This window comes from Tessaracoccus luoxuelianae (assembly GCF_054483915.1).
On the sequence record NZ_CM137013.1, the window covers coordinates 687770 to 1599573 of the forward strand.

Sequence of the window (911804 nt, forward strand, 5' to 3'; positions counted from 1 at the left end):
CTGCGCGACGGTGTCGCACTCCACCTCCACCGCGACGCCCGGCGCGAAGGCCCGCACCGCCCGGAACGCCGCCGCGACCGACCCCGCCGCCGCGACATGGTTGTCCTTGATCAGCGCCGCATCCCCGAGCGCCATCCGGTGGTTGACGCCCCCGCCGCACACGACTGCGTACTTCTGCAGGGCGCGCATGCCCGGCACGGTCTTGCGCGTGTCGCGGATCCGGGCCTCGCTCCCGGCCACGGCGGACACCCACTCAGCCGTCTCAGTCGCCACCCCGGAGAGCTGCCCCAGGAAGTTCAACAGCGTCCGCTCGGCCGTCAGCAGGCAGCGCACGGGACCGGCAATTCGCAGTACGACGTCCCCCGGTGCCACCCGCGCCCCGTCGGCCAGCACCACCTCGGCCGACGCCTCGACCCCCAGCCGCGACGCCACCGTCCGCAGCACCTCGACGGCCACCGGCACCCCCGCGACGACTCCAGCCTCGCGCGCCACCACCTCCGCGACCCCGACAGCGCCCGCCGGCACCGTCGCCTCCGTCGTGACGTCCGGCCCGAGCCGGAGGTCCTCGTCCACCGCCACGGCGATGATCCGCCGCACCTCGGCTGGGTCGACGGCGCCCCAGGCGTCGACCACGTCGCGGTCCAGTGGGGCAAGGTCGATCTCGGTCGACAGGGCGTTCATGCTGCGGTCCTTTCGGCGATGGTGAGGGGCGCAGAGGTGAGCTCAAGGCCGCCCTCCGTGAGGCGAATGGCGATCCTCCGCTCCCAGGCGGGCGACGTGGTGGGGTAGTCGGCGCGCCGGTGGCATCCGCGGGACTCGGTCCGCGCCGAAGCGGCGGCCACCAGGGCGGTCGCGACGGCGTGCAGGTTCGTGGCCGTGAGGGTCGCGTCATCCACCACACCAGCAACACGTGGCGCCTCGGCCAGAGCGGCGCCGAGCGCACCCAAGCCATCGGACGTCCGCGACACGAAGGCCTCGTGCTGCATCCACGCCCTGATGCCTGGGACCGCCGAAGGATCGACGACGCCCACGACACCCCGCGACACCGGCGCCCCAGCCCGCGACACAGACCCGGAGGCGAGTAGAGCCCCTACCCGGTCGCCCGCTACCAGCGCCTCGGTCAGCGAGTTCGACGCCAACCGGTTCGCCCCGTGCACGCCCGTCGCCGCGACCTCGCCGACGGCGAAAAGCCCCTGCACCGACGTCCGCCCGGACAGGTCCGCCGCGACACCCCCGCACGCGTAGTGGGCGGCCGGGTGCACCGGGATGCGTTCGGTCACCGGGTCGACGCCCCGGCCCCGGCACAGCGCCAGGATGCCCGGGAAGTGCGCCTCCCACTTCGCGCGCCCGAAGAACGTCGCGTCCAGCCACACGTGCGGCGCACCCGTCCGCTCCAGGTGGGCCATGATCGCGGCCGAGACGACATCGCGCGGCGCCAGCTCGAGCAGCGGGTGGACCCCGGCCATGATCCGGCGGCCTGCGTCGTCGACGAGCCACGCGCCCTCGCCGCGCACCGCCTCGGACACCAGGACACCCCGCGACCCTGCGTCGGCGTCGGCCAGCACGGTGGGGTGGAACTGCATGAACTCGAGGTCGCGGACCTCTGCGCCGGCCCGCAGCGCCGCGGCCACGCCGTCGCCCGTCGCGCCCAGCGGGTTGCTCGTGACGGGCCACAACTGACCGATCCCGCCGGTGGCGAGCACGACGGCGCCGGCGAACAGCTCGCCCACCCGCCCGTCGGCGTCCAGCAGCCGCACCCCGCAGGCCCGCCCCTCGGCATCCGTGAGCACGTCGACGAGCCGCGTCCGGGTCATGACCCGCGTCCGCGACCCCGCGAGAGCCGACGACAGCGCCGCCCACAGCGCACGCTCGATTTCCGCGCCTGTGGCGTCGCCGTCGGCGTGGATGATCCTCCGCGCCGAATGACCGCCCTCGAGGTGCAGGTCCAGCCCGCCCCCGGACCCCCGGTCGAACCGCGCCCCCAGCCCGATCAGCCGCCGGATCGCGCCCGGTGCACTGGCCACCAGATCCGACACGATCCCCGCGTCGCACAATCCCGCCCCGGCGGTCAGGGTGTCGGCCACGTGGGAGGCGAGCGTGTCGCCGTCGTCCCACACCGCCGCGAGCCCGCCCTGCGCCCAGGCGGTGGCCGAATCCGTGACCTCGCCGCGGGTGACCGCCACGCAGTCGACGCCGGCGGCGGCCAGGTGCAGGAGCGCGGACAGACCCGCCGCGCCGGTGCCGACCACCACGACGTCGGTCCGCCCCGTCCAGGCGGGGGCGGCCGCGGGCAGCATCATTCCCCCGACCCGGGGTTGCCGATCGCCACCATCCGCTCGACGGCCTGACGGGCGCGGGCGGCCACATCCCCCGGCACGTCCACCTCGTACGCCCTGGTCAGCGCAGGGTCACCGAGGCACGCCTCCAGTTTCTCCGGCGTGGTCATCTTCATGAACGGGCACGCGGCCTTGGGGTTGACCGGCTGGAAGTCGGTCAGGGGATTGGCCTTGCGCAGCTGGTGCAGCATGCCGATCTCGGTGGCCACCAGCACCTGGCGCGACGTCTCCCGCCGCGCGTAGTCAAGCATTCCGCCGGTGGAGAGCACGTGGGTGCGGTCGCCTGGCAGCTCGCCGGACTCGGCCAGCCACAACGCACTCGTGGTGCAGCCGCACTCGGGGTGCACGTACAGGTCGGCGGCGGGGTTGTCGCGCACGGACTCGATGAGGTCCGACGGCGAGATGTCGGCATGCACGTGGCACTCGCCGAGCCAGACGTGAATGTTCGTCCGGCCGGTGGCGCGGCGCACGTGCGCGCCGAGGAACTGGTCCGGGAGGAAGAGGATCTCGCGGTCCTCGGGGATGGAGCGCACCACCTCGACGGCGTTGGAGCTGGTGCAGCAGACGTCCGTCTCCGCCTTCACCTCGGCGGTGGTGTTGACGTAGGACACGACGACGGCGCCGGGGTGTTCGGCCTTCCAGGCGCGCAGCTGGTCGGCGTTGATGGTGTCGGCGAGCGAGCAGCCGGCCGCCTGGTCCGGGATGAGGACGCGCTTGGCGGGGGAGAGGAGCTTGGCGGTCTCGGCCATGAAGTGGACGCCGGCGAAGACGATGGTCTCGGCGTCGGAGGTGGCGGCGATGCGGGAGAGGGCCAGCGAGTCGCCCACGTGGTGCGCGACGTCCTGGATGATCGGTGCCTGGTAGTTGTGGGCGAGGATGACGGCGTTGCGCTCCGCGGCCAGCGCGTGGACGCGGGTCTGCCACGCGGCTACCTCGTCGGGGGTCCAACGCTCCCAGGCCTCGAGGCCGACGGCGGGCTCCTGGAGGAGAGTCATCTCCTGCTCCTTTCCGGTTTTCGACTATCAGGCGAAAACTAGGGGAACTGTAGCATGCCATCCATGGCTCCCCACACCCCGCGCGATTCCGTGGGCGTCGCGCTGTACCGGCACGAGGCCATCGGGGCGGTCCTGCAGGTGCGCGGGGTCGACGACGGCGCCCCCCGGCTCTCCGTGCTGCTCGCCGGCCGGGACCACGAGCCCTACGCGGGCCGGTTCGCGTTGCCGAGCGGGCCCGTCGAGCCGGAGGAGACGCTGGAGGCTGCGGTGCTGAGGCATCTCACGCAGAAGGTGGACGTCGCGGGGCTGACGCACCTCGAGCAGCTGGGCACTCGCTCCGACCCTGGCCGCGACCCCGCGCAACGCACCATCGGCACCAGCTACCTCGGGCTCGTGCCGACGGTGCTGGAGCCGCACCTGCCCGAGCGGGCGTCGTGGGTGGCTGTCGACGACCTGCCGGACCTGGCATTCGACCATGACGGCGTGGTGGCCCAAGCGGTGACCAGGCTGCGGGCGAAGCTCAGCTACACCAACATCGGGTTCGCGCTGATGCCGGCCGAGTTCACGGTCGCGGAGCTGCGGGAGGTCTATGTCGCGGCCCTGGGCCACGACGTCAAGCCGACGAACCTGGAGCGCGTCCTGACGAGGCGCGGCCAGCTGGTGCCGACGGGGGAGATGTCGGCGCCCGGCACGAAGGGTGGCCGCCCGGCCCGGGTGTTCCGTTTCCGCGACCATGCTTTGGTGGTCACCGACCCGTTCGCCGTCCTCCGCCCCGAGTAGGCCTCACCCAGCGCGGGGAGGGGGGTCGGCGTCGTCGCGCCCCGGGATTGAGATGGTGTCGTTCACGGCATCGGCCTGCCCACCGCGGATGCCGATGAGGGTGGCCAGCAGAATCAAAGCTCCGCCGGCCACGAGGCGGATTGTGACGGCCTCGCCGCCGAAGCCGACGGCGAACGCCGAGGCGAAGACCGGCTCGAACGTCATGAGTAGGGCCACCCGGGTGGGGGTGATGTGGCGCTGCGCCCAGGTCTGCAACAGCATCGTGACGATGCCGGCCATGATCGCGGTGTAGACGATGGCGCCCCAGACGCCGGGGTCCGCGGGCACGTGGTAGCCGCCGGGGAGGCCCAGGAAACCGGTGGTCAGCGCCACGCCGATGAGCTGGACGATGGCCAGGCTCATGGCGTGCATGGAGCGTGACCACCGGTCCAGCAGGACGATGTGAACGGCGTACAGCGCCGCGCCGACGAGGGTGAGCGCCTCGCCGACTCCGCCGTTGCCGAGCCCGGTGAGGCTCAGCACCGCGAGCCCGGCGAGTGCCAGCGCCACCGCCACCCACGTGCGGACGTTGAGTCGGGCCTTGAAGGCGATCCACATGATGATCGGGGTCAGGACCACGTACGTGCCGGTGATGAACCCGGAGACTGAGGCCGCCGTCGTCTGCAGGCCCACGGTCTGGACGATCTGCGCAAGGCCGTAGAGGCAGCCGAGGGCCAGTCCGATCTGCCACTGCGTGGCGGTGAGGCGGCTGAGTCGTCGCCAGAAGACGAAGGCGGGGATGGCGGCTCCGACGGCGAACCGGACGGCGAGGAAGTCGATGGGGTCGATCTTGCTGACGGCGTCCTTGATGATGAAGAACGTCGACCCCCAGATCGCCGTCACCACGAGCAATGCCAGGGTGGCGACGGTTGGCTTCCGCATGCTCCTCCTCCCGCTCTGTGTGTCGCGGGAAGTCTACGGGCGGCTAGCCGGAGGCGCGGATCTTCAACTCCACCGGCAGCGTCACCGGAGACGCGATCTCCCGCCCCTCAACGAGGCCCAACACCATCAGGGTGGCCTGCCGGCCCAACTCGACCGCGGGGTTGACCACCGTCGTCAACGGCGGGTCGAGTGTCGCGGCGGCCGCGAAGTCGTCGAATCCGATCACCTTCACCTGCTCGCCGATCCGGAGCCCGCGCGCCCGGAGCGTATCCATCACGCCTTGGGCCATCAGGTCCGAGGCCGCGAAGATCCCGTCGATCGCTGGGTCTGCGTCGAGCAGCTCAGCCGCCGCGCGCGCGCCCGACTCGCGGGTGTAGTCGCCGTGCGCGACGGCGACCTCGAGCCCCGCATCCTCGAGAACCGTGCGCCAGCCGGTGAGTCGGTCCAGCGCCGCCGACATGTCCGACGGGCCAGCGACGGTGGCAGGGCGGCGCACCCCCGTCGCCAGCATCCGCTCCGCCGCGAGACGTGCGCCGCCCAAGTTGTCGGTGTCCACGAAGTACGGATGCTGATCAGTGTCCGGAAGCAGCGGCGCACCCAGGAACACCGTCGGGATGGGCAGGTTGAGCGCGGCCGCGACCAGCCCGTCGGAGCGGTGGTGCGACACCACGATCGCCCCCGCAACGCGCCCCTCAAGCAGGAAGTCGACGACTGAACCGGACCGGTCCGGGTGTGACGCGAACACCATCACGAGCTGCATGTCTGTGCCGGCCATGCCGTCGTTGATGCCGGCCACAGCCAGGCCGAAGAAGGGGTCCGAGAAGACCATCCCGTCCGGCTCCGGCACCACCATCGCGAGCGTGTTGGAGCGCCCCGTCGCCAGGGACCGGGCCGACGCGTTGGGCACATAACCCAGCTTGGAGACGGCGGCCCCCACCTTGGCAGCGGTCTCCGTTGCCACCCCGGGATCGTGACGCACGACGCGTGACACCGTGGCGCGCGAGACGCCCGCGAACCGTGCGACGTCCTCCAGCGTCGGCCTCACCATCGTCGGTCCCTTCACTACCCCTGCACGCCATTCTGGCGCGCAGCGTCACGGAAGAATAGAGCCGACGCCTTCGGGGTGCGCTGCTGTGTCTCGTAATCCACGCGCACGATGCCGAAGCGCTTGTCGTAGCCCCACGCCCATTCGAAGTTGTCCATCAGGGACCACACGAAGTACCCGCGCACGTCCACCCCGGCCGAGATGGCGTCGTGGACGGCGACGAGATGGTCGCGCACGAACGACACCCGGTCCTGGTCGTCGACAAAGCCCTCCGCGTTCGCCACGTCAGGCATCGCGGCGCCGTTCTCAGTCACGTACAGCGGGATGCCGGCCGGGCCGGTGTACTCCTCCTGCAGCCGCACCAGCAGCCGGGTCAGGCCCTCGGGCTGGATCTCCCAGTCCTGATCCGTGACCGGCAGCCCGCGCGGCACGGACGTCACCCACTCGGAGCCGATGTTCGGGTTCCCCCGAACCCGCCCGTCGGGCAGCACCACCGGTGCGTAGTCCGACGACGGCGTGCCGGTGACGGCCTCACCGTGGTAGTAGTTCACGCCCAGCACGTCGATGGGGGTGGAGATGATCTCCAGATCCCCCGGCTGGATGGCGTCCTCGAGGCCGAGCCCCGCCAGGTCTTCCAGCACGTCCGCCGGGTACTCCCCGCGGAAGATCGGGTCCAGGAAGAAGCGGTTGAAAATCCCGTCGATCCGCCTGGCGGCCTCCACGTCGTTGGCCGACGACGGGTCCAGCGGGTCCGGAACCGTGTGGTTGGTGGTGATCCCCAGCGTGGCCGACGGCGCCAGCTCGCGCAGCCGCGCCGTCGCCATCCCGTGGGCCAGCAGCAGGTGGTGCGCCGCGTGAAGGCCTTCGCGCCGTGAGGCATGCCCGGGGGCGTGCTCCCCGCACGCGTAGGAGAGGAATGAGGAGCACCACGGCTCGTTGAGCGTGGTCCAGATGTTGACCCTGTCGCCCAGCGCGGCGTGCATCGCCTCGGCGTACTCGACGAAGCGGTAGGCGGTGTCGCGGTTGGTCCAGCCCCCCTTGTCCTGCAGCGCGGCGGGCAGGTCCCAGTGGTAGAGCGTCACCCACGGCGTGATGCCGTGGCCGAGGAGCTCGTCGACCAGACGTGAGTAGAAGTCCAGGCCCCGGGGGTTGATGTCCTTGTCGTCGGGGCGCACGCGGGGCCACGACGTCGAGAAGCGGTAGGACTGCAGTCCCAGGTCCGCCATCATGCCCACGTCCTGCGGCATGCGGTGGTAGTGGTCGCATGCGACCGTGCCGTCGTGGCCGCCGAAGACGGCGCCCGGCTCACGGCAGAACACGTCCCAGATGGAGTCCGTGCGGCCGTCCTCGTGGGTGGCCCCCTCGATCTGAAACGACGCGGTGGCACTGCCCCACAGGAAGCCTGGGGGGAACTGATAGGCGGTCATCCCTTGACTGCTCCTTGCATGATGCCGGCCACCAACTGGCGCCCGGCGACGGCGAACAGGACAACCAGCGGCAGCGTGGCGACGAGGACCCCGGCCATGATGAGCGAGTAGTCCTTGAAGTAGGACGCCTGGAGCAGCTGCAGCGCCACCGGGAGGGTGGGGTTGGCAGAGCCCAGGATGATGAAGGGCCAGAAGAAGTTGGTCCAGGACCCGACGAAAGTGAACAGGCCCAGCATTGCCGCGGCGGGACGGGCCGCCGGGAGCGCGATGGACCAGAATGTGCGGATCATGGAGGCGCCGTCTACTCGGGCCGCCTCGATCAACTCGAAGGGCAGCGCCTCGCGCAGGTACTGGGTCATCCAGAACACACCGAAGGCCGTGACCATGCCGGGCACGATGACCGCCTGGAGCTTGCCCACCCAGTCCAGCTCGGACATGAGGATGAACAGGGGCACGATGCTGAGCTGCGTCGGGACCGCCATGGTCGCGATGACGAACACCAGCAGGCCGCTGCTGCCGCGGAATCGTAGCTTCGCGAACGAGTAACCGGCCAGCGTCGAGAAGAACACCACTGAGATGGCGGTGATCGTGGAGACGATCACCGAGTTGCCCAGCGCCGTCCAGAACTTGATGTCCGAGGTGATGACGCGACCGATGTTGGCCATCAGGTTGCCACCAGGGATGAAGGACGGGATGGGGTTGCGCGCGATCTCGGGCGCGGTCGAGGAGGCCAGCAGGATCGTGAAGTAGATCGGGTAGATCGAGATGAGCACGACGGCGGCGAGGGCGGCGTACGTCGCCCAGCCTGGGCGCTTGTCAACGCCGTGCAGCTTGCGTCGCACCGCGCGGGCTGCGCCCTTGCCTGCCAATTGCTCGACCATGGGGGAGGACATCTGCGTGGACATCAACGGCCCGCCTTTCCGCTCGAGGATGACGCGATGGAGCGCGTGATGAGGTAGTTGATGACGCCCACCAGGATGATGATGAGGAACAGGATCCAGGACACGGCCGCGGCGCGGCCGAAGCTCTTCTGGGCTCCCCAGCCCAGCTCGTAGATGTACATCGTCAGCGTCATCCACTGCCGGTCCGCGCCGCCCTGGCCCAGGGTGTCGAACATGCGGGGCTCGTCGAAGATCTGGAGGCCGCCGATGGTGGAGGTGATGACGACGAAGATGATGGTGGGCCGCAGCATCGGGATGGTGATGGAGAAGAAGGTGCGCCAGCGGGCGGCGCCGTCGACGATCGCGGCCTCGTAGACCTCCCGCGGGATGGCCTGCATGGCGGCGAGGAAGATCAGCGCGTTGTAGCCGGTCCAGCGGAAGTTCACCATGGTGGCGATGGCGATGTGGGCGGCCAGCGGATCCGCGTGCCAGCCGATGCCGGCCGCGCCCAGGTTCGCGAGGACCGCGTTCACGAGGCCGGACTGGTCGGCGAAGATCTTCGCGAAGATCATGGAGACGGCCACGGGCGCCACCACGTAGGGGAGCAGCACGCCCATCCGCCAGAAGGTCTTCGCGCGGAGGTTGGTGTCGAGCAGGTAGGCGATGACGATCGCGGCCATGACCTGCGGCACGGAGGAGAGAAGGAAGATCGAGAAGGTGTTGCGCAGCGCCTTGTAGAAGTTGGGCTGCTGCAGCACGTCGGTGTAGTTCTTGAGGCCCACCAGGTCGCCCTGGCCGCCGATCAGGTGCCAGTCATGCACCGACACGTAGGCGGTGTACACCAGTGGAAACAGGCCGACGATGAAGAACAGGATGAAGAACGGGCTGATGTACAGGTAAGGCGACGCCTTGACGTCGAGCCGGCTCAGGCGCTGGCTCAGGGTGAGCTCTCTCATGGGGATGTCTTTCGGGCAGCGGGGACGGGGCGGGGTCGGGGGCCGGGGGTGCGACCCCCGACCCCGCGGTGACTCAGCTGAGGCCGAGGGCGTCGTAGGCCGCGAGGGCCTTGTCCCACGAGCCGGCGGCGTCGTCGGTGCCTTCGACGTCGACACGGTTCAGACCGTCAGTGACCAGCTGCGCAAGGGCGAAGTAGTTCGGGCCCTTGAAAGGCTGCACGGTGACGGCCTTGGCGCGGTCGGCCAGGATCTGTCCGGTGGGCGCGTCGTTGAAGAACGCGTTGGTGGACTCCAGCAGGGCCGGGTCCTCGAGGGCATCGACCTGCGACGGGAAGGTGCCCTTGGCCTCGAACGCCTTGATCTGCTGCTCAGGGGCGGTCAGCCATGCGGCGAGCTCCTTGGCCGCCTCGTGGTTGGGGCCCTGCTCAGGAACGGTCAGGTAGGAGCCGCCCCAGTTGCCGCCGCCGCCCGGGTAGACGTTGGCGATGTCCCAGCCCTCGACGCCCTCGGCGTTGCCCTCGATGACGCCCAGCATCCAGCCGGGGCAGAGCATCGTGGCGAACTTCTCACCCTGGAAGGCGTTGGTCCAGTCCTCGGTCCACTGCGCCAGGCCGGCGGACAGGCCGTCGTCGACGGCAGCGGTGGCGATCTGGTCGTAGATCCCCTTGATCTCCTCGTTCTCGCTCAGCGGGATGGGGGTGCCGTCCGAATTCTCGAAGGGGTTTTCCACCTGGTTGACCATGCCCTGGAAGGTGGCCGAGGCGGAATCGAACCAGGCGACGCCGCCCGACTTGGCCACGTAGTCCTTCCCGACGGTGAAGTAGTTGTCCCAGTCGCCCTCGAGCAGCGCGGCAACTTCCTCGCGGTCGGTCGGGAAGCCGGCCTTCTCCATGAGGTCGGCGCGGTAGCAGATGCCCTGGGGGCCGATGTCGGTGCCGTAGCCGATGAGCTTGCCGTCTTCGGTGGTCACGGCGGCGGTCTTCCAGTCGAGCCAGCGGCCCTCGAGCTCGGGGTCCGCCAGGTCGACGAACTTGTCCGGGTACTGCATGAGCTCGGTCAACCAGTCGATCTCGATGGCCTCGACGTCGGCCAGGCCCGAGCCTGCGGCGAGGCGGGTGTTCATGTTGTCGCGGGCCTCGTTGGCCGTCGCGGCCTTGCGCTGCTCGACGGTGATGTTGGGGTTGTCGGCCATGTACTCCTTGATCAGCTCTTCGTAGCCGAACTCGTTGAACGTGGCGACGGTGAGGGTGATCTTCTCGTCCGGGTTCGCCGAGGCGTCCTGGGACGTGGTGGCGTCGGGGGTGCCCGACGAGCAGGCCGTCAGTAGGGCGCCGACGCAAGCGACGGCGGCGAGATTGCGAATGACAGGACGCACGGTGACTCCTTTGTGATGACTGTGTGCCTTCCCGTAGAGAGCGCTCTCATCTGTCTTCGGCGAATCATCGAGAGCGCTCTCAGGGATTGCTAGAAGCGTATGTGCGACCCCCGCCGAAAGTCAACCGGGGTTATCAACTTGTGATAATTGGGCCCCACCGCGGGCTCTGCCCTCCCCACGGACGGGGCCGACGGTCCGCGGCGGCTGAGGGGGACCGGCCTCGCCCATGGGGCGCCCCGTCGGCAGGCCCAAACCGCCGGCCTGCCTAGCCCCAACGCCCGACCCACCGCGACCGGTCCCCCTCAGCCACCGCTCGGCGCTCAGGTGCGGGTTGCCCTGACTTCGCCGCCGCCGATGACTGCTGGGGATGGTTCCTGGTGGTCGGGTGGTGCCGGGCTGCGCCCGCTGTGGCGTGAAGCGGTGCTGGGTGGTGGCGGCCGGGCCGGGTTGGCTCGGGCATGTGCGACGAGGTCAGGCGCGTCAGCGCCTCATCGAGGAGTCACGGGCGGGACCGGCCGCCACCATCCAGCGCCAACCCGACCCACGCGTTAAGGCCCCCGAGTTCAGGCCCCGACCTCATCAGCTGGTGCTAGGGCGGAGGAGGGGGTAGAGGATCGTCTCGCGGATGCCGACGCCCGTCAGCAGCATAATCAACCGGTCGATGCCCAACCCCAGACCGCCCATCGGCGGCACCCCGTACTCGAGCGCCTCGATGAAGTCGCCGTCGAACTGCATCGCCTCCGGATCACCCCCGGCCGCCTTGAGCGACTGGGACACCAGCACTTCCCGCTGGATCACCGGGTCCACCAGCTCGGTGAAGCCGGTGCCGCGCTCGAGGCCGCCGATGATCAGGTCCCACGCCTCGACCTTCCCCGGCTCCGAGCGGTGCTGGCGCGCCAGCGGCTGGGCGATCGACGGGTAGTCATAGACGAACGTGGGCTGCAGCAGGTCCGGTTCGATCACCTCGGAGAACAGCTCCATCGCCATCTTGTCCGCGGCCCACTTGGGGTCGTACTCCACCTCGTGCGCGTCGGCGATCCGGTGCAGGGTCTCCAGGGGCGTGTCGACGGTGATCTCCTCCCCGAACCGCTCGGACATGGCCGGGAAGACCGACAGCCACGGCCACTCGCCGTCGAGGTCGATGACGCCCTTCGGCGTCTCGATCTGCCGCGACCCCACCGCGTCCGCCGCCGCGACGATGATGTCCTGGATCAGCCGCGCGATCGTGCGCTGGTCCCCCCACGCCATGTAGGCCTCGAGCATGGTGAACTCCGCGGAGTGCGTCGAGTCGATGCCCTCGTTGCGGAACACCCTGCCCATCTCGAAGACGCGGTCCGCGCCGCCCACCATGGTGCGCTTGAGGTGCAGCTCCAGGGCGATCCTCAGCGTCATGTCGATGTCGAACGCGTTGATGTGGGTGGTGAACGGGCGCGCCGCGGCGCCGCCGTGCACGAGCTGCAGGATGGGCGTCTCCACCTCGATGTAGTCCTGCGCGTACAGCGTCTGGCGGACCGCCCGGGTGATGGCGGCGCGCGTGCGGACCATCTGGCGGGCGTCGTCGCGCACGATGAGGTCCACGTAGCGACGGCGCACGCGCGCCTCCTCGGAGAGGTCCTTGTGCATCACGGGCAGCGGCCGAAGCGCCTTGGATGCCATCCGCCACTCGGAGGCCATGATGGACAGCTCACCGCGCTTCGACGAGATGACCCGGCCGGTCACCCAGACGAAGTCGCCGAGGTCCACGTCGGCCTTCCAGGCCGCGAGCGCCTCATCGCCCACCTCGGCCAGCGACAGCATCACCTGGAGGCGCTCGCCGTTGTCGTCGGGGGTGAAGCCGTCCTGCAGGGTGGCGAAGGCCAGCTTGCCGGTGTTGCGGATGAAGACCACGCGCCCGCCGGTGGTGACGAGGTCCTGCGTCTCCTGCCCGGCCTCAAGGTGTCCCCAGGTGCCCCGGATTGCCCGCAGGGTGTGGCTGCGCTCCAGGTCCGCCGGATACGGCTCAACCCCGGCGTCCAGCAACCGGGCGCGCTTCTCCTTGCGGATGGCGGTCTGTTCCGAGTCGCTGGGCAGGGCGGAGGGGGTATCAGTCACGCGGGACATCCTAACGGGTGGGGGTGTCCCGCCCGTCACGGCGAGGGCTCACGCCCAGCTGACGCGCACCCCGTCGACGGTGTCCTCGAAGACCACGCCGGCGAGGCTTTCGGTGGTCCAGTCCGCGGCGAGCTCGTCGGCGCGGTGCTCGGTCAGGACGCCCAGCACCTTCATGCCGGCCGAACGGGCGGCGGCCACCCCGGCGGGGGCGTCCTCGCAGACCAGGCAGCGCGCGGGATCCACGCCCAGCCGCAGGGCTGCGAGCAGGAAGCTGTCCGGGGCGGGCTTCCCGTTCTCCACCTGGTCCCGGGTCACGATGACCTCGGGGCGAGGCAGGCCGGTGGCGCCCAGGCGGGCGTCCAACAGCGCGGTGGTGCAGGAGGTGGCGATGGCGCGACGGTGGGTGGGGATGGCCGCGAAGGCAGCGGCCGCTCCTGGGAGCGCCACCACGCCGTCGGTGTCCGAGACCTCCAACTCGTCGATCCGTGCCCCGGCAGCGGGCGCGATGTCCGCTGGCAGGAGAGCGCGCGCCACCGCCTCGGCCGGCCGGCCCGTGTACTGCCGCAGGGTCTCGAGATCCACCCCGTACTCGGCGGCCCACAGCCTGTAGGCGCGATGCATCGAGGCGATGGAATCGGCGAGGGTGCCGTCGAAGTCGAAGATGACAGCGTCGAACGTGCCGATCCCGGTCACTTCCACAGGGTCATTCCTGTGAAGCTCACGACGATGAGGCCCAGGCCGATGGCCAGGTTCCAGTCCCCGAGGGAGCGCATGAAGCCGATGTACTCGTAGGCCAGGTTCCAGGTGACCATCCAGGCGACGCCGATGAGGCCGATCGGCAGGAAGACCGCCGGCACCCAGGACCGTCCGCGGGGCGCCAACCGGGCGGCTTCACGTCGCTGCTCCGTGAGCTCTGCCTTCGCCTTGGACTTCTTCTTGTCCTCGGCGGTCTTGCGCACCTTTGATTCGGGCACTTTTGCCTCCTTCGTCGGGCACCTAGCCTAGGTCAGCGTCGACGAATCGCCCACATCGCCGCCTGAGGAATCCCTGGCGCGCCGCGCGCCGGGTACCGTGGGGCCATGGGCATGTGGGGCGCGCTGAAGCAGCGGGTGCCGCGCGTGCGCGCCAACATCGGCAAGAACCAGCTTCGGCACCGCTCCGGCCGCGGACGGGTGACCACCATCCTGGTCTGTGTGCTGGCGGGCTTCATGATGACGGTGGCGGCGCTGGCAGCCCGAGGCACGGATCTGAGGACGGACCGCAACGCGGACATGCGCGACCTCATCGTGTCGCAGGGCCAGCGCAATGCGGAGCTGAGCCTGGAGGCTGACGAGCTGCGGGCCGAGGTGGCGTCGCTCGGCTCGGGCCAGGTGGGCACAGGGGATCTCGCCGACGACCTCGCTGAAGCCGAGTTCCAGGCGGGCCTGGTCGCGGTGGGCGGGCCGGGCCTGAGGGTGACGCTGACCGACGCCCCCAACGACGTCCGCCCCGCAGGTGTCGACGACGACGCGCTCGTCGTCCACCAGCAGGACATCCAGGCGGTGGCCAACGCGCTGTGGGCCGGCGGGGCGGAGGCGATGACCATTCAGGGCCAGCGCGTGATCGCGACCACCGGCATCAAGTGCGTCGGCAACACCGTCGTGCTGCACGGCATCCCGTACGCGCCGCCGTATGTGATCGAGGCCGTCGGGGATCAGCAGCGGCTGCAGGCTGGGCTCGATGCGTCCGAGGCGGTGCAGATCTACCGGCAGTACGTTGACGCCTACGGCCTCGGCTACGCGGTGGAACGGCCCCAGCAGCTGGAGCTACCCGCCTTCAGCGGCACCACCGGCATCTCCCTGGCGCAGGCCGCCGGCTGACGGTGTCGCGGTGCCGCCGAACGGCGCGCGGCGGATCGGGCTCCCGGTGGCACAATGGCCGCGTGGCAGCCATCCTCGTGATCGACAACTACGACTCGTTCGTCTACAACATCGTGTCCTACCTGGCGCAGATCGGCGCCGAGGTCGAGGTGTGGCGCAACGACGATCCGCGCTTCGCGGAGGAGGGCTGGCACAAGCCCTTCGACGGCGTGCTCCTCTCCCCGGGGCCCGGCACGCCCGAGGAGGCGGGGGTGTGCATCGACGTGGTGCGCACGCTCGGCGGCGTGAAGCCGCTGTTCGGGGTGTGTCTCGGCCTCCAGGCCATGGGCGTGGCCTACGGCGGTGTCGTGGACCGCGCGCCGGAGTTGCTGCACGGCAAGACCTCCCCGGTGTTCCACGAGGGCAAGGGCGTGTTCAAGGGCCTGCCATCGCCGGTGACCACCACGCGCTACCACTCGCTGGCCATCGTCGAGGAGACCGTTCCTGACGTGCTGGAGGTCACGGCACGCACGGAGACCGGCGTGATCATGGCGGTCCGGCACCGCGACCTCGCCGTCGAGGCGGTCCAGTTCCACCCTGAGTCGGTGCTCACCGAGGGGGGATATCAGATGTTGGCCAACTGGTTGGTCGAGTGTGGCGACGACGACGCCCCGCGCCGCGCCGAGGGCATGTCCCCGTTGGTCACCACCACCCTCGACTGATCCCGGCCCCCGGGGGCTACCACCCCTCCGCAGAGTGTGGATTCCGGGATGGTAGACCGACCCCGAGGCCACACTCTGGGGGCACCCCCGATTTCCGATCTTCCGCGGGAGATTTCGAAGGCTCCAGAACCTGCGCGTGAACGCACGGGTTGGGGACGGCAGGGCGGCACTGCGCAGCGGTGCCCAACCCGACGATCACCCAGCTGGAATCCCGCCCAAGCAGACCCAACCCCAACGCCGCCCTGCCGGCCCGCACCCGGGACAGGACCACGCCACAGGGAGGACCGAGTGCGGGGAGACGGGAGACGATGCCCGGGCGGCCTCAACAACCCGACCACAGATTGACCGGCGGCGATCAGCGGACCCTGGACAACGGCCGCCTGGGCATCGACTCACGGCTCCCCGCACCCGACCACCAGAACTGCATGAAGGTGGTAGTCACGACCCTTCGAGACGGGCCACGCCGCTACGCGGGCGGCCCTCCTCAGGGAGCGGATGGACGGGCCACGCCGCTCCGCGGGCGGCCCTCCTCAGGGAGCGGATGGGCGGCCCTTCTCAGCTCAGGGAGCGGGAAGGCCGGGCCAAGCCGCTCCGCGTCGTCCGGGGCTACGGGGTCGCGGACGGGTCAGGCGTCGGGGACTCAGAGGCCGGCGGGGAAGGGGGAGGTGTCGGGGTCTCAACGACGGGTGGCTCACTCGTGGGCGGAGGCGTCGTGGGTTCAACCTCCGGGGGAGCCACCGCGACCCTGATGTTGATCACCGTTCCACGGTCCAGCGCCGTACCGGCGGTCTGATCCTGATCGAAGACCAGGCCGGGCGACACCTCAGTGGTCTCATCCTCAGTGACCTCGACCCGGAAGCCCGCAGCCTCAGCCTCACGCTGCGCCGCCGACGCCGTGCGCTCCGTCAGCACGGGCACCAGCGAACGACCCGTCGCCACGGTCAGCACGATCTGCTGATCCGGCGGCACCGTCGCTCCAGTGGCCGGATTCACCGACACCACATTCCCCGCGACAGCGTCGATCGGCTCGGTGGCCGGGTCCGCATCCTCCTCCGAGACTTTCGTCAGCCCAGCCGCCTCGAGCAACCGTCGAGCCTCCGCGACCGTGACCCCCGTCAGCCCATCGGGCACCGTCTTCTCGTCCGGCCCGCTGGAGACCACCAGTGCCACCCGTGACCCGGGTTCCACCATCGTCCCCGCCACTGGATCCGAGCTCAGCACCACCCCCTCGTCGACGTCCAGGCGCGCCTCGTAGGTGACGTTGGGCACCAGCCGGGCGTCGGTGAGGATGTTGGTGGCCGCCAGCTCGGTCTGCCCCACCACCGTCGGAATCTGGACGGTTGCCGTCGACGGCGGCTCGGGCGGGTTGAGGATGGTCCAGATGGCCACGCCCATGGCGATCAGGATGAGCCCGGCGACGATCGCCAGCGCGATCACGCCCTTGTTAGACTTCTTCTCCTCGGGCTCCATCAGGTCCGTGTCGGTGGGAGAGAGCACCGGCGACGGAGCAGGCACCACAGCCCCCCGTCGCGCGGTGGTGGTCATCGGATCGCTCGGAATCACCTTCGTGGCCGGCTCTGCCGGCAACGCGGCCAGCACAGGCTGCCCGTTCAGAGCGCGGAGAAGGTCCTCGCGCATCTCGGAGGCGTCCTGGTAGCGGTCCCGCGGGTCCTTCGCCAGCGACTTCAGCACGATCGCGTCCATCGACGGGCTGATCTCGGTGTCGATCTCCGACGGCGGCACGGGAATCTCCCGCACGTGCTGGTAGGCGACGCTCACGGGGGAGTCGCCCTTGAACAGTGGCTGCGAGGTGAGCAGTTCGTAGAGCAGGCAGCCGACGGAGTAGATGTCCGAGCGGTTGTCCACCTTCTCGCCGCGCGCCTGCTCGGGGGACAGGTATTGCGCGGTGCCGATCACGGCCGCGGTCTGCGTCATGGTGGCGGAGGTGTCCGCGACAGCCCTGGCGATGCCGAAGTCCATCACCTTGACGGTGCCGTTGGGGGTGAGCATGACGTTGGCGGGCTTGATGTCGCGGTGGATGATGCCGGCGCGGTGCGAGTAGGCCAGGGCGTCGAGCACGCCGGCCGTGAACTCCATGGCGCGGTCCGGCACGATCTTGCGGCCATCGCGCAGGACCTCGCGCAGCGTCACGCCCTCGACGAGCTCCATCACGATGTAGGGGACAGAGACCTCCGACGAGGGGTCGCGCTCCTCACCGGTGTCGTAGACCGCGACGATGTTGGGGTGGTTCAGACCGGCCGCGGACTGAGCCTCCCGTCGAAAACGGGCCTGGAACGTGGGGTCGCTGGCCAGGTCCACCCGCAACCGTTTGACCGCCACATCGCGCTCGAGACGGAGATCCCGTGCGCGCCACACCTCGGCCATGCCGCCCCGACCGATCACCTGGTCGAGTTCATAGCGGCCGCCGAGCAGCGCTCCTCGCTCTGTCATCGCTTAACGATCCTTTCGGTCAGTCACGCACAATAGTGCGCCATCTACCTGAGAGGTGTCTGAGAAGTTCATCGGAGAGCCTCCAGTACGGCCTTGAAGATGGGGGCCGCGAGCCGACCCCCGGAGATGTCGTCGCGGTCCACGTCGGCGTTCTCCACGAACGCGACGATGGCCACCGACGGGTCCTCGGCGTAGCCGACGAACCACGCGTAGGGGGGGCGGTCCGGCGCGGTCTGGGCGGTGCCAGTCTTCCCGCCGACCACGACGCCGTCGGGCTGCGCGGGGCGCCCGGTGCCGTCCTCGACGGTGGCCACCATCATCTGCTGCAGCAGCCCGGCTGTGGAGCCGCTGATCGGCTGGCCGATCACCTCGGGGCCACGGGAGCTCAGCACCGTCAGGTCCTGGTTGGTCACGGTGCTGACCAGGTAGGGAGACATCATGACGCCGTCGTTGGCGATGGCGGCCGCCACCTGCAGCATCTGCAGGGGGGAGGCGGCCACGTCGTACTGACCGATCGCCGACAACGCGGTCTGGGCCTCGTCGAGCTCGGTGGGGAACCGTGACGTGGCGGCCGCGAGGTCCAGGCTCTGTTCCTGGTTGAACCCGAACGCCTCGGCCATCGCCTGCAGCTTGTCGCTGCCCAGATCCAGCGCCAGGGACCCGAAGGCCGTGTTGCACGAGGTCTGGAGCGCCTGCTGCAGGGTCACGGTGGTGCCGCCGCAGTTGGTGGAGTTGCCGATGGAGCGGCTGGAGTTGGGCAGCCGCAGCGAAGCGGGGGCATCCAACTCGCTGCTCGGCACCATGCCGTCCTCCAGAGCCGCCGCAGCCGTGACGAGCTTGAAGGTGGAGCCGGGCGGGTACACCTCGCGGGCGGCGCGGTTCTTCAGCGGCTCGTCCGGGGAGTCCAGGAGCTCCGTCCAGGCCTCCCGCGCCACCTCGAGGTCGACGGTGGCCAGCCGGTTGGGATCGTAGGTGGGCGTGGAGACCATGGCCAGGATCTCGCCGGTCTCGTAGTTCATCGCGACGGCGGCGCCCTGCTGGCTGCCCAGGGCGCGGACGGCCGCGGCCTGGGCGCGCGGGTTGAGGGTGGTGGAGATGTTGGCGCCCTGCGAGCTCTGCCCGGTGACCAGATCGACGATCCGGTCGATCGACTGCTCGGACGAGGTGCCGGCCAGCTCCTCGTTGAAGGAGCTCTCGAGGCCGGAGCGGGCGTAGTCGTAGGAGTACCAGCCGGTCACCGTCGACCACAGCTCTCCCGCGGGATAGGTCCGCACGTAGGGGAACCGGCCGGGCCGGGGCACCGAGACGGCGATGGGCTCGTTGCCCACCAGGATAGCGCCGCGGGGGCGGGCGAACTCGGCGTCGCGGACCCGACGGTTGCTCGGGTGCGCGTTGAGGTCCTCGGCCTGGACCACCGAGATGGCGGTGAGGTTGAGCAGCAGCGCGGCCATCATGAGGGCCACGAACACCGTCACCCTGCGGATGGGCACGTTCATCGGCTGATCACCGCCGTCTCATCGTTGACCGCACCCATTTCGCGCGGGGCGGCCGTGGCGGCCTGGGGCATCCGGCTGCGATGCGAGATCACCATGAGGATGGCGATGATGATCCAGTTGGCGATCAGGCTGGAGCCGCCCTGGGACATGAACGGCGTGGTGAGGCCCGTCAGCGGCAGGAGCCGGGTGACGCCGCCGATGATGGCGAACACCTGCAGCGCGAACGTGAAGCTCAGCCCGGTGGCCAGCAGCTTGCCGAACCCGTCGGGCGAGGTGACTGCCGTCTTGAAGCCGCGCGCAACCAGCAGCGCGTACACCAGCACGATGGCCATGAGCCCGAGCACGCCGATCTCCTCACCCAGGGCGGCCGCGATCATGTCGCTCTTGGCCAGCGGGGTGAGCCCGGGCCGGCCCAGGCCCCAGCCGCGGCCGAACAGTCCGCCCCAGGCGAACCCGAACTGCGCGCTGATGATCTGAAGGTTCTGGTCGTAGTTGCTGAACGGGTCCAGCCAGGCGTTGACGCGACGCGGCACGTGGTGGGTGAACTGGTTGGCGGCAAGGGCGGCGACGACGAAGGAGAGGCCGGCGAGGATGGGCCACGCGGGCCGCTCCGTCGCCACGTAGATCATCACCGTGAACAGCCCGAAGAACAGCATCGAGGTGCCCAGGTCGTTCTGATACACCATCACCACCAGGCACAGCAGCCACATCACCGCGATGGGTCCGAGGTCGCGGGCGCGGGGCAGTTCGATGCCCATGAACCGCTTACCGGCAAGCGCGAGCACCTCGCGCTTCTCGTAGAGGTAGGCGGCAAACGCGATCGACAGCGCGATCTTGGCCACCTCGGCGGGCTGGAACGAGAAGCCGAAGACCCGGATCCAGATCTGGGCGCCACCGGAGGAGACGCCGATCACCGGGAGCAGCGGCAGCAGCAGCAGCACCAGGCCGGAGATGAACAGGAGGTAGGGGTAGCGCTGGAGGCGGCGGTGGTCGCGGAGGCCGATCGCGACGGCGGCGAACAGGATCAGCCCGAGCGCCGTCCACAGCAGCTGGGTGGCCGCGTCGTCGTTGACGGGCTCAGGGATCTGGTCGATCCGCGAGATCATCGCCAGGCCCAGGCCGTTGAGGAGGAACACCGACGGCAGGATCACCGGGTCCGCATAGGGCAGTCGGAAGCGCACGACGAGGTGCGCGGCAACCCCCATCCCGTACCAGAGAGCGGTCACCGGAATCAGGTTCTGGGGCAGTTCGCCGTAGAGGTTGAGGCTCGTGATGACCCAACCGGCCAGACCGAACGACTGAGCGAACAGCACCAGGAACAGCTCGACCGTCCGTCGCTTCTTGTAGACGATCACCTCATCCGAGACCGCCGGCTGGACCGCTGCCGTCATCAGCAGGCCTCGGGGTCAGCCTCGGCGCTGGCCGTGGGGGTCGCGGTGACGAGGGTGGAGGGAAGCAGGAAGCTCGGGGGAGCGGACTGCGCGGTGGCGCCGGGCACCGCCGACAGCGTGGTGGTGGGCAGGCCGGGGATGGTCGACGACGGGGTGGCCGTCGGGCTGGGTGACGGCGACAGCTGCGGCGTGGGTTGCTGCCTCTCCTCCCGCACCTCGACGCAGCGCTCGGCCAGGGTGCGCAGCTGCTGGGTGGTGCCCCGGGCGGCGGGCAGGCTGTCCACCTGGATAGCGCCGTCCACCACGCGCTGATAGAAACGGGGCAGGTCGGTCACGGGGATGTCGGTGCGCTGGGTGAGGGTGTTGAGGTCCAGCCCCAGCAGTGAGCCGGGGATGCCGTTGTAGATCGCCACGTACCCGTCGTCGGCGGCCACGAAGTAGCGGGTGCGCGAGTACGAGATGACCCCCCACGCGCTGCCACCGAGTACCAGAGCGACGGCGAGGACCAGGGCCGTGATGCCGGGCCAGCGGTGCTTCGCCTCGTGCGGCGCGTAGCGCGCGACCTCCGCCGCGTCGTGCTCCACGTCGACGGCGGGTGCGGACTGCGGCCACTGCGGCCCGCGTCCAGTGCCGCCCTTCGTCATGGCCAACTGCCCCGTCCGGGGGACCTTGAGGTCGACGGCGGCGCCGACGAGCTGGCCCTCGAGCGCGTCAAGGGCGTCGTCCTGAGGCACGACGTCGCCGATCACGATGGTGATGTTGTCGTGGCCACCGTTGGCGTTGGCCGTCTCGGACAGCCGGGAGATCGCAGACGACGCGTCGTCGATGGTGAGGAACTCGCGGAGGGTCGCATTGTCCACCAGGCCGCTGAGCCCGTCGGAGCAGAACATGAGGCGGTCGCCCACCTGCGCGTCGAGGACTTCGAGGTCCGGCTCGAACTCGACCTGTCCGTTGAGGACCTTGAGGATGAGCGAGCGGTGCGGATGGGTGGCGGCCTGCTCCGGGGTGATCTTGCCGTCGTCGAGGAGCGACTGGACCCACGAGTGGTCGTGGGTGAGCTGGGTGAGTTCGCCGTCGCGGAGCAGATAGCCGCGGGAATCGCCGATGTGCGCCAGCCCGAACTGGGTGCCGTTGAACATGGCGCCGCAGAAGGTGGTGCCCATGCCGTCGAGCTCCAGGTCCTCCTCGATCAGCTCCGTGAGTTTCGTGTTGGCGCGGGCGATCATCCCGGCCATCCGCTCCAGCATCTCCTCGCCGTCAGCCGCGCGCTGATCCGAGCGTGCCGCCTCCTGCGCCGCGACGGCGGAGGCCAGGTCACCCGCTGCGGCGCCGCCCATGCCGTCGGTGACCAGCAGCATGGTGGGGGAGGCGTAGCCGGAGTCCTGGTTGTTCTTGCGGATCCTGCCCACTTCCGAGTGGGCGGCGAAGCGGAGGGAGAAGGTCATGGATCAGATCTCGAACCGCATGAGGGTCTTGCCGATGCGGACCACGTCCCCGACGGTGACCTTCGTGGGTTCTGTCACGAGTTTGCCGTTGACGTAGGTGCCGTTGGTGGACTGCAGGTCCGTGATCACCCAGGTGGTGGGGTCCTTCTGCACCAGTTGGGCATGCCGGGCGGAGGCGTAGTCGTCGTCGAGGAGCAGGGTGGAGTCCGCGGCGCGGCCGAGGTTGATGGTGGGCTCGACGGGGACCGCGGTGCCCTGCTGCCCCCCGGCCGTGATGGCGAACCGGGTGGGCAGCTTCGAACGGTTGCGGCCCCGCCCCCGGTCCGCGGGGATGGCCGCGAGCGATGAGACGGGCACCCGGCGACCGAACATGTCCGTGCGCACCACGTTGGCGACGAAGAGGATGAACAGCCAGATCATGGCCATGAAGACGATCTTGATCGTCCCGACGAGAAGGTCAGACACGCTCAGGATCCCGTCGGTGAGTGGATCAGCATCCTGGTGTTGCCGACCTCGATCCTGGCCCCCTCGCCGACACGGGTCTTGGTGACCCGGCTCCCGTTGACGTGCACGCCGTTGGTGGAGCCGAGGTCCTCGACGGTGATCACCGGGTGGTCCGGGTCACCGGAGACGCTGATCATCGCGTGGCGCCGGGAGACGCCGGGATCGTTGAGCCGGAGGTCCGCCTCGGCGCCGCGGCCGATCAGCAGGCCGGGCGCCACCAGCGGGTGCCGCACGCCGTTGACCTCGACGACCAGGCGCCCAGGGACCGCGGCAGGAACGGAGGAATGGCCCGCGCCCTCGGAGGGGAGGGCGTGGCTGGTGACGGTGAACTGCCCGGTGGGCAGCGATTCGTCGAGGGAGTAGTCGATGGTGACGGGCCCGTTGAACACGTAGTGGCGGTCCGCGGCGTGGTCCCGGATGCCGGGCAGGATCTCGGCGTTGAGGGTCTTCGAGTACGGGACGAGCCTGTCGAAATCCGCCTGTGAGAGGCCGATGGTGAAGGCATTGGGCACGAGGCGCTTGTCGCGCGAGAGCAGCTTGGCCTCCGCGTCGAGCTCGCGCTGGATGCCCGCGACGATCTCCACGGGATGCACGAAGCCCTTGAAGGCCTTCGCGAAGACCTTGCCCACGGCGGACTCGATCCGCTTCTCGGCTTTGTCAAAGACTCCCATGTGCCTCCTCTCGGTGCTTGGACAGCGCCTCCCCCCAGGCACACGTTCGCCGCCAGTCTAACCGTCGAGCCTGCGCGGGTGCGATATCGGGCTGCGACAAGGAGGAAGGCCGCGTGATCCGCCGGTGCCGTCTCTGTTCCCCTCGGCTCCCGCTGTCTTGGCCCTGGCTGCCGGTGCGGGGAGCCCAGCCCCGTCGCCCGGGCGGCCGTTGTCTACGGTCTGCGCGTTGGTGCCGGTGCGTTGGTGGTCGGGTGGTGAGGCCGCCCGGGCCTCGTCCCTGGTCTCCTCACACTCGTCTGCTGGTGGCGTGTCCGGGTTCGGGTGTGTGCCGTCAGGGCGGCCCTGGCGTCAGTCTGCTCAGGCGGGATGCCAGCTGGGTGATCGTCAAGTTGGGCACCGCTGCGCAGTGCCGCCCTGCCGTCCCCCAACCCTCGATGTAACTCCCTCTCGACGGTGGGCGACTTGGCGGTCGGGTCTGGCGGCGTGTGGTGGGGGCCGGGCCGCCCATGATGCCGGCGGCGGCGCTTCGCGCAGCCACGCCGTCATCAACGCCCACCCAACCTGCCCCGGCCCCCACCACCCACCGCCTGGCTGTCCCCGTCGCGTCGACTGGCTTGTGTCTCGACGCCTGGCTTGTGTCTCGACGCCTGGCTTGCGTCTCGGCGCCTGCTCGAGATCGCAGGCGCCCCGGAGCCGCCTGTCCTATGTTCGGCAGCCGGCGCTGTAGCGCGGGCGGCCAGACTTATCGCAGGCGCCACAGGGCCCGCCGCCCAGGGACGAGCCGGCGCGAGTTGTGCGCGAGGGTGGGGGACGGCAGGGCGGCTGCGCGTCGGGACGCCCAACCCGAGGATCACCAGGCTGGCCTCCCGCCTCAACTCACTTTCACCAGGGCCGCCCGGCCGGCACACGCCCTGACCCCGGCCATGCCACGGGGAATCGAGTGCGGGGAGGCGGGAGAGGAGGCCCGGGCGGCCTCGATCACCGACCCACGCGTGACTCGCCGCCGCTCGCAGACCATAGGAAGCGGCCGCCCGGGCCTCGGCTCACGACTCCCGCCACCTGTCAGTGGGACTGCCCCGTGGCTGGCCGCCGCGCCGGCCTGGGCTGGGCGCCTGCGTTAACTCTCGGCGCCAGCGGTACAGCGCGGGCGGCCGAACGCAACGCAGGCGCCTCCGCAGGCGTCGTGACGGAGGGCAGGCGTCGGGACGGAAGGCAGGCGTCCGGGCGGAGGGCAGGCGTCGGGACGGAACTCAGGAGTGGTGGGCGTGGTGGGCCCACGGGAAGGTGGGCAGGGCGTCGGCGAACGCGCGCAGGATCACCTGCGATCCTTCGAGCGCCGACAGCGACTCCTCCGCCAACTGCGCCTCCACATCCTTCGCGACAGAACGCACCTGAGGCGAGGTCCGCAGCGACTCCAGCAGCTCGTCGCGCACCATGTTCCACAGCCAGTCGCGCTGCTGGTCCAGCCGGCGGGCGGCCAGCGACCCCTCCGCCTCCAGCTCGGCGCGGTGCTTCTCGACGGTGTTCCACAGCTCGTCCAGGCCCACCCCCGTGTACGACGAGCAGGTCAGCACCGGAGCCCGGCGCTTCTTCGTGTCGCTGGTGATCAGCTTCATCGCGATGCTCAGCTCGCGTGCCGCGACCCTCGCCGCCTGCTCGTTGTCGCCATCGGCCTTCGTGATGGCGATCACGTCCGCGAGCTCGAGGATGCCGCGCTTGATGCCCTGCAGCTGGTCACCGGTGCGGGCCACCTGGAGCATGAGGAACGTGTCCACCATCCCCGCCACCGCGACCTCTGACTGCCCCACGCCGACGGTCTCCACCAGGATCACGTTGTAGCCGGCCGCCTCCAGGACGAGCATGGACTCGCGGGTGGCGCGCGCCACGCCGCCCAGATGGCCCCCCGACGGTGAGGGCCGGATGAAGGTGTCCTCCCGCGCCGCGAGCTCGGCCATTCGGGTGCGGTCGCCGAGGATGGAACCCCCGGTCCGCGACGACGACGGGTCCACCGCGAGCACCGCCACGCGGTGGTGCCGCTCGTCGATCAGCTTGATTCCCATGGCGTCGATGAAGGTGGACTTGCCGGCGCCGGGGACACCGGAGATGCCGACGCGGAAGGCCTTGCCGGTGAGTGGGGCGATCAGCCGCAGTAGCTGATGCGCCTGCTCACGGTGCTCCGGCTTCGATGACTCGACCAGCGTGATGGCGCGGGCGATGTGCCCCCGCGATCCCGCGACGATCCGGTCCGCCAACTCCTCGGGTGTCACCTTCCGCATGGCCCGACCCTACCGCCGCAGCCGCCCGCGGCGACGTCAGCCCCGCCTGGCGTTGCCTTCGAGTTCCAGGATCTCCTCGGCGGCCGCCGCCACAGCGTCCCGCAGCTGCACGTCGTCGGCGAGCGACGGGTCGAGGAACGCGACGACGCGGGCCGCGTCGGCCTGCAGGTCCTCGCCGACGAGCCCGGCAAGGCCCTCACCGCCGGCGTCGCGCACAGGGGCGCCGTGCCCGCGGAGGTGCAGCAGCCACGCCGCGACCGCCCGCACGGCGGCCGCGGGCACCTCACCGCGCGCCCGGAACGCACTCACCGTCGGCATGATCCGCACGGGCAGTTTCAGTGACCCGTCGCTGGCGATCTGGGCCAGGAGGTGCCGGATGTTGGGGTTCTCGTAGCGATCGAGCAGCGCCCGGGCGTAGTCCTCCCACGGCACCTGTAGCCCGACCCCGGCCTCGGTCCACCACTGCTCAACCCAGGCGCGCAGCGTCGGGTGGGCGATGGCCTCGGACACTGTCTCGACGCCGAGGATGGGCCCGGCGTAGGCCAGCAGCGAGTGCGACCCGTTGAGCATCCACAGCTTGCGCTGCTCGTAGGGCTCCACCTCGTCGACGATCTGGACGCCCGCGGACTCCCAGTCCGGACGGCCGGCGGGGAACTCCCCACTGATCACCCATTCGCTGAACGGCTCGGTGGGCACCGGGGAGGCGTCGACGTAGCCCTGCGTGCGGGCCACCTCCACGAGGTCCCCGTCCGTGGTGGCCGGCGTGATCCGGTCCACCATGCTGGTGGCCCAGGCCACGTTCCGGTCCATCCAGTGCACCAGCGAGGGCTGGACGGCGTCGGCGGCATCCGTGACGACGGCGGCGAACGCGGAGCCGTTGTCCGGGATGTTGTCGCAGGGCAGGATCGTCAGCGGCCCGGCCTCGGCGGCGCGGCGCGCCAGCAGCCCGGCCAGGATCCGGGCGGGCACCGTCGCGACGGTGAGAGCGCCGATCCGCTCGGGGCTGAGGTCGCCCCCCTCGACGAGTTCCCGCAGGACGGCAAGGTCATCAGCGACGGCGGGGTCGGCCAGGTCCAGCCGGCCGTCGGGGGTTCGGTGGTAACCGGCCTCGGTCACCGTCGAGGTCACGACAGCGAGCTCAGGCGATGCGAAGTAGCCCACGAGCGCGGCGAAATCCGAGGCCGGGTGCACCCGGGAGACCGACGAGATGACCTCGAACGTGTCCCCGTGGGCACCCTTGGTGATCAGCGTGTAGAGGCCGTCCTGCGGGGTGAGCAGGTCCGACATCGTGGGCCGGCGGCCGGTGAACGCCGCGATCCCCCACTCGGCGGCGTCGCTGGCGTGCTCGGTGTACCAGGCCTGGTGTGCCCGGGTGAAGTTGCCCAGACCCAGGTGGACCATGCGGACGGGGGCAGCGGGGCGGCCGAAGCCGGCGCGGGTGAGGGGCGGCAGGGCGGGAGTGGTGGTAGTCACAGCTTGAACACCTTCTTGGGCTGGGTGGAAACAAGATCGATGGCGGTCTCGACGGCCTCATCCATCGCGAGCCGGTGCTCGGCGACGAGGGTGGCCAGGAATGCCGAGTCCACGCGGCGGGCCACGTCGTGGCGGGCGGGGATGGAGCAGTACGCGCGGGTGTCGTCGATGAAGCCGGAGGTCTTGCTGAAGCCGGCGTACCCGGTGACGCTGCGGCGGAAGCGCATGATGGCGTCCGCCTCGTCGATGAACCACCACGGGGCTCCCACGTACATGCCGCGGTACCACCCCGCCAGGGGGGCGAGCTCCCGGGAGTACACGGTCTCGTCCATGGTGAACACGACGACGTGGAACCCGTCGGCGTTGCCGTAGGACGACAGCAGCGGCTGCAGCGCACGGGTGAACTCGACGGCGTGGGGCACGTCGCCGCCCACGTCGGCACCGAACCTGGCCTGGGTGGCGGGGTCGTGGTTGCGCGCGACGGCGGGGTGCAGCGTCATGACCAGTCCGTCGTCGCAGGCCAGGCGCGCCTGGTCGTTGATCATGTGGCGGCGCAGGGCGTCGGCGTCGGGCGCGGAGATGGTGCCGGTCATGGCCTCCGTGAACAGGAAGTCGGCGCGGGCGTCGCTCAGGCGCTCGGTTCCGGCGTCGGCGTGCGAGTGGTCGGTGGACACCGCGCCCTGTTCCTTGAAGAACAGGCGCCGCACCCGCATGGCCTCGACGTGCGAGGCGTAGTCAGAGATGTCGACGTCCGTGACACGGGCCAGGTCCTCGGTCAGCTTGCGCCAGCCGGGGCGGGCGGGCTCCAGGTAGGCGTCGGGGCGGAACGTGGGCACCACGCGCCCGGTCCAGGTGGGGTCTGCGGCCAGCTTGGCGTGCGCCGAGAGGTCCGAGCAGGGGTCGTCGGTGGTGGCGATGGCCTCAATGTTGAAGCGCTGGTACAGCGCCCTCGGGCGGTACTCGTCGCGGGTGAGGCACTCGGCGATCTGGTCGTAGATCTGGTCCGCGGTCTCCGCAGACGGGCGGACCGTGACCCCGAAGACGTCGGCGAACGAGGATTCGAACCAGAACTGCACCGGTGTGCCGCGCAGGACCTTCCAGTTCTCGCACAGGAGCCTGAAGCCGGCACGCGACTGCGCCTCGCTCAGCGGGGTGCCGACGGGGACGCCGAGATCGGCGAGGTCCACGCCGGCGGCGCTGTGCAGCATCCGGTTCGCGTAGTGGTCCGGGGTGAGCAGGAGCGTGGTGGGGTCGCTGAACGGGGCGTCGTCGGCCAGCCACTCCGCGGGGACGTGGCCGTGCGGGGAGATGATGGGCAGTTCGGCGACGTGCGAGTACAGCTCGCGGGCGATGTCACGCACCCCCGGCTCCGCGGGGAAGAGGCGGTCCGGATGGGGTGCGAGGGGGGCGGGGGACATGGCGTTTCTACCTGACTTCCGTGTGAGGTGCGATGGGCGTGGGGTCGACGGGTGGAGGTGGGGCGACGCTCTCGCGCACCAGGAGCTCCATGGGGGTGACGATGGTTTCGGCGCTGGGGGCGCCCCGGTGGCGGAGCTGGGTGATCAGGGCCCGGGCGGCGCGGGCGCCGATCAGGCTCGTGGCGGGGGAGACGGTGGTGAGCGTGGGCGTGGTCAGGACCGACGAGATGGAGTTGTCCACGCCGATCACGGACACGTCGTCGGGCACCCGGTAGCCGGCGGACTGGACCTGTTTCATAAAGCCGATGGCCATGATGTCGTTGTAGGCGATCACGCCGGAGGTGGGGTGCTCCTGCCACTCGCGGCCCGCGGCGAAGCCGCCGTGGATCGACGGCGCGTTGGGGCCGATCCGCCGCAGGTGCAGGCTCAACTCCTGGCAGGCCTCGGACACGGCGCGCCAGCGGGCGCCGTCGGCCCAGGACGCCGCAGGTCCGGAGAGATAGGTGAGCCGCCGGTGGCCGAGGGTGGCCAGGTGTTCGACGGCGCGGCGCAGACCGCGCGCGGTGTCGGGGAGGATCGACGGCACCCCGGCGATGCCTCGGTTGACCGCCACCACGGGGGTCACCTTGACGATCTGCGCGATCGCGGAATCGCTGAGCCTGGAAGAGGTGAGCGCCACCCCGTCGACCAGGTGCAGGACGCTCTGGATCAGCTGGTTCTCCATCTGCCCGTCCTCCTGAGAGTCGATCAGCAGGACGGTGTGGCCGTGGGTGGTGGCCTCCTTCTGGAAGCCCTTCATGATGTGCGCGTAGACCGGGTTGGTGACGTCTGCGACGACGAAGGCCAGCAGCTTCGTGCGGGGCCCGGTGCCCTCCGGGCGGGCGATCGGATCCACGCGGTAGCCGAGCCGGGCGGCGGCCTCGTGGATCCGCACTCCCGTCTCGGCGTTGACGCGGCCGGGTCGGGCGAAGGCGCGGGAGACGGTGGACGCCGCGACCCCGGCCTCCTGGGCCACGTCGTAGATGGTGACGCGCTTGCGCCGCTTGGGTGTGGACTCCTCAGACATCGCCGTCCTCCTCGTCGGCCGGCCACGGCGCGCCCGGGTAGAGCCCGGCCCGCCAGGCGGCGCCCTGGGCGAGGGTGAGCGCGACGCGCTGCGCGCAGCCCAGGCTGGTGGCGAGCGCTTCGATGTCGACGAACTCGGCGGTGGCCTGTTGGATCGACGAGCCGGGCCCGTCGCCGGAGACCTTGATCCGCACCTCGAAGCCGTCCACTTCCACGGGGCGCCAGATGCGGTGCAGCACGCGGCGTTGCCACGGCGGCGAGATCCGCACCCCGATGGTGGAGGTGTGGGTGATGAGGGCGTCCACCACGTCGTCGATGGAGGCCAGCGGCACCAGGGCGGAGATCATGTGGGCCGGGCGGCCGCGCTTCATGGTGATGGGGGTCAGCCACGCGTCGACGGAGCCGGCGTCGAGGAGGCGGTCGATGACGGCGGGCCAGACGCGCGGGTCCAGGTCATCGACGTTGGCGCTGACCTCGCTCACCTCGTGGGGGGTGCGGTCGCGGTCGGGCTCGTGGGTGGCGCTGTGCTGCTGCACGACGGTGGCGCCGACGACGACGCGGAGGACGCCCGGCCGGTCCTTCCGGACCCGGGTCCCGGCGCCCGTGCCGGTGCCGTGGACGGTCATGTGGGGCAGCGGGCCCACCTCCTCGCAGAGGGTGCGGATCAGCGTCATGCCGGTGGGGGTGCAGAGCTCGCCGACCTCCGCAGGGCCACCTGCCTCCACCTGCCAGCCGCGGGCCAACTCCATCACCGCGGGCGGGGGGACGGAGAGGAGACCGTGCTGCGTGTGGACAGCGCCGGCGCCGAGGGCGACGATTGAGCTGACGGCGCGCTGGACGCCCAGGGTGCGGAAGGCTTCGCAGACGCCGACGATGTCGCCGATGGAGTCCAGGGCGCCCACCTCGTGGAAATGGACGTCCTCGGGGGTGGTGCCGTGGACGGAGGCCTCCGCCCTGGCGAGGGCACGGAACGCGGAGGTGGCGAGCCGGAGTGTCGCGGGGGGCATGCCTGGGACGTTGAGCATGGCCTCGATGTCGCTGAGGTGGCGCGCGGGCGGGTCCACCTCGTCGGCGATGACGTCGACCTTCAGGGCGCTGAACGGGCCACGCGGCACCCGCCGGGCCTGCAGGTGCAGCGCGCCCGGGGCGATCAGGTCCAGCACGGCGGCCACGGATCCGTCGTCGGCTCCGGCGTCGAGCAGGGCAGCCAGCAGCATGTCGCCGGAGGCGCCCTGGGAGGCGTCGATCCACAGCGTGGTGGAGGCCCCGTCGCCGTGCCGGATGTGGCCGGGCTCGATGCGGGTCCCTGCCTCCACCGCCTGGCCGTCGGCGGTGGTGACGTGAGAGTGCTCCTGGCGGTGCGTGGGGGAGTGGGGGTGGTGGGAGTGGGCGCCGCCCGTGACGATGTCATGCACTTCGTGCCTCCCTGGGGGCAGCGATCTGGGCGGCCAGGTGGCCGGCGCCGTAGCCGTTGTCGATGTTGACCACGCCGACGCCGGGGGCGCACGAATTGAGCATCGCCAGGAGCGCGCCCACGCCGTCGAAGGTGGCGCCGTAGCCCACCGACGTGGGGACCGCGACGACCGGGCAGGAGACCAGCCCCGCGACAACGGGCACCAGCGCGGCGTCCATGCCGGCGGCCAGGACGATGACGTCGGCCTCGCGGAGATCGTCGAGCCGGCCGAGGATCCGGTGCAGGCCGGCCACGCCGACGTCGACGATCTCGACGGTGTCGCGGCCGAGATAGCGGGCGGTCAGCGCCGCCTCGCGGGCGACGGGGAGGTCCGAGGTGCCTGCGCAGACCACGACGACGCGGCCGCCGGTGGGGGCGGGCGGTTGGGCGGGCCAGGCGAGCAGCGAGGCGGTCTGGTCGTGGGCGGCGTCGGGGAGCTCAGCCAGCACGGCCGCGGCCTGCTCGGCCGTGGCGCGGGTGAACAGGACGGCGCCGAGCGGGTCGGTGCCGGCGGCGGCGCGCTCGCGCCACATCCGGGCGATCTCCCCGCACTGCGCAGCGGTCTTGCCGAGGCAGAACACGGCCTCCGCGTAGCCGCGGCGCGCGAACCGGTCGAAGTCGAGGTGGGCGATGTCGTTCACAGCGCCTCCGGCCGTCGCGTCAGGAGGAAGAGGGTGAAGGCGCCGGACTGGATGCCGGCGAGGTCCAGGGTGACGTGCCGGAAGCCGGCGGCGCGGACCTCGGCGAGGAGGTGGGTGCTGCGGGCGTGGTCGGCCAGGAGGCCGAACTCGTCGGTGGGCACCTCGATGCGCGCGGAGTCGCCGTGGTGGCGGACGCGGCAGTCGCTGAACCCGGCGGCCAGGACGGCGTCCTCGGCGGCGTCGATCGCCGCAAGCTTCTCCGCGGTGACCTCCTGACCGTGCGGGATCCGGCTGGACAGGCACGGGGAGGCGGGCTTGGCCGCGGCGTGGAGGCCCAGGTGGGCGGCGATGTCGCGGACGTCGGCCTTGGTGGCGCCCGCGCTGGACAGCGGATGCCGGACGTGGTGCTCGCGGGCGGCGCGGCTGCCGGGGCGGTCCGGGCGGAGGGCATCGTCGGCGTTCTCGCCGTAGGCGACCACGTCCAGGCCGAGCTCGTCGACCACGCGGGCGTCCAGGCGGGTGAACAGCTCGTCCTTGCAGAAGTAGCAGCGGTCCACGGGGTTGGCGCTGTAGGAGGGGTTCTCGAGCTCGTGGGTGGCGACCTCGACCACGGTGAGGCCCAGCTGCTCGGCCTGGCGGTGGGCGAGCCGTCGCTCCCGGCGGGCCAGCGACGGGGAGACGCCGAGGAGCAGCACGGTGTTGTCCTGGCCGACGGCGCGGGCCGTCAGCGCCCCGAGCACGGCCGAGTCGACCCCGCCGGAGTAGGCCACCCCGACGCGGGGGGTGGCGCCGTCGCGGACCAGGTCCTCGGCCACCAGGGCCGCGACCCGCTCAAGGTCCGCGGGCAGGGGGCGATGGAGGTCAGCCCTCGCCTCCGTCGGCGACGCTGCGTGATGGGACGCCATGATGTCAGCGGCCCTGCTCGTCGCGCAGGCGCAGCCAGCGGTCGCGGACGGCGTAGGCGGCGGCCTTGGGGAGACGGTCGCGGGTGAACATGCCCTTCTTGTTGCCGCCCACGCGCATGATGCCGGGGGTGGTCTGGAAGTCGGCGAAGTTCCACATCTGCTCGCCGGTCACCTCGCGGTAGTCGTCGAAGACACGGTGGTACATGCCGAGCAGGTCGGCCTGGAACTCCTCGGACCAGGGGCGATGGTGGAAGTCGCGCAGGCCGTTCAGCGTGTCGGGGCCGTACTCGGTGAAGATGATGGGCTTGCCGGGGGCCAGTTGGATCCAGGCGTCGATCTCCTTGCGCAGGTGCGCCTCGGCCAGGGCGACGTCGCCGTTGTCCCAGTACCAGCCGTAGTAGCGGTTGAGCATCACCACGTCGTAGAGGTCGGCCACCTTCTCCTTGTCCGGCGTGGACAGCTGCACGTTGACGTAGCCGACGGGGCGGGTGGGGTCGGCCTGACGGGCCGCCTCGACGAGGGGCTCGAAGTAGGTTCGGCCGGCGTCGGTGAAGGTCTCGGGCTCGTTGGCGATCGACCACAGCACCACGCTGGGGTGGTTCTTGTCGCGGGCGATCAGCTCCCGGATGTGGGCGGCGTGGACCCGCTGGGTCTCGTCGTTGACCGTGTCCGGGCCGAAGGTGGAGCGGGGGGTGTCGTCGCCGAAGATGCCGCCGGTGATGCCCGCGTTGAGGCCGACGGCGGCCGTCTCGTCGATGACGACGAAGCCCTGGCGGTCCGCGTAGTCCATGACCTCCTCCGCGTAGGGGTAGTGGGAGGTGCGGAAGGAGTTGGCGCCCTGCCAGGTCATCAGTTCGAAGTCGTGGACCATGAGGACGTTGTCGTGGCCCTTGCCGCGGGCCAGGTTGTCCTCGTGGCGGCCGTAGCCGCGGAAGTAGAACGGCTCGCCGTTGATGAGGAACTGGGAGTCGCGGATCTCCACCGTGCGGATGCCGAAGGGCTGGGGGTAGACGTCGTCGTCGGCGTGGACCTCCAGGGTGTAGAGGTAGCCGCGCCCCGGCGCCCAGAGTTCGGCGTCGGCGACGGTGAGCTCGCCGCTGGCGCCGTCGGCGGAGGCCACCTCGGCGCCGGTGGCGTCGAGGACGCGGACCCGGACGGTGGTGGCGCCGTCGGCCACCACGTCGTAGGCCACCACGCCGTCGGTGCCGGAGATGTCGGTGACGATGGTCACGTCTGTGACCGCCACCGCCGGGCGGGTGTACAGGATCACGGAGCGGTGCAGGCCCGCGTAGTTGTAGAAGTCGTGGAAGTAGTACTGCCTCTCGCGGCCCAGCTCGTCGATCTTGACGAAGCCCGGCGGGATCGACTGCCAGGACAGGCGGTTGTCGACGGCGACCGTGAGCCGGAAGGTGGCGCCGGGCTCGACGAGGTCGGTGATGTCAGCCTCGAAGGGCAGGTAGCCGCCCACGTGGCTGACCACCTCGGTGTCGTCGACCCACGCGGTGGCCTGGTGGGTGGCGGCGCCGAAGCGCAGGAAGAGGCGCTCGCCGTCGATGATGCGCGGCACCGTGACGGTGCGCTGGTACCAGACCACGCCCACATGGTCGTGGAGGGCGGTATCGGTGGTGATGTCGTTGTAGGAGGCCGGCACCGGCATGGGGCGCGAGTCGGTCAGGGGGCGCGCGTACCAGCCGTCGTTGAGGCCCTGATGGGCGGTGTCCGCGCGGAAGTCCCACACCCCGTCGAGGGTGGTGATGGATCGGCTGACTGAGGTGCGTGCTCCCAGCATCTCTTGCTCCTTTGCGAGGCGGTGCGTGCGGGTGTCTGTGCCAGTCATTGCATCACGGTGCCAATGGCCGATCGCCCGGGTTGCCATAAGTTGCCGTGACCGTTCGGCCCTGTTAGCGGTGTGCGCTCCCAGCCTGGGCGGCGTCGCGGCAAGAGGTGGCAACTTATGGCCACCCGGACGGGGCCGGTGCGACTGTTGTGTCACTGCACAGGCGGATCGACACCCCGAGGAGCCTGACCGCACACCCCGCAAGGCGGCGTAGAAGCCGCTAGTCAAAGGAGACTCAATGTCAACCATCGCAGCACCTTCCAGCAGGAAGGTCACCAACGTCCGTCCGTTCGGCTGGCGCGACAAGATCGGCTACATGTTCGGTGATTTCGGCAACGACTTCACCTTCATGATGTCCGCCTTCTTCCTCGGCGCCTTCTTCATCAAGGGCATGGGCATCGACCCCATCGCCGTCGGCACGGTCTTCCTGGTGGCCCGCTTCGTGGACGCCTTCACCGACGTCGGCATGGGCGTCCTCGTCGACCGTTCCAAGCCCACGCCGGCCGGCCGCTTCCGTCCCTGGATCCTGCGCGGCGCCATCCCGGTGTCGCTGTCGATGGTGGCCATCTTCGCCATGTACTGGTTCCTCCCCGTCGGCGAGGCACAGATGGGCGCCAAGATCGCGTGGATGTGGGTCACCTACTTCCTCTGGGGCTCGGTCTTCTACACCATGATCAACATCCCCTACGGCTCGATGGCCTCGGCCATCTCTCCTGAGGCCGACGACCGTGCGCAGCTGTCCGTGTTCCGCTCGATGGGCGCGTCCCTCGCCGGCATCGTCATCTCGCTGGTGGTTCCGCTGATCGCGTTCCAGGGCAAGGAGATCCTCACCGGCCGCTTCCCGATCATCGCCGTCGTGTTCGCAGTCCTCGCGGTCATCTCCTACCTGCTCTGCTACGTCAACGTCCAGGAGCGTGTCATCGTCGAGCCCAAGCCCAAGGGCGAGGGTGCCAGCGCCGCGACCATCGCCAAGGGCCTGTTCACCAACCGTGCGCTCGGTGGCCTCATCCTGGCCGCGATCATGCTGCTGTTCGCCTCGCTCTTCGCCGGCTCAGTGAGCTCCTTCCTGTGGCTCGAGTACTTCGAGCGCGGCGAGCTCGCCTCCATCGGCCAGATCCTCTCCTTCGCCCCCGCCCTCGCCCTGGCCGCCTTCGCCCCGGCGCTGGCCCGCCGGTTCGGCAAGAAGGAGATCGGTGTCATCGGCGTGCTGATCTGCGGTGTGCTGCACATCGGGCTCTATTTCGTGGACCTGCGCACCTCCCCCGTTGCCTTCCTGCTCGTCTTCGGGTTCGCGGTCATCGGCCTGGGGCTGTTCAACGTCCTCGTCTGGGCCTTCATCACCGACGTGATCGACCAGCAGGAGGTCAAGACCGGTGCCCGCAACGACGGCGTCGTCTACGCCGTGTACTCCTGGTCCCGCAAGTTCGGCCAGGCCCTCGCCGGTGGTCTCGGCTCCATGGCGCTCGGCTGGATCGGCTACCAGACGGCCACCACCGCCGGCGAGTCGGTCACGCAGAGCCCGGAGACCATCCAGGGCATCTGGATGCTGTCGACCGTGTTGCCCGGCTTCATGTACCTGGCCTGCGGCCTGGCCCTCTGGTTCGTCTACCCGTTGGGCAAGAAGGCAGTGGAGTCCAACGTCGCGGAGCTCAAGCGTCGCCGCGCCGAGGCGGAGGCTGTCGCCACCGTCTGATCCACGACGACGCGGGGATCGAGGTCCCACCGAGAACGGCCCCCGCTCAGGCGGGGGCCGTTCTGTCGTCGGTGCGCCCTGGGGGCCACCCTTTCGCTCCCTGAGGAGCCCTGCATCGCGTAGCGGCGGCGGGCGTCTCGAAGGGTCGTGGCTACCACCTTCTCGCCGGCCTGATGGTCCGGATTCCCAGCGGCTAGTGTGCTGAGGTGATCGAGGAACGTGCGCAATGAGCGCTGACGCGGTGTACCTGGTGGCCGGGCTGGCACTGGTCGTGGCCGTCCTGGCGCCCATGCTGGTGCGGTCGATTGCGCTGTCGGCTCCGTTGGTGCTGCTCGTGCTGGGCATGGTGATCGGTCTGATGCCCCTGCCCGAGGGATGGTCGTTGGACCCGGTGGCGGGACGGACGGTGATCGAACACGTCACCGAAGTGGCCGTGCTGGTGTCGCTCATGGGCGTTGGCCTGGCACTCGACCGCCCCCTGAGTTGGCGCAGCTGGCGGTCCTGGTCGCCCACGTGGCGCCTGCTGCTCGTGGCGATGCCCCTGACGATCGGTGCTGTGTTCCTGCTCGGTTGGGGCATGCTCGGCGTGGCCGCACCCATGGCCCTTCTACTGGGAGCATGCCTCGCGCCGACCGACCCGGTCCTCGCCGGAGACGTGCAGGTGGACGGGCCGAGCACAGGTGGTTCGGCGCAGGAGGCGGAGCCCGACGAGCGGGACGAGGTGAAGTTCGCCCTCACGTCGGAGGCCGGACTCAACGACGGCCTGGCCTTCCCGTTCGTGTATGCCGCCGTGTATCTGGCCTCCCGCGGCCCGGTGGCCGAGTGGGGTGTGCAGTGGCTCGCGTGGGACCTGGTCGGCAAGATCGTCGTGGGCGTTCTCGTCGGGGCGCTCGTCGGGTGGGGGCTGGGACGCCTGTCGTTCCGCGCCGCCGACCACCGGCTTCGCGTCGCGGAGAGCGGCGAACCCCTTCTCGCGGTGGCCGCGCTGGTGCTGTCGTACGGTGCCACGGAGGTCGTCGGCGGGTACGGATTCCTGGGAGTGTTCGCCTGTGGGCTTGCGCTGCGCAGCGTGGAACGTCACCACGACCATCACCGTGCCATGCACCAGGTCATCGGGTACCTCGAGCGGCTTCTCATCCTGGTGATCCTGCTCTTCCTCGGCATGGCGCTCACCCGCACGTTGTTGGCGGGCCTCGACTGGCGTGGAGGCGTCGTCGCGGTGGCCCTTGTGTTCGTCATTCGTCCGGTCGCGGCGTGGCTGTCGCTCGCCGTGGCTGCCCGCGACACGTCGTTGCCCGGCGGATTGCTGCCCGCGGAGCGTGCTGTCGCGGCGTTCTTCGGCGTCCGCGGCGTCGGCTCGCTCTACTACCTCGCCTACGCCGGGGGCCTGGTTGCGCTACCCGAGGAGTCCTGGCTCTGGTCCACGGTCGCGTTCACGATCCTGCTGTCTGTGGTGGTCCACGGCATGGCCTCGACGCCCGCGCTCCGACGGCTGGGCGAGCGGCGTCGGACCCCACACACCACTCCCTGACCGGGGCCGCCAGCAACCGTTCCAGCGGAGGTCGCCGCCGCGGAGCGGCGTGGCCTCTCGCAACCGCTCCCTGAGGAAGTCGCCGTCGCGTAGCGACCGGCGGATGTCTCGAAGGGTTGTGTCAGCCACTTCGCGCCAGTCCTGTGGTCGGTCGCGGGGTGCTGTGACCCGACCCGTTCGTTCCCTGAGGAGGTCGCCGTCGCGTAGCGACCGGCGGCTGTCTCGAAGGGTCGTGACAGCCACCCTCACGCCAGTCGGTTGATCGGGTGCGGGGTGCCGTGACCCGACGCCCGGGCGGCCGCGGTGTCCACTTCTCCTGGCCGCCCAGGGCTGTGCGTCGCTCAGGTAGTGAGGCCGCCCGGGCGTCGTCTCCCACCTCCCCGCACTGGCGACCCGGTGGCGTGGCTCAGCCAGGGCGCGCGTCGACGGGGCGGCCCTGGCCCAGGTCCGTCCAGGCGGGACGCCAGTCGAGCGACCCTCGCGCTGGGCATCACTGCGCCGAGCCGCCCCGCCGACCCCCACCCTCGTCGTCGGTCTGCCTGCTGCATGGGGGGCATTTGGTGCGCGCGTCCAGCGGTCGGCGAGTGGGTGTCAAGGGGCGTCCCTTGGCCATCGGGGCGCGCCCAGTCCCGAACTACAGATAGGCGAGGGTGCCGGGCAGGAGGAGCGGCAGCAGCAGCGCCAAGAGGAGCAGTGCCGGAATTCCTCCGCCCACGAGGACGCCGATGCCCATCCGGCGCTGCGACGGTCGGGTCACCAATGCGACGCCCACCACCAGCCAGACGGCGATGGGGATGAGCAGTTCAGCCAACACGACGGGAAAGAGGCTCACGCCGCCGCCGAAGAGCGCCCCCATGTGCTGAGACATCAACGCCACAGGCGTCACGAGCCCTAACGCCAGACCGAGGAAAACGCCGGCCACCGCCGACCCCCCGGGCCTTGGTCCACGCCCAACGGTCCAGCCCGGCTGCGATCCTCTGGGGCCATGAGTAGTGGTCATCCCTTCCTCCATGATGAAGTGCGCTGCCATCTCGACCGAGGACGATCTCGCGGTCGAGCCGCCCGGGTTTCTCAGTTACGCGACGAAGTACGCAGCCAGGTTCTGCAGGACCAGCAGCGCGCCGACGGCGATCGCAATCCATGCGGGGAGCATGGCTCTCGGCGCGCCAGCGGTCTTGGCCTGACGGGAGAACCGGTACGTGACCACCGCTACGGCACCGAAGATGACAGCCACCACGGCAATGAGGATGACCGCGAGCCACCACGGCGCACGATCCCCTTCCCCAAACCCGGCCCAGGAGCCCGCAAGACTCCCCAGGAGGAAGCTCACCACCAACGCCACCGGGAGCCCGATCAGGCTCAACCACGAGTTTCGCACCGCGCGTTCGCCGGTCATCTCCGTGCCTTCCGTTGCATCAACTCTACGCTCGGACGGGCGGCGCTGCAGCTCTGCCGTGGGCCGGATCTGAGCCTTGAGTAGGGGGGTTCGGGGGAACCACAAAGCGAGGGGGCATTCTGTGCGCCTGCGCCCGGTCCCACCGCCAGCGCTAGAGCGCGGGCGGCTCAACTGAGCGCAGGCGGCAGTGAGGCGCCAGTGATAGAGCGCTGGCGTCGCGAGCTAAGGCTGGCGCCTCGACGGAAGGCAGGCGCCTCGACGTAAGGCAGGCGCCTCGACGTAAGGCAGGCGTCGAGGCTTGGCGCAGGCGTCGGGACGGAAGGCAGGCGTCGGAACGGAAGGCAGGCCTCAGGCGGGGAGGCGGTTCCGCTGCGCCTCCGTCCTGTGGAGCAGCTCGCCCGCCTTCGGGACGACGAGCGTGTCCGGGTCCGCCTCCATCGCGTCGAGGTCCACCTCAGCCGGGTCGAGGTAGTTCAGGTTGATCCCCTCGACGACCTCCCGCGGAATCCCTGTGGCCAGGGTCACCGTCACCCGGTTGGTCTCGACCCGTGTTGCCGGGTCGTAGTCGCCCAGCCCGCGCAGGTGCGTCGAGTGCGCCAACTCACCCCACGGGTGGTCCTTGAACCGATCCCACTGCCCCACGAAGTACTGCCGGTTGTGATACCCGATCTCCTCGATGCCGGGATGCATCACCGAGACCTGCGTGATGTGCGGGGCGTAGATGATCAGCTCCCCGCCGTCGGCCACCACCGGCTCCATCTTGTAGAAGCCCTTCGCGCCGGTCCACATGTCCTCGTACATCGTCGGGATGATCGACACCACCCGCTTGTACGCCTTCGGCACGTACTTCACGTGCACCTGGGCGGAGACCTCCGCGCACGCCTCCCACGAGGAGCGGGTATCGCCGAAGGCCAGGAACTGGAGGTCGTCGGAGCCGGGCTTGACGATCATGCCCAGCAGCAGCTTCGTCGACGGGATGAGTTCGGCCGCCGCGTCGATCATCTGCCGCACCGGCGTGATGCCCACGCTGCCGATCATCTCGTAGCTGGTGATCAGGGCCCCCACCCAGTGCGACATGTCGATCACGTCGTGGCCGGACAGCCCCGGGAAGAAGTACTTGTTGCCGCCCGAGATGCCCACCACCTCGTGCGGGAGCACCGGCCCGAGCACGAGCGAGATGTCGGTGTCGACGACCATCCTGTTGACCAGCACCGTCATGGCGCGGTCCGTCAGCCTGCCGTCGGTCAGTTCGCCGATGCGTGAGGCCTCGATGGTGCCGAGGTTGGCGAAGCAGTCGTCGTTGCGCCAGTCGTGGTTGAAGATCTGCCATCCGGGGAACTCGTCGGCGAAATGGCCCGGCTCGTAGCCCATGAGGGCCGCGATGGCGGTCTCGGACATGTAGTCGTGGGTGCCGAGCGCGATGACCACCCGCACGTCCTTCGGCCGCGAACCCAGAGCGTCGCGGATGAGGTGGGACAGCATCGCGATGGGCGCGTGGCGGGTGCCGTCGGGCACCACGAGGGTGACGCGCTTGCCGTCGAAGTCGTAGCCTCCGACGGCGTCGGCGACGAAGCGCCGGATCTCATCCTCGGTCAGCGTCGATTGCGGGCCGCCGACGGTGGCGGCCGGCGCGACGTCCGGATACAGCTTGGTCATGGTTCAGCCTAACTCTCGTCAATGGGCACTCCCCCGGGCCTGTTGAATGCGGGCCCGGGGGAGTGGATGGAACGGTGGAGCGGGTCAGCGCTTGACGCGCGCGTTTCCGGACCAGATGGACCAGACCTGCTCCTCGTCGGCGGGTGCCGCGTAGTCGTTGAGCGACGTGGCGGCCAGCGCCCCCGTCGCCCAGCCGAACTGCATGCAGCGCTCGGCCGGCCAGCCCCGGAGGATGCCGTAGAGCACGCCGCCGACGGAGCCGTCGCCGCCGCCGATGCGGTCGATGACATCGATCTCGCGGAGATCGGCGACGTGGAAGTCGCCGTCGCCCCACAGCACCATGCCCCACTCGTGGCGGTTGGCCGAGACCACTTCACGCAGCGAGGTGCCGATGTAGGAGGCCTGGGGGTAGGCCTCGCGGATGCGCCCGATCATCTCCTTGAAGCTGTCGATCTTGGCCCCGATGGCCTCGCCGCCGGCCTCCGGTCCGGGAATGCCCAGGCAGAGCTGGAAATCCTCCTCGTTGCCGTAGAGGATGTCGCAGAGCCCTGCGATCTCGGTGAAGGTCGCCCGTAGCTCCTCTTCGCGGCCCTTCCAGAAGGAGGCGCGGTAGTTGAGGTCGAAGCTGATGGCGGTGCCATGCTCCTTGGCCTTGCGGGCCACCTCGAGGCAGAACGTCGCCGTCTGCTCCGAGAGGGCCGCGACCAGCCCGGAGAGGTGCAGGATTGCCACGCCCTCGACTGCGAACAGAGCGTCGAGGTCGTAGTCGTCTGCCGAGAGGGTCAGCCCCACCTCGCCCGCGCGATCGTTCCACACCCGCGGGCCACGACCCCCGAAGCCCGAATCCGCGATGTTGAACTGGTGCCGGTGGCCCCACGCGTCGCCCTGGGGCACGTCGGGACCCTCGAACGCCATGCCGCGACCCCGCAGGTCCGCCTTGATGAACGCCGAGATGGGAGATCCCTCGACGAAGTTGGTGAGCACCTTGACCGGCAGCCCGAGGTAGGACGCCACGGACGCGACGTTGGTCTCGGCCGAGGTGGCCTGGAGCGTGAACTCCCGGGAGGTGTGCACGCTCTGCCGGTTCACCGGCGTGAGGCGCACCCCCATGGACGTGGGCACCACGAGGGCCCACCGCGCATCGTCACGGAGTTTCATGATCCCGCGCCTCAGGCCTCGACCTCGGGGCGCCCCTCGGCGGCCCACAGCGTGTGGAAGGACCCGTCGAGGTCGATCCGGCGGTAGGTGTGCGCGCCGAAGAAGTCGCGCTGGCCCTGGATCAGCGCGGCGGGGAGCCGATCCGCGCGGACGCCGTCGTAGTAGGACAGCGACGACGAGAACACCGGCACCGGGACGCCGTGGAGCGCGGACTGGCTGACCACGCGGCGCCACGCCGGGAGGGTGGCCACGATCTTGTCGTAGAAGTAGCTGTCGCCGATCAGCAGCGGCAGGTCAGGCGAGGCGGTGTAGGCGCGGGTGATCTCGCCGAGGAACTGGGCGCGGATGATGCAGCCGCCCCGCCAGATGCGGGCCAGCTCGCCCATGTTGATGTCCCAGCCGTAGGTGGCGGCGGCGGCCTGGATCATGTTGAAGCCCTGCGAGTAGGCCACCAGCTTCGAGGCGTACAGCGCCAGGCGGACGTCCTCGATGAAGGCGTCGCGGTCGGTGACGTCCCAGGCTGAGGCCCCACCGTCGAAGTTGCGGGCGGCGAGCCGCTGCTCGACCGACGACGACAGGCCGCGCGCGAAGGTGGCCTCGCCGATGCCCGTGACCGGCACGCCGAGGTCCAGTGCGGTCTGGACGGTCCAGGATCCGGTGCCCTTCTGGCCGGCCTGGTCGACGATGACGTCGACGAGGGCCTGGCCGGTGGTGGCGTCCACGTGGCGGAGCACCTCGACGCTGACCTCCATGAGGTAGGAGTCCAAATCGCCGGTGTTCCACTCGGCGAAGATGTCGGCGATCTCGGCGGGGCTGAGGCCCAGCGCGCGACGCAGCAGGTCGTAGGCCTCGCCGATCACCTGCATGTCGGCGTACTCGATGCCGTTGTGGACCATCTTGACGAAGTGCCCGGCGCCGTCGGAGCCGACGTGGGTGCAGCAGGGCTGGCCGTCGACCTGCGCTGCGATGGACTCGAACATCGGGCCGAGGCGGGTGTAGGACTCGACGGAGCCGCCCGGCATGATGGACGGACCCCACAGGGCGCCCTCCTCGCCGCCGGAGACGCCGGCGCCCACGAAGTGCAGCCCGCGCTCGCGGAGGGCGGCCTCGCGGCGGCGGGTGTCGGAGAACAGGGAGTTGCCGCAGTCGACGATGATGTCGCCCTTGTCCATGCGGGAGGCGAGCTCCTCGATGACGGCGTCGGTTGCCGGCCCTGCGGCCACCATGATGATGGCGACGCGGGGGCTGCTGAGCGCGGCGACGAAGTCGTCCATGGATTCGGCGGGCACGAAAGTGCCCTCGGTGCCGTGGGCGGCCATGACGGCCTCGGTCTTGGCGGCGCTGCGGTTGTGGATGGCAACGGCGTGGCCGTTGCGGGCGAGGTTCCGGGCCAGGTTGGAGCCCATGACCCCCATCCCGGTGACTCCGATGTCGGCGGTGGACGGGGTTGGTGTGGCGAGTGCCATCGATGCTCCTTTGGGTCGTGTGCCCCCTCAGGATGGCCCGAGTGGTGGCCCGGGCGGCAGGTGTTGCCACTTGTTGCTTGGCGGTGCGCCGGGGACGTGGCAACTCATGCGCAGGGCACGCTGCGCTGAGCGTGGCAACAAACGGCAATCATGTGCCCTCTGCGGGTGGCAGCTCGTACCGTGAAGTCACCAGCAACGGAGCAAGGAGCAGCATCATGGTGGATCTGAAGGCCACGCCTTTCAACCTCGACGACGAGGCGATCGAGTGGGTGAACACCACCATCGCGGAGATGACCGACGAGGAGAAGATCGGCCAGCTCTTCGTCAACATGGGCGCCCAGCGGACCGAGGAGTACCTCACCGACGTCCTGAACACCTACCACATCGGCGCCGTGCGCTACACCCCCGCGAAGGCCGAGGAGGTGTGGGAGCAGAACAACATCCTGCAGACCAACTCGAAGATCCCGATGCTCATCGCCGCCAACACCGAGGCCGGCGGCAACGGTGCCTGCACGGACGGCACCTACGTGGGTTGGGAGGCGAAGATCGGCGTCGCCGGCGACGTCCGCTACGCCTACGAGCTCGGCCGCATCTCCGGGGTGGAGGCCGCGGCGATCGGCTGCAACTGGTCCTTCGCCCCCATCGTCGACGTTTACCGCAACTGGCGCAACCCCATCGTGTCGCGGCGGACCTGGGGCGGCGACGTCGACCAGGTGCTCGAGATGAGCCTCGCCTACATGAAGGGCATCCAGGAGTCCGGCATCGCGCCGGCCGCCAAGCACTGGCCCGGCGACGGCATCGACGAGCGTGACCAGCACCTCTCCCACGCCCCCAACTGGCTCTCGGTCGAGGAGTGGGACGACACCTTCGGGAGGCTCTACAAGGGCCTGATCGACGCCGGCCTGCCGTCGCTGATGACCGGCCACATCGCGCTGCCGTCGTACCAGAAGCACTTCAACCCCGACATGACCGACGAGGACATCCTCCCCGCCACGCTGTCGAAGGAGATCAACACCAAGCTGCTGCGCGAGCAGCTCGGCTTCAACGGCGTCGTCGTCACCGACGCGAGCCACATGGTGGGCCTGACCGGCGCCATGAAGCGCTCCGACATCCTTCCCACCGCCATCGAGGCCGGCTGCGACCTCTTCCTCTTCTTCAACGATCCCGACGAGGACTTCACCTGGATGATGGAGGGCTGGAGGTCCGGGAAGCTCTCCGACGAGCGGCTCCACGAGGCGCTGACGCGCATCCTCGGCCTCAAGGCCATGCTCGGCCTCCACAAGAAGCCCGGCAACGAGCTGCTGCCGCCGAAGGAGGAGGCGTTGGCGAAGATCGGCCTGCCCGAGCACAAGGCGGTCGCCGTCGAGGTGGCCGACGCCGCCATCACCCTGGTCAAGAACAAGCAGCCCGGGAACCTCCCCATCTCGACGTCCACGTTCAAGCGCATCCTCGTCGTCCCGATCGGCGCCGCGCCCAGCCCCTTCGCGATGATGATCGACGGCGGCAGCAAGCACCCCGCCGCCAAGTTCGCCGACAAGCTGCGCGAGCGAGGCTACGAGGCCGACCTGTACGAGTCGCAGCTGGACAAGATCAAGGGCAAGAGCGCCGACGAGGTCAGGGCGATCCTGCAGAACGCCTACGCCGGCAAGTCCGCCATCGCCGACCTCACCGACAACTACGACATGGTCCTCTCCGTGGCCAACGTCAACGGCATCGGCCAGGCGGTCGAGCGGCCCTACTGGCCCGGCACCAAGGGCACCCTGGACATGCCCTGGTACGTGCACGAGCTGCCCACCATCCTGGTGTCGACGGCGTCGCCCAACATGCTGCCCGACATGCCGCAGGTCAAGACCTATATCAACGCCTACGACGACCACGACTTCAACATCGACATCGTCCTCGACAAGCTCGAAGGGAAGTCGGAGTTCAGGGGCACGCCCAACACCGAGATGTTCCCGTTCGCCGACACCCGGATCTGAGGACCGACGATGACTGACAAGATGCCCGAGCGCGCCCAGGTGCTCCTCGACTTCCAGCCCACGAAGCAGTTCTTCGTCGGGATCGACTCCGACGGCTGCGCCATGGACGCCATGGACATCAAGCACCAGGAGTGCTTCACGCCCTCCTACATCAAGTACTTCAACCTCCAGGCCGCCTCCACCCTGGTCCGCGAGACCGCCCTGTTCGTCAACCTCCACTCCACCACCCGCGGCCAGAACCGCTGGGTCGCGCTGGCTAGGCTGTTCGAGCTGCTCAGGCAGCGGCCCGAGGTGCTGGAGCGCAGCGTGAAGGTGCCCGAGGGCGTCGAGCTGCAGAGGTTCCTGGATTCCGGGTACCCCCGGTCCGATACGGGGATCGCCCAGTTCGCCGAGGCCCACCCGTCGGCCGAGATCGCCCAGTGCATCGAGTGGGGCAAGGGAGTCAACGAGCTGATCGCCTGGATGGTGCACGGCTGCGCACCCTTCCCGGGGGCCCGCGAGGCCATCGAGGCGATGCAGGCGGACGTGGACTGCATGACGGTCTCCGCCACGCCGATGGAGGCGCTCGAGCGCGAATGGCACGAGCACGACCTGGCGAAGTACATGAAGGTGGTCGCCGGGCAGGAGATGGGCTCGAAGGCCCAGCACGTGCACTGGGCCGCCAAGGGCAAGTACGACGATGACCACATCATGCTCATCGGCGACGCTCCCGGCGACCGCGACAGCGCCTTCTCCGAGGGCGTGCTGTTCTACCCGATCATGCCCGGCGGCGAGGCCGAGTCCTGGCGCCGGTTCCGCGAGGAGGCGCTGCCGAAGTTCCTGGGCGGCACCTACCGCGGCGCCTACATGGACGCGCTGGTGGCCGACTTCGAGGCGCTGCTTCCGGAGAGGCCCACCTGGGTCACCGTTTGACGCTTGGGTCCTGTCCCGCGGGCTCCTCATCGATGATGAGGAGCCCGTTGTCGTTCAGAGCGGCCAACTGGGCCGCGACCGCCTCCGTGAGGGAGCCGTCGGGCGGGGTACCGAAGGCCGCCGCCAGTTCGTCGGTGAGCTGGTCGAGGGTGACCGGCCCGTTGCCCAACAGCTCAAGGATGAGGGTGGCGACGGGGCCCAGGCGGAGGACCTTGTCGTCGAGGAGGACCAGGGACTCGCCGTCGACAGGCAGGAAGTCCGTGAGGTGTGCGCACCTGATCACTGTTGTCCCTCCAGGTGGTCGGTGCACCACGGGAGGATCTGCTCCACCTCGCCGTATTCGACGAGGGTGCAGCCGGCGCGACGATGCACGTCGGCCATGAGGTGCAGCGGGCGGGGCAGCTTCGAGAGCGAGGAGGTCTCCGGGGCGATCATGGCCAGGGCGTCGAGGACGGGCAGGGGGGTGAAGGCGGCGTTGTCGCGGCCGGGGGTGCGGCGCAGCACCACCAGGTCAGTCAGCGTCGGAGACGGGGGGGCCTGGAGCAGCCCGAGGTCGTCGGGGGAGTTCTCCCGCTTCGGTTGCCCGTGGTCCGGGGCCAGCGTGATGGGCTTGGGGTAGGGGTGGATCCGCAGCGTGACCGGGTCGATGCCCACCGTCTCGTCGGAGAGGTAGCCGTAGCTCCTCCCGAGGCGGCGGGTGAGCGTGGACTTGCCCGTGCCGCCGGGGGCGACGAACACCAGGGCGCGCCCCGTCTCCGGGTGTGCCACCGCCCCGGCGTGGAACATGAGGAGCTGCCCGGCGCGGGCGGCGATGAACGCCTGGGTGATCTGCTGGGTGGCTGACTCCTGTGAGGAGTTCTTCCTCACGGTGACGTCGGCCTGGGCGGTGGTGTCGCGGGAGAGGCAGCGGGCCCAGAGGTGCCGGAAGGCGTGCAGGTCCAGGCCGGAGTCGCCGAGGTCCACCGCGATCCCGGTGCCGAGGCCCGCGAGGGTGAGCAGGTGAGGTGCCTCACTCATCGGAGACTGCCAGCCTTCTCGCCGTGAGATCGGCCAGGTATGCGGCGACGGGGGCGTGGATCTCCGTCGCCTCCGTGCCGGTTGCCTCGCTCACCGTGCCGACGATCTCGTCCGTGGTGGCGGCGTCGAGGCAGTGCCAGATGAGGGCGGCGGTGCCGTCGAGGATCACCACCTCCCCGATGGTCGGCGCGGTGGCGATCACCCGATCGTCATCCTCCTCCCAGACCACGTCCGGGTGGTACCGGTGCGTCATCTCTCCCGCCTCCCGGGGCGCCGGCGGGCGGCGAGTTCGCCGAGCAGTCGTCTCCATCGCAGCAGCGTACGCTGAGCGACCTCGCGGCGGCTGGGGGCGTGCCCCAGCTCGGCCTCGAGGAGGGACAGGTCGAAGAACAGCAGCCCTTGGACAACGGCGGCCTTCTTGCCGACGGTGGTGGCTGCCCGCCAGCGGGCGCGCCATTCGTCGAGGCGGCTCGGGTTGCCGTCGCGGAAGTGCTTCCACAGCAGGTACTCGGGGTGGTCCTTGAAGGCCTCCAGGTCCCCGACGGCGGCCGCCACCCCGATCTCGGCGCCGAGATGCCGCGCCAGGGCGAGCACGCCCGCGCGCTCGTCGGCGGTGGCGCGGTCCCAAGCACGACCCGTATCGGGGTGGTGGGGCCCGCTGCGCGCGGAGTGCAGGAGGAGGAGCAGCCGCTGCGCCGTGACCGACGGCGTGGGGCACGGCACGTGGCCCAGGTCGGTGCTGGTGCGGGCCCGCCACAGCTCGTCGAACGCCTCCGGCGCGAGCCCTGGAAAGCGGCGATGAACGTCGGCGTTGCCGAGGGTGGGATGGAAGATGTTCATCGCGTGGCCGAAGGCTGAGCTGGTGGAGAAGCTGGTCTTGCGGATCCAGCCGTGCCTGGAGGCCTCGTCGAGGAAGCGGTGGACGTGCTCGGGGCGGATGAGGAGGTCCGCGTCGCTGCTGTTGCGGTGGATGGTCTCGGTGCGTTCGAAGCTGCCCTCGGCGTCGTGGATGTCGCGGGTGTCGAGCAGTTCCCGCGCGACGGCCGGCCCCTTGACGTGCAGGACGTCCGCCCCGGCCTTGTCCGCGATGCGCTGCAGCACGCCGTGGGTGAGGCGCAGCCGGACGTGGAGGGAGGGCTCTTTCGTCATCGCAGGGTGTCGAGGTAACGGCGGAGGCCTTCGGTGCCGTCGCTGGGCTGGAATCCGGTGGCCTTGATTTTGGCCAGATCGAGGGTGCTGTGTCGCGGGCGGGGGGCGGTGACCTTGCCGGCTGAGAAGGTCGCGGTGTCTGTGCGGGTCACGCGGCCCTGGGCGCCGCGGGCGTCGAAGACGGCGGTGGCCACGTCGAACCACGACATCGGGTCGCCGTCGGAGGTGACGTTGTAGCTGCCGGCGGGGGCGCCCGTCTCGATGAGGTGGAGCGTTGCCCGGGCGAGGTCGTCGGCGAAGGTGAGCCTGCCGAACTGGTCGTCGACGACGGCGGGGCTGATCCCGGAGTCGGCGAGGCGGGCCATGGTGCGCACGAAGTTGGGGCCGTCTCCGATCACCCAGCTGGTGCGCAGGATGTAGTGCCGGGGCAGGGTGGCGACGAGCGCGTCGGCGGCGGCCTTGGAGGCGCCGTAGGCGCTGAGGGGGGAGAAGGGCTCGTCCTCGGCGTGAGTGTCGCGGGTGCCGTCGAAGACGTAGTCCGAGGAGACGTGGACCAGGGGGAGCCGGTGGCGGCGGGCGGCTGCGACGAGGTTGGCGGTGCCGGTGACGTTGATCGCCCAGCAGGCGGCGCGCCCGTCGGTCTCGGCGGCGTCGACTTTCGTGTAGGCGGCGGCGTTGATGATCGCGGAGGCCCGTCCCCAGGGGAAGGCGGCGACGGCGTCGGGGTCGGTGATGTCGAGTTCGTCTCGATCGAGGATTTGGGCGTCGGGGAGGAGCCGGCGCAGTGCCTGGCCGAGCTGGCCGCCCGCCCCGGTGACGACGGGGCGCGGCCTCGGCATCGGGATGACGTCGGCGAGAGCCGGGTGGGTGCGGTCGGCATCGGACACGATGGCCGAATCGAGCGGCAGGGGCCAGGCGATGGCCGGGTGGTTGAGGTTGGCGAACGTGTATTGGGACTTCGTCTCGGCCGACCAGTGCTCGTTGACCAGGTACGAGTAGCAGGTGCCGTTCTCGAGTGCCTGGTAGGCGTTGCCCACGCCGCTGGGGGTGAAAACGGCGGTCTCGGGCCCGATCTCGTGGGTGACCACGGTGCCGAAGGTCTCACCCTCGCGGAGGTCCACCCAGGCGCCGAACACGCGGCCGGTGGCGACGGAGACCAGTTTGTCCCAGGGCTCTGCGTGGATGCCTCGGGTCACGCCGGCCTCGGCATTGAAGCTCATGTTCTGCTGCACGGGGCCGAAGTCCGGCAGCCCGAGCGCGGTCATCTTCGCGCGCTGCCAGTTCTCCTTGAACCACCCGCGGGAGTCACCGTGGAGGGGGAGAGTGAGGATCAGTAGGCCGGGGATGGAGGTTGAGGAGAGGCTGAGCCCTGCGACCCCCTCCCCTGGGCGCACAGCGTTGGTCACGCGGCCAGCCTAGCCGGTGGATGCCTTGGCGCTCGCTCCATCCTCGTCAGTAGGCGCCGCGCGAGCTCACGACCGCGCGGAAGGTGCGCAGGAGGATGACGATGTCCTGAAGCATGGACCAGTTGTCCACGTAGTAGAGGTCGAGACGGACGGTGTCGTCCCACCCGAGGTCGGATCTGCCCGACACCTGCCACAGGCCCGTGATGCCTGGCCGCACGTCCAATCGACGCCGCACATGAGTCAGGTAGAGCGCCACCTCCTGCTCCATGGCCGGGCGCGGCCCGACGAGACTCATCTCCCCTCGCAGCACGTTGAACAGTTGGGGGAGTTCGTCGATGGAGAAGCGGCGGATGAAGCGCCCAAAGGGGGTGATGCGGGGGTCGTTTCTGATCTTGAACAGGGCACCCTCCGCCTCGTTGGCGTCCTCGAGGCCTTCGGCCCGGATCTGCTCGGCGTTCTGCACCATGGAGCGGAACTTCAGCAGTTGGAACGGCTCTCCTCCCATGCCCACGCGTTGCTGCCTGAAGAGCACGGACCCGCCGTCGCTCAGCTTGATGACGAGGGCTGTCACCAGCATGAGGGGGGACAGCAGCACCAACAGCAGTACTGAGGCGACCAGGTCGAAGGCTCGCTTGGTGAACCTGAGGGACCGCTCCGCCTGCGGCTTTCCCACGTGCATGAGCGGGAGTCCGGCCACGGGCGTCACGTGGATGCGCTGGCTGGAGATGTCGGTCATGGCGGGGACCACCACCATCTCGGCGCGGTGGCCCTCCAACTTGCGGGCCATCTCGTTGAACTCGCGCCCGCGTCGGACGGAGCCCGTGGTGAAGATCACGGCCCGGGCACCGGTGCGATCGATCACGCTCAGGAGGTCGTCGAGGGTGCCCACCTCGTCGATGTCGCTGTCTGACCTCGCGTCGACGTCGATCGACTCGTCGTCGGGCGGAGCCACCACGCCCACCGGGGTGTAGCCGAGCCACGTCTCCCTCCGCAGCACGGCCACGACGTCGTCGACGGCGCCACTGTCCCCGACCACCAGGGTGGGCAGACAGAAGCGACCGGACACCCGCAGCTGTTGCAGGATCCGCCTCGCGGTGAGGCGCCCCATTAGCAGGGCGGGGATGCCGATGGCCACCAGGATGGCGACGAACCCCCTGGACAGCGGGTAGTTGAAGATGAAGGCGAAGAAGCCCAGAGCGAGCAGGAACAGCAGCGATGAGTTGAACACCTGGCGGTACTCGGCCACTCCGAAGCCCCAGTGACGCGGGCGGTATGCCCCCCCGAAGGCCAGTGCGAGCAGCCATCCCACCACGATGAGTGGAGCCACGGGGATGACCAGTTGCTCCGCGTCGTTGATGCTCCGGAGGAAGGGGACCCACCTGCGCAGCGCCACCGCGGCGACCGCAGCAGCAGAAATCAGGGCAGTATCCAGGGCGACGAGTGCCCAGCGATACAGATTACGCATAGTGCTCCCCAACACCCCCTTCCGAGCACTCTAGCCAGTGGGTGTGGCGGACGCCGAATCCTCGACGGTGCGTGCCCTGCGGGCGGTGCCTATACTCGGGAGGACCGCGGGGCGGCACCCGCGATTATGTCCGGGGGTTCCGTACGTGACGCTCATCGAGTTCGTCCGCTTTCTGCGCCACGACGCGCGCCTGATCGCCATCATGACCCTCCTGGGCCTCGTGGCGGCGGCGGGCTACGCCTACCTGCAGCCGGTGGTGTACCAGTCGAGCGCAACGGGCATCATCGTCGCGGGGGACAACACGAGCGTCGGCGGCGCCATGAGCGGAAGCGCCCTCGCGCAACAGCGCGCGGCGGTCTACGTGGCCTTGGCCGGGACGGCGGCCGTGCGGGACCGCGCCGCGGAGGCACCCTCCATCCAGGAGAACCCTTCGGCCGCCAACGGATCGATCAGCGCCAGTACTGTGACGGGCACGCCGCTGCTCACAGTCAGCGCCACCGGCGGTTCGGGTGAGGAGGCGCGGCTGCTGGCCGACGCCGGACTCGAGGCGCTCGCCGCCGAGGCGCTCGCCCTGGAGATGCGCACCCCCACTGAGGAGGGGACGCCGGCGAATCCGGACGATGTCGCGGTTCGGATCGCGACATACAGCCCCGCCTCCGCATCCTCCGAGCCGGTCTCGCCGAACTGGCTTCGACTCCTCCTCATCGGGACCGGCGCCGGGCTCGGGCTTGGGTTGGCCGTTGCCTTCGCCCGCTCGAAGCTGGACGTGAGGGTGCGCACTATGGCGGACGTCGAGGCTGAAACCGGGCACGGAGTCCTCGGTGTGATCCCGGACACCAAGGAACTGTCCGAGGCGCGCACCGGGGCTCGGATCAGCCTGTCCAAGCTCGGTCCGGCCGGAGAGGCGCTGCGCCAGCTCCGCACCAACCTGCGCTACGTCAACATCGACTCGCCGCCCAGGTCGATCGTGGTTACCTCGGCCAACCCGGGTGAGGGCAAGTCCACCATCTCGTCGACTCTCGCGGTGCTGATCGCGCGGTCAGGGCAGCCTGTGGTGCTCATCGATGCCGACCTCCGCAAACCGGTGCAGCACACGATCTTCGGCGCGGACAACGCGATCGGGCTGTCGCAGGTGCTCGTGGGCGACGTGTCGGTGGAGGACGCGTTGCAGCGCACCAGCGAGCCCAATCTCATGGTCCTCACCTCCGGGAAGGTGCCGGCCAACCCGTCGGAGATGGTGGGGTCGCGGCGCATGAAGACGCTCCTGGCCAGCCTCTCCAAGCACTACTTCGTTATCACCGATGCGCCACCAATCCTGGCCGTCACCGACGCGGGCCTCCTGACGGCATCCACCGACGGTGCGGTCCTGGTGGCCCGCGTCGGGAAGACGCACAAGGAGCAGTTGCGGATGGCCACGAAGCTGCTCAAGCAGGTGGGCGGCTCGGTCCTGGGCACGGTGCTCCACCGGGCGCACCGCAAGAGCATGGGTGAGGTTGTGTACGGCGCCGGACATGGCGGTGCGTACCAGGCCTACTACGGCACCGGCGACACGCATCTCACGGAGGAGGATGCTGCGCCCATCACTGTTCGACGAGCCGCCCCCGCCGCGGAGGTGGTTGAGCCGGCGCCCCAGGTCCCGGTGGCCGTGCCTCGGTCGGCGAAGCGCAGCGCCGGTCACTGAACGGCGTCCGCCTCGGCTGCAATCCGCTCGCGGGCAGCTCCGTGATACGCGAGGTACAGCCCCAGGGCGACTGCGATCGGCGGGCTGGTCAGGGAGAATCCGATGTTGAACGAGACGATCAGGCCGCAGATCAGCGCGGCCTCGGCCCACACCGGCCGGTCATTCGACGGTAGCTGGTGGAACATCAGGAAGACGCCGACGATCAGAGCGAGCAGAAGCGCAGACGCAATCAGCCCGCCCTCAGTCTGCATCGCCCGGTAGCTGTTATGGAAGAACAGGGTGGTGCCCCTGATCTGCACCTCCGCCGTGCCCAGCCCCTGGCCGAGCCATCCCGCATCGAGCACCATCTGCTGCTCGGCCAGCGCGAGGGCCTCGCGAAGGGTGTCTGAGCCGGCGCGGTCTGAGAACCAGCCCTGGGCCTCAGCCAAGGAGTCCACCCAGGCGTAGAGGGCGGCAGTCACGACGAGCGCCGCAAGGCTGAACAGCCGATTCATGCGTGGGGCAATCCACACCCAGAGCGACGCAATGGCGTACGCGAACAGCGTGGTCCGGGAGACGGTGAGGAGCACCCCGACGCCCACTACTGCCCAGAACGCGAGCCGGGCCCGGCGCGTTCGGAGGGACTGGATGGCGGCGAATCCGAGCGTGGTGAGCACGTAGCCGGCGGCGTTCGGGTCGCCCAGGACGCCGGTGAGCCTGCCCTCGTAGCTACTGCTGGGGAGGAGGGCGGCGCTCACGGTGAGGGCGACGAGCATGCCGATCACCACCCCACGGCTGACTGAGCGGACGTGCAGGCGGCCAGCGCCGAGGACGGCCACCACGGCGAAGAGGGTGAGGATGTTGACGGAGCGACGGAGCTCGTCGAGCCCGTGCACCCAGAGCGTCCAGCCCACCAGCCACAGCACCAGCGCCGTCCCTGCCAGCGAGACGAGAAGGCTGCCGGCCCTCCACCGCGCGCCGGCCCACACTCCGATGCCCACCAGTCCGAGGCAGGCCAGGGTGTTGACCGGCAGGGTCAGGGAAGGAATGAGGAACTCGACTCCCCGCACGGGGATGAGCATGCCCAGGAGGAAGACGGGGATGACGATGTCGCCCCATTCCTGCAGCCAGCGGCTCTCGGGGGGTGCCTCCGCCTCGGGGAGGGTGGTCGCGGTGGGGTCTGAAGAGCTCACCGTGGCCTCCCGTCGTCCGTGCCGTCCGACGAGTGTGGCACAAGTTCGGCCACGTGCCGCCTCAGGGCCGCGGCGAAGTGTGCCTCGTCGAATGCCGTCACGTGCTCCCGGATCGCGGCGGGGTCCCAGCTGCGGCCGCGGTTGGTGATGACCGCCCGGGCGATGTCGCCAGCGGCGGCAACGTCGAAGAAGGAGCCGTTGACCCCCTCCCGGACTGTGTCCAGGTAGCCACCGGCGCGCAGGGCAAGGGTGGGGGTGCCGAGCATACCCGCCTCCAGCGGGGTGAGCCCGTAGTCCTCGAAGCTGGGGGCGATCAGCGCCTCTGCCGTACTGTATGCCCACGCCAGCTCGCCGTCGGAGAGCCCTTCGAGCATCCGGACGTTGGCGGGCAGGCTGCGGCGGAGCTGCTCGAGGAGGGGACCGCGGCCGACGATGACGAGGCGCTCGTCGGGCAGACCGCGGAAAGCGTCGATGACTGTGTCCACGTTCTTGTAGGGGAGCAGCCGGGAGACCACCAGGTGGAACGAGTGCCAGTCCGCCAGGGCATCGATGGGCTCCGGCGGCACTGCGTCGTGGACGGCCGGGGGTGCAGGTACGACGGTGGCGTCGAGGCCGTACACGTCCCTGATCCGCCCACGGACCACGGTGGAGTTGGCCAGGTAGCGGTCCGCCGACCTGGCGGCGCGCTGGTCCCATCGCACCAGTGCCGGACGCAGTGCGGAGAGTGCCCACCCCACCGGGGACCGGCCCGCCGGCGCTCCCAGATAATCCTCCACGAGGTACAGGAACCGCGCCGGAGAGTGGCAGTAGACCAGCTTCCTGCCGGTCGTGCGGAACCCGTGGGCGAAGCCGGTGGTGGAGACCAGCAGCACGTCCGCGTCGATCACCGGAGCGCGTGAGATCGCGGGCTGGTACAGAGGCAGGCCGATCCGGTGGTCCTTGCGCAGGACGCCGAGCCTGTTGAGCGGGGTGGTCAGGATGCGGGCCTGACGGAACTCGGGGAAGGTGCCGTCCGGGTCGTAGACGGTGGTGTAGATCTCCGCCTCAGGGAAGGCGCGCAGCATGGCGAGGACCACCCGCTCCGCGCCGCCGCGTTGGGTGAGGTAGTCGTGGGCGATGGCGACCCGGGGCGTCATCGGAGGCTCCCGCTGCCGTCTGGGGCCCCGTACCCTGCCAGGCCCGCCGACTCCACCATCAAGGCGATGAGCTTGCGCGAGACGGGACGGGGAAGCAGAGCGGCGGCCTGGTCGATGCCTCGGGCCAGCGTGGTCGCCCGTCGCCGGGTGAGACCCCGGGCCAGCGCGGTGACCGCACGGTTCCACATGGTGGGCTCGAGATCCCACGGGTCCCCGAGCACCTCCATGCCGTGGCGCGCCGAGAAGATCCGTCGCGCGGCGCCGGAGTCGATCCCGCGCATCGTCCTGATCTCGGTGGTCACAGACGCCATGTGGTGCGGGGTCTCAAGATGGCGCACGAGTCGGACGGGGATGCCCGCGCGGTGCAGCCGGTAGCCGTAGTCCACGTCCTCGTAGCCGTAGCCGCGGAAATCGGTGCTGTAGGGGCCCACCTCGTCGTGCACTGACCGGCTGACAGAAACGTTGCCGCCCCAGTAGCGCCAGGTGCGCTCGGGAGGGGTGGCATAGGCCTGCCTCCGGAACTCTGCGTCAACGTGCTCGCCGTAGGCCCGCCAGTAGGGGGTGGGGGGGCAGACGTTGAGCGGCAGACCCACGGCTCCACACTTCGCCCCTTCATGGGCACGACGGTGCTGGGCCACGTAGTCGGGCCGGGGCTCCATGTCGTCGTCGCAGCGGATCAGCACGTCGCCGCGTGCAGCCTCGAAGCCCGCGTTGAGGGCGGCCACCCGGCCGCGGTTCTCCGGGAAGACGATGCGCCGGACCGGGAGTTGGCTCTCGTAGCGGGCCACCACTGAGGCTGAGTCGTCGACGTCGCCGTCGATGACGACGATGGCCTCCCAGGCCGGGTCGTCCTGCGCGGCAAGGGCCGACAGCAGGCTGGAAAGGCGCGGCGCGCCGCCACGGCTGGGGATGATCACTGAGGCGAGCGTCATGCCGATCGTTCCTCCCAGGCGGTCAGATAGTGCGCGAACCGGGCGATCCCCGCGTCTGGAGAGTAGAACTCCTCCCACCTCCGCCGGGACTGCTCGAGGTGTGCTGCGGTGTAGCCCGCGACGGCGCCCTCGATGGCCGTGGCCAGTGCGCGGGGGTCACCGGCCGGGGCCACGAAGGAGGGATCGTGCCCTGTCACCCTGGGGAGCGCGCCAGCGTCGGTGGTGACGAACGGGCAGCCGGCCGCCATCGCCTCCACGGCAACCAGCCCGAAGGACTCGGGCGCCACGGACGGGAAGACGGCCAGGTCCACCTGCCGGAAGAAGTCCTCCGGGTCCACCCAACCCAGTCGGACCGGGGCCGGGGAGAGCGCGCCGAGGGCGGCCTCGACGCGGGTCGCATCGGACGTGCCGGCGTACAGGGCCGCGCCGCCCACCACAAGGTTGAATCGGCCAGGGGAGCGGCCGTGCAGGAGCCCGAGAGCCTCCGCCAGCACGACGGCGCCCTTGGCGGAGGTGAGACGGCCGAGGAAGCCCAGGCGAACCGGCGCGCCATCCCGAGGCGGCAGACGCGGGGCGAAGGCGAAGTCCCTGGTCCAGTTGTGCAGCGTGCTGGTGGCGGCGCCCAGCTGCTGACGCATCCACTCGGAAGGGACCAGCACATCGTCGGCCCCCTTCGTCGACAGGGGCAGGAGAGTACGCAGCCGGGCCGACGGAAGTGAGTGGAGATGCACCACCCGTCGGGGGATCCCAGCGGTTGCCACGGCTGGCCGCAGGCCGTTGCACCAGAGGAGCTCCGGTGCGCTGGCCAGGGCCCAGCGTCGGAGACCTCGCAGGTATCCGGCTGGGGTGCGTCCGTGGATCTCCTCCGTGGCGAGGCCTCTGGCAACCGCCGCATCGAGCAGGGATCCCGGCGGGCAGACCACCCGCACGTCTCGCCCGGATGCGCGTGCTGCCTCGGCCATGGCCAGCAGCATCACCTCGCCGCCGCCCATCCCGCCCTGGTTGGCGGCGAACGTCACGGTGCTCATCGAGCGAGCCGATCGTAGGTGTCGGCGATCTGTTGGGCCATGGACGCAACGGTGGGCCATCGCTCCGGCAGAGACGGCCGCCGCGCGGGGAGGGTGGCCTGCTCCTGCATGACGTCGGCCACGCGGGGGATGTCGGCGGAGTCCACCATGCAGTGGGCCGGCAGGATCTCCGGGTTGCCTCCCACCGGGGTGGCCACGACGCCCAACCCGTGGGTGACGGCGTCGAGGATCGAGTACGACGCGTTCTCCCACACCGAGAGTTGCAGCAGGACGTCGTGGGAGGCCAGTGCGGCCTCGGGGTGAAGGTGACCAGGGAAGGAGACCCTGTCGTCGAGGCCGAGGCGGGCGGCGTGAGCCGTCAGCGCATCCCTGTCTGGCCCGTCCCCGGCGACGGTGAGGGTGGCGCCAGTCTCCCTGGCGGCGACGGCGGCGAAGGCCTCCAGCGTTGCCGCAAGCCCCTTCTCCGGGGCCAGCCTGCAGAGGGTGAGGAAGCGGTGCCCCGGTAGCCGCGGTGGCGGCCCGGACGGGTCGACGCCGTTGTGGATCACCTGAACGGGCCTCGGTGGGCGCCAGGCGCGCACCATTTCCTGCTGAGTCGAGCGGCTCACCGCGATGAGCGCCGAGAAGCGGAGGACGCGGAGACGGTGCAGGACTCGTCGGACGGCAGCCTTGGCTCGGCCGCCGTGGTACAGGCGTGAGTCTGAGGCGATGCCATGCTCGGTGGACACCAGGTGGACGGGCAGACCCGCGGCAGCGGCGACAACCAGGAAGTCGGCCCGGGCCAGATGCGAGTGCACGACGCGTGGCCGGACCTGCCGCACGAGGGCCCGAAGGGCTTGAACTGCTCGACGGGGCGGCCCGTCGAGCGGTAGCTCGTGCGTGACGACGCCGAGCCCCCGCAGCTCCTGGACAAGCGGCCCGGAGGGTGCCGCCACCTGTAGTTCATACCCCGGCAGACCGACGCGGGCCACGTCGAGGACGTGGCGGGCAACGCCGGCGAGGTTGCTCACCGGCACCACCCACACCGCTACCGCGCTCACGTCAGAACCACTGCTCCAACCGGTCGAGGGCCGTCCAGAATCCCTCGCCGTTGTTGGTGTGGCCCATCCAGATCTCCGGAATGAAGCCGACACCCGGCGCCAGCCGGTCCAACTGCTCCGCCAGCACGGGCCAGTCCACCTCCCCCTCGCCGATCTGCGGGCCCTCCCCGTCCACACCCTCGGCGTCGACGATGTGGAGGTGTTCGGTGAGCGGGGCCAGCGCCTCCACGTAGGTGGAGAAGGGCATCCTGTGGAAGTTGGCGGCCAGCTTCGAGTGCGAGATGTCCAGCGTCAGACGCTGCCCGTACTGCTCGCAGAAGTCGACGGTGTCCGCCAGGCCCATGAACAGGTTGTGGTACTGCTGGCCGCCCATCAGCCAGGGGAACGGCGGCAGCGTCTGGGCGGTCAGGCGCACGTCGGCGGTGTCGAGCCGCTCGATTGCCTGGGCGATACGCGCGTACATGGCGGGCCGCTCTGACGCGTCGACGAAGCCGTCGGCGGTGAAGCCGCCCATCGTGGCGATGACCACGGGCGCCTCGTCACAGGTGAAGTAGCGCGTGAGCCCCCGGGTGATGTCGATCACCCTCTGCGTCTCGCGGATGGACCGCTCCCACACCGCCTCGTGAGGGCTGGCGAGGTTGATGATGAAGTCACCCGCGTACAGGTCCGGCGTGTGGCAGGTGAATGCCATCGGGAGGCGGTGCGTGAAGATCTCGTCGATGTCGAGCTCCACGTCCTTGTAGGAGAAGTGGAACTCCAGAAAGTCGGGGTTGGTGCCCTCGATCAGCTTCGCATAGTCGTGGTAGCGCACGGGGAGCCCCCAGGGGCGGCGGAACGAGTAGTGCCGTCCCTGCGACACCGCGTCCGTGAGGTCTCCGGGGTAGAAGAAGTCCCCCTCCTCCACCGCCCGGCGCGCAGTGCGTCCCACCAATGCCTCAAGGCGGTTCGGCTGCAGCCCGCGGCCAGGCGACTTGACCGTGACGTCGTCGCGGCCGATGCGCTCGCCCACGCCGATGCGTCGGGTGGCCACAAGAGACTTCGCGAGGTTGACCCGGTTCATGGACTCTCCGGTGGAGACCACGCGCGCGTCCCCGGTGCCGAGCGATTCCTCCAACTCGCGGATCCGCGAGACCATCTGACGGAACTCGGCCGGCAGCAGCGACACCTTGTGGTCGCTGCCTTCGAGGGTCTGGTCGGTGGTGAAGTGCTTCTCGATGATGCGGGCGCCCATCGCGACAGCGGCCAGCGGCACGTGGTACCCGCGCTCGTGACCGGAGTAGCCCACAGGACCGCCGCTGATCTCGGCCAGGCGTGCGAGGTACCGCAGATTGATGTCCTTGAACGGCGCCGGGTAGGTGGACTGGCAGTGCAGCATGGCAAACGGGGACCCTGAGCCGCGCAGAAGCTCGGCGGCCTCGATGATCTCGGCCTCCGTGCTCATCCCGGTGGAGACGATGAGCGGCAGCCCGGTGGCGAACATGTCCGCGAGCAGGGTGTGGTTCGTCATGTCGGCGGACGCCACCTTGAGGCCTGGCACGCCGTAGTCCGCCAGCACTGCAACGCTCGGGGAGTCCCACGGCGTGCAGAGCACGTCCACGTCTCTCTCACGGCAGTGGTCGAAGACCTGGATCATCTGCTCGGCCGTCAGGGAGTACTTGGCCAACAGGTTGAGGGTGTACTGGGCGCCCAGGTCCTCCCCGCCGGTGGCGGCCCCGCTCTGGCGGTAGAGGGCATCCATGTCGCGGAGCTGGAACTTCACCACGTCCGCGCCGGCGTCCACCGCGAGGTCCACCAGGCGCTTGGCGAAGCCCACGTCTCCCTGGTGGTTGTTCCCGATCTCGGCGATGACCAGTGTCGGGTCATCGGCGGAGACACGGTGACGTCCAACCCGGAGCTCCTGAGTCCGCGAGGTGGCGATGCTCACAAGGCGGCCGCGGTCATCTATCAATGGAATGTGGGTGATCGGGCCAGTCAGCATGGCGGCGATCGTGGAGGCCTTCTCCCCCGCTGGTGCTGTGACGCAGCGACGGTTCGCGATCGCACCGACCGGCGTCGAAAGGTCTGGGGCGGCGGAGTTCACGAGCCAGCGGCGAACATCGCCGTCGGACAGGGAGCCGACCAGATGCCCATGCGAGTCGACCACGAAGACGATCCGTGACCGGTTGTCACTGATGACCTTCAGGGCGCTCAGGGTTGTCTCGGACGCGTCAACCGTCAGGTCTTGGACGTTACGGTCGATGTGCATCGCAGTGAGCTTCCTCCGCATGGGGCACGCACCCCATCGCGCCCGGTTCGAGCAATCTACCAGTGCTACGAGGAGCATCCTCAGAGCGCGCTACGACCTCGATCGACAGCACGTTGCGGTGGAGGTGGCTTCAGCCCAACCGGGGAAGGAGTTGGGGGCCGTGCTTGTCGCCTCGGACAAAGTAGGTCCAGTAGCCAGACAGCCGTCCCGCCGCGTCCACGGTCCATCGCACCCACCTGACCCTGCGGGTTCCGCCCGGGCGGATCATCCGCCACGGGAGAAGTGCGACGCTGTGCGCGAGGTGGCCGACGAAGTGCGGCAGCGACGGGACTCGGGTCTCCGAGGCGGGGTGACGAGCTGCGACGGCTATACGAGCCTTGGCCATGAGGAACTCCTTCTTCACGACTCGCGTGGGGGGAGTGATCGTGAAGTTCACGATGGCGTCTGGGACGTAGACGAGAAGGTGGCCCGATTCCTGCACGCGCCAGGAGAACTCAAGATCGTCACACCCGTAGGACGGCAGCGATTCGTCGAAACCGCCCACATCGAAGAAGGCTTCATGTGTGATGGCGAAGTTGCATCCGCTGACGTGAGGCAGGTAATCGGTCTGTTGGAGTGCGTCGCCGAAGGCGGCGTGGTCGATCGAGCCGTTGGGTCGGATGGCTGTGACGCGACCACCACCCAGTCCTGATTCGACGGAGGCGTGCAGGGCGCGAACCCACCCGGGATCGACGGCGTCGTCCGCGTCGCAGAAGGCCAGCATGCGCCCCCGTGCAGCCTGGGCCCCGACGTTGCGAGCATGCGGGATTCCGCGCTTGGCTGAAGAATCGATGATTCTGAGTTCCGCAACTGCCCCCAGATTCTCGTCTGCCCACTGCTCTGCCACGGCCACTGTGTCGTCTGTGGAGCCGTTGTCGGAGACGATCACCTCAAAGTGGGGTGCAGCTACCTGAGCGGCCAGCGCATCGAGTTGACGTCGCAGCGTCTTCGCGCCGTTGCGCACACAGATGATCACCGACACGTCGATGTGGTTCACGCCTGGGCCTCCGCTAGTTGATGTGCGATCCGACTCGCGGGGTCAGACTCTACAACGGGGGCTGGCGTCGGCGGCTGGCCCCACCGGCTCATGCCGTATCGAACCCAGAACTCCTCCAGCCAGGGGGGCGGCGACACGTGGAAGACCCAGGCCGGGATTCCGCGCGCGGCGGCCTCGAGGACGCCAGTCGAGAAGGCGCTGACGACGGGCCGGTCCAACTGGGCAAGCGGGGTGGACGAGTCGATCTCCATGCCCAGCCGGCTCCAGATCGCATGCTGCGCCCGTGAGAGCTTGTCCTCCTCGCGCGGATGCGGCCGATAGATGGCGCCCGTCAGCCGCCAGAACTCGGTGACGGAGCGGGTCATGGACCAGCGCGAGAGCTCCGCCCCGTGGAGCTGTCCGAGAAAGGCAGGTGTAGCGAATCGGCTCACGTGGATTGCCGGGCTCCTCGCGGCCGCCGCGAGCAGCTGAGACCCCACCACCTTGGTGGTCAGGTCCGGTCGGCCCTCGGCGATGAAGGCGGCGTCGGCCTCCGACCATGCCAGCACCTCGACCCCCGGCGGAGGCGGGGGTGAAAGGGGCGTCAGCAGTCCGTGCTGGACCACCAGTTGGCGCCACCCGCGGCGGGCAGCCTGCTCGTGAGCCCAGGCGCCCACCCCAAGGTGGTCGCCGATCGACACGACGGCACGGACTCCGTCGAGCATCTGATCTGGATCGCTCATCTCGCGCCATCCCTCGCCGGGGAGGCGGAGATCTGTCGTCGCGGGATGGACCACGATGGCTGGGAGTTCTGCGGCGGATTTCAGGGGTGCCAGCAGTGCGTGGCGGTTGGTGGGGGAGTCGGAGTCGCATGCGACGAGGAGCGCGGGTTCGCTTCCGCGAACCCAGACCCGGTGAGCCGGCTCGGGCGCATCCACGTGCGACGGGCGGCGCGTCAACCGTGCCTTGAGGATCTGGAGGCGGCGGCGTGATTCCTGCCAGCGGCGCCACGACTCTCGGTCCAGGTACCTCAGGCCCACAGCTGCGCCACCTCTGCGGCCCGGTGAGCCCACGTGTGCTCCGCGAGGGTGCGCTTGCGGCCGGCCTCGCGCAGAGCATCGCCCCACCGGTCGTCGCTGATCGCCCGGCGGCACAACTCCACGAGTTCATCCTGGTCGTGGAACACAGCCACCTCAGTGCCCGGTTCGTAGTATTCGGAGACGTCATCACGGTCGATGAGTTGCACTCCCCCCACCCCTGGGACCTCGAAGGTCTTCATCGTGAAGCCGTCCTGGTCCCCGTGGATGTTGATGGCGGCGGGTGCTCCCGCGGTGAGGGCGTAGCCGTCGGCGCGGTCGATGTCGCGTGCCGCCGGAACGTCGGGGCGGGTGAGCTGCCAGGTGCGGGCACGGTCGAAGGGGTGGCGCGACCATTCCCTCCCGTAGCAGCGCAGCGGCACGCCTGCGTCGGCGACGGCCGTGAGGAGTTCGTCGCGACGGGGGTAGCGCGCCCCGATGAAGATCACCTCGGGCGAGTGGTGCGGGGTGGAGGTCATGGCGGGATCGAACGCGTTCGGCAGGTGCAGGCACGACCGGCCGGCGTCGTTGAAGGCTTGGGTGTCGAGCGGCGAGTAGGAGATGAGGTGGTCGTAGCGGGCCAGAGATGCCGCGTCGTGCGCCGTCCGGCGGACCTCGTCCCACAGCCAGAGGAACCGGCGCGATCCCACGTCGTCGAGGGCGTCGAAGACCGACTCGCCGAACTGGTCCCCCCGGATGACCAGGGTGACATCTGGGCGTAGGCCGCGGATGGCGTCTGCGGCCTCGGTGCTGTGCCGCAGGTGCGGACGCTCGTCCCCGAGCCCCACCCGGGTGGGGAGCTCGTAGAGCAGCTTGTGGGAGAGCTTCTGCCCGAACGTCTGCTTCGCGTCGTAGGAAAGGGTGGCAATCTCGAAGCCGAGCTGCCGGAACCCGGCGGCGATGCTCGTCGAGTAGCCGTGGAAGACGGGGCTGAGCAGCAGGAGCCTCGGCTTGCGCGTCATGATGCGCCCCAGATCAGCGCGAGTTCCTCACGTGCGGTGCTCAGCGGTGCCACGTCGACCCCGCGGAGGGCGCGTACGCAGTTCCAGATCAGGTTGACGGCCGTGGCTGTGGTGAGAGCGGCACGGAGGCGACAGGCCCCGCCCCACTTCTCCGCGTAGCGGACCTGGGCCGTCACGAGCCAGCCTCGGCGCCTTGCGGGATCTGAGGATCCCCCACCCTCGTGGGTGACGCTGACCGCAGGGAGGTAGATTCGCGGCAATCCGTGGGCAGCGAGGCGACGCTGCAGGTCGATCTCCTCGGAGTTCATGAAGAAGCGTTCGTCGAACCCGCCGACTGCCTGAAAGTCGGCCAGAGGCACCATGAAGGCGGCGCCCACCAGCCACTCGACCTGCACCGGCGTGGTGGCGGTGATGACGCGGAGGTCGTGTCCGAGCAGCCGCCTGACCCAGGGGCGGTCACGCCAGCGGGCCAGCGGCGTCAGCCACTCGACGCACTGGTTGACCGTCGTCGGCCAGCGGCGGGCGCTGAACGTCACCTGCCCGGCGTGGTCGAGGACGCGGGGAGCCACCACCGCGGGCTGCAGGGGGACGGCGCTGGACACCAGCCTGGCGACGAAGTCATCCGGCACTTCCAGATCGCTGTTGAGTACAAGAAGAAGGTCGCCTTTAGCGGCAGCGGCGCCGGAGTTTACTGCGGCGCCGAACCCGCCGTTGGTGGGGCGGCGCACGACCAACACACCGTCGGAGGGTGGGAACGGTAGGGGAGCGGCATCGTCGCTGACAATGATCTGGTGGGGGTGTTGAGGGATGAGGTGCCGAACCAGCGCCGTGGTGTGCGCGGGATGGCCGTAGTGAGGGATCACCACGCTCACCGTTGCTGGTCTCGACACGCTGGGCCCCCTCCTGCCGCTGTGCTAAGCCTACATTTCCGGCGGTCAGATGGCTCCCACGCTCAAGTGGCCTTCACGGTGCGAGGCGACGGCCACTCAGGTCTCTGAGGAGCTTGGGCCCGGCCTCACGTCGCATCAGCCAGTAGCACCAGTATCCGCTGAGGCGGCCAGCGCTCTCCACAGCTTCGCGCACGTACCGCTTCCGGGGGACGGGACGGCGCCCGGAAACAGGAGCTGCATCGGCAGGTTTAGGAGTCTGCGCACAATGTCACGGATGCACGAGAGAAGGCTGTGACCGGACGGGTCAAAAGCAGGATGCCTCTTGGCCATGAGCATTCTCCCGCGTGCCAACTGAAACACCTTGCTGGCCGCTGTCGGGAGATTTGAGATGTAGTACGCAATTCTCGCATCAGGAGCGTATGCGAGCGGGTAGCCCTCGTCCTGCAGCCGCCAGTACAGGTCCGTGTCCTCGAAGCCGTAGCGAGGCAGCGACTCGTCGAATCCGCCTATATCGAGGAGCAGGTGGCGAGTGATTGCCAGATTGCACGCCGGCGCGAGCGGGAACGGGTCTGCGTTCTGGAGCCCTTCCGCAGCGGCGCCTGGCATAGGCTCGCCCTCCGGCGAGACGAAACGCTTGAAACCAGCCACGGCTCCGGCGTGGTCCTCGAGAGCGCGGGCTCTTGCACCCACCCAGTCGGGATCGACGATGACATCGGCGTCGCAGTAGGCGACAATCCGGCCGCGCGCCTCCGGGCTCCCAGGTTCCGCGCGAGCGGGATGCCCGTGGATGAGCCGTCGACCAGGCGTCCCGGCACGCTCGCGTCCGCGATCCACCTCTGACCGTCTGGAGGGTCTGGTCGCGCGAGCCGTTGTCGACGACTATCACCTCGAAATTGGGAGCGCCGACCTGTGCGTGGAGGGCATCCAGCTGGCGCAGAATCGTCCGTGCCCCATCCCTGAAGATGATCACCACAGTGATTCACGGTCTGGTCACGGCCCCCCTCGAGTCGACGCCAGGGCAGCGGGAATCACCACGGCTGTCGCAGGGAGGATGGGGTGTGACACTTCTCGTGGACAGTCGTTACCAGGAAGGAACGACGAGACGAGATGTCATCGAATCGCAGGAAGTACACCCCGGAGTTCAAGGCTGACGCGGTCCAGCTCGTGGTGGTCGCTCAGCGGCCGATCGCGCAGGTCGCGCGGGAGTTGGAGATCAATGAGAGTTCGCTGGGCTACTGGGTCAAGATCTACCGGGAACAGCACCCTGACCCGGTGAAGGCCCCGCCCCCGGTGGAGGCGGCCCGCCTGGCCGCGTTGGAGGCCGAGGTGCGCCGGCTGTCGGAGGAGAACGCGTTCCTGAAAAAAGCGGCGGCCTTCTTCGCCAGGACGCAACCGTGACCGACAAGTTCACGCTGATCCACGCGGAGAAGGCCACCCACTCGGTCGGGTTGATGACCCGCCTGTTGCACGTGTCGCGGGCCGGTTACTACTCGTGGGTGAAGCGAGGCGATACCCCGGGCCCGGCGGCGACCCGACGGGCGGAGGTAACCGCTGCGGTGATCGACAGCCACACAGCCTCCAACGGCATCAACGGGCACCGCCGGGTACGCGCTGACCTGACCGCCGACGGCGTGCCCGCCTCGGAGGGGATGGTGCGCTCGATCATGCGCCAGGCCGGGATCGCCGGCATCCAGCCGCGGACGAAGAAACGCACCACGATCCCCGCCGACGACGCCGAACAGCGCCCTGACCTGGTCAAACGCGACTTCACCTCCGACACGCCAGGGACCAAGCTGGTCGGTGACATCACCTACCTGCGCACTGGCGAGGGGTGGCTGTTCCTGGCCACCGTGATCGATCTCCACTCCCGGATGGTGGTCGGCTGGGCAATGGCCGAGCACATGCGCACCGAACTGATCAGCGCCGCTCTGCGGATGGCCCACACCCACGGACACCTCGCCCCTGGAGCGATCTTCCACTCGGACCGCGGATCTCAGTACACCTCAGCCGACTACGCCGCCCTCGCCGCCCAACTCGGGGTGCGGTTGTCGGTGGGGCGGACCGGATCGTGCCACGACAACGCGGTGGCCGAATCGTGGTTCTCGATGCTGAAGAACGAGATGTACTACCGGCACAGGTTCGCGACCCGAGCCCAAGCCAGGCTCCACGTCATGCAATACATCGAGGTGTTCTACAACCGACGCCGCCGCCACTCCACCCTCGACTACCAAACCCCAGCCGCGGTCCACGCCGCCCACCACCCTCAGACCGCAGCCGCGGCCTGACCAACAAAACACCTGTCCACGAAACTTGACACAGCCCAGGATGTGGCGCCAAACCTCGATGCCGTCGACGAGCCATAGCACGGCCGCGAAACCGATCGTGCACACGGCGAACCCCGCGCGGAAGAGCCATCCGCTCCCCGGCCGCACCAGCCAGGCCATGGCGACGCAGAGTGCCCCCCCACATCACGAGGTCGACGGCGCGCACGAAGGGCCACCACCAGCCGAGGAGCCTGTGGATGACCTTGACCCAGCGAGGGTCGCTCTGGGCCACGAAACCCCACGTTTCGGCGTGCCACTCTCCGACGACCATCTCGCGCAGTGTCGCGGAGGTGTTGTCCATGATCTCGGCGTGCCAGGGGACGCCTCCCCCTTCAAGCCACTCGACCATGGCGGGGCAGGTCTCGCTCCAGAGCGGGGTCAGGCCCTCCATGCGTGCGGGAATCTCCTGGGCTGCTGGACACTAGGGCATGCCGTGCTGACGTGCCAGGCCCAGGTACCCGTCGACATGGAATCGCCCGACATAGCGGTCCGCCGCCCGAACGGTCTCCATGGTCGTCGGCTTGGGCAGGTACGGGTACGCCACCGGGGCCGCATTGAAGACCGCCGACTGGACCAGTCCGAACACCACAAGAACGGCAAGCCCCGCGCCAGCCCACCGCGGCCTCGGAATCTCGCGTCGTGATGTGACGGCGAGCAGGAGGATCGCGACCACCAGCGGAGCTACCAATGGCCGGACGAGGAGCGCGACGACCGCTCCGGTGACCATGGGCGATAAAGGGTGTCCCATGGTCCAACGGACGACACCGGCAGCGAACAGGGCGCAGGCGGCGAGCGTCATCGACTCAGTGAGGAGGCGCCCGTCCCACACGAGCCACCACGGCGCCATGGAGAAGGCCAAGGCGAGCCAGAACATGGGGCGCGGGAGTCCGCGGCACGCCACGACGGACGCCCAGCCCCAGAGCAGACCGGTGAATAGCCCCTGGACGACGACTGCGAGCTCTGTCGGCAGCAGGTAGAGAACCTGGAGCAGCTGACCCGGGCCCTGCCCGAGATCGAACCTCAGCGTGCCCAGCGGGTCCTGTGGGTTGCGGTAGCGAAGCGTGTCGACGGAGGGGATGGGCGCGTCCATGAGCACCCAGGCAACTCTGACGAGCGAGAGGACGACGACGCCGCCCCACTCGACACGGGAGGCCGCGCTGCCCGTCGCCACCCGTCCGCCACTCATGCTGCATGGTACCCGTGTGGGGCTGCGCCGACCGGGGTCATGCTCGTGCGCGGATGCGATCATTCTCGGCAGGCGCTACCGCTCACAGAGGGCTCAGGGTTCGACGCGCCGCGCACTCCCACAGACGGCCGAGCTGGAAGGCCAGGTGACCGAGGGCAGCGGTGACTGACTTGTCGCGAACCCGGCCGGGGAGCTGCCTGGCCCAGATGAGAAACCACCGGAGTGAGTGGGGGAGGCTAGCGACTGCGGGCGCGTCGGGCATCCTGCGGTGTTTTGAGAACAGGGCCACATGCGCTCTGCCATAGCGGAACTGTTGGCGCATCAGGGGCCGCAGACCCGCTCGCTGGAAGTAGTCGAGCGACGCGCCTGTGTGGTGCCCCAGTCTGAACCCTGCCCTCGCCATGCGCCAGCCGAAGTCGACGTCCTCTTGGCCCAGGGCCATGTCCTCGTCGAAATGGCCGACAGCCGTGAACACGGCCCTGTGGATGCCGAGGTTCCCGCCGGGGAGGTACGGCAGGTAGTTCATCGACACCGGGACCGCATCAGGGTTGACCACCTGACCTCCCCTCATGTCTTCGGACACGAGGTGGAGCGGGCCGGTGACGCCGTCGGCCTGAGTCAATCCCTCACGCATCGATTCGACCCACGCACGATGGACCCGGTCGTCCGCGTCGCAGATGAGGATGAGCGGCTCCGACGAAGATGAGATGCCGACGTTGCGCGCGTGCGCCACGCCTCGCCGGGCTGAAGCATCTACCACGTCAAGTCCCGCGAACTTCGATTGCCAGCTATGGCACAGAGTGACGGTTTCGTCGGTCGAGCCGTTGTCGCTCACCACAACGCGAAAATCCAGGACTGTCTGGCGGTCGAGAGCGTCGAATTGTCTTCGGATCGTTGAAGCAGCATCAAGAACCGGTATCACCACGACCGTTGACACAGCAGCCACCGCGTCTTCACCCCTCCCACCCTAGACGGGCCCTACGATAGGGCACGCGGGTGCCTTCAGGGCCTCGTGGGTTACGCTGGCACCAGGTGGATCGTTCAGTGGGCGGTCCTTTCGAGGAAGGTCCCGACGGATGTCGCCCATCGTCAGCGGGAGATTCAGTGTGATCATCCCGACTTTGCAGCGGTCCCAGGATCTCGCCCGCCTGGTTGAGGTCTGCGCACACCATGACCTGGTTCATGAGATTGTTCTGATCAACAATGCACAGGAGCCACTCAACGTCCCAGCGTCGCCCAAGGTTCGCGTGCTGAATCAGATGCGCAACATCTACGTTAATCCAGCCTGGAATCTCGGGGTCCGTGAGTCGACGGCTGAGTGGGTGGCGATCCTGAACGACGACATCCGATTCGAGCCGGACGTCTTCACCTACGTGGCAGGTGTATTGAGGAAAGGATGGTTCGGAATCATCGGCCCCGACAAGACCTGTTTCGTCGATGATGGCGACCGACCAATCAGCCACCGTCTCGCCACCCCGGACACCATTACTTTCGGCTTCGGCGCGTTCATGTGCATGCGGCGCGCTGACTACGTACCTATCCCTGAGGAGATGATCATCTGGGGCGGGGACGACTGGCTCTTTGCGCACCAGCGAAAGCTCAATGCGGTCCTTGTGCACACGCCATTTCGGACTCAAGGCAGCGTCACTGCGGGCTCCGAGGAGTTCCGCGGGCTCAAAGCCGAGCAGCAAGAGGTGTGTCGACGCATTCTGGCACCGATTCACGGCACTCGGTGGTGGCACCGCCCGATCAAGACGCTCGCTTGGGCGCGAACTCTGCGCCACCGCCTTCGTCGTCGGTGAACCAAGCTAGTCGAGCTGCCACCGCCGCCAGGGAAACGGAGCGACAGCAATCATGTCTCCCTTGGGAATCCAGTCCATGAACCAAGGGCCCCTGCCGTCCAGCATCTCGTCATAGGTCCTGGAAAGTTCGACATCGTCCAACTGGTTCAAGTCCAACCAGCTATGACCGGGATGCTCGAGGTCGTACGGCCCGAGGTAGCTCAAGGCGGCGGCTCCATCTCGAATCTTGCGGATGAAGTGAGCCTTGGACCGGTACGAAAAGTGCAGGATTCGGAGGTCGTGTGCGATCGCACCCGTCCGGTCGACTGCATGGTTTCCATGGTGGATATGTGCCCAAGGATGCCAGCGGTACGCCACCTTCGGAAGCCGGTCGGGCATTGACCCCATGAAGTAGGCACTACCCTTTCGGACGACGTTATGCACGTGGGCTGATTGAACCTTGATGCCGCTTGGCAAGGAGTTCAGGAAGCCACCCAGGGGGCGTCCATGGGGTGCATACCAGAACTCGTCCGCGTCCATGGGCACGATCCAGCGTGCCCCCAAGAGTGCTGCCTGTTGCGCCAGGAAATCCATCTTGATCTCGTGGTAGTGCCGAGGTTCGTGGTCCCGATATACCAAGAGGCGCAACGGTCCGTCGTAGTTCGCAAGAATCGCCGAGGTCCTATCGGTGGACAGGTTGTCTGCCACCACCAAGCCGTCGAGCGCCTGCCTTTCATAGTGAGCCAGGAGAGCGGGGAGGAGTTCCTCCTCGTTCCTGACGACGGTGACACCCCAGACCCCGGTCAGGTTCGAAAAGACGTGTGAGGCAGGAGCGCGCACTTGATCCATCGTCCCCTCGATCCGGGCGGCCAGGATGCGCCGGTCGCGAGCGTAGTGCCGCCGAATCATGCGGGAAGCACGTTGTGCTGAGCGCTCGAGCAGGAGGGCTCGATGCTTAGTGGCTCGAGCCTTGTCTGCCGCGGCGCGGAGGAAACTCATACGACTCCGAAGTCAAGCCCAGGATGTGCTGTCGATGGTAACGCAACAGGACAAACCTGGGCGCCTCCCGCATCCGATTCTTGCGCGCTCCAGTAACCTGAGACCGTGGTCGACCACCCCAAGATCTCTGTGATCATCCCAGCGCACAATCCCGGTGCCTCCCTGCTCGACCAACTCGTCCGTTTGAGCGAAGAGCACGTGCATGAGCCATGGGAGGTGGTCGTCGTCGACAATCAGTCTTCCGACGGTTGGCCTGAGTCTTCGGTCGAGATAATGCGCTATCGCCTACCGGTGCGCCTGGTCAGCGCCGACGAACGCTCGGGTGCCTCGTACGCCAGGAATGTTGGTGCCGCTGCTGCCCACGGCGACGGGTTCCTCTTCTGTGATGCGGATGACATGATCCGGCCCGGCTGGGTGCGCGCCCTCAGTCAAGCCCTGAAAGAAGCTGATGTGGCAACAGGGCCAACACTGTTCACCGGTGTGTTGAACCGACCAGACGTTCTGGCTTGGCATGGAGGTGCCGTAGACACGATCCCGGACGGTCCGACTGTGCCCTTTGGGTATCTCAAGGCCGGTGGAAGCGGGAACATGGCGGTGACCGGCCAAGCTTTTCGCACGATCCGCGGTTTCGACGAAACGTTCATGCGTGGCGCCGAAGATCTCGACCTCTGTCTGCGTGCGCAGGAGGCCGGATTTCGGTTCGCATATACAGCTGATGCTGTGGTCGACGTACGCATGCGCGACTCGTTCCGGGCAATGCTCGCTCAGCACTACAGCTACGGTATCGGGGCCGCGCAACTCTATTCGCGGCACTATGGCGAAATGAGTCGGAAGCAGAGCGTCCGCCAAGAACTCGGCGAACTCAAACACCTACTCACTCGGTCAGGTGACCTTGTCGTCCGCGGTGATCGTGAGAGACTGGTTCGAGACTGGTCCAACAAACTGGGGCGCCTCCGCGGCGGTCTACGGGCCAGGAGACTGATTCCGATTCCTTAGAACCCGAGACGACAGGTGTGGAGGTTCGTGTGGTCCGCGATGGTACCGGCAGAGGCGCCAGCTCCCCTAGGTCAGCTCCGAACTGGGCCACGAAGGCTGCGCAGAGGGCGAAGCACCAGGGTTTCCTGCTCGCCAGGATGATCGAGAGCATGTGCAAGTCCTCAGGTGAACGTCTCAGTGAGGCCTACTTTCGATTAACAAAGCCTGCCGGAGAGTATCGGTACGACCCGCGCATGTACGGGCGGAGCTTTGTCGCCACGGATGCGGAGGGGAAGACGAAGGAGTCCCCCAAGAGCATCCCCCGGGTAATCTACTGCTTCTGGACGGGCGACAACCCGCTGACGCCGCGGCGGGCTGAGAGCCTCAATCGGATGCGTGCAGTCAATCCCGGGCTTGACGTAGTGCTTGTGACCCCACAGAACCTGTCCGACTTCGTGAAGCCGGGGGCGCCTTTGCATCCCGCGTATCAGTCTCTGTCAGCCGTGCATAAGTCGGACTACCTCCGCGCGTACTTTATGCATCACCATGGGGGCGGGTACAGCGACGTGAAGCGGCCTCTGGGTCCTTGGGAGGGTGCATTCGAGCGACTCGTGGCATCGCCCGAACACTGGTCTATTGGGTATCGGGAGCTGTCGAAAGATGCCGTGCCGAAATTGCCGGGCCGTCTGGGGTGGGACTTAAAACGGGAATATGCCAGAATCCATGGCGTGTGTGCCTTCATCATGCGGCCCGGCTCGCCACTCACTGCGCAGTGGATGCAGGAAGTTGAATCCCGCATGGACGATCTGAGCGCTCGCTTGAGTGAGAACCCCGGGAATGCATTCGGGAACAATCAGGGCTATCCAGTGGAGTGGAGCTACATCTTGGGCCAGGTTCTGTGCCCACTTCTGCTCAAATACAGTGATCGCGTCCTTCTTGATGACACCATGCTGCTGGAGTTTAGTGACTATCGTTGATCACGCGAGTCTCCCCAATCGCACAAGCTCAGCGAAACCAGGCGAGGTGTGAACCAGTTCGGCCATGGTTCCCTCGGCCTCAATCCGTCCCCCGACAAAGTAGAAGATGATGTCTGCATCGCGAACGGTCGACAGGCGGTGGGCAACGACGATGATGGTCATCGCGCCCTTGAGGTCGGCAAGGGCTTGAGTGACTCGGTGCTCGGTCTCATTGTCCAGAGCGGAGGTAGCCTCGTCCAGAACAAGGACGCTCGGATCGCGATAGAGGGCCCGCGCAATGCCAATTCGTTGCTTCTGGCCCCCCGACACGCGAGTTCCCCCGCCGCGAATCACCGTGTCAAGGCCGTCTGGCAGAGACTCGAAGAAGTCGGTGAGCTGGGCACGGTGAATGGCGGACACAACACGCTCGTCGCTGATTCGGTCCGCTGGCACACCGAAGGCGATGTTCTCACGCAGGCTCCGATCCATGAGATAGATGTCCTGAGTGACAACCCCGACCTGCTCCCTCCACGCCGTGGGGGAGTCATGGATACTCGAGTCGCCAACCATGATACTGCCGCTCGCAGGCCTCAGAAGCCCTAGGAGAATCTCGACGAAGGTGGTCTTGCCCGCCCCACTGGCGCCGACCAAAGCGACAGTTGAACCGTAGGGTATCTCGCCGCTGACTCCCCTCAAGACCGGTTCTACGGAGTCCGGGAACCGGAATGTCACGCCGTCAAACACTATCGCCTCCCTCGTGAAGGAGATTCGAGGCTCCGGGTCACGTGCGCGTCCCTCCTCGTTCTGAAGGTTTGCTATCTCCTCTCGGAGTCTGGCCGCGTTGGGGCTGTTTGACCGGATTCCCCCGACAGTCGCGACGACTGCGTTCAGCTGCGGGATGATCCGGATCGCGGCGACGGCGAATACGCCCAAGAAGGCAAAAGCCTCGTCGCGGGGCGACGTTGCGAGAAGAAGCAGTGCAACCAGGATGATGCCCAGGATCATCACGATCTCCAGAAGATGCTTCGGTAGTTCGTTCAAGACGCCCGTTCTTCGGCCGAGCTCGGCTATGCGTCGCGTTGTCTTCGAGTATCCCTCGGTGAAGAAGTCGTGCGAGTTGGTCAGGCGAATGTCGCGTGAGCCGTCGAGGGCGGGCGACAGGTAGTGCCAGCTCTTGTGCTGCTCGACTCTTGCTTGCTCGGCGAGCTTGAGGATTCTGGACCGCAAAGTCTCCTGGATTGCGAAGGCTGATCCGCCAAAGACGATCACGGCTGCGAGGGTCGCCAATGGCGAAAGTAGCAGCAGCGCGACCAGGATAGCGCCGACCGTCACACCCGATACGAAGAGTGAGAGGAACGCTGGCGTCAGCGACGCGAACACGGAGGGTATGTAGGTGAGCAGCGTTTGAAAGATGTCGTCGGATGGGCGTCTCCGGTGGTGCACCCACGGCGAGGTCATGTATAGCATCATCGCTTCGTGGGTTGCATCGGTCCGTGCAGTCGCTAGAATCCCCAAGCTCCACCATCTAAACGCAATAGTGAGCACGCTCTTGGTGATCATCAAGACGATGACTGCGCTGAGTGTGAAGACGAGAAGATCCTCGGGCTGCGTGATGCCGGTGAGGTTGCTCAGAAAGTAGAGCGCGGGGGCGGACGCTATTGGTGTCCCTGTGATGATCTGCATCGCGGGGAGGACCAGCACCACCGCCGACATGTCGATCAGGGCAACCATGCCAAGTCCGAGGAACATGGCTATGAGCTTGGGTCGGAGCCTCCAAGGGACGAGGGTGAACGCTGCACGAACGTCGTCGACAGTTGCGGCGAGACCTCTCACGTCGCAGACCCCAGCATCGAGGCAGATCGATTCGGATGACGGTGGGCGCCAGTGCACCTGCTGCTCGGTAGTCTGATCGTGCGCATGCTCGTTACTGTAGTTGAGCGGGCTCGTCCCATGACATCGCGAGGGTGAGGGCTGCAGTGGGCGGCGTGAGGGTCACTGATCGCTCTAGTGAGGGAGACGGAATGGGCTCGCCTGATGTGCGGTTCCTCGGGCTGATGCGGAAGGCCAAGCATCTGACGCTGCGGGCGTCCAAGGCCGCCAAGCCGATGTGCCGGCAGTCACGGGATTGGTTCACGGATCTCAGTGCAGGGGTCATGAATCGTTTCGGTGATTACGAATTCGACGCAGCGCGGTACCGCAGATCCTTCTTGGCCCGCCACCCCCCAGCGGTGATGGGGCCGTCCCGTCTGCCGCGGCAAGCGTACTGTTTCTGGACGGGCGACAATCCGCTGTCTGCCAACAGGCTTGCGAGCCTAGACCTCATGCGCGCCAGGTTGGACTTACCGGTGCATCTCGTCACTCCGGCGGACCTTGGCGAGTGGGTTGTCGAGGGGCATCCGCTTCATCCTGCTTACGAATATCTGTCATTGGTCCATCGCTCCGATTACCTGCGCGCCTATTTCCTGCACTTCCACGGGGGAGCATATCTTGACATCAAACAGCCCCTTGGTAGCTGGCTTCAAGCTTTCGAAGCGTCTGAGCGCGACCCCCAGGGTTGGTACCGGGCGCCTCGTATTCGCTCGAGTGCTGATGTGGTCTCGTTGCCTGGGCGGCTCGGACGCGACCTGCGGAGGTACCACGGCGACACTGTAGCCACGCACGCGGGGATCGCGTGGTCTGCTACGGCGTTCACGGCCGAGTGGTTGCGTGAGGTCGAACGGAGACTCGATGCCGGACTAGAACAGGCGCGCGAGTTCCCCGGGCAGGCCCGCGGCGATGTGGTTGGCTATCCATTCTCCTGGCACGACCTGCTTGCTCGGGTTTTCCACCCGTTGTGCCTCAAGTACCGCCAGAACCTCCGGGCCGACGAAAGGCTCAGGCTCGATTATGACAACTATCTCTAGATGAGGAACCGCCGCGGCTCGCGGACCGGAAGGGCTTCTAGAAATAGATGGAGTCGACCGCAGTGCGGAAGCGCTCGAGGCTGTAGCGACGCCATGCCCACTCCTGGGCTGATGTGGCTCGCGCCACGGCCTCATGGTTGTTCCTGAGTACCCGGATGAGGGCGCCAGCGAAGTCGATGGGTGCATCCGCGAGTCCGGCGAACAGTTCGACGTCGCCGATGCCTTCAGCCCCGATGGTGGTGGTGACCACGGGCACTCCCTGCAGGAGCGCGTCGATGGTCTTGAACTTCACCCCGGCGCCGGCCAGGAGCGGAACTACGACAGCGCCCGCGCTTCCGTACTCGTCGTCGAGGTTCGGGATGAAGCCGAGGAGGTCAACCCGGGGGTAGGTGTTGGCGATGTGCTGCTGCACCGACGGGGCCATCGCCCCGCCGGCTACCCGAAGCACGGCGTGGGGAACTTCCGCCAACACCTCGGGCCATACCGAGTCCAGGAACCAGGACAGCCCGTCAACGTTCACCTTCCGGGCCATGAAACCTACGAACAGGACCCGACCATCATCGGTGGCGACATGCAGGGGAGCCTCGCCCTCGGCGAGTGGAGGATCGATCACGACGACGTTGCCTACACCCGCGGGATCCAGCAACTCCTTGTCCTTTTCGCTGAAGACCACACAGACGTCGGCGCGCGCCACGGCGCGTTGCTCCCACCTGCGAGCGAGGAACGCTGCCCATCGCCACCTGGTGCGGCGCAGAGCATCGGGCGCGGCTGCCGCGGACCGGTCGCACTTCTGGCTCATCACGTCGTGGAAGGTGAAGTGGAGTCGCGCCCGCGGGTTGACGAGCCTGGCGACAGTCGACAGCTTGGTGTAGGCGGCCCACTGGAAGTCGAGAATGCGGGCTTCGCGGATCCGTCGCCGCACATGGGCGTTGGTGAGGATGTCAATAGCCGGCGCTAGGGGGATCGGCTGCGAGTCGATGCGCCCGAGCTTCGACTCCAGCCAGTCTGCGCCGCGATAAACGCCCCGACGGACCCGCGACGGACCGTCCGAGCGCCCGAGCAAGATCACGTCAGCCGCGACGCCAGGCTGGCGGAGCGAATGCCGCAGGCTGGGGCGATCCATGGCCAGCCAACTCGGTGCCGCGTGGCGGGAGACAGCCTCGTGAAGACGGCGGATGTACTGTCCGCCCGCATGCTCGATGCCAGGATATGGGACGGCGGGTGAGAGGAAGACGATTGGCCCGTTGATGGTGGGAGCGCCATCGATGCGCTGGGCGGCACCGGACGCAGACGCTCGTGGCCGGCGCCTGCGTCCGAGGACCGACCGGCACGCGTCTACGGCCGCCTCGCCCCAAGCCCGCCAGCTGAGGACCGCTTCGGCGCGCTCAAGGGCCGCTCTGCCCATGGCCTCCCTGAGGCCGGCGTCCACCAGGAGAGCGACCTTGTCAGCCGCCGCAGCGACCTCACCGGGAGGAACCAGGAAGCCGGAAACTCCATCCTCGACAATGCTGGACACGCCCCCTGTGTCGGCAGCGACGGCCGGCAGGGCGAACGCGGCCGCATCGGTAAGCGTGACCCCGGCCGCGCTGCTCGTCGAGAGCTCCAGGAGCACGTGATGCGTGGCATACAGCTCGCGCATTCCATCGGGGGAGACTCGGCCGACGCCGCGAACCCCATGGGGCAGGCCGGGGGCGCTGCCTGCCACGGTCAGCTCAACCTCCACCCGCCGTCGCCTCAGCTCCTCCCACGTGGCCAGCACGTCGGGACCCCATCTGCGTTCCCAGTCGCTGGAGACCATGAGGAGCTTGAGGGGGCCAGCGGGCGGACGGGACGGCTCCTGACCGGTGGGTCGGATGGCGGGCCCGAAGGGCGCAACGGTTACCTCGTCGGGGGCGAACGCCGCGTCGCGGATGAGGGCGTCGCGCGCCCACCCGGTGGCGGCGAGGGTGTGACAGGTTCGCCGGGCCGAGCGCCTGGCCTGGACGTGGGCCTGAAGCGCTGACAGTGGGTTGAGGTTGCTGAACAGCGGGTAGAAGTCCTTGATCGCGCGGAACGTCGTATCCGAGACCTGCACCACCGGGATGTCGGTGTCCAGGAACGCGATGTCCTGTGAGGCCGCGACGGCGAGGATCACGTCGACGGGGTGTTCCTTCAACCGGCGCCCCAACGCCCGACCGCGCTTCACGCTTGTGGCCACTGCGTGGCCGACGAGGTAGCGCCGGCCGAAGCGGCCGTCGAGAACGCGGGCCAACGCGCGGTCCACTATGGAGTCCGGCACCTGCTTCGTCACGAAGGGGACCACATCCGCACGTTCCTTCAGTGCGGCGACCATAGGCCGGACCATGCCCGACCAGGCTCGCGGGTCGTCAATGTCCCACGGAGTGACGACGCCGATACGCACTGCCCCAGAGTAATGGACCTCAGCTGTCGCCGAAGGATCCGAGAGAGTGCGGTCCCAGGGGATCGACTGGAGAATTCGGTGCTGTCGATCGGCAGAACTCCACATAGTCCTGGATGTGGTCGTCGATGTCGTACAGGAGGGACGCGAACACGCCGAGCACTGCGTCAGAGGAGTGGCCGAACTGGGTGCCCCAGGTCATGCGGGGCACGTACAGTCCGACGACAGGACGGCTCAACCTGTAAGTCGCTCGCGTGTGGCTTCATCCAGTGAACAGGAGAGGGAACCCGAGATGCAGATCAACAGTTGCTCACACTGGCGGTGGGCGTGGTTGCCGCGTGGTGCAGTGCCGACGACATCGAACACCGTGAAGAACCGCTGAGGGGTGAAGGGCATGGCGGCGAACTCCAACGCGGCGAGCGACCCCCGCACATCGTGCGCGCCTGCCAGTGGCACAAGTCTGCCGGGCCCATCCCTCATCGGGGTCGGCTAACGATGGGTCACCGTGCGAAGTCTCCGATCACGAGGCGACTTCAGGCCGACCTCCGACCGGTCTGCTCTCCACGCGCGGCTGTTCTGTGAATCCGCCCACGAGGCGGACAATGGGGAAATGCCGACGCTTGCTGTCATCCCCGCCCGCGGTGGGTCCAAGGGGATCCCGCGGAAGAACCTGACCGACATTGGGGGTAAGCCGCTCATCGTGTGGACTATCGAGCAGGCCCTCGCGGCGCCGGGCGTTCGGGTGGCAGTCTCGACGGAGGACGCCGAGATCGCAGAGGTGGCCGCGGGCGCCGGCGCGTGGGTCATCGAGCGTCCCGCGGACCTCGCCCAGGACGAGACCCCCACCGAGCCCGTCGTCGAGAACGCGATCCGCGCCTGTGCCGAGCAGTTCGGCCGGCCGGAGTGCGTCCTGCTGCTGCAGGCTACGTCGCCCGTCCGGCTGCCGGGGACGATCGCAAGGGCGCTCGCACAGTTCGACGCCAGCGGCGTCGACTCTCTCGTAGGCGTGGTGCCGACTCCGCCATTTCTCTGGTCTCTCGAGGAGGGCAAGGCCGTCGCGCACTGGGACTGGGAACACCGACGCCGTCGTCAGGATATGGCATCAGAGCAGTTGAGATTTCGCGAGACCGGCTCGCTCTACCTGACCCGTACCGAGATCTATGAGGAGACCCACAACAGGATGGGAGGTAGGATCGGCCTGTTCGTCATGGACGAGGCCGAAGGCATCGACATCGACACAGTGAACGATCTCGCACTTGCTGAGGCCGCGCTCAGCAGGTTGTCCGAAACCGGTGCGTCCCGCCAGCTATGACAGATGGACGGCCCGCGATACTTAGCCGCGCGGCCCCAGAGCAGTCGCAACCTCCGGATGGCGAACGATTGCATGCTCGATGAGGAGCTGGGAACCTAGCGCCGTCACGTGATCACCGTCTGAGTACAACGGCTCGCCGTCAAGCCACCGGCGACACACGTCAGCGTCGCATGATGCGTCGTGCACAGACACGACGGTCGCATTCTGCACCGTTCCCACCACCCGTGTGAGATCGGCCGTGACCGCGCGATGCCGTGGCTCGAAGTAGGAGCGGTCCCATTCGCACACCGTGCCCGGTAGCGCCACGGAGCGCCTGGCGGTGCAACTGAACATGTCGAGTGGCCATGCAGGACTGTCATCCAGCACAAAGACGGGGAGGCCAAGTGGGTCGAGCCCACGCAACGTCTGAGTCATCCCCTCTTCTTCGGCCGACGAGAGACCGCCGCCGTCCCTGCCAAGGGAACGGCTGTACATAACCGCGCCGATGGACGGTTGACGTGACACGTATTCGACGACGGCTTGGACCCCGGCTGGAGAGCCGAATGGCTTGGGCGACCGGACAGTGATGATCTCGAGGTTCAGCCCTGGATATGTCTCGACTAGTCCGGGCAGCAGATGCTCGGCGTGGCTGTCGCCAACCAGGAGAACCGTGGTGCGGCTTCGGTGGTAGTCCCGCAGAGACCATTGGACAGCTGCGCCATCGCGGGATCCTGGCACGGCGTGAGGCCCGCCTGCGCCACTTGTTCGGCTGCCGTCGGGGCGCTAACCCCAGGACTCCCAAGACCGAAGGCTGGGGTCAGGACTTGGAGGAAGAAGATCCACTCAGCCGCGGCAGCGACGGTGGGGGCAGCAGAATGGCCCCCACCGTCCTCGCTACACTTCTCGCTCCCTGGACCTGGAGGGCCCGCATCGGCTCTTCGACGTGACGGTAGCTGAGGTAGGCGGGGAGGATCGACACCGTCGCGGCGATGATGGGCGCAGTGCCCGAAAAGGGCCAGATGGCCTTCGCGACGACGATGAACGGCCAGTGCCACAGGTACAGGGAGTAGGACCAGTCGCCGATGGTCACCATAGGCTTTGACGCGAGGACTGCAGAGAAAGGGTTCGGAGCCCCACGCCCTGCGGTGATCAGCAGGAGGGTCGCCACTACCGGCACGAGTGTCCACTTCCCGGGGAATGGAGTCTCGGGAGTGATCGATACCAGCCCCCACACCATCATCCCGCTGCCGGCGAGACCGAGGATCGGAAAGGTTGCTTTGGGGAGGTTTCGTGCATGGCTGATGATGAGCGCCAGGAGGCAGCCGGCCAAGACTCCCACGCCCGTGTGGACGGTCCGTAGTAGCCGAACGGAAACGCGGTTCCCATACGGTCCGAGGCCAAGGACCCGACCGCCAGTGCGCCGAGAAGAGAGAACGGCACGAGCCAGCTCCAGCGTCGGCCGATGCGCGAGCCAAGGCCGAGAGCGACGAGCATGACGGCAGGCAGTACCAGGTAGAACTGCTCCTCCACGGAGAGGGACCAGGTGTGGAGCAGGGGGTTCTGCTCAGCCGCTGTGCCGAAGTAGTCGCCCGTGCCTTCGGCGATCACCCAGTTGGCCACTCCGAAGGTCGCTCCCAAAGCCGTTGCGAAGGTTGTCTGCTGCGGTCCGAGCGGGGACAGGAAGAGCACGGCGAGGATCACCGTCACGATGTTCGTCACCGCGAGAGCAGGTCCTAGCCGCTTGATGCGGCGGATGTAGAAGCGACGAAAGGAGATGGTCCCCGTGGTGGCGTGCTCACGCAGCAGCATCAATGTGATGATGAAGCCCGATGTGACGAAGAACACGTCCACTCCGATGAACCCACCGGAGAGAGGAAGTCCGGAGTGTCCGGCCAACACCGCCAGCACGGCTACGGCGCGGAGGCCCTGGAGATCGCGGAGGCGGCCGGGCGATGAGTCGGTGGTGGGCGGACTCGTCATGATGCGCTGATCCTAAGGGGCAGCAGCCCAAGAGCGGCGTTTGAACCGTCAGTACGGCATGGGCTCCTCGGGGCGGGCGCAGGCGTCGAAGGGGTGATAAGCCAGCCTCGAGGAGAGTCACGACGCGACCGTCGATCCCAAAGAACACCACCAACGAGGTGGTGACCCAGACTCACAGCTTAGCCTCGATCCACCGATGGGTTGGGTGGGTTGAGCGTGCCGTGACGAACGAATGCCCTTGCTACTGGGATATTGGGACTTGTCTAGAGTCAAAAATCACCAAGTAGGAAGAGCATCCGTCAGATGCAACTCTCTCATACTCCTCACGCTGTTTCTGTCAGCTTCGATGACCCGAATCTTGTGTCGGCCGCTGGGCTGGTCCCGACGATGAGACTGGCCCAAGCTGCGGGGCTGCAGGACCTGGGCGATGCGCACTTGAGTGTCCCCACCGACAAGGGCGCCAACGCCGGCGCGAAGGTCACATCGTTGGTGGCCGGGATGGTTGCCGGAGCAGACTCCATCGATGACATGGCCCTGCTGCGCCACGGCGGCATGAAGAAGCTCTTCTCCAGCATCTATGCCCCCTCCACGTTGGGGTCGTTCCTGCGGAAGTTCACCTTCGGGCATGTCCGCCAACTCGACGCCGTCGCGTCCCGGTTCCTGGCCGCACTGACCGGGCTGACCTGGCTGCTGGGCAACCCGCAGCAGGCTTCCAGGACTCCCGGGGTCGCGTTGCTGGATGTTGATGACACCATCATCGAGGTCCACGGCCACCAGAAACAGGGCGCAGGGTTCGGCTACTCCCGGGTGCGTGGGCTCAACGCCCTGATCGCCACCTTGGCCACCGCGACCACGGCCCCGATCATCGTGGCCCAGCGGCTACGCAAAGGGGCCTGCGGGTCCCCGCGCGGGGCGAACCGGTTGATCGCCGACGCGGTGAAACAGGCCCGCCGTCTCCTCCCAGCCGGAACGCCGGTGCTGGTGCGGATGGACTCGGCCTACTGGGGTCGGCCCTCGCTCTGGGCCGCCATTCGCGGCGGGGCCAACGTGTCAGTGACCGTCAAGATGAGCCCCACCATCAAAACCGCCATCGCGACCATTGATGAGCAGGCCTGGACCACGATCAAGTACACCGACGCCATCTTCAACCCCGACACCCAACAGTGGATCTCGACCGCAGAAGTCGCCGAGGTCGCCTTCACCGCGTTCTCCTCGCAGAAGAAGGCTGAGCAGATCCCTGGACGGTTGGTGGTGCGCCGGATCCCGGACTTCAACGCCGCCACCAAGGCCGCCGCCGGGCAGGACGGACTCTTCGACACGTGGCGGTTCCACGCCTTCTTCACCACCACCGACCCGACGGTGTTCAACACCATCACGGCGGACACAACCCACCGCGGCCACGCGGTGATCGAGCAGGTCAACGCCGACCTGAAAGCCTCCGCCCTGGCTCACCTACCCTCGGGGGTGTTCACGGCCAACGCCGCCTGGCTGGTGCTGGCCGTCATGGCCTTCAACCTCACACGCGCCGCAGCCACCCTGACCGGGACTGGACTGGCAAAGGCCACCACCGCCACCATCCGCCGCACACTGATCACCGTCCCAGCCAGGATCGCATCCTCAGCCCGCCGGCTCGTGCTGCATCTACCAACAGCCTGGCCCTGGGAAGCCGCCTGGACTGACCTGTTCAACCGGGTCAACGACCCACCCGCCCCAGCAACGGCCTGACCACCCCAGCAGCCACCCCTGCGCAACCCCAAGGAACCCTGGACACCACGGACAGCAAGGTCCGATGCCCCTTCACACCCTCACACCAGAAACCCGGCACCACCAGCCAGAACCGCACGGGCACAGTCGAAAACCCGTCACGCAGCACACAGGCTCTCATCGGTCGGTGGATCGAGGCTTAGACACCGCCCTAGGCGCTCTTCGAGCGCCAGGGGCGGCACCGCAGCCAGCGGGAGCGCCGGGCCGTGAGGAGCATGGGGGCACGCGCCAGGGCCGCTACTCAGCCTCCGGGCGGGTCAGCCGGCGAGCAGGGCCTCCTCGGCTTCCTTCGTCCACACGCCGTCGTTCAACAGCGCCGCGACATGCGGCAGCTTCTCCGCCATGTCCACGAGGCGGGTCAGAGGGAGGTCGTGCAGCGACGGGTAGACCATGATCTTGCCGCCCGAGGTGCGGTTCATCACCGACTCGATGGCGTCACGGAAACCGGCCATGCCGGTGACCGCGTCGAGGGAGATGTGGGTGTCGATGATCCCCTCCTCGATCTTCCGCAGCACCGTGCGCATGTCCGACACGTCCGAGCCGCTAGTGCCGAGCATGAAGATCTGCCGCTCGATGATGCCCTGCAGGTCGAACGAGCCGGTGGTGCCCGCCGGGATGCCGGCGAACGCGTTGATGATCGCGCCCTCGACGGCGAGGTCCACGGCCTGCGCCACCAGCGCGGGCACGGGCACCATGCACGAGAGGTGCGTGTAGCCGGGCTCGAGCTTCGTGGTGCCGGTGTTGATGATGCTGAGCTCGATGCCGTTCTTCTCCGCGACCGGGCGGGTCAGCGACTCGAGGTGTGCGAGGCGCTCGTCGCTCAGGTCGGTGCCGGCCACCGAGATGCCCGCGATCCCCGACGTCAGCGCACGGATGGTGTGCATCTGCCCCATCGGGCCGGCGGCGCCGATGATGGCCACCTTGTCGCCCTCGCGGATCTCGCCGTTGGCGGGGATCCAGGCGTACCCGTCGGCCGGGTCGGACCCGGTGGTGCCGCAGAAGCGGATGAAGTCGTAGTGCACACGGCCGATGTCGAGCTTGACCGGGCCCTCGATGCGGCCGCCGTCGAGCACCACGCACAGCACCCCGCGCATGCCGAGCAGCCCGCCCAGGCGCTCCAGCACGGCCACGTCCGAGCCGCGGTAGATGATGTCATCGAACGCATTCCCCGCGAGCGTCTCGACGTCGCCGGGCTCGAGGCGCACGATCTCGGCCGGCTGGTTCGACTCGGTCAGGGCATCCAGCCCGGAGACCTCGCCGTCGGCCACCACTAGCATCCGCCCGCCGGCCTTCGGGTGGTTGCGCTCGGCCCACGCGTACGAACCCTCGACGGTGGCCCAAGGCTCGATGAGGCCCACGGCCGCGGCGGACGGGCCGTCGGTGACGTGGATGAGGAACTTCTCGCCGTCGGGCGCAACCACGCAGCGCTCGTCGACGACGACGTACTCCTGCAGGGCGCCGTCGAAGTTGTACCCGAAAGCGCCGTTGGAGGCGGGGGTCTTGAGGTGCTTCCAGTCGGCCTGCACCAGGACGCGGTCGCCGACGGCGAAGTGCATCACCAGCTCGCCCACCGCGACAATGCGGGCCACGGGCTCATGCCCGGGCACCACTGGGGCGGAACCGGGGTGGTAGCTGGGGATCTCGGCGAGGGCATCGAGGTCGATGCCGGAGACCACCTCGGCCTTGCGGGGGTGCGAGTCGAAGGCGTGGAGGAGCTTGGTGTCGCTGAAGCAGATGCCGCAGGACTCCACCTTGAGCAGCAGCTGGGTGGGGCCGACGGGGTCGACCGGCTTGGCCGGGTTGTGGATGAACTCGTCCACCCCGGTGATCTGGATGGCGTGCTGCGTGGCCGGGAACTCCGTCACTGCTACTCCTTCGTCGAGCATGACTGTGTGCTGTATTGCCCTCGAATCTATGCCAGCGTCGCCCCCGTGAGAAGCTATCGGCAGGCAATTGGGCATCCGCCCACGGCGCTGCCGCCGGGGTGGTCGACGAAGGAGGCCGGGCGCGATGCTGACCCCGGAAGCAGGCGATCTCGACCTCGCCGTCCGCGCGGCCTGGCTCTACTACGAGGACGGGCTGACGCAGGCGCAGGTGGCCGCGCGGCTGTACGTGTCGCGGCAGACCGTCGGCCGGCTGCTGGAGACGGCGCGCCAGCAGGGGATCGTGCGGATCGAGATGGACGCCAACTACCTGGCCGCCCTCGGCCTGGCCACCCAGCTGCGCGAGCGGACCCCGCTGACCGACGCCGTCGTTGTGCCGACGCTGAGCGGGCCCCTGAGTAGGGAACGTACCAACGAGAGGGTCGCGGCCGCGCTGGCGGCCTACGCCCGGCGCTACCTGCATCCCGGGGTGGTGGTGGGCGTCGGCTGGAGCGACACCGTCGCCCGCGCGCTCACTGTGCTCTCCGCCGAGTCGCTCGACGGCGTCACGCTCGCCTCGGCCGCCGGCACCATCGACAACGTCGCGCAGCTCGTCGCGGAGAACCCGGCGGCTGTCCGCTGCCTCCGCACTGTCCCGTCGCCGCTGTTCGTCTCGAGCGCCGAGCTGGCGGAGTCGCTGCGGACCGAGGACGCCGTCGCCAAGGTGTTTGACCTGGCCCGCAGCGCCACGCTGACACTGACTGGGGTGGGCGCGGTGCGCCCTGGAGGGTCGGCGGTCCGGACCGGGATGGTGACCGACGATGACGTCGCGGCCTACGCGGCCGCCGGGGCGGTGGGGGACATGCTCGGCCACTGGTTCGGACGTCGCGGCGAGGAGATCTCCGGGTCCGCCTCGGACCGCTCGGTCTCGCTCAGCCTCGCCGAGCTGCGGGCCCTGCCGAACGTGGTGGGCGTGGCCGCCGGGGCCGAGAAGGTCGAGGCCATCCGCGGCGCCATCGCCGGCCGCTACCTTGACGTGCTGGTCACCGACGAGCCGACGGCGCAGGCCCTGCTCAGCCGGCCCACGCCCCCATGACCTCGCCCTCGGAGCCCCTGGCCGAGACCATGCCGGGCACCGTCGTGGTGGTGGGGTCGATCAACGCGGACCTCTCCGTCGAGGTGGCCAGGCACCCCACCCCGGGGGAGACGCTGCCGGGCCGGGACGCTTCGATGCGCCCCGGCGGGAAGGGCGCCAATCAGGCGGTCGCTGTCGCCCGGCTCGGGGCTACCGTCGCGATGGTGGGCGCCGTGGGTGACGACGCGAACGCCGAGGTGGCGCTGTCCGGGATCATCGCGGCCGGGCTCGACCGGACGCACCTGGGGATCGTTCCTGGACCGACGGGGCTGGCCATCGTCGTGGTCGACGCGGTGGGCGAGAACTCCATCATCGTGGTGCCGGGTGCGAACGGGCACGTCGACGCGGCATTCGTCGATGAGGCGGCCGACACGATCCGGGCCGCGGACGTCGTCGTCGCGCAGGGCGAGATCCCGGCCTCCGGCACAGTCCGGGCCGCGGAGCTGACCGCCGGCCGCTTCGTCCTGAACCTGGCTCCCGTGACCGCCCTCCCGCTGGAGGTCATCCGTCGCGCCGATCCCCTCGTGGTCAACGAGCACGAGGCGGGGCTGGTCCTCGCGATGCTGGGCCCTGAACGCGAGGCCTCTCAGCAGGACGCCCACTCTGAGGTGGCGCGTGCCCTGGTCGGCGCAGGGGTGGCCTCCGTGGTGATGACGCTGGGCGCACAGGGCTCGCTCGTCGTCGGCCGCGACACCGAACTCACCGCCGTTCCGTCGGCACCGGTCACCGCCGTCGACTCCACCGGAGCAGGTGACGCGTTTGTGGGCGCACTCGTCTCCCGCCTCGCCGCGGGCGAGACGCTGGTCGACGCGGCCCGTTTCGCCTCGCGTGTGGGCGCCTTCGCCTGCACGCGGCCCGGAGCCCAGGACTCCTACCCCGGCCTCGACGACCAGCTGCCTGTGCTGCCCTGAGGGGGATACGCACCTGTGCGTATTTCCCGTGCGCCCCCGCTGGGGGAGTGTGGTGCCACGCCCGGACAGCGGGCCCGACACGAGAGGGGAGCTCACCCATGAGCGCGAAGCGGATATGGCTGAAGATGGCGGCTGCGAGCAGCGTCGTCCTGCTGGGGACCACCACGGTTGCCTCGGCGCACCACTGTTACAAGGACCAATGGGCCGACGCCGCCTACCAGCACCACCTGGCGGGAGGGACCGCGTGGGTGTCGCTGAGCGACATGGGCGCTGAGTTCCTCATCCCCGACCACCTCAAGGAGGCCTGCGGCTGGGCTGCCGACACCGCGGTTCAGGACTTCATGGAGGCAGAGGGCCTCGAGCAGGAGCCCCTGATCCACTCCAAGGCGGTCACCGGCGGCGGCGCATACGCCAAGGGCAAGGCGCCCAAGCCGTTCAGCTACCTCACTGAGGCGCAGTTCGGCTCGCTGACGGAATCGCTCCTGGGCTACGTGGCCGAGTGCGCGTCAGAGCTGCCGGACTGACCTGATGGGATGGGGCCGGGGAGCCATCCCCACCCCTGCGCCCGTAGCACCGCCGTCAGCCTGTCCGCCGCGCCCAACTTCCGGTACAGGTGCTCCAGGTGCTTGTGGACCGTCCGCTTGGAAACTGCGAGCCGGGTGGCGATGGCCTGGGCCGTGAGCCCGTCGGCCAGCAGTTGCAGCACCACCCGCTCCCGGGGCGTCAGGGGGCACACCTCCTCCGTTTCTCCGACGGTGGCGAGGGCCGCGACGTGGCGGTCGAGGGCCCGCAGCAGGGGCTGGAACACCGCCATCGTCTCGACTGCGCGCTGGGTGATCGGGTGGTCGGAGACCAGCACCCAGCCTGTATACGGGGAGGACGCGCTTATGGGGTCGAGCGGCACGCTGAGCTGGTGAACGCTGAGCCCGAGCCGTTCGATGACGCCCATCGTGGAGGGGAGGAGCCCGAGTCCGGCGCGCATGGCGTCCACCATCAGAGCAGGCGTAGCTGAGCCGACCCGGGCCTGGAAGCGCGTGAGCGGATGCAGTGCAAGGTCCGCGGGGGTGGGCAGGAGGTGTGGCGGCGGCGCTGGCGGGGCGCCGTCGACGAAGAAGCTCACCGAACGGCGGGTGAAACTCACCCGCGACACGATGTCGGTGCCGGTCGCGTCGCGGAGAGCCGCAGCCAGCCGTGTGCGTGCGATACCCGCTGCCGGCGCCTCCAGGACGTCCGCCGCCGCTCTGACCAGCACCTGGGTCGAGTCCATGGTTCAGCCTGCCACCTGATCCACCGCATGTCGAGACCCTTGTCAGGTCAATGGGGTGCCTCGACCCTTCCGCGGCCCGGACCCGAAACCAGGCGTCAGGGGTGGTGCAGCGGACCCGAGCCGTTTGCCGCCCAGGCGGCGAGGTCCCGGAGGAGGTCGCGGTGCCCGGCGGAGTCGTAGGATCGCTCGTCGTGCCCGAGGAGGTCGACGGCGACCCGCGCGGCGCCGTGCCGGCGGATCCAGGCGGTGGGCTCGGGGCCGTTGGGGCCGGCGTGAGTGGCCACGACGTGGCGCCGACCCACGAACTGCAGGCTGAGGTAGCGCTCGTCCTCCACCCGGAACTCGCTGGGCTGGCCGTCCTCCTCGATCGGGATGCGCCGGATGGTCGCCGTGTCCAGCGGGGGGTGCCAGGACCGCTCGGGTACCCAGATGGCGCCGACGGCGGCAGCCCAGTCCGGGTAGTCCCGCAGGCTCGCCACCGCGATGTGGACCGCCAGCACACCGATGCCGCGGTCGAGCGCGGCAGCCAGCCCGACGGGTCCGGGGGCATCCGGAGGGAGGCGGTGGTCGGTGTCAGCCCACGGGTCGCCGGCATTGACCACCACCAGGTCCACCCCGTCGAGGCTGGTCATGGCGTGGTCGACGTCGTGGTCAACCTCGACGATGAAGCCGGCCTCGGCGAGCGCCCCGGCGATCCTGGGCGTGGTCCGGTCGAAGGGGTGCCACGGGTCCGCGTAGCGGCCCGTGCCGCTGGCGATCAGCGCGCGCACGGCCGTCAGCTGGCCACGAGCTGTGGCCACCCCGTCGAGAAGTACTCGACGAAGGGCTCGCCCACGCAGTTGTCGCGGAGCTGCTGCTTCGAGACCGGGAACGACGGCCCGGCGTAGGTGGGGTTGGCGAGGATCCGCTCCGCGATCCGCTGGTCCGCGATGGCGGCGCGGCCGACGACGACGAAGTCGACGCCCGTGGCCAGCGCGGCTGTCGCGGTGGGGGCGCTGGTCACCTTGCCCGCGATCCCGAGCCGGGTGCCTCCACGGGGAAGGTCGACGAAGTGGCTGACCAGCGGGGCGTCGCCGTCGGCGGCCCCCTCGGGGAGCTTGGTGACGTCCCACAGGGACAGGTCGAGGTGGTCAAGACCGCCCTCGGCCATCAGCTCGGCGCTCAGCTGAGCGATCTCGGGGGTGCTGAGGCCGAAGCGCTCGGTAGACAACCGGAGCCCGAGGTGGAAGTCCGACGATGTGGCCGCGCGGACGGCGGCGATGGTCTCGCGAAGGATGCGCGACCTGCCGTGGAGGTCGCCGCCGTAGCCGTCGTCGCGGGTGTTGTGCGCGTCCAGGAACTGGCACAGCAGGTAGCCGTGGGCCCCATGCAGCTGGACGCCGTCGAATCCGGCCTGCTCGGCACGGGCGGCGGCTGCCGCGAATCGGGCCACCACGTCCTCGATCTCGGCCGTGCTGAGCGCCCTCGCGCCCGTGCTGGCGTCGTCGAAGGGACCGACGGCGGGCTCACCGGATGCGGCGGGGTCTGCCTTCGCACCGCCGTGGTGGATCTGGACCAGCGAGGCGGCCCCTGCGTCGCGGATGCCAGAGGCCAGGCGCTCCAGACCGGGCAGGTGTGCGTCGTCGCTGATCCCGAGCTGCCCGTTCCACGCCTTCCCCGCCTGGGCCACATAGGCGGCCGCGGTCATCACCATGCCGAAGCCATGGCGGGCGCGGGCCAGCAGCCAGTTGATCTCGGTGTCCGACAGCGTACCGTCGGGGTGGGACTGCTTGTTGGTGAGCGGCGCCAGCGCGAGGCGGTTGCGCCAGGCGGGGCCGTGGGAGAAGTCGAGGGAATCGGAGAGCTGCGTCACAAGACTGAGACTACTTGGCGGGCACGAGGCCCCCGCCGGGGGCCCACGGTCCTGGCGGCGACGAAGAGAGTGAGAATCCGGGGAGATGGCCCTGTATGTGCCCTATCTCCCCGGAATCTCACTCGGAAGGAGTCTCGGGAGAGGGGTGAGGGGCGATCCGCGGTCGCGAACCATAGTCGAGCAGGTGGCGATCCATACATCCAGCAGGTGGTGAACCATACATCCAGCAGGGTGCCGCCCTGATGCGGCCCGCACCTGGGTGCACGACACGCCGTCGCACCTGCCTCTCGCCGTCGCATGTGCGCATGGAGAGCGGGTCGGACGGCGTGTCGTGCACGAGGGGGGAGGCCAGGCCTCCGAGGGGGCGGGGGAGCGAGCGACGGTTGGGCCGCGGCCCCATCGCCGTCCGCGTAGGCTGGGCCGCATGTCAGAGTCAGAACAACCCACAGAGAAGTTGGATCCCAAGGAGGCCATGCGTCAGGCCCTCGAGCGCAAGAAGGCGGCAGAGCACCTGTCGGCCGCGCAGGGCGTCGAGGCGGACCGCGGCCAGGGCCACGCCCACGGCAAGGTGGGCGGCAAGCGCGAATTCAGGAGGAAGTCGGGCGGCTGACGACCGCGGCACCCCGCCAGCCTGCGGTGGGTGTTCCTCCAGAGTGGGCCTCGGGTCGCTGAGGAGCTCGAGACCCGATCTGGTGGAACACCTACCGCGGGGGCTGCCTTCCAAGCTCCAGTCCAAGCCCCATGAACAAGCGCGGGTCGGTTTCGACGCAGCTGGCGCTTCGCGCCGGTTGGCTAATCCGAAAATGCCCCGTCGCACCTAGTCAGCTCGATTAGCTGAATACGGCATTTTCCGCGCTGAACGGGCGCCCCGCGAGGGGCGACCCTGACTCAACCAGCGGTGTAGGCCCGGCCCGATCAGCGGAGTAGGGCCGGTTGGCTCGATCAGCGGAAATGGCAAGTGGCCCGCCCCTCAGGGGGCGGGCCACTCGTCGTTCGCCGGGTATCAGTCGGCCAGGCGCTCGTTCAGCTTGGTCAGCAGATCGATCGCGGCGGCCGGGATGATGGTGCCGGGCGGGTAGATCGCGTCGGCGCCGTGCTCGCGGAGCTCGTCGAAGTCCTGGGCCGGGATCACGCCACCCACGACGATCATCAGATCCTCGCGGCCCAGCTTGTCCAGCTCCTGACGCAGCGCGGGAACCAGGGTGAGGTGTCCGGCGGCCAGGGAGGAGACGCCCACCACGTGGACGTCGGACTCGACGGCCTGGCGGGCCACCTCTTCCGGCGTCTGGAACAGCGGGCCTACGTCGACGTCCATGCCGAGATCCGCATAGGCGGTGGAGATGACCTTCTGGCCACGGTCGTGACCGTCCTGGCCCATCTTCGCCACGAGGATGCGCGGGCGGCGACCCTCCTTCTTCTCGAACTCCTCGACGAGCTTGCGGGCTGTCTCGATGTCCTCGTTGGAGCCGGCTTCGGTGTTGTACACACCTGAGATCGTACGGATCTGAGCGGTGTAGCGGCCGTAAACCTTCTCCAACGCGTCGGAGATTTCGCCGAGGGAGGCCTTCGCGCGGGCTGCGTCGATGGCCACCTTGAGCAGGTTGCGGTCAGGATCTGTCGCGTCGGGGTTCGCTGCCACCCAGGTGAGGCGCTCCAGCATCTGCTGGGTCTCGGCCTCGTTGCGCTCGGCGCGGAGCTGCTCCAGCTTGGCGATCTGGGATGCACGGACGGACTTGTTGTCCACCTTCAGCACCTCGAGCGGGTCCTCGCTGTCGAGGTTGTACTTGTTGACGCCGATCACCGGCTGGCGGCCGGAGTCGATGCGGGCCTGAGTGCGGGCCGCGGCCTCCTCGATGCGCATCTTCGGGATGCCCTGCTCGATGGCCTTGGCCATACCGCCGGCCTGCTCCACTTCCTGGATCCGCTCCCATGCCTTGCGGGCGAGCTGCTCGGTGAGCTTCTCCACATACGCGGAACCTGCCCACGGGTCCACCGTGCGGGTGGTGCCCGACTCCTGCTGCAGGAACAGCTGGGTGTTGCGGGCGATGCGGGCGGAGAAGTCCGTCGGCAGCGCGATGGCCTCGTCGAGGGCGTTGGTGTGCAGCGACTGCGTGTGCCCCTGCGTGGCGCCCATGGCCTCGACGCAGGTGCGCACGACGTTGTTGTAGACGTCCTGCGCGGTCAGCGACCAGCCGGAGGTCTGCGAGTGCGTGCGCAGCGACATCGACTTCGGGTTCTTCGGCCCGAACTGACGCACCAGCTTGGCCCACAGGATGCGCGCGGCGCGCATCTTGGCGACCTCCATGTAGAAGTTCATGCCGATGGCCCAGAAGAAGGACAGGCGAGGCGCGAACTGGTCCACGTTGAGGCCCACGGACTCGCCGGCGCGGATGTACTCCACGCCGTCGGCCAGGGTGTAGGCCATCTCGATGTCCGCCGTCGCTCCGGCCTCCTGCATGTGGTAGCCGGAGATGGAGATCGAGTTGAACCGGGGCATGTTCGCCGAGGTGTAGGCGAAGATGTCGGCGATGATCTTCATCGACGGTGCGGGCGGGTAGATGTAGGTGTTGCGGACCATGAACTCCTTCAGAATGTCATTCTGAATGGTTCCGGCGAGCTGCTCGGGCTTGACGCCCTGCTCCTCGGCCGCGACAACGTAGAGCGCCAGCACCGGAAGCACCGCGCCGTTCATCGTCATGGAGACCGACATCTGGTCCAGCGGGATCTTGTCGAACAGCTGGCGCATGTCCAGGATGGAATCGACGGCGACGCCGGCCATGCCCACGTCACCGGCCACGCGGGGGTGGTCCGAGTCGTAGCCGCGGTGGGTGGCGAGGTCGAACGCGATCGACAGGCCCTTCTGGCCGGCGGCCAGGTTGCGGCGGTAGAACGCGTTGGACTCCTCAGCGGTGGAGAAGCCCGCGTACTGGCGGACCGTCCACGGCTGGTTGACGTACATCGTGGCGTAAGGCCCGCGGAGGAACGGCGGGATGCCGGGCGCGGTCTCGAGGAAGTCGAGCCCGGCCAGGTCCGTATCGCCGTACAGCGGCGGCACCAGGATGCGCTCGGGGGTCTGCCAGCCGGCGGAGTGCCCGGTGGACTCGATGATGGCCTCGAACTTGGCCGCGGCGTCAGCCGAGACCGCCTCGGTCAGCTCGATGTCTGTGAAACGGGGGACGGTCATGCTCAGGCTCCCATCTTGTTCAGGGTGGTGGTCAGCAGTTCGACCACGTTCATGCCGTCGAACACGTTGCCGTCGACGGCGCCCTCGGCGCCCTCGCCCAGCTCCTTGATCTGGCCGGCGACCAGGACGGTCTCGGCCCCGGCGGCGCGCAGGGCCTCGGCCACTGCCACGCCCTGGGCGGCGTAGACCCTGGCGCTGGAGCACAGCACCGCGACCTTCGCGCCCGACTCGGTGAGCTGCCGCGCGAAGTCCTCCGGCGTCTCGCCCTCGGCGAAGATGGTGTCGAGCCCGCCCACATGGAGCAGGTTCGAGGTGAAGCCCTCGCGGCCGCCGAAGTCGCGGCGGGCGCCGAGGCAGGCCAGCAGCACCGACGGCGCGTTGCCGGCCTCGCGGGCGGCAGCCGAACGGTCGCGGAGGTCCTCGAACACCTGGGTGTCGCGGACCACCTTCAGGCCGCCGAGCTCCGGAGCCGCGGGGCGGGCCTTGCGCTCGAGCGGGGCCTCCTCGTGGTTGGGGAACATCGACACACCGGTCAGCTGGATCTTGCGGGTGGCCAGCTGGGCCGCGCGGGCGGCGTTGACCTCATCCAGCTGAGCCTTGACGGTGCCGTCGGCCAGGGCCGCGGCGAAGCCTTCGCCGTCGAGGCCCTGGAACACGGCCCATGCCTTGTCGGAGAGCTGCTTGGTGAGCGACTCGACGAACCACGAGCCGCCGGCCGGGTCGTTGACGCGACCGACGTTGGACTCCTCAGCCAGTACCACCTGTGTGTTGCGTGCGGTGCGACGGGAGAAGTCCGTGGGGAGGCCCGCCGCGGTGTCGAAGGGAAGGACGGTCTGAATCTCGGCCCCGCCCGCGGAGGCCGCGAAGCAGGAGATGGTGCCGCGCAGCATGTTGACGTAGGCATCGTCGCGCGCGATCTGGCGCTCGGAGGTGACGGCGTGCTGGATGGCGCCCCGCTTGGACTCGGTGACGCCCAGCACTTCGCCCACCCGCGACCACAGGCCGCGCAGCGCGCGCAGGCGGGCGATGGTGGCGAACTGGTCGGTGGTGGAGGAGACGCGGAACATGAGCGAATCGAAGGCCTCGTCGACGGTGAGGCCCGCCTCGGTGAGCGCGCGGACGTATTCGACGCCCACGGCCACGGCGTAGGCCAGTTCGTGCACGTCGCCGGCTCCGGCGTTGTGGTAGACGGTGGCGTCCACGACGACCGGCCGCACGCCCGGGTAGGGCTTGGCCAGCTCGACGGCCTGGGCCAGGACGCTGAGGTCCGCGTCGGTGCCGGCCAGGGCGGCCGCTCCGATGGGATCAACGCCGAGGTTGCCGGTGAGCGTGGCCGCGTCCTTGTCCGAGGCGGCGAGGAACTCGACCAGCGCCGTGGCTGCGTCGAGCTGCTGCGTCTTGGAGGTCAGGTAGACCGGGGCGAGGTCCAGCAGGACGTCGGCCAGGACGGTCGGCAGGTCCGCCACCGCGACAGCATCGGGATCAACGCGCACGTAGACGGCGGTGCCGCCACGCTCGAGATCGGTGAGGATGGCGCGCCGGGTCTCGGCCGCGTCGGGATCCTCATGCAACTGGGCGATGTGCCACGCGTCCATCTCGCCGTCACGCACCGTGGTGCCGCGGACGAAGGGGGCCACGCCCGGGTAGCCGAGCTCCTCCACGCCGTCGCTCTTCACGTACAGGGGCTTGATGGTGAGGCCGTCGACGGTGGAGCTCGACAGGCGCTTGTACGCCTGCTCGACTGTGAGCTCCTTGCCCTCGGGCCGCTTTCGGTTCAGGACCTTCAGGACCTCTTTCTCCCAGTCCGCCTGGGAGGGAGTGTCAAAGTCTGCGGCCAGGCTGATGTCGGCCGCACTGGTGGCTTGATCGCTCATCGCTCTCCGTCTTGTCTCGGGGGGTTTACACCCACGCCACCACACTAAACCAGCGGGGTACCCCTCCGAGGCTGGGGCGGTGATAGGTCAGACCGACCTCTCCTGGTATTCTCAGCGCCCGCGTTCGGCCCTGGCCGGGGGTCGGTCGCCGCGGATGGAAGCCACCATGTCGAGGGTGCGACGGGTAGCGCGCACGTCGTGGGCGCGGAAAACGGTTGCCCCAAGCCAGGCGGCGACGGCGGTGGCGGCCAGGCTGCCCTCGAGCCGCTGGTCGGCGGGCAGGTCGAGGGTCTCGCCGACGAAGTCCTTGCGGCTGATGGCCTGAAGCACCGGGAACCCCAGCGCGACGACGCGGTCCGTGGCCCCGACCAAGGCGAGGGAGTTGGGCGTGGTCTTGCCGAAGTCCAGGGTGGGGTCGACGAGGAGGCCGTCGGACCTGACCCCGGCGTCGAGGGCTTTCTGGGCGCCGGCGCGGAGGACGCGGAGGACATCTTCAACGACAGCCTCACCGGGGCCGTAGTCGATTCCGCTGGGATCGGTCCGCGGGGGGAGCCCGCCGGTGTGGGAGACGACGTAGCCGGCGCCGAGTGTCGCGGCCACGTGGACGAGATCTGGGTCCGCGCCCTGCCAGGTGTCGTTGACGAGGTCGACGGCGCCCTCGCAGGCCTGCGCAACCTCGGCGCGCCAGGTGTCGAGGCTGATGGGCAGTCCCGGGAAGCGCTCCCGGAGGGCGAGGACGAACGGGCGGACGCGCGCGATCTCCGTGGCCTCGTCGATCCACTCACCCTCCTGGCCTGCGCGGACGCCTCCGACGTCGACGAGGTCGACGCCCTCGTCCACCATCTCGACGGCGCGGGCGAGGGCTGCATCGTCGTCGAGGTAGCGGGCGGAGGCGTAGAAGGAGTCCGGGGTGCGGTTGATGATGCCCATCACAGCGGGCCGGGAGGCGTCGAAGCGGAGTCCGCGCAGGACGAGCGGGGCGGGCTGGGGGAGGGTCACGCCGCGAGTCTAGGTGGGTGTCGCGATGGAGTGGTGGTGCTCTGGTTGGGGACTGGATTGAGCCGGACACGGCTCTCGGTGTCCCACCTTGAGCCGGACTTCGGACTCGCATCCCTTGAACCGATCAAATCGATCGATTCAGCCAACGACACCAGGATCAGGCTCAAGACAGGCCCTCGAAAGCAGTGTCCGGCTCAAAGCCCTTCGCCAGAAGCCGTGTCCGAGGGGTCGCGTGACCTCGTCGGGGCTCGGGCCCGGGTCCGCGATGCGCTCGAGGAGTTGGCTCCGGAGGCCTTGGCGGCGGGCATGACGCTCGCCGTCGAGCCGCTGCACCCCATGTACGCGGCGGACCGCGCCGTCGTCTCCACCCTCGGGCAGTCGCTGGACCTGGTCTCGGGGCTGGACCCGCGGGCGGCCGGGGTGACGGTGGACACCTTCCACATCTGGTGGGACCCGGAGGTGCTGCCGCAGATCGAGCGCGCCGGACGGGAGGGGCGGATCGCCGCGTACCAGGTGTGTGACTGGCGGGCGCCGCTCGAGGCGGACGTGCTGCTGTCGCGGCATCAGCCTGGCGACGGCGTGATCGACTTCGAGACGCTGACCCGGGCCGTCGAGGCCACCGGATACGACGGCGACGTCGAGGTGGAGATCTTCAACGCCGCCATCTGGGGCACGGATCTCGAGGTGGTGGCGACACAGACCGCCGACGCGTTCGGGCGGTGGGTCGCGCCCCACCTGCGGCCCTAGACTCATGCAGGTGAGCCCACAGCAGCGCCGCTACGGCACAGCCACCCTCGTCGACGTCGCCCAGGAGGCGGGCGTCTCGTTGGCGACGGCGTCGCGTGTGCTGAACGGGTCCACCCGAAAGGTCGCGGAGTCGTACCGCGAGCGGGTTCGTGCGGCCGCCGACAAGCTGGGCTACACGGTCAACGTGTCGGCGCAGGCGGTGGCGAGCGGGGCGTCGGCCCTCATCGCTCTGCTGGTGGCAGACATCGCGGACCCCTACTTCGCGCAGGTCGCCGCCGGTGTCGCACGGGCGGCGGATGAGGCCGGATTCCTCGTCACCATCGCGACGACCGGGCGGGATCCGCAGAAGGAGGCCACGCTGCTGCGGGTGCTGCGTGGTCAGCGGCCTCGCGGGGTCATCCTGGCCGCCTCGCGGATGGCGCTTCCCCATGAGCCTGTGCAGCTCGAGATCGACGCCATCCACGGGATGGGCGGCCGGGTCATCGCGCTGGGCCCTGGCGCCTCAGAGCTTCGTTCCGTGCTCATCGACAACTGGGGCGGGGCGAGGGCGCTCGGCGTGGCGCTGGCGGCGCGCGGATACCGTCGGGCGGTCGTGCTTGCCGCGCCCCGAGGCTTGATCACCACGGACCAACGCCAGGCGGGTTTCACCGACGGCTTCACCTCCGGCGGTGGTCAGATCGTCCGGGTGCACCGCGCGGCGTTCACCCGTGAGGGCGGTGCGGACGCGATGCGCGAGGCGCTTGCGGTCGGCATCGAGCCGGGCACGCTGGTGTTCGCTCTGAGCGACGCGGTGGCGCTGGGTGCGGTGCGGGAGCTACGCGAGGAGGGTCGCGAGCTCGGGTCAGACGTGGCGATGGCGGGGTTCGATGACATCCCCTCCTCCAGCGACGTGACCCCACAGCTGACCTCGGTCCGCATCCCGTTGGAGGAGGTCGGCTATCAGGCGGTCCGGGCGGCGATCGACGCCGACTGGGTGCCGGCCCCCCTGCCCCTCGAGGTTCACCTGCGTAACAGCACCCCGCCCGTTGGCGCTGCCTGAGGCGCACCCCGCCTGGCTGAGGTGCCGGGAGCCCTGACACGAGGTCCGGGCGGCCGTTGCCCGCACTCTGACCCTTCTCCCCAACGGTGGCCACGGGTGCCGGGAGCACTGACACGAGGCCCGTGCGGCCCTTGCCCACACTCTCCGTGTTGATCGCGGCATGGTCCTTGGTTGAGTAGATGAGGCCGCCCGGGCCTCGTCTCACTGCACCCTGCACTCGTTTTCCCTGTGGCGGGGTGCTGTCCGGGCGTGTGCCGTCAGGGCTGCCCTGACTCGGGTCTGCTGAGGCGGGATGCCAGTTGGATGATCCTCGGGTTGGGCATCACAGCGCACAGCCGCCCTGCCGTCACTCACCCTCGCACCCAACCGACCTCCATCGTCGACTCATTTCGGGGCGGGCGGGCCCTGTGGCGCCTGCGGTAAGTCTGGCCGCCCGCGCTACAGCGCCGGCGGCCGAACATAGGTCAGGCGGCTCCCGGCCGCCTGCGATACAGGGCTGGCGTCGAGGCGCAAGGCAGGCGTCGGGGCGCAAGGCAGGCGTCGAGACGTATGGCAGGCGACCGGGACGAGGAAGCTAGGCGGCGGGTGGTGGGGGTCGGGGCAGGTTGGGTGGGCGTTGATGACGGACGCGCAGCGCGAAGCGCCGCCGCCGGCATCATGGGCGGCCCGGCCCCCACCACACGCCGCCCAACCCGACCACCGCGCCACGGACAGGGATCAACCGGCCCCCACCACACGGCGCCAGACCCGGCCACACCTGTCGACCAACCGCAAGCCGAGTGATCAGCTGTCCGCACGGAGGTTGACGTGGAGGGCAACCGCGTCCATCGCGGGCATCTCGACGGTGACCTTGCCGTCGGCCACCACGAACGGGCCCTCCTCGCAGCGATCCTCCGCGGTGGGCGGGGCCGGCGAGGCAGCCGCGTCGCAGTACGCGCCGTCGGGCAGGTTCGTGGTGAGGGTGGCGCTCACCGGGGTGCTCGTGTCGTTGACGGCGATGAGGCCTCGGTCGCCTCGATCGAACGCCACCGCGTACCCCTGCTTCCACACGTTCTCGACGGGCGCGTCGCCCACCACCGCGACCCACTCAGCCAACCCCGCGACATCCCGGTGCTGACACAACCAGGCACCATCCTCCGGATCCTCCGACGGCGCCGCGCACGCTACGTCGTCGACCCGGCCGTCCGTCTGCGGCGCCCCGGCGTCGTGGTCCGAGAACGCGTAGCCGGAGTAGACGATCGGAGTGCCGTAGTCGATCCCCAGTAGCAGGGCCGTGGCCACCCTGAACTGGTCCCCATCCTTGGAGTTGAGGGTCTGCCCGTTGCGTTCCGTGTCGTGGTTGGTGATGAACGTGAACGCCTGCTCAGACGGAACCTCCCCGTCGCGCATCTCTAGGGCGCGCGAGACGGCGCCGCCGGGCACCACGCCGGAGATGTCCTTGGCCACCTGGAACGCAAAGACGGCGCCGGCGTCGAGATAGTCCTCCGGCTGGATCGGCTCGCCGCCCCCTCGGATGACCTCGGAGATGATCAGCGGCTCCCCGTCGAGCCTCCCGACGATGGCCTCCACGTCGGTCGCGGACATGTGCTTGGCCGCGTCGATCCGGAAACCCGCGACGCCGAGGTCGGTGAGGTCGTTGAGGTAGGCGGCGATGGTGTCGCGGACCTTCTCGCTGCCGGTGTCCAGGTCCGCGAGGTTGACCAGTTCGCACTCCTGCACCTGCTGCTGGTCCGAGTAGTTCTCGATGTCGCCTGAGACCGTCATGGGGCAGTCGTGGAAGTCCTCTGGACCGTACAGACCGGGGTAGTCGTAGTGCGTGAAGTCCGTCCCCGCGACGCCAGTGCCGCCGTCGATCCCCGCCATGTGGTTGATCACGGCATCGGCGATCACGTCCACACCGGCCTCCCCACACGCGGTGACCATCTCGGCGAACTCCTCGCGCGTGCCCAGCTTGGACTCCAGCTGGTAGCTGACCGGCTGGTACGACGTCCACCAGGCCTCACCGTCGATGTGCTCCTGCGCGGGGGAGAGGAGGACGAACCCGAACTCGTGAGGCCCGAGCACCTCGGTGCACTCCTGGGCCACGGATCGCCACGGCCACTGGAAGAGCTGAACCCCGACGGTGGGGGTGGTCTCGACGGCGGGCTCGGGGGCCGCGGTGCAGGCGCCGAGGGCAGCGGCGCCGAGGAGCAGAACCGGGGTGAGGACGCGTCGTCGCATGTCGGCCAGTGTAGGCGGTCGCGGGGATCGGACGCCCGGTTCTGGCGTCGAACCTAGACTGGCCGCATGAGCAAGCTCGGCATCATCATCAAGACCACCGGCGCCGCGGTCGCCACCACCGTCACGCTGGTCTCCGCGCTGCGGGAGAATCCGCAGATCGCCAAGAGTCTCGATGATCTGGTGGGGAAGCTGAAGTCGGCCACGGATGCGAACAACCCCAAGATCCGCTTCGACGCGAAGATGGCGGCCATCGACACCGCTGCGGACGCCGTCGAGCTGGCGTTCCCGGAGGCGACGGAGCCCGCGGGTTGGCATCGACACGCGCAGGCGCTGCGTGTCCGAGGTGAGCTCATCTGGGGAGCGAACTCCGGTGGGACCAGGCGGAAGGCGATGAAGGCGCTGAACGCGGAGACCGCGGAGCTGTTGGAGCAGATCAACCAGAGGTTGGCGTCGTTGCAGAAGCAGCTCCCCGCCGACGACCCTCGCGCCGGCTGACGCTCCACTTCGCTCCCTGAGGAGGTCCGCGTCGCGAAGCAACGGCAGGCTGTCCACTTCGCTCCCTGAGGAGGTCGGCGTCGCGAAGCGACCGCCGGCTGTCTCGAAGGGTCGTATCGCGACCTGACAAGCAGTCTTGCTTCAACGTTGCGATACAACCCTTCGAGACGACGCCCGCGCCTTCGGCGGGTCGTCTCCTCAGGGGGCGGGTGGGGACGTCGCCCGCGCCTTCGGCGGGTCGTCTCCTCAGGGAACGAGGGCACACGCAGGCCCCGGTCCGTCAGGAGCGGACCGGGGCTTGCGCGGCTCGGATTCCGGGGATCACACCCGGACGGGGATAAGGATCAGGCGGGGGCGATGAGGAAGTCGCGCACCAGGGCGTCGAGGTCGCAGTCGGCGCCCAGGAACTGGCGCAGCGTCTTGCGGGTGGGGCCGAAGTTCTCGAACTCCTCGATGCTCAGGCCGTCCTCCTCGTAGGCGCGGTTGAAGTCCTCGATACGCTGCAGCGACTCGATGATCTTCGGGTCCACAGGGACGTCGATCCGGCTCTCGGCCACGTAGTCCGAGTTGTTGATCCGCTTGGCCCACTTGAAGGGCGGGGAGACGACGAGGTCGCCACCGATGAGCTCGCTGTACTGCAGCACGTTGCGGAACGCCGCGGACAGCACGCGGGAGCGGAAGCCGCGCTCCTGGAAGATCTGGTAGGCCTTCTTGATGGCCGCGACACCCGCCCACTCCATGTGGCCCGGATCGATGAACAGCTGGGTGCGCTCGGCCTCTGCCTTCATCCAGTCGTCGAGACGGCCCACCATGAGGGTGACCACGGGCCACATGTCGTCGATGGACTTGCCCTCGGCCACGCGGCGCTGCAGGCCACGCTCGATGGCCTCGCCGGAGCGGACAACCTGGGCGACGGTGAAGGAGACGGTCACGTTCATGACCACGCCGCGGTAGGTGGCGTCCTCGATGGCCTCAAGGCCCACCTTGGTGGCGGGGATCTTCACGATGATGTTGGGGGCGAGCTCGGAGAACTCCACGGCCTGATCGGCCAGGGCCTTCGCGTCGCGGTGGTGACGGGGGTCCGTCTGCACGGACAGGCGCCCGTTGCGGCCGTTGGTCTCCTTGAAGATCGGCAGCAGCAGCTCGGCGGCCTCCACAGACATGTCCTTGATGGCCTGCCAGCCGATCTCCGACTCGCCCCACGTGGGGTTGGCGGCGGCGATGGCCTGGATCCGGGGGCCCCAGATGTCCTTGTGCTGCTTGATGGTGGTGTAGCCGATGACGGGGTTGCAGGTGGCTCCCACGCCGCCGTAGGAGATCGACTGGCGGAGCTCCTCAAGGTCGGCCGAGTCGTTCCACAGGGCGGTAGGGGTGGTCCGGGCCGCGGTCAGGAGCGGTCCCTCGGTGTACTCGATGGTCATGGCGATTCCTTCTCAAGCGGTGGTGCGGTCTCGACGATGAGGCCTGACACCATTGGACACTACATTGGTTTGTCCTGTCAAGGATATGTCAGAACAAATCGCAGGTCAAGGCGAACTTTTCTTGGCGACGGCGGCGCCGGGCTTGACTCAGGCCATCACCGTCTGGTCGTAGGAGTACATCGAGGCGCGGTAGACGTGCATGCCGAACTCCACCGCCCGGTGCTGCTCGTCGTAGGCCGTGCGCTGCATGGTCAGGAGCGCAGCGCCGGTGGGCTCGTTGAGGAGGCGGCCCTCGTCGGCCGTGGCCAGGCGGGCGCTGATCTGCTGGAAGCCCACCGTCACCTTCACGCCGCGCTCGCGCAGGCGGGCGTACAGGCCGCCGGACTCCAGCTCTGCCCGGGTCGGGGCGAGTGTGGCCGGCAGCCAGTTGCTCATCAGGGCCAGGGGCTCGTCCCGGAGCATCCGCAGGCGCCGCATGTGCACCACCTCGGAACCGGGAGCGATGTTGAGCGCCGCCGCGACACCCGGCGCCGCACCTTCGATCTCCCACTCCAGCACGGTGGTGCGCGGGTCCACGCCGGACTTCTCGAGGTCGTCGTTGAGCGAGCTGAGCGCCATGGGTCGGTGGACGCGGGTGGGGGTGACCTGCGTGCCGGCGCCGCGCCGTCGCACGATGAGGCCGCGGTTGGTGAGGGTCTCCATGGCCCGGCGCGCCGTCGGCCGTGACACCTTCAGCCGCTCCGCCATCGACACCTCGTCCTCGATGCGCGTGCCGGGTTCGATGGTGCCGTCCTCGATGAGCCTGGCGAGCGGCTCCGCGATCTGGGCGTGGAGCGGTGTGGCGCTGGTGCGATCGATCTCGATCTGCGCGATGTACGGGGCGCTGTGTGGCATCTGGTCTCTCACGTCGTCGTGTGCACACATTGTACTGCCAATGTCAGGTTGTAGCTAGACCTTTGTCAGGAGTTGACGGTTTGTCTTGACAAATGCCCGTCACTGGTTACGATAAGAGGGCACCTCCTCGAAGAAGCGGGACACATCATGGGACTTTTCGGCACGCGCAGCGTCGATGTGCTGACCATGGGCCGAATCGGCGTGGACATCTACCCCCATCAGCACGGAGTGGGCCTCGAGGACGTCACCTCGTTCGGCAAGTTCCTCGGCGGCAGCGCCACCAATGTGGCCGTGGCCGCCGCGCGCCTCCGTCGCTCCGCCGCCGTCGTCACCGCCGTCGGCGACGACCCCTTCGGCCGGTTCTGTCGCGCGGAGATGGGACACCTCGGCGTGTTCGACGACTATGTGAAGGTCGACGGCGACCTCAACACCCCGGTCACCTTCTGCGAAATCTTCCCTCCGGACAACTTCCCCCTCTACTTCTACCGCCGCCCCACCGCGCCAGACCTGCGGCTCCGCCCCGAGGACCTTCCGATCGACGCCATCGTCCAGGCGAAGGTCTTCTGGATCACGACGACGGGGCTGAGTCGCGAGCCCAGCCGTTCCACCCACCTGGCTGCGCTCAAGGCCCGCGGGCGCAGGCCGTTCACCATCCTGGACCTGGACTACCGCGAGCAGTTCTGGCCCTCGCCGGAGGCCGCGCGTGAGGCCATCGCCGAGGTGCTGCCCTACGTGGACATCGTCGTCGGCAACAGTGCCGAGTGTGAGGTGGCCGTCGGCGAGTCGGACCCCGAGCGGGCCGCCGAGGCGTTGATGGCCCGCGGCGTGGACGTCGCGGTGGTCAAGCGTGGCCCCGACGGCGTGCTCGCCATGGACGCGGACCGGGTGATCGAGGTGGCCGGCACCCCCATCGAGGTGGTCAACGGCCTCGGCGCCGGGGACGCCTTCGGCGGCGCGCTGTGCTTCGGGCTGATCAAGGAATGGCCGCTCGTGGACACGCTGGTGGCCGCGTCGGCCTCGGGTGCGCTCGTCGCCACCCGCCTCGAATGCTCGACGGCGATGCCGAGCGAGCCCGAACTGCTCGCGGCCGTGCGCCGCAATCCCGTCGATACCAAGACCCGCCACCGCGTCAAGGAGAACTGATGACCGACCATGTCCTGCCCGCCGGCTCCACCGGGCGGCCGCCGCTCGCCGTGGACGTGAGCCCGGAGTCCGCCAATTGGGCCTACTCCGGCCTCAAGGTCGCGGTGCTGGCCGCCGGCGAGTCCTACGCGTTCGGCACGGGCGAGTCCGAGTGCCTCGTGCTGCCGCTCGAGGGCGCCGCGACAGTCACCGTCGGCGGGGAGACCCACACGCTCGACGGGCGCTCCACCATCTTCGGCGAGGTCACCGACTACCTCTACCTTCCCCGGGGCGCCGAGGCCACCCTCACCTCCGTCGACGGCGGCCGCTACGCGCTGCCCAGCGCGGTGGCGAGCGAGACGCTCGACGTGCGCTACTGCCCGGCCGAGGAGGCCACCGTCGGCCTCCGCGGCGCCGGCACAATGTCGCGGCAGGTCACCAACTACGCCCTCAACAACACGCTGCAGACCAGCCGCCTGCTGGTGTGCGAGGTGATCACGCCCGGCGGCAACTGGTCCAGCTACCCGCCGCACAAGCACGACGAGACCACCGAGAACGAGCGCGAGCTCGAGGAGATCTACTACTTCGAGATCAAGGCCGACGAGCACGGCCCCGGCATGGCGTTCCACTCCACCTACGGCACGCCCGAGCGGCCCATCGACGTCGCCCTGCGCGTCAACACGGGCGATACCGCGCTGGTTCCGCACGGCTGGCACGGCCCGTGCGTCGCGGCCCCCGGCTACGACCTGTACTACCTCAACGTGATGGCCGGCCCCGGCGGGCCCGAGTGGCTCTCCGTGGACGACCCCTGCTATGGCTGGCTCCGCCAGACCTGGGATGACACCGATGTCGATCACCGCCTCCCTTACGCACCCACCCGGCTCGACGCCTGAGAAAGCGAGTAATCCTCACATGACCACCATCCGCCTTTCGGTCGCGCAAGCCATCGTCCGCTACCTGGCGCACCAGTACACCGAGCGCGACGGCGTCGAGCAGCGCTTCATCCCCGGCATGTTCGGCATCTTCGGCCACGGCAACGTCGCCGGCGTCGGCCAGGCGCTGCTGCAGCACGAGGTCGACCCGGCATTCGACGAGCCCTTCGAGTACTGGATGGGCCGCAACGAGCAGGGCATGGTCCACGTGGCCGCCGCCTTCGCCAAGCAGACCGAGCGCATGCAGACCCTCGCGGTCACCTCCTCGATCGGCCCCGGCGCCCTCAACATGGTCACCGGCGCAGCGCTGGCCACCACCAACCGCGTGCCCGTCCTGCTGTTCCCCTCGGACATCTTCGCCAACCGCATGCCGGACCCGGTCCTGCAGCAGGTTGAGGACCCGACGAACCCCGACGTGAGCGCCAACGACGTGTTCCGCCCCGTGTCGAAGTTCTGGGACCGGGTCAACCGCCCCGAGCAGCTGATGGTCTCCCTGCCCCGCGCCATGCGCGTGCTCACGGACCCGGCAGATACCGGTGCCGCCGTCGTCTGCCTCCCCGAGGACGTCCAGGCCGAGGCCTACGACTGGCCGGTTGAGTTCTTCGCCAAGAAGGTGTGGCACATCGACCGCCGCGTGCCGGACCGCGCCGCCCTCGCGCGCGCCGTCGAGGCCATCCGCGCCGCCAAGCGCCCCCTCATCATCTCCGGCGGAGGCACCATCTACTCCGGCGCCACCGAGGAGCTGCGCGCCTTCGCCACCGCCACCGGCATTCCGGTTGCCGACACGCAGGCCGGCAAGGGCGGCATCAACTGGGACCACGAGCGCGCCGTCGGCGGCGTGGGATCCACGGGCGCGGGCTCCGCCAACGCGCTGGCTGTGGAGGCGGACCTGATCATCGGCATCGGCACCCGCTACTCGGACTTCACCACCGGCTCGCAGACCCAGTTCAGCAACCCCGAGGTCAAGTTCCTCAACATCAACGTGGGCTCCTTCGACGCCGCCAAGCAGGGCGCCCAGATGCTCGTCGCCGATGCCCGAGAGGCGCTCACCGCGCTCACCGAGGCCCTCGAGGGCCACCGCGTCGACGAGGCCTATTCACAGAAGATCGCCGACGAGCGCGCCGCCTGGGCCGAGGCCACGGACAAGTGCTACCACCTCGGACACGGCCCGCTCCCGGCACAGACCGAGGTGTTCGGCGCCCTCAACGAGATGATGGGCGACGACGACATCGTCATCAACGCCGCCGGCTCCATGCCCGGCGACCTGCAGGCCCTGTGGCGCGCGAGGACCCCCGGGCAGTACCACGTCGAGTACGCGTTCTCGACGATGGGCTACGAGATCCCCGCGGCGCTCGGCTGCAAGATGGCGTCCCCGGACTCCGAGGTGGTGGCCATCGTCGGCGACGGCACCTACCAGATGTTGCCCATGGAGCTCGCGACCATCGTCCAGGAGCGCGCGAAGGTCATCTTCGTCCTGCTCCAGAACCACGGCTACGCCTCCATCGGTGGGCTGTCGGAGTCCCGCGGGTCGCAGCGCTTCGGCACCAAGTACCGGATGCGTTCGGCCGACGGCGGCCGCAGCGACGAGCTGATCCCCGTCGACATCGCGGCCAACGCGCGCTCCTGGGGCCTGGACGTCATCGAGGTCTCGACCATCGCCGACTTCCGCGAGGCCTACGCCACCGCCGTCGCCTCCGACAAGGCCACGATGATCCACATCGAAACCGACCTCTACGGACCCAACCCCCCCGGCACCAGCTGGTGGGACGTCCCGGTCACGTCGGTGTCCACGCTCGAATCAACCCAGAAGGCCTACGAAGAGTACGCGGAGGCCGTCAAGGGCCAGCGCCGCTTCTTCTGAGCCAGCACACTAAAGGAATGACTGATATGTCCATCACCATGCCCCATTGGATCGACGGCGCCGAGTACTTCGAGGAGGGTGTCGAGGTTCTGCCCATCGACAACCCCGCCACCGGCGAGGTCATCGGCGGCGTCGCCGAGGCCAGCACCGAGCTCATCGACCGCGCCATCGCGTCAGCCCGCGCCGCCCAGAAGATCTGGGGCCGCGCGTCGCTGGCCAAGCGCAGCCGCGTCATGTTCAACTTCCGCCAGCTGCTCATCGAGCGTCAGGACGACCTGGCAGACGTCATCGTCCGCGAGGGCGGCAAGACCCGCGGCGACGCGCTCGGCGAGATCGCGCGCGGCCTGGAGATCGTGGAGTTCGCCTGCGGCATCCAGAACGCGCTGAAGGGTGAGCACACCGTCGAGGCCGCCACCGGCGTCGACGTGCACACCCTCCGCCAGGCCGTCGGCGTCGTCGGCGCCATCGTGCCGTTCAACTTCCCGATGATGGTGCCGATGTGGATGCACCCGATGGCCCTGGCCACCGGCAACGCAGTCATCCTCAAGCCCGCCACCCCGGTGCCGTCCGTGTCGCTCATGGTGGCCAAGCTCTACAAGGAGGCCGGTCTGCCCGACGGCCTGTTCCAGGTGGTGTGCGGCGACAAGCAGGTGGTCTCCCACATCCTCGACCACCCCGGCATCGACGCAGTCTCCTTCGTCGGCTCCACCCCGGTGGCCAAGATCGTCGCCAGCCGGTGCGCCGCCTCAGGCAAGCGGTTCCAGGCTCTCGGCGGCGCGAACAACCACGCCATCGTGATGCCCGATGCCAACCTGGACTTCGCGGCCCAGCACATCGTCTCCGGCGCCTTCGGCGCGGCCGGCCAGCGCTGCATGGCCCTGCCCGTCGTCGTGGCCGTGGGTGAGGCGCACGACGCCCTGATCGAGAAGGTCAAGGCGCGCGCCGAGGTCCTGAAGGTGGGCCCGGGTTCGGACCCCGCCAACGAGCTCGGCCCGGTCATCTCGTCGAAGTCCCGTGAGCGGATCCTCTCCTGGATCAACGACGCGGAAGCCAAGGGCGCCAACGTGGTGCTCGACGGTCGCGGGTTCAGCTCCGAGGTCGAGGGCACCGCGAACGGCAACTGGGTGGGCCCCACCATCGTGGACAACGTCCCGCTCGAGACCCAGCTGTACTGCGAGGAGGTCTTCGGGCCGGTTCTCGTCGTGGTGAAGACCGACACCTACGAGGAGGCCATCGAGATCGTCAACTCGAGCGCGTTCGGCAACGGCTCGGCGATCTTCACGGAGAACGGCCAGGTGGCGCGCCAGTTCCAGCTCGACGTCAACGCGGGCATGGTGGGCATCAACGTGCCCATCCCAGTGCCGGTGGGCTACTACTCGTTCGGCGGCTGGAAGAACTCGCTGCTCGGCGATCACAAGATCCACGGCCAGGAGGGCGTGAACTTCTACACCCGCACCAAGGTGGTCACGACGCGCTGGGCCGGCTCCGGCAGCCACGGCAAGATCGGCCTGGACTTCGTCGCCACCAAGTAAGGCCGCTTGCGGCACCACACCTCGAGCACTGACCCTGGGGCCGATCCTGACCGAGCGCTGTTGCCCGGTCGGGATCGGCCCCGGTGAGTGCTCTCTTTCACGGCCCGGAGGGCCAGGCAGGACATCATGAACAAGCGCATCGGCGTCGGCGTCATCTCCCTCGGTTGGATGGGCCGGCTCCACACCCGCAGCTACAAGGCGCTCGCTGAGCGCTACCCGGAACTCGGGCTCGCCTGTGACCTGGTCGCCGCGTGCGACCCGGTGGAGGCCACGCGAGACTGGGCCGTCGACGTGGCGGGCTTCCAGCGCGCCTACGCCGACTACCGCGACCTCCTCGCCGATCCCGAGGTGGAGGTGGTCTCCATCTGCGCGCCGAACTTCCTGCACCACGAGATCGCTCTGGCGGCCGCTGAGGCCGGTAAGCCGTTCTGGATCGAGAAGCCCATGGGCGTCAGCGCGACGGAGTCGCGGGAGATCGCCCAGGCCGCGGCCGGTGCAGGGCTGGCCACCGCCGTCGGCTTCAACTACCGTCACGTTCCGGCCATCCAGTACGCGCGCCAGCTGATCCGCGACGGGAAGTTGGGGCGGGTGACGAACTGCCGGGTGTGGTTCATCGCGGATTACGCCTCCAGCCCCGACGGGCCGTTGACCTGGCGTTACGACCGGGCCCGGGCCGGCGCGGGGATCGTCGGCGACCTGCTGTCGCACGGTGCCGACCTGGCTCAGTACCTGGTGGGACGCATCTCGTCGGTCTCGGCCATGACGGACACGTTCATCAAGGAACGCCCCATCCCGATCGGCTCCGGAGGGGTGGGGCACTCCGGCTACACCGTCGGCGAGGAGAAGGGCCCCGTGGGGAACGAGGACTGGGTCGCGGTGCTGGCACGGTTCGACGGCGGCGTCGTCGGGGTGCTTGAGGCCAGCCGGGTTTCGGTCGGGCCGCGCGCGGAGTACATCGTCGAGGTGTACGGCACCGAGGGGTCGGTGCGCTGGAACTTCGAGTCGCTCAACCACCTCGACGTGTGTCTGGGTCGCGGGGAGGGCCCGATCCAGGGCTACACCCGCGTCATGGCCGGCCCGGGGATGCCGGACTTCGACCGGTTCCAGCCGGGAGCCGGCACCTCGATGGGCTTCGACGACCTCAAGGCAGTCGAAGCGGCGAAGTTCCTCATCTCCGTGACGACGGGGGAGCAGGTCGCGCCCTCTGCAGGTGACGGCTGGGCTGCCGCCGAGATCGACGAGGCAGTGGTGGCGTCCGCCGCCGACGGCCAGTGGCACGAGGTCGCGACGGTCGAGGCGGTCACCACCTTCGGCCTCTGACCCCTCCGCCCGCCCCGTTTCGGACGTTGACTCAAGGTGGTCGGGTGTGGCGACCCGTGCGCCGAGGCCCGTCCCCATCGCTCCCAGAGGAGGACCGCCCGCGGAACTGGCCCGCTCCCATCGCTCCCTGAGGAGGGCCGCCCGCGCAGCGGCGTGGCCCGTCTCGAAGGGTCGTGACTACCACCTTCCCGCAATTCTCGTGGTCGGGTGCGGTGAGCCGTGAGTCGACGCCCGAGCGGCCGTTGACCAAGGCCTGCCGGTTTCTGCGGGCTTTGTCTGTGGTCAGGTGTCGAGGCCGCCCGGGCCTCGCCTCCCGTCTCCCCGCACTCGTCTGCCCGGGGCGTGGTCGGGTCCGGGTGCGCGACCGCAGGGCGGCCCCGGGTCGGGTCTGCCCAGGCGGGACGCCAGTCAGTGATCCTCGGGTTGGGCAGCACTGCGCACACCCGCCCCGCCGTCCCGCACACTCACTGGTCGAGCCACGTGCTCGACGCCCGCCGGCCTCCCCTCTTCGCCCCCTGAGGAGACCTCCGCCGCGGAGCGGCCGGGGGTCGTCTCGAAGGGTTGTATCGCAAGTTGACAAGCAATTTTGCTGACAACCTGAGTCGCGACCCTTGTAGACCAGCCATGCCAGATTCGCCCCCGGGTGAGCCAGCCTCGGCACCGCGCGGGAGGGAACGGGGACGGGGAGGGGTCTGCAACTTGCTATGAGGAGCGCGGCTTCTGCGTATATGCACACAAACCGCTCTCCACATCGCAAGTTGCAGACGGACCCCGGCGACTCGGCTGGCGAAGCGCCTCAGGGAGTGGGTCGGGGAGTTCCCTGATCCGCGTGACACGCCGGGACCCCTACGCTCAGACGCATGAAGCTCTTCCTCCGCCTGGTCGCCACCGCCGTCGCGACCGCCGTCGCCGTGTGGCTGCTCCCCGGCATCACCCTCACCGCAGACTCCAACGTCGACCAGGCGCTCACCCTCCTCGGCGTGGCCGTCATCCTCGGGCTCGTCAACGCGATCGTCCGCCCCTTCGCCTTCGTCTTGGGCGCCTGTTTCATCATCCTCACGTTCGGGTTGTTCCTCTTCGTGATCAACGCCGGCATGCTGCTGCTGACCTCATACCTGGCCGGCGAACTGGGCCTGGGTTTCCATGTCGACGGGTTCTGGAACGCAGTGTTCGGGTCGCTGATCATCTCCGTGATCTCCGCTCTCGTGGCCTCGGCGCTGGGTGCAAACGATTCCACCAATCATTCCATGTAAGAACAAATAGTTGCGGCGGATTTATCTCGCCCCGCTAGTGACACGCGGTGTCTCGTGGTCCATACTGAGTTTGTCCACACAAAGTCAATGAGGAGCCAGCATGGACATTCCTGCCACGATGCGCGCCGCAGTCCTTCGGGCTCCGGGTGAACCGCTGTCGATCGAAACCATCCCCACCCCGCGACCCCGCGCGAACGAGGTGCTGCTGAAGGTCGCGGCCTGCGGCCTCTGCCACTCGGACCTCCACGTCCTCGGCGGCGCCATCGCCTTCCCCACGCCCTGCGTCCTCGGCCACGAGGTGTCGGGCACCATCGTCGAGCTCGGCCCCGGCATGCTCACCGGTGAGCTCGCCGTCGGCCAGAACGTGGCCGGCGCATTCCTGATGCCGTGTGGCCAGTGCAAGGCCTGCCGGGCCGGCCGCGACGATCTCTGCTACCCCTTCTTCCAGCTCAACCGCCTCAAGGGTGTTCTCTACGACGGTGAGACCCGACTCGCCGACAACGACGGCAACCCCATCTGGATGTACTCCATGGGCGGCCTGGCGGAGTACTGCGTGGTTCCGGCCACGTCGGTCACGCCCATTCCGGACAACCTTTCGCCCAAGAACACGGCCATCCTCGGCTGCGCCGCCATGACCGCCTACGGCGCCGTGCGTCGCGGGGCGGACCTCCGGTTTGGGGAGACGGTTGCCGTCGTCGCCACTGGTGGCGTGGGCTCGATGATCCTCAAGTTCGCCAAGGTGATGGGTGCACGACAGGTCATCGCGCTCGATGTCGACGACGACAAGCTCGCGGCGGCGAGGACGATGGGCGCCACGCACACCGTCAACCTCCTGAACAGAGACGCCCGCGAGGCTGTGATGGAGATGACCGACGGTTACGGCGTGGACGTTGCGTTCGAGGCGCTCGGCAGGCCGGCCACCTGGAACACCGCACTGGACATCCTGGCCGACGGCGGCCGCATGGTGCCCATCGGCCTGGGTGCCGGGGTGCAGTCCGCGGAGGTGCAGATCAACCGCACGGTGCGCCGTAGCCAGTCGATCATCGGTTCGTACGGGGCGCGCACCCGCGTCGACCTCCCGGCCGTGGTTGACATGGCCGCGCGAGGCCTCATCGAGGTCGACGACGTGGTCCACCAGGTGTTCAGCCTGGACGACGTCAACATCGGCTACGACAAGCTGCGAGCGGGCACCATGTCGGGCCGAGGCATCGTCGACATGAGCCTCTGACCCTCTGGGCAAAACGACAGGGGCGGTCACCATCACGGTGACCGCCCCTGTGCGCGTTCCGAGGATGCCTCAGGCGAGGGCCTTGAGGGCCTCGAAGGACTTCGCCGCGTTGTCGATGGGTCCTCCGACCGCAGGCGGCTCCTCGTCGATCATGATGTCCTGCTCAAGGACCCAGTATCCGTCGAAGCCGGCCTGATCCAGGAGGCGCACGATGGTGGCGAAGTCGATGTCACCGTCGCCGATGGGGACGAACATGCCGCCCTTGATGCCCTCGGACCAGGTGATCTCGCCCGGCAGCAGCTTGGCGGCCATGTCCAGGCGCACGTCCTTGGCGTGCACAATGCCCACGCGGTCCGCGTACTTGGTGACCAGGGCCACCACGTCGGCGCCGCCGCAGGCAAGGTGACCCGTGTCCAGGCACAGGCCGACGGTGGAGTTGTCCAGCACGCGCTCCACCTCGTCGACGTTCTGCACCATGGTGCCCCAGTGGGGGTGGAGGACGGCGGTGACGCCGTTGGCCTTGCAGACGTCGCTGATCCGGCTGAGGTTGGAGAACAGTGTCTGCCAGCCCTGCTCGTCGAGCTCGGGGCGGGCGTCGTAGCCGTCCTGGCCGGAATCTGCCGCCAGGACGAGGAACTCGCCGCCGGCGATCTCGAACGCGCGGAGCTCGGCCTCCACCATGGGGATGGGGTCGAAATCGGGGTCGTGCATGACGGCGAGGAAGAAGGCCCCGACCGGCTTGAGACCGAACTCGGAGACGACCGCGGCCCGCTCCTCTGCGTCGACCGGGAGCCAGCCCTGGGGGCCGAACTCAGTGGCGGTGAGGCCGATCTCCTTCATCTCGGTGAGGACGCGCTCGGGGGACATCTGGTAGCCCCAGCCCGGTACCTCACACACGCCCCAGCTGATGGGTGCGCCGGCAATCTTCATGTGCAGCTCCTTCGCAGCCAAGCCGCCTCGCGCGACTCGTTGGGAACCATTATGTCCTGCCAAACATCCGCATGTTTGACCACCCCCTGAATGGTGGCCCCATGCACGGTCTAGCCTCGATCTTTCATGACGGGCCTGTGTGGGGCTGGTCGGCGCCGGTGGCGTCGAGGTTGTTCTGATTCTTGCAGGTGGGTGTGACAAGACTCCGCGTGACGTCTGCGGGGCGGGTTTCCAGGCCGAGAGCTTCGTGATTCAGAGGGTCGTGTGGAGGTCTGGGGGTCAGGTCGCGGGTGCCGGGAGGCCTCGTAGTCGTTGGAGACCGTTGATGATCAGCCCACTCCAGGGGGATTGCTCGGTGAGGTGGACGACGACGCGGCGGGCTCGTCGGGCCAGCGTCGCGGGGATGGTGTAGAGCCGGTAGCGCAGCCGTTTCGGTTCCCAACGGCGGGCTTCATGCCCGGCCAGCGCGAGCATCCCGCTCCAGGCCTGCAACTCGGAGGCGAGTGCGACGATCTGGCACCAGATCCGATTCTGGTTGAACCCGTGCAGGGGCAGGTTGGTCAGGCCGGTGTCTTTCGCGATCCGGATGCGGTCTTCGCAGCGGGCGCGGCGACGATGCCGCAGTTCCAGCTGCTGCAGGGTGCCGAGGGTGGTGTTGGTGGCGAAGGCGGTAAGCCGGTAGCCGTCGACGTCATCGAAACGCAGCTGAGCGCCGGGGTGGGGCCGTTCGCGGCGGACGATCACCCGCATCCCGGTAGGCCAGCCGTCGAGGTTGAGCAGTCCGGTGAAGTCGGCCAGGTCGGCCCCTTCCCGCGGCTGGTTGTCGGCGTTGAGGGCGGGGACCCAGACCCAGCCGGGGACCTGCTGGTAGAGGGCGCCGGTGTCGAGTGGGAGCGTGAATCCCACCGAATAGGCGACGCGGTGCTGGGTGAGCCAGGCGGTGAAGTCCTTCGTGCCGCCGGCGCCGTCGGCGCGGACCAGGACCCTGCGCCCGGGGCGAGGGTCGCGGTCGGGGAGCTGCGCCAACGCCTGCTTGGTGACGGTGATGTGATCGGTGGCGGTGTTCGAGCCGGCGTTCCCGGGGCGTAGGTGGACCACCAACGCTTCACCGGTGCCCTCGGGGCCGTGGTCGGCGAATGCCATCAACGGGTGGAACCCGAACCCTCGCTTGAACGTCGGCGCCGCCTGCTGCTTCTCCGAATGTGCGGTGATCAGCGACGCGTCGAGATCGATCACCACAGGATCCCCGGCAGTGGCTGCGTGGTCGGGGGCATGCTCACCGGCCAGCGACCAGGCCCTGGCGCGGGCCTGCTGCCTGGCTCCGGCGATCGCCTTGATGGCCTTGTCCGCGTCCTCGGCCAGGGCGGCGATCAGGCGGGACACGGTCGGGTCCGATGCCACCGGGCCGTAGACCCCTGGTTCGGCGCGCAGGGTGGCGAGGTCGCTCAACGCTTCACCGCCGAGGACCAGCGACAGGGCCAGATCACAGATGATCTTGCCCGGGTCGTGGATCGCCAACGGTTTCCGCCACCGGGAGAGCGCCTCCGACAGGGCCCGGTCGAGGCCGGCCGCCCGGATGGTCTCGGTCAGCAGGATCCCGCCGGCCTGGCCGACCGCGGTGACCTTGGCGGTATCGACATGAACCCTGGGATAAGAGCCGGTACTCTTCACCTCGAAGGTGCTCCTCGCTTGTTGAATGATTGTGCTTCGCAAAACACATCATCCCAAGTCAGGGGCACTTTCACCATCTCAGGCCGCTACAGTCCACCCACCGTCATGAAAGCACGAGGCTAGTACCATATGTGCTGACATACACCGCCGTGACGCTGGTGCGCGGCCAACCCACAGGAGCACACATGATCCGCTTCGCGATCATCGGGGCCGGACGCATCGGCCAGGTCCACGCACGCGCCATCGCGTCCCACCCTCAGGCGACGCTCGCGCTGGTCTACGACGCCTTCGAGGCGCCCGCCAAGGGCCTGGCGGAGGCGCACGGGGCGCGCTACACCCTGGACGTCGAGGACGTCTACAACGCCGACGACGTCGACGCCGTCATCATCGGCTCGCCCACCGCGATGCACGTCGAGCAGATCCTCGGCTCCGTCAAGGGCGGCAAGCGGGTCATGTGCGAGAAGCCGGTCGCGCTGGGCATGGACGAGGCGAACCGCTGTATGGACGAGCTGGGTGCCGAAGCCTCGCGTGTCATGCTGGGGTTCAACCGCCGCTTCGACCCCTCCTTCGCTGAGGTCAACGCCCGCGTGGCCGCCGGCGAGATCGGCGCGCTGCAGCAGCTGACCGTCACCTCCCGTGACCCCCAGGGCCCGCCGGCCAGCTACGTCGCCGGCTCTGGTGGCATCTTCAAGGACATGACCATCCATGATTTCGACATGGTGCGCTTCTTCCTGGGCGACATCGTCGAGGTCAGCGCGTTCGGCACCAACGCCGATGAGGAGATCAAGGCCGCCGGTGACTTCGACCAGGCGATGGTCCTCCTGCGCAACGCCGACGGCGCGTTGGCGACCATCGTCAACTCGCGCACCTGCGCCTACGGCTACGACCAGCGCCTCGAGGCGTTCGGCGCCGACGGCTCTCTCTCGGCTGACAACCTCACGGCCACCTCTGTGCGCGCCGCCAGCGCCACGCAGACCGACGCCAGGGGACCGGTGCTCAACTTCTTCCTGTCCCGCTACGAGGCGGCCTACCGCGACGAGCTGGGCGCTTTCATCGACGCGGTGGTGGCCGACGGCGACGTCTCGCCCAACGTGATCGACGGCGTCGAGGCGCTGAAGCTGGCCGAGGCCGCGACCATCAGCGCCCACGAGGGTCGCACCGTCCGCCTCTGACCGAGGCGTCACCCCTACTTGCACTGGTCCCTGACCTCCACTGGCCGGGTCCTGGCGCTGTCTGGTGCCGGGAGCCCTGACACGAGGCCCGTGCGGCCCTTGACCACCTCCTGCTCCTCGACCGCCCGGTTGTGAGGGGCCGGGTAGTTGAGGCCGCCCGGGCCTCGTCTCACGTCTCCCTGCACTGGTACCTGCGTGGCGTGGTTCGGTCCAGGCGTGTGCCGGCAGGTCGGCCCTGGTGCGGGTCTGTCTTAGGCGGGTTCTTCTGGGTGCCCCGCGGGCTGGGCATCCCTGCGCCCAGCCGACCTGCCGTCCCCCACCTTCGAGCGCACCCCCCGTTCGGTCATCAAGCCGTCCGAGTGGGCGGGACGGGAGGTGACCGCTGAGCGTTCGCCTCAGTCGGTGCTCAACCCGGCCCATCCAGCTGGGGCGGTGTCGCGACACCTGATGGGGTGAACTCTCTTACCGTCACTTCTGGGGTCGACTACGGCATCAGAACTGCCACCTACGGCGTCGGCTACGGCACCAGAGGTGATAGTGAGGCGACCGAGCCAGCCGCGGCACGGACGGGACGTGAAGCGAGGGTGGGGGACGGCAGGGCGGCTGTGCGCAGTGATGCCCAACCCGACGATCACCGACTGGCCTCCCGCCTGTGCAGACCCGGGCCCAGGGCCGCCCTGACGGCGCACGCCCGGAAGGGACCACGTCATAGGGAAACGAGTGCAGGGAGCAGTGAGACGAGGCCCGGGCGGCCTCGTCTACCCAGCCAAGGATTCTGCCGCGATCAGCAGGGAGAATGTGGACAACGGCCGCCCGGGCGTCGTGTCAGGGCTCGCTGCACCGGGCGCTGGAGGCCTCGACGCAGCAGCGGGCGCTACGCGCCGCGGCTGGCTCACCCAGCGGAAGAAGTCGCGGCTTGGCGCGGCTCAACCAACGGGGGACAAGGGCCGCACGGGCCTCGTGTCAGGGTCAGTCCGTGTCGTCGGTGGAGGTGACGTAGTCACCCCACTGCTCGATCCTCCACCCGTCGGTGGTCGACCCGTTGAGCACGATCCACTGAGTGTTGTGCAGCGGCTGTGCGTTCTCGACCCCGATCGACGGGTCCTGCGAGATCGCCCACACCCGCAGCGCGGCGCCGTGGCTGACCAGCGCGACCACCTCGTCGCCCGCCTGCTCCATGGCCGCGACCGCGTTGGTGAACCGCGTGAGGAACTGGCGCGCCGTCTCTCCGCCCTCCAGCCCCACGTCGAGGTTGTGCGGAGCCCACGAATTGAGCATGCCCACGTACACGCTCCAGTCCGTGTTCATCTCCTCGATCCCGGCGGCGATCTCCTGGATCCCGTCAGCGATGATGAGCTCCAGCTCCCTGGCCTCCGCCAACGGCGCGGCCGTCTGCTGCGCGCGCGTCAGGGTGGAGGCGTACAGGGCCTCGATCTGTTCGTGCGCGATGGCCTCGACGAGCGCCTGGGCCTGCGTCAGCCCGTTCTCGTTGAGCGGCGCACCCGGGTGGGCGGTGTCGAGCTGGCGGTTGACGTTGCTCTCGGTTTCCCCGTGACGGATCAGGATCAGGCGCATGGGTCCACCGTACCGGGGGCATGCCACAGGGGCGGAGCCGCACCGGCCCCGCCCCTGCAACTGCTGTCTTGACTAGCGGTTCTTGCGCTCGTCGATGATGACTGCGACGACGATGATGGCGCCCTTGACGACCATCTGCATGAACGGGGAGACGTTCATGAGATCCAGGCCGTTGTTGATGACGCCGATGATCAGCGCGCCCACGACGACGCCCCACACCACGCCGATGCCACCGTTGAAGGACACGCCGCCGATGACTGCGGCCGTGATGGCGTCGAGCTCCAGCATGACGCCCAGGGTGGGCTGGCCGGAGCCGATGCGGGCGGCGAGGATCATGCCGGCGAGACCGGCCAGCAGGCCGATCAGGGTGTAGATGAGGAACTGCACCTTGCCGATGCTGATGCCCGAGACGCGGGCCGCCTGCTCATTGCCGCCGATGGCGTAGGTGTGCCGGCCGAAGCGGGTCCGGTTGAGGACCACCCAGATGACCACGGCCACCAGGAGGAAGATGATCATCGGCACCGGGATGCCGAGGATGGCGCCCTGGCCCAGCCAGTTGAATCCGTCCGCCAGGTTGGAGACGGGGCGTCCGCCGGTGTAGATGTTCGCCAGACCACGAGCGGCGGTCATCATGCCCAGTGTTGCCACGAACGGCGGGATGCGGAAGTAGGCGACGAGGGTGCCGACGATGGCGCCCACGATGGCGCCGACGAGCAGGCCCACGATGATCGAGACGAAGATCGGCATCGGGGGGAGGCCGGGGAACATCGCGGTGTCGCTCTGGACCTGGGCGAGGCTGGCCGAGACGACGGCCACCAGGGCGACGGTGGAGCCCACCGACAGGTCGATGCCTTTGGTGATGATGGCGAACATCATGCCGAGGGCGACGATGCCGATGGGGGCCACCTGGACGACGACGTTGATGAGGTTCTGTGACCTCAGGAACGTTCCCCCGGTGACGATGGCGAGGATCACCATGAACCCGATGAGGATCAGGAGGATGGCGTATTTCTTGATGGCCGCCGTCGCGTTGAACTTCGGTTTGGCCTCGACAGTGGTGTCAGACATGAGTAGTTGGTTCCTTCCTACGCGGCCGCGGTGCCGCCGGTGGCGAGTTGCATGATGGACTCCTGGTTGGCCTCCGCACGGGAGAGCTCACCGGAGATGCGGCCTTCGTGCATGACGATGACGCGATCGCTCATCCCGAGGACCTCGGGCAGCTCGGACGAGACCATGATGATGGCCTTGCCCTGTTGCGCGAGCTGGGACATGAGGCGGTGGATTTCACTCTTTGCGCCCACATCGATTCCTCGGGTGGGCTCGTCGATCATGAGGATCTCAGGGACCGTGAGCAGCCAGCGCGAGATGAGCGCCTTCTGCTGGTTGCCGCCGGAGAGGTTCTTGATCAACTGCTCAAGCGTGGGGGTCTTGATGCGCAGCGCCTGGCGCTGGGCCTCGCTGTCCTTGCGGATCTGCGCCATGTTGAGGAAGCCCTTCGGGCTGTACTTCGGCAGCGCGGCGATGGTGATGTTGTCGCGGACCGACAGCACACCCATGATGCCGTTGTGCTTGCGGTCCTCCGTCAGCATGCCGATGCCGGCCGCGATGGCGTCCTTCGGCTCGCGGACCTTGAGCTGCTTGCCCTCGACGAAGATCTCGCCGCTGTCAGCGGGTTCGATCCCGAAGATGGTCTCGAGCACCTCCGTGCGGCCCGCGCCCATGAGCCCGGCGAAGCCGAGGATCTCGCCGCGGCGCACCTCGAAGCTGACGTTCTGGACGAACCGACCCCGGTTGAGGTTGCGGACCGACAGGACCACCTCGCCGATCTCGGCCTCCAGCTTGGGGAACATGCTGGTGAGCTCGCGGCCCACCATCAGCTGGATCAGCTTGTTGCGGTCCAGCTCCTTCGCCGGGAGGGAGACGACGTGCTTGCCGTCGCGGAACACCGTGATGTCGTCGGAGATCTTGAAGACCTCGTCCATCTTGTGGGTGATGTAGACGATGGCCACGCCGAAGTCGGTGAGCCGCTTGATCATCCTGTGCAGGTGGTCCACCTCCCGCTCGGGGATGGCGGAGGTGGGCTCGTCCATGATGATGATCTTGGCGTCGTAGCTGATGGCCTTGGCGATCTCCACCATCTGCTGGCGCGCCACCGTGAGGTCCTTCATCTTGGCGCGCGGGTCGATCTTCATGTCCCACTCGTCGAAGAGTTCCTGGGTCTTGCGGATGATCAGCTTGGGGTCCAACAGCCCGAACTTGCCGCGCTGCTCCCGGCCGAGCCAGATGTTCTCGGCCACCATCATCTCCGGCACGGGAGACAGCTCCTGGTGGATCATGGAGATGCCGTGTTCGAGGCCGTCCTTGGTGTCCTTGAAGCTGACCATGTCACCGGCGAGTTCAACCGTGCCGGCGTCGGGGGTGTACATGCCGATCAGGCACTTCATGAGCGTGGACTTGCCAGCGCCGTTCTCCCCCATGAGCGAGTGGACCGTGCCGCTTCGCACGTCCAGCTGTACGCCGTCCAAGGCCACCACGCCGGGGAACGTCTTTCGGATGTCACGCATCCGCAGAATTACCTCTTGCATTTCCTATCCTCCCTGCCGAAGCAGAGGGCCGGGGCGATCATCGCACCCGGCCCCCTGGGTCCGTCACTTCTCGAAGTCGGCCATGTTGTCAGGGGTGACGAGCTGGTAGGGCACGTCGATGACGCCGGCGACCTCTTCGCCGTTGTACAGGTTGATGATGGAGTCCACTCCACCGGCGCCCTGGCCGGCCGCATCCTGGAACACGGTCACCTCGAGCTCGCCGGCTGCCATCGCGGCGAGCGCGTCTGCGGTGGCGTCCACGCCACCCACGATCACGTCGTCGAGCTTGTCGGCGTTCTTCAGAGCCTGGATGGCGCCGAGGGCCATCTCGTCGTTGTTGGCGCAGATGATGTCGATCTCGTCACCGGACTGGATCCAGTTCTCGGTGATGGCCAGGCCCTCTTCGCGGTACCAGTTGCCGGCCTGCTCGCGCAGGAGCTCCATCTCCGGGTAGTCCTCGAGGATCTGCTTGCAGCCTTCGGTGCGGTCACGCGCGGCCTCGTTGGCGGGGTCGCCGATGAGGATGCCCACCTTGCCCTTGCCGTCGGCGAGCTCGGCGAGCGCCTCCATCTGAAGCTGGCCGGCCACCAGAGAGTTGGATCCCACGTAAGGCACGCCCACGGGCAGGTCGGAGGGGCGACGGTTGACGTAGACGAGCGGGATCTCGGCGTCCATGGCCTTCTCGGTCATGGGGCCGGCCGCGTCGGTGTCGACGGGGATGATGATGATGCCGTCGAGGCCCTGGGAGATGAAGTTCTCCACCTGGCCCAGCTGGACGTCTGCCTTCTCCTGGGCGGCCACGATGGTCACCTCGACACCGGCTTCTGCGGCGCGGGCCTCGATGCCGTCGGCGACGGTCTGCAGGAACTGATCCAGGATCGGGAATGTGACGCCGATCTTGATGACCTCGCCGTCGGCGGGCTTGACGACCTCGCCGGGCTCGAAATTCACGGTCTCGAGGGGGGCCGAGGAGGGAGCGTCGGATCCTTCGGCGGCGGAGGTGGTGGGGGTGCTGGCGGTGGTGCCGCAGGCACTCAAGGCGAGGGCGCCGGCGGCCAACAGGCCGACGAGCTTGATTCCTTGCTTCATTGCAGTCTCTCTTCCGAGGGTGGTTGCGGTGTCTGGTGACTCCGCAGGGAGGGAGTGTCGCATCGTTGCAACACCGCTATGATGACCTGACAAAGAACTGTATGTCAAGACAAAGATTTCAGATGTTATCAGTTCGTTGTGAACTCGGCCTCGAGGCGCTCCCGCATCCGGACGTGGATGGCGTCCGCGTCCTCCTCCCAGCCGAAGACGCACACGGACAGGCGGGCGTCGTACTCGATCTCGCGCAGGTACCCGAAGACCTCGTCCCAGGGGACCTCTCCGTTGCCGATCTCATTGTGCTGGTGAATACGTGCGTCAACGCCCGGGGGGTTGATGATGTAGCGGTTGCCGACGTTTGCCAGATGGTTCCACACGTCGCCGATGTGGATGTGCCGGAGGCGGTCTCCGGCGTACTCCATCAGCTCGCGCGGGTTGCTCTTTCCCGACGACAGGTGGAAGAGGTGGGGGAGGCAGAACTGGTAGTTGAACCAGTCCTTGTTGACGCCGCGCACCACCTGGACGGCCCGGTCGTTTGTCTCAACAAAGTCGTACGGGTGGGCCTCGACGACGCACTCGATGCCACGCTTCTCGAAGTCCGGGGCCAGCTCCTCGATGGAGCGGTAGAACTGGTGCTCGCTCGTGAGCGCCCGGTTGGGATCTCCTGAGAACTCGGTGGCCATCATCGGCACTTCGAGTTCCTCGGCGATCTCCAGGAGCCGGCGCCAGTTGCGCACCTGTGCCTGGCGCTCCTGCTCGTCAGGGGAGGACCAGTTGAAGACGGGGTTGAAGGTCTCGATCTTGACGCCGGTGGCCTTCATTGCCCTCTTGACGCGCGCGATCTCGGCGTTGTCGACCTTGGGGTAGTGGTGCCACTCGTGGAAGTCGGCGCGAGGCGACAGCTCGATGTAGCCGTAGCCGAGGTCGGCGGCCTTCTCGCACTCCTGGGCGACGGTGAGGTGGGGGTGGTACATGGATGGGTCGAGCAGGATCTTGACCATGACGGCTTCCTTGGCGTGCTGGGCGGGGGTGGAGCGGGAGAGGGAGGGGGACGGAGTGAGGGCGCCCGCCCGGGAGCGGGCGCCCGTCAAGGTCACGCGTAGAGGGCGGGACGCTCGATCATGGAGATCGGCACTTCGCCGTCCTCCGTCAGTGCCTTGACGCCGGCGTCGCACACCACGGCGGCGGCGTAGCCGTCCCAGGAGCTGGAGCCGGTGTGGCGATCCGCCGACGCCGCGGTGATCCACTCCTGGACCTCGGTGACGAAGGCCTGGCCGAAGCGCTGGTTGTGGTCCATCGTGAGCCGGTTGTGGCGCCCGAGCTTGTCGGCGCGGTGCACCAGCTCCTGGTCGCCCAGGCGGACGATGCCCTGCTCCGCCACCAGCTCGCACTGGATGTCGTAGCCGTACTGGCAGTTGACGAACACCTCGTCGTCGACGCGGACGCCGGACTCGGTGGTGAGGATCAGCACCAGGGGATCCTGCAGGTGCTCGAAGCGCAGCGAGGTCTTCTTCGGCTTGTCCACGCGGGCAGAGACGAACTCCTCGCCGAGCAGCCAGCGCATGGTGTCGATCTCGTGGATGGCGGTGTCGTTGATGGCCATGTCCCAGGTGTACATCTCGGGCACGGTGGGGTTGCGGTGCGCGTTGTGCACCATGAGCGCCTCGCCCACCTCGCCGTCGTCGAGGATCTTCTTCATCTCGCGGTACGAGGCATCGAAACGGCGCATGAAGCCGACGGTGACCAGCTTCTTGCCGGCCTTCTGCTCGGCCTCCATGATCTCGACGCACTCGGCGGCCGTCGGCGCCAGGGGCTTCTCGCAGAAGACGTACTTGCCGGCCTCGATGGCGGCGATCACGTCCGGCTTGTGGGCCGGTCCGTAGCTGGCGATCATGATGGCGTCCACGTCGGGCGAGGCGATCAGCTCGGCGCTGGTCGCGAAGGCCGTGCCGCCGATCTGCTCGGCCACCGCGGCGGCGTTGTCAGGGTTGACGTCGCTGACGGCCACCACGCGGCCGCCCGAGATGACGGTGTGGATCCGCTCGATGTGGGCCTTGCCCATGCCACCGGGGCCGATCATTCCGATACGAAGGGTCATGTGAGTCAGTCTTTCCTGGATCAGAGGAGGCCGAGGCCGCAGGAGGCCAGGAACTCGCGGGTCTTGATGGCGTTGGGCAGGGGGTAGCCCGGGTCGCAACCGAACATGTCCTGCTCGGTGATGACGTAGAGCTCCTTGTTGAGATCGGCCAGGGCCTCCACCAGGGTGGGCATGTCGGGCTCGCCCTCCGGCGGGGCGACGGAGCAGCCGGCCTTGACGGCCTTCACGAACGGCCAGTCCTCGTCGTGGGCCTGCTTGACCAGCTTGGGGTCCATGGCCTTGATGTGCACGTAGCTGATGCGCTCCGGGTAGTCCTTGATGAGCGCGATGTTGTCTGCCATGCCGTAGACGATGTGGCCGGTGTCCAGGCAGAAGCCGACGTACTCGGGATCCGTGGCCTGGAAGATGCGGTCGATGTCCTCGCGGGTCTCGATGTGCGAGTCGCCGTGGGGGTGCAGCACCATCTTGAGGCCGTAGTCCTCCTTCATCATGCGCCCGAGTCGGTTCGCGTTGTTGATATAGAGGTCCCACGCGGCGCCGTCGAGGTGGCGGTCGTCGGTGAAGTCACCGGTGATCTCGTCGCGGAACATCGGGGGCAGGTGCACCACGTACTCGGCGCCGACGGCGGCGTGGGTCTCGCCCACGGCGCGGAAGGTCTTCTCGGTCTCGGCCCAGGCCTCCTCCTTGTGGAGGATGCCCCACGCGGTGCCGGCGACGACGCGGAAGCCGCGCTTGCCCATCTCGTCCATGAGGCGCTTGGGGTCGGTGGGGAAGTAGCCGAACGGCCCGGTCTCCATCACGGAGAAGCCGGCCTCGGCCATCTCGTCGAGTGCCTTCTCCCACGGGATCTGGTCCGGGTGCTCGGGGAACCAGACTCCCCACTGGTCGGGGCAGACTCCGACGGTCAGCTTGGAGTAACGGGGGTCAGTGTTACGGCTCTTGTCGACAGCCATCGTCATCCTTTCGGGGGTGCTCTTCCTTGAGCTGGCTCCAGCCTAGATCCTTCCCTTTGTACTGTCAATGGGGGGTCGGTTAAGACGTCGCTAGGACGGTTCTGGGCGCGATGGCCCGAGTTGTCCGCACATTGAATGCTGCGCGCTGGGACTCGCGGAGGCCTAGTGGCCCTGCTTCACAAGGCGTTCCAAAGTGGACACCTCGAAGCCGGGCCGCTCGGGCCGGTTGGTCATCAGCGTCCACGCCACACCGGCCGCCGGGTTGATCCAGAACTCGGTGCCGGACCAGCCGGCGTGGCCGAACACGCCGTCGGTCGCGCCCCATCCGGGGAGCTTGACAGTGAAACCGTACTCGTCGCCGTCGTCCTGCGGGAGCGGTTCGTGGACAGGAATGCCGACGGTGAGGGGGCGTCGCATCAGGTCCAGGGTCTCGGGGCGCACGACGGCGCCGTCGCCCCGTAGGAGCGAGACGGCCACCGTGAGCAGGTCCTCCGCCCGGGCGATGACGCCCGCGCCGGGGTGGTGCTGGGCGGCGAATGTGGCCATGTCGAAGGCTCCGGGCCCGAGGACGGGGGGCGGGTCCGAGGCCTCGTCGAGGGTGAAGCTGGTCCCGAGTTCGTCGTTGAGGGCGCTGAGCCCGGCCTCCCAGGGTGCGCCGCCGGCGTGCTCGATCAGCGCCGCGATGCCCTCGAACGCGAGCGAGGAGTAGCGGCGCAGGGTGCCGACGGGGGTGTCGCGGCCGGCCGTCTCGAGGGCCTCGCGGAGGGGGCGCCGGTCGTCCAGCTCGGGCTCGGTGATGCCGGAGGTGTGCGAGGCGAGGTGGCGGAGGCGGACGACGTCGTCGCGGCCCGCGCCGAACCCCGGGAGCGCGTCGGTCAGGGGGGTGTCGAGGGAGAGCGTTCCCCGCTCCAGCTCGCGAGCGGCGAGGAGGCCGACGAGGGGCTTGGTGATGGAGAACAGCCGGTAGTGGTCGCCCGTCCGCGCCTCGCGGGTGCCGGTGCGCCCGAACGATTCCAGGGCCACGATGCCCTCGCGGGTGGCGACGCCTAGCACGGCGGTGGGGAGGGCGCCGTCGCGGACGAGGCTGGAGACGTAGTCGAAGGCGGCGTCAAGGTCGGGGGAGCGGGAGGTGGTCGTCATTGGTTCGCCTCGTTGCAGTGGAAGGGACAGCGCTTGCCTGCTCGCCATCGTAGTGGCGCGATGAGCCCTCTCAGGGCAGGTGGGGGACGTCTCCCCGCAGGCCCGTCGACGTCACGATGGTGTCGGCCTGGCCCCCGCTGTGGGTGATGGTGCGGTCGTCGTCGTGGACCGTCAGCTGCGTGCGGTGATGCCGCAGCGCCTTCGCGACGCGCGGGCGGTACCCCTCAAGGTCGAACCACCTCGCCGCGACCTCGCGGTCCGTGGTGAGCGCGGCGAACGGGATCCCCACCGAGTCGGCTGCGGCCCGGCTCAAGTGGTGCGTGCGCACGTGGTCCGGGTGGCCGTACCCGCCGTCGTCGTCGTAACTGACGACGAGGTCCGTGCCCATCTTGCGCAGGAACGCCGCGATGTCCGCCGTCGCCTCCGCCTCGTCCGCCGACGTCAGCGACCGCTCGTCAGCCTCCTCTCCCGGGCCCGCGAGCCCCTCGGAGATCCACCGCATACCTGAGTCCAGGAAGCGGCGCGGCTCTTCCGACGCGCGGGCGGGCGGCATCCCCAGATACGCGTGGGCGTGCACGCCCAACGAATCCAGGGCCCCCGCCAGCTCAGCCTCGCGCCGCTGCTCCAGCGCGGGCGTGCCCTCCAGGTAGGACAGCGGACCGGGCACCACGCCCCCCATCTCGCCGCGGGTGCACGTGAGCACCGACACCTTCAGGCCCTCGTCCACCAGGTGCGCGATGAGCGCGCCGGAGGCGAGCGTCTCGTCGTCCGGGTGGGCGTGGATGAACGTGACGTGCTTGACCGCGCCGTTGGCGATGGCGCGACGGTAGGCCTGGAGCGTCCGGTCCGCCACGTGCGCCCACGTCATCGATTCAGCACGTTCGCGGGCGGTGACGCCCATCCGCGCCCGACGATCGGGGTCGCGGAGGAGGCGCAGCAGCGCCGCGGCCCAGTCTGCGGGATCGTGCGTGGGCACCAGGTCGCCCGTGTGGGTGTTGCAGATGGCCTCGGTGAGCCCGCCGGCGGCAGCGGCCAGCGTCGGGATGCCGGAGGCCGACGCCTCCAGGGCCACCAGGCCGAAGGTCTCGGAGTAGGACGGCACCAGCATCACGGAGGCGTGCCGCATGATCCGCGCGAACGACTCGCGGTCCTGCCCAGGAAGGAAGGTCACCTCGCCCGCGACACCACCCTCCTCGACGAAGCGGTGCAGCTCAGCCTCGTAGTCGGCGAAGTCCGCGGAGACCTGACCGACGATCACCAGATCCGGCCGCTCCTCGGCGGGGATCAGCCCGAGCGCCCGGATGGCCACGTCAGGGGCCTTGAGCGGCTGGAGGCGGGCGGCGAACAGCACGTAACCCGGCTTGACGCCGGGCGCCGGCACCCATACCTCTCCCGGGTCGGCCGGATGGAACAGCTCGGTGTCCACCCCGGGACGCACGATCATCACCTGCTCCGGGTCCGCCTGGCAACGCCCGATGACGACGGCGGCCTCGTGGCGGCTGACTGCCAGGATGAAGTCCGACTCCGTGGCGCAGTAGACCTCGCCGTCGATCCGCGCCGGGGACTCCGCGGGCTCGCCGTCGCGCAGGGAGGAGTTGGGGTGCGCCGCCACTGAGTGGAAGGTCATCAGATGCGGGATGCCGGCCGCACGGGCCAGCGGGATGGCGGCCACGCCGGACATCCAGTGGTGGGAGTGCACGAGGTCGAAGCGGTCCAGCGAGCCCAGATTTTCGCGGAATTCGTCGATGTGGGCATCGATCTGGCTCTTCGGCAGGGGTGTGGCAGGGCCGGCGGTGATGTGGTGGACGATCAGGCCGTCGTCGAGGGTGGCGGTGGCGGGCTGATCCGCGGAGGAGCGTCGCGTGAAGAATTCGACGTGCGCCCCGGCCTGCTGGAGAGCAGTGGCGAGGGCCCGGATGAGGACGTTCATGCCCCCGGCATCGGCCGTGCCGGCCCGCTCGGCGGGGGAGGTGTGGAGCGAGATGAAGGCGACGCGCATGGGGTGACGCTACTACCTCCTCAGAGGTGGGCGAGCGCGTCGCTGACCTCATGGACCAACGCCCGGGCGTGCGACTCCGCCGCCGCCGCGTCCCCGTCGACGATGGCCCGGGCCATCGCGTCGTGGCGGTCGAGGATGTCGGGTTCGGGATGGGCGGGCTGGAGCCCGAGGTGCGTGCGCCCGACGAGGACCTCCCCGATCGTCTCTCCCAGCGCGGCGAACATCTCGTTGCCGGAGGCCTGCAGCAGCAGGGTGTGGAACTCGATGTCCGCGCGGAGGAACTCCTCCAGGTGGCCCTCGCCTGCTTCGCCAAGTCGTCGAAGAGTGGCGGCCAGCTCGGTGAACCGCAACCGTTCTCCCGGGGTGGCGCGGGTGGCCGCGTGGTGGGCGGCGGCGGGCTCGACGGCGGCGCGGAGTTCGGTGAGCGAGCGCAGCTGGGCGTCGTGCTGACCCGACTGGAGCCGCCACTCGATGACGCGGGGGCTGAATACCTTCCACTGCCCGGCGGGGAGGACGGTGATGCCGATCCGCGGACTCGCGGCCACCAGCGACAGCTCCTCCAGCGCCCGCATGGTTTCGCGGGCGACGGTGCGCGAGACACCGAAGCGCTCCGTCAGATCCTGCAGGGTGAAGCCCTCGCCGGGGGCGAGCTGACCGCTGACGATCTCCACGCCGACGGTGTCCATGACCGAGTGGGAGAGGGCGGCGCGGGGGCTGGACATGGGCCCCAGGGTAGTGGTCGTGAAGCCCAGGGGTGGGGTCCGGATTTGCAACCCCCGTCGGCACTGTGCAATGGTAGTATCATTGAGGCGACGCGGCCAAGCGCATGAGGAGAGCTGTCCAGTGGATCACAGCGGTCAAGGCCCTGCGGGGCACATCGACGCGAACCGGCCCGTGCACGTGGTCGTGCTCGGCGCCGCGGGCACCGGCAAGACCACCATCGGCCGGGGCCTGGCCGATCGTCTGGGGCTACCGTTCGGGGAGGGCGACGACTTCCACAGCGAGGCAAATCGCGTCAAGATGGGCGCGGGCCAGCCGCTGACCGACGAGGACCGTTGGCCGTGGCTGGCCTCCCTGAGGGATTGGATGTCCGAGCAGGAGGCGGCGGGCCGCTCGTCCGTGGTGGCGTGCTCAGCCCTTCGCGCGGACTACCGCGACGTGCTGCGCGAGGCCGACGGGGACGTCTTCTTCGTCCACCTCGTCCTGCCGGAGGACGTGAACCTGGAGCGATTGCTTGCCCGGGAAGGGCACTTCATGAAACCCGTGATGCTGGGCTCCCAGCGCGCCGTGCTCGAGGCGCTCGGGGAGGGCGAGGTGGGCGTCGAGGCGATCAACGTGGGCGATCCGCGTCAGGTCGTCGAGGACCTCGCGGCGGTCCTCGTCGAACGCTTCGGCGCCCGCCTCAGCGGCTGAGATCCACCCCGGTCTCGGAGCCCGCCGCGACACTGAACCCCGTGCCCCGGCCGTCGACGACAGCCTCGTAGTCTCCCGCGAAGCCCTCGACGGCGACCTCGCCCCGCTCATCCGCGACCACGCTGGTCTCTGGTACCCACCACTCACCCCGGATGAGGCCACGCAACGCCTCGAAGGACGGCTTGGGGGAGCCGTCGGCGCGGATCAGCCCGATCGGCGCGCCCAGCCAGGCCCCGGCGTCGGTGATGCCCCAGTACGTGATGGCCTCCACCGAGGGATGCTCCACGAGCGTGCGGTAGTGCCGCGACACCTCGTCGGCCTGCCTCGCCTCGCCGTCGACGGTGGAGGGCCAGGACGGGACCTGGTAGTCGTTGAGGTCCACGATCTCGGCCGGCATGATCTCCCCGGAGACGAGGCTGGTCTCCGACATCTGCAGCGGCAGGGCGAAACGGGCGAACCGTGCCAGCACCTCCTGCGTGCGCTCCTCGCCCCAGTAGCCCTGATGCATGTGGCTCTGCAGGCCGATGGCGTCGATCCGGATCCCGGCGTCGAGGCACTCCTCGATGAGGCGTTCGTAGCGGGCTGACATGTTGAAGTCGTTGAGCACGAGGCGCAGCGACGGGTCCGCCTCTCGCGCGGTGTCGAACGCAAGCCTCACCATGCCCACCCGGCCCAGCTCGCGGGCGAGCGGGGTGATGGCGTTGGCCTCGGCGGTGAACTCCGGCATGATCACCACCTCGTTGATGGCGTCCCACAGCCCGATCAGCCCGTCGAAGTCGGCCACCTCGCGGCGGATCCGCTCCTCGATGCGGCGCCGGACCTCCGCGGTGGGGAGGCCGAGCAGCCACTGCGGGGCGAGCGTGTGCCACACCAGGGGGTGGCCCTTGACGACCACGCCACGCTCCACGAACCAGCGGGCGGCGGCCTGCATGCGCCGCGTGTCGGGCAGCCCCCGGTGAGGCTCGAAGGTGCGCCAGTAGAAGGGCAGGGTCGCGGTGTTGAACAGCTCCAACCATTGCCCGGCCAGTGCGTGGGCCATCTCGCTGGGCGCCTGGCCGAACCCGGTCGACACAGTCTGCTCCTCGCCGTTGGCGAGGCCGATGAAGTCGAACCCGATGTTGCCGAAGCCGAACGCGTGCCGGGTCTGCCGCACCGTGACCGACCGCCCCGCGGCGGCCGGCCCGAGGCTGAGCACCGCGGTGCCCATCCGGTGCGCGTAGACGCCGGGGTCCGCCGCCGCCGCGACCCTCGAGCTCACAGCGCCGCGACCGTGACGGGCGTATCCAGCACGCGACCCTCCGCGACGACCCGCCGCTCGCCGGTGACCTCCACCGACAGCGCGGGCAGCCGGTTCTCCGACGAGGACCCGATCGAGAGCTGCACATCTCCAGGCTCGACGATCCGGGCCATGTCGACGCCGGTGAACGACGTCCGGTCCGCGTGCACCTCGAACGTCACCCGGGCGGACGCGCCGGCAGCCAGGTCAACCTTGCGGAAGCCGATCAGCTGCTTGAGCGGCCGCACCACCTCCGCCCAGGGGTCGCTGAGGTAGAGCTGGACCACGTCGGCCCCGTCGCGATCGCCGACATTGGTGACCGTGACGGACACCTCGACGGCGCCGTCGACGGGCATCGTCGGCGAGGACACCGCGACATCCGAGTACTCGAACCGCGTGTACGAAATGCCGTGCCCGAACGGGAACCGCGGGATGGGATCAAGGTTGGAGATGCCGTTGGAGAACCAGCCGAGCGGCGCCGCCAGGTAGGTGCCGGGCTGGCCGCCGTGGTGCGAGGGCAGCCCGATCGGGAGCCGGCCCGACGGGTTGAGCGCGCCGGACAGGACCCCGGCCAGGGCGTCCGCGCCCTCCACGCCAGGCATGAACGCCTGGACGACGGCGGCGCAGCGGTCGGCGTACTCTCCGACGGCGTAGGGGCGGCCGGTGACCAGCACCAGCACCGTGGGGGTGCCGGTGGCCAGCACCGCCTCGACCAGCTCGCCCTGCCGGCCCGGGAGGCGCAGGTCGACGGCGTCGCAGCCCTCGCCGGAGGTGCCGTCCCCGAACATGCCCGCGATGTCGCCCACGGTGACCACGGCCACGTCGGCGCCGGCGACCGAGGCCACGGCCGCGGCCAGGTCCTCGTCGGTGCCGTCCATGAAGCCGGTGCCCTGCGCGAAGGTGACGGCGTCACCGAGCGCGGCCGTCAGGGCCTCGTCGAGGCCGCGGATGGGGAGGCCGATCTCGGTGCCGGTCTTGGCCATGACGTGGTTGGGGAAGGAGTAGCAGCCCATGAAGCTGCGCACGTCGGCCCACACGGGACCGACGACGGCGACCCGGCGCCCCGCGGCCAGCGGCAGCACGCCGTCGTTGCTGAGCAGCACGACCGACTCCTCCGCGACCCGGCTCGCGATCCCGCGGTTGCGCGGGGAATCCAGGTCCGCGGCGGGGTCCGCAGAGGGCTCCCAATTCTCGTCGAGCAGCCCGAGCTCCAGCTTCTGCCGGAGCACGCGGCGCGCTGAGCGGCGCACGTCGTCCTCGCTGAGCATCCCGCGCGAGATGGCCTCCTCGATGGCCCAGTAGGAGCCTGTGGAGGGCAGCTCGATGTCGAGCCCGGCGCGGATGGCCAGCGCCGCGGCGGTGGCGTCGTCGGGGGCGATCCGGTGCATCCGGGTGAGGAACGCGATGCTCCAGTAGTCCGAGACCACCGTGCCCTCGAAGCCCCAGCGGTCGCGCAGCACGCCGGTCAGCAGCTCGGCCGACGCGGCGGCGGGCTGGCCGTCGATGTCGCAGTAGGAGTTCATGATGGATCGGGCCCCGCCGAGGCGCAACGCCATCTCGAACGGCGGCAGCATCACGTCCTCGAGCTCGCGGCGCCCCATCGACACCGGCGCGTGGTTGCGCCCCGCGCGGCTGGCCGGGTAGCCGACGAAGTGCTTCGGCGTGGCGATCACACCCGCCGACTGCAGGCCGCGCACGTAGGCGGTGCCGAGGCTGCCCACCAGGTACGGGTCCTCACCGCAGGTCTCCTCGACGCGGCCCCAGCGGTAGTCGCGCACCACGTCGAGCAGCGGCGAGAGCCCTTGTTGGACGCCGACGGAGGCGAGGTCCGAGCCGATCGCCGCGGCCATCTCCTCGATCAGCTCGGGCCGCCACGTGGCGCCCCAGGCGATCGACGCAGGGTAGACGGTGGCGCCCAGGGCGGTGAAGCCGGTGAGGCACTCCTCGTGCGCGATCGCCGGGATGCCGAACGCGTTCGAGGCCACGACGTCGGCCTGCAGCCGGCGCAGCTTGGCGGCGCCATCGGGCACGCTGACCGGGGCGGTGCCGTAGACGCGGGTGAGGTGTCCCAGCCCGCCGTCGATGGCCTCGTCCCAGGGGCGCAGTTCCTGCGCGAACTCGTTCTCCATCGGCGCCACCTCGTGGGCGTCGGGATCCGGTGCGGGTCGGTCGCCGTCGGCGGGGAGCCAGTAGGAGCCGAGCTGGTGGGCCAGATCGGCCAGGGACATCTCGGCCAGCAGGGCATCGAGGCGCGCGTCGAGGGGTGCGGTGGGGTCTGTCCAGGTCATGGGGGAGTCGATTCTGCGCGCGGGCGTCAGCCCTTGACCGCGCCTTGGAGGCCGCCGACGATGCGGCGCTGCATGGTGAGGAAGAAGACCATGGCGGGGACCATCGCCAGGGTGGTGAACGCGAACACGCCGGCGGTGTCGGAGGAGTGCTCGGTGGAGAAGTCGGCCACGCCCAGCGGGAGGGTGCGCATGTCGCCCTGCAGCAGGAGGAGCGGCAGCAGGTAGGCGTTCCAGGAGCCGACGAAGGCGAGGACGCCGACGGTGACCAGACCTGGGCCGGACAGGGGCACCATGATGCGGGTGAAGATGCTCAGCCGGCTGGCGCCGTCGATCGCGGCTGCCTCCTCGAGCTCGGCCGGGATGGCCTGGAGGAAGGGGCGCAGGATGACGATGGTCATGGGCAGCGCGAACGCGGCCTGGGGGAGCGCGACGCCCCACCAGGTGTTGCTCATGCCGAGGTCCTTGCTGATGATGATGAACAGCGGGATCACCGCCACAGTGGCGGGGAACAGCAGGCCGAGCACGAAGATCATGTAGATCTTCTCGCGCCCGGGGAAGTGGTAGCGCGAGAGCGGGTAGGCCGCCATCAGGCCGAGCACCACCACCAGCGCGGTGGTGAGGAGGGCGATCACCATGGAGTTGAGGCCGTAGCGCCAGAAGTTGGGGTTGGTCAGCACGCCGGTGTAGTTGGACCAGATCCACGGCGACGGGAGCCCGGCCGGGTTCTCGGCGAGCTGCGCGTTGCTGCGGAAGCCACCGAGGATGGAGTAGAACACGGGGCCGAGCGAGAATGCGGCCACCACGAGGCCCACCAGGTAGACCACCGGGTTGACGCTCATGAGGCGACGGCGGCGCGGGGCCGCGTCGGACGCGGCGCGGGCGGTGATCGCGGTCATCGGCGGACCTTTCGCTTGTCGTTGGCTTCAATGTCGCGGCTGAGGATGAAGCGCTGGTAGAGCAGCGCCATGGTGAGGGCCACCACGAACAGCACCACCGACGCGGCTCCGGCGATGCCGTAGTTGCTGCGCTTGGTGCCCTCGTTGATGAGGAAGGTGGCCATGGTGGTGGTGGCGTTGGCGGGGCCGCCGCCGGTGAGGATCCACACCATGTCGAAGAGTTGGAGCGAGCCCAGCATGGACAGGAACGCCCACGTGCGCAGGGTGGGTCCGAGCAGCGGGATGGTGATGTAGCGCTGCGTCTGCCACCACGAGGCGCCGTCGATCTGGGCCGCCTCGTCGAGCTCCTGGGGGACTCCCTGGAGGCCTGCGAGGAACAGCAGGATGGCGAAGCCGAGGTACTTCCAGGTGAGCACCACCATCACGGTCCACAGCGCGATCTCGGGGGTGCCGAGGAAGCCCTGTTCGGGGCCTTGGATGCCGAGGGTGGCGAGCATTGAGTCGATCACCCCGTAGCGGGGCTGCAGCAGCTGGAACCACACCACGCCGGCGATGACCTCGGCGAGGATGTAGGGCACGAACACGATGGTGCGCAGCAGCCCCTGGAACTTCATCTTGCGGTTGAGCAGGAGCGCGACGGCGATGCCGAGCGGAAGCTGGATGGCGATGGAGGCCACCACGATGATGAGGTTGTGGCTGAGTGCCCCGAGGAACACGTCGTTGCTGAGCACGGAGGCGTAGTTGCGGAGGCCGACGAAGTCCACCAGTGGGCCGAAGCCCTTCCAGCGGTAGACCGAGAACTGGATCGCGCGCAGCATGGGCCACACGACGAACATGAAGAAGAGGATGAGGGCGGGGAGGACGAAGATCGCGATCTCCAGGCCCATCTTCCAGTTGACGGGCCGCTTCCGGACGGGGGAGAGCGGGCGCTCGTCGCGCCCGCCCTCCACGTTGATCCGGCCCGCCGCCTGCTGAGAGGTGGCGGTCATTGATTACTTCTCCGCGTCCGCGGCGGCCTGGGTGGCGTCGACGATCTCCTGGGCCGTCGCCTGGCCGGCGAAGGCCAGGGCGATCTCGTCGTTCATGGCGCCACCGACGGAGGTGCCGAAGGCGGTGTCGAAGTACAGCTGCACGTAGCCGGCCGCGTCGCGGACCTCAAGCAGCTGCGCCAGGGCGGGATCCGCCACGTACTGCGACGCGGTGGGGTTGGTGGGAAGGCCCATGTCGAGCTCCGCGAAGCCCTTCTGGATCTCGTCGGAGAGGAGGTACTCGACGAAGGCCACGGCCTCGTCGGGCGAGTCGGCCGGCACGGCCCAGGCGTCGCCGCCGCCGAGCGCGGCGCTCTGGTCGCCCTCGCCGCCGTCGACCTCAGGGAACGCGAACCAGCCGGTGGCCTCGCCGAGGCCCTGCTCGTCCTCGGTCAGGCCCTGCATGACGCCGGGCTCCCAGTGGCCGGCCAGCTCCATGGCCACCTTGCCGGTGGCCAGGAGGCCGGAGGCGCTGGTGGGGCCGGACTGGGCGGGCGTGGTGAGGAAGCCGGGGTTGAACGGCTCCGCGGCCACCAGCTCCTCGAGGTCCTCGCCGGCGCGCACGAAGCACTCGTCGGAGAAGTCGAGGCTGGTCACGGCGTCGGACAGCACGTCCTGCGAGCACTGGCGCAGGGCGAAGTAGTACCAGTAGTGGGCGGCGGGCCACTTGTCGCCGGCGCCGACCGAGATCGGGTCGATGCCCGCGGCCTTGAGCTTGTCGATGGCGTCGTAGAAGTCAGCCATCGTGGTGGGGGCCTCGGTGATGCCGGCCTGCTCGAAGAGCTCGGTGTTGTACCAGAAGCCGACCACGCCCATCGAGAAGGGGAGGGCGTAGGTGGCATCGTCGACGGTCCAGCCGTTCACAGCGCCGCCGAGCTTCTCGACGGTGTCGCCAGCGGCCTCGCTGAGGTTCTTGACCAGCCCGGCGTCCACCTTGAGGGCCAGCTCGCCGCCGCCACGCTCCATGTAGACGTCCGGCACGTCGCCGCTCTGCCAGGCGGCCTCCAGCTTGGTCACCATGTCCTCGTGCTGCATGGCCTCGACAGTGATGGTGACGCCGGGGTTGGCCGCCTCGAAGTCTGCAGCCACCTTGTCGTAGTAATCCTTGCCGGCGCCGGTGTTCGAGTTGTGCCACCAGGTGAGGGCGGCTTCGCCGCCACCGGCCGCGGCGGACGACGAGCCGGGGCTGGCCTCGTCGGTGGTGCCGCCGCAGGCGGACAGGGCCAGAGCCGCCGCCGCGACGAGGGCCGCGATCTTGGGAAGCTTGTGGGTCATCGTTGATCCTCCGAAAGTGTGACCGCGAAAAGTTTCGCGAAACCTTGACTAACAAGACTGATCTTAGGCACAAAGGTATTTAGTTTGCAAGAGTGACCAAAGATTGGTGCCGTGTTGTGACCCATGGACGAAACTTTCGCTAGGCTGGCCCTCATGGCGGGCAAGGGAGTGAAGGCAGTGCGGCTGCAGGACGTCGCGCTGCGTGCGGGCGTGTCCACCGCCACGGCGTCGAAGGCGCTCAACGATCGCGGCGGCGTGTCCGGCGCCACCAGGGCCAAGGTGCTGGCTGCCGTGGAGGACCTGGGCTACCAGCCTGTGGGCGGGGAGTCGTCGCCGTATCCGCAGATCGCGCTCGTCGCGGACGACCTCACCACCACCTACACCCTCGAGATCCTCAAGGGCGCCATCTCCACCGCCATGGCCGAGGGGGTGGCGCTCGGCACGTTCTACATCCCGGGGGAGTCGACTGCGGGGGCCCCCGTCCCGCTGGATGACGCCTGGTTGGAGCTGCTCAAGGCCAAGGGGTACCTCGGGGTGATCGTCCTGACCGCCCGGCTTTCCGAGCATCAGCTCGCCAAGCTGCGCGACCTGGCGCTGCCTCTGGTGGCCATCGACCCGGCCAACGCCCTGCCGTCGAACGTGATGAGCATCGGCGCCACCAACTGGAACGGCGGTGTGGAGGCCACGCAGCACCTGATCGGCCTGGGGCACCGTCGCATCGGCTTCATTCAGGGCCCGCCTGAATCGGTGCCCGCCACCGAGCGGATGCAGGGCTACGTCTCGGCGCTCCACATGGGCGGCCTCACGCTGGACTCGTCGCTGGTGGTGGAGGGCGGCTACACCCACGAGTTGGGGTTGGAGGCCGGGCGGACTTTACTGTCGCGGCCGGCTGGGGAGCGGCCCACCGCCATCTTCGCCCCCTGTGACCCGGCGGCGATGGGGGTCTGCGAGGCGGCGAGGCAGCTCGGCATCCAGGTGCCGGGGGAGTTGAGTGTCGTGGGGTTCGATGACACCATCCTGGCCGGGCTCGCCGTGCCGGGGCTGACGACGGTGCACCAGCCGCTGCACCGGATGGGCGCGGCCGCTGTGCGCCGGCTGTTGGACATCTCCGCCGGGCGCCCGGTCGAGTCCGGGCACGTCCGTCTGGCCACCCGCTTGGTAATCCGCCACTCCACGGCCCCCGTCGCGCAGGGATAGGCTGAACGAGGCGGCCGCCACTTGGGTCGGTCGCGGAATCGACGAAGGAAGCGACGATGAAGACGTTCAACCTCGGCCCCACCACCTTCGAGGTCCCAGCCGTAGTCACGGGCCTGATGCGTATCCAGGACAAGTCCGACGACGAGGTGCGGGCGCTCTATCACGCCTCCCGCGAGGCGGGCATCAACTTCTTCGACCACGCGGACATCTACGGCGACGACCGCTACCACGGATGTGAACGACGCTTCGCGGAGGCGCTGCAGCTCACCGCGTCGGAGCGGGAGGAGATCACGCTCCAGACCAAGGCGGGCATCGTCAAGGATGGGCCCTATTTCGACTTCTCCTACAAGCACCTCGTCGTCCAGGTGGAGGGATCGCTGCGCGCGCTGGACACCGACTACATCGACGTCCTGCTCCTCCACCGCCCGGACGCGCTGGTGGAGCCCGAGGAGGTTGCGCGCGCGTTCGATCACCTGGCGGCCGCCGGAAAGGTGCTCCACTTCGGGGTGTCGAACCAGACTCCTGGGCAGATCGACCTGCTGAAGCGCGACGTCACCCAACCCATCGTCGCCAATCAGCTGCAGCTGTCCATCACGCACGCGCCGATCGTGGCCCAAGGTGTCGCGGCGAACATGGCTGCGCTGGACCAGTCGGTCAGCCGCGACCTCGGCATCCTGGACTACTGCCGCCTGAACGACATCACCGTGCAAGCGTGGTCACCGTTCCAGGCGGGGTTCTTCACCGGCGTCTTCCTCGGCAACCCGGACCATCCGGAGCTGAACGCGGTCATCGACCGGTTGGCTGCCAAGTACGACGTGCGGCCCGAGGGCATCGCGACGGCGTGGATCACGCGGCACCCGGCCAACATGCAGGTGGTGCTGGGCACGACGACGCCCGAGCGCGTGACCTGGGCGGCGGCGGGTGCCGACGTCGAACTGACCCGGCCTGAGTGGTACGAGCTGTACCGGGCGGCGGGCTACCTGGTTCCCTGAACTGTCGCGGGGATGCGTCCAACCCCTGTGTGGTCCGTTTGGTGAGCGGTCGCTCTCTGGGTGGGTAGACCAACCCAGAGAGCGACCGGCTCTTGGTCGTGAACGCCGACAGGTGAGCGAGGGTCAGCGCGGGTTCGGCGGGACTGGCGGCACGATGCCGATCGGCGGATCCAGCGGGTCGATGCGATCGCCCCCCGCGTCGACCCGGTTGCCGTCCTCGTCCACCCGTCGGCCCTCATGGTCGACTCGGTTCCCGAACTCGTCGCGCCAGAAGCCGTCCGCATCGGGCTCATGCTCGATGTCCATACCGGCCAGTCCGTCGCGGTCGAGGGGCTCAGCCTCAGGAGGGCTGTCCGGGCTGGTTGGTGAGTCGGGAGAATCGGGCGAGGCGGGGGAATCCGGCGACTCGGGAGAGTCGGGCGACTCCGGGGCGACCTCGTTCTCGAGGTCTGGGCGCGCGGCAGGGTCGGGGTAGGGCGTGCCGAGAGGATCGGTGGTCATGATTCACTCCTTATCGGGCCATCGGCCATCGGGGACAGGGTTTCCATAGGGGTCGAGTCGTCGGCCGTGTTCGTCCCGGGGGACGTCATCCGGCGTCGGATCGTCGTCGACGACGAGGTCCCGCTCGTCTTCGAGGTCCACGTCGCGGTCATCGTCGGGGAGGGGTGCAGGATCCGGATCCCGCTCATCATCGGGATCGATGGGGCGGGCTTTGTCGACGGGTTGATCCTCGACGATGTGGCCGTGCCGTCCGGTGTGCACCCGTGGGTCCAGCTGGTCAGCCTTAGCGAGTTGCTGATCGCGCTCCAGGGCGGCTGCTTCGAGCGACTCGCGGCTGTTGCGGGCTTCATCGTCGCGCAACTCAGCCTGCTCGGCGGCGCGTGCAGCCCGCTCCTCCGCCTCAGCGGCCTGCATGCGCAGGGACTCGGCGCGCTGGCTCTCTCCGATCGCCTCGTTGCGTACCGACTCGGCGCGAGCGGCCAGTTCATCAGCACGCTCCTGCCGGGCGGCGACGATCCGGTCGCTCTCGTGCGCACGCGTCCGCAGCTCCTCGGCGCGCTCAAGATTGGCGCTCTGCTGCTTGCGCGACGCTGCCACGACGATCCCTGCGATCACCGCGAGCAGCACTGCGACGATGATCACCCACACCCATAGTGGCCAATCCGGCATGGTCGTCCTCCTTCAAGTCAGACTCCGTGGTCTCTCCACAGTAGGCGTCTCAGGTCCTGATTGACAGGGTTCCGGGAGATCGCCGTGGACTGGCGGGGCGGTGGAGCCCATTCGATTTGCGGAAGCTCGCGCAGTGCGTGCTATTGTTTGCCGTCGGGTTGCAAGACCCACTGCGCGAGTGGCGGAATGGCAGACGCGCTGGCTTCAGGTGCCAGTGTCCCTTGGGACGTGGAGGTTCAACTCCTCTCTCGCGCACAACGATGTATGGTCCCCTGACTACATCAAATCCCCTCTGACAAGGACTTCGGTCCTTCTCAGTTGTGGACTCTCATGGACACGGATGGCCTTCAGAGGCCTCCCATTCCCCACGTATTCCCCACGGTTCCCCACGTATTCCCCACGACATCCGGCTCGTGGGGAACGTGGCGTTCGGCTTGTGCTGTCCACCTGGAACCCCTCTGGCCCGTTACGGACCGTGACGGGAGGGGTGCACCATGGGTAGCCGAACGGCCAAAGCCAAGCGAGGCTTCGGTGAGGTGGGCCGGTTGCCCAGCGGGCGGTACCGGGCGCGCTACACCGGCCCCGACGGGAACCGACACAGTGCCCCGATCACGTTCGTCGCCCGGATCGATGCCGAGGGGTGGTTGGTCGACCAGGAACGGATGATCAGCCGCGGACAATGGGAGCCGCCGGCGCGCCAGGTCCGGGAGGTCGAGGCGGCGCCCCTGCTGCTGGGTGAGTACGCCTCCACCGTGGTGGGTCGCCGGCGGATTCGTCCCGGCACGGTGGCGTTGTACGCGAAGCTGCTCCGGTTGACGATTCTTCCGGTGTTCGCCAAGCGGCCCCTGGGCGAGATCACCGCAGCGGAGGTCTCTACTTGGTACGCGGGGATGCGGAGCACCCCGACCCAGCAGGCCAACGCCTACGGGCTGCTCAAGTCGATCTTCAAGGAGGCCGTCGAGGAGAGGCTCGTGGAGGTGAGCCCTTGCCGGGTCAAGGCGGGCACCCAGAAGGAGCGGGCGCGTGAGATTGAGGTGCTGACCGTCGACCAGCTCAACCGCTATCTGGCTGCCGTGCCCGAGGCGCGGCGAGTACCTCTCCTGCTCGCCGGGTGGTGCGGGCTGCGCTCCGGCGAGGTACGCGGGCTTCGGGTGCGTGACCTGGATCTGGACCTCGGCTTGGTGCACGTCCGTCAGGCCGTCGTGCGGCTCAAGGGGCAACTCCTGATCGGCCCACCCAAGACGGACGCCGGGGTCAGGTCGGTGGCCATCCCTCCCCACCTCGTACCGGCGTTGCGTGATTGGGCGGCGCGCCAGCCGGTGCGTGAACGGGAGGCGCTGCTGTTCCCGGCGCGCGACGGACACTCCCCGCTCAACGACAGCGTCCTGCGGGTCGCCCACAACAAGGGCAAGGCGGCCATCGGCATGCCCGGTCTAACGGTCCATGGGCTGCGTCACACGAGCGCGACTCTGGCGGCGCAGTTGGGCGCGACCCTCGCGGAGCTCCAGGCCCGGATCGGGCACAGCACGCCGAACATGGCCATGCGCTACCAGCATGTCGCCGCTGAACGCGACGCCCAGCTGGCCGCTCGCATGTCAGCGTTCGCGACGGGTCGATCCGGCTGACAAGCAAAGTCGAGTGGTGGGCGCGATCAACCGGACTGTCGAGTGTTCGTGGCAACATCGCGTCAGGTGAGCCGATGGAGTTCACGTTGGTGGCAGTGGCAGCAGTCGCGGGCCACCAGTGGGGCGCATCAGGCTGGCATTGCTCCGGGTCCGACAACCCTGGCTCAGCATGTGGCAAGGCCGCCATCGGCGGATGCTGATGACGGCCTTGCGCGAACCCTGGTGTCGGGCTTGAATTGGGGGTGGATCCGGGGACCGGCAAGTCAATGGGTCCACCCCCTACCTAATAGGGCTCAAGCGCGATCTTGAGCGACCGGCCGTCCCACTCGATCGTGAGACGGAACTTCGTTCCGCGCATATTCATCACCTCCTTGGTGCACTCCCCTGGGGGCGAATGCTGCTCGTTGCCTGCGGCCCTTGCTCGGGCCTTGAGGCGAGCTTCCTCTATGGGATGGCGACGAGCAACAGGCGCACCGGTACTGCGGCAGCGGTCTGAGAGGAGCTTCATTGGCGTAGGGAGAGGTGCTGGTTGTGCGGGGCGAGTGCTACTCTTGTGGCGGCACGAGGGGTGCTCTTTTTGCGGATATAGTTATACAGAAGGACCAAGTACCCCCAGCACCCCCGTGCACCCCCGGCACTTCATGTGCCCCCGCCAAGCCCGTAGGGGTGAATGTCACACAGGAGGTCCAGGTGGTGCCCCAAGTGAACTCCGAGGCCGTGCAGCGACTGGAGAAGGCGGTGACCAAGTCTCAACGTTCGAGGTCGGTCCGGTTCCCCATCGGCTTCGTCCGTGGCGATGACCCGCCATTGGCCAAGATGATGCGTGGCGGGCAAGGAGGAGAGAGCCGGCTCCGTGTGTACCTCCTGATTCGGATGATGGCAACGGCAGCGCCCCACGACGTCCCGATAACCGCGACTGACATCGCAGCGTGCTTGGGCTTCCCCGATCCCCCCGGCGTAGGCGCTCGGCGTGTCAACAGCGCTCTCAAGGTTCTCGCGAGCCGTGAACACAACCTCGTCGCGATCGAGGCACCGCCGGGTCGCACACGGACCATGAAGATCCTGCGCCCAGATGGGTCCGGGGAGGAGTGGAACGACGGCGACCTGAAGGCCCCCTACATCACATTGCCCATCGCTCTCTGGAAGAAGGGATGGCTCCTTGCCCTGTCTGGCCGCGCCCTCGCCATCTTCATAGTCCTCAGGGAGCTGACCGGTGGGCGCAAAGCAAACGGCGCGTGGGCCGACGGGATCCGCAAGCGACAATATGGTTTCTCCGACGATACCTGGACCCGCGCTTCTGAGGAGCTGCGGGACCGAGGTTTGCTGACTGTCGATCGTGAGACCTATCAGTCGCAGGGGGAGCCCCGTCAACGTAACGTCTACCAGCTCCACTTGGACGTGCTGGAGGACTGCCGGCCCTTTGAACATCCCCTCGACCCGATGAGGGAGAAGGCCCGGCCTCGGAGGCCCGCAAAGCCCGCAGGGGTTCCCATTCGCAAGGCTTCACGTGTCCAGGTCTAGACGCGTCGCCACCTCGCCTCTACAGCGACTACTCGAATGGGTACAGAGCAAGCCGCTTTCGGTCCTGTGGGCTCTCATGGTCGAGACTGGATAGGCGTTGCGGTCTCGGGGGTCAGGGCCAGTACTTGCTCGGCGGATCGGTGGCCGGGTTGGCGACGATGAAGCGCTTGGTCCGTGCGGAGATGGCCGTGATCTTGACCACTCGCTGTGAGCTCACAGGTTCGAGTGCTTCGACAATGGGTCTGATTGCAGCGCAGATGGATGCGGAGGCGCGGGCGAGCCCATCGAGTCCGTCGTCGATCTGGTAGGAGATGTGGTGCAGGCCGGAGCGCTGGATTGCCTTGCACTCCTCCGGATCGTTGAACTGGCCGATGTTGTTGGTCAGAATGGCCTCGAAGCCCTTTCTCCGCGCGTCCGGGAACAGGTCGAGGTCCTTCTTGCTCTTCCACTTGAGGTCGCGGACATGCTGCACGTCGTGTCCGCGAAGTAGGCGCCCGAGGAGCGGAACAAGGGGTTCAGGGACGTCTTCGTCCAGGAGTACCTTCACGCTGCGTGGGCATATGCGACGCGACCGGCAAGTTCCGTGGCCCCCTTCACCGCCTCCGCGGATACTCCCGGGTAGAACTCACGGATCTCGGCCAGAGCCAGACCGTCTCGCGCGAGTCCGGCCAAGAGGTTGTATGTGATGCGGGTCCCTTCCACAACGGGCACCCCGCCCCGGATATCGGGATCGACCAGCAGCCCCGAGGCAGGGTGCGTCAGGTCGGGCACGAGATCACCGCGACGGTTCGTGAACGGCCGGAACAGATCGCGCATCACCGCCTGGTGTCCGTATTGTCCCGGCGCCTTGCCCACGTCCAAGAACTCACCATCCTCGGAGAAGTACACAATGGACTTCTTTTCTGGCACAGCAAGCAGTGTGCGCTCGGACAGGTCTTGCCCGTCGGCCAGGTGCTCCTCCATCCAGGTCACCGCTCTGCGGATCGTCTGGAGTGACACCTCACCGCGTAGTCGGGCGAACATGCGCAGGACGAGCACGTCGCGGTACGAGTAGAGCGCGTGCGGTCGCGTGCCGTGCTCCGGCACGAGCAGCGGGGCTTCGCCCTTATGTGACTGGCGCCAGTAGCGGAGTTGGCTTTGGCTGGCACCGCTAAGCAGGGCCGCCATGTTGGCTGTGTACGCCATCGACGTCTCCTTCAGCGCGGTTGCTTCCTTGCGACCAGTCTGCCAGTCGCATGCGACAACGGACCAGCGAACACGATGCAACCCCCCAATCGGGCATGACTGCACCGCGCTTTGTGCCGGAGCCGGGCCTCCGCTCGAGTCAAGTGATTGTGGTCGGGTGGCGGAGCCCATCGGCGGAGTCGGTGTCGGGGCTGTCTCGCGGATGCACACGATCTCGCGATCATGGGGAGTCCCTTCCCACTCGCGCCTGCAGGAAGATTCTTCAGCCGCCTCTTCATGTAGAGCTACGCCGGGCGGTCTGAAGCGCTGTCGCGACCCGCGAAGCGGATGACCAACTGGGGTAACGGCAGAACATGGCGTCGACGTCCTCCGGGTCGAGCCTGAGGATGCGGCCGCACCGATACACCGGGAGCACCCCCTCGGCGATCCGGCGACGGATGGTCTTCACGCTGACCCCGATGCGGGCAGCGGCCGTGGGCAACGACTCGTAGGTGCGGATGGTCATGGCGGTGTCCCTTCCTGGGCCCGAGCGGGCCTCCCAGGGCACAAGACCAGCTCGACATAGTCCCAGCCGCAGCTCCCCGATCCGTCCCCCGTGGGATCCGATGTCGTTGTCTCAATGAGAGGGATGCCATCAGTCCTTGTGGGATCGGGGTTGCGCGCGTCGACACCGTGACGACCAGATCGAGGACCGCTCAAAGGCCGCGGCGTCGCCACGAGCCCTGCCCCGGCAGCTCACGTCAGGACGCCGAGCCAAGGGCGCCTGTTTGGCCTTGTGGGCCGGGAGCTACATGGCGCCAAGCAGGAGTGCGTCCCTTCCGTAGCCCAAGTCGCGGGCACGGGCTTCGCGTCCGCGCGGGAGTCCTGCGCCTGCGTCCGGTCAGGCTGGCGTCGTCGGAGTCTTGTCGGTGGGTGTGGTGGCCTGGATGAGCGCGCGCAGGTCGGCGTGGAGCTTCGCGTGGTTGAGCGTCCAGCGCGTGAGGCGGCGTCGACGGTCACCGCGGGGGAGGTCCCCGGTGACGTACCCGTGGTCTTCGAGTTCATGGAGATTGCGGACGATGGTCGTGCCAGCGACTCCTCCTTCCATCGCAGAGACCAGGCTGGGGGTGCTCAGGCTGCCGCCGTGTTTGGCCAGCGCGACCACGATGGCTAGCTTGACGCGGTTCATGCCCATACCGACCAACGCGTCCAACTCGACGGGGAGCGGGGCGTCCGAGTAGGTAGGCACCCGGCCATTGTTTCAGCGGCCCGCGGCAAGGGGAGACGAGACACGAGGAGCAATCTATACCGCTAAACGGTGTAGATGTGGTAACGTTCGGAAGGGATGGGGCTCGAAATCCCCAAGATCGCCGAGATCCATGCTTAGTCTTCCCGTACAAGATTCCGCCCTGGAGAGCTTGGAGCCAGTCATGGCCGCTTCTGAGATTGGCCCTACCCGCACCGCCGCGGCCCGGCGCCACGAGCGCCAGGCGCACTCCGGAGCTTGGGTGCTGCCGCTAGCTGCGAAAGAACACCAGACAGCGCATGTCCACGAGGCGCCTCTTCGCCCCGTTATGGCTCACCTCGTCGTGCCCGTGGCTTGGATCGGGCGGCCTGACCTACCCACGCTGCTCACCCGCGCGCGGCAGCGTCAGTTGGTGTCTGCAGGGCGGTTCGATGTGGCCTACCAGTGGTTCACCTGGCCGTGGCAGGTGCTCGGCTCATTCGTGAACGGATTTGCCCACGGCGCGTCCGGGCTCCCGCTGATCGGGTTCTCCTGGCGGATGCGCATGGTGGTCGCCGGCATCGCGGTTTGGCAGACCGTAGTCGCCGGGCAGCACGCGGCCACCGTGGGGATCGTCGTGGTGATTGGACTGACCTACCTGCTGCCGTGGACGCGTGCCCGCCATCAGCGCCTGGTCTCGCAGGCGCTCGCGGACCTCGAACGGCCGTCGGCCACGCCAGCCGCGCCGGCGACGCGGCGTCCGGTCGTGCTACCCGTTCGGCCCCCCGCGACCCACGTCGGACGCCGACCCTGCACCTCTGAGAGGCGGCGTGGCCTTGAGCCCTGTGGACAGTGGCGCTCGCCCGCGCGCTTAGTGACTTGTACGGGCGAAGGGATACGTGGGCGCGCCCACGATCCGAGGACAGCTGGAAGGAAGGGATCACGATCATGACCGGAGCGCCGATGCCCGCCGAGTCGATCGCCAAGGTCGATCTGCTGCTGGGGCAGGCGACGATGCTGACTGCTGACCGCTGGGACGACCTGGCCGCGATGATCCACGAGGCAATGGGGATCTCGCTGTTGATGGCGGCCACTTACCCGTCGAGCCGGCCCGTGGACGTCCCGGGGCTGACACGACTGACGGCGCTCGAGTGCGTCGAGAACGCATTGCGCGAGGTTCATACCTGGGACCTGGCCCTCGCCGCAGACCTGCCCGACTTGGCGCGGCTTCGGGTGCTGTTGGCCGACGTCCGCAGGGAGTTGAACAGCACTGTCGGACGGCGAGGGTAACGGCCCATGTGGCAGGCCGTCCGGCGGGGACTCTCCCGCCTCGAGTGGGACGTCGAGCCGCCCCTCACGCTGGATCTGATGGCCGACTGGACCCAGACCGTCTCCAGCTTGGTGACGATCCGCCGAGCGCTCGGCCCGATCTCCGCGACCGATCCCCTCGCGTTGCTGGCCACCGCTACGACCGGCGCGGCACGAACCCCGGACCTGAGCCCCGTCCTGGCGCCGTCGCTCCACGCGGTGAGCACTGCGCTCGCCGGGCTGGCTCGGGATGTGGAGGCTCGGCCGGACCTCGACCATCATCGTGAGATCGCGACGCTGAACAACGTCGCCTACGAACTCACGCACTGGGTGCGCGTCCGAACCCCGGATGACCGGGCGAAGGCGTGGCTGCTGGCCGGCGAGACCGCACTCGACGGCGCGATCCACGCCCCAACCAGCCGATCTGCCGCCGGCGTCGGCCTGGCGGCCTGGCAGGACGCGCTCGCAGCCGTGCAGCCCGTCTACGCCGCCCCCATCGTGCGCCGCAGCGTGGCGCTCGGCCACCTGGCGATCCTGACCAACACTCACGCCTTGGTGGTCGAGGCCACAAGCGCCGGCGCACTGCCCGGGCCGTACGCGGACGCCCTCCTCGGCAACATCCGCGACCTGGCGCGAGCACACCAGACCACGCTGAGCCAGATCGACGGCCGACACCTCGGCGCCACCCGCGTCGACCAAGCTGTCATGCTCAAAGTCGGCACCGCCGTGCGGCAGCTCACTGGTCGCCCGGAACTCACCGAGCCTTCCCACGTCCGCCTGGACGTGCTGCTGCGCTCGGGTCTCGGCCAGGCAGTCCTAGTCGCCAATCTCACCGGCGAGCCGCCGGCCCAGCCCGCAGCTGCGAGGATCAGCCGACTCTCACTGGAATACCTGACCAACCCCCGGATGCTCCGCGAGGTCGACCTGCCGGAAGCCTCAACGTCGCCCGCACCGGTGGAGCCCAAAGCCGCAGTTGCGCGGGAGCCCCGAGCGTTGGCACGGATCGCACCCATGGAACCGACGATCACCCCCGGGACCGTCCTGGACGGCCCCTCCATCCTGGCGCTCTGCCAGGCCCGTGACCTTGGCGTCGCCGCCGCGACCGGCGATCCCTTGAACCCGCCCGAGATCCTCCGGGGGGTTGACTCATCGAGTTGGCCGCAGTTGGTCGCCGAGGGGCGGCAGGCCGTGACCGACTTGGTTGGTTCGGTCATCCCGATGGTGTACGCCCAGACCAGACGAACACCGAACGCTGCGGACACCCGCGGTCAGATGTTCGTCGAACTCATGGGCGCCGCCTACCGTTTCGACCCTCAGCGAACCAGCCCCGAGGGTTGGGCCAGCTACGCCTGGATGACGATCAAACACGCCCGCTGGCGCGGCGTCGACGACGCCGGCGTGGTACGCAAGCGGACCACCGTCCCTCGACCCACGGCGGTGGCCCTCGAGGGCCGGGACCCGGCGAGCCACGCCCCCGACCCGGGCGAGGTCGTCGAGGATCGGCACGCTGTCGCTGCCGTCACGCAGGCTCTCGGGCAGCTGCCTACGTCACTGCGGGCGCCGCTGATGGCGTCGATGCAAGGTCACCCGCTCCGGGAGATCGCCGAGGACCTCGGGTACTCCGAGAGTACGGCCCACCGACGCATCAAGGAAGCGCGTGAACACATCAGGGACGAGCTCGCCCCCCGCGCCGACGACCATCCCTGGGTGCCCTTCGACACGGGGACCGATCCCGTGCTGGAACGCTCCCAGCACCTGTGCGAGCAGGCGTTCCACCTGGCGCCTGGCGTGGAGCCCGGCAGAGGGCCCGTAAGATGAGTCACTCTCCCTCGCCCGTGGGCCCAATCAACTCCGTAGAGCGTGAAGCTAGAACTCTCGCCCAACGAGTCCGCCGGTCTCCGTATCCAGGATGGTGCGAACGACTCCATTCCTGAACCAGTCCTGGTCGAGCACTGCGTCCGGCACGTCGTTGCTGTTCATCGTGCAGATGTATTGCCCGCCGGTTGACTCGACCATCGCCTGCGCGAACCTCAATGCACCGGCTCGCTGACGCGGATCGACGCCGTCGAAGACCGATGAATCATGCACGAGGAAATCAGGGTGGTGGGTGGTCGCGATGCCTTCTTCGAGCATCGTCAGGTCGAAGCAGAACATGGTCATCCGGTCGACTCCACTGCTGCCGGCGCCGGAGGCACTGATGGTGAACTTGTAGCCGGCGTCATCGACTGCAACCGTCAGCGCGGCGTCCTTGCCATAGAGCTGCCGCATCTTCTGGCTGAACCGGTCGCTGATCCGGTCCAGCTTCTCGCGGGACATCGCCAGCTGACGGGCAGCCTCATTTCGCTTCATGGACCGGTCGAGTTTGAGCTCCTCGCGGCGGTTGACCAGCTCGCGGGACTGTTCGATCTGTAGGTCCAGGGCGGCCATCCGCGCCTCGATGTCGCCAAGTTCGGTGCGCATCGCGTTCAGCTCGTCCAGCGCTCCGCCGGCGTCTAGCGTCCGCAGTGCGCCGTCGCGCTGCTCGTCAAGGCGGCCGAGCTCTACCGTTCGTTCTGCGATGCGGGCGTCGAGCGCTTCGATCTCGCTACGCAGAAAGAGGCGGCGGTTCGCGAGCAGCGTCGCGTGGAAGGCTCGGACCTCGCTGGCCTGGCGCTTGAAGCCATCCGCGAAGATCGCCCCTGCGGCGTTGAATATCTCCTCGACCGGCAGGGCGGCAGCGTCGGCCAGTTGTGTGTCTGCAAGCGATGACACATACAGTTCGCGCATACGTCGATCGATAACTGCGTCATCCCTTAGGCGGCTGATCTGCGCCGTCAACTCGTCGGCGCGCGCGACGAGCGAGTTCGGGTCCTCAAGGATGCGGAATCCCGAGATGCGCTGCCGCCACTCATCTGCTTCGTTCTTCAGAGCGGCTCGCTCAAGTGCCAGGTCCTCCTCAGGCCGCAGCGTTGCTACGAGTCCTTCTCGGGACGCTGCGGTGATGACCTTCAGCTGATCCAGCCCTTGTTCACGGTTGCCAGCTCGTGGATCACCTGCCAATCCAGTCCGAGGAGGAACGCGACATGCTGACGACTGCTGGTCGCGGCCTGCTGGGCGATGACCTTGAGCGGATCTTTTGGGGTCTCAGTCCGGATCACGTAGGACAGGAGCGTGCGAACCGACAACCCGCCGTCTTCCTCCTGCGTTGCGGGTTCCAGTCGGAAGAGCGCCAACCCCAACAGTTCCTTCCAGTTGTCGACGGTGATCTGGCCTTCAGACAACCACGGGCCGATCACCTCTCGGGCTGGCCCTTCAGCCGCGAGCCTGAGTCGACGGCCGCTGGATAACGACCGCGTCGCACCCACGGTGCCGCCGAACATCTCCAGCGTCAGCGTCACCTCCCAGCCATCGTCGGCCAGACCGCGCAGGCTGCGGTGCAGGGTGCCCCCGAGGACGTAGTTCATGAGCATGAGCATCGTCGACTTGCCGCGGGCATTGCGGCTGTCCTGGTCCGTCGAGTCGGGCGCGCGCTCGGCGATAATCGCGTTGAAACCGGGTTGGAAGTCGATCGGCTTGAAATCGTCGTGGTTAGCGCTGAGGCGGATGAACACTAGCTGATCCTCACCATCTGGCCCTGGTAGTCGAGTACTCCCGCCCCGTAGAGGAGTGTCAGCGCAGCCGCAAAGCTGTCGTAGGTCGAGGCAGAAGAGGTCTGCCGGTGCTCGACGTACAGCTGGCCGACGCTCAAACTGCGGTGACTCAGAAGCGCCAAGAGAGCGGCGGCCTCGCCGACGACTGTGCGCTCCAAGGGCGTGAACTTGTCGGGATAGAAGTCACTCACGCTCGAAGATCTCGCAGATCTCGAAGAGGTACGCGATTACTGCCAGCGCGGCCGCGCGAACCTGCGGAGTGTCTCGCGGGCCCGCGTTCTCGATGGCCGTCTCCACCAGGTAGTCGAAGACCCCATCGGGCTCGAGGTTCTCTGCCCGCGCCCAGTAGTAGTCGCTCTTGAAGCGCGCCACCAGGCTGCGTCCGAACGACGGGACCATGGAGTTCTGGAACGCGATGAACCCCTCAACGCGTGCGGCCTGCGACAGGCCGTCGGTGATCCGTTGAACCGAGGTCCGCCCGAGCTTGTTCAGGTCAATCTTCTCCTGCAGCGGTAATGCGAGCTCCACGCCGAGTTGCTGTGGGGGTGCCGGAACGCTGGCAATCACAGTGCACACCACAGTCAGTTCCTCGTACGTCACCCCGCCAAGGGCGATCCGCACGGCGCGCTCGACGGCCTCCTCATGCGCACGCTTGGTCTCCAAGAGGAACTCCCGCGTGTGGTGTTCAAGCTGGGTATCGACGGCGTCATGATGGGAGCCACAGAGGTAGATCAGGTTCTGCGCTGAACCTCGCTCCGTCGATGTCATGCTCGGGTCGTACCGAGGACCGCCCGGACTGGCTGCGGCGATGTGCGCGACCTTGCCGGTTGCCTTCGGGCGGTCGCCGTCACTCCTCGGATCGATCGTCAGATCCAGCCCGCATCCCGGGTAAGCGCACTTGTTGCCGCTACGTGCGATCACGACCTTCTCCTGGGCAGGCGGAACACGGTCCCGCAGAGGAGTCTGAGCCATGATCACACGGTAGCGACCCGCCGCGCCGATCCAGGATTTGGCGCGGTGTGTTGTCTGTTCGATGCGGGCGACGGGTGTTGAGCCCGGCGACGTCCCTAGTCTCGGCACTGACCGTGACCTCACGAACCTCGGGAGGATGCGATGTCACGCCGCTTGACTGCAGGGGAGGGTCCGTGGCGAAGCCGTTGTGACATCGGGGCACATCTGTCCACGGGGGAGCGTTGTCCGTAGGCGGAGTGACGGGTTCGTCCGCCCGCTGATTCGGAGGCCGCCATGAACCCCGAGCCACACCGCCTTGTCATCGGAACAGACGGTGGCCCGAGGTGCAGCCCTTGGCGTCCGCTACGACCCCACCGACAAGTTGATCAACGAGGTCGCCTGCGACTCCTACGAGAGGAGCGACGCCTATCTCGAACATCTCGCCCACTGCCAGACAGGAGCGACCCTCACAACCGGCGATACGGCTGCGAGCGCCTGAGTGCGGGCCTTCCCAGCGAGCTGTGCTCTGACGCTGGTTCGACCGGGGCCAGGAGCGGCCGGCACTTCTCAGGCTAGCTGCATAGGGCATGCGCTTGCTCCGCGCTCCGCCAGCCACATTTGACTGTCAGCGCGATCCAATAACATGTTGGGAAGTTGGGTGAGGAACCAGCACATGAGTGGTCAGGCGCATGGAGAGGGCAGGCAATGAGTGAGACTGTTGATTCGTGGCTGGGCGACCTCAATAGCCTCTACACCCCCTTGGCCAGCGATTTTGACGGCGCGAAGAGCCACAAGGACGCAATTGAAGCGAAGCTCGACTGGTCCATTGGCGTCTACCGCATGTTCGAAATCGGCTCCCTCCGCCATGGCACCGGAGTGTGGCAGTACAGCGATGCCGATTTCTTGGTGTCGCTGAAGGGCGACAAGCCAGGCTCGTCGACTACCACCCTGGAAAGGGTCAAGACCGCTCTTCAGGCGCGCTTCCCGTCGACAACGATCACGATCCGACGCCCGGCCGTGGTCTGCAACTTCGCAGACGGCATCGTCGAGGTTGTGCCGGGTTACATAGGGGACGGCTACTCGATTGCGGACCCAGCCAACGTTGGCAGTTGGATGAAGAGCCATCCGGAGGACCACAACAAGTATGTCAATGAGGTCAACCGGGAGTTCGGTGGTGCGGCGAAGAAGCTTGCCCGCCAGTTGAAGGTCTGGAAGTACAAGCGCCACGTGCCCATCTCGTCTTGCTACCTCGAGATGCGGGCAGCCAAGTACATGGATGCCGAGAAGTCATATGTGCCCGTCCTTGATCTGCACCGGATGCTCAGGCACCTTCAAGTTATCGGACTCGCATCGATGAATGACCCAACAGGGCTCAGTTCAAGGTTCAATGCATGCTCGTCTACAGCTACCAGGACTGATGCGCTCTCAAAGCTGGACACAGCTGTCGCCAGAGCCGAGAAGGCGAAGGACCACTGGGTGGCCGGCGACCATGACAAGGCAATCGCGCAGCTGAAGCTGCTCTTCAATAGGTAAGGCGCTCAGCATGGCAACCTCTAAACCTGAATACGCACCACCGACGAGCGCCTCCATCCTTGAGCGACAGGTGGAGAAGGACGCACTGAGACTTCTGATCGCGCAGCGAAGGCTCTATTCGAAGGCCAAGCACTGGCAAGGACTTCGTTGGGTAGGCCTCTTGGCCCTTGGGCTAGCGGCGCCAGTCGTATCAGTTCTGATGCCGGGCTTCGCGGTTGCCGCCGGCGCGGCAGCTGGTCTCTGGATCTTCCTCGGGCGCACCTGGATCACAGCGCGCGAGGTGGAGCTGATGACGCGGGCAGCGGCCGTCCAGGAGGAGTTCGATCAGTATGTGTTCAGTATGCCGACGACGATAAGTCGGTCCGCCCTACCGTCCCCCGAGGACATCGCGCGTCTGGCCGGAGACGATGCACAACTACGCAGCGTCGCCGCGAAGGAGAAGCTCATCAAGTGGTACGAGATCGAAGCGCATGTTGATGGTGCGGTCTCGGTTGCGATCTCTCAACGAGCAAACGCTGCCTATACGGATCGTCTCATCCGAACCGCGGTCACCGTATGGAGCGCACTCGCTGGAGTTTGGGTTACCACGCTGATTGTGTGGAGCATGTGGACTGGAATTTCACTTCCCACATTTCTTCTCGGCGTTCTGTTGCCAGTGCTGCCCGGAGCCCTAGACGTCTTCGAGTACCTCTCTAGCACACGTCGGGCTGCCCGCGACAGAGCGGATCTGGCTAACACCATTGGGAGCCGGATCGGCGAGGGCCCTAACAAGCCAATAGATGGTCAGGAACTCTTGGTTTGGCAAACACACCTGTACGACCTCCGACGCACCACCCCTCAAGTCCCTGACTGGCTTTACATGATGACAAGGGCGAAGAATGAAGCAGCAATGGGATCTGTAGCGCGTCGGCTCGGCAGGCAGAGTGGCGGGGAGCCGTGAGCCTACTAACTCCGCCCAAGCCTTCGATGCGTCCCTAAAGGACATCACGGCGACACTTCACCAGAAGACCTCCCATATTTTGGCGCGGCGGTCCGGAATCACGGTGAACGATCTCGACCGAGGTCAGTCAAGGGCTGTGTCCACCGGAGGGGGCGGCGTCTCGTTATGCGGGGTGGCAGGTCGCGAGCTTGTCGAAGGAGAGAGCGACATGAACCACCACGCAGATCGCCTCGTCCCCCGAGCCCAGTTGTGGCTCCAGTGGGCCAACGAGCACGGCGTCCGCTACGACGACGCCGGCAAGTCGTTCGACGACGTGGCCCGCGACTACTACCAGACCAGCGACGCCTACCGCGAGCTCCTGACTCCCGAAGCGCGAGGTGGTGTCCTCAGCGCGACGCACAAGGCTGCGGCGAACACCGCGTACGCACGGGCGCTGCTCATCGAGGCCGCCATCGAACGCCGGGGCGGTGACCTCGACCTGTACGTCGACCCCGTCCAGGTACGCGACCCGCACGGACGGATCGTGCCGCCACAGCAGAGGCCCGAGGCGATGGGGGAGTGGGAGGACGTGGCGCCGGTCCCGTTCGCGGCCCCCGAGGAACCCGTGCAGCAGCACGACGCACGGACCACTGACAGGGGGTACCGGCCGTGACCGAACCCGTGCTCCCACTCCCCGACGTCCCACTCATCATCGAAGACCTCCTCGTCCGAGCCAAGCAGTTGGCCGACGCCGGCGCCCACCGCGAAGCGATCGAGGAGATTCTCGACCAGGTCGCCGCCCTTCGGGATGGTCGCGGCTCATGACCGGCTACCGAAGGCCTGTCAGCGACGCCGACCGCGTAGCCGCCGCCGAGGCCCGGCAAGTGACCCTCGACAAGCTCCACGCCCAACTGAGCGAGGGCGTCCTCGTCCTCAACGACCCACAGGCTTGGCAGGTTTGGCTCAAGTTCGCTAGTCGGTTCCACAAGTACTCGTTCGGAAATTCTCTGCTGATCATGGCCCAAGACCCGCAGGCCACCCACGTCGCCGGCTACCAGGCGTTCAAGGCCATGGGTCGCCAGGTCCGCCGCGGAGAGACCGGCATCAAGGTCCTAGCTCCCATCACCCGCCGCGAGCCCCGCGTCGACGACGCCGGCCAACCGGTGCGCGACGAGCGCGGACACGTCCTGCACCGGACCCACGTGGTCGCGACCAAGCCCGTCACGGTGTTCGACATCCGTCAGACGGACGGTCCTCCTCTGCCTGACCCCAAGATCGGCGAGGCCACCCTCCTGACCGGGCAAGCCCCCGTTGGACTGTGGGACCGCCTCCAAGGCCTCCTCGAGGAACGGGGATTCGACGTACGTCGCGGCGCGGACCTCGGGGGGCCGAACGGCTACACCGACTTCGGCCGCCGGCTCGTCATGGTCCGCGATGACGTCGACGACGCCCAGGCCGTCAAGACCCTCGCACACGAAGCCGGTCACGTGATCCTCCACCCAGACCAGCAGGGCCGCGACTGCCGGGGCATCCTCGAAGTGGAAGCCGAATCGGTCGCGTACATGGTGACCAGCGCGCACGGGCTCGACTCCAGCCAGTACACCTTCAACTACGTCGCCGGCTGGGCACTCAACGCGGTGACCGAGCAGTGTGACCTCGCCGACATCCTCCGCAGCACGGGCCAGCGTGTCATTGGCGCCGCAGACCTGATTCTTCAGACCACCCAGCCGGCTCCGACCATCACCGATAGCGCGCTCGATGCTCTGGAAAGTGACATCCGAGTTCAGACCGACCCCTCGCGCTGGGAGGCGGTCTCCGTCGGCCAGGCCATCACCCCGGAGCCGCCGACCGCGCCTTCGCCGGCGCTGGTCCCCTCAGTGGGCCGCTGACCATGACGATCGCGATGGACGCGCTCTCCTCACCTGGCCCATGCGACCGCGTTGTGTCCTCGACACGCCTCTTGCCGCACGATCTCAAGGGGAACGTTGCCCGCGCCTTCTTGTTGCTGCGAGCGGTCGGTGTCGGACTTGCCAGGCCTCACGGCGTCCAGGAGGGAGCCGAACCTGCACGCGTCCCGATCCGCTGGCTCGCCAGTGATCCCGGGGCGGGCCCCGACTATGCTGAAGGGCAGCGATGGACCCCAGATCCGCGCGGATCTCGGGTTCGGAGCGATTCCCCACGTATTCCCCACGACAAGGTGACGACATGGCGACGGCCGATCAAAATACCTTGTCAGGGGGCCATTATCGGCTGACAGCAGAAGAGCTTCAACTCCTCTCTCGCGCACAAAAAGTGCCTCTGACTAGGGCAAATACCGGGAATCGGCGAGAGGTGAAAACCTCTCGTCGATTCTCTGTTTCTGGGGTGTAGCGCCTTTGGCAAGGGGTGATACCTGGGGAAATGGTGCACGTTGCGTTGGAGGAGGGGAGCCTCGCCTTGTTGGTGAGGGCGCATTCCCCACGGTTCCCGACTGTGGTGATAATGCCGGATCCAGGGTCCGCTCGCCTCTGTGGCGCGAGTCGTGACACGATCCTGAAGGTCCACAAACTGGATGCCGAGCCGAACGGTGGGAGCGCTGCCGGCGGTGGTGGGCCGATTGAGGCTCCGACTGGAGATCACTCCAGGGGCCAGGTGAAGTTCCTGCGCAAGTACGCCGCGTTCACGCTGCCCGTGATCGACGAATCACTCCTCGACCCGCCCGACGAGAGCACCCGCAGCATGCTACTGGAACTCCTCGAACGCCACTGCGACGCCGTCTCCACCGTGTTCTGCACCCAGCGCGCGAAGAAGGACTGGCACCACAGACTCGGCTCCGGCATCCACGCCCCCGGCCCCCAACCCCACTCCCCGGGCTACTCAACCGCGAAAGCCAACGGCGCTCAGACGGTCAGATACTCCGGCAGCCGGGTCGCCGGCGGCGTGCACGATGTTGTCGACGCCATGCGGCGATGGCCGTGACCGCGATGGCGACTTCGCCGGTGGAGTCGGCGGTGTGCGGCGCGCCGAGGCCGCGGACTAATATCGGCCACTTGAGTCGGCGTCCGGAGGACTCGGCGCCTCCGCCCGAGCCGCAGGGGGCCGACGGATTGACTTGCTGATTCGGGCAACTGGGGTTTCGAGGGCTGGTGGTACCCCGTGATCATTCGTGGGGTTGAAATGCGAAGCATGTTTCATGAATACTGTAACATTCGAAGGGGACATCCCTGCTAACGAGGACCTTCACCCACTTGATGGAAGGCCATGCCTGACTATTTCCGCGCTGTCGCACTCGATTTCGACGGCACTCTGACAGACGGTGAGCGACCCGCCCCGGCCGTGCTCGCTGCCCTCGGCGAGGCGCGAGCCGGCGGGCGCCGCCTCGTGTTGGTCACCGGCCGCACACTGCGTCACCTGCGGGCGGGCTTCGCCGATGTGGACAACTGGTTCGACGCAATCGTCGCCGAAAACGGCGCGGTGCTTCACACCCAGGAGGGGTCGCAGGTGCTGGCTCAGCCGATCGATCCCGCGTTGGCCGACGCGCTCGCCCGCCGCGGGGTCCAGGTCGACCGCGGGCAGGTACTCCTAGGCTGCTCGGCGACCCACGACCACCTGGTTCTGGAGGAGGTCCGTCGACTCGGAGCCGACTACCAACTCACGCGGAACCGGGGCGCCCTGATGATCGTGCCAGCCGGCGTCACCAAGGGAACCGGACTGGACGCCGCCCTCGACAACCTGGGCCTGTCCCGGCACTCCACGATCGCCATTGGCGACGCCGAGAACGACCACACCATGCTCTCGCGCTGCGAGATTGGCGTCGCCGTCGCCAACGCCGTCGAGTCCCTCAAGCGCCGCGCCGATATCGTCACGCTTGCCCCGGACGGCAAAGGGGTGATCGAGATCCTGCGGGGTGACGTCATGGCCGGGCGCTCCCACGTGCATCCCGAACGCTGGCAGATCGCGCTCGGAACCTACCTCGACGGCACACCCGCCACCATTCCGGCCTCCCAGGTCAACATTCTTGTGACGGGCGGCACCCGTGCCGGGAAGTCCTATCTGGCCGGGCTCATCGCCGAGCAGCTCATCCGTCTCGCCTACGCCGTGGTCGTCATCGATGTCGAGGGCGACCACACAAGTCTGGCCGACCTGCCTAACGTCGTTCATCTGGGTGGGTACGAGCCCGGACCTGGAACTGGGCTCGTACGCACGCTGTTGAGTCACCATGGCACAAGCATCGTCGCCGACCTGTCCCAGCTCACCGGGGAAGAAAGACGCAGATGGTACCAGGAGAAACCGCCCCGGCTCGCCGACCTGCGCAGCGACCGCGGCCTGCCCCACTGGGTGCTGATCGACGAGGCCCACGAGTCTCTCGGCCAAGAGAGTCAGAACTCACGCCTGTTCGCACCGGACCGCAAGGGCCACTGCCTCATCACCTACCACCCCACCGAACTCAGTGCTGAGGCTCGGAACAGCATCGACATCCTTGTGTCACTGCAGCCAACTACCCTCGATGCGGAAGACGTGGTCGTCGCCGCCACAACGGCGTTTTGCGGGCTCTTGGTCAACGACGTCCTCGCAGCATTCTCCGTCCTCCCCGCAGGGGCCGGCCTGCTCGTGCGCGCCAGCGAGCCCGGAGTACTGCGCCCCTTCATAGTCGGCCACCGGCGTACCATTCACGAGCGCCACTGGCACAAGTACGCGACGGCGGACCTGCCGGTCCATCGGCGGTTCGTGTTTCGCGGCAGCCGAGAGTCAACTTCCGGTCACGAGGCAGCGAACCTACGCGACTTCCACACTGAGCTGGACGGCTGCGAGGCCGATGTCATCGCTTTCCACGCCGGGGCCCATGACTTCTCCCGCTGGATCCGGGGCGTATTCGGTGATGAACGTCTCGCCGCCGATGTCGAGCAGGTCGAGACCGAACTGAACACCGCCCGCCGCGAGAACGTCGAGGCCTCCAGGCGTCGGCTCCTGGACGCACTCGAGCACCGCTTCCCCGGCTGAGGCATGCTCAGCGAGGGGGGTGCGCCGGCCGTGGCTCGCCGAGCCACGGGACCCCCGACGGCAGATGCATTGCAGGGATTGGCCCCGGAAGGTTTCGAAGAGGATTCTGCTGGGCGGCTGCGGCCTACTTCACCGTGAGCGAGAGGACCATCCCTCAATGTTCTCGGGTTAACCAGAGGTGCTGTTTAACCAGAGGTGCTGTCGGTTTTCGGGGCCTTGGTCGAGTAGCAGTCGCTGGGCACACAGGAGTAGAGCTGACCAGGTGTGCGAGGCTGAAGGCCAGCAGCGAGCTGATGGCTCGGGCTCCTCATCGTCGATCACCTCTGTGCGGTGCGGCCAGTTGTTCGGCCAGGGTCTCCAGAGCCAAGCCCCTTGATGCCTTGACCAGCACGACGTCCGCAGGACTCAGCCAGGCGGCGGCAGCGGCGGAGGCGGCGGCCCTGTCCGATGCCACGATGGTCTCGACGCCACCGGCTCCGGAGACCAGGTCGTCGGCATGGGCGCCGATCGCGATCAGCCGGTCCACGCCGAGCGCTGCGGCAAGCGCCCCGACCTCGATGTGGGCGGCGGCGGCGCCGGGGCCGAGTTCCAGCATGTCGCCCAGCACCGCGAGAAGGCGCCCGCCGGGTCTACGCAGGGAGGCGAGGGTGCGCAGTGCCGCAGTCATGGACTCGGGATTGGCGTTGTAGGCGTCGTTGATTACGAGCGCCCCGTCCGGACGAGCGCTGAGTTCCATCCGCCAGCGCGAGCGGGCGGTCGCGCTGCCAAGAGCCTGGGCAACCATGGGAACGTCCAGGCCCTGCCCCAGCGCTGCCGCCGCTGCGGCCAGCGCATTGCCCACCTGATGGGCTCCGGTCACCTGCAACGCCACTGGTGCACATCCGCTGGCTGCGCCGCCGGCGTGGAGCATGAAGGTGGGCCGTTGCCTGTCAGCGGCCCCGACCTCCTCGGCCCAGACCCGCAGGTCGCCCCACCCGGGCGCAGCACCGACGGCGAAGGTGGCGATCCGGGCGCTGGTGCGTCCGGCCATCGCTGAGACGAGCGGATCGTCGGCGTTCAGGACCGCCCAGCCTTCTGCGGGCAGCGCCTCCACGAGTTCGCCCTTTGCCTTCGCGATCGCCGAGACCGACCCGAACTGGCCGAGGTGAGCGTGGCCGACGTTGAGCACAATGCCGACGTGAGGCGTCACGATCGCGCACAAGGAGGCGATGTGGCCTCTGCGGCGGGCGCCCATCTCGCTGACCAGGAACCGTGTGGCCGCATCCAGCCGGGTGCCCGTCAGCGGCACCCCGAGCTCGTTGTTCAATGAGCCGACAGGGGCGACCGTGGGGCCGGCGGTCGCCAGCACCTGGGCCAGCAAGTCCTTAGTACTGGTCTTGCCTGACGACCCGGTGATGCCGACGGTGACCAGCCCCGCTGCGACGGCTTCCTCCACAAGTGCCCTTGCCAGGGCCGTCAGCCCGGCCAGGGGGTCAGGCACCACAAGTTGCGGGACCGCCATGGGGCGTTCCTTGCGCACGAGGACGGCCGCGGCGCCAGCCGCGACCGCACCCGCTACGAAGTCGTGACCATCGGCCCGCTCCCCCGGCAGAGCGATAAAGAGGGCGCCGGGGGAGCATGCGCGTGAGTCGATAACCACGTCGGGTCCGACGAGAGAGCCAGGGTCGCCGACGAGCCTGGCCCCCGAAAGCTGGGCCAACCGGCCGGCGGTCAGTACATGCATGCGATCAAGTATTCACGAATTCGGTTGCGTATGTCAAATTGGTTCACCACAATCACCCTCTCGCGGCTGACATGTCTGAAGATCGTCGCTGACTTGACGTGAAGACACTTCTCGTGTTTCATGGGACGCGAAGGGGAGTAATCCTCGCTCCGCATCGTCAATACGGTCCCGCCGCGGGATCCGGTGCGCAGGGCCGACAAGGCCGATGAGACCTTCACGAATTTCGTGGAGGTCTTTGTCATGAATGTTCCTTGGTGGGCGTGGTTCGCGGTCTTGGGTGTGATCCTGGTGATGCTTGCCGTGGACCTGATCGCCCACCGCACGGCCCACGTGATCGGGGTGCGGGAAGCCGCCCTCTGGTCGGTTGTGTGGGTGACGATCGGTGTCGCGTTCGGTGTGCTGGTGTGGGCGCTGTGGGGGGCGGAGTTCGGGCAGCAGTATTTCGCCGGTTATCTGATCGAGAAATCCCTCGCCGTCGACAACGTGTTCATCTGGGCGATCATCTTCGCCGCCTTCGCGGTCCCCCGCGAGCTTCAACACCGGGTGCTGTTCCTCGGCGTCCTCGGTGCGCTGGTCTTCCGCGGGATCTTCATTGCCGCAGGCGCCGCGCTGATCGAGAACTTCTCGTGGGTCCTATATGTCTTCGCGGCGTTCCTCATCTACACCGGCTGGCGGATGTTCCGCTCACGCAACGAGCACGTCCATCCTGAGAAGTCCCGCATCCTCAAGGTGTTCCGCAGGTTCGTGCCGATGACAGACGCGTACCACGGGCAGAAGTTCCTGGTCCGCAAGGCGGGGGTTGTGGTGGCGACGCCGCTGCTGGCGGTGCTGGTGCTGGTGGAGATCACTGACATTATCTTCGCGGTGGACTCGATCCCGGCGATCTTCGCCGTGACCAGCGAACCGTTCCTGGTGTTCACCGCCAACGCGTTCGCGATCCTGGGACTGCGGGCGATGTACTTCCTCCTCGCGGACCTGATCCATCGGTTCGTCTACCTCAAGATCGGACTCTCGTTCGTCCTGATCTGGGTGGGCATCAAGATGCTGCTCCTAGATGTGCTCTACATTCCCACGACAATCAGCCTCGCCGTCGTCGCGACCATCATCACTGTGTCTATCGTCGCAAGCCTCCGCGCCACCCGCGGCCAAGGCCGACGCGAAGTGCAGGCCGAGGCGGCAGGGGCGTTCCGGATCGCCACCGACGAGGAACTTGCCGCCGTCGAGCCGCTCTTCCGCCGCCGTGCACTTGTGCCCGCTGGGAGCCGGAACGATCGCTCCGTCGACTGACCGGGACACCTGCCGCTGCGATCGAGAAGCCACACCCGCGGCGACCCGACACACCATCCCTCAGCCAGTCTGAGAAGGCAAACCCGCCGGCTCTGAGAACTGGTTGGCCGAACCGTCGACGACACTCCACCGCCCAGTACCAGACGCCACGACCGGAGCACGGCTCACCCGCCGCGCTCCGCCGATAGCCGCATCACCCGCCCGCACCGAAGGGAACGCTCATGAACTTGTTCGACCTCCTCAGCGGCCTGGCTTCCCAGGCTCTCAATAAGACCCCGGCCCCAGCGCAGGCTCCCGGCAACGAGCCCCGAGACTGGAAGAGCAGGCTGCGGGGTACCGTGAACACGCTCATCGGCAACGCGCCAGCCCCCACGGCAGCGGCATCCGCGCAGCCGCCGGTCGCACCGCCCGCCGCGACCCAGGCAGCACCCTCGAGTTCGGTTGGACTGACCCCACCGCCGCCGGATCACCACACGGCCGAGCGTGCCGCGGTGGCTCGCTACGAGTACCTGCTCCGCACCGCCGAACCCACCCAGCTGGAGCGGATCCATGCAGACGTGTTCGCACGCCTCACTCCCGCAGAGCGCGGCCAGCTCCACACGCGCCTTGGCATCGAATTACCTCGTGGCGAGCAGCCGCGCACATCGCAACCGGCCGACCTTGCCCGCACCGCCACCCGCGCCGAAGCCGCTCGGCCCGGCTTACTGGCCGGGATCCTCGCCCGCACCCCTCGACCCGGCGCCGCCATGACCGGGCAGAGGGTCGGGGTGGCCGCTGCCGGTGCGACAGGAGGGCTCCTGATCGCCGTCGCGGGGGGCGCGGCCATCAGCGCCGTCGCCGCCCCGCTCCTCGCCGAAGCCCTGACCGCGGGTGTCGATTTTGATGCCCTTGCCGGCTCGATCGACCTGGAAGGCTTCACCGGCGGTCTCGAGGACCTCACCGCCGGGGCCGCTGACCTGGCCGGCGGGGCAAGCGATATTGCTGCGGGGGCAACCGAGCAGGTCGCCGGATTAGGAGAGGACATCACTGGCTTCGGGGAGCAGCTCTCCAACCTTGAGATTCCCGGCTGGGGAAGACTCTTCGGGAGTTGAGCGGCGCCAACCAGGCCCAGCACGTCAATCGCTGGCCGGGCAACAGACACCCACCGAGTCGCTCGTTGAGCCAGTGGTCCAGCGGATTGCCCCGACGAGAGCACCCGCAGCATGCTCGTGGTACTCCTCGAGCGCCGCTATGACGCCGTCTGAACCGTGTTCTGCACCCAGTACGCGAAGAAGGACTGGCACCACGGGCTCGGCTCCGGTGTCCACGCTGCCGCGATCATGAACCGCGTCGTCCACAACACCATCAGGATCGAGACCGGCGGCACCAACATGCGCGAACACACCGCCACCGCATGAGCCACAGCCGGTGAGCGTCACCCGACCACCGGTGGCGCTCACCGGCACTACCCCACAGCGCCCAACCCCACTGCCCAGTGGCGCTGGGACGGAGCGGGCCACGGATCAGGGGAGATCAGCTTGAATCGCGGCGTTCCAGGACTGCAGCGAACGCACCCCCGGGGTTCCTTGGCGCAGGGATTCGACGCCCTGCACGCACGCCGCGAGGGCCTGGGTCGTGGTGACGCAAGGCACGCCGGCGCGGATGGCCGCGCCGCGAATCTCCCAGCCGTCCTGTCGGGGGCTGCCATGGAGCGAGTGGCCGTGCGGCGTGTTGACCACGAGGTCGATCTCGCCTGCCGCGATGGCCTGCACCACCGTCAGCTCACCGTTGGGACCTGGACCTTGCGACGCTTTCCGGAGCACAGTGACCGCAACATCGTGGCGACGCAGCACCTGTGCCGTGCCCTCGGTGGCCAGGATCCGGAACCCGAGGTCGGCGAGCCTCTTGATCGGGAAGATCGCGTGCCGCTTGTCGCGATTCGCCACCGAGACGAACACCGTCCCAGTCGTGGGAAGAGCGGAGAACGACGCGGCCTGGCTCTTGGCAAAGGCGGGGCCAAAGGCCGCATCGAGCCCCATGACCTCGCCTGTGGATCTCATCTCCGGGCCGAGCAGCGGATCGACGCCGACGCCCTCGGGGCTGCGGAACCGGTTGAAGGGCAACACGGCTTCCTTCACGGCGATCGGTGCCGACGCGAGCGCCGTCGCGCCGTCTCCCCCGGATCGGAGCATTCCCTCTGAGCGGAGTTCGGCGATCATCGCGCCGAGTGAGATTCGGGCTGCGGCCTTGGCCAGCGGCGTGCCGGTGGCTTTCGAGACGAAGGGCACGGTCCGCGATGACCGCGGGTTGGCCTCAAGCACGTAGAGCACATCGCCGAGCAGCGCGTACTGAATGTTGATCAGGCCCTTCACCCCGATCCGTTTGGCGATGATCTCGGTGGAGCTGCGAATCTGGTCGATGGTCTCGGTACCGAGGGTAATCGGAGGAAGGGTGCACGCCGAGTCGCCGGAGTGGATGCCGGCCTCCTCGATGTGTTCCATCACGCCGCCGATGTAGAGCTCCGTCCCGTCGAAGAGCGCATCGATGTCGATCTCGATCGCGTCGTCGAGAAACCGGTCCACGAGCACGGGGTGCGAGGGGTCGATCTCGGTTGCGCGTTGGATGTAGCTCACCAGTGAGGCGTCGTCGTAGACGATCTCCATGCCGCGCCCGCCCAGCACGTAGCTGGGACGAACCAGCACGGGGTAACCGATCGTGTGGGCGACCGCCAGCGCCTGTCCGGCGGAGACGGCCGTGCCGTGCTGGGGGGACAGCAGGCCCGCGGCGCTGAGGAGGGCGCCGAATTCTCCGCGATCCTCCGCCAGGTGGATGGCCTCTGGCGACGTGCCCACGATGTGGACTCCGCGGTCTTTGAGCGCCTGTGCGAGCTTGAGCGGCGTCTGCCCGCCCAGCTGCACGAGGACGCCCGCCACGGGCCCGGCCGCGAGCTCGGCATGGACCACCTCCAGCACGTCCTCCAGCGTCAGGGGTTCGAAGTACAGCCGGTCGGTGGTGTCGTAGTCGGTCGAGACCGTCTCGGGGTTGCAGTTGACCATCACCGTCTCGTAGCCGGCGTCCCGCAACGCCATGGCCGCGTGCACGCACGAGTAGTCGAACTCGATGCCTTGCCCGATCCGGTTGGGACCGCTGCCCAGGATAATGACGGCTGGCCGGGCGCGGGGCTCGACCTCGGTCTCCTCGTCGTAGCTGGAGTAGTGGTACGGCGTCCGGGCCGCGAACTCGGCGGCACAGGTGTCGACCGTCTTGTACACGGGCCGGATGCCGAACGCCCAGCGGAGGCCACGGACAACGTCAGGGCTGAGATTGCGCAGGTCGGCGATCTGATCGTCGGAGAGGCCGTGTCGCTTGGAGAGCCGCATGAGACCGCCCGTCAGCTCTGGGGCCGAGCACACCTGGTCGGCCGTCTCGCGGATCAGCTGCAGTTGGTCGACGAACCACGGATCGATCCGGGTTGCTTCTACCACCTGTGCCGAGGTGGCGCCGGCACGAAGCGCCTGCATGATGAGGGCGAGGCGGTGGTCGTGCGGTCGGGCGATGCGGCGCAGCAGCTCGTCCACGCTCTCGATGATCGGGCGAGTGAAGTCGAAGAGAGCCGCCGGGTCCTCCAGCGAGCGCAGAGCCTTGCCGAGTGCTTCGGTGAAGCTTCGGCCGATGGCCATGGCCTCGCCCACTGACTTCATGTGCGTGGTGAGGGTGCTGTCAGCGGTTGGGAACTTCTCGAACGCGAAGCGCGGGCACTTGACCACGACGTAATCCAGCGACGGTTCGAACGAGGCGGGCGTCTCGCCGGTGATGTCGTTGGGGATCTCGTCGAGGGTGTAGCCCACCGCCACCTTCGCTGCGATCTTCGCGATCGGGAAGCCGGTGGCCTTCGAGGCCAGCGCCGAGGATCGGGAGACCCGCGGGTTCATCTCCACCACTATCAGCCGCCCGTCGACAGGGTTGAGTGCGAACTGGACGTTGCAGCCGCCAGTTTCGACGCCGACCGCCCTGGTCACCGCGATGGCCACGTCGCGCATGGCCTGGTACTCCCTGTCTGTGAGCGTCATGGCGGGGGCCACTGTGATGGAGTCCCCGGTGTGCACGCCCATGGGGTCTAGGTTCTCGATGGAGCACACGATCACGACGTTGTCCGATCCGTCGCGCATGACTTCGAGTTCGAACTCCTTCCAGCCGATGATCGACTCCTCGATCAGCACCTCGGTGACCGGCGACGCCGAAAGTCCTGCCCCGGCGATCCGGATCAGTTCCTCCTGGTTGTAGGCGATGCCGGAGCCGAGCCCGCCCATGGTGAAGCTCGGCCGGACCACGATGGGGTATCCGAGGATCCCCGCGGCGGCAAGGACTTCGTCCATGACCTGGCAGATTCGCGAGCGTGCCACACCGGCGTCAGCGCCGGGCACCTTGAGTGAGGTGACGATCTGGTTGAACTCCAGCCTGTTCTCCGCCTTTTCGATGGCGTCGACGGAGGCGCCGATGAGTTCGACACCGTAGCGGTCGAGCACCCCGTTCTTGAACAGGGTCATGGCGGCGTTGAGTGCGGTCTGGCCTCCAAGCGTCGCGAGCAGCGCGTCGGGGCGCTCCGCGGCGATGATCTGTTCGAGGTACTCGGGCCTGATCGGTTCTATGTAAGTTGCGTCGGCGTACTCGGGGTCGGTCATGATGGTGGCCGGGTTGGAGTTGACCAGGATCACCCGGAACCCCTCCTCGCGCAACACGCGGCAGGCCTGCGTGCCGGAGTAGTCGAACTCGCACGCCTGCCCGATGACGATCGGCCCGGAGCCGATCACCATGATCGAGGAGATGTCGGTGCGACGGGGCATCAGGCGTCCCTTCCTGCCATGACGTCGACGAAGCGGTCGAACAGGTAGTCGGCGTCGTGCGGTCCGGCGGCTGCCTCCGGGTGATACTGAACAGCGAAGGCAGTCAGTCGGCCGGAATAGTCACGCAACTCCAGGCCCTCGACCACGTCGTCGTTGAGACAGACGTGGGAAACTCGTGCGGTTCCCCAGCGGGTGGACACGGACTGGCCCAGAGGGGCATCGACGGCGAAGCCGTGGTTCTGGGCGGTGATCTCCACCGTGCCCCTGGCCAGGTCCATCACCGGCTGGTTGATGCCGCGATGGCCGTACTTCAGCTTGTAGGTGCCGAAGCCGAGTGCGCGACCGAAGATCTGGTTGCCGAAGCAGATCCCGAAGTAGGGCAGCCCCGCATCCAGAATCTCGGTGAGAAGGTCCACCGCACGCCCGGCTGCCGCCGGGTCGCCGGGCCCGTTGGAGAAGAAGACTCCATCGGGACCCACTGCGGTGATGTCGTCGAGGGTGCTCGCAGCAGGCAGGACGTGCACCTCGATTCCTCGCTGGGCGAGCCGGGTGGCGGTCATGTCCTTGATGCCGAGATCGATCGCGGCGACTGTGAAGCGCTTCCTGCCCACTGCCGGGACGACCTGCTTCGAAGCCACTGTGACATCGGCCACGAGGTCCGCCCCCAGCATGGGCTGCGTCTCCAACACCCGCGCAAGCAGTTGCTGGGGGTCGGTCTCGATCGTGGAGACGCCCACCCGCATCGCGCCGTTGTCACGGATGTGGCGCGTCAGCGCCCGCGTGTCGAGGTCGGCGATGCCGACGATCCCTTGCCGCCGCAGTTCGTCGTCCAGGGAGCCGCTGGCGCGCCAACTCGAGTGGATCCGTGAAGGGTCGCGGACCACGTAACCGGCCACCCAGATCCTGCGCGACTCATTGTCCTGGTCGTTCCATCCGGTGTTGCCGATGTGGGGAGCCGTCGCGATCAGGACCTGGCGGTGGTAGCTGGGATCGGTGAGAGTCTCCTGGTAGCCCGTCATGCCTGTGGAGAAGACGGCCTCCCCGAAAGTCTCTCCAGCGGCACCGAACGACGTGCCGCAGAAGAACCGCCCGTCCTCCAAGACCAGCAATGCTGGCATCGGAAAACGAGCGGTCCCTGCGTAAGCCTCGCTGGAGCTGCCCTGAGCAGGGGGGGTGCTCATGCGATCTGTTCCAGGAGGCTGGTCTCAACGTCGTACAGGAAGCCTCCGACCCTAACCCGGTCAGAGAGCAACGGGTGCTGCCGCAGCAGTGCGACATCGGCGTGGATCCGGCCATGCTGGTCCGGGTCCGCCCCGATGGGCAGGGTGCCGAGGTCCGTACCGGTCGTCTCCGACACGCGCCGACGGATCGCATCGTCGTCGCCGCTGGCCATGGCACAGCGGGTGTGTTGGACGATCAGGATGCGGTCCACGTTGAGAAGGTGTGCGGCCAACACGCATCCGGTGAGCGCGTCCACTGTGACATGGCCTCCAGGCGTGCGCATGATCTTGGCCTCGCCCAGTGTCAGGCCCAGCATCTCCAAGGGCTCCAGGCGTGAGTCCATGCATGTCACGATGGCGATCCCTGCGTGTGCGATGCCGTCGAAGGGGCGGGGCCCGGACCTCGCGTAGCGGTGGTTCGCAGCGATGAGATCGCCAAAGAAGTCCTCGTCCATGGTCAGAACAATAGCGACTTGACACGCGAAGTGCAATTCCGGAAACTAGGAGCAGTAGCAAGTCCAATGCGAAGCGGGGGCAGACCGACCGCAACGCCCGATCGCGAGAGATGGGGGCATGGGTAAGTCAACTCTTCGCCCTGTTCGGCGTCCCGCGAGTCACATTCGCTTCACCAGCCCCGCTCACCATCGCCACGAAGTCGGCGACCCTGACGCCGCGCTCCAGGTTGTGGCGCAGGTGGGTGTCGGGAGCCAGGCGATACTCATTTCGCCGTCCCGACTTTTCCTTGATCACGTAACCCTGCGTCACCAACTCACCGACGATCTGCTGCACGGCGCGTTCAGTGATACCCACCTGCTGCGCGATGTCTCGCATCCGCGCAGTAGGGGTTCTGGCCAGGGCCACGAGGACGTGGCCGTAATTGGAGAGAAAGGTCCAGTCGCCAGGTGCCATAGTGGAGCATGATACCCGATTCTTCATTCACGAAATAGAGAGGTACCAATGATCAATCCCCTTGCCGAGGCGATCCACCTGGACCAGGATCCGTACGGTCTTGACCGGCTCCTGGAAGCCGACATCGACATCCTCACACAACTGCATGAGCAGGTGCTCCACGAGTGGGGAGCCGGCGCGCTCGCCACGCTTATGCGGCAAGTGCAGGACTCTGCGGCACGGGCCGCCGATGGCGGCGACCCCGAGGAGCCTGGCCGGATCGTCGGGGCACTGACCGCTACTCAGGCGCTTCAACTCGCGCAGGCCCTGACCGTTCACTTCCACCTGATCAACCTCAGCGAGGAGCGGTACCGCTCCAGGCTCATTCGCGGGACACACTCCGAGGTGGCGGGCACTGCGCCGGACGTGTGGCCGGCGGTGGCTGCACTCGGCCCCGCGGCGGCTCGGGTGAAGAACCTCCGCATCCATCCGGTGCTGACCGCACACCCCACGGAAGCTCGCAGGCGCGCTGTCTCCTCAGCCCTACACCGGATCGCCGAACAACTGGACCGCTACGACGATCCGAGCTCCGGCTCACAAGAGCGGGATTTTGCTCAGCGCCGGATGCTGGAGGAGATCGACATCCTCAGCCGAACCTCCCCCTTGCGCACCGCACCACCACAACCCTCGGACGAGGTTCGCACCGTGATGTCCGTGTTCGACCAGACGCTGTTTCAAGCGGTGCCACGGTTGTACCGCACTGTCGAGTCCGCGATCGCCGACGGGGAGCCGGGCCGGTGTCGCCCGTCGGTTCCCGGCTTCCTGCGGTTCGGTTCCTGGGTGGGCGGTGACCGTGACGGTAACCCGTTCGTCACAGCCGAGGTCACCCGGCAGACCATGACCATCCAGGCGGAATGTATCCTCGCGGCGCTCACCACCGCGGCGGAACGTGTCGCCCGCACCCTCACGATGAGCGAGGAGGCCAGCCCCCCGTCGCCCGAGCTGGCCAATGCGCTGGCCCGTGATGCGGTCACGGCGCCGGAGATCTTCCAATCGATCCGCAAGTCCTCTCCGGGAGAACCGCACCGGCAGAAACTGCTCTTTGTCGCCACCAGGCTCACCGCCACGCGGGAGGGCCGGATCGATCTTGCCTACCGCGAGCCCGTTGAGCTGGTGGCTGACCTCACGATGATCCAGACCTCCCTGGAGCGGGCGGGAGACACGCGGGCGGCTTTCGGAGAACTCCAGCATCTGGTGTGGCTGGCCGAGACTTTCGGTTTTCACTTGGCCGACCTAGAGGTGCGCCAACACAGCGATGTCCACCGGGCGGTACTCGACGAACTGCTGGGGCAGCTCGACTGGGACCCAGAAGCGCCCGCTGGCCCCACCCGGCTGCAACTACTCGACTCGCTCGCGGTCAACGGGTGGCCGGCCCACGTCCGCGCGCTCAGCGACGCCGCCCGAGAAGTGCTCGACACGCTTCGGGTCATGTCCTGGATTCAGGAGCGCTGGGGGACCCAGTCCTGTGGCCGTCACGTGGTGAGCTTCACCCAGCACGCTCAGCACCTCGTCGCAGTGCGCGCACTTGCCCGCCTCGCGGTAGGGGAGGGCGACCTCAGATTGGACGTGGTGCCGCTGTTCGAAACCGGAGCCGACCTGCACGGGGCCGTCGGCGTCCTTGAGGACTGGATCACGCTGGAGAGCACCCGCAGCTGGCTCGACGACGTGGACCGGCACGTCGAGGTGATGGTCGGCTACTCGGACTCGGCCAAGGACGTCGGACCGGCCAGCGCGACCCTGACTCTCTACCGGGCGCAGACCGAGATCGTGGAGTGGGCACAGCGCAACGACATCCAGCTCACGCTGTTCCACGGCCGAGGCGGATCCCTGGGCCGTGGCGGAGGGCCTGTCCACCGGGCCATCCTGGCCCAGCCGCCGGGCTCGGTCTCCGGCCGGTTCAAGGTCACCGAGCAGGGCGAGGTCATCTTCGCCCGATACGCGGACGTGACCCTGGCCCAGGCGCACCTGGAACGACTCACGTCGGCGGTGCTGCTCGCAGACACCGACGACGTGGTGCACCGCAACCGTGCCGCCGCTGAGGAATTCGACGATGTCGCGACGACCGTGGAGCGGATTTCCCGCGAGACCTACCTCAGCTTTGTGCGCATGCCTGGTTTCGCCGACGTCGTCGCTGAGTCGAGCCCGCTTGAGGAGTTGGGCCGGCTGCGGCTCGGGTCCCGCCCGGCGCGGCGAAGCGGCGCCGAGAAGGGTAGGGATCTCCGTGACTTCCGGGCCATCCCCTGGGTGTTCGCCTGGTCCCAAATCAGGGCAAACGTGCCCGGCTGGTTCGGGCTGGGCTCAGGACTCGCCGCTGTGGGAGACCTCCACCGGTTGCGCGCGGCCTACAGTCAATGGCCGCTGTTCGCCAGTCTGATCGACATCGCCGAGATGAGCCTCGCGAAGGCGAACCCGCGCCTGGCGAAGTCGTTCCTCGCGCTCGGCGGGCACGAGGGCGTCACAAGCGCGGTGCTGGAGGAGTTCGAAATGACGCGCAGCCTGGTGCTGGCGATCCTCGAACAGGAGGAGTTGCTGGAGCGCAAGCCCCGGCTCGGTACGCGGATTGCTCTGCGGGCCCCGTCCATCGACGCGCTCAGCCACCTCCAGTTGCGCGCACTGCGCGTCATGCGCGAGGCTGCTCCAGGAGACGACGCCCCTTCGCAGGAGGACCCGGATCTGTGGACCCGGGTCCTGTTGACCACCGTGAACGGAGCAGCGGCCGGGCTGCAGAACACTGGATAGCCGAAGCGGTAACAGGCGCTGCGCTGCTCCCCGCCTTCTCCAATTGGCATCGATCCCACTCAGGGCTCCTCGCCGCCCGGGTCCGGGGCGCCCTCATTGCGGCTGCTCCCACGGGCGAGTTCCTCGAGGTCGTCCGGAGAGGGAGTATCCCGAAGCGGGTCCGACGTCAGTACGGCGCAAGCCCGTGGGATCGGCCATCTGGCGGGACTCGACGTGCTTCCTTTCTATGCACCTCACACCAGGAGACAGACTTGTCCATAGAGAATCTCACCGCTGACAGCCCCGTCGAGACTGATCCCTCCTGGCACGTGATCAGTGTGGAGGACGCTCTGGCCCGGACGGGCTCCCAGGCCTCCGGAATTTCGATGGCGGAGGCCGAGAAGCGCTTGGAGCGCTTCGGCACCAACGAACTGGTAGACCGCGGCGGCAAGCCGGCCTGGAAGATCCTGTGGGAGCAGTTCACCTCGGTGATGGTGCTGATCCTCATCGCGGCCACGGTCTTGTCGCTCATCCTCGGCAAGTTCTTGGAGGCCGGTGCCATCGGCGGGATCGTGCTTCTGTTCGCGCTGCTCGGCTTCTTCCAGGAGTACCGCGCGGAGAAGGCAATCGCCGCGCTTCGCCAGATGACGGTCCCCACCGTGCGGGTGCTGCGCGACGGCGTCACGGTCTCAGTGCCGGCCAGGCAGTTGGTGCCGGGCGACGTGATCCAACTGGACGCAGGCACCGTCGTCCCCGCCGATCTACGACTCGTGGAGGTGGCCTCCCTGAGGATCCAGGAGGCTGCCCTGACCGGCGAGTCCGAGGCCGTGGACAAGAACACCGCACCACTGGCCGGTGCAGACCTTCCCGTCGGGGATCGCATCAACATGGCATTCTCCGGCACCGAGGTCACCTACGGCCGCGGAGTGGGCCTGGTCATCGCCACCGGGATGGGCACGCAGCTGGGCAGAATCGCCGACCTGCTCCAAGGGGTCACGACGGAGCAGACCCCGCTCCAGGCGCGCCTCGACCATGTCGGCAAACAGTTGGCCGTCCTGGGCGTGGTCACCGCCGGTGTGGTTGCGCTCCTTGGCGCGCTAGCCGGCGAGACGTGGAGCAACCTCGTTCTCACCGCCATCTCTGTGGCAGTTGCGGTCATCCCAGAGGGTCTACCGGCCGTCGTGACTTTCACGCTGGCTGTGGGTGCACAGCGGATGCTGCGGCGCAACGCGCTGGTGCGCAAACTGCCTGCGGTAGAGACGCTGGGCTCGGTCACCACCATCTGTTCGGACAAGACGGGCACCCTCACCCAGAACAAGATGACGGTCTCGACGCTCGTCCTGCCCGACGGCGCCTGGACTTTGGGTGGCGATTCGCCGTCGGATGCGGCCCTTGTCGCCTTGGCGGCCGGGGCGCTGTGCAACAATGCCGAACTTCGCCACGTCGACGGGGAGGGGATCGAGACAATCGGCGACCCCACTGAGGCCTGCCTGCTCGAGGCCGCCCAGGCCGGTGGGATCGATGTCGCGTCGTTGCGCACGGTCATGGCGAGGATCGGGGAGTTGCCGTTCGATTCCGAGCGCAAACGCATGAGCACCCGGCACGCGACGCTGGCCGGGCGGGTGCCTGAACTCGCACAGCTGCCACAGGACCTTGATCTCATCTTTGTCAAGGGAGCCGTCGACGGGCTCGTCACGCGCGCCACGGAAGTGTTCGCGGACGGCGCCATCCGGACCTTCGACGATGCGGCACGCGACTGGGTCGAGGACACTAACAAGGACCTGGCCTCCCGTGGCCAGCGGGTGCTGGGCCTCGCCGTGCGGCTCGTTCCTCCGGGCAGCACGCCGGCCGACCCTGAGACCGACCTCGTCCTGCTGGGTGTCGTCGGCATCATCGATCCCCCGCGGCCCGAGGTGGCCGCTGCCGTTGCCATCTGCCAGGGCGCGGGCATCCGGCCGGTCATGATCACAGGCGACCACCCCCTGACCGCGCAGGCCATCGCCCGCGAGCTCGGTATCGGGCGCGACGGGGGCGTGCTGACCGGCGTCGAGCTGGACCGCCTTGACGCCGAGGAGTTCGATCACGCCAGCAGGACGGTGAACGTGTTCGCCCGCGTCTCGCCCGAGCACAAGCTCCGCCTGGTTGACTCGCTGCAGCGTCACGGCCAGATCGTGGCCATGACGGGCGACGGCGTCAACGACGCACCCGCGTTGAAGAAGTCCGACATCGGCGTGGCCATGGGCATCACTGGCACCGACGTCTCGAAGGAGGCCTCGGACATGGTGCTGCGCGACGACAACTTCGCCACCATCATCGCCGCCGTCGAGGAGGGCAGGGTCATCTACGACAACCTGCGCCGGTTCGTCTCGTTCGCCGTGGCCGGAAACCTCGGCAAGATCATCGTCATGGTCGGATGGCCCATCCCGTTCCTCCTCCTCCCCTTCGATGGGACGGCGGCCGTGGCCCTGCTCCCGCTGCAGCTGCTCTGGCTCAACCTCATGACCGACGGCTTGCTGGGCCTCGCGATGGGCAAGGAGCCTGCCGAGTCCACGGTGATGCGCAGGCCTCCGCATGTGCCAGGCGGGAGTCTCTGGACGGGTGGCCTGGGCCGCCGGACCGTGTGGATCGGCTTGGTCATCGGCTTCGTGGCGCTGGGGATCGGTTTCTGGTACCACGAAACCGGCAACCCGGCGTGGCAGTCGATGCTGTTCACCACCCTGGCGTTCCTGCAGATCGGGCAGGCCTTCGCCACCCGGTCCCACCACGACTCGCTCACCACGATCGGGTGGCGCTCCAACACGCTGCTGCTGTGGATCGCCGCACTGGTCCTGGCACTGCAGTTGGCAGCGCTCTACACGCCGCTGGGCGTTTTCCTGAGGCTGGAGCCGCTGGGCGCGGTCGATCTGATGATCGCAGCGGCCACCGGCGTCGGATTGCTGGTGCTGATCGAGAGCGTGAAGGCCGTCGATCGTCGCAGGGGTGTTGGTATCAGCATCGGACGCCACTGAGGCCGGGCTGGTGCAGCGGGCGAGGATCAGGTACCCGTCGTTCCTCACGATCCAGTGTGTCGGTTGCGGTCATCCCGCTCCCTTCCATCGGCATAGAAGGTTGGCGCCAAACTTGTGTACCCCAACCCTCATGGTCGGCCAACCCGGCCAGCAACAGCATCCGAGAGAATGTGTCGGACGTGGCCCGCGGCTGATCCATCACATCCTGGCCGTGGCCGAGCGCCCATCGGGCGATTTGGTACTCGCGTCTGGATAGCCGGTATGTCCTCACCGAGAACGATCAGTGCTACCCCTGAGGAGTCGACGAGCCGGAGGGCAGGCGGCGGCGAGTTGCTCTTCGACGAGGAGACCAGCGCCTGTCGGCTATTCCATCGGATTATCCAGAGAATCCGATGTCATGAGCGTTGACTGCCCGACGGCGACATCAGCTCGTCACCTGCGACGACGCGCCGCTGCCGCCGTGCGGGTGGAGCCACAACCGCCGCGGCCAGAGTTTCGCGCGGGGTGTGAACCTGCCGACCTCGGTCAAGTCGCGGAGGGCGAGGAGGGGGAGGGCCCCTTGTAGAGGACTCGCTTGTCAGGTTCTTTGCGGCGTTGGGGATGCCCCTCCGCTCGGTAGCGCCTGGGTTCGGGTTATGTCGACGGGGGTGCTGGGTGGTTCAGGGCCCGAGGAGTGCGAGGGGGACGACGGCGATGCCGTCGGGGCGGCGGTAGGCGTGTCTGCGGGTGTGGATGATCATCTGGTCGACGAGGCAGTCGCCGAGTTGTTGGTCGAGCCAGTTGAGGTGCTTGACGTTGGCGGGTCTGATGGTGTCGGTGAGTTTGACCTCGATCGCGATTGTGGATCGGTCTGCCGCTTCTACGATCAGGTCGATTTCGAGGTGGGTGTTCTTGGTGCGAAGGTGCCCGATGCGGGCGTCGGCTGCTTCGGCGTAGACCCGCACACCGATTGGGCGGTCAACGACTCGAAATGCGTGTGCTGTCATCGGAAACCATCACAGGTATGATGTGTCTGTATCTGATTCCGTCGAACGTGAGGTGATGATGGACACTGCGATGCTTCCTGACCTGATGCGCTACGACGACCTGGCCGCGCAGGGGCTCACCCGACATGGTCTTGACCGGCTGATCGAGTCGGGGGATTTTGAGCGCATCGCCCCGGGTCTATTCTTGCGGGCGGGGCTCACGGATGACACGACGGCCGCGTGGATGGCGGTCGCCGCGAAGAAGCCCGACGCGACGTTGTGCCTGCTCACCGCGCTGTCGCTGCACGAGCTGACAGATGAGATCCCCGCTCGCAGTGACATCGCCATCCCGCGCGGCACGCAGCCGGTCACCCTCCAGCATGCGCCGATTGCCTGGCACCGCTTCGATCCCGACACCTTCGGCATCGGGCGCCTCGAGTATGAGTTGCCGCTCGGGCTGTCCATCGGCCTGTTCTCGGGGGAGCGCACCCTGATCGACCTGTTCCGGCTGCGGCACGTATGGGGCAGCGACCTCGCCATCGGTGCGCTCAAGCGGTGGGTGCGTGGCAGGGGGAACAGTCCCGGCGCGCTACTGGCGCTGGCTGACTCCTTCCCGAAGGCGCGTCCCGCGGTTCAGTCGGCGCTGGAAGTGCTGCTGTGACCCCGAGCCCGCAGCACGGCACACCGGCGGGCGATGCGAGCATCGCCATCCGCAGGCTCGCCCGACAGGCCGGCGGAGACGTTCAGGAGCTGATGACCCTGTACGCCCTCGAAGGCTTGCTGGCGCGCATCGCGCTCTCGGAGCACCGCGATGACTTCGTGCTGAAGGGCGGCGTCCTGCTGGCCGCGTTCGCTGCGCGCCGCCCGACCAAAGACATCGACCTGCAAGCCACCAGGCTTACCGGCGACCCTGAGGAGGTCGCCGAGCGCGTTCGCATCATCGCGGCGCTGGAGGTCGCCGACGGGCTCGCGTTCGACCTGGCCAGCGTCACTGCGATGACGATCCGTGAGGAAGACGAGTACGCGGGAGTGCGGGTCAAGCTCACCGCGACGCTGGGCACCGCACGGCTTACTGTCGGGATCGACGTGAACTTCGGCGACCCGATCTGGCCCGCACCTCGTCTTGTTGACCTTCCCCGCGTCGTGCCCCTCGGGCTCCCGCCGGTGACGCTGCTGGGCTACCCGCTGACGATGGTGCTCGCGGAGAAGGTCGTCACCGCAATCGACCGCGGTATCGCCAACACCCGCTGGCGTGACTTCGCGGACGTGTACGTGTTGACCCGTCTTCATCCGGTCGGCGCGGCCGAGTTCCGAGCGTCGGTGAAGACCGTGGCCGAGTACCGGAACGTGGCGTTCACGCCTCTTCTGCCGGCGCTCGCGCCGATGGGCGATTGGGCCCAGCAGAGGTGGCGCGCATGGCGCACACGATCGCACCGCGAGCATGAACTTCCCGGGGCGTTCGCCGACGTGCTCGCAGCGGTCGCAGGCTTCGCCGACCCCGTGCTGTCGGAGACGGCAGTGGGACAATGGAACCCTTCGGCGAAGTCCTGGGAGTGAATCGGCAGGTGCCGCTCACGCCGTGACCGACCAGCTGGGCTGAGGTGGCGGCGCCGTGTGCGAGCCCCAGCCCGGCAGACCGCTGATCAGGGTGGCGAGTGCTTCACGGGTGGCGGCCTCCATCCCGTGTGGTAGGGCCTGGATGCGTGGCTCGCGGGCCATGGCCTCGATGAGCGCCGCGGAGGGGTGGGCGAGCGCCCACAGACCAGTGATGAGGGAGTGCAGGCCGCCGAGGAATTGATCCCTGGAGGAGGGTCCCACTCGCCGAGATCGGTCGTCAGAGCGACGAGGAGCCGCTGCATCGAGGCCTGGACGGCGAGCTTGAACGCGATCACCTCATCCGAGGTGACGTTGTGTTCGAGCACCGTGGGGGCGGCGATGAGCAGTTCGCACAGGAGGGGCTGCTCGGCAGCGGTGGCGGCAAGGACACCGGAAACCCGTTCGACCTGATCGGGCTCGCCGGCGCGTGGCAGCGCGTCACAGACCGCGTCGACCCATGCGTCGTACTCCTGGGCGAGCAGGATGGCCTCGCGGGAGCCGAAGTAGCGCAGCACGTTGGATTTGGCGAGGCCGACCTGTCGGGCGATCTCGTTGAGGCTGATGTCGGCGACCGTTCGGCGACCGTCCTGCCCGTGAGCATCTGCCCGGGTGGTGGCGAGAATCTCGTGGCGGCGCTGGTCGCGCTGCTCATCGGCTCGAGTCACCGGTCAGCGCGACGCGGACCCGGCGACCCCCTTCGCCAGACTCCACAACCTGGCACGCGTGAGGGTCGTCGTGGGTTGAGGCTCAGTGGAATCGCCACGACGGCTCGCCGTAGCGCCTGCCGGGAGCACCGATGAGGCCGCAGCGCCGCCCTCGAGAACGCCCGTCGAACCGGGCTGGCGGTCCGCTTCTCCCTGTCCAGTGGTGGGATGACGTGCCGCCACCCCGGCTAACGGTGGAGCTTCCCGCCCCTGGCAGTGCCCCCAGAGCGATGACGCGATGCTGCTGGGCGAGGGCGTCGACCACGCGGGGGTCCCACTCGTCCAGGGTGGCCCCCAGGTGGGTGAGCAGCGCCACCGGCGTTCCACCCAGCGGCTTCCGCCTTCGGCGAGGAGAACGAAAGCAAACCACGCGCCAGCAAGCGTCACGTCGTGCTCTCAGCCCTGTGGTGTCCGGTGGCTTGAGGCGGGGTGGGGGCCCCGTGGTGTCCGAAGCTGTCCACCGGCTGCGGTCGGCACCCGTTATGCGGGGTGACTGGCTTGTCTTGCCGGTGACGGGAGGCCGCGATGCAGTGCGAGGAGTGTCACGCCAGCGTTCTGGGGTCGCTGCTGCTCGTGCCCGACCATGCGGGGGAGATTGGTGGTCTCGGCGCCTGCGGGCTGTTGCGGGCGGTCGACACCTGCGACCAGCTGGAACTGACCAAGTGCGGGGGTGACCTGAACGCAGCGGTCGTTGCCGATGAAGCCGTCGAGATCTTGCGCCTGCACGCGTTCTCACCCCGGCGTCGAATCGTGCTCCCTTCATCGTCTGCCGCAGGAAGAGACGCCACGGTCGCTCCCGCGTTCGCCTCCCTGGGCAACGACCTGCTGGCAGCGCTGCGATGAACCGTTCACCTTCTGCCTGTGGGCCGTGGATGCCGGCCGCCTATGCTGAGGGGCAGCTACTGACGCGAGATCCGCGCGGGTCTCGGGTTCGAAGCGATTCCCCACGCATTCCCCACGGCAAGGTGACGAAGTGCCAATCAATCCGCAAAAGACCTTGTCAGGGGGCCATTGTCGGCTGACAGAAGAGAGCTTCAACTCCTCTCTCGCGCACAACGATGTATGGTCCCCTGACTACATCAAATCCACTCTGACAAGGACTTCGGTCCTTCTCAGTTGTGGACACGGATGGCCTCCGGAGGCCTCCCATCCCCACGTATTCCCACGACATCCGGGGCGGGGGGAACGTCGTCGGCGTCGCCTGCTGTCCAGCCCACCGTCCTCGAGCCCGTTACGGAGCGTGACGGGAGGGGTGCATCATGGGTAGACCACGGGTCAAGGTCAAGCGCGGCTTCGGTGAGGTCGGCCGGTTGCCGAGCGGGCGGTTTCACACGCGGCGCGGCAGCGTCGTGCATCGCACCGGGGCGCTCCCGGCTATTGCCGCTGCTTGTTAGGAGAGCCGAGTCTCACCGATCCAGGCGTCCCCTGTCTCGACATCAGTCACGACCGGGGGCTTGGGGAACCCACCCGCCCTAGCCCAGCAACCGCTGGGAAGTAGACGTCCCGGTTGAAGCGATCCAGGGCATCGCCGGAGTCCCACAGCTCCATGACTTGCCAGCCGCCGGGAGTAGGGCCGGCCGCGAAAGCGCGGCGGTCCTCAGGGAGGTGGGCGACGGCCTTCGACGCCCAGCCAGGTGTGGCCGTGGCGGACGAAGGTCTGCACGGTGGCGAGTCGCCAGCGCTTGCGTGAGCCGTACAAAGTGGCGTCGGTGATGATGCGGTGGGTGAGGGTGGCCGTCCTGGTCGACCCATGGGTACCGCAAGCGCTCACTGGCACCACCCTCGTGAGCGAAGCACGCTTGCGCGCAAGGGTCGCGCCCGCGGCCGACTACATGTTGATGACCCGCGCGAGGCGGACGCCCCACTCTTCGTCCGGGTTGGTGGTGCCGTCGCCGAGACGCTCCTGCATGACTGCTACGCCGAGATCCCGGTGCTTGGGCAGCCTGTTCCGCTCGGCAGCGTCCAAAGCAGCGCCAATTTCGGCGTGGCTGAGGTCCGTGCAATAGGCGGGGGCGCCGGGCTGCTGGCGCCACGAGTCCGCGAGGGAACCAGCGTCGAAGGCGTCCAGGCCGGTGTCATTGACCAGCGCCATCGCGATCTCCCGGTCCCTGTCACGGTCGGCCGCGACAGGAATCGCGATCCGATCGGGCGCACCTGCAGGCTTGCCCTTCTTGGCGAAGGATGCCGAGCCGATCGCGTTCCATGCCTTGGCGATCGGACGGCCAAGTTGCTCGGCAACCCACACGCTCTCAACTTGACCGGCCTCAATCGCGTCGATCTTGTCGTCGCGGAACGGGTAGCAATTGGAGGTGTCGATGACCGCTGTGTCCTCGGGCAGGCGCGCGATCAGCGGAGCGAGCTCGGGGATGCGGTTGAGGGGGATGGACAGGATGACCACCTGAACATCGGCCAGAGCCTCTTCGGTCGTCACGGCACGCGCGCCCAGGCTGCTTGTTGATACCACCACGCACGCCGGACAACTCGACATCGTCCATGCAGGCATCGACGGTCACCAGCACCTCGTCATCTCGTAAGCCGCGACCTTCGAGATAACGCGATGTGCGTACCTTTCGTGAGTCAGGCGGCTCGTGAGTCAGGCGGCGTGCAGAGTGAATCGCAGCCCCAGTGCGTTGGTCACCTTCAGGACGGTTGACCAGGTCGGGTTGCCCTGATCGGACAGCGCCTTGTATAGGCCGTCGCGGCTCATGCCGACGCGGCGAGCGAGTTCGCTCATGTTCTGGGAGCGAGCGATGACACCAAGGGCGCGGGGAACGGCCGTGGGGTCCTCGGCCGATTCCTCCAGCGCAATCTCCAGGTAGGAGGCGACATCATCGATGCCGTCTAGATAATCAGCCGCATCGAACGGGGTGTACTTCTCAGTCTTCTTCGTCATCGTCGTCCTCCCTCGAACGCCAGTCGGCAGCAAGTTGGTGAGCCTTCTCGATGTCCTGTTGCTGTGTGGATTTGTCGCCGCCACACAGCAACAGGACCAGACGGTCGCCGTGTTGTGTGAAGTAGACCCGATAGCTGGGACCGAAACTCAAGCGCAGTTCGAGCACGCCCTGTCCGACCGACTTCACATCACCAGGATTCCCGTGGGCGAGGCGGTCGATCCGTTCCACGATCCGCAGCCTGCCCTGCCGGTCCTTCAGCTTTCTGAGCCAACGGTCGAAGCCCTCGCTGGTGTAAACCTCGACCACGTGTCGACTATAGCTGACACTGCCTGGCCGGGCAACCCCTGAAGGGACGAGTTGCAGTCGCTCTGACTCCGCGGCCGAGCAGTTGATGGACGCCCTGGCGGCGACCGATCTCGCGTCGAAGGACTGACGTGGACGCCGTCGTCCCTGTTTGTCGCCGCTCGGCGACTCCTCCTCGACGCCCTCGAAGCGCTGACCCCCACCTCCCGAGCCTCGTCCTGGTCGGTGCCCAAGCCGTCCACCACCACGCAGGCATCTCTGGCTGATGAGGACTTGACTCGAGTACAGATCATAAGTTTGAGGGGTTCAAAATTATGATCAGCGAGGACGGGAGGCGATGCCCATCCTTTTCGGCGCTGATCCGATCCAGGCTGAAGTGCAGGTCACCCTCGCGGCCCTCGCAGACGGGAAGGTCATCGATGACGCGGTGGAGCGACAGTATGTGGACCTCAAGGAGGAGCATGGTCGCCGTGATCGCCAGGCAACATCGGGCCCAGTAGTCCTCCCAACCAGGAGGCCGCGCAGGAGCCTGCATGGCGAACACTCCCGGTGGTGGCGCGGTGATCGTCGGGGTGTCCAACGACGGCCAGTTGATCGGCACCGATCTGGAGGCCGAGTGGTTGCGGCACCGCACGTGGGAGTTGTCGGGCAAGGCCCTGACCGTCGACATCGCGACCCACGAGATCGCGGGGCGGCGATCGCGAGGGTCCAGCCTCGCTGGGGTTGGCCTCAGGTGGGGGGGGGCGGGTCTTCGGCTTGACGAGCCGGTCGCTTGGGTCTCACTGGCCTAGCCATGTGATCACCCCAAGTGACTGGGAGTACAGTCATGTGACAGGTAGACTGGTCATATGCGATTTGAGGCTGCGTTCGGGGGCTTGATCCCGGGTGCGAGCGGGGCGGTGCTGGCCGTGCTGCTGCGTACGGGTGTTCCGCTGACCGGGCGGCAGGTGCATGGCCTGGTCCGCGATCAGTGCAGCCTGTGGTCGGTTCAGCAGGCGCTGGCCTCCCTCGCCGATCTCGGTGTGGTGGAGGGCCGCGCTGTGGGCCGGGCGATGGTTCACACGATCAATGAGGACCATTACGCCATCCAGCCTTTGCGGGTCCTGCTCGATCCGATTGCTGCGCTGCGGGAGGCGGTTCGGGCTGTGGTCGGGTCGAGTGTCGATGCGGTGGTCCTGTTCGGGTCGGTGGCGCGGGGGGAGGCATCGGCCGAGAGTGATGTCGACTTGGCCGTCGTTGCGCCCTCGGGCTGGGAGGGTCGGACGGAACTGGAAGACGTGGTCCGCGCTCGGCTGGGCAACGACTGTGATGTGCTGGTGTTCACACCGGAGGAGTTCGGTCGGCTCGCGGGCAGCGGCGAGGAGCCGGTCGTCGCTCAGATCGTCGCTGACGGGGTGGTTCTGCTCGGGTCGCTCCCGCAGGCGACGGTTGGTGTGGCGTGATGGCGACGCTCGAACACCGCAATCACGCACGAAGCTTCCTGAGGAAAGCCGAGGAGTACCTGGCCTCCGCGGAGGCCAATCTGAATGCGGAGCGGTACACCGTTGCTGCGGGGATGCCATCCATGCGGGCATCTGCGCCAAGGATGCCATCGTCACTCAGCTCACCGGTTCGAGGGTGAAGGGCAAGGATCACGCGCTTGCCGCGAAGGAGCTTCGTTGGGCACTGGGGCAGCGACCGGACGCGGCCGGTGCCGAGAAGGGACTCCGCGAATTGGTGTCGAACAAGGCTGACGTTGAGTACGGCGTCAGCCTCATGTCTGTTGTGAAGGCTGAGGCGCTCGTCCGTCGCGCTCGGAGCGTGGTCGAGATCGCCGTCCGCGTCGTCCGACTCAACGGGTGATGGCGACCCCCAGGTGCCGAGCTCCCGTGCCGGCTGCACGGTTGCTACGTGTTCGCCTGTCCCGTTCCATGGCGCCGAGGATGCTGCCGTTCTGCGCCAATCTCGGGATTGCCGTTGACAGCAACGCGCGCTGCGGCGGCTCTACACAATTCCCCACGACGAGGTGACGACATGGCTCAGGCCCATCAAAAGACCTTGTCAGGAGGCCATTCTCGGGGCGACTGGGCCATGAATCCGTTGCCCATTTCCGCGGCTGATCTTGGGTAGAGAACCAACTCGCGTCGGAGCCTTGTGGCGGGGTCAGTGCGGGGCTCCGGGTGCCACCGGAGTCCACAGCCGGTCGATGGGCATGACGTGGAGTCGGTCGGCGTAGGTGTAGGAGCGGGTTCCGGTGGTGAGGATGATCCCGGCGGCGAACCGCGGTCCGAGGGCGTCGCGGAGTTGAGCCAGACCGCGGAAGTCGCCGCCGGGTGCCCGTTCGCTGGCTTTGACCTCGAGGGCAACGACTGTGCCGTCGTCGTACTCGACGACCACGTCAACCTCCACACCGTCGCTGGTCCTCCAGTGGCCCAGGGCGACTGGCTCGTCGAGCCAGGAAGCCTGCTTGCGGATCTCCCCGACGACGAAGGTCTCCAACAGGTGCCCGAAGTCCGTCAGCGATGCCGGGGCGAATCCTGCGAGCTTGTCAGGCGTGAGTCGCAGCAGCCGGGCGGCCAGTCCGGAGTCGACGACGTGGACCTTGGGTTTGACGCTGACCCGTGAGCGCAGGGTCTTGCCCCACGCCGGTAGCCGTACCACGAGGAAGAGGTCCTCGAGCAGCCGCAGGTGACCCTCTACGGTGGCTCGACTGACGCCGAGCCTCTCAGCAGCAGCAGAGACGTTGAGCAGTTGCCCGGTTTGTGCCGCGGTTAGACCCAGCAGGTCGGTCATTGCCTGTCGTTCACGGATTCGGCTCAACTCCAGGGCGTCCCGCTCGACCGATGCTCGCACGAAGTCATCGAACCATCGGGCTCGGGCCGAGCCGGAACGTCGCAGGGCCAAGGGCAGGCCCCCGGCGCAGACACGCTCCACGTATTCCTGGCGCGTGGTCGTTGAGGAGGGGATCCGGCCGACGACACCCTCAGGGTCGGCAGGCAACACCTCGATGAGGTTCTCGCTCACCCCGGCGATCTCACCTTGGGACAGCGGCCAGATGGTCAGGGAGTGCAACCGTCCCGTGAGAGCCTGCGCCGTGGCGGGCAGGGCGTCCTGCCGGGTCGATCCAGTGATCACGGCGGTTCCGGGTAGGCTGCCCTCTCGATTCAGCCTCGCTTTGAGCGCATCCAGGATGTCGGGCACCCGCTGGTACTCGTCGACACACACTGGTGCCGCACCACCGACGACCGAGGCCAGGTTCCCCACGACCGCTTCGCGCACCTCGACGTCGTCCAGGTCGAGAACCGATCTCCCCACATCGGCAGCGAACCTGTGCAACACCGTGGACTTACCCACCGAGCGCGGGCCGTGCAGGGCGATCACCGGTTCCACGGCAACCAGCCCCGTCAGGACTTCACCCACCCTCCGTGGGACGAGCGAGTCGAGGACCATGAGCCCAACCTAGCAGACATGACGCCACGTAGTACGCAAACGCGAACACAGGAACCAAGCAAACATGAGCGCGCGCGGTGTGCAATCTTGAAGGACCGACCATCGGCATGTGGGCGGGGTTCCGACCATCGCCGTCGGCGTCCGACTCTGGGCAACTGAGTGAGCACACGCCCATCGGCATGTCGGTGAATTGACTCGTTCCTACGGCGGCGTCCCCACGTCGCATCTGCGGTCGTCCTGTCCTTCGGCGAGGACAGCGAAGGCAGACAACACACCACCAAGGGTCACGTCGTGCTCCCCAGCCCCTGTGGTGTCAGGTGGCATGAGGCGGGGTGGGGGGCCCCGTGGTGTCGGAAGCTGTCCACCGGCTACGGTCGGCACTCGTTATGCGGGGTGACTGGTTTGTCTGGGCCGATGACAGGAGTCCGCGATGCAGTGCGAGGAGTGCCACTCCAGCGTTCTGCGCTTGCTGTCGCTCTTGCCCGAGCATGTGAAGGAGACTGGCGCCTTCCGCGCCGTCCGGCTGCTGGGGGCGGTCGACACCTCCGATCAGTTCGGACTGGTCAAGCACGGGGGTGAGCCGAACGCAGCGGCCGTTGCCGATGGAGCCCGAGAACCTGCGCCGGTACGCTTCCTCACTCGGTGGCTGGATCTCGGCCTCGGCCTCGGTGTCGATAGCCGCAGGCGGCGACGCCGCGGCGGCTCCCACGCTCGCGGCCCCTTTCATCGACTGGCTGTCGGCCCTGCGGTCAACCAACCTCTCAGCGGTGGCCCGTGGATGCCGGCCGCCTATGCTGAGGGACAATCATGGACGCGAGATCCGCGCGGGTCTCGCGTGCTGAGCCATTCCCCACGCATTCCCCACGGCAAGGAGACGACATGGCTGAAGCCCATCAAAATACCTTGTCAGGAGGCCGTCATCGGCTGACAGAAGAGAGCTTCAACTCCTCTCTCGCACACAAAAGTGCCTCTGACTAGGGCAAATACCGGGAATCGGCGAGAGGTGAAAACCTCTCGCCGATTCTCTGTTTCTTGGGGCTGGATCCGCCTGTGGCAAGGGGCTCATGCTGGGTGGGGTGGTCCGGGTGGCTGTCGGGGGGGTCTCGTGCGGTGTTGGGGGGGGCTGGTTCCCCACGGGTTCCCCATGGGGAATGGCGTGGTCTCCTGGGGCTGTGGAGGCTCGCCGGCGTGCCGTCTCTGGGGTTTGTGTGTCCGCTGACCGGTGCCGGGGTGGCCGGGTGTCTGGCCGTGTTGCCGCTGTCGTGATCGGGTTGACATGGCTCACGGAGGGACTGACTTTCGGCCAGACTCTGGGGCGTGTGGGCCGCAGGTGATCCAGGGCGCCTGTGATACTACGGCTTGTCGTTCTCGCTGGGGGTGCGGTGTGGTCGGCGCATTGCCGCGTCGGGGTTGGGGGAGTGTCGCGGCGGCTGGCTCGTTGGTGCGCGGGTTGTGTTTGGCGGTGTCGGTGGCGTTGATCACTGGGTTGGGTGTCGCGTCGCCGGCTCGGGCGGATGACCCGGAGGACACGCCGCCCGCGGATGTGTTGGTGCGGCCGGATTGGGTCTCAGCCTCGGTGCAGCCGCGCATCGGCCAACCCTCCCAGGCCCGCCGTTTCGGCCAGCCGCAGGACTGGGATCAGCCCGGCCGACCCGATCAGGTTCGGGTCATCGAAGACCGCTGATGCCGCTGCCGGTGTATGAGAGAGTTGCACCTACGAGATGTCCCTTGTGGTCAGGTCGAACGGAAGCCTCAAGAACTTCGATTCTCCTGCACCACAAGGGACTTCTCATGCTCCGACCCGCACGCAACCCGCTACAACCTCAACCCCATCGGTGGATCCGGGATAAGGAACCCTCCACGATTTCGGGGGAACCACACACGGCGGCTTCGACACGAAGTGCGCCAATGGCAACAAGGAGGACCTCACCACGGTGATCTCCAACATGCCGACCGGGGACCTCACCGTCCTCGACGCCTACTACGACTTCCGTCTGGCAGTCACCGGCAAGGGCAAGGGCAAGGGCAAGGGCAAGGGCAAGCGCTGACGCTCTGCTCGTAGCACTGGCACGAGGGGCCGGGTCCGCGTTGCGGGCCCGGCCCCTCGTGCTGACCACCCTGGACCCGCCCGCTCCGGCACCCTTCAGCTCGGACCGCCGTGCCGCACCTCGAGATAGGCGAGGACGGCTCGCACTCGGCGGTGCTCCGAAGGGCCGCCCTCGCTGAGACCGAGCTTGGCGAGGATGCTGCCGACGTGGGACTCCACGGTGCGCTCGGCGAGGACGAGCCGAGCCGCGATGCCCGGGTTGGCCAGGCCCTCGGCCATGAGCGCGAGCACCTCGAGCTCGCGCGGCGTCAGCGCGGAAAGGGAGTCGCGGCCCCCCGCGAGCAGCCGCGCGACGACCTCGGGGTCGAGCGCCGACCCGCCGGCGGCGACCCGGGTCAGCGCGTCCACGAACTCGTCGACGTCGAGCACCCGGTCCTTGAGCAGGTATCCGAACCGGCCGGTCGCGACGAGCTCGACCGAGAGCCGGGTCTCGACGTGCTGGGACAGCAGGAGTACCCCCACCTCGGGGGTGCGCCGGCGCACCTCGGCCGCGACCTCGGCCCCGTCGTGCGCGTGGTTCGGGGGCATCCGAACGTCGAGCACCGCGACGTCGGGCCGGTGCTCGAGGATGGCGGCTAGCGCGCCCGGCGCGTCGGCGGCCGTGGCGACCACCTCGTGCCCGAGCTCGCCCAGCAGCGCCGACAACCCCTCGCGGAACAGGGCGGAGTCCTCGCCGATCACGATCCGCACGGGATGACCGCCTCGATCGCCGTGCCCTGTGCGAGTGGGCTGCTCACCGCGAGCGACCCGCCGTGGGCGTGCACGCGGTCCCGCAGCCGGGCCAGGCCCGACCCTGGCACGAGCCGCGCCCCGCCGGCCCCGTCGTCGCGCACCACGACCCGCAGCTCCTCGTCCTCGTGTCGCACGTCGATCGCGATCCGGGACGCGCCGGCGTGCTTGACGGCGTTCGCGACGCCCTCGCTGGCGACGTAGTACGCAGTGAGGCTGACGTGGTCGGGGATGCCGTTGGCCGAGTACGACACCTCGACGGGCAGTGCACTGGAGCGGGTGAGGTTGTCCAGCGCCGCCGGCAGCCCATCGTCGAGAGAGCTCGGCCGCAGGCCGTGGGCGATCGCGCGCAGTTCGCCCACCGCGTCCGCGATCTCGGTGACGGCGCTGTCGACGAGGGCGTCGAGGTCGACCGGCGCCCCCGAGGCGGCATGCCGCTGGGCCACCCGCAGACGCATGCCGAGCGAGACGAGCCGCTGCTGGGCACCGTCGTGCAGGTCGGTCTCGAGCCGCCGCCGCTCCTCGTACCCCGCCTCCAGCAGTCGCTCCCGGGTCGCCTCGACCTCGACGAGCGCCTCGGCGAGCTCCTGCCGCAGCCGTACCTGATCGGCGAGCAGCCCACTGGCCGTGAGGATCTCACTCGGCACGACCGCACACCGCGGCCCGGGCACGACGACCCCGACATCGTGTCCACCAGAACGGATCGGCTGACCGCCCGCCTCCTCGACCGGGCGGCCCGCGACGTCGAGGTATGCGGTGGCACCGGGCCGCCGGTAGCCCACCCGCAGGCCGTCGTCCCGGAGCGCCTCGCGCAGCACCTCCTCGAGCCGCTCCGGCTCGTCGCGCCCGGCGCCCACCCGCTCGGCCAGCGCTGCGACGGCGTCCAGGCCCGCGGCCCGGCGCGGGTGCAGCCGCCGCCCGAGAACCCGGAGCAGGAACGAGCGGGCCGGCAGGAGGGCGAGCATCACCGCGACGGTCGCGACGACGGCGGCGGTGACCGAGTCCGCGCCGAGGGTGCGGCCGAGGACGGCGGACACCGTCGCATACCCGACGAGGACGCCGACGGTGAGGATCGAGTACACCCCGGCGAGCACGATCGCCCGGTCGACGTCATAGAGGTCGTGGCGCAGGATCGCGACGAACGTCGCCGCCGGCATCGCGACGTTGAACGCGACGAGACCGACGACGACCGGCTCGGGCCCGCCGGTGACGAGATAGCCGACCCAGCACAGCACGAGCGTCACGGGCAGCAGCCCCGCGGCGAGCAGCATCCACCGCAGCTGGGCGCGGGCCCGAGGGTCGGAGGCCGCGGCGTGCCGTCGCCAGAGTGAGACCCCCGCCCCGATGAGGACGGCGAGGAAGATCGGCAGCAGTCCGAGCGAGACGTAGCCGACGGCGTGGGTGCCGAGCGGCCGGGGCCAGTCATCGAGCGGCGGCATGAGCGGGCCGGGGATGACCGCGGTGAGCAGGTTGAAGAGCACCGGGATCACGAGCAGCGCGACTGCGCTCGCCCGCCCGAGCCGACCCCAGGGCCGGCCGTCGGGGAAGAGGACGACGACCATCGCATACGGCACGAACCACGCCATCCACACGCCCTGGGTGAGGACCCAGAGGAGCGGGCTCGCGGGCAGCGCGCTCGGCTCGGCGGCGAGGGCGTCCTGCCAGGTGCCGTGCGCGTTGATGAGGGCGATCCCCGTGCCGGCGGAGGTGAGCCAGGTGCCGACCCAGTTGCCCGGGTCGTGGCGGATCGCGAGGTAGCCGGCCGTCAGGGGCGCCGCGACGACGACCCACGACAGCGCGGTGATCGCGGCGTCGGCCCGGCCCCCGAGGTCCATCGTCGCCCAGATCGAGAGGACGAGCAGCACCGCTGTGGCGGCCCACAGGGCCACCGTCACGCGTTTGGGCCAGGGCACAGAGCACACGCTAGGGCCGCGGCGGCGGCCGTGTCATCCGTGCGGGCACGCAGACCGGCGTCGGTGGTCGCCCGGGCGACTAATTCGGTATGCGCCACGAGGCTTTCGCAGTCACGTATCGACAGGCTGGGACTCGGCTCGAGATCCGCTCGACGCCGGATCGACGCGTTCACAGTCATAGGAGACCGACATGTCCGAGACCCTCGCTCCCGCTCCCTCTCCCTCGTCCAGGGCGGCCGCTGTGTCACCCGATGCGCCGGCCGCGGTGCCCGTGTCGACGCGGCGGGATATGCGCCGGACCTGGCGCATCCTCGCCGCGGTCGTCATCCCGCTCGGGCCGCTTGCGGTGACCTTCATGCGGTGGGTGATGCCGTACTGGACCGATGAGTCGCCGGAGGCCGGGGTCGCCGCGATCGCCGACGACCTCGGCGGGATCGCCGCGCTCAACTGGCTCGCCCTGTTCGGGTACCCGTTCATGCTGCTCGGCGCGCTCGCGCTCGGCTTCGCCCTGCGCCGGCGGGTGCCCGTGCTGGCGACGCTCGGCTCAGGGGTGCTCTTCACCGCATACGCGCTCGGGGCCATGGTCGGCGCCAGCGACGTCGTCGCCGAGGCGATGCTGCGGGCCGGCTACGACGAGGCGAGCACCGTCGATGTGACGACTCTCGTCATGGACCACCCCACCGGTCTCGTCGGCATCCTCGCCTTCGTCTTCGGGCACCTGCTCGGGCTCGTCCTGCTCGGGATCGCTGTCATCCGATCCGGGCTCGTGCACTGGTGGGTCGGCGCCCTCATCATCGTGGCCCAGCCGGTGCACGTCATCTCCGCCGTCGTCGTCCCCAGCCGGGCACTCGACGTCATCGGCGGCTGGGGTGCGACGACGCTGGGCTTCGCGATCGTCGCGCTCGCCGTGCTGCGGATGAGCGACGACGAGTGGGACGCCCCGCCGTTGCCGCGCGAGGACGCGACGCCATGAAGCAGGCCCCTCGCCCGCCCCGGCGGCTCAGGTCTCGCCGGCGTGGCGGGTGGGCAGACGTACCCGCACCAGGGTGCCCTCGGGTCCGGACTCGATGGTGATCTCGCCGGAGTGGCGTCCGACGACGATCCGGCGCGAGATGTCCAGCCCCAGCCCGGTCCCCTTCCCCACCTCCTTGGTCGTGAAGAACGGCTCGAAGGCGTGCGCGCTGACCTCCGTCGGCATCCCGTGGCCGGTGTCGCTGATCTCGACGACGACCCAGTCCCCGCCGTCGAGGCGAGCCGACACCCCCAGGGTTCCGGGGCCCTCCATGGCGTCGATGGCGTTGTCCACCAGGTTGGTCCACACCTGGTTGAGCTCACCGGCCATGGCCTCGATCGGAGGCAGGCCGGGTGCATACCGCTTCTGGACCTGTATGCGGTCGCCCAGCTTGTGCGCCAGCATCACCAGGGTGCTGTCGAGACCCTCGACGAGGTCGGTGGTCTGCAGGGAGGCGCGGTCCATCTGGGAGTAGGACCGGACGGCGGCGACGAGGGTGGAGATGCGCCGGGTCGCCTCCTTGACCTCGCGCAGCAGTGCCGCGTTGGCGAGGGAGGCGCCCACCCACTCCATCGCGGGGCCGAGGGCGGCACAGGGAAGGCCCCGGGCGACCTCCTCGCACCACTCGACATCCGCCCCGGCGGCCGCCAGCGCCGGCGCGATCTCCCAGTCCCGGTCCACCTCGTGGTCCACCAGCCACTCGGAGAGCTCGTCCTCGCGGTCGGCCAGGGCGATGGCCGTGGGCGCCGGCTCGTCACCGCTGTCGCTGACGCGCAGCCGGAGGTCGTTGAGGACGGTGAACTGCTCCGGGGAGATGCCGGTCGCGGCGAGGTGGGACAGCGCGACGAGCAGGGCGGTGGAGGTGCTCTGGAGGGTGTCCGCCGCGCGCGTCGCCGCAGACGCCGGGTTGTTGAGCTCGTGCGCGAGACCGGCGGAGAGGGTGCCGAGGGCGACGAGGGCTTCGCGCTGGCGAGCGGTCGACTCGATCCGGCGGACGGTGTTGACGAGTCCGTGGATGAAGTGCAGCCCGAACGGGAACCACTGCTCGGCCAGCCGGCGCAGCTGCGCGGACTCCACGCGCAGCACCCGTCCGGGGGACTCGGCACGGCCGGTGGCGAAGTAGACGCCGAACTCGTCCCAAGCTGCGAACCCGCCGGCCCACTGCCCCGGGCTCGTCATGTGGCCGAACACCGACTGCTCGGTGCCCACCTGCCGGACGAGCGCGATGCTCCCCTCGAGCAGGACCCACCAGTTGTCCGCCGGCCGCTGCTCCTCGAAGAGCACATCTCCGCGCTCCACCATCTTCTCCGTGGCAGCCGCCAGCAGCTCCTCCAGCTGGGCGTCGTCGAGGCCGTCGAAGAGGGGCAGGGCCCGCAGCTCGCGGATGTCCATCAGACGCTCGCCAGGTAGCGGTGGACGAGGTAGACCGACATCGCACCCTCGCCGACGGCCGACGCCACGCGTTTCATCGAGTCCAGCCGGACGTCGCCGGCGGCGAAGACGCCTGGGACGCTCGTCTCGAGCGCGAAGGGCGCTCGGGTCAGCGCCCACCGGTCGGGCGGGTCGGCCTGCTGGAGGTCCTCCGGGCCGGTGACGAGGAACCCCTTGTCGCCGCGGACGACGGTGTCGTCGAGCCAGTCGGTGCGGGGGAGGGCGCCGATGAAGACGAAGAGCCAGTTCGTCACCTCGTCGTGCTCATCCCCGGTGGTCCGGTCGGCCAGCGTGACTCTCTCGAGATGGTCCTCGCCGTGCGCCGCGACTACCTCGGTCCGGTAGCGGACCTCGACGTTGTCCGCCGACTCGATCCGGGCGATGAGGTACTGCGACATCGACGCCTCTAGGCTGTCGCCGCGTACGAGCATGACGACGCGGGAGGCGACCTTGGCGAAGTTGAGCACGGCCTGGCCGGCCGAGTTCGCCGCCCCGACGACGTGCACGGTCTGCCCGGCCGTCTGCGCCGCCTCGGCGGCGGAGGCGCCGTAGTAGACGCCGCGCGACCCGAGCCGCTCGGCGCCCTCGGCCGCCAGTCGCCGGTAGGACACACCCGTCGCGACGAGCACGGCCCGGCTCTCCACCTCCCCGCCATCGGCGAGTCGCACCGCGTGGACGGGGCCGCGCTGCTCCAGGCCCACGACCTCCTGGGCCAGGACGGTCTCGGCGCCGAAGCGCGCCGCCTGGGCGACGGCCCGATGGGTGAGGTCGGACCCGGAGACGCCCTTGGGGAAGCCGAGGTAGTTCTCGATCGCCGCGCTCTGCCCGGCCTGACCGCCGGGGGCGTCCCGTTCGACGACGACGGTGCGCAGCCCCTCGGAGGCGGCGTAGACGGCGGCGGCGAGTCCGGCCGGTCCGCCGCCGACGATGCAGAGGTCGTAGAGCGGCTGCTCCGCGCGGGTCCGCAGGCCGAGCGCCTCGGCGAGCTCGACGCTGGTGGGGGAGCGCAGCGGCCCACCCTCGGGGAGGAGGACGAGTGGGAGGTCGGCGACGTCCGCGCCGGCGAGGTCGAGCAGGCGCCTGGCCTCGTTGTCCCGCTCGAGGTCGAGCCAGACGTAGGGGATGTGGTTGCGGGCGAGGAACATCTTGACGTCGTAGCTGCGGTCAGACCACAGGTGCCCCACGACGCGCACCGTGCCCTCGCCGTCGCGGTGGGTCTGCCGCCACGCCGCGAGCAGGTCGTCGACGACGGGATAGAGGGACTGCTCGGGAGGTTCCCAGGGCTTGAACATGTAGTAGTCCAGGCCGATGTCGTTGATGGCCCGGATGGCGACGTCGGTGTCCGCGTATGCGGTGAGGAGCAGGAGCTTGGTGTCCGGCGAGGTCTCGCGCACCGCGGCCATGAGCTCGATGCCGGTCATACCGGGCATGCGCTGGTCGGAGACGAGCAGGGCGACGGGCCGGTCGCGCAGGGCGAGCTCGGCCATCGTCGCCAGGGCCTCGTCCCCGGAGTCGGCCCGTGCTGTCGGCGAGCTCGGTGCTCGTCTACGCGAATCTCGCTCGCTGTGGACGACTGCATATTGCGCTGGGTGAGAGCCGGTGTTCCGTTGTGGGGTGAGCCAGTGTTCCGTTGACGGCTGGGCCATGGTGACGCCGCGGTCGGCCGCGGTTTCGCGTGTGGGAGGTTCGTCGGGTCCGTGCCGTTGGGGCACGGTCGTGACGAGAGGGGTCGCCTTCAATGGTCGACTACAAGAGGATTCTTCAGCTTCGTGCTGAGGGGGTGAGCCAGCGCGGGATCGCTGACGCGTTGGGGTTGGGCTGTGTCAAGTTTCGTGGACAGGTGTTTTGTTGGTCAGGCCGCGGCTGCGGTCTGAGGGTGGTGGGCGGCGTGGACCGCGGCTGGGGTTTGGTAGTCGAGGGTGGAGTGGCGGCGGCGTCGGTTGTAGAACACCTCGATGTATTGCATGACGTGGAGCCTGGCTTGGGCTCGGGTCGCGAACCTGTGCCGGTAGTACATCTCGTTCTTCAGCATCGAGAACCACGATTCGGCCACCGCGTTGTCGTGGCACGATCCGGTCCGCCCCACCGACAACCGCACCCCGAGTTGGGCGGCGAGGGCGGCGTAGTCGGCTGAGGTGTACTGAGATCCGCGGTCCGAGTGGAAGATCGCTCCAGGGGCGAGGTGTCCGTGGGTGTGGGCCATCCGCAGAGCGGCGCTGATCAGTTCGGTGCGCATGTGCTCGGCCATTGCCCAGCCGACCACCATCCGGGAGTGGAGATCGATCACGGTGGCCAGGAACAGCCACCCCTCGCCAGTGCGCAGGTAGGTGATGTCACCGACCAGCTTGGTCCCTGGCGTGTCGGAGGTGAAGTCGCGTTTGACCAGGTCAGGGCGCTGTTCGGCGTCGTCGGCGGGGATCGTGGTGCGTTTCTTCGTCCGCGGCTGGATGCCGGCGATCCCGGCCTGGCGCATGATCGAGCGCACCATCCCCTCCGAGGCGGGCACGCCGTCGGCGGTCAGGTCAGCGCGTACCCGGCGGTGCCCGTTGATGCCGTTGGAGGCTGTGTGGCTGTCGATCACCGCAGCGGTTACCTCCGCCCGTCGGGTCGCCGCCGGGCCCGGGGTATCGCCTCGCTTCACCCACGAGTAGTAACCGGCCCGCGACACGTGCAACAGGCGGGTCATCAACCCGACCGAGTGGGTGGCCTTCTCCGCGTGGATCAGCGTGAACTTGTCGGTCACGGTTGCGTCCTGGCGAAGAAGGCCGCCGCTTTTTTCAGGAACGCGTTCTCCTCCGACAGCCGGCGCACCTCGGCCTCCAACGCGGCCAGGCGGGCCGCCTCCACCGGGGGCGGGGCCTTCACCGGGTCAGGGTGCTGTTCCCGGTAGATCTTGACCCAGTAGCCCAGCGAACTCTCATTGATCTCCAACTCCCGCGCGACCTGCGCGATCGGCCGCTGAGCGACCACCACGAGCTGGACCGCGTCAGCCTTGAACTCCGGGGTGTACTTCCTGCGATTCGATGACATCTCGTCTCGTCGTTCCTTCCTGGTAACGACTGTCCACGAGAAGTGTCACACCCCAGGTGTTCACGTAACACGGTGGCGGGGGCGTTCACGGCGGCCGACTCGGCTGGTGTCGTGTTCGGGCAGGTTGCGGACCTCGGGGCTGACGAGGTCCGCCACCTGTTGCTGCCGGAGCCGGTGAGGCCGGACTCTGGGCGGGCTCCACCAGATTTCGAGTATGTGCACCGGGAGCTGGGTCGGCCGTCGGTGACATTGCTGGTGTTGTGGAACGAGTACGTGGCGAAGTGCCGCTCGACGGGCGAGGTGCCGTACCAGTATTCGTTCTTCAACGAACAGTACCGCCGCTGACTTCAAGATGTCCCTTCCCGATGGGGGTGTTTGGTGGGTCAGGGCCCGAGGAGTGCGAGGGGGACGATGGCGATGCCGTCGGGGCGGCGGTAGGCGTGTTGGCCGGTGTTGATGATCATCCGGTCGACGAGGCGGTCGCCGAGTTGTTGACCGAGCCAGTTGAGGTGTTCGACGTCGGCGGGTCTGATGGTGTCGGTGAGTTTGACTTCGATCGCGACCGTGGAGCGGTCTGGCGCCTCGATGATGAGGTCGATTTCGTGGTTTGTGTTCTTGGTGCGCAGGTGCCCGATGCGGGCGTCGGTTGCTTCGGCGTAGACGCGCACTGATTGGGCGGCCAGGGACTCGAACAGTGCCCCGAGCCAGGTGCCGGTGGCGGCGTGGACGCGGTTGCCCTGTCCGCGGAGCAGGCCGGCCTTGCCGACGCCAATGAGGCGGGCGGCCAGGGCGGGGTCGACCAGGTGGTGTTTGGGGGAGTGGGTGAGTCGCTTCAGGGGCGCGAACGCGGGCGTCCATGCCTCGATGGGGTCGAGCAGGAAGATCCGTTGGAGGTGTTGGCGGTAGATGTCTGCGGTTTGCCTGGCGGGTTTGTCGCCCTCGCCTGGGGTGGCGGCCGCCAGGATGGTGGCGTAGGTGGCGTCGGTGGCTGTCGCGGCGGCGTAGGCCGTCAGCCACGCCCGCAGGGCTGCGGGACGCCGGACGTTCACGCCGCTGTCGGGCAGCTCCCGGTCGACGATGCGGGTGAGGTAGCTGTCGAGTTGGACCTGTCGGGCGCGTTCGGGCAGGTCGCGGATCCCGGGGAACCCGGACCGGAGGATCTCGTCGGTGTAGCCGGGCAGGTCCACTGGTGAGGTCCCGGTGATCGTAGGCCGGCTCCCGGTGAGCATGTCGCGCAGGGACACGCATGGTTCGGCCACACCGCGCTCGCTGAACGTCAGTGGCCGCATCGTCAGGCTGACGATGCGGCCGGCCCCGGAGTGCACCCGCACCCCGGGTGCCACCGCGGCGGAACCGGCGAGCAGGAAGCGGCCTCCGGTGGGGTCGTCGTCGACCGCACGCCGGACCCGGTCCCACACGTCGGGTTCGAGTTGCCACTCGTCGAGGAGTAGCGGGCCGGGGACTTCGGTGACAAGGTCCAGATGGCTGGTCACGGCTGTTCGCTCGTTGGGGTTGTTGAGCGACAACACCGTGGTGACCCGCTGGGTGGCGGTCGCGGTCTTGCCCACGCCCTTGGCTCCCTCGAGGGCGATGGCGGCCAGGTGAGGGAAGAGGTCGTCGAGGCTCTTGTCCACGATCCTGCGTCGATAATCCACGCCGCTGACTCTAACAGGTGGGCAACCTTCTATCTAACAACTCGACGCTTGGATAACTAACATCTGGACACCCCAGGGGATCGTCCTGTCGTCAAAGGGTGGTCGCGACGCCCCGTCCGGCGACCCGGCCCTCCGATGCTGAGTTCGGCGGACGGGGACGACCTGAAGCGGCAGTCTCCTGGTGGCTTCGCAGCCCCCTGTCCGCGAGGAGGAGCAGGAGCCCGTTGGGGGGGTATGTCGCGTTCGCTACCCGCCGCAAGGAGGAGGCCATGAACCCCGAGCGCCACCGCCCCGTCACCGGGACGGGATTGTGGCTCCAATGTCAAGGGCCACTGGTTTCTGCCCGGAGGCGGACATGAAACCTGCCCGGTGACGGTCACGAGATGTGCCCGGTGGTGGCCATGGGATCTGCCCCTGGGGGGTTGTTGGCCATCCACCTCGGTCGAGGCTGGGTTAGTGCAAGGGGGTCACCCCCCGGCCGGCGAGGGCTTGGGTGAGTCGGACGCTGTCGCCGCTGGTTTGGCAGACGTGGGCGTGGTGGAGGAGCCGGTCGACGGTGGCGGTGGCCAGGGTTTTGGGCATGAGTTCGTCGAAGCCGGCGGGGTGCAGGTTGGAGCTGATCGCGACGGAGCGTTTCTCGTAGGCGGCGTCGACCAAGCGGTAGAGGCCCTCGGCGGCGTCGTGGGACACGGGTAGCAGGCCGATGTCGTCGACGACGACCAGGTCGGCGCGCAGGATCCGGGCGATGGCTTTCGACACGGTGTCGTCGGCGCGGTGCCGGCGTAGCAGCAGGCCGAGGTCTTCGAGGGTGAACCAGGCGACGCGGAGTCCTTGTTCGACAGCCAGGTGGCCGAGTGCTTCGAGGAAGAACGTCTTCCCGGTGCCGGAGGGGCCGCAGACGACGAGGTTCTCCCGCCGGCCGACCCATTCCAGGGTCCGCAGTGCTTGTTGGGTGGGGGCCGGGATCGAGGATGCTGTGTCCTGCCAGGCGTCGAAGGTTTTGCCGGTGGGGAACCCGGCGGCGGTCCGGCGGGTGGCCAGCGCGGAGCGTTCCCTTCCGGTGACCTCCTCGACGAGGAGGGCTTTGACGACTTCGGCGGGGTCCCAGCGTTGCGCTCGGGCGGTGGCGAGGATGTCAGGTGCTGCGGTGCGCATGTAGGGCAACCGCATCCGGCGCAGCAACGCTTCCAGGTCGGCCGGTAGCGGCGGGGCGACCGGAACCCCAGCCACCGGGGCGCTCTGGCCGGTCATGAGGCGATCTCCTCGGGGTTGGTGGTGCCGTAGGTGGCCCAGCCGCGGGTGCCTTGGGTCAGGGACTGGTCCTCGCTGGCCTGCAGCTGTGTCGGGTTCGGTCTGCTGCGGTGGTGGTCGAGGATGGAGGCGAGGTCGGCCTCGGCGAAGCGGCCGTGGACGGCGGCATGTCCCAATGCCCAGTCGACGTCGGCGGGGTTGAACAGGCGTGCCAGCTGGACCGCGGCGGCCATCTTGACTCGCATCTTCCCGGTGCCCGCGGCGGCGGCCTCGACCAGCCAGATCCGCGCCCCTTCACCCAGGGCGAGGAACTCGCTGTCAGCCACCGACTTGGGTGTGGGGGTCCGTTCCAGGGCGCCGGCTGGTGCGGGCGGGAAGTGCGTGTCGTCGAGCATCGGCGTGCCGGGGGTCGCGCGTCGGTGGCGGGCGACCTCGACCGGGCCCGCGGCGTCGAGGTGGGTGATCACGATCTGCTCATCCGCGCCGCGGCCGTGGACGCGGACCCAGACCGTGGCCCCGCAGAGCCGGTGAGGGACGGAGTACTGGCCGTGTTCGAAGTTCACCATCGGCGTGTTGTCCGGCACCACCCTCGTGGTCCCGAACGCGACCGTGAACGGCGCCGCCGCGACAGGATGCAACCGTGGGCGTTCCTCGGCCAGCATCTCGACCGGGGCCCGTCGGGTGACCCGATGCGGGCGGGCGTTGACCATCTCACCAAACGCTTCGCAGGCGGCTTCGAGGTCGGCGAACGTGTCGTAGGCGTCGCGCAGGTTCGCGTCGGTGGGCACCAGGTCGGCCTTCGCGAGCTTCACCGATGATTCGGTGCCACCCTTCGACGCGGGATCGGCCGGCCGACACGTATGAACGGTCACCGCGTAATGGGAAGCGAAGGCGACCAGCTGCTGATTCCGGACCGGGATCCCGGCGATGTGCTCGCTGGTGACGGTCTTCTCGTTGTCGGTCAACACATACGTCGGGACGCCCCCGATCCGGCGGAACGTGACATCCAAGGCGGCGAACACCGAGGGCAGGGTCTTGTCCCGCAGCGGCAGCACCACCCGGAATCTCGACCACGCGACCCAGGCGACGAACAGGACCGTCTTGACCCCGTCGATCAACGGCCCGTCGCCGTAGTCGTACTGCAACCACATCCCCGGCTCGGTCACCCACGGCCGATGGACCCTGCGGTTCCCGACCCGGAACGCGGTCTTCGCGGCCGCGACCGCGCGGCGGGTGGTGCGCTCCGAGCCGGTGTAGCCCAGCCACTCCAGCTTCTGGTGGACCCTGTCGGCGCGGACCTTCCCCTTCGACCGCTCGACCCACTCCTCGACCTTGTCCAGGTAGTCGTCGATCAACTGAGGCCGGCGGGCCGTCCCCGACGGCGGGCCACCCAGCTTGTCGCGGGCCTCCACATAGCGTTTCACCGTGTGATGAGAACACCCCACCAACTCGGCAGAATCACGCAACGACCCAGTCAGATCGTAAGCATCCAAGATTTCCATGATTTCCTCGGCAGACTTCAAGATGTCCCTTCCCCGGGTGACGAACAGTGCTTCAGCACCACTCATCGCACTCGAGGAAGGGACGCCGACCGCGGACGCGGCCAGGCAACGGATGTCGTGTCGGGCAGATCCCATGGCCACCACCGGGCAGATTTCATGACCGCCAGCGGGCAACTACATGACCGTCACTGGGCATTTTTCCGTGTCCGCCGACACTCCAAGGGCCCGACGTCCACGGGGTCCTGCGGCGACGCGGGCAAGTCGTATGCAGAGATCGTCGAGACTGTGGGAGGGATGACATGGAGGCCGTCGCTGTCACATGCGTGGTTGCCCGAGGGCTCGTGGACGCCTGGGAGGCACTCTCGCTAAGCCTGCCTGGTCCGAGCCGCCCCGCTGTCAGTGTTGCGGTGAACGCCGTGTGCGTTGTGGGCCGCGACGCTGGGCGGCCGTCGGCCTATGCTGAAGGCAGCCATCGCCGCGAGATCACGCGGCTTTGGGTCCGGTGCTATTCCCCACGCATTCCCCCGGCAAGGTGACGAAGTGGCAATCAATCCGCATAAGTCCTTGTCAGGGGGTCATTATCGGCTGACAGAAGAGGGCTTCAACTCCTCTCTCGCGCACAGAAAGTGCCTCTGACTAGGGCAAATACTGGGAATCGGCGAGAGGTGAAACCTCTCGCCGATTCACTGTCTCTGGGTGCTGGTTCGCCTTTGGCGACGGGTGACACCCGGGGACACGGTCCCGCTTGCCGCCAAGGACAGGCTCCTTGCCTGGTTGGGGGGCTCATTCCCCACGGGTTCCCCACGGTGGTGATGCCGGACGGCGAGGACCGCTTGCCGCGGGATTGGCAGGCGAGAATGCGGCCGGCGACCGATCACTTGGTTGCGCCGATTAACCTTGGGCAAAGCACGCCGCAGGCACCTAAGCGGCAGCCCGAGCGCTGGGAGGCGCGATGACCGACCATTTCGACATCGTCGTGATTGGGGCGGGCCCGGCCGGCACAGCGGCCGCGCTCCGGGCGGCCGAGCTGGGTGCGAAAGTGGCCGTCATCGAGGGCGACCGCACCGGCGGAACCTGCGTGAACACGGGCTGCGTTCCGACCCGCGTTCTCGCGAAGGCGGCGCGGATGATGCGGGAGATCCGCACCGCCGAGGCGTACGGGATCGAAGTCGAGCAGCATCCGCTTGACTGGTCGACCACCGTCGCGCGCGTTCAGGAGCGGGTGGACCGGGTGCGCTCCGTCAAGCGTGAGGCGGAGCGGTTCAACGACGCCGGAATCGAGCTCGTGCTCGAGGGCAGGGCGAGGTTCACGGATGCTCACACCGTGGTGGTCGCGTCGGGCCGACGCCTCACCGCCGACGCCTTCATCGTCGGTGTGGGCGGTCACTCTCGCCGGCTCCCGGTGCCTGGGGCAGAGCTCGCGACCGTGCCCGACGAGGTGCTCACGCTGCAGGAGCTCCCCGGCCGGGTAGCCATCATCGGCGCCGGAAATACCGGTGCTCAACTCGCCACGATTTTCAGCTCGTTCGGCTCGCAGGTCACCCTCCTTGACGTCGCGCCGCGCATCCTGATGGCATCCGATGCCCTCATCGCCGAGCATGTTTCACGCGCGTTCGTCGAGCAGGGCATGACTGTGCGCACCGGAATCGACACGATTGCCGGACTCGTGCGCGCCGCGGATGGCTCCATCACCCTGCTCTGGAGCGAGGACGGACGGCCGGAGTCGAGCGGCTTCGACGCCGTGATCATGGCGACGGGATGGCCGGCGGATGTCGATGACCTGGGGCTCGATGCGGCGGGGATAGAGGTGGTGAAGTCCGCAATACCGGTCGACGGGTACTTCCGCAGCGTGGTGCCGCACATCTTCGCGGTCGGTGATGCGAACGGGCGCGACATGCTCGTGCAGGCCGCGCAGTTTGAGGGGGAGGTCGCCGCGGAGAACGCCGTGCTCGACACCAACCGCCGCACCCCGCGTCACCTGTTGCCGGCTGGCGGATTCACCGATCCCGACTATGCCGGCGTCGGCTTCACCGAAGAGCAGGCGCGCGAGCGCGACGCCGAGTGCGTCGTGTGGGTCTTCCCCTATACGGCACTCGATCGGGCGGTGATCGACGACCGTGAGCGCGGATTCCTGAAGCTCATTTCCGATAGGAGGCGCGAGCTCATCCTCGGCGCGCACGCCGTGGGCGAGAACGCGGTGGAGGTCATCCAGTCGGTGACAACGGCGATGGCGGCAGGAATCGACGTGGCGACTCTCGCCGGCGTGAAGTTCGCCTACCCCACCTACAGTGCGGTGATCGGAATGGCGGCCCGTAGTCTGCTCGCTGACAAAACGAAGTCCGAACCCTTCGAGTGAACCCTGCATCCATTCGCCGGCGCGGAACCTGTCATGGTGGATGAGGCCCTCTCGGACTTGGTCCGGTTCGCGCACCGTCGATCACCCCGACGACGTCGGTGACCTTGGCCACCAGGTCGGGGTCGGTGGAGAACTTGAACGTCTCCTTCAACGATGCGGCCACGATCTTGAGGTGGTCGATCCGGCGGGGCCGGCCGCTACGCGCCAGATCATCCAGACCCGTCATGCCCAGCTCGGAGTAGCGGGTGCGCCACTGCAACACGGTCACTTTCGACATCGCCATCCCGCGCGGCAGGCAGCCGGTCACCCTCCAGCATGCACCGATTGCCTGACTCCGCTTCGATCCTGACACCGTCGGCCTCGGGGCAGGTCGATGACCCAGGCGCGCTCGTCGGTGAAGGGTCCCTATGCCTGGATGGGGGTATCGGGCTGATGCTGTCCCCTGTCGACAGCTCTGCGTCCCCGGCTTACCACGCCGATGCGGGGCCGTGGAAGAGCCCGCGGACGAGCCCTGAGTAGGCTGGGCGCCGTGTCGATTCCATCAGCGCCTGAGCCAATTTCAGCACCCTCCTCGGCTGCGGTCGGCAGCGGAGTCGACGCAGACGACCTGGCCGCGACATTGCGGGTCTTGCGCATCATCCACGAGCTCGATGAGGCCCACCCCGATTTCGTGGCCGTCCGGCAGGCGACCAGCAGGATGTTCAAGGCGGTCAAGCACCACCGCCGAGGCGTCAGGCGAGCGGCGATCCAGGACAACGACAAGGCGATCGTCGCCGGGACAGCCACTGGGGCACCCGACCGCATCGATGACGAGACGCGGGGACTGGCGCTCACGTCAGGCGTCGAGGCGCCGACGGCCGGGACGCTCATGAAGGCCCGGCCCTGCTACATCTGCAAGCAGCGGTACACGCTGGTGGACGCGTTCTACCATCAGCTCTGCCCCGCGTGTGCGGCCATGAGTCATATCAAGCGTGGGGCGCGGACGGATCTGGTCGGCAAGCGGGCGCTGCTGACCGGCGGTCGGGCCAAGATCGGCATGCACATCGCGCTCCGGTTGCTGCGCGATGGCGCCCACACCACGATCACCACCCGATTCCCGCGTGACGCGGTGCGACGCTTCGCGGCGATGCCTGACGCCGCCGACTGGCTGCATCGACTGCATGTGGTCGGCATCGACCTGCGTGATCCGTCCCAGGTCATCGCATTGGCCGACGCGGTGGCCGCTCGGGGCCCGCTGGACATCCTGATCAACAACGCGGCACAGACCGTACGACGCTCGGCCGGTTCCTACGCGCCCCTCGTCGACGCCGAGTCGATCCCGGTCCCGGACGGACTGTGGCCCGAAGGACAAGGCCCAGAACTCCTGACGTTCGGGCACACACGAGACCTGCATCCTCTGGCGCTGGCCGAGTCGGTCAAGGCGCACCCGCTGCTCGCGGCGGCGGACGCCGCGGTCACCGGCTCTGCCGCCACTCACGCGGATGCCGAGGCCGCGGCCCGCCACGCCCAGCGCCTGACAGACATGGCTCTGGCTCCGGGCTCGTCGTCGCTGGCGCGTCTGGCCGACGGCTCAGCGATCGACGCGGGAGGGCTCGTTCCCGACCTTCACGACTCGAACAGCTGGGTCCAGGGCGTCGGCGAGGTGGACGCGCTCGAGATGCTCGAGGTGCAGCTCTGCAACGAGACGGCGCCGTTCATCCTCATCAGCCGCCTGCGGCCGCGCCTGGCCGAGGCGGCGAGAAGCGTGGCGAGTGGTCCGGCCCGGGCGTACGTGGTCAACGTGTCAGCGATGGAGGGGGTCTTCGCGCGCGGCTACAAGGGTCCCGGCCATCCGCACACCAACATGGCGAAGGCGGCGGTCAACATGCTGACCCGGACGAGCGCGCGGGAGCTGTTCGAGTCCGACGGCATCCTGATGACCAGCGTCGACACCGGCTGGATCACCGACGAGCGCCCGCACCCCACGAAAGTTCGGCTCGCCGAGGAGGGCTTCCATGCGCCCTTGGATCTGGTCGACGGAGCCGCTCGGGTCTACGACCCGATCGTCCGCGGGCAGGCCGGCGACGACCTGTTCGGCGTCTTCCTGAAGGACTACGCGCCCTCAGGTTGGTAGGCCACGCTCGACAAGGACTCCGCCAGATCGGTTTCGGCATTCTGTTCCCGCCGCGGGCATGCCAGGGCGGCCCTCCCTGGCCGTCATCGTTCGCGGGCCTCCAGTGCCGCCCGGGCGTGTTCAGGCCACCACATTGGCGCCGGTCCCTCGGACGACCACCCACATGTCAGCATCTGCTTGAGGTCATGGCCAGCGGTGTGCCGTCGTTCATGGCCCGAGGAGTGCGAGGGGAACGATGGCGATGCCGTCGGGGCGGCGGTAGGCGAGTTGTTCGGCCAGCCAGTGAGGTGCTCGACGTCGGCGGGTCTGATGGTGTCGGTGAGTTTGACCTCGATCGCGACCGTGGAGCGGTCTGCCGCCTCGACGATCAGGTCGATCTCGTGGTCGGTGTTCTTGGTGCGCAGGTGCCCGGCGCGGGCGTCGGTTGCTTCGGCGTAGACGCGGACCGATTGGGCGGCCAGCGACTCGACCAGTGCCCCTAGCCAGGTGCCGGTCGCGGCATGGACGCGGCTGCCCTGGCCGCGGAGCAGCCCGGCCTTGCCGACGCCGACGAGGCGCACAGCCCGGGCGGGGGACCAGATGGTGCTTGGGGGCGTGCGTGAGTCGCTCCAGTGGCGCGAACGCGGGCGTCCATGCCTCGATGGGGTCGAACAGGAAGATCCGTTGGAGGTGCTGGCGGTAGATGTCGGCGGTCTGCCGGGCTGGCCCCGCTCACTGAGCGTCAGCGGCCGCATTGTCAGGCCGACGATCCGGCCCGCCCCCGAGTGCACCCGCACCCCGGGTGCCACCTCGGCCGAACCGGCCAGCAGGAAGCGGCCTCCTAGATCTGATGCCGGCTACGACACCAGATCTACCAATGAGGTAGCCCAACGCGTGTGACTGCCGCGACCCGGAAACCCCTCGCTCCTGACACCACTGGTCGACGGTGCGCCAAGGAGCGCGACCGGTCAGCGGAACAGGCTGAGCAGGATGCCGCCCACCGCGATGACCCCCGTCACCACGACGAAGACGTTCGTGAGGCGGCCACGGTACCTGGCCAGCGCCGGCACCCTGCTGATCGCGTACATCGGCATGAGGAAGAGCACGATCGCGATCACGGGACCGGACAGCGACTCGATCATCGAGAGGATGCTCGGGTTCAGGACCGCCGCGGCCCACGTGGTGAGGAAGATGAACGCCGCGATCGTGAGCTTCAGGGTCCGGTCGCTGATCTTCGAGCCGTCATGGTCGACGAAGCCCCTCACGATCCCCGCCGCGCCCTCGGCCGCGCCGAGGTAGTGGCCGAAGAAGGACGAGCAGATCGCGGCGATGGCCACGGCCGGTCCGAGGTAGGTGATGAAGGGGTTGCCGTGCACGTTGGCGACGTAGGCGAGGATGGGAAGGTTGGCCGCCCGCGCCTCGGCGAGGCCGGAGGGGCCGAGGCTGAGCGCGCTGGACCAGACGAAGCCCATCGCGAACAGGACCAGCAGGATGGTGGTGCGCTTGAGGATCACGGAGGCCTTATCCGACGCGTGAATCCCGTAGCGCTCCTTCATGGCGAGGGAGAACTGGGAGATGGCCGGCGAGTGATTGAACGCGAACACGAGGACCGGGATCACCATCCATACCGACATCGTCAGGTCGGCCATGGCGGGCAGTTGGAGCATGGAGGCGTCGAGCTGCCAACTCGGGATCAGGTAGAGCGTGATGCCCGTGAGCATGAGGATGAGCGGGTACACGAGCCACTCCGTGACCATGAGCATGATGCGCTGACCAGCCACCATGACGAGCATCATGAGTCCGATCAGAATCCCCGATAGTAGCCAGCGGGGAGGGGACTGCCAGGCCCATCTGGTTGACGATCACGCTGTCGACGGTGTTCGTGATGCCGATGCCGTAGATGAGGACGATGCCGTAGATGAGGACGATGGGGTAGATGGCTGCGAAGTAGAACAGGGTCACGACCTTGCCGGCCCTGTCGCCGAAGAAGTCACGCACCACCACGGTGATGTCGTCGCCCGGCCGGCGTGAGGCGCACACCATGCGCGACAGCGCGCGGTGTGCCAGGTAGGTCATCGGGCCGATGAGCACCGTCACGATGAGGAGGGGCCAGAGGCCTCCCGCGCCCGCGTTGATGGGAAGGAACAGGATCCCGGCGCCGATGGCGGTGCCGAACAGGCTGATCATCCAGCCGGTATCGAACTTCTTCCAGGCGAGGGGGTCGCGGCGGGTCATGTGCTCGTCGTGAAGGGCGGCGGGGGGGGGGGGGGGGGGGCGCCGTCTCAGGTGCGGCTTGAATCGTAGACAACATTGTCTGCATGGCGGGTTCCTTGGTAGGTAGTGGCGGTCGTGTTCCGGGGATCGTGCGCGCGCGGGAGACGGGTCAACACGCGGTGTAGCTGACGGCGAGGCCGCCCTGTGAGGTTTCCTTGTACGCGGTCTTCATGTCGGCGCCGGTGACGCGCATGGTGAGGACGGCGGCGTCGAGGGAGATCTGGTGCTCGCCGTCGCCACGAAGACTGATGCGGGCCGCGTTGATCGCCTTCATGCTGGCGACTGCGTTGCGTTCGATGCAGGGCACCTGCACGAGGCCGCCGACTGGGTCGCACGTCAGGCCGAGGTTGTGTTCGATGCCGATCTCGGCGGCGTTTTCGACCTGGGCGGGCGTTCCGCCCAGCACCTCGCACAGGCCCGCGGCAGCCATGGAGCAGGCCGAGCCGACCTCGCCCTGGCAGCCGACCTCAGCGCCCGAGATCGAGGCATTCGTCTTGAAGAGGATGCCGACGGCGGCCGCCGTCAGGAGAAAACGGATCACGCCTTCCTCGTCGGCGCCGGGGACAAAGGCGCGGTAGTAGTGCAGGACCGCGGGGATGATGCCCGCGGCACCGTTCGTGGGGGCTGTTACCACCCTGCCGCCGGACGCGTTCTCCTCGTTCACCGCGAGGGCGTAGAGGTTCACCCAGTCCATGGCGCGGAGCGGGTCGGAGGTCTCGCCCTCGGCCACGAGCTCGGCGAAGAGGCGGGGAGCCCGACGGCGGACGCGGAGGCCACCGGGCAGGAGCTCCTCCGTCCTGTGGCACCCGTTGGTGACGCACTCCTGCATGACCGACCAGATCTCGAGCAGGCGGGCCCGGGTCTCGCTCTCCGGACGCCACGCCTCTTCATTGGCCAGCATGACGTCGCTGATTGACAGACCTTCGCGGGCGCAGATCTGCAACAACTCTGCGGCGCTGGAGAACGGGTAACGAACCGTCACGTCGTTCTCGACCAGGGTGCTGTCGCGGGCCACGGCATCCGGATCCACGACGAAACCGCCGCCCACCGAGTAGTAGATGCGCTCGAGGAGGAGTCCGCCCTCCCGATCCAGGGCGACGAAGGACATACCGTTCGGGTGCCCGGGGAGCGATCGGCGCATGTGCATGACGAGGTCGCGCGAGTACTCGAACATCAGCGGCCGGACCCCGCCGAGCAGCAGTGACCCACGCCGGATGGCGTGGTCGACGCGGGCGTCCACCGTGGCGGTGTCAACCGTCTCGGGATCCTCACCGAGCAGGCCCAGGATGACGGCCTTGTCGGAGCCGTGGCCGCGGCCGGTCAGCGCCAGTGACCCGAACAGTTCGGCGCACACGCGGTCGACTCGTTCGGTGAGGCCCAGCGTGTCCAACTCGCGCACGAACATCCGGGCGGCACGCATGGGCCCCACGGTGTGGGACGAGGAGGGGCCGATGCCGATGGAGAAGAGATCCAACGCACTGAGGGTCATGGCAGCACCTATCGCCGGGCGTCAGCCCGGTAGGGAAACAATCGATGAAAGACGCTTTCTCAGGTCGTGGGAACCCGGCGCGGTTCCCTCTCTCTGGCGCCTGTATCAAAGGTAAATCGCGCCCGCCCCTGCGTCCATCGCGAAGGTGCGAACAGCTTGTTCAGTGCCGCTTAAAGGGGCCCCCCGTGCGGGTGGGCCTTCTTCAGGAAGATGGTGCTTCGTGCCGTCGGGCCCCCGCCTTGTACAGCGTCCGGGTGGCCGCGCGCAGTTCCTTGATCACCGCGCGCACAGCAGGGGTCAGGCCGCTGGTCCGCGTGAGGACGAGGACGTCGCGGCTGCAGGTCGGCTCCAGTCGCCGGACCAGGAGATCCTCGGTCTCCCGGCCCAGATTCAGTTCGCTCATGAGCGCGACGCCACACCCGGCCCGAACCAGCCCCAGCATCGCGATGAGATTGCTGCAATGCCCCATGACCCGCGGCTCGAACCCAGCGGCGCGGCACAGCGCGCGCGTGAACACCTCGAATGCGCTGCCTTCGGAGTCGAACACCCAGCGCTCGTCGGCGAGATCCTCCAGCCGGATCGGGGCGGCGGGCATGGATTCGTAGTCGGCCGGCAGGCAGAGCACGATCTCGTCTCTGGCGAGGACCGAGCTCACGACCCCGTCGAACCGGACATCGTGGAGGTCGTCAACCACGGCGACGTCGATGTCCCCCGACCGAAGCCGGGCCACGCTCTCCACCGGCTCCATGTCGCGGACGACGGTCTCCAACGCCGGGTACGCGCGCCGCAGAGCGATCAGGGCCTGCGGCAGGATCGTGCTGCAGAAGCTCGGGAAGGTGCTGATCGCAACAGTCCCCCGAACATCGGTGTGATAGAGCGACAGACTGGTCTCCGCAGCCTCGACCGCCGCGGAAATCTCGCGGTAGTGGGCCACCAACGCCTTGCCGGCCTCGTTGAGCCGCACGCGGCGCCCGACGCGCTCGAGCAGGGGCAGCGACACTTCGCGCTCGAGCAGCGTCATCTGCTGGCTGATTGCCGACGTGGACATGTGGAGCCGGGTGGCGGCGGCTGTCATCGTCCCCTCGGCCTCGAGGGCGGCAAGGATCTGGAGGCGTCTCAGGTCCAGCATGGCCTCACCGTCTCACGCCTCGGGCGTCGCAGGGGGTAAGAATGCGAGTTCGTCAGATGGCCCGGACCTCCTATACGCAGGCTTGGCGCGTGAGCCTACTGATCGCCCAGCGCCAGGGTCAGGGTGATGAAGCTGTGTGGGGGTAGTTCGATGTCGAGGTGGCCGTCGGTGGGGGCGGTGGTGGGGAGGTCAACGGGGGCGACGGTGTTGGGGCTTGGGCGGTGTTGTGGTCGGTGATGGTTGGGGCGGTGAGGATGCGTCCTGTGATGTTGGTGACGGTGCGGCTGCCCGGGTTCTGGTCAGAGGCCGGTGAGCAGCTCCTGCATCTCGGTGATCTCGGCCTGCTGGTCGGCGATGATCTTCTCGGCCAGCGCCACCGCGTCGGGGTTCTGACCCTCAGCGACTTGCTGCTCGGACATCTCGATGGCGCCCTCGTGGTGGGCGATCATGGCCTCGAGGAACGTCAGATCGAACTCGGCGCCAGACAAGGCGTCGAGTTGGGCCATCATCTCTTCCTGGCTCATTCCGTCCATGTCCATGCCGCCCATGTCCATGCCGCCATGGTCGTCGGGGGAGACGTCTTCACCCCACGTACTCAGCCATGCGGTCATCTCGTCGATCTCCGGGCCCTGGGCCTCGGCGATCCGCTCGGCGAGCGCGACAACCTCGGGGGTTTCCGCTCGCTCGATCGCCAGCTGAGACATTTCGATGGCGCCCTCGTGATGGATGATCATCATCTGCGCGAAGGTGGTGTCCTGGTCGTTGTGGTCGGCGGCGACGTCCGACGAGGCGCTCGCTGACGCCGTCCCTAAGGCCGTGGTGGTCCCTGTCGGTGAGGTGGTCGCGGCCGGGGGAGTTGCGCTCTGGTCTGCGCAGGCCGCCAGGGTGGCCGTCAGGACCAGCCCTGCCAGCGTGGCGGTGATCCGCTTCGTGCGTGACATGTGTACGTGCTCCGTTCCTGGCCGACGGGGGTCGCCGGTCCTTGATCTCGAGGCTATGAACGCTCAGCTCTCGATCCAACCCATGGAGGGTCAAGAATCGATCAAGACACGCTCCGGTTCCGGCGCGTTGGCGAGGGGGAGGGTGAGAGTGAAGGTTGAGCCGTGTCCGGGGCCAGGGCTGGTTGCGGTCAGCGAGCCGCCGTGGGCCAGGGCGAGGCTGCGGGCGATGGTCAGCCCAATCCCGGAGCCGCCCGCGTCGCGGGCGCGGGCCGTGTCGGCGCGGTAGAACCGTTCGAACACCTTCGTGAGCTGTTCTGGGGTGAGGCCGTCACCGGTGTCGGTGACCGTGATCACCACCTCATCCCTGGATTCGCGTGCGCTGACGCGCACGGTTCCCCCGGCGGGAGTGTGCCGCAGCGCATTGTCCAGCAGGTTGCCCAGGATCTGACCGACCCGCTGCGGATCCGCTGCCACGAGGCCCTGGTGAGAGTCCGCAGACAACACGACTCCCTTGGCCTCGTATCGGGTGGCGACGGTGGCGACGGCGGGCTCGATGAGCTCCCAGACCGGCTGGGCCTGGGTGTCGAGGGTGAATCGGCCTTCCTCGGCGCGGGATACGTCGTCGAGGTCGGCGGCGATCCTCTTGAGCCGCGCGGCCTGGAGGGTGAGCAGCTGTTGGCTGTCGTGGTCCCAGGGGACCACGTCGTCGATGACGGCCTCCAGCTCAGCGGTCAGGGTGGCCAGGGGCGTGCGGAGCTCGTGTGCCACGTCGGAGAGAAGCCGCCGTCTGCTGGTCTCGGTGGAGTCCAGGCGGCTCGCCATGTCGTTGAATGCGTCGGCGACGGCGTTGAACTCGGGACTGGTCGCGGTGTCTGGGACGCGCGCCTTGTAGTCGCCTGCCTCGACCAGGGCCGAGGCGGCGGTCAGCTCCTCCAGGGGGCGGCGCAGCCGCCTGGTCTCCAGCCAGGCCAGGCCGATAGCCAGCGTGAGTGCCACCACCAGTCCGATGCCCAGCGATCTGACGCCGGCCTCCAGGAACGCCTGCTCCACATGCCCCATCTCGGCGGTTCCGTCCAGGTGTCCCAGTTGCTGCAGGTGCTCGTGGAACAGCGGAGGCCCGACCACCACCGCGACCAGGGCCGCTGTGATCACACCGACCGCCACCACCAGCGCCTGGGTGAGGAACGTCCGCGTGCCCCACCGCATCCGGCCGACGTAGCCGCGCAGTCTCATCATCGTCCTGGTCCCATCCGGTATCCGACCCCGCGGACGGTGAGGATGTAGCGCGGCTCCGCGGGCGGGTCGTCGAGTTTCTTGCGCAGGTTCGCCACATGCACGTCGACGACGTGATCGTCGCCGACCCAGCCCGGGCCCCACACCGCGTCGATGATCTGCCGCCTGCTCAGAGCCATGTTTGGCCGGGCCGACAGTGCGTCGAGGATGTCGAACTCGGTGCGGGTCAGCCCCACCTGCTGGTCGTCGACCCAGACGTCGCGGCCTTCCGCGTCCACCCGCAGCCGTCCGAACTCGCGCGGCGCGGCCGGCTGTGTGCCGTGGGTCTGGCGGCGCGGGCGTCTCAGCACGGTGTTGACGCGGGCGACGAGCTCGCGGGGGCTGAACGGCTTGGTCAGGTAGTCATCGGCTCCCACCGACAAACCGATCAGTTTGTCGACCTCGTCGGCCCGGGCGGTCAGCATCAGGATGTAGCAGTCTGAGAACAACCGGATCTGGCGGCACACCTCGATCCCGTCGATGCCGGGCAGACCCAGATCAAGAATGATGACCTCGGGATCCAGGTCCTGCGCCGAGCGGACCCCGTCCGGGCCGGTGTAGGCCAATGCGGTCTCGAAGCCTGCCTTGTTGAGGTAGGAGGCGACGATCCCTGCCAGCGGGCGCTCGTCGTCGATCACCAACACACTCGACCTGCGGGGCTCAGCCATACAGCCATTATTGACTCACCCCGCAGGCCAACCCACCCCCTCACTGCGCTGGGGGAGTGTTCTTGGCCGAACCTTGACCCGGGCTGAATCGTTCCCTGATGAGGAGGGTTGAGGCTGGGGCTGTGAACGAGATCCAGGCGCCCACCCCGCCGACCGCACCGACCCAGGTGGTGAACGTCACTTTGGTGACCACCCCCGCCTGCCACTTCTGTGACGACGCCCACGAGCGTCTCGATGCCCTCGACCGCGCGGGTCTGCTCCGGCTCACGACGGTCCCGGCGGAGTCACCGCACGGTCTTGCCCTGATCGCCGAGCACCATCCGGGCATGTTCCCCCTGACCCTGGTGGCGGGGCGCTACTTCCACGACGGCAGGATCCCGCGCGGCAAGCTGGCGCGGCTCGTCGACCACCTTGGTTCCCGCTGATGGGCGCCGACCTGCTCAGCGCCGGCGGGATCCTGGCGGCGTTCCTCGCCGGCGGCGTCGCGCTGTTCGCCCCGTGCTGCATCGTCTTCCTCGCCCCCAGCTATCTGGCCGCGGCGGCGAAGAACCGCCGCTGGCGCCTGATCCCGCTGACCTTCGTGTTCGCCGCCGGCCTGGCGGCGGTCCTGGTTCCGATCACCATGGGGGTGAGCCTGATCGCCGGCGCCATCGCCATGTACCACGTGGTCCTGTACTGGGCCGGTGGGCTGCTGATGATCGGTCTTGGCCTGTTGGCGCTGTCGGGGGCGATGTGGTCCATGCCGTCTTTTCTCCGGGCACCGGACACCGCACGCGGGGACACCGCCACCTTCTTCAGCCTCGGCGTGTTCTCCGGCATCGCCTCCAGCTGCTGCGCACCGGTCCTGGCCGGCGTGATGACGCTGTCGGCGCTGTCCGGCTCACCCGTCGGCGGGCTGGTGCTCGGTCTGGCCTACGTGTTCGGGATGGTGATCCCGCTGTTCGTGATGGCGCTGCTGTGGGACAAGCGTCCTGGGCGGATGCGCAGCCTCCGCGCCAAGTCCATCCGCATCAACGTGGGCCGCTTCACGCTGGCCACCAATACTGTCAACCTCGCGGTCGCCGTCGGGTTCGTGATCATGGGGATCCTCGTGATCGGCCAGGCCGGCGCCACCGAGATGACCGGCGCCGACGCCCCGCTGGTCGGCATGGGCGCCTGGCTCTCCGACGTCTTCGCCTGGCTGATCGCGATCACGGCCCCCATCCCCGAAGCCGTCCTCGGGCTCGCGCTTCTCGCACTGGTGGCCGTGTTCGTCGTCGCCACCCTCAGAGACCGCCGCAGACACGAGCAGCCCGCGATCGTCCATGACGGCTGCGACACCGACCCCACCCCGACCGCCGCGCCTGAGGATACCGGCGCACCGACCGTCACCTCCCAGGAGCCCCGATGACCCCCACCGCCCCGGCACCCTCCCGACGCGAGCAACTCAGAACCCGGCAGCAGGCCGAGACGCAGCGCGACACGAAGCGGCTCACCTGGACCCGGGTCGTCGGCGGAGCAGTGACGCTGATCGTGGCGGCAGTCGTCGGTTATGGGCTGTGGACCGCCATCCCCGAACAGGGCGACACCCAGCGCCTCGCCCCCGACTTCACCCTCACCACCACAGCCGGCACCTCGGTGACCCTCAGCGACCTGCGCCCCAACCCGGTGCTCATCTACTTCAACGAAGGCGCCGGCTGCGCCTCCTGCACCATGCAGATGGCCGAGATCGAGAAGAACCCCGGATTCGCCGAGGCGGGCATCGAGGTACTGCCCATCGTCATGAACACCGCCGAGCAGATCCTGCCCGACATGCAGCAGTTCGGCGTGACCACCCCGTATCTGCTCGACGACGGCACCGTGTCCAAGGCCTACGACGTCCTCGACAAGGGCATGCACCCCGGGCTGCCCGGACACGGCTTCGTGCTCATCGACGGCGACGGCGTCCAACGCTGGTACGGCAACTACCCCTCCATGTGGCTCGACCCGCAGGAACTCCTCAACGAGGTCACTACGCGACTGCGGTGAAGTCACTGGATGGGACGTGTCGTTCGGTCCGAGTGCCCCGAGGCGGATTCAACTCACTGGTACCGCTTGAGGATCTCCTTCATCTGGGCGATCTCCCTCTCCTGCGCCTCGACGATCTCGCTGCAGAGCTGTTCGATCTCAGGATCGGTGATGGTGGCCTCCTGGCACACCAGGATGGCGCGCGAGTGGTGCGGAATCATGGAGGTGAGGAATCCCTCGTCGCCTACCCCCACCTCGTTGCGGCCCATGAAGAATGCGGCAAGAAACAGCGCCAGGAACCCGACGAGCAGGATGATGTTGAGGGTCTTGTTCTTGAGCATCGACCACATGCCGACCGTCATCAGCACCGCCATGGCGGCCACCATGAGGACGGCCATGTAGAGGTTGCTGGGATTGAAGTAGAAGTGGTCGAGGCTGCGGACCATAGACATGCTGAGTGCCCACATCAGTCCCAGGTTGACCAGGAGAATCGCCCCGAACTTCCAGTACATCGCATGCGAGTGCTTGTCCTTCCCGCTGTCCTCGGTGTGGTGTCGCGGTGCGTCGCTTGTCATGGCGGCTCCTTCCCTTCACTTCACCCATACCCACATCCTTGCGATTCCAAACCCACGCCACGTCGGGCAGACCGGGTCTCAGTGGTGAGAGCTGCGTTCCAGTGCGCTGTGGGAGGGGGTCTCGATCTGGAAGGTGGAGTGTTCGACGCTGACGTCGAAGTGTTCGGCGACGCAGGTTTGGAGGTCTCGCAGTTCCTGGGAGACGTGGCCCTGGGTGAAGCAGGTTTCTTCGACGACGACGTGGGCTGTGAGGACGGGTAGCCCGGTGGCGATGGTGGAGGCGTGCAGGTCGTGCACGCCGATCACGTGCGGGACCTGGAGGATGTGTCCGCGGACGTCGTCGAGGTTCAGGCCTCTGGGGGTGGATTCGAGCAGGATCCCACCGGCTTCCTTGAGGATCGTGATCGCGCGGGGGACGATCAGGGCGGCGATCAGCATCCCGGCGATGGCGTCGATGCGGGTCCATCCGGTGAGCGAGATGACGATCGCGCTGATGATGACGGCGACGGATCCGAGGGCGTCGTTGACCACTTCGAGGAACGCGGCACGCATGTTGAGGTTCGCGGCGCGGCCTGCGCCCAGGACAAGCATGGCGACGATGTTGCCGACGAGTCCGACGATCCCGAACACGAGCAGCCCGCCGGCGGTGACCTCTGCCGGGTCGAAGAGCCGGCGGACGCCTTCGATGAAGGCGTAGATGCCGACGGCGAGGAGGATCGCGGACTGGGCGCCGGCGGCCAGCACCTCTGCGCGACGGTAACCCCAGGTCCGCTCCGGTGTGGGTGGCCGCAGGGCCAGGGAGGCGGCGATCAGTGCCATCAGCAGGCCGGAGGCGTCGGTGAGCATGTGCCCGGCGTCGACGAGGAGGGCGAGGCTGTTGGTCCACCATGCGCCGATGACCTCGGCGATCAGGATGGTGGCGGTGATCCCGAACGCGATCGCCAGCCTGGTCCGGTTGGTCTCCGGACTCGCGTGGGTGTGGTCGTGGGTGTCGCTCATGCCTGGGCCTCCGCGTGACGATGGTAGCGGTGGAGCGCTTGTCACAGGAAGCCCCGCCACCTCGGGATCTTCTTGATCTGATCTTGACCAAGCATGCGACTGGCGCACTCAGTGGTTGGGGCATGCTGGTTGGACGACCTGTCCGAAACGGTGCCGCGGAACGCCGCGGAGACCTGGACTTCCTTGAACACTTCGCCTTCTGGAGATACTCATGCGCCGCATTCAACTGACCGTTCGCATCGCTGTGCCGCTCGCGGCCGTCCTGGCTCTGTCGGCTTGCATAACCCCGGAGGTGGCTGAGTCCCCGAGAGATCCCGCGTCGGCGGCGGCGCCGAGTGTCGGGGTGGGGGAGGCGAGGACGTTCCTCGCGGCGTACGGGCTTGAGGGGAAGAGCGGCGCCGAGGTTGTGGAGGCGCTGGACCAACTCGACGCTCAGCGCCCGTTGCCGCTGGCTGGATCGGTGCGCTACGACGAGGTGCTCCTCAGCGACGGCACCACGGAGGCCGCGCTGCCCCTCGACGAAGACCAGTTCTACCTGTCGATGGCGCCGTACGAGACCGCCACGCACGAGTGCTACTTCCACAACCTCGGCACGTGCCAAGGGGAGCTGGCAGACGTCGAGGTGCGCGTGATGATCACCACCGATTCGGGGGAGGTCCTCATTGACGAGGACGCGACCACCTACGCCAACGGGTTTGTCGGCTTCTGGATTCCGAAGGACGTCGAGGGCACCGTCGTCGTCACCAAGGACGGAAAGCGCGCCGAGAGCCGCTTCTCCTCCGATGCCGAGGGCCCCACCTGCCTGACCACGCTGCAGCTTCTGTAGTCCTGGGCGGAGAGGCGGCTGTGGATTGGTCAGGAGTGGTGAGCCTCCATCCCGGCGAATCCCTGGTGCATGCCAGGGTTGCAGGCGCCGTCAAAGCCCATGTCTGATTGGGCCATCATTCGAACGTGGTCGGCGAACTCACGTCCGGTTGGCTCGACTGCTCCCGCTGTGGTGGCGGTCATCGCGACGAGTGCCGCGGCGGCGGCGGCGAGGGCAGCGATCTTGCGCGTGGTGATCATAGTGGTCTCCTTGATTGAGGTGCCTCCCGTGAGGCCGGTAAGACCACTGTCCCCCGACTATGTATGGATCTGATCAACTCTCGCCTCCGCTTCGATCAAGAAGTTGAGGCCGGGTCAGCGCGCCCGGCCCCCGGTGGTCGAGCCCTTGGCCTCGCACCACCCAGGCGTGGTCCCCGATCGGCGGCATCACGTCCTACTACGACGTGCCCAAGAAGAGTTTCGACGAGCCCGTGCTCCTCGCCATCGGTGAGAAGCACGGCAAATCCGCCGCTCAGGTCATGCTCCGCTGGCACATCCAGAAGGGGGTGCAGGTCATCCCAAGTCCACGAAGGCGGCTTGGAACGCCGAGAACTTCACGTGTTCGACTTCGAGCTCCCCGCCAACGAGATCGCGCCGATCGACGCCCTCGACACCGGCGTCCGCGGCGGCCCCGAGCCGGACTTCATCCCCCTGGACAACTTCGGCGTGCCAATCCCCGAGGCCTGATGGCCCGCGGGCGCGAGCACCCTCGCGCCCGCAGTGGCCGCCGGTCACACCACGTTGAGGGGGAGGGGCGACGAAGCTAGAGGAACGTGGTGCCGAAGGCGATCAGGTCGCGGTTTCCCTCATCGAAGCCGTAGTACCGCCGCTTCCCGCAGCGCGCGCACTGCTGATGGGTGGGCTTCCCATCCTCCGTGTTGTGATGGGTAAGGAACCGATGCCTACCGATCCGGCACAGCAGCCTCATGGACATTGCAGCCTCCTCCTCGGCGATGCATTTCGAGCTTTGGCGCAGTGAGCGCCAGCCGCACAGCGGATTCGCCACCTGGGGGGATGGTAATTCTTGCGCATCGCCCACACCATCGGCTCCCGTGACAATACGTTGACGGCTACGAGGTGGAAGCGGTGCAGCGTTTCAGCGGCCCGGTATATGCCCAAGCAGAAGCGGGCTGGCAGCGACGAGGGGGTGCGCTCACGCTTCCGGACCAGCGCCACCCGGCATGCCCAATTCGTCTCGCCGTGCTCCAAGACACGAGCCGGTCCGGCTCCATCAGAGGTAGTTCGTTGCGGTGGTGGCAATGTGAATCACAGCGAAGAGGGTTGCCGGCACGAGTGAGGGACAATTCTCCAGGTAGCGCCACACGCAGATGAAGTACTCAGCATTCTCGGAGTCTGTCACGGGCCACCATGCGCGCCACGTGTGACCCGGACACGTCCTACGCGAACGACTCCGCGGGATCGCGGGGGCCCGGTCATGCCGCATCTCCCTCGGGCGCCGTCCGGGTCCGCCAGAGACACCCCCGCCCGAGAACTTCGACGGCTCAGCTGGGTGGAGGGCAGACCCGCGGAAGGTTGTAACAGATCTTCACAAGCGGTAACACCCTTGGAACAGGACCGAGACTGCCCCGACACCGGGCACTCATAGCGTTCTGGATGAAGGGACGGCGTCAGTCCCGGGGGACTTCCCCCGGCCGGCCGTCCCTTTTCTGTTCAGGCACCTGAAAGGACAACCATGTCTGTGTTCCGCACCCCCCAGGCGCGTACGTCGATAGTCGCTCTCTCCCTCGTCTCCGCTCTGGCGCTCGCCGGCTGTGGTGCGCGCGCCTCGGGCACCGACGACTCCGCCGCCTCGGCTGAGTCCTGCGTCGACACCTCCGCCGACTCCATCAAGGTGGGCTTCCTCAACTCTCTCTCCGGGACCATGGCCATCTCCGAGAAGACTGTCAACGACTCGCTCAACATGGCCGCGGAGGAGATCAACGCTGCTGGTGGCGTCCTCGGCAAGCAGCTCGAGGTCATCACCGAGGACGGCGCCTCCGAGCCCACGACCTTCGCCGAGAAGGCCCGCAAGCTCATCTCCTCGGACTGCGTGGCTGCAGTCTTCGGCGGATGGACTTCCGCCAGCCGCAAGGCCATGCTCCCCGTCTTCGAGGACCAGGACTCCCTGCTCTACTACCCGGTCCAGTACGAGGGCCTCGAGGCCAGTCCCAACATCTTCTACACCGGCGCCACCACCAACCAGCAGATCATCCCCGGCCTGGACTACCTGCGCGAACAGGGACACACCAAGGTGTTCCTGGTGGGCTCCGACTACGTGTTCCCCCGCACGGCGAACCGCATCATCAACGCCTACGCCGAGGCCCACGACATGGAGATCGTCGGCGAGGAGTACACCCCCCTCGGCAGCACGGACTTCGCCACCATCGTCGGCAAGGTCCGCAACTCCGGCGCCGACGCCGTGTTCAACACGCTGAACGGCGACTCCAACGTGGCCTTCTTCAAGGAGTACACCAGCGCCGGCCTGTCTGCCGACGCGATGCCCGTCCTGTCGGTCTCCATCGCTGAGGAGGAGGTCCAAGGCATCGGCGCCGCCAACATCGCAGGTCAGCTCACGGCGTGGAACTACTACCAGACCGTGGACACCGAGGAGAACGCCACGTTCGTGACCAACTTCAAGGCCAAGTTCGGCGACGACCGCGTGACCTCCGACCCGATGGAGGCCGCCTACACCTCCCTGTACCTGTGGAAGGCCACCGTCGAGAAGGCGGAGTCCTTCGCCGTGGCCGACGTTCAGGAAGCCGCCGACGGGGTCACCTTCGCCGCACCCGGGGGCTCCGTCACCCTCAACGGGGAGAACCACCACATCGCCAAGACCGCGATGATCGGGGAGATCTCCGAGGACGGCCTCATCTACTCGGTGTGGACCTCCGAGGGCCCCATCGAGCCCGACCCGTTCCTCACCACCTATGACTGGGCCGAGGGTCTGTCGGAGACCTCCTGACATGCAGATCTTCGCCGAACAGTTGTTCGCAGGGTTCAGCCTGGGGTCGGTGCTTCTGCTCACCGCCCTCGGGCTGGCCCTGACCTTCGGCCAGTTGGGCGTCATCAACATGGCCCACGGTGAGTTCGTCATGGTGGGCGCCTACACGGCGTTCGTCATGTCGGGCATCATCGGCCACGCCGGAACCTCGTTCCTGGTGTCACTGCCGGTGGCGTTCGTTGTCGCGGGCCTCCTCGGAGTCCTGCTCCACGCCACGATCATCAGCCGCATGCGGGACAGACCTCTGGACACCCTCCTGGTCACGTTCGGGGTGGCGCTGCTGCTGCAGCAGCTGGCCCGCGACATCTTCGGCGCCCCGAACGTCGACGTCCCCGCCCCGGCCTGGCTGTCCGGCCCCGTGGTGCTGGGATCACTTGTCATGCCGAAGAGCAGGCTGATGATTCTGTTGATCTGCGTCGTCGCCGTCGGGATCGTGGCCTACCTGTTGGCCAGAACGCCGCTCGGACGCCGGATCCGTGCAGTGGTGGGCAACCGTGCGCTCGCGGAGACCAGCGGCATCGACTCGGGCGGCATCGACCGCGCGACGTTCTTCATCGGTTCCGGGCTGGCCGGGCTGGCCGGAGTGGCGCTCACCCTCCTGGGCTCCGTCGGTCCCACCGTGGGCCAGAACTACATCGTCGATGCGTTCCTTGTGGTGGTCGCCGGTGGCATCGGCAAGATCAAGGGCGCAGTCCTGGCCGCCTTCACGCTCGGCATCCTGCAGTCGTTCTTCCAGCTGATGACAGACGCGAGTTTCGCCAAGGTGCTGCTGCTCGTGGTGGTCGTCGGCTTCCTTCAGATCCGCCCGCAGGGCCTGTTCACCGTCCGCACCCGGAGCCTCGCATGATCGATCGACTCAAGTCCCCCCTCATCGCACTCGTGCTCGTCGCCGCCCTGGCGGCAGCCCCGCTTCTGCTCAGCAGCTTCCGGCTGTCGTTGCTGGCCAAGTTTCTCTGCCTGGCCATGGTCGCCGTCGGGATCGGGCTGGCATGGGGGCAGGGCGGCATGCTGACCCTCGGGCAGGGCCTCTTCTTCGGGCTGGGCGGCTACATCATGGCCATGCACATGAAGCTCGCCGACGCCGGCCCGGGCGGGGTTCCCGACTTCATGATGCTTTACGGCACAGGCGTGGTGCCGTGGTGGTGGGAACCCATGCGCTCGGGCTCCCTCACCCTCGTCCTGGTGGTCCTGATTCCGGCAGCCTTCGCGCTCGTGCTCGGCATCGGTGTGTTCCTGCGCCGCGTCCGGGGCGCGTACTTCGCCATCCTCAGCCAGACCCTCGTCGCCGCCTTCGCGATCCTCCTGGTGGGCCAGCAGCAGACCACCGGCGGCACCAACGGGCTGACGGGGTTCAGCTCCTTCTTCGGCTTCGCCCTGTCCGACCCGATCAACCAGACCACCCTCTACTACGTGGCCGCCGGGACGCTCGTCGCCATGGTGCTGATCGTCCGCCAGCTCATGCGCAGCCGCTTCGGCGAGCTCCTGGTGGCGGTGAGAGATGAGGAGAACCGGGTCAGGTTCCTGGGGTACAACCCTGCGGTCATCAAGATCGTGGCCTTCGTCATCGCCGCAGTCTTCGCGTCCATCGGGGGGGCGCTGTTCGTGCCGGTGGCCGGCATGATCTCGCCCGCCGACGTCGGGGTCGTGGCCTCGATCGGTTTCCTCGTCGGTGTCGCCATCGGCGGGAGAGCAACGTTGTTGGGCCCGGTGCTCGGTTCCATCGCGGTCTCCTGGGCCCGGACCAGCCTTTCGGAGACCTTCCCCGGGGCCTGGACCTACTTCCAGGCGGCCCTGTTCATCGTCGTGATCGCGGCGCTGCCAGCCGGTCTCGCGGGAATCTGGGCTGTGGTGCGACGCCGGATGCGTTCCCGGGAACCGCACCCCCTCGCCCTCACCACACCTCAGGAGGCACCGGCATGAGCCGCACCATCGACCCGGGCTCGGCCACGCTCGTCAACGCGGGCACGGACCCCCGCCAGGAGTATCTCGAGGTCCGGCACCTGACCGTGGCGTTCGACGGGTTCGTCGCCGTGAACTCGGTGGACCTCACGGTGACCAGCGGGGACCTTCGATTCCTCATCGGGCCCAACGGTGCAGGCAAGACCACGATCATCGACGCGCTCACCGGACTGGTCAAGGCCAGCGGCTGGGCCCGGTTCGCCGGGAACGAGCTCATCGGTCGCAGCGTCCACCGTGTTGCCAGGATGGGCGTCGGTCGCACCTTCCAGACAGCCAGCGTGATTGAGGAGCTCAGTGTCCTGGCCAACCTCGACATCGCCAGCGGCGCCGGTCGTGGCCCGCGCACGCTGCTCCGGGCCCGGGGCCCACACGTCCCCGACGACGTGGCCGAGGCGCTCGAGATCATCGGCCTGACGGAGCTCCGGGAGAAGCCCGCAGGCACGCTGGCCCACGGCCAGAAGCAGTGGCTGGAGATCGGGATGCTGCTGGTCCAGAAGGCCCACCTGCTCCTCCTCGATGAGCCCGTCGCCGGGATGAGCCAGGCCGAGCGGGAGCAGACAGCGATCCTGCTCCGTGCGCTCGCTCCTCGGCACACCGTCGTTGTGGTCGAGCACGACATGGAGTTCATGCGGCAGGTGGCGGACTCGGTCAGCGTCCTTGCCCGCGGCGAGCTCATCGCCGAGGGAAGCGTCGCAGACATCCAGGCCAACCCGCTCGTCCAGGAGGTCTACCTGGGCACCCCCACCACGGAAGGAGGCCGCTGATGCTCGAGATCGACGGTGTCATCTCCGGCTACGGCCGGACCAGCGTGATCTTCGATGTGTCGCTGCGCGTTCCCGACAGGGGCATCGTGGCCGTCCTCGGCAACAACGGGGCAGGCAAGAGCACGTTGCTGCGCACGGCGAGCGGCCTGCTGAAGCCCACCGCAGGCAGGGTCCGCTTCAACGGCCAGGATGTGACTCGGATGAGCGCCCACCGACGGGCCAAGCTGGGCCTGGGATACGTCCCGCAGGGCCAGCAGTCGTTCGGCGACCTCACCACCCGCGAGAATCTGCAGTTGGTGGCCGACCAGAATCCCCGCGGCCACGCCAAGCTGAGCGAGGTCGTCGACCTGTTCCCCGCGCTGGGTGAGCTGATGGGACGCCGGGCTGGGCTGTTGTCCGGCGGCCAGCGCCAGCAGCTGGCCCTGGCTCGCGCGCTCCTCCTGGAGCCGTCGCTGCTCATGCTCGACGAGCCCACCGAGGGAATCCAGCCATCCGTGGTCCAGCTGATCGAACGCACCATTTCGGCGCTGGCGGCCGATGGACTCGCTGTTCTCCTCGTGGAACAGCACGTAGGGTTCGCGCTGGAAGCGAGTGACAGCTACGTCGTGCTGGCCTCCGGCCGGATCCGCGAGCGCGGTGACAGCGACTCTCACTCAAGCGCCGCCGTGCGTTCCGCCATGGCCATCTGAACGGGAGACCCAGACATGCACCTCATCGGCTCCGATACGGAGAAGCTTCTTATGGCTGTGGCAGGGATGGTCGCGCGCGACCGCCTGGCGCGTGGCGTCCGGCTCAACCACCCCGAGACCGTCGCCTACCTCAGCTGCTGGGTGATCGAACGGGCGCGCGACGGAGCCTCCGTGGCCCAGCTCATGGAGGAGGGCGCCCAGGTCCTCACCGCCGAGCAGGTGATGCCAGAGGTGCCGGCCATGTTGCACGACGTGCAGGTGGAGGCCACCTTCCCCGACGGCCGGAAACTCGTCACCCTCCACCACCCGTTAGGCCACGGCGACGACGAGCCGGGCGCCGTGCGCGTCGGGGAGGGCGTTGTCGTGCTCAACGGCGATCGGCGCGAGGATGAGCGCCTGAGCCTCACGATCACCAACACGGGTGACCGCCCCGTGCAGATCGGCTCCCACATCCACCTCCCCGACACCAACGGCGCCCTCGACTTCGACAGGGAGGCCGCCCACGGATTCCGGCTGGACATCCCGTCGGGCACTTCGGTGCGATTCGAGCCCGGCGTGGCGCGAGACGTCGACGCCGTGGCGTTCCGCGGCCGGCGCCGGGTCCCCGGCATCCAGCGCAAGGGCTCCGAAGCCGCCAACCTTGATGGAGGACAGTCATGAGCTCGATCACGCGCAGCCGATACGCGGCCCTCTTCGGTCCCACCCGCGGGGACCAGGTGCGCCTAGGCGACACCGACCTGTGGATCGAGGTGGAACGCGACCTCACCGTCGGCGGCGAGGAAGCCGTCTTCGGGGGCGGGAAGTCCATCCGCGAATCCATGGCACAGGGCACCACGACGCGAGCCGACGGTGCACTGGACACGGTGATCACCAACGCCGTTGTCCTTGACCACTGGGGGATCGTGCGCGCCGACGTCGGACTCCGCGATGGCCGCATCGTCGCCATCGGGCACTCCGGCAATCCGGACATCGCCGACGGCGTGACCCCCGGCATAGAGATCGGCCCCAGCACTGATGTCATCTCCGGCGAGGGGAAGATCCTGACCGCGGGCGGCATCGACATGCACGTTCATTTCCTGTCGACCAGCCAGGTGCACGAGGCCCTGGCCGCGGGCCTGACGACGCTCGGAGGGGGCGGCACCGGGCCTTCGGAGGGGTCCAAGGCGACGACCGTCACCCCCGGCGCCTGGCATCTCGAAACCGTGCTGCGCGGACTCGATCATCTGCCCATCAACCTGCTGCTGTTCGGCAAGGGCAACACGGTCAGCGCCGAGGGGCTGGCGGAGCAGGCGCGGGGTGGGGCCGCCGCCCTCAAGATCCACGAGGACTGGGGCGCAACCCCCGGCGCCATAGACGCGGCGCTCCGCGCGGCCGACGAGTTCGGCCTCCAGGTGGCCCTCCACAGCGACAGCCTCAACGAGGCGGGCTACGTGGACTCCACCATCGGCGCCATCGGCGGCCGCAGCATCCACGCGTTCCACACTGAGGGGGCCGGGGGTGGACACGCACCAGACATCCTGTCGATCGCGTCGCTGCCCAACGTGCTGCCCGGCTCCACCAATCCCACGCTCCCGCACACGGTCAACACGGTGGCAGAGCACCTCGACATGCTGATGGTCTGCCACCACCTCAACCCGGCCGTCCCCGAGGACCTGGCATTCGCCGAGTCGCGGATCCGCGCCACGACGATCGCCGCCGAGGACATCCTCCACGACATGGGTGCCCTCTCCATGACGTCCTCCGACGCCCAGGCCATGGGTCGCATCGGCGAGGTCATCACCCGCACCTGGCAGGTCGCGCACGTCATGAAGGCGCGGCGAGGCCGGCTGTCGGAGAGCCTGCCCGCCGATAACGAGCGGGCCCGCCGCTACGTCGCGAAGTACACGATCAACCCGGCCATCGCCCACGGCATCGACCACGAGATCGGCTCCGTCGAGGCAGGCAAACTGGCAGATCTGGTCCTGTGGGAACCCAAGTTCTTCGGGGTCCGACCCTCGGTGGTGCTCAAGTCAGGGATGATCGTCTGGGCAGCACTGGGCGACCCGAACGCCAGCATCCCCACCCCGCAACCGGTCCTGATGCGCCCCGCACTCGTCGCCGACGCCGCACCCAACTACTCGCTCACGTTCGTTGCCCCGGCGGCTCTCGACGCCGGACTGGCTGGGAGGCTCGGCCTGCGGCACGAGCTCGCACCCGTCAGGCCCACGCGGGGGGTGGGCAAGGCGGACATGATCAACAACTCGGCAACGCCGGCCATCGACATCGATCCGGAGACCTTCGCCATCGCGATCGACGGCGAGACGGTGGTGCCCGCGCCGGCGGACCGGCTGCCGCTGGCGCAGCTCTACTCGCTGTTCTGATGGGCCCGGCATCGGACGGCGCGTTCGGCGCGCTCCTCCTGGGTGACGCCCGGCTGCCGGTGGGGGGACACACCCAGTCAGCCGGCCTCGAGCCGGCGATCCTCGCGGGCCTCCAGGCCCGCGACGTGCCCGGGTACCTGCGGGTCCGGCTCATGACAGTGTCCCGCGTGGACGCCGCGACCCTCGCGCTGGGCATGCGCGCCCTCCGCGGGGCCGACTACGGACTGGACCTGGTGCACGCCCACTGGTCGGCCCGCACCCCGAGCCATGTTCAGCGGCGGGCGGCGGAGCAGGCGTCCCACGGGTACCTTCGGTTGGCGAAGCGGCTGGATCCCCGGCGGTCCGCGGCCGCCGGTGTGCCCGCGACCCGACCCCTGGCGATGGCCCTGCTCGCCGACATCCTGGCCTGCGACCCGCTCCAGGCTGTGCGGGTGCTGCTGCACGACGAGATTCAGACCATCACCTCAGCCGCCCTGAAGCTGCTCCCGCTTGACCCCGCCACGTCAGTGGAATGGGCCATCGCCGCCCATCCCCTCGCGGAGACCATCGCGGCAGAGGCCGCAGCGGTCTCACACCCGAGAGACATCCCGAGCCCATCCGCGCCCGAGACCGAGGCCTGGATCCATGCCCACGCCACTACCCCACGGAGGTTGTTCAGTGCCTGACCACACACATCCCCAGCGTTCGCTGCGGCTCGGCGTCGCCGGCCCGGTCGGAACGGGCAAGACGTCCCTCATCGGGCTGCTGTGCAGCAGGATGAGCGACGAGTTCTCGCTGGCCGTCATCACCAACGACATCTACACCGACGAGGACGCCCGCATGCTCCGCGGCGCCGGAGTGCTGGCGCCCGAACGCATCCGGGCCGTCGAGACGGGGGCGTGCCCCCACACCGCGATCCGTGATGACGTCACCATGAACCTGGTCGCCGTCGAGGAGATGGAGGCTGCCTTCGACCCGGTGGACATCACCCTGGTCGAGTCGGGCGGCGACAACCTCACTGCCACGTTCTCGCCCGCCCTCGTCGACGCCCAGCTCTTCGTCCTCGACGTGGCGGGAGGTGGAGACGTCGTCCGCAAGGGCGGGCCCGGCATCTCGCGGGCCGACCTGCTGATCGTGAACAAAACCGACCTGGCTCCCTACGTCGGGGTGGATGCGGAACTGATGGTGGAGCAGGGTCGCGAGGCCCGCGACGGACGCCCCGTGCTCCCCCTGAGCCGGACCGACGAGGCGAGCGTGGACCTGCTGTGCGACTGGGTGCGAGAGACCCTGGAGCACGTCCGCAGCGGTCATCACGTCGCCGTCGATCCGGGCCCCATGGCCCCGCACTCCCACGGCGGCCTCCCCCCGCACACGCACGACGAGGGCGAGGCGCATCATCACCACTGAGGTCACCCGGATCACGGCCGCCCGAGACGGCAGCGGGCGCCCGCGGCTGCTGGTCCGGACGGGGCCGGTCAGCGCCCGGATCACCGCCGCCGGCTCGGATCATCTCGAGGTGTCGCTGCTGGCGACGGTGGCGACCCTGCTCGGTGGGGACGACGTGCGTCTGGTGGTGGAGGTGCGTGACGGCCTGTCGCTGACGCTGAAGGACATCGCGGCAACGGTGGCCTACGACGGTCGCGGCCAGGGGGCATCGTGGATGGCTGAGCTCAACGTCGGACCCGGGGCGTCACTGGTGTGGGCGGCAGAGCCCTTCATCGTCAGCGACGGTGCGGAGGCCATGCGGATCCTGCGCGCCACGCTGGCCGACGGGGCCGGGCTCCGGCTGGATGAGACTGTGGTCCTGGGGCGCCACGGCGAACGTGGTGGCCGGGTGCACAGCCACACCCTCGTGCAGACGGCTGAGGCTCCGCTGCTGGTCGAGGACGTCGTCTACCAGGGTGCGGGGGAGGACCAGAGGTTCATCCGGGGCGGGGCGCGTTCGATCAGCACAAGGCTCGCGTTCGGCACCCAGACCCTTGTCCCAGCACCGGACGAACTGGTGATGGAGCTGGCGTGCGGCGGGCAACTGGCGCGCACGATGCATACTCGTGATGTCCGCGGGCCCACGCGGCCGTCCCTGATCGTCGACGGCATCCGGCAGGCGGACACGAGGGGGAGTGAGATGCCAGTGGGAGAACAGGTCCACACCGATGCCGCACCGGCGTACGCGGAGGGGGCCGTGGGATGAGCCTGCAGGGGGTGACCGGCAGCAGGGCGACGGTGAGTGTCGTCGCGTCGCTCCATGCGTTGGGGCTGGCACTCCTGGCACTGGGGGTGGCCTCGGGAGGTGCCGGGCTGGTGGCCTCCGCCGTCGTCGCCTATGCACTGGGTCTGCGCCACGCCGTCGATGCAGACCACATCGCCATGATCGACAACTCCACGCGCAAGTTCGTCGCCGAGGGGAGGCGGTCGGCCGCGGTGGGGTTGGCGTTCTCAGCTGGACACTCGACGGTGGTGCTCGTCGCTGCTGCGTTGGTCATCGCAGGGACTGGGTGGATCGGGTCGACGATCGACGAGGACTCAGTGACGCGGCACTGGCTGGGAGTTGTCGGTGCGGGTGTCGCGGCCACGTACCTGGCCGCCATCGCCGTGACCAACCTCCCGGTCCTCGCGCGCGCGTGGGCTGATCTTGGGCGGGCGGGTCCCGCCGGCCCGGGCGTGCATGGGGGAGTGTCGCGGGTGCTGCTGGCGCCGCTGGCGAGGGTCCGTCAACCATGGCACGTGTACGGATTCGGGCTGCTCTTCGGGTTGGGGTTCGACACCGCGTCGTCGGTGGCCGTGCTCGTGCTGGCCGTCGGCCTCCCAGCGGGCACGGCCCCGCTGGTCCTGCTGTCCCTGCCGCTTCTGTTCGCCGCGGCGATGACGCTGGGCGACTCCCTCAACGGTTTCCTGATGCTAAAGATGTACTCGTCAGCCCAGCACCGGAAACGGGCACGCTACAACGTTGTGATCACGGCGGTGTCGATCGCCGCCGCCGTCGCGATCTCGTTGATCACGTTCGCGGGCCTGGCGAGCGATCTCGGAGTCCGTTTGCCCGCCATCGACGCGCTTGCCGGCGTGGACACTGACTGGGCGGGCATAGGGCTGCTGGTCTTCTTCGCGCTGATCGGCGTGGGTGCGGCGGCGGCCGTGCGGTGGCGGTCCCTCGGCCACCCGGTAGACATCTGAAGACTGTGCCGGGGGCGTCACAGCCATCCCCGGTCGCGTGCCTGGCGAGCGGCCGCCACTCGGTTGGAGGCTCCGAGCTTGCCCATCGCCTCGGACAGGTAATTGCGCACCGTGCCCTCGGACAGGTGCAGCCGCCCGGCTATCTCGCCGTTGGCCAACCCGTCCCCGGCCAGGCGCAGGACCTGGCGCTCCCGGTCGGTCAGCGGGTCCGGCTCATCCCACGCGTCGGCGGCGAGCTGGGGATCGACGGCGCGGCCTCCGGCGTGGACGTCGCGGACGGCCTGCGCCAGGGCGCTGGCCGGCGCGTCCTTGAGCAGGTAGCCGACGGCACCGGCCTCCAGCGCCCGCCGGAGGTGCCCACTGCGGGCAAACGTGGTCAGGATGACCACCCGGGTCGGCAGGCCCCGGCGCCGGACCTCCGCGGCCACCTCGAGCCCGGTCAGCTTGGGCATCTCGATGTCTGTCAACAGGACGTCGGGCCGCAGCGTCTCGACCAGGCGCACGGCCTCCTCACCGTCGGAGGCGGTGCCGGCCACGGTGATGTCGGACTCCAGCCCCAGGAGGGTGCTCAGTGCGCCGAGCACCATGAGCTGGTCCTCGGCCAGGACCACGGTTATGGTCATGGCCCACCCACCTCCTCCGCGCGGCGCCCGTCGTCGGCCGTCCCAGCAAGGGGCACCGTCACCTCGACGACGGTCCCGTGCCGGTCGTCTCCACCGGATGGGGCGCCCACCTCGACATGGCCACCGAGGGCCGCTATCCGCTCGCGCATGCCGGTGAGCCCGGATCCCGCCAGCCCCGAAGAGCCACGGCCGTCGTCGGTCACCTTGAGCTGAACATCAGAGCCGACCGTGGTGATGCTGATCGAGGCGCGCTCGGCGTCGGCGTGGCGCACCACGTTGGTCACCGCCTCGCGTAGCGCCATCGCGAGGGCGGACTCCTGCTCGGGGCGCAGATCGGTCGGGTCGGCGTGCACCTCGACGCCGACCCCTGCCGCCTCCAGCGCCACCCGCGCCCCGTCGAGTTCGGCGTCGAGGCCGCGCGCGCGGTATCCGGTGACCGCCGCACGGACCTCACCCAGGGCCTCGCGACCGATCTTCTGAATGTCGTTGACCTCTGCCGCTGCCCGGTCCGGGTCTGCGCGCACCAGCCTTGCGGCCAGCTCGGACTTCAGCACGATGACCGACAGGGTATGCCCGAGCAGGTCGTGGAGGTCGCGCGCTATCCGCTCCCGCTCGGCGATCGTCGCCAGCCGCTCGATCTCCTCGTCGGCACGCCGGAGGCGCCGTCTCGCGCGGTCCCGCTCAGCGTCGAAGATGGTCGTCGCGCCAACCACCGGGGTGAAGAACAGGGCGGGGCCGAGCGCCGCCAGCCGCCACGGCATCGGCACCGGCGAGATCACGGCCATCGCGGCGACCAGCCCGACGAGAACGGCCACCACCGCCACGGCCCGGCGCGGGCGGAACGCGCGGCCGGCGATGGCCGCCGCATAGATCACGAACACGCTGGCCCCGCTGTTGGCCAGCGAACCCGCGAAGGCCAAGGCGCCGAGGGCCGCGACGAGGATCAGGGTGCGTCGGTCGTCGCGGGCCCGGAACGACGCCGTGTAGATCGGCAGGAACAGCGCGATCAGCACCGCCACGGCCAGCCAGTCCAAGGCTCCGATCGAGGGTTCGAACACCGGCTGGTAGAACAGTGCGCCGAGGTAGACCAGCCAGACATAGCGCATGGAGCGGGAGGGCTGCGGCGGGCTCTTGCTCATCCGGTGCGGCTCATCCATAGGTCCGGCCCTCGTCGCGCCGGTAGCCCCACAACGCCACGGCCAGGAAGAGCGCGGTGAAGGCCAGCAGCACGACGACGTGCAGCGCCTGCGAACCACCCTCAGCGGCACCGATGGTGCCCAGGGCGAGTTGGGCGAAGTGGTAGGGCGGGAGCGCCGGGGCGATCCCCTGCACGAACTCGGGCAGTTGGTGGATCGGGATCCACAACCCTGACGCGAACGCCATCGGCAGGTAGAGCACGTTCAGCAGCGCCGGTGCGGAGTTCGGGCCGACGAGGTAGCCGAAAGCCAGGCCCATGGCAGAGAAGGGCAGCGCCCCGAGGATCAGCACCAGCCCGAGGCCGATCCACTGGGTGGCGGGCATTCGCACACCACCCAGTGTGGCCCCGAGGATGAACAGCACGCCGATGATCAGCGCGGAAACTGTCGTGGCCATCACGACCTTGGCCACGAAGTAGGCCTGAGGGGGCATCGGCGAGACGCGCTTGAGCCGCATCCAGCCCTGCCCGCGTTCGACGGCGACCGAGACGCCGAAGCCGAACAGGGCCGCGCCGATGACACCGAAGGTGCCGTAGGTCACCATCATGTAGGTGGTCGCGCCGACGCCACGGGATTCGCCCCCGCCGAAGGCCAACCCGAAGAGCACGTAGAACATCACCGGCAGGGCGATCGTGCTCACGGCGAAGATGGGGATGCGGATCAGCTTGAGGAACTCATGGCGGGCCTCGGTGACGTAGATCTGTGCAGGATGCGATCGAGGCGTCCCTGCGTCGGTCGTGGTGCGTGTCGCAGTGTGGGTGGTCATTATGCTGCCTCCGAGTCGCTGGTCAGGGTGAGGAAGGCCTCCTCGAGGCTTGGTTCGGTCACGGTCACGTCGGCGGCCGCGGGGTCGAGATCGAGCAGCGCGCGAAGTGCGGGCTCGGCGGATCCGACGAGCAGCTCAAGCCACGTTCCCTCGCGTGATGCGCGGGCCACGCCGGGCCACTGTCGAGCCACGGACAGGCTCACCGAGGTCTGTACACGGATCCGTCGCCCGGGCACCAGGGCCTTGATCTCGGTGGGCGTTCCCTGGGCGATCACCACGCCGCGGTCGATGACCACGATCCGGTCGGCCAACGCGTCGGCCTCCTCGAGGTAGTGCGTGGTGAGCACGACGCCACGCCCGGACCGGGCCAGCTCGCGCAACGTGGCCCACAGGCCTCGCCGAGCCTCTACGTCCAGGCCGGTGGTCGGCTCGTCGAACATCAGCAGGTCCGGGTCGCCGGCCAGGGCGATGCCGAACAGCACGCGTCGCTGCTGACCGCCGGAGAGCTCGCCGAACATGCGGTCCTCCAGCCCGTCAAGACCCGCAGCGGCGATGACCTGCGTCATGGGCAGGGGCGCGGGGTAGTAGCCGCGGAACCCGGTGAGGAGTTCACCTACACGCAGAGTGTCAGGTACTCCCGAGGCCTGCAGCATCGTGCCGAGGCGACGCCGTGCCCGCATGTCGCGGGGGTCGTGCCCGAAGAGTCGCGCCGTTCCCGATGTTGGTGCCGTCAGGCCGGTGAGCATCCCGATGGCCGTGGACTTGCCGGCCCCGTTGGGTCCGAGGAAGGCCAGCAGCTCGCCTGCCCGCACCTCCAGATCGAGTCCACCGACGGCCTGAACCGTGGCCGCGCCCTTTCCGAAGTGCTTGGAGACGCCCAGCAACTCGGCCAGGACGGGGGCGCCGTGGCTGGTGGGCGAGTAGTGGTGTGTCTGCTGCCAGGTGGTCATACCCCAAGGCTCGCACCCTCGGTGGCGCGGAAGTAGTGCACGAAATCATGACCTCGGCATGACAGATGTCATGCGCCGGTCGGGTGGCGTCCGCCCGCTGCCACGCCACCGGTCGAGGATGGATCGAGCGTTGGGTGCGCCTGCTCGGCCATGCTGATTGTCGGGTCGAGAACCCAATCCCCCTGGACTCACGCCTCCCTCGTGAGGCGGAACACCCGGAACCGGGCCCGCCGAAGCACGGCCCCGACCCCCAGCGCGAAGGACTGCCCCGGCTCGACCTGCCAGTCGGGGAACTCAGCGGCGAGTCCGTCGGCCGTCACTCCCACCCCGCCGATGCCGGGACGCCGATCCATGCCGACCACCAGCAGTGAGGAGCGAGGCGCCGCCAGCCGTGCCACTCCCTGGGCGACCATCCGTCGGCCCGCAGGGCGAAGGCCGTGATAGCAGCCCACGTCCACAAAGACTGATACATCTCTGGGCATCTGGGGGACCTCCGTCAAGTGACGTACGTCGCCGACCACGAACCGGACGCTGAGCCCCGCACTGGCCGCCGCCCGGCTGGCCCGGTCGATCGCCACAGGCGAGGCGTCCACCCCGACCACCGTCCACCCGCGGCGGGCTGCCGTGAGGCTGTGCTCTCCCGTGCCGCAGCCCAGGTCCACCAGGGTGTGGCCAGCAGCTGATCCATGCCATGCCGCCTCGCGGTCGAGCAGGCGCGCCACGAGGTCAGCCTGGGCTCGACCCGCGACCACCCACGGCGTCAGCCCCCCGCGATACAGCAGGTCGTACATGGGTCAAGTATGATCCCCGATCACCGGCAGCACGACCTCGTTGTGTCGCATGAACCATGGCGTCCAGGGCGGGTTGAAGCGGGCGAACCGAGGCGGGCCGCTGATCTGGAGCCCTGCATTGGTCACGGCACTGCGGAGTTCCTCCAGGTGCCGGTGGTAGATCCGCTCGGTCCATCGTCCGGTGAACGCTCTGGCCGCTGCCACCTGCGTGGGGATCTCGCGGATTCTGATGCGGGGGTCGGATGGTTTCGGCACGGTATCGAGGCTGAGCTCGGCCGGCATGACGAACCCGACCAGGTGGCGGTCGGATGCGACGCCGGCCTCCTGGAGGACTGGGGCGGTCATTGCGATCCTGGCCGACGCCGTCTCCTGCACCACGGGAGCAGTCATGGCCACCTTGCCTCGCGTGGTGTTGCGGCCCGAGATGAAGCCCACGAGAACCCGGAAAGCGTCGTTGCCGGCGTCGGTGAACGAGCTGGTCACCTCGACCTCGGCCACCAGATGCGACGGGTAGCGGCGCAACTCGAAGCCCGGGAACCGCTGGAGGACGTCGAAGGGCTGTTGCTCGGTCATGTCGCCAGCGTCACATACTCAAGCCGAACGGCAAAGGGTGCGCCGGCGAGTGACGAAACCTGGGCAGCGGTTCCGGGCGACCAGCGCACCGGACCCGGCATGGTCTCGGTGGGAACAAGGGCGGAGCTTGAGGCATCACTAGTTGGTTACTGCCAGAGGCTGGCGATGGGGAGGGCCCAAATGCGTTCGCCGAGCGGGTAGCTGGTGGCTCCAGTGTGCAGGACGATGCCGCGATGGAACGTGTCTCCAATTTGGTCGCGAAGCCACGCGAGATGTCTGGCGTCGCGGAGCTCCAGGGTGCTTGCGGCTTTGATCTCGATCCCGACGATCTGGCCGGCGGCGGATTCGAGAAGGAGGTCGATCTCGCGGGTCTGGTTTCCGTCTCGAACGTGGTGTGCGGTGACTGCGGGGGTGGCCAGCCTGAGCAGAGGCCGGAGTTGGGCCAGGACGAAGGTGTCGATCAGTCGGCCGATCCGGTCGCCGCTCTTCAGGATGCCGGTTCGGGTGTCTCCTGCGAGATGTGCGGCTAGTCCGGTGTCGATGATGTGATACTTCGGGGTCTTGACCATGCGGTTGAAGCGGTTGGCGGTCCAGGCGGGGAGGCGCTCGATGATCCGCAGGTCCTCAAGCAGATCCAGGTAGGCATTGGCGGTCCGATGGTCGATTCGGGCAGCTTCGGCGAGCGTGGTCAGGGACGGCAACCCGGCGGTGTTCAAGGCGACGGCCCGCAGGAGGGCGCCGAGACCAGCCGGTGAGCGGACCTCGGCGAGGTTGGCAACGTCATGGCGGACGAGCTGGTCGATGTAGCCCTCGTACCACGTCGAGCGTGCGAACTCGCTGAGGCCGACGGCGCTGGGGAAGCCGCCGCGGAGGGCGTGGTCGAGATAGTCGACGAGGGTGGGGGCCGCCTCGAGGGTGCCCACGGGTGGGTCCTCGTCGCTGAACCACCTTTCGGGAGCGACCTTGGCCCGGTGCCGGTCATGGAGTTCGCCGACGGTGAGCCCAAACATGGACAACGGGACGACGCGGCCGGTGCCGGGCCAGCCGGCGGAGTCCAGCCTGGCCCGGATGCTGCCGGTCAGGATGAATCGGCCCGCGCCTGGGCGGGCGTCGACCGCGCGTTTCACCGCACCCATCGACTCAGGGACGACCTGCCACTCGTCAATCAGGACCGGCGTGGGTTGGGCGGCGAGCACCGCGTCCGGGGCTGCCCGGAATGCGGCCGCCTCATCGGGGCGGTCCAGGCGCATCACGGACGCCGCCCTGCGCAACGCGGTGGTTGTTTTGCCGCAGCCGCGCGGTCCGGTCAGCATCAATGCTGGCAGTTCCGCGAGGAGCGCGTCGAGCGTCCCGTCGACGTAGCGCGGGATGTAGACGTCTTCAACGCTCATGGACATTCACCCTTCCGGCCATCTGATGTCACATCAGCAGGCATGCTGATGTCATTTTAGCAGACCTCCTGATGCGGCTCTCGTGCGGTGGTGGCGCCGCACGCGGCGGTCTTCGGCCGCGGCCAGGCGATCTGGAGACTTGACCCGCAGAACGACGGCAGCGTCCTGATCGTCGGGTCCGAACCTCGCGCGGACGGGTTTCCCCTCGGCTGGTGATGAGCTGTCCAGGCGCCGGCGGCGTCCGTCCTGTGGCGTCGTCTCCGCAGTGCGCAGGTCTGGATCCGCAGTGGGGGAGGGGCTCAATCGGAGCCGGGTCGGATGAGGCCGGACTCGTAGGCGACGACCACCGCCTGCACCCGGTCGCGGACGCCGAGCTTCGACAGCACGCGGGCCACATGGGTCTTCACCGTCTCGACGCTGATGAACAGCCGCTGGGCGATCTCGTGGTTTGACCGGCCCCGAGCGACCTCGATCAACACCTCCGCCTCCCGCTCGGTGAGCTGGTCGTAGCCCGGCGGCGGTCCCTGCCGCCCGGCCCGGGTGAACTCCTCGATCAGACGGCGCGTGATTCGGGGCGCCAGCAACTCCTCTCCGCGGGCTGCCGCCCTCACCCCCGCGACCAGCTGCTCGCGGGGCAGGTCCTTCAACAGGAATCCCGTGGCGCCGGCCACGAGCGAGTCGTACACCATCTGGGAGCGGTCGAAGGTCGTGAGCATCACCACTTTCGTGCCGGGGAGGTCGTGCGTGATGCGGCGGGTGGCGGCGATACCGTCGATGCCGGGCATGCGGATGTCCATGAGGACGACGTCCGGCCGCAACAGTTGGGCCGCGCGCACGGCCTGTTCGCCGTCGGCCGCTTCTCCCACCACATCGATGTCCTCCGCGGCGCCGAGGATCATCCTCAGCCCGGCGCGGACCAATTCCTGGTCGTCGGCGACAAGGACGGTGGTCATGCGTGCACCTCCTCACGTGCCGGGAGGGAGGCGGTCAGCCGGAAGCCGCCCTCCGGCCGTGGTCCGGCCGTCAGCGTGCCGCCGTGAGCGGCCAGTGACTCTCGCAGGCCCGCAAGTCCGGTCCGGGTTCCGAGGTCGAACCGGGTGTGGCCGGTGCCGTCGTCGACGACCTCCACCTCGATCCGGTCGCCGGGCACCCGCTCGATCCGGACGCGCACCCTGCTGCCCGGGGCGTGGCGGGCGGCGTTGGTCAGTGCTTCGCGAAGAACCTGCCGCAGAAGTGCGGCTACCGGACCGGTCGGCTCCAGGGCGGGGTCCACCGACCACGCGACGTCCAGCCCTCCGCTCGCGGCCAGGCGGTCGAGGGCTGGCCTGTCGAAGGCCGACACCGGATCGTCGAGCTCGTCGAGGCGGTCACGCAGCTCCGCCATGCACTCTCGTGCGGTCGCGAGCACCGCGACGAGTGCCGCGTCCGGATCCGCGCCAGGGAGGCGCGCAGCGGACGACTGCAGGCAGGCGATGGTCATGGCCTGGGCGACGCAGTCGTGCAGGGCTCGCGCCAACTCCAGCCGCGTCGCCGCGACGGCAGCTCGGTGCTCGATCTCGCGGCCCCGCTCAAGCGCTGCCACCTTGTACTCGAGCGTGGCGGCTCGACGCGCGGCGCCCGCCGCAACACGGCCGGCCAGAACCGCCAGGGTCGCCAGAACCAGCGTCGGGAGCAGGCCCTCCAGGTTGCGCTGGTCGGAGGGAAGGGCCAACGCCTGGGCGGCTGGCACCGCCCACGCCAACCCGAGGGCCACGGACATGCGGCGGCCGTAGGCGCCGGCGGCATACGCCGTCACGACGAGCAGGGCCAGCGTGGTCACATACAGCGGCAGCGGCGTCAGCGTCGCGGTGATGGTGGCAGACAGGGCCCCCGTCGACGCCAGGACCACGAACGGTCTGGTGCGCCGCCACACCACCGGCGCTGCCGCCATCACGGCGGCCACCACACCGACCCAGGCCGGTAGAGCACCGGGGTGACGCACGACGCTCTCGATGGCGATCGCGGCGCCGATCCCAACCGCCAATGCCACGTCGCGAAGCCCGGGCGGCGCCTGGGCCAGGCCGGCGGCTCCGGGTGGTGGCCACGGGGCGGAGGAGGAGCTCGGCTCCGGGGTGGTGCGCAGAGTCCCCACCGCCCCGCGCAGCTCCACCAGAGCGGCGCGCGCCGCGTCCTCGATGGCCGACAAAGCGTTCGAGATCGTCGGGCGCGCCGGGTGGCTGCGGGCCCCTTCGGCGAGCAGCACCACTGCCCCGACCTGCTCGATGAGGCGCCGATGGACCTCCGTCTCCACCCGTTCCCTCTCCTCAAGTCTCGCTGCCTCAAGGTCGGCCAGGCGTTGTTCCTGGAGCCTTCGTCCGAGCTCGGCCAGATCCGCGATCTGGGCCCGCCGTCGGGACAACGCTGCACCGGCGACGGCAGGCGCCCCCACAGCGAGAAGGAAGAACACCAGGTCGTCGGCGAGGGGGAACTCGTCCGAATGGAGACGCTGGTTGGCCACTGTCAGGCCGACCGCGGCACCTGCGACGGCGAGCGCGCACCATCGCGGCGGGTACCAGGCGCCGAGGAGGTATCCGGCTGCCGCGGCGCCCAGGAGCGCCCACGGCCCTCCGATGAACCAGCCCTCCCCGAGCCAAGCGTCGAGAAGCGCACAGGAAACGACCAGCGACATCAGTGCGATCGCGCCGGCCGGCCTGGCGACACTTCGATCCCACCCGGTCACACTCCGAGGCTAGGTCAAGACGGTTCACCGCACATCACCCGGGAGAGGGATGACGCCGGTGCGCGGCCGGCCGGACGCTTGATGGCATGAACACATCACGTATCGCAGTCGTCACCGCTCTGCTCTGCATCGGCGCCTGGACGCTCAAGGCAATCACAGTCAGCCTCGCTGGAGGCCCCAACCTCAGCCCCCTGGAGGACGCACTCTTCCTGGTCGGTCTCGTTGCATCTCTCACGGCGGCGCTCTTCCTGGGCCTGGCGCTCAGCACCGGGCGCCCTGTGGGCGTGCGGGTGCTGGCGGCCCTCGCCAGCATTATCGCCGGCGTGGCGTTCAGCGCCGCGGTCGTTGCCCTGGTGGAGTGGATCCAGCCCGCAGATCCGGGCTGGATCTGGGGCGAGATCAACCTCTGGGTCTTTGCGGCCGTCCTCCTCGCGGCGGCGGTGTGGTCACGCTCAATCCGGCCTGAGAGGACCGGGGACGGCGATACCGGATCACGGTCAGCGCAGACGTCGGGCTGAGGGCCGGCGGGGCCACGGAGGTGAAGTGGCGGACGCCGTCCCAGCACCACCGCCTGGTCAGCGGGGGGTTGCTTCTCCTCGCCGCAGTACCAGTGACCAGGTCCAGACTGCCCCGATCAGCGCCAGGAACGCTGCTGCGGCCAGTGCGGCGGCGACGCCCTGGTCGCGGGCGACGAGACCGAGTAGCAACGGGCCCAGGCCGAGGCCCAGGTCGAGAGCGGCGCTGGCCGTCCCGGCGGCGGCGCCGCGTTGGTGCGGCGCTGCGGTCGAGAAGACGGCGCTGAAGAAGGCTGGGGTGCTGAAGGCCACCCCTACCGCCATGACCGCCGTGCCGAGGAGTAGCCCGGCCGGCGTGGTCCAGGCGGCAATGAGGGCAAGGCCGCCGGCGATCGCGGCCAGTGAAGCCGCCCCGAGCGGCAGGGCTGGGAGCCGGTCGGGAACTCGTGCCAGCGTGAGGCGGCAGATGACCACCACGAGGCCGTAGATCGTCAGCGCCGCGCTGGTGTTGGCCATGCCGACGCGTGTGCTGTGCAGCGAGGCGAACGCCATGAAGCCCCCGGCCGCGAGAATCGAGGCCATCAGTCCCAAGGCTGGCGGAACTGCCGGCAGATGGATCAGGTGACGGGCTCCGTCGGCCGTTGCCGGATCGGGCGTGTGGGTCTCGGAGAGCAGCAGCGCCATGCCTGCGGCGAGGACCATCAGAATGGTTGCCACCACCCAGGTCATGGTGAATCCGGATGCAGCCAGGACCATCGCTCCCAGGGGAGGGCCCATGGCGAGCCCGAGGTAGAGCCCCAGCGAGTTGTAGCTGAGCGCCTCCCCGGTCCGGGCGCGAGGTGCAAGGTCCGCCAGCATCGCGAAACCGGCGACGAAGAACGCCGCCTCGCCGACTCCCTGGAGGAGACGAAACGCGACCACCAGCGCCAGGGTCTCCGCCAAGGGCATCAACGCGAGGCCTGCAGCGCCCACCAGCGCGCCCGCGACCAGCAGCGGCCGCCTGCCAATCTGGTCGGCCAGCCGTCCGGCGAAAGGCCGGAGCAGGAGTGCCATGAGCGCGAAGGCGCCGAACGCCAGACCCGCCCCGGCCTCGTCTGAGCCGACAGGGCCGGTCACGAAGAGCGGGAGGGAGTGGATGGAGACCCCAACCGCGGTGAAGTAGACCAGATCCGCGACCCCGAGAAGGATGAACGCGGGCGTGAAGAGAGGCTCCCTCGCCTCGCGGTTCACGGCATGATCCACCTGTCGAGCCTATCCCCGCGCCGGTACCCCGTGGTCGGTGCGGAAGCTGCGCCACACGTTTTCGAAGAAGTCGTCGTCGCTGGGGATGGGGCGGACGTCGCGCCAGGTGAACTCCGGCACGCCCTCGCCGGACCAGTCCACCTCCTGGGTCACGCCGTCGAGCGCTCCGGCGTCGAGGACGAACCGGAACTCCTCAGGCAGGCCGAGATCCTGATCCGGCCACGGCAGGTCACCCTCGGGGTCCGTATAGAGGACGGAGCCGCGCGAGTTGCCGCCGTGATCCAGGTAGTCCTTCATGGCGTGAAGGTAGACGTACTGACTCGTGAGGATGTCATGGATGAGGAACAACCGGTTGACGCTGCGCCTCGAGGACTCGTCGATGACCATGAGCTGCTCGTAGCCGGCCAGCCACTGGGTGACCTGCTCCAGCGCCGCCAACACGGACGCGCGGGAGCGCACGAGGCCGGCGTTCAGGCTCATCAGCTCGGTGACCTCGGTGATCAGGCTGCCCGTGTTGTCCTCGGCTCCTGACCGGAAGCGTTCGACGGCGTCGGCCAGCAGCCGCGTCGCCCTCTCCACGCTCGGGATGGCCACGGCATCGAAGCCGTCACCGCCGGGGGGATCCGCCCGGTGCGCGGCGATGAACTGGGCGGCTCGGGTGGCGCCGACCTGGCCGGAGTTGAGCGCCGCCCCGCCCGGACGGTAGACGCCGTGGGCGCCCGCGGCCTCGCCGACGGGGAACAGGCCGTCGATGACGGCGGAGTGCCACCAGTCATCCACGGCGATGCCACCGTTGTTGTGCTGGGCGCACACCGCGATCTCCAGCATGTCCTTCTCCAGGTCGACGCCCGGGTTGCGGCCCAGGTAGAACTGGTAGGACGGGTCATTCATGTGCCGCAGCCGCTGGATTGGCGTGGTGCCGGCGAGATCTGCCGCGCCTGCGCGCTCGAGGTAGACGCGGGCCTGCTCGTCGAGCTGCGCAGCGTCCAGGTCGCCCGCCGGATTGCTGCGGAAGTCGAGGAAGACGCGTCGGCCGCGCATGGCCGTCTCGCGGTAGACGAGCAGGTCGATGATGCTGGACCCGTCACGCGCCTTGCGGATGTCGAAGGGCCACTGGTAGCCCTTGAGGAACACGAGGCTGGCCAGCAGGTTCGGGTCGGCGATGACGTCGGAGAGGAATTCGCGCTCGTCGCCGCCGTCGGCGTCCGTGGACACGAACCGCGGCACCACCTGCATGTACGTCCCGGACACGTTCCAGCGCGGCTTGATCGACGCCATGCCGAACTGCCACTCGGTGAGGTTGTGGCCCCTGGCGCCGTTGCGCAGAGCGGCGCCCGCGCCACCCCACTGGCCGTGCGGGAAGACGGAGTCTGCGTACATGCCGGCGGGTCCGCCGGTGGCCTGGACGACGTTGGTGGCGCGGATCAGCAGGAAGCGTGAGGTTTCCCTCGCCAGCTGCTGGACGAAGGTGCCGCTCGGCTCCGGGGCTGGTGTCTCGCCGAGGTTGGTTTCGACGGTCTCCTCCTCCTGGGCCGGATTGCGGCTGGTGCCGACGTCGGTGCGCAGGAGCAGTGCCCCGCGGATCTCGCCGTCCTCGGCGAGGAGGTCGATGAGCCGGCAGTTCCCGATGACGGGGATGTCGAGGGAGCGGATGCGTGCCTCGAGGGACTCCACCATGGACTTACTGGTGAACGGCCCGACGGAGGTGGCGCGCTGGCGCGGGTCGTGGTCTGTCTTGTAGCCGACGAACTCCCCGGAGTGGTTGGCCGGGAACGGGACCCCCGCCTCGATGAGGTGGTAGAAGCAGCGTGCGCTGAGGGCCGCCTCGGCCAGTGCGTTGTCACCGTCCATGGACCCGCCGCTGAACAGCGTCTCCGCCATCGAGCGCACCGAGTCCGGTTCGCTCCCGGACAGGGTCAGCTTGTAGTAGGTCTGCTTGTCGGAGCCCGCGTTGCGCGATGCCCCGGCGCGGATCTTGTCAGCCACCATCACCACGTCGGGGGCGCCGAACCCGGCCAGCCGCTCAGCGGCGCAGTACCCGGCCGAGCCGGTGCCGATGACCAGACTGGTGGTGGTGATGACAGGCACGCGCTCTGCGCCGAGGGTCACGTGGGTCAGGGTGGGGGCGGTCACGGCAGGTCCTTCAGAGTCGGGGGAGGTGCATGCCACCGTCGACGTGAATGACGTCTCCGGTGCTGTAGGGCATGGCGCCCGTGGAGAGGGCGGCGACGGCGCTGCCCACATCCGAGGCCTGGCCCCACCGGGGCATGGGCGCGAGGCCCTGGGCGAACAGGGCGTCGTAGCGTTCCGTCACGCCGGCGGTCATGTCGGTGGCGATGACGCCGGGGCGGACCTCGTAGACGGGGATCGCCTCGGGTGCGAGCCGCGCCGCCCACAGCCGGGTGGCCATGGAGACGCCGGCCTTGGAGAGGCAGTACTCGCCGCGGTTGATGGACACCGTCGTGGCCGAGATCGAAGAGACGTTGATGATGGTGCCCCGCACGGGGGCGTCGGCCTCCACGGCCTGAGCCAGCATCTGCCGGGCGACGGCCTGGGTCAGGAAGTAGGGTCCGCGAAGGTTGATCCCCATCACCCGGTCGTAGCTCTCAGGGGTGGCCTCCAGCAGGTCGCGGCGTTCCTCCGGTGCGACGCCGGCGTTGTTGACCAGGACGTCGATCCGGCCGAACCGGGCGACGATGCTTCCGACCAGGCCCGTGTGGGAGTCGACGTCGTCGACGCGGCCCTGAAAGTAGGCCGCCTTGTCCTGCCCGCCAAGCCCTTCGATGAGGCCATCGGGTTCGGGGCGGGTGGCGACCACCGCCACGCGGAAGTTCTGGCTGATGAGGGCCTGCGAGATGCCGAGGCCGATGCCTCTGCTACCTCCCGTGACCACGGCGACACGATTCATGTTCGCCATTGTTGCTGGATCCACGAGCTTTGGCAAGCGTTTTCCCACCGTCGATCACACCGGTTGCGGTGGGGGATGCTGGTCAAGTAGTCGGTCTGCGCAGGGCATCGGTGTCGGTCAGCAGGTCCTTGCACGTCACGACCCCGCCCGCGCCATCAGTGACGGAGAGGCTCGCTGTCCGGGCGCCGACGTCGGCTTCGAGGACAGCGGTGGAATCGCCGTTGATCCAGGTCAGGACGAGGCTGGACCCCTGCCCGCCAGCCTCGAAGGTGCCGTCGAAGGCGGGGTGGGTGTTCCGCAGGCGGATCAGGTTCAGCAGCGCCCGGACCACCGGCCGGGTGAGGTCCTGATCAATCTCGTCGCGGGTGTAGTAGTGCCGGTTGATGTCGCGGCCAACTCCCGAGCGCGCGAGCAGTTCCATGTCATTGGTCCCGGCCAGCAGCCCGACGTAGTAGACCTGTGGAATCCCGGGGGTGAAGAACTGGACGGCTCTGGCCAGGAGATAGGCCGCGTCGTCGCACCCGAGGGCGTCGTAGTAGGTGCAGTTGACCTGGTAGACGTCCACGTTCGACGCGGCCCACCCGCTGGCCTTGCGTGACTGCTCACGGGCGTGGGAATGGATGCCGTCGACGAGGGCGTCCACCTCGGCAGGGGTGAGCAGGCCTGGGCGGTGCTCACCCATCTGGTCAGCGCCGACGTCGATCACCCCGATGCCGTCGTGGGTGTCGAGCACGGTGACGGCGTTCGTCGGGCGGACGTCGAGCCAGTGTCGGAGCGCGTCGGGTCGGCCGGTGTAGAGGGCGTGCAGCAGCAACGGTGGAAGCGCGAAATCGTAGACGCGGTCCACGCGAGCCCCGATCGCGACCTGCCGCTGGAAGTGGGCGTGAAGCTCCACGAGCACCGTGATGCCCAGCGCGCGGGCCTTTGCGGTGAGTGCGTCGATGAACTCGAACGTCTGCGGAGTCATGAAGCTCGACGTGCCGGCGCGCTTGACCGCGTACCCCGCGGCGTCCAAGCGGATCATCGACACCCCGCCGTCGGCCAGCGTAGCCAGCACCCGGTCCAGGTAAGCCTCACCGGCGGGGTCGTCGACGTTGATGTCGATCTGCTGCGAGGTGAAGGTCGTCCACACCAGCCGCTTGTCTGACCCGAGGGTCATGGGGGTGAACGGCAGGCCCGGACGTGGCCGGTAGATTCCCACCAGCTCCTGCTCGTCCGCCCCGGAGGGGTAGACGTCGGACATCGTCAGGAACAGCCCCATGTGCGGGGAATCGGTCCCGCGCGCCACCACGTCGCGGAACTCCGGGGAATCCGCAGAGACGTGGTTGACGATCATGTCGACCATGAGAGTGTGGTCCGCGCCGATCGCCCGCACGTCGCTCCACGACCCCAACCGTGGATCCACCTCGGTGTGGTCCACCGGGTCGAACCCGGCGTCCGCGCCGTCGAACGGCGTGAAGAAGGGCAGGATGTGCACCCCCTCGAAGACCCCACTCAGCGGACCGTCGAGCAGGTCCTTCAACCCGCGTAGCGTGCCGCCGAACCGGTCGGCATAGGTGATGAGCTGGACACCGTCGCGAGTCACGTCCACGGACATGCTGGCCTCCGTTGGATCCACCGGGCAGTGCCGGTCACCGCCGGTGATAGCAGCAGCATAGAGCCCCGTGCGCCCTCGACCCGGAGAACGGAACGATGACGATGCCCCCGAGGTCCCTTGAGTGGTTCTGTCAGGTGTCGAGGGGAAGGGTCACTCTGAAGACCGTGCGGCCGGGCCGCGACTCCACGCCGAGCGTGCCGCCGTGTTCCTGGGTCACGATGCGCCACGCGGTGTCGAGGCCGAGGCCGGTGCCGACCCCCTGCGGCTTGGTCGTGAAGAAGGGTTCGAAGATCCGGTGAAGATCCTCCTCGGGGACGCCCGGGCCGTCGTCCTCGATCTCGACGACGGCGTGGTCGCCGTCGCGATGGGTGCGGATCGTGACTGTTCCCGAGCCGGCCGTAGCGCCTGCGGCGTTATCGAGGATGTTCGTCCACACCTGGTTGAGCGTGTTGCCGTGAACCCGAAGCTGCGGAAGCGAGCGGTCGAACTCGCGCTTCACGGTGACGTCCCGCAGGGCATGGTTGAGGATCGTCAGCGTGCTCTCAATGCCGTCGTGGAGGTCGACGCGCTGCTCGGCGGCGCGGTCCATGTGGGTGTAGCCCTTGACGGCCTGGACGATCTCGGTGATTCTGTGGCTGCTGCGCACCAGAACCTCGACCGACTCGCGCGTCGCGTTCGTCGCGCTGATCCAGGTCAGCATGTGCACGAGGTCGGCGCCGGCCACCTGGCCCGCGAGATCCCGGATCGAGGCAACTGTCTGCCCGGCTTCGGCCAGCCCGGGGCCCAGCGACCAGCCCTGGGGCACTCCGAGGTCATCCAGCACCTGCTCGATCTCACTTTCTCGGCGGTCCCGCTCGAGGGGGCCGAGCTGCTCCCCGGGTGCGGGCACCGGTGGGAGGGCGAGTGCGGTGAGCAGGCGGCACTGGTCCTTGGTGATGCCCTGGGACACCAGGGTGTTCAGCGCTTCGTCCCGTTGGGCCAGGGCGGCGGTGAGCCGGGCGCTGGCGCGGCTCACCGCGGCGGCGGGATTGTTCAGTTCGTGGGTGAGCCCGGCGGAGAGCTTGCCGAGAGCGGCCATTTTCTCCAGATAGCGGGCCTTTTCGTCGAGGATCAGCGCGGCGTTGCGGCGCTCCAGTTCCTCGGCGTGAAGGCGCTCGCTGATGTTGCGGAAGAAGCCATGGGTGGCGATGATCGTGCCGCTCATGTAGCGGTTCGTGACGCTTCCCTCGACAGGCACGGGATCTCCGGACTTCGTCCTGAAGACCGCCTCCATGTAGGGGATGGACTCTCCCCCCAGCGCCTTGCCGAAGTAGAGCTGGCAGTGCTCGAGCGAGCTGTCGTGGATCGTGTCCCACATGTCCAGGGCGCTCACCTCGTCGGGGGTGTAGCCGAGGGTGTCGAGCCAGGCTTTGTTGACGAACTCGAACGTGCCATCCGGGCGGACGCTCTGAATCATGTCGTGCGCGTTGTCGATGGCGGCCCGGTAGCGCTCTTCGCTCTCGGCCAGCTGGAGGTGGGCCTCGTTGTGGTTCGGCTCGGACATGTGGCCCCACGCCTTCCCGGTTCTCCGGATTGTCACTGGACACGCTGCCCAGTCCGTCCAAGGATAGGAACGCAACGGCGACGGCACCAGTGGCCCGGGACGACCGGACCGCCGTCGGGGGAGGTGGCAATGGCGAAACCGATCATCCTCGCGGTCGATGACGACGCGGAGGTCCTGCAGGCAGTGGCTCATGACGTTCGGCAGGGCTTCGGGGAGCGCTTCCGTGTCATTCGGGCGGATTCGGGCGGCCGGGCACTCGAGGTGCTGCGGCAGCTCAAGCTGGCCAGCGAATCCGTCGCCCTTCTGCTGGTGGACCAGCGCATGCCCGAAATGTCAGGCGTGGAACTCCTCTCACGGGCCAAGGAGCTCTATCCCGACGCGAAGCGGGTGCTGCTGACGGCCTACGCCGACACCGAGTCTGCGATCACGGCGATCAACGAAGTCCAGCTGGACTACTACCTCATCAAGCCCTGGGATCCGCCCGAGCAGCGGTTGTATCCGGTCCTCGACGACCTGCTCGACGACTGGCTGGCGGCTCACCGCCCGCCGTTCGAGGGCGTTCGGGTGATCGGACAGCGGTGGTCGGCGGAGTCTCACGCGGTGCGTGACTTCCTGGCCCGGAATCAGGTGCCGTATCAATGGTTCGACCTTGCCACCGACCCCCACGCCGCGGAGCTGCTCGCCCTCGTCGGTGAGGGTGCGCAGTCCCCGCTCGTCATCTTCCCCGACGGAGTCGTGCTGCAGCAGCCGTCACCAGAGCAGATCGCCGAGACCTTGGGGCTGCGCGGCCACGCCGAGGTGCCGGTCTACGATCTGCTCATCGTCGGCGGTGGCCCCGCCGGCCTGGCGGCGGCGGTCTACGGCGCGTCCGAGGGATTGCGCACGGTCCTCGTCGAACGGGAGGCCACCGGTGGACAGGCGGGGATGAGCTCACGCATCGAGAACTATCTCGGCTTCCCGTCAGGGCTGTCCGGCGGCGACCTGGCCCGCAGGGCGACGACACAGGCCAAGCGTTTCGGCGTCGAGCTGTTGCTGACGCGGGAGGTCTCAGCGCTGCGGACCACCCCCGGGTCCTTGGGAGTGAGCCTTTCGGACGGGACCGAGCTCGGCGCCCATTCGATCGTCCTCGCCACCGGCGTGTCCTACGTGAGGCTCGACGCGCCCGGCCTGGACGAGCTCGTGGGCAGGGGCGTCTACTACGGTGCCGGACTGTCCGAGGTGTCCGCGACCGCCGGGGAGGACGTCTTCGTCGCCGGTGGGGCGAACTCTGCCGGACAAGCCGCGATGCACCTGTCGACCGTGGCGCGCAGCGTCACGATGCTCGTCCGCGGGCAGAGCCTCGCGGCCGGGATGTCGCATTACCTTGTCGAACAGATCGCGCACACCCCCAACATCACCGTCCGGCTGGGCGCCAGCGTGGTGGGGGCCAGCGGCGAGGATCACCTCGAGCAGCTCCTCATCCGCGACGGCGCCACCGGCGAGACCGGGAGCGTGCCCGCCTCCGCGCTCTTCGTCTTCATCGGCGCACGGCCACGCACCCAGTGGCTCACGGGTGTGATCGCCAGTGATGACCGCGGGTTCGTCCTGACCGGCCCGGATGTGGCAGGTCAGGACGATTGCGCCTGGCCCCTCGAACGGGACCCGTTCCTGCTCGAGACGAGCGTCCCAGGCGTCTTCGCGGTCGGCGACGTCCGTCACGGGTCCGCAAAGAGGGTTGCGACGGCCGTCGGCGAGGGCGCATCCGCGGTGCTGACCGTCTGGCAGTACCGCACGAGTGTGGGCCTCTGACCACAACCCGGCGGCTCATTGGCAGGTCTGGTCCCGTAGTCGGTATCAGACCTGCCAGCTAGCTCTCCGGCCTCACGTTCGGGGCGGTCGGCTCGACCCCAGGGCGAGCTTGAGCTGATCGACCGCCCAGTCCAGGTCGGCCGCCTCGATCGTCAAGGGCGGTGCGATGCGCACGGTCTGGCCGTGGGTGTCCTTGACCAGCACGCCGCGCTCCAGCAGCCTCAGCGCCACGTCGCGGCCCGTGCCGCGCGACGCCTCCACGTCGACGCCCGCCCAGAGGCCGGCAACCCGGACCTCGGTCAGGCCGTGGCCCAGCAGCTCGTCGAGGAGGCCCTTGAGGTGATGCCCGAGGGCCGTGGCGCGTTCCTGGAACTCGCCGGTCCGCAGCAGCTCGACCACGCGCAGCCCGACCGCCGCTGCGAGCGGGTTCCCACCGAAGGTCGACCCGTGCTCGCCGGGGCGGAAGACGCCGAGGATGTCGCGGTCGCCGACGACGGCGGAGACGGGCAGGATGCCCCCGCCGAGTGCCTTGCCCAGCAGGTAGAGGTCGGGGACGACGCCTTCGCGGTCGCACGCGAACGTCGTCCCCACCCGGCCCAGGCCGGACTGGATCTCGTCGGCGATGAACAGCACGTTGTGCTGCGTGCACAGCTCGCGGACGGCCCGCAGGTATCCATCCGGCGGGATGATGACGCCGGCCTCGCCCTGGATGGGCTCGATGAGCACGGCTGCGGTGTTGTCGTTGATGGCCGCTTCGATCGCGGCGGCGTCGCCGTAGGGCACGATGTCGAAACCGGGGGTGGGTGGCCCGAACCCGTCCCTGGCGAGGGGGTCGTCGCTGAACCCGACGATGGTGGTGGTGCGGCCGTGGAAGTTGCCGGCCGCCACGATGATCCGCGCGGCGTCGGCGGGCACCCCCTTGGCCCGGTAGGCCCAGGCACGGGCGGCTTTGATGCCGGTCTCGACGGCTTCCGCGCCGGTGTTCATCGGCAGGACGAGGTCCTTCCCGCACAGCTCGGCGAGGGCGGCGGCGAAGGCGCCGAGCCGGTCGTTGTGGAACGCCCGGCTGGTCAGGGTGAGCCGGCCGATCTGGTCGACGGCCGCCTTGACCAGCTCGGGGTGGCGGTGTCCGAAGTTCAGGGCCGAGTAGGCCGACAGCAGGTCGAGGTAACGCCTGCCCTCGACGTCGGTCACCCAGATGTCCTCCGCGGTCGACACGACCACCGGCAGCGGGTCGTAGTTGTGTGCCAGATGCTCGCTTTCCTCGTGGATCAAGTGCGTCGTCGCGGTGTCGGGGTTCGTCTTGGTGCTCATGGTCTGCCTCCTCGGAGGGTCAGGGTGCAGCATTTGATCCCGCCGCCGCCGAGGTGCAGCTCGGACACGTCGACGTGGATCGGGTGGTAGCCGCGTTCGCGCAGCTGGGCGTCGAGGCGGGTGACGGGCGGCGACAGGACGACGTTGCGGCCGTCGCTGACCGCGTTCAGCTCGAGGCTCGCGGGATCGGCGGCGGGGACGCGGATCGCGTCGGGGAACCGCTCGAGGAGCTCGCCTTGGCCGCGCTCGTCGAAGGCCGACGGCAGGTAGGCGATGTTGGCCCGCTCGACACCACCCGGGCCCTGAACCGGGTCGAGGACGCAGACAGCGGTGTCGAGGTGGTAATACGTGGGGTCGACCAGCCGCAGCGAGACCACCTCGCGTCCGAACACGTCGGCGACCTCGGCGTGGCTGTCCAGCTGGGACCGGAAGCCGTAGCCGGCGAGGATCGTCTCGCCCACCAGCAGGAGGTCGCCCTCGCCCTCCTGGATGGCGAACGGCTCGACGACGTCGAACCCGTGGGCCGCGAACCACTCCCGGAACGGGCGCTCCTCACCCCGCCGCTCACCGACGGCGAACCGGGCGCCCAGGGCCACGCCGTCGATGACGAGTCCCCCGTTGGCCGTGTAGACCATGTCATCCAGGCCGGGGATCGGGTCGATGAGGTCGACCTCGTGACCGAGGCCCAGGTACGTGTCGTGGAGCGCCTGCCACTGCCGCACCGCCTTGGCCGTGTCGGTCGCGCGCGTGCGGTTCATCCAGGGATTGATCTCGTAGTTGACTGTGAAGTAGTCCGGCCGGCACATCAGGTACCGGCGCCGCTGCTGGATCCGGTCTTGAGAAGGCATCTCGCTCCCCACCGAGTGCGGACGGCGGACGCTGTCCTGGGGCCCGGCGGCACTTCGACCCGCGGCCTGGCCGCGAGGAAGAGGCGACACGGGCACGCCTGGCTCCATTATTCCATCGAACGGGCACCTCCCAGGAGGTTCATTTCGATCCTCCACGCTCCGCGCCGTCGATCGCCTCGATCAGGCGGGCGCGTTCCCTGTCGATCCACTGCCGGCCGCTGTAGGCCTGAACGAATGTCTCGGCGAACTCGACGGGGTCCTCGCCGACGATCGCGCGCACCGGCGTGCCGTCCACTGCGGCGCGTTCCCAGAGCTCGACATGGTCGCCCATCATCGTCATGAGGGTGGCGCCGTCGGTGACGCCCCCAGTAGTAGGTGAAATACCGCTGCAGCGCCTTCGCGGCGCTGGCTTGAGGCTCGGGAACCGAGCCCGAACCCATCAGGACGCTCGTCGAAGTGGTGCGCGACCTGGTGGTAGCGGCTCGCGACAACCATTGATACATCCTGGATCACGCCCAGGCGAACACCGGCCCGAACCCCACGCCCACCACGACCGCCCAGACCAGATACACCGGCAGGTAGCCCGTCTGCCAACGCTCGAGGTGGGCGTAGGGGCGACGACCCCGCAGGAAGCCGACCAGCAGGACCACGGACCCGACGAGGTTGACCAGCAGCAGTGCGTTCAAGCCCAGCGAGGCCACCTTGTTGGGGCTGAACCCGAAGGCGCCGATGCGGCCCAGCATCGCCACCAGCACGTAGGCGTCGACGACGATCGCGCTGCCGAGCAGCACCACCTGAAGCCACTCGAAGGCGCCCGGCGGGGCCAGCGGGTCGCGGGCCGACACCGAGTAGAGCAGCAGCGCCAGCACCACGATGAGCACCAGATCGAAGACGATGAGCAGCTCGCGGTCCACGGTCCGCAGGTCGCCCTGCCAGATCGCGGCCGCCCCGAACGCCAGCAGCATCACGGCGAACAGGGGCGTGAACACCCTTGTCAGGACTGGTGCCATGTTCTCGATGACGCCCTGCTTGGCGCCCACCAGCCAGGCCGCCACCAGCACGGCCCCGGCCGCGCCGCACGGGAGGACCCACGAGAAGATGGCGGTCTCGGTGTCCACCCCGATGGTGCTGAATACGCCCGCGGTGAGCCCGAGCAGGACGCCGCCGCCGAGCCCGATCAGCACGTAGTAGATGAACCATTCGCCCGTGAACCGGACGTAGTCCATCCTGGCCCGGTCCGAGCGCCAGTCGCCGCCGGCATGGGCCACCCCGAGCAGCAACCACAGGGCGACGGGGAGGTGGAGCGCGGCCAGGATCTCGGTCGCGGACTCGGCCGCGAACGGGTAGAGGTTCAGGACCAGCGCCGATGCCACCACCGCCACGCCCACGAGCGCCAGGAGGCGGGCGCGCATCCGCGGCTCGACGGCGGCGCGCCACACGAAGAAGCCGGCCAGGAAGGGCAGCACCAGGAGAGGGAGGTTCTTGACGTAGTGCTCCGGATTCTCCTCCAGCCCGATCCCGAACAGCGCGGGGACCTTGACCGCGACCGCCGCCGCGACACCCAGGCCCAGCGCCACCCCGAGCCCCCGTCGGCCGGCGGTTGCGGAGTCCGCCGAACCCACCACCAGTTGCTTCCACAGCCTGTCCGAGTGCTCCTGGGCGTACTCGCGCGACAATGCGTCCACCTCGCCCAGGCGCCCAACGGCGATGAGGAACGCCTCGTCGTCGGACAGCCCGACGCGACGCAGGTCCGCCATCTCGTCGCGCAGATGCGATTCAAGCTCGTCGACGTCGGCCGTGCTGATCGCCGCCCGGCGTCCGACGAAGCCGCGCCAGGACTCGATGCGGGCCTCGACGTCGGCGGGGATGTGTTCGGCGCTCATGCGGGGGCACCCCCCGCGACGAGGGTGCCGGGGTGGGCGGCCGCGGCGGTCCACACCTGGCGCAGCGCCTCGCTCACCACGCGCCACTGTTCGCCGTGCTCGGCCAACGCGGCCCTGCCGTCGGCCGTGATCCGGTAGTGCTTGCGCCGGCGCCCCTCGGTGGAGGTGTGCCAGCCAGCCTCGACGTAGCCGAGGCGCTCGAGGCGGTGGAGGAGTGGGTAGAGCATGCCCTCGGTCCAGGCGAGTTCGCCGCCGGACAACTCGCCCACACGTTTCAGGATCGCGTACCCGTACGACTCGCCCTCGGCGAGGATCCCCAGCACGAGCGGCGTCGCCGCCGCCGCCACCAGGTCTTTGCCTACCCTCACAATGCGCTCCTTTGAAGCCTAGAGCTGCAAGGTATCGCAGCAATGCCTAGAGGTGCAAGGTGTGGGCTGTGTCGCGAGCGTGCGCTGAGGTTCTAGGACCGCCTCTCGCGGCGGCGGGCGATGACCACCGCGACCACGCCCGCGGCCAGGGCGGTGCTTACCAGCGTTGCCAGTCCAAGCTCCGGCGCACCGGCCCACAGCGAGGCGATCGGCACCCGGCATCCCAGCCGCGCCGGCGCGTACCCCCACCACAGCGCCATTGCCGCCGCTGCCCCCACGACGGCGACCAGCGAGCGCGCCACACTGCGCCGTCGCCCAAGCAGTGGAACCACCGACAGGCTCTGCGCCAGCAGTGCGCCCAGGACCAGCAGGGCCGCGTTGGCCTCGACGGGGTTGAACGACGGCGGGGGAGCCGGCGTCCCCAGCGTGAGGTGCAGGAACTCGGACTGGAACCGCGCCCAGCGCGTGGTGTCCAGGCCCGCCCCCGTGTTGGTCACCGCGACAATCCCGAACCCGAGCGTCGGGCACGCGAGCAGGTAGGACTGGGACCGGTAGGTGCTGCCCAGATGGTCGACGCAGATGGGGAGCGACTCGCCGTCGAGGGTTGCGTCGACCGGATCCCCGACGTTGCCCCTCAGCTCCCACAGCGGGCGCACCACCCACCCCGACCCGTACTGCGAGTAGGCGCTGACGGTGGCGAGCGGCTCACGGGCCGCGGCCAGCACGCCGTCTGGAAGGGCGGAGGTCGCCGTGCCGAGGTGGGCCCCAACCAGCAGGGCCAGATCGCCGGCCGTGGACACCTGGAATGCCGACGGCACCGCCCCGGGCGTGCAGGGGCACGGCGTCGGCGCGGTGAGCAGCTCAAACCACGGATGGTATCCGGCGGCCACCCCGTCGACGGCGCCCGGTGTCGCGGTGGCGCTCGTGTGGTCCAGGCCCAACGGTGCGTAGACGAGCCTCGCCATGGCGCGCTCGAACGGCTCCCCGGTCACCTTCTCGACGACGGCGCCGAGCAGGTCGTAGTTGCTGTTGGAGTACGCGTAGGTGCCGGGCGGATCAAGGCGGGTTTCGGCGAGGGCCTCCGCGTTCGCCCCGATCGATGTCGGCCTCCCCGGCCACCACCCCCACTGGCCCAGCCCTGCGGTGGTGGAGAGGCCGGAGGTGTGCCCGAGCAGGTCAGCGATGGTCACGGCGCCGAGCGTTCCCTCCGCGTCGGGCCAGTCGGGGAATACGTCGCAGACGGGGGTGTCGAGGCTGAGGTGCCCGTCGGCGATCAGCCGCTGGATGGCGAGCGCCGTGAACTGCTTGCTGGTGGAGCCCAGCACGAAGGGGGTTTCGCCGGTCACCGGGCGGCCGTCCCCGGCGGTGCCGAGGTAGCTCTCCTGGTACACGTCCCCATCGCGGACGACGACGACGGCCAGCCCGGCCAGCCGCAACTCGTCAGCCCTGCGCTCGACGAAGTCTTCGATCTCGTCAGGGCTCGCCCATCGGGCCGCCGACGCGGGGGCGGGCGTCAACGGCTCCTGCGCCACGGCCACCCGCACCATGCCCAGGACCAGTGCGGCGATGCCCAGCCAGACGATCAGCGCACCACCCAGCAGGCCCGGCCTGCGCCCGGTCGTAGTGGGCGACGGCGGCTTGAGTCCGTCCGCGGGGCCCGCGTCGTCGTCGACGGGGAGCACTCCCTTCATACCTCCAGCGTTGCCACCCGTGAGCCCGGGGTCAATACCCCAACCCGGCGAGGGTCTGGCGCGGTGGGCTTGGCTTCGCTGACCGGGCCGGGTCGCAAACCTAACCCTGGGCCACCTTTTCGGCAGCCTCGCGCAATCCGTCGGCGCCCAGCGCGCCGTTGATGACCTCGACCTCGCCGTCGGGGCTCAGCAGCGCGAAGGCCGGCTGGTAGACCACGCCGTACTCGCGCCAGAGTGCGCCGTCGGAGTCGACGAGATGTGTCAGTGCGCCGGTCGCGGTGTCATCGAGGAAGTCCTCCATCTCCGGCACCTCGCCGCGTCCGGGGACCCCGATCAGGGTCACGGGGGAGCCCGCCGCCTCAAGCTCGGCGACCACCTCGTTGATGTGCGGTGCCTCAGCGCGGCAGATGGTGCACCACGGGGCCCAGAACCAGAGGATGACTGGCTGGCCCTCGATTGTCGCGGGGTCGAAGGTGCCGCCGTCGATGGTGGTCACGGCGAGGTGCGCCAGCGAGGCCGCCGGGGCCGACGGCGCGCTCGAGGTGGCCATCGGGGCCTCCTCGCTGTCGGTCCCCGCTGATTCCTCGGTGCTCCCGGCTGGAGAGGATTCGGCGCTCACAGCAGGCGAGGCCGGACTGGTCTCCGCCGACGATGTGCCTGCGTCGGTGGTCTGAGCGGCGCAGGCGCCGGCGAACAGCGTGAGGACGAGCGCGGCTACGAGGGCGAAGCGGTTCACGACGGAGACCTCCAATGTTGTCTAGTCACATCAACGAACCATCCCCCGTTCTGATTCCGCAGCATCGCCGGAATTTTCCGCGCCGGGCGAGGGTTGCTCGTTGTGTCGGTCGTCCACTGAGAGAGCAGGTGCTCCATGCATGTCCACCCGGTGTGCGTCGAAGCCGCGTCATGACCGCCGACCTGCTCCCCGCGCTGGCGCTTGCCGTCTCCGCAGGGGCCATCGCGGCGTTCAACCCGTGCGGGTTCGCGATGCTGCCCGCCTACCTCGCGCTCTTCCTCGGTGAGCAGCCCGGCCGCCGGGCCGCCGTCGCCCGCGCGCTGGGGGTCGGGGTCGCGGTCACGGTCGGCTTCGTCCTCGTCTTCGGTGTGGCCGGGCTCCTGATCACGATCCTGTCGGTGGGGCTGGGGGACTGGCTGAGTGTGGTGACCGCCGCCTCCGGGCTCCTCCTCATGGTCGCAGGGGCGTTCATGCTTGCAGGGAAGGAGCTTGCCCTGAATCTTCCCCGAGCCCGGCTCGCGGTGGACGGAAGTCCTCGGGGGATGATCGCTTACGGCGTCATCTATGCGACGGTGTCCCTCTCGTGCACCCTGCCGGTGTTTCTCGCCGCCGTCGTCTCCGCCTTCTCCCTCTCGGGGAGTTCGCCGCTGGTGGGTGTGGTCGCCCTGCTGGGGTACGCGTTCGGCATGGGTGCGGTCCTGTCGGTGCTGGCTCTGGTCACCGCACTCCTGGGCGCTGGGGCGTCTGGGAGGTTCCACGCGTTGGCGCCCCACGTCAAGAGGCTGTCGGGGGCATTCCTGGTTCTGGCGGGCGCCTACGTGACCTGGTACGGCTGGGTTGAGTACCGCGCCTTCCAGGGCGACCTGATCACGGGCGGTCCGGTCGCTTGGGTCGGCGCGGCGTCGTCCCGCGTGGGGGCGTGGATCGCGGGTGCGGGTCCCGGCCTCGTCGTCGTGGCGGCCGCACTGCTGGCCGGGGCGGCGGTGATCACCCTGCTGCGCCGTCGCCGGAGCCTCGCGGAGGACTCGCCTCGGACTTCTCAGGGGCCGACAAGCTCGCCCGAGCGGTAGACCGCCTTCACGTGGTGCAGTGCCTCCGCGCCGGCCTCGAGGTTCCCGTCGACGACGAGGAGGTCGGCCGTGTGACCGGGGCGGAGCCGGCCGATCGAATCCCCGAGGCCGATCGCGTCGGCCGCGATGGAGGTGGCCCCGCGGAGCGCCGGGGTGAGACCCAGGAGTTGGGCCACCTCCGTCACCGCGTACGGCTGGACGTTGAACGGCTTGGAGGGCGCGATGCCCGCGTCTGTGGCCACGGCGATCCGCACCCCAGCCTCGTGCATGCGGCGCGCATGAGCCAGGACCAACGGCAGCACCGCCGCCAATCGGGGCGGCAGCTGCCCCCCTGGGAGCGAACCCGCTGTGCCGACGGCGAACACCCCCGCCTCGACCATCCGGCGGACAAGGTCCGGACGGTCGGCGACGGAGTCCGCCGTCATGAACGAGGCGTGCTCGACGGTGTCCACCCCGGCGATGAGCGCCGACTCGATCCCCTCCACCCCGTGCCCGTGTGCGGCGACGGGGAGCCCGAAGGCGTGGGCCGTCTCCACCAGGGCCCGCAGCTCCGCACGAGTGAACTGCGCCTCGTGAGGCAGCGAGCCCGGCGTCACGTTGCCGCCGGTGGCCATCACCTTGATGACGTCACATCCGCGTTCCGCCCGCTCTGCAACCTCCGCCCGGATCGCGTCCACGCCGCGGACGGCACCCCCGAGGAACCAGCAGTGGCCTCCCGTGCTGGTCAGCGGCGGCCCGGAGGCGAGCAGCCTCGGGCCGGCGGTCGGGTCGGCTGCGGTTTCGGCCCTCAGGCGCAGCGACACGTAGCCGCGGTCGCCGAGGTCGCGCACCGTCGTGGTTCCGGTGGCCAGTGCCTGGCGCGCGTTCGCACGGGCCCGCACCAGCAGCTCGTCGTCGGTGGCCGTCGTCAACCACGCGACCGGATCAGCGCTGCAGTCCCAGGTCACGTGCTGGTGGGCGTCGATGAGGCCGGGAAGCAGTGTGGAGTTCGGGCCGTGGTCGACCAGCTCGACCTCCTGCCCGTAGGCGGTCCCGTCAGAGACGGCGACGATGCGCTCCCCGTTGATGACGACGTCGCCTCCGGTGTGGAAGCGGTCCCCGTCGAAGATGTGTCCTGCCCGTACCACCGTGATGGTCATCCCGCCTCCTGGCCCTCGATGTGTTCACGAGTGTCGGCGGGGATGCTCAGAGACCGGGCTCGACACGCGACGGGGACCAGTGATTGGTCTGAATCGCTCTCAGAGCAGACCGACGCGACGACGAGGCGCACCTCGCCAGCCGCGGCGAGTCAACGCCGTCGACCCCTGGTGCTTCGAAAACTGGCATAGAATCCTTGGGCTTTTATCCACCTTGAGCAGGCCAGTGGGACTACGCTCGTGAACACGAGGCCTTATCGCCCCGCGCTCCCCCCGAGACAGACTGTGCCGGGGTTTGTTGGATGGAGGTCCTCAAAATGAGCGCGAATTGGAAGCGGATCGGCGTCACAGCCCTAGCCGCAATCATCCTGGCCCTCACGCCACAGGTTCCCGCACTTGCCGCCAAGGGGGGCCGCGGACACACCGAAGTGATCGGCAACAATCTGTCATTTCCCGTGATCTGGGGCGATCTCGACGCCCCCGGGCTGACCCTTACGGGCACGGAACTGCAGGCCGATCTCACTGTTCCATGGACGGCGGCCGCCATCGAATCCTGCCCTGAGGGCATGTTCCCGTTCGCGCAGAAGACGCTGGGCAACGTCTGGCAGGCCGAGAGCGAACTCGCTGAAGGGGCGCTGTACGTCGACGAGATCGACTGGGGCGACAGCCTCGAGTCCGTGGACATGAAGGTGGGTCGCCCGATCCGGGTCGAGCTCTCGCTCTACAAGCTCCTGGACTCGCCGCTCACGGGCTACTCCATGGTGATGCTCGCCAACCCGAGCAGCCCCGACGAGGTGCAGGGCGTGTGCGCGAGCGATCTCGTCCCTGACGATGGTGTGATCACCGGCGACGAGATCACCATCAGCTCCTACGCCAGCACCGAGGCGACTGTTTACTCACCGACCGCCAGGCTCGTGATCCAGAAGATCGACCCAACCGGCACCTACTCCTGGGCCGGAACGTCGTGGGAGGGTGCCGACACCCCGGTGTCGTTGTCCTTCGCCGGCGAGCTCAACGTGGGCGGCAAGGTGATCTACGGTCTGTCGCAGGGTGGCTGGAAGCCGACTGCGGTTGGCACCTATCGGGTGACGTTCTACCTGCCCACTGATCTCGGTCAGGAGACGTGGTTCGACGGAAGCACCATCATCCGCACCGCGATCGAGGTCGCGGAGGAAGGTGAGGCCGGCGGCGACGCCGTCGTCGACCCGCTCAACAACCTCACCTACATCGACATCGACGTGATCGCCGGTGGAGGTGGCAAGCCCGTCCGGTGACAGCGGACCTCAACACCGGTGGCGGCCCTCGCTCACGCGGGGGCCGTCGCGGCGCGTTGAGCCGTCGTTAGCCGCGTACTGCCGGTACCCCTGCAGACGGGGACCCAGCCGCGCGCGTCTCGAAGCCGTACCCGTCCCGCTCGGATGGGGCGGCGTCGAAGACCATCGTGCGGGGACTCCCGGGACGCCACGGCGACCACGGTGCCTCGTGCGTGGTGGCGAACCGCACCCAGGCGCCGTGCATGGCATCGGCCAGGTCCTGCGGGGCGCCGGGGCCGCACGACGACACCACAGACGGATCCGCCAGGTTGTCCCAGGCGAACGGTAGGTCGCAACAGTGGGTGGCAAGGCCGTGGGTCGGGTTGGGCCATCGGAAGTCGTACGCCCAGGTGGGTCCCTGGCCTGCCCGGCTGCGGGCCGTGGCCACCTCCGGCACCCAACGACGGAAGGTTGAGACCGTCAGGAGCTGACCGACCAGCAGCGGCCCGCTCAGCTCCGGATGGGCCGCGACGAGCTCGTCGGTCAGCTCCCCAAGCGGGCTGGCGCGGATCAGCTCCACAGGGTCGGCGTCACCGAGCGCGGGGGCGAGCTCCGTGCCGATCAGCGTGAACTCGTGCGCCACCGCGCCGAGGAGGAGCGGGCGCGGGTCCGCGGCGACGGCGGCCACCCAGTCGGCAGGGAGGGAGGCGGGGTCGGCTTGCGGGAGGAACTGCAGTCCCAGGATCCCGGGTCCGGCGGCCAGCCCGTCGACCAGGTCCTGCGGTGAGCCGGGCGGACCTGCGGGCGGGGCCTCCAGCTGGGCGGCGGCGTCCAGCACCTGGTCCTCGGTGAGGCCGCGGAACCCGTCCAGCGTGGCGGGGACTCCAGCCAGCTCGGCCAGCCGTGCGGAGCGGCGCTCCGCGAGCTCCAGGGAGACGGGCGACAACGAGCCGGATTGGCTGATGGCGGCATGGAACAGGCCGGTGGCAAGCGGGGATGCCAGCAGCGCCAGCACGGAGCCGCCGCCCGCGGACTGTCCCGCGATGGTCACCCGAGCAGGGTCGCCGCCGAACGCCGCGATATTCCGCTTCACCCAGCGCAGGCCCTCAATCTGGTCCAGCAGGCCCCGGTTGGCGGGTGCGCCGTCGATGGCGCCGAACCCGTCGAAGCCCAGCCGGTAGCCCACGCTCACGGTCACCACTCCGTCGCGGTTGAAGGCGAAGCCGTCGTACCAGGGGCTGGCCGGCGAGCCGGCCTTGTACCCGCCCCCGTGGATCCAGAACAGCACGGGCAGGGAGGCGTTGGTGTCGCCCGGGGCGGGCGTGAAGACGTTGACGGTCAGGATGTCGTCGCCCGGGATGCTCGGCTCGGGGATCGCGGTGACCTCGCCGAACGGTCGCCGTTGAGCGGTGGCGCCGTAGTCCACAGCGTCGCGGATCCCGGTCCACCGCGCGCGTGGCACCGGGGCCAGGAACCGCAGGTCCCCGATGGGGGCCTCCGCGAAGGGGATCCCGAGGAAGGCGGCGCTGGTGCCGCGCCACACCCCGCTGACGGTCCCCTCTGCCGTGTGGACGAGGGGGTGCTCGGCGGGATCGGTCATGAGTTGGGCTCCTGATCTGTGGCGACGGCGCTCACGCCGACAGTAACGGCACGAGGTCGCGACGGCTGGCCACGCCTGTCTTGACGAAGATCGACTTGAGGTGGTCCTGGACGGTGTACGGGGCAAGGTGGAGGGCGCTGGCAATCGAGGTGGTGTCGAGGCCGCGCGCCACCTTCCGCACGATCTCTGCCTCCCGGGCGGTGAGTCCGAACGCGCGGACGCACAGGTCGAGCCGCTCGGCGGCAGTGGTGGGTTCAACCGTCACGCTGATCAAGCCAGAAGGACGCAGCCGAGCGGCGCGCACCGCCACCCAACGCCCGTCGCCGAGGTGGGTCCGTGCGACCGGCTCGTGCGCATCGATGCCCTCCTCAGAGGCGAGGAGTTGCGCGGCGGCGTTCATCGCAGCCGCGGGCACGGGCGCCTGTCCGTCCGGGTGGGGGAGCAGCCGCTGCAGCCTGTCGTCCATTTCCGGGGTGATTCCCTGGATCCTCAGGCCGTCATCCATGAGCAGGCTGGCCGGCCCGGGATGAGCCGGCTCGTCCGAGGGTAGCCTCCGCAGGGTCTCCGCCTGGGCCCCGCGGAGCGCCGCTGTGAGGTCTGGCAGAACCGACGCGAGCAGGCGGAGATCGCCGGGCTTGAGCGGTGCCGTGAGCCACAGGTCGAGGAATCCCCAGCATCCATGCCCGTCCCGGAACACGGCCGAGGCCACGTCGACGACACCGATCGGCTGCTGCACCTCCCGCCACAGGCGACTGGCCGAGGCCCGGTCACCCAGACCGGCGACGTCGGTGAGGGTGGTCCACCTGTTCGTGGAGGTGGCGTACTTGAGGCGGATCGCCGATGCCAGGTCCTGGACCCCGGGGACCTCCGCGAGCGGATCAGAGCCGACGCACGACTCCGGGTCCGTCAACACCCACACGTAGCAGTCGAAGCTGAACACCCGCCGCAACTCGCCGATCACCGCGATCCGCAGCGCGCGCCCATCGAGCCCCTTCGAGCAGAGGCGGAGGATCGAGCTGCGCACCTGGTCCGCTGGCGCTTGCCTCGTCACCGTCCCACGGTACCAACCCCGCCATCAAGGACCCAGGCTTCTGGGATGGGATCAGAGCAGGGCCAGAGGCATGGTGGTTGCATGATCACACTCCACATCGAGCACCCCATCTCCGATTTCGACACCTGGCGTGCGGCCTTCGCCGGGTTCGAGGACGCCCGGTCCCGGGCAGGCGTCCGCAGCCACACCGTCCGGCAGCCTGTCGACGATCCCGCCTACGTCCTCGTCGACCTGGAGTTCGACACCGCGGGCCAGGCCCAGGCGTTCGAGGAGTTCCTCCGCACGCGGGTGTGGGGTGTGCCGGCCAACAGCCCCGCGCTGGCCGGTGCTCCGGTCACCCGGATCCTCGAGGTCCGTCACTCCTCCCTGTCCTGACCTTGCATCGCGTGTCCCGTCAGCGGGGCGCGGCGTGCCGTGAGGAACGCCGCGCCGGAGACGCACGCCGCCCCCACCATGGTCAGCGCCATCGGGAGCGTGGCCTCCGGGCCACCCAACCCCACCAACGGTGCGGCAAGGGCCCCGAGGAGCGCCTGCAGCACGCCGACGACCGCCGTCCCGGTCCCGATCGCGTGGGACGACTCGCCCAAGGCGAGCGACATGGTGCTCCCCATGATGGGAGCCAGGCTGCCAACGGTCAGCAGCAGCACGAAGATCCACACCGCCAGCGGTGCGTCCAGGAGGGATGCCGCCAGGGTGCAGCAGGTCCCGACCAGCAACGCCACGATCCCGAAGCGGGCCGTCCCGGCGGGGTTCGACACGCCCTCTCGCGCCTGACGCCCCAGGTGCCGGTGGACCAGCGCCATCGACATGCCCAGTCCGGTGGCGATCCCGGCGTTGACCCACGCGTACTGCTGCGCGGACAGGCCGAGCCGGTTCTGGAACAGGAACGGGGCGGCGGCCATGAACACGAACATCGTCGAGAACCCCGACGACAACGCCACCGCGTAGCCGACGAACCGTCGGTTCGTGATCAGCCCGCCCACCGTGCGCCCGAGCTCGACGAGCCCCCCGCGGCGGCGCTCCGCTTCGGGCAGCGACTCGTCCACGGTCAGCATGACGCCCACCACCATCGGCACGCCCATGAGGGCCAGGAAGATGAAGACCGTCCGCCACGAGCCCACCAGAAGCAGCCCGGACCCGATCAGCGGGGCCGCCACGGGCGCGATCACCCCCATCAGCATCAACACAGTGATCAGCTGAGCCAGGCGGGTCCCGCTGGCGTGGTCGGCGACGACCGCCCGCGACAGCACCTGGCCGGAGCACGCGGCCCAGCCCTGCACGGCCCGGAACACGAGGAGCAGCCCGATCGACGGGGCGGCCGCGCAGAGCAGGCTGGCCGCGATGTAGCACACCAGCCCCACCAGGAGCGGCCGACGGCGTCCCACCGCATCCGACAGCGGCCCCCAGGTCAGCTGGCCCACCGCGATGCCCAGCAGGTAGGCGGTCAGGGTGAGTTGCGTGGAGGAGGTCGACGCACCCAGATCCGCAGCCACCGTCGGCAGCGCAGGCAGGTAGGCGCTGGTTGACAAGGCGTTGATGGCCGACAGCAGGGCGAGCACGCCGACCGTGACGCCCGTCAGGCCGGCGTCGGCGAACAGCGACCCGCCGGCTCGTGCCCCGAGCCCCCCATCCGCGTCATCGCGCCCCGGCGCCACCGTCGACCACCTCACTCGCCGGGAGGGGCGGGGTCCACGGCCTCGTCGAGGATCTCGATCGTCCCGGTCATCCCGTCCAGGCGGATCCGCTGCCCGGTGTGGAGTCTCGCGGTGGCCTGGTGGACGCCGACCACTGCGGGGATCCCGTACTCGCGGGCCACCACCGAGCCGTGGGTCATCATGCCGCCCACCTCGGTGATGAGGCCGCCGGCCGACAGGAACAGCGGCGTCCAGGCCGGGTCCGTGCCGGGGCAGACAAGGATCTCCCCGGGCAGCAGGTGGGTGGTCTGGGGATCGAACACCACCCTGACCAGACCCTCCGCGATCCCAGGCGACACGGGGCTCCCGCTCATCGCCCCGTCGACGCTGCCCACCCCCTCGTAGAAAGCGCGGCCGTCGCCAGCGATCACCCGCGGGACCTGCCGACGTCGGCGCTCGCGGTCCGCGAGGTCGCGGCGCGCGGCCACGACAGACCTCCACACCTCGGCCGGTTCCGCCCGGAGTCGTTCGAGCTCGTCGACGTGCAGGAAGAAGACATCCTCGGCACGGTCCAGCACACCGGCGCGCACCAGGTCCCCGCCGCTGGCCAGCAGCCCCTCCCGCACCAGCCCGAGCGCACGGATCATCGTGAACTTCGGCGTCTCCCGGGCGCCCAGGAGAGTGCGCATCCTCCCGATCATGAACCGGGCGCTGGCCGCCCTCCCGCGGGCCCTCCCACCGCCGGAGGAGATCAGCAGAGCAGACAACTCGTCCTTGGCCCGAGCGGCGCGCGCCGCGCCGCGCGCGAACACGGCGTCGGGCGCCTGCTCGGGGTCGCGGATCTGCGTGTAGCTCTGCAGGCTGCGCATCACGTCGATCGGGTTCTCCCGCCAGCGGGGCACCCCGAGGTCGATCTCCCCGACGCCACGCATCCCGTATTCCGCGAGGAAGGCCGCCACCGCCCCCTGGGCCTGGGTGGGGAGCTGACCCGCCGCAAACCGGTCGGCCAGCTCGGCGGCCTCCAGCTCCTCGAACGCGCGCAACGAGGCCGGCTCCGCCTGGATGTCGGCGGCCGTGCGCCACAGGGCCAGGTCCATCTCGGTGGTCACATTGCCGGGCAGCCCGCGGAGGACCTCCATCGCCAACACCTGTGCCTCATCGCCGGCTTCGTGCGCCGTCGCCTTCACGCGGACCATCATGGCCATGCCCGGCCCGATGACGGGGATGAAGGCGCGCACCACAACCGGGAACAACCCCTCCAAGGTCGCCCTCATCGCCCGCGTCCGCGCGGCCAGGCGCACCCACGGATCCTCGTCCGCGCCGGCCTCGGCCTCCCGCCGCTGCGCCTCGGCGAGCAGTGCGGCCATCCTGGCATCCATGCCACGGCGTCGACGCGCCGGAGCGAGGACCGCACCCGGGATCTGCGGCACCACCTGGGCCACGAGCCTCGCCAGCCCCCGCACGGTTGCCCAGCTCGGGCGGCCGGGCCTGGGGGCCCACCCGGCTTCACGGGCCAACCCGGCCAGGATCTCGCCGAAGCTCGGCTCCAGCATGGGCAACACCCTGGGCAGGATCCGGCCGCCCAGCCGGTGACGGACAATCCCGTCGATCCGGATCCAGAGGCGCTCACCCGCGGGCGTCAGGTAGCCGGCCCTCGCCAGGTCGACCCGGGGCCCCACCAGCTCGGTGACCCCCGACAGCATCATCGAGATCGCGTCACGCCCCAGGGGCGTGATCGGCTGCAGCATCCCCTGGATGGCGCCGAAGGAGAACCACAGCGCCTCGCTTCCCCCGGTGGGGACTGGGTACAACGACGTGATGGCGCGCGCCTGCAGCAGGTAGATCGCCTCATCGGCGATGGCCCACTCCAGGTCCTGCGGGGTCCCGTACTCGTCGGCCACCGATCGCCCCAGGGCCACCAACTCGCGCACCTCGGCATCGCTCAGCGACAGCCCGGGGTCGGGCTCCCGTGCAGAGGTGGTCACCCCGCCGCCCGAAAGAGCCGTCGTGACCACCGCCTTCGCGCCCACCGATCGGCTGATCCGGCCGGTCTCGGAGTCGACGACGAAGTGGTCGGGCTCGACCTGGCCCGACACCAGCGCCTCGCCCAGCCCCCACGTCGCGTCGATCACGGTTTCGGTGCGTGCGCCGGTGAGCGGGTTGGCGGTGAACAGGACGCCGCTGGCCTGCGCCGGAACCAACAGCTGAACCACCGCCGCGAGCGCCACACCGTCGTGGGGGATGCCGTTGCGGGCCCGGTAGCCGATGGCGCGCGCCGTCCACAGGCTCGACCAGCAGCTCACCAAGGCCTCCATCACGGCGTCGAGGCCGACCACGTTGAGGAAGGTGTCCTGCTGCCCCGCGAACGACAGGTCCGGCAGGTCTTCGGCCGTCGCCGACGAACGCACCGCCAGTGCGGAGTCCGGCTCGAACGTCTGCTCCCAGGCCGCGCGCACCGCCCCCACCACCTCGACGGGGATCGCGCCGTCGGCGAAGGCCCGCCGGATCAGGCCCGAGGCTGCCTCCAGCGCGGCCGCGTCGCCCGGATCCACCCCCGCGACGATGTCCCCGAGCCGAGTCGTCAGGTCGTTTGCGGCGACGAAGAGGCGATACGCCGCCGCGGACACCACGAAACCCGGCGGCACCCTGAACCCTGCGCGGGTCAGCCGCACCAGGTTGATGCCCTTCCCGCCGCAGGACTCCAACGTGGCAGCAGGTGCGTCAAAGCTCAGCGTCAGCGCCGACCGGCCTCCAGCCGCCGTCGATTCCCGTGGATCTGCCGCGCCGTCGCTCGCGCCCACGCGCCCGGCCTTGTCGTGTGTGAACACCATCATTCTCCTGACCAGCGCGGACTCAGTCACCGGGGCCCAGCCAGGAGAATGCCTCCTCGACCATTCGCCTGCCGTCTCGGGTGATCACCGGCCCGTGCGCCACGACGACCTGATCGAAGTCCCACTCCAGGATCCTGCGGATCGACTGGCGCGCCGCGGCGCGATCCCGGAACGTCAGCCTGATGTCGCGGGCGACGCCGCCGCGCGGGGCCGCCACCCCACCCAGCGCGATGAGGGCGTTGCGGAGGGGGTGTCCTGGGTGGCGCTCGTGCGCCTGGATGAGGTCCTCCACCAGGAGGGTGCGGGACGCGGCGTGGAAGAAGACCACCTCGCTCACCAGCGCGCTGCCACGGACGATGGCCTGGTCGAGGTCGCCGGCCCAGGCCTCCGGTGCATGCTGCCCGAGGATTTCGGCCTTGGGGAGGTCACCGTTCTTGAGAGTGACCGCCGTGATCGGGCTCGACCACAGCTCTGCTTCCGGGAAGAGTGCATGCCAGGCGTGGAGTCGCCAGTAGTGCCGGGGGGTGGGCGACACGAGATGGCGGACCGGGCCCAATGCGGCGATCTCTGCGATCGTGGCGAATGGCGCAGGGACCGGTGAGGCGATCCACACCGACCCGTCGCCCAGCCGAACCACCGTCATCCGGGTGGTGAAGGCGATCCCCATGTCGCGCACGACCGGTCCCTCGACAACGTACAGATCCTCGCCCAACGCCCGGAGCCCAGCCATGGCCACAGCCTACGGCGAGGAGACCTGACGCAGGGGCGCCCGGCGGAGACGGGCGCCCCTGATCTGCAGGGGTACGCCGCTCCCGGCCCCCGAGGACCGCTGCAATGACTGTGAGGGGTCAGAACGTCGCGTACTGGTCCTCGAAGGGCAGCTCCACCCGCACGAAGTTGAGGTCGGTCTCGCCGTTGGACCAGCAGAGCTGATTGTCCTTGTACAGATAGAGCGATCGCCCGGGAGCGCCCTTCAAGGTGAGCGTCGAGTCCGGGTTGTAGATGACGGGACTCTTGTAGTTGCCTCCCCACAGGCCCCAGTCCGCGTAGCTGTAGACGCCCTCGCCGATGTAGCGGTACGCCGGGCTGGTGTTCTTGCGGAGGTAGAGGTCGTTGCCATAGGCGTACCAGTCCAACCCGTGGGCCTGCTTCTCATCGCCCACCAGGACGACATAGTTGTTGGTGCCGACCCCGAGCCAGCCGAGGAACGCCCCGCTGGAAAGGCTGTAGCACTTGACTGGGGCGAAGGCGCTGGACTGGCCGGCCATGATCGCCGCCCACGTGCTCCATCCCCACCAGTCGGAGGTCCACGAGAAGTCGCTGCGGTTGCTCACGTCGTTGCGGCGCTGGACCACCCCGGTGGCGCCGTCGCGGTGGAAGAGGGGGGAGAAGTTCTCCTTCGTCGAGACGTCTGCCACCCGCACGAGGTCCGGAATGAAGGCCAGCGCCGTGTACTGGTGCTGGCCGCCGAGGTGGGCGCTCCACACGTCGTCCGCGGACGCCTGGGTGGCGCGGACCACCATGGCGCGGTTGTCCCCCGAGACGGCGTCGAGCAGCCGCTTGTCCCCGTACGCCACCCAGGAGTTCCCGGCGGCGTTGCTCACCTTCAGTCCGTTGTGGGAGTCCTCATCATGCATGCAGCGGACAAGGAGGCTCCCCATCGTGCCGCTCATCCCGGGGATCGGGGTGGCGACCTGCTCCGACAGCTCCTTGCGCGGGGCGCGCAGGTGGCCGGCCGAGAACAGGTCGGTGAGGAAGTGGTCCGCGAACGCGTTGAGGGCATAGGCCTCCTGCATCCGGGTCTCGGCCTGGGCCGCTGACTCGCCAGGGACGGCCGCGGCGTGCTCCATCGCGAGCTCGTGTCCCGCCGAGTAGGCGGCGACGGCGTATTCGGTGAAGTGGTCCCAGTTCTCGGCGGCGAGCTGGAGGTACCGGCCCATCACCACTGGAAGGTCACCCACGTTCTCGCCCCCCGTCACCACGTTCCAGCGCATCGACAGGGAGTCGCCGAGCACCGCGTAGGCGGTCGAGGGGTCCTTCTTCGCGGCGAGCGCAGCGTCGATGGCCCGGATCTCCTCGGCCATGATCGAGATGATCTGCAGCGTCTGGCTCCAGTTGGCACCCAGGCTGGCGAAGGCCGCAGTGAACGCGGCCCGCCGGTCGGTGGCGGTGCTGATCGGCGCACCGACCACCCCGAAGAAGTCCCCGGCCAGAGCGATCGTCTGTCCGTAGGTGAGGCGTGCTCCGGCCGGCAGTCCGGGGAGGGGCAACGCCAACGGAAGGCCCTTGGCCGGCGTGATTGTCGCGGGGAAGTGGAGGGAGAGCTGGTCCCCGATCCAGGCGTGTTCGGCGCTTTCCATGTGGTGCTCCTTGAGGTTAGGACGCAAGCCCGGTATGTGCCTGGCAAGGCGAACCTAGCCTGACCAGCAGGGATTCCTATAGGGGAATACCCCGTTGTCGGGCGTCTGTACCCCGTCCTCTGCAGCCGCCGCCATCGCGAGGTCCTTGTGCTGGACGGGCCGCGCCGGTCACTCCACGAGCCGCAGCGCCACCGCGACCTCGTCGCCGTCCTCGAGGCCCTCGGCGACGCGGACGGCCTTCTTCATCGGCAGGATGTAGGTGCCGGCAGTGGAATCCGGGAATACGGAGGTGCGCCAGGTGGTTGCGCCGACGGTGACCTCCACCCGCACCGACCCGAACCCACGCGGCGGACCCGACACGATCCGGATCTCGTCGGCCAGATCCGACGGGACACTGACGAACCGCCAGGCCGCGTCGCCTGACCAGCGCCACAGCTCGGCGGTGAACGTGAAGTCCTCCATTCAGCACCCCTTCACCAGTCACTTGGTGGCGCTGAGTGTGTCACGCCACGCAGGCGACGTCGACGCTTTCGAGGTGCGTTCGGTGTGAAGTTGCCGGCGGCGCCGTGGGCCCTTGACGGCCCCTGAGGGCGGGAGCAGGATCGTCGTATGGCATCTGCCCGCCCCGACCTGTCCTGGCAACCCCTCTACAGGATCGGTGGAATCTCCGCTGTGGTGTTCGTGCTGCTGGTCCTGGTGCCGGTGACCCTGGTCTTCCTCGCGCCGGTCCCGCCCACTGAAGGGCGCGCCCTGCTGGAGTACATCTCCGCCCACAGGGCGGTCTACCTGGTGGAGTTGGTGAGTTTCGTCGGACTGGCGGTCCCGGCGCTGGTGGTGTTCGGCGCCCTGGCGGTGGCCCTCGCCGCGGTCAACAAGGGACTGGCGGCCATCGGGGGGCTCGTCGGGATCGCGTCGGAGACCATCGCGTTGGCGTTGGGCAGCAGCCCGCAGTCTCTGCACGGCGGCCTCGTGGTCCTGAGTGACTCCTATGCGGCGTTGGGCAGCGAGGCCGAGCGCGACGGGCTGGTGAGCGCGGCGGATGCGCTGATCGCGGCCACCAACGCCGTCTCCTGGGCCGGGATCCTGACTGCTGCCGGAATCCTGGTGCTGTCGCTGGTGATGTGGCAGGGCATGTTCGGCCGGGCGTTGGCGGTGTTCGGCATCGTGACGGCGGTGATCGGCCTGTTCAGCGAGGCGTTCCGCCCGATGATCGGCCCCGCGTACCTCATCTACGGGCTCCTGCTGCCGATCTGGTTCGGCTGGGTGGGATGGAAGCTCATGCGGCTCGGGACGACGGCCCATGCCGGGTGAGCGCGAGCGGTTGAGCGCCTCGGACGCCTCGAATCTGGTGATGGACTCGCCGGACCAGGTCAACGTGCCCCTGGTGGTCGGAGTCCTCGGCGTCGGCGGCTTCGTGTCCGCGGCCGGCGAGGCTGACCTCGACCTCCTCCGAGCCGACCTCGCAGCCAGGCTTCGGGACAGCTCGTCGTCGGGGCTGGTCCGGTTCACTCAGCGCGTCCAGGACGAGGGGCGCTCCCTGGTGTGGGAGGACTGCCGGCCGGACCTCACGTGGCATGTCCGGCAGGCTGCGCCGGTCGACGGGCTAGATGGCCTGGCGGGCATGGCCGCAACCCTGATGACACACCCGCTTCCCCTCGACCGCCCCCTGTGGGAGCTGCTGATCGTCCCGGGCGCAGGGACCGACGGCCCAGGGATCATCCTTCGCGCGCACCACTGCGTGGCCGACGGTGTCGCGGGGGTGAGGCTGTTGCAGGACCTGTTCGGCGACGACGCGTCGCCGAACACTGCCCCCGGGGCGCCGGCTGCTGCCCCCGCGCCCACCGTCGAGCCCCCGCAGCCGCGTCGGCCGCGCTGGAAGGCGGTCGCCACCGGGGTGACGCGCGTGTCATCGATCTTCAGGGCCACGGTCCCGCCCACCGTGTTGCTGGGACCGATCGGTCCCCAGCGAGGCGTGGCCTTCGCCGACGTCGAGTTCGGAGCGCTCTCCCGCGCGGCCAAGGGTGTGGGCGCCACCGTCAACGACGCGCTGCTCGCGGCGGTGACCGTCGCGGCCGAGGCGGCGCTGCGCGCCGACGGCCATCCGGTGCCGCCGATGCTGCCCGCGAGCGTCCCGGTGGCGCTGCCGGGACGGGGCGACTCCGGCAACGCCGTGGGGGTGATGCTGGTGCCGCTCGCCATGGGCGTGCCGGGTTCGGTGCCGCGGCTGACCCGGATCGCGGCCCTGACCCGGGCCGCGAAGGCGGAGGCCCGCGCCCAGGGCACGTTCGAACTGACACGCACCAGGTGGGGTTCGCGGCTGTTCGCCTGGCTGGCGAGGCGGCAGCGGTTCATCGCCCTGTTCGTCACCAACGTCCGCGGACCCGACCGGCTGCTGACGGTGGCCGGAGCGCCGGTGGAGCGGATGTGGCCAGTGGCCGTCATCCAGGGCAACGTCAGGTTCGGGGTGGCGGCCATGTCGTACGCGGGCCGGCTGGGCGTGGCCGTTCATGCCGACGCAGAGGCCCTTCCGGTGCCGGTGGCCGGCCGCGCGCTCGGGGACGAACTCACCCGCATCGCCTCGGGGGAAGTTCGCCCCCGGGGGCGTGAGTCCTAGGCCTCCGGAGCCTGCGTGTCCGTCGTCCCCTCGTACAGACCGACGTGGTTGCCGAAGGGGTCCTCAAAGATTGCCCACCAGCTGGTCTCGCTGATCGGCGCCTTGGCCATGAGCACGCGGCCGCCGTTCTCCTCTGCCTTGGCGAGGGCCTCGTCGATCGAGTCCACCTCGACGTAGGACCGCGGCTGCGTGAATCCCTCACTGCGTGGCGCCAGTCCTCCGCCACTGATCTTGTTGGGGGCCTGCCACATGGGGTAGCCCTCGAAGCCGGGCGGCTCCGCGATCTGCCAGCCGAACAGCTCGCTGTAGAAGCGCTGAGCCTGGTCGAGGTCGGTCACCGGGATGTCGATGTGGGTGATGTCTCCGTGCGGCATGCTGTCCTCCTGTTCGGCCGCCCGTCCGACGGCCTCCTCGCCCGAGTCTGGCACGCGCACCGGCGCCTTCGATAGGCATGGCCATCATCCGTGCAGGCCAGGCGCGGCATTGGCCCCGCCGTGCAACTTGGAGGTCAGATGGCGCGCAGGTAGCGCCAGAGCGCGACCGCGCTGGCCGCCACCACGATCGACACCATCAGCGTGGGCGGCAGGGTGCCGGGGTATCCGGCCGCGGCGATCAGCAGCATCGCCGCGACAATGCTGGCGCCCATCAGCACGGAGAACGCGAGCCAGGGGGCGAGCCAGAACAGGCCGTGCCTGCGGCCCTGCAGCGCCGCCACGCCCGCGAGGATGAATCCGGGCAGCACCACGGCGAGGTCGATCACGTGGATGGGGTTCACCCACAGGCCGGCCTCGGCAAGGCTCGCCGGCACCTGGCCGGTGAGCAGGGCGGGCACCAGGTCGCTGAGCCACAGCAGGGCGAAGAGGGCGCCGGTGCCGATCATGGTCCAGGCGGCCAGCGTGCGTCGTCCACCGTCGGGAAAGCTCGTGTCGCGGGCGATGAGGGCGGGTGCGGTGAAAACGACGGCGTAGGCGCTGAGGCCGAGGACCGCCACGTAGACGAGGAACAGCGCGTTGAGGTGCACCGCCATGGCGTAGACGATGTAGGCGTAGATCAGGTACAGCAGCGTCCCGAGCCAGACCAACCCGGCGCGGAGGCAACCCGCGCGGAACCGGACCGCCGATGCGATCAGGGCCACCACCGCCAGCAGGTTGCCGACGTCCTGACCCCGGGCCTGCAGCGCCCAGTTGGCCGTCTCCTGGGCATACACCCACGGAAGGAGCAGCCCGGAGACGCTGGCGACGGTGACGAGGATTGAGATCACCACGGACCAGGCGAGGACGGGGAGGGGCGGGCGCTGAGTGATCACGGGCGCACAGTACTGCAGCCCGTAGTGGCCGCCGTTGAGGGGGTGGTCGCGCTCACCGGAGCTTGGGGACGAGGACGGGGGTGCTCGCCTTGTACGCCTCGTAGTCGGCCTGTCCGCCCCACTTGGCATCCGCCTTTCGCTCCAGCAGCGGGACGCCGCTCACTTTCGTGAGCAGAAGCGCCACGAAGAGGGGGGAGATGAGCGCGACCCACTGCCAACCCTCGAGAGTGGGCAACGCGATGATCGCGACCCCGGTCCAGAGCACGATCTCGCCGAAGTAGTTGGGGTGCCTTGACCGTCCCCACAGGCCGGTGGAGATGAATCTTCCCTTGTGGGCGGGGTCGGCGTTGAAGCGGCTCTTCTGCAGGTCCGCCACGATCTCGATCCCGAAGCCGACGGCCCAGACCAGGAACCCGACCAGGGCGAATAGGTCCAGCCCGACCCGGGTGGCCGAGGTGATGGACACCCAGGCGGCGGCTGCGGTGAGCGTCACCCACAGGCCCTGGAGCGTCCACACGTTGAGGAACCGGACCACCGACGGCTTGAGTTCGTCGAAGCGGTCGTCCTTGCCGGCCCTGTGGACGCGCCGGACCAGGAAGGTGCCGAGCCGCGCGGCCCAGACGAGCAACAGGGAAGCCAGCAGCACGGCCCGGGCGTCGACCGCGGGTGTGAGGAGGACGATCACCAGAGTGATCGAGATGTAGGTCAGGCTGCCGGTCAGGTCGAAGAAGCGCTCGGTCTGCGCCGCGAACGAAGGGACGAACACGACCCACTGGATCACGAACGCGGCCGCGACCGCCATGGCGAAGACAGGGAATCCAGCGACGGTGGCCCCGCCCTGGCTGCCCGCCAGCGCCACGACCGCTCCGATCAGGACCACGAGGGGCAGCGCGATGAGCGATTGGCGGTCAGGGGAGTGGCTCACAGCAGGGCGGCGATGTCGGCCTGGATGGATGACGGCTCGACCTTGGGGGCGTAGCGACGCACGACGCGACCCTCTCGGTCGACCAGGAACTTCGTGAAGTTCCACTCGATGGCATCGCCGAGCGGGCCGGGGGCCTCCGCCCGCAGCCACGCGAACAGGGGGTGCGCGTCGTCACCGTTGACGTCGACCTTGCCGAACATCGGGAAGGTCACTCCGTAGTTGAGTGAGCAGAACTCGGCGATCTGGGCGGCGTCGTCGAACTCCTGATCGGCGAACTGGTCGCAGGGGAAGCCCAGCACCTCCAGCCCATGGGCGGAGTGGGCTGAGTAGAGCCTCTCCAACCCTGCGAACTGGGGGGTGAAGCCGCACTTGGAGGCCGTGTTCACCACGAGAACGGGCTTGCCCCGGTACTCGGACAGCGACTGCTCGCGGCCTGAGAGGGTCGACGCGGAGAATCCGTAGAGGGTAGTCACGGGCCAACTCTAGTTGTGCGGGATACTCGAGAAATGTCATCCAAGCGCGCAGCCGCCCCCTCCACCGACCACCGTTCCGGCCTCCTCAGGACTGCCGGCCGGCTCCTGCTCGGCGGCGCTCTGGTCGGCGCCGGGATCGGTCACCTCACCACGCTGCGGGGGGAGTTCCAGGCCCAGGTACCGCCGTGGCTCCCGCTGGACCCGGACTTCGTGGTGGTCGCCTCCGGTGTGGTCGAGGTGGGCCTCGGGGCGGCGCTCGTCCTGGCGCCGCGTCGCCTGCGGCCGGCGGTGGGGTGGACGACGGCGGCGTTCTTCGTCGCGATCTTCCCGGGCAACATCTCGCAGTACGTGACGGGCACCGACGCCTTCGGCCTCACCAGCGACAACGCCGCCTGGTGCGCCTCTTCTTCCAGCCGCTGCTGGTGGCCTGGGCCCTGTGGTCCACCGGCGCCTGGAGGGCGTGGCGGAGCCGCAGCCCGCGGTCGTTGCCCGAGCAGCCCTGAGGCGGACGGGTCAGCCGACGGCGACCGCCACGTCGCGCAGCGCGTAGCCGGAGATGATGTCGTCCCAGCCGAGGTGCGGCTCCCGAACCAACCGCACCGGGTGCGCGAACAACCGGGTGAGCAGGATGTCGGACTCCTGGATGGCCAGCGCGTTGCCGGGGCACTTGTGGGCGCCGTCGCCGAAGCTCATCACTTCCGGGCCGATGCCGCGGGGGAGCGGCCGGCCCGGGCACAGGTCGAGTGGCGCGTCGCCGACGGTGGCGGGATCGGCGTTGGCCTGACGGACGAACAGGTCCAGCAGGTCGCCCGCGGCCACAGTGTGAGTCTGGTCCCCGTCGGTGAACGTGAACTCGTGCTGCGCGCGCCGATACAGATGCCCGACGATGGGCTCGAGCCGCAGGATCTCGTGGAGAATGGCGTACCGCTCAGCCTCGACCGCGACGACGTAGCGCTGGCGGAGGGCGTCGTCGCGCAGCAGGTGGAGGGCCGCCATGGAGATGAACTCGCGGGTGGTGGCCATGCCGGCGGCGCCGTAGGTGACGCATTCGATGAGGATGGCGGGGACGGCGTAGCCCTCCTTGAGGAGATGACTGATCACGTCCTCCTGCGGTGCCTTGCGGCGCTCGCGGATGGCGGGGCGCACGTCCCAGAGGTAGAACCACAGCATCGGGACGCTGCCTCGGAGCTGGCGCACGGTGCTCGCGACGCGGCCCTCCGGCTCAGCCGAGGCCGGGTCGAAGGACGGCTGGTCGAACAGACGCTCCAGGCGATGCGCCATGCGGGTGAGGTTGGAGTTGGTGAGGCCGATCACCTTGGCCGCGACCTCCGTGGAGTACCGCAGCGACACGTCGTCGAGCTGTGCTCCACCCTTGGTGACCATCTCCGCGACGAGGGCGTCGGCCCGCGACTCCATCAGCTCGCGGTACCTCGCCGCTACGGTCTTCGGCGCGAAGTAGCGCGCGATCTTGCTGCGCTGGAGGCGGTGGGGCGCGCCGTCCATGAACAGGATGGGTTCGTTGGCCATGGTGCCCTCGGGGATCGCCTCGGAGTTGAACCCGGCCTGGGCGGTGGCGTCGCGCTCGCGGAGGATCTGCCGGACGGCCTCGGTGGAGCGGATCCGCCACACGCCGTCGGCGTGCTCCACGCGTGGGCTGTCGGCCTCCCCGGGTTTGACGGAGATGCGGCGGCAGGCGGCGACTTCGGCGCTCATGCGTTCAGGCTACTCCGGCCGGCCGGGTCGTCCTCGCGGGTCCGCCGGTCTCCTTGCACACCGTACTGGGTCTGCGAAGACGCCGGCGGTGTGCGAGGACGCTGCGCACAGGGTCCGGTGTCTGCGAAGACGCGTCCGAGTGGTCTAGCGTCGGGGCATGGACGCTCGTGTGAACTTCATCACCCTCGCCGTGACCGATGTCGCGGCCGCCCGACGCTTCTACGTCGACGGGCTGGGCTGGGCTCCCGCCTTCGAGGCAGACGGCATCGTGATGGTGCGACTGTCGCCGACGCTCGTGCTGTCGCTGTGGGATGAGGACCAGTTCGAAGCCGAAGTGGGCCCCATCAGCCGCGGCGACGGGCTGGTGCCGTTCACACTCGCGCACAACGTGCCGAGTCGCGAGGACGTGGACCGGGTGCTCGCCGAGGCGGAGGCCGCGGGAGCGTCCGCGGTCTCCCTCGGGCAGGAGCGCGACTGGGGCGGATACAGCGGGTACTTCGCCGACCCGGACGGGGTCCGGTGGGAGGTCGCCTACAACCCGGGCCCGTTGGGCGTCGAGTTGATGGAGGCCGAAGCGGTGAACCGAGTCCCTGGCCCGGGACACCTCACTCCTGCCGACGCTGGCTGAGCCGACCGCGGAGCCAGGCCCGCCGCTGCGGGATCCCCTGGGACCGTGGATCGGGAAATGTCAGAGCCGTCCGCCAGAGTGTGGTCTGTAGGGTTGGCGGCAGGAGGACCGAGTGACCACTGAACCCATCAGGGACACCGCGGCGGCGCGCAAGGCGCGCGGCGCGTTCTTCACGCCACCCGAAGTGACGGAATTCCTGTGCCGCTGGGCCATCCGGCAACCGACGGACCGTGTCCTCGAGCCCAGCTGCGGCGATGGCGCGATTCTCGAGGCAGCCGTGCACCGTCTGCAGACGCTCGGTGGCGCCACGCCGGTGGTGGCCCACGAGCTGCATCCTGAGTCCGCCGGAGACGCGCGCGAGCTACTGAAAGCCCGTGGTCATCCCGGAGAGGTCAACGTCGGCGATTTCCTCGCGACGACGGCCACCCCCGGCTTCGACGCCGTCGTGGGCAATCCGCCCTACGTCAGATACCAGGGCTTCACAGGCCAGGCGCGTGCAACCGGACTCGCGGCAGCACTGGCTCAAGGGGTGCGCTTGAGCAAGTTGGCGAGTTCGTGGGCCCCCTTCGTGGTCCACACGGCGGGGTATCTCGCTCCGGGCGGCCGTCTGGCCCTTGTGCTCCCAGCCGAGCTTCTCTCCGCCAACTACGGTCAGGAGGTCCGAGACTTCCTCCTGGAACGCTTCGGCCGAGTGAGTGTTGCGCTGATCGATCGGCAGGTCTTCCCGGGAGTCCAGACCGAGGCGCTGCTCCTCCTTGCGGAAGGAAGTGGCGGGACGAACCATGTGTCCTTCGCGATTGTCGATGAGGCCGAGGATCTGCACAGTGTGATCTTCGACACGATCCTCGACGTGCTGCCGGGGCAGCGGTGGACAACCGCGTTGGTCTCGGACGAGGCTACGCGGGCGCTGCATCGACTGACCACCGCGGGGACTTTCGCTCCCTTGGCCGCATGGGGGAGGCTCAGCCTCGGCGCCGTTACTGGTAACAACAAGTACTTCCTGCTGAGTCCCTCGACGGCTCGCGAGCTCGGGCTCACGGCGGAGGACACGATTCGCGTGTCGCCCCCGGGGTCGAGCCATCTTCGATCCTTGGCCTTCGGGCTCTCCGAGCATGGTGATCTGGGCGAGAGAGGCGCGAAGACGCTGATGTTCAGACCGGATGTTCCGTCCTCCGCTGGGCGTGCATACATCGCGGCAGGAGAGGCCGCCGGGGTGGACCAGGCCTACAAGTGCCGTGTCCGCTCGCCGTGGTGGCGGACGCCCCTCCCTGCTCCGCCGGACCTGTTCTTCACCTACATGAACCAGGGGACGCCGCAGCTGGCGGCCAACCCTGGGCAACTGCGCTACGTCAACTCGGTGCACGGCCTGTATCTCGGCCAGGAGCTCAAGGGTCTGTCCGATGTGGCGGCGGTAGCCGCCCTCAACAGCGTGACTGCTCTGTCGGCAGAGACGGCTGGCCGCGCCTACGGCGGCGGCGTGCTGAAGATGGAGCCACGGGAGGCTGCGGCGTTGCTCGTTCCCGCCCCGGCCCTGGTCCGGCAGCACTCCGATCAGCTCAGGGATGCCTTGCCGACCCTCCGCGGAATCCTCTCGCAGGGGAGGCTGATGGAGGCGCAGCAGATCGTAGACCACATCCTCCTGGGAGTGGCACGAGGGGAGCGCGCCGCTCTGCCCGCGATTCGGGAGGCCCGAGACATCCTGTCGCGCCGCAGGCACACCCGGGCCACAAGTCGCTCCACGAAGGGAAACCTGTGAGTTCACTGCGCATGAGGGCGTGGGCCCTGTTCGACCGAATCGTCGCCACCGCTCAACTCCGTGACGTCAATCCTTGGCACGTGGACGGTGGGGGCGGCGTTAGGTTTGAGCCGGACTACGCCACGCTGGCGAAGCTGCTGGCGGTGCCGGCTCACCTCATCGCAGCGAGTCAGTCGGGCGTACCCGCGCTGGCCCTCGATGTGTGGGTGGCCTCCGATCTTCGTCGGGCTGGGTTCGATCCCAACAGAGTGTGGCCCCGCGCCGTCGCGCCCAGGGTGCTCCCCGACGAGGTGGTCAGCTTCGTAGCTGCGCTTCCGGCGAAACAGCGGGCAGACGCGCAGGAGCGGATCAATGTGCGCGGCGCTGGTGGATCGACGTCGGCCAACATTCTGGGCAAGAACTACGTCAAACAGGTCGACGTGGTGATGAGTTCGTGGGCAACGGGTCCGGAACTGATGATCTCCACCAAGCGGATGGACTCGTCGTTCGGGAAGAACGCCGCGAACCGGGTTGAAGAGAGCTACGGGGACGCGAAGAACCTGCGCTCTCGTCACCCGCAGGCCGCCCTCGGATTCTTCTACAGCCTCGGGTCCAGTGCGCTCGACCAGGAGCCGGACACCGCCCGCTGGCTGATTGACCTCCTCGGGAAGCTCGGCCGTGAGGCGGATGCCTACGATGCTGTCGGCCTGATCATTCCGTCGGTGACGATGGGCGTGATGGGGACAGCATCGGAGGATGCCCCGGCGGGTCCGCTGGAACCGGGAGTCGCGGAGCCACTGGCGGTGGACCCGACCGACAGCGCTGAAGCCACGGATGCGGATCTGGCCGCACTTCCCGCGGTGAGGTTGGACCGCGGCGCGGTGCCCGACGAGCTGGACCCTGGTCGCTTCCTCGCGACGATGTGCACTCTGGTGCTCGAGCGCACGCCGATCAACTTCCACCGGGAAGCGAGGGGTAGGCGCGCGGCAGCAGCGGGTCGATGAATCCAAGCCAGTCTGGGGGACACATCACTACCACCGCAGACTGAGGCAGCCGCGGCGCCGCTTCGCGGCTCGTCCCGGCTCAACCGGCGTCGGGTGGGTCGTGTCCCGGCTCGACCGGTGGCGGTGGGTGGGGGTTCGCGGACGGTCTGCCATCCACGGATCACCACTCTGCGAGGCCCTTAGACGGAGACGGCGGAGCGGGACGCGATCTCGGCCGCGAACACCCGCGACGACTCCTTTGGGGTGCGCTCCAGGGTGTCGCGGTCCACCGCGTGGAGCCCGAACTTCGGGCCGTAGGCCGAGACCCACTCGAAGTTGTCCAGGAACGTCCAGTGGCAGTACCCGAGGACGGGGACGCCGTCGGCGATCGCACGGTCGAGACCGGTCAGGGCCTCCGGGATGAACGCGCACCGCTGGGCGTCGTCCTCGGTGGAGAGGCCGTGCTCGGTGACCAGCACCGGGACCCCCGTCGCGGCGGCCACGTAGCGGACCGCGCCCTCGAGCGACCCGGGGGAGATCGGCGAGCCCATCCCGTTCAGCTCCGCCGCCGGCCCATGGGCCACCCGCCCGGAGGCGTCGTAGAGCGCCTGCTCGTAGTTCTGTACCCCGACGAAGTCGTCGCTCTTCGCCAGCTCGAGCCAGCGCCCGTAGCAGGTGGCCCGCACACGGTCGCGGTGCGCCTCCCCGCCCGGCAGGGCCACGTCGTCGGCCACCGCGATGGAGAGGCCTACCGGGACATCCGGCCGAACCGCCTTGATCGCGGCTCGTGCCGCGACATGCGCCGCCTCGAACCCGTCCTCCAAGCCGTCGATCTCCTCCAGCTTTGCCACGTTGCCCGCCCGGTACCGCGACACCCCGGCAGCGGCCGACGCGGCGTCGAGGGTCGCGGCGCTCAGCTTCCAGATTTCGGCCGGCAGCAGGTCGGCCAGGATGTGCTGGAGGTTGGGCTCGTTGAGCGTCGTGGTCGACGTCGTGGTGCCCGCGAACGCGACCGCGGAAGTGCGGCTTCCTGGCCTCGACCCAGTCGAGGTTAGCTCGGGTGCGCACCACTTCGAGTCGCAGTACCCACGGTTCCGCGAGGCGGCGGGGTCGCTGTCGGTGCGCTCGACGTTGGCGGATCTGGTGGACCGGCCGGCGGCGGTCGCGGCGATCCGCGAGGAGCTGGCCGGGTTCTCGGCCGGCTACGCCGACGGCTTCTTCGCTAGGACTGCCTGGACCGACGGCTGCCGCCTCACTGACGTGCTCTTCGGGGTGCCTCCGCACGTCCGGGCCCGGCTCGACGAGCGGTTGTCGGCCCTCTGACCTGCCACCCCTCCACAGAGTGTGGATTCAGGGATGGTAGACCGACGCTGAGGCCACACTCCGCGAGCACCCTGTCTCGCCACCGCGCAGCCCGGCGGCTCAGGTTTCTGAGGCTTCGAGGCCGCTGCGCGGCTCCTCAGCCAACGGGGCAGGCCACACCCGCTGGCTGAGGCGCGACGAGCGAAGCGAGGAGCCTCGAAGCTCAGAAAAGTGACCTTGTCGGCCTACGTTTTAGAGGCTTCGAGGCCGCTGCGCGGCTCCTCAGCCAACGGGGCAGGCCGCTGCGCGGCTCCTCAGCCATCGGGGCGGCTCCTCAGCCGGCGGAAGACGGCTCACGGGCAGGTCGCCTCGAAGCTTCCCGGGACCGCTTCCATGAGGTCGGTCTCATAGTCAACGAACCCCACCTCTCCGCTGGGCTCCTTGCCGCTGAGGTTGATGAACTCGTCCGCGTTCGTGTCGGAGTCCCAGCTGACGGTCGGATCCTCGAAGTTCTCGACGTCGTGGATGCTGGCGGAGTGCCCGAACTCGTCGATGGACAGGTAGAACTGGACGCCGTCGGCGATCGCGGACAGCACGAACTCGGCTCCCTCCTGGCCGATTTCGTCCGGGCCGAACGCGCACAGGACGCCGTCGAAGTCCCAGGTCTCATCGCCGATGGTGAGGGAGGCAGAGCCGCCGGTCTGTTGCCCCTCGAGGTTGTCGGCCATGTCGGAGAAGTCCTCCGCCATCTCAGAGGCGTTCTCCTCCAGCTCATCGACCGATACGCTGCCCGGATCGGCGGCCGCTGACGAGGCCGCGGCGCCTACCTCCGACGCGATGTCGCTGGCGGCGGGCGCATCGTCGGCCCCTCCGCAGGCGGTGACGCCGAGGGCCAGGGCGGCGGTGAGGGCGAGCAGGCGGGACTGTGGGCGGATTGACATGTCCAGACCTCCGGTTCGGTGACGTCCATCCAGCGTAGGGCGTTGCGCTCGTGCGTCCACCGGTGTATGTCGAACGGTGCGCCGGGGCACAGATGACGGCGGGCCAAAAGTCGTGCCGCGCAACTATCGGCCGGCATCTCCACTGATCAGCGCTGCCACGGCTCGTTGGCCAACGAGAGGGCGATGTCGTAGGCGCCGCCCGACACCGAGCCCCACCCCGAGGTCGCGACTGTCTGCCCATCGCCGGCGACGAGGTTGTACACCCGCGTGTCCCGTGGGGTGCCGGTGACGCAGCTCGACCCCACGGAGAGTGTCGCGGCAGACCTGGCGTTGACCACGTGATCGACGAGGGACAGCTCCGTGACGACTTTGACCGATGTCTCGCCTCCCGCGCAGAGCTCGTGCGTGTAGGAATCGGTGGGGCGCAGCGAGGTCAGCACAATGTCCGGCTCGATGAAGATCAACTCCTTCGTCTTGTCGGAGCTGAATGTGTTGCGGTCGATGACGGTGAGATCCACCCGCAGCGAGACGGCCCGACGCACCTCGTCGGCATCGGCGGAAGGCGTGGATCCCGAGGCGTTGGCCGTGGGGGTGGCGCCAGCTGACGGGAAGCCTTGAGGCACGAGGATGCTCGGAAACACGGGGATGGGCTGGAGCGGGACGAGGACCGTCCCCGTCCCGGTTGAGTCCGCCACGGTCACGATTTCAGAGGTGAGGATCGTCCCGAACTGTCTCCCGTCCGGCGCTCGCAGCTGCCACGCCCCCCGGTGGTCCCCGGGCTCGCCCGGCGTCGTCACGCTCACGGTGATGTCGGCAGTCCCTCCGGGCACGATCGGGCGAACTGTAGGAGTTGGACCGGCGGGGCTGAGGTCTCCGTCGAGGTGGATGAGTTCTGTACCCTCCGGCCAGCTGCCGCAGCCAGTGTTGACCAGCCGCCAGCTCTTGTCGAAGGTGGTGTCGACCGGCAACTGGGTGCCGTCGGGTGCGCTCAGGTGTCCGGCCAAGGCCGCGTCCGGCGCGCAGTCTGGCTCGTCAGGTGTCGCGGCCACGGAACTCGCAGCAGTGGTGGCCGTGGACGCGTCGGCTCGCGACGGCTGGGGCTGTGCCGTCGAGGCTCCCCCCAGCGTGATGGAGGCGCTACACCCGGTGGCGAAGGCGCACAGAGTCAGAGCCGTAATCCAGCGTCGTGTCATCAGAGCACCCCCGGCGATCGGTTTCGGGTCAGCCTATCCCGGGGCGTCAGTGGCTGAAGGCGGATGCCGGACCCCGAGCTTGCGCGATGGGGACCTCGCAGGCCCAGCCGTCGGTCACCTTCGGCTCAGCAGCCGCAGGACGTCCGGAGGATCAGCTCCGGCCGAAACACCTGCCCCGCGCCGCCCGGGTGGAGCAACTGACGGACGGCCGCCTTGGCCATCGCTCCCATGGGTACCCCGGCCGTCGTCAACGGTGGGACGGTGAACTCCGCCTCGGGTGAGCCGTCGAAGGAGGTGAGGGCGATGTCGTCGGGGACGGTGCGGCCGAGTGCGTTCAGGCCGGCGATGAGTCCGATCGCCTGCTGGTCCGACATGGTGAACACCGCGGTGCAGTCCGGGAAGTCGCGCACCAGACGCGACGCCGCCTCCCGGCCTCCTGCCGACGACCAGTTGACGCGGAGGAGGGCATCGGTGGGCAGACCGGCCTCGCCCAACACGTCACGCCAGGCGCGCTCGCGGTCGTCGACGACGCGGTGGTTGTCAAGGGTGTCCGAGCCCGCGATCAGCGCGATCCGCCGATGCCCATGGACCTCGACGAGATGACGCACCGCCTCGCGTCCGCCGGCGTAGAAGTCCGGGTACACCGACGTGTCGTCGACGTCGGGCGGCACCAGGCTCAGCCGGACCATGGTGATCTTGTTGCGCAGAACGACCGCCATGGCGGCCGGCTCAGGCACCGCCGCGGTGATGATCCCGGCCACCAGGTGCCCACTGAGTGACTCGATCAACTGATCCAGGTGGCCCGTCGGCCCCTGCGCCAGCACCAGGTTGACGCCCTGCGCCCGCGCCTCCACCTCGACGGCCTGCGCGAGCGCCGCGAAGTAGGGGTTCCGGACGTCGGGGACGATCAGCCCCACCAGGTCCGAGCGACCCATGATCAGCGAGCGCGCGGCGGCGTTGGGGCGGTATCCGAGCTTGTCGATGGCGTCGAGGACCCGCGCCCGGGTGGCGGGGGCCACCGGACGCGGACCGTTGTTGACCACGTAGCTCACCACCGCTGAGCTCACCCCCGCGAGGCGTGCGACGTCGTCGCGGGTGGCGCCACGCGTGACGCGAGCCGCTTCGCTGGACATCGCACTCCTTCGGATCGGTGTGATCACAGGGTATTGGCCGCCGGCCCCGCCGGGAAACGGGTCAGTCGACGGCCTCCACCAGGTAGATGAGCGCGTGATCCGGATGGACGGAGGCCTCCATCAACCCGGCCGAGGACAGCACGCTGCCAGGCAGCACCACGCCGGCCTCGTCGGCCACGGGCACCAACTTCGGCGGGCGGCCGTGGGTGAGGTCCACGGTCTCCGTGGTCATGTCGCGCTTCACGCCCCACCACGACGGCGGGCGCAGCCCCGACGGAACCCGGCCCACCAGCGCCGGCGACACCCGGTAGCGGCGCTTCGGATCCAGCCCCGGCATCCGCAGCCGCCCCCGGAGGCTGGTGACGTGGGTGGAGACCGCCGCGTAGGAGTAGATGGCCCGGGAACGATCCGGCGCGACGACGCCCGTCGCGGTCAGCGACTCGTCGGGGAAGTCCAGCCGCACCAGGTCGCCGCCGTGCAGCAGCGAGCGGTGCTCCTTGTGGAAGGCCACCCATTCGGTCAGCTCCTCCAGCGCGGACTCCGACGCCTGGCGCAGGTCCCACTCGATCCCCAGGTGTCCGAAGATCGCGGTGGCGGCCCGGAAGTTGAGCTCGTGCGTGCGGCCGGTGGTGTGCGAGGTGCCTGAGGCGATGTGCGAGCCCAGCATCTCCGGCGGCAGCAGCTGCTGGGTCCAGCGCATCATCTGCTGGCGCTCCAGTGGGTCGATGCAGTCCGAGACCCACACGCGGTCCGTGCGCTGCAGGATGCCGAGGTCTACGCGGGCGCCGCCGGAGGAGCAGGACTCGATCTCCAGTCCCGGGTGGGCGGCTTTGAGCTCGTCGATCAGCCGGTAGACGGCCTGGGTCTGGGCGTGCACGCCCGCCTGTCCGAGGGGGTGGGTGCCGGCGTCGATGAGGTCGCGGTTGTGGTCCCACTTGATGTAGCTGATGTCGTATTCGCCCAGGATGGCGAGCATCTGGTCGCGGATGTAGGCGTAGCACTCGGGGATGCCGAGGTTGATCACCTGCTGGAAGCGGGTCTCGACCGGCATCCGGGAGCCGGTGGCCATGATCCACTCGGGATGCGCGCGGGCCACGTCGGAGTCCTCGTTGACCATCTCGGGCTCGAACCAGAGCCCGAACTGCATGCCGAGCTCCTTGACGCGGTTGACCAGCGGGTGGAGACCTTCCGGCCACATGTCGGTGGAGACCACCCAGTCGCCGAGGCCGGCGTGGTCGTCGCGGCGGCCGCCGAACCAGCCGTCGTCGAGCACGTAGCGCTCCACGCCGACGGCGGCCGCCTTCTCCGCGAGCTCCAGGAGCGGCTGCAGGGAATGGTCGAAGTAGACCGCTTCCCACACGTTGATGGTGACCGGGCGCGTCGACGACGGGTGCTGCGGCCGCGACCTCAGGTAGCGGTGGAAGCGTCGCGCCACCTCGTCGAGGCCGACGCCGTAGGAGCCGTACAGCCAGGGAGATTCGTAGGCGGCGCCGGGCGCGAGGGTGACCTCGCCGGGAAGCAGGAGCTCGCCGCCGCCGATGAACTGCTCGCCGGTGAAGCCGCGCTCGGCGATGTGGGTGTGGTTGCCGGACCAGCCCACGTGGACGCCCCACACCTCACCCTCGGCGAAGCCGAACCCGGGGACGCCCGCGTGGAGGACGGTGGCGGCATCTGCGCCGGTGCGGCCCTTGCGGCCCTCGCGGACGTGCGCGCCGACGGTGAAGGCGCGGCGCTGCGGCACCCGCTCCTTGGCCCAGCGGCCCGCCTGGTCCTGCAGCTCCGAGGCGACGGTGGGGACGGGGTAGGCGAGGATCAGGTCGTCGACGCGGTAGCCGTCGTCGCCTGTGTTGGTGAGCCGAGCCTGGCTGCGCAGCACGCCGCCGGGGGTGAGCTCGAGGGTGAGGGCCAGCTCGAGGCCGGCCACGTCGTCGGCGGCGAGAACGGTCATGCTGCCGTGCCCGAGCTCCACGAGGGTGGCCTGCTCGGCCGCGGCGTCGGTCTCCACGCCGTCGATCAGAAGGGTGTGGGTGACGAACTTCGGCGACCACGCGGCGCCGTCTGCGCGTGACCCGCTGAGCCCGGGGCGACCCATCCAGCCGGCCCAGTGCTCGGGGAGGATCGAGAGGCGGGTGGGGTCGTCGACCATGCTGGGCGCCACCGGCATGACGGCGGTGAGCGCCAGCGCGGTCGCGTCGTCGAGGGTGAGGCTGCCGAGCTCCGGGCCCCAGTGCAGGAGCGCGGGGAGCCTGCCGTCGGTGAGGTCGACGACGACGCCGACCCCCTCTGCGGACAGGGTGACGAACGCGTGGACGCGGTGGCTCATGGTGGGGATCCTCCTGGATCTGAGCGGGTTCTGTGGGGAGTGACCGGCGTGGCTTGAACTGCATTGTCCGTCGATCATCTACGCATGTAGATAACATGGTTGCACCACCCTGTAGACGAACGCAAGCGTCAATTCTGGGAGATAACGATTCTGTAACAGGGTCTTGCTCTACCGATGTGACGCGTGTAGATTTCATCATGCGAACCCGCACACCCCCCGTCAGAGATGCCGGGGCAGTCCCAAAGAGGGGAACGTGGTGAGTACACGAACACTCGAGCACAGCCTCGACACGAACCGTAAGCGCAAGAGCGACCTCCGCACTGCGCTGATGTTCATCGCCCCCGCCGCCGTCGGCTTCGTGGTTTTCTACCTCGTGCCGGCCATCCGCGGTGTCTACTTCAGCTTCACGCAGTACAACATCCTGGGCACCCCCACCTGGATCGGCACCGAGAACTTCGAGAAGATCGCGGTTGATCCGCTGTTCTGGAACGCCATGTGGGTGACCACCGGCTACGTGCTGCTCAACATCGGCTTCCAGACCATCATCGCGATCATGCTGGCCGTGATGATGCAGCGGCTGACCAAGTCCATCGCGCTGCGCGGCGCCCTCCTGCTGCCGTGGCTGATCTCCAACGTCATCGCCGCCATGCTGTGGTTCTGGCTGCTGGACTACCAGATCGGCCTGTTCAACCAGATCATCGAGTGGATGGGCGCCTCCCGGATCGCCTTCTTCGCCGACGAGGCGTGGGCCATCCCCACCATCGCCTTCGTCAACGTGTGGCGACACATGGGCTACACCGCTCTGCTGGTGTTCGCCGGCCTGCAGACCATCCCGAAGTACATCTACGAGGCCGCCTCCATCGACGGCGCCTCCGAGTGGACGTCGTTCTGGAAGATGACGCTGCCGCTGCTTCGCCCCGTGCTCGCGATGATCCTGGTCATCACGGTCACCGGCTCGTTCCAGGTGTTCGACACCGTGGCAGTGACCACTCGCGGCGGACCCGTCAACGTCACCCGCGTGATGCAGTACTACATCTACCAGAAGGCCTTCGGTGAAGGTCAGTTCGGCTACGGCAGCGCCCTGGCCGTCATCCTCTTCATCATCCTCGCCGTCCTGGCTGCCATCCAACTGCGGATGTTGCGTGCCGGCGAGTCGGACCTGGCGTAAAGGAGTCCCATCATGGCCAATCACGCTGACACCACCACCGACGCACCGGTGAGGAAACGCAACAAGATGAGCGCTGGGCGGATCCTCGCCTGGGCGGTGATGATCGCCTTCCTGATCCTCTCGCTCTTCCCGTTCTACTGGATGCTGCGCACCGCACTGTCGACCAGCCGGTCGCTGTCGTCGGACCCGTCGTCCCTGCTACCCGTCGACTTCACGTTCGGCGCCTTCGAGCGCGTGCTCGGGCTCGCCACCCAAGAGGAGGCCATCGCCGAGGGCGGCTCCGGCGCGTCGGTGAACTTCTGGCTCTACCTGCGCAACTCGGTCATCTACGCCGGTGCGGTGACGCTCGGCCAGGTGTTCTTCTCCGCGATGGCCGCCTACGCCTTCGCTCGCCTCCGCTGGCCCGGACGCAACCTCGTGTTCGGCATCTTCCTCGGCGCACTGCTGGTGCCGCCGATCTTCACCAGCCTCCCCAACTTCCTGCTGATCAAGAACCTCGGCCTGCTCAACACCTTCCCGGGCATGATCCTGCCGACGTTCCTCATGACTCCGTTCGCCATCTTCTTCCTGCGCCAGTTCTTCCTGGGCATCAACCGGGAGATCGAGGAGTCTGCCTCGCTCGACGGGGCAGGGCCCTGGCGCACGTTCTTCAAGATCATCCTGCCGATGAGCACCGCGCCCATCACCACCCTGGGGATCCTCACCTTCATCACCACCTGGAACGACTACTTCTGGCCGCTTCTGGTGGGCAACTCAGAGGGCACCAAGGTGCTCACCGTCGCGCTCGGCGTGTTCAGGTCTCAGACCCCCGCCGGCTCGCCGGACTGGGCCGGCCTCATGGCCGCCACCCTCGTGGCAGCGGTCCCCGTCCTCATCCTGTTCTTCATGTTCGCCCGCAAGATCATCGATTCGATCGGCTACTCGGGCAGCAAGTAGCCCGCGGTAGTCACCCTCCCTCCGTCCGCCCTCTCTCCCCACCCCTTCCCGAAAGGAACAGCAATGCCGAAGTTCACCCTCCGCAAGGCCGGCACCGCCCTCGCGGCAGTCACCGCCCTGTCCCTGTCGCTGACCGCTTGTGGCGGCGACACCGAGCCCACCGCCACCACCGGCGGCGGCGAGGCCATCGACACCAGCGCAGCCTCCGGCGAGATCGATTACTGGCTCTGGGACAACAACCAGAAGCCCGCCTACGAGCAGTGCGCCGCCGACTTCGCCGCTGAGTCCGGCGTCACCGTCACCATCACCCAGTACGCCTGGGACGATTACTGGTCCGGCATCACCAACGGCTTCGTGGCCGGCACCGCCCCGGACGTGTTCACCAACCACCTGTCGCGGTACCCGGAGTTCGTCACCCAGGGCCAGCTGCAGTCCCTGACTGCCACCCTCGAGGCCGACGGCGTGGATGTCGACGGCTACCAGGAGGGCCTCGCGGACCTCTGGGTGGGCCAGGACGGCGAGCGCTACGGCCTGCCGAAGGACTTCGACACCGTGGCCATCTTCTACAACAAGGCCCTCATCGCCGACGCCGGCGTCGACGAGGCCGAGTTGGCCACCCTCGAATGGAACCCTGAGGACGGCGGCACCTACGAGGAGATGATCGCCCACCTCACCATCGACACCAACGGTGTTCGCGGCGACGAGCCCGGCTTCGACAAGGACAGGGTCGCGGTGTACGGCCTCGGCCTCGACGGAGGCTCGGGCGGCGGCAACGGCCAGACGCAGTGGAGCATGTACACCGGCACCACGGACTGGACCATGACCGACAAGAACCCCTGGGGCACCAAGTACAACTACGACGCCGCCGAGTTCAAGGACACCATCTCCTGGATGGCCTCGCTGGCCGAGAAGGGCTACATGCCCACCGTCGAGGCCGTCACCGGTCAGAGCTCCGGCGACATCTTCGGCGCCGGCAAGTACGCCATGATCACCAACGGCTCGTGGATGATCAACCAGATGTTCGGCTACACCGGCATCGAGACCGGCCTGGCCCCCACCCCCACCGGCCCCTCCGGTGAGCGCGCCTCCATGTACAACGGCCTGGCTGACTCCGTGTGGGCCGGCTCGGACAACAAGGCCGCGGCCGTCAAGTGGGTCGAGTACCTCGGCTCCGCTGCCTGCCAGGACATCGTCGGCGAGGCCGGCGTCGTCTTCCCGGCCATCCCGTCGGCCACCGAGAAGGCGCAGGCTGCCTTCGCGGATCGTGGGATCGACGTGGAGCCGTTCCTGGTGCACGTGAACGAGGGCACCACCTTCCTGTTCCCGATCACCGACTACGCCTCGCAGATCACCGGCATCATGCAGCCGGCGGTCGACGCGGTGTTCACCGGTGCGGCCGACGCCGACTCCCTGGATGCGGCAAACGAGCAGGTCAACGCCCTGTTCAACGGCTGATCTACTGATTGACGAGGGGCCGGGCGGGTGACCGCCCGGCCCCTTCGTCTGGTCCGAGTTGAGCAAATGGCAGGGGTCGCGGTGAGGCCCACGCTCAGGTCACGCGTGGGGGACTCCGCGACCCCTGCCATTTGCTCAAACCACCCCACCCCACAGGAGAAGTCATGGCAACTCTGAGCGTCCCGACGCCCGACCTGATCCGGGTCCAGCGGGGGCCCCGGGGTGCTTGGCGCAGCCCGTCCGAGGCCGCCGCCCTCGTCGACCTGCGTCCTGACGGCGGGGGACTTGCCGTCAACGTCTCCGTCGCGACCGGCGTGGTGCTGAGCCGGGTCCATCTCCGCTGGCGCCGCCCGGTGCCATCCGACGCGCTGGTCCTCGGGGACGAGTGGGAACGCACCTACGGCGACACCTGCTGGCAGCCGCTCCGCGCCGAGGCCGTCCACCCGTGGATGGTGCTGATCCACTCACCGTCGGCCGCCACCACCTGGGGCGCGGGCGTCGACGTCCGCGCGGGATCGTTCGCGTTCTGGACGGTGGACGACGCCGGGGTGTCGCTCTGGCTCGACCTCCGCGCCGGCTCGGACCCCGTCGAGCTCGGGGACCGCGAGCTGACCGCCGCCGTCGTCCGCTTCGTCGACGGTGGGCCCGCCTTCGCGACCCAGGGCGAGCTGGCCTCGGCACTCTGCCGCGACCCTCGCCCTTCCGGACCCCTCGTCGGCGCCAACAACTGGTACTACGCCTACGGTCGCGGGTTCGACGCCGACGCGGTGGTGCGCGACGCGAGGACCGTCGCCGAGCTCGTCGGCGACCATCCCGTCCGACCCTTCGGCGTCGTCGACGACGGGTGGAGCCTCGACGGCACCGCCGACGGACTGCCGGCCTCCGGCGGCCCGTGGGACGTGGGCCGCGCGATCGAGTTCCCGGACATGGCGGAGGTGGCGGCGAGGATCGCGGCAGAGGGCGTGCGGCCCGGGATCTGGTTCCGGCCGCTGCAGCACCGCTGGCAGCCCGAGGCCGGCGGGCTGCGTCCGTGGGAGGGCGGCTGGGCGCTGGACCCCAGCCACCCCGCGACCCTCGAGCGCGTCGCCGATGACGTGCGACGCATCCGCGCCTGGGGCTTCGAGCTGATCAAGCACGACTTCTCCACCTTCGAGGCACTCGGCCAGTGGGGCCCGACGATGGGCCCGCGCCCCATCGCCGACGGCGTGCACGTGCACGACCGGACGCGGACGACCGCCGAGGTGCTGGTGGACTTCTACCGGGCGATCCGGGAGGCAGGAGGCGACGGCGGGGTGGTGCTGGGCTGCAACGTGGTCGGGCACCTGGCGGCCGGCCTCGTCGAGGCGCAGCGCACCGGCGACGACACCTCCGGCCTCGTGTGGGAGCGGACCCGGCGCGTGGGGGTCAACACCCTGGCGTTTCGGGCGGCCCAGCACGGGCGGTTCTTCACGGTCGACGCGGACTGCGTGCCCAGCACGCCCGGGACGGACTGGGGGAAGAACCGCCAGTTCCTGGACCTGATCGCACGGTCTGGGACGGCGCTGTTCGTGTCGGTGGACCCTGTGACAAGGACTGATGCGGTGGAAGCCGACCTGTCGGCGGCGCTGCGGCTGGCGCTCGACGGCGGGGCGCCCGGGGGAGTGGAGCCGCTCGACTGGCTGCACACGTCGACCCCGTCGCTATGGCGCTCGGGCAGTGAGACGGTGCGCTACGAGTGGATGGCCGACGAGGGGTCGGACCCCTTCGACGCGACGGGGGACGCCGCCCCGCCCGCCGCTGAGGACACCGCGGGCTGAGGCGTGAACAGCGGCGCTCCTCGCCATCGTCAAGAACGCAGCATGGCCGGTGTGATTTCTGAGGAATCCAGGTGACTTCGTGGCCGCTCGGCTGGCTGTCAGGGCGGCCGCTTCGCCCGCCTCAGCCTGCGGAGGTGGGCCACCTTGCGCCACCACATCGTGCGGATTGGTAGGTTCGGGGCATGCGTTGGGTGATCCGGATCCTGCTGGCCTTCGTCGCACTCGCGGTCATCGCCGGCGCCGCCGGCTACTGGTACGCGCGCCCGCTCCTCCTCACCGGCACCGGCTACGCCGCCCACAATGCGTGCGCGCTCACACGGATCGCGGAACGACCCGCCGGCGACGACCTCCCGCCCAACGCACTCGTGCCCTACCTGCGCACCAGCACCACCGACGACGGCGCCCGCACCTCCGTCCTGGGAGCGATCGTCGGGCAGCGAGCCTGGTACTCCGCCGGCTTCGGCTGCACCCTCGCCGACCGCGCCCCAGACCTCGGCGACCCCACACCCGCCAGCCCCAACCCGCTCACCTCGGCGCCCGCGCCCGCCCCCTCCGCGGAGCTCGACGCCGCCGTCGGCCTGGCGTTCGGTGACGACCTCGACGCCGCCGCCCGCGACGACCTGGGCACCCGCGCCGTCGTCGTCCTCCACGACGGGCAACTCGTGGCCGAGCGCTACGCCGACGGCTTCACCGCGCAGACCCCGCAGCTCGGCTGGTCGATGGCCAAGAGCGTGGCCAACCTGCTGACCGGGGTGATGGTGGCCAACGACAGGGTCGCCGTCGACGACGACGCGCTGCGACCGGAGTGGACCGACGCCCGCCGCGACATCACCGTCGACGACCTGATGCGCGGGACGAGCGGACTGCAGTGGGACGAGACCTACGATCTCGGCACACCCATCACCCGGATGCTGTACCTGGAAGAGGACATGGCGGACTATGTCGCGGGGCTGCCGCTGGCCCACACCCCGGGCGACTACCAGCAGTATTCGAGTGGCGGCACGAACCTGCTGTGCTCGGTGCTGACCGAGCGGGCCGGGGTCGACGCCGACCTGCCACGACGGGGGCTGCTGGTGCCGCTGGGGTTGTCGTCGGCGGTGTGGGAGGCCGACGCGACAGGCACGCCGGTGTGCAGCTCCTACCTCTGGGCGACCCCCCGCGACTGGGCGAGCATGGGGCAGTTCGCGCTGCAGGACGGTGTGTGGGAGGGGGGCCGGCTGCTGCCGGAGGGGTGGATGGCGGCGTCCACGACGGTGACGGAGGTCGCCGAGAGCGAGGAGGTGGGGTACGCGGCCGGATGGTGGGTCAATCAGCTGCCCGACGGGTCGCTCGTCGATGGTTCGCTCCCGGCTGATGCCTACTGGGCGACGGGACACGACGGGCAGCGGATGTACGTGGTGCCGTCGGCTGGCCTGGTGGTGGTGCGGTTGGGGTTCAGCCCGGATGTCGCGGGGGAGGATCTTCGGGTGGGCGCACTGGTGGCGGAGTTGGTGTCGCGGCTTGGGTGATCGGGCGCGAAGCGCGGAAACGTGCCAGGACTGACACCCACCCCACCCTGCCTTCAGCGTGGCTGCCACCACTAGGGACCCGTCTCCGCTGGGTCCGGGCACCACAGAGCTTGCTGCGGAGGGTGCACTCGCTGAAGCCTGACTCGCCGCGCCGGAGGTTCCGGAACGAAGACATCGAACCTCCGGTTGTCATGCGTCCGAGTGTGGACTGGGCCCATCCGTGTGGGATCCCCCGGGGGGCTTCAGGCGTCCCTGCGCTCGAACCAGAGCCAGGCCGTCGTCAGGACCGCGACGCCGACGCCCGCGGCGAGGAACGTCCACGCGGGGATCAACAGCGACGCGGTGCTGACTGCGTAGGGCGCGAGAAATCCGATGTAGGTGAGGCTGTAGACCACGGCGGTCGTCGGGGCCATCAGGTGCGGCGGCGTGTGGTGCTCGACGATCGTGATGCTGCCGACCATGAGGAGGCCGTGCGCCGCCCCCAACACCACCGCGGCGGGAACCAGCCACAGGGGGTGGGGGAACAACGCGGCGGCGGTCGCGACCATCATGCCGAGGGTCAGCACGGCCATGCCCAGCGGTGGCGTCCGGCCAGGGTCATGGTGGGCGTAGCGTCGGACCGACGGCTGCACCATCACGCTGGTGCCGAGGGTGAGTCCTGCGGTCAGGCCCGCGGCGGCCACGCGGGGCAGGCCAGGGACAGGGCCCACTAGGGCTGGGGTCACGGCGAAGGCGACCGTCGCGGCCCCGAACACCCAGGGCGCGGAGGGCACGATCAGCTTCCAGAACCAGCCGTGCATCAAGTGCCGCGCGGCGGCCGCGACCGTCGGGGTGGGCTGGCCGGACGTGTCGAGCTCGGGCGCGTTCCAGACGATGGCCGCGGCGACGGCCTGCACGATCAGGTGCACCGCGTAGGCGAGCTGGAGCGGTGCCGGGAACCACTGCGCGAGGAGGCCGGCGACCATGGGTCCGATCGCGAAGCCGGCCGTCAACGCCACCGTGGAACGGCGGGCGCCCGTCCCCAGCGGCAGCCCGGCGGACAGCTCCTTCACCCACGCCGTGCCGGGCGCCATGACGAACCCGACCCCGATCCCGGACGCGATGCGCCCGGCGAACAGCAGCCCGGGGGAGTCGGCGCCGAGCAGCAACAGGGCGCTGCCCAGCAGCATCAGCACCGAGGAGATCCGCACCATCAGGCGCTTGCCCTGGTGCTGCGACATCCACGCAGCGGCGAGCAGGGCGGGCACGAGGCCCCCGACGTACGCGGCGAACATGCCCGTCACCAGTTGCTCGGACAGCCCTCGCTCGTCCCGGTAGACAAGCAGCATCGGCGCGAACTGGTTGGCGCCCCAGCCCGCGGCCAGCATGGCCAGCGCCACCCGCCGCCAGGTGCGCGGGGTGGCGGTGGCATGCAGGGCGTCCATGCGTTCATCCTCGCGCGTCGGGACGTTGGCCGCCCGGTCCGCCAAGTAGCGACGCGGTGGTCCGCGACTTCGAAGGAGATGTGCTCGACCCCCCCGGGGGCCGGGGACTCGGCCTCGGGCTTGACACAACGGAATACGGGCGTATTATGAATACATTCGTATTCCAGGAGGTCCCGTGTCCATCCATCTCGCACCCAGAACCGATCCCGCCGCGCCGGCCCGTCCGCTAGCCAGCTGGGACACCCGCCACCCGTGGCGGATCGCTGCCGCCGTCGGGCTGGGTGGGGTGCTGCTGACCGCCGTCGGCATGGGGGTCGTCGACGCGCGGGGGCTGCACGGCGCGACGGCGCTACTCATCCCGGCCGCGTTCGTCTGGCTCTCCGCCATTCTGGGGTTGCTGGTGATGTGGCGGTCCCGTCCGCCGATGGCTGACTACGGCTTCCGTCGGCCCGAGGGCGTGAACCGGGTCTTCTGGGCTCTCCCGCTGATTGCCGTGGTGGTGATCGTGATAGCCACCTCGGAGATCCGGCTGGTCCCCGCGACACTCGCCGCCTCAACCCTGCTGGCGGTCGCCGTCGGCTTCAACGAGGAGATCTGGTTCCGCGGCCTGCTTCTGACCGCCCTTCGCCAGCTCGGTGCGCGCCGCTCCATCGTGGCCTCTTCGGCGATCTTCGGTGCCCTGCATCTGACCAACGTCTTTACCGGTCAACCGCTGCCCCACCTGCTGGCGCAGTTCGCGTTCGCCTGCCTGGTGGGCTTCGTGCTGGCCGAGGTCGTCGCACTGACGGGCAGCCTGTGGGTCGGAATCGTGTGGCACGTGGTCTACGACGCGGTGGCGTTCACCGTCGTCGACGACTTCACCGACCGCGGGTTGGTGGGGCTGACGGTGATCGTCGTGATTCTGACCGCCTACGCTGCCTGGCTGTGGCGGGCGCTCCCTGTGGACGGGCCGCGTGTCGCGGTGGCAGGCTGACCCGGTGCAGCTGACTCCGCGACAGACCGAGTTCGCCGACGCCGCCCTGCGGATGCTGGTGCGCGAGGGCATGGCGGCGGTGAGCTTCCGGACGGTCGCGGCGGAGGCGGGGATGTCGGTGGGGGCGGTGCAGAAGGCGTTCCCTACCAAGGACGAGATGCTGCGCGCGATGTTCGCGCGGCTGCGGGCGACGGCGTCCGCCCCTGTCCTGTCCGAGCCCGGGAGGCCGACGCTGAGCGGCTGGCTGGTGGACCTCATGGTCGCGGTTCTGCCCCTCGACGGGCCCCGTCGTGCCGCCGAGTTGCAGGGTGCCGCGTTCGCCGAGCGGGCCGCCTTCGACCCCGCCATCGCCGACGCGGTGGCGTCGTCGGACCGGGAGCTGCGGGTCGCGATCGCGGGGCTGGTGAACCGGGCCCGGGCCGAGGGCGAGGTGCCGGGCTCGGTGGACGCGGACGCCGTCGCGTGGGGGGTGCTGGCGTTCATGCAGGGGATGTCAAGCCAGCTGCTGTACGACCCGGCGCCCGAGGATGAGGTCCGACGGCAGTGCGAGTGGGTCGTCGACGGGCTGCTCAGCTGAGTCGCCGGGAGGGACGCTCAGCCGACGGTGACCACCACTTGGGCGTACCTCGTGAGAGCGGGGGTGCCGTCGTCGGTGACCTCGATCACGACCACCGCGCGCTGACCCGGCTGCGCCGTCGACGGGAGGGTGATCGTCGCCTCGAAGCCGTCTGATTCCAGCGTCGGCTCGTCGCTCAGCGTGCCGGCCTCTGCGTAGACCCACCACCTCGCCGTGAGCGCGTCCCCGTCGGGGTCGCTGGCCGTGGCGACCAGGGTTGCCGATCCGCCCGGGGCGAGGGTCACGTCGGCCGGGCCCGACACGTCGGGCGCGTGGTTTGCTCCGCGGTAGTCCGGCGTGATGCCCCAGTCGGCGCGCGCCGCGAAGTCGTTCTGGAAGGCGGCAGTCCAGCGGGCGACAGTGTGGAGACGCTGGTCGAGCCCGGCGTGGGGGTTGTGGTCCTCCCCTGCGACGAAGGTGTGCGGGTTCGCCTCTGTGGCCACGAGCCGGCCGCCCCAACCGCCCAGGCTCGGATCCTCGAGGAAGCGCAGGCCGGTGGGGATGAGGCACATGAAGGCAGGGGTGTCGCCCTCGCCGGTCCAGTCCAGCCGCTCGAACCCGCCGATGATGTCGAACATCTTGAATCGCGACGGGTCCTTGGCCATGCCTGGCTGCCAGCCTGGGTTGTCGCCCTCGCCCTCGAAGTAGGTGCCGTCGCCGATCAGCCCGTAGTGGGCGAGTACCGGGCCGTGGCCGTACTTGATGTTGGGCGCCCAGAACGAGGCCTGGTAGTAGGGCAGGACCTCAGGGGAGGCGAACCTGCGGGAGAACGAGGTGAACCCGCCGAAGGCGCCGTCGAAGTCGAGCAGCGGGATCTCGGGCCACGCCTCGGCGATGTAGTCGGCATAGGCGGTGTCCTGCTGGCCGATGCTGAGGATGACCGCCTTGCGCGTGACCTTCGCCCTGATGTCGGCCCACTCGTCGGATCCGAGGTACCGCGTCTCGATGCTGAACAGGGCGCGGGCGATGGTGTTCGTCCCGCCCCAGACCTGCAGGTACAGCGGTCGGGGGTCGTCGTCGAGGAGCGCTGCCTCGATCAGTTCGGAACCCTCGGTGTCGGCGCTGAAGTCGCTCTCGAAGGTGACGTTGCCCACCGCGACGGTGGCCCAGAGGTCGGCGGGGGAGGGGTACGACCGGTCGTGCTGGAGCAGGTTGGGATAGACCTGGCTGTAGTCGTGCAGGATGATCCGCTCCATCCAGCCCATCGGCTCCCAGCGCCAGGTGGTGGCGTCGTCCGAGCGGGCCTCGCTGCCGGCCGTCTCGCCCATGAAGCTGGTGAGCATCCCCGCCTCCCGCGCCTCGCGGAGGGTGTGGACGCCGTCGCCCTGCCAGTGATGGACCGACGAGTTGTAGATCAGGCCGACGATGTTCAGCTCGTTGGCGTAATAGAGCAGACGCAGGAACGAGTTGATGTCGTCGGCTTCGCTGTCTGTGGTGATGATCGTCCGGGGACGCGAGGCTGGCGGGACCGACTGCGAGGCTGGGAGGTGCTGCACCACGACAGCATAACACTGCGGTATCGAATAGGTATGCAAAGCAGGCCCTGATTCAGGGGGTGCGTGCGCCGATCCACGGCTTTCGGGCGCAACCAGCCCGGAATCGGGGTGGGATGGAGGCGACCGACCTGCAACTTGCTATCCATGGCGCGGCTTCTGCGCATATGCACAGAAGCCGCGCCATGGATAGCAGGTTGCAGATGGTCGGAAGCCAATTACAGGCGCTGACGGTGGGAGCAGCCGATCGTCAGGCGTGAACGGAGTCCAGAACCCTCAACAGCGGCGCGTAATGGTTCTCGATGGCGGCCCGGTAGGTCGGCAGGTCCCGGGCGACGGCGGCGTCCAGCATCGCCCGGTGGGCCGCCACCGTGTCCGCGATGTCGCGCGGGGTCGGAACCCCCAGCCGCGGGGCCAGGCGGGTGTGCACGTCCCAGAACGCCCCCACCAGTTCCGCGTAGAGCTCGTTGCTCAGCATCGACGCCAGCGCCAGGTGGAATGCCCGGTCCTCCGCGGCGAAGGACTCGTCGCGCTCGCTGTGCTCGGCCATCGCGTCGCAGAGCCCGCTGAGCTCGCCGGCCACATCGTCGTCCATGTGCTCGACCACCGCCGGAGCCAGTGTGTGGTCCAACCCGCTGCGCACCTCGACGATCTGCCGCAACGACTCGAAATCCTGGCCCGGCAGCACCACGCCCCGGAACGCCAATCCCTCGACCAGCGGCCGCAGCGACATCTGCCCGACGAAGGTGCCCGTCCCGTGGCGCACCTCGAGGATGTCCAGGGCCACCAGGGTGCGGACGGCCTCGCGCAGGTTTCCTCGCGACACGTCCAGCAGGTCCACCAGCTGGGCCTCCGTCGGCAGCGGATCGCCCGGCTGAAGGGCCTCGGTGAGGATCAGCTCCTTGACTGCGTGAATGGTGGACCTCAGGCGCTGCGGTTCGTTCCTGGCCATGAATACCCCCGAGATGGTGAGCGAAACGCTCACGGTATTGAGCGAAGTGGAAGCGGACGTCGATTCCATGCGCTAGCCTAGCGGACACATCAGACATCGGATGTCCGATCACCTAGGAGTCAATGATGAACCAGATGCCCGTCACCTCCCGACGGAGTCTCCTCAAGCTCGCGGGCACCATCGGTGCAGCCGCGACACTCACCGCCACGCTCGCCGCCTGCAGTGGCCCGAGCGACACCCCGTCGGCCACCCCCGACGCCACCGACGCCTCCAGCGCCCCGGCCTCGTCGGCCGGAGCCACCGGCGCGATCACCGCCGCCATCTCCTACGAGCTGGGCACCAACGGCTACGACCCGATGACCACGACGGCGGCGCTCACTGTCGCGGCCAACTGGCACACCTTCGAGGGCCTCACCGAGATCCACCCCGCCACCCGCGAGGTTTTCGCCGCGCTCGGCAAGGACCTGCCCACGCAGATCGACGACACCACCTGGGAGGTCACCCTCCGCGACGGCGCGGTCTTCCACGACGGCACCCCCGTCACCACCGACGACGTCGTGTTCTCCTTCCAGCGGGTCCTCGACCCGGCGAACAAGAGCCTCTACGCCTCGTTCATCCCCTTCCTCGACTCAGTGGCGAAGAAGGATGACACGACGGTCACCCTCACGCTCAAGTACCCCTTCTCCCTGGTGGCCGAGCGGCTGTCGGTGGTCAAGATCGTGCCCCAGGCCCTCGTCACGGCCGATCAGAAGGCCTTCGATCTCGCCCCCGTCGGCACCGGTCCTTACACGATGACCGACAATGGGGCCGCCTCGCAGACGATCAAGTTCGAGAAGTTCGACGGCTACACCGGCCCCCAGCCGGCCCGCGCCGCCACCATGGAGTGGCAGATCATCCCCGACGACTCCACCCGCACCAACGCGCTCACCTCGGACACCGTCCAGGCGATCGACTCCGTCCCGGTGGCCAACCTCGCCACGCTGGCCGAGTCCAAGTCGGTGGCTGCGGAGCAGGGATTCGGCCTGGTCTTCGTGATGTTCAACACCGGCAGCGCCCCCATGGACGACGTCCGCAACCGCCAGGCGGTCATGTACGCGCTCGACTACGACAAGATCTGCAACGTGGGCATGTCCGGGCTCGCGACCCCGGCCACCGCCTTCGTGCAGAAGGAGCACCCCGCCTACAAGGCCGCCAAAGTCCAGTACCCGGGAAACCAGGCCAAGGCCAAGGAGCTCCTGGCGGAGACCGGCCTCACGCAGGTGCGCCTGCTCGCTTCGGACCATGGCTTCTTCGCGGGCGTGCGTCCGATGATCAAGGAGTCGCTGGAGGCGGCCGGCCTCACCGTGGCATACGAGGAGAAGAAGTCCTCCGACGTCTACGCCACCATCGACGGCGCCCCTGATGCTTTCGACATCGTCGTGGCCCCGGGAGACCCCTCGGTGTTCGGCGACGACGCGGACCTCCTGCTGCGCTGGTGGTACGCCGGCGAGACCTGGACCGATGCCCGCATGCACTGGAAGGGCCAGGAATCGCACGCGAAGGTGCAGGAACTGCTGGACACCGCCTCGCAGTCCACCGGTGACGAGCAGAAGGCCGCGTGGCACGAGACGTTCGACGTGATCAGCGAGAACGTCCCGCTCTACCCGATCTTCCACCGCAAGACGCCTACCGGCTTCGATCCGGAGACGCTGACCGACTTCAAGCCGATCGCGGTGACCGGCCTGTCGTTCGTCGGCGTCGGCTCGACCAAGTAACCCGCCGGGCGGCGCACGCGCGCCCCTCGGGCCCATGGCGGCGCCGTCGATCCGTCCTCGACGGCGCCGCCCCAGCGGGGCCTACGAACTAGGAGTTCACACACGTGTCCACCCTCATCCGCCTCCTCGGCCGACGCATCGTCGCGCTGCCGATCATGGTGCTCGGCGTGACCCTGCTGGTGTTCATCGTCATGTCTCTGTCGACCGCCGACCCCGCCCGCCTCGCCCTCGGGGAGAGCGCCTCGCCGGATGCCCTCGACGCCTACCGCGAGGAGCTCGGCCTCAACGACCCTTTGTTCGTGCGCTACGGGCGGTACCTCGTCGGACTGGTCCAGGGAGACCTCGGCGAGTCCTTCACCGGCGTGCCCATCTCGCAGATGGTGGGGGAGAACTTCCCCGTCACGCTGCAGCTGACCTTCATCGGCCTGGCGATCGCAGTGGTGATCGCGCTGGTGCTCGGCGTCGTCGCCGCGCTGTACCGGGACAGGTGGCCGGACCAGGTGATCCGTTTCTTCTCCATCGCCGCGCTGGCAACCCCGTCGTTCTGGTTGGCGCTGCTGCTGATCCAGGCCTTCGGCAACGTGCCCGGCGGCACCGGCACCTTCCCGGCGGTCATCACCGGCTGGGCGTCGTTCTCCGACAGCCCCGCCGCCTACATCAACCAGATCTTCCTCCCCGCGTTCGCGCTGGCGGTGCCCGTGGCCGGTTCGCTCACCCGCGTGGTGCGCACCTCCATGGTGGAGGAGCTGGACCGCGACTATGTGCGAACCGCGATCGGCGCCGGCATCCCCAAGCGGGTCGTCGTCGGCCGCAACGTGCTGCGCAACGCGCTGATCACCCCCCTCACTGTGCTCGGCCTTCGGGTGGGCTATCTCATGGGCGGCGCCGTCGTCATCGAGATGATCTTCAACATCCAGGGCATGGGCCAGCTCATCTTCCAGGGCATCACCCGCAACGACGTCAACATCGTCCAGGGCGTCACCATCACGGTGGCCATCGCGTTCATCGTCATCAACGTGGTGGTCGACATGCTCTACGTCCTTGTCAATCCCAGAATCAGGAGCATCTGATGCTGTCGGCGGAATCCCGCACCAAGCTCCAGCGCCCAGGGCTCACGCTGCCCGGGTGGTCCGCACTGCCCATCGGCTCGAAGATCGCGACGGTGGTGCTGGGACTCATGGCGCTGCTGGCCATCTTCGCCCCCCTGATCGCACCGTTCGCTCCCGGTGCCGCCGGCCTCGTCCCCGCGGACATGGTGGTGCAGCGCGAAATCGAGATCGAGGGCGTGGGCAAGCAGATCGTCCCCGACAGCTCCATCCCGCCCAACTCCATGTTCTGGTTCGGCACCGACGACACCGGCCGCGACACCTTCAGCCGCATCGTCTACGGTGCCCGGGTCTCGCTGATCGTCGGCCTCGCCGCGACCGGACTGGCGCTCGTGGTGGCCGCCATCCTCGGCTCCGTCGCGGCGACGGCGGGCAAGGCCGTCTCCGAGGTGCTGATGCGCGTGCTCGACATCATCATGAGCTTTCCCGGTATCGCGCTGGCGGCCGTCATGGTGACCGCGCTGTCGTCGCGGCTGCCGATCCTGCCGGTGGTGATCTTCTCGATCGCGTTCCTCTATGTGCCGCAGCTCACCCGCGTGGTGCGCGCCAACGTGCTTGCCCAGTTCGGCGAGGACTACGTGTCGGCCTCCCGCGTGATGGGGGCGCGCACCTCGTGGATCCTCGTCAAGCACGTGGCCCGCAACTGCCTGGCCCCCATCATGGTGTTCGCGACGGTGCTCGTGGCCGACGCGATCGTGTTCGAGGCCTCCCTGTCATTCATCGGCACCGGCATCACGTCGGTCAACACGCCCACCTGGGGCAACATGCTGAGCGAGGGCAAGGCCCTCCTGCTCAGCGGGCACTGGTGGGTGACGTTCTTCCCCGGCCTGTTCATCCTCATCACCACGCTGAGTCTCAACGTGCTGGCCGAGGGTCTGACCGACTCGCTGGCCTCCCCGAAGATCCGAACCCGGGTCAACGTTCAGGCCGACGAGGACAAGCTGGCGGGCGCGGCCACTGCAGCGGGCATGGCCGCCGCCTACGTGTCCCAGGCGGACTCACTGGAGGCCCGTCTCGACCTGCTGCGGACGGCGGAGGAGCTCCGCGACGACCGGCTCATCCTCGACGCCCCCGACGTCGAGCCGCTGCTCGAGGTGACCGACCTGTCGATCTCCTTCCCGGGCGCGCACGGCGAGGTGAAGATCGTCGAGGGTGTGACCTTCACGGTGCGCCCCCACGAGACGATGGGCCTGGTGGGGGAATCCGGCTGCGGCAAGTCCATCACATCGATGGCGATCATGGGCCTGCTGCCGGAGAACGCCCGCATCGAGGGCTCCATCAGGTTCGCCGGGCGGGAGCTGCTCACCATGGGTCCGAAGGAGCGCAACGCGCTGCGTGGGCACGAGATGAGCATGGTCTACCAGGATGCGCTGAGCTCGCTCAACCCGTCGATGCTCATCCGCGCCCAGATGAAGCAGCTCACCTCCCGCGGCGGGCAGCGCACCGCCGACGAGCTGCTCGAACTGGTGGGCCTGGATCCGGAGCGCACGCTCAAGTCCTACCCGCACGAGCTGTCCGGCGGGCAGCGGCAGCGCGTCCTCATCGCGATGGCGCTCACCCGCAATCCGCGCCTGGTGATCGCCGACGAGCCCACCACGGCCCTCGACGTCACCGTCCAGGCCCAGGTGGTGGACCTCCTCAACGAGCTGCGCGAGAAGCTGGGGTTCGCGATGGTGTTCGTGTCGCACGACCTGGCGCTCGTCGCGCAGGTGGCGCACCGGATCACGGTGATGTACGCCGGGCAGGTGGTGGAGCAGGCCGCCACCCGCGAACTGCTCACCAACCCCATCCACGAGTACACCCGCGGCCTGCTGGGAGCTGTGCTGTCCATCGAGGCCGGCGGAGGACGCCTGCACCAGGTGCCGGGCGTGGTTCCCTCGCCCCGGGAGTTCGTGGCGGGTGACCGTTTCGCGCCCAGGTCGTCGCACCCGACGGTGGGGCTGGACGAGAGGCCGAGGCTGCGGACGGTGCCGGGGACGGACCACGTGTTCGCCCGCACGGACGCGCTGGCTGAGCTGCTGGAGAAGGAGGTGGCGCGGTGAGGATCGAGCCTGTGGATTGTCCGGTGGACGTGCCCGTGATCGAGCTGCTGGACGTGCACGTGGTGCACAAGGCCCGCACGGGCACGCTGTTCAAGCGCGACCTGGTGCACGCCGTCAACGGGGTGAGTCTGTCGGTGAGCCGAGGCGAAACCGTCGGGCTGGTGGGCGAGTCCGGCTGCGGCAAGTCCACGCTGGCCCGCGTCATGGTGGGGCTGCAGCCGGTGACCGACGGCGAGGTGCGCTACTTCGGCGACCCGCTGAAGCTCGACGGCGCCGGCCGCAAGAAGCTGGGCCGGGCGGTGTCCGTCGTGTTCCAGGACCCGGCCACGGCGCTGAACCCGCGCATGCTGATCCGCGACACCCTTCTGGACCCGTTCAAGGTCCACGCGGTGGGCACGCCCGCCGAGCGCGGGAAGCGGGTGAAGGAGCTGCTGGACCTGGTGGGCCTGCCGCAGTCCGCGCTCGACGTGCTGCCGAGGCAGATCTCCGGCGGGCAGCGGCAGCGGGTCGCCATCGCGCGGGCGCTGGCGCTAGGTCCGGACGTGATCATCGCCGACGAGCCGACGTCGGCGCTGGATGTGTCGGTGCGTGCGCAGGTGCTCAACCTGCTCACCGACCTCAAGGACCAGCTCGGCCTCGGGCTGGTGTTCATCAGTCACGACATCAACACGGTGCGCTACGTGTCGGACCGGATGGCGGTGATGCTGGCGGGGCAGATCGTCGAGACGGGTCCGGCGGACCGGCTGTTCGACGACCCGCAGCACGACTACACCCGCACCCTGCTCAGCGCGGTCCCGTCCCTGCTGTGACGAGCGTCGGTTTCGACGCGGGCGCGCGTCGCTGGCGCTCCTCGCGGCCCGGCTCAACCAGCGGGAGGGGCCGTCCCTGCTCTCCGTTGGCTGAGGTGCCGCGTAGCGGCCTCGAAGCCTAGGAAGGCCCAACGCGACTGCACAACTGAATCGAGGAACCTCGCGTTTCTGAGGCTTCGAGGCTCGTCGCTGGCGCTCCTCGCGCCTCAGCCATCGGGAGGCGGCGCAGCCCGCGTCGAAACAGCTCCGCTGGTTTGAGCCGGGCCTAGCCGCGAAGCGGCGCAGCCCGCGTCGAAACCCACCCCACCACACCCACACAACTGAACCCCGATCCTCTCCCCTCCTTCGAACTACCCAAGGAACCCACACCATGCACACCTTCAGCGGCACCATCCCGCCGGTCGTCACCCCCTTCACCCCCGCGGGTGAACTCGACCTCCCCTCCCTTGACCGCGTCGTCGACCACCTCATCGACGGCGGCATGAACGGGCTGTTCATCCTCGGCTCGTCCGGCCAGGTGGCCTACCTCACCGACGACGAGCGCGACACCGTCACCCGCCGCGTCGTGGAGCGCGCCGCCGGCCGCGTGCCCGTCCTCGTCGGCACCCCCGACTTCACCGCCCGCCGCGTGGCCGAGCAGGCCGCCCGTGCCGAGCGGCTGGGCGCGGACGCCGTCGTCGTCACCGCCCCGCTGTACGCGATCAACGACGTTGCCGAGACCGAGCGGCACTTCCGGATGGTCGCCGCGGCGGTCAGCGTCCCCATCTTCGCCTACAACGTGCCCGTGCGCGTGCACAGCTACCTCGGTGTGGACCTGCTCGTGCGGCTCGGCCGCGACGGCGTCATCGCCGGCGTCAAGGACTCCTCCGGCGACGACGTCGGCTTCCGCCGCCTGGTGGCCGCCAACGAGCGCGCCGGCCGCCCGCTGGCGCTGCTGACCGGGCACGAGGTGATGGTCGACGGCATGTACCTCCTGGGCGCCGACGGCGCGGTCCCCGGGCTGGCCAACGTCGACCCCGCCGCCTACACCCGCCTGTGGACCGCCGCGCAGGCCGGCGACTGGGCCGCCGCCCGGGACGAGCAGAACCGCATCGCGCGGCTGTTCGACATCGCGTTCGTGCCGCAAGGCCGCTCCGGCGACGCGGGCGGGATCGGCGCGTTCAAGGCGGCGCTCGCGCTGCTCGGCGTCATCGACTCCGCCGCGATGCCCGCCCCGCTCGAGGGCCTCTCCGACGACGACACCGCAGCCATCCGCGACATCCTCGTCGAGGTGGGACTCCTGCAGTGAGGGCCGTCGGTGTCGATCTCGGCGGCACGAAGATCGCGGTGGCGGTCGTCGCGCCGGACGGGAGCATGGGCGAGGTGATGACCGCGCCCACGCCCGCGCTCGCCGGGGGCGAGGCGGTGCTGGACGCCGTCGCTGACCTGGTCACCCGGGTGACGCGGGGGATCGACGGCGTGGCCGGGGTCGGCGTCGGGACGGCGGGCGTGGTCGACGCCACCCGCGGGTCCATCATCTCCGCCACCGACACGTTCGCCTCCTGGGTGGGCACCGACATCGCGGCGGGGCTGCGCTCCCGGCTCGGCTGGGACGCAACCAGAGCCGTCGAGGTGCGCAACGACGTCGACGCCCATGCGCTCGGCGAGGCCTGGCTCGGTGCCGGGCGGGGGCGGTCGTCGATGCTCATGGTCGCGGTGGGCACCGGCGTCGGCGGCGCCGTCGTGCTCGACGGCCGGCTGTGGACCGGCGCGCACCACGTGGCCGGGGAGATGGGGCATATCCCCACCCCAGGGGCCGAGGGGCTGCGCTGCCCGTGCGGGGTCGATGGGCACCTGGAGGCGGTCGCCGCGGGGCCGGCGATCGAGCGGGCGTACGCCGCCGTCGCCGGGGAGACGTTGCCGGGGCCGCAGATCATGGCGTTCGCCGCGACCGGCGCGGAGCCGGCCCGGCGCGTGGTGACTGAGGCTGCCGTCGCGCTGGGCCGGGCGATCGCCGGGGTGGCGACGGTGCTGGACCCCGAATGCGTGGTCATCGGCGGGGGAGTGGCCCGCGCCGGCGACGAGTGGTGGGCGCCGCTGCGCGACGCGTGTCGCGGCGAGGTGGTGCCGGTGCTCAAGGGCCTGGCCATTCTGCCCGCCGCGCTGGGCCCCGAGGCAGCGATCCTCGGGGCAGCGCGGACGGTGTTCGACGCCGTCGGCGCACGGATGGACTGAGCCGTGGGGCTGTCCCCGGCAGTGGAGAGGACTGAGATGAACGACGTGACCGAGGCGATCCACGGGCGGCTGGTGGTGTCCTGCCAGGCGTACCCGGGCGAGCCGATGCTGGACCCGCGGACCATGAGCCAGGTGGCGCAGTCGGCGGTGATCGGGGGCGCGGCGGCGATCCGCGCCAAGGGGCTCGACGACCTGCGCGCCATCCGCGCCGCCGTCGACGTGCCGATCATCGGCCTGGTCAAGATCGGTAAGGAGGGCGTGTTCATCACGCCGACGCTGGCCGACTGTGTCGCCGTGGCCGAGACCGGGTGCGAGGTCGTCGCGCTCGACGGCACCCGCCGGCCGCGGCCGGACGGGTTGTCGCTGGCGGAGACGGTCGCGGGTTTGAAGGAACGCTTCCCCGAGGTGCTGGTGATGGCGGACTGCGGGTCGGCGGGGGATGCTGTCGCGGCCGAGGAGGCGGGCGCCGACCTGATCGGCACCACGCTGGTGGGCTACTCGGGTGAGCGGCCGAAGACCGACGGCCCGGACTGGGAGGCGGTCGATGAGATGCTCGCCGTGGCCGACCGCCCGCTGATCGTCGAGGGACGCCTGCACACTCCCGACGACGCGGCCGAGGCGATGCGGCGTGGGGCCTGGTCGGTGGTGGTCGGAACCGCGATCACGCACCCCGCGACGCTGACCCGCTGGTTCGCAGAGGCCGTGAACGCAGCCACCGGGCGGCGCTGAGGAGAACGGCGGAGAGGGCGTTCGGTCGTCCTCACCTTGAGGTCGGAGAGTGCTCAGACACTAACGAAAGTTAGGCGGACATTCGCCGCTCACTAGCACGTACGCTTGCGTACACGGACCGGTTTCAGGGCTGAAACACAAACCCCCTAGTGTTCCTCCCGGCACGGTGAGTTCGCCGAAAAGCGGACGGCCGGTCGATCATTTCATTGGGGAGGCTGGGTCTCATGGCTGTGCCGCTGCGCCGTCGTGCCGAGACCGTCGTCGTAGGCGCTCTGACCGTAGCCCTCGGCCTCCTGGCCTTCGTCCACAAAGGTGTCCCGGCCGCTGAGGTGGACCTCAACGACGGCGGCGTCTGGGTGACCAACCAGAGCAAGCTGCTCATCGGGCACCTCAACTACCCCTCCCAGACGCTCGACGGAGGACTGCGATCCGCCTACGCCGGCTTCGACGTGTCGCAGGCGGCCGGTAACGTTCTCGTGCAGAGTCCCGAGGTTGTTCAGCCCCTCGACACCGCCACGGTTGCGTTCACAGGTGAGACCGCCGTGACCGGTCTCGCGGTGGAACATGGGGCAGATCAGGTGCTGTTCGCCGACCCGTCCGAGGGCACAGTGTGGACCTCCACCACCGCCACGGCCGCCGGATTCAGCCCGTCCGCCGAGCCCACCCTCAAGGATCTGGATCAGCCGAGGGTGGCTGTGGGTGTGGACGGCACCGGCTACGTCCTGACCGCCGACGGTGCGGTGCGCACCATCGAGGGTGCCGGGCAGGAGGCCGCGGTCACCATGCTCGACTGGGGGATCGAAGGCGGCGTCGGAGTTGACGCTCAGCTCACCGCGTTGGGCGACCAACTCGTCGTCCTCGACGGGACCAGGCTCACCGTCGGCGGCACAACCATCGACGACCCCGCGCTGGCCGACGGCGTGCTTCAGCAGCCGTCAGAGGCGGATTCCGTGGTGGTCGTGGCTACCCCGAGCGCGCTCCTGAAGGTGGACGCCGGGAGCGGCGCGGTCACCAGTCAGGACGTCCCCACCGGCATGCCGGCCGCACCCGTCGCCCTCGACGGATGCGCCTACGGGCTGTGGGGCCAGTCCGGGTTCTACGTGCGCGACTGCGGCCTGCCCGAACTGGACCAGGCAGCCCAGTTCCCAGAGTTGGCCGCCGCCCAGGCGCCGGTCTTCCGGACCAACCGCAAAGTGATCGTCATCAATGACGTCGTGACGGGCGCCACCTATCTGCCGCTCGAGTCGATGCTGCGGGTCGACAACTGGGATCTCATCTCGGCGCAGCTGGACGAGCAGGACAACCAGGAGTCCGAGGAGACGGACCAGACGGAGCTGTCGCAGGTGCAGGAGTTCTCTGAGGAACAGCACCCGCCCGAGGCCGTCGACGACGAACTCGGGGCACGGGCCGGCTCCGCCACCACGCTGCCTATCCTGCTCAACGATCTGGACATCGACGGCGACGTCCTGACCGCCGTCATCAAGGACGTGCCCTCGGACGTCGGCGTCACGCTCGCCAAGGATGGCCGCGCGGCCCGCATCGAGGTGCCGGCCGGTCGGAGCGGATCGGTCAGCTTCACCTACCAGGCCTTCGACGGCATCGACCTGTCCAACGTGGCCACGGTCAGCGTGAACATCCGACCCGCCGACGGGAATCAGGCCCCGGAGCGCAAGCGGCCGAGCCTGTTGCAGCTGTCGGAGCGGTCCAACGGGGACTACTCGGTGCTGCCGGACTGGGTTGACCCCGACGGCGACCCGATCTTCCTCGAGAACGCCGTCGGGGAAGATGGCCTCAACGTGACCTGGCGGCCCGACGGCTACGTGTCCGTGACGGATCTGGGCACCGGCGGCCCAGGGCGGCGTGTCGTGAACGTGACCGTCAGCGACGGCACGGCCAGCGCGGCCGGCGAACTGGTGGTCCAGGTCTCGCCCGGAGCCTCCAACGTGCCGCCGGTGGCCAACAACGACCACTACGTAGCCACCGTTGGTGAGGCGATCACGCTGCGGCCCCTGTCGAACGACACGGACGCCGACGCTGACGACCTCAAGCTGGTGGAAGTGGGCCCGACGGCCCCGGAGGTGGAGGCCACACCCGACTACGCGGAGAAGAGCATCCAGTTCACCGCCTCGGAACCCGGCAGCCACACGCTGATCTACACGATCAGCGACGGTCCCCACACTGCGAAGGGTCGGATCCGGGTGGACGTCATCGACCCGGCGAATGCCGACGAGCGCCCCGCCGCTGAGAACGACCTCGCGTTGCTGCCGCCGAACGGGTCCGTGGTGGTGGAGCCGCTGGCCAACGACTACGACCCGGCCGGCGGGGTTCTCGTGATCCAAGGCGTGTCCATGGGGTCATCGGAGGGCCTCACCGTCGAGGTGGTGCGGCACTCGCTGCTCCGGGTCTCGTCACCGGCCGGAATCACAGCTCCCCAGACGTTCGAGTACACCGTCAGCAACGGGCGGGCATCCACCTCGGCCAAGGTCCTGGTGGTGCCGCTCACGGTGAAGTCCACGGTGCAGCCTCCGGTTGCCCTCCCCGAGGAGACAGTGGTGCGGGTGGGCGACATCGTCTCGGTGGACGTGCTCGCCAACGACTATTCACCCTCGGACATGGCCATTAGTTTGCGCCCGGAGCTGGATGTGCGCACGGCCGCGGAGCTGGGCGAGTTCTTCGTCTCGGATGAGCAGGTGCGCTTCCGCGCCGGCCAGGTGGCTGGTTCGGCTGAGGCGATCTACACGATCTCCGACGAGCAGGGCAACGTGGCCTCCTCCACCGTGAGAATCACGGTGCGCGACTTCGACGACCGCAACCAGCAGCCCGTGCCGCGGGCCGTTGAGGCCCGCACTTTCACCGGCTCCACCGTTCGGGTGGCCATTCCCATGGACGGCATCGACCCCGACGGAGACTCTGTGGAGCTCATCGGCGCGTACTCGGCGAAGCAGGGAGCTCCGACAGTCGAAGGCAACTACCTCGTCTACGAGGCGTCCAAGCAGGCCAATGGCACGGACACGTTCAGCTACCGCGTGAAGGACCGCTTCGGTGCCGAGGGAGAGGGGATGGTCCGGATCGGCATCGCTCCGGCCCCCACCAGCAACCAGGCCCCGGTGGCGGTCCCGGACGAGATCGCCTCCAGACCAGGCACCAGGCTGGAGATCCCCGCGACGGTCAACGACGTGGACCCAGACGGCGACACCATCTCGATCGTCGCCGATTCGGTCAAGCCCGTGGACGACCGGTGGGATCCGGTGGCCGAGATCAAGGGTCAGAAGGTGGTGGTGGAGACCCCCGCGGAGAAGGGCGTCTACCAGCTCTACTACTCGATCACCGACGGAGGGGGTGTCCCCGTCGTGGGCGTCGTCACGGTCACCGTCGACGAGAACGTGCCGCCCGTTGCCCCCATCGCGCGAGACGACTACGTACCCGTGAACTCGGTCAACGGGCTCGAGGCCGTCGAGGTGCGCCTGCTGGACAACGACTCGGATCCCGACGGCATGGTCGAGGATGTCGAGGTCACCGTCGAGGCCGGCGAGGTGAAGGGCGGCGTGGCCACCGTGCCGCTGACCGATGACCGGCAGATCGTGCTCTACACCCTGACCGACCGCGATGGTCTGACGGCCAAGGCCGCCATCGTGGTGCCCGGACGCGACCAGATCCCGCCGCAGCTGGACCGTGCAAAGATTCCCGCGACGGTCAAGGGCGGCGAGACCCTCACCATCGACTTCGACAGCTTCGTGCTCACCCGCCCGGACCACTCGGCCAAGCTGACCGGCGTGGACACCGTGGTGGCGGGCCCGGGCGGCAGCACGGAGGACCCGCAGCTCGGGTTGACCGTTGTCGACGACACCACGATCACGTTCACGCCGGACAAGCTGTTCATCGGGGCCACGTCGGTGTCGTTCCAGGTCACCGACGGCGAGACGCTCGACGACCCCCGCGGGCTGACCGCAACGCTCAGCCTGCCGATCACAGTGGAATCGTCCGGGCTCTTTCCTCCGGAGCTCCGCCCGAGCGCGATCGTGGTCGCCAAGGGCGAAGACCCTGTCGAGGTGTCGCTGGGTGCGATGGTGGAGGACCCGGACCCGGGTGACAACGAGAAGATGGCGTTCGCGGTGAAGTCGGTCACCTCGCCAGTGGAGGCGACGGTGGTGGGGCAGACCGTCCTCGTCTCAGTCCCGGCCGAGACCCCCGTCGGGACGTCGGGCAGCATCGTGGTGAGCGTCCACGACGGCACCACCGAGCCACTGGAGATGACCCTGCCGGTGACCGTGGCGCCCTCCACGAGGCCGCTGATGATGGTGACCGACATCACCGAGAACGAGGGACGTGTCGGGGCCACGTCGACCTTCGACCTGTCCGAGGTCATCACCAACCCCTTCGCGGACCGTGGGGGCGACGTCGTCCTCGTCGGGCAGCCGGCCGTGACCGGACCGGCCACCGTGTCCGCGAGCGGGCTCACCGTCAGCGTGACCCCCACGGACTCCGGGGCCGCCTCGGACTCCGCGGAGAACGTGGTGGTCACCTACCGGGTGGCCGACGACACCCGCGACGCCGCACGCGAACGGACCGGCAGGATCACGCTGACCGTCAAGGACACCCCGAAGGCGCCCGTCAACGTGGCGGCCGAGGCCCTGGGGTCGAAGACCGCGCGGGTCACCTGGAGCCATTCGGGTTGGCGGGGCGGAACCCCGAAGGGATTCACCGTCTACTGGAGCGGTGGGAGCAAGTTCTGCGGGCTGCAGACAAGCTGCGACATCGACACGCTGCCCAACAACAACACCTACCAGTTCGCGGTGCGGGCCGAGGTCACGGAGGGTGACATCACCCCCTCGCCGGACTCGGCGCCCAGCAACGAGATCTTCATCGACGTGCTGCCCAACACGCCGGCGGCCCCCACGGCCACCTTCGGCGACCGCCAGATCGACCTGACCTGGCCCGTCACCACCGTCCCCGACGGCGGGTCTCCGGTGACGAAATACACGGTCAGCATCATCCCCGCGGACGCCAGCGGCCGCACCCAGCAGGAGGTTGCGGGCACCTCGTTGACGTGGGCCAACCTCAACAACGGCACCGCCTACCAGTTCAGCGTCACGGCGCACAACAAGCTGACCGAGCTCGACCCCCGGGTGACGGCACCGCAGGGACCCGAGTCGGCGCCCGAGATTCCGGCCGGCGCGCCGGCCAACCAGGGCGCTCCCAGCGTGGTCAAGGACACGGCCGCGGCCGGCGTGACTCCCAGAGCGAACGTGTCGTGGGGCGCTCCGGCGAACCCCAACGGGGACACCAGTTTCACCTTCGAGATGCGCCAGAGTGGAACCACCTCGCTGCTCTACACGGGCAGCGGGACCTCGACCTACATCACCATGGCCGTGGGCACCGAGGACAAGACCTTCGAGGTGCGCAGCACCAACAAGTCGGGGCTCTGGAGCTCCTGGTCGCCCGCGTCCAACGCGGTGCGCGCCTTCCAGCCACCCGGCGCCCCCACGAGCTTCAGCCTCACCCCCACCGGCGACGGCACCCGTGCGCGCTTCGACTTCGGGGCCGCGGCAGGCAACGGTGCGCGCCCCGCGGAGATCAGCTACCGCTGGAGCGCGGGCGGCTCATCCGGCACGGTAAGCACCGGCCAGATCGTCGACAGCGGGGCATTCCCGCTCGGCAACACGGTCACGGTGCAGCTGACGGCCATCAGCACGGTCAACGGCGAGACCGCCCAGGGCGGTTCCGCCTCCGCCACCGTCAACACCTACGCGCCTCCCGCGGCCCCGTCGGTGAGTGCCGGGCGCGCGGGCGACGGCAACGTCGACCTCTCGTGGAGCATGGGCGGCAGCAGCAACGGCCGCCCGGTGACGACCGTCGTGGTGGACACCTCGCAGAACTCGCGCGACGGCAACCAGGGCCTCTCCGGCAGCACCCGCGAGGGCACCGGCCCGGACCAGACCATCTGCATCACCGCCTACTCGGTCAACAGCGAAGGCCAGCGGAGCGGGTCGGTGCAGCAGTGCGCGACGACGCGGGGCAAGGGCACGGCGGCCGTCACGCACGGCGGCGACTCTGGCGACTGCCCGTGGACCGGCACCGAGACCTGCGACTGGATCAACATCACCCTATCCACGTGGTACCCGAACTCTGATGTCACGTGCACTCTGGGAGCCGCGGGCTCCGGGGGAAGCGGGAGCTACACCCAGACATTCCGCGTCGACGGCAACGGCAACTGGGGGCCGGGGCGGTTCCTCAACCTTGAGATAGCGAAGAACTTCGAGACGGCTCCTCAAGACGCAACGGGCGACTGCCACTACTAGCGACCACCACACAGGCAGAAAGCGAACAACACGTATGACCATGACCCCCGAACACGCCGCCTTCTTCGCGGACATGTTCCAGCGGCTCACCGACAACGTCGGCCAGGCCCTGCTGGGCAAGGCCCCGGTGATCCGGCTGGCGCTGACCTGCATGCTCGCCGAGGGCCACCTCCTGCTGGAGGACACCCCCGGCACCGGCAAGACCGCGCTCGCCCGCGCTATCGCGGCCTCCGTCCACGGCAGCCACAACCGGATCCAGTTCACCCCGGACCTGCTGCCCTCGGATATCACCGGCATCACGATGTTCGACCAGTCGACGGGCCGGTGGACGTTCCACCGCGGGCCGATCTTCAGCTCGATCGTGCTCGCCGACGAGATCAACCGCGCCTCGCCGAAGACGCAGTCGGCGCTGCTCGAGGTCATGGAGGAGTCGCACGTCACCGTCGACGGCCAGCGCTACGCCACGGAGCGGCCGTTCATGGTCATCGCGACGCAGAACCCCGTCGAGCAGGCCGGCACCTACAAGCTGCCCGAGGCGCAACTGGACCGGTTCCTCATGAAGACCTCCGTGGGCTACCCCGCGCGGGAGGCCGCGCTCGAGGTGCTGGCCGGCTCAGCCCAGCCGGATCGGTCCAAGAACCTCACTCCGGTCATCGCGCAGCAGGCGGTGGCCGAGATGATCGATTCCGTGCGCGACAACTACGTCGACGTGGCGGTGCTGGATTACGTGCATCGCCTGGTGGAGGCCACCCGCGACGATGCCGACACGTCCATGGGGGTCTCCACGCGAGGCGCCATCGCCATGGTGCGCGCCGCCCGGGTGTGGGCCGCCGCGCACGGCCGCAACTACGTCCTGCCCGACGATGTGAAGGTGCTCGCTGCCGCGGTCTGGACGCACCGGCTCATCATGTCGCCGGAGGCCGAGTTCGCGGGCACCAAGGACACCGACGTGATCGCGCGGGCGCTCGCCGCCGTCGAATCGCCCGTGGCCCGGATGGCCAGCTGACCAGTGTCCCGATTCACCCGGCTTCTTCCTCCCGGCCTCCCCGGCCGGCTCCGAGCCCTCGCCTGGGGCGAGGCGCGGCATCCCGTCGTGGCCAGCATCACCCCCATCGGGTGGGCGCTGATCCTGGGCGGCGCGGTCGCGGGCTGGCTCGGTTGGCGCGAGGGGTGGTTGGAGTTCCGGGCGTTGTCGACAATGGCCGCCGTGGTACTGCTCGTCGCTCTCGTCACCATCCTGGGGCGCCGTGAGCACGAGGTGCTGCTGGAGTTGCACCGGCCGCGCGTCCAGGCGGGCGGCGAGGCCCTGGGTCGGGTGCTGGTCACGACGGCGGGCGGCAAGTCTTCGGGCCCGGCCACGCTGGAGTTCCCCGTCGGTAAGGCGGTGGCCTCGTTCCGGGTGGGAGCGCTGGCGGTCGGTGACGAGCACGAGGAGATGTTCACCGTCCCCACCCGCCGTCGCGGGATCATCACGCTGGGCCCGGTGCGCTCGGTCCAGGTGGACCCCATCGGGGCCGTCAGCCGCCAGAAGGTGCTGGCCCCGGCCACCGAGCTGTACATCCATCCGAGGATCACCCACGTCGACGCCGCGGCGGTGGGGGTGCTGAGGGACGTCGAGGGGGTCACCACCTCCAATCTGTCCTCCTCCGATGTCTCGTTCCACGCGCTGCGGGAGTACGTCCCTGGCGACGACCGGCGTTCCATCCACTGGCGCACGACCGCCCGGACGGGCAAGCTCATGGTCCGCCAGTTCGAGGAGACGATGCGTGCCCACCTGCTGGTCATGCTGTCCACGGTCGCGGCCGACTACGAGACCGAGGACGACTTCGAGCTGGCCGTGTCCGTGGCCGGGTCGCTCGCCGCGTCGGCGCTGCGCGACGACCGTCAGGTCAGCGTGTACACCTCGGTGGGGGAGGTCCGTTTTCCCAACCTGCTGGGCATGCTCGACAGGCTCTCCGGCGTGACGCTCGGCAACACGGGCCTCACGATGCGGGAACTCACAGCCAGGTACGGGTCGATCCCCGGACTGTCGGTGGCGGCGTTCGTCACCGGAACGACGAGCCCCGCGGATCTCCGTGCAGCCCAGCTGGCGCTGTCGCCCAGCATCTATCCGTTCGCGGTCAGGTGCTCCGGCTCTGGGGAGCTGGCCCGACGCAGGGTCGGCGACCTGGTGATCCTCGACATCGCAGAGTTGGCTGACCTGCGCCCAGCAGTCAGGAGCCTGGTGTGACGCACCCGCCCGCGTTCTCGCTCTACCGCGCACTGGGCGCCTGGGCGCTGCTGCTCCCGGGGGTTGTCGCCTTCCAGCCCGCCTTCGGCGGTCTTCGCGGGTATGCGGCCGCCTTCGTCGGCATCACGGCGGGCGCCGCGATCGCACTCGTCGCGGCCCGCTTCCGCTGGTCCGCCGCGCTGTGGTTCGCGGCCCTGCTCGGGTCCTATCTCCTCATCGGCGGACCCCTGGTGCTCCCGGAGACGATGATCGCTGGGGTCATCCCCTCGCTGGAGACCCTCCGCCGGCTGGTGCTGCTGATCTTCCAAGGCTGGATGGATCTGCTCACCGTCGCCACTCCGGCCGGTGACCTGTCCGGCCCGGCGGCCGTGCCGCTGCTCGCCGGCCTGCTGTTCGGCGCGGCAGCCGTGGGCGTCGTCCGGCTGACCCGCGCGGTGGTGTGGCCGCTGCTGCTGCCGTTGGGCTGGCTGGCGATGAGCATCGCGTTCGGAGTGCGGAGCGCACCCACGGCCGCCTGGCTGGGCGCCGCACTGGGGGCCGGTCTGCTCGTGTGGCTGACCGCCCACAGGTTGAGTCGCAGCCGTGCGGTCAACTCCGAGATCCTCGTGCGTCGCGACCACGGGATGTCCCGCGCGACTGCGAAGGTGCTCTCCGCGGGCGTCGTCATCGCGTTGGCCGCTGTTACCGCGGTGGGGGTCAACCTGCTCACCGGGGACCGGGTCAATCGCCAGGTCCTGCGCGACGAGGTCGCCCCTCCGCTGAACCTGCACGAGTACGCCAGCCCGCTCACCCGGTACCGGCTGTACGAGGGGACCCTCAAGGACGAGGTGCTGTTCCGCGTCTCGGGCATGCCGGAGGGTAGCCGGCTGCGCCTCGCCCTCCTCGACACCTGGGACGGCACTGTTTTCAACGTCTCGCAGGCCAGCAGCCAGTACCTGCGGTCCGGGCGCGAGCTGCCGTGGACTCCCGATGCGGACCCGACAAGGGCAGAGGTCACCGCCGTGGGTTACGACGACGTGTGGGTGCCGTCGTTCGGCGACTCCAGCAGCATCGAGTTCTCCGGCGACCGGGCTACGGCCCAGGCCCGCGGCCTCTACTACAACCGGACCACCCATCAGGCGCTGACCACCGGACGCCTGGCCGAGGGGACGGCGCTCATCGTCGACGCGGTGCCGGTGGTTCTCCAGGACGAGGCTGAGCGGGAGGCGCTGGCCGAAGCAGGCATCGGGCGGTCCGCGCTCGCCGAGGTGTCGCGGGTGCCGGACGTCCTGGTGAAGGCGGCCACGGACTGGACTTCTGAGGCGACCAGCGCCTACGGGCAGCTTGAAATCATCGCGGAGAGGCTGCGGGCCGAGGGCTTCTACTCCGACGGATCGGATGGGAAATCGCGCTCAGGGCACACCGCCGAACGCCTCGCGACGATGTTCAACCAGCCTCAGTGGATCGGCGACGACGAGCAGTACGCCACCGCGATGGCCCTGATGGCGACGCAGCTCGGCATCCCGGTCCGGGTGGTGATGGGGTTCCATCCACTGGAGGGCGACGTGCCCACTGACGAGTGGGACGTGACAGGTACGCAGGCGCATGTATGGGTGGAGGCCGACCTCGACGGCGCCGGATGGGTGGCCTTCGACCCCACACCGGACCGCGACAAGGTGCCGCAGACGGACGTCCCGCGCCCCAAACCCAAGCCCAAGCCGCAGGTGGATCCGCCGCCGAACCCGCCCGAGAAGCTCCCCGACGAGCCGATCGTGGCTGACGAGAGCGCCGTCAACGTGGATGAGGAGGACGACGGCGAGTCGAACCTCGGGCTGATGCTCATGATCATCGGCGCGGCGGCCGGCGGCCTGCTGCTGGCGGCCAGCCCATTCCTCCTCATCGGCGCACTCAAGGCCAGCCGTGCGAAGAAGCGCCGCACCAGCGGCGAGGTTGCCGACCAGATCGCCGGGGCCTGGGAGGAGATCGTCGACAGGGCCCGCGACCTTGGCCACTCGGCCCCGAGCACCTGGACCCGGCGAGAGGCCGCCGCCACCCTGCAGCAGAGCTACCCCGGCCTCCCGGTTGAGCCGGTTGCCCACCGGATCGACGCGTCGATCTTCGGAGCCGGGTCGCCCGCCCGGCAGGAGAGTGACCATGTCTGGGGGGAGGTCGACGTCCTCCGGGGCGCGCTTCTGGCCACCCGGCCGTGGTACGCGCGCCCAGCCGCGCTGTTCTCCACCCGATCACTGCGACGACGAGCCCCGCAGTCTCGCCTGAAGCGCGCCCCGCGGGCGCCACGTGAGTGGGGCGCGTGGGCACTGCGCCCCCGCCGCACCGCACCACCGAAGAACGAGCCGGCGTCAGCCAGCCCCACAGCTCGACGCGCCCGAAGCGGCGTCGTCCCCGAAGAGAAGGAATCCTGATGCGCACGCAGTACGGGAACGTGACCGCCGCTCCGGTCGACGTGGGGCGGCGGGTGGTGGCTCGTCTCATCGTCGGAGCATTCGGACTCGCGGCCAACTTCATCCCAGCGATCGCCCAAGGCGTGGGCGGGGCGAACTCGTCGATCACCATCGTGAGCGTCGTCGCGGTGATCGCTCTGGTGGCCTGGCAGCTGGTCCTGTTCGTCACGGCCTCCACCAACCTGGGCGGCTTCTTCCTCAAGTTCCGCTACATCCGAACCGATACCGGCGCGGACGCGAAGGCGATGGTGATGCTGAAGTACCTGGTCCAGGGCGTCTTCGAGATCACCACCCTGGGTCTGGGACTGATCTCCTACCTGGTCAGCTATCGCGACGGGCAGCACTGGCTGGACCGCGCCTTCAAGCTGGCCGCGGTGCACAACGCCTCAGTGGAGGTCCTCTCGGTCTCTGGGGCGGGGATGGTCGTCGCCCCACCGTCGCAGCCGCGCGTCCTGCCGGTGCAGATGCCGCAGCCGCCCGCACCGAGGACCTCGAACTTCACCGGCCAGATGCCCGAGCCGTCCTGGCCGGCCACCCAGCAGCCGCTGCAGCACGCAGCGTCCACTCCGGGTCAGTCGTTCGGTGGGGCCGGGCACGCCCAGCCCCCGTCGCCAGAACCGATGCCTGGGATGGTGCCCGCGGCCCCCGATCAGCCCGAACCGGTACCCGCATCGCCGTTCGCCCCTGCGAACCCGTGGGCGATGCCGGTCCAGGGCGAGGAGCCCGCCAGAGCACCTCAGCCCGCGCACCTCCCTGACCAGGTGCCTGTCTACTTCGCGCCGCATCCGGTCCAACATTCCTCGGAGCCCGACTTCGCCGTTGCCGAGCCCCAGCGGCCCGCCGCCCCGTCGCTCCTCAACGACGAGACCGTCGTGGATTCTGACCCGGCCGTCGCTGAAGTGGTCCTCGACGATGGTCAGCGGATCCCCGTGGACGCGCCCGTGGTCCTGGGACGCAACCCCTCTCCTCCGCCGGCCTACCCTTTCGCGCGGTGCGTCCCGGTGGTTGACGAGTCCATGCGGCTGTCCAAGACCCATCTCGTTCTGGTCCCCGCCGATGGTGGCGTCGGTGTGTACGACGCGGGTGCCACCAACGGCGTGCACGTGGAAGTGGACGGCTCACGGACACGCCTGCCGGCCGCGGAGATTCATCCCATACCCCAGGGCGCTGTCATCCACTTCGGTGGGCGATCACTCCAGGTGTCGCAGTGACCCAGCCCGAGATGGCGGTGCGGTTCGGTGCCGTCACCCACCAGGGCCTCGTGCGATCGAGCAACGAGGACTCCTACCTCACCGTGCCGCCGGTATTCATGGTTGCTGACGGCATGGGCGGTCACAGCCAGGGCGAGGCCGCGTCGCGCGCTGTGGCTGACAGCTTCCTCGAACTGTCTGCACAGGAATGGCTCTCGTCGAATGATCTGGTGGACGCGGTGGACCGTGCCGCCACCGTCGTGATGGGCCTGCCCTCCACCGGGCGCGCCCCGGGCTCCACGCTGTCCGGGGTGGGGATGTCGCTGCAGGGCGGGATGCCGTGCTGGTTGGTGTTCAACATCGGAGATTCGCGCACGCACCTCCTCCGCGACGGGGAGCTGACCCAGATCAGCGTCGATCACTCCGCCGCCGCCCGAGCCGCCGCCGCGGGGGCGGCTCCTGTGGCCCGAAACGTCATCACTCGGGCGCTCGGGGCCGGGCTCAGCAAGCCGATCGCGGATCAGTGGCTCATCCCGGCCGCGGACGGGGACCGGATCCTCGTGTGCTCCGACGGGCTCAGCAACGACGTGTCCGCGGAGCTCATCGCGGCCACCCTGCTCACCGTCGCAGACCCGCGCGAGGCCGCCGATTCCCTTGTTCAGGCTGCGCTGAACGCCGGTGGCCACGACAACGTGACCGCTGTGGTCGTGGACTGTGACCGCGTGGTGTCGACGGCCACCGCAGGGTCGGGCCTCGATGATTCGACCGTCTCTCCAGACGACGACACTGTCCCTGAATGGGCGGACGAGTCATGACGGCGGAGCGGGCGATCCCGCGATGGGAGGCCGGAGGCATGCTGGCCATCGCATGGCCCGGCGGAGTCGCGCTCGTCGATGCCTCCGTCGGGGTGAGCAGCGCGGAGCGAATCTGGAGCCGGTTGCACCGGGACTCGAAACTGGGCACGTTCCTCAAGACCCTGGCAGAAACCTCCGAGGCCGGTTTCCTGGACCTGCCCCCCTTCGCGGTCGCCGTGGCCGACGGCGGCCGTTGGCACATCGCTGTGCGGGGCCCGGTGTCTCTTGAGGTCCAGTTGGACGATCGTGTGGAGTCGCTGACCGGGGAGGGCATCACCACCTGGGCCGAGCGGGTGCTCGCATCGCCGCAGGGGGTGCGCCTGGGCGCCGAGCCGGGTGCCGGACCCTCGGGGCCGATCACTGACGGCGTTGTGCCGGCGGGAGGCATCCACTTCGGTGAGTTCGCCTCAGGGCCCCATCCGGAGGGACGGCTGCGCGCTGAGCCGGTGTCGGTGGAGGCCCCGCGAAGCGAGGATGCGGTCGGCGAGCAGGCCGCCCCACCCGTTTCCCGGGACCGCGACCCGGAGGTGTCCATGGCCGGCCCGCAGCCCGAGGCGTCGGAGCCGGCTCCTGCACCGTCCGAGTTGACCGCCGCCCAGGAGACGCTGGCCGAGGACGACCTCGTAGTGCCGGTGGTCGCGACTCAGGAAGAGAACAAGTACGCATCGCTCTGGGACCACTCGATCGCCCTCGACGTCGAGGCCGCAGCCATCAGGCCGGAGGCCGAGGAGGCATCCGCCGTCGCCGTAGCTCCCGTCGATCTGCTCGGCGGCGACACCGTCGTCGACGAAGGGGTGGTCGAGGTGCAGATGGTCGCCCCGGCCTCCGCGGGGCCCCAGGTACTGGCCAGGTTCTGCGACCGTGGACACGCGAACCCGCCCGAGCGGGCCACGTGCTTTGTGTGCGGATCAGAGGTAGCCGGGGAGGCGCGCCGCGCCCTTCGGCCGCAGCTGGGTTGGCTCCGGATCGAAGGTGGGGAGACCATCCCGCTCCGGGGCCCCATCATCGCGGGCCGCAACCCCCAGTCCAACGTCCTCAAACTCGACGAGACCCCACGGCTGGTGGCCCTGCCGCATCCGCATGTGTCCGGCACCCATCTCGCCATCCTCATCGAGGGGTGGCGGATCTTGGCGCGGGACCTGCGCAGCAGTAACGGCACCTACCTGAGACGACACGGAAAGCCGCCGGTCAGGCTTCCGGAGACCCCGGTGCCACTGGTGCCCGGGGACCTGATCGACCTGGGCAAGGGGCTCTACATCCATCTCGACAGGACCCCCTGACATGGCGGCGCGCACCACACCTCCGGACCTGCCGGGCTTCACCTACCTGGGGGAGTTGGGCAGCGGCGGCTTCGCTGACGTGTTCCGGTACCTGGATCAGTTCGATCGCCGGGTAGCCGTCAAGGTGCAGCACCGAGGAATCGACGGTGGCGTGTCCGCGGACTTCCAGGCCGAGGCCAACCTCATGGCGAAGCTGTCGAGCCACCCCAGCATCGTCACTGTCTATCAGGGTGGCGTCGCTGCGGACGGCCGACCGTTCCTGGTGATGGAGGAGTGCGCCACGGCCCACCTGGGGGCGCGCATCGGGCGGCGGCCCCTGACCGCGTCGAAGGCCATGGAAATCACCGTGCAGGTGGCCGGGGCGGTGGAGACGGCACACCGGATGGGCATTCTGCACCGCGACATCAAACCGGCCAACATCCTGTTCACGGGTGCGCAGCGCCCGGCCTTGACGGACTTCGGTATCTCGGCCTCGGCGCAGCATGTCACCGCGAACAGCGCGCTCAGCCCGCACTGGGCTCCGTGGGAGCAGTATCCCGACTCGGGCCTCGCGATGGGGCCATGGAGCGACGTGTTTTCCCTGGCCGCGACGACGTGGGCGATGCTGGTCGGCAGGAGCCCCCTCGTTGTGGCGCACGGCGACAACGACCGCCTGAGCATCCGGCACCGGGTACGGACCCTCAACGTGCCGCGCACCGGACGCCATGACGTGCCCGAGCTGCTGGAACGGGTGCTCGCGACGGCTCTGGCTGCCGATCCGCAACAGCGCTACCAGTCGGCGCTGGAGTTCGCGCGTGCCATCCAGGGCGTCCAAGGGCAGCTCAACGAGTCCGTGACTCCCATCGACGTGTTGTCTGACAGCGACGACTACGCCGACGACGAGCCCGAGCTCGCCGAGACGGGGACCCGCGTCAGCGGGTTCATGCTGATCGATCCTGACCAGGTCGAGGACTGGAGCGGCACCAGCAGGATCACCGGGCCGTCAGGCGGGGTCACCTCCCCCCAGGACGACTCCTGGCGCCAGTACGACGCGGCCCCGCAGGGGCCGATCGGCGCCCCCGTGGCCCAGCACGGCCGCGGGTTCGGCCAGCCGGGTCTCCGGGACTTCACCGGCCCGGCAATCCCCGAGCCGGCCGATCAGACCGTTCTCGACCGGCCGTCGCAGCAGCCGCCCCCCGCTGAGAGGCGCACCTCGCGCCGCTGGGGTCCGCTGGCAGCCGTGCTCGCCGCGGTGGCGGTTGTCCTGGCGGGTGGCCTCGCTCTGGGCGGGCTGTGGTTGAGCGGGGCGCTCGGCGAAGCCACCGCAGGCACCCAGGCCACGGTCTCCCCGGAAGCCTCACCCGCAGCACAGGATCCGCTGGCACTCAGAGTCCCGTCTGTCGAGGATGCCGCCGGGCAGGTCGCCGACGGTCAGGTGACCTTCACCTGGACCAATCCGGATCCGATGGCCGGCGACAAGTATCTCGTCGAGGAGTTGAGCCTCACCGACGCGGCGCCCCTGCAGGTGGTCGACGCCCCTTCGGTCACCGTCCCCGCACAGTCGGGCCGGACGTGCGTGGACGTGACCCTGCGCCGCGCCAGTGGGACGACCTCCGCCGCCGTGAAGATCTGCGACAAATCGTGACCGCGGAGATGAGCACGCTCGAGGTGGAGTACGCGGGGGAGCGCCACGAGCTGATGCCCGGCCGCGACTTCTCGATGGGCCGGGTGGGCGACCTGGTGATCGACGACAACCCCTACCTGCACCGCAACTTCCTCACGCTGGCCTTCGCAGACGGCTTCTGGTGGATCAGCAACGTGGGCAACCGTTCGGCGGCGGTGCTGTCGGACCCTGCCGGGCTGAGCCGCAGCACCCTGACGCCCGGCGCGCGGATGCCCTTGGTGTTCGGCCACACTGTGGTCACGTTCGCTGCCGGCCCCTACAGCTACGAACTCAACCTGACCGTCGATGCGCCGGCCTGGGAGCTGCACCACCAGCCGGAGGAACCCTCCGACGGTGACACCACCATCGGTCCGCGAACCTTCACCGACGCCCAATTGCTCGTGATCCTCGCCGTCGCCGAGCCGCTCCTCCGCCGCGCCGGAACGGGCGCCTGGCAGGTTCCCACGGCCGTCGAGGCCGCTCGGCGCCTCGGCTGGACGCAGACCAGGTTCAACCGCAAGCTGGACAACGTCTGCGACAAGCTCGACAGGGCGGGCGTACGGGGGCTGAAGGGCGGGCCAGGAACGCAAGCGCGGGGCCGCCGGTCGGCCCTGGCGGAATACGCCGTCAACGCCAGGATCGTGACGCCGGACCATTTGCCCGCGTTGGAGACCGAACAACGGCGCAACAATGAGGGAGGCACGGCATGAAGGTCCGGGTGCGGCTGGTCCGGAATCGGCACGAGCCTGTGACGGTGACCGTGGTCGCCGACGGCACCGCCACCGCCAGCGACGTCGCCACTGCCATCGCGAGCGCAGGCATGGAGCGTCCCGTCGAGGTGGCCGGGCGTCGCCCGACACTGAGGGTAGAGGGCGATTACCTCGCCCCCCGGACACTCTCGCCAGAGACTCCCTTGGCCGAATCAGGCCTCTGCTCGGGCTCCACTCTCACTGTGGTGGAGGAGGGCGGAAGCGACCATCGCGCCCCTGTCGGCGCGGTGCTCCGAGTTGTGGGCGGTCCAGACCGGGGCGTCGAGGTTGCGTTGAAGGTCGGGACCTCGTTTGTGGGGCGTAGCCCGGAGTGCCAGGTGAGGCTGCAGGACTCCAAGGCGTCGAAGCGTCACGCGCGGATCATCGTCGGCCGCCAGATCGAGATCGTCGACGAGAACTCCGCCAACGGTGTTGTGATCGCGGGTCAGAAGGTGACCCGTGCCGTCATCAAACCCGGCGACACCGTCGTGCTCGGTGACAGCTCCCTGCAGGTCATGCCGCACGGGCTTCCCGAAGCAATCGCCGACACTCAGGTGGAGGTGCGCTACCTTCGGCCGCCAGTGGTCCAGACCCGCCCCAAGGAGGACGAGATCGGGCTTCCGGACGTCCCCCAGCCAGCCCGGAGGACTGCGTTCCCATGGCTGGCCATGATCGCCCCCGTCGTCATGGGCGCGGCCATGTACGCAGTGACCCGGTCGCCGTTGACCCTGCTTTTCGTGGCTATGAGCCCGATCCTGATGTTGGGTTCATGGATCGGTAACTCCGTGGACTCCAAGCGCAAGCACAAGACCGAACTCGCCAATTTCGACGAGGCGATGCGGCTCTTGGAGGCTGAGATCCTGGAGGCGCGACAGCTCGAGGCGCAGCAGTTGCGCGCACTCTTCCCGTCCGTGTCAGCACTTGTGGGATCGGCCCTCCACCGCGAGGGGCACCTGTGGTGCCGTCGGCCCGAGCACCCCGAGTTCCTGCAGGTCAGGCTCGGCATGGGAACCATGCCGCCCGTCGTCGCGATCGCCCGGCCGGGTCGCGGCGGCGTCGCCGAGCTCGTCAAGCGGCAGCGTGATCTCGCAGAGAAGCACCGGCACCTGCTGGACGTCCCCGTGGTGGCGAACCTGCGCTCCGTCGGCGGGGTTGGCATCGCCGGCCCCGCAGGCCTGGTCGTGGGCGTGGCGCGGGGGGCCGTCATGCAGGCAGCCGTACTGCACTCTCCGGCCGAGGTGGTCATCGCCTGTGTCACATCGAGCGCTTTGAAGGAGGAATGGCGGTGGCTTGAATGGCTGCCGCACTGCGCCTCCCCACACAGCCCTGTGGCGGGCCCGCTACTTGCCTCCGACGACGCGCGCGGCCGAGCACTGCTCGATCAGATCGACGAGCTCATCGACGCACGCACCGACACGCACCCGGCTCTGCGTGGACCCGTCGAGAAGCAGGAACGGGTCGCGTCCCCGGTGACGCCCTCCCTCCTCCTCGTGGTACACGACGCGTCCGTGCCCACTGAGAGGTTGGCGAGCATCGCAGAACGAGGTCCCGACGCCGGTGTCCACGTCCTGTGGGTGTCTCAGCTCCGCTCGGGGCTCCCGGCCGCCTGCCGCACCTTCCTCGAGATCGGCACCGACGAGGGCGCCACCGTCGGCATGGTGCGCCAGGAGCGGATTGTCGCGGGCGTGAGCACCGAATCGCTGGATCTTGAAACGGCCCACGTCACCGCCCGCAGCCTGGCACCGGTGGTCGATGCGTCCGCTCCCGTCAGTGACGATTCGGACCTCCCACGCATGGTCTCAGTGGTGGGGCTGCTGGGGCAGGCGGAAGCCGTCGACGCGAAGCAGGTGGTGGCGCGCTGGCAGGAGAACGGTTCACTGGTGGACCGCTCGGCTCCGGCGCAGCCCCGCGAACGCGCGGGCGACCTGCGGGCCCTCGTCGGGCATGCGGGCTCGGAGTCGTTCGCCCTGGATCTTCGTGCCCAGGGGCCACATGCACTCGTAGGGGGCACCACCGGAGCCGGCAAATCGGAGTTCCTCCAAGCGTGGGTGCTCGGTATGGCCCACGCCTACAGCCCGGATCGGGTCACGTTCCTGTTCATCGACTACAAGGGCGGCGCGGCCTTCGCCAAGTGCATCGGGCTTCCGCACACCGTCGGGCTGGTCACCGACCTGTCGCCGTACCTCGTGCGGAGGGCGCTGCGGAGCCTGCGGGCCGAGATCCGGCGCCGTGAGCACCTCTTCCACGACAAAGGCGTCAAGGATCTCGTGGACTTCGAGAAGACCGGAGACCCCGACTGCCCGCCCAGCCTCATCATCGTCGTCGACGAGTTCGCGGCGCTGGTGGGCGAGGTGCCCGAGTTCGTCGACGGGGTGATCGACGTGGCCCAACGCGGACGCTCACTCGGCCTGCACCTCATCCTCGCCACGCAGCGTCCGGCCGGCGTGATCAAGGACTCGCTGCGCGCTAACACGAACCTGCGGATCGCACTGCGGATGAACGATGCGCACGACTCCACCGACGTCCTCGGCAGCACGGTCGCGGCCGACATCGACCCCTCCACGCCGGGCAGGGGAGTGGCCCGCGTGGGCCCGGGGCGCCTCATCCCGTTCCAGGCCGCCTTCCCCGGCGCCCGCACCCCGGATGAACCACCGGCTCCCCCGATCGACGTCATCGAGGTGGACTTCGGTGTCGACACCGCATGGAAGATCCCGCGACCCAGGGGCGTTGGCGCCGCCGTCGACAAGGACATCGACCGGGTGGTCGACACCTTGATTCAAGCGGCGGTGGACGCCCGCATTCCACCACCGCGCAAGCCGTGGTTGGAGCGGCTTTCGGTGGGGTACGACCTGATGAAGCTCAACCAGCGCACCGACTACAACCTTGTCCTCGGGGTGGTGGATGACCCCGACGCTCAGAGCCAGCACGTGGATCATTTCCATCCCGACGAGAGTGGAAACATCGTCTATTACGGGGCAGGTGGATCCGGGAAGACCACTGCTCTGCGTTCCCTCGCGATCGCAGCCTCCATCACGCCGCGGTCCGGCCCTGTCCAGATCTACGGCCTCGATTTCGCAGGCGGTGGACTGAGCATGCTGGGGCCCCTGGTCAACGTCGGGGCCATCATCTCGGGCGACGACGACGAGCGGATCGCCCGGCTCATGGTGATGCTCGACCGGCTCCTCGACGAGCGGGCATCCCGGTTCACGGCCGTGCGTGCGGACTCGTTACGGGTTTATCGCGAGTTGCCGGGCAAGGCCGACGAAGCCCGCATCCTCGTCCTCGTCGACGGCTTCGGGGCCTTCCGTAGCGAATACGATTCTGGCCTGCAACGGCAGGCCACGTTCGCCCGCTTCCAGCGCCTCGTGAGCGAGGGGCGTGCATTCGGCATCCATTTCGCTGTCACGGCCGACAGGTCCGCGGTGATCCCGTCGTCGATGCAGGGCGCCTTCCAGCACCGCATCGTGCTTCGCATGCCCGACGAGGACGGTTACGTGGCGCTCGGGGTTCCCAAGGATGTCCTCAACGCGGCGAGTCCGCCTGGCCGCTGCATGAATGCGAAGTCCCCCAACGAGCTGCAGCTGGCCGTTCTGGGGCAGGACCCGTCTCCGTTGGGTCAAGCTCGGGAGATCGAGTTACTGGCCGCGATGGTGTCGAAGTACCAGCCGGTCAGGCCCGAACCGGTGCGGAAGCTACCCGACATCGTAGTGTCGTCGGATCTTCCCGTCACCGTTGGGGGGCGACCCACGTTGGGCTTGGAGGATGCGTCTCTGGCACCGATCGGATTCGACCCCCAGGGTGTGCTGATGGTCGCCGGGCCGCCGAAATCCGGAGTGAGCTCGACGGTGAGCTGGCTCGCCGAGTCACTGCGTCGAGCCTTGCCCGGGGTGCCCCGGGTTCTGCTTTCCGCCCGGTCCACCACACTGTCGCAGCTGCCCATCTGGACCGTGGTGGTGAGCGGACCGGACCGGATCAAGGAGTACGTGGAAACGCAGCTGAAGCCCTACCTGGCGAGTGAGACGATCGAGGGGCAGCCCAAGGTGGCGATCTTCGTGGCTCAGTTCCCTGAGCTTGCGGGCTCAACGTGCGACATGGCACTCACGGAGGCCATCAAGAGTTCCCGCCGCAACGGTCACCTGTTCGTGGGGGCGGGGGAGACGGCGTCGTTCACCGGCTTCTCGTCGATGCTGACCGAGATCCGGGCCTCGCGGGCCGGCATGCTGCTCACCCCGGAGCAGAGCGACGGCGACCTGCTGCGCACCCCGTTGCCTCGCGGCCGTGCGCAGGACTTCCCTGCGGGTCGCGGGTACTGGGTCCGTGGCGGTTCGGCGCACAAGGTGCAGCTGCCGGTGGTGGAGTGATGGGTCGGCCAACCCATCGACGGATGCAGCCACCGGCTGTGAGGATGAGCGCCAGGGAGGCGACATGAGCAACACACTCGTCATCAGGGATGAGGTGGTTCAGTCCTGCATCAACAATGGCCGGGCGAGCTACCAGCAGCTTGAGGCGTCGTCGGGATTCGCAGACGGTCTGGCAGACGCTGCTGGAACCAATGGTCCGTTGGCGCAGACGCTGCGCGATGCGGATCAGGCGTGGACGCTGCGTCGCATCAAGCTGCTTGAAATGTTGAAGTCACTGGTGGACTCGATTGAGGCGGTGAACCAGGCCTTCATCGACGCCGACGCGGACCTGGCCGACCAGATCAAGCCGGATGCGCCCACACCGGCCCCGACGCCGACCCTCACCCCAGTGGGCGACGCCACGACCCCGTCCTCGGGCCCGACCCAGCCGATTCCACAGCCCCTGCCGCATCCGGACAGTGCGACGGGGTCCAGCTTCTCCGGTCCGGCGGTTGTCGGAGATGCATCGCCCGCGGCACCCGTCGCGGCCCAGCCGGCTGAGGAAGCAGCTCCAACGGAGCCAGGGGGACTTCCTGGCTGGTCGGTGCCCCCGGCGACGACGACGGCCATCCCGCCCAAGTTCGAGATACTCATCCGCGACTTTGCATCACGTTGGTCAGCCCTGACCGGACAGTCGGTCGACGCCGTCGTGACACTCGTCGTGGCCGGGCTGGGTGCCGGTGGCGTGATCACCGTGGCGGCCATCGCCACCATTCTCGCAGCCCTCCAACCGAACGGCGGCCGTCACCAAGGCGGTGCGCCTTTCGCTGGCGGGCCTTCGTCGGGCGGGTCGATTGGGAAGCCCCCACCCGGCGTCGACGGCTCGCCGGCTGGAAGCGGGCAGGGGCAGCCTTCCGGCGAGTCGGGGGAGTCCACAGGCGATGCGGAGGCGATCTCCGGCGTGGACGGCGAAGCGGCGGTGGAACCGACCGATGGCACCGATGGGGACCCTCAGCCGCTGGAGGACGCTGCCGACGCTGCCGACGCTGCCGACGCTGCCGACGCTGCCGAGGCTGCCGACCACGTCGCGGAGACCCCGATCGTGGGCGACACAGCGGTGTCGCCGACCGACCTGGAAGCACTGACCCCCGAAGCGGGCGGGACCGCAACCCCGGAGCTTGCGGACCTGGCACCGCTTCCCCCGCTGGGTGAGGGCGGAGGAGGTGGGTCCGCGGGTGGTGCTGGCTCACCGGTGGAATTGCCGCCGCTTGAGCCCCGGGCCAACCCCGCGTCGGATGCGATGGCGGCCTCTGGTGCCCCCGATGCGCTGCCCGCTCTGACGAAGCCGACCGGCTTCGAGGTTCCGGCTCAGATGTCCGACGGTGCGCCGCTGCCGGATCTGACAGCTGTACCGGCTGAGGAGCATGAACGGATGGCGGCTGCGCCGATGATGGGCGGCCTGGGCGCGATGGCCGGCGCGGCATCCGGAGCACACCCTGCGGCCTCCCCGTCCACGAGTTCGGTCGGGGCAGAGCGCAGTGGCGCCCGCCAAGCAGCCCGCGACGTTCTCAATTCACATGAAGGGGAGGAGGGACGATGAGTGGCATCTGCCTGGACCTGTCCCCGGTAGGGATGTCGACCGAGTTCGACGGTTCGCCGGACGCGCTGGAGAGCGGGGCGCAGACGCTTCGTTCCACGGCGACCACGCTGGACGCGGCAGCCGCGAACATCCGACGGCTCACCGAGAACGGGAACGAACTGGAGAGCCAGGCGTTCTCCGCGCTCGCCGAGCGCAGCAGCGAAGTCCACGGCACCATGGGGAAGGTGGCCTTGCGGTACCGCCTCATGGCCACCGCCACCCAGAAGTTCGCTGAGGTGTTGCGCACCGAGCAGCAGACTGCGGCCCGCCTTGTCGGTGAGGCCGCGGAGGCGCGCAACGCATACACCCACGCGTCTCAGCAGCACTCCCAGGCCCGCCTGCTCGCGCGGGACCCCGAACCGTCCTCCCAGCAGCGCGCCCTGGTGTTGTCGCAGCAGGCGAACGTGGCGGCGAACAGAGCAAATGCCGGCCTGGAGTCGGCCAAGCAGCAGCTTCGGGCTGCGGCGCAGCGCGTCAACGACGCGAACAAGAGTGCTTCGGAGGAGATCCGCTCCGCCATGGAGGTCTCGGGACTCGACGACACTCTCTGGGACAAGATCTGTTACGTCGGGGCGAAGATCGGGGAGGCGGCGGCGGCCGCCGCGAAGTGGATCTGGGACAACATCGACACGATCTGCCTCGTGCTCGACATCGTGGCGCTCGTGCTGGCCTTCATCCCCGGAATCGGCACAGCAGCGGGCGCCCTGATCAAGGCCGTGACCATACTGGCAAGGGTTGCCAAGGGCGTATCGCTCATCAAGACCGCGGTCGAGGGGGTCGAGAAGGCGCAGCAGGGCGATGGATGGGGTGCTGTCGGATCTTTCGCCAAGATCGGACTGACGCTGGCGGCGGGCCCGATCGCCAAGAAGGTTGGCAGTGCCTCGAAGGTAGGAACCGATCAGATCGCAAAGAAGATGTTCAGCATCGACTCCAGCGGAAAGATCCAGCAGACCGCCGTCGGGCGGGGGATCCACAACCTCGCCGAACGATTCGCAGGGCCCACCTTTCCCGCCGGGACGCCGCTGCCGAGCAACTTCGTGAGTCAGCACATCGGCCGTACAACGGCCCTGATCCAGGGAACATTCACCGGCGCGATTGAGAAGGGCACCAAGGTGCTCGTCAAGGATGTTCTTCCCGCAGTGGTGGAAGCAATCACGCCCAAGCCACCCCGCCCCTACTGCTTCACAACATCCGATCAGAGCGGCGTCACCATCGGAGGACGAGTATGAGAACGTTCGAGGCGATGCTTCCGCCCGGCTGGGCGCAGGTGGATCTCACCAGCCCCGTGGCGGAGTCGGTCGACACGATCGTCGGCGGGATGCTCGAAGGGCTTCCCCGGGAGGCCGCGGACCCCGCGCGTCGACATCTGACCGAGCAGCTTCGTCGGGCCATGACCGGTCTCGCCGGCGAAGGTGCAGTGGTGGCGTACCTCCCCGTCGACGACGCCATGACTTCCCCCGTCCGCCCGTTCATCGCGGTGCGCCCGGTGTCGTTCGAGATCGGCGGCGCCACCGTCGAGCCTCTTGACTACCTCGTGGCGATGATGACCCAGGAGGGTGTCTCGCTCATTGAGCCCATCGACATGGTGGGGATCAAGCGCGTCACGGATTCCAGCAACGCCGGCCGGTTGGCCACGGCGCTGGAGGATGTGCCTCAGGAACTGGTCGAGCAGGCGGACCGGACACAGCTCGGCTCTGCCGTCGCGGCAGGTCAACGGACCCGGCACCTCCAGTACATCATCGGCGTCCCCGACGCCGCGGATTACTGGATGAGCGTTGAGGCCAGCGTGTCCGCCCCTGGAGGCGCGGACGCCGACGAGGCGCTCGACGCCGTCGAGGAGTTCATTGATGCCTGGGTGGGCACGATCCGCTGGACGGAGGAACCCCGTGGCTGATCAGATCGAGCCCCTCATGCTGTTCGTGCCGGCCGACCTGGGCCTTGAGCAGCGCGACGAGTGGGTGGAGGCGATCCTCGATGAATTGCGCGAAAATGACCTGGTTAAGGCGGGCACCGAGGACGCTTGGCGATCGATGCTGATCGAGACCGCCACGGTCGGCCTGCACCAGATCGCGGTGGCACAGTTCCTGATGGTCCTCCCGGGAGCGCAGCCCGTCTACGTCTGGGCGACGGTAGGGGAGCAGCCGGCTGGGCGACCCGAAGCCCTGATGGAGTCCATCGCCGGCGAAGTGGTGAAGCCGTTCGGCGCGCAGAAGTCCCGCATCCAGGTCGATGCGGTCTCGGTCGACGTGGGTCTGTTCATGGCGCGTGAGGAGCAGGAAGGCGCCTCCGATGTCGTCTACCTCTTGGGCGCTGTCGCCACCAGCCTGACTCTGGAGGGAATTGGCGAAGCTGACGTGTGTCTCTGGTTCACGGGCACCGAACTGTCGGAGCTCCCCGCGTCACTGCCCGCGCTTGCGCGGTTCATCCGCGACCCGGATATGGCAGCGTTCCTCACCCTGTAATACCTCGTCACCGGACAGACAAGGGGACCCGGTGGCGGCAGAACAACAACACCTCCCCGCCATAGAAGAAGGGAAACACCATGGCAAACCTCAACGTCAGCTACGCCGAGATGGAGGCTGAGGCCTCCGCGCTCATGAACGGCCGGCAGCAGATCGAGAGCGAGCTCACCAACCTCGCTAACCGCATCAACAACCTGGTCACCAGCGGTTTCGTCACGGATGCCGCGTCGGGCGCCTTCCAGTCGATGTTCACCGACTACAGCACGTCGGCGAAGAACACCATCTCGGCGCTGGACAACATCGCCAACTCGCTGAAGCAGATGGCTCAGACCATGCAGGAGACCGATCAGTCCATGGCACAGTCAATCGGTCGTTGATCGCTTCCGGCCCTGGCCGGTAGCTCCGAGCAGAACAGTCGAGGGTGCCGTGGTTGCGGTGCCCTCGACTGTCTTCCGGGATGGTGACGGCGGCGAGTCCGCAGTTCTGCAGGCTAAGGCGATCTCGATGTGAACCAGTCGAGCCGCGGCGGCGTCGGCCATGGCGACCCCTCGGGTGCCGTGGAGCGGTCCCCCAGCGCAGGAAGCTGGGTAGGACCGCGGCTGCAGGCGTGGAGCGGGATCGACGCGCGTCAGCGTCGAGACCTTTCCGTGCCCGGTTCATGGACTGGGGGATCCCCAGATGGCGGCACTGCGTTCGATGAGGTTGTCGAGGCTGTGTTCGGCGTGCTTGTGGCGGGCGCTGTGGGTGTCCGGGTCTGGCGGTTCCGGTTCCCGGCCCGGGGGGGTCGGCGCCTCGTGTGGGCAGGGTGGTGCCCCTGCCTGGAGGTTGAGTTGTTGGAGTCGGTGGCGTTGGTGCTGGCGGGGTCGGCGGGCGGGGTCGATGTGTCGGGGTGGGGTGAACCATGGCAGGCCGGTGGCGGGGTCGAGGTGGACCCGCCACTGGGATTCCTCTGATTGGAGGGGGTCGGGTTCGACGAGGCGGTGGTGGTGTGGGCAGAGCAGAACTCCGTTGGCTAGGCAGGTGTCCCCGCCGGACCACCAGGGGATGATGTGGTGCGCCTGGCACGGTGCCGGTGGGGTGGTGCAGCCGGGGAATACGCATCCCTGGTCCCTCTGCACGATGGCGGCGCGGAGGGCGGGGGTGAACAGGCGGTGGGTGCGGCCGACGTCCAGGGGGCGTGAGGTGGTGCCTAGCACCATGGGGATCAGGTCGGCGTTGCAGGCCAGGCGACGTGCGTCGCTGGCCGAGAGCCGGTCGCCGCCCGCGCCGAGCAGTGTCACGTTGCCGAGGCCGGTGACGAGGGTGTCGTAGTCCATCGTGATGTGGACGTGGGGGCGGTCCACCCCGTGTGAGGGCAGTGTCCCGCCGCTGGCGGCGTGCTGGGTCAGCAGCACCAAAGCGTCGGCGCGGCGGGCGTCTCTGGTGGGCGTTTCGCTGGTGGCCGTGTACTTCGAGGCCGGAGGCATCAACGCATCGAGCTGGGCCGTCAACAGGGCGGCGTCGGCGAGCGGGAGCTGGCCCGTGATCCGCATCGAGCCGTGGTGGTCCGGGGCGAGGCGCAGGAACCTGTTCCGGTGCGCGGCGCGCTCCTCCCGCGCGAGGCGCTTGGCCTCGTCGGCGTCGGCGCGGTCTGGGTCGATGATCTCTGCCATCCGCGAAGCGAGGGTCCGCAGCTCGGAGGGGCCCAGCTCGTCGACCCACGACAGGATCTCCGTCTGGCATTGCTCGAGCTCCGCGGGGCTCAGCCGGGCGGGCAGTCGGCGCAGCCCGTCGGTGATCGCTTCGGCCTGTGCGGGGGAGATCAGCCCGGCCTGCAGGGCGTTCAGGATCAGGCGGAACCGTTCGGAGAGGTCCGCGGCGAGCCGGATCGTGGCCTTGGCCTGCGTGGGGGTGTGACGGGTGGATGAGGTGACGGCGTCGAGGACCTTGGTGGCCTCGGGCATGAAGCGGGCCTGGTCCAGGACGGCCAGCCGGAGCCCGGCCAGGTGTGCTTCGGTCTGGGCCAGGGCCTCGAGGAAGCCGCTGACGCTCTCCGGGCCGGCGGCTGTGGCGGCGCGGGCGGAATCCCAGGCGGCAGCCATGAACTGCTGCTCAAGCTCCCACACCCCCGCGTCGTTCATACGCACTATTACATCGTCCCCCACTGACAGAAACGGCCCCCGGGGCGCCCCATCGGGACCAATCTTGGTCACAGTTCGATAACGCTTCCTTGAGGCTGTCGGGCACTGGTCAACTTGCCGTCTGACGGCAGTCCGCGATGAACCGGTGCTGGGAAGCGGGCGGTCGGTGGTGGGTGAGGAACTGGGCCCCCGGCCACGGGGGCTCTGCATCCTGCTACGTAGAGCGCGCCTTCTGCGTATATACACACTTGCCGCCCTCTGGATAGCAAGTTGCAGAGGTGGGGAGCCCAAAGCAGCGTCCTGAGCCACGGATAAGCCCACCGCGCGTTCAGCCCGCTCCTCGTAGCCGCCGCCAGCACCGCTAGCGCTCGTGCGTCGCAGGCGGCGGCGAAGTGGCCGTCGCCGGCCCCCTCTACAAGCGACCTCCGCGGGGGTAGGCTCGATCGTTAAGATCCTTCGGCTGGAGCCACCCATGCCCACCGCCCCAGAGTTGAACCTTCCGGACGGTGCCGAGCGCGCCCGGATCCAGAAGCGGACGCTCACCGTCGTCGTCGCCAGCCAGGTGCTCGGCGGAGCGGGGCTTGCTGCCGGGGTCACCGTCGGGGCGCTGCTGGCCCAGGAGATGCTGGGTTCCGAGGGCCTCGCCGGCATCCCGACGGCGCTGTTCACCCTCGGCGCGGCATTGACCGCTTTCCTGGTCGGGCGCACAACAGACCGGTGGGGTCGACGCACCGGCCTGAGCCTCGGATTCGGGGCGGGCGGGCTCGGAGCGATCGGCGTGGTGGTCGCGGCGGTCGTCGGGAGCGTGCCCCTGCTGTTCGCGTCCCTGTTCGTCTACGGCGCCGGCACCGCGACCACGCTCCAGGCCCGCTACGCCGGGGCGGACCTGGCCCTCCCCGACAGGCGTGGGACCGCCGTGAGCATCGCGATGGTGTCCACGACGCTCGGGGCGGTGGCGGGCCCGAACCTGGTCCAGCCGCTGGGCGTCCTCGCCGAGTCCCTCGGTATCCCGGCCCTTGCCGGGCCGTTCCTGCTGGCCGCTGCGGCCTTCCTCGGGGCGGGTCTGGTGCTCTTCATCTTCCTCCGCCCAGACCCCTACCTGCTCGCCAAGGTGCTCGAGAACCCCAGCCAGAGCGTCGAGGGGTCAGCGTCGACGTTGCCGCCAGTGGCCGTGGGCGCCTACGTCGGCGCCACCGTCATGGTGCTCACGCAGGTCGCGATGACGGCGATCATGACCATGACCCCCGTGCACATGCGCGCGCACGACCACCAGCTGGGGTCCGTCGGCCTGGTGATCGGGCTGCACATCGCGGCGATGTTCCTCCCCTCGCCAGTGACGGGAATGCTGGTGGACAGGCTGGGGCGGACACCGATGGCGGTCGCGGCGGGGGTGACTCTGCTGACGGCTGGAGGGGTCGCGGCTTTGGCGCCGGGTGACTCGCTCGGCCCCCTCATTCTCGCCCTCGTCCTGCTGGGGCTGGGATGGAACTTCGGTCTGATCTCGGGCACCGCTCTGGTCATCGACGCGACGGCGCCCGGCAACCGGGCGCGGGTGCAGGGGAGCGTCGACGTGCTCATCGCCCTGGCCGGCGCCGGCGGCGGGGTGATGTCCGGCGTGGTGGTCGCGGCAACCGACTATGCCTTCCTGTCGCTGTCCGGCGGGCTGTTGGCGTTGCTGCTCGTCCCCGTCCTGTTCTGGGCCCGCGCGGCGAGTCATATACGTACGTTCTGATAGAGTCGCGCCAGTCGACGACGGCGAGGGGACACCATGGAGCGCAGCGCGACCCGACGGCACGACCCCGAGCGTCGCGGCCGGATCATCGCCGCGACCCTCGATCTCATCGCCGAGCACGGAGTGGCCGGCGCCACGTACCGGACGGTCGCGGCGGCTGCCGACATTCCCCTCGGCTCCATGACCTACCACTTCCCCACTCGGGAGGACCTGATCTTTGCCGCCTTCGAGCGGTTCGCCGACGAGAGCTTCTCGCCCCTCGACCGCGCCATGGCCACACCGGGCACCGACCCCGTCGACGCGCTCACCCACCTCGTCCTCGAGGACGACGGCGACGTCCGGACGAAGGTCCTCCTGGCCGAGCTCTACGTGCTGGCGTTCCGACAGGAGCGCTACGCGGACCTGATGCGCCAGTGGATGCGCCGGTCCCGCGACGCCATCGCGCAGCGCGTCGACGGGGTCAGCCCCCGTGCCATCGACGCGGTCCAGGAGGGCCTCGGCCTGCAGCGCTGGCTGGCGCCCGACGAGGTGACCGAGGACGTCGTGCGGCACGTCTTCCACGCGCTGATCCCCGAACACCCCCACCCGCCGTCGGCCACTGAGCAGGAGTAGAACCATGAACGCGATCCCCTTCAATGACGGCTGGGCCTACCGCCTGCCGCTCGGCCCGTTCGCCGTGGCCAACGGCGAGGGCGTCGAGCCCACACCGGTGCGGCTGCCGCACGACGCCCTCCGCGACACCGAACGCACCCCCGATGCTCCCGGTAGGGGTGCCGGCGCGTACTACCCGCAGGCCGGCTTCACCTATCTCAAGACCTTCCAGGTTCCGGAGGAGTGGCGCGGGAAGCTTGTGCGCCTCGAGATCCAGGGCGCCTACCGTCGCGCCCAGGTCTTCCTCAATGATGAGTTCGCCGGCAACCGTGCCGACGGGTACGCCCGCTTCTTCGTCGACCTCAACCCGTACCTCCGCTATGGCCAGGACAACGAGCTACGCCTTGAGGTGCGCTCCGGCCAGGACTCGCGGTGGTACTCCGGCGCTGGCCTGCACCGGCCGGTCGTCCTCCACGTCGACGAGCCCGTCCACGTCGTTCCAGACGGTGTGGCCGTGACGACAGTGCGCGTGGAGGACGACCAGGCGGTGGTCGACGTCGTGACCACGATGCGGAACGCCGGCATGGCCACGGCCACCGTGGTCGCTGAGACGGTGCTGCGTGACGCCGACGGCGGGGAGGTTGAGCGCGACGCCACGCCGTCGACGCTCGCCCCGGGGGAGACCGCCCTAGTCAGGCAACGGTTCTACGTTCAGCAGCCCCGCCTGTGGAGCCCGGACCACCCGTGGCTCTACACCGCCCAGGTGTCGCTGGACGGCGCTCCCACACAGGTGAGGTTCGGCATCCGCACCGTCACCGTCGACCCGCGCAAGGGCCTTCGGATCAACGGCGAGCCCGTCCTGCTGCGTGGCGCCTGCCTCCACGCGGACAACGGGCCCCTCGGCGCCGCCGCCATCGGGCGCGCCGACGAGCGCCGCATCGAGCTGCTCAAGGAGGCCGGATTCAACGCCATCCGCACCGCCCACAACCCAGCCTCACCCGCGATGCTCGACGCCTGCGACCGGCTTGGGATGATGGTGATGGACGAGGCCTTCGACATGTGGACCCGGTTCAAGACCCCGTACGACTACGCCGCGGACTTCCCGCAGTGGTGGGCCGCAGACCTCGAGGCCATGGTGGCCAAGGACCGCAACCATGCATCCGTGATCATGTACTCCATCGGCAACGAGATCGCCGAGGTGGGAACCCCGCACGGCGCCCGCTGGGCGCGTCGGATGGCCGAGCTCGTCCGCGACCTCGACCCCACGCGGCTGGTCACCAACGGCATCAACCCGTTCCTGGCGGTGATCGACGAGGTGCCCGCGATCGCCGAGGAGTCCGGCGGTCTGAACGAGATGATGGCCGCGGAAGGGGGCCCGTTCGCCATCGTCAGCGCCAGCGAGTCGGCCGGAAGGCGCACCGCGGAGTCCAGCGCCCCGCTCGACGTGCTTGGACTCAACTACGCGGAGTCGCGCTACGCGATCGATAAGGACCTGTTCCCGCACCGCGTGATCGTGGGGTCTGAGACCTTCCCGTCCCAGATCGGCCGGTTGTGGCCGATGGTCAAGGATGCGCCGAACGTGATCGGTGACTTCACCTGGACCGGCTGGGACTATCTCGGCGAGGTGGGGATCGGCGCGACGGCGTACGCCGAAGACCCCGATGCGGTCCCGGGGCTGGAGCGCGAGTACCCGTACCTGACGGCGTGGTGCGGCGACCTCGACATCACCGGTTGGCGGCGCCCCGTCTCCTACTACCGCGAGATCGTGTTCGGCCTCCGCACCGAGCCCTACCTCGCCGTCCAGCGGCCGGAGCACCACGGGCACACCATCACGATGCAGTCGCCGTGGGGCTGGAGCGATTCGGTCTCGTCGTGGACGTGGCCGGGCTTCGAGGGCAAGCCAATCATCGTCGAGGTCTATGCCGATGCCGACGAGGTGGCGCTGCTGCTCGACGGGGTGGAGGTGTCGCGGGCGACGATGGGGGAGAAGCTCCCGATGATGGCCACCCTGGAGACCGTCTACCGGGCGGGAGAGCTGACCGCCGTCGCATACCGGGACGGCGAGGAGGCGGGCCGCACCAGCATCGCCACCGCGACGACGCCCGCCCGCCTGACCGCGACCGCAGACCGCGCCGACCTGCGAAACGACGACGCCGACCTCGCGTTCGTCGCCATCGAACTGCGCGATGACAACGGCGTTCTCGTCACGACGGCGGACCGGGCGGTCACCGTCGAGGTGGAGGGGGCCGGGGTGCTGGCTGGGATGTGCAGCGCAAACCCGAAGACGGCCGAGCGCTTCGACGCCGACACGTGGCGCACGTTCGACGGCCGGGCACTGGCCGTGGTGCGGCCTTCCGGGGCGGGAGAGGTGACCGTGACGGTGTCGGCCGACGAGTTGGAGCCGGTGCGGCTGACCCTGACGGTGGCCTGAATCACCCTCGCCCCGCCGGGCGGCTGAGCGTATGCCATGATGCTCGGGAGCAGGGGGGCGACGATGAGGCGCTGTCGATCGTGTGGGAATCCGACCGTGGGCGAGCTGTGCCCGCAGTGCCAGGCGGGGTTCGGTCCGCCGGGCCAGCAGCCCTCCGCCCAACTGCCCCAGGGCCAGCAGCCACCGCCCGGCCAAGGCCCCGGGTTCGTCTACCCACAGACTCCGCCTCCGCAGCAGGGCTACCCGCAGCCGTGGGCGTACGCCGCGACACCACCGCCCCCGGAGCCCGTGAAGACTGGCCGGGCAACGGTGGCCATCGTCGTGGGTCTCGTGGTGCTCGTCCTGGCCGCGGGGGTCGGCATGGTGATGATGATGCTGGGAGGTGACTCCGACCTGGCCGCGGACACCGCCGTCGCGACACCCGCCCCAGTGACGACGGCTTTCGTGTCCGTGGAGCCGTCGCCAGAGTCAGAGCCAGAGCCCGAGCCGGTCGCCGCGCCCGCGACCACCGTCGCATCCAGCCCGGATCTGCCCGCGCCCGCCGCGACCCAGGCAGCCGTCGAGCCCATCGTCGAGGAGCCGGTGGGTGATGCCCCGCCCGCGGCGCCGCAGGTGTTCGAGCGCTACTACCCGCTCTATCGGGGTGACCAGGGCACGGTGGTGACGGCACTGCAGGAGTTGCTCGCGTGGAGGGGGATCCGCACGCTGGCCGACGGCGACTTCGGGCCCGCGACGGAGCGGTCGGTGCGCCTGTGGCAGGCCCAACAGGGGCTGGCGGTCACCGGGGTGGTCGACGACACGACGTGGGCCTCACTGCTGCCGACGCTCAGCCAGGGCTCTGACAGCGACGGCGTGAAGGTGCTGCAGCGAATGCTCAACTACTGGGGCTACGAGACAGTGGTCGACGGTGACTTCGGCCCGCAGACCGATGCCGCAGTCAGGGCGTTCCAGATGTGGCGGGGCATCCCCGTCGACGGGCTGGTCGGGCCCGTCACCTGGTCGGCTCTGCTCGCCTGAGTGGTGGAGAGCGGCGCCGCCCGGTGACCGGCGGATCTGGTGGCGTAGTCGCGACCAGATCCCCCACCCAGTCACGGACCAGGTGGCACTCGCTCGGCCGGGGGGTGGAGCAGCGCGTCCGGGTCGTCGACCATCTGCTGCAGTATGTGGGCCGACCGCACGAGGTAGAAGCCGTCGGTGACCCGCTCGTCGATCGTGTAGACGACGTCCACGCGGCGCCGGGCGACGATGGCGCCAGACTCGTCGACCACCGGCTCGGGACGAACGGTGCCGATGGAGACGAACACGCCCGCGGTGCCATGGCGATAGAGGTGGTGGAACGGCGCCTCGGCCTTCAGTGAGCCCATGTTGACGAGGTAGGCGCTGGCGTACGTGGGGATGGCATCCTGCAGTATCTTCGGCAGCCGGTTGATGGAGTCCAGCGCCCATGCCGTTCTGGCGACGGCGGCGATCACCGGGCCTGGGAGCCGGACCAGCTGCGACACCAGCCTGTCGCTCTCGTTGCGGGTGTGGTTGCGCGCCCGGGTCAGCGCCTCGTCGACCATGGTGCGCACCTCGTCGACGGTCTCGAGTCCCGTGAACGTGATCTGCGCCTGGACCTCGTCGGCCTCGTCGGTGAGGGCCTTCTTCACCGTGAACGCGAAGGAGATGTCGCGGTGCTCGTAGGTGCGCCGCCCGGAGATGAACCGGTTGAGCTCCGGGCGCTGGTGGAAGAGCCGGGCCAGCGCGGTGAGGAAGACGTGGAAGAAGCGGATCTGTTGCTCGGCCGGGCGATGGAGATTGACGTCGTCCAGCCAGGACATCAGCCGCTCCACCTCCAGATACTGGGGGTAGTAGACCGTGGCGTCGAGCCGGGTGGGCATCAGGTGGGGCACCACGCGACGCATCGCGGGAAGGTCGTCGACCAGGCGGCCGTCACGCCGCCCCTTGGCGGGTCGTGCCCCGGTGGAGATCATCGCGTCCTTCGTTGGCGTGGCGGCTTCGGTTGATCCGCTCACCCTAGGTCAGGGGCGGGGCTCAGGGGCCGGTGACTCTCGTGAAGGGCGAAAACAGTCTCCCGTGCCGCCAGACGGTGGCCACGAAGTAGGCGAGCAGCAGGCCTCCGATGATGTCGATGGAGTAGTGCCCGTGCGCCAACAGCAGGCCGGCGACCATGAGCGCGACCATGGCCCATTGGAAGAGACGAAGTCGCGGCCGATCGTCGGGAACCCGGAGGGCGAGCAGGGTGAGCAGGGCCGTGTGGCCGGAGGGGAACGTGCCGAACTGCTCCTGGGGGAAGACGAAGATGCCCTCCCCGTAGGCCGGCGCCAACGGGGTCAGGACGATCATTCCCGCCCGCAGGAGGTACATCAGCGCCACGGCCGTGGCAGCAGCGGGCAGCGTCGACGGCGCCGCGCGCCATGTCGCCCACAGGTAGACGCCTATCCCCGCGGCCAGGGCCACCACCGTGAGCCAGCGTGCTGGGGAGACGTAGGGGAGGAGTTCGAACAGCAGGTCGTCGGGGCGGGGAGCGTCGGCGAAGGATCCGACGATCACCTGGTTGGCCAGCCACGTCGCGACGGCGGCCACCACGCCGAGTCCCACCGCCGTCGCCCAGGCAGGGGCCAGGTGAGGGGTGTCCGACGGGTCGTCCATGGCCACAGTCTGCCGCTCGCCGTCACCAGGCGGTCGCGACACTCACCGCGACGACCGCAGTCGCCAGCATCGCGCAGCCGAGCTCGATCAGGATCCCGAGCCCCAAGGCCTTGACCGTCTCCCAGCTCGTGACCGCCGCCTGGCGGAAATTGCGCACCCGGTACCACTCGGCAAGCAGCAGGCCGATCACGAAACCGATCGGCAGACCGAAGCCCGGCAGCACGAACATCCCGACGATGCCCAGCAGGAGCCCGACCGTGATCGGCCACTTCGGGATCTGCCGTTGCTGCAGCGACCGGCCTGTGAGCAGCCAGCTGCTCAGCCCGCCGACGACCAGCAACACCGCGGCCACGCCGAAGGCGACCCATCCCCAATTCGAGGCGCCCCAGATCGCCCACACGAGGGCCCCGGCGCCGACCATGATGCTGCCCGGCAGCACGGGGAAGACGATGCCCACGAGGCCCACCAGGACCAGAACGACGGCCGCGATGGCGGCGATGACTTCAATGCTCACACGCTCCAGCCTACGGTGCCCGTGCGAAGGGCCCTGCAGCGATGGAGGATCGCCGGCGAGGATGTTCGAGGCTAGGGACAAGGTCAGGACAAATATGTACAAAGATGTACAATTTCGTCATGTCGAGAATCAGCGTGAGCACTGCACGCCAGACCCTTCCGGAGCAGCTCGACCGTGTCGAGGCCGGCGAGGAGGTGTCGATCACCAGGCACGGCCGGGTGGTCGCCGTCCTGGTTCGTCCGGACGTGCTCAAAGCGCGCCGTGCGTCGAAGGTATGGGATGAGGCTGAGCGGATCGCGGGCCTCCTGGACTCGACCCGCAGCGAGCCGATGCAGCGCCCCGTCATCTCGCCCGAGCGGGCGGAGGAGCTCGTTGATGCGGTCCGTGACGCACGGTCCGGCCGATGACACTCCTCACTGCTTTCGACGCTGATGTGCTCATCTACGCGGCAGCCGATGGTCACCCTCTTGGGGTGCCTGTGGCCTCGTTGTTCGCCGTCGAAGGTGAGGGGCCCGTCGGCATCGGCTCAGTCCTGCTCCTGCCAGAGGTGCTGACCAAGCCACTGAGGGAAGACCCCGACTCCGCCGAGGTCAAGGCGCTGGCCGGCCTCCTCGGTCGGCTGGAGCTTCGCCCGGTGGACGAGGCGACGGCGCGACTCGCCGTCGCGCTGGCTGTCACCTACAGACTACGGGCGGCGGACGCGGTACATCTGGCCACTGCCGTCGCGTCAGGTGCTGACCGGTTCCTCACCAACAATCGCAGGGACTTTGCCACCACGATCGACGAGATCGACGTCGTGTACCCGGAGGATCTGGCCAACGCCCAGACGTGAGGTGCCGTCGGTGGGCCACGCCGACGGCTCAGTCGTGCGCGTGCGCCTCCAGGAACTCGTAGAGTTCGCGATCGTCCACACCCGGATAGGTCCCCTGCGGCAGGGGAGCGAACAGGTGGGTCCGCACCCTGGGCGACGCCCACCCCTGCCCCCTCCAGCGCTCCGAGAGCCCATCCTCCGGCCTGCGGCAGCACCGCGCGTCTGGGCACGTCGATACCTCGCGCTGCTGTGATTCGCGCCCCCGGAACCACTTCGACTCGGCATAGGGCACGCCCAGGGTGATGGAGAACTCCGTCGTTGCGCCGGTCCCGGTCTGCGTCGACTCGAAGAAGGTGCCGGCAGGCGTGTCCGTGTACTGGTAGTGCTCGCTGGTGCGGGTGGCACGCGCGAACGCCTTTCGCGCGCTCCAGTGGCGGCAGACCACCTCGCCCTCCGTCGAACCGGTCGCGTCCTGGGGCAGCGGAAGACCGTCGTTCTCATAGGCACCCACGACGGTGCCGTCGCCGTTGACCCGCAGGTAGTGAAGCGTGATCCCCAGGTAGTGGGTGGCCAGGTTGGTGAACCGCAGCGCCGCGCCCTCGTGGGTGACCCCGAAGGTGTCGCGGAAGTCCTCGATCGCGATGTTGCGCTCCCGCTTCGCGCGCTCCAGGAAGTCGACGGAGGCGGCGCGGGGCATCAGGCACGCCGCGGCGAAGTAGCTGGCCTCGAGGCGCTGGCGGAGGAAGTCGGCGTAGTCGGCCGGCGCCTCATGCTCGAGCACGGTGTTGGCCATGGCCTGCAGCGCCAGCGATCGCAGCCCGTGTCCGCCGGGGATGGAGGCCGGCGGGATGTAGATGCGGCCGTGCTCGAGGTCCACGACGGCGCGCGCCGAGTGGGGGAGGTCGTCGGTGTGCACGATGGTCAGCCCCACCCGCTTGGCCATCTCCGCGACCGTGCGGTGGGTCAGGGCGCCAGACGTGTGCCGCACTGCCTTGGTTGCCTGCTCCGCGATCAGCTCGATCTCAGGCAGGTGGTTGTTCCGCTCCCGCATCATCGTCCGGTGCTGGGTGTTGGCTCGCCGCGCCTCCTCAGGCGTTGAGATGGCCATCCGGGCGCGCCTGTCGAGTTCGCGGTGCAGGCCGACGATCGTCTTCAGCGTCGCGTCGGACATCGCCCGCGAAGGGCGCAGGAGGGGCAGGCCGAGCTCCCGGTACGCAGGGGAGGCCTGGGCCTTCTCGAGTTCGATCTCAAGCGCGGCCCGCGGCGACGGGGGCTCGGCGGCCAGCAGATCCGAGGCGGTCACGCTCAGGGCTGCTGCGATGGCCTCCAGCAGCGACAGGCGGGGTTCGCGGTGGCCGTTCTCCACCATGGACAGCTGGCTGGGAGCCGTCCCCGTGATCTCTCCCAGTTCTTCCAGCGTCAGGCCGGCCTTGGTGCGGAAATGCCGAATGCGCCGCCCCAGCGTGGAGAGATCTGCCATGCAGTTCACCATACGCGAAGAACTGCCGAAGTTCACAGCAATCTGACCAGTAGAACCCCGGGTCCCCGTCCGTATGGTGAAGCCACAAGCTCATCCCGCACCGAAGCGACACCCACAAGGTTGGAGAATCTCATGACCGCCACCGCCACGTTCACCCGCCACGCACCCGATAACGCCGACTCCCGCATCGTCGAGTGGGTGGATTCGATCGCCGAGCTGACCCAGCCGGAGCGCATCCTCTGGTGCGACGGCTCCGCCGAGGAGCGCCAGCGGATGCTCGACGAGTCCGTGGCGGCAGGCACCCTCATCAAGCTCAACCCCGCCAAGCGCCCCAACAGCTACCTGGCCCGCTCCAACCCGAGCGACGTGGCCCGGGTGGAGTCCCGGACCTTCATCTGCTCAGAGCGCGAGGATGACGCCGGGCCCACCAACAACTGGGCCCCGCCGTCGGAGATGCGCGAGACCTTGAGCGGCCTGTTCCGGGGGGCGATGCGTGGGCGCACCATGTACGTCGTCCCGTTCTCCATGGGGCCGGTGGGGAGCCCTCTCGCCCGCCTCGGGGTCCAGGTCACCGACTCGCCCTACGTCGTGATCAGCACCGGCATCATGACCCGGATGGGCGCCGCCGCGCTTGCGCAGATCGGCCCGCGCACGGAGTGGGTCCCGGCGGTGCACTCCGTCGGCGCGCCTCTGCTGCCCGGCGAGGAGGACGTGGTCTGGCCGTGCAACGAGACCAAGTACATCGTTCACTACCCGGAGAGCCGCGAGATCTGGTCCTTCGGCTCGGCCTACGGGGGCAACGCCATCCTCGCCAAGAAGGGGTTCGCGCTGCGTATCGCCTCGAAGATCGGCGAGGAGGAGGGGTGGTTGGCCGCCCACATGCTCCTGCTCAAGGCGACGAACCCCGAGGGCCGCACGTTCCATGTGGCCGCCGGGTTCCCCAGCGCCTGCGGCAAGACGAACTTCGCGATGCTGCGTCCCTCCATCCCCGGCTGGACGGTCGAGACCATCGGCGACGACATCGCCTGGATGGCGCAGGGCCCCGACGGCCGATTGCGGGCCATCAACCCTGAGGCCGGCTTCTTCGGGGTGGCTCCCGGCACCGGTCACTCCACCAACCCCACCGCGATCGCGACGATCGAGGGCGACACCGTCTTCACCAACGTCGCCCTCACCGACGACGGCGACGTCTGGTGGGAGGGCCTCACGGACGAGGCGCCGTCGCACCTGACCGACTGGCAGGGCCGCGACTGGACCCCCGACTCCGAAACCCCGGCGGCGCATCCCAACTCGCGCTTCACCGTCGCCGCCCACTTGTGCCCGTCGATCGCGGACACGTGGGATGACCCGGCGGGCGTGCCGATCGACGCCATCATCTTCGGCGGGCGACGCGCCACCAACGTCCCGCTCGTGGCGCAGGCCAGGGACTGGGAGCACGGCGTCTACATGGGTGCGACGCTCGCCTCGGAGCGCACCGCCGCCGCCGAGGGAACCCTCGGCGAGCTGCGCCGCGACCCTTTCGCGATGCTGCCCTTCTCCGGCACCCACATGGCGGACCACTGGCAGCACTGGCTGAACGTCGGCGAGAGGCTCGGCGAGACGGGCAACGCGCCGCAGATCTTCCAGGTCAACTGGTTCCGCCGGGGGGAGGACGGCCGCTTCCTGTGGCCCGGGTTCTCCGAGAACTCCCGCGCCCTCGCGTGGATCACCGAGCGCATCGAGGGGAAGACCTCGGCGATGGAGTCGCCGTACGGTCTGGTGCCTGTCCATGGAGCGATCGACTACCAGGCTGCGGGCGTGAGCGACGAGGACTGGGACGCGCTCTTCGCGATCGACGCCGCCGCCTTGAGCGCCGAGGCCGACGACACCGACGTCTTCCTCGCCCGCATGGGCACCAAGGTGCCATCGGCCGTGATGCGGCAGCACGAGGAGTTCCGCTCCCGGCTCTGACCCCGCGACCGGCGCGTGGTCAGGTCATCGGAACGCACGGGCGTCCCTCCGTGGAGGGGCGCCCGCTGCGCTGAACCGGGCGACTGTGGCGATAGTGCTACAGTTGCGCACATGTCGACCGTCGCCTCCCGGGACCTCCGCAACCACACCCGCTCGGTGCTGGACCGCGTCGCTGCTGGGGACGTCGTCACCGTGACGGTGAACGGGGAGCCGGTTGCCGAGATCCGGAGCCCCGCGAGGCGCAGGCCGGTCGCAATGAAGCGCTCCGACCTGATCGACCTGGTGCACGCCCAGCGGGTAGATGTCACCCTTGAGTCGGACCTCGGGTGGATCTCCGCGGGTTCCACGGAAGACCTCGGGCCCATCAGGTGAGCGCCGGTCTGCTGGACACCAGCGTGTGGATCGCTGGGGAAGTGGGTCGGCTACTCGACACCGCCGCGCTTCCCGATGAGGCGTACGTCTGCGTCGTGACGCTCGCCGAGCTTCAGGCGGGCGTGTTGGCGGCGCCCGACACGCGGACGCGCGTGGCCAGGCTGGCCACCGTCGAGAGACTCGCCGGCCTGGAGCCGCTGGCGGTGGACGGGGCGGTGGCCAGGCAGTGGGCGTCGCTGCGGGTGCAGCTGCACGAGGCCGGTCGATCAATGGGGATCAATGATCTGTGGATCGCGGCCGTGGCGCTGGCCAACGGACTGCCGGTGGTCACTCAGGACTCGGGGTTCGACGTGCTCGCTGAGCTGGGCGCTCTCGAGGTGATCCGCGTGTAGCTGTCAGCGGGCTCAGGGCACGCAGAACGGCACCCGAATGCTCAATGGGCAAATTTGCCTAATGGGCAATAAAGCACCTACTCTGGGGACGTCTCCGTCATCGACCGAAGGGCCCCGCATGTCCGCCTTCCTCTACCGCCTCGGCAGGACGGCGGCCACCCGGCCGTTGGCTTTCCTCGCGGCCTGGCTGCTCGTCATCGCTGCCGTGGTCGGCCTGCTCCTCACGCAGACCCCGTCCATCTCCTCGCGCCTCACCCTCGACGACGCCCCCGCGCAGCTGGTGCTGGACGAGGTCACCGCAGCGCTCCCCGAGGCGGGTGGCACGCAGGGAACCCTCGTCTTCTCCGCCGACGACGGCGGGCGCGTGGACAGCCCTGACCGCGCCGACGCGATCTCCCGATCGCTCGACGCGGCCGTCGGCACCGGCATCGTCCTTGACCGGGATGCCCGGCTGGAGGAGCAGCGCGCCGAGGTGGAGACCACCGTCCGCGCGACCGTCGAGGGCAAGGTGGCCGACGAGGTCCGTGCCCAGCTCGAGTCGTTGATCACCGCCCTCGAAGGGGCAGTCCCCAGCGGGGCACCCGCCGCGTCGCCGGCGCAACAGGAATCAATGGCGGCGCTCGGCGCGCGGCTGAACGAGGTCATGACGACCGCCCGCGCCCTCGTCGCCGCCCCTGACCAGCAGCTCATCGCCGAGTCCGGCGCGTTCTTCGCCGAGGTCGGGCAGCTGCGGGCCGAGCTGCAGGCCATGGGCGTCCCCGTCGACGGGTTCCCGGCTCCCGAGCCGGGCATGACCGACCCTGCCGCGGCCGTCGATGACGCGGCCATGGCCGCCACTGACGAGGCCCTTGGCCGCCTGGACGGACTCCTGGACGGCACGTCGCCGAGCGGAACCTCACTGGTGGCCTCCGACGGGGAGCGTCGGACGGTCGTCGTCTCGGACGACGGCACCGTCGCCATCGCCTCCATCCAGCTCACCGAGCAGATCTCCGATCTCCCCGACGGCAGCCTCGACGACCTGCTCTCCGCCGTCGACGGAGAGGTCGCAGGGGAGGGCCTCGCGGTGGCCGCGAGCAGCGCCCTTCAGCCGATGGAGCCACCCATCGGCGGGAGTGAGGCCATCGGCCTCGCCATCGCCGCCGTCGTGCTGCTGCTGACCCTCGGCTCGCTCACGCTGGCCGGCCTGCCCATCCTGCTCGCCCTCGTCGGCGTGTTCATCGGGGTGGGCGGCGCCTACGCGCTGTCCGCGAACTTCGAGATGACCACCTCCACGCCGGCGCTCGGGCTGATGCTGGGCCTGGCCGTGGGGATCGACTACGCCCTCTTCATCATCCACAAGCACAGCTCCCTGCGGGCCAGGCTCGGGCTCGACGCGGTCGAGGCCACCGCCCGCGCTGTCGCCACCGCCGGCGGCGCCGTCCTGTTCGCCGGGCTCACTGTCGTCATCGCGCTCCTCGGGCTGCTGACGCTCGGCATGGGGTTCGTCTCCACGATGGCGGTCACGGCAGCCGTCACCGTCATCCTGGCCATCGCCCTGTCGCTCACCGCGCTCCCGGCCCTGCTGGGGCTGCTCGGTCGCGGGCGTCGGGCACGCACCCAGCCGGTGCGCGCCCACCGCGGCCACGAGCACTCCCGGTTCGGCCGGATGGCCAAGCGCTGGGTCGAGGCCGTCACCGCGCGCCCGATCCTCACGATCGTGCTCATCGTCCTGGGCCTGGGCGCCCTGTCGCTGCCGGCCGCGCAGATGCAGCTCGGCATGCCGTCGGGGGCGGTGGCCGCGCCCGGCTCGGATCAGCGGGTCGCCTACGACTCCGTGACCCACGCCCTCGGGGAGGGGGCGAACGCGCCGCTCATCGTCGCGCTGACGCCCTCGGATGCGGCCGCTGTGGATCAGGACCGCCTGGAGGCCTGGCAGTCCGAACTTGCCACGCACGAGACGGCGGCCAACGTCCAGCTGATGGGGACCTCCGAGGACCGCTCGCTCGTGCTCTACACGGTCGTCCCGGACGCCGGACCCACCGATGAAAGCACGGCCACCCTGGTCACGGCGGTGCGCGCCGCCGAACTCGACGGGGTTGAGCGGATCGGCGTCACGGGTCTCACCGCCATCAACATCGACCTGTCCGAGTCGCTCGCAGAGGCCATTCCCGTCTACCTCTCCCTCGTGGCCGCGTTGTCGCTGATCGTGCTGCTCGTGGTGTTCCGGTCCGTGGTGGTGCCGCTGGCCGCCACCGCCGGCTTCCTCCTGTCCATCGGCGCCACCATGGGGCTCGTCGTGACGGCCTTCGGCAATCCCAGCTTCACCTGGCTCGTGGGGGTGGATCGGGCCGGTCCGGTACTGAGCTTCCTGCCGATCATGGCCACCGGCATCCTCTACGGCCTGGCGATGGACTACCAGGTGTTCCTCGGCACGTCGATCCGCGAGGCCTACGTGCACGGCGAGACCGCGCGGCTGGCCGTGGTGGACGGCTTCCATCACGCGAGCCGGGTCGTCGTCGCGGCGGCCATCATCATGGTCTCCGTCTTCGGTGGCTTCGTCCTCAGCGACGATTCCATGATCCGGCAGTTCGGCTTCGCGCTCGCCGTCGGCATCCTCATCGACGCCTTCGTCATCCGCATGGCGCTCATCCCGGCGGTGCTGCACCTGGCCGGGGACCACGCCTGGTGGCTGCCGGGGTGGCTGGACCGGATCCTTCCCGAGGTCGACGTCGAGGGCACGCGTCTCGAGGTGGCCGACGCGGTGGTAGAGGACGCCCCACGCGAGGAGGCGCCCGTCGGGGCCGGGGTGGGACACTGAACCCATGGCACCCGGACTACGCGACGCGAAGCGCACCGCCGTGGCGCAGCGGCTCGCCGCCACCGCCTTCGACCAGGTGCGCGAGCGCGGGTTCGGCGAGGTGACGGTGGACGACGTGGTGGCCGAGGCGGAGGTGTCGCGGCGGACGTTCTCCAACTACTATTCGTGCAAGGAGGCGGCGGTCGCGGCGGTGGTCGTGCACCGGGTGGAGGCGGCGCTGCGCGAGTGGCAGCCGCCCACCGCGGCCGATCCCCTCACGTTGGTCAGCGACCTGGTTGACCACCAGATCCGGGTGGGTGCCTTCGGGTCGCTGACCGAGGTCGCGGCGCTCGCTGTCGGGCATCCCCAGCTGGTGCCCTTCGTCCGGGAGGCTCAGTGGCAGCTCTGGGCGGCGGTGGGGGATAGGGTCCTCGACGTGCTGCCCGGGGCGGGCGACGACGACGTGGAGACGGTCCGGTTGGCCGTCGGCGCCCTGTTCGGGATTGTCAGCGCCAGCCTGATCGGCTCGGGCGACCGGTCGGGGGCCGGCAACCTCCGGGGAGCGGTGCACCGGGGGATCGCGCGGCTCGGGACCGGCCTCGGCCGGCCCGCAGCCTCGGAGGGATGAGCCCCGAACCGGCGCCGTCGTCGCGTCAGTCCTTCGATTGAGGCAGCCTCGTCCGGCCACCCCGTTTCGGGTTCGACGGCGGGGGCACGACGGGGCCGATGTCGCCGTCGGGGGCCTCATCGAGGTCGACGATGACCGGCGCGTGGTCGCTGGGCAGCTTGCCCTTCCGGGCAGCCCGGTCCACCCAGGCGGCCGTGACCCGGTCCGCCACCGGCTGCGACGCCAGCACCAGGTCGATCCGCATTCCCAGATCCTGGTGGAACATTCCGGCGCGGTAGTCCCAGTAGGAGAACACGCGTTCGCGCTCCGGCCAGCGGGCCCGCACGACGTCGACCAGCCCGAAGGCCTCCAGCCGCTGCCGCTCGGGTCCGGTCACGTGGGTGTGGCCGAGGTAGGCGGCGGGATCGAACACGTCGGCGTCTGCGGGCGCCACGTTCATGTCCCCGCACAGCGCCACGTTCGCGGGGCCCGCAGCCACTGCCGCCGCCAGCGCGTCGAACCAGTCGAGCTTGTAGGCGTAGTGGTCCGAGCCCACCTCGCGGCCGTTGGGCACGTACAGACTGTGGATGCGCACGCCGCCGCAGGTGGCGCTGATGGCCCGGGCCTCAGTGACGCCCCCGTACCGGGGCTGGCCGGGAAAGTTCCGCTCGACGACGGACAGCCCGACGCGGGACAGCAGCGCAACGCCGTTGAACCCGCCGTGCCCGTGGTGCGCGGCCTCGTAACCCAGCTCCGCGAGGGGGCCCGCCAAGAGCTCACCGAAGGCGGCGTCGGTGAGTTTGGTCTCCTGGAGGCAGACGACGTCCGGCTTGCGTTCCTCCAGCCAGGGCAGCAGTCGGGGCATCCTCTGCTTGGCGGAGTTGACGTTCCAGGTGGCGATCCTCACGCCCGCGAGGCTACCCGCCCGACGCCTCCGGAGGGGCCGCGAGGGCCTCGCGCAGCCGGGCGGCGTAGGCCGCCTGCTCGCCTTCGGTGTATCGGGTCCGGGGCCAGAAGAACCCGCGCAGGCCGTCACCCCTCGTCCGCGGCACCACGTGCACATGCAGGTGGGGGACGGACTGGCTGACCACCGTGTTGATGGCGGTGAAAGATCCCTGGACGCCGTACGCGGTCGTGACAGCGGCGGCGACCCGCTGGACGACGGCGAACAGGGGCGCTAGAAGCTCGGGAGGGAGGTCGGTGAAGGTGTCGACGTGCTCGACGGGGCAGACGAGGACGTGGCCCTTGAACACCGGCCGGTGGTCGAGGAACGCGATGACGTGACGGTCGCGGTAGACCACCTCAGCGGCCACCTCGCCCGCGACAATCCCGCACACCAGGTCCTCGGCGTCGAGATGCTTCTCCATGGCGCCATTCTGCCGCGGGAAGGTGAGTGAGACTGCCGGGAGGGCGCCGCGGCAAGAGGGAGGGTCTGCATCCTGCTATCCAGAGGGCGGCATCTGCGTATATGCACACTAACCGCGCTATGGATAGCAGGTTGCAGAGGCGAGGACCCGACGATGTCGCGTCGGCGATCGGGCGGTCCGGGGTGCCGGAGTTGGCGGGTGGACAGGTGTGGGACGCACTCCGCGCCGTCGTCGAATCGCCCGACAGCGCGTGGTGGAGTGACCCCTTCGATGCTGCCGGTCAGAGTCTCACAACCATCCTCGGCTCCCCGCGGCCCGTCGCCACGGCGCCGCGGGACGTGCTGCTTCAGTGGCGCAGGGCCGCCGCCGAGCAGGAGTCGCGGGGGAGGCCGACGTCGTGCATGTGAGTGTCGCGGGATGGCTGTGGACTGCGGGTGTCGCGGTGGAGGTGAGCGACGGTGTGGCCTCGGTGCTTGCCGGGTGGGACATCGACGCAGCCTGCCGCGACACCCCGGCTACTGGGTCGCGCGCCACTGGGGAATTCCCCGGGGCGCTACCTATCGCGGTTGGAACGAAGAACCTTGTCAAGCTGTTGAAGGAAGCCGTCGCTTGCTGGAGAGCTGGCACGGTGGGCCCGGCTGGGGGTCGTCCCGGATCAACCGGTTCATCCCAGTGCTTCCTCTCCACAGCTCAGAGGGGACGCGCTGCGGGCGGGCATCGTTCAGCTGACGAGCGCGACAACCGGCGAGGAGCTCACTCCAGCGAGCCCCGAGCTCGTCACCCTGACGGGGCCGACGTGGGGGAAGGTCTGCGAGGTCACCGCGACCCTCCCGCCGTCGAGGAACACCTCGATCAGCCCGTGGTCCTCGACGAGAAGTCCGGCCACCGGGCCAGGGGGCAGGGGGATAGGAGGCGTCACGTTGATCCCCGCGTGCACCCCGTGCGGGTCCGCCCCACTCCGGTCCACCTGCAGGTCGCCGTCCGGCAGGCGCCGCAGCACGAACCGGCTGATCGCGTCGTCCTCGCCGGTCTCCAGCGCGATCTCGCCCACGCCGAGGAACTCGAACTCCACCCTGTGCGTGCCCGACGGCATCACGGCGGGGAGCACCGGCGCATGCCGGAGCGCGGGGCCGCCGTCGGCGGGCACCAGCGTGAGCGTGTGGGGCAGTGTCATGGCCGACTGCCACGGGTGGGTGGGGGTGTCGTTGGCGTAGGCCCAGTTGCTCATCCAGCCCAGGACGGTGGGCTCGTCGGTGCCCTGGAATGAGACGGCTGCGTACATGTCGGGCCCGTGGTCGAACCAGCGCAGACCGTGCGCGTCCGGCGTGAAGGCGGCGCCGTCGAAATCCCCGACGGCGTACTGCATGCCCGACCCACCCGCGAAGCCGCCGGGGTTGGTGCTGAGCAGCAGCACCCACCGCGACACCCCTAGGCCCTCAACAGGCACCTCGATGAGATCAGGGCACTCCCACAGCAGCCCTGGCTCCCCGAGCGGGCCGACGCTGCTCTCGTGGGTCCAGTCGATGAGGTTGGGGGAGGAGAAGATCAGGACCTGCCGGTCCACCGCCTCGACCGTCACCATCACCCACCGGCCGGTGGGCTGGTGCCACGACACCTTGGGGTCGCGGAACTCGTTCGAGCCCCGGTCCAGCACCGGGTTGCCCGGGTACCGGGTCCAGGTGAGCCCGTCGTCGAGGCTGTAGGCCAGCGACTGCGCCTGCTGCCCCGCCCGCTCGGGGTGAGCGGCCGTATAGGAGCTGGTGAACAGGGCCACCAGCGGGCCCTCGGACCCGTCGCCCAGGCCGGACGTGTTGTCCCGGTCCCAGACGACGGATCCTGAGAAGGCCATCTCCCACTCGGTGGCGGGGATGGCCATCGGCAGTTCCTCCCACTCCAGGAGATCCGACGACACCGCGTGCCCCCAGCCGATGTTGCCCCACGTGCGGCCCTCCGGGTTGTTCTGGAAGAACAGGTGGTACAGGCCCTTGTGGCGGATGAGGCCGTTGGGGTCGTTCATCCAGGTGGAACGCGGGGTGAAATGGATCGCGGGGCGGTACTGGGGGGTGTGCTGCATCAGGGAACCTCGTGGAGTGGGTGGATGATCAGGCGCTCTTGTAGCGGTCGTAGGCGGCCTGGTAGACCTCCACCACCTTGGACAGGCCCATGGACTCGAGCTGAGCGACGTAGCCGTCCCACTCCGCGTCGATGTTGCCCTCGACGATGAACGTAGCGAACTGCCGGCCCACGTAGGTGTTGATCTCTGTCTGGGCGTCGGCGATCTGCTGCAGCTCCTCGTTGCTCAGCATGACCGGAGGGTAGGCGTCGTTGGCGCGGTGCGGCTCGTAGAACTCGCGGCACATGTCCTGACGCTCCTTGGCGCGGGGCTCGGGCGCCACCACGGTTTCGAAGTGCTCACGCGTGGTGATGCAGGGGCCACCAGGTGCCACCTTCTGACGACGCTCGCCCTCGGACTCGCCCTCCTTGGCCGGGATCTGCACCAGGATGCCGGAGGCGTCCTTCTGGAGCGTGACGCCGATCGGGCCCCAGCGGGTCTCGGCGGACATGACCGGGTCGTACAGGCGGTCGGCCCAGCGCATGGTGGCGGCCGGGTACTTGTTGGCGCTGGTGATGGCGAACGCACCGCGGTTGATCTCGGCGTAGTTGGACACCGAGGCACGCTGCTTGCCGTCGAATCCCTTGAGGACGCCGACGTGGGCGTAGTCGCCGGCGCGGTCCTCGCCCACGGCCTCCTTCATCTCCCACCAGATGAACGAGCCGAGGGTCATCGGATCAGCCTTGCCCTTGGCGAGGTAGGTCGGGTCGTCCTGCGAGAAGCTCTCCTGGTCGATGAGCCCCTCCTGGTACCACTCGCCGAGTCGCTTGACGGCGGTGCGCCACTCCTCGCGGGCGGCGGTGAAGATCACCTTGTCGTCCTGGATGATGCGGTGGTCGTTGTTGTCCGGGAGGCCGCCGATCGCCGCGATGAGATCCGCGACGTTGGCGCAGAAGGAGTCGACGCGGAACGACAGCGGGACCGCACCGCGGGCCTTGTACGCGCGGAGAGCTGCTTCGTACTCGTCGATGGTGGTGGGCACGGGCAGGCCGGCCTCGTCGAGCCACGTCTTGTTGACGAAGAGGAAGTTCGGGTAGGAGAGGATGCCCAGCTCCTCGACGGCGGGCAGGGTGTAGATGTGACCGTCGGAGGCGGTGATGGCGCCGCGGATGTCGGGGCGGGCGTCGAGGATGCCCTTGAGGATCGGCGCATGAGCGTCGATGAGCTCCTCAAGCGGGATGAGCGTGCCGTTGGAGCCGTTGGTCACCACGTCGCTGTCGGTCAGGCCGGTGTTGAACAGCGCGTCGGGCAGTTCGCCCGAGGCGAGCATGAGGTTCTTCTTCTCGGCATACACGTTGTCCGGGAGGTTGTCCCAGGTGATGTCGATGTTGGTGTCGCTCTTCCACCGCTGGACGAGTTCCATGGTCTCGTAGTCGGGGGACAGCGCGGACTTGGTACCGGAGAAGGTGATCGGCAGGGGCTTGTCCGTGATCGGCAAGCCTTCCTCGTTGAAGCCGAAGGCGTCGGACTCGTCGGCGGGGAGGCCGCCGCCGTCGGAGCCGTTGGAGCATGCGGCCACGAGGCCGGAAGCCGCGAGGGCTGCGATTCCGGTGAGGATGCTGCGTCGCTTGATCATCGTTGATGTTTCCTTTCGGGAGGGTGGGGTCACTTGAGGGCGCCGAGGGTGGCGCCCTTGACGAAGTACTTCTGGAGGAAGGGGAAGATGATGAGCAGCGGCACCGTGGAGACGACGATCATTCCGTACTTGATCAGTTCGCCCAGGCGCTGTGCCGCGGCATAGGAGTCGATGGAGCCGGTGTCGAGCGAGGCCGAGGCCTGCGACTCGACGAGCACGTTGCGTAGCACCAGCTGGAGCGGATACATCGTCTCGTCGTTGAGGTAGATCATTGCGTCGAAGTAGGAGTTCCAGTACGCCACGATGTGGGTCATCGCCATCAGCGCGATGAGTGGCTTGGTGAGGGGCAGGGCGATGCCGAAGAAGAACCGGAAGTCGTTGGCCCCGTCGATCTGGGCCGCCTCCCGCAGCTCCGGCGGCACGTTGGTCTCGAAGAAGGTCCGGGCGATGATGAGGTTCCAGACGCCGACGGCGCCGGGGAGGATCACGGCCCACATGGTGTCGAGCAGTCCGAGGTCGCGGACCACGAGGTACCGGGCGATGAGGCCGCCGTCGAAGAACATCGTGATGACGAACAGGATCATGAAGATGCTGCGGCCCGGCATGTCGCGGCGGGACAGGGCGTACCCCGTCGTCAGGGTGATGGAGACGCTGACCAGGGTGCCGACGGCGGTGTAGAGCAGCGAGTTGCCGAAGCCGCGCAGCATCGCGTCGTTGGCGAAGAGCGTCTCATAGCCCTCGAGGGTGAAGCCGTTGGGCAGCAGCCAAACCTTGCCCTGGGCGATGAGGTTGGGGTCGCTGACCGAGGCGATGAGGATGAAGTACAGCGGGTAGATGATCATCATCACGGCGATCACGAGGATGCCGATGCTGAGGATGTTGAACAGCGGGTCGGCCATGCGGGTGGCGAACCCATCTCGGGGCTTCGCCAGTGACGACGCCGGGGGCAGGGGTGCAGTGGTCGTGGTCATGTGGCTCACCAGAGAGAGGATTGGTTGGCCTTCTTGGCGACGAAGTTGAACGTCACGAGAAGGATGAGGTTGAGGACCGAGTTGAACAGCCCGATGGCGGCCGAGTAGCTGAACTGCGCCTGCTGGAGGCCCGCCTTGTACACGTAGGTGTTGATGATCTCGGAGGTCTCGAGGTTGAGCGGGGTCTGCATCAGGTAGACCTTCTCGAACCCGAGGTTGAAGATGTTGCCGATGGCCAGGACGAAGAGGATCGTCACCACGGGCAGGATTCCGGGGATGTCGATGTGCCAGATCCGGCGGAACTTGTTGGCGCCGTCCATCTTGGCGGCCTCGTGCAGGGAGGGGTCGATGGCGGTGAGTGCCGCGAGGTAGATGATCATCGAGAAGCCGGCGTTCTGCCAGACGTCCGAGCCGATGTAGAGGGGCCGGAACCAGTCCGGGTCTCCCATGAAGAAGACGGGCTCGGCGCCGGAGAGTTCGATGACGTTGTTGACGATGCCGGCGCCAGGGCTGAACAGCAGGAAGATCATGCCCACCACGACCACCACGGAGATGAACGACGGCGCGTAGAGGACGGTCTGCACCATCTTCTTGAACCGCGGCGAGGACAGCTGGTTGACGATCAAGGCCAGGACGATCGGCACCGGGAAGGCGACGAGCAGGCCGACGGTGTTGATGGTCAGGGTATTGACCAGGAGCTCCTCGAACTGGAACGAGTTGATGAACCGCTCGAAGTGCATGAGGCCCACCCATGGGCTGCCTGTGAACCCTGCGGCCGGGTTGTAGTTGCGGAACGCGATCTGCGCGCCGTACATCGGCCAGTACTTGAAGATGATCAGGTAGATGAGGCCAGGAGCAAGTAATACGTATAACCGCCACGAGCGAAGGATCGATGTGCGGCGCGAGACGCGTTTCCGCGGCGGCGGCGCCGCGGTTGCTGTGGCGGGCGGGATGGGGACCGGTGGGGCGGTGGTGGACGTCATGCGGGGACCTTTACGGGTGCGACGGATTCGCGGGACTGGAGCGAACATTCGACGGCGAGCCGCTTCGGGGCTGAGCTGCGGCTCAGTACCTCGGCGACCGCGAGGCGCCCCATCTCCACGAGCGGGAGCTGGAACGTCGTGAGGCGCGGGGAGAACATCGGGGTCAACAGTGACTGGTTGTCGAAGCCGACGATGCTGACGTCGTCGGGGATGGAGAGGCCGAGCTGGTAGGCGGCGTGGTAGGTGCCGAGCGCCGTGCGGTCGTTGCCGCAGAAGATGGCCGTGGGGCGGTCTGCCTGGCGCAGAAGCTCCGCGCCGAACGCGAGCCCGTCCTCATAGGCGCCGTTGCCGTGACGGATCTGGCGGGGGTCCAGTTCCAGCCCGGCGTCGGCCAGGGCGTCGGTGAACCCCTGGAGGCGGCCCGCGGCGGCGGGGAGGGGTGAGTGCTCGGGGGCGATGTTGATCATGGCGATGCGACGGTGGCCGGCGTCGAGGAGTGCCTGGGCGGCGGCGCGCCCACCGGCCACCTCGTCGGGGAAGATGCTGGTGACGGAGCCGTTCACGTCCTGCGCGTTGACGCAGACAGTGGGTGTCGCGGCCAGGGTGGTGGGTAGCTCGAAGCGGCGATGGTACATGGATGCGTAGATCACGCCGGCTACGCGGTAGGACTGCATCATGGAGATGGCTGCCTTCTCGAGGCGCGGATCACCGGTGGTGTCGACGGTGAGCAGCACGTGTCCCCGCCGCCAGGCCTCCTGCTGGGCGCCGAGGATCATTTCGCCGGCGAACGGGGTGGTGGCCACCTCGTCGCCGATGAGGCCGATCAATCGCGACTTGCCCTCGCGGAGGACCTTGGCGTGGACGTTGGTCCGGAAGCCGAGATCCTTGGCGGCGTCGAGGACGCGCTGGGCGGTGGCGGCGGAGACACGCCCGGACTGGGTCCCGTTGAGCACCATGGATACCGTGGCCTGCGACACGCCGGCGGCTGCGGCGACATCATTCATGGTGGGCTGGTTCTCCATCGAACACCTCCTCGGGGGTTATGCGTATAACGAAACAGTAGACGCACTCGGTTCGTGTGTCAACCCCTGGGTTCTGCCGAGTTGGTCCCCAGCCAATCAGCTCCCTGGGGGGCGGGGTCAAGGGGCCGGCGCGGCCGTTGTGCCTCTAGATCGCACTCTTGGCTCTGCAGTGGGTCGAGGGTCGATCTGGAGGAACGCAGGCCGCGGAACCCTCCGCCCGGTCCATGGCTCGGCTGCATTTGAGCGCGCTGATCTACCGTCTCGGATCGTTGGCCGGTCAGGTCCAAGGACGCCGGCATCCGCTCAGAGAAACTCCAGGATGGCCGCAACCGTTTCGGCCTGGGCCTCCTCGCGGGTGACCTCAGCAGTGCCGTCGCCGCTCTGCGGTCCGTAGTTCCCGAAGTGGGCGTGGACTCCGCCGTCGATCACGACGAACTCGGTGTCGGCGGGGAGGTTCGCCCTGCTCGCGTCGACGTCGGCGGGAGTGGCGAGGCCGTCGTTCCTCCCCGACACGCTGAGCACGGACAGGTCCGACCCGGAGAGGTCGCCGATGGGGAACGACCCGAGCAGGATCAGGCCCGCGGCGCCGTCGTCGAGGGCCTGCTGAGATCCCACGGCCCCGCCCAACGAGTGACCTGCCACCACCCACTCGGCGGCGTCCGGAAATGCGGCCTCGGCACGCGTGACCACCCCGGGCGCGAGGAAGGCGATCCCGAGCGGCGGCTTGGCGATGTAGACGGGGTGGCCGGCCTGCGCCAGGGGAGTGAGGAGGGGGATGTAGGCGCGCGGGTCCACCAGGGCGCCGGGGATGAACGCGACACCGGCGCCCTGCGGCTCCGCGTCGGCGGGGTCGAGGCGGATCGAGGTGGAGTCCGAGGTGAGCACCACTCCCGGTGGGTTCTCGATGCTCGCCGCGTCCTCGACATCGACGGGATACGGCGCCAGCCAGAAGGTCGCGGCGGCGAAGCCGGCGCCCAGCGCGGCGGCGGCCCAGCGCCGGATCGTCCGTGCGGTGCCTGGCTTCGGCGCGGGACCGCTGGCGCCCCACCAGAGCAGGCCGGCTCCGAGGGTCGCGGCGATGGCCAGCCACAGCAGGTAGGCCCAATGCCCGGCCACGACGGCGCCGCCGGCCTTCAGCACGCCGGCCACGACCGCCACCACAAGAGTCGCGCCCGGCAGTATTCGCGTCCACACCATTGCGCAACCGTAGCCGCGACCCTCGGCGCTGGGTGTGAAGCGTCCAGCCGCGGGGCAGCAGGCCCCAGTCCTGCTCACGGCCTGCGATCCGACCCTTCGAGACATCCCGCGATCGCTGCCCGATGCGGGATTCCTCAGGGGGCGATGGTGGGGTGGGTAGGGAGGTGCCCACTGGCAGCGACTTACCGCGGGAGATGCTCCCCATGAGTCCCAGCCAACAGGGTCAGGAGCGCGGCGAGCTGGTCCTGCTCGGCCGGCGACAGCACCGCGAAGTACTCCTCCGAGCGTTCCTTGCGCTGCGACATCACCGCGTCGTGGATCTCCAGGCCGTGCGAGGTGGGTGCGACGATGACCGCGCGGCGATCGCCCGGGTCCGGAGTGCGGTCGACGAGGCCCGCGGACTCCAACTGGTCCACCACCTCGGTGGCTGAGCGCGGCGCGATCCGCAGCCGCTCCGCCAGGTCCTTGAGGCGCAGGCCGCCGTCGGCACGCGCCAGCGTGTGCAGCGCGCGCCACTGGAACGGCGTGATCTCCCACGGCGAGAGCTGCTCGGCCCAGGAGCTCCGCAGCCCGCGGAAGGCTGCGTGAAACAGCGAGCCCAGGTCCTGCGGCTCGTGGTCCGGGTGCGAGGTGTCCATCCCGCCAGCCTACTGCAGAGTTGCCCTCCAGCCTCATAGTGAGGTAACCTCAGTAATGCGTGCGAACCACTCCACGCCTTTCTCGCAGGAGGTCGATGCCTCATGGCAGCACCCCACACTTCTCCCGGCGGCGGGTCCGAGGGCGGGCGCGGTCCGGCCCGGGTCAACCCGGCTGACAAGCGCCAGCTCGCCCAGCACCCCGTCGATCTGCGGCGCGTCGCCGCCCTCTTCGCCCCGCACAAGCTCACGATCCTCATGGTCGTGCTGCTGATCAGCGCGTCCTCGATCGTCGGCCTCGCGCAGCCCTTCCTCGTCCGAGGCATCATCGACGACGCCCTCCCCAACCAGGACCTCGGCCTGCTCGGCCTCCTCACCGGGGCGATGGTCGCAGTGGCGGCCGTCACGGCCATCATCGGCGTGATCCAGACCTGGCTCGCCACCCGGATGGGCCAGCAGGTGATGCACAGCCTGCGCACGTCGCTGTTCACCCACCTGCAGCGTCAGTCGCTGGGCTTCTTCACCCGCACCCGCGGCGGCGACGTCCAGTCCCGCCTCACCCACGACATCTCCGGCATGCAGTCCGTGGTGACCAGCACCGCCACGTCGGTGGCCTCCAACCTCACCACCGCCGTCGCCACCGCCGCCGCCATGGTGGCGCTCTCGCCTCGGCTGTCGCTGATCTCCCTGGTGGTCCTGCCGCCGGCGATCCTCCTGAGCCGCCGCGTCGCACTCCTGCGCCGCGACATCACCAGCCGGCGCCAGCGCGAGCTCGCCACCCTGCACACGCAGGTGGAGGAGGGGCTGTCCCTCTCCGGGATCCGGCTGGCCAAGACGCTCGGCACCACCGGCCGCAACGGGGAGCTGTTCACCGAGTCTTCTGACCGCCTCGTCGGCTTGGAGTTGCGCTCGCAGCTCGCCGGTCAGTGGCGGATGGCGACGATGGGCATCATCTTCGCGGCCATCCCGGCCGCCATCTACCTCGCCGCCGGCTTCCCCGCGGTCTCGGGCGGCATGACCATCGGCACGCTGGTGGCGTTCACCGCGCTGCAGACGAGCGTGTTCCGGCCCGTGATGGGCCTGCTCAATGTCGGGGTCCAGTGGGTCACCGCGACCGCTTTGTTCAGCCGGATCTTCGAATTCCTCGACCTCGTCCCCGAGGTCCAGCCGCCTGCCCGCCCCGTCCGCCTGGACCCCTCGGCGGTCCGCGGGGAGGTGCGCTTCGAGGGCGTCGCCTTCTCCTACGGCGACGGTGCCCCCGTGCTGCGAGGCATCGACCTGGCCATCCCCGCCGGCACCACCACCGCCGTCGTCGGGCCCACCGGGTCCGGGAAGTCGACGCTCGGCGCCCTCATCCCGCGCCTCCACGACCCCTCCGTCGGCCGGATCACCATCGATGGCGTTGATGTACGTGACATCGCGCCCGAGGACCTTGCGGGCATCGTCGGCGTGGTCAGCCAGGAGACCTACCTCGTGCACGCCACGGTCCGGGAGAACCTCCTCCTTGCTGACCCGGCTGCCGCTGAGGACCGCCTGTGGGAGGTGTTGGAGTCGGCGCGGATCTCGGCGCTCATCGCCGGCCTGCCCGACGGTTTGGACACCATGGTGGGCGCGCGCGGACACCGCTTCTCCGGCGGCGAGCAGCAGCGGCTGGCCATCGCCCGGACCATCCTGCGCAACCCCCGGGTCCTGGTGCTCGACGAGGCCACCAGCGCTCTGGACAACACCACCGAGGCCGAGGTCCAGCAGGCCCTCGACCGGCTGGCCGAGGGCCGCACCACCCTGACGATCGCGCACCGCCTCTCCACCGTCGAGCATGCGGAGCAGGTGGTGGTCCTCGAGGCCGGCCGGATCGCGGAGCGTGGCACCTACGCGGGGCTGCTCGCCGCGGGCGGTGCCCTCGCCAGGTTGGCCGCCCGCCAGCGGGCCGAGCAGATCAGCGTGGACGAGGCCGGCCGGGGGCTCGCCCACGCGGCGTGAGCGTGGCCTGGCTCCTCAGGCGTCGCGTCTGCGGAGCAGGAATCCCGCGATGACGAACGTCACGGCGATGTAGGCCACGAAGACGCCGAAGCCCGCCCAGGGACCCAGCGCCTGGGGCGCGCCGTCGACGACGGCGGTGACCTCGGGCGCGACGATCCTCTCCCCGGCGATCGCGGGCAGGTACGGGTAGCTCGCGATGAACCAGTCCGACGTCATCATCAGCAGCTGCCACAGGCTGGTGAGCATCAGCAGGACGGCGAGCGTGAGCGTCAACGCGCCCGCGGTGCGCCGGATGATGGCCCCGATCCCCAGCCCGAACAGCCCCACCCCCGCGAGGTACAGCCCGCTTCCCCAGAAGATCCTCTGGACCTCCGGGTCGGTGAGGGGGGCCGCGCCGTCAGCGCCGAGCAGTGGGTAGCTGGCCAGGTAGGACACGGTGACGCCGGCGATCCCCAGGAGAAATCCGACGACGGCCACGAGTACCGCCTTGGCTCCGAGCGCTGAGAGCCTGGTGGGGACCGCGGCGAACGTGGAGCGGATCATGCCGGTGCCGTACTCGCCGGTGATCGTCAACACTCCGAGCACGGCGACGACGACCTGGGCGAACGTGTAGCCCATGCCGATCGCCATCCGCCCGTCCGGGCCCCCGTCGCCCTCGGTCATCGTGGCGGCGAACCCCGTCAGGACGGCCATCAGCACCATGGCCACCAGCGTGGCGGCCACCGTCCAGTAGGTGGAGCGCAAGCTCCACATCTTGATCCACTCCGAGTGCAGCACCCGCATGAACGAGACCGGTTTGACCGGCACCCGTGAGGTGGAATCGGAGCGGCTGATGAGGTCGGTGTTCATCGGAGTTCCTTCGTGGTCGTTGTCTGGTACTCGACCTCGTCGCGGGTGAGGGAGAGGTAGGCGTCCTCGAGTGAGGGATGTTGGGGTGTCAGTTCGTGCAGGGCCAGTCCCTGACCTGCGGCGAGGTCGCCGATCTGCGCGCAACTCAGCCCCTCGACGGACAGCTGGGTGGGGCCCAGTGTGGTGACGGTCGCCCCGTTCGTGGCGAGGAGTTCTGCGACGCTCGCCCCGCGAGGGGCGACCACCCGGACGACTGTCTGGGTTGCCGACGCGATCACGTCGCGGATGGGGCCGGAGGCGATGATCCTCCCGCGGCCGATCACGAGGAGTTCATCGGCGGTCTGGGACATCTCGCTCATCAGGTGCGACGAGATGAAGACCGTCCGTCCTTCAGCTGCCAGTTGCCGCACCATCGTGCGGACCCACTTCACGCCCTCGGGGTCGAGTCCGTTGACCGGCTCGTCGAGGATGAGCGTCTCCGGGTCGCCCAGCAGGGCAGCGGCGATTCCCAGCCGCTGACCCATGCCCAGGGAGAAACCGCCCACGCGCTTGTCGGCCACGGCGTCGAGCCCGGTCATCCCGATCACCTCGCGGACGCGACGTGACGGGATGGCGTGGGTGGCGGCCATGGCGCGCAGGTGGTGGTAGGCGCTGCGCCCGGTGTCCACGGCTCTGGCGTCGAGTAGCACCCCCACCTCCCGCAGCGGAGCCGCGTGGGCGGCGTAGGGCTTGCCGTTGACGGTGACTGAACCCGCCGTCGGCCGGTCGAGGCCCACGATCATGCGCATCGTCGTTGATTTGCCCGCGCCGTTGGGGCCCAGGAAGCCGGTCACCGTCCCCGGCCGCACCTGGAACGACACACCGTCGACAGCCGTCTTGTCCCCGTAGCGTTTGGTGAGCCCTCGCGCTTCGATCATCATTCTCCTTCGTGGAACCGGGTGGCGCAGGGGGCGGCCACCGTGTACTTCGACGCTACGGCGACGGCCCGCGGCACACATCGCCCCGGGGGCCGTGCTTCACCCGGCCGCACCTACGCCTCCCGGGCCAGGGTCTCCGCCTGGAGGTGGACGCGGGCTTGACGGGGGTACCCCTCCAGGCCGGTTCCCCGTCGGACCCCGCCCGCCCCGGAAGGGTCTGAGAGGATGGTTGGGGACAGCTCCCGAATCGACCCGCACCCACCGCAAGGCTTGTCATGACCGAATCGACGGCGTCCAGCCCGACGACGGCGCGGCCGCGCGCCTGGCTGACCGCCTCCCCGCGACGGATGGACCTGCTCAGCGCCGGCACGCTGCTGGCGCTGGCCGCCGTGACCAGCACCGCGCCCGGGGTCGACCTGGCCGCCACTGAGTTGACGGCCGCGGTGGCCGGATCCGTCATCCAGTCGGCGGCCCTCCTCTTCCGCCGTCGCGCCCCGATCGTCGTGCTCGCGGTGAGTGTCGCGGTGCTCGTGGTGACAGCGGTCGTCACCGGTGATCCGGTTGCCTCGGAGCTCGGCGTGGCCTTCGCGGTCTACGGCGTCGCGACGCAACGCCCACCTGCCGTGACCTGGGCAACGTGGGCGGCCGCCCTCGGGGCGGCATTCGTGACCTACCTGACGAGGCTGCGGCCACCCGTCGGCGCTGAGCCTCCAGGCTCGTTGGAGCTTTTGCTGACCACGATGGTGGGACTGGTGCTGGTCACGGTCGTCGCCCTCGCGCTGGGGCTCACCGTGAGGGGGCACCGGGGACAGGTGGCTGCCCTGGAGGAGCGGGCCCGGCAACTCGCGCTCGAGCAGGAGCAGCGCGAGCAGCTGGCCGCGGCGGCCGAGCGCACGCGGATGGCCCGGGAGATGCACGACGTCGTCGCGCACTCGGTGGCGGTGATGGTGGCTCTCGCCCACGGTGCAGCCGCGTCCTTCGACAACCGCCCGGACCGGGCGCGCGAGGCCCTGGACGAACTCAGCAGCACGGGCCGGGCGGCATTGGCCGACATGAGGCGCATCGTCGGCCTGCTGCGCGACGAGCAGCCCGCTCCGCCGGGGGCTGACGCGGCGGGCACCGCCCACGAGCGACCGGCCGCTGACACCGTTGCCGCCCTGGTGGAGACGTTCGACAAGGCGGGGTTGCCGGTCGTTCTCGTGGAGCGCGGCCCGGCGCTCCCGAAGGACCCGCACCTCCGCCACGCGGTCTTCAGGGTGGTCCAGGAGTGCCTCACCAACGTGCTGCGGTATGCCCCTGACAGCGGAAGCGTCCAGGTTCGTCTGGACAGGGCGCAGGATCATGTGACGATCGTGGTCGTCAATGCACGGGGCCGCGGCGAGACGGAGCCCACCGGTGCCGGGTACGGCCTGGCGGGGATCCGGGAGAGGGCGGCCGCCTTCCGTGGGACGGTGACCACAGGGCCAACGTCGGCAGGCTGGCAGGTCACCACCACGCTGCACTACGAGGAGGAGAGCTGATGAACGACCATTCCGACCCCGCATCACGTCCCGTCCCCGACCCCATCCGGGTGCTGCTGGTCGACGACCAGGCGCTCGTCCGGATGGGTTTCCGTCTTGTGCTGGAGTCGCAGCAGGATCTCGAGGTGGTAGGTGAAGCTGGTGACGGCGACACCGCGGTCGCCCTCGCCCACCAGCTCGGTCCAGACGTTGTCCTCCTTGACGTGCAGATGCCGGGACGCGACGGGATCCAGGCCACCGCGTTGATCACCGAACAGGTCCCTGCCTCGCGAGTGCTGATCCTCACCACGTTCGACCTGGACGAGTACGTCTACGCGGCGTTGCGGGCGGGCGCAAGTGGATTCCTGCTCAAGGACGCCCTGCCCGCAGAGATGATCTCAGCCGTCCGTGCCGTCGCCGCCGGCGATGCCGTCCTCTCGCCGCGGATCACCAAGCGACTCCTGGAGAAGTACGCCCAGCAGCTCCCACTCCCCAGCGCGGACAGGGACCAGATACGTCGACATCCGCGCCTGGCCAGTCTCACCGAGCGCGAGTTCGACGTCCTGGCCCACGTGGCGCGGGGCCTGACGAACGCGGAGATTGCGTCACACCTCGGCGTCTCCCCGGCCACGGTCAAGACCCACGTCGGCAGCATTCTGACCAAACTCGGAGTGCGGGACCGGGTCCAGGCGGTCATCATCGCCTACGAGACCGGGCTGGTGGCCTCGAGCTAGACCCGGGATCCGGACCTCGCACGGCACCCCTTTCTTGAGTGGGGATTGGGGGAGGGTAGACCGTCCTTGGTCCCACACTCTGCAAGGTGGTCCCAGCCCCGGGGTGGCCATGACCTCAGACCGACGATTTGGATACCCCCTGGGGTATGGCATACTGGTGGTGTGAGTACTTCAGGACACGACATCGCGCCCCGGACGCACCAGGTTCTGGGCGACGTGACGGTCGCGGCCAGCGGGCCGGCCTATTGGCGGGCGGCCTGGTCGCGGCGTCACACGGTGGCGGCGCTCGCCTCGGCCACGGCCCTGTTCGTGGCCTTGATCTCTGCCCGTCAGAATGCGCTGGGTGTTGATGCCCTGCCCGGCGCACTGGACCTGATCGGCCTGTCGCTGGCCGCGCTGATCGGCGCTGTCACGCTGGCCACCTACATTCCGCCTGTCGGGGTTGCCGCACGCGAGCACCTCACGGGCGGCTCATGCGGGATCATCCCGGCCGCGGCCACCCTGCTGGCTCCGGTCATGCTCGCTCAGGCCCCGGCCACCCTGTTCCCGATGGTGGTGCTCCTGGCCTGCTACGGCATGGCCGCCACCAAGCGCATCACCGACCACGCATCCTGCTGATCAATCCCCTCGAAAGGAACCCCCATGCCCACTCTTGAACTGACCTCCGAGAACTTCGAATCCACCGTGACCAGCGAGGGGATCACCTTCGTCGACTTCTGGGCCGACTGGTGCATGCCCTGCCGCGCCTTCGCCCCCGTCTTCGAGAAGGCCGCCGACGCCCACCCCGATGTCCGCTTCGGCAAGGTGGACACCGAGGCCGAGCGCTCGCTCGCCGGCGCCGCGGAGATCTCCGCCATCCCCACCCTGATGGCCTTCCGTGACGGGATCCTCGTGTTCCGCCAGTCCGGCGCCCTGCCGGCGAAGGCCCTCGAAGAGGTCATCGACGCCATCGAGGCGCTCGACATGGACGACGTCCGCCGCCAGCTCGACGAGGCACAGGCCGCCGAGGCCCAGCTCGACGAGGCACAGCGCGCCTGACCCGCACGAATCATGCCCGCCCGCCGCGCGTTCGCGGCTGGGCGGGCATGATCTGTCTCAGGAGGTGCACCCCATGAGCTATGCACTGCGAATCGACCTGGAGCGCCCGTTCGACGAGGCCGTGGCCATGATCAAGGAGTCGCTCGCCGAGAGCGGGTTCGGGATCCTCACCGAGATCGATCTGAAGAAGACCCTGAAGAACAAGATCGACGTCGACATCGAGGACCAGGTGATCCTCGGCGCCTGCAACCCGCGCTTCGCCTACCGCGGCATTCAGGTGGAGCCGTCGCTCGGGTTGCTGTTGCCCTGCAACGTGGTGGTCCGGCACAGCGCCGGCGTCACGGTGGTGGAGACGATCGACCCGGAGACGATGGTGACCCTGACCGGAAACCCGGAGATGGAAGCCGTGGCGCTCGAGGTCCGGGCCGGCCTCAAGGCGGCGTTGGAGCGGGTCGCGGCGTCCTGACCCATCGTCAGGCGAGGGGGCCGAGGAGAAACTGACTGAGTCGCTGGTTCGGCAGGTCCGCGTCGCCGTGCTGGGTCCCGAAGGCCGTCGTGGCGTCGGTTCCGCAGAGCGGGATGATCCGCTCCGGACCACCGGGGTGCTGCGGGATCCAGTCCGTCACGTCGTAGACGAACCCGTTGACCGCCACCCAGCACGACTCCGCCGTGTTGTTCGCCTCGACCGTCGCCATCGAGTAGCCCTCCTCGGGCACGAACGTGCTGGTGGCCGGCGGCGTGCCGATCCGCGACGGCGTTGAGCTGGGCTCCGGCGCTGGCGTGCTCGCAGGGGAGGCGCTGGTCACCGCCGGCGCGGAGGATATTGACGGCGTCACTGAGGGCACAGAGGCTGACGCGCTCGGCGACACAGTCGCGGCCGGCGACGCCACGACCCCGCCCCACACCGCCGTCGCGCCCGAATGGCCGGCGCCCACGGTGAGCACCAGGATCACCACCGACAGCACCGCCGCGACCCACCCCAGTGCGCCCTGCGCCGCCGTCGGCTCCTCCTCGTCACTGTGGACCCACCACAGCCACCCCCCGGCGAGGACGAGGTAGGCCACGGAGGTGAACGCCAGCGCCGTGCCCCAGGTCTGATGCGTGGCAGGCAGGCCCACGCGCTCGGCCAGCGCGTTGCCGGCGAGCATCGCCACCACCGCCGAAGCCGACCCCACAGCCAGCAGGCCGAGCAGCACCAGTGCAAACCGTGGACGCCACCTCGGGACCGCGGCCAGGGCGATCACACCCAGCGCGACGAGCGGCAGGAGTACCACCACCGCGTGCACCACCAGCGGATGGAGAGGCAGGCCCAGCACGGTATCCAGCATGCGGACAGGGTAGTCGGGACCACGTCGAGAAGGAACACCCCGCCGCCCGCGATCCGGCCGAGGACCCGCCCGTGTTGGTCCGCATTCCGCGACAGTGGACAATGGCCCCATGAAGAGAGCAGCAGACGAGCAGGGACTCGACGTCTTGGACGACGGCACCCCGCCCAGGCACAAGCGCCGCCGCGGCCCCATGTTCGCGCTTCTCATGGCCTGCATCGGGGTGCTGGTGCTCGCGCTGGGCGTCGCCGGGTACTACGCGGTCCGGGGCCTCTCGGCCCTGGACTCCATCGACCGCGACCAGCAGCTGACGCCCCAGGACTACGAGGGACGCCCGGAAGCGGCCACCCCCGCGCCCGCCGCGTCGGGCGAGGCCCAGACCGAGGCCCCCCTCAACTTCGTCCTCATGGCCAGTGACTCACGCGGCGACATCGAGGAGGGCCGAAGCGACTCCCTCATGATCGCCCACGTCACCGGCGACCGGCAGGCCGTCTACCTGGTGTCCTTCCCCCGCGACATGTGGGTGGACATCCCCGGACACGGCAAGGGCAAGATCAACTGGGCCTACTCCTTCGGCGGCCCCCAGCTGACCGTCCGCACCCTGGAGCAACTCACCGGGGTCCGGATGGATCACACGGTCCTGATCGACTTCGAGGGCTTCATCCAACTCGTCGACTCCGTCGGCGGCATCAACGTCTACAACCCGTGGGCCACCGAGCAGAACCCCGGCACCCGGTTCGAGGAGGGTGAGATCCACCTCGACGGCGAGCGCGCTCTGGTCTACGTCCGCGAGCGCTACCCGCTCCCCAACGGCGACCTGGACCGCGCCTACCGGCAGCGCACCGTCGTCAAGGCCATCATCCGCGAGATCATGACGCCTGCCACGCTGGCCAACCCCGTCACCTTCTCCAACGTGGTGGGCCAGATGGCGGACACGATGACCGTCGATGACGGCATGACCAACCAGTTCGTCACCGATCTCGCGCTGTCCATGCGGCTCACCGGGACGGGTTCGATCGGCATGCTGCAGGCGCCTGTTTCCGGCACGGGCATGGTGGGCAGCCAGTCGGTGGTGGTCGTGGATGACGACGGCCTGGCCGAGCTGTCGCGGGCCCTCGCCGAGGACACCATGGACGAGTACCACGCCGCGAACCTCGACGGGTCGTTGGGCGAGGTGGCCGAGGTCGACCCAGAGGAGTGAGCCGCCCGCCGCGCCGCCGCTGGTGGGCCCTCGGGCTCGCCGTCGCACCCGCCGTCCCCATCGGATGGCTGGTGTTCGTGGCCGACGGCTGGACGATCAATAGGCTCGTGGTGGACATCTGGAGCCGGGCCGTGGCGTTGGGCGCGGACCTCACACCGGAGCAGACCGACGGCGTCCTCAACACCCTGATGCTGCTCCCGTCGGCCTTCTTCGCCTCGCTTTGGCTGCCGCGCGTGCGGTGGTGGGTCTGGGTGGCGCTCGGGGCGGGGGCCTCGGTGGCGATCGAGACGGTTCAGTACTTCACCGACCGCGACGCAAGCGGCCACGACCTGGCCTTCAACACCCTCGGCGCTGCCTTGGGCGCCCTCGCCGGCGCCGCCGTGAACAGGGCCGCGGCGGATGGGTCAGGTCTCGTCGAGCGCCCGGTCGGTGTACTCCGGAAGGAACCAGGCGGCAACCATCGCCATGCTGAACATCACGCCGAAGAGGGCGAAGAGCGCGGGGCGGCCGAAGCCGGCCACGATCCACGGGACCAGTAGCGGAGCCAGCATCGCCGCGATCCGGCCGAAGGCCGTCGCGGCCCCGGCCCCGGAGGCGCGCATCGCGGTCGGGTACACCTCGGGGGTGATGGCGTAGAGGGCGCCCCAGGCACCCAGGTTGAAGAACGACAGGATGCAGCCGGCCGCCAGCGTGATGGCGAAGGCCGCGGACTCCGAGCCTGGAGCCACGGACTCGGCCACCTGCGGGGCCATGCCGAACGCGAGGGCGCCCACCACGGAGCCGCCGAGGAACGTCACCAGCGTGGGCCGGCGGCCCCACACCTCCACCAGCACCGCCGCGACCGCATAGCCAGGCAGCTGGGCCAGCGTCATGTACAGCGTGAACTCGAACGACTTCACCAGCGTCATGCCCCCGTCGTAGAGCAGCGTGGGCAGCCAGATGAACGCGCCGTAGTAGGCGAAGTTGATGCCGAACCAGGTCAGCCACAGCGCGACGGTGCGGCGCTTGAACCGCTCACCCCACAGCTCGCTCTTGTCGACGGCGACCGCCTGGAGCGTGACATCGGGGGCCTTCGCGTCCTCCGGGACGGTGACGCCCGCCTCGCGCTCGAAGTCAGCGACGACGGCCTCGGCCTCGGCGTGGCGGCCCTTGCCCTCCAGGAATCGCACGGACTCGGGCAGGCCGTAGCGGATCACCAGGGAGTAGGCGGCCGGCACGGCGCCGAAGGCCAACGCCCACCGCCAGCCGTTCTCGTTGGGCACCACGAAGAATCCGATGGTGGCCGCAGCGAGCCAGCCGACTGCCCAGAACGACTCCAGCGCCACCACCACGCGCCCTCGGATCCTGCGGGGCGCGAACTCGCTGACCAGGGTGGAGGCCACCGGCAGCTCGGCGCCCAGGCCGAGGCCGACGATGAACCGGAAGATGATCAGCGCGGCCAGCCCGCCCGAAAGCGCGGAGAGCCCGGTGGCCACGCCGTAGACGAGCAGGGTCAGGGCGAAGACCTGCCTGCGGCCGATGCGGTCCGCGAGCAGCCCCCCGAGCGAGGCGCCGAACGCCATGCCGACGAACCCCACCGATCCCAGCAGCGACAACTCCCCGCCGGTGAGGCTCCACTCCTGGGCCAGCGCGGCCATGATGAAGGAGATCAGTCCGATGTCCATCGCGTCGAGCGCCCATCCGACGCCGGAGCCGAAGAGGAGCTTGTTGTGCTTCCGGGTGTAGGGCAGCTCGTCGAGGCGTTGCGTGCGGGTGAGGAGACCAGACATGCCCGCAGTCTAGGGAGCGCGGGACCCTGGTGTGCGGCCGCGGCCGGGCGCGATCCCGAGCGGCGGGCGGTGGGGCAGAATTGGGCCATGCTCACGCTCCGCGGCCTCATCGTCTGCCTGCCCGATGCCCCCGCCGACGACCTCGTCGGCGTGGTGGAGGTCCTCATCGAGGAGGGCTTCTCCTTCTTCGCGCTCCCGGTGGGGGCCGGCGCTTTCGACGACATGGTGGCCATCTTCGGCGAGCGCGCCACGCTGGGGGCGCTCAGGGTGGCGTCGGTGGACCAGGTCACGGCCGCCGCTGCCGCCGGGGCGCGCTTCGTCCTCAGCGACGTGGCCTCCGGGCGGATCGCGGACGCGGCGTCGGCCCTGGAGCTGCCCTGCTATCTGAGCGCGATGACGCCGACGGAGGTGCGGGCGGCGCTGGACACCTCGGCCACCGGAGTGCTCCTGTATCCCGCTGACGTGATCGGGCACGCCATGGCTCCGCGATTGGCCGAGTTGGGGATGGCGGGTCGCGTGATTCCGCTCGGCGGGCTCGGCGCCTACGCCGCGGGGGAGTGGGGGAAGGCCGGGGCGGCAGCCGCGTGCGTGGACAACGCGCTGCTGGGCGACGCCGTGAGCGGCGGCTCGCTGTCCATGCTGCGTGACCGGTGCGGCTCCTTCCTCACCGTCGAGAATGCGATGGCCGGTAGGGCCTAGAGATCCTCCGGCATGGCCCGCGCAGGGCGCTGGCCCGGGGGCGCCTCGCCGGCCGGATCTGGGCCGAGCATCCCGTGCAGCGTCTCGGTCTGGCTCAGCGTGTCGTCGAGGAAGTCGATGGAGGTGCCCTCGTCGTCCCCGAGTCGAGAGGCCTTCGCGCCACGGAAGACCATGACCGCCGTGGCGATGAGGGCGGACCCGCCCACCACGACGGAGGCCACGAGGAACCAGGAGACGGGGCCGATGGCATCGGTCGGGGGCGTGGCAGGGGTGGTGTCATCCTCGGAGGGTGAGGGCGAGGCCGACGGTGTGGGCGTGGCAGAGGTCGACGGGGTGGGTGAGCCCGTGGGGGTGGGGGTCGCCGTGGCCACCACGGTGTGCTCGATGGCGATGGCGGCTTGGGCCTTGGCCGCGCTCAGCTGTGCCGTGCCCGCGAAGGACAGGGTCAGGGTGAGTGTGCCGGCGGGCTGCGCTTCGGGAATCGCATAGAGGGCCTCGTAGGCGCCGGTTGAGGTGGTGACGGTGAAGGACTCGTCGACCTGGCCGCCGGCGTCGGCGACGCTGATGCCGGCGGAGCCGATGCCGTTGCCGTTGGCGTCGGTCAGGCGCCCCGTGATGGTGATCACCGAGCCGTTGACGGCGCCGCCGGGGGCCTGGGCGGTGAGGGTCAGCGCGGCCGGCTTGGCGGGCTCCTGAGTGGCCGTGCCGCCGCCGTCGGTGCCCGGCTGCTGGGTGGCGCCGGGTTGTGTCGCGGTGGGCGTGGGCTTCGGCGTGGCGCCGCCGTCGTTTCCGCCGCCGTCGTTTCCGCCGCCGTTGTTCCCGTCATCGTCGTTGTTGTCGGCTGGCGTGCCCACTGTGATGGTGGTCTCGGCCCGGGCTGGGTCCACGCCGCGCGACCCGCCAAACACGACGGCCACCACGTGCTGACCGGCGGCCAGGGTGTCGGGGAGGTCGAAGCTCATGTCGAACTCGCCGTCGTTGTTGGTGCGGTCAGACTCCATCTCACGCCCGTCCAGCGTGGCCACCAGGTCTGCCCGCTTCACCGGTTCTCCCTCCGACGTGAGGGTGCCGGCAATCTCGACCTCATCACCCGCGACCGCAAAGCTCGCCTTCAGGGTGGAGGGGGCAGCGTGCGCAGGCAGTGCCAGGAGCGCGAAGACCGACACGAGGGTCGCGGCCAGGGCTGCGCGCACGGGAGTGGGGAGCATCGATGGTTCCATTCCTGCATCAGGTGGGGGAATCGTATCCGACTGCTGAGGATTTGCTGAGGACGACCACTGGGCCGACGCCGGAACGCGGGCTTGCGTTTCGCCGGTGAACACGTATCCTGAGATGAATCTTAAGGTTTCTTAAAGTTCTCAGGGAATGAGGTGGGCATGGCTGGAGCGCGACGTGCCACGATGCCAGGCGACGACGGCGACGTGGTGGAAGTCGCGGGCTCTGTGCCCGCCCGTCGCGCCGCCGGATCGGCTCCGCGCGGTGCCCTGGTGCGTCGCGTGCTGGCGCCGGTGACCTTCCTCAGTGTGGTGGGCCTGGCGGCTGCGGCCATGGCCCTCCCCGGCACCGAAGCCGGCCTCGAGCTGACGGACCCGAGCCTGGCGGCGTCCAGCCCGTTCGGTGTGTCGCGCAACTATGCCCGCCCGTCGCTCACCGCCCCCGTTTCCCCGACGCCCTCCGCGTCCACGAGCGCCGCCGCGTCGCAGACCCCGGCCGCGACACCGACCGCCTCGACAATCCCCAGCGCGACGGCCGCGGAGGTAGCGGCGACGACCGCGACCGCGAGCGTGCCCGCGGCTGTCGAGACGCCCAGCCCCGAGCCCGTGGACTACACCGCCATGCGGGAGGGCGCGGGGACCCGCTACACCACGGCCGGCGTCAACCTCCGCGTCGGTCCCGGCGTGGGCTACGACGCCCGCACCACGCTGAGCGAGGGCAGATCCGTGCAGATCACCGAGTGGGCCGTCGACGGTTGGCGCCAGGTGGTGTGGTCGGAGAAGTCCGGCTGGATCAAGGAGAGCTTCCTGACCGAGACCAAGCCGGTGGTCGCCGCGGCCCCCTCGAAGACCGCGGCCGCATCCGGCGGCAGCTCGTCCGGATTCTCGACGGAGGCGTGCGCAGCGGCCTCCGGCATCGAGTCCGGGCTCACCTCCCGCACCCGCGCGGTCCTGCGGGCGGTGTGCGCCGAGTTCCCATCGGTTGACAGCTACGGCGGCTACCGCGCGGACAGCGGCTCGTACCACAGCTCCGGGCAGGCCATCGATGTCATGGTCTCCGGTGAGGCCGGCTGGGAGATCGCCAGGTGGGCGCGTGCCAACGCATCGTCGCTGGGTGTCATCGAGGTGCTCTACGCCCAGAAGATCTGGACGGCACAGCGCTCCGGCGACGGGTGGCGCAGCTTTTCCGACCGCGGGAGCGTCAGCGCCAACCACTACGACCACGTGCACATCAGCGTTCGCTGACCCCGGGGGAGGGTGGGCGTTGAGCAAATGGCACGGTTCGCCTATCCCTTGAACGATCAAGACCCCCTGTTTCCGCGTTGAACCCTCCCATTTGCTCAATGCCCACCCGGGCCCATGGTCGCGGGCGGAGCAGGCCCCCTAGGCTGGGGTCATGATCACTCCGGTTGACGCCACCACCACTGAAGCCTGGGCGGACCTCCGCATCCTCCACGACGCGCTCCTCCCGGACCTGCGCGGCTGGTTCGAGGCGGACCCCAACAGGGCCGCCGAGCTCACCTTCGACATGGCGGACCTCCACATCGACCTCTCCAAGAACCTCATCAACGAGGACGTCGTCGCCGCCCTCCTGCGGCTCGCCGAGCAGGTCAACCTGGCTGACCGCCGCGACGCCATGTTCGACGGCGAGCGCATCAACGTCACCGAGAACCGTTCGGTCCTCCACACGGCGCTTCGGCTGCCGCGCGAGGCCAGCCTGGTCGTCGATGACCAGGACGTGGTGGCCGACGTCCACGAGGTCCTGGACCGGATGTACGCGTTCGCGGACAAGGTCCGCTCCGGCGAGTGGACGGGCGTCACCGGCCAGCGGATCGAGACGGTGGTCAACATCGGCATCGGCGGCTCAGACCTCGGGCCGGTCATGGTCTATGAGGCGCTCCTGCCCTACAAGCAGGACGGCCTCGAGTGCCGCTTCGTCTCCAACATCGACCCCAACGACTGCGCCGAGACCCTCGCGGACCTCGACCCCACCACCACCTTGTTCATCGTGGCCTCGAAGACGTTCACCACGCTCGAGACCCTCACCAACGCCCGGATGGCTCGCGACTGGTTCCTGTCCAGGCTCGCCGAGGCCGGCGTCGTCGAGGACTCCGACGAGGCCCGCCGCGGCGCGATCGCCAAGCACTTCGTCGCCGTGTCCACCGCGCTGGACAAGGTGGCCGCCTTCGGCATCGACCCCGCCAACGCCTTCGGATTCTGGGACTGGGTGGGTGGCCGCTACTCGGTGGACTCCGCCGTCGGCCTGCCCGTGGCGATCGCCATCGGCCCGGAGGGCTTCCGCGACTTCCTTGCGGGCTTCCATGCCGTCGACGTCCACTTCCGCACCGAGGTGCCCGAGCGCAACGTGCCGCTGCTCATGGGCCTCATGAACGTCTGGTACGTCAACTTCTGGGGCGCCCACAGCCACGCCGTGTTGCCGTACGCGCAGTACCTGCACCGCTTCGCCGCGTACCTGCAGCAGCTCACCATGGAGTCCAACGGCAAGTCGGTGCGCTGGGACGGTACCCCCGTCACCACCGACACCGGCGAGATTTTCTGGGGGGAGCCCGGCACCAACGGCCAGCACGCCTTCTACCAGCTGATCCATCAGGGCACCCGCCTCATCCCGGCAGATTTCATCGCCGTGGCCAACCCGGCGCACCCCACCCTCGACGGTGACACCGACGTCCACGGCCTCTTCCTCGCCAACTTCTTCGCGCAGACCGCCGCGCTGGCCTTCGGTAAGACGGCCGACGAGGTCCGCGCGGAGGGCACCCCGGAGGCAATCGTGCCGGCCAGGGTGTTCACCGGCAACAAGCCCACCACGTCCATCATGGCGCCGGCCCTCACCCCGTCTGTGGTGGGCCAGCTCATCGCGCTGTACGAGCACATCACGTTCGTGCAGGGCATCGTGTGGGGCATCGACTCCTTCGATCAGTGGGGTGTCGAGCTGGGCAAGAAGCTGGCCATGGAGATCGCGCCGGCGGTGCTGGGCAATGCCGCGGCTCTTGCCAAGCAGGACCCGTCCACCCAGTCGCTCGTGCGCTGGTACCGCGATCATCGCCTCTGAGACGCCGGCCGGGGGGCGTGGCAGACGGCGCCGTGCCGCGTTGATCCTCGGCGCCCTGCTGACCCTCGGGCTGGTCCCCGTGGTGGTCAGCGGCGTGCGGGTGGCCTGGCTGTCCCACGGGCGCACTGCCACGGTCCAGACGGTGCCCGCCCGTGACGTCGGTCTCGTTCTGGGTGCCAAGGCAGACAGGGACAGGCCCTCGGCCTTCCTGGCCGCACGCCTGGACCTTGCGCAGCGGCTCTACGAGCAGGGCAGGATCAAGGCCATCCTGGTCAGCGGCGACGGCATGGCGCGATCCAATCACGAGACCGACGTCATGCGCGACTACCTTGTTGAGCGGGGCGTCCCGGCCGAGAAGATCGTGCAGGACCCCGCTGGGTTCGACACCTACGACTCCTGCGTGCGCGCCCGCGACGTGTACGGGGTGCGGGAGCTCACCGTCATCACGCAGGACTACCACCTGGGCCGGGCCATCGCGATCTGCTCGCTGGTGGGCGTCGACGCGGTGGGTGTGGGGGACACGTCGATAGTGCGCCGCTACCCGCTCAACTGGTTCAAGGGCGTGAGCCGCGAGTGGGCGGCCAACCTCAAGATGGAGTGGGACGTGTTCTCTGCGCGCCGGCCCCAGCAGGACCCGCCGGACCCGTCGCTCGGGAGTGCCGTCGAGGCCTGATGGGCTCAGCCTGGACCAACCATCCGCGCGAGGTGGTTCTGGCTTAGAATTCATGCTGTTTACAACGATGGAGGAAACCGTGACGCTCACCCTCACCGACCTGCCCGCCGCCGTCCAGGAGGAGGTGGCGCGCACCCGCGAGATCGTCGCCAAGCTGCACGCAGAGCTGCCCCGCTGGGAGCTCGTGGTCTGGACCGCCGGCAACGTCAGCCAGCGCATCCGCTGCGCCGACGCGATCGGCCAGGAACTGTTCGTGATCAAGCCGTCGGGCGTGTCCTACGACGACCTGTCCGCCGATGCGATGGTGGTCTGCACGCTCGACGGCGTGAAGATCAACGACGGCACGCCCGAGAAGCTGCAGCCCTCGAGTGACACCGCCGCCCACGCCTACGTGTACCGCAACCTGGAGCACATCGGCGGCGTGGTGCACACGCACTCCACCTATGCGACGGCGTGGGCCGCGCGCGGGGAGTCCGTGCCGTGCGTGCTGACCATGATGGCCGACGAGTTCGGCGGAGACATCCCCGTGGGCCCGTTCGCGCTGATCGGGGACGACTCGATCGGCCAGGGCATCGTCGAGACGTTGAAGGACTCCCGCAGCCGCGCCGTCCTCATGCAGAACCACGGCCCGTTCACCATCGGCAAGGACGCCCGCGACGCCGTCAAGGCGGCGGTGATGGTCGAAGAGGTGGCGCGCACGGTGCACATCGCCCGCCAGCTGGGCGAGCTGATCCCGATTCCGCAGGAGAAGATCGACTCGCTGTTCGACCGGTACCAGAACGTCTACGGGCAGCCCACCCCCGCCGGCTGAGGTGCCCGAACAGCGGCCTCGAAGACCTCCTCGTCGCTCGCACGACGACGAGGCGTCACCAGATGGAGACGCCGCGACCCATCCCGTAGTAGTGCCATCCCGCGTCGCTCCATCGGCGCGGGTTCAGCACATTGCGCCCGTCGATCACGTTGGGGGAGGCCGGCAGCGACACCAGCGCCGCCGGGTCAAGCTCCACGAACTCCCGCCACTGGGTGAGGACCATCACCACGTGGGCGTCGCGCACCGCCTCGTCGACGGTGTCGCTCACGTTGAGCTCCGGCTGCCGTTCGCGGAGCAGATCTCCCGCGGCGGGGTCGACGACGGCGAGCTCCGCACCCCGCGACCACAACCGTCCCGCGATGTCCAGAGCCGGCGAGTCGCGCAGGTCGTCGGTGTCGGGCTTGAACGTGATGCCCAGGACAGCCACCTTCTTGCCGGCCAGACGCCCGCCGACGGCCTGCTCCGCGAGCGAGACAGCATGGTCGCGGCGGCGCCGGTTGATGGCGTCCACCTCGCGCAGGAAGGTGAGGGCCTCGTCGACGCCGAGCTCCCCGGCGCGCGCCATGAACGCCCGGATGTCCTTGGGTAGGCAGCCGCCGCCGAAGCCGATGCCGGCCTGGAGAAACTTCTTCCCGATCCGGTCGTCGTGGCCGATGGCCTCGGCGAGCCTGGTGACGTCTCCGCCCGTGGCGTCGCACAGCTCTGCCATCGCGTTGATGAAGGAGATCTTCGTGGCCAGGAACGAGTTCGCGGCCACCTTGACCAGCTCGGCGGTCGGGTAGTTGGCCACCACCAGCGGGGTGCCCTCCGCGAGCGGACCGGCGTAGCACTCGTCGAGGATCTTCTTGGCGACGGCGCCCCGGGCCAGGTCGTCGGGCAGGCCGTAGACGAGGCGGTCGGGGTGGAGCGTGTCAGCCACCGCGTAGCCCTCGCGCAGGAACTCCGGGTTCCACGCCAGCAGCAGGTTCTTGCCGGACTCCGCCAGCGCCACCTCGATCTCCTGCGCGGTTCCCACGGGCACGGTCGACTTCCCGGCCACCAGCACCGGCCGGCCCCCGGCGGGCGCCTCGGCGTGCTCGACGATGGTCTGCACCGCCTGCCGGACGTAGGTCATGTCGGCGCCCAGCCGACCCTGAAGTTGCGGGGTGCCGACGCCGATGAAGTGGATCTCAGCGTCGCGGATCTGGGCCGGGTCGGTGGTGAACCGGAGCCGCCCTGAGGCCACATGCCTGGCAAGCAGCTCGGGGAAGTCGGGCTCGTGGAACGAGGGCTTCCCCTGGGCCAGCAGTGCCACCTTCGCCTCGTCGACGTCCAGCCCGACGACGTCGTGGCCGAGTTCGGCCATGCAGGCCGCGTGCACAGCGCCGAGATATCCGCATCCGATGACAGAGATTCGCATGGCCCTAAGGGTGCCAGACCGGACCCCCACCACAGCCGAGGACACCATGATGAATGGTCTCATCGGGCTGGCGGGTGCCCCTTTTGGGGCCCCCCGTGGCGGAACCGGCCTGGGCAGGCAATGATGGGGTACGGGTACAACAACGGAGGTTTACATCGTGGAAAACTTGACCGCGCGCGACACCATCGAAAGTGGCAACACGTCGCTCGGCATCGAGCTGGGCTCGACCCGCATCAAGGCCGTCCTCATCGGCCCGGACCACCAGCCGCTGGCCACCGGTGGCCACGAGTGGAAGTCCAAGCTCGAGGGCGGATTCTGGACCTACGACGTCGACGCGGTCTGGGCGGGGCTGCAGGCCGCGTATGCGGACCTGGCGGCGAATGTGCAGGCCAGCCACGGCGTCGCGCTGGAGACGGTGGGCTCTATGGGCTTCTCCGCCATGATGCACGGCTACATGGCCTTCGACGCGGCCGGCGAGCTGCTGGTGCCCTTCCGGACCTGGCAGAACACCACCACGGGCCAGGCGGCCCACGCCCTCACGCAACTGTTCCAGCACAACATCCCGCAGCGGTGGAGCATCGCGCACCTCTACCAGGCATTCCTCGGCGCGGAGGAGCATGTCGGCTCGATCGATTACCTGACCACACTGGCCGGCTACGTCCACTGGCGCCTCACGGGCGAGCGCTCCCTGGGCGTCGGCGATGCGAGCGGCATGTTCCCCATCGACACCACCACCGGCCAGTTCGACACAGACATGCTCGCCCAGTTCGACGACCTCGTGGCGGATCGGGGCTACGGCTGGAAGCTGGCCGACATCCTCCCCGCCGTGCTGCCTGCCGGGCAGAGCGCCGGAGCGCTCACCGACGAGGGCGCCCGCCTGCTTGACCCGTCGGGCCGGCTCCGGGCCGGGATCCCGTTCGCCCCGGCAGAGGGCGACGCGGGCACCGGGATGGTGGCCACCAACTCCGTCGCCCGTCGCACCGCCAACGTGTCCGCGGGCACCAGCATCTTCGCCATGGTGGTGCTCGAGGGGCCGTTGAAGGCCCTCCACGAGGAGATCGACCTGGTCACGACCCCGGCCGGCGACCTCGTCGCCATGGCGCACTGCAACAACGGCGCCGTCGACCTGCAGGCGTGGGTGGGTCTGTTCGGCGAGGCCGCCGCGGCGCTCGGCGCCCAGGTGGACACCAACGCGCTGTTCCAGACGCTCTACACGGCCGCCCTCGACGGCGACGCCGACGGCGGCGGCATGTTGGCCTACAACTACCTGGCCGGCGAGCACGTCGTCGGCCTGGAGGCGGGTCGGCCGATGTTCGTGCGGACCCCGCACAGCTCGTTCACGCTGGCCAACTTCATGCGCACCCACCTGTTCGCGGCGCTCGGGGCGCTGCGGGTGGGGATGGACATCCTGCTCAAGGATGAGGGCGTGGAGCTTGACTCGATGTTCGCCCATGGTGGCCTGTTCAAGACCAAGGGTGTGGCGCAGCGGTTCCTGGCCGCCGCCATGAACACGCCGGTCTCGGTCGGCGAGGTCGCGGGGGAGGGCGGCGCCTGGGGCATGGCGCTACTCGCCGCGTTCCAGCGCTCCGGCGAGGGGCCGCTGGCGGACTGGCTGGCGTCGTCGGTGTTCGGCGGTGCCGAGATCGAGACCGAGCAGCCTGTCCCTGCCGACGTGGAGGGCTTCGACGTCTTCATGGAACGCTACCGCGCAGGTCTCGCGATCGAGAGGGCTGCGGTGGACTCGCTGCACTGAGGCGCGGGCGCTCCCGCTCCGGCCCGCCGAGGGGTGAGGAGCGGAGCCCCGGACCTCACCCCCCCAACCACGCAACCCCGCGGAACGCGGGTCGGGTGACGTCGTGGGCGGCGAGGCGGCGCCGGCTTGGGGCCGTCGCGCCGTCAATGCGAGAATGTCGCCCATGCAATCCCTCCCCGCGCTCCTCGACACCCGTCTCCGGGACCTCACCGGCGTCGACCCCGAGATGCGTCCGGCCACCAAGCCCCAGTTCGGGCACTTCCAGTCCAACGTCGCGCTGCGCCTCGCCAAGAAGGAGGGGCGCCCGCCCCGCGAGGTCGCCGCAGACATCGTCGCCCGGCTGGACGTCGAGGACCTGTGCGAGCCGCTGGACATCGCCGGCCCCGGCTTCATCAACTTCCGCATGCGCTCCGACGTTCTCGCCGCCGCGGCAACCGCCCTCCTCGAGGATCCCCACGGGGGCCTCAACCCGGTGGCCTACCCGCAGCGCGTGGTCATCGACTACTCGGCCCCCAACGTGGCCAAGCAGATGCACGTCGGTCACCTGCGCACCACCATCATCGGGGACTGCTTCAACCGGGTCCTCAGCGCCCTCGGCCACACCGTCATCCCCCAGAACCACATCGGAGACTGGGGCACGCAGTTCGGCATGCTGATCGAGCAGGTCCTCGACGAGGGCATCGACGCCGGTGCGCTCACCCTCGACGAGGCCGACGCCCTCTACAAGCGGGCCGCGGCCCGCTTCCGCGAGGACGAGGAGTTCGCCACCAGGGCCCGCGCCCGCGTGTCGGTGTTCCAGGGCGGCGACGAGGAGTCGCTGGCCATCTGGCGCCAACTCGTCGAGATCTCCAAGCCCGCCTTCAACGAGGCCTACCGCCGCCTCGGCATCCTGCTCACCGACGACGACCTCGCCGGCGAATCCACCTACAACGACGACCTCCCGGTCCTGGTGAAGGAACTCGAAGAGTCCGGGGTCGCGGTGGTCGACGACGGCGCGCTGTGCGTGTTCGTCGAAGGCTTCGAGGCCCCGCTCATCGTCCGGAAGAGCGACGGCGGCTACGGCTATGCCACCACGGACCTCGCGGCCATCCGCCGTCGGGTCCGCGAGCTGAAGGCGGACCGGATCATCTACGTCACCGACGCCCGCCAGGGCGGCCACTTCGCCCAGATGTTCGCCGCCGCCCGAAAGGCCGGCTTCCTCCCCGGCGACGTGACGGCCCAGCACGTCGGCTACGGCATGGTGCTCGGGCGCGACGGCAAGCCGTTCAAGACCCGCGACGGCTCGGCCGCCACCCTCGGCTCCCTCCTTGACGCCGCCGAGGAGGTGGCCGCCCCCAACATCGCGTTGGCGGCCATCAAGTACGCCGACCTCTCCAACGGCCTGCAGAAGGACTACACCTTCGACGCCGAACGCATGGTGCAGACCACCGGCGACACTGGCCCGTACCTGCAGTACGCGCACGCGCGCGTCAGCCAGATCCTGCGCAAGGCCGAAGCCGAGGGCATCGGCTGGGGTTCGGTGACCACCCTCGACGAGCCGGCCGAGCAGCAGTTGGCCCTTCGGCTGAGCGGCTTCGGGGACGTGGTCGACGAGGTGGCCCAATCACTGCAGCCGCATAAGCTCTGTGGCTACCTCTACGACCTCGCCGGCGCGCTGGCCTCCTTCTACGAGGCGTGCCCGGTGCTCCGGTCCGAGGGCGACGTGCGCTCGTCGCGGCTGGCGCTGTGCGCGGCCACGCAGCAGGTGCTCGCCCAGGGCCTGCACCTTCTGGGGATCGACGCGCCAGAGCGCATGTGACGCACTGACGGCGGGCCACCCTCGGATGGGTGCCCGCCGTCGAAGCGTTGGTGTGTGGTCTGAGGGCTACTCGGTATCTGCCACGTCGGCCGGGTTGGCGTCTGCCACCGCCGGGATCATCGACAGCACGTCGGGGTGCTCGACGGCGTCCTTCGCGGCCAGCGCCGCGCCGATGATGCCGGCCCGGTTGCGCAGCTTCGCCGGAACCATGGGGGTCTTCAGCTTCAGGAGCGGGCCCCACTTGTCCCAGTCCTTGGAGACGCCGCCCCCCGTGACGAACAGATCCGGGGAGAACAGCATCTCGATGTGGCTGTAGTACGGCTGGAGACGCTCGGTGGCCCACTCCTCGTAGCTGAGCCCCTCCTTGTCCTTGATCGACGACGCGGCGCGCTTCTCGGCGTCGTAGCCGTCGAGCTCGATGTGACCGAGCTCCGCATTCGGGATAAGGACACCGCGGTAGATGATCGCCGCGCCGATGCCGGTGCCCAGCGTGGTGAGGATGACCAGGCCCGGGTGGTCCTTCGCGGCGCCGAAGTGCACCTCGGCGAGACCCGCGGCGTCGGCGTCGTTGACGAGGACCACCTTGCGGCCCAGCTTGTCCTCGAAGTACTCGTCGGCCTTGAACCCGCTCCACTTCTGGTCCAGGTTGGCCATGAACGGCACCCGCCCGTGCAGCACCGGCGCGGGGATGGTCAGGCCCACCGGGTTGTCGCCGATGACTCCCGCGAAGTGCTCGATGATCTCGCCGACCACAGCGGCGACGGCCTTCGGGGTGGACTTCTCGGGAGTGGGGATCCGCAGGCGGTCAGCCGCGAAGTCTCCCCGCTCCAGATCAACGGGCGCGCCCTTGATGCCCGAACCGCCAACGTCGATACCCAGGAAGATGCTCATGCGCGAAATCGTAGCGTGAGCGCCACCGGTGAAGGCAGCGGCTTCCGGATCAGGCTACCGAGACAGCGGCACGGGCCGCCCGGCCACGGGCCAGCTGCTCGTCGAACAGCCGCCGTGCCACCGAATCATCCAGGTGGTACAGGCGCAGCGACACCGGCCCGTCGGTGGTGTGCACCGCGATGGTGGCGAGCCTCAGCTTCCGCTGGACGGGGCCCTGGTGCAGCGACAGGGACTGCATCCGTCGGTGGGGCACGATCGACATCGCGTGCTCGATGAGCCCGTGATGGGCCACCAGCACATCCTCGCCCACGCCCCACGTGTGCTGCGCGTGGGAGAACGGGGTGAGCCAGCGCGCCCGGTCCGGCTGCGGAGTCGGCTGGATCAGGTTCAGGTCCATCTCCGGCCAGATGGCGTGCAGCACCGTCATCACGTCGGGCCACGTCCCGAACGGGAGCACGATCGAGTTCGACGAGCCGCTCTCCTCGCCGCCCGGATCTCCGTAGCCGAGCACGGTGACCGTCACCCGGTACAGCCCGGTGAGGCGCTGCAGCAGGTCCTGGTGGATGACCACCCCCTGGATCCGGTCCGGGCGCAGCCCCTGGGCGGTGGTGGACCCGAGCCCCCGGGAGATGCGCAGGGTGTCCCCCCGACGCGTCATCCGGAAACCCCAGTTGCGGCCCACGTTGGACCACGCCCACCCGCCGAAGGCCAGCAGGGCGCCGAAGGCGGTGATCGACGTCTCGGACCAGAGCGACATCCCCACCACGAGGCCGGCCACCAGCAGGGCGGCCACGGCGGGCGAGGACACCGCAGTGCCCAGGATCAGCGTGGCCGGGGTGACGGCGTGGATCAGGTCTTCCGGCTCGTCGCCGGCCGTCGATGACGCAACGGCCTCTGGGGCCTCGATGCCGTCGGGTGGCGAGACGGGCACGCGTCCGCGCCTGGCCAGGCTCATCCGGGCCAGCAGATGCTCGCGCAGCGATTCGGCCCGCGACTTCGTGAGGAAAGCCAGCGTCAGGCCGCCGGCACCGCCCACGTCGATGTGCACCTTCGCGAGGCCGAGGAGCCGCGCGACGAGGGGCTGGGCGATGTCCACCGACTGCACCTTCGTGTAGTCCAGCCTCGACGACGAGCGCGAGATGAACGCCCGCTCCACGCGGAACTCCTCATCGTCGACGATGAACGCCGTGGTCTTCCACGCGAAGATGCCGTACACCCCGGCCACCAGGGCCGCACCCAGCGCCATGAGGCCGAAGAGAAGCGCCTGCCTCGACAGGTCCGCCAGTCCGTTGTCCAGCTCCCGGACCAGGAACACCAGCGACGCCGCCAGCACGATCCCGCTGTGCGCCAGACCGGTCAGCGGGCTGGGATGCTCCACCACCTTGGGGGGCGCATCCGGGACCGGGACGACGGGCACTGGGGTGAAATCGGTCATCAGATCCCGGCCTGCTGGGTCTCCCCGCGCTCGATGAGACGGTTGCGCAGCGCCGCCGCATCGTCTGGGGCGAGGCCGGGAATGGACACGCTGCCCTGCGTCGAGGAGGTGATCATCTCCACCGTCGCCAGCTTGAACAGGCGGTCGATCGGGCCCGAGTGGAGCTGGACCAGCTGCATCCGGCCGTAGGGCACACAGACCAGGCGGCGGTAGAAGAGGCCGCTGGTGAGGTAGACGTCCGTGTCACGCTCGGCGTAGCCCCACCGTCGGAAGGCCCGCGGAGCGCGGATGAGCCGCCAGGAGAGCAGCGCCGCCCAGACGGCCACCACCGCCCAGCCCAGCCACGACGGGCCGAACAGGAAGGCGACGACGGCCGGGGCCACGAACATCAGCGTCCACACCACGGGGATGAGGATCAGCTTCATCCGGAGATAGTTGGGGGAGAGGCGCTGCCAGTGCGTGTCCGGCGGGGCGAAGAGGGTCTCGCTCACCGGATGAACCGCTCGTAGCGACGGCGGTCCATGCCAGGCCCGTACACCTTCAGCTCGCCCATGAACACCGTGCCGATCAGATTGATCCGGATGCCGTCCGGGCGGGGCATCAACCCCTGAACCTTCGATTCGGCCATGATCAGACTCATCCCCGACAGGTTCACGTCCACGCCCTCAGGCACGCGGATCTTCACCTCGCACAGGCCGCCGCCGACGTGCAGGGTGACCTCGCGCTGTTCGAAGGCCGCCCCGATCAGATCCAGGCGGATCTCGCCCAGCCAGGCGTTGAGCTGGACGGAGGAGCCCACCAGGGCCACGCGGCCCGGGTTGTAGGTGGACATGAAGGAGTTGCCGCCGGTGAAGGCGCCGGCGGTGAGGACGCCGGGCGGGGGTGTCGCGGGGAGGTGCGGGGGGACGGGCGACGGCGCGGAGTAGTGGGGTGCAGGAGCCATCGGGGCGGGTCGTTCGAACGCGACGAGGTCCGTGGTGAGGCCGTTCAGGTCGCCGAAGGTCTTCGCGTCGTAGGCGCGTGCGATCCGCTCGGCGTGCTCGTCGAAGGTGAGGCGGCCGTCTGCGTAGGCGGTGTTGAGCAGTGTCGCGACGACCTCGCGGTCCTGGTCTGCGCAGCGCAGCACGTCGAGGCGGTTCGGTTCGGACATACCCCCAGTCTAGGACCGTCTCCGTTCGGCAAAATCCCTGGTGGACCCGTCTGCGGCTTGTGGTCGAGCTGGCGGTGGGTGGTGGGGGCCGGGCCGCCCATGATGCCGGCGGCGGCGCTTCGCGCAGCCACGCCGTCATCAACGCCCACCCAACCTGCCCCGACCCCCACCACCCACCGCCTGCGATCGTCTCCCGCGCCCGCTGGGTGAGTCCACTGTCGCCTCGGGCGGCGCCGCTCTACCGCCGGTTGAGCCGGTCGGGCGCGGAGCGCCGCCGACCGCGTCGAAACTTCTGGCGCACGGTGCGGTGTCGCGGTGTCGCGGCGCAGTCTCAAGTGGTGATGTGGGCTCGGCCCCGGTGGTTGGGATTCACCGCGGGTGCGAGGCCCGCTCGGTAGGGTTGGGCCACGACACGAGGAGGCCTGTGATGGGTGCGAAGAAGCGAGTGGGGATCCTGACCGCGGGCGGAGACTCGCCCGGCCTGAACGCCGCCATCCGGGGCTTCGGAAAGTCCGCGATCGGCGAGCACGGCATGGAGCTGATCGGTTTCCGCGACGGCATCCGCGGGCTCGCCGAGGACCGCTGGCAGGTCCTCGACGCCTCCGCCCTGTCCGGCATCCTCACCATCGGCGGCACCGTGCTCGGCACGTCGCGTGACAAGCCACACAAGATGATGGTCGACGGTGAGGTCCGCGACATGGTGCCCACCATCATCGAGAACTTCGAGAAGAACAAGCTCGACGCGCTGGTGTGCATCGGCGGCGGCGGTACGGCCAAGAACGCCAACCGGCTCATGCAGGCTGGCCTCAACGTCATCCATCTGCCCAAGACCATCGACAACGACATCGCCCATACCGACACCAGCTTCGGCTTCTCCACGGCGCTGGGCATCGCGACGGAAGCCATCGACCGGCTGCATTCGACGGCGCACTCCCACCACCGCGTGATCATCGCCGAGATCATGGGCCACAAGGCCGGCTGGCTGGCGCTCGGGTCGGGGATCGCCGGCGGCGCGGACATCATCCTCATCCCCGAGATCCCCTACGACATCGACTCGATGGCCGCCTCCATCAAGAAGCGCGCGGACTCCGGCCGCAACTTCTCCGTGATCGCCATCGCCGAGGGCGCCCGCGACATTCAGGACACCGCGGACCTGCAGGCGGCCGAGGCACTGAAGAAGGCCGCGTCCTCGCCGGAGGCCAAGTCGGCCGCTGCGGCCCACAAGGCCTCCATCGAGGCAAGCCACCGCGACAACGCGTTCAAGGTGGCCACCGCACTTGAGCAGGCCACGGGCCTCGAGTCCCGCGTCACCATCCTCGGCTACGTCCAGCGCGGCGGCATCCCGGACGCCAACGACAGGCTGCTGGGCACCCTGCTCGGCTCAGCGGGCGCGGACCTCGTCGCTGCGGGGGAGTACGGCGTGACGGTGGCGTCGCAGGCAGGCGAGGCGGTCCCCGTGCCCTTGGGTGAGGTGGCTGGAAACCTGAAGGTCGTGCCCAAGGATCACGCCTGGATCAGAGCCGCCCGCGGAGTGGGCACCGGGCTCGGGGACTGACCTGCAGGAATCTATCCAGAGCGCGGCGTCTGTGTATATACACAGATACCGCGCTCTGGGTAGATTCCTGCAGGGCCGGGCGGGAGCGCCACCCGTGAAGCGGGTGGTCAGCGGGTGGCCTCGGCCAGCAGCTCAAGGATATGAACGTAGGTGCGGCCCGTCGCCCGCGACATCGCGATCTCGCACGTCCGGTTGAGCGACGCGTAGGCGAAGAACCCGTCCTTGACCTCCGCAGCCTGGTCCCGGGTTGCGCTCTCGGTCAGCTCGGGGTGCAGCAGGCCCCGGTCTCCGGCGAACCCGCAGCATCCCCACGACGGCGGAACCGTCACCTCGTCGCTGATGAACTCCGCAATCCGGCGCAGGTCGTCGTTGACGTCCATCCGCGTCGACGAGCACGTGGGGTGCAGGACCAGCGACGGTAGGGAGCGGGTCACCTCCAGGCGCGGCAGCAGCTGCTGCGCGGCGAACGTCACCACGTCCACGACGGTGGGCGTCCATCCCTCCGTCATCCGCGTCAAGGCGTCCGTGCAGCTGGACGCATCAACCACAACGGTGGCCTTGCCGCCCCATTTCAGCGCCGAGCGGACGCGGCGTTGCATCGTCTCGTAGCCGTCGGTGTAGCCCTTGGCCCTCCAGGGCGAGCCACAGCACAGCCCCTCGGCGTCGAGCAGCGACACCGGCACGCCCGCTCTCACACACAGCTCGTTGAAGGCGGAGAACACGCCCTGCCCCGTCGGGGCGAACATCGTCTGCAGGCAGGACGGGAAGTACACGGCGGCGACCCCGGGGCGGGGACGGTCGCGGCGACGGGGCCTCCTGCGCAGCCCGGAGCCCCGGGGGAGGTCCTCGTCGTACCCGGGGATGGCGTCCTCGCCCAGCGCCCTGCGCCCGAGCCTGGTGGCGGCGGTGGCCAGGGGCCCCGTCGACTTCGCCACGGTGAGGGCGGCCGAGCCCATCCGCGTGGCGAGGCCCCACGTGCGGGCTGCCTGATTCCACGCGCGCTTCTCGACGCCGCCCACCCGCTCCTCGCGCTGGCGGCGGACCAGGTCTCCGGTGTTGATGCCTAATGGGCACGCCACCTCGCACATGCCGTCGACGGCGCACGTGTCGATGGCCGCATAGTCGTACTCCTCGGCCACCTGACGCAGGAGCTCCACGTCGTCCTTCCGGGCGGTCAGCTCGCGGCGCAGCACGATCCGCTGCCGGGGCGTGAGGGTGAGGTCCCGTGACGGGCACACCGGCTCACAGAAGCCGCACTCGATGCACGCATCGACCTCGGGCTCGATGGTGGGCATGAGCTTGAGGTCCTTGAGGTGCGCATCCGGGTCATCGGAGATGAGGACGCCCGGGTTGAGCACCCCGGCCGGGTCGAACAGGTGCTTGATCTCGCGCATCACCTCATACAGCTCGTCGCCGTATTGGTCGCGCAGGAAGGGCGCCATGGCGCGCCCGGTGCCGTGCTCCGCCTTGAGGACCCCGTGGTGGCGGAGGGTGAGGCGCACCAACTGGCGGGTGAACTTGCGGTAGCGCAGAAGGCCGGCGGGGTCGTCGAAGCGCTCGCTGAGCAGGAAGTGGATATTGCCGTCGCGGCCGTGCGCGAACAGCGGCGCGTCGTCGTACCCGTGGCGCTGAAGGAGGTCCGCGAGGTCGCGGCAGGTGGCGGCGAACTCCTTCGGGGGCACGCAGATGTCCTCGAGCAGGGTGGTGGAGCCTGAGGGGCGGGCTCCGGCGACCAGCGCGTACAGCCCGCGGCGCAGCTCGACGAGTGCGTTGCGGTGGCGGACCTCCGTGGTCAGCTCCACGCTGCCCACCACGTCGAGCCCGGTGAGCTCGGCTGCTGCCGCGTCGAGGCGCGCGGCCAGGACCTGCTCGTCCACCTCGTGCAGCTCGACGAGCAGCGCGGCCTCGGTGGTCAGCTCACGTTCGCGGAGCAGCGCCGGTGCCCCGGGCTGCGTGCGCGCCACGCGGAGCGAGGCGGCGTCCATCAGCTCGATGGCCTCGAATCCGTGCTCGACGAGCCCCTGCACCGCGGCGGTGGCGGCGTCGAGGGTGGGGAACAGCGCCAGCGCGGCCGCCGTGTGCGGGGCCAGCGGGACCGTGCGGAACGTGGCCTCGGCCACGAAGCCGAGCGTGCCCTCGTTGCCGATGAGGAGGTGCGCGATGATGTCGACGGGGCGGTGGAACTCGAGCAGCGCGTTCAGGCCGTACCCCATGGTGTTCTTGATGGCGAACAGCCGGTTGATGTCCGCGATGGACGACGGTGTGGTCCGCAACCGTTTGCGCAGCATGTGCAGCCCGCCCACCAGGGGGGTCTCCTCGAGACGGAGAGTGATGTCCGCCGTCGGGTCTGCGGTGTCGACGATCCGGCCGCTGGGCAGCACGAAGACCATGGATTCGAGGGTGTGGTAGCTGTTCTGCGCCACGCCGGAGAGCATGCCGCTGGAGTTGTTGGCGACGATGCCCCCGATGGTGCAGGCGATGTCGCTGGTGGGGTCCGGCCCGAGGCGACGCCCGTGGCGCGCCAGCCGGGCGTTGACCGCGCGGAGCGTCGCTCCGGCCCCCGCGCGGACCCGGGCGCCGCCGTCGAGGACCTCGATGTCGCGGAAGTGGCGGCGCACGTCGACGAGCAGCCCCGACGTGATGGCCTGCCCGCAGAGGCTGGTGCCGCCGGCCCGGAAGGTGATCGGCTGGCGGGTTTCCACGGCGTGGACCATCAGCGCCGCCACGTCCTCCACCGTCTCCGGGGTGACCACCCCGGAGGGCATCAGGAGGAAGGGCGAGGCATCGTGAGCCATGGCGAGGCGGGTGAGGGCGCGCTGATCCGGCTCGATTCCGGTCTGTGCCCTACCCACGTCGTTCAGCCTACCCAGGGTGGGGTGGCGAGTCCGAGAGGCCGGTTGGAGGAGGGCACGATTTCTTTGCTAACCTAGGGCCCACGCGGGCGTAGCTCAATGGTAGAGCGCTAGCTTCCCAAGCTTGATACGCGGGTTCGATTCCCGTCGCCCGCTCCACAGCGGCCTCGTCGCCTCAGGCGTCGACGACCTTAGCGGCCGCTTCCTCAATCTCGTGGCGCTTGTCGCTGACGGTGTCCTCGAACTTGCTGAACAGGAACGACGCGACGGTGCCCACCACCAGCATGGCCACCGCGAACAGCACCGCGGTGGTGAGGCTCAACCCGCTCGATTCCAGACCCTCCGCCGAGAAGGCGGGGAACACGACCGTGGGGAAGATCGCCAGGGATGAGCCGATCACCATGCCCAGGATGAAGTGGTACATGCCGCCGAAGTAGCGGTCGAACAGCCACGCGGCACCCTTCGCGAGGAGCAGGACGCAGGCCACCACTCCCAGGAACAGGGGAATGGTCACCGCCAGGTCGAAGTCCTTGATGCCGGTGGCCATCTTGTCGTAGAGGCCGAAGTAGATGAGGAAGTTCGACGGCGACATGCCCGGCACGATGACGCCCAGGCCGATCAGTGCGCCGGAACCGAACCAGACGGGGATGCTTGGCGGCACCTGGACCAGCATCTGGCCGCCCGCGAGCATGAGCAGGAAGATCCCGGCGGCGGCGGCGCCCATGATCGCCAGGTGCGTGGGCGTGCGCCCGTGACGGCCGGCCTGCCGGTACAGCGACGGGAACGTACCGATCACGAACCCGATGAACAGGCAGGTGAACTGCGCCGCGTAGGAGGCGAAGGCGGCCTCCACCACGACGGAGAAACCCAGCACGCCGATCCCCATGCCGATCCCGATGGGGATGAAGAACAGCACGTTGCGCACGAAGTGGTGACGGACGTTGGCGAGGAACCGGATCATCGGGTCGTAGAGTCCGAAGATCACCGCCAGAACGCCGCCCGACAGCCCGGGCAGGATGGCGCCGACGCCGACCGCGATCCCCTTCAGCAGCCGAGCGAGCCACGAGCGGGGGGAGTCCGGCCGGTCGACGACCGACTCGCGGTGGGTGTGTGCGGTCATGGGCGCCTCTTCTCTGTCTTCAAGGCTCCCACCCTACGTTCCGGCTTGGCGCGTGCCAATCTGCGGCCGCCGCGTCCACACCCGCCCCACCGTCGAGCCGACGCCATCAGCTGTGCACGACACGCCGTCGGAACCGTCGGTCGGGTTCCCCTGCGACGACGGGGCGCGCGACACGCGGCGTTTCGTGCACGACCCCGCCCAGCCCCCTCGGGCTAGGCTCGACTCCGTGCTCCACATCGTGCCGCTCCCGTTGCCCGACACCCACACCGAGCCGTCGTGGCGGGATCTCTGCACGCTCATCCGCGCCAACGAACGCGAGCTCATCGGCGGCCCGCAGTGGGACGTCGACGACGAATCCCACCTCGCCTCCGAGCGGGAGGACACCGAGTCTGTGCACCGGCGGTGGCTGGCCTACGTCGACGGCGCCCCGGCGGGCTTCCTCGCGGCCGGGACCTCGCTCGTCGACTCCCCGGACAGCGCCACCGTCGCCGTCTACGTCCTCCCCGAACACCGCAGCCGGGGCGTGGCCACCGCACTGATCGAGTCCTTCAAGGCCGACCCGCCGCCAGGCCTGACCAGGGTGAAGGCGTGGGTGGAGACCCCCATCAGCGACGGCGCCACGCTGTCTCCGCCGTCGGGCCACGGCGCGATAGACCCCGACCATCCCGGTGTGCGCCTCGCCCTCAAACACGGACTGAGACTCGGCATCGTCGAACGGGTCAGCCGCTACGACTTCGCGACCCCGCTGGTGGACCCGGCTGATGCCCTCGCCGAGGCGCAGGCCAGGGCGGGAGACGAATATGAGGCGCTCGCCTGGGAGGGGCCGTCCCCCGAGGAGCTGCTGGCCGGCCAGGCGGTGCTGAAGGAGCGGATGGCCGTGGACCAGCCGCTGGGTGACCTCGCCGTCGTCGAGACCACCTGGGATGCCGCCAGGCTCCGGGAGCGCGAGCGCGTCACCCTGCTGACCAACCGGCTCTTCCACGCCGTCGTCCGACACGTGCCCAGCGGGACTGTCGCGGCGGTCAGCGAGATGGCCATGGACCGCAGCAATCCCGAGGCGTTCGTGGACCAGTACGACACGATCGTGCTCCCCGAGCACCGGGGCCGCCGCCTCGGGATGCTGGTCAAGGCTGCCAACCTCCTACAGGTGCGTCAGATGGTCCCCACGGCGACCTCGATCGTCACCTGGAACGCGGCCGAGAACCGGTACATGCTCGACGTCAACGAGGCGCTGGGGTTCTACCCCATCCTGATCAGCGGGGGCTTCGAGGCGCAGCTCTCACCCGGGGGACGCCTGCCCTGAGCGCTCTCGGCCCTCAGCTCTGCACCCGGTAGAGGAGCCGCGCGAACTGGCCGAAGGCAGTGGCGGACACCAGCTTCAGGCGGCTCGACTCGACGCGGCGCGGAAACAGCGGCGCCCCACCGGTCAACGCCACCGGCGCCACCGACAACGCGATCTCGTCCAGCGCTCCCGCGTCCAGGAACTGGCCGGCCAGATCGCCGCCGCCGACCACCCAGATGTCGCCGTCCCCGGCTGCCTCCCTGATGGCGGGCAACGCCTCGGACACGGGTCCGGACACGAACCGGATGTCCGCCCCCGCGGGGACCGGGAGGCTGCGGGTGGTGAAAACGAAGGTGGGGCGATCGCCGTGGAACTCGGCCCACTTCTCGGGGTGGGCGAGGATGTCGGACTCGGCCAGCACCCACTCATAGGTAGTGGATCCCTCCACCATCACGGCGGCGTCGGACGGGAAGAGGCCCTCATCCGGGTGGTCACCACCCGCGACCGCGAAGAGCCAGGCCAGGGAGTTGTCCTCGTCGGCGATGAAACCGTTGAAGCTGGTGGCAGTGTCGAACACGATGCGTCCCATGCCGGGCAAGCCTAATCGAGGATCAGGCGGCTGACCTCGGCTGCTGTATCGACGACGACCTCAGCCCCCGCGGACTCCAGCTCGTCGCGGGTCGCGGCGCCCGTCGTGATGCCCATCGCCCGCATGCCCGCGGCCAGCGCCATGTCCATGTCGGAGGTCGCGTCGCCGACGTACCAGGTCTCCGCGGCGACGGCGCCCAGACGCTCCAGCCCCACGAGTGCAGAATCGGGGGCCGGCTTGCCGCGGTCCACGTCGTCGGTGCTGACCACCGTGTCGATCAGATGGCGAAGCTCGGTGATCGTCAGCAGGTGGGCCGCCTGCGGACCGCCCTTGGCCGTGACGACCCCGATCGCGTAGCCACCGGCGCGCAGCTCGTGCAGCATGGCGCGCACGCCCGGCAGGACCAGCGACGGGCCGGCCTCATTGACCGCCTGATGCAGGGCGCCGCGGTACTCCAGGATGATGGCCCGCATGCGGGCCCCGTCGTCGGCGAACTCGTGCAGCTCGGCCATGGCGTCCTCGATGGGCCGCCCGATCAGGGGGTACACGTCCTGCGGCACGCACGCGATGCCGTGCGAGTTCAGGGTGTCGCTGATGTGTTGGGCGATGAGGGGGACCGTGTCGGCGAGGGTGCCGTCCAGGTCGAAGAGGACCGCGCGCGAGCTGTTCACCCCGCCAGCCTAATGCCGCCCGGCCCACCAACGTCGGCCCGGACGTGATGAGGGGCCGCCGAGCAGTGTGCTCGACGGCCCCTCAACGTCACAGGGATCAGGCGTTTCCGGGGATCACGTCGCCGGACGGCCAGGTTTCGGCGATGAAGTCCGCCACCTCGGTGGAGTGCAGGAGCTCCTCCAGCGTCGCGATGCCGGGGTTCTCGTCGCCGGTGCGCCACACGAGCATGTTGGCGTACGGGTTGCCCTCAACCTCTTCGGACTCGATGGCCTCGTTGGGGTCCAGGCCGGCGGTGAGGATGAAGTTGGCGTTGATCACGGCCGCGTCGACGGCGGGGTCCGACATCTGCTGCACGACGACCTCGGGCTGGGTCTCCTCGAACTGGAACCCCTTCGGGTTCGCATCCTCGGTGAGGGTCAGCACGGTGGCGTCCGACGGCACCTCGGTCAGCAGCCCGGCCTTCTCGAGCAGCTTGAGGCCGCGGTACTGGTTGGAGACGTCGTTGGTGATCGCGATGGTGGCGCCGTCGGGGATGGCGTCGACGGAGTCGTGCTTGTCCGAGAACAGCTTCAGCGGCTCGATGTGGACGCCCTCGCCGGCGGTGAACTCGTAGCCCTTGTCCGCGATCTGGCTCTCCAGGTACGGGAGGTGCTGGAAGTAGTTGGCGTCCAGCTCCTCTGAGGCGAGCGCCTCGTTGGGGAGGACGTAGTCGTCGAATTCGCGGATCTCGATCTCCAGGCCGGCTTCCTCGGCGAGATTGTCGCGGACGAACTCGAGGATCTTGGCGTGGGGCACCGGGCTGGCGCCGATGACGAGGCTGATCACCTCGCCGGAGGCGGCCGAGGACGCTTCGCCCGAGGTCGACGGGGTGGCGCTTCCGCCGCACGCCGTCAGGGTCATGGCGGCTGCCACGGAGGCAGCGATCGTGGTGAGAATCTTGTGCATCAGGAGGAGTCCCTCTCTGTTCGGGGCCGACAACAAGTTGGCCAGTTTCTTCTGTCCAGCACGGGGCTGGTCTCCCACAGGGTGGGAAGGTCTTAGCGGTGGTCCACGGCCCGGCTGATCCGGTCGCCGAGCCATTGGACGCCCTGCACCAGGATGACGATCAGGATCACCGTGATGACCATGACGTCGGGCGAGAAGCGCTGGAAGCCGTAGTTGTAGGCGAGGCGCCCCAGGCCACCGCCGCCCACCAGTCCGGCCATCGCCGAGTAGCCGATGATGGTCACCACCGTGGTGGTGATACCCGCCACCAGCCCAGGGAGGGCCTCAGGGATGAGGACCTTCGTTATGGACTGCATCTTCGAGGAGCCCATCGCGTGGGCGGCGTCCAGCTTGCCTGGGTGCACCTCGCGCAGCGCCGTCTCGACGAGGCGCGCGAAGAACGGGATCGCCGCGATCGCCAGCGACACCGACGCCGCGATGGGGCCCAAGGAGGTGCCGACGATCCAGCGTGTGAAGGGGATCAGGGCGAGCATCAGGATGGCGTAGGGAATGGACCTCGTGATGTTGACCACGATGTTCGAGAGGACGAAGTTGAGGGCACGGTTCTCCCCGAGCGCGCCCTTCTGCGTGACGTACAGCACCACGCCGAGCGGCAGCCCGATCAGCACGGTGGCGAGGCTGGACAGGCCCATCATGAGGAGCGTCTCCCAGATGGCGGGAAGGAGCGCCTTCTGCAGGGCGGGGTTGTTGAACCAGGTCTCGAGAAGAATCACTGCGCCGACCCCTCAATCGCGCTGCGGGAGGTGAGCTTCGCGTCGGCGCCCTGCGCGCGCAGCAGCTCGATCACCCGCTGCGGGTCAGTGCCGGGGGGTACCGAGATCCGCAGGTGGGAGAAGGTGGTGCCGGCGAGGTGCTCCACGCTCCCGGCCACGATGTTGAGCTCGGCGCCCACCTCGTGTGAGGTGTGCGCCACCACGGGCATGGCGGCCTTCTCACCTGAGGAGAGCACGTCGACGTAGGTGCCGTGCACGGCATCCAGCGGGGCGTGAGGCGGAATGCCGAGCAGTGCCTCGGCGAGCCGGGAGTCAAGGCTGTTGACGACCTCGACCAGGGGCCCTGACTCGACGATGCGGCCCCCGTCGAGCAGCGAGACAGAATCGCAGATCTTCTTCACCACATGCATCTCGTGGGTGATGACGAGCACGGCGAGGCCGTCGCGACCCTTGAGGCTCAGAATCAGGTCCAGGATCTCGTCGGTGGTCTTCGGGTCCAGGGCGGAGGTGGGCTCGTCGAACAGCAGGACGTCCGGCTCCGTGGCCAGCGCGCGGGCGATGCCGACCCGCTGTCGCATGCCGCCGGACAGCTGCGCCGGGTAGGCGGGGCCGGAGTCCGGGAGGCCGACGACCCGGAGGAGCTCGGCGACCTTCGCGTCGCGCTCGGCCTTCGGCATCCCGATCAGCTCGAGGGGGTAGCCCACGTTGTCCGCGATGGTGCGCGAATCGAAGAGGTTCGCCTGCTGGAACACCAGGCCGATGCGGCGGCGCGCGGTGCGCAGCGCGTCGGCGTGGGCTGCGGTGAGGTCCACGCCGTTGATCTCGACTGTTCCGGAGGTGGGTCGGTCCAGGAGGGTGAGGCAGCGCACGAGGGTGGACTTGCCCGCGCCGGAGTGCCCGATGATGCCGTGGATGGAGCCGGCGGGGACCGTCAGCGTGACGCCGTCCAGGGCGCGCACCTCGCGCTTGCCCTGGAGGTAGACCTTGGTCAGGTCCGTCACGGTGATCATGGGCGCCTCTCGTTGCTTCTGGTCCACTATTCAATCAGGGACCGTGGCGGAGACCCGAATCGGCGGCGGTGATGTTCACCGGCAGCGCAACGTCATCGGTGGCTGAGGCGCCCGGCTCAGTAGTGGCGGCGGACCTCTCGCGCCACGGCGTCGAAGATCTGTTCGTCCAGGATGGCGCCCACGCGGCGGACCGCGTCCGGGTCGATCCGGATGATCCGGTTCACTCGCACCTCGCTGGGGCGGCGCTGATTGTCCCACTCCCCGGTGCCGATGTCTGTCCAGTAGCGGCCGGCGTCGGCTTCCTGGGCCGCGTCGACGTCGTGGTCCTGCGAGGTGACCTGCAGGCCCAGCAGCCAGCCGCCGTCGCGCCCGATCAGGAGCACGGGCCGGTCCTTGCCCTGACTGGAATCCTCCTCGTACGGCACCCAGGTCCACACCACTTCGCCCGGGTCGGGGCGACCGTCGCGGTGCGGGTTGTACACGATCGTCGGAGCCTGCCGGTAGTCGCCGGGATAGCCGCCCGAGGCCGCAGGCGGGCGGGGGGAGCGGGTGGGTTCGGCGGGCCGCCTGGTGGCGCGGCGGCGGGCCTGGGGCGCGGTGGCCCTGTCGATCGCGCGGAGGGCGACGTCGCGGACCACGCGGAGGGCGCCGTCGAGGAAGGGGTTCGAAGCCATGGTCAGTGAGCCTAGGGCCTCACCGGAACCGCGGCAGCCGGCCGTAGAAGATGGAGCTGGGCCTGCGGTACGCCTCCGGCCGGATGGCGCGCACCTGCTCCCAGTGGCGGAAGTACCTCGTCGACGGGGGCAGGAAGAGCAGCGCGCCCCCGACGACGGCGAGCCCCAGGCCGATGAACGCCCAGTCGCTCAGGATCGCGGCGAAACCGCCGGCCAGCGCGACGGCTGCGAGGCCGCCCCACCGCGTCCACCGCCAGCCGTTCCAGGCATGGAAGCCCACCACCCCGCACGCGCCGGTGGCCAGCACCAGGGCCGCGGCGAACCCGCCCTCCAGCGTGAGCGACAGCCACTTGCCGGGCTCGGGCGCCACCCACTCGATGAGCCGCGCCGAGGTGGCGTAGCTGTCCGGGTGCGCCGCCAGCCACCAATGCCAGCCGTAGGCGGCGGCGAGTGCGGCCACGGCCAGGTACTGAAGGATCGCCGAGACCAGCACGACGGCGGGGCGCGTCGGCTCGCCCGTACGCGGGCTGCGGGGCACGTCGCCGTGCAGCTCCTCGATGGGCGGGAGCGTTGCGATGGGCTGGGGCTCGGTCATCGCCTCCAGCCTACCGGCGCCCGCCACTGTTGCCCGGGGCGCGGGCTCGGCGGGATACTTGGGCATGCCACACGAGCACGACTGGGATCAGGCCTACCGCGATACCGACAGAATGTGGAGCGGGGAGCCCAACGCCGCCCTGGTCGCGGAGGCGCCGAAGCTTCGCCGCGGGCGCGTGCTGGACGTGGGGTGCGGGGAGGGCGCCGACGCCATCTGGCTGGCGACGCACGGCTGGGAGGTCACGGCGCTGGACCCGTCGCTGGTGGCGATCGAGCGGGGGCAGAGGGCGGTGGAGGCCACCGGACTCATCGTCGAATGGGTGCTCGGCAGCATCGGGCAGGCGCCCCTCCCGCACGACGACTTCGACCTCGTCTCCGCGTTCTACGTTCCCCTGCCCAAGGACTCGCCGGCCGTTGACGCGCTGGCCTCCGTCGTCGCTCCCGGCGGCGCGCTGCTGGTGGTGCACCACGCGGACTTCAACCCGAAGCACTCGCACGTCGACCCCGCCACGCTGGCCTATCCCGACGACGTGGTCGAGCGGCTGGGCGACGGCTGGACCGTGCTGGTGCACGAGCGGCGCGCACGGAGCGTCGCGGAGGGGGCTGGGGCGCACCACCACGACGACATCGTGCTCGTCGCGCGACGCGACGACGCCCCCGCGGCGACACCTCCCGCCCAATGAGCGGTCGCGGCCCCTGTCCCGTTGGCTGAGGAGCCGCGATCGACGTGACACTTCCGTTCCCTGAGCTGAGGAGCCCCGCGTCGCGATCGACGTGACACTTCCGTTCCCTGAGGAGCCCCGCGTCGCGGAGCGACCGTGGGGCGTCTCGAAGGGTTGTCACCCGACCCTGACAACAAGACTGCTTGTCGGCTTGCGATTCGACCCTTCGAGACGACCCCCGGCCGCTCCGCGGCGGAGGTCTCCTCAGGGAGCGGGTGGTGACGACCCCCGGCCGCTACGCGGCGGAGGTCTCCTCAGCTCAGGGAGTGGTTGGTGACGGCGCCCACGGGTTCGGCGGGGCTTGTATTCGTTCCCTGAGGAGCCCCGCGTCGCGTAGCGACCGCGGGCGTCTCGAAGGGTTGTGACGCGACGTTGTGGATCCTCAGCGCAGGGATGCCGTAGCCGCGTCGACGGGGGACACGTCTGGGCGCAGCGCCCGCAGGACGGGCTGGCGGAGGGCGCCGTCGGGCGTCACGTTGAGGTAGCGCACCTGCACGCACAGCATCGGTTCGACCCAACGGGCCTGGCGGGCCACCGGGTCCGCGGGCACGGGCTCGAACGGGGGAGTGGGGCGTTCGGTGTCGCGGAGGACCGCCAGCAACGTGTCCCGGTCGGAGTGCCCGAGTCCGGAGCCCACCCGCCCCATCGGATACAGCACCGGCCGCGCCTCGAAGGTGGCCTCGTCGCTCGGCTGCCCCACCCACAGCGCGCCCAGCGCGTGCTCGTTGCCGCCCTCCGGCAGCCACCCGCCGATGACCACCACCAGCTCGGAGCGGTGCGGGGTCTTGACCCAGTCGTCGCTGCGCACCCCCGGCCGGTAGATCGACGAGCGCCGCTTGCTCATCACCCCCTCCAGGCCCGCCTCGCGGGTGAAGTGCGCCAGCTCAGCGCCGTCGTCGAAGAGCTCCGAGAGCCGCCAAGCGGGTCGGTCGAGGTCCAGGGCGTCCAGCGCGGCGCGACGCTCGTGCAGCGGACGGCGGGTGAGGTCCGTCCCTCCGAGGTGCAGGAGGTCGAACACGACGAAGGTGACGGGGCGCTCCACGGCCCAGCGGGCGGCGCGGCGGGCATCGCGGACGTTCATCCGGGGCATGATCGCATGGAACGACGGCGTCCCCTCGGGGCCCATCGCCACGACCTCGCCGTCGAACAGCGCACCCTCCGGGAGCCCGACGGCCCCGGCCGCCACCTCCGGGTACGCCACCGTGATGTCGCCGTCGGTGCGGTTGGTCAGCCGCAGCCTGCCGTCGCGAACCTCGCCCAGCGCGCGGACCCCGTCCCACTTGATCTCGTGCACCCACTCCGGCCCAACCGGCGGCAGGCCAGGGGTGGCCGACGGTGTGGCGAGCATGGGGCGCATGCCGCCCATCATGCCCCCGACACTGCCGCCGCGCCCCGCTGGGCACGAAACGCCGTCGCAATCGTGGGGGAGCGCCCTCAGCGTGGTCGACGGGCGGGTCAGGCGGCGTGTCGTGCCCGGCAGGGCCGCCGGTCAGGCGCCGATCTTGCGCAGCGCCAACTCGGTGAACAGCGCCGCCCCGTCGGCGATGACGGCGTCGTCGAAGCGGGCGTAGGCGGAGTGGTTGAACGGCGCGGTGAGCGGGTCCAGGTCCGGCGGGCAGGCGGACAGACCGATGAAACACCCCGGGGCCTCCTGCAGGAGGCGTGAGAAGTCCTCGGCGCCGGCCAGCGGGTTCTTCCACCGCAGGTGTCGATCCTCGCCGAACAGGTCCGTCACCGCGTCCGCCACGACGTCGGCCTCGGCAGCGTCGTTGACGGTGACCGGGTACTGCTCCAGCAGTTCGAACTCGCCCCGCACCCCGTGCGCCGATGCGATCCCGGACACCACCTCGGGGATGGTGGCGATGAGCTTGTCCCGCACCGACGTGTCGAAGGTCCGCAGCGTGGCCTCCAGCCGCCCCTCCTCCGGGATGACGTTGGCGATGGTGCCGGCCTGCAGGAGCCCGACGGTGACGACAACCGGGTTCTGCACGTCGAAGCGCCTTGTCACCATGGTGTTGAGGGCCAAGGCGATCTCCGCCAGCGCCGGCACCGGGTCTGCCGCGAGCTGCGGGGTGGAGCCGTGGCCGCCGCGACCCACGACCCGCACCTTCGCCACATCCGAGCTGGCCATCACGGTGCCTGGCTTGGTGGAGAACACTCCGTGCGGATCCAGCGCGGCCCACACGTGGATGGCGTAGACCCAGTCCGGCCGCGACCCCGCCACGTCCAGCAGCCCCTCCTCCAGCATGAACCTGGCGCCGTCGACGCCCTCCTCGCCGGGCTGGAACATGAAGACCACGTCCCCGGCCAGCTCGTCCCTCCGCGCGCACAGCGCGTGCGCTGCGCCGATCAGCATGGCCATGTGGAGGTCGTGGCCGCACGCGTGCATGGCGCCGTTGGTGGACGCCCACTCCAGCCCGGTGAGCTCCTCGACGGGGAGCGCGTCCATGTCGGCTCTCAGCAGGACGACGGGGCGCTTCCCCGAAGTGGGTCGGCCGCCGCGCAGCACGCCGACGACGCTGGTGACGCTCTGCCCGAGCGTGATCTCCAGCGGCAGCCCATCCAACGCCTCCAGAACACGGGCCTGCGTCTCCGGTAGCTGCAGCCCCACCTCCGGGATCTGGTGGAGTTCGCGGCGCAGGGAGATGAGGTCGGGCGTCATGGACAATTCATATCAGGCCAGGAAGAAGGCCTTCGTGCCGTCGAACATCATCTGGACCGCCATGATCACCAGGATCATGCCCATCAGGCGCTCCACCGCGACCAGCGCCCGGGTGCCGACGACACGCTGCAGGAAGCCGGAGAAGTACAGGGTCACCGCGGTCACCAGCCAGGCCAGGACCAGCCCGCCGAGGAACCACTGCCAGTTTCCGGGGTCCTGGCTGACCAGCACCACGATGACCGCCAGCAGCGACGGCCCGGCGATATAGGGCACCGCCAACGGAACGATGAACGGCTCATCGTGGGTCATGGGCTCGGCCAGGTTGCGCTCGGACGTGGGGAAGACCATCCGGATCGAGATCAGCAGCAGAATGACGCCGCCGGCCGCCTGCAGCGCGGCCTGGTCGATGTGCAGCACGCTCAGCATGGACTGGCCGAGGAACAGGAAGGCCACCATCACGGCCAGGGCGATCAGGCACTCGCGCAGGATCACCCACTGCCGCCGCTCGGGCTTGGTGCGCTGGAGGGAGGTGAGGAACAGGGGAGCGTTGCCCAACGGGTCCATCACCAGGAGAAACGTGACGAACGACGAGAGCATCAAGGCCATGGCCGGATCCTATCGCCGGACAGAGGAGGGCCCCCACCGTCGAACGGCGGGGGCCCTCGTCAGCGGCCTGTGCTCAGGTCACGGGACCATGGTGCCGGTCTCGAGGAACCGCACGTGCCAGCCCAGCGCGGTGGCAAGGTCATGCGGGGTGTGCTGCCCGTTGGCCTTCTTCTCCGCCAGCTTGACGTACTCGCGCAGCGGCTCCTTGAAGTCCGGGTGGGCGCAGTTCTCGATGACCTTGAGCGCGCGCTGGCGGGGGGCCAGGCCGCGCAGGTCCGCGAGGCCCTGCTCGGTGATCAGCACCTGCACGTCGTGCTCGGTGTGGTCCACGTGGTTGACCATCGGGACGATGCAGGAGATGGCCCCGCCCTTCGCCGTCGACGGCGTGACGAAGCTGGAGACCCAGCCGTTGCGGGTGAAGTCACCCGAGCCGCCGATGCCGTTCTGCATCCGCGAGCCCATCACGTGGGTGGAGTTCACGTTGCCGTAGATGTCCGCCTCGATCATGCCGTTGCAGGCGATGACGCCCATGCGACGGATGGCCTCGGGGTGGTTGGACACGTCCTGGGGGCGGAGCACGATCTTGTTGCGGTATTCGGCGGCCTTGTCGTTCATCCGCTGGGCGGCCGTGGGGCTCAGTGAAAACGCGGTGGCGGAGGCCACCGTGAGCTTGCCGGAATCCAGCAGGTCCACCATGCCGTCCTGGATCACCTCGGTGTAGGAGGTGAGGTTCTCGAACGGTCCCTCGAGCAGGCCGGCCAGCACCGCGTTGGCGATGTTGCCCACGCCGGATTGCAGCGGAAGGAGGTTCTCCGGCAGCCGCCCCGCCTTGACCTCAGCGCCGAGGAAGTCGAGGAAGTTGCCGGCGATTGCGCGCGAGTCGTCGTCGAGGGCCTTGAACGGCGTGTTGCGGTCTGCCGAGTTGGTCTCGATGACCGCGATCACCTTGCTCGCGTCCACCTTGAGCACCTTGCCGCCGATGCGGTCACCGGCGTTCTGGATGGGCAGCGGCACGCGGTTGGGGGGAAGGGCGCCGATGGGGTAGTAGATGTCGTGCATGCCGAAGAGCTCTTCGGACTGCCACGAGTTGACCTCGATGATCACGTGGTCCGCATGGTCCAGGTACGTGCGGTTCATGCCCACCGACGACGACGGGACGATATCCCCGTCCTCGGTGATGGCGGTGGCCTCGACGACGGCGAGGTTGAGATGGCCGAGGAACCCCTGCGACACCTGCGGGCCCATGTGGGAGAGGTGGATGTCCTGGTAGTACGAGATGCCGGAGTTGATCGCGCTGCGCATGTCGGGGTCCGACTGGTACGGCGCGCGGTAGGAGATGCCACCGGTGCGCGCGAGGGCGCCGTCCAGCTCCGGGGCGGTGGAGGCGCCGGTCCAGACGCCGATCCGGAACGGCTCGTCGTGGCTGTGGCGCGCCTCGATGATGGCCGCGAGGGCCTCCGGGAAAACCTTGGGATAACCGGACCCGGTGAAGCCCGAGAAGCCGACATTCCATCCGTTCTCGACGAGGGCTGCGGCATCGTGGGCCGACATGACCTTCTGCTTGAATGCCTCGTTGCGGATGCGACCTGACATCTGTCCTCCTTGAAGATTTGCGGTGCGCTCTCACCCTACCGGCGAACGCACGCCATTTCCGCCGCGCGGGAGTTGTCCGATCGGCGGGCAAACCAGTGCAACGGTGTGCACTGACGGGGTGGTCAGCCCAGCTGGGCTGCCGTGATCCCATCTTTGCAGGATGCACCGCGCCGCCCCGATGGGGGTGGCGCAAACGTAGATTGGACCCAGGGGTCAGTCGGGCCCGACGAGAGGACAGCGATGAGCAATCCACGCACCCAACTGTGGCTCGTGCGCCATGGCGCCACCGAGTGGTCCCAGGTCGGGCGGCACACGTCCGTGACGGACCTGAGTCTCCTGCCGGAGGGGCGTGACGACGCCGAACGGATGGGCGAGCGCCTCGCCGGCGAGCACTTCGGCCTGGTGCTCAGCTCGCCGCGTCGCCGCGCGATGGAGACCGCCGCGCTCGCCGGCTTCCCGGCGCCTGAGATCGATCCCGACCTCGTGGAGTGGTCCTACGGTCCCGGCGAGGGGCTCACCAGCGTGCAGATCGCGGAGCGGGTCCCGGGCTGGCGGATCTGGACCCACGGCGCCCCTGCCATCGAGCGGGAGGGGTTCCCGGAGGGGGAGACCAAGGAGCACGTGGTGGAGCGGCTGGGCCGGGCGATCGACAGGGCCCGCGCAGCCGGCGAGGAGAGGGTGCTGATCTTCGGCCACGGGCACGCGCTGCGGGTGCTGTCCATGCTGTGGCTGGGTGCCCCCGTGGAGTTGGCCGCCAGCTTCCCGCTCCTGACGGGATCGCTGAGCGTGCTGGGCTGGGAGAAGGACTCGCCGGCGATCGTCCGCTGGAACAGCTAGCGAGACACTGGGGAAGCACTGATCGATGCTGTTCTCGGCGAGGACGTGCCGGGCGGGATGAGATGGCGCCACTACATCTGGTGCGTGTACTTGACGTCCATATTCAGATGGAGGGGTGTCAGATCGCCCGATCCGGTGCACCGCAGCCAGGACATGATTGGTCAGTGGTTCCCTAGGCCAGCGGTGCGCTCTTGAAGGCGAACGCGGCCACCGCGTCGAGTCGGGGGAAGTTGATCGCCACGTCGGCGTGCGCGGCGGTCACAGGCTTGGCGCAGTAGGCGATGGACAGCCCGGCGGCGTCGAACATGCCCAGGTCGTTGGCGCCGTCGCCCACCGCGACCGTCAGGGCGGGGTCCACGCCCTCCGCGTGGGCGAAGCGGAGGAGATCGCGCGCCTTCTGATCCCGATCGACGATGGGCCCGGTCACCCTTCCGGTGAGCCGCTCCTCGCCGTCGACGAGCTCGGTCTCGAGGGTGTTGGCGTTGAAGAAGTCCAGACCCAGGCGCTCGGCCAGCGGGGCGACGAGCTGGCTGAAGCCCCCCGAGGTCACCCCCACTCTCGCGCCGCAGCCGCGTGCCGCGGCGATCAGCTCGGCGGCCCCGTTGGAGAGGGTCATCGCCTCGCCCACAGCGGTGAAGATGCTGGTGGGGAGCCCGTGGAGGGTGGCGACGCGCTCCTCGAGGGACTGGGCGAAGTCAAGCTCGCCGCGCATCGCCCGCTCAGTGATCGCCGCCACCCGGGGGCCTACCCCGGCGTGCTCGGCCAGCAGGTCGATGGCCTCGGTGGTGGTGAGGGTGGAGTCCACATCCATGAGCATCAGCTTGGCGGGGACCCTGGCCAGCGGCCCGGTCACCACGCCGACCGCCACCTGGCCGGCCACCGCACGGAGGGCCCTGCGCAGCGCCGCGGGATCATCGTGTTCGGTGAACATGCTGATCCGCTGCCCATAGTGGGTCTCGTCGCTGATGACGTGCCCGGTGGTGGGCACGAGCGCGACGAGCGACTCCGGAATGGGCCCCATGGCGGCCAGCGTGACGCGAATCTCCATGGGGTCAGGCTATCCGGGGCTGTGGTCCGGCACCGGTGCGTAGGCCTGCGGTGGGACGCCGCGGCGCACGAGGCCGCTCACCGGGCTGCTGCGATGGGCGTGACGACGAGCTCAAGCTCCTCGCCGTCGCGCAGCACGGTGAGCGTCATGTCGCGGCCCACCCGGCCGGCGCGCACCAGCGCCACCAACGACTCCGTCGACGTGACTGGGTTGCCGTTGACCTCGGTGACGAGATCACCCACCTGCATGCCCACCGCCTCGGCCGGCGATCCGGGCACCACGTCGGCGATGGCCGCACCCATCCGGCCCGTGGTGTTGATGTCCCCGGCGCTGACCCCGATCTGTGGGTGTTCGGCGACCCCCTTGGCGATCAGCTGCTCTGCCACGTACTGCACCTGGTCCGCTCCGATGGCGAAGCCGATGCCGATGTTGCCGGCGCTGTCGCTCGATGAAGCCAGGGAGGCGATGGAGGAGGTGATGCCCACCAGTTCGCCCTCGGCGTTGACCAGCGCGCCGCCCGAGTTGCCCGGGTTGATCGCCGCGTTGGTCTGGATGGCCGCCGTCACCACCACATCCTGCTGGCCCTGCGCGACGGTGCTGTTGGTGACCGCGCGCGTGGTGACGGGCCGGTTGAGGGCGGAGACGATGCCCGTGGTGACAGTGTCCGCCAGCCCGAGGGGGTTGCCGATGGCCATCACGGGATCACCCACCGCCAGCTGCGTCTCATCCGCATAGGACATGACGGTGAGTTCCGACGGTGGATCCACCAGCTTGATCACCGCCAGGTCCGTGGATGGATCCGTGCCGACCATCTCCGCCGCATAGGACGTGTCGCCCAGCAGGACGACGATCTGGGCTCCGCTCCCGCTGCCCGAAACGACGTGGTTGTTGGTGACGATGTGGCCCTCGGCGTCGATGACGACGCCCGAGCCCTGCCCTCCGGACCCGTCCTGGCCCGTCACCTGGATTGCGACGACGGCGCTGGCCGCCGCGGCCGCAACGACCGTCCAGTTGGGGCTGTTCGGGTCCGCCTGGACCACCTGGGTCTCGGTGGGGACGCTGGTGGCGGACGCGCTCGCCGCGGCGGTGGCCGCGTCCTGGGCGGCGAGGCGGGCGGCCCCGAATCCGGCGCCGCCACCGACGCCGGCCGCCAGCACCGCCACGGCGACAAGGCCCGCGACCCGTGAGCGGCCCTTGGGTCGGGCGGTCGCGGTCGCGGTGGGGGTGGGCGAGGCGCCGAACGAGGCCGTGGGCTGGCCGAAGGGGTAGGCCGGCGGCGGGAAGTCGAGCCGCTGGGGCCCCTGCGTGGGGGAGCCCTGCGCGGAGAACTGCTGCGCGATGAACCCCTGCCCCTCGCTGCCCGGACCCTGCGGCTGGACCGGCTGCTCGCCGGCCTGCGGGGTGTGCACCGGGGCGGTGGGCTCGTCGTGACCGGCGTCGACGTCCTTCCAGGCGTCTCGGCTCCACGGATTCGGGTTCTGCTCGTTGCTCATCGCGGCTCCTCTGGTGGGTATGCCCTCAGGTAACCCACCAAGTCTATGAGGCGCCTGTGAAACCCCTGAGTTGTCCCTGATAACCCCGATGGCGGGGATCGGTGGTCACCTGGCCGTGGTCACCGTGACCGTGTAGCGCGGATCCTGCTCGGCCACCTTCGTGGGGCCGACGCGCTCGTTGAGTTCCTTTCGCCACGGCAGGTGGGAGTTGAACACGCACCACAGCTGGCCGCCGGGACGCAGCACGCGGCGGGCGTCGTCGAACATCTCCAGGGTGTCGGAGGACTCCTTGGCCACCCCCTGATGGAACGGTGGGTTGGTGACGATGGCGTCCACGCTGCCATCGGCGTAGCCGTCCAGGCCGGCGCCCCAGGTGGCGTCGACGGTGAGGCGGTTGACCTCGGCGGCGACGGCGGTGGCCGCCACCGCGGACCAGCTGACGTCGCGGGCCAGGACCCGCATGCCCGCCTTGGCCAGCCACATCGAGAGCGTCCCGTTGCCGCAGCCGAAGTCCAGGACATCGTCGGCCTCGAGGCCCGCGGTGCGGCCGCCGCCCGCGAGAGCCGAGATGAGCAGGCGGGAGCCCGGGTCGATCTTGGTCCCCCCGAAGGTGGCGCCATGGGCGGCGACGGCGAAGCCGAGGTCCGCGTGCTCGCGCACCTTCGGCCAGTCCGACTCGTGCCCCTCGGGTCCCCAGGCGCGGAGCACGCGGCACTTCGAGCGACCGAGGCTGGCGGCGACGGCGGTGAAGTGCTTGCCGAGGACCTCGTTCATGGAGCGGTTGAGGTGCCGGATCCGGGCGCCTCCCACGAAGGTGACGTCCTGGGCCCCCTGCACGAGCGCGGCCATCTCGTCGAGTGCCCCCAAAGACTTGGGGAGGCGGGCGAGCGCGACGTCCACCCCGGCAAGGTCCGAGGGGTGCTCGACGAGGAGGTCGGCGGGGACCTTGGCGGCGTCGCGCCAGTCGTCGCACCACACCCGCACATCAGCGGTGAGCGTGAGGGCGTCGTCGACGAGCGCGGGGGAGTCCAGCAGCGCCACCGCCCCGGCTTGCTTGGGGGCTTCGTCCCAGATCAGGTCATCAACGGCGTCACGCATGGGGTGAGTCTACGGAAGCGACGCGTGGAGTGCGCCGGTCCCCGCGATCGCTAGGGTGTGGGCTGAGCGTCACGAGGAGACCCCCATGCATCACGAGTTCGCGCCCGGCAGCGTCATCCTGGTCGGCGGAGGCCCGGGGGATCCCGGTCTCATGACCGTGGCCGGCCTCGCCGCGATCCGGCAGGCCGACGTCATCGTCCACGATCGCCTGGGCGCGCTCCAGTGCATCGATGAGGCCAGGCCGGGGGCTGAGATCATCAACGTGGGCAAGATCCCGCGCGGCGACTTCACCCCGCAGGAGGAGATCAACGCCATCCTGGTTGACCGTGCGCACCGGGGCCTTCGCGTGGTGAGACTCAAGGGAGGCGACAACTACGTCTTCGGACGTGGCGGCGAGGAATGGCTGGCGTGCCGGGCCGCCGGGGTTCCGGTCCGGGTCATCCCGGGGGTGACCTCCGCGGTGTCGGTCCCGGCGCTGGCCGGCATCCCCGTCACCCATCGAGGGCTCACGCAGGGCTTCGTTGTGGTGTCCGGCCACGTGCCGCCGTCGGACCCCCGCAGCGACGTCAACTGGGCGGCACTCGCCGCGGCCAATCTCACGCTTGTGGTCCTCATGGGGGTGCAGAACCTGCCCGATATCGCGGCCGAGCTGCAGCGCCACGGGCTCCCCGGCGACACCCCGTCGGCGGTGGTGGCCGACGGCACCACGCCCGGGCAGCTGACGCTGCGCGCGCCCCTGTCGCGGATCGCCGAGGAGTCGGAGAGGGCCGGGATCCGGCCGCCGGCCATCGTCGTGATCGGCGAAGTGGCCGCTCTTGAGCTCGAGGACTGAGGTGGACTTCAGCCTCCGAGTGGACCCCGCCGATGAGACCGCCATGGAGTTGCTCGGCCGCCTCGCCCAGCGCGCCGAGGTGACGCCGATGGTCCACGGCCGGGGAACGGCGCTGGTCCTGGGTGGGGCGAGGTCGGGCAAGTCGTCGTGGGCCGAAGCCCAGCTGGCGGGGGCCGCGGACGTGGAGTACGTGGCGACCTCCGAGGTGCTCGACGGCGACGCGGAGTGGGCCGAGCGCGTCGCGCTCCACGTTGCGCGTCGGCCCCCGTCGTGGCGGACCACCGAGACGAAGGACCTCGCGGCGGTGCTGGAAGCCGACGATCCCGCCGCGGTGCTGATCGACTGCGCGGCCGTCTGGCTGGACCGTGTCCTCTTCGACGCCGGCGCCTGGGACGACGCGCCGGGCTGGCGGGAGCGGGTGGAGGCGGAGGTGTCGCGGCTTGACGATGCGCTGGTGCGTACCGGCCGGGACGTGATCGTGGTGAGCAACGAGGTGGGGTCGGGCATCGTCCCGGCCACGCCGTCGGGGCGGCTCTACCGTGACGAACTGGGCCGGCTGAATGCCCGCCTGGCCGCCGTCTGCGGCGAGGTGTGGCTGTGCACGGCGGGGATCGCCAGGCGGCTCAAGTGAGGGGATTCGTGGCCGCGTTGGGCCTGTTCACGGTGATTCCGGTGCCGCCCGTGGCCGAGATCGACCGCGGGCTGGCCGGGCGCGCCATGGCGGCGTTCCCGTGGGTTGGGCTTCTGGTGGGGGCGCTGGCCGGGGCGGTGCTGTGGGGTGTGGTCGCCCTGGGGGCGGGCGGATGGCTGGGCGCGGCGCTGGCGCTCGCCGTCGTCGCGCTTCTTACGGGGGCGCTGCACCTGGACGGGCTGGCCGATACGGCCGACGGCTTGGGGTCGCGGAAGCCCGCCGAGGAGGCGTTGGTGATCATGCGCAGGTCCGACATCGGGCCGATGGGCGTGGTCGCGCTGGCCCTGGCGCTGCTGATCGACGGCGCAGCGCTGGCGTCGCTGGCAGAGCGGGGCGGGCTGCTGGCGGCGGGGGCCTTGACTGTCGCGGCGATGGTGGGCCGCGGCGTGGTCACGCTGGCCACAGTGTCGCGGGCGTCGGCACGGCAGCATGGATTCGGGGCGCTGTTCATCGGCGCCACCTCGCGCGCCACGGCGGTCCTCACCGGGGTCGCGGTGGTGGGTGTCGCGGCGGGGGTCGGTGCGCTGGCCTTTGGCTTGAGCGGCGCAGCGGTGTTCGTGGGCGCGACGGTCGCGGCGGGCGGGGTCGGGTTCCTGTGGGCCCGCCACCTGCGTCGGCGACTCGGCGGGATGACCGGCGACGTGTTCGGATCCATCGTCGAGGTCACTCTGGCCGCGTTCCTGGTTCTGGTGGCCCTGCTCAACAGGGCTGTCTAGGCCCTCAGCCGGTGTGGCCTGCCCGCGACCGCGAGGACAGGGCTCCGTCACGGGTGAAACCGGGCAGCTCCGACTCGACCATCCACGTCCCATCGTCCAGCGAGAGGCGCCCGAGCGTGGTGAGGGGGCCCGCGATGTCGTGGGTCTCATAGGCCAGCAGGAGCCACTCCCGGACCTCCACCTCCACGGCTGGCGGCGCCCAGCCGTCGACCCGGGCCGCGATGTCGGTCAGGGGCCGCGACACCGAGTAGTGCCCGACGGTGACGTGCGGCACGTACCCGCCGCCGCCCACGGCGAAGGCCCGATGGGCCGCGTGCAGCTCGGGCGCCTCGGCGGCCAGATACGGCACCATCGGGAACGACCCCAACCCCGCGACCCTGACCGTGAACGGCCCCGCGGCGAGCCGGCGCAGCGCCGCGACATCCGAGGCCAGCCGCCCTGGTCCGTACGGCTCCTCGCCGGGGCGGGCGCCGGGGGAGGGTGCGAGACCCGCGTAGGCGACGGTGACGTGTGGCTGCCGGTCGTAGCGGGGGAGGAGGACGTCGGCCAGGCGCCCGCGCGCCTCCCCGACCCCCGCACGGACCGCGTCGACGTCCGCATCGACGGCCCACACCATCGCGTGCCTGCATCCGCCGTGCCATTCGGGGAAATCGCGGTCCTCGCAGGCGACGGTGCGTTGGCTCGATGATTCCACGACCCCATCATGACGGGAGGGTCGGGTTTGTGTGTCTGCAACTTGCTACCCATAGAGCGGCATCTGCGCATATATGCAGAAGCCGCCCTATGGATAGCAAGTTGCAGACCCCTCGTCGTCAACGACACCGGCAGGCTGGCGAACAGACGATTCACGGTAAGCCTCCGATCAGGGCTTCACTTGCCTTGGGTGCTCCAACTCTGGAACGTGTTCCATGGTTGGCCGATGTGGCCGCCGACGCCGAGGACGTCGTCGAGGACCACGGGCGGAGAGGAGCTGTCCACCGGCACGGCAAGGATTCCGTAGCCGGGGTAGGACCACGCTATGTACAGCAGGGCCTTGCCGTCGGGCGACCAACTGACGCTGTACGGCGCCCATACCTGGACCTTCCCGCCGTGTGTGGTCTGCGGGGCCGGGATCACAGTCTGGGTCCCGAACGGTGTGCGGGGGTCGTCGCCGCCGACGGTGACGACGACAGCCTCGTGTTCGTCCAGGCAGATCCGCTCCTGCCCGGCCTCGTCCACGTAGGTGTCGCAGCTCCGCTGGAACGCCACATGGTCTCCGTCGGGGGACCAGACTGGGCCGATGCCGTTGCCCACCTGGTAACCGGCCACCAGGGTGCGCTGATTGGATCCGTCGGTGCCCATCAGCACCAGGTCGTCGGATCCGGGAGCGTCTCTCCCCGGGCCGTATTGGACGACCAGGGACCTGCCGTCGGGCGAGATCGCCAGGGCCGTCGCGCGTGAGGTTCCGTCCACGGATCGTGTGGTGCCCGTTTCCGCCGAGTAGATCGAGATGCGGCCGCTGGCGATGAACAGTTCCGACGATCGCGGCGCCCACTCCAGGTCTGTGGCCCTGAGCCCGGGAAGCCGGGTGATGTCGTTGGTCTTGGTGTCCACCACCCAGACCTGAGTCACGCCGAACTCAGAGTCACCCAAGTCGGCGCCGAACGCCAGCCAGCGGCCATCCGAGGACCAGACCGCGCAGGGCGGGTGGACGACGCCGTCGAGGGTGAGCGAGGTCGTGCGGGTGGGCTCCCCATCGGCCGTGAGATCGGTGATGTTGAGGCTTGCGACAACCCCACCCGCGTCGTCCTCACCGGTCACCTGCCCGGACACAAGTCTCCTGCCGTCGGGGGAGAAGGCAGGACAGATCTGATCGGCGTCGTCGGCCTCGGACCCGAGGATGCGACGAGCCGGCGAGCCCTGCTTCACCAGGTAGATGTCTGCGCCACGCTCGCCGGCAGCGAACGCCACCCAGCCGCTCCAGAGGGTGGTGGTGGGGGCGGGAATGGCACTTGCGGCTGCGGGTGAGTCCGGTTCGCGGACGGTCCAGGTCAGGAAGGCACCCGCCACCGCACCCACCAGGAGCAACGCCACCCCCGCGCCCGCCGCGCGCAAGGTGCGCGTGCCCGCCGGGCGGATGCGCTCAGTACCGGCCAACACCAGATCACGCATCTCGTCGTGCTCGAAGCGGGAGAGCCCGCCGTCGTCCGTCCTCATCAGGCCTCCATCGCCAGAATCTCATCGCGCAGCTTCGCCCGTGCCCGAGCGAGCCGGGACTTCACGGTTCCCTCCCGGATGCCGAGCGTCAGAGCCGTCGCACGCTCCGGGTATCCCTCGAGCACTCTGAGGACCACCACGCTCTGCTCGCGAGCGGGCAACCTCTTCAATGCGGCAAGAACGCCGCTGTCGTCACTTCCGGAGAGTTCTTCCCGCGGATCCTTCGTCGGGGCGCGCGCGATCAACGTCCGATATCGACGGCTCGATCGCTCCAGGTTGCGGGCAGTGTGAGACACCGTGTTGAGCAGCCACGGCAGCGGTGAGCCGTCCACCAGCCGGACCGCGGATCGCTTGCGCCACAACTCGAAGAACGCGATCGTGACCGCGTCTTTCGCGTCCTCGCGCACCGTGAGCAGCCGGCTGGCGTGGCGGAACAGACGCGCCTCGTGACGATCGAAGAGGGCGGCCAACGCCACCGGGTCGCCGGCGCGGACCCGCACCCAGTCCGCCGCGTCGACATCGCTCATACCTTGTAGTGTCCGCCGACGGCGGAAGGGTTCCCAGTGGTCGCCAGGAATTCTCGAGCCGGTGCTTCTGCCCCGGGAACTCGGATCAGTCGTCGAGCAGCGCGCGCCTGGGGAGGTCCGACTGCGCCATCGCCGCCTCCAGGCCCGCTGGGTGAAGGGGATCGCTCGCCGGGTCCTCCAGCATCCGCGCGATGAGGGCCGCGGAGGGGCGCTGATCGGGCTCCTTGGCGAGGCAGGCCGTCACGAGCGTCACCAGATCCTCCGGCGTGCCGGGAGGCAGGGGCGGCGGGGGGTCCTGCACATGGGCCAGCGCTGTGGCGATCGGCGTCAGGCGATCGAACGGCTTGGTAGTGGTCAGCATCTCGTGCGCAAGGACGCCCAGGCTGTAGATGTCGGCGGCGGGTCCGATGGTCTGCCCCAGGGCCTGCTCAGGGCTCAGGTAGTGCGCGGTGCCGAGTACCTGGCCGGTCAGGGTGCGCGAGTCGGCGTCGAGGGAGCGGGCGATGCCGAAATCCATCAGCTGGGCGTGGCTCCCGTTGACCATCACGTTGGCCGGCTTCATGTCGCGGTGGACGATCCCGGCCTCGTGTGCCAGGGCCAGAGCCGAGGCCAGCTGCCGGATGAGGTGACGGACTTCGTCCGCGCCCAACGGGCCGTCGGCCAGCAGGGTGGCGAGGTTGGGCCCGTCCACGAACTCCATCACCAGGCAGGACAGGCCTTCGTGTTCGAGGAAGTCGTACACAGTCACGATGTTGGGGTGGGACAGTTGCGCGGCGAATCGGGCCTCGTCGCGGAACCGTTCGGCGAGAGCCAACTCGTGCTGTGTGTGCGGGTGCATGATCTTCAACGCGACCCTGCGTTCGAGGGTGTCGTCCACGGCTTCCCACACCTGGCCCATGCCGCCGGAGGCGACATGGCGGATCAGCCGATAACGCTCCGAGAGCACCAGTCCCGGACACAGTCGCTGCATCCCAACCTCCACCATTGACCATCGAGACCGCCGGCTTGGCTCCGCCACTACCGGTTCGCTGAGCGGCCTACGGGGATTCGGTCGAGTCTCAGCCTAATACCTGGCGGCCGGATTCCACTCTCGAGGTCAGATGTCCGCTGTGCGCAGGCACCCCAATGCGGCTGGGGCTCGATTGGGGCGCAACTCTGACGTTGGGGTAGAGTTCGCGGCGGTGTCAGGCCAACGTCGACGCCCCCATCCCAATGAAGGAGCCATATGGCTGAGTCGAGCGCGCCCGCATCTGTCCGGGACACCCATCCGTTGGTCCCAGAGGCGGGTGAGCGGGAGACCTCCACGTGGGCGGCTCTGCGCAGCCCGCGTCGCCTGCGCACCGAGGTGCTGGCCGGCCTGGTGGTGGCGTTGGCGCTGATTCCGGAGGCGATCTCGTTCTCGATCATCGCCGGTGTGGACCCGCGGGTGGGGCTGTTCTCGAGTTTCGTGATGGCGATCACGATCTCGATCGTGGGTGGGCGTCCGGCGATGATCTCGGCCGCGACTGGGGCGATCGCCCTCGTCATCGCGCCCGTTGCTCGCGAGTACGGCCTGGACTACTTCCTGGCCACCGTCATCCTCGCCGGGGTACTGCAGATTGTGCTGTCCCTCTTGGGCGTCGCGAAGTTGATGCGCTTCGTGCCGCGGATGGTGATGGTGGGCTTCGTCAACGCGCTGGCCATCCTCATCTTCATGGCGCAGGTCCCACACCTGCTCGGGGTGCCGTGGCTCGTGTACCCGATGGTCGCCCTCGGGCTGGTGATCATGATGGTCCTTCCGAGGCTCACCACGATGGTCCCGGCGCCGCTGGTCGCCATCGTCGTCATCACCACGCTGGTCGTGGGTGCCGGGTGGGATCTGCCGTCGGTCTCCGATCAGGGGGAGCTTCCGAGCTCGCTGCCGGCGCTGCTCCTGCCGCAGGTGCCGCTGACGCTCGAGACCCTGCAGATCATCGCCCCCTACGCCCTGGCGATGGCGCTGGTCGGCATCCTCGAGTCGTTGATGACCGCCAAGCTCGTCGACGGCATCACGGACACCCACTCGAACAAGACCCGCGAGGGCTGGGGCCAGGGCATCGCCAACGTTCTCTCGGGTTTCTTCGGCGGCATGGGCGGCTGCGCGATGATCGGCCAGACCATGATCAACGTGAAGGTCTCCGGTGCCCGCACCCGGATCTCGACGTTCCTCGCAGGCGTGTTCCTGCTGATCCTGGTGGTCGGGTTCGGCCCGGCGGTCGGGATGATCCCGATGGCGGCGCTCGTCGCGGTGATGATCATGGTGTCGGTGGCCACGATGGACTGGCACAGCATCCACCCCGCGACGCTGAAGCGGATGCCGCACAGCGAGAACATCGTGATGTTCCTCACCGTGGGCGTGACGGTGCTGACGCACAACCTCGCGTATGGCGTGATCGTGGGCGTGAACGCCGCCATCATCGTCTTCGCCCGGCGCGTGGTGCGGTTCGCATCGGTGGAGAAGGTGACCGAGACCGACGTCGACGGCGACGGGACCATTGATGTCCGGATGTACAAGGTCACAGGTGAGATGTTCTTCGCCACCAGCAACGATCTCGTGTACCAGTTCGACTACGCGGGTGACCCGAAGCGTGTCGTGATCGACTTCTCGGAGAGCCACATCTGGGACGCGTCCACCGTCGCGGCGCTCGACGCGGTGCAGACGAAGTACGAGCGGATGGGCAAGACGGTGGAGATCGTCGGACTCAACAGATCGTCTGCGGCACGCCACAACCTCCTGACGGGGCAGCTCGGCGAAACCCACTGAGGCTACGCGCAGACCAGGGCGCATCGCCGAGCACGACCGGGGTCCCCATCTGATCTCCCGGGAGTGCCCTCCTCCGACGAGAGTGTTCAGAGGTTGTGCCCGCTGGCGTCACTCCAGCGTGCGGCACACTGGGGGCATGACTCAGCCCGACACCGCGCCCACCCTCCAGATCGGTGCCGTCGCGGAGCGCACCGGGCTCTCGATCAGGACGCTGCGGCACTACGACGAGGTCGGTCTGGTGCGCCCGAGCGGCCGGTCCGTCGGCGGGTTCCGGCTCTACACCCACGACGACGTCAGCCGGCTGCTGCTGATCCGGAGGATGAAGCCCCTCGGGTTCAGCCTGGAGGAGATGGTGTCTCTGCTCGAGACCGCTGACGCCCACCGGGCTCTGCCCACCGCGGACACTGCTGCCGCGCTGGCGGACTATGTCCGGGTTGCCTCTGAGCGCCGCGACGACCTGGCTCTGCAGGTGGCGAAAGCTGACGAGTTCATCGCTCAGCTGCGCGGACTCGGCGGAGACCCGGCTGCCTCCTGAGCGGAGTCGAGCCACCGCGCTGCGGCGCCCAGCCGCTAGAGCCACCCTTGGGTACGCCAATGGGCCAGGAGCGCGTCCACTGTCTCCATCGCCTCCGCCGGTAGGCGGGAATCCTGCGCCAACGCCGCCAGCCGCTCTCGGCCTATCGCCGCACCCAGAGACGCCAGCCGGGTGAACGGACCCAGCCTGATCGCCAGACGTTGCTGTGGCCACCCTCGATGAGGGTCGGACGGTCGTGACGCTGACCGAGGACAAGGGCGTGCAGCGTTGCGCCATCTACCCGGAGGCTCTGCTCGACCACTCCTGCAACGTCGCGGGCCGCAACCTCACGCAGGCGGAGTGGAGCACCGCGCTTCCCGACCTCCCGTACGCGCAGACGTGTCCGGGGCGGTGAGAGTCTGCCTCCTGAGCGTGGGAGGCGTTACTGGCGTCCCGCCTCCGCGGCTCTTGCATCCGCAAGGCAGTAGCCTTCTCCACCCCGGCACGAACGCAGGAGCGGTATCGCTCGATGGTCCATCCGCGCGTCGGCAGCAGCGAACGTTCGGCGGCCGGTCAGGCTACGCGGGTTGCGAGTCGTCTAGTTGAGCGCCGATCCTGGCATGAGAGCCGTGGCGGACTTGTCTGGGCCAGCCAGTTGTGACAGGAGGAGGTCTCGAGCCAGAGTGGACACTGGGAGCCCCGCGCTGCACGGCCAGCACCATGGAGACTGATATCATCAGATATCGACCGCGATAGAGGTGAGCCAGGCTTACGACCTACTTCGGGCGATCATGAACGCGGCAGTTGAGGCTGAGTTAATCGATGTGAACCCGGTGCGGGTGAAGGCAGCCACGCAGGCACAGGCCTCTCGTGAGCGCGACCTCGACCCGCTGCCCATCGAGGTGCTCTACGCAGTGGCGAACCAAATGCCGGAACATTGGCGCCTGGGTGTTCTGCTTGGGGGCGTTCTGGGGCTGCGCTCTGGCGAGATCCGAGCATTGCGGCGCGGTGACTTCAGCCTCTCCGGCGACCTTCCCACGGTGAAGGTCCACCAATCAGTGAAGGAGTCAGAGGGTACGGTCGAACTCGGCCCGCTGAAGACAGCCCGCAAGGGGATAGCCACACGCACCCTTCCGATACCAGCGGCACTCCTCGAAGACGTCAGGACGCACCTGCGTCGGCACGCCCAGTTGGGCAGGTCCGGGCTTCTGTTCTGGAGAAGCAAAGACGGCGACCTTGTGAAGTCCGTGGATTGGCTCCGAGCCTTCAAGAAGGCCTGCCATGCGGCGGCGGACCAGATGCAGGCCACCGCGGCCCTCGTCCACGCACGGACTGGCGAGCCAGAGTCGGATGAGTCGCAGCGGATCCGCGAGTTGCTGACCGGTCACGGTGGGTACGTCTTCCACGGCACAAGGGTGACCGGCCTCACTTGGGCCTATAGGTTGTCAGGAGGAAACCTCCGAGCGGTGCAGGCAATCGCTGGCCACACCTCACCCAAAATGGCTCTGCGATACCAGCGGGCCGAGATGGACTATTTGGCAGCCGTAGCGGCAAACGTGTCGACCATGATCGAGGGTCGGTCGGTCCAGTAGCTGGGTTCAACCGGCGCGAGTGAAGGACAAGCTGAGGGCAGTCCGCCTCCGGCCTTCCGAGTCAGCAGCAGCGCCTGTGGATCGGGCTGGACCAGAGGTGATGTTGATGGACGAGCCGTGCTCGCCCCGGACACGATCTCGACGGAGGATCTGATGAGGCCCCTTCAGGCCCTCTTGCCGGAAGACCTAGGCTGGGCGGGACGAAGGAGGACTGAATGATCGAAGAGACCCGTCGCCCCACCGCTGTGCAGGTGACGCGCTTGAGTCATCTGAGTTTCGAGGCCCGGAACGAGCGCGGGGGCTCTGTCCCGATCGGGAGCGGCGACAGCAGCGAGTTCACCCCGGTGGAGCTGTTGATGGCGGCGATCGCCGCCTGCGGCGCGATCGATGTGGATCTGATCACGCATCGTCGCTCCGAGCCGGACGTGTTCAATGTCGACGTCACGGCCTCGAGGGTGAAGGACTCCACCGGGAACCGGCTGGAGGACATCGAGGTGACTTTCAGCATCACCTTCCCGGAGGGCGAGGACGGGGATCGCGCACGCCTTCTCCTGAGGCGCGGTATCCAGCAGGCGCACGACCGGCTGTGCACGGTGTCGCGCACCATCGAGCTCGGCACCCCTGTCACAATGAAAGGCTCCGACGCCTGAGCGGCGCCTGTTGTCCGCCATCGGCGAAATGAACCGCCCACAAGGAATGATTCTGCCTCCGCGGGCGTTGGCCGTCGTGCGAGGCAAAGCTCGCGAGCCATACCGGAAGGACCTTTTGATGAATCACCCACGTCATATCGTGCGAGCCCTGGCAGGGATGTTGGCCGCCGGCCTCATGCTGACGGGGTGCGCCAGTCCTTCCGGTAACGAGACCGCCAGCGTCGGATCGTCGTCCGCGGGCAGCGCCCCGGCGGCGTTCGACGCGGAGGCGTCGATCGAGATCGGCTCCCTGTACGAGCCCAGCAACCTCAGCAACGTTGACGCGGGCGGTCAGGGCGTCACGGAGGCCTTCAATGGCAACGTGTACGAGTCGTTGATCAAGCTCAACGACGACGGCTCGCTGACCAACCTGTTGGCCGAGGACTACCAGGTCAGCGACGACGGTCTGACCTATACCTTCACCCTCCGCGACGGGGTCCCCTTCCATTCTGGGAAGGAGCTCACTTCAGCCGATGTGAGGGCCAGCTTCGAGCGCGTCACCTCGGAGGCGTCGCAGGCGGCGCGCAAGAGCAGCTACGCCGTCGTCGAGTCGGTGGCCACCCCGGACGACCAGACGGTCGAGTTCACGCTGAAGAACCGCTCCATCTCGTTTCCCTACCTCATGGCCTACGTCTGGATCGTGAACCCTGACCTCGCCGACGCCAAGGTCGAAGCCGACGGCACCGGCCCCTACGTGTTCGACGAGTGGCAACGCGGCAGCACGCTGAGCATCGTCCGCAACGACGACTACTGGGGCGAGCCGGCGAAGAACGCCCGCGCCACGTTCCACTACTTCACCGACGCGAGCGCGGAGTCGAACGCACTGCTGACCGGAGAGATCGATCTGGTCACCACCATCCAGAGCCCCGACGCCCTCACCCCGTTCGAGGGCAGCGACGACTTCCAGATCAGCGAGGGCACCTCCACCACCAAGGAACTCCTGGCGTTCAACGACCGCGTGGCCCCCTTCGACGACGCCCGCGTCCGTCGCGCCGTGTACTCCGCCGTCGACCGCGAAAAGCTGCTGGAGTCCATCTGGGCGGGCCGCGGCCAGCTCATCGGATCCATGGTGCCCCCCACGGACCCGTGGTACGAGGACCTGACCTCCCTCAACCCGTACGACCCGGAGCTGTCCAAGCAACTACTCGACGAGGCGGGCCTGGCCGACGGGTTCACGTTCACGCTGCAGACGCCCAACTACGACCCGCACCCGGCAGTGGCCGAGTTCCTCAAGTCCGAGCTCGCGAAGGTGGGCATCACCGTCGACATCAAGGTGATCACCGCCGACGAGTGGTACTCCGTGGTGTTCAAGGAGCGTGCGTTCGAGGCCACCCTTCAGGAGCACGTCAACGACCGCGACGTGGTCTGGTACGGCAACCCGGACTTCTACTGGGGCTACGACAACGCCGACGTGCAACGTCTCGTGGGCGAGGCCGAACAGGCCGCCACCCCCGAGGAGCAGACCGCCAAGCTCAAGGAAGCCAACACCATCATCGCCACCGAGGCGGCCAGCAACTGGCTCTACCTCTATCCGCAGATCGTGGTGGCGAGCAGCGAGGTGTCCGGGTTCCCGGTCAACGGCCTGAACTCGCAGTTCTACGTGTACAACATCACCAAGGGCTGAGTAGTTCTGAGCCTCACAGCACAGGAGGGCGGTGTGCCGGACCATGGGTAGTTACCTGGCCCGGCGCGCCGCCTTCCTGCTGATGTCGTTCGTTTTGGCGATGCTGCTGATCTTCGTCCTGCTGCGGCTCCTGCCCGGCGACCCCGCCAACGCCCTTCTGTCGGTCGACGCCACCCCGGAGCAGGTCGAGGCCGCGCAACAGCAGGTGGGCTCCAACCTTCCCGTCTACGAACAGCTGGTGCGGTGGGTCGGAGACGTGATGCGACTCGACCTGGGCAACTCGTTCATCTCCGGCGCCCCGGTGCTGCCCGACATCGTGTCCCGGCTGGAGGTGACTCTGCCGCTGACTCTGATCTCCTTCGTCATCTCTGTGCTCCTCGCCAGCGGGATCGGGTACGTCGCGGCGGCTCGGTCTCACACGCGGCTCGGGGTCGCCGTGACGGCTGTGGCGCAGCTCGGCATCGCGGTGCCCGTCTTCTGGATCGGGATCCTGCTGGTGTGGCTGTTCGCGTTGGAGCTTCAGCTGTTCCCCTCCGGGGGGTTCCCGCGGGAGGGCTGGGCTGACCCGCTCGCGGCGCTTCGTTCCCTGTTCCTCCCCGCCACCACCATCGTGATCGTCATGACTGCCTCGCTGGTGCGCTATGTCCGGTCGGCGACGCTTGACGTCTTGGAGAGTGACTATCTTCGCAATGCGCAGGCGTTGGGCAGCGGCTTCGGGGAGGCGTTCCTTCGCCACGGCGTCCGCAACGCCTCGGTGCCCGTCATCTCGATCCTGGGGATCGAGCTCGCGTCCACCCTGCTGGGGGCCGTCGTGGTGGAGAGCGTGTTCACGCTGCCAGGGTTGGGGAGCATGCTGACCAAGGCCATCGCCCAGCACGACTACCCCAGCATCCAGGGGATCCTCCTGGTGACCACGTTCTTCGTGCTGATCGTCGGTTTCGCCGCCGACGTGGTGCAGCGCCTCGTCGACCCGCGCCTGCGCTCCAGCCTCTCCGGGGCGCACGCGTGAGCGCCGGGATCGAGATCAGCAGCGCTCCGGAGCCGATCGCCCCGGCCCCTGCTCGACGGCGAGGTATGCCGGTGAGTCTTGTGCTCGGGCTGGTCCTGTTGCTGGCGGTGGGGATCGTCGGGCTGGTGTCGGTGTTCTGGTTGCCCTACGACCTCGCCGACACCACCGGCGGACGGCTCGAGCCCCCCGGACCGGATCACTGGTTGGGCACCGACAAGCTCGGCCGCGACACCGCCAGCTTCGTCATGGTCGGCACCAGGATCGCGCTGACGGTCGGTCTCAGCAGCATGGCGATCGCGATGGCCCTCGGCGTCATCGTCGGCCTGCTCGCAGCGTTCGCCACCGGATGGGTTGACGACGTGCAGTCCTCTCTCCTGGACGTGGTGATCGCCTTCCCCACCCTGCTGCTCGCGATGCTGATCGGCGCCATGCAGGGCGCCAGCCTGGCCTCGGCCGTGATCTCGATCGGATTGGCAGCCTCCGCGGTGGTGGCGCGACTCACCCGCATCCTGGCCAAAGGGCTGCTGCGCCGGCAGTTCGTCACCGCTGCCCGCACCTCGGGCACCAGCTGGCCACGCATCGTGGTCATCCACCTGCTGCCCAACATGTGGCCGACGCTCGTGGTGACCGCCGCGCTCATCTTCGGCACCGCAGTCCTCGCCGAAGCGAGCCTCTCATACCTCGGACTCGGGGTCCCGCCGCCGAACTCGTCGCTGGGCCGTCTGCTCCAGGGCGCGCAGAGCACCGTCCTGACCGCCCCGTGGGGCGCCGTCGCCCCAGGCGTGGTCATCATGGTGATCGTGCTGGGGGCGAACTCCCTGGCCGACGGCCTCCGCGAACGCTTCGATCCGACCCGACGGGAGCGCAGATAGATGAGCATCGAGGTTGAGGATCTCAGCATCACGGTTGCGGGATCCGGCAAGCGCGTCGTCGACGACATCTCGTTCAGCCTCGACCCAGGCGAACGGGTCGGGATCATCGGCGAGTCAGGCTCCGGGAAGTCGGTCACCACCTTGGCGCTGCTCGGCCTGTTGCCCCGGTCACTGACGGCCTCAGGATCCATTCGCGTCGACGGCACCCAGATCGTCGGCGCCTCCCAGAAGCAGCTGCTAGGGATCCGGGGACGCAGGATGGCGAAGATCTTCCAGGACCCCTCAACCGCGCTCGATCCCCTCACCCGAGTCGGCGAACTCATCGCCGAGCCCCTCCGTCGCCACCAAGGGCTCCGCGGCCATGATCTGAAAGCCGCAGTTGAGAAGTCGTTGCAGGAGGTGTCGCTTCCTGCCAGCGAGCGGGTGTCGCGGGCGTTCCCCCACGAAATCTCTGGCGGGCAGCGGCAGCGCGTCGCCATCGCGATGGCTCTGGCCTGCCGACCGGCGGTCCTCATCGCCGATGAACCGACCACCGCCCTCGACGTCACCGTCCAGGCGGAGATCCTCGACCTCATCCGACGACTCAGTGCCGATCACGGGATGGGCCTGGTGTTCGTCTCCCACGACATCGCCGTCGTCTCACACACCGTCACCCGCGCCCTGGTCATGCAGGGAGGCGAGATCGTTGAACGTGGACCGATCGATCAGATCGTCCACACCCCGACGGATCCTTACACGCGCCGGCTCGTCGCCAGCGCCCGCGCACTCGACGAGGCACTGGCCACGGGGAGCATCTCGTGACCGAGTCACCGCTTCTGGCATTCGAGTCCGTCGGTTTCACCTACCATGGCGCCACCGACCCCGCCCTGAACCGGGTTTCTCTCTCGCTGGCTCGCGGCGAAAGCCTGGGGATCGTCGGCGAGTCGGGTTCTGGCAAGTCCACCGCGCTGAAACTGCTGCTCGCGCTCCACCAGCCCACGGTTGGCCGCGTCCTTTTCGACGGGGCGGAGTTGAACCTGCGGGACCGCCGCCAGGTGCGTGAGCTGCGCCAAACGGTTCAGCCCGTGTTCCAGGACCCCTACGCCTCACTGGACCCGAGGATGCGCGTCGACAGGATCGTCGCCGAGCCGTTGGTGTCGCTGGGCATCGGCGGATCGTCGGCCGATCGGCGTGCCCGAGTGGCGGCCGCGATCGAGGAGGTGGGCCTGGACGTCGACTCCCTCGCCCGTTATCCCCACGAGTTCTCCGGAGGCCAACGGCAACGGATCGCCATCGCCCGGGCCCTGGTCACGGACCCAGCCGTCCTGGTGGCCGACGAGCCGGTCAGCGCCCTGGACGTCACCACCCGCATCGAGGTGATCGACTTGCTGGCCCGACTCCGCCGCGAGCGACAGTTGAGCATCGTGATGGTCTCGCACGACATGAGCGTGGTCGCGGCGCTGTGCGACACCACACTGGTCCTCAAAGACGGCACGGTCATCGAGACGGGAGAGACGATGTCGATCCTGAATGACCCACACGAGGCGTACACGCGACAACTGATCAGCGCGATCCCTCGACTCCCGGCCTCCCCTGCTTCTGGCCGATGATGAGGGGGGCCTTGCCGAGCGGGGTGCGGGCAGGTTCCTGAACCGGGGTGATTTCGAAGTGGATATCGTCGCTGACTTCTGCGGATGTGAGTGCGGCTCTGAGTCTGCGGGTGATCTGGTCGAGGTCCACCTGTTGGTCAGGGTCGACGATTCGTACCGTGATCCCCTCGGTGGTTTGTTGGACCTGCCAGCCGTGGATGGCTAGCGGTTCGAGGGCGTCGTGGAACCGGCCAGGCTGAATCAGCTCCGGTTCTCCGGTTCGGCTGTGCATGCGGAGGGTCGCTTCGGTGCGGCCGGCGACTGTCCAGGCACCGGAACGGCAGTCCACACGCGCAGGGTTCGGTGGCCAGCCGGATCGAGTCGGTCAATTCGTAGCGGATCAGTGGGAGGGTGCGGCTGAAGAGGACGGTGGCCAGGAGGCGGTCGGCCCCGTGGCGCCGTGGTACCAGACGGATGGATGCCGTGGGGAGCGGCGCTTCTGGTCACTGGTACCCCCTTGCCTTGGGCGTTCGCTTGGTTTGTGTGGTGGGGTCGGAGCCTTCGCCGCGGCCAAGGTTCAGTGGCGGTGCCCGCCGCCTGGGCGGCCGTGCATGAGCAGCATCATGCCTGCGCAGAGGAGGCCGCCGATCAGCGCGCCTCCGCCGCCTCCGCTGAACAGGGACCACAGGCCGAACCCGATCAACGGTAGGCACATCAGGAGCATGTGCCACATGTGGCCACCATGGCCTTGGTGCTGCTGGGCGGGTCCGGTGGCCGCGGGTGGGGCGTCGGGGCCGGTGTCGGTGGGGCGGTGGTGGCTGTGGAGGCTCATGAGCCGGTTCCTCTCGTTCGGGTGCTGCTTCCACTGTGCGGGGGCCGGATTCAGATCCGATCCGCGGCCGGTCAACCTCTGATCAAGAACGGTTCAGCTGCGGACGAGGCGGGCGATGGCTGTGGAGGCCTCGGCGACCTTGGCGTCGCGGTAGGCGGGATCTGCTGACTGGATGGCCTGGGTGAGGCAGTGCTGGAGGTGGTTGCCGACCAGGTCCAGGGCGACTGAGCGCAGCGAGCCGGTGACTGCTGAGGTCTGGGTGAGGATCTCGATGCAGTTGGCGTCCTGGTCGACCATGCGGGCGATGCCACGGATGTGGCCTTCGATCACCGCGAGTTGGCCGATGAGTTCCTGACGCTGTGGGTTGCTGGTCATGTGTCCTGGACCTGGTCTGGTTCGGCGCCTAGTGGTGGTGGTGCGGGGCGGGGGTGTGGGTGGGCTCGTGGGGGTGCTCGGCCGGGGCGTGGGGGTGTCCGTAGCGGGCGGGGTCGGCGTCGAAGGCTTCGGCGCAGTGGGTGGAGCAGAAGTAGATCGTGGTCTCGCCGATGGTGCGGGTGGCGGCCGCGGTGGCGGGCTTGACCTTCATGCCGCAGACGGGATCGATCTGGGCGGTGGCGGTGGTCTTCTTGCCGAACATGGGGGTGTCCTTTCCGGTGGTGTGGTGCTGGGTGGTGGGGGTTTCGCCGCCGATTTCGACGACGGGGGTGACGGGGGTGACGGGGGTGGGGGTCTGGTCGATGGGGTGTGGTGCCCAGCGGCGGAGCCGGTTGGCGTTGGTGACCACCGACAGTGAGGACAGCGCCATGGCCGCGGCGGCGACCATGGGGCTGAGCAGGATCCCGAAGAACGGGTAGAGCAAACCTGCGGCGATGGGGATGCCGAGGGTGTTGTACAGGAACGCGAACACCAGGTTCTGTTTGATGTTGCGCATAGTGGCCCGCGACAGGTCAACGGCGGTGACCACCCCTGACAGGGCGCCGGAGATCAGGGTGATGTCGGAGGATTCGATGGCTACGTCGGTGCCGGTGCCGATCGCGGAGCCGACGTCTGCCTGCGCGAGGGCGGGGGCGTCGTTGATGCCGTCGCCGACCATTCCGACGATTTTGCCTTCGTCTTGGAGGCGTCGGACTTCGGCGGCCTTGTGGGCGGGCATCACTTCGGCGACCACGCGACGGATCCCGACCTGGGAGGCGATCGCGGCGGCGGTTGCCCGGTTGTCGCCGGTCATCATGATGACTTCGATGCCGCGTGCCTGGAGGGCTGCGACGGCGGCCGGGGAGCCGTCCTTGATGGTGTCGGCCACGGCCACGATCCCGGCCGGGAGCCCGTCGACGGCCACCAGCATCGGCGTCTTTCCCCCTGCTGCGAGCGCGTCATGCAGCGCCAGCAACGTGTCGGGGTCAATGCCGGACTCGTCGAGGAGCCGCCGGTTGCCGACCAGGACGTCGTGGCCGTCGACGTGGCCGCGGACGCCTTGCCCGGTGACCGAGTCGAAGTCAGTGACCTCGCCCAGGGTGAGACCGCGGTCGGTGGCGCCGGTGACGATCGCCGCCGCCAGGGGGTGCTCGGAGCTGTTCTCGATAGCGGCGACCCAGCCGAGAAGCTGGTTCTCATCGAACGCTGCCACGGTGGCGACGTCGGTGAGGGTCGGCACACCCTTGGTGATGGTGCCGGTCTTGTCGAGGATGATCGCGTCAAGCTTGTGCGCGGTTTCCAGCGCTTCAGCGGAGCGGATCAGGATGCCGTGTTCGGCTCCCTTGCCGGTGCCCACGGTGATCGACATCGGGGTCGCGAGCCCCAAAGCACAGGGGCAGGCGATGATCAGGACCGAGACGGCGGCGACGAGCGCAAACACGAACACCGGCGGGGGACCCACCAGCAGCCAGATCGCCAGCGTCCACACCGCGATGATGATCACGACCGGGACGAAGTAGCTCGAGACCTTGTCCACCAGCCGTTGGATGGGGGCCTTCGAGCCCTGGGCCTCACGGACCAGTTTGATGATCTGGGCGAGCAAGGTATCGGAGCCGACCTTGGTGGCTACATAGCGCAGTGCCCCGGTGGCGTTGATGGTTGCGCCGATGATGGTGTCACCGACCGTCTTGGCCGCAGGGATCGACTCCCCGGTCACCATCGACTCGTCGACCGCGGAGGATCCGTGAATCACCTCACCGTCAACGGGCATCTTCTCCCCGGGGCGGATCACGATCACATCCCCGACCACGACGTCCTCGACCGGGATCTCCAGCTCCACATCTTCGCGTAGGACGCGGGCGGTGCGGGGCTGCAGGCCGATCAGTTTGCGGATGGCCTCACCGGTGCCGGCCTTGGCTTTGGTTTCCAGGAGCCGGCCGAGCAGGATCAACGTGATGATCACACCGACGGCTTCGAAGTACACCTGCCGCAGCTCCTCAGGCAGGAGGCCGGGGGCGAAGGTGACCACCAGGCTGTAACCGAACGCCGCGACGGTGCCGAGCGTGATCAGCGAGTTCATGTCTGCGGTGCGGTGCGACAGGGCACGCCACCCCACGCGGTGGATCGGCCAGCCCGACCACAGCATCACCGGCGCAATCAGCGCCAGCTGCAACCAGGGACTCATCAAGATCTCAGGCACCCAGGTGGCGCCGAACAGCTCGACGGCCATCACCGCGATCAGCGCCGGGGCGGTGAGGATAGCGCCGATGATCACCCGGCGGGTCAGGTCCCTGATCTCCGCAGCCCGCTCCGCCTCATCGTCATCGGCGCCGGTGGACAGACCGGCCACTGCCGGGGAGGCGGCCACCTGCGCGTGGTGATGATCCGATGCTGTGGTGGGGGTGGGTGCGGTGTGGGGGTCGCCGGTGACGCGGATCAGACCGGAGACCATGTTCATGCCGCATGCGAAGCGGAACTCGCCGGCCTCAGTCGGGGTGAACTCGACGGCCGTGGTCCGGTACGCGGGAAGGCTCGCGTTGACCTTGAAGTCCGGCATCACCACCCGCGAGGTGCACTCGCCACCCTCTCGGCGGTCGAACATGATCCGCACCGGCATCCCGGGACGCACCCCCTCGATCACGCCGGGGTTGTAGCCCCCGTCGACGGTCACATCGACCACCTGAACACCGTCCTCGATGCGGACCCTCCCGGCCCGTTTCGGGCCGAAGAAGAACCACAACAGCAGCCCGGTCAGGACCACCGCCCCACCTATGACCAGCCAGAGCATCACAATCTCCACTTCTTCTCGACTCCCACCCATTACCCTGGGGGGGTATAACTCGAGGGTAGACCCGGTGAGGTTCGGAAACGACCCCGATGGGGTCAGGCTTCGGTCAAGATTTCCCGGCCGTCGTCCACAGGGACTGTGGTGAGGGCATGTCGGTGGCGGGACCCGGGTCGGGGGCGGCGCCGGCGTCGGGTCAGTTCGAACCCGGAGCGGTCGAGGGTGGCTCGGACCTGCGAGCTGGTTACTGCACCGGCCGGCGCCAGCGTCAACAGCGACTCGCCGTGCGGCTCCAGATCCATCCCGACGGTATGCACCCCGGGCAAGGCCCGGACCGCGTCCACAGCGCTGATCATGCAGCGCCAGCAGCTGAGCCCGCGCACCCCGTAGGTGGCCTGTGTCATCGTCGCCACGTCGAATCACCCTCTCTTCCTGGTCGGTTTCGCGTGTCCATGTTCGATGGTGCCCCCCGCGATGTCGGGAACCGGTCTGGGTGGGGTCAAGATCCCGACAAGACCCGGCCAGGTGGTCGGATCTTCACTGCACCCTGTCCGGGTCCTACTCGTTGCTCAGGTGACCGGCCGTGTGGCTCACCAGTCGGCGGGGCCGACAGCCGTCGGGTGCGTGGGGGCCCGGCGGGTGGTCGAAGAGCGATCCACATGGCCGCCAGCACAGCGAGGAGCCCGACGGCGGTCCATCCGCCCGGTCGCTCGCCCAGTGCGACGGAGGCCAACGCGATACCAAGGACCGGAGTCAGGAACGTCCACGCCGTCAACGTGTCGAGCCGGCTGCGGCGCGCCTCGGCGAACCACGCCACGGTCGTCGCTGCGGTACCAACCAGGGCCAGGAACGCCAGCGAGAGGGTGAAGCGGGGACTCCATAGGATCACCGGCGAGCCCTCCACGGCCGCGGCGAGCATCATCAGTCCAGCCGCGCCAATCAGCAGGTGCCACGCGGTGGCCGTGACCAGATCCAGCCCGGTCAGCCGCCGGGAGAGCAGGGTGCCGGCGGTCACGGCGGCGGCTGACAGGAGCGACAATGCCGCCCCGCTGCCCCCGCCACCGGGCAGCGCAACGGCGACCAGCCCGGCGAAGCCGACGACCAGGGCGGCCGAAGTCCGGGGGGAGAGCCTCTCGCCGTAGAAATACCAGGCGGGGAGGAGGATCAGCAGGGGCTGGGCGTTGGCCAGCACCGCGGCGGTCCCGGTCGCGCCGCCGGCGACCCCGCCGAACATCGCGGCGAATGCCACTGTGACGTTGACCAGGCCTAGGACCGTGATGAGTCCCCAGGCGCGCCAGCCACGGGGGACAGGGCGGTGCAAGGCGGCGCCGAGGGCCAACAGGGCCGCCCCGGCGATGAGGGCCCGCAGCGCGGCGAACCACAGGAGGGGGGCGTCGCGGAGCCCCCACTCGATCGCCACGAAGCACGCCCCCCAGGCCGCTGTGATCCACAGCATCCGCAACGCCTTCGGCCGCCGGGTTTCTTCGGTCCCCGCTCCCGTCGCCGAAGCGGTGAGGCCAACAGGGTCGTCCACGCCCACCCCCCGGTCAGCGGATGCCGGACGGCACTGGAGCGGTGGGCTCCGGCTCCCGGGCCTGGCCTTGCGGCGCGGCCGGGGCCTGCTGCGCGGGCAGCCTGAGCTGTTTGAGCAGGAGGGCATTGACGGTGACGATGACCGTGGAGCCCGACATCGAGAGGGCGGCGATCTCTGGGCGCAGCATCAGGCCGAAAGCGGGGTAAAACACCCCGGCGGCGATCGGCAGCGCGATGACGTTGTAGCCGATGGCCCAGGCCAGGTTCTGACGCTCCTTGCGTACGGTTCCCTTGCCGATGCGCAGTGCGACGGAGACGTCCAAAGGATCGGAGCGCATCAGGACGATGTCCGCGGTCTCGATGGCCACGTCCGTCCCGGCACCAATCGCGATACCGATGTCGGCCTGGGCCAACGCAGGCGCGTCGTTGACGCCATCACCCACCATCGCGACCGTCTTTCCGGACTGCTGCAACTCGGCGATCTTGTTCGCCTTGTCCCCGGGCAGAACCTCGGCGATGACGGTGTCGATGCCGAGCTGGTCAGCGATACGTAGAGCGGTGGCCTCGTTGTCGCCGGTCAGCATGACGACCTCGATCCCGGACTCGTGCAGGGCGGCGACAGCGGCAGCAGCAGTGTCCCGCGCGGCGTCGGCCAATGCGATGACACCAACCGCGCGCCCATCCACCGCGGCGAGCACTGCCGTGCGCCCCGATGCGGCCAACTCGTCACGGCTCACGGCCAGGTCGCCGAGGTCGACGTTCTCCCGGACCATCAGGCGGAGGTTTCCCACCAGGACACGTCGGCCGTCGACGGTGGCGGTTGCGCCGTGGCCCGGGACGTTGAGGAACTCGCTCACGGAGAGCACGGGCACGCCGCGCTCGGCGGCTCGGCGGTCGATGGCGCGGGCCAGGGGGTGTTCAGACTCGCGTTCGACGGCAGCGACCAAGGCCAGCATCTCATCCTCGCCCATCCCCGCCGCGAGAACGTCGGTGACCTCAGGCTCCCCCTTGGTCAGGGTGCCCGTCTTGTCCATCACCACCGTGTCGATCCTCGCCATCCCCTCGAGGGCGGTGGCGTTCTTGAACAACACTCCCCGCTTGGCGCCCATCCCGGTACCGACCATGATCGCAGTTGGGGTCGCCAGACCGAGGGCGTCGGGGCATGTGATGACCACGACGGTGATGGCGAAGAGCATCGCCTGTGCCACGCCGACGCCGGCGAGCATCCATACCGCGAAGGTGACGGTGCCGCCGATGAGGGCGACGAACACCAGCCAGAACGCGGCCCGGTCGGCCAGGCGCTGGCCCGGGGCCTTGGAGTTCTGGGCCTCCTGAACCATCTTGACGATCTGCGCCAACGCGGTGTCCGCGCCGACTCTCGCGGCGCGGACACGCAAGGTGCCGGTGGTGTTGATCGAGGCACCGATCACGTCCGCGCCGGGCGCCTTCTCCACCGGCATGGACTCTCCCGTCACCATCGACTCGTCGACTTCGGACTCCCCCTCCTCCACCACCGCATCGACTGGGATCTTCGCCCCCGGCCGTACCAGTAGCAGGTCACCGGTGACGACTTCGGAGGTCGGGACCTCCACGGGCTGACCGTCCCGGAGCACGACTGCCTGGGAGGGCGCGAGTTCGAGCAGCGTCCGCACAGCGTCGGTCGCGCCGCCACGAGCCCGCATCTCCAGCCAGTGCCCGAGCAGGACGAAGGTGGTCAGGACCGTGGCGGCTTCGTAGAAGACCTCACCCCCGCCGGTGAACGTGACCACCAGGCTGTACAACCAGCCCGCCCCGACCCCGACCGCCACCAGGACCATCATGTCCAGCGTTCTCGCGCGGAGCGCCCGGAAGGCGCCGTCGAAGAAGATCCACGCCGAGTAGAACACCACCGGAAGGGACAAGATCAGCGAGAAGACGTCGTCGCGCAGCCCGAAGGGTGCCGGCACGGTGAACCCCAGGACCTCTCGCCCGATCGGCGACCAGAACAAGATGACCACCGACAGGACCGCGGCGACCAGGAGCCGGTTGCGCATGTCGCGCACCATGTCCACCATCGACCCACCATGCCCGCCGTGGCCCATCACCGCCTGCGCGGATCCGCCAGCCTCATCCCCACCCCCGTGGCCGGTGTGCCGTTCGTGGCCGATGTGGGGGTCGGTCGAGACCGGTTCCGCCATGGTGTGGCAGATGTGGCTAGGTACCGACTGCCCGGTGCAGTGGTAGCCGCAGTCGTTGACCCAGCCGACCAGTTGGGCGACCGAGGTCTGGTTCGGGTCGTAGGTGACCGTCGCGGTCTGGGAGACAGCGCTGGCCTCGACGGCCAGCACGCCGGGTACCCCTAGTAACGTCTTCTCGATCACTGATTCCGAGGTGGCCCAGTGCAGGCCACCAGCCTCCAGGACCGTGGTTTGACTCTTCATGATCGGGTCTTCCTTTCCGGCCGCTTGGCCGACAGGTCGTGCGCCGACGGGCTCGGCGGATGCCTGCCCGTCCGTCGGGTCTCAGGCCGTCGTCGCCCGGAACGGGGCGGGAAGGAACTCCCGGCGCATCCCCAGGGCCTCGTCCGTCATTTTGATCGAGGTGGAGCCGTCGGTCACGGTGCCGGCAAGTGCGCGTATGGCATCGATGGTCTCGGGGACGACGATGGCCTCGTTGTAGACCTGATAGGTGAGGTAGGCTTCGTCTCCCTCGACGGTCAGGACGTCTTCCCACAGGGCGACCTCCCACATGTCCCCCCGCGGCCGGCCCAGGTCGCGCATAAGTTCGACCGTTGTGTTCAGGGCAGTGAGACCGTCGGCCATCCGGATGAATGCAATCCGGGGTGCGGCCCGCAGCGCCTCTAGGACCTCCTCGCGGCTGGCCGGTCGGTTCAGCTGCAGGGTCCAGTAGTGGTTGTGTGTCTGGGTGTGGGCGGCCTTCGCCGCCATGGTCACCACATCCAGGTTGGGCAGGACTGTACGGGCGTCGGGGCCCTGGTGGGACGGGATGGATCCCTCGGGGACCATGGTGTTCATGATGCCGCCATGGTGAGACTCGCCCGGGTCGGTGGCCCGGCGGATGAGCACCCCGCGGGCGCGGGCGAGGAGGTCGGCGTCCTGCAACGCGCCGAGGACGCGCACGATGCTGGTGGTGTTGCAGGACACTACCCGGGTGGAGTCCCGGCCGAGCGCGGTGGCGTAGTTGGCCTGGGCGACAAAGGAATGCCCGGTGGTGGCGTGGGACTCCCCACCCTGGAATACGGCCTTGACTTGGGCGGCCCGGTAGGCCTGCAGGTTGGTGGCGGCGACCTTCTTCGGGGTGGTATCCACGACCACGTCCACTTGGTCGAGCAGATCAGGCAGTGTCCCAGCCAGGGGCACCCCGGCCGACTGCATCGCGGTGCGCGCGTCGTGGGTGGCCGCGAACACATCTATGCCGAGCCCGGCTGCAGTCCGTGCGTGCCAGTCCGTGGCGATGTCCGCCACCCCGACGAGGTCCATGTCCGGCATTGCCCGGACGGCGTCCGCGACCCGCTTGCCGATCACTCCGTAGCCGTTGACGGCAACCTTGATATTCATAACAGCCTCCAGTGCTTGTTTTCTGTCGTGTGTTCTCTGAATCTTGGGTCGTGGTCGATGGGTTCGGCCGGTGAGGGTCAGGCGGCGCGCTATCGGCAACTCCTTGGCTGCCGATGATGGTGACCAGCTCACTACGGTGGTGGACGAGAAGGCCCCACCGCCCCACCTATGACCAGCCAGAGCATCACAATCTCCACTTCTTCTCGACTCCCACCCCATTACCCTGGGGGGGTATATGTCGAGGGTAGACCCGGGAGGGTTCGGAAACGACCACGAGGGGGTCAGGCTTCGGTCAAGATTTCCGGGCCACCGCTCACAGAGGCGGCGTGGAGCGGTGTCGGACCCCGGGGCGGGGGCGGCGCAGGCGTCGGGTCGGTTCGAATCCGGAGCGGTCGAGGGTGGCTCGGACCTGGTCGCAGGTCACGGCTCCGGCCGGGGCCAGGGTCAGCAGCGACTCGCCGTGCGGCTCCAGATCCAGGGCGACGGTGTGCACCCCGGGTAGGGCGCGGACTGCGTCGACGGCGCTGATCATGCAGCGCCAGCAGCTGAGTCCGCGCACCCCGTAGGTGGTCTGTGTCATCGTCGTCACGTCGAATCACCCTCTCTTCTCTGGTCGGTTTCGCGTGTCCAGGTCGATGGTGCCCCGGGCTGTGTCCGGGACTGGTCTGGGTGTGGTCAAGTTCTAGGCAAGACCGGGGTCGGGCCGCGCGTGCTTCCTATGGGCACCGGTTTTGTGGTGCTTGTGCGGGTGCTGAACATGACCACGACGACTGAAGTGAGCCCGAGGATCCAGACCGCGGCGATGAGGAGGCCCCCCGTTTCGTCGAAGGTGTCGGTGAGGCCGGTGTCGATGAGGACGCGGTAGGGCCCGTAGCCCGGGAGGAACGCTGCGGCGCCGGGTGGTTCCAGCCGCAGCATCGGGCTCTGCGTGATACCGAGATCCAGGAAGGGGATGACGAATGCGATCAGTACTCCCGTGACGCGTCCAAGGAGGAATCCGAGGCACATCCCCAGCAGTGCGTAGACGGCTCCGATCAGTAAGGTGCCGGCGATGAATCCCGCCCATTGACGGGCCGTGAACACCATGGCCGTGATTGTCAGGGATGCGGCCGCTGCGACGAGGACCGCGGCTGCGACCTCCTTGATGCGGCCGACCAGCAGTGCGGATCGGCGCATCCCGGCCTGGACCAGGCGGCGATCCCCATCACGGTTGTTGAGGGCGATGAACAGCCCAGCCACGGCGGCCAGCGAGGCCACCGCGATCGGCGCCATGGTTCCGGCGTGCGTGTCGGGCAGCCAGAACCGCATGTCGACCTCCTGCCCGCCGTCGATCACCCGCATCACGGAGAACCGCTCTTCGGTGATCAGTTTCGACAGCCAGATGAAGATCACCGGCACCGTTACGAGGAGGACCCAGAGGGCTGGGTTGCGTCGGTACTGTCGCATCCCCATCCGGAAGCTCTTCCCGACTTGCCCCGCCCAGCCCGGTCGATGCGAGCCGTCCGGGTGCCGAGCGTTGCGTGTCGCGCGCGTCAGGAGCAGTCCGCTCGACAGGAGGGCTCCGCCGACCCACACCAGTGCGATGGCGAGGTCGCCGAGGTTTCCCCCCATGGCCCAAGGGCAGGTCCACCATCCACAGTGTGACGAAGTGGGTGGGCATCCAGCGGGTGATCTGCACCCGGTCGGGCGAGGTGAGCGCCGGTCCGAAGAACACGTCGAGGATCCAGACGAGCAGGATCACCACCGTGCCGTTGACCTGGTCCGTGACGACCGATCCGACCGCGGCGCCGATCCCGACGTAGATGACGGCGAACATCATCGTCCCGGCCGCGACGCGGAGCGGCTCGTCCACTGCGGTGCGCAGGAACAGCGTCGCCAGGGCCGCTGTGGAGGCCAGTGCAGCGATCAGCAGGCCGGTCGACATTCTGGCGACAACGAGGGCTGGGGCGGGGAGGCCCGCCAGGACCAGACGACGGTCCGCCGATCTCGCCTGGCCAACCTGGAAGAACATCGCCAGCGCCGCCAGGAACGCGGCGGCCCAGCCGGTGGTCGCGGTCTCGACTGCCCGGCCAGTGCCGCCCAGCAGTTTCGCGGCATCGGCCATCGGTTCCGCGGCCACCCACACGAACACGACCGGGATCAGAATCAGGACCACCAGGTTCACCGGGTTGCGGCCGTAGTCCAGGAGGAATCGGCGGGTCAGCACCCCGACCGCGGTCATTTCGGGGTCGCCTTCCCGTCACGCAGTTCGATGATGCGGTCGAACCGCGCCTCGTCGGCGATGAAATGACTGATCACCAGCACTGCCCGCCCGGATGAGCGCCCGCGCGCGACGAGCTCCCAGAACCGAAGATAGGTGTCCCAATCGAACCCGGCATAGGGCTCGTCCAGCAGCAGGACCGCCGGGTCCGGTAGCAGAGCCAGGGCAAGATTCAGTTTCGCGAGGGTGCCCCCGGAGAGCCGGTCCGCCCGCTCGTGCGCGTATCGCCCAAAGTCAAGTTCCTCGTACAAGGTTCCCTGCGCCCGGAGCCGCTCATCCCGGCTCATCCCGTAGGCCACCGCGAATAGCTCGAAATGTTCATCGCACGTCAGGCGCTCGAACACCACCGGACGCTGCGGACAGTACCCCAAGGCCCCCTGCAGCTCCACGGCGCCGGCGTCGGCTGCCAACCCCCCGACCAGGATCTGCATCAGCGTCGATTTGCCCGATCCGTTCTCCCCGACCAGCCCGACGACCTCGCCGCGGCTCAGCGACAGTGACACACCGTCGAGCACATGGTTGCGCCGCACGAACGGCCACAGCCCCTGACGATAGGTCTTGGAGATCGCGGTCCCCGCGAGGACCACGTCCGCTCGAACGCCATCAGAAGAGGCGCCGCTTGAACCCATGTCGATCACCGCCTTCGAATCCCATGTGACTTTCACGCACCCGCCAGTGGGCTTCGCCAGACCGCCACAAGGGCCCATTCCTCAACGACCCGAGCCGTGGTGTGTCGGGTGACCCGTGGCGGCGCCACGACACCCCCAAGGGGTATGTCATCAGGGTAGGCACGCTCTAGTGCGGAGATCACCGTCAGGGGGTCAGGCTTCGGTCAAGTTTCCGGGCCTTACGGCCGCGACACCTCGTCCGGGCTGGGGACGGGGATCTTGACCAAACCTTGTCCGGGTCCTGCTCGTTGCTTGACGTGACCGGTTCAGACTGGGCACTGAGGCCGCGCGGTCACGTCGTGCGCCTGGAACTTCTTTGACGATGGGAGTGGGCTGTGTGGCCTGAGGTGTTCTCGATATTTGGTGTAGGGATCCAGTCCTATGGGCTGAGTAAGGCGCTGGCGCTGCTGGTCGGCGCGTATCTGCTGGGTCGAGCGTTCACGCGGATCGGCTACGACAAGGACTTGGCGCACTCGATCGCGTTGTGGGCGACAGTGTGGGGATTCGTCGGCGCCAAGGTGTACTACCTGATCGCGAACTGGGACAACCTCAGTTGGCACCTGTTCGGCGGCTCGGGGTTCGTCTGGTACGGCGGCCTGATCGCGGGGGCGATCGCGGTGATCGTGATGACCCGACGCCACGACCTCCCCCTTGGACGGGTGGCGGGCGCGATGGCGGCCCCGCTCTCGGTGGCCTACGGCATCGGCCGGATCGGCTGCTTCCTCGCCGGTGACGGCACGTACGGCACACCCACCGACCTGCCCTGGGGGATGGCGTTCCCCAACGGGGTGGTGCCGGTGAACGTGCCGGTGCATCCCGTCCAGCTGTATGAGGCCGCCGGCGCCTTCCTGATCGCCGGCATCCTGTGGGCGCTGGGTCGCAGGCTGCGACCGCTGGCCGTGTTCGGGTCCTACCTGCTGCTCAGCGGCGCGGCACGCCTGCTCGCCGAGGTCGTCCGGATCAACCCGCACGTCCTGTTGGGCCTCACCGAGGCGCAGCTGATCGGCATCGTCAGTATCATTCTGGGCGTCGCCCTGATCCTGCGAGACGCCTTCCACCCCGCAGTTGCGCCCTCAGATGCTCCTGTCGGCTCCGAATCGGCCGTCCTTAGCTCTCACCCGGTCGGGAGGTGAGCGGCGCCATGGACACGATCACCGAGCCGGCCACAGCCGTGAGGGGTGGTCGCGGGTTCTGGGGTGCGCTGTGGGCCGGGACCAGGGCCACCGTCGGCGCCCTGATGGGACTGGCGCCGCACGTGATGCATCACATCGGCTTCCTGGCCGGGGCCGCGTTCCTGACCGGGTTCCTCGGCAACTCGCTCCTCTATGTGGTCGGGTTGCTGCTGAGCATCCCGCTGCTGCGACGGCTGCGTCGCCGATTCGGCACCCGGAAGGCCCCCGCGATCGGGGTCGCGGTGTTCACCGCCCTGTTCGCCCTGTCCGCGTTCGTGATCGGGCCACTGTTCAACCCCGCCACCCCCAACCAACCAGACACGCCGTCACCGGCGGCCTCCGCCAGCGCGTCCGGCACCGAGGACCACGAGGGGCACCACAGCGCCTCGCCCACCCCATGATCAACACCACAATGAAATGAAAGGAAACCAAGCACATGTGCAATCACGAGCATGGACACCAGCACGGGAACCAGCAGGAGGCAGGCTGCTGCGGCGGTCACGCCGGCGGCGGTCAGGGTGGGGGCCATCACTGTCAACATGACGTGGTGGCGGGCCCAGGCGACGAGCTGGTCACCTGCACGGTCCGCGGGACCAGCACGCTGAAGTCCACCGCGGAGGCGGCGGGACTGTTCCGCGACGTCGAAGGCCAGCGGTTCTACTTCTGCTGCCGACGTTGCCAGGACCTCTTCGACGCCGAGCATCTCGCCAGCAACCCAGCCGCCTAACCCCGCCAGGTACGGCGTTCGCCAACCAGGACAACCGACGAAGCGCCCGCCCAGCCACAACGGCTGGACGGGCGCCTCATCGCTTGCACGCCTGGGTTGGTCAGAGGCTGGTGAGCATCTCCTGCATCTCGGTGATCTCAGTCTGCTGGTCGGCGATGATCTTCTCCGCCAACATGAGAGCATCCGGGTTCTGCCCCTCGGCCAACTGCTGCTCGGACATCCCGATCGCACCCTCGTGGTGGGCGATCATGGCCTCGAGGAACGCCTGATCAAAGTCGGCGCCGGACATGCCGTCGAGTTGGGTCATCATCTCCTCCTGGCTCATTCCGTTCATGTCCATGCCGCCCATGTCCATGCCGCCATGCCCACCGGGGGAGACGTCTTCACCCCAGGCGCTGAGCCAGGCGGTCATCTCCTCGATCTCGGGGCCTTGTGCCTCGGCGATGCGCTCCGCGAGGGCCACGACCTCGGGTGTTTCGGCGCGTTCGATCGCCAGCTGGGACATTTCGATGGCGCCCTCGTGATGGATGATCATCATCTGCGCGAACGTGGTGTCCTGGTCGTTGTGGTCGGCGGCCACCTCAGATGAGGCGCTCGCCGACGCCGACTCGGACTCAGTGGCCGTGGCGGAGGTGCTGCCTGTCGGGGAGGTGGTCGCCGTCGGGGGAGTGGCGCCCTGGTCCGCGCAGGCCGCCAGGGTGGCCGTCAGGACCAGCCCCGCCAAAGTGGCAGTGATCCGCTTAGTGCGTGTCATGAAAGATGCTCCATTCCTGGCCGACGGGGGCCGCCGGTCCTAACGTCGAGGCTATGAACGATCAGCTCAAGAGCCAACCCGTGTAAGGTCAAGAATCGATCAAGACCCGCTCAGGTGCTGGCGCGGTGGGCAGGTGCAGGGTGAAGATCGAGCCGTGTCCGGGGCCGGGGCTGGCGGCTGTCAGTGAGCCGCCGTGAGCCAGGGCGAGGCTGCGGGCGATGGTCAGCCCGATCCCGGAACCGCCCGCATCGCGGGCCCGTGCCGTGTCAGCGCGGTAGAACCGGTCAAACACCTTCGAGAGCTGCTCCGGGGTCAGGCCATCGCCGGTATCGGTGACCGTGATCACCACCTCGTCCGTGGACTCGCGTGCACTGATGTGCACGATCCCGCCGGTGGGGGTGTGCCGCAGCGCGTTGTCGAGGAGGTTGCCCAGGATCTGACCCACCCGCTGCGGATCGGCTGCGATGAGGCCCGGGTCCGAGTCCGCAGATAGCGTGACTCCCTTGGCCGCGTATCGGGTGGCGACGGAGGCGACGGCGGGCTCGATGAGGTCCCAGACCGGCTGGGTCTGGGTGTCGAGGGTGAATCGGCCTTCCTCGGCGCGGGACACGTCGTCGAGGTCGGCGGCGATCTTCTTGAGCCGGGCGGCCTGGAGGGTGAGCAGCTGTTGGCTGTCGCGGTCCCAGGGAACCACATCATCGATGACGGCCTCCAACTCAGCGGTCAGGGTTGCGAGAGGGGTGCGCAGCTCGTGCGCCACATCGGAGAGAAGCCGCCGTCGGCTCGCTTCGGTGGAGTCCAGCCGGCTGGCCATGTCGTTGAATGCGTCGGCGACGGCGCTGAACTCGGGACTTGTCGCCGTCGCCGGGACGCGGGCGGTGTAGTCGCCGGCCTCCAGCTGGGCGGCGGCTGCGGTCAGTTGTTCGAGGGGGCGGCGCAGCCGTTTGGTCTCCAGCCAGGCCAGGCCGATGGCGAGTGCCAGGGCGACCACCAGGCCGATGCCCAGCGACCTGACGCCGGCGTCGAGGAACGCCTGCTCCACATGTCCCATCTCGGCGGTGCCGTCAGAGTGCCCGAGTTGCTGCAGATGTTCGTGGAACAGGGAGGGGCCGACCACCATGGCGACAAGGGCGGCGGTGATGACGCCGACCGCGACCACCAGCGCCTGGGTGAGGAAGGTGCGGGTGCCCCACCGCATCCGGCCGACGTAGCCTCTGAGCCGCATCATCCTCCTGCTCCCATCCGGTATCCGACGCCGCGGACTGTGAGTATGTAGCGCGGTTCCGCGGGGGGATCGTCGAGCTTCTTGCGCAGGTTCGCCACATGGACATCGACGACGTGATCGTCGCCGACCCAGCCTGGGCCCCACACCTCGTCGATGATCTGGCGACGACTCAACGCCACGTTGGATCGAGCTGACAGTGCGTCGAGGATGTCGAACTCGGTGCGGGTCAGCCCCACCTGCTGGTCGTCGACCCACACGTCGCGGCCCTCCGCGTCCACCCGCAACCGCCCGAACTCCCTCGGGGGGAGGGCCACCTGCGGCCGGCCTGCTGGCCGGCGGGGCCGGCGCAGGACGGTGTTGACGCGGGCGACCAGTTCGCGGGGGCTGAACGGCTTGGTCAGGTAGTCGTCGGCGCCCACCGACAAACCGATCAGCTTGTCGACCTCGTCGGCCCGGGCGGTCAGCATCAGGATGTAGCAGTCGGAGAACAACCGGATCTGGCGGCACACCTCGATCCCGTCAATGCCAGGCAGACCAAGATCAAGAATGATCACGTCGGGATCCAGCTCCTGCGCCGAACGGACCCCGTCCGGGCCGGTGTAGGCCAGGGACGTGTCAAACCCTGCCTTGTTCAGGTAGGACGCGACGATCCCCGCCAGCGGGCGCTCGTCATCGACCACCAACACACTCGACCTGCCGGGCTCAGCCATACAGCCATTATTGCCACACGCCCACCCGCCAACCCGCCTCGATCGACCTCTCCGGGAGTGTTCTTGGCCGAACCTTGACCCCGCCTGAACCGTTCCCTGATCTACAGGGTTGAGGCTGGAAGGGTGAACGAGATCCCGGCACCTGCCTTGGCGGCCGCCCCCACCGATGTGGTGGACGTCACCCTGGTCACCACCCCGGCCTGCCACTTCTGCGACGACGCCCACCAGCGCCTCCACTCCCTGGACCGCGCAGGACTGCTGCGGCTCACGACGGTGGAGGCGGAGTCCCCGCGAGGTCAGGCACTGATCGCCGAGCACCGGCCTGGGAGCTTCCCGCTGACGCTGGTGGCGGGCAGCTATTTCCACGCCGGCCGCATTCCGCGCGGCAAACTCGCTCGGCTCGTCGACCACCTGGGTGCCCGCTGATGGGCGCCGACCTGCTCAGCGCCGGCGGGATCCTGGCGGCATTCCTCGCCGGCGGGGTGGCGCTGTTCGCCCCGTGCTGCATCGTGTTCCTCGCCCCCAGCTACCTGGCCGCGGCCGCGAAGAACCGCCGCTGGAGACTGATCCCGCTGACCTTCGTGTTCGCCGCCGGCCTCGCGCTCGTTCTGGTCCCCATCACGATGGGCGTCAGCCTGATCGCCGGCGCCATCGCCAAGTACCACGTCGTTCTCTACTGGACCGGCGGCCTGTTGATGATCGGACTCGGCCTGCTCGCGTTGTCGGGGGCGATGTGGTCCATGCCGTCGTTCCTCCGCGCCCCCGATACCGCCCGCGGCGACACCGCCACCTTCTTCAGCCTCGGCGTGTTCTCCGGCATCGCCTCCAGCTGCTGCGCACCCGTCCTCGCCGGGGTGATGACCCTGTCCGCGCTGTCCGGCTCACCCGTGGGCGGCCTGGTGCTCGGTCTGGCCTACGTGTTCGGGATGGTGATCCCGCTGTTCGTGATGGCGCTGCTGTGGGACAAACGGCCCGAAAGGATGCGCAGCCTCCGCGCCAAGCCCATCCGGATCAGGCTGGGGCGCTTCACGCTGGCTACCAACACCGTCAACCTGCTGGTCGCCGTCGGGTTCGTGATCATGGGCATCCTGGTGATCGGCCAAGCCGGCGCCACCGAGATGACCGGTGCCGACGCCCCTCTCGTGGGCATGGGCGCCTGGCTCTCCGAGGTCTTCGCCTGGCTGATCGCGATCACCGCCCCCATCCCCGAAACCGTCCTCGGCCTCGCGCTGCTCGCCCTGGTGGCCGTGTTCGTCGTAGCCACCCTCCGCGACCGCCGACACGCCCAACCAGTGGCCTCGGCCCACGAATGCTGCGACACCGAAACCTCACAGACCCCTGCGCCTGAGGAGACCGGCGCACCGACCATCCCCTCCCAGGAGCCCCGATGACCCCCACCACCACACCGGCACCCTCCCGCCGCGAGCAACTCAAAGCCCGCCAACAGGCCGAGACTCAGCGCGACAAGACGCGCCGCACCTGGACCCGGATCATCGGCGCACTGGTCACTGTGATCGTCGTGGCGGTCGTCGGCTACGGACTGTGGACCGCCATCCCCGAGCAGGGCGACACCCAGCGCCTCGCACCCGACTTCACCCTCACCACCACAGCCGGCACCTCAGTGACCCTCAGCGACCAGCGCCCCAACCCGGTGCTGATCTACTTCAACGAAGGCGCCGGGTGCGCCTCCTGCACCATGCAGATGGCCGAGATCGAGAAGAACCCCGGCTTCGCCGAGGCAGGCATCGAGGTGCTGCCCATCGTCATGAACAGCGCCGACCAGATCCTGCCCGACCTGCAGCAGTTCGGCGTCACCACCCCCTATCTCCTCGACGACGGGACCGTGTCGAAGGCGTACGACGTCCTCGACAAGGGCATGCACCCCGGCATGCCCGGCCACGGCTTCGTCCTCATCGACGGCGACGGCGTCCAACGCTGGAATGGCAACTACCCCTCCATGTGGCTCGACCCGAAGGAACTCCTCGACGAGGTCACCACCCGCCTCCAGTGATGCCTTGGGGGTCCACCGGATCAGCCCTGCGGGCGTGGTGCGCTCCAGTTTTCGCGAGCACCACTACGTGAGTTCGCCCGCTGGCTGATCGAGAGGCAGCCGTTGGTGTCCCGATCAGGGCTCTATGCCAGGCCGGCATCAGCCTGGCAGTCCCAGCCCTGTGTGGCGGCGCAAGTGCCTGTAGGTGTCATAGCTGGGTTGACGGGCAAGTCGGTCCCCTTCCTGCCGTCAGGGCTGCGAGTTCCTAGTAGCAGGGCCCAGCGGTCGTCGGACGCGTCAGCGCACTGGTAGCACTTGAGGAACTCTTTCATTTGGGCGATTCCTTTTCCAGCGCTTCGATGAGGTCCGTGCAGACGCGATGTTCACCTCCTCCTGGCGGAGCTACGCGGGGTAAAATCGATCCCTGGGCCGAGGCAGCAAGCTGGAACATCGCTGGATTCGCGGTCTTCGGTGTGGTGGCCTGGTGGCTGGGGCGCCGTCTTCGCATCGCCACGGTCACCCCCTGACCACGGTGAGCACCGTCCTGGCCATGTGGGTTGGGGTATCACCAACCCGTGGCTCCGGAGGTGAGCCGGCGCCCGAAGCATGGGATCGGAGGTGCTGGCCAACGTGATGAGGGTTTCCTTCGGGTGCCCCATGTTCACAGGATGGTCCCGAATGTTGAGGCCCACTGTCGCAGGTAGGCAACGAGGATGGCCCACAGGCCGGTGACCATGGATATCCCAACCACAATGAGCAGCCCACCACCGGCACGCTGCAGGGCGCGTTGGTGGCGCTTGAGCCACTCGAAATGGGGAACGAATGTGGTGAACGAAGCCGCGAAGGCGAGGAAGGGCAGGCCAAGGCCGATTGCGTAGCAGAAGGCCAGCAGCCCGCCACGGGCGGCCGAGCCCTCGTTGAGGGCGAGGGTGAGAACCACAGACAGGGTGGGGCCGATGCAAGGGGTCCAGCCGAGGCCGAAGGCTATCCCGAGTAGGGGGGAGGCGAGGGCTCCGGCGCGGGCGGTTTGCGGGCGTCGCTGCGCGGGCAGGGGGATCCAGCCGAGGAAGCCCAGCCCCATCAGGATGATCAGGATTCCGGCAGTGATCGTGATGATGCGCTCGTAGGTGAGTAGGACGGCTCCGAGGCCACCCAGGAGGGCCCCTGTGAGGACGAAAACGACGGCGAACCCGAGCACGAATCCCAGGGTTCCCAGGAGCAGGAGTCGTCGGTTGCCGGTTCCTTGAGTGATCTCGTGGGCCCCAAGACCAGAGGCAAACGACAGGTAGCCCGGGAGCAGGGGCAAGACGCAGGGCGAGGCGAAAGAGATGACACCGGCGAGCATGGCGACAGGGATCCCCAGGAGCAGTGACGATGACATCGCTTGGCTTACCCAGGACTCGAGAGGGATCATTCCGCCGCCGTGACGTCTTCGATGATGCCGACCAACGTCGAGGCGGTGGTCTCACCGAGTATCCGTGCAGCGACCCGCCCTTCAGAATCGATGACCAAAGTACTGGGGATAGCCTTGGGTGGAAGCTGCCCGAACTCGAGCAGGAGCGCACCGTCGGGGTCGTAGATGTTGGGGTAGGGGATGTCGAAGGCCCGAACGAACGCCTGCGCCGGGGCCGGGTTGAGGTCGCGGGTGTTTATGCCGATGAACTGCACCCCCGGCAGTTGGGCGGCCGCTTCGACGAGGGCGGGTGCTTCAGACCGGCAGGGGGCGCACCATGATCCCCAAACGTTGAGCACCAGGAGTTGGCCCGGGAAGTCTGCAGTGGTCAGCGGTGCACCGTCCAAGGTTTCCCCGGCCAGCTCTGGGGCCGATCGCCGCTGCTCGGCAGGGACAATGGTCACTGAACCGTCACCTCCTTGAAAACCTGCTGAGTCAAACACTCCCGCCTGGCCCGATCCACTTGAGCAACCGGTCAGGATCATCACGGTGAGGACCAAGGCGAGGTGACTCACCCACCGGGCTGAGGGGTGGCGCCCTGACTGTCTCATGTCTGACCTTCCTTGATTCTCGGCGGTGGATGGGCGCCCTCGGGGAGGTGTGCGATGCCCGATCCTACGTCCTTCCGCCGTGTTCACGGCGTCGACTGCCAGCCTTCGTCGGGGCCAACCGGATTCCCATGAGCGTTGTTTCAGTGGTGTGAGTGGCGTTCCAGTGCGCTATGGGAGGGGGCTTCGATCTGGAAGGTGGAGTGTTCGACGCTGACGTCGAAGTGTTCGGCGACGCAGGTTTGGAGGTCCCGAAGCTTCTGGGAGACGTGCCCCTGCGTGAAGCAGGATTCGTCGACGACGACATGGGCGGTGAGGACCGGTAGCCCGGTGGCGATGGTGGAGGCGTGCAGGTCGTGCACCCCGATCACGTGCGGGACCTGAAGGATGTGCCGGCGGACGTCGTCGAGCTTCAGGCCTCTGGGGGTGGATTCGAGCAGGATCCCCCCGGCTTCCTTGAGGATCGTGATCGCGCGGGGGACGATCAGGGCGGCGATCAGCATCCCGGCGATGGCGTCGATCCGGGTCCATCCGGTGAGCGAGATGACGATCGCGCTGATAATGACCGCCACGGATCCGAGGGCGTCGTTGACCACTTCGAGGAACGCGGCACGCATGTTGAGGTTCGCGGCGCGGCCCGCGCCCAGGATGAGCATGGCGACGATGTTGCCGACGAGTCCGACGATCCCGAACACCAGCAACCCGCCAGCGGTGACCTCTGCTGGGTCGAAGAGCCGACGGACGCCTTCGATGAATGCGTAGATCCCGACGGCGAGGAGGATCGCGGACTGGGCGCCGGCAGCAAGCACCTCCGCGCGACGGTATCCCCAGGTCCGCTCCGGTGTGGGCGGCCGCAGGGTCAGGGAGGCGGCGATCAGTGCCATCAGCAGGCCGGAGGCATCGGTGAGCATATGCCCGGCGTCGACGAGGAGGGCGAGGCTGTTGGTCCACCATGCGCCGATGACCTCGGCGATCAGGATGGTGGCGGTGATCCCGAACGCGATCGCCAGCCTGGTCCGGTTGGTCCCCGGATTCGCGTGGGCGTGGTCGTGGGTGTCGCTCATGCTGGGACCATCGCGGGTTCTGACCGACGGATAGGTGCGGTGATCGGGGACAGGGCGGTGCTGCGTCCTGCCCGGATGCCGTTGCCGATCACGAATACCTCCGCGACTTCGTGGACGAGGACGACGGCTGCCAACCCGAGTACTCCGAAGAGCCCGACTGGGATGAGGATCGTGATGAGTGCGATCGAGAGGATCACGTTCTGGAGCATGATGCGACGGGTACGTCGGGCGTGGTCCAGCGCGTGGGGGAGCAGCCGTAGGTCGTCGCCCATCAGCGCCACGTCGGCGGTCTCGATGGCCACGTCGGTGCCCATCGCCCCCATCGCGATGCCGAGGTCGGCGGTGGCGAGCGCGGGGGCGTCGTTGACGCCGTCGCCGACCATCGCTGTCGAGTGGCCTTCCCGGCGGAGCCGCTCGATGATCGCGGACTTGTCCTCGGGGCGCAGGTCGGCGTACACCTCGCTGATCCCGGCCTCCCGTGCGATGGCGCGCGCGGTTGCGCCGTTGTCGCCGGTGAGCATGACGATGGTGTAGCCGTCCGCGCGGAGTTGCGCGATGACTTCGGGGGCTTCTGGGCGTAGTTCGTCGCGGACGGCGATCGCTCCTACGGGGATGCCGTCGACTTCCACGATGACTGCGGTGGCGCCGGCGTCCTGCATGCGGGTCACGTGCGCGGTCAGTGGGCCGGGGTCGATCCAACCGGGGCGTCCCAGCCGGAGGCTGCGCCCGTCCATGCGGCCGGTGAGCCCGGATCCGACCTCGGCGGTCACCTCATCGGCTGCGCGCACGTCGTCGGCGGCTGCCAGGATTGCGCGGGCGAGCGGGTGTTCGCTTCGCGCCTCGAGCGCGGCGGCCAGGCCGAGTACTTCGGCTGGGCAGTAGCCGTCGGCGGGTGCGACGTCGGCGACGGCCGGCTGGTTGCGGGTCAGGGTGCCGGTCTTGTCCAGGGCGATGGTGCGGACCTTGCCGAGGCTCTCCAGTGCGGCGCCCCCCTTGATCAGGATCCCGCGACGGCTGGCCGCGCCGATGGACGCCACCGCGGTCACGGGAACGGAGATCGCCAGCGCACACGGGGAGGCGGCCACCACCATCACCAGGGCCCGCTGCAGCCACACCGCCGGTTCCCCGAGCAGGAAGCCCGCCATGACGGTCAGGGTGGCGGCGATCAGGATGCCCGGCACCAGGGGCGTGGCGATCCGGTCGGCCAGCCGCTGCGTGGCGCCCTTCCGGGACTGCTCGGCCTCCACGATGTGCACGATCCGGGCAAGAGAGTTGTCCCTGGCCGCGGCCGTGACCTCGACCTCGAGGACGCCGGAGCCGTTGACGGAACCGGCGAACACGGGGTCCCCTGGGCCCACCTCGACGGGCATCGATTCGCCGGTGATGGCGGAGGTGTCCACCGCCGTCCTGCCGGCCCGGATGTCACCGTCGGTGGCCACCCGCTCGCCCGGCTTCACGATCATCAGATCCCCGACCACCAGATCGTCGGGGCTCAGCACCACATCCCGACCGTTGCGCCTGATCGTCGCCTCACGCGGAACCAGACCCAGCAGCGCCCGCAACCCGCGTCTGGTCTTGGCCAGCGAGTAGTCCTCCAAACCTTCGGCCAGGGAGAACAGGAAGGCCAGCATCGCCGCCTCCTCGATCTGGCCCAGAGCAGTTGCGCCGACTGCGCCGATGGTCATCAGGAGCCCGACCCCGACCTTGCCGCGCGCCAGCCTCTTCAACGCTCCGGGCACGAACGTCGACGCCCCCACCAGAAGCGCCGCGACGCTCAACACCAGCTCGGCAACCTCCCAGCCCAGCAGTCCGGAGACGAAGCCGGCCAGCAGCAGCACCCCAGAGGCCAGCCCGAACTGGATGTCGCGGACCTGCCACAGATGCTCCACCGCGTCGTCATCATCACTGCTGGCGCCTGCGGGTGCCTCGCACCCGCAGGCGCTCTCGCTGTTTGCGGTGTTCCCGTGTTCGCGTCCGCTGATCGCTGGCCTGTTCATCGCTGGGCCTCCGCCCCGTGGGCCTTCAACAGATCGGGGGAGGGGTTCGTGGTGGTGCCGACCCCATAGTTCGGACACAGCGCCACCGCCTGCCCCGTCGACTCCAGCAGACGCTCAGCGGCCGCCAACACAGCCAACAACTCCGAGGCCCCCACCAACGAGAACACCGACGCCCGCCCCTCCGGCCGCGACGACACGAGACCGCACTCGCGCAGACACGCAAGGTGGGCGCTCACCGTCGACTGCGCCAACCCCAAGTGCTCGGTCAGATCCCGCACCCGATGCTCCCCCAACGTCAGGTGCTGCAGGATCGCCAACCGAGACGGGTCCGACAGCCCATGGAAGAAGGCCGCAGCCACCGATAGCCCCCCGACCGAAGCATCATCCACAGAAGTCGTTATCATCGTCATGTGCCGATGCTAGCAGTGAGTCCGCGCTGGCTCTACCGTGGCAGGTGAGGATGACCAACATGACGATGGCCCACACCCTTGCACACCACGAGGCACGGCGAAATGTCTTGACCCGATCTTGACCATGTGGACCAGTGATGCGCAGTGGGCTTAGGGCAGGCTGGACGGACGACCTGTACACACCCACGGGAGACACCCATGCACCGCCTTCTTCTGACCATTCGCATCGCTGTGCCGCTGGCTGCCGTCGTGGCGCTATCTGCGTGTTCAACCCCCCAAGTGGCTCAGGCCCCGAGCCCGGCCGCGTCGGATGCGGGGACGACTGTCGCGGCGGGGGACGCGGCGGCGCTCCTCTCCGCCCAGGGGCTGGACGGGAAGAGCGGCCGCGAGGCGGTGGAGGCGCTGGATCAGCTCGACGCCCAGCGCCCGCTGCCGCTGGCCGCGTCGGTGCGCTACGACGAGGTACTGCTCAGCGACGGCACCATCGAGGCCTCGATGCCCCTCGACGGTGATGAGTTCTACCTGTCGATCGCGCCGTACGAGACCACCACTCATGAGTGCTACTTCCACAACCTCGGCACCTGCCGAGGGGAATTGGCTGAGGCGGACGTGAAGGTGACGATCACCACCGATTCAGGTGAGGTGCTCGTCGACGAGGACGCGACCACCTACGCCAACGGCTTCGTCGGTTTCTGGATCCCCAAGGACGTGGCGGGCACGGTCGTCGTCATCAAGGACGGCAAGCGCGCCGAAAGCCGCTTCTCCTCCGACGCTGAGGGCCCCACCTGCCTGACCACGTTGCAGCTTCTATAGTCCTGGGGGTGAGCCCGCCGTGGACGCGCCTGGGGCCATCCCTGACCGTTGGTGAGGTGGTGACAGTGAGGGTTGGTTTCATCGCTCGTCGCGTCACTGATGCGGCGTTGCGCGCCTCGAGTCAGCGGGATCCCCGCCCGGGCTGGGTGCCTGGCGGGGATCGCGTGACGAGCCGACCGATCTGGTCAGGAGGAGTGGTGAGCCTCCATGCCGGAGAATCCCTGATGCATGCCGGGGTTGCGCGTGCCGTCGAAGCCCATGTCTGGCTGGGCCATCATGCGGACGTGGCTGGCGAACTCGCGTCCGGTGGTGGGCTCGGCCGCTCCGGCGGTGGCGGCGGTCATCGCGACCACCGCCGCGGCGGCGGTAACGAGGGCAGCGATCTTGCGCGTGGTGATCATGTGGTCTCCTTCATGTCGGTGCCGGTCGATCCGGCCGATAAGACCACTGTCCCGCGACAATGTATAGATCCGTTCAACTATCCCCTCCGCTTTTGATCAAGAAGTCTGAGGGCCTGGGTCCCACGATTCAGAGTGGGGCTTGGGCAGGCGATCGGCGGCGACATCCTGGTGCTTGGCTCAACGCTCGTCGGTGTCTTGTTGCATCTGGGTGAGGAAGTGCTCGCCGCGTGCGGGGTAGGTGCGTGGACTCGGGTGAGCCTACTCTTCGCCAGGGCCAACTCCCGGACGGGCCTGGCCTGAGCTTTCTGGTCGTAGCCACCTGTATCCCAAGCCAGAAGCAGGCGCCTCCTGTCCCTACACCATGCTGAGCCACTCCACGGGTGGATCAAGGCTCAGGGAGTTGGTGTTGCTAGTTCCGCCTGCCTTCAGTGGCGGGTTCGCCGGGAACCGCTGGCAGGGAGGGTGATCGTGAATCGGGCGCCGGTGCCGGGGCCGGCACTGTCCGCGGTGAGGGTCCCGTGGTGGGCCTCGACGATGGCGCGGGCGATGGTCAGCCCAAGGCCGGAGCCAGGGCTGTCCGCAGCCTTCGCGAAGCGGCGAAAGATCTGCCCCGCTTCGGCCGGGGTGAGGCCGATGCCGGTGTCGGTCACTGTGATGACCGCCGCGTCCCCGGACGGGCTGGGCCGACCGGCCATGGTGACGGTGCCGCCGGCCGGGGTGCAGCGGAGCGCGTTGTCGAGCAGGCTGCCGAGGACTTCCTGGATTCGTTCGGGGTCGACCAGCACGCGAGGAGTGCTGTCAGCGACGGAGGCGTCAAGCCGGACGCCGGCGGACCGGTAGCACTCCGAATGCGCCCCAACGGCCGCGTCGATCAAGCTGGGGACAGGAACGGGTTCGGCGCTGAGGAGCAGTTGACGTTCCTCGGCGCGGGAGACGACCTCGAGGTCGGCGACGAGGCGGCGGAGCCGGGTGCTCTGGGCGGCGAGGGTGTCCCAGGTTTGGTGGTCGGCGGGCAGCACGTCGTCGCGGACGGCCTCGATGGTGGCTTCGATGGAGGCGATGGGCGTGCGGAGCTGGTGGGCCAGGTCGGCGGTGAGTGCGCGGCGGGTGTCCTCGGTGGCCTGGAGTCGCTCGGCCAGCTCGTTAACCGACGCGGCCAGGGTGGCGAACTCGGGGCCCATACCGGGATCGAGCACGCGGGCGTCCAGGTCTCCGTCCGCCAGTCGACGGCTGGTGTCAGCCGCGTCCCACACAGGAGCGGCGAGCCGGCGGGCCACCACCCAGCTGATTGTTGCGGCCGTGAACGCCGCGGCAGCGATGCCGATCCCCACGGCCACGAGGACGGCGTCCTGAACCGCCATGAGAATGTGTTGGAGGGCGTCTGAGTCGGTCGCGACGCCCGCCCTGTCCAGGTGGAGCTGGAACACCGACGGGGTGACCAGGAGCACCACTACGAGCACTGTGCCGGCGCCGGCCAGGATGACGAGCACGTTGTTGAGGAGGAGTCGGGGGGCCAGGGCGAGTCGTGCCAGTCGCGGCTCCTTTCGGTGGGCGGTCATCCCGGGCCCATCCGATAGCCGACCCCACGGACGGTGAGCACGTAGCGGGCGTCGCGGGGGTCGTCACCGAGCTTGCGACGCAGGTGGCCGACGTGGATGTCGACAAGGTGCTCGTCGCTCGCGGCCGAGCCCGTCGTGTCCTTCCAGACGCGGTCGAGCAACTGTTGGCGGGTGAACACGATGCGGGGACTCCCGCTCAACGCCTCCAGCAGGTCGTACTCGGTGCGCGTCAACGCCACCAGTGAGCCGGCAACCCGCACTTCGCGCGCCGGAACGTCCACCGTCAGGTCCCCGAAGACGCGTGCCTCCGGGGCTTCCTGTGCCGTGGCGCCGGCTGGGGTCCGCGGTCGCCGTAGCAGCGTCCTGACCCGCGCGACCAGTGCTCGGGCGGAGAAGGGTTTGGTGACGTAGTCGTCGGCTCCCACCGCGAGCCCGATGAGCATGTCCACCTCGTCGGCGCGCGCGGTCAACATCAGGACGTAGCAGCTGCTGAACGTCCGCAGCTGCCGGCACACCTCGACGCCGTCCATGCCGGGCAGCCCCAGGTCGAGCACAACCACGTCAGGCTCTGATTCCCGCGCGAGTGCGAGCGCCGTCTCGCCGTCGCCGGCGGTGCGCACGGTGAACCCATCCGTGGTCAGGTAGCCCTCCACCACCCTGACCAGGCTGGGTTCGTCGTCGACCACCAGGACGCTCGGCTGCTTGTCAGAACCCACGCTCAAGCGTCCTCCTCAGCGACGAACTCGCCGTGCCACGTGTGGTACCAGACCGCCCCGGTGGTGGCGTTGACCGACAGCATGCCCACTGTTGTACCGCCCGAGGCGGTGTCGAGGGTGTAGTACCCCGGATACTCCATGGCCATCCCTGCCGCCGTCTCACCGGCGGCATTGGTCTGCAGCCAGCCGTCGGCGATCGCAACGGCCTCATCAGCGGACATGGCCGCGGTCCGGCTGCCGGTGTTCCACATCATGGCCGGCCCGTACTCGGTGGACACCGCACCGGTGGCCGGGTCCACGAGCACCTCGGTGGTGGCCTCACCGGAGGCGTCCCTCAACTCGACGTAGAAGTTGGTGGTGAACTGCATCACCTCGCCCGGTATGAGCCCACTGACCGCCGCAGCCTGCGTCGCGCGAGCCCTTGCCTGGGTGATGGTGTCGACCCGGACGCCGTCGCCGGCCAGCCACACCCCGCCGCCCATCATGGAGCCGCCCCCGGCGCCCATCATTCCGCCCGACGGTCCGACCCACCCGCGACCGTTGGCTCCCATCATCGGACCATGCCCGTCCCAGTTCGGCGCGACACCGGCAGCGCCAGGGTAAGGGCGAGCACCTCCCCAAGCGGCCAAGACCACCGAGCCTACGAACAGCACGCTCGCGACCACCAACACCAGCCACGCCAGCCAGCGTGGGCCGGCCTGAGTCAGGCCCCGCCCAGTCATCGGCGTTCACCCCGAGCCGAGGCCAGCGCAGCCCGCTGCACCTGATACGTCTCGACGTCAATCTCGCCGCGGGCGAACCGACGATCCAGGATCTCCTCCGGCGTCTCCGGCCCGGGCTGCATGCCGCCACCGTAGGGGCGCGTCGGCAAGAGCCTGGTCACCGCCCACACCACCAGACCAATCAGCACCGCCCACAGCAGCACCATGCCGACCATGCCGCCCCACCCCATACCGCCAAAACCGCCGTAACCCATCATGTCTATCCTCCTGGACCGAGTGGGTGGTCCCGTGACCACCCGATGCAACAAGCTTGACCGTCACGTGTAAGGATCCTCGCGCCTGCGGAGTAAAGATTCCCTCTACATCCATCCATGCATCGGTTCCACCCCCAATGTCGGATGTGGAACTGCGGGCCGAGAAGCGGCTGCCATTTCGAGGACCGCCCCGTCGATCAGGATGGAGGGTCGCCCAGCCGGGTCAGTGCTCCGCGTGGCCGCCCTCGGCTCCGGTGGCGTAGTCGGGGACGGTGACGCTGGTAGTGGCGGGTCCGGGCGTAGGCGGTTGCGGGCTGTAGCTGATGCCGTTTGGCTTGTCGCCCACAGACACAGTCGAGACGGTCTGGTTGGTCGACAGGTCGATCACGGAGACGGTGTCGTCATAGAGGTTGGTCACCCAGGCCCGCTGCCCGGTCGGTTCGATAACCACCCCGTGCGGGCCAGCCCCCGCGGCGATGGTGTCCTCGATGGTCATGGAGGCCGAGTCGATCACGGACACGGTACTGCCAGGGGCGCCCTCGGTTCCCTGGTCGGCCGACAGCAAGCGGGTCCCGTCCGCGGTCAGGTACAGCTGGACCGGCGGCGACGGAACCGACACCGATCCCGTGACCTTCTGCTCCACCAGGTCGACCTTCACCACAGAACTGGACCCGACCAGGCTCACGTAGGCGTACCGCCCGTCCGGTGCGACAGCGACCTGCGGAGGGGAGTCCCCGACCGGGATCGTCGCGGTGACTTCATAGGTGTCAGTGTCGACCACGTCGACAGTGCCCGCTGTGGTGTTGGCCACGACCACCGCCGCACCGTCCGGGGTGGGACGCAGGCCGTGCGGCCCGGCACTGAGGTCAACGGTGGCCCGGAGCTCCAGCGACTCGGCGTCGTAGACGCTCAGCGTGTCATCCCCCGAGTTCGTGACAAGGACCTGCTCACCATCAGGACTAACGACCACATGCGCAGGGCTCACACCGGTCGGAGCGGTCCCCAACAGCTCATACGTCGCGGCATCCAGCGCCACCACAGCGTTGGCGTGACCACTCACAGCCCAGACCGTGCCCCCATCAGGGCTCACCTGAACATTGTGAGGACTCTCGATCCCGCTCACCGTGGTCACCACGACACCGGTGTCCGCGTCGATGGCCGACAAGGAATCACCGTCCTCGTTGGCAACCCACACCGTGCCCCGGATCGCCATCGGCTCCTGAGGTCCGGTGCCTCCCTCACCGGCAGCGCCCTCGTCGCTCTGCGTAGCGGCGGCACTGCTCAACGGCGCAGCCGAACCGGCAGCCGGTGCATCCTGCCCACAGGCAGTCAGCGTCAAGGCGGCCATCACAAAGACGGTGAGGAACAAGGGGCGGCGCAGACCGCCGTGGGAAACGAGCACGTGATTTCTCCTAATAACATGTAGAAATGTAGGACCACTATGACGCCTCGTTCGTCTGCCTTCGATGCTCATCCGGTCAAGGTTCCGTCAAGGACACATCGCCTACCCGGGGAAGTCGGGGAAGTCCCGCGAAGCATTGGTTCTCGCGCTGGGCGGTGGCAAGCCGCTCCACCTCTGACGCCGCAGATCGACCCGCGTATTACATCGGATCACCCAGAGAATCCGGTGAGCGTCGGCTGCCGACGGCGACAGCAGCTCGTCTCCTGCGACGACGTGCCGCTGCCGCCGCGCGAGTGGAGTCACGACCGCTGCGGCCTGAGTTCCGCGCGTGGTGTGAACCTGCCGACCTCTGAAACCACGATCTGCAGCTGATGGCCCAGTGTGGCCACGCAGGTCGCTGGACCCCAGGACGGTCACAGTCACACCCAGGCCGGTTGGCGCGTCGGGGTTCGCGCCCCACTCCCTGCGGGCGGCATTCGTCACGTAGGCCGGGAAACGTGACGCCACCTCACCGCAAGATCGCCGCCAGACCCGCCTGGGTTCCATCGGCATCAACACCCGAGGACGCCTGGGAGGAACACACCGCCACCCAACTCCCTGATGTGCAAGGTCGTGCCCTGCGGTGCTCAAGCCGTCGAATGTCAACCCGGGTCGGGCTCCGAGGCTCGGCCACGGACACTCGCCGACCTCACTCTCATGCTTGATATGTGGGTGATCTTCTGATTGACCGGCGCCTCTGTGGTGGGGGTGTCAGGATCGGGTGGAGGTGCCCTCAATGTCGCTGTTGCCGTGTTTGCTCCCTGCTGCTGATCGGGTGACGGGGGCGCCGCCGGGCAGCTTCGGTGACCCGTTGCTGGATGCCTATCTGGAGTTCCTGGTGGCTCGGGTGCGCCCGAACTCTGTGCTTGCTGCCTGGTATGACCTGAAGGTCTTCTTCGGCGTCGTGGGGAAGCCGGTGGTTGCGGTGACCCCGGCGGACGTGTTCGGGAGAGGAGAGTTGCTGGCCGATCCGATCCCCGACGCCGTCGCCGCCTTACTCGCCGCCGCCGGCGGCACCATCAGTATGGCGACCATCGCACCGGAACTCCCGGGCGCCATGGATGCGATTCAGGTGTTGCTCGCCAACGGTTGCCTTCCGGCCATCGGTCATACCGCCGCCAGCTACAACATCACCAAGGCCGCCATCGAGGTGGGCGCTACAGGGGTCACCCACATCTTCAGCGCGATGTCACCGCTGGGCCACCGCGACCCTGGGCCGATCCTGGCGTTCCTGGACGACTCGCGGACCACGGTCGAGTTGATCTTCGATGGCATCCACGTGAGTCCCGCACTGGCGGCCTACCCGATGCGCCTGCTGCCGAACCGGGTCGTCCTGATCACCGATGCCATGGCGGCCGCCGGGGCCCCGGACGGCGATTACCAGCTGGGCGCTCTGCCGGTCGAGGTCAGCGATCGGGTGGCTCGACTGACCGGACTCGACACCATCGCCGGCAGCACCCTCACCCTCGACAGGGCGGTACGCAACGCCGTCGCCTACGGAATCCCGCTTGCCCAAGCGGTCCGCAGCGCCACCATCCTTCCCGCCGAGTACCCTCAACCTCCACAACGTCGGAAGAGTCGCAGCAGGAGCCAGAGCCGACCTGGTCGCCCTCGACGACGACGCGAACGTCACCAGGGTCATGTACGGCGGAACCTGGCAGTAGCCGCCCACCGGCATGGCACCCCCGCCAGATTGACTTCCATCGATTCGACTAGGCTAGAGTTCACATCGACGGTCTTCGATGTGTCTTCGAGAGGAAATCATGGTCAATATCCGAGTTTTCGAGCCAGCGTTGTGCTGCAACACCGGGGTGTGTGGTGAGGACGTGGACCAGGCGTTGGTGAACTTCTCCGCCGACCTGGACTACGTGAAGCAACAGGGCGTCGACATCACCCGGCACAACCTGGCCAACGACCCGACGGCGTTCGTGGAGAGCCCAGCGGTGATGAGCTTCCTTCAGGCGGCCGGATCGGAGGGGCTTCCCCTGGTCCTGGTTGACGACGTGACCGTGCTGACCGGCAGTTACCCCACGCGTGAGATGCTCGCCCGCTACGCGGGCCTTGGCACACCCACTCTTCGTCCGCGTTTCAGCTTGGCCACCGTGGGTGGCGGCTCCTGCTGCGGCGGCGGCGGTTGCTGAGGCTGTGGACATGAAATTCCTCAGCAGTCCCACGCGCTTCCTCTTCTTCACCGGCAAGGGCGGCGTGGGCAAGACCTCGATCGCGTGCGCCTCGGCGGTGCAGCTCGCCGAAGCCGGACGTCGCGTGCTTCTGGTGAGCACCGACCCGGCGTCCAACGTCGGTCAGGTTTTCGGCCAGACGATCGGCAACACCATCACGGCAGTGACGTCGGTCCCCGGCCTGGACGCCCTGGAGATCGACCCCGAACAGGCCGCCGCCGACTACCGTGAGCGAATCATCGGCCCCGTTCGAGCCTTCCTGCCCGCACGTGAGATCGCCGAGATGACCGAACAGCTGTCCGGATCATGCACCACCGAGATCGCATCGTTCAACGAGTTCACCGGACTGCTGTCCGACCCGACGCTGGTCGCCGACTACGACCACGTCCTGTTCGACACCGCCCCCACCGGTCACACCATCCGGCTCCTGAAGCTGCCCGGCGACTGGACCGGCTTCCTCGACACAGGCAAGGGTGACGCCTCCTGCCTGGGCCCCCTGTCCGGACTGGAGAAGCAACGCACCCTCTACGGCGGAGCGGTGACGGCACTGGCCGATCCTTCGGTCACCCGCCTGGTGCTGGTCGCCAGGGCGCAGGCCTCCAGCCTTGCCGAGCTCGCCCGGACCGCCGAGGAACTGAGCGAGACCGGCATCAAGCCCAGCAACGTGGTGATCAACGGGGTGCTCCCCGATACCGCTGGAGCCGACGACAGCCTGGTCGTCGCCATCCGGGAACGGGAGCAGGCCGCCGTCGCCGACATGCCGGCCTCGTTGGCGGGGGTCCCTCGCGATGTCATCGAACTCAAGCCCGACAACATGGTCGGCCTCGCCGCGCTCCGGTCATTGTTCGACGGCTCAACGACGCTTCCGATGGACTCAGTCAGCTACTTGCGTGAGGACATCGCCCCCTCGTTGAACGACATGGTCGACGACCTTGCCGCCCCCGGGCATGGGCTCATCATGTGCATGGGCAAGGGCGGCGTCGGGAAGACCACCATCGCCGCGGCGGTCGCCACCCGCCTCGCCGAGTTGGGCCACGAGGTCCACCTCACCACCACCGATCCTGCCGGGCACCTGGCACACACCATGGGGGAAGGTGACGCGCTACCCACCCTCACCATGTCGCAGGTCAATCCCGCTCAGGCAGTCCAGGAGTACCGCGATCACGTCATGGCCACCAAGGGCAAAGACCTTGATGAGGCTGGCCGGGCCCTCTTGGCCGAGGACCTGCTGTCCCCCTGCACCGAGGAGGTCGCGGTCTTCAAGCAGTTCTCCCGACTGGTCAACCAAGCGCGTCGCACGTTCGTCGTGATGGACACCGCGCCCACCGGCCACACCCTGCTGCTCATGGACGCCGCCAGCTCCTATCACCGCGAGATCGCCCGCAACATGCCCGAAGGCGCCCACTACGCCACCCCCATGATGCGACTCCAGGACCCCGACTACACCAGGATCCTGCTCGTCACGCTGCCGGAGACCACGCCCGTCCTCGAGGCGGGCATCCTCGAGGACGACCTGAAGCGGGCCGGCGTCCAGCCCTGGGCCTGGGTGATCAACCAGTCGCTTGCCGCCGCCACCACCACATCACCCCTGCTCCGTCACCGGGCAATCCAGGAACAAGGACCTGTCGACTCCGTACGGGCCCGCGCCAAGCGGCTCGCCATCGTCCCCCTGCTGCACGAGGAACCCATCGGACCCAAGCGGCTCGCCCGCCTGGCCTCCTAGGAAACCACGGCGCACGGCCCAGTCTTCGACCGCATCACACCTACCCACCACGAGGAGCCCTGACCACATGCTGAATCCAACCCTCCAGGCGCCGGCTGACGCCGAAGCCGAGGTGCACGCCGCCGCTAGAGCGTTCGGTGCGGCGCTGAAGTCCAGCAACGAGTTCACCGCCCTGCTGGCCGCCGACGAGGCCGTCTCCACCGACGCCGAGGCGAACGCCGCAATTGCCGCGTTCGAACAACTCCAGCAGGAGTTTCGGGCGGAGATCACGGTGGGAGTCCTGACCGACGCCCACCGCGCGGACCTGGAGCGCAGCCAGGAAGCGATGCTCAGCGTCCCGACGGTTGCCGCCTACGCGGCGGCCATGTCAGCGTTCCAGGATGTGTGTCGCGACACGGCATCCGTCGTGACCGCTGAGGTCGGCATCGACTTTGCCGCCAACAGCCGCTCCGGCGGCTGCTGCGGCTGACAGGAGAAGACAATCATGCTGACCCCCGATCTCCACGACGCTGCCCTGACGTTCGGCCGCGCACTCCGCCAAGCCCCCGCCGTAGCCGCCTACCGGGCCGCAACCGACGCCTTGGCCGACGACCTTGAGGCGCAACAGACCATGATGGCCCTCCGTGGCCCGCAGGCCAGTCTCGTACGGACGCAACAGGCCGGACTGCCACCGAGCCAGGAACAGGTCAACCAGCTGCGCCGCAGCCAGGAGAAGGTCCGGGCCAACGAGGTCATCATGAACCACCTGCGGGCCACCAACGCCGTCAAGGCCTACCTGCCCACGGTGGCTCGTGAGGTGAGTGGTGCACTCGGCGCGGACTACCCGAGCCTGATCGCACCAGCCTCCGGCTGCTGAACTCGCCAACCGCTGCCCTCGTGGTTCACGAACGGCCATGTCGTCGAGGGCGAGGAGCGGCGCCGCAAGGGTGTCCACGCCAACGCGGCGATGTGGACGGACCCGACCCTGAAGAACACCTGCCTGATCGGCCCCTGTGGGGGGAAGCGTCAGCTTCTACGACACCAGCGTGACACTGAAGCCGGCCTAGAAGGCTGTCCCAGGGCTGCGGGCATTCTTTGGTCGGTTGCGAATGGGGGTATGGTTCGTATCGATAGCCGTCGATGTGCAAGGGGAGGACCTGATGGATCTCGCGGCCGCTGACACCTCGGTGAAGCCTTCCCCCATTGAGCGGGCTAGGCCTACCGTCCTCTTCGTGTGCGTCCACAACGCCGGCAAATCGCAGATCGCCGCCGCAATCATGCGGCAGGGCGCAGGTGAGCGCGTCAACGTCAGATCAGCAGGAACTGCACCGGACGCGCAGGTGCACGACCTGTCCGCGTCTGCGGTCGCGGAACTCGGCGCGGACATGTCCGACCAGGTTCCGACCCGGCTCGAACCAGAGATGCTGACCGACGCAGACCGCATCATCGTGCTTGGAAGCGAGGCCCGTGTGGAGGCCGTCGAGGGCATGCGCGCAACGATCGACACCTGGGTCATCCCGGACCCCGCAGATCAGGGTATCGAGGGGCTAGATCGCGTCCGGCTGATGCGAGACGACATCGCGGAGCGGGTCCACGACCTCCTTGATGAGATGGGCATGACCGGAGGGAACCCGCTCCAGGGCCAGGTGGCGAACTCCTCCAGCCGCAACGAACCAGCACGCAGTACGAGAAAGCTCTCGACATGATCCGTACCCTGCCCCTCCTCGAGTGCGCTCCCGCCAGCAATGACGCACTCATGTCGGCTACCGACGCGGAGCGGCTGGCCGCCGTGCTCAAAGTGCTCGCAGATCCAGTCAGGCTCAGGTTGCTCCGATTGGTTGCAGACTCCCCAGATACCACGGCCTGCGCCTGCCACCTGCCCGACGCACTCGGCATCTCTCAGCCAACCCTGTCCCACCACCTCAAGAAGCTGGTCGAATCCGGACTTCTCGAACGAGACCAGCGTGGCCGCTGGGTGCACTACCAACTCCGCGCAGGAGCGCTCGGGCCTGTAGCGGAGTTCGTGTCGAGCTGCGAGCAATGAGCAAGCCCGCCGTCTCCAGTCACCTTCTTGGCCCGAATGGGAGCCGACGGGTGGCTTGATCGATCAGGAAGGGCTGATCAGCGGCAGGGAAGCTGACGCAAACCATCGGCCCGGCAATTTCGGGAGGCGTCCCTCCTGATGGGCGAGGACTCGGCGGCGGCTCGGGCCGGCCAGCCGGTCGGGTCCGGATACTGCCGACCTGTTCGCATGCTCGGGCACGGGGAGTTAGATGTTTCATGAGCCCCACGGCTGCTGATCCTCTGCGCGGACTCCCCGCGCGGCCTCATCCTGTCCGTCGCGAGCGTGTTCATGGCATCCGCACATCTGATGACTGTCGCCCCCGCAGCGACGCGAGAGCCCCCGCCTGCGGCAGCCAGGGTTCATGCCTCGGCAGCCGGGGCAGGATCACTGGTCCTGCTTCTCCTGAAGCAGGCTGAGCCTCTCGAGATACCCCTCGCGCGGCATGTAGCCATCGGCGAGACTGTCAGCCAGCACCGATTCGGTCGGTTGTTGGCGCTTGAGCGTCCCCGTGCCTGGGCCCGACAGAGGAACGGGCGACACGGCCCCGACTCCTGAGGACGAACAGGAAGACGGTGATGGCTATCAGGATGCGCGGGTCAGACCCTCGCAGTTGTCGGGGGGCTCTCAGGATGCGTGGGCCCTGACGAGGGCATCTCCGACGGGGATGGGCCGGAACAAGCGATCGAGGTCTTCAACACGCACCCTGATCAGCCGCACTCCAAACCGGGCTGCTGGCAGACGGCCAGCGGAGATACGACGACGTAGAGTGTCAACACTTACTCCGTAGTAGAGAGCAGCCTGTTGAAGGGATAGCCACTCGGCGCTGGGATACTTGCTGGCTTCGGGATGCGTAGCGACGGCCATTACGACAACTCCTTTGATGGCAGGGCGCGAGATTCGGTGGTGCCCCCCTCGCCGTGTTCTCTTGCTAGTAAGAACCCGGCCCGGAGCTGGACACAGCGTGAGCAACGGCGCCCTACTCCGGGCCTTGGTGCCCACTCGGTGCCCAAGCAGGCCACCGAGGCGCGAGGCGGAGGACCATCACCAGGCACCAACCGGACATGTGTCGACAGCTGACCCCGCCTCCCGTGGGAGCTGCCTGACCGGAGACGTCCGTCCACGCAAGCACCATCCTGACCACCGACCTGTCAACGATGCCCGGCGCGCCCAGGCATGTAGCGCTGTGCGGCCGCAGGGTCCTGGCGCCTGAATGCGGGACTCCCCTGTCCATCGCACCCAGGAAAATGATACGAGTGCCCCCACGAAGCGCACGCACTCCCAAAAAACTCGGGGCACATTCGGGGCACGAATCGCGTCTGGCACCCCGCTGTGCCCCAGAAATGGCGATTCCCGCCCTAGTCAGAGCGGGAATCGTGGTGGCGGAGGATACGAGATTCGAACTCGTGAGGGCGTTAACCCAACCCGCTTTCCAAGCGAGCGCCATAGGCCTCTAGGCGAATCCTCCACGCGAGACCCTACCGGAGGCGACGACGGCGACTCAAGTCGGACCGGGTGAAGGGTCACAGCACCATCGCCGCGACCCACCCAGCGGCCAGCAGTGGCAGGTTGAAGTGCAGGAAAGTGGGGATGACGGTATCTCGGATGTGGTCGTGCTGCCCGTCGGCATTCAGGCCCGCGGTGGGTCCGAGCGTCGAGTCCGAGGCGGGCGAACCGGCGTCGCCCAGGGCGCCTGCGGTGCCGATGATGGCCACGGTCGCCACGGGCGAGAATCCGAGCGAGACGCACAGCGGCACGTAGATCGCCGCGATGATCGGCAGCGTCGAGAACGAGCTGCCGATGCCCATCGTCACGAGCAGGCCCACCAGCAGCATGACGAAGGCCGCCATGCCCCGGTTGTCCCCGAAGATCGCTGCTGACCCCTCGACCAGCGGGGCGATCTGCTCGGTCGCGCGCATCACGGACGCGAATCCCTGGGCCGCGATCATGATGAGCCCGATGAGCGCCATCATGCGCATGCCGCCGGTGAAGACCTCGTCGGCGTCCTGCCACTTCACAGCGCCGGTGATGATGAACAGGCACAGGCCGAGCAGCGCGCCCACCAGCAGCGGATCGGCAGCGGATCCAGCGAGCGTCAGCCAGGTCTGGATCCCGAACGAGACCACGATGGCAGCCAGGGCGATGACGATGCGGAACGGCTTGATCTCGGTGGGCGCGTCGTGGTCGACGACGGCGTCCCGGTCGTAGTCGCGGGGGCGCCGGTAGGTGACGAACACGGCCACCAGGAGGCCGATCACCATGCCGAGTGCGGGGATGCCCATCGCGGACATGACGTTGACGTCGCTCACGTCCAGTCCGGAGGAGATGATGTTGCCGTAGAGGATGTCGCTCAGGAAGATCTTCCCGAAGCCGATCGGCAGGAACATGTAGGTGGTGACGAGGCCGAACGTCAGCACGCTCGCCACGGCGCGGCGGTCCAGTTGCAGGCGGTTCATCACGATCAGCAGCGGCGGGATGAGCAGCGGGATGAACGCGATGTGGACCGGGATGAGGTTCTGGCTCATGATCGCCATGGCCAGGGTTCCGGTCAGGAGGCCCGCGGTGGTCCAGCGGGTGACCTTCTGGGACGTCGTGAGGTCGTCCGAATCGAGCTTGCGGATCAGCCAGTTGGCGAGCAGTTGCGGCAGCCCCGAGTGGGCCACCGCCATCGCGAAAGCACCGAGCAGCGCGTAGCTCAGCGCGATCTTCGCGCCGCCTGCCAGGCCGTCCTGGAACGCCACCATGGTTGCCTCCAGGCCGAGGCCGGCGGCGAGGCCGCCGATCAGGGCGCCGAGAAACAGCGCCAGGACCACGTGCACGCGTGCCACCGACAGCACCAGCATCACGACAACGGACAGCACAACGGCGTTCATACAGACCTCTGGGGGAGACGGCGGGGCGGGCGCAGACTATCGGACCGCCCCGCGACATTCGACGGCGGGACCCGTCAGCCGAGACCGGCGCGCAACGCGGCGTCGAGGCCCGGATCGACGGTTATCCGGCCCACGGGCCGGCCGTGGCCGAGCACGGGCTCCGGCTGCAGCTCCCGCAGCGTTGCCGTGTCGTGGCCCAGCGCTGCCAGCACGGCCACGAGTGCTGCGACGGCTGCCCTGTGGTGCCCGTCGCCCGCCTTCACCGCGACACCCGTGCCGTCCGCCAGACCCGCCGCGAAGCAGCCCTCCGCGCCCACTTTCGTCACCAGGCCCGGCACCTCGCGGTGGAGGACCAGCTCGTCGCGCCGCGTCCCCGACGCGTACTCGGGGTGGGTGCGGAAGGCCTCGGCCACCCGCAGCTCAGGCCCTGAGCGCGCACTCGCGAGTCGCCCGAACGCCCGCGACAGTCCAGCCAGGCTGAGGGGGAACGCCGGCGTGCCGCAGCCGTCGACCACCGGAACCCCGACGGGGTCGTCGGCCAGCTCGGAGATGGTGTCGCGGCAGGCGCGCTGCAGAGGATGGTCGGCCTCAAGGTAGGACTCGATGCTCCAGCCGGCCCGCACGCAGGTCCGCAGCATGCCGGCGTGCTTCCCGGAGCAGTTGTGCGCCAGCGGCTCCCTCCCGTTCCCGCCCGCCAGCCAGTCGGCCTGCGCGACGGCGTCCGACGGTACCCCGGGTGTGGTCTGCAGGTCCGCCGGCGAGAGGCCGGCGCCGTCGAGGATGCGGCGGACTCCGTCGAGGTGGAACGGCTCGCCCGAGTGCGAGGCGCCGACGAGGGCGAGCTCCGCGCCTTCGACGTCGAGCCCGTGGCGGAGCATCGCGACGGCCTGGAGCGGCTTGAGGGACGAGCGGGGCAGGAGGGGGATTGACGCGTCGCCGGCCGCGAAGCGGAGCGCCCCGCCTGGAGCGGTGACGACGACCGATCCGTGATGCAGGCACTCGACGTACCCACCCCTCCACACCTGCGCGATCACCGGATCCTGACTGCTCACCATGGCCGCCAGACTAGGGCAGCACCCCGCCTCCAGCGTGAGGCCTCATCGGCTCCCGGGAGCCTCAGGGGATGGGGTAGAGTTGACGGAGGTTCCTCGCGCGGCGGTATCTCGCCCAACCCCCCCAGGGTCGGAAGGCAGCAAGGGTAAGTGAGCTCTGCTGGGTGCGCGAGGGACCCCTTTCTTTGCCGCTGGAATTGTCGGGCCTCTGGAATAGGGTGGGTCGCGTGGACGACTACGACGAGGACGAGTACGCCCCCATCGCCGACGAGGGGGTCGCGGCAGCTGATCTGCCCGGCTTCGAGCCGATGGACGGCCCCGGCCTGTTCGATGACCTGGAGCCTGAGGCCACCGTCGATGCGCCCGCGCTGCACGTGCCGCCGTCGAAGCTGAGCGCCGGCCCCCGCCGCGAGTCTCCCGCGTCACCCCTGGCCCTCTACCGTCGCTACCGGCCGGACGCCTTCTCGGAGGTGATCGGTCAGGACCACGTGACCGTGCCCCTGCAGCGGGCGCTGGCCAGCAACCGGGTCAACCACGCCTACCTGTTCTCCGGGCCGCGCGGCTGCGGCAAGACCACCTCGGCCCGCATCCTGGCGCGCTGCCTCAACTGTGAGCAGGGCCCCACGGACACGCCGTGCGGCACGTGTGACTCCTGCAAGGACCTGGCGCGAGGCGGGCCGGGCTCCATCGACGTGATCGAGATCGACGCCGCCTCCCACGGTGGCGTGGACGACGCCAGAGACCTGAGGGAGCGCGCCTACTTCGCCCCCGTCGCCAGCCGCTACAAGATCTACATCATCGACGAGGCCCACATGGTCACCACGCAGGGCTTCAACGCCCTGCTCAAGCTCGTCGAGGAGCCGCCCCCGCACACCAAGTTCATCTTCGCCACCACGGAGCCCGAGAAGGTCATCGGCACCATCCGTTCGCGCACGCACCACTACCCCTTCCGGCTGGTGCCTCCGCGGATGCTGGTGGACTACCTGGCGGACATCTGCCAGAGCGAGGGTGTCGCGGTGGATCAGGCCGCCATCCCGCTGGTGGTGCGCGCCGGAGGCGGATCGGTGCGCGATTCCCTCTCTGTGCTGGATCAGCTGCTCGGCGGCTCAGGCGAGGAGGGCGTCAGCTACACGCAGGCCGCCGCCCTCCTCGGCTACACCCCGGACGCGCTGCTGGACGAGATCATGGACGCCTTCGCGGCGGGGGATTCGGCCGGCGTGTTCCGGACGGTGGACAAGGTGATCGAGGTGGGGCAGGATCCGCGCCGGTTCGCCGAAGACCTGTTGCGCCGCCTTCGTGACCTGATCATCCTCGCCGCCGTGCCGGAGGCCGCCACCAACGGACTGCTGGATGTGGCCGCGGATCAGGCGCAGCGCCTCCAGACCCAGGTGGCGGGCCTGGGGGCCGGCGAGCTCACCAGGGCCGCCGAGGTGATCGCCACCGGCCTCACGGACATGCGAGGCACCACCGCGCCGCGGCTCCACCTGGAGCTGATGTGCGCCCGGGTGCTGCTGCCCGGCGCGGACGCGGACGAGCGCGGGCTGCACGCGCGGATGGACCGGCTCGAGAGGCGGGTCGGCATGATGGGCGACGGCGAGTCGGCCGCGAAGGTCGCGGATTGGGAGGACGTCAGGGAACCCACCCAACGCATCGAGACGCCCCGCGCCGCGGCCAGGTCGCCTCGGCCCACCCCTAGCCCCACTCCCGAGGCCGCGCCCGAACCTGCGCCGCCGTCGGCGCCGGCTGAGCGCAGGCCCGCGGGCGAGCCGCCGCGTCAGCGTTCCGCCGGGTCGCCGCCCGCCCAGGCCTCGGCAGCCAACCCCGGAGAGGCCCCTGCGCGGACGCCAGAGCCCACCCGGCCGCAGGCGCCGTCGGCCACCCCGGCCCAGCGGGCCGGCCTGAACGCTGCTGAGCTGCGCCGGGTCTGGCCCAACGTGCTGGAGGAGGTCAAGCGTCGCCGCCGCTTCACGTTCATGCTGCTCAGCCAGCACGCCCAGGTGCTGGACGTGACCGACGGCGTGTTGCACCTCGGGTTCACCCAGAGCGGACCCAAGGACAACTTCAGCAGTGGCGGAAGCCAGGACGTGCTGGCGGACGCGCTCATCCAGGTGATCGGCGTGGAGCTGCGGATCCAGGCCGTCATGGTCTCCGGCGAGGACGCCCCGTCGCAGCCCGTCCAGCGCCCCTCCGGCGCGCCGGTGGCGCCCACAGCCCCGCCCGAGCCGGCACCCGTCGTCGCCCCGCCGGATCCGAGCCCGGAGCCGGAGGTCTCCACAGACGACGAGGTGCTGGACTCGGCCCACAACGCGGAGGAGCTGCTGAGCAACGCCTTCGGCGCCGAGGTCATCTCGGTGCGCGATCTCAACGAGCCGTGAACCTAAGCTTTCCCCAACCCACCCAGGAGTAGACGAACCATGTTTGGTGACTTCGACATCAATGCCCTGATGCAGCAGGCCCAGCAGCTGCAGGAAGACCTTGCGCGCGCCCAGGCCGAGCTCGCCGAGAAGACCTTCACCGCTTCGGCTGGCGGGGGCGTGGTGACCGTCGCCCTCACCGGCGCCGGAGACATCGAGAGGCTCGACATCACGCCCGAGGCGTGGGACCCGGAGGACCCGGAGACGCTGTCAGCCCTCATCATCGCGGCGTTCCGTGCAGCCAAGTCCGAAGCGGACGCAGCCACCGCGGCGGCCATGCCGGACCTGCCGTCGATGCCGCCCATGCCCGGCCTCGGGGGCTGACCGCCGCCGTGTACGAAGGGCCCATTCAGGACCTCATCGACGAGCTGAGCCGGCTGCCGGGCATCGGCCCGCGGGGGGCGCAGCGCATCGCCTTCTATCTCCTCGACGCCCCGGAGGAGGAGGTCTACCTGCTCGCGGACACCCTGCGGCGCGTGAAGGAGTCCTCCCGATTCTGCGAGGTCTGCTTCAACATCTCGCAGGAGGAGCGCTGCCGCGTCTGCCGGGATCCCCGCCGCGACCGCAGCCAGCTGTGCGTCGTCGAGGAGTCCAAGGACGTCGTGGCCATCGAACGCACCAACGAGTTCCGCGGCCTCTACCACGTCCTCGGCGGCTCGATCTCGCCCATCGACGGCCGCGGCCCGGCGGACCTGCACACACGCGAGCTGTTCCAGCGCCTCGCCGACGGTGTGGTCAGCGAGGTGATCATCGCCACGGACCCGGACACGCAGGGGGAGGCCACCGCGTCCTACCTGAGCCGCATGCTCCGAGACTTCGGTGTGCGCGTCACCAGGCCGGCCAGCGGTCTGCCGGTCGGCGGTGACCTCGAGTACGCGGACCAGGTGACGCTCGGGCGGGCCTTCGAGGGTCGGCGCTCGATGTTCGGACCGGAGGATTATCCGGCGCAGCCCGCCGTCGTGACGGCGTCGGGTGAGGCTCCCGCTTAGGTTCGCCGGCTACCCCTGTCGCTTGGCCACGATGGCCGGTGACCAGGGGGTGCGGTTCCAGATCATCCAGACGTGAGGTCTGCGCCCGGCGCGCCCACCGCGTCGGCCAGGACGGCCACGGCCCGGCGGACGTCGCCCGGCTCGTGGCCCCCGTAGCTGAGCAGGAGCCCGGTGAGCCCTGGGTTCCCGGCCCACCCGTCGGCGAGGTCCGCGATGAGGAGCCCGCGCCGGCTGCAGTCCACGCGCACCGCGGTGGCTGCCTCGGCGGACATGTGAAGGACCAGTAGGTGTCCGGTGTCGGTCACGGAATCGACGACGGGGCCGAGACGGAGGTCGTCGACGCGGCGCGTCACCTCAGCCTGGGCGGCGTCCGCCCGGCGGCGGGCCCTGGCCAGGCGCCTGCGCAGGCCGCCGGTCTGCAGGTAGCGCGCCAAGGCCCGCTGCACGATGGGCGCCACTCCGCCGCCGAGTGCGGCCCGCGCCTCCAGAAGCTCGTCCTGCCACGACGGCGGGGCCACCAGGTAGCCCGTCCCGACGTCGCGGCCGAGAACCGCGGCGAAGGTGCCGAGGTGGGCCACCACGTCGGGCGCCAGGCTCCAGAGCGGGGGCAGGGGCGGCCCAAGGTGCCGGTACTCGGAGTCGTAGTCGTCCTCCACCAGCAGGACGCCGGTGCTCATCGACCAGCCGATCAGCGCCTGCCTGCCGGTGGCGTGCAGCGCGGTGCCGGCCGGGAACTGATGGTTGGGCGTGACCAGGACCAGGTCCAGGGGCAGCGCCCGGTCCAGCGCACCCAGATCCACGCCGTCGGCGCCGACGGGTACCGGGATGACCTCCACGCCCAGCACCTCCAGCACCCGGCGCAGGCCGGGGAAGCCGGGGCTCTCTACGGCCACACGGGGCCGCACGCCCGTGCGCCGGGCCACCGCCCCCAGGAGGAGGGCGAGTCCGGAGCGGGCGCCCGCGGTGACGATGACGGCCGAGGGGTCCACCGCCATGGCACGCATGAGGCGCAGGTGCTGAGCGATGGCGTCGGTCAGCTGTGGTCCGCCCGGCGAGACCGCGGCCCGCAGGGCGGAGCGCCAGAGGGCGTCATCCAGGGGGCGGGAGGATTCGTGCCCGGACGATAAGTCGAGCGGGGGGCGGTGCGGCGACGAGGGGGTGCGCCGGGCTGGAGCCGGGGTGCGAGGGGCGGCCGAGGACAGGTTGGGGGCCACACGCACTCCTGAGCGGTCCCGGGTGACCAGGTATCCCTCGGCTGCCAGCTGGTCGTAGGCCGCGCTCACCGTACCGCGGGCCACCCCGAGGGTCTCGGCGGCGGACCGGCTGGAGGCCAGCACGTCGCCGCTCGCGAGAGCTCCCGAGGCGATCAGTCCGCGTACCCCGGCCGCGATCTGCGTCGGGAGCGGGGCGGCGCCCGGAGTGCGATCCAGTGCAAGCGTGGAGAGCGCGTCCGACTCCATGGCCCCACCCTACAACTGGCCCAACAAACTGGAAAGGGTCTGGCTCTTGTCTGGTCCAGAAACGGCGGCGAAGATCGTGCCCATGACTGCTACCGATGCACCTGTGTCCCCTCGCGCCCTCGTCAACACCGGCCTCGCCGAGATGCTGAAGGGCGGAGTGATCATGGACGTCGTCACTCCCGAGCAGGCCCGGATCGCGGAGGAGGCGGGCGCGGTCGCGGTGATGGCGCTGGAGCGGGTGCCGGCAGACATCCGCGCGCAAGGCGGCGTGGCCCGGATGAGCGACCCCGATCTCATCGACCGCATCATCGAGACGGTGTCGATCCCGGTGATGGCCAAGGCCCGAATCGGCCACTTCGTCGAGGCTCAGGTCCTGCAGGCGCTCGGTGTGGACTACATCGACGAGTCCGAGGTGCTCTCGCCCGCGGACTTCGTCAACCACATCGACAAGACCCGCTTCGACGTTCCGTTCGTGTGCGGCGCCACCAATCTGGGTGAGGCGCTGCGTCGGATCACCGAGGGCGCGTCGATGATCCGCAGCAAGGGCGAGGCCGGCACCGGCGACGTGTCCGAGGCGATGAAGCACCTGCGCACCATCAAGGGCGAGATCCGCGCCCTCGCTGCGAAATCTGAGGACGAGCTGTTCGTTGCGGCCAAGGAGCTCGCCGCCCCCTACGAGCTGGTGCGGCGCGTGGCCCGCGACGGCGCGCTCCCCGTCGTGCTGTTCGTGGCCGGCGGAATCGCCACCCCGGCCGACGCCGCGATGATGATGCAGCTCGGCGCCGACGGCGTGTTCGTGGGCTCCGGCATTTTCAAGTCCGGCAACCCCGAGCGGCGGGCCAAGGCCATCGTCGCCGCGACCGCCCACTTCGCCGATCCATCGGCGATCGCGGAGGCGTCGCGGGGTCTGGGCGAGGCCATGGTTGGCATCAACGTGGCCGACGTGCCTGCCCCGCACCGGCTGTCCGAGCGCGGCTGGTGATTGTCGGCATCCTGGCCCTCCAGGGCGCTGTTCGGGAGCACGCGGCCGTGCTGCGGCTGCTGGGTCACGACGTGAGCCCGGTTCGAACCCCCGCCGATCTCGCCGGGGTGGACGGCCTCGTGCTGCCAGGGGGCGAATCGACGGCGATCGCGAGGCTGGCCCGCCCGTCGGGCCTGCTCACGGAGATCCGGAACCGGATCGACGGCGGGCTGCCCGTGTTCGGCACCTGCGCGGGGCTGATCCTGCTCGCCGACGATGTCGCGGACCCGGCCGCGCTCGCGGGGCTTCCCACCATCGGCGGGTTGAATGTGACGGTGCGGCGCAACGCGTTCGGGGCCCAGCTCGCGTCGGGCGAGGCGGACGTTGAGCTGACCCCGGCAGCTGCGCGAGCACGGTCGAGCGTCGCGATGGGGCATGCCCGGCCCGACCCGCCGTCGGGCCCGCCCGCACGCGAAAGAGCGCCCCACCGGATGAGGGGCGTGTTCATCCGGGCACCCAGGATCGAGCGGGTGGGTGCAGGCGTCGAGGTGATGGCCACCAGGGGGGACGAGCCGGTCGCGGTCCGTCAGGGCGCCGTCGTGGCCTGTACCTTCCACCCCGAACTGGTCCCCGACCCCACTCTGCATCGCCTGTGGCTGGGTGGAGTTTGAGCAAATGGAACGGGTCGCGGCGAATGTGATCGATCAAATGGGCCGCTTCGGGGTTTGACCCGTTCCATTTGCTCAAACCCCCAGCCCGACAGGGGCGGGGTCACCGAGTGTTCACCGAACGGTCACCCGACGGTGGGGGACGTGGCCGCCGGTGTCGCGTTGGATGGTCGGGACCCACCGACCACCAAGAGGAGACCCTCCATGAAGCGCCTGCTTCCCATGCTCGGCCACACCCGCGGTAACCGCTCGCCCGTCACCTGCGAGCTCAAGTGCGGCAGCGCCTGCGCGCACCCCGCCCCGAACACCTCAGCCAACGAGTCCTTCCGCGACATCGTCAGCGGTGTGTTCTCCCGCCGCGCCGCGCTCGGCGCGGGCGCCGGAGTGACCGGCGCACTGGTGGTGGGCGGCTGGGCCCAGCCCGCTGCGGCCGACTTCGGCAACCCGCCCAAGGGCGGCGGCAAGCTCCCCTTCACCGCGATCGAGCCGACGGCGCGCACCGTCGACACCATCACCGTGCCTGAGGGCTACCGCTGGGATTCGATCATCCGTTGGGGCGACCCGCTCTTCGATGACTCGCCCGACTTCGACATCGCAAACCAGAGCGGGGCCTCCCAGGCGAAGCAGTTCGGCTACAACTGCGACTACCTCAACATCGTCTCCGACGGCCGCAACGACCGCTCCGGCTACCTCGTGACCAGCCACGAGTACACCAACGAGGACATCATGTTCCCGCCCGGGACCGACGAGCGCGACGTCGTCGACGCCGCCCTGGCCGCCCACGGACTGTCGGTGGTCGACCTGACGCGCGCCAAGCAGGGCGACGTGTGGACCTACGTCCGGGGTGGGCGGCGCAACCGTCGCATCACCGGATTCACCGAGTTCTCGGTGAGCGGCCCGGCCGCGGGCTCGGACCTCATGAAGACGGCCGACGACCCCTCCGGTACGAAGGTGATCGGCACCCTCAACAACTGCGCCGGCGGCACCACGCCGTGGGGCACGGTGCTCTCCGGCGAGGAGAACTTCAACCAGTACTTCCGCGGAACCGGCTCCACCGAGGAGGGACGCTACGGAATCCGTCCCGAGGAAACCGGCCGGAAGTGGGAACTGCAGTACGACCGGTTCGACCTCCGCAATGAGGGTTACGCGAACGAGGCCAACCGCTTCGGCTGGATCGTCGAGTTGGACCCCGAGGACCCGACTTCGACGCCCGTCAAGCACACCGCCCTCGGTCGCTTCAAGCACGAGGCCGGCACCGTCGCGATGTCGAAGGACGGCCACGCGGTTGTCTATATGGGCGACGACGAGCGCAACGACTACGTCTACAAGTTCGTCTCCTCCGCCAAGTATCGCAAGGGCGACAAGGCGCACAACATGACGTTGCTTGAGGACGGCACGCTATACGTGGCCAGGTACTCGGGCAACTCCCCGCAGTCCGAGATCACGGGTAACGGCGCGCTGCCCTCCGACGGTGCCTTCGACGGCACCGGCGAATGGATCGCGCTGGTCCGAGGCACGGAGTCGCTGGTGCCGGGCATGAGCGTCGACGAGGTGCTGGTCTGGACCCGCCTCGCGGCGGACAAGATGCGCGCCACCAAGATGGACCGTCCCGAGGACATGGAGCCCAACCCGCTCACCGGCAAGGTGTACTTGGCGCTCACCAACAACAGCAGGCGTGGCACCACGAGCACCGCCGACGAGGCCAACCCCGTCGCACCCAACCGTGACGGCCACGTCATCGAGATGACCGAGGCCTACGGCGACGCCGCAGCGGAGACCTTCAGGTGGAGCATCCTTCTCCTCTGCGGCGATCCGGCCTCCTCGACGTCGGCCTACTTCGCCGGCTTCCCGGCCGACAAGGTCTCGCCCATCAGCTGCCCGGACAACCTGGCGTTCGACTCGGAGGGCAACCTCTGGATCTCCACCGACGGCCAGCCGGGCACGCTTGAGCTCTCAGACGCCCTGCACAAGGTGACCCTCACCGGCCCAGAGCGCGGCCGGGTGCAGCAGTTCCTGGGCGTCCCTGTCGACGCCGAGACCTGCGGCCCGGTCATCCACGACAAGGACCAGTCCGTGTTCGTCGCCGTGCAGCACCCGGGCGAGGACGGCAAGTGGGGCGCCCACACGTCGTACTTCCCGGACCAGCTGCCCGCCAGCGGCCCGGTCCAGGTGGGCGACAAGGTCGCGGTGCCCCGCCCGACCATCGTCCAGGTGACCCGCACGTCGGGCAACCGCTCGCGCAAGTGACACCTCGGCAGGGGTGAGGTGCCGACCCCTGCTGGCTGAGGTATGAGGAGCGAAGCGACGAGCCTCGAGGCCTGAGGAGAGTGACCTTGTCAACTCGCGTTTCCTAGGCTTCGAGGCCGCTTCGCGGCTCCTCAGCCAGCGGGATGGCCGCGGCTCAGTCGGCGGGCGTCGCCCTGCGTCGTGTCGAAGCCTGGTGGGCCCTGCGCAGCGGCCGTGTGAATCGTCGGTGGGGTGTCGTAGTGTGTCGCGGGTGACTGAGCCAGTGATCACCGCCCGCGCGCTGACCAAGCGCTACGGCACCCTCACCGCCGTCGACGGGATCGACTTCGAGATCGCGCCGGGGGAGTCGTTCGGCTTCCTCGGGCCCAACGGCGCCGGCAAGTCCACCACCATGCGGATGATCGCCGCCACCTCCACCCGCACCGACGGCGAACTCACCGTGCTCGGCCTCGACACCAACCACCACGGACCGCAGATCCGGGCCCAGCTCGGCATCGTCCCCCAAGGAGACCTCCTCGACGAGGAGTTGCGCGTCATCGACAACCTCACCGTCTACGGCCGATACTTCGGCCTTCCCCGCGCCTACGTTAAGCAGCGGGCCGAGGAGCTGCTGGACTTCGCCCAGCTGAAAGACAAGCGCCTGGCCCGCGTCGACGGCCTCTCGGGCGGCATGAAGCGCCGCCTCACCATCGCGCGGGGGCTGATCAACAACCCGAAAATCATGCTGCTCGACGAGCCGACGACGGGCCTGGACCCGCAGGCGCGCCACGTCCTGTGGGACCGGCTGTTCCGCCTCAAAGAGGAGGGAGTGACGCTGGTGGTCACCACCCACTTCATGGACGAGGCCGAGCAGCTCTGCGACAGGCTCGTGGTGATCGACAAGGGCCGGATCGTCGCGGAGGGGAGCCCGCCGTCGCTGATCCGCCAGTACTCCACCCGCGAGGTGCTGGAGGTGCGCTTCGGGTCCGCGCGCAACGAGGAGGCCGCCCGTGTGCTGGCCGGCATCGGCGAGCGGCAGGAGGTGCTCCCGGACCGCGTCCTCATCTATGCGGACAACGGCGAGCACGCCCTTCAGGCGGTGATCGAGCGGGGGATGGAGCCGGTCACGTCTCTGGTGCGGCGATCGTCCCTGGAGGACGTGTTCCTCCGCCTCACCGGGCGGAGCCTCATCGAATGAGCGCAGACGTCACCCCCCGCGCCCCCGTCATCGACCGCGGCATGGCCGCGGACCACCGCGTCGTCGCCCAGTGGGGCTGGTGGGCCGTCGTCGAGCACCACCTCCACAGGATGCGCCGCTACCTGGGCACGCTGCTGGTCACCGGCATCGGCTCGCCGATCGTGTACCTGCTCGGGCTCGGCGCCGGCCTCGGCGCGCTCGTCGACGGCGGCGAGGGCATCGAGGGCGTGCCGTACCTCACCTTCATCGCCCCTGCACTGGTGATGTCGACGGCGATGCTCACGTCTGCGCAGGAGAACACCTACGGAGTGTTCGGCGGATTCAAGTGGTTCAACACCTTCCCCGCGATGCGGCTGACACCGATCAGCCCGGCCCAGATGGCGGTGGGCGTGCAGGTGGCGGCGCTGCTGCGGGTGCTGCCGGTGTTGGTGTTCTATCTCACGGCGCTGGTGCTGTTCGGGATCGCGGGGCCGCTGCGGGCCATGGCGCTGCTGCCGGTCGGGCTGCTCCTGTCGGTGGCCGTGGGGTTCGCGGTCATGGCGTGGGTGGCCACGCAGAAGGACGATCGGGGCCAACTGTCCTTCATCGAGCGGTTCGTCGTCGTGCCGCTCACCCTGTTCTCCGGCACCTACTTCCCTCTCGAGACGCTGCCCGGTTATCTCCAGCCCATCGGCTGGGTGTCGCCGCTGTGGCACGCGGCGGAGCTGGGCCGCTGGGCGATGTACGGGCAGCCACTGACCCTGCTGATGGCCACTGTGCACGTAGGGTTCCTCGCCCTTCTCGCGGTGGTCTGCGGATGGCTGTCCATCCGCACGTTCCGGCGGAGGCTCGACGAATGACGTCTCCGGTTCAGGCTCCCGCTCCGCGCGTGCCGGGGTTCCTCGCCGGCCTCTACGGCGGGAACACCCGCAGCGTCGTCGCCCGCGGAATGAGGGTGGTCGCCCGCAACAACTGGCTGATCATCCTGACCGGCTTCTTCGAGCCCGTGTTCTACCTGCTGTCGATGGGGCTCGGCCTCGGCGCGCTGATCGGCTCGGTCGAGTTCTATGGGCGCGACGTGCCCTACGCCGCCTACATCGCGCCCGCGCTCATGGCGGTCTCGGCCATGAACGGTGCCATCTACGACTCGACGATGAACGTCTTCTTCCGGATGCGCTACGGCAAGATCTACGACCAGATGCTCTCCACGTCTCTCGGCCCCATGGATGTTGCGCTGGGCGAGATCATCATGGCGCTGTTCCGCGGGCTGCTCTACGCGTGCGGGTTCATGGTGGTGACGACGGCGCTGGGGCTGAACCTGTCCTGGACCGCAGTGTTGGCCATTCCGGCCGCGCTGATGGTGGCGTTCGGGTTCGCGGCTGTCGGGCTGGCGGCCACCAGCTTCATGAAGTCGTTCCAGCACCTGGACATCGTCTACTTCGTCATGTTGCCGATGTTCCTGCTCTCGGCCACCTTCTTCCCCATCGACGTGTACCCGCAGTCCGTGCAGTGGGTGATCATGGCGATGCCGTTGTGGCACGCCGTGGACATGGTGCGCCAGCTCACCACCGGCCTGATCCAGCCGTCGATCTGGGGGCACCTGGCGTACTTCGCGGTGATGATCGTCCTGGGCACGACGGCGGCCACGCTGCGGCTGAAGGCGCTCTTCCTGCGCTGAGCCGGGGGCGGCGCCTGACCCCGATGAGCGGCGCCTCGTGGATCGGGCGTACCCTGACCTCTCGGAGAGGGTGAGCGTGGGCAACAGGGATTTCAGGATCGAAGCGAAACGGCTGACACCCCGGGAGAAGCTCGAACGCTACCGAACCCTCGTCGGCAGCCACCTGGTGAGCTTTGCCGGACTGTGGCCGACCCCGAAGGACTACGCCGGGCTGCGTTCCTCCTGGGGCAAGGACCTGCTTGCGGGCGTCACCGTCGGGATCGTCGCTCTTCCCCTCGCGCTCGGGTTCGGAGTCGCCTCCGGGGCAGGGGCGGCCGCCGGCCTCGTCACCGCGATCATCGCGGGCCTTGTCGCGGCGATCTTCGGGGGCAGTCACCTGCAGGTCTCAGGTCCCACCGGCGCCATGACGGTGGTGCTGCTGCCGGTCATCGCGAAGCATGGCGTCGAGACGGTGCCGCTGCTCGCCGTCTTCGCGGGCATCATCGTCGTGGCCATGGCATTGACGGCGGTGGGGCGCTCTGTCGAGTTCATCCCCCTCTCTGTGGTGGAGGGCTTCACCATCGGCATCGGCGTCATCATCGCGCTGCAACAACTCCCGCTCGTCCTGGGGACGGAGCGTGCGGAGGCGGAATCCACGCTGGTGTCCTCGTGGCTGACGCTCGCCGCTACAGACTGGTTGCTCGCCTGGCAGCCGCTGCTGGTGACGGTGGGTGTGATTGCGGTTCATCTGCTCGGGCACCGCTTCTTCCGGCGGTTGCCCCTCTCCCTGATCGCAATCGTCGTCGCGACGATCGCGGTGGAGCTGACCGGGGCCGACGTCCATCGAATCGGCGCCCTCCCCACAGGCCTGCCGATGCCGGCGCTGCCGCCTTTCAACGCGGCACTTCTCCAGGATCTGATCGCGCCCGCATTTGCAGTGGCGGCCCTGGCGGCACTCGAGTCACTGCTGTCAGCGCGCGTTGCCGATGGGATGCGCCCCGATCTCACTCCGACCAGCCCGGACCGCGAGCTCATGGGTCAGGGGCTCGCCAACGTCGCCTCGGGCTTCTTCGGCGGGCTTCCCGCCACCGGCGCCATCGCCCGCACCGCGGTGAGCGTGCGCTCCGGAGCGAGGACGCGGCTGGCGTCCGTCTCGCACGCGGTGGTGCTGCTACTGGTCATGCTGCTGCTGGCGCCGCTTGTCTCGCTGATCCCCATGGCGGCGCTGGGCGGCGTGCTGCTGGTCACCGCCGGTCGCATGATCAACCTGGGCCTCGTCCGGACCCTCACCGCCGTCACCCGGGCGGACCGCAACACGTTCTGGCTCACTCTTGGCGCCACCATCTTCCTCGACCTCGTCGCGGCTGTGCTCCTGGGCATCGGCATGGCGGCGCTGATGAGCCTGCGCCACATGGCCTCCTACTCCGTTGTCGCCCGACAGCGGCTGCCCACCAACACCCGCGAGGGCGACGTGGACCTGAGCCCCGAGCACGAGCATCTCCGCCCGAAGGTCGCGGTGTTCCGCGTGGACGGGGCCTTGTTCTACGGCAACGCGCGCCGTTTCGTCGACGAGGTCACCGCCGTCGAGGACGAGGTCAGCGCCGTGATCCTGCGATGCCACCGGATGACCATCCTCGACGCCTCCGGCGCCGACTCGATCAAGGCGGTGGTGCGGCAGTTCAAGGCGCGCGGGGTGTCGTTCGTGGTGCAGGGGATGACCGAGTCCCAGCAACGGACGTGTCGCCTGATGAACGTGTTCGACGACGATCAGCACGTGCGCGAACTCTCGGAGGCCGTGGAGTGGGCCGTGCGGAGCCTGGTAGGGGCCGACCGCTGATCCCTCCGGCTCACGGCGGGCTGTCCGCTCGCGGTAAGTTTGAGGGGTGCCTGAACAACGTCGTTACGAGGTCCTCCCCGGCAACCACGGCTCACGAGTCAAGGTGAAGGTTCGAGGCAGAGCCATCCTCAGAACGCCCCGCCTCAACCGGGGCACCGCCTTCACCCCGGAGGAGCGCCGGAACCTCGGCCTGGTCGGCCTCCTGCCGACCGGTGTCACACCCATCGACGCACAGGTCCACCGCGCCTACGAGCAGTTCCTGGAGGCGCGGCTGCCGATGGCGAAATTCCGCCGCCTCGCCGCTCTCAAGGACCGCAACACGGTGCTGTTCTACCGGCTGCTCAGCGAACACCTCGACGAGATGATGCCCATCGTCTACACCCCCACCATCGGCGACGCCATCGAGCAGTTCAGCCGGCAGTTCACCCGCCTCGATGGGGTGTTCCTGTCCATCGACTCACCTGAGGACATCGAGGAATCGCTGCGCGCCAGCGGCCGCACCGCCGACGACATCGACATCGTGGTGGTGACCGACTCAGAGGGGATCCTGGGCATCGGTGACCAGGGCGTGGGCGGGATCCTCATCTGCCACGGCAAGATGAGCCTCTACACGGCGGCGGCCGGCGTGGACCCGGACCGGATGATCGCCGTCGGGCTGGATGTGGGCACCGACAACCTGGGCCTGCTCAACGACGACCTGTATCCGGGGCTGCGGCACGCCCGGGTGCGCGGTGAGCGCTACGACGAGTTCGTGGAGGCCTTCGTCGCCGCGGCCCAGCGCGTGTTCCCGCGGGCGATGATCCATTGGGAGGACTTCGGCGCGGCCAACGCCCACCGCATCCTCACCCGGTACCGCGACGAGGTGTGCACCTTCAACGACGACGTGCAGGGCACCGCCGCCGTCGTGGGGGCCGCCGCGCTGGCGGCCGTCCGGGCCAAGGGGGAGCGGCTGAGCGATCAGCGCATCGTCATCCACGGGGCGGGCACCGCCGGCGTGGGGATCGCGGACCTCATGCGCGACATGATGGCGGGCGAGGGCCTCGACGACGACGCGGCCCACCAACGCTTCTGGTGTCTGAACAGCCGCGGCCTCATCACGGACTCGTCGGCGGGCGTGCGTGACTTCCAGCGCCCCTACGCACGGGCCGCGGCGGAGGTGGCGGACTGGGACCTGGATCGGCGAGGCGCGGTGTCGCTGACCGACGTGGTGCGCAACGTGCACCCCACCCTCCTCATCGGCACCTCCGGCCAGCCGGGCTCGTTCACCGAGCACATGGTGCGCGACATGGCCGCCCATGTGCACCAGCCCATCATCATGCCGCTGTCCAACCCCACGGCGCTGGCGGAGGCCACCCCGGCGGATCTGCTCGAGTGGACCGAGGGCAGGGCCCTGCTCGCCACGGGTTCCCCGTTCGACCCGGTGCTGCGCGACGACGTCGAGTACAGCATCGCCCAGGCCAACAACGCCCTGGTCTTCCCGGGGTTGGGCCTGGGGGTGGCCGTCTGCGGCGCCACCCGGGTCACCGACCGGATGATCGCGGCGGCGGCGCAGGCGGTCGCCTCGATGGTGGGGATCCGGGGCGCGGGGGCCCCGCTGCTGCCGAGGATCAGCGACCTTCGCCGCGTGTCGGCCACCGTCGCGATCGCCGTGGCGAAGGCGGCCGCGGACGACGGCGTGGCCGCGATCGAGCTGGAGAATCCGGTCCAGGACGTGTTCGAGCGGATGTGGCAGCCGGTCTACCCGGAGCTCGTGCTGGATGCCGAGGAGTCAGCCGACGGGGAGTAGCTGGTCGATCCGCTCCACGATGTAAGTGGGCCGCTGGTCCTCCGGCAGCGCCGCGACATCCTCCAGCGTCGATTCCCCGGTGAGCACCAGGGCCGACGCCATGCCGGCGTCGACGGCCATCTGGATGTCGGTGTGGAGCCGGTCGCCCACCATCAGACACCGCGACACGTCCAGCCCCAGCCCACCCAGCGCCGCCTCCAGCATCACCGGCGACGGCTTGCCCAGGCTGGCGCTGCACGTGACACCCGTGCACGCCTCGATCGCGGCGGTGATGGCCGCGCAGTCCGGCTCGCCGCGACCCCCGGGGAACGGGCAGAACCGGTCCGGGTTGGTCTGGATGAGGATGGCGCGCTTGTGGAACCACAGCGCGTCGAAGGCGATCTGCAGCTTGCGGTAGTCGAAGGTGCGGTCGTACGACGCGACGATGACGTCGATCTCGGCGGGATCCTCGGTCAGGCGGAACCCGGCCTCTCGGAGTGCGCGCCTGAGCGGCTCCTCGCCCACGACGAACAGAGCCGCGTCGGGGTGATGGTCGAGGAGCCAGCGGGTGGTGGTGACGACGGTGTTGGCGATGTCCTCCAGGGCCGTCGGCAGGCCGAGGCCCTCCAGCTTGGTCTGGTACTGCGCTGGGTCCTTGGTGGGGTTGTTCGACAGGAACTTCACCACTTTTCCCTTGGCGCGCAGCCCCTCGATCAGCCGCTTGGCGCCCGGCAGCAGCTCGTCGCCGAGGTAGATGGTGCCGTCGAGGTCGAAGACGTAGGCGTCGTACCGGTCCATGCTCATGGTGCTCCTTGAGGCCGCCGGCGTCTCTGTCCGCGGCCACGCCCAACACTGCCACCTCCCGTCGGGCGCAGCGGGGGAGTTAGGCCGGTCCGCCGCAGCGAACCGGAAGGAAACCGACTCGTTCGGACGTGATATCACGCAAACTCAGGCGTAGCGTCAGCCACACATTCAGACAAAACAACGGTGTCGCGCAGCGGAGCGCGAAGGAATGGGAGCTCATCATGGCTACAGTCGTCGTCCTCGGTTCAGGAATCATGGCCAGCGCGCTGGCCACACCCCTGACCGACAACGGCCACTCCGTCCGGCTCGTGGGTACGCACCTCGACCGCGACATCATCTCCTCGATCCAGGCAAACGGCGTGCACCCCAACCTGGGGCTCGCTCTTCCAGAGGGCACCACCGCGTACCAGCTTGAGGACGCCGCGGAAGCCTTCGACGGCGTCGACCTGGTGATGAGCGGGGTCAACTCCTTCGGCGTCCGCTGGGCGGGTGAGCAGTTGGCGTCGCTCCTCCGCCCGGGCATGCATGTCATCGCGCTCGCCAAGGGCATGGAGGCCGACGCCGACGGTAACCTCCAGATCCTCCCGAGGGTCCTGGCCGGGCAGATCCCCGCCGAGTTGCGTGACCAGCTGACCTTCTCCGCGATCGCCGGGCCGTCGATCGCCGGCGAGGTCGCCGTGCGCCGCCACACGTCGGTGGTGTTCACGGGCGGGGACCCCTCGGTGCTGCCGATGTGGCGCGACCTCTTCGCCACGGACTTCTACCACGTGTGGCTCAACTCCGACTTCGTCGGCGTCGAGGTCTGCGCCGCCACCAAGAACTGCTACGCGTTCGGGGCCGGCTTCATGTCGGGCATCCTCGACGCCATGGGCGACGCGGCCGGTGACCGTTACGTCAACTTCAACTACGGTGCGGCGCTGTTCGGGCAGGCGTCGATCGAGATGATCGACTTCATGCACCTCCTCGGGGGCGACCCCACCACGCCGCTGGGCCTGCCCGGCATCGGCGACTGTTTCGTCACGTCCATGGGAGGCAGGAACGTCAAGTGCGGCCGCCTTGTCGGAGCGGGCCTCACGTTCAGCGAGGCGGCCGCCCGGATGCCCGGCGTGACCCTGGAGGGTGCGGCGGCCATCAAGGTGATCGGCGCCGCGATGGAGCGCCTCACCGAGCGCGGCGTCGTGAACCCGGAGCAGTTCCCGCTGCTGCGCCATCTCTACGAGGTGGTGGGTCTGGACCGCAGCGTCAACGTGCCATGGGACTCGTTCTTCGGTGACCGCGTCACCGTAGCCGCCTGACCCCCCTCCCGAACACAGCCGCCGACGACGAAGTGAGGTGATGACAATGAGCCGACCCGCTGCCATTCTCGACCAGCTCGAGGCGGCGCGATCCGTCTCCGCGGACGAGCTGGCGCTCGATCTCGGCGTCAGCCGCCGCACGATCACGGCAGATGTGACCGCTTTGCAGGACCTGCTGGGCACGGCCGCCTCCATCACCATGGACGACGGACGGTACCGCCTTCTGATCGCGGACCCGACGCGCTACCGGGCGGTCAAGGGCGGAGTGTCGGACGACGTGTCCTTCAACGACCTTGCCACCCGCGCGTCCTTCATCGTGGCCAGGATCTTCCGGGCCATCCTCCCGGTCCGGATCGAGGAGCTGGCCTCTGCGATGTCAGTGGGGCGTACGACGGTGGTCGCCGACCTCGCGCGCGTCCGGGCCATCGTGGCCGAGTCCGACCTCACCATCAGCGGCCGGCCGAACGTCGGGCTCCAGCTGGAGGGCCCCGAACTGCAGCAGCGGCTCCACGTGTTGCGCTGGCACTTCCCGACGGCCTACCCACACGAGCCCTGGCAGGAGCAGGTCGGCGCCATCGTCCGGGAGATGGCAACCGAGGCGGGTCTGGACAGGGCCTACGCGCCGGAGCTGACCCGCTGGGCGACCGTGGCCGTCGACAGGGCCCGTATGGGGCGCACGATCGACTACCTTCCCCAGCGCTATGCGGGGCTAGCCGCGACCCCCGCCCACGAGTTCGCCGCGTCCGTGGCCGCCCGCCTGAGCGCCGAGCTGGGGGTGGAGCTGAGTGGAGACGAGGTCACCTTCCTCACCCTCCCCGTGGCAGGCATGCGCGCGCCCGAGGACGCGGTGGCGGCCTCGCGCTTCACGGCCACCGGGGACGGGGAGTCGCTCGTCCGCGCGGTCCTTGCCGCCGTCAACGAGGAGATGGACATCGACCTCGCCGGCCGTCGGTTCATGTCCGAGTTCGCCCGCCACGTGGCCTACATGATCAACCGGATGCGCTACCGCATCTGGGTGGACGACTCCGCCGTGGGCGACATCCGGGTCGAGTACCCCGTCGCCTACCAGATGGCCACGGTGGCGGCGCAGGTGATCCAGTCCGAGGTGGGCCTTCCTGTCGACGACTCCGAGGTGGCGCTGCTGGCCACGTACTTCCAGGTCTTCCTCGACAGCGGCGAGGCAGAGCCGCCCGCCTTCCTGCGCGTCGCGATCGTCACGTCGAAGGGTCGTGTCACGGCGGAACTCGTTCGGCTCCAGCTGACCCGACTCCTCCCCGCGTCCACGCGCTACCAGGTCCTCCAGGTGGCCGAGGCCACCCCCGAGAACCTCGAGACGGTCGACCTCGTCGTCGTCAGCGGGGACGAGGAGGTCACCGCCGAGGTTCCCGTCGTGCGGGTCACCCGGATCCTCGACCGGGCTGGACTGGCCCGCCAGCTCGACCGCCTCCAGCTGCACATCCCGATTGACGGCGGAGTGCCGCGTGGCGGGTCTGTCCTCGCCGGCTCCCTCGACGAGGCGCACTTCTTCGCGCTGCCCGCGGGCACGGACTACGAGGACGCCGTCGACTACATGACCGGACACCTGGAGGCCCGCGGCCTGGTCGAGCGCGGCTTCGGGGAGCGGGTCCGGCAGAGGGAGAGCCAGTCGCAGACGAGGCTGGACCCCCTGCTCGGCTTCCCGCACGCCGCACTGGAGACCCAGACCAGCGTGATGCTCGCGATCGGGGTTGTCCCTCGCGAAGGCAACGACGACGGGGTGCGCCTCATCGTGCTGCTCGGCGTCCCCTCCGATCCGGGCAGGAGCGAGGGCGTGCTCGTCCAGGTCTACGACGAGGTGCTCCGGCTCGGCGCCCGGCGGGACCTGTTGGAGCGGCTCAGCCGGGTCACCACGTTCGAAGAGTTCTACTACGTCCTTGAGAAGCACCCCCTGACAGAGAGAGAACGCTGATGTTCTGGATCCTCATCGTCGCACTTGGCCTGGCCTGGATCGTCCAGTCCGTCCTGTCCTTCAAGCAGACTCAGGCCTTCACCAGGCTCTTCGTGGCGCTCCGCCGCCGTGGCCGCGTGGCCATGGGCAAGTTCCGCGGCGGCATCGTCCAGGGCGCGATCGTCATGTTCGTCATCGACGACGACGGCGTCATCACAGAAGGGCAGCGCCTTCATGGCGTCACGGTCGTGGCACGCTTCCATGACTTCGACGAATTCAACGGTGCGCACATCGCCGACGTCGACCCCTCGCTGGCCAAGCCGTGGGGCAAGTCGATGGTCAAGGCCGTGGCTAACGCCCGCGACAACTATCGGATCATCACCGGAGGCGGGGCAGCGCCGGAGCCGCCGACCGCACTGACGCGGGCCCTGGGCAAGGTCTCGGGCATCGCCACCAAGTGGCGCCGAAAGCCAGCGCCGCTCACCACCTGACAACCAACCAGCCAGGGCACAGTCGCCCACTACCCCAGCAGCCCCACCGTGGGGCTGCGTAGACGGGGCTGTTTCGTGCGGCCCCGAACCGAACCTTGAAAGGAGTTGAGATGGAAATTCTCGACTATCTCGTGCATGGTGCGGAGTGGTTCATCGGTCTCTTCCGTGAAGGTGCCGACACCTTCACCGCGTGGATGACCGGCATCGTCCCACTCGTGCTCGTGCTGCTCATCGCGATGAACTCGTTGATCGCCCTCATCGGTGAGGAGCGGATCAACAAGCTCGCCGCCAAGGCGGGCAAGAACGTGATCAGCCGCTACCTGATCCTGCCGTTCTTCGGCTCGTTCTTCCTCACCAACCCGATGGCCTTCACGCTGGGCCGCTTCCTCCCAGAGGCGCACAAACCGGGCTACTACGCCTCGGTTGCGCAGATGATGCACACCAGCAACGGCCTGTTCCCGCACAACAACCCGGCGGAGCTGTTCGTCTGGATGGGTATCGCCCAGGGGATCATGTCGCTAGGCCTCAACACCGGCGACCTCGCAGTCCGCTACCTGTTGCTCGGCGCGGTCCTCAACTTCTTCGGTGGCTGGGTCACCGACTTCACGACGAAGTTCGTCGCCAAGCAGCAGGGCGTCACCCTCTCGACCCAAGTGAAGGCCTCCCATGTCTGAGTACCGCACCATCACCATCTCGCGCGGCCCCGGCGGCTACGGCGGCCCGCTCACCATCACCCCCGACGCCAAGCGGAACAAGATCGTCTACATCGTCGGCGGCGGGTCCAGGCCCGAAGTCGTCGACCGGATCGCTGAGCTGTCCGGCGCCACGCCCGTCAACGGCTTCACCACCTCGGTCCCCGACGACGAGCACTTCGTCGCCGTCATCGACTGTGGCGGATCGCTGCGCTGCGGCCTCTACCCGAAGAAGCAGATCCCCACCGTCAACGTGGTGCCCACCGGCAAGACCGGCCCCCTGGCCCAGTACATCAACGAGGGCATCTACGTCTCCGCCGTCGGGTCCAGCCAGGTGGCTCCCGCCGACGAGCGCGAACTCGTCGCCGTCGGGGCCGCCGCGGCCGCCGTCGGGGGCGCCGCTCACTCCGCGCCCTCGCCGGACGCCAGCCCGGCACGCGAGGAGGGACGCCCGCTGAAGCTCACCGAGCAGATGGCGCGCCAGCCGCGCAAGAGCATCCTGCAGAGCATCGGGCTGGGCGCCGGCAGGGTGATCGCCGTGTTTTACCAGGCGGCCCGGAACGCCGTGCAGACCATGCTGCAGACGATCATCCCCTTCATGGGTTTCGTGGCCATGCTGATCGGCATCATCCAGGCATCAGGCCTGGGCGTCTGGTTCTCCAACCTGCTCACCCCGCTCGCCGGCACCGGCTGGGGGCTCCTGCTCCTCGGATTCATCTGCTCGCTGCCGTTCCTGTCGCCCCTTCTAGGCCCCGGTGCCGTCATCGCGCAGATCATCGGCACCCTCATCGGCGTGGAGATCGGCAAGGGCAACGTGCCACCCCACCTGGCGCTGCCTGCCCTGTTCGCGATCAACACCCAGAACGCGTGCGACTTCATCCCCGTCGGCATGGGCCTGGCGGAGGCCGAGCCCGAGACCATCGAGGTGGGCGTGCCTGCGGTGCTGTACTCGCGCTTCCTCAACGGTGTGCCGCGCGTCGCCATCGCCTGGCTCGCCAGCATCGGCCTGTACTCGGCTTCGTAACACACTGAAAGGAACACCACCATGGCGTACACCACCACCGTCCTCGAGGTCGGCGAGGAGGCCTCAGCCTTCCTCATGGAGAACATGGCCATCACCTTCGGCGGCAACGCTCCGGAGGAGCTGCGTCCCTACTGCTTCCTCATCGAGAAGGCCGACCTGAGCGGTTCGCTCGCCGTCGGCCAGCGGGTCCTGATCGCCCATCAGGAGTGGACCGTCAGCGCGGTGGGCGACGTCGCGGAGCAGAACCTGGCGGCCCTCGGGCACGTCACGCTGGTCTTCGACGGTGAGGCCGAGCCGCGGATGGGTGGAGCCATCCACCTGTCAGGGCCGGACGAGGCTCCCGCCCTGGTCCAGGGTGCGCTGGTGGTGTTCCAGTGTGACTAGTCAGGCCTTGCTCGACGCCCTCGCGAAGGCCGTCGACACTTCTGGTGCCGCAGTGGGGCGAGGGGTGTTGGCCGAGTCCGGCCGGCACCTCGCCGCCCACCTGGGCACCGGCCCCTACATCGTGGTGGCTGACGAGAACACCTGGGCGGCCGCCGGGGAGCAGCTCACCTCCTCGCTGGAGGAGGCCGGCTGCGCCACCGTGGCGCCGCTGATCTTCCCCGGCACGCCCACCCTGTATGCCTCGTACGAGAACTGCGAGACCATCAAGGCCGGCATGGGGGAGGCCCTTCCCGTCGCGCTCGGGTCCGGCACCCTCAACGACCTGGTCAAGCTGGCCGCGTTCGAGATGGGCCGCGACTACGCCGTCGTCGGCACCGCAGCCTCCATGGACGGCTACACCGGCGCCGGCGCCCCCATGAGCGAGAACGGCGTCAAGGTCACCCGCAACTGCAAGGCCCCGGTCGTGGTCATCATGGACCTCGACGTGGTGGCCGCGGCCCCCGGCTTCCTCACCGCCTCCGGGTACGGCGACCTCGCCGCGAAGATCCCCGGTGGCGCCGACTGGATCCTCGCCGACGTCACCGGCATCGAGCCGATCGACGAGGACGTCTGGGCGATGGTGCAGTCGGGCGTTGAGACGGCACTGTCGCGGCCGGCCGCCCTGGCTGCCGGCGACGCCGACGCCTTCGAGGGCCTGGTCGAGGGCCTGTGCCTGTCCGGCCTGGCCATGCAGGCTTACGGCGGCACCCGCCCGGCATCGGGCGCGGAGCACTACTTCTCCCACCTGTGGGAGCTGGCCCACCTGGGCGCGGACCTGGACCCGCCGCTGTCACACGGCGACAAGGTGGCAGTCGGGTCGCTGGCCATGTGCGCCTTTTACGAGGCGCTGCTGGCCCGCGACCTCAGCCAGCTCGACCTACGCGCCGCCGTCGACGCGCGGCAGCCGTGGGACGAGATCGAGGCCGACATCCGGTCCACCTTCGACGGGGCGCTGGCGGACCACGCGGTCCGCGAGACGAAGGCCAAGTACGCCTCGGGCGACGAGCTCTACGACCGGCTGAAGCCGCTCGTCGACCAGTGGCCCGCCGTCGCGGACCGCCTGCGCGCCCAACTGGTCACCACCGCCCAGCTGAGCGACCAGCTCCGCCAGGCTGGGGCCCCCTCACGCCCGCAGGACATCGGGCTCACGCCCGAGGACGTGCGGGCCACCTTCCCGCGCGCCATGTATTACCGCTCCCGCTACACCGCGCTCGACGTCGCGTGGGAGCTCGGCATCTTCGATGATCTCGTCGCCGAGGTCTTCGACCACATCTGGATCCCGAAGGAGAACACCCATGCCCAGCCGTGACGTCGCCATCGCCTCGGCGGTAGGCCTGCACGCCCGCCCAGCCAACCTGTTCGTCACCGAGGTCTCCTCCCTCGGTATCCCGGTCACCATCGCCAAGCAGGGCGGCCGCGCCGTCGACGCCCGCAGCATGCTCGGCGTGATGACGATGGGCGTCAAGCACGGCGAGGTGGTCACCCTCACCGCCGACGGCGACGGGGCGGAGGCGGCGCTGGACCGTCTCGTCGCGTTCCTCGAAGTCGACCACGACGCGCCGGCATGAGGATCCACGGCATCGGGGTGAGCCCCGGATCGGTCAGCGGCCCGGCCGTCGTCGTCTCCACCGTCCTCATCACGCCCCCGGGTGAGCGCACCGACGATCCCGCCGCGGCCGAGGCAGCCGTCGCGGAGGCGCTCGAGGCGGTCGCGGCGGACATGGAAGCCCGTGCCCAACGCGCCGACGACCACGCTCGGCCGGTCCTCGAGGCCACGGCGATGATGGCCCGCGACCCGGGTCTCCAGTTCGCGGTGGCCTCGTTCACCGGCGAGGGCCACGGCCCCGTCGACGCGCTGTACCTGGCCGTCGAGCAGTACTGCGAGCTCCTTGCGGGGCTCGACGCCTACATGGCCGAGAGGCAGAGCGACCTCCGCGACGTCTTCCAGCGTGCGGCCGCCCGGCTGCTGGGCCGCCCGGCCCCGGGGGTGCCGGAGTTCGACGAGCCGAGCATCATCGTGGCGCTGGACCTGGCGCCCGCGGACACCGCGACCCTCGATCCGGCCCGCGTGCTCGGCATCGTGACCGAGGCCGGAGGCGTCACCTCCCACACCGCGATCCTCGCGGCACAGCTCGGCATCCCCGCCGTCGTCCAGGCCACAGGCGTGCTGGCGGCTTCGCCGGACACGCTGGGCCTCGACGGGGCCACCGGCGAGGTCATCGTCAACCCCGACGCGGGGATGGCCGAGGTTCTCGTCGCGCGCAACGAGCACCGACTCGCGCTGCAGGCCTTGTCACAGGGGCCGGGCGCCACGCGCGACGGGCACCGCGTGCAGATCCTGGCCAACATCGGCACCGCCGACGATGCGCAGCGCGCGGCGAAGGCCGACGTGGAGGGCTCCGGGCTGTTCCGCACCGAGTTCCTGTTCCTCGACCGCTCCGACGCGCCGACTGTCGACGAGCAGACGGCCACCTATACGGCCGTGTTCGAGGCGTTCACCGGTCGCAAGGTGGTGGTCCGTACCCTCGACGCGGGCGCCGACAAGCCACTGGCCTTCGCTGACCTGGGGGCCGAGGAGAACCCGGCGCTCGGAGTCCGCGGGCTCCGCCTGCAGCGTGAGCGCGACGACCTGCTCACGGACCAGCTGACCGCCCTCGCGAGGGCGCGGGAGGCCACCGGCGCCGAGGTCTGGGTGATGGCTCCGATGGTGGCCACGGCTGAGGAGGCCGGCTGGTTCGCGGCCCGCTGCCGTGACGCCGGACTCCCGACGGCGGGCACCATGGTGGAGGTCCCGGCCGCCGCCATCAGGTCCGCGCAGGTCCTGGACGCGTGCGACTTCGCCTCCATCGGCACCAACGACCTGTCCCAGTACCTGTTCGCCGCCGACCGCATGAACGGGGCCCTGGCGCACCTGCTCAGCGGCTGGCAGCCGGCTTTGTGGGACCTCATCGTCGCCACCGTCCGCGGCGCCGACGGCAAGCCGGTTGGCATCTGCGGCGAGGTGGGCGGAGACCCGCTGCTCGCCCTGGTGGCGGCCGGCGCAGGAATCTCGTCGCTGTCCATGGCCGTCGGCAAGGTGGGTTCGGTGAAGGCCTCGCTGGCCCGCCACGACCTGGACACCTGCCGGGCGATGCTCGACGCGGTGCTCGCCAGCGCCAGCCCGGAGGCGGCCCGCGCCGCCGTCGTCGAGCTGCTCGATCCGGAGGTGGCCGACGTCCTGGCCGGTCTGCGGTAGGTGATCCGCTCCACGGCGATGGCGAAGCTCAGTCTGAGCAGGCGACCGCGGTGGCAAGGGCGGCGCAAATCTCGCGCATGCGGGCATCGGAGACGCGACCTAGACGTTGGACGAGGATCGCTAGCGAGACGCTCTCGATAGAGTCCAGGTTGACCGCCGAGCGCAGCGGCACCGGGTCGTCTCCCGGCTCGAGGAGGACTTCGCTCGGTAGATTCCTGATGGTGGTGGTGCATGGCGCGATGAGTGCCCGGCGATGGCGTGGGATCACGGCGTCGCGAGACAGGATGACGACGGGCCTGCGCCCGATCTCGGACATCTCACACCACCACACCTCCCCGCGTGCGGGGAACTGCGTCATGAGGCCGCAACCGCCCGTCGAAAGGAGGCCAGGTCCCCCCACTCGTCTGGTTCATCGAGCGGGTGCGCGTCGTAGGCGGCATAGCTGGCGTCCACCTCTGCAGTGCGACGGCTGGCCAGCAACGCAGCGAGGGCCTCGTCGACCAGCGCCGAGTCCGGCTTTCCGGATGCCCTGCGGGCGCGCTCGAGAAGGCCTGCGTCCACGGTCGTGCTCAGTCGTGTGCGACTCATGCCACCATCATGCCACGCAGGGCAGAGAGATCACTCACGATTCGCCGGGCAGGCTGACGCCCACCTGGCGGCGCAGCTCGTCCATGGTCGCCATCACGGCGAGCGTCTCCTCCAGCGGCAGCAGGTGAGACTCCGGCCGGCCCTCGGCGATCACCGTGGCGAGGTGCGCGGCCTGGAAGCTCAGCCCCGCGTGCTCATGGATTCCCGGCTCCTCGGAGACGGCGATCCCGCCGTCACGCCGGCGGACGGTGACCACCTGCGGGCCGTAGAAGGGGCCGGGGATCTCGAGGCGCGCGTCGTCGCCGGCGATGAACGCGCTCGTGGGGGTCAGCGCCGCGAGCGTCGTGGTGATGATCCCGTGGGCCATCGGATGCCCGGCGAAGCCGGTCAGCACCGCGGAGATCTGGCGGTCCACCCCGGTGAAGGCCTTGGTGCCGGTCGCCAGAGCGGCACCGGGGGTGCCCAGGGCGAAGTGGGCGAAGCTGACGGGGTACACGCCGAGGTCCAGCATGGCACCGCCGGCCTTGTTCGGGTCGAAGAGGCGGAAGTCCGGGTCTCGTGGGAACCACTGCCCGTGATCGGCGAACGCCGTCTCGATCTCGCCGAGGACCCCGTCGGCCAGCACCTGGCGCACCACGTCCATGTGGGGGAGGAAGCGCGTCCACATGGCCTCCATCGCGACGACCCCGGCCGCGCGGGCCGCGTCGACCACCTCGGTGGCCTCGGCCAGGTTGCGGGTGAAGGCCTTCTCGATGAGCACGTGCTTGCCGGCTGCGATCGCCAGGAGTGCGTTGTCGCGGTGCTCGCTGTGGGGTGTGGCCACGTAGACGATGTCCACCTGCCCGTCGGCCACCACCGCCTCGTAGCCCACCAGGCTCCGCTCGATGCCGTGCCTGGAGGCGAAATCCGCGCCCTTCCCGGCGGTGCGGGAGCCCACCACCACCACCCGCTGCCGGGTGTGGGCGTGCAGCGCCTCGACGAAGCGCTCGGCGATCCAGCCGGTGCCGAGCACGCCCCACCGCATCGGCGGCGCGTCCATCGGATCTGGTGTGCGGGGGGAGGGCAGCGTGAAGGTCATGCGCCCCAGTCAACCACCTTCAGAGGACGGTGGGGCGCGCGTCCCGGGGCGGGGTGAGGGCCGGGGTGAGCAGCAGCGCCAGCAGCGCGGCGATGGGCACCACGATCAGGGCCCAGCGGAGGCTGACGGTGTCGCCGACGATACCGATCAACGGTGGGCCGGCGAAAAAGCCGAGCCGCATCAGCCAGGTGACGAAGGTGAGCCCGGAGCCGTGCGCCATGCCCGGGAGCTCGTCGGCGGCGTGCATCGCCGAGGGGATCGCGGTGGCGATGCCCCAGCCCGCGCAGGCGAAGCCCAGGATGGTGGTGACCGGGTGCGGGAACGCCACCGCGACACCCATGCCGACGGCGGCGATGCTCACCCCGAGCGTCACCGCCGGGCGGGCGCCGATGCGGTTGACCAGTGCGTCGCCCGTGAACCGGCCGATCATCTGCGCGCCCTGCAGGGCCACGAAGGCGAGGCCGGCCACAAACGGGATGACCGAGAACATGCCGTCCATGTAGATGGCGCCCCACGACGCTGCGCTCTCCTCCACCAGCCCCACGGATGCCCCGAGCAGGCCGAGCGCGATGAGGCGCACCCACAGGCTCGCCGGGAGGCGGCGCTGCGGCCGGACCTCGGCGGCGGCCTCCTCGTCGACGGGGGCCTGATCCTTGCCCGGGAGCAGCAGCGTGCGGGCGAAGACCGCCATCGCGCCGAAGACCACCGTCGCGACGAGGGCCTGCAGCCACAGCGCCATCCCGATCTGGGCCGCGATGGAGCCCAGGATGCCGCCGCACACGGCGCCGATCGACCACCAGCCGTGGAACGAGTTGAGGATGGTGCGGCCGTACAGCTTCTGGACGCGCAGACCGTGCCCGTTCATCGAGATGTCGGTGATGGCGTCCATCGCCGCCATGGTGGCGAGCGCGGCGGAGAACAGCAGCAGTGTCGGCGCGTTGGCCACCGCGTTGAGCATGGCGATGCCGGCGATCAGCGTCACCCCGGCCACTGAGGCCGACGAGAAGCGGCGGACCAGGCGTGCGGTGAACAGCCCCGCGATCAGGCCGCCCACGGGCCCCAGGCCGACGGCGACACCGAACGCCGTGTTCGACGCCTCCAGCGCCACTTTGATCTCCGGGTACCTCGGCAGGATTGAGGACCACGCCACCCCGTTGAGCCAGAACAGCAGGATGACGCCCCAACGGGCGCGCAGGACTTCCTTGGACATGGTGACTTCCGGGGAACAGGAGGGACCCGTCTCGCGCGGGACGCGCGGGGGAGGGGTGGGAGCGCTTCGATCCTGCCAGATCCCCGGCCCGTGCACCAAAGTCCGGTCCGGGCCCGGCCCAGGGCAGCTGCCGGCCACGAGGGGCGGTCCCGACGGCGTGTCGTGCACGGCGTCGATAGCCTGAGCCCATGATCATGGACGTCGTTGACCTCATCCGCACCAAGCGCGACGGCGGCACGCTCACCCCGGACGAGATCGACTGGGTGATCGACGCCTACACCACGGGCGCCGTCGCGGACTACCAGATGTCGGCACTGGCGATGGCCATCCTCATCCGCGGCATGGACCGCGACGAGATCGCCCGCTGGACCGCCGCGATGATCGACTCAGGCGAGCGGATGGACTTCTCCAGCCTCAGCCGCCCCACCGCGGACAAGCACTCCACCGGCGGGGTGGGGGACAAGATCACGCTCCCGCTCGCGCCGTTGGTCGCGGTGTTCGACGTGGCGGTCCCGCAGCTCTCAGGTCGCGGCCTGGGTCACACGGGCGGCACGCTGGACAAGCTCGAGGCCATCCCCGGGTGGCGCGCGGCATTGACCAACGAGGAGATCTTCCGTCAGCTCGAGGACGTCGGCGCGGTCATCTGCGCGGCCGGCTCCGGCCTGGCGCCTGCGGACAAGAAGCTCTACGCCCTCCGCGACACCACGGGCACCGTCGAGGCCATCCCGCTGATCGCGAGCTCAATCATGAGCAAGAAGATCGCCGAGGGCACCGGCGCGCTGGTGCTTGACGTGAAGGTGGGCTCCGGCGCGTTCATGAAGTCGCTGGACCAGGCCCAGGAGTTGGCCCGCACCATGGTGGACCTCGGCAAGGACGCGGGGGTCAACACCGTGGCTCTTCTCACCGGCATGGACACGCCGCTGGGACTCACCGCGGGCAACGCGCTCGAGGTGCGTGAATCAGTTGAGGTCCTGGCCGGCGGCGGACCCGCGGACGTCGTCGAGCTGACGCTGGCCCTGGCCCGCGAGATGCTCGCGGCCGCCGGCAAGCCCGACGTGGACCCGGCGCCCGCACTGCGCGACGGCAGGGCGATGGACGTGTGGCGCCGCATGATCGCGGCCCAGGGAGGCGACCCCGACGCCCCGCTGCCCGTGGCCGAACACCAGCACACGGTGACCGCCGGGCGCGGCGGCTACCTCACCAGGATGGACGCCTATGCTGTCGGCGTCGCTGCGTGGCGCCTCGGCGCGGGTCGCGCACGGAAGGAGGACGACGTCCAGGCCGTGGCCGGCATCGAGATGCACGCCAAGCCCGGAGACGCCGTCGCCCCAGGTCAGCCGCTGTTCACGCTGCACACCGCCACCCCGGAGCGCTTCGGCCGGGCGCTCGAGGCCCTCGACGGCGCCGTCGGCTATGCGGAAGCCGCGCCCGAGCTGCCTGCCCTCATCCTCGGGCGGCTGGACTGATCCCAGACAGTGAGAATCCGGGGAGATGGCGCCCATAGCGGGCCATCTCCCCGGATTCTCACCGTTTGAGCCAGGTCAGACCTCCGTCGGCGTCCTCCCGAACGCCGTCTCCAACGTCCGCAGCTCGTCGACGAGCTCGCGCGGCAGCCGCCAGCCGAAGGTATCGAACCAGCGCCCGATGCGCGGCACCTCGTCGCGCCACTCGTTCTCCTTGTAGGACACCACCTCGCGCAGGTCGGCCTCGTCGATCGTCAGGCCCTCGACGTCGAGGCTGCCTGCCGCGGGGAGGAAGCCGATCGGCGTCTCCACCGCCTCGGTCAGGCCGTCGACGCGCTGCGCGATCCACTTCAGCACCCGGGAGTTCTCCCCGAAGCCCGGCCACATGAAGCGGCCGTCGGTGTCGCGGCGGAACCAGTTGACGTAGAAGACCTTGGGCAGCAAGTCCGCGTCGGCGTGGCGTCCGATGCTGATCCAGTGCTGCACGTAGTCGGCGACGTGGTAGCCGATGAAGGGCAGCATCGCCATCGGGTCGCGGCGGAGCACCCCCACCGCTCCCGAGGCCGCGGCGGTGGTCTCCGAGGAGCAGGTGGCCCCCATGAAGACGCCGTGCTGCCAGGTCCGTGACTGCATCACCAGCGGGATGGTGTTCTCGCGCCGGCCACCGAAGACGATCGCATCCAGCGGAACCCCCTGGGGGGAGTGGTAGTCCTCCGACAGGATCGGGCACTGGTCGATCGGTGTGCAGAAACGGCTGTTGGGATGGGCCGCCTTCTCGTTGGGTCGCCCGCCGACGGGGCCCGTGCCCGCGCGCCACTCGCGGCCCTTCCAGTCCGTCAACACCGCGGGCGGCTCCTTTGTCATGCCCTCCCACCACACGTCGCCCTCGGGCGTCAGCGCCACGTTGGTGAAGATGGTGTTGCCGCCCTCCAGGGAGAGCATCGCGTTGGGGTTGGTGTCATGGCTGGTGCCCGGCGCCACCCCGAAGAAGCCCGTCTCGGGGTTGGTGGCGTAGAGGCGGCCGTCTGCCCCGAAGCGCAGCCAAGCAATGTCGTCGCCGAGGGTCTCGACGGTCCAGCCGGGGATGGTGGGGTCCAGCATCGCGAGGTTGGTCTTGCCGCACGCCGACGGGAAGGCCGCCGCGATGTGGTACGCCCGGCCCTCCGGCGAGATCAGCTTGAGGATCAGCATGTGCTCGGCGAGCCAGCCCTCGTCGCGGGCCATGGCGGAGGCGATCCGCAGTGCATAGCACTTCTTGCCCAGCAGGGAGTTGCCGCCGTAGCCGGAGCCGTAGGACCAGATGACGCGTTCGTCGGTGAAGTGGACGATGTACTTGATCTCGTTGCACGGCCACGGCACGTCCTCCTGCCCGTCCACCAGCGGCATCCCGACCGAATGCAGGGCGGGCACGAAGTCCGCGTTCGTCTCCTCCATGCGGGCGAGCGTCTCGGCGCCCATCCGCGTCATGATCTTCATCGAGATGGCCACGTAGGCCGAATCTGAGATCTCCACGCCGTACTTCGGGTCCTCGGCGTCCATGGAGCCCATGCAGAACGGCATCACGTACATGGTGCGCCCGGCCATGCAGCCGTCGAACAGCGGCGTCATGATCCGCTTCATCTGGTCCGGGTCCATCCAGTTGTTGGTGGGTCCGGCGTTGCGCTCGTCCTTCGAGCAGATGAACGTCTGATCTTCCACGCGGGCGACGTCGTCGGGGTCCGTGCGCGCCAGGACGGAGTTGGGCTTCAGCGTCTCGTTGAGCCGGACGACGGTGCCCTTGGCCTCCAGTTGACCCACCAGCGCGTCGTACTCGGCGTCCGAGCCGTCGCAGTAGTGGATCGCCTCCGGCTTGCAGAGCCGAACGACCTCGTCGAGCCAGGCCAGGAGCTTGGGGTGGGTGGGTGCCACGCCGGTGGCGGGAAGATCGGTCCGGGTCCTCTGGCGGGTTTCGGTGGCGGTTGACATGGGTCTCCTCGTTGCGGCACTGCGTCGGAAGCGCTCGTCGTTGAGCGCTTCCACCCCAACCGTAGCCCTGGGACCGTGCGGACGTGCTGTCAGAGGGCCATCCCGATGTACTTGATCTCCAGGAACTCCTCGATGCCTTCAGGGCCGCCTTCGCGCCCCAGTCCCGAGCTCTTGACGCCGCCGAAGGGGGCCGCCGGGTTCGAGACGAGGCCGGAGTTCAGCCCCACCATGCCGGACTCGAGGCGCTCGGCCGTCGTGATCGCCTCCGTGAGGTCCTCGGCGAAGACGTAGCTCATCAGGCCGAAGTCGGTGTCGTTGGCCAGGGCAACCGCCTCGTCGACGGAGTCCACCGCGACGATCGGCGCCACCGGGCCGAAGATCTCCTCCCGGAAGCACCGCGACGAGGGGGCCACGTCGGCCAGCACCGTCGGCTGCATGAAGTGGCCCGGCCCGTCGACGCGCGCCCCGCCCACGACCACCCGGGCGCCGTCCTCGACGGCCTCCCGGACCATCGCCTCCACGTCGTCCAACGCAGACGCGGAGACCAGCGGCCCCACCTCGACCCCGTCGGCCAATCCGTCACCCACGCGCATGGCGCCCACCCGGGCGGCGAGCTTGGCCGTGAACTCCTCCACCAGGCCGCGGTGCACGATCATCCGGTTGGCCGCCGTGCAGGCCTGGCCGATGTTGCGCATCTTCGCCACCAGCGCACCCTCGACGGCGCGGTCCACGTCCGCGCTCGGCAGCACCAGGAACGGCGCGTTGCCGCCGAGCTCCATGGACGTCTTCAGGACGTTCGCCGACGCCTGCTCCAGCAGCTTCACGCCCACGCTGGTGGACCCGGTGAAGGTCAGCTTCCGCAGCCGTCGGTCGGCGATCAGGGGGCCGGTGGTGGCCGAGGCCGACGACGACACGAAGCAGTTCACCACCCCGGCCGGCACTCCCACCTCGTCGAACACGTCCATGAGCAGCAGCGACGTCAGGGGTGTCAGCTGGGCGGGCTTCAGCACCGCGGTGCAGCCGGCCGCCAGCGCCGGCCCGAGCTTGCGGGTGGCCATCGCCAGCGGGAAGTTCCAGGGCGTGATCGCCAGGACCGGGCCCACCGGCTGCTTGGTGGTCAGCAGGCGCTGCCCGCCGACGGGGGCGACGGTGTAGCGCCCGTGGATGCGCGGGGTCTCCTCGGCGAACCACCGGAGGAACTCGGCCCCGTAGGTCACCTCGCCGCGCGCCTCAGCCAGAGGCTTGCCCATCTCCCGGGTCATCGTCTCGGCGAACTCGTCTGCCCGCTCAATGATCCGTGCCCAGGCGGCCCGCAGCAGCTCGCCCCGGAACCGGGGCTCGGTGGCCGCCCATCCGGCGGCGGCGTCGGCGGCGGCGTCCAGGCATGCCATCGCGGTCGCGGCGTCCGCGTCGGCCACCTTGGTGAGCTCCTCGCCGGTGGCGGGGTTCTCGACGCTCAGCGTGGCCTCGTCGTCGGTGAACCGGCCGTTGATGTAGTGGGTGGTGCGTAGCGCTGTCCAGGTCATCTCCGAGTCCCTCCGTAGCCCGTCACCCAGCTTAGAGCGGGGTGACGGGCCACGGGTGAGCGGGGGTACCAGGCGGCCGAGGCGGCTCAGCTGACGATCGTGTTCCTCGTCGCGGTGGTGGCGGCGCTGAACAGGGCTGCGGTCTTGTCGTTGAACATCGGCCCGTGCATCGCCTCGATCCCCGAGTAGCCGTAGGAGTTCACCGACATCGTGATTCCACTGCCTCGGCCCTCGTTGAAGGGGGCGTACCAGGGGCCGCCGGAGGAGCCGCCGGTCATGTCACTGACCACCCGGTAGGTCCGATCGTTGTTGAGCGGATCGGTGTCCAACGGGCCCTGCGAGTAGATGAGTTCCTTGCCGGCGTAGGGTGTTCCGGCGGGGTAGCCGAACAGGAACGTATCCGCGCCAACGGAAACCTCGTCGAAGGCGATCTCCTGGGCCCCGACGGTCTTGTCCAGTTGCGCCAAGGTCTTTCCGTTGCCGCCGAGGCCGACGACGGCGAACGCGAAGTCGTGCAGGGTGGCCTGGGTGTTGAACTTGCGCTGCGAGGTGAAGCCCTCGTGAGCCACGAGGGCCGTGGCCGTCCAGCAGCCGTAGGTGGTCTCGGCGCAGAACGACCCGCTGGTGGTGAGCGCGACGGCGTTCGAGTCGTAGTCCGGGATGAACACCCAGTTCGTCGCGAACTTGGACTTCTGGTTGTCGAAGACGCAGTGGGCCGCGGTCACGATGATCGACCTGGTGCTGTCGCCGTCCTCGATCACGGAAGCGGAGCACACGTAGTAGGACCTGCCCATCGCGAACAGCACCTTGCCGGTGGTCTTCTGGACGAGACCACCACCAGGCCAGGGTTCGCCGAGCGTGGCGGTGGCGGCCAGCGCAGCCTCCGAGAAGGTGCCGGTGGCCGGATCGCGCACGAAGTCGCGGGGCTTGGCCTGGGCAACCTTGTCCTTGGTCCAGAAGTCGACGATGCGCTGATGCTCAGCGCGGGCGCCACTGTCGGCCGAGGCCTGCGCGGCGGGGATCAGACCGAAGGCGAGCAGCAGGCTCGCCATCAGCGCGACCGGTCGGAGGATTTTCGCGATCATCGTGCTCGCTCCTTGTGTCCTGAGTGCGTCGACAGGTTCACCCCGGCCGACGATGCGACCGATCGTATGCCCGCGCCCGGTCCACGCGAGGGCATTGGATCAGGATTTGGGGCGGACCTTCGCGTCCTGTCGCGGGATGTAGATCTCCTTGATGATCATCAGCAGCGACGCCGTGACGGGCACCGCAACCAGGGCGCCGAGCAGTCCGAGCAGGGTGGCGCCCACCATGGCGCCGATCAGCACCAGCGATCCCGGAATATCGACGGCCTTGGTCATCACGCGCGGGGTGAGCACGTAGGCCTCGATCTGCATGTAGGCGAACATCACGACGGCGAAGATCAGCGCCGTCACGGGGGAGGCGAAGAGCGTGACGGTGGTGATCAGGATCCAGGACAGGACCGGGCCGATCATCGGAATGAAGGTGATGAACAGGGCCAGGAAGGACAGCAGGGCCGCGAAGGGGGCGCCGAGGATGGTCATGAGGACGAAGGTGAAGGCGGCGTTGGCGGCGGCCAGGATGGCCATGCCTGACACGTAACCGCCCACCGATTCGACGATCCGGTCGGTCATCGTGCCCAACCGGGGGCGGGCGTGCGCCGGTGCGAGCTGCTGGAGGGCCCTCTTCATGGGGTCAAGCGAGGCCAGGAAATAGAGGGTGAGGACCAGCACGATCAGGCTCGTGGAGACGAAGTCCACCAACCCCGTGCTGACGGCCAGCGCGCCTCCACCGATCGCGAGGAGGTTCTCCGGGTTCGACAGCCAGGCCTGCGCCCGGGCGAACAGCGCCTCGTAGAGGTCGCTCTGCCCGGTCGCGGCGGTCAGCGCCTTGAACCAGTCGGTGTTCTGGACGTTAGAAAGGTACCCGGGCACCGCTGCCGCCAGCTGCGTCACCTGCCCCACCGCTGCCGGCGCGATGAGGGCGATCACCCCGCCGAGGATGAGTGCGAATCCGGCGAACACGACGGCGATGGCCAGCCCACGCGACATTCGATGGTTGCCCAGCCACAGCACGACGGGTTCCAGCGCCATGGCGATGAACAGCGCCGCTCCGATGGAGACGAGCACCGTCGACAGGGCGGACAACGACCCTCCCAGCGAGATCGCCACGAGGGCGCCCGCGGTCGCGGTGAAGCCCCACATGAAGGGGTGGCCCAGGTCGACGGCGAACCGGGACCGGCGACGCGTGTCTCGCCTCGCTACCGGCGGCGTCGGCTCCAGCTCGGATACAGCTGTGGCGGCAGGTGGTGTAGCGGGTGGCGTGGCGGGGACACTGGGTTCCGTCTCGGACATGCGAGCAGCGTACGGTCCCGCGCGACACGCGGCGCGTCGGGTTGGTGTTCCGGGACTACGTCCCTCCAACCCCTTCCTCGGCCTAGGAAGTGAACAAGCTCCGAGTCCCAGAAACGCAACGAGTCCGAGGAAGGGAGCTTGCTCACTTCTCTCGGACTTCGTCGGGGTGTTCCGGGACTACGTCCCTCCAACCCCTTCCTCGGCCTCGGAAATGGACAAGCGCCGAGTCCCTGGAAAGCAAAAAGTCGAGAGGTACGGGCGCCTGCCCATTTCTCTCGACCTTCGTCGGGGTGTTCCGGGACTACGTCCCTCCAACCCCTTCCTTGACCTCGGGGATGAACAAGCTCGCAGTTGACCTGAAATGCGAAAGACCGAGAGCTGATGAGCTTGCTCATCCCTCTCGGTCTGCGTCGGGGTGACAGGATTTGAACCTGCGGCCTCGTCGTCCCGAACGACGCGCGCTACCAAGCTGCGCCACACCCCGATTGGCCCAAGGACCAACCGAGATACTAGCCCATCGGCCCCGTCAGCGCGAAACCGGACGAAGGGTCAGCAGCGTGACCTCGGGACGGCAGGCGAACCGGTACGGGGCGAAGGGGGAGGTGCCCACGCCCGCCGAGACGTGCAGGTGGGCGGTGTGTCCGCCAGCGGTGTGTGTGGAGAGGCCCTTGACCCGGGCGGGGTCCAGATCGCAGTTGGTGATGAGTGCGCCGTAGCCAGGGACGCAGACCTGCCCGCCATGGGTGTGGCCGGCGAAGATCAGGTCCATCCCATCCGCGGTCATGGCATCCAGCAGCCGCAGATAGGGGGCGTGGGTCACGCCGATGTTGAGGTCCGCGGAGGCATCGGCCGGGCCCTCCACCATCGCGTAGCGGTCGCGGCCCAGGTGCGCGTCGTCGACTCCGCGGAACGCCAACCGGTACCCGTTGACCTCCAGAGCAGCCCGACGGTGGGTCAGGTCCACCCAGCCATGCTTGGTCATGCCGTCACGCAGCTTCTCCCACGGAAGGTTGGGCGCAGTCGGCCCCTTGGCCTCCGATTTGCCGTGTGCGAGGTACAGCAGCGGGTTGCGGAAGTGTGGCTTGAAGTAGTCGTTGGAGCCGAACACGAACACTCCGGGCACGAACCTCAACTTGTTCCACGCGGCGAGCAGCGGGAAAACTGCCTCGGCCTGCGCGATGTTGTCCCCGGTGTTGATGACCAGATCAGGCTCCAGCGCCGCCATCGAGCGGATGAAGTCCAGCTTGAAGTGCTGGCTGGTGGTGAGGTGGATGTCGGACATGTGCAGAATCCGGATCGGCCGCCCCCCGGCAGGCAGAATCGGGAGCTCCACCTGCCGGACAGTGAACAGCGCAGCCTCGATCAGCCCCCAGCCGAAGCATGCCGCGCCGAGGGCAGCCGTGGCCCCGACGGCGCGCAGAACCGGCCGCGTCATTCGTTGGGGTTGCCGGGCTCGGCGTTGCCAGGCGGCGCAGGGGCCTCCTCGGCGGGAGGAGCCGGGTCGGCCGGAGCTTCGGGAGCCGGCGCCACAGGCTCAGGCCGGGGAACGGGCTTCGGGCCCAGGGAGACCTTCAGTGACACCGTCGAGAACTTGATGGCCGAGCCCGTCGGCGAGATGCCCAGGAAGGTGCCCGCTGGGCGGCTGCTGTAGACGCTCCAGCGCTGGGTCTGGAAGCCGGCGGCCTCAAGCGTGCGCTTGGCCTCGTTGTAGCCCATCCCGGACACGTCCGGCAGCGGCACCTTGACGCCCTCAAGCACCTCGGTGGTGGGCTTGGTGAAGGCAGTCTTCGGCTTGTCCGCCAGCGCGGAGGCCATGGCGGCCTTCCAGATCAGGCCCGCGTCCCCACCGCCGGAGCCGCGCAGATACGTGCCGCTGGGGAGCCTCACGTTCTTGAGCGTCTTCCGCTTGGATTCGTACCAGGGGTTGGTCTTGTCGATGGCGATCCAGGCGGCGCCGGCCATCTCCGGGGTGTAGCCCGCGAACCAGACGGCCTGGTTCTCGCTGATCGTGCCTGTCTTGCCGGCCTGGGGGCGGCCGTCGCTCAGGCGTGCCGGGCGCCCGGTGCCGTTGTCGATGACGCTCTTGAGGATGTAGTTGACGCCGTCGGCGATCTCGGGTCGGATCACCTGCTTGCAGTCGGCCGGTGGCACCGCCAGGGAGCTGCCGTCCTTGGTGGTGACCGCTTCCAGGATGATCGGGGTGCAGTGGATGCCCCGGTTGGCGAAGGTTGCGTAGGCCTCGGCCATTGACAGCGGCGTGACCTCGGAGGTGCCGAGCACGAAGGTGGGGTAGTTCTGGTTGATGCGCAGGTCCTGACCGGTGGACATCTTGACGCCGGCGGCCTTGGCCATGTCGATGGAGGCGCAGATCCCGGCGTCGGCCTCAAGTTGCATGAAATAGGTGTTCACCGAGTCCTCGGCGCCCCGGATCATGTCGATCAACCCGTAGCCGCGGTTGTAGTTGCGGACCGTGTGGTCCTGCTTGAACACGAAGGGTCCGGTGCAGTTCTTGAACGTCATGCCCTCAAGCGGCAGCGCCTCGGGGGCGTTGTACTGGCGATCGGGGGTCATGCCGAGGTCCAGTGCCGCTGCCATCGTGAACGTCTTGAACGTGGACCCGGCCTGGTAGCCCTCTGCACCGCCCATCGACTTCTCGACGTTGTAGTTGTAGTAGGTCTCGCCGGCGTCGGTGCCCATGTCCGGCCGAGACTGTGCCATGGCTACGATGAGCCCGCTGCTCGGCTGGATCAGCGCCGCCCCCGCCAACACCGGATCCGTGGGTGCGATCAGGTCTGCGACGGCTGCCTCGGCTGCGGCCTGGGCGGTTGGGTTGATCAGGGTCTGGATGGTGAGCCCGCCCCGGTTGAGCAGGTTCTCCCGCTCCTCGGGTGTGGCGCCCATGCTCGGCATCTGGTCGCTCAGCAGGGTGCGGCGGACGTAGTCGCACAGGAAGGGGTACGGCGAGGCGGTGCAGCCGTTGGGGGTCCGCTTGACCGTGGCCTGGTCGAAGGGGACCGCCTTGGCCTCCGCCGCGCGCTCCTCGCTGATGATGCCCAGCTCGGCCATGCGGTTGAGCACGACGTTGCGGCGCTCGATGGCCTTCTCTGGATTCTTCACCGGGTTGGTCGACACGGGGTTCTGCACGAGCCCGGCCAGCATGGCCGCCTGCTCCAGGGTCAGATCCTTGGCGGTGGTGCCCCAGTAGTGTTGGGCGGCGGCTTCGACGCCGTAGGCGCCGTCACCGTAGTAGGCGATGTTGAGGTAGCGCTCCAGGATCTCGTCCTTGGTGAGCCGCTCCTCCAAGGCCATGGCGTACCTGGCCTCGATGATCTTGCGGTCGATGGTCACCTCGGTGGCCTTGCGCACGCCCTCCTCGTCGCCGGCTGCCACGGCCGATTCCACCCGAACGAGCTTGACGTACTGCTGCGTGAGTGTCGAGGCGCCCTGGGTGTCTCCGGTCATCGTCTTGACGAACGCTCGGCCGAAGCCCTGGAAGTCGATCGCGCCGTGCTCGTAGAAGCGATGGTCCTCAATGGCGATCTGGGCGTCCTGCATGGCCGGGGCGATCTCGGAGAGCGGCACGTAGATGCGGTTCTCGTTGAAGAACGTGGCCAGCACCTGCCCATCGGCCATCAGGATCCGGGAGCGCTCGGACTGGGGAGGCGTCTCGAGGTCCGCGGGGAGGTACTCCAGCGACTCGGCGGCCAGCTTGGCGCTTCCGCCCGCGAGCGCGGCGAAGGGCACCGCGAGGCCCGACAGGAGGAGGCCGGCGAGCACGCTCACCGCGAGAAACATGAGGACGGAGTACGCCTTCTGGCTGAGGGAGGCAGACTTCATTGCCCCAGTTTACGTGACGGGTCCCAGGAGGCCATGGTCCGCGGCTTGGCTTGCGTTTTTGCTGGCCGGATACCCCTGTTGCGGAGTACCGCTGATGCGCTAGCGTGCATGTCATCTGACAGTGACTGCGCAAGGGAGGGCAGCTGATGTCCCTGGCTGAAGTGAGCGAATGGACGCTCCATGCCAAGTGCCGCGAAATGGCTGACGCACTATTTCCGGAAGGCAAGGACCAGAAGCGCGCGAGATCGGTATGCGTCGGGTGCCCGGTCCGCTCCGAGTGCCTTGCAGAGGCCTTGGACAACCGCATCGAGTGGGGCGTCTGGGGCGGCATGACGGAGCGGGAGCGACGCGCTCTCCTCCGCTCGCGCCCGGATATCGACTCGTGGCACGACGTGCTCGTCGAGCACCATGACACCCCGGGGGCACACATCTCAGTGTTACCCACCCGCCAGATCTGAAGTTCTGGCGACGGCGCACGGCCCTGCCGTGCGCCGTCGGCGTCTCTCAATCGCGCATGTAGCGGGCCGGGATGTCGGCGACCCGGCCACGGTTCCAGGGTTTGGCCCAGCCGCCCAACTCAAGCACCCAGTCCACCAGGTGCGCGGTCAGGCCCCAGATGAACTGATCGCCGAGCACGAACGCCGGCCCCTCGAAGCCGCTCGGGTGATGACCCGTCAACCGGACCTCCGCCGATGACAGGGCGGAGACGCCGAAGGCGTGCACGGCGCCGGTCTCGGCCGGGTCGCGGGGCGCTAACCGGTGCCCGCCGGGCCATACCGCCACCACCGTCGTCACGTCATAGCCGGAGGCAGGGACCCACAGCGGTGGCAATTCGCCCAGCACGGTGACGTGTTCTGCGGCCAGGCCGATCTCCTCGTTGGCCTCCCTCAACGCCGTGTGGCGCCGGTCCCGGTCCGTCGCGTCGACGGCGCCCCCTGGCAGGGCGATCTGGCCGGCGTGACGGCGCATCGTCTCGGCCCGGGTCACGAAGGTGAGCGACGGGTCCTGCTCATCGGTGAACAGCATCAGCACCGCGGCAGCGCGCTCGCCTCGTGGGGTGCGGTGCACGTCTATCTCACGCGCAGCAGGCCCCCGGACCAGGGCGTGGCAGAGGGCCTCGAACGTCTCTGGATGCCTCACCGCACCCCCAGGTAGTCGTCGGCCATCGTGAGAAGTTGCTCGGTGGAATCGAAGGGCCCCGCGTGGACGCCGACGATCCTGCCGTCGGCGTCGACAAAGTACGTGGTGGGCAGGCCCGGCACCCGCAGGGGCACCTGAAGGGACTTGTCGGCGTCGATCACATGCGGATATCTCCACCCGACAAGCCCAGCGAACTCGATGGCCCACTCCGGCCTGGGGTCGTTGTAGTTGACGCCGACGAAGGCCACCCCGTCGAGCTCGGCGAGGCCCGCCCTCAGGTAGGGCGATTCCTCGCGGCAGGGCCCGCACCACTGGGCCCACAGGTTCACGACGGTGGGCTTCCGCTCAAGTCCGGCCAGATTGACGACGGCGTCGCTGCCCAGGCAGGTCAGCTGGGTCTGCGGTAGTCCGCCGGCCACCTGGAGTGTCGCGGGGTCGGTGACCGGGCAGTCTGGGAGGCCGTACTCCACCCTGAGCGACGCGAGATCCACCGGCGCCGAGCTGGGCGGCTGCGAGGTCACGGCCGTCGGAGAGCACGCAGCCAGCGCGAGCGCCGCGGCGAGGGCAAGGAGGCGTGGGATCACAATGCCGAGATTACCCGCGCGGCTCGCGGATCAGCTGGGCGGCGATGGCGGGATCCTGCTCGCCGATTCCGCTGCTCGGGCACAGATCGCGGACGGGGCACGCGCCGCATGCGGGCCTTCGAGCGTGGCAGCAGCGCCGCCCGTGCCAGATCACCCGGTGGCACAGCATCACCCAGTCCTCAGGCGGGAACAGGGCGGCGACATCGCGCTCCACCGCGTCCGGCTTGGTGCTCCCGGTCCACCCCAGGCGGCCCGCAACGCGGATCAGGTGGGTGTCCGGAGTGACCCCGGGGATCCCGAAGGCGTTGCCCAGCACCACGTTCGCGGTCTTCCTGCCGACGCCTGGCAGCGTGATCAGCCCGGCAAGAGTGTTCGGGACGCGGCCGTCGAAGTCGTCGACGATGCGGCGCGCGAGTCCGATGATGGCCGCGCTCTTCGCGCGGAAGAAGCCCACGCTGAGGATGATCTCCTCGACATCAGCGGCGTCCGCCTCGGCCAGTGCGAGCGGGGTGGGGAAGCGGGCGAAGAGGCGCGGGGTGACGGTGTTGACGCGTCTGTCCGTGGACTGCGCGGAGAGCACGGTTGCGACGAGGAGCTCGAACGGTGTGGTGTAGTCCAGCTCGCACCGGGCCTCCGGGTAGGCCTGCGCCAGCGCGCTGTGGACGGCCGAGGCCCGGTCCATCAGACCTCGACGATCAGCTCGACCTCGACGGGGGCGTCCAACGGCAGCACCGAGACACCGACCGCCGATCGGACGTGGGCGCCCGCCTCGCCGAACACCTCACCGAACAGGGCCGAGGCGCCGTTGGCCACCGCCGGTTGGGCGGTGAAGCCCGGCTCGCTGGAGACGAACACCACCACCTTGAGCACGCGGCGGATGTGGTCCACCCCGCCGGCCACCTCGGCTGCGGCTGCCAGGGCGTTGAGCGCGGCCAGCCGGGCGGCCTGCACGCCTGTCTCCTGGTCCACCTCGCCTCCGAGCTTGCCGGTGGCGATCAGCCGCCCGTCGACGCTGGGCAGCTGGCCAGAGGTCCACACCTGGTTGCCCACCAGCGTGGCAGGCACGTAGGCGGCCACGGGTGCTGCAACCGGCGGGAGGTCGATGCCCAGCTCGGTCAGCCGCTGCGTCGCGGAGGTCCCGCTCACTGCTGGGGGCGCTTGAAGTATCCGACGAGCGTGTCCGGGTTGGGCCCGGGGGCGAGCTGGATGAGCTCCCAGCCGTCCGACCCGAAGTTGTTGAGCAGTTGCTGCGCCACGTGCGAGAGGATTGGCGCCACGAAGTATTCCCACTTGGTCATGAGGCCCAGCCTGCCATGTCTGCAGGCTGGGCGACACTCGGCGCCAGGCGTCCATGTTCAGATGGAGGGGTGCCGGATCGCCCGATCCGGTGCGCCGCAGCCGAGGCATGGGAACACTAGGGACGCCCGAACGTGCTGTCGAGATCCGCGTCGCGGAAGCGCGGGAGATCGTCGGGCTTGATCACCACGTCAGCGCTCTTCGTGCGCGACGCGATGGCCGCGACCACCGCGTCGAGTGTGGCCTTGGCCTCGGCGATGGTGGCGTCCGGCTTCTTCACCTGGCGGAACTTGTTGCGGCCGAGGATCACCAGCACCAGGGCGACGACCAGCGAGAAGAGCACGCTGGCCAGGAACCCCAGGGTGAAGGACGACCACGGTCCCAGCGGCGTCACCGCGTGCAGCAGGAGGCCGAGCGCGAGCGCGATCAGGATCACCAGCATCCAGACGGCGTGGAACGCGAATACAGCGGCCCCGGCGAAGAGGCCGGCGCCGATCCCGGCGGCCTTGGCGGCGGGCTTGAGCTCGGCTGCCGCCAACTCGGATTCACGTGCGACGAAGTCTGAGACGGCATCCTTGATGTCCACCAGGGGGTGGCTGGGCTCAATAGGCATGTTGCTCCTTCCGGCAGTGGCCAGCCTAGTGGTTGTCACCGTCGGTGCGTCGGGGGGAGGGCCGGTTCAGGCGCGTCGTCGGGTCACAGCTGAATGGCCAGGGCGTGGTCGGGAAGCACAACAGGGGCGGTCAGCTCCTCGTGATCCACCCAGGCTCGCCAGCACAGAAGCTGGAAGGGCAGCCGCAGGCTCTCGCCCGGGCGAACCGCGCCGTCGTAGAGCTCTGAGACCTGGTCGAGAAGGTGGCCGAGCTGCGCGGCGTCCAGGTTGGCCGCGAGTGGTTGGGCCCTGACCAGGCCCACGAGGTCGTCGCGGCTGACGCTCTGCCAGACCCGGAATGCCCGCTGCTCAACCTCGGGGAAGTACTTGCTGGAGCTCAGGAAGTCGAGGCTGTGGTGGCCGTAGTCGCCCTTCATCGCCATCGGGTCGAATCGTCGCAGGAGTGCGGCGAGGCGGCGGACCCAGGGCACCGAGTCGTCGCGCACCAGGTACGAGGCGCTCAGACACCCACCCGGGCGGAGCACCCGGGCGAGCTGCGGGAGCGCCTGCGTGAGGTCGTAGCGGTGGAGCCCCTGGTGGATCAGCACCACCTCGAACGTGAACGGGTCCGTCGGGATCGCTTCGGGCCGAGCCATGATGGGCGTGACCGAACGCACCCGGCGCAGCCGCTCGATGCGCTGCGCGTCCTCCGACGTGGCGAACAGCGAATGCCCCGCGTCGGTCAGCCGCCTGGCCAGGTGTGGCTCGGGGTCCACAGCCAGGGCCCGCACACCGTGCCACACCGCCAGCCAGTCGAGGGCTTCGGTGGGAAGGGTGGCGCGGGTCATGGGTTCCTCTCGTACAGCGATCGCACCAAGGGTAACGGGAGGGAGATGGAGACCGCGCCGCACCAGTTGTCCACAGCTCCGGGATGGGGCGGGACGCGGGGGCCGGAGTTTGCGAACAAGGGGCTATGGACACCACTGCGTCGACGTTGCTGTGCTCCCGGGACCCTGCCGTCATCGAGGCGGTTGAAGTGGCCGCCGCGGCCATGGATGTCGGGCTCCGCGTGGCGCGGGACGCCCAGGAGGCCAGAGCGCTGTGGCCGGCCGCCAGGCTCCGGTTCCTCTCCACCGAGGTGGCGGCCCGCTGGACGTCGGCGCCGCCGGGGCGGGCGTTCCTGGTGGGCACCTCTCCAGCTGAGCTGACCCGCTGCTCCGCCCAGCTGGAACTGCCGGTGATCCCCCTGCCAGACGTCGGGGGTCGCCTCGTGGATGCATTGAAGCGCAACTCGGGCGAGGCGCTCCACCGCGGTACGACGGTGGCGCTGGTGGGCGCCGCGGGGGGCCTGGGGGTCAGCACCCTGGCGGTGTCGCTGGCCATCACAGCGGGGCGCCGTGGCACGCCGTCGGCCGTGGTGGATCTGGCCTCCTGCAGCGGGGGGCTGGATCTGGCCGCTGGAGGCGAGACGGTGGAAGGGATGAGGTGGTCGGACCTGGGCCATGCCCGCGGCGAGTTGGGTGACCTCGCGGGCAGCCTGCCCTCGCTGGGCGGAGTGGTGCTGCTGGCGCACTCGAGGGAGGCGCCGTCCGTCCCGTCGGGAGAGACGGTCGCAGCGGTGGTGGGCGCCCTGGCGCGGTCCCACCGGATGGTCGTGGTGGACTGCGGGCGCGACCCGTCGCCAACTCCGGCAGATCACACGGTGTTGGTGGTGGGGGCGGATGTCAGGTCGGTGGCAGCAGCGCGCATGCTGACGGAGGTGAAGGCGCTTCGCCCCACGTCTATCGTCGTGCGCCGTGGCCCCGGGCGCTCCCTCCCCGAGCAGGTGGTGGCGCGGGCGCTCGGCGCGCCCAGCCTGGGCCGGATGGACCACCACCGAGCGTTGCCTCGGCTGGCTGAACTCGGACTGCTGCCCGTGTCCGGGCCGGCCCGGCGGTACGCCCGGCAGGTGGGCGCCATCCTCGAGGGCCTCCCCGATGCCTGACATCGAACTGGACCGCCTTCAGGCGTCGTTGGCGTCGCTGGGGCGGCCCTTCACGCCGCTGGATGTGGTGGTGTCGCTCCGAGCCATGGGGGTGGCTGTGACGGACGCGGGGGTCCATGACGTCCTCGCAGACCTCAGACGCCACAGCGTGGGGGCGGGCCCGCTGGAGGATCTCCTGGGCAGGCCGGGGGTCTCGGACGTGGTCGTCAACGGCCCCCGGGACGTGTTCGTTGATACGGGTCAAGGGCTGGAACGCGCCCCGGTCACGTTCGTCGACGACGAGCAGGTGCGCCGCCTCGCCATCCGGCTTGCGGCAGCGGCCGGCCGTCGGCTGGACGATGCCACCCCGTTCGTGGACGGACGCCTCCCCAGCGGGGTGCGGCTGCACGCCGTGCTGGCGCCCGTGGCAGCTCCCGGCACCTGCATCTCGTTGCGTGTCCCGGCAGCCCGCAGCTTCTCGCTCCAGGATCTGGTGCAGGCGGGATCGCTCCCGGATGCCGGGGCCGCGCTGCTCCGGGCTGTGGTGGATCGACGCGTCCCGTTTCTGGTCTCAGGAGGAACAGGTTCGGGCAAGACCACGCTGCTGGCCGCCATGGTGGGGCTGATCCCACACACCGAGCGCGTGGTCCTGGTGGAGGACGCGCGCGAGCTCGTCCCAGACCACCCCCACTGCGTGCGCCTGGAGGCCAGGCCCGCCAACGCTGAGGGGACCGGCGCCATCACATTGACCACGTTGGTCCGGCAGGCGTTGCGCATGAGGCCGGACAGGGTGGTGCTCGGCGAGGTGCGCGGCGCCGAGCTGACGGACCTGCTCACGGCTCTCAACACGGGGCACGAGGGCGGCTGTGGGACCATCCACGCGAACTCGATCCAGGATGTCCCGGCGCGGCTTGAGGCCCTGGCGGCCCTCGGCGGCATGGGGCGGGAGGCCTGCCACGCTCAGGTGGCGGCGGCATTGAAGTTGGTCATCCACGTCGTCAGGGACCCGGGCGGGCGGCGACGGGTGGCGCAGATCGGGGCCTTCCGGCGCGGGGCGGACGGGCGCGTCGATGTGCTCCCTGCCGCCACCCTGACCTCCTCAGGCGTGACCTACGGAGAGGGCGGCGAGCTGCTGCGAAAGGCGGTGGGGCCGTGCTGACCGCCGCCCTCGTCGCCGGGCTCGCGGCCGGTCTCGTGGTCGGACCGCCGCCCACCGCCTCCGCGCGCAGGCTCCGGCCACCCAGGCCGGCACACGGCAACGCACTGATCGCCGTGGGCGGCGCCGGGGCTGCGCTGGCCCTGGGGGCCGCCTGGCTTGTCCTGGGCACCAGGTCGGTGCTGTGGATGGTCGCGGTGGCCGTGGTGGTGTCCACGATCGGGTGGCTGGAGTACGGTCGTCGGGCCCGGCGCGAGGAGTCCCGAGCGGCCGATGAGTGTGCCCAGGCAGCCCGGGCCCTCTCGTCGATGATGCGTTCGGGCAACATCCCCCGCGTGGCCCTGGCGGAGGGCGCCAGGGATTTCCCCGTCCTGGCCTCGGCCGCCGCGGCCGCCCGCCTGGGCTCGGACGTGGGGCGGGAGCTGGAGCGGGCTGCCGATGGGCCCGGGCGGGCGGGGCTGCGCGCCGTGGCCGCGGCCTGGCAGCTGAGCGAGCGCACCGGAGCCCCCATCGCTGACGTGTTGGGGCGGGTCGCGGAGACGTTGAGGCGGCAGCGCCAACTCGACGCAGTGGTGGCGACGGAGCTTGCCACGGCGCGCACCAGCGGCCACATCATGGCCACGCTGCCGTTCCTGGCCCTCGGCTTGGGGCTGGTCTCGGGCGTCAACACGCTGGAGTACCTGCTCACCGAGCCGCTGGGTCAGTGGCTGGTGCTGGCCGGGGTGGCGCTCACCTCGGCCGGCGTGATCTGGGTGGACAGGCTTGCCAGGACCGGAGCGCGGCAGGCTAGGGGGCGTCGATGAGCAGCGTCGCGCTGGCGGCGGCCATGGTCGCGATCGCCGTGTGGATGGTGGTGCCATGCCCTGAGGGTCGCCTGGCGGGCCTGCAGGGCGGCCGCCGAATCGGTCTGCTCCCCGGTCTGACTGGGCGGGCGGGGGCGCCCCCCGCCGGGCAGCGTGTGGCCGTCGGTGCGGCGGCAGGGCTCATGGCGGCGCTGGTGGTGGATGGTTGGGGCGGGCTGATCATCGGTGGCGGCGTGGCGCTCGCGGCGATGGTGGGCCTCGGGTTCGCCGCCCCGAGGCCGGACTGGTCCACGCTTGCCCGTGAGCTGCCGGACGCCCTCGACTTTCTGGCGGTCTGCATGGACGCCGGTCTCCCCACCGCTCATGCGGTCGGCGAGGTGGCCGGGGTCTCGCCGTCGGCTACCAAACGGCTGCTTCGGGAGGTCGCTGCCCAGCTCGCATTGGGGAGGGCTGGCCCCGCCGCCTGGGAGAGCCTGAGATCCCACCCGGTCTGGGGGCGCGTGGCGGTGGACGTGATCAGGGCCGAGCACGCCGGCACGGCCCTGGCGGGAGTCCTCCGGGACCACGCGGAGGACGCTCGGCAGGAGCACAGGGATGCTGCGGCACGACGCGCCCGGACGGTCGGCGTGAGGTCGGTGGTGCCGCTGATGGCCTGTTTCCTCCCGGCGTTCATGGCGGTGGGGGTGGTGCCCATCATCGCGAGTCTGATGCAGGGCTTCTTCGGTTGAGTCAGCGGCCGTCGTCCAGCAGGTCCGGCACCGTGGTGAAGCTGTAGCCACTGGCCCGGAGGTCGTCGATGATCCCGGGCAGCGCGTCCGCGTCCAGGGTCGAGTTGTCGTTCGGATTGGCCCCCACATGCATCAGCACGATCTGCCCGGGGCGCAGCCGGTCGAGGATCCGCTGGCGGATGATGGCGGTGGTGATCCCCTCGCTGGTGCCCTTCCAGCCGAGGGTGTCCACCGTCCAGCGAATCGGGATGTAGCCCGCCTCGTTGACCACACGGATGTCGAGGGGCGCCACGTCGCCGAACGGGAACCGGAACAGGGGCTTCGTCGTGGTGCCGGTCAGCGCGGAGATGTCCCGCTCCGCGGCTGCCAACTCCGCCCGGATGGCCTCGTTGGTGATCTGCGTGAAGTAGGGGTGGGTGTTGCTGTGGTTTCCCACAGGATACCCGGCACGGTCCATCGCGGTCACCTGCTGCGGGTAGGCGCGGGCGAAGGCGCCGGTGACGAAGAACGTGGCGGCCACGTCGCGGGCGGCGAGCGTGTCCAGGATGGACGCGACCCCCTGGGCCGAGGCGCCCCCGTCGAAGGTCAGTGCCACCACCTTCCGCTCAGTGGGGAACGCCTCGATGTCCATCCCTGCCCACAGCTGGACGAGCCCAGCGGCGGGTGCGGTGGTGCTACTGGTCGTTGTCGGTGGCGGCGCCGTGGCCGGAGCGGGGGTGGAGGTCCTCGGCGCTGGGGGGATCGTGGACGCCGCCGGTGTCGGTGTCGAGGTGCTCACAGGCGCGCTGGTGTCCGGTGGGTCGGGCGTCGTCGGCAGGCTCTCGGCCGGGGGTGCGGTCGGAGACTCAACCGGCGCTGACGGCTTCATGGTTGGGGTGCGTGACGCGGGTGAGGCCGTGCTGATCCGGCTGGAGGGGGTGGGGGTTGGATCGGCAGGGGTGCCAGGCGGGACCCCGCAGCCGACGAGCGCAAGGGCGACAATCAGCAGCCCGGCCGCCCCGGGCCGTGCCCGGTGGTGGACGGGCCCGCACAGGTCCAGTGACCGGCGCATCGTCCCCGCCTCCTTGCTGTTTCCACTGTACTCCCGCCCGGTGGGCAGGAGCCATGATCCGGCCTTGCGGAAATGAGGGATTGTCGGGGGGCGCTGGCACAGTGGGGGTGTGAAGTACGACTGGGTGCTCGGCAGGGACGAGGCGGTGGCGGTCCGGCACCGAGATCCCATGCCCGGCTGCACGGCGCCCTGGCCCGAGTGGATCTCAGCGTCGGCCGTCTCCCGGATCGAGGAGGCCGGCATTCCGGCTCCATGGCGCCACCAGAGCCAGTTCGCCGAGGCGCTGTTCGCCGGCAGGCACGCCATCGTGTGCACCCCGACAGGGTCAGGCAAGACGCTCGGGTACCTGCTGCCCATCGTCGCCGCCACCGCGGAAGGCAGGCTCGGCGTCGCGGTGGACTCCACCCGGGCGCGGCTCACCGGATCGCGCCACACGGCCCTGTATCTGGCCCCCACCAAGGCGCTGGCACACGATCAAGCCCGGGCGGCAACCGCGCTGGGGCCGGCCCGCTGGCGAATCAGCACCCTGGACGGGGACTCTGACGTGGCCGAGCGCCGGTTCGCCCGTGATCACGCTGACTTCGTCCTGACCAACCCTGACATGTTGCACTTCTCCGTGCTGCCCAACCATCAGCGGTGGGCCTCGTTCCTCGGGTCGCTGCGCTACATCGTCGTGGACGAGGCGCACCGCTATCAGGGCGTCTTCGGTGCCCACGTCGCGCAGGTGATCAGGCGGCTCCGGCGGTTGGCGGCCCAGTACGGCGCGGACCCGGTGGTGGCGCTGTCCTCAGCCACCGCCCCCAACGCGGGCGCGTTCGCGGAGACTCTCATCGGCGCCGGATGCGTTGAGGTCATCGGGCAGGACTCCTCCCCGAGCGGCCGCAGGACCGCAGTGTTGTGGCGTCCAGGGTCGTCGCTGCGAGCGGACACCGCGGAGCTCCTGGCCCAGCTGACGGACCACGAGGCGCAGACCATCGCGTTCGTCGCCTCCCGGCAGGGGGCGGAACTGGTGTCGCTGGCCGCCCAGGAGCTCTCGCGGGAGCCCGCCAGGATCGCGTCCTACCGGGGCGGCTACCTCGCAGCGGATCGCCGCACCTTGGAGGCGGACCTTCAATCGGGCGAGCTGCGAGGCCTCGCCAGCACCAACGCCCTGGAACTCGGGGTCGATGTCGCGGGCATGGACGCGGTGCTGGTGTCGGGCTACCCAGGGAAACTGTCGTCGTTCTGGCAACAGGCGGGTCGGGCGGGCAGGCGCGGTCAGGATGCCCTCGTCGTGCTTCTGGCCCGCGAGGATCCGCTCGACGCCTACCTCGTGGAGCACCCGGAGCTCGTGTTCGACGCCCCGGTGGAGCGGGCTGTGCTTCACCCGGAGAACCCTCGGGTGCTGGGACCCCACCTGGCGGCGGCAGCACAGGAGCTCCCCCTCTCGGACGCAGACCAGCAGTGGTTCGGGCCCACCGTCCCGGCGCTTGCCCGCGCCCTCGCGGACCAGGGCGTGCTGCGGCACAGGAGGGACCGCTTCTACTGGACCCGCCCCGACAGGGCCGTGGATTTCATCAACCTGCGCGCCACGGCACAGCGTCCAGTGGACATCATCGAACGTCACACCGGCAGGGTCCTGGGCGTCATCGACGTGGCGGCCGCCGATCGCACGGTGCATCCGGGGGCCGTGTACCTGCACCAGGGTGAGGCGTTCACCGTCGAGGAACTGGACCTGGAGGAGCATCAGGCGCTGGTCGTCCAGGCCAGACCCACCTATTACACCCAGGCCCAGGCGTCGTTCGACATCCAGATCGTCGCCGAAGTGGAGCGCCGCGCCCTGGGCGCCACCCAGGTGTCCCGCGGAGACGTGCGGTTGGATTCCCAGGTGATCGGCTACCTTCGGCGCGACGAGATCACCCACGAGGTGTGGGACTCGACACCGCTGGACCTTCCCCGGCACAGAATGACCACTCAGGCCGTGTGGTGGACCGTGCCGCAGTCCCTGGCCAGACGGCTCGGCTGGGCAGAGCTGCAGACGGGCGCCGCCGTGCATGCCATGGAACACACGGCCATCGGGCTCCTGCCCGCCTTCGCGCCCTGCGACCGGTGGGACATCGGAGGGGTCAGCACGGCCCTCCACCCGGACACGGGTCTGGCCACGGTGTTCGTGCACGACGGGATGGCAGGCGGGGCCGGTTTCGCGCATCGCGGGTTCGACGTCGCGGAGGACTGGCTGCGGGCCACCCTGGACAGGTTGGAGCGGTGCACCTGTGAGTCCGGCTGCCCCTCCTGCGTCGTCTCGCCCAAGTGCGGAAACGCCAATCAGGTCCTCAACAAGGCCGACGCCGCTGAGCTCCTGCGCCTCATCCTCGGCTGAGGCGGGCTTCCGTTGTGCACAGGCATCGGTGTTGTCCGTTGCCGTCGTCCACATCTCGCGTTCGTGCCCGGGAAACGCCGGAGGCTGCTTCCGAACAAGGGGGTGACCGGCTGACAGGCAGCCGGCGCACCGAAAGGACGCCTCCCATGGCTCACCTCGTTCCCACGCGCTCGGCCCGGGCCCGAACCCTGGCCCAGCGCGGACTCACCACCGTCGAGTACGCGCTCGGGCTGCTGGCCGCGGCCACCGTCGCCCTGGTGCTGCTGCGCATCTTCGGCGACAACCAGTTCTACAAGACGCTCTTCGACTGGGTGGTCAACGTCTTCACCCACATGGCCAAGGGCTGAGCCCCCGCTCCCATGACCAGCATGCGGAGATCCCGGCGGGGTGAGCGCGCCATGGTCACAGTCGAGCTCGCCATCGGGCTCGTCACGGTGGCCGTCCTGGCCACCTGCCTCGCGGGGCTCTCGCTGCTGGGCGTGGCGCAGGCCACGGTCTCCGAGTCCAGCGCGCAGCTCGCCCGCCAAGCGGCGAGGTCCGATGAGGCGGCCCTCCGCGAAGCGCGCACGCGGGCTCCCGAAGGCGCGGTGATCGATGTACAGCGGGGGAGGGACGGCGTGTCCGCCACTGTCGCGATGGCCGTGGCGGTGCCCGGCATCGGGCCTGTCGAGGTCGCCGCCACCTCCTGGGCGGCCTATGAACCCGGGGCCGGTCCGTGATGCGCCGCCGCGACGATCGGGGGGCTGCCGGGTCGGTCTTGGTGGCCGGCCTCTGCCTCGTGCTGGTCAGTACTTTCATGGGCGCGGCGGTGCTCATCCAGTGGTTCTTCATCGCACGCCGGGCGGAGCATTCGGCTGAGCTGGCGGCGCTCGCGGCCGTCAGCGCGGCGGTCTCGGGCCGGCTTCCGTGCCCTGCGGCCGAGGAGGCAGCCGCACGCAACCAGGCGGACCTCGCCGTCTGCCACGTGCGAGGCGAGGGCCGGTCCATCGTCGTGGAGGTGGGGATCCGGGCCGTGCTGCGGCCGTCACTGCCAGGGCTGCCGGGTGAGCTGGTGAGGTCGGCCACGGCCGGCACGTGAGGGCAGCTCGCATGGCTGAGGCGTGGCGGGGGAGGAGATCCGCGACACCCTCGGGCCCACCCGCGCGGCGATACAGTGCGAGGCATGACCTACATCGCCGCGGATGACCGCTACACGTCCATGCCGTATCGCCGCCTCGGGACTTCGGGGCTCAAGCTCCCGACCATTTCGTTGGGGCTCTGGCACAACTTCGGCGACGACAAACCGGTCCAGACACAACGCGACATTCTGCGCCGGGCCTTCGACCGCGGGGTGACGCACTTCGATCTCGCCAACAACTACGGTCCTCCCTACGGCGCTTCAGAGACCAACTTCGGTCGGATCATGACGGAGGACTTCACCCCGTACCGGCACGAACTCGTGATCTCGTCCAAGGCCGGATGGGACATGTGGCCCGGCCCCTACGGCTTCGGGGGGTCCCGGAAGTACCTGCTGAGCTCGCTGGACGACTCGCTGCGGCGCATGCGCCTGGAGTACGTGGACATCTTCTATCACCACCGCCCGGATCCGGAGACGCCGCTGGAGGAGACGATGGCCGCGCTGGACCAGGCAGTGCGCTCCGGCAAGGCGCTGTACGCGGGGATCTCGTCCTACTCGGCGGCTCTCACGGCGAAGGCCCAGGAGATCGCCCGCGCCCTCGGCACACCGCTGGTGATTCATCAGCCGTCGTACTCCGTGCTCAACCGGTGGGTCGAGGAGGGTGAGCCTTCCCTGTTGAAGGCCTGTCGCGATGCGGGCATGGGCGTCATCGCCTTCTCGCCGCTGGCGCAGGGCATGCTGACCGACCGCTACCTCGACGGCATCCCCGCAGACTCGCGGGCCGCGCAAGGCAAGTCGCTGGGCTCAGACCTGCTCACCGAGGACAACATCGCCCATCTCCGGTCGCTCAATCACATTGCTCAGGGCCGTGGGCAGAGCCTGGCGCAGATGGCCATCGCCTGGGCGCTGCGAGACCAGGGTGACGCGTCGGTCACCTCCGTAGTCCTCGGCGCATCGTCGGTACGGCAACTGGACGACAATCTCTCGGCCCTGGCGAAGATGGACTTCACCGCCGAGGAGCTCGCGGCCATCGACCGGCACGCAGGCGTCGAGGGCGTCAACCTCTGGCAGGGGGCCACCGACTCGGTCTCGTGACCTTCCGGGCCTCCGGGTCCAGGTCAACTGGACGGTCGGAGGGCTGGAACTGGCCGACGGGGTGGCCGCGGCTGACCGTACGGGTGGCTGGTCGGCCGGGTGAGAGTGGCGCCCCGACGTCGTTGGCCAGACTTTGGAGGGCTGTGGGAAGTACGGGTAGGCGGGGATCCTGCGTTGGGGTGAATCGACCCCCGCTGGCCCCTACCCCCCACGGAGGTCAACATTGGCTGCCCAACCCGATTCGCCGCGCCCGGATGCACGCGGCGAGGTCCTCCTCACCGTGGCCATGATGGTCCTCACCGCGGTGGCCGCGGTCATGCTCAGCCTCGACCTGCTCGTGGTCGCGCGCGCCGACGATTGGCGGGTGCTCACGGTTCTGAGGCTCGGCGCACTGGTGGTGGTCCTGACCGTGCTGGTGTCCGGCAACGTGGTCTACCAGGTCTCACGACTCGGCTACCTGCTTCGGACGCAGGCACACGAGGCCCCGTCGTTCGGTGCGCTCATCGAGGAGAGCTGGGAGGACGCGGAGCCCATCGTCGCGCTGGTCCCCTCGTTCAAGGAGGATCAGCGGACCATCCGTCAGACCCTCACCTCGGCCGTGTTCCAGCATCACCCCAAACTCCGGGTGGCGCTGCTCCTCGATGACCCGCCCTGGCCGGCCGACGACGAGAGCAGAGAGCTGCTCGCCGCCGGGCTGCGCGTCCCGGAGGAGGTCACTGCCACTCTGGCAGAGGCGAGAGGAATAGTTGAGGTCGGGTACACCAGCTTCCTCGCCTCGGAGGGGGAGGAGCCGCACGGGCCCGGGGCCCTGCTGCGCACCCTGGACTCGCTCGCCAGCTGGGCGCGCCACCGGGCCGCGCTCGAGGTGATCGCGGACCACACCGACGCGCACTTCGTGGAGGTGACCTGGCGGCGGCAGGCCCAGCTCCTGGAGGAGCGCCTGAGGATGCTGGCCGACCGGGATCCCCGCGGCTGGTCCAGGGCCGGGATCCTGCGCGAGTTCGGCCGGCTTCTGGAGGCCTACACGTGCGAGGTGTCCGCCTTCCAGCGAAAGCGCCACGCCAACCTCACCCACGAACACAACAAGGCGGCCAACCTCAACGCCTACATCGACCTCCTCGGCTCCAACGTCAGGGAGGTCGAGGGGGCACAGGGCCTGTGGCTGGAACGCGTCGAGGCAGGTCGTGGCCTGCCGGTCCCGGACGCTTCCTTCGTCCTCACGCTGGACGCGGACAGCCTGCTCGACCCGGAGTATGCGCTCCGCCTGTCGGCCACGTTCGCCGCGCCCGGCAACGAGCGTCTGGCCGTGGTCCAGACCCCCTACACCGCCATCCCCGGGGCAACCGGACTGCTGGAGCGGATCGCCGGCGCCACCACCGACATCCAATACATCGTGCACCAGGGATTCACGTGGTGCGGGGCGACGTTCTGGGTGGGGGCCAACGCGCTGCTGCGCAAGGAGGCGCTGATGGACATCCGGGCCGAGGACACCGAGCGCGGCCATACCATCGCGCGCTACATCCAGGACCGGACCGTGATCGAGGACACGGAGTCCACCTTGGACCTCGCCGAGCGTGGATGGGACCTGCACAACGTCCCCCAGAGGCTCGCCTGGAGCGCCACCCCACCGGACTTCGGCTCATTGGCCATCCAGCGCAGCCGATGGGCGAACGGGGGGCTGCTCATCGCCCCCAAGGCGCTCCGGCGGCTGCTCGCGAGACCCCTCGACCGGCTGGCGGTGCCCGCGTTCCTGATCAGGATGCACTACCTCACCTCCATCGCCACGGGAAGCCTTGGGCTCCTGGCCCTCCTGTTCCTCCCGCTGGGCGGCGACGAGCTGCGCAGCCTCTGGCTTCCGCTGATCTCTGCACCGTACTTCGTCCTCTACGCCCGCGACCTCGTGCTGAGCGGGTACCGGACCACCGACATGGGGCGGGTGTTCGCGCTGAACCTGATGCTGGTCCCGGTGCACCTGGCCGGGGTGTTCAAGTCCATCCACCAGGGTCTCACCGGCAAACGGATCCCCTTCGGCCGAACCCCCAAGGTGAGCGGCCGCACGGCGGCCCCGGCCTGGGCGGTCCTCTCCATCTGGGTGATGACTCTCTGGTGCGTCGTCTCGGTCGGGGTGGCTGTGGCCACTGGCCGGTGGATCAACGCCACCGGGGCGGCTGTCACCGGGGCGGCACTCGCGTACGCGGCGGTGGCCTTCATCGGCCTCCGTGAGGGGGTTGAGGACATCGGCCGGATGAGGCCGGGGCTGCGGCCCCGGGCCAGCGGGCCTCGTCGCCGGCTTCAGCCGATGGCGTAAGCGGTTCCCTAGGATGGCGGCATGCCTCTCGACGCCACCGCGCTCCGTTCCAGCCTGCGGGCGGCCCGATTCACCGTCGACGCCGTCCTGGACAGGATCGGCGAGGAGGGGCAGGCCGGCCTCGGCCGCAACTGCACGGTTCCGGCCGACCTGGCCCTGGGCGAGGCCACGGATCCGCTGGCGACGCTGATCAGGCTGTTCATCCTCCAGCAGGTGCTCCCGGAGCGGCAGGTGCGCGCCGCGTTGGACCTGACACCGCTCCTCGACGCCGGGTATCTGGCGCGCGATGCGGACGGCATCAGGGCGGGGGTCGACATCCGGCCCTACGGTTCTCCCGACGACGGTGCGACGGGGTGGATCGTGGCCGATCCGACGCCCGGAATGAACGGGCGGACCGAGCCCACCCGGCCGGACTATGTGCTCGGCGTCTCGCCGGCGTCGACCACGCTGGCCCAGCTCACGATGCGCCGCACCGTCGGCTCCGTCCTTGACCTGGGGACGGGGTGCGCGGTCCAGTCCCTGCATCTCGCCCGGCACGCCCCGCGCGTGGTGGCCACCGACGTGAACCCCCGGGCCCTTGAGCTGGCCCGCCTCACCGCCGCTCTCAACGAGGTTGTGGTGGACATCCGTGAGGGGTCGCTCTACGAGCCGGTGTCCGGCGAGCGCTTCGACCTGATCGTGTCCAATCCGCCGTTCGTGATGAGCCCACCCAGCGAGGAGGCCAGCACCCTGGCCTACCGGGAGACCAACTTCGAGGGTGACTCACTGCTGGAGCAGTTGGTCCGTGGGGCTGCTGCGCACCTCAATCCCGGAGGTAGCCTCCAGCTGCTCACCAACTGGGCCATCCTGGGGGACTCCTGGGAGGAACGGCTGGCCGGGTGGGTGCCGGAAGGGTGCGACGCCTGGGTGATCGAGCGCGAGCGCCTCGACATCTTCTCCTACATCGAGATGTGGCTGACCGACGCAGGGCTGTCCGGCTCGCCCCGGTGGCGCGCGGCCTACAACGAGTGGCTGGACTACTTCGAGAGGCTCGGCATCAGGGCCGTCGGCATGGGCTGGATCCTGGTGACCCGCGCGGAGCGTGCCGAGCCGCACGTCCGGTGCGAGAGCTGGCCCCACGCCGTCGCCCAGCCGGTCGGGGACGTGTTCGCCCGGCACGCCGAGGCGGTCACGGCCGCGACACTCCCGCTCGGCGAGCTCCTCGAGACCTCTCCCCGGCTGGTGGGCGTCGACCAGGAGACCATCGGTTCCCCGGGGGCGGAGCATCCCGAGCACATCGTCTTCCGGCAGCGTGGGGGGCTCCGCAGGGCGATCAAGGCGGACACGGCTCTGTCCGCCGTCCTGGGATCCCTCGACGGCGACCTGACGCTGGGTCAGGTGATCAGCGCCGTGGCGCAGGTGCTGGATCTGGACGCCGCCGAACTGGCCGCGGCCGTCGTGCCCGAGGTGCGCGTCGCGCTGCTGGACCAGCTGCTGCGTCCCGACGGCGGGCAGGCCCCGCGCGGCTGACGGGCCCCCGCCGCGACACCCGAGGCTCGGGCCACGTTGACAGCACAGGCTATTGTTCGGAGAGTTTCCCGACCGGAGGGCTGAATCACCTATGGCTGCCAAGCGTCTCGTGATCGTCGAGTCGCCGACGAAGGCGACAAAGATCGCCGGTTTCCTCGGCTCCGACTACATCGTCGAGTCCAGCCGAGGCCACGTCCGCGACCTCCCCACGTCGGCCGCCGAGGTGCCCGCCAAGTACAAGGGCGAGAAGTGGGCGCGCACCGGCGTGGACGTGGACAACGACTTCCGTGCCATCTACGTGGTCTCGCCGGACAAACGCTCCACCATGAAGGACCTGAAGGCCAAGCTCGCCGGAGTCGATGAACTCCTGCTGGCTACCGACGGTGACCGCGAGGGCGAGGCCATCGCGTGGCACCTCATGGACGAGCTGAAGCCGAAGGTGCCGGTCAAGCGGATGGTGTTCCACGAGATCACCAGGTCCGCCATCGAGGAGGCGGTCACCAATCCCCGGGAGCTCGACGTCGACCTGGTCGACGCGCAGGAAACCCGACGCATCCTGGACCGGCTCTACGGCTACGAGGTCTCTCCCGTGCTGTGGAAGAAGGTCATGCCGAGGCTCTCGGCGGGCCGCGTGCAGTCTGTGGCCACGAGGCTCGTCGTCGATCGGGAGCGTGAGCGCATCGCCTTTGTTCCCGCGTCCTACTGGGATCTCGACACCCACCTCGACGCCGGACCGGACGCGGACCCCCGCAACTTTCCGGCCCGGCTCGCCACCGTCGGGGGAGTGCGGGTGGCACAGGGCCGCGACTTCGACGCGGAGGGCCGGCTGACGGCCCAGGACGTCCTCGTCCTCGACGAGGCGTCCGCCCGGGCCCTCGCGGACGCTCTCCGCGCCTCATCCGTCACGGTGGGGGCGGTCGAGGCGAAGCCCTACACGCGCAAGCCGTACGAGCCGTTCCGTACCACCACGCTGCAGCAGGAGGCCGGCCGCAAGCTCGGGTTCACGGCCCAGCGCGCCATGTCGGTGGCCCAGGAGCTCTACGAGAAGGGCTTTATCACCTACATGCGAACGGACTCCGTGACGCTGGCAGGGCAGGCCATCGCGGCCGCGCGCGCCCAGGTCAAGGAGCTCTTCGGCGAGAGGTACCTCCCCGCGCAGCCCCGGGTCTACACCTCGAAGGTCAAGAACGCCCAGGAGGCCCACGAGGCTATCCGTCCCGCGGGCGACACATTCCGCCACCCGGACCAGACCGGCCTCGTCGGGGACACTTTCCGCCTCTATCAGCTCATCTGGCGCCGCACCCTGGCCTCCCAGATGGCCGATGCCAAGGGCGAGTCGCTCACCATCCGCATTGACGCGTCCTTCGCCCCCACCGTCGTGGGGGGCTCGGAGGTGACCACCGGTGGTCTGGTCGCGTCGGGGCGCACCATCACCTTCCCGGGCTTCCTCAAGGCCTACGTGCAGGGGGTCGACGACGAGTCCGCCTCTGATGATCAGCAGACGCGCCTCCCCATCCTGACGCAGGGCCAGGGGCTGGAGGTCGCCAGGGTGGAGGCGGCGGGCCACGAGACCCGTCCGCCCGCGCGCTACACCGAGCCGTCGCTGGTGGCGAAGCTGGAGGAGCTGGAGATCGGCCGCCCCTCCACTTACGCCTCCATCATCCGCACCATCACGGCCCGCGATTACGTCTTCAAGAAGGGCTCCGCCCTGGTGCCGACGTGGCTGGCGTTCGCCGTCACCAGGCTTCTGGAGGAGCATTTCTCCGAGCTGGTGGACTACGCCTTCACCGCGCAGCTGGAGGATCAGCTCGACGAGATCGCCTCTGGGAAGGCCAAGCGGCTCACGGTGCTCTCGGAGTTCTACCGCGGGCCTGAGGGCAGCGCGCACCACGGCCTGGAGACGCTGGTGACCGAGCTGGGGGAGATCGACGCCCGTGCGCTCTCCACGTTCCCGTTGCGTGACTCGGGTATCGACGTGCGGGTGGGCCGCTACGGCACCTACGTCGAGTCGTCGGACGGCCGCCGGGCCAACGTCCCCGACGACCTGGCCCCGGACGGTCTGACCGTCGAGGTGGCGGAGGAACTGCTGAGTAAGCCACTCGACGAGGAGCGCGAGCTGGGCGTGGACGAGGCCTCCGGAAACCTGATCGTGGCCAAGAACGGGCGCTACGGCCCGTACGTCACCGAGGTCCTCCCGGAGGACGCCCCCAAGTCCGCCAAGCCGCGCACGGGCTCGCTGTTTCAGTCCATGTCGCTGGACTCCATGGACCTCCCCACGGCCTTGAAGCTGATGAGCCTGCCCCGCGTGGTGGGTGCGGACGCCGACGGGGTGGAGATCACCGCCCAGAACGGCCGCTACGGCCCCTACCTGAAGCGCGGCACGGACTCCCGCTCGCTGGCCAGCGAGGATCAGATCTTCGGCATCACGCTGGAGGAGGCCCTCGCCATCTACGCGCAGCCCAAGACCCGCGGACGTGCCGCGGCGGCGGCGCCCCTGAAGGAGTTCGGGGCGGATCCGGTCTCCGGCAAGCCCGTGGTGCTCAAGTCGGGCCGGTTCGGCCCCTACGTCACCGACGGGGAGACCAACGCCACCCTGCGCCGCGACGACGACCCGGAGGCGATCACGCCCGAGCGCGCGTTCGAGATGATCGCCGAGAAGCGTGCGAAGGGACCCGCGAAGAAGCCTGCCCCGAAGCGGGCCCCGGCGGCCAGGAAGCCCGCCGCGAAGACCGCGGCCAGGAAGCCCGCCGCCCGCACCACGAAGAAGGCGTGACCGCTTCGCCGCCACTAGTGTCCTGCGCCAGAAGTTCGTTGATGGGTGGCGGTGTCCCAGGGGATGGATCGCAAGGCCGACGAGCGAAGTAGCACTTGGTTGTTCGTCGAGCGAGGAGAACGCGGCGAGGCGCCGCTGGGGCGCCGTCAATCGCAGCGAGTTTCTGGCGCAGGACACTAGGGTTGGCGCATGGCTAAGAAGCGTCGCTCCGTGCTCAGGCTGGAGGTCCCCTTCAGTTCGGATCCGCCGCGGCTGACCTCAGAGGCGGTGGGCCTGCCGAGGATCCTGCGCCGGCCGGCCGCGTCCTACACCATGGACGTCACCATCCTCGACGTCGACGACGCCCGTCTGCTGCGGGCGGGGGTGATCGTGGCGCACCGGGTGATCGAGGGCACCGGGGAGTGGTACCTCGCGGCTCAGGGCTGGGCGCCACACCTCCCCGCTGAACAGGTGGAGCCGCTGGGCGCCTCCGGGGACCTGCCGGAGCACTACGCGCGCCTGATCCGGCCCCTCACGCGGAGGGGGGTCCTGGGCCCTTTGGCCGCGTTGCACTGCGAGCGCGACGAATGGGCGCTGCGCACCAGCGAGGGCCAGGTCGCCGCCGTCGTCCGGGACGAGCGGGTGAGGATCCGTCGCAGCGGCATCACCACCGCCCGCTACCGCGAGATCACCATCACCCCGACTGAGCATCTGACCGGTCAGCAGCGCGAGTTCCTCGTCAGTGCGGCGATGGCGGTCAACGCCACCGTCGTGGACCAGTACCCCACCGTCGCGCAGCGGCTGGGTGCGCCCGCAACGGGACTGACGAGCTTCCCGCGGCCGCGGGAGACGCGCCCGGACCCGTCCCTGGAGGAGTACGTCAGCTCGCTCTTCGCCGAGCATCTTCAGGGCATCGTGCGGGTGGATCTGGCGCGCAGAGCCACCTCGTTGGAAGACCTGGGCGATGTCAACGCCCGCCTCTGGGCGTTCGGACGCGACCTCCGCGGGCTGGCGCCGGTGCTCGAGCCCTCGTGGCGCGAGGCCACGGAGCGCTCGCTCGCCGGACTGCCGTACTCATCGCCGGCGGAGGCGGAGAGCCCGCTGCTGGATGTCATCGACGCCCTGGTGGGGGCCGCCCGGGCACCCAGGCTGGGAGACCTGGCGCACAAGCAGGCGGGTGAGCAGCTGTACCACCGCGCTGAGCAGGCCACCCTCATCCTGGCCGACCGGTGCCGCTCCCTCACAGCGGACTCTCCGGATGACCAGTGGCAGGGAGCGCTGCGCGCCGCCGAGCAGCTCGAGGTGGTGGTGGGGGTGGCTGCCCCCCTGTTCCCGAAGGTGGTGACCCGCATTCTGCGCCGGCTCGCGGACGTGACGCAGGAGCTGCGCGGGTGCGCGCTGGGCACGTTCGCTGGAGATCCCGCCCTCGACGGGTTGAGCGCGGCTCAGGCGTTCGCCCTCGGCCGGGACGCCGAACGCAAACGCGCCCTGGTCAAGGCGCGACGCGAGGCGTTCATCGAGCGCTGGCCGGCGCGCGTCGTAGAGGCCCGGAAGCTGATGCTGCGAGCCAAGAAGAAGCAGGCGAAGAAGCGGTGACGGGCGCGTTCATCGTCTTCGAGGGCGGCGACGCGGTGGGCAAGACCACCCAGGTGGAACGCCTGTCGGCCTGGCTGACACAGCGGGAGGCGCCGCACCTGACGACCCGCCAACCCGGCGGGACCCAGGTGGGCAACGAGCTCCGCCGACTGGTGCTGGACCCGGCGATGGGCCATGTTGACGCCCGCGCGGAGGCACTGATGTACGCGGCGGACAAGGCCCAACACGTGCACGAGCTGATCGCACCCGCGCTGGAGCGGGGAGAGACGGTGGTCTGCGACCGCTATGTGGACTCGATGATCGCCTACCAGGGGGCTGGTCGGGCCCTGGACATCGAGGATGTGGCGCGGATCGCATGGTGGGCCGTCGACGGGCTGAGGCCGCATCTGACCGTCCTGCTGGATGCGGATCCCTCGGATGCCGTGGAAGGGCTCTCCGAGAAGGACCGCCTCGAGGGGGCGGGGATTGCCCTCCACCGCCGCGCCCGCCACTTCTTCCTCGATCTGGCCGCTCAGGATCCGGAGCGCTACCTCGTGCTCGACGCCAGGGCCACGCGCGACGAGCTGGCCGGCGCCATCGCGGCACGCGTCGGGGCGCTGCTCGGGTTCGCCTGAGCGAACCGTCTGCGGGCCATGGCAGGATGGCGCCATGGGCGATGTGTTCTCCGAACTGATCGGGCAGGAGCGCGCCGTCGCCACCCTCCGTCGCGCCGTCGAAGGGCGTAGCCACGCCATGAGCCACGCGTGGCTCTTCGTGGGGCCCCCCGGTTCCGGCAGATCCAACGCCGCCAAGGCGTTCGCCGCGGCCCTGCAGTGCGCCGACGGCGGCTGCGGGCACTGCCAGGAGTGCCGCACCACGCTGTCGGGGGCCCATCCTGACGTCACCCTGCTCCGGACCGAACAACTCTCCATCGGGGTCGACGAGGTGCGCGCGCTGGTGGGCCGTTCCAGCATGGCCCCGGTGAAGAACCGCTACCAGATCGTCGTGGTGGAGGACGCGGACCGGATCACGGAGCGAGGCGCGGACGCCCTCCTCAAGGGCCTGGAGGAGCCGGCGCCGAAGACGGTGTGGCTGCTGTGCGCGCCCAGCGCGGACGACGTCATCATCACCATCCGGTCGCGGTGCCGGGGCATCAAGCTGGTGACCCCCAGCGATGACGCGGTGGCCGAGCTGCTGGTGGCCCGCGACGCCATCTCCCCGGCGCTGGCGGCGCACGCGGCGCGGGCCGCGCAGGGTCACGTCGGCCGCGCCCGGGTGCTGGCTCGTTCGGAGTCGGCGCGGATCAGGCGCCGCGAGATCCTCTCGCTTCCAGGGAAGCTCAACTCCGTCACCGCGTGCCTCACCGCGGCGGAGAACCTGGTCTCCTCCAGCGCGGAGGAGGCGGCGGCGGTCACCGGCGAACTGGACGCCAAGGAGCTGGCCTCGCTGCAGGAGATGCTGGGCCTCGGCGGTCGGGGCGCCAAGCCGCGCAACGCGCAGGCGGCGGTGAGGGACCTGGAGGACCAGCAGAAGGCGCGCGGCAAGCGGCTGCAGCGTGACGCGCTGGATCGTGTGCTGACCGAGCTCACCGGCTACTACCGCGACGTCCTGGTGCGCCAGACGGCTCCTGAGGTGCCGCTGGTCAACGCGGACCTGGCGGACGAGATAGAGCCCGTGGCGCGCCGCTCCACCCCGGAACAGACCGTCCGCGCCCTGGACGCCATCCTGCAGGCGCGCGCGGCGTTGGAGGGTAACGTGGCGCCCCTGCTCGCGCTGGAGGCGCTCCTGATCAGCCTGTCGCTCGCCGCCCGGACCTGACCTCGCGGGCGTGTCACCCGGACCGCGGCGCGGTACTGGTGCCAAGATGAACAGCACGACTGCCCACGGATAGGGGAACTCATGTCCAACAATGATTGGGTCCAGGAAGGCACGCCTCGCGACGAGGAGTGGACGGCTGAGCAGGACGAGTACGGAGTGCCGGTGGAACCAGCTGAGTGGGATGACTACGCCTCGGAGCAGACAGTGCCCGTTCCCCCCGCGCCGATCCAGCCGGCCGCGGAGGTCGAGCCAGTTGAGCCCACCCAGGAGGAGCCGATGGCGGTCGAGGCGGACCAGCAGCCGGACGAGGAGTGGCAGGCGGAGGAGCCGGCGTCGGCGGATGTCTCCGGGGCTGAGGGGTCACGCCAGGGCGTCGAGGACGATTGGGTGGCCGACGAGGCGGGTGCGGACTCCCCGGAGCAGCAGATGGCCGATGGCACAGTGGCCGACGAGGAGCCCATCGTCGAGGACGAGGCTTCAATCGAGGAACCCGTCGTCGAGGAGCGTGTCGTCGAGGATGAGCCGGTCGTCGAGGAGCGTGTCGTCGAGGATGAGCCGATCGTCGAGGAAGCCATGGCAGAGGATGAGCCCGTCGCCGACGAAGAGCCCGTCATCGAGACGCCGGCGGCCGTAGGGTCCTTCGGTCGCCCAGTGGACCGCGACCCCCTGAGCGAGGACGATTCCGAGTCGACGCGCGCCATGCCGGTGCTGGCCGCCGCGGGGACCGCCGGGGCGACCGGGACGGCGGGCGCCGCATCCGGCGCTGCCCCAGCCGTGGCGGGCGCCGCCACGCTTGCCGGGCTCTACCGAGCAGACCGCGACCGTGCAGACGAGACCCGGGTGATCGACGGTTCCCAGCGCCAGAGTTATGACGATGAGCTCGCGGAGGAGGAGCGCCAGGCGCACCAGTTGAGGGCGGACAAGGAGGCGCGCAACCAACGCCTGGGGCTGGTCCAGACCTCGGACGCCAATGCCGTCCGGGACCCGAGGCCGCTCCGCCGCCCTGGCGTCGGTCACTTCGGCAGCTTCGGGCTCTTCGTGCTCCGACTCGTCACCGCCGCGATCATCGGGGTTGTGGGCTACCAGGTGCTCAGCGACATCGACGCCACCGCCGAGTTCCTCGGCGCAACCCTGATCCCGGAGCCGCGCCTGGTGGCGTGGATCATCGGATTCGGGCTCGCGGTGCTCGCGGTGCTGCTCGTCATCGGGCTCGCGGTGAGGGTGGCCGGCCTCCTCCTGGCTGTGGTGGCCGTGGGGTCGTTGGTGTTCATCCGGTGGGGCCAGTTCAGCCCCTTCGTGGCCGGCATGGAGGGGTTCCTGGGGGACCACGACCTCCTCCTGGCAGCCGTCGGCATCCTCTTCTTCTCGCTGGGGGGCGGGCGTTGGGGTATCGACGGCGCGTTCGTCAAGGCGAGGGAGACCGCCCGGGAGGCGAAGCACTGACCGCTGGGCTGGGAGCCAGAGGCCACCGTCGGAGCGCTTGGTCCGGTCACTAGGCTGTGGGCATGGCACGGGTGATGGCTGTCGCCTTCGAGCGGTACGGCCAACTGCACTACCTCGACCCTGGGGACCGTCAGTACGCGGTGGGAGACTGGGTCCTTTTCCCCACGCCCGACGGCGAGGAGGTAGCCCAGTGCGTCTGGGCACCGGAATCCGTGGCCGAAGGCTTCGAAGGGCTCCCCGTCTGCCCCGGCCCCGCCACCGCGTCGGACCTTGAGCGTGATCGATCGAACCGGCGGATCCGCACCGAGGCGGCGGACGTCGCCAGGTCGCTGATCGCGAAGCACCGCCTGCCGATGAAGGTGGTGGGTGTGGACTTCCTGGACCGCTCGGCGGATTTCGACCGCATTGTCGCGGTGTACTACACGGCCCCCCACCGGGTGGATTTCCGCACCCTCCTGGGTGACCTCGCGCGGGCTCTGGATGCCCGGATCGACCTGCGGCAGGTGGGTGCGCGGGATGCCGCCCGGCTGATCGGTGGAGTGGGCAGCTGCGGCCGGGAGTTCTGCTGCACCACCTTCCTCACGGACTTCGAGCCGGTGTCCATGCGGCTTGCCCGCGTGCAGGGCCTGCCCCCCAACCCCCTGCAGATCTCGGGCGCCTGCGGACGGTTGATGTGCTGCCTGAAGTACGAACACCCGCTCTATGTGGACTTCATCCAGCGCGCACCGGCCGTCGGGGAGCAGGTGAGCATCGACGGGGAACCCGGAGTTGTCACGGGACACAGCGTCACCGAGCAGCTGGTCACGGTTCGCCAGGGCGGCGGCGAGATCGTGCGCTGCCCGCTGGAGTCGGTATGTTCGACGGCGCGTGGGCGCAGCGCCTTCGCCCAGGGGTCGGCCGGGAAGGGTGCGGATGAGTAGGAGAGTCAACCTCGTCCAGGCGGTGCTCGGGATGATCGCCCTGGCCCTGGTGGCCACCCTGTTCATGGGCGGTTTCGTGGGGGGCACCAACAGGGACGAGCCCGCCTCGCCCAACACGCCTGGGCCCGCCACGCCGTCGGCGGTGGATCCGGGCGCACGGATGCCGGGTGTGCCGGAGCGCCCCATCGCGGAGCATGAGACGTTCCCGGCCAAGCCAGGGCAGAACGAGGACAGGCTCCTGGACTACCAGCCGTCGGTGGAACCGGCGGTGGATCTCCTCCCCTCGGCCGGGGACCTCGAGGCGTACGCCAGCCAGGTGGTGGACTGGGCGCTGTGCGACGACGGCTCCGGCGGGCAGTGCGCCACCGTGCAGGTGCCCCTGGACTGGGAGAACCCGGCCGGGGAGGCCATCGAGATCGCGGTGCGCCGGGTGGTCGACGGTGACTCCTCTCGCGGCCCCCTCTTCGTCAATCCCGGCGGCCCCGGCTTCGGCGGCCAGGAGCTGGCGCAGCGCCTCGCCGGGAGGTGGACCAACTTCGACACCATCGGCTGGGATCCCCGCGGCACGGGGGAGTCGACCACGGTGGTCTGCGGCACCCTGGAGCAGACCGACGAGATCATGGAACTCGACGCGAGCCCCGACGACCAGGCTGAGGACCTCGCGTTGCAGCAGGGTGCCGAGGACTTCGCCCAGCAGTGCAGGGACAGCTCGGGGGAGTTGCTGGATCACATCAGCACCATCGACGTGGTGCGCGACCTGGACCTCCTGCGTCACCTCCTGGGCGCCGACAAGCTCAACTACGTCGGTGTCTCCTATGGCACGTACGTGGGCGCGATGTACGCGCAGCTGTTCCCGGGTTCGGTTGGCCGGCTCGTGCTCGACGCGGCGGTGGACATCACCGGCGAGGGGGACGTCCCCCAGACGGAGGGCTTCGAGCGGGCGATGGGCAACTTCACCCAGTGGTGCGCCGGATCGGACCTCTGCAGCCTTGGGGACGACCAGGCCGAGATCACCGACGGCATCGACGACTTCCTTACGGGCCTGGACTCGGCGCCCCTCCAGGTGGAAGGACGCGTCCTCACCCAGACCATGGCGGCCACCGGAATCGCCTTGTACCTCTACGAGGACGAGGAGGCGTACCGAAGCCTGGCCGAGGTCATCGCCAACGCCATGGCGGGAGACGGGGAGGCGCTGCTGTACTCCGCGGACCTCCTCAACGGGCGTGGACCCGCCGGCTACGACACGATCGCCTACGCGTTCCCCGCCATGGTGTGCGCCGACGCCGCGGACGAGGGCATCGCCCCCGTGCCCCAGGAGTGGCGCGACACCTTCGATGAGGCCCCCCTCATGGCGCCCCACATGGGGATGGGCTACACCTGCCAGCTGTGGACGGCTGAGCCGGCACCCCAGATCAGGATCACCGCCGCGGGCGCGCCCCCCATCCTCGTCGTCGGCACCACAGGGGATTCGGCCACTCCCTACGAGCAGGCCCAGTCCATGGCGGACCAGCTGGAATCCGGCACGCTCCTGACCCTTGACGGGGCGGGCCACGGGGCAGTCACGGGAGACAACCGATGCATCGCCGAAGCTGTCGACGCCTACCTGTATGACGGCGTGGCCCCCGAGGACGGCAAGACCTGCTCCTGAACGGGAGGGGCCGCACGCTCGACGCTTTGCCGCAAGGAAGCGTCGCCGGTATAGTTCCAGCTTGCCGCCGCCCTAGCTCAGTTGGTAGAGCGACGCTCTCGTAAAGCGTAGGTCACGGGTTCGATTCCCGTGGGCGGCTCCAGTGCCAGGCCCTGATCCCCCGATCGGGGCCTTCGTGCCTCCTGAGAGTCGGCGCACGGTCCCGACGGCGGCACGTGGGCGGAGATCGCTAGAGTTCCGCCCATGGCCCAGTTCGATCTCCCCCTCGACGCCCTGCGCACCTACCAGCCCGACGTGCCCGAATCGCCGCGCTTCGACGAATTCTGGTCATCCACACTCGCTGGCGACGATCCCGTGGCGCTGCTCGAGGAGGCGCTGATCGACAACCGCCAGGCGCTGATCGACACCTACGACCTGACGTTCACCGGATTCGGTGGCGCCCCGGTCAAGGCGTGGCTGCACGTCCCCGCGGGTGCCAGCGGCCCGCTGCCCACCGTCGTGCGCTACCACGGCTACTCGGTCTCGCGAGGCATGCCGCTGGCCCCGGTGTTCGCCGCCGCCGGGTACGCGCAGTTCGACCTCGACAATCGGGGGCAGGGCTGGCACTCCGCGAGCGTGTTCGAGCGGACCCCGGATCTGGACGTGGCGGCGGGGGAGTTCGGCCCGGCCGGCCCTATGACGAAGGGCATCTCATCTCCGGAGACGTACTACTACCGCCGGCTCATCACCGACGCGGTGCGGATGCTTCAGCTGGCCGCCGGCCACCGGCTCGTGGACGCGTCCCGGCTGTTCGTCGCCGGAGGATCGCAGGGCGGCTACCTGACGCTCGCCGCCGCGGGGTTGGCACCGTCGGTGGGGATCAGCCTGGCCGGCGCCATGCCGGACGTGGCGTTCATGTGTCACATCCGCAGGGCGGTGGGGCTCACCGACGACGCCCCGTTCTCCGACATCGCCCGCTTCATCAGGGCGGCCCCGCACCTGGAGGACGCGGTGTGGGAGACGCTTGGCCACTTCGACGGGGTGTCGTTCGCGCGGCGGGCCGAATGCCCGGCGCTGTTCTCGGTGGCGCTGGCAGACACCATCTGCCCCCCGTCGACGGTCTTCGCGGCGCACAACGCCTACGCGGGGCCGCGCGAGATGGTCGTGTATCCGCACAGCGGCCACGAGGGTGGCCAGGACGTCCAGGTGTGGCGCCAGCTCGGCTGGCTGCGCGAGAGCCTGAGAGAGGCCGGCGTGCCCGATCTCTTCGGCGACCATCCGGACCGCTTCGCGGACCCGACGCACCGTCGCTTCCTCGTCGACCACCGCCGGGCCCTGCTCGACTTCTACCAGCCGGAGGTCTGCCTGCCCTCCGGTGGATTCGCCTGGATCGGCAGCGACGGACGCGCGATGCCGGAGATGGGGGCGCAGCTGTTCATCGGTGCCCGGATGATGCACGTCTTCTCGCTGGCCGCCCTGGAGGGTCGCCAGGGCGCCCGTGAGGTGGTCGAGCACGGGCTGGACTTCTACCTCGACGGCCCGGGCCGCGATCCTGAGTTCGACGGATGGGTTCCCGTCCTGGGCGGCGACCAGCCTCAGGACCGCAAGGAGCTCTACGGCACCGCCCAGCTCCTGCTCGCCGCCAGTACGGCCACCGCCGCCGGCTTCAGCAGAGGGCGTGCGCTGCTGGACGCTGTCTCGGCCGTCATCGACCGCCACTTCTGGCGCGAGGAGGACGGGATCTGCGTGGAGGGCTACGACCGCACGTTCACCCAGCTCGACGAGTACCGGGGCCAGAACGCCAACATGCATCTCACCGAGGCATATCTGGCCGCCTACGAGGCCACCGGGGAGGCCACCTACCTCACCCGGGCGACGTCCATCGCGCGGCGCATCGCCGCCCAGGCGGCCGGCCAGGAGGAGGGCGCGTGGCGGCTGCCCGAGCACTTCACCGCAGACTGGGAACCCGACAACCAGTACAACGCCGACGATCCCCGGCACGCCTTCAGGCCCTATGGCTCCCAGCCCGGCCACTGGCTGGAGTGGACCAAGCTGCTGCTCCAGCTCAGGGGCCTCGGCGTGGACGAATCGTGGTTGCTGCCCGCCGCGGCCGCGTTGTTCAACGGGGCGGTGCGGGACGCGTGGAGCGAAGGCTTCGTCTACACGGTGGACTGGGACGGCTCCACCGTGGTGGAGGAGCGGTTCTTCTGGGAGGTGGCCGAGGCGATGGGCGCGGCACGGTACCTGTGGCTCGCCACCGGGGACGTCTCCTACCAGGAATGGTACGAGCGGCTCTGGCGCTTCGCCGACCGGCACTTCGTGGATCATGAGCTGGGCAGCTGGCACTCGGAGCTCGACCGCAGCCTCGTGCCGGTGACCCACACCTGGGAAGGCAAGCCGGACCTCTACCACGTCTACCAGGCCACCCTGTACGCTTCACTGCCGGCAGATCAGGGCTTCGCCGCGTGGCTCACTTCAGCCGAATCGACCGCCCTGGCTTAGGAGACTCCCGGCATCACCGCTGGAGGGGGCCTTGTAGGCTGGTCATCGCTTCCCCGATCCGGGGTACGTCAAGGAGGAACACCGTGTTCGACTGCGCCATCATCGGGGCCGGCCTGGCAGGGCTGGTCGCCGCGCAATACCTCACGGACCGCGGGCTGAACGTCACCGTCCTCGAGGGGCGAAACCGTGTGGGCGGCCGCGTCGAGAACAAGGTGCTGAGTGACGGCTCCTACGTGGAGCTTGGCGGCCAGTGGATCGGCCCCGGCTTCGACGAGCTCGTCGAGATCATCGACTCCCTGGGCCTCGAGACCATCGGCCTCCCCGCCCGAGGCAACCTGGTGGTCCGCCTGCGCGGACAGGCCCTGCAGGTGCCGTCGAAGGAGGACACCCCGGCGCTGACCCCGTTCGAGGTCTCTGATCTCGGGCAGGGCCTGCTGCGGCTGCGTCGCCTGGCCGAGCGGCTCCGCGACGACCCGGCCTGGCGCAAGGCCAACGACGTCTGGCTCAAGCAGGATCTCCGCCGGTGGGTCACCACCAACCTGCGGACCCATGGCGCGCAGCGGCGCTTCGGAGAGGTGTACGCCGCGGCGTTCGGGCCCATGCCGAAGGACGCCACGCTCGTTGAGGGTCTGCATCAGGTCAACTCCGGGCCGGATCTGGAATCCATGCTGGCCAGCAATGGCGGGCTCCATCAGCAGCGCGTGCAGGGGGGCATGGCCGCCGTGGCAGAGGCGCTGGCCGCCCGGCTGGGCGATGTGGTGCGGCTCGATGCCGAGGTGACCATGGTGGAGCACGCTGAGCGTTCTGCCAGGCTCAGGCTCGCCAACGGTCAGCAGGTGGAGGCCCGGCAGGTGATCTCCACCCTGCCGCCGAGGCTCGCCGTCGCGCTGCCGCACCAGCCGGCGCTGGCGGCGTGGCGCGCGGAGGCCGCGGACAAGGTGGCTCCCGGCAACGTGATCAAGGCCTTCCTCATCTACTCGCGCCCCTTCTGGCGCGAGTTGGGCTACTCCGGTCAGTCCAGTGCCGACGAGGGCGCGGTGCGGGTCACCTTCGACACCACGTCGGACAACTCCGAGCGCGGGCACCTGATGGGCTTCTTCGAGGGCGCGGACGCAGACAGCCTGTCGCGCCGCTCCGTCACGTTGCGTGAGCGGGCCTTCGTGGATTCTGTCGTGCGCACGTTTGGTGACGTGGCCGCGTTCCCACTGTCCTACATCGAGCGTGACTGGTCCGCGGAGAGGTTCACCGGCGGCTGCCACGGCGCGCACTTCGCGCCCGGCGTCTGGACCACCAACGGACCCGTCCTCGCCGAACCCGAAGGGGTTCTGCACTGGGCGGGGGCCGAATACGCCACCCGCTTCAACGGGTACCTGGAGGGTGCGGTGCGCTCGGGCCGCGAGGTGGCAGCCGTTGTCGCCCGGAACCTCGCCTGACGCACGGCTCGGCCGGCTGCGCCTGGTGGCGCAGGGTCTGATCACGCGGCCGTTCGGCACGCCCGCCGACGCGGTGGCCGCGCTCGGTGCCATGCAGGGCCAGGACCTGCCCGGGGTGCTGGCCTCGGCCGCTCTGCGGACGCCGCTGGGCATCGAGGCCGTGCTGTCGGACGTCGCTGAGGGACGGCTGGTGCGGGGATACCCCATGCGGGGCACCGTCTTTCTCCTCCCCGCTGCTGACGCTGCCTGGATCACCGAGCTCTGCGCCCGTCCAGCGATGCGCGCGGCCTCCGCCCGCAGTCACCAGTTGGAACTCGACGAGGCGCAGATACTCCACGCCCGCGACCTCGCGATCGAGGCGCTGGACGCCGGCCCGATGCCAAGGGCCGCGCTCTTCGACCACTGGGAGGCCCACGGGCTGAGGCCCAAGGGCGGCCGCGGCTACCACCTGCTGTTCCACCTCATTGCCGGCGGGACGCTCTGCTACGGGCCGTGGAACGGCGCGGATCAGGATGTCGTGCTGGCCTCCCGCTGGCTGCCCGCGGGGTCGTCGCTGGAGTCGCGGTTCAACGGGGATCGGGTCGCCGCAGTCGCCGAGCTGCTGCGCCGGTACCTGACCAGCCACGGTCCCGCCACCATCCGGGACTTCGCGTGGTGGACGAAGTTGGGGCTGGGGGAGATCCGCTCGGCACTGCCGCTGGTGCTGGGTGACCTGGAGGGCGCGGCAGGGGGGCAGGAGGCCAGCCACTGGCGCCCAGGCCTGGTGGAGGAGGCCGCGGCGCTGGGGCGCCGGGCGTCGGCGCCGCTCCTGCTGCCGGGCTTCGACGAGTTCGTGCTCGGGTATCAGGACCGCCTGTTCGCGCTGACCACTGAGGAGCACCACCAGCTGGTGCCCGGCAACAACGGGGTGTTCAAGAAGTCGATCGTGGCCGGCGGTCTGGTCCGCGGCATCTGGACCCGCGCAGGCCGACCTGGGGCTCGCAGGCTCGAGACCGTGGAGTTCACCGCTCTCAGCCCCACGGTGCGCAGGCAGCTGGCGGTCCGCTTCGCGGCCTTCCCCTTCGTCGCCCCCTGACCCCCCGGACACAGCGGGAGGGCGACGCGTGATGCGTCGCCCTCCCGCTGACAGTGCCGCTCGATCAGATGGCGGCCGACCCCTTCTCGCCGGTGCGGATCCGGACGATCTCGTCCACCGGGGTGGACCAGACCTTGCCATCGCCGACGGCTCCGGTGCGGGCGGCCTTGGAGATCACGTCGATGACCTCCTGCGCCTCGTCATCCTCCACGACGACCTCGATCTTGGCCTTCGTGATGAAGTCGATGGTGTACTCGGCTCCGCGGTAGAACTCCTTGTGGCCGCGCTGGCGGGCGTAGCCGGAGCATTCGGTGACGGTCATGCCGGCCACGCCGTGCTGCGCGAGGGCGATCTGAACCTGGGTCAACATGGTGGGCTGAACGATTGCCGTGACGAGCCTCATGCCTGCACGTCCTCTCGGGGGATGGGAACGATCAGCGTCTGCCGAACGCCGTAGGTGGAGTAGCCGACAGCGCTGAGGTCGTAGCCGGTTTCAGCGTGCTCGACGGTGTCGATGCCCTGGGTCTCGGCTGCCTCGGGCACCCGCAGGCCCATGGTCTTGTCCATCACCTTGGCGATGGCGAAGGTGACCACGAAGGAGTAGATCATGACGACCACCGCACCGAGCGCCTGGCGCCACAGCTGGTCGACCCCACCGCCGTACAGGAGGCCGGCCACACCGGCGGGGGAGTCCGGGTCGGCCAGGAAGCCGATGGCCAGAGTGCCGACCAGGCCACCCACGAGGTGGACGCCCACGACGTCGAGCGAGTCGTCGTAGCCGAACTTGCTCTTCAGGCCGATGGCGTAGGCGCAGGCCGCGCCGGCAAGCAGACCGATGACGAGGGCGCCCAGGGGGCTGACGGAGTGGGCGGCGGGGGTGACACCGACGAGGCCCGCCACGATGCCGGATGCGGCGCCGAGGCTGGTGGCGTGTCCGTCACGCAGGCGCTCCACCAGGAGCCAGGCGAGCATCGCCGCGGCGGCGCCTGCCAGGGTGTTGATCCAGGCCACACCGGCCATCGCGTTGGCGCCCAGCGCCGAGCCCGCGTTGAACCCGAACCAGCCGAACCACAGCAGGCCGGCGCCGAGCATGACGAGGGTCAGGTTGTGGGGGCGCATGGGGGTGCGTCCGAAGCCCATCCGCGGGCCGATCGCGATGGCCAGGGCCAGCGCCGCGGCGCCCGCGTTGATGTGGATGGCGGTACCGCCGGCGAAGTCGATGGCCTGGATGCTGTTCGCGATGAAGCCGCCCTTCTCAGCGGTTCCGCCGTCGAAGCTGAACACCCAGTGGGCTGCGGGGAAGTACACCAGCAGCGCCCACACGGCGGCGAAGACCGCCCAGGCGGAGAACTTCATGCGGTCCGCGACCGCGCCGGAGATGAGGGCCACCGCGATGATGGCGAAGGCCGCCTGGAAGCCGGCGAAGACCATGGCCGGCACCGTGAAGGTGGCGAGCTCGGGATCCATCATCCCTTGGAGGAAGAGGAACTCCAACGGGTTGCCGATGAAGCCGCCGATGGAATTGCCGAAGGCCATGGAGTAGCCGACGATCACCCAGAGGACGCCGACGATGCCCATCGTCGTGACCGACATCATGAGCATGTTGAGCACGCTCTTGGCGCGGACCATGCCGCCGTAGAAGAACGCGAGACCGGGGGTCATGAGGAGCACCATGGCGGCGCTCACCAGGACCCAAGCGGTGTCGCCTGCACTGATTTCGAGAACTGTCATGCCGCAAAGCTTGCAGGGCGCCTATTTCGGCGGGTTCGTCGCAGCGTAACGGTTGAGTTAGGGAAATCCCGGCCGACGTATCGATCGGGTGTCGGCGAGTTACCGTCGCGTTAAGGAAGCACTGATCAATGCTGTTCTCGGCGAGGACGTGCCGGGCGGGATGAGGTGGCGCCACTCCATCTGGTGCGTGTACTTGACGTCCATATCCAGATGGAGAGGGGTCAGATCGCCCGATCCGGTGCGCCGCAGCCAGGACATGATTGATCAGTGGTTCCTCAACCCCGTCGTCGCACGTTGTCCAGGTGCACTGCGGAGAAGTCACCTTCGGCCAGATCTGCCCACTCGCCGTCGAGGGTGAAGGTGCTGAAGGCCGAGGTGGGGAACCAGCACTGCGCCTGGTCCGCCTCAGCCCGGTTGCTGGCGAAGGCCAGCTCAGCGACGAGGCTGGGGATGGTGGGTGCGTGCCCCACGACGAGCAGACCGGTGACGTCGGGGTCCGTCTCGCCGATCCGCTGCAGCATTGTCTCGGTCCCCTGGTAGTACAGGGCGTCCTGGAACTCGGCGGGGACGTCCAGCCCCAGGGCCGCGAACGTCTCACGCGTGCGCTGTGAGGTCGACACGAGGGCGTACTGCAGGCCGAGCTCCCGCAGCTCCCGGCCCGCCTCCTGCGCGTCCTGAACCCCGCGCGGCAGGAGGCGGCGGGCCTTGTCGCCGCCCACATTGTTGGATTCCGTCTTCGCGTGGCGCATCAGCACGAGTCGTCGCATGCGCCGAGCCTACGCCGCCGCGCAACGCCGGGAACAGCCTTCCGTCAGGGTTTCACCGCGACAATCAGGTCCCGTTTGATCGACGAATCGACGCGGTGGCCGAACCGCTCCCAGGCGCCGCCGGTGCGCACCACAAGGCCGTTCTCCGACAGCATCGCCGCGAGGTCGTCGCGGGACAGGCCGAACGTGTTCCAGCTGATCCCCATCGCACCACCGTGCATCAGCTGCCCGGCCCAGACCGGGATGGCCTCGCGAAGCAGTCCGGCGGGGGACCGGTCCCGCTTGCCGGACACGCCGCGGACGTCCGTCGTGGAGCCGTGGGCGATGCCGTAGGGGGCGTCGGTGACGATGACGTCGAACTTCTTCCTGCCGAACAGGGTGGCGGACTCGCGGGTGTCGCCGACGAACGACGTGACGTGCAGCGTTGCCCCGTCGGTCCTGATCTCGGCGTCGAAGCGCCTGCTGACGGCCTTGCCGTCGCGGCGCACGGGGGTGGTCTCGGTGGTGTGCTTGAGACGCTTGCGGCGCAGGTAGGTGGTGTAGAACGAGGCCATCTGCTCGAACGCCTTGGCGTCACCCTCCACGCCGTAGGCGTCGTGGCCGAACAGCAGCGCCGTGGACAGGGTGGTGCCGCGGCCGGCGAGGGGGTCCAGGATCTGGCGCGGCCCGGTGGGCTCGCGGGTCACCGCGGCAAGGGTCACCCCCAGCAGAAGGTGCGTGAACTGCTCGTTGGTCTTGCCCTGGTACTTCGGGATGGTGACCAGGTCGTCGTCGAGCGCGAAGGTCCGGGGGAGCGCGACGGGCCGCAGCAGATCACCCGAGGACTCGAACAGGGCGAAGCACGCCGACTGCCTGGCGACGGTCTCCAGTTGGGCCTCGCCGAGGTCCGGGGCCTCGAAAGACAGGTAGCCGACCCCCGCCACCTCGGTGTCTGCGATGTCCTCAGCGAACGGGGCCGTCAGCTCGAGCTCGGCCGCCGTCAGCGGCCCGGACTCGCCGCCGTAGACACGATTGGCCGAGGGCATGCGCAACATGAGGTAACGAGGCATTGGCACATTCTCCCACGCCCACCAGGGGTCGCCGCCACCGCGCAGAAAAGCCCCGCCGTGGCGGGGCTTCTCGAGGTTTTGGTCAGGCCAGGTTCACGTGGTGATGCTCGTACGGAGTGCCCTTGGCGCGCTCGAACGACGCCGCGACCTCGGCCTCCGCGTCCTCGCGGTTGGTCCACGTGGCGCCCTCGACCGACTTGCCCGGCTCCAGGTCCTTGTAGACCGAGAAGAAGTGCTCGATCTCCAGCAGCATGTGCTCGGGGACGGAGGACAGGTCAGTGATGTGCTTGCTGCGGGTGTCTGCCGTGGCCACGCACAGGACCTTGTCGTCGCCGCCCATCTCGTCGGTCATGCGGAACATCGCCACGGCGTAGCACTCGATGAGACAACCCGGGAACGTAGGCTCCGCGCCGATCACCATGGCGTCCAGCGGATCCCCGTCCTGGCCGAGGGTGGCCTCGACGAAGCCGTAGTCGTAGGGGTACTGGGTGGAGGTGAAGAGGGTCCGGTCCAAGCGGATCCGGCCCGTGTTGTGGTCCATCTCGTACTTGTTCTTGGTGCCCTTGGGGATCTCCACAGTCACGTCAAACAGGATCCGGCGTCCAGGGTCCACCGGGATGAGGCCGACGGGTGCGTCTTCGCTCACTGGAGCACTCCTATAGTTGAAGGTGATGCCCGCAGGTCACTGGGGCAGCTACCCCTGCAGGATACAGGCTCGGAGGACACCTTGCGGACACGCACGAGGACGGTTCAGGCGGTGCTCGCCTGGCTTCTCGTCGGCCTGTTGCTGGCCGGGGGGTTCTCGGTCGCGGTGGTGCATCAGCCGTTGCTGACGGCCATCGGCGTACTGCGCAGTGGCGCCCCCAGCTCCGTCCCCCCCACCCTGTTCTCCCCGTCGCCGACTCCCAGCCCGGAGGTGGACGCCGCGGGCACGGGGCTGGCCGACGCGGCCGACCTTCCACCGGTGGGGGTGCTGCCGGACCGCGCCACCCTCGACGCCCGCCTCGCGGGGCTGAATCGTTCACGACTCGTCGGGGTCGACGGGGGAGCCGTCCAGATCGCCTGGGAGGTGGTCGACGTGGCCACCGGCGAGGTGGTGGGCGCCGCCACCGAGACCACACCCCTGATCCCCGCGTCCAACACCAAGACGCTCACCACCCTGGCCGTGATGAACGCCTTCGCAGGCGACGAGCGCTTCGCCACCACCGTCGTCCAGCCTGCGCCGGGGCAGATCGTGCTCGTCGGAGGTGGGGATCCGATGCTGCTGAGCGAGCCGGCCGATCCGGGCAGCTACCCCCAGCCGCCCACCACGCAGCAGCTGGCAGCCGACACCGCCGCCGCGCTCAAGGCGGCAGGCCAGACCAGCGTCACCCTCGGCTTCGACGCCTCGCTCTTCGAGGACTCCGGCTGGAACGAAACCTGGCCGGCAGGCTACCGCGACCAGGTCACGCAGCTCTCGGCCCTCTGGGTCGACGAGGGGCGAACCGGCGGACCGCGCAGCCGAACCCCCGCCGTTGACGCCGCGACACTGTTCGCCGCGCAGCTCACAGCCGCCGGCGTCACCGTCACCGGCACGCCCACCCAGGCCACGGCCACCGGCACTGAGCTGGCAAGGGTGGAATCGCTTCCCGTCCACGTCCTCGTCGAGACCGCGATGAACCGCTCCAACAACTCCTTCACCGAGGTGCTCGGCTTCCAGCTCGCGCTCGCCACCGGCCACCCGTCCACCTTCGCCGGGTCGGTGGCGGCCATCGAGGAACAGCTCACCGCACTGGGGCTGTGGGACGACGGGTCCGTCCTGCGTGACGCCTCAGGGCTGTCGCGGAGCAACCTGGTCACGGCCCACATGCTGGCCGCGGCCCTCCGCGCGATGAGCACTGACGCCAGGCTGTCGGTGATCCTTGACGGGCTGCCGACGGCCGGCGTCACCGGCACCCTTGCTGACCGCTTCACCGACGAGGTCTCGCGCCCAGCGCGTGGGGTGGCCCGGGCGAAGACCGGCACCCTCTCCTTCGTGTCCACCCTCGCCGGCACCACACTGACCTCGGACGGCCGCCAGGTCACCTTCGCCTTCCTCATCAACGGCCCCCCGGACGGCTTTTCGGCCAAGCTGTGGGCGGACCAGGCGACGGGCGTCGTTGCGGCCTGCGGCTGCTGATGGAGCACGCCCCGATCGTGAACTGGTCCCTGGCGCAGCGCGCCGCGACGGTGACAGCGGGCACGCTGCCGCGGGTGACCCGTCCGGAGGCCGAGCAGCTGGTGGCCGATCTCCGGGTGACCGCCCACCGGGCGGGGCGGCTCGCCGCGCGCTATCTCGGGCTGGACAGCGTCGGCGCCGAGGTGGTCACGGTGGTGGACTGGGCCGGGTGGGCTCGGGCTGTCCGGTCGATGACCGACGGCGCCGTGACAGAGCTCGGTCTGCCTGCGCGGCCCCCGCATCCGCTCAACGCGCTGAGGGGGCTGGGCAACGGGCTGGCCGCCGGGTTGGCGCTGGGCGCCGTGAGTCGCCGCATGCTGGGCCAGTACGACGCCTTCACGGGCACCCGGGCCCTCTATCTCGTCGCCCCCACCGTCGTGGCACATGAGCGGAGCCATTCGTTCGTGCCCCGTGACTTCCGGTTGTGGATCGCCCTGCACGAACAGACCCACGCCCTCCAGTTCCAGGCCGCGCCATGGCTGCGCGATCACCTGAGGTCGTTGATGGCACGGCTGGCCGCCGACGACGCGAACCTGCTCGAGGCCCTTGCCGGGTGGCGCTCGACCGGTGAGGCCGCAGCCCTGCTGACGTCGACGAAGGGTCGCGCGGACCTGGCCGCCCTGACGGCGGCGATGACGTTCCTGGAGGGCCACGCCGATCACGTCTCGGACCGGGCTGGCCGGGGCCAGGTGAAGACCGTGGCGGCCCTGCGGCGGGCGTTCCGCCGGCCGAAGAGCACCACCGTCCTCAGCCGCCTCGTCGGGTCGCTCAGCAAGAACGCCCAGTACCGCGACGGCCTGGCGTTCTGCACCGCGGTGTACCGGTCGCGGGGAAAGCAGGCGCTGGCCCGGGCGTTCGAGTCCGCGGAGGCGCTGCCCACCCCGTCCGAGATCGCAGATCCGGGCGCGTGGATGCGCCGGGTCCATGGCTAGGCGCGAGCTCGGGCCGGCCGCGCTGCGGGTGGCCCACGCCGTCGCCGATGCCCTCCCTGACTCGCCGGTGATCGTCGGCTGCTCGGGTGGCGCGGACTCGACGGCGCTCGCGCTCGGAGCGCACTGGGCCGCACGCCGGGCGGGCACCTCCGTTCGTGTCATGGTGGTGGACCACGGCCTGCAGCCCGGCTCGGGTCAGGTCGCCGACGCGGTGGTGGGCCGATTGGCTGAGCGGGGCCTCGAGGCAACCGTCGAGCGCCTCCACCTCGGCCGCCCGCACACCGGTGGTGTGGAGGCGGCCGCCCGCGAGGCACGGCTGCAGGCGCTGGCGTCGCCCGGCCTGCCCGTCCTGCTGGGGCACACCCTCGACGACCAGGCCGAGACCGTGCTCCTGGGGCTCCTGCGCGGCTCGGGCACCCGGTCTCTGGCCGGCATGGCCGAGGAGCGTGGCCCGTTCCTGCGCCCGCTCCTGGGGCTCCGCAGGACCGACACCCAGCAGGCCTGCGCCCAGTGGGGTGTCGAGGTGTGGGAGGACCCCATGAACGACGACGCGCGGTTCGCCCGGGTCGCCGCCCGCGGGGTGCTCCGGGACCTGTCCGAGGCGTGGGGCCGCGACCTTGCTCCCGCGCTGGCGCGCACGGCCACCCTGGCCAGGGCGGACGCGGACCTCCTCGACGAGCTCGCCAGGGACGCCGTCGCGGATGCCGACGAGTTGGACGTCACGGATCTCGGCGGCCTGCCAGACGCGCTGCGGTGGCGCGCCATCCATCACTGGCTCGCGGCGTGGTCGCCCGAGGTGGGCATGGTGCACGTGCTGGCGGTGGCGGCACTCGTCGACCGGTGGCGCGGGCAGGGGCCGGTGGCCGTCCCGGGCGGCGCAGTGGCCAGGCGCTCCGGACGGCTTGCGTTCCAGCCGGGTGCTCCGACACCGGGTGCGGACTCCGCGCCGGGACGATAGGCTGACCAATCGTGGATGCCGCTGACGTTGCAGATGACCTGGAGAAGGTGCTTTTCACCTCCGAGCAGATCCAGGCCCGGGTGGCCGAGATCGCCGGACAGATCGACGCCGACTATCAGGGCCGCAACGTACTGCTCGTTGGCGTCCTCAACGGCGCCGTCATGGTGATGAGCGACCTGCAGCGCGCCATGCACAGCCACGTCGAGATGGACTGGATGGCCGTGTCATCCTACGGCTCCGGCACCCAGTCCAGCGGAGTGGTCCGCATCCTCAAGGATCTCAGCGTGGACCTGGAGGGCCGAGACGTCATCGTCGTGGAGGACATCATCGACACCGGCCTCACGCTGTCCTACCTGATGAGCAACCTCGCCTCCCGCAGCCCCTCGTCCCTGGAGATCATGGCCATGTTCCGCAAGCCGGACGCCGCCCAGATCACGGTGCCGGTCAAGTACGTCGGCTTCGAGATCCCCAATGAGTTCGTGGTCGGCTACGGACTGGACTACTCAGGCCGGTACCGCAACCTGCGCGATGTGGGAACGCTCGCCCCACGCGTCTACAGCTGACGCCCGATCGCCCCGACTGAACGCCCGAGGGGCCGGTTGAGGGCCGCTGGTAGTGTTTCGGTGCGCCACACTGTCGCCCTACTAGATCGGCTTTGACTGTGCAGAAGTTCTTCAAGAGCCCGATGGCCTGGATCGTGCTCAGTCTGCTCTTCCTCCTGCTCGGCATGCAGGTCCTCAGCAGCGTCACCGGGTATCAGACGGTGCCCACCTCCGAGACGCTCGCGCTGCTCGAGGGGGACCAGCAGCTGCAGGAGGTCGCGCTGGTCGACGGCGAGCAGATGATCCAGATCATCGACGAGACCGGCATCAAGACCCAGTCGGCGTGGGTGGGCAACCAGGTCGACGACGTGGTCCCTCTCCTGAAGGCGCGCGAGGAGGCCGGCACCCTGGAGCGGTGGACCGCCAGCAACCCGAGTCCTGGTCTGCTGTCGATGCTGCTGTACACCGGGTTGCCCTTCATCATCCTGCTGCTGGTGTTCTTCTGGATCATGCGTTCGGTCTCCGGTGGCGGTCAGGGAGGCCCGCTGTCGTTCGGGAAGTCGAAGGCCAAGCTGGTCAGCAAGGACACCCCCAAGACCACCTTCAAGGACGTGGCCGGCGCCACTGAGGCGGTGGAGGAGCTTGAGGAGATCAAGGAGTTCCTCGCCGAGCCAGCGAAGTTCCAGAAGCTGGGCGCCAAGATCCCCAAGGGTGTCCTGCTCTATGGTCCGCCCGGCACCGGTAAAACCCTGCTGGCGCGCGCTGTCGCGGGTGAGGCCAACGTCCCCTTCTTCTCCATCTCCGGCTCGGACTTCGTCGAGATGTTCGTCGGCGTGGGCGCCTCACGCGTGCGTGACCTGTTCAACCAGGCCAAGGAGAACGCCCCGGCCATCATCTTCATCGACGAGATCGACGCGGTGGGTCGGCATCGTGGCGCCGGCATGGGCGGCGGGCACGACGAGCGCGAACAGACCCTCAACCAGCTGCTGGTCGAGATGGACGGGTTCGACGTGCGCGGCGGCGTCATCCTCATCGCGGCCACCAACCGGCCTGACGTCCTGGATCCGGCGCTCCTGCGCCCCGGCCGGTTCGACCGTCAGATCGGCGTCGAGGCGCCGGACTTCGAGGGCCGCCATATGATCCTGCAGGTGCACGCCAAGGGCAAGCCGCTCGCCAGCGACGTGGACCTCGCCTCCATCGCCAGGCGCACGCCCGGCTTCTCGGGCGCAGACCTCGCCAACGTGCTCAACGAGGCGGCGCTGCTGTCGGCGCGCCAGAACATGGAGATGATCCGGCAGCCGCAGCTCGACGAGGCCATCGACCGCGTGATCGCGGGGCCGCAGAAGCGCACCCGTCTCATGAACGACAGGGAGCGCCTCATCACGGCCTACCACGAGGGCGGCCATGCTCTCGTCGCCGCAGCCCTGCCGGGCAACGACCCGGTGCAGAAGGTCACCATCCTGCCCCGTGGCCGTGCGCTGGGCTACACGATGGTGATGCCGGATTCGGACAAGTACTCGCAGACGCGGGGCGAGCTGCTGGACCAGATGGCCTACATGATGGGCGGCCGTGCCGCCGAGGAGCTCGTGTTCCACGACCCCACCACCGGCGCGTCCAACGACATCGAGAAGGCCACCAAGGTGGCACGTGCCATGGTCATGCAGTTCGGCATGAGCGAGCGCGTGGGCGCGGTGAAGCTCGGAGGAGGGGACTCGGAGCCCTTCATGGGCATGCGGGGCACCGACTCCAGCCAGGAGTTCTCCCAGGCCATGGCCGCGGTCGTCGACGACGAGGTGGCCAAGCTCATCCACACCGCTCACCAGGAGGCGTTCGACGTCCTCCACGAGAACCGCGACGTCCTCGACGAGTTGGTCCGTCAACTGTTCGCGCGCGAGACGCTCAACAAGGCCGACGTGGCGGAGGTCTTCAAGCCGCTGCGCCGCCGGGACAAGCGGCCGGCCTGGACGGGCTCGGACCTGCGGCAACCCTCCGACGTGCCCCCCGTCGACGTTCCGCCGGCGCCCGAGGCCCCACCCGACAGGCCACCGGTCCTCACCTCGCCGCCCTCACCGCCGGCGATCGGCCCGGACTTTCAGCCCGGGGGCTCGACGCCGCAGCCGCCCGAGACGGGGCCCTCGCCCTGGGGCCCGCCCATCCCGCCGGCAGAGCACTGATATGGCCGTGGATCATGGCCGCGCCGCGGCCGCGGTGCGAGAGCTGCTCATCGCAATCGGAGAAGACCCTGAACGTGACGGGCTGCTGGAGACCCCGGACCGGGTGGCGCGGGCGTGGGGGGAGCTGCTGGCCGGCCACGGCGTGGACGCCTCCGGCGTCCTGGGCAAGACCTTTGACATCGCCCACGACGAGATGGTGCTGGTCAAGGACATCGAACTGGTCAGCACCTGCGAGCACCACCTCCTGCCCTTCACCGGTGTGGCCCACGTGGGCTACATCCCCTCGGAGAACGGCCGCGTGACCGGGCTGTCGAAGCTCGCCCGGCTGGTGGACATCTACGCGCGGCGCTTGCAGGTGCAGGAGCGGCTCACCACCCAGATCGCGGACGCGCTGGTCGAGCACCTGGATGCCCGGGGGGTCATCGTCGTGGTGGAGGCCGAGCACACCTGCATGACCATGCGCGGGGTGCGTAAGCCCGGCAGCCGGACCGTGACCTCGGCCGTGCGCGGGCTTCTGCGTCATCCCGCCACGCGGGCGGAGGCGATGAGCCTCATCATCGGCAGGTGACCCGATGACGCTGGTGATGGGGATCGTCAACGTCACCCCTGATTCGTTCTCCGACGGCGGGCGCTACCTGGATCCCGAGCAGGCGGTCGTGCACGCGAGGCGGCTGCTCGCCGAGGGTGCCTCGCTGATCGACGTGGGCGGCGAGTCCACCAGGCCGGGCGCACAACGGGTGACCGAGGATGCGGAGCGGGCCAGAGTGGTGCCGGTGGTGCAGGCGCTGGCCGCCGACGGGATCCGGGTCTCAGTGGACACCATGCGCGCCAGCGTGGCCCTGGCCGCCATCTCGGCTGGAGCCGCCATCGTCAACGACGTCTCGGGCGGGCAGGCGGACCCGGACATGGTGGCCGTGGTGGCCGATTCCGGGGCCGACTTCGTCGTGATGCACTGGCGCGAGCACTCCGTCGGCATGCAGCAGCACGCCGTCTACGCCGATGTCGTCAGTGACGTGATCGCCGAGCTGCTCGTCCAGCGGGACGCCGCGCTCGCCGCGGGCATCCCTGCCGAGCGCATCATCCTCGATCCCGGGCTGGGGTTCTCGAAGTCCTGGGACCACAACTGGACGCTGCTGAGGCACCTCGACCGTTTCCAGGACCTGGGGCACAGGCTGCTCATCGGCGCCTCCCGCAAGGCCTTCCTCGGGGAGCTGCTGGGCGGGAGAGAGCCCCAGGGGAGGGACGGTGCCACCGCCGCTGTCTCGTTCTGGTCCGCCCTGCACGATGTGTGGGCCGTGCGCACCCACGACGTCCTCACGCAGAGCGACGCGGTCGCGGTGGCCCGCAGGCTCCGGCACGAGGCGCCGCTCAGGATCAGCTGAACGACGGACCCGGGCCGTCGGCCGAGGGAGCCCGTGCGGTAGGGTCGGCACAACCGGAGGGAGCACGACAATCGACCGCATCACGCTCACAGGAGTGACCGCGACAGGCTTCCATGGGGTCTTTCCCCATGAGCGCCGCGAAGGTCAGCCCTTCGTCGTCGACGTCATTCTGGAGCTTCCCCTCGAGACGTCCTCGGATGAGTTGGACGACACCGTGAGCTACGCGGACATCGCGACCATGGTGGAGTCGGTGATCACCGGGGAGCCACGCAATCTTATTGAGACGGTGGCTGGGGAGATTGCGACGAGGTGCCTGGAGCATGGCAGAGTGGTGGGCGTCACGGTCACCGTGCACAAGCCGCGTGCGCCCCTCAGCCAGCACTTTGCGGATGTTGCCGTCACGATCAGCAGGAGTAAAGATGTCTAACGGCCCTTTCGATATCGATGTCGACACGCTGGGTAACCTTCGCCCCATCGCGAAGGTGGTACTGAGCCTCGGATCCAACATGGGGGATTCGGCCGCCATCCTGCAGGAGGCCGTCGATTACCTCGCCGAGACCCCGGACCTCATCCTGGTCGATGTCTCGCCGGTCTATGAGACCAAGCCGCAGGGCGATGTTCAGGACCAGGACGATTTCCTCAACCTGGTCGTCGTGGCGGAATCCACCTTGGAGCCGCTCACCATCCTGGACCGGGCACAGGCCATCGAGGAGAACTTCGGCCGCACCCGCGAGCTTCGTCACGGCCCGCGGACGCTGGACATCGACATCATCATGGTGGGCAAGCGGATCTCGGAGGACAGCATCGAGTTGCCCCATCCCCGCGCGCACGAGCGAGCCTTCGTGCTGGTGCCGTGGCTGGACATCGACCCGAACGCGGAGATCGCGGGGCACGGGCCCATCGCGGACCTCGTCGAGGAACTGGACACGTCGACGGTGACCCGCCGCGACGACGTCGTGGTCACGGCCGTCACAGGATTTTGAGCCAGGGGCCGCGCCTCGGCCTGACCACCGCCCGTCAGGCCGTCATCTCGGTGCTTTCTGGCGCCGCCGTGTCCGGACTGCTGTTGCTCGCCTTCGAGGCCGCGGGCACGTTTCCTCCCGTCGTTCCCTGGTCAGTGCCCATCCTGACGGTGGTGCTGGCAGTGGGTGTCGCGGTCTACGCGCGACTTCTGCCGAAGCGCATCGAGGAGCACCGCGTGCAGTCGCAGGAGTCGGTTGCGGCTCTGGCCATCGGCAAGTCCATGATCATGACCGGCGCCCTCCTTGCCGGGGGGCACGTGGTCTATGTGGCGCGCTTCGTGCAGCTCTTCGACGCACCCCTTCCGTCGGCGCGCGTGATTCAGGGCGTCGCCACGATCGTGGCTGCCCTGCTGTTGGCCGCTGCGGGGGCGCTGCTGGAGCGTGCCTGTGTGGTGCAGGACAAGGATGACGACGACGATCCTTCGCCGGGGGTTGCCTCGCCGGCGTGATCCCGACACGCCCACCAGCCTGCCCGGAAGCGGACAGGCTGGGCAATACTGTGGCCGCATGTCTGGTCGACGCGCTTCTCGAAAGTCCACCGAGCGCACCCTTGCGCTCACGATCCTCGGCGTCGGTACCGCCGCCTCCCTGGCCTCCCTGGCGGGGGACCTGTGGGTCGTCCGTGCGGGTGTGCTGGTCGCCGTCGTGATGGCGTTCGCCGCGGTCTGGACCGCCTGGCGGGAGCTGAGTGCGGAGCGGGAGCGGCACGCTGTGGAGATGAAGCATGAGGTGGGCCTCCGCTCGCAGCAGGCGGCACGCTTCCACGAGGAGTCTGTGGCCATGATCGGCCGCTTCAACGCCCGGGCGGAGAACCTGCAACTCGTGATCGCCAAGCTGCGCAGCCAGCTGGGTGCCGCGAAGGCCGAGCTGAGCTCCATGCGCGGCAACGCCGTCTGGCTGAGGGCGGAGGTGGCTGAGCGCCAGGCCCGCATCGAGGCGTTGGAGTCGCGGATCGCGGAACTCGAGGCTGAGGACACGGCCAACATCGTCGACCTGCCCCGCCGGGTCTCACCCAGCATCTACGACGTGTGGGGCCAGGACGAGCACCCCACCATGGTGGACCTGGCCAAGCTCAACCTCGACGGCCTGCCGGAGCTGCGCCGCCACGCCTGAGGTTGACGCCTTCACTTGTCCGCATCGCCGACGGTGTAGCCCAGTGTGGCTACGACGTCGGCGATGCTGTCTGTTGGCACCCCTTCGAGTGCCCGCCCCAGCGCGGAGAGGTTGCTGAACGACGGGGTGCGCAACGCAACCCGCCACGGCGTCTGACCACCTCGCGAGACCATCAGGCACGATGCGACTCCCCATGGCGCCTCAAGGTCCGTCGAATGCTCCCCCTCCGGCACCTTCAGCCTGCGTGACAGCTTGATCCCCACGGTGCCGGGGGTCTGATCGGCCAGCGACCGCGCGCTCCGGATCATGGCGACGCTGGTGTCCAGCTCGTCGATGAGCACCGCGAGACGCGCCCGGCCGTCGCCGGCGTGCCGGGTGGGCGCTGGGACGAAGAGGGTGCCGTAGGCAAGGTAGCCCGACCGGCGGCGGTCGAGATCCACTCCGGCGGCCCTCGCCACCGGCCCCGACAGCCCGTACCCGAGGCACGCGTTCCGGTCCAGGACCGCCAGGCCGGAGAACCGCGTGGTGCGCGACAGCGCGGCGGCGAGGTCGCCGGCCAGGCGGGCCACGTCGTCGAGCAGTGGCGTGAGGCCGGCCAGCCAGCCGGGCGGGGCGTCGGCGGCCAGCCCGCCCACTCTGCAGAGCATCGGATGGACGCGGTTTCCGGTCCAGCTGAGCATGTGGTCACGCAATGCGTCCACCACCGTCCACAGTCGTGAGCCGAGTTCCCCGTCGGCGAGATAGCTGAGGAAGGACAGGTGACTGTGCAGGCGGGCGCATTCAGCCAGCAGCGTGCGGAGGATGGTGGCGCGCGCCGGGGGAGTCAACCGCATGGAATTCTCGATGGTGAGCACCAGGCTCAATTCGCCGCTGAAGGCCGCCAGCCAATCGTGCCGGTCCGCGAGCATGATCATGGCGCGATAATCGCGGACCTCAAATAGTTTCTCGGCAGCCCGATGCCCGAATCCTGAGGTCACGTCAGCATGGACAATGACGCCGGCCTCGATATCTGCGGCCAGGGTGATCAGTCCCACGGAGGTGGGATGCCTCAGCCCCAACGATAGGGGAGTGTGCCCGGCCAGGGAAAGTCCGCCAATGGTGAATGAGTTCATCGGCGGCATTCTATTCCCTCCTTCCGTCACGGGCCCTGAGGCGGTAATCTCTTTGAGGACTCTTCACCCCCCCGAAATAGGAGTAATCATGGCAAAGCAGGTTCACGTCATCCTCGTTGACGACATCGACGGGTCGAGCGACGCCCGCACGGTCGAGTTCTCTCTGGGGAGGGACGCTTACACGATCGATCTCTCCGAGAAGAATGCCAGCAAGTTGGAGGCGGCGCTCGCCCCCTACATCGAGAAGGCGACCAGGACGGGTCGCAAGGCCGCCCGGAAGCAGGCCGCGCGGCCCGGAAGCCGCGACACCAACGCCATCCGGGAATGGGCGCGGGCCAACGACGTCCAGGTCTCGGACCGCGGCCGCATCCCGGCTCAGGTGCTCGCGGCCTACGAAGCGGCGCACTGACCGTCCACGTTCGCGGCCGGTGAACCGTGCAGCATTGGTTCCCTCGGGTACGTCAGTAAGCTAGAGGTGGTTGCTCGGCGCACGTCGCCGGGCCGCAGGAGGGAAATCACATGTTCGAACGGTTCACGGACCGCGCCCGGCGCGTCATCGTCCTGGCGCAGGACGAGGCGAAGCTGCTCAACCACAACTTCATTGGCACCGAGCACATCCTGCTCGGCCTCATCCACGAGGGTGAGGGCGTGGCCGCGAAGGCGCTCGAATCGCTCGGGATCGCATTGGAAGCGGTCCGCGAGCAGGTCGAGGAGATCATCGGCCAGGGGCAGCAGGTTCCGACGGGGCACATCCCCTTCACGCCGCGCGCCAAGAAGGTGCTGGAGCTCTCGCTGCGCGAGGCGCTCCAGATGAACCACAACTACATCGGCACCGAGCACATCCTGCTCGGCCTCATCCGTGAGGGCGAGGGTGTCGCGGCTCAGGTGCTGATCAAGTTGGGCGCGGATCTCAACCGCGTCCGCAATACCGTGCTTCAGCTCATCACCGGCTATCAGGGACGCGAGGCTTCGATGTCTGGCGCCCCGGAGACCGGCCCCGAGAAGGGCACCTCGCAGGTTCTGGACCAGTTCGGCCGCAACCTCACGCAGGCCGCGCGCGAGAACCAGCTGGATCCGGTCATCGGCCGCGCGCACGAGATCGAGCGCGTCATGACGGTGCTCAGCCGTCGCACCAAGAACAACCCGGTGCTGATCGGTGAGCCCGGCGTCGGAAAGACAGCCGTGGTGGAGGGCCTCGCCCAGGCCATCGTCCGGGGCGACGTGCCCGAGACGCTCCGCGACAAGCAGATCTACACCCTGGACCTGGGCGCCCTCGTTGCGGGCTCCCGGTACCGCGGCGACTTCGAGGAACGCCTGAAGAAGGTGCTCAAGGAGATCAAGACCCGCGGTGACATCATGCTGTTCATCGACGAGATCCACACCCTCGTCGGGGCCGGCGCCGCCGAGGGCGCCATCGATGCCGCGAGCATCCTCAAGCCCATGCTGGCCCGAGGCGAGCTGCAGACCATCGGTGCCACCACCCTGGACGAGTACCGCAAGCACATCGAGAAGGACGCCGCGCTGGAGCGTCGCTTCCAGCCCATCCAGGTGGCCGAACCGTCAGTCGCGCTCACGGTGGACATCCTCAAGGGCCTCCGGGACCGGTACGAGGCCCACCACCGCATCACCATCACGGACGAGGCGCTCGTCGCGGCGGCCACCATGGCGGACCGCTACATCCAGGACCGCTTCCTGCCGGACAAGGCCATCGACCTGATCGACGAGGCAGGCGCACGCCTGCGGATCCAGCGCATGACCGCGCCACCGGACCTGCGCGAGTTCGACGACATGATCGCCGCCAACAAGCTCGAGAAGGATGCGGCCATCGACGCGCAGGACTTCGAGCGGGCCGCGCGCCTCCGCGACGAGGAGCAGAAGCTCCGAGCCCAGAGGGCAGAGAAGGAGGAGGCCTGGAAGCAGGGCGATTCCGACATTCCGGCGGTCGTCGGCGAGGAGGAGATCGCCATCGTGCTGTCCGGCTCCACCGGCATCCCCGTCTTCAAGCTCACGGAGGAGGAGTCCCAGCGGCTGCTCCGCATGGAGGAGGAGCTGGGGAAGCGGTACATCGGCCAGCATGACGCCGTCAAGGCGCTGTCGCGCTCCATCCGGCGCACCCGCGCCGGGCTCAAGGATCCCAAGCGTCCCAGCGGCTCGTTCATCTTCGCCGGCCCCTCCGGAGTCGGGAAGACCGAGCTGACCAAGGCGCTCACCGAGTTCCTTTTCGGCGACGAGAATGCCCTGATCACGCTGGACATGAGCGAGTACTCCGAGAAGCACACCGCGTCGCGGATGTTCGGCTCCCCGCCGGGATACATCGGCTACGAAGAGGGCGGGCAGCTCACGGAGAAGGTGCGGCGCAAGCCGTTCTCGGTGGTTCTCTTCGACGAGATCGAAAAGGCTCACCCGGACATCTTCAACTCGTTGTTGCAGATTCTCGACGAGGGCCGGCTCACGGACGCCCAGGGTCGAGTGGTGGATTTCAAGAACACCGTCATCGTGATGACCACCAACCTGGGTTCTCGCGACATCTCCAAGAGCGTCAATCTCGGATTCACCCGTTCGGGGGATGCCGAGTCCGGCTACGAGAAGATGAAGGCGAAGGTCTCGGACGAGCTGAAGCAGCATTTCCGTCCCGAGTTCCTCAACCGCGTGGACGAGATCGTCGTGTTCCACCAACTCTCGCAGACAGACATCGAGCGGATCGTGGACCTTATGGTGGCCCAGATCGAGTCCAGGCTGAAGGACAAGGACATGGGCATCGAGCTCACTCCCGCGGCCAAGACGCTGATCGCCAAGCGCGGCTTCGATCCGGTGCTGGGTGCGCGCCCGCTGCGTCGGGCGCTGCAGCGGGACATCGAGGATCTCCTTGCCGAGAAGATCCTCTTCGGTGAGCTGCAGGCGGGCCAGATCGTCCAGGTGGACGTCAGCGAGGAGGGCGCGGAGTTGCCGTTCAAGTTCACCGGCGTGGCGAAGGCGGATCTACCTGAGCTGGCTGTGGCACCGGGGACCGACGGCGCGGCCACGGCCTGACGCCACCCACGACGAACGGGGCCGACCAACGGGTCGGCCCCGTTCGCTGTCTCCTCCCGACCTCGGGCTGGGCGCCCCACCGCAGAGTTACCTCACGCCGCACGCGCCTGCTGACAATGGCGGACCTGGTCGTCACTCACAGATGCGGAGCGTCGCTGACAAGGGACAGGATGAGGGCGACGGTTCCCGCCGCCGCGACCGACACTGCGACGACGGCGGGCAGAAGGCCGTCGGCGAGTTGCCGGCCACCGCCGATCAGCGTCCGGTGGGTGTAGGAGTACCTCCGCCTGGACCAGACACCGATGAGGGCAGCCAGAGCCAACCCAGCGGCGGCGAACGCCCACGACCACAGCCCCAGGGCAGTGGCCTCGATGCGGGCGAAGACCAGGGCTCCTGCGCCGATGGAGAGTGCCGTGCGCTGCCAACTCAGGATCGTGCGCTCGGCTGCCAGGCCGGGGTCTGAGGGCCGTTCGTTCATCGCACCAGGAAGCCGACGAACACGAGCATTCCGCTGACCGTCACGGCCGCCGCGACAGGCAGGGCGAACAGCGACGACGGCAGGGGCGTGCCGCTGCGCAGAGCCCGCTCGTACCGCGCCCAGCCCCACCAGGCGAAGGGGGCGGCCGCGATGCCGGTCACCATCAGGACCACCGAGGCGGCAATCCGGAACGACTCCTGAATCCCCAGACCGAGCACCTCGAGGGCGATACCGCCGGCCAGCAGGGCCAGCGAGGTACGGATCCACGCGAGGTAGGTGCGTTCGTTGGCGAGCGTGAACCGGGGGTCCGGCTCGTCGCCGGCCCGGTAGACGGATCGGGGGAATCGTTCTCGGGCCACGGCACCACCGTAGCCGCCGTCGCCCACGCAGGCATCGGCCGGTGCCGTGCAGTGGGTCTGCCCGTTCGGGCGGCGAGGACCTCACTAGGCTGGTGGGGTGTTGTCCTTCCTCCGCGGCGCCTACGGGCGCGCCCTGACCCCGCTGGCGCGGCTTCTCCTCAGGCTCGGCGTCTCCCCGACGGCGGTCACCGTCGGCGGCACCATCGGGGTCTGCGCGGCTGCACTGTGGTTCTTCCCCAGGGGCGACCTGCTGCTCGGAGTGATCGTCGTCGGAGTCCTGCTGCTCGCCGACGGACTCGACGGGACGATGGCCCGGCGGGGAGGCAGGGTCAGCCGCTTCGGGGCGTTCCTGGACTCGACCGCGGACCGGATGGCCGACGGCGCGGTCTTCGCCGGGCTGGTGATCTGGGCGGCGGCCAACGCTGAGCCGACTGTCCTCTGGCTGGCGTTGGCCTGCCTCGTCCTCGGCTTTTCCGTGTCCTATTCCCGGGCGCGGGGAGAGGCGGAGGGCTGGGAGATGACGGTGGGCATCTTCGAGCGCAGCGACAGGCTCGTGGTGGCGGGCGCCGCGACCCTGGCCGTCGGGCTCGGCGCGCCGTCGTGGGTGTTGGCGGCGGGGCTGGCGGTCGTCGCGGCGGGAAGCGCGGTCACCGTGGGGCAGCGCGTACGTGCGGCGTGGGTGGCGTCGGCCGGGAGTTGAGGCCGGGCTCAGTTCTCAGGCCGGGGTGACCGCTCCGCCGATGAGGCGGACCCGCACCGTCGGCGCGTGGATGCGCTCGGGCGATGACACGGTGGCCCGCTGACCGTCGGGCAGCCGCACCCCGATCTCGACGTCGTCGACGGTGTACCCCTGGTCCACCACCTCCACCTCCACGCCCGACTCGTCCAGCACCAGGGAGCTCGGCCCCACGCCGAGCACGAATCCCACCGGCAGCGAGCCGTGCCATCCCAAGTCCCGCGCCTGATGCTCGGTCACGAACGCGCGGTAGCCCAGGAACGCCGCCACCTGTTTGGAGGAGGGCGCGCTGCGCAGCGCCTCGGGGTCGGCCATCTGCAGGAGCCTGCCCTCGTGCAGCACCGCCACCGAATCGGCGATGGTGTAGGCCTCCTGATGATCGTGGGTCACGTAGACCGCGGTGGTGTGGGTTTCGCGCAGAATCCTGGCCAGATCGTCGGCCAGGCGACGGCGCAGCCCGGTATCCAGCGCAGAGAGCGGCTCGTCAAGTAGTAGGGCGCGCGGCGACGGCGCCAAGGAGCGGGCCAGCGCCACCCGCTGGGCCTGGCCCCCGGACAGCTCGGTGGGGCGGCGCTGCTCGTAACCGGGCAACCCCACCAGCTCCAGCATCTCCGCCACCCTCGCGCGCTGCTCCTCGCGTGCCAACCGCCCCAGCCCGTAGGCGATGTTCCTACCCACCGTCATGGTGGGGAACAGCTGCGCGTCCTGGAAGACGAGCCCGAAGTTGCGCTGGTGCACCTTGGTGCCGGCGAGATCCTGCCCCTCCCAGGACACCGAACCGGCCACGAGCGGCTCGAGCCCCGCGATGGCGCGCAGGAGGGTCGACTTCCCGGACCCCGACGGCCCCAGGAGGCCGACCACGCTTCCCCGCGACACCGCCACGGACACGCCGTCCACCGCGACCGTGTCGCCGTAGCGCACGACGGCGTCTCGAACCTCGAGTGCTACCACGTGGCTACCTCCTTCGGCCGCACGCGTTCCGCGAGCGCCATGGTGATTCCCGCCAATACTGCCAGGAGCACCGAGGCGGCCAGGGCGAGGCCGTAGTTCTCGGCGCCCGGGCGGCCGAAGGCCCTGAAGATCAGCACGGGCAGGGTGGGATTGTCGGGGCGCGCCAGGAAGGAGGTCGCCCCGAACTCGCCCAACGACGTTGCGAACGCGAACCCGGTGGCCAGCCCGAGCCCGCGCGCCAGATGGGGCAGCTCGATCCGTCGCAGCACCTGGAGGGGCGTGGAGCCGAGTGTCGCGGCGGCCTCCAGCTGCCGGGGGTCGATGGCGCGCAGGGTCGGCAGCAGCGTCCGCACCACCAGGGGGAGGGCCACCACAGCCTGGGCGATGGGGATCAGCACGATGCTCGAACGCAGGTCCAGCGGCGGCCGGTTCAGCGTGATCAGGTAGCCGAAGCCGACGGTGACCGCGGAGACCCCCAAGGGCAGCAGGAACAGCCCCTCCAGGGCGGCCAGGGCGTGACGGCCGCGTCGGCGGCGCGGGCGCCTGGATGCCACCAACGCCACCAGCATGCCAAGCGTCAGGGCGATGGCCGTGGCGGTGAGCGCGGTCATGACGGTGGTGCGCAGCGCACCCCACACCCCGGCCCCGGGTCCGCCGGCGTCGCCCAGGAGCGCAAAGTTGCCGAGGCTGAGCTGCCCGCCGACATGCAGGGAGCGCCAGAGCAGGTTGGCCAGCGGGAGGCCCAGCAGCACGACGGCGACGGCCAGCGTGAGGGCGGCCGCCGGCCAGTCTGTGCGCAGCGCGAGCGGGCGGGCCGTCACCACGTCGGGCTGCAGGCGCAGCGCCCGCGTCATGCGGGCCTGCGCCCGGGCGCTGAGCCAGAGTGTCGCGGTGACGATCACGAGCTGCGCCACGGACAGGGCCGCCGCCGCCGGGAGGTCCAGCAGTTGAGTGGTGAGGAACCAGATCTCCGTTTCGATCGTGCGGAACCGGGTCTCGCCCAGCACCATCACGATCCCGTAGGAGGAGGCGCTGAACAGGAACACCAGCGAGGCCGACGACAGCAGCGCGGGCGCCAGGGTGGGGAGGGTCACCGTCACCAGCACCCGCGCCGGGGACGCGCCGAGGGTGGCAGCGGCCTGCGTGAGCCGGGGATCGACGCGGGCCCAGAAGGTGCCGACGGTGCGCACCACCACCGAGTAGTTGAAGAAGACCATCGCGGCGAGGATCGCGGAGGCGGTCCCGCCGAGGCCCAGCCAGCCGAGCAGCCCGTCGGGGCGCAACAGCGACCCGAACGCCACGCCCACCACCACCGTCGGCAACACGAAGGGGATGGTCACCAGCGCGCGGAGCGTGTCGCGGCCGCGGAAGCGGCGGCGGTACAGCAGGTGCGCGCCGGGGAGCCCGAGCGCGAGGCAGAGCACCGTCGACAGGGACGCCGAGCCGAGCGTGAAGCCCACGGCCCCCCACGTGCGGGGGGAGCCGAAGACCGACGCGAAGCCCTCAAGCGTCCAGGCCGAGCCGTCGTGGAGGCCGCGGGCGACGAGGCTGGCGGCCGGCCACGCGAAGAAGACGGCCAGGAAGGCGGCCGGCACCCCCGCCGCGACCGTCCAGCCCGCCCACCAAAGCCCGCGGCTCAACTGGTGGCGTCGGTCCACGCCCTGATCCACTCGTCGCGGTTGGCGCCGATCTCGGACTGCGGGACGTCGATGGGCTCGTCGGGGAGCACCGCGAACTTCTCCCACTGCTCGGGGAGGGGAGTGCCAGGGACGACGGGGAACATGTAGAGGTTCTCGGGGATCGCGGCCTGCACCTCGGGGGTGAGCAGGAAGTCGATGAACTTCCCGGCCCCCACCGCGTTCTCAGCCCCGGCGATCACGCCCGCGTACTCGACCTGCCGGAAGCAGGTCTCCAGGAGCGCGACGGTGGTGGACTCGTCCCCCGCGACAGTGAAGGCCGGTGAGGTGGCGTAGGACAGCACGAGGGGCCGTGGCCCCTTGCCGTCGGCGCCGGAGAAGTCCGTGTAGTAGGCCTCCGTCCAGCCCGAGGCCACCTTGGCGCCGTTGTCCATCAGCGCGCGCCAGTAATCCAGGTAGCCGTCGCCCTTGGCGCCGACCGTGGCGATGAGGAAGGCCAGGCCCGGCGACGACGAGGCCGGGTTCGTGACCGTCAGCAGGTCCTTGTAGGCGGGCTCGGCCAGGTCGTCGAGGGTGACCGGTAGGAGGAGGTCGTTGGCCTCGAACCAGACGGTGTCGGCGTTGATGCAGACGTCGCCGTAGTCGAAGGGGGTGAGGTCCGTGGCGAGGAACTCCTCGGGCAGCGACGCGGATGCCGGGGAGGTGTAGGGGGCGAGGACCCCCGCCTCGGAGGCCCGCGACGCGAACGTGTTGTCCACGCCCACCACCACGTCCCCGAGCGGGGAGTCCTTGGTGAGGATGAGCTGGTTGACCAGGGCGCCAGCGTCGCCCGGGGTGGTGTAGGTGACCTCGTAGCCGGTCTCCTCGGCGAAGCGGGCCTTCAGCTCGTCGGGCAGGGTGAAGGCGTCGTGGGTGAACACGGTCAGTGAGCTGGTCTCGGTGGTGGTGGCCGTCGGCGCTCCGGTGGTGGCGGGCTCGCCGCCTGCGCAGGCGCTGAGCGCCAGGACGGCTGCCCCGGCTGCGAGGGCGCGGCTGGTGCTGATCATGGTGGTTGTCTCCTTTCGGAGGCTCGGCCGGGCCGAGGAGATCTCACTCCCTACGCCGGTGCTAACCGGATCAGGTTTGAGGGTCTGCGGACTGTCCGCACTCTCAGCGCCCCGTGGCGCTCCCCTGTGTTGCCCCCAGCCTATACCGGCGGCAGGGGGACCCTCCACGCGGTCCGTGGGCCGCTCGCTTCAGTTGATCTCGGCGATCCTCGACATCGCGTCGCGGACCTGGCGTGCCCGCAGCTGCCCGATGCCCTCCACCTCGAGCAGCGCGCTCAGCGGGGCGGCGAACAGTTCCTGGATGGTGAAGCGGTCCACGAGCCTGGTCACCAGGGGCGCCGGCAGGCGCCCCACCTTGGTCAACAGGCGGACACCTCGTGTGGCGACCGCCTGCTCCATGTTGGGGTTGGGCCCGAAGCCGAGTCGCTGCGCGACCAGCGCCCCACTGAACAGCTCCTCGGTGGAGAAGTTGTGCAGGCGGGCCAGATCGAACTCGGCGGGATCCTCCAGGTTGTGCGCGTAGTCCTCCGTGAGCAACTCCGCGACGCCGTCGAACGCGGAGGCGAGCTCGGCGTGCTGCATCGCCACCATCCGGCCCTCGACGCCGAGGACGTCGGCGTGGAACTGCATCTCGGAGGACAGCCGGCGGGTCAGCTCCAGGCGGTGGACCACGTGGGCGAGATCGCGCAGGGTCACCTGCTCCCCGATCTCCAGGGCCGTGAACTGATCCATCAGGTCTCCCAGCCGGGCGACCACCCGCGACAACGTGGCCAGCGTCTGGTTCGCCCTGCTGATCACCTGGGAGGCGGTTTCGACGACGTGGCGCCGGCCGTCGAGGAAGAGCGACACGGTCGACATCGAGGCCGACACCGTCACCACCGGTACCCCGGCGGCCTGCGCGGTGCGGTCCGCCGAGCGGTGCCGGGTTCCGGTCTCCGCGGTGGGCAGGTCACCCGCCGGCACCAGGTGCACCCCGGCCGCGATGATCCGGGTGAGGTCCGTGGAGAGGATGATGGCGCCGTCGAGCTTGGCCAGCTCCCGCAGCGCCTGCTCGGTGCATTCCACACCGATCTGGAACCCGCCCGAGCACACCTGCGTCACCTTGGAGTTGTTGCCCAGCACGATCAGTGCGCCCGTGCGACCCAGCAGGATGCGGTCCAGTCCGGCGCGCAGTGGAGTGCCGGGCGCGAGGAGCTTCAGGTAGCGGCGAACGGTGGACTTGGCCAACACACCTCCTTGTGGATCAGCCCAGTCTAGGTGCGCGAGGGGCCACCCGCGTCGTCGGAGAGGCGAGCCCTCCGGTCGGTCCGCTTGACCGTGCGGCGGAAGGGCCGATCGTGCCACAGGATGGTGGCCACCATCACGAGGCCACCGACGGCGGCGAGCAGGAAGAAGACCATCCCGAGCGCCGGGTATCCGAGGAGCCGCGGGCCGACGTCGGCGAACATCAGGAGGGCGGCCGCGATCGTGATGGCCGCCAGGATGAGGGCCGTGGACAGCCGGTTGGCCACCTGCTGCAGCACCATCAGGACGCGGTTCTCGTCGAAGGCGTTGACGGTGAACGCCAGCTCCCCCTCCGTCAGGGAATCCAGCAGGCGGTTGGCGCGGCGGGGGAGCCGCTCCAGGAACTCCTTGCCCTCGATGGTGCCGAGCAGGGTCTGCCCGGCGCTGGGCTTCAGGCCGGCGGTGAGGATGGTGGGGAGGTTTGCCTGGATGGCCTCGATGGGGGTGAAGCGCGGGTCCAGGTGCTGCGTGGCCTGGTCCAGGTTGAGCAGTGCCTTGGCCACCAGGGTCATCTCCGCGGGTGGGCGGAGGCCGTGCACGCCGGAGACGCGGGCCAGCTGCATCAGCACGCTGCCCGCCTGGAGGTCTGCTCCCATGGACAGCGTCGCCGATACCAGGTGCGAGACGTCGTCGCGGAAGGCCGCCGCGTCGTACTCGTCGGTGGGGTGACCCATGTCGGCCAGGATGGTCGCGGCGCCCTCGCCGTCGCCTTCACCGATGGAGACCAGCAGCTTGACCATGGCGCTCCGGAGCCGCCGTGGAAGCCGCACCACCATGCCCACGTCGAGGATCGCCACACGATGGTCCGGCGTGAGGAACAGGTTGCCCGGGTGAGGGTCGGCGTGCAGGATGCCGTCGATCAGCATGGCGCTGAGCATGAAGCGGAACAGGGAGGCGGCCAGCCGGGCGCCGTCGACATCGAGCATCGCCAGCGGGCCGACGTCGGTGATCTTCTTGCCGGGGACGAACTCCATGGTCAGGACGTCGTCGGTGGAGTAATCCGCGATGTAGGCGGGGACCACGAGGTCCGGTTCGTCCTCGACGAGCTCCAGGAAGGTGTCGAGGTTGGCGGCCTCCTTGCGGTAGTCCAACTCGTCGGCCATGGACCGGCGGAACTGAGCGAGCATCTTGGCCGCCCCCAGGCGGGGGCCGATGGCGGTGTTGGCGTCGGCGAAGTCCGCCAGCTCGGCCAGCGAGGCCAGGTCGCTGCGCACGCGTTCCCGGACGCCCGGACGCAGCACCTTGACCACCACGTCGCGGCCGGTGCGGGTGACGGCCCGATGGGCCTGGGCGAGCGAGGCTGAGGCGAGCGGGACGTCGTCGAACTCGGCGAACAGCGTCGAGACGGGGGCGCCCAGGGAGTCCTCGATGCGCTGCCGGATCTCCTCGACGGGGACGGCATCGACGTTGTCCTGCAGCCGGGTGAGCGCCTCGGTGTAGGAGGTGGGCAGCAGGTCCTGGCGGGTGGACAGCAGCTGGCCGAACTTGATGAAGGTTGGTCCGAGCTTCTCCAGCCCCTCGGTGAACTTCACGGCGTCCTCGGCCTGTGTGGCGTCGGGGGACTCGCCGGGTAGCGGAGAAGCGTCGGTGTTGAACGCCTTGAGGTGCCGGATGAGCAGTCCGCCGAGCTGGGTCATCATGGCGAGGTCTGGCATTTTTCTCCTGAGAGCGGTGGTCTGGCTCCACGCTACTGCTGACTGGCCCCCCGGTCGGGGTGAACCGGCTACGGAATCCTCCGTCAGCGAACCGTTTTGACCTTCACGCAGCGTCAAGGATTAGCGTCGAGCCATGACCGATGTTCAGACACTTATCCAGACCCTCGCCAGCACCGATGGCACCGCCCGGCGCCACGCCGCCCTCGCCCTGGGTGCCACGCGGGACGCCGCGGCCGCGCCGGCCCTGCTGGATCGGCTGCGGATCGAACGCGACCCCCGCGTCCGCGAGGATCTCACCTGGGCGCTTGTCCAGCACGCCGAGGAGGCGGAGGCGGACCTGCTGGCCATGCTGACCAGCCCGGAGGCGGACCAGCGACGCGCCGGCGCGCACGTGCTCAGCAAGATCGGCGACCCTGCCCACTTCGAGAGCCTCCGTCCGCTCGTCGGCGACGAGCACGCCGACGTGGCGATCAAGGCCTACCGCGCTGTGGCCAACACCGGGCGCCACGAGGCGGCCGGTGCGCTGGCCGAGCGTCTGGGCGACGGTGATGCGCTGCAACGCGACGCCCTCACCACCGCGATGCACCGCCTGGGGGAGAAGGCCGTTCCCGCGCTGACGGCCGCCCTCGGTGATCCCGACGCCGAGGTGCGGGCCCACGCCGCGGAGGCGCTCGGCCACCTCGGCGGACCGCATGCCGACCCAGCGGTGGACGCCTTGGAGGCCTCCGCCGGCGACGGCGACGCCACCGTCGCGCTGCATGCGGTGTCTGCACTGGGGCAGCTCAGCGAGGTGTCCGACGGCGCCCTGGCGCGTATCGCCGACGGCGGTGACGCACTGCTCGCTCAGGTGGCTGGTCGCTTCCTGGCCGCCCGTTCCGAGTCCGCCAAGGCGAAGGCCTGACGGTCCGCCATGAGGCGCCGGGCGAGGAGCCGGGCGCGCTGATCCGGTGAGTCCAACTCACCCGCGACGGCGCGCCCGGCCTCCTGACCGTCGATTTGACCGAGCGCCAGGAGGGCCGAGAAGCGCACCTCCCGGTCCGGGTCCGAGAGGAGGGCCGCCAGCGCCCCGACGCTCGCGGGCGCCCGGATCAGGCCCAGCGTCTCGGCCGCCAGCGCCCTGACCGATGGCGCGGGATCCGACGTGGCTGCCAGAAGCGGCTCCACCGCGCCCGCGAGGCGGGCCAGCGAGGCCGCGACCTCATCCCTGACGGCGGCTCTGGGGTCTGCGAGGGCCCCGATCAGCGCGTCCACCGCGCCATGCCCGGCCACCTGTCCCAGGCTGAACGCGGCCTTGGCCGCCACGGTGGCGTCCTCGTCTTCCAGCAGCCCGGCCAGCATCGACACCGCCCCCGGGTCCCGGAGCTTGCCCAGGACGTGCGCCAGGGACAGGCGGGCGTCCCGGTCTCCGGTGGCCAGGGCCTCGCTCAGCTTGGCCGACGAGCCCTGCCCGCGTTGGGTGATCGCCCAGGTGGCGGCCTCACGGACGCCGGGCTCCGGATCGCTGCGCAGGATCTCGACGAGGTCCTCCAGGGGGGCGGCCTCGTGGCTGGACAGCGCCGCTCGGAAGCGGACCGCCGCATCCGGATGCCGTAACCGTTCGCTCAATGCGATGGCGTCCAGCACCTCGTCCCAGCCGGCCTCGGCCGCCGTCGTCAGCCCCCTCAGCCTGGCGAGCAGCTCCTGCTCGGCCACGATCCTGCGCTCGAGAGCCTCGATGTGCTGCTGGAGGAGGGTCGCGGCGTCGAAGGCCGGATCGTCCAGGGCGCTGCGCACCTCGGTGAGTGAGAGCCCGAGCGACTTGAGGTGCGCGATGGCCAGGAGGCGCACGAGGTCCTCATGGGAGTACAGCCGGTAGTCACCCGTCGACCGTTGGCTGGGGACCAGCAGGCCGAGCTGGTCGTAGTGGCGCAGCGTCCGGGGCGACAACCCCGTGCGCCGGGCAATCTCCCCGATCCGCAGCGCCTCCACCTCGGCCTCAACCCTGCCCGGAGACGTGAAGGGCCAGCGTCTCGATCGCCTCCGCCAGAGAGCCCACCTCGGTCACCTTCAACCCGCCTAGCCGGGGGACCTTGACCGTCACGTCCCGTGAGCCCCTCGGTACCAGGGCGAGCTCGAAGCCCAGCCTGGCCGCCTCGGCGAGCCGCCGCTCCACGCCCGGCACCCTCCGCAGGTCACCCGCGAGTCCCACCTCGCCCAGCGCGATCAGCCTGCGTGGGTATTGCCAGTCCACGGCGGCCGAGGCGATCGCGATCGCGGCTGCGAGGTCCAGAGAGGGGTCCGTGACCCGCGCCCCGCCGACGGTGGAGACGTAGACGTCGTGCTGGGACAGCGGGAGGCGAACCTTCCGCTCCAGCACCGCCAGCACCATGGCGATCCTCGAGCTGTCCAGGCCGTGGGTGGTGCGCCGCGGGGAGGACTGGTAGGGCGACGGCGCCACCAGCGCCTGGATCTCGGCGAGCAGCGGCCTCCTGCCTTCCATGGTCACCGTGACGCAGGTGCCCGGCGTCGGCTCGTTGTGCTCTGTGGTGAACAGCCCGGACGGGTCCGGTACCTCGACGATGCCCCTCTCGCTCATCTCGAAGCACCCCACCTCGTCCGCGGGGCCGAAGCGGTTCTTCGTGGCCCGCACCATCCGGAACCCCGAATGCCTGTCCCCGTCGAAGGTGAGGACCACGTCCACCAGGTGCTCGAGGGTGCGCGGGCCGGCGATGGCGCCGTCCTTGGTGACGTGTCCCACCAGGATCACGGCCATGTCCTCGCGCTTGGCCACCCTGCCCAGCGCGCCCGTGACCTCCCGCACCTGCGCGGGGCCGCCGGGCGCTCCCTCGGCCTCAGCCGTGGCGATGGTCTGGACCGAGTCCACCACGAGCAGGCTGGGACGGACGCTCTCCACGTGGCCGAGCACCGTGCCCAGATCCGTCTCGGAGGCCAGGTAGAGCTCGTCCGCGACGGATCCCGTGCGCTCGGCCCGCAGCCGCACCTGGGAGGCCGACTCCTCACCCGAGATGTACAGAGTGCGCTGTCCGGACCTTGCCCACTTGGCCGCCACGTCCAGCAGCAGCGTGGACTTGCCGACCCCGGGTTCGCCTGCCAGCAGAATCACCGATCCCGGCACGATGCCGTCGCCGAGCACCCGGTCCAGCTCCGCGATAGTGGTGAGGCGTCTCTGGGCCGTGTCCGTGGGTACCTGCGAAATGGGCACGGCCGCGTCCATGGGAACGGAGGACGACACCTGCTTCAGCTTGGGTGCCCCGCGCTCGGCCACCGTGCCCCAGGCCTGGCATTCACCACACTTGCCGACCCAGCGCACGCTCGTCCATCCGCACTCGGTGCAGTGATAGGTGTCCTGCTTTTTTGCCACGCTGAGAGCTTAGGTGCCCCCTCCGACACATCGGGTCAGATGGTGACGGTGCCCTGGGGAGTTTCGAACGTCACGTTGGAGATTCCGGGCGTGCCGTGCGGGGCCACGAGGTCCAGGCTGATGCCGTCGATCTCGTCGGCCACCGGCATCGCCAGCCACTCCGAGAGGCGATCCGCGGAGCCCGAGATCTGCAGCGACGTCAGGCGCACCTCGCCGCGGAGCGCGGCAGGGCGGAGCGAGTCGTCGCTCTTCCACTCAAGGAAGTACGGCAGCTGCGGATCCGCGATGAGACCGCGGATCCCGATCTGGACCCACTCCAGACGGCGTCCGTCCGGGAAGTGGCGCAGACCTGGCACGGCGGAGCGGTTGAGGCGCTGCTCGTAGGGCGCGATGTCCGGAACGCTGATCACCCAGCCCATCCATCCGCCGCCCATCTCTGAGCGGGCCCGAACGGCCTGCCCGAAGGCGGCCTTGTCTGCGGCCGGGTGGTCCAGGACCTCGACCACCTCGATGTAGCGGGCGTCAGCCAGCGGGATGATGTGGTTGCGGGTACCGAAACGCGGATGGAAACCGCCGTCCTTGTACTCCGTACCCAGTGCATCGGCGAGCCGCGATGCCTCAGCCTTGAGGCCGTCGGGGCCTGTCGCAAAGATCAGATGGTCGACGTGCATGGGCCCATTCTTGCCCTGACCAGTGCTAAACAACTAATCGGGCTCAGCCGGTCCGGGGCTCCGGCGGGTAGTGTTGCGGTGTGTCCACGTCGAAGGTCCTGCTCTCGACCACCTCCGTCTTTCCGGAGGCTTCTGCCAGCGCGTTCGAGCTGGCCGCGTCGCTCGGCTACGACGGCGTCGAGCTCATGGTCGGCGTCGATGCCCTCTCCACCGATGTCGACGCCGTCGAGAAACTCTCCGCCTACCACGGGGTGCCCGTGCTGTCCGTGCATGCCCCCACCCTCCTGGTCACCCAGAGCACCTGGGGCTCGGACCCGTGGGACAAGCTGAGGCGCTCCGGTGAGGCGGTGCAGCGTCTCGGCGGAGACACCGTCGTGGTCCACCCGCCGTTCCGCTGGCAGCGCGAGTACGGCGCCGAGTTCGTGACCGGCATCAAGCGCCTCAACGCGGAGTCCCCGGTGAAGTTCGCCGTCGAGAACATGTACCCGTGGCGGACGCCCGCCGGCCACTTCCAGGCCTATCTCCCCGGCTGGGACCCAACTGTCTATGACTACGACCACCTGACGCTGGACCTCAGCCACGCGTCCACGTCGCAGCGCCAGTCGCTGGACCTCATGCACGCGTGGGGGGATCGGCTGGCCCACGTGCATCTCACCGACGGTCGAGGCTCCCTCAAGGACGAGCACCTCCTGCCGGGGGAGGGCGATCAGAACGCGTGGACCCTCGTGGAGGAACTCGGGGCGCAGGGGTTCCCGGGCCACATCGTGCTGGAGATCTCCAGCCGCCGGGCGCGGTCGCGGCACGAACGGGAGGAGATGTTGGCGGATTCGCTGGCCTCCATCCGGAAGGTGCTGGCGAAGGGCTCTGCCAGGAGGGTCGATGTCGCGTCTTAACAGCGCGGTACGGGGTGTGATCAGGTCTCGGCGGGTGCAGGAGTCCGCCATGGCCTCCGGGGCGGCGCTGGATTTCGCCAGTTCCTACGTGGCGGGTGAGGCCATCGACGACGCGGTGGCCGTGACGCGGCGGCTCCAGGGGCAGGGGCTGCTGGTATCGCTGGCCTACCTTCCCAGCTCCGACGACGAGTCGGAGACCACGGACATGCTCTGCCGGGCCCTGGACGCGCTGGGGGAGGGCGCCGAAGGCGTCGAGATCTCCGTGAAGCCGTCCTCGCTCGGACTCCGCGACAGTCCAGCCAGCGCCCGCGCCCGCCTCGAGGATCTCTGCCGCGTCACCACGGCCAGCGGTGCCGTCGTCACCCTGGAGATGCAGGGCACCGAGGGATACGACGAGACCCTGCGGCTGTGGAGCGCCGCCCGCGCCGGCTGCGACCGGATCGGGCTGACCCTGCCCGCCGACATCCGGCGTTCCGAACGTGACCTGGAGCGGATCGGCGCCGACGGGGCACGGGTGCGGCTCTGCGTCGGGTCCTATCCGGTGCCGAAGGCCGAGGGCTACCGCCATGAGCACGAGAAGTCGTTGGCCCTGGTGAGGTGCGTTCGCCGCGCCATGGAGGACCACGCCTACGCCATGGTGGCGTCCCACGACCCGACGATGATCGCCATCACGCAGGACCTGGCCCGACGCAACGCCGTCGGCCGGGACGGCTTCGAGTTCCAGATGTTCTACGGCGTCCGCCCGCTCGAGCAGCGCCGCCTCACGGACATTGGCTACCGCTCCCGCACCTACGTGCCGTTCGGGCCGGCCTGGTTCGAGTACCTCACCACGCGGATCGCCGCCCGGCCGAGGACGCTGTACAGCTACCTGCGGGCCATCTCGGACAAGCGGTGACGGCGCACTCGGCGCTCGCGGTCGAGCCGTCCACCCGCCGCCTCCTGCGCACCGAGATGGTCATCGTGCTGCTGCTCTCGCTGGGGCAGTCGGCGATCTACGCCCTGCTCTCGATCATCGAGAAGCTCACCAGGCCCATCCCGCTCAACCAGCAGACCACCTCCATCAACAACAGCGCGACTCCGGACAGGCCCTGGCTGGACCTCGCCTACCAGCTCGCGTGGATGACGTTTCCGCTGGTGCCGGTGGCGTTGGCGCTGTACCTGCTCGCCACGCAGCACCGCCCGGAGGAGGGGCCCTGGCGCGTGATGGGCTTCGACCTGCGGCGCCCCGGCTTCGACCTGGCCTGGGGGTTCGGCGTGTTCGCCGTGATCGGGGTCGCGGGGCTGGCGTTCTACGTGTTCGCCGTCGAGATCGGCATCAACACCCAGGTGAGCACGGCCAACCTGGCCGCGAACTGGTGGACCGTTCCCGTGCTTGTGCTCCGGGCTGTGATGAACGGCGTGCTGGAGGAGGTGCTGATGATCGGCTACCTCTTCACCAGGTGGGCCCAGACGGGCGGCCGGATGTGGGTCATCGTCGTGGTCAGCGCCTTCATCCGCGGCGGCTACCACCTCTACCAGGGCTTCGGCGGCTTCGTGGGCAACCTGGTGATGGGCCTGGCCTTCGGATGGCTGTACCTGAAGATCAGGCGCGTGATGCCGCTGGTGATCACGCACTCGCTGCTGGACATCGTCGCCTTCGTCGGCGCCCCCCTGCTGCCCGTACTGCTCGCCTGGATCGGCCGCTGACCCTCTGGCGCTCAGCGGATGGCCGCGCCGACGGCCAGGCCGATCAGGGCGGCCGCGACGCTGAACAGGAGCATCGCGACCCCCAGCGCCACCGCTGCGGGGGCGCGGCCCACGCGCACCACGCGCACCAGCTCGACGCTGGCGGTGGAGAAGGTGGTGAAGCCGCCCAGGAAGCCGATCCCCGCGACGGCGCGCACGGCCTCGGCCCCACCGGCGGCCCACCCCGTCACGGCGCCCAGCAGGAACGAGCCGGTCACGTTGATGATGAGCGTGGCGGTGGGTAGCGAGCGGCTCAGCCTTGCCGTGATGACCCCGTCGAGCATGAAGCGTGCCGCCGCGCCCAGGCCGCCGACCAGGGCCACCCAGAGCGGAATCATGCCCGCCGCCCAGCCGCGACCGCCCGGCGCACGAGCGCCATCGACGCGCTGGCGGCCAGGAACCCGGCGGCGACGCTGGCACCGGCATAGGCCATGGCCAGGGGCAGGTCTCCACCGCGCCCCAGCGCGACCGCCTCCAGGATGAAGGTGCTGTAGGTGGTGTAACCGCCGAGGAGCCCGGTGCCCAGCGCGAGCTGCAGCGCCCTCCTTCGCCCGCTGTCAGCCGTCACCAGGGCAAGCGCCTCGAGGAGGGCGCCGAGGATCAGCGCGCCCGAGACGTTGATGGCGAACGTGGCCCACGGGAACTCGCCGGCGCCCGCCCCGAAGGCGGACTCCAGGGCGGAGCGTAGCGTCGTGCCGGCCGCGCCGCCGAGGGTGACCAGACCGAGGAGGGAGGGCCGCAGGTAGGCGGGCAGCGACGAGGAGGGTGGGGTCACCGCCACTCCAGCGGTGTCTTCCAGTCCACCACCGAAGTGGGCACCGTGAGCACCGGGCGGTGCTGGTGGTGGACGAGGTGCGTGCCGACGGCGGCGTCGAGCAGGCCATGGAAACGCCCGCTCCGCCCGGGACGCCCGGTGCCGACGACGATCACCGCTGCGTCGACCGCCCTGGCGAGATGGGTCAGCGCCCGATCCGCGCGGCCGGCCAGGTACCGGAACTCCCAGCGCACATCGCTGCCGGCCATCGATTCCCCGACCGCGGCCAGCAGCGTCTCCTGGCGCCGCCGCCACTCCTCGTCGTCGGACATGTCCGGGTCCATGTCGCTGTGCTCCACGGTGCCATCGGGGAACTCGCGTTCGACGACCCGGCCGGGGTCCGCATAGGCGCAGTACAGGACACCTCCCTGCGCCCGGGCCAGCTCAGCGGCGGTCAACAGCACCACCGCCGGCTGCTCCGGCGTCACTCCGACGACGACGCAATGGTTGCTGAAGGGCGTGATGCGCGACGGATGTGGTTGGGGAACCTGCTTCATCGTCGACCTCTTCTCTCAGACCCGACGAGGCGAACACTACCCAGTGGACAGGCGGGAATGGCGAGGCACTGGACACGACATGTCGCGCTCAGGCGGTGTCGTCGTAGACTTCCGCCCATGCGTGTTGGAGTCTTCGGCGCGACCGGGCAGGTGGGCGGCGTCATGCGTCGCCTCCTGGCGGAGCGCAATGTCCCGGTTGAGCAGATCCGTTACTTCGCCTCGGCGAGGTCGGCGGGCAGGGCGCTGCCCTGGGGTGCGGGAGAGGTGGTCGTCGAGGACATCGAGACGGCGGACTTCGCCGGCCTGGACGTGGCCCTGTTCTCGGCCGGTGGGTCGACCTCGAAGCTGTGGGCGCCGCGCGTGGCCGAGGCCGGCGCCACCGTCGTGGACAACTCGTCGGCCTGGCGGATGGATCCGCGGGTCCCGCTTGTGGTCTCCGAGGTCAACCCGGAGGACGTCGGGCAGGCGGAGCTCGGCATCATCGCCAACCCCAACTGCACCACGATGGCCGCCATGCCGGTCCTCAAGGCACTCCACGACGCAGCGGGCCTCGAGTCGCTGCAGGTGACCACCTTCCAGGCCGTCTCCGGGTCGGGAGTGAAGGGCGTCGAGGCGCTCGCCTCGCAGCTGGGCCAGATCGAGGACCCCCGCGTCCTCGCCCACGACGGCGCGGCATTCCACCCATCAGATGTGGCCCCCTATGTCGCCCCCATCGCCTACAACGTGGTGCCGCTGGCCGGCAGCCTCGTCGACGACGGCGAGGGTGAGACGGACGAGGAGAAGAAGCTGCGCAACGAGTCCCGGAAGATCCTGCACCTGCCGCAGCTGCGGGTTGCCGGCACCTGCGTGCGCGTCCCCGTCTTCTCTGGCCACTCGCTGTCGGTGCACGCCCGTTTCGCCGCGGACATCACCCCCGAGGAGGCCCGCGCGGCGCTGGTGAAGGCGCCGGGAGTGACGCTCGTGGATGTGCCCACCCCGCTGCAGGCCGCGGGCGCTGACGCCTCGTTCGTCGGCCGGATCCGTCAGGACCAGAGCGTGGAGAGCAGGCGCGGTCTGGTGCTGTTCATCAGCAACGACAACCTGCGCAAGGGCGCTGCCCTCAACGCCATCCAGATCGCTGAGCTGCTGATCCGATGAAGCTGACTCTGATCGGCGCAGGGGCGATGGGCGAGGCGCTGCTCGCGGGATGGCTCGCCGCAGGGCATCGGCCGGCGGACCTCTCCGTCGTCGAGCCCTCCGCGGAGCGGGCCGCCGCGGTCACCGCCGCACACGGGGTCCGGGCGGTCCCGCTGTCCGAGGCCGCCGTCGCCGATGTCGTGGTGCTGGCGGTCAAGCCGCACCAGATCGACGGGGTGCTGGAGGAGCTGTCGAGCCGCATCGAGGTGCGGGGGAACGTGCCACTGGTGGTCTCGATCGCCGCCGGCACGCCGATCGCGCAGCTCGAGGCCGGCCTGCCCGAGGGGGCCGCCGTCGTCCGCGTGATGCCCAACACGCCCGCGCTCGTGGGGCAGGGGATGGCCGGGGTGGTGCCCGGGCACCACGCCTCGGCGGAGCAGGTTGAGGCGGTCTCCGCGCTGATGGACGCGGTTGGACGCAGCATCGTCATTCCGGAGACCCGGATCGACGCGCTCACCGCCGTCTCAGGCTCCGGCCCGGCCTACCTCTTCTACGTGGCGGACGCGATGATCGAGGCGGGGGTCCACCAGGGCCTCACGCGCCAGCAGTCAAGTGAGCTGGTGGTGCAGACCTTCGTCGGATCGGCGGCCCTGCTCGCCACAGGGTCGCGGGCCGTCGAGCTGCGCGAACAGGTCACCTCGCCCGCCGGTACCACCGCCGCCGCGCTCCGAGTGCTGGATGATCGCGGGGTCCGCGCGGCGTTCCTGGCGGCGATGGAGGCCTGCGCCGAGCGCGGCCGCGCCATGGCCCGCTGAGAGGGATTGGTCGATACTCCCCAAGAGCGGTTAAGATTCAGAGTCTGGCCCAACGTGGCCAGGCACATCGAAGGCACCCGGATCATCCGGTAATGAAAGGCACACAGTGGGCTCTGTCATCAAGAAGCGTCGCAAGCGCATGGCCAAGAAGAAGCACCGCAAGCTCCTGAAGAAGACCCGCATCCAGCGTCGTCGCGCCGGCAAGTAGTGGCAGCACCCTCACGGGTTCTGCTGCTGACCCGCTCCGGATGCCACCTCTGCGTGGATGCCGAAGCGGTCGTGCGCAGCGCCTGCGAGGACCTCGGGGTGGCCTGGCGTGCCGTGGACATAGATTCCATCGGCTCACTCCAAGCCAGATTCACAGACCATGTGCCCGTCACATTCGTGGACCGGGAGCTACTCAGCTACTGGTTCGTCGACGACGACGCACTGCGTGTGGCTCTCGCCTCGCGTACTCCCCGGGACACGCCAGTCGATTGGATCTCGTCGCTCGCCGACCAGCCCTGAACGGAAATGATCGAAGTGACCGATTCCCTGGAACCGACCTCGCCGGCAAGTCCGCCGGAGTTCGAACCGACCGGTGGGTCGGTCACGTTCGTCGGCTCGGGCCCCGCTGATCTTGGTCTACTCACGCTGTCCGGGTCGCGGGCGATGCGTTTCGCGGACCTCCTCATCGTGGACCCCGCCGCGGACGTTGAGCAGATCAAGGCCATGGTTCCGGCGCACGCCGAAGTGCGGCTGGCAGGGGGAGACGACGAGGTTGCCGAGATCCTCGGCGCCGTCGCGCGGGGGCGTCGCGTGGTGCGGCTGCACGCCGGGGACTACTTCACCGATGCCGACGCCGGTGGCGTCCTTCCGGAGGTCCTTGCCACGGCCGGCATCCGCGCGAACGTGGTGCCTGGCGTCAACCGCTGGAGCGCCGCGCTGTCGTTCGGCGGCGTCACCGCCACCGCCGCGTTCGCCGCCCTGGACGCCAGGGTGGAAGTCCCACACATCGATGACTGGCCCTCGGCCAAGACGCTGATCGTGCGCGCCGCCGGTTCCCTGGCGCGCGCCGTGGCCGAGCAGGCCGCCACGCGGTACGGGCGCGACGGGCAGTGCCTCAGCCTCGTGGGTGTCGGCACGACGGCGCAGGTCAGCGAGGTGCTCACCTGGGGTGAGGTGGACCACGTCGACGCCGCCGAGTGCTATTTCATCGTCGGGCCCGGGATCGAGGAGGCGCGCCGCCAGCGCTACGCCTGGTTCGAGGGCAAGCCCCTGTTCGACTGGCGGGTCATCGCCCCCCGAACCAAGGACGATCTGTCCTCGCTCACCGAGGAACTGGCGCACTACGGTGCCGCCACCGAGCTGGTGGCCACCATGTCCATCGAGCCGCCCCGCACCGAGCAGGGCATGGAGAAGGCCGTTCGCGGGCTGGTGGACGGCCGCTACCTGTGGCTGGTGCTCACTTCGCCGCACGCCGTCGCCGCCATCGCCGAGCGGCTGACTGAGTACGGCCTGGACTCCCGCGCCCTGTCCGGGATCAGCCTCGCCGCCGTCGGCAGGGGCACGGTGGAGGCGCTCGGCCGGCTGGGCCTGGTGGCGGACCTCACCCCGGTCGTCGAGAACACCACCGGCGCGCTGGCCAACGAGTTCCCCGCCTACGACGATCTCATCGACCCACTCAACCGGGTCCTGGTGCCTTCGGCCGACGTCTCGGTGGAGCCCCTCCTCGTCGGTCTGAGCCGCCTGGGCTGGGAGGTGGAGGAGGTCACCGCCTATCGCACGGTCCGGGCCGCCCCGCCGCCGCCTGAGGTCCGCGACGACATCAAGACGGGCATGTATGACGCCGTCGTCTTCACCTCCGCCACGGCCGTGCGCAACATGATCGGCATCGCCGGCAAGCCGCACCCAGCCACGGTGGTGGCAGCGATCGGCCCCGCCACCGCCGCGGCCTGCGAGATGCACGGGCTCCGCGTGGACGTGATCGCAGACGCGCCCACCTTCGAATCACTGGCTGAGGCGCTTGCCCGCTTCGCGGACCGCAGGCGCGCGGATCAGCTGGCGGCCGGTCTCCCGGTCAGCAAGCCCTCGCAGCGCAAGCGCCGCAAGCGGCGCAAGGTAGTTGCCCCGGCAGAGTAGGGTGATGGGCGTGGCAGACGCAACGATCGTGCACGTCATGCGGCACGGACAGGTGGAGAATCCCGGCGCCGTCCTCTACGGGCGCCTCCCTGGCTTCGGGCTCTCAGAGCTCGGGCAACGGATGGCGGCCCGGATGGCGCAACACTGGCGAGACGTGCCCTTGACCCATCTGCGCTGTTCGCCCCTCCAGCGTGCGCAGGAGACCATGGCTCCCACCGCCGCACTCTTTCCCGCGTTGGACGTCACCACAGACGAGCGGGTGATCGAGGCAGACAACAAGTTCGAGGGCATGGTGTTCGGCAAGGGGAACCGCGCACTTCGGGACCCCAGGATGTTCTGGCACATGCGCAACCCTCTGCAGCCCAGCTGGGGCGAGCCGTACACGCAGGTCGTCGCCCGGATGAGGGCCGCCATCTCCGATGCCGCCCTCGCCGCCGGCCCCGGTGGGCAGGCGCTCGTGGTGAGCCACCAGCTGCCCATCTGGATCGCCCGCAGCGACGCGGAGGGCCGGCCGTTGGTCCACGACCCGCGCCGCCGGCAGTGCACCCTGTGCTCCGTGACCAGCTTCACGCTCCGCGACGGCGTCGTGACGGCGGTGGACTACGCCGAGCCTGTCGCGCACCTCCTGCCCGCCGTGCGTGGTCGGCGGTTCAAGGTCGGCACGTGAGGCTTCTCCTCGTCGCAGGGGCCGCCACCGTGCTCCTGGCGGGCTGTGGCGCGCAGGGATCCTCTGACGGAGTCGGCTTCGAGGGCGGCGACGGCACGGTCACGATCGTGCCCGCAGAGGCGCGCCAACCGGCGCCCACGCTCGCCGGGACGGCCCTTGACGGGACTGAGGTCTCGACGGCGGACCACACCGGGAAGATCATCGTGGTCAACGTGTGGGGGTCCTGGTGCGCCCCGTGCCGGGCCGAGGCGCCCGAGCTGGTGGAGGCCGCACGGGAGTTGGGCGAGGACGTCTCCTTCATCGGCCTCAACACCCGTGACCTCGATGTGGCCCCGGCGCAGGCCTTCGAACGGGCTTTCGGCCTCACCTACCCCAGCATCTTCGATCCGGACGGTGAACTGCTGCTCGGATTCGGGCAGCTGCCTCCCAAGGCCATCCCCAGCACCGTGGTCATCGACTCCGAGGGGCGTGTCGCGGCCCGGGTGCTGGGTGAGGTGGACGCCACCACGCTCACGGGTATCGTCGCCGATGTGGAGGCCGGCGGGTGATCCTCCTCGAGTCCTGGGCGGGGGCGGCCCTGACGTCGTCCATGCTGGTGGCCATCCCGGTGGCGATGCTGGCCGGGCTGGTGTCGTTCGCGTCCCCCTGCGTGCTGCCGCTGCTCCCCGGCTACCTGTCCTACGCCTCAGGCCTGGGCTCGGCCCAAATCACGGGAGGAACCGCATCCAAGCGGCTCCTCGTGGGTGGAACACTCGGCTTCATTCTGGGTTTCTCAATTGTCTTCGTCCTCACCGGTGCTCTCATCGGGGGCGTCGGGGCCGCCCTGCTGACCAACGCCAGGGCCATCACGGTGGCGCTCGGCGTGATCATCATGGTGCTCGGCGCGGGGTTCGCGGGCTGGCTACCGGTCCCCAGCGGATGGCGCCCGAGCGTGGCGCCCAGGTTCGGGGTGTGGGCATCGCCCCTCCTGGGGATGGTCTTCGGGTTGGGCTGGACGCCGTGCATCGGCCCCGCGCTCTCGGTGGTGTTGACCCTGGCCCTCAACGAGGGGTCTGCGGCCAGAGGCGGGATCCTGGCCTTCGCGTATGCGCTTGGCCTGGGCATCCCCTTCCTCGCCTTCGCCATCGCGTTCACCGCGCTGGCGCCCCGCTTCGAGTGGATGAAGCGCCACGGGCAGCTGCTGCAGCGGTTGGGCGGCGTCGCGATGATGGTGGTGGGTCTCGCCATGGTGGTGGGTTGGTGGGACGCGCTCATCGCGGTGCTGCGCCAATGGGCTTCGAGCTTCGGAACCATCCTGTGACTGAGGGGTCGCGCAAGGCGCTGGGCCCGGTGGAGCTGGTGAGGTGGGCTTGGGGGCAGTTGACCTCGATGCGGACCGCCCTCATGATGCTCTTCCTGCTGGCCCTGGCCGCCATCCCGGGCTCCATGATCCCCCAACAGAGCGCCTCCCCCATCTCAGTGCTGGACTTCAAGCGCGCCAACCCGTTCTGGGACTCGATCTTCGAGCCATTGGGGTTCTACGACGTCTACACCTCGCCTGCCTTCTCAGCCGTCTATCTGCTTCTCTTCGTCTCGCTGATCGGGTGCATCCTCCCGCGGATCAGCAAGTACCTGGACGCTGTGCGCAAGCCGCCGCCGTCGCTGCCCGCGCGGATCGAGAGGCTTCCCGCCACCGGCCGTGGCACCCTCGAGGCGCCCACCGCTCAGGCGCTCGACGCCGGGGAACAGTGGTTGCGGTCCAAGCGGTACCGGGTCCGGCGCTTCGATGACGGGCTGTCGGCCGAACGCGGCTACATCCGCGAGGCCGGCAACCTCATCTTCCACATCTCCCTGGTGGCGATGCTGATCGGCATGGCCTGGTCCAACCTGTGGGGATTCCACGGCACCGTCGTCGTGGTCGAAGGCCGCGCCTTCGCCAACGTCATCACCCAGTACGACGACTTCACCTCCGGCTCCCTGGTGGACACCGACGGGCTGGAGCCCTTCTCGGTCGGCATCGAGCAGTTCCGCGTCGCCTTCGAGACCGGTGAGGTGCAGCGGGGGGCGGCCCGTCAGTTCGACGCGGACGTGGTGCTGGAGGATTCCTCCGGCGCCCGCGACGCGCTGCTGACAGTCAACGAGCCGCTCATCACCAGCGGTGGGACGCAGGTCAACCTGATCGGACACGGCTACGCACCCGCCTTCACGGTCACCGACGGCAACGGGGACGTGGCCTTCAGCGGCCCGGTGGTCTTCCTGCCCCAGGACGGCAACTTCGCGTCGGTGGGCGTAATCAAGGTGCCCGACGCCCGCCCTCAGCGGTTGGCGTTCGAGGCCTTCTTCTTCCCGACGGCCGTGCTGGACGAGACCGGCCCCCACTCGGTCTTCCCCGACGCGCTCAGCCCGGAGGTCTACCTCAACGCCTGGTCCGGGCCCCCCGCGGAGGAGACCGGTGTTCCCGAGAGCGTCTACACGTTGACCACCACCGGCCTCGCCCCCGTGCAGGGAGACGACGGAGAGGTGCTGCGGGCCAGAATGCTGCCGGGCGCCGGATTCGCGCTGCCGGACGGGCTGGGATCCATCAGTTTCGACGGCTGGGACCGCTGGATGAAGCTGCAGGTCAGCCAGACACCAGGCAACACCATGACGCTCATCTCGCTGATCGTGGGGGTGGCAGGCCTGTCGGTGTCGCTCACCGTCCGGCCCCGTCGCCTGTTCGTCAGAATCGTCGACGGCGAGGCGCTCGCAGGTGGCCTGGACCGCGCGGACGCGGCCAGCGGACTCGACGACGAGGTGGCCGGCGTGTTGGCCTCCGTGACAGATCGTGTGCACAATGGGGGCGCGCCCAGCCAGCAGATGAAGGAGGGACCCGAGACGTGACGTTGTCCGAATGGTCCTACACCGCGATGGTCTACGCGGCCGTCGGGTACCTCCTCGCCTTCGCCCTCCATGCGCTGGAGTGGGCGTCGGCCCGAGGGCTCGCACCCGTCAGGCCAGCCGATGGTTCTGAGGACACCCAACGCACGAGGGTGGACCTGTGGGGGCGGTTGGCGGTAGCAGCCACAGTGATCTCAGCCCTGCTGCACGTGGGCGCGGTGGTCCTGCGCGGTGTCGCCGCGGAGCGCCCACCGTGGGGCAACATGTACGAGTTCGTCACCTCCGCCCTCGCGTTCGCGGTGATCATCTACCTGTTCTGCGTCGCCCGTTTCGGCATGCGCTGGCTCGGGCTCGGGCTCACCCTGCTCTTCACGGTCGGCCTCGGCCTGGCCGTGACCCAGTTCTACGTCGAGGTGTCGCCGCTGGTGCCCGCGCTGCACAGCGTGTGGTTTGTCATCCACATCGTGGCTGCAGCCATCTCCGGCGCGGCGTTCAACGTGGGAGCCGTCGCGTCCGCTCTCTTCCTCGTCCGAGACGCAGCGGAGCGGCGGGCCGCCGCCCGGGGGACCGTGATCAACGGCTACCTCGCCAAGGTGCCCACCGCCCAGAAGCTGGACCTGATCTCCTACCGACTGCACGCCTTCGCCGTGCCGTTGTGGACGTTCACCATCGCCGCGGGCGCCATCTGGGCGCAGTACGCGTGGGGACGGTTCTGGAACTGGGACCCCAAGGAGACGTGGTCCTTCATCACCTGGATCGTCTACGTCGCCTACCTGCATGCGCGCGCGACGGCCGGGTGGCGAGGCCGCCCCGTCGCCATCATCGCGCTCCTCGGGCTGGTCACCTTCTGGTTCAACTTCATCGGGGTCAACCTCCTGTTCAGCGGCCTCCACTCGTACGCGGGCATCTGAGCCGTGGCGTCTGAGGAGGACCTGGACTGGCTCGTCCGGGTGTACGAGGAGCAGGGGGCCACCCTGCACCGTCTCGTCGTGCTCCTCGACGCCGAAGAACAGTCCGGGCGGATCGTGCGCAGTGCTCTGCTGGCCCTCCACCGGCGGGGTCACCGGCTCATCGATCCGGTGGAGCGCGTCGAGTTCCTGCACGAGCACGTGGTCCACCTTGCCCACGCCGTCCGGCCCGCGCAGGCGCCCATCCAGCTTCCAGACGTCGCGGAGGCCAGGCAACAGGAGGTCCTCCGCGCCATCTCGGCGATGCCCCCGCGGATGGCCGAGCTCCTCATCGTCAGCCACTACCTGTCCGTCTTCGGCCCCGAGCTGGCCGGAATCATGCGGATGTCGGTGAATGGGTGCAACCAGCGGCTTGAGGTGGCTTTGGAGACGCTGCGGGCCCGCGTGGGCGACCCTGCGCCGGGAACCTTCCCCGGAGTGCTCGAGTCGCTGTCCCAGGAGGTCACGGCCGCACTCCGGTCAGCCGCCCGCCTCGTCCAGGCGCCCGGAACCGACACCCTCGAGGGTGAGCTGCTGAACCTGACCTCGCTGCGCACCTCGGGCCTCGGCCCGAAGGTGGTGGCGCTGATCACGATGGTGGCCGTGCTGTCGGGCCTGGGGCTGGCGGCGCTGACGCGCCCCACCGCAGCCACCACCGAGGCCGGCTCCCCGGCCCCCACAGTGTCCCCGACGGCGGCGGCCGCCGCGTCGCTGCCGGCGCAGGTCCGCGGCGTTCCGCTCTACTACGTGGACCGCCAGGACGGGAAGCTGTTCCAGGAGCTCCGGGATCTTCCAGCCAGCCCCAACCTGGTGGAGGGTGCGCTCACGGCGCTCCTGACCCTCGCGCCGCTTGATCCCGACTACGAGTCCGCCTGGGGTCCCGGCCAGCTCATCGGCACCGAGATGTCCGGGGAGACGCTCATCGTGGATCTCTCCGGCGATGCGTTCGCGGACCTGACCTCCCCGGAACTCACAGCCAGGGCCCGCAACCAGGTCGTGTACACGGCCTCGGAGATCATGGGGGACCCCGAGCTGAGGGTCCAGTTCCTCTCTGACGGCGGACCGCCCCCCGCCGAGCTCATCAGCGAGGCCGGCTTCACCCGCACGGGACTCGGCCCGATGCCGTCGCTGTGGATCACCTCACCGAAGAACGCCGCCCGGCTCGCGCCCGGACCGGTGGTGATCGTCGGCACCGTCAAGCCCGGCTGGGGAGTCCCGGTGGTCCGCATCACGGACATCGACACCGACCGGGTCGTGGCCGAGACCTCCGCTCAGACCTCGACCGGCGTGAACTCCGACGGCTGGCGGGTGTGGTCGGTCAGCCTTCAGCTGCAGCCGGGCGACTACGATCTGAGCGCCAGCGTGCGGGGCGGTACCCCTCCGACGGTTTCCTCGGAGAACAAGTCCATCCGCGTTCGCTAGCGCGGCCCGAGCCCATCGTCCCCTGAGGAGGGCCGCCCGTCCCTTCGCTCCCTGAGGGGGGCCGCCCGCGGAGCGGCGTGGACCGTCTGTTTCGCTCCCTGAGGAGGGCCGCCCGCGGAGCGGCGTGCCCTGTCTGTTTCGCTCCCTGAGGAGGGCCGCCCGCGGAGCGGCGTGGCCCGTCTCGAAGGGTCGTGACTGCCACCTTGACGCAGTTCTTGTGGTCGGGTGCGGTGAGCCGGGAGTCGATGCCCGGGCGGCCGTTGTCCATGGTCTCGATGTTCCGGTCAGCCGGGTCGGTGGTCGGGTGGTGAGGCCGCCCGGGCATCGCCTCCCGTCTCCCCGCACTCGGTCCTCATGTGGCGTTGCCTTGTCCCGGGTGCGGGCCGGCAGGGCGGCGTTGGGGCCGGGTCTGCTTGGGCGGGATGCCGTTTGGGTGGTCGTCGGGTTGGGCACCGCTGCGCAGTGCCGCCCTGCCGTCCCCCACCCTTGCTGTCTCGACGGGATCACTTGGCTCGGACAGGCAGCCCCCAGGTGGGGCTCACCGATGGCTGGTCGTTCAGCTGGTGGCCACCATCCGCGCGAACCGCGCCTGGAGATGCACCGGGACCAGACGGGTGGCCAACGCCATCGCCGCGTTCTGTGGCCCGTCGACCACCAAAGGCCGATGCGCACGCAACCCGGCGAAGGTGGTCTCCACCACCTGGGAGATGGTCCGGCGACGCCGCATGACCCCGTCGTCGCCGGCGTTGGCGAAGAACTCGGTGTCCGTGGGGCCGGGGCAGATCACGATGGCGCGGACCCCCGTCGAGTACAGCTCCTCCCAGAGCGCGATCGTGAACCGCATCACATAGGCCTTAGAGGCGGCGTAGACAGCCATGGTGGGGATGGGTTGGAAGGCCGCGGTGGAGGCCACATTGATGATCGCCCCGGCGCCGCGCGCCACCATGTGGGGGAGAACGGACCTGGTCAGCTCAGTCAGAGCCACCATGTTGAGTTCCATCTCGTCGCTGACCCGATCCGGGGAGGCGTCCTTGAAGTGGCCCATGGTCCCGAAGCCTGCGTTGTTGACCAGATGGCTCACGTCCAGCTCTGCCATCCGCGCCGCGAGCTTGGCGCGCTCATCCCGATCCGTCAGATCCGCCGGCCAGATCTCCGCCGCCACCCCCGAAGTGGCCCGGATGGAGGAAGCCACGGATTCGAGCAGGTCACGTCGGCGTGCCACCAGAAGGACGTTGTTGCCTTCGGCCGCCAACCTCTCGGCGTACCCCACCCCGAGACCGCTCGACGCACCGGTGACCACTGCCCAGGATCTGCTCATGGCCCCCAGCTTACGGGCCGGGATCGACCCCCACCCCGGCGCGCGGTGGCACCCACTGCTCCACGGCCCGTCCATGGAACAATGGCGCCATGCAGCATTTTGATCTGGTGGTCATCGGTTCAGGCTCAGGGAACTCGCTGATCGACGAGCGCTTCGCCACCTGGAACGTGGCATTGATCGAGCGTGACGAGACCTTTGGGGGCACCTGCCTGAATCGCGGCTGCATCCCCACCAAGATGTTCGTGCTGCCGGCGGACCATGCAGCCGCGCCCTCCGACGCACGACGCCTCGGCGTTGATCTCCAGTACCGCGGCTCGGATTGGAAGGCCATCCGCGACCGCATCTTCGGCCGTATCGACCCCATCTCGGCCGGTGGGCTCCAGTGGCGTGAGCGCTCTGGCAACGTCACGGTCTTCCACGGCGAGGCGCGGTTCGTCGGACCGCAGACCCTGCAGGTGGGAGACGACCGGATCAGCGCGGACCACATCGTCATCGCCACCGGATCACGACCGCGAACCGTCGACGTGCCTGGCCTCGAGGACGTCGCGGGGCTGGTCCACACGTCGGACACCATCATGCGGATCGACGAACGGCCACGTCGCCTCGTGATCGTGGGCGGCGGCTACATCGCGGCAGAATTCGCGCACATCTTCTCAGCGCTCGGCACAGACGTCACCCTCATCAACCGCTCGGACGTCCTGCTGCGCCATCACGACAGGGAAGTGGCGGAACACTTCGCCGCCCAGCTGTCGCGGCGGGTGCATGTGCGCCTCAACCAGCAGCTCAGCTCCCTGGAGGCCGCCGGTCACGGGGCCATGACTGTGATCACCAAGGACCGCAACGGCGTCGAGTACGAGTACTTCGCAGACGCACTCCTGCTGGCCGTCGGGCGGGTGCGCAATGCGGACGCGCTGGACCTGGCCGCGGCCGGCATCAACGTCAGGGCGGATGGACAGATTCAGGTCGACGCCCAGCAGCGCACCAACGTGCGAGGCGTCTGGGCGATGGGTGACGCATCGTCGGACTACCTGCTCAAGCACGTCGCCAACGCCGAGATGCGCACCGTCCAGCACAACCTCCTGCACCCCGACAACCTCGTCGAGACCGACCACCGCTACGTGCCGCACGCCGTGTTCAGCGACCCCCAGATCGCCAGCGTGGGCGCCACGGAGGAGCAGCTGAAGGCATGGGGCGTGCCCTTCGTGGTGGCGCGCCAGCGATACGCGGACGTGGCCTACGGCTGGGCCATGGAGGACGAGGGCCACTTCGTGAAGCTTCTTGCGGACCCCCACACCTGGCACCTCCTCGGCGCGCACATCCTCGGCCCCCAGGCGCCGACACTGCTCCAGCCCCTCATCCAGGCCATGAGCTTCGGGCTACCGGTGACCCAGATGTCGCGGGGACAGTACTGGATCCATCCTGCGCTGCCCGAGGTGGTTGAGAACGCGCTGCTGGGTCTGGTGGACTCGCACCACCCCATCTACCTGGACCGCTGAATGCCGGCCCCATCTGTGCGGCTGTCGCTGGTCTGCGCGGCGGCTCTCGCCGCCGCCGGTTGCGCCCCCGGCCCCACGCTGCCGCCGTCGATGACAACCACCCAGGCCTCCCCGGCGCCCGCATCCCAGGCCACTGAGGCGTCGCCCCCGCCCCTCACTTCTGAACCCACACCCACGCTCACCAGCTGCCGCAGCATCGCCGAGGGGCTCGACGGGCCCGTCAGGGTGGGCCAGCTCTTCATGGTGGGCGTCTCGACCGGCGGCCTGGACCAGACCACCCGCTCCGCCATTTCGCTGGGCCGGGTTGGGTCAGTGGTGCTCCTGGGGAACACCACTTCTGGTGTCGACGGGATCCGCGCCTTGACCGCAGAGCTGGGCAGCCTCGGTACCGCCGAGCTCCCGCTGATGATCGCCGTCGACCAGGAGGGCGGACAGGTGCAACGGCTCCGGGGCCAAGGGTTCGATGCGATACCGGCCGCCACGGATCAGGGCGAGCTCAGCGAGGGCGAGCTGAGGGCCGCCAGCAGCCTGTGGGGGGATCAGCTGAGCATCGCAGGCGTCCACTACAACCTCGCGCCCGTGGCAGACGTCGTCCCGGCGGACAAGCAGCGCAGCAACGAGCCGATCGGGCTCCTGTCTCGCAACTACGGCAACGATGCACCGACGGTCTCGCGCTCCGTCGTCGAGTTCGTCGAGGGGATGGGGGAGGCTGGAATCGCCACCTCCCTCAAACACTTCCCCGGTTTGGGTGAGGTGGTCACCAACACGGACTTCGGCGCCGCCACGGACGACGACATCACCGCCGACCACCCCTCCTTGGAGCCGTTCCGTGCGGGCATCGAGGCGGGCGCGAGCTCCGTGATGATCTCCTCCGCGGTGTTCACCCAGCTCGACCCCGGCGTGGAGGGCGTCTTCAGCAAGGTGATCATCTCGGAGCTGTTGCGCTCCGACCTGGGCTTCGACGGCGTGGTCATCGCCGATGATCTCGGCGCCGCCCGATCCGTGGCGGGGGTCACGCCGGCAGACCGGGCGGTGCGCTTCCTCGACGCCGGCGGTGACCTCGTCATCAACGCCGATCCCACCCTGATGAGCGCCATGATCGACGCCACCGCGGCCAGGGAGGCCACAGACGAGGACTTCAGTGAACGCGTGCTGGACTCCGCCGAACGGGTCCTGCGGCTCAAGGCCTCAGTGGGGCTCGTCGACTGCGGCTGACCGTCCCGCCCGTCGTCGACGGCTAGGCTGACGGTCATGTCGCGCTGCTCCGTGCTGTGGTCCGCCGCCGATCTCCCCGCCTGGGGCACCGCGGCCCGCGCGGACTTCTGGGTCTGCCTCGAGGCACCCGGCCCCTGGGGCGCCAAGGCCGCCACCAGCGCCCGAGCGCTTGACCCGGCGGTGGGGGCGCGGCTCGAGCGGCTGATCGAAGAGATGGGCGGCCGCCTGCTGCTGATCCGCCAGGCGGCGCGCAACACCGTCGGCGACGACCCCCTCACGGTCCTCGTCTCCGGAGGATTCGACGAGGAGGGCTGGCTCACGCGGTTCGAGGTGGGCGATGCCAAGGGACTCGTCGAGTGGCTGGACAGCTGGCGGCAGGCGGGCATGCCATCGCCACAGGACACCGTCGCTGAGCCGGTGCTGCTCGTGTGCACGCACGCCAAGCGGGACCGGTGCTGCGCGCTGGAGGGCCGCCCCATCCTCGAGGAACTCGAAGGGGAGCTGGGAGTGGAGTCGTTGTGGGAGTGCTCCCACCTGGGGGGTCACCGGTTCGCGCCCACCGCACTCCTCCTGCCGACGGGGCAGGTGCTCGGGAGGATGGTCGCGGGGGAGGCCCTCGCGGCGTATCGGGACGCGGGCGTCGGGCTGCTCTGGCCCGGCGGTGAGCGCCGCGACAGGGGACGCAGCCACCTGCCCCCGGAACGGCAGGCGGCGGAGGCGTGGGCGCTGGCCCGGTTCGGGGCGGCTCGCTCTCAGGACCTCGGCAGCCGGATTGAGGGAGACGCGGTGGAGGTGCGCCACGGTGAGCGTCGCGTCATCGTGCGGGTGTCGCGGATCGACACGGGCGACGAGGCGCCGCTGAGCTGCGGCAAGGAGTCGGAGCCGATGACGTACTGGTCCGTCGAGCCGGTCCAGGAGTAGCCCCTGGTTTGCCCCGTCTGGGGTGTTGTGGTCGGGTTCGGCGGCTGTGCCCCGGTTCGGCGGCCGTGCCCCGGTTCGGCGGCCGTGCCTCGGTTCGGCGGGCTGTGGTAAGGCCGGGTTGGCCGGTGGTCGGGTTCGGCGGCGTGTGGTGGGGGGGCGGGCCGCCCATGATGCCGGCGGCGGCGCTTCGCGCGCGGCGCCGTCATCAACGCCCACCCAACCTGCCCCGCCCCCCACCTCCCGCCGCCTTGGCGGACGCCAGAGGCCGCGTTGGCGGACACCTCGCGTGCCCGCGGGGTGAGCCGGTCGGGCGCGGAGCGCCGCCGACCGCGTCGAAGCCTTCGTCGGCGCTTCGCGTGGCCAGCCCTTCGCTGGATCTCAAATCGGCGATCGGCGCCATCGACCCCACGATGAAGCGCGGAAGCTCAGCGAGCGCGCGTTGCCCTCTGCGTCAGGGGGACGGTGGTCGGGGCGGCACTGCGCAGCGGTGCCCAACTCGAGGATCACCCAGCTGGCATGCCGCCCAGGACCATCCCGACCCAAGGCCGCCCCGACCAGTGGCGCCCGGACCCGGCCACGCCACAGAAGGAGTCTGCGGGGAACCGGGATCCGATGCCCGGGCGGCCCTCAGAAGCGCCGCAGGCCCCGACCACCTCGTCAGTCGCGGAGACCCTACTCACTCGACCACCACGGGCCGTCCGGGCATCGGATCCCGGATCCCCGCACACACTGCGGCCCCCGACCATGGGGCTAGGACAGCGGAACGTCACGACGCTCACACCTGTGGGCGGAGCGGTAGGGGATCAGCCGAAGCGGCCGGTGATGTAATCCTCAGTGGACTTCTGATCCGGGTTGTGGAAGATCTTCTCGGTGGGCCCGTACTCGATCAGCTCGCCCGGCTGCCCGTGCGCCTTGAGGTTGAAGAACGCCGTCTGGTCCGAGACGCGCGCGGCCTGCTGCATGTTGTGGGTGACGATCACGACGGTGTACGTCTCCTTCAACTCCTTGATCAGGTCCTCGATGGCCAGCGTCGAGATGGGGTCGAGGGCGGAGCAGGGCTCGTCCATGAGCAGCACGTCAGGCGACACCGCGATCGCGCGGGCGATGCAGAGGCGCTGCTGCTGCCCACCGGAGAGGCCGGATCCCGGCTTGTCGAGGCGGTCCTTCACCTCGTTCCAGAGGTTGGCGCCCCTCAGCGACTCCTCCACCAGGGTGTCGGACTCCGACTTGCTCATCCTGGCGTTGTTGAGCCGCACACCGGCCAGGATGTTCTCCCGGATGGACATGGTGGGGAAGGGGTTCGGGCGCTGGAACACCATGCCGATGTGGCGCCGCACGCGCACCGGATCCACCGACTTGTCGTACAGGTCCACCCCGTCGAGCAGCACCTGGCCGTCGACGTAGGCGCCGTCGATCACCTCGTGCATGCGGTTGATGGACCGCAGCACCGTGGATTTGCCACACCCGGACGAGCCGATGAAGGCCGTCACGGCGCGCGGCTCGATGGTCATGCTGACCGACTTCACGGCGTGGAACTTGCCGTAGTAGATGTCGAGATCCTTGAGCTCAATTCGCTTGGACATTTTCCTGCGTCTTCCTGATCAGCGGCCGGACTTGGGGGCGAATTTCCACGCGATGAGTCGACCGATCGCGTTGAGGCCCATGACGATGAGAATGAGGGTGAGGGCCCCTGCCCAGGCGCGGGCGTAGAAGGGATCCTGGGGGATGCCGGGGGTCACGTACTGGTAGTACACGAACACGGGCAGCGTGGCCATCGGGTTGGAGAACGGGTTGACGTTCATCGACGCCGTGATGCCGGCGGTGACCAGCAGCGGGGCGGTCTCGCCGATGACGCGCGCGATGGACAGCACCACGCCCGTGACGATGCCGGCGAGGGCAGTGGGAAGCACCACCTTGGCGATGGTGCGCCACTTCGGTACCCCCAGCGCGTAGGAGGCCTCGCGCAGCTCGTTGGGCACCAGCCTCAGCATCTCCTCGGTGGATCGCACCACCGTGGGGATCATCAACACCGACAGCGCCACCGCTCCGGAGACGCCGTTGTTGGTCCCCGGCCCGAAGAGCAGGCTGAACACGGTGTAGGCGAACAGCCCGGCGACGATCGACGGGATGCCCGTCATCACGTCGACGAAGAAGCGGATGGCCGAGGCCAGCTTGCTGCCGGCGCTGTATTCGACGAGATAGATGGCTGTGAACAGCCCGATGGGAACCGAGATCAGGCTGGCGATGCCAGTGATGATCAGCGTGCCCCAGATGGCGTGCACAGCGCCGCCACCCTCACCGATGACGCTGCGCATCGAGTAGGTGAAGAACTGGATGTCCATCCGCTGAAGGCCCTTGGCCAGTGTCTGCCAGATCAGGGAGACCAGGGGGAACAGGGCGATCAGGAAGGCGCCGGTGACGATGTGGCGCGCGTTGCGGTCTTTGGCCTTGCGCATGCCCTCGACGGACCAGGACAGCGCGAACATGGCGGCCAGGAAGACCAGGACGCCGATGATCAGGACGCTGCCGACGCCCGCGGCGTTGAACAGGGCCAGGACCGCCGAGGTGACCGCGAAGGCCACGACGAGCATCGCCGGCGTGGTGAAGCGGGGCAGCTGCCCGGCAGTCAACTCGCTGGTGCGCGTGGTCAAGCTGGTGGCGCTCATCAGTTGGCTCCCGAGAATTCCTTGCGCAGGGACAGGACCCAGCGCGCCGTCATGTTCACGGCCAGGGTGATCACGAACAGCACGAGGCCCGTCGCGATCAGCTGGTTGATGCCCAGGCCGAAGGCCTCAGGGAAGGCGAGCGCGATGTTGCCCGCTATGGTGTTGGGGTTGCTGGAGGTCAGCATCTGGAAGTGGATGATCGCAGCGGGCGAGAGCACCATGGCGATGGCCATCGTCTCGCCGAGTGCGCGACCCAGCCCGAGCATGCACGCTGACACGATTCCGGGAGTCCCGAACGGGATCACCGCCTGGCGGATCATTTCCCAGCGGGTGGCGCCCAGGGCGAGCGACGCCTCCTCGTGGAGCCGGGGGGTCTGCAGGAAGACCTCGCGGGAGATGGCTGTGATGATCGGCAGCACCATGACGGCCAGCACGACGGCGGCCGTCAGGATGGTGCGGCCGGTGCCGGAGACCGGGCCGGAGAAGAACCAGCCGAAGACGGGCAGGGGCCCCAGGTTGTCCGCCAGCCACACGTACATGGGGCGCATCAGCGGGGCCAGGGTGTTGATGCCCCACAGGCCGAAGACCACCGACGGCACGGCGGCCAGCAGGTCGATGATGTAGCCGAGACCTGCAGCGAGCCTCCGCGGGGCGTAGTGGCTGATGAACAGCGCGATCCCGATCGCCACGGGGACGGCGAACACCATCGCCAGTGAGGCGGCCCACACCGTGCCGAACGCGAAGGGGAGCGCGTAGCTCCAGAACTCGCCGTACTGCAGCTCCTCGGCGTCCGCGGTCAGCGCAGGGATGGACAACCCGACGAGGAACGTGGCGACGGCGGCGAGGATCACGAGGATCAGGGTGCCGGATCCGGTGGAGAGCGCCTTGTAGAGCTTGTCGCCGAATCGCTTGCTGCTGTGGTGGAGGGCGTGGCTCTCGTCCTCCCGGTGTGGGAGCGAGTCCTTCTGCTGGGGCGTGGTGGGCGCCTCCGCGTCCGTCGTCGACATGGTTCTCCTGCTGTTGACCGTTGGGCCCGGGCGGCTGCCCTGAGCCCTCAGAGTCGCGCCTCCCGCAAGCGAGAGGCGCGACTCCTGGGACTACGTGGATCCTACGATCACTTGATCGAGTCGATGGCAGCAATCACCTTGTCGCGCAGGGCGGGGGCCAGGGGAGCGGAGCCCGCACCCGCGGCCGCATCGTTCTGGCCCTGCTCGGAGGCGATGTAGCCCAGGTAGGCCTTGACCAGCTCGGCCTTCGCCGGATCCGCGTACTCGGCGCAGGCCATGCCGTAGGCCACGAGCACGATGCCGTAGCCCTCGGCGTTGCGGTCGAGGTTGATCGCGAGGTCGTTGGCCTCGCGACCCTCCTCCATCGGGGAGGCGTCGACGGCCGCGGCCGCGTCTTCGGCGGTCGGGCCGAAGAAAGCGCCGTCCTTGCCGATCATGGCGACGGAGAGCTCACCGGCCTGCGAGGCGTCGGCGTAGCCGATGGTGCCGGTGCCGCCGGTGACGGCGGCGACCACGCCGGAGGTGCCCTTGGCAGCCTCCCCGCCCTCGTAGGTCCACTCGCCGTCGGCCTCGTTGGTCCAGACGCTCGGGGCGGCCTTGTTGAGGTAGTCGGTGAAGTTCTCGGTGGTGCCCGAGTCATCCGAGCGGTGCACCGGGGTGATGTCCATGTCCGGGAGCTCGACGCCCTCGTTGGTGGCGGCGATGGCCGGGTCGTTCCACTTGGTGATGGAGCCGTTGAAGATGCCGGCCAGGGTGTCGGGATCCAGGTTGAGCTCGGTGACGCCCTCGAGGTTGAAGATCACAGCGATCGGCGAGACGTAGATCGGCAGGTCGTAGACGATGGAGTCATCGGCGCACAGCGACGAGGCGCCCGCCACGTTCTCCTCGAGGGTGAAGGCGCGATCAGAGCCGGCGAAATCCACGCCGGCGCCCATGAAGGCCTCGCGGCCGGCGCCGGAGCCGTCGGGCGCGTAGTTGACGGTCATGCCAGGGTTGGCCTCCTGGAACTTCGCGATCCAGGTGGTCTGCGCGGAGTTCATGGCGGAGGAGCCCTTGCCTGCGAGGGTGCCCTCGAGGGTGGAGGCTGCCGAGGAGTCGGCGGTGGCGGCGGCGGAATCAGTGGTGTCCGGCGTGGTGGTGCCCTCGTTGGCCGCGCAGGCCGAGAGGAGGAGCGCGGCAGAGAGGCCGAGAGCAGCGGTCAGACGAATCTTCATTCGGGGAGTGCCTTCCGAGAGGGTGGTGGGGCTTGCGTGCGGCCCCGGAACTCGATGTGTTTCGGTTCGTTCCTGCATCGGACGGTAAAGAATCGAAGTAACGCGATGAGCCCAGTTTGGTTAACAGGAGATGAACGGTGGTCGAGTTCTCGCGCGGTGAGCGTCACGATCGGGTAAATGGGTCCCGCGAAGCCTGTCAGGCGGTGGGCTTGTGCACCTCGACGGCCACCTTCGCGCCCTCATCGTCGCGGTGCACCACGACCACCTCCGCCACCACCATCGGCCTCGGCGCAAGGTCCACGCCGCTGAACATCGCGGGAAGCACGGGCCGATGCCCGCACAGCGCGGTGGGAACCTCGAAGGTGCGGAACAGCTCGCGCGTGTAGGAGGTGACCTCGTCGGGGTGCACGGTGCCCTTCTCCTCGGTCAGCACATCGAGGGTCTCGATGATCAGACCGCGCTGATCCGCATAGGGCCGCAATGTGTCGACGCAGCGCGTCGAGGACGACGACACCAGGCTCTCGATGCCGTACGCGGAGAACAGCTGGGTCAGCTCCTTCGCCTGGCGCCTGCCGCGGCCAGCCAGCCGTCGTTCCTGGTCCGGGCCGGTCCAGTCCTTGCGGAGCATGGCCTTGGCGTGCCGGACCAGCAGCAGCGGGGTGGTGCGCTGCGTGAGGAGGGCTGCGGAGAGGACCCGGCGCTCATCGGCGTAGGTGAGCCGCCGCATCGCCTTGTCGATCGGGAACCAGCCCACCCTGTCCACCTCGGCGTCGGGTTCGCGGGGCAGTTCCTCCAGCACCTCCGCGCGCCAGTACTCGACCGTCTTGGGTCCCTTCTGCAACTGGTACCGGATCGTCGGCAGCCTCAAGCCCAGCCGGACCACCACGCCCGTCTCCTCCAGGACCTCCCGCACCGCGGTCTGCGGCGCCAACTCGTCGGCCTCGCCCTTGCCCTTCGGGAGCGACCAGTCGTCGTAGCGGGGACGGTGGATGAGCAGGACCTCGGAGTCGTCGCCGGTGCCGCGCAGGACGACGGCTCCGGCGGCCCGGATCTTGGCGCGCTTGGTCATCGCGAGGAGCGTCGGGCCGCTGTCTGCTGGATGAGCCACTCCTGGAGGTCCGTGAGGGGGGTACCCGAAGTGTCGGTGGTGTGCGCCGTCCAGGTGGCGTCCGTCAGCTCCCAGTGGACGGTGGTGTCGGCGAACGCCATCTCGAAGAGATCCTCCACCTGCTTGACGTGGGCCGGGTTGCTGATGCCGACGATGGCCTCCACCCGGCGGTCCAGGTTGCGGTGCATCATGTCCGCGGACCCGATGCCGACGATGGGTCTGCCGCCCCCCGCAAACCACAGCACCCGCGAGTGCTCCAGGAACCGGCCGAGGATGGAGCGCACGCGGATGTTGTCGCTGAGTCCGGGGACGCCCGGGCGGATGGTGCAGATGCCCCGCACCCAGATGTCCACGGGCACGCCGATCTGCGAGGCCCGGTACAGCGCGTCGATGAGAGCCTCGTCGACCAGGGAGTTGACCTTGATCTTGATGCCGGAGACCTTGCCGGCGAGGTGGTTGGCGATCTCCCCGTCAACGTAGGCGAGCAGGCCCTTGCGGATGCCGTGGGGGGCCACCAGGAGGCGACGGTAGTTGGTCTCCTGCGTCATGCCGGAGAGGTGGTTGAAGAGCCGGGCCACGTCGTCGCTGATGACGGGGTTGGACGTCAGCAGGCCCATGTCCTCGTACTGTCGCGCGGTCTTCGGGTTGTAGTTGCCGGTGCCGATGTGGGCGTAGCGACGCAGCCCGTCGGACTCCTCGCGCACCACCAGCGAGAGCTTGCAGTGGGTCTTCAGCCCCAGCATGCCGTAGACGACGTGCACCCCGGACTTCTCGAGCTTGCGGGCCCAGCCGATGTTGGCCTGCTCGTCGAAGCGCGCCTTGATCTCGACGACCGCGAGCACCTGCTTGCCAGCCTGCGCGGCCTCGATGAGGGCGTCGACGATGGGGGAATCACCCGAGGTGCGGTACAGGGTCTGCTTGATGGCCAGCACTGCGGGATCCGCGGCCGACTGCTCGATGAAGCGCTGCACCGACGTGGCGAACGAGTCGTAGGGGTGCTGGACGAGAACGTCGCGCAGCTTGAGCGCCTTGAACATGTCCGCGGGGCTGGCGCTCTCCACCTCCGCGAGGTCGGGGTGCGTGATGGGCAGAAAGTTGGCGTATTTGAGGTCCTCGCGCTGCGAGTCCGCCAGCGAGAACAGGCCCGTGAGGTCCAGCGGGGCGGAGAGCCTGAACACCTCATTGTCGTGGACGTCGAGCTCGGCCATCAGCATCGCCAGCATGTGCTCGTCGATGCCCTCCTCCACCTCGAGGCGCACCGGCGGACGCCCCACCTTGCTGCGGAGGAGCTCCTTCTCCAGCGCGAAGAGCAGGTTCTCGGCGTCGTCCTCCTCCACCTCGATGTCCTCGTTGCGGGTCACCCGGAAGGTGGTGTGGGAGACCACCTGCATGCCGGTGAACAGCTGCCCCAGATGCCGGGAGATGATCTCCTCCAGCGGCAGGAAGCGGCCCTCGGCCAGCTTGACCAGCCTCGAGAGCACCGGCGGCACCTTGACCCGGGCGAACTGCCGCCCACCGGTCTGCGGGTTCTTCAGGAGGACGGCGAGGTTGATCGACAACCCGGAGATGTAGGGGAACGGGTGGGACGGATCCACGGCCAGCGGGGTGAGGACCGGGAAGATCCGCTCCGCGAACAGGGCGCGCATCTTGTCCTTCTCGGAGGCCGTCAGCTGGTCCCACCGGAGGATCTGGATCCCCTCGGCAGCCAACTCGGGCCGGATCACCTCCTGGAAGACGCGCGACTGCTCCACCACCAGTTCGGCCACCTTGCCGAGCAGCTGGCTGTGCAGCTCTCCCGGCATCTTCCCGGTGACGGTGGGGACGGCGACGCCGGCGGCGATGCGACGCTTCAGGCCCGCGATGCGGACCATGAAGAACTCGTCCAGGTTGGAGGAGAAGATGGCCAGGAACTTGGCCCGCTCGATCAGCGGGACGCGGTCGCGGTCCCGGGCGAGGTCGAGGACGCGATCGTTGAACTGAAGCCAGGAGATCTCGCGGTCCAGGTAGCGGTCCGGCGGCAGTGGGGTCTCACTCAATGTCGCTCACCTCTCGAGGCGGTAGCTGGTGTCGGTCTGGGCGATCCGGAAGCCGGCATTCTGGTACATCCTCACCACCCTGTCCTGATCGCCCTCCACGTAGAGCTGGACGGTGTGGTCGCCTCCGGCGGCCAGGTGTGCGAGGCCGTGCGCCAGCAGGGCCCGTCCCAGCCCCTTGCCCTCGTGGTCCTTGTCGACGGCGATGAGGTACACCTCACCGAGGCCGTTGCCGTGCCGCTTGGTCCAGTGGAGGCCCACCACGTCGTCGCCGTGCAGCAGGATGAAGAACCCCGCGGGGTCGAACCAGGATTGTCGCGTCAGCTCGTCGAACTCCTTCGACGTGAGCCGGCCCTGCTCCGGGTGGTGCGCGAAAGCCTGTGCGTTGAGCGCCAGGAGAGCCGCCGCCCGGTCCGGGGTGTAGGTGACGATGCGGTAACCCTCGGGGAGGGCTCCGCCCGGTTCGTCGCTCCGGTGGGCTCGCTCCATGCGGAGCAGGGTGCGGACGGGGGACAGCCCGAGGCGCCTCGCCAGCGCGTCCCCGCCGGGCAGCGTGCCGAACGCCCACACGGCGGAGTCAGGGTGGGCCCGGAGCGCCTCCGTCAGCAGGGCGGCACCGACGCCCTCCGAGCGGTGGGCGGGATGCACGCCGAGGAGCAGCGTGCCGTCGCGCTCGTCACACACCACGAACCCGTGCGGGTCCGAGCGCGAACCCATGAAGAAGAAGTCCGCCTCGCGGGTGCCGTCGATGCCCATCGAGCCCGACTCGTTGAGCGGTGAGATGCCGTCGTGCTCGGTGATCGCGGCGACGAGGCGCCTCAGTGCGTCCTGCATCGTCGGCGTCAACGTGTTGAGGCTAATCAGCACGGTGTCCCTCCCTCGAGCTGGCGAACCGGTAGCCCACGTTGCGCACCGTGCCGATGTAGTAGTCGTACTGGCCGAGCTTGGCCCGAAGGCGGCGCACGTGGACGTCCACCGTGCGCGTGCCGCCGTAATAGTCGTAGCCCCAGACCTGGCTGACCAGGGTCTCCCGCGACAGGACCCGCCCGGGGTGTTGCATCAGGTAGCGCAGCAGCTCGAACTCGGTGTAGGTGAGGTCCAGGGGGGCGCCGTCGAGGCTCGCGGAGTAGGCCGCGCCGTCGACGCGGATGGGGCCGGCGGTCAGCACATCGGGATCGACGTTGGCCTTGGCCAGAATGCGGAGGCGGGCGTCCAGCTCCGCGGGCTCGCTGCCGGCCGCGACGAAGTCGCTGAATCCCCAGTCCGGCGACAGGACGGCCAGCCCGGAGGTGGCCACGAGCAGGAGTACCGGGGTGCCGCCGCTCTTGGCCAGGGTCTGGCAGGCCGAGCGGGCCCCCGCGAGATCGGTGCGGCCGTCGACCATCACCACCGCCACCGCCTCCGCCTCCACCAACGCCTGGGCTGCTGAGTTGACCGGCGTCACGTGATGGCTGAGCAGGGTCAGCTCCACCGGGGGTTCACCCTCTGAGACGAAGAGAATGTTGCTCACACTGGGGGCCTCCTTCCGGTCGAGCGCCTGGCTCATCGTAACGCCGCGGGACTCCCGGCGTTATCCGCGCCGACTTGTAGCATGGCCGCCATGGAGCAGCGGGTTCCTGATGAGTACTTCCGGCCGGCCGCCGAATCCGACGACGTGCGAGCCGAGGACGGCGTCCGCCCGCTGCCGGACAGGACCGCCGCGAAGGCCGTCGCGCCTGCAGACATCCACGACGGGTGGACGGCGCGCGCCGCCGCCAGCGTCGCGGTGGTGGTGTTGGGTCTCTCCTTCACCGTCGGCCGGCTCTGGGTCTTCCCACCGGAGGAGCAGCCGCGTCCGGAGCCCACCGCGTCACCCTCCGTCTCCGCGATGCCCACGCCCTCAGAGTCGCCGGATGTCGCCGCCCCCTACGACGGCGCGGTGGCGGGGGTCCAGGCCATCGCGGCCGAGGGTCGCTGCATCGAGGGTGGCAGCCGCGACGCCCCGCTCGCGCTCGTGGACAACAACAGCGAGACCATTTGGCGGTGTCGCGGCGACGGAGCCGAGCAGACCGTTACGGTGCGCTTTCCCGGCGTCCGCACCCTCGTGGGGCTCCGGGTCGTCAACGGCAACACCGTTTGGACGGACCGCTACCTCGCGGAGCGCCGGATCCTCACCATCCGATGGACGTTCGCCGACGGCTCGTTCTTCGAGCAGGGGCTCGCGGCCAACGACCGGACCCCACAGGAAGTGCGCTTCCCGGAGACGGACACGGACCGGGTGACACTGACCATCCTCGAGTCCACCGCTCCCGGAGGCAGTAGCGCGTCGATGGACGCCGTCTCGATCAGTGCCCTGGAGTTCCTGGGCCCAGCCTGAGGTCACGCCCAGTCGTGCGTGTCGATCAGGATCGTGACCGGCCCGTCGTTGACCGAGGAGACGCGCATGTGCGCACCGAAGCGTCCCCGCGACACTGTCGCCCCCAGCAGCTCCAGCTGCCGGCACAACTCTTCGACGAGGGGCTCGCTCACCTGGCCGGGGGCGGCCCCGCTCCAGGAGGGCCGACGACCCTTGCGGGTGGAGGCGTAGAGGGTGAACTGGCTGACCACGAGGAAGGGGGCCCCGGTGTCGCTGGCGGAGGCCTCGCCGTCGAGGATCCGGAGCCCCCAGAGTTTGCGGGCGAGGGCCACCGCGTCGTCGGCGTCGTCGTCGTGGCCGACACCGGCCAGCACCAGCAGCCCGGGCCGGTCCAGCCGCGCGACCACCTCGTCGCCCACCTCGACGGCCGCCTCGAGTACCTTCGTCACCACCACGCGCATGGCCCCATTGTGGCCGGTTCGTATACTGGCCCGCATGGCCGCGGTCCTGGTGTGGGTGCTGATTGTCGCCACCGTCGCGCTGGGCGTCGGTGCGCTCGTCGCGCTGGGCGTGACCCTGCGAGGGCTGTGGAGACAGCTGCGAGGAGATGAGTCGTGAACATTGACATCGAGGTGCCTGAGGGCCTCAACCCCGCGTTGACGGCGCTGGGCTGGCTGGTGGGCCGGTGGGAGGGCAGCGGCAACGGCACGGACCACGAGGGGAACGGGTTCGAGTTCGAGCAGCGCATCGAGTTCAACCACAACGGCGGCGAGTACCTCTACTACGCCTCCCAGACCTTCCTGCTCGGCAGCGAGGGGGCCGATCACGTGCCGATGAGCATGGAGACCGGCTTCTGGCGCCCCAAGTCGGACGCCTCCCTGGAGGTGGTGCTGACCAGTGCCGACGGTTGGACCGAGGTGCTCGTCGGCAGGATCCAGGTCACCCGCATCGACCTGATGACCGACGCCGTGGTCCGCACGGAATCCGCCTCCGTCACCCACTCCGCGGGACAGCGCCTCTACGGCAAGGTGGAGGGTGACCTGATGTACGCGCTGGATCGCGCCACCACCGAGCACGAGTTGCGGCCCCACATGTGGGCCAGACTGAAGCGGACCTGATATGCCGGTGATGCTCGAGTCCGGCGTCGACGCCGGCCTCGCCTGGCACTTCGGCAATCCGGTCGCCGAGGCCCGCGCCCTGGAGGCAGGGGAGGGGGTGGTGGACCTCCGCAACCGCGAGATCCTTGAGATCAGCGGCCCGGACAGGCTCGGTTGGCTGCACTCACTGACCACCCAGCACCTCAGCGCACTCGCGCCAGGGGCGGCGACCACGGCGCTGATCCTGTCTCCCACGGGTCACATCGAGCACGTGCTGCACGGCGTCGACGACGGGGCCTCGTTCCTCGCCTGGACCGAACCGGGGCGGGCCGCCGAGCTGATCGCCTTCCTGGAGAAGATGCGCTTCGCGATGCGCGTGGAGGTGGCCGCCCGCCCGGACCTGCGCTTGGCGTGGGTGGGGCACCGGGTGCCCGTCGACGCCTCGTGGCGGGCGCGGGACTCCGAGTTGGGCGGGCTCGAGGTGTTCCTCCCTGAGGGCGCCGAGCTGGCGGGGACCGTCGGCACCTGGGCACTCGAGGCAATGCGGATCGCCGCCGGCGTGCCCCGGATCTTCATCGACACCGACTACAAGACCATCCCCAATGAGATCGGGCTGGTGGGCACGCACCTCAACAAGGGCTGCTACCGAGGCCAGGAGACCGTGGCCCGCGTCCACACACTGGGCAGGCCCCCGCGCCGGCTCGTGCTGCTGCACCTCGACGGGACGATGTCCGCGCTGCCGGAAATGGGCGCCCCCGTGGAGCTCGCCGGCCGGGTGGTGGGTGCAGTGGGCTCCTCAGCCCGCCACCACGAGCTCGGCCCCATCGCGCTCGCCCTGGTGAAGCGGTCGCTCGCCGTCGACGCGGAGCTTCTGGCGGACGGGATCCCGGCCGCCCAGGAGGCTCTCGTGGACCCCGACGTAGGCCTGCATGTGCGCCCAGTCCTGGGGTAAGGGAGCCGCGCCCGGGCTGGCATCATTCTCCTGTGCAGAACGAGCCGCCGCGTAACACCACCATCGACGTTGCGCGCGCCTTCTCGGTGTTCGTCGTGGTCCTCTTCCACGGACTCATCTTCCAGGCCTCAGTGGGGCCCGACGGCGCGCTGCAGGCGGAGCTGTGGGCTCCGCCCACCTGGGTGTGGGGCCTGTCGTGGTTGCTCATGTCCATGCCGCTGTTCTTCGCCTGCGGCGGCTTCGCCAACGCGCTCATCGTGGACAAGATGCGACGGCGGGGCACCGGGTTCTCGCACTATCTCGCCAACCGGGGCCGTCGGCTCACCGGCGGGCTGACGCTGTTCGTGACGGTGTTCGCGGTGATCGCCACCGTGGCAGCCTGGGTGGGCTATCCGGCGCTGGCCGCTGAACTCAGCCGCTCCCTGATGTTCCTGTTGTGGTTCATCTCGGTCTATCTCGTCATCGTCCTGTTCGCGCCGTTGATGGTGAGGCTCCACGACCGGTTCGGGGCGTGGGTGATCGTCGCGATGCTGCTGGGCATCGTCGTGGTGGACCGCGCGTGGATCGGGTTCGGCCGCAACGACATCGGCCAGATCAACATGTTCCTCGTATGGCCGCTCTGCCATCAGTTGGGCATCGGGTACCAGCGCGGCTGGTTCCGGGAGGGGCCGGCGCGCCGCACGTGGGCGCTCCTGCTGGCCGCGGCCGTCGCGATCGCGGTGCTGATCGCCTTCTTCGGCTACCCGGCCTCGGCGGTCGGCTTCGCCAACGCCCCCCGGGCCAACCACCTTCCCCCCACGTTGGCGATGGCGCTCCTGGGAGTCGCCCAGGTGGCGGCGCTCGGGCTCGTGGAGCGGTCGGGGGCGTTCGCCCGCCTCTCGCCGCAGGCGGAAGCGAGGCTCGCCAAGCTGAGCGCGCTGATGATGACGGTGTACCTGTGGCACGGGCCGTGCCTGCTCATCGGCGCGGCAGCGCTCCTGCTGGCGGCCATGGTGCTGCCATTGGCCGCGCCGGTGCTCCTGGCCCAGGCCACCGTGCTGGGCGTCGGGGTGGTGCTGATCCTCGTCCTGGTGCCGCTCATCGGGCTCGTGGAATACCGGCTGATCCCGCCGCTCGGCACCTCCCAGGACCGCTACCTCGCGCTGCTGAGTTACGTGCTGATGATCGCTGGCGCCATGCTGGTGTGGCGTCACGGCACCGTCCTCCACCCCGCCTACCCGGGGTCCGCCCTCGGGGTGGTGGCGATCTGGGCAGGGACCTGGACGATGGTGCGGGCGTCACGACCGGTGGGGGTGGCGCGCAGCGCAGACGACCTGCTCAAGCCGCAGCGTGGACTGGCGGCCCGCCGGGCAGGGGAATCCCCCCTCCGGGCAGGCAACTCCCCGGAGGTCGTGGCCCCCGGGGAGTTGGCGGAGCGGATCAGTTGAGGGCGGCCAGGGCGGCATCGTAGTCCGGCTCGTGGGAGGTCTCGGCCACCTGCTCGGTGTAGATCACCGTTCCCTCGCCGTCGATGACGACGACCGAGCGGGCCAGCAGCCCGCGGATGGGGCCGTCGGTGTAGGTGACCCCGTAGGTGCCCCCGAAGTCCGAGCGGAAGTCCGAGGCCACCAGGACGTTCTCGATGCCCTCGGCTCCGCAGAATCGCTTGAGCGCGAAGGGCAGGTCCTTGGACACGCAGAGCACCGTGGTGCCCTCCAGGTTGGCCGCCCGTTCGTTGAAGGCCCGCACACTGAGCGCACAGGTGCCGGTGTCCAGCGAGTGGAAGATGTTGAGCACCAGGTTGCCGCCGGCGAAGTCCGATAGCGACACCGGGGAGAGGTCCGTGCCGGTCAGTTCGAAGTCGGGCGCCGCGGAGCCCACCTCCGGCAGTTCGCCGATGGTGTGGATGGGGTTTCCCTTGAATGTGATCTCAGCCATGCGTCGATCCTTGCCGACGACGCCAAATCCGGCCAGCGCCGACCCGTGATCCGCGGTGGTGTTCGCCGCCAGCGATGTGCCGCCGCTCCCGACGGCCCCAAGGTTGTGGCGCGTTCAACTGGCGTTCACCGGAAGGTGGTGAACTACTCCCATGAGCCAACAGAATCTCCGCGAATACATCGACCAGCTGCGCTTCGAGGGCTACGCAGTCGCCGATGTCCACGGCGAGGACCCGTACCTGATCGACCCGCTCGGCAACGCGGTGGAGACCTGGCGGGATCGCCACCCCTACGACGAGCTCCTGGACCGGGACGCGTACGAAGCGGAGAAGCGGGAGCTGCAGATCGAGCTGCTCAAGTTCCAGTACGCCGCCCAGGACGCCGGCACCAAGCACATCATCATCTTCGAGGGGCGCGACGCGGCAGGCAAGGGCGGCGCCATCAAGCGATTCACCGAGCACCTCAACCCTCGTAGCGCGCGCGTGGTCGCGCTCGCCGCGCCCACGGAGCGGGAGAAGGGCCAGTGGTACTTCCAGCGCTACGTGCAGCACCTCCCGACGGCGGGCGAGATCGTCCTGTTCGACCGTTCCTGGTACAACCGGGCCGGGGTCGAGCGAGTGATGGGATTCTGCACCGACGAGGAGTACGAGATCTTCATCCGGCAGGCACCCCTGTTCGAGCAGATGCTGATCGAGTCCGGCATCACCGTGACGAAGCTGTGGTTCTCCGTGGCGCAGCGGGAGCAGCGCACGCGCTTCGCGATCCGGCAGATCGACCCCGTCCGGCAGTGGAAGCTCTCGCCCATGGACCTGGAGTCGCTCGGCCGCTGGGAGGACTACACCGCTGCGAAGACGGCGATGCTCAAGCACACCGACACTGAGATCGCCCCCTGGTACCGGATCAAGTCCAACGACAAGAAGCGCGCCCGGCTCAACGCGATGCGCCTGTTCCTGGACCTGCACGACTACGAGGGCAAGGACCCGTCGGCGATCAGGCCCACGGATCCGCTGATCGTGCAGCGGGGTCGCAAGAAGTGGATGAAGGCGGATGAGGAGTCCGCAGAAGACGCCGCAGTCAGCGTCGACGTGACCCACGGGCCCGCCACCGAGCCTGAGCTGGACACCACCAAGCCGAGCGTTCCCAAGCCAAGTGTCCTCTTCGTGTGCGTGAAGAACGGCGGCAAGAGCCAGATGGCGGCGGCCCTCGCCAGGCTGCACGCGGGCGACGCCCTCGACGTGTACTCGGCCGGCACGAAGCCCGCCGCGACGCTCAACGAGGAGTCGCGCGTCAGTGTCGAGCAGGTGGGCGCCACGTTCGACGGTGAGCAGCCGAAGGCGATCGACCCCGAGATCTTGCGCAGCGTCGACAGGGTGGTGCTGGTCGGCGGCGAGGCGGCGGTGGAGCCCGTCGAAGGCATGCGCGGCACTATCGAGACGTGGCTGACGGACGAGCCGTCCCTGCGCGGTATCGAGGGCGAGGAGCGCATGACACTTGTCCGCGACGACATCGACGCCCGGGTGCGCGCCCTCCTCTCCGAGCTGGTGCCGCCCTCCGCGGACTGACGGTCGGTCCCTGAGCCGAGCTGGACCGCCCGCAGCGCGGGGGGAAGGTCGCCCTTTCGCTCCCTGAGGAGGGCCGCCCGCGAAGCGGCGTGGCCGGTCTACTTCCGCTCCCTGAGGAGGGCCGCCCGCGAAGCGGCGTGGCCGGTCTACTTCCGCTCCCTGAGGAGGGCCGCCCGCGAAGCGGCGTGGCCCGTCTCGAAGGGTTGTGACTGCCACCTTGACGCAGTTCTTGTGGTCGGGTGCGGGGAGCCGGGAGTCGATGCCCGGGCGGCCGTTGTCCATGGTCTCGATGTTTCGTCCAGCCGGGTCGGTGGTCGGGTTGTTGAGGCCGCCCGGGCATCGTCTCCCGTCTCCCCGCACTCGTCCTGTCTGCGGCGTTGCCTGGTCCAGGGTGTGGGCCGGCAGGGCGGCGTTGGGGTCGGGTCTGCCTGAGCGGGATGCCTGTTGGGTGATCGTCGGGTTGGGCACCGCTGCGCAGTGCCGCCCTGCCGTCCCTCACCCTTGCGTTTGGCCGCGGGTTTTTGACCCTTCGAGACTCCCACGGTCGCTTCGCGACGCGGGACCCTCAGGGACCGAGCTTTCGATCCCTGAGGAGGGCCGCCCGCGGAGCGGCGTGGGCCGTCTCGAAAGGTCGTGACTATCACCTTCACGCGGATCACGTCTCGTTACGGGTTCTCGACCCCTCGAGACTCCCACGGTCGCTTCGCGACGCGGGACCCTCAGGGACCGAGCCTGGCCGCCCTGCCGTCCCGACCCTCGCGCTCAGGCACGTGACCCTCAGGGGGTGGGTGAAGGTCAGGGGAGCTGGCCGAGGGCGACGATGGCATCCATCAGCGGGCGCAGGTCGTTGTTGCGCACGCGTTGCGAGTTGGCCGACTCGCTGATCCCTTCGCGCCCGGCGATCTCGGCGTTGTCCAGGCCGTCGAGCATGCCCCGGAGGGTGGAGAGCGCCCCCGGCCGCAGCCGGCCGAGATGGGCGTCGATCAGCCGCGACACGGCGTCGGCGGAGGGGGTTGCCGTGGCCCGCTCGTCACGCACCGCCGTGCGCACCGCCTCGTATCCCGGTTTGGCCGCCTGTCCCTTGACCCAGTCGATCGCCTCGCGTGCCTGCCACCAGGCGGAACCGTCCTGGATCCCGCGAGCCTCGTCGACGACGACCACCTGGCCACCCCCGAGTCCGCAGCGTGCGTCCCACCGGGGGGCGAGCGCGAGCCTGAGCGAGAAGCCGGCAGTCAAGGCGGCGCCGAGGGAGGGGTATACCCCCTGGAGTTCATCGCCGACGGTGGGGCGAAGTTCGTGCAGCGGTTCGACGGCGGCGTTGACGCCCGCGACCGCCCGGAGCACGTCCGCATGCAGGGCGTCTCTCTGCGCGGTGCGCGACGCCACGATGTCGACGAGCAGAGCCACAACGGGCAGCACCTTCGTAGTCTTCATATGTAGAGAATAACTTCATAGCTTCCGGGTGAAGGACAAACCTTATCCCGCGGGAGTGTCGGGGCGGCGGTGTAGCGTTTCCGGCATGGACTGGGGGCTGGTACTGAAGGCCGCGATCGTGCTGCTCGCGGGCCTCGTCGCCGCCCTCGGCAACCCCGTCGTGCGTGCCCTACTGAGGCGGATCGACAAGGCGTCCCTCCCGTCGTCGGAGGAGGAGGTGGCGCAGACCCGGGCCAGCCTCGGCCTGGAGGCGGCCCAGAAGGAGCTTCCGGGCGGCCGGTGGATCGGCATGCTGGAGCGGGTGGCGGTCTACGCGTGCATCGTGGCGGGCTTTCCTGCCGGGATCGCCATGGTGCTGGCGGTCAAGGGTCTGGGGCGGTACGCGGACCTGGCCACGGCGTCGGACTCGGGGACCTCGCGCAAGGGCGAGTTGTTCATCATCGGGACCTTCGCCAGCATGCTGTGGGCAGGGCTCTGGGCCGGCGTCGCCTACTTCGCCGTCCGGGCGTGGTGAGCGCCGGGGGCCTGCTCCCGGAACATGTGGTGGCAGAGCTCCTCGACAGGTGGGCAGAGCCGCATCGTCGCTATCACTCCCAGGCCCACCTGTGCGACGGGCTGGCCGCGCTGGATCTGCTGCAGGCGGGCAGGCTGGAGAGAGTCGCCTTCTGGTTCCACGACGCGGTCCACCACAACGCCAGCCCGGACGACGAACTCGCCTCTGTCGCGCTGGCGCGGGGCCTCCTCCGAGGTCTGCCGGCCGCGGAGGTCGACGAGGTGTGCGGGTTGATCCTGGTCACCGTCGATCACGCGCCTCACCCCGACGACGAGGCCGGTGGACGGATGGCCGACGCAGACCTGCACGGACTGGGGCTCCCGTGGGAGCGGTACTGCGTCAATGTCGCGGCGATCCGGGCCGAGCTCCCCGACCTGGGGCCGGCCGAATGGGTCGAGCGTCGGCGACGCTTCATCGAGCGGATGCTGAGCCGCGGATCGGTCTTCCACACGCCGAAGGGCCTGGCGCTCTGGGAGCACCAGGCCCGGTACAACCTCCGGCGAGAGCTGGATCAGCTCTCGGCGAGCAGCTGGTAGAGACGCCTCTTCAGGTCCTCGACCTCGGCCGTCGCCTGAGCGATGAGGTCCGCGTTGCCGCTCTGGGCGATCGTCCCGACGGCGGACCAAGCCTGACCATAGGCCTGTGCCAGCCCGGCCGCGGGATGTGCGGCCGCGTCGTCGTCCTGCTCCCACGGGGTGGGCCGTTCTGTGGCCTCGGCCTCGGCGCGGCCGGCGTCGGTGATCTCGTAGGCCTTCCCCGCCTCGGAGGCGATGAGGCGGATGAGCCCCTCGTCCTCCAGTTGGTTGAGCGCCGGATAGATGGCGCCGGGGCTCGGCTTCCAGCGCCCGCCGCTGCGGTTGTCGAGCTCCTGGATGATCTGGTAGCCGTTGCGTGGCTGTTCGGCGATCAGCAGCAGGGCGGCGTTGCGGACGTCGCCGCGGCGGGCGCGGCCTCCACGTCGGCCACCGAACGGGCCGGTGCCGAAGCCGCCGGGGCCGAAGGGTGTGGGTCCGAAGCCGCCGGGGCCGAACGGGCCGCCGCCGGACGGGCCGCCGCCGGACGGGCCGCCGCCGGACGGGCCGTGCCCGCCCATCCTGCCGCGGCTAGGGCCTCCGTGGCGGTGACCGCGACCGCGGCGCTCGCCGCGCCGATCGTGGGTGGGTTCCTCGGGCGTGCTGCTCTCGTTGAGCAGGGCGCCGAAGATCTGGTGCAGGGCGGCGCCTCGGCCGCCCCAGGGGTGATGCATCGCGTAGTCCATCGCGAACTCCTTCTGGACAGTGGGGGCTGAATGCCCCGTACGTGTTCCAGGATGCACGATAGCTCGCGATATGTCAAAGATATATCGCGAACTATCGTGAAAGAGTCAGGGCTTCTTGTGCCCCTTGCGCTCCTTGGCCCGGTCGTTGGCGTTGAGCGACACCTTGCGGATGCGCACCATCGCCGGGGTGACCTCGAGGCACTCGTCGCCCGCGCAGAATTCCAGCGCCTGCTCCATGGACATGTTCTTGGCCGGGATCAGCCGCTCCAGCTCGTCGCCCGTGGAGGAGCGCACGTTGGTGAGCTTCTTCTCCTTCGTGGGGTTGACGTCCATATCCTCGGCGCGGGGGTTCTCGCCGACGATCATGCCCTCGTACACCTCTGCGCCCGGAGGGACGAACAAGGTGCCGCGCTCCTGCAGGTTGAACAGCGCGTAGGACGTGGTCACGCCCGTCCGGTCCGCCACCAGCGAGCCGGTGGGGCGGGTGCGGAAGTCGCCGGCCCAGGGCTCGAAGCCCTCGCCCACGTGGTTCATGATGCCGGTGCCACGTGTCTCGGTGAGGAACTCCGTGCGGAACCCGATGAGGCCGCGGGCAGGGACGATGAACTCCAGCCGAACCCAGCCGGTGCCGTGGTTGACCATCATTTCCATCCGGCCGCGGCGCAGCCCCATGAGCTGTGTGACCACCCCGACGAAGTCCTCGGGGATATCGACGGTGAGCCGCTCGATGGGCTCGTGCACCTTGCCGTCGACGAGCTTGGTGACCACCTGGGGCTTGCCGACGGTGAGCTCGAAGCTCTCCCGGCGCATCATCTCCACCAGGATGGCCAACTGCAGCTCGCCGCGACCCTGCACCTCCCAGGTGTCCGGGCGCTCGGTGGTGTTGACCTTGATCGACACGTTGCCGACCAGCTCCTGCTCCAGGCGCGCCTTCAGCAGGCGGGCGGTGAGGTTCTTGCCGGACTGGCCCGCCAGCGGTGAGGTGTTGATGCCGATGGTCATGGAGATCGACGGCTCGTCGACGTGGATGAGCGGCAGGGGCTTCGGGTTCTCGGGGTCCGAGAGTGTCTCGCCGATCATGATCTGCGGGATGCCCGCGATGGCGACGATGTCGCCGGGGCCTGCCAGATCCGCCTGCACGCGGTCCAGCGCCTGGGTCATGAACATCTCGGTGAGCTTCACCGTGCTGATGGTGCCGTCGGTCTTGCACCACGACACCAGCTGGCCACGCTTCATCTCGCCGGCGATGATGCGGCACAGCGCGAGGCGGCCCAGGTACGGCGACGCGTCGAGGTTGGTGACGTGCGCCTGCAGGACCGCGCCCTCCTCGTAGACGGGGGCGGGGATGTGCTCCATCAGGGTGTCGAACAGCGGCTCGAGGTTGGGGCTGTCCGGCATGCCGCCGTCCTCGGGCTGCGTCAGCGAGGCGCGGCCGGCCTTCGCGGAGGCGTAGACGATGGGGAAGTCGAGCACGTGGGCCGCGTCGTCGTCGATGAGGTCCATGAAGAGGTCGTAGGTCTCCTCGACGACGGCGGAGATGCGCGCGTCGCTACGGTCCACCTTGTTGACCACCACGACGATCGGCAGGTTCTTGGCCAGCGCCTTGCGCAGCACGAAGCGGGTCTGGGGGAGCGGACCCTCGGACGCGTCGATCAGCAGGACCACGCCGTCGACCATCTCAAGCCCGCGCTCCACCTCGCCGCCGAAGTCGGCGTGGCCGGGGGTGTCGATGATGTTGATGGTGACCCCGGAGCCGTCGGGGCGGATGTGCCGCACGCCGGTGTTCTTCGCGAGGATGGTGATCCCCTTCTCGCGCTCGAGGTCCATCGAGTCCATGACGCGGTTGTTGACGTCGGATCCCTCGCGGAAGGCTCCGGACTGCCACAACATGGCGTCGACAAGCGTCGTCTTACCGTGGTCGACGTGGGCGACGATGGCGACGTTGCGCAGGTCTTCGCGTGTGGGCATGTGGCATCTCCGGGGGATCGACGGTGGGGGCCGCGGGAGAGTCTACGCGGCGGGAGCCTGGCGCCACGAACCGTGAACCTCGACCAGACGCCGGATCGAGTGCCGATGGGGTCGGCGGAGCGCGGGAGGCTCAGTCAATCGGATTGCTCGGGCTGAGCGAGGACCTGGTAGGCGGTCTCGGAGGAGTCCCGGAGGAACTGCGCGCAGCGCTCCTGCTCCTCGTGCTCGCCGATCCGCCCCGCCGCGACACTCAGCGCCCACAGCGCCCGCAGGAAGCCGCGGTTGGCTTCGTGCTCCCACGGCACCTGGCCTGAGCCCTTCCAGCCGTTGCGCCGCAGCGTGTCAAGCCCGCGGTGGTACCCGGTGCGGGCGTAGGCGTAGGCGGCCAGGGAGCTTCCCAGTCCCTCCTCGGCGAGGCAGGTCTCGGCGAGGAGCGCCCAGCACAACGAGGAGGTGGGGTGCTGCGCCACGACCTCCAGGAAGCGCTCCTTGCCGTGCTCGGAGATCGCCGCGAGAGCAGGGTCGTCCGGCAGCAACACGACGACGTTCGAGGCCATCAGGTTGGGGTGCGTCTCGCTCATGGCGTCAGCCTAGCGAGCGGGCCTCAATTCTCGCCGAACCCGGCCGAGATGAACGCCACCAGCGCGTCGACGGCGTCCTGCGCCTGCGGGCCTGTGGCCGTGAGGCTCAGGGTGTCTCCCTTGCGGGCGTTGAGGGTGGCCAGGCCGATGCTGCTGCCCGCCTTCACGGGGCCGACGTCCCCGTTGCAGATGCGGACATCTGCGTCGAACTTCCTTGCCTCGGACACGAAGAGCGCCGCAGGCCTCGCGTGCAGGCCGGTCTCGTTGACCAGGACAGCCGTCCCGGTGGCGTCGCCGTCCGCCGCGACCACGGGTGGCACGGATGGTGCCGCAGGAGCGTTCCCCAGCGCGGACAGCTTCGGGGCGAGCGCCGACTCGGCCTCTGCCGCGACATCGTCGATCGACGCTCCACCCACGGCGCGCACCACACCAGCCGTGAGACCCTCCACGAAGGGGGCGGAGAGGACGCGCACGTTCTCGACGCCCGCGAACTCCACGCCCATCTCGGCGCTCATGATCGCTGAGCCCATGTCGACGAAGATCACCACGCCGTCGCCCCGGTCCACCTCCGCGATCGCCTCCGCGACCGCCGCGGCGTCAGTACCCAGCCCGCCGTCGGGCATGCCGGCCGCGATGGCCACGGGAGGGGGCTCCTCGTGGACCATCTGCATGGCCAGCTCGACGGCGGCCTCGGCCAGCGCGCGGCTGTGCGAGACCACCACGATGCCCACCGCCATCAGGCGCCGATCACGTCCGCCAAGGCGTCGAACAGGTACGCCGACGAGGTGGCCCCCGGATCCTGGTGACCCGCGGACCGCTCGCCGAGGTAGCTCGCGCGTCCCTTCTTTGCCACCATGGGGGTGGTGGCGTCACGGCCCACGGCGGCGGACTGCGCGGCCGCCGCGACGGCGTCGTGCAGATCCGCTCCGTCGGCCAGGGCCGCGTCGAAGGCGTCGATGGCCGGGGCCAGCGAATCCACCATCGTCTTGTCGCCAAGCTCCGTCTTTCCGCGGGCGATCAGCCCCTCGAGCCCGGCCCTGAAGGCCTTCCCGAACTCCTGTGGCGAGAGCTCCATCACGGACCCTGTGGCCATCCCCATCTTCATCAGCAGGGTGCCGTACAGCGGGCCGGCGGTCCCGCCGACCGTGCTGACCAGCGTCATGCCCGCCTTCTTGAGCAGGCCGTCGACGGTGGTGGCCGCATCGAGGTGGGTCACCACCGCCGCGGTACCCCGGGCCATGTTGGCGCCGTGGTCCGCGTCACCGATGGCCGAATCGAGGTCCGTGAGGAAGGTCTTGTTCTCGTCGATGATCTGCGCGTAGCGGCGCAGCCAGTCGGCGAGCAGGTCCAGGGTCAGGTGTTGTGCGCTCACATGCCCCACCGTAGCCCCGCGGACTTCACCGGGGCATCCCACAGGCGAATCATGTCCTCGTCCGCCTTGACGAGCGTGAGCGAGCAACCGGCCATGTCCAGGCTGGTGATGTAATTGCCGACCAGGTTGCGCTCGACGGTGACCCCGGCCTCCTTCAGCAGCGCCACAACCTCGCCGTACATGAGGTACAGCTCGATCAGCGGGGTGCCGCCCATGCCGTTGAGCATGGCGATGACGGGGGCGCCGGTGAAGTCGAGGTCGTGGAGGATCGGATCGACCAGTTGCTTGGCGATCGACTTCGCGTCCGCGATGGGCTCGCGATGGCGGCCCGGCTCGCCGTGGATACCGATGCCGATCTCCACCTCGTTCTCGGGCAGGTCGAAGGTGGGCTTGCCGGCCGAGGGGACGGTGCACGAGGTGAGCGCCATGCCCATCGAGCGGCCGTTGTCCGCCACCCGCTGCGCCAGCGCCTTGACCGCGGCCAGGTCCTGGCCCTCCTCGGCTGCCGCGCCCACGATCTTCTCGAGCAGAACGGTGGTGCCCACGCCTCGGCGGCCCGCGGTGTACAGCGAGTCCTGCACCGCGACGTCGTCGGCCACGATGACCGTCTCCACCGTGATGCCGGCGTCTGTGGCCATCTCAGCGGCCATCTCGAAGTTCATGATGTCGCCGGTGTAGTTCTTCACGATGTGCAGCACGCCCCCGCCGTTGTCCACGACGGTGGTGGCCTCGAACATCTGGTCCGGGGTGGGGGAGGTGAACACCTGGCCGGCGCACGCCGCGTCGAGCATGCCCACGCCGACGAAACCACCGTGCATCGGCTCGTGGCCGGAGCCGCCGCCGGAGATGATGGCGACCTTCCCGGCCTCCTTCGGGGTGACGCGGTAGATCACCCGGTTCTCGTGATCTACGCGGACGTTCGCGTCTGATGCCTCCACGCCCTTGAGGGCGTCGGCGAGCACGTCGTCGGCGGAATTGATGAGCTTCTTCACGGTCCTACCTCCTGCGTCGTTGCGGGTATCCATCGATCCTGATTCCCACAGCGATCGTAGGCAAGAGCCCTGACCTTTCGTGCAGTTTCCTCCAAGCCCGGGGCCACCGATGTGCGCCGATCTCATGCGCTGTCATCCCACATTTCGGGGGAGGGGGGACGATGGAGTCATGAGCATCTCCACCTGCGTCTCGTGCGGCGCACGCAACAGGGTCCCCGCCGCCGCCACCGGCCTGCCGCGATGCGCCAAGTGCCAGGCCGACCTGCCGTGGCTCGTCGACGCCACCGACGCCGATTTCGATCAGGTCGTGGCCACCCGGGTCCCCGTCGTGGTGGACCTGTGGGCGCCCTGGTGCGGGCCGTGCCGCATGGTCTCGCCCGTCCTTGAGCGCCTCGCGAAGGCGAAGGCCGGACGGTTGAAGGTGGTCAAGGTCAATGTGGATCACAACCGCGCGCTGCAGGCCCGGTTCGAGGCGATGAGCATCCCCACGCTGGTGCTGATCCGCGATGGGAAGGAAGTGTCGCGGCAGGTGGGCGCGTTGCCGGCGCAGCAGCTTGAGCGCTGGGTGGAGCAGCACTCCGCCTGAGGGTCAGGAAGGAGGCCGCCTCCGGTGGCGGGGCCCCGGCTCCGTTAGACTGCCCCGGTAGGGCCCCCGCGAAGAGCTGGGGCTTCATCCATGTGTGTGGAGGAGGGCGTCATGCCGAGCGTGGTCGTGGTCGGGGCTCAATGGGGAGACGAAGGCAAGGGCAAGGCGACTGACCAGCTGGGGGACCGCGTCGACGTCTGCGTCCGCTACTCCGGCGGCAACAACGCGGGCCATACGCTGGTGGTCGGCGGCGAGAAGTTCGTGCTGCACCTGCTGCCCTCCGGCATCCTCAACCCCGGGACCACCACCGTGATCGGCAACGGCGTCGTCGTGGATCTGGACGTGCTCGCCGAGGAGTTGGACGTGCTGGCGTCGCGGGGCGTGAACGTGGCTCACCCGCTGATCTCCGCCAACGCCCACATCATCACCGAGTACCACAAGGTGCTGGACAAGGTCACCGAGCGATTCCTCGGCAAGCGGCGGATCGGCACCACGGGCCGTGGCGTGGGGCCGTGCTACTCGGACAAGGTCAACCGCCTCGGCATCCGGATCCAGGACATCCTCGACGAGTCCATCCTGCGGCAGAAGGTCGAGGCCGCGCTGGATCAGAAGAACCAGCTGCTGGTGAAGGTCTACAACCGCCGGGAGATCATCGCCGAGGAGGTCGTGCAGGCCCTCCTCAAGCACGCCGACACCATCCGCCCCCACATCGTGGACTCCGGCCGCTACGTCAACGACGCGCTGGATGCGGGCAAGGTGGTGCTCTTCGAGGGCGCCCAGGCGCACCACCTCGACGTGGACCAGGGCACCTACCCCTACGTCACCTCGTCGAACCCGACGGCGGCCGGCGCCACCACGGGCGGCGGCGTGGGCCCCACCCGGATCGATCGCACCATCGGCATCGCGAAGGCCTACACCACCCGCGTCGGCGAGGGACCGTTCCCCACCGAGCTGTTCGACCACGACGGCGAGGAGCTGCGCCGCATCGGCTCCGAGTTCGGCGCCACCACCGGCCGCCCGCGGCGCTGCGGCTGGTTCGACGCGCTGCTGGTGGAGCAGGCCGTCAAGATCAACGGCTTCACCGACATCTTCCTCACCAAGCTGGACATCCTGAGCGGCTGGGAGAAGATCCCGGTGTGCGTGGCCTACGAGGTCGACGGCGTCCGACACGACGTGATGCCCATGACGCAGTCGGACTTCCACCACGCCAAGCCCATCTACGAGGAGCTCGACGGCTGGGCCGAGGACATCAGCGGGTGCCGCGAGTTCGATGAGCTGCCGGCCACCTGCCAGGCCTACGTGCACAGGCTCGAGGAGCTGATCGGGTGCCGGATCAGCGGTATCGGGGTCGGCCCCGGCCGCGAGCAGTCCGTGGCCATCAACGACCTGATCTGAAGTCCGGGAGCGGACCACTAGGCTGACGCGGGTGAAGATTCTTCTCCTTGGCTCCGGGGGTCGCGAGCACGCCCTCGCCCGCGCGCTCGCCGCAGATCCGTCCGTCACCGAGCTGCACGCGGCTCCGGGGAATCCGGGGATCGGGCGAATCGCCACGCTGCACTCGCTAGACCCCTCGTCGCCCGTCGCGGTGGTGGAGGCAGCCCGCTCGCTCGCCGCCGACCTCGTGGTCATCGGGCCGGAGGCGCCGCTGGTCGCGGGGGTGGCCGACGCGCTGCGCGAGGCCGGCATCGACGCGTTCGGGCCCGGCCGCGAGGCCGCGGTGCTCGAGGGGTCGAAGGCGTTCGCCAAGGAGGTCATGCAGGCCGCGGGGGTGCCCACCGCGGATGCACGCCTGTGCGAGACGTCGGAGCAGGTGGCGGCCGCGCTGGACGAGTTCGGCGCCCCCTACGTGGTCAAGAACGACGCCCTCGCCGCAGGCAAGGGCGTGGTGGTCACCGACGACCGCGAGGCCGCTCTGGCACACGCCGCATCCTGCGGCCGGGTGGTCATCGAGGACTACCTGGACGGGCCGGAGGTGAGCCTGTTCGCGATCTGCGACGGCGAGCGCGCGCTGCCGCTGCTGCCCGCGCAGGACTACAAGCGGGTGGGAGACGGCGACGCGGGGCCCAACACCGGGGGCATGGGCGCCTACTCGCCGCTGGCCTGGGCCGACGCAGGACTCACAGACCAGATCATGGCCGAGGTCATCGATCCCACCCTCGCCGAGATGCGCCGACGCGGCACCCCCTTCATCGGGCTCCTCTATGCCGGGCTGGCGCTCACGTCGAGGGGCCTGCGGGTGGTGGAGTTCAACGTCCGTTTCGGAGACCCGGAGACCCAGGCCGTCCTCGCGCTGCTCGACACCCCGCTGGCAGGGGTGCTCCACGCAGCGGCCCGCGGGGAGCTGGACACCGTCGGTGAGCTGGCGTGGCACGAGGGCGCGGCTGTCGTGGTGGTGTCGGCGGCCGCGGGCTACCCCGGCACCCCCGCCACGGGTGGGGCGATTGGGTTGCCAGAGGACGAGGACGACGCCTACGTGCTGCATGCCGGGACCCGCCTGGACGGCGGGAGGCTCGTCTCCGCCGGCGGTCGCGTGCTGGGCACGGTCGGTCGCGGCGTGGACGTGGGTGAGGCGCGCGAGCGCGCGTACGCACTCCTCTCGCGCGTGGACTACGCCGACGGCTTCCACCGCACAGACATCGGAGTTCCGCACTGAGGCCACCAGTGCCGGGATTTCGGGGTCGCGGCGCGAGATGGCAGGCTTTTGGGATGATCACTCGCCGAATTGCCCTCCTCGGACTCGCCGCGACAGCGGTGGCCGCCGCCTCCGGCTGCAGCGGTTCGCCAAGCGACGGATCGGGCTCCAGCTCCTCCGGAGGCACGCAGGGCCCGTCGGCTGAAGCATCGCCGTCGACGATCGGCCACCGCGTTGCGGTCAACACCGGCCTCGCGTCGGGGGTGCTGCCCTCAGACGACGAGGGCGCCCTGGCCGTGAGCCGGCTGGTGCTGGCCGAGGCAACCGCCGTGGTCGTCGTTCAGCCGGCCCCGCCAACGCCGAGCGCTCCGGCCTCGCCGTCGGCTGGCGCCTCGCCGTCGAACAGCGCCTCTCCCAGCGCGGCCACGTCTCCGACGCCCGCTGCCGGTGGGGACGTCGCGGCGGCCTCCGCCACCGCGGCCGCGCTCGGCCTCCCCCTGCTGATCGCCGGGCCCGAGCTCGCTGCCGAGCTCAACCGCCTCCAGACCCGCACCGTGATCGCCTACCCGGCCGCAGGGCTGGACCTCGGGGACCGCGAGGTCGTCGACGGCCCGGCCGATCCCGCCGAGCTGCAGGTGGAGGGACTCCCCGCCGAGACCGCCCCCGCGACCGCCGCCGCGCTGCGACCCAGGGGCGAGTCCGTCTCCGCCGCCACGGCCGCGATCCTGGCGGCAGCCGGCATCGCCCTCACCGAGGTGCCCTTCACGGATCCGCGCGCCACGGCCGAGTCGGTGGCGCTGGTCAAGGGGGCCACCGGAGCCGTCCTCGGCGTCGGCGCGTTCGGCGACTCCGCCCGTTTCGCCGCGCGGGTGGAGGCCGCCCGCACGCTTCCGGAACTGCCGGGCGGTGGAGTCGCGCCGTTCCCGGGACGGATGATGGTGGCCCTCTATGGGCACCCGTCCGGCGGCACCCTCGGGGTGCTGGGCGAGCAGGGGCCGGAACAGTCCGTCGCCCGGGTGAAGGAGTTGGCCGCCCAGTATCAGGCCTTCAGTGACGTCCCGGTCATCGGCGCGTTCGAGATCATCACGACCGTGGCCAGCGCGTCGGCCGGCCCCGACGGTGACTATTCCTACGAGACCCCGGCCGAGCAGCTACTGCCCTACATCGAGGCGGCCGAGGCGGCGGGCATCTACTGCGTGCTGGACCTCCAGCCCGGGCACACCGACTTCCTGACCCAGGCCAAGCGCTACGAGGAGCTGTTGAAGCGGCCCACCGTCGGTCTCGCGATCGATCCCGAGTGGCGGCTGAAGCCCGGCCAGCGCCACATGACCATCATCGGCCAGGTGGAGGTGGACGAGGTCAACGCCACCGGAGCCTGGTTGGCGGACCTGGTGGCGGCCAACAGCCTGCCCCCGAAGGTGGTGATCCTGCACCAGTTCCAGCAGCGGATGATCGTCGGCCGCGAGCGGCTCGACACCACCCGCGACGAGCTGCAGTACCTCGTCCACGCCGACGGGCACGGCAACCCGCCGCTCAAGCAGGCGACCTGGCGCAACCTCAAGGAGGGCCTGCCGGCCAACGTCTGGCTGGGGTGGAAGAACTTCATCGACGAGGACTCCCCGACGATGACGCCCCAGGAGACGATGGAGGACGTGGAGCCGCGACCCAACTTCGTGTCGTACCAGTAGCGGGAGGAGCGGTCAGGGGAGCAGCGGCGGCACCGCCTCCCGCGGGTGCTTCAGCCACGACTCCGGCACGCCCAGGCCCTCGGCCAACTCACGCGCCCTCGGCCTCAGCTCGCCGCACAGGTCGTCGACGGTGGCCGTGATCGCCTTGCTGCGGCGCGGGTCGAAGGCCTCGTGCTCCAGGTACCAGGCGCGGTTGGACTCGATGGTGGCCAGCGCGTAGAGGTCGCAGACCTTCACCAGCATCGCCGTGACGTAGTCGTCGTCGCACTGCTCGATCCCCTCGATGAAGGCCTCGAGCACAATGCGGTCCACGTGCGCCTTCGCGGCTTCGAGCATGTGCGTCTGGCACGCGTTCAGCGCGGCCGGCTGCTGCGCGTCCGGCAGCTTGCTCGCGGCCCGCATCCGCCGGGCGAGGCCCTCGACGGTGTGCTTCTCGCGGAACTCGAACATCTGCACGTGCCACCCGCGGGCGCGCATCCGTTCCGAGTCCGGCTTGCGGTCGGCGATGGCCACGAGTCGGTCGATGAGGGAGCGCGCCGTCGTGCGCTCCAGGACGGTCTGCCCGATCATGGCCGCCGTCTTCTGCGCGGTGCCGCGCAGGTCCATGTCGCCCCACGTGGACTTGTACTCCAGCAGCAGCGCCTTGGCGACCAGCTGGAGCAGCACGGTGTTGTCGCCCTCGAAGGTGGCGAACACGTCGGCGTCCTGGCGGGCCATCGTGATGCCGTTGTCCGACATGTAGCCGGCGCCCCCGCAGGCCTCGCGGGCCTCCTGCATGGAGTCCAACGCCCACCTGGTGAGCAGCGCCTTCATGCCGGCGGCCCGAGTCTCCAGCTCGCGCGAGGCCTGCTGGTCCGAACTTCCGGCATCCATCACGCGCTGCAGCTGCAGCGCGAGCTCGTTCTGTGCGAATCCGTAGGCGTAGGCCCGTGCCACATGGGGCAGGAGCCGGCGTTGGTGGGTGAGGTAGTCCAGCAGCAGGATCTCCTCCCCGAGACCCGGGCGGCGGAACTGCCGGCGCTCGTCCCCGTAGCGCACCGCGATGCTCAGCGCCTTGCGGGCAGCCGAGGCGGCCCCGCCGCCGACGCAGATCCGGCCGCGGACCAGCGTGCCGAGCATGGTGAAGAACCGCGCGTTCTTGCTCTCGATGGGCGACTGGTAGTGGCCCTCGTCGTCGACGCCCCCGTAGCGGTCCAGCAGCATCAGCCGCGGCACGCGGACGTGATCGAAGGCGATGGTGCCGTTGTCGATGCCCAGGAGGCCGCCCTTGTGGCCGTGGTCCCCGGTGGTGACGCCCGGCAGGTCGTTGCCCGCCTCGTCGCGGATGGGCACCAGCACCACATGCACGCCCTGGTGCTCGCCGTCGACCATCAACTGCCCGAAGACGGCGGCCATCCGTCCGTCCCGGGCTGCGTTGCCGATGTAGGCCTTGGTGGCCGATGGCGTGGGCGAATGGACCTCGAACTCGGCCGTCTCGGGCAGCCACGTGATGGTGGTCTCGATGGACTGCACATCTGACCCGTGGCCCAACTCCGTCATGGCGAAGCAGCCGAGCAGCTCGGTGCTGATGGCGCCGGGCAGGAACGTCTCGTGGTGGTACTGCGTGCCGAGGTTGGTGATGGCGCCGCCGAACAGGCCGTGCTGCACGCCGGTCTTGATGGTGAGCGACAGGTCGCCCATAGCCACCATCTCGAAGTTGGCCACGGACTCGGCCGCGGTGCCCGTGCCGCCCTGGGCGATGGGGAAGCCCGCGGTGACGAAGTTGCGCTGGGCGAGCTTCACCACGCGGTCCAGCGTCCAGTCCCGGGCCTCGTCGACGGTGAGGGCGGTGTCGCGGACCACGTCGTCGGGGCTCACCTCGTCGCGCCATCGCTGCTTCAGCGCGTGGAAGGGCCCGTCGAGGGCGCGGCGCAGGGCCTCGCCGGTGGGGGAGATGGTGGTGCCGTGGGCGGCCGGGCCGGCGGAGGTGGTGGGTCGGGTGTCTCGGGTGGCGGTCAGTGTCATGGGGTCAGCTCCTTGGTTTGAGCGGCGAACGCCGGGGCGAACAGTTGGTCGATGTAGTCGACGACCTCTGCGCGGGGCCGTCGGAGATTGGTGATGATCCAGCGGTCGGCGACCGCCCAGATGAAGCCCACCGCGCCGTGGCCCCACGTGTTGGCGGGCTCCTCGTCGAGGCCCTGGCGCCTCAGCCAGGAGCGGAAGGCGTCGGCCACCTCGTTGCCGATGCGTGTGGTGATGCCGAGGACCGGATCGTCGACCGGCGACTCCCCGGCGGGCCGGGTGGAGACGAACAGATACAGGTTGCGGTCCCGCTCGACGACGGCGAGGTAGGCGTCGGCGAGGGTACGCACGAGGTCGCGGGGTTCGAAGGTCGCGGCGTCCTCAAGCGGCAGCTTGCGCAGGATGAACTCGTGCACGGACTCGACGACGGCGCGGTACAGGCCCGCCTTGTCGCCGAAGTGACGGTAGAGGACCGTTTTGGACGTCCTGCTGAGCGCGGCGATCTCGTCCATCCCCACCGAGGGCCCGTGCTCGCGGATGGCACGCACGGCGTCCTCCACCAGCGCCCGCCGTCGGAGGCTGTTGTGCTCCTCCCAGCGGGAGGCGCGCCCGTCCGGCTGCGGGGCGACCGCCGTCTGGGGATCGTCGTCGATCTTCATACCGTCCAGAGTACCCGAAACTCTGCGTACCTGCTACTATGGGTATCGAATACCCCAGCGAGAGGATCAATGTCGATGACACGCACCGCAGTGGTGGTGGGCGGCAACCGCACCCCCTTCGTCAAGGCCGGCGGCAAGTACGCCGAGGCCTCAGCCCAGGACCTGTTGACCGCGGCCCTCGACGGGCTGGTCGCCAGGTTCGGCCTGGCCGGCCAGGAGGTGGGTGAGGTCGTCGCCGGCGCGGTGCTCAAGCACACGCGCGACTTCAACCTCACCCGGGAGGCGGTGCTCGGCTCCGCGCTCTCCCCGCACACCCCCGCATGCGACCTGCAGCAGGCCTGTGGCACCGGCCTCGAGGCAGTGATCTACGCCTCGAACAAGATCCGCCTGGGCCAGATGGACGTGGCCATCGCGGGTGGAGTGGACTCGGCCTCCGACGCCCCACTGGTCACCTCGGAGGGGATGCGCAAGGCGATGCTGGCGTTGTCGCGTGCGCGCACGCTGCCGGACAAGCTGGCCGCGCTGGCGCGGATCCGCCCCGCGGACCTGGCGCCCGTGCCGCCCGCCGTCGTCGAGCCCCGCACCGGCCTGAGCATGGGGGAGTCGCAGGCGCTGACCACCGCGAAGTGGGGCGTGACGCGCGAGGAGCAGGACGAGCTGGCGCTGTCGTCGCACCAGAACCTGGCCGCGGCGTGGGACTCCGGATTCTTCGACGACCTGGTGACGCCGTATCTGAAGGTGTCGCGGGACGGGATCCTGAGGCCCGACACCACGAAGGAGGCGCTGGCCAAGCTGCGCACCGTCTTCGGCAAGGACAATCCCACCATGACCGCCGGCAACTCCACTGCGATGACCGACGGCGCCGCGCTGGTCCTGCTGGCGGAGGAGGAGTACGCGCGGGGTCGCGGGTGGCCCGTGTGGGCGCGCGTGGTGGACGCTCAGGTGGCGGCCGCGGATTACACCACCGGCAAGGAGGACCTCCTGCTGGCACCCGCCCGCGCCATCCCCCTGCTGTTGGAGCGCAACGGGCTGACCCTGGCGGACTTCGACTTCCTGGAGTTCCACGAGGCGTTCGCCTCCACCGTGCTGGCCACTTTGAAGGCGCTGGAGCAGCGGGGCGTCGGGACGGTGGACCGGTCCAAGCTCAACGTGAAGGGCTCGTCGCTTGCAGCGGGTCACCCCTTCGCGGCCACCGGCGGCCGCATCGTCGCGTCGTTGGCGAAGATGCTGCACGAGCGCGGGCCCGGTTCGCGCGGGCTTGTGTCGATCTGCGCGGCCGGCGGCCAGGGCGTCGTCGCGATTCTGGAGGCGTGAGATGAGCGTGTTGGAGAAGCTGTACGGGACGCCCGCGGGGAAGTTCGTCGCGAAGAAGGCCGGGTTGGCCGAGCCGCCCGTTCTGCGGCGCGGGCGCGTCATGCCGACGGGTCCGGTGGTGCTGGGCGAGCTCGTCGGCGGGGGCCTGGCGGCGTCCACGCTGGCTCAGCTGGGGGTTGTGCCCGCGGAGGCGTTGCTGGACGTGCCGGAGGCGCGGACCAAGGACGAGAAGGGTCGCGACGTTCCGCCGCGCTACCCGGTGCGCCCCGGGGCCGTCGTGGTGGACGCCACCGGCGTGCGTGAGATCGCTCAGCTGGAGGGGCTGCGGCAGGTGCTGCGCCCGGCGATGCGCTCCCTGGAGGGCTCCGGCCGCGTGATCATCCTGGCCACCGACGCCCGCGACGTGACCGGCCTGGAGGCCAAGGCCGTGGCCCAGGGCATCGACGGGATCAACCGCACGGTGGCCAAGGAGTTGCGGGGCGGCGCCACGTCGAACCTGGTGTTCGTCCGCACCGGCACCTCCGCCGCGGACCTCGCCTCCACGCTGTCCTTCCTGCTGGAGGGCCGCTCGGCCTTCGTGAGCGGGCAGACGTGGCGGGTGGGGCCGTCGAAGGACCCGCATGAGCTGACGGCGCGCCCGTTCGAGGGGCGGATCGTGGTGGTCACGGGGGCGGCCCGGGGGATCGGTACCGCCATCGCGCGCACCTTCGCCCGTGATGGGGCGACGGTGGTCGCCGTCGACATCCCCGCTGCCGGGGACGCGCTGGCCAAGGTCGCCAACGGGATCGGCGGCTCGGCGCTGCAGCTCGACATCACCCTGGCGGATGCCGGGGCCAGGGTCGCGGCCCACGTGGCTCACGTGCACGGGGAGTCCGCCCGGATCTGGGCCATCGTGCACAACGCGGGCATCACCCGCGACAAGCTGCTCGCCAACCTCGACGAGCAGCGGTGGTCCTCGGTGCTCGACGTGAACCTCGCCGCGGAGATGCGGATCAACGACTACCTGCTCACCCACGACGTGCCCGGTGGGCTGGACGAGGCGGCCCGGATCGTCGGCATCGCGTCCACCTCGGGCGTGGCGGGCAACAAGGGACAGACCAACTACGCCGCCTCCAAGGCCGGCGTCATGGGCCTGGTCTGGGCGATGCGCGACGAGCTGGCGGACCGGCCGATCACCGTCAACGCCGTCGCGCCCGGGTTCATCGAGACCGAGATGACGGCCGCCATCCCGTTCGTGCAGCGCGAGATCTTCCGGCGCTCGAACTCGCTCACGCAGGGTGGCAACCCCGTCGACGTGGCCGAGACGCTGGCCTACCTGTGCGGGCCGGCCTCCGGCGGGGTCGACGGGCAGGTCATCCGGGTGTGCGGGCAGAACCTGGTGGGCGCCTGATGGCGCGCGACGTGCGGGTGCTTCCGGCGCTGCCGGAGCCGTCGGGCGTGCTGGCGAAGGCCGCGCTGGGGATGCTGAAGAAGCCGGGGGAGGTGTCGTCCCTGCCGGATCGCAGCTACCTGGTGTTGGAGCACCGGGTTGAGGTGTCGCGGCTGGCGGCCTACTGCGCCGAGACCGGCTTCGCTTTGCGCGACGCGATGCCCGCCACCTGGCTGCACGTGCTGACGTTCCCGCTGCAGATGGAGGCCATGGCGGCAGACGACTTCCCCTTCCCGCTGGCCGGGCTGGTGCACGTGACCAACGAGATGATGCTGCACCGTCGGGTCACCGTCGACGAGCCGCTGCGGATCCTGGTGCGGGCGGAGAATCTCCAGCCCCACGCCAAGGGGGCCACCTTCGACATGGTGGGCGAGATCCACGCCGCAGATGAGCTGGTGTGGCGGGGAGTTTCGGTGTACCTGGCGTCGGGGGCCAAGGTGGCGGGGGAGGCGCCGTCGCCGGTGCGGCTGCAGGCGCCGTCGGTGGCGCCGTCGCAGGAATGGCGGCTCGGCGCTGACCAGGGCCGTCGCTACGCGGCGGTCTCGGGCGACTCGAACCCCATCCACCTCAACCCGTTGACCGCCCGGCTGTTCGGCTTCCCGAGGCCGATCATCCACGGGATGTGGACCCATGCCCGCGCTGTCGCGGCGTTGGGCGGCGGGCTACCGGAGGCGTACACGGTGCGGGTCCAGTTCGCCAAGCCCATCCTGTTGCCGGGAAAGGTGCGGTTCGCCGCGGCGCGCGACGAGGCTGGTTGGAGGTTCGCCGTCGTCAACCGGGAAGGCAAGCCCCACCTCGTGGGTGAGCTGACGTGAGCGCGTGCCTCTGCGGTGGGGCCTCCTGGGGGACGTGCTGCGGGCCGCTTCTGGCAGGCGAGCGCCAGGCGGCGACCGCTGAGGAGCTGATGCGGTCGCGGTACAGCGCGTTCGTGGTCGGCGACGGCGACTACCTCTGGCGCACCTGGCACCCGAGCACGCGCCCGGAATCGGTTCGTGCGCACGGCGTCGAGTGGACGGGGCTGACGGTCCTGGACGTGGTCGACGGTGGGCCGGGCGACGAGGTGGGCGTGGTGGAGTTCGAGGCAGCGCATCGCGACGGTGCGCTGCGGGAACGCTCCCGGTTCGCGCGCCGGGCGGGGCGGTGGATGTATGTCGACGGTGCCTTCCCCGACCCCTGACGCGAGGCAGTTCCGTTGGGTGAGCCTCGTCGGGATTCGCAAACGGTGAGGATCAGGGGAGATAGCTCCCATAGAGGGCTATCTCCCCGGATCCTCACTATTCAGGTACCGGCGACGGCGGGGTGAGGTGCCCGCCCGTCCGCAGGATGCGCAGCAACTTGGCGCTGGTCTTGCTCCAGGTCCTATGGATCTGGCTGTAGCTCAGCCGCAACGTCGAGTATCCGAGTTCGCGCGCCGCCAGGTCCCGTCGTCGGTCCTCCCTGTGATCGGTGTGGTGGGCGGCGCTGTCGCACTCGATGATCAGGGATCTCCCGACGAGCAGATCCACCGCTCCCACTCCTGAGATCTGCTGCTGGGAACGGACGGAGAACCGGTGCTGCTGCAGGAACAGCCGGACCCGCGTTTCCGAGCCGGACCCCGCATCGCCGTCGAAGAACTGCAAGGTGCGCTGCTTGTGGACAGGGGCTTCGCGGATCAGGATGTCTGCGACATCGGTGGACAGCAGTTCCTTGTTGACGGCTGACTCAAGGACCATCAGGGCCTTCTCGGGATTGTGATGGCGGATCACCTGGGCGAGGCAGTCGCTCAGCGGATAGAGCGCGATCCTCGGCAAGTCCCCGCGCGATCGATGCCAGGTCGAGCTCAGGGAGGCGGATCCCATGCCGACGATGAAGTGCGCCTCCGCTACCTGGGGCGTCCAGAGGCCATGCAGTTGGCACCCGCTCAAGCAGCCAACCCGGGCGCGAGCGGCGAGCGCCTCCAACTCCCACAGGTGTGCCTGGGGAGTCGCGTACCAGCCCCGCGACACCTTCCTCAGACGTCCGTCATCCAGCTCGCCCCTGATCCGGGCCGAGTCGTAGCCCAGGGTCCTGAGGTGGGCCAGGGACATGACCCCGGGCAGGCTTGGGAGTGAGGAATCGGGGAGATGGCCCTCTCTGGGCTCTATCTCCCCGGAATCGCACTGGTTGTGTGATGGCTGGCTGGGCACGTCGCCATGGTGGGGCGCTGGGCACCGACTTTTCCGGTATCCACAGGGGGAGTCCTAGGCTGTGGTGCCATGAGCGTCCCCAACGTCCTGGCCACCCGCTACGCCTCGCAGCAGATGCGCGACATCTGGGCCCCCGAGGCCAAGATCGTCTCCGAGCGCAAGCTATGGCTCGCCGTGCTGCGCGCACAACGCGACCTCGGCGTCGACTTCGGCGGGGCGGACGCCGACGAGGTGATCGCGGCCTACGAGCGGGTGATCGACCAGGTGGACCTCGACTCCATCAACGCCCGCGAACGCATCACCCGCCACGACGTGAAGGCCCGGATCGAGGAGTTCAACGACCTTGCCGGGTTCGAACACATCCACAAGGGCATGACGTCTCGCGACCTCACCGAGAACATCGAACAGCTGCAGGTGCTCGACTCGCTGCGGGCAGTCCGGATCCGCGTGGTGGCGGCGCTGGCGCAACTCGCCCGGCTGGCGAGCGAGTACGCCGATCAGCCGCTGACGGGCCGCTCCCACAACGTGGCCGCGCAGCTGACCACCCTGGGCAAGCGGTTCGCCACGGCGGCCGACGAGCTGCTCACGGGCCTCGCCCGCCTCGACGACCTCATCGCCCGTTACCCCGCTCGCGGGATCAAGGGCCCCGTCGGCACCGCCCAGGACATGCTCGATCTCCTCGGCGGCGACGCCGGCAAGCTGGCCGAGCTTGAGCAGCGGATCGCCGACGAACTCGGCTTCGGGGCCGTCCTCACCTCGACGGGGCAGGTGTACCCGCGCTCGCTTGACTACGACGCGGTCACCGCGCTGGCGCAGATCTCCGCGGCGCCGTCGAACGTGGCCACCACCATCCGCCTGATGGCGGGCCTCGAGCTGGTGACCGAGGGGTTCAAGGAGGGGCAGGTGGGCTCCTCCGCCATGCCCCACAAGATGAACACCCGCTCCTGCGAGCGCGTCAACGGCCTCGCCGTCGTCATCCGCGGCTACGTGTCCATGGTGGGCGAGCTCGCCGGCGACCAGTGGAACGAGGGCGACGTCTCCTGCTCCGTGGTGCGCAGGATCGCGCTGCCGGACGCGTTCTTCGCCCTCGACGGCCTGTTCGAGACGTTCCTCACGGTGCTGGCGGACTTCGGCGCCTTCCCCGCCGTCATCGAGGCCGAGCTCGACCGCTACCTGCCGTTCCTCACCACCACGAAGGTGCTGATGGCCACCGTCCGCAAGGGCGTGGGCCGGGAGGTCGCGCACGAGGCGATCAAGGAGCACGCCGTCGCGGTGGCGCTGGACCTGCGCAAGGGAGCGCGGGTCAACGACCTTCTCGACCGACTCGCCGGCGACGAGCGCCTCGGGCTCACCCGCGACGAGCTCGGCGCGCTGGTGGTCAGCCCGCTGGAGTTGGCGGGAACGGCGCAGGCGCAGGTGTCGCGGGTGGCGGCGCGCGTGGCTGAGATTGTCGCGGGGGATCCCGAGGCCGCGGCCTACCGCCCCGGCGCCGTGCTCTGAGCACCGTCACGGTGGTGCCCGGCACGCCCGCTGCCGACTTGAAGAATGGACTCTTCCTGCCCCATGGGGCCGCTCGCGAGGGCCACTGAGGTGCAGCCCCACGGTGTCCGAGCCGTTGGCTGAGGCGTGCACTGATTGACCGGAGTTATCCACAGCTGAGGGCGCGCGGCTCGGAAGTGACCCCGTCGCTTGGTTGAATAGGGCCCGACCTGATCGATCGGAGCGCCCATGCGTCACTTTCTCGTGCCCCTCGCCGCGTTGGCGCTCGTCGCGGGCTGCACGCCTGACGGCGCCCCCACGGGTTCGCCGTCGGTGTTCCCGTCGCCGACGGTGTCCGCCAGCGCCTCGCCCACCCCCAGCCCGTCGCCGTCAGCGGTGGAGTCGTTCCCTCCCGCCCCCGCGACGGAGTCGCCCGAGCAGGCCGCGATCCGCGCGGCGTGGATGGAGTACTGGCGGGTTTTCGAGGGATTCGCCTCGGACCCGACCCTCACTGACTTCACGGAGTTGCAGAACCTCGTGGACGGAGCGGAGGCGACTGTGGTCATGGAGTCGATCCGCAACCTCCGCGATTCGGGGCGTCGAACTGAAGGTGGTTTCCAGTTCCGCGATGTTGTTGTGAGTGTGCCAGCGATGGCGAATGGTCTCGCGACGGCGAATGTCGTCTACTGCTTGGACCGCAGTGGCTTGGTGATGGTCGATATCGACACGGGCACGCCTCCCGACGGAGATCCATTGCCGAACTTGAAGGAGACCGCGACGCTCGTCCAAGGACCGGACAGCACCTGGCGGATCAGTCAGGTTCGTAACGAGGCGACCTCTTGCTAGCCAGAACTCGATTCGTCCTAGTCGGTCTGCTGTTGTCGACCTGGTGGCCACAGCAAGCATCGGCTGAAGTGGAGTGTGAGCGGTCCGACGCATGGGGGTCGACGTGCAATGTCTGGGCAGACCCGGGTCCGAGCGAGCAAGCTCCAGGCGATGGGAGTTCGGGGGGAACCTCCGCCGTCTCGGAACGCGTCTGCTCGCATGGGGGCCGAGATCTGCCGTGCAAGACGTATGCCGGCACCTGGAGTGACCAGGTTTCCGCTTGGTGCCTACCTGCTGATCCTCAACCACCAATGTCGGATGCGGTCTGGAGAAACCAGTCTGAAGGTGCGATCTACCTCTGTACTGGACCTACAGGTGCTGTCCCCGATCCAGGAATGACCTTCTACCGCTGGCTGCCTGCCCCGCCTGACGCCGTGACACAGGCCGAAGCGGAGGCCGCCGCGCGACGCGTGTTGGCGTCGATCGGGCTCGAGGCCATCGATCTCGGCATGCAGCCTCGCGGCGACACCACCGAGCGCATGGGGTTCGTCGGCTGGCACACCTGGCTGTGGGCCGACTCCCCGTCGGACAAGCAGTGGGGGCGAGTCACCGCGACAGCATCAGACTCCGGGATAGCCGTCAGGCTGACCGCAGGCGCCACCCGCGTCCAGTGGGACATGGGCGACGGCGCCACCGTCTCCTGCGGGCGGGGCACCGCCTGGTCCGCTGCCAGGACCCAGGGCGGGAAGAACGTCGCGTCGCCCGACTGCGGACACGTCTACGAGGAGGACGGCCGCTACACCGTCACCGCGACCTCCACCTGGTCGGTGGACTGGTCCGCGGCCGGCTTCACCGGCACCCTCCCACTGCAGCTGAGTCGCTCCGCGGACGTCATCGTCGGTGAGTTGCAGTCGGTGTCGGTGCGATGACCACCCGCGACCAACGAGGGCTCGCGCTGTCGGTGTGGACCTCGGTGTCGCTGCCCGCCTTCATCCTCATGGTGGGCCTCGGGGTGGACTTCGCCGGGCATGCCGCCGCCGAGCAGGAGGCGAGGGCGGTGGCGTCCCAGGCGGCCAGAGCCGCGACACACGAGCTCCGCATCACCCCGGACGGCGCCACCCTCGACGTGGCCGCGGCCAAGAGGGAGGCGGTCAGCTTCGCCCGCGCGGCGGGGCTGTCCGCCGAGGCCAGGGTCGAGGGCGGCAACCGCGCCCACGTGACGGTGCGCGGCTCGTACGAGACTTTGTTTCTCGGCATCATCGCCATCAACACCATCCCCATCGAGGTGGAGGGCAGCGCCCAGGCCGTGACAACGCTCGACGGCGCCGAGGCCTGAGAAATCCTGTTCGCCCATGGCGATCACGGCTGGCCGTCGGGAATGACCGGCCCCATCGTCGGGTTGGGGGATTCAGCAAGGCCCCCGACGAAGGACCGACGATGACCGAAGCGGTAACCCGCCCCAAGCGCAACCAGGCCACCGGCGCCTGGGCCGACGGCGACAAGACGCCGCTGAACCCCAACGAGGTGTTCAAGCAGGCCGACGACGGGCTCAACGTCCGCGCCCGCATCGAGGAGGTCTACTCCAAGGAGGGCTTCTCCAGCATCGCGCCAGAGGATCTGCGCGGCAGGATGCGATGGTGGGGTCTCTACACGCAGCGCAAGCCCGGGATCGACGGCGGGAAGACCGCCACGCTGCCTCCCGAGGCCCTTGACGACGAGTTCTTCATGATGCGTGTGCGTTCCGACGGCGGGTCCCTGACCAACGAGCAGCTGCGGGTCGTCGCCACCATCTCCACCGAGTTCGCCCGCGACACGGCGGACATCTCGGACCGTGAGAACATCCAGCTGCACTGGATCCGCGTGGAGGACGTGCCGGAAATCTGGCGCCGCCTCGAGGCGGTGGGCCTGACCACCGCTGAGGCCTGCGGCGACACCCCCCGCGTCATCCTCGGCTCGCCCGTGGCGGGCATCGCCGCCAACGAGATCGTCGATGGCACCCCCGCCGTGCGCGCCATCCTGGACAACTACATCGGCACCCCCGAGTTCTCCAACCTGCCCCGCAAGTTCAAGACCGCCATCTCCGGCAGCCCCAACCTCGACGTGGCGCACGAGGCCAACGACGTGTCCTTCGTCGGCGTCGTCCACCCCGAACACGGCCCCGGCTTCGACGTATGGGCAGCCGGCGGGCTCTCCACCAACCCGATGTTCGCGCAGCGGCTCGGCGCGTGGGTGCCGCTGGAGGAGGTCCCAGAGGTGTGGAAGGGCGTGGTCTCGATCTTCCGCGACTACGGCTACCGCCGCCTCCGCAACCGCGCCCGCCTCAAGTTCCTCATGGCGGACTGGGGGCCGGAGAAGTTCCGCCACGTCCTCGAGACCGAGTACCTGGGGCGCAAGCTTCTCGACGGCCCACCCCAGGACGCCACCCACCTCCGCCGCGACCATGTGGGCGTCAACGCCCAGGCCGACGGCACGTTCTGGGTGGGCGTCGCGCCCATCGCCGGCCGCGTCTCGGGCACCCGGCTCACCCGCATCGCGGACCTCGCCGCCCAGCACGGCTCCGGCCGCGTTCGGCTCACCCCCCACCAGAAGCTGCTCGTCCTCGACGTGCCCGGCGACGCCGTCGAGGCTCTCGTCGAGGCGCTCGACGCCGAGGACCTGCCCGCGCGGCCGTCGGAGTTCCGCCGCGGCGTGATGGCCTGCACCGGCATCGAGTACTGCAAGCTGGCGCTCGTGGAGACGAAGGCGCGCGCCCGCCTCATCGTCGAGGAGCTCGAGGCCCGGCTCCCGGAATTCGACGTGCCGTTCAGCATCCACGTCAACGGCTGCCCCAACGCCTGCGCCCGCACCCAGGTGGCGGACGTGGGCCTCAAGGGCATGGTGCAGTCCGACGCGGACGGCAACCTCGTCGAGCTCTTCCAGGTGCACCTCGGCGGCGGACTCGGCGCCACCCCGCAGTTGGCCCGCAAGACCAGGGCACTGAAGGTGGCGGCCGCGGACCTGCCGGACTACATCGAGCGCCTGGCACGCACGTTCCTCGCCCACCGCGACGCCGACGAGCCCTTCGCGCAGTGGGCCCACCGGGCCGACGAGGACCTCCTGCGATGAGCGCGGTGATCTTCCACTGCCCGTTCTGCGCGGAGGAGGACCTGCGCCCCGTCGAGGAGCCCATCGGGGCCTGGCACTGCCTGGCCTGCGCCCGAGTGTTCTCCGTCACCCAGCACCGGGTGGCAGCCGAGCACATCCCAGCCCGGATCGCCGAAGAGGAGGCCAAGCACCATGGATGACCTGCACGCCATCGCCGACGAGGCCAACGAGCGGTTCACCGCCCTCGAGTCGGACCCCGCCTACGCGGGCCACCTCGGCAAGGTGAAGCTCAGCCGCGAGGTCCTGCAGTGGGCCGAGGAAACCTTCGGCGCGGACATCACTGTCGCGTCGTCGATGGGCGACGAGGTGCTGGTGGAGCTGATCGCCCAGTCGGCGCCCAGCCTTGACGTGTTCTTCCTCGACACCGGCTACCACTTCGCCGAGACCCTCGAAACCCGCGACCACTACGCCGAACGCGTCAAGATCCGCACCATCCTGCCCGTGCTGAGCGTCAACCAGCAGGACGCCGAATACGGAGCCCGGCTCCACGACCGCGACCCAGACCTCTGCTGCGCCATGCGCAAGGTGGAGCCCCTCAACCGCGCCATCGCCGGTCACAAGGCCTGGGTCACGGGGATGCGGCGGGTTGACGCGCCCACCCGCACCGACATCACGCTGGTGGGCTTCGACGAGAAGCGGCGGATCGTCAAGCTCAACCCGATCGCGGCCTGGGACGACGACGACGTGGACCGGTTCGCCTTCGAGGAGGACGTCCACCTCAACCCGCTGCGGGAGCTCGGCTACGCGTCGATCGGCTGCGCGCCCTGCACGCGCCCCGTCGCCCCCGGAGAAGACCCCCGAGCCGGCCGCTGGGCCGGGAAGAACAAGACCGAATGCGGATTGCACACATGACACTTCCCCCCGAATACACCCTGGACCACCTGGACCACCTGGAGTCCGAGGCCATCCACATCTTCCGGGAGGTGGAGGGCGAGTTCGAGCGCCCCGTCATCCTGTTCAGCGGCGGCAAGGACTCCGTCGTCATGCTGCACCTGGCGCTCAAGGCGTTCGCCCCGGCGCCGCTGCCGTTCGCGCTCCTCCACGTGGACACCGGCCACAACTTCCCCGAGGTGCTGACCTACCGCGACGACACCGTCGCGCGGATCGGCGCCCGGCTCCACGTGGCCTCCGTGCAGGACTACATCGACGACGGACGCCTCCGCGAGCGCCCCGACGGCACCCGCAACCCGCTTCAGACCGTCCCGCTGCTCGACGCCATCGAGGCCGGCCGATTCGACGCCGTGTTCGGCGGCGGGCGGCGCGACGAGGAGAAGGCCCGCGCCAAGGAGCGGGTGTTCTCGCTGCGCGACTCTTTCGGCGCCTGGGATCCCCGCAGGCAGCGCCCCGAGCTGTGGGAGCTGTACAACGGCAAGCACTCGCCCGGCGAGCACGTGCGCGTCTTCCCGCTGTCCAACTGGACCGAACTCGACGTGTGGCGCTACATCGAGCGTGAGCGCATCGAGCTGCCCGGCCTGTACTACGCGCACGAGCGTGAGGTGTTCAATCGCGACGGCATGTGGCTGACCGCGGGGGAGTGGGGCGGCCCGAAGCCGGGCGAGCCCACCCAGACCCGCATCGTGCGCTACCGCACCGTCGGCGACATGAGCTGCACGGGCGCCGTCGAGTCCGACGCGGCCGACGTGGCGGGCGTGATCCTCGAGGTCGCTGCCTCGCGTATCACCGAGCGCGGCGCAACCCGCGCCGACGACCGGCTCTCCGAGGCCGCCATGGAAGACCGCAAGAAGCAGGGATATTTCTGATGACGCACGACCTCCTCCGGCTCGCGACGGCGGGTTCCGTCGACGACGGCAAGTCCACCCTGGTGGGGCGCCTCCTCTACGACACCAAGTCTGTGCTCGCTGATCAGCTCGACGCGGTGGAGAGGGTGTCGAAGGAGCGCGGCCTCGAGGGCGCGGACCTGGCGCTCCTCACCGACGGGCTGCGCGCCGAGCGTGAACAGGGCATCACCATCGACGTGGCCTACCGCTACTTCTCCACCGCCAACCGCTCCTACGTGCTGGCGGACACCCCCGGCCACGTGCAGTACACGCGCAACATGGTCACCGGCGCCTCCACCGCCGAGCTGGCGCTGATCCTCGTCGACGCCCGCTACGGCGTCGTCGAGCAGACCCGGCGACACCTCGCCGTCACCGGGCTTCTGGGCGTGCGGCACGTGGCTCTGGCGGTGAACAAGATGGACCTGGTGGAGTGGAGCCGGGAGCGCTACGACGAGATCGTGGCCGACGCGCGGGCACTGGCCGCCCGCTTCGACATCGAGGACGTGGTGGCGGTGCCCCTCTCGGCGCTGCTGGGTGACAACGTCGTGGACCGCTCGGCCCACACCGCCTGGTACGACGGGCCCACGCTCCTGGAACACCTGGAGTCGGTCCCCGTCGGCACCGATCCCTCGGAACAGCCGCTTCGGTTCCCCGTCCAGGTGGTCATCCGCCCCCAATCGGGGGAGCACCGCGACTACCGCGGCTACGCGGGGCGGATCACCGCCGGCGTGGTCAAGGTGGGCGACGAGGTGGCCGTGCTGCCCGGCGGACGGACCACCACCGTCGTCGGCATCGACCTGGGGCAGGCCGACGGCTCGGTGCGGGAGTTGGAGGTGGCGCACGCGCCGCAGTCCGTGACCCTGCGGTTGGCCGACGACATCGACATCTCGCGGGGCGATCTCATCGCGGAGCCCGAGCGTCGCGGGTATGTGACGCGCTCGGTCGGTGGCACGGTGTGCGTGCTGTCGGAGCGCCCGATCCGCCCGCGGGACCGCGTGCTGCTGCGCGCCGGCACGCGCACGGTGCGGGCCATGGTGGAGGAGATCATCGACCTGCTCGACATCGACACGGTCGACTACCGCCGCGCCCCGCAGGAGCTGCGCCTCAACGACATCGGCCGGGTCAGGGTCCGGCTGGCCGACGACCTGCCCATCGACGATTACCACGAGTTGCGCAGGAGCGGCGCGTTCCTGCTGATCGACGACGCCGACGGCGCCACCCTGGCCGCCGGTATGGCGGACGCCCCGGACCGCTACGCGGGCGCCGACATCTGACGTTTCGCCGCCCGTTGTGGTTGGGTGTGGTGGGGGCCGGGCCGCTGCGCGGGCGCCGACATCTGACCTTCCGCCGCCCGTTGTGGTCGGGTTGGCGGCGTGTGGTGGGGGCCGGGCCGCCCATGATGCCGGCGGCGGCGCTTCGCGCTGCGACGCCGTCCTCAACGCCCACCCAACCTGCCCCGGCCCCCACCACCCACCGCCCTGCTGTCCCCGTCGGTCGCGTCGCCTGGCTTATGTTTCACCGCCTGCCCTATAGCGCAGGCGCCCCGCAGCCGCCTGTCCTATGTTCGGGCGCCCGCGCTGTAGCGCGGGCGCTCAGACTTATCGCAGGCGCCGAGGGGGCGGCTGCCGGAGGTGGGACGGCGCGCGACGCGGGTTGTGCGCGAGGGTGGGGGACGGCAGGGCGTTCTGCGTCGGGGTGCCCAGCTTGAGGGTCACCGAACTGGCGTCCCGCCTGGACAGACCTTCACCAGGCCGCCCTGTCGGCACCAGCCCGGGGCCGGCCACGCCACCTCCGGACCAGTGCAGGGAGACATGAGACGAGGCCCGTGCGGCCTCGACTACCCTGCCCCTGACCGGCTTGCGGTCGAGAAGCAGAGTGTGGTCAAGGGCCGCACGGGCCTCGTGTCATGTCTCCCGGCACCGGGAGCGGGAGGCGATATCAGCTCACGCGGTCGCGATGCGGAACATCGCCCAGCTGACCGCAGGGAGCTCCGCCTTCAGGACGCCGTCGACGATCGCGGCGCCGTCGATCGACTGGGGCTCGACCGACGTCGAGTCCTGCATCGACGCCGCCCAGGTGTGATCCGGGTTGGACAGCTGGACCGCCTCGACGAGTCGCGCCTCGCCGAACGCCTTGAGGTTGACCTCGATGGGTGCCGTCCCCGCCATCCCTCGGTTGACCACGAACACCGCGACCTCTCCAGCCTCGGCGTCGTGCGTGGCCACCGCGTCGATCTGGGCGACCTCGCCATACTTGGCCGTCTCGTAGGTCTCGCTCCGGACGGGAACGTTGAGCACAGATCCCTTTGCGTACCTCGAGGTGAGCGCGAACGGGTGGAAGGTGGTCTGCTTCCATGCAGGGCCGCCGGGCTCGGTCATGATCGGGGCGATCACGTTGACCAGCTGCGCCAGCGACGCGGAGTGCACCCGGTCCGTGTGGCGCAGCAGCGAGATGAGCAGGTTGCCCACCACGACTGCGTCGGCCACGTTGTAGAGGTCCTCGAGGAGCCGGGGTGCCACCGGCCAGTCGTCGCCCTCGGACACCTTGGACTCGACCCGCTGCTGGTACCAGACGTTCCACTCGTCGAACGAGATGTCGATCCGCTTGGTGCGCTTGGTCGCTGTCCGCACCGCGTCCGCCGTCGCGACCACGCCGTCGATGAAGCTGTCCATGTTGACGGCGGAGGCCAGGAACGAACCGAGGTCGCCCTCGTCCTCGTAGTAGTAGACGTGGGCAGAGACCATATCCACCACGTCATAGGTCTCCGTCAGGACCACCCGCTCCCACTCGCCGAAGGTGGGCATCTCGGTGTTGGATGAGCCGCAGGCCACCAGCTCCAGGCCCGGATCGATCATCCGCATGGCGCGCGCGGTCTCGGCGGCGAGGCGGCCGTATTCCTGGGGGGTCTTGTGGCCGATCTGCCAGGGCCCGTCCATCTCGTTGCCGAGGCACCACATCTTCACGCGGTACGGGTCCTCGACGCCGTTGCCGCGGCGCTGATCGGCGAAGTGCGAGCCGCGCGGCACGTTGCAGTATTCGAGGATGTCCAGCGACTCCTGGATGCCGCGGGTGCCGAGGTTGACGGCCATCATCGGCTCGACATCGGCCTTGACGCACCACGACATGAACTCGTCGGTGCCGAAGGTGTTGGGCTCGGTGGAGTGCCAGGCCAGGTCCAGGCGGGCGGGGCGCTGGTCGACGGGGCCGACGCCGTCCTCCCAGCGGTACCCGGAGACGAAGTTGCCGCCGGGGTAGCGCACGGTGGAGACGCCGAGCTCGCGGACCAGCTCGAGGACATCCTGGCGGAAGCCCTGGTCGTCGGCGGTGGGGTGGCCGGGTTCGTAGATGCCGGTGTAGACGCAGCGCCCGAGGTGCTCCACGAAGGAGCCGAAGGTCCTGGGGCGGACCGGGCCGACGACGAAGTCCGGGTCCACGCTGATGCGATGAGATGTCATGGTGTGTGTCTTCCTCAGACGAGTGTGGTTCGGGGTGCCCGGCACGCTGCGGGGCAAAGCGAAACGGGGCGATCGGGTAGCCCGCGGGCTAAGCCCGATCGCCCCGTTTCAGAGGGATGGGAGACGACGACTACTCGCCGAGCTCGTTCTGCAGGTCAGACTGCGCCTGGTTCAGCGCGTCCTCGATCGGCACATCGTTTTCGAAGATGTCGTTGAGGGTCTGGGTGTTGAGCAGGTTGTTCACCGAGGGCATGGAGCCGTTGGTGAAGGACTCCAGGTGTCCGATGCTGTCCTGGATCTCCAGGAGGGGCTCGAACGGGTTGTTCTGGAAGTACTGGACGAACTTGTTGTCCGGGTTGTGCGTGATCTCCTGATCCGCCCACACCTCGGTGTTGAGCGGGTCGAAGCCCAGCAGCTCCCAGGTGGAGATGTTGCCCTCGGTGCCCAGCTTGGCCCACGCGATGAACTCGGCGGCCAGTTCGGCGTTCTCGCCGTCCTTGATCACCGCGGTGCCCGTGCCGCCGCCGCCGACGGAGATGTTGACCGGGTTCTCGACGGTGGGCGGGGGAGCGATGGCGATCTTCTCGGCGAAGTCAGGCATGTAGGCCAGGTAGCGCGAGGTGAACCAGAACGGCATCACGGCAGCGGCGAAGTCGCCGTTGTTGTAGGCGCCGAAGGCCTCTTCGGTGTCAGGCTGGCCGCCCGGGGGGACGGCGGCGGCGTTGGCGTCCTGAAGACCCTTGAGGATGGTGATCGCCTCGATCATCTCGGGGCTGTTGACGTTGACCTTGCCGTCCTCGGTGAAGTACTCGCCGCCGAGCTGGGCCAGAAGGAGGCCCTCCTGCCAGGCTGCGGAGGTGTCGACGGTGCCCAGGTACTTGCCGGTCTTCTCGAAGTACTCGGCGCCGGCCTCCTTGTAGTCGTCCCACGTCACGATCGTCGTGTAGTCGATCCCGGCGGCCTCGAGCAGTTCGGTGTTGTAGAACGCGACGGTGGCGCCCACGTGGAAGTCGAGCCCGTAGAGGGCGTCGTCCTTGGAGAACAGGTCGAGGCGGGCCTCGACGATGTTGTCGCGGTAGGGGGCGGCGGCCTCGGTGAGGTCCATCAGCGCCGGGGTGCCCTGCGTGAACTGCGGGAACTTGCCGGCCTCGATGTCGGAGATGTCCGGGGCGCCCTGGCCCGAGGTGAGCGCGATCTGCAGCTTGTTGTGCATGTCGTCGTAGGGAAGAACGTTGACGGCGATCTGGACGAGCTTGTCGGGGTTCTGCTCGTTCCAGATCTCGGCCATCTCGGTGTAGAACTGCGCGTGCAGCTCCACGAACGTCCACAGCTCCAGTTCGGTGGCGCCCTCGACGGCCTCCTGGGTGATGACGGAGCCCTCAGCGGTCGACTCGGCCGACGTGTCGGGCGTAGCGGTGTTGCACGCGGTGAGGGCCATGGTGGCCATGCCCGCTGCAAGAGCCGCTGTGGCGAACTTCTTGAGTTTCATCGACAGATACCTTTCTTGTCCTCCAGCACCTGCGCTGGGGAGTCGGATGATGGGTAGTGGTGGACGGGGGAGTGGGCGTCAGCCCTTGACGGCGCCGGCGGTCATGCCTTCGATGAAGAACCGCTGGAACAGGATGAACAGGATGAAGATCGGGATCATGGAGAAGAACGACCCGACGATGAGGAGTTCGTAGTTGTTCCCGTACGGGGTCAACAACGTGTTGAGGCCGATGGGCAGCGTGTACTTGTCCGGGCTGCGCAGGGCGAGCAGCGGCCAGAGGAAGTTGTTCCAGCTGCCCATGCCGTTGAGGATCGCCATGGCTGCGAACGCGGGCTTGGTCAGCGGCAGCACGAGACGGAAGAAGATGCCCATCTCGGTGACGCCGTCGAGACGGCCCGCCTCGACGATCTCCTTGGGGATTCCGCGGAGGTACTGCCGGAAGAACATGATGGTCACCGCGTGCGCCAGGAACGGCAGGATCACCGCGGTGTAGGTGTCCTGCAGCTGCATGTCGTTGATCTGGATGTAGAGCGGGAGCATGAGCATCTCGAAGGGCACCGACATGAGCAGGATCACGGAGACGAACAAGGCGCTCTTGAACCGGAACTCGTACATGGCGAAGCCGTAGGCGACGAACGAGCTGATCGCCAGCGTCAGCCCCACCTGGAGAACTGTCACCAGGGTGCTATTGAAGAACCAGCGGAAGTAGCTTCCGGAGTCCGTGAACAGGGCCACCCAGTTGTCGAAGCTGGCCGTGGAGAAGTTGATGCCGAGGTTGAGGCCGTAGCGCACGATCATGTTGCCGTCCTGGAAGGTGGCGACGAAGATCGCCCAGAACGGGAGCAGCACGAGCAGGCCCAGGCCGACGAAGAACAGGACCATCAGCGCCGTGGCGCCCCGGGAACGGCGGCGGAACGCCTTGCCTTCGTCGCTCATCTGGCGGTCGTTCTTGCCGATGCGCGAGGCCTTCTTCTTGGTGAGCCTGGCGTCGATCGGCTTCACCTGCGACGACGAGGTGCTCATCGCTCCTCCTTCTTGAAGGTCCCGGTGGCGATCAGCTGCGGGATGTTGATGGCAAGCACGATGATGAGGAGCACCACGCCCACGGCCGAGGCGTAGCCGAGGTCGTTCTTCTCGATGCCCTGCCGGTACAGGTAGCCGACGATGGTGAGGCCGATGTTCTGCGGGGAGTTGTTCCCACCCCAGAGCATGAAGCTCTCCAGGAACATCGCCAGGCCGCCGTAGACGCTGATGGTGATGACGAAGACGATGGTGGGCTTCATCTGGGGGACGGTGACGTGCCAGAACTTCTGCCACGCCGACGCGCCGTCCAGTGAGGCGGCCTCGTAGTAGTCGTTGGGGATGGCCTGCAGGCCGGCGAGGAAGTACAGGATGTTGACGCCCGTCCAGCGCCAGCTCGCCACGGTGAGCAGCGCCATGAAGCCGGTCTCGCTGCCCTTGAGCCACTTCACCGGATCCACGCCGAATGCTCCGACGATCTGATTCATCAGCGCGGTGGGGGACTCGGAGAAGATCAGGCGGAAGACGATGCCCGCGATCACGACCGAGGTGAGCGCCGGGATGAACATCACCGACTTGAAGATGGCCTTCATCTTGTCCGTGCCGAGCTTGGAATTGATGAGCACGGCCAGCAGCAGCGGGATGGGGATGAGCAGGAACAGCGTGAAGATCATGTACTTCATGGAGTTGCCGAGGGCCACGTAGAAGAGGCGATCGCCGATCAGCCGCTCGAAGTTGGCCAGGCCGACGTTGGTCACCGAGCCCGGGATGATGTCCTGCGTGCTCATGATGAACGACTTGATCAGCGGGCTCACCCAGAAGATCGCCAGCGTCAGGACGAACGGCAATACGAAGATGTAAGGGGCCACCTTGGGCGAGTAGAGCCATCTCTTCACTGAGCTGACCCCCGTCCTGACCTGTATGTGCGCTGGATCACAGCGAGCCTCCGCCTCTTGCACGCCGACATGGGCGTGCCACCTGTTATAGCGTTGAAAACGAGCTCGGCGTCCGTGCCGACCCGCTCCGATGAGCCTGTTTGACCAACTTCGGCCACGTCCGGTTTACATCGATGAGATAAAGCTAAACCGCGACCGGCACCCGCGTCAAGGGGGGTCCGGGATTGGGTCCGTATCGTGATCTTTCGCCGGCGTCGAGGCAGCCACTAGGCTCAGCCGCGTGAGTCAGTTCGGGGACGTCCTCAACCTTCCGCTGCGGCACGCCGGCAAGGTGCGCGAGTTGTACACCGTCGACGACGGCGGCACCGAGCGCATCCTGATGGTGGCCACAGACAACATCTCGGCCTTCGATCACGTGCTGGCCACCCCCATCCCGGACAAGGGGGCCATCCTCACCCAGCTCAGCCTCTGGTGGTTCGCGCAGCTGGCGGACCTCGTCGACAACCACGTGGTGAGCACCGACGTGCCGGCTGCTGTCGCGGGGCGGGCCACGCTCGTCGAGGCGCTGGACATGGTGGAGGTGGAGTGCGTCGCCCGCGGCTACCTCACCGGATCCGGGTGGGCCGAATACCAGGTGTCGCGGACGGTGTGCGGCGTGCCGCTGCCCGAGGGGCTGCGCGACGGCGACAAGCTGCCGGAGCCGATCTTCACCCCGGCCATCAAGGCGCCGCTGGGTGCGCACGACGAGAATGTGGACTTCGCCACGATCGCCTCCCTCCACGGTGAGGAGCTGGCCGGTGAGCTTAGGGACCTGACGCTGAGGATCTACGCGCGCGCCCAGGAGATCGCGGCGGCGCGAGGGATCATCCTGGCCGACACCAAGTTCGAGTTCGGCCGCCGCGCCGACGGCACCCTGGTGTTGGCCGACGAGGTGCTGACGCCGGACTCCTCGCGGTTCTGGGACGCCGAGACGTGGAAGCCGGGGGAGTCGCTGCCGAGCTTCGACAAGCAGTACGTGCGCGACTGGCTGGCGAAGGACTCCGGCTGGGACAGGGCGACGGACACCCCGCCCCCGCCGTTGCCTGACGAGGTGGTCGCGGCCACTCGTGAGCGCTACCTCGAGGCCTACAGTCGCCTGACCGGCCGCGGCTTCGCCCCCGTCGGGTCCACTGAGGCGTAATCTCGGCCGCATGACCATCCGCATGCTCGCCCTGCTCGACGGCACCCTCGTGGACCCCGCGACACCCATCGTCCGCGCAGACGATCAGGGCGTGGTCCGAGGCGACGGCGTGTTCGACGCGATGCTGGCCAGCTTCGGCCGCGCGCACCACCTCGACGAGCACCTCGACAGGCTGGCCACCTCCGCCCGCATCCTCCAGTTGCCCGCCCCCGACGAGGCCGGCTACCGCCGCGCCGTCGCCGCGATCCTGGCGGCCTGGGACTGGGACGAGGATCCCGAGGCGGTCCTGCGGACGATCATGACCCGCGGCCCCGAGGGCCTCGACGAGCCCAACGGCTGGGTGATGGCCGCGCCGCTCGACGCCACCACGAAGCGCGAACGCGCCGAGGGGGTCCGGGTGCTGATCCTGGACCGCGGTTTCGAGGGCGCCGACGTGGCCCCGCTGCCCTGGCTCCTGCCGGGTGCGAAGTCGCTGTCCTACGGCATCAACATGGCCGCGAAGCGCTACGCGAAGGCCAACGGCGCCGACGACGTCATCTTCGTCACCCCGTCGGGCTCACTCCTGGAGGGCCCCACGTCGAGCGTGGTGCTGGACATCGACGGGATCCTCGTCACGCCCCCGCTCCACGGCATCCTGCGCTCCATCACCATCGCCGAGCTCCTCGACAAGGCGGAGGGTGCGGGACTGACCGTCGAGGTCGCCGCCCTCACCCGCTCGGACCTGGAGCGCTGCCGCGGTGCCTGGCTGCTGTCCAGCGGCCGCATTGTCGCGCCGGTCACGCACGTCGACGGTGAGCCCATGCCGCACTCTCCCCTCGGCGCCCGGCTGGCAGAGGTGCTGACCCCCCGCGGCGAGTGATGCTGGTTCCACCGTCGATCTCCTACGCGGAGCTGCCCGCCGAGGCCGTCGCGTTGCTCTACGAGGTGGCGGCCAAGGCCAGGGCGCTCCTGAACGGCACCCTCACCGTCGACCGCGACGGCGCGCGCGTCACGCTGCGGATCACCGAGGTGGAGGCCTACGGCGGAGGATTCGACCCCGCGTCGCACGCCTTCCGTGGCCCCTCCGCACGTAACGCCGCCATGTTCGGGCCCGGGCAGCACGCCTACGTGTACCGGCACATGGGCCTGCACACCTGCTTCAACGTGGTGGTGGCCGTGGACGGCACCCCCACCGGGGTGCTGATCCGGGCCGGCGAGGTGATCGAGGGCCTCGAGACCGCCCGGGCGCGGCGTTCGGCCAGGGGCGTGACCCGCCGCGACACCGACCTCGCAGCCGGGCCCGCCCGGCTCACCGTCGCCATGGGCATCACCCTCCCAGACGCCGGCGCTCCGCTCGACGGCAGCACCGGCCTCACGCTCACCCCGCGGGTGGGGGAGGAGCCGCGGGTCGCCGTCGGTCCGCGCATCGGCGTGGGCAAGGCCGCGGACTTCCCGCTCCGGTTCTGGATCGACGGCGACCCCACCGTCTCCCGCTGACGCTCACGCCTGGAAGGCGACGATCCGCTCCACGGCCTCCGCGATCGCGGCGCTGCCGGCGGCGAAGCTGATCCGCACGGTGCGGTCGCCCAGCCGGGAGTCGAAGTCGCGCCCCGGAGTCACCGCGACCCCGGTGGCCTCCAACAGCGCCGAGGCGTAGGCAGCCGACGTGCCCCACCGGTCCAGCTGGTCCCCGAGGTCGGCGTAGTAGTAGAAGGCCCCGTCCGCCGGCGCCGCGACACCCCACCCCAGGCGGTCCGCGGCTGCCAGCAACACCGAGCGGGCGGCGGCGAAGTCGGCCACAGCCTCGTCGCACTCGGCGTAGGACGCGTCGTCGAACGCCCTCAGCGCCGCGTACTGCGCCGGGGCGGGCGGGCAGAGCGCCAGGTTTCCAGCCAACGCGTCGACGGCGCCCGCCAGGTCCCCGGGCAGGACCAGCCAGCCGAGCCGCCACCCCGTCATTCCCCAGTACTTGCTGAGCGACGACACCACGACGGCGTCGCCGCTGAGCTCAAGGACGGAGGTCCCGCGGTCCGCACCCACGGGGTAGGTGACGCCGTGGTAGATCTCATCGCTGATCAGCCGCACCCCCTGGGCCGCGCACCACGCCACCAGTTCCGCCAGTTCGGAGCGGCTCACCATGGTGCCCGTGGGGTTGGCGGGGGAGGCGAGGATCAGCCCGGCCAGCGGCTCCTCCGCGTGGGCCGCCGCCAGCAGTTCGACGGTGGGCTGGAACCGCACCTCAGGTCCGCAGTCGATGTCGACCACCTCGCAGCCGAGCGAGCTGAGGATGTTGCGGTAGGCGGGGTAGCCGGGCCGGGCCAGCGCGACCCGGTCGCCCGCCTCGAACGCGGCCAGGAACGCGAGCAGGAATCCGCCGGAGGATCCGGTGGTGAGCGCGATGCGCTCAGCGCTCAGCTCCACCCCGTACCACCGTCGATAGTGTCCGGCCAACGCCTCCCGGAGCGGCCGGATGCCGAGCGCCGGGGTGTATCCGAACGGGCTTCCGACGGCGTGGAGCCGGGCAGCCTCGGCGCTGACGGCCGTCGGCGCGCCCCCTGCCGGCTCGCCCGCGCACAGCGAGATGACGTCGCGCCCGGCGGCCCGCAACGTGGCCACCCTGTCGAGGACGGTCATCACCTCGAACGGCGGGACGGCGGAGCGCGACGACGGCATGGGCGTCAGGGTACCGGCCGGCCCAGGAGTCTCTTGTGTCAGTGGCTTGACACAAGAGAACCGGGTCGTTATGTTTGTATCACTTATCTGACACAAGGAGAAGCAATGGTCATCTCGGGATTGGTCTCACTGGTGTTCCTGCCGCTGGCCATCATCATCGTCGGCGCCGCAGCGCTCCTGGCCGGTGGGCGTCGGGCGCGCTCCCTCGCCTTCGACGAGACGATCTACCCAGGCCTGCGATCGCTCCGGCGTGCCACGATCCGCTACCGGGGCATCGGGCTGGCCGTCGGCGGGGTGGCCGGGGCCGCCGCCCTGGCGTGGGGTCACCTCCGGCCGCTCACCTTCGCCGCACCCCTGCTGGCCGCGGTCGTCGTGGTCGCGGCCATCGTCGTCGGTCAGCAGAGCGCCTACCGGGCGGCGCGGGTCACCGGCAGCGCCGGTCTCGAGCGCCGGCAACTGCGCAGCTACCTGCCGCCGGCCCTGACCAGGTGGACGGTGTGCCTGCTGGCCCTGCTCCTCACGGCCGTCCTGTTCTCGACCCTCGCCGCGTCTCCCGACGACATGGGTCGCGCCGGGCGCGCCGTGTCGGTGTGGTGGATCGAGGGGGAGGGCGCGCAGTCAGGGACCTACGGAGCAGCCCGCACCCCGTTCCCCGGGAGCTTCTACACCTCATGGGTCGGTCTCGCCCTCGCGCTCCTCCTCGCGCTGGCGGTGCTCGGGCTCGTCCTGACGGTGCGCCGGCCGCGCAACGGTGCGGACCCAGAACTGGTCCGGGTGGACGACGCCCTGCGTCGGATCACCGTGGAGGGGATCGTGGCCGCCGTCGGGGTCGGCGTGAGCGGATCGGCCCTTGCCGTCACGCTGGTCTCGGGGATGGATCTGCTGGAGCTGGGTCCGGTGCCGCTCGCGACCGCGTCCGGTGCGGTCAGCCTCATTGTGGCCGTGGGTGCCCTGGTCGGACTCCTCGGGTCAGCCGTCGTGCTCCTGGTTCCCCGCGACGGGGGCGGGCGATGACGGTCGCGTTGCGCGTCGACTCGGCGGATCCCACCCCGCCCTACGAACAGCTGCGCCGGCAGCTGGCGGTGCTCATCCGCGCTGGGGCCGTGAGCGTGGGGACGAGGCTGCCCACCGTGCGGCAGCTGGCCAAGGACCTGGGCCTGGCCCCCGGCACGGTGATGCGCACGTACCGGGAGCTGGAGGGCGAGGGCCTGATAGCCAGCCGCCGGGGGCAAGGCACCGTCGTGGTCGGCGCGCCACAGCCCTCGGGCGAGGCGCTGGCCTCGCTCGCGGCCCGGTTCGTGACAGATGCGCAGCGATTGGGGGCGGCCGCGGGCGACATCCGGGCCTGCGTGGAGGCCGCCCTCGCCGGATCCTGATCAGTCCGAGGGTGGCCGGAGTCACGGTCGGCCGGGGGAGGTCCGCTAGGATCCGTGCCATGCCACGCGTCGTCGTCAACGTCATGCCGAAGCCCGAGATCCTGGATCCGCAGGGGAAGGCCGTCACGGGCGCCCTCAAGCGGCTGGGCTTCGACGGGCTCACCGTCCGCCAGGGCAAGCGGTTCGAGATCGAGGTCGACGGCGAGGTCACGCCCGAGGTGCTGGCCCAGATCGGCGAGGCGGCGGAGACGCTGCTCGCCAACACCGTCATCGAGTCCTTCGACGTGGTGGCCGACTGATGCCTCGCATCGGCGTCGTCACGTTCCCGGGGTCGCTGGACGACCATGATGCGCTGCGCGCCGTCCGGCTGACGGGGAGCGAGGCCGTGCCGCTGTGGCACGGGTCGGACTCCATCGACGGCGTGGACGCCATCATCCTGCCCGGCGGCTTCTCCTACGGCGACTACCTGCGCTGCGGCGCCATCGCGCGGTTCAGCCCCGTGATGGGCACCGTCATCGACGCCGCCAATGCCGGCATGCCGGTGCTCGGCATCTGCAACGGCTTCCAGCTCCTGTGCGAGGCGCACCTGCTTGAGGGCGCGATGATCCGCAACGAGGGCCAGCACTTCATCTGCCGCGACGTCCGCCTGCGGGTGGAGACCATCGACACCACGTGGACCTGCGCGTTCACCAAGGGCGATGAGATCACCATCGCCCTGAAGAACGGCGAGGGCAACTACCAGGCCTCCCCGGAGACGCTGCGCAAGCTGGAGGGCAACGATCAGGTGGTGTTCCGCTACCTGGACAACCCCAACGGGTCGGCCAACGACATCGCGGGCATCACCAACGAGCGGGGCAACGTCGTCGGCCTGATGCCGCACCCGGAGCACAACGTCGAGGAGCTGACCAGCCCCACCCTCGACGGGGTCACGTTCTTCGAGTCCGTCCTGCAGTTCCTCTCCGCCCGCGTCTGACTACGTCCGCCTTCCTCGCGGGGGCGGGTCTCGTGCTTGGATGGGGCCCATGCCGTCCGCGAACCTCACCCAGGCCGAGACCGCCAACCGCGCGCGCCATGTGCGCGTCCATGACTACCGCGTCGACGTCGACGTCCGCGACGCCACGAACCCGGCGGCGCACACCTTCCCGGTCACGTCGTCGATCACGCTCACGAGCCGATCCCGCGAGACCTGGCTGGACTTCATCGGCGAGGTCGACACACTCCTGATCGACGGGGTGGAGCGGCCCGTGGAGTACGACGGTGCCCGGATCCGGCTCGCCGGCCTACCCCGTCGCCGCTGCACGGTCACCGTGCACGCGCGCGGCCGGTACTCGCGCACGGGTGAGGGGCTGCACCGCTTCGTCGACCCGGCCGACGGCCAGACCTACCTCTACACCCAGTACGAGCCGGCCGATGCGCGGCGAGTGTTCCCCAACCTCGACCAGCCCGACATCCGGGCGCCCTTCTCGTTCTCTCTGACGGGTCAGGAGGGCTGGTGGCTGGGCTCCAACCAGCCGGAGGCCCGCCGGGAGACTGTGACCGACGGCGTGGTGCGGGTCGAGTTCGCGCCTACCCACACCCTGTCGACCTACATCACCTGCCTGGCCGCCGGGCCCTACCACCGCGTCGTCGACACGTGGCAGGGCATAGAGCTGGGGCTCATGTGCCGGCAGAGCCTGGCCCGGTACCTGGATTCGGAGGAGCTGTTCCGGCTGACCAGGGCGGGCCTGGACTGGCTGACCGCCAACTTCGGCGACTATCCCTGGGGCAGGAAGTACGACCAGATCTTCGTGCCCGAATACAACCTCGGGGCCATGGAGAACCCCGGCCTGGTCACCTTCACCGAGCAGTACCTCTTCCGCTCGCCCGCGACACCCGCGCAGCTGCAGGGCCGCGCCAACACCCTGGTGCACGAGATGAGCCACATGTGGTTCGGCGATCTGGTCACCCCCCGCTGGTGGGGCGACCTCTGGTTGAAGGAGAGCTTCGCCGAGTTCATGGGCACCCACATCTCCGTCGAGGCGTGCGGTTTCGCCGACGGCTGGGTGAACTTCGCCACGTCGCGGAAGGTGGGCGGCTACCTGGCCGATTCGATGCCGACCACGCACCCGGTCGTCGCCGACATCCCCGACCTCGAAGCGGCCAAGACGAACTTCGACCGGATCACCTACTCCAAGGGCGCCTCCGCTCTGACCCAGCTCGTGCACTACGTGGGGATCGAGGCGTTCCTGGCGGGGTGCCGTCGATACTTCCGCGCCCACGCCTTCGACTCCGCGACGCTGCCGGACTTCATCGCCGCCCTCGACGCTGAGACCGACCGCGACCTGCGCGGCTGGGTTGAGGCCTGGCTAGAGTCGGCCGGCCACGACCGGTTGAGCGCGCACTGGGACGTTCACGGCGGCTACCTGACCGGGCTGCGGGTGCGGCGCGACTTCTACGGGGCCGGCGACCCGAAGGCCGAGCGCCGCCACGCCACCACCGTCGGCCTCTACCGGCTGCACGGGGATCGCCTGCGGCTGGAACACGCCTTCGACGTGCGGATCGAGGCCGCGGAGGTGCGCATCCCCGAGGCCGACGGGCTGCCCGTGCCCGACGCCGTGCTGATCAACCACACGGACCAGACGTTCGCCCGCGTCGAGCTGGACGCCCGGAGTCGTGACGTGCTGCTGGCGCACGTGGCGGACCTGGAGCCGCTGGCGCGCGCGGTGGTGTGGACGGCGCTGTGGGGTGATGTGCGGGCGGGCCTGCTGGCTCCCGCGGACTTCGTCGACTCGGTGCTGCGCGCCAAGGAGCCGCAGTCCGGGGTGCTGGCCTCGCTGCAGGGGAGGGCCCTCACAGCGGTGGACCGGTACGCGGCCGACGGCGTCGCGGCAGGGTTGTGGCGCGACGGGTGTCGCGGGGCGGCGCTGGCGGCGGTCCCGGGTTCGGCGGAGCAGCTGTTGTGGACGAAGGCCTACCTGAGGGCCGCCGCGCTGGCGCCTCAGGACGTGCGCTGGGTGCTCGACGGCGGGATGCCCGGCCTTGAGGTGTCCGTCGACGTGGCGTGGCTGGGATGGCAGTCACTGGCCGCGCAGGGGAGCGCCTCGGACGCGGAGCTGGCGGCAGCGCTGGCCGCCGACGACACGGCCACCGGGCAGATGGCCCATCTGAAGGCGACGATGTCGCGGCCGGACCCGGCCGTGAAAGAGGCGGCCTGGCGGCGCGCCCACACCGTCGACGAGGAGACCAACGACGCAGTCGACGCCCTCATGGACGGTTTCGGCGCACCCGGGCAGGACGCGCTGCGCGCGAGGTTCGCGGGGCGATACTTCGAGCACCTGACCGAGGTGTGGCGCGACCACCCGATCGAGATCGCGATGCGGCTGGTGCAGGGGGGATTCCCCGTCGACGGCGTCGAGGCGGGCCACCGCTGGCTGCGCGAGCACCCGGACGCCCCGGATGCGCTGCGGCGGCTGGTCCGGGAGGAGGTCTACGAGGCTGAGGTCGCGGCGCATGTGCGGTCCGCCAACGCCCGAGCGGTCCCCGCGCCGCGCGTCGCGGCGGTAGATTGACCCCGTGGCAGACACCGTTGAGCACGCAGCCCAGACCCCCGACGTCGAGCAGCCCTACGCCGCGCTCGGCGTGAAGGACGACGAATACGCGCAGATCCGCGAGATCCTGGGCCGTCGGCCCACCTCCGCCGAGCTGGCCATGTACTCGGTGATGTGGTCCGAGCACTGCTCCTACAAGTCCTCCAAGGTGCACCTGCGCAGGTTCGGCGAGCTCAGCCAGGAGACCCCCAGGGGTCCGCTGCTCGCGGGCATCGGCGACAACGCAGGCGTCGTGGACATCGGCCAGGGCTATGCGGTCACGTTCAAGGCCGAGTCCCACAACCACCCGTCGTTCGTCGAGCCCTACCAGGGCGCGGCCACGGGCGTGGGCGGCATCGTCCGCGACATCCTCGCCATGGGCGCCCGCCCCATCGGCGTCATGGACTCGCTGCGGTTCGGCCCGCTCGACGAGGCCGACACCCGCCGGGTCCTTCCCGGTGTGGTCGCCGGCGTCGGCGGATACGGCAACTGCCTCGGGCTGCCCAACATCGGCGGCGAGGTGCAGTTCCACGAGAGCTACCTCGGCAACCCGCTCGTCAACGCGCTGTGCGTCGGCGTGCTCCGTCACGAGGATCTCCACTTCGCCAAGGCCACCGGCGTCGGCAACCAGGTGATCCTGTTCGGCGCGGCCACCGGAGGCGACGGCATCGGCGGCGCCTCCATCCTCGCCTCGGAGACCTTCGACGAGGACGGCCCCGCCAAGCGGCCCAGCGTCCAGGTGGGCGACCCATTCATGGAGAAGCTCCTCATCGAGTGCACCCTCGAGCTCTTCCAGGCCGACATCATCAACGGCATCCAGGACTTCGGCGCGGCCGGCATCTCCTGCGCCACCTCGGAGCTGGCCTCGGCCGGCGACGGCGGCATGTTCGTCAACCTGGACCTCGTCCCCCTCCGCGACCCGAACCTCGCGCCGGAGGAGATCCTCATGAGCGAGTCCCAGGAGCGGATGATGGCGGTGGTCGAGCCCGCCAACGTCGAGCGGTTCATGGAGATCTGCGCCAAGTGGGACGTTCAGGCCACCATCGTCGGAGAGGTCATCGAGGGCGACCGCCTGATCATCCAGTGGCACGGCGAGACCATCGTCGACGTGGACCCCAAGACGGTCGCGCACGAGGGCCCCGTCTACAACCGGCCCTACCACCGCCCCGAGTGGCTCGATGAGGTCAACGCCAACCGCGCCGAGGACCTGCCCCGAGACAACTCGCCCGAGGCGCTGAAGGCCGCGCTGATCACGGTCCTGGGTCACGGGAACATCGCGGACAAGACCTGGGTCACCGAGCAGTACGACCGATACGTGCGCGGCAACTCCGTCCTCGCGCAGCCGGAGGACTCCGGCATGCTGCGGATCGACGAGGAGACCGGGCTCGGCATTGCGCTGGCGCTGGACGCCAACTCGCGCTTCTCCTACCTCAACCCGTACCTGGGCGCGCAGCTGTCCCTGGCCGAGTCCTACCGCAACGTGGCCGTCACCGGCGCCGAGCCTGTGGCCATCACCGACTGCCTCAACTTCGGCTCACCCGAGGACCCCGAGGTGATGTGGCAGTTCGCCGAGGCCGTGCTGGGCCTGGTCGACGGCTGCCGCGAGCTCGGCGTGCCCGTGACCGGCGGCAACGTGTCGTTGTACAACCAGACCGCCACCGCGCCGATCCTGCCGACGCCCACCGTCGGCGTGCTTGGCGTGATCGACGACGTGGCCACCAGGATCCGCTCCGGCTTCACCCATCCGGGGGATTCGATCCTCCTGCTGGGCGAGACTCGGGAGGAGCTGTCGGGCTCCATCTGGGCATCGGCAATGCACGACGGCCACCTGGGCGGACTGCCGCCGGCCGTGGTGCTCGCGGCTGAGAAGGCGCTGGCCGAGGTGATGGGTGAGTCGGCCCGGCGCGGGCTGTTGTCCTCGGCGCACGACGTGAGCGAGGGCGGCCTCGGCGTCGCGCTGGCCGAATCGGCCTTCCGCAACGGGCTCGGCTTCGCGGTGACGCTGCCCGAGGGTGACCCCACCGTCGCGCTGTTCTCCGAATCCGCCGCCCGGGCGGTGGTGTCGCTGCCGGGCTCGAGTGTCGCGGAGTTCGAGGCCCTGTGCGCGGAGCGCGGAGTGGTGGTGTCGCGGCTGGGTGAGGTCACCGGCGAGCCGGAGATGGAGTTCGTGGGGCAGTTCACCGTGGATCTGGGCGAGGCGGAATCCGTATGGATGGCGCCGATCCCAGCCGCGATGGCGTAGCCGCAAGGAGCTGAGCCAGGCCGTCGGCGAACCTCCAGGCCCGCTCGAGGTCTGCGGGTGTCGCCGTGCCGCGGCCGTCGGTGCCGTACTCGGTGGCGATCCGCACGGTCCGCAGCCACTCGAAGCCGTCGGCGTCGAACTTGGGCAGCAGGATGGCCGCAGCCTGGCCTGTGGCCGTGTGGCTTCCCGCGCTTCTGGCCCGGAAGCCGTGGTCCAGCAGCAGGGCGGTGAGTTCCTTGCGGATGGCGTCGTAGGCGAGCGAGAACGCGCCCGCCGGATCCGTCTCGCTGATCGTCCGGGAACTGGCCAGGTGCCGGACGGCCTGTTCCCGCAGGATGGCCACCTGGGCCGGCTCCGGCGGGACGGACTCGATGCGGCCTTCCCTGATCAGGTCTGCGAGGTAGCGGCGCACCATGGATCAACATTAGCCGCGCAACCCCCTCGGTAGGGTGGAGCCATGAGCCTCAACGATCGCGTCACCGACGTCCTCCCTGCCGTCCTCACCGACCTCAAGCGACTCATCATGATTCCCTCGATCTCGTCGATGCCCGAGCACGACGACAACGTCCTCTCCGCAGCCGACGGCGTGGCCGACCTCCTGCGCGAGGCCGGCTGCCCAGACGTCCGGATGCTCCATGTCCCGGCCGGCAAGCCCGCCGTCTTCGGCCACTACCCGGCCCCCGCCGGCGCCCCGACGGTGCTGCTCTACGCCCACTACGACGTGCAGCCCGCCGGCGACGAGACGGCCTGGACCTCGGCGCCCTTCGCGCCCGTCGAACGCGACGGCCGGCTCTACGCCCGCGGATCCGCCGACGACAAGGGCGGCATCGCGGTCCACCTTGCCGCGCTCCGGGCGTTCGAGGGTAAGCCGCCCGTAGGAGTGAAGGTCTTCATCGAGGGCGAGGAGGAGATCGGGTCGCCCTCGATGGGCGAGATCCTCGACACCTACGGCGAGGACCTCGCCGCGGACATCTTCGTCATCGCGGACTCGGTCAACTGGAAGGTCGGCGAGCCCTCCTTCACCACCACCCTGCGCGGAATGGTGGACGCCGAGGTCACCGTCTCCACGCTGACCACCGGCCTGCACTCGGGCCAGTTCGGCGGCGTGGTTCCTGACGCGCTCACCGCGCTCTGCCGTCTGCTGGCCACCCTGCACGACGATCGCGGCAACGTGGCCATCGCCGGCCTGACCAGCAACCCGGACCCCGCCGTCGACTACGACGAGGACCGCCTCCGTGACGAGACCGGCATCCTCGACGGCGTGCAGTGGATCGGCGACGGCCCCGCCTCCGCCAGGATGTGGACCAGGCCCGCCGCCTCCGTGCTGGCCATCGATGCCACACCCGTCAAGGACGCCTCCAACACGCTCATCCCCACCGCCCGCGCCAAGGTCAGCGTCCGCCTCGCCCCCGGCCAGGACGCCGACGCCGCCGAGGCCGCCCTCCGCCACCACCTCCTGACCAATGCCCCGTGGGGCGCCCAGGTGACGGTCGCCGCAGGCCAGAACGGGACGGGCAGCGTCATCTCCCTCGACGACGACCGCGCCCGCGCCGCCGTCGACGCGTTCACCGAGGCGTTCAGGGTTGCCCCGGTGGAGATCGGGGTCGGGGGCTCGATTCCCATCGTGGCGGAGTTCGCGGGCCGCAACCCCGGCGCGCTCGTCCTCGTCACGGCGGTCACGGACCCGACGTCGCGGATGCACGGCATCGACGAGTCGCTGGACCTCGGCGACCTCGCCAGGGCCGCGCTCGCCGAGACCCTGTTCCTCCAGCGCCTGGCGTGACGGGCGAACGGGCCGACGAGGCGGCGCGCTCGGTCCTGGCTCTCTTCGGCCGGCGTCTGTTCGGCCTGCCAGGCACCCACCTGGCGGTCACCGCGCGCCCCGGCCCCCCGCCGCGACCCTGGCACTACTGGTGGCAGGCACACCTCCTCGACTGCATGGTTGATGCGCACGCCCGCGGCTCCGCCACGGTGCCCGGTCGCCTGATCGGGCGCCACCTCCGCGGGATCCGGCTGCGGAACTGGGGACGCCTCCCCAACCGGTTCTACGACGACATGGCGTGGCTCGCGCTCGCGGCTCACCGGGCCGGCCGACGCACCCCGTCGTTGGATCGCGCGCTGCGCGAGGCGCTTACCGACGACCTCGGTGGCGGCGCGTTCTGGAGCCTGGACCGCGACTTCAAGAACACGGCCGCCACCGGCCCCATCGCCCTGCACCTGGCACGCACCGGCAACATCCTCGAGGCCTCCCGTCTCCACGACTGGCTCCGGGCCAACCTCGCCGATCCCCGGACCGGGCTCCTCCAGGACGGCCTGCGCCTGACGCCCGCCGGCCCGACGATGGTGCCGCACGTGTTCACCTACAATCAGGGCCCCGTGCTCGCCACGATGCTGGAACTGGGCAGGCTCGACGAGGCGGCCAGTCACGTCGAGGCCGTGGCCACGCACCTGACCCACCCGGGGACGAGGCTCCTGACCACCCACGGCGACGGCGATGGAGGCCTGTTCACCGGCATCCTCGCGCGCTACCTGGCGCTCGCGGCCAGTGACACCCGCCTCCCGGCCGAGACTAGAGACAGGGCGTCCAGCCTTGTCAACGCCTTCGCCGACGCGCTGTGGCAGGGCCGCGACACCCGCGGATGGCGCGGGACACCAGTGACGCTCTTCCCGGCCGATACCTCGCCACACGGCGCGGGCCCGGTCGCCCACACCGTCGAGCTTGCCACCCAGCTCCAGGCGTGGATGGCGTTCGAGGCAGCGGCCTCTGTCGGCTTCTAGCCCACCGACTCCACCCAGAAGCGACCCTCCGCCAGGTGCGCGGCGAGCGCGGCGGGAAGCCACGGAAGGATGTCGGGCGGCAGATCATCGACGGCGAACCAGCCCAGCTCGGAGGTCAGTTCACCCGGAGCCAGCTCGCCCAGCCAGACGTCTGATTCGAAGAAAAAGTTGAACCCCCGCGCCCGACCGCTGGGGTACGGGAGATCGAACCGCTGCACGCCGACGTGACGCAGCGCCAGCGGATCAATCAGCGCCCCCACCTCCTCGGAGGCCTCGCGCGACGCCGCGACGGCGATCGGCTCGCCGTCCTCCACATGGCCGCCCGGAAGGTTCCACAACCCGTCGCCTCGGTCCGTCCCGTTGCGCCGTGCCAGGAGCACCCGGCCGTCGGGGTCGCGGAGTGCAACCCAGGCGATCAGCTCGAAACCCATGACCCCATCTAACCGCGCGGTAGCGTGATCCTCAGCCGACAGAACGGACATCGAGGTGCGCATCGAGCGGGATTCACTGGGGGAGATGGAGATCCCCGACGACGCCTACTGGGGAATCAACACGGCGCGGGCCGTGCACAACTTCAGGATCAGCCGCCGCGAGATCAGCGTCTACCCAGACCTCCTCGTCGCCTACGCCCAGGTGAAACAGGCGGCGGCCCGCGCCAATCGCGAGATCGGCGTGCTCGAGGACGAGCTCGCGGACCTCATCGACCGCGCCGCCCAGGACATCATCGACGGCCGGCTGCACGACCAGTTCATCGTCGGCGTGATCCAGGGCGGTGCCGGGACCTCCACCAACATGAACGTCAACGAGGTGATCGCCAACCGGGCGCTCGAGCTGGCCGGCCGCCCCTTCGGCGACTACGGATTCCTCTCGCCCAACGACCACGTCAACAAGTCCCAGTCCACCAACGACACCTACCCCACCGCCGTGAAGCTCAGCCTCGTCGTGTCGCTCACCAAGCTCGCCGACGAACTGCGCCTGCTCAGGCATTCCTTCTCGGCCAAGGGCCGCGAGTTCCGGGAGGTGCTGAAGGTGGGCCGCACCCAGCTCCAGGACGCGGTGCCCATGACGCTGGGCCAGGAGTTCCGAGGCTTCTCCACCACGCTGGGCGAGGACATCGACCGGATGGAGGACGTGCGGCCGCTGCTGATGGAGCTCAACCTGGGCGCCACGGCCATCGGCACGGGCATCACCGCCCCGCCCGGCTACGGGCCGGCCGTGATCCGGCATCTGCGCGAGATCACCGGCTTCCCCGAGCTCGTCCTGGCCGACGACCTCATCGAGGCCACCAGCGACACCGGCGTCTTCATGTCCACCTCGTCGGTGATGAAGCGCTCGGCGATGAAGCTCTCCAAGATCTGCAACGACCTCCGGCTGCTCAGCTCCGGCCCCCAGGCCGGGCTCGGCGAGATCGTCCTGCCCCCGGTCCAGGCAGGCAGCTCGATCATGCCCGGCAAGGTCAACCCCGTCATCCCGGAGGCGGTCAACCAGGTGGCGTTCGTCATCGCCGGCTCGGACGTCACCATCGCCATGGCCTCGGAGGCGGGCCAGCTGCAGCTCAACGCGTTCGAGCCGGTGATGGCGCACGCGCTGCTGCAGAACTCGACGTGGCTGCGCCGCGCGGCGCGGACGCTGCGGATCAACTGCATTGACGGCATCACCGCCAACGCCGAGCGCACCAGGGCGCAGGTGGGTCAGTCGGTGGGTGTGGTCACGGCGCTGATGCCGGTGTTGGGGTACGCGCGGGCAACGCGGCTGGCGAAGGAGGCCCTCGGGAGCGGCAGCTCAGTTCGGGATCTCGTGCTGCGGGAGGGCCTGATCAGCGCGGAGGTGCTCGACGAGCTGCTGGCCCCCGCGGCGCTGTCCGGGCTGCAGGACACCGGACCGCTGCCCCCGATGACCGCCGAGCTGATCTCGCGCATCGAGCGGGAGCTCGATGAGGCGGACCGCCACGACGAGGCCTGAGCCGACTAGCCGGCAGGTGGGAAGACGTGGCCGAAGCCCTCAGGGGCGGGCTGGGTGAAGTGCGGCTCCCGCTTGCCGAGGAACGCCAGCCCGCCCTCACGGCCGTCGCCGTGGGCCGAGTGCCTGAGAGCCAGGGACTCCGCCAGGTGCGCGTCGAGCACGCTTGCGCCTTCGAGGTGCCTGAACACGAGCTGCCGGGTGAGCGCGACGGCGTGCGCGGAGCGCCCCCTCGTCATCCGATCCGCGACGGCGTGGGCGGCCCCCAGCAGATCCCCAGGCTCGTGAACGGCATCCACCAGCCCGATCTCCAGCGCTCGGGAGGCTGGAATGATGTCGCCGCTGTAGAGCAGGTCGAGTGCCTTGGACTGCCCCACGATGCGGGGCAGGAACCACGTCGAGCACGCCTCCGGGGTGATGCCCAGCCTGGCGAACACGAACCCCATCCGCGCCTCCGTCGAGGCCAGCCGCGCGTCCATCGGCAGCGTCATCGTCGATCCGATGCCCACCCCTGCGCCGTTGATGGCGGCGATCACGGGCTTGCGGCACTCGAGGATGGCCAGCGTGAGCTTCCCGCCGGGCTCGCGGGCACCGTCGGAGACGTCCGGCTCGGTCCAGCGGTCGCGCAGCTCGGCGGGGCTGAGGTCCATCCGGGGGTCGAAGCCGAACACGTTGTCGCCGTCGCTGAGCTCCATGCCCGCGCAGAAGGCGCGGCCCGAGCCGGTGACGATGATGGCGCGGACGGTGTCGTCGCGGTCTGCCTCGTGCAGGGCGGCCACGAACTCGCGGCCCATCTCCAGGGTGAAGGCGTTGAGCTTGTCGGGCCGGTTCAGGGTGAGAGTGGCGACCCCGTCGTCGCGTGTCAGCAGGACGGTGCTCATGGATGGTCTCCTTGCAGGCGCCTGCATGCGGCGCGGTAGTCGGTCTCGAGACGGTCGACAAGCTCGGCGACGGTGGGGACGTCCGTGATCCCGGCCACGCCGTGCCCCGCGGACCACACGTCGCGCCACGCCTTGACGTCCTCGTGTTCGGCGGGTGGTCCTGCCGGGTCGATGCCGGAGGCGGACAGGCTGCCGGCCAGGAAGTTGGCCGGGATCCCGCTGACGGCGGGCGTGTACACCACGTCGGCGGCGCCGGCCGCCACCACCATCGCCCGGTAGGCGTCCCCGGCCAGCGACTCCTGGGTGGCGAGGAAGCGGGTGCCGAGATAGGCAAGGTCCGCCCCCATCGCCCGCGCCGCCGCGACGTCCGCCCCCGAGCTGAGGGCACCGGCCAGCAGGATCACGCCGTCGAACCATGGGCGCACGGACGCCATCAGCGCGAACGGACTGAGCGCCCCGGCGTGGCCGCCGGCGCCGGCGGCCACCAGGACCAGCCCGTCCACGCCGGCGGCGGCCGCCTTGCGGGCGTGCCGCAGCGTGGTCACGTCGTGGAAGACCAGCCCGCCGTACGCGTGGACGGCCTCCACCACCTCGGGCACCGCCCCCAGCGAGGTGATCACCACCGGCACGCGGTGCTCGACGACCACCGCGAGGTCCGCCTCGAGGCGGGTGTTGGTGGGGTGGACGATGAGGTTGACGCCGAACGGGGCGTCGGCCGGGGTCAGCGCGTCGCGGATCCCGTCGAGCCACCCGGCCAATGCCTCGGTGGTCCGGCGGTTGAGGGCCGGGAACGTGCCGAGCACCCCTGCCCGGCAGCACTCGATGACGAGCTCGGGCCCGGAGACCAGGAACATGGGCGCCGCGACGACGGGAATCCGCAGCCGGTCGGCCAACTGCGCGGGCAACGTCATCGGGCCTCCCATCGGCGGCCGGACATCAGCCGAGCAGAACCGGCACGTGGGCCCAGCCGCCCAGCGGAGCCACCTCGCGCTCGGCGGACCCGCCCGGAGCCCACTCGATCCATGTGGTGGCCGCCAACGCCTCCTGAACCCCGATCCGCAGCTCCAGGGTGGCCAGCGGCCGGCCCGGGCACACGTGCGGGCCGGTTCCGTAGACCAGATTTCTGCGCGCGTTCCCCTCGGGGTCGAAGGCGTCCGGGTCGGCGAAGACGGCCGCGTCCCGGTTTGCCGAGGTCCAGTGCAGTTTCACGACGGCGCCCTCGGGGATGGTGGCCCCGGCGATGTCGACGGGGCAGGTGGTCCTGCGCCGGTTCGAGATGAACGGGTCGTCGATGCGCAGGATCTCGTCGACGGTCGCGTCGATCTCCGCGTCGCTGACCCCCGAGCGCAGGCGGCGCTGCAGCTCCGGATGGTCCGCCAGGAAGGCGAACAGCACCCCCACGCACAGGGCGATGGAGCCGAGGTCCCCACCGGTCCAGTTCCGCAGCACGGAGACCAGCTCCTCGTCGGTGAACGGCCGGCCCGCCACCTCGTCGCGGAGGAGCGCGGTGGTGAGGTCGTCGGGGGCGTCGTCGCCCAGGGCCCGGCGGGGGGCGAGAACCGAGCGGATGATGGCGTCGAACTCCGCCGCCACCTCCGCCGTCCTGGCCCGATCCCCCGAGCGGGTGGCGGCATGGTTGGCGGCCATCCAGCCCAGCAGCTGGGCCTCCAACGAGGCCGGCCACCCCAGCCACGCGCTCTGCGCGCGGACGGCGAACGGGAAGCCGATGTCGCGCACCGCGTCCACCGGAACGCCCCGGGGAAGCGCGGCGAACAGGCTGCGCGCCACCTCGCGGAAGGCCGGCTCGTGCGGGGCCAGGGCGTCGGGCTCGAAGTAGCGGTCCAGGGTCTGGCGGGCCGCGCGGTGGGCGTCGCCGTCGAGCCCGTTGGGCACGTGGACATGGGCCGAGACCGCGCTGGAGAACGTCGCGGGATCCTCGGCGGCCCGGACGACGTCGGCGTGCCGGAGCAGCACCCACTCACCGCGGACGTTGCGCACCACCGGATGGCCCGGACGCAACTGGTCCGTGTACTGCCGCAGGTCGCGGCCCGCGGGGTCCACATCGTCGGGGACGTGATCGGACATCACCAGCTCCTTTGTGCGTGTCAGCGCAGCCCATCGGGCAGGTCAGGCGTCGAGATCCTGCTCCACCATGCCGGCGATCCGCTCGACCGCCTCCTCGTTCTCGGACTCCACCGTGACCACCGCACCCTTCTCGGCGCCGAGCGTCATGATCAGCAGCGACGAGGCGGCATCCACCGCCGCCCCGTTGAGGGAGATGGTGATGTCGTCGTCGTATTCGCTCGCTGCAGCGGCGATCAACGCGGCTGGGCGGGCGTGAAGCCCCACGACGGACCCGACGGTCACGGACTTGCTGGCCATCAGAGGCTCCTTATCTGCCGCCGCACCGTTGCGGTCGGACACGCGAGTAATCATAGCCACCAGGGGAGCCCGTCTCCGACGCGGGTCCTGGTGGGGAAGGTGCCCGCGACAAGGCACGAGATCCTCCCGGGCATGCCGCCACCGAGGCGGGCTCAGAGTCGGGTGAGCCACACCGTCGTGTCCGTGGGCAGCACGTGGCCGCGCAGGCTCACGCTGGAGAGCAGCACCTCGTAACCCTCTGGCAGCTCCACCGGTGCACCGAGCACGTTCGTCATCACCCGGACCGGGCCGTTGTCGAAGGCCACCACCGAATCCCCGGCAGGCACCCACTCGAGCTCTCCGCGGCCCAATCCGTGCTCCCGGCGCGCCGCGAGGGTGGACCGGTACAGCGTCAGGGTGCTGCCTGGTGCATCCTCCTGGAGGTCCACGGACAGCCCCCGATACGAGTCCGGCTGCGGCAGCCACGTCGTGCCGGTGGGCGAGAATCCGAGGCCGGGCTCTCCAGCGGCCCACGGCATCGGAACGCGGCACCCGTCGCGCCCGGCCTTGGTGAAGTCGGAGCGGAACCAGGCGGGGTCCTGGCGCAGGTCGTCGGGGAGGGTGGTGTGATCAGGGAGTCCGAGTTCCTCGCCCTGGTAGAGGTAGGAAGAGCCGGGAAGCGCCAGCATCATGAGGGTCGCGGCGCGTGCCCTGCGCAGGCCAAGGATGTTGTCGGGCTGCTCATCGTCGGCCCCCAGGCCCTCGTGGCTGGAGCCCGGCTCCTTGAGCCCGAGACGGCTGACGTGCCGCAGTACGTCGTGATTGCTCAGCACCCAGGTCGTGGGCGCGCCCACGGCTTCGTCTTCGGCCATCGTCGAGGTGATCACCTCGCGGTATGACGCGGCATCCCATGGGCTGTCCAGGAACTGGAAGTTGAAGGCGGTGTGCATCTCATCCGGGCGCAGGTACAGCGCCAGGCGCTTCGGGTCGGCCACCCAGGCCTCGGCCACCAGCGAGCGGTCGCCCTGGTAGGAGTCCAGGACCGTGCGCCAGCGGCGGTACACGTCGTGGACGCCGTCCTGGTCCCACATCGGGCCGGCGGGTCCGTCGAGGTCCAGCATCGACTGCTCGGCGTCGAAGTCCGGCAGCCCGTCGGCCTTGATCAGGCCGTGGGCCACGTCCACGCGGAACCCGTCGACGCCCCGGTCCAGCCAGAAGCGCAGCACGCCGTCGAACGCCTCGCGCACCCGCTCGGTGGACCAGTCCAGGTCCGGCTGTTTCACGTCGAAGAGGTGGAGATACCACTGCTCCGGCGTGCCGTCCGGCCGGGTGAGGCGCGTCCAGCCAGCCCCGCCGAAGACGGACTTCCAGTTGTTGGGCGGCAGTTCGCCGTGCTCGCCGAGCCCGTCGTGGAAGTGGTACATGTCGCGCTCGGGCGAGCCCGGCCCGGCCGCGACCGCCGCCTTGAACCACCGGTGCTCATCGGAGGTGTGATTGGGCACCAGATCGACGACGACGCGCAACCCCGCCGCGTGGGCGGTCTCGATCAGGCGGTCGGCGTCCGACAGGTCACCGAAGAGCGGGTCGATCTCCTCGTAGTCGGCCACGTCGTAGCCGGCGTCGGCCATGGGGGACCTGTAGAACGGGGACATCCAGATCGCGTCCACCCCGAGGCGGGCCAGGTACGGGATCTTCTCGATGATCCCGGGAAGGTCCCCGTAGCCGTCGCCGGTGGAGTCAGCGAACGAGCGCGGGTAGATCTGGTAAATGACGGCGTCGCGCCACCATTCAGCTGCCATGGTGAGGTCCTGTCGATTGACGGATGATGAGATCCGGGTGGAAGAGCATCTCGGTGGAGTCGGTGGGGAGGCCCCGGATCGCGGTGAGCAGCGAGCCGACGGCGGCCTGCGTCATGGCCGCGACCGGCTGGCGCACCGTGGTCAGGGCCGGGCTGGTGAACGCCATCAGCGGCGAGTCGTCGTAGCCGACCACGGAGACGTCGCCGGGGACGTCAAGGCCACGGGAGCGCGCCTCACGGATGGCGCCCAGCGCCATCACGTCTGACCCACACACGATGGCGGTGTGGCCCGCGTCGAACAGCCTGGCTGCCGCGGACTGGCCACCCTCGACGGAGAAGATGGTCGACACCATCGAGCCACGGGGGAGTCCCAGCGCCAGGAACGCCTGCTGTTTGCGCTGGCTGGGGAGGTAGCGCTGTTGCCCCACGGCGAGCCCGATCCGCTGATGTCCGTAGGACCGCAGGTGCGCCACCGACATCGACACGGCCTCGGCGTCCGAGCAGGAGAAGAAGGCGCCGTCCACACCCGGCGTGTAGCCGTTGATGAACACAGCCGGCACGCCTGCATCGATGAGGCGCTGGTAGTGCTCGGAAGACGCCTCCGTGTCCGCGGGCGTCCCGGAGACCGAGACGATCCCCGCGATCTCGACTCCGAGCAGCGCGTCGAGGTACTGCTCCTCGCTGGTCCCGCCGGGCCCGGCGGTGCAGAGGAACATGTGGCGACCCGCCGCGGTGAGCACCAGGGCCAGCTCGTTGGCGAACAGGGCGAAGGACGGGTTGGCGAGCTCCGGCACCATCACGGCGATCAGGCCCTCCGCGGACGGCTGGTCCGGTTCGGCCGCGAAGCCGAGCCGCTCCAGGGTGGCCAGGACGGAGGTTCTGGTGGCGTCGGCGACGCCTGGCTTGCCGTTGAGGACCCTGGAAACTGTGGCGGTCGACACACCTGCGGCGATGGCCAGGTCCGCCAGCTTGGCCCGTGGGGGAATCATGGGCCTCCTCTCCTTCGAGTCCGTGCACCAACAGTGCTCGCAGGCTAGTGTGCAGGTAATCGGGGCACTTTGCAATGACTTGCAGAATCCTTGCAGCCCGGTTCCACGAGTGACGAGCCTAGTCGTGAGCATCACGAGGGCTGCCTGGCGCGGCAAACGCTTGCCGGCCCAGATCGTTATCGAACCGTTATTGCAACGACTTTGCAAGCGTTGCAAAGATGGTTACGCTACTCATCAGTCGGGTCGGCACCGGAGCGTCCCGAGACAACGAAGGAGTTACACACATGCGCAAGAGCCTTCTCGCCGCCGCAGCGGCCGGGCTTTCTCTGACGCTGGTCGCCTGTGGTGGCGGCACGTCAACCACCTCCCCCTCCGCCACCGACGGGGCCTCGAGCAGCGCCCCCGCCGAGAGCTCGGCCCCCGCGGCCGCCGGCACCCTCACCGTGTGGGTGGACGAGACCCGCATCGACGCGTTCAAGACGATCGGCGAGTCCTTCCTGGCCGCCACCGGCGTCACCCTGGACGTCGTGCAGAAGCCGTCCGGCGACGTCAAGACAGATTTCATCGCCCAGGCCCCCACCGGCGAGGGCCCGGACCTCATCGTCGGCGCGCACGACTGGACGGGCGACCTCGTCAAGAACGGCGTCATCGCCCCCGTCGAGCTCGGTGACCAGGTCTCCAACTTCAACGAGGTCGCCACCCGCGGCTTCACCCAGGCCGGCCAGCTCTACGGCGTCCCGTACGCCATCGAGAACATCGCGCTCGTCCGCAACAACGCCATGCTGCAGGACACCCCGGCCACGTTCGACGAGCTGATCGCGCAGGGCAAGGCCGCCGCTGGCGCCGAGTTCCCCGCCGTGATCCAGCAGGGCCCCGACGGTGACGCGTACCACCTGTACCCGATCCAGACCTCGTTCGGTGCGCCGGTGTTCAAGACCGACGCCAACGGTGACTACACCGCCGAACTCGGCATGGGTGGCCCGGAGGGTCTCGCCTTCGCCGAGTACCTGAAGACGCTCGCCGCCGAGAAGGTCGTCTCGTCCTCGCTCGAGGGTGAGACCGCCAAGCAGGCCTTCCTCGACGGCAAGACGCCGTACATCATCACCGGCCCCTGGTACGTCGCCGACTTCGTGGCGGCCGACATGGACGTGACCGTGCTGCCCGTCCCGTCCGCGGGTGGTCAGCCCGCAGCGCCGTTCGTCGGCGTGCAGGGTGTGTTCCTGTCGTCGAAGTCCGAGAACGCCCTGCTGGCGTCGCAGTTCCTCGAGTACATGGCCAGCAAGGAGGCACAGGACCAGATGCTCGAGCTGGGCGGCCGCATGCCCGCGCTCACCGAGTCTGCTGACGCCGTCACCGACGAGGTCCTGGCCGGGTTCGGCGAGGCCGGCAAGGATGGCCAGCCGATGCCGTCCATCCCCGAGATGGGCGCTGTCTGGGAGTTCTGGGGCGGCGCGCAGGTGAGCATCATCACCGGCAACGCCGAGCCCGCCGCGGCGTGGGACGCGATGATCAAGAACATCGAAGCCAAGTTCTGACGCCTCTCGACCACACGGTCGCATCCGGGGGTTGGGAAGCCAAGGCGGCCCAACCTCCGGCCCATATCCGCAACGAAGCGAAGGTTGAACTCCCTTGAGCAACTCCCCGACATCGCAGTCGCCGAGGCTCTCCCACGCGCGGGACCTCTCGCGCCCGGGCTTCATCGCGAAGCTCGTCCTCATGATGCTTGTCAACGCTTTCGGCGTCTACGGCATCCTGGCCAGCTACGGCCAGCAGGAGTGGGGCGTCCTCGTCTTCCTCGTCATCACCCTGATCATCGTCGACTACGTGTACTTCTCGAAGCGCGCGATCCCCGGCAAGTACCTCGTCCCCGGCCTCATCTTCCTCGCTGTGTTCCAGATCTACGTGATGATCAACACCGCCTACGTGGCCTTCACCAACTACGGCGACGGACACAACGACGCCAAGGAACCGGCCATCACCCAGATCCTGAAGACCTCGGATCGCCGGGTGGAGGGCACCCCGGAGTATCAGGTCACCGTCTTCGACCGCAACGGCCAGCTCGGCTTCGCGATCGTGGAGGGAGACCAGGCCCGGATCGGCGACGCCGAGACCCCGCTGGCAGACGCTCCGGATGCCGTCGTCGACGGTGATCGGGTCACCGAGGTGCCCGACGCCACGGTGCTCGCGCTGGCCGACATCCAACAGCGCCAGAACGAGGTGCTGGACCTGCGCGTGAGCGTGTCCGACAACCCGGACGACGGCTGGCTCAGGACGGACAACGGGGCCAGGGCCTACATCGCCAAGTCGCTGTTGGCCTACGACGAGGCCGCAGATACGTTCACCGACGCCGACGGCAAGGTCTACACGGCAGACCCAAGCCGTGGCCTGTTCGTCGCCGACGACGGAAGCAGCCTCTCACCGGGCTGGCGCGTGGTCGTGGGCTTCGACAACTTCGCCGCCATGTTCACCGACGCCCGGCTCGCGGGCCCGTTCCTGTCCTCACTGGTGTGGACGTTCGCCTTCGCCATCCTGTCTGTGCTCACCACGTTCGCCTTCGGGCTACTGCTGGCGGTGGTGTTCAACGACCCGCGCATCAAGGGGCGCACCCTCTACCGGGCCCTGTTCATCCTCCCGTACGCCTTCCCTGGCTTCCTGGCCGCGCTGGTGTGGCGCGGTCTGCTCAACCAGGAGTTCGGCTTCATCAACCAGGTCCTGCTGGGCGGTGCGAGCGTCCCGTGGTTCGCTGACGGAAACCTCGCCAAGCTGGCCATCCTCGGGGTCAACCTGTGGCTGGGCTTCCCCTACATGTTCCTCGTCACCACCGGCGCCCTGCAGTCCATCCCCCAGGAGCTCACGGAGGCGGGCATCATGGACGGCGCCAGCCCGCTCAGGCGGTTCTGGAGCATCACGCTTCCCCTGCTGCTGGTGTCGGTAGCGCCGCTGCTCATCGCGAGCTTCGCGTTCAACTTCAACAACTTCTCGCTCATCTACATGCTCACCGGCGGCGGACCGAACTATCCGGGTGCCCCGGTGCCTGTCGGCGAGACGGACATCCTGATTTCGATGGTCTACGCCATCGCCTTCGAGGGTGGCAACCGGCAGTACGGCCTGGCCAGCGCCATGTCGATAGTCATCTTCCTGGTGGTCGGCTTCATCTCCTGGCTGGGATTCAGGCAGACCCGCAAGCTTGAGGAGATCATGTGATGGCCAAGAAGCTAGCCAACGGCGACAACGACACCCGTCTTCGTGGCGGCCGGTGGTGGAAGGAGGTCGGCTGGAGGCACGTCTTCGGGATCATCGTCATCATCTACTGCGTGTTCCCGCTGCTCTACGTGCTGTCGGCCTCGCTCAACACGAACGGATCCATCACGGGCTCCCTGCGGCTCTTCACGAGCTTCACCACCGAGCACTACGCCGAGCTGATGACCACTGACTATCCGAAGTGGGCGCTGCACTCGCTCTATGTCAGCGGACTGACGGCCATCGGTACGGTCCTCATGGGCGCGGCTGCGGCCTATGCGTTCAGCCGATTCCGGTTCAAGGGGCGCCGCGCCAGCCTGACCGCGCTGCTGATCATCCAGATGTTCCCGCAGATGCTGGCCTTCGTGGCCATCTTCCTGCTGGCGCTCACGCTGGGGGAGATCTTCCCGTTCCTCGGCCTCGGTTCGCACCTCCAGTTGATCGCCATCTACCTCGGCGGCGCGCTGGGAGCGAACACGTTCCTGATGTACGGGTTCTTCAACACCATCCCGATCGAACTCGACGAGGCCGCCAAGATCGACGGCGCCACGCATGCCCAGATCTTCTGGGGCATGATCATGCGCCTGGTCACGCCGATCCTCGCGGTGGTGGGTCTGCTCAGCTTCGTGGGCTCCTACGGCGAGTTCATCCTGGCCCGCATCGTGCTGGCCAGGCCCGAGAACTACACGCTCGCCGTGGGCCTGTACGTCTGGGGCTCCGACGAGCGCAACGCCCCGTGGTCGCTGTTCGCGGCCGGTGGCGTGCTGGCGGCCATCCCGATCATCGCCTTGTTCATGTACCTGCAGAAGTACATCGTCTCCGGCCTCACGGCTGGTGGCGTCAAGGGCTGATCGAAGGCTCTACCGATCCACGCCGGTGTGCGGGCGACCCGATGGGTCGCTCAGCCCACCGGCGTGGTCGCGTCTCGAGGCTCGGCGCCCGTATCCGGCTGGAGTGCCAGGTGGCACAGCCGGGGGCCGACGTCGATCCGACCCGCCACCATCCCGCTCGCGCTCGCCTCGAGGTAGCCGTCGACGAAGCCCTGATGGATGGCGCACACGATCGGGAGCTCCCTGAGGCCCACCTCGGCCCGGAACGGGCAGCGCGTGAAGGTGAGCTGGTTTCCGACGGCGACGGTCCCGAACCCCCGCTCGGCGAGATGAGCCACCAGCCCCTCGACGGGTTCGGTGTCCTCGGGCTCGTCATCGACCATCGAACCGCCCCAGGAGCGCCCCGCCTGCTCGGCCAGCCGCGACCCGTCCGGCAGAGTGGCCACGAAGTTCTGGATCAGCACCTCGGTGAGCTCCATCAGGTGTGAGTTGCTGACGTTGGGGGAGTCGCTGGTGGCGGCGAACAGCAGCGGCGGGCGCCCTGCCTGCCCGAGCGGAGCCGCGGCGCTGACGGCGTAGCCCGCATCGCGCAGCCCTTCCAGGTGGAATCTGGCGGAGTTGCGGTGCAGCCCCAGCTGGTCCGCGACCTCGGCGACCGCCACCGGGCCTGCGGCGGATTGCAGCAACGCCAGCACGCGCGTGCGGGTGGGGCCGAGCCCGTGGGGTTCGCTGGTCACTGATCCAGTTTCGCATGCTCAGGGCACCCCTCCCGGGTCGGGGTAGCATGCGCCCATGCAGGAGCACCGATTGCTGGACAGCCACGGGAGGGTCGCACGCGACGTCCGCGTGTCCTTGACCGACCGCTGCAACCTGCGCTGCACCTACTGCATGCCCGCAGAGGGCCTCGCCTGGCTGCCCGTCGAGGAGACCCTCACCGACGACGAGGTGGTGCGCCTGATCCGCGTGGCCGTCGTGCGCCTGGGGGTGGAGCGGGTCCGGTTCACCGGGGGAGAGCCACTGCTGCGGCCCGGGCTGGAGCGCATCGTCGCTGCCGCGTCGGCAATGGAGGGTCCCGGCGGGCGCCCTGAGTTGGCACTCACCACCAACGGGCTTGGCCTGGACAAGCGCATCGCGGGGCTCAAGGCCGCCGGCCTGGACCGGATCAACATCTCGCTGGACTCGCTGGACCCCGTCCGCTACGCCCGGCTCTCCCGCCGCGACAGGCTGCACGACGTGCTGACCAGTATCGAGGCCGTCGACGCCGCCGGCCTGCGCCCGCTGAAGGTGAACTCCGTGATCATGCGCGGCGAGAACGAGCCGGACATCGTGCCGCTCGCAGCGTTCTGCCTGGCGAGGGGCTACCAGCTGCGCTTCATCGAGCAGATGCCGCTCGGTCCCAAGCATGAGTGGGACAGATCACAGATGGTCACCTCCCGGGAAATCCTCGATGCGCTGGAGACCCGCTTCCGCCTCACCCCGCTGGACGAGCCCCGAGGCGCGGCCCCCGCGGAGCTCTGGCGGGTGGACCCGGACGCCGAGCAGCCGGGCGGCACCGTCGGCGTGATCGCCTCGGTGACCAACCCCTTCTGCGCCGCCTGCGACCGGACGCGGCTCACCTCGGACGGTCAGGTCCGCAACTGCCTCTTCTCCAGGACGGAGACGGACCTGCGCGCAATCCTGCGCGGGGGCGGCTCGGACGACGACATCGTCGCGGCCTGGGCGGGCGCCCACGCAACAAAGTCGCGGGCCCACGGCATCGATGACATCGGGTTCGTCCAGCCCGCCCGCACGATGAGCGCCATCGGAGGATGACTCCCGAATCGCCCGGCCTCCGCTGCGCGATCGTGCTGGGCGGGGGGCGCTCGTCGCGGATGGGCACCGACAAGCTGGAGCTCACCGTCGGGAACCGTTCGCTGCTGCAGCGCGCCTGCGATGCCTCCCTCGGCTGGGCCGACCAGGTGATCGTCGCCTCACCCGTCCGCGCCGGGTTCCCGGACCAGCGCATCGTCTTCGTGCTGGAGGATCCTCCCTTCGGTGGCCCCGTGGCAGGCATCGCGGCGGCGGTGGCCGCCCTTCCCGGCGAGGCGGAGGAGGTGCTCCTGCTGGCGGGTGACCTGGCAGATCCTCACGCCGTCGTGGGAGCGCTGCGCGCGGCGCCGATGGGGGTCGACGGTGTGGTGCTGGAGGACGAAGAGGGCTGGCCCCAGCTGCTGGCGGGGCGTTACCGCGCGGTCGCTCTGAGGCTCGCCGTTGGCGGTGCTCCAGCCCTGCGCGACGTGTCCGTCCGTCGCCTCCTCGGGACTTTGGATCTGGCCCGGGTGGCAGCCCCGCCAGCCCTCGTCCGAGACGTCGACACCCCTAGCCAGGCGCGACTCGCCGGCGCTGAATTTCGCAACTACGACGGCGCGTAAGACTTTTTTCCGAGAAGTTTGGACGTACCGCTCTCCGGCATGGAAAGCTGACGCCCATGAGCACCGATTCCGCGCGCGTTGACGGCCCCGCCTCCGATGCCCTGCTGAAGCTTGGCCGCTTCTTCACCAAGTGGGACCAGACTGACGACGGCCGCGCCGTCTTCCGCCAGGGTGGCCGCGCGGGAGACGTCTTCTACCGCGACCGCTGGAGCCACGACAAGGTGGTCCGCTCCACGCACGGCGTCAACTGCACCGGCTCCTGTTCCTGGAAGGTCTACGTCAAGGACGGGATCATCACCTGGGAGTCCCAGCAGACGGACTATCCCACCACCGGGCCTGACCGGCCGGAGTATGAGCCCCGCGGATGCCCCCGTGGGGCCGCCTTTTCGTGGTACACCTACTCGCCCACCCGGGTCCGCTACCCGTACGGCCGCGGCGTGCTCATCGAGATGTACCGGGAGGCGAAGAAGCGCCTGGGCGATCCGGTGGCCGCCTTCCGTGAGATCTCCACCGATCCGGTCAAGCGCCGCCGCTACCAGCAGGCCCGAGGCAAGGGCGGATTGGTGCGCATCTCCTGGGAAGAGGCCCTGGAGATCTCCGCCGCCAGTTACGTCAACACCATCAAGTTCTACGGCCCGGACCGCTGCGTCTCCTTCTCGCCCATCCCGGCGATGAGCATGGTCTCCCACGCCATCGGCACCCGCTTCACGCACCTCATCGGCGGCGCGATGACCAGTTTCTACGATTGGTACGCGGACCTCCCCGTCGCCTCCCCGCAGGTGTTCGGAGACCAGACCGACGTGCCGGAGTCCGGCGACTGGTGGGATTCCACCTACCTGATGATGTGGGGCTCCAACGTGCCCGTCACGCGCACCCCGGACGCGCACTGGATGGCCGAGGTCCGCTACCGCGGCACCAAGGTGGTCACCGTGGCGCCGGACTACGCGGACAACGTGAAGTTCGCCGACGAGTGGCTGCCCGCCCAGGCCGGCACCGATGCCGCGCTGGCCATGGCCATGGGGCATGTCATCCTCAAGGAGAACTTCGTCGACAAGAAGGTCGAGTACTTCGACGACTACGTCAAGCAGTACACGGACCTCGGCATGCTGATCACCCTGGTGGATCACCCCGACGGCCATGGGCTGGTGCCCGGCAAGTTCCTCACCGCCGCGGACCTGCCGGCCACCGCAGAGGTCTCCGACGCCGCCTTCAAGACCGTGGTGTGGGACGACGCCACCTCCAGCCCTGCGGTGCCCAACGGTTCCATGGGCTACCGCTACTCCGAGGACGGGGCCGGTCTCTGGAACCTGGACCTCGGCGAGATCCGACCCGCGCTCAGCCTCATCGAACAGGCCGACGCGCAGAAGGTGGAGATCTCCCTGCCGTGCTTCGAGGACCCGAAGGGGGAGGGCAGCATCATCCACCGCGGTGTCCCTGCCCGCGTGGTCGAGGGCAAGCTCGTCACCACAGTCTTCGACCTCATGCTCGCCCAGTACGGCGTGGGCCGCGACGGCCTCCCTGGCCAGTGGCCTGCCGGGTACGACGACGCCACAGTTCCCTACACCCCCGCCTGGCAGGCGGAGATCACCTCCGTGCCCGCCGAGGCGTGCCTCCGCATCGCCCGTGAGTTCGCGGCCAACTCGGAGGAGTCGAAGGGCCGCACGATGATCATCATCGGCGCCGGCATCTGCCACTGGTTCCACGCGGACGTGACCTACCGCGCCATCATCGCGCTGCTCATGATGACCGGCTGCATCGGCAAGAACGGCGGCGGCTGGGCGCACTACGTGGGCCAGGAGAAGTGCCGCCCCATGACGGGCTGGTTCAACATGGCCAACGCCACGGACTGGTCGCGGCCCCCGCGCACCATGATCGGCACCGCCTACTGGTACATGCACACCGATCAGTGGCGCACCGACGGCTTCTCGGCTGACCGGATCAAGTCCCCGCTGTCCACCGGCAGCCTCGACGGCACCCACTCGGCGGACGCGATCGCGCTGTCACACCGCCTGGGCTGGATGCCGTTCTACCCGCAGTTCGACGCGAACCCGCTGGACCTGGCGGACGAGGCGATCGCTGCCGTCGGACGCGGCGAGTACGAGACCCCGCAGGCCTACGTGGCCGCCAGGCTCAACTCCGGCGAGTTGAAGAGCGCCGTCGAGGATATCGACGCGCCCGAGAACTGGCCGCGCACCATGATCCTGTGGCGCTCGAACCTGTTCGGCTCCTCGGCCAAGGGCAACGAGTACTTCCTCAAGCACCTCCTCGGCACCCACAACAACGTGATGGAGAACGGTCACGGGGCGGACCTCCGCCCGGATGTGGTGAAGTGGCACGACGAGGCCCCTGAAGGGAAGCTGGACCTGCTGATCACCGCGGACTTCCGCATGACCAGCTCCACGCTGCTCAGCGACATCGTGCTCCCTGCCGCCACCTGGTACGAGAAGTACGACCTCAGCTCCACGGACATGCACCCCTTCGTGCACGCGTTCACGCCCGCGATCGACCCGCCGTGGGAGACCAAGAGCGACTTCGACGTGTTCGCCGAACTCGCGATCAAGCTCTCCGAGCTGGCCAAGGGACGCCTGGACACCCGCAAGGACCTGGTGGCGGTTGCGCTCCAGCACGACACCCCCGGCCAGATCGCCCAGCCGGGCGGCCATGTGCCCGACTGGCGAGGCACCGACCTGGAGGGTGTGCCCGGGAAGAACATGCCGGTGCTCGCCGTCGTTGAGCGCGACTACACGGCGATCGCGGACAAGCTGCTCACCGTCGGCCCGCTGGCGGAGAAGCTGGGCTTCACCGTCAAGAACATCACCTACGACGTGGGCCACCAGGTGACCAAGCTCGGCAAGCTGCACGGGGTGTACCCCTCCGGCCCGGCCGCAGGCCGCCCCGCCATCAACACCGACCAGCGGCTCGCCGAGGCCATCCTGATGTTCTCCGGCACCACCAACGGAGAGTTGGCCACGCAGGGCTTCCGCGACCTGGAGCGCAAGACCGGCCGCAGACTGGCGGACCTGTCTGAGGGGTCCGAGGAGAAGCAGATCACCTTCATCCAGACCCAGCAGTCGCCGCAGCCCGTCATCACCTCCCCGGAGTGGTCGGGGTCGGAGACCGGCGGCCGCCGCTACGCCGCGTTCACCATCAACACCGAGCGGCTCAAGCCATGGCACACGCTGACCGGGCGGATGCACTTCTTCCTGGACCACGACTGGATGGCCGACGCAGGCGAGCAGCTGCCGATCTTCCGGCCGCCGCTGGACATGGGCCGCGACTACGGCGAGCCCGAGCTCGGACCCAACGGTGAGAAGGCCATCACGCTGCGCTACATCACGGTGCACAACAAGTGGTCCATCCACTCCGAGTACCAGGACAACCTGTTCATGCTCAGCCTCGGTCGCGGCGGGCCGCAGGCCTGGCTCAGCGTCGCCGACGCCGCGAGCATCGGGGTCAGGGACAACGACTGGATCGAGCTGACCAACGCCAACGGAGTGTTCGTGGCCCGCGCCGTCGTCACGCCGAAGCTGCCGGACGGCATCTGTTACGTGCAGCACGCCCAGGAACGCACCATCGACGTGCCGAAGTCCGAGGCCACCGGCAAGCGCGGCGGCATCCACAACTCGGTGACCCGGATCCTTCTCAAACCCACCCACCTCATCGGCGGCTACGCACACCAGGCGTACGCCTTCAACTACATCGGCCCCACCGGCGTTCAACGAGACATCGTGTCGACGGTGCGCCGCCGCTCCCAGGAGGTCCAGTACTGATGGCCAAGCAGCGACGCGTGATGGCCCAGGTGGCCATGGTGATGAACCTCGACAAGTGCATCGGCTGCCACACCTGCTCGGTTACGTGCAAGCAGGCCTGGACCAACCGGGCCGGCACCGAGTACGTGTGGTTCAACAACGTGGAGACCCGCCCCGGGCAGGGCTACCCCCGCACCTACGAGGACCAGGAGAAGTGGCAGGGCGGCTGGGTGCGGACCAAGTCCGGGCGGCTCAAGCTGCGCTCCGGTGGCCGGTTCAAGAAGCTGCTGAGCATCTTCGCCTCCCCGGTGCAGCCGGAGATGAACGACTACTACGAGCCGTGGACCTACGACTACGAGAACCTCATCCAGGCACCGCTGGGCGACGACTTCCCCGTCGCGAGGCCGAAGTCCCTGATCACGGGCGAGGACATGGCCATCAAGGCCTCCGCCAACTGGGACGACGCCCTGGGCGGCATCCACGAGACCGGCCATGACGACCCGATCGTGAAGAAGCTTCGCGAGGACGCCAACCTGCAGATCAAGTTCGAGTACGAGAAGACCTTCATGTTCTTCGTGCCCCGGATCTGCGAACACTGCCTCAACCCCTCCTGCATGGCCTCCTGCCCCTCCGGCGCCATCTACAAGCGCTCGGAGGACGGCATCGTCCTGGTGGACCAGGACAAGTGCCGCGGCTGGCGTCAGTGCATCACCGGCTGCCCCTACAAGAAGATCTACTTCAACCACCGCTCCGGCAAGGCCGAGAAGTGCACCATGTGCTACCCCCGCCTCGAGGTGGGACTGCCGACGGTGTGCTCCGAGACCTGCGTGGGCCGGCTGCGCTACATCGGCATCATCCTCTACGACCCCGATCAGGTCACCAAGGCCGCCCTCGTCGACGACAAGGACCTGTACCAGGCCCAGATGGACCTGATGCTGGACCCGAACGACCCGCAGGTGATCGCCGATGCGAAGGCCAACGGGATCCCTGGCGACTGGCTGGCCGCCGCCCAGAAGTCACCCGTGTACGCCCTCATCAAGCACTTCAAGGTGGCGCTTCCGCTGCACCCTGAGTACCGCACCATGCCGATGGTCTGGTACGTGCCCCCGCTCTCCCCGGTGGTGGACCTGCTCAAGGCCCAGGGCCACGACTCCGAGGCCGGCGGCAACCTGTTCGGTGCCATCGACACCCTCCGCATCCCCGTCGAATACCTCGCTGAGCTGTTCACCGCGGGAGACGCCGACGTGGTGACGGGCGTGCTGCAGAAGCTGGCCGCGATGCGCTCCTACATGCGCGACGTGACGCTCGGCCGAGAGCGGCAGCCCGAGCTGGCGCACGCCGTCGGCATGGAGCCCGCGGCCCTGGAGCAGATGTACCGGCTGCTAGCCATCGCCAAGTACGACGAGCGCTACGTCATCCCCAAGGCCCATGCCGAGCAGGCGCACAACCTGGAGGAGATGGGCTGCTCGCTGGACTTCGAGGGCGGGCCGGGCGCCGGGGGAGAGGGGCCGTTCGGCACCTCTTCAGGGCGCGTGGTCCCGGTGGCGATCGAGAGCTTCGCCGACGCGAAGGCCCGCCAGCTCGACGCGAGCGGAGCATGATGTCAGCGGTGGTGTTCCAGGCGGCCGGGCTGCTGCTCGGCTACCCGGACGAGGAGCTGCTGGATCGGCTCCCGGTGATCGAGGCCGCCGTCGCCGAGGCTGGTGCGGGAGAGTACTTCGCGCCCACCCTCGCGCACCTGCGCAGCATGCCGATCATGGAGCTGCAGAGCTGGTACGTGCAGGAGTTCGACCTGTCACGCCGGCACGCGCTGCACCTGACCTACTGGACCGACGGCGACACCCGCCGCCGCGGCGAGGTGCTGGCCGCCATCAAGCAGACCTACCGGGATTCCGGCCTCGTGGTGGACCTCGCCGGTGAGCTGCCGGATTACCTTCCGATGGTCCTCGAGTTCGCCGCCGTTGGACACCCCCAATTGGGGCTGGGGCTCCTCAACACCTACCGCGCCAGCCTCGAGCTGCTCCGCATCGGACTGGCGGAGGACAAGCTCCCGCAGTCCGGGGTGGTCGAGGCCGTCTGCGCCGCGCTCGGCGGGCCCTCGCCGCGTACCCGCTCCGAGGTCCGGGACCTGCTGGGCGGCCCGCCCACCGAGACCGTCGGCCTCGATCCCACCTTCCTGCCCTACCCGCAACTGCAAGGGAGCACGCGATGAACATTCTGCTCTGGGGAGTCCTGCCCTACGTGGTGTTGCTGATCCTCGTGGGTGGGCTGATCTGGCGCTACCGGTTCGATCAGTTCGGCTGGACCACGCGCTCGTCTCAGCTCTACGAGTCCAGGCTGTTGAAGATCGGCTCGCCCATCTTCCACTTCGCGCTCATCGCGGTGCTCATGGGCCACATCGTCGGCCTGCTGATCCCCAAGGCGTTCACGGACTGGATCGGCATCGATCAGCACACCTACCACGCCGGCGCCCTCTACGGCGGCGGGCTGGCGGGCATCGCCCTGATCGTCGGCCTGGCGATGCTGATCTGGCGCCGTCGCTCCACCACGGCGGTGTTCAAGGCCACCACGTGGAACGACAAGATCATGTACCTGGTGCTCGCCACCGTGATCGGGCTCGGCATGGTGGCCACGCTCACCGGCGACACCACCCCCACAGGCGAGGAGCACAACTACCGCGAGACGGTATCGGTGTGGTTCCGCTCCCTGTTCGTGTTCCAGCCCGACGTGGAGGCGATGGGGGCCGCCACCTGGCAGTTCCAGACCCACGTCGTCATCGGGATGCTGCTGTTCGCGATGATCCCCTTCACCCGCCTGGTGCACGCCTTCTCCGCACCGTTCCACTACCTGTTCCGCCCCTACATCGTCTACCGCTCGCGCGACGACTCGTCGCGTCGCTCCGAGACGGTCAAGGGTCGCGGCTGGGACCCCGTGGGTACCCCCGACAACAAGCGCGCCCAGCGCTGAGCTCCCTGCCGCCTTCCCCCTAGAGAGACACCCCACACGTGAGTAAGCACCTCATCGAGGTTGAGCCCGTCCACGAGACGGGCAAGGGCGCCGGCCGCGTCATGATCATGTCCACCCTCGCGTTCACGCTGATGTTCGCGGTGTGGCTGATGTTCGGCATCCTCGGCGTCCCCATCCAGAAGGAACTCGGCCTCACCGACGTGGAGCTGTCCTGGATCTCGGCCCTGGCCGTCCTGAACGGCTCGATGTGGCGGCTCCCGGCCGGCATTCTGGCGGACCGGATCGGCGGCCGGAAGGTCACGCTGTTCCTGCTGTTCGCCACCGCGCTGCCCGCCTTCCTGGTCTCGAAGGCCGACAGCTACGGGCTCCTGCTCGTGCTGGCCTTCCTCGTCGGCTTTGCCGGAAACCTGTTCTCCGTCGGCACCGCCTGGAACGCGGCCTGGTACTCCCGCAAGCGCCAGGGCCTCGCCCTGGGCGTCTTCGGTGCGGGCAACGTGGGCGCGTCGGTGACCAAGTTCATCGGCCCCCCGCTGATCGCAGGGACGGCGGGGGCCACCTTCGCGTTCGGCATCGAGGGCGGCTGGCGCCTGGTTCCGGTGATCTACGCCGTGCTGCTGGTCATCGTAGGGGTGGCCGTGTGGGTGATCGTGCCGCGCGTGGATCGCGCGCCCGGCACCAGCCGGAGCGTCCGCACCATGCTGCTGCCGCTCAAGCACATGCGGGTGTGGCGGTTCAGCCTCTACTACGTGGCGGTCTTCGGCGCCTACGTGGCGCTGTCGGCGTGGCTACCCAAGTACTACGTCGACAACTTCGACGTTGACCTCACCACCGCGGGCCTGCTCACGGCCACCTTCATCTTCCCGGCCTCGCTCCTGCGTCCCGTGGGCGGCTGGCTGTCGGATCATTTCGGCGCCCGCAGGGTCATGTACTGGACGTTCGCTCTGATGCTGCTCACCAGCGGAATCCTCATGATGCCCAACGGCCACATCGTCATCGAGCACGCCGACGGCTCCCAGACCGAGCACCTCGCCTACAGCCTCAGCCTCTGGATGTTCGCGGTGCTGGTGTTCCTCCTGGGCTGCGCCATGGGCCTGGGCAAGGCCGCGGTGTTCAAGCACATCCCCGAGTACTTCCCGGAGAACGTCGGCTCGGTCGGCGGCCTCGTCGGCACCCTCGGTGGCCTCGGCGGGTTCGTCCTTCCGCCGCTGTTCGCCTACACCAAGCTGTGGTCGGGGTTCCCCACGTCCACCTTCTTCGTCCTGTTCCTCCTCACCGTCATCTGCGCGGTGTGGATGCACCTCACCATCGTCAAGATGCTGCACGACAAGTCACCCGAACTCGCCGGCACCATCGAACTTCCCCTTGAGGAGTCCGCAGTATGAGTACCAAGAAGTTCGAGACCAAGGGCGACTGGCTCCAGGCCTGGGACCCGGAGGATCCGGAGAAGTGGGACAGCAGACTCGCCTGGAACACCCTCACCATCACGACCTTCACGCTGACCCTGGCCTTCGTGGCCTGGTTCCTCCCCAGCGCCATCGTGCCCAAGCTCAACGCGCTCGGCTTCGACTTCACCAAGGAGCAGCTCTACTGGATGGCCGCCATGCCCGGCCTGTCCGGCGGAATCCTGAGGCTCGTGTGGATGGTGCTGCCGCCCAAGATCGGCACCCGCAAGATGGTGACCCTGACCACCCTCCTGCTCATCCTGCCGGTCCTCGGGTGGGGCTTTGAGGTCACCAACCCTGACGTGCCCTACTGGCGGCTCTTGGGTCTGGCGTTCCTCTCCGGCATCGGCGGCGGTGCGTTCTCCGGATTCATGCCCTCGACCTCGTACTTCTTCCCCAAGCGCCTCCAGGGCACCGCGCTGGGCCTGCAGGCGGGCATCGGCAACTTCGGCGTGTCGCTCGTGCAGCTCATGACGCCCTGGCTGATCACCTTCGGCATGTTCGGGTTCCTCGGCTCGCAGCAGATGTCGTTCGCGGGCAGGGACCCCGTCACGGTCTGGTACCAGAACTCGGCGCTGGTCTACATCCCGTTCATCATCGTCGGCGCCATCTGGGCCTACATCGCGCTGCGGTCCGTGCCGATCAAGGCCAACATCAAGCAACAGTTCGACATCTTCTCCAACCAGGACACCTGGTGGATGACCATCCTCTACATCATGACCTTCGGCACCTTCTCCGGGCTCGCGGCCCAGTTCGGCCTGCTGATGCTCAACCTCTACGGGGCGGGCAACGCCGCCATCGTCGAGGGCGCTGGGGCCACGGCCACGATGCTCGTCGACGGCTACACGCTGCCGGATCCGGTGAAGTTCGTCTTCCTCGGGCCGCTCGTCGGTGCCGGGGCCCGTATCGTGTTCTCGCCGCTGACTGACCGGATGGGTGGCGCCATCTGGACGCTCATCTCCGGCATCGGCATCCTGGGCTCGATCCTCTTCACGATCCCGGCGCTCACACCGGACACCTCCAGCGCTGCCGCGCTGCAGGGCGGGTTCAACCAGTTCCTGTGGGGCATGCTGCTGATCTTCCTGTTCTCCGGGATCGGCAACGCGTCCACGTTCAAGCAGATGCCGATGATCTTCGAGAAGCGGCAGGCGGGCGGCGTGATCGGCTGGACCGCGGCCATCGCGGCCTTCGGACCGTTCCTGTTCGGCGTCGGACTCACCATCATGAGCCCCACGCTGTTCTATGCCATCGGTGCCGTGTGGGCCGTGATGTGCATCGCGATCACCTGGTTCCGCTACGCCCGCCCGGGCGCGCCGAAGCCCAGCTGACCCCTCGGGTTAGGGTGGGCGTGTGAAGCAACTCGCAGGGGTGACGCCCGACGACGTCGACGTCGACGCGCTGACGGCGTTCGTCTCCGATGACCGCGCGGGAGCCGTCGTCACGTTCGGCGGCATCGTGCGCAACCACGACCACGGGGTGGCGGTCACGGGCATCGAGTACGTCGGGCACCCGACGGCGGAGGCTGTGATGCGGGAGATCGTGGCCGAGTTCGAGGGCCGAGAGGGCGTGCACGCGATCGCGGCGCAGCATCGCGTGGGCACGCTGGGCATCGGGGGGGTGGCGCTGTTCGTGGCTGTCGCGGCGTCCCACCGGGCGCAGGCGTTCGGTTGCGCGTCGGACCTGGTGGAGCGGGTCAAGGAGCGGCTGCCGATCTGGAAGAAGCAGTTCCTCGCCGACGGCACCCACGAGTGGTCGCAGTGCCCGTGAGGAGTGGCCCGACGTGCTGAGCGTCGAGGAGTACCTGGGGCGGGTGCTGGCGTTGGCCTCGCTCCTGCCAGCCGAGGCGACGCCCGTCGGTGAGGGTCGCGGACGGGTGCTGACGGAGGACCTGACGGCGCGGGTGGCGGTCCCCCCCTTCGACAATTCGGCCATGGACGGGTTCGCGGTGCGCGCCGCCGACGCGACGCCCGGGGCCGTCCTCAGCGTGGTCGGCGACATCCCTGCCGGCGCCACTTCCACGCCGACGGTGGGGCCCGGGGAGGCGGCCCGGATCATGACGGGCGCGCCGATGCCACCGGGGGCGGACGCCGTCGTCCCGGTGGAGGCCACCGACCAGCCGATGGGCGCCGCACCGCTGCCCGATCGCGTTGTCGTCAGCGAGGCAGCGGTGCCGGGCCGGCACGTGAGGCGGGCGGGTGAGGACGTGCGCGCGGGAGACACCGTCCTGCCCTCCGGGACCGTGTGGGGGGCAGAGGCCGCGTCCGCGGCGGCGTCGATCGGCTTCGGGTCAGTGCCGCTGCGTCGGAGGCCGCGTGTCGCGGTGCTGTCGACCGGCTCCGAGCTTGCGCCCGCCGGTGAGCCACTCGGCTTCGGCCAGATCCCGGACTCCAACTCGATCCTGCTCGCCGGCCTCGTGGAGAGGTTCGGCGGCCGGGTCGTCCTGCGGCGATCGGTGCCCGACGACGGCGCCCAGTTCGCGCGGGTGCTCGACGAGGCCTCCGCCGCCGCGGACGTGGTGGTCACCTCCGGCGGGGTGTCCGTGGGGGCGTTCGAGGTGGTACGGCAGGTGGTCGAGGGCGAGATCGAGTTCGTCAAGGTGGCGATGCAGCCGGGCAAGCCGCAGGCCTGCGGCGCACTGCGCGACCGTGACGGGCGGCCCGTGGCCTTCCTGGGTCTGCCCGGCAACCCCGTCAGCGTGTTCGTCTCGGCCTGGGCGTACCTGCGCCCGCTGCTGGCCGCGTTTCAGGGCCTTCCCACACTGTGGCCGTCCACCCAGCTCCCCGTCGCCGAGGGGTGGCACAGCCCGCCGGGGCGTCGGCAGTACACGCCGGTGCGCATCGTCGACGGCGCGGTGCAGCCCTCGCACCGGCTCGGCTCAGGCTCCCACCTGGTGGCCTCGCTCCACCTGGCCGACGGCCTCGCCGTCGTTCCGGAGGTGGAGGACGCCGTCAGGCTGGGCGACGTCGTGGCGGTCCACGTCACCACCTGACCTGAGGAGTGACGCCGGGTGCGGGGTGTGGCACCCGACATCACTGACTGCCGTCCTCGGGAATCAGGCGGCGGGTTCGTCCATGGATCGGCCCGTCTCCATCAGGGTCTTGAGCCCCGACAGGGCCCACGGCCACCCACCGCCACCGGAGCCCGGATCCGCGCCGCCCGTGACCTCGGCGAGCAGCTGCGGGTTGTTCGTCACGTCGTGGGTGAGGACGACCTGTGTCAGGCCGCCCGGGTATTCGGTGAGCTCCCAGATGACGCGGGTTGCCTCTGCCTCCGGGTACCAGGCGGGCGCCCAGTCCAGGACGAGCCGTCGCGGCTCGTCGATCTCCACCACTGAGCCGTTGACCGCAACCTCGCCCATCCCCATCTGCTTCATTTCGTCGGTGGTGAGGTTGCGGTACACGCCCCCGGGTCGGGGGTCGATCTCGACGTCTCCGCCGTAGCCCCAGCGAGACGTGTACTCCGATGTGGTGATGGCGTCCCAGATCTTCTGCGCCGGGGCGTTGATGTAGATGCTGTAGATGACGGTGTTGTTCATGGTTCAGCCTTTCGAAGGGTCGTCCTCAACGACGTGTTTGAGCTGCAGCAGCACGGAGGCGATGCCCGCTCGCTCGGTGTACTTGCCGATCCACCGTTCGTGGATCTGTTGGATCGGGACCGGGTTGAGGTGGTGGAGCTTCTCCCGGCCTTGCCTTCGCGTGGTGACGACGCCGGCGTCCTCCAGGATGCGGAGGTGCTTGGCGACGCCGAACCGGGTCATCTCCGCCCGGGTCTGGACGAGGTCCGTCAGCTCCGCGAGCGAGCGGCCGTCCCGCTCGAAGAGCGCGTCCATCAGCAGCCGGCGGATGGGATCCGCCAGCGCCTTGAACACGAGGTCGTCGTCCATACCGCGACAATATGTGACCGATAGGTCACCTGTAAAGCCCCGGGTTGGCCCCGGTCATGGAACCTGACACGCTTGCGCCATGGAGTTCACGCACCTTGATGCCCGCGGCGAGGCCCGCATGGTCGACGTCACCGCCAAGCAACCCACGGTCCGCTCGGCCACCGCCGTCGCCTCCGTCCATTGCTCGGCGGAGGTGGTTGAGGCGTTGCGCACGGGAACAGTTCCGAAGGGCGACGTGTTGGCCGTCGCCCGGGTCGCGGGGATCGCGGCGACGAAGAGGGTCCCGGATCTGCTGCCGCTGGCACACGTGATCGGCGTGCACGGCGCCGTCGTCGACCTGTCGATCGTCGACGAGGGGGTCGCCATCGAAGCGACGGTGCGGACCGCGGACCGGACCGGCGTCGAGATGGAGGCGCTGACGGCGGTGACTGTCGCGGCGTTGGCGGTGGTGGACATGGTCAAGGGCGTGGACCGTTCGGCCGAGATCGTGTCGGCGCGGATCACCGCCAAGAGCGGGGGGCGCTCAGGCGACTGGAGCCGGCCCGCGGATTCCTGATTACTGGCTGGAGGGCCGATTGAGGTCGTGATCAGCGCCGTCGAGCTGGTCGACGATGTGGACGAGCAGCGGGGCCAGCACTGAGAGTGCGTCGCGGGCCCCACCCCGGGAGCCGGGGGCGTTGTAGACGAACGCGCGGTTCTCGTTGTGGTCGATCACCCCGGCCAGGCCCCGGGAGAGCCACGACAGCGGAGTGTTCGCCGCGCCCAGGCTGCGGACGGCCTCCGCCACCCCCGGCACCTCGTAGGTGAGCAGGGACCGGGTCGCCTCGACGGTGACATCCCGCGGGCCCACTCCCGTCCCGCCCGTGGTGATGACCACGCGGGCGCCGTCGGCCACCGCGAGCCGGATCTCTGTGGCGATCACCTCGGCCTCGTCCGGCACGATGACCGGCTCCGTCACCTCGAATCCCAACTCCTTCAGCGCGCGACGGATGATCGGGCCCGAACGATCCTCGTAGACGTTGCCCGAGGCGCGATCCGAGCAGGTGATGACGGCGGCTCTGTGACTCATGGCCCCAGCCTATTCCGGCGCGAAGGCCGACAGGACCAGACCCACCGATCCGCAGGAGCGGAGTGTTAGGGTCAAGCATGACGCAGATGCGGATCTCGGCGGCGGCAAGCCTTCTGGGGGTGAGCGACGACACGGTCCGTCGCTGGGTTGAGGCCGGCCGTCTGCCGGCCAGCGCCGACGAGCAGGGGAGACGGGTCGTCGACGGCGCCGCGCTGGCCGCGCTCGCCCAGGAGCTCGCCGATGGAGGGCTGGACGACCTGGACGGGGGAGCGGGGACGCGATCAGCGCGCAACCACCTCACCGGGATCGTGACGAAGGTGACCTCGGATCTGGTGATGAGCCAGGTGGAGCTGCAGTGCGGCCGCTACCGCATCGTCAGCCTGATCTCCACCGAGGCGGTGCGGGAACTCGGGCTCGAGGTCGGCTCGGTGGCCACCGCTGTCATCAAGGCGACGAACGTGTCGATCGAGGGGCTCAGGTCGTGAACAGGTCCGCGGCACTGCTCGTCGCCGCGTTGGCACTCACGGGCTGCGGGCAGCCTTCGTCGACGAGCCCGGTCGTGTTCGCAGCGTCATCCCTGAGTGAGGTGCTGCAGGACGTGGGCGCCGAGGCCACCTTCAGCTTCGACGGCTCATCCGGGCTGCTCGACCAGCTGGCGGGTGGAGCCCCGGCCGACGTGTTCGCCTCGGCCGACCGCGCGGTGATGCAGCGCGCCGTCGACGCGGGTCTCGTCGTCGACGATCCGGTGATGTTCGCCACCAACCGGCTGGTGATCGCCGTGCCGCGAGGCAATCCGGCCGGGGTGACGGGATTCGACGAGTCGCTGAATCGCGGGAAGCTCGTGGCGTGCGCGGTGGAGGTGCCGTGCGGGGCCGCCGCACACAGGCTGGCCGACGCGGCCGGGCTGGAGCTCCGTCCCGTCTCCGAGGAGAGCAGAGTGGCCGATGTCCTCGGCAAGGTCGCCTCCGGGGAGGCCGACGCCGGCCTCGTCTACGCTACCGACGCCGTGGCCTCGACCGCCGTGGAGAGCATCGAGATCGCCGGTGCCGGCGGCGATCCGAACACCTACTGGGTGGCGGTGGTGGCCGACGCGCCCCACCCCGCCGCGGCTGAGGACTTCGTCGACGGGCTGACCGGGCCCTGGCAGGAAGACCTGCGCGCGGCCGGTTTCGGGCCGCCGCAGTGACCGCAGCGGCCCTCCCGCGCTGGGCGTGGGCGCCTTTCGCCGCTGCGATGGCGGTCCTCGTCGTGCCGCTGGTCGGCCTGTTGGTGCGGGTTCCCTGGGGGAGGTTGGGTGAGCTGCTGGGCTCCGAGCGGGCCCGTGACGCGCTGGCGCTCAGCCTCGGCACCTGCCTGGCCAGCACCCTCGCGGTGCTCCTCCTCGGCGTCCCGACGGCGCTCGTGCTGGCGCGGTCGCGGGGCCGGTGGGTCGGCGTGGCGCGGACCGTCGTGGCGGTGCCGATGGTGCTGCCGCCCGTCGTCGCGGGGCTTGCGCTGCTCGCCACCCTCGGGCGGCGCGGCCTCATCGGCGCGCCGCTGGGGGTGCTCGGGATCGAGATCGGCTTCACGACCGCCGCCGTGATCGTGGCGCAGACCTTTGTGGCCCTGCCCTACCTGGTGGTCTCGCTCGAGGGCGCCCTGCGCTCCGCGGGCACCGACTACGAGCGGGCCGCCGCACGGCTCGGCGCACGCCCCACGCACGTGTTCGGGCGGGTCACGGTGCCGTTGGCCACCCCCGCGATCCTGTCTGGCACCGCGCTCGCGTTCGCCCGGGCGCTCGGCGAGTTCGGCGCCACCCTGACGTTCGCCGGGTCCCTGCAGGGCGTGACCCGCACGCTGCCGCTGGAGATCTACCTGCTGCGGGAGTCCGACGCCGAGCTGGCCTTGGCGTTGGCGCTGGTGCTGTTGGGGGTCGCGGCTGTCGTCGTGAACGTGTCGATGCGGACGGGGCGCACCGATGCCTGAGGCCATCCGGGTCGACGCGGCGGTCGCGGACCGTGGCCTGGCCGTCGAGGTGGGCATCCCCGAGGGCGCGACTGTCGCGGTGGTGGGCCCCAACGGCGCGGGCAAGTCCAGCCTGGTCCAGCTGCTCTCCGGCGACCTGCGCCCCACCAGCGGCCGCGTGAGCGTCCACGGACTGGAGCTGTCCGGGCCGGAGGGACACGTGGCCCCCTACCAGCGGCGGTTCGGCTACGTCGAGCAGCGTTCCCTGCTGTTTCCCCACCTCGACGTCCTCGACAACGTCGCCTTCGGGCTTCGCGCCCGCGGCGTGTCGCGGGCGGCCGCGCGGGCCCGGGCGGCCGACGAGCTGGCCGCCGTCGGGTGCGCCGACCTGCGGCGGCGTCGCCCGAGGTCCCTCTCCGGCGGGCAGGCGCAACGGGTCTCGCTGGCCCGCTCCCTGGCCATCGATCCGGAGGTGATGCTGCTCGACGAGCCGCTCGCCGCGCTCGACGCCACCGTGGCGCCGGAGGTCCGGGCGCTCCTCAGGCAGCGCCTGCGCGGGATCACCACCGTGCTGGTCACCCACGACTTCCTCGACGTGGTGACCCTCGCGGACCGGGTGGTGGAGCTGAGCGAAGGCCGCGTCGTCGCGGAGGGGGACGTCGACGAAGTGTGTCAGCGCCCCACGAGCGCCTTCCTGGCCGGCTTCGTCGGGGTCAACCTGCTGCATGGCGAGGCCACGGGCGACGGCGGGGTCCGGCTGGACGAGGGGATCATGGTGGCGGGCATCTCCGCGGGCCCTCTGCCGCCGGGGCCGGCCCGCGCCGTGTTCGCGCCCACCGCGGTCAGCGTGTTCCGGGAGGCCCCGCACGGGAGTCCGCGCAACGAACTGCCCGCCCTGGTGGTGGGAATCGAGGACAGGTGGCCCGTGCAGCGGGTGACGCTGGACGTGGTGGGGCAGCGGGTCGCTGCCGACCTGACCCCCTCCGCGGTCCGCGACCTGGGCTTGGCGCCCGGTGATCGGGTGGTGGCGGTGATCAAGGCCACCCTGGTGTCGTTGTACCCGTCGTCGGCCTGAGCATCGGCCCACCGGATGAGGGGACGGCGCCCGGAACGGCGCCAGCGGGTAGAGTCTGCCGCGTGCTCGGCTACGACGGTCCCAAGGAAGAATGCGGCGTGTTCGGTGTCTGGGCGCCCGAAGAGGACGTGGCCCAGCTGACGTTCTTCGGCCTGTTCGCGCTGCAGCACCGAGGCCAGGAGTCCGCCGGCATCGCGGTGAGCAACCTCCAGCGCATCATGGTTTACAAGGACATGGGCCTGGTCAGCCAGGTGTTCAATGAGGCCACGCTGAAGTCGCTTCCCGGCCGGCTGGCCATCGGTCACACCCGCTACTCGACGACGGGGGCCAGCGTCTGGCACAACGCGCAACCCACCTTCCGCGCCACGCACGCCGGTGGACTGGCCCTGGCCCACAACGGCAACCTCACCAACACCCACGAGCTCGAGGCGTGGTTGGCGGAGCTGGACCCCACCGAGCGGGTACCGGAGAAGAAGACCATGGACTCCACCAACGACACGTCGCTGGTGACGGCTCTCATGGCCAGCTTCGGCGAGGAGCCCATCGAGCAGGTGGCGATGAAGGTCCTGCCCCGCCTGAAGGGCGCCTTCTGCCTCACCTTCATGACCGAACGCACGATCTTCGCGGCCCGAGACCCGCAGGGCATCAGGCCCCTGGTCCTCGGGCGTCTGTCCAACGGTTGGGTCGTCGCCTCCGAGACCGCGGCGCTGGACATCGTGGGCGCCAGCTTCGTGCGTGAGGTGGAGCCCGGCGAGTTCCTCGCCATCGACGAGCGCGGACTGCGGTCCGTGCGTTTCGCCGAGGCCAAGCCGAAGGGCTGCATCTTCGAGTACGTCTACCTGGCCCGCCCGGACACCACCATCGCCGGACACGGCGTGCACACGGTCCGGGTCCGGATCGGCCGGAAGCTCGCGGAGGAGTACCCCGTCGACGCCGACCTGGTGATCCCGGTGCCGGAGTCGGGGACGCCCTCGGCCATCGGCTACGCGGCTGCCTCGGGCATCCCCTACGGGCAGGGCCTGGTGAAGAACGCCTACGTGGGCCGCACCTTCATCCAACCCAGCCAGACCATCCGCCAGCTCGGCATCCGGCTGAAGCTCAACCCGCTGCGCGAGGTGATCGAGGGCAAGCGCCTCGTCGTCGTCGACGACTCGATCGTGCGGGGCAACACCCAGCGCGCCCTTGTGCGGATGCTGCGCGAGGCCGGCGCCCGCGAGGTCCACGTGCGCATCTCGTCGCCGCCGGTGAAGTGGCCATGCTTCTACGGCATCGACTTCGCCTCCCGGGCCGAGCTGATCGCACCGGGCCTGACGGTGGAGGAGATCCGCCGCTCCCTCGGCGCAGATTCCCTTGGCTACATCTCGCTTGAAGGCCTGACGGAGGCCACCCACGTGCCCGCCGACAACCTGTGCCGTGCCTGCTTCGACGGGAACTATCCCGTCGCGATCCCGCCGGCCCAGGCCGAGCTGCTGAGACTCGAGGAGAGATAGTGGAGAAGAGTGCCTACGCCGCCGCCGGCGTCGACATCGAGGCGGGCGACCGCGCCGTCGAACTGATGAAGGCCCACGTGGGCCGCACCCGTCGGCCCGAGGTGTTGGGCGGTCTCGGCGGCTTCGCAGGGTTCTTCGACGCCTCGGCGCTGAAGGGGTACCAGCATCCGGTGCTGGCCACCTCCACCGACGGCGTGGGCACCAAGGTGGCCATCGCCCAGGCCCTGGACAAGCACGACACCATCGGCTTCGACCTCCTCGGCATGCTCGTCGACGACCTCGTGGTCTGCGGCGCCGAACCGCTGTTCGTCACCGACTACATCGCCTGCGGCAAGGTGGTCCCGGAGCGGATCGCCGCGATCGTCAGCGGGATCGCGGACGCGTGTGTCGCGGCGGGCTGCTCCCTCATCGGAGGGGAGACGGCCGAGCACCCCGGCCTCCTCGAGCCGCACGAGTACGACATCGCCGGCGCGACGACGGGCGTGGTGGAGCGCTCTAAGATCCTCGGGCCCGAGCGGGTGCGCACGGGCGACGCGGTCATCGCCATGGCCTCGTCCGGTCTGCACTCCAACGGCTACTCACTGGTCCGCCACGTCCTGCTGAACCAGGCGGGCTGGGACCTCGGGCGCCACGTCGACGAGCTCGGCCGAACCCTCGGCGAGGAGCTCCTCGAGCCCACGAAGATCTACGCGCTCGACGTGCTGGACCTCATCAGCACCGTCGAGGTGCATGCCATGAGCCACATCACCGGCGGCGGGCTGGCCAACAACCTGGCCCGCGTCATCCCCAACGACATGGCCGCGGTGCTGCGCCGCTCCAGCTGGACCCCGCCCGCGATCTTCCAGATCGTGCAGACGGTGGGCGGGCTCAAGCAGGCCGACGTCGACGCCACCCTCAACATGGGCGTGGGCATGGTGGCCATCCTGCCTCAGCATGAGGTCGACGCGGCCCTGGCGGCGCTCGCCGCACGCGGTGTCCACGGGTGGGTGCTGGGCGAGATCCAGGCCTCCGAGGGGCCTGGCGAGGCGTTCCTCCTCTAGCGGGAGGAGCCCCACCGTCGTCGGCACGACGAGGGCTCGCTAGGGTGCCAGCCATGGGCACCATCGCAGAGACGCTCGCCAGCGTCATCCCCATCGTCCTGCTGATCGCGCTGGGCATCCTCCTACGCCGCCTTCGGGTGCTGGACGACGGCGTGGTCGAGGGCCTGAAGCGCCTCATCGTCAGCGTTGTGCTCCCTGCGGTGCTGTTCACCGCATTCCTGTCGATGGAGTTCCGGGCCGAATACCTGGCGCTCATCGTGATCATCCCCGTCGCCTGCGTCCTGCTGCTCGGCATGGGTGCCGTGGCGCGGCGCGCTCTGGGGGCGCCGCCCGTGGCCACCTTCCTGTTCACCGGGTTCGAGTTCGGCATGGTGGGGCTGGCGTTGTACGCGGCAGCCTACGGACTCAGTAACGTGCCGACGGCGGCGATCGTCGGTCTGGGGCATGAGTTCTTCATCTGGTTCATCTTCGTGACGCTCCTGAAGCGTCAGAGCGACGGGGCGGTGTCGCTGATCGAGACTCTTTCCTCGTTTGTGAAGTCGCCGGTCATCCTCGCGATCTTCGCCGGTCTGGTGCTCAACGCGCTCGGCGTGGCCGAACCGCTTGCGGCGAACCCGTTCTCGGCCGGGGTGCTGGGCGCGCTCGGCTACCTCGCCGCCGTGATCGTGCCCGTCATCCTGCTCATCGTGGGCTACGGGACCAGGCTGAGCCGCGCCGGAGTCCGGGAGGCGGCCCCGCTGGTGGCCGTCCGCTTCGTGGTCTGCCTGATCCTGGCGCTGGTCCTCTCCGAACTCGTCGTGGGTCGCTGGCTAGGCCTAGACCAGTTCGCCCAAGCGGCGGTCTTCATGCTGTTCATCCTTCCGCCGCCGTTCATCGTCCCGATCTTCCTGCCCGCCCACAGGCGCGACGAGGTGGCCTACTCCAACAACGTGTTGAGTCTGTATACGGTCGTCAGCGTGGTGACGTTCGTCGCCTACGTGTTCGCCACCGTCGGCTGAGGCCTGCCCCGCGGGTCGTGACGCGCGTTGCCCGATCAACCCTGCTGTCCGGTGCAGGGAGCCGTGACCCGAGGCCCGAGCGGCCGTTGTCCACGGTCTGCACGTCCTCCGGACTCGGAGGGTGGTTGGGTGGTGAGGCCGCCCGTGCCTCGGCTCCCGTCTCCCTGCACTGGCTTGGCCTGTGGTGTGGCCGCCCTGACGGGCCACACCCCAACCTGGCCAGGCCACAGCAGAAGGCGGCGGGGAACCGGGATCCGCTGCACGGGCGGCCCTCAGAGGCGCCGCAGGCCCCGACCACCTGGTCGTGTTTGGCGACCAGGGGACCCGGCCACCTCGGGCCGCCCGTTCAGCGGAACCCGGATCCCCGCACTCAGACGGCGGACCCCAGCAGAGGGGGCCAGACGGAGGGACGGTCACGATACGACCCTTCGAGACGCTCCACGGTCGCTACGCGACGCGGAGCTCCTCAGGGAGCGAAGATGGCGCGGCGGGCGGTCAGGTGCGGAGCCAGACGGTGGTCTCGCCCGGAAGCTCGTCTCCCCACGGGCCCGAGGCGACCAGAATCTCTCCCTCGGGCAGCGGAACCGGATCCTTGCCGAAGTTCGACACCACCTCCCAGCCGCCCGACCGCCGGAACCGCAGCACCTCGTCGTAGTCGGTCGGGATCCACACCATGGACTCGTCTGTCTGCAGCTCCCGCCGCAGCTGCGCCGCCCGTCGGTACATCGACAGCGTCGAGCCCGGATCCTCGGACTCCGCCTCGACGGAGTAGTGCCCGAACCACAGCGGCTGCGGCAGGTGCGAGCCGTCGTCGCCGAAGCCGAACGACGACCCGGACCGCGTCCACGGCAGCGGCACCCGGCAGCCGTCGCGGCCCACCTCCAGCTCACGGTTGCGGAAGAACGACGGGTCGGCGCGCAGCGAGTCGGGAATCTCCGCGACCTCCTGGAGGCCGAGCTCCTCGCCCTGGTACAGGTAGGCCGAGCCGGGTAGCGCCATCAGAAGCAGCGTCGCCGCACGCGCCCGACGCAGGCCGGTGGCCGCGTCGATCAGGACAGGGTCGCCGCCGGCCATCAGCCAGTCGCCGCCGTGCTTGCGCAGCGGCGTCCCGTCGGGGTTGGTCCCAGGGAACGGGGTGCCGTAGCGGCTGGCCGACCGGATCGTGTCGTGGTTGTTGAGCACCCAGGTGACCGACGATCCGGACACGGCCGCGACACCCAGGCACTCGTCGATGATCCGGTGGAAGGTTGCCGCGTCGTAGTTGGCGAGCTGGAGGTCGAAGAAGAACGACTGCCCCAGCGTGGACGGGCTCGCGTAGAGCGGCACGCGTGACGAGTGCACCGCGGCCTCCGCGACCGCCGTGCGCGGCGGGTCGTAGGAGTTGAACACCCCGCGCCACTCGGCGTAGATCTCCTGGAGTTCGTCGCGGTCCCACGTGGGATGGCTGCCGTCCCTCGGGTGGGCCTCGAGCTCGGCCTGCGTGGGCAGCGGCTCCGTCAGGTCCTTGGCGAGCATGTGGGCGGCGTCCACGCGGAAGCCGTCGACGCCGCGATCGGCCCAGAAGCGCAGGATGCTGAGGAACTCCTCCCGGACCTCATCGCTGGCCCAGTTCAGATCCGGCTGCTCGACGGCGAAGGTGTGGAGATACCACTGTCCGTCGGCCACCTGCTCCCAGGCGCTGCCACCGAAGATCGAGACCCAGTCCGTGGGCGGCTCGGAGCCGTCCGGGCCGGTGCCGTCGCGGAAGATGTAGCGCTCCCGCTCGGCCGATCCGGGGCCCGCCGCGATCGCCTGCTGGAACCAGTCGTGCAGGTTCGAGGTGTGGTTCGGCACGATGTCGATGAGGATCCGGATGCCACGCGCGTGCAGCCCGGCGGCGAGCTCGTCAAAGTCATCGAGGGTGCCGATGCGCGGGTCGATTCCGCGGTAGTCGATGACGTCGTAGCCGCCGTCGGCGAGGGCGGAGGGATAGAAGGGGCTCAGCCACACCGCGTCGATGCCGAGGCCGATGAGGTAGTCGAGCCGCGAGGCTATGCCGCGCAGGTCGCCGATGCCGTCGGCGTTGCTGTCGGCGAAGCTGCGGGGGTAGATCTGGTAGACGAGGGCTTGGCGCCACCATTGGGCGCTCTGGTCGGAGACCAGGGTCGCCTGGTCCGTGATGTCCTGCATGGGGGAAGGTCCTTCAGTGGTGAGGGTCAGCGGGTGGCCAGGCGGAGGATTCGGGACTCCCACGGCGCGAGCGACGAGGGGTCGGCGGCATCGTGGGTGGCCAGGATCAATTCGGCGCCGTCGAGGCTGGGGAGGGCGTCGAGCGGGAGTTCCGCCGAGGTCGACGAACAGTTGGCGAGGACGAGCAGTGTGGTGTCGCCCAGGGTGCGGGTGAACACCCAGAGCTGCTCGTGCTCGGGCAGAAGCAGCTCGAAGCGGCCCTCGCGGACCACCTCGTCGGTGTGTCGAAGCGCGATCAGACTCTGGAAGTGGGCGAACACCGACGCGGGGTCGAGGCGGGCCGCCTCGGCGTTGATGTCGCGGTAGTTGGGGTTGGCCGGCAGCCAGGGCACGCCGGTGGTGAAGCCCGCGTGCGGGCCGTCGTTCCACTGGACGGGGGTGCGTGCATGGTCGCGGCTCTTCGCGGCCAGCGAGCGGAGGATCTCGGCCTCGGCGGTGCCCATGGCCGTGGCCAGGGTGTGGTGGTTCAGCGATTCGACGTCGACGTAGTGCCCGATCTCCGTGAAGGGGGAGTTCGTCATGCCGAGTTCTTCACCCTGGTACACGTACGGGGTGCCCTTGTGCAGGTGCAGGACGGTGGCCAGCGTCTTGGCGGAGTTGACGCGGTGCTCGGGGGAGTCGTCGCCGAAGCGGGACACTGCCCGCGGCTGGTCGTGGTTGTCGAGGTACAGCGAATTCCAGCCCGATTCCGCCAGACCGTACTGCCACTGGGCAAGGTTGCCCTTCAGCGCGGGCAGGGGCAGTGCCATCAGGTCCCACTTGCTACCGGAGGCCTGGTCGAGGCTGACATGCTCGAACGTGAAGACCATGTTCAGCTCCCGCCGGGCAGGGTCCGTGACCCGCCGGGCCAACTCAACGGTCGCGCCGGGCATCTCGCCGACGGTGAGCAGATTCTGGTCGTCGAGGCCCACCTCGCGGTTCATTTCGGCGAGGAACTCGTCGAGACGGGGACCGTTGGCGATCTGGCGGAAGTCCGCCGAGCCGGGCTCGATCGGGCCGCCGGAGGCGAGGTCGTGTGGCTTGGAGATGAGGTTGATCACGTCCATCCGGAAGCCGTCGACTCCGCGGTCCACCCACCACCGCATCATGTCGTAGACGGCTTCGCGAACCTCGGGGTTCTCCCAGTTGAGGTCCGGCTGCCCGGGGCTGAACATGCTCAGGTAGTACTGGCCGCTGGCCGGGTCGAACGTCCAGGCCGACGGCGCGAAGGCCGCGGCGCTGTCGTCGGGCTCGGCGCCAGGCGTGCCGGGCTCGTGTCCGGGACGGGCGGGGCGCCAGTAGTACCAGCTCCGCTTGGGGGAGGCCGGGTCGCGGGACTCGACGAACCACGGGTGCTGGTCCGAGGTGTGGTTGACCACCAGGTCCATGACCAGCTTGATCCCGCGCCAGTGAGCCTGGGCGAGGAGCTCGTCGAGGTCCGCGAGGGTTCCGAACAGGGGATCGATGTCGCGGTAGTCGCTGATGTCGTAGCCGTTGTCCACCTGCGGCGAGCGGTAGACGGGCGACAGCCAGATGACGTCGACCCCGAGCTCGGCCAGGTGGTCGAGGCGGCTGGTGATGCCTGGGATGTCGCCGATGCCGTCGCCGTTGGAGTCCTGGAACGAGCGGGGGTAGACCTGGTAGACCACCGCGGAGCGCCACCAGCCGTCCGGGCGGGAAGCTGGGGCGGTCTGATGGCGTTCTGCGGTCATGGTTCTCCTTGGCTGGGATGGTGAGGGTGGGGTGGGCCGGTGCGCCCCGGCCCACCCCTTGGATGGTTCGCTCGACGCTACTTGATGGCGCCCTGGGTCAGGCCGGACATGACCCAGCGCTGCGCGAACAGGTAGACGACGATGGCGGGGGCCATGGCCATGAGGTATGACGCGAAGCTCACGTTGTAGCTGTTGCTGAACTGGGTCTGGAAGATGTTGTTGACCACGGGGATCGTCTGCCATTCGGGTTGGGAGATGATCAGCGAGGGCATCATGAAGTCGTTCCAGGAGCTGAGGAAGGCGAAGATGCCCACCGTGGCCGCCATGGGCGACAGCAGGGGGAAGATCAGCTTCCAGAACACCTGCCAGGTGCTCGCGCCGTCCATGCGCATGGACTCCTCGAGCTCCAGCGGGATGGAGCGGAGGAAGGTGCTGAACAGCAGGGTGTTGAACGCCAGCCCGAACACGATGTGGAGAATCGCGACCCCGAAGTAGTTGTCCAACCCCAGCAGGCCGGTGAGCCGCACCTGCGGCAGCGCGACCACCGGGAACGGGATGAACATGGCGGCGAGCAGGTAGTAGAAGGAGTACTTGAAGGGCTTCCGGTCCCAGTTGCGCACGATGGCGTAGGCGGCCATCGACGACACGAGGATGGCACCGGCCACGGCCACCAGGGTCACGATCAGGGAGACGAGGAAGGCCCGGGGGAAGTTGGTCAGGCTCCACGCCTCGACGAACCCGCTGAAACTCCATGGGTTGGGGAGGCTGAACGCGTTCAGGTCGGTGGACTGCTGGGTGGTCTTGAAAGCCATCGAGATGGTCACGTAGAGCGGCACGAGGACGGTGACTGCGGCGAGGATCAGCAGGATGGTGGCGGTCCAGTTGACCTTCTCCTGGCCGACCCGCCCGCGGCGCGACGCCGCACTGGGGGCCGGGACGCCGACGGCGGCGGTGGCGAGTGGGGTGCTCATGACCCGGACCTTCCCTGGGTGAGGCGCAGCTGCAGCAGCGCGATGACGATGGTGATGACGAAGAAGACGGCGGCGTTGGCCATCTGGTAGGCGTAGTCTCCGCCGCTGAAGCCGGCGAAGATGGTGAACGCGACGCTGCGGGTGGCGGTGCCGGGGCCTCCCTGGGTCAGGCCGACGATCTGGTCGTAGACCGCCAGGTAGCCCTTGAAGCCGAGGATCATGTTGATGCCCACGTAGCCGGCCACCAGCGGCAGCGTGATGTGCCACAGGTTCTTGGCCGGGGTGGCGCCGTCGATGGAGCTGGCCTCGTAGACCTCACCGGGGACCGTCATGAGGCCCGCGATGTAGATCAGCATGGCGCTGGGCACCGAGCCCCAGGTGGTGACCAGGACGATGGCGAACCATGCCCAGTCCGGGTTGGCCAGCAGGCTCGTCGACAAGCCGTCGATCCCCAGCGCCGCACCGATCTGCGGCAGCGAGTTGTTGAACAGGAAGCGGAAGACGAACGAGTAGATGATGGCCGAGATCACCATGGGGATGACGAAGACGGTGCGCAGCGGGTTGGTGAACTTGATCTTCGAGGTGAGCCCGAGGGCCAGGAAGAAGGCGATGACGTTGACCAGGATGACGGTGACGGCGGCGAACAGGAGGGTGAAGCCGTAGGACGACAGGATGTTCTCGTCGCGGAAGAGGGCCACGTAGTTGCGAAAGCCGATCCACTCGAAGTCGCCGAAGCCCATCGAGTTGGTGAAGCTCATCGTGATGCCCTCGACGGCTGGGTAGGCGATCATCAGGGTGAACACCGCGACGGCGGGCACCAGGAAGAACCAGTAGACGGGTTCGACGGGGCGTCTCGGCCCTGTCTTCGCTGCGGGCGCGCTGGCCCTGGACGGGGTTGACATGCGTGTGACTCCTTTGTCTCAGGCGCGGAAGGCGAGCCGGGCCCAGTCGCGGTCCAGCTGCGCGAGCAGCGGTTCCGGCTCAGCCCCGAGGGCGATCGACTGGAAGTAGTTGGGGGCGGGGATGTTGTTGGGGATGAACTGCGACGGGCCCATGTAGAACCGGCCGCTGTCGTAGTACTCCTGCATACCGATGATCCGCTCGTCAGTGACCGGGGGAGCGTTCTTCGTGGTGCCGAAGCCCAGGAACTCGGCGTTGTAGGGGTCCTGGATCTCCGGCTTCATGAGGTGCTGGAGGAGGGCTCGCGCGCCCTCCTGCCCGTCGGCCACCTCGGGCACCCAGAGCGCCAGGTCGATGTTGACGCGGACCTTGAGGTCCTCGGGGTTGTCGGTCGCGGGGAGGGGGAACGTGCCGAGGTCCAGGTCGTTGCCCACCTTCTCGAACTCGCCGAAGGCCCAGGGGCCCTGGAAGATCATCGCTGCGGCGCCGTTGGCGAAGGCGGTGTTGCCGTCGCCGTATCCGCGGCTCCCCGCGTCGTCATTGATGTATCCGGTGAGCTGGACCATCTTCTGCACCGGCTCGAGCATGGTCTTCTGGAAGGACACCTCGGAGTCGGGGCCGACGTCGGCGCCGATCTCGTTCATCTTCCGGTAGAACTCGGCGATGTCGACCATGCCGCCGGCCGGGTAGTCGAACCAGCCCTGCATGATGGTCCACGGGTCCATGAACGTGGCGTAGAACGGGGTGACCCCTGCGGCGGTGAGCTTCTCGCACACGTCGATGAGCGCATCCCAGGTGGTGGGCACCTCGACGCCGTTGTCGGCGAAGATGCGCTTGTTGTAGATCACGGACGCGGCCATCGCGGAGTAGGGGAGCACGCTGGTGCGATCCTCGTACTGCGGGTAGGACTTCGACAGCTCGATGATGTCCTCGCGGATGGTGGCGGCCTCCGGCAGGTCCGAGAGGTCCGAGAGCGCACCGCGCTCCATGAACCTGGCCATCTCCAGGTTGTAGTTGAGCATCCCGAGGTCCGGCGGGTTGCTGCGCACGAAGCTCGCCGAGAGGTTCGTCGAGATGTCGTGCAGGATCCGGAACTGGTCCTGGGAGGCGGTGAAGTCGGCAGCCAGCTGGCGGAAGTAGGGCACCGCCTCCGGCTTGGACTGGTGGAACAGGATGGTCTGCTGCCCGCCAGAGGAGCAGCCGGTCACCAACGGGATGGTGCTGGCGGCTCCCACCGCCGCGAGGGCCTTGAGGAAGGTGCGCCGAGGCGGCGCCCAGGAGGCGGGGGCCAGCCCTGGGGGAGGCGTCGGTGAGGGTTGAGGCACGTCGTTGTCCCTTCGTCGTCGGTGACTGATTTGTTTTCGAGCAATAGATTTAACTATCGAAGAAAGTCATCTGGGTCTAGGATGCATCACGGTTGAGGGATCGTCAAGGGGGGTGCGGAAAGTGGGTGTGGCCGAGCGCCAGACGCGCCACCGCGCGAGCACAGAGGCGGTCCTCGACCACGCGTGGGACTCCGGCGCCTTCGGGGCGGACCACGTCATTTCCGCCCTCGGAATGACCCGATCCACGGCACTCTCCGCGCTCGATGAGCTGATCGACGTCGGCCTGATCGAGGAGCTGACGAGCTCCGCGGGGCCCGCCCAGCGGCTGGGAAGGCCTGCCCGACGATTCGAGCTGCGAGGCGAGGCCGGACTGATCGTGGGCCTCGACGCCGGCGGCCGACGCTTCTCCGCGATAGCCGCCGATCTGAGCGGCCGGATCCTCGCGCGCGAACACCTCGACCTCACCAGCTTCTTCGAGCTGGAGGCTCCGGACCCGGCCACCCGGCACACCGCGGCCCTCCGGGCCATCGACGCGGTGCTCGCCGCTGCCGGGGGTAGCCGAGATGAGGTGATCGCCGTCGGGGTGGGCGTGCCTGCCCCGGTCGACGGCCAGGGGGCCTCGCCCACGCACCCGTCCGGCTTCTGGAGCTATATGAACGCAGGCCTCCGTGAGGCGCTGAGTGGGGAGTTCCCTGTCGTGCGTGTCGAGAACGACGCTTCCCTCGCCGCTGTCGCTGAGGGGTCCCTGGGCGAGGCGCAGGGGCGCGAACACTACGTCGCGATGCTGTCGGGGCTTCGCCTGGGCTCGGGCGTGGTCCTGGAGGGGCGATTGGTGCGCGGCGCGCATGGCGGCGTCGGGGAGCTCGAGGCACTTGCCTATGTGCCCGGTGTCGGCGGCACCTGGGGTCTCGGCTATCTGGCGGAGCAGTGGCTGAGGGCGCAGCTCGGCATGGGCGCGATTCCTGCTGACCACCCTTGGGCCGCCCTGAGTGGGGGCGCCGTCACCGGCGAGGCGGTCCTCTCTCGCGCGCGGCTGGCGGACCCTGTGGCGCGGCCGCTGGTGGAGGAGCTGGGGGGCACGCTCGGGCGGATCTGTACCGTGGTGTCGCGGTTCTTCGATCCCGAGGTCATCGTCGTGTGCGGGGCCATCGCGGGCACGCTGGGCGAGGTGATCGAGATCGCCGTCGCGCACATGGCAGGCGAGCTGGAGCTGCCGCCGCCCGGCATCGTCGCCTCGGGGCTCGGGGGAGACGTCGTGTCGCTGGGGGCGTTGTCAGCCGCCCGCGAATCGGCCCGCCAGGTCGTTCTCCCGTTGCTGACCGCGCGCCGCCTCGCCGCCCGCACCCCCGCAGTTGATTAACCAAGATAATGAACTAGGCTAAGCAGTTCCCGCGAAAGGACTGCATGCCGGACTACGACCCAGATCTTCTCAGCCTCGCCAACGACGTGCGCGTCGCGTGTCAGCGCATCTCCCGCCGGGTGCGGTTCGAGAGCACCAGCGACGTCGCGCCGCACCAGTTCTCGGTGCTCGTGTTCCTGCACTTCACCGGGCCCCAGACGCCGACGCAGCTGGCGGCCCGCGATGCGGTGAGCACGCCGTCGATGACGCGGACCGTGAACTGCCTTGCTGACAAGGGGCTCGTCGAGCGATCACCGCACCCGCAGGACGGCCGGCAGATCCTTGTGTCGCTCACCGACGAGGGGCGGCGGGTGGTTGAGCAGACCATCGCCAGCCGCGACACCTGGATGCTCGCCCACATCGCCACCCTGTCGCCCGAGCAGCTGGACCTGCTCCGTCGGGCGGCGGACATCCTGATGGAGGTGTCGCATGCGGAGTGACCGGGGGCGCATGTTCGCCTCGTTCGCCGTGCGCAACTACCGCGTGTTCTTTGCCGGGGCCCTGATCAGCAACATCGGAACCTGGGTTCAGCGCGTGGGTCAGGACTGGCTGGTCCTCACCGAGCTGACCGACGGCTCGAGCGCCGCGCTGGGCATGGTCACGGCGCTGCAGTTCCTGGCCATCCCGATCCTCGCCCCCTATGCCGGCGCGTTGGCGGACCGCCTCCCCAAGCGACGCCTGCTTCTGGTGACCCAGGTCCTCCTCGGGATCACGGCGCTGGCGTTGTGGGCCGTGGTGGCGCTGGGCGTGGTGCAGCTGTGGCACGTGTTCGTCTTCGCCTTCCTCCAGGGCGTCATCACCGCGTTCGACAACCCGGCGCGGCAGTCGTTCGTCTCCGAGCTGGTCGCCCCCGAACTCCTCCCCAATGCGGTGGGGTTGAACTCGACCTCATTCAACGGGGCCCGCCTCGTCGGCCCCGGAGCCGCCGGCCTCCTCATCGCCGCATTTGGTGTGGGCCCGACGCTGCTGATCAACGCGCTCAGCTTCGGGGCCATGCTGGCCGCGGTGGTGGCGCTCCGCCCCGGCGAGCTTCGCCCCTCCAGGCGGGTCAAGGCGAGGGGTGCCACCGTCGACGGTCTGCGCTATCTCCGCGACCGTCCGGACCTCGTGGTCCTCATGGTGATCGTGTTCGCCCTCGGCACCTTCGGCATGAACTTCCAGATCTACAACGCCACCATGGCCACTGAGGTGTTCGGAAAGGGGGCCCAGGAGTACGGGCTGCTCGGCACCGTCATGGCGATCGGCACGCTCGGCGCCGCGCTCGTCGCCACCCGGCGCACGCAGCCGGGCCTCCGCACGGTCCTGCTCGCGCTGGGCGCCTTCGCCGTCAGCACGGCCCTGCTGTCGGCAGCCCCCACTTTCGCCGTCTACGCCGTTCTCCTGGTGCCCTGCGGATTCTTCGCGCTCACCGTGATGACGACGGCGAACGCCGCGGTGCAACTCGGGACGGCACCGGAGTACCGGGGTCGCGTGATGGCCGTCTATGTGGCCATCTTCACGGGCGGAACACCGCTCGGCGCCCCGGTGATCGGCTGGCTCGGCGAGCTCTGGGGGCCCCGCGCCATGGTGCTCACCGGCGCGGTGGCCACCGGGATGGCAGCCCTGGCGGTGCTCGGCTACCTGGTGACGCACGACGGTGTCCGGCTCGCGATCGAGCGGGGGTGGCCGCTCCGGCTGCGCGTGTGGACCGCGCAGCGCGAGCCGCAGCCCGTGGGTCGCTGACGGGATAATTGACAGTTCAACTAAAACGGGCTAGTCTGGTTTCACGTTCAACGACCTACCGCACGCCGCCACGAGGAGACGCCCATGACCGCCACCGCCCTGAACCAGCTCGCCGGGACCTACACCATCGACCCCAGCCACACCGAAATCGGCTTCACCGCCCGCCACGCCATGGTGACCAAGGTCCGTGGCGCCTTCACCGACTTCTCCGGCACCGCCTCGACGGGCGCCGGCCTGAGCTCCCCGGCCCTCGACATGACCATCAACGCCGCGTCGGTCTCGACGGGCAGCGCGGACCGCGACGGACACCTTGTCTCTGCGGACTTCTTCGACGTCGAGCAGTACCCCACCATCCGCTTCGCCTCCTCCAGCGTCACCGCCCCTGCTGACGACACGCTGCGTGTCGAGGGCGACCTCACCATCAAGGACGTCACTCGCCCGGTGGTCATCGACTTCGACTACGACGGCGTGGCCACGGACCCGTTCGGCAACGAGCGCGTCGGGCTCTCCGGCTCGGTGATGGTCAACCGCAAGGACTTCGGCCTGGTGTGGAACGCGGCGCTGGAGACCGGTGGCGTCCTCGTCTCCGAGAATGTGAACCTGGTCTTCGAGGTGTCCGCCATCAAGGACCCCGAGGCGTCCGCCGAGGCGGTCGCCGACGAGACTGTCGCGGTGGAGCCGGCCCCGGCCCCGGCCGCCCCAGGCACCGAGCAGGCGGCCCCCGCAGCTCAGGCTGGCTTCGCGGGTTGGCTCAAGAGGCTCTTCGCCTGAGCGGTCAAACCACCTCACGCTCATGACGCGACAGGCGCCGCCCACATCGGGCGGCGCCTGTCGCCTATGTGTCGAGGGCCTCAGCAGAGGGCGTCGATGATCTCGTTCAGGGTCTGCGACGGGCGCATCACCGCGACCGTCTTCGCCTCGTCGGGGCGGTAGTAGCCGCCGATGTCGGCAGGCTTGCCCTGCACGGCCAACAGCTCCCCGACGATGGCTGCCTCGTTGGTGCTCAGTGACTCCGCGATCGGTGCGAACACCGCGGCCAACTCGGCGTCGTCGGTCTGGGCGGCCAACTCCTGGGCCCAGTACATCGCCAGGTAGAAGTGCGATCCGCGGTTGTCGATGCCGCCGAGCTTCCTGGTGGGTGACTTGTCCCGGTCAAGGAAGGTGCCGGTGGCGCGGTCCAGCGTGGAGGCGAGGATGCCGGCGCGTGCGTTGCCCTCCGTCTGGGCGAGGTGCTCGAAAGAGGCGGCCAGTGCCAGGAATTCGCCGAGCGAGTCCCATCGGAGGTAGTCCTCGGCGACGAGCTGTTGCACGTGCTTCGGGGCGGACCCACCGGCGCCCGTCTCGAACAGGCCTCCGCCGGCCATCAGCGGCACCACCGACAGCATCTTGGCGGAGGTGCCCAGCTCGAGGATGGGGAACAGATCCGTGAGGTAGTCGCGGAGCACGTTGCCGGTCACGGAGATAGTGTTCTCACCCTTGCGGAGGCGTTCGACCGTGAATTTCGTGGCCTCCACGGGGTTCATGATCTCGATCTGGAGCCCGTCGGTGTCGTGATCTGCGAGGTAGGCGCGCACCTTCTCGATGAGCTGACGGTCGTGCGCCCGCTCCGTGTCCAGCCAGAAGACCGCCGGCCATCCGGTGAGGCGGGCGCGGGTTACAGCCAGCTTCACCCAGTCCTGGATGGGGGCGTCCTTGGTCTGGCAGGCCCGCCAGATGTCACCGGCCGCGACCGTGTGGCTCATCAGTACGGTGCCGGACTGGTCCACGACCTCGACCACGCCGTCCGCCGCGATCTCGAAGGTCTTGTCGTGCGAGCCGTACTCCTCGGCCTTCTGCGCCATCAGACCGACGTTGGGCACGGTGCCCATGGTGCGCGGATCAAAGGCGCCGTGGGCCTGGCAGTCCTCGATCACGGCCTGGTACACACCGGCGTAGGACGAGTCCGGAAGGACGGCGAGGGTGTCGGCCTCCCCGCCGTCGGGGCCCCACATGTGGCCCGACTGCCGGATCATGGCGGGCATCGATGCGTCGACGATGACATCGGAGGGAACATGCAGGTTGGTGATGCCCTTGTCCGAGTTCACCATGGCCAGCGTCGGTCCGTCGGCAAGGCCCTTCTCGAACGCTGCCCTGATCTCGGCCCCGTTCGGAAGCGCGTCCAGCCCTGCGAGGATGGCGCCGAGCCCGTCGTTGGGGGACAGGCCCGCCGCGGCGAGGTCCGCGCCGTAGCGCTCGAACACGTCGGGGAAGAACGCCCGGATGACGTGGCCGAAAATGATGGGGTCCGAGACCTTCATCATGGTGGCCTTGAGGTGGATGGAGAACAGCACCCCCGATTCCTTGGCAGCGGCCACCTGGGTGCGCAGGAACTCATCCAGCGCCGCGGCCCGCATGACGGTGGCGTCGATGACCTCGCCGGCGAGCACGGACAGGCCGCTCTTGAGCACGGTCTCCGTGCCGTCGCTGGCGCGGTGCCGGATGGTGAGGGTGTCTGCCGACGGGAGGACCACGGCCTGCTCGTTGTGGCGGAAGTCGTCCGCCTCCATGGTGACAACGGCGGTCCTGGAGTCTGAGGTCCATGCGCCCATCCGGTGCGGGTTCTTCCTGGCGTAGTTCTTCACCGACTCCGGCGCGCGGCGGTCCGAGTTTCCTTCGCGCAGCACCGGGTTGACGGCCGAGCCCATCACGCGGTCGTAGCGTGCGCGGACCTCACGATCCGCGTCGCTCTGGGGATCTTCGGGGTAGTCAGGCAGCTGGAATCCCTGGGACTGCAGCTCGGCCACCGCGGTCTTGAGCTGTGGCACGGAGGCCGACACGTTGGGCAGCTTGATGATGTTGGCGTTCGGCGACTTGGCCAGCTCGCCGAGTTCGGCCAGGGCGTCGTCGATCCGCTGATCCTCGGGGAGGGTGTCGGTGAACTGGGCGAGGATCCGTCCCGCCAGTGAGATGTCGCGGGTCTCCACGTCCACCCCGGCCTGTCCGGCGTATGCGTTGATGATGGGGAGGAACGAGTACGTGGCGAGCAGCGGGGCCTCGTCGGTGAGGGTGTAGATGATCTTGCCCATGTTGCGATGAACTCCTCGAGGGTTGGATGCCTCAGCCTATCGCTGCCCGGATGCGTTCGACGGCGGCGAACGCCGCCGCCCAGCGATAGGGCGCTCTTTGGAGGAACCCGCCGGATTGGGTAGCCTGTACCCACGAGTATCTGACAGATTCCGCGGCCAACCCGCGATGGACAAAGCAAGGGGGTCGACCCGATATGGGGCGCGGCCGTGCAAAGGCGAAGCAGACAAGGGTGGCCCGCGATCTGAAGTATCGCTCGGTGTCCACCGATTTCACGTCCCTGGAGCGCGAGCTCAGGGGCGATGCTGTCGTCGACGAGACCAACAACGACATCCCCGAGGCCTACGCAGAGACGACGGGCGAGGACGACGACTACGACGACGATCAGTTCGAGCGCCACACCTCCTGAGGCTCCGCACCCGTGGGTGCCGGACACCGAGCTGCCTGGTTACGAGCAGCTGGTCATTCCTCTGCCGGAGGAGCCGACGTACGCCCTTGAGCCTGAGGGCAGTCTCGTTGCCACGCTCGTGCGGCGCAACGCACCCACGGGTCGTCGCGCCGTCCTGTATCTCCACGGCTGGAATGACTACTTCTTCCAGGCCCACCTGGCTGACGAGATGGCCGGCCAGGGCTACGACTTCTACGCCGTGGATCTTCGCCGCTACGGCCGGTCGCTGCGCGGCAAGCAGTTGGCCGGCTACATCGTTCACCTGACGGACTACTTCCACGAGCTTGACCGGGCTCTCGCCATCCTCGTCGACGAGGGGCACGACGACATCGTGCTGATGGGCCACTCGACGGGCGGCCTCATCGCCTCCCTCTGGGCGGACCAGCGCCCGGGCGTGTTCTCGGCGCTGATCCTCAACGCGCCCTGGCTGGAACTGCAGGCCAACTCCCTGCTGCGCCCAGCCACCCAGCCGATGTTCAGCGCTGCCCGCGCCGTCGTGGCCACCACGGCCCTGCCGCAGATGGACACCGGCTTCTACCGCCGAACCATCTCGAAGGCGGAGGAGGGCGAGTGGGCGTACAACGCGAACCTCAAGGGTGACCCGGCGTTCCTGATCCGGGTGGGGTGGATGGCGGCCATCCTCGAGGGGCACGCGAGCGTCGCCGCCGGCCTCTCCATCGACTGCCCCGTGCTGGTGGCAGTCTCCGGGCGAAGCGACTTCCGGCGGGTGTGGGCCGAGGAGTTCCGCCTGGCGGACGTCGTGCTGGACGTGGACCGGATCGCGGCCCGCGCCCCCCAGTTGGGCAACTTCGTCGTCATTGCCCGGATCCCGGATGCGGTCCATGACCTGGTTCTGTCAGGGGCCGACGTTCGGGCGAAGGTGTTCGCGGAGTACTCGCGCTTCCTGCGCTGCTACGCCCGCTGATCTCGCCGCAGGTTCTGCCAAACTCGGCATCTACTACTACGCGTAGCACTACCATGCGTCGTAGGAGTGATTGCCTTGACCGCGAAGACCGGCGTCCGCGCCTGGATGACGAAGCCGCGGCTGCTCATCGCAGCAGCGGTGTTCGTCGTGGGTTCGCTCATCGGCGTCGGCCTTTTCACCTTCGTGTACGCCCGCGGCATCTCCTACCTCGGCAACGACCCGGCATCCTGCGTCAACTGCCACGTGATGGAGCGCCAGTACGACGCCTGGCTGGCGGGTAGCCACACCAATGTGGCGACGTGCAACGACTGCCACGCTCCCCACGACAACCTCGTCAACAAGTACTACGTCAAGGCCGACAACGGGTTCTGGCACGGGTTGAAGTTCACCACCGGCTGGTACCCCGAGAACATCGAGATCCGTGATTCCAACCGGGCGGTGACGAACGAGGCGTGCCTCTACTGCCACTCTGATTTCACGAGCGATATGCGAATGACAGCCGGCAGCGAGCAGGTCAACTGCACCCGTTGCCACGTCGACGTCGGGCACAGGAGCAGGTGAGGCACATGACTACCACCGAAGAACCCCAGGCAACGCCGGAGAAGAGGAAGCGGAACCGCTGGATCGGCATCCTCATCGTGGCGATAGCGATCACCGCCGTCGTCACGGCGGGCATCACCGCGCTGCTGGCGAACGTCATCGAGCGCATGGGTGAGGCCAGCGACTCGTTCACGAAGGTGGTCGAACTCGACGATACCGTCGTGGACCCGGCTGTCTGGGGGCAGAACTTCCCCGCCCAGTACCAGTCCTACCTGGAGACGCAGCAGATGGGGGGAACCACCCACGCGGGTTCGGTCGAGGAGGAGCGCACGCCCACCGCGACCGATCCGCGGACCATCGTGTCCACCAGCAGGCTGGAGGAGGATCCGCGGCTCACGGACATGTGGGCCGGCTACCCGTTCTCCGTGGACTACCGCCACGCCCGCGGGCACGAGTACATGCTCGAGGACCAGCGCTACACCCTGCGGGTCACCGAGTTCAACCAGCCCGGCACCTGCCTCAACTGCCACGCCTCCACCGTCGCGCTCATGGACGAGCTCGGCGACGGCGATCGCGAGGCCGGTTTCACGGCGATGAACCAGATGTCCTACGCGGATGTCACCCAGCTCGTCGAGCACCCCGTGGCCTGCATCGACTGCCACGACCCCGAGACCATGGAGCTGCGGATCACCCGCCCGGCGTTCGAGAAGGGGATCGCGGCGCTCAAGGCCAGCGAGGGTGTGGAGGACTACGACGTCAACCGTGACGCCACGCGTCAGGAGATGCGCAGCTTCGTGTGCGGCCAATGCCACGTGGAGTACTACTTCGAGAAGGACACCAAGGAGCTGACGTTCCCCTGGACCAAGGGCCTGGACATCGACCAGATCTGGGAGTACTACCTGGAGGACGGTCACAAGGACTTTGAGCACGCCACCACGGGAGCCCAGGTAGTCAAGGCGCAGCACCCCGAGTTCGACATCTTCTGGTCCAATTCGGTGCATGCGGCCAACGGCGTCAGCTGCGCCGACTGCCACATGCCCTACGAGGCTGAAGGCGCGAGGAAGGTCACCGACCATCACATCCAGTCGCCGCTACTGGCCGTGAACTCCTCCTGCATGACCTGCCACCACACCAGCGAGGAGGAGATGACCGAGCGCGTTGTGGGCATCCAGGATGAGTTCATCGGCACCCGCGACGTGGCCTTCGACTCGCTCGTGGCGCTGATCCGGGCACTGGAGACGGCGCAGACGGACGGCACCCCGGCGGAGGCGATCGAGCAGGCACGCGAGTTCCAGAACAAGGCGAGCTTCTACCTGGATTACGTGTACTCCGAGAACTCCTACGGGTTCCACGCGCCGGCCTACATCCAGCGGATCCTCGCGGATTCGCTCGACGCGTCGCGCAAGGGTCAGCTGGTCCTCAGCGGCGTCGACGTCACCACTCTGGAGCCCTCCGACATCAGCGCGGAGAACGAGAAGAAGTCCGAGGAACGTGGAGCCTGACACCAGCGCGCGGCCCGGGGCCCCCGACACGGTCGAGGGCCCCGCGGACGCGCACACCCAACTCCTGCTGGACTTTCTCGCCACGGCCCCTGGGCCGCTGCGGGACTGGGCCGACGCCCGCGCGGACGAGGCACGAGCGCTCGCCTCGTCAGCGCAGCCGGAACCCCCGTCGATCACGCCCACCGGGGTCCACGACGCGGCAGACCTCGCCTTGGCCGAGCTGGGGGAGCACGACGACGAGCCCCGCCGTCGCCCCGTCGTCCACACGCCGGCGGACAAGCCGGCGGCCCTGGTCACGTCGGTGCCCAGAAAGTCCGGGTTTCTCGTGCCATTGCTGGGCGTGCTGCTGGTTGCGGCGGTGGTCTACGGGGTGTTCCGGCTGGGTCTCCCCGCGGACACCGCGGCTCCCGCGACCACGGAGGCAACCCAGGCGTCGGCCACCGACAGCGTGGCCCGCAGGGCCGAGCTGGAGGCCACGCTGGCGGACAGCCCGGAGGATGTCGCAGCCAACCTCGAACTCGGCGTGCTCACCTTCAACGACGGTGATGTGAAGCGGGCGGAGCAGCTCTGGACGACGGTGACAGAGGTGGACCCCAGCAATCCGCAGGCCTGGTTCAACCTGGGTTTTGTCCACCTGTCGGAGGATCCGCCCAATGCCGAGGCGGCTCAGGCCGATTGGCAGAGGGTGCTCGACGTGGCGCCGGATTCGGACCTGGCGGCCACCGTGCGCTCCCACCTGGATGCGTTGGCCGCCTCAGTGGCCTCCCCGTCCCCGTCCAGCGAGGAGTGAGGGGCCGTGCGCGAGCTGTTCAGCTGGATCTACCGGGTTCTGCGTTCGAAGCTGCTGGGGGTTCTGGTCATCCTGGCGATGGCCGTGCTGTCGTTGCTGGGCACCCTGATCGTCCAGGCCCCCTCGGGGCTGGACACCCTCGCCAGAGCAGACTGGCTGGAGTCCGTGCGGCCCCGCTACGGCGGATGGACGTCCGTCCTCGAGTTCCTCGGCCTGTTCGGGCTCTGGACCTCCCCGCTGTTCCTCGCAGTGACGGCCCTGCTGGCGATGTCGATCATCGCCTGCACCGTGCACCGGCTTCCGCAGCTGTGGGAGCGGGCCACCCGTCCCCGGACGCATGTCACCGACAAGTTCTTCGAGCATGCGCAGTACCGGGCGGAGATGACGCTGCCGCTGAGTCCGCAGGAGGCGGACGGCCACGTGCGCTCCGTGCTGGGTGGCCAGCGCTACCGCTTCCTTGCGGATGAACGGCTCGCCGCCCCCGCCGTCGGCCTCTACGCCGACCGGTTCAGGTGGGGCCCCTTCGGCACGGCCATCGCCCATGCCGCCATGGTGGTCATCCTGGCGGCCTTCGGGGTGTCCGCGTTCACCGGCTTCGAGCAGAACCTCGACATCGCCGTCGGCGAGAGCGTCGAGGTGGGCCACGGCACCGGTCTCACGGTCACCGCCCAGTCCTTCAAGGACTCCTACGACGACGCCGGCCGCCCCACGGACTACGTGAGCCACCTCGTCGTCACCCGCGACGGTGCCGTGCTTGATGCCCGCGACGTCCGGGTCAACTCGCCGCTGGTGGTGGAGGGCACCGCGCTTCACCAGGCCTCCTTCGGGATCGCGGCCCGCATCCGCATCGCCGACGATGCCGGCGCCACCCTGTTCGAGGGATCGGTCCCGTTGAAGTGGCAGAGCAACGACGGGCGCTACGCCATCGGCAAGGTCACCCCGGAGGCCGCCGGCACCGAGGTACTGGTCGTCACGCCCGCCTCCGGTGCGGTCGACGCGGCCATCACCGCGGGGAGCGCCGTCTTCGAGCTCTACGACGTGGCCAGCGGCGAGAAGATCGACGTGTTGCCCGTGGAGCAGGGGGAGACCGCTTCCGGGGACGGGCTGCAGCTCACCTTCGAGCGGGAGCAGCGCTACACCGGCATCATCGCCCGCCAGGACCCGGGGGCGATGTGGATGTGGGTGGGCTCGGCCCTGCTGGTGATCGGCATGACGATGACCTTCACGCTGCGCCACCGCCGCCTCTGGGTGCGCGCCGTGCCGGAGGGGGATCACACGATGCTGCGCATCGCCTCCGCCGAGAAGTTGGACACCACCTTCGAGCGGCACTTCCGTGCCCTCGTGGAGCAGATCGACGCGACCGCCCCGGACGCTGCTGAGAAGGAGCCTGTTGATGCTCGAGTTCGCTGAATATCTGGTCACCGCCGCCGCGGTCTTCGTCCTGCTGGGCCTGGTCAGCGGCATCGCGCTGGTCACCTCGCGCCGCAGGAATCCCGTTGCGACGGTCAGCGTGCGCGCGAAGGTCAGTGTGGGTGGTGCCGCGTTGGCTCCCGCGCGGTCCGAGGCGCCCGTGCAGGCCGGAAGAGGGACCAGCCTGGGATGGTACGCCACGGCGTTCCAGGTGATCGCGTTGTTACTGCTGACGGCCTACATGGTGATCCGGATGAGCCTCACCGGGCACGGGCCGTTCGCGAACCAGCACGAATTCGCCGTCGCCTTCACGTGGGGGATCCTGTTGGTCAACCTGTTCTTCGGGTTGCGCTACCGGATCAGGATGCTGTCGCTGGTCGTGCTGCCCGTGGCGGCGGCCATGCTGGTCTACGCGCTGAGCCTGGACACCGGGGTCCGGCCCTTGATCCCTGCCCTTCAGAACAACCTGCTGCTGACCCTGCACGTCGGGTTCGCGATCATCGCCTACGGCGCCGCCTGCGTGTCCTTCGGCGCGGCCGTGCTCTACCTTCTCCACCCTCACATCACCCGCGTCCACCTGCCGCGGCAGGAGGTCCTTGACGATGTGGGTTACCGGGCGGCCGTCATCACCTTTCCTCTGCTCACCATCATGATCGTGCTGGGCTCGGTGTGGGCGAGCACCGCGTGGGGTCGCTACTGGGGTTGGGACCCGAAGGAGACCGCAGCGCTGGTCACCTGGCTGGTCTACGGCGCGTTCCTGCACGCCCGGGTCGTGCGGGACTGGCGAGGCACCAAGGCCTCCTGGCTTCTCGTGATCGGGTTCCTCACCATCCTGTTCGCCTACTTCGGCAACCACTTCTTCGGAGGGCTGCACTCTTATGCCTAGCAACCGGGCCCGGGGGCGCCTCCTTGGCACTCTGGGGCTCGCTGTGCTCGTCGCGCTGGTCGTCGGCGGTATCTACCTCATCAAGGGTGGGGCGGCCAGTGAGGCGGCCTCCACGGGGCAGGCGGTGCCGCTCCAGGGGCCGTCCGTCGGGGCCCTCGCCCCCGGATTCAGGGCATTGGACATCGACGGGGCCCCGGTCTCGCTCGAGGACTATGCCGGTCGACCCGTATGGCTGCTGTTCCAGGCCACCTGGTGCTCGATCTGCCGCGCGGAGCTTCCTGACGTGGAGGAGGCGTCGGATCGCATCGACGTGGTGGCCATCTACCTGCGCGAGGACCGCGAGCTGGTGACCGACTACGCGGCGCGGATGGGGCTGAGCATCACGAGCGTGCCGGACCCGATCGGCGAGATCTCGCTGCGTTACCTCGCCTCGTCAGTGCCGACGCACTACTTCATCAACGCCGACGGGACGGTGGCGGACATCCGCAAGGGTGCGCTATCCCCGGACGAGATCGATGAGGCCCTCGCGCTGCTCAGTGTGGGCTAGAACCGAAAGAACCCCGCCGGGGCGGGGTATCGGTGGCCAGGGCCGGGATCGAACCGGCGACCTTTCACTTTTCAGGCGAACGCTGCTACCAGCTGAGCTACCTGGCCAGATGGCCGGGCGTTTAAGCCGACCTAGCGACCCCGACGGGACTCGAACCCGCGACCTCCGCCGTGACAGGGCGGCGCGCTAACCAACTGCGCTACGGGGCCAATTTCTTGACCTGCTGGCCGTGCCAGCCCGGTAACTATAGCGTGAGTGATTCCCTCAAGGGAAATCGACCGAAACGCCTTGTCGTTACCGTTTCAGCCCACTCCGCGGGGGAGTGGACAGGAGCATCCCCAACGGGATTCGAACCCGTGCTGCCGCCGTGAAAGGGCGGAGTCCTAGGCCGCTAGACGATGGGGACCAGCTAGGCAGAGTCTAGAGACTCGCGGCGGGACCGCGCAAACGGGGGGCGGAAACTGGAGCGAGTTGAGGGCCTGTGGGACGTGCGGAACGGCGCCACCCTGGGGGGAAGGGCGACGCCGTTCGTACCGACCCAGCTTACCCGTAGGTGTTGATGTGGACGTGGTTGTAGTGGTTCGCGTTGTCGCTGCCACGGTCTGCCATCAGCCGCCACCCCTCGCTGGAGCGCTGAACCGACCAGATCTTCTGCGCGAAGATGATGTAGTTGATGTTGTACTTCGAGGCGTTGGCCTTGTAGTAGTTCGCGATCTCCCAGCCGAGGGCCTGGTTGCTCGAGTAACTCGGGATCATCACGTCGACGGCGCGGCCCGCGGGGTGGTCCGGCGTGACATCCTGCCGCCAGCCGTACATCGTCTTGATCGCGGGGTAGCGGTTCCAGATGTCGCGGACGATGGCCTGGACGTTGGCGTTGGTCTGGTCGAGACCGCTCGAGTAGCCGCGGTTGAGGGTGGTGCTGCTGCCGCTGGAGGCCGTGCTCTCGGAGGGTTTCGTCGTTGACAGGTAGCGGGCCGTCACCCAGCGGACGGCGCCGTTGACGACGGCCTGGGCCCGCCCGTTGGTGACCAGGCCGGTGACCTGCACCTCGCCGCCCCTGGGGATCTCGCCCACGTAGGAGGTTCCGCTGCTCGCGGTCCAGATGTTGAGCACCGTCGTGGCGTAGCGGACGGTGGTGGCGGGCAGGGCGGGCGCTGTGGGGGCCGGCGTGCTGGCGCTCACGGCCACCAGATACTTCGCGTTGACCCACCTGACGGCGCCCTTGTAGACCACCTGGGCCATGCCGTTGGTCACCACTCCGGTGGTGTCGAGGATGGTGCCAGCCGGCACGTCGCCGAGGTTGACGAAGCCGGTGTAGGGCGTGGTACGGATCATGAGGGCGGCAGTGGCCCGCCCCTTGCCGGTGACTGCAGGGAGTTGGCCGTAGGCTGCCGCGGCGGTCGCGCTGATGTACTGCGAGGCGGCCCACAGAAGCTTGCCGTTGTGGGACACCTGGACGTAGGCGCCGCTGACCTTCCCGGCGAGCTGGAGTGCTGTGCCGCGCTGGACGACGACCGAGACTGCGTCGGACAGCGAGGGCCCGACGCGCAGGTTGAGGTTGGCCGTGGTGTACACGGTGCCGGTCGATGAAGTGGTGCTGCCGTTGGAGGTGGTCGACGACGGCGTCGAGGCGGCGGTGCCTCCGTTGAGGTAGGCGCTGGCGACGTAGGCCGTCCGCCCCTGGTAGGTCACCGTCGTCCACCCGTTGGAGGAGCCCTGGCTGGGAAGGCTCTGGCCCTTCTGCAGGACGGCCAGGCGCGTGCTGGAGACGGTGGGGGCTGTGCGGATGTTGACGTTGGTGGTGGCGGTCACGTTGGCGATCTCCGCGTCCGCCGCCGGCCCGATGGCCAGCGTGCCCAGCCCTTGGACCAGGACGGCGATGCCTGCCGCGGCACCGATGCCGCGCAGGCCTTTGAATGCTGTTCTCACGTCTCTCCTCGCACTTACTTCGGGAGGTCGGACGTGCCGCTTCCTCGGGGCTCCGTAGCCCCCGACACGTCCGGCCACTGCCCCGGAGACTAAGAGCGATCCTCATGATCGGACAACGAGCGCTGAGAATTGGGTGAGAGGATGCAAGCCGACACGCCGTCCGCGGGGTAAGAATCACAGCCGTGGGATTTTGGGGGATGGTGACGTTCCCAATGGACTTGACTAGGCGTTATGGTGGAGCGCCTGGCCGAAAGTTGAGGCTGAGTGTGCAGTGAGAAACTCTTGGATGCCTCAGGATCAAGGTGAGCTCAACTCTCGGTTGAGGTTCACTGTCATGGGTTGAGGTTCAGGGAAGATCCCGGGGGTCCACCCAGGTCCGCTTGAGGGTGCTGAACCATGTGGCGGCCCGCCCGTATGCCTGCTCGGGGAGGTAGCCCGATCTCAGATCCTCGGACGGGACCGGGGCGACGCCCAGGAGTTCGGCCAGCCGCGTCCTGTCGCGGGAACCCGCCACTGCGGCCACCACAGGCAGGGCGAGCGCCCTGCGATTGGCAGTCAGCGTCGTGAGCACCTCAGGGTGGAACCCGGCGGCGACGATGGCCAACGGGTGCTCATCACTGGCTCTGCCCAGGGGGGCGAGGAGTTCGCGCATGGCTGTCACGTCGCCGTCGACGACGAGGATCAGCGGCTCGCTGTGCGCGGCGCCGTCGCGGTGGTTCGCGAAGTCTGCATGGGCGTGCCCGAATCCGAACCCTTCGCCCGCGGGCGAGAGCGGGGCCGGTCCACGTCCGGACGCAGGGGCGGGCATGGCGTCGATCTCGTCCTGCGTGAGGTAGTGCGGAACGTGGCGGTCCACGTCGTCGAGGCCGCGTCGCGGGGCGGGCTCGTCGGCGCCGGTGGCGCGGCGACGCGAGCGGCGGTCAGCCAGCGCGGCGAGCGCGAGCAGCGCGCCGCCGAGGATGACGGCGACGATGAACCAGGACCACGCGGGCATGTCCCCAGCCTGCCACGGCCTGGGACCGGTACACTGCTGACGCCCCTATAGCTCAGTCGGTAGAGCAGTGGACTTTTAATCCATGGGTCGCGGGTTCGAGCCCCGCTGGGGGCACTCGGGGCGTCAGGCGGTGAACCAGCGCACCGCGTAGGGCGGCAGCGTCATCGTCCAGGGCGTCAGGTCCCACTGGGTGTCGTCGAGCAGCTCCCGCGCCCTCTCGCCCAGCGTTTCGCTGACGCACGCCATGGGGACCGTGATCTCCACGGGAGCGAAGTTGTACACCTGCACCATGGGGCCGATGGGGTGGTCGCGTTTGACCGCCAGCACCCTCGGATCCCCCGTCTCGAGGAACTCGGCCTCCCGCGAGGCGTGCAGGTGCGGAAGCTGCCGCCGCACCGACAGCACGTGGCGCAGCCAGGCGTTGACCCGGGCCGGGGCAGAGGTGGGGTTGTCGCCGAGTGCGGCCACCGCATCCCAGTCCATCACGGGACGATGCACCCAGCGGTTGTCGTCGGCGTGTGCCGGGTCGCGGGCGAAATCGTGGTCGTTGAGCATGGCCACCTCGTCGCCCATGTACAGCAGCGGCACCCCGCCCCAGCCACAGATGACGGCGTGCAGGAGGTTGATCCGCGCGATCGCGAGCTCCTCGTGATACGGGTTGCCCGACTCCAGCGCGGCCTCCAGGCCGGCGAGGGAGGCCAGCGAGCCTGAGATGCGGCGGTCACCCGTGGCCGGGTTCGCCTGGAACACCAGTCCGCGCGCGAACGAGTCCGGGTGCTCGCCGGAGTAGAAGTCGCTGAGGTAGCTCCGGTGGGCGAACCCGTTGAGGCCCGCGGTGGCGGCATCCACGTCATCGATGGCCCAGCCGATGTCGTCGTGGCAGCGGATGTAGGTGCCCCAGGTGGCCGTGGCCGGCTTTGCCGGGAATCCGCCGAGCGCCCGACGCAGCAGAGTCGTATCGTGCGTGGCCAGAGTCGACCACAGCTGCGCCATCAACGAGTTGTGGTACGCGATGTCCGAAACCTTGCCGTAGTGCTCGCCCTCGCCGAAGTAGCCGATGAGGTCCTTCGGCCCCACGATGGCCTCGGCCTTGAACGCGGCGGCGGGGGCGGCGATCCGCACCGCCGCGCGCAGAGCCTGCGTGAGTGCGTGCACCGGCGGCTGGTTCTGGCAGTTGGTGCCCATCTGCTTCCAGATGAAGGCGATGGCGTCCAGCCGCATCACCTCGACGCCGCGGTTCGCGAGGTCCAGGATGATGTCCAGGTATTCGACGAAGACGTCCGGGTTGGCCCAGTTCATGTCCCACTGGTAGTCGTTGAAGGTGGTCCACACCCACCCCGCCAGGTCCTCGTCCCACGTGAAGTTGCCGGGTGCGAAGTCCGGGAAGATCTCCGGGAGGGTGGCCTCATAGCGGTCCGGCATCGTGCGGTCCGGGAACACCATGAAGTACTCCCGGTACTTCTGCTCGCCCGCGCGGGCGCGCACCGCCCATTCGTGTTCCCGCGCCACATGGTTGAGCACCAGGTCCACCACGAGCGAGATCCCGTCGCCGCGCAGCCGCGCGGTGAGGGCCTCAAGGTCATCCATGGTGCCGAGGTCCGCGCGTACCGTGCGGTAGTCCGCCACGGCGTAGCCGCCGTCGTTGGCGCCCTCGCGGGGCTGGAGCAGCGGCATCAGGTGCAGATAGGTGACGCCGAGGTCCTGCAGGTAGTCCAGGTGCTCTGCGATGCCGTTGAGGGTACCGGCGAAGCGGTCGGTGTAGGCGACGTAGCCCACCTGCGTGGGGAGCTGGAGCCAGTCCGGGCGCAGCAGCCGTGCCTCGTCCAGCTCGCGCAGGTCATCGGTGCGGGCGTCGAACTTTGCACGGACCAGGTCACGGACCCGATCCGTCAACTCCCATGAGCGTTCGCCGTACACGCTCTCCAGGGCCGCGATCAGCTCGGCGCCGTAGCGCTCCCACCTGAGGTCGAATGTCGTCTTCACCGTCCCACACTAACGCTCAGGGCTGGGCCGCGAGCGGCATCCAGGGGGGATCCATGGCGGGCGTGGCCGGGTGCCGCTCCCAGGTGGTCCACCACAGCTCGGCGCCCTCTGGCAGCGGGGTGCCATGGGTGGAGCGGACGGCGTCGCGGAGCTCGATCTTCGCGCTGTTCAGGGCGAGGAACTGCCGGCGGCTGGGCTCCGGCGCCTCCAGCAGCTGCTCCTCCAGGCGGACGATGCGGGTGCGCAGCGCGATGATGCGACGGTGGAGTGCCTCGGCCGACTCGTCCAGCCCCAGATGCTGCTCGGCCGCGCGCAGCCAGCCGTAGTCGCGGTTGATGCTCATCAGGCCCGGGTGCACGGTCATCGAGTCGTGGACACTGAACTCGGGGAATACGACGACGGCACCGGCGGAGTGGGCGTAGGCCATCTCGTCTCTGCCGGCCTCGTCGATGAGGATCTCAGTGGAGCGCATCACGACGCTGAACACGTCCGCGGCGGCCATGCTCGGGCGGCGGGGCACGCCCATGGCCTGTGACGAGATGACGTAGTTGCGGGCGGCCCCCATCTGACCGATGGCCAACTCGGCTGGGATGTTCTCGCGGGCGCCGCCGTCGACATAGGTTTCGCTCCCGATCGGCACGGGGCGGAAGACGGCGGGGATGGCGCAGGAGGCCAGCACGCCGACGGCCAGGTCGTGGTCCGTGTCGTCGACGGAGGTGTTGGTGCGGTCGACGAGGGAGCCGCTCTCGGTCATGAACCGCAGCTCGCCGGACTCCAGGGCCACCATCGCCACCCGCAGCGTCACCCCTGATGCGGCCACGCGCGCCGGGTCAAACGTGTGCGGATCCAGCAGCTTGGCCAGCATCGGGCCCGGCCGGAACATCGAGCGGGAGCGGTCCAGGCCCTGCCAGATGGAGCCGAGGCCGCTGCCGATGCGGGGCAGCCGGCCCAGGTGGGCGGCGATGCCTGACAGCGCGGCCAGTGACCACTCGGATCTGGTGTCCTCATCGGGCGTGAGTGCCAGCTCGAGCGGCCCGGGTGGCGTCTCGGGAGAGCTGGGCTGGGAGCTCGTCTGGCTCGTGCGGCGGAAGGGAAGGAGGGGTGGACGCTGCCGCTGGGTCGGCGCGACAGGCCGCGCCGCCATCACTTCGAGCCAGACGGGTGCCTCGGACTGGAAGCGTTCGTACCAGGGGCGGGGCGTGAACATGTCGGCTGAGGTGGTCATGGCCATCCAGATATCGTTCATGCGGGCCAGGTACCGCTGCTGTCCCTCCCTCGTGGCGTCCTGGGCCAGGGCCGACGCGAGGATGGCCCCGGCCGAGGCGCCGACGAAGATGCTCGGCGTGAAGGTGTCGTCGTGGGAGTAGAGGTAGTCCAGCGCGCCGAGGTGGAAGCTCGCCCGCGAGCCGCCGCCCGAGAGTGTGCAGGAGACCGTTTCCGGGCGCGGGCTCTGCCCGAAGAAAGGAAGTCCGAACCAACCCTTGACAGCCATTCCACCAAGCGTACTCAGCACGTGGGCCGGGCGTCGGCCAGCGCGGGGCGGGCTCGCCTGTCCTGCCGCTGAGAATGTCGCTAGGCTCCAGGCAGCTTGTGGGCGAGGAACCCGGTGTGACTCCGGGGCGGTTCCGCCACTGTGACGTCGTTGATCGACCAGCCAGACACTTTCCACAGGTGCATCCGACCGGTCTACGGGGCGAGAACCCCGAGGAGGAAACCCGCGAATGACCGATTCACCCACGCGCATCGCGCTTCTGTCCACGTCCGACACGGACCTGTTGTCGGCCCGCGCCAGCGGGTCGAGATACACGTGGGCCAATCCCGGACGCACGACCGACGGCGTGCTGACCCGCCTCGTCGAGGACGCCGACCTGGTGGTGGTGAGGCTCCTCGGCTCCCCACAGGACCTCTGGCCGGGAATCGCCCACGCGCGGACCATCGGAACCCCGCTGGTGATCCTCGGCGGTGAGCACCAGCCGAGCCCTGAACTGATGGAGCTGTCGACGGTGCCGATGAGGGTCGCGGCGGAGGCGCACCGCTACCTGGCGGAGGGCGGCCCGGCGAACCTGGCCGAACTGCACTCCTTCCTCTCCGACACCGTCCTGCTCACCGGTCTCGGTTTCGACCCTCCCAGCGTGATCGCCGCGTGGGGCTACGCGCCTCGACCCGCCGTTGATCCGGCGCTTCCGCGCATCGGCATCCTCTACTACCGGGCCCACGAGGCCAGCGGCAACAATGCCTTCGCGCATGCGCTGGCCGACGCCGTCGATGAGACCCGTGAAGCTGTCGGCGTCCCGATCTACGCGGGGTCGCTTCGATCCGCTCCTGACGCCCTCTATGAGGCGCTCGGCACCTTGGACGCGCTCGTCGTCACCGTGCTGGCCGCCGGTGGATCCGTCCCCGCCACCGCAGGGGCCGGCGGGGAGGACGAGTCCTGGGACGTCGCCCGGATGGCCGCACTGGACATCCCTGTGCTCCAGGGTCTGTGTCTGACCTCGTCGCGCGCCGAGTGGGAGGCCTCGTCCGAGGGTGCGACGCCGCTCGACTCGGCCAACCAGATCGCGATTCCCGAATTCGACGGGCGCATCATCACCGCACCGTTCTCGTTCAAGGAGATCGACGAGCAGGGCCTCCCCGCCTACGTAGCGGACCCGGAGCGCACCGCCCGCGTGGCACGCGTCGCCGTCAACCACGCCCGGCTCCGCAGCATCCCCAACGCGCGAAAGCGCGTGGCCCTGGTGCTGTCGGCCTATCCCACCAAACACTCCCGCATCGGCAACGCGGTCGGGCTCGACACCCCGGTCTCCGCGATCCGTCTGTTGCGCCTTCTCCGCGCCGAAGGCTACGACCTGGGGCCGGACGACGACACCGCCGACTTCCCGATCCACCACCTGCTGGACCTGGGCGACGACACCGCGGCCGGGGACGCGCTCATCCACGCTCTCATCGCCGCCGGCGGTCAGGACGAGGAGTGGCTCACCTCAGCTCAGTTGACCGGGGCGCACGTCCGCATCCCGGCCGCCGATTACGACGCGTGGACCGCACACCTGCCCCCCGACCTGCGCGCCTCCATGGTGGCCGCCTGGGGGGAGTCGCCCGGCACTTTGTTCGTCAACGAGGCTGGGGAACTGGTGCTGGCGACGCTGCAGGCAGGCAACGTCATCGTCCTCATCCAACCGCCGCGGGGCTTCGGTGAGAACCCTGTGGCGATCTATCACGACCCGGACCTGCCGCCCAGCCACCACTACCTCGCCGCGTACCGGTGGCTTGAGCGCGGCTTCAGGGCCGACGCGGTGGTTCATCTGGGCAAACACGGCTCGATGGAGTGGCTCCCCGGGAAGAACGCCGCCCTTTCCGCCTCCTGCGGCCCGGATGCCGCGCTCGGCGACCTGCCCCTGATCTACCCGTTCCTGGTCAACGACCCGGGTGAGGGAGCCCAGGCCAAGCGCCGGGCCCACGCAACGATCGTCGACCACCTCATCCCGCCGATGGCCCGGGCGGAGACTTATGGCGACATCGCCCGGCTCGAGCAACTCCTCGACGAGCACGCCAACATCGCGGCCATGGACCCGGCGAAACTTCCCGCGATCCGCGGCGAGATCTGGCAGCTGATGCGCTCGGCTGAGATGCACCGGGACCTGGGCCTCGAGGAGCAGCCCCACGCCGAGGAATTCGATGACTTCCTGCTCCACGTCGACGGCTGGCTCTGCGAGATCAAGGACGCCCAGATCCGTGACGGTCTCCACATCCTGGGTGCCGCCCCCACCGGTGAGGCCCGCGTCAACCTCGTGCTGGCCATCCTGCGGGCGACGCAGGTCTGGGGAGGTGTGGGGGACGCCGTCCCTGGTCTGCGGGCTGCGTTGGGCCTCACCGATGGGGCAGACCTGGCGGCCGTCGATCTGGCCGAGTCCCAGGCGCGTGATCTCATCCACCGTGCGGAGGCGGCGGGCTGGGACCCATCCGCGGTCTCGACGCTCCACACGGACGCCAGAGTCGGGCGCGTCCTCCGCTTCGCCGCGGAGCAGGTGGTCCCCCGCCTGGCCTCCACCACAGACGAGCTCACGGCCGTCGTCCATGCGCTCGCCGGTGGCTTCGTCCCCGCCGGACCATCAGGGTCGCCGCTGCGCGGGCTCGTGAACGTGCTGCCCACCGGGCGCAATTTCTACACCGTGGATCCTCGTGCGGTGCCGAGCCGCCTGGCGTGGCAGACGGGGCAGGCGATGGCGGACTCCCTGCTCCAGCGCCACCTGGACGAGGCCGGCAGCTACCCGCCATCGGTAGGGCTCTCGGTCTGGGGCACCAGCGCCATGCGCACCTCCGGCGACGACATCGCCGAAGTCCTCGCCCTGCTCGGCGTGCGGCCGGAGTGGGACGAGGCCTCGCGGCGGGTGTCGCGGCTGACGGTGGTGCCGCTGGAGGAGTTGGGCCGCCCCCGGATCGACGTGACGCTTCGCATCTCAGGGTTCTTTCGTGACGCATTCCCGCACGTGGTCGCGATGCTCGACGACGCCGTCGGCATGGTCGCCGGCCTTGACGAGCCCGACGAGATGAATTTCGTGCGTGCTCACGCCCGCGCAGATCTCGCGGTGCACGGCGACCACCGCCGGGCGACCACGCGTATCTTCGGCTCGAAGCCCGGCTCCTACGGCGCCGGGATCCTGCAGGTGATCGAGTCCGGCAACTGGCGCGATGACGCGGACCTCGCCGAGGTGTACACGGCCTGGGGCGGCTTCGCCTACGGCCGCGGTCTGGAGGGGTCCCCGGCGGCCGAGGACATGCGGACCAACTACAGGCGGATCGCGGTGGCGGCGAAGAACATCGACTCCGCCGAGCACGACATCGCGGACTCCGACGACTATTTCCAGTACCACGGCGGGATGGTGGCCACCGTCCGGGCGCTGGCCGGGACGGCGCCGAAGGCGTACGTCGGGGACTCGACCTCACCGGACTCTGTCCGCACCCGCACCCTCGCCGAGGAGACGGCGCGCGTATTCAGGGCCCGCGTGGTCAATCCTCGATGGATCGCGGCGATGCAGCGCCATGGCTACAAGGGGGCCTTCGAACTCGCCGCGACCGTCGACTATCTGTTCGGCTTCGACGCGACGGCCGGCGTGGTCCATGACTGGATGTACGACCGGTTGGCCCACGCCTACGTCCTCGACGGCCCCACTCAGGAGTTCCTGCGCAGGTCGAACCCCTGGGCCCTGCGGGGGATCATCGAGCGTTTGCACGAGGCCGCGGAGCGCGGCCTGTGGGCGGAGCCAGACGCCGACACCCTCGCGGCCATGCGTGAGGTCTACCTCGAGGTCGAGGGTGAGCTGGAGGACGACACATGAGCGGATCGGTGAGGGTGCGGATACTCGGTATCGGTATGGGTGCGCACCACGTGACGCCGGAGGTGTCGCGGGCTCTGGCTGAGACCGACTACGTGCTCGCAGCCAGGAAGCGCGACGACGACGGGCTGCTGGCGGCCCGCCGGGCCATCGCCGCCGCCCACGGCGTCGAGGTGGTGGAGGTACCCGACCCCGAGCGCGACCGGGACGCTCCCGCGGACTATCCGGCCGCGGTCAGGGCCTGGCACGCTGCCCGGGTCAGCGCCTACGAGGAGATCCTGCGTGCCCGGCGTGGCGCCGCCGCCTTCCTGGTCTGGGGTGACCCTGGCCTCTACGACTCGACCATCCGCATCGTCGAGGGGATCGCGGCGAGGCTCCCGCTCAGCTACGACGTGCTGCCGGGGATCAGCGCCCCGCAGGTGCTGGCGGCCCGGCACCGGATGGTCCTCCACCCCGTGGCGGACCCGGTGCACGTCACGACGGCGCGGAGGCTGCGCCAGGACATCGCGGCGGGCCAGAGGAACCTCGTGGTCATGCTGGGTGGAGCGCCCGCCCTGGAGGGTCTCGATGACTGGTCGATCTGGTGGGGCGCCAACCTCGGAGCGGACTCCGAGGAACTGGTGGCCGGCCGGGTGGCGGAGGTCAGCCGCGACCTGACTGCGGCGCGGGAGCGCGCCCGGGCCAGCGCAGGCTGGGTCATGGACATCGCACTCCTGCGTGCCCCCGATGGGTCCGCCCCACCGCTGGAGGGCGGTGCCGGATGAGGGTGCTCATTCTTGGTGGCACCAGCGAGGCGCGCCGCCTGGCCGCGCGGCTCGTCGAAGCTGCGGGCGTCGATGTCACCACCTCCCTGGCCGGCCGCGTCGCTGCCCCGCGACTGCCGCCGGGGCGCGTGCGCACGGGAGGTTTCGGTGGCGTGGAGGGCCTCCGTTCCCAACTGGTGGACTACGACGCCGTCGTGGACGCCACCCACCCCTTCGCGCTGGGGATGACCGCGAACGCGGTCGAGGCGTGCCGCGCCGACGGTGTGCCGCTGCTCAGGCTGGAGCGGCCGGGCTGGTCGCCCGATCCGGCCTGGTGCTACGTGGACGATCACGAGACGGCGGCCGATACCGCCGCCCAGGCAGGTGCCCGGCCGTTGATCACCGTCGGACGACAGGAGCTCGCGCGCTACGTGCCGGCGCTGTCAGAGCGTGCAGTGCTGGCCCGCGTGGTGGATGCACCCGACTTCACGGTGCCGCCGGCCTGGGAGGTGGTGCGGAGTCGTGGCCCGTACCCGCTCGATGACGAGCGGGCGCTCATGCGCCGCCACCGCACCGATGTTCTGGTCACGAAGGACTCGGGTGGGACCTACACCAGCGCGAAGCTGGAAGCGGCCGCGGAACTCGGCGTGACGGTGGTGATGGTGCGTCGGCCACCGGGCCCTCAGGGCGTGCCCACTGTGGTGGACGTCGACGCGGCGCTGGCCTGGTTGCTGCGGAGGGTGTGAGCCCCGCAACCGGCGGCCTCACCACTCGATACCGCGCTGACCTTTCTGCCCCGCGTCCATCGGGTGTTTCACCTTGGTCATCTCGGTGACCAGGTCCGCCATCTCGATCAGACGTGCATCGGCGCCGCGCCCGGTGATGATGACGTGCTGTCGTCCCGGGCGGCTGGCCAGGGTGGTGACCACGTCCTCCACGTCGACCCATCCCCACGTCATGGGGTAGGTGAACTCATCGAGGATGACCAGGTCGTGCCTCTGGTCTGAGAGCCTTCGCTGGACCTCCAGCCACCCCTCGCGGGCGGCGGCCCGATGGTCCTCCACCTCACCCTGTTTGCGGGTCCACGACCAGCCGGCGCCCATCTTGTGCCATTCCACGGGGCCCCCCTCGCCGGTCTCGTCGTGGAGCCGCCCGAGGCGTTCCAGGACGGTCTGCTCGCCGATGCGCCACTTGGCCGACTTGACGAACTGGAACACACCGATGCGCCAGCCCTGGTTCCACCCACGCAGCGCGAGGCCGAAGGCCGCCGTGGACTTGCCCTTGCCCTCGCCGGTGTGGACGACGAGAAGCGGCTGGGTGCGTCGCTGGCGTGTGGTGAGTCCGTCGTCGGGGACGGACAGCGGTTGACCTTGGGGCATCAGGCGGCTCTTCTCATATGGGTGTGGACCGTGGAAGTGAGGGCGTCCGCGGTGACCTCCGCCACCGGGACGTGTCGGGCGCCGAGCCGATCAGCCAGGCGCGCCGCGAGGCCGAGCCGCAGCGGGCCGCTCTCGCCGTCGATGACGACGCTCATCACGCCCAGCCCCGCCAGGTGCGCGGCTGCCAACTCGGAGCGGGCCAGCGCGTCGGCTCCGCCGGTGGCGCGCCCGTCGGTGACGACGATGAGGAGAGGACGCAGGCGTGGGTCGCGGCGGCGCTCACGCGTCAGTACGGCTGCCGCCTCAAGGAGCCCCTCCGCCAGCGGCGTCCGGCCCCCCGCGGACAGATCGTCGAGGCGGGCCGCCGCCACGTCGACGGAGTGCGTCGGCGGCAGGACCAGATCCGCCCGCCGACCCCGGAAACTGATGAGCCCCACCTTGTCCCGCCGCCTGTAGGCGTCGAGCAACAGCGAGAGGATCGCCGTCTTGACCTGGCCCATCCGCTTGCGGGCTGCCATGGACCCCGAGGCGTCGACGCAGAAGAGGATGAGGTTGGCTTCGCGGCCCTCCCGCACCGCAGTGCGGGCATCCTCCGGCCGCAGCATGACCCGTCCTTGGGGGTCGCGGTCCGGAGCGCGCCCGGCGGCGGCCAGCAGGGTTTCGACGAGGTGCAGACCCCCGCCGGCGCCCACCGCCCGGCTGGCCCCGATCCGACGGCCGGTCTCGCTGATGGCCCGGCTGCGGCGCCCGGGCGCCCCGTGGCCAGTTCCCTGCACGACGAACGCCTTCGGCCTGTAGGGCTCCCCGCTGGAGACCCGGCTCTCGGGGGATGCTTCCGGTGCCGGTGCTGCCTCCGCCGTGTCCTTGCCCTCGCCATCGATCGGCGGGCTGGCCTCCATGGGGGGCTGCGGCGCCGGATCGGTGCCGGTGGGGTCCTGCGGATGAGGGCTCTCGTCGCTGGGATCCGACGGCGTGGAGTCGTCGTCGCGGGGCGGGTCGTCGTCGCGGGGCGGGTCGTCCGGCGGAGGAGAGTCGCGCCCGAGAATGTCGTCGAGGAGTTGCTCGTCGAGCCCGGGCGCGTCAAACGGGTTGCGCCGCCGCCGGTGCGGCAGGGCCAGGAGAGCCGCCCGGCGGATATCGGCGCGCGTCACTTCCGTGCGCCCCTCCCAGGCGGCATGGGCCACGGCGGTTCGGGCCGTGACGAGGTCGGCGCGTAACCCGTCGACCTCGAACGCCGAGCAGATCTCGGCGATCTTCAGCAGGGCGGCGTCGGACAGCACAACCGAAACGACCCTGGTGCGCGACGCCTCGATCCGGCGGGTGAGTGCCTCCTCCGCGGGCCGGTACCTCTCTGCGAAGCTGACCGGGTCCCCGTCGAAGGCCATCCGCCGCCGGACGACCTCGGCCCGCAACCCGGGTTCCCGGGGGGCCGCGACCTCCACGGTGAGGCCGAAGCGGTCCAGGAGTTGCGGGCGCAACTCGCCCTCCTCGGGGTTCATGGTCCCGATCAGCACGAAGCGCGACAGGTGCTCCACGGAGACACTGTCACGCTCCACGCTCACCCGCCCCATCGCGGCCGCGTCCAGCAGCAGGTCGACAAGGTGATCGTGCAGGAGGTTCACCTCGTCGACGTACAGCAGGCCCCGGTGGGCGCGGGCGAGCAGGCCGGGCTCGTATTCGACGCGCCCGTGGGACAGCGCCCGCTCCAGGTGCAGCGAGCCGAGCACGCGGTCCTCAGTCGCCCCGACGGGGAGTTCGACGAGCCGCACGGGCCGGCCCACCGTCTCCGCCCCGGGCCCGAAGGGACCGTCCGGGGAGGTCGATGCCGGGTCGGCCGGGTCAACCGAGAACCGGTCCGCGGCGTAGACCCTCACGTGAGGGAGGACAGCTGTCAGCGCACGCACCGTGGTTGATTTGGCGGTCCCCTTCTCGCCGCGGATGAGGACCCCGCCGATTTCGGGGGAGATGGTGGCCAGGACCAGCGCCAGGCCCATGTCATCCATCGCGTCGGTGTCGCAGCCGAGAACGGCAGGGAAAGGAAAGTGCACCGGCATGTGAGGCTCCCGCTCGTGTGGCCATGGTCATGATCGGGCGCGAGGCCGGTCTTCGGACTTGCCTGGTCCTTCGCTCACGCGAAGGCCGGGTTCACCGCAGCGGGCCTGTGCCGGACTCTCACCGACTTCCCAGATTCTCCCCGTCGCCCAAAGCCACCGTCTCCGATGGTTCGGCTTTCCGGGGCACCTCGTGCCTATGCCCACATGATAACGTCCTTTGTCGTGTCCGACGGAACCCGCGCGGCGGTTGGCCGCACCACCGGCCGGGTGATCGTCGTCGGCGTTGCGGCCGACGGTGTGCACGCGGTCAGCGAGGAACTCGCCGGATCCGGGACCCTGGTCGTCGGTGCGGCGCGGCACCTGGGTCTACTGCCCCCGGTCCGCGGGCAGCCGCGGCTCCCCCTACCCTCTCCGCTGCGGGCCGGGCTGGCTGAGATCGTCACCGCTCACCGCGACACCACGGTGGTGGTGCTTGCATCCGGCGACCCGTTGGTCTCGGGCATCGGCTCCGTCCTCATCGACATCCTCGGCCCCGACAGCGTCGAGATCCGCCCTGCCGTCTCATCGGTGGCGTTGGCCCGGGCGGCGATGCGCTGGCCGGCGGAGTCCCACGGCCTGGTCAGCGTGGTGGGGCGTGACGTGTCGGTCGTGCTGCGGGACCTGGCGCCCGGCCGACGCCTCCTGGTGCTGTCCTCGGACGAGCTCACGCCGCGGCTCCTCGGTGCGCTCCTCGTCGAGGCCGGATACGGCTCGTCGCTTCTCACGGTACTGGGGAATCTCGGCGGCGACGAGAGCCGGCTCGACCTGGACGCCTTCGCCGCGGCCGCGGGCGTGGTCGCGGAGTTCCCGCGGCTCAACATCGTTGCGATCCAGTGCGTCGGGGAGCTGATCGCCGGGTGGACGGCGGGTGTGCCCGACAGCCTGTTGACGGGGGTGGTGACCCCCCTCCCGCGCGACGTCCGGGCAGCGGCCCTGGCGCTGTTGGGACCGGTCCCCGGCGGACGGCTGTGGGACATCGGCCGGGGCGCGGGTCCCGTGGCGGTCGAGTGGCTCCGCGCCCATCCCACCTGCCTCGCCACGGCCGTGGTGCCCGATGTGGCGGCAGCCGGGCCGATCGGCGGCCTCGCCGCCCGGCTCGGCGTACCACGGCTGCCGGTCGCGGTCGGGACGGCGCCGTCGGTCCTGGCTGGCCTGGCCCGGCCGGACGCGGTGCATCTCGGCCCCGGCGCGGCTGCAGCCCGGCTCGCTGCCGTCTGTCTTGGCGCGCTTAGGCCCGGCGGACGGCTCGTCGCACACGCCGTCGGGGAGGGAGACGCTGCGCGGCTGCTGGAACTGCAGCACCGGTTCGGGGGACAGCTCACCCGGATCGGTTGTGAGGTGCGGACGCCCTCGGGGTGGGTGCCCGGCTATGCGGTCACGCGGTGGGCGCTGACGATCACCTGACCACAGGCTGCCTGCGGCGCGCCCGATCCCTGTCGTACAGGTAGGACTCGCCGCCCGAGGTCGGGTCCAGAGCCGGCCCAACCAGGATCACCGCCGCCTGCCGGAGCCCCGCGCTCTCGACGGCGTCCGCTATGGTCCCGACCGTCGCGGTGAGAATCTGCTGCTCCTGCTGGCTGGCCCGGTAGACGACGACGGCGGGGCAGCCCGCGCCGTACTCGGGCTCGATCTCCGCCATGAGGCTCCGCACCGTCGTCATGGCCAGGTGGAGCACGAGGGTGGCGCGGGTGGCGGCGAACGCGGCGAGCGACTCGGTGGCGGGCATCAGCGTCGAGCGGGCCTGGGTGCGGGTGAGGACCACAGACTGCGCCAGCAGCGGTACCGTCAGCTCCCGCCCGATCGCGGCGGCCGCGGCAGCGTAGGCGGGAACACCGGGGGTGACGTCCCACGGGACCCCGACCGCGTCGAGGCGTCGGGTCTGCTCCGCGAGCGCGGAATACAGCGACGGGTCACCGGAGGTGAGCCTGACCGCGACCCGGCCTGCGCGGTGCGCGGCCACGAGGTGGCCGGTGATCTCATCCAGGTCGAGGTGCTGCGTGTCCACGAGATCCGCTGATGGGCCTGCGTGTGACAGCACGTCGGGGTCCAGATAGGTGCCCGGATAGAGCACGACATCCGCGCCGGCGAGCAGGCGCGTGGCCCGTACGGTCAGCAGATCAGCGGCCCCGGGACCGGCCCCGACGAAGTGGACGCTCACCGCACGAACCTCGGGGTCCATACGCCGGCGGGCCCTACGCGGGTTGCCGAGGCGCCCACAATGAGGAGGCACTTCATGTCAATCGACGCCGGATCCAGCTCGCCGAGCGTGGTGACCGTGAGGGATTCCTCTCGTCGCCCGATGTCGCGGCCCACCACCACGACGGTGTCACGGGCCCGGTGTTCCAGAAGTATGCGACGTGCCTCGGCGATCTGGGTGCTTCGGGTCCGCGAGGCAGGGTTGTAGATGGCCAGGACCAGATCGGCTTCAGCGATCGCGCGCAGCCGACGCTCCACCACTGCCCAGGGCTTGAGCCGGTCGGACAGGCTGACCACTGCGAAGTCGGCGCCGATCGGGGCCCCGGCGCGGGCGGCCACCGCCTGCACCGCGCTGACGCCGGGGAGAACGCGGATCCGCACGTCGGCGTAGACCGGATCCTCGGCCGCCTCGAACACGGCGGCGGCCATGCCGAAGATGCCGGCATCGCCCCCCGACACCACCGCGACCCGCTCGCCCGCGCGAGCGAGGTCGAGGGCGAGCCGGGCCCGTTCGACCTCGACGGTGTTGCCCGACGCATGCCGCGTCAGACCCACCCGGTGCGGGACCCGGTCCACGTAGGGTCCGTACCCGACGACGTGGTCCACGTCACTCAACGCCGTGACCGCCTCGCCCGTCATCCAGTCCTCCGGCCCAGGTCCGAGCCCGACGACGAGGACCTCACCGGTCTGCGAGGTGCTCAGCCCCGGCGTCGTCGGCTCGACGCCCTCGCCCTCGCCGTCGCGGGACCGGGTGCCGTTGAGTGAGTCGCCGGTGACGACGATGAGCGAGAAGTAGGGCACCTCGTCGGCCTGCACCGCGCTCACGGGAATCCAGCGCTCCTGGCTCAGCGAGGCGCGCTCCACGTAGACGGCGTCGTTGAGCCGGCCCGAGACCTCCAGCGCGCGGCGGACCGCCGGGAAGGTGCGACCCAGCTTCATGATGATCGCTCCGTCCGTGTCGGCGAGGCGCCGGGCGAGTTCCTGCTCGGGGAGGGTTCCCGGGAGCACGGTCAGCACGTCGGTCTGGCGCACCAGGGGGCTGCGGATCGCGGCGGTGGCGGCGGCGAACGCCGGCACGCCGGGAACAATTTCGGTGTCGAAGTCCACGGCCAGCCGGTCAGACATGTACATGCAGGACCCGTAGAGCAGCGGATCACCCTCAGCGAGCAGCACGACATCGCGCCCTGCCCGGAGATGCCCGGAGATCCGCGCCGCGGAGTCCGCGTAGAAGGCGGCCATGGCGCCCTCGTAACCGCCGGGGTGGTCCGTCTTCCCTGTCGTCAGCGGGTAGGTCAGCTGCTCCTCCACCACACCCGGCCGGAAGAGTCCGCCTGCGGTGCGGCGGGCGTTCGACTGGCGGCCCGCGGCGGCGTGGTAGGCCACCACGTCGGCGCCCTGGATGAGCCGCGCGGCCTTGAGTGTGATGAGCTCAGGGTCGCCGGGGCCGACTCCGACACCGTAGAACCGCCCGCTCATTCCTGCTCCAGTGCCAAGGCGTTGAGCGCCGAGGAGGTCATGGCCGATCCGCCCCGTCGGCCCAGGACCGTGAGATACGGGATGTCGATGCCGTGTCTGTCGTGAAGATCGATCAACTCCTGCTTGGACTCCGCTGCGCCGATGAAACCCACGGGGCAGCCGACGATCGCGGCGGGCCGGGGGGCGCCGTCGATGATCATTTCCAGGAGGTGGAACAGCGCGGTGGGGGCGTTGCCGATCGCGACGACGGCGCCCTCGAGCAGCGGCTCCCACAGCGAGACCGCCGCCGCGGTGCGGGTGGTTCCCCAGGCCTTGGCGAGATCTGCGACGCGGCCGTCGTTGAGGAAGCACAGCACCTCGTTGTCGCGGGGTAGCCGACGGCGGGTGACGCCGGTGGCCACCATGGTGGCGTCGCAGAGGATGGGCGCCCCCGCCTCGAGGGCCCCTCGGGCGGCCGAGACGAGCTGCGGATGGATCACCAGGTCGCCCACGAGGTCAACCTGACCGCTGCCGTGGATCATCCGCACGGCCACCTTCTCGGCGTCCGGGGGAACGGAGGCGAGGTCGGCCGCGAGGCGGATGGCGGCGAAGGAGTTGACGTAGATGTCCTGGCCCTCGCCGATGTAGTCGTAGTGCCTGGTGGGCCGGGTCGGGTGCGTCATGCTGATTCTCCTCGGGGGACGAGCACACCCCGCCAGGGTGTGACGATGACTTCGGGCGCGCCGTCGGCCAGTGCGGCGATCTCGGTGCGGTCGAGCCCGTTGTCCGGCACGGGAACGTGCCTGCCCCCTGGTACCTCTCCGTAGGGGAGCGGCGCAGCCGGGGTCGGTAGCCGCGGATCCGGCGGGGCCGGGGCGACGAGGGGGGCGGCCAGTTCGCTCACGTGCCAGGGCGCCGTGGGTCCGGAACCACGAGTGGCGAGGAACCGTAGGGCCAGGGCCGCGAGGCTCTCCGGCGCCGCGGCAATGGGGACTACCTCGCCCCAGTCACCGCCGGCGCGCAGTTGCCCCGTGTCCGCGTCCAACGCGATGAAAGCGAGGTCGGAGCGACGCTCCATGAGGTCTCCCCGCCCGTCGTCGAGTACGACGAGGAACCGGCCCGGCAGGTCGGCCAGGCGCGGCGTGCCCTGCAGCAGGGAGTCGAAGGCTGCCGAGACCGGGCGCAGGTCCGCCCGGCCCCCGGCCAGTCCGCTCTGCGGTGAGACCATCACGTTGCGGACGAGTTCATGCGAGCGGCTGGGCAGAAGACCGGTGCTCTCGAGGGCGGCCAGTGCTTCCGCGTCGAGGCAGTCGTCGGTGCCGGGGAAGGCACGCACCTGCAGGTTGGCGCGCCCGGTGACGCGCACGCGACCATCGCCGAACCGCTCGGCCACCTCAGCGAGGGCGATCAGGGACCGGGTGGCCACGCGGCCACCGATGATGCGCAGGCGCACCAGGAGGCCGTCGTCGGCGGGCCACGGACGCAGCGCGCCTGGGCACTGGTCTCGTCGGTCGCGGAGAAGTGTCATGGCAGGGAGGCCCTTCGGTCCGAGGCCCTTGCGCGGGGCCGCTCTGAGACCTGGCGGCGGTCGCCGCAAGGGCCAGCAGGTCTTCGGACTCGGGATCATTCGGATCGGGGCGCCTTCCCGGGTATCACCCAGTGGCTGCCATCTCTGGCGTGCTCCGACCGTCACCCTCACCGCTGCGCGTCAGTCCCGGAATCGCACCGGGTTCCCTGACTCCGGGATGCGGAGTACGACTGGCAGCCGTCACCCTACCTCCTTTGCGCCGACACGACCCCTGCCGGTCACGTGGTAGCCGAGGTTGTTGAGCTGTCCAAGGCCAGGAAAACGCGAGCCGACAAGCCAACTCGCCCGACGCGTCGAGGCCTCGACACCGTCGCCGACCCCACCGCAACCCCCAGAAAAACTTCTCGAAGAATTTCTGCCGGGCGCCCCTGCTGGGAGCAGAAAATGTCAGTGGTCGGACATAGCGTGGAACCCATGAAGGACAAGGCGCGTGAGATCGCGGAGCAGTTGCGCTCCGCCGACGAACTGCGCCGCTTCGCCGAAGCCCAGACCCTGACCCTGCTGTGTGACCTCGCGGAACACTACGAGGTTGACTACGACCAGGTCGTTGAGGTCCTCGCCGAGCGCAGGGTCGTGGTCGGGGGCATCGGCACCCCGGCCGTCTCCGAGTTCATCGGCCTCGAACTGGCCGGCCTGCTGCGCTGCCCACCCATTGTGGCGGCCTCGAAGCTGGCAGATGCTTTGAGCCTGAAGCACCGCCATCCCTGCCTCTACGCGGCGGTGCAGGAGGGCCGGATCGAGGCGGGGCGGGCCTGCAAGGCGGCGTCGATGTGTCTGGACCTGCCGGTCGAGGGGGCCGATGCCGTCACCGACCGCTGGTTGGGTAGGCAGGACGGGTTGGGTTGGACGGCCGCGTTCACGCTGTTGAAGAAGATGATCATCGAGGCGGATCAGGCCCGCGCCGCGGAACGCGAGCGCCGGCAGCGGGCCTCGCGCGGGGTGCACGTGTGGGGGTTGCACGACGGGGTGATGAACCTCACCGGCCGCCTTGACGTGCTCGACGCCCGCTACCTGGATGCTGCCGTCGACCGGATCGCCGACCTGTTGGCTGTCGAGCAGCCCGACACATCGAAGACGATCCTGCGCGCCAAAGCCCTCGGAGTGCTCGCCAACCCCGCCTACGCCCTGGCCCTGCTCCAGCACGCGGCGCAGCCCGCCCTCCTCGACGGCCTGGCCGCCGCCCTCGACGCTGCCCCGGCCCCCACCACAGCCAACGCCCCGGACACAGGGTCAGTCGGCTACGGCGGCGGACCTGCGGAGCCTGCGCCTGTAGACGGTGGGCAGCGTCATGATCCGCACTGCCTCGGCGCGCTGTGCGGCACCATCACCACCCCACTGGCCAAGCTCCGCCCCAAGCTGGAGCTGGCCGTCCACATCCACACCGACGCCCTCGGCCAGCTCACCGGCACCGCCCGCATCGACCGCGCCGGACACATCACCACCACCCTCCTCGCCGAACTCCTCCCCTGGTTGGATGTCACGGTGCAGCCTGTGATCGACCTGCCCGAGATCCCCGCCGAAGACCACTACGCCCCATCGGCCGGGTTGAAGAAGGCCCTGCTGCTGAGCATGGACCACGAAATGTTCCCCTACTCCAAACGGCGAGCCAACGGCCTGGACCTGGACCACACCCACCCCTTCGCGCCCGGCTGCCGCGGGCAGACCCGGAGCGGGAACCTTGCCCCACTCAGCCGCAGGGTCCACCGCGCGAAAACCGCCCGTACCTGGCGCGCCGACCAACCCAGACCAAGCCAGCTCCACTGGTCCAGCCCACTGGGCTACCGCTACGAAGTCACCCCCACCGGCACCCGCATGCTCGCGTAGCAAGCCAGCGCGCCCGGCTGCGAACGAGTGCTCAACACAGCACCGTGTCCAGCTTGGATCTTCCCTGCTCGCTTGGACGACTGCCTCAGCCGCGTCCCGAAGAGTGTGGCGAACGGGAGGTCACGTCGGGGAGACCCATCGCCGGGCTCCTGGGTCCCAGGTGGCTTCGGTTGGCAGGCCTGTGAGCACGGGGTCGATGAACTCGGCTGCGGCCGCGAGTGTCGCGGCGAACTGCTCGGGGAGTGATGCCCCTGCGGGACCCAGTCCCTTGCGGTACGCCTCGTAGCTCTCTGCTCGAAGGACCGCGAGCCCTGCGGCTGCCTCGAGGAGTGGGATCAGGGAGACGCCGCGGAAGGTCGCGGTCGCTTCGACGGCGGCAAGCAGCGCTCCACATTGAAGGGCTTGCGTGGAGGTGAGGATGTGGACATCGACGAAGTCGCGCACCCGGGTGTTGGCCCGGCCGAGGTTGATGGCGGTGACCAGCTTCTCGGCCAGGACTGTCTCGATGGGGTAGCCCAGGAGGCGGATCGGGTCGGCACCGGGGCGCAGCGGAGGCAGTTCCACGTGGCGCGGTGCCGGGGTGATGGGGTCGCCGAAGTTGATGTCGAGGCGGAGCTTGATCTGCGCGGTCGCAAGAAGCGCGGTCATGGTGACGCGGACGCCTGAGTAGAGCGCGTCGTCACGGATCGCTGCGGTGGTGACGGTCCCGGTCAGGAACTCGACGCCGTCATCAGGGTCGGGGAGTGAGGCGATCTCGGCGACTCGTGCGGCGACCGTCTCGGCGTCAGAGGCCATGTTCCTGGCCAGCGCGTCGGCGTCGACGGTGGGGCGACGGGTTCCGAAGGCTGCCAGCAGCATCCCGCCCTTCAGGACGAAGTCGTCCGCGAAGACCGACCTGGACATCCGTGCCAGCCAGCGTTCCACGACGTACATGGTCAGCATCTCCTGCGTGCCGCGCCTTTCGCGTCGGGCCCTGTTCTGCAGGTCAAGATAGGCGCGGCCGGCTGCGTTGTCGCGGGTGGGTTTGCTCATCGGGCGCTGGCCACGTCGAGGGCGGAGCGCATCGGGCCGAAGATGCCGAGCGCGTCAGCGTAGTCCAAGAGGAGGGCGGGGCGGGCGCCGGGGGAGGCCAGGTACCGATGCAGGGCGCCGTGCGCGATTGGCTCCCCGAGGCGTCGTCGGAACCGCATCAGATCGACCACCGTACGCACTGGATCGTAAATCCGGACCGGCTCCCCGGGTGCCGCCTCGAAGGACGCGAGACCGAGGTCGAACGTCGACTGGGCGAAGCGGAACACGGTCACCGGCGGGTAGTGGATGACCGGGGTGTGGGTTCCGGTTTGGACTGCTATCTGCACGGCTGGGGGCATCTCGTCGGTGAGGTCGTGGATCGCTGCGGCTGACACGCAACACACGATCGCTCTGGGTGTGCGGTAGGCCACTGCGAGGGCGTCGGGGTATGAAGCGGGTGGTGCGTCGGCCCGGCGGAAGACGCCTCTGGAGAGTTCGATGATCTCGTCAGCGTCCCGCCAGGCGTAGAGGTCGCGCGGGTGGACTCCGGCGAGCCTGGCGGTCTCAGTCGTGAACGTCTCGGGTAGGTCCCCGGCGAGTCCCTTCATGGATAGAAGTCTTGCACATAGAGGCTCAAGGTGCATGGGTTCGATCCGGTGGGGGCCTAGCTAGCTAACGCCCGGCGTGCAGATGCTCGTAGAGCATCGCCGGGAGCGCCTTCGACGGTTCCTCGTACAGGTGGCTGTCGCTGAAGATGTCGTAGACGAGCAGCGGGGTGCGGTCGCGGACGCCCATCACCGCGTCGATGAATGCCTTGGGCAGCGCCGGCGACTCGCTGAACTGCTGCGCGGTTCTCGTGGATGGCGCCGGATCCGATCGCGGCGATCGGGCTCAGGCCTGGGGGTCGGCAACCAGCTTGGCGAAGTCGAACGGGCTGGTGTTGTAGAACTGGTGGCCTGAGGCGTTGGTGAGCTTCACGTTGCGGAGCATGTCCGGGAGCCCTTCCGCGTCGGGAGCGGCGGCGAGGACGGCGGGCTTGGTCTCAGCCAAGACGGCGTCGAGGCGGCGGAGCACCGTGAACGGGAGGACCACCGAGCCGTACTCGGATGGCTTGAACGGACCTCGCAGTGACTCGGCGATGTTCCAGATGAACGAGACGTGATTCACCACGAGGGATACTCCTACGGCGTTGCGGCTTCAGATCGCGCTCGGGCGCGAATCCCCATCTTGTGGTACGTGGCGTCCAACGCATCTGGGACCCACCGGGTAGTCCCAGCACCGGGCGCCGGAGGCTTCGACGCACGCTGCGCCGCTTCGCGGCTTGGCGTGGCTCACTCAGCGGAACCCCCGCAGGTTGAGCCGGGCCGCAAGGAACGCGAGCGACGCGCGCCCGCGTCGAAACCACCCAGGGCTTCGGGCAATCTCACCCGAGTGCGATGTCCAAAGCTTTCCAGTCGATCCCAGCCGGTGCGAGCGCCAGAATGGAGGCAAGCAGCCCCTGCCGCGACACTCGCACGGCCTGGTCCTCCGCGTTGACCAGGATGTCGGTGAAGAACCGGTCAGCCGCGGTCACTACGTCGCCCATGCGATCCAGCAGCGCGGGGATTGACGCGTCCGCCGTGCCGGCCGCGACCGCTTCCACCGCCGTCCGCAGCTCTAGCTCGGCCGGTTCGGTCAGCAGTGCCGCGTCGTAGGACGCGGCTGTCTCCGCAGGCAGGATCCGCGACACCCGCACCAGCGTGGCCACCAGGGCCCGGAGGCGGGGGTCCGCCTGGGCGGCGTCCAGCTCGCGGAGGAGCCGTGCGGCACGCCCGGGCGCGTCGGCCGCGGGCAGGATGGCCGCGACCAGATCAGCCGAGGTGCCCTCGTCGCGCAGCAGCTGCGCGAAACGGCCGACGGTGAACTCCAGTGCCCCGTCGACGGCATCTGCGGCCACCTCGATGCCCTGCTCGGCCAGCCGCCCGACGGCGGCCTCCAGTCCGGCCCGCACGGTCAGCGTCTCGAGTGGCGTGCCAACCGACTCGCGCAGGATCCGCACCACGCCCAGCGCCGCACGCCGAAGCCCGAACGGGTCCGAGGACCCCGTCGGCTTGGCGCCGAGCGCGAACATCGCGGCCAGCAGGTCGAAGCGGTCCGCCAGCGCCAGCAGCGCCCCGGGGATCGACGCCGGCACCGGGTCCGCGGAGGTGTGCGGCTGCTCCATCTCGTACAGCGCATCCGCCACGGCCTGGGTCTCGCCCTTGCGGACGGCGTACTCGCGGGCGATGAAGCCTGCCAGCGAGCTCATCTCCACCACCATCTGGGTGGCCAGGTCGAACTTGGCCAGCTTCCCGGCGCGGGTCAGTGTGGCTCGGTCGTCGCCGGCCAGGCCGACGCGGTCCGCGAGGTTCTCGGCCACGTCCGCGATCCGACGCGCACGGGTACCGACCGAGCCGAGCCGCTCCTCGAACGTCAACTTGTCCAGTCCGGGCACGAAGCCGTCGACGTCGGCCGCCTCCAGGTCCGCGTTCCAGAAGAACAGCGCGTCCTCGTAGCGCGCCCGGATGACCGACTCGTTGCCCGCCCGGACGGTGTCGTCGTCGCACAGCCCATTGGCCATGGTGACGAAGTGAGGGGCGAGCGCGCCGTCGCGGAAGACCGGCAGGTAGCGCTGGTGCTTGCGCATCACGGCGGTGAGGATCCGCTCCGGCAGCTCCAGGTAGCGCTCGTCGAAGTGGCCCAGCACGCCGCGGGGGTCCTCGACCAGGTTGGTGATCTCGTCGATCACAGAAGCCTCGGCCTCCACGTCCACGGTGCCGCCGACACCGGCCGCCAGGGCGACGGCCTGCTCAACGACGGAGGCCCGCCTCTCGGCGGTGGACAGCGTGATCGCGCCCGAGGCTATGGTCGGCAGCAGCTCGGAGGCGGAGGCCACCTCCACCCAGCCGACGCGTGCGCCGTCAGAGCGGGTGCCTGTCTCCTCGCCGGAGACAGCGCGCTGCAGGTAGGTGGTCCGCCCGGCGGTCAGCCCGGAGACCGTGGCGGGCACGACCGCATCGCCCCACAGCGCCACCATCCAGCGGATGGCCCGGGAGAACGACAGCGAGGCATCGCTCCAGCGCATGTTCTTCTCGGCGCGCAGGCCGGAGACGATGTCTGTCAGCGCCTCGCCCGCGACATCCAGCACGTGCCTCCCCGCGACAGTCACAGACACCGCGGCGTGTTCCTGGCCGCCGATCTCGGCGCGCACCACCTGCGAAGCCTCGACGCCCTGGCCCCGCATGAAACCCTGCAGCGCCTTGGTCGGGTTCCCGTCGGCGTCGAACGCAGCGGCCCATTTCGGCCCCTTGCGCAGCTGCTCGGCGTCCGGCTCCTGCGCCCCCACGGCCTCCACCACCGCGACGATCCGGCGCGGCGTGCCCTCGACGGTGATCGCGCCGTGCGCGAGCCGGGTGGCCGCCAGCTTCGCGGTGAGCGCCTCACGCACCGCGTCCACGGTCTGCGGGACGACGTGCGGGGGCAGCTCCTCCACGCCGATCTCGAACGCCAACGTCTGAGGCTCCGTGCCGAGTGCCGCACGGTCCACCTCGGGCGCCGGCGCCGACTCGTCGACAGCGGCCTCGCGCATCAGCGGGAAGCCCAGCTCCTCGCGGCGCTCGATCCACAGGGCCGCGGTGTCGCGCATGAGGCGGCGCATCGTCGCGAAGGCCTTGGCGCGCTCGGTCGTGGAGATGGCGCCGCGCGCGTCCAGCACGTTGAAGGCGTGGCTGGACTTGAGGATGTAGCCGTGGGCGGGCACCGGGAGCCGGGCCTCGACCATCCGGGTGGCCTCGCCCACGTAGGTCTCGTACAGGCGACGGTTGGCCTCGACGTCCGCGTCGTCGAGGTAGTAGCGGCTCATCTCGTATTCCTGCTGGCCGAAGGCCTCGCCGTAGGTGACGGGGCGGCCGTCGGAGGCGATGGAGTAGACGATGTCCTTGAAGTGCGTGACCCCCTGCTGCGCCATCAGGATCCGCTCCACGCCGTAGGTGAGCTCCACGGGGATCGGGTCCAGGTTCTGCCCGCCCACCTGCTGGAAGTAGGTGAACTGAGTGATCTCCATGCCGTCCAGCCACACCTCCCAGCCGAGGCCCCAGGCGCCGATGGCCGGCTGCTGCCAGTTGTCCTCGACGAAGCGCACGTCGTGCTTGGACAGGTCGATACCGAGCGCCTCCAGCGAGCCCAGGTACAGCTCCTGGGGATTGCCGGGCTCGGGCTTGAGGATCACCTGGAACTGGGTGTGCATCTGCAGCCGGTTGGGGTTCTGCCCGTAGCGGGAGTCGTCCGGGCGCACCGACGGCTCCACGTAGGCCACATCCCACGGCTCGGGGCCGAGGACACGCAGCACGGTGGCCGGGTTCATCGTCCCCGCCCCCACCTCGGAGTTGAACGGCTGCCACGTGAGGCAGCCCTTCGAGGTCCAGTAGTCGGACAGGCGGCGCAGGGCGTCTTGCATGGTCAGCACCCCTGCAGGTTACCGAGTTCTTCGGCTGACCGCCCACCCGACTATGGGATGCTGGGGCCGGTCCCACGGAGGTGCACGTCACATGAAGATCCTGATCCCAGATACCTACACCGGTCCCCTCCCGCGCATCGACGGCGCCGAGGTGGTCGTCGTCGCGGGGGACCGGCCGGTCCCTGAGGAGCATGTCGACGCCGAGGTCCTTGTGGTGTGGGGTCAGAGCGACGACGTCCTGCCCGACGCCGCGCGGCGGATGACCTCCCTCCTGCTGGTGCAGGGGCTCGCCGCGGGGCCCGACAACGTGCGGGCGGCGGGCTTCCCGCCCGGGGTGATCCTGTCCAGCGGGGTGGGGCTGCACGACGGCCCCGTCGCCGAGCATGCGCTGGCACTGACCCTGGCGCTGGTGCGGATGCTGCCGATGGCGATGCGCAACCAGCACGACCACCTGTGGGACGGCGAGTTGGGCGGTGCCATGCTCGAGCAGGCGCACGACGGGCGGATCATCTCCCTCGACGGCGCCAAGGTGACCATCTGGGGCTTCGGGTCCATCGCCGCCAGGCTCGCGCCGCTGCTGCGGGCGCTCGGCGCGTGGGTGACGGGAATCGCGCGCTCGACCGGACCCAGGCACGGATTCGACGTGTTCGACGAGGACGCGCTCCCAGAGGTGCTGGCCGACACCGACGTCCTCATCATGATCCTGCCCCGGCATGAGACCACCCACGCGGCACTCAACGCCCGGCGCCTGGCCCAGTTGAAGCCCTCGGCGCTGGTGGTCAACGTAGGCCGCGGGGCCACCGTCGACGAGGCTGCTCTGCTCGACGCGGTCCGGTCCGGGAAGGTGGCCGCGGCCGCGCTGGACGTGACAGCGATCGAGCCGCTGCCCGCCGAGTCGCCGCTGTGGGACGAAGCAGACGTGCTCATCACGCCGCACGTGGCCAGCGGCCGCCCACAGGAGGCGCACCGGCTGATCGAACTCAACGTGGCCGCGCTGTGGGGCGACGGCGAACTGCGCAACGTGCTGAACCGATGAGACCCATGACCCGCTGGTCCGCTTTGATCCAGCGCCCCTGAAGGCGTCAGGATTGGCCCATGCCTGAAGCCCGCGTCGATCTCACGAAGTTCGCCTGGTTGTCGATCGCCGCGGCGCTCGTCACCATCGCGCTCAAGACCGCCGCGTGGCTGATCACCGGATCGGTGGGCCTGCTCTCCGACGCCGCGGAGTCCGTCGTCAACCTCGTGGCGGCGGTGGTCGCGCTGTTCGCGTTGAGGGTCGCGGCGAGGCCCGCGGACAAGAACCACCACTTCGGGCACTCCAAGGCCGAGTACTTCTCCTCGGCCATCGAGGGCGTGATGATCTTCGTGGCGGCGGTGGTCATCGTCGGGTTCGCCATCGAACGCCTGATCGTCCCGCGACCGCTGGAGGAGATCGGGCAGGGCCTGATCATCACCGTGGGCGCCTCACTGATCAACGGCGCCGTCGCCGTCGTCCTGCTCAGCGCGGGCGCCCGGCACAACTCGATCACGCTGCGCGCCGACGGTCACCACCTCATGACCGATGTGATCACCTCCGCCGGCGTCGTCGTCGGCATCGGCCTCGTGTGGCTCACAGGCTGGAACTGGTTGGACCCGCTCGTCGCGCTCCTGGTGGGCGTCAACATCCTGTGGACCGGATGGCGGCTGGTGTCCGAATCGGCCTCCGGGCTGATGGACGAGGCCCTTCCGAAGGAGACCAACGCCCGCCTCCGGGAGATCCTCGCCGCGCACGAGGAGGAGACGGTCAAGTTCCACGCCTTCCGCACCCGGATCTCAGGGGCGCGGGCGTTCATGGAGTTCCACATGCTGGTGCCGGGTGCGTGGTCCGTGCAGCAGGGCCATGACGCGATGGAGGACCTCGTGGACCTGATCCAGGCGGAGTTCACCGAGCTGCGGGTGATCGGCCACCTTGAGCCGATCGAGGATCCGCGCAGCTACGAGGACATCCACATCGACTGAGGCCCCCCGTCGGGGCGGTCAGGGCGCCTCGGCGAGGCGGTGGACGTGCTCGTGGATGATCCGCCACACCGACTCGTCGCGCATGGGACGGAAGTGGCCGGGGACGTCGAGGTCGATGTTGACGGCGCCCTCGAGGTGCGAGCCCTCGGGGATCACCTGATCCCAGGCGGGCGCCAGGGATACGATGTGCGCGTTGACCGCCGCCTCGCCGGCCAGCCCACGCAGGACCGGATTCCCCGGGGAGAACAGCCCCAGTGGCGAGCGCGCCACCAGCCCGTGCAGGCGCCTCCCCACCGAGGAGCCGCCGAAGGGGGTGGCGACGGCCACCAGGCCCAGGGCCACCCCGTCGTCGCCCTGACGCAGCAGGACCGCCTTCCCGATGAGGCCGCCCTTCGAATGGGCAACCAGCACGCAGCGGCGGATCCCCCGCTGGCGCAGCACCGCCAGGCACCGCTCGGCCGAGGCGTCGAGGTTGTGCAGGTTCCAGCCGAGGGTCTCCACGAACTCGACGGGGTGGCCGTGCCGGCCGAGCCACCGGGCCAGGGGCGCCAGGTAGCTCCACGGCTCCAGGATGCCGGGCAGCAGCACGACAGGAATGTCGCGGCAGGGGGAGTGGGGCGCGCCGCCGGACTGGTGGCTCCAGCGGCTGACGCGTCGCCACAGCGCGGCGGCCATGTCCCCGCCGGCGATGCCCCAGTCGATGGCGGCCCCCCGTGCCCGACGTGCGGCCGCCCGGACCCGGATCACGTCAGCCCTGCGATGTCGAGGCAGGCCGACACCACCCGCTGCGGATGCGTCACCATCACCTGGTGGGAGGCGCCAGGCACGATGTCGACGGTGACGCGCACCCCGCCCGCGAGGTCGCGGAGGATCCCCAACCAGGGCCCCGGCGCCAGCCGGTCATGCTCGCCCGCGATGATCGCCAGGTCGTTGCGGACCTCGGCGATCCGCTCCTCCAACGGGTAGGCCAGCATCGCGGGAAAGGTGTCGATGAACCAGCGCGGGCCGCAGCTGAGCCAGGCCCGCACGGAGGGCCAGGCCGACGCAGGGGTCTCCTTGGCCGCGGCCTGCAGGAACCGCCGCACCACAGTCGGGGCCCGGCGCTCGGCGCCGTTGACCACCGGGCCGATCAGGACCGCGGCCGTGGCGATCGAGGGTCTGCGGCGCAGCGCCTCCACCACCACCTGCACCCCCATCGAGTGCCCCACCAGGACGGCGTCCGCCAGGCCCAGGCGCTCGATGGTCTCGTTCAGCACCAGCGCGAAGCTGGCGATTCGAAGGGTTCGCTCCGGGGTCGCGGCGCGCCCGAAGCCCGGCAGATCCACCGTGACGACGCGGGCATGCGGCCGAAGGTGGCGGGCCAGCTCGCGGAAGTACAGCGACGACACCCCCAGCCCGTGCACCAGCACGAACGCCTTCTCAAGCGGCTGCGCGTCCGGACGGGAGTCCAGGACCACGACGGTGAGGTCGCGGATCTGGAGGGTGCTCGGGGTGAAGCCCTCGTCGTCGGTCACATCAGCGATCGTGCCACAGTGCCGTACCGGTCAGCGGACGTGCTTGGCCGCCGTGGTGAGAATCAGGGCCATGGAGACCGCGCCGGGGTCGATGACGCCGACGGAGCGCTCGGCAACCAGGGCCGCACGGCCCTTCTTCGCCACCATCTCCTTCGTGGCGTCCCGGCCTGCCTCGGCGGCCCTCGCGGCCAGGGTCAGGGCCTCGCGCAGGTCTCCACCCAGGGCGGCCACGTCATCGAACGCATCCGCGGCGGGGGCCAGCGCGTCCACCATCGTCTTGTCGCCCACCTTGGCGCGGCCACGCACCACGACCCCGTCGAGGCCGGCGCGCATCGCGCGGGCAACGCCCACGGTGGTGACCTGCTGCGGCCACGCGGCGCCCGCCCGGAGGAAGAACGTGCCGAACAGGGGCCCCGAGGCGCCGCCGACGGTGCTGACCAGGGTCATGCCCACCAGCCGGAGCGCCTCCGCAGCGGTGGGCGCCTCGTCGAAGTTGATCGTCAGCGCGGACTCGGTGCCGCGCCTCATGTTCGTTCCGTGGTCCCCGTCCCCGAGGATCCGGTCCAGCTCATCGAGCTCGTCGCTGCGCGCCACGAACTCGCGGGCGCAATCGCGGAGCCACTCGGACACCGCGCCCACCGCTCCAGGCATGACTCACTCCTTCATCCGACAATCGCCGGGTCACTCTCAAGGCTAATACGCCGGGGCCGGCGGCAGGCTCAACGGAGGCCGCGGAGGAAGTCCTCGTCGTCATCCGGGGCGCTGGGGCCGCGGTCCAGGGGCCGCTTCTTCGTGACGGGACGTCCGAGCAGCAGCCAGGCCACGGGGCCGACGACAGGGAGCCCGACGACGGCGAACGCCCACAGCCAGCGCGGCATGGCGCGCACGCGATAGCCCCGCGCCTGCGCCACTTCGACGACGCAGTACACGGTCAGCATCACGATCGCAATGATCAAGAGGACCCGGGTCACCACGCCATCCTACCTGGCGTCGCGGGGTGGCTAGGGTGGCGCAATGGAGCAGTGGATCGACGCCGTGCGACACCTCCTCGACGACGGCGAGGGCCTGTGGCTCGCGGACGGGGCAGGCACGGCGCCGGCCGGTCACGCGGTGGTCGGCACCTCCGGCTCCACCGGGCAGGCCAAGCACGTGCTGCTGTCCCGCGAGGCGCTCGCGGCGGCGGCGGATGCGGCCCACGGGCGGCTGGGATTCCGCGCCACCTGGCACCTCACGCTGTCGCCCCGATACGTGGCGGGCCTCATGGTCCTGGTGCGCGGGCTGAGGGGAGACGGGGTCCGGGTCGGGGACCCGACACTCGCGGGCCTGGCGCCCGTGGCGGGCCGCAACGCGGTGTCGATCGTGGCCACGCAGCTCTACCGCGCACTGGAGGCGCCCGCCCTCGCGGCGACGCTGGCGCGGTTCGACGCCGTGCTGGTGGGAGGCTCCGCGCTGAGCACCCAGCTGCGCGCCCGGGCCGAGGCGGTGGGGATCCGGGTGATCGAGACCTACGGAATGAGCGAGACCTGCGGAGGCGTGGTGTGGGACGGGGTGCCGCTGCCCGGCGTCGGCGTGCGGCTCGGACCCGAGGGCCGCGTGTCGGTGGCGGGGCCAACCCTGTTCAGCGGCTACCTCGGCGAACCCGGGCTCACCTCAGAGACGTTGCGCGACGGCGCGGTCCTCACCCGCGACCGTGGCCGCTGGGTGGACGGTCGCCTCCACATCGACGGCAGGATCGACGACGTGGTCATCAGCGGCGGCGTCAACGTGGACCTCGCCCAGGTCCGTGCCGCGGCCCGCGGCCTAGACGCGGACACCGAGGTGCTGGCCGTCCCCGACCACGAATGGGGGGTGCGGCTGGTGCTCTTCGCCCGTCACGGAGGCCTGGACCAGTGGCGCGAACGGCTCCGCCCTGCGCTCCCGGCCGCCGCCCTCCCGCGGCAGCTCGTGCTCGTCGACGCACTGCCGCGGACCGCCGGTGGCAAGCCGGACCGCGAAAAGCTCCTAGAGTTGCTCCGGTCATGAACGAGACTCTCTCCGTCTGGGTGGCCGGCGCCCGCCCGCGCACCCTGCCCGCCGCCCTCGCCCCCATCCTCGCCGGGGCCGCCAGCGCGCTGGCGCTCGGCCACCAGGACTGGGGCCTCGCCGCCCTCTGCCTCCTGGTCGCTCTGGCCCTGCAGGTGGGCGTCAACTACGCCAACGACTACTCCGACGGGGTGCGCGGCACGGACGACGACCGCGTCGGGCCGATACGGCTGGTGGCCTCGGGCCTCGCGTCGGCCCGGGCGGTGAAGCTGGCCGCGTTCGCGGCCTTCGCGGTGGCCGGGATCACCGGCCTCACCGTCGTGGCGCTCACCGGCCACTGGTGGCTGCTGGCCGTCGGGGCACTGTCCATCCTGGCCGCCTGGTACTACACCGGCGGGGACACCCCCTACGGCTACCTGGGCCTGGGCGAGGTGATGGTGTTCGTGTTCTTCGGGCTGGTGGCCACCATCGGCACCTGCTACGTCATAGGTGGCTCCGCACCGCTGCACGCCTGGCTGGCGGCCACCGCCGTCGGATCGCTGGCCAGCGCCATCCTGGTGGCCAACAACCTCCGCGACATCGCCACCGACACGCTGTCAGGCAAGATGACGCTTCCGGTGCGGCTGGGGGACCGGGGCAGCCGGATCTTCTTCACGGTGCTGGCCGCGGTGGCGGTGGCCGCGACACTCGGGTTCGCCGCCCTCACCACGTGGTGGGCCCTCCTCGGGTTGATGGGCGTCCCGCTCCTCATCGCCCCCCTTCGCCTCGTCCTCGGCGGCGCCGTCGGGCGTGACCTCATCCCCGTCATCGCCTCCACGGGCATGGCCGAGATCGGCATCGCGGCAGGCCTGCTGGTGGGAACCTCCCTGGTATGAGGCTCCACGTCTACGACGTCGCGCTGCGGGTGCCGTTCCGCGGGTTGAGCCGGCGCAGCGGGATCCTGTTCCGGGGCCCGGCCGGGTGGGCCGAATGGAGTCCCTTCCCCGAGTATGGCGATGAGGAGGCCGCCGCCTGGCTGAGGGCGGCGCTGGAGGCGGCCGAGCTCGGTCACCCGGACGCGGTGCGCGACAGCATCGAGGTCAACGGGATCGTGCCCGCCCTGGCCCCGGGGGAAGCAGCGGCCCGCGCGGTGGCCTCCGGGTGCCGCAGCATCAAGATCAAGGTCGCCGAGCGGGGCCAGGGGCTCGACGACGACGTGGCGCGGGTCGCGGCCGTGCGCTCGGCCCTCCCTGAGGCCAGGATCCGGGTGGACGCCAACGGCGGCTGGAGCCTGGCCCAGGCCCGTGACGCGCTGCGCGAACTGGCCGTCTACCGCCTCGAATACGCCGAGCAGCCGTGCACCACGGTCGAGGAGCTGGCCAGGCTGCGCGCCATGGACCTGGGCGTGCCCATCGCCGCAGACGAGTCGATCCGGCGCGCGTCGGACCCGCTGCGGGTGCGCGACGCGGGGGCGGCCGACATCGCCGTGCTCAAGGTGCAGCCGCTCGGCGGGGTGCGCGCCTGCCTGCGCCTCGCCGAGGAGATCGGGCTCCCGGTGGTGGTCTCCAGCGCGGTGGAGACCTCCGTCGGCCTGCGGGCCGGGGTGGCGTTGGCCGCCGCCCTGCCCGAGCTGCCCTACGCCTGTGGCCTGGAGACGGGTCGGCTGCTCGACGGCGACGTGGCGGGCAGGCCCCTGCTCCCGAAAGCGGGAACGATCCGCGTGCGCGACGTCGAGCCTGAGCCCGAGCTACTGGAGCGGCACGCCGCCGGCCCCGAGCTCACCCGCGTCTGGTTGGATCGGTGGCAGCGGGTCCGCCGCGTCGTGGAGGAGGGGCGATGAGCAGCATCGAGCTCGGCGCGGTGGTCATCGACGCGCTCCTCGGCATGGGCGTCACGGACGTGGTGCTCGCCCCCGGGTCCCGCAGCGCCGCCCTCGCCCTGGCGGCCGACCGGGCGGACAGGGCCGGGGCGCTGCGGCTGCACGTGCGCGTCGACGAGCGGGTGGCCGGTTTCACCGCGCTGGGGTTGGCGAAGGAGTCCGGCAGGGCTGTCGCGGTGATCACCACGTCGGGAACCGCGGTGGCCAACCTGGCCCCGGCCGCGATGGAGGCCCGCGCCTCAGGCGTACCGGTGGTGCTGATCACGGCGGACCGCCCCGCGCACCTCGTCGGCACCGGGGCCAACCAGACCGCAGACCAGGTGGGCGCCTTCGGGCCCTCCGTGCTGGGCGTGGTGCGGCTGTCGTCGGAGTCCGGCGACGCCGACGCGTGGGCGGCGGGGGTGCACCGCGCCGTCGTGCTGGCGGAGGGGCGACGGTCGCGGCAGCCGGGTCCGGTGCAGCTCAACGTCGAGTTCGCGACCCCGCTGCTCGGGGAGTTGCCGCCGCTGAGCAGCCGGGGGCTGGAGGTGTCGCGGTCGGGCGGCCACACCGCCGTCGAGCTGGACGGGCGCCGCACCGTGGTGCTGGTGGGAGACGCGACGCCCGCCGTCGGGGTGGAGGCGCGGGCCCTCGCCGAGGTCTCCGGCGCTCCGCTGCTGGCCGAGCCGTCGTCGAACGCCCGGAGCGGCCCCAACGCCATCGCGGGCTACCGCGACCTGCTGGCCGGCGTCGGGGCGGACATCGAGCGGGTGATCGTGGTGGGGCATCCCACGCTGTCGCGGCCGGTGACGGCGCTGCTGTCGCGGGCGGACGTGGAGCTGGTCGTGGTGGCCTCGGCGGCCTCCTGGATCGACCCCGGCCACCGCGCGGACGTCGTCGCGGACCGGGTGCTGCTCGGGGATCAGGATCCCGCCTGGCTTGCGCGCTGGCGGGCCGCCGACGCCGGGCCTGGGCTGCCGGAGGGCCTCACCCAGCGCCACGTGGCCGACGCGGTGCTGGCCTCGCTGGGCGCCGGTGATGACCTGGTCCTCGGCTCCAGCTCGATCATCCGGGCGGCGGACCTGTCCGCGATCTCCCCGGCACCACCGCGGGTGTTCGCCAACCGTGGGCTGGCGGGGATCGACGGCACGGTGGCCACCGCCACGGGCATCGCGCTCGCTGGGCGGCGCCCCACCACCGTGCTACTGGGCGACCTCACCCTCCAGCACGACCTCGGCGCCCTCGTCCGCCCCGCCCAGGAGCCAGCTGCGCGGCTGCGGATCGTGGTGGCCGACGACGGCGGTGGGTCGATCTTCCACGGGCTCGAGCAGGGCGCGCCGGCCTACGCGGACAGCTTCGAGCGGGTCTTCGGCACCCCCCAGGGAGTGGACCTGGCGGCGGTGGGCAGCGCGCTGGGTTGGCGCTCGCGGATGGTGCGGACCCAGGGGGAGCTCGCCGAGGCGCTCGCCGGTGACGCCGAGCTGATCGTGGCCGGGCTAAGCCGGGGCTGAGCCCACCCCGGGCGCGGCGTCGAGCGCCGTCAACCACTCCCGGACCGCGAGGGTGGCCCGGACGTCGTCCTCGTTGTACTGCAGCACCCGCTCGCGGGCGGAGGCCCGCGCCTCGGCGGTGGGTCCGCTGACCGCCTCCCGGAACCAGCTCTGTGAGGCCAGGCCGCCCGGCTCCTCGTCGCGCCACGCGAACTTCGCGCCCCGCGTGGCCACCACCTTGAGCCCCAGGCCGTCCACGCCGACGAAGTTGTCCCGCACATAGCTGAACAGGTCCACGAAATGCGTGCGGATCAGCCGGCACGCCTCCTTCAGCGCCGGGCTGCCGCTACGCTCCGCCAGGCGGTGCAGGTGAACGGTCTCGTAGTCGCTGTAGTGGAACACGCGAAGCCGGGGGTGCCTGGCCACCATCGCGAGGAGCCACTCGGCGAGTTCCTCGGCGAGCTCGAACTCCGTGCGCCCGGCCATCGCCTCGAACCGGCTGAACTGCACGTAGCGCGACTCGCCCGCGCCGTCGACGCCGGTGAGCAGCGCCCCCCACAGGTAGACGCTGCCGTCATCTGCGGTCTCGATGTCCAGATCCACCTCGACGGCGGCCCGGGGTACGCCGATGGGCTCGACGCTCACCCGCTCCAGCTCCACGCCGTTGGCCAGCATCCGCGCCCGCCGAGCGGCCTGCCGGAGCCGCTGCTCCGGGCGGTCGCGGTGCTGGGTGAGGGGAAGGTAGCGGGGCAGGAGGTCCTCGACGTCCGCCTCGGCGAGCTGAGCCACCGTGGTGATGCCGAGGCTCATCAGGGTCTGCAGCTCGCGGACGTCCAGGGGGGCCTTCGAGATCCGCAGCGAGAGGTCGTCGTCGTCGATCCGGGTGCGGCAGACCGACCACCAGGAGCACCACTCGCACTCCTTGACCCGGATGGGCCGCACCACCGGCGGCGGGTCGTCCACTCCCGTGCGCTCGGAGGCCTGCTCCGCCACGTAGACGCGGAACTGGTGCTCATGGTCGTAGCGCTCCAGCGCCGAGCGGAACTTGTGCCCGGCCGAGCGGGAGTAGGTGCGGATGAACTTGGCCGTGAGGTCCACCCAGGTGGCGGTGGGCTCCGCCCCGGTGGCCCTGTCATCGCCGACGACCGCCGCGAGCGGCTCGGACGAGGCGAATCCGCAGGATTCGAGGAGCCGCCAGTGGTGCGCCAGCTCGAGCAGCGTGCCCTCCCGGTAGACGCGGTAGCGCTGGTCCGGCAGCACCTGGCGGCTGCGGATGTCACCCAGGGGCGACCACTGGAGCGCCGTGGCGCCAACCTGCTTCTCGCGGACCCGGTAGGGCTTCACCTTCAGCGGCCAGTAGCCGGGCGCGCCCGAGGCCGTGTCCGCGCCCCTGATCAGGGCGTCCGGGCGGCCGCTGCGGTGCCCGTCCAGATCCAGCGGCAGCACGCCCCCGATGATGACCGGCGCCCCCGCGCCCATGGCGTGCAGGCAGGCCGCCTCACGCTCGGTCCACGTGGCGCCCTGCCCGTGGAGAGACCGCAGGTCCACGGCGCCCTCACTGTCCGCGGCGAGGCGGTTCAGCACCTCGTCGCGGAAGTCCGAGCCGCCCTGGAAGGACTCGCGCAGCGACTCGTCGTTGGGCTTCTCGGGCTGGCTCGCCGTGGGATCGAAGGTGTGGAAGGTCTTGACCGGGCAGCTCCGCGCCGCGTAGGCGTCGAGGACGAATCCGCTCACGTCAGGAGTTCCAGCCGCGATGCAGCGCGACGATTCCCCCCGCGTGGTCCTGCCACTCGACGTCCTGCCATCCGGCCTCGGACATCAGGGCGGCGAGCCCCGGCTGGTCCGGCCAGGCGAGGATGGATTCGGCCAGGTAGCCGTAGGCCACGGGGTTGCTCGACAGCTTGGCGATGGTGGGCAGCGCCGCCACCAGGTAGTTGGTGTAGACGTGTCGGAAGGCCGGGTTCCTGGGCGTGGAGAACTCCGCGATCACCACCCGGCCGCCCGGCCTGGTCACCCGTCGCATCTCGACGAGGGCATCGAGCGTGCGCTCCACGTTGCGCAGTCCGTAGGAGATGGTCACGGCGTCGAACGTGTGGTCCGCGAAGGGCAGCGCCAACGCGTCTCCCGCCACGAAATCCAGGTGCGGCTGCTGGAGACGGCCCTGGGTGAGCATCCCCAGCGAGATGTCCGAGGCCACCACATAGGCCCCGGTCTCTGCCAGCACGGCCGACGACGTGCCGGTGCCGGCGGCCAGGTCCAGGATCTGCTGCCCGGGCCGGGGGGCGATGGCCGCGACCGTCGCGCGGCGCCAGGCGTGCACCTGGCCGAGGCTCAGGACGGAGTTGAACAGGTCGTAGCGCTTGGCCACGCCGTCGAACATGGCGGCCACCTCGCCGCGCCGCTTCTCCATCGTCGCCCGCTGATTCTGCATTGCTGCAGCCTAGTGCTCCCTCGTGCTCATCCCCGACAGCCCGCCCGGTCCCACGGCATGCTTGAGCTGTGACCGACCCGAGCCCGCGGGGGACCCGCCTCGTCCTGGTCCACGGGTCGATGTCCTCCTCGGCGCAGTGGGCCGACTATCCGGCGCTGCTGCCCGAGTTCGACGTGGTGGCGGTGGACCTGCCGGGCCACGGGTCGCGGAGGGCCGAACCCTTCTCGACGCCCGCCGCGCTGGCCGCCATCTCGCTCGCGGCGGGGGATCGGCCGGTGGTGCTGGTGGGCCACAGCCTCGGCGGCTACCTCGCCGGCCTGGCCGCCGCCGGGATGGGGGAACGCGTCGTCGGCCTGGTCCTCATCGGGGCCACCGGCAACCCGAGGGGGAGAGTGGCCGGGCCGTACCGGGGCTTCGCCTGGCTGACCCGGCGGGTGAGCCACCGCCGCCTCGGCCGGATGCGCGTGGCCGTGGCGCGCCGCCTCGGGGTGCGGGAGGGTCTGCTCCCTGGTGACGCGTCGTACGCGGACCTGCCCGCGATCTGGCGGGCCGTGGCCGACGACTGTCCCCCTCGGATCCTGCGGGGGCTCTCCTGCCCGGTCCTGTTCATCAACGGGCGCTACGACCAGATGCGCATCGACGAGCGGCGCTACCTGAGCGTCGTGCATCGGGGCGAGCTGGCGATCGTTCCGGGCGCCACGCACTTTTCGCCGCTCACCCACGCCCCGGTGGTCGCGGACCTGATCAGGTCTTTCGTCGCCCGTCTGTGACACCCGCCCCAGCGAGCGGGGGGTGCCGATGTGCCCCCTCCTTCGTTGATGGGTCACAATGGCCAGCGTGGCTAAGAAAGACGTCGTACTCCAGGTAGACAACCTCAAGAAGGCCTATGGGCCCGTGACCATCATCGAGCACTTCAGCATGAAGGTGCACGCGGGCGAGGCGGTCGCGCTGACCGGCCGCAACGGCGCGGGCAAGTCGACCGTGCTGCGCTGCCTCGTCGGCGCGGACAGGCCGGACGAGGGCACCGTCACCGTCAACGGCACGAAGGTGACCGAGACCAACCCGGTGATCCGGCGCGCCCTCGCCACCGTCATCGACGACCTGGACTTCTTCCCGGACCTCAGCGTTGTCGAGCACCTGGACCTGCTCGCCCGCGCGCACGGGCTGCACGACCCTGACGCCCTCGTCGACGAGGTGCTCGAAGAGGTGCAGCTGGTGCCGCAGGCCGGGCAGCTGCCCAGCACGCTGTCGTCTGGTCAGCGCCGCCGCCTCGCCTTGGCCACCGCGTTCGTGAGGCCGCGCCAGCTGCTCGTGCTCGACGAGCCGGAGCAGCGCCTCGACGTCGAGGGTGTGAAGTGGCTCGGCGAGCGCCTGAAGGCCGAGCTGGCCGGCGGCCTGGCGATCGTGCTGGCCAGCCACGAGCCGTCTCTGCTTGAGGCCATCGGGGCGCGCGAACTCCGCCTGGAGGGCGCCCGATGATGGACCAGAGGCTGACGGAGGTCGGCGTCGTCGACGAAAAGCAGCTCAAGCTGCTGATGCGGGACTGGCGCAGGGGACGCGCGGACCGCAATCTGTGGCAGGCGCTCTCCGACGGCTACGTCACGGTGTTCTCGATCGTGCTGATCGGCGCCATGCTCGTCTCCTCCATCCTTCAGGCCCAGCAGACCGCCTCGGTGTGTGTGACCGACGGGTGCCTCGCCGCGCGCGGCCTGCTCCCGTGGGCCTCGGTGGCGGGGGTGCTGGCGTTCACGCTGGTGGTGGCCAGGCTGTTCGGGCCCGTGGTGGCCTCGGCGGCCGAGGGATTCTGGCTGATGGACGGACCCACGGACCGCCGCCGGCTCCTGCTGGGTCGCCTGGTCGGGGCCATCGCCGCCGCGGCTGTCGCGGGTGCTGTCGCGGGCGCGCTCATCGCGTCCCTGACCGGATCGGGCATCGCCGAGATCGGGATCTGGGCGCTGGCCGGTGGGCTCGGCGCGGCCGGGCTGATCGCGTTCGCCGCCGCCGAGCAGGGGCTGGACAGGCATTGGATCGTCACCGGTGTGCAGTGGATCATCGGCGCCGCGGCCATCGGCACCATGGTGCTGCTCGTCAGCGGCGCGGCGGGCTGGGTCAGCCTCGGCGGCCTCACCGAGCTGGCAGTCGAGCTGGCCTACATCATCGCGGGCGTCGGTCTGCTCCTCATCGTGGTGGCGGGGGCGCTCGCCGCCAAGCGGCTGCGCAACATCCGGCGGCAGCGCCTCACCTCAGGCGGGTCGCTGCTCAGCGGCCTCCAGGGCGCGGCGTTCGCGCTGGAGTTCGCGCTCATCCGCGACATCCTCGTCGAGGCGAAGTCCAAGAAGCGGGGCCACGTGCGCCCCACCCGCGGAGTCGGCTCCGGCCTCACCGCGTTGGTGATGCGCGACGTCCAGCGGCTGTGGCGGCAACCGATGCCGCTGATCACGCTGATCGCAACCATGGTGATCCCCTACGCGGTCCAGGCGCTCGGCCTTGCGATGCTCAACCCGCCGGTCTCGGCGCTGGTGCTGCTGGCCGCGCTCGTGCCGTTCATGAACGGGCTGCGGGTGCTCACCCGCACCAAGGGCCTGCAGCGCTGCTTCCCGTTCGATCCCGGCCAGATCAAGCAGGCCTCCATGATCGTCCCGGCGGTGCTGGCGCTGCTGTGGACCATCGGCGTCTTCCCGGCGTTCCTCGGGGTGGCCGGGGGAGTGGAGTCGGACCCGGTGACGGCCGCGTCGTCGGCCCTGGTCACCGGCATCGCCGGACTGCTGGCCGCGGTGCGGTGGGTCTCGGCCAAGCCGGCCGACTACTCGGGCCCCATCGTGGCCACCGGCATCGGGGCGATGCCCCCGGGGCTGCTGTTCTCATTGGTCCGGGGGGTGGACATCGTCGTTCTGGTGACGCTGCCCATCGTCTTCAACTGGCCCGTGTGGATCTCGCTGATCATCGCCCTGATCGCCTTCTTCCTGCTCCGTTCCGGCCTCGACCGGGACGCGATGATGGAGCAGCAGGCCGAGCAGAAGAGGCTCCTCGACGAGGAGAAGGCCCGACGCAGCGGTGGCACGGCACCCGGAAAGCAGAAGATCCAGGTCCAGCGGAAGCGCTGATGGGGCGGCCTCAGGCGAGGCCGAGGGCCTGCAGCATCGGGATGAACTTCGCCCCGGTCTCCTCCAGCTCGGCCTCCGGCGAGGAGTCCGCGACAATCCCGGCGCCGGCGAACAGCTGGATCTCCTCCGGGCTCTCGGCCCGGACCTGACCGCCGCGAAGCGCGATGGCCCACTCACCGTCGCCTTGGGTGTCCACCCAGCCCACCGGCCCGGCGTAGCGGCCGCGGTCCAACGACTCGAGCTCGCTGATGATGTCCAGGGCCAGGTGCGTGGGCGTGCCGCAGACGGCCGCGCTGGGGTGCAGCGCGGCCGCCAGCGTCAGCGCGCTGGCCGGCATGCTCACCACGCCGGTGATGTCGGTGGAGAGGTGGAGCACGTTGGGCAGCTTGAGGACCGACGGCGACTCGGGCACGTTCATCGCCTGGCAGTAGGGCGCCAGAGCCGAGGCCACGGACTCGACGGCGAACTCGTGCTCCGAGATGTCCTTCTGTGAACGGGCCAGCTCGGCCGCCTTCGCCAGGGGATCGGTGCCCTCGGCGTCCCGCCAGACGGTTCCGGCCAGGACCCGCGAGGTGACCAGCCCGCCATGGCGGCGGAGCAGCAGCTCAGGGGTGGCCCCGACCATGCCGTCGACGAGGTACGCCCAGGTCATCGGGTACCGGGCCATCAACTCGCCGAGGATGTGGCGGAGATCCAGCGGCGCATCCGCCCGGACACGCAGGTCCCGGGCCAGCACCACCTTGTGCACCTCGTTGCGGCGGATCAGTTCCACCACCTCGCCGACGATGTCGGTCCAGACGCGCTCGCTCATCGACCCGCCCACCAGGTCGACGCCCGTGGGACGCGAGGTGGGTTCTCCGACGGGGGGGAGAGAGGTGGTCCGGTGAGACTCGCCGAGGCGGGTCATCCAGGCCGTGCCTCCGCGGCGCCCGACGATCACCTCGGGCACGATCAGCGCCGATCGGTCCTCGGACCGGTCCGGGTCGAACGTGAAGCTGCCCACCGCCAGGGGACCCGTGCCGAACTCACCGGGCATCTCGGAATCGTGATCGATCTGGCTGGAGATCTCGTCCCACCAGACGTCGGCGGCCTCGAGCGTGTCCGTCTCGAAGCGGGCCACCTCGCCGAGGGCGACGAACCCTTCGCCGCGGCGCACGAAGGCGAAGCCAGGCGCCGACTCCGGCAGGAACCGCTCGAGCGGGCCAGGGTCTGCGATGGCGACAGTTGTCGCGCGCATCCTCGCGCTGCCGAAGTCCAGAATCACCTTCGCGAGCATAGCCGCGCACTGGGCACGAGGCCACCCGGCAACGCGGTTCGACGCGATGGCGCGGCCGATAAACGCCCGGCTAGGGGCGATGGATTACGCAACGTAGTAGTGGTGTAAATGGAAGCAGAGCGCCTTGTCATGCGCGGTTGGCCTGTTCCCGGTCGGTTGGCCGAAATCTCGGGGCACCCCCTAGACTGACCACGAGATCCGCCGCCGATGACAGGAGTCACGCATGTCGTTCGCCAAGCCTGATGGCGCGGCGCCCGCCGATACCCCCACCGAGTCAGACGTCATCGTCGTTGGCGCCGGGCCGGGAGGATCGTCGACGGCCGCGTACCTGGCACGGCACGGACTGACCGTGACGCTCCTCGAGAAGTCGCACTTCCCGCGCGAGAAGGTCTGTGGTGACGGCCTCACCCCGCGCGCCACCCGGGCCCTGACCCGGATCGGGATCGACACCTCCGAGGCGAACGGCTGGCTGCACAACAAGGGCCTGCGCGTCTACGGCGGCCGCACCGAGCCCTTCGAGCTGGCCTGGCCGGACCTCACTGACTTCCCGCCCTACGGGCTGGTCCGTCCCCGCTCTGACTTCGACGACATGCTCGCGCGCCACGCCGTCGCGCAGGGGGCCACCCTCATCGAGGGCGCCAACGTCGACGGCGCCGTGCTCGACGACCGCACCGGCCGCATCACGGGCGTCACCACCAAGGACGGGCGCTCCTTCAGCGCCCCCTACGTGGTCGCGGCCGACGGAAACTCCTCCCGCCTCGCGGTTTCGATGGGCGTCACGAAGCGCGACGACCGCCCCATGGGCGTGGCCGTGCGCACCTACTACACGTCGCCGCGCACCCACGACGACTACCTGGAGTCCTGGCTGGAGCTGTGGGACGGCAAGCCGCACGCCTCCACCCTGATGCCCGGTTACGGCTGGGTGTTCGGCATGGGCGACGGGACGTGCAACGTGGGCCTCGGAGTGCTCAACACGTCCAAGAGCTTCGGGCACACGGACTACCGCGCGCTCCTCAAGACGTGGCTGGACAACACGCCGGAGGAGTGGGGATTCAGGGACCAGAACATGGTGGGGAAGGTGCAGGGCGCCGCCCTGCCCATGGCGTTCAACCGCCAGCCCCACTACGGCCGGGGTCTCGTGCTGGTCGGTGATGCCGGCGGCATGGTCAACCCCTTCAACGGCGAGGGCATCGCCTACGCGATGGAGTCCGCCGAGATGGCCGCCTCAGCCCTTGCTGAGGCGTTTTCGCGCGGGGCCGGCACAAGGTCGGCGGAGAAGGCCATGCAGGCCTACCCCGCGGAATTGAAGGCGAGCCTGGGTGGCTACTATCGCCTCGGCACCATCTTCGTGAAGCTCATCGGTGACCCGCGGATCATGCACCTGTGCACCAAGTACGGGTTGCCCCGCAAGACCCTGATGCGCTTCGTGATGAAGCTGCTCGCCAACCTCACCGACTCGCATGGCGGTGATGCCATGGACCGCATCATCAACGGGCTGTGCAAGGCCGCGCCCTCGGCCTGACCGGAAGGAAGTAGCACGGATATGAATTACTACATCCCGATCGTGGGCATGGTGGTCCTGGCCACCGCCTTCGTCGTGATCTCGATGTCGCTCAGCCTCGTCGTCGGCCCCCGGCGCTACAACCGGGCCAAGTACGACAGCTACGAGTGCGGCATCCAGCCCACCCCGCAGCCCGTGGGCGGCGGCCGATTCCCGGTCAAGTACTACATCACCGCGATGCTGTTCATCATCTTCGACATCGAGGTGGTGTTCCTCTTCCCGTGGGCCGTGGCCTACCGGCAGTTGGGGACCTTCGCCGTCGTCGAGATGATCGTCTTCATCGTCACCGTCTTCATCGCGTACTTCTATGTCCTGCGCCGCAACGGCCTTGACTGGGACTGAGGGGAAATCTCACCATGGGTATCGAAGATAAGCTCCCCAGCGGCATCCTGCTGACCACCGTCGAGGGCGTGTTCGGCTGGCTCCGCAAGGCCTCCTTCTGGCCGGCGACGATGGGCCTGGCCTGCTGCGCCATCGAGATGATGGCCTACGGCACCCCGCGCTACGACGCGGGCAGGTGGGGCCAAGAGGTGTTCCGCGCCTCCCCGAGGCAGGCGGACCTGATGATCGTCTCGGGCCGCGTGTCCCAGAAGATGGCCCCCGTGGTGCGCCAGGTCTACGACCAGATGCCCAACCCCAAGTGGGTCATCTCGATGGGCGCCTGCGCCTCCTCGGGCGGCATGTTCAACAACTATGCCGTCGTCCAGGGCTGCGACCACTTCCTCCCCGTGGACATGTACATCCCCGGCTGCCCTCCCCGCCCGGACATGCTGATCGAGGCCATGTTCAAGCTGCGCGAGAAGGTCCAGCACCGGCCCATCGGACCCAACGAGGTGACCGCCGTCGAAGAGGCGGAGCAGGCGGCCCTGGTGGCCCCCGCCAAGGTCGAGATGAAGGGACTCATGCGATGAGCGAGACCCAGCCTGAGCAGAGACTGCCCGCCGAGGCCGCGGCGCCCGCCTCCCAGCCCGTGTTCGCCCGCCAGGAGGGCATGTGGTCCCGCGGTTCCGGGGACACCTCCGGCTACGGTGGTATGTCCCGCGACCTCGTCATGCCCGGGATCTCCGAGGGCCCCTTCGGGGAGCCGTTCGACACCATCCACAGCCGCGCCCTCGCGCTGCTGCCCGGGCTGGCGGACGCCCGGTTCCTGTTCGACCGCGGCGAGCTCACCATCTACGTGCCCCGCGAGCAGCTCCTCGACGTCGTGCGCCAGTTCCGCGACGACGCGCACCTCCGCTTCGAGGTGTGCGTGTCGGTCTCCGGCGTGCACTACCCCCAGGAGAAGGGCGCCGAACTCCACGCCGTCTACCACCTGTTGAGCTACACCCACAACCGCCGCGTTCGTCTCGAGGTGACCTGCCCGGAGGAGGATCCGCACATCCCCTCGGTGGTGGCCACCTACCCGATGACGGACTACCACGAGCGCGAGGCGTGGGACATGTTCGGGATCATCTTCGACGGTCACCCGTCGCTGACCCGCATCCTGATGCCCGACGACTGGCAGGGCCACCCGCAGCGCAAGGACTACCCGCTCGGCGGCGTGGACGTCGAGTACAAGGGCGCCAAGGTTCCCTCTCCCGATAACCGGAGGAAGTACTCCTGATGAGCACGCACGCAGCCACCGAAGACGTCTTCGCCGGGTCGACGGAGGAGAAGACGGACCGCGTCTACCTGGCGCAGGGCGGCGACTGGGCGGACATCGCCTCCGAGCAGGCCGAGCGCGGCGACGAGACCATCGTCGTCAACATGGGCCCGCAGCACCCGTCGACGCACGGGGTGCTCCGCCTCCTCCTCGAGATGGACGGCGAGACGGTCACCTCCATCCGGCCCGGGATCGGCTTCCTGCACACCGGCATCGAGAAGAACATGGAATACAAGACGTGGACCCAGGGCGTGACCTACGTCACGCGCATGGACTACGTGGCGCCCCTGTTCAACGAGGCCGTCTACTGCCTGGCCGTCGAGCGCCTGCTCGGCATCACCGACCAGGTGCCCGAGCGCGCCAGCATCATCCGCGTCCTGGTCATGGAGCTCAACCGCATCGCCTCGCACCTGGTGGCCATGGGCACCGGCGGCATGGAGATCGGCGCCCTGACCGTCATGACGGTGGCGTTCCGCGAGCGCGAGATGATCCTCGACTTCCTCGAGGGCCTCTCCGGCCTGCGGATGAACCACGCCTACATCCGCCCCGGCGGCGTCGCCAACGACCTCCCGGAGGACGGCCTCAGCCACCTCCGCACCGTCATCGACTGGCTGAAGAAGCACCTGCCCGAGTACGCCATCTTCTGCAACGAGAACCCCATCTTCATCGGGCGCCTCTCCGGCGTCGGCGTGATGGACCTCACCGCCGCCACCATGATGGGGATGTCCGGGCCGCCGCTGCGCGCCACCGGCTACGACTTCGACCTGCGCAAGACCCAGCCCTACTGCGGCTACGAGACCTACGACTTCGACACCGTCACGTGGGACTCCAACGACGCCTACGGCCGTTTCCGCATCCGCCTGCAGGAGTGCTGGGAGTCGCTGAAGATCGTCGAGCAGTGCTTCGAGCGCCTGGAGCGCACCCAGGGCCAGCCCGTGATGGTGGCCGACACCAAGATCGCCTGGCCGGCGCAGCTCTCGGTGGGCGCCGACGGCCAGGGCAACTCCAACGAGCACATCAAGCACATCATGGGCGAGTCCATGGAGGCGCTGATCCACCACTTCAAGATCGTCACCGAGGGTTTCAGAGTGCCGGTCGGCCAGGTGTACGAGGCCATCGAGTCCCCGAAGGGCGAGCTCGCCTGCCACGTCGTCTCCGACGGCGGCACCCGCCCGTACCGGGTTCACTTCCGGGACCCCGGCTTCAACCACCTGCAGTCCATTCCCGCCATGTGTGAGGGCGGCATGATGTCCGATGTCGTCGTCGCGATCGCCAGCCTCGACCCCGTCCTTGGAGGTGTGGACCGATGAGCGGCCACTTTGCCAGCAGCTTCCCCGAGTCCGGCTCGGTGGACTACTCGGATCAGTCGACCAACATCGACGACACCACGATCGACGAGCTCCGCGAGCTGGCCGCCCGCTACCCGCAGCCGCGCTCGGCCCTGCTGCCGATGCTGCACCTGGTCCAGTCGGTCGACGGCCGGGTCAGCCCCCGCGGCATCGAGGTCTGCGCAGACGTCCTGGGGATCACCACCGCCCAGGTCTCCGGCGTGGCCACTTTCTACACCATGTACAAGCGGCGCCCCGCCGGCAGGCACCACGTGGGGGTCTGCACCACCGCGCTGTGCGCCGTCATGGGGGGCGACGCCCTGCTCGACCGCGCCAAGAAGCGCCTCGGCATCGACGAGAACCAGACCACCCCGGACGGTCAGGTCTCGCTCGAGCGGCTCGAGTGCAACGCGGCCTGCGACTTCGCGCCGGTGGCGATGGTCAACTGGGAGTTCTTCGACAACATGGACCCCGCGAAGCTCGACGAGCTGCTCGACGCCCTCATGGCCGGCGAGGAGGTCGTCTCGCCGCGCGGCGCCACGCTCACCTCGTGGCGTGAGGCCGAGCGCGTTCTGGCCGGCTTCCCCGACGGCCGCGCCGACGAGGGGCCCTCCGCGGGCCCCGCCTCGCTGCTGGGCCGCGACATCGCCCGCGAGAACAACTGGACCGCGCCGTCGGCCCCCACCCGGCCGGCCGCTCAGAAGCCGGAGGCTGCCAAGTGACCGATCTGCTGACCCCGGTCCTGTCCAATCACTGGGGCGAGGACAACTCCTGGAAGCTGTCGCGCTACGAGGCCACCGGCGGCTACCGCGCGCTCCGCAAGGCTCTCGCGATGCAACCCGCCGCCGTGGTGGGCCTCGTCAAGGAGTCCAACCTCCGGGGCCGTGGCGGCGCGGGCTTCCCCACCGGCATGAAGTGGTCCTTCGTGCCGCAGGACAACCCCAATCCGAAGTACCTCGTGGTCAACGCCGACGAGTCCGAGCCCGGCACCTGCAAGGACATGCCGCTCATGCTCGCCACCCCCCACACCCTCGTCGAGGGCGTGATCATCTCCTCCTACGCCATCAACGGGCACACCGCGTTCATCTACTGTCGCGGTGAGGTGCTGCACGTGATCCGGCGGCTCCAGCAGGCGGTCCGGGAGGCCTACACGGCCGGCTACCTGGGCAAGAACATCCTGGGCACCGGATACGACCTGGACATCATCGTCCACGCCGGCGCCGGCGCCTACATCTGCGGCGAGGAGACAGCGCTGCTGGACTCCCTCGAGGGACGCCGCGGCCAGCCCCGGCTGCGCCCCCCGTTCCCCGCCGTCGCCGGCCTCTACGCCTCGCCGACGGTGATCAACAACGTGGAGTCCATCGCCTCGGTGCCCTCCATCCTCGCCAACGGCGCGGACTGGTTCAAGGCCATGGGGTCGGAGAAGTCCAGCGGCTTCACCCTCTACTCGCTGTCCGGCCACGTGGCCCGTCCCGGCCAGTTCGAGGCCCCGATGGGGATCACGATGCGCCAGCTCCTGGAGTTGTCGGGAGGCATCCGCGCCGGACACGAGCTGAAGTTCTTCACCCCGGGCGGTTCGTCTACGCCGATCCTGACCGCCGAGCACCTGGACGTCCCCCTGGACTACGAGGGCATGGCCGGGGCGGGCACGATGCTGGGCACCAAGGCCCTGCAGGTCTTCGACGACACCACCTCCATCGTGCGCACCACGCTGCGTTTCGTGGAGTTCTACAAGCACGAGTCCTGCGGCAAGTGCACCCCCTGCCGCGAGGGTTCCTGGTGGTTGGTGCAGCTGCTGATGAAGTTCGAGGCCGGCACCGCCCAGGAGGGCGACGTGGACAAGCTCCTCGACATCTGCGACAACATCGGCGGTCGCTCGTTCTGCGCCCTCGCCGACGGCGCCGTCGCGTGCGTCACCAGCGCCGTCAAGCACTTCAGGCCCGAGTTCGAGCTGGGCTATCACACCCCGGCCCGGGAGCTGTTCCCCTACGAGAAGAGCGCGCTGTTCGCCGTGGAAGGAGACCTCTGATGAGCGTCGACACGAAGACGACGACCGGCGAGGAGCTCGCGCCGAAGCCGGAGCAGGTCACGCTGACCATCGACGGCACGCAGGTGAGCGTCCCCAAGGGCACCCTCATCATCCGGGCCGCCGAGATGATCGGCACCGCCATCCCCAGGTTCTGCGACCACCCGCTGTTGGACCCGGTGGGCGCCTGCCGCCAGTGCATGGTGGACATCCCCGACGCCGGCAACGGTCGCGGATTCCCCAAGCCGCAGGCCTCCTGCACCATGCCGGTGGCCGAGGGCATGAAGGTCAACACGCAGGTCAGCTCCGCCGTCGCCAAGAAGGCGCAGGTGGGCATGCTCGAGCTCCTGCTCATCAACCACCCGCTTGACTGCCCCATCTGCGACAAGGGCGGCGAGTGCCCCCTCCAGAACCAGGCGCTCTCGCACGGCCCGGGGGAGAGCCGCTTCCGTGAGCTGAAGCGCACCTTCCCCAAGCCGGTGAGCATCTCCGCCCAGATCCTGCTGGACCGCGAGCGCTGCGTGCTGTGCGCGCGCTGCACCCGCTTCTCCGAGCAGATCTCCGGCGATCCGTTCATCGCCCTGGTGGAGCGCGGCGCGCTCCAGCAGATCGGCACCTACGAGCAGGATCCCTACGACTCCTACTTCTCGGGCAACGTGGTGCAGATCTGCCCCGTCGGGGCCCTCACCTCCGCCGCGTACCGCTTCCAGGCCCGCCCCTTCGACCTGGTGTCGACGACGGTGACCTGCGAGCACTGCGCCTCCGGCTGCGAGCTGCGCGCGGATCAGCGCCACCACCAGGTCAAGCGTCGCCTCGCCTCGGAGAATCCGGAGGTCAACGAGGAGTGGAGCTGCGACAAGGGTCGCTTCGGCTTCATGTACAGCCGCGGCGATGATCGGATCACGCACCCCCTCGTGCGCCGCGACGGCGTGCTGCGGCCGGCCTCGTGGCCGGAGGCCATCGACGCCGCCGTGGACGGACTGAAGGCCGCGGGCGCGTCCGTCGGCGTCCAGACCGGTGGCCGGCTCACCGTCGAGAACGCCTACGGGTACGCCAAGTTCGCGCGCGCCGTCCTGGGCACCAACAGCGTTGACTTCCGCTCGCGCCCCGCGTCCGCTGAGGAGGCCGAGTTCCTCGCCGCCCGCGTGGCCGGGCAGCACCTCACGCAGTCGGTCACCTACTCCGATCTGGAGAGCGCCTCCCACGTGGTGCTCGTCAGCTTCGAGCCCGAGGACGAGTCGCCCATCGTGTTCCTCCGCCTCCGCAAGGCGGTCCGGAAGAACCGGCTCACCGTCACCACGCTGGCGCCGTTCGCGTCGCGGGGCTCCGAGAAGCTCACCGCCACCGTCGTCCCCGTCGCCCCGGGCGGCGAGGTCGCGGCCCTTGACGGGCTCACGGACCTCGACGCAGGCACGGTGATCCTGGTGGGAGAGCGGGCCGGAACGGTCCCGGGCCTGCTCAGCGCTGTCGCGGCCAAGGCCGACGCCACGGGCGCCCGCCTCGCGTGGATCCCACGCCGGGCCGGCGACGTCGGCGCCATCGAGGCCGGCTGCCTCCCCGGGCTGCTGCCCGGGGGACGCCCGGTGAGCGACGCCGCCGCGCGGGTGGACGTCGCGTCCCACTGGGGGCTGCCGTCGCTGCCCTCGGAGAGTGGCCTGTCGGCCGACGAGCAGTTCGCCGCCGCCGCGGACGGGACCCTCAAGGCCCTGGTCGTGGCCGGTGTGGACCCGTCAGACCTCGCCGATCCCGCCGCCGCCCTCAACGGCCTGGAGAAGGCCGGCTTCGTGGTGAGCATCGAGCAGCGCATGTCGCTGGTCACCGAGCGGGCGGACGTGGTGTTCCCCGCCGCCCTGCTGGAGGAGCAGTCCGGCCACTTCCTCAACTGGGAGCACCGCCACGGCCGCGTGAAGGTGGTCAACAAGAACCTCACCTCCCCGATGACGGACCTGCGGATCCTCGCCGCCCTCGCGGACGCGCTCGGGTCCACCCTCGGCTTCCGGGCCTCCAAGCAGGCGTACGCGGACATGCTCGAGTTGGGCACCTGGGAGGGGGAGCGCGCCATGGCACCCACCACCCGGGCTGCCGCCCCCTCAGCGCCCGGCCTCCTTCTGGCCGGTTGGCGCGAGTTGCTGGACGCCTCGCAGGGCAACGACTTCGAGCTGGCGCTCCGCGCCACCGCCAGGCCCGCGGTCGCTCGTGTGTCCGCCGCCACCGCCGAACGTCTCGGCGTCGGCGAGGTGGCCACCGTCGAGGCCGGGGGAGTGTCCGTGGTCCTTCCGGTGGAGATCACCCCGGACATGGCCGACGGCGTGGTGTGGGTGCCCCTGAACCCCAACAGCGCCGAACGCCTCCCCGTGACGCCCGGCGCGCCCGTCCGTGTGACGGCCGTCTCAGTGGATGAAGGAGTCTGAGCCATGAACATCTTCTTCCAGGACCCCTGGTGGCTGATCCTGATCAAGGTGGTGGCGGTCTTCGTCATCCTCCTGGTCTGGACGATCTTCAACGTCTGGTACGAGCGCCGCCTCGTCGGCAAGATGCAGCACCGCCTCGGACCCATCATGAACGGCCCGTTCGGCCTGGGCCAGGCCTTGGCAGACGGCGCGAAGCTCCTGGTCAAGGAGGACTTCCGCCCCAAGAACGCGGACAAGGTGGTGTTCAACCTCGCCCCCATCCTCACGGCCGTGGCGGCCTTCACCATCTGGACCGTGATCCCCTTCGGCGGGGAGGTGGAGATGTTCGGCGTCACCACGCGCCTCCAGGTGACCGACCTGCCGGTGTCCGCTCTGTTCATCCTCGCCATCGCCTCCATCGGGATCTACGGCATCGTGCTGGCGGGGTGGGCGGGCAACTCCACCTACTCCTTCCTCGGCTCGATCCGCTCCACCGCCCAGATGATCTCCTACGAGATCGCGATGGGGTTGTCCATGGTGGCCGTGTTCCTGCAGGCGGGCTCGATGTCGACGTCGCAGATCGTCGAGGCGCAGCGGGCGACCATCCTGTTCCGCGTCCCGCTCACCGACATGACCTTCGACCCGGGCATCACCGGCTGGTACGCCATCCTGCTGTTCCCCTCCTTCGTGATCTACGGCATCTCCATGGTGGGCGAAACCAACCGCGCGCCGTTCGACCTGCCGGAGTGCGAGTCGGAGCTGGTCTCGGGCTACCTCACCGAATACTCCGGCTTCCGCTACGCCCTGTTCTTCCTCGCCGAGTACATCAACATGGCCACCGTCTCGGCGGTGTGCACCACGCTGTTCCTCGGCGGTTACCTGCCCCCGTGGCCCCTCAACCTCATCCCCTTCCTGAACAATCCATGGCTGGGCCCGATCTTCTTCATGATCAAGGTGCAGTTGCTCATCTCGGTCTTCGTCTGGCTCCGCGGCACGCTCCCGCGCTTCCGGTACGACCAGTTCATGAACCTGGGATGGAAGGGACTCATCCCGATCTCTCTGGTGTGGATCCTGATGATCGCCATCGCCCCCGGTTACACCATCGGGCTGGGCCTCGCGCTCGTCGTGGCGGTGTACCTCATCTTCGGCGACAAGAACCGCGTCTCCGACGAGCCGGAGCCGTTCGTGGCTCCCGACGGCGAGATCTTCGACGCGTTCGCCGGCGGTTACCCCACCCCGCCGCGTCCCGGCCAGCTGCTTCCCGAGTTCGCGGGAGTCGTCTCCGGCCGCGGGGATGACACGTCAGAGCCGGCCGAGCCGGCCGCCTCCGAAGGGAAGGAATCCTGATGGGACTACTTGACCCGTGGGCCGGTTTCGGCGTCACATTCAACACGATGTTCCGCAAGACCTTCACGCAGTCCTATCCGCACAAGAAGGGCGCGGAGAAGGTCACCATGCCGCGGTTCCACGGCCGCCACCAGCTCAACCGCTGGCCCGACGGCCTGGAGAAGTGCGTCGGCTGCGAGCTGTGCGCGTGGGCCTGCCCCGCGGACGCGATCTACGTCGAGGGCGGCGACAACACCGACGACGACCGCTACTCTCCCGGAGAGCGCTACGGCCGCGTCTACCAGATCAACTACCTGCGCTGCATCTTCTGCGGCCTGTGCATCGAGGCCTGCCCCACGCGGGCGTTGACGATGACCAACGACTTCAAGCTCTCCGACGATTCGCGCACCAAGCTGATCTACGAGAAGGATGACCTGTTGGCTCCTCTGCTCAGCGGCATGGAGCAGCCCCCGCACCCCCGCAGGCTCGGGGACGACGAGCAGTCCTACTTCCTCGGCCTGCCGGAGACCGGCAAGCCGGACACGCGCACCGCCACAACCACAGGAGCGGCCCGATGATCCCCCTCATCCCGCTGGTGACCGCCAGCGAGGTGGCCTTCTGGGTGTGCGCCCCCATCGCGGTCGTGTGTGCGCTCGGTCTCCTGCTCGCCCGCAAGCCGGTCCACTCGGCCATCTTCATGGCCGGGGTCATGGTCAGCCTGGCTGTGCTCTACGCCGCCAACGACGCCCCCTTCCTCTTCGTGATCCAGATCATCGTCTACACCGGCGCCATCCTCATGCTGTTCCTCTTCGTGGTGATGCTCGTCGGCGTGGACTCCACCGACTCGGTGGTGGAGACCATCAAGGGGCACCGCGTCTCCTCCGTGCTGGTGGCCCTCGGCCTCGGCGCCCTGCTGGTGATGGGGGTGGGACAGTTCGCTGTCAACGGCGCACCCGCCGGCCTGACGGAGGCCAACGCGGAGTACGGCGGCAACATCCCCTCGTTGGCCGCCCTGCTGTTCACCAGGTACGTGTTCATCTTCGAAGCAACCGCCGCGCTGCTCATCACGGCCGCGGTCGGCGCCATGATCCTGGCGCACGGCGAGCAGCTCTCGAAGAAGGCCTCCCAGACCGAGTCACTGCAGGAGCGCGTCCGCGCCTACGCCGAGGACGGCGTGCACCCAGGTCCGCTGCCCAGCTCGGGCGTGTTCGCCCGGCACAACGCCATCTCCACCCCGGCGCTGCTACCCGACGGCTCGGTCGCGGAGAAGTCGGTGTCCAAGACGCTCGCCATGCGTGGGGTGATCGTGGACGTCAACGAACTGCGCGCTCCCACCACCGCGGCGTACGCCGCCATCGCCGGGAAGACCGACGAGATCGAAGGAGACGACGAATGAACCCCGAGGGCTATCTGGTTCTCTCGGCGATCCTGTTCGCGATCGGAGTCGCGGGCTTCCTGCTGCGCCGCAACGCGATCATCGCCTTCATGAGCATCGAACTGACGCTCAACGCCACCAACCTCGCCTTCGTCGCCTTCGCCAACTATCACGGCAATCTCGACGGACTGATCGCGGCCTTCTTCGTGATGGTGGTGGCCGCCGCAGAGGTCGTGGTGGGTCTGGCGATCATCGTCGCCGTGTATCGTGCCCGCCGCTCGGCTTCGGTCGACGACGCCAATCTGATGAAGTTCTAAGGGGTTTAGAAGCGTGCAACTCCTCGAATCCGTTTCCGCCCTGTCCGCATCAGGTGCCATGGCCTGGCTGCTGATCGCGATCCCACTGGCCACCGCGGCGTTCCTGCTGCTGGCCGGCAGGATGAGCGACTCCTGGGGCCACCTGCTGGCCACCCTCGCTCCCATCGTCTCCTTCGCCCTGGGCCTCGTGCTGTTCGTTCAGCTCCTGACCAGCCCCGCGGACGCGCGACACCTCGACGTCAGCGTCTACGAATGGATCGCCACCGGTGCGTGGTCCATCGAGTTCGGCCTGCTGGTCGATCCGTTGTCCATCCTGTTCGTGCTCCTCATCACCGGCGTCGGGTCGCTGATCCACGTCTACTCGATCGGCTACATGGCCCACGACGACCGTCGCCGTCGGTTCTTCGCCTACCTCAACCTGTTCATCGCCGCCATGCTCACGCTGGTGCTGGCGAACAACTACCTGGTGCTGTTCCTCGGCTGGGAGGGCGTCGGTTTGGCATCGTTCCTGCTGATCTCCTTCTGGGCGCACAAGCCCTCGGCCGCGGCCGCCGGCAACAAGGCGTTCATCGTCAACCGCGTCGGCGACCTGGGCCTCAGCATGGCGATCTTCACCATGCTGGCCATGTTCGGCAGCGTGAACTTCGCCGACGTCAACGCGGGGGCCGAGTCGCTGGATCCGGTGTGGGCTACGCTCATCGGCCTGTTGCTGCTGCTGGGCGCCGCCGGTAAGTCCGCGCAGGTCCCGTTGCAGTCCTGGCTGCTCGACGCGATGGAGGGCCCCACCCCGGTGTCGGCCCTCATCCACGCCGCCACCATGGTGACCGCGGGCGTCTACCTGGTGGTCCGCTCCAACGCGATCTACGCGCAGACGGAGGTGGCCACCACGGCCGTCGCCATCGTGGGCACCGTGACTCTGCTGGCAGGCGCCTGGATCGGCTCCTCGAAGGACGACATCAAGAAGGTCCTCGCCGGCTCCACCATGTCCCAGATCGGGTACATGATGCTCGCCGCGGGCCTCGGCCCTGCAGGCGCGTCCTTCGCCATCTTCCACCTGCTGACCCACGGATTCTTCAAGGCCAACATGTTCCTCGGCGCCGGCTCCGTCATGCACGGCATGAACGACGACGTGAACATGCGCCACTACGGTGCCCTGGCCAAGAGCATGCGGATCACCTTCTACACGTTCGCCATGGGCTACCTCGCCATCATCGGCTTCCCGTTCACCTCGGGCTTCTACTCCAAGGACCACATCATCGAGGCCGCGTTCCACGAGAACACGGTCATCGGGGTCCTTGCGCTGCTCGGCGCAGGGGTGACGGCCTACTACATGACGAGGCTCATGATGATGACGTTCTTCGGCGCCAAGCGCTGGGAGAAGGACGTGCATCCGCACGAGTCGCCCGCCGTGATGACCGTGCCCCTGATCGTGCTCGGCGTCCTGTCTATCGTCTCGGGCTTGTTCCTGAACGGCTGGATCCAGGGCTGGCTCGAGGAGTCCACCGGACAGCATCCCCATGAGACCGGCCTGTTCACCTTCACCCCGGTGGGCCTGCTGACGATGGCCGTGGTGGCCGTCGGTGTCGCCATCGGGTGGTTCCTCCACCGCCACGACATCCCCGTCGACGCACCCGCCACCGCCAACCCCCTGGTGCTCGCGGGCCGCAACGACCTGTACGGCGATGCCTTCAACGAGCACGCCATCGTCCGCCCCGCCAAGGGCCTGGCCTCCGGCCTCGCGTGGTTCGATCGCGGCACCGTCGACGGTGTGGCGATGGGCAGCGCTAGCCTCGCCACCGGCCTGGGTGCCTGGCTGCGGAGGAGCCAGAACGGCTACGTGCGCAGCTACGGCCTCATCCTCGGTGTCGGCGTCCTCGTCCTCGCGGGCGTCGTCATCCTCGGGCAGCTGGGCTAAGGAGAACCTGAAGATATGCCATTGCCACTACTGTCCATCCTTGCCCTGGTGCCGCTCGTCGGCTCGCTTGTGCTGTTCGTCGTGAAGGGCCAGGCCGGCAGGCTGATCGGCTACGGCTTCGCGCTCACCACCGCCATCCTGGGGGTGCTCGCCGTCGTGCTGCAGGCCCGCGGCGTGCCGCTGGCCGAGGAGGTCGCCTGGATCCCGCAGATCGGGGCGCACTACGCCCTGGACCTCGACGGCATGGGCGCCATCCTCGTCCTGATGACCGTCATCCTGGTGCCGGTGGTGCTGCTCGCGGAGTGGCGCGTCGGCGAGGCACCCGAGGCCCGCTGGGGCGCCGAGACCTTCTTCGCCCTGGCGCTGATGCTGCAGTCGTTCGCGCTGTTCGTCTTCATGGCCTCCGACATCCTGGTGTTCTACGTGGCCTTCGAGGCCACCCTCATCCCCACCTACTTCCTCATCGGCGGATTCGGCGGCCCCAGGCGGGCGGCCGCGGCGATGAAGTTCCTGCTCTACTCCCTGGCCGGCGGCCTGGTGATGCTGGTGGCCGTGGCCGGCGTGTACGCCGTGACCGCCGCCACGGGCAGCCCCAGCTTCCTCATCGGGGACCTGGTCGGTGTCGAGATGAGCACCGAGATGGGGCGCTGGCTGTTCCTCGGGTTCTTCTTCGCCTTCGCGGTGAAGGCCCCGTTGGCCGGCCTGCACACCTGGCTGCCGGATGCTGCCGAGCAGTCCACCCCCGGCACCTCAACCCTGCTGGTGGGCGTCCTGGACAAGATCGGCACCTTCGGGATGCTGAAGATCTGCCTCGTGGCGTTCCCCGAGGCCACCCAGTGGGCCACCCCCGTGATCCTTGTCTGGGCGATCGTGTCCGTCCTCTACGGGGCGTTCATGGCCTTCGGGGCCACGGACCTCCTCCGCCTGGTCTCCTACACCTCGATCAGTCACTTCGGGTTCATGGTCTTCGGCATCTTCGCCCTGACCACCCCGTCGATCAGCGGCTCGATCTTCTACATGCTCAACCACGGGCTGTCCACGGCCGCGATGTTCCTCGTCGTCGGGTTCATGATCCGGCGCCGCGGCTCGCAGCACATCGACGCCTTCGGCGGCGTCCAGAAGGTGGCCCCGGTCCTGGCCGGCGTCCTCCTGATGTCTGGCCTGTCCGCGCTGGCACTGCCGGGCATGGGCAGCTTCGTCTCTGAATTCCTCGTCATGGCGGGCGCCTGGCAGGTGTACCCGGTGCACACCGCGGTCATCACGTTGGGCATGGTGCTGGCCGCGGTCTACGTGCTGCGCATGTACAAGACCACCATGACCGGCCCGGTCACGGACCAGGTCGCCACCCACGTCACACACGACCTCAGCGCACGCGAAAAGGCCGTCGTGGCTCCGCTCCTCATCCTGCTCATCGTCTTCGGGTTCGTCCCGAAGCCGGTGTTGGCGATGGCTGACGACACGGCCGCCCAGATCATGGCCGTCGTCGGCGTCGAGGATCCCGCCCCGCAGGTCAAGGAAGGCAACCGATGATCAACCTCCTGGAGATCGCCGCTCCCACCCTGGAGTGGATGCTGCTGTCGCCGTTGCTCGTGATCCTGGCCGCCGCCTGCCTCGGCGTGCTCGTGGAGGCCCTGGCACCGCGTGAGCTGCGCTACGTCATCCAATCCGCCCTCGCCGGCCTTGCGGTGGTCGCGGCGCTGGGCCTGACCATCCTCAACTGGATCGAGGCCACCCCGCAGATCGCGGCCATGGGCGTCCTCGCCATCGACCACCCGGCCTTCTTCTTCTGGAGCCTCCTTCTGGTCTTCGGGCTCGGTGGCGTGGCCCTGTTCGCGGAGCGCGGCCTCGGCACCGGCCAGTCGGCCTTCGCCTCGTCGGCCGCCACGGTCCCCGGATCGCCGCTGGAGCGGGAGGCGGACAGGCTCCGCCGCGAACACACCGAGGTCTTCCCCCTGCTGCTGTTCTCGCTGTTCGGCATGATGATCTTCGCCTCCGCCAACGACCTGCTGACGCTCTTCGTGGCCGTGGAGATCTTCTCGCTGCCGCTCTACCTGCTCACCGGCATGGCCCGGCGGCGTCGCCTCCTCAGCCAGGAGGCCGCGCTCAAGTACTTCCTGCTCGGCTCACTGGCCTCCGCCATCATGCTCTACGGCATCGCGATGCTGTATGGCTACGCGGGCGCCTTCCAGCTGGCGGACATCGACGCGGCCATCGCCGCCGGCACCGGCAGCAACGCGCTGCTGCTCACCGGCATGCTGCTGACCGCGGTCGGGCTCCTGTTCAAGATCGGTGCCGTCCCGTTCCACGCCTGGACCCCCGACGTGTACATGGGTGCCCCGTCGCCCGTGACCGCCTTCATGGCCGTGGCCACCAAGACGGCCGCCGTGGCGGGCCTGCTGCGCGTGTTCTACGTGGCGCTCGGCGGCATGCGCTGGGACTGGCAGCTGCTCTTCGCAGTGGTGGCCATCCTCACCATGCTGCTCGGCTCCACCGTCGCGCTGGCCCAGAACGACATCAAGCGGCTCCTGGCCTACTCGTCGATCGCGCACGGTGGATTCATCCTCGTGGGCGTCGTGGGCGCGGTGCAGGCGGGCGACGAGGTCAGCATCTCCAGCGTCGGTGCCATCGGGTTCTACCTGATGACCTACGGCGTGGCCACGCTCGGCGCCTTCGCCATCGTCACCATGGTGCGGCGCTCCGGCGGCGAGGCCAACAACCTCGACGCGTGGAAGGGCCTCGGGCGCCGGAACCCGGTCATCGCGGCCCTCATGACCCTGTTCCTGCTCAGTTTCGCCGGCATCCCGCTCACCGCGGGCTTCATCGGCAAGCTCGCGGTGTTCGCCGCGGCGTGGGCGGGCGGCTACGGCTGGCTGGTTCTCGTCGCCGTGGTGATGAGCGTGGTCGCGGCGTTCTTCTACCTCAAGGTCGTGGTGGCCATGTGGTTCCAGGACGAGGATGAGGCCACCGTCGGCACCGTGGAGACGCCGTCGCTGTGGACCTGGTCTGTGCTTGTTGTCGCCGGAGTGGTTACCCTTGTGCTCGGCCTCATTCCCGGTGGCGTCCTGACGCTCATCGCGAACGCGGCCCAGTTCATTCGATAACCCTGACTAGGAGACCCCGTGGCGGACGCCCCGCTCGATGAGCACCTGACCGCCCTTCTCGACGAGTTCGAGGAGCGGTTGGTGGACACGGCAGTGGCCGGCTCCCCGTTCGTGACGGAGGCGTCGCGCCACATCATCGCCGCCGGCGGGAAGCGGTTCCGGCCGCTCCTGGTGTTCCTCGCCGCGCAGTTCGGCGGCCCCGTGGACACCGACAACCTGATGCGCGCCGCGATGGTGATGGAGCTCACGCACGTCGCCAGCCTCTACCACGACGACGTCATGGACGTCGCGGACCTGCGCCGCGGCGCGCCGTCGGCGAACCGCCTCTGGGGCAATTCGGTGGCGATCCTGGTGGGTGACTTCCTGTTCGCGCGCGCCTCGACGACGGTCGCGGAGCTTGGCGTCGACTACGTGCGCCTGCAGGCCGAGACGTTCTCGCGACTCGTGCAGGGGCAGATCGCGGAGACCAGGGGCCCCGGCGAGGGGGAGGACCCGCTGGCGCACTACATCCGGGTGATCGCGGACAAGACCGGCTCACTGATCGCGGCGTCGGCGATCTTCGGCGGCATGGTCGCGGGGGCCAGCCGCGAGGTGATCGACGCGCTGGCGGCGTTCGGCGAGGAGGTGGGCCTGGTCTTCCAGCTCTCCGACGACCTCATCGACATCAGCTCCACCACCACGGGCAAGACCCCCGGCACCGACCTCCGCGAGGGGGTGCCCACCCTGCCGGTGCTCATGCTCCGGGCGTCGAAGGACCCCGCGGACGACGACATCCTCGGGATGGTCGACGGGGATCTCACCAGCGACGCGGTCCTGGCAGACGTGCTGGCACGGCTGCGGGCCCACCCCGTCATGGACCGGGCGAAGGCGGAGGTGGAGCGTCGCGCCGACCGTGCGCGCGCCCACCTGGCCCCCCTCCCCGAAGGCGACGCGAAGGACGCGTTGCTCAGGGTCTGCACCGACCTGGTGGACCGCACTGCGTAAGTGGCACTAGCCAGGCGTCGTTCGGATCCGTGGCGTGGCCGGGTTCCGCGTCTCCTGAGGGGGACCGGCCTCGCCCATGGGCGCCCTCGGCACGCCCAAACGCGGCGTGCCTTGCCCAACGCCCGACCCACCGCGACCGGTCCCCCTCAGGAGCCGCTCTCGCTATCGATGCCTGTCTCTGCCTGGCCGCTTCCCCTCAGCAGATGCTCTCGCCTTCCGAGCGCGGCTCCCCACCCGGCGTGGTGAGAGGGTCATCAGGCGAAGGCTCGCAGGCCACGAGGGTGGGGGTCGGTGGGCGGCACTGCGCAGGGCTGCCCAACCCGAGGATCACCGAACTGGCGTCCCGCCTGCGCGGACCCAACCCAGGGCCGCCGTGCCGAGCATCGCCCGGACCTGCCCACGCCACAGGAGGACGAGGCGTGCGTCAGGAAGCCGATGCCAGGGCGGCCCTCCCCAGCCCGGCCACCGCCGATCAGGTGACAACAACGGAGACCGCCCACAGCGGGCCGCCCTGGCATCGGCTTCCTGACACACGCCCATCAAGCAGACGGGCAAAAGGGCGGCGGGGCGACCGCTCACCAGATGGTGACCCGGTCCTCCTCCGCGAGCCAGAGTTCATCGTCAGGCGTGACGCCGAACGCGTCGTAGAACGGATCGAGATTGCGCACGATCTGGTTGCAGCGGAACTCGCTGGGGGAGTGGGGGTCGGTGGCGAGCAGCACCTTCATCGCCTCGGGGCGACGCTTGCCCCGCCAGGCCTGCGCCCAGCCGACGAAGAACCGCTGAGCGGGGGTGAGCCCGTCGATCGGTTCGCCGTCGGGATCCCCACCGGCCAGCAGCCACGCCTTGTAGGCGATCCCGAGCCCGCCGAGGTCGCCGATGTTCTCACCCACGGTGAGTTCCCCGTTGACCGATCCGCTGTCCACGCCGTCCGGCACGAGGCCGTCGTACTGCTCGGTGAGCCGCTTCGCCAGCGCCTCGAACGCCTCACGGTCCGCCGGCTGCCACCAGTCGCGGAGTCGGCCGTCACCGTCGCACGTGGATCCCTTGTCGTCGAAGCCGTGCCCGATCTCGTGCCCGATCACCGCGCCGATGGCGCCGTAGTTGACGGCCTCGTCGGCGTCGGCGTTGAAGAACGGCGGCTGCAGGATGGCGGCGGGGAACACGATCTCGTTGCGCAGCGGGTGGTAGTAGGCGTTGACGGTCTGCGGGAACATCTGCCACTCGTCGAGATCGATCGGTCCGCCGATCCGGCCCAGCGCGTAGTCCAGCTCAAAGGAGTTGGCGGCCATCACCGAGGCAACCAGATCGCCCGGGGTGACGACCAGGTCCGAGTAGTCGCGCCACTTCGCCGGGTAGCCCACCTTCGGGGTGAACTGCTCCAGCTTGCGCAACGCCTCGGTGCGCGTCTCGTCGGTCATCCAGGCCAGACGCTCGATGGACCCGCGGTAGGCCGCCATCAGATTGCCCACCAGCACGTCCATCGCCTGCTTGGCCTCAGGCCGGAAGTGCCGTTCCACGTAGGCTCGGCCGACGGCCTCCCCGACGACGCCCTCGACGAAGGCTATGCCGCGCTTCCACCGCGGGCGCTGCTCCTCGTTGCCGTTGAGGGTGCGCTCGTAGAAGTCGAACCGGGCCTCGACGAAGTCCGATGACAGGTAGGGGGAGAGGCCGGAGACGGCCTTCCATCGCGCCCAGCTGCGCCAGGCGTCCAGCGGCGTCGAGGAAAGGAGGGGAGCGACCCCCTCGAGGAACGACGGCTGGGCGAGGATCACCTCGGCGAGCGTCCCGGCGGGGATGCCGGCGCCGTCGATGAAGGCCGCCCAGTCGAACCCGGGGGAGGCCGCGACCATGTCGTCGTAGGCGGTGGGGTTGTACATGGCCCGAAGGTCGCGGCACCGCACGCGGTCCCAGTGGTGGGCGGCGATCGCGGTCTCCAGGTCCAGCACCGTTCGTGCCTGGGTGGCGGCGTCGTCGAATCCGGCGAGAGTGAGCACCCGGGTCACATGCGCCAGGTACTGTTCGCGGATCTCGGCGTGCTCGTCCTGGCGGTAGTAGGCCTCGTCCGGCAGGCCGAGGCCGCCCTGGGAGGTGAAGACGGCGTAGCGGGTGGGGTCACCCGGGTCCGACTCCTCATAGAGGTGGACCAGCGGGCTCAGCCCGTGGCGCAGCGACCATCCGAGGTGCCTGGCCATGGCGGCGGGGGTGTCGATGGCGTCGATGGACGCGAACACGGGGGCAAGCGGGGCGGCCCCCAGCGATTCGACGCGTTCGACGTCCATGAACGCCGCGTAGAGCGCCGCGACCTTCCCCTCGTCCGTGGTGACGTCGCCCTGGGGGAGCTCGCTGACGAGCGTCAGCACGTCCTTCTCCGCCTGCTCCACCAGGTCCACGAAACCGCCGGCCGAGGACCGGTCCGGCGCGATCGGTGCGCTGCGCAGCCAGGTGCCGTTGACGTGGCGGAAGAGGTCTGTCTGGGGGCGGACGGCGTGGTCGAAGTGCTCGAAGGCGATGGCGGCAGTCATGCCCGCCAGCCTAGCGATGCGGGGAAACCACCCGCTCCCGACGGGCTACAGCTCGTCGGCCTCCCACGTATCCGTGCCCGCGATCACGGAGGCGAGCGCCGAGGCGGTGTCCTCCGCGCGGACCGAGGCGATCTGCTCGCGGAGGAGGTCGTCGTAGCTGGGCCTGGGAACCCTGCGGAAGATCCCGATGGGTGCCTGCTTCAGGACGCCCGACTCGGTGAGCCGCGACAGCGAGAACGCCTGCGACGGATCGGCTCGCGTCTCGTCGTGGACCACGATCCGTGCGGGGTCCGCGGTGGCGGTGTCGGCGATCTTCAGGTCGCCGTCGGCGTCCCTGATGACGCACTGCTGGCCACCGGCGAAGACGATGGGCTCGCCGTGCTTGAGGGAGATCAGCGCGCCCTCGGGGCCCTTGAGGGTGGCGAAGGCGTCGTCGTTGAAGATGGGGCAGTTCTGGTAGATCTCCACCAGCGACGCGCCGCGGTGCTGCGTGGCAGCTGTGAGGACCTCGGTGAGGTGCGCCCTGTCCGAGTCGATGGTGCGGGCCACGAACGAGGCCTCGGCGCCCAGCGCAAGCGAGATGGGGTTGAAGGGCGTGTCCAGGGACCCGTAGGGCGTGGACTTCGTCACCTTGCCCAGCTCGGAGGTGGGCGAGTACTGCCCCTTGGTGAGGCCGTAGATGCGGTTGTTGAACAGCATGATGGTGATGTTGACGTTGCGCCGCAGGGCGTGGACGAGGTGGTTGCCGCCGATCGACAGCGCGTCGCCGTCGCCGGTGACCACCCACACGTTGAGGTCCGGGCGGGTCACCGCGACACCGGTGGCGATGGCCGGGGCGCGTCCGTGGATGGAGTGCATGCCGTAGGTGTCCACGTAGTAGGGGAACCTCGACGAGCAGCCGATGCCAGAGACGATGACGGTGTTCTCGCGCTTGATGCCCATCGTGGCCATCATCGACTGGAAGGTGGCCAGCACGGCGTAGTCGCCGCAGCCTGGGCACCAGCGCACCTCCTGGTCCGTGGTGTAGTCCTTCTTGCTCAGCGGCGAGAGGCTCAGCGGGACTCCGACGAGGCCGGTGGTCATCAGTTCTCCTCCTGGAGGGCGTCGATTTCAGCGATGAGGTCCACTTCGAGCTCGCTCAGCGAGATCGGCAGCCCCCGGACACGGGAGTAGCTGGAGATCTCGACGAGGTAGCGGGCCTGCAGGACGGAGGCCAGCTGGCCGAGGTTCATCTCCGGGACCACCACCTTGTCGTAGGCGCGCAGCACCTCTCCGAGGTTGGCGGGCATGGGGTTGAGGTGGCGCAGGTGCGCCAGCGCGACCTCGCGGCCGCTGAGCCGGACGCGGCGGGCGGCGGCGGTGATGGGTCCATAGGTGGACCCCCAGCCGAGCACCAGGACGCGCGCCGTGCCGCTCGGGTCGTCGACGACGACGTCGGGGATGTCCGCGACGATGCCGTCGACCTTTGCCTGCCGGGTGCGGGTCATCAGCTCGTGGTTGTCCGGGTCGTAGGACACGTTGCCGGTGCGGGCTGCCTTCTCGATGCCGCCGATCCGGTGCTCGAGGCCGGGGGTGCCGGGGACCGCCCAGGCCCGGGCCAGGGTTTCCGGGTCACGGTCGTAGGGGAAGTAGGCGTCCTTGCCGGACTCGTCGGTGGCGTTGGGGGCGACGGCGAACCCGGGCTCGATCGGGGGGATGGCGTCCAGGTCCGGGATCCGCCACGGCTCGGCGCCGTTGGCGAGGTAGCCGTCGGACAGCATGATCACGGGGGTGCGGTACTTGACCGCGATCCTGCAGGCCTCGATGGCGGTCTCGAAGCAGTCCGTGGACGACTTGGCCGCGATCACCGGCACCGGCGCCTCACCGTTGCGCCCGTAGAGGGCCTGCATCAGGTCCGCCTGCTCCGTCTTGGTGGGCATGCCCGTGGAGGGGCCGGAGCGCTGCACGTTGACCACCACAAGCGGCAACTCGGTCATCACAGCCAGGCCGATCGCCTCGCCCTTCAGCGCCATGCCTGGGCCGGAGGTCGTGGTGATGCCCAGCGCGCCCGCGAACGAGGCCCCGATGGCGGCGCCGACGCCGGCGATCTCGTCCTCGGCCTGGAACGTCATGACGCCCAGGTCCTTGCGGCGGGACAGCTCGTGCAGGATGTCCGAGGCCGGCGTGATGGGGTAGGAGCCGAGGAAGAGCTGAAGGCCGGCCTTGTGTGCGCCGGTGATCAGCCCGTAGGCGGTGGCAAGGTTTCCCGAGATCTGGCGGTAGCGGCCCTTCGCCATGGGCGCCCGGGCCACGTGGTAGCGCACCTCGAACACCTCGGTGGTCTCGCCGAACGCGTAGCCGGCGTTGAAGGCCGCGATGTTGGAGTCGCGGATGAGCGGCTTCTTGGCGAACTTCTGCGAGAGGAACTTCACCGTGCCCTCGGTGGGCCGCGAGTACAGCCAGCTCAGCAACCCGAGCGCGAACATGTTCTTGGTGCGGGAGGCGTCCTTGCGGCTCAGCTCGAACTCCGCGACGGCGCCGGTGGCCAGCCCGGTGAGGTCAAGGGCGTGCACTGAGTAGTTGGCGAGGGTGCCGTCCTCCAGCGGGTTGCTGGCCCACCCGATCTTGGCCAGGTTGCGCTTGGTGAAGTCCGCGGTGTCGACGATGATGACCCCGCCGCGCGGAAGATCCCGCAGGTTGGCCTTCAGCGCCGCCGGGTTCATCGCCACCAATACGTCCGGCACGTCGCCCGGGGTGACGATGTCGAAGTTGGCGAAGTGCAGCTGGAAGCTCGAGACCCCGGGCAGCGTGCCCTGCGGTGCCCGGATCTCGGCGGGGAAGTTGGGGAGGGTGGCGATGTCGTTGCCGAAGCTCGCCGTCTCCGCGGTGAACCTGTCGCCGGTCAGTTGCATGCCGTCACCGGAATCACCGGCGAATCGAATGACAACCCGGTCTAGGGGGAGCTGCTCAGCCACGTGCTATCTACCTCAAGGATCTGTGATGATGACCTGGCCCATTGTAGGGTTACCGCCTCCTGAGCCCGCCTCCCTCGTTGCGCTGAGAGTGAACTGCCGCCACTAGACTTCCCTCATGCTGGCTGCCCGGGACTGGTTCGACGATGCTTCGGTGTTCGTCGTGGACGTCCCGTTGGCGTGCTGCGCGCTGGAAACGCAGGCCGCCGCCGGGGACCGGGCCGTGGTGGACGCCTCGTCGATTCCGCCGGGTGCCAAGCTGGTGGTGACGCTGTCCGGCACCCTCACCGCCCCCGTCGTCCCGGCCATCATGGACACGCTGGACCGGCTTCCCGCCGAGAGGACCGTCGTGGCCTTCGGTGCGTGCGCCTGCGTCGGCGGACCTTATTGGGACTCGTACTCGGTGCTCGCGGGAGCCGAGTCGCTCGTGCGGGTGGACCACTTCATCGCCGGCTGCCCGCCCCCGCCGGAGGCACTCACGTCATACCTGGAGGGGATCCGTCGTGACGCAGCCCAGGCCTGACGAGCCCCGTCGGGGAGCTGGGGCGGTGGAGATGGTGGAGCCACCACACTGGCACTCCCGCGCGGCTGCGGCCCTGTCCGAGGGGTTCACGTTCCTGGCCAACCTCACCGCCGTCGACGAGGTGGGCCACTCGGACCACATCCGCGTGCTGCTCTGGCTGGAGAACCCCGACGACGGCGCCCCTCTGCGCCTGGCGGTGCTGGCCGATCGCGACGACCCCCACCTCCCGGACCTCGCGGACATCCTGCCCGGCGCCGCCTGGCTGCAGCGCCAGATCCATGACTTCTTCGGCGTGCGCTTCGACGGGGCCGACGAGCGGCCGCTGATCCATCACGGCGGGGGCGCCCCGATGCGCAAGGACGTGCTGCTCGCCCCCCGGCAGTCCCAGCACTGGCCGGGCGCGCTGGAACCGGGCGAGACGGAGCAGTCACCCGGCCGAAGGGCGCTGGTGCCCCCCGGCGTCCCGGACCCCGCCGTCGTGGCGGATCCGGAGGCCACGGCCGCGGACATCGCGCTGTCGGCGACGGGGGCCCGGGTCAGGAGGACGCGATGACCGCCCACGGCTCCATCGCCCTGATCGAGGACCGGTGCACCTCCTGCATGATCTGCGCCCGCGAATGCCCCACCTGGTGCATCACGCTCACCTCCCACCTCGAGCAGTCGGTGCCGGCGCCCGGCGCCCGGCCCCGGACCCACAACGTGCTGGACACGTTCACCATCGACTGGGCGCTGTGCATGTACTGCGGCGTGTGCATCGAGCAGTGCCCCACCGACGCCCTCGAGTGGGGAGGCGCCCGCGTGCCGTCCGCGGACCGTCTGGTGGACCTCCTCCACCACCGCGACCGTCTCGCCCCCCGACAGGACGGCGTTGGCTAGGGGCCTCGAGACGGCGACCCGGGACCTGAAGCAGGCTGCCTCGACGCGCGCCGTCTGGTTCGGTTTTCTCGGCAGCCTCGGCATCCTGGTCGGCTCGCTGAGCCCGGCGTACCTGCCGCAGGCCTCCCCGATGTGGGACGTGCTGCGCGGCCTGGGCATCGACGGGGACACCACGAAGGTCGTCGGCAGCGTCGCCACCCTCGGTGGTCTCGCGCTGCTCCTGGAGGCATGGTTCAGGTTGCGGCCGGCCAGGCGGCGCGCGGCCGGGCATCCGCAGCTGCGGCATTGGGCGGTGCTGGCCATCGTGGCTGCCCCGTTGGCGTTCGGGCCCCCGATCTTCTCGCACGACGCCTACTCCTACGCTGCGCACGGCTGGCTCATCCACAACAACCTCAGCCCCTATCAGGTGGGCCCGGGGATTCTTCCCGGCTACTACGCGGACCAGGTGGCATGGGTGTGGCGGGAGACGACGGCGCCCTACGGCCCGTTGTCGCTGTGGATGAGCCACGGCATCGTGATCCTGGCCGGATTCGATCCCTTCCTCTCGGCCGTCCTGATGCGGGTGCCCGCGCTGATCGGCGTGCTGCTGATCGGTGCCCTGGTGCCCCGGATCGCCAGGCGGGTGGGCGTGGACCCGTCGGCCGCCAGCTGGTTCGCGGTCCTCAACCCCATCCTGATCATCGACTTCGTCGGTGGCGCCCACAACGACGCCCTCATGGTCGGGTTGATGCTGCTCGGCATCTGGGTGTCCATGCGGTATGGCCGCTGGTGGGCCGGGGCGCTCATCGTCGGCGCGGCCGCGGCCATCAAGCAGCCCGCCTTCCTGGCCGCCGTCGCGCTCCCGTTCCTGGTCACCCCGTGGACCTCCTGGCGGCCCCGCGACGTGGCGTGGGCGGCCGCCAAGGCCTTGACGTCGTTGGCCCTCGCGGTGGCGGTGTTCGCGCTCATCTCCGTGGTCTCCGGGATGGGCTTCGGGTGGATCAACGCCCTCAATGTGCCCGGCATGGCCGAGACCATCTCCCCGTTCACCCTGCTGGGTCACGCCCTGCAGTACCCGGCCACCGCCCTCGGATGGGACCCCAGCGGACGCGCGGTGGTCACCGTCGTGCGCGGCATCGGGGCAGTGGTCTCGTTCATCGGAATCGCCGTGTTCGCCCACCAGCACCTCGGCCGCCGGCCGCTGACCTTCCTCGCCTACTCGTTCCTGTGGTTCGCGCTGTGCGCCCCCGCGCTGCACTCCTGGTACCTGCTGTGGGGGGCGGTGCTGCTGCCGATGGCGCACCCCTCGTCGAAGATGCTGCGCGCGGCCATCGTGATGACGGTGATGCTGCTCGGCTTCGGGGCGTTGACCTTCGGGCTGCGCAACGGGGCGTGGGCCCTGGTGCTGATCCTGTTCGCCGCCGGCTACTGGATCATGCACACCCACGAGCTGAGCCAGCCCATGGACGAGGCGGAGACCGTCACGGTGTGAAGGCCCGCTCCGGGAGTCGGTAGTCGACGACGACGGGGGAGTGGTCGCTGATCCGCTCCTCGTAGCTGGCCTCGCGCCCCACCCAGGCCGCCGTCGCGCTGCGGGCCAGGCCGGGGGAGGCCAGGTGGTAGTCGATCCGCCACCCGGCGTCGTTGGCCCAGGCCTGGCCGCGCCACGACCACCAGCTGTAGGGGCCCTCCGCGTCCGGGTGGACGCGGCGGACCACGTCGACGAGGCTGCGGGGGCTGAGGATGGAGCCGAACCAGTCGCGCTCCTCGGGGAGGAAGCCCTCGGACCTCTGGTTGGTGCGCCAGTTGCGCAGGTCCTGCCGGGTGTGGGCGATGTTGAAGTCGCCCATCACGAGGAACTCGCGGCCCTCGGCCGCCGCCTCGCGCCGGGAGGTGGTCAGCAGCCGGGCGAACCCCCGCATGAAGCGCATCTTGCGCAGGTACTTCTCCTCGGTGCCCTCCTCGTGGGGCCACGCGGCCCCCTTGGGGAGGTAGAGCGAGGCCACCCGCAGGGGCGCATCCGCCAGGTCGACCTCGAGGTAGCGGCCCTCGGTGGCGAAGTTGGCGAGGTCGCGGTTGATGATCCGCACGGCCGGCACCGGCTCCGGGCTGAGGTCCGGGCCGAACTGGGTGGCGGTGCCGTCGAGGCTGCGCACGCGCGCCGGCCGGGTCCTGGTGAGCACCGCGACGCCGTTGCGGCCGGCCCGCTGGCCGGGGTCCAGGGTCACGTGATAGCCGTTGAAGGCCTCGAACGGGAGGTCCTCGACGCGGCAGCGCACCTCCTGCAGCGCGATGACGTCCGCGGCGGTGGCGTCCCAGTAGGGGCGGAAGCCGCGCCGGAGGGCGGCACGGATTCCGTTGACGTTGTGGGTGCCGATGCGCATGGGGTCGGTCACCACCGCGTCAGCGGTAGTTCACGTACTGGACCGCGAAGTCGTAGTCCTGCTCCTTGATCATCGCCTGAACGGCTTGGAGGTCGTCGCGGCTCTTCGACGAGATGCGCAGCTCCTCGCCCTGGATCTGGCACTTGACGCCCTTGGGTCCCTCGTCGCGCAGCAGCTTGGAGATCTTCTTCGCGTTCTCGGTGGTGATGCCCTGCTTGGTGGTGGCGGTGATCTTCCAGATCTTTCCGGAGGGGCGCGGGTCGCCGGCGTCCAGGGCCTTGAGGCTGACGCCGCGGCGGACCAGCTTGGACTGGAACACGTCGAGGACCGCCTTGACGCGCTCCTCGGAGACCGCCTCCATCTCGATGTTCTCGCCGGACCAGGCGATCTTGGCCTCGGTGTTCTTGAAGTCGAACCGCTGGCCGACCTCCTTGACCGCCTGGTTGAGCGCGTTGTCGACCTCCTGTCGGTCGACCTTGCTGACGACGTCGAATGAGCTGTCTGCAGCCATGGGTGGCCTCCTGCGGTGAGTCTCGGGGTGGTTGGGCCCCATTGTGCCAGCCCGCCTGGGGGCGGGGGCGCCACCTGCACGGCGGGGGTGCGTTGGCGATGGGGCCCGGGCGCTGCTAAGCTCGTGCGTCGCCGGGATGCCCGGCATGGCAGGTTGCCCGAGTGGCCAAAGGGAGCGGTCTGTAAAACCGTCGGCGTAGCCTACGTTGGTTCAAATCCAACACCTGCCACTAGGCCTCGGACCGGATTGGTACGGGGCCTAGTTTCGTTTTCATCCTGAGAGAGGGGCCGACGATGGCCACCCCACACATCGCCTGCGAGCCCGGCGACATCGCCCCACTGGTGATCATGCCCGGAGATCCGAAGCGGGCCGAGCGGATCGCCAGGACCCGCATGCAGGACGTGCGCCTTGTCTCCGACGTGCGCGGCATCGCGGCCTGGACGGGCACCGTCGACGGCGTGCCGATGACGGCGATGGCCTCCGGGATGGGCGTCCCGTCGCTGTCGATCTACGCCACCGAGCTCTTCTCCCAGTTCGGCGTGCAGCGGATCTGCCGCGTCGGGACCTGCGGGGGCATCTCGTCGAAGGTCGCGGTCAAGGACGTCATCGTCGCCTCGGCGGCACACACCAATTCCGCGGTGGCCACGCTCGACATTCCGGGGGTGAGCCTCTCGCTGGCGGCGTCCTACGACATGCTGCGCGGCGCCGTCGAGTCTGCCCGCGCCTCGGGCCGGCCGGTGCACGTCGGGGCCGTGTTCACCAGCGACTTCTTCTATTCTTCGCGCACGGACATCATCCCGGGCCTCGACCGCCTGGGCACCCTGGGCGTCGAGATGGAGGCCGCGGGTCTCTACGCATGCGCCCTGGCCAACAACGCGGAGGCGCTCGCGGTGCTGACCGTCTCGGACCACCTGAAGGACGGCTCGTCGGACCTTTCCGCAGAGGAACGCGAGACGCTGTTCGAGGGGGCCTTGGAGGTCGCGGTGGCGGCCCTCAAGGCCTGATCGGCCGCGCAGTCACGGCGACGCGGACGCGATTTGTGGTGATCGTCGCGGCCCATGTATGGTTGGTCGTCGGCTGGCCCCTATAGCTCAGTAGGTAGAGCGTCTCCATGGTAAGGAGAAGGTCTGCGGTTCGATTCCGCATGGGGGCTCGGTTCCCTCCTGCACCACCAGGGGGGAACTCTGACGGGGTAGCTCAGTCGGTAGAGCAAGCGGCTCATAATCGCTGTGTCGCGGGTTCGAATCCCGCCCTCGTCACCGATACCGCCACACCAGCGCACCGCGCGAAGCTAGCTAAGGAATCTGATCATGGCCAAGAAGAGTCAGGACGTTCGTCCGAAGATCACGCTCGCGTGCACCGAGTGCAAGGAGCGCAACTACATCACCAAGAAGAACCGTCGAAACGATCCCGATCGTCTCGAGATCAAGAAGTTCTGCCCGCGTTGCCGCACCCACAAGGCGCACCGCGAGACCCGCTGAACACGCCCCCGATCCACCGGACCGGCCACCCCTCTCGCAGGGGTGGCCGGTCTGTTTCATCCCCGCTCCGCCGTTGTAGCCTTGCGCCCATGCCCATCACCGCCGAACACGTCGGGCGCCGCTACCCCGCCGCCCCGCCGTATGTGATCAGCCACGCCAAGATCGGCGAGTTCGCCGAGGCGCTGCGCGACGAGAATCCCGCCTACCGGGGCGAACACCCCATCGCCCCGCCCACCTTCGCCGCCGTGATCGCGGCCCAGGCCTGGGGAGCCCTCTTCGGCGACGAGGAACTGGGCCTGGCGCTCAACCGCACCATGCACACGGACCAGAGCTTCACCTTCCACCGCCCCCTGCGCCCGGGAGACGTCGTCGTCGCGGAGCTGAGCATCGAGAAGGTGCGCAACCGGGGCCAACTGGACATGATCACGGTCCTGGTGGACCTCGCCGTCGACGGGGCCACCGTCTGCGAGGCCCGCTCCACCCTCATGCACACCCGGGAGGACGACCATGCCTGACGCCACCGTCGGCCAGCAGCTGCCGGAGCTCCGGGTCCCCGTGACCCGCTCCACCGTGGTGCGCTACTCGGGCGCCTCCACGGACTTCAACGAGATCCACTTCTCGGACCGGCACGCCCGCGCCATCGGTCTGCCCGGCGTGGTGGCCCACGGAATGTGGACCATGGGTGCGGGGCTGAAGATCGTCACCGACTGGGCGGAGGACCCCGCCCGGGTGCTCAGCTACTTCGTCCGCTTCACGCGCCCCGTCGTCGTCCCGGACACCGATGAGGGCACCGAGGTGACCTACACCGCGACAGTCACGCACCTGAGCGACGGCGTGGCCACCGTCGCCATCACCGCCACCTGCGGCGAGGACGCCGTGCTGGGGGCGGCCAAGGCCGAGGTGCGCGTTGACTGAGTGCCGCATCGACCGGCTCTCGGTGGACACGGGCGCACCACGCGTGGCGGACTCGGCCCTGCTGGCGGACCACACCACGCTGCGGGTGGGTGGCCGGGCCAGACGCTTCGAGGTGGCCGAGACCGAGCGCGATCTCATCGACCTGGTCACCGAGTGCGACGAGGCGGCCGAGCCGCTGCTCATCCTCGGCGGAGGCTCGAACCTGCTGATCTCCGACGACGGCTTCCCCGGCACAGTGGTGCGGGTGGCCCTCGCGGGGCTGGACGCTGACGTGTCCACCTGCGGTGGCGCGGCGGTGCGGGTCGCGGCGGGCGAGAACTGGGACGACGTGGTGGCCTACGCCGTCGAGCAGGAGTGGAGCGGCCTGGAGACGCTCTCGGGGATCCCCGGCAGCGTGGGCGCGACCCCCATCCAGAACGTGGGCGCCTACGGTTCGGACGTCTCTCATACGATCACCTCGGTGCGCACCTGGGATCGCCACGACCGCACCCAGCGCACGTTTCCGCTCACCGAGTGCGGGTTCGCGTACCGGTCCTCCCGGTTCAAGCGAGAGCCGGGCCGCTATGTGGTGCTCGACGTGGGGTTCCAGCTCCCCCTCGGGTCGCTCGGCGCACCGATCGCCTACCCCGAGCTGGCCGCCCGCCTGGGCACGGATGTGGGCCGGAGGGTGCCCGCGGGGGAGGTCCGCGACGCCGTGCTCGCCGTCAGGCGCGGCAAGGGCATGGTGCTCGATCCGGCGGATCATGACACCTGGAGCGCGGGTTCCTTCTTCACCAATCCCATCCTGACCCCCGACGAGGCGGCCGCGCTGCCCGCCGACGCGCCCCGCTTCGCCTCGGGCCAGGACGTGAAGACCAGCGCCGCCTGGCTGATCCAGCACTCCGGGTTCGGGAGGGGGCACGGCGGGCCCCGCGCGGCGCTGTCGGGCAAGCACGTGCTCGCCCTCACCAACCGCGGGGGCGCCACGGCCGCGGACCTGGTGGCGCTGGCCAGAGAGGTCAGGGATGGGGTGGAGGCCCGCTTCGGGGTGCGCCTGGTGCCGGAGGTCAACCTCGTGGGCGTCAGCCTATGACTCCGCGGGGATGAGCGGGGCGCGGGTCAGTCGCGCCGCCCCAGCACCGTCTCGGCGGCGGCCACATAGCCGGCCGCCAGGGTGTGCGCCGCCAACCTCAGCGCGTCGCGGCCCGGGAGGAAGGCGCCATGGTGCAGCCCCACGCCGTCGACCCGGCCGGTGCCGATGAAGCACATCACCGAGGCGGTGGCCAGGCCGTACTCCCCGAAGTCATCCGAGCCGCAGGACCGGAACGGCGTCTCCGCCACCGTGATCCCCAGCGAAGAGAGGGTGGGATCCAGCCGCCGCACCAGCCCGGGATCGTTGACCAGCGCCGGCCCGCCGTGCACGAAGCGGGTGGCCGCGGCGGCGCCCCGGGCGAGCGCCACCGCGTCGGCGGTCCGGGCGATGGCCTCGTGCAGCAGGGCCCGATCCTCGTCGGAGTAGGTGCGGATGGTGCCGCGGCAGCGGGCCTCGTCGGCGATGATGTTGGGGGCCGTCCCGCCGGAGATCTGGCCGATCGACACGACCGTGGGGTGCGTGGGATCGATGATCCGGTTCGGGAGGCCTGAGACGGCGGTCACGATGCTGGCCAGCGTGGTGATGGGGTCGATGGCCACGTGCGGATAGGCCCCGTGGCCGGGCCGCCCGCGCACCACGATCTCGAACTCGTCGTAGGCGGCGTTGACGGCGCCGGCGCCGGTGGACACGACGCCGCGGTCCACTTCAGGCTGGACGTGGACCCCGACCATGGCCTCGACCTCCTGGTCGTCGAGCAGGCCGGAGGCCACCACGTCGCTCGCGCCCGGGGGAGTGATCTCCTCGCGCGGTTGCAGGATGGGCACCATGCCGACCGGAAGCTCCAGGCCGCGTGCCGCGGTGATCAGGGCCCACAGGGCGCCGAGATGCACGTCGTGCCCGCAGGCGTGCATGACGCCTGGCCTGCGTGACTCCCACTCGATCCCCGTTGATTCCGTGACCGGCAGCGCGTCGAGCTCGGCGCGGAGCCCGATGGAAGGGCCGGGAGGGCCCAGCCGCGCCCATGCCCCGGTGTGGGCCACGTGGGTCCAGTGCGTCCACTCCGCGGCGCGCACGAAAGTGTCGCGGGTGGGTTCCTCCTCGCCGCTCAGATGAGGCTCGGCGTGAATGGCGCGGCGCAGCGCCGCCGCGTCCGGGAGTGCCCGATCGATGCCCTCGACGAGGGCGCTGAGCAGGGGCGATGTCATAGCCACGGAGTCTAGTCGGGAACCCTTGATCGGGACCGGAGTAGCCTGTCGTGGTGCCCCAGCCCCCCACCACCCTTCGTCCCGCCGCGCCCCGGCGCTCCAGTCTGCTGCGGCTGTTTCCCTACCTGCGCCCGTTCTGGCGGCAGTTCGCGCTCGCCCTGGCGTTGGCTCCGCTGGGCGTGGCGATGGCGGTGTTCATCCCCCTCCTGCTCGGTCGCATCGTCGACGGGCCCATCGCGGGCCGCGACGGCTGGGGGGGTGGCGCTCTACGCGATGCTGATCCTGGTGGCCGGGGCGGTCGACGCGGGGGTCAACCTGCTGCGTCGGTGGATGATGACGCGCGCCACGTCGGCGCTGGAGGCCAACCTCCGGCTGGACCTGTTCGACAAGCTCCAGGCGCTCCAACTCGGCTTCCACAAGCGGTGGGAGTCGGGCCAGCTGCTCTCGCGGATCATGAGCGACCTCGGGCTGCTCAGACGGTTCATGTCCTTCGGCGTCCTCATGCTGCTGATGAACACCGTGCAGATCGTCGTGGTGGTGTCCATCATGGTGGCCATGCACTGGCCGTTGGGCGTGGCTGTGCTGGTCACCGTGCTCCCCGTGGTGGCGGTGACCACCTCGCTGGTCCATCGCTTCGGCCTGGTGTCGCGGGAGGTGCAGGACCGCACGGGCGACGTCGCGTCCACGGCCGAGGAGGCGCTGCACGGCGTCCGCGTGATCCGGTCCTTCGGGCGGGTCCCCTTCGCGTTCCGCGGCTTCGACCGTCGGGCCGTCCTGCTTCGGGACTCCGGTGTCCGTCGCATGCGCCTCGCCTCGGTGTTGTGGACGCTGCTCGAGGTGTTCCCTTCGGTGCTGCTGGTGATGGTGCTCGGTGGCGCCGCCGTCGCCTCGGCGCAGGGTCTGCTCACCCTCGGCGAGGTGGTGGCGTTCGTGACCCTGCTGCTGTCGCTGGCCTGGCCCGTTGGATCACTCGGCTTCCTGCTGTCCTTCATGCGGGAGGCCCAGACCGCCGCGGACCGCGTCTGCGAGGTCTTCGACGCCCCCGTCACCATCGTCTCCGGCACCCGCCGCCTGGCGAACCCACGCGGCGCGCTCAGCCTGCGGGACGTCTCCTTCAGGTTCGACGACTCGGACACCCCGACCCTCTCAGGCGTCACCCTCGATATCGCCCCTGGCGAGACGGTGGCCCTGGTGGGCGGCACAGGGTCGGGCAAGTCCACCATCGTCTCACTCATCCCGCGCCTTCAGGACGTGACCGGCGGCGCCATCCTGCTCGACGGGGTCGACATCCGCGAGTTGGAGCTCACCCAGCTGCGCTCCCTGGTGGCCACCGCCTTCGAGGACCCCATCCTGTTCTCGATGTCGGCACGCGAGAACCTCACCCTCGGCCGCCCCGACGCCACCGCTGACGACATCGCCGACGCGGTGCGGGTGGCCTCCGCCGAGTTCGTCTACGACCTGCCGTGGGGCCTGGAGACCAGGCTGGGGGAGCAGGGGCTCAGCCTGTCCGGCGGGCAGCGGCAGCGGCTCGCCCTGGCGCGCGCCATCCTTGTCCGGCCCAAGGTCCTCGTCCTCGACGACACCCTGAGCGCGCTGGATATCCACACGGAGGCGGAGGTCGAGGCGGCCCTCACCTCCACCCTCACCGGCGTCACCGGGGTTGTCGTGGCCCACCGCGCATCCACGGTGCTCATCGCCGACCGCGTCGCGATGTTGGTGGAGGGTCGGATCGCCCATGTCGGCACCCACCAGGAGCTCCTGGCCACGGTCCCCGAGTACCGCGAGCTGCTGTCGGCCGACTACAGCATCGAGCCCGAACTGGCAGAGGAGGCGGCCCGATGAGCGACACCCAGGACACGGCACTCGAGGACTGGCGCGGGGTCAAGCAGGACATCGCCGAGGAGTCGGACTCGACGGTGGCGCTGCGGCCCGCGAGCCGCCGGCTGCTCGCGGACCTGGTCCGCCCGTACCGGCGCTGGGGCGCGGTGCTGATCGCCGTGGTGGTGCTGGAATCCATGGCCCGTCTCGTCGTGCCCATCATCGTGCAGCGCGTGCTGGACGATGGGATCCCCGCGATGCAGGGGGGTGAATCATCCACCCTCCTCACGCTGTTGGGCGTGATGATCGGAGCCATCGTCGTTCAGGTGACCTCCCGCGCGTTCTTCCTGCGGAAGTCCGGCGTGATCGGCAACGAGCTCCTTCTCACGCTTCGCCGGAGGCTGTACGCGAAGTTCCAGCGCCTGAGCGTGGGCTTCCACGACCGGTACACCTCCGGTCGCGCCGTGTCGAGGATGACGAGCGACGTGGAGGCCGTGCAGGAACTGGTCCTCCAGGGCCTGGACGTCGTCGTGGCGGCGCTGCTCACCATCGTCGGCTCCACCGTCATCCTGCTGCTGCTGGATTGGCGGCTCGCGCTGGTGGCGTTCGCCACCTATCCGCTCCTGTGGCTGATCATGCGGTGGTTCGCCAAGGCCTCCACCCGGGCGTTCCGGCACGTCCGGACCCTGTCGGCGGTGGTCATCGTCCAGTTCATCGAGACGATGACCGGGATCAAGGCCGTCCAGGCGTTCCGTCGGGAGCCCCGGTCGCGGGAGATCTTCGAGGCCGTCGCGCTGCAGTACCGCGACGCCAACACCACTGCGCTGCGCGTGTTCGCCCGCGCCATGCCCGGCATCCAGTTCGTCGGCCACGTCGGCGTGGTCGTGGTGGTGACGGTGGGCGGCTACATGGCCCTCGCCGACGAGCTGACCGTCGGGACGCTGGCCGCGTTCGTGCTCTACGTCCGCATGTTCTTCGATCCCATGCAGGACCTCGGCCAGTTCATCTCGTCCCTCCAGTCGGCGTTGACCGCGCTGGAGAAGGTCTCCAGCGTGATGGCCGAGGAGCCTGACGTGCGGGACCCCGAGCATCCGGTGCCGATGCCCGAGGCGCGCGGCGAGGTGGCCTTCGACGGCGTGGACTTCTCCTACATCGAGGGCGCCACGGTGTTGCCCGGCCTGACCCTCGCCATCCCGGCCGGGCAGACGGTGGCACTCGTCGGCACCACGGGCGCAGGCAAGACCACCATCGCCAAGCTGATCGCACGCTTCTACGACCCCCAGGCGGGCGTCGTGACCCTCGACGGGGTGGACCTGCGGGCGCTCGACGACGTCACGCTGCGCCGGCACGTGACGCTCCTGACGCAGGAGAACTTCATCTTCGCGGGCTCTGTGGCAGACAACATCGCCTTCGGCCGCCCGGACGCCACGCGGGAGGAGGTCGTGGCCGCAGCCCGGGCCGTGGGGGCGCACACGTTCATCCAGGACATGGCGGCGGGCTACGACACGGACACGGGCAAGCGCGGCTCGCGGCTCTCGGCTGGGCAGCGGCAGCTGGTCGCGTTCGCGCGGGTGGTCCTCGCCGACCCGCGGGTCCTCATCCTCGATGAGGCAACGTCGTCGCTGGACGTGCCCACCGAGCGGCTCGTGCAGCGGGCGCTCGGAACCATCCTGGCCGATCGGACGGCGATCATCATCGCCCACCGCCTCTCGACGGTGGAGATCGCAGACCGCGTGCTGGTCCTCCAGCACGGGAGGGTGGTCGAGGACGGGGAGCCCTCTGAGCTGGTGGGCGGCGAGGGTCGCTACGCGGACCTGCACCGCGCCTGGATGGCGTCGTTGGCGTGACGGCTGGTTCGCGTCCCGATGCCAAAGCGCATATAGTGGGGCAGGCCGGTTTAAGTTGCCAAGGTCGAAGCGTGCTCAAATGCACCCTCCGTCCAGGTGGGTGAACCGTCACAGGGTAGTAGCTCAATTGGCAGAGCAGCGGTCTCCAAAACCGCAGGTTGGGGGTTCGAGTCCCTCCTGCCCTGCTGGGGAACCACTGATCAATGCTGTTCTCGGCGAGGACGCGCCGGACGGGATGAGGTGGTGCCACTACATCTGGTGCGTGGACTTGACGTCCATATCCAGATGGAGGGGTGCCAGATCGCCCGGTCCGGTGCGCCGCAGCCAGAACATGATTGATCAGTGATTCCCCCAGGCAGCCATCGATTCAGGTCGCCTCGCACGCCTACCGACACGCGTTGTCGGTGAGGCATTTTGTTTGTTAGAGCGAAGGGAAGTCCAGCGGTGAGCGACAAGTCGCACGACGCGGAACCGGACAACGAGGAAGTCGTGTCCGGGGGCCCTGATGCGCTCGACGCCGACGAGGTCGTCTCCGACGGGGAGGCGCTCGCAGAGGCGGAAGCCGCGGCTATCGCCGCGGACGAGGACGTGACGCTCGGCCAGGGGCCGGCGCCCTCTGATGACGAGGTGATCTCGGAGCACGAACGCGAGTTCGCGGCGGACCCGGAGGCCTCACAGACGCCGGTCATCCAGCGGCGCACCGCCAAGGCGCCGGTTCGCAAGGACGCCCCCACCCGCAAGCGGAACGCCGCGTTGGCCGAGGATGAAGACCCCTACCGGGCCGGCAACCCGGCCGAGTTCGTCCGGCAGTCCGCCGGGGAGCTCAAGAAAGTGGTGTGGCCCACCTGGCCGCAACTGGTGACCATGTTCGGCGCGGTGCTCGTCTTCGTGCTCATCATGATCCTCATCGTGGGACTGCTGGACCTCGCGTTCGGCTGGTCCCTTCTGCAGATCTTTGGGAGCAACGCATGACAGATTCTGACAATTCCGACCTCGACTTCGAGATCGACCTCGGCGGCCCCGAGGAGACGGCCTCCGACGAGGTGGAGATCGACCTCGGCGGGTTCGCCGAGGACGTCGAGGCCGAGGAAGAACCCGTCCTGTTGGCCGACGAGCCGTCGGAGGACCCGGACGGGGACGCCGCCGCCGACGACGCCCTGGCGGTCGCGCTCAGCGAGCTGCGCGCCGAGCTCGAGTCGAAGTACGGCGAGTGGTACGTCATCCACACGTACTCCGGCATGGAGAACCGCGTCAAGCAGAACGTGGACTCCCGTGCGCAGAGCCTCAACATGGAGGAGTACATCTTCGAGACGGTCGTGCCCACCGAAGAGGTCGTCGAGATCCGCAACAACGCACGCAAGACCGTTACACGGTGCGTCCTGCCCGGCTACGTCCTCATCCGGATGGAGCTGACCGACGACTCCTGGAGCGTCGTGCGTCAGACCCCGTCGGTCACCGGCTTCGTCGGCCACGGGCAGCAGCCGGTGGCGCTCTCCATCGACGAGGTCCTCAATATGCTCACTCCCTCCGTCATCGCCACGGTCAACGCCGCCCAGGCGGGCGCGGCCGTGGCGCGGAGGAAGAAGGTCGAAGTCGTCGACTTTGCAGTCGGTGACTCCGTCATGGTGACCGACGGCCCCTTCACGGGTGTGCACGCCACGATCACCGAGATCAACCCGAACAACCAGCGGATCATCGCGCTGGTCGAGATCCTCGGGCGTGAGACCCCCGTCGACCTCGAGTTCAAGCAGGTCGAGAAAGTCGTCTAAGATTGTGCGTTGCGCCCGTCCGCGGGCTCATCCATCCAATAGGTAAAGGACCCCCATGCCTCCCAAGAAGAAGGTAGCGGCCCTCGTCAAGGTCGCCCTGAATGCAGGATCTGCCACTCCGGCACCTCCGGTCGGTACCGCCCTCGGTCCGCACGGCGTCAACATCATGGAGTTCGTGAAGGCGTACAACGCTGCCACGGAGTCCCAGCGCGGCAACGTCATCCCCGTCGAGATCACCATCTACGAGGACCGCACGTTCACCTTCATCACGAAGACGCCGCCCGCCGCCGAGCTGATCAAGAAGGCCGCCGGGATCAAGAGTGGTTCCGCGAACCCCCTCACCACCAAGGTGGCGAAGATCACCAAGGACCAGGTCCGCGAGATCGCCACTCAGAAGCTGCCGGACCTCAACGCCAACGACGTCGAGGCCGCCATGAAGATCGTGGAAGGCACCGCCCGCTCCATGGGCGTCACCGTCGACTGATCTGCCCCACCCATACACCCTGGCAGGGGAGTGCTCCCCACACCAGAACTGGTCGACCGGCCCACGAGGCCGGCTGAAGTGAAGGAACCAGCATGAAGCACAGCAAGGCTTACCGCGCCTCCGCGGAGAAGCGCAACGAGGAGCAGGCCTACAGCCCGCAGGAGGCCCTCCGCCTCATCAAGGAGATGGCGTCGGCGAAGTTCGACGAGACCATCGACGTCGCCGTCCGTCTGGGCGTCGACCCCCGTAAGGCAGACCAGATGGTCCGCGGCACGGTCAACCTTCCCCACGGCACTGGTAAGACGGCTCGGGTCCTCGTCTTCGCTGCCGGTGACAAGGCTGACGCCGCGCGCGCCGCAGGCGCCGACGAGGTCGGCACCGACGAGCTGATCGAGAAGGTGGCCGGCGGCTACCTGGACTTCGACGCCGTCGTGGCCACCCCGGATCTGATGGGCAAGGTCGGCCGCCTCGGCCGCGTCCTCGGCCCGCGCGGCCTGATGCCGAACCCGAAGACGGGCACCGTCACGATGGACGTGGCCAAGGCCGTCTCCGAGATCAAGGGCGGCAAGATCGAGTTCCGCGTTGACCGGCACGCCAACCTGCAGTTCATCATCGGGAAGGCGTCCTTCGACGAGCAGCAGCTCATCGACAACTACTTCTCGGTGATCGAGGAGATCCTGCGGCTCAAGCCGTCGGCGTCGAAGGGACGCTACCTCCGCAAGATCGCGGTGTCCGGCACCATGAGCCCCAGCGTGCTCGTCGACATCACGGTGACCAAGCCCGCCGAGGACTGAGTCAGACCACTGCCCGACGGGGCGGGCGCCATTGCGGCGCCCGCCCCGTCGGCCGTCTCCGGTGACAGGATGGGGCCATGGCCACCGTCGACCTCCACCGCCAGGGCAGCATCGCCGTCATCACGTTGAACAACACCGGCAAGCGCAACGCCATGACCGACGACATGTGGCGAAGGATTCCCACACTGATGCGGGGCCTGGACGCGGACCCGGAGGTCGCGGTCGTGGTGCTGACCGGCGCCGGTGGCACTTTCTGCGCGGGTTCGGACATCAGTGGCCTCGACGAACTCCATCACGCCGAGGGCCCCATCAACGCGGAGCTGGCTCTGGCCCGGAGCCCCAAGCCCGTCATCGCCGCCATCGAGGGCGCCTGTTTCGGCGGAGGGCTCGAGCTCGCCGTCGGCTGCGACCTCCGGGTCGCGGGGGACTCGGCGACCTTCTCGGTGCCGCCGGCCACCCTGGGCATCGTCTACCCGGTCTCCGCCACTCAGCGGATGATCCACCTCATGGGCCCGGCGGTGACCAAGGAGATGCTGTTCACCGCCGCCCGCCTCGACGCGCAGCGCGCGCTCTCGGTCGGGCTCCTCAACGCCGTCGTGGAGGGTGGCCAGGCGCTGGAGACGGCGATCGTGATGGGGGAGCGCATGGCGGGGCTCTCGCAGCTGACCCTGCGCGCATCCAAGGAGATCGTCGACGGCCTCGTGGCCCGCGACCTCGGCGCCGAGACCGCCATCTCCTGGGTCCAACGTGCCAACTCGGGCCCCGACCTTCCCGAGGGGATCGCCGCCTTCCGTGAGCGCCGCCCCGCGCGGTTCGCGTGGCGGCCCGAGTGAGCCCGGTCGGCCTTGGCGGGTGGGCCTCAGGGCCTCAGAGGACCTTGGCGAAGAAGTCCCTCGTGCGCTGCTGCTCCGGGGCGTCGATGACCTGCGCCGGCGCCCCCCGTTCGACGATGATGCCGTCGTCCATGAAGACCACCTGGTCCGCCACTTCGCGGGCGAAGCCCACCTCGTGGGTGACCACGATCATGGTCATGCCGCTTGCGGCCAGTGCCTGCATGACGGCGAGGACCTCGCCGACCAGCTCGGGGTCCAGCGCGGAGGTGGGTTCGTCGAAGAGCATCAGTTCCGGTTCCATGGCCAGCGCCCTGGCGATCGCGACGCGCTGCTGCTGACCGCCGGAGAGCTGCGACGGGTAGTGCTCGGCGCGGTCCGAGAGCCCGACGCGCTCGAGCTGGGCGCGGGCCAGCCTCTCGGCCTCCGCACCGGCCAGCTTGCGCACCTGGCGCGGCGCCTCCATCACGTTCTCCACTGCGGTCATGTGCGGGAAGAGGTTGAACCGCTGGAACACCATGCCCACCTTGGCGCGTTGGGCGGCGATCTCCTTGTCGCCCAGGCGGTGCAGGCGTCCGTTGACCTCACGCAGGCCCATCAGCTCGCCGTCGACGAACATCCGGCCCGCGCTGATCTGCTCCAGCTCGTTGATGCAGCGGATGAGGGTGGACTTGCCGGAGCCCGACGGGCCCAGGATCACGCACACCTCGCCGCGTTCCACGGTGAGATCGACGCCCTTGAGCACGTGCAGGTCGCCGAACAGCTTGTGCACGGCCACTGCCTCCACCATGGCGGTCACGGGGTCACCTCCAGGTTGGGGTCGGCGTGGACGGTGCCCGAGGCGAGGATGGCCTGCTGACGCCTGGACATGGCCTTGGCGGGCTTCTGCCGGGAGGTGGTGTCCGTGTCGAAGCCGCGGCCGTAGTAGGCCTCCAGGTAGGACTGCCCGACCATCAGGATGGACGTGACCACGAGGTAGTAGATGGCGGCGACGATGAGCAGGGGGACCGGGAGGAAGTTCCGGTTGCCGATCGCGTTGGTGACGAAGGTGAGTTCCAGGCTGAAGGGGACCGCCAGCACCAGGGAGGTGGTCTTCAGCATGGAGATGGTCTCGTTGCCCGTGGGGGGCACGATGACGCGCATGGCCTGGGGGATGATGATCCGGCGCAGCGTCGTGGAGCGCCTCATCCCCAGCGCGGTGGAGGCCTCCCACTGCCCCTTGTCCACCGAGTTGAGGCCCGAGCGGACGATCTCGGACAGATAGGCGCCCTCGTTGAGGCCGAGCCCGAGGACGGCCGCGACACCGGCGTTGATCACGTCCTGGGTGGTGAACTCGAAGAACTCGGGCCCGAAGGGGATGCCCAGGCTGAGCCTGGGATACAGGACCGGCAACAGGCCCCAGAACACCAGTTGGGTGTAGACGGGGGTGCCCCGGAAGAACCAGATGTAGACCCAGGCGACGCCGCGGAGGATCGGATTGGTGCCCATCCGCATGATGGCCGTGGTGACCGCGAGCGTGATGCCCAGCGCCATGGCGCCGACGGTGAGGAGCAGGGTCCAGCCCATGCCGGAGAGGATCCGCGGGTCAAGCAGATGTTCGGCGACCACGTCCCAGCGGTAGTTGGGGTTGGTCAGCAGGCCATGGATCAGCATGGCCAGGAGCACCAGGATGATGCCCGCCCAGAGCCACAGGCTGGGCCTGGGGACGGGGCGGGCGCGGATCAGCTCCGGCGTGGGCGGAGGCATGCTCAGGCCTGCGGGTGGATCTCGGCGGTCTCAAGCGCCGCGTCGGTCACGCCCCAGCTGCCCAGGATGTCGCCCCAGGTGCCGTCGTCCATGAGGTGCTGGACGGCGCCCTGGATGGCCGCGGTGAGCTCGGCGTCGTCCTGAGCCACGACGATGCCCTGCGGGGCGGCGTCGCGGACCCCGCCCACCACCTCGAGCTGGTCGTTGGTGAGCGCGACGGCGTAGGAGGCCACCGTCGAGTCAGCGTAGAACGCCGCGACCTTGCCGCCGACCAGGTTCGTGGTGACGTCGGACTGCTTGGCGTAGGGGAGAACCTCGATCGGCTCGTTGCCGTCTGCCTCGCAGGCCTCGGTGAACGCGGCGAGCTCCTCCTCCTGCCAGGTGCCGGTCTGGACGCCGATGGTCTGCCCGCACAGCTCGTCGGGGTCGAACCCGTCCGGGTTGCCCGCCTTCACCGCGAAGCTGGAGCCCACCGTGATGTAGGAGATCATCGTGAAGTTGGCGGTGCGCTCCTCGGTGACGGTGAACGACGAGATGCCGATGTCGTACTTGGTTCCGATGCCGGGCAGCAGGGAGGCGAACTCGCCGTCGATCACCTCGGTCTCGACGCCGAGCACCCGGCCGATGGCCTTGCCGAGGTCGACGTCGTAGCCGATGGCCGTGGTGAGGTCCTCGGCGCGGAACTCGGCGGGGGCGTAGTCGATGGCGGCGCCGATGGTCAGGGTTCCCCTGTCGCGGATCTCCGCGGGCAGGAGGGCGGCGAGGTCGTCGACCTTGGCGACGCCGGAGACGTCGTGGGTACGGTCTGAGGAGTCCGTGGACCCTGATTCGGTCTCGGTGGTGGCCGGGGCGCTGCAGGCGCTCACGGCGAGGGTGGCCAGCAGGCCGGCGGCGAGAATGCGACGCATGAGGGTCCTTCCAGGAATTGCTGTCTTCGCGGTCTTGATCAGTGGTTCCCTAGAGGTTAATGCACGCTCCCGGGCCGTCCGCGCCCGCCCTCCGACGGTGGGACCCGGGCCTCGGCCTTCCGCCGACGACCCCCTCGATTTGGGGCTCCCGGCGGGGCTGGGTATAGTTCGCAACGCCGAAGACCGCAGGTGGCTCCCCAGCCATAACGCCGCAAGGCTCCCGCGCAGGTGTACGTGATCAGCTTCCCGAGTTCCTCGGATCGCCCCGCGCCGCCGGCGTTCGGGGCGTTTTTTGCGTCGGCGGGGCTTCGGCCCTCCTTCCGCCCACCCGGGTGGAGGGCGGATGTAGACCGGAAGGAGACCACATGGCGAGGCCGGACAAGGCTGCCAAGGTCGCAGACCTCACTGAGCAGTTCAGTAACTCTGCGGCGGCAGTTCTCACCGAGTACCGCGGTCTCACCGTCAAGGATCTGAAGACACTTCGTCGATCCCTCGGTGAGAACGCCACCTACGCCGTTGCGAAGAACACCCTTGCGGCGATCGCGGCCAAGGAAGCCGGTATCGAGGGCGTCGAAGGCACCCTCACCGGCCCCACGGCCATCGCGTTCGTCAGCGGTGACATCGCCGCCGCCACCAAGGGGCTGCGTGATTTCGCAAAGGCACATCCGTCTCTGGCAATCAAGGGTGGTGTGCTCGAGGGCAAGTTCCTCGACGCCCAGGCTGTGCTGAAGCTCGCGGACCTCGAGTCCCGCGAGGTCCTGCTGGCCAAGATGGCCGGCGCAATGCAGGCCAACCTGGCCAAGGCCGCTTACATGCTGGCCGCCCCGCTGTCGCAGGGCGCCCGTCTGTTCGGTGCTCTGCAGACCGCTGCCGAGGCCAACCCCTCCCTGATCGGTGGCGCAGGCTCCGCGCCTGCCGCCGAAGCCACGGACAACACCCCCGCCGCTGATGCGGCACCCGTTGCAGCTGACGCTGCGGAGTGATCCGTTGCAGCACCCGCTGCGATCACAGTTTTCAACGAAAGGAACGCCCACCATGGCGAAGCTCACCACTGACGAGCTCCTTGACGCTTTCAAGGAGATGACCCTCATCGAGCTCTCTGAGTTCGTGAAGATCTTCGAAGACACCTTCGGTGTCACCGCTGCCGCGCCGGTCGCCGTCGCGGCTGCCGCCCCTGCCGCCGGCGGCGACGACGCCGGTGCCGAGGAAGAGGTCTCGGACAAGGTCGACGTGATCCTGACCGCCGGCGGCGACAAGAAGATCGCCGTCATCAAGGAGGTCCGCGCGCTGACCTCCCTCGGTCTGAAGGAGGCCAAGGACCTCGTCGAGGGCGCCCCCAAGGCCGTCCTGGAGCAGGTCGACAAGGAGACCGCTGCCAAGGCCAAGGAGGCCCTCGAGGCCGCCGGCGGCAGCGTCGAGCTCAAGTGATCTGAGCCCCGGCTCAGCTCGGCACACGGCCCGCCCCCAGTGGGGGCGGGCCGTTGCGCGTCCCCCGCTCCGGATGCCTGGGGCTGAGGGTTGCGCCCCGCGCCCCGCCCGCTATCATCAGGATCAGAAGAGATCACCGTGGATCGAAGTCGACCGCAGGGCCCGTGAGGCCTGCGGTAGTTGCCGTCCTGTGCATCTTGCTCTATAGTGGTTGTTTGCCCAGCTATGCGTTGCGCCCGTGATTTGACACGGGAATTTCGCCATGCACGGAAAACCTGCTTCAAGCGTTCTTGGAAGGACCGAATCTTGGCCGCCTCGCGCTCTGCGTTGAAGAACACCAATGTCGTCTCATCCACCGGCCGAATCTCCTTCGCGAAGATTCATGAGCCGCTCGAGGTCCCAAACCTCCTGGATTTGCAGATCGACGCCTACAACTGGCTGATCGGAAACGATGCCTGGCAGAGGAGGGTGGCGGACCAGTTGGCCGCCGGCCGCACCGACGTCAATACCCGGTCCGGACTGGAGGAGATGTTCGCCGAGATCTCGCCCATCGAGGACTTCAACGAGACGATGTCGCTCTCGTTCCGCGACCACCGCTTCGAGTCCCCGAAGTGGACCATCGAGGAGTGCAAGGACCGCGACGTCACCTACGCCGCTCCCCTCTTCGTCACCGCTGAGTTCGTCAACAACGACACCGGCGAGATCAAGAGCCAGACCGTCTTCATCGGGGACTTCCCGCTGATGACGGACCGCGGCACCTTCATCATCAACGGCACCGAGCGCGTCGTGGTCTCCCAACTCGTCCGCTCGCCGGGCGTCTACTTCGAGCAGACCCCCGACAAGACGTCCGACAAGGACATCTTCTCCTGCAAGGTCATCCCGTCGCGTGGCGCCTGGCTCGAGTTCGAGATCGACAAGCGCGACATGGTGTTCGTGCGCCTGGACCGCAAGCGCAAGCAGAACGTCACCGTGCTGCTCAAGGCCCTCGGCTGGTCCGAGGACAAGATCCTCGAGGAGTTCGGCGAGTACGAGTCCATGCGCCTGACGCTGGAGAAGGACTCGGTCAAGACCCAGGACGAGGCGCTCCTGGACATCTACCGCAAGCTGCGCCCGGGCGAACCGCCGGCGCGTGACGCGGCGCAGGCGCTGTTGGACAACTACTACTTCAACCCCAAGCGCTACGACACCGCCAAGGTCGGCCGGTACAAGATCAACAAGAAGCTTGGCCTGGATCTCCCGTACGACCAGCAGGTGCTCACCCTCGACGACATCGTGGGCGCCATCCGCTACATCGTGGCGCTCCACGAGCACCGTGAGACGCTCGGCGACCTCCAGGTGGAGGCCGACGACATCGACCACTTCGGCAACCGCCGCCTCCGCACCGTGGGCGAGCTGATCCAGAACCAGCTGCGCACCGGCCTCGGCCGCATGGAGCGGGTGGTCCGGGACCGGATGACCACCCAGGACATCGAGGCCATCACGCCTCAGACCCTGATCAACATCCGCCCGGTGACGGCTGCGCTCAAGGAGTTCTTCGGCACCTCGCAGCTGTCGCAGTTCATGGACCAGAACAACCCGCTGGCCGGCCTCACGCACAAGCGTCGCCTTTCGGCGCTCGGCCCGGGCGGACTCTCCCGCGACCGCGCCGGCATGGAGGTCCGTGACGTCCACCCGTCGCACTACGGCCGCATGTGCCCCATCGAGACCCCTGAAGGCCCCAACATCGGCCTCATCGGCTCGCTGGCCTCGTTCGCCCGGGTCAACGCCTTCGGCTTCATCGAGACCCCGTACCGCAAGGTCGTCGACGGCATGGTCACCGATCAGATCGACTACCTCACCGCTGACGAGGAGGACCGCTACTCGATCGCGCAGGCCAACGCCCACGTCGATCAGTCCGGCCGCCTGACCGAGGAGAGCGTCCTCGTGCGCATCAAGCACGGCGACGTGGACCAGATCCACGCCTCCGATGTGGAGTACATGGACGTGTCGCCCCGGCAGATGGTCTCCATCGCCACGGCGCTCATCCCGTTCCTCGAGCACGACGATGCCTCCCGCGCACTCATGGGCGCCAACATGCAGCGCCAGGCCGTGCCGCTGATCCGCAACGAGGCCCCGATCGTGGGCACCGGCATGGAGTACCGCGCCGCGGTGGACGTCGGCGACGTGACGCTTGCGAAGAAGCCGGGTGTGGTCAGCTCCGTCTCCGCGGATCTGCTCGAGATCACCAACGACGACGGCACCTACCAGTCCTACAAGCTGGACAAGTTCGTGCGCTCCAACGCCGGCACCTGCATCAACCAGCGCCCGCTGGTGAAGCCGGGGGACCGCGTCGAGGTGGGCACCCCGCTGGCAGACGGCCCCTGCACGGATCAGGGCGAGCTGGCTCTGGGGAAGAACCTCCTCGTGGCGTTCATGCCGTGGGAGGGTCTGAACTACGAGGACGCCATCATCCTGTCCCAGCGCATCGTCCAGGACGATGTGCTGACCTCGATCCACATCGAGGAGCACGAGGTGGACGCCCGCGACACCAAGCTGGGCGCCGAGGAGATCACCCGCGAGATCCCCAACGTCTCGGACGAGATGCTGGCTGACCTCGACGAGCGGGGCATCGTGCGGATCGGCGCCGAGGTCTCGGCCGGAGACGTGCTGGTGGGCAAGGTCACGCCGAAGGGCGAGACCGAGCTGACCCCGGAGGAGCGCCTGCTGCGCGCCATCTTCGGAGAGAAGGCCCGCGAGGTGCGCGACACGTCCCTCAAGGTGCCCCACGGCGAGTCCGGCACCGTCATCGCGGTGCGCGTGTTCAACCGGGAGGACGACGACGAGCTCCCCCCCGGCGTCAACGAGCTGGTGCGCGTCCACGTGGCGCAGAAGCGCAAGATCTCCGACGGCGACAAGCTCGCCGGCCGCCACGGCAACAAGGGCGTCATCTCGAAGATCCTCCCCATCGAGGACATGCCGTTCATGGAGGACGGCACCCCGGTGGACATCGTGCTCAACCCCCTCGGCGTGCCCTCCCGGATGAACATCGGCCAGGTGCTGGAGAACCACCTCGGCTGGATCGCCAGGACCGGCTGGGACGTCACTGACGTCCAGGAGGAGTGGGCGGAGCGTCTGCGCGACGTCGGCCTCGGCCGGATGGAAGGCAACGCGAAGGTGGCCACCCCCGTCTTCGACGGCGCCAACGAGTCGGAGATCGGCGGGCTGCTGGCCAACTCGCTGACCACCCGTGACGGCGAGCGTCTCGTGGACGCCGGCGGCAAGGCGCGACTCTTCGACGGCCGCTCCGGCGAGCCCTACCCGGAGAAGGTGGGCGTGGGCTACATGTACATGCTCAAGCTCCACCACCTCGTCGACGACAAGATCCACGCCCGCTCCACCGGCCCGTACTCGATGATCACGCAGCAGCCGCTGGGCGGTAAGGCCCAGTTCGGCGGACAGCGATTCGGCGAGATGGAGGTGTGGGCCCTCGAGGCCTACGGCGCCGCCTGGGCACTCCAGGAGCTGCTGACCATCAAGTCCGACGACGTCCCCGGCCGCGTGAAGGTCTACGAGGCCATCGTCAAGGGCGAGAACATCCCGGAGCCGGGTATCCCGGAGTCGTTCAAGGTTCTGGTCAAGGAGATGAAGTCGCTCTGCCTGAACGTGGAGGTCCTCTCGGACGACGGTCGGGTCATCGACCTGCGCGATTCCGAGGATGATCTCCGCTCGGCGGAGGATTTCGGCATCGATCTCGGTCGCCGTCCCGGAAGCGACAACTTCATGGACGTCGGTGAAGTCTGAGTGTTGCGCTCAGTCACCCCTCGGGCCTGACACGGTCCGAATCAACACCTCAGACTCACATCGAAACAGCGCCTACGCGTCACGCGTAGGGGAAAGAGAAGCAACGTGCTGGACGTGAACTTCTATGACGAGCTGCGGATCGGTCTCGCGAGCGCCGACCAAATCCGCGAATGGTCGCACGGCGAGGTCAAGAAGCCGGAGACCATCAACTACCGCACGCTGAAGCCTGAGCGCGACGGCCTCTTCTGCGAGAAGATCTTCGGTCCCACCCGGGACTGGGAGTGCTACTGCGGCAAGTACAAGCGGGTGCGGTTCAAGGGCATCATCTGCGAGCGCTGTGGCGTCGAGGTGACACGCTCCAACGTGCGCCGAGACCGGATGGGGCACGTCGAGCTGGCCGCCCCCGTCACGCACATCTGGTACTTCAAGGGTGTCCCCAGCAGGCTCGGCTACCTGCTGGACATCGCCCCGAAGGACCTGGAGAAGGTCATCTACTTCGCGGCGCACATGATCACCGCCGTCGACGAGGAGGCCCGTCACCGGGACCTCGCGTCTCTGCAGGCAAAGGTGGAGGTGGAGACCAAGCAGGTCGCCACCCGCCGCGACGCCGACATCGAGGCGCGCATGCGCAAGCTGGAGGAGGACCTCGCCCAGCTCGAGTCTGAGGGCGCTAAGGCGGACATCAAGCGCAAGGTCCGCGAAGCGGCCGAGCGCGAGGCCGGTCAGATCCGCACCCGCTCGCAGCGTCAGCTGGACCGCATCGACGAGGTGTGGCAGCGCTTCAAGACCCTCAAGGTCCAGGACCTCGAGGGCGACGAGATGCTCTACCGCGAGATGAAGAAGCGCTTCAGCAAGTACTTCGAGGGATCGATGGGCGCCGAGGCCATCCAGAAGCGCCTCCAGTCCTTCGACCTCCAGGCCGAGTCCGTGTCGCTGCGCGAGACCATCGCCACCGGCAAGGGCCAGCGCAAGACCCGGGCGCTCAAGCGCCTCAAGGTCGTCGCGGCGTTCCTGTCCGGCCAGAACCACCCATCGGCCATGGTGCTCGACGTGGTCCCGGTGATCCCCCCGGACCTGCGCCCGATGGTGCAGCTCGACGGCGGCCGCTTCGCCACCTCCGATCTCAACGACCTCTACCGTCGCGTGATCAACCGCAACAACCGGCTCAAGCGCCTCCTGGATCTCGGCGCGCCCGAGATCATCGTCAACAACGAGAAGCGCATGCTGCAGGAGGCCGTGGACTCCCTGTTCGACAACGGCCGTCGCGGCCGTCCAGTCACGGGGCCGGGCAACCGCCCGCTGAAGTCGATCTCCGACATGCTCAAGGGCAAGCAGGGCCGGTTCCGCCAGAACCTGCTCGGCAAGCGCGTGGACTACTCGGGCCGTTCCGTGATCGTGGTGGGCCCGCAGCTGAAGCTGCACCAGTGCGGTCTGCCCAAGGCCATGGCGTTGGAGCTGTTCAAGCCCTTCGTCATGAAGCGCCTGGATGATCTCAACCACGCCCAGAACATCAAGGCCGCCAAGCGGATGGTGGAGCGCCAGCGCCCCGTCGTGTGGGACGTGCTGGAAGAGGTCATCGCCGAACACCCGGTGCTGCTGAACCGCGCACCGACGCTGCACCGCCTCGGCATCCAGGCCTTCGAGCCCCAGCTGATCGAGGGCAAGGCCATCCAGATCCACCCGTTGGTGTGCACCGCGTTCAACGCGGACTTCGACGGCGACCAGATGGCCGTGCACCTCCCGTTGTCGGTGGAGGCCCAGGCCGAGGCCCGCATCCTGATGCTCTCGACCAACAACATCCTGAAGCCGGCCGACGGCCGACCCGTGACCATGCCCACGCAGGACATGATCATCGGCCACTACTTCCTGACGCTGGTGCGTCCGGGGGCGGGCGAGGGTCGGACATTCTCGTCCCTGGCCGAGGCCATCATGGCGTTCGACCGTGGTCACCTGTCCATCGGCTCGAACATCAGGATCCGCCTCACCGGCGTCGTCGTCGAGGGCTCGACGCCCCGGGCCGACGGCTCGATCATCGTGGAGACCACGCTGGGCCGGGCGCTCTTCAACGAGGCGCTACCGGACGACTTCGCCTTCGTGAACGAAGTGGTGGGCAAGAAGGTTCTCGGCGGCATCGTCAACGAGCTGGCCGAGCGCTACCCGAAGGTGGTCGTGGCCGCCGCGCTGGACAACCTCAAGGACCTGGGCTTCCAGTGGGCCACGCGCTCCGGGGTGACGGTGTCGATCGGGGACGTCCAGACCCCGCCGCAGAAGGCTCAGATCCTGGAAGGATACGAGACCCGCGCAGCCAAGATCGACAAGCTCTACGAGCGCGGTACCGTGACCGAGGATGAGCGCCGTCAGGAGCTCATCGCGATCTGGACCGACGCCACGGCCGAGCTGACCGAGGCGATGAAGGCCAACTTCACCAAGGACAACCCCATCTTCATGATGGTGGACTCCGGGGCCCGCGGAAACATGACGCAGATGCGTCAGATCGCCGCCATGCGAGGCCTGGTGGCCAACCCGAAGGGCGACATCATCGCCCGCCCGATCAAGTCCAACTTCCGTGAGGGCCTGTCGGTTCTCGAGTACTTCATCTCCACCCACGGTGGACGTAAGGGTCAGGCGGACACCGCCCTGCGGACCGCGGACTCGGGCTACCTGACCCGTCGTCTGGTGGACGTGTCGCAGGATGTCATCGTCCGCGAGGAGGACTGCGGCACCGAGCGTGGCCTCATCCGGCCGATCGCGAAGTGGACCAAGCCGGGCGTCGGGGAGAACGGCAGGCCGGTGGCAATCGCCGCGGAGCCGTTCGCCGAGGGCGCCACGGTGGAGATGTCGAACGAGGTGGAGACGGCCGTCTATGCCCGTTCCCTCGCGGTCGACGCGCTCGACGCGAAGGGGGAGGTGCTGGTCAAGGCCGGCACCGACCTGGGCGACGAGGAGATCCACACCCTGGTGCAGGCAGGCGTGACCGAGGTCAAGGTCCGCTCCGTCCTCACGTGTGAGTCCGCGGTGGGCACGTGCGCCATGTGCTACGGCCGTTCGCTGGCATCGGGCAAGATCGTCGACGTCGGCGAGGCCATCGGCATCGTCGCGGCGCAGTCCATCGGCGAGCCCGGCACCCAGCTGACGATGCGTACCTTCCACACTGGTGGTGTGGCTGGAGACGACATCACGCAGGGTCTGCCGCGCGTCACCGAGCTGTTCGAGGCCCGTCAGCCCAAGGGCAAGGCCCCGATCACCGAGGCCGACGGCGTCGTGCGGATCGAGGACGGGGACCGGAGCCGCAAGATCGTCATCGTGCGCGACGACGGCGGCGAGGATCTCGAGTACCCGGTGGCGCGACGCGCACGCCTGGAGTTCGAGGACCACTCCGGCCACCGGACCCACATCGAAGACGGCGTGCATGTGACCATCGGTCAGCAGCTGACCGCCGGCCAGGTGGATCCCCAGGACGTGCTCCGCGTGCGTGGGCTGCGCAAGGTGCAGGAGCACCTCGTGCAGGAGGTCCAGCGCGTGTACCGCACGCAGGGCGCCCCCATCCACGACAAGCACATCGAGATCATCATCAGGCAGATGTTGCGCCGGGTCACGGTCATCGACTCGGGCGAGACGTCGATGATGCCGGGCGAGCTCGTGGACCGTGCGTCCTACGAGGCGGCCAACCGTCAGGCTCTGACCGAGGGCGCGAAGCCTGCGGAGGGTCGTCCGGTGTTGATGGGCATCACCAAGGCCTCCCTGGCCACCGAGTCCTGGCTGTCGGCGGCCTCCTTCCAGGAGACGACCAAGGTCCTCACGGACGCGGCGATCCAGGGCAAGAGCGACACGCTCAAGGGCCTCAAGGAGAACGTCATCCTCGGCAAGCTGATCCCGGCCGGCACCGGCCTGGAGCGGTACCGCAACATCCGGGTGGAGCCCACCGAGGAGGCGCGAGCCAGCGCCTTCACGATGAGCTACGATCCCTACGATTACTCGTTCGGCTCTGACGTGGTCGGCCCCGCCGTCCCGCTCGACGAGATGGACTTCGGCGAGCTTCGCTGACGTCGGCCCATGTGCGGAGGGTCCTGGACTGAAAAGTCCGGGGCCCTCCGCCGCGTTTTTGACCATAGTGGGGCGCTGGAGTAACCTAAGTGGGCGTGCTCGGTTGCTCGGGCCCATATGTGCGTGCCCTGGCATGATCCTGGCGTTCTTATTCGTTGCGAAGAGACCAGACCTGTGCGGAGTTCGCACGGCAACTCGATGTGTCGTGAGGTTGGAAACGGTGACCCGGCCCCACGTCGAAGGGTTGCGCCAGGGATGACAAACGTCCACCCAGACAACGAAAGTGATACCAACAGGTGCCAACTATTCAGCAGCTGGTCCGCAAGGGCCGCACCGACAAAGTCTCGAAGAACAAGACGCCCGCGTTGAAGGGCTCGCCCCAGCGTCGCGGCGTGTGCACCCGCGTGTACACCACGACCCCGAAGAAGCCGAACTCCGCGCTGCGCAAGGTCGCTCGTGTGCGCCTGAGCTCCGGCATCGAAGTCACCGCCTACATTCCGGGCGTCGGCCACAACCTGCAGGAGCACTCGATGGTGCTCGTCCGCGGCGGTCGCGTGAAGGACCTCCCCGGTGTGCGCTACAAGATCATCCGCGGCTCGCTCGACACCCAGGGTGTCAAGGGTCGCAAGCAGGCCCGTAGCCGCTACGGCGCGAAGAAGGAGAAGTAATGCCACGCAAGGGTCCCGCCCCGAAGCGCCCGGTCCCCATCGACCCGGTGTACGGCTCCCCGCTCGTCTCTCAGCTGGTGAGCAAGATTCTGCTCGACGGCAAGAAGACCATCGCGCAGTCGATCGTCTACGACGCCCTCGAGGGCACCCGTGTCAAGACGGGCACGGATCCGGTGCAGACGCTCAAGCGCGCACTGGACAACGTCCGGCCCTCCATCGAGGTGAAGTCCCGTCGTGTCGGCGGCGCCACCTACCAGGTGCCGATCGAGGTCAAGCCCGGCCGCCAGAACACGCTGGCCATGCGCTGGCTGGTCAGCTTCTCCCGCGCCCGTCGCGAGAAGACGATGACCGAGCGCCTCATGAACGAGATCCTCGACGCCTCCAACGGTCTCGGTGCTTCGGTGAAGCGTCGCGAGGACACGCACAAGATGGCCGAGGCCAACCGCGCCTTCGCGCACTACCGCTGGTGATCGGTCGCCCCCGGGTCTCAACCCCGGGGGCCTTCACCGTCTACTACCCAGAGACATAAGGACTGCACAGTGACCGACCTTTCCAAGGTTCGCAACATCGGCATCATGGCGCACATCGACGCCGGCAAGACCACCACCACCGAGCGCATCTTGTTCTACACCGGCAAGACCTACAAGATCGGTGAGGTTCACGAGGGCGCCGCCGTGATGGACTGGATGGAGCAGGAGCAGGAGCGCGGCATCACGATCACGTCGGCCGCCACGACCTGTTTCTGGAAGGACCACCTGATCAACATCATCGACACCCCCGGGCACGTCGACTTCACCGTCGAGGTGGAGCGTTCGCTCCGCGTGCTCGACGGCGCCGTCGCGGTGTTCGACGGCGTGGCCGGCGTTGAGCCGCAGTCGATGACGGTGTGGCGTCAGGCCACCAAGTACGGCGTGCCGCGCATCTGCTACATCAACAAGCTGGACCGCACGGGCGCGTCGTTCGACCACTGCGTCAAGACCATCCGGGAGCGCCTCAACACCGATCCGGTGCTGCTTCAGCTCCCGATCGGCTCCGAGGGCGGTTTCCTGGGTGTGGTTGACCTCGTCGAGATGCGTGCGCTCACCTGGCACGGCGAGACCACGATCGGTGAGGACTACACCGTCGAGGAGATCCCCGCGGACCTCAAGGAGGCCGCCGAGGCCGCCCACGCCGTCCTGATCGAGCGCATCGCTGACGTCGATGACGACATCATGGAGCTCTACATGGAGGGCGAGGAGCCCACGGTCGCGCAGATCAAGGCGGCCGTCCGCAAGGGCGTCATCTCCAACACGTTCACCGCTGTGGTGTGCGGGTCGTCGTTCAAGAACAAGGGCGTCCAGCCCCTGCTCGACTCCATCAACGCCTACCTGCCGTCCCCGCTCGACGTGCCGGCCATCGAGGGGTTCAAGCCCAACGACGAGACGGTCCGCATGGAGCGTCACCCCGCCGACGACGAGCCGCTGTCGATCCTGGCCTTCAAGGTGGCCGCTGATCCCCACCTCGGGCGCCTGACGTTCGTGCGCATCTACTCCGGTGTCCTGCACTCCGGCTCCCAGGTGCTCAACGCCACCAAGGGCCGCAAGGAGCGCATCGGCAAGATCTACCAGATGCACGCCAACAAGCGCGAGGAGATCCCCCAGATCGGCGCCGGCATGATCTGCGCGGTCATGGGCCTCAAGGACACCACCACGGGAGAGACCCTGTGTGATCCGGGGAACCCGATCGTGCTGGAGTCGATGACGTTCCCGAACCCCGTCATCGAGCAGGCCATCGAGCCGAAGACCAAGTCGGACCAGGAGAAGCTGTCGCACGCGATCCAGCGCCTGGCCGAGGAGGATCCCACCTTCCGTGTGCACACGGACGAGGAGACCGGGCAGACCATCATCGCGGGCATGGGCGAGCTGCACCTCGATGTGCTGATCGACCGCATGCGTCGTGAGTTCAAGGTCGAAGCCAACATCGGCAAGCCGCAGGTGGCCTACCGCGAGACGCTCCGCCGCAAGGTGGAGAAGATCGAGTACACCCACAAGAAGCAGACCGGTGGGTCGGGTCAGTTCGCGCGGGTCATCATCGACCTGGAGCCGACGGAGCCGGGCTCGGGCTACGAGTTCGTCAACGCCGTCACCGGCGGACGCATCCCCAGGGAGTACATCCCCGCGGTGGACGCCGGAGTCAAGGATGCCCTGCAGTTCGGCGTCCTGGCCGGCTACCCGGTGGACAACATCAAGGTGACCCTCACCGACGGCGCCTACCACGACGTCGACTCCTCGGAGCTCGCCTTCAAGCTGGCCGGCTCCATGGCGTTCAAGGAGGCGGCCCGCAAGGCGGACCCGGCGATCCTGGAGCCCATCATGGCGGTCGAGGTCACCACGCCGGAGGACTACCTGGGCACGGTCATCGGCGACATCAACTCGCGCCGCGGCCACATCCAGGCCATGGATGAGCAGCACGGCAACCGCGTGGTGCGGGCCCTCGTGCCGCTGTCCGAGATGTTCGGCTACGTGGGTGACCTGCGGTCGAAGACCTCGGGTCAGGCCTCGTACTCGATGGAGTTCGACTCCTACGCTGAGACGCCGAAGTTCATCTCCGAGGAGATCGTCGCGAAGTCCCGCGGGGGCGAGTGAGCTTCTGCGACGCGCTGCGACAACGGATGGCCGGGGGAGACCCCGGCCATCCGCCGTTTCCGGGTGAGTCCACCTCGCCCGGTTTGACTGAGAACCAGGCTCCTATAGGATTGGTCAGGTATGCGTTTGGGCGCTAAGCTCAGATGCTGACCTCTCTAGAGGAACCATAAGCGACGCCCCGCAACCAGCGAGGCGAGATCCCAAGAAGGAGCCCTCGTGGCAAAGGCCAAGTTTGAGCGGACTAAGCCGCACTGCAACATCGGCACAATCGGACACGTCGACCACGGCAAGACCACTCTGACCGCGGCGATCACGAAGGTGCTCCACGAAAAGTACCCGCAGTGGAATGCTGTGTCGGCGTTCGATCAGATCGACAAGGCGCCCGAAGAGCGTCAGCGCGGTATCACCATCTCTATCTCGCACGTCGAGTACCAGACCGAGAAGCGCCACTACGCGCACGTCGACTGCCCCGGGCACGCCGACTACGTCAAGAACATGATCACCGGTGCGGCCCAGATGGATGGCGCGATCCTCGTCGTCGCCGCCACCGACGGCCCGATGGCTCAGACCCACGAGCACATCCTCCTGGCCCGCCAGGTCGGCGTGCCCGCCATGGTCGTCGCCCTCAACAAGTGCGACATGATCGACGACGCGGACGCTGACCTGATCGAGCTCGTCGAGATGGAACTCGACGAGATCCTGTCGGCTCAGGGATTCGAAGACACCAAGATCGTCCGCGTCGCCGCGTTCCCCGCCCTCCAGGGCGACGAGAAGTGGGCCCAGACGATCCTCGATCTCATGGACGCCGTCGACGAGAACATCCCGCAGCCTGCTCGCGACACCGACAAGCCCTTCCTCATGCCCGTCGAGGACGTCTTCACGATCACCGGTCGTGGCACCGTCATCACCGGCCGCATCGAGCGCGGCATCGTCAAGACCGGGGAGACCGTCGACATCATCGGCATCCGTGAGACCAAGCAGTCCTCCACGGTCACCGGTGTGGAGATGTTCCGCAAGATCCTCGACGAGGGTCGCGCGGGCGAGAACGTCGGCCTTCTGCTTCGCGGCACCAAGAAGGAGGACGTGGAGCGCGGCATGGTTGTCATCAAGCCCGGTTCCACCACTCCCCACACGGACTTCGAGGCCAACGTCTACGTGCTGGCGAAGGAGGAGGGTGGCCGTCACAAGCCGTTCTTCTCGAACTACTCCCCCCAGTTCTACTTCCGCACCACGGACGTGACCGGGGTCGTCCAGCTGCCTGCCGGCACCGAGATGGTCATGCCTGGTGACAACACCGAGATGACCGTGCACCTCAACAAGCCGATCGCCATGGAGGAGAACCTCAAGTTCGCCATCCGTGAGGGCGGCCGCACCGTGGGTGCAGGCAACGTCGTCAAGATCCTCAAGTGATCTAGACTCCACGCCTGACGAGGGCCGTGCAGCTTCGGCTGCACGGCCCTCGTCGCGTTCCCGGGCGGCGGAGCTCAGCCCCGCTTCTGGATGGCCGCCCATTCATCCCGAAGACCCACGGTCCGGTGGAAGTGCATCGGCTCGTCCAGGTCCGCGGCGAAGTAGCCCAGGCGCTCGAACTGCACCACCTCACCGGGCCGCGCGTCGAGCAGCGCCGCCTCCACCTTCGCCCCGGCGAGGACGTCTCGTGAATCGGGGTTGAGATCGTCCAGGGCTTCGCCCGTCGCGTCCCCCGGGGCCTCGGCGGTGAAGAGCCGGCCGTACAGCGCCACGGTGGCGGCCACCGCGTGCTGCGCCGACACCCAGTGCATCGTGGACTTGACCTTGCGGCCGTCCGGGGAGTTGCCCCCCTTCGAGGCCGGGTCGTAGGTGGCGAGCACCTCCACGACGTTGCCCTGTTCGTCCTTGACGACGTCGGTGGCGGTCACGAAGTAGGCGCCCCGAAGGCGCACCTCACGGCCGGGGGAGAGCCGGAAGTACTTGGGCGGGGGCACCTCCTGGAAGTCCTCCTGCTCGATCCAGAGATCGCCGCTGAACGCGACGCTGCGGGTGCCGTCCTCCGCTCGCTCCGGGTTGTTCGCCAGCTCGAAGTGCTCAACCACGGGCAGGCCCGCGTCGTCGACCGGCCAGTTGGTGATGCGCAGCTTGAGCGGGCGGATGACCGCCATCCGGCGCTGGGCCGTGGAGTTGAGTTCGCGCCGGACATAGCTTTCGAGGGCCTCGATGGACTGTCGAGAGTTGGTGCGGGTGGTGCCCACCTCTCGGCAGAAGGTGCGGATCGCGGTGGGCGGGTAGCCCCGGCGGCGCAGGCCCCGCAGGGTGGGCATCCGGGCGTCGTCCCACCCGTCGACGACGCCGTCCATGACCAGCTTCGCCAGCCGCCGTTTGGAGGTGACGGTGTGGGTGAGCTCGAGGCGGGCGAACTCGTATTGTCGCGGGGGCTCCTCGACGCCCAGCTGGGTCAGGAACCAGTCGTACAGGGGGCGGTGTGATTCGAACTCGAGAGTGCAGATGGAGTGGGTGACGCCCTCGATGGCGTCGGACTGGCCGTGCGCCCAGTCATAGGTGGGATAGATCGCCCAGTCGTCGCCCGTGCGGTGGTGCGTCACGCGCCGGATCCGGTACATGATGGGGTCGCGCAGCTGCATGTTCTCGTGGGCCATGTCGATCTTGGCGCGCAGCACCCTCGAACCATCCGAATACTCACCGGCGCGCATGCGCCGGAACAGGTCCAGGTTCGCCTCGGGGGAGCGGTCGCGGAAGGGCGAATTCACCCCTGGCTTGCCGAAGCCACCGCGGCCGGCCGAGATGGCCTCGCCGTCCTGATCATCGACGTAGGCGAGGCCTGCGCTGACCAGCCGCTCGGCCCACGAGTACAACTCCTCGAAGTAGTCGGAGGCGTAGCGCACGTCTGCAGGCTCGTAGCCGAGCCACTCGATGTCCTCGACGATCCCCTCGACGAAGCTGGTGTCCTCGGTCTCCGGGTTGGTGTCGTCGAGGCGCAGGATGCAGATGCCGCCGAAGTCCGCAGCCACCCCGAAGTCCACGACGATCGCCTTGGCGTGCCCGATGTGGAGGTATCCGTTGGGCTCAGGAGGGAATCTCGTCTGGACCCGGCCGCCCCGCTTCCCCGCCTGCACGTCCGCGTTCACGGCCTCGTAGATGAAGTTGGAGGGCATCGCGGAGGGCTCGGTCATGCCGGTAAATTAGCACGCCGCCAGCGGTGGGGGCCGGTCAGCCGGTGGTGGCGATGAGGTGGTTGATCCCCATGATGAACGCGATGGGGATGGCCACCATCGCGGCCACCAGCAGGGTCACGAGCACAGCGACGCCGATCCAGTACCGGATGGACGCCCGGCGGACCAGCTCCCGGTTCTCGATCGTGCGGTTCAGGAGCTTCAGGTTCATCTTGTTGGCGCGGTACGCGGCGTCGAAGAAGGCCCCCACGAAGGGGATCATGCCCAGGGCCCAGTCCAGCAGTGAGTTGGTGCCCATGCGGAGCAGGACCGGCAGTGGTGCGCGGAGCCGGATGGCGTCGGCCATCACCACGCTACCGAACACCGCCCCCACGGCCGTGCCCGCCCAGGGGATGAAGGAGAGGAACGGGTCAATTCCGACGCGCACCTTGGTGCCTGGGATCTGCACGAGATCGTCGAGGAAGTAGCTCAGGGTGCGCGTCATCTGCGCCGGCTTCGGCGGAGGATCGGCGGCCAGGTCTGCGCGGATCCGCCCGCGCGCAGCGTCGTCGACCGCGTCCCGCGCGTGCTGGAGCGCCTTGGCGGGGGTAGGGCCCGGTTCGGTCGTCATAGCCTCAAGGATGCCCGATAGGGTGAAGTCCCATGAGCGCTACACCCACCCCGGCCCGGACCCGCGTCGCCCCGTCACCCACCGGCGACCCGCACGTCGGCACCGCTTTCATGGCTTTGTTCGACCTCGCCTGGGCTCGAAAGACCGGCGGGGCGTTCGTGCTCCGGATCGAGGACACGGATCAGGCCAGGCTGGTGGAGGGCAGCGAGCAGCAGATCTACGACTCGCTCGAGTGGCTTGGGCTGCAGGCCGATGAGGGGCCGCATCTCGGAGGCGATTTCGGCCCGTATCGTCAGTCGGAGCGGCTGGACACCTACCGCCCGTTCGTCGAGCAGCTCCTCGCTGACGGCCACGCCTACCACTGCTGGTGCTCCTCGGAGCGCCTGGCGGGCCTGCGGAAGGAGCAGGAGGCGCTCAAGCTGTCGGTGACCGGCTACGACCGGCTGTGCCTGGGGAAGACCCGGGAGGAGAGGGCGGCGCTGCCGGGCTTCTCCGAGACCCCGGTGGTGCGGATGCTGATTCCCGACGACGCGCCGCTCGAGTTCGAGGACATCGTCCGCGGGACGGTCAAGGCGCCCCGCCCGGACGACCAGGTCATCCTCAAGGCCGACGGCTTCCCGACCTACCATCTCGCCGTGGTCGTCGACGACCACCTCATGGGGATCGACACGGTGGTGCGCGGCGAGGAGTGGATCTCCTCGACGCCGAAGCACGTGCTGCTCTACGACTGGCTGGGCTGGAAGCGGCCGGCGTTCGCCCACATGCCGCTGCTGCGCAACACGGACAAGTCCAAGATCTCGAAGCGCAAGAACCCCGCCGCGCGGCTGATGTGGTTCAAGGAGCAGGGATATCTGCCCGAGGCCGTGCGCAACTTCCTCCAGCTGCTCGGCTACGCGGGAGACGAGGAGTCCGAGGTGTCCACCTTCGAGCAGTTCGTCGAGGGATTCTCCTGGTCCAAGGTCAACACAGTGGGCCCCATCTTCGATCTGAAGAAGCTGGATTGGCTCAACGGGCACTACATCCGGAGCCTGTCTGCCGAGGAGCTGGCGTCGCGGATCCTGGAGTTCGAGGCGGACTGGGCGCCCACCGGGGCCGAGGCCGCCCTGCTGCGCAGCGCCGTGCCGCTCATTCAGGAGCGCCTGGTGCTGCTGAAGGATGCGCGGCCCCAGCTGGACTATCTCTTCGCCGTCGACGAGGCGCTGGTGATCGACGACGACGCCCTGGCCGGCCTCGCTGAGAACGCGGCTGAGGTGCTGGACGCGGCCATCGCCGTGGCGGAGTCCGTGCCGTTCTCGACCGACGCCATCCAGGCGGGGTTGCGGGAGCGGATCGTCGAGGGGATGGGCATCAAGCCCAAGTTCGCCTTCGCCCCCATCCGCGTGGCGATCTCGGGCCGGAAGGTCTCACCGCCGCTGTTCGAGTCGATGGAGCTGTTGGGCAGGGAGTCCTCGCTCGCCCGCCTCCGAGCTCTGCGCGCCTCCCTCTGACGGAGGTCAGTGCCCGGGGCCGATAAGCGCCGGGCGGGAGCCGCCGACCATCAGGGGAGCCTCGCTCGGCGAGGGCAGGTAGTGGAGCCTCAAACCCTCGAGCAGTTTGGCCAGCTGCGTCCGAGCCGCAACCCGCTCTCCCTCGGTGACCGCCTCCGTCGCAAGCCGAGCGGCCTTGACCGCGCGCCGTGCGGGGCGACGGGCGGTGAGGGGGAGATGGTTGAGCCCGACGGTCTCGGCATGAGCCCGCGCCGTGTCGAAGGCGATGCTGATGCGGCGTGACAGAGCGTCGAGGGCCTGCCCGTCCAGGCGCCTGTGTTCGTCGTCCCACTGCATCAGGAGCAGGGTGAACTCCTTGGTCAGGGGGACGCTGCTGTCGAAGAGGGCGGAGCTCTCGATGCGGTAGACCACATCGGTGAGGAGCTCCCCGTAATCGGCCTTGATCTCGTCCACCCGATCCCGGGAGGCAGTGGGGTCCGACGGTTCGGCGAGTGTCCCCAGGACGTAGGTGACGGCCGAAGACTGCCTCGGAAGCTCCCGGAGTCCGGGGTACAGATCCTCGAAGGTCATGCCCTGCGGCAAGCGGAGCGAAGCCCGGCCGAACGGGGGGCTCTCCTCCAGTGCACTGCGTACCGCGCTCTCCGTCGCGCCGTGCCACCGCACCCCCCTAACGACGGTGATGCGGCCGACGATGGCGATGTTGCAGTACTGGCGTACGAAGTCCTCCAACCGACGACGGAGTGGCACAGTGACAGTACGGGGCGAGACGTCGCCTCGGATCGCGGAGTACTTCACGGTGATCCGATCGCCGGTGAGGCGGGCCTGCAGCACAAATGGGGTGACGGGGCCGATGAGGAATGCAGAAGAGACCACGATGGTGCGGCCGGCCAACTGCTCCATCCGGCTCAGCGGCCGAATCGCCTCAGTCATGGGTTGCCTCTAGTTCCGTCCTGTGGAGGGCCAACATGCGAGGGACGTCAACGGGCTTGGGGAGATAGTGCAGCGCCAGGTCGTCCAACAGGTCGCCCAGCTGGCTCGCGGCGGCCTGTCGTTCGCCCGGAGTGGTGGCGCTCGTCGCGAGGCGGGCGACCTTGATCGCCCGCTCGGCCCCTGGGCGGGCTGTGGTGGGAAGGTGGGCAAGCCCCACCCGCTCCGCGTTCTCCCGGGCGTTCCGAAAGGCGAGGGCGACCTCGAAGGACAGCCGATTGCGTCCCTCGGGCCCGAGGCGGGCTGAGTCGTCGTCCCACCGCAACAGTTCGAGCTGAAACTGGTGAGTTGTCGGTACCGAGGCGTCGAACAGTGCTGAGCTCTCGATCCGGTAGACGATGTCGCCGGCCAAGCGCCCGAAGTCATCCTTGATCGAAGCGATCCGTTCGTGTGCTGGGTCCATCGCCGGACCGGCAGGTCCGGGTGTCATCGCAGGGGTGAGACGAGCGCGGATCTCTTCGCGGGCCAGCGCTTCCTGCCTGTCCTCATCTGAAGGCACGGCAGCGACACGTCGTTTCCTGAGATGAGCCAGGAGCGCGACCAGGCCGAACAGCGGCAGCAGCGTCGCTGGAAGGAGCCACCATGAGCGTGTGACCACGGCGAGAGCAATACCTGCCAGGGTGCCGAGGATCACCAGCGCGAGGAGCCCGCGGCCGAATGCGCGCGGTGACCCAGGTCTCCTAGCGCTCAGCGCGCTGCCGGGGACAACGACGACCCGGGTGACCCGGAGATCGAACTCCTCGTCGGCGAAGTCGTCCAGGCGCCGCCAAGAGGGGACCGTCGCCCGGGCCGGCCTTTCCGCTGACCCCAGTGGGGCGTAGTCGATCGTGACTGTGTCCTTCGCTGCATCGCGCTTGCGTGACGCGTCGGTGACCCGGATGACGTAGATCGCATCCGGAGTGTCGCCGACGAGGGAGACGGTGTGGTTCGTGAGCGACCCAACCGGGGCCTCCCGGGACATCAGCGTCCATGCGGGCAGCGGCGTCGTCATGGCGGCATCCTAGGCCCAGCACCTTCGGTCGTTGAGGTTGAGCGAGGGCCACTCAATCTTCGCTTGACTCCCGAATTGAGCGAGGTACACTCAACTTGAAACCAAGTCCGGCACCCATTTGACCCCAGAAAGGAACGCACAATGCCTGGCTTCGACCCCTTCCGCGACATCGACCGCCTCCTCGGCGACGTCACCCGCACCCCGGCCTCAGTCGCGATGCCCATGGATCTCTACCGCACCGGCGACGAGTTCGTCGCGCACATCGACCTGCCCGGTGTGGACCCCGCCAGCATCGACATCGACATGGACGGCGCCACCGTCACCGTCCGCGCCGAGCGCACCTCGCCCGCCCAGGACGAGGGCGCCCAGTGGCTGACCCGTGAGCGCGCCGTCGGCACCTTCGCCCGCCAGCTGACGCTCGGCCGCGGGCTCGCGGTGGACAAGATCAGCGCCTCGTACTCCGACGGCGTCCTGACCCTCACCATCCCCGTCGCCGAGACCGCGAAGCCCCGCAAGATCGAGGTACAGCACTCCGCGAAGATGAATCAGATCGAGGGCAGCGTCGAGACCGACGCGGCACAGCCTGAATCCTGACCGCGGACAACGACGGCGGGGCGCTCCACCCAGGGGCGCCCCGCCGTCGTGCGTGCCGGGTCAGCCGCGACCGTGACGGGTGGTCCACCCGGACAGGTCGGGTCCCTTGGGCACGATGCTGAGCGGGTTGAGGTCCGTGTGCACAACGTAGTAGTGCCGCTTGATCTGCTCGAAGTCCACGTTGGTGCCGAAGCCCGGCGTCTGGAAGAGGTCGCGGGCGTACCCCCACAGGTTCGGCAGCTCCGAGAGCTTGGAGCGGTTGCACTTGAAGTGGCCGTGGTAGACGGGATCGAAGCGCACCAGCGTCGTGAACAGGCGCACGTCGGCCTCGGTGATCGAGTCCCCCATCAGGTAGCGCCTGTCCGCCAGCCGTTCCTCCAGCCAGTCCATCGCCGTCCACAGCCGGTCGTAGGCCGCGTCGTAGGCCTCCTGGGACCCGGCGAAGCCACACCGGTAGACGCCGTTGTTGACCTCCGTGAAGACGCGCTGCATCACCTCATCCATCTCGCCCCGCAGGCCCTCGGGCCAGAGGTCCGGCGCATCGGGCTTGTGGAAGGACCGCCACTCGAAGAACAGGTCCTCGGTGATCTGGGGGAAGTTGTTGGTCACCACCATCCCGGTGGGCACGTCGACGATGGCGGGGACCGTGATGCCACGGGGGTAGCCGGGGAAGCGCCTCTCGTAGGCGTCCTTCAGGCGGGGGATCCCGAGCACAGGGTCCACCTCACCGGGATCGAGGTCGAAGGTCCAGGAGTCGGAGTCGTGCGTGGGGCCTGGGGTGCCCAGCGAGATCACGTCCTGCAGGCCCAGGAGCTCGCGGACGATGATGGCGCGGTTGGCCCACGGGCACGCGTAGGCCGCGACCAGCCTGTAGCGCCCAGGCTCGACGGGGTAGTCGTCGGTGCCCGGACGCGGATCGGCGACGATGCGGGTCTCGATGTAGCGGGAGTCGCGGGTGAACTCGCGTCCCTTGACGGAGTAGACGCCGCCTGCTGAGTGTTCAGTGTGCTCGGTCATGGCCCCAGGCTAGCCGCCGGTTCGGAGCCGCCAGGAACGGTCAGCCGCGCAGCCAGGCCCGGATGGTGCTGACCCGCTGGTCCACCTCCGCCTGCGAGGCCTGCGCCAGCGGCGGCCCGCCGCACTCTCGACGGAGGTCCGCGTGCACGTGGCTGTGCGGAACGCCCTTGTGCCGCGCGAACTGCGCCACCAGCGAGTTCAGCTCCTTGCGCTTCGAGGCGATCGCCCGGTGCAGAGCCACCTCGGGCTCGGCCTTCCGGTCGTCGCGTTCACGCCGCCGGAGCTGCCGACGCTGCCGGTCGGCGAGGAGGGCGCTGACCTGGCTTGGCTCGAGCAGGCCGGGCAGGCCGAGGTAGTCCTGCTCGTCGGCCGAGGTGGGCTCGGCATGCATGCCGAAGGCCTGCGAGTCGAACAGGACGTGATCGAAGGTCGCGGAGGATTCCAGCGCCTCGAACTGGCCGAGCAGGTCGTCGGCGGTCGTCTCGCTGCGATTGGCCTGCTCGATCAGCGCCTCCGTCTCGGCCCAGATGTCGACGTCGTCGCCCTTGGGCTTACCGAGGACGTGATCGCGCTGCCGCTCGAGGGTCGCGGCGTGGGCGAGCAGCACCGGGACCGTGGGGAGGAAGACGGTGGCCACCTCGCCCCGTCGTCGGCTGCGCACGAACCGGCCGACGGCCTGCGTGAAGAACAGCGGCGTGGAGGTTGCGGTGGCGTAGACCCCGACGGCCAGGCGGGGCACGTCGACGCCCTCCGAGACCATTCGCACGGCCACCATCCACCGCTCGTCGGACGAGGCGAACGTCTCGATGCGGGTCGTGGCCTTGGCGTCGTCGGAGAGCACGACGCAGGGCTTGCTGCCCGTGAGGTCGTGTAGGAGCCGGGCGTAGGCGCGCGCGGTGGTCTGGTTGGTGGCGATGACGAGGCCCCCGGCGTCGGGGACGTGGCGGCGGACCTCGCTGAGTCGCCTGTCCGCCGCGCGCAGCACCGCCGGGATCCATTCGCCGGTGGGCGACAGGGCGGTGCGCCAGGCGTGGGCGGTGAGGTCCTTGGTCATCGGGACGCCCAGGTCGGCGCCCAGCTCGTCGCCGGACTTCGTGCGCCACCGCATCTGCCCGCCGTAGTTCATGAACATCACCGGCCGCACGACGTGGTCGGCCAGGGCCTCGGTGTAGCCGTAGGTGTAGTCGGCGCGCGACTGCTGCACGCCGGGGGCGATGTCGTCATAGGCGACGAACGGGATGGGGTGGTCGTCCGAACGGAAGGGGGTGCCCGTCAGCGCGACCCGGCGGGTGGCGTGGGTGAACGCGTAGGAGATCGACTCGCCCCAGCTCTTGGAATCGCCCGCGTGGTGGATCTCGTCGAAGATGACCAGGGTCTCCTTCGAATGGCACAGCGCCTCGTAGACGTAGGAGCGGGCCGCGACCCCCGCGTACGTGACGGCCGACCCGTGGTACTCCTTCGCACGGCCCCGCCGCGACGACCCACCCAGCCCCGGGTCCAGCTGGATCCCGACCCTGGCGGCGGCGTCCGCCCACTGCACCTTGAGGTGCTCGGTGGGGGTCACCACGACGATGCGGCGCACCGTCCGCGACGACAGCAGGGTCAGCGCGACCCTCAGCGCGAACGTGGTCTTGCCTGCTCCGGGGGTGGCCACGCAGAGAAAGTCGCGGGGCTGGTCCCGCGCGTACTGCTCAAGCGCCGCGGCCTGCCAGGCCCGCAGCGACGACGCGGTACCCCACGCCGCCCGTTGCGGGAATGCGGGGGACAGGTGGTCCAGGGCGGAGGAAGACATACGGTCGGTGACTCTAGCCGCCGGGTGCGCCGTGACCCAAGCCCCGACACGCCGGGCAGGGCGTTCAGCCGGCTTTTCCCGCGCGGAGGGATTCGTAGGCGGCGAGCGCGCGGGCTCGGCCGTCGGCGAGCGAGATGACGGGCTCGGGTCGATCGGCGAGGTCGACGTGCCAGGACAGTGGGGCGGCCGCGGCGAAGTCCCGGGCGCCGTCGGCCTCCGGGGCGAGCCAGTGCGAGCGGTAGGCGGCTCGTGGGTCGAACTTGGTGGCCTGCGTGTCGGGGTTGAAGATCCGGAAGTAGGGCGACGCGTCGGGCCCGCAGCCCGCCACCCACTGCCAGTTCATCGCGTTGGAGGCGGCGTCCCAGTCGGTGAGCGTCCGCTCGAACCAGCCCAGCCCCACGCGCCAGTCGACGAGAAGGTGCTTGGTCAGGTAGCTGGCGGCGATCATCCGCACCCGGTTGTGCATCCGGCCGGTCGCCCACAGCTCCCGCATCCCCGCGTCGACCATGGCCACCCCGGTGCGGCCGCGGCGCCACAGCTCGGCCGCCTCCCCGTCGCCGTCCCAGGGGAAGGACTCCCACTCCGGGCGCCAGCAGCGCTCGCCGAGGGTGGGGGACTCGTGGAACAGGTCGCGGGCGAACTCGCGCCAGGCCAGCTCGGAGAGGAAGCCGTCCACGCCGGGTCGTCCCTCGTGCCAGGCCGGGAGACACCGGTGCCAGATGGTGCGCGCGCTGATCTCGCCGACGGCCAGCGCATCGGACAGGCCCGAGGTGGCAGGGCGCCACGGGTCGTCGCGGTGCGCCGGGTAGTCCTCGACGGCGCCGTCCAGGAAGTCCTCCAGCCGCTGCACCGCGGCCGCCTCCCCGGCGTCGACGTGGCCGGCCACCACGTCCCAGCCGCGGCGCATCGCCGCCCGGGCCTCGGGCCAGTCCAGCGGGTCCGACCACGGCCAGGAGTCGGGGGGCCGGAGCTCCGGTGGCGCCACGGGTGGACGGATGTCCAGCTGCTTGAGCGCCTTGAAGAAGGGCGAGTACACGCGGAACGTGCCGCCCGAGCCGGTCCTCACGGAGCCGCGCGGCACCAGGTCCGCCAGGGGATGGAGGCTCAGCCGGGCGCCGGCCCGGGTGACCGCGTCGTCGAGGCCGTCGTCGGCGGCGAAGGGAAAGCCGACGGTGGTGTGGACCGACTGCGCGTCAGTGTCGCGGATGACCGAGGCCAACACGTCCGTAGGGCGCCCCCGCCGCACCGTGAGCCTGCTGCCGTGGCGCCGGAGCTCGGCGTCCAGCGCGGGCAGGCTCAAGGCCTGCCGTTCGGCGGAGGCGGGGTGCGCGGCCGCCTCGTCGGGATCGAGGATGACGAGCGGCACGACGCTGCCCTCGGCGGCGGCGGCCACGAGGGCCGGATGATCCTCTACGCGAAGTACTCGCCTGAACCAGCAGATGGTGGTCATCGGGTATCGAAGCTCCTGTGATCGCCGCGGCCGGGGCGCGCGAGGGACGTGGGGCGAGTGTAGTGGCGGGGATCAGGAGAAGCGCAGGAGCTGGCCCAGGTCCTTGACTCCCAGCTCCTGGGCCAGGGCCAGGTACAGCTCCGCGCAGGCCAGGGCGTCGACCACGGCATCGTGGCCGCGGTAGTGCGGCAGCCCGGCGCGTGAGCGGAGCTTCCAGAGCCTCAGCGCGTCGCGGGGGTGGTCCTCGTCGAAGCCCAGTGCCCGATGCCCGAGCGCCATCGTGTCCACGGCGGGCAGCTCGATGCTCACGCCGTAGCGGAGGCGCACCGCGGCGGCCAGGAACCCCACCTCGATCGCGGCATGGTGGGCCAGCAGCACCCTGCCGGTGAGGCGTTCGAACACGCGGTCCAGCGCCTCGGCGCTGGGGATGGCGTCGGCGAGCTCGTCGTCGGTGATCTGGTGGATGACGGCGGACTGGCCCACCTCGTGACCGGGGTTGACGTAGAAGTTGGTGGCGGTGCCGAGCGGGATACTCAGCCCCGTCACGTCGATCATCCCGACCGAGAGAATGTGGTCGGCGGCCGGGGTCAAGCCGGTGGTCTCGAAGTCGACGGCGAGCAGGGCCAGCTCGGAGATCGGGGTGCTTCGTGGCACAGGCTCGGCGCTGAGGTAGCGGCGCAGCGCGCCGTCGGGCACCTTGTCCGCGGCCCCCGCGTTGGTGCGGCGGAACGGCCACCTCATGAGATGAAGTGCGTCTGGAACGTCACGGTGAGCGCAGATCGGGCCTTGCCGACGATCGAGAAGGCGTCGCGCAGGTGGCGGCGCTCGAAGTCCGACAGGTCCCCGGGATCGATGTGGCTGTCAGGCTCCTCGCCGGCGGCCACCTGCCTCCCCTGGTGCTGGAGGCGCGTGTAGCCGAGGAACTCGTAGGCGTCGAGCAGGTTGTCCACCTCGGCGCCGTGCTCGGCCGCGGCCAGCAGCCGCCCCCGGGTGGAGACCTGCGGCAGCCCTTTGTGCAGCGCGTGGATGCGGGCCACGTCGACGATGGGGTTGATGCCGCCCAGCTTGATGTCGAGACGGTCGCGGTGCTGGCCCTTCTTCTCGACGACGAGGCCGCGGAGGAACCCGATCGGCACCTCGGCGTCGTTGGCGTGCTTGGCCAGGTGGCCGAGGAACCGCGTCGAGGACGGCGCGGTCCGCAGGATGCGCTGCTGGAGGGCCGTGTACAGCGTGTGGTCGCCGTGGACGGGGCGCATGTCGAAGAAGATCGAGGAGTTGAGGACGGCCTCCGACGTGGGGGCCGCGAGCCAGGAGACGAATTCGCGGCTCCACGCCGCCAGCGGTTTGCGCCACTGCGGGTTGGTGGCCATGGCATCGCCCTTGCAGCGGGGAAAGCCGCACTCGACGAGGGCGGAGGTCACCGATTCGGCCAGCTGCTCGAAGTAGGGCGCGTGGCCGGGCTCGTAGTCGTCGCTGAGGATCAGGGCGTGGTCCTGGTCCGAGGCGAGCGCCTGTTCCCCGCGGGCCAGCGAGCCCAGCGCCACCCAGCAGTAGGGCACCGGGGGGGCGCCGAGCTGCTCCTCGGCCAGCTCCAGCAGCCGTTGCCACAGCGCCTCCGTGGTCCGGCTCACGATCCGGGTGATGTCCTCGGCGGTGGCGTCCTGGCGCAGGAGGCGACCCACCAGCTTCGGTACCCTCCCCATGACGCGCGCCAGCGAGGCAGGGTCCGACTGCCGCGCCAGGTCCCCGACCACGTAGAACGGGCTCGAGCGCTCCAACCGCATCAGATCGCCTGAGGTGACCATGCCGAGGACCCGGTCGCCATCCATCACCGGGAGGTGGTGGATCTTGTGCTCCACGAGGTTCAGCAGGACGTCCAGGGCGAGGGCGTCGTGGCTGATCGTGTGCGGCGCGGTGGACATGGACTCCGCCAGCGGCGACGAGGGTGCCACGGCCCGCGCGACCACCCGGCGCAGGTCCCGGTCGGTGAGGATGCCCACCAGGGCGTCAGCTTCAGTGACGAGGATGGCCGAGACGCGCGCCTCGTCCATCGCCTGGGCGGCCTCGCCGACGGTCGCGTCCGCCTGGATGGTGATGGGGGAGCGGGTGATCATCTCGGAGACGGGAACCTGCAGGACGGGGCCGCCCTCGGGGACCTGGCGGGTGGCATCGCTCAACCGCGACTCGGTGAAGTAACGCCGCACCTCCGGCACCGCGAGCAGCTCCCGGACCGCGTCCGGGGCGAACGACCACAGCAACGTGTCCTCGAGCGCGGTGAACGTGAAGCGGGACGGCCGCTCCTCGATGATGGACAGCTGCCCGAAGCAGGCGCCCTGCTCGTCGTGGTCGATGAGGTCGCCCCCGGCGTCGACGATCTCCACGGCCCCCGAGCGGACCAGGAACATCGCGGTGGGGGCGGAGCCGGCGGCGAGGATCACCGTGCCCCTGCGGACGTAGCGCCCGACGGCGCGCTTCGCGAAGGCGGAGATGCGGCCGGGAGGGAGCAGGGACCACGGCTCGCGGGCGGCCAGGAATTGGGTGATGTCGGCAAGCTCAGACACGGCGGATCCCCTTCGATCGTCGTTGCGCGCAGCCTACCCGTCGCCCCTGCGCCGGGCACGACTCGTCGTCTGAGTGAGGTCTCGGGTACCGGGAGGGCGCCGGGGTAGGGATGCGACGGCGTGTCGTGCACGGGGAGGGGGCGCTGGATAGGGTGAGGGGGAGTCTGGACGAGCCATGGAGGGCAGAGCAGTGTCGGAGATCGAGTCGTTCGCGCCGGGGTCGGGGCGACGGGTGCAGCCGAGGTCGCGGGTGGCCTCGGACGCCGCCGAGATCGACCTGAGCGGCACGTGGCGCTTCCGGTACTCCGCCCGGCCCGACCTGGCGCCCGACGGTGCCGCCGCCGTCGACCTCGACGACTCCGGCTGGGACCAGATCGACGTGCCGAGCCATTGGGTCCTTCAGGGTCGCGGCGACTGGGGCAGACCTGCCTACACCAACGTCAACTTCCCCTTCCCCGTGGAGCCCCCGCACGTCCCCGACGACAACCCCACCGGCGATTACCGCGTCGAGTTCGACCTGCCCGACGGCTTCGGGGACCGGGTGTTCCTGCGCTTCGACGGCGTGGAGTCCCTTGCCATCGCGTCCCTCAACGGCTCCCTGGTGGGCGTGGTGCGGGGGAGCCGGCTGGCCCAGGAGCTCGACGTCACCGACGAGGCCAGGCCCGGGCGCAACGTGCTCCACGTGCGCGTCCACCAGTGGTCGGCGGCCAGCTACGTGGAGGACCAGGACCAATGGTGGCTGCCCGGCATCTTCCGGCAGGTGACCGTCCTTGCCCGCCCCGCTGCCGGGATCGACGACCTCTGGCTGCGCGCGGACTTCGATCCCGAGACCGGCGAGGGCACCCTGATGCCGGAGGTGCGCGCCGACGCCGCGGCGTTCCCGGTCACGATCAGTCTCGACGAGCTCGGCCTGGCCCACACCTTCGAGGCCCCAGGAGACGTTGCGCCGATCCCGGTGGGCGTCGTCGAGCCGTGGAGCGCGGACCGGCCTCGCCTCTACGACGCCCGGGTGAGCAACGCCGCGGAGACGCGAACCCTGCGAGTGGGGTTCCGGCGCATCGAGATCGTGGGCCACGAGTGGCTCGTCAACGGCCGCAAGCTGCGTATCCGAGGTGTGAACCGGCACGAGTACGACCCCGACCACGGCCGGGTCTTCGATCGCGACCGGGTGCGCGCCCAGCTTCACCTGATGAAGCGCCACAACATCAACGCGGTGCGGACCTCGCACTACCCGCCCCACCCGGAGTTCTTCGAGCTGACCGACGAGGTGGGGCTGTGGGTGATCGACGAGTGCGACCTCGAGACCCACGGCTTCGAGCGCGGCGGGTGGGTGGACAACCCCACGGACGATCCCCGCTGGCGCGAGGCGCTCGTGGACCGCGTGATCCGGATGTTCGAACGCGACAAGAACCACCCGTCGATCGTCGCGTGGTCGCTCGGCAACGAGGCCGGCACCGGGGCCAACGCCGCCGCGATGGCCGCGTGGCTGCACCGCCGTGACCCCGACCGCCCCGTGCACTACGAGCCCGACTTCGAGGGCCGCTACACCGACATGGTCTCGCGCATGTACGCCACGGTGGAGGAGATGGAGGACCTGTCCGCCGGCACCGGCCGCAACCTCCGTGGCTCCGCGGGGCGCAGCGCCGTGCTCGCGGGCCGCCCCATGATCCTGTGCGAGTACCTGCACGCCATGGGCAACGGCGCCGGGGCGGTGGCCGAGTACGAGGAGCGCTTCGACGCGCTGCCCCAATGGCACGGCGGCTTCGTGTGGGAGTGGCGTGATCACGGGCTGCGCACCACGACACCCGACGGCGTGGAGTACTTCGGCTACGGCGGCGACTTCGGCGAGCAGCTCCACGACGGCTCCTTCGTCTGCGACGGCATGGTGCTCTCCGACGGGACCCCCACCACGATGCTGGCCGAGTACGCCGCGGTGGTGACCCCCGTGAAGCTCACCATCACAGACGAGGAGCTCGGGGTCGAGAACCGACGCCACGACGGCGACACCAGCGATCTGCGCATCGTGTGGCGCGACGAGCTGGACGGCCTCGAGATCGCCTCGGGCGAGGTGGAGATCCGGCCGGTGGCCCCGGGGGAGCTGGTCTGCGTCGAGCTGCCGCCGTTCCACGCCCCCGAGGCCGGGGAGCTGTGGCGCACCGTCGAGGCCGTAATGGCCGACGGCGGGCCATGGGCGCCGGCCGGCCACGTGGTCAGCCGGGTCCAGTCACTCCTCGCCGAGGCGCCGCCCGCCCCGCGACACCCGGTGACCGGCGAGACGCCCACGCCCTCCGGCGGCGTCTACAACCTCGGCCCCGCCGCCTTCGACGCGCGCACGGGCGACCTCCTGGAACTCGCCGGCCGCGATGTCCGCGGCCCGCGGCTGGAGCTGTGGCGGGCCCCCACCGAGAACGACTCGCTCGCGGGATTCAACTCCTACGTGGACGTGGAGGCCACCGCCTCGCGTGGCGTCGGCGCGCCCGCGCCGTCGTCGCTTGAGCAGTGGCGAGACGCAGGGTTGGACCGCCTGCACCGTCGTGTGCTGTCGGTCACCCCTGGTCCCGGCCGCCTCACGGTCCTGCATCGCTACGCCCCCGCCGCCACCAGGCAGGCGGTCACCGTCGAGCTGATCTGGTCTCTCGACGGCGACGACCTCCGGCTTGATGCCTCAGCCGAGCCGACGAAGGACTGGGAGGGCACGTGGCCGCGGATCGGCCTCCACTTCGAGCTTCCCCTCGGGCTCACCCGCGCGGCCTGGTTCGGCACCGGCCCGCACGAAAACTATGTGGACTCCTCGACCGCCGCCCACGTGGGGCGATTCCGGTCGATGATCGAGGATCTGGTGGTGAACTACGCCGTCCCGCAGGAGAGCGGGCATCGGATGGAGCTGCGCGAGCTGAGCCTCCCCGAGCTGGGCCTCGCCCTCCACACCGAGCGGGCCGGAGGGGAGCTGCCCGGCTTCTCCCTGCGCGCCCACGACGCCCACCAGGTGACGACGGCCCGCCATCCGCACGAACTGGGGGAGCCCACTGCCATGCACCTGTACGTCGACGCCCAACAGCACGGGCTCGGTTCCCGATCCTGCGGGCCCGACGTGCGGCCGGAGTATATGCTGCGCCCCCGCGCCGCCGCGTGGTCATTGAGGTGGGCCGCCGAGTAGCCCGCGATAGGTGGGGCCGGCCCCCGGCGGAGTTCCTACGAGGAGTAGTATCAATTCCATCGTTGGCGACACCGCGGTGGCCGGCTCCTGGACGGAACCGCCCCGGTGCTCGGTCGACGTCGCTCGCCAGTGAGAGACACTCTCGATCCTTCTCACAGGGAGCACCATGACGGCCTCGGCCACCCTCCGCAACACCGGCACCGCAGAAGACCCCTGGAGCGGCTTCCGCCCGGGGCCGTGGCAGCACAGCATCGATGTGCGCAGCTTCATCCTGAGCAACTTCACGCCGTACACCGGTGACGCCGCCTTCCTCGCCGGACCCACGGAGAAGACGCTGCGGGTCTGGGAGACCCTGCAGCGGGACTTCCTCAGCGTGGAGCGCGCCCGTCGCGTCTATGACGTCGAGACCCACATCCCCGGCGACGTGGACGCCTTCCCCGCGGGCTACATCTGCGGCGACGACGATGTCATCGTCGGGCTGCAGACCGACACGCCGCTGAAGCGCCCCATGATGCCCGCCGGCGGCTGGCGGATGGTGGAGACGGCCATCCGCGAGGCCGGGCTGGAGCCCGACCAGCGGGTCAAGGAGATCTTCACCCGGTACCGCAAGACCCACAACGAGGCCGTCTTCGACATCTACACCCCCCGGATCCGCAAGGCGCGCAGCGCGCACCTCATCACCGGCCTGCCGGACGCCTACGGTCGCGGGCGGATCATCGGCGACTACCGAAGGGTGGCGCTGTACGGGGTGGACCGCCTCATCGAGCAGAAGAAGGTCGACCTCGACGCAGTGGCCGGCCAGCCGTTCTCCGAGAACTGGGCCCGTTACCGCGAGGAGCACGCCGAGCAGATCAAGGCGCTCCAGAAGCTGAAGAACCTGGGCGACAGCTATGGCTTCGATCTCCGGCGCCCCGCCGCGACCTTCGTCGAATCCGTGCAGTGGACCTACCTCGCCTACCTCGCCTCGGTGAAGAGCCAGGACGGCGCTGCGATGAGCATCGGCCGGCTCTCCGGCTTCTTCGACGTCTACGCCGAACGCGACCTCGCAGCGGGCCTCCTCACCGAGGAGGGCGTGCAGGAGGTCATCGACGCGCTGGTCACCAAGCTGCGCATCGTCCGGTTCCTCCGCACGAAGGACTACGACCAGATCTTCTCCGGGGATCCCTACTGGGCCACCTGGTCCGACGGCGGGTTCGCCGACGACGGCCGCACCCTGGTGACGAAGACGTCGTTCCGGCTGCTGCAGACGCTGCGCAACCTCGGCCCCGCGCCGGAGCCGAACATCACCGTCTACTGGGACGCGGCGCTGCCGGCCGGGTACAAGGACTTCTGCTCGCTCATCTCGATCGAGACCTCCGCGCTCCAGTACGAGTCGGATCGGGAGATCCGGTGCCACTGGGGCGACGACACCGCCATCGCGTGCTGCGTCTCGCCCATGGCCATCGGCAAGCAGATGCAGTTTTTCGGCGCGCGGCTCAACACCGCCAAGGCGTTCCTGTACGCCATCAACGGCGGCCGGGACGAGATGACCGGCAAGACCGTGGTGGACGGCTATGCGCCCATCACCGGTGACCAGCCGCTGGACTTCGAGACCGTCTGGGCGCGCTACGACGAGATGCTCACCTGGGCCGTCGAGACCTACGTCGAGGCGCTCAACATCATTCACTACTGCCACGACAAGTACGCCTACGAGGCCATCGAGATGGCGCTGCACGACGACGAGATCGTGCGCACGCTGGGCTGCGGCATTGCCGGACTGTCCATCGTGGCCGACTCGCTCGCGGCCATCCGGTACGCCTCCGTCACCCCGGTGCGCGACGACACGGGCCTGGTGATCGACTACCTCACCGAGGGGGACTTCCCGAGGTACGGCAACGACGACGACCGCGCCGACGAGCTCGCCCAACTCGTGGTCTCCACCGTCATGGACAAGATCCGCGCCATCCGGCTCTACCGGGACGCAGTGCCCACCCAGTCGGTGCTGACCATCACCTCCAACGTCGTCTACGGCAAGGCCACCGGTGCCTTCCCCTGCGGCCACGCCGCCGGCACGCCCTTCGCGCCCGGTGCCAACCCGGAGAACGGGGCCGACACCCACGGGATGCTCGCCTCAATGATGAGCGTCGGCAAGCTCGCCTACGACGACGCACTGGACGGCATCTCGCTGACCAACACCATCACCCCCCAGGCGCTAGGCCGCACCGAGGGTGAGCGCGTCGCCAACCTGGTCGGCATCCTCGACGCGGGCATGGAGGAGGGGCTGTACCACGCCAACATCAACGTCCTGAACCGCGAGACTCTCCTCGACGCCATGGAGCACCCGGAGAACTATCCGCAGCTCACCATCCGCGTCTCGGGGTATGCGGTCAACTTCGTCAAGCTGACCCGCGAGCAGCAGCTCGACGTGCTCTCGCGGACCTTCCACGAGGCCCTCTAGGTGGCTGTGGCGTCCCCGGCGGCGCCCGCGGCGCGTCACGCCTCCATGCTCGGGGGAATCCCGACGGCGGAGGCGCTGGGCCGTTCGGAGCTCCTGGCCGCGCAGCGCGCCGGCGAGGTGGGCTCGGTGCACTCCTGGGAGCTGGTCACCGCCGTCGACGGTCCGGGCACGCGGATGACGACCTTCCTCGCGGGGTGTCCGCTGCGCTGCCTCTACTGCCACAACCCGGACACGATGGCGGCCTCGCGCGGGGTTCCAGTGCGGGCCGAGGACCTGCTGGCCCGGATCCGGCGCTACCGGGGCGTCTTCCGCGCCACGGGCGGCGGGATCACCCTCTCCGGCGGCGAGGTGCTCCAGCAGCCGGCGTTCGCGGCGCGGGTTCTGAGGGGTGCCAAGGAGATGGGCGTCCACACAGCCCTGGACACCTCCGGGTTCCTCGGCCGGCACGCCACCGACGAGCTGCTGGCCGACGTGGATCTGGTGCTGTTGGACGTCAAAGCGGGGGACGAGGCCACCTACCGGCGGGTGACGGGGCGGTCCCTTGCCCCCACTCTGGAGTTCGGCCGACGGTTGTCAGGGCTCGGCATCGAGACGTGGATCCGGTTCGTCCTGGTCCCCGGCCTGACCGACGACCCCGCCACCATCGCGCCGATCGCCGAGTATGCTGCCTCACTCCCCGCGGTCGGGCGTGTCGAGGTACTCCCGTTCCACCAGATGGGCCGGCAGAAGTGGGCGGAGGCCGGACTGGAGTACTCCCTCGCGGACACGCGGGCGCCGTCGCCGGAGATGGTTGAGGAGGCGCGGGCGCTGTTCCGCGGCCGGGGGCTCGTGGTGTACTGACGCTCCCCTGCTGAGGGACCCCGCGATTTGGCGCCTCGCCCCAGGCATGCCAGAATGGTCCGGTTGCTCCGCGATGGGGTCGGCGTCCTTGGCGCCATGCCCCGCGAGTGAGGTCGAGCAGACGCCCAAGCGCGAGATGTGGCCTTCCTTCACCGGAAGGGTTGTCTTACCTTGCGGCTGAGGGCGCGACACTCCCGACCTCGGGGGTTGGGGTGACAAGGGTTTATACCCTCAAAGGAACGTGAAATTTCCACAGGGCTAGAAGTAAGGAACGACGTGGCTGGACAAAAGATCCGCATCAGGCTGCGGGCCTATGACCATGAGGTCATCGACAGCTCGGCGCGCAAGATCGTCGACACTGTGACCCGCACGGGCGCGAAGGTGGCCGGCCCGGTGCCGCTGCCGACGGAGAAGAACGTGTACTGCGTCATCCGTTCGCCCCACAAGTACAAGGACAGCCGCGAGCACTTCGAGATGCGCACGCACAAGCGCCTCATCGACATCCTCGACCCGACGCCGAAGACCGTCGATTCGCTGATGCGCCTCGATCTGCCCGCCGGTGTTGACATCGAGATCAAGCTCCCGTGAGGTCTGAAGTGATGAGTGAACGAATCGTGAAGGGCATCCTGGGCACCAAGCTCGGCATGACCCAGTTGTGGGACGAGAACAACAAGATCGTCCCTGTGACCGTGATCCAGGCCGGACCCTGCGTCGTCACGCAGGTGCGCACCCCCGAGACCGACGGCTACTCCGCCGTGCAGCTCGGCTTCGGCGCCATCAAGGCCAAGAAGGTCACCAAGCCGGCCGCCGGGCACTTCGCCAAGGCGGACGTCACCCCGCGCAAGCGGCTGGTGGAGCTCCGCACCGCTGATGCGTCGGAGTTCACCCTGGGCCAGGAGCTGACCGCGGAGGTCTTTGCCGACGGCGAGATCGTCGACGTGACCGGCACCACCAAGGGCAAGGGCACCGCGGGCGTCATGAAGCGCCACGGTTTCCACGGCCTCAAGGCCTCGCACGGTGTGCACCGCAAGCACCGCTCGCCTGGCTCCATCGGTGGCTGCTCCACCCCCGGCAAGGTCTTCAAGGGCCTCAAGATGGCCGGCCGGATGGGCAACGAGAAGGTCACCATCCAGAACCTCAAGATCCACGCCGTCGACGCTGAGCGTGGTCTGCTGCTGGTCCGCGGCGCCATCCCCGGTAACAACGGGTCGCTCGTCGTCGTCCGCAGCGCAGCCAAGAAGGGTGTTGTCGCATGAGCGATCTGACAGTTGACGTCGTCGACGCCAAGGGCAAGAAGGCCGGCAAGGTCGACCTTCCCGGCGATCTGTTCGACACGCAGACCAACATTCCCCTGATCCACCAGGTTGTCGTGGCCCAGCTGGCCGCGGCCCGTCAGGGCACGCACTCCACCAAGACCCGCGGTGAAGTCCGCGGCGGTGGCATCAAGCCGTGGCGCCAGAAGGGCACCGGCCGCGCCCGTCAGGGTTCGCGCCGCGCCCCCCAGTGGGCCGGTGGCGGCGTCGTGCACGGCCCGCAGCCGCGCGACTACTCGCAGCGCACCCCCAAGAAGATGATCGCCGCCGCACTGCGCGGCGCGCTGTCGGACCGGGCCCGCGAGGGCGGCGTGTTCGTCATCTCCGAGATCGTGGCGGGGGAGAAGCCCTCCACCAAGTCAGCCATCGAGGCATTGACGAGCGTGGCCGGGGATCTGAGCAAGGTGCTGGTCGTGCTGGACCGCTTCGAGGACGTGGCCTGGCTGAGCCTGCGCAACGTCCCCACGGTGCACGCGCTCGCCGTCGATCAGCTCAACACCTACGACGTGCTGGTCAACGACAAGGTGGTCTTCACCTCGGCTGCACTGGCCGCGTTCTCGGCCGGTCCCGCGGTGGGCAAGTCGGCCAAGGCCGTCGCCACCGAATCCGAGGCCGCCGCCGAGGAGACCGCTGTCGAGGCCCCCAAGGCCGAGAAGAAGACTGAGGAGAAGGACAAGTGACCACTGCGCTGAAGATCCGCGATCACCGCGACGTCATCCTGCGCCCCGTGGTGAGCGAGAAGAGCTACAACCTGCTCGATGACGGCAAGTACACCTTCATCGTCTCCCCGGACGCCAACAAGACCGAGATCAAGATCGCCATTGAGGCCATCTTCGATGTCAAGGTCACCTCCGTGAACACCCTCAACCGCACGGGTAAGCGCCGCCGCACCAAGTACGGGTACGGCAAGAAGGTCGACACCAAGCGTGCGATCGTCACCGTGGCCGAGGGCCAGAGCATCGACATCTTCGGAGGCCCGGTCAACTGACCGGCGAGCCGCTGAGAGAAGGAACTTAGACTCATGGGTATCCGTAAGTACAAGCCGACCACGCCGGGCCGTCGCGGCTCCAGCGTGTCCGACTTCGTTGAACTCACGCGCTCCACGCCGGAGAAGTCGCTGCTCGCGCCGAAGTCGAAGACCGGTGGCCGCAACAACACCGGGCGCATCACGACGCGTCACATCGGTGGAGGCCACAAGCAGGCCTACCGCATCATCGACTTCAAGCGCTACGACAAGGACGGCGTGCCGGCCAAGGTCGCTCACATCGAGTACGACCCCAACCGCACCGCCCGCATCGCGCTGCTGCACTACGCCGACGGCGAGAAGCGCTACATCATCGCGCCGAACGGCCTGGCTCAGGGCACTGTGGTCACCGCCGGCGAGGGCTCGGACATCAAGCCGGGCAACAACCTCGAGCTGCGCCAGATCCCCGTCGGCACCACGGTGCACGCGGTGGAGATGCGCCCGGGCGGCGGAGCCAAGCTCGGCCGTTCGGCCGGCGCGGCCATCCAGCTGGTTGCCCGCGAGGGCAAGTACGCCACGCTGCGCATGCCCTCTGGTGAAATGCGCCTGGTCGACGTCCGCTGCCGCGCCTCGATCGGCACGGTCGGCAACGCCGAGCAGTCCAACATCAACTGGGGCAAGGCCGGCCGCAACCGCTGGAAGGGCATCCGCCCGACCGTCCGCGGCGTCGTGATGAACCCCGTCGACCACCCCCACGGTGGTGGCGAGGGCCGCACGTCGGGTGGCCGCCACCCTGTGTCGCCCTGGGGCAAGCCCGAGGGACGCACCCGTGACAAGAACAAGGCGAGCAGTCGACTCATCGTCCGCCGTCGCAAGACCGGCAAGAAGCGCTGATAGGGAGCCTGAGGAAATATGCCACGCAGCCTGAAGAAGGGCCCCTTCGTCGACGACCACCTGCAGAAGAAGGTGGACGTTCAGAACGACAAGGGCACCAAGAATGTCATCAAGACCTGGTCGCGACGCTCGATGATCATCCCCGACATGCTGGGGCACACCATCGCAGTGCACGACGGCCGCAAGCACGTCCCGGTGTTCGTCACCGAGTCGATGATCGGTCACAAGTTGGGCGAGTTCGCTCCCACGCGCACCTTCAAGGGTCACGTGAAGGACGACAAAAAGGCCCGTCGCCGCTGAGGCGCGAGATAAGGAACTGAATCAACTATGAGCAACGAAAACGGCAACAGCCGTCGTCGCGAGAACCTGCTCGGTGATCGTCCTGGCTCGTTCGCCATCGCGCGCCACGTCCGGATGAGCCCCACCAAGGTCCGTCGAGTCGTCGACCTGGTCCGCGGCATGGACGTCAAGGACGCCCTTGTCGCCCTGAAGTTCGCCCCGCAGGCCGCGTCCGAGCCCGTGTACAAGGTTGTGGCCTCGGCCGTGGCCAACGCGGAGTCGGCCGAGGCCCTGCGCTCCGGCGACCTGTACATCTCCAAGGCGTTCGTCGACGAGGGCGTGACGCTGCGTCGAATCCGGCCCCGTGCGAAGGGGTCGGCCAGCCGCATCCTCAAGCGCGGCGCCCACATCACAGTGGTCGTCGAACCCCGCGAGACGAAGGGAGCCTGATTATGGGCCAAAAGATCAACCCGATTGGCTTCCGCCTCGGCATCACCACCGATCACAACTCCCGCTGGTACAGCGACAAGCAGTACTCGGAGTTCGTCGGCGAGGACGTCAAGATCCGCCAGTACCTGACCAAGACTCTTGAGCGCGCCGGCGTTTCGTCGATCGAGATCGAGCGTCGCTCGGAGCGGGTGACCATCTTCCTCCACGCCGCACGTCCGGGCATCGTCATCGGCCGCAACGGCGCCGAGGCCGAGCGCGTCCGCGCCGAGTTGGAGAAGCTGACCGGCAAGCAGGTGCAGCTCAACATCCTCGAGGTCAAGAACCCCGAGATCGATGCGCAGCTCGTGGCCCAGGGAGTCGCCGAGCAGCTCGGCGCCCGTGTCGCCTTCCGTCGCGCCATGCGCAAGGCTCAGCAGACGGCCATGCGTTCCGGCGCCGTGGGCATCAAGATCAAGTGCTCGGGTCGTCTCGGTGGCGCGGAAATGTCGCGCTCCGAGGGTTACCGCGAAGGCCGTGTGCCGCTGCACACGCTGCGCGCCGACATCGACTACGGCTTCTTCGAGGCCCGCACCACGTTCGGCCGGATCGGCGTCAAGGTGTGGATCTACAAGGGCGACGTCACCGGCACCCGCGCCGAGCGCGCTGCCCAGAAGGCCGCCCGTAACAACGCCCCCGGTGGCCGTCAGCAGCGTCCGGGCCGTCGTCCCGCCCGCGGCGAGGCTCGTGGGGACCGTCCCGAGCGCGGCGGTCGCCGTCGCGCCGACGCAGCCCAGGCCGAGGCCCCGGCTGCGCCCGCAACCGAGAACGCAGGAGCCTGATCATGCTGATTCCTCGTCGCGTGAAGTTCCGTAAGCAGCACCACCCCACGCGTGACGGTGCGGCCAAGGGCGGCACCAAGCTCGCCTTCGGTGAGTACGGCATCCAGGCGCTCGAGTCGTCCTACCTGACCAACCGTCAGATCGAGGCCGCTCGTATCGCCATGACCCGTCACATCAAGCGTGGCGGCAAGGTCTGGATCAACGTGTATCCGGACCGCCCCCTGACCAAGAAGCCGGCCGAGACCCGCATGGGCTCCGGCAAGGGTTCCCCCGAGTGGTGGATCGCCAACATCAAGCCCGGACGCGTGCTGTTCGAGCTGTCCGGCGTCCCGGAGGACGTGGCCCGCGAGGCCATGCGTCTGGCCATCCACAAGCTGCCCTTCAAGGCACGCTTCATCAAGCGCGAAGCAGGTGATATCTGATGAGTAACTCTCTCGCCGCACACGATCTTCGTGGTCTGTCGCGTGATCAGCTCAACGCCAAGGTCGTTGAGTTGAAGGAGGAACTGTTCGGCCTTCGGTTCCAGGCTGCCACCGGCCAGCTGGAGTCGAGCAGCCGGATGCGCAACGTCCGCAAGGACATTGCACGCATCTACACCGTGCTGCAGGAGCGCAACCTCGGCATCGTCGACGAGCCGGTTGTTGAGGAGAAGTGAATATGAGCGAAGACACCACCACCACTGAGCAGCGCGGCGCCCGCAAGGTGCTGCAGGGCGTCGTCGTGTCCGACAAGATGGACAAGACGATCGTGGTCCTCGTCGAGGACCGCGTCAAGCACCCGCTGTACGGCAAGGTCATGACCAAGTCGTCGCGCCTGAAGGCGCACGACGAGGAGAACTCGGCCGGCATCGGCGACCGCGTTCGCGTCATGGAGACCCGTCCGCTGTCCGCGCAGAAGCGCTGGCGCCTGGTCGAGATCATCGAGCGCGCCAAGTAAGGCACACTCACCACACGCTGCGGCCCGTCCCCCTGGGGGCGGGCCGTTGTCGCACTCCCGCGGTCCGCTAATCGCAGGGCGGTGAAGCGATGCCCAGACGCAGTGGTATACATATCGGACGACTATCTATATGGACTGGGTCGTCGCCGACCTGTCCGCATACTTGGAGGGATTTTCATGTCGGAGAATGTAGGGGATGCGAAGGCTCGGGCGAAGGCCGAAAAGGCTTACGTCAAGGCGAGTCGGCCATGGTTTAAGAAGAAGCGCTATTGGGCTCTTGGAGTGTTGGCACTGATTGTGGTCGTCCAGATGGCCAATGGCGGGGCCGATGACGCGAACACTGTGGCCGCTCCCGCCAGTACGAGCTCAGCCGCCAGCGCGCCGAGTGAGTCGGAGGCCGCCGAAACGAACGTGGCCAGCGAGCCCGCTGCGTCGAGTGAACCGGCTGCGGTGGTTGAGGAAGCACCTATCGTGGTGTCTGCCCAGGAGTTGATCGAAGCGCTGGAGAGCAATGCTCTGGCCGCCTCCAACCAGTACAAGGGAAAGCGCGTCACCGTCACTGGTTCTTTGGCCAATGTCGACGCTTCCGGCGACTACTTCACCCTCAATGGGACTGACGAGTACTCCTTCACCAACGTGCAGATCTTCATCGATGAAGAGCACTTGGACACTGTCAGCGCACTCACCGCGGGCCAGGATGTCACGGTCACCGGGACTGTCAGCGACGTTGGGGAGCTCTTGGGCTATTCCATCCAGGCTGAGACGATCAGCTGACACCGTTTGGGCGCCTTGCCCGCTCAGGTCCGGCAGGCTCCTCGTGCTGACAGCTACCAACTCAACTCTCGGAATACTGTAAAGCGCTGGAGCTGGTTTCTGGGGTGTGTGCGTCGTCACGTTCTACTGGTTGTGTCAAAGTGGGCCCGTTCGCTACGGCGAACGGGCCCACTTTCTGTCCTCTTGTGGAAACTCGGCTCCGCGCTGACTGATTGCGCCGCGTGGACGCGGACCTGGCGCCATCCGCGCCGAGCTGTAAACGACTGGTCCGCGCTCGGTACCTGCCTGCCTCGTCGCAAAGCTGGGCGCTATCGGAGTCGAGGCGGGTTGGCGGCGGAGGGAACAGGGATCAGCGTGTCGTTCAGGCCCCAGTGGAGGGGAGACCGGGACGGGCGAGTTCAGGCGCGGGCGCCTTGCTGGGCTTTTGCGTCGGCGTCGGCGTCGGAGCCTGAGTCGGGGTGGGCGTGGGGGAGGGGGATGGCCGTGGTTCCTCGGTGATCAACACGGTCTGGGAAGGGTGGCCCAGCTCGTGGCGGGCGATGATGGGGGCACGGCTGGGGTGCTCGATGGTGACGGTAGCCTCAGCCGAGTAGCACCCCGGCAGGGCCAGCCGGGTCCGGGCCAGCCCCGTGGCCCCGAAGCCGGCGCCCGAACCTGGCAGCGGCACATCGTCATAGCGCCCGACGGTTGCTCCCCCGGACCAGTCCACGCCCTCGCAGCTGGCCCCGCCGTCGGTCTGCCGCGGACTGACGGGCCCGATGATGCGTCCTGAGGCGCTCACGGCCAGCTCCGTCGAATCGGGCACCGCCACCCCGGGCACGCCGTCGAGGCTCAGTGCCTCAGAGGCCTCGACCCCGGCACGAGCCGTGCCGTGCGGGCTCAGGCGGGTGGTGATCATGGGGGCGAGCACCAGGCTTGTCTCGGGCAGCTGGGGCCAGCTGGGCGCGGCCGGGGGAGTGACGAACTCAGCCGGCGCAAGGGCCTCCACCCAGTGGTAGTACCCGGGGCCGGGGAACCTCAGCGAGGTGGACGCGGCCTCGGCCGAGCCGTCGGGGCCGTAGCGTCCGGAGAAGACCGCCTCGCCCACGGGCTGGGTGTCGGCCGCGGATGCGGCAGCGAGGTCCTCGAGGGAGGCGAAGGGACCGTAGAGGGTGGTGGTGCCGGAGAAGCGCGCTCCTGGCCTGCCGCCGGCCACGGTCACCAGATCCACCGCCGGCTCGCCGGCCACGGCCACCAGGTCCCGGGTGCGCGTGGTGACGGCGGGGGTGAAGTGGGGAGCCAGCGAGGCCTCCACGGTGGCGACGACCGATTCAGGCCTGGGCGCCGCGAGCAGCCGCTGGACGGTCCGCTCGGCGGGCACGAAGACCCGGGGTGCCGATCCCGCCAGCCCAGCGAAGGTGACTGACACATTGCCGACCGAGGGTTCGGATCCTGGGCGCGCCATCGTCACGCGGATGTCGGCCACGCCGGAGGTCCCCGTCGTGGAGGGCGCCGACTCGACGGTGGAGGCCCCCGTTGGCGCGACCGAGAGCGTGACCCCTGGCACGGCGATGCCCGCCCTCGAGGTCACCGAGGCGCGAAGCTGGCCTGAGGGCGCCGCCAGGGTGGGGCGGGAGACCCACTCGAGCCGGGCCGTGTACGGCCCCGCGAATCTGGCCGCCGCGCGGGTGAGGCGGTCGAACTCCGTCCCCGTCGACGGCTGCGCGGCGACCACGGCCGCCCATCGGGCGGACTCGCGGGCCCGCTGCTGCGCCCCGTCGACCGTCCGCAGGCGGACGAAGTGCTCGACGGCGGCGCCGGTGTCGGCTGAGGGACTCTGCCCGGTGTGCGTGAGGACCCAGGCGAGGTCCGCCGTCTCAGCCTCGGAGACGGTCGCGGTGCCGTTGCCGTGCTGGAGTGCGCCGTCGTCGGCCAGACCCGACTGCTTGACCAGGGGCGTCCCCGCGGGAACCTCCTCCCAGTCCGTGGCGCGCCTGGGCGGTGCGGACATCAGGTCCGCGCAGTACGCGGTGACCGGGCCCATCCGGTAGGCGCCGTACCAGTCCCGCCCGGTGCGAGGCATCGCCACCGTGTGCCCGGCGCCGGCCAGCGGGCCGTCCTGGGGCCGGGCGTCGGCGGGAACAGGCGCGACGAGGAGGGTCAGTATCACGGTGATGAGCAGGGCGATGGCGGGGCGTGGTCTCATGATCAGGGGCTTCCTGGTTGCGGTCGGGTTCGCACCACTCTTGGTGAGAACCCCACCGCTTTCCCAGGTCACGTGCGGCCTGTGGAGAACGTGTCAGCCGCGCCGACCTCGTGCTGTGGAGGGAAGGGCGCCGCCCGGCAGGCTCAGGAGCCCTCGGGCCAGGAGTCCGGCGTGGGTTCCGCGGTGTCCTCCTCGGCCTCGGAATGGTCGGTCCACGAGTCCTTCGGCCGGTAGCCGAGCTCCAGCATGGTGTTGGTGAGGTCCCAACGACGATTGGGGTTGTCCGAGACGGCGTAGTAGAGCCCGAACCGCACCTCCGCCTCGATGGCGCAGCGCACCACCTCGACGGTGTCGTCCTCGCTCAGCCACATCGCCCGCAGCAGATCGAGGTCGGTGTCGTGGGTGGTCTTCGAGCTCCAGCCGATCCTCAACGCGATGAAGTCCATGCCGTGCTGGTCGTGGTAGAACCGGCCGAGCGCCTCGCCGAACACCTTCGACACCCCGTAGAGCGAATCCGGGCGGGGGAGCATATGCGGATACACCGGCCACTGCTCGTCGCGGTCGTACATCCCCATCGCGTGATTGGAGGAGGCGAAGACGAAGCGCCGCACCCCCGCCTCGCGGGCGGCTTCCAGCGCGTTGCGCAGGCCCACGATGTTGGCGCTCAGCACGGCGTCCCACGTCGACTCAGGCGATGCCGCGCCCGCCATGTGGACGACGGTGTCCACCCCCTCCATGAGGGCGAGGGTGTCGTCGTAGTCCGTGAGGTCCGCGATGCGGATGGTGTCCGGGTCGTCATCGTCGGGGTGACGCCCCTGGAGGACGAGGTCGTACTCGTCGCGCAACCGGCGCGCCAGGAGTGCTCCGATGCCGCCTGTGGCGCCCGTGATGAGGATTCTGCGCTGTGCCATGACGCCCATCCTGCCAGCGGCGACGAGGCACGATGCGGCCTCCGTCGAACGCGTGGGGTAGAGTACCGCCCAGCACTCGGATCGTTCTGCTCTGAGTTCCTCTAGCTTCTTTCTCCGATGCCATCGCGCTGCGGACACCTAGGAGCCTGCTGAACAATCATGCCTCGGCTGCGGCGCACCGGATCGGGCGATCTGGCACCCCTCCATCTGGATATGGACGTCAAGTACACGCACCAGATGTAGTGGCACCACCTCATCCCGCCCGGCACGTCCTCGCCGGAGACAGCATTGTTCAGCACACTCCTAGTCCGCGCCGGGCAGAACCGCTGCATCACCCCCACACGGGAGTCTTTCCTCATGTCTTCACTGTCCTTCGGCGCGCTCGGCGTGCCCGCACCCCTCGCCTCCATCCTCGCTGAGCGAGACATCACCCTCCCCACGCCCATCCAGGCCGCGACGCTGCCGGACTCGCTCAGCGGCCGCGACGTGCTGGGCCGGGGCCGCACAGGCTCGGGCAAGACCTACGCCTTCCTGCTGCCGCTGGTGGCACGCCTCTCCTCCTCCGGCACCCGTCGCGCCGCCAAGCGGCCGCGCGCCATGATCCTCGCCCCCACCCGGGAGCTCGCGATCCAGATCGACGAGGCGCTCGCGCCGCTGGCGGCCTCCGCGGGGCTCACCTCGCGCACCATCTTCGGCGGCGTCAACCAGAAGCCGCAGGCGGCGGCCCTCACCAGGGGCGTTGACGTGATCGTCGCGTGCCCGGGCCGTCTGGAGGACCTGATCGCCCAGGGCGTCGCCTCCCTGGCCGGCGTCGAGATCACCATCATCGACGAGGCCGACCACATGGCGGACCTCGGGTTCCTGCCGTCCGTGCGCCGGCTGCTGTCCCAGACCCCGAAGGCCGGGCAGCGCATGCTGTTCTCCGCCACCCTGGACAAGGCCGTGGGGACCCTGGTGAACCAGTTCATGACCAACCCCGTCGTGCACGAGGCGGACTCGGCCGAGTCGCCCGTCGCCACGATGACCCACCACGTGCTGCACGTGGCAGACGACCACCACCTCCCGGTCCTCATCGACCTCGCGGCCGCTCCGGGCCGGTCGGTGGTGTTCACCCGCACCAAGCACCGCGCCAAGAAGATCGCCCGCCAGCTCAATGCCGCCGGGATCCCGGCCGTCGAGCTGCAGGGCAACATGAGCCAGAACGCGCGCGAGCGCTCCATGGCGGCCTTCCATGCAGGCACGGCCCAGACGCTCGTGGCCACCGACGTCGCGGCGCGCGGCATCCACGTCGACGATGTCGGCCTGGTCATCCACGCGGACCCGCCGGTGGAACACAAGGCCTACACGCACCGCTCGGGCCGCACCGCCCGCGCCGGGGCCGAGGGCACCGTCGTCACGCTCATGCTCGACGGGCAGCGCTCGGACGTGCGCGACCTCACCCGCAAGGCGGGCGTCAATCCCACCATCACCCGCGCCGACGCACGACACCCGGTGCTGCGCGAGATCGCGCCCGGGGAGCGCTCCTTCCCGGGCGGCCTCATCAAGCCCGAACCCCAGGAGGGGCAGGGCGGTGGCGGCCGTCGCGGTGGGGCGTCAGCGCGACCGCGCAGTGGGTCCGACCGTCCGCAGGGTGGTCGCGGCCAGCGTCCCCAGGTCCAGCGCGGCGAGCGTCCCGCCGAGGGCCGTTCCCGACGGCCCGCCGCGGCGGCCACCGCCTCGGCGGGTGGAGTCGCCCGGTTCTCGGCCGAGAGCGGTCGTCGCAGGAGCCGCTAGCGGGACACTCATCCTGAGCTGTCACAAGTCGCCCGGTCCGCACCACGCGGCCCGGGCGACTCGCACGTCCGGCGAACCGGCTCTGGTGTGTTGGATGCAGTGACGTATCCTGGAAGGCTCACGGCCCAGAAGCCGCGACATCCTGTCACCGAGGCCCCATGCTGCAGCTTGAGAAAGTCCGCAAGTCGTACACCACAGGCGACTTCACCCAGGTGGCACTGGACGACGTCTCCATCGCCTTCCGCGACAACGAGTTCGTCGCGATCCTCGGTCCCTCAGGTTCCGGCAAGACCACCCTGCTCAACGTCGTGGGCGGTCTCGACCACTACGACTCGGGCAACCTGGCCATCGATGGCATCCCCACCGACGAGTACCGCGACCGCGACTGGGACACCTACCGCAACAACCGCATCGGGTTCGTCTTCCAGGCGTACAACCTCATTCCGCACCAGAGCGTCCTCTCCAACGTCGAGCTGGCCCTCACGCTGGCGGGCGTCTCACCGTCCGAGCGGAAGCGACGAGCCACGGCGGCGCTGTCGGAGGTGGGGCTGGCCGACCACGTGCACAAGCGCCCCAACCAGCTCTCCGGCGGCCAGATGCAGCGCGTCGCCATCGCCCGCGCGCTGATCAACGACCCGGAGATCCTGCTGGCCGACGAGCCCACCGGCGCCCTCGACACGGCCACCAGCGTCCAGATCATGGCCCTGCTGACCGACATCGCCCGCGACCGCCTGGTCATCATGGTGACGCACAACCCCGAGTTGGCCAAGGAGTACGCCACCCGCACAGTCCAGCTCCGCGACGGCGTCGTCTTCTCCGACAGCGACCCCTACCAGCCCGGGCAGCAGCGGGAGAGCGGGCGCCCGCCGCGGCGCACCGCCATGAGCTTCCTCACCGCCATCGCGTTGTCGTTCAACAACCTGATGACGAAGAAGGGCCGCACCCTGATGACGTCGTTCGCGGGCAGCATCGGCATCATCGGCATCGCCGCGATCCTCGCGCTCGCCAACGGCGTCGGCCTCTACATCAAGGGCGTCGAGGAGGACACCCTCTCGATGTATCCGCTGTCCATCGAGCGGCAGGGCTTCGACCTCACTTCCCTGCTGGCGGGGTCACCCAACGGAGACGACGACGCCCCGGAGCCCGCCGAGGGCGAGGTTCCGGAGGCCCAGCGCGTCTCCAGGATGCTCGGCGGGGTGGGCACCAATGACCTCGCCTCCCTCAAGCGGTACCTCGACGACGGCGACAGCGGGATCGACGCCTACGTCAACTCCATCGAGTACAGCTACGACGTCACCCCGCGGATCTACTCCGAGACGGGCGGGACACCCCGCCAGGTCAACCCCGACACCACCTTCAACTCCGTCGGGCTGGACCCCACCTCCACCGTCAACTCGCTCCTGGGCCCGGGCGCGGGATCCGGGGTGTTCCGCGAGTTGGTCGACGACCTGTCTCTGGTGGAGACGCACTACGACGTGGTCGCCGGACGCTGGCCCGACGACCCCCTCGAGACCGTCGTCGTGCTGAGCCCCAGTGGCAGGGTCACCGATCTCACGCTCTACGCCATGGGGCTGCGGGACCCGGCCGAGCTCGACGCGATGGTCACCCAACTCGCGAACGAGGAACCCATCGCCGAACCCGGCGCCCCGGTCACCGTCACCTACGACGACCTGCTGGCCGGGTCGTTCCGGCTCGTCAACGTGCCCGACCTCTACAGCTACGACGCCGAGTTCGGCGTGTGGACCGACCGGAGTTCCGACGAGAGCCGTGTGGCGAGCGTGGTCGAGGGGGCCGAGACGCTGGAGGTGGTCGGCGTTGTGCAGGCCGTCGAGGACAGCACCATCCTGCAGCCGGGCATCTACTACACCCCCGCCCTGACCAGGCGCGTCATCGAGAAGGCGGCCGACAGCGAGATCGTCGCCGATCAGCTGGCCCGTCGCGACACCAACGTGGTCACCGGCCGCCGATTCGCCGACGACCGGGCCGCCGCCGAGGAGATGGACCTCTCGCAGCTCATCAGCTTCGACCAGGATGCCATCGCTGGGGCCTTCACCTTCGACGCCGACGCCCTCGCGATCGACACCTCCGCGCTGGAGAATCTGAGTCTTCCCGAGTTCAGCTTTGATCCCTCGTCCCTGCCGGGGCTGGATCTCGGCGCTCTCCTGGGCGAGCTCGACCTGGCCTCCGTGGTCTCTGCGCCCGACATGGGCGCGGAGACCGGCCAGGTGGTGACCTGGAGCACCTCGCTGGCCACGTCGTTCGCGGTCTTCGTGGCGGAGAACCAGCTCGATCCGGCCGACACGCAGGCCAACTTCCGGCTCTTCCTCGAATCGCCGGCCGGGCAAGAGCTGCTCGTCGGCAGCGTGCGGGAACCCGTTCCCCTCGACGCTGAGACGCTCGCGGCGCTGCTGGAGGCCCTCCTCGGCTTCACCGCGACCCCCACTCAACCGCCGGCCGACGCCTCCGAGCAGCCTGCCCCCGCGCCGAGCGCTCCATTGCCCGGCGCTCAGGCGAGGGTTGAGGAGTTCCTGGCGTCCGAGAAGGGTCAGGCGGCGCTGGCGGCCACGGGCGGCCTCATCGACCCGGCGGGGCTGGTGGCCGCCGCGCAGGCCTACGACCGGTTTGCGGAGCAGGCGCAGCCGGCCACCGACGAGCAGCCCGACGTCGCGGCACTGGTGCGGGCCTTCCTGGCCTCGCCGCAGGGGTTGGAGCTGCTGACAGCGCTCGGGGCGGCACCGGCCGGGCAGGTCCCGGCTGCCCAGCCGCCGGGGGAGGAGGCCGGGTTGCTGACACAGATGATTCGCGGCTACCTCGCCTACGCCGTCGACGAAGGCCTGCCCATCGATGAGGTGGACTCCAACCTCGACGGCTTCCTCGCCTCGCCGCAGGGCGCGGGTCTCCTCGCCGTGGCCGGGGACCTGATCGACACCGACGCCCTCACCGAGCAACTGCAGGTCGCGATGGGCTCCTACGTCGAGGGCGTGATGGGCGCGGTCATGGGCACCGTGTCCACGCAGCTGGCGGACGCGCTCGGCACCCAGGTCTCCGCCGCCATCGAGGGCTCGATGGGCCGGTTGAGCGAGAACATGGCCGACGCCATGAGCATCGACGAGGCGGTCTTCGCCGACGCGTTCCAGCTCAACCGCAACCAGGACGAGCTGACCCAGCTGTTGATGGCGATGACCACGCGGCAGCTGAGCTCCTACGAGGGCAACCTGCGTACGCTCGGCTTCGCCGACCTCACCGACCCGTCCACCATCCAGATCTTTCCCAAGGACTTCGAGTCCAAGGAGCGCGTGCTGGACATCCTCGACGCCTACAACGCCAGCGCCAAGGAGGCCGGCGACGAGGATCGCGTCATCACCTTCACCGACATCGTCGGGGCGCTGATGGGCTCGGTCACCGACATCATCAACACCATCAGCTACGTGCTGGTGGCCTTCGTGGCGATCTCCCTGGTGGTCAGCTCCATCATGATCGGCGTCATCACCTACATCTCGGTGCTGGAGCGCAAGAAGGAGATCGGAATCCTGCGCTCCATCGGTGCGAGCAAGCGCGACATCAGGCGCGTGTTCAACGCCGAGACCCTCATCGTCGGGTTCGTGGCGGGCCTGCTCGGCGTGGTGGTCACGTTCCTGCTGACCATTCCCGCCAACGCCATCGTCGAGGCCAACTTCGACGTGCCGAACGTGGCTCAGCTGCCGCTGCAGGCGGCTGTGATCCTGGTGCTGGTCAGCATGGGGTTGACGGCGCTGGCGGGCCTGATCCCGGCGTCGGCCGCGTCGCGCAAGGACCCGGTCGAGGCGCTGCGCAGCGAATGACGGCAGAGGCGCGCGGAGACGGGAGAGGGCCTCGTCGGGGCTGATTTCTTCCCCGGGTCCACTACGGGCTAGACTGTCCCAGTTGCCTTGGGACTGTGCCCTTTCGAGGGGACCTTTCCCGGGTTCACACCACGCTCCCTCTCTCTCGGGCTGGGGGCTGCCGCCTGGCAAAATCCAGGGGGTTCATTTCTAGTTTCACAAGGCCCCATGCATGGGAACCGGTGGATCAAGGAGAAGTAGATGATCCAGCAGGAGTCGCGACTGAAAGTCGCCGACAACACTGGTGCCAAGGAGATCTTGTGCATCCGTGTGCTCGGTGGCTCTAAGCGCCGCTACGCCTACCTCGGCGACACCATCGTCGCCACCGTCAAGGACGCGATCCCTGGCGGCAACGTCAAGAAGGGCGACGTGGTCAAGGCCGTCGTCGTCCGCACCGTCAAGGAGCGTCGCCGCGCCGACGGGTCCTACATCAAGTTCGACGAGAACGCCGCCGTCATCCTGAAGAACGACGGGGAGCCCCGCGGCACCCGCATCTTCGGCCCGGTTGCGCGCGAACTCCGCGAGAAGAAGTTCATGCGCATCGTCTCGCTCGCCCCGGAGGTGATCTGATCATGGCATCGCTCAACATCAAGAAGGGTGACCGCGTCAAGGTCATCTCGGGCAAGGACAGGGGTGTCGTCGCCGAAGTCATCGCCGTGAACCCCGAAACGAAGCGCGTCACCGTGCAGGGTGTCAACCTCGTCAAGAAGCACCGTCGCGAGTCCCAGACCGCGGCCGGCCGCAAGGTCGAGGGCGGTGTGATCACCGTCGAGGCCCCCATCCATGTGTCCAACGTGCAGCTCGTGGTCAAGGTCGACGGCAAGGAGGTCGTCACGCGCATCGGTCACAAGCGCGTCGACGTCACCAAGCGCCGCCCCGACGGCTCCGAGTACACCGCGCAGCGCTCCGTGCGCATCGCCCGCAAGACCGGGGAGGAGATCTGATGACCGCCACCGCAGCCCCCACCGCGATTCCGCGCCTGAAGGCCAAGTACCGCGAGAGCATCGTCCCGGCACTGCAGGACGAGTTCAACTACGACAACGTCATGCAGATCCCCGGTCTGGTCAAGATCGTGGTCAACATGGGCGTCGGCGAGGCCGCGCGCGACTCGAAGATCATCGAGGGCGCCATCAAGGACCTCACCGCCATCACCGGCCAGAAGCCGTCGGTGACGAAGGCCCGCAAGTCGATCGCCCAGTTCAAGCTCCGTGAGGGTCAGCCCATCGGCTGCCACGTCACGCTGCGCGGCGACCGCATGTGGGAATTCGCCGACCGGCTCTTGACGCTCGCGCTGCCCCGTATCCGTGACTTCCGCGGCCTCAACGGCAACCAGTTCGACGGGAACGGCAACTACACCTTCGGTCTCTCGGAGCAGGTCATGTTCCTCGAGATCGATCAGGACAAGGTGGATCGCGTCCGCGGCATGGACATCACCTTCGTGACCACGGCGGCCAACGACGCGGAAGGCCTGGCGCTGCTCAAGCTCCTCGGCTTCCCCTTCAAGGCCGTCGATGACGCCAAGAAGCAGAAGTCGAAGCGCGGCCCCGCGTTCTACGCCAAGAAGAAGAAGTGAGCTGACCCATGGCAAAGACAGCACTCAAGGTCAAGCAGGCCCGGAAGCCGAAGTTCGGTGTGCGCGCCTACACCCGTTGCCAGAAGTGCGGCAGGCCCCACTCGGTCTACCGCAAGTTCGGCCTCTGCCGCATCTGCCTGCGCGACATGGCGCACGCCGGCGAACTGCCCGGTGTGACCAAGTCGTCCTGGTGATCCGGAACCACCTTTCCTAAGGAATTCAAGTTGCGACAGGTCCGGGTCTCCCGGAAACCGGCGCGAGAAAGAGGCAACAAGTCATGACAATGACTGATCCGATTGCAGACATGCTGACACGTCTGCGGAACGCCAACCAGGCGTTCCTGGACTCGACGACCATGCCGTCGTCGAAGATCAAGGTGGGCATCGCCGAGATCCTCAAGGCCAACGGTTACATCTCGGATTTCGAGTTGACCGAGGTCGAGGGGCAGGTTGGCAAGGTCCTCAAGGTCACTCTGAAGTACGGCGACTCGCGCGTGCGTTCCATCGTGGGCATTCGTCGCATCAGCAAGCCGGGGCTCCGCGTCTACGCGAAGTCCACGGAGCTGCCGAAGGTGCTGGGCGGTCTCGGTATCGCCATCATTTCGACGTCCCAGGGTCTGTTGACCGATCGGGACGCCAAAGCCAAGTCCGTGGGCGGCGAAGTACTCGCCTACGTCTGGTGACCGGCGAAGGTAAGGAGAAAAAGTAATGTCGCGTATTGGCAGGCTCCCCATCGCCATCCCATCCGGCGTCGACGTGTTGCTCGACGGCCGACAGGTTGACGTCAAGGGACCCAAGGGGTCGTTGACGCTCACCGTCGCCGAGCCCATCACCATCGAGAAGCAGGAAGACGGCCAGCTCGCCGTCGCCCGTCCCAACGACGAGCGTCAGAGCAGGTCCCTCCATGGCCTCACCCGCACCCTGATCAGCAACATGATCCAGGGCGTCACCGAGGGCTATGAAAAGAAGCTTGAGATCGTCGGCGTGGGTTACCGCGTGATCTTCAAGGGCCCGCAGCAGCTTGAATTTGCGCTCGGATTCTCCCACCCCGTGATCGTGAACGCCCCTGAGGGCATCACCTTCGTGGTGGAAGCACCCACCAGGTTCAGCGTCCAAGGCATCGACAAGCAGCTTGTCGGCGAGACCGCGGCCAACATCCGTAAGATCCGCAAGCCTGAGCCCTACAAGGGCAAGGGCGTCCGTTACGCGGGCGAACAAGTCCGCCGCAAGGCCGGAAAGGCTGGCAAGTGATGGCCATTTCGCTCAGCAACCGCAAGTCGCTGGCTCCCAAGACGGCGTCCCGCGCCCGTCGGCAGCTCCGTGGCCGCAAGAAGATCAACGGCTCGGCCGATCGTCCCCGTCTGGTGGTCAACCGGTCATCCCGGCACCTGTTCGTTCAGGTGATCGACGATGTCCAGGGCAAGACGCTGGCGTCCGCGTCCACCATGGAGGCCGACCTCCGCGGCACCGAGGCGGACAAGTCCGAGAAGGCACGCAAGGTCGGTGTCCTGATCGCCGAGCGCGCGAAGGCTGCCGGCGTCGAGCAGGTCGTCTTCGACCGTGCGGGTAACAAGTACCACGGGCGGATCGCTGCTCTGGCGGATGCAGCCCGCGAGGCCGGGCTCGGCTTCTAACACGACGAAAGGAAAGGTTTTTCACGATGAGTGAAACCCAACAGCGCCGAGGTTCTGGCGCTACAGGTGAGCGTCGTGGCCGTGACGATCGTCGTGGCCAGGCTCCGAAGGAAGAAAGCAAGTACCTCGAGCGCGTGGTGACCATCAACCGCGTCGCCAAGGTGGTCAAGGGTGGTCGTCGCTTCAGCTTCACCGCTCTGGTCGTCGTCGGCGACGGCGAGGGCATGGTGGGCGTCGGCTACGGCAAGGCGAAGGAGGTGCCGGCCGCGATCGCCAAGGGTGTTGAAGAGGCCAAGAAGCACTTCTTCCGCGTGCCGTTGATCCAGCGCACGATTCCGCACCCGGTTCAGGGTGAGAAGGCCGCGGGCGTGGTCATGCTGCGCCCCGCGTCCCCGGGTACCGGCGTCATCGCCGGTGGGTCGGCTCGCGCCGTCCTCGAGTGCGCAGGCGTGCACGACGTGCTCGCCAAGTCGCTCGGCTCGTCCAATGCCATCAACGTGGTGCACGCCACGGTGGATGCGCTTCAGCAGCTCGAAGAGCCCCAGGCCGTGGCCAAGCGTCGCGGCATGGCGATCGAGGACGTCGCTCCGGCGGCGCTCATCCGCGCCTCGAAGGAAGAGGTGGCTCACTGATGGCCGAGCTGAAGATCACCCAGGCAAAGTCTGGGGTGGGTGGAAAGCAGAACCAGCGCGAGACGCTGCGGACGCTCGGTCTGGGTCGCATCGGCTCCTCGGTGGTCCGTGAGGACCGCCCCGAGGTGCTCGGGATGATCCGCACCGTCGCCCATCTGGTTACCGTGGAAGAGGTGAAGTGACGATGACGCTCAAGCTGCATCATCTGCGCCCCGCCCCCGGCGCCAAGACGGCTAAGACCCGTGTTGGCCGTGGTGAGGGTTCGAAGGGTAAGACCGCTGGTCGCGGTACGAAGGGCACCGGGGCGCGTAAGAACGTTCCCCAGAACTTCGAGGGCGGCCAGATGCCGTTGCACATGCGGATCCCGAAGCTCAAGGGCTTCAAGAACCCGTTCCGGGTTGAGTACCAGGTGGTCAACGTCGGCCGTCTCTCCGAGCTGTTCCCCGAGGGCGGCTCCGTGGGCGTCGAGGAACTCGTGGATGCAGGCGCTGTGCGCTCCGGCAACCTCGTCAAGATCCTCGGCAACGGCGACGTCACCGTGGCGCTCGACGTGACCGCCCACGCATTCTCCAGCTCCGCCAAGGCGAAGCTTGAAGGCGCCGGCGGATCCGTGACCGAACTCTGAGTCGGTCGCGCACCAGCTACACCACCGTCGGGGTGGGCCCGGGGTCTCCCGGGTCCACCCCGTCGGCGTTTCCGGCGCGCCCCTCAGGTGCTCCGGCGTTTTGGTGCCGGTACGTGCCTTGATAGGCTTCCCTGGTTGCCGTGCCGACACTGCACGGCGCCGTGTTGTACAACGAAACCGAAAGTAGGGTCGGATGATCTCCGCCTTGGCCAACGCGTTGAAGACACCGGATCTTCGCAAGAAGATCTTCTTCACGCTGGGCATCATTGCCGTGTTCCGCCTGGGATCCACGATCCCCTCACCCAACGTGAGCATCTCGCGGATCGACCAGTGTCTGGCGCTCGCCGCGCAGGGCGACTCGGCCGGCCTCTACTCGATGATCAACCTGTTCTCGGGTGGGGCGCTGCTCCAGTTGACGATCTTCGCGCTCGGGATCATGCCCTACATCACGGCCTCGATCATCCTCCAGCTGCTCACCGTCGTGATCCCGAAGCTGGAGGCCCTCAAGAAGGAGGGCGGCACAGGCCAGCAGAAGATCACCGAGTACACCCGTTACCTCACCCTGGTGCTCGCGGTCCTCAACGCCACGGCCTTCGTCACCCTCGCCCGCACCGGCCAGCTCTTCCAGGGCTGCGACGGCATCCTCTACAGCGACGAGCTGCTGCCCCTGATCACCATGGTGATGATCATGACGGCCGGCACCGCTGTCATCATGTGGATGGGCGAGCTCATCACCGAGCGCGGCATCGGCAACGGCATGTCGATCATGATCTTCACGCAGATCGCGGCCAGCTTCCCCGCCGGCCTGTGGTCCATCAAGCAGAGCCACGAGGGCGTGACGGGCTGGTTCCTGTTCTTCCTCGTGATCGGTATCGGCCTGCTCGTGATGCTGGGCATCATCTGGGTCGAGCAGGGCCAGCGCCGGATCCCCGTGCAGTACGCAAAGCGCATGGTGGGCCGACGCCTCGTCGGCGGATCCACCACCTACATCCCGCTCAAGGTCAACCAGTCCGGCGTCATCCCAGTGATCTTCGCCTCCTCCATGCTGTACCTCCCGGTGCTCTACTCGACCTTCCGGCCGGACGGCGCCATCTCGCAGTGGATCCAGGCGAACTTCACCGGCCAGGGCGGTCAGTCCTGGGTGTACAACCTGGTGCAGTTCGTGCTGATCATCGCCTTCTGCTACTTCTATGTGTCCATCACCTTCAACCCGGAGGAGGTCTCGGACAACATGAAGAAGTACGGCGGCTTCATCCCCGGGATCCGTGCGGGCAAGCCCACCGAGCGCTACCTCGCCTACGTACTGTCGCGGCTGACCGCCCCCGGGTCGCTGTACCTCGCCATCATCGCGCTCATCCCCACCATCGCCTTCATGGCGGTCGGCGCCCAGCAGAACTTCCCCTTCGGCGGCACCTCCATCCTCATCATCGTCGGCGTCGCTCTGGACACCGTCAAGAAGATCGAGAGCCAGCTCCAGCAGCGCAACTATGAGGGCTTCCTGCGATGAAGCTGCTGATCATGGGCGCGCCGGGTGCGGGGAAGGGGACACAGGCCACCGCGCTCGCCGAGCGTTACGGCGTGCCGGCGATCTCCACGGGGGACATCTTCAGGAGCAACATCAAGAACCAGACCCCCCTCGGCATCAAGGTCAAGGAGATCATCGACGCGGGCGAGTACGTCCCCGACGACGTCACCGAGGAGATCGTCGCGGACCGGCTCTCGGCCCCGGACTGCGAACCGGGCTTCCTGCTGGACGGATTCCCGCGGACCATGCACCAGGTGTACTTCCTGGACCGCTACCTTGCCTCTCACGGCCAGCAGCTCGACGCCGTCGTCTCGCTGCACGTGGAGCCGGAGGCCCTCGTCCAGCGGCTGCTCGCGCGTGCCGCGAAGGAGGGGCGGGCTGACGACAACGCCGACACCATCCGTCGCCGGATGGAGGTCTACGCCGGCCAGACCGCGCCCCTCCTCTTCCACTACGAGAGCAAGGGCCTCCTCGTCGATCTCGACGGCACCGGCACCGTGGACGACGTTCGCCAACGCATGTTCGACATGGTCGACGCCCACACCGATCGCACACCGTGATGATCGAGGTGAAGTCGGCCGACGAGCTCCGGCTGATGCGCAAGGCCGGCCTCGTCGTCGCTCAGGGGCTGGACGCCATGTGCGCCGCGGCCGCGGTGGGCATCACCACGGGCGAACTCGACGCCATCGGGCGCGAAGTCCTCGCCCGCCACGGCGCCGAGTCGTCCTTCCTGGACTACGGCTCGATGTGGGGTGTCGGATTCCCGGGGGTCGCCTGCATCTCCGTCAACGACGAACTGGTCCACGGCGTCCCCGGGGAACGGGTTCTGCGCGACGGCGACCTCGTCTCCATCGACTTCGGCGCGATCGTGCAGGGCTGGCACGGCGACGCCGCCCGCACCATCATCGTCGGGGCCCCCGCGCCCGAGGATGTGGCCCTCATCGACGCCACGCGTGAGGCCATGTGGGCCGGTGCGCGCGCGATGCGCGCAGGCGGGCGCGTCGGGGACGTGTCGCGGGCGATCGAGGACTACGTAAAGTCTCTGCCGGTGCGCTACGCCACCCTCCGGGAGTACACAGGGCACGGCATCGGCTCCGAGATGCATATGGAGCCGGACGTGCCGAACTGGTACCGGCGGCGCCCCACCCCGAAGCTGGCCGTGGGCATGGCGCTGGCCATCGAGCCCATGCTGACCACAGGCCTCCATCAGACGCTCGAACTCGACGACGGATGGACCGTGGTGAGCAGGGACTCCTCGCGCGGGTCCCACTGGGAGAACACGGTGGCCCTCACCGGGAAGGGCCTGTGGGTCCTCACGGAGCACGACGGGGGCGCCGAGATGCTCGGGGACCTGTTCGGCCCGCTGGCCGACTGACGACCTGCCGACGCTCCCGCCCGCGGGTCAAGGCTTGCCGGCGCAGCCTAAGATGGGGCCATGGCGCTCCCACCGTCCTCAAAGTACCTCCAACGTGCGGCCGACCCGGTCGACGAGACTGAGCGCGAGTCTCTCACCACCCGGCTGAACTCCGCGTTCGCCGACGGGCGGATCACGCACGACGAGTACGCCGGCTCCATGGACGTCGTCTACGCGGCGCGGACGCTGGGGGACCTGGTCCCCGTCATCGAGAGGCTGCCCGCCGCGGCCACTGAGGTGCCCGCCATCGTCCAGCAGGGAGGTCCTCCCGCCGGCAGGGTGTCGGAACCCCGCAACCTGGTGCCGATGGCCCTCGGGGTGGGCGTGGTCGGCGTGGCGCTGGTGGCCGTCCTGCTTCTGCTGCTGGTGATCACCCTTCTCTGAGCCGCTCCTGGGTTCCCGAGGCCGAGGAGGTCGTTGATGCAGGACTGGTACTCGCAGCACCGTGTGTGGGTCCAGCCGCCGCCGCGACGCTCGCGAGGGGGCGGTGGTGTGGTCCTCGTGGTCCTGCTCGTGCTCGGGGGAGTGGGCCTGGTCGTCGCGGCAGCCCTGTTCGGCGCGCTCGTGGGAATGACCTCCCGCGAGCCGCAGATCGTCCTGCCGGACCCATCCTCTGCAGCCCCGGAGCCCACCGAGGCACAGGATTCCGAGACGACGGCGCCGGCCGCGTCGGAGCCCGTGGCCCCCATCCTCGAGCCTGAAACCGTCGGCCTGCCGGCCCGGGAGTGGCCTCCGCTCCCCGGACCCACCTCCACCCACCCGGACTGGATCACGCTGCAGCAGAGCGCGCTCTACGGCCCCGCCCTGCCCACGCTCGACGGATGTCCGACACCGGCGGCAGTGTTCTCCCTTGCCGAGCTCGAGGGCGCCGCCCGGGCGCAGATGGCCTGTCTCCAGGAGGCGTGGAAGCCCACGCTGGCCGCCCTGGGCTACAGCACCGAGGACATCCCCGTCTTCTTCTACGCCGGAGACCGGGTGGAGACGCCCTGCGGAGAGGTGGTTGCTCCGGCGTTGTACTGCTCGGCGCAGGGAGGCGCCATCTACTTCGGTGAAACCACCCTCAACGGTGCCTCGTGGCACGACTTCGGCGTCAAGGACATGGCCGGGCACGAGTACGGGCACCACCTCCAGTCAGAGGCGGGCATGTTCATGGCGGAGTACAGCGTGGGTGGTGACAATGAGTCGGCTCGCCGGCTCGAGCTTCAGGCCACCTGCTTCTCCTACGCGATGATGGCCCACGACCGGTCCTTCGAGATGACCCGCGAGGTGTACGACTCCTTCGAGCCCTATCTTCGGGCCGTCATCGAGGACGGGATCCACGGCTCACAGGACTCGGTGGCCACCTGGGGCATGCGCGGGCTGTACTCCGCCACGCTCGCCAACTGCAACACCTGGACGGCTGAGCCCTCCGTCGTGGACTGAAAGCGAACTGCACGCCGATCAGCGCGGTGGCCGGAGTCCGTTGCGGGCGCCCGCGTCGGATGCCAGGGCGAAGGTGCCCTGCGCCCGACGCACCCCGAGGACCGGATGGTCCGGGAGCAGGTCCTGGAGGAAGCCGTAGTCGCGAAGAACGTAGGAGGCCTTCAGGTCTCCCGCGGCGGCGCGGGCGGAGGTGGAACGCCACCAGTCGGCCACGTCGCCCCAACCGGGCGCCGCGAGCGAGCCGCCGAACTGGCGCACGGCGAGCGAGGACGTCAGGGCCGCGAAATGCAGGCGGTGCTGCAGCGGCCAGCCGGCCAGCGTCCCCAACAGGATCGACGCGGCGAACACGTCGCCCGCGCCGGTGGGGTCGATCGCCTCGACGGGGACCGCCGGGCAGTAGGCCTCCTCCCCGGTCGCCTGGTCGATGGCGAAGGAGCCGTGGACGCCGTCGGTCACCACAGCCAGGGGCACCAGACCAGCCAGCTTGCGCACGGCATCGGTGGGGCGGTCTGTGCGGGTGTAGCACATGGCCTCCACCGCGTTGGGAGTGAAGGCATGACAGTCCTCGAGGAGCTGTAGAACCGATCGGTCCCAGCGCCCGGTGTCGTCGAAGCCCACGTCGGCGAAGATCAGGCTGCCGCGATCCTTGAACGTGCGCCACCACGAGGCGGGGTCCGTCAGCTCAACGGTGGCCGCACGGGCAGCGGGGGCGGCCAAGAGGTCAGTCTCGAGGGACTCGGGCAGGGGGTGCATGTGGGTCACCATGCCGCGGTCGCCCTTGAAGGCCATGGACACGGTGAGGGCCGAGTGGAAGTTCGAGAATCGACGTGAGGCGGTGAGGTCGATCTTCTCCTGCCCGCTGAGGGTGTCCCACATCCAGTCCGCGTACGTGTCGTCGCCGAACCCGGCCACCAGGCCGGTCCGGAGCCCGAGCCTCGCGGCCGCCGTGGCGAGGTTGGCGATCCCGCCTGGACACGAGCCCATGCCCGCGCTGGAGAGTTCCTCACCCGGCTCCGGCAGGCGGGGGAGACCGGTGAAGATGATGTCGAAGAAGATGGTCCCGGTGGTCATGACGTCCAGCGGGGGATCCTCAGGTGTGCGCTGACCCTCGAGGGGGTCCCACGGCGAGCATTCCTCGCACAGCGGCGTGTCGTCGTCCTCGGCGTGCTCGTGCTCCGTCATGGCGTGGCCGCTCCTTCCGGCGTACCGGAATCGAATCGTTATGCTCGATACTGCCACTCATTGCAGGGCCGCGAGCTGGACGTCGGCGACTCCGCCGGCTGAGCGGATCATTGTCGACCGGAGGTTGCCACCCATGAAACTCGTGATCCTCGGCGGAGGCGGCTTCCGCGTGCCGCTGGTCTACGACGCCGTCGCCACCAACGCGCTGTCCGCCTCGGGACGTCCCGCGGTCGACATCACCGAGGTGGTCCTCCACGACACCTCGGCCTCAAGGCTCGATGCGATCGGACGGGTGATCGGCGAACGAGCCCGCCAGCTCGTCGATCCACCCAGCCTGCGCGTCACCACGGACCTGCGCGACGCCCTCGTCGGCGCCCGCTTCGTCTTCGCCGCCATCCGGGTCGGCGGCGCCGAGGGGCGGATCGCCGACGAGCGGGTCGCCCTCAACCTGGGCCTCCTGGGCCAGGAGACAGTCGGCCCCGGAGGGTTGGCCTACGCGCTGCGCACGGTGCCTGTCATGAGGCAGGTGGCCGAGACCATCGCTGAGGTCGCACCCGACGCCTGGACCATCAACTTCACCAACCCGGCGGGGATCGTCACCCAGGCGATGCGCACGGTCCTCGGCGACCGCGTCGTGGGGATCTGCGACACCCCCATCGGCCTGGTGCGGCGCGTGTCGCGGCTGCTCGGGGTCTCCCTCGAGTACGACCGCGATCGCGTCGACTACGACTACGTGGGCCTCAACCACCTCGGCTGGCTGAGGTCGGTGAGCGTGGACGGCGTGGACCTGCTCCCAGGCCTCCTCGCCTCGGACGACGCGCTGGAGCACGTCGAGGAGGCGCGGCTCCTGGAGAAGCCGTGGGTCAGGGCGATGGGGGCGCTGCCCAACGAATACCTCTACTACTACTGGAAGACCGACGAGGCGATCCGCAACATCCGTCGCGCGGCGCAGACGCGCGGCCAGTACCTGGGCGACCAGCAGGGCCGCTTCTACGATGCGGTCGCCTGCTGCGAGTCGCCGCTAGGGCTCTGGCACGATGCCCTCCACGAACGCGAGGCCACCTACATGGCCGAGGCCCGCGAGGGCGACGAGGCCCGCAACGACGAGGATGTCGCCGGTGGCGGTTACCAGGAGGTGGCGCTGCGGCTCATGACCGCGCTGGCCACCGGAGCTCCGGAACGCATGATCCTCGACGTGGGCAACCGGAGCTCAGCCGGGCGGATCGTGCCGGAGCTGCCCGACGACGTCGTGGTGGAGGTGGGCTGCCTCGCGGACGGGACGGGGGTTCACCCGCAGCCGGTCGCGCCGTTGACGCTGCAGCAGTTGGGTCAGATGAGCACCCTCCGGGCCGCCGAGCAGGCGATCGCCGAGGCGGCGCTCACGGGCAACCGCGAGAAGGCGTGGGAGGGCTTCTCCATCCATCCCCTGGTGGCCTCGCCGCGCCTGGGCAAGGAGCTGCTCGACGGCTACGCGGCTGCCCATCCGTCGATCGCCGAGTTGTTCCAGCGCTGAATTCTCCCCTGGATCAGGCCAGCGAACCGAGGACCGGGTTCCATTCCTCGATCGAGCGCTCGGCGATCAGGTTCGCCGCCCAGAAGGGGTCGCGGTCCAGGAGGTCCTCGACTTCGGCGGCGGAATCGGCGGTGAAGATCAGCAGTGCCCCAGGGAGGTCGCTTCCCACATATGGACCGCTTGTCACCAGCGTGTCGTCCAGCAGGGACGTGAGGTAGGCGCGATGGTGGGGGCGCTCGGCGTCGAGGGCCCGCGGGTCGTCTGTGTAGGTGTACTGGACCACGAAGTAGCTCATGGCCCCAGGCTAGCCCCACGGGTGGGGTCAGTGTTTGGCCTTGCCGGGCGGGGCAGCGTAGAATAGCCGATTGGTACTAACCGGCGCGCAGTGGGCGGGCCGGGGCAACGAGAGAGAATACATGGCGAAGAAAGAAGGAGCCCTCGAGCTCGAGGGCACCGTGGTCGAGGCCCTGCCCAACGCGATGTTCCGCGTGGAGTTGGCCAACGGACACAAGGTCCTCACGACCATCAGCGGCAAGATGCGCCAGCACTACATCCGCATCCTCCCCGCGGACCGCGTCGTGGTGGAGCTGTCTCCCTACGACCTGACGCGCGGACGCATCGTCTACCGTCACAAGTGAGCGCGGCACACCCGTCGCACGCCACAGAGAAGGGCCTCGCCGATCGACGGCGGGGGCCCTTTTTGCTTTTCCCGTCGCGCCACCGCCACCCCAGCCCAGGGGAGCCTCCTCGTTTTGGCAACTCGAGCCCTCGTCACGTAGAGTGGTGCGTCGGTCGTCTATGACCGGACATGTCTGCATGCCCGGCATGTCGATCAAGCTATCCACCACAAGATTGGGCGCGTCCGCGCTCCCAGTCGCCGATTGAAAAGGTTGCTCGAATGAAGGTTCAGCCGAGCGTCAAGAAGATCTGCGACAAGTGCAAGGTCATCCGCCGGCACGGTCGTGTGATGGTGATCTGCGAAAACCCTCGCCACAAGCAGCGGCAGGGCTGACCCGGGGCCACTGGCCCCTGGCATGCAGAACACCGCGGGACGGGTCGATCGCCCACTCCGCCGACAACTGAAAGCAACGTGAACGCAAGGACCCCTCTCGGGGTCCCCACCCCTGGGCGAAGGCCAGGGCCCCGTCGGTGCATGAGTGCACCACAGGCGGCGGGGACGCTTCACGCCACACACCTTCGCGGTCCGCGACCGGGCTCCTCATCGAGTCAGGATCGACATGTTTGAGAAAGGTAACCGCCTGATGGCACGCCTCGTTGGTGTTGACCTCCCGCGCGAAAAGCGTCTGGAAGTCGCACTCACCTACATCTTCGGCGTCGGGAAGACCCGCGCCGCCGAGACCCTCTCCGCCACTGGTATCAGCGGAGATGTCCGAGTCCACCAGCTCACGGAGGACCAGCTCGTCGCCCTGCGCGACCACATCGAAGGCAAGTACGAGATCGAGGGCGACCTCCGCCGTACGGTTGCCGCCGACATCCGCCGCAAGGTTGAGATCGGTAACTACCAGGGCCGTCGCCACCGCAGTGGTCTGCCGGTTCGTGGTCAGCGCACGCGCACCAATGCGCGCACCCGCAAGGGCAAGAAGAAGGCCGTCGCTGGCAAGAAGAAGGCGCGCTAACCCGCGCCCCTCTGCAGGACTTAGGAGAAGGACTCAATGGCTACTGCAAGCCGCAAGGCGGCCGCCACCAAAACCAAGGTGCGCCGCAAGGAAAAGAAGAACGTGCTCGCCGGTCAGGCGCATATCAAGAGCACCTTCAACAACACCATCATCTCGATCACCGATCCCACCGGGGCTGTGATTGCGTGGGCCTCAGCCGGAACCGTCGGCTTCAAGGGCTCCCGCAAGTCGACGCCGTTCGCTGCGCAGATGGCCGCCGAGGCCGCTGGCCGTCGTGCCATGGAGCACGGCATGAAGCGCATCGACGTGTTCGTCAAGGGCCCCGGCTCCGGCCGTGAGACCGCGATCCGCTCCCTGGGGGCCGTCGGCCTCGAGGTCGGCGCCATCTCGGACGTGACCCCGACGCCGCACAACGGCTGCCGCCCGCCCAAGCGCCGTCGCGTCTGATCGCCCGAGAGAAAAGGACTAGAAGAAAATGGCTCGTTACACCGGCCCTTTGACCAAGAAGTCTCGTCGTCTCGGGACAGACCTGGTTGGCAACGACAAGGCCTTCGAGCGCCGTCCGTACCCCCCGGGTGTGCACGGTCGCGGCCGCACGAAGGACTCCGAGTACTCGCTGCAGCTCAAGGAGAAGCAGAAGGCGCGCTACGCCTACGGCGTCCTGGAGAAGCAGTTCCGCCGCTACTACCAGGAAGCTGATCGTCATCCGGGTAAGACCGGTGACCGTCTGCTGCAGATCCTCGAGTCGCGCCTGGACAACGTGGTTTACCGCGCAGGCTTCGCCACCACCCGTCGGCAGGCCCGCCAGCTCGTGGTCCACGGCCACTTCCTGGTCAACGGTCAGCGCGTGAACATCCCGTCGTACCGCGTCCGCGCGCACGACATCATCGACGTCGCGGAGAAGTCGCTGACCATGGCCCCGTTGGTCATCGCCCGCGAGACCCACGGCGACCGCGCGGTCCCCGCGTGGCTCGAGGCCCGTCCCAACCGGATGCGGATCCTCGTGCACCAGCTCCCCGTCCGCGAGCAGATCGTCGTGGATGTCCAGGAGCAGATGATCGTCGAGCTCTACTCGAAGTAATGCTGAAGGGCCGGCCGGGAGTTCCGGTCGGCCCGTATCACCCTCAGGCCTCGCGGCCGCATTCGCACCATCAGATATCGGTTGGTGCGGGAAGGAACACCCATGCTTATCGCACAGCGCCCCAGCCTCTCCGAGGACGTCGTCTCCGAGTTCCGTTCACGGTTCATGATCGAACCGCTGGAGCCCGGCTTCGGCTACACGCTCGGCAACTCACTGCGCCGTACCCTGCTGTCCTCGATCCCTGGCGCCGCGGTGACCAGCATCAAGGTGGAGGGCAACCAGCACGAGTTCTCCACCCTTGAGGGCGTCGTCGAAGACGTCACCGAGATCATCCTCAACCTGAAGAGCCTCGTGCTCTCCTCCGAGGAGGACGAGCCGGTGGTCATGTACCTCCGGAAGGCCGGCGCAGGCACCGTCACCGCTGGTGACATCCAGCCCCCCGCGGGCGTCGAGATCCACAACCCGGAGCTGCACATCGCCACGCTCAACGACAACGGGAAGATCGAGATGGAGCTGGTGGTCGAGCGAGGCCGCGGCTACGTGTCCAGCGTGCAGAACAAGAACCCCGACGCCGAGATCAGCCGGATCCCCGTGGATTCGATCTACTCGCCGGTCCTGAAGGTGACCTACAAGGTGGAGGCCACCCGCGTGGCCCAGCGCACCGACTTCGATCGCCTCATCATCGACGTGGAGACCAAGCCGTCGATCGCCCCCCGCGATGCCATGGCCTCGGCCGGCCGCACCCTGGTGGAGCTCTTCGGCCTCGCCCGGGAGCTCAACGCAGATGCCGAGGGCATCGAGATCGGCCCGTCGCCCGTCGACGAGCAGATAGCCGAGTCGCTCAACCTCCCCGTCGAGGATCTTGAGCTGTCGGTGCGTTCCTACAACTGCCTCAAGCGCGAGGGCATCCACACCGTGGGCGAGCTCGTGGCCCGCAGCGAAGAGGACCTGCTCGACATCCGCAACTTCGGATCGAAGTCCATCGACGAGGTCAAGGAGACGCTGGCCGGTCTCGGTCTCGCGCTGCGTGACTCGCACCCCGGCTTCGACCCGTTGCAGGCCATCGAGCGCTACGACGAGGACAACGACGAGGACGCTGACTTCGCCGAGACCGAGCAGTACTGACCGCCCACTAGTTCTGGAGAATAGACATGCCCAAGCCAACCAAGGGCGCTCGTCTGGGCGGCAGCCCGGCCCACGAGCGCCTCATCCTGCGCAACCTCGCCACCCAGCTCTTCGAGCATGGAAGCATCACCACCACCGAGACGCGTGCCCGGCGCGTCCAGCCGCTGGCTGAGAAGCTGCTGACGAAGGCCAAGCGGGGGGACCTGCACGCGCGTCGCCTCGTGCTCACCTCCGTCACGGACAAGGACGTCGTGCGTCGCCTGTTCGAGGAGATCGCGCCGTCGCTCGAGGGTCGTGAAGGCGGGTACACCCGCATCACGAAGATCGGCAACCGCAAGGGCGACAACGCCCCGCTCGCGGTGATCGAGATCATCACCGAGCCCGTCGTGTCGAAGCCGAAGGCCGCGAAGAAGGCCGACAAGGTCGAGGAGACCCCGGTCGTCGACGAGGCCCCGGTCGTCGAGGAGTCCGCTGCCGACGAGACTGTGGAGGCTGACCTCGTCGACGAGGCCCCGGCCGCCGCTGACGAGGCTGACGAGGCTGAGGTCGAGGAGACCGACGCCAAGTAGCACGCACACTACAGAGAGGGGGCCTTCGAGGGCCCCCTCTTTGCGTTCCCGGACACCACTGGTGGGCCCGGTTTCGGTGGCGACGCCCGTCGTAGATAAGGTTGGGCGACGCCGAAGGAGGAGACTGTGATGACGCGACGCGAAGTGTGGGCTGTTGCTCTGGCCGGTGCACTGCTGGTGGCCGGGTGCGGAACAGGCGCCACTGCCCCAGGGGGCTCCGAGGCCGCGCCCGGAGACGGCGGTTCCAGCGCCCCCGAGAAGGCGACCGTGTCGATCGGGGCGGTGACCATCGTGTCCCACCCGTCACTGGACGCAGTGTTCGAGGGCATCAGGGAGGGCCTGGCGCAGGCCGGCTACGTGGAGGGCGAGAACCTGACGCTCGAGTTCCAGAACCCGCAGGGGGACCAGGCGACGCTCACCAGCATCGCCAACACCTACGCAGCCTCGGACCACGACCTGTTCGTCGCGCTGGCCACGCCGCCGGCGCAGGCCCTGGCACAAGTGGTCCAGGACAGGCCCATCGTGTTCGCCTCTGTGACGGACCCCGTTGCCGCGGGGCTCGTCGAATCCATGGACAACCCCGGCGGCAACGTGACCGGAACCAGCGACCAGCTGCCCACCGACGAGCAGCTCGCCGTCATCCAGCGCATCATGCCGGAGGTGAAGACCGTCGGGATCGTCTACTCGTCGGCCGAAGTCAACGCCCAGGTGCAGGCGGAGGCCGCCATCGAGGCCGGCGCCGAGCTGGGCATCGAGGTCAAGACAGCCACCATCACCAACTCCTCCGAGGTGCAGCAGGCCGCGGAGTCCCTGGACGTCGACGCCTACTTCGTGCTGGTGGACAACACGGTGGTCTCGGCGATGGAATCCATGATCCAGGTGGCGGAGCAGCGCCAGCGCCTCCTCGTCACCTCCGATCCTGATTCCGTGGAGCGGGGCGCCGCCGCGGCGCTGGCCACCGACTACAAGGCCCAGGGTCTGCAGACCGCGGCCATGATCGCCCGCATCATCGAGGGCGCTGACCCCGCCGAGACGCCCGTGGAGCTGGCGGAGGCGCTCGATCTTGTGATCAACCCGGCGGCCGTTGAGCGGATGGGCGTCACCATCCCGGACGACGTGGCTGAAGACGCGGCCACCACCTACTGATGTGGACGGGCTCGTTGCGACCCCCGCCCTGAAACTACGCTGAGCCATCAGCGAGACACCGAATCAGCGGAACCCCTTCTAGGAGAATCATGAAGCTCAAGGCCCTCGCGATCGGCGCAGCCAGCGCCCTCGCACTCACCGCCTGCGGCGGTACTACCAGCCCCGCCACCAGCCCCGCCGAGTCCACCGTCGCCGCCTCAAGCTCGGCCGCCGAGTCCCAGGCTGCGCCCGAGTCGATCAGCGTCGGCATCGCCACGATCGTGTCCCACCCCGCGCTCGACGCCGCCCAGCAGGGCTTCATCGACGCGCTGGCCGAGGCCGGCTACGTGGAAGGCGAGAACGCGGAGTTCGACCTCCAGAACGCCCAGGGCGACCAGTCCACGCTCACCAACATCGCCAACACGTTCGCCTCGTCGGACTACGACGGCTTCCTCGCCATCGCTACGCCCACGGCGCAGTCGCTGGCCAACGTCATCACGGACCGCCCCATCGTGTTCGCGGCCGTCACCGACCCGGTTGAGGCCGGGCTGGTGTCGTCGTGGGACGCCCCGGACGCCAATATCACGGGCGTCTCGGACCTCAACCCGATGAAGGAGCAGCTGGAGCTGATCAAGGAGGCGCTGCCCGAGGTGGCGACCGTCGGCATCGTCTACTCCTCCGGCGAGGTCAACTCCGAGGTCCAGGTCACGGAGGCCGAGGAGGCCGCCGGCGAGATGGGCATCGAGATCGTGTCGGCCACCGTCACGAACTCGTCTGAGGTCCAGCAGGCCGCCGAGTCCCTCGACGTCGACGCCTACCTCATCCCCACCGACAACACCGTGGTCTCCGCCGCAGAGTCGCTCATCCAGGTCGCCGAACAGAAGCAGAAGCCCGTGTTCGCCTCCGACGAGTCGACGATGGAGCGCGGCGCGGCCGCCGGCCTGTCGGTGAACTACACCCAGCAGGGCAAGGACGCCGCAGCGGTGTTCCTCAAGCTGCTGGAGGGCACCCCGGCCTCCGAGATCGCGGTGGAGACGCAGAAGGAGTTCGACCTCTTCGTCAACGTGGAGGGCGCCGCGAAGCAGGGCCTGACGCTGCCCGAGGCCATCGTCTCCCGCGCCACCAAGCAGTTCTGACCGACGAGTAGACACACACCATGATCATCGCGCTCGAGATCGGACTCCTCTACGCCGTCATGGCGCTGGGGGTGTATCTCACCTACCGGGTCCTGGACTTCCCGGACCTCACGGTGGATGGCTCCTTCACGACGGGGGCGGCCACCTGCGCCATCCTCATCGTGAACGGGGCCCCGATCCCGCTCGCGATGGTGGCCGGGGTGGTGGCCGGCATGATCGCCGGCGCCGTTACCGGCCTGCTGCACGTGTGGGGCGGGATCAACCCGCTGTTGGCGGGCATCCTGACCCAGATCGCCCTGTATTCGATCAACCTGCGGATCATGGGCAACAAGGCCAACGTCCCGCTGCTGCGCCAGGATACGCTGTTCTCCGGCCTGCGGGCGGACAAGGTGCTGGGCACCTGGACGTCGGTGGGCCTCTTCGCGGTCGTGGTGATCGTGATCGGCGTGCTGGTGTACTGGTTCCTCGGCACCAGCTACGGCGTCGGGATGCGCGCCACGGGCGACAACGAGCTGATGGCCCAGTCGCAGGGCATCAACACCGGGTCCACCAAGATCGTCGGCCTCATGATCTCCAACGGCCTGGTGGCGCTCTGCGGGACGCTCGTGGCCCAGTATCAGGGCTTCTCCGACATCTCCATGGGCATCGGCCTCATCGTCGCCGGGCTCGCGTCGGTGATCGTGGGCCAGGCGATCTTCGGGCTGACCTCGGTGTGGCAGGCCGTCATGGCCGCCGCGCTGGGCTCCGTGATCTACCGCGGCGTCATCCAGGTGGCGCTCAGCAACGGGTTCAACCCCAACGACATGAAACTCGTCTCGGCGGTGCTCGTCGTCCTCGCCCTCGTCCTGCCTGCGTGGGACCCGATCCGGAGGCTGCGCGCGCAGCGCAGGCGCGCCAAGGCGATCACTGAAGGGGCGGCTGCCTGATGCTCAAGCTCGTCAACGTCACCAAGCGGTTCTTCCCCGGTACCGTCAACGAGCGGCTCGCGCTCGACAGCCTGACCCTCACCCTGCACGAGGGCGACTTCGTCACGGTCATCGGCTCCAACGGCGCCGGCAAGTCCACGATGCTCAACGTGGTGGCGGGTCGCTATCTCGCCGAGGGCGGACAGGTGCTGATCGACGAACGCGAGGTCACGAGGATGCCCGAGCACCGCCGCGCGAAGTGGGTGGCGCGCGTGTTCCAGGACCCCATGGCCGGGACATCGCCGCACCTCACCATCGAGGAGAACCTGTCCATCGCCTTCGAGCGCGGCAAGCGCCGGGGCCTGGGGATGGCGGTCACCAAGCCGAAGCGGGCGCTGTACCGCGAGGCGCTGGCCACGCTGGAACTCGGCCTGGAGGACCGGCTCCAGATGCGCGTGGGCATGCTGTCGGGCGGTCAGAGGCAGGCGCTCAGCCTGCTCATGGCCACCTATGCCCAGCCGTCGATCCTGTTGCTCGACGAGCACACCGCGGCCCTGGACCCGTCGCGGGCGGAGCTGATCACCCGGCTGACCGGGGAGGCCGTCGCCCGCCACCGCCTCACCACCCTCATGGTCACCCACAACATGCACCAGGCCATCGAGCTGGGCAACCGGCTCATCATGATGCACGAGGGCAAGGTGGTCCTCGAGGTCGACGAGGCGGCCAAGAAGCACATCACCGCCGAGCACCTGCTGGAGGAGTTCTCGAAGATCAAGGGAGCCAGCCTGGCGGACCGCACCCTCCTCGACTGACTCGATCACGTTGAAGGGCCCCGGGGAATCCCCGGGGCCCTTCAACGTGTCGGCGTCGGATCAGGCGAGGGCGGCCGAGGCGGCCTTGGCCTTCGTGAAGCGCTCGGCGACGTCGGCCCAGTTGACCACGTTCCACCAGGCGTTGACGTAATCGCCCTTGACGTTCTTGTACTGCAGGTAGAAGGCGTGCTCCCACATGTCGAGCTGCAGCAGCGGGATCTGGCCGGCCGGCAGGTTGCCCTGCTGATCGAACAGCTGGTTGATGTTCATCCGCTGGCCCAGGGTGTCCCACACGAGCATCGACCAGCCGGAGCCCTGGATGCCGTTGGCCACGGCGTTGAAATGCTTCTGGAAGCCTTCGAAGCCGCCGAAGTACTCGTCGATCGCCGAGGCGAGCTCGCCGTCGGGGCGGTCCCCGCCGTCGGGGGACATGTTCTTCCAGAACACGGAGTGGTTGATGTGCCCGCCGAGGTGGAAGGCGGCGTCCTTGCTCAGCTTGTTGACGGCGCCCAGGTCGCCCTTCTCGCGCGCGGCGGCGAGCTGCTCGAGCGCGTCGTTGATGCCCTTGACGTAGGCGGCATGGTGCTTGCTGTGGTGCAGCTCCATGATCTCGGGGGCGATGTGGGGCGCAAGCGCGCTGTAGTCGTAGTCGAGGTCGGGGAGGGTGTAGGTCATGCTCACTCCTTGTGGAAAGACTCGCGCCCGGGGGCGCGCTGACTCTCCCATCCTAGGGGCGAAAAATAGTTCGTGCTTCAACTATGGCGCTTCGAGACGTCAGTCTAGGCAGAACCCGCTGTCCTTCGAGTCGCGGATCACCGCGTCGCCACCCTCAGGGGCGCGATCACTCGGGCGACGGGCCCGGGGACACCTCGAGGATCCGGAAGCCCTTGGCGGAGGCGACCCGCTCGGTGGGATAGCCCTGCTCGATGAGCCAGCGCTGGAGCGAGTCACCGCCAAGGTTCTTGTTCACCACGAGGCGCGCCACGCCGCCCGGCTCAAGGCGGGGGAGCCAGGTGAGCAGGAGCTGGTGCAGGGCCACCTTGCCGATCCGGATGGGCGGGTTTGACCAGATCTCGCGGTAGCGGACCTCCGCCGCGACGCCGTCGGGGGCCGTGGCCCGCACCCGCTCCGCGACCCCGGCAGCAGCGGCGTTGAGACCGGTGAGCTCGACGGCGAGGGCGTTGACGTCGACGGCGTCGACGGTGACCGCGGGGGAGGCCGCAGCCAGAGCCACCGCGATGGGTCCGAAGCCGCACCCCAGGTCCAGCAGGTGACCCTCCTCAGGCGGCAGCGATTCCCTCAGCAGGATCGCCGTGCCTGGGTCCAGGCGGGCCCCGGAGAACACGCCGCCGGCGGTGGTGAAGCTCAGCTCCATGCCCCAGATGTGCGCGGTGATCTGCCGGGTCGAGACCGGACCCTCCGGCGTGTGGAAGTAGTGGCTCACAGATCCTCCAGGGTGCGCGTAGCGCGGGCCTCGAGGGCGCGGGCCGCGAGGCGGTCGTCGGCGGGGTAGCCCACCTCTTCGAGGGTGAGCCCACGGGCGGGCATCACGAGCACCTCGCCGTGCCTGGCAGGGGTGGCGGCGACCCGCTCCAGCCAGGCGAGGTCGCGGCGGCCGGCGGCCACCGCAGTGACGGCGCCCACCAGTGAGCGGACCATGGAGTGGCAGAACGCGTCGGCCAGAAGATGGATCTCGATCAGGCCGTCGCTGCGCCGGGTGGCGCTGAACTCCCGCAGCTCGCGGATGGTGGTGGCACCGTCGCGGGGCTTGCAGAACGGCGCGAACTCCCTCAAACCGATGAGGGTCGCGGCCGCGGCGTTGAAGCGGTCGAAGTCGACGGTGTGTCGCAGCGACACCACGTGGCTCCGCACCAACGGGTCCGGCGGGGAGTCGGCGCTCAGGACCCGGTAGCAGTACCGCCGCCAGATGGCGGAATAGCGGGCGTGGAATCCCGCCGGGGCGGGGGAGACGGCCTTGACGACCACGTCGGCGGGGAGGGCGCGGCGGAGGCGGCGGTAGAGGTAGGCCGCGCCGTCCGGCTGGTGCGCGGCGGGTGCACCCTCAGGGAGGACGAGATCGAGGTGGCAGACCTGACCGCGGGCGTGGACGCCCGCGTCGGTGCGCCCGGCGGCCACCAGCCTGGGCCTCACCGGCAGACTCAGCAACTGCCCGATCCGCTCCTCCACCACCTCCTGCACGGTACGCAACCCTGGCTGGGTGGCCCAGCCGTGGAACGCGGTGCCGTCGTAGGCCAGATCAAGCCTGAGCCGCATCGATCCTCCGATACGTGAGGTCGTAGACGCGGCGGCCCGCGGCGAGCCCTTTGGCCTCGTACTTGGTCACGGGCCGCTCCGCGAGACGCGGCGCCCAACCGTCGTGCTCGTTGACCAGGCCCGGCGCGGCATCGAGGTGATCCCTCATCCAGAGCGCGTAGTCCTCCCAGTCGGTGGCCAGCCGCCACAGTCCCCCGGGGGCGAGCTTGGCCGTCACCACATCCGCGAAGTCCGGCCCCACCAGCCGCCGCTTGTGGTGGCGCTTCTTGTGCCAGGGATCAGCGAAGAACGTCCACAGCTCGCTGACCGTGCCGTCGCCAAAGAGCCTGTCCAGGCCCTGCGCGCCATCGGCGATGACGATGCGGACGTTGAGCACCCCGGCACGGGCCAGCCGCCCCACCGTGGAGGCGATGGCAGGCTCGAAGACCTCGAATGCCACCACGTCCGACTCCGGCCGCCCGGCGGCCATCGGCGCCAACGAGTCTCCCGTGCCGGAGCCGATCTCCACGATCAGCGGCGCCTCGCGCCCGAACTCCGCAGCCCAGTCCACGGTGGCATCGTCGGCGATTGAGGTGGACATGGGCCCCCGGGGCAGGTCCACCACGTAGGTGTCGCGGTGGCGCTCCCAGGACCTCGCCTGGGACTCGTTCATGCGCGCGCTGCGTCGGACGAAGCTCACAACGTCGCGGTGCAGTCTGGGGGGCAGCGGATCCACCGGACCAGCCTAGTGGGGATCGCCGTCGGCCTCACCGGGGGCCCTACCCCGCAGGGCCGGCCCGGAGCCCGCTGCGCAGCGCATACGCTTGTGCATGTCGGCCGCGCCACAAGGAGAGACATGCGCACACTGCTCAACATCATCTGGGTCGTCTTCGGCGGGTTCTGGCTCGCCCTCGGCTACTTCGTCGCCGGCGTGATCGCCTGCATCTTCATCATCACCATCCCGGCCGGCGTCGCGTCGTTCCGGATGGCGAACTACGTCCTCTGGCCCTTCGGGCGGAGCGTGATCAGGCGGCCGGAAGCCGGGGCCGGATCCGCGATCATGAACGTGATCTGGTTCCTCATCGCCGGCTGGTGGCTGGCCCTGGCGCACGTCGCCGCGGCGTTGGCGCAGACCCTCACGATCATCGGCATCGCGAACGCCTACGTCAGCCTCAAGATGATCCCCGTGACCTGCTTCCCCTTCGGCAAGCAGATCGTGGACAACGGCTCCATCTTCTGAGCCACCCTTCAGAGGCGCGGACGGTTCCACTGACCGGGTCGCGCCAGCGCGTCCGTAGCCACCCGGATCCCCGAGGCGTCGAGCGACGCCACGGCCACCAGCAGGCTGAGCGTCGGGTAGCCGTGAGGCCGGTTGTCGCGGATGATCGCCCTGTCGTCGGCGGCCTCGAGCCGGGCGGACTCCTCCAGCACCCGTAGCCAAGCCTCCCACCAGCGGCCGTCGCCCCGGTCGTCGGTGGCGGTGGTCGCGAAGCGGCCCAACCACTGCGCGATCCTCGGGGTGGTGGGATCATCGACGTCCTCGTGGGCCACCATGTGCGTGCCGGGCGCCAGGTCCGTGACACTGGGGCGCCCGCCCTCCCACGACGTGACGCGCGCGCCCTCGGCGTGGGCCTCCACCAGGTTGAAGCCCAGGGTGGTCAGCGGCTCGGGCAGCGGCCGCCCCGCCACCGCGTCCAACACCAGCGATCCCCTCGAGGTGGGCACCGGCACGTCCGCGCCGCCTGCGCGATTGAGCAGCACGGCGAGCCGCGACCCGTCGGCGGCGAGCCAGGCCCCGCCGGCAAGCTCGTCCCGGACCCCGCGTACCGACGGCCGATCCGGCCACCAGGCGCCCCACGGCAGCCAGGGACGCTCCGGGTCCTCGTCTCGGACCGCCAGCACCCGGACCGGACCCTCACCCGGCTCCGGCACCCGGATCACCACAGTGCACATGCCGCGACAGTACCGGGCCCCGGTCTCCGTACCGGCGCAACGCGGATGCCTCTGGAAGAATCGTCGGCATGGTCATCGTCGTGGGAGTCACGGGCGGCATCGCCGCCTACAAGGCCGTCCAGCTCGTCCGCCTGTTCGTACTCGACGGGCACGAGGTGCACGTCGTCCCCACCGAGGATGCTCTGCGGTTCGTCGGGCTTCCCACGTGGGAAGCGATCTCCCGCAACCGGGTCACCACCTCCGTCCACGACGACGTGCCCGAGGTGCGGCACGTGGCGCTCGGCCAGCGGGCCGACCTGGTGGTGGTCGCGCCGGCCACCGCCAACACGATCGCGTCGATGGCGGCCGGCCTCGCCTCCGACCTGCTCGGCACCACCCTGCTCGCCACCCGCGCACCGGTGCTCATCGCGCCGGCGATGCACACCGAGATGTGGCAGCACCCGGCGACGGTGGCGAACATGGCCACGCTCAGGTCCAGGGGCGTGCACGTGATCGGGCCGGCAGACGGACCGCTCACCGGCGGCGACTCCGGGCCGGGCCGGATGAGCGAACCCGACGAGATCCACGCGGCGGCGCGGCGGATCAGCGCCCACCGGCAGGATCTCGCGGGGCTCACCGTCGCGGTGTCGGCCGGAGGGACCCGCGAGCCCATCGATCCCGTCCGCTACCTCGGCAACCGGTCCAGCGGTCGGCAGGGGGTGGCGCTGGCGGTGGCGGCGTCCGAGCGCGGCGCGAGGGTCTACCTCGCGGCCTGCAACATCGACGCCGACGTGCTGCGCCCCGCCCAGCGGCCCGGGATCGAGACGCGCACCGCCGGGTCAGCCTCCGAGCTGTCGGCCGTGATGGGAGAGCTGACGCGGACGGCCGACGTCGTCATCATGGCGGCCGCCGTCGCGGACTACCGGGTGGCGGAAACCTCCGAAGGGAAGCTCACCAAGGAGGCGGGGGCCCCGCCGGTGCTGACGCTGGTGGAGAACGAGGACATCGTCGCCGGCCTGGCCGCCCGGCGCCGCCCCGGGCAGCTGATCGTCGCCTTCGCGGCGGAGACCTCCACCGGCGACGAACTGCTGCGCCGCGCCGTCGCCAAGCGTCGCGGCAAGGGCGTCGACCTGCTGGCCGTCAACGAGGTGGGCTGGCACAAGGGCTTCGAGGCGGCGGACAACAGGGTGCTGATCCTGGGCGCCGACGATGCGGTGATCGCCGAGTCGGCAGGCACCAAACGTGAGGTCGCCGACGCGCTCCTCGACGCCGTCGTGGGGCATCCCGGACGCGGCGCGGCCGCGCGCCCCTGACGGGAACACGCGGCCGCGACTCTGCCTGGAACTACTGCTTCGGCCAGAGCTCCTCGGGCATCAACTCGTAGCCGTGGAACTCGCGGGTGAAGCTGCCGGTGCCCTGCGCGACGCCGCGCAGGTCGATCGGGTAGGTCACGAGCTCGCTCTGCGGAACCAGTGCCTCGATGGTGGCGTGGCCCTGGCCGTCGAGGTCGCTGCCCTGCACCTGCGCCCTGCGGCCGGCGAGGTCCGTGAGCACCGAGCCCATGAACGAGTCGCCGGTGGTGACGCGCACCCGGTCGATGGGCTCCAGCAGGCCCACCTTCCCGGGGCCGGCGGCGTCCCGGAGCGCGAGTTGGCCGGCCACCTGGAACGCCATGTCCGAGGAGTCCACCGAGTGGGACTTGCCGTCGTAGAGGGTCACCCGCACGTCCACCATCGGCATCCCGAAGGTGGTGCCGTGCGCAAGCTGCTGCTCGAGGCCCTTCTGGACGGAGCCGATGTAGGCACGCGGCACCGAGCCGCCCACCACCTTGTCCACGAACTCGAAACCGCCGCCACGGGGGAGGGGTTCCACCTCGACGTCGCAGACCGCGAACTGACCATGCCCGCCGGACTGCTTGACGTGGCGGCCCTTGCCCTTCGACGGCGCCACGAACGTCTCCCGCAACGCCACCCGCACCGGCTCCTCCTTGAAGCCCACCTGGTAGCGGTCCCTGAGCCGCGCCAAGAGCAGCTCCTTGTGGGCCTGGCCCATCACCCACAGCAGCTGCTGCTCGGTGCCCGCGTTGCGCTCCAGATGCACCGTGGGGTCCTCCAGCGCGAGACGGTGGAGGGCGGATGCGAGCTTGTCCTCATCGCCGCGGCTGGCCGCGTGGATGGCGACAGGCAGCTGAGGCGAGGGTAGAGACCAGGGCGGAAGCAGCGCGGGGCGGGCGGGATCCGACAGCGTGTCCCCGGTCTCGGCCTTCGAGAGCCGGGTCACCGCGACAATCTCGCCCGCGACAGCCACCGGCTTGGCGACGATCTCGCCGCCGAGGGTGACGCTCATCGGGCCGATCCGCTCGTCGTCGTCGTGGTCCGGATGCATCGGGTCGGCCTCCGCGCCGAAGAGCTCGCGGTGCCCCGAGACGTGGACGACGTCGTCGACCCTCAGCGACCCGCTGAAGATCCGCACCAGGCTGGTGCGGCCGGCGAAGTTGTCCGACGTGGTGCGGATGACCTGCGCGACGAGCGGGCCGTCAGGCTCGCACGACGCAGGCGGCAGCGTGGCGCCGTTGGGTGTGGTGATCGGTGGGATGTGGTGCGACGCCGGGGCCGGGAAGCCGCGTTCGATCCAGCGCATCAGCTCCTCGGTGCCCTTGTCCGAGGTGGTGTGGGCAGGCAGCACCGGGAAGAACCGTCCCGACTCCACCGCCGCCAGCAGCGCGGTGTGCACCTCTTCGGCGGCCAGCTCCTCGCCCTCGAGGTAGCGCTCCATGAGGTCCTCGTCCTGCACCTCGGTGATGATGGCCTCCAGCAGGGGGGCGCGGCGCTCGTCGATGAGCGCCAACTCCTCCTCCGTGGCATCCCGCGACACCCGGACTCCCGACGAGTAGTCGTGCGCGCGCTTGTTCAGCAGAGAGAGGTTGCCCACGTTCTCCCCGTCGACCTCGAGCGGGATGAGGGCAGGGATGATGTTGTCGCCGAACGTGTCCTGCACGACCGAGACCATCAGCTCGAAGTCCGCGCGCCCCTGGTCCAGCTTGGTGATGGCGAGGATGCGGGGCATCTGGACGTCCTGGCATTCGTGCCACAGCGCGACGGTGCCGGCGTCGATGTCCTCGCCGGCGGCGACGACGAAGATCGCCGCGTCGGCAGCCCGAAGGCCCGCCCGCAGCTCGCCGACATACTCCGCATGCCCGGGGGCGTCGAGGAGGTTGATCTGCACATTGTTTGACGGGATCGAGGCCAGCGTCAGCGATGCCCCCCGCTCGGGGGTGTCTTTCTCGCCGCGGTAGCCCTCGATGCGGGCGCGCAGAAGATGTTCGAACAGTGTTGTCTTGCCCGAGCCGCTGGCTCCCACGAGGACGACGTTGCGGACGTCGATGGGGGTCGAGACGGCGATCTGGGGACTCGTCTTTGAGGCCATGGCCTAACGTTAGACCCCTCGTGAGGGCGCAATGAGGCAACCCCCGCAAATCGGTGGGGGAGCGCCTCCCGGGCGGGCACCGTCGAGGTGGCGCACCGATTTGCCCCGCTGGCCTCCGGCCACGTAAGCTTGGCAGCTGTTGCGCGCCGAGAGGCCTGTGCGACTTACTGGGGTCGGCTGCGGCTCCGCGAGTCGACGCCGCCAGTGCGATCCGCAGTTTGTTTGGAAACGAATGGAAGTTGGTCTCGTGTCTACGTACACCCCAAAGCCGGGCGAAATCGCCCGGAACTGGCATGTGATTGATGCCGAGGACGTCATCCTCGGGCGTCTCGCCGTGGCCGCTGCCACCCTGTTGCGCGGCAAGCACAAGGCCACCTTCGCCCCGCACGTCGACGGCGGAGACTTCGTCGTCGTCGTCAACGCCTCGAAGATCGCTGTCTCCGGCAACAAGCGCACGGATTCGATGCGCTACTCGCACTCCGGCCGACCGGGCGGCCTCAAGGCCGTCTCTATCGGAGAGATGCTGAACAAGGATCCCCGTAAGGCGGTTGAGCTCGCTGTGTGGGGCATGCTGCCCAAGAACAAGCTGAGCCGTCAGCTGATCGGGAAGCTCAAGGTCTACGCCGGCCCGGAGCACCCGCACGCCGCGCAACAGCCGCAGGCCTACCAGATCACCCAGATCGCCCAGTGAGCGAGAGCGAGACGCATCCCATGACCCAGACTGCTGACATCGAAGAGACCGTCGCGGACGAGATCACCCCGTTCGTCGACGATCAGAACCGCGAGATCGCCTACCGCTCGGACGCCAACCCGGCTGCCGCCGCCGGCTCCGACGTGCGTCCCGCCGTCGTCGCCCCCATGGGCGCCACCGGCCGCCGCAAGGAGGCGGTCGCCCGCGTCCGCATCGCTCCCGGCTCCGGCTCCTGGACCATCAACGGCCGCACCCTTGAGGACTACTTCCCCAACAAGGTGCACCAGCAGCTCGTCAGCGACCCGTTCGTGGTGGCCGGCGTGTCCGGCTCCTATGACGTGATCGCCCGCATCCACGGCGGCGGCATCACCGGTCAGGCCGGCGCCCTCCGCCTGGGCATCGCCCGCGCGCTGAACGCGGTGGACACCGAGGCTTCGCGTCCCGCCCTCAAGAAGGCCGGGATGCTGACGCGTGACTCCCGCATCATCGAGCGCAAGAAGGCCGGTCTCAAGAAGGCCCGCAAGGCCCCGCAGTACAGCAAGCGCTGATTCCAGCCGCTCCTCGAACGCCCATCCCCGCGCAGGGGGTGGGCGTTCGTCGCATTCGACGAGGAATTCGCCCGGCTGCGTCAGGCGGCGGTAGTCTCGCCTGCGTGGCACGACTCTTTGGTACCGACGGCGTCCGTGGCGTCGCGAACAGCGAACTGACCGCCGAGCTGGCGCTCGACCTTTCGGTCGCGGCGGCGCACATCCTGGGGGAGGCCGGCGCCTTCGCCGGGCATCGGCCCGTGGCCCTCGTCGGCCGAGACCCGCGAGCCAGCGGCGAGTTCCTCGAGGCGGCAGTCATCGCCGGGTTGGCCTCGGCGGGCGTGGACGTGCTGCGGCTCGGGGTGCTGCCCACGCCGGGCGTCGCCTTCCTGGTCAACAGCCTGCACGCTGATCTGGGCGTGATGATCTCCGCCTCGCACAATCCCATGCCGGACAACGGCATCAAGTTCTTCTCCAAGGGCGGCGTCAAGCTCGACGACTACCTGGAGGACGCCATCGAGACCCGGATGGGTGAAGGCTGGGAGCGTCCCATCGGGGACGCCGTCGGCCGCATCCGCAGCGATCTGGGCGCCGTCGAGGCCTACGTCGCTCACCTGGTGGGTTCGTTGGGCGAGGACGCCTCCCTGGAGGGCCTCACCGTGGTGATCGACTGCGCCAACGGCGCCGCCTCGGCCACCGCCCCGGAGGCGTTCGCGGCCCAGGGTGCGCGGGTGATCGCCATCCACGCCGATCCTGACGGGCTCAACATCAACCGCGACTGTGGCTCCACCCACCTCGGCGACCTGATCGCGCGCGTCAAGGCCGAGGGCGCGGATCTGGGCATCGCCCTCGACGGGGACGCGGACCGCTGCCTCGCCGTCGACCATGCCGGCAACGTGGTGGACGGCGACCACATCCTGGCCATCCTCGCCATCGCCATGAAGGAGGAGCACCGTCTGCACTCCGACACCGTCGTCGCAACCGTGATGAGCAACCTGGGGCTGATCAACGCGATGCGGGAGCACGGCATCCGCGTGGATCAGACGAAGGTGGGGGACCGCTACGTTCTGGAGTCCATGAACGCCAACGGTTTCGCCCTCGGCGGCGAGCAGTCCGGCCACGTCATCATCAACGAGTTCGCCAACACCGGAGACGGCACCCTCACAGGCCTGCACCTGGCGGCCCGCATGATCTCCACCGGCAGGTCCCTGAAGGAGCTCGCCTCCGTCATGACGGTGCTCCCGCAGGTGATCATCAACGTCCGCGGTGTGGACAAGCTGCGCGCCGGCATCGACACAGGGGTTCAGCAGGCGGTGGCGGCCGCGTCCCGGGAGCTGGGCGACGCGGGACGGGTGCTGCTTCGCCCCTCCGGCACGGAGCCGGTGGTGCGCGTGATGGTGGAGGCGCCCACGGACGAGGCGGCGCGCCGGATCGCCGACACCCTCGCTGAGAAGGTCAAGTCGCGTCTAGCGCTCTGAGTCTCCGGGCCAGGCCCGGCGGGTAGTCTGGGGCGCACCCCAAACTGGATAAAGGACGCCCCGATGCTCGCTGACCCCGCCGCCCAACGCTCGCTGCTCACGTTGGCCGACCTCGATTCGGAGGTGGCCAGGATTCAGCACGCGGCCCGGTCCCTTCCTCAGCACAAGGCCATCGCGGACCTCATCGCCGCCCGCCAGCGCGTCACCGACGAGCTGATCTTCTCCACCACCGAGGCCGACGACCTTCAGGTCGCCGTCAGCAAGGCTGAGGCGGACCTCGAGCCGGTGCGGGCCAGGCTGGCGCGGGACGAGAAGCGCATCGTCGACGGCTCCGTCACCGACGGCAAGATCCTGCGCTCGCTCCAGGACGAGGTCGCCCACCTCCAGCGCCGCATCTCGGATCTGGAGGACTCGGAGCTGGAGGTGATGGGCCGGCTGGAGGAGGCCGTCGCACACCGGGAGAAGATCGCGGCCCGCAAGATCGAGATCGAGGCCCGGCTGCACGAAGAGGTGGCCGTGCGCGACGAGGCGGTTGCCAAGCTGAGCCAAGAGGCGAAGGACCTGAGCGTGGCCCGCGCGCCCATCGCCGCCCGCATCCCGGTCGCCGTTCTGGCGCTCTACGAGAAGATGCGGGCCTCGTCCGGGCTGGGGGCGGCCCTCCTGAAGGCCGGGCGCTGTGGCGGCTGCCAGCTGCAGCTGACCGTCTCGGACCTGGATCTCTACCGTCGGGCGCCCGCGGAGCAGGTGGTGCGCTGCGTGGAGTGTGACCGCATCCTGGTGCGCACGGCGGAGTCCGGCCTCTGATGCCGTCGACGCATCTGGACATCCGCAATATCCCGGCTGAGGTCCACCACGGCCTCCTGGATCTCCAGCGACGGCTCGAGCTGCCCACGTCCTTCCCGGCGGAGGTGCTGGCCGAGGCCGAGCTGGCGGCGCAGCTGCCGCCCAGTGGGCATGTGGACCGCACCGACATCGAGTTCGTCACCATCGACCCGGAGTCCTCCACGGACCTGGATCAGGCGCTGCAGATCGAGCGCGACGGCGACGGTTACCTGGTGCGCTACGCCATCTCCGACGTGGCCCACTTCGTGCGGCCCGGCACCGCCCTGGAGGAGGAGACCCATCGCCGGGGCCAGACGTTCTACGCCCCCAGCGCGCGCGTCCCGCTCCACCCCTCCGTGTTGGCGGAGGGTGCGGCCTCCCTCCTGGCCGACGGCGTGCCACGCCCCGCGATGCTGTGGGAGCACCGGCTCGACTCCGCGGGGGAGCTCCGCGGGGTCTCCCTGACCAGGGCCCTGGTGCTGAGCCGCGCGAAGCTCAACTACGACGGCGTCCAGCGCGACCTCGATCGCGACGAGTCGCATCCCAGCATCGCGCTCCTGCCGGAGGTGGGGGAGTTGCGTCGCCAGCTGGAGATCCAGCGGGGAGGCGTCTCGCTCAATCTGCCGGAGCAGGAGATCCTCGAGCACGACGGGACCTGGCAGCTGGAGTTCCGGAGCCTGGTGCCGGTCGAGGACCACAACGCGCAGATCTCCCTGCTCACCGGCTTCGCTGCCGCCCGCACCATGCTTGACGGCGGGGTGGGCATCCTGCGTACGCTGCCGCCCGCCGAACAGTGGTCGCTGGAGAAGCTCCGCCGAGCGGCCGCCACGCTGGGCGTCGCCTGGCCGAAGTCCATGGGCTACCCCGAGTTCGTGCGGTCGCTGTCCCCGGACAATCCACGCGAGCTGGCCGTGCTCACCAAATGCACCATGCTGTTCCGCGGCGCCGGCTACCTGGCCTTCGACGGCGCGGTCCCCGACGCACACCTGGAGCACTCCGCCCTCGCCGCGCCCTACGCGCACACCACGGCCCCGCTGCGCCGCCTCGTCGACCGCTACGTCCTTGAGGTGTGCCACGCGCTGCTCAACGGTGTGGAGGTTCCGCAGTGGGCCCGTGACGGCCTCGATGCGCTGCCGGCCGAGATGGCCGACTCCGGGCGGGCAGCCCGGGCCTACGAGAACGGGGTGCTCGACCTGGCCGAGGCGCTCGTCCTGCGCGGCGCCCTGGGCCGCGTGCTGACCGGCGTGGTCACTGACGTGCACCCCAAGACCGGAGTCGGCACCCTGCAGGTGCCTGACCCCGCCGTCGAGCTGCGCGTCAAGGCGTCGCAGAAGGAGGTGGGCTCGGAGATCCGCGTCCGCGTCGACAAGGTGGATGTGCGGTCGGGCAAGGTGACACTGTCGCGGCCGAACTGACCGCATCCATCCAGCGGGTACGATGGTCTGCGGACGAGTCGGCCAGATGATCGCGGCCACTTCGGTGGCTGAGGAAAGTCCGGACTCCTCAGAGCAGGGTGGTGGGTAACGCCCACCCGGGGTGACCCGCGGGACAGTGCCACAGAAAACAGACCGCCTGGCAACAGGTAAGGGTGAAACGGTGGTGTAAGAGACCACCAGCGTGCCGGGTGACCGGTGCGGCTAGGTAAACCCCACCCGGAGCAAGACCAAGAAGGTCGGCCTTTGGCCGGCCGCGGACGCCACTTGAGCGCTGCTCGCGCGAGGCGTCCGGGTAGGTTGCAGGAGCCCGGCGGCAACGTCGGGCCTCAGATAGATGATCATCTGGGAAACAGAATCCGGCTTACCGGCCGGCTCGTCCACCATGAACACCCCTCACAGGCTTGTGGGGGGTGTTTCAGCTTGTTGGGCTGACCGGTCCCCGACAGGTGGGTCCCAAGTCCGCGGAGGCGGGGCGCTAGTGCGGGGCTCCACGCTCAGGGGGCTGACCAGAGGGTGCCATTACGGGAACGATTCCGCGCCCCACCTTCCTGAGGTCCGAGACCAGCCGCGAGTTCGCCGAGGAGAGCTGCGGGGCCGTAGCCCTCAGATCCGCTGATGGTGGGGTGCTCCCCTGCGCGGAAACGTGCCCGTAGTGCCGGTCACCCTGCCCTCGGCTGAGCGTGAAGGGCGGCACTGGCGTCCCGCCTCCGCGGCGGAGCGTCGGTCGAGACACCGGACCGGGTGACAGGGGCTTCGACGCGGGTGCGGCGCTTCGCGCGCGCCCGGCTCACCCAGCGGGGTCGGGCAGGTTCGATCACAGAGGGTCCCGCTGAGAGCGAGGGTGGGGGACGGCAGGGCGGCACTGCGCAGCGGTGCCCAACCCGAGGATCGCCCAACCGGCATCCCGCTCAAGCAGACCCGACTCCAACGCCGCCCTGCCGGGACGCACCCGAACCAGGCAACGCCACAGGAGAACGAGTGCGGGGAGACGGGAGACGACGCCCGGGCGGCCTCAACAACCCGACCACCGACCCAGGCGGCCTGAACAACGAGACCATGGACAACGGCCGCCCGGGCATCGACGCACGGCTCCCCGCACCCGACCACAAGATCCGCGCAGAGGTGGTAGTCACAACCCTTCGAGACAGGCCACGCCGCTCCGCGGGCGGCCCTCCTCAGGGAGCGGGGAAGGGGAGGCCCTCCTCAGGGAGCGATGGACGGCCCACGCCGCGCCGCGGGCCGCCGTAGGGAGCGGGCCGCTCGTCGTCCACCGCCGCCGACGGCAGCGCCCCCCGCCGGGAGCACCACTAAGGTGGCGGGTGTGACAGCCCCGGCAGCCCCGACCAGCCATCTGGCGGCCTACCGTGGGCGGCTGGGCACGGGCTGGGACGAGCTCACCTCCGGGGCTGAAGCCACGCCCGGGAAGTCGTTCCTCGAGGGCGCCATCGGAACGCTCGGCCTGCGGGGGCTGCAGTCGGCCCGTGAGGAGTTGGACCGCCTGGTCCAGGACGAGGGGATCCACTACGGCGGCGAACTGCGCCTCGCCTGGATGATCGACCCGCTTCCCCTCGTCATCGGGGCCGACGAATGGGACGCGCTGGAGGCCGGCCTCAAGCAGCGGGCCCGCCTGCTCGGCCTGGTGTTGCGGGACCTGTACGGCGAGCAGCGGCTCCTTTCCTCGGGCGCGCTGCCCGCGGAGATCGTGTGGGGCCACCACGGGTTCCTGCACCGCGCGAGCGGCATCGAGGCGCCGAGCCATGCCTGGCTGCCGCTGGCCGCCGCGGACCTGGGCCGCGACGCCGGGGGAGCGTGGACGGTGCTGGCCGACCGCACCGATGCTCCTTCGGGCATGGGCTACGCGATGGCGAACCGCAGGCTCACCTCCCGCGTGATGGCAGACCTGCGCCACGACGCCCGCCCGGCGCGGCTGCGCAGCTACTTCTCGGCGATGCGGGCGGGGCTGCAGCAGCTCGCCCCCCGCACAGGACACACCCCCAAGGGGGTCCTCCTCTGGTCCGGTGCCGGCGCGGAGACCGCCTACGAGCAGGGATTCCTCGCCACGCTGCTGGGCTATGCCCTCGTGGAGGCCGAGGACCTGGTGCTCCGCGACGGGCAGGTGTGGGTCAACTCCCCCGAGGGGCGGGCGCTGGTCGACGTCATCCTCCGCCGCGTGGACTCGGATCTGTGCGACCCGCTCGAGTTCCGCAGCGACTCCCAGCTCGGCGTGGCCGGCCTCGTCGAATCCGCGCGCCTCGGCAACGTCGCCACCCTCAACCCACTGGGCAGCGGCGTGTTGGAGAACCCGGCTCTGCTCGGCCTGCTCCCGGGGCTGGCCGTCCAGCTCCTCGGGGAGGAGCTCCTCCTGCCCTCAGCCCAGACGTGGTGGTGCGGCGACGACGCGCAGCGCAGCCACGTCCTGACCCACCTGGACAGCCTGCTCCTCAAGCCCATCAACCGAGGCTTCGGAGGCTCGACCCTGGCGGGCTGGGAGCTCACCGCTGCCCAGAAGGCGGAGCTGGTCGCCCGCGTCGAGGCTGAGCCGTGGGCGTGGTGCGGGCAGGACAACGTCGAACTCTCCACCACCCCGGTGGTCACCGCCGACGGCGTGGAGCCGCGCCGCGTGGTGCTGCGTTGCTTCGCCGCCCAGGTGGACCACTCGCACGAGATCCTGGCTGGTGGCCTGGCGCGGGTGGCGCCGGACGAGCGGTTCCGGATCACCACCATGAACGGTGCCCTGACCAAGGACGTCTGGGTGCTGGACCCGGACGATGTCCAGGAGACGTGGACCCCCACCTTCGAGGGGGGACCGATCGCCATCCAGCGGGTGGCGACGCTCGCGCCCCGCATCGCGGACAACCTGTTCTGGTTCGGTCGCTACGCGGAGCGCGCCGACGGCACGGTGCGGCTGCTGCGTCTGGCCGTGGACCTCGCCCACGACCATGGCCGGAGCCCGGTCTCACGCGGCGGCCAGGTGCTCGGCGCCGTCCTCGTCGCCGGGGAGCGGATCACCGGCCTGGACCTGTCCGCGGGCGACGTCGGCGCCGCTCTGAAGCGGCTGCGCCCCGCCGTCGTCGACGGGAGTTCCACCGGCTCCGTGGCGCACGCGATCAGGCGCCTCACGGAGGCCGCCAACCAGGTGCCCGACATCATGTCCAGCGACCTCTGGCACATTCTCAGCCAGCTCAACCGGCTGCTCGTCGACGCGGGCAGGCGCCGCGACCTGGCGGGCATCCTGGACGACCTCGTCGCGGGCACCCTGGCCGTGGCGGGCCTCAACAATGAGAGCCTGACCCGTGACGTGACGTGGGCGTTCATCGACGCCGGGGTGCGGATCGAGCGCTCGCAGCGCACGCTCGCTGTGGTGCTGCACACCCTTGGAGACGACCGTGCGGCCGTGGTGGAGAACCAGCTCGCAGACGCGATCCTCGAGATGGGGGAGTCGCTCATCACGCAGCGCCGCCGCTCCGCCTCCGGTGAGGGGCCCCGTCGCCCGACCCTGGCGGCCACCCAGCTGCTGCTGTGCGACAGATCCAACCCCCGATCCGTGGCCTACCAGCTGGACCGGCTCGTCGAGGACCTCAAGCTCATCGGCGACGACGAGGTGGCGGCGCGGGCCTCGGAGCTGGTGGCGGCGTTCGCCAACGCGGACCTGGTGCGACTCTTCACCGGCCCGAGGGCGCTGGTGACCGGGTTCGCGGCCGCCGAGCTGTCCGAGCTTCGCGCGATCTCCGATGAGCTCAGCCGCAGGCACCTGACCCGGTCCGCGCCGCGCCGGGCCACGCTCAGCGAGTGGAGCGCCGGGGCGCTCCTGGGGGAGGACGCGTGAGGCAGCTTCCCGAAAACCTGACGCCCCGCCGCTACTTCGTCAAGCATCGCACCAGCTACGAGTATCCGGAGCCCGTGACGCTGTGCTACGAGCGGGGATTCCTCACCCCCCGCGACACCGCCACCCAGCGGCTCCGCGCCCACGGCACCCAGGTGCTGCCGCGTCCCCTGCTGCACACCGAGCATCTGGACCGTTTCGGCAACACCAGCCATTACCTGGAGATCCACTACCCGCACACCCACCTCGTGGTGATCAAGGAGGCGATCGTCGACGTGGCCTGGCCCGAGGTGGACCTGGACTCCCTCAACCAGTGGACGCTGGCGTCGGCCCGGCGTGCCACCGCCGGCAACGCCGCGTTCCGGCTGGACCGCGCCATGTTCTCGCTGCCGTCCCGGCACGTGACGGTGGCCTCCGGGGAGGACCTCGCCGACTACGCCGAGACCATCCTGGCGCCCGGGCTGGGCTTCGGTGAGGCGCTGGTGGAGCTCACCAGGGGCATCCGTCGGGACTTCGCGTACCGGCCGGGCGTCACGTCCGTGCGCACCACCGTCGACGAGCTCCTCGAGCTGCGCGCCGGCGTCTGCCAGGACTTCGCCCACCTCGGCATCGCGATCCTGCGCTCACTCGGCGTGCCGGCCCGCTACGTCTCCGGATACATCGAGACGGTCGCGGGGCCCGGGCAGACCAAGTTGGAGGGCGCCGACGCGTCGCACGCCTGGATCTCGGTGCTGGCGCCCACCGGGACGTGGATCGACATCGACCCCACCAACGGGCAGTTCGCGGACTCGCGCTACATCGTGACGGCCTGGGGCCGCGACTTCGCGGACGTGAGCCCGCTGCGGGGGGTCATCGTCACCGAGGCCGCGACCTCACGGCTCAGCGTCGGTGTCGACGTCCTCCCGATGGAGGGCGACGAGGCGCCTCAGGTGAGCGTCCTGAAGCTGAAGTTGTCGTCGTAGGGCAGCTCGCCGTCGACGGTCGCGGTGACCGACAACCGGTTGAGGGTGGTGCGCCCGCCGAGCGTGGTCATGAAGGCGGTGTCGGCGGCGTCGCGCCCGGTGCAGATCCGCACCATGGGGGTGCGCGGCGCCAGCCCGGTGGCGTCGAGCAGGTACCAGGACCCTTCCCAGTAGGCCTCGACGACGGCGTGGAAGTCCATCGGTGTCAGGCCCGGGGCATACACCGACACCAGACGCGCCGGCATGTTGACCCCGCGCAGGAAGGCGACCACGAGGTGCGCCGAGTCCCGGCACACCCCGGCCCGGCTGAGGTAGGTCTCCAGCGCGCCGTCGACGACCCGGCTGGATCCGGGGCGGTAGATCACCTTGGTGCGGACCCACTGCGTGACGGCGCTCATCAGCTCGAATCCGGTGAGGCCGGCGAAGTGGGTGTGGCTGAGGTTGGCCAGCCGGTCCGAGTCGCAGTAGCGCGAGGGCCGGGTGTAGAGGATCTCGTCGATGCCTTGGAGGGGGTACTCGGGGGCGGGGGCCAGCACGGCCGCGTTGTAGTCCACGTGGAGGGTGCCGACGGGGGCGTCGCGGAGCCGGTGCAGGCGGCTGCCCGATGGTGCGATCAGTTCCTCGACCTCGAGCTCGTCGTCGCCGACCTTGAAGGTCAGCGTCTCGTCGACCTCCGGGTAGTGCGTGCTCACCGCGACCGAGAAAACCATGTCCGCGGTGGCGCCGACCCCCACCTCCAGGTGGCTGGAGACCCGCCTGATACTCACGCCGCGTTGCCAGGGAGGGTGAGGATCTCGGCGCCGTCGGCGGTGACCACCAGGCTGTGCTCCCACTGAGCCACCCGCGACCGGTCCGTGGTGACGACGGTCCAGTCGTCGTCCCACTGGTCGGTCTCGTGGGTGCCGAGGGTGAGCATGGGCTCGATGGTGAAGGTCATGCCGGGCTGCATGATGGTGGTGACCCGGGGCTCGTCGTAGTGGAACACCACCAGCCCGGAGTGGAACGCGGTGTGGACGCCGTGGCCGGTGTAGTCGCGCACCACCCCGTAGCCGAAGCGCTTGGCGTAGGACTCGATGACGCGGCCGATCACCGAGAGGGGACGCCCCGGCTTGACGGCCTTGATGGCGCGGTTCAGCGCCTCCAGGGTGCGCTCGGAGAGGAGCCGCGACTCCTCGTCGACGTCGCCGCAGTAGAAGGTGCCGCAGTTGTCCCCGTGGACGCCGTCCTTGAACGCGGTGACGTCGATCTTGACCAGATCGCCGTCCTCCAGCGGGCGCAGGTCCGGGATGCCGTGGCAGACCACCTCGTTGACCGAGGTGCAGATGGACTTGGGGAAGCCGCGGTAGCCCAGCGCCGACGGGTAGGCCCCGTGATCCAGCATGTACTCGTGCGCGACGGCGTCCAGCTGATCCGTGGTGACGCCCGGCGCGATGGCCTTGGCCGCCTCGTGCATCGCCTCCGACGCGATCCGGCCGGCCACCCGCATCCGCTCGATCACATCAGGGGTCTGCACGTCCGAGCCGGTATAGCGCTTGGGTGCGGGCCTGCCGACGTACTCGGGGCGCGGGATGGAGCGGGGGACGTCGCGCAAGGGGGTGATGGTGTGGGGTGTCACTGGGTTCACAGTGCGCCAGTCTACGTGCGGGTGAATCAGCCGTCGAAGCGCAGGGAGGCCAGCGCGTGCTCGACCTCCCGCTGGTTCTCCTCATGGTCGATGGTGGCGCACGAGACGTACACCGCGAACCGGTCCTTGTCGCCGGTGGGCACCAGGATGACGTCGACCACGTCGCCCTCGATGCCCTGATGGCGCTGGTTGCCGACGAAGATGTTGGAGGTGAGCCGCCAGCCGATCCGGTCCGAGACGACGTAGTCCTCGTTGATGAGGATCTCGCGGCGCTCGAAGCCGAAGAACATGCCCGAGGAGGCCATGCACGTGACGAACTGCTCCGCGGCCGTGCTCATCACCGGCGAGAAGCCGTCCGATACGCGGATGTAGCCGACGTTGACGTTGCTGATCCAGCCGGTGGCGATGTCGCGGATCATCCCGTTGGACTCGTACAGCCACTCGATCCAGGCCCCGGACTGGTACCAGTCAGAGCCCGACGGCGGCTCGATGGAGAGCCCGCCACCGTGGAGGCGGCCGTCGCGGAGGTCGCTGCGGGGGGATTCCTTGGTGATGGGGCAGTCGATGGGTTGCCCGAAGCCCGTCTCGACGGGGGTGGGACTGGGCGTCTCGGTGGGCACGAGTTCGTTCCACTGGGTGCCGGAGGGCCGGGCGGACCTGTTGTCCTCCGGGGTGGCCGCGAAGGGATTCGCGCCGCGGGGCACGAGGATGATGGCCGCGATCACGGCGGCGACCACCAGCAGCGCGATCACCACCCACAGTCCCGTGCCCGGCCCCTGGCGGACGGGCCCGGCCTGCATCCAGCGCTGGCCGTCCCAGTAACGCCGCCCGTGGGGCGCCGTCGGGTCCGCGTACCAGCCGGGCTCTGCCATAGGCCAATAGTAGGTGGTGGCCTCTCGCCGGCCCAGTGGCGCCAAGGGCGCTGGCAAGCGCCGCGACCCAGGCGCGGAAACGCGGGCCTCTGGCGCGGTTCGTCATGCGCTTGAAACAAAGTGCGGGCAGACTGGGGCCATGGATAGGCAGACTGAATTCGTCCTGCGCTCTATGGAAGAGCGGGGGATCCGGTTCGTCAGACTCTGGTTCACCGACGTGTTGGGCTCCCTCAAGTCCGTCGCCATCGCGCCGGCCGAGGTGGAGGGCGCCATCTCCGAAGGCGTCGGGTTCGACGGATCGGCCATCGAGGGCTTCGCGCGCGTCTTCGAGTCCGACATGGTGGCGCACCCGGACCCGTCGACGTATCAGGTGCTGCCCTGGCGCCAGGCCGGCCGTTCCACGGCGCGGATGCTGTGCGACATCAAGCTGCCCGACGGCTCCCCGAGCTTCGCGGACCCCCGCTACGTGCTCAAGCGCGCCCTGCAGAAGGCCGGGCAGATGGGCTTCACGTTCTACATCCATCCCGAGATCGAGTTCTTCCTCCTCCGGTCGCTGACGCCGCCGGTGCCGCTGGACGACGGCGGCTACTTCGATCACACCACGCTCGGCGACGGCACGGATTTCCGCCGCGACGCCATCACGATGCTGGAGCAGATGGGCATCTCGGTGGAGTTCAGCCACCACGAGGCCGCCCCCGGGCAGCATGAGATCGACCTGCGCTACGCCGACGCGCTCACCATGGCGGACAACGTGATGACCTTCCGCGTGGTGATCCGCGAGGTGGCCGTCAGCCAGGGGATCCACGCCTCGTTCATGCCGAAGCCGTTCTCCGAACACCCCGGCTCGGGCATGCACACCCACATGTCGCTGTTCGAGGGCGACACCAACGCCTTCTACGACGCCTCAGACGAGTACAACCTGTCCAAGACCGCCAAGCAGTTCATCGCCGGCCTCATGCGGCACGCCCCGGAGATCACGGCGGTGACCAACCAGTGGGTCAACTCCTACAAGCGCCTCGTCGGCGGCGGCGAGGCCCCCTCGTACGCCTGCTGGGGGAGGGCCAACCGCTCGGCCCTCATCCGGATCCCGCAGTTCACCCCCGGTAAGACCTCGTCGGCGCGCATCGAGTACCGCGCCGTCGACGCGGCGGTCAACCCGTATCTCGCCTACGCCGTGCTGCTCAACGCCGGCCTCAAGGGCATCGAGGAGGAGTACGAGCTCCCCGAGGAGACCGAGGATGAGGTGTGGCGCCTCACGGACCGTGAGCGTCAGGCCATCGGCATCCGCGAGCTCCCGCACAACCTCGACGAGGCACTCCGGCTGATGGAGGAGAGCGAGCTGGTGGCCGAGACCCTCGGCGAGCACGTCTTCGAGTACTTCCTGCGCAACAAGCATGAGGAGTTCTCGGCCTACCGCAAGCAGGTCACCCCCTGGGAGCTGGAGCGCCACATCCGCGTCATGTGAGGGCCTTCACCGCACCAGCGGGAAGGCACGGGCAGCCTCGCCGGCGTGCACGCCGGAGGCGCTGAGCGTCGCCCCGGACCAGTCGAGGCGCCCGACGGCGAGGCCCACGAAGGTCCCCGGCGTCATCTCCACGACGTTGGGCGGGGTGCCGCGCGTGTGCCTCGGCCCGGCGTCGAACCCGATCTGAACCGCCGCGAACGGCGGCACCCGCACCTCGATGGACGCCCCCGGATGCCGCTCACCGAGGAGGGCGCACCCGGCCCGGCACACCGCGGCGGTGAGCTCCCGGTCCAGGAGCCCCGGGAGCTTCGCGGCGCGCAGGAGGAGCCCGGTGAGGTCCGGGCGACGGCGGGCGAGCTCTGCGTCGATCGCGGCGTCGTCGCTCAGGTGGGCCCGCAACGCGGCGACGACCTTCGGGGTGGGCTTGAACATGATCGGCCCAGGATAGTGGCGGCGCGCCGTGGGACCCGCGGGGCCGGGCCGGCGTCGATAGTCTGAGCCGGTGACCAGGTACCAGTCGCAGATCGGCGAGTTCGCCCGACGCGGGTTCGACTCCGCCACGGCGAGCGCCCGCGTCTGGGACCGCTGGCGGGAGCGGGTGCAAGGCGACCCGCCCGTCGACCTCGCCGTCTTCGAGCCGGTGGCGGACCGCGACCTCGCGCTCGACGCCCTGGAGCGCATCTCAGAATCCGCCCCGGAGCTCTTCGCCCGGATGGTCGCTGACGACGGCTGGCTCCGGCGGGTCGTGGCCGTGCTCGGCGGATCCTCCGTGCTGGCCCAGACCCTGGTGCGTCACCCGGAGGAGGCGGAGGCGCTCCGGGAGGAGCCCCGCGCACGCGGACGCGAGGGGTGGCACGCCTTCTTCGCCGGACGCGTCGGACTGGTCGACGGCGTCGCCCAGGGCAACCCGGACTCCCTGCGCCTCGCGGACCGGGTGGCGCTGATCGAGATCGCGGCCCGCGACCTCACCGCCCCGGACCCGATCGCCGTCGCCGACGACGTGGCCCGCGAGCTCGCCCATGTGGCCGACGCCGTGCTGGAGATGTCGCTGGCGCACGCCCGGGCCGAGGTGCCCGGCTGGCGCTCCGCGCGCCTGGCGGTCATCGCGCTCGGGAAGACCGGCGCGCAGGAGCTCAACTACATCTCCGACGTCGACGTGCTCTATGTGGCCGAGCCCGCGGAGGGGGCCACCGTCGAGGAGGCGATGGCCGCGGCCACCAAGCTGGCGGCCGCGCAGGCGCGGCTCTGCTCGGCGCACACCGCCGAGGGCACCATCTGGCAGGTCGACGCCGCGCTCCGGCCCGAGGGGAAGGCCGGTCCGCTGGTGCGCACCCTGGCCAGCTGCCGGACCTACTACGAGAAGTGGGCCAAGAACTGGGAGTTCCAGGCCATGCTCAAGGCGCGCCCCGCGGCCGGGGACCTCGAGCTCGGCCAGGGCTTCGTGGACATGGTGTGGCCCATGGTGTGGCAGGCAGGGGAGCGGCCGGAGTTCCTCGCCGAGGTGCGCAGCATGCGCGAGCGGGTGATCTCCCTGATCCCAGCCAAGCAGGCCGACAAGGAGATCAAGCTGGGCTCCGGCGGCCTCCGCGACACCGAGTTCTCCGTGCAGCTGCTCCAACTGGTCCACGGCCGGGCCGACGAGCGGCTCCGCGTCCGCGGCACCTTCACCGGGCTCAAGGCGCTGGTGGGCAGCGGCTACATCGGCCGCACCGACGGCGCGGAGATGGCAGACGCCTACCGCTTCCAACGCGTGCTCGAGCACCGCGTCCAGCTGAGGCGGCTCAGGCGCACGCACCTGGTGCCCGACGAGGAGCTGGCGCTGCGGCACGTCGCCCGCTCCCTGGGACTCACCGCAGACGAGCTGACCAGGCAGTGGCGCGAGTCCACGCGCCGCGTCCGGCGCCTCCAGCAGCGGATCTTCTTCTCCCCGCTGCTCGATGCCGTCAGCCACCTCCCCACCGACGGCCTCAAGCTGACCCCCGACGCGGCCATGACGCGAATGCGGGCGCTGGGATTCGCCGACCCGCGGGCCGCGCTCGGCCACATCCAGGCGCTCACCCGGGGCACCGACCGCGGCGCCGAGATCCAGCGGCAGCTGATGCCCGCGATGCTTGAGTGGTTCGCCGAGGGCCCCAACCCGGACTTCGGGCTGCTATCGTTCAGGCAGCTGTCGGAGGCGCTGGGCACCACGTCCTGGTACCTGCGGACGCTGCGCGACGAGGGTTTCATGGCGCACCGGCTGGCGCGCATCGCGTCCTCGAGCCGGTACGTGGTCAACCTGCTCAAGCGCGCCCCCCACCACATCCACATGCTGGCCGGCAACGACGAGCTGCGCCTGCGCGCCATCGAGGAACTGACCGAGGCCATGACGCGGGCCGCCAGCCGGCAGGAGGACCTCGACAAGGCCATCGCCTCCGTCCGGGCGCTGCGCCGCGCGGAGCTGTGCAGGATCGCCCTCAGCGATGTGTTGGGCGACGCCGACCTGGAGACGGTGGGGGTGGCGCTGAGCGACCTGGCGTCGGCCACCATCGACGCGGGGCTCGTGCTGGCCCGGCGGCGCATCGAAGCCCCCGAGGTGGGGGTCATCGCGGTGGGCCGGTGGGGCGGAAGCGAGATGTCCTACTCCTCGGACGCCGACTGCATCTTTGTGGTTCCCGACGGCGTCGAGGGGGAGGACCTCACCCGCGCCACCGAGCTGGTCCGCCTCGCCTCCGACATCATCGGCAAGCCGGGGCCCGACCCGGGGCTGGTCGTCGACACGGACCTCAGACCCGAGGGCAAGGGCGGACCGCAGGTGAGAACCGTGTCGTCGTATGCCGCCTACTACGCCAAATGGGCCTCGACCTGGGAGGCGCAGATGCTGCTGCGCGCCCGGCCCGGTGCCGGAGACCGCGCCCTCGCCGAGCAGGTGCTGTCCGCGCTGGACGGCTTCCGGTATCCCGTCGGTGGGCTCCGGCCCGAGCAGGTCACCGACATCCGCAAGCTGAAGTCCCGGATGGAGACCGAACGCATCCCCAAGGGGGTGCCGCGGGAGCGGCACCTCAAGCTCGGCCCCGGTGGCCTCTCGGACGTGGAGTGGACCATTCAGCTGCTCCAGCTACAGCACGCGTACGCCCACCCGGGGCTCCGCACCACCTCCACCCTCGGCGCGCTGCGCCTCCTGGCCCGGTTGGAGCTGCTGGAGCAGCCTCAGGCCGAGCGCCTGGAGCAGGCGTGGGTGAGGGCGAGCCGGCTGCGGGACGCGGTGATGCTTGTGCGCGGCCGCGCCAGCGACGCACTGCCCGCAGACGTGCGCGAGCTGGCCGCCGTCTCGGTCCTCCTGGGCTACGGCCCCAGGGCGGCCTCTCAGCTGGTCGACGACACCCGCCGGCTGCTACGCCGCGCCTCGGACGTGGTGGACGCCGTCTTCTGGGAGAGCTGAGCCCGAGACCGGCGGCGGTGTGCCGGTTCTCCGGTGCTACCATCTGTGCAAACGTGTTCCGGGGTCGGTGTAAGTCCGAACCGGCGGTGATAGTCCGCGACCCCCGAGGCCCATCAGGGCCGAAGGGTTGACTCGGTGAAATTCCGAGACCGACAGTAGAGTCTGGATGGGAGGAGCACGCGTGCGCGACGGCGTGCGCACTTTCGTGCGCGCATTCAGCCGTCGTGCCTGCGCGTACCCCGGGACCTGAGACGAAGGACCGGGACGATGACCATCCAGGAGCGGCGACGGGCGCGCACCCTCGCGCATCTCGGCGTGTGGTCCGCCTACCCCGCCCGCACCCGGCCCGCAGCGGGGCGGCGGCGGACGACGCTCGCTTCCTTCGCGCTGGTGGGCCTGCTGTGGTGGGCTGTCACCGCCACCGGCCTCGTCGCCCCCCTCTACCTGCCCAACCCCGTCGACGTGGTGGCGCGGATGGTGACCCAGGCAACCACCGGCGTGGCCTGGCGCTACCTCGCCCCCACCCTGGGAGCCGCCCTGCTCGGCGCGTTCATGGCCATCGCCGTGGCGATCCCGCTCGGCGTGGTGATCACCCACTCGCGGCTCCTGGCCGCCGTCGTCGAGCCGTTCGTCGCCATCTCGCAGACCATTCCGCTCGTGGCCATCGCGCCGCTGCTGGTGCTGTGGATCGGCTACGGCACCGTGCCCATCGCGGTGCTGTGCGCCATCATCGCGTTCTTCCCGATGATCACCACCACGGTGGTGGGACTCCGATCCCTCGACATGCGGGTGGTCGAGAACGCGCTCCTCGACGGCGCCAGCGCCAGGCAGCGGCTGATGCACGTCGAGGGACCGATGGCGGCCCCCGCCATCCTCGCCGGCGTCCGCGGCGGCGTGGTCCTCACCATGACCGGCGCCGTCGTCGGCGAGCTCGTCATGGGCGGAGCCGGACTGGGCACGCTCCTCACCCTCACCCGGGAGGCGGCGGATACAGCGGGCCTGTTCGCCGTCGTCGCCTGGATCAGCCTCACCTCACTGACCCTGCACGGCCTCGTCCTCGTCGCTGAACGCGCCGCGGTCGCAAGACTCCAAGGAGAAACCACATGATCACCCGACGTTCCCTCTTCCTGAGCGGCCTCGCCGTGGCCGGCGCAGCCGGCCTCGCCGCCTGCTCCTCCCAGCCCGAAGCCACCCCCACACCTACCGCAAGCGGCAGCATGCTCGCCAACGGCACGCTCACCGTGGGCCTCACCTACATTCCCAACGTGCAGTTCAGCGCCTTCTACCTGGGTGTGGCGCAGGGCATCTTCGCCAAGCACGGGTTGGACGTGACGCTGCGTCACCACGGGCAGCAGGAGGACGTGTTCGGCGCCGTCCTGGCCCGCGAGGAGCACGTCGTGTTCGCCTCCGCCGACGAGGCGATGGTGGCGGCCGCGAACGGGCAGGACCTGCGCACGTTCGCCACCAGCTACCAGACCTACCCGCTTGAGGTGATGGGAGGCGCCGGGCTGGGGCTGTCGGCCGACGACGGGCTGACCGTGCTCGCCGGCCGCAGCCTCGGCATCCCCGGCCACTTCGGCTCCAGCTACTACGCTGCTCTGGCCGCCATGCACGAAGCCGGCCTCACCGAGGCCGACGTCAAGCTGATGGACATCGGCTACACGCAGCTCAGCGCGTTGGCCGCCCGCCAGGTGGACTTCATCATGGGATTCCGCAACAACGAACTGGTGCAGCTGCAGGCCCAGGGCGAGCCCGTCATCTCGATCCCGATCTCGGACCCGGCGTCGCCGCGGCTGGTGGGGCCGAGCCTGGTCACCGTCGGCACCGAGGTGCCCGACGACGTGCTCGCGGCGGTCGCGGCGGGGATGCGCGAGGCGCAGGAGGCGGTCATCGCGGACCCGGAGGCGGCGCTGGATGCCACTGCCGAGCAGGTGCCCGCCCTGGCGGACCCCGCCCAGCGGGAGTCGGCGGCCCGGGTGTTGGAGGCCACGACGGGGCTGTGGACCAGGGACGGGGAGGTGGACGTGTCGCTGGATGTCGCGGCGTTCGGCCGGATGGCGGAGTTCCTCGTCGAGGTGGGCGTGATCGAGCAGGCCCCGGCGAATCCGTACGTGGACCTCGGCGACCTGGTCTGACCCCTGGCCGGGGATGTGTCGACGGTGCGCGGAGCCGAGAGCCGCTGCCCGGGCAGCCCCTGGTGGTTGGCCCGCATCGGCAGCTGCCTGTCGCGCTGGGGCTGGGTGGTTGAGGGCTGCCCGGGCAGCGTCTCCCGGCTCCGCGCGCTGCTCACCATGTGGCGTTGTCACCTTCGGGCGCGTGCCGACAGGGCGGCCCTGGTTCGGGTCTGCCTGGGCGGGACGCCAGTTCGGCGATCGTCGGGTTGGGCATCACTGCGCCGTGCCGCCCTGCCGTCACCCTCCCTTGTAGGGCCCCCAGCTGTCTGACAATCTCGGTCCCTGAGGGGGTCGGCGTCGCGGAGCGACCGTCGGCCGTCGCAATCGGTCCCTGAGGAGGTCGGCGTCGCGGAGCGACCGTCGGCCGTCTCGAAGGGTCGTGTCGCGACCTTTGAGCGAGTCTGGTTGTCAGCTTGCGAATCGACCCTTCGAGACGTCGCCCGCGCCTGCGGCGGGTCGACTCCTCAGGGAACGGGGCACGAGACGTCGCCCGCGCCTGCGGCGGGTCGACTCCTCAGGGAACGATGGTCAGATCTCGACTAGGGTGCGGCCGTGACGGCGGCCGGCGAGCAGGTCCTCGCCGGCCGCGATCACACCGTCGAGCCCGATCCTGGTGGTCATGGCGTCCAGCAGGGCCGTGTCGACCCCCCGCGACAACACACGCCAGGCGTCGGCGCGGTCCTCCACGTCTGCCCACACAGAGTCGATCCCCGCCAGCGTCACTCCGCGGAGGATGAACGGCAGCACGGTGGCCGGCAGCTCGGAGGAGCCCGCCAACCCGCAGGCCGCGACCACGCCGTGCGGCTGAGTCTGCGCGATGGCGTTGGCCAGGATCTGGCCACCCACCGAGTCGATCACGCCCACGTAGGTGGCCTTCTGGAGCGGCCGCCCCGGCGTGGCGAGCTCGTCCCTGGCCACGATCGTGTCCGCGCCCAGCTCCCGGAGGTAGCCGCCGAACTCGTCGGGGCGCCCCGTCGACGCCGCGACATCGAAGCCGGCCGACGCCAGCAGCATCGTCGCGATCGACCCCACGCCCCCCGTTGCGCCCGTCACGAGCACCGGCCCGTCGGAGGGTGAGGCACCCTCCATCACCAGCCGCAGCACCGCCATCGCCGCCGTGTAGCCGGCGGTGCCGAGGGCCGCGGCGCGCTCCGGGGTGAGGCCGTCCGGCACGCGGACCGCGAGCTCGGCGTCCGCCCTGGCCAAGGTGGCGTACCCTCCGTGCCTGGTCTCGGACAGGCCCGCGCCGTTGAGGATCAGCCACTCTCCCGGGGCCCAGCGGTCGTCGGGCGATTCGACGACGCGGCCCACCATGTCCACACCGGCGATCAGCGGCCGCTGGCGCACCACGCCAGGCCGCCCGGTGACGGCCAGGGCGTCCTTGTAGTTGAGGTCCGAATACACCACCTCGACGAGGACCCCCTCGTCGCCCAGCAGCTCCTCGATGCCCTCTTCCAGAGCCACGCCGTCGTCCCGCACCACGATTCCACGCATGGCCATCACCCTACTGGTCTGCGCGGACAGCGGTCAGTCGAGCTTGGCGTGCGCCGCCTGGTCCGCCTTCAGCTTCGCCGGCCACCAGACGGCGGGGCCGATGTCATAGGCAAGCGCCGGCACCAGCAGGGTCCGGACGAGGAAGGTGTCGATGAGGACGCCGAACGCGACGATGAACGCGAGCTGGATGAGGAACAGGATGGGCAGGACGGCGAGGGCGGCGAAGGTGGCGGCCAGCACAAGGCCCGCCGAGGTGATCACGCCACCGGTGACGGCCAGGCCCCGCTTGATGCCTTCGCGGGTGCCGTGGATCATCGACTCCTCGCGGACCCTGGTCATGAGGAAGATGTTGTAGTCGATCCCCAGCGCCACCAGGAACACGAACCCGTACAGCGGCACCGACGGGTCGGCACCCGGCAGGTCCAGGACATGGTTGAACACCAGCGCCGCGGTGCCCAGCGCGGTGCCGAAGGACAGCACCGTGGTGAGGATCAGCACCACCGGCGCCAGGATGCTGCGCAGCAGCAGGATGAGGATCAGCAGGATCACCACCAGCACCAGCGGGATGATGACGTTGCGGTCGCGGATGGAGGTGTCGCGGGTGTCGATGTTGGTGGCCGTCTCGCCGCCGATCTGGGCGGCGCCGTCGAGGTCCGTCCGGAGGGCGCGAACCGTGTCCGACGCGGCGTCGCTGTCGGCCGCGTCCGTCAGGGTGGCCAACAGCAGGACCTGACCGTCGCTGACGGACGGTGCCGGGGCCGGGGTTCCGGGCGGGCCCAGCGGCTGGATGCCGTCGGCGGTCACTGGCGCGGTGCCGGCGGGCGAGTCGGCGGCGATCACGGAGACCGAGTCCACGCCGTCGTTGGCCAGAAGCAGGTCGGTCACCTCCTGGAGCCGGGATTCGTCGGTCAGGACGCGGGCGGGGCTGCCCGAGCCGGCGGGGAAGTGCTCGGCGAGCGCGACCTGGCCGTCGCGGGCCTCGGAGGCTCCGAGCACGAACTCGCTCGGGGGGACGCCGTCGGCCTTGAGCGTGGGCACGAACGAGGCGCCGGCTGCCAGCGCGATCGCGCACGCGATCCACACGGTCCGGGGACGCCGCGACACCAGCCCTGCCGCCTTCGCGTAGATGCCCGTGGTCATCTGGGTGTCGTCGCCGCGGTTGGGGTCGAAGCGGGGGCGGCGTGGCCAGTAGGACGCGCGGCCCATGAGGAACAACATGCTCGGCAGAAGCGTGAGCGCACCCAGCATCGCGAACACGATGCCGATGGCCGCGACGGGGCCGAGCGAGCGGCTGGAGCCCAGATCGCTCAGCAGCAGGCACATGAGGCCGGCGATGACCGTGCCGCCGGAGGCCAGCACCGGCTCGATGACCCCCTTGAGCGCGGCCCGGGTGGCATCGGCCTTCGACGCGCGCCGCTTCAGCTCCTCGGCGTAGCGCGCGGTGTAGAGCAGCGAGTAGTCGGTGGCCGCGCCGATGACGAGGATGAACAGGATGCCCTGCGTCTGTCCGGTCAGGGTGACGATGCCCGCCTTGGCCAGCCACCAGTTGACCAGCAGCGCGACGGCGAGGGCGGAGATGCTCGTGAGCAGCACCGCGAACGGCAGGATGAGCGAGCGGTAGACCACCAGCAGGATCACCAGCACCACGGCAAGGGCGACGACCAGCAGCAGCCCGTCGATGCCGCTGAAGGCCTCGGTGATGTCCGCGGTGAACCCCGCGGGGCCTGTGACGTAGGGGGTGACGCCGTCGGGGAGCCCCTCGGCGAAGTCCTCGCGGAGGAGCGTGACGACCTCGGCGATCTCGCCGTCGGAGTCCACGCCGGCGAAGACCTGCGCGGCCTTGCCGTCCTCGGACGGGATGAGGGGGGAGACCTCCTCCACCCCCTCGACGTCGGCCAGCGCCGCGGCTCGCTCGCCCAGCTCGGTGAGCGTCTCTGGCGTCAGGGCCTCGTCGGAGGTGAACAGGACGATGGCGGGGATGGTGGAGCTGTCCACGAAGTCCAGGTAGCGCTCGCTGACGACCGTGGCCTCGGCGCTGGTGGGGAGGAACGTCGACTGGTCGTTGGTGGCCACCTCCTCGATGCGGCCGAAGTAGGGGCCGCCCACAGCGGCGCCGACGAGCCAGATCAGGATGAGGGCAACGGGGATCGCGATGCGCGCGAGACGGGTCTTGGACACGCGCTCAGCCTAGGGTGGCGTGGCGGGGGAGTGGAGTGTCGCGGGGTCGGCCGAACGGTTGATGTCGCGGGCGGCCGCCCCCGCAACGAGAATGGCCCCCGACCCTGCGGTGCAGGACGGGGGCCACTCTCAAGGGGCTACGGATCAGAGCGCGTAGTACAGCTCGAACTCGTGCGGGTGCGGGCGCATCGCGATGGCCTGGATCTCGGCTCGCTTGAGCTCGATCCACGTCTCGATCAGGTCCGGGGTGAACACGTCACCGGCGAGCAGGAACTCGTGATCCGCCTCGAGGGCGTCCAGCACCGCGCCGAGCGAGGCGGGCACCGTCGGCACCTGGGCGTGCTCGTCCGGGGGCAGCTCGTAGAGGTCCTTGTCGATCGGGGCCATGGGCTCGATCCGGTTCTGGATGCCGTCGATGCCGGCCAGCAGCATGGCGGCGAATGCCAGGTACGGGTTCGAGGACGGGTCTGGGCAGCGGAACTCGATGCGCTTGGCCTTCGGGTTGGAGCCCGTGATCGGGATGCGGATGCAGGCCGAGCGGTTGCGCTGCGAGTAGACCAGGTTGACCGGGGCCTCGAAGCCGGGGACCAGGCGGTGGAAGGAGTTCACCGACGGGTTGGTGAAGGCGAGCAGCGCGGGGGCGTGCTTGAGGAGGCCGCCGATGTAGTAGCGGGCCATGTCCGAGAGCCCGGCATAGCCGTTCTCGTCGTAGAACAGGGGCACGCCCTCGTTCCAGATGGACTGGTGGCAGTGCATGCCGGAGCCGTTGTCGCCGAAGATGGGCTTCGGCATGAACGTGGCCGTCTTGCCGGCGGCCCACGCGGTGTTCTTGACGAGGTACTTGAACTTCATCACGTCGTCGGCAGACTTCAGCAGCGTGTCGAAGCGCCAGTTGATCTCGGCCTGGCCGGCGGTGCCCACCTCGTGGTGCGCGCGCTCAACCTCGAGGCCTGCGGCCTCCATGTGGCGGACGATGTCGTCGCGGAGGTCGCCGAAGTGGTCGACGGGCGCCACGGGGAAGTAGCCGCCCTTGTACTTGACCTTGTAGCCGCGGTTGCCGCCGTCCTCGAGGCGCCCGGTGTTCCAGGCGCCGGCCTCGGAGTCGATGTGGTAGTACGACGAGTTGGCCGTGGTCTCGAAGCGGATGTCGTCGAACACGTAGAACTCGGCCTCGGGCGCGAAGAAGGCGGTGTCACCGATGCCGGTGGAGGCCAGGTACGCCTGCGCCTTCCGCGCGATGTTGCGCGGGTCGCGGGAGTAGGGCTCCTTCGTCAGCGGGTCGTGGACGAAGAAGTTGACGTTGAGGGTCTTCGACTTGCGGAAGGGATCCACGTAGGCGGTGGTGGGGTCCGGCAGCAGCGACATGTCCGATTCGTGGATCTTCTGGAAGCCCGTGATGGACGAGCCGTCGAAGTTGAGTCCCTCCTCGAACACCTCAGGGCCGAACGAGCCGGCAGGAACGGTGAAGTGCTGCATGACCCCGGGAATGTCGCAGAAGCGGACGTCGATGGTCTCGATGCCTTCTTCCTTGACGTAAGCCAGCAGGTCGTCTGCGCCTTGGAACATGGGCGGATCTTTCCTCACGTGTCGGGATGTCTTGAATGAGACCATACGGGGAAAAACTTGTCCGTCAGTTGCCGATGAGTAACAGCGCTGTTACAGCTTTTCCGGAACTGAGGGCCGTCAGCGGGTCTGGCGGGGCATCGACGCCGCGGCGATCACCAGCATCCCGATCACCAGAGCGGCCAGCAGCGCGATGCCCACCCACGTGCTGGAGGCCACCTCGGCGTTGCCGGTCACATCGAGGACCGCCTCGGCGGCCCACGTCATGGGCAGGATGCGTGCGACCGCCGCCAGCGCGTCGGGCATCAGATCGACGGGGGCGAAGAGCCCGGACAGGAAGATCTGGGGCCCGATGAACATCGGCATGAACTGCACCGCCTGAAACTCGGTGCGGGCGTAGGCGCTGGCCAGCAGCCCGAAGGACACCCCGACGAGGGCGTCGAGCAGGGTGATCACCAGCAGCACCCAGAGGGGACCCTCGATGTCCACGCCGAACACGCCCAGCACGAACGTGGCCAGCAGCGAGGCCTGGGCCACGCCGAGCACGCCGAACACCAGCCCGTAGGAGGCCAGCAGATTCCAGCGGCTCAGCGGCGTCGTGAGCAGCCGCTCGAGGGTTCCGGTGGTGCGCTCGCGCAGCATGGCGATGGAGGTGACCAGGAACATCAGCATCATCGGCAGCACGGCCAGCATCGTCGGCCCGATCGTGTCGAACGCCGTCGGCGCCCCGGGCGGGGTGGGGAGGTCGATCATCACGTAGTACAGGAGCGAGATGAACACGATGGGCAGCACCATCACCAGGCCGATGGTGCGCGGGTCCGCGTGCAGTTGGGCCAGGATCCGGGCGACGGTGGCCAACGGTGCCACGCGGCTGCGCGGGGCCGCGTGCCGAGGGCCGTTCACGCCGCGACCTCGCGCCGGACCAGGGCCAGGAACGCGGCCTCGGGGGTCGCGGCGCCGCTGGCGGCCATCAGTTCGTCCATGTGCCCGCTGGCGAGGAAGTGGCCCTCGCGCATGAGCAGGACCGAGTCGCAGCGGGTGGCCTCGTCCATGACGTGGCTGGACACCAGCAGGGTTGTCCCGGAGGAGGCGAGCATCCGGAAGTGCTCCCACAGCGATTCCCGCGTCAGCGGGTCGAGGCCGACGGTGGGCTCGTCCAGGATCAGCACCTCAGGCTTCCCGACGAGGGCGCAGGCCAGGGACGCGCGGCTGGCCTCGCCCCCGGAGAGGGTCTCGACGCGCCTGGCGGCCAGGTGTGACAGCTCCACGTAGGCGACCGCGTCGTCGGCGGCCTCGTCGGGGGCGCCGTGGAGGCGGGCGAAGAGGAGGACGTTGGCGCGCACGGAGATGTCGCGGTAGATGCTCAGCGACTGGCTGGTGTACGAGACGCGACGGCGCAGCTGCGGGTCACCGGCAGGCAGCCCCAACAGGTTCAGCGTGCCGGAGGTGATCTTCTGGACGCCCACCATGGCGCGCATCAAGGTGGTCTTCCCGCAGCCGGAGGGACCGAAGAGGCCGGTGACCGAGCCGGGGGCAAGGGTCAGGTCCAGCCCGTGCAGGATCTCGTTCCTGGCGCGATGGACGACGAGGCCGCGGGCCTCCGCGGCGGGATGTGCCATGGCCCGGAATCTACTCCCGCGCCGGCGGCCGCGGCGTCCGGGGCGGAACGACGCGCCGACGCCCCGCCCCTGGGTGGAGGACGGGGCGCGAGGTGCGGGTCAGGCGCTGAACTGGGGTTCGGCGTCGTAGGTCGCCTGATCGAGGATGCCCTCGCGCTTGCCGACGACTGCGGCCACCAGCGCCTGGCCGGTGACGTTGAGCGCCGTTCGGCCCATGTCGACGATGGGCTCCACTGCCAGCAGGAGGCCGACCCCGGCCAGCGGCAGGCCCAGGGTGGACAGCGTCAGTGTGAGCATCACCGTCGCGCCCGTGGTGCCGGCTGTGGCCGACGACCCAAGCACCGCGACGAACGCGATCAGCAGGTAGTGGGTGACGCCCAGGTCGATGCCGTAGAACTGGGCCACGAAGATCGAGGCCAGCGCAGGGAAGACCGCGGCGCAGCCGTCCATCTTGGTGGTTGCGCCCAGCGGCACCGCGAAGCTCGCGTACTGGCGCGCGACGCCCAGGTTCCTCTCCACCACCTGCTCGGTGACCGGCATGGTGCCCATCGACGAACGGGTCACGAAGCCCAGGGAGATCGCGGGCCAGACGTTGCGGTAGAACTGGCGCACGCTCAGGCCGTGAGCCTTGAGGATGGCGGGGTAGACCACCGCCCACACGATGATGAGCCCGATGTAGAGCGCCACCACGAACGAGCCGAGCGAGGCGAGAGAGGTCCAGCCGTAGGTGGCGACAGCCTTGCCGATCAGCGCCGCGGTGCCGATGGGCGCCAACCGAATGATCCACCAGAGGACCTTCTGGATGACCGAGAGGGCGGATTCCATGAACCCGACCAGCGGGGCGGCCTTGTCGCCCACCTTCAGCGCGGCGACGCCGAACAGGATGGAGATCAGGAGGACCTGGAGGACCGAGAAGTTGGCGGCTGCGGTGAAGCCCGCCTCGGGGTCGCCGGAGATGCGGACGCCGAGGCCGAGGAAGTTGTTGGGGATCAGCCCGAGGAGGAACGCCGACCATGAGCCCACGCGGCTCGGCTCGGCGGCCGCCTCCCCGTTGACGCCGGCGGTCAGCCAGGGCGCGGAGAGGAGCCCCACCGCGATGCCGACAACCACGCTGGCGAAAGCCGTGATGGCGAACCAGACGAGCGTCTGGACGGCCAGCCGTGCGGCGTTGGCCACCTCACGGAGTCGGGAGATGGAGGAGATGACGGCGGTCACGACGAGCGGGACCACCAGGAGCGTGAGCAGGCTGACGTAGGCGTTGCCCACCTCGGAGAGGAGCGTGGCCAGCCAGTTGCGTTCCTCGCCGTCGGGGCCGATGGCCACGGCGATCAGGCCGAGAACCAGGCCGACGATGAGGCCGACGACGATCTGGAAGCCGAGGTTGGTGTAGAAGGGTTTGCGTGGCTGCGGCGTCGCCTCGAGGGCGCGCTCAGACGTGGCTGTTGACATGAAGGGAATTCCTTTGCTGGGGGTGTGGCGGGTTGGCGCTGCGCGTTCAGCGACAGCTGCCGACCTGGACGCGGCAGAGGTCCACCCACAGGCGGACGACGAGCAAAGGCATGGGCTCACCCTCCCACGCCCACCGGGTGGGGACCAACCTCGTTCGCCGAGGGCAGACCCGGCGTCGCTGCTAGGCTGCCGCCCGTGACGACGACCCCCGCTGAGTACCCCGGCTCAACCCTCGGGCTTCCGGAGTCCGGCGCAGGGTCGCTGGCGTCGTGGCGGGCGCGGGTGGCGGCCATGATCGGGGACTGGGCGGCGAGCATGATCGTGGCGATCGGCCTCTTCGGGATGGATGTGATGACCGGCCACCAGGGGGAGTCGTTCCTGATCCTGGCCGTCTACTTCGTGGAGGCCAGCGTGCTGACCGCCCTGGCCGGCGGATCGTTCGGGCAGCTGATCGCGCGGATCGGGATCACGCGCCTGGACGGGCAGCCGCTCGGGTGGTGGCGCCCGGTGGCGCGGACCGCGATGAAGTGCATGGTGGTGCCTGCGATCGTGGTGGGGGCCGAGCGCCGGGCGCTCACGGACCTGCTGCTGGGCACCGTGGTGGTCAACCGCCGCTGATCCGCGGGTTCACCGTCGGCCCCACTCCCACGTCGGACGGCTGAGCAGTCCCTGGCCTTCGACCATCGTCTCCCCGAGATCCTTGCCGAGCTCCACCACCTCGAGGTGCTCAGCGGGGACGGCCTCGGTGAGCTGCTCCAACAGCGGCCGGGAGTGCGTCACCACCACGAGCTGCGCGTCGACGGCGGCGCGGGCGATCAGCCGGGCCAGGGGAGAGATCAGGCTGGGGTGGAGGCTGTTCTCCGGCTCGTTGATGGCCATCAGTGGCGGCCGGCTGGGTGCCAGGAGCGCCGCGAGCCACATCAGGTAGCGCAGGGTGCCGTCGGAGAGTTCGGCGCCCCGGAGGGGGCGCAGCATTCCGGGCTGCTGGAGGGTGAGGTCGAACACGCCGTCGCGCACCTCGATCCCCGCCCTGCTGCCGGGGAACGCGTCCTCGACCGACTCGTGCAGGGGCTCCTTCCCCCGCTCGATGATGGTCTGAAGCGCCGCGGCCACGTCCGAGCCGTCGGAGGCCAGCGCCCAGGTGCGGGTGCCGACGCGGGGCTGCCTGGCCGGGGCGTCGGCGTCGGTGCGGAGAGCGTCGTAGAAGCGCCAGGCGGCGAGGTCGTCGCGGAGTGGGCGCAGCTCGGGCACGTCCGCCAGCATCGACGCGTGGGTGGGGAGGTGGAAGGGCAACTCGGTCCAGGGGCCGTCGTCGCGGATCATGACCCCGGCCCGAAGGCGCTTGGCCACCATGGTGCCGGGCCGCATGACGGGCCCGGCCCAGGCCGATTCGCGCTTGATCTCGGGGTCGCGGTCGAAGGCCGACCGGCCGGGGACGGGCAGCCCGAGGTCGATGAGGTAGGACAGCGCGTCCGAGCCGATGCCGAGCCGCAGCGACACCGGCCCGGCGCGCCTGGTCCCCTCGACGGCGTGGCCCCGGCGCGCCCCCGCCAACGATTCGGGGCCCGCCCACAGCGCGGAGCTCAGCCCGCCTTCGCGGGCGAGCGAGCCGACGGCGTCCCCGAGGGCGCAGCCGGCGAGGAGCCGGAGTGCGCGGTAGAGGCTGGACTTCCCGGAGCCGTTGGCGCCGGTGACGACGGTGACCCGACCCAAGGGGACGATGAGGTCGCGCAGCGACCGGTATCCGGCGACGGCGAGGGTGCGATACATGCCCGCCACCCTAGGCGGCCCCTCCGACGCTTTTCCGGCCCGGGCGGAAGGGTCAGTCGGCCGTCTCGAGCCAGGCTTCCTCAAGGCGCTCGTGCCGGGCCTCCGCGTCGCGCAGTTCGGCGTCCAGGGCCGCCAACCGCGAGAAGTCCGTCCCGGCCTTGGCCATGTCCGCGTGCAGCCGTTCGATCAACGCCGCAGCCTTCTCCAACTGTCCCTCGATCCGGGCCAGGTCCTTCTTCTTCTGGCGCTCCGCCGCAGCGTCCGACGGCGACCCGGGCGTAGCCTGTCCGGCTGTCGGGGCGGGGGCCTTGGCCCTCGCGCGACGCTCCAGGTACTCCTCGACCCCACCCGGCAGCAGCGCGCACGATCCGTCGCCCAGCAGGGCGTAGGTGTAGTCGGTGATCCGCTCGAGGAAGTAGCGGTCGTGGCTGACCACGATCAGGGTGCCGGGCCAACTGTCGAGGTAGTCCTCGATGATGGTGAGGGTGTCGATGTCCAGGTCGTTGGTGGGCTCGTCGAGGATCATCACGTTGGGCTCGGTGAGAAGGAGACGGAGGAACTGCAGCCTGCGGCGCTCGCCACCGCTGAGGTCCCCGATCCGTGCCACCAGCTTGTCCCCGGTGAACCCGAACTCCTCCAGCAGCGACGACGCGGTGGCCTCGCGCCCGGTGGCGAGCTTCGTCTCCTCCTTGAGGCGCTTGACCGAATCGAGCACCCGGTCCGCGTCGTCCAGCTCACCGACCGTCTGCGACAGGAAGCCCAACCGCAGCGTCTTACCGCGCTTGACCTTGCCGCTGTCCGGCTCCCGGAACCCGGCGAGCAGATCCAGGAGCGTGGTCTTCCCCGCGCCGTTGACGCCCACCAGCCCGATCCGGTCTCCCGGCCCGATCGACCACGTGAGCTTGTCCAGCAGTGTCCGGTCCGGGATGGCGTAGGTGACGTTGATGAGGTCGAACACGTCCTTGCCCAGGCGCGTCACGGCGAATTGTTGCAGCGCAAGCTTGTCGCGCGGCTCGGGCTCGTCCGCGATGAGCACGTTGGCGGCCTCGATGCGGAACTTGGGCTTCGACGTCCGGGCCGGGGCACCGCGACGCAGCCAGGCGAGCTCCTTGCGGGCGAGGTTCTTGCGCCGCGACTCGTTGGCGGCCGACTGCCGCTGCCGCTCAACCCTCGCCAGCACGTAGGCCGCGTAGCCGCCGTCGTAGCCGTCGACCACGCCGTCGTGGACCTCCCAGATGCGCGTGCAGACCGCGTCCAGGAACCACCTGTCGTGGCTGACCACCAGCATGGACAGCCCGGACCTGGTGCGGGCCTGCAGGTGCGTGGCGAGGAACGCGATTGCCTCGACGTCGAGGTGGTTGGTGGGCTCGTCGAGCACGATGAGGTCGTGGTGGCCCAGCAGCACGGCCACCAGCCCCACCCGACGGCGCTCGCCGCCGGACAACGTGTCCAGCCGGCGGTCCAGCTCCATGTCCGCCAGCAGTGCCTCGACGACGGCGCGCTTCTCCGCGTTCGCCGCCCACACGTGATCCGGCTCCCCGTCGAGGATCCAGTCCCGCAGCGTCTGCGAGTCCTGCCCGACGGTGGCCTGGGTCAGCACACCGATGGAGGCGTTGCCGGTGACGGTGACACGCCCGGAGTCCGGCTCCAGGTCTCCGGTGAGGATGCGCAGCAGGGTGGTCTTGCCGTCGCCGTTGCGGCCCACCACGCCGATCACCTCACCGGCGCCGACACCGAGCGAGACGGAGTCCAGCAGGATGCGCGTCCCGAAGCCGTGGGTGACGGATTCGAGGTTGACCAGGTTCGCCACGCGTCAGCGGCCGCGCATGGCGGACCGGGCGCCCTTCGTCTGGATGGGGCCCTTCGGGATGGGGGCCTTGGGACGCATGGCGTCCAGAGCGCGGAGGCGCTGGTTGACCTCGGTGATCTTGGCGGGCGACAGCTTCTTGGGCAGCTTCTTGATCTGATCGGCGAGCTTGTCCAGCGGCACCTGGCCCGTGCCCTTGCCCATCTGGATGATGGTGACGTCCACGCCGTAGGCCACCTGTTCGTGCTTCTTCTTCTCGCTGGCCAGCAGCGGCTTCAGCCTGCCGGGCTCGCCCTCGCCGATGAGCACCAGCCCGCCGGGGCCGAGCGTGCGGTGCACGGCGTCGAGGCTCCGGGTCGCGGTGATGACCGGGGTGGAGATCCACTGCTTGGGCAGCATCTGCAGCGCCACCTCGGCGGAGCCGGCCTGGCCCTCGAAGCGACGGTAGACGGCCTTGCGGGCCCGCCACGTGAAGATCGACAGCGCCCCGAGCATGCCGGCGGAGACGCCCACGATGCCCCAGATGAGGGGGGCGTTGAGCACGAAGCCGAGGATGAGCAGCGCCGCCCAGGGCACCACGAAGCCGGCCAGCATCAGCCACGGCAGAACCTTGTCGTACTTGACCGTGACCTTGTAGGTCTCGCGGAGCTGCTTCCACCAGCCCCAGTCCTTGGGGTCTGTGGAGTTCTTCTTGGCCGCCTTGGCGGCCTTCAGCTCGGCCTTCTGCTTTTCAGCTAGCGCCTTGGCTCTCTCGCTGGCCATCTGTGTCTCCGTCTCAGCCGATTGTGATGCGCGCGTCCATCGCCGTCCGGTACAGGCGTCCCGCCCTGTACGAGGAGCGGACCAGAGGACCAGACAGCACGCCAGAATATCCGATCCCGCGCGCCTCCTCGGCCAGGTCCTCGAACTCCTCCGGCGTGACCCAGCGGTCGATCGGGTGGAGCGTGGCGTTGGGGCGCAGATATTGGGTGATGGTGATCAGTTCGGCGCCTGCGTCGTGCAGGTCCTGCAGCGCCTGGCTGATCTCCTCGCGGGTCTCGCCCATGCCCAGGATGAGGTTGGACTTGGTGACCAGGCCTGCCTCCCGCGACATAGTCAGCACCCGCAGCGAGCGGTCGTAGCGGAAGCCCGGACGGATGCGCTTGAAGATCCGCGGCACCGTCTCGACGTTGTGCGCGAACACCTCGGGGCGGGCGTCGAACAGCTGCCCGAGCAGCTCGGCGCGCCCGGAGAAGTCCGGCGCCAGCATCTCGACGCCGACCCCCGGGTTGAGCGCATGGATCTGGCGGATGGTCTCCGCGTACAGCCAGGCCCCCTCGTCGGGGAGGTCGTCGCGGCACACCCCGGTGACGGTGGCGTAGCGAAGGCCCATCTTCTTCACCGACGCGGCCACCCGCAGGGGCTCCGACGGGTCGTAGCTCTCGGGCTTGGCGGACTCGATCTGGCAGAAGTCGCAGCGGCGGGTGCACTGATCCCCGCCGATGAGGAACGTGGATTCGCGATCCTCCCAACATTCGTAGATGTTGGGGCAGCCGGCCTCCTGGCACACGGTGTGGAGGTCACCGTCGCGCACGATCTTCTGCAGGTCCGTGTAGTTGGGGCCCATCTTCGCGGTGGTGCGGATCCAACTCGGCTTGCGCTCAATCGGGGTCTCGGCGTTTCTCGACTCCACGCGGAGGAGTCGACGTCCATCGGGCTGCACTGCGGTCACCCGCACAGCCTACCCGCTGCCGCCGGGAGGGCCCCGGCCGTGGCGCTAGCCTGAGCGGGTGCTCACGCGCCCCGCCACTTCGACCCGCCCGGTGACCGCCGGTGTCGCGGCCCTGGTGGTCGCCGGCGTCGCCTGGGGCACCTCCGGCACGCTCGGCACCCTCCTGCGCGGCACCTCCGGGCTGGGATTCCTGGCCGTCGCCGGCTACCGGATCCTCGTCGGCGGGCTGCTGCTCATGCTCGCGGTGGCGCTGACCGGCCGCGTGCGGTGGCCGCGCCGTCGCTCCGGGTGGAGGCGGGTGGCGGCGATGGCCGCGTGCTCGGCGGTGTACCAGTTCGGCTTCTTCAGCGCGGTGGGGTTGCTGGGCGTGTCCATCGCCACGCTGGTCACCGTCGGCTCGGCGCCCGTGATGGTGCTGGTGGTGGACCTCGCGACGGGCCGGCAGCGGCTCACGCGGCCGCTGGCGCTGGCGTTGGGTTTCACCGCCGTCGGCCTGGCCCTGTTCATGGGTGCGCCGCCGCACGGGGTGCAGGTGGCCGATGCGCTCTGGGGGGCGGGGCTGGCCCTGCTGGCCGGGGCGGCGTTCGCGGTCATCAGCCTGCTGGGCGCCCGTCCGGTGCCGGACTACCACGACGCCACCGGGTCGGCGCTGGCGTTCCTCCTCGGCGGACTGGTGGTGCTCGGCGTGGCCACCGCCGCCGGCCAGGGCGTCTGGTTCGCTCCGACGCCCGCGAGCGTTGCACTTGTGGTGGCTCTCGGCCTCATCCCCTCTGCCATCGCCTATCTCGCCTACCTGCGCGGGCTTCGCACTCAGAGCTCGACGACGGGGGTGATGGTGGCGCTGCTGGAGCCGCTCACCGGGGCCGCGCTGGCGTTCCTCGTACTGGGGGAGCGCCTCAGTGCCGCCGGGCTCGTCGGCGCGGCGCTGCTGCTGGCGGCGGTGGTGCTGTCGTCGCGACGGGCGGCCGCGCCTCCGCACGCCGTCGAGTGATCAGCCGAGGATCGGGTCCAGGGCCCGTGTCAGGGGGGTGCGCAGATCGTCGGCCACGCCCTTGACGCTCCACTGGCCGGGCAGCTCCTCGACGATCGACGTCACCCCCGCGTCGGCGATGCCGCAGGCGATGATGTTGCTGAAACGCTCGGCCGAGCTCAGCACGTTGAGCGCAAAGCCGTGCATCGTGGTGCGCCTGGCCACGCGCACGCCGATGGCGCAGATCTTGCGCTCAGGCCGATCCCCGTCGGCGGGCAGCCACACCCCGGTGCGGCCCTCGACCCGGCCGCTGGTCAGCCCGTAGCCGGTGAGCAGTTCGATGACGGCCGCCTCCAGGGCGCGCACGTAGTCCACCACGCCGACGCCCTCCCGCAGCTGCACGATCGGGTAGCCGACGAGCTGGCCGGGGCCGTGATAGGTGATGAGCCCGCCGCGATCCACGTCGATGACCGGGGTGCCGTCCTGCGGGCGCTGCTCGGCGGTGGTGCGGCGGCCGGCGGTGTAGACGGGGGAGTGCTCGACGTAGAGGACCTGGCCGGGGGCGCCGCCCGCGACCGCGGCGTGCAGGGCGCGCTGCCGGTCCCAGGTCTCCTGGTAGTCGGCCAGGGACTCGCCCAGGCCGCGATCGTCGAACGTGAACATGGGCCCGATGCTAACCGCTCAGAACAGGGCGGCGGTGAGCGAGACCAGGGGCGGGGCCAGCAGCAGCGCGGGCAGCAGGTCGCCGACGGGGATCTGCTTGAGGTTGAGCAGCCGGAGCCCGAGCGCGAGCAGCACCACGCCGCCGGTGGCGGTCAGCGCGTCCACCTGCGCGGTGCTCAGCACGTCGCCGGCGAAGTAGCCGACGGCGGTCAGCGACCCCTGGATGAGCGCCACCGCCCCGGCCGAGGCGAGCACTCCCCAGCCCAGCGTAGAGGCGAACGCCATGGCCGCGAAGCCGTCCAGCACGGACTTGACGAGCAGCTGGTCCGCGCCGCGACCCAGCCCGTCGGACAGCGAGCCCAGGATGGCGAGGGGACCCACGCAGAACAGGAGCGTGGAGGTGACCATGGCGTCGACGAACCGCGCCGCGTCCCCGGAGGCGGTGAAGCGCCCCCGCAGCCAGGCGGCGCCCTGCTCGAGGCGGTCCTCGACCCGCAGCCAGGACCCCAGCAGAGCCCCGACGAGCAGCGACGCGAGCACGATCAGCATCGCCGCGCCGTCGACCTCGTGCCGCAGCGCCTCCGATCCCATGGCCACCACAGACAGTCCGCCGAGCACCAGGGTGACCAGGCCGAGCACGGAGGTGACGGTGTCCTTGGTCTTCTCGGGGATCCGGTTGCCCAGGGCTATCCCGAGGAGGGCGCCGACCACCACGGTGATGACGTTGACGACAGTCCCGACCCCGATGAACACGCCTGTCATCCAATCAGATCCGGCGTTCCCGCCCTACGCGGGGGTCGATCCGTGCCAGTCTGGGGGAGGGCTGTCCACCAGCCACGGACGAGTTGTTCAAACTTTGTTTAACGTTTAGGCTGTGGGCACCGGCGGGAGAAGGAGGGGACCGTGCGCCGATTCCTGCACGAACCGCGCGCCTTCCTGACCGCCGCCCTGGTCAACCCCGTCGAGCGGATCCGCACGGAGACGCCTGCCGTGCGCCGCCGTCGCCGGATCGTGGTGGGGGTCACGGTTGTCCTGGGCGCCGTCGCCCTGGGTCTGGCGCTCTCCATCGAACCCGGCGCGCCCGAGTTCTACGCCGCGACACTCGGCGTCGCGGCGCTCTGGATCCTCGGGGCGTTCGTCTCCGGCCCCCTCTACCTCGGGGAGGGGCGCACCCGCGACGGTGGCCGCAGCAGGGGTGCGCTGCAGGGCTTCCTGCTGGGGCTCATACTGCTCGCCGTCTTCCTCGCCGGCGCCCTCGTCGTCAACCGGATCCCCGTCCTCTCGGCCCCCGTCGAGGACCTGCTGGACTACGCCCGCTACGGGTCGCTGTGGCTCGTGGCGCTCGTCACGGCCGTCAACGGGGTGGCCGAGGAGTTGTTCTTCCGGGGCGCTGTCTACGCGTCGCTGGACCGACGGTTCAACGCCGTCGGCTCCACCGCCCTGTATGCCGCGTCCACGCTGTTCACGGGGGTCCCGCTGCTCACCTTCGCCGCGGTCTGCCTCGGCCTGCTCACCGCCGCCCAACGCAGGGTCACAGGCGGGGTCCTCGGGCCGATCGCCTCCCACCTGACCTGGTCACTGGGCATGCTGATCCTGCTCCCACCGTTGTTGTCCCTTGGAGGCTGACATGTCCACCCGCACCGCACTCGTCACAGGCGCCACCGGCCACGTCGGCGCCCGGCTCGTCCCCGCGCTCCTGGACGCCGGGTGGCGGGTCCGGGTGCTGTCGCGCAACCCCGGGAAGCTCGCGCCCGCCTGGCGTGACCGGGTCGAGGTCACCGCCGGAGACGCCACCCGCACCTCCGACGTGCTCCGGGCGCTGGACGGGGTGGAGGTGGCCTACTACATGCTGCACTCGATGGACGGTCGCGGGGACTACCGGCGGCGTGACCGCGAGCTCGCCGAGACCTTCGCCGCCGCCGCACTGGCCTCCGGGGTGGAGCGGATCGTCTACCTCAGCGGACTGCACCCGGAGGGGAAGCTCTCGGAACACATGGCCTCCCGGGTGGAGGTGGGTGAGATCCTGCTCGGCTCAGGGGTGCCGACGGCGGTCCTCCAGGCCGGCGTGGTGCTGGGGGAGGGGTCGGCGTCCTTCGACATGCTGCGCCACCTCTCCGAGCGGCTTCCCGTGGCGGTGGGGCCCAAGTGGCTGCGCAACCGCATCCAGCCCATCGCCGTCGACGACGTCATCCACTACCTCGTCCGCGCCGCCGACCTCCAGCCAGACGTCAACCGCGCCATCGACGTCGGGATGGAGGAGGTGCTCACCTATGTGGAGATGATGCACCGCTACGCCACGGCCACCGGGCTGCAGCCGCCGTTCGTGGTCACGCTCCCCGTCCTCACGCCCCGCCTCGCCTCGCTGTGGGTGGGTCTGGTGACCCCCGTGGACTCCGCGATCGCCAGGCCGCTGGTGGGCAGCCTCATCCACGACGCCGTCAAGAGCGACGACGACGCCGCGGGCCTGCTCGGGGACCCCCCGGGTGGGCTGACCGGGTTCGACGACGCCGTCCGGAAGGCCACCGCGGAGGTGGATCCGGCGCGTCCCCGCCGCACCTACGCGCGCCTCGGGGTCGCATTGCTCGCTCTGGCCCTCGTGGTCGCTGCCGCGAGTAGCCTGATCCGACGTAGGAATGGAGGCCGTTGAATGCACGACCATTACAGGGCTGGAAGCGTGACCACGACCGAGGCGTTCGACCGCGGCGCAGGGCACTACGACCTCATGGTGGCCCTCAATCCCGGGTACCACCGCGAGCTCAGGCGCGCCGCCACGGCGCTGGTCGAGCGGGTGGGCGGGGATGCCCGGCTGCGGCTGATCGACCTCGCCTGCGGCTCCGGTGCCTCGACGGCGGCGCTGGTGGGTGCCGCCCCCGAGGGCACGGAGATCCTCGGCCTCGACGCGTCCTCGGGGATGCTAGCCGAGGCCGGGCGCAAGCAGTGGCCCGGCGGGGTCAGCTTCGAGCAGGCCGTGGCCGGCACGCTGGACCTCGACGCCGTCGGCGGTGACCGGGACGGCATCCTGACCTGCTACCTCTTCCGCAACGTGCCGCCCATGACGCGTGACCGCGCCGTGACGGAGGTGTTCCAGCTGCTGCGCCCCGGGGGCTGGCTCGTCGTCCAGGAGTACTCGGTGGCCGGCGACGACCGGGCCAGGCGCGTCTGGGACGCGGTGTGCCGGGCCGTCATCATCCCGCTGGGCACCGTCGTGGACCGCGACGTGGACCTCTACCGCTACCTGTGGCGCAGCGTCCGCGACTTCGACTCCGTCGACCGCTTCGCGCACCGGCTCACCAGGGCCGGGTTCGTCGACATCGCGCACCGCACCGCCTCCGGATGGCAGCGCGGCATCCTCCACACGTTCGTCGCCCGCAAGCCCGAGGAGCATGCATGAGCACCACCACCTACCCCGGCCGCGACAAGCGGGCCGTCCGACATCCGGGCCCGCTGGGAGTGTCGCGGGTGGGGGAGCCGAAGTCGGTCGCGGTCGTCGGCGGAGGGATCGCAGGCCTGGCCGCCGCCGCCGGGCTGGCCGAGCGCGGGGTGCAGGTCACGCTCATCGAATCCTCGGACCGCCTCGGTGGGCGGGTGGCGGCATGGCCGCTGGACGACGGCCGCACCATGAGCCGCGGATTCCACGCGTTCTTCCGGCAGTACTACAACCTGCGCGGGCTGCTGCGGCGCATCGATCCGCAGCTGAACTCGCTCGTGCCGATCGAGGACTACCCGCTGCAGCGCCCGGACGGGATGCGGGACTCCTTCACCGGGCTGGCCACCACGCCGCCCTTCTCCGTGATGCAGTTCGTGTGGCGCAGTCCCGCGTTCAGCGCGCGCACGCTGGCCAAGGTCAACGTGCCCGCGGCCATGGAACTGCTCCGGGTGAAGTTCCCCGAGACCTACTCCGCCTACGACGGCGAGTCCGCCGCGGATTTCCTGGACAGGTTGCGCTTCCCGGAGGCGGCCCGCGACCTGGCCCTGGAGGTGTTTGCCCGGTCGTTCTTCGCCGACCCGTCGCAGTTCGGCGCCGGGGAACTGGTGGCCATGTTCCACACCTACTTCATGGGATCGGCCGAGGGCCTGCTCTTCGACGTGCCCGTCGACGACTACGACACCGCCCTGTGGGCGCCCCTCGGCCGCTACCTCGCGGGTCGCGGGGTGGACATCAGGGTCGGCCAGCATGTTGAGGCGATCGGCATCGGGCAGGGCGCCACCACTGTGGTGATCGACGGGGAGGCGAGCACCTACGACGCCGTCGTCCTCGCCACGGACCCACGCACCAGCCGGGAGCTGATCTCGGACCTGGCCGGCAGCAGTTGGGGGGCGTGGCAGCGACGCGTCGCGGGCACGGTCAACGCGCCGCCGTTCGTGGTGGTCCGGCTGTGGCTGGACACCCCGGTGGACGCGTCGCGCCCGGCGTTCGTCGGCACCTCCGGCTACGGGCCGCTGGACAACGTCTCGGTGCTGGAGCGCTTCGAGAAGGGCGCCGCGGACTGGGCGACGGAGCACCGCGGCTCCGTCGTCGAGCTGCACGCCTACGCCGCGGACCCGGCGGTGGCGTCTGATCCGGGCGCGGCTGAGGGGGTCGCGGCGAGGCTGGAGGAGGAACTGCACCGGATCTTCCCGGAGACGGCCGCGGCCGGCGTTCTGGAGCGCGAGGTGCTGGTGCGCGACGACTGCACGCTCATCGGGCCGGGCAGGTGGGCGGACCGCCCAGGTGTGAGGACGCCGTCGCCGCGGCTGGTGCTGGCGGGCGACTGGGTCCGCTGCCAGTACCCGGTGGCACTGATGGAGCGGGCGGCCACGACAGGCTTCCTGGCGGCCAACGCCCTCCTCGAGGGGTGGGGCGCGGCCGGCCACGACCTGTGGACGGTGCCGATGGAGGGGCTGCTGGGCCGCTGGCCCCGCCGCTGACCCACCCTTGGACGAGCCGCACCATCCCGCTGGTTGAGCCGGGCCGAGCCGCACCTTCCCGCTGGTTGAGCCGGGCCGAGCCGCACCTTCCCGCTGGTTGAGCCGGGCCAAGCCGCCCCCTCCGCTGGTTGAGCCGGGCCAAGCTGCACCTTCCCGCTGGTTGAGCCGGGCAAAGCCGCGGAGCGGCGCAGCCCGCGTCGAAACCGACGCAACTCTCCAGCAAGTCCCTGCACCGGGTGCGGTGGGTTCGACGCAGCAGCGGGCGCTTCGCGCCGCGGCTGGGTCAACCAGCGGGATAGTGGCGACCCCTCCCGACGCTGGTTGAGCAGGCCGAACGCGCTCGCCCGTTTGGTTGAGCGGACCGAGCTGCACCCTTCCCGCTGGTTGAGCCGGGCAAAGCCGCGTAGCGGCGCAGCCCGCGTCGACTTGGGTTGAGCCGGGCAAAGCCGCTTAGCGGCGCAGCCCGCGTCGAAACCCGACGCAACCCTCCAGCAAGACCCCAGCACCGGGTCAACGGTGACCCGGCAGCGGTCCGGCAGCCTCTCGGCACCGTCAGTCGGAATCGAGACGTGCGCGCGCCCCATCCGAGATCTCACACGGCTGAGTCTGGCGACCCTTGCGAGCCAAGCCGGGCAAGTCGCCGTACCGACCTTCAACCAGCGCGATCCGCTTCTCCCTGCCCCAGCCTTGAATCTTCTTCTCGACGTTGAACGCCTCATCGATTCGCTCGAACTCCTGGGCCCAGACGAGGCGCACGGGCCGCCGACGGCTGGTGTACGTGGCGCCACGACCCGACATGTGTTGCGTGACCCGTTCGCCGAGGTCCCAGGTCGACCCCACGTAGAAGCTGCCGTCGGAGCATTCGAGCATGTAGGTGAATGGCATGCCCCCATCGTGGCCGCGACACAACGTCAGGCAAGGGCAATGCGCCCACCTGTGGATAACTTGTGAGTCCATGCGCAGGTTTCGACACGCGTCGCGCCGCTTCGCGGCTTGGCGCGGCTCAACCAGCGGGGAAGGGTCCGAAGGATCAGTGCGCGGCGGCGAAGCTGACCGACGGCATCGCTCCCACGACCGCCCTCACCGCGACACTCAACTTTTCCCTGTTCGGCACCCGGATCCGGCCGGAGAACACGTCGTAGTCGGCGTCCTCGATCCGGTCCAGGATCCGGCTGTAGAGGACCAGCGCGGTCCCGACGCAGCGCTTGGAGGCCGGCGGCAACATGTCGAGCCCCCGGACCCCTTCGGCGTACAGCTCCCGGTTCCGGGCCACCTGCTCGGCCATCATCGCCCGCCACTGCGGCGTGACGCGGCGGAGCCACGGATCCGCGCCGTGCCTGGCCAGATCCTCCTGAGGCAGGTAGACACGCCCGCGGTCCAGGTCCTCGTTGATGTCGCGCAGGAAGTTGGTGAGTTGGAACGCCTGCCCCAGCGCCCGCGCCGGCCCCATCGCCTCCGGGGTGAGGGGCTCGAGCACCGGCAGCATCATCTCCCCGATCACCGCGGCCGAGCCCTCCATGTACCCGTCGCGCAGGTCCTCCCACGTTTCCCACGTGTCCTGGGTGAAGTCTGAGGCCATTGCGTCGAAGAACCGTTCGAAGCACTCCGGATCGGTTCCCCGCCGGTTGATGCTCTCGACGATGGCCGCCATCACCGGCTGCTCGGCAGTTCCGCGGGCCAGGGAGTCGAAGAACGTGGCGCGGAACGCTGCGAGCCGCTCCTGGGGGGTCCCGTCGCGCGGCACCGCGGCGTCGTCAGCCTGCACCTTGTCCGGCTCGTCGACGATGTCATCGGCCAGCCGGCACAGCGCGTAGACGCTGTACACGTCCTTGCGCTGGGACTTCGGCAGCAGCAGCGCACCCCAGTAGTAGGTGGTGCCGTACTCCCGGGTGAGCTCGGCGCACCGCCGGTAGCCGGCGTCCAGGGATGCGTTCACCGCCCCATCTCCGCGACCCTCTTCGCCGCCAGCTTCCCTGACACCAGCACCATCGGGATGCCGACGCCCGGGGTGGTGCCGGACCCGGCGAACACCAGGCCCGGGACGCGACGATCCACGTTCTTCGGGCGGAACGGGCCGGTCTGGGGGAAGGTGTGGGCCAGCGCGAACGGGGTGCCCGCCGCCATGCCCTGGCGCTCCCAGTCCACCGGGGTGACGAGCTCCTCGGTGACGATGTCGGTGGGGTAGCCCATCGTCTCGAGCGAGCCGAGCATCCGCTCCCGCAGGCGGGGTCCCTCGACGTCCCAGTCCAGGCGCCCCACCTTGAGGTTGGGCACGGGCTCCAGGTAGTAGAGGACGTGGCACCCCTCGGGAGCTGCAGCCGGGTCGTCGATCGACGGCACGGACAGGAACCGCGACGGGTCCGTCATTGCCGTCCCGCCGTCGAGCAACTCCCGGAAGGATTCGTCCCACGCCTTGCCGAAGTAGATGTTGTGGTGCCCCACGCCGTCGGGCAGCGTGCCGCGGACGCCCACGTGCCACACCAGCGCGCTGGGGGAGTACCGGCCGTTGCGTGCCACCCGAGGCGCACGCACGTCGGGTAGTAGGCGCTCGTAGGCGACGGGGAGATCCACCGTCACCACGACGGCGTCGGCCGCCAGGACCTCGCCGCCCGGAAGGCGCACACCTGCCGCTGAGCCGTCGGCGCGCCGCTCCACCCGCTCCACGGGGGTGGAGTAGCGGAACTCGACGCCAGCGTCTGCGGCCGCCGCAGCCATGGCGCGCGGGACGGCGTGCATGCCGCCCTCCGGGAAGAAGACGCCCTCGATGGAGTCCATGTAGGTGATCACGGCGTAGAGCGCCAGCGCCTGGGCGGGTGCCAGGCCCGCGTACATGGCCTGGAAGCTGAACATCCGATGGAGGCGCTCGTCGTCGAACCGTCGAGCGACGGCCGGGCCCAGCCGGCCGAACCCGCCCAGCCGGATCAGCTCAAGCGCGGCCATCGGAGACCGGAACAGGCTCAGGGGGGAGTTGAAGTTGGCGTCGATGAAATGCGGGAGCTCCACATCGTTGAGCCGCTTGAGCCACACCACGAACTTGTCGAACGCGGCCGCGTCCTTCGCGCCGCTGTGCGCGGCGATCTCGGCGCGCATGGCCTCGTGGCCGGCGCGCACGAGCAGGGTGGAGCCGTCGGCGAAGTGCGCGTGGTAGGCGGGATCGAGTTGCTTGAGGGTGACGTAGTCCGGCACCCGCTTCCCGACGGCGCTGAACGCCTCCTGGAGCAGGGAGACCATGGTGAAGACCTTGGGACCGGTGTCGAACGTGAAGCCGTCCTTCTCCAGCAGGCCGTTGCGGCCGCCGGGAATGGCCTCGCGCTCCAGCACGGTGACGCGGTAGCCGTCGCCGGCCAGGTGCATCGCGGCGGCCAGGCCGGAGAGCCCCGCGCCCACCACGGCCACGTGGCGCTGCGCGCCGGACTTCCCCGGGATCCGTCGTGCGCGGCTCATGACTGCCTCCAGGCGAGCGAGCCGGCGGCTTCGCGGAGACCGGCTACGCCGGCCGCCACGAGTGGGGGCATCTCCAGGCAGGCCAGCCCGTCGTCGACGGCCGCGGCGATCATTGCTTCGAGCTCGTCGGCCACGCCCGCGGCGCGGATGGCGTCGGCGAGACGGTCGACGTCCTCGCGTGCCAGGTCGGGGGCGCCGAGGCGGCTGAGGAGGTGGGCGTCGGGGCCGCTGAGGCGGTCCTCGGCGAGGGAGAGGAGCACGGTTGCCTTCGCTTCCAGGAGGTCGTCCCCGGCGGGTTTGCCGGTGATGTCTGGGTCTCCCCAGACACCGAGGTATTCGTCGCGGAGCGCGAACGCGCGGCCGAGATGGTCGCCGCACTCCATGAGGGTGGCGACGACGGCGGGATTGGCGCCGGCGGCGGTGGCCCCGATCTGGAGGGGCCTGGCCACGGTGTAGCGGCCGGTCTTGGCGCGGGCGATGTGCTCGGCATGGGCACGGTCGCGGCGGGCCGCTGCGGCGCCGGTGAGGTCCGCGCGCTGCCCGGCGATGAGCTCGACCGACAGCGCGTACCAGACCTCGCGCAGGGGCTGTGGGAGGCCGTCGACGAGTCTGTCGGAGATGGTGTGGGCCAGGTCGCCCAGGAGGATCGCCATGTTGCGGCCGAAGACCTCCGCGTCGCCGGAGGCACCGGCCGCGCGGTGCCATCCCGCCGAGGCCACGTGGGCCGACGGGCGCCCGCGGCGGGAGTCCGATTCGTCCATCACGTCGTCGTGGATGAGCGCGAAGAGATGCAGGGTCTCGAGGGCGGAGGCGGAGCGGATGAGGTTGCGGTACCCGGAGGAGCCGTGGGTCCCGCCGGTGGCGATGAAACCCCAGTAGGCCAGGGCCACGCGCAGCCGCTTGCCGTGGCCCACCAGCAGGCCGCCGAGCCAGCGTGGCAGGTCCGCCTCGAGCACGTCGAGGCCGAGGTCTCCGGCGTAGCTCTGCCACTCGACGGTGAGGGTGTTGACCTCCGCGGCGAGGAGGGCGTCGACGTCCGCGATGGCCGCGCCGACGTCGATGGTGGGCGGCGCGGGCCGCCACACGGCGTCGGGGTGCGCCGAGGCGATCTGGGGTACCTGCAGGGCGGCCCAGGGGCTGTAGACGTGAGGTGTCGCGGTGATGGCCGCGGACAGGTTCTCCCAGGGCACCCAGGCCCACTCGGAGACCTCGTCGGGGTTGGCGATGGGCTGCTCGTCGGGCACGAAGGCCGCGAAGACGGGGCAGATCTCGTTCTCCACGATCCCCGAGGCGTCGACGGCGCGGTAGCGGAAGTCCGGAAGGAGGCTGACGAGGGGGCCGACGTTGAGGCCCAGCTCCTCGCGGATCCGGCGCCGGGCCGCGTCCTCGAGGGACTCGCCGGGCTTGGGGTGCCCGCAGCACGAGTTCGTCCACACGCCCGGCCAGGTCTTCTTGGCCAGGGCGCGGCGGGTGACGAGCACCTCGCCATGGGCGTTGAACACGTAGGTGGAGAAGGCCAGGTGGAGCGGCGTGGTGGTGGAGTGCACCTGCATGCGGTCGGCGCGGCCGATGGGCATGCCGTCCTCGTCGAGCAGGACCACGTCGTCGCGCTGGGCCGTGCGGCCTCGCGGTCTGGATGAGCTCGTGTCAGCGATCATGAGTGTCCAATGTTTGTTCAATCTTTCGCACGACGATAGCGAAAACGGCACCCGGATGCAACGCATTGCAGAAGGTTTGTTCAACCTTTGGTACGGTGTGCATCAGACTGGCCTGGAGGGACGTGCGAATGTACACAGTCAAGCAGGTGGCCGCGCTCACTGGAGTGGCTGAGGCCACCTTGAGGGTGTGGGAACGCCGTTACGACGTGGTGCGCCCATCGCGCACGCCCGGCGGGTACCGGCTCTACGACGACTCACAGGTGGGGGCGCTCCGGGAGATGGCCTCGCTCGTCGAGGCGGGCGTGCCGGCATCGCGGGCGGCTGAGGCGGTGCGAGGGCTGCCGGGCGCCGGGGACTCCCCGGTTTCGGGCCGTCCGGGACCCGAGGCGTTCGTCGCGGCCGCGGCGTCGCTGGAGCCGGCTCAACTCGACGACGTGCTGCGGCGCGCGTTCGCCAGCGGACCGTTCGAGGAGGTGGCCGACGGCTGGATCCTGCCGCAGCTGGCCCGGATCGGGGACGCCTGGGAGAGCGGCGAGCTGTCCGTGGCGCAGGAACACTTCGCCAGCGCCGGCCTGATGCGGGCGATCTCGGCCGAGTTCGACGCCGCGCCGGCCGTCACTGGCGGCCCGACGGTGCTCGTCGGGCTCCCCGCTGGGGACCGGCACCAGTTGGCGCTGCTCACGTTCGCCACCTGCCTGCGTCGTCGCGGCGTCAACGTGGTCTACCTGGGCTCCGACATCCCGGTGGAGGAGTGGGTCCGGGCGGCCGACGGTCGCCGCGCGCGGGCCGCGGTGATCGGGGTGACCTCGGAGCGCTCCGTCGAGCCCGCGCAGGCGGTGGTGAATCAGCTGGCCGCGGTGTCGCCGCCTCTGTCGGTGTGGGTGGGCGGGTCCCACCGGACCTCCGTCTCCGGGGTGCACCAGCTGCCCGACGCGGTGGCCGAGGCGGCATCGATCCTCCACATCAGCCTCGCGGCCGGACGCATCTGACCTTCCGACTGCAACGAGAAGGGGCGCCACCCCGCAGGATGGCGCCCCTTCGTCGTTGATCGGTGGTGGCTCAGAGGCCGAACTCGCCCCCGAAGTCGCCCTCTTCGAGGCGCGACTTGACGGTGGAGAGGAACCTGGCCGCGACCGCGCCGTCGATGAGACGGTGGTCGTAGCTGAGTGACAGGTACATCATGTGCCGCACCGAGATGGACTCGTTGCCGAAGCGGTCCTCGACCACGACCGGGCGCTTCACGAGCGCGCCGGTGCCGAGGATGGCCGCCTGCGGCTGGTTGATGATGGGCGTGTCGAACAGGGTGCCCGCCGAGCCGTAGTTGGTGATGGTGAACGTGCCACCCGACAGCTCGTCCGGGGTGACCTTGCTGGCGCGCGTGCGGGCCGCGAGGTCCGCGATCTTCTTCGCCAGGCCGGTGAGGTTGAGGTCTCCCGCGTCCTTGATGACGGGCACGAGGAGGCCCTTCTCGGTGTCCACCGCGAGCCCGATGTGCTCGCCGTCGGCGTAGGTGACGGTGCCGGCCTCCGTGTCGATGGTGGCGTTGACGATCGGGTACTGCTTGAGGGCCTCGACGGCGGCCATCGTGATGAACGGAAGGTAGGACAGCGATGCGCCCTCGCGCTTCTTGAAATCGTCCTTGACCTGGGTCCGGATGTGGCTGACGGCCGTGACGTCCACCTCGACGGTGGCGGTGAGCTGGGCCGAGACCTGGAGCGACTCCACCATCCGCGCCGCGATCGTCTTGCGCAGCCGCGACAGCTTCTCCGTGGTGCCGCGCACCTGAGCGGTGGGCGCCGAGGCCTTCGGGGCGGCGGCTGCCGGAGCGGGGGCGGCCTTCGCCGCCTCGGCCGCGGCCTTGGCTGCCTCAGCCGCCTCGATCACGTCCTGCTTGCGGATGCGGCCACCGACGCCGGTGCCCTTGACGCTGGACAGCTCCACGCCGTGTTCCTTCGCGAGCTTGCGCACCAGCGGCGTGACGTAGGTGCCGTCGGCTGATGCCTCTTCGGCGCGCCGTGCGACGGCGGCCTCGACGGCGGGTGAGTGCTCCTGCTTCGGAGCCGCCGGAGCGGGCTCGGTCTTCGGCGCCGGAGCGGGCTCAGCCTTGGCCGCTGGTTCGGCCTTGGGTGCGGGCTTGGGCTCGGGCTTCGCTGCGGGCGCAGGCTTGGGCTCGGGCTTCGGCTCCGGGGCGGCGGTGGCTTCGCCGACGATCGCCAGGACGGCGCCCACCTCGGCCACATCGTCTTCCTTGAAGCGGATCTCCAGCAGGGTCCCGGCGACGGGGCTGGGAATCTCGGTGTCCACCTTGTCCGTGCTGACCTCGAGGAGCGGCTCGTCGGCCTCGACGGTCTCGCCCACTTCCTTCAACCACCGCGACACCGTGCCTTCGGTGACCGACTCGCCCAGTGCGGGAAGGGTCACCTCGACGCCGGCGGACGAAGCTGCGGCCGACGGCTCGCTGGCAGGAGCGGCAGGTGCTTCCTCAGCTTCCTGCGCCTCGACGGGCTCCTCCTCGGCGCTCTCCTCGGCTGGCTCAGGCTCCGGCTCAGGTTCGGCCTCGGGGGCTTCCTCGGCGGGGGCGGCGGGGGCCTCACCCGCGTCGTCGGCGTCACCGACGACGCAGAGGACTGCACCCACCTCCGCGACGTCGTCCTCCTGGAAGCGGATCTCGAGCAGGGTGCCCGCGATGGGGCTGGGGATCTCAGTGTCGACCTTGTCGGTGGAGACCTCGAGCAGTGGTTCGTCGACTTCGACGGTGTCTCCGACTGCCTTCAACCAGCGGGAAATGGTGCCTTCCGTGACGGATTCGCCCAGCGCCGGGAGAGTTACTTCGGTTGACATGTGAGATGGCTCCTTTGCATACCGCGATTTGCCCCCAGCCTATATGCGATTCAGGCGTGCATGTGCAGTGCCCGGCCGGCCAACGCCCAGTTCGCTTCGGCGATCGCCTCGCTGAGGGTCGGGTGCGGGTGCACGATGCCGGCGAGGTCCTCGGGAGTGGCGTTCCAGCCCACCAGGAGGCTTCCTTCGGCGATCAGCTCGGCCACGTCCTCGCCCACCGCGTGCATGCCGACGATGGCGCCGCCCGATCGTCGCACCAACCGCACCACCCCGGTCTCGCGCTCCCCGGGCGCACGCAGGATCTGGGCGCGGCCGTTGCCGGTGAGGTGGTAGTCGACGACGTCGGCCTCGGGCCCGGCCTCCGCCGCGGTGAGGCCCACCGAGGCCAGCTGGGGGCTGGAGTAGGTGATGCGGGGAATGTCGGTGTCGCGGGGCAGCGCCGGCCGTTCGTGGTGCCTGCCCTGCAGGTGCGCGATCCGCTCCGCCAGGAAGATCCCGTGCGCGTAGCCGCGGTGCGCCAGTTGCGGCCCCGCCACCACGTCTCCCGCCGCGAACACGCCCTTGACGCGGGTCTGGAGGTGCTCGTCGACGACGAGGTGCCCGCCCGGGCCGATCTCCACGCCCGACTCGGCCAGCCCCATGCCGTCGGTGGCGGGGCGCCTCCCCACAGCCACCAGGAGCAGCTCCGTGTGGAGGGTCTCGCCTCCGATCCGCACCGCCACCCCGTCGTCGGTGGCCTCGGCCGAGTCGACGGCGACGCCCAGCCGCAGGTCCACCCCGCGACCCTTGAGGGCACGGGCCAGGATCCGCGAATGCCCCGGCTCCTCGGCGGGCAGCAGCCGGTCCATGGCCTCGACGAGGGTCACCGCGACCCCCAGGTCCGCCCACAGCGACGCGAACTCCACCCCGATCACGCCACCGCCGAGCACGACGGCCCGCTCGGGGAGGGACTCCAGGCGGAGCGCGTGGTCGCTGGTGAGAATGCGCACCCCGTCGACCGCGAGGCCGAGCGTCACGGGCGCGGCCCCCGTCGCCACGACGACGGCGCGGGCACGGTGCACGATGGCGCCGGTCTCGATGCCCAGCCCACGCTCGTCGACCGTCAGCGTGCCGCGCTCGCGGATGACGGTGATGCCGCGCTGGGAGATCAGCGACTCCAGGCCGCGGTGCAGGCCGTCGACGACGCCGTCGGCGTAGCGCCGAATCCCTCCGGCGTCCGTTTCGCCGAGGGTCGCCGCGATCCCGAACGACGGCGCCTTCGCCACCGTCCGCCGGACCTTGGCCGCCTGCAGCCATGCCTTGGTGGGGATACAGCCGCGGTGGAGGCAGGTGCCGCCGAGGGCGGTGTCGTCGACGAGGGCCACCCGCAGCCCGAGCTGGGCGGCGCGCAGGGCGCAGGCGTAGCCGGCTGAGCCGGCGCCGAGGATGGCCACGTCAAAGGGGTCGCTCATGCGGCCCAGTCTTCCATGGCGCCTCAGCGCTGGTGGTGGACTTCGACGGCGCTCGCGGTGGCCGTCCGGGCGTCGGAGAGGCGCCGCGGCGGACCGCGGGGACCGGCGGTTTCGTCGACTCGGCATAATTGGCCCGTGGGTTGGTTTCGACGGCGACGGCGCGAGGCACAGGTGGCACGGGAGGATCGCCAGGTGCCGGATGCTCTGCGCGATCACCTGACCCACTTCGTCGCCACCCGCCGAGGCGTGGAGGCATGGGTGGAGCAGCCCACGTCGTTCAACAAGCCGTCGCTGCTGCTCGTGGCGGCCGACGGCGAGTCCACCCGTCGCGGCTTGCCGAGCGCGGCCTACGGCTACGAGTTCGCGGCCCGCTGCAACATCCCGTGCTACGACGCCGGCGTGGTCCCGTACCCGAAGCGGATGCGCGAGTACGGCCTCCGCGCGAAGCGCGCCCGCCAGTAACCTCGTCCCGAGCCGTTGGTCTCCCTCCGCGGGCTGAGGTGCCGCGGAGCGGCCTCGAAGCCTAAGGAAAGTGAGCTGGCAAGGGACTTGGCCCATCTTGCCTACAGGACCTGTGGTCGGGTTGGCGACGTGTGGTGGGGGTCGGGCCGCCCATGATGCCGGCGGTGGTCTGAGTTGCTGTGGTCGGGTTGGCGGCGTGTGGTGGGGGCCGGGCCGCCCATGATGCCGGCGGCGGCGCTTCGCGCTGCCGCGACCGTCATCAACGCCCACCCAACCTGCCCCGGCCCCCACCACCCGCCGCCCCGCGGCCGCCTGTCCTGAGTTCGGCCGCCGGCGCTGTAGAGCGGGCGGCCAGACTTACCGCAGGCGCCCAGCCCCCACCACCCGCCGCCCCGCTGTCCTGTCTCGTCGCCTGGCTTATGTCTCGTCGCCTGGCTTGCGTCTCGACGCCTGCTCTAGATCGCAGGCGCTCCGCGGCCGCCTGTCCTGAGTTCGGCCGCCGGCGCTGTAGCGCGGGCGGCCAGACTTACCGCAGGCGCCACAGGGCCGGCCGCCCTCAGACGAGCCGCCGCGAGATGTGCGCGAGGTGTGCGCGGGGGTGGCAGGGCGGATCGTGAGATGTGCGCGAGGGTGGGGGACGGCAGGGCGGCTGCGCGTCGGGCTGCCCAGCCCGAGGATCACTCAACTGGCGTCCCGCTTGGGCACACCTATGCCAGGGCCGCCCTGCGGGCACACGCCCTGACCCGACCATGCCACCGGGAAAC

The 911804-nt window shown here is 69.2% G+C and carries 834 protein-coding genes, 13 tRNA genes, 2 other RNA genes, 9 pseudogenes and 5 riboswitches (1 of these 863 cut by a window edge); of the genes and pseudogenes, 452 read left to right on the top strand and 406 right to left on the bottom strand.

Translation table 11 applies throughout. The annotated features are described in order from the left end of the window. The 3 genes in view from nadC to nadA are tightly spaced (at most 5 nt apart) and all read right to left on the bottom strand, a layout consistent with a single transcriptional unit that may run on beyond the window. Positions 1-672, bottom strand: partial view of a carboxylating nicotinate-nucleotide diphosphorylase gene (nadC, locus tag ACX1D1_RS02800; RefSeq protein ID WP_459056534.1) — the 5' portion only. Its footprint begins 237 nt before the window's first position; 672 of the gene's 909 nt are visible here — the first part of the coding sequence; the start codon lies at positions 670-672; its stop codon lies off the left edge, out of view. 5 nt (positions 673-677) lie between these two features. Continuing rightward, a complete protein-coding gene (nadB, locus tag ACX1D1_RS02805; RefSeq protein ID WP_459055821.1) occupies positions 678-2300 on the bottom strand; it encodes an L-aspartate oxidase in 1623 nt (540 codons plus the stop codon). Further along, on the bottom strand, positions 2297-3331 hold the full coding sequence (nadA, locus tag ACX1D1_RS02810; protein ID WP_459055822.1) for a quinolinate synthase NadA: 1035 nt from the start codon (positions 3329-3331) through the stop codon (positions 2297-2299). The genes nadB and nadA overlap by 4 nt, the downstream gene beginning before the upstream one ends. 63 nt (positions 3332-3394) lie before the next feature. Here nadA and ACX1D1_RS02815 point away from each other — a divergent pair, with 63 nt between their 5' ends. Next, positions 3395-4111 (top strand): NUDIX hydrolase, encoded by a 717-nt coding sequence (locus tag ACX1D1_RS02815; protein ID WP_459055823.1) that lies wholly within the window; start codon positions 3395-3397, stop codon positions 4109-4111. 3 nt (positions 4112-4114) lie between these two features. Here ACX1D1_RS02815 and ACX1D1_RS02820 read toward each other — a convergent pair whose 3' ends face one another. From ACX1D1_RS02820 to ACX1D1_RS02860, 9 genes are all read right to left on the bottom strand, one after another. Then, on the bottom strand, positions 4115-5032 hold the full coding sequence (locus ACX1D1_RS02820; RefSeq protein ID WP_459055824.1) for a DMT family transporter: 918 nt from the start codon (positions 5030-5032) through the stop codon (positions 4115-4117). Positions 5033-5075: 43 nt separating this feature from the next. Further along, positions 5076-6080 (bottom strand): LacI family DNA-binding transcriptional regulator, encoded by a 1005-nt coding sequence (locus ACX1D1_RS02825; protein WP_459055825.1) that lies wholly within the window; start codon positions 6078-6080, stop codon positions 5076-5078. 14 nt (positions 6081-6094) lie between these two features. After that, positions 6095-7504 (bottom strand): GH1 family beta-glucosidase, encoded by a 1410-nt coding sequence (locus tag ACX1D1_RS02830; RefSeq protein WP_459055826.1) that lies wholly within the window; start codon positions 7502-7504, stop codon positions 6095-6097. Beyond that, a complete protein-coding gene (locus ACX1D1_RS02835; protein ID WP_220489491.1) occupies positions 7501-8409 on the bottom strand; it encodes a carbohydrate ABC transporter permease in 909 nt (302 codons plus the stop codon). The genes ACX1D1_RS02830 and ACX1D1_RS02835 overlap by 4 nt, the downstream gene beginning before the upstream one ends. Beyond that, positions 8409-9341, bottom strand: coding sequence for a carbohydrate ABC transporter permease (locus tag ACX1D1_RS02840; protein WP_182783142.1), 933 nt, complete (start codon positions 9339-9341; stop codon positions 8409-8411). The genes ACX1D1_RS02835 and ACX1D1_RS02840 overlap by 1 nt, the downstream gene beginning before the upstream one ends. A gap of 73 nt (positions 9342-9414) precedes the next feature. After that, a complete protein-coding gene (locus ACX1D1_RS02845) occupies positions 9415-10716 on the bottom strand; it encodes an ABC transporter substrate-binding protein (protein WP_459055827.1) in 1302 nt (433 codons plus the stop codon). 579 nt (positions 10717-11295) lie between these two features. Further along, entirely contained in the window at positions 11296-12807 is a 1512-nt protein-coding gene (gene lysS, locus ACX1D1_RS02850) for a lysine--tRNA ligase (RefSeq protein WP_459055828.1), read from the bottom strand. 48 nt (positions 12808-12855) lie between these two features. Further along, positions 12856-13500, bottom strand: a complete 645-nt coding sequence (locus tag ACX1D1_RS02855) for an HAD family hydrolase (protein WP_220490973.1) — start codon at positions 13498-13500, stop codon at positions 12856-12858. Beyond that, positions 13497-13781 carry a cell division protein CrgA gene (locus ACX1D1_RS02860; protein ID WP_182783145.1) on the bottom strand — a complete coding sequence of 95 codons (285 nt, stop codon included), beginning with the start codon at positions 13779-13781 and terminating at the stop codon, positions 13497-13499. Before ACX1D1_RS02860 ends, ACX1D1_RS02855 begins: the two co-directional genes overlap by 4 nt. Before the next feature lie 105 nt (positions 13782-13886). On the opposite strand from ACX1D1_RS02860, the gene ACX1D1_RS02865 reads away from it, so the two are divergent. Continuing rightward, complete coding sequence (locus ACX1D1_RS02865; protein ID WP_255443759.1) at positions 13887-14666, top strand: DUF881 domain-containing protein; 780 nt, start codon at positions 13887-13889, stop codon at positions 14664-14666. A 62-nt stretch (positions 14667-14728) separates the two neighbouring features. Then, positions 14729-15367, top strand: coding sequence for an aminodeoxychorismate/anthranilate synthase component II (locus ACX1D1_RS02870; RefSeq protein ID WP_459055829.1), 639 nt, complete (start codon positions 14729-14731; stop codon positions 15365-15367). Positions 15368-15973: 606 nt separating this feature from the next. Here ACX1D1_RS02870 and pknB read toward each other — a convergent pair. The 14 genes from pknB to uidA form a co-directional block, all read right to left on the bottom strand. Further along, positions 15974-17818 carry a Stk1 family PASTA domain-containing Ser/Thr kinase gene (gene pknB / locus ACX1D1_RS02875; protein ID WP_459055830.1) on the bottom strand — a complete coding sequence of 615 codons (1845 nt, stop codon included), beginning with the start codon at positions 17816-17818 and terminating at the stop codon, positions 15974-15976. Between the two features lie 68 nt (positions 17819-17886). Beyond that, positions 17887-19314, bottom strand: coding sequence for a peptidoglycan D,D-transpeptidase FtsI family protein (locus tag ACX1D1_RS02880; protein ID WP_459055831.1), 1428 nt, complete (start codon positions 19312-19314; stop codon positions 17887-17889). Further along, entirely contained in the window at positions 19311-20705 is a 1395-nt protein-coding gene (locus ACX1D1_RS02885) for an FtsW/RodA/SpoVE family cell cycle protein (protein ID WP_182783149.1), read from the bottom strand. The genes ACX1D1_RS02880 and ACX1D1_RS02885 overlap by 4 nt, the downstream gene beginning before the upstream one ends. Next, positions 20705-22150 (bottom strand): PP2C family protein-serine/threonine phosphatase, encoded by a 1446-nt coding sequence (locus ACX1D1_RS02890; protein WP_182783150.1) that lies wholly within the window; start codon positions 22148-22150, stop codon positions 20705-20707. Before ACX1D1_RS02890 ends, ACX1D1_RS02885 begins: the two co-directional genes overlap by 1 nt. Positions 22151-22153: 3 nt before the next feature. Then, positions 22154-22615, bottom strand: coding sequence for an FHA domain-containing protein FhaB/FipA (locus ACX1D1_RS02895; RefSeq protein WP_182783151.1), 462 nt, complete (start codon positions 22613-22615; stop codon positions 22154-22156). Between the two features lie 2 nt (positions 22616-22617). Beyond that, a complete protein-coding gene (locus ACX1D1_RS02900) occupies positions 22618-23325 on the bottom strand; it encodes an FHA domain-containing protein (RefSeq protein WP_182783152.1) in 708 nt (235 codons plus the stop codon). 1250 nt (positions 23326-24575) lie between these two features. Next, positions 24576-25601, bottom strand: coding sequence for a methylmalonyl Co-A mutase-associated GTPase MeaB (meaB, locus tag ACX1D1_RS02905; RefSeq protein WP_459055832.1), 1026 nt, complete (start codon positions 25599-25601; stop codon positions 24576-24578). Between the two features lie 36 nt (positions 25602-25637). Beyond that, on the bottom strand, positions 25638-27074 hold the full coding sequence (locus ACX1D1_RS02910; protein WP_459055833.1) for a mannitol dehydrogenase family protein: 1437 nt from the start codon (positions 27072-27074) through the stop codon (positions 25638-25640). Further along, positions 27071-28492 carry a glucuronate isomerase gene (gene uxaC, locus ACX1D1_RS02915; RefSeq protein ID WP_459055834.1) on the bottom strand — a complete coding sequence of 474 codons (1422 nt, stop codon included), beginning with the start codon at positions 28490-28492 and terminating at the stop codon, positions 27071-27073. The genes ACX1D1_RS02910 and uxaC overlap by 4 nt, the downstream gene beginning before the upstream one ends. A gap of 7 nt (positions 28493-28499) precedes the next feature. Beyond that, positions 28500-29558 (bottom strand): LacI family DNA-binding transcriptional regulator, encoded by a 1059-nt coding sequence (locus tag ACX1D1_RS02920; RefSeq protein ID WP_459055835.1) that lies wholly within the window; start codon positions 29556-29558, stop codon positions 28500-28502. After that, positions 29551-30972 (bottom strand): nickel pincer cofactor biosynthesis protein LarC, encoded by a 1422-nt coding sequence (larC, locus tag ACX1D1_RS02925; RefSeq protein ID WP_459055836.1) that lies wholly within the window; start codon positions 30970-30972, stop codon positions 29551-29553. The genes ACX1D1_RS02920 and larC overlap by 8 nt, the downstream gene beginning before the upstream one ends. Then, a complete protein-coding gene (gene larB, locus ACX1D1_RS02930) occupies positions 30965-31651 on the bottom strand; it encodes a nickel pincer cofactor biosynthesis protein LarB (RefSeq protein ID WP_459055837.1) in 687 nt (228 codons plus the stop codon). The genes larC and larB overlap by 8 nt, the downstream gene beginning before the upstream one ends. Further along, the gene (gene larE, locus ACX1D1_RS02935; RefSeq protein WP_459055838.1) at positions 31648-32556 is read right to left on the bottom strand and encodes an ATP-dependent sacrificial sulfur transferase LarE; all 909 of its coding nucleotides are present in this window, start codon (positions 32554-32556) and stop codon (positions 31648-31650) included. Before larE ends, larB begins: the two co-directional genes overlap by 4 nt. A 4-nt stretch (positions 32557-32560) precedes the next feature. After that, positions 32561-34345: a beta-glucuronidase gene (uidA, locus tag ACX1D1_RS02940; RefSeq protein WP_459055839.1), complete on the bottom strand. Its 1785-nt coding sequence runs from the start codon at positions 34343-34345 to the stop codon at positions 32561-32563. A gap of 286 nt (positions 34346-34631) precedes the next feature. On the opposite strand from uidA, the gene ACX1D1_RS02945 reads away from it, so the two are divergent. Then, entirely contained in the window at positions 34632-36086 is a 1455-nt protein-coding gene (locus tag ACX1D1_RS02945) for an MFS transporter (RefSeq protein WP_459055840.1), read from the top strand. Positions 36087-36312: 226 nt separating this feature from the next. After that, positions 36313-37617, top strand: coding sequence for a cation:proton antiporter (locus ACX1D1_RS02950; RefSeq protein ID WP_459055841.1), 1305 nt, complete (start codon positions 36313-36315; stop codon positions 37615-37617). Positions 37618-38251: 634 nt separating this feature from the next. Here the strand turns inward: ACX1D1_RS02950 and ACX1D1_RS02955 are convergent. The 5 genes from ACX1D1_RS02955 to gnd all read right to left on the bottom strand — a co-directional run bounded on the left by ACX1D1_RS02955 (position 38252) and on the right by gnd (position 43293). After that, positions 38252-38485: a hypothetical protein gene (locus tag ACX1D1_RS02955; RefSeq protein WP_459055842.1), complete on the bottom strand. Its 234-nt coding sequence runs from the start codon at positions 38483-38485 to the stop codon at positions 38252-38254. Positions 38486-38692: 207 nt separating this feature from the next. Continuing rightward, entirely contained in the window at positions 38693-39013 is a 321-nt protein-coding gene (locus ACX1D1_RS02960) for a hypothetical protein (RefSeq protein WP_459055843.1), read from the bottom strand. Positions 39014-39361: 348 nt separating this feature from the next. Further along, positions 39362-40669 carry a lactate racemase domain-containing protein gene (locus ACX1D1_RS02965; protein ID WP_459055844.1) on the bottom strand — a complete coding sequence of 436 codons (1308 nt, stop codon included), beginning with the start codon at positions 40667-40669 and terminating at the stop codon, positions 39362-39364. An 84-nt stretch (positions 40670-40753) separates the two neighbouring features. Next, positions 40754-41827: a PfkB family carbohydrate kinase gene (locus tag ACX1D1_RS02970; RefSeq protein WP_459055845.1), complete on the bottom strand. Its 1074-nt coding sequence runs from the start codon at positions 41825-41827 to the stop codon at positions 40754-40756. 11 nt (positions 41828-41838) lie between these two features. Further along, positions 41839-43293: an NADP-dependent phosphogluconate dehydrogenase gene (gnd, locus tag ACX1D1_RS02975; RefSeq protein WP_459055846.1), complete on the bottom strand. Its 1455-nt coding sequence runs from the start codon at positions 43291-43293 to the stop codon at positions 41839-41841. Positions 43294-43508: 215 nt separating this feature from the next. Here gnd and ACX1D1_RS02980 point away from each other — a divergent pair, with 215 nt between their 5' ends. Then, on the top strand, positions 43509-45272 hold the full coding sequence (locus ACX1D1_RS02980; protein WP_459055847.1) for a glycoside hydrolase family 3 protein: 1764 nt from the start codon (positions 43509-43511) through the stop codon (positions 45270-45272). A gap of 9 nt (positions 45273-45281) precedes the next feature. Next, a complete protein-coding gene (locus tag ACX1D1_RS02985; protein ID WP_459055848.1) occupies positions 45282-46184 on the top strand; it encodes an HAD family hydrolase in 903 nt (300 codons plus the stop codon). On the opposite strand, the gene ACX1D1_RS02990 is transcribed toward ACX1D1_RS02985, so the two are convergent. From ACX1D1_RS02990 to ACX1D1_RS03015, 6 genes are read right to left on the bottom strand one after another with little or no spacing between them, the layout of a single operon-like run. Beyond that, positions 46174-46467, bottom strand: a complete 294-nt coding sequence (locus tag ACX1D1_RS02990) for a PqqD family peptide modification chaperone (protein ID WP_459055849.1) — start codon at positions 46465-46467, stop codon at positions 46174-46176. The genes ACX1D1_RS02985 and ACX1D1_RS02990 overlap by 11 nt on opposite strands. Then, positions 46464-47201 carry a hypothetical protein gene (locus ACX1D1_RS02995; RefSeq protein WP_459055850.1) on the bottom strand — a complete coding sequence of 246 codons (738 nt, stop codon included), beginning with the start codon at positions 47199-47201 and terminating at the stop codon, positions 46464-46466. The genes ACX1D1_RS02990 and ACX1D1_RS02995 overlap by 4 nt, the downstream gene beginning before the upstream one ends. Next, positions 47194-47454 carry a PqqD family protein gene (locus ACX1D1_RS03000; protein WP_459055851.1) on the bottom strand — a complete coding sequence of 87 codons (261 nt, stop codon included), beginning with the start codon at positions 47452-47454 and terminating at the stop codon, positions 47194-47196. The genes ACX1D1_RS02995 and ACX1D1_RS03000 overlap by 8 nt, the downstream gene beginning before the upstream one ends. Next, the gene (locus ACX1D1_RS03005; RefSeq protein WP_459055852.1) at positions 47451-48350 is read right to left on the bottom strand and encodes a nucleotidyltransferase family protein; all 900 of its coding nucleotides are present in this window, start codon (positions 48348-48350) and stop codon (positions 47451-47453) included. Before ACX1D1_RS03005 ends, ACX1D1_RS03000 begins: the two co-directional genes overlap by 4 nt. Beyond that, complete coding sequence (locus ACX1D1_RS03010; protein ID WP_459055853.1) at positions 48347-49756, bottom strand: sugar nucleotide-binding protein; 1410 nt, start codon at positions 49754-49756, stop codon at positions 48347-48349. The genes ACX1D1_RS03005 and ACX1D1_RS03010 overlap by 4 nt, the downstream gene beginning before the upstream one ends. A 46-nt stretch (positions 49757-49802) precedes the next feature. Continuing rightward, on the bottom strand, positions 49803-51221 hold the full coding sequence (locus ACX1D1_RS03015; RefSeq protein ID WP_459055854.1) for a sugar transferase: 1419 nt from the start codon (positions 51219-51221) through the stop codon (positions 49803-49805). Positions 51222-51366: 145 nt separating this feature from the next. On the opposite strand from ACX1D1_RS03015, the gene ACX1D1_RS03020 reads away from it, so the two are divergent. Continuing rightward, positions 51367-52902, top strand: a complete 1536-nt coding sequence (locus ACX1D1_RS03020; protein ID WP_459055855.1) for a tyrosine-protein kinase domain-containing protein — start codon at positions 51367-51369, stop codon at positions 52900-52902. Here the strand turns inward: ACX1D1_RS03020 and ACX1D1_RS03025 are convergent. The 12 genes and pseudogenes from ACX1D1_RS03025 to ACX1D1_RS03080 form a co-directional block, all read right to left on the bottom strand. After that, the gene (locus ACX1D1_RS03025; protein ID WP_459055856.1) at positions 52896-54074 is read right to left on the bottom strand and encodes an O-antigen ligase family protein; all 1179 of its coding nucleotides are present in this window, start codon (positions 54072-54074) and stop codon (positions 52896-52898) included. The two genes, ACX1D1_RS03020 and ACX1D1_RS03025, sit on opposite strands and share 7 nt — an antisense overlap. Next, positions 54071-55210 carry a glycosyltransferase gene (locus tag ACX1D1_RS03030; protein ID WP_459055857.1) on the bottom strand — a complete coding sequence of 380 codons (1140 nt, stop codon included), beginning with the start codon at positions 55208-55210 and terminating at the stop codon, positions 54071-54073. The genes ACX1D1_RS03025 and ACX1D1_RS03030 overlap by 4 nt, the downstream gene beginning before the upstream one ends. Beyond that, entirely contained in the window at positions 55207-56142 is a 936-nt protein-coding gene (locus tag ACX1D1_RS03035; protein WP_459055858.1) for a glycosyltransferase family 2 protein, read from the bottom strand. Before ACX1D1_RS03035 ends, ACX1D1_RS03030 begins: the two co-directional genes overlap by 4 nt. After that, on the bottom strand, positions 56139-57170 hold the full coding sequence (locus tag ACX1D1_RS03040) for a glycosyltransferase family 4 protein (RefSeq protein WP_459055859.1): 1032 nt from the start codon (positions 57168-57170) through the stop codon (positions 56139-56141). The genes ACX1D1_RS03035 and ACX1D1_RS03040 overlap by 4 nt, the downstream gene beginning before the upstream one ends. After that, the gene (locus ACX1D1_RS03045) at positions 57167-58210 is read right to left on the bottom strand and encodes a glycosyltransferase family 4 protein (RefSeq protein ID WP_459055860.1); all 1044 of its coding nucleotides are present in this window, start codon (positions 58208-58210) and stop codon (positions 57167-57169) included. Before ACX1D1_RS03045 ends, ACX1D1_RS03040 begins: the two co-directional genes overlap by 4 nt. 1 nt (position 58211) lies before the next feature. After that, positions 58212-60455 carry an N-acetylneuraminate synthase family protein gene (locus tag ACX1D1_RS03050; RefSeq protein WP_459055861.1) on the bottom strand — a complete coding sequence of 748 codons (2244 nt, stop codon included), beginning with the start codon at positions 60453-60455 and terminating at the stop codon, positions 58212-58214. Between the two features lie 130 nt (positions 60456-60585). Next, positions 60586-61491 carry a glycosyltransferase family 2 protein gene (locus ACX1D1_RS03055; protein ID WP_459055862.1) on the bottom strand — a complete coding sequence of 302 codons (906 nt, stop codon included), beginning with the start codon at positions 61489-61491 and terminating at the stop codon, positions 60586-60588. Beyond that, positions 61488-62510: a prephenate dehydrogenase gene (locus ACX1D1_RS03060; protein WP_459055863.1), complete on the bottom strand. Its 1023-nt coding sequence runs from the start codon at positions 62508-62510 to the stop codon at positions 61488-61490. Before ACX1D1_RS03060 ends, ACX1D1_RS03055 begins: the two co-directional genes overlap by 4 nt. Beyond that, positions 62501-63508: a CgeB family protein gene (locus ACX1D1_RS03065; RefSeq protein ID WP_459055864.1), complete on the bottom strand. Its 1008-nt coding sequence runs from the start codon at positions 63506-63508 to the stop codon at positions 62501-62503. Before ACX1D1_RS03065 ends, ACX1D1_RS03060 begins: the two co-directional genes overlap by 10 nt. Continuing rightward, positions 63505-64398 carry a glycosyltransferase family 2 protein gene (locus tag ACX1D1_RS03070; RefSeq protein WP_459055865.1) on the bottom strand — a complete coding sequence of 298 codons (894 nt, stop codon included), beginning with the start codon at positions 64396-64398 and terminating at the stop codon, positions 63505-63507. The genes ACX1D1_RS03065 and ACX1D1_RS03070 overlap by 4 nt, the downstream gene beginning before the upstream one ends. Positions 64399-64533: 135 nt before the next feature. After that, positions 64534-65046 (bottom strand): glycosyltransferase family 2 protein, encoded by a 513-nt coding sequence (locus ACX1D1_RS03075; protein WP_459055866.1) that lies wholly within the window; start codon positions 65044-65046, stop codon positions 64534-64536. A 247-nt stretch (positions 65047-65293) separates the two neighbouring features. Beyond that, positions 65294-65371: pseudogene (locus tag ACX1D1_RS03080) on the bottom strand (hypothetical protein); the annotation flags it as partial. A gap of 134 nt (positions 65372-65505) precedes the next feature. Here ACX1D1_RS03080 and ACX1D1_RS03085 point away from each other — a divergent pair. After that, a protein-coding gene (locus ACX1D1_RS03085) for an IS3 family transposase (protein WP_459055867.1) occupies positions 65506-66683 on the top strand; the annotation gives its coding sequence in 2 pieces (ribosomal slippage) (positions 65506-65767 and positions 65767-66683; 1179 coding nt in all). 460 nt (positions 66684-67143) lie between these two features. Here ACX1D1_RS03085 and ACX1D1_RS03090 read toward each other — a convergent pair. Both ACX1D1_RS03090 and ACX1D1_RS03095 read right to left on the bottom strand, forming a co-directional pair. Next, the gene (locus ACX1D1_RS03090) at positions 67144-67908 is read right to left on the bottom strand and encodes a hypothetical protein (protein ID WP_459055868.1); all 765 of its coding nucleotides are present in this window, start codon (positions 67906-67908) and stop codon (positions 67144-67146) included. An 82-nt stretch (positions 67909-67990) separates the two neighbouring features. Continuing rightward, positions 67991-68845 (bottom strand): glycosyltransferase family 2 protein, encoded by an 855-nt coding sequence (locus ACX1D1_RS03095; protein WP_459055869.1) that lies wholly within the window; start codon positions 68843-68845, stop codon positions 67991-67993. A gap of 139 nt (positions 68846-68984) precedes the next feature. Here ACX1D1_RS03095 and ACX1D1_RS03100 point away from each other — a divergent pair, with 139 nt between their 5' ends. Beyond that, positions 68985-69710 carry a glycosyltransferase gene (locus tag ACX1D1_RS03100; protein ID WP_459055870.1) on the top strand — a complete coding sequence of 242 codons (726 nt, stop codon included), beginning with the start codon at positions 68985-68987 and terminating at the stop codon, positions 69708-69710. Between the two features lie 6 nt (positions 69711-69716). Here the strand turns inward: ACX1D1_RS03100 and ACX1D1_RS03105 are convergent, their stop codons facing one another. After that, the gene (locus ACX1D1_RS03105) at positions 69717-70598 is read right to left on the bottom strand and encodes a glycosyltransferase family 2 protein (RefSeq protein WP_459055871.1); all 882 of its coding nucleotides are present in this window, start codon (positions 70596-70598) and stop codon (positions 69717-69719) included. A 195-nt stretch (positions 70599-70793) separates the two neighbouring features. Here ACX1D1_RS03105 and ACX1D1_RS03110 point away from each other — a divergent pair, with 195 nt between their 5' ends. Then, on the top strand, positions 70794-71684 hold the full coding sequence (locus ACX1D1_RS03110) for a glycosyltransferase family 2 protein (RefSeq protein ID WP_459055872.1): 891 nt from the start codon (positions 70794-70796) through the stop codon (positions 71682-71684). A gap of 137 nt (positions 71685-71821) precedes the next feature. Next, on the top strand, positions 71822-72640 hold the full coding sequence (locus ACX1D1_RS03115) for a glycosyltransferase family 32 protein (RefSeq protein WP_459055873.1): 819 nt from the start codon (positions 71822-71824) through the stop codon (positions 72638-72640). On the opposite strand, the gene ACX1D1_RS03120 is transcribed toward ACX1D1_RS03115, so the two are convergent. Then, positions 72641-74452: an ABC transporter ATP-binding protein gene (locus tag ACX1D1_RS03120; RefSeq protein ID WP_459055874.1), complete on the bottom strand. Its 1812-nt coding sequence runs from the start codon at positions 74450-74452 to the stop codon at positions 72641-72643. It abuts the gene before it with no gap. Positions 74453-74640: 188 nt separating this feature from the next. On the opposite strand from ACX1D1_RS03120, the gene ACX1D1_RS03125 reads away from it, so the two are divergent. Continuing rightward, positions 74641-75522: a glycosyltransferase family 32 protein gene (locus tag ACX1D1_RS03125; RefSeq protein ID WP_459055875.1), complete on the top strand. Its 882-nt coding sequence runs from the start codon at positions 74641-74643 to the stop codon at positions 75520-75522. Positions 75523-75559: 37 nt separating this feature from the next. Here ACX1D1_RS03125 and ACX1D1_RS03130 read toward each other — a convergent pair whose 3' ends face one another. Beyond that, a complete protein-coding gene (locus ACX1D1_RS03130) occupies positions 75560-77854 on the bottom strand; it encodes a glycosyltransferase (protein ID WP_459055876.1) in 2295 nt (764 codons plus the stop codon). A gap of 88 nt (positions 77855-77942) precedes the next feature. After that, positions 77943-78400: pseudogene (locus ACX1D1_RS03135) on the bottom strand (sugar 3,4-ketoisomerase). A gap of 130 nt (positions 78401-78530) precedes the next feature. On the opposite strand from ACX1D1_RS03135, the gene ACX1D1_RS03140 reads away from it, so the two are divergent. Then, positions 78531-79232 (top strand): acylneuraminate cytidylyltransferase family protein, encoded by a 702-nt coding sequence (locus ACX1D1_RS03140; protein ID WP_459055877.1) that lies wholly within the window; start codon positions 78531-78533, stop codon positions 79230-79232. Positions 79233-79253: 21 nt separating this feature from the next. On the opposite strand, the gene ACX1D1_RS03145 is transcribed toward ACX1D1_RS03140, so the two are convergent. From ACX1D1_RS03145 to ACX1D1_RS03155, 3 genes are all read right to left on the bottom strand, one after another. Next, positions 79254-79949 carry an SGNH hydrolase domain-containing protein gene (locus ACX1D1_RS03145; RefSeq protein WP_459055878.1) on the bottom strand — a complete coding sequence of 232 codons (696 nt, stop codon included), beginning with the start codon at positions 79947-79949 and terminating at the stop codon, positions 79254-79256. Between the two features lie 79 nt (positions 79950-80028). Further along, positions 80029-80304, bottom strand: a complete 276-nt coding sequence (locus ACX1D1_RS03150) for an acyltransferase family protein (RefSeq protein WP_459055879.1) — start codon at positions 80302-80304, stop codon at positions 80029-80031. Between the two features lie 143 nt (positions 80305-80447). Then, positions 80448-81191 (bottom strand): acyltransferase family protein, encoded by a 744-nt coding sequence (locus ACX1D1_RS03155; protein WP_459055880.1) that lies wholly within the window; start codon positions 81189-81191, stop codon positions 80448-80450. A gap of 303 nt (positions 81192-81494) precedes the next feature. Between ACX1D1_RS03155 and ACX1D1_RS03160 the strand changes: the two genes are divergently transcribed. Further along, positions 81495-82916, top strand: a complete 1422-nt coding sequence (locus ACX1D1_RS03160; RefSeq protein ID WP_459055881.1) for an IS1380 family transposase — start codon at positions 81495-81497, stop codon at positions 82914-82916. Positions 82917-83212: 296 nt separating this feature from the next. On the opposite strand, the gene ACX1D1_RS03165 is transcribed toward ACX1D1_RS03160, so the two are convergent. Beyond that, positions 83213-84820: an alcohol dehydrogenase catalytic domain-containing protein gene (locus ACX1D1_RS03165; protein ID WP_459055882.1), complete on the bottom strand. Its 1608-nt coding sequence runs from the start codon at positions 84818-84820 to the stop codon at positions 83213-83215. 145 nt (positions 84821-84965) lie between these two features. On the opposite strand from ACX1D1_RS03165, the gene ACX1D1_RS03170 reads away from it, so the two are divergent. From ACX1D1_RS03170 to ACX1D1_RS03180, 3 genes are all read left to right on the top strand, one after another. Beyond that, complete coding sequence (locus tag ACX1D1_RS03170) at positions 84966-85913, top strand: sugar-binding transcriptional regulator (RefSeq protein ID WP_459055883.1); 948 nt, start codon at positions 84966-84968, stop codon at positions 85911-85913. After that, positions 85910-86863 (top strand): ribokinase, encoded by a 954-nt coding sequence (locus ACX1D1_RS03175; protein WP_459055884.1) that lies wholly within the window; start codon positions 85910-85912, stop codon positions 86861-86863. The genes ACX1D1_RS03170 and ACX1D1_RS03175 overlap by 4 nt, the downstream gene beginning before the upstream one ends. 98 nt (positions 86864-86961) lie before the next feature. Then, positions 86962-87387, top strand: a complete 426-nt coding sequence (locus ACX1D1_RS03180; RefSeq protein ID WP_459055885.1) for a hypothetical protein — start codon at positions 86962-86964, stop codon at positions 87385-87387. On the opposite strand, the gene ACX1D1_RS03185 is transcribed toward ACX1D1_RS03180, so the two are convergent. From ACX1D1_RS03185 to ACX1D1_RS03195, 3 genes are all read right to left on the bottom strand, one after another. After that, positions 87351-88130 carry a helix-turn-helix transcriptional regulator gene (locus ACX1D1_RS03185; RefSeq protein WP_459055886.1) on the bottom strand — a complete coding sequence of 260 codons (780 nt, stop codon included), beginning with the start codon at positions 88128-88130 and terminating at the stop codon, positions 87351-87353. The genes ACX1D1_RS03180 and ACX1D1_RS03185 overlap by 37 nt on opposite strands. A gap of 95 nt (positions 88131-88225) precedes the next feature. Then, positions 88226-88930: a ThuA domain-containing protein gene (locus ACX1D1_RS03190; RefSeq protein ID WP_459055887.1), complete on the bottom strand. Its 705-nt coding sequence runs from the start codon at positions 88928-88930 to the stop codon at positions 88226-88228. Beyond that, on the bottom strand, positions 88906-89982 hold the full coding sequence (locus tag ACX1D1_RS03195; RefSeq protein WP_459055888.1) for an NADH:flavin oxidoreductase: 1077 nt from the start codon (positions 89980-89982) through the stop codon (positions 88906-88908). Before ACX1D1_RS03195 ends, ACX1D1_RS03190 begins: the two co-directional genes overlap by 25 nt. Before the next feature lie 424 nt (positions 89983-90406). Here ACX1D1_RS03195 and ACX1D1_RS03200 point away from each other — a divergent pair, with 424 nt between their 5' ends. Continuing rightward, the gene (locus tag ACX1D1_RS03200) at positions 90407-90592 is read left to right on the top strand and encodes a DUF5302 domain-containing protein (RefSeq protein WP_459055889.1); all 186 of its coding nucleotides are present in this window, start codon (positions 90407-90409) and stop codon (positions 90590-90592) included. 393 nt (positions 90593-90985) lie between these two features. On the opposite strand, the gene scpA is transcribed toward ACX1D1_RS03200, so the two are convergent. From scpA to folP (ACX1D1_RS03215), 3 genes are all read right to left on the bottom strand, one after another. Further along, positions 90986-93166, bottom strand: coding sequence for a methylmalonyl-CoA mutase (gene scpA, locus ACX1D1_RS03205; RefSeq protein WP_459055890.1), 2181 nt, complete (start codon positions 93164-93166; stop codon positions 90986-90988). Between the two features lie 2 nt (positions 93167-93168). Then, positions 93169-95040 (bottom strand): methylmalonyl-CoA mutase small subunit, encoded by a 1872-nt coding sequence (mutA, locus tag ACX1D1_RS03210; protein ID WP_459055891.1) that lies wholly within the window; start codon positions 95038-95040, stop codon positions 93169-93171. 111 nt (positions 95041-95151) lie between these two features. Further along, positions 95152-96039: a dihydropteroate synthase gene (folP, locus tag ACX1D1_RS03215; RefSeq protein ID WP_459055892.1), complete on the bottom strand. Its 888-nt coding sequence runs from the start codon at positions 96037-96039 to the stop codon at positions 95152-95154. 216 nt (positions 96040-96255) lie between these two features. On the opposite strand from folP (ACX1D1_RS03215), the gene ACX1D1_RS03220 reads away from it, so the two are divergent. Further along, on the top strand, positions 96256-96786 hold the full coding sequence (locus ACX1D1_RS03220; protein WP_459055893.1) for a sugar phosphate isomerase/epimerase family protein: 531 nt from the start codon (positions 96256-96258) through the stop codon (positions 96784-96786). A 10-nt stretch (positions 96787-96796) separates the two neighbouring features. Beyond that, positions 96797-97825, top strand: coding sequence for a LacI family DNA-binding transcriptional regulator (locus tag ACX1D1_RS03225; RefSeq protein WP_459055894.1), 1029 nt, complete (start codon positions 96797-96799; stop codon positions 97823-97825). A 783-nt stretch (positions 97826-98608) separates the two neighbouring features. On the opposite strand, the gene ACX1D1_RS03230 is transcribed toward ACX1D1_RS03225, so the two are convergent. Further along, a complete protein-coding gene (locus tag ACX1D1_RS03230; protein ID WP_459055895.1) occupies positions 98609-100045 on the bottom strand; it encodes an alpha-amylase in 1437 nt (478 codons plus the stop codon). Positions 100046-100111: 66 nt separating this feature from the next. Between ACX1D1_RS03230 and ACX1D1_RS03235 the strand changes: the two genes are divergently transcribed. Further along, on the top strand, positions 100112-100540 hold the full coding sequence (locus ACX1D1_RS03235; protein ID WP_459055896.1) for a hypothetical protein: 429 nt from the start codon (positions 100112-100114) through the stop codon (positions 100538-100540). 344 nt (positions 100541-100884) lie between these two features. On the opposite strand, the gene ACX1D1_RS03240 is transcribed toward ACX1D1_RS03235, so the two are convergent. Next, positions 100885-101961 carry a transaldolase family protein gene (locus ACX1D1_RS03240; RefSeq protein ID WP_459055897.1) on the bottom strand — a complete coding sequence of 359 codons (1077 nt, stop codon included), beginning with the start codon at positions 101959-101961 and terminating at the stop codon, positions 100885-100887. 147 nt (positions 101962-102108) lie between these two features. Continuing rightward, positions 102109-102855 carry a GntR family transcriptional regulator gene (locus ACX1D1_RS03245; protein WP_182783204.1) on the bottom strand — a complete coding sequence of 249 codons (747 nt, stop codon included), beginning with the start codon at positions 102853-102855 and terminating at the stop codon, positions 102109-102111. A gap of 147 nt (positions 102856-103002) precedes the next feature. Here ACX1D1_RS03245 and iolC point away from each other — a divergent pair, with 147 nt between their 5' ends. The 7 genes from iolC to ACX1D1_RS03280 all read left to right on the top strand — a co-directional run bounded on the left by iolC (position 103003) and on the right by ACX1D1_RS03280 (position 112103). Beyond that, on the top strand, positions 103003-103998 hold the full coding sequence (iolC, locus tag ACX1D1_RS03250; protein ID WP_459055898.1) for a 5-dehydro-2-deoxygluconokinase: 996 nt from the start codon (positions 103003-103005) through the stop codon (positions 103996-103998). After that, on the top strand, positions 103998-104870 hold the full coding sequence (gene iolB / locus ACX1D1_RS03255) for a 5-deoxy-glucuronate isomerase (RefSeq protein ID WP_459055899.1): 873 nt from the start codon (positions 103998-104000) through the stop codon (positions 104868-104870). The genes iolC and iolB overlap by 1 nt, the downstream gene beginning before the upstream one ends. Positions 104871-104889: 19 nt before the next feature. Further along, the gene (iolD, locus tag ACX1D1_RS03260) at positions 104890-106770 is read left to right on the top strand and encodes a 3D-(3,5/4)-trihydroxycyclohexane-1,2-dione acylhydrolase (decyclizing) (protein ID WP_459055900.1); all 1881 of its coding nucleotides are present in this window, start codon (positions 104890-104892) and stop codon (positions 106768-106770) included. A gap of 26 nt (positions 106771-106796) precedes the next feature. Beyond that, positions 106797-108302, top strand: coding sequence for a CoA-acylating methylmalonate-semialdehyde dehydrogenase (locus tag ACX1D1_RS03265; RefSeq protein WP_459056535.1), 1506 nt, complete (start codon positions 106797-106799; stop codon positions 108300-108302). 126 nt (positions 108303-108428) lie between these two features. Then, positions 108429-109622, top strand: a complete 1194-nt coding sequence (locus ACX1D1_RS03270) for a Gfo/Idh/MocA family protein (RefSeq protein ID WP_459055901.1) — start codon at positions 108429-108431, stop codon at positions 109620-109622. An 860-nt stretch (positions 109623-110482) separates the two neighbouring features. Beyond that, the gene (locus tag ACX1D1_RS03275) at positions 110483-110875 is read left to right on the top strand and encodes a phage holin family protein (RefSeq protein ID WP_182783208.1); all 393 of its coding nucleotides are present in this window, start codon (positions 110483-110485) and stop codon (positions 110873-110875) included. Positions 110876-110975: 100 nt separating this feature from the next. Next, on the top strand, positions 110976-112103 hold the full coding sequence (locus ACX1D1_RS03280; protein ID WP_182783209.1) for a zinc-binding dehydrogenase: 1128 nt from the start codon (positions 110976-110978) through the stop codon (positions 112101-112103). A 69-nt stretch (positions 112104-112172) separates the two neighbouring features. Here ACX1D1_RS03280 and ACX1D1_RS03285 read toward each other — a convergent pair whose 3' ends face one another. Next, the gene (locus ACX1D1_RS03285) at positions 112173-113033 is read right to left on the bottom strand and encodes a TIM barrel protein (RefSeq protein ID WP_459055902.1); all 861 of its coding nucleotides are present in this window, start codon (positions 113031-113033) and stop codon (positions 112173-112175) included. Between the two features lie 279 nt (positions 113034-113312). After that, a complete protein-coding gene (locus ACX1D1_RS03290) occupies positions 113313-114704 on the bottom strand; it encodes an IS1380 family transposase (protein ID WP_459055903.1) in 1392 nt (463 codons plus the stop codon). A 185-nt stretch (positions 114705-114889) separates the two neighbouring features. Here ACX1D1_RS03290 and iolG point away from each other — a divergent pair, with 185 nt between their 5' ends. Continuing rightward, complete coding sequence (gene iolG / locus ACX1D1_RS03295; RefSeq protein WP_459055904.1) at positions 114890-115876, top strand: inositol 2-dehydrogenase; 987 nt, start codon at positions 114890-114892, stop codon at positions 115874-115876. A 969-nt stretch (positions 115877-116845) separates the two neighbouring features. Here iolG and ACX1D1_RS03300 read toward each other — a convergent pair. The 10 genes from ACX1D1_RS03300 to ACX1D1_RS03345 form a co-directional block, all read right to left on the bottom strand. After that, on the bottom strand, positions 116846-117451 hold the full coding sequence (locus tag ACX1D1_RS03300) for a histidine phosphatase family protein (protein WP_182800437.1): 606 nt from the start codon (positions 117449-117451) through the stop codon (positions 116846-116848). Between the two features lie 72 nt (positions 117452-117523). After that, positions 117524-118519: an ABC transporter permease gene (locus ACX1D1_RS03305; protein WP_182800436.1), complete on the bottom strand. Its 996-nt coding sequence runs from the start codon at positions 118517-118519 to the stop codon at positions 117524-117526. Between the two features lie 17 nt (positions 118520-118536). Next, complete coding sequence (locus ACX1D1_RS03310) at positions 118537-120036, bottom strand: sugar ABC transporter ATP-binding protein (RefSeq protein WP_459055905.1); 1500 nt, start codon at positions 120034-120036, stop codon at positions 118537-118539. Between the two features lie 63 nt (positions 120037-120099). Continuing rightward, positions 120100-121125, bottom strand: a complete 1026-nt coding sequence (locus ACX1D1_RS03315; protein WP_459055906.1) for a sugar ABC transporter substrate-binding protein — start codon at positions 121123-121125, stop codon at positions 120100-120102. A gap of 128 nt (positions 121126-121253) precedes the next feature. Next, entirely contained in the window at positions 121254-122123 is an 870-nt protein-coding gene (locus tag ACX1D1_RS03320) for a sugar phosphate isomerase/epimerase family protein (protein WP_459056536.1), read from the bottom strand. A 92-nt stretch (positions 122124-122215) separates the two neighbouring features. Then, positions 122216-123220 (bottom strand): Gfo/Idh/MocA family protein, encoded by a 1005-nt coding sequence (locus tag ACX1D1_RS03325; protein ID WP_459055907.1) that lies wholly within the window; start codon positions 123218-123220, stop codon positions 122216-122218. A gap of 20 nt (positions 123221-123240) precedes the next feature. Next, positions 123241-124173: a TIM barrel protein gene (locus ACX1D1_RS03330; protein ID WP_182800432.1), complete on the bottom strand. Its 933-nt coding sequence runs from the start codon at positions 124171-124173 to the stop codon at positions 123241-123243. Positions 124174-124335: 162 nt separating this feature from the next. Further along, complete coding sequence (locus ACX1D1_RS03335; RefSeq protein WP_459055908.1) at positions 124336-125313, bottom strand: serine hydrolase domain-containing protein; 978 nt, start codon at positions 125311-125313, stop codon at positions 124336-124338. 70 nt (positions 125314-125383) lie between these two features. Further along, the gene (locus tag ACX1D1_RS03340) at positions 125384-127312 is read right to left on the bottom strand and encodes a glycosyltransferase (RefSeq protein ID WP_459055909.1); all 1929 of its coding nucleotides are present in this window, start codon (positions 127310-127312) and stop codon (positions 125384-125386) included. 20 nt (positions 127313-127332) lie between these two features. Beyond that, positions 127333-128034, bottom strand: a complete 702-nt coding sequence (locus tag ACX1D1_RS03345; protein WP_459055910.1) for a FadR/GntR family transcriptional regulator — start codon at positions 128032-128034, stop codon at positions 127333-127335. 121 nt (positions 128035-128155) lie between these two features. On the opposite strand from ACX1D1_RS03345, the gene ACX1D1_RS03350 reads away from it, so the two are divergent. Beyond that, positions 128156-128725: a gluconokinase gene (locus ACX1D1_RS03350; protein WP_459055911.1), complete on the top strand. Its 570-nt coding sequence runs from the start codon at positions 128156-128158 to the stop codon at positions 128723-128725. Here the strand turns inward: ACX1D1_RS03350 and ACX1D1_RS03355 are convergent. The 5 genes from ACX1D1_RS03355 to ACX1D1_RS03375 are packed head-to-tail and all read right to left on the bottom strand — an operon-like array spanning position 128715 to position 135488. Beyond that, a complete protein-coding gene (locus ACX1D1_RS03355; protein ID WP_459055912.1) occupies positions 128715-129983 on the bottom strand; it encodes an endo-1,4-beta-xylanase in 1269 nt (422 codons plus the stop codon). The two genes, ACX1D1_RS03350 and ACX1D1_RS03355, sit on opposite strands and share 11 nt — an antisense overlap. After that, complete coding sequence (locus tag ACX1D1_RS03360) at positions 129980-132289, bottom strand: beta-glucosidase (RefSeq protein ID WP_459055913.1); 2310 nt, start codon at positions 132287-132289, stop codon at positions 129980-129982. The genes ACX1D1_RS03355 and ACX1D1_RS03360 overlap by 4 nt, the downstream gene beginning before the upstream one ends. 26 nt (positions 132290-132315) lie before the next feature. After that, on the bottom strand, positions 132316-133185 hold the full coding sequence (locus ACX1D1_RS03365) for a carbohydrate ABC transporter permease (RefSeq protein WP_459055914.1): 870 nt from the start codon (positions 133183-133185) through the stop codon (positions 132316-132318). Beyond that, positions 133182-134174, bottom strand: coding sequence for a carbohydrate ABC transporter permease (locus ACX1D1_RS03370; protein WP_459055915.1), 993 nt, complete (start codon positions 134172-134174; stop codon positions 133182-133184). Before ACX1D1_RS03370 ends, ACX1D1_RS03365 begins: the two co-directional genes overlap by 4 nt. Before the next feature lie 3 nt (positions 134175-134177). Next, complete coding sequence (locus ACX1D1_RS03375; RefSeq protein WP_459055916.1) at positions 134178-135488, bottom strand: extracellular solute-binding protein; 1311 nt, start codon at positions 135486-135488, stop codon at positions 134178-134180. 153 nt (positions 135489-135641) lie between these two features. On the opposite strand from ACX1D1_RS03375, the gene ACX1D1_RS03380 reads away from it, so the two are divergent. Both ACX1D1_RS03380 and ACX1D1_RS03385 read left to right on the top strand, forming a co-directional pair. Beyond that, the gene (locus ACX1D1_RS03380; protein ID WP_459055917.1) at positions 135642-136685 is read left to right on the top strand and encodes a LacI family DNA-binding transcriptional regulator; all 1044 of its coding nucleotides are present in this window, start codon (positions 135642-135644) and stop codon (positions 136683-136685) included. 56 nt (positions 136686-136741) lie between these two features. Further along, positions 136742-137677, top strand: a complete 936-nt coding sequence (locus ACX1D1_RS03385; RefSeq protein WP_182783232.1) for an aldo/keto reductase — start codon at positions 136742-136744, stop codon at positions 137675-137677. 123 nt (positions 137678-137800) lie between these two features. Here the strand turns inward: ACX1D1_RS03385 and ACX1D1_RS03390 are convergent, their stop codons facing one another. Both ACX1D1_RS03390 and ACX1D1_RS03395 read right to left on the bottom strand, forming a co-directional pair. Further along, on the bottom strand, positions 137801-138178 hold the full coding sequence (locus ACX1D1_RS03390) for a hypothetical protein (RefSeq protein ID WP_459055918.1): 378 nt from the start codon (positions 138176-138178) through the stop codon (positions 137801-137803). 3 nt (positions 138179-138181) lie between these two features. Further along, positions 138182-138847, bottom strand: a complete 666-nt coding sequence (locus ACX1D1_RS03395) for a hypothetical protein (protein ID WP_459055919.1) — start codon at positions 138845-138847, stop codon at positions 138182-138184. Positions 138848-139019: 172 nt separating this feature from the next. On the opposite strand from ACX1D1_RS03395, the gene ACX1D1_RS03400 reads away from it, so the two are divergent. The 3 genes from ACX1D1_RS03400 (at position 139020) to ACX1D1_RS03410 (ending at position 141993) form a co-directional block, all read left to right on the top strand. Then, positions 139020-139102, top strand: a tRNA-Leu gene (locus ACX1D1_RS03400). Between the two features lie 239 nt (positions 139103-139341). After that, positions 139342-140472, top strand: a complete 1131-nt coding sequence (locus ACX1D1_RS03405; protein ID WP_459055921.1) for a tyrosine-type recombinase/integrase — start codon at positions 139342-139344, stop codon at positions 140470-140472. A 666-nt stretch (positions 140473-141138) separates the two neighbouring features. After that, positions 141139-141993 carry a hypothetical protein gene (locus tag ACX1D1_RS03410; protein WP_459055922.1) on the top strand — a complete coding sequence of 285 codons (855 nt, stop codon included), beginning with the start codon at positions 141139-141141 and terminating at the stop codon, positions 141991-141993. Between the two features lie 112 nt (positions 141994-142105). Here the strand turns inward: ACX1D1_RS03410 and ACX1D1_RS03415 are convergent, their stop codons facing one another. The 4 genes from ACX1D1_RS03415 to ACX1D1_RS03430 all read right to left on the bottom strand — a co-directional run bounded on the left by ACX1D1_RS03415 (position 142106) and on the right by ACX1D1_RS03430 (position 144406). Beyond that, the gene (locus ACX1D1_RS03415) at positions 142106-142540 is read right to left on the bottom strand and encodes a DUF5615 family PIN-like protein (RefSeq protein WP_459055923.1); all 435 of its coding nucleotides are present in this window, start codon (positions 142538-142540) and stop codon (positions 142106-142108) included. Further along, positions 142537-143178, bottom strand: coding sequence for a DUF433 domain-containing protein (locus ACX1D1_RS03420; protein ID WP_300150205.1), 642 nt, complete (start codon positions 143176-143178; stop codon positions 142537-142539). The genes ACX1D1_RS03415 and ACX1D1_RS03420 overlap by 4 nt, the downstream gene beginning before the upstream one ends. Before the next feature lie 274 nt (positions 143179-143452). Continuing rightward, entirely contained in the window at positions 143453-143683 is a 231-nt protein-coding gene (locus ACX1D1_RS03425; protein ID WP_300150203.1) for a helix-turn-helix domain-containing protein, read from the bottom strand. Between the two features lie 375 nt (positions 143684-144058). Beyond that, positions 144059-144406 carry a hypothetical protein gene (locus ACX1D1_RS03430; RefSeq protein ID WP_459055924.1) on the bottom strand — a complete coding sequence of 116 codons (348 nt, stop codon included), beginning with the start codon at positions 144404-144406 and terminating at the stop codon, positions 144059-144061. 924 nt (positions 144407-145330) lie between these two features. Here ACX1D1_RS03430 and ACX1D1_RS03435 point away from each other — a divergent pair. Further along, positions 145331-145672, top strand: a complete 342-nt coding sequence (locus ACX1D1_RS03435) for a hypothetical protein (RefSeq protein WP_459055925.1) — start codon at positions 145331-145333, stop codon at positions 145670-145672. Between the two features lie 6 nt (positions 145673-145678). Further along, positions 145679-147508, top strand: a complete 1830-nt coding sequence (locus ACX1D1_RS03440) for an RNA polymerase sigma factor (RefSeq protein WP_459055926.1) — start codon at positions 145679-145681, stop codon at positions 147506-147508. Between the two features lie 48 nt (positions 147509-147556). On the opposite strand, the gene ACX1D1_RS03445 is transcribed toward ACX1D1_RS03440, so the two are convergent. Genes ACX1D1_RS03445 through ACX1D1_RS03460 form a run of 4 tightly spaced genes read right to left on the bottom strand, consistent with a single transcriptional unit; the run spans position 147557 to position 150240 of the window. Then, positions 147557-148729 (bottom strand): DUF2326 domain-containing protein, encoded by a 1173-nt coding sequence (locus ACX1D1_RS03445; RefSeq protein ID WP_459055927.1) that lies wholly within the window; start codon positions 148727-148729, stop codon positions 147557-147559. Continuing rightward, complete coding sequence (locus ACX1D1_RS03450) at positions 148678-149280, bottom strand: hypothetical protein (protein ID WP_459055928.1); 603 nt, start codon at positions 149278-149280, stop codon at positions 148678-148680. Before ACX1D1_RS03450 ends, ACX1D1_RS03445 begins: the two co-directional genes overlap by 52 nt. Next, entirely contained in the window at positions 149280-149510 is a 231-nt protein-coding gene (locus ACX1D1_RS03455) for an ABC-three component system middle component 6 (protein WP_459055929.1), read from the bottom strand. Before ACX1D1_RS03455 ends, ACX1D1_RS03450 begins: the two co-directional genes overlap by 1 nt. Continuing rightward, positions 149503-150240 (bottom strand): ABC-three component system protein, encoded by a 738-nt coding sequence (locus tag ACX1D1_RS03460; protein WP_459055930.1) that lies wholly within the window; start codon positions 150238-150240, stop codon positions 149503-149505. Before ACX1D1_RS03460 ends, ACX1D1_RS03455 begins: the two co-directional genes overlap by 8 nt. Positions 150241-150975: 735 nt before the next feature. Between ACX1D1_RS03460 and ACX1D1_RS03465 the strand changes: the two genes are divergently transcribed. The 7 genes from ACX1D1_RS03465 (at position 150976) to ACX1D1_RS03495 (ending at position 157702) form a co-directional block, all read left to right on the top strand. After that, complete coding sequence (locus ACX1D1_RS03465) at positions 150976-151803, top strand: SMODS domain-containing nucleotidyltransferase (protein ID WP_459055932.1); 828 nt, start codon at positions 150976-150978, stop codon at positions 151801-151803. Between the two features lie 10 nt (positions 151804-151813). Beyond that, positions 151814-152743 (top strand): S-4TM family putative pore-forming effector, encoded by a 930-nt coding sequence (locus ACX1D1_RS03470; protein ID WP_459055934.1) that lies wholly within the window; start codon positions 151814-151816, stop codon positions 152741-152743. Between the two features lie 208 nt (positions 152744-152951). Beyond that, positions 152952-153395: a hypothetical protein gene (locus ACX1D1_RS03475; RefSeq protein WP_459055935.1), complete on the top strand. Its 444-nt coding sequence runs from the start codon at positions 152952-152954 to the stop codon at positions 153393-153395. Next, entirely contained in the window at positions 153392-153547 is a 156-nt protein-coding gene (locus ACX1D1_RS03480; RefSeq protein WP_459055936.1) for a hypothetical protein, read from the top strand. Before ACX1D1_RS03475 ends, ACX1D1_RS03480 begins: the two co-directional genes overlap by 4 nt. Continuing rightward, on the top strand, positions 153544-154611 hold the full coding sequence (locus ACX1D1_RS03485; RefSeq protein ID WP_459055937.1) for an ArdC-like ssDNA-binding domain-containing protein: 1068 nt from the start codon (positions 153544-153546) through the stop codon (positions 154609-154611). Before ACX1D1_RS03480 ends, ACX1D1_RS03485 begins: the two co-directional genes overlap by 4 nt. A gap of 742 nt (positions 154612-155353) precedes the next feature. Then, positions 155354-155680, top strand: a complete 327-nt coding sequence (locus ACX1D1_RS03490) for an ATP-binding protein (protein ID WP_459055938.1) — start codon at positions 155354-155356, stop codon at positions 155678-155680. 282 nt (positions 155681-155962) lie between these two features. Further along, entirely contained in the window at positions 155963-157702 is a 1740-nt protein-coding gene (locus ACX1D1_RS03495) for an HAD hydrolase family protein (protein WP_459055939.1), read from the top strand. Positions 157703-158009: 307 nt separating this feature from the next. Here ACX1D1_RS03495 and ACX1D1_RS03500 read toward each other — a convergent pair whose 3' ends face one another. Then, a complete protein-coding gene (locus ACX1D1_RS03500) occupies positions 158010-159425 on the bottom strand; it encodes a UDP-N-acetylmuramoyl-tripeptide--D-alanyl-D-alanine ligase (protein ID WP_459055940.1) in 1416 nt (471 codons plus the stop codon). Between the two features lie 240 nt (positions 159426-159665). On the opposite strand from ACX1D1_RS03500, the gene ACX1D1_RS03505 reads away from it, so the two are divergent. From ACX1D1_RS03505 to ACX1D1_RS03515, 3 genes are all read left to right on the top strand, one after another. Further along, positions 159666-160712, top strand: a complete 1047-nt coding sequence (locus ACX1D1_RS03505; protein ID WP_459055941.1) for a TerC family protein — start codon at positions 159666-159668, stop codon at positions 160710-160712. A gap of 221 nt (positions 160713-160933) precedes the next feature. After that, positions 160934-161803 carry a hypothetical protein gene (locus tag ACX1D1_RS03510; protein WP_459055942.1) on the top strand — a complete coding sequence of 290 codons (870 nt, stop codon included), beginning with the start codon at positions 160934-160936 and terminating at the stop codon, positions 161801-161803. Positions 161804-161959: 156 nt separating this feature from the next. Continuing rightward, a complete protein-coding gene (locus tag ACX1D1_RS03515; protein ID WP_269466671.1) occupies positions 161960-162109 on the top strand; it encodes a hypothetical protein in 150 nt (49 codons plus the stop codon). A 105-nt stretch (positions 162110-162214) separates the two neighbouring features. Here the strand turns inward: ACX1D1_RS03515 and carB are convergent, their stop codons facing one another. From carB to ACX1D1_RS03535, 4 genes are all read right to left on the bottom strand, one after another. After that, positions 162215-165535, bottom strand: coding sequence for a carbamoyl-phosphate synthase large subunit (gene carB / locus ACX1D1_RS03520; RefSeq protein WP_459017858.1), 3321 nt, complete (start codon positions 165533-165535; stop codon positions 162215-162217). Continuing rightward, positions 165535-166653 (bottom strand): glutamine-hydrolyzing carbamoyl-phosphate synthase small subunit, encoded by a 1119-nt coding sequence (gene carA / locus ACX1D1_RS03525; protein WP_459055943.1) that lies wholly within the window; start codon positions 166651-166653, stop codon positions 165535-165537. Before carA ends, carB begins: the two co-directional genes overlap by 1 nt. A 59-nt stretch (positions 166654-166712) precedes the next feature. Continuing rightward, complete coding sequence (locus tag ACX1D1_RS03530) at positions 166713-167210, bottom strand: beta-class carbonic anhydrase (RefSeq protein ID WP_459055944.1); 498 nt, start codon at positions 167208-167210, stop codon at positions 166713-166715. Between the two features lie 127 nt (positions 167211-167337). Then, complete coding sequence (locus ACX1D1_RS03535; protein ID WP_459017855.1) at positions 167338-167664, bottom strand: helix-turn-helix transcriptional regulator; 327 nt, start codon at positions 167662-167664, stop codon at positions 167338-167340. Between the two features lie 48 nt (positions 167665-167712). Between ACX1D1_RS03535 and ACX1D1_RS03540 the strand changes: the two genes are divergently transcribed. Both ACX1D1_RS03540 and ACX1D1_RS03545 read left to right on the top strand, forming a co-directional pair. Continuing rightward, positions 167713-170442, top strand: a complete 2730-nt coding sequence (locus tag ACX1D1_RS03540) for a phosphoenolpyruvate carboxylase (RefSeq protein ID WP_459055945.1) — start codon at positions 167713-167715, stop codon at positions 170440-170442. A 251-nt stretch (positions 170443-170693) separates the two neighbouring features. Continuing rightward, positions 170694-173429: a cation-translocating P-type ATPase gene (locus ACX1D1_RS03545; protein ID WP_459055946.1), complete on the top strand. Its 2736-nt coding sequence runs from the start codon at positions 170694-170696 to the stop codon at positions 173427-173429. A 659-nt stretch (positions 173430-174088) separates the two neighbouring features. Here the strand turns inward: ACX1D1_RS03545 and ACX1D1_RS03550 are convergent. After that, positions 174089-174415 (bottom strand): DUF4143 domain-containing protein, encoded by a 327-nt coding sequence (locus ACX1D1_RS03550; RefSeq protein ID WP_459055947.1) that lies wholly within the window; start codon positions 174413-174415, stop codon positions 174089-174091. Positions 174416-174470: 55 nt separating this feature from the next. On the opposite strand from ACX1D1_RS03550, the gene ACX1D1_RS03555 reads away from it, so the two are divergent. Beyond that, complete coding sequence (locus ACX1D1_RS03555) at positions 174471-175055, top strand: type IV toxin-antitoxin system AbiEi family antitoxin domain-containing protein (RefSeq protein ID WP_459055948.1); 585 nt, start codon at positions 174471-174473, stop codon at positions 175053-175055. Next, entirely contained in the window at positions 175052-175951 is a 900-nt protein-coding gene (locus tag ACX1D1_RS03560) for a nucleotidyl transferase AbiEii/AbiGii toxin family protein (protein WP_459055949.1), read from the top strand. The genes ACX1D1_RS03555 and ACX1D1_RS03560 overlap by 4 nt, the downstream gene beginning before the upstream one ends. A 15-nt stretch (positions 175952-175966) precedes the next feature. On the opposite strand, the gene ACX1D1_RS03565 is transcribed toward ACX1D1_RS03560, so the two are convergent. After that, positions 175967-176212, bottom strand: coding sequence for a hypothetical protein (locus tag ACX1D1_RS03565; RefSeq protein ID WP_459055950.1), 246 nt, complete (start codon positions 176210-176212; stop codon positions 175967-175969). A gap of 50 nt (positions 176213-176262) precedes the next feature. Next, positions 176263-176655: pseudogene (locus tag ACX1D1_RS03570) on the bottom strand (TetR/AcrR family transcriptional regulator); the annotation flags it as partial. Between the two features lie 564 nt (positions 176656-177219). On the opposite strand from ACX1D1_RS03570, the gene ACX1D1_RS03575 reads away from it, so the two are divergent. After that, positions 177220-177537, top strand: a complete 318-nt coding sequence (locus ACX1D1_RS03575; protein ID WP_459055951.1) for a hypothetical protein — start codon at positions 177220-177222, stop codon at positions 177535-177537. 754 nt (positions 177538-178291) lie between these two features. Here ACX1D1_RS03575 and ACX1D1_RS03580 read toward each other — a convergent pair. The 4 genes from ACX1D1_RS03580 to ACX1D1_RS03595 form a co-directional block, all read right to left on the bottom strand. Further along, a complete protein-coding gene (locus ACX1D1_RS03580; RefSeq protein ID WP_459055952.1) occupies positions 178292-178465 on the bottom strand; it encodes a hypothetical protein in 174 nt (57 codons plus the stop codon). Between the two features lie 57 nt (positions 178466-178522). Beyond that, positions 178523-179197: an NADPH-dependent F420 reductase gene (locus tag ACX1D1_RS03585; RefSeq protein WP_459055953.1), complete on the bottom strand. Its 675-nt coding sequence runs from the start codon at positions 179195-179197 to the stop codon at positions 178523-178525. Between the two features lie 90 nt (positions 179198-179287). Then, entirely contained in the window at positions 179288-179587 is a 300-nt protein-coding gene (locus tag ACX1D1_RS03590; RefSeq protein WP_182800420.1) for an addiction module antidote protein, read from the bottom strand. Beyond that, the gene (locus tag ACX1D1_RS03595) at positions 179571-179894 is read right to left on the bottom strand and encodes a type II toxin-antitoxin system RelE/ParE family toxin (RefSeq protein ID WP_459055954.1); all 324 of its coding nucleotides are present in this window, start codon (positions 179892-179894) and stop codon (positions 179571-179573) included. The genes ACX1D1_RS03590 and ACX1D1_RS03595 overlap by 17 nt, the downstream gene beginning before the upstream one ends. A 530-nt stretch (positions 179895-180424) precedes the next feature. On the opposite strand from ACX1D1_RS03595, the gene ACX1D1_RS03600 reads away from it, so the two are divergent. The 3 genes from ACX1D1_RS03600 to ACX1D1_RS03610 all read left to right on the top strand — a co-directional run bounded on the left by ACX1D1_RS03600 (position 180425) and on the right by ACX1D1_RS03610 (position 181733). After that, the gene (locus ACX1D1_RS03600; protein ID WP_459055955.1) at positions 180425-180682 is read left to right on the top strand and encodes an AlbA family DNA-binding domain-containing protein; all 258 of its coding nucleotides are present in this window, start codon (positions 180425-180427) and stop codon (positions 180680-180682) included. 108 nt (positions 180683-180790) lie between these two features. Further along, positions 180791-181333, top strand: a complete 543-nt coding sequence (locus ACX1D1_RS03605) for a nucleotidyltransferase domain-containing protein (protein WP_459055956.1) — start codon at positions 180791-180793, stop codon at positions 181331-181333. Between the two features lie 175 nt (positions 181334-181508). Continuing rightward, entirely contained in the window at positions 181509-181733 is a 225-nt protein-coding gene (locus ACX1D1_RS03610; protein WP_459055957.1) for a hypothetical protein, read from the top strand. Positions 181734-182033: 300 nt separating this feature from the next. Here the strand turns inward: ACX1D1_RS03610 and ACX1D1_RS03615 are convergent, their stop codons facing one another. Then, positions 182034-183320 (bottom strand): ATP-binding protein, encoded by a 1287-nt coding sequence (locus ACX1D1_RS03615; protein ID WP_459055958.1) that lies wholly within the window; start codon positions 183318-183320, stop codon positions 182034-182036. A gap of 430 nt (positions 183321-183750) precedes the next feature. Here ACX1D1_RS03615 and ACX1D1_RS03620 point away from each other — a divergent pair, with 430 nt between their 5' ends. Further along, complete coding sequence (locus ACX1D1_RS03620) at positions 183751-184248, top strand: hypothetical protein (protein WP_459055959.1); 498 nt, start codon at positions 183751-183753, stop codon at positions 184246-184248. Positions 184249-185463: 1215 nt separating this feature from the next. Here ACX1D1_RS03620 and ACX1D1_RS03625 read toward each other — a convergent pair. Next, positions 185464-186117: a response regulator gene (locus ACX1D1_RS03625; RefSeq protein WP_324537105.1), complete on the bottom strand. Its 654-nt coding sequence runs from the start codon at positions 186115-186117 to the stop codon at positions 185464-185466. Beyond that, a complete protein-coding gene (locus tag ACX1D1_RS03630) occupies positions 186105-188069 on the bottom strand; it encodes a sensor histidine kinase (protein WP_324537107.1) in 1965 nt (654 codons plus the stop codon). The genes ACX1D1_RS03625 and ACX1D1_RS03630 overlap by 13 nt, the downstream gene beginning before the upstream one ends. A 190-nt stretch (positions 188070-188259) precedes the next feature. Here ACX1D1_RS03630 and ACX1D1_RS03635 point away from each other — a divergent pair, with 190 nt between their 5' ends. Then, a complete protein-coding gene (locus tag ACX1D1_RS03635; RefSeq protein ID WP_459055960.1) occupies positions 188260-189042 on the top strand; it encodes a hypothetical protein in 783 nt (260 codons plus the stop codon). 27 nt (positions 189043-189069) lie between these two features. On the opposite strand, the gene ACX1D1_RS03640 is transcribed toward ACX1D1_RS03635, so the two are convergent. The 3 genes from ACX1D1_RS03640 to ACX1D1_RS03650 all read right to left on the bottom strand — a co-directional run bounded on the left by ACX1D1_RS03640 (position 189070) and on the right by ACX1D1_RS03650 (position 193542). Next, positions 189070-190473, bottom strand: coding sequence for a sensor histidine kinase (locus tag ACX1D1_RS03640; RefSeq protein WP_459055961.1), 1404 nt, complete (start codon positions 190471-190473; stop codon positions 189070-189072). After that, positions 190473-191999: an NAD(P)/FAD-dependent oxidoreductase gene (locus tag ACX1D1_RS03645; protein WP_459055962.1), complete on the bottom strand. Its 1527-nt coding sequence runs from the start codon at positions 191997-191999 to the stop codon at positions 190473-190475. Before ACX1D1_RS03645 ends, ACX1D1_RS03640 begins: the two co-directional genes overlap by 1 nt. A 365-nt stretch (positions 192000-192364) precedes the next feature. Beyond that, positions 192365-193542 (bottom strand): IS3 family transposase gene (locus ACX1D1_RS03650; protein WP_459055867.1). Its coding sequence is split into 2 segments (ribosomal slippage): positions 192365-193281 and positions 193281-193542, totalling 1179 coding nucleotides; the frame shifts between segments, so codons are not numbered across the junction. A gap of 111 nt (positions 193543-193653) precedes the next feature. Between ACX1D1_RS03650 and ACX1D1_RS03655 the strand changes: the two genes are divergently transcribed. Continuing rightward, the gene (locus ACX1D1_RS03655; RefSeq protein ID WP_459055963.1) at positions 193654-193887 is read left to right on the top strand and encodes a hypothetical protein; all 234 of its coding nucleotides are present in this window, start codon (positions 193654-193656) and stop codon (positions 193885-193887) included. Positions 193888-193925: 38 nt separating this feature from the next. Here the strand turns inward: ACX1D1_RS03655 and ACX1D1_RS03660 are convergent, their stop codons facing one another. The 3 genes from ACX1D1_RS03660 to istA all read right to left on the bottom strand — a co-directional run bounded on the left by ACX1D1_RS03660 (position 193926) and on the right by istA (position 197971). Beyond that, entirely contained in the window at positions 193926-195197 is a 1272-nt protein-coding gene (locus tag ACX1D1_RS03660; RefSeq protein ID WP_459055964.1) for an ATP-binding protein, read from the bottom strand. A gap of 453 nt (positions 195198-195650) precedes the next feature. After that, on the bottom strand, positions 195651-196448 hold the full coding sequence (gene istB, locus ACX1D1_RS03665; protein WP_291918600.1) for an IS21-like element helper ATPase IstB: 798 nt from the start codon (positions 196446-196448) through the stop codon (positions 195651-195653). Continuing rightward, on the bottom strand, positions 196445-197971 hold the full coding sequence (istA, locus tag ACX1D1_RS03670) for an IS21 family transposase (RefSeq protein ID WP_459054235.1): 1527 nt from the start codon (positions 197969-197971) through the stop codon (positions 196445-196447). Before istA ends, istB begins: the two co-directional genes overlap by 4 nt. Positions 197972-198902: 931 nt before the next feature. Between istA and ACX1D1_RS03675 the strand changes: the two genes are divergently transcribed. Continuing rightward, positions 198903-200306 carry a dihydrolipoyl dehydrogenase family protein gene (locus tag ACX1D1_RS03675; protein ID WP_459055965.1) on the top strand — a complete coding sequence of 468 codons (1404 nt, stop codon included), beginning with the start codon at positions 198903-198905 and terminating at the stop codon, positions 200304-200306. Positions 200307-200337: 31 nt separating this feature from the next. Here ACX1D1_RS03675 and ACX1D1_RS03680 read toward each other — a convergent pair whose 3' ends face one another. Continuing rightward, positions 200338-200583, bottom strand: coding sequence for a hypothetical protein (locus ACX1D1_RS03680; RefSeq protein WP_459055966.1), 246 nt, complete (start codon positions 200581-200583; stop codon positions 200338-200340). 252 nt (positions 200584-200835) lie between these two features. Between ACX1D1_RS03680 and ACX1D1_RS03685 the strand changes: the two genes are divergently transcribed. Beyond that, positions 200836-202419, top strand: a complete 1584-nt coding sequence (locus ACX1D1_RS03685; RefSeq protein ID WP_459055967.1) for an SDR family NAD(P)-dependent oxidoreductase — start codon at positions 200836-200838, stop codon at positions 202417-202419. Positions 202420-202502: 83 nt separating this feature from the next. Here the strand turns inward: ACX1D1_RS03685 and ACX1D1_RS03690 are convergent, their stop codons facing one another. The 7 genes from ACX1D1_RS03690 to ACX1D1_RS03720 form a co-directional block, all read right to left on the bottom strand. After that, a complete protein-coding gene (locus tag ACX1D1_RS03690; RefSeq protein ID WP_459055968.1) occupies positions 202503-202979 on the bottom strand; it encodes a DUF4143 domain-containing protein in 477 nt (158 codons plus the stop codon). A gap of 387 nt (positions 202980-203366) precedes the next feature. Next, entirely contained in the window at positions 203367-204194 is an 828-nt protein-coding gene (locus ACX1D1_RS03695; RefSeq protein WP_459055969.1) for an SLC5/6 family protein, read from the bottom strand. A gap of 587 nt (positions 204195-204781) precedes the next feature. Continuing rightward, positions 204782-206161, bottom strand: a complete 1380-nt coding sequence (locus ACX1D1_RS03700) for an L-serine ammonia-lyase (protein ID WP_459055970.1) — start codon at positions 206159-206161, stop codon at positions 204782-204784. Positions 206162-206363: 202 nt separating this feature from the next. After that, positions 206364-207290, bottom strand: a complete 927-nt coding sequence (locus ACX1D1_RS03705; RefSeq protein WP_459055971.1) for a LysR family transcriptional regulator — start codon at positions 207288-207290, stop codon at positions 206364-206366. A 299-nt stretch (positions 207291-207589) separates the two neighbouring features. Then, positions 207590-208231: a DUF305 domain-containing protein gene (locus tag ACX1D1_RS03710; protein ID WP_459055972.1), complete on the bottom strand. Its 642-nt coding sequence runs from the start codon at positions 208229-208231 to the stop codon at positions 207590-207592. Between the two features lie 90 nt (positions 208232-208321). Continuing rightward, entirely contained in the window at positions 208322-209467 is a 1146-nt protein-coding gene (locus tag ACX1D1_RS03715; protein ID WP_459055973.1) for a sensor histidine kinase, read from the bottom strand. Next, positions 209464-210171 carry a response regulator transcription factor gene (locus ACX1D1_RS03720; protein ID WP_459055974.1) on the bottom strand — a complete coding sequence of 236 codons (708 nt, stop codon included), beginning with the start codon at positions 210169-210171 and terminating at the stop codon, positions 209464-209466. The genes ACX1D1_RS03715 and ACX1D1_RS03720 overlap by 4 nt, the downstream gene beginning before the upstream one ends. A 122-nt stretch (positions 210172-210293) precedes the next feature. Between ACX1D1_RS03720 and ACX1D1_RS03725 the strand changes: the two genes are divergently transcribed. Genes ACX1D1_RS03725 through ACX1D1_RS03735 form a run of 3 tightly spaced genes read left to right on the top strand, consistent with a single transcriptional unit; the run spans position 210294 to position 212178 of the window. Continuing rightward, entirely contained in the window at positions 210294-210596 is a 303-nt protein-coding gene (locus ACX1D1_RS03725; RefSeq protein WP_459055975.1) for a glutaredoxin, read from the top strand. Next, a complete protein-coding gene (locus tag ACX1D1_RS03730) occupies positions 210596-211561 on the top strand; it encodes a cytochrome c biogenesis CcdA family protein (RefSeq protein WP_459055976.1) in 966 nt (321 codons plus the stop codon). Before ACX1D1_RS03725 ends, ACX1D1_RS03730 begins: the two co-directional genes overlap by 1 nt. Beyond that, positions 211558-212178 carry a peroxiredoxin family protein gene (locus ACX1D1_RS03735; protein WP_459055977.1) on the top strand — a complete coding sequence of 207 codons (621 nt, stop codon included), beginning with the start codon at positions 211558-211560 and terminating at the stop codon, positions 212176-212178. The genes ACX1D1_RS03730 and ACX1D1_RS03735 overlap by 4 nt, the downstream gene beginning before the upstream one ends. Positions 212179-212231: 53 nt before the next feature. Here ACX1D1_RS03735 and ACX1D1_RS03740 read toward each other — a convergent pair whose 3' ends face one another. Together ACX1D1_RS03740 and ACX1D1_RS03745 are read right to left on the bottom strand one after the other, a co-directional pair. After that, complete coding sequence (locus ACX1D1_RS03740) at positions 212232-212732, bottom strand: DUF305 domain-containing protein (protein WP_220489469.1); 501 nt, start codon at positions 212730-212732, stop codon at positions 212232-212234. A 78-nt stretch (positions 212733-212810) separates the two neighbouring features. Beyond that, positions 212811-213731 (bottom strand): cation diffusion facilitator family transporter, encoded by a 921-nt coding sequence (locus ACX1D1_RS03745; RefSeq protein ID WP_459055978.1) that lies wholly within the window; start codon positions 213729-213731, stop codon positions 212811-212813. Between the two features lie 292 nt (positions 213732-214023). On the opposite strand from ACX1D1_RS03745, the gene ACX1D1_RS03750 reads away from it, so the two are divergent. Then, a complete protein-coding gene (locus ACX1D1_RS03750; protein WP_459055979.1) occupies positions 214024-214557 on the top strand; it encodes a CueP family metal-binding protein in 534 nt (177 codons plus the stop codon). A gap of 29 nt (positions 214558-214586) precedes the next feature. On the opposite strand, the gene ACX1D1_RS03755 is transcribed toward ACX1D1_RS03750, so the two are convergent. Beyond that, positions 214587-214796, bottom strand: a complete 210-nt coding sequence (locus ACX1D1_RS03755) for a hypothetical protein (protein WP_459055980.1) — start codon at positions 214794-214796, stop codon at positions 214587-214589. A 357-nt stretch (positions 214797-215153) separates the two neighbouring features. Here ACX1D1_RS03755 and ACX1D1_RS03760 point away from each other — a divergent pair, with 357 nt between their 5' ends. Further along, complete coding sequence (locus ACX1D1_RS03760) at positions 215154-215282, top strand: hypothetical protein (protein WP_459055981.1); 129 nt, start codon at positions 215154-215156, stop codon at positions 215280-215282. 76 nt (positions 215283-215358) lie between these two features. Here ACX1D1_RS03760 and ACX1D1_RS03765 read toward each other — a convergent pair whose 3' ends face one another. Further along, entirely contained in the window at positions 215359-215529 is a 171-nt protein-coding gene (locus tag ACX1D1_RS03765) for a hypothetical protein (RefSeq protein WP_459055982.1), read from the bottom strand. Between the two features lie 759 nt (positions 215530-216288). Here ACX1D1_RS03765 and urtA point away from each other — a divergent pair. The 11 genes from urtA to ACX1D1_RS03820 all read left to right on the top strand — a co-directional run bounded on the left by urtA (position 216289) and on the right by ACX1D1_RS03820 (position 226518). Then, positions 216289-217557, top strand: coding sequence for an urea ABC transporter substrate-binding protein (urtA, locus tag ACX1D1_RS03770; RefSeq protein ID WP_459055983.1), 1269 nt, complete (start codon positions 216289-216291; stop codon positions 217555-217557). A gap of 1 nt (position 217558) precedes the next feature. Beyond that, a complete protein-coding gene (urtB, locus tag ACX1D1_RS03775) occupies positions 217559-218443 on the top strand; it encodes an urea ABC transporter permease subunit UrtB (protein ID WP_385897817.1) in 885 nt (294 codons plus the stop codon). Beyond that, on the top strand, positions 218440-219516 hold the full coding sequence (gene urtC / locus ACX1D1_RS03780; RefSeq protein ID WP_459055984.1) for an urea ABC transporter permease subunit UrtC: 1077 nt from the start codon (positions 218440-218442) through the stop codon (positions 219514-219516). The genes urtB and urtC overlap by 4 nt, the downstream gene beginning before the upstream one ends. After that, a complete protein-coding gene (urtD, locus tag ACX1D1_RS03785; protein ID WP_459055985.1) occupies positions 219513-220319 on the top strand; it encodes an urea ABC transporter ATP-binding protein UrtD in 807 nt (268 codons plus the stop codon). Before urtC ends, urtD begins: the two co-directional genes overlap by 4 nt. Beyond that, positions 220319-221008 (top strand): ATP-binding cassette domain-containing protein, encoded by a 690-nt coding sequence (locus tag ACX1D1_RS03790; RefSeq protein WP_459055986.1) that lies wholly within the window; start codon positions 220319-220321, stop codon positions 221006-221008. The genes urtD and ACX1D1_RS03790 overlap by 1 nt, the downstream gene beginning before the upstream one ends. Before the next feature lie 15 nt (positions 221009-221023). Beyond that, a complete protein-coding gene (locus ACX1D1_RS03795) occupies positions 221024-221668 on the top strand; it encodes an urease subunit gamma (RefSeq protein ID WP_459055987.1) in 645 nt (214 codons plus the stop codon). Continuing rightward, the gene (locus tag ACX1D1_RS03800; RefSeq protein ID WP_459055988.1) at positions 221665-223368 is read left to right on the top strand and encodes an urease subunit alpha; all 1704 of its coding nucleotides are present in this window, start codon (positions 221665-221667) and stop codon (positions 223366-223368) included. Before ACX1D1_RS03795 ends, ACX1D1_RS03800 begins: the two co-directional genes overlap by 4 nt. Continuing rightward, on the top strand, positions 223368-224033 hold the full coding sequence (locus tag ACX1D1_RS03805) for an urease accessory protein UreF (RefSeq protein WP_182783255.1): 666 nt from the start codon (positions 223368-223370) through the stop codon (positions 224031-224033). The genes ACX1D1_RS03800 and ACX1D1_RS03805 overlap by 1 nt, the downstream gene beginning before the upstream one ends. Then, positions 224026-224754, top strand: coding sequence for an urease accessory protein UreG (ureG, locus tag ACX1D1_RS03810; RefSeq protein WP_459055989.1), 729 nt, complete (start codon positions 224026-224028; stop codon positions 224752-224754). The genes ACX1D1_RS03805 and ureG overlap by 8 nt, the downstream gene beginning before the upstream one ends. 79 nt (positions 224755-224833) lie before the next feature. Then, positions 224834-225538 (top strand): urease accessory protein UreD, encoded by a 705-nt coding sequence (locus ACX1D1_RS03815; RefSeq protein ID WP_527252188.1) that lies wholly within the window; start codon positions 224834-224836, stop codon positions 225536-225538. After that, the gene (locus ACX1D1_RS03820; RefSeq protein WP_182800409.1) at positions 225535-226518 is read left to right on the top strand and encodes a HoxN/HupN/NixA family nickel/cobalt transporter; all 984 of its coding nucleotides are present in this window, start codon (positions 225535-225537) and stop codon (positions 226516-226518) included. The genes ACX1D1_RS03815 and ACX1D1_RS03820 overlap by 4 nt, the downstream gene beginning before the upstream one ends. Positions 226519-226535: 17 nt before the next feature. Here the strand turns inward: ACX1D1_RS03820 and ACX1D1_RS03825 are convergent, their stop codons facing one another. The 9 genes from ACX1D1_RS03825 to ACX1D1_RS03865 form a co-directional block, all read right to left on the bottom strand. Further along, positions 226536-227141: a response regulator gene (locus ACX1D1_RS03825; RefSeq protein ID WP_459055991.1), complete on the bottom strand. Its 606-nt coding sequence runs from the start codon at positions 227139-227141 to the stop codon at positions 226536-226538. Next, a complete protein-coding gene (locus ACX1D1_RS03830; protein ID WP_459055992.1) occupies positions 227138-228280 on the bottom strand; it encodes a sensor histidine kinase in 1143 nt (380 codons plus the stop codon). The genes ACX1D1_RS03825 and ACX1D1_RS03830 overlap by 4 nt, the downstream gene beginning before the upstream one ends. A 10-nt stretch (positions 228281-228290) precedes the next feature. Next, positions 228291-229103, bottom strand: coding sequence for an ABC transporter permease (locus ACX1D1_RS03835; RefSeq protein WP_459055993.1), 813 nt, complete (start codon positions 229101-229103; stop codon positions 228291-228293). Next, positions 229103-230053, bottom strand: a complete 951-nt coding sequence (locus ACX1D1_RS03840) for an ABC transporter ATP-binding protein (protein ID WP_459055994.1) — start codon at positions 230051-230053, stop codon at positions 229103-229105. Before ACX1D1_RS03840 ends, ACX1D1_RS03835 begins: the two co-directional genes overlap by 1 nt. Positions 230054-230241: 188 nt before the next feature. Further along, entirely contained in the window at positions 230242-230844 is a 603-nt protein-coding gene (locus tag ACX1D1_RS03845; RefSeq protein WP_459055995.1) for an SAM-dependent methyltransferase, read from the bottom strand. Positions 230845-230847: 3 nt separating this feature from the next. Continuing rightward, a complete protein-coding gene (locus tag ACX1D1_RS03850; RefSeq protein ID WP_459055996.1) occupies positions 230848-231417 on the bottom strand; it encodes an SOUL family heme-binding protein in 570 nt (189 codons plus the stop codon). 146 nt (positions 231418-231563) lie between these two features. Next, positions 231564-232808 carry an ATP-binding protein gene (locus ACX1D1_RS03855; RefSeq protein WP_459055997.1) on the bottom strand — a complete coding sequence of 415 codons (1245 nt, stop codon included), beginning with the start codon at positions 232806-232808 and terminating at the stop codon, positions 231564-231566. A gap of 299 nt (positions 232809-233107) precedes the next feature. After that, complete coding sequence (locus ACX1D1_RS03860) at positions 233108-233761, bottom strand: response regulator (protein ID WP_459055998.1); 654 nt, start codon at positions 233759-233761, stop codon at positions 233108-233110. Then, positions 233758-235527: a sensor histidine kinase gene (locus tag ACX1D1_RS03865; protein WP_459055999.1), complete on the bottom strand. Its 1770-nt coding sequence runs from the start codon at positions 235525-235527 to the stop codon at positions 233758-233760. Before ACX1D1_RS03865 ends, ACX1D1_RS03860 begins: the two co-directional genes overlap by 4 nt. 86 nt (positions 235528-235613) lie before the next feature. On the opposite strand from ACX1D1_RS03865, the gene ACX1D1_RS03870 reads away from it, so the two are divergent. Then, the gene (locus ACX1D1_RS03870) at positions 235614-236045 is read left to right on the top strand and encodes a hypothetical protein (RefSeq protein WP_459056000.1); all 432 of its coding nucleotides are present in this window, start codon (positions 235614-235616) and stop codon (positions 236043-236045) included. Between the two features lie 57 nt (positions 236046-236102). Here the strand turns inward: ACX1D1_RS03870 and ACX1D1_RS03875 are convergent, their stop codons facing one another. From ACX1D1_RS03875 to ACX1D1_RS03895, 5 genes are all read right to left on the bottom strand, one after another. Further along, the gene (locus ACX1D1_RS03875; RefSeq protein WP_459056001.1) at positions 236103-237284 is read right to left on the bottom strand and encodes an MFS transporter; all 1182 of its coding nucleotides are present in this window, start codon (positions 237282-237284) and stop codon (positions 236103-236105) included. Between the two features lie 9 nt (positions 237285-237293). After that, positions 237294-239417: an FAD-binding protein gene (locus ACX1D1_RS03880; protein WP_459056002.1), complete on the bottom strand. Its 2124-nt coding sequence runs from the start codon at positions 239415-239417 to the stop codon at positions 237294-237296. A gap of 10 nt (positions 239418-239427) precedes the next feature. Beyond that, on the bottom strand, positions 239428-240192 hold the full coding sequence (locus ACX1D1_RS03885; protein ID WP_459056003.1) for a 3-ketoacyl-ACP reductase: 765 nt from the start codon (positions 240190-240192) through the stop codon (positions 239428-239430). Positions 240193-240274: 82 nt separating this feature from the next. Next, positions 240275-241789: a sucrose phosphorylase gene (gene gtfA, locus ACX1D1_RS03890; protein WP_459056004.1), complete on the bottom strand. Its 1515-nt coding sequence runs from the start codon at positions 241787-241789 to the stop codon at positions 240275-240277. Between the two features lie 130 nt (positions 241790-241919). Beyond that, positions 241920-243332 carry a two-component system sensor histidine kinase NtrB gene (locus ACX1D1_RS03895; protein ID WP_459056005.1) on the bottom strand — a complete coding sequence of 471 codons (1413 nt, stop codon included), beginning with the start codon at positions 243330-243332 and terminating at the stop codon, positions 241920-241922. Positions 243333-243461: 129 nt separating this feature from the next. Here ACX1D1_RS03895 and ACX1D1_RS03900 point away from each other — a divergent pair, with 129 nt between their 5' ends. Beyond that, positions 243462-245120, top strand: coding sequence for an FAD-dependent oxidoreductase (locus ACX1D1_RS03900; protein ID WP_459056006.1), 1659 nt, complete (start codon positions 243462-243464; stop codon positions 245118-245120). A 72-nt stretch (positions 245121-245192) separates the two neighbouring features. On the opposite strand, the gene rocD is transcribed toward ACX1D1_RS03900, so the two are convergent. The 7 genes from rocD to ACX1D1_RS03935 all read right to left on the bottom strand — a co-directional run bounded on the left by rocD (position 245193) and on the right by ACX1D1_RS03935 (position 251960). Beyond that, positions 245193-246434: an ornithine--oxo-acid transaminase gene (gene rocD, locus ACX1D1_RS03905; RefSeq protein ID WP_459056007.1), complete on the bottom strand. Its 1242-nt coding sequence runs from the start codon at positions 246432-246434 to the stop codon at positions 245193-245195. After that, a complete protein-coding gene (gene ddaH, locus ACX1D1_RS03910) occupies positions 246431-247282 on the bottom strand; it encodes a dimethylargininase (RefSeq protein ID WP_459056008.1) in 852 nt (283 codons plus the stop codon). The genes rocD and ddaH overlap by 4 nt, the downstream gene beginning before the upstream one ends. Positions 247283-247421: 139 nt before the next feature. Further along, a complete protein-coding gene (locus ACX1D1_RS03915) occupies positions 247422-247622 on the bottom strand; it encodes a hypothetical protein (RefSeq protein WP_459056009.1) in 201 nt (66 codons plus the stop codon). Positions 247623-247791: 169 nt separating this feature from the next. Next, on the bottom strand, positions 247792-249165 hold the full coding sequence (locus ACX1D1_RS03920) for a permease prefix domain 1-containing protein (protein ID WP_459056010.1): 1374 nt from the start codon (positions 249163-249165) through the stop codon (positions 247792-247794). After that, the gene (locus ACX1D1_RS03925; RefSeq protein ID WP_459056011.1) at positions 249162-249533 is read right to left on the bottom strand and encodes a PadR family transcriptional regulator; all 372 of its coding nucleotides are present in this window, start codon (positions 249531-249533) and stop codon (positions 249162-249164) included. The genes ACX1D1_RS03920 and ACX1D1_RS03925 overlap by 4 nt, the downstream gene beginning before the upstream one ends. Positions 249534-249625: 92 nt before the next feature. Continuing rightward, complete coding sequence (locus ACX1D1_RS03930) at positions 249626-251224, bottom strand: serine hydrolase domain-containing protein (RefSeq protein WP_459056012.1); 1599 nt, start codon at positions 251222-251224, stop codon at positions 249626-249628. Between the two features lie 100 nt (positions 251225-251324). Beyond that, on the bottom strand, positions 251325-251960 hold the full coding sequence (locus tag ACX1D1_RS03935; protein WP_459056013.1) for a redoxin domain-containing protein: 636 nt from the start codon (positions 251958-251960) through the stop codon (positions 251325-251327). Between the two features lie 170 nt (positions 251961-252130). Between ACX1D1_RS03935 and ACX1D1_RS03940 the strand changes: the two genes are divergently transcribed. After that, positions 252131-253030, top strand: a complete 900-nt coding sequence (locus tag ACX1D1_RS03940; protein WP_459056014.1) for a cytochrome c biogenesis CcdA family protein — start codon at positions 252131-252133, stop codon at positions 253028-253030. Here the strand turns inward: ACX1D1_RS03940 and ACX1D1_RS03945 are convergent. Next, a complete protein-coding gene (locus tag ACX1D1_RS03945; protein WP_459056015.1) occupies positions 253000-254169 on the bottom strand; it encodes an amidohydrolase family protein in 1170 nt (389 codons plus the stop codon). The two genes, ACX1D1_RS03940 and ACX1D1_RS03945, sit on opposite strands and share 31 nt — an antisense overlap. Before the next feature lie 314 nt (positions 254170-254483). Between ACX1D1_RS03945 and ACX1D1_RS03950 the strand changes: the two genes are divergently transcribed. Further along, positions 254484-255440 (top strand): hypothetical protein, encoded by a 957-nt coding sequence (locus ACX1D1_RS03950; RefSeq protein WP_459056016.1) that lies wholly within the window; start codon positions 254484-254486, stop codon positions 255438-255440. Positions 255441-255507: 67 nt separating this feature from the next. On the opposite strand, the gene ACX1D1_RS03955 is transcribed toward ACX1D1_RS03950, so the two are convergent. Together ACX1D1_RS03955 and ACX1D1_RS03960 are read right to left on the bottom strand one after the other, a co-directional pair. Further along, positions 255508-257019 (bottom strand): carboxylesterase/lipase family protein, encoded by a 1512-nt coding sequence (locus ACX1D1_RS03955; RefSeq protein WP_459056017.1) that lies wholly within the window; start codon positions 257017-257019, stop codon positions 255508-255510. A 31-nt stretch (positions 257020-257050) separates the two neighbouring features. Beyond that, complete coding sequence (locus ACX1D1_RS03960) at positions 257051-258070, bottom strand: helix-turn-helix domain-containing protein (protein ID WP_459056018.1); 1020 nt, start codon at positions 258068-258070, stop codon at positions 257051-257053. 81 nt (positions 258071-258151) lie between these two features. Between ACX1D1_RS03960 and ACX1D1_RS03965 the strand changes: the two genes are divergently transcribed. Continuing rightward, positions 258152-258445: a hypothetical protein gene (locus ACX1D1_RS03965; protein ID WP_459056019.1), complete on the top strand. Its 294-nt coding sequence runs from the start codon at positions 258152-258154 to the stop codon at positions 258443-258445. On the opposite strand, the gene ACX1D1_RS03970 is transcribed toward ACX1D1_RS03965, so the two are convergent. The 5 genes from ACX1D1_RS03970 to ACX1D1_RS03990 form a co-directional block, all read right to left on the bottom strand. Then, a complete protein-coding gene (locus tag ACX1D1_RS03970; protein WP_459056020.1) occupies positions 258427-259725 on the bottom strand; it encodes a multidrug effflux MFS transporter in 1299 nt (432 codons plus the stop codon). The two genes, ACX1D1_RS03965 and ACX1D1_RS03970, sit on opposite strands and share 19 nt — an antisense overlap. A gap of 11 nt (positions 259726-259736) precedes the next feature. After that, positions 259737-262535: a PEP/pyruvate-binding domain-containing protein gene (locus tag ACX1D1_RS03975; protein ID WP_459056021.1), complete on the bottom strand. Its 2799-nt coding sequence runs from the start codon at positions 262533-262535 to the stop codon at positions 259737-259739. A gap of 22 nt (positions 262536-262557) precedes the next feature. Beyond that, positions 262558-263265, bottom strand: a complete 708-nt coding sequence (locus ACX1D1_RS03980) for a DUF4336 domain-containing protein (RefSeq protein ID WP_459056022.1) — start codon at positions 263263-263265, stop codon at positions 262558-262560. Between the two features lie 118 nt (positions 263266-263383). Beyond that, the gene (locus ACX1D1_RS03985; RefSeq protein WP_459056023.1) at positions 263384-264895 is read right to left on the bottom strand and encodes a hypothetical protein; all 1512 of its coding nucleotides are present in this window, start codon (positions 264893-264895) and stop codon (positions 263384-263386) included. 168 nt (positions 264896-265063) lie between these two features. Continuing rightward, positions 265064-265357, bottom strand: coding sequence for a DUF1905 domain-containing protein (locus ACX1D1_RS03990; RefSeq protein WP_459056024.1), 294 nt, complete (start codon positions 265355-265357; stop codon positions 265064-265066). Between the two features lie 147 nt (positions 265358-265504). Here ACX1D1_RS03990 and ACX1D1_RS03995 point away from each other — a divergent pair, with 147 nt between their 5' ends. Next, positions 265505-266206 carry a hypothetical protein gene (locus ACX1D1_RS03995; protein WP_459056025.1) on the top strand — a complete coding sequence of 234 codons (702 nt, stop codon included), beginning with the start codon at positions 265505-265507 and terminating at the stop codon, positions 266204-266206. Continuing rightward, positions 266196-267509, top strand: coding sequence for a wax ester/triacylglycerol synthase domain-containing protein (locus ACX1D1_RS04000; protein ID WP_459056026.1), 1314 nt, complete (start codon positions 266196-266198; stop codon positions 267507-267509). Before ACX1D1_RS03995 ends, ACX1D1_RS04000 begins: the two co-directional genes overlap by 11 nt. Here ACX1D1_RS04000 and ACX1D1_RS04005 read toward each other — a convergent pair. The 4 genes from ACX1D1_RS04005 to ACX1D1_RS04020 all read right to left on the bottom strand — a co-directional run bounded on the left by ACX1D1_RS04005 (position 267506) and on the right by ACX1D1_RS04020 (position 270213). Beyond that, on the bottom strand, positions 267506-267937 hold the full coding sequence (locus ACX1D1_RS04005; protein ID WP_459056027.1) for a VOC family protein: 432 nt from the start codon (positions 267935-267937) through the stop codon (positions 267506-267508). The two genes, ACX1D1_RS04000 and ACX1D1_RS04005, sit on opposite strands and share 4 nt — an antisense overlap. An 80-nt stretch (positions 267938-268017) precedes the next feature. Next, positions 268018-268815, bottom strand: a complete 798-nt coding sequence (locus tag ACX1D1_RS04010) for a hypothetical protein (protein WP_459056028.1) — start codon at positions 268813-268815, stop codon at positions 268018-268020. Positions 268816-268867: 52 nt separating this feature from the next. After that, the gene (locus ACX1D1_RS04015; RefSeq protein ID WP_459056029.1) at positions 268868-269740 is read right to left on the bottom strand and encodes a DUF1295 domain-containing protein; all 873 of its coding nucleotides are present in this window, start codon (positions 269738-269740) and stop codon (positions 268868-268870) included. Then, a complete protein-coding gene (locus ACX1D1_RS04020) occupies positions 269737-270213 on the bottom strand; it encodes a glutathione peroxidase (protein ID WP_459056030.1) in 477 nt (158 codons plus the stop codon). The genes ACX1D1_RS04015 and ACX1D1_RS04020 overlap by 4 nt, the downstream gene beginning before the upstream one ends. A gap of 33 nt (positions 270214-270246) precedes the next feature. Between ACX1D1_RS04020 and ACX1D1_RS04025 the strand changes: the two are divergent. Then, positions 270247-270716, top strand: a pseudogene (locus ACX1D1_RS04025) (DoxX-related protein). 10 nt (positions 270717-270726) lie between these two features. Here the strand turns inward: ACX1D1_RS04025 and ACX1D1_RS04030 are convergent. Continuing rightward, on the bottom strand, positions 270727-271926 hold the full coding sequence (locus tag ACX1D1_RS04030) for a cytochrome P450 (RefSeq protein WP_459056031.1): 1200 nt from the start codon (positions 271924-271926) through the stop codon (positions 270727-270729). Positions 271927-272083: 157 nt separating this feature from the next. Here ACX1D1_RS04030 and ACX1D1_RS04035 point away from each other — a divergent pair, with 157 nt between their 5' ends. The 3 genes from ACX1D1_RS04035 (at position 272084) to ACX1D1_RS04045 (ending at position 275293) form a co-directional block, all read left to right on the top strand. Continuing rightward, positions 272084-272554: a VOC family protein gene (locus ACX1D1_RS04035; protein ID WP_459056032.1), complete on the top strand. Its 471-nt coding sequence runs from the start codon at positions 272084-272086 to the stop codon at positions 272552-272554. A gap of 112 nt (positions 272555-272666) precedes the next feature. Then, the gene (locus ACX1D1_RS04040; protein ID WP_459056033.1) at positions 272667-274310 is read left to right on the top strand and encodes an N-6 DNA methylase; all 1644 of its coding nucleotides are present in this window, start codon (positions 272667-272669) and stop codon (positions 274308-274310) included. 11 nt (positions 274311-274321) lie between these two features. Beyond that, positions 274322-275293 (top strand): hypothetical protein, encoded by a 972-nt coding sequence (locus ACX1D1_RS04045; RefSeq protein WP_459056034.1) that lies wholly within the window; start codon positions 274322-274324, stop codon positions 275291-275293. Positions 275294-275472: 179 nt separating this feature from the next. Here ACX1D1_RS04045 and ACX1D1_RS04050 read toward each other — a convergent pair whose 3' ends face one another. Continuing rightward, a complete protein-coding gene (locus ACX1D1_RS04050) occupies positions 275473-276123 on the bottom strand; it encodes a family 1 glycosylhydrolase (RefSeq protein ID WP_459056035.1) in 651 nt (216 codons plus the stop codon). 1 nt (position 276124) lies between these two features. Here ACX1D1_RS04050 and ACX1D1_RS04055 point away from each other — a divergent pair, with 1 nt between their 5' ends. Next, positions 276125-276595, top strand: a complete 471-nt coding sequence (locus ACX1D1_RS04055) for an alpha-L-rhamnosidase C-terminal domain-containing protein (protein ID WP_459056036.1) — start codon at positions 276125-276127, stop codon at positions 276593-276595. Positions 276596-276927: 332 nt separating this feature from the next. Here the strand turns inward: ACX1D1_RS04055 and ACX1D1_RS04060 are convergent, their stop codons facing one another. From ACX1D1_RS04060 to ACX1D1_RS04075, 4 genes are all read right to left on the bottom strand, one after another. Continuing rightward, positions 276928-277515, bottom strand: a complete 588-nt coding sequence (locus ACX1D1_RS04060) for a hypothetical protein (protein ID WP_459056037.1) — start codon at positions 277513-277515, stop codon at positions 276928-276930. 146 nt (positions 277516-277661) lie between these two features. Further along, a complete protein-coding gene (locus ACX1D1_RS04065; RefSeq protein WP_459056038.1) occupies positions 277662-278564 on the bottom strand; it encodes an NBR1-Ig-like domain-containing protein in 903 nt (300 codons plus the stop codon). 269 nt (positions 278565-278833) lie between these two features. Then, positions 278834-279841 carry a LacI family DNA-binding transcriptional regulator gene (locus tag ACX1D1_RS04070; protein WP_459056039.1) on the bottom strand — a complete coding sequence of 336 codons (1008 nt, stop codon included), beginning with the start codon at positions 279839-279841 and terminating at the stop codon, positions 278834-278836. Between the two features lie 61 nt (positions 279842-279902). Beyond that, on the bottom strand, positions 279903-282164 hold the full coding sequence (locus ACX1D1_RS04075) for an alpha-galactosidase (protein ID WP_459056040.1): 2262 nt from the start codon (positions 282162-282164) through the stop codon (positions 279903-279905). Between the two features lie 256 nt (positions 282165-282420). On the opposite strand from ACX1D1_RS04075, the gene ACX1D1_RS04080 reads away from it, so the two are divergent. The 5 genes from ACX1D1_RS04080 to ACX1D1_RS04100 all read left to right on the top strand — a co-directional run bounded on the left by ACX1D1_RS04080 (position 282421) and on the right by ACX1D1_RS04100 (position 289027). Then, positions 282421-283332 (top strand): carbohydrate ABC transporter permease, encoded by a 912-nt coding sequence (locus ACX1D1_RS04080; RefSeq protein ID WP_459056041.1) that lies wholly within the window; start codon positions 282421-282423, stop codon positions 283330-283332. A gap of 12 nt (positions 283333-283344) precedes the next feature. Further along, positions 283345-284268 carry a carbohydrate ABC transporter permease gene (locus tag ACX1D1_RS04085; protein ID WP_182783305.1) on the top strand — a complete coding sequence of 308 codons (924 nt, stop codon included), beginning with the start codon at positions 283345-283347 and terminating at the stop codon, positions 284266-284268. Between the two features lie 63 nt (positions 284269-284331). Further along, positions 284332-285723, top strand: coding sequence for an ABC transporter substrate-binding protein (locus tag ACX1D1_RS04090; protein WP_459056042.1), 1392 nt, complete (start codon positions 284332-284334; stop codon positions 285721-285723). Between the two features lie 164 nt (positions 285724-285887). After that, positions 285888-287519, top strand: coding sequence for an alpha-amylase family protein (locus ACX1D1_RS04095; protein WP_459056043.1), 1632 nt, complete (start codon positions 285888-285890; stop codon positions 287517-287519). Between the two features lie 182 nt (positions 287520-287701). Continuing rightward, a complete protein-coding gene (locus tag ACX1D1_RS04100; RefSeq protein WP_459056044.1) occupies positions 287702-289027 on the top strand; it encodes a serine hydrolase domain-containing protein in 1326 nt (441 codons plus the stop codon). Positions 289028-289269: 242 nt separating this feature from the next. Here ACX1D1_RS04100 and ACX1D1_RS04105 read toward each other — a convergent pair whose 3' ends face one another. Then, positions 289270-290451 (bottom strand): MFS transporter, encoded by a 1182-nt coding sequence (locus tag ACX1D1_RS04105; RefSeq protein ID WP_459056045.1) that lies wholly within the window; start codon positions 290449-290451, stop codon positions 289270-289272. A gap of 175 nt (positions 290452-290626) precedes the next feature. Here ACX1D1_RS04105 and ACX1D1_RS04110 point away from each other — a divergent pair, with 175 nt between their 5' ends. Together ACX1D1_RS04110 and ACX1D1_RS04115 are read left to right on the top strand one after the other, a co-directional pair. Then, complete coding sequence (locus ACX1D1_RS04110; RefSeq protein WP_459056046.1) at positions 290627-291424, top strand: CPBP family intramembrane glutamic endopeptidase; 798 nt, start codon at positions 290627-290629, stop codon at positions 291422-291424. Positions 291425-291428: 4 nt separating this feature from the next. After that, complete coding sequence (locus ACX1D1_RS04115; RefSeq protein WP_182800363.1) at positions 291429-292001, top strand: TetR/AcrR family transcriptional regulator; 573 nt, start codon at positions 291429-291431, stop codon at positions 291999-292001. Between the two features lie 17 nt (positions 292002-292018). Here ACX1D1_RS04115 and ACX1D1_RS04120 read toward each other — a convergent pair whose 3' ends face one another. Beyond that, the gene (locus ACX1D1_RS04120) at positions 292019-293536 is read right to left on the bottom strand and encodes a DUF1593 domain-containing protein (RefSeq protein ID WP_459056047.1); all 1518 of its coding nucleotides are present in this window, start codon (positions 293534-293536) and stop codon (positions 292019-292021) included. Positions 293537-293783: 247 nt separating this feature from the next. Beyond that, positions 293784-294518 carry a FadR/GntR family transcriptional regulator gene (locus ACX1D1_RS04125; RefSeq protein WP_459056048.1) on the bottom strand — a complete coding sequence of 245 codons (735 nt, stop codon included), beginning with the start codon at positions 294516-294518 and terminating at the stop codon, positions 293784-293786. A gap of 92 nt (positions 294519-294610) precedes the next feature. On the opposite strand from ACX1D1_RS04125, the gene ACX1D1_RS04130 reads away from it, so the two are divergent. From ACX1D1_RS04130 to ACX1D1_RS04235, 22 genes are all read left to right on the top strand, one after another. Further along, complete coding sequence (locus ACX1D1_RS04130; RefSeq protein ID WP_459056049.1) at positions 294611-296239, top strand: ABC transporter substrate-binding protein; 1629 nt, start codon at positions 294611-294613, stop codon at positions 296237-296239. Between the two features lie 104 nt (positions 296240-296343). Continuing rightward, positions 296344-297309: an ABC transporter permease gene (locus ACX1D1_RS04135; RefSeq protein WP_459056050.1), complete on the top strand. Its 966-nt coding sequence runs from the start codon at positions 296344-296346 to the stop codon at positions 297307-297309. Further along, the gene (locus ACX1D1_RS04140) at positions 297309-299387 is read left to right on the top strand and encodes a dipeptide/oligopeptide/nickel ABC transporter permease/ATP-binding protein (RefSeq protein ID WP_459056051.1); all 2079 of its coding nucleotides are present in this window, start codon (positions 297309-297311) and stop codon (positions 299385-299387) included. Before ACX1D1_RS04135 ends, ACX1D1_RS04140 begins: the two co-directional genes overlap by 1 nt. Next, positions 299384-300196, top strand: coding sequence for an ATP-binding cassette domain-containing protein (locus ACX1D1_RS04145; RefSeq protein WP_459056052.1), 813 nt, complete (start codon positions 299384-299386; stop codon positions 300194-300196). The genes ACX1D1_RS04140 and ACX1D1_RS04145 overlap by 4 nt, the downstream gene beginning before the upstream one ends. A 370-nt stretch (positions 300197-300566) precedes the next feature. Next, positions 300567-301484, top strand: coding sequence for a dihydrodipicolinate synthase family protein (locus tag ACX1D1_RS04150; protein ID WP_459056053.1), 918 nt, complete (start codon positions 300567-300569; stop codon positions 301482-301484). Continuing rightward, complete coding sequence (locus ACX1D1_RS04155; RefSeq protein ID WP_459056054.1) at positions 301481-302410, top strand: ROK family protein; 930 nt, start codon at positions 301481-301483, stop codon at positions 302408-302410. Before ACX1D1_RS04150 ends, ACX1D1_RS04155 begins: the two co-directional genes overlap by 4 nt. Positions 302411-302446: 36 nt before the next feature. Then, a complete protein-coding gene (locus ACX1D1_RS04160) occupies positions 302447-303139 on the top strand; it encodes an N-acetylmannosamine-6-phosphate 2-epimerase (RefSeq protein ID WP_459056055.1) in 693 nt (230 codons plus the stop codon). Between the two features lie 224 nt (positions 303140-303363). Further along, the gene (locus ACX1D1_RS04165; protein ID WP_459056056.1) at positions 303364-309438 is read left to right on the top strand and encodes an Ig-like domain-containing protein; all 6075 of its coding nucleotides are present in this window, start codon (positions 303364-303366) and stop codon (positions 309436-309438) included. 40 nt (positions 309439-309478) lie between these two features. Beyond that, entirely contained in the window at positions 309479-310444 is a 966-nt protein-coding gene (locus ACX1D1_RS04170; RefSeq protein WP_459056057.1) for an AAA family ATPase, read from the top strand. A gap of 3 nt (positions 310445-310447) precedes the next feature. Next, a complete protein-coding gene (locus ACX1D1_RS04175; RefSeq protein WP_459056058.1) occupies positions 310448-311668 on the top strand; it encodes a DUF58 domain-containing protein in 1221 nt (406 codons plus the stop codon). Then, positions 311665-314070, top strand: coding sequence for a transglutaminase-like domain-containing protein (locus tag ACX1D1_RS04180; RefSeq protein WP_459056059.1), 2406 nt, complete (start codon positions 311665-311667; stop codon positions 314068-314070). Before ACX1D1_RS04175 ends, ACX1D1_RS04180 begins: the two co-directional genes overlap by 4 nt. Next, positions 314070-315320 carry an FHA domain-containing protein gene (locus ACX1D1_RS04185; protein ID WP_459056060.1) on the top strand — a complete coding sequence of 417 codons (1251 nt, stop codon included), beginning with the start codon at positions 314070-314072 and terminating at the stop codon, positions 315318-315320. The genes ACX1D1_RS04180 and ACX1D1_RS04185 overlap by 1 nt, the downstream gene beginning before the upstream one ends. Beyond that, positions 315317-316114 (top strand): PP2C family protein-serine/threonine phosphatase, encoded by a 798-nt coding sequence (locus tag ACX1D1_RS04190; protein ID WP_459056061.1) that lies wholly within the window; start codon positions 315317-315319, stop codon positions 316112-316114. The genes ACX1D1_RS04185 and ACX1D1_RS04190 overlap by 4 nt, the downstream gene beginning before the upstream one ends. Further along, complete coding sequence (locus ACX1D1_RS04195) at positions 316096-317433, top strand: FHA domain-containing protein (RefSeq protein ID WP_459056062.1); 1338 nt, start codon at positions 316096-316098, stop codon at positions 317431-317433. The genes ACX1D1_RS04190 and ACX1D1_RS04195 overlap by 19 nt, the downstream gene beginning before the upstream one ends. A gap of 1 nt (position 317434) precedes the next feature. After that, complete coding sequence (locus ACX1D1_RS04200; RefSeq protein ID WP_459056063.1) at positions 317435-319057, top strand: serine/threonine-protein kinase; 1623 nt, start codon at positions 317435-317437, stop codon at positions 319055-319057. Between the two features lie 8 nt (positions 319058-319065). Further along, complete coding sequence (locus tag ACX1D1_RS04205; protein WP_459056064.1) at positions 319066-319785, top strand: hypothetical protein; 720 nt, start codon at positions 319066-319068, stop codon at positions 319783-319785. Then, positions 319782-324185 (top strand): type VII secretion EssC family protein, encoded by a 4404-nt coding sequence (locus ACX1D1_RS04210; RefSeq protein ID WP_459056065.1) that lies wholly within the window; start codon positions 319782-319784, stop codon positions 324183-324185. The genes ACX1D1_RS04205 and ACX1D1_RS04210 overlap by 4 nt, the downstream gene beginning before the upstream one ends. A 64-nt stretch (positions 324186-324249) precedes the next feature. Next, a complete protein-coding gene (locus ACX1D1_RS04215) occupies positions 324250-325764 on the top strand; it encodes a hypothetical protein (RefSeq protein ID WP_459056066.1) in 1515 nt (504 codons plus the stop codon). Beyond that, positions 325761-327032 carry a hypothetical protein gene (locus ACX1D1_RS04220; RefSeq protein ID WP_459056067.1) on the top strand — a complete coding sequence of 424 codons (1272 nt, stop codon included), beginning with the start codon at positions 325761-325763 and terminating at the stop codon, positions 327030-327032. Before ACX1D1_RS04215 ends, ACX1D1_RS04220 begins: the two co-directional genes overlap by 4 nt. Next, positions 327029-327697, top strand: a complete 669-nt coding sequence (locus ACX1D1_RS04225) for a hypothetical protein (protein WP_459056068.1) — start codon at positions 327029-327031, stop codon at positions 327695-327697. The genes ACX1D1_RS04220 and ACX1D1_RS04225 overlap by 4 nt, the downstream gene beginning before the upstream one ends. Further along, positions 327690-328265, top strand: a complete 576-nt coding sequence (locus ACX1D1_RS04230; RefSeq protein ID WP_459056069.1) for a hypothetical protein — start codon at positions 327690-327692, stop codon at positions 328263-328265. The genes ACX1D1_RS04225 and ACX1D1_RS04230 overlap by 8 nt, the downstream gene beginning before the upstream one ends. 80 nt (positions 328266-328345) lie before the next feature. Further along, positions 328346-328642: a WXG100 family type VII secretion target gene (locus ACX1D1_RS04235; protein ID WP_459056070.1), complete on the top strand. Its 297-nt coding sequence runs from the start codon at positions 328346-328348 to the stop codon at positions 328640-328642. Positions 328643-328921: 279 nt separating this feature from the next. Here ACX1D1_RS04235 and ACX1D1_RS04240 read toward each other — a convergent pair whose 3' ends face one another. Then, complete coding sequence (locus ACX1D1_RS04240; RefSeq protein WP_459056537.1) at positions 328922-330385, bottom strand: HNH endonuclease; 1464 nt, start codon at positions 330383-330385, stop codon at positions 328922-328924. A gap of 472 nt (positions 330386-330857) precedes the next feature. Between ACX1D1_RS04240 and ACX1D1_RS04245 the strand changes: the two genes are divergently transcribed. The 4 genes from ACX1D1_RS04245 (at position 330858) to ACX1D1_RS04260 (ending at position 336156) form a co-directional block, all read left to right on the top strand. Beyond that, on the top strand, positions 330858-332117 hold the full coding sequence (locus ACX1D1_RS04245; RefSeq protein WP_459056071.1) for an MFS transporter: 1260 nt from the start codon (positions 330858-330860) through the stop codon (positions 332115-332117). 36 nt (positions 332118-332153) lie between these two features. Further along, positions 332154-332729 (top strand): TetR/AcrR family transcriptional regulator, encoded by a 576-nt coding sequence (locus ACX1D1_RS04250; RefSeq protein ID WP_459056072.1) that lies wholly within the window; start codon positions 332154-332156, stop codon positions 332727-332729. Positions 332730-332733: 4 nt separating this feature from the next. Beyond that, positions 332734-335139 (top strand): glycoside hydrolase family 2 TIM barrel-domain containing protein, encoded by a 2406-nt coding sequence (locus ACX1D1_RS04255; protein WP_459056073.1) that lies wholly within the window; start codon positions 332734-332736, stop codon positions 335137-335139. Between the two features lie 96 nt (positions 335140-335235). Further along, on the top strand, positions 335236-336156 hold the full coding sequence (locus ACX1D1_RS04260; RefSeq protein WP_459056074.1) for a peptidoglycan-binding domain-containing protein: 921 nt from the start codon (positions 335236-335238) through the stop codon (positions 336154-336156). 71 nt (positions 336157-336227) lie between these two features. Here ACX1D1_RS04260 and ACX1D1_RS04265 read toward each other — a convergent pair whose 3' ends face one another. The 3 genes from ACX1D1_RS04265 to ACX1D1_RS04275 all read right to left on the bottom strand — a co-directional run bounded on the left by ACX1D1_RS04265 (position 336228) and on the right by ACX1D1_RS04275 (position 338305). Beyond that, the gene (locus ACX1D1_RS04265; protein ID WP_459056075.1) at positions 336228-337112 is read right to left on the bottom strand and encodes a 2-oxo acid dehydrogenase subunit E2; all 885 of its coding nucleotides are present in this window, start codon (positions 337110-337112) and stop codon (positions 336228-336230) included. Positions 337113-337173: 61 nt separating this feature from the next. Continuing rightward, the gene (locus ACX1D1_RS04270; RefSeq protein WP_459056076.1) at positions 337174-337791 is read right to left on the bottom strand and encodes a phosphatase PAP2-related protein; all 618 of its coding nucleotides are present in this window, start codon (positions 337789-337791) and stop codon (positions 337174-337176) included. A gap of 22 nt (positions 337792-337813) precedes the next feature. Beyond that, positions 337814-338305, bottom strand: coding sequence for a DUF456 domain-containing protein (locus ACX1D1_RS04275; protein ID WP_459056077.1), 492 nt, complete (start codon positions 338303-338305; stop codon positions 337814-337816). Positions 338306-338424: 119 nt separating this feature from the next. Between ACX1D1_RS04275 and ACX1D1_RS04280 the strand changes: the two genes are divergently transcribed. Both ACX1D1_RS04280 and ACX1D1_RS04285 read left to right on the top strand, forming a co-directional pair. Further along, complete coding sequence (locus ACX1D1_RS04280; RefSeq protein WP_226965871.1) at positions 338425-338712, top strand: type II toxin-antitoxin system Phd/YefM family antitoxin; 288 nt, start codon at positions 338425-338427, stop codon at positions 338710-338712. Then, the gene (locus tag ACX1D1_RS04285) at positions 338709-339137 is read left to right on the top strand and encodes a type II toxin-antitoxin system VapC family toxin (RefSeq protein WP_187720431.1); all 429 of its coding nucleotides are present in this window, start codon (positions 338709-338711) and stop codon (positions 339135-339137) included. Before ACX1D1_RS04280 ends, ACX1D1_RS04285 begins: the two co-directional genes overlap by 4 nt. A gap of 28 nt (positions 339138-339165) precedes the next feature. On the opposite strand, the gene ACX1D1_RS04290 is transcribed toward ACX1D1_RS04285, so the two are convergent. After that, positions 339166-340596 (bottom strand): helix-turn-helix domain-containing protein, encoded by a 1431-nt coding sequence (locus tag ACX1D1_RS04290; RefSeq protein WP_459056078.1) that lies wholly within the window; start codon positions 340594-340596, stop codon positions 339166-339168. A 132-nt stretch (positions 340597-340728) separates the two neighbouring features. Here ACX1D1_RS04290 and ACX1D1_RS04295 point away from each other — a divergent pair, with 132 nt between their 5' ends. The 5 genes from ACX1D1_RS04295 to ACX1D1_RS04315 all read left to right on the top strand — a co-directional run bounded on the left by ACX1D1_RS04295 (position 340729) and on the right by ACX1D1_RS04315 (position 346714). After that, positions 340729-342546, top strand: coding sequence for a phosphoenolpyruvate carboxykinase (GTP) (locus ACX1D1_RS04295; protein WP_459056079.1), 1818 nt, complete (start codon positions 340729-340731; stop codon positions 342544-342546). 111 nt (positions 342547-342657) lie between these two features. Further along, complete coding sequence (locus ACX1D1_RS04300; protein WP_459056080.1) at positions 342658-342918, top strand: type II toxin-antitoxin system Phd/YefM family antitoxin; 261 nt, start codon at positions 342658-342660, stop codon at positions 342916-342918. Then, entirely contained in the window at positions 342915-343310 is a 396-nt protein-coding gene (locus ACX1D1_RS04305; protein ID WP_345580393.1) for a type II toxin-antitoxin system VapC family toxin, read from the top strand. Before ACX1D1_RS04300 ends, ACX1D1_RS04305 begins: the two co-directional genes overlap by 4 nt. A gap of 118 nt (positions 343311-343428) precedes the next feature. After that, positions 343429-346107, top strand: coding sequence for an MMPL family transporter (locus ACX1D1_RS04310; RefSeq protein ID WP_459056081.1), 2679 nt, complete (start codon positions 343429-343431; stop codon positions 346105-346107). Between the two features lie 4 nt (positions 346108-346111). Next, positions 346112-346714, top strand: coding sequence for a TetR/AcrR family transcriptional regulator (locus tag ACX1D1_RS04315; RefSeq protein WP_459056082.1), 603 nt, complete (start codon positions 346112-346114; stop codon positions 346712-346714). A gap of 25 nt (positions 346715-346739) precedes the next feature. Here the strand turns inward: ACX1D1_RS04315 and ACX1D1_RS04320 are convergent, their stop codons facing one another. Together ACX1D1_RS04320 and ACX1D1_RS04325 are read right to left on the bottom strand one after the other, a co-directional pair. Next, positions 346740-347600, bottom strand: coding sequence for an exodeoxyribonuclease III (locus ACX1D1_RS04320; RefSeq protein ID WP_459056083.1), 861 nt, complete (start codon positions 347598-347600; stop codon positions 346740-346742). Positions 347601-347610: 10 nt separating this feature from the next. Further along, the gene (locus tag ACX1D1_RS04325; RefSeq protein WP_459056084.1) at positions 347611-348060 is read right to left on the bottom strand and encodes an HIT family protein; all 450 of its coding nucleotides are present in this window, start codon (positions 348058-348060) and stop codon (positions 347611-347613) included. A gap of 131 nt (positions 348061-348191) precedes the next feature. Here ACX1D1_RS04325 and ACX1D1_RS04330 point away from each other — a divergent pair, with 131 nt between their 5' ends. Continuing rightward, positions 348192-348467, top strand: a complete 276-nt coding sequence (locus tag ACX1D1_RS04330; protein ID WP_459056085.1) for a hypothetical protein — start codon at positions 348192-348194, stop codon at positions 348465-348467. A gap of 314 nt (positions 348468-348781) precedes the next feature. Here the strand turns inward: ACX1D1_RS04330 and ACX1D1_RS04335 are convergent, their stop codons facing one another. The 7 genes from ACX1D1_RS04335 to ACX1D1_RS04365 form a co-directional block, all read right to left on the bottom strand. After that, positions 348782-350134, bottom strand: coding sequence for a glycoside hydrolase family 32 protein (locus ACX1D1_RS04335; RefSeq protein ID WP_459056086.1), 1353 nt, complete (start codon positions 350132-350134; stop codon positions 348782-348784). Positions 350135-350162: 28 nt separating this feature from the next. After that, entirely contained in the window at positions 350163-351749 is a 1587-nt protein-coding gene (locus tag ACX1D1_RS04340) for an extracellular solute-binding protein (protein ID WP_459056087.1), read from the bottom strand. Positions 351750-351778: 29 nt separating this feature from the next. Beyond that, complete coding sequence (locus ACX1D1_RS04345; protein ID WP_459056088.1) at positions 351779-352720, bottom strand: carbohydrate ABC transporter permease; 942 nt, start codon at positions 352718-352720, stop codon at positions 351779-351781. A gap of 5 nt (positions 352721-352725) precedes the next feature. Continuing rightward, positions 352726-353703 carry an ABC transporter permease gene (locus ACX1D1_RS04350; RefSeq protein WP_459056089.1) on the bottom strand — a complete coding sequence of 326 codons (978 nt, stop codon included), beginning with the start codon at positions 353701-353703 and terminating at the stop codon, positions 352726-352728. Continuing rightward, positions 353700-354725 (bottom strand): LacI family DNA-binding transcriptional regulator, encoded by a 1026-nt coding sequence (locus ACX1D1_RS04355; protein ID WP_459056090.1) that lies wholly within the window; start codon positions 354723-354725, stop codon positions 353700-353702. Before ACX1D1_RS04355 ends, ACX1D1_RS04350 begins: the two co-directional genes overlap by 4 nt. Positions 354726-355028: 303 nt before the next feature. Then, positions 355029-355922: an alpha/beta hydrolase gene (locus ACX1D1_RS04360; protein WP_459056091.1), complete on the bottom strand. Its 894-nt coding sequence runs from the start codon at positions 355920-355922 to the stop codon at positions 355029-355031. Between the two features lie 182 nt (positions 355923-356104). Beyond that, the gene (locus ACX1D1_RS04365; protein ID WP_459056092.1) at positions 356105-356560 is read right to left on the bottom strand and encodes a MarR family winged helix-turn-helix transcriptional regulator; all 456 of its coding nucleotides are present in this window, start codon (positions 356558-356560) and stop codon (positions 356105-356107) included. A 102-nt stretch (positions 356561-356662) separates the two neighbouring features. Here ACX1D1_RS04365 and ACX1D1_RS04370 point away from each other — a divergent pair, with 102 nt between their 5' ends. Further along, positions 356663-358537, top strand: coding sequence for an ABC transporter ATP-binding protein (locus tag ACX1D1_RS04370; RefSeq protein ID WP_459056093.1), 1875 nt, complete (start codon positions 356663-356665; stop codon positions 358535-358537). Positions 358538-358552: 15 nt separating this feature from the next. Here ACX1D1_RS04370 and ACX1D1_RS04375 read toward each other — a convergent pair whose 3' ends face one another. Together ACX1D1_RS04375 and ACX1D1_RS04380 are read right to left on the bottom strand one after the other, a co-directional pair. Further along, the gene (locus ACX1D1_RS04375; protein ID WP_459056094.1) at positions 358553-359386 is read right to left on the bottom strand and encodes a hypothetical protein; all 834 of its coding nucleotides are present in this window, start codon (positions 359384-359386) and stop codon (positions 358553-358555) included. Further along, the gene (locus ACX1D1_RS04380) at positions 359383-360303 is read right to left on the bottom strand and encodes an ABC transporter ATP-binding protein (protein WP_459056095.1); all 921 of its coding nucleotides are present in this window, start codon (positions 360301-360303) and stop codon (positions 359383-359385) included. The genes ACX1D1_RS04375 and ACX1D1_RS04380 overlap by 4 nt, the downstream gene beginning before the upstream one ends. A 275-nt stretch (positions 360304-360578) precedes the next feature. On the opposite strand from ACX1D1_RS04380, the gene ACX1D1_RS04385 reads away from it, so the two are divergent. The 5 genes from ACX1D1_RS04385 (at position 360579) to ACX1D1_RS04405 (ending at position 364040) form a co-directional block, all read left to right on the top strand. Beyond that, positions 360579-361823, top strand: a complete 1245-nt coding sequence (locus tag ACX1D1_RS04385) for a sensor histidine kinase (protein ID WP_459056096.1) — start codon at positions 360579-360581, stop codon at positions 361821-361823. Continuing rightward, entirely contained in the window at positions 361823-362536 is a 714-nt protein-coding gene (locus ACX1D1_RS04390) for a response regulator (RefSeq protein WP_459056097.1), read from the top strand. Before ACX1D1_RS04385 ends, ACX1D1_RS04390 begins: the two co-directional genes overlap by 1 nt. A gap of 162 nt (positions 362537-362698) precedes the next feature. Then, positions 362699-363154, top strand: coding sequence for a hypothetical protein (locus ACX1D1_RS04395; RefSeq protein ID WP_459056098.1), 456 nt, complete (start codon positions 362699-362701; stop codon positions 363152-363154). Between the two features lie 24 nt (positions 363155-363178). Then, positions 363179-363574 (top strand): thioredoxin, encoded by a 396-nt coding sequence (gene trxA / locus ACX1D1_RS04400; RefSeq protein ID WP_182783346.1) that lies wholly within the window; start codon positions 363179-363181, stop codon positions 363572-363574. 73 nt (positions 363575-363647) lie between these two features. Next, positions 363648-364040: a DUF302 domain-containing protein gene (locus ACX1D1_RS04405; protein ID WP_182783347.1), complete on the top strand. Its 393-nt coding sequence runs from the start codon at positions 363648-363650 to the stop codon at positions 364038-364040. A gap of 7 nt (positions 364041-364047) precedes the next feature. On the opposite strand, the gene ACX1D1_RS04410 is transcribed toward ACX1D1_RS04405, so the two are convergent. After that, entirely contained in the window at positions 364048-364902 is an 855-nt protein-coding gene (locus ACX1D1_RS04410) for a cytochrome b5 domain-containing protein (RefSeq protein WP_182783348.1), read from the bottom strand. Between the two features lie 109 nt (positions 364903-365011). Between ACX1D1_RS04410 and ACX1D1_RS04415 the strand changes: the two genes are divergently transcribed. Together ACX1D1_RS04415 and ACX1D1_RS04420 are read left to right on the top strand one after the other, a co-directional pair. After that, a complete protein-coding gene (locus ACX1D1_RS04415; RefSeq protein WP_182783349.1) occupies positions 365012-366100 on the top strand; it encodes an LCP family protein in 1089 nt (362 codons plus the stop codon). A gap of 188 nt (positions 366101-366288) precedes the next feature. Further along, a pseudogene (locus tag ACX1D1_RS04420) lies at positions 366289-366411 on the top strand (VanZ family protein); the annotation flags it as partial. A 93-nt stretch (positions 366412-366504) separates the two neighbouring features. Here ACX1D1_RS04420 and ACX1D1_RS04425 read toward each other — a convergent pair. After that, complete coding sequence (locus tag ACX1D1_RS04425) at positions 366505-367869, bottom strand: MFS transporter (RefSeq protein WP_459056099.1); 1365 nt, start codon at positions 367867-367869, stop codon at positions 366505-366507. 87 nt (positions 367870-367956) lie between these two features. Between ACX1D1_RS04425 and ACX1D1_RS04430 the strand changes: the two genes are divergently transcribed. Next, the gene (locus ACX1D1_RS04430) at positions 367957-368568 is read left to right on the top strand and encodes a hypothetical protein (protein WP_459056100.1); all 612 of its coding nucleotides are present in this window, start codon (positions 367957-367959) and stop codon (positions 368566-368568) included. Here the strand turns inward: ACX1D1_RS04430 and ACX1D1_RS04435 are convergent. Then, positions 368565-369776, bottom strand: a complete 1212-nt coding sequence (locus ACX1D1_RS04435) for a hypothetical protein (RefSeq protein ID WP_459056101.1) — start codon at positions 369774-369776, stop codon at positions 368565-368567. The genes ACX1D1_RS04430 and ACX1D1_RS04435 overlap by 4 nt on opposite strands. 168 nt (positions 369777-369944) lie before the next feature. On the opposite strand from ACX1D1_RS04435, the gene ACX1D1_RS04440 reads away from it, so the two are divergent. The 4 genes from ACX1D1_RS04440 (at position 369945) to ACX1D1_RS04455 (ending at position 374336) form a co-directional block, all read left to right on the top strand. After that, positions 369945-371027: a VldE C-terminal domain-containing protein gene (locus ACX1D1_RS04440; RefSeq protein WP_459056102.1), complete on the top strand. Its 1083-nt coding sequence runs from the start codon at positions 369945-369947 to the stop codon at positions 371025-371027. 151 nt (positions 371028-371178) lie between these two features. Further along, complete coding sequence (gene pgi, locus ACX1D1_RS04445) at positions 371179-372852, top strand: glucose-6-phosphate isomerase (protein WP_182783354.1); 1674 nt, start codon at positions 371179-371181, stop codon at positions 372850-372852. Positions 372853-372892: 40 nt separating this feature from the next. Beyond that, a complete protein-coding gene (locus ACX1D1_RS04450; RefSeq protein ID WP_459056103.1) occupies positions 372893-373525 on the top strand; it encodes a SanA/YdcF family protein in 633 nt (210 codons plus the stop codon). 67 nt (positions 373526-373592) lie between these two features. Then, complete coding sequence (locus ACX1D1_RS04455) at positions 373593-374336, top strand: L-ribulose-5-phosphate 4-epimerase (protein WP_220489136.1); 744 nt, start codon at positions 373593-373595, stop codon at positions 374334-374336. 55 nt (positions 374337-374391) lie between these two features. On the opposite strand, the gene ACX1D1_RS04460 is transcribed toward ACX1D1_RS04455, so the two are convergent. Beyond that, positions 374392-375735, bottom strand: a complete 1344-nt coding sequence (locus ACX1D1_RS04460; protein ID WP_459056104.1) for a UDP-glucose dehydrogenase family protein — start codon at positions 375733-375735, stop codon at positions 374392-374394. 157 nt (positions 375736-375892) lie between these two features. Between ACX1D1_RS04460 and ACX1D1_RS04465 the strand changes: the two genes are divergently transcribed. Beyond that, on the top strand, positions 375893-377488 hold the full coding sequence (locus ACX1D1_RS04465) for a xylulokinase (protein ID WP_182799223.1): 1596 nt from the start codon (positions 375893-375895) through the stop codon (positions 377486-377488). A 163-nt stretch (positions 377489-377651) separates the two neighbouring features. Beyond that, complete coding sequence (gene argS, locus ACX1D1_RS04470; RefSeq protein ID WP_459056105.1) at positions 377652-379286, top strand: arginine--tRNA ligase; 1635 nt, start codon at positions 377652-377654, stop codon at positions 379284-379286. Between the two features lie 66 nt (positions 379287-379352). On the opposite strand, the gene ppgK is transcribed toward argS, so the two are convergent. From ppgK to ACX1D1_RS04490, 4 genes are read right to left on the bottom strand one after another with little or no spacing between them, the layout of a single operon-like run. Continuing rightward, complete coding sequence (ppgK, locus tag ACX1D1_RS04475; protein ID WP_459056106.1) at positions 379353-380177, bottom strand: polyphosphate--glucose phosphotransferase; 825 nt, start codon at positions 380175-380177, stop codon at positions 379353-379355. Positions 380178-380226: 49 nt separating this feature from the next. Next, positions 380227-381612: a PH domain-containing protein gene (locus ACX1D1_RS04480; protein WP_459056107.1), complete on the bottom strand. Its 1386-nt coding sequence runs from the start codon at positions 381610-381612 to the stop codon at positions 380227-380229. After that, positions 381612-382103, bottom strand: coding sequence for a PH domain-containing protein (locus tag ACX1D1_RS04485; RefSeq protein WP_182781947.1), 492 nt, complete (start codon positions 382101-382103; stop codon positions 381612-381614). Before ACX1D1_RS04485 ends, ACX1D1_RS04480 begins: the two co-directional genes overlap by 1 nt. Further along, a complete protein-coding gene (locus tag ACX1D1_RS04490) occupies positions 382100-382762 on the bottom strand; it encodes a DUF1707 SHOCT-like domain-containing protein (RefSeq protein ID WP_182781948.1) in 663 nt (220 codons plus the stop codon). Before ACX1D1_RS04490 ends, ACX1D1_RS04485 begins: the two co-directional genes overlap by 4 nt. Before the next feature lie 427 nt (positions 382763-383189). Here ACX1D1_RS04490 and ACX1D1_RS04495 point away from each other — a divergent pair, with 427 nt between their 5' ends. Further along, positions 383190-384317 (top strand): 6-phosphofructokinase, encoded by a 1128-nt coding sequence (locus ACX1D1_RS04495; RefSeq protein WP_459056108.1) that lies wholly within the window; start codon positions 383190-383192, stop codon positions 384315-384317. A 107-nt stretch (positions 384318-384424) separates the two neighbouring features. Here ACX1D1_RS04495 and ACX1D1_RS04500 read toward each other — a convergent pair whose 3' ends face one another. Then, positions 384425-387169, bottom strand: coding sequence for an FAD-binding and (Fe-S)-binding domain-containing protein (locus ACX1D1_RS04500; protein ID WP_459056109.1), 2745 nt, complete (start codon positions 387167-387169; stop codon positions 384425-384427). Positions 387170-387254: 85 nt separating this feature from the next. On the opposite strand from ACX1D1_RS04500, the gene ACX1D1_RS04505 reads away from it, so the two are divergent. Continuing rightward, positions 387255-387328 (top strand) — tRNA-Gly (locus ACX1D1_RS04505). A gap of 16 nt (positions 387329-387344) precedes the next feature. On the opposite strand, the gene ACX1D1_RS04510 is transcribed toward ACX1D1_RS04505, so the two are convergent. Beyond that, entirely contained in the window at positions 387345-388289 is a 945-nt protein-coding gene (locus ACX1D1_RS04510; RefSeq protein WP_459056110.1) for a DUF368 domain-containing protein, read from the bottom strand. 226 nt (positions 388290-388515) lie between these two features. Here ACX1D1_RS04510 and ACX1D1_RS04515 point away from each other — a divergent pair, with 226 nt between their 5' ends. Next, positions 388516-389592, top strand: coding sequence for a GNAT family N-acetyltransferase (locus ACX1D1_RS04515; RefSeq protein ID WP_459056111.1), 1077 nt, complete (start codon positions 388516-388518; stop codon positions 389590-389592). A gap of 13 nt (positions 389593-389605) precedes the next feature. Here the strand turns inward: ACX1D1_RS04515 and ACX1D1_RS04520 are convergent, their stop codons facing one another. The 7 genes from ACX1D1_RS04520 to ACX1D1_RS04550 form a co-directional block, all read right to left on the bottom strand. Then, positions 389606-390160: a dihydrofolate reductase family protein gene (locus tag ACX1D1_RS04520; RefSeq protein WP_459056112.1), complete on the bottom strand. Its 555-nt coding sequence runs from the start codon at positions 390158-390160 to the stop codon at positions 389606-389608. A gap of 11 nt (positions 390161-390171) precedes the next feature. Then, positions 390172-390831, bottom strand: coding sequence for an HAD family hydrolase (locus tag ACX1D1_RS04525; RefSeq protein ID WP_459056113.1), 660 nt, complete (start codon positions 390829-390831; stop codon positions 390172-390174). A 97-nt stretch (positions 390832-390928) separates the two neighbouring features. Beyond that, on the bottom strand, positions 390929-391777 hold the full coding sequence (locus ACX1D1_RS04530) for a MetQ/NlpA family ABC transporter substrate-binding protein (RefSeq protein WP_459056114.1): 849 nt from the start codon (positions 391775-391777) through the stop codon (positions 390929-390931). A 92-nt stretch (positions 391778-391869) separates the two neighbouring features. Further along, the gene (locus ACX1D1_RS04535; protein ID WP_459056115.1) at positions 391870-392550 is read right to left on the bottom strand and encodes a methionine ABC transporter permease; all 681 of its coding nucleotides are present in this window, start codon (positions 392548-392550) and stop codon (positions 391870-391872) included. After that, a complete protein-coding gene (locus ACX1D1_RS04540; RefSeq protein WP_182782021.1) occupies positions 392547-393560 on the bottom strand; it encodes a methionine ABC transporter ATP-binding protein in 1014 nt (337 codons plus the stop codon). Before ACX1D1_RS04540 ends, ACX1D1_RS04535 begins: the two co-directional genes overlap by 4 nt. Before the next feature lie 116 nt (positions 393561-393676). Then, on the bottom strand, positions 393677-394234 hold the full coding sequence (locus tag ACX1D1_RS04545; protein ID WP_459056116.1) for a type II toxin-antitoxin system PemK/MazF family toxin: 558 nt from the start codon (positions 394232-394234) through the stop codon (positions 393677-393679). 19 nt (positions 394235-394253) lie between these two features. After that, positions 394254-394829 carry a hypothetical protein gene (locus ACX1D1_RS04550; protein ID WP_459056117.1) on the bottom strand — a complete coding sequence of 192 codons (576 nt, stop codon included), beginning with the start codon at positions 394827-394829 and terminating at the stop codon, positions 394254-394256. 64 nt (positions 394830-394893) lie between these two features. On the opposite strand from ACX1D1_RS04550, the gene ACX1D1_RS04555 reads away from it, so the two are divergent. Beyond that, positions 394894-395511, top strand: coding sequence for a class I SAM-dependent methyltransferase (locus ACX1D1_RS04555; RefSeq protein ID WP_459056118.1), 618 nt, complete (start codon positions 394894-394896; stop codon positions 395509-395511). A 421-nt stretch (positions 395512-395932) separates the two neighbouring features. On the opposite strand, the gene ACX1D1_RS04560 is transcribed toward ACX1D1_RS04555, so the two are convergent. The 4 genes from ACX1D1_RS04560 to scpC all read right to left on the bottom strand — a co-directional run bounded on the left by ACX1D1_RS04560 (position 395933) and on the right by scpC (position 400411). Beyond that, on the bottom strand, positions 395933-396907 hold the full coding sequence (locus ACX1D1_RS04560) for an ATP-dependent DNA ligase (RefSeq protein WP_459056119.1): 975 nt from the start codon (positions 396905-396907) through the stop codon (positions 395933-395935). Positions 396908-397039: 132 nt separating this feature from the next. After that, positions 397040-398212, bottom strand: a complete 1173-nt coding sequence (locus tag ACX1D1_RS04565) for a M20 metallopeptidase family protein (RefSeq protein WP_459056120.1) — start codon at positions 398210-398212, stop codon at positions 397040-397042. A gap of 12 nt (positions 398213-398224) precedes the next feature. Then, a complete protein-coding gene (locus ACX1D1_RS04570) occupies positions 398225-398818 on the bottom strand; it encodes a MarC family protein (protein WP_182782027.1) in 594 nt (197 codons plus the stop codon). 78 nt (positions 398819-398896) lie between these two features. After that, a complete protein-coding gene (scpC, locus tag ACX1D1_RS04575; protein ID WP_459056121.1) occupies positions 398897-400411 on the bottom strand; it encodes a succinyl-CoA:acetate CoA-transferase ScpC in 1515 nt (504 codons plus the stop codon). 240 nt (positions 400412-400651) lie between these two features. Here scpC and ACX1D1_RS04580 point away from each other — a divergent pair, with 240 nt between their 5' ends. Further along, on the top strand, positions 400652-401248 hold the full coding sequence (locus tag ACX1D1_RS04580; RefSeq protein WP_459056122.1) for a histidine phosphatase family protein: 597 nt from the start codon (positions 400652-400654) through the stop codon (positions 401246-401248). A gap of 172 nt (positions 401249-401420) precedes the next feature. Here the strand turns inward: ACX1D1_RS04580 and serB are convergent, their stop codons facing one another. From serB to ACX1D1_RS04595, 3 genes are all read right to left on the bottom strand, one after another. Next, entirely contained in the window at positions 401421-402296 is an 876-nt protein-coding gene (gene serB / locus ACX1D1_RS04585; RefSeq protein WP_182782030.1) for a phosphoserine phosphatase SerB, read from the bottom strand. Positions 402297-402373: 77 nt separating this feature from the next. Beyond that, the gene (locus ACX1D1_RS04590; protein WP_459056123.1) at positions 402374-403789 is read right to left on the bottom strand and encodes a S1C family serine protease; all 1416 of its coding nucleotides are present in this window, start codon (positions 403787-403789) and stop codon (positions 402374-402376) included. A 105-nt stretch (positions 403790-403894) separates the two neighbouring features. Beyond that, positions 403895-404887, bottom strand: coding sequence for a class I SAM-dependent methyltransferase (locus ACX1D1_RS04595; protein ID WP_182782032.1), 993 nt, complete (start codon positions 404885-404887; stop codon positions 403895-403897). A gap of 85 nt (positions 404888-404972) precedes the next feature. Here ACX1D1_RS04595 and cobA point away from each other — a divergent pair, with 85 nt between their 5' ends. Genes cobA through cobS form a run of 3 tightly spaced genes read left to right on the top strand, consistent with a single transcriptional unit; the run spans position 404973 to position 407126 of the window. Then, positions 404973-405719: a uroporphyrinogen-III C-methyltransferase gene (cobA, locus tag ACX1D1_RS04600; RefSeq protein ID WP_459056124.1), complete on the top strand. Its 747-nt coding sequence runs from the start codon at positions 404973-404975 to the stop codon at positions 405717-405719. A 1-nt stretch (position 405720) separates the two neighbouring features. Continuing rightward, the gene (gene cobU, locus ACX1D1_RS04605) at positions 405721-406350 is read left to right on the top strand and encodes a bifunctional adenosylcobinamide kinase/adenosylcobinamide-phosphate guanylyltransferase (protein ID WP_459056125.1); all 630 of its coding nucleotides are present in this window, start codon (positions 405721-405723) and stop codon (positions 406348-406350) included. Beyond that, complete coding sequence (cobS, locus tag ACX1D1_RS04610; RefSeq protein WP_459056126.1) at positions 406347-407126, top strand: adenosylcobinamide-GDP ribazoletransferase; 780 nt, start codon at positions 406347-406349, stop codon at positions 407124-407126. Before cobU ends, cobS begins: the two co-directional genes overlap by 4 nt. A 4-nt stretch (positions 407127-407130) precedes the next feature. Here the strand turns inward: cobS and ACX1D1_RS04615 are convergent, their stop codons facing one another. From ACX1D1_RS04615 to ACX1D1_RS04630, 4 genes are all read right to left on the bottom strand, one after another. Then, entirely contained in the window at positions 407131-407820 is a 690-nt protein-coding gene (locus tag ACX1D1_RS04615) for a 2'-5' RNA ligase family protein (RefSeq protein WP_459056127.1), read from the bottom strand. A gap of 176 nt (positions 407821-407996) precedes the next feature. After that, complete coding sequence (locus tag ACX1D1_RS04620; RefSeq protein WP_459056128.1) at positions 407997-409322, bottom strand: TolB family protein; 1326 nt, start codon at positions 409320-409322, stop codon at positions 407997-407999. Next, positions 409322-409849 carry an RNA polymerase sigma factor gene (locus ACX1D1_RS04625; protein WP_459056129.1) on the bottom strand — a complete coding sequence of 176 codons (528 nt, stop codon included), beginning with the start codon at positions 409847-409849 and terminating at the stop codon, positions 409322-409324. Before ACX1D1_RS04625 ends, ACX1D1_RS04620 begins: the two co-directional genes overlap by 1 nt. 85 nt (positions 409850-409934) lie before the next feature. Next, positions 409935-410819, bottom strand: a complete 885-nt coding sequence (locus ACX1D1_RS04630) for a serine/threonine-protein kinase (RefSeq protein WP_459056130.1) — start codon at positions 410817-410819, stop codon at positions 409935-409937. A gap of 255 nt (positions 410820-411074) precedes the next feature. Between ACX1D1_RS04630 and ACX1D1_RS04635 the strand changes: the two genes are divergently transcribed. The 10 genes from ACX1D1_RS04635 (at position 411075) to ACX1D1_RS04680 (ending at position 420520) form a co-directional block, all read left to right on the top strand. Beyond that, positions 411075-412631: a SulP family inorganic anion transporter gene (locus tag ACX1D1_RS04635; RefSeq protein WP_459056131.1), complete on the top strand. Its 1557-nt coding sequence runs from the start codon at positions 411075-411077 to the stop codon at positions 412629-412631. Positions 412632-412767: 136 nt separating this feature from the next. Beyond that, the gene (locus ACX1D1_RS04640; protein ID WP_459056132.1) at positions 412768-413166 is read left to right on the top strand and encodes a helix-turn-helix domain-containing protein; all 399 of its coding nucleotides are present in this window, start codon (positions 412768-412770) and stop codon (positions 413164-413166) included. 205 nt (positions 413167-413371) lie between these two features. Then, entirely contained in the window at positions 413372-413560 is a 189-nt protein-coding gene (locus tag ACX1D1_RS04645; RefSeq protein WP_182782040.1) for a hypothetical protein, read from the top strand. Between the two features lie 343 nt (positions 413561-413903). Continuing rightward, on the top strand, positions 413904-414737 hold the full coding sequence (locus ACX1D1_RS04650) for a site-specific integrase (RefSeq protein WP_459056133.1): 834 nt from the start codon (positions 413904-413906) through the stop codon (positions 414735-414737). A gap of 215 nt (positions 414738-414952) precedes the next feature. Next, complete coding sequence (locus ACX1D1_RS04655; protein WP_459056134.1) at positions 414953-415387, top strand: OsmC family protein; 435 nt, start codon at positions 414953-414955, stop codon at positions 415385-415387. 118 nt (positions 415388-415505) lie between these two features. Beyond that, the gene (locus ACX1D1_RS04660; protein ID WP_459056135.1) at positions 415506-417050 is read left to right on the top strand and encodes an ABC transporter substrate-binding protein; all 1545 of its coding nucleotides are present in this window, start codon (positions 415506-415508) and stop codon (positions 417048-417050) included. 43 nt (positions 417051-417093) lie between these two features. Then, positions 417094-418059, top strand: a complete 966-nt coding sequence (locus ACX1D1_RS04665) for an ABC transporter permease (protein WP_459056136.1) — start codon at positions 417094-417096, stop codon at positions 418057-418059. Positions 418060-418124: 65 nt separating this feature from the next. Next, on the top strand, positions 418125-418931 hold the full coding sequence (locus tag ACX1D1_RS04670; protein WP_459056137.1) for an ABC transporter permease: 807 nt from the start codon (positions 418125-418127) through the stop codon (positions 418929-418931). Continuing rightward, a complete protein-coding gene (locus tag ACX1D1_RS04675) occupies positions 418932-419732 on the top strand; it encodes an ABC transporter ATP-binding protein (protein ID WP_459056138.1) in 801 nt (266 codons plus the stop codon). Continuing rightward, a complete protein-coding gene (locus ACX1D1_RS04680; protein ID WP_459056139.1) occupies positions 419729-420520 on the top strand; it encodes an ABC transporter ATP-binding protein in 792 nt (263 codons plus the stop codon). The genes ACX1D1_RS04675 and ACX1D1_RS04680 overlap by 4 nt, the downstream gene beginning before the upstream one ends. Here ACX1D1_RS04680 and ACX1D1_RS04685 read toward each other — a convergent pair. The 12 genes and pseudogenes from ACX1D1_RS04685 to ACX1D1_RS04740 all read right to left on the bottom strand — a co-directional run bounded on the left by ACX1D1_RS04685 (position 420474) and on the right by ACX1D1_RS04740 (position 432509). Further along, positions 420474-420791, bottom strand: coding sequence for a hypothetical protein (locus tag ACX1D1_RS04685; RefSeq protein WP_182799190.1), 318 nt, complete (start codon positions 420789-420791; stop codon positions 420474-420476). The genes ACX1D1_RS04680 and ACX1D1_RS04685 overlap by 47 nt on opposite strands. Before the next feature lie 285 nt (positions 420792-421076). After that, entirely contained in the window at positions 421077-421331 is a 255-nt protein-coding gene (locus tag ACX1D1_RS04690; RefSeq protein WP_182799189.1) for a hypothetical protein, read from the bottom strand. A 93-nt stretch (positions 421332-421424) separates the two neighbouring features. Further along, positions 421425-421706 carry a metal-sensitive transcriptional regulator gene (locus ACX1D1_RS04695; RefSeq protein WP_182799188.1) on the bottom strand — a complete coding sequence of 94 codons (282 nt, stop codon included), beginning with the start codon at positions 421704-421706 and terminating at the stop codon, positions 421425-421427. 28 nt (positions 421707-421734) lie between these two features. Continuing rightward, positions 421735-424533 (bottom strand): heavy metal translocating P-type ATPase, encoded by a 2799-nt coding sequence (locus ACX1D1_RS04700; RefSeq protein WP_459056538.1) that lies wholly within the window; start codon positions 424531-424533, stop codon positions 421735-421737. 95 nt (positions 424534-424628) lie between these two features. Then, on the bottom strand, positions 424629-424943 hold the full coding sequence (locus ACX1D1_RS04705) for a hypothetical protein (RefSeq protein WP_459056140.1): 315 nt from the start codon (positions 424941-424943) through the stop codon (positions 424629-424631). An 86-nt stretch (positions 424944-425029) separates the two neighbouring features. Further along, the gene (locus ACX1D1_RS04710; protein ID WP_459056141.1) at positions 425030-425986 is read right to left on the bottom strand and encodes a DMT family transporter; all 957 of its coding nucleotides are present in this window, start codon (positions 425984-425986) and stop codon (positions 425030-425032) included. Positions 425987-426077: 91 nt separating this feature from the next. After that, complete coding sequence (locus tag ACX1D1_RS04715) at positions 426078-428483, bottom strand: heavy metal translocating P-type ATPase (RefSeq protein ID WP_459056142.1); 2406 nt, start codon at positions 428481-428483, stop codon at positions 426078-426080. Between the two features lie 81 nt (positions 428484-428564). Continuing rightward, positions 428565-429620: a type II glyceraldehyde-3-phosphate dehydrogenase gene (locus ACX1D1_RS04720; RefSeq protein ID WP_459056143.1), complete on the bottom strand. Its 1056-nt coding sequence runs from the start codon at positions 429618-429620 to the stop codon at positions 428565-428567. A gap of 313 nt (positions 429621-429933) precedes the next feature. Continuing rightward, entirely contained in the window at positions 429934-430209 is a 276-nt protein-coding gene (locus ACX1D1_RS04725) for a heavy-metal-associated domain-containing protein (protein ID WP_459056144.1), read from the bottom strand. Between the two features lie 86 nt (positions 430210-430295). Next, complete coding sequence (locus ACX1D1_RS04730) at positions 430296-431231, bottom strand: hypothetical protein (protein WP_459056145.1); 936 nt, start codon at positions 431229-431231, stop codon at positions 430296-430298. Positions 431232-431292: 61 nt separating this feature from the next. After that, positions 431293-431841: pseudogene (locus ACX1D1_RS16835) on the bottom strand (ABC transporter permease); the annotation flags it as partial. After that, positions 431838-432509: an ATP-binding cassette domain-containing protein gene (locus tag ACX1D1_RS04740; protein WP_459056539.1), complete on the bottom strand. Its 672-nt coding sequence runs from the start codon at positions 432507-432509 to the stop codon at positions 431838-431840. The pseudogene ACX1D1_RS16835 and the gene ACX1D1_RS04740, both read right to left, overlap by 4 nt. A gap of 386 nt (positions 432510-432895) precedes the next feature. Here ACX1D1_RS04740 and ACX1D1_RS04745 point away from each other — a divergent pair, with 386 nt between their 5' ends. The 3 genes from ACX1D1_RS04745 (at position 432896) to ACX1D1_RS04755 (ending at position 434447) form a co-directional block, all read left to right on the top strand. Continuing rightward, entirely contained in the window at positions 432896-433681 is a 786-nt protein-coding gene (locus ACX1D1_RS04745; protein ID WP_217652160.1) for a prolipoprotein diacylglyceryl transferase, read from the top strand. An 8-nt stretch (positions 433682-433689) separates the two neighbouring features. Next, positions 433690-434121 carry a hypothetical protein gene (locus ACX1D1_RS04750; RefSeq protein ID WP_175558271.1) on the top strand — a complete coding sequence of 144 codons (432 nt, stop codon included), beginning with the start codon at positions 433690-433692 and terminating at the stop codon, positions 434119-434121. Positions 434122-434267: 146 nt separating this feature from the next. After that, entirely contained in the window at positions 434268-434447 is a 180-nt protein-coding gene (locus ACX1D1_RS04755; RefSeq protein WP_068752814.1) for a hypothetical protein, read from the top strand. A 100-nt stretch (positions 434448-434547) separates the two neighbouring features. On the opposite strand, the gene ACX1D1_RS04760 is transcribed toward ACX1D1_RS04755, so the two are convergent. The 3 genes from ACX1D1_RS04760 to ACX1D1_RS04770 form a co-directional block, all read right to left on the bottom strand. Further along, positions 434548-435201: a DUF305 domain-containing protein gene (locus ACX1D1_RS04760; RefSeq protein WP_459056146.1), complete on the bottom strand. Its 654-nt coding sequence runs from the start codon at positions 435199-435201 to the stop codon at positions 434548-434550. Positions 435202-435289: 88 nt separating this feature from the next. Then, positions 435290-436429 (bottom strand): sensor histidine kinase, encoded by a 1140-nt coding sequence (locus tag ACX1D1_RS04765; RefSeq protein ID WP_220490866.1) that lies wholly within the window; start codon positions 436427-436429, stop codon positions 435290-435292. Then, positions 436426-437136 carry a response regulator transcription factor gene (locus ACX1D1_RS04770; RefSeq protein WP_459056147.1) on the bottom strand — a complete coding sequence of 237 codons (711 nt, stop codon included), beginning with the start codon at positions 437134-437136 and terminating at the stop codon, positions 436426-436428. The genes ACX1D1_RS04765 and ACX1D1_RS04770 overlap by 4 nt, the downstream gene beginning before the upstream one ends. A gap of 123 nt (positions 437137-437259) precedes the next feature. On the opposite strand from ACX1D1_RS04770, the gene ACX1D1_RS04775 reads away from it, so the two are divergent. Genes ACX1D1_RS04775 through ACX1D1_RS04785 form a run of 3 tightly spaced genes read left to right on the top strand, consistent with a single transcriptional unit; the run spans position 437260 to position 439147 of the window. Next, positions 437260-437562, top strand: a complete 303-nt coding sequence (locus ACX1D1_RS04775) for a glutaredoxin (protein ID WP_220489127.1) — start codon at positions 437260-437262, stop codon at positions 437560-437562. Then, positions 437562-438527, top strand: coding sequence for a cytochrome c biogenesis CcdA family protein (locus ACX1D1_RS04780; RefSeq protein ID WP_459056148.1), 966 nt, complete (start codon positions 437562-437564; stop codon positions 438525-438527). The genes ACX1D1_RS04775 and ACX1D1_RS04780 overlap by 1 nt, the downstream gene beginning before the upstream one ends. Beyond that, complete coding sequence (locus tag ACX1D1_RS04785) at positions 438524-439147, top strand: peroxiredoxin family protein (RefSeq protein WP_459056149.1); 624 nt, start codon at positions 438524-438526, stop codon at positions 439145-439147. Before ACX1D1_RS04780 ends, ACX1D1_RS04785 begins: the two co-directional genes overlap by 4 nt. A gap of 640 nt (positions 439148-439787) precedes the next feature. On the opposite strand, the gene ACX1D1_RS04790 is transcribed toward ACX1D1_RS04785, so the two are convergent. The 5 genes from ACX1D1_RS04790 to ACX1D1_RS04810 all read right to left on the bottom strand — a co-directional run bounded on the left by ACX1D1_RS04790 (position 439788) and on the right by ACX1D1_RS04810 (position 444598). Next, positions 439788-440507, bottom strand: coding sequence for a cytochrome c biogenesis CcdA family protein (locus tag ACX1D1_RS04790; RefSeq protein ID WP_255422079.1), 720 nt, complete (start codon positions 440505-440507; stop codon positions 439788-439790). A 29-nt stretch (positions 440508-440536) separates the two neighbouring features. Further along, a complete protein-coding gene (locus ACX1D1_RS04795; RefSeq protein ID WP_073186929.1) occupies positions 440537-441130 on the bottom strand; it encodes a TlpA family protein disulfide reductase in 594 nt (197 codons plus the stop codon). A 140-nt stretch (positions 441131-441270) separates the two neighbouring features. Next, on the bottom strand, positions 441271-442191 hold the full coding sequence (locus ACX1D1_RS04800) for a cation diffusion facilitator family transporter (protein WP_459056150.1): 921 nt from the start codon (positions 442189-442191) through the stop codon (positions 441271-441273). Continuing rightward, positions 442188-444188 carry a heavy metal translocating P-type ATPase gene (locus ACX1D1_RS04805; protein ID WP_459056151.1) on the bottom strand — a complete coding sequence of 667 codons (2001 nt, stop codon included), beginning with the start codon at positions 444186-444188 and terminating at the stop codon, positions 442188-442190. Before ACX1D1_RS04805 ends, ACX1D1_RS04800 begins: the two co-directional genes overlap by 4 nt. Beyond that, positions 444185-444598 (bottom strand): ArsR/SmtB family transcription factor, encoded by a 414-nt coding sequence (locus ACX1D1_RS04810; RefSeq protein ID WP_459056152.1) that lies wholly within the window; start codon positions 444596-444598, stop codon positions 444185-444187. The genes ACX1D1_RS04805 and ACX1D1_RS04810 overlap by 4 nt, the downstream gene beginning before the upstream one ends. 198 nt (positions 444599-444796) lie before the next feature. Between ACX1D1_RS04810 and ACX1D1_RS04815 the strand changes: the two genes are divergently transcribed. After that, positions 444797-445411, top strand: a complete 615-nt coding sequence (locus ACX1D1_RS04815) for a CueP family metal-binding protein (RefSeq protein ID WP_459056153.1) — start codon at positions 444797-444799, stop codon at positions 445409-445411. A 185-nt stretch (positions 445412-445596) separates the two neighbouring features. Here ACX1D1_RS04815 and ACX1D1_RS04820 read toward each other — a convergent pair whose 3' ends face one another. From ACX1D1_RS04820 to ACX1D1_RS04845, 6 genes are all read right to left on the bottom strand, one after another. Next, positions 445597-445812 (bottom strand): hypothetical protein, encoded by a 216-nt coding sequence (locus ACX1D1_RS04820; RefSeq protein WP_182799177.1) that lies wholly within the window; start codon positions 445810-445812, stop codon positions 445597-445599. A gap of 425 nt (positions 445813-446237) precedes the next feature. Continuing rightward, positions 446238-447371: a HAMP domain-containing sensor histidine kinase gene (locus ACX1D1_RS04825; RefSeq protein WP_068752803.1), complete on the bottom strand. Its 1134-nt coding sequence runs from the start codon at positions 447369-447371 to the stop codon at positions 446238-446240. Next, positions 447368-448087, bottom strand: coding sequence for a response regulator (locus ACX1D1_RS04830; RefSeq protein WP_245787919.1), 720 nt, complete (start codon positions 448085-448087; stop codon positions 447368-447370). The genes ACX1D1_RS04825 and ACX1D1_RS04830 overlap by 4 nt, the downstream gene beginning before the upstream one ends. A gap of 2 nt (positions 448088-448089) precedes the next feature. Continuing rightward, on the bottom strand, positions 448090-448638 hold the full coding sequence (locus tag ACX1D1_RS04835; protein ID WP_459056154.1) for a hypothetical protein: 549 nt from the start codon (positions 448636-448638) through the stop codon (positions 448090-448092). Positions 448639-448805: 167 nt separating this feature from the next. Beyond that, positions 448806-449066 (bottom strand): SHOCT domain-containing protein, encoded by a 261-nt coding sequence (locus ACX1D1_RS04840; RefSeq protein ID WP_068752802.1) that lies wholly within the window; start codon positions 449064-449066, stop codon positions 448806-448808. A 220-nt stretch (positions 449067-449286) separates the two neighbouring features. Continuing rightward, positions 449287-450465 (bottom strand): YVTN family beta-propeller repeat protein, encoded by a 1179-nt coding sequence (locus tag ACX1D1_RS04845; RefSeq protein WP_459056155.1) that lies wholly within the window; start codon positions 450463-450465, stop codon positions 449287-449289. Between the two features lie 775 nt (positions 450466-451240). Here ACX1D1_RS04845 and ACX1D1_RS04850 point away from each other — a divergent pair. The 7 genes from ACX1D1_RS04850 (at position 451241) to ACX1D1_RS04880 (ending at position 456430) form a co-directional block, all read left to right on the top strand. Continuing rightward, the gene (locus ACX1D1_RS04850) at positions 451241-452326 is read left to right on the top strand and encodes a hypothetical protein (RefSeq protein WP_182799176.1); all 1086 of its coding nucleotides are present in this window, start codon (positions 451241-451243) and stop codon (positions 452324-452326) included. Beyond that, positions 452268-452645, top strand: coding sequence for an arsenite efflux transporter metallochaperone ArsD (gene arsD / locus ACX1D1_RS04855; RefSeq protein ID WP_182782071.1), 378 nt, complete (start codon positions 452268-452270; stop codon positions 452643-452645). Before ACX1D1_RS04850 ends, arsD begins: the two co-directional genes overlap by 59 nt. A gap of 10 nt (positions 452646-452655) precedes the next feature. Continuing rightward, on the top strand, positions 452656-454407 hold the full coding sequence (gene arsA / locus ACX1D1_RS04860; protein WP_459056156.1) for an arsenical pump-driving ATPase: 1752 nt from the start codon (positions 452656-452658) through the stop codon (positions 454405-454407). A gap of 67 nt (positions 454408-454474) precedes the next feature. Continuing rightward, positions 454475-454876: a YlbF family regulator gene (locus ACX1D1_RS04865; RefSeq protein ID WP_182782073.1), complete on the top strand. Its 402-nt coding sequence runs from the start codon at positions 454475-454477 to the stop codon at positions 454874-454876. A 15-nt stretch (positions 454877-454891) separates the two neighbouring features. Next, positions 454892-455263, top strand: a complete 372-nt coding sequence (locus ACX1D1_RS04870) for a YlbF family regulator (RefSeq protein WP_182799174.1) — start codon at positions 454892-454894, stop codon at positions 455261-455263. A gap of 283 nt (positions 455264-455546) precedes the next feature. Next, complete coding sequence (locus ACX1D1_RS04875) at positions 455547-456092, top strand: arsenate-mycothiol transferase ArsC (RefSeq protein WP_182782075.1); 546 nt, start codon at positions 455547-455549, stop codon at positions 456090-456092. Beyond that, the gene (locus tag ACX1D1_RS04880) at positions 456089-456430 is read left to right on the top strand and encodes an ArsR/SmtB family transcription factor (RefSeq protein WP_182782076.1); all 342 of its coding nucleotides are present in this window, start codon (positions 456089-456091) and stop codon (positions 456428-456430) included. The genes ACX1D1_RS04875 and ACX1D1_RS04880 overlap by 4 nt, the downstream gene beginning before the upstream one ends. 405 nt (positions 456431-456835) lie before the next feature. Here ACX1D1_RS04880 and ACX1D1_RS04885 read toward each other — a convergent pair whose 3' ends face one another. From ACX1D1_RS04885 to ACX1D1_RS04905, 5 genes are all read right to left on the bottom strand, one after another. Continuing rightward, the gene (locus tag ACX1D1_RS04885; RefSeq protein WP_459056157.1) at positions 456836-456991 is read right to left on the bottom strand and encodes a hypothetical protein; all 156 of its coding nucleotides are present in this window, start codon (positions 456989-456991) and stop codon (positions 456836-456838) included. Positions 456992-457075: 84 nt separating this feature from the next. Further along, entirely contained in the window at positions 457076-457315 is a 240-nt protein-coding gene (locus ACX1D1_RS04890; RefSeq protein WP_182799173.1) for a helix-turn-helix domain-containing protein, read from the bottom strand. Between the two features lie 513 nt (positions 457316-457828). After that, positions 457829-457916, bottom strand: a tRNA-Ser gene (locus ACX1D1_RS04895). Positions 457917-457971: 55 nt separating this feature from the next. After that, entirely contained in the window at positions 457972-459321 is a 1350-nt protein-coding gene (locus ACX1D1_RS04900; protein WP_182782078.1) for a Na+/H+ antiporter family protein, read from the bottom strand. A 74-nt stretch (positions 459322-459395) separates the two neighbouring features. Then, on the bottom strand, positions 459396-460376 hold the full coding sequence (locus ACX1D1_RS04905) for an asparaginase (RefSeq protein ID WP_459056158.1): 981 nt from the start codon (positions 460374-460376) through the stop codon (positions 459396-459398). Positions 460377-460460: 84 nt separating this feature from the next. Here ACX1D1_RS04905 and ffs point away from each other — a divergent pair. The 4 genes from ffs to recR all read left to right on the top strand — a co-directional run bounded on the left by ffs (position 460461) and on the right by recR (position 463776). After that, an RNA gene (gene ffs / locus ACX1D1_RS04910) (signal recognition particle sRNA small type) lies at positions 460461-460557 on the top strand. Between the two features lie 34 nt (positions 460558-460591). Further along, positions 460592-462748, top strand: a complete 2157-nt coding sequence (locus ACX1D1_RS04915; protein ID WP_459056159.1) for a DNA polymerase III subunit gamma and tau — start codon at positions 460592-460594, stop codon at positions 462746-462748. A gap of 39 nt (positions 462749-462787) precedes the next feature. Beyond that, the gene (locus tag ACX1D1_RS04920; protein WP_182782080.1) at positions 462788-463111 is read left to right on the top strand and encodes a YbaB/EbfC family nucleoid-associated protein; all 324 of its coding nucleotides are present in this window, start codon (positions 462788-462790) and stop codon (positions 463109-463111) included. A gap of 8 nt (positions 463112-463119) precedes the next feature. Then, positions 463120-463776, top strand: coding sequence for a recombination mediator RecR (recR, locus tag ACX1D1_RS04925; RefSeq protein ID WP_182782081.1), 657 nt, complete (start codon positions 463120-463122; stop codon positions 463774-463776). Positions 463777-463838: 62 nt separating this feature from the next. On the opposite strand, the gene pdxR is transcribed toward recR, so the two are convergent. Continuing rightward, positions 463839-465236, bottom strand: a complete 1398-nt coding sequence (pdxR, locus tag ACX1D1_RS04930; protein ID WP_182799169.1) for a MocR-like pyridoxine biosynthesis transcription factor PdxR — start codon at positions 465234-465236, stop codon at positions 463839-463841. 82 nt (positions 465237-465318) lie between these two features. Between pdxR and pdxS the strand changes: the two genes are divergently transcribed. The 8 genes from pdxS (at position 465319) to maeA (ending at position 475548) form a co-directional block, all read left to right on the top strand. Beyond that, complete coding sequence (gene pdxS, locus ACX1D1_RS04935) at positions 465319-466218, top strand: pyridoxal 5'-phosphate synthase lyase subunit PdxS (RefSeq protein ID WP_182799168.1); 900 nt, start codon at positions 465319-465321, stop codon at positions 466216-466218. Next, positions 466215-466868 carry a pyridoxal 5'-phosphate synthase glutaminase subunit PdxT gene (gene pdxT, locus ACX1D1_RS04940; protein ID WP_459056160.1) on the top strand — a complete coding sequence of 218 codons (654 nt, stop codon included), beginning with the start codon at positions 466215-466217 and terminating at the stop codon, positions 466866-466868. Before pdxS ends, pdxT begins: the two co-directional genes overlap by 4 nt. Positions 466869-467069: 201 nt before the next feature. Further along, a complete protein-coding gene (locus tag ACX1D1_RS04945; RefSeq protein ID WP_459056161.1) occupies positions 467070-469112 on the top strand; it encodes a PhoX family protein in 2043 nt (680 codons plus the stop codon). Between the two features lie 250 nt (positions 469113-469362). Then, on the top strand, positions 469363-470289 hold the full coding sequence (locus ACX1D1_RS04950; RefSeq protein WP_182782085.1) for an ABC transporter ATP-binding protein: 927 nt from the start codon (positions 469363-469365) through the stop codon (positions 470287-470289). After that, a complete protein-coding gene (locus tag ACX1D1_RS04955) occupies positions 470286-471128 on the top strand; it encodes an ABC transporter permease (RefSeq protein ID WP_459056162.1) in 843 nt (280 codons plus the stop codon). Before ACX1D1_RS04950 ends, ACX1D1_RS04955 begins: the two co-directional genes overlap by 4 nt. Next, positions 471125-471946 carry an ABC transporter permease gene (locus ACX1D1_RS04960; RefSeq protein ID WP_459056163.1) on the top strand — a complete coding sequence of 274 codons (822 nt, stop codon included), beginning with the start codon at positions 471125-471127 and terminating at the stop codon, positions 471944-471946. Before ACX1D1_RS04955 ends, ACX1D1_RS04960 begins: the two co-directional genes overlap by 4 nt. A 76-nt stretch (positions 471947-472022) precedes the next feature. Then, entirely contained in the window at positions 472023-473762 is a 1740-nt protein-coding gene (locus ACX1D1_RS04965; RefSeq protein ID WP_459056164.1) for a SulP family inorganic anion transporter, read from the top strand. Between the two features lie 46 nt (positions 473763-473808). Further along, positions 473809-475548 carry an NAD-dependent malic enzyme gene (gene maeA / locus ACX1D1_RS04970; protein ID WP_459056165.1) on the top strand — a complete coding sequence of 580 codons (1740 nt, stop codon included), beginning with the start codon at positions 473809-473811 and terminating at the stop codon, positions 475546-475548. On the opposite strand, the gene ACX1D1_RS04975 is transcribed toward maeA, so the two are convergent. Next, positions 475531-476331 carry an HAD-IIA family hydrolase gene (locus ACX1D1_RS04975; RefSeq protein ID WP_459056166.1) on the bottom strand — a complete coding sequence of 267 codons (801 nt, stop codon included), beginning with the start codon at positions 476329-476331 and terminating at the stop codon, positions 475531-475533. The genes maeA and ACX1D1_RS04975 overlap by 18 nt on opposite strands. A gap of 221 nt (positions 476332-476552) precedes the next feature. Here ACX1D1_RS04975 and ACX1D1_RS04980 point away from each other — a divergent pair, with 221 nt between their 5' ends. From ACX1D1_RS04980 to ptsP, 9 genes are all read left to right on the top strand, one after another. Beyond that, complete coding sequence (locus ACX1D1_RS04980; protein WP_459056167.1) at positions 476553-477626, top strand: NAD(P)H-dependent glycerol-3-phosphate dehydrogenase; 1074 nt, start codon at positions 476553-476555, stop codon at positions 477624-477626. A gap of 46 nt (positions 477627-477672) precedes the next feature. Then, on the top strand, positions 477673-479574 hold the full coding sequence (locus ACX1D1_RS04985) for a BglG family transcription antiterminator (protein ID WP_459056168.1): 1902 nt from the start codon (positions 477673-477675) through the stop codon (positions 479572-479574). Next, positions 479574-480044, top strand: a complete 471-nt coding sequence (locus ACX1D1_RS04990) for a transcriptional regulator GutM (RefSeq protein ID WP_459056169.1) — start codon at positions 479574-479576, stop codon at positions 480042-480044. The genes ACX1D1_RS04985 and ACX1D1_RS04990 overlap by 1 nt, the downstream gene beginning before the upstream one ends. A 110-nt stretch (positions 480045-480154) precedes the next feature. Then, on the top strand, positions 480155-480718 hold the full coding sequence (gene srlA, locus ACX1D1_RS04995; protein ID WP_459056170.1) for a PTS glucitol/sorbitol transporter subunit IIC: 564 nt from the start codon (positions 480155-480157) through the stop codon (positions 480716-480718). Beyond that, positions 480711-481760, top strand: coding sequence for a PTS glucitol/sorbitol transporter subunit IIB (gene srlE / locus ACX1D1_RS05000; protein ID WP_459056171.1), 1050 nt, complete (start codon positions 480711-480713; stop codon positions 481758-481760). Before srlA ends, srlE begins: the two co-directional genes overlap by 8 nt. A 21-nt stretch (positions 481761-481781) precedes the next feature. Then, the gene (locus ACX1D1_RS05005) at positions 481782-482144 is read left to right on the top strand and encodes a PTS glucitol/sorbitol transporter subunit IIA (protein ID WP_459056172.1); all 363 of its coding nucleotides are present in this window, start codon (positions 481782-481784) and stop codon (positions 482142-482144) included. Further along, entirely contained in the window at positions 482137-483492 is a 1356-nt protein-coding gene (locus ACX1D1_RS05010; RefSeq protein WP_459056173.1) for a sn-glycerol-1-phosphate dehydrogenase, read from the top strand. Before ACX1D1_RS05005 ends, ACX1D1_RS05010 begins: the two co-directional genes overlap by 8 nt. Continuing rightward, positions 483479-483751, top strand: a complete 273-nt coding sequence (locus tag ACX1D1_RS05015) for an HPr family phosphocarrier protein (protein WP_182782098.1) — start codon at positions 483479-483481, stop codon at positions 483749-483751. Before ACX1D1_RS05010 ends, ACX1D1_RS05015 begins: the two co-directional genes overlap by 14 nt. Continuing rightward, on the top strand, positions 483748-485418 hold the full coding sequence (ptsP, locus tag ACX1D1_RS05020) for a phosphoenolpyruvate--protein phosphotransferase (protein ID WP_459056174.1): 1671 nt from the start codon (positions 483748-483750) through the stop codon (positions 485416-485418). The genes ACX1D1_RS05015 and ptsP overlap by 4 nt, the downstream gene beginning before the upstream one ends. Positions 485419-485446: 28 nt before the next feature. Here ptsP and ACX1D1_RS05025 read toward each other — a convergent pair whose 3' ends face one another. Genes ACX1D1_RS05025 through ACX1D1_RS05040 form a run of 4 tightly spaced genes read right to left on the bottom strand, consistent with a single transcriptional unit; the run spans position 485447 to position 488294 of the window. Continuing rightward, positions 485447-485776, bottom strand: coding sequence for a type II toxin-antitoxin system PemK/MazF family toxin (locus ACX1D1_RS05025; RefSeq protein ID WP_459056175.1), 330 nt, complete (start codon positions 485774-485776; stop codon positions 485447-485449). Next, positions 485773-486006 carry a DUF2191 domain-containing protein gene (locus ACX1D1_RS05030; protein WP_182782100.1) on the bottom strand — a complete coding sequence of 78 codons (234 nt, stop codon included), beginning with the start codon at positions 486004-486006 and terminating at the stop codon, positions 485773-485775. The genes ACX1D1_RS05025 and ACX1D1_RS05030 overlap by 4 nt, the downstream gene beginning before the upstream one ends. A gap of 34 nt (positions 486007-486040) precedes the next feature. Next, positions 486041-487084: a Gfo/Idh/MocA family protein gene (locus ACX1D1_RS05035; RefSeq protein WP_459056176.1), complete on the bottom strand. Its 1044-nt coding sequence runs from the start codon at positions 487082-487084 to the stop codon at positions 486041-486043. Between the two features lie 19 nt (positions 487085-487103). After that, positions 487104-488294, bottom strand: coding sequence for an MFS transporter (locus ACX1D1_RS05040; protein ID WP_459056177.1), 1191 nt, complete (start codon positions 488292-488294; stop codon positions 487104-487106). 188 nt (positions 488295-488482) lie between these two features. Between ACX1D1_RS05040 and ACX1D1_RS05045 the strand changes: the two genes are divergently transcribed. Then, a complete protein-coding gene (locus tag ACX1D1_RS05045) occupies positions 488483-489760 on the top strand; it encodes a thymidine phosphorylase (protein WP_459056178.1) in 1278 nt (425 codons plus the stop codon). Positions 489761-489835: 75 nt separating this feature from the next. On the opposite strand, the gene ACX1D1_RS05050 is transcribed toward ACX1D1_RS05045, so the two are convergent. The 7 genes from ACX1D1_RS05050 to ACX1D1_RS05080 all read right to left on the bottom strand — a co-directional run bounded on the left by ACX1D1_RS05050 (position 489836) and on the right by ACX1D1_RS05080 (position 499460). Then, positions 489836-491722, bottom strand: coding sequence for a phosphoenolpyruvate carboxykinase (GTP) (locus ACX1D1_RS05050; protein ID WP_459056179.1), 1887 nt, complete (start codon positions 491720-491722; stop codon positions 489836-489838). Positions 491723-491811: 89 nt separating this feature from the next. Further along, on the bottom strand, positions 491812-493248 hold the full coding sequence (locus ACX1D1_RS05055; RefSeq protein WP_459056180.1) for an NAD-dependent succinate-semialdehyde dehydrogenase: 1437 nt from the start codon (positions 493246-493248) through the stop codon (positions 491812-491814). Positions 493249-493334: 86 nt separating this feature from the next. Beyond that, a complete protein-coding gene (locus ACX1D1_RS05060) occupies positions 493335-494333 on the bottom strand; it encodes a trypsin-like serine peptidase (protein WP_182799150.1) in 999 nt (332 codons plus the stop codon). 99 nt (positions 494334-494432) lie between these two features. Continuing rightward, a complete protein-coding gene (locus tag ACX1D1_RS05065) occupies positions 494433-495623 on the bottom strand; it encodes an AI-2E family transporter (RefSeq protein WP_459056181.1) in 1191 nt (396 codons plus the stop codon). Positions 495624-496033: 410 nt separating this feature from the next. Continuing rightward, positions 496034-496107: transfer RNA gene (locus ACX1D1_RS05070), tRNA-Pro, on the bottom strand. 42 nt (positions 496108-496149) lie between these two features. Further along, entirely contained in the window at positions 496150-497058 is a 909-nt protein-coding gene (locus ACX1D1_RS05075) for a metallophosphoesterase (RefSeq protein ID WP_459056182.1), read from the bottom strand. Further along, the gene (locus tag ACX1D1_RS05080) at positions 497055-499460 is read right to left on the bottom strand and encodes a transglycosylase domain-containing protein (RefSeq protein ID WP_459056183.1); all 2406 of its coding nucleotides are present in this window, start codon (positions 499458-499460) and stop codon (positions 497055-497057) included. The genes ACX1D1_RS05075 and ACX1D1_RS05080 overlap by 4 nt, the downstream gene beginning before the upstream one ends. A gap of 146 nt (positions 499461-499606) precedes the next feature. Here ACX1D1_RS05080 and ACX1D1_RS05085 point away from each other — a divergent pair, with 146 nt between their 5' ends. Continuing rightward, positions 499607-499918: a WhiB family transcriptional regulator gene (locus ACX1D1_RS05085; protein WP_182782108.1), complete on the top strand. Its 312-nt coding sequence runs from the start codon at positions 499607-499609 to the stop codon at positions 499916-499918. 46 nt (positions 499919-499964) lie between these two features. Here the strand turns inward: ACX1D1_RS05085 and ACX1D1_RS05090 are convergent, their stop codons facing one another. The 7 genes from ACX1D1_RS05090 to ACX1D1_RS05120 all read right to left on the bottom strand — a co-directional run bounded on the left by ACX1D1_RS05090 (position 499965) and on the right by ACX1D1_RS05120 (position 503920). After that, positions 499965-500600, bottom strand: a complete 636-nt coding sequence (locus ACX1D1_RS05090; RefSeq protein WP_182782109.1) for an NUDIX hydrolase — start codon at positions 500598-500600, stop codon at positions 499965-499967. After that, entirely contained in the window at positions 500597-501184 is a 588-nt protein-coding gene (locus ACX1D1_RS05095) for a TlpA family protein disulfide reductase (protein WP_459056184.1), read from the bottom strand. Before ACX1D1_RS05095 ends, ACX1D1_RS05090 begins: the two co-directional genes overlap by 4 nt. A gap of 10 nt (positions 501185-501194) precedes the next feature. Next, on the bottom strand, positions 501195-501866 hold the full coding sequence (nth, locus tag ACX1D1_RS05100; protein ID WP_459056185.1) for an endonuclease III: 672 nt from the start codon (positions 501864-501866) through the stop codon (positions 501195-501197). After that, a complete protein-coding gene (locus ACX1D1_RS05105) occupies positions 501866-502330 on the bottom strand; it encodes a RidA family protein (RefSeq protein WP_182782112.1) in 465 nt (154 codons plus the stop codon). Before ACX1D1_RS05105 ends, nth begins: the two co-directional genes overlap by 1 nt. Next, positions 502327-502482, bottom strand: coding sequence for a Sp36 family protein (sp36, locus tag ACX1D1_RS05110; protein WP_459056186.1), 156 nt, complete (start codon positions 502480-502482; stop codon positions 502327-502329). Before sp36 ends, ACX1D1_RS05105 begins: the two co-directional genes overlap by 4 nt. Before the next feature lie 116 nt (positions 502483-502598). Beyond that, a complete protein-coding gene (locus tag ACX1D1_RS05115; protein ID WP_459056187.1) occupies positions 502599-503093 on the bottom strand; it encodes a phage holin family protein in 495 nt (164 codons plus the stop codon). A gap of 83 nt (positions 503094-503176) precedes the next feature. After that, positions 503177-503920, bottom strand: coding sequence for a class I SAM-dependent methyltransferase (locus tag ACX1D1_RS05120; protein ID WP_459056188.1), 744 nt, complete (start codon positions 503918-503920; stop codon positions 503177-503179). A gap of 125 nt (positions 503921-504045) precedes the next feature. On the opposite strand from ACX1D1_RS05120, the gene ssd reads away from it, so the two are divergent. From ssd to ACX1D1_RS05140, 4 genes are read left to right on the top strand one after another with little or no spacing between them, the layout of a single operon-like run. Further along, positions 504046-505056 carry a septum site-determining protein Ssd gene (ssd, locus tag ACX1D1_RS05125; RefSeq protein WP_459056189.1) on the top strand — a complete coding sequence of 337 codons (1011 nt, stop codon included), beginning with the start codon at positions 504046-504048 and terminating at the stop codon, positions 505054-505056. Continuing rightward, positions 505049-506194, top strand: coding sequence for a TadA family conjugal transfer-associated ATPase (locus ACX1D1_RS05130; protein WP_459056190.1), 1146 nt, complete (start codon positions 505049-505051; stop codon positions 506192-506194). Before ssd ends, ACX1D1_RS05130 begins: the two co-directional genes overlap by 8 nt. Beyond that, positions 506188-506994 (top strand): type II secretion system F family protein, encoded by an 807-nt coding sequence (locus tag ACX1D1_RS05135; protein ID WP_459056191.1) that lies wholly within the window; start codon positions 506188-506190, stop codon positions 506992-506994. The genes ACX1D1_RS05130 and ACX1D1_RS05135 overlap by 7 nt, the downstream gene beginning before the upstream one ends. Beyond that, on the top strand, positions 506991-507722 hold the full coding sequence (locus tag ACX1D1_RS05140) for a type II secretion system F family protein (protein WP_459056192.1): 732 nt from the start codon (positions 506991-506993) through the stop codon (positions 507720-507722). Before ACX1D1_RS05135 ends, ACX1D1_RS05140 begins: the two co-directional genes overlap by 4 nt. Before the next feature lies 1 nt (position 507723). Here ACX1D1_RS05140 and ACX1D1_RS05145 read toward each other — a convergent pair whose 3' ends face one another. Continuing rightward, on the bottom strand, positions 507724-508353 hold the full coding sequence (locus tag ACX1D1_RS05145) for a polysaccharide deacetylase family protein (RefSeq protein ID WP_459056193.1): 630 nt from the start codon (positions 508351-508353) through the stop codon (positions 507724-507726). A gap of 589 nt (positions 508354-508942) precedes the next feature. On the opposite strand from ACX1D1_RS05145, the gene sftH reads away from it, so the two are divergent. From sftH to ACX1D1_RS05235, 18 genes are all read left to right on the top strand, one after another. After that, positions 508943-511132 carry a DNA 3'-5' helicase SftH gene (sftH, locus tag ACX1D1_RS05150; RefSeq protein ID WP_459056540.1) on the top strand — a complete coding sequence of 730 codons (2190 nt, stop codon included), beginning with the start codon at positions 508943-508945 and terminating at the stop codon, positions 511130-511132. A gap of 146 nt (positions 511133-511278) precedes the next feature. Next, positions 511279-511479, top strand: coding sequence for a DUF4244 domain-containing protein (locus tag ACX1D1_RS05155; protein ID WP_182782125.1), 201 nt, complete (start codon positions 511279-511281; stop codon positions 511477-511479). A 21-nt stretch (positions 511480-511500) separates the two neighbouring features. Beyond that, entirely contained in the window at positions 511501-511851 is a 351-nt protein-coding gene (locus ACX1D1_RS05160; protein WP_459056194.1) for a hypothetical protein, read from the top strand. A gap of 59 nt (positions 511852-511910) precedes the next feature. Continuing rightward, positions 511911-512210 carry an Rv3654c family TadE-like protein gene (locus tag ACX1D1_RS05165; protein ID WP_459056195.1) on the top strand — a complete coding sequence of 100 codons (300 nt, stop codon included), beginning with the start codon at positions 511911-511913 and terminating at the stop codon, positions 512208-512210. A gap of 84 nt (positions 512211-512294) precedes the next feature. Continuing rightward, entirely contained in the window at positions 512295-513344 is a 1050-nt protein-coding gene (gene mgrA, locus ACX1D1_RS05170) for an L-glyceraldehyde 3-phosphate reductase (RefSeq protein WP_459056196.1), read from the top strand. 223 nt (positions 513345-513567) lie between these two features. Continuing rightward, entirely contained in the window at positions 513568-515652 is a 2085-nt protein-coding gene (locus tag ACX1D1_RS05175; RefSeq protein WP_459056197.1) for a glycosyltransferase family 2 protein, read from the top strand. A gap of 21 nt (positions 515653-515673) precedes the next feature. Then, the gene (locus ACX1D1_RS05180) at positions 515674-517161 is read left to right on the top strand and encodes a DUF7059 domain-containing protein (protein WP_459056198.1); all 1488 of its coding nucleotides are present in this window, start codon (positions 515674-515676) and stop codon (positions 517159-517161) included. Between the two features lie 91 nt (positions 517162-517252). Continuing rightward, the gene (gene topA / locus ACX1D1_RS05185; RefSeq protein ID WP_459056199.1) at positions 517253-519934 is read left to right on the top strand and encodes a type I DNA topoisomerase; all 2682 of its coding nucleotides are present in this window, start codon (positions 517253-517255) and stop codon (positions 519932-519934) included. Positions 519935-520123: 189 nt separating this feature from the next. After that, positions 520124-521509, top strand: a complete 1386-nt coding sequence (locus ACX1D1_RS05190) for a hypothetical protein (protein ID WP_459056200.1) — start codon at positions 520124-520126, stop codon at positions 521507-521509. Beyond that, positions 521506-522123 (top strand): dTMP kinase, encoded by a 618-nt coding sequence (gene tmk, locus ACX1D1_RS05195; RefSeq protein ID WP_370586048.1) that lies wholly within the window; start codon positions 521506-521508, stop codon positions 522121-522123. The genes ACX1D1_RS05190 and tmk overlap by 4 nt, the downstream gene beginning before the upstream one ends. Positions 522124-522157: 34 nt before the next feature. Then, the gene (locus tag ACX1D1_RS05200; RefSeq protein WP_459056201.1) at positions 522158-523306 is read left to right on the top strand and encodes a DNA polymerase III subunit delta'; all 1149 of its coding nucleotides are present in this window, start codon (positions 522158-522160) and stop codon (positions 523304-523306) included. Between the two features lie 81 nt (positions 523307-523387). Further along, entirely contained in the window at positions 523388-524749 is a 1362-nt protein-coding gene (locus ACX1D1_RS05205) for a DoxX family protein (RefSeq protein WP_459056202.1), read from the top strand. A gap of 140 nt (positions 524750-524889) precedes the next feature. Further along, complete coding sequence (locus ACX1D1_RS05210; protein ID WP_459056541.1) at positions 524890-525669, top strand: PSP1 domain-containing protein; 780 nt, start codon at positions 524890-524892, stop codon at positions 525667-525669. After that, positions 525662-527317, top strand: a complete 1656-nt coding sequence (locus ACX1D1_RS05215; RefSeq protein WP_459056203.1) for an alpha/beta hydrolase — start codon at positions 525662-525664, stop codon at positions 527315-527317. The genes ACX1D1_RS05210 and ACX1D1_RS05215 overlap by 8 nt, the downstream gene beginning before the upstream one ends. 66 nt (positions 527318-527383) lie before the next feature. After that, a tRNA-Thr gene (locus tag ACX1D1_RS05220) sits at positions 527384-527459 on the top strand. A 101-nt stretch (positions 527460-527560) separates the two neighbouring features. Next, positions 527561-529798 (top strand): AGE family epimerase/isomerase, encoded by a 2238-nt coding sequence (locus ACX1D1_RS05225; protein ID WP_459056204.1) that lies wholly within the window; start codon positions 527561-527563, stop codon positions 529796-529798. A gap of 83 nt (positions 529799-529881) precedes the next feature. After that, positions 529882-531231, top strand: coding sequence for a flavin monoamine oxidase family protein (locus ACX1D1_RS05230; RefSeq protein WP_182799128.1), 1350 nt, complete (start codon positions 529882-529884; stop codon positions 531229-531231). After that, positions 531209-532306, top strand: coding sequence for a winged helix DNA-binding domain-containing protein (locus ACX1D1_RS05235; RefSeq protein WP_220490871.1), 1098 nt, complete (start codon positions 531209-531211; stop codon positions 532304-532306). The genes ACX1D1_RS05230 and ACX1D1_RS05235 overlap by 23 nt, the downstream gene beginning before the upstream one ends. A 64-nt stretch (positions 532307-532370) precedes the next feature. On the opposite strand, the gene ACX1D1_RS05240 is transcribed toward ACX1D1_RS05235, so the two are convergent. From ACX1D1_RS05240 to ACX1D1_RS05260, 5 genes are all read right to left on the bottom strand, one after another. Then, the gene (locus tag ACX1D1_RS05240) at positions 532371-532709 is read right to left on the bottom strand and encodes a P-II family nitrogen regulator (protein WP_182782138.1); all 339 of its coding nucleotides are present in this window, start codon (positions 532707-532709) and stop codon (positions 532371-532373) included. Continuing rightward, entirely contained in the window at positions 532706-534037 is a 1332-nt protein-coding gene (locus ACX1D1_RS05245) for an ammonium transporter (RefSeq protein WP_182782139.1), read from the bottom strand. The genes ACX1D1_RS05240 and ACX1D1_RS05245 overlap by 4 nt, the downstream gene beginning before the upstream one ends. A 275-nt stretch (positions 534038-534312) precedes the next feature. Beyond that, the gene (locus ACX1D1_RS05250; RefSeq protein WP_459056205.1) at positions 534313-534804 is read right to left on the bottom strand and encodes a SixA phosphatase family protein; all 492 of its coding nucleotides are present in this window, start codon (positions 534802-534804) and stop codon (positions 534313-534315) included. Positions 534805-534848: 44 nt separating this feature from the next. Then, positions 534849-535853: a TRM11 family SAM-dependent methyltransferase gene (locus tag ACX1D1_RS05255; protein WP_459056206.1), complete on the bottom strand. Its 1005-nt coding sequence runs from the start codon at positions 535851-535853 to the stop codon at positions 534849-534851. A gap of 82 nt (positions 535854-535935) precedes the next feature. Further along, positions 535936-536394: an inorganic diphosphatase gene (locus ACX1D1_RS05260; RefSeq protein WP_220489157.1), complete on the bottom strand. Its 459-nt coding sequence runs from the start codon at positions 536392-536394 to the stop codon at positions 535936-535938. Between the two features lie 216 nt (positions 536395-536610). On the opposite strand from ACX1D1_RS05260, the gene dacB reads away from it, so the two are divergent. The 11 genes from dacB (at position 536611) to ACX1D1_RS05315 (ending at position 546173) form a co-directional block, all read left to right on the top strand. Next, positions 536611-538011 carry a D-alanyl-D-alanine carboxypeptidase/D-alanyl-D-alanine endopeptidase gene (gene dacB, locus ACX1D1_RS05265; RefSeq protein WP_459056207.1) on the top strand — a complete coding sequence of 467 codons (1401 nt, stop codon included), beginning with the start codon at positions 536611-536613 and terminating at the stop codon, positions 538009-538011. Further along, complete coding sequence (locus ACX1D1_RS05270) at positions 538011-538982, top strand: Rv3626c family coenzyme F420 biosynthesis-associated protein (RefSeq protein ID WP_255443531.1); 972 nt, start codon at positions 538011-538013, stop codon at positions 538980-538982. The genes dacB and ACX1D1_RS05270 overlap by 1 nt, the downstream gene beginning before the upstream one ends. Beyond that, complete coding sequence (gene tilS, locus ACX1D1_RS05275) at positions 538975-539940, top strand: tRNA lysidine(34) synthetase TilS (RefSeq protein ID WP_459056208.1); 966 nt, start codon at positions 538975-538977, stop codon at positions 539938-539940. Before ACX1D1_RS05270 ends, tilS begins: the two co-directional genes overlap by 8 nt. Positions 539941-539951: 11 nt before the next feature. After that, a complete protein-coding gene (hpt, locus tag ACX1D1_RS05280) occupies positions 539952-540503 on the top strand; it encodes a hypoxanthine phosphoribosyltransferase (RefSeq protein ID WP_182782145.1) in 552 nt (183 codons plus the stop codon). A gap of 122 nt (positions 540504-540625) precedes the next feature. Beyond that, entirely contained in the window at positions 540626-542656 is a 2031-nt protein-coding gene (ftsH, locus tag ACX1D1_RS05285) for an ATP-dependent zinc metalloprotease FtsH (RefSeq protein ID WP_459056542.1), read from the top strand. A 1-nt stretch (position 542657) separates the two neighbouring features. Further along, a complete protein-coding gene (gene folE / locus ACX1D1_RS05290; protein ID WP_182782146.1) occupies positions 542658-543224 on the top strand; it encodes a GTP cyclohydrolase I FolE in 567 nt (188 codons plus the stop codon). A 4-nt stretch (positions 543225-543228) separates the two neighbouring features. Continuing rightward, positions 543229-544038 carry a dihydropteroate synthase gene (gene folP, locus ACX1D1_RS05295; RefSeq protein ID WP_182782147.1) on the top strand — a complete coding sequence of 270 codons (810 nt, stop codon included), beginning with the start codon at positions 543229-543231 and terminating at the stop codon, positions 544036-544038. Positions 544039-544132: 94 nt separating this feature from the next. Further along, positions 544133-544465 (top strand): dihydroneopterin aldolase, encoded by a 333-nt coding sequence (gene folB / locus ACX1D1_RS05300; protein ID WP_459056209.1) that lies wholly within the window; start codon positions 544133-544135, stop codon positions 544463-544465. Continuing rightward, a complete protein-coding gene (gene folK, locus ACX1D1_RS05305) occupies positions 544458-545021 on the top strand; it encodes a 2-amino-4-hydroxy-6-hydroxymethyldihydropteridine diphosphokinase (protein ID WP_182782149.1) in 564 nt (187 codons plus the stop codon). Before folB ends, folK begins: the two co-directional genes overlap by 8 nt. Then, positions 545018-545509 carry a DUF3180 domain-containing protein gene (locus ACX1D1_RS05310; RefSeq protein WP_182782150.1) on the top strand — a complete coding sequence of 164 codons (492 nt, stop codon included), beginning with the start codon at positions 545018-545020 and terminating at the stop codon, positions 545507-545509. Before folK ends, ACX1D1_RS05310 begins: the two co-directional genes overlap by 4 nt. 58 nt (positions 545510-545567) lie before the next feature. Then, positions 545568-546173: a hypothetical protein gene (locus tag ACX1D1_RS05315; protein WP_182782151.1), complete on the top strand. Its 606-nt coding sequence runs from the start codon at positions 545568-545570 to the stop codon at positions 546171-546173. Positions 546174-546184: 11 nt separating this feature from the next. Here the strand turns inward: ACX1D1_RS05315 and ACX1D1_RS05320 are convergent, their stop codons facing one another. Further along, a complete protein-coding gene (locus ACX1D1_RS05320; protein WP_459056210.1) occupies positions 546185-547285 on the bottom strand; it encodes an NADH-quinone oxidoreductase subunit D-related protein in 1101 nt (366 codons plus the stop codon). An 88-nt stretch (positions 547286-547373) separates the two neighbouring features. On the opposite strand from ACX1D1_RS05320, the gene ACX1D1_RS05325 reads away from it, so the two are divergent. Then, a complete protein-coding gene (locus ACX1D1_RS05325; RefSeq protein ID WP_182782153.1) occupies positions 547374-547694 on the top strand; it encodes a histone-like nucleoid-structuring protein Lsr2 in 321 nt (106 codons plus the stop codon). 110 nt (positions 547695-547804) lie between these two features. After that, a complete protein-coding gene (locus tag ACX1D1_RS05330) occupies positions 547805-550315 on the top strand; it encodes an ATP-dependent Clp protease ATP-binding subunit (RefSeq protein ID WP_459056211.1) in 2511 nt (836 codons plus the stop codon). 136 nt (positions 550316-550451) lie between these two features. Here ACX1D1_RS05330 and ACX1D1_RS05335 read toward each other — a convergent pair whose 3' ends face one another. Together ACX1D1_RS05335 and ACX1D1_RS05340 are read right to left on the bottom strand one after the other, a co-directional pair. Further along, positions 550452-550793: a DUF202 domain-containing protein gene (locus tag ACX1D1_RS05335; protein ID WP_459056212.1), complete on the bottom strand. Its 342-nt coding sequence runs from the start codon at positions 550791-550793 to the stop codon at positions 550452-550454. After that, a complete protein-coding gene (locus ACX1D1_RS05340) occupies positions 550790-551152 on the bottom strand; it encodes a YidH family protein (RefSeq protein WP_459056213.1) in 363 nt (120 codons plus the stop codon). The genes ACX1D1_RS05335 and ACX1D1_RS05340 overlap by 4 nt, the downstream gene beginning before the upstream one ends. Positions 551153-551249: 97 nt before the next feature. Between ACX1D1_RS05340 and pgsA the strand changes: the two genes are divergently transcribed. Next, the gene (gene pgsA / locus ACX1D1_RS05345; protein ID WP_459056214.1) at positions 551250-551852 is read left to right on the top strand and encodes a phosphatidylinositol phosphate synthase; all 603 of its coding nucleotides are present in this window, start codon (positions 551250-551252) and stop codon (positions 551850-551852) included. Between the two features lie 15 nt (positions 551853-551867). Here pgsA and ACX1D1_RS05350 read toward each other — a convergent pair whose 3' ends face one another. The 5 genes from ACX1D1_RS05350 to ACX1D1_RS05370 all read right to left on the bottom strand — a co-directional run bounded on the left by ACX1D1_RS05350 (position 551868) and on the right by ACX1D1_RS05370 (position 558461). Further along, the gene (locus tag ACX1D1_RS05350; RefSeq protein WP_459056215.1) at positions 551868-552839 is read right to left on the bottom strand and encodes an ABC transporter ATP-binding protein; all 972 of its coding nucleotides are present in this window, start codon (positions 552837-552839) and stop codon (positions 551868-551870) included. Beyond that, the gene (locus ACX1D1_RS05355) at positions 552833-554497 is read right to left on the bottom strand and encodes an ABC transporter permease (RefSeq protein WP_459056216.1); all 1665 of its coding nucleotides are present in this window, start codon (positions 554495-554497) and stop codon (positions 552833-552835) included. Before ACX1D1_RS05355 ends, ACX1D1_RS05350 begins: the two co-directional genes overlap by 7 nt. After that, the gene (locus tag ACX1D1_RS05360; RefSeq protein ID WP_182799104.1) at positions 554476-555522 is read right to left on the bottom strand and encodes a thiamine ABC transporter substrate-binding protein; all 1047 of its coding nucleotides are present in this window, start codon (positions 555520-555522) and stop codon (positions 554476-554478) included. The genes ACX1D1_RS05355 and ACX1D1_RS05360 overlap by 22 nt, the downstream gene beginning before the upstream one ends. 30 nt (positions 555523-555552) lie before the next feature. Continuing rightward, a riboswitch (TPP riboswitch) is annotated at positions 555553-555658 on the bottom strand. A gap of 53 nt (positions 555659-555711) precedes the next feature. Then, complete coding sequence (gene disA, locus ACX1D1_RS05365; RefSeq protein WP_459056217.1) at positions 555712-556749, bottom strand: DNA integrity scanning diadenylate cyclase DisA; 1038 nt, start codon at positions 556747-556749, stop codon at positions 555712-555714. 26 nt (positions 556750-556775) lie between these two features. After that, complete coding sequence (locus ACX1D1_RS05370; RefSeq protein ID WP_459056218.1) at positions 556776-558461, bottom strand: ABC1 kinase family protein; 1686 nt, start codon at positions 558459-558461, stop codon at positions 556776-556778. Between the two features lie 133 nt (positions 558462-558594). Here ACX1D1_RS05370 and ACX1D1_RS05375 point away from each other — a divergent pair, with 133 nt between their 5' ends. Continuing rightward, a complete protein-coding gene (locus ACX1D1_RS05375; protein ID WP_459056219.1) occupies positions 558595-559362 on the top strand; it encodes a HEAT repeat domain-containing protein in 768 nt (255 codons plus the stop codon). Here the strand turns inward: ACX1D1_RS05375 and ACX1D1_RS05380 are convergent. The 3 genes from ACX1D1_RS05380 to ACX1D1_RS05390 are packed head-to-tail and all read right to left on the bottom strand — an operon-like array spanning position 559305 to position 562493. Further along, positions 559305-560429, bottom strand: coding sequence for a HEAT repeat domain-containing protein (locus ACX1D1_RS05380; RefSeq protein ID WP_459056220.1), 1125 nt, complete (start codon positions 560427-560429; stop codon positions 559305-559307). The two genes, ACX1D1_RS05375 and ACX1D1_RS05380, sit on opposite strands and share 58 nt — an antisense overlap. A 7-nt stretch (positions 560430-560436) precedes the next feature. Then, positions 560437-561822 (bottom strand): DNA repair protein RadA, encoded by a 1386-nt coding sequence (radA, locus tag ACX1D1_RS05385; protein ID WP_182782165.1) that lies wholly within the window; start codon positions 561820-561822, stop codon positions 560437-560439. 35 nt (positions 561823-561857) lie between these two features. Then, the gene (locus ACX1D1_RS05390) at positions 561858-562493 is read right to left on the bottom strand and encodes a VOC family protein (protein WP_182782166.1); all 636 of its coding nucleotides are present in this window, start codon (positions 562491-562493) and stop codon (positions 561858-561860) included. 80 nt (positions 562494-562573) lie between these two features. On the opposite strand from ACX1D1_RS05390, the gene ACX1D1_RS05395 reads away from it, so the two are divergent. The 3 genes from ACX1D1_RS05395 to ACX1D1_RS05405 are packed head-to-tail and all read left to right on the top strand — an operon-like array spanning position 562574 to position 565072. Then, entirely contained in the window at positions 562574-563386 is an 813-nt protein-coding gene (locus tag ACX1D1_RS05395; RefSeq protein ID WP_182782167.1) for a sugar phosphate isomerase/epimerase family protein, read from the top strand. Next, a complete protein-coding gene (locus ACX1D1_RS05400; protein WP_459056221.1) occupies positions 563373-564281 on the top strand; it encodes a proline dehydrogenase family protein in 909 nt (302 codons plus the stop codon). Before ACX1D1_RS05395 ends, ACX1D1_RS05400 begins: the two co-directional genes overlap by 14 nt. Beyond that, the gene (locus ACX1D1_RS05405) at positions 564278-565072 is read left to right on the top strand and encodes a CPBP family intramembrane glutamic endopeptidase (RefSeq protein ID WP_370586045.1); all 795 of its coding nucleotides are present in this window, start codon (positions 564278-564280) and stop codon (positions 565070-565072) included. Before ACX1D1_RS05400 ends, ACX1D1_RS05405 begins: the two co-directional genes overlap by 4 nt. 11 nt (positions 565073-565083) lie before the next feature. Here ACX1D1_RS05405 and ACX1D1_RS05410 read toward each other — a convergent pair whose 3' ends face one another. From ACX1D1_RS05410 to ACX1D1_RS05420, 3 genes are read right to left on the bottom strand one after another with little or no spacing between them, the layout of a single operon-like run. Further along, positions 565084-565449: a fluoride efflux transporter FluC gene (locus ACX1D1_RS05410; RefSeq protein WP_459056222.1), complete on the bottom strand. Its 366-nt coding sequence runs from the start codon at positions 565447-565449 to the stop codon at positions 565084-565086. Then, positions 565446-565886, bottom strand: a complete 441-nt coding sequence (locus ACX1D1_RS05415; RefSeq protein ID WP_220489120.1) for a FluC/FEX family fluoride channel — start codon at positions 565884-565886, stop codon at positions 565446-565448. Before ACX1D1_RS05415 ends, ACX1D1_RS05410 begins: the two co-directional genes overlap by 4 nt. Then, on the bottom strand, positions 565883-566422 hold the full coding sequence (locus ACX1D1_RS05420; RefSeq protein WP_182782171.1) for a universal stress protein: 540 nt from the start codon (positions 566420-566422) through the stop codon (positions 565883-565885). Before ACX1D1_RS05420 ends, ACX1D1_RS05415 begins: the two co-directional genes overlap by 4 nt. 117 nt (positions 566423-566539) lie before the next feature. Here ACX1D1_RS05420 and ACX1D1_RS05425 point away from each other — a divergent pair, with 117 nt between their 5' ends. From ACX1D1_RS05425 to ACX1D1_RS05475, 11 genes are all read left to right on the top strand, one after another. Further along, positions 566540-567559 (top strand): aspartate-semialdehyde dehydrogenase, encoded by a 1020-nt coding sequence (locus tag ACX1D1_RS05425; protein ID WP_182782172.1) that lies wholly within the window; start codon positions 566540-566542, stop codon positions 567557-567559. Continuing rightward, positions 567556-568353, top strand: a complete 798-nt coding sequence (gene proC, locus ACX1D1_RS05430; protein ID WP_459056223.1) for a pyrroline-5-carboxylate reductase — start codon at positions 567556-567558, stop codon at positions 568351-568353. Before ACX1D1_RS05425 ends, proC begins: the two co-directional genes overlap by 4 nt. 106 nt (positions 568354-568459) lie before the next feature. Continuing rightward, positions 568460-568561, top strand: coding sequence for a 30S ribosomal protein bS22 (locus ACX1D1_RS05435; RefSeq protein WP_002550589.1), 102 nt, complete (start codon positions 568460-568462; stop codon positions 568559-568561). A 53-nt stretch (positions 568562-568614) separates the two neighbouring features. After that, complete coding sequence (locus ACX1D1_RS05440; RefSeq protein WP_459056224.1) at positions 568615-568860, top strand: glutaredoxin family protein; 246 nt, start codon at positions 568615-568617, stop codon at positions 568858-568860. A gap of 15 nt (positions 568861-568875) precedes the next feature. Next, complete coding sequence (locus tag ACX1D1_RS05445; protein WP_459056225.1) at positions 568876-570474, top strand: uroporphyrinogen-III synthase; 1599 nt, start codon at positions 568876-568878, stop codon at positions 570472-570474. 4 nt (positions 570475-570478) lie between these two features. Then, complete coding sequence (locus tag ACX1D1_RS05450) at positions 570479-571141, top strand: histidine phosphatase family protein (protein ID WP_182782176.1); 663 nt, start codon at positions 570479-570481, stop codon at positions 571139-571141. Further along, positions 571138-571689: a TlpA family protein disulfide reductase gene (locus ACX1D1_RS05455; RefSeq protein WP_182782177.1), complete on the top strand. Its 552-nt coding sequence runs from the start codon at positions 571138-571140 to the stop codon at positions 571687-571689. The genes ACX1D1_RS05450 and ACX1D1_RS05455 overlap by 4 nt, the downstream gene beginning before the upstream one ends. Before the next feature lie 41 nt (positions 571690-571730). Next, positions 571731-572441, top strand: a complete 711-nt coding sequence (locus tag ACX1D1_RS05460; RefSeq protein WP_459056543.1) for a cytochrome c biogenesis CcdA family protein — start codon at positions 571731-571733, stop codon at positions 572439-572441. Beyond that, positions 572411-574000, top strand: a complete 1590-nt coding sequence (resB, locus tag ACX1D1_RS05465) for a cytochrome c biogenesis protein ResB (protein WP_459056226.1) — start codon at positions 572411-572413, stop codon at positions 573998-574000. The genes ACX1D1_RS05460 and resB overlap by 31 nt, the downstream gene beginning before the upstream one ends. After that, the gene (gene ccsB / locus ACX1D1_RS05470; RefSeq protein WP_459056227.1) at positions 573997-574908 is read left to right on the top strand and encodes a c-type cytochrome biogenesis protein CcsB; all 912 of its coding nucleotides are present in this window, start codon (positions 573997-573999) and stop codon (positions 574906-574908) included. Before resB ends, ccsB (ACX1D1_RS05470) begins: the two co-directional genes overlap by 4 nt. A 3-nt stretch (positions 574909-574911) precedes the next feature. Then, positions 574912-576366: a GerMN domain-containing protein gene (locus ACX1D1_RS05475; protein ID WP_182799097.1), complete on the top strand. Its 1455-nt coding sequence runs from the start codon at positions 574912-574914 to the stop codon at positions 576364-576366. A 556-nt stretch (positions 576367-576922) separates the two neighbouring features. Here the strand turns inward: ACX1D1_RS05475 and ACX1D1_RS05480 are convergent. Continuing rightward, positions 576923-577684, bottom strand: a complete 762-nt coding sequence (locus ACX1D1_RS05480) for an SDR family NAD(P)-dependent oxidoreductase (RefSeq protein ID WP_220489119.1) — start codon at positions 577682-577684, stop codon at positions 576923-576925. Positions 577685-577773: 89 nt separating this feature from the next. On the opposite strand from ACX1D1_RS05480, the gene ACX1D1_RS05485 reads away from it, so the two are divergent. The 3 genes from ACX1D1_RS05485 to ACX1D1_RS05495 are packed head-to-tail and all read left to right on the top strand — an operon-like array spanning position 577774 to position 581316. Further along, positions 577774-579180 (top strand): mycothione reductase, encoded by a 1407-nt coding sequence (locus ACX1D1_RS05485; RefSeq protein ID WP_182782180.1) that lies wholly within the window; start codon positions 577774-577776, stop codon positions 579178-579180. Further along, the gene (locus tag ACX1D1_RS05490) at positions 579181-580395 is read left to right on the top strand and encodes a glycoside hydrolase family 3 N-terminal domain-containing protein (protein ID WP_459056228.1); all 1215 of its coding nucleotides are present in this window, start codon (positions 579181-579183) and stop codon (positions 580393-580395) included. A 36-nt stretch (positions 580396-580431) separates the two neighbouring features. Beyond that, the gene (locus ACX1D1_RS05495) at positions 580432-581316 is read left to right on the top strand and encodes a ferredoxin family protein (RefSeq protein ID WP_459056229.1); all 885 of its coding nucleotides are present in this window, start codon (positions 580432-580434) and stop codon (positions 581314-581316) included. 803 nt (positions 581317-582119) lie between these two features. Here ACX1D1_RS05495 and pstB read toward each other — a convergent pair. The 8 genes from pstB to ACX1D1_RS05535 all read right to left on the bottom strand — a co-directional run bounded on the left by pstB (position 582120) and on the right by ACX1D1_RS05535 (position 590854). Then, on the bottom strand, positions 582120-582899 hold the full coding sequence (gene pstB / locus ACX1D1_RS05500; RefSeq protein WP_459056230.1) for a phosphate ABC transporter ATP-binding protein PstB: 780 nt from the start codon (positions 582897-582899) through the stop codon (positions 582120-582122). A gap of 18 nt (positions 582900-582917) precedes the next feature. After that, positions 582918-583982: a phosphate ABC transporter permease PstA gene (gene pstA, locus ACX1D1_RS05505; protein ID WP_459056231.1), complete on the bottom strand. Its 1065-nt coding sequence runs from the start codon at positions 583980-583982 to the stop codon at positions 582918-582920. Then, positions 583982-584989 (bottom strand): phosphate ABC transporter permease subunit PstC, encoded by a 1008-nt coding sequence (pstC, locus tag ACX1D1_RS05510; protein WP_459056232.1) that lies wholly within the window; start codon positions 584987-584989, stop codon positions 583982-583984. The genes pstA and pstC overlap by 1 nt, the downstream gene beginning before the upstream one ends. A 107-nt stretch (positions 584990-585096) precedes the next feature. Then, positions 585097-586203 carry a phosphate ABC transporter substrate-binding protein PstS gene (pstS, locus tag ACX1D1_RS05515; RefSeq protein ID WP_459056233.1) on the bottom strand — a complete coding sequence of 369 codons (1107 nt, stop codon included), beginning with the start codon at positions 586201-586203 and terminating at the stop codon, positions 585097-585099. A gap of 196 nt (positions 586204-586399) precedes the next feature. Beyond that, on the bottom strand, positions 586400-587272 hold the full coding sequence (locus tag ACX1D1_RS05520) for an NUDIX hydrolase (RefSeq protein WP_459056234.1): 873 nt from the start codon (positions 587270-587272) through the stop codon (positions 586400-586402). After that, entirely contained in the window at positions 587269-589347 is a 2079-nt protein-coding gene (locus tag ACX1D1_RS05525; protein ID WP_459056235.1) for an RNA degradosome polyphosphate kinase, read from the bottom strand. Before ACX1D1_RS05525 ends, ACX1D1_RS05520 begins: the two co-directional genes overlap by 4 nt. Positions 589348-589353: 6 nt before the next feature. After that, the gene (mshD, locus tag ACX1D1_RS05530) at positions 589354-590211 is read right to left on the bottom strand and encodes a mycothiol synthase (protein ID WP_459056236.1); all 858 of its coding nucleotides are present in this window, start codon (positions 590209-590211) and stop codon (positions 589354-589356) included. Continuing rightward, positions 590201-590854 carry a winged helix-turn-helix transcriptional regulator gene (locus ACX1D1_RS05535; RefSeq protein ID WP_459056237.1) on the bottom strand — a complete coding sequence of 218 codons (654 nt, stop codon included), beginning with the start codon at positions 590852-590854 and terminating at the stop codon, positions 590201-590203. Before ACX1D1_RS05535 ends, mshD begins: the two co-directional genes overlap by 11 nt. A gap of 90 nt (positions 590855-590944) precedes the next feature. On the opposite strand from ACX1D1_RS05535, the gene ACX1D1_RS05540 reads away from it, so the two are divergent. Next, the gene (locus tag ACX1D1_RS05540) at positions 590945-591700 is read left to right on the top strand and encodes an NADase-type glycan-binding domain-containing protein (protein WP_459056238.1); all 756 of its coding nucleotides are present in this window, start codon (positions 590945-590947) and stop codon (positions 591698-591700) included. Between the two features lie 2 nt (positions 591701-591702). Here ACX1D1_RS05540 and dtd read toward each other — a convergent pair whose 3' ends face one another. Next, entirely contained in the window at positions 591703-592140 is a 438-nt protein-coding gene (gene dtd, locus ACX1D1_RS05545) for a D-aminoacyl-tRNA deacylase (protein WP_459056239.1), read from the bottom strand. Positions 592141-592174: 34 nt separating this feature from the next. Between dtd and ACX1D1_RS05550 the strand changes: the two genes are divergently transcribed. From ACX1D1_RS05550 to ACX1D1_RS05565, 4 genes are read left to right on the top strand one after another with little or no spacing between them, the layout of a single operon-like run. Further along, positions 592175-592297: a hypothetical protein gene (locus tag ACX1D1_RS05550; protein ID WP_459056240.1), complete on the top strand. Its 123-nt coding sequence runs from the start codon at positions 592175-592177 to the stop codon at positions 592295-592297. Further along, positions 592294-592797, top strand: coding sequence for a heme-binding beta-barrel domain-containing protein (locus tag ACX1D1_RS05555; protein ID WP_459056241.1), 504 nt, complete (start codon positions 592294-592296; stop codon positions 592795-592797). Before ACX1D1_RS05550 ends, ACX1D1_RS05555 begins: the two co-directional genes overlap by 4 nt. 1 nt (position 592798) lies before the next feature. Then, positions 592799-593728: a CAF17-like 4Fe-4S cluster assembly/insertion protein YgfZ gene (gene ygfZ, locus ACX1D1_RS05560; protein ID WP_459056242.1), complete on the top strand. Its 930-nt coding sequence runs from the start codon at positions 592799-592801 to the stop codon at positions 593726-593728. Positions 593729-593760: 32 nt separating this feature from the next. After that, on the top strand, positions 593761-595155 hold the full coding sequence (locus tag ACX1D1_RS05565; protein ID WP_459056243.1) for an acyltransferase family protein: 1395 nt from the start codon (positions 593761-593763) through the stop codon (positions 595153-595155). On the opposite strand, the gene tpx is transcribed toward ACX1D1_RS05565, so the two are convergent. After that, positions 595148-595645, bottom strand: coding sequence for a thiol peroxidase (tpx, locus tag ACX1D1_RS05570; protein WP_459056244.1), 498 nt, complete (start codon positions 595643-595645; stop codon positions 595148-595150). The two genes, ACX1D1_RS05565 and tpx, sit on opposite strands and share 8 nt — an antisense overlap. 151 nt (positions 595646-595796) lie before the next feature. On the opposite strand from tpx, the pseudogene ppk2 reads away from it, so the two are divergent. Further along, positions 595797-596672 (top strand): annotated as a pseudogene (gene ppk2 / locus ACX1D1_RS05575) (polyphosphate kinase 2); the annotation flags it as partial. Between the two features lie 162 nt (positions 596673-596834). Further along, positions 596835-597206 (top strand): arsenate-mycothiol transferase ArsC, encoded by a 372-nt coding sequence (locus ACX1D1_RS05580; RefSeq protein ID WP_459056544.1) that lies wholly within the window; start codon positions 596835-596837, stop codon positions 597204-597206. 795 nt (positions 597207-598001) lie between these two features. Here ACX1D1_RS05580 and ACX1D1_RS05585 read toward each other — a convergent pair. Further along, on the bottom strand, positions 598002-598640 hold the full coding sequence (locus ACX1D1_RS05585; RefSeq protein ID WP_182782196.1) for a SatD family protein: 639 nt from the start codon (positions 598638-598640) through the stop codon (positions 598002-598004). A gap of 85 nt (positions 598641-598725) precedes the next feature. On the opposite strand from ACX1D1_RS05585, the gene ACX1D1_RS05590 reads away from it, so the two are divergent. Continuing rightward, positions 598726-599154: a hypothetical protein gene (locus tag ACX1D1_RS05590; protein WP_459056245.1), complete on the top strand. Its 429-nt coding sequence runs from the start codon at positions 598726-598728 to the stop codon at positions 599152-599154. A 29-nt stretch (positions 599155-599183) separates the two neighbouring features. Next, positions 599184-599729, top strand: a complete 546-nt coding sequence (locus ACX1D1_RS05595; RefSeq protein ID WP_459056246.1) for an HD domain-containing protein — start codon at positions 599184-599186, stop codon at positions 599727-599729. Here ACX1D1_RS05595 and ACX1D1_RS05600 read toward each other — a convergent pair. The 6 genes from ACX1D1_RS05600 to dhaK form a co-directional block, all read right to left on the bottom strand. After that, positions 599705-600451: a PadR family transcriptional regulator gene (locus ACX1D1_RS05600; RefSeq protein ID WP_459056247.1), complete on the bottom strand. Its 747-nt coding sequence runs from the start codon at positions 600449-600451 to the stop codon at positions 599705-599707. The two genes, ACX1D1_RS05595 and ACX1D1_RS05600, sit on opposite strands and share 25 nt — an antisense overlap. A 105-nt stretch (positions 600452-600556) precedes the next feature. Further along, positions 600557-602419 (bottom strand): translational GTPase TypA, encoded by a 1863-nt coding sequence (gene typA, locus ACX1D1_RS05605; RefSeq protein WP_182782199.1) that lies wholly within the window; start codon positions 602417-602419, stop codon positions 600557-600559. Positions 602420-602553: 134 nt separating this feature from the next. Continuing rightward, on the bottom strand, positions 602554-603000 hold the full coding sequence (locus ACX1D1_RS05610) for a DUF3151 domain-containing protein (RefSeq protein ID WP_255422088.1): 447 nt from the start codon (positions 602998-603000) through the stop codon (positions 602554-602556). A gap of 23 nt (positions 603001-603023) precedes the next feature. Next, entirely contained in the window at positions 603024-603737 is a 714-nt protein-coding gene (gene dhaM, locus ACX1D1_RS05615; RefSeq protein WP_459056248.1) for a dihydroxyacetone kinase phosphoryl donor subunit DhaM, read from the bottom strand. Continuing rightward, positions 603737-604372 (bottom strand): dihydroxyacetone kinase subunit DhaL, encoded by a 636-nt coding sequence (dhaL, locus tag ACX1D1_RS05620; protein WP_459056249.1) that lies wholly within the window; start codon positions 604370-604372, stop codon positions 603737-603739. The genes dhaM and dhaL (ACX1D1_RS05620) overlap by 1 nt, the downstream gene beginning before the upstream one ends. Continuing rightward, complete coding sequence (dhaK, locus tag ACX1D1_RS05625; protein WP_459056250.1) at positions 604369-605364, bottom strand: dihydroxyacetone kinase subunit DhaK; 996 nt, start codon at positions 605362-605364, stop codon at positions 604369-604371. The genes dhaL (ACX1D1_RS05620) and dhaK overlap by 4 nt, the downstream gene beginning before the upstream one ends. 169 nt (positions 605365-605533) lie before the next feature. On the opposite strand from dhaK, the gene trxA (ACX1D1_RS05630) reads away from it, so the two are divergent. From trxA (ACX1D1_RS05630) to ACX1D1_RS05645, 4 genes are all read left to right on the top strand, one after another. Next, positions 605534-605950: a thioredoxin gene (trxA, locus tag ACX1D1_RS05630; protein ID WP_459056251.1), complete on the top strand. Its 417-nt coding sequence runs from the start codon at positions 605534-605536 to the stop codon at positions 605948-605950. Between the two features lie 111 nt (positions 605951-606061). Next, the gene (locus tag ACX1D1_RS05635; protein ID WP_459056252.1) at positions 606062-607345 is read left to right on the top strand and encodes an adenylosuccinate synthase; all 1284 of its coding nucleotides are present in this window, start codon (positions 606062-606064) and stop codon (positions 607343-607345) included. Between the two features lie 22 nt (positions 607346-607367). Continuing rightward, on the top strand, positions 607368-608603 hold the full coding sequence (gene purD, locus ACX1D1_RS05640) for a phosphoribosylamine--glycine ligase (RefSeq protein WP_459056545.1): 1236 nt from the start codon (positions 607368-607370) through the stop codon (positions 608601-608603). A 53-nt stretch (positions 608604-608656) separates the two neighbouring features. After that, complete coding sequence (locus ACX1D1_RS05645) at positions 608657-610270, top strand: hypothetical protein (RefSeq protein ID WP_459056253.1); 1614 nt, start codon at positions 608657-608659, stop codon at positions 610268-610270. Positions 610271-610282: 12 nt separating this feature from the next. On the opposite strand, the gene ACX1D1_RS05650 is transcribed toward ACX1D1_RS05645, so the two are convergent. Both ACX1D1_RS05650 and ACX1D1_RS05655 read right to left on the bottom strand, forming a co-directional pair. Beyond that, positions 610283-612274, bottom strand: coding sequence for an acyl-CoA dehydrogenase family protein (locus ACX1D1_RS05650; RefSeq protein WP_182782208.1), 1992 nt, complete (start codon positions 612272-612274; stop codon positions 610283-610285). Beyond that, the gene (locus ACX1D1_RS05655) at positions 612271-612930 is read right to left on the bottom strand and encodes a TetR/AcrR family transcriptional regulator (protein ID WP_459056254.1); all 660 of its coding nucleotides are present in this window, start codon (positions 612928-612930) and stop codon (positions 612271-612273) included. The genes ACX1D1_RS05650 and ACX1D1_RS05655 overlap by 4 nt, the downstream gene beginning before the upstream one ends. A gap of 75 nt (positions 612931-613005) precedes the next feature. Here ACX1D1_RS05655 and ACX1D1_RS05660 point away from each other — a divergent pair, with 75 nt between their 5' ends. The 4 genes from ACX1D1_RS05660 to ACX1D1_RS05675 all read left to right on the top strand — a co-directional run bounded on the left by ACX1D1_RS05660 (position 613006) and on the right by ACX1D1_RS05675 (position 616850). Beyond that, entirely contained in the window at positions 613006-614244 is a 1239-nt protein-coding gene (locus ACX1D1_RS05660; protein ID WP_459056255.1) for an acetyl-CoA C-acetyltransferase, read from the top strand. A gap of 1 nt (position 614245) precedes the next feature. Continuing rightward, positions 614246-615634, top strand: coding sequence for a 3-oxoacyl-ACP reductase (locus tag ACX1D1_RS05665; protein ID WP_459056256.1), 1389 nt, complete (start codon positions 614246-614248; stop codon positions 615632-615634). Further along, positions 615634-616488, top strand: coding sequence for a MaoC family dehydratase (locus ACX1D1_RS05670; protein WP_459056257.1), 855 nt, complete (start codon positions 615634-615636; stop codon positions 616486-616488). Before ACX1D1_RS05665 ends, ACX1D1_RS05670 begins: the two co-directional genes overlap by 1 nt. A gap of 89 nt (positions 616489-616577) precedes the next feature. Beyond that, complete coding sequence (locus tag ACX1D1_RS05675) at positions 616578-616850, top strand: YchJ family protein (protein WP_182782213.1); 273 nt, start codon at positions 616578-616580, stop codon at positions 616848-616850. A gap of 97 nt (positions 616851-616947) precedes the next feature. Here the strand turns inward: ACX1D1_RS05675 and ACX1D1_RS05680 are convergent, their stop codons facing one another. Continuing rightward, positions 616948-617739 carry a DUF559 domain-containing protein gene (locus ACX1D1_RS05680; RefSeq protein WP_459056258.1) on the bottom strand — a complete coding sequence of 264 codons (792 nt, stop codon included), beginning with the start codon at positions 617737-617739 and terminating at the stop codon, positions 616948-616950. A gap of 168 nt (positions 617740-617907) precedes the next feature. Between ACX1D1_RS05680 and purB the strand changes: the two genes are divergently transcribed. Further along, complete coding sequence (purB, locus tag ACX1D1_RS05685; RefSeq protein WP_459056259.1) at positions 617908-619338, top strand: adenylosuccinate lyase; 1431 nt, start codon at positions 617908-617910, stop codon at positions 619336-619338. A gap of 233 nt (positions 619339-619571) precedes the next feature. On the opposite strand, the gene ACX1D1_RS05690 is transcribed toward purB, so the two are convergent. After that, positions 619572-619883: a hypothetical protein gene (locus ACX1D1_RS05690; protein ID WP_459056260.1), complete on the bottom strand. Its 312-nt coding sequence runs from the start codon at positions 619881-619883 to the stop codon at positions 619572-619574. Here ACX1D1_RS05690 and ACX1D1_RS05695 point away from each other — a divergent pair. The 8 genes from ACX1D1_RS05695 to cysN all read left to right on the top strand — a co-directional run bounded on the left by ACX1D1_RS05695 (position 619882) and on the right by cysN (position 626338). After that, positions 619882-620163: a hypothetical protein gene (locus ACX1D1_RS05695; RefSeq protein ID WP_459056261.1), complete on the top strand. Its 282-nt coding sequence runs from the start codon at positions 619882-619884 to the stop codon at positions 620161-620163. The two genes, ACX1D1_RS05690 and ACX1D1_RS05695, sit on opposite strands and share 2 nt — an antisense overlap. A 374-nt stretch (positions 620164-620537) precedes the next feature. Continuing rightward, entirely contained in the window at positions 620538-621071 is a 534-nt protein-coding gene (locus ACX1D1_RS05700; protein ID WP_459056262.1) for a hypothetical protein, read from the top strand. Continuing rightward, the gene (locus ACX1D1_RS05705) at positions 621068-621478 is read left to right on the top strand and encodes a hypothetical protein (protein ID WP_459056263.1); all 411 of its coding nucleotides are present in this window, start codon (positions 621068-621070) and stop codon (positions 621476-621478) included. Before ACX1D1_RS05700 ends, ACX1D1_RS05705 begins: the two co-directional genes overlap by 4 nt. A gap of 101 nt (positions 621479-621579) precedes the next feature. Next, positions 621580-623247 (top strand): nitrite/sulfite reductase, encoded by a 1668-nt coding sequence (locus ACX1D1_RS05710; RefSeq protein WP_459056264.1) that lies wholly within the window; start codon positions 621580-621582, stop codon positions 623245-623247. Then, entirely contained in the window at positions 623244-623426 is a 183-nt protein-coding gene (locus ACX1D1_RS05715; protein ID WP_182782220.1) for a hypothetical protein, read from the top strand. The genes ACX1D1_RS05710 and ACX1D1_RS05715 overlap by 4 nt, the downstream gene beginning before the upstream one ends. Continuing rightward, positions 623419-624138 carry a phosphoadenylyl-sulfate reductase gene (locus ACX1D1_RS05720; protein ID WP_459056265.1) on the top strand — a complete coding sequence of 240 codons (720 nt, stop codon included), beginning with the start codon at positions 623419-623421 and terminating at the stop codon, positions 624136-624138. Before ACX1D1_RS05715 ends, ACX1D1_RS05720 begins: the two co-directional genes overlap by 8 nt. After that, entirely contained in the window at positions 624135-625046 is a 912-nt protein-coding gene (gene cysD, locus ACX1D1_RS05725; protein WP_255422089.1) for a sulfate adenylyltransferase subunit CysD, read from the top strand. Before ACX1D1_RS05720 ends, cysD begins: the two co-directional genes overlap by 4 nt. Continuing rightward, the gene (gene cysN / locus ACX1D1_RS05730) at positions 625046-626338 is read left to right on the top strand and encodes a sulfate adenylyltransferase subunit CysN (RefSeq protein ID WP_182799065.1); all 1293 of its coding nucleotides are present in this window, start codon (positions 625046-625048) and stop codon (positions 626336-626338) included. The genes cysD and cysN overlap by 1 nt, the downstream gene beginning before the upstream one ends. A 669-nt stretch (positions 626339-627007) precedes the next feature. Here the strand turns inward: cysN and arfA are convergent. The 4 genes from arfA to ACX1D1_RS05750 all read right to left on the bottom strand — a co-directional run bounded on the left by arfA (position 627008) and on the right by ACX1D1_RS05750 (position 631924). Further along, the gene (gene arfA, locus ACX1D1_RS05735; RefSeq protein WP_459056266.1) at positions 627008-628519 is read right to left on the bottom strand and encodes an arabinosylfuranosidase ArfA; all 1512 of its coding nucleotides are present in this window, start codon (positions 628517-628519) and stop codon (positions 627008-627010) included. 130 nt (positions 628520-628649) lie between these two features. Continuing rightward, positions 628650-630008 carry an ABC transporter substrate-binding protein gene (locus tag ACX1D1_RS05740; RefSeq protein ID WP_459056267.1) on the bottom strand — a complete coding sequence of 453 codons (1359 nt, stop codon included), beginning with the start codon at positions 630006-630008 and terminating at the stop codon, positions 628650-628652. A 78-nt stretch (positions 630009-630086) separates the two neighbouring features. After that, positions 630087-631031, bottom strand: a complete 945-nt coding sequence (locus ACX1D1_RS05745; protein WP_459056268.1) for a carbohydrate ABC transporter permease — start codon at positions 631029-631031, stop codon at positions 630087-630089. Then, positions 631028-631924 (bottom strand): carbohydrate ABC transporter permease, encoded by an 897-nt coding sequence (locus ACX1D1_RS05750; protein ID WP_459056269.1) that lies wholly within the window; start codon positions 631922-631924, stop codon positions 631028-631030. Before ACX1D1_RS05750 ends, ACX1D1_RS05745 begins: the two co-directional genes overlap by 4 nt. A gap of 280 nt (positions 631925-632204) precedes the next feature. Here ACX1D1_RS05750 and ACX1D1_RS05755 point away from each other — a divergent pair. The 3 genes and pseudogenes from ACX1D1_RS05755 to ACX1D1_RS05765 form a co-directional block, all read left to right on the top strand. Then, a pseudogene (locus ACX1D1_RS05755) lies at positions 632205-633068 on the top strand (phosphoribosylaminoimidazolesuccinocarboxamide synthase); the annotation flags it as partial. 46 nt (positions 633069-633114) lie between these two features. Beyond that, complete coding sequence (locus tag ACX1D1_RS05760; RefSeq protein WP_182799062.1) at positions 633115-633963, top strand: aminotransferase class IV; 849 nt, start codon at positions 633115-633117, stop codon at positions 633961-633963. Continuing rightward, positions 633963-634580, top strand: coding sequence for a DNA-3-methyladenine glycosylase (locus tag ACX1D1_RS05765; RefSeq protein ID WP_182782229.1), 618 nt, complete (start codon positions 633963-633965; stop codon positions 634578-634580). The genes ACX1D1_RS05760 and ACX1D1_RS05765 overlap by 1 nt, the downstream gene beginning before the upstream one ends. A 3-nt stretch (positions 634581-634583) precedes the next feature. On the opposite strand, the gene ACX1D1_RS05770 is transcribed toward ACX1D1_RS05765, so the two are convergent. Continuing rightward, positions 634584-635756 carry a pyridoxal phosphate-dependent aminotransferase gene (locus tag ACX1D1_RS05770; RefSeq protein ID WP_459056270.1) on the bottom strand — a complete coding sequence of 391 codons (1173 nt, stop codon included), beginning with the start codon at positions 635754-635756 and terminating at the stop codon, positions 634584-634586. A gap of 105 nt (positions 635757-635861) precedes the next feature. Here ACX1D1_RS05770 and ACX1D1_RS05775 point away from each other — a divergent pair, with 105 nt between their 5' ends. From ACX1D1_RS05775 to purL, 6 genes are read left to right on the top strand one after another with little or no spacing between them, the layout of a single operon-like run. Next, complete coding sequence (locus ACX1D1_RS05775; RefSeq protein WP_182799060.1) at positions 635862-636770, top strand: hypothetical protein; 909 nt, start codon at positions 635862-635864, stop codon at positions 636768-636770. After that, entirely contained in the window at positions 636767-637132 is a 366-nt protein-coding gene (locus ACX1D1_RS05780; protein ID WP_182782232.1) for a GntR family transcriptional regulator, read from the top strand. The genes ACX1D1_RS05775 and ACX1D1_RS05780 overlap by 4 nt, the downstream gene beginning before the upstream one ends. Before the next feature lie 59 nt (positions 637133-637191). Beyond that, positions 637192-637431 carry a phosphoribosylformylglycinamidine synthase subunit PurS gene (gene purS / locus ACX1D1_RS05785; protein ID WP_182799059.1) on the top strand — a complete coding sequence of 80 codons (240 nt, stop codon included), beginning with the start codon at positions 637192-637194 and terminating at the stop codon, positions 637429-637431. Then, positions 637431-638105, top strand: a complete 675-nt coding sequence (purQ, locus tag ACX1D1_RS05790) for a phosphoribosylformylglycinamidine synthase subunit PurQ (RefSeq protein ID WP_459056271.1) — start codon at positions 637431-637433, stop codon at positions 638103-638105. The genes purS and purQ overlap by 1 nt, the downstream gene beginning before the upstream one ends. A gap of 49 nt (positions 638106-638154) precedes the next feature. Further along, positions 638155-640680 (top strand): aminopeptidase N, encoded by a 2526-nt coding sequence (pepN, locus tag ACX1D1_RS05795; RefSeq protein WP_459056272.1) that lies wholly within the window; start codon positions 638155-638157, stop codon positions 640678-640680. A 4-nt stretch (positions 640681-640684) separates the two neighbouring features. Next, the gene (gene purL / locus ACX1D1_RS05800) at positions 640685-642940 is read left to right on the top strand and encodes a phosphoribosylformylglycinamidine synthase subunit PurL (RefSeq protein ID WP_459056273.1); all 2256 of its coding nucleotides are present in this window, start codon (positions 640685-640687) and stop codon (positions 642938-642940) included. On the opposite strand, the gene ACX1D1_RS05805 is transcribed toward purL, so the two are convergent. Then, entirely contained in the window at positions 642876-643355 is a 480-nt protein-coding gene (locus ACX1D1_RS05805; protein ID WP_459056274.1) for a hypothetical protein, read from the bottom strand. The genes purL and ACX1D1_RS05805 overlap by 65 nt on opposite strands. A 42-nt stretch (positions 643356-643397) precedes the next feature. Here ACX1D1_RS05805 and ACX1D1_RS05810 point away from each other — a divergent pair, with 42 nt between their 5' ends. After that, on the top strand, positions 643398-644723 hold the full coding sequence (locus tag ACX1D1_RS05810) for a dipeptidase (RefSeq protein ID WP_459056275.1): 1326 nt from the start codon (positions 643398-643400) through the stop codon (positions 644721-644723). After that, complete coding sequence (locus tag ACX1D1_RS05815; RefSeq protein ID WP_459056276.1) at positions 644720-645718, top strand: glycoside hydrolase family 76 protein; 999 nt, start codon at positions 644720-644722, stop codon at positions 645716-645718. The genes ACX1D1_RS05810 and ACX1D1_RS05815 overlap by 4 nt, the downstream gene beginning before the upstream one ends. Here the strand turns inward: ACX1D1_RS05815 and ACX1D1_RS05820 are convergent. Beyond that, positions 645715-646149: an NUDIX domain-containing protein gene (locus ACX1D1_RS05820; RefSeq protein ID WP_459056277.1), complete on the bottom strand. Its 435-nt coding sequence runs from the start codon at positions 646147-646149 to the stop codon at positions 645715-645717. The two genes, ACX1D1_RS05815 and ACX1D1_RS05820, sit on opposite strands and share 4 nt — an antisense overlap. Before the next feature lie 85 nt (positions 646150-646234). Between ACX1D1_RS05820 and ACX1D1_RS05825 the strand changes: the two genes are divergently transcribed. Then, positions 646235-647680 (top strand): aspartate ammonia-lyase, encoded by a 1446-nt coding sequence (locus ACX1D1_RS05825; RefSeq protein WP_459056278.1) that lies wholly within the window; start codon positions 646235-646237, stop codon positions 647678-647680. A 5-nt stretch (positions 647681-647685) separates the two neighbouring features. On the opposite strand, the gene ACX1D1_RS05830 is transcribed toward ACX1D1_RS05825, so the two are convergent. The 6 genes from ACX1D1_RS05830 to ACX1D1_RS05855 form a co-directional block, all read right to left on the bottom strand. Next, the gene (locus ACX1D1_RS05830; RefSeq protein ID WP_459056279.1) at positions 647686-648558 is read right to left on the bottom strand and encodes an enoyl-CoA hydratase-related protein; all 873 of its coding nucleotides are present in this window, start codon (positions 648556-648558) and stop codon (positions 647686-647688) included. Beyond that, the gene (locus tag ACX1D1_RS05835; protein ID WP_459056280.1) at positions 648555-649469 is read right to left on the bottom strand and encodes an NAD(P)H-dependent flavin oxidoreductase; all 915 of its coding nucleotides are present in this window, start codon (positions 649467-649469) and stop codon (positions 648555-648557) included. Before ACX1D1_RS05835 ends, ACX1D1_RS05830 begins: the two co-directional genes overlap by 4 nt. Positions 649470-649494: 25 nt before the next feature. Then, positions 649495-650643 (bottom strand): cytochrome P450, encoded by a 1149-nt coding sequence (locus ACX1D1_RS05840; RefSeq protein ID WP_459056281.1) that lies wholly within the window; start codon positions 650641-650643, stop codon positions 649495-649497. Positions 650644-650685: 42 nt separating this feature from the next. Continuing rightward, positions 650686-650940 (bottom strand): HPr family phosphocarrier protein, encoded by a 255-nt coding sequence (locus tag ACX1D1_RS05845; RefSeq protein WP_459056282.1) that lies wholly within the window; start codon positions 650938-650940, stop codon positions 650686-650688. 152 nt (positions 650941-651092) lie between these two features. Then, a complete protein-coding gene (locus tag ACX1D1_RS05850; protein WP_459056283.1) occupies positions 651093-652718 on the bottom strand; it encodes a glycoside hydrolase family 13 protein in 1626 nt (541 codons plus the stop codon). After that, a complete protein-coding gene (locus ACX1D1_RS05855) occupies positions 652708-653706 on the bottom strand; it encodes a LacI family DNA-binding transcriptional regulator (RefSeq protein WP_459056284.1) in 999 nt (332 codons plus the stop codon). The genes ACX1D1_RS05850 and ACX1D1_RS05855 overlap by 11 nt, the downstream gene beginning before the upstream one ends. Positions 653707-653990: 284 nt before the next feature. On the opposite strand from ACX1D1_RS05855, the gene ACX1D1_RS05860 reads away from it, so the two are divergent. The 3 genes from ACX1D1_RS05860 (at position 653991) to ACX1D1_RS05870 (ending at position 657797) form a co-directional block, all read left to right on the top strand. Further along, positions 653991-655241: a sugar ABC transporter substrate-binding protein gene (locus ACX1D1_RS05860; RefSeq protein ID WP_459056285.1), complete on the top strand. Its 1251-nt coding sequence runs from the start codon at positions 653991-653993 to the stop codon at positions 655239-655241. Positions 655242-655335: 94 nt separating this feature from the next. Continuing rightward, positions 655336-656910, top strand: a complete 1575-nt coding sequence (locus ACX1D1_RS05865; protein WP_459056286.1) for an ABC transporter permease subunit — start codon at positions 655336-655338, stop codon at positions 656908-656910. Beyond that, entirely contained in the window at positions 656910-657797 is an 888-nt protein-coding gene (locus tag ACX1D1_RS05870; RefSeq protein WP_182782250.1) for a sugar ABC transporter permease, read from the top strand. The genes ACX1D1_RS05865 and ACX1D1_RS05870 overlap by 1 nt, the downstream gene beginning before the upstream one ends. A 50-nt stretch (positions 657798-657847) precedes the next feature. Here the strand turns inward: ACX1D1_RS05870 and ACX1D1_RS05875 are convergent, their stop codons facing one another. Beyond that, on the bottom strand, positions 657848-658513 hold the full coding sequence (locus tag ACX1D1_RS05875) for a helix-turn-helix transcriptional regulator (protein ID WP_182799045.1): 666 nt from the start codon (positions 658511-658513) through the stop codon (positions 657848-657850). A gap of 55 nt (positions 658514-658568) precedes the next feature. On the opposite strand from ACX1D1_RS05875, the gene moaA reads away from it, so the two are divergent. The 10 genes from moaA to ACX1D1_RS05925 are packed head-to-tail and all read left to right on the top strand — an operon-like array spanning position 658569 to position 671334. Beyond that, positions 658569-659588: a GTP 3',8-cyclase MoaA gene (gene moaA, locus ACX1D1_RS05880; RefSeq protein WP_182799044.1), complete on the top strand. Its 1020-nt coding sequence runs from the start codon at positions 658569-658571 to the stop codon at positions 659586-659588. After that, positions 659585-660187 (top strand): molybdenum cofactor guanylyltransferase, encoded by a 603-nt coding sequence (mobA, locus tag ACX1D1_RS05885; protein ID WP_459056287.1) that lies wholly within the window; start codon positions 659585-659587, stop codon positions 660185-660187. The genes moaA and mobA overlap by 4 nt, the downstream gene beginning before the upstream one ends. 56 nt (positions 660188-660243) lie before the next feature. Next, entirely contained in the window at positions 660244-663957 is a 3714-nt protein-coding gene (locus ACX1D1_RS05890; RefSeq protein WP_459056288.1) for a nitrate reductase subunit alpha, read from the top strand. Further along, complete coding sequence (gene narH / locus ACX1D1_RS05895; protein ID WP_255443525.1) at positions 663957-665537, top strand: nitrate reductase subunit beta; 1581 nt, start codon at positions 663957-663959, stop codon at positions 665535-665537. Before ACX1D1_RS05890 ends, narH begins: the two co-directional genes overlap by 1 nt. Next, entirely contained in the window at positions 665534-666148 is a 615-nt protein-coding gene (gene narJ / locus ACX1D1_RS05900) for a nitrate reductase molybdenum cofactor assembly chaperone (protein ID WP_459056289.1), read from the top strand. The genes narH and narJ overlap by 4 nt, the downstream gene beginning before the upstream one ends. Beyond that, a complete protein-coding gene (gene narI / locus ACX1D1_RS05905; protein ID WP_182799041.1) occupies positions 666145-666903 on the top strand; it encodes a respiratory nitrate reductase subunit gamma in 759 nt (252 codons plus the stop codon). The genes narJ and narI overlap by 4 nt, the downstream gene beginning before the upstream one ends. A 38-nt stretch (positions 666904-666941) precedes the next feature. Beyond that, positions 666942-668285, top strand: coding sequence for an MFS transporter (locus ACX1D1_RS05910; protein ID WP_370585700.1), 1344 nt, complete (start codon positions 666942-666944; stop codon positions 668283-668285). Then, positions 668282-669673, top strand: a complete 1392-nt coding sequence (locus tag ACX1D1_RS05915) for an MFS transporter (RefSeq protein ID WP_459056290.1) — start codon at positions 668282-668284, stop codon at positions 669671-669673. The genes ACX1D1_RS05910 and ACX1D1_RS05915 overlap by 4 nt, the downstream gene beginning before the upstream one ends. Positions 669674-669695: 22 nt before the next feature. Next, a complete protein-coding gene (locus ACX1D1_RS05920; protein WP_459056291.1) occupies positions 669696-670112 on the top strand; it encodes a molybdenum cofactor biosynthesis protein MoaE in 417 nt (138 codons plus the stop codon). Between the two features lie 13 nt (positions 670113-670125). Next, complete coding sequence (locus tag ACX1D1_RS05925) at positions 670126-671334, top strand: molybdopterin molybdotransferase MoeA (RefSeq protein WP_459056292.1); 1209 nt, start codon at positions 670126-670128, stop codon at positions 671332-671334. A gap of 63 nt (positions 671335-671397) precedes the next feature. Here ACX1D1_RS05925 and ACX1D1_RS05930 read toward each other — a convergent pair whose 3' ends face one another. Then, positions 671398-671880 (bottom strand): SRPBCC domain-containing protein, encoded by a 483-nt coding sequence (locus ACX1D1_RS05930; RefSeq protein ID WP_459056293.1) that lies wholly within the window; start codon positions 671878-671880, stop codon positions 671398-671400. 3 nt (positions 671881-671883) lie between these two features. Continuing rightward, positions 671884-672228 carry an ArsR/SmtB family transcription factor gene (locus ACX1D1_RS05935; RefSeq protein WP_182782261.1) on the bottom strand — a complete coding sequence of 115 codons (345 nt, stop codon included), beginning with the start codon at positions 672226-672228 and terminating at the stop codon, positions 671884-671886. Positions 672229-672307: 79 nt separating this feature from the next. Here ACX1D1_RS05935 and moaC point away from each other — a divergent pair, with 79 nt between their 5' ends. Further along, positions 672308-672784 carry a cyclic pyranopterin monophosphate synthase MoaC gene (gene moaC / locus ACX1D1_RS05940; RefSeq protein ID WP_459056294.1) on the top strand — a complete coding sequence of 159 codons (477 nt, stop codon included), beginning with the start codon at positions 672308-672310 and terminating at the stop codon, positions 672782-672784. On the opposite strand, the gene ACX1D1_RS05945 is transcribed toward moaC, so the two are convergent. Continuing rightward, positions 672785-673297 (bottom strand): MogA/MoaB family molybdenum cofactor biosynthesis protein, encoded by a 513-nt coding sequence (locus ACX1D1_RS05945; RefSeq protein WP_182782263.1) that lies wholly within the window; start codon positions 673295-673297, stop codon positions 672785-672787. Between the two features lie 77 nt (positions 673298-673374). Between ACX1D1_RS05945 and ACX1D1_RS05950 the strand changes: the two genes are divergently transcribed. From ACX1D1_RS05950 to ACX1D1_RS05980, 7 genes are all read left to right on the top strand, one after another. Beyond that, positions 673375-673782, top strand: a complete 408-nt coding sequence (locus tag ACX1D1_RS05950) for a TOBE domain-containing protein (protein WP_182782264.1) — start codon at positions 673375-673377, stop codon at positions 673780-673782. Continuing rightward, positions 673779-674483 (top strand): molybdate ABC transporter substrate-binding protein, encoded by a 705-nt coding sequence (gene modA, locus ACX1D1_RS05955; RefSeq protein ID WP_459056295.1) that lies wholly within the window; start codon positions 673779-673781, stop codon positions 674481-674483. The genes ACX1D1_RS05950 and modA overlap by 4 nt, the downstream gene beginning before the upstream one ends. Then, positions 674480-675262 carry an ABC transporter permease gene (locus ACX1D1_RS05960; RefSeq protein ID WP_459056296.1) on the top strand — a complete coding sequence of 261 codons (783 nt, stop codon included), beginning with the start codon at positions 674480-674482 and terminating at the stop codon, positions 675260-675262. Before modA ends, ACX1D1_RS05960 begins: the two co-directional genes overlap by 4 nt. Then, the gene (locus ACX1D1_RS05965) at positions 675255-676316 is read left to right on the top strand and encodes a sulfate/molybdate ABC transporter ATP-binding protein (protein WP_459056297.1); all 1062 of its coding nucleotides are present in this window, start codon (positions 675255-675257) and stop codon (positions 676314-676316) included. Before ACX1D1_RS05960 ends, ACX1D1_RS05965 begins: the two co-directional genes overlap by 8 nt. Positions 676317-676378: 62 nt before the next feature. Then, positions 676379-677806, top strand: a complete 1428-nt coding sequence (gene purF / locus ACX1D1_RS05970) for an amidophosphoribosyltransferase (RefSeq protein WP_182782266.1) — start codon at positions 676379-676381, stop codon at positions 677804-677806. Beyond that, positions 677803-678846: a phosphoribosylformylglycinamidine cyclo-ligase gene (gene purM / locus ACX1D1_RS05975; protein ID WP_459056546.1), complete on the top strand. Its 1044-nt coding sequence runs from the start codon at positions 677803-677805 to the stop codon at positions 678844-678846. Before purF ends, purM begins: the two co-directional genes overlap by 4 nt. Before the next feature lie 53 nt (positions 678847-678899). Next, complete coding sequence (locus tag ACX1D1_RS05980) at positions 678900-679844, top strand: AEC family transporter (protein WP_459056298.1); 945 nt, start codon at positions 678900-678902, stop codon at positions 679842-679844. 495 nt (positions 679845-680339) lie between these two features. Here the strand turns inward: ACX1D1_RS05980 and ACX1D1_RS05985 are convergent, their stop codons facing one another. The 5 genes from ACX1D1_RS05985 to ACX1D1_RS06005 all read right to left on the bottom strand — a co-directional run bounded on the left by ACX1D1_RS05985 (position 680340) and on the right by ACX1D1_RS06005 (position 686960). Further along, positions 680340-682013 carry a glycoside hydrolase family 13 protein gene (locus tag ACX1D1_RS05985; protein ID WP_459056299.1) on the bottom strand — a complete coding sequence of 558 codons (1674 nt, stop codon included), beginning with the start codon at positions 682011-682013 and terminating at the stop codon, positions 680340-680342. 26 nt (positions 682014-682039) lie between these two features. Then, a complete protein-coding gene (locus ACX1D1_RS05990; protein ID WP_459056300.1) occupies positions 682040-683764 on the bottom strand; it encodes a glycoside hydrolase family 13 protein in 1725 nt (574 codons plus the stop codon). Positions 683765-683841: 77 nt separating this feature from the next. Further along, positions 683842-684735, bottom strand: coding sequence for a carbohydrate ABC transporter permease (locus ACX1D1_RS05995; protein WP_459056301.1), 894 nt, complete (start codon positions 684733-684735; stop codon positions 683842-683844). Beyond that, on the bottom strand, positions 684732-685637 hold the full coding sequence (locus ACX1D1_RS06000) for a carbohydrate ABC transporter permease (RefSeq protein ID WP_182782271.1): 906 nt from the start codon (positions 685635-685637) through the stop codon (positions 684732-684734). Before ACX1D1_RS06000 ends, ACX1D1_RS05995 begins: the two co-directional genes overlap by 4 nt. An 18-nt stretch (positions 685638-685655) precedes the next feature. After that, positions 685656-686960: an ABC transporter substrate-binding protein gene (locus tag ACX1D1_RS06005; protein WP_370586040.1), complete on the bottom strand. Its 1305-nt coding sequence runs from the start codon at positions 686958-686960 to the stop codon at positions 685656-685658. Between the two features lie 127 nt (positions 686961-687087). Here ACX1D1_RS06005 and ACX1D1_RS06010 point away from each other — a divergent pair, with 127 nt between their 5' ends. From ACX1D1_RS06010 to ACX1D1_RS06025, 4 genes are all read left to right on the top strand, one after another. After that, positions 687088-688320, top strand: coding sequence for an ROK family protein (locus ACX1D1_RS06010; protein WP_459056302.1), 1233 nt, complete (start codon positions 687088-687090; stop codon positions 688318-688320). 44 nt (positions 688321-688364) lie between these two features. Next, on the top strand, positions 688365-688799 hold the full coding sequence (locus ACX1D1_RS06015) for a MarR family winged helix-turn-helix transcriptional regulator (protein WP_459056303.1): 435 nt from the start codon (positions 688365-688367) through the stop codon (positions 688797-688799). Continuing rightward, positions 688789-690081 (top strand): MFS transporter, encoded by a 1293-nt coding sequence (locus tag ACX1D1_RS06020; RefSeq protein WP_182799031.1) that lies wholly within the window; start codon positions 688789-688791, stop codon positions 690079-690081. The genes ACX1D1_RS06015 and ACX1D1_RS06020 overlap by 11 nt, the downstream gene beginning before the upstream one ends. 84 nt (positions 690082-690165) lie before the next feature. Next, the gene (locus tag ACX1D1_RS06025; protein WP_459056304.1) at positions 690166-690852 is read left to right on the top strand and encodes a YceI family protein; all 687 of its coding nucleotides are present in this window, start codon (positions 690166-690168) and stop codon (positions 690850-690852) included. Between the two features lie 80 nt (positions 690853-690932). Here ACX1D1_RS06025 and ACX1D1_RS06030 read toward each other — a convergent pair whose 3' ends face one another. After that, positions 690933-693146: an NADP-dependent isocitrate dehydrogenase gene (locus ACX1D1_RS06030; RefSeq protein ID WP_459056305.1), complete on the bottom strand. Its 2214-nt coding sequence runs from the start codon at positions 693144-693146 to the stop codon at positions 690933-690935. Positions 693147-693340: 194 nt separating this feature from the next. Between ACX1D1_RS06030 and ACX1D1_RS06035 the strand changes: the two genes are divergently transcribed. The 8 genes from ACX1D1_RS06035 (at position 693341) to ACX1D1_RS06070 (ending at position 700192) form a co-directional block, all read left to right on the top strand. Further along, positions 693341-693553 carry a DUF3073 domain-containing protein gene (locus tag ACX1D1_RS06035; RefSeq protein WP_182782278.1) on the top strand — a complete coding sequence of 71 codons (213 nt, stop codon included), beginning with the start codon at positions 693341-693343 and terminating at the stop codon, positions 693551-693553. A 16-nt stretch (positions 693554-693569) separates the two neighbouring features. Further along, positions 693570-694517, top strand: coding sequence for an alpha/beta hydrolase (locus ACX1D1_RS06040; protein ID WP_182782518.1), 948 nt, complete (start codon positions 693570-693572; stop codon positions 694515-694517). Positions 694518-694592: 75 nt separating this feature from the next. Beyond that, entirely contained in the window at positions 694593-695078 is a 486-nt protein-coding gene (nrfH, locus tag ACX1D1_RS06045) for a cytochrome c nitrite reductase small subunit (RefSeq protein WP_255422096.1), read from the top strand. 5 nt (positions 695079-695083) lie between these two features. Next, positions 695084-696559, top strand: coding sequence for an ammonia-forming cytochrome c nitrite reductase subunit c552 (locus ACX1D1_RS06050; protein WP_459056306.1), 1476 nt, complete (start codon positions 695084-695086; stop codon positions 696557-696559). After that, positions 696549-697349: a tetratricopeptide repeat protein gene (locus ACX1D1_RS06055; RefSeq protein ID WP_459056307.1), complete on the top strand. Its 801-nt coding sequence runs from the start codon at positions 696549-696551 to the stop codon at positions 697347-697349. Before ACX1D1_RS06050 ends, ACX1D1_RS06055 begins: the two co-directional genes overlap by 11 nt. 6 nt (positions 697350-697355) lie before the next feature. Further along, positions 697356-698759: a cytochrome c biogenesis ResB family protein gene (locus ACX1D1_RS06060; RefSeq protein WP_459056308.1), complete on the top strand. Its 1404-nt coding sequence runs from the start codon at positions 697356-697358 to the stop codon at positions 698757-698759. Continuing rightward, the gene (ccsB, locus tag ACX1D1_RS06065) at positions 698743-699645 is read left to right on the top strand and encodes a c-type cytochrome biogenesis protein CcsB (RefSeq protein ID WP_459056309.1); all 903 of its coding nucleotides are present in this window, start codon (positions 698743-698745) and stop codon (positions 699643-699645) included. Before ACX1D1_RS06060 ends, ccsB (ACX1D1_RS06065) begins: the two co-directional genes overlap by 17 nt. Then, positions 699638-700192 carry a TlpA family protein disulfide reductase gene (locus tag ACX1D1_RS06070; protein ID WP_182799025.1) on the top strand — a complete coding sequence of 185 codons (555 nt, stop codon included), beginning with the start codon at positions 699638-699640 and terminating at the stop codon, positions 700190-700192. The genes ccsB (ACX1D1_RS06065) and ACX1D1_RS06070 overlap by 8 nt, the downstream gene beginning before the upstream one ends. A gap of 33 nt (positions 700193-700225) precedes the next feature. Here ACX1D1_RS06070 and ACX1D1_RS06075 read toward each other — a convergent pair. The 5 genes from ACX1D1_RS06075 to ACX1D1_RS06095 form a co-directional block, all read right to left on the bottom strand. Next, positions 700226-700299 (bottom strand) — tRNA-Phe (locus tag ACX1D1_RS06075). A 28-nt stretch (positions 700300-700327) separates the two neighbouring features. After that, positions 700328-700401 (bottom strand) — tRNA-Asp (locus ACX1D1_RS06080). Between the two features lie 124 nt (positions 700402-700525). Further along, positions 700526-700598, bottom strand: a tRNA-Glu gene (locus tag ACX1D1_RS06085). Between the two features lie 137 nt (positions 700599-700735). Next, on the bottom strand, positions 700736-702121 hold the full coding sequence (locus ACX1D1_RS06090) for an SH3 domain-containing protein (RefSeq protein ID WP_459056310.1): 1386 nt from the start codon (positions 702119-702121) through the stop codon (positions 700736-700738). A gap of 346 nt (positions 702122-702467) precedes the next feature. Then, a complete protein-coding gene (locus ACX1D1_RS06095; RefSeq protein WP_182782284.1) occupies positions 702468-703115 on the bottom strand; it encodes a hypothetical protein in 648 nt (215 codons plus the stop codon). Positions 703116-703156: 41 nt separating this feature from the next. On the opposite strand from ACX1D1_RS06095, the gene ACX1D1_RS06100 reads away from it, so the two are divergent. Continuing rightward, positions 703157-703229, top strand: a tRNA-Lys gene (locus tag ACX1D1_RS06100). A gap of 9 nt (positions 703230-703238) precedes the next feature. Here the strand turns inward: ACX1D1_RS06100 and ACX1D1_RS06105 are convergent. Next, positions 703239-705098 (bottom strand): amylosucrase, encoded by a 1860-nt coding sequence (locus ACX1D1_RS06105; protein WP_459056311.1) that lies wholly within the window; start codon positions 705096-705098, stop codon positions 703239-703241. Positions 705099-705114: 16 nt separating this feature from the next. Further along, positions 705115-706590 (bottom strand): patatin-like phospholipase family protein, encoded by a 1476-nt coding sequence (locus ACX1D1_RS06110; protein ID WP_459056312.1) that lies wholly within the window; start codon positions 706588-706590, stop codon positions 705115-705117. 82 nt (positions 706591-706672) lie between these two features. Beyond that, positions 706673-706782, top strand: a riboswitch (cobalamin riboswitch). Between the two features lie 37 nt (positions 706783-706819). Here ACX1D1_RS06110 and cobN point away from each other — a divergent pair. Genes cobN through ACX1D1_RS06125 form a run of 3 tightly spaced genes read left to right on the top strand, consistent with a single transcriptional unit; the run spans position 706820 to position 711917 of the window. Then, complete coding sequence (gene cobN, locus ACX1D1_RS06115) at positions 706820-710431, top strand: cobaltochelatase subunit CobN (protein WP_459056313.1); 3612 nt, start codon at positions 706820-706822, stop codon at positions 710429-710431. Then, entirely contained in the window at positions 710428-711192 is a 765-nt protein-coding gene (gene cobF, locus ACX1D1_RS06120; protein WP_459056314.1) for a precorrin-6A synthase (deacetylating), read from the top strand. Before cobN ends, cobF begins: the two co-directional genes overlap by 4 nt. Then, a complete protein-coding gene (locus tag ACX1D1_RS06125) occupies positions 711189-711917 on the top strand; it encodes a cobalt-precorrin-6A reductase (protein WP_182782288.1) in 729 nt (242 codons plus the stop codon). The genes cobF and ACX1D1_RS06125 overlap by 4 nt, the downstream gene beginning before the upstream one ends. 18 nt (positions 711918-711935) lie before the next feature. Here ACX1D1_RS06125 and cobO read toward each other — a convergent pair whose 3' ends face one another. Together cobO and ACX1D1_RS06135 are read right to left on the bottom strand one after the other, a co-directional pair. Beyond that, complete coding sequence (cobO, locus tag ACX1D1_RS06130) at positions 711936-712550, bottom strand: cob(I)yrinic acid a,c-diamide adenosyltransferase (protein ID WP_459056315.1); 615 nt, start codon at positions 712548-712550, stop codon at positions 711936-711938. Further along, a complete protein-coding gene (locus ACX1D1_RS06135; RefSeq protein ID WP_459056547.1) occupies positions 712550-714544 on the bottom strand; it encodes a VWA domain-containing protein in 1995 nt (664 codons plus the stop codon). Before ACX1D1_RS06135 ends, cobO begins: the two co-directional genes overlap by 1 nt. Positions 714545-714630: 86 nt before the next feature. Then, positions 714631-714778, bottom strand: a riboswitch (cobalamin riboswitch). 48 nt (positions 714779-714826) lie between these two features. On the opposite strand from ACX1D1_RS06135, the gene cbiE reads away from it, so the two are divergent. Then, on the top strand, positions 714827-716047 hold the full coding sequence (cbiE, locus tag ACX1D1_RS06140) for a precorrin-6y C5,15-methyltransferase (decarboxylating) subunit CbiE (protein WP_459056316.1): 1221 nt from the start codon (positions 714827-714829) through the stop codon (positions 716045-716047). On the opposite strand, the gene ACX1D1_RS06145 is transcribed toward cbiE, so the two are convergent. The 4 genes from ACX1D1_RS06145 to ACX1D1_RS06160 are packed head-to-tail and all read right to left on the bottom strand — an operon-like array spanning position 716040 to position 719822. Beyond that, a complete protein-coding gene (locus ACX1D1_RS06145) occupies positions 716040-716822 on the bottom strand; it encodes a cobalt-precorrin-4/precorrin-4 C(11)-methyltransferase (protein WP_459056317.1) in 783 nt (260 codons plus the stop codon). The two genes, cbiE and ACX1D1_RS06145, sit on opposite strands and share 8 nt — an antisense overlap. Then, positions 716798-718315 carry a precorrin-2 C(20)-methyltransferase gene (locus ACX1D1_RS06150; RefSeq protein WP_459056318.1) on the bottom strand — a complete coding sequence of 506 codons (1518 nt, stop codon included), beginning with the start codon at positions 718313-718315 and terminating at the stop codon, positions 716798-716800. The genes ACX1D1_RS06145 and ACX1D1_RS06150 overlap by 25 nt, the downstream gene beginning before the upstream one ends. Next, positions 718312-718977 (bottom strand): precorrin-8X methylmutase, encoded by a 666-nt coding sequence (locus ACX1D1_RS06155; RefSeq protein ID WP_459056319.1) that lies wholly within the window; start codon positions 718975-718977, stop codon positions 718312-718314. The genes ACX1D1_RS06150 and ACX1D1_RS06155 overlap by 4 nt, the downstream gene beginning before the upstream one ends. Continuing rightward, positions 718974-719822 carry a ferredoxin-like domain-containing protein gene (locus ACX1D1_RS06160; RefSeq protein WP_459056320.1) on the bottom strand — a complete coding sequence of 283 codons (849 nt, stop codon included), beginning with the start codon at positions 719820-719822 and terminating at the stop codon, positions 718974-718976. Before ACX1D1_RS06160 ends, ACX1D1_RS06155 begins: the two co-directional genes overlap by 4 nt. Before the next feature lie 57 nt (positions 719823-719879). Further along, positions 719880-720072, bottom strand: a riboswitch (cobalamin riboswitch). 224 nt (positions 720073-720296) lie between these two features. On the opposite strand from ACX1D1_RS06160, the gene ACX1D1_RS06165 reads away from it, so the two are divergent. Continuing rightward, on the top strand, positions 720297-721706 hold the full coding sequence (locus tag ACX1D1_RS06165; protein WP_459056321.1) for a hypothetical protein: 1410 nt from the start codon (positions 720297-720299) through the stop codon (positions 721704-721706). Between the two features lie 120 nt (positions 721707-721826). Here the strand turns inward: ACX1D1_RS06165 and ACX1D1_RS06170 are convergent, their stop codons facing one another. The 5 genes from ACX1D1_RS06170 to ACX1D1_RS06190 all read right to left on the bottom strand — a co-directional run bounded on the left by ACX1D1_RS06170 (position 721827) and on the right by ACX1D1_RS06190 (position 727191). Continuing rightward, positions 721827-722738 carry a nucleotidyl transferase AbiEii/AbiGii toxin family protein gene (locus ACX1D1_RS06170; protein WP_459056322.1) on the bottom strand — a complete coding sequence of 304 codons (912 nt, stop codon included), beginning with the start codon at positions 722736-722738 and terminating at the stop codon, positions 721827-721829. Next, positions 722735-723325: a type IV toxin-antitoxin system AbiEi family antitoxin domain-containing protein gene (locus ACX1D1_RS06175; protein WP_459056323.1), complete on the bottom strand. Its 591-nt coding sequence runs from the start codon at positions 723323-723325 to the stop codon at positions 722735-722737. Before ACX1D1_RS06175 ends, ACX1D1_RS06170 begins: the two co-directional genes overlap by 4 nt. Positions 723326-723389: 64 nt before the next feature. Continuing rightward, positions 723390-723512, bottom strand: coding sequence for a hypothetical protein (locus ACX1D1_RS06180; protein WP_459056324.1), 123 nt, complete (start codon positions 723510-723512; stop codon positions 723390-723392). A 96-nt stretch (positions 723513-723608) separates the two neighbouring features. Beyond that, positions 723609-723887 (bottom strand): type I restriction-modification system subunit M N-terminal domain-containing protein, encoded by a 279-nt coding sequence (locus ACX1D1_RS06185; RefSeq protein ID WP_459056325.1) that lies wholly within the window; start codon positions 723885-723887, stop codon positions 723609-723611. Between the two features lie 253 nt (positions 723888-724140). Next, the gene (locus ACX1D1_RS06190) at positions 724141-727191 is read right to left on the bottom strand and encodes a glycine--tRNA ligase (protein ID WP_459056548.1); all 3051 of its coding nucleotides are present in this window, start codon (positions 727189-727191) and stop codon (positions 724141-724143) included. A gap of 91 nt (positions 727192-727282) precedes the next feature. Between ACX1D1_RS06190 and ACX1D1_RS06195 the strand changes: the two genes are divergently transcribed. Further along, on the top strand, positions 727283-728227 hold the full coding sequence (locus ACX1D1_RS06195) for an NAD(P)-dependent oxidoreductase (protein ID WP_459056326.1): 945 nt from the start codon (positions 727283-727285) through the stop codon (positions 728225-728227). Between the two features lie 59 nt (positions 728228-728286). Next, positions 728287-729189 (top strand): cation diffusion facilitator family transporter, encoded by a 903-nt coding sequence (locus tag ACX1D1_RS06200; protein ID WP_459056327.1) that lies wholly within the window; start codon positions 728287-728289, stop codon positions 729187-729189. A gap of 18 nt (positions 729190-729207) precedes the next feature. On the opposite strand, the gene ACX1D1_RS06205 is transcribed toward ACX1D1_RS06200, so the two are convergent. From ACX1D1_RS06205 to ACX1D1_RS06220, 4 genes are all read right to left on the bottom strand, one after another. Beyond that, entirely contained in the window at positions 729208-729936 is a 729-nt protein-coding gene (locus ACX1D1_RS06205; protein WP_459056328.1) for an esterase/lipase family protein, read from the bottom strand. Further along, complete coding sequence (locus tag ACX1D1_RS06210; RefSeq protein WP_459056329.1) at positions 729933-730703, bottom strand: alpha/beta fold hydrolase; 771 nt, start codon at positions 730701-730703, stop codon at positions 729933-729935. Before ACX1D1_RS06210 ends, ACX1D1_RS06205 begins: the two co-directional genes overlap by 4 nt. Positions 730704-730733: 30 nt before the next feature. After that, positions 730734-731354, bottom strand: a complete 621-nt coding sequence (gene dhaL, locus ACX1D1_RS06215; RefSeq protein ID WP_182782306.1) for a dihydroxyacetone kinase subunit DhaL — start codon at positions 731352-731354, stop codon at positions 730734-730736. A gap of 68 nt (positions 731355-731422) precedes the next feature. Next, on the bottom strand, positions 731423-731674 hold the full coding sequence (locus ACX1D1_RS06220) for a PLDc N-terminal domain-containing protein (RefSeq protein WP_182782307.1): 252 nt from the start codon (positions 731672-731674) through the stop codon (positions 731423-731425). 43 nt (positions 731675-731717) lie between these two features. Here ACX1D1_RS06220 and ACX1D1_RS06225 point away from each other — a divergent pair, with 43 nt between their 5' ends. Genes ACX1D1_RS06225 through menD form a run of 4 tightly spaced genes read left to right on the top strand, consistent with a single transcriptional unit; the run spans position 731718 to position 736073 of the window. Next, the gene (locus ACX1D1_RS06225) at positions 731718-732725 is read left to right on the top strand and encodes an AMP-binding protein (protein WP_459056330.1); all 1008 of its coding nucleotides are present in this window, start codon (positions 731718-731720) and stop codon (positions 732723-732725) included. Further along, the gene (locus ACX1D1_RS06230) at positions 732722-733600 is read left to right on the top strand and encodes a 1,4-dihydroxy-2-naphthoate polyprenyltransferase (protein WP_182800164.1); all 879 of its coding nucleotides are present in this window, start codon (positions 732722-732724) and stop codon (positions 733598-733600) included. Before ACX1D1_RS06225 ends, ACX1D1_RS06230 begins: the two co-directional genes overlap by 4 nt. Beyond that, positions 733597-734544, top strand: a complete 948-nt coding sequence (locus ACX1D1_RS06235; RefSeq protein ID WP_459056331.1) for an o-succinylbenzoate synthase — start codon at positions 733597-733599, stop codon at positions 734542-734544. Before ACX1D1_RS06230 ends, ACX1D1_RS06235 begins: the two co-directional genes overlap by 4 nt. Further along, complete coding sequence (gene menD, locus ACX1D1_RS06240) at positions 734541-736073, top strand: 2-succinyl-5-enolpyruvyl-6-hydroxy-3-cyclohexene-1-carboxylic-acid synthase (protein ID WP_459056332.1); 1533 nt, start codon at positions 734541-734543, stop codon at positions 736071-736073. The genes ACX1D1_RS06235 and menD overlap by 4 nt, the downstream gene beginning before the upstream one ends. Here menD and ACX1D1_RS06245 read toward each other — a convergent pair. Together ACX1D1_RS06245 and ACX1D1_RS06250 are read right to left on the bottom strand one after the other, a co-directional pair. After that, positions 736059-737786 (bottom strand): TM0106 family RecB-like putative nuclease, encoded by a 1728-nt coding sequence (locus ACX1D1_RS06245; protein ID WP_459056333.1) that lies wholly within the window; start codon positions 737784-737786, stop codon positions 736059-736061. The two genes, menD and ACX1D1_RS06245, sit on opposite strands and share 15 nt — an antisense overlap. Position 737787: 1 nt before the next feature. After that, positions 737788-738483: a demethylmenaquinone methyltransferase gene (locus ACX1D1_RS06250; protein ID WP_459056334.1), complete on the bottom strand. Its 696-nt coding sequence runs from the start codon at positions 738481-738483 to the stop codon at positions 737788-737790. A 68-nt stretch (positions 738484-738551) separates the two neighbouring features. On the opposite strand from ACX1D1_RS06250, the gene ACX1D1_RS06255 reads away from it, so the two are divergent. From ACX1D1_RS06255 to ACX1D1_RS06265, 3 genes are read left to right on the top strand one after another with little or no spacing between them, the layout of a single operon-like run. Then, positions 738552-739253 carry an alpha/beta fold hydrolase gene (locus ACX1D1_RS06255; RefSeq protein ID WP_459056335.1) on the top strand — a complete coding sequence of 234 codons (702 nt, stop codon included), beginning with the start codon at positions 738552-738554 and terminating at the stop codon, positions 739251-739253. A 58-nt stretch (positions 739254-739311) separates the two neighbouring features. After that, positions 739312-739962 (top strand): ABC transporter ATP-binding protein, encoded by a 651-nt coding sequence (locus tag ACX1D1_RS06260; RefSeq protein WP_182782314.1) that lies wholly within the window; start codon positions 739312-739314, stop codon positions 739960-739962. Next, positions 739959-741587 carry a DUF6297 family protein gene (locus tag ACX1D1_RS06265; protein ID WP_182782315.1) on the top strand — a complete coding sequence of 543 codons (1629 nt, stop codon included), beginning with the start codon at positions 739959-739961 and terminating at the stop codon, positions 741585-741587. The genes ACX1D1_RS06260 and ACX1D1_RS06265 overlap by 4 nt, the downstream gene beginning before the upstream one ends. 10 nt (positions 741588-741597) lie before the next feature. Here the strand turns inward: ACX1D1_RS06265 and ACX1D1_RS06270 are convergent, their stop codons facing one another. Beyond that, the gene (locus ACX1D1_RS06270; protein WP_182782316.1) at positions 741598-742851 is read right to left on the bottom strand and encodes an isochorismate synthase; all 1254 of its coding nucleotides are present in this window, start codon (positions 742849-742851) and stop codon (positions 741598-741600) included. Between the two features lie 235 nt (positions 742852-743086). Between ACX1D1_RS06270 and ACX1D1_RS06275 the strand changes: the two genes are divergently transcribed. Genes ACX1D1_RS06275 through ACX1D1_RS06350 form a run of 16 tightly spaced genes read left to right on the top strand, consistent with a single transcriptional unit; the run spans position 743087 to position 760828 of the window. Continuing rightward, complete coding sequence (locus tag ACX1D1_RS06275) at positions 743087-744385, top strand: geranylgeranyl reductase family protein (RefSeq protein WP_182782317.1); 1299 nt, start codon at positions 743087-743089, stop codon at positions 744383-744385. Between the two features lie 21 nt (positions 744386-744406). Further along, positions 744407-744766: an NADH-quinone oxidoreductase subunit A gene (locus ACX1D1_RS06280; protein WP_182782318.1), complete on the top strand. Its 360-nt coding sequence runs from the start codon at positions 744407-744409 to the stop codon at positions 744764-744766. Positions 744767-744780: 14 nt separating this feature from the next. Beyond that, positions 744781-745335, top strand: a complete 555-nt coding sequence (locus ACX1D1_RS06285; protein WP_459056336.1) for a NuoB/complex I 20 kDa subunit family protein — start codon at positions 744781-744783, stop codon at positions 745333-745335. Next, the gene (locus tag ACX1D1_RS06290) at positions 745332-746027 is read left to right on the top strand and encodes an NADH-quinone oxidoreductase subunit C (protein ID WP_459056337.1); all 696 of its coding nucleotides are present in this window, start codon (positions 745332-745334) and stop codon (positions 746025-746027) included. Before ACX1D1_RS06285 ends, ACX1D1_RS06290 begins: the two co-directional genes overlap by 4 nt. Next, positions 746027-747376, top strand: a complete 1350-nt coding sequence (locus tag ACX1D1_RS06295) for an NADH-quinone oxidoreductase subunit D (RefSeq protein ID WP_459056338.1) — start codon at positions 746027-746029, stop codon at positions 747374-747376. The genes ACX1D1_RS06290 and ACX1D1_RS06295 overlap by 1 nt, the downstream gene beginning before the upstream one ends. Next, complete coding sequence (gene nuoE, locus ACX1D1_RS06300; protein ID WP_459056339.1) at positions 747373-748116, top strand: NADH-quinone oxidoreductase subunit NuoE; 744 nt, start codon at positions 747373-747375, stop codon at positions 748114-748116. The genes ACX1D1_RS06295 and nuoE overlap by 4 nt, the downstream gene beginning before the upstream one ends. Beyond that, positions 748113-749423 (top strand): NADH-quinone oxidoreductase subunit NuoF, encoded by a 1311-nt coding sequence (gene nuoF / locus ACX1D1_RS06305; RefSeq protein ID WP_459056340.1) that lies wholly within the window; start codon positions 748113-748115, stop codon positions 749421-749423. Before nuoE ends, nuoF begins: the two co-directional genes overlap by 4 nt. Further along, the gene (locus tag ACX1D1_RS06310; RefSeq protein WP_459056341.1) at positions 749423-751831 is read left to right on the top strand and encodes an NADH-quinone oxidoreductase subunit G; all 2409 of its coding nucleotides are present in this window, start codon (positions 749423-749425) and stop codon (positions 751829-751831) included. Before nuoF ends, ACX1D1_RS06310 begins: the two co-directional genes overlap by 1 nt. A 3-nt stretch (positions 751832-751834) precedes the next feature. Beyond that, on the top strand, positions 751835-753157 hold the full coding sequence (gene nuoH, locus ACX1D1_RS06315) for an NADH-quinone oxidoreductase subunit NuoH (RefSeq protein ID WP_459056343.1): 1323 nt from the start codon (positions 751835-751837) through the stop codon (positions 753155-753157). Next, positions 753157-753714, top strand: coding sequence for an NADH-quinone oxidoreductase subunit NuoI (gene nuoI, locus ACX1D1_RS06320; RefSeq protein WP_459056344.1), 558 nt, complete (start codon positions 753157-753159; stop codon positions 753712-753714). Before nuoH ends, nuoI begins: the two co-directional genes overlap by 1 nt. Next, positions 753711-754532, top strand: a complete 822-nt coding sequence (locus tag ACX1D1_RS06325; RefSeq protein WP_459056345.1) for an NADH-quinone oxidoreductase subunit J — start codon at positions 753711-753713, stop codon at positions 754530-754532. Before nuoI ends, ACX1D1_RS06325 begins: the two co-directional genes overlap by 4 nt. Continuing rightward, positions 754529-754828 carry an NADH-quinone oxidoreductase subunit NuoK gene (gene nuoK, locus ACX1D1_RS06330; RefSeq protein WP_459056346.1) on the top strand — a complete coding sequence of 100 codons (300 nt, stop codon included), beginning with the start codon at positions 754529-754531 and terminating at the stop codon, positions 754826-754828. The genes ACX1D1_RS06325 and nuoK overlap by 4 nt, the downstream gene beginning before the upstream one ends. A gap of 58 nt (positions 754829-754886) precedes the next feature. Continuing rightward, a complete protein-coding gene (nuoL, locus tag ACX1D1_RS06335; protein ID WP_459056549.1) occupies positions 754887-756743 on the top strand; it encodes an NADH-quinone oxidoreductase subunit L in 1857 nt (618 codons plus the stop codon). 15 nt (positions 756744-756758) lie between these two features. Continuing rightward, entirely contained in the window at positions 756759-758273 is a 1515-nt protein-coding gene (locus tag ACX1D1_RS06340; protein ID WP_459056347.1) for an NADH-quinone oxidoreductase subunit M, read from the top strand. Then, positions 758270-759844: an NADH-quinone oxidoreductase subunit NuoN gene (gene nuoN, locus ACX1D1_RS06345; protein ID WP_459056348.1), complete on the top strand. Its 1575-nt coding sequence runs from the start codon at positions 758270-758272 to the stop codon at positions 759842-759844. Before ACX1D1_RS06340 ends, nuoN begins: the two co-directional genes overlap by 4 nt. A gap of 18 nt (positions 759845-759862) precedes the next feature. After that, positions 759863-760828, top strand: coding sequence for a polyprenyl synthetase family protein (locus tag ACX1D1_RS06350; protein WP_459056349.1), 966 nt, complete (start codon positions 759863-759865; stop codon positions 760826-760828). A 575-nt stretch (positions 760829-761403) separates the two neighbouring features. On the opposite strand, the gene ACX1D1_RS06355 is transcribed toward ACX1D1_RS06350, so the two are convergent. The 3 genes from ACX1D1_RS06355 to ACX1D1_RS06365 are packed head-to-tail and all read right to left on the bottom strand — an operon-like array spanning position 761404 to position 766307. Continuing rightward, positions 761404-763353, bottom strand: a complete 1950-nt coding sequence (locus tag ACX1D1_RS06355; RefSeq protein WP_459056350.1) for a M13 family metallopeptidase — start codon at positions 763351-763353, stop codon at positions 761404-761406. 45 nt (positions 763354-763398) lie between these two features. After that, positions 763399-764436 carry a 2-oxoacid:ferredoxin oxidoreductase subunit beta gene (locus ACX1D1_RS06360; RefSeq protein ID WP_182782333.1) on the bottom strand — a complete coding sequence of 346 codons (1038 nt, stop codon included), beginning with the start codon at positions 764434-764436 and terminating at the stop codon, positions 763399-763401. Next, positions 764436-766307, bottom strand: a complete 1872-nt coding sequence (locus ACX1D1_RS06365) for a 2-oxoacid:acceptor oxidoreductase subunit alpha (protein WP_370585705.1) — start codon at positions 766305-766307, stop codon at positions 764436-764438. The genes ACX1D1_RS06360 and ACX1D1_RS06365 overlap by 1 nt, the downstream gene beginning before the upstream one ends. A gap of 115 nt (positions 766308-766422) precedes the next feature. Here ACX1D1_RS06365 and ACX1D1_RS06370 point away from each other — a divergent pair, with 115 nt between their 5' ends. Genes ACX1D1_RS06370 through mptB form a run of 4 tightly spaced genes read left to right on the top strand, consistent with a single transcriptional unit; the run spans position 766423 to position 769174 of the window. Next, the gene (locus tag ACX1D1_RS06370; protein WP_459056352.1) at positions 766423-766827 is read left to right on the top strand and encodes an NADH-quinone oxidoreductase subunit B; all 405 of its coding nucleotides are present in this window, start codon (positions 766423-766425) and stop codon (positions 766825-766827) included. Next, the gene (locus ACX1D1_RS06375; protein ID WP_459056353.1) at positions 766808-767380 is read left to right on the top strand and encodes an NADH-quinone oxidoreductase subunit C; all 573 of its coding nucleotides are present in this window, start codon (positions 766808-766810) and stop codon (positions 767378-767380) included. Before ACX1D1_RS06370 ends, ACX1D1_RS06375 begins: the two co-directional genes overlap by 20 nt. Further along, positions 767377-767703, top strand: a complete 327-nt coding sequence (locus ACX1D1_RS06380; RefSeq protein WP_459056355.1) for an NADH-quinone oxidoreductase subunit I — start codon at positions 767377-767379, stop codon at positions 767701-767703. The genes ACX1D1_RS06375 and ACX1D1_RS06380 overlap by 4 nt, the downstream gene beginning before the upstream one ends. Continuing rightward, positions 767696-769174, top strand: a complete 1479-nt coding sequence (gene mptB, locus ACX1D1_RS06385) for a polyprenol phosphomannose-dependent alpha 1,6 mannosyltransferase MptB (protein ID WP_459056356.1) — start codon at positions 767696-767698, stop codon at positions 769172-769174. The genes ACX1D1_RS06380 and mptB overlap by 8 nt, the downstream gene beginning before the upstream one ends. Here mptB and ACX1D1_RS06390 read toward each other — a convergent pair. Both ACX1D1_RS06390 and ACX1D1_RS06395 read right to left on the bottom strand, forming a co-directional pair. Next, the gene (locus tag ACX1D1_RS06390; protein ID WP_459056550.1) at positions 769164-770066 is read right to left on the bottom strand and encodes an exodeoxyribonuclease III; all 903 of its coding nucleotides are present in this window, start codon (positions 770064-770066) and stop codon (positions 769164-769166) included. The genes mptB and ACX1D1_RS06390 overlap by 11 nt on opposite strands. A gap of 19 nt (positions 770067-770085) precedes the next feature. Then, positions 770086-770577, bottom strand: coding sequence for a YajQ family cyclic di-GMP-binding protein (locus tag ACX1D1_RS06395; RefSeq protein WP_182800152.1), 492 nt, complete (start codon positions 770575-770577; stop codon positions 770086-770088). Positions 770578-770724: 147 nt separating this feature from the next. Here ACX1D1_RS06395 and ACX1D1_RS06400 point away from each other — a divergent pair. The 8 genes from ACX1D1_RS06400 (at position 770725) to ACX1D1_RS06435 (ending at position 774045) form a co-directional block, all read left to right on the top strand. After that, positions 770725-770806: transfer RNA gene (locus ACX1D1_RS06400), tRNA-Tyr, on the top strand. Between the two features lie 64 nt (positions 770807-770870). After that, positions 770871-771581, top strand: coding sequence for a purine-nucleoside phosphorylase (gene deoD, locus ACX1D1_RS06405; RefSeq protein WP_459056357.1), 711 nt, complete (start codon positions 770871-770873; stop codon positions 771579-771581). Between the two features lie 76 nt (positions 771582-771657). Continuing rightward, positions 771658-771730, top strand: a tRNA-Thr gene (locus ACX1D1_RS06410). A 33-nt stretch (positions 771731-771763) separates the two neighbouring features. After that, a tRNA-Met gene (locus tag ACX1D1_RS06415) sits at positions 771764-771836 on the top strand. 51 nt (positions 771837-771887) lie between these two features. After that, positions 771888-772058, top strand: coding sequence for a 50S ribosomal protein L33 (rpmG, locus tag ACX1D1_RS06420; protein WP_182782340.1), 171 nt, complete (start codon positions 771888-771890; stop codon positions 772056-772058). An 89-nt stretch (positions 772059-772147) separates the two neighbouring features. Then, complete coding sequence (locus ACX1D1_RS06425) at positions 772148-772573, top strand: FAS1-like dehydratase domain-containing protein (RefSeq protein WP_182782341.1); 426 nt, start codon at positions 772148-772150, stop codon at positions 772571-772573. Next, complete coding sequence (locus ACX1D1_RS06430; protein ID WP_182782342.1) at positions 772566-772973, top strand: MaoC/PaaZ C-terminal domain-containing protein; 408 nt, start codon at positions 772566-772568, stop codon at positions 772971-772973. Before ACX1D1_RS06425 ends, ACX1D1_RS06430 begins: the two co-directional genes overlap by 8 nt. Positions 772974-772980: 7 nt before the next feature. Beyond that, on the top strand, positions 772981-774045 hold the full coding sequence (locus ACX1D1_RS06435; RefSeq protein WP_459056551.1) for a UDP-N-acetylmuramate dehydrogenase: 1065 nt from the start codon (positions 772981-772983) through the stop codon (positions 774043-774045). Positions 774046-774071: 26 nt separating this feature from the next. Here the strand turns inward: ACX1D1_RS06435 and ACX1D1_RS06440 are convergent, their stop codons facing one another. After that, a complete protein-coding gene (locus ACX1D1_RS06440) occupies positions 774072-775250 on the bottom strand; it encodes a M20 metallopeptidase family protein (protein ID WP_182800150.1) in 1179 nt (392 codons plus the stop codon). Between the two features lie 258 nt (positions 775251-775508). Between ACX1D1_RS06440 and ACX1D1_RS06445 the strand changes: the two genes are divergently transcribed. The 8 genes from ACX1D1_RS06445 (at position 775509) to ACX1D1_RS06480 (ending at position 782795) form a co-directional block, all read left to right on the top strand. Beyond that, the gene (locus ACX1D1_RS06445) at positions 775509-777092 is read left to right on the top strand and encodes an ABC transporter ATP-binding protein (RefSeq protein WP_459056360.1); all 1584 of its coding nucleotides are present in this window, start codon (positions 775509-775511) and stop codon (positions 777090-777092) included. After that, entirely contained in the window at positions 777089-778915 is a 1827-nt protein-coding gene (locus tag ACX1D1_RS06450; protein WP_459056361.1) for an ABC transporter ATP-binding protein, read from the top strand. Before ACX1D1_RS06445 ends, ACX1D1_RS06450 begins: the two co-directional genes overlap by 4 nt. Positions 778916-779027: 112 nt before the next feature. Then, positions 779028-779100: transfer RNA gene (locus ACX1D1_RS06455), tRNA-Trp, on the top strand. Between the two features lie 259 nt (positions 779101-779359). After that, a complete protein-coding gene (secE, locus tag ACX1D1_RS06460) occupies positions 779360-779887 on the top strand; it encodes a preprotein translocase subunit SecE (RefSeq protein WP_459056362.1) in 528 nt (175 codons plus the stop codon). Then, positions 779884-780684, top strand: coding sequence for a transcription termination/antitermination protein NusG (gene nusG, locus ACX1D1_RS06465; RefSeq protein ID WP_182782346.1), 801 nt, complete (start codon positions 779884-779886; stop codon positions 780682-780684). Before secE ends, nusG begins: the two co-directional genes overlap by 4 nt. 55 nt (positions 780685-780739) lie before the next feature. Continuing rightward, entirely contained in the window at positions 780740-781168 is a 429-nt protein-coding gene (rplK, locus tag ACX1D1_RS06470; RefSeq protein WP_459056364.1) for a 50S ribosomal protein L11, read from the top strand. A gap of 92 nt (positions 781169-781260) precedes the next feature. Next, a complete protein-coding gene (rplA, locus tag ACX1D1_RS06475; RefSeq protein WP_459056366.1) occupies positions 781261-781962 on the top strand; it encodes a 50S ribosomal protein L1 in 702 nt (233 codons plus the stop codon). Positions 781963-782039: 77 nt separating this feature from the next. After that, entirely contained in the window at positions 782040-782795 is a 756-nt protein-coding gene (locus ACX1D1_RS06480) for an enoyl-CoA hydratase/isomerase family protein (RefSeq protein WP_182782349.1), read from the top strand. Positions 782796-782829: 34 nt separating this feature from the next. On the opposite strand, the gene ACX1D1_RS06485 is transcribed toward ACX1D1_RS06480, so the two are convergent. Genes ACX1D1_RS06485 through ACX1D1_RS06495 form a run of 3 tightly spaced genes read right to left on the bottom strand, consistent with a single transcriptional unit; the run spans position 782830 to position 785446 of the window. After that, positions 782830-783582 carry an amino acid ABC transporter ATP-binding protein gene (locus ACX1D1_RS06485; protein WP_459056552.1) on the bottom strand — a complete coding sequence of 251 codons (753 nt, stop codon included), beginning with the start codon at positions 783580-783582 and terminating at the stop codon, positions 782830-782832. A gap of 5 nt (positions 783583-783587) precedes the next feature. Next, positions 783588-784538 (bottom strand): amino acid ABC transporter permease, encoded by a 951-nt coding sequence (locus ACX1D1_RS06490; RefSeq protein WP_459056367.1) that lies wholly within the window; start codon positions 784536-784538, stop codon positions 783588-783590. Between the two features lie 2 nt (positions 784539-784540). Continuing rightward, on the bottom strand, positions 784541-785446 hold the full coding sequence (locus ACX1D1_RS06495) for an ABC transporter substrate-binding protein (RefSeq protein WP_459056368.1): 906 nt from the start codon (positions 785444-785446) through the stop codon (positions 784541-784543). A 365-nt stretch (positions 785447-785811) separates the two neighbouring features. Between ACX1D1_RS06495 and rplJ the strand changes: the two genes are divergently transcribed. The 8 genes from rplJ to tuf all read left to right on the top strand — a co-directional run bounded on the left by rplJ (position 785812) and on the right by tuf (position 799400). Then, positions 785812-786429 (top strand): 50S ribosomal protein L10, encoded by a 618-nt coding sequence (gene rplJ / locus ACX1D1_RS06500; RefSeq protein ID WP_459056369.1) that lies wholly within the window; start codon positions 785812-785814, stop codon positions 786427-786429. Between the two features lie 52 nt (positions 786430-786481). Further along, positions 786482-786874, top strand: coding sequence for a 50S ribosomal protein L7/L12 (rplL, locus tag ACX1D1_RS06505; RefSeq protein WP_182782355.1), 393 nt, complete (start codon positions 786482-786484; stop codon positions 786872-786874). A gap of 306 nt (positions 786875-787180) precedes the next feature. After that, positions 787181-790654, top strand: a complete 3474-nt coding sequence (gene rpoB, locus ACX1D1_RS06510; protein WP_459056371.1) for a DNA-directed RNA polymerase subunit beta — start codon at positions 787181-787183, stop codon at positions 790652-790654. A 105-nt stretch (positions 790655-790759) separates the two neighbouring features. Beyond that, the gene (gene rpoC / locus ACX1D1_RS06515) at positions 790760-794698 is read left to right on the top strand and encodes a DNA-directed RNA polymerase subunit beta' (protein WP_182800142.1); all 3939 of its coding nucleotides are present in this window, start codon (positions 790760-790762) and stop codon (positions 794696-794698) included. A gap of 296 nt (positions 794699-794994) precedes the next feature. Beyond that, positions 794995-795366: a 30S ribosomal protein S12 gene (rpsL, locus tag ACX1D1_RS06520; protein WP_077340453.1), complete on the top strand. Its 372-nt coding sequence runs from the start codon at positions 794995-794997 to the stop codon at positions 795364-795366. Then, positions 795366-795836, top strand: coding sequence for a 30S ribosomal protein S7 (gene rpsG / locus ACX1D1_RS06525; RefSeq protein WP_182782358.1), 471 nt, complete (start codon positions 795366-795368; stop codon positions 795834-795836). The genes rpsL and rpsG overlap by 1 nt, the downstream gene beginning before the upstream one ends. Before the next feature lie 105 nt (positions 795837-795941). Beyond that, positions 795942-797990 (top strand): elongation factor G, encoded by a 2049-nt coding sequence (fusA, locus tag ACX1D1_RS06530; protein ID WP_459056553.1) that lies wholly within the window; start codon positions 795942-795944, stop codon positions 797988-797990. A 216-nt stretch (positions 797991-798206) separates the two neighbouring features. Then, entirely contained in the window at positions 798207-799400 is a 1194-nt protein-coding gene (tuf, locus tag ACX1D1_RS06535; protein WP_182800141.1) for an elongation factor Tu, read from the top strand. A gap of 74 nt (positions 799401-799474) precedes the next feature. Here the strand turns inward: tuf and ACX1D1_RS06540 are convergent, their stop codons facing one another. Both ACX1D1_RS06540 and ACX1D1_RS06545 read right to left on the bottom strand, forming a co-directional pair. Next, the gene (locus ACX1D1_RS06540; RefSeq protein ID WP_459056372.1) at positions 799475-801157 is read right to left on the bottom strand and encodes a glutamine--tRNA ligase/YqeY domain fusion protein; all 1683 of its coding nucleotides are present in this window, start codon (positions 801155-801157) and stop codon (positions 799475-799477) included. 37 nt (positions 801158-801194) lie between these two features. Then, the gene (locus ACX1D1_RS06545; protein WP_459056373.1) at positions 801195-801767 is read right to left on the bottom strand and encodes a DUF4112 domain-containing protein; all 573 of its coding nucleotides are present in this window, start codon (positions 801765-801767) and stop codon (positions 801195-801197) included. 110 nt (positions 801768-801877) lie between these two features. Between ACX1D1_RS06545 and gltX the strand changes: the two genes are divergently transcribed. Beyond that, positions 801878-803254 carry a glutamate--tRNA ligase gene (gene gltX, locus ACX1D1_RS06550; protein ID WP_459056554.1) on the top strand — a complete coding sequence of 459 codons (1377 nt, stop codon included), beginning with the start codon at positions 801878-801880 and terminating at the stop codon, positions 803252-803254. A 6-nt stretch (positions 803255-803260) separates the two neighbouring features. On the opposite strand, the gene ACX1D1_RS06555 is transcribed toward gltX, so the two are convergent. After that, the gene (locus tag ACX1D1_RS06555; RefSeq protein WP_459056374.1) at positions 803261-804184 is read right to left on the bottom strand and encodes a hypothetical protein; all 924 of its coding nucleotides are present in this window, start codon (positions 804182-804184) and stop codon (positions 803261-803263) included. Further along, positions 804177-805232, bottom strand: coding sequence for a hypothetical protein (locus tag ACX1D1_RS06560; RefSeq protein ID WP_459056375.1), 1056 nt, complete (start codon positions 805230-805232; stop codon positions 804177-804179). Before ACX1D1_RS06560 ends, ACX1D1_RS06555 begins: the two co-directional genes overlap by 8 nt. A 141-nt stretch (positions 805233-805373) precedes the next feature. Here ACX1D1_RS06560 and ACX1D1_RS06565 point away from each other — a divergent pair, with 141 nt between their 5' ends. Beyond that, positions 805374-805826: an Hsp20/alpha crystallin family protein gene (locus tag ACX1D1_RS06565; protein ID WP_182782363.1), complete on the top strand. Its 453-nt coding sequence runs from the start codon at positions 805374-805376 to the stop codon at positions 805824-805826. Between the two features lie 60 nt (positions 805827-805886). Here the strand turns inward: ACX1D1_RS06565 and ACX1D1_RS06570 are convergent, their stop codons facing one another. The 5 genes from ACX1D1_RS06570 to ACX1D1_RS06590 form a co-directional block, all read right to left on the bottom strand. After that, a complete protein-coding gene (locus ACX1D1_RS06570) occupies positions 805887-806843 on the bottom strand; it encodes a glutathione S-transferase family protein (RefSeq protein ID WP_182782364.1) in 957 nt (318 codons plus the stop codon). 40 nt (positions 806844-806883) lie between these two features. Beyond that, complete coding sequence (locus tag ACX1D1_RS06575) at positions 806884-808635, bottom strand: DEAD/DEAH box helicase (protein ID WP_459056377.1); 1752 nt, start codon at positions 808633-808635, stop codon at positions 806884-806886. A gap of 64 nt (positions 808636-808699) precedes the next feature. Next, entirely contained in the window at positions 808700-810085 is a 1386-nt protein-coding gene (locus ACX1D1_RS06580; RefSeq protein WP_459056378.1) for a cryptochrome/photolyase family protein, read from the bottom strand. 72 nt (positions 810086-810157) lie between these two features. Next, positions 810158-810826, bottom strand: a complete 669-nt coding sequence (locus tag ACX1D1_RS06585) for an exonuclease domain-containing protein (protein ID WP_459056379.1) — start codon at positions 810824-810826, stop codon at positions 810158-810160. Then, a complete protein-coding gene (locus ACX1D1_RS06590) occupies positions 810823-812646 on the bottom strand; it encodes a DUF294 nucleotidyltransferase-like domain-containing protein (protein ID WP_459056380.1) in 1824 nt (607 codons plus the stop codon). The genes ACX1D1_RS06585 and ACX1D1_RS06590 overlap by 4 nt, the downstream gene beginning before the upstream one ends. A 175-nt stretch (positions 812647-812821) precedes the next feature. Here ACX1D1_RS06590 and ACX1D1_RS06595 point away from each other — a divergent pair, with 175 nt between their 5' ends. The 15 genes from ACX1D1_RS06595 (at position 812822) to ACX1D1_RS06665 (ending at position 825508) form a co-directional block, all read left to right on the top strand. Continuing rightward, positions 812822-815803 carry a glycoside hydrolase family 2 TIM barrel-domain containing protein gene (locus ACX1D1_RS06595; RefSeq protein WP_459056382.1) on the top strand — a complete coding sequence of 994 codons (2982 nt, stop codon included), beginning with the start codon at positions 812822-812824 and terminating at the stop codon, positions 815801-815803. Between the two features lie 166 nt (positions 815804-815969). Beyond that, positions 815970-818240, top strand: a complete 2271-nt coding sequence (gene pflB / locus ACX1D1_RS06600; protein ID WP_459056383.1) for a formate C-acetyltransferase — start codon at positions 815970-815972, stop codon at positions 818238-818240. Beyond that, positions 818241-819080, top strand: coding sequence for a pyruvate formate-lyase-activating protein (gene pflA / locus ACX1D1_RS06605; RefSeq protein WP_370586117.1), 840 nt, complete (start codon positions 818241-818243; stop codon positions 819078-819080). A gap of 276 nt (positions 819081-819356) precedes the next feature. Further along, the gene (rpsJ, locus tag ACX1D1_RS06610) at positions 819357-819668 is read left to right on the top strand and encodes a 30S ribosomal protein S10 (protein ID WP_040284687.1); all 312 of its coding nucleotides are present in this window, start codon (positions 819357-819359) and stop codon (positions 819666-819668) included. Positions 819669-819676: 8 nt separating this feature from the next. Continuing rightward, positions 819677-820336 carry a 50S ribosomal protein L3 gene (rplC, locus tag ACX1D1_RS06615; RefSeq protein WP_370585709.1) on the top strand — a complete coding sequence of 220 codons (660 nt, stop codon included), beginning with the start codon at positions 819677-819679 and terminating at the stop codon, positions 820334-820336. Beyond that, positions 820333-821073 (top strand): 50S ribosomal protein L4, encoded by a 741-nt coding sequence (rplD, locus tag ACX1D1_RS06620; RefSeq protein WP_182782371.1) that lies wholly within the window; start codon positions 820333-820335, stop codon positions 821071-821073. The genes rplC and rplD overlap by 4 nt, the downstream gene beginning before the upstream one ends. Further along, positions 821070-821381: a 50S ribosomal protein L23 gene (gene rplW / locus ACX1D1_RS06625; RefSeq protein ID WP_370585710.1), complete on the top strand. Its 312-nt coding sequence runs from the start codon at positions 821070-821072 to the stop codon at positions 821379-821381. The genes rplD and rplW overlap by 4 nt, the downstream gene beginning before the upstream one ends. Positions 821382-821414: 33 nt before the next feature. After that, complete coding sequence (rplB, locus tag ACX1D1_RS06630) at positions 821415-822251, top strand: 50S ribosomal protein L2 (RefSeq protein ID WP_182782372.1); 837 nt, start codon at positions 821415-821417, stop codon at positions 822249-822251. Positions 822252-822269: 18 nt separating this feature from the next. Then, entirely contained in the window at positions 822270-822551 is a 282-nt protein-coding gene (rpsS, locus tag ACX1D1_RS06635; protein WP_182782373.1) for a 30S ribosomal protein S19, read from the top strand. A gap of 27 nt (positions 822552-822578) precedes the next feature. Beyond that, entirely contained in the window at positions 822579-822980 is a 402-nt protein-coding gene (rplV, locus tag ACX1D1_RS06640; RefSeq protein WP_182782374.1) for a 50S ribosomal protein L22, read from the top strand. A gap of 2 nt (positions 822981-822982) precedes the next feature. Next, positions 822983-823798 (top strand): 30S ribosomal protein S3, encoded by an 816-nt coding sequence (gene rpsC, locus ACX1D1_RS06645; protein WP_182782375.1) that lies wholly within the window; start codon positions 822983-822985, stop codon positions 823796-823798. Positions 823799-823800: 2 nt separating this feature from the next. Beyond that, positions 823801-824220: a 50S ribosomal protein L16 gene (gene rplP, locus ACX1D1_RS06650; protein WP_182782376.1), complete on the top strand. Its 420-nt coding sequence runs from the start codon at positions 823801-823803 to the stop codon at positions 824218-824220. Then, positions 824220-824453, top strand: a complete 234-nt coding sequence (gene rpmC / locus ACX1D1_RS06655) for a 50S ribosomal protein L29 (RefSeq protein WP_182782377.1) — start codon at positions 824220-824222, stop codon at positions 824451-824453. Before rplP ends, rpmC begins: the two co-directional genes overlap by 1 nt. Before the next feature lie 2 nt (positions 824454-824455). Beyond that, on the top strand, positions 824456-824734 hold the full coding sequence (gene rpsQ / locus ACX1D1_RS06660; protein ID WP_182782378.1) for a 30S ribosomal protein S17: 279 nt from the start codon (positions 824456-824458) through the stop codon (positions 824732-824734). 177 nt (positions 824735-824911) lie between these two features. Next, positions 824912-825508 (top strand): OB-fold protein, encoded by a 597-nt coding sequence (locus tag ACX1D1_RS06665; protein ID WP_459056384.1) that lies wholly within the window; start codon positions 824912-824914, stop codon positions 825506-825508. A 361-nt stretch (positions 825509-825869) separates the two neighbouring features. Here the strand turns inward: ACX1D1_RS06665 and ACX1D1_RS06670 are convergent, their stop codons facing one another. Together ACX1D1_RS06670 and ACX1D1_RS06675 are read right to left on the bottom strand one after the other, a co-directional pair. Further along, positions 825870-827693 (bottom strand): hypothetical protein, encoded by a 1824-nt coding sequence (locus ACX1D1_RS06670; protein WP_459056385.1) that lies wholly within the window; start codon positions 827691-827693, stop codon positions 825870-825872. A 143-nt stretch (positions 827694-827836) separates the two neighbouring features. Continuing rightward, positions 827837-828604 (bottom strand): NAD-dependent epimerase/dehydratase family protein, encoded by a 768-nt coding sequence (locus ACX1D1_RS06675; protein ID WP_182782380.1) that lies wholly within the window; start codon positions 828602-828604, stop codon positions 827837-827839. A 357-nt stretch (positions 828605-828961) separates the two neighbouring features. Between ACX1D1_RS06675 and ACX1D1_RS06680 the strand changes: the two genes are divergently transcribed. The 17 genes from ACX1D1_RS06680 (at position 828962) to ACX1D1_RS06760 (ending at position 843061) form a co-directional block, all read left to right on the top strand. After that, positions 828962-830377, top strand: coding sequence for a DEAD/DEAH box helicase (locus tag ACX1D1_RS06680; RefSeq protein ID WP_182800131.1), 1416 nt, complete (start codon positions 828962-828964; stop codon positions 830375-830377). A 158-nt stretch (positions 830378-830535) separates the two neighbouring features. Continuing rightward, positions 830536-834198 carry an ATP-binding cassette domain-containing protein gene (locus ACX1D1_RS06685; protein ID WP_459056386.1) on the top strand — a complete coding sequence of 1221 codons (3663 nt, stop codon included), beginning with the start codon at positions 830536-830538 and terminating at the stop codon, positions 834196-834198. Positions 834199-834438: 240 nt separating this feature from the next. Then, on the top strand, positions 834439-834807 hold the full coding sequence (rplN, locus tag ACX1D1_RS06690) for a 50S ribosomal protein L14 (protein ID WP_068749476.1): 369 nt from the start codon (positions 834439-834441) through the stop codon (positions 834805-834807). Positions 834808-834809: 2 nt separating this feature from the next. Further along, positions 834810-835181: a 50S ribosomal protein L24 gene (gene rplX, locus ACX1D1_RS06695; RefSeq protein ID WP_182782383.1), complete on the top strand. Its 372-nt coding sequence runs from the start codon at positions 834810-834812 to the stop codon at positions 835179-835181. Continuing rightward, positions 835181-835810, top strand: a complete 630-nt coding sequence (gene rplE, locus ACX1D1_RS06700; RefSeq protein ID WP_182782384.1) for a 50S ribosomal protein L5 — start codon at positions 835181-835183, stop codon at positions 835808-835810. The genes rplX and rplE overlap by 1 nt, the downstream gene beginning before the upstream one ends. 8 nt (positions 835811-835818) lie before the next feature. Further along, entirely contained in the window at positions 835819-836004 is a 186-nt protein-coding gene (locus tag ACX1D1_RS06705) for a type Z 30S ribosomal protein S14 (protein ID WP_182782385.1), read from the top strand. Positions 836005-836087: 83 nt separating this feature from the next. Further along, on the top strand, positions 836088-836492 hold the full coding sequence (rpsH, locus tag ACX1D1_RS06710; protein WP_182782386.1) for a 30S ribosomal protein S8: 405 nt from the start codon (positions 836088-836090) through the stop codon (positions 836490-836492). A 25-nt stretch (positions 836493-836517) separates the two neighbouring features. Continuing rightward, a complete protein-coding gene (gene rplF, locus ACX1D1_RS06715; protein ID WP_459056387.1) occupies positions 836518-837060 on the top strand; it encodes a 50S ribosomal protein L6 in 543 nt (180 codons plus the stop codon). Next, positions 837060-837443, top strand: a complete 384-nt coding sequence (gene rplR, locus ACX1D1_RS06720; protein WP_182782388.1) for a 50S ribosomal protein L18 — start codon at positions 837060-837062, stop codon at positions 837441-837443. Before rplF ends, rplR begins: the two co-directional genes overlap by 1 nt. 26 nt (positions 837444-837469) lie before the next feature. Next, on the top strand, positions 837470-838075 hold the full coding sequence (gene rpsE / locus ACX1D1_RS06725) for a 30S ribosomal protein S5 (RefSeq protein WP_182782389.1): 606 nt from the start codon (positions 837470-837472) through the stop codon (positions 838073-838075). Next, on the top strand, positions 838075-838257 hold the full coding sequence (gene rpmD / locus ACX1D1_RS06730; protein ID WP_182782390.1) for a 50S ribosomal protein L30: 183 nt from the start codon (positions 838075-838077) through the stop codon (positions 838255-838257). The genes rpsE and rpmD overlap by 1 nt, the downstream gene beginning before the upstream one ends. Before the next feature lie 2 nt (positions 838258-838259). Further along, positions 838260-838700 carry a 50S ribosomal protein L15 gene (rplO, locus tag ACX1D1_RS06735; RefSeq protein WP_182800129.1) on the top strand — a complete coding sequence of 147 codons (441 nt, stop codon included), beginning with the start codon at positions 838260-838262 and terminating at the stop codon, positions 838698-838700. Positions 838701-838893: 193 nt separating this feature from the next. Further along, positions 838894-840207, top strand: a complete 1314-nt coding sequence (gene secY / locus ACX1D1_RS06740; RefSeq protein WP_459056389.1) for a preprotein translocase subunit SecY — start codon at positions 838894-838896, stop codon at positions 840205-840207. Further along, a complete protein-coding gene (locus ACX1D1_RS06745; RefSeq protein ID WP_459056390.1) occupies positions 840204-840785 on the top strand; it encodes an adenylate kinase in 582 nt (193 codons plus the stop codon). Before secY ends, ACX1D1_RS06745 begins: the two co-directional genes overlap by 4 nt. Continuing rightward, a complete protein-coding gene (gene map, locus ACX1D1_RS06750) occupies positions 840785-841600 on the top strand; it encodes a type I methionyl aminopeptidase (protein WP_459056391.1) in 816 nt (271 codons plus the stop codon). Before ACX1D1_RS06745 ends, map (ACX1D1_RS06750) begins: the two co-directional genes overlap by 1 nt. Before the next feature lie 60 nt (positions 841601-841660). Continuing rightward, the gene (locus ACX1D1_RS06755) at positions 841661-842023 is read left to right on the top strand and encodes a DUF1707 SHOCT-like domain-containing protein (RefSeq protein WP_459056392.1); all 363 of its coding nucleotides are present in this window, start codon (positions 841661-841663) and stop codon (positions 842021-842023) included. Between the two features lie 36 nt (positions 842024-842059). After that, positions 842060-843061: a neutral zinc metallopeptidase gene (locus ACX1D1_RS06760; RefSeq protein ID WP_459056393.1), complete on the top strand. Its 1002-nt coding sequence runs from the start codon at positions 842060-842062 to the stop codon at positions 843059-843061. Between the two features lie 18 nt (positions 843062-843079). Here ACX1D1_RS06760 and ACX1D1_RS06765 read toward each other — a convergent pair whose 3' ends face one another. Beyond that, positions 843080-844243, bottom strand: a complete 1164-nt coding sequence (locus ACX1D1_RS06765; protein ID WP_459056394.1) for a carbohydrate kinase family protein — start codon at positions 844241-844243, stop codon at positions 843080-843082. A gap of 133 nt (positions 844244-844376) precedes the next feature. Here ACX1D1_RS06765 and ACX1D1_RS06770 point away from each other — a divergent pair, with 133 nt between their 5' ends. Then, entirely contained in the window at positions 844377-845756 is a 1380-nt protein-coding gene (locus tag ACX1D1_RS06770) for a family 4 glycosyl hydrolase (RefSeq protein ID WP_459056395.1), read from the top strand. Between the two features lie 13 nt (positions 845757-845769). Here the strand turns inward: ACX1D1_RS06770 and ACX1D1_RS06775 are convergent, their stop codons facing one another. Next, the gene (locus tag ACX1D1_RS06775) at positions 845770-846051 is read right to left on the bottom strand and encodes a YciI family protein (RefSeq protein ID WP_182782404.1); all 282 of its coding nucleotides are present in this window, start codon (positions 846049-846051) and stop codon (positions 845770-845772) included. Between the two features lie 121 nt (positions 846052-846172). On the opposite strand from ACX1D1_RS06775, the gene infA reads away from it, so the two are divergent. The 11 genes from infA to ACX1D1_RS06830 all read left to right on the top strand — a co-directional run bounded on the left by infA (position 846173) and on the right by ACX1D1_RS06830 (position 854146). Beyond that, positions 846173-846394 carry a translation initiation factor IF-1 gene (infA, locus tag ACX1D1_RS06780; protein ID WP_068749455.1) on the top strand — a complete coding sequence of 74 codons (222 nt, stop codon included), beginning with the start codon at positions 846173-846175 and terminating at the stop codon, positions 846392-846394. Positions 846395-846654: 260 nt separating this feature from the next. After that, positions 846655-846768, top strand: coding sequence for a 50S ribosomal protein L36 (rpmJ, locus tag ACX1D1_RS06785; RefSeq protein ID WP_020575560.1), 114 nt, complete (start codon positions 846655-846657; stop codon positions 846766-846768). 250 nt (positions 846769-847018) lie between these two features. After that, entirely contained in the window at positions 847019-847393 is a 375-nt protein-coding gene (rpsM, locus tag ACX1D1_RS06790; RefSeq protein ID WP_182782405.1) for a 30S ribosomal protein S13, read from the top strand. Positions 847394-847429: 36 nt separating this feature from the next. Beyond that, positions 847430-847840 (top strand): 30S ribosomal protein S11, encoded by a 411-nt coding sequence (gene rpsK, locus ACX1D1_RS06795; protein WP_182782406.1) that lies wholly within the window; start codon positions 847430-847432, stop codon positions 847838-847840. 28 nt (positions 847841-847868) lie between these two features. Beyond that, on the top strand, positions 847869-848474 hold the full coding sequence (rpsD, locus tag ACX1D1_RS06800; protein ID WP_182782407.1) for a 30S ribosomal protein S4: 606 nt from the start codon (positions 847869-847871) through the stop codon (positions 848472-848474). Between the two features lie 102 nt (positions 848475-848576). Further along, on the top strand, positions 848577-849599 hold the full coding sequence (locus ACX1D1_RS06805; RefSeq protein ID WP_182782408.1) for a DNA-directed RNA polymerase subunit alpha: 1023 nt from the start codon (positions 848577-848579) through the stop codon (positions 849597-849599). A 26-nt stretch (positions 849600-849625) separates the two neighbouring features. Then, a complete protein-coding gene (gene rplQ, locus ACX1D1_RS06810) occupies positions 849626-850168 on the top strand; it encodes a 50S ribosomal protein L17 (RefSeq protein ID WP_182782409.1) in 543 nt (180 codons plus the stop codon). A 129-nt stretch (positions 850169-850297) separates the two neighbouring features. After that, positions 850298-851314, top strand: a complete 1017-nt coding sequence (locus tag ACX1D1_RS06815) for an ABC transporter substrate-binding protein (RefSeq protein WP_459056397.1) — start codon at positions 850298-850300, stop codon at positions 851312-851314. 89 nt (positions 851315-851403) lie between these two features. Then, on the top strand, positions 851404-852429 hold the full coding sequence (locus ACX1D1_RS06820; protein ID WP_182782411.1) for an ABC transporter substrate-binding protein: 1026 nt from the start codon (positions 851404-851406) through the stop codon (positions 852427-852429). 20 nt (positions 852430-852449) lie between these two features. After that, complete coding sequence (locus ACX1D1_RS06825; protein ID WP_459056399.1) at positions 852450-853355, top strand: ABC transporter permease; 906 nt, start codon at positions 852450-852452, stop codon at positions 853353-853355. After that, positions 853355-854146 (top strand): ABC transporter ATP-binding protein, encoded by a 792-nt coding sequence (locus ACX1D1_RS06830; RefSeq protein ID WP_182782413.1) that lies wholly within the window; start codon positions 853355-853357, stop codon positions 854144-854146. The genes ACX1D1_RS06825 and ACX1D1_RS06830 overlap by 1 nt, the downstream gene beginning before the upstream one ends. Before the next feature lie 60 nt (positions 854147-854206). On the opposite strand, the gene ACX1D1_RS06835 is transcribed toward ACX1D1_RS06830, so the two are convergent. From ACX1D1_RS06835 to trmB, 4 genes are all read right to left on the bottom strand, one after another. Then, positions 854207-854821 carry a superoxide dismutase gene (locus tag ACX1D1_RS06835; RefSeq protein WP_182782414.1) on the bottom strand — a complete coding sequence of 205 codons (615 nt, stop codon included), beginning with the start codon at positions 854819-854821 and terminating at the stop codon, positions 854207-854209. Between the two features lie 166 nt (positions 854822-854987). Continuing rightward, a complete protein-coding gene (locus ACX1D1_RS06840) occupies positions 854988-855590 on the bottom strand; it encodes a class I SAM-dependent methyltransferase (protein ID WP_370585712.1) in 603 nt (200 codons plus the stop codon). Continuing rightward, positions 855587-856420, bottom strand: a complete 834-nt coding sequence (locus ACX1D1_RS06845) for a tRNA pseudouridine synthase A (protein WP_459056403.1) — start codon at positions 856418-856420, stop codon at positions 855587-855589. Before ACX1D1_RS06845 ends, ACX1D1_RS06840 begins: the two co-directional genes overlap by 4 nt. Continuing rightward, entirely contained in the window at positions 856404-857135 is a 732-nt protein-coding gene (gene trmB / locus ACX1D1_RS06850) for a tRNA (guanosine(46)-N7)-methyltransferase TrmB (protein ID WP_459056404.1), read from the bottom strand. The genes ACX1D1_RS06845 and trmB overlap by 17 nt, the downstream gene beginning before the upstream one ends. A 120-nt stretch (positions 857136-857255) precedes the next feature. Here trmB and ACX1D1_RS06855 point away from each other — a divergent pair, with 120 nt between their 5' ends. Next, positions 857256-857639 carry a YccF domain-containing protein gene (locus tag ACX1D1_RS06855; protein WP_182782416.1) on the top strand — a complete coding sequence of 128 codons (384 nt, stop codon included), beginning with the start codon at positions 857256-857258 and terminating at the stop codon, positions 857637-857639. Between the two features lie 8 nt (positions 857640-857647). Here ACX1D1_RS06855 and ACX1D1_RS06860 read toward each other — a convergent pair whose 3' ends face one another. Continuing rightward, positions 857648-858352: an NRDE family protein gene (locus ACX1D1_RS06860; RefSeq protein WP_182782417.1), complete on the bottom strand. Its 705-nt coding sequence runs from the start codon at positions 858350-858352 to the stop codon at positions 857648-857650. 68 nt (positions 858353-858420) lie between these two features. Between ACX1D1_RS06860 and coaBC the strand changes: the two genes are divergently transcribed. Then, positions 858421-859644 (top strand): bifunctional phosphopantothenoylcysteine decarboxylase/phosphopantothenate--cysteine ligase CoaBC, encoded by a 1224-nt coding sequence (gene coaBC, locus ACX1D1_RS06865; RefSeq protein ID WP_459056406.1) that lies wholly within the window; start codon positions 858421-858423, stop codon positions 859642-859644. 31 nt (positions 859645-859675) lie between these two features. On the opposite strand, the gene ACX1D1_RS06870 is transcribed toward coaBC, so the two are convergent. After that, positions 859676-861757, bottom strand: a complete 2082-nt coding sequence (locus ACX1D1_RS06870) for an elongation factor G-like protein EF-G2 (protein WP_182800117.1) — start codon at positions 861755-861757, stop codon at positions 859676-859678. A 247-nt stretch (positions 861758-862004) separates the two neighbouring features. On the opposite strand from ACX1D1_RS06870, the gene rplM reads away from it, so the two are divergent. The 8 genes from rplM to ACX1D1_RS06910 all read left to right on the top strand — a co-directional run bounded on the left by rplM (position 862005) and on the right by ACX1D1_RS06910 (position 871496). Beyond that, positions 862005-862448 (top strand): 50S ribosomal protein L13, encoded by a 444-nt coding sequence (rplM, locus tag ACX1D1_RS06875; RefSeq protein ID WP_182782420.1) that lies wholly within the window; start codon positions 862005-862007, stop codon positions 862446-862448. 20 nt (positions 862449-862468) lie between these two features. Next, positions 862469-862996, top strand: a complete 528-nt coding sequence (rpsI, locus tag ACX1D1_RS06880) for a 30S ribosomal protein S9 (protein WP_182782421.1) — start codon at positions 862469-862471, stop codon at positions 862994-862996. A gap of 104 nt (positions 862997-863100) precedes the next feature. Continuing rightward, on the top strand, positions 863101-864453 hold the full coding sequence (glmM, locus tag ACX1D1_RS06885) for a phosphoglucosamine mutase (RefSeq protein WP_182782422.1): 1353 nt from the start codon (positions 863101-863103) through the stop codon (positions 864451-864453). A 63-nt stretch (positions 864454-864516) separates the two neighbouring features. Next, positions 864517-865257 (top strand): zinc ribbon domain-containing protein, encoded by a 741-nt coding sequence (locus tag ACX1D1_RS06890; protein ID WP_182782423.1) that lies wholly within the window; start codon positions 864517-864519, stop codon positions 865255-865257. Then, positions 865257-866690: an RNB domain-containing ribonuclease gene (locus tag ACX1D1_RS06895; RefSeq protein ID WP_459056408.1), complete on the top strand. Its 1434-nt coding sequence runs from the start codon at positions 865257-865259 to the stop codon at positions 866688-866690. Before ACX1D1_RS06890 ends, ACX1D1_RS06895 begins: the two co-directional genes overlap by 1 nt. A 34-nt stretch (positions 866691-866724) precedes the next feature. Next, an RNA gene (rnpB, locus tag ACX1D1_RS06900) (RNase P RNA component class A) lies at positions 866725-867091 on the top strand. Positions 867092-868032: 941 nt separating this feature from the next. Then, positions 868033-870537, top strand: coding sequence for a circularly permuted type 2 ATP-grasp protein (locus tag ACX1D1_RS06905; protein WP_459056410.1), 2505 nt, complete (start codon positions 868033-868035; stop codon positions 870535-870537). Further along, positions 870534-871496, top strand: coding sequence for a transglutaminase family protein (locus ACX1D1_RS06910; RefSeq protein ID WP_459056411.1), 963 nt, complete (start codon positions 870534-870536; stop codon positions 871494-871496). The genes ACX1D1_RS06905 and ACX1D1_RS06910 overlap by 4 nt, the downstream gene beginning before the upstream one ends. Here the strand turns inward: ACX1D1_RS06910 and ACX1D1_RS06915 are convergent. Genes ACX1D1_RS06915 through ACX1D1_RS06925 form a run of 3 tightly spaced genes read right to left on the bottom strand, consistent with a single transcriptional unit; the run spans position 871460 to position 873992 of the window. Beyond that, positions 871460-872263: a transglutaminase-like domain-containing protein gene (locus ACX1D1_RS06915; RefSeq protein WP_220489360.1), complete on the bottom strand. Its 804-nt coding sequence runs from the start codon at positions 872261-872263 to the stop codon at positions 871460-871462. The genes ACX1D1_RS06910 and ACX1D1_RS06915 overlap by 37 nt on opposite strands. After that, positions 872260-873120 carry a type I methionyl aminopeptidase gene (gene map / locus ACX1D1_RS06920; RefSeq protein ID WP_182800111.1) on the bottom strand — a complete coding sequence of 287 codons (861 nt, stop codon included), beginning with the start codon at positions 873118-873120 and terminating at the stop codon, positions 872260-872262. Before map (ACX1D1_RS06920) ends, ACX1D1_RS06915 begins: the two co-directional genes overlap by 4 nt. Before the next feature lie 26 nt (positions 873121-873146). After that, the gene (locus tag ACX1D1_RS06925) at positions 873147-873992 is read right to left on the bottom strand and encodes a DUF2510 domain-containing protein (protein ID WP_459056413.1); all 846 of its coding nucleotides are present in this window, start codon (positions 873990-873992) and stop codon (positions 873147-873149) included. Positions 873993-874164: 172 nt separating this feature from the next. Here ACX1D1_RS06925 and ACX1D1_RS06930 point away from each other — a divergent pair, with 172 nt between their 5' ends. Beyond that, a complete protein-coding gene (locus tag ACX1D1_RS06930) occupies positions 874165-875457 on the top strand; it encodes a glutamine synthetase family protein (protein WP_182782515.1) in 1293 nt (430 codons plus the stop codon). Positions 875458-875463: 6 nt separating this feature from the next. Here ACX1D1_RS06930 and ACX1D1_RS06935 read toward each other — a convergent pair whose 3' ends face one another. After that, entirely contained in the window at positions 875464-875889 is a 426-nt protein-coding gene (locus ACX1D1_RS06935) for a sterol carrier family protein (protein ID WP_459056414.1), read from the bottom strand. Positions 875890-875959: 70 nt separating this feature from the next. On the opposite strand from ACX1D1_RS06935, the gene ACX1D1_RS06940 reads away from it, so the two are divergent. From ACX1D1_RS06940 to ACX1D1_RS06950, 3 genes are all read left to right on the top strand, one after another. Further along, entirely contained in the window at positions 875960-878878 is a 2919-nt protein-coding gene (locus ACX1D1_RS06940) for a bifunctional [glutamine synthetase] adenylyltransferase/[glutamine synthetase]-adenylyl-L-tyrosine phosphorylase (protein ID WP_459056415.1), read from the top strand. 50 nt (positions 878879-878928) lie between these two features. Then, positions 878929-879060: riboswitch (FMN riboswitch) on the top strand. Positions 879061-879145: 85 nt separating this feature from the next. After that, positions 879146-879985: an ABC transporter permease gene (locus ACX1D1_RS06945; RefSeq protein ID WP_459056417.1), complete on the top strand. Its 840-nt coding sequence runs from the start codon at positions 879146-879148 to the stop codon at positions 879983-879985. Continuing rightward, positions 879982-881013: an ABC transporter substrate-binding protein gene (locus ACX1D1_RS06950; RefSeq protein ID WP_459056418.1), complete on the top strand. Its 1032-nt coding sequence runs from the start codon at positions 879982-879984 to the stop codon at positions 881011-881013. Before ACX1D1_RS06945 ends, ACX1D1_RS06950 begins: the two co-directional genes overlap by 4 nt. 567 nt (positions 881014-881580) lie before the next feature. Here ACX1D1_RS06950 and ACX1D1_RS06955 read toward each other — a convergent pair. From ACX1D1_RS06955 to ACX1D1_RS06980, 6 genes are all read right to left on the bottom strand, one after another. Then, on the bottom strand, positions 881581-882546 hold the full coding sequence (locus ACX1D1_RS06955) for an MDR family oxidoreductase (RefSeq protein ID WP_459056419.1): 966 nt from the start codon (positions 882544-882546) through the stop codon (positions 881581-881583). 33 nt (positions 882547-882579) lie between these two features. Continuing rightward, a complete protein-coding gene (locus tag ACX1D1_RS06960) occupies positions 882580-884724 on the bottom strand; it encodes an MMPL family transporter (RefSeq protein WP_459056421.1) in 2145 nt (714 codons plus the stop codon). 144 nt (positions 884725-884868) lie between these two features. Further along, entirely contained in the window at positions 884869-886290 is a 1422-nt protein-coding gene (gene glnA, locus ACX1D1_RS06965) for a type I glutamate--ammonia ligase (RefSeq protein WP_182782435.1), read from the bottom strand. A gap of 117 nt (positions 886291-886407) precedes the next feature. Then, on the bottom strand, positions 886408-887190 hold the full coding sequence (locus ACX1D1_RS06970) for an ABC transporter permease (protein ID WP_459056422.1): 783 nt from the start codon (positions 887188-887190) through the stop codon (positions 886408-886410). Continuing rightward, the gene (locus tag ACX1D1_RS06975; RefSeq protein WP_459056423.1) at positions 887187-887906 is read right to left on the bottom strand and encodes an ABC transporter ATP-binding protein; all 720 of its coding nucleotides are present in this window, start codon (positions 887904-887906) and stop codon (positions 887187-887189) included. Before ACX1D1_RS06975 ends, ACX1D1_RS06970 begins: the two co-directional genes overlap by 4 nt. A 99-nt stretch (positions 887907-888005) precedes the next feature. Beyond that, a complete protein-coding gene (locus ACX1D1_RS06980; protein ID WP_182800103.1) occupies positions 888006-889355 on the bottom strand; it encodes a dicarboxylate/amino acid:cation symporter in 1350 nt (449 codons plus the stop codon). A gap of 195 nt (positions 889356-889550) precedes the next feature. Here ACX1D1_RS06980 and ACX1D1_RS06985 point away from each other — a divergent pair, with 195 nt between their 5' ends. Beyond that, on the top strand, positions 889551-889973 hold the full coding sequence (locus tag ACX1D1_RS06985; RefSeq protein ID WP_459056425.1) for an RDD family protein: 423 nt from the start codon (positions 889551-889553) through the stop codon (positions 889971-889973). A gap of 9 nt (positions 889974-889982) precedes the next feature. Here ACX1D1_RS06985 and ACX1D1_RS06990 read toward each other — a convergent pair whose 3' ends face one another. The 4 genes from ACX1D1_RS06990 to ACX1D1_RS07005 are packed head-to-tail and all read right to left on the bottom strand — an operon-like array spanning position 889983 to position 894643. After that, entirely contained in the window at positions 889983-891125 is a 1143-nt protein-coding gene (locus tag ACX1D1_RS06990; RefSeq protein ID WP_459056426.1) for an AAA family ATPase, read from the bottom strand. A gap of 52 nt (positions 891126-891177) precedes the next feature. Then, on the bottom strand, positions 891178-892935 hold the full coding sequence (locus ACX1D1_RS06995) for an ABC-F family ATP-binding cassette domain-containing protein (RefSeq protein WP_182800101.1): 1758 nt from the start codon (positions 892933-892935) through the stop codon (positions 891178-891180). 3 nt (positions 892936-892938) lie between these two features. Beyond that, positions 892939-893694 carry a DUF4191 domain-containing protein gene (locus ACX1D1_RS07000; RefSeq protein WP_459056427.1) on the bottom strand — a complete coding sequence of 252 codons (756 nt, stop codon included), beginning with the start codon at positions 893692-893694 and terminating at the stop codon, positions 892939-892941. A gap of 13 nt (positions 893695-893707) precedes the next feature. Continuing rightward, complete coding sequence (locus ACX1D1_RS07005; RefSeq protein ID WP_182782442.1) at positions 893708-894643, bottom strand: lipoyl synthase; 936 nt, start codon at positions 894641-894643, stop codon at positions 893708-893710. A 58-nt stretch (positions 894644-894701) separates the two neighbouring features. Here ACX1D1_RS07005 and ACX1D1_RS07010 point away from each other — a divergent pair, with 58 nt between their 5' ends. Next, positions 894702-895634, top strand: coding sequence for a DMT family transporter (locus ACX1D1_RS07010; RefSeq protein ID WP_459056428.1), 933 nt, complete (start codon positions 894702-894704; stop codon positions 895632-895634). On the opposite strand, the gene lipB is transcribed toward ACX1D1_RS07010, so the two are convergent. Together lipB and ACX1D1_RS07020 are read right to left on the bottom strand one after the other, a co-directional pair. Continuing rightward, complete coding sequence (gene lipB, locus ACX1D1_RS07015) at positions 895635-896276, bottom strand: lipoyl(octanoyl) transferase LipB (RefSeq protein ID WP_182782444.1); 642 nt, start codon at positions 896274-896276, stop codon at positions 895635-895637. A gap of 18 nt (positions 896277-896294) precedes the next feature. Then, positions 896295-897029: a DUF554 domain-containing protein gene (locus ACX1D1_RS07020; protein WP_459056429.1), complete on the bottom strand. Its 735-nt coding sequence runs from the start codon at positions 897027-897029 to the stop codon at positions 896295-896297. A 150-nt stretch (positions 897030-897179) separates the two neighbouring features. On the opposite strand from ACX1D1_RS07020, the gene ACX1D1_RS07025 reads away from it, so the two are divergent. The 4 genes from ACX1D1_RS07025 to ACX1D1_RS07040 are packed head-to-tail and all read left to right on the top strand — an operon-like array spanning position 897180 to position 901184. Beyond that, positions 897180-897902 (top strand): CPBP family intramembrane glutamic endopeptidase, encoded by a 723-nt coding sequence (locus ACX1D1_RS07025; protein WP_182800097.1) that lies wholly within the window; start codon positions 897180-897182, stop codon positions 897900-897902. Position 897903: 1 nt separating this feature from the next. Then, a complete protein-coding gene (locus tag ACX1D1_RS07030) occupies positions 897904-898923 on the top strand; it encodes an NAD(P)H-binding protein (RefSeq protein ID WP_459056430.1) in 1020 nt (339 codons plus the stop codon). Positions 898924-898950: 27 nt separating this feature from the next. Further along, positions 898951-899667: a class I SAM-dependent methyltransferase gene (locus ACX1D1_RS07035; protein WP_459056431.1), complete on the top strand. Its 717-nt coding sequence runs from the start codon at positions 898951-898953 to the stop codon at positions 899665-899667. Further along, a complete protein-coding gene (locus ACX1D1_RS07040) occupies positions 899664-901184 on the top strand; it encodes an FAD-dependent oxidoreductase (RefSeq protein ID WP_182782449.1) in 1521 nt (506 codons plus the stop codon). The genes ACX1D1_RS07035 and ACX1D1_RS07040 overlap by 4 nt, the downstream gene beginning before the upstream one ends. Before the next feature lie 552 nt (positions 901185-901736). Here the strand turns inward: ACX1D1_RS07040 and ACX1D1_RS07045 are convergent. The 5 genes and pseudogenes from ACX1D1_RS07045 to idi form a co-directional block, all read right to left on the bottom strand. After that, a complete protein-coding gene (locus ACX1D1_RS07045) occupies positions 901737-902069 on the bottom strand; it encodes a GIY-YIG nuclease family protein (RefSeq protein ID WP_459056433.1) in 333 nt (110 codons plus the stop codon). Positions 902070-902214: 145 nt separating this feature from the next. Continuing rightward, positions 902215-903120 (bottom strand): phytoene/squalene synthase family protein, encoded by a 906-nt coding sequence (locus ACX1D1_RS07050; protein ID WP_459056435.1) that lies wholly within the window; start codon positions 903118-903120, stop codon positions 902215-902217. Then, positions 903117-904628, bottom strand: coding sequence for a phytoene desaturase family protein (gene crtI, locus ACX1D1_RS07055; protein ID WP_459056436.1), 1512 nt, complete (start codon positions 904626-904628; stop codon positions 903117-903119). Before crtI ends, ACX1D1_RS07050 begins: the two co-directional genes overlap by 4 nt. Further along, entirely contained in the window at positions 904625-905713 is a 1089-nt protein-coding gene (locus ACX1D1_RS07060) for a polyprenyl synthetase family protein (RefSeq protein WP_370585720.1), read from the bottom strand. Before ACX1D1_RS07060 ends, crtI begins: the two co-directional genes overlap by 4 nt. Positions 905714-905743: 30 nt before the next feature. Then, positions 905744-906286 (bottom strand): annotated as a pseudogene (idi, locus tag ACX1D1_RS07065) (isopentenyl-diphosphate Delta-isomerase); the annotation flags it as partial. A 128-nt stretch (positions 906287-906414) separates the two neighbouring features. On the opposite strand from idi, the gene ACX1D1_RS07070 reads away from it, so the two are divergent. Further along, positions 906415-907275 carry a MerR family transcriptional regulator gene (locus ACX1D1_RS07070; RefSeq protein ID WP_459056437.1) on the top strand — a complete coding sequence of 287 codons (861 nt, stop codon included), beginning with the start codon at positions 906415-906417 and terminating at the stop codon, positions 907273-907275. 70 nt (positions 907276-907345) lie between these two features. Here ACX1D1_RS07070 and sucB read toward each other — a convergent pair whose 3' ends face one another. Both sucB and ACX1D1_RS07080 read right to left on the bottom strand, forming a co-directional pair. Then, the gene (gene sucB / locus ACX1D1_RS07075) at positions 907346-909127 is read right to left on the bottom strand and encodes a 2-oxoglutarate dehydrogenase, E2 component, dihydrolipoamide succinyltransferase (RefSeq protein WP_459056439.1); all 1782 of its coding nucleotides are present in this window, start codon (positions 909125-909127) and stop codon (positions 907346-907348) included. Between the two features lie 50 nt (positions 909128-909177). Next, entirely contained in the window at positions 909178-910578 is a 1401-nt protein-coding gene (locus ACX1D1_RS07080) for an FAD-dependent oxidoreductase (RefSeq protein ID WP_459056441.1), read from the bottom strand. A gap of 135 nt (positions 910579-910713) precedes the next feature. Between ACX1D1_RS07080 and ACX1D1_RS07085 the strand changes: the two genes are divergently transcribed. After that, entirely contained in the window at positions 910714-911040 is a 327-nt protein-coding gene (locus ACX1D1_RS07085; RefSeq protein WP_182800088.1) for a hypothetical protein, read from the top strand. The last annotated feature ends 764 nt before the right edge of the window (positions 911041-911804 follow it).

Coding starts and splice junctions, on each gene's coding strand:
- ACX1D1_RS03730 (WP_459055976.1), top strand. CDS start 210,596: ATGGGCGCCGACCTGCTCAGCGCCGGCGGGATCCTGGCGGCGTTCCTC.
- ACX1D1_RS03285 (WP_459055902.1), bottom strand. CDS start 113,033: ATGAAGATTGCCGGCGCACCCATCAGCTGGGGCGTGTGTGAGGTACCG.
- ACX1D1_RS06015 (WP_459056303.1), top strand. CDS start 688,365: ATGCCGGACTACGACCCAGATCTTCTCAGCCTCGCCAACGACGTGCGC.
- ACX1D1_RS03440 (WP_459055926.1), top strand. CDS start 145,679: ATGTGGCAGGCCGTCCGGCGGGGACTCTCCCGCCTCGAGTGGGACGTC.
- ACX1D1_RS06135 (WP_459056547.1), bottom strand. CDS start 714,544: ATGGGCCTGGCGCTGGTCCTGGCCACCATCTCCCCCGAAATCGGCGGG.
- ACX1D1_RS03425 (WP_300150203.1), bottom strand. CDS start 143,683: ATGACCATCCGCACCTACGAGTCGTTGCCCACGGCCGCTGCCCGCATC.
- nadA (WP_459055822.1), bottom strand. CDS start 3,331: ATGACTCTCCTCCAGGAGCCCGCCGTCGGCCTCGAGGCCTGGGAGCGT.
- urtB (WP_385897817.1), top strand. CDS start 217,559: ATGCAGATCTTCGCCGAACAGTTGTTCGCAGGGTTCAGCCTGGGGTCG.
- ACX1D1_RS05240 (WP_182782138.1), bottom strand. CDS start 532,709: ATGAGGCTCGTCACGGCAATCGTTCAGCCCACCATGTTGACCCAGGTT.
- ACX1D1_RS04295 (WP_459056079.1), top strand. CDS start 340,729: ATGACCGCCACCGCCACGTTCACCCGCCACGCACCCGATAACGCCGAC.
- ACX1D1_RS05075 (WP_459056182.1), bottom strand. CDS start 497,058: ATGACGCGGCCGGTTCTGCGCGCCGTCGGGGCCACGGCTGCCCTCGGC.
- ACX1D1_RS05655 (WP_459056254.1), bottom strand. CDS start 612,930: ATGAAGATCGACGACGATCCCCAGACGGCGGTCGCCCCGCAGCCGGAC.
- nusG (WP_182782346.1), top strand. CDS start 779,884: ATGACAGATTCTGACAATTCCGACCTCGACTTCGAGATCGACCTCGGC.
- moaC (WP_459056294.1), top strand. CDS start 672,308: ATGGAGTTCACGCACCTTGATGCCCGCGGCGAGGCCCGCATGGTCGAC.
- ACX1D1_RS06095 (WP_182782284.1), bottom strand. CDS start 703,115: ATGCCCGCGTGGTCCTGGTTCATCGTCGCCGTCATCCTCGGCGGCGCG.
- ACX1D1_RS04440 (WP_459056102.1), top strand. CDS start 369,945: ATGGCTGGAGCGCGACGTGCCACGATGCCAGGCGACGACGGCGACGTG.
- ACX1D1_RS04035 (WP_459056032.1), top strand. CDS start 272,084: ATGGACGCTCGTGTGAACTTCATCACCCTCGCCGTGACCGATGTCGCG.
- ACX1D1_RS05715 (WP_182782220.1), top strand. CDS start 623,244: ATGAGCGCGGTGATCTTCCACTGCCCGTTCTGCGCGGAGGAGGACCTG.
- ACX1D1_RS04085 (WP_182783305.1), top strand. CDS start 283,345: ATGGCCAATCACGCTGACACCACCACCGACGCACCGGTGAGGAAACGC.
- ACX1D1_RS06480 (WP_182782349.1), top strand. CDS start 782,040: ATGGCCACCGTCGACCTCCACCGCCAGGGCAGCATCGCCGTCATCACG.
- ACX1D1_RS04100 (WP_459056044.1), top strand. CDS start 287,702: ATGCGTTGGGTGATCCGGATCCTGCTGGCCTTCGTCGCACTCGCGGTC.
- moaA (WP_182799044.1), top strand. CDS start 658,569: ATGCAGGAGCACCGATTGCTGGACAGCCACGGGAGGGTCGCACGCGAC.
- ACX1D1_RS04385 (WP_459056096.1), top strand. CDS start 360,579: ATGACCGAATCGACGGCGTCCAGCCCGACGACGGCGCGGCCGCGCGCC.
- ACX1D1_RS03950 (WP_459056016.1), top strand. CDS start 254,484: ATGAGCGCGAATTGGAAGCGGATCGGCGTCACAGCCCTAGCCGCAATC.
- ACX1D1_RS06580 (WP_459056378.1), bottom strand. CDS start 810,085: ATGACCACCATCTGCTGGTTCAGGCGAGTACTTCGCGTAGAGGATCAT.
- ACX1D1_RS03115 (WP_459055873.1), top strand. CDS start 71,822: ATGATCGAGAGCATGTGCAAGTCCTCAGGTGAACGTCTCAGTGAGGCC.
- ACX1D1_RS05320 (WP_459056210.1), bottom strand. CDS start 547,285: ATGAACTCATTCACCATTGGCGGACTTTCCCTGGCCGGGCACACTCCC.
- ACX1D1_RS05550 (WP_459056240.1), top strand. CDS start 592,175: ATGGCCGCGGTCCTGGTGTGGGTGCTGATTGTCGCCACCGTCGCGCTG.
- ACX1D1_RS05485 (WP_182782180.1), top strand. CDS start 577,774: ATGCAGCATTTTGATCTGGTGGTCATCGGTTCAGGCTCAGGGAACTCG.
- ACX1D1_RS05540 (WP_459056238.1), top strand. CDS start 590,945: ATGGAGCAGCGGGTTCCTGATGAGTACTTCCGGCCGGCCGCCGAATCC.
- ACX1D1_RS06020 (WP_182799031.1), top strand. CDS start 688,789: ATGCGGAGTGACCGGGGGCGCATGTTCGCCTCGTTCGCCGTGCGCAAC.
- ACX1D1_RS04760 (WP_459056146.1), bottom strand. CDS start 435,201: ATGACACGCACTAAGCGGATCACTGCCACTTTGGCGGGGCTGGTCCTG.
- ACX1D1_RS06705 (WP_182782385.1), top strand. CDS start 835,819: ATGGCAAAGACAGCACTCAAGGTCAAGCAGGCCCGGAAGCCGAAGTTC.
- ACX1D1_RS03550 (WP_459055947.1), bottom strand. CDS start 174,415: ATGACAGCACACGCATTTCGAGTCGTTGACCGCCCAATCGGTGTGCGG.
- ACX1D1_RS03845 (WP_459055995.1), bottom strand. CDS start 230,844: ATGTACGACCTGCTGTATCGCGGGGGGCTGACGCCGTGGGTGGTCGCG.
- ACX1D1_RS03990 (WP_459056024.1), bottom strand. CDS start 265,357: ATGGAGGACTTCACGTTCACCGCCGAGCTGTGGCGCTGGTCAGGCGAC.
- ACX1D1_RS04875 (WP_182782075.1), top strand. CDS start 455,547: ATGGATCTCGCGGCCGCTGACACCTCGGTGAAGCCTTCCCCCATTGAG.
- ACX1D1_RS03640 (WP_459055961.1), bottom strand. CDS start 190,473: ATGGACATCCGCGAGCTGCGGGCCCTGCCCCTCTTCGACGGCCTCGAC.
- ACX1D1_RS03965 (WP_459056019.1), top strand. CDS start 258,152: ATGATCACACTCCACATCGAGCACCCCATCTCCGATTTCGACACCTGG.
- ACX1D1_RS05080 (WP_459056183.1), bottom strand. CDS start 499,460: ATGAAGTCTGCCTCCCTCAGCCAGAAGGCGTACTCCGTCCTCATGTTT.
- ACX1D1_RS04095 (WP_459056043.1), top strand. CDS start 285,888: ATGGCAACTCTGAGCGTCCCGACGCCCGACCTGATCCGGGTCCAGCGG.
- ACX1D1_RS03700 (WP_459055970.1), bottom strand. CDS start 206,161: ATGACCCTCAGTGCGTTGGATCTCTTCTCCATCGGCATCGGCCCCTCC.
- ACX1D1_RS06685 (WP_459056386.1), top strand. CDS start 830,536: ATGCTGCAGCTTGAGAAAGTCCGCAAGTCGTACACCACAGGCGACTTC.
- narJ (WP_459056289.1), top strand. CDS start 665,534: ATGATGTCAGCGGTGGTGTTCCAGGCGGCCGGGCTGCTGCTCGGCTAC.
- ACX1D1_RS03755 (WP_459055980.1), bottom strand. CDS start 214,796: ATGATCACCACGCGCAAGATCGCTGCCCTCGCCGCCGCCGCCGCGGCA.
- ACX1D1_RS04670 (WP_459056137.1), top strand. CDS start 418,125: ATGCCGGTGAGTCTTGTGCTCGGGCTGGTCCTGTTGCTGGCGGTGGGG.
- ACX1D1_RS03500 (WP_459055940.1), bottom strand. CDS start 159,425: ATGCATGTACTGACCGCCGGCCGGTTGGCCCAGCTTTCGGGGGCCAGG.
- ACX1D1_RS05335 (WP_459056212.1), bottom strand. CDS start 550,793: ATGAACGAACGGCCCTCAGACCCCGGCCTGGCAGCCGAGCGCACGATC.
- ACX1D1_RS05160 (WP_459056194.1), top strand. CDS start 511,501: ATGCGGAGATCCCGGCGGGGTGAGCGCGCCATGGTCACAGTCGAGCTC.
- ACX1D1_RS03915 (WP_459056009.1), bottom strand. CDS start 247,622: ATGACGATGATGGGCGACCATGTCGAGCTCTGGGAACGCGCCGCAGTG.
- ACX1D1_RS04700 (WP_459056538.1), bottom strand. CDS start 424,533: ATGCTCTGGCTGGTCATAGGTGGGGCGGTGGTCCTGACCGGGCTGCTG.
- ACX1D1_RS03900 (WP_459056006.1), top strand. CDS start 243,462: ATGGCGAAACCGATCATCCTCGCGGTCGATGACGACGCGGAGGTCCTG.
- uidA (WP_459055839.1), bottom strand. CDS start 34,345: ATGCTGGGAGCACGCACCTCAGTCAGCCGATCCATCACCACCCTCGAC.
- ACX1D1_RS03230 (WP_459055895.1), bottom strand. CDS start 100,045: ATGCGACGACGCGTCCTCACCCCGGTTCTGCTCCTCGGCGCCGCTGCC.
- ACX1D1_RS03485 (WP_459055937.1), top strand. CDS start 153,544: ATGACCGGCTACCGAAGGCCTGTCAGCGACGCCGACCGCGTAGCCGCC.
- ACX1D1_RS04740 (WP_459056539.1), bottom strand. CDS start 432,509: ATGGGTTCAAGCGGCGCCTCTTCTGATGGCGTTCGAGCGGACGTGGTC.
- ACX1D1_RS05695 (WP_459056261.1), top strand. CDS start 619,882: ATGGAGTCGATCCGCAACCTCCGCGATTCGGGGCGTCGAACTGAAGGT.
- istB (WP_291918600.1), bottom strand. CDS start 196,448: ATGACCGGCCAGAGCGCCCCGGTGGCTGGGGTTCCGGTCGCCCCGCCG.
- ACX1D1_RS04290 (WP_459056078.1), bottom strand. CDS start 340,596: ATGGCAGATCTCTCCACGCTGGGGCGGCGCATTCGGCATTTCCGCACC.
- trxA (WP_459056251.1), top strand. CDS start 605,534: ATGAGCATCTCCACCTGCGTCTCGTGCGGCGCACGCAACAGGGTCCCC.
- ACX1D1_RS06890 (WP_182782423.1), top strand. CDS start 864,517: ATGCTCGCTGACCCCGCCGCCCAACGCTCGCTGCTCACGTTGGCCGAC.
- gltX (WP_459056554.1), top strand. CDS start 801,878: ATGGCTTTGTTCGACCTCGCCTGGGCTCGAAAGACCGGCGGGGCGTTC.
- ACX1D1_RS04375 (WP_459056094.1), bottom strand. CDS start 359,386: ATGAACACCGACCTCATCAGCCGCTCCGATTCCACCTCACGGGTGCCG.
- ACX1D1_RS04720 (WP_459056143.1), bottom strand. CDS start 429,620: ATGAATATCAAGGTTGCCGTCAACGGCTACGGAGTGATCGGCAAGCGG.
- ACX1D1_RS06265 (WP_182782315.1), top strand. CDS start 739,959: ATGATGGACCAGAGGCTGACGGAGGTCGGCGTCGTCGACGAAAAGCAG.
- ACX1D1_RS06285 (WP_459056336.1), top strand. CDS start 744,781: ATGGGTATCGAAGATAAGCTCCCCAGCGGCATCCTGCTGACCACCGTC.
- ACX1D1_RS03100 (WP_459055870.1), top strand. CDS start 68,985: ATGTCGCCCATCGTCAGCGGGAGATTCAGTGTGATCATCCCGACTTTG.
- ACX1D1_RS07030 (WP_459056430.1), top strand. CDS start 897,904: ATGTCCACCCGCACCGCACTCGTCACAGGCGCCACCGGCCACGTCGGC.
- ACX1D1_RS03820 (WP_182800409.1), top strand. CDS start 225,535: ATGAGCCTGCAGGGGGTGACCGGCAGCAGGGCGACGGTGAGTGTCGTC.
- ACX1D1_RS05700 (WP_459056262.1), top strand. CDS start 620,538: ATGACCTTCTACCGCTGGCTGCCTGCCCCGCCTGACGCCGTGACACAG.
- ACX1D1_RS05680 (WP_459056258.1), bottom strand. CDS start 617,739: ATGTCCCTGGCCCACCTCAGGACCCTGGGCTACGACTCGGCCCGGATC.
- ACX1D1_RS05945 (WP_182782263.1), bottom strand. CDS start 673,297: ATGAGTCACAGAGCCGCCGTCATCACCTGCTCGGATCGCGCCTCGGGC.
- ACX1D1_RS04185 (WP_459056060.1), top strand. CDS start 314,070: ATGCGCACGCAGTACGGGAACGTGACCGCCGCTCCGGTCGACGTGGGG.
- ACX1D1_RS05860 (WP_459056285.1), top strand. CDS start 653,991: ATGCGCAAGAGCCTTCTCGCCGCCGCAGCGGCCGGGCTTTCTCTGACG.
- rplN (WP_068749476.1), top strand. CDS start 834,439: ATGATCCAGCAGGAGTCGCGACTGAAAGTCGCCGACAACACTGGTGCC.
- ACX1D1_RS05390 (WP_182782166.1), bottom strand. CDS start 562,493: ATGCACGTCGACCATCTGATCTTTGCGACAGGCCCCGACGGCCTCAAG.
- rplQ (WP_182782409.1), top strand. CDS start 849,626: ATGCCCAAGCCAACCAAGGGCGCTCGTCTGGGCGGCAGCCCGGCCCAC.
- rpmJ (WP_020575560.1), top strand. CDS start 846,655: ATGAAGGTTCAGCCGAGCGTCAAGAAGATCTGCGACAAGTGCAAGGTC.
- ACX1D1_RS03395 (WP_459055919.1), bottom strand. CDS start 138,847: ATGCCGGATTGGCCACTATGGGTGTGGGTGATCATCGTCGCAGTGCTG.
- typA (WP_182782199.1), bottom strand. CDS start 602,419: ATGCCCACACGCGAAGACCTGCGCAACGTCGCCATCGTCGCCCACGTC.
- ACX1D1_RS05775 (WP_182799060.1), top strand. CDS start 635,862: ATGGTCATCTCGGGATTGGTCTCACTGGTGTTCCTGCCGCTGGCCATC.
- ACX1D1_RS05765 (WP_182782229.1), top strand. CDS start 633,963: ATGCTGGTTCCACCGTCGATCTCCTACGCGGAGCTGCCCGCCGAGGCC.
- cysD (WP_255422089.1), top strand. CDS start 624,135: ATGACACTTCCCCCCGAATACACCCTGGACCACCTGGACCACCTGGAG.
- ACX1D1_RS02830 (WP_459055826.1), bottom strand. CDS start 7,504: ATGACCGCCTATCAGTTCCCCCCAGGCTTCCTGTGGGGCAGTGCCACC.
- ACX1D1_RS05995 (WP_459056301.1), bottom strand. CDS start 684,735: ATGAGCACCCCACTCGCCACCGCCGCCGTCGGCGTCCCGGCCCCCAGT.
- ACX1D1_RS03870 (WP_459056000.1), top strand. CDS start 235,614: ATGAACACATCACGTATCGCAGTCGTCACCGCTCTGCTCTGCATCGGC.
- ACX1D1_RS04655 (WP_459056134.1), top strand. CDS start 414,953: ATGATCGAAGAGACCCGTCGCCCCACCGCTGTGCAGGTGACGCGCTTG.
- ACX1D1_RS03600 (WP_459055955.1), top strand. CDS start 180,425: ATGGCGAACACTCCCGGTGGTGGCGCGGTGATCGTCGGGGTGTCCAAC.
- ACX1D1_RS06775 (WP_182782404.1), bottom strand. CDS start 846,051: ATGAGCTACTTCGTGGTCCAGTACACCTACACAGACGACCCGCGGGCC.
- ACX1D1_RS06770 (WP_459056395.1), top strand. CDS start 844,377: ATGAAACTCGTGATCCTCGGCGGAGGCGGCTTCCGCGTGCCGCTGGTC.
- rpsI (WP_182782421.1), top strand. CDS start 862,469: ATGACCCAGACTGCTGACATCGAAGAGACCGTCGCGGACGAGATCACC.
- ACX1D1_RS04250 (WP_459056072.1), top strand. CDS start 332,154: ATGGAGCGCAGCGCGACCCGACGGCACGACCCCGAGCGTCGCGGCCGG.
- ACX1D1_RS04630 (WP_459056130.1), bottom strand. CDS start 410,819: ATGCAGCGACTGTGTCCGGGACTGGTGCTCTCGGAGCGTTATCGGCTG.
- ACX1D1_RS04215 (WP_459056066.1), top strand. CDS start 324,250: ATGAGCAACACACTCGTCATCAGGGATGAGGTGGTTCAGTCCTGCATC.
- ACX1D1_RS03380 (WP_459055917.1), top strand. CDS start 135,642: ATGGCGGGCAAGGGAGTGAAGGCAGTGCGGCTGCAGGACGTCGCGCTG.
- ACX1D1_RS03370 (WP_459055915.1), bottom strand. CDS start 134,174: ATGACCGCCACCTCTCAGCAGGCGGCGGGCCGGATCAACGTGGAGGGC.
- ACX1D1_RS06975 (WP_459056423.1), bottom strand. CDS start 887,906: ATGGCACATCCCGCCGCGGAGGCCCGCGGCCTCGTCGTCCATCGCGCC.
- ACX1D1_RS03240 (WP_459055897.1), bottom strand. CDS start 101,961: ATGACCATCGAGTACACCGAGGGACCGCTCCTGACCGCGGCCCGGACC.
- ACX1D1_RS04560 (WP_459056119.1), bottom strand. CDS start 396,907: ATGCGCCCCATGCTCGCCACACCGTCGGCCACCCCTGGCCTGCCGCCG.
- ACX1D1_RS04565 (WP_459056120.1), bottom strand. CDS start 398,212: ATGACGCCCGACCTCATCTCCCTGCGCCGCGAACTCCACCAGATCCCG.
- ACX1D1_RS03305 (WP_182800436.1), bottom strand. CDS start 118,519: ATGTCTGACACCACTGTCGAGGCCAAACCGAAGTTCAACGCGACGGCG.
- ACX1D1_RS03015 (WP_459055854.1), bottom strand. CDS start 51,221: ATGCGTAATCTGTATCGCTGGGCACTCGTCGCCCTGGATACTGCCCTG.
- ACX1D1_RS05215 (WP_459056203.1), top strand. CDS start 525,662: ATGAGTAGGAGAGTCAACCTCGTCCAGGCGGTGCTCGGGATGATCGCC.
- rplE (WP_182782384.1), top strand. CDS start 835,181: ATGACCGCCACCGCAGCCCCCACCGCGATTCCGCGCCTGAAGGCCAAG.
- ACX1D1_RS04580 (WP_459056122.1), top strand. CDS start 400,652: ATGAGCAATCCACGCACCCAACTGTGGCTCGTGCGCCATGGCGCCACC.
- ACX1D1_RS03040 (WP_459055859.1), bottom strand. CDS start 57,170: ATGAGCACCGTGACGTTCGCCGCCAACCAGGGCGGGATGGGCGGCGGC.
- ACX1D1_RS04345 (WP_459056088.1), bottom strand. CDS start 352,720: ATGACCACGACCACTGCACCCCTGCCCCCGGCGTCGTCACTGGCGAAG.
- ACX1D1_RS06585 (WP_459056379.1), bottom strand. CDS start 810,826: ATGAGGTGGCCGTTCCGCCGCACCAACGCGGGGGCCGCGGACAAGGTG.
- ACX1D1_RS04660 (WP_459056135.1), top strand. CDS start 415,506: ATGAATCACCCACGTCATATCGTGCGAGCCCTGGCAGGGATGTTGGCC.
- ACX1D1_RS04945 (WP_459056161.1), top strand. CDS start 467,070: ATGAAGCGCCTGCTTCCCATGCTCGGCCACACCCGCGGTAACCGCTCG.
- ACX1D1_RS04415 (WP_182783349.1), top strand. CDS start 365,012: ATGAAGAGAGCAGCAGACGAGCAGGGACTCGACGTCTTGGACGACGGC.
- ACX1D1_RS06680 (WP_182800131.1), top strand. CDS start 828,962: ATGTCTTCACTGTCCTTCGGCGCGCTCGGCGTGCCCGCACCCCTCGCC.
- iolG (WP_459055904.1), top strand. CDS start 114,890: ATGATCCGCTTCGCGATCATCGGGGCCGGACGCATCGGCCAGGTCCAC.
- ACX1D1_RS05745 (WP_459056268.1), bottom strand. CDS start 631,031: ATGAGCACCTCGTCGTCGCAGGTGAAGCCGATCGACGCCAGGCTCACC.
- ACX1D1_RS04520 (WP_459056112.1), bottom strand. CDS start 390,160: ATGGGACGCATCGTGTTCGACACTGCCACCAGCTTCAACGGTTTCATC.
- ACX1D1_RS04815 (WP_459056153.1), top strand. CDS start 444,797: ATGCACCGCCTTCTTCTGACCATTCGCATCGCTGTGCCGCTGGCTGCC.
- ACX1D1_RS05670 (WP_459056257.1), top strand. CDS start 615,634: ATGGCGCGCGACGTGCGGGTGCTTCCGGCGCTGCCGGAGCCGTCGGGC.
- ygfZ (WP_459056242.1), top strand. CDS start 592,799: ATGCCGGTGATGCTCGAGTCCGGCGTCGACGCCGGCCTCGCCTGGCAC.
- ACX1D1_RS02840 (WP_182783142.1), bottom strand. CDS start 9,341: ATGAGAGAGCTCACCCTGAGCCAGCGCCTGAGCCGGCTCGACGTCAAG.
- ACX1D1_RS05050 (WP_459056179.1), bottom strand. CDS start 491,722: ATGTCAACCGCCACCGAAACCCGCCAGAGGACCCGGACCGATCTTCCC.
- ACX1D1_RS04785 (WP_459056149.1), top strand. CDS start 438,524: ATGACCCCCACCACCACACCGGCACCCTCCCGCCGCGAGCAACTCAAA.
- ACX1D1_RS05400 (WP_459056221.1), top strand. CDS start 563,373: ATGTCGCGTCTTAACAGCGCGGTACGGGGTGTGATCAGGTCTCGGCGG.
- ACX1D1_RS03645 (WP_459055962.1), bottom strand. CDS start 191,999: ATGGCCGAGCTCGCCCTGCGCGACCGGCCCGTCGCCCTGCTCGTCTCC.
- ACX1D1_RS04335 (WP_459056086.1), bottom strand. CDS start 350,134: ATGCAGCACACCCCCCAGTACCGCCCCGCGATCCATTTCACCCCGCGT.
- ACX1D1_RS04340 (WP_459056087.1), bottom strand. CDS start 351,749: ATGATCAAGCGACGCAGCATCCTCACCGGAATCGCAGCCCTCGCGGCT.
- ACX1D1_RS03840 (WP_459055994.1), bottom strand. CDS start 230,053: ATGACCACCTGGCAGCAGACACACCACTACTCGCCCACCAGCCACGGC.
- ACX1D1_RS03615 (WP_459055958.1), bottom strand. CDS start 183,320: ATGGTCCTCGACTCGCTCGTCCCACGGAGGGTGGGTGAAGTCCTGACG.
- ACX1D1_RS02920 (WP_459055835.1), bottom strand. CDS start 29,558: ATGTCTGAGGAGTCCACACCCAAGCGGCGCAAGCGCGTCACCATCTAC.
- gtfA (WP_459056004.1), bottom strand. CDS start 241,789: ATGTCCGTGGACGTGACTCGCGACGGTGTCCAGCTCATCACCTATGCC.
- ACX1D1_RS05935 (WP_182782261.1), bottom strand. CDS start 672,228: ATGGACGACGACCTCGTGTTCAAGGCGCTGGCGGATCCCATCCGCCGG.
- ACX1D1_RS03735 (WP_459055977.1), top strand. CDS start 211,558: ATGACCCCCACCGCCCCGGCACCCTCCCGACGCGAGCAACTCAGAACC.
- ACX1D1_RS07080 (WP_459056441.1), bottom strand. CDS start 910,578: ATGAGCGACCCCTTTGACGTGGCCATCCTCGGCGCCGGCTCAGCCGGC.
- ACX1D1_RS06195 (WP_459056326.1), top strand. CDS start 727,283: ATGAAGATCCTGATCCCAGATACCTACACCGGTCCCCTCCCGCGCATC.
- ACX1D1_RS06860 (WP_182782417.1), bottom strand. CDS start 858,352: ATGTGCACTGTGGTGATCCGGGTGCCGGAGCCGGGTGAGGGTCCGGTC.
- uxaC (WP_459055834.1), bottom strand. CDS start 28,492: ATGTCCCCCGCCCCCCTCGCACCCCATCCGGACCGCCTCTTCCCCGCG.
- ACX1D1_RS04255 (WP_459056073.1), top strand. CDS start 332,734: ATGAACGCGATCCCCTTCAATGACGGCTGGGCCTACCGCCTGCCGCTC.
- ACX1D1_RS06290 (WP_459056337.1), top strand. CDS start 745,332: ATGAGCGAGACCCAGCCTGAGCAGAGACTGCCCGCCGAGGCCGCGGCG.
- ACX1D1_RS05780 (WP_182782232.1), top strand. CDS start 636,767: ATGACGGTCGCGTTGCGCGTCGACTCGGCGGATCCCACCCCGCCCTAC.
- ACX1D1_RS06235 (WP_459056331.1), top strand. CDS start 733,597: ATGAGGCTCCACGTCTACGACGTCGCGCTGCGGGTGCCGTTCCGCGGG.
- ACX1D1_RS02970 (WP_459055845.1), bottom strand. CDS start 41,827: ATGAAACTCCGTGACGATGCGCGGTGGGCCCTCGTGGTGCCCACGTCC.
- carB (WP_459017858.1), bottom strand. CDS start 165,535: ATGCCCCGTCGCACCGACATCTCCTCGATCATGGTGATCGGCTCCGGG.
- ACX1D1_RS05950 (WP_182782264.1), top strand. CDS start 673,375: ATGACGCAGATGCGGATCTCGGCGGCGGCAAGCCTTCTGGGGGTGAGC.
- ACX1D1_RS05835 (WP_459056280.1), bottom strand. CDS start 649,469: ATGACGTTGCCCGCGCAGTTGGCCGACCGGCTGCGGATTCCCGTCGTC.
- ACX1D1_RS05705 (WP_459056263.1), top strand. CDS start 621,068: ATGACCACCCGCGACCAACGAGGGCTCGCGCTGTCGGTGTGGACCTCG.
- ACX1D1_RS05045 (WP_459056178.1), top strand. CDS start 488,483: ATGATCATGGACGTCGTTGACCTCATCCGCACCAAGCGCGACGGCGGC.
- ACX1D1_RS03975 (WP_459056021.1), bottom strand. CDS start 262,535: ATGGTGTTCACACACGACAAGGCCGGGCGCGTGGGCGCGAGCGACGGC.
- rplL (WP_182782355.1), top strand. CDS start 786,482: ATGGCGAAGCTCACCACTGACGAGCTCCTTGACGCTTTCAAGGAGATG.
- ACX1D1_RS03280 (WP_182783209.1), top strand. CDS start 110,976: ATGGACATTCCTGCCACGATGCGCGCCGCAGTCCTTCGGGCTCCGGGT.
- pstC (WP_459056232.1), bottom strand. CDS start 584,989: ATGTCGACGACGGACGCGGAGGCGCCCACCACGCCCCAGCAGAAGGAC.
- dtd (WP_459056239.1), bottom strand. CDS start 592,140: ATGCGCGTGGTGGTGACGAAGGTACTCGAGGCGGCCGTCGAGGTGGGC.
- ACX1D1_RS05890 (WP_459056288.1), top strand. CDS start 660,244: ATGAGCACCGATTCCGCGCGCGTTGACGGCCCCGCCTCCGATGCCCTG.
- ACX1D1_RS03235 (WP_459055896.1), top strand. CDS start 100,112: ATGAGCAAGCTCGGCATCATCATCAAGACCACCGGCGCCGCGGTCGCC.
- ACX1D1_RS02885 (WP_182783149.1), bottom strand. CDS start 20,705: ATGACGGCAGCGGTCCAGCCGGCGGTCTCGGATGAGGTGATCGTCTAC.
- ACX1D1_RS04070 (WP_459056039.1), bottom strand. CDS start 279,841: ATGTCCAGCGAAGCGGCTCGCGTCACGCGTGGCGCCACCCGCGACGAC.
- ACX1D1_RS04510 (WP_459056110.1), bottom strand. CDS start 388,289: ATGACCGCACACACCCACCGCGAGTCGGTCGTCGACCGGCCGGACTCC.
- ACX1D1_RS05810 (WP_459056275.1), top strand. CDS start 643,398: ATGAGCCTCAACGATCGCGTCACCGACGTCCTCCCTGCCGTCCTCACC.
- ssd (WP_459056189.1), top strand. CDS start 504,046: ATGGACACCACTGCGTCGACGTTGCTGTGCTCCCGGGACCCTGCCGTC.
- arsD (WP_182782071.1), top strand. CDS start 452,268: ATGGTCAATATCCGAGTTTTCGAGCCAGCGTTGTGCTGCAACACCGGG.
- ACX1D1_RS04905 (WP_459056158.1), bottom strand. CDS start 460,376: ATGGTGAGCAGTCAGGATCCGGTGATCGCGCAGGTGTGGAGGGGTGGG.
- ACX1D1_RS04640 (WP_459056132.1), top strand. CDS start 412,768: ATGACTCAGCCCGACACCGCGCCCACCCTCCAGATCGGTGCCGTCGCG.
- ACX1D1_RS04550 (WP_459056117.1), bottom strand. CDS start 394,829: ATGACCGAGCCCCAGCCCATCGCAACGCTCCCGCCCATCGAGGAGCTG.
- ACX1D1_RS06070 (WP_182799025.1), top strand. CDS start 699,638: ATGCCTAGCAACCGGGCCCGGGGGCGCCTCCTTGGCACTCTGGGGCTC.
- arsA (WP_459056156.1), top strand. CDS start 452,656: ATGAAATTCCTCAGCAGTCCCACGCGCTTCCTCTTCTTCACCGGCAAG.
- ACX1D1_RS05855 (WP_459056284.1), bottom strand. CDS start 653,706: ATGATTCCCCCACGGGCCAAGCTGGCGGACCTGGCCATCGCCGCAGGT.
- ACX1D1_RS05245 (WP_182782139.1), bottom strand. CDS start 534,037: ATGACAGTTCTCGAAATCAGTGCAGGCGACACCGCTTGGGTCCTGGTG.
- ACX1D1_RS06555 (WP_459056374.1), bottom strand. CDS start 804,184: ATGACTGAGGCGATTCGGCCGCTGAGCCGGATGGAGCAGTTGGCCGGC.
- ACX1D1_RS03030 (WP_459055857.1), bottom strand. CDS start 55,210: ATGACGCCCCGGGTCGCCATCGCCCACGACTACCTCACCCAACGCGGC.
- ACX1D1_RS06360 (WP_182782333.1), bottom strand. CDS start 764,436: ATGACCACCGGCCTCGTCGGAGTCCCGCTGAGCCTCTCGCCGCTGAGC.
- ACX1D1_RS05600 (WP_459056247.1), bottom strand. CDS start 600,451: ATGGACTACGCGATGCATCACCCCTGGGGCGGCCGAGGCGCCGCCCTG.
- deoD (WP_459056357.1), top strand. CDS start 770,871: ATGGCCACCCCACACATCGCCTGCGAGCCCGGCGACATCGCCCCACTG.
- ACX1D1_RS06170 (WP_459056322.1), bottom strand. CDS start 722,738: ATGAGCAAACCCACCCGCGACAACGCAGCCGGCCGCGCCTATCTTGAC.
- ACX1D1_RS04665 (WP_459056136.1), top strand. CDS start 417,094: ATGGGTAGTTACCTGGCCCGGCGCGCCGCCTTCCTGCTGATGTCGTTC.
- ACX1D1_RS06565 (WP_182782363.1), top strand. CDS start 805,374: ATGCCTGGCTTCGACCCCTTCCGCGACATCGACCGCCTCCTCGGCGAC.
- ACX1D1_RS04685 (WP_182799190.1), bottom strand. CDS start 420,791: ATGCACAGCCGAACCGGAGAACCGGAGCTGATTCAGCCTGGCCGGTTC.
- ACX1D1_RS04430 (WP_459056100.1), top strand. CDS start 367,957: ATGCTCACGCTCCGCGGCCTCATCGTCTGCCTGCCCGATGCCCCCGCC.
- ACX1D1_RS06935 (WP_459056414.1), bottom strand. CDS start 875,889: ATGTTCAAGCCCACCCCGAAGGTCGTCGCCGCGTTGCGGGCCCACCTG.
- ACX1D1_RS04960 (WP_459056163.1), top strand. CDS start 471,125: ATGACGTCTCCGGTTCAGGCTCCCGCTCCGCGCGTGCCGGGGTTCCTC.
- ACX1D1_RS06295 (WP_459056338.1), top strand. CDS start 746,027: ATGAGCACGCACGCAGCCACCGAAGACGTCTTCGCCGGGTCGACGGAG.
- ACX1D1_RS02945 (WP_459055840.1), top strand. CDS start 34,632: ATGTCAACCATCGCAGCACCTTCCAGCAGGAAGGTCACCAACGTCCGT.
- ACX1D1_RS06280 (WP_182782318.1), top strand. CDS start 744,407: ATGAATTACTACATCCCGATCGTGGGCATGGTGGTCCTGGCCACCGCC.
- ACX1D1_RS06820 (WP_182782411.1), top strand. CDS start 851,404: ATGAAGCTCAAGGCCCTCGCGATCGGCGCAGCCAGCGCCCTCGCACTC.
- ACX1D1_RS05840 (WP_459056281.1), bottom strand. CDS start 650,643: ATGTCCGATCACGTCCCCGACGATGTGGACCCCGCGGGCCGCGACCTG.
- ACX1D1_RS03265 (WP_459056535.1), top strand. CDS start 106,797: ATGTCCATCACCATGCCCCATTGGATCGACGGCGCCGAGTACTTCGAG.
- ACX1D1_RS04890 (WP_182799173.1), bottom strand. CDS start 457,315: ATGGCCGTCGCTACGCATCCCGAAGCCAGCAAGTATCCCAGCGCCGAG.
- ACX1D1_RS06595 (WP_459056382.1), top strand. CDS start 812,822: ATGGAGGGCAGAGCAGTGTCGGAGATCGAGTCGTTCGCGCCGGGGTCG.
- ACX1D1_RS03245 (WP_182783204.1), bottom strand. CDS start 102,855: ATGCCACACAGCGCCCCGTACATCGCGCAGATCGAGATCGATCGCACC.
- narH (WP_255443525.1), top strand. CDS start 663,957: ATGGCCAAGCAGCGACGCGTGATGGCCCAGGTGGCCATGGTGATGAAC.
- ACX1D1_RS04210 (WP_459056065.1), top strand. CDS start 319,782: ATGAAGGTCCGGGTGCGGCTGGTCCGGAATCGGCACGAGCCTGTGACG.
- ACX1D1_RS03155 (WP_459055880.1), bottom strand. CDS start 81,191: ATGACGAGTCCGCCCACCACCGACTCATCGCCCGGCCGCCTCCGCGAT.
- ACX1D1_RS03805 (WP_182783255.1), top strand. CDS start 223,368: ATGGGCCCGGCATCGGACGGCGCGTTCGGCGCGCTCCTCCTGGGTGAC.
- ACX1D1_RS03635 (WP_459055960.1), top strand. CDS start 188,260: ATGTCCGAGACCCTCGCTCCCGCTCCCTCTCCCTCGTCCAGGGCGGCC.
- ACX1D1_RS05665 (WP_459056256.1), top strand. CDS start 614,246: ATGAGCGTGTTGGAGAAGCTGTACGGGACGCCCGCGGGGAAGTTCGTC.
- ACX1D1_RS03620 (WP_459055959.1), top strand. CDS start 183,751: ATGCAGTGCGAGGAGTGCCACTCCAGCGTTCTGCGCTTGCTGTCGCTC.
- fusA (WP_459056553.1), top strand. CDS start 795,942: ATGGCGCACATCGACGCCGGCAAGACCACCACCACCGAGCGCATCTTG.
- pepN (WP_459056272.1), top strand. CDS start 638,155: ATGCCGTCCGCGAACCTCACCCAGGCCGAGACCGCCAACCGCGCGCGC.
- ACX1D1_RS06570 (WP_182782364.1), bottom strand. CDS start 806,843: ATGACCGAGCACACTGAACACTCAGCAGGCGGCGTCTACTCCGTCAAG.
- ACX1D1_RS05115 (WP_459056187.1), bottom strand. CDS start 503,093: ATGCCTATTGAGCCCAGCCACCCCCTGGTGGACATCAAGGATGCCGTC.
- mobA (WP_459056287.1), top strand. CDS start 659,585: ATGACTCCCGAATCGCCCGGCCTCCGCTGCGCGATCGTGCTGGGCGGG.
- ACX1D1_RS06340 (WP_459056347.1), top strand. CDS start 756,759: ATGCCATTGCCACTACTGTCCATCCTTGCCCTGGTGCCGCTCGTCGGC.
- ACX1D1_RS04480 (WP_459056107.1), bottom strand. CDS start 381,612: ATGACCGATTTCACCCCAGTGCCCGTCGTCCCGGTCCCGGATGCGCCC.
- ACX1D1_RS06755 (WP_459056392.1), top strand. CDS start 841,661: ATGGCGCTCCCACCGTCCTCAAAGTACCTCCAACGTGCGGCCGACCCG.
- ACX1D1_RS04045 (WP_459056034.1), top strand. CDS start 274,322: ATGAGGGCGTGGGCCCTGTTCGACCGAATCGTCGCCACCGCTCAACTC.
- ACX1D1_RS04150 (WP_459056053.1), top strand. CDS start 300,567: ATGCACACCTTCAGCGGCACCATCCCGCCGGTCGTCACCCCCTTCACC.
- ACX1D1_RS04270 (WP_459056076.1), bottom strand. CDS start 337,791: ATGGACGACCCGTCGGACACCCCTCACCTGGCCCCTGCCTGGGCGACG.
- ACX1D1_RS06955 (WP_459056419.1), bottom strand. CDS start 882,546: ATGCGTGGAATCGTGGTGCGGGACGACGGCGTGGCTCTGGAAGAGGGC.
- pstB (WP_459056230.1), bottom strand. CDS start 582,899: ATGTCCAAGCGAATTGAGCTCAAGGATCTCGACATCTACTACGGCAAG.
- ACX1D1_RS07070 (WP_459056437.1), top strand. CDS start 906,415: ATGTACACAGTCAAGCAGGTGGCCGCGCTCACTGGAGTGGCTGAGGCC.
- ACX1D1_RS03675 (WP_459055965.1), top strand. CDS start 198,903: ATGACCGACCATTTCGACATCGTCGTGATTGGGGCGGGCCCGGCCGGC.
- ACX1D1_RS05030 (WP_182782100.1), bottom strand. CDS start 486,006: ATGAGTCGCACACGACTGAGCACGACCGTGGACGCAGGCCTTCTCGAG.
- ACX1D1_RS05145 (WP_459056193.1), bottom strand. CDS start 508,353: ATGGACATCGAGGCGTTCCCCACTGAGCGGAAGGTGGTGGCACTGACC.
- rpsD (WP_182782407.1), top strand. CDS start 847,869: ATGGCTCGTTACACCGGCCCTTTGACCAAGAAGTCTCGTCGTCTCGGG.
- ACX1D1_RS03980 (WP_459056022.1), bottom strand. CDS start 263,265: ATGGCTGGGCTCCGGGCGTTGGGCGAGGATCTGTACGTTGTCGAGGGA.
- ACX1D1_RS03850 (WP_459055996.1), bottom strand. CDS start 231,417: ATGACCGAGCAACAGCCCTTCGACGTCCTCCAGCGGTTCCCGGGCTTC.
- ACX1D1_RS05980 (WP_459056298.1), top strand. CDS start 678,900: ATGGGCACCATCGCAGAGACGCTCGCCAGCGTCATCCCCATCGTCCTG.
- ACX1D1_RS04325 (WP_459056084.1), bottom strand. CDS start 348,060: ATGGAGAAGCATCTCGACGCCGAGGACCTGGTGTGCGGGATTGTCGCG.
- ACX1D1_RS05005 (WP_459056172.1), top strand. CDS start 481,782: ATGGCGTACACCACCACCGTCCTCGAGGTCGGCGAGGAGGCCTCAGCC.
- rplF (WP_459056387.1), top strand. CDS start 836,518: ATGTCGCGTATTGGCAGGCTCCCCATCGCCATCCCATCCGGCGTCGAC.
- ACX1D1_RS03150 (WP_459055879.1), bottom strand. CDS start 80,304: ATGGTGACCATCGGCGACTGGTCCTACTCCCTGTACCTGTGGCACTGG.
- pdxR (WP_182799169.1), bottom strand. CDS start 465,236: ATGGAGTCGGACGCGCTCTCCACGCTTGCACTGGATCGCACTCCGGGC.
- ACX1D1_RS06395 (WP_182800152.1), bottom strand. CDS start 770,577: ATGGCTGCAGACAGCTCATTCGACGTCGTCAGCAAGGTCGACCGACAG.
- ACX1D1_RS04795 (WP_073186929.1), bottom strand. CDS start 441,130: ATGAGACAGTCAGGGCGCCACCCCTCAGCCCGGTGGGTGAGTCACCTC.
- tilS (WP_459056208.1), top strand. CDS start 538,975: ATGGCTAGGCGCGAGCTCGGGCCGGCCGCGCTGCGGGTGGCCCACGCC.
- ACX1D1_RS06830 (WP_182782413.1), top strand. CDS start 853,355: ATGCTCAAGCTCGTCAACGTCACCAAGCGGTTCTTCCCCGGTACCGTC.
- ACX1D1_RS05650 (WP_182782208.1), bottom strand. CDS start 612,274: ATGACACTGACCGCCACCCGAGACACCCGACCCACCACCTCCGCCGGC.
- ACX1D1_RS05225 (WP_459056204.1), top strand. CDS start 527,561: ATGGCCCAGTTCGATCTCCCCCTCGACGCCCTGCGCACCTACCAGCCC.
- ACX1D1_RS03860 (WP_459055998.1), bottom strand. CDS start 233,761: ATGACCACCGTCCTTGTCGCCGACGACCAGGAATTGGTCCGCGCCGGG.
- cobO (WP_459056315.1), bottom strand. CDS start 712,550: ATGCCCCAAGGTCAACCGCTGTCCGTCCCCGACGACGGACTCACCACA.
- ACX1D1_RS06160 (WP_459056320.1), bottom strand. CDS start 719,822: ATGACACTTCTCCGCGACCGACGAGACCAGTGCCCAGGCGCGCTGCGT.
- ACX1D1_RS06990 (WP_459056426.1), bottom strand. CDS start 891,125: ATGTATCGCACCCTCGCCGTCGCCGGATACCGGTCGCTGCGCGACCTC.
- meaB (WP_459055832.1), bottom strand. CDS start 25,601: ATGCGGAAGGTGACACCCGAGGAGTTGGCGGACCGGATCGTCGCGGGA.
- ACX1D1_RS06110 (WP_459056312.1), bottom strand. CDS start 706,590: ATGGCTGTCAAGGGTTGGTTCGGACTTCCTTTCTTCGGGCAGAGCCCG.
- ACX1D1_RS05930 (WP_459056293.1), bottom strand. CDS start 671,880: ATGAACAACACCGTCATCTACAGCATCTACATCAACGCCCCGGCGCAG.
- ACX1D1_RS06855 (WP_182782416.1), top strand. CDS start 857,256: ATGCGCACACTGCTCAACATCATCTGGGTCGTCTTCGGCGGGTTCTGG.
- nth (WP_459056185.1), bottom strand. CDS start 501,866: ATGGACCGGGCCTCGGCCGTCCACAGCGCGCTGGCGCAGGCCTACCCG.
- ACX1D1_RS06870 (WP_182800117.1), bottom strand. CDS start 861,757: ATGGCCTCAAAGACGAGTCCCCAGATCGCCGTCTCGACCCCCATCGAC.
- ACX1D1_RS04490 (WP_182781948.1), bottom strand. CDS start 382,762: ATGTCCGAACCGAACCGCCTCGACGTGCTGCGCTGCGCAGACCAGGAC.
- folK (WP_182782149.1), top strand. CDS start 544,458: ATGTCTAACGGCCCTTTCGATATCGATGTCGACACGCTGGGTAACCTT.
- ACX1D1_RS03200 (WP_459055889.1), top strand. CDS start 90,407: ATGTCAGAGTCAGAACAACCCACAGAGAAGTTGGATCCCAAGGAGGCC.
- scpA (WP_459055890.1), bottom strand. CDS start 93,166: ATGACCGTCCCCCGTTTCACAGACATCGAGCTGACCGAGGCGGTCTCG.
- ACX1D1_RS05830 (WP_459056279.1), bottom strand. CDS start 648,558: ATGAGCACCGTCCTGCTGACACGCGACGACGGGGTCGCCACTCTCACC.
- ACX1D1_RS03130 (WP_459055876.1), bottom strand. CDS start 77,854: ATGGTCGCCGCACTGAAGGAACGTGCGGATGTGGTCCCCTTCGTGACG.
- ACX1D1_RS06155 (WP_459056319.1), bottom strand. CDS start 718,977: ATGACGCACCCGACCCGGCCCACCAGGCACTACGACTACATCGGCGAG.
- ACX1D1_RS03795 (WP_459055987.1), top strand. CDS start 221,024: ATGCACCTCATCGGCTCCGATACGGAGAAGCTTCTTATGGCTGTGGCA.
- ACX1D1_RS03310 (WP_459055905.1), bottom strand. CDS start 120,036: ATGCAAGAGGTAATTCTGCGGATGCGTGACATCCGAAAGACGTTCCCC.
- cobF (WP_459056314.1), top strand. CDS start 710,428: ATGAGCGGATCGGTGAGGGTGCGGATACTCGGTATCGGTATGGGTGCG.
- ACX1D1_RS04220 (WP_459056067.1), top strand. CDS start 325,761: ATGAGTGGCATCTGCCTGGACCTGTCCCCGGTAGGGATGTCGACCGAG.
- ACX1D1_RS03320 (WP_459056536.1), bottom strand. CDS start 122,123: ATGGTCAAGATCCTGCTCGACCCATCCATGTACCACCCCCACCTCACC.
- rplB (WP_182782372.1), top strand. CDS start 821,415: ATGGGTATCCGTAAGTACAAGCCGACCACGCCGGGCCGTCGCGGCTCC.
- ACX1D1_RS04900 (WP_182782078.1), bottom strand. CDS start 459,321: ATGAACGCCGTTGTGCTGTCCGTTGTCGTGATGCTGGTGCTGTCGGTG.
- ACX1D1_RS06815 (WP_459056397.1), top strand. CDS start 850,298: ATGACGCGACGCGAAGTGTGGGCTGTTGCTCTGGCCGGTGCACTGCTG.
- ACX1D1_RS04590 (WP_459056123.1), bottom strand. CDS start 403,789: ATGAGCAACGAGCAGAACCCGAATCCGTGGAGCCGAGACGCCTGGAAG.
- ACX1D1_RS06190 (WP_459056548.1), bottom strand. CDS start 727,191: ATGCAAGACGCCCTGCGCCGCCTGTCCGACTACTGGACCTCGAAGGGC.
- ACX1D1_RS05325 (WP_182782153.1), top strand. CDS start 547,374: ATGGCAAAGCAGGTTCACGTCATCCTCGTTGACGACATCGACGGGTCG.
- ACX1D1_RS03005 (WP_459055852.1), bottom strand. CDS start 48,350: ATGACGAAAGAGCCCTCCCTCCACGTCCGGCTGCGCCTCACCCACGGC.
- ACX1D1_RS05055 (WP_459056180.1), bottom strand. CDS start 493,248: ATGACCTGGACAGCGCTACGCACCACCCACTACATCAACGGCCGGTTC.
- ACX1D1_RS06925 (WP_459056413.1), bottom strand. CDS start 873,992: ATGGCAGAGCCCGGCTGGTACGCGGACCCGACGGCGCCCCACGGGCGG.
- nuoE (WP_459056339.1), top strand. CDS start 747,373: ATGAGCGGCCACTTTGCCAGCAGCTTCCCCGAGTCCGGCTCGGTGGAC.
- ACX1D1_RS02960 (WP_459055843.1), bottom strand. CDS start 39,013: ATGACCGGCGAACGCGCGGTGCGAAACTCGTGGTTGAGCCTGATCGGG.
- ACX1D1_RS04780 (WP_459056148.1), top strand. CDS start 437,562: ATGGGCGCCGACCTGCTCAGCGCCGGCGGGATCCTGGCGGCATTCCTC.
- ACX1D1_RS05065 (WP_459056181.1), bottom strand. CDS start 495,623: ATGTCCGAGACGGAACCCAGTGTCCCCGCCACGCCACCCGCTACACCA.
- ACX1D1_RS06675 (WP_182782380.1), bottom strand. CDS start 828,604: ATGGCACAGCGCAGAATCCTCATCACGGGCGCCACAGGCGGCATCGGA.
- ACX1D1_RS05770 (WP_459056270.1), bottom strand. CDS start 635,756: ATGCCGTCGTCGCGCTCCGCCGTCCCGCCGTTCGAGGTGATGACCGTC.
- ACX1D1_RS06000 (WP_182782271.1), bottom strand. CDS start 685,637: ATGTCAACCCCGTCCAGGGCCAGCGCGCCCGCAGCGAAGACAGGGCCG.
- ACX1D1_RS04790 (WP_255422079.1), bottom strand. CDS start 440,507: ATGTCATCGTCACTGCTCCTGGGGATCCCTGTCGCCATGCTCGCCGGT.
- ACX1D1_RS06835 (WP_182782414.1), bottom strand. CDS start 854,821: ATGACCTACACCCTCCCCGACCTCGACTACGACTACAGCGCGCTTGCG.
- ACX1D1_RS04365 (WP_459056092.1), bottom strand. CDS start 356,560: ATGGACACCTCGCACCCGGACCACGAGCCGCAGGACCTGGGCTCGCTG.
- ACX1D1_RS05315 (WP_182782151.1), top strand. CDS start 545,568: ATGTCTGGTCGACGCGCTTCTCGAAAGTCCACCGAGCGCACCCTTGCG.
- rplX (WP_182782383.1), top strand. CDS start 834,810: ATGGCATCGCTCAACATCAAGAAGGGTGACCGCGTCAAGGTCATCTCG.
- ACX1D1_RS06490 (WP_459056367.1), bottom strand. CDS start 784,538: ATGCCTCCGCCCACGCCGGAGCTGATCCGCGCCCGCCCCGTCCCCAGG.
- rpsK (WP_182782406.1), top strand. CDS start 847,430: ATGGCTACTGCAAGCCGCAAGGCGGCCGCCACCAAAACCAAGGTGCGC.
- ACX1D1_RS03345 (WP_459055910.1), bottom strand. CDS start 128,034: ATGTCCAGCCCCCGCGCCGCCCTCTCCCACTCGGTCATGGACACCGTC.
- ACX1D1_RS03940 (WP_459056014.1), top strand. CDS start 252,131: ATGACCGCCGACCTGCTCCCCGCGCTGGCGCTTGCCGTCTCCGCAGGG.
- ACX1D1_RS02815 (WP_459055823.1), top strand. CDS start 3,395: ATGGCTCCCCACACCCCGCGCGATTCCGTGGGCGTCGCGCTGTACCGG.
- ACX1D1_RS06325 (WP_459056345.1), top strand. CDS start 753,711: ATGATCCCCCTCATCCCGCTGGTGACCGCCAGCGAGGTGGCCTTCTGG.
- ACX1D1_RS06950 (WP_459056418.1), top strand. CDS start 879,982: ATGATCACCCGACGTTCCCTCTTCCTGAGCGGCCTCGCCGTGGCCGGC.
- ddaH (WP_459056008.1), bottom strand. CDS start 247,282: ATGCCTTCTCAAGACCGGATCCAGCAGCGGCGCCGGTACCTGATGTGC.
- ACX1D1_RS03270 (WP_459055901.1), top strand. CDS start 108,429: ATGAACAAGCGCATCGGCGTCGGCGTCATCTCCCTCGGTTGGATGGGC.
- topA (WP_459056199.1), top strand. CDS start 517,253: ATGGCTGCCAAGCGTCTCGTGATCGTCGAGTCGCCGACGAAGGCGACA.
- rpmD (WP_182782390.1), top strand. CDS start 838,075: ATGGCCGAGCTGAAGATCACCCAGGCAAAGTCTGGGGTGGGTGGAAAG.
- ACX1D1_RS03680 (WP_459055966.1), bottom strand. CDS start 200,583: ATGTCGAAAGTGACCGTGTTGCAGTGGCGCACCCGCTACTCCGAGCTG.
- ACX1D1_RS03710 (WP_459055972.1), bottom strand. CDS start 208,231: ATGTCACGCACGAAGCGGATCACCGCCACGCTGGCAGGGCTGGTCCTG.
- scpC (WP_459056121.1), bottom strand. CDS start 400,411: ATGTCAGGTCGCATCCGCAACGAGGCATTCAAGCAGAAGGTCATGTCG.
- ACX1D1_RS04495 (WP_459056108.1), top strand. CDS start 383,190: ATGGGTGCGAAGAAGCGAGTGGGGATCCTGACCGCGGGCGGAGACTCG.
- lipB (WP_182782444.1), bottom strand. CDS start 896,276: ATGTTCACGTTCGACGATCGCGGCCTGGGCGAGTCCCTGGCCGACTAC.
- iolD (WP_459055900.1), top strand. CDS start 104,890: ATGACCACCATCCGCCTTTCGGTCGCGCAAGCCATCGTCCGCTACCTG.
- ACX1D1_RS04810 (WP_459056152.1), bottom strand. CDS start 444,598: ATGACGATGATAACGACTTCTGTGGATGATGCTTCGGTCGGGGGGCTA.
- rplA (WP_459056366.1), top strand. CDS start 781,261: ATGAAGCACAGCAAGGCTTACCGCGCCTCCGCGGAGAAGCGCAACGAG.
- folE (WP_182782146.1), top strand. CDS start 542,658: ATGGCCGTGGATCATGGCCGCGCCGCGGCCGCGGTGCGAGAGCTGCTC.
- ACX1D1_RS04805 (WP_459056151.1), bottom strand. CDS start 444,188: ATGAACAGGCCAGCGATCAGCGGACGCGAACACGGGAACACCGCAAAC.
- ACX1D1_RS03390 (WP_459055918.1), bottom strand. CDS start 138,178: ATGACCACCGATCCTCTCGGCACGCCCTACCCCGACCCTGCCGCGCGC.
- ACX1D1_RS06825 (WP_459056399.1), top strand. CDS start 852,450: ATGATCATCGCGCTCGAGATCGGACTCCTCTACGCCGTCATGGCGCTG.
- ppgK (WP_459056106.1), bottom strand. CDS start 380,177: ATGAGCATCTTCCTGGGTATCGACGTTGGCGGTTCGGGCATCAAGGGC.
- ACX1D1_RS05130 (WP_459056190.1), top strand. CDS start 505,049: ATGCCTGACATCGAACTGGACCGCCTTCAGGCGTCGTTGGCGTCGCTG.
- ACX1D1_RS03330 (WP_182800432.1), bottom strand. CDS start 124,173: ATGGCTGTCGACAAGAGCCGTAACACTGACCCCCGTTACTCCAAGCTG.
- ACX1D1_RS03315 (WP_459055906.1), bottom strand. CDS start 121,125: ATGAAGCAAGGAATCAAGCTCGTCGGCCTGTTGGCCGCCGGCGCCCTC.
- rpmG (WP_182782340.1), top strand. CDS start 771,888: ATGGCCAAGAAGAGTCAGGACGTTCGTCCGAAGATCACGCTCGCGTGC.
- purS (WP_182799059.1), top strand. CDS start 637,192: ATGCCACGCGTCGTCGTCAACGTCATGCCGAAGCCCGAGATCCTGGAT.
- ACX1D1_RS05965 (WP_459056297.1), top strand. CDS start 675,255: ATGCCTGAGGCCATCCGGGTCGACGCGGCGGTCGCGGACCGTGGCCTG.
- ACX1D1_RS04435 (WP_459056101.1), bottom strand. CDS start 369,776: ATGCTCCCCACTCCCGTGCGCGCAGCCCTGGCCGCGACCCTCGTGTCG.
- ACX1D1_RS04835 (WP_459056154.1), bottom strand. CDS start 448,638: ATGGGAGCCAACGGTCGCGGGTGGGTCGGACCGTCGGGCGGAATGATG.
- ACX1D1_RS03555 (WP_459055948.1), top strand. CDS start 174,471: ATGATGGACACTGCGATGCTTCCTGACCTGATGCGCTACGACGACCTG.
- ACX1D1_RS05270 (WP_255443531.1), top strand. CDS start 538,011: ATGGAGCACGCCCCGATCGTGAACTGGTCCCTGGCGCAGCGCGCCGCG.
- ACX1D1_RS04130 (WP_459056049.1), top strand. CDS start 294,611: ATGAACCAGATGCCCGTCACCTCCCGACGGAGTCTCCTCAAGCTCGCG.
- ACX1D1_RS04285 (WP_187720431.1), top strand. CDS start 338,709: ATGACACTCCTCACTGCTTTCGACGCTGATGTGCTCATCTACGCGGCA.
- secY (WP_459056389.1), top strand. CDS start 838,894: ATGATCTCCGCCTTGGCCAACGCGTTGAAGACACCGGATCTTCGCAAG.
- ACX1D1_RS02880 (WP_459055831.1), bottom strand. CDS start 19,314: ATGAACGTGCCCATCCGCAGGGTGACGGTGTTCGTGGCCCTCATGATG.
- ACX1D1_RS03835 (WP_459055993.1), bottom strand. CDS start 229,103: ATGACCACCCACACTGCGACACGCACCACGACCGACGCAGGGACGCCT.
- iolB (WP_459055899.1), top strand. CDS start 103,998: ATGACCGACCATGTCCTGCCCGCCGGCTCCACCGGGCGGCCGCCGCTC.
- ACX1D1_RS03170 (WP_459055883.1), top strand. CDS start 84,966: ATGCTGACCCCGGAAGCAGGCGATCTCGACCTCGCCGTCCGCGCGGCC.
- ACX1D1_RS04595 (WP_182782032.1), bottom strand. CDS start 404,887: ATGCGTGACGCCGTTGATGACCTGATCTGGGACGAAGCCCCCAAGCAA.
- ACX1D1_RS02950 (WP_459055841.1), top strand. CDS start 36,313: ATGAGCGCTGACGCGGTGTACCTGGTGGCCGGGCTGGCACTGGTCGTG.
- ACX1D1_RS05720 (WP_459056265.1), top strand. CDS start 623,419: ATGGATGACCTGCACGCCATCGCCGACGAGGCCAACGAGCGGTTCACC.
- ACX1D1_RS02825 (WP_459055825.1), bottom strand. CDS start 6,080: ATGGTGAGGCCGACGCTGGAGGACGTCGCACGGTTCGCGGGCGTCTCG.
- ACX1D1_RS04540 (WP_182782021.1), bottom strand. CDS start 393,560: ATGATCACCGTGACGGACCTGACCAAGGTCTACCTCCAGGGCAAGCGC.
- ACX1D1_RS03885 (WP_459056003.1), bottom strand. CDS start 240,192: ATGAATCGTGTCGCCGTGGTCACGGGAGGTAGCAGAGGCATCGGCCTC.
- ACX1D1_RS05490 (WP_459056228.1), top strand. CDS start 579,181: ATGCCGGCCCCATCTGTGCGGCTGTCGCTGGTCTGCGCGGCGGCTCTC.
- rpsS (WP_182782373.1), top strand. CDS start 822,270: ATGCCACGCAGCCTGAAGAAGGGCCCCTTCGTCGACGACCACCTGCAG.
- crtI (WP_459056436.1), bottom strand. CDS start 904,628: ATGAGCCGCGCACGACGGATCCCGGGGAAGTCCGGCGCGCAGCGCCAC.
- pknB (WP_459055830.1), bottom strand. CDS start 17,818: ATGACAGAGCGAGGAGCGCTGCTCGGCGGCCGCTATGAACTCGACCAG.
- menD (WP_459056332.1), top strand. CDS start 734,541: ATGAGCAGCATCGAGCTCGGCGCGGTGGTCATCGACGCGCTCCTCGGC.
- ACX1D1_RS06665 (WP_459056384.1), top strand. CDS start 824,912: ATGTCGGAGAATGTAGGGGATGCGAAGGCTCGGGCGAAGGCCGAAAAG.
- ACX1D1_RS03160 (WP_459055881.1), top strand. CDS start 81,495: ATGCAACTCTCTCATACTCCTCACGCTGTTTCTGTCAGCTTCGATGAC.
- ACX1D1_RS04205 (WP_459056064.1), top strand. CDS start 319,066: ATGAGCACGCTCGAGGTGGAGTACGCGGGGGAGCGCCACGAGCTGATG.
- ACX1D1_RS05760 (WP_182799062.1), top strand. CDS start 633,115: ATGACCATCCGCATGCTCGCCCTGCTCGACGGCACCCTCGTGGACCCC.
- ACX1D1_RS04985 (WP_459056168.1), top strand. CDS start 477,673: ATGAGCCGACCCGCTGCCATTCTCGACCAGCTCGAGGCGGCGCGATCC.
- ACX1D1_RS03300 (WP_182800437.1), bottom strand. CDS start 117,451: ATGCGCCTGATCCTGATCCGTCACGGGGAAACCGAGAGCAACGTCAAC.
- pflB (WP_459056383.1), top strand. CDS start 815,970: ATGACGGCCTCGGCCACCCTCCGCAACACCGGCACCGCAGAAGACCCC.
- ACX1D1_RS04820 (WP_182799177.1), bottom strand. CDS start 445,812: ATGATCACCACGCGCAAGATCGCTGCCCTCGTTACCGCCGCCGCGGCG.
- ACX1D1_RS05870 (WP_182782250.1), top strand. CDS start 656,910: ATGGCCAAGAAGCTAGCCAACGGCGACAACGACACCCGTCTTCGTGGC.
- ACX1D1_RS04840 (WP_068752802.1), bottom strand. CDS start 449,066: ATGATGGGTTACGGCGGTTTTGGCGGTATGGGGTGGGGCGGCATGGTC.
- ACX1D1_RS04730 (WP_459056145.1), bottom strand. CDS start 431,231: ATGGGGGGAAACCTCGGCGACCTCGCCATCGCACTGGTGTGGGTCGGC.
- ftsH (WP_459056542.1), top strand. CDS start 540,626: ATGGCCTGGATCGTGCTCAGTCTGCTCTTCCTCCTGCTCGGCATGCAG.
- rpsM (WP_182782405.1), top strand. CDS start 847,019: ATGGCACGCCTCGTTGGTGTTGACCTCCCGCGCGAAAAGCGTCTGGAA.
- ACX1D1_RS05250 (WP_459056205.1), bottom strand. CDS start 534,804: ATGCGACGACTCGTGCTGATGCGCCACGCGAAGACGGAATCCAACAAT.
- ACX1D1_RS03375 (WP_459055916.1), bottom strand. CDS start 135,488: ATGACCCACAAGCTTCCCAAGATCGCGGCCCTCGTCGCGGCGGCGGCT.
- ACX1D1_RS04870 (WP_182799174.1), top strand. CDS start 454,892: ATGCTGACCCCCGATCTCCACGACGCTGCCCTGACGTTCGGCCGCGCA.
- srlA (WP_459056170.1), top strand. CDS start 480,155: ATGGAAATTCTCGACTATCTCGTGCATGGTGCGGAGTGGTTCATCGGT.
- ACX1D1_RS03535 (WP_459017855.1), bottom strand. CDS start 167,664: ATGGCACCTGGCGACTGGACCTTTCTCTCCAATTACGGCCACGTCCTC.
- ACX1D1_RS06495 (WP_459056368.1), bottom strand. CDS start 785,446: ATGCGTCGCATTCTCGCCGCCGGCCTGCTGGCCACCCTCGCCGTGAGC.
- ACX1D1_RS04370 (WP_459056093.1), top strand. CDS start 356,663: ATGGCAGCACCCCACACTTCTCCCGGCGGCGGGTCCGAGGGCGGGCGC.
- ACX1D1_RS03720 (WP_459055974.1), bottom strand. CDS start 210,171: ATGGCTGAGCCCCGCAGGTCGAGTGTGTTGGTGATCGACGACGAGCGC.
- ACX1D1_RS04710 (WP_459056141.1), bottom strand. CDS start 425,986: ATGCTGTGGATCACAGCGGCCTGGGGGGCGTGCTTCGTGGCGATCGAG.
- ACX1D1_RS06180 (WP_459056324.1), bottom strand. CDS start 723,512: ATGGGCGTCCGCGACCGCACCCCGCTGCTCGTCTACGACATCTTCAGC.
- map (WP_459056391.1), top strand. CDS start 840,785: ATGATCGAGGTGAAGTCGGCCGACGAGCTCCGGCTGATGCGCAAGGCC.
- ACX1D1_RS04865 (WP_182782073.1), top strand. CDS start 454,475: ATGCTGAATCCAACCCTCCAGGCGCCGGCTGACGCCGAAGCCGAGGTG.
- ACX1D1_RS05205 (WP_459056202.1), top strand. CDS start 523,388: ATGTCCAACAATGATTGGGTCCAGGAAGGCACGCCTCGCGACGAGGAG.
- ACX1D1_RS03745 (WP_459055978.1), bottom strand. CDS start 213,731: ATGAGCGACACCCACGACCACACCCACGCGAGTCCGGAGACCAACCGG.
- ACX1D1_RS06355 (WP_459056350.1), bottom strand. CDS start 763,353: ATGACTGCCGCCATCGCCTTCGAGCACTTCGACCACGCCGTCCGCCCC.
- ACX1D1_RS06050 (WP_459056306.1), top strand. CDS start 695,084: ATGACTACCACCGAAGAACCCCAGGCAACGCCGGAGAAGAGGAAGCGG.
- ACX1D1_RS03325 (WP_459055907.1), bottom strand. CDS start 123,220: ATGACCCTTCGTATCGGAATGATCGGCCCCGGTGGCATGGGCAAGGCC.
- ACX1D1_RS05495 (WP_459056229.1), top strand. CDS start 580,432: ATGTCGCGCTGCTCCGTGCTGTGGTCCGCCGCCGATCTCCCCGCCTGG.
- ACX1D1_RS05040 (WP_459056177.1), bottom strand. CDS start 488,294: ATGTCCAAGGAAGTCCTGCGCGCCCGTTGGGGCGTCATCCTGCTGTTC.
- ACX1D1_RS06805 (WP_182782408.1), top strand. CDS start 848,577: ATGCTTATCGCACAGCGCCCCAGCCTCTCCGAGGACGTCGTCTCCGAG.
- ACX1D1_RS03895 (WP_459056005.1), bottom strand. CDS start 243,332: ATGTCCGAGCCGAACCACAACGAGGCCCACCTCCAGCTGGCCGAGAGC.
- ACX1D1_RS03830 (WP_459055992.1), bottom strand. CDS start 228,280: ATGAGCAAGAGCCCGCCGCAGCCCTCCCGCTCCATGCGCTATGTCTGG.
- ACX1D1_RS03275 (WP_182783208.1), top strand. CDS start 110,483: ATGAAGCTCTTCCTCCGCCTGGTCGCCACCGCCGTCGCGACCGCCGTC.
- ACX1D1_RS04555 (WP_459056118.1), top strand. CDS start 394,894: ATGCCACACGAGCACGACTGGGATCAGGCCTACCGCGATACCGACAGA.
- resB (WP_459056226.1), top strand. CDS start 572,411: ATGGGCTTCGAGCTTCGGAACCATCCTGTGACTGAGGGGTCGCGCAAG.
- ACX1D1_RS05690 (WP_459056260.1), bottom strand. CDS start 619,883: ATGACCACAGTCGCCTCCGCTCCGTCCACGAGGTTCTGCAACTCCGTG.
- ACX1D1_RS04000 (WP_459056026.1), top strand. CDS start 266,196: ATGCCGGGTGAGCGCGAGCGGTTGAGCGCCTCGGACGCCTCGAATCTG.
- ACX1D1_RS03185 (WP_459055886.1), bottom strand. CDS start 88,130: ATGGACTCGACCCAGGTGCTGGTCAGAGCGGCGGCGGACGTCCTGGAG.
- ACX1D1_RS06980 (WP_182800103.1), bottom strand. CDS start 889,355: ATGTCAACAGCCACGTCTGAGCGCGCCCTCGAGGCGACGCCGCAGCCA.
- ACX1D1_RS04225 (WP_459056068.1), top strand. CDS start 327,029: ATGAGAACGTTCGAGGCGATGCTTCCGCCCGGCTGGGCGCAGGTGGAT.
- ACX1D1_RS05460 (WP_459056543.1), top strand. CDS start 571,731: ATGCTGGTGGCCATCCCGGTGGCGATGCTGGCCGGGCTGGTGTCGTTC.
- ACX1D1_RS06260 (WP_182782314.1), top strand. CDS start 739,312: ATGGCCAGCGTGGCTAAGAAAGACGTCGTACTCCAGGTAGACAACCTC.
- ACX1D1_RS03540 (WP_459055945.1), top strand. CDS start 167,713: ATGATCAATCCCCTTGCCGAGGCGATCCACCTGGACCAGGATCCGTAC.
- srlE (WP_459056171.1), top strand. CDS start 480,711: ATGTCTGAGTACCGCACCATCACCATCTCGCGCGGCCCCGGCGGCTAC.
- ACX1D1_RS03955 (WP_459056017.1), bottom strand. CDS start 257,019: ATGACCGATCCCGCCGAGCACCCCCTCGTCCACACGGCAGAGGGGACC.
- ACX1D1_RS05675 (WP_182782213.1), top strand. CDS start 616,578: ATGCGGTCGCGGTACAGCGCGTTCGTGGTCGGCGACGGCGACTACCTC.
- ACX1D1_RS05200 (WP_459056201.1), top strand. CDS start 522,158: ATGGGCGATGTGTTCTCCGAACTGATCGGGCAGGAGCGCGCCGTCGCC.
- ACX1D1_RS06370 (WP_459056352.1), top strand. CDS start 766,423: ATGCTGGCTGCCCGGGACTGGTTCGACGATGCTTCGGTGTTCGTCGTG.
- ACX1D1_RS06440 (WP_182800150.1), bottom strand. CDS start 775,250: ATGACATCGCCCCTGCTCAGCGCCCTCGTCGAGGGCATCGATCGGGCA.
- ACX1D1_RS04545 (WP_459056116.1), bottom strand. CDS start 394,234: ATGGCTTCGAACCCCTTCCTCGACGGCGCCCTCCGCGTGGTCCGCGAC.
- cobA (WP_459056124.1), top strand. CDS start 404,973: ATGCATCACGAGTTCGCGCCCGGCAGCGTCATCCTGGTCGGCGGAGGC.
- ACX1D1_RS04280 (WP_226965871.1), top strand. CDS start 338,425: ATGTCGAGAATCAGCGTGAGCACTGCACGCCAGACCCTTCCGGAGCAG.
- ACX1D1_RS04170 (WP_459056057.1), top strand. CDS start 309,479: ATGACCCCCGAACACGCCGCCTTCTTCGCGGACATGTTCCAGCGGCTC.
- ACX1D1_RS03065 (WP_459055864.1), bottom strand. CDS start 63,508: ATGACGCGCAAGCCGAGGCTCCTGCTGCTCAGCCCCGTCTTCCACGGC.
- ACX1D1_RS03360 (WP_459055913.1), bottom strand. CDS start 132,289: ATGACCTGGACAGACCCCACCGCACCCCTCGACGCGCGCCTCGATGCC.
- ACX1D1_RS03505 (WP_459055941.1), top strand. CDS start 159,666: ATGAATGTTCCTTGGTGGGCGTGGTTCGCGGTCTTGGGTGTGATCCTG.
- ACX1D1_RS02890 (WP_182783150.1), bottom strand. CDS start 22,150: ATGACCTTCTCCCTCCGCTTCGCCGCCCACTCGGAAGTGGGCAGGATC.
- ACX1D1_RS04770 (WP_459056147.1), bottom strand. CDS start 437,136: ATGGCTGAGCCCGGCAGGTCGAGTGTGTTGGTGGTCGATGACGAGCGC.
- ACX1D1_RS03475 (WP_459055935.1), top strand. CDS start 152,952: ATGAACCACCACGCAGATCGCCTCGTCCCCCGAGCCCAGTTGTGGCTC.
- ACX1D1_RS04460 (WP_459056104.1), bottom strand. CDS start 375,735: ATGCGAATCTCTGTCATCGGATGCGGATATCTCGGCGCTGTGCACGCG.
- ACX1D1_RS05820 (WP_459056277.1), bottom strand. CDS start 646,149: ATGGGTTTCGAGCTGATCGCCTGGGTTGCACTCCGCGACCCCGACGGC.
- pgi (WP_182783354.1), top strand. CDS start 371,179: ATGATCACTCCGGTTGACGCCACCACCACTGAAGCCTGGGCGGACCTC.
- ACX1D1_RS02980 (WP_459055847.1), top strand. CDS start 43,509: ATGGTGGATCTGAAGGCCACGCCTTTCAACCTCGACGACGAGGCGATC.
- ACX1D1_RS04695 (WP_182799188.1), bottom strand. CDS start 421,706: ATGACCAGCAACCCACAGCGTCAGGAACTCATCGGCCAACTCGCGGTG.
- ACX1D1_RS06145 (WP_459056317.1), bottom strand. CDS start 716,822: ATGGACCCCGAGGTTCGTGCGGTGAGCGTCCACTTCGTCGGGGCCGGT.
- ACX1D1_RS05375 (WP_459056219.1), top strand. CDS start 558,595: ATGACCGATGTTCAGACACTTATCCAGACCCTCGCCAGCACCGATGGC.
- ACX1D1_RS06430 (WP_182782342.1), top strand. CDS start 772,566: ATGCCTGACGCCACCGTCGGCCAGCAGCTGCCGGAGCTCCGGGTCCCC.
- nuoL (WP_459056549.1), top strand. CDS start 754,887: ATGGCCTGGCTGCTGATCGCGATCCCACTGGCCACCGCGGCGTTCCTG.
- ACX1D1_RS04315 (WP_459056082.1), top strand. CDS start 346,112: ATGGCACCCGGACTACGCGACGCGAAGCGCACCGCCGTGGCGCAGCGG.
- ACX1D1_RS03695 (WP_459055969.1), bottom strand. CDS start 204,194: ATGATGCTCGTCATGGTGGCTGGTCAGCGCATCATGCTCATGGTCACG.
- ACX1D1_RS05120 (WP_459056188.1), bottom strand. CDS start 503,920: ATGACCCGCGCCACCCTTCCCACCGAAGCCCTCGACTGGCTGGCGGTG.
- ACX1D1_RS04380 (WP_459056095.1), bottom strand. CDS start 360,303: ATGATCGAAGCGCGAGGGCTCACCAAACGCTACGGGGACAAGACGGCT.
- ACX1D1_RS05645 (WP_459056253.1), top strand. CDS start 608,657: ATGATCACTCGCCGAATTGCCCTCCTCGGACTCGCCGCGACAGCGGTG.
- ACX1D1_RS05660 (WP_459056255.1), top strand. CDS start 613,006: ATGACACGCACCGCAGTGGTGGTGGGCGGCAACCGCACCCCCTTCGTC.
- ACX1D1_RS04300 (WP_459056080.1), top strand. CDS start 342,658: ATGTCGACCGTCGCCTCCCGGGACCTCCGCAACCACACCCGCTCGGTG.
- ACX1D1_RS05025 (WP_459056175.1), bottom strand. CDS start 485,776: ATGACGCAGTTCCCCGCACGCGGGGAGGTGTGGTGGTGTGAGATGTCC.
- rpsQ (WP_182782378.1), top strand. CDS start 824,456: ATGAGCGAAGACACCACCACCACTGAGCAGCGCGGCGCCCGCAAGGTG.
- urtC (WP_459055984.1), top strand. CDS start 218,440: ATGATCGATCGACTCAAGTCCCCCCTCATCGCACTCGTGCTCGTCGCC.
- carA (WP_459055943.1), bottom strand. CDS start 166,653: ATGCCAGCATTGCTGGTCTTGGAGGACGGGCGGTTCTTCTGCGGCACG.
- ACX1D1_RS04990 (WP_459056169.1), top strand. CDS start 479,574: ATGTTCTGGATCCTCATCGTCGCACTTGGCCTGGCCTGGATCGTCCAG.
- ACX1D1_RS04105 (WP_459056045.1), bottom strand. CDS start 290,451: ATGGACGCCCTGCATGCCACCGCCACCCCGCGCACCTGGCGGCGGGTG.
- nuoH (WP_459056343.1), top strand. CDS start 751,835: ATGAACATCTTCTTCCAGGACCCCTGGTGGCTGATCCTGATCAAGGTG.
- mgrA (WP_459056196.1), top strand. CDS start 512,295: ATGACCTACATCGCCGCGGATGACCGCTACACGTCCATGCCGTATCGC.
- ACX1D1_RS05035 (WP_459056176.1), bottom strand. CDS start 487,084: ATGACCTTCACGCTGCCCTCCCCCCGCACACCAGATCCGATGGACGCG.
- ACX1D1_RS05580 (WP_459056544.1), top strand. CDS start 596,835: ATGGCGGCGGCCCTCGCCAGGCTGCACGCGGGCGACGCCCTCGACGTG.
- argS (WP_459056105.1), top strand. CDS start 377,652: ATGCAATCCCTCCCCGCGCTCCTCGACACCCGTCTCCGGGACCTCACC.
- ACX1D1_RS05450 (WP_182782176.1), top strand. CDS start 570,479: ATGGGCGTGGCAGACGCAACGATCGTGCACGTCATGCGGCACGGACAG.
- ACX1D1_RS06540 (WP_459056372.1), bottom strand. CDS start 801,157: ATGACCGAGCCCTCCGCGATGCCCTCCAACTTCATCTACGAGGCCGTG.
- rpsH (WP_182782386.1), top strand. CDS start 836,088: ATGACAATGACTGATCCGATTGCAGACATGCTGACACGTCTGCGGAAC.
- ACX1D1_RS04350 (WP_459056089.1), bottom strand. CDS start 353,703: ATGACGTCCACCACCGCCCCACCGGTCCCCATCCCGCCCGCCACAGCA.
- ACX1D1_RS06150 (WP_459056318.1), bottom strand. CDS start 718,315: ATGAGCGGGCGGTTCTACGGTGTCGGAGTCGGCCCCGGCGACCCTGAG.
- ACX1D1_RS02900 (WP_182783152.1), bottom strand. CDS start 23,325: ATGGGAGTCTTTGACAAAGCCGAGAAGCGGATCGAGTCCGCCGTGGGC.
- ACX1D1_RS04160 (WP_459056055.1), top strand. CDS start 302,447: ATGAACGACGTGACCGAGGCGATCCACGGGCGGCTGGTGGTGTCCTGC.
- urtD (WP_459055985.1), top strand. CDS start 219,513: ATGAGCCGCACCATCGACCCGGGCTCGGCCACGCTCGTCAACGCGGGC.
- ACX1D1_RS04675 (WP_459056138.1), top strand. CDS start 418,932: ATGAGCATCGAGGTTGAGGATCTCAGCATCACGGTTGCGGGATCCGGC.
- ACX1D1_RS02995 (WP_459055850.1), bottom strand. CDS start 47,201: ATGAGTGAGGCACCTCACCTGCTCACCCTCGCGGGCCTCGGCACCGGG.
- arfA (WP_459056266.1), bottom strand. CDS start 628,519: ATGACATCTCATCGCATCAGCGTGGACCCGGACTTCGTCGTCGGCCCG.
- ACX1D1_RS04410 (WP_182783348.1), bottom strand. CDS start 364,902: ATGCTGGATACCGTGCTGGGCCTGCCTCTCCATCCGCTGGTGGTGCAC.
- dhaL (WP_182782306.1), bottom strand. CDS start 731,354: ATGCCTGGAGCGGTGGGCGCGGTGTCCGAGTGGCTCCGCGATTGCGCC.
- ACX1D1_RS03855 (WP_459055997.1), bottom strand. CDS start 232,808: ATGAGCGTTGAAGACGTCTACATCCCGCGCTACGTCGACGGGACGCTC.
- ACX1D1_RS06945 (WP_459056417.1), top strand. CDS start 879,146: ATGACCATCCAGGAGCGGCGACGGGCGCGCACCCTCGCGCATCTCGGC.
- ACX1D1_RS02865 (WP_255443759.1), top strand. CDS start 13,887: ATGGGCATGTGGGGCGCGCTGAAGCAGCGGGTGCCGCGCGTGCGCGCC.
- ACX1D1_RS05155 (WP_182782125.1), top strand. CDS start 511,279: ATGGCTCACCTCGTTCCCACGCGCTCGGCCCGGGCCCGAACCCTGGCC.
- ACX1D1_RS05740 (WP_459056267.1), bottom strand. CDS start 630,008: ATGAAACTCAAGAAGTTCGCCACAGCGGCTCTTGCAGCGGGCATGGCC.
- rplD (WP_182782371.1), top strand. CDS start 820,333: ATGAGCGATCTGACAGTTGACGTCGTCGACGCCAAGGGCAAGAAGGCC.
- ACX1D1_RS05140 (WP_459056192.1), top strand. CDS start 506,991: ATGAGCAGCGTCGCGCTGGCGGCGGCCATGGTCGCGATCGCCGTGTGG.
- ACX1D1_RS02985 (WP_459055848.1), top strand. CDS start 45,282: ATGACTGACAAGATGCCCGAGCGCGCCCAGGTGCTCCTCGACTTCCAG.
- ACX1D1_RS04060 (WP_459056037.1), bottom strand. CDS start 277,515: ATGTCAATCCGCCCACAGTCCCGCCTGCTCGCCCTCACCGCCGCCCTG.
- ACX1D1_RS06930 (WP_182782515.1), top strand. CDS start 874,165: ATGGAAGAGCGGGGGATCCGGTTCGTCAGACTCTGGTTCACCGACGTG.
- ACX1D1_RS05610 (WP_255422088.1), bottom strand. CDS start 603,000: ATGAGCGAGACGCACCCCAACCTGATGGCCTCGAACGTCGTCGTGTTG.
- ACX1D1_RS05825 (WP_459056278.1), top strand. CDS start 646,235: ATGGAGATCCCCGACGACGCCTACTGGGGAATCAACACGGCGCGGGCC.
- ACX1D1_RS03000 (WP_459055851.1), bottom strand. CDS start 47,454: ATGACGCACCGGTACCACCCGGACGTGGTCTGGGAGGAGGATGACGAT.
- ACX1D1_RS05520 (WP_459056234.1), bottom strand. CDS start 587,272: ATGACCAAGCGCGCCAAGATCCGGGCCGCCGGAGCCGTCGTCCTGCGC.
- ACX1D1_RS03035 (WP_459055858.1), bottom strand. CDS start 56,142: ATGACGCTCGCCTCAGTGATCATCCCCAGCCGTGGCGGCGCGCCGCGC.
- ACX1D1_RS03995 (WP_459056025.1), top strand. CDS start 265,505: ATGGCATCTGCCCGCCCCGACCTGTCCTGGCAACCCCTCTACAGGATC.
- sucB (WP_459056439.1), bottom strand. CDS start 909,127: ATGTCAACCGAAGTAACTCTCCCGGCGCTGGGCGAATCCGTCACGGAA.
- ACX1D1_RS04425 (WP_459056099.1), bottom strand. CDS start 367,869: ATGTCTGGTCTCCTCACCCGCACGCAACGCCTCGACGAGCTGCCCTAC.
- sp36 (WP_459056186.1), bottom strand. CDS start 502,482: ATGACCAAGTGGGAATACTTCGTGGCGCCAATCCTCTCGCACGTGGCG.
- ACX1D1_RS03175 (WP_459055884.1), top strand. CDS start 85,910: ATGACCTCGCCCTCGGAGCCCCTGGCCGAGACCATGCCGGGCACCGTC.
- ACX1D1_RS04635 (WP_459056131.1), top strand. CDS start 411,075: ATGGCTGAGTCGAGCGCGCCCGCATCTGTCCGGGACACCCATCCGTTG.
- rpsC (WP_182782375.1), top strand. CDS start 822,983: ATGGGCCAAAAGATCAACCCGATTGGCTTCCGCCTCGGCATCACCACC.
- ACX1D1_RS03140 (WP_459055877.1), top strand. CDS start 78,531: ATGCCGACGCTTGCTGTCATCCCCGCCCGCGGTGGGTCCAAGGGGATC.
- ptsP (WP_459056174.1), top strand. CDS start 483,748: ATGAGGATCCACGGCATCGGGGTGAGCCCCGGATCGGTCAGCGGCCCG.
- ACX1D1_RS07000 (WP_459056427.1), bottom strand. CDS start 893,694: ATGGCCAGCGAGAGAGCCAAGGCGCTAGCTGAAAAGCAGAAGGCCGAG.
- ACX1D1_RS05370 (WP_459056218.1), bottom strand. CDS start 558,461: ATGCCAGACCTCGCCATGATGACCCAGCTCGGCGGACTGCTCATCCGG.
- ACX1D1_RS06390 (WP_459056550.1), bottom strand. CDS start 770,066: ATGCGCATCGGCACCCACAACGTCAACGGAATCCGTGCCGCCCTCCGG.
- mutA (WP_459055891.1), bottom strand. CDS start 95,040: ATGAGCGATCAAGCCACCAGTGCGGCCGACATCAGCCTGGCCGCAGAC.
- ACX1D1_RS04265 (WP_459056075.1), bottom strand. CDS start 337,112: ATGATCTCCACCGGGGCACGACCCGCCAAGGGGCGGCGTGACGGCCGC.
- proC (WP_459056223.1), top strand. CDS start 567,556: ATGAAGCTGACTCTGATCGGCGCAGGGGCGATGGGCGAGGCGCTGCTC.
- ACX1D1_RS06200 (WP_459056327.1), top strand. CDS start 728,287: ATGCCTGAAGCCCGCGTCGATCTCACGAAGTTCGCCTGGTTGTCGATC.
- ACX1D1_RS06125 (WP_182782288.1), top strand. CDS start 711,189: ATGAGGGTGCTCATTCTTGGTGGCACCAGCGAGGCGCGCCGCCTGGCC.
- ACX1D1_RS04980 (WP_459056167.1), top strand. CDS start 476,553: ATGGCTACAGTCGTCGTCCTCGGTTCAGGAATCATGGCCAGCGCGCTG.
- ACX1D1_RS04235 (WP_459056070.1), top strand. CDS start 328,346: ATGGCAAACCTCAACGTCAGCTACGCCGAGATGGAGGCTGAGGCCTCC.
- ACX1D1_RS04195 (WP_459056062.1), top strand. CDS start 316,096: ATGGGCGGACGAGTCATGACGGCGGAGCGGGCGATCCCGCGATGGGAG.
- narI (WP_182799041.1), top strand. CDS start 666,145: ATGAACATTCTGCTCTGGGGAGTCCTGCCCTACGTGGTGTTGCTGATC.
- ACX1D1_RS03050 (WP_459055861.1), bottom strand. CDS start 60,455: ATGCACATCGACCGTAACGTCCAAGACCTGACGGTTGACGCGTCCGAG.
- ACX1D1_RS04245 (WP_459056071.1), top strand. CDS start 330,858: ATGCCCACCGCCCCAGAGTTGAACCTTCCGGACGGTGCCGAGCGCGCC.
- ACX1D1_RS04390 (WP_459056097.1), top strand. CDS start 361,823: ATGAACGACCATTCCGACCCCGCATCACGTCCCGTCCCCGACCCCATC.
- ACX1D1_RS03090 (WP_459055868.1), bottom strand. CDS start 67,908: ATGAGTGGCGGACGGGTGGCGACGGGCAGCGCGGCCTCCCGTGTCGAG.
- ACX1D1_RS04765 (WP_220490866.1), bottom strand. CDS start 436,429: ATGATGCGGCTCAGAGGCTACGTCGGCCGGATGCGGTGGGGCACCCGC.
- ACX1D1_RS03575 (WP_459055951.1), top strand. CDS start 177,220: ATGCAGTGCGAGGAGTGTCACGCCAGCGTTCTGGGGTCGCTGCTGCTC.
- ACX1D1_RS04310 (WP_459056081.1), top strand. CDS start 343,429: ATGTCCGCCTTCCTCTACCGCCTCGGCAGGACGGCGGCCACCCGGCCG.
- ACX1D1_RS06380 (WP_459056355.1), top strand. CDS start 767,377: ATGACCGCCCACGGCTCCATCGCCCTGATCGAGGACCGGTGCACCTCC.
- ACX1D1_RS03985 (WP_459056023.1), bottom strand. CDS start 264,895: ATGGAAAGCGCCGAACACGCCTGGATCGGGGACCAGCTCTCCCTCCAC.
- nuoK (WP_459056346.1), top strand. CDS start 754,529: ATGAACCCCGAGGGCTATCTGGTTCTCTCGGCGATCCTGTTCGCGATC.
- ACX1D1_RS05015 (WP_182782098.1), top strand. CDS start 483,479: ATGCCCAGCCGTGACGTCGCCATCGCCTCGGCGGTAGGCCTGCACGCC.
- ACX1D1_RS07040 (WP_182782449.1), top strand. CDS start 899,664: ATGAGCACCACCACCTACCCCGGCCGCGACAAGCGGGCCGTCCGACAT.
- ACX1D1_RS05360 (WP_182799104.1), bottom strand. CDS start 555,522: ATGATCAGCACCAGCCGCGCCCTCGCAGCCGGGGCAGCCGTCCTGGCG.
- ACX1D1_RS03920 (WP_459056010.1), bottom strand. CDS start 249,165: ATGAGCGCCGAACACATCCCCGCCGACGTCGAGGCCCGCATCGAGTCC.
- ccsB (WP_459056309.1), top strand. CDS start 698,743: ATGCTCGAGTTCGCTGAATATCTGGTCACCGCCGCCGCGGTCTTCGTC.
- ACX1D1_RS06250 (WP_459056334.1), bottom strand. CDS start 738,483: ATGCAGAATCAGCGGGCGACGATGGAGAAGCGGCGCGGCGAGGTGGCC.
- cobN (WP_459056313.1), top strand. CDS start 706,820: ATGACCGATTCACCCACGCGCATCGCGCTTCTGTCCACGTCCGACACG.
- ACX1D1_RS03335 (WP_459055908.1), bottom strand. CDS start 125,313: ATGACGACCACCTCCCGCTCCCCCGACCTTGACGCCGCCTTCGACTAC.
- ACX1D1_RS05850 (WP_459056283.1), bottom strand. CDS start 652,718: ATGGCAGCTGAATGGTGGCGCGACGCCGTCATTTACCAGATCTACCCG.
- ACX1D1_RS07045 (WP_459056433.1), bottom strand. CDS start 902,069: ATGCCATTCACCTACATGCTCGAATGCTCCGACGGCAGCTTCTACGTG.
- rplK (WP_459056364.1), top strand. CDS start 780,740: ATGCCTCCCAAGAAGAAGGTAGCGGCCCTCGTCAAGGTCGCCCTGAAT.
- ACX1D1_RS04975 (WP_459056166.1), bottom strand. CDS start 476,331: ATGAGCATGGACCGGTACGACGCCTACGTCTTCGACCTCGACGGCACC.
- coaBC (WP_459056406.1), top strand. CDS start 858,421: ATGGTCATCGTCGTGGGAGTCACGGGCGGCATCGCCGCCTACAAGGCC.
- serB (WP_182782030.1), bottom strand. CDS start 402,296: ATGGAGATTCGCGTCACGCTGGCCGCCATGGGGCCCATTCCGGAGTCG.
- iolC (WP_459055898.1), top strand. CDS start 103,003: ATGGGACTTTTCGGCACGCGCAGCGTCGATGTGCTGACCATGGGCCGA.
- ACX1D1_RS04625 (WP_459056129.1), bottom strand. CDS start 409,849: ATGAGCGATGTCGACGCGGCGGACTGGGTGCGGGTCCGCGCCGGCGAC.
- ACX1D1_RS06175 (WP_459056323.1), bottom strand. CDS start 723,325: ATGAAGGGACTCGCCGGGGACCTACCCGAGACGTTCACGACTGAGACC.
- ACX1D1_RS04800 (WP_459056150.1), bottom strand. CDS start 442,191: ATGAGCGACACCCACGACCACGCCCACGCGAATCCGGGGACCAACCGG.
- rpsE (WP_182782389.1), top strand. CDS start 837,470: ATGAGTGAAACCCAACAGCGCCGAGGTTCTGGCGCTACAGGTGAGCGT.
- nadB (WP_459055821.1), bottom strand. CDS start 2,300: ATGATGCTGCCCGCGGCCGCCCCCGCCTGGACGGGGCGGACCGACGTC.
- ACX1D1_RS06450 (WP_459056361.1), top strand. CDS start 777,089: ATGAGCGACACCCAGGACACGGCACTCGAGGACTGGCGCGGGGTCAAG.
- ACX1D1_RS02820 (WP_459055824.1), bottom strand. CDS start 5,032: ATGCGGAAGCCAACCGTCGCCACCCTGGCATTGCTCGTGGTGACGGCG.
- ACX1D1_RS03105 (WP_459055871.1), bottom strand. CDS start 70,598: ATGATTCGGCGGCACTACGCTCGCGACCGGCGCATCCTGGCCGCCCGG.
- ACX1D1_RS03420 (WP_300150205.1), bottom strand. CDS start 143,178: ATGGCGTACACAGCCAACATGGCGGCCCTGCTTAGCGGTGCCAGCCAA.
- ACX1D1_RS06560 (WP_459056375.1), bottom strand. CDS start 805,232: ATGACGACGCCGCTGCCCGCATGGACGCTGATGTCCCGGGAGGCCCCG.
- urtA (WP_459055983.1), top strand. CDS start 216,289: ATGTCTGTGTTCCGCACCCCCCAGGCGCGTACGTCGATAGTCGCTCTC.
- ACX1D1_RS06275 (WP_182782317.1), top strand. CDS start 743,087: ATGTCGTTCGCCAAGCCTGATGGCGCGGCGCCCGCCGATACCCCCACC.
- ACX1D1_RS06425 (WP_182782341.1), top strand. CDS start 772,148: ATGCCCATCACCGCCGAACACGTCGGGCGCCGCTACCCCGCCGCCCCG.
- ACX1D1_RS04240 (WP_459056537.1), bottom strand. CDS start 330,385: ATGAACGACGCGGGGGTGTGGGAGCTTGAGCAGCAGTTCATGGCTGCC.
- ACX1D1_RS04920 (WP_182782080.1), top strand. CDS start 462,788: ATGTTTGGTGACTTCGACATCAATGCCCTGATGCAGCAGGCCCAGCAG.
- ACX1D1_RS03945 (WP_459056015.1), bottom strand. CDS start 254,169: ATGACCATCACGGTGGTACGGGCAGGACACATCTTCGACGGGGACCGC.
- rplR (WP_182782388.1), top strand. CDS start 837,060: ATGGCCATTTCGCTCAGCAACCGCAAGTCGCTGGCTCCCAAGACGGCG.
- ACX1D1_RS04880 (WP_182782076.1), top strand. CDS start 456,089: ATGATCCGTACCCTGCCCCTCCTCGAGTGCGCTCCCGCCAGCAATGAC.
- ACX1D1_RS05585 (WP_182782196.1), bottom strand. CDS start 598,640: ATGAAGACTACGAAGGTGCTGCCCGTTGTGGCTCTGCTCGTCGACATC.
- ACX1D1_RS05635 (WP_459056252.1), top strand. CDS start 606,062: ATGCCGAGCGTGGTCGTGGTCGGGGCTCAATGGGGAGACGAAGGCAAG.
- glnA (WP_182782435.1), bottom strand. CDS start 886,290: ATGTTCCAAGGCGCAGACGACCTGCTGGCTTACGTCAAGGAAGAAGGC.
- ACX1D1_RS06035 (WP_182782278.1), top strand. CDS start 693,341: ATGGGGCGCGGCCGTGCAAAGGCGAAGCAGACAAGGGTGGCCCGCGAT.
- ACX1D1_RS02835 (WP_220489491.1), bottom strand. CDS start 8,409: ATGTCCACGCAGATGTCCTCCCCCATGGTCGAGCAATTGGCAGGCAAG.
- ACX1D1_RS03705 (WP_459055971.1), bottom strand. CDS start 207,290: ATGCTGGACCTGAGACGCCTCCAGATCCTTGCCGCCCTCGAGGCCGAG.
- ACX1D1_RS05180 (WP_459056198.1), top strand. CDS start 515,674: ATGCCTCTCGACGCCACCGCGCTCCGTTCCAGCCTGCGGGCGGCCCGA.
- ACX1D1_RS04530 (WP_459056114.1), bottom strand. CDS start 391,777: ATGCACAAGATTCTCACCACGATCGCTGCCTCCGTGGCAGCCGCCATG.
- ACX1D1_RS03510 (WP_459055942.1), top strand. CDS start 160,934: ATGAACTTGTTCGACCTCCTCAGCGGCCTGGCTTCCCAGGCTCTCAAT.
- ACX1D1_RS06545 (WP_459056373.1), bottom strand. CDS start 801,767: ATGACGACCGAACCGGGCCCTACCCCCGCCAAGGCGCTCCAGCACGCG.
- rplO (WP_182800129.1), top strand. CDS start 838,260: ATGACGCTCAAGCTGCATCATCTGCGCCCCGCCCCCGGCGCCAAGACG.
- ACX1D1_RS03385 (WP_182783232.1), top strand. CDS start 136,742: ATGAAGACGTTCAACCTCGGCCCCACCACCTTCGAGGTCCCAGCCGTA.
- ACX1D1_RS06310 (WP_459056341.1), top strand. CDS start 749,423: ATGAGCGTCGACACGAAGACGACGACCGGCGAGGAGCTCGCGCCGAAG.
- rpmC (WP_182782377.1), top strand. CDS start 824,220: ATGAGTAACTCTCTCGCCGCACACGATCTTCGTGGTCTGTCGCGTGAT.
- tpx (WP_459056244.1), bottom strand. CDS start 595,645: ATGGCTGAGATCACATTCAAGGGAAACCCCATCCACACCATCGGCGAA.
- ACX1D1_RS05590 (WP_459056245.1), top strand. CDS start 598,726: ATGGACTGGGGGCTGGTACTGAAGGCCGCGATCGTGCTGCTCGCGGGC.
- ACX1D1_RS04955 (WP_459056162.1), top strand. CDS start 470,286: ATGAGCGCAGACGTCACCCCCCGCGCCCCCGTCATCGACCGCGGCATG.
- purB (WP_459056259.1), top strand. CDS start 617,908: ATGAGCGTCCCCAACGTCCTGGCCACCCGCTACGCCTCGCAGCAGATG.
- ACX1D1_RS04620 (WP_459056128.1), bottom strand. CDS start 409,322: ATGAGGACGGACGACGGCGGGCTCTCCCGCTTCGAGCACGACGAGATG.
- ACX1D1_RS04075 (WP_459056040.1), bottom strand. CDS start 282,164: ATGAGCCACCGCGTCCACGCGTTCGTCACCCTGTCCGCAGAGGGGGTC.
- ACX1D1_RS04405 (WP_182783347.1), top strand. CDS start 363,648: ATGAGCTATGCACTGCGAATCGACCTGGAGCGCCCGTTCGACGAGGCC.
- ACX1D1_RS05190 (WP_459056200.1), top strand. CDS start 520,124: ATGGCTAAGAAGCGTCGCTCCGTGCTCAGGCTGGAGGTCCCCTTCAGT.
- ACX1D1_RS03405 (WP_459055921.1), top strand. CDS start 139,342: ATGGGTAGCCGAACGGCCAAAGCCAAGCGAGGCTTCGGTGAGGTGGGC.
- ACX1D1_RS06025 (WP_459056304.1), top strand. CDS start 690,166: ATGACCGCCACCGCCCTGAACCAGCTCGCCGGGACCTACACCATCGAC.
- ACX1D1_RS03340 (WP_459055909.1), bottom strand. CDS start 127,312: ATGCGCGTCGCCTTCATCTCGCTCCACACCTCCCCCGCCGAGCGGGCC.
- ACX1D1_RS06225 (WP_459056330.1), top strand. CDS start 731,718: ATGGAGCAGTGGATCGACGCCGTGCGACACCTCCTCGACGACGGCGAG.
- sftH (WP_459056540.1), top strand. CDS start 508,943: ATGCCCGGCTGCACGGCGCCCTGGCCCGAGTGGATCTCAGCGTCGGCC.
- ACX1D1_RS03825 (WP_459055991.1), bottom strand. CDS start 227,141: ATGACCATAACCGTGGTCCTGGCCGAGGACCAGCTCATGGTGCTCGGC.
- ACX1D1_RS05410 (WP_459056222.1), bottom strand. CDS start 565,449: ATGATTCCGCTCTGGGTGGCCCTGGTCGGCGGCCTGGGCGCGGCGGCA.
- ACX1D1_RS05990 (WP_459056300.1), bottom strand. CDS start 683,764: ATGACCGCAGAACGCCATCAGACCGCCCCAGCTTCCCGCCCGGACGGC.
- ACX1D1_RS05260 (WP_220489157.1), bottom strand. CDS start 536,394: ATGGACCACAACACGGGCCGGATCCGCTTGGACCGGACCCTCTTCACC.
- ACX1D1_RS04825 (WP_068752803.1), bottom strand. CDS start 447,371: ATGACCGCCCACCGAAAGGAGCCGCGACTGGCACGACTCGCCCTGGCC.
- trxA (WP_182783346.1), top strand. CDS start 363,179: ATGCCCACTCTTGAACTGACCTCCGAGAACTTCGAATCCACCGTGACC.
- ACX1D1_RS03930 (WP_459056012.1), bottom strand. CDS start 251,224: ATGAAGGGAGTGCTCCCCGTCGACGACGACGCGGGCCCCGCGGACGGA.
- cysN (WP_182799065.1), top strand. CDS start 625,046: ATGACGCACGACCTCCTCCGGCTCGCGACGGCGGGTTCCGTCGACGAC.
- ACX1D1_RS03740 (WP_220489469.1), bottom strand. CDS start 212,732: ATGACAAGCGACGCACCGCGACACCACACCGAGGACAGCGGGAAGGAC.
- ACX1D1_RS03790 (WP_459055986.1), top strand. CDS start 220,319: ATGCTCGAGATCGACGGTGTCATCTCCGGCTACGGCCGGACCAGCGTG.
- pstA (WP_459056231.1), bottom strand. CDS start 583,982: ATGAGCGCCACCAGCTTGACCACGCGCACCAGCGAGTTGACTGCCGGG.
- ACX1D1_RS06670 (WP_459056385.1), bottom strand. CDS start 827,693: ATGAGACCACGCCCCGCCATCGCCCTGCTCATCACCGTGATACTGACC.
- ACX1D1_RS06760 (WP_459056393.1), top strand. CDS start 842,060: ATGCAGGACTGGTACTCGCAGCACCGTGTGTGGGTCCAGCCGCCGCCG.
- ACX1D1_RS04455 (WP_220489136.1), top strand. CDS start 373,593: ATGGAGGAAACCGTGACGCTCACCCTCACCGACCTGCCCGCCGCCGTC.
- ACX1D1_RS03715 (WP_459055973.1), bottom strand. CDS start 209,467: ATGATGAGACTGCGCGGCTACGTCGGCCGGATGCGGTGGGGCACGCGG.
- ACX1D1_RS05480 (WP_220489119.1), bottom strand. CDS start 577,684: ATGAGCAGATCCTGGGCAGTGGTCACCGGTGCGTCGAGCGGTCTCGGG.
- ACX1D1_RS02955 (WP_459055842.1), bottom strand. CDS start 38,485: ATGTCTCAGCACATGGGGGCGCTCTTCGGCGGCGGCGTGAGCCTCTTT.
- ACX1D1_RS06895 (WP_459056408.1), top strand. CDS start 865,257: ATGCCGTCGACGCATCTGGACATCCGCAATATCCCGGCTGAGGTCCAC.
- ACX1D1_RS05425 (WP_182782172.1), top strand. CDS start 566,540: ATGCGTGTTGGAGTCTTCGGCGCGACCGGGCAGGTGGGCGGCGTCATG.
- ACX1D1_RS05255 (WP_459056206.1), bottom strand. CDS start 535,853: ATGCCTCGTTACCTCATGTTGCGCATGCCCTCGGCCAATCGTGTCTAC.
- ACX1D1_RS04200 (WP_459056063.1), top strand. CDS start 317,435: ATGGCGGCGCGCACCACACCTCCGGACCTGCCGGGCTTCACCTACCTG.
- ACX1D1_RS05845 (WP_459056282.1), bottom strand. CDS start 650,940: ATGGCCAGCAAGTCCGTGACCGTCGGGTCCGTCGTGGGGCTTCACGCC.
- ACX1D1_RS04570 (WP_182782027.1), bottom strand. CDS start 398,818: ATGGCCTTGATGCTCTCGTCGTTCGTCACGTTTCTCCTGGTGATGGAC.
- ACX1D1_RS04140 (WP_459056051.1), top strand. CDS start 297,309: ATGCTGTCGGCGGAATCCCGCACCAAGCTCCAGCGCCCAGGGCTCACG.
- ACX1D1_RS03125 (WP_459055875.1), top strand. CDS start 74,641: ATGGGCTCGCCTGATGTGCGGTTCCTCGGGCTGATGCGGAAGGCCAAG.
- purQ (WP_459056271.1), top strand. CDS start 637,431: ATGCCTCGCATCGGCGTCGTCACGTTCCCGGGGTCGCTGGACGACCAT.
- rpsG (WP_182782358.1), top strand. CDS start 795,366: ATGCCACGCAAGGGTCCCGCCCCGAAGCGCCCGGTCCCCATCGACCCG.
- rocD (WP_459056007.1), bottom strand. CDS start 246,434: ATGAGCACCAAGACGAACCCCGACACCGCGACGACGCACTTGATCCAC.
- ACX1D1_RS04165 (WP_459056056.1), top strand. CDS start 303,364: ATGGCTGTGCCGCTGCGCCGTCGTGCCGAGACCGTCGTCGTAGGCGCT.
- ACX1D1_RS04030 (WP_459056031.1), bottom strand. CDS start 271,926: ATGAGCGCCGAAGTCGCCGCCTGCCGCCGCATCTCCGTCAAACCCGGG.
- rplJ (WP_459056369.1), top strand. CDS start 785,812: ATGGCGAGGCCGGACAAGGCTGCCAAGGTCGCAGACCTCACTGAGCAG.
- ACX1D1_RS03465 (WP_459055932.1), top strand. CDS start 150,976: ATGAGTGAGACTGTTGATTCGTGGCTGGGCGACCTCAATAGCCTCTAC.
- ACX1D1_RS03365 (WP_459055914.1), bottom strand. CDS start 133,185: ATGACCGCGATCACCGCCCGCGCCGCGTCCGACGCGGCCCCGCGCCGC.
- ACX1D1_RS06845 (WP_459056403.1), bottom strand. CDS start 856,420: ATGCGGCTCAGGCTTGATCTGGCCTACGACGGCACCGCGTTCCACGGC.
- ACX1D1_RS04750 (WP_175558271.1), top strand. CDS start 433,690: ATGGACACGATCACCGAGCCGGCCACAGCCGTGAGGGGTGGTCGCGGG.
- ACX1D1_RS03435 (WP_459055925.1), top strand. CDS start 145,331: ATGACCGGAGCGCCGATGCCCGCCGAGTCGATCGCCAAGGTCGATCTG.
- ACX1D1_RS03800 (WP_459055988.1), top strand. CDS start 221,665: ATGAGCTCGATCACGCGCAGCCGATACGCGGCCCTCTTCGGTCCCACC.
- dhaM (WP_459056248.1), bottom strand. CDS start 603,737: ATGGCGGTGGGCATCGTGGTGGTCTCGCACAGCCGCGCGCTGGCCGAG.
- ACX1D1_RS03530 (WP_459055944.1), bottom strand. CDS start 167,210: ATGGACGAGGACTTCTTTGGCGATCTCATCGCTGCGAACCACCGCTAC.
- ACX1D1_RS04690 (WP_182799189.1), bottom strand. CDS start 421,331: ATGAGCCTCCACAGCCACCACCGCCCCACCGACACCGGCCCCGACGCC.
- ACX1D1_RS04090 (WP_459056042.1), top strand. CDS start 284,332: ATGCCGAAGTTCACCCTCCGCAAGGCCGGCACCGCCCTCGCGGCAGTC.
- ACX1D1_RS06575 (WP_459056377.1), bottom strand. CDS start 808,635: ATGTCTTCCTCCGCCCTGGACCACCTGTCCCCCGCATTCCCGCAACGG.
- ACX1D1_RS06485 (WP_459056552.1), bottom strand. CDS start 783,582: ATGGTGGAGGCAGTGGCCGTGCACAAGCTGTTCGGCGACCTGCACGTG.
- pstS (WP_459056233.1), bottom strand. CDS start 586,203: ATGAAGATTCGTCTGACCGCTGCTCTCGGCCTCTCTGCCGCGCTCCTC.
- ACX1D1_RS06165 (WP_459056321.1), top strand. CDS start 720,297: ATGAAGGACAAGGCGCGTGAGATCGCGGAGCAGTTGCGCTCCGCCGAC.
- ACX1D1_RS03470 (WP_459055934.1), top strand. CDS start 151,814: ATGGCAACCTCTAAACCTGAATACGCACCACCGACGAGCGCCTCCATC.
- ACX1D1_RS06230 (WP_182800164.1), top strand. CDS start 732,722: ATGAACGAGACTCTCTCCGTCTGGGTGGCCGGCGCCCGCCCGCGCACC.
- ACX1D1_RS04850 (WP_182799176.1), top strand. CDS start 451,241: ATGTCGCTGTTGCCGTGTTTGCTCCCTGCTGCTGATCGGGTGACGGGG.
- rplV (WP_182782374.1), top strand. CDS start 822,579: ATGAGCAACGAAAACGGCAACAGCCGTCGTCGCGAGAACCTGCTCGGT.
- pdxS (WP_182799168.1), top strand. CDS start 465,319: ATGACTGCTACCGATGCACCTGTGTCCCCTCGCGCCCTCGTCAACACC.
- ACX1D1_RS05060 (WP_182799150.1), bottom strand. CDS start 494,333: ATGATCGCGAAAATCCTCCGACCGGTCGCGCTGATGGCGAGCCTGCTG.
- larE (WP_459055838.1), bottom strand. CDS start 32,556: ATGGCGTCCCATCACGCAGCGTCGCCGACGGAGGCGAGGGCTGACCTC.
- ACX1D1_RS06745 (WP_459056390.1), top strand. CDS start 840,204: ATGAAGCTGCTGATCATGGGCGCGCCGGGTGCGGGGAAGGGGACACAG.
- ACX1D1_RS03180 (WP_459055885.1), top strand. CDS start 86,962: ATGAGCGCGAAGCGGATATGGCTGAAGATGGCGGCTGCGAGCAGCGTC.
- nuoN (WP_459056348.1), top strand. CDS start 758,270: ATGATCAACCTCCTGGAGATCGCCGCTCCCACCCTGGAGTGGATGCTG.
- ACX1D1_RS04715 (WP_459056142.1), bottom strand. CDS start 428,483: ATGAAGAGTCAAACCACGGTCCTGGAGGCTGGTGGCCTGCACTGGGCC.
- ACX1D1_RS05915 (WP_459056290.1), top strand. CDS start 668,282: ATGAGTACCAAGAAGTTCGAGACCAAGGGCGACTGGCTCCAGGCCTGG.
- ACX1D1_RS05330 (WP_459056211.1), top strand. CDS start 547,805: ATGTTCGAACGGTTCACGGACCGCGCCCGGCGCGTCATCGTCCTGGCG.
- ACX1D1_RS05805 (WP_459056274.1), bottom strand. CDS start 643,355: ATGGTGCGCCGCTACCTCGCAGACCTGATCAGGGAAGGCCGCATCGAG.
- ACX1D1_RS03585 (WP_459055953.1), bottom strand. CDS start 179,197: ATGCCTGCATGGACGATGTCGAGTTGTCCGGCGTGCGTGGTGGTATCA.
- gnd (WP_459055846.1), bottom strand. CDS start 43,293: ATGGCACTCGCCACACCAACCCCGTCCACCGCCGACATCGGAGTCACC.
- ACX1D1_RS05420 (WP_182782171.1), bottom strand. CDS start 566,422: ATGAAGCAGGTTCCCCAACCACATCCGTCGCGCATCACGCCCTTCAGC.
- ACX1D1_RS06030 (WP_459056305.1), bottom strand. CDS start 693,146: ATGGGCAAGATCATCTACACCCTCACCGACGAGGCCCCGCTGCTCGCC.
- ACX1D1_RS03590 (WP_182800420.1), bottom strand. CDS start 179,587: ATGACGAAGAAGACTGAGAAGTACACCCCGTTCGATGCGGCTGATTAT.
- rplP (WP_182782376.1), top strand. CDS start 823,801: ATGCTGATTCCTCGTCGCGTGAAGTTCCGTAAGCAGCACCACCCCACG.
- folP (WP_182782147.1), top strand. CDS start 543,229: ATGACGCTGGTGATGGGGATCGTCAACGTCACCCCTGATTCGTTCTCC.
- ACX1D1_RS05085 (WP_182782108.1), top strand. CDS start 499,607: ATGTCCCTGGCTGAAGTGAGCGAATGGACGCTCCATGCCAAGTGCCGC.
- ACX1D1_RS03765 (WP_459055982.1), bottom strand. CDS start 215,529: ATGTCCATGAGGCTGCTGTGCCGGATCGGTAGGCATCGGTTCCTTACC.
- ACX1D1_RS05710 (WP_459056264.1), top strand. CDS start 621,580: ATGACCGAAGCGGTAACCCGCCCCAAGCGCAACCAGGCCACCGGCGCC.
- ACX1D1_RS06765 (WP_459056394.1), bottom strand. CDS start 844,243: ATGACGGAGCACGAGCACGCCGAGGACGACGACACGCCGCTGTGCGAG.
- ACX1D1_RS05985 (WP_459056299.1), bottom strand. CDS start 682,013: ATGCAGGACATCACGGACCAGGCGACCCTGGTCTCCGACCAGAGCGCC.
- ACX1D1_RS04360 (WP_459056091.1), bottom strand. CDS start 355,922: ATGGTGTGGACGCGAATACTGCCGGGCGCGACTCTTGTGGTGGCGGTC.
- ACX1D1_RS02965 (WP_459055844.1), bottom strand. CDS start 40,669: ATGACCAAGCTGTATCCGGACGTCGCGCCGGCCGCCACCGTCGGCGGC.
- infA (WP_068749455.1), top strand. CDS start 846,173: ATGGCGAAGAAAGAAGGAGCCCTCGAGCTCGAGGGCACCGTGGTCGAG.
- ACX1D1_RS03495 (WP_459055939.1), top strand. CDS start 155,963: ATGCCTGACTATTTCCGCGCTGTCGCACTCGATTTCGACGGCACTCTG.
- nuoI (WP_459056344.1), top strand. CDS start 753,157: ATGGGACTACTTGACCCGTGGGCCGGTTTCGGCGTCACATTCAACACG.
- ACX1D1_RS04355 (WP_459056090.1), bottom strand. CDS start 354,725: ATGGAGAACCAGCCCACCATGAATGATGTCGCCGCAGCCGCCGGCGTG.